The sequence below is a fragment of the Streptomyces sp. NBC_01334 genome, from assembly GCF_035983595.1.
GTDB lineage: Bacteria > Actinomycetota > Actinomycetes > Streptomycetales > Streptomycetaceae > Streptomyces > Streptomyces coriariae.
Genome location: NZ_CP130718.1, coordinates 1772239 through 2685654 on the forward strand (window position 1 = coordinate 1772239; position 913416 = coordinate 2685654).

Genomic DNA, 913416 nt, shown 5'->3' on the forward strand with positions numbered 1-913416 from the left:
AGACCGTCGTCATGGTCACCCATGACCCGGGTGCCGCCGCCCACTCCGACCTGGTGCTCTTCCTCGCGGACGGGCGGATCGTGGACGAAATGGAGCGGCCGACGGCGGACGCGGTGCTGGAACGCATGAAGCGCTTCGACGTGATCCGCGCCCAGTCCGACGGCGAGAGCGGCGGCACCGGCATCCCGGCCACCGACACCCACGGCACCGACGCCAAGGAGAAGTGATCCGGTGCTGAAAGCCACCCTCAGAAGCTTCCTCGCGCACAAGGGGCGGCTGCTGCTGTCCGCGCTCGCCGTCGTCCTGTCGGTGGCGTTCGTCGCGGGCAGCCTGATCTTCTCCGACACGGTCACGCGCACCTTCGACCGGCTCTTCGCGTCCACGTCGGCGGATGTGACGGTCGAGCCGAGCGACGACCTGAACGCGTCCGTGCCGACCGGCGCGGTGCAGACCGTGCCCGCCTCGCTCGCCAAGGAGGTGGCCCGCGTCGACGGGGTCGCGTCGACCCACGCGGACGTGAGCGTGGAGAACATCACGGTCGTGGACGGCGAGAACAAGTCCGTCGGGCCGACCACGGGCGCGCCCACCATCGCCACCGACTGGTACGTCACCGACCGCAGCCCGGTGAAGCTGACCTCCGGCCACGCCCCGCAGGGCGCGGGTGAGGCCATGCTCGACGCCGACACCGCAGACAAGAAGCACGTGACGATCGGCGACACACTCACCGTGATGGCCCAGCCGGGCTCCTTCAAGGTGAAGATCGTCGGCATCGCCACCTTCACCACCACCAACCCGGGCGCGGCCCTGGTCTTCCTCGACCCGGCGACCGCCGCCACGCAGCTCCTGGGGTCGCCGGACAAGGCCACGAGCATCTCCGTCGACGCGGCGCAGGGGGTGAGCGACCCGGTCCTCGAGCGGCGCGTCAGCGCCGCGATCGGTGCCGGGCCGTACGACGTGAAGACCGCGGACGAGCAGGCGAAGTCGTCGGCGGAGGCACTGGGCGGGTTCCTCGACGTGATCAAGTACGTGATGCTCGGCTTCGCGGGGATCGCCGTCCTGGTCGGTGTGTTCCTGATCGTCAACACGTTCTCGATGCTGATCGCCCAGCGCACGCGTGAGCTGGGCCTGCTGCGCGCCCTGGGTGCCGACCGCCGTCAGGTGCGCCGCTCGGTGCTCACCGAGGCGGTGCTGCTCGGTGTCGTGGGATCCACGGTCGGCCTCGCCGCCGGCATCGGTCTGGCGGCCGGGCTGATCAAGCTCATGAGCGCGTTCGGCATGAACCTGAAGACCACGGAGATGGTCGTCGGCTGGGCGACCCCGGTGTCGGCGTACGTGGTCGGCGTCGGCGTCACCTTCGTGGCGGCCTACCTCCCGGCCCGGCGCGCCGCGACCGTGTCGCCGATGGCGGCCCTCGCGGACGCCGACATCGCCGGCGTGGGGCGGCCGCTGAAGGTGCGCGCGGTGGTGGGCGCGGTCGTCGGTGCGCTGGGCGCGGCGGCGCTCGCCGGCTGTGTGACCTCCTCGAAGACGGCGTCCGCGGCATCCCTGCTGGGCCTGGGGGTCGTGCTCACGCTCATCGCCACCGTCATCGCGGGGCCGCTGCTGGTCCGCCCGGTGATCCGCGTGCTCGGCGGCGCCTTCCCCGCACTGTTCGGCTCGGTCGGCCGGATGAGCCAGCGCAACGCCCTGCGCAACCCGCGCCGTACCGGTGCCACGGCGGCGGCGTTGATGGTGGGTCTCGCCCTGGTCGGCGGGATGTCGGTGGCGAGCGCGTCGATGTCCAAGTCCTTCGACGAGCAGATCGACAAGACGCTGGGCGCCGACTTCGTCGTCCAGAACGCCAACTTCACGCCGTTCTCCCAAGAGGTCACGGACGCGGTGCGCGACACCGAGGGCGTCGGCCTCGTCGTTCGGCAGCGGTTCGCGCCGCTCGCCGTACGACTGCCCGACGGCAAGCGCGTCGAGACGACCGCCTCCGGTTACGACGACCGGGTCGACGACGTCGCTCACATCACGTACACCGAGGGCGACACGGCGGCCGCGCTGGCCGACGGCGCCATCGGCATGGACGTCGACTTCGCCAAGGAGCACGGGGTACGGCTGGGCAGCGTGCTGCCGGTGGAGTTCCCCGGGCAGCGGACCACGTCGCTGAAGGTCGGCGCGCTCACCGACCAGGACGGCGGTGACGGGTTCGGCATGCAGGGCGGGCTGTTCCTCGGGATCGCCACCGTCGAGAAGTACGTGCCCGGCGGGCAGGACTCGGCGCTGTACGTGAACGCGGCCTCCGGCACCAGCGGCGACCAGCTGCGGCCCCGCCTGGAGAAGACGCTCGACGCGTATCCGCAGGTACAGGCGCGTGACCAGGCCGACTACAAGAAGCTGGTGCACGACCAGATCGCCGTGCTGCTCTACCTGGTGTACGCGCTGCTCGGGCTCGCGATCGTCATCGCGGTGCTCGGTGTGGTCAACACGCTGGCGCTGTCGGTGGTGGAGCGGACCCGGGAGATCGGGCTGCTGCGTGCCATCGGGCTGGGCCGGCGGCAGTTGCGCCGGATGATCCGGCTGGAGTCGGTCGTGATCGCGGTGTTCGGCGCGGTGCTGGGCCTGGGGCTCGGGCTGGTGTGGGGCGTGTGCATACAGCAGGTGCTGGAGTTGCAGGGCATGAAGGCCTTCGCCGTCCCGTGGGGCACGATCGTCGCGGTCGTGGTGGGCTCCGCGGTCGTCGGTGTCGTGGCGGCCCTGCTGCCCGCGCTGCGCGCCTCGCGGATGAACGTACTGGCCGCGATCGCGCACGAGTGACGCGAAGGCGATCATGGGCGCGCGCACGGAAGGTGTTCGCGCCCGTGATCGCCGGGCTGTGCGCCGAGTGGCGGTCCGGGGACCGGCCGACTGCGGTCCGGGGCCCGGCTCACCACCGTCCGGGTACCGGCCGCGTGCCCGCCGCTTGCCCTCCTGGTACCGGCGCCTGCCGACCGGGCACCCGCTTGCCGTCCGCGGAGGGTCGACAGGCGTCCGCATGCTGGAAATTCGCGTTCCGGCCGGTTTCCCGCATGGTGGGATCGGTCCATGACTGATCTGCGGATACGGGCCGCCGGCCCCGAGGACCTGGACACCGTGCTGGCCTTCTGGAAGACCTCCGCCGAGGGCACGAGCATCAGCGACGACCGGAGCGGGGTGGAGCGGCTGGTCGCGCGTGATCCCGGGGCACTGATCCTCGCCGAGCGGGGCGGTGAGCTGGCCGGGACGGTGATCGCCGGGTTCGACGGATGGCGGTGCCATCTGTACCGGTTGGCGGTGCACCCGGACCAGCGCCGCCAGGGCATCGGCTCGGCGCTGCTGGCCGCCGCGGAGGAGCGGTTCGTGCGGCTGGGCGGGCGCCGCGGGGACGCGATGGTGCTCACCCGCAACGAAACGGCGCATCATGCCTGGCGCGCTGCGGGGTACGCGCCCGAGGAGAAGTGGCGGCGCTGGGTGAAGCCGCTCAGCGACTGACCGGAGCCCTCGAAGGGCTCTTTTGCCGATCCTTTACTATTGGGGGACTGTGCGGACGACCCGCGCGGTCCCCTGATGACTTCATGAAAGGTGTGAGCGTCCGCCCATGGGCGAGCCTCCCAGTACCCCCACGCGACATCGCGCGTCCCTCCCCGCCCTGTCCGATCATGGGACGGAGGTGACCCGATGACCGAAGTCCTGCTCCTCCTGGTGGCGATCCTGCTGTCGCTGGCGTGCGGCGCCTTCGTCGCCGCCGAGTTCTCGCTGACCACGGTCGAGCGCAGCGAACTGGAACGGGCGGTGGAGCGCGGCGAGCGCGGCGCGCCCGGAGCGCTCAAGGCTGTACGGAACCTCACCTTCCAGCTCTCCGGCGCCCAGCTCGGCATCACCGTCACCAACCTGGTGGTCGGCATGCTCTCCGAGCCGTCGATCGCCAAGCTGATCGCCGGGCCGCTGGAGTCGCTCGGCCTGTCGAGCACCACGTCGAGCTCCGTCGCGCTGGTGCTGGGCACGGCCCTGTCGACCGTGTTCCTGATGGTCGTCGGCGAACTCGTGCCCAAGAACTGGGCGATCTCCTCCCCGCTGGCCGTCGCCAAGCGCGTGGGCAACGCGCAGCGCTGGTTCAGCGCCGCCTTCCGGCCCTTCATCACCCATCTCAACAACACCGCCAACCGCATCGTGCGCCGCTTCGGCGTGGAGCCCACCGAGGAACTCGCCGCCGCGCGCGGCCCCCAGGAGCTCGCGGCCCTGGCCCGGCACTCCGCGAAGGAGGGCGCCCTGGAGGCGGACACCGCGGAGCTGTTCGTGCGCACGCTGAACCTGGCCGATCTGACCGCGGAGAACGTGATGACCCCGCGCGTCCAGGTCATCGCCCTCGACGCGGCGGCGACCTGCGAGGACGTGGCGAACGCGACCAGGGCGACGGGCCTGTCCCGGTTCCCGGTGTACCGCGGCAACCTCGACTCGGTGGTGGGCACCGCGCACATCAAGGACGTGCTGGCGATCCCGGCGGAGCGCCGACCGCGCGTACCCGTCTCGGAGATCATGCGCGAGCCGCTCCTCGTGCCCGAGTCGCTGACCGTGGACCGGCTGCTGGACCGGCTGTCCGGCAAGCGGACGATGGCCGTGGTCATCGACGAGTACGGCGGCACGGCGGGCGTGGCGACGCTGGAGGACATCGTCGAGGAGGTCGTCGGCGAGGTCCGCGACGAACACGACCCGCACGAGACGTCCGACCTGGCCGCCGCGGGCAAGGACGACGAGGGCCGCACGCTCTACTCGGCCGACGGCGCCGCCCGCACCGACCAGCTCGCGCGCGTGGGCCTGCACACCCCCGAGGGGCCGTACGAGACGCTCGCCGGTCTGCTCGCCACCGAGCTGGGCCGGATACCGGCGGTCGGCGACACCGTGGAGGTCGCGGGCTGGCGCATGGACGTGGTGGACGCCTCGGGCCGGCGGGCCGCGCGCGTGCTGCTGCACGCGCCGCTCGCTCCGTCCGAGGGTTTTGAACAGGAGGCCGGGAAGTGATCGCCGTCCAGTTGCTGATCGCACTGGCGACCCTCGTCGTCAACGCGTTCTTCGTCGGCGCCGAGTTCGCGCTGATCTCCGTACGCCGCTCCCAGATCGAGCAGTACCTCGAAGGCGGCGCGAAGGGCGCGCAGGGCGACCGGCGCGCCAAGAGCGTGCTGTGGGGCCTCCAGCACGTGTCCGCCCTGATGGCGGCCGCGCAGCTCGGCATCACCCTGTGCACGCTGATCCTCGGTGTGGTCGCCGAACCTGCCATCGCGCACCTGCTGGAGCCGGCGTTCCACGCGGTGGGCGTGCCCGAAGGCGCGGGACACGCGGTGTCCTTCGTGATCGCGCTGGCGGCGGCGACCTATCTGCACATGCTGCTCGGCGAGATGGTGCCGAAGAACATCGCGCTCGCGGAGCCGGTGCGCAGCGCGCTGCTGCTGGGACCGCCGCTGGTCACGCTGGCCCGGGCGCTGCGCCCGGTGATCTTCGCGATCAACGCCTTCGCGAACGGCCTGCTGAAACTCCTGCGGATCGAGACCAAGGACGAGGTCGCCGCGGCCTTCTCGGACGCCCAGCTCGCCCAGATCGTCAAGGACGCCGGGGAGGCGGGTCTCATCGACGACCGCGCTCTGGAGCGGCTGCACGACGCCCTGGAGCTGGGCCGCCGCCCGGTACGTGATGTCGTCCTGCCGCTGGAAGGGGTCGTCTACGCGCGCGTGGGCGTCACTCCGGAGGAGCTGGAGCGGCTGGCGGCGGAGTCCGGGTTCTCCCGGTTCCCCGTGGTGGACGAGGGACGCCGGATCGTCGGTTACCTGCACGTGAAGGACGCGTTGGACGCCTCGCCGCGGGACACGGCGTTCCGGCTGGACGACATGCGGCCCATCGCGCGTGTGCGGGAGGCGACTCCGCTGGACGACGTCCTCACCGCGATGCGGGGCACCCGTACGCATCTGGCTGCCGTGCTCGGCTCCGACGGACGGCTGTCCGGTCTGGTGACCATGGAGGACGTGTTGCGGGAGCTGTTCGGGCAGCGGGCGTGAGGGCGCGGGGGCGGGGCCGGAGGTGACCGACCGCTGGGTATGAGACTCGGGCTACCATCTATGTCGCCATGCAGACGAATCCCACACACACCAGCCTGGTCGCCCTCGGCGACTCCTTCACCGAGGGCATGTCGGACCTGCTGCCCGACGGCTCCTACCGGGGCTGGGCGGACCTCCTCGCCACGCGGATGGCCGCCCGCACCCCCGGCTTCCGGTACGCCAACCTGGCGGTGCGCGGCAAGCTGATCGGACAGATCGTCGAGGAGCAGGTGCCGGTGGCCACCGCCATGGGCGCCGACGTGATCACCCTGGTCGGCGGCCTCAACGACACCCTGCGCCCCAAGTGCGACATGGGCCGCGTGAAGGGCCTGCTGACGGAGGCCGTGGAGCGCCTGACCCCCGCGTGCAAGGAGCTGGTGCTGATGCGCAGCCCGGGCCGGCAGGGGCCGGTCCTGGAGCGGTTCAGACCGCGCATGGAGGAGCTGTTCGTGCATGTCGAGGAGCTGGCGCAGCGGCACGGCGCACTCGTCGTCGACCTGTACGGCGCCCCGTCCCTCGGCGACCCGCGCATGTGGGACATCGACCGGCTGCACCTGACGGCGGAGGGCCACCGCCGGGTCGCGGAGGCGGTCTGGCAGGGGCTCGGGCACGACCCGGAGGACACCGAGTGGCACACGCCGATGCCGGCCACACTGCCTCCGGGCTGGGCCGCCCGCAGGGTCGCCGACGCGCGGTTCGCCCGGCAGTACCTCCTTCCCTGGATAGGCCGCCGGCTGACCGGCCGGTCCTCCGGGGACGGCCTGCCGCCGAAGCGGCCCGACCTGCTGCCGTACGAGGGTCAGGCATAGGCGTCTTCCGTGCGCGTTCGCGTTCCCTGCGCGCGCGGGTGAACCGGCCACGCGGCCGGAGCCGGGGCGACCCGCCGGGCAGGGTGACGCCGGTCTCGTAGGTTCCGCCGAACGGGACCGTGGCGCTGGCCTGCACGAATCGCCAGTAGAATCCGTACACGTGACTTCCGCTCCCGCCAAGCCCCGTATCCCCAACGTGCTCGCCGGACGCTACGCCTCCGCCGAGCTCGCCACGCTCTGGTCGCCCGAGCACAAGGTGAAGCTGGAGCGTCAGCTCTGGCTCGCCGTGCTGCGGGCTCAGAAGGACCTCGGGATCGAGGTGCCGGACGCGGCGATCTCCGACTACGAGCGTGTCCTCGACTCCGTCGACCTGGCCTCCATCGCCGAGCGCGAGAAGGTCACCCGGCACGACGTGAAGGCCCGGATCGAGGAGTTCAACGACCTCGCCGGCCATGAGCAGGTCCACAAGGGCATGACGTCCCGCGACCTGACGGAGAACGTCGAGCAGCTCCAGATCCGGCTCTCGCTGGAGCTCGTCCGCGACCGCACGGTGGCCGTGCTGGCACGTCTCGGCAAGCTGGCCGGCGAGTACGGCGAGCTCGTCATGGCCGGGCGCTCCCACAACGTGGCCGCGCAGGCCACGACTCTCGGCAAGCGCTTCGCGACCGCCGCCGACGAGCTGCTCGTCGCGTACGGCCGCGTCGAGGAGCTGCTCGGTCGTTACCCGCTGCGCGGCATCAAGGGCCCGGTCGGCACCGCCCAGGACATGCTCGACCTGCTCGGGGGCGACGCCGCCAAGCTCAGCGAGCTGGAGGACCGGATCGCCGGTCACCTGGGCTTCTCGCAGGCGTTCACGTCCGTCGGCCAGGTCTACCCGCGGTCGCTGGACTACGAGGTCGTCACCGCGCTGGTGCAGCTCGCGGCGGCGCCCTCCTCGCTGGCGAAGACGATCCGGCTGATGGCCGGGCACGAGCTGGTGACCGAGGGGTTCAAGCCCGGCCAGGTCGGCTCCTCGGCGATGCCCCACAAGATGAACACCCGCTCCTGCGAGCGCGTGAACGGCCTGATGGTCATCCTGCGCGGCTACGCGTCGATGACCGGCGAGCTGGCGGGCGACCAGTGGAACGAGGGCGACGTGTCCTGCTCGGTGGTGCGCCGGGTCGCGCTGCCGGACGCGTTCTTCGCGCTCGACGGCCTGCTGGAGACGTTCCTGACGGTGCTCGACGAGTTCGGCGCCTTCCCGGCGGTCGTCGCCCGGGAGCTGGACCGCTACCTGCCCTTCCTCGCCACCACCAAGGTGCTGATGGGCGCGGTGCGCGCGGGCGTCGGCCGCGAGGTCGCGCACGAGGCGATCAAGGAGAACGCCGTCGCCTCGGCGCTGGCGATGCGCGAGCAGGGTGCGGAGCGCAACGAGCTGCTGGACAAGCTGGCCGCCGACGAGCGGCTCCCGCTCGACCGTGCCCAGCTGGACGCGCTGATGGCCGACAAGCTGTCCTTCACGGGCGCCGCGGCGGCCCAGGTGGCCACGGTCGTCGGCCGGGTCGAGGAGATCGTGAAGCAGCGTCCGGAGGCAGCCGGTTACACCCCTGGAGCGATCCTCTGACGCGCTTCACCCAGGCGGAGCTGGAGGCCGCCCGCGACCGTCTCGTACCGGACGTCGTCGCGGGCGGCCTGCGTGTGCTGTTCTGCGGCATCAACCCGGGCCTGATGACGGCGGCGACCGGTCACCACTTCGCCCGCCCGGGCAACCGCTTCTGGCCGGTGCTGCACCTGTCCGGCTTCACCCCGAGGCTGCTGAAGCCCGCCGAGCAGCAGGAGTTGCTGTCCTACGGTCTCGGCATCACGAACGTGGTGGCCAGGGCGACCGCGCGGGCCGACGAGCTCACGGCGCGGGAGTACCAGGACGGCGGGCGGCTGCTGGCGGAGAAGGTGACCCGGCTGAAGCCCCGCTGGCTGGCGGTGGTCGGCGTGACCGCGTACCGGGCGGCCTTCGACGACCGCAAGGCGGCGGTGGGCCCGCAGGAGCGGGTCATCGGGGACACCCGCGTGTGGGTGCTGCCGAATCCCAGCGGGCTGAACGCGCACTGGACGGCGGCGACGATGGCGGAGGAGTTCGCGCGGCTGCGGGTGGCGGCGGAGGACTTGGACTGACGGCTCCCTGCCGGGCCTCAGGGCGGGTCGGTCTCGGTGACGACCAGAAGGAGCTGGATCTCGTCGCACGGGTCGAGATCGGCGACGCCCAGGGCCACCCAGCGGCCGTGCTCCTGCGCCCGCCAGAGGTACACGTCCCCCACCCGGAGGCTGAGCTCGGCCCAGGGCTCGGGTATCTCCTCGGTCCCGGTCCGCAGCCGGACCGTCTGCAGCCCGACGTGGTGCGGATCTCCCCATCTCAGAGTCAGTTTCCCGGCCAGGTGCTCCTTCTCCTCGTGGAACCGCTCCACCTCCGCGCGACGCACCGCGGCGTCCGCGGCCGCGAGGCCGTGACCGGTCACCAAGGCCGTCGTACCGTGACCGGGCCCGAGGTACCTGTCGATGTCCATGAGTTCCAGTAAACCCGCCACCACTGACAATTGGCGGCCCGTCAGCCGGCCTGCCGCTCAGGCGTCCCTTCGCCGTATCCGCCACGCCCCTGCGCCGACCGCCGTCGCCGTCCACAGGGCCGTCACCGCGAGCCCCGTCCACGGGCCCAGCGGGCCCTCCCACCTGCTGTGGAGCACGAGTTGGCCGGCTCGGTCGGGCAGCAGGTCCGCGACGTTGCCGCTCATGTCGCCGACGACGAAGGACACGATCAGCAGGAACGGGACGAGGATGCTCAACGCGGCTGTCCCGCTCCGCAGCACGGCCGTCAGGCCCGCCGCGAGCAGCGCCATCAGCGTCAGGTAGACGCCGCAGCCCAGGGCGCCGCGCAGACAGTCGGCGGTGCTCGGCCCGTCCGCCCTCTCCCCCAGCACGGCGCCGCCCACCGCCACGGTGACCAGGCCGGTGGTCAGTCCGACGGTCAGCACGGGCAGGGCGATCGCGGTCAGCTTGGCGGCGAACCAGCGGCCCCGGTGCGGCACCGCGGCCAGCGACAGACGCAGTGCGCCGCCGTGGAACTCGCTCGAGACGGCCGTCGTCGCGAAGGCGATCGCCGCGATCTGGCCGAAGCTCACGCCGAACAGGACGGAGAAGAGCGGGTCGAGGTCCTCGCCGCCCGAGCCGGTCGCGGCGTCCGTCGAAGACGCCGCGACCGCGGAGATCGCCGAGAAGGCGAGGGTGGCCGACAGCATCGCGCACAGACCGCCGACCAGCGAGCGCAGGGTTCGGATCTTGATCAACTCGGCGTGGAGTGCGGGTGCGAATCCCATGGTCAGGCTTCCTGCGGCCGGGCCGCGAACTCTGCTTCGGCGGCGGTCAGGTCGAGGTAGGCCTGTTCCAGCGTGCCTTCCTCCGCGGTCAGTTCGAGCAGGGGGACGCCGGCGTCGGACAGAAGACGGCCGATGTCGTCCACGCGCGCGTGGTGCACCGTCCAGTGCCCGTCCTGGTGTTCCTCGGCGTCGTGGCCGTGGCGGGCGAGGGCACTCTTCAGCGCGGTGGGGTCGGTCGTACGGATGCGTACGCGCGGCCGCACGCGCGCGTCGATGAAGTCCCGCAGGGGGGTGTCGGCCAGCAGGCGGCCCCGGCCGAGGACGACGAGGTGGTCGGCGAAGGAGGCGGTCTCGTTCATGAGGTGGCTGGAGACCAGCACCGTACGTCCTTCCGCGGCGAGCCGCCTCAGCAACGCGCGGATCCAGACGATGCCTTCGGGGTCCAGGCCGTTGGACGGCTCGTCGAGGAGCACCACTTCGGGGTCGCCGAGCAGGGCGGCGGCGATGCCGAGGCGTTGGCGCATGCCCAGGGAGTAGGTCCGTACCCGGCGCCGCGCGGCCGGGGCGAGGCCGGTCTCCGTCAGCACCTCCTCGACCCGGCGGACGGCGATGCGGTTGCTCGCCGCCAGGGCACGCAGGTGATCGCGCCCCGTCCGGGAGCCGTGCGCGGCCTGCGCGTCGAGCAGCGCGCCGACGTGGCACAGGGGTTGCCGCAGGGCGGTGTAGGCCCGGCCGCCGACGGTGGCGGTGCCCTCGGTGGGCTTGTCCAGGCCGAGGACGAGGCGCAGGGTGGTGGACTTGCCCGCGCCGTTGGGGCCGAGGAAGCCGGTGACACGGCCGGGCCGCACGCTGAACGTGAGGCGGTCCACGGCCCGTCGGGGGCCGTGCTCCTTGGTGAGGTCTCGTACGTCGATGCTGGTCATGGCCATCACTCTCGCCACCGACGGAGGCGTGGTCCTCCCCCGCCGGTGGGGAACGTCTCCCCCGCTCGGGGGAGGACCGGTGTCGGTGCCGCCTGCCACGATGGTCGGCATGGGCCGCTTCCTGCGCCCGCTGCTGCGGGGGACGACATACACACGACTGCTGCATCTGTGGGTGCCGATGCTGGTCGTGAGCGTCTGGATGTTCATCGACCCGTCGAGGCCGTGGGTGCCCGCGCTGCTGCTCGTGCCGGTCGGGCTGATCCCGGCGGTGCGCACGGGCGAGGGGGTCCAGGCCCGGCTGCTGCTCCTGCCGGGCGACGCGGACGCCGGCTTCTCCGTGGCGCCGTCGGCGACCTGGCGGGACCGGCTGCGTACGGTGCTGTGGCTGGAGGCGCGGACGGCCCTGGGCGCGGCGGCGATGTTCGCGTGCGTCTGGTTGCCCACCCTGGCCTACGACCTGGCCGCGAGCGCGGGCGGGGCGGTTCCGGACGACCTGCCCGGCCTGCACGGGGCGGCTCCGCACCGGTGGCCGGCCCTGCTCGTCCCGCTCCCCCTCCTCGCCCTGTACGGCGCCGTGGTGGGCCTGGGCGAGCTGGTGACCGTCGTCGCGCGCGGGCTGCTGGGTCCGTCCGCCGCCGAGCGGCTCGCCGCCCTGGAGGAACGGACGGAGCAGTTGCTCGAACGCAACCGCATCGCGCGGGAGTTGCACGACTCCATCGGGCACGCGTTGACGGTCGCGGTGGTGCAGGCGGGCGCGGCGCGGGCGGCGGGCGACGCGCAGTTCACCGACCGGGCCCTGGCGGCCATCGAGGAGAGCGGCCGGTCGGCGCTCGCGGACCTGGAGCGGGTGCTCGGCGTGCTGCGGGAGTCGGGACGGCCGGTCGGCGACAGACCGACGCTGGCGGCGGCCGACCGGCTGCTGGAGTCGGCGCGGGCGTCCGGGGCGAAGGTCGACGCCGAGGTGACCGGGCCGTTGGAGACGGTCCCGGGGCCGGTGTCCCGGGAGGGCTATCGCATCCTCCAGGAAGCGCTGACCAATGTGCTGCGGCACGCGGGGCCGGTTCCGGTGCGGGTCCGCGTCGGGGTCGCCGACGATCTGCTGCGACTGGAGGTGCGCAACCCCTCGACGGCCCGCATTCCCGGCCCAGGGCGGGGCAGTGGGCTGCGGGGCATACGGGAGCGGGCCGCCCTGCTCGGCGGGCGGGCGTCGACCGGGCCGGACGAGGAGGACTGGAGGGTGCGGGCGGAGCTGCCCCTGCGCTGATCTACGCTGGCCGGATGCCGGTCACCGTGCTCCTTGTCGACGACGAACCCCTGGTGCGGGTGGGGCTGCGCGCCGTGCTGGAGGCGCAGTCCGACATCGAGGTCGTCGGGGAGGCGGCCGACGGGGCGGCGGTGATCCCGCTGGTGCGGCAACTGCGGCCGGACGTGGTCGCCATGGACGTCCGTATGCCGCTGATGGACGGTATCGAGGCCACGCGCGCGGTGCTGCGGTCGGTCGACGAGCCGCCGAAGATCCTCGTCGTGACGACCTTCGAGAGCGACGAGTACGTCTACGAGGCGCTGCGCGCGGGCGCGAACGGGTTCCTGCTGAAGCGGGCCCGGGCCGCCGAGATCGTGCACGCGGTGCGCCTGGTCGCCGAGGGCGAGTCGCTGCTGTTCCCGGCGTCGGTGCGGCGGCTGGCCGCCGAGTACGGCGACCGCGGCGGCAATCGGGCGGCCCGGGACACCCTGGAGCGGGCCGGGCTGACCGAGCGGGAGGCCGAGGTGCTGCGGCTGATGGCACGCGGGATGTCGAACGCGGAGATCGCCGCCCGGCTCGTCGTCGGGACGGAGACGGTCAAGTCGCATGCCAGTGCGGTACTGGCGAAGCTCGGGGCACGCAATCGGACGCAGGCGGTGATCACGGCGTACGAGTCGGGGTTCGTCGCGCCGGGGTGAGCGCGCGCCGGTAGATATCGGTACGGATTCCTTACTCGCCGGGGTACGTCCCGCCGAGTACGATCCGCCCAACACGCGCACGAGCTGGAAGGACGGACGTTGGGGCAGCTGACCGGCGGGGATCCCTCGCTGCTGCGAAGGATCAATTCCGCGGTGGTGCTGCACGCGCTGCGTGCCGCGGACTGCGCGACGCTCACGGAGATCACCCGCGTGACGGGCCTGTCCCGGCCGACCGTCGAGGGGGTCGTCGAGGATCTCATCGGCGCGGGGCTCGTCGTCGAGAAGGCCGCCGACGAGAGTGTCGCCCGGCGGCAGGGGCGGCCCGCGCGGCGGTTCCGGTTCCGGGCGGAGGCCGGGCACCTGCTGGGGCTGGAGATCGGCTCGCACCGGGTGGCCGCGCTGCTGGCCGACCTGGACGGCCGGATACTCGGCGCGCAGGCCAAGGAGGTCGACGAGGCAGCACCGGCGGACGAACGGCTGGAGCGGCTGCGTTCGGCCGTCGCCGAGCTGCTCCGCCGGGCGGGCGTCCCGCGCAGCTCGCTGCGGGCGGTCGGGGTCGGCACGCCCGGGATCGTGGAGGCGGACGGGACGGTACGGCTCGGCACCGCGCTTCCGGAGTGGACGGGGCTGCGGCTCGGTGAGCGGCTGAGCCGTTCCTTCAAGTGTCCGGTGCTGGTGGAGAACGACGCCAACGCGGCGGCCGTGGCCGAGCACTGGAAAGGGTCGGCCACCGAGTCCGACGACGTCGTCTTCGTGCTGGCCGGGCTGAGTCCGGGTGCCGGCTCGCTGATCGGGGGCCGGCTGCACCGAGGGTACGGCGGGGCGGCCGGGGAGATCGGCGCGCTGCATCTGCTGGGCCGGGAGGTGACGCCGGAGACGCTGCTGTCCATGACGGACGAGCCGCTGCATCCGCTGGACGAGCAGGCGGTCGCGGAGGTGTTCGCGCAGGCCCGCGAGGGCGACAAGCAGGCCCGGGCCGCGGTGGACCGCTTCATCCAGCGGCTCGTCCACGACGTGGCCGCGCTGGTCCTGGCGCTCGATCCGGAGCTGGTCGTGGTGGGCGGCTGGGCGGCCGGTCTGGACGGTGTGCTGGAGCCGCTGCGCAACGAGTTGGCGCGCTACTGTCTGCGCCCGCCGAAGGTGGCTCTGTCGCTGCTCGGTGAGGCGGCCGTGGCGACAGGGGCGCTGCGGCTCGCCCTCGACCATGTCGAGGAGCAGTTGTTCGCGGTCGAGGGGACGGTGACCGCGCGTCGGTGACGGGCCGTCACCGGTGAAAGGCGCAGCGCCCCGGTGGAGTTCCGGAGCGCTGCGGGGTGTCCGTCCGGTGGCCGGGTGCAGGCTGTTCAGGGAGCCTGCCGTGTCCGGCCCGCGGGGGACGGGGTGTTCAGGAGGCCTGGCGCTCGGGGCCGTGGTGTATCTCCACGCCGCCGGACGCGCCGAACGTCAGTCGGCAGGTGTCCGCGCGGTAGGTCGCGACGGAGAGCGCCGCGGTGCGTCCCCCGGCGAAGAAGCGGGTGGTGACGACGAGGACGGGGGCGCCGGGGAGGCGGTCGAGTTCCCGGGCGTCGTCCGCGCGGGCCGAGCCCAGCTCCACGGCGCGGTCCTGGCCTTCCAGTTCCAGGCGCTGGAGCTCGCGCAGGACCGCACGCGCGCGTGCCGCCTCGGAGGGGGCGTCGATCGCGGTGAGGTCGGGCACCGACGTCACGGGGACATAGAGCAGTTCGGCGGCGACGGGCTGGCCGTGCGAGACCCGCGAGCGGCGCACGATGTGCACGGCCTGGTCGCGCGCGGTCTCCAGGGCGGTGGCGACGACCGCGGGCGGAGCCGCGAGCGTGCAGTCGACGGCCTGCCAGGCGTCGTCGCCCGTGCCCGGCCAGACCTGCTGGTCGTTGCCGACGGCGACGCCCATCCGCGGCGGGGCGACGGTGGTGCCGACGCCCCGGCGGCGCTGGAGCCGGCCCTCGAGTTCGAGCTGCTCCAGTGCCTGGCGGAGCGTGGCGCGGGCGACGCCGAAGCGGGCGGCCAGGTCACGCTCGTTGGGCAGGATCTCCCCCACGGTGAATTCCGAGTCGAGTGCCTCGCTGAGCACGGTCTTGAGATGCCAGTACTTCGGTTCCGGTACCGATTCCAGCTGCGTGGTCCCCACCCTGTCCTCCGCAATCGCCGTGGTCCGGCGGCGTTTTCGCGCCCTTGTTTATTAAAGGTTGTTGTACTTCTCTGCGACCATAGGGCGGCCCCCACCCTTGGTCAAGACCAATCCTCGGTCCCCCTGGAGGACGACAGGTGTCCGACAGGAAGGCGTTCACGCCGCGTTCGTACGGGCGCGATTTCGTGACACTCCGGCAAGGTCCGCTCAGCAAAAGCCGCCCCGACGCGGAGGGGCGCGCGGTTCACCCTCAGGGGCTACCCGTCGGTAGCTATTGCTGACAAGCTGTCTACGGCGTCCGCCGGCCGGTCCACGGCCCGTCCAGTCGAGGAGCTCCTCATGTCCGCCACCGTCTCCTTCACGGTCCCCTCCCCCAGTGGCCCGCTGCCCGTCACCGTCTCCTACGCGCGCGTGGGCCGGGGCGAGCCGCTGCTCCTGCTGCACGGCATCGGACACCACCGGCAGGCCTGGGACCCGGTGGTGGACATCCTGGCCGCCGAGCGCGAGGTCATCGCCGTGGACCTGCCCGGCTTCGGCGTGTCCCCTCCCCTGCCGGACGGACTGGCCTACGACCTGCCCACCACGGCCGCCGTGTTCGCCGCCTTCTGCGAGGCGCTGGAGCTCGACCGACCCCACGTCGCGGGCAACTCCCTCGGCGGACTGCTCGCCCTGGAACTCGGCCGGGAGAAGCTCGTACGGTCCGTCACCGCGCTGTCGCCCGCCGGGTTCTGGTCACAGGCCGAGCGGCGCTACGCCTTCGGCGTCCTCCTCACCATGCGGCAGATCTCGCGCCGGATGCCGCTGCCCCTCGTCGAGCGGATGGCGAGCACGGCGGCCGGCCGTACGGCCCTCACCAGCACCATCTACGCCCGCCCGAGCCGGCGTTCACCCGAGGCGGTGGTCGCCGAGACGCTGGCCCTGGCCCGGGCCACCGGGTTCGACCAGACCCTGCGGGCCGGCGCCACCGTCCAATTCACCGACGACCTCCCCGGCGTCCCGGTCACGCTCGGCTGGGGCACCCGCGACTGGCTGCTCGTGCGCCGCCAGGGCGTCCGGGCCAAGCGGATCATCCCCGCCGCGCGTCTGGTGCGACTGCCCGGCTGCGGTCACTGCCCGATGAACGACGACCCGGCGCTCGTCGCGCGCGTGATCCTCGACGGCAGCCGCTGACGTCCTGGGAGCGCGCCGCAACACCCCGGCCCCCAGGGCGACTCCGGCCCCGACAAGGGCGCTCCCCACGCCCTGGGCGGGGCCGTAGGAGCCCGTTCCGACGAGCGGGGCGGTGCAGGCGGCCGCCACCGGGATGAGCCCGGAGAAGAGCGTGGCGCGCTCCGCGCCGATCCGCTGCATCCCCATGTACCAGCACACGAAGCCGACGACGGTGACGACGGCCGCCTGCCACAGCAGGGCGGCGGCCTCCGTGCCGTCCGGCCGCCGCAGCCACGCGCCGCCGTCGAGCAGCAGACCCGTCGCGGCAGCCTCGGCCGCGGCGATCGCGCACACCGTGGCGGACAGCAGCCGCGGCCCCAGAACCCGCAGGACGGGCACCGCCAGCACCGCGAAACCGACCTCCCCGGCCAGCGCGCAGACCGAGTAGGCGATGCCCGCGCCGTCCGTACGCCCCCACCCCTGCACCGTGAACGCGCCGACGGCCACCAGCGACGCCCCGACCAGCACCGGACGGCGGGGCCGCCGCCCCTCCAGCAGCGGGACGACGACCGCCACGACGACGGGCGCGCAGCCCACGAGGACGCCGGGGACGGCGGGTTCCGCCGAGCGCTCGGCGGCCAGCACCGCCACGTTGAAGCCCACCATCCCGACGGCCGCGAGCAGCGCCAGGCGCAGCCACAGCCGGAGCGTGAGCGCACGCAGCCGGACGCCGGCCCCCGCCCCCACCAGGGGCACGAGCAGCAGACAGGCGAGGCCGTAGCGCAGGGCCTGGCCGCCCGCGTACGGATAGCCGCCGAGGACGCTGTTGGCGGTGAACGACCCTCCGACGAGGAGGCAGGCGAGCGCGGCGAGCAGGGACCCGCGCAGGGTAGTCGCGTTCATGAAGGTGACGCTAGGAACGACGGCGGTCCCGGTTAAGGTCCACTTCCATGACGCCATCGGGGACCAATCCCGGCCCGCGCCCCGGGTCGGCGGCCTGGGAGCTGCTGCTGCCGGCCGCCTCGGCCCCGCCGCGCGCGCGTGGCCGTGCGCTCCAGGCCGCCCTGCGGGACGCGGTCCGCTCGGGGCGGCTCGCGCAGGGCACCCGGCTGCCGTCGAGCCGCGATCTCGCCGCCGATCTCGGCGTCTCGCGCGGGCTGGTGACGGAGGCGTACGAGCAGTTGACGGCCGAGGGCTACCTGCGCAGCGGCCGCGGCGCGGGAACGTGGGTGAGCGGTGCCGTCCGGGCGGCCCGGCCACGCGCGCGTGACCTCGCTCCGCGGCCCCCGGGCGTACGGGCCGACTTCGTGCCGGGCACCCCGGACCTGTCGCTGTTCCCGCGCGCCGCCTGGGCCGCCGCGCAGCGGGGTGTGCTCGCCGAGCTGCCCCACCACGAACTCGGCTATCCCGACCCGCGCGGGCTGCCCCGGCTGCGCACCGCGCTCGCCGGGCTCCTCGCCCGCCGCCGGGGAGTGGTCGCCGACCCGGAGCGGCTCGTCATCGTCTCCGGGGTGGCCCAGGCGACGGCACTGCTCGGGCTCGCGCTGCACACGCGCGGGACGGACACCGTCGGCGTCGAGGACCCCGGGAGCCCCCAGCACAGCGCCCTGTACGCGGCGGCGGGCGTCACCGCCGTGCCGCTGGCACTCGACGCCGAGGGACTGGCCGTGGACCCGCTCAGGTCGTCCGGGGTGCGGGCGGTGGTGACGACGCCCGCGCACCAGTTCCCCACCGGGATCGCGTACTCCGCGCGGCGGCGCGCCGAACTGCTCGACTGGGCGAGGTCCGTGGACGGTTTCGTGGTCGAGGACGACTACGACGGCGACTTCCGTTACGACCGCGCTCCCGTGGGCGCGCTCCAGGGCCTGGACCCCGAGCGCGTGGCCTACACCGGGTCGGTCAGCAAGTCGCTCGCACCGGGGCTGCGGCTCGGCTGGCTGCTCGTTCCCGAGGCGCTCGCCGAGGAGGTCGTCGAGCGCAAGCGGACGATGGACCTCGGCCATCCCACGCTCGACCAGGCGCTGTTCGCGCGGTTCGTGGAGCGCGGCGACTACGACCGTCAGCTGCGCCGCTGCCAGCGGGCCTACCGGGAGCGCCGGGACGCCCTGGTGGGCGCGCTCGGGGAGCACTTCCCCGGGGCGCAGGTGTCCGGGATCGCGGCGGGGCTGCATGTCATCGCCGAGTTTCCGGCGCGGTACGGGCCGCGGGAGCGGTTCCTCGAGCGGACGGCCGCGGCGGGCGTCGAGGTGCGTGCGCTGGCGGAGTACGCACACGCGCGTGCCGTGCGGGACGCGCACATCCGTCTCGTCCTCGGCTACGCGCAGTTGTCGCCCGCGCGCATCCGGGACGGCGTACGGCTGATGGCGGAGGCCGTCGCGGGCGGGTGACGGGGGCGGTGACGCGGGCCGTGCGGACCGTGCGTGTCGGATCCCGGGTGCGCGCGGCCAGTTGTTCACTTGTGGTTTCCGTGTGCGCTGCGGCGCACCAGTAGTTGTGGCTGTGCACACCGGCCGGTTCCCGCCCCTGGAGGCCCTTCCATGTCACCCAGTCCGTTTCCCGGGCGCCGCAGCGTCCTGCGCGGCTCGCTCGCCGCTTCCGCGGCCCTGACCCTGCCCGCCGCCGCCGGCGCGGCGCCCGCTTTCGCGCTGTCCGGGCGACCCAAGGCGGGTTGGGGTGTGCAGGCCGGGGACGTGACCTCCGACTCCGGGCTGGTGTGGGTGCGCTCCGACCGTCCGGCGCGGATGGTCGTCGAGACCGCGGCCACCGAGTCGTTCCGCGGGGCGCGCCGCTGGCACGGTCCGCTGCTCGGCGCCGGTACGGACTTCACCGGCACCACCCGGCTGCACGGGCTCCCCGTCGGCGAGCAGATCCACTACCGGGTGCTCCTCGCCGACCCGGACGACCCGTGGCGCACCGGGGAGCCGGTGACCGGCACCTTCCGCACCGTGTCCCCGGGACGTCGGCGCGGCGTGCGCTTCCTGTGGTCCGGAGACCTCGCGGGCCAGGGCTGGGGCATCAACCCCGAGCTGGGGGGATACCGCATCTACGACGCGATGGCGAAGCTCGATCCCGACTTCTTCCTCTGCAGCGGCGACAACGTCTACGCCGACGGCCCGATCACGGCGACCCAGGCGCTGCCCGACGGCACCCTCTGGCGGAACGTCATCACCGAGGAGAAGTCCAAGGTCGCCGAGACCCTCGCCGAGTTCCGCGGCAACTTCCGCTACAACCTGCTCGACGAGAACCTGCGCCGCTTCAACGCTCAGGTGCCGTCCGTCGTCCAGTGGGACGACCACGAGGTCCGCAACAACTGGTACCCCGGCGAGGTGATCGCCGACTCCGACGCCCGGTACACGGAGAAGAGCGTCGACGTGCTCGCGGGGCGCGCCCGGCGTGCGTTCGGCGAGTACTTCCCGATCTCGACCCTGCGTCCTGGCGCGAAGGAGGGCCGGGTCCACCGGGTCGTGCGCCACGGGCCGCTGCTGGACGTGTTCGTGCTGGACATGCGGACGTACCGCAACGCCAACTCGCCGGACGACCAGACCGTGGACCCGCAGGGCATCCTCGGCGCCGAGCAGCTGGAGTGGCTGAAGCGGGAGCTGTCCCGGTCGCGCGCGGTGTGGAAGGTGATCGCCGCCGACATGCCGCTCGGCCTGGTGGTGCCCGACGCCACCGAGGGCAGGGCGAACATCGAGGCCGTCGCGCAGGGCGACCCGGGCGCGCCGCTGGGCCGTGAGCTCCAGATCGCCGAGCTGCTGCGGTACGTCAAGCACCGCCGGATCACCGGCACGGTGTGGCTGACGGCCGACGTCCACCACACGTCGGCGCAGCACTACCAGCCCTCGCGGGCCGCGTTCGGTGACTTCGAACCGTTCTGGGAGTTCGTCTCCGGACCCCTCAACGCGGGCGCCTTCCCGGCCAGCGCACTGGACAACACCTTCGGTCCGGAGCGGGTGTTCGTGAAGGCGCCGACCGCGTCGAACGTGTCGCCCGCCGGCGGCTACCAGTTCTTCGGCGAGGTCGACATCGACGGCGGCAGCGGGGAGCTGACGGTGCGTCTGCGCGAGCAGGACGGGACCGTGCTGTTCACACAGGTGCTCCAGCCGGGGCGGGTCGGCCAGTAGTCCGCGTCCCGTACCCTCGGACACGTGCCGCGCACCGGCGTCATCCCCCGGTGCGCGGCACAGTCGTGACACCCCGTACACGGCGTGATCGTAGAAGAATTAACAAAACGGGCATTGGTAACCTTTACCCATCAGTCACAAACCGTTCGTGATCACGCAACACCGTTCCTCCACAGTGGCTGCATGACTCGAGACATGTCTGATGTGACGCGTGCGAAACGCGGACGCCCTGTGCACCACTGGCGACGGGACGTGGTGGAACTCGCGGCGCTGTTCACAGCGGTGGCGGTGGCCGACGGGGTGGCGAACCTGGTGGGCCACGGACCCGACGGTCCGGCGCTGCTGGCCGTCTCCGCGGCCTTGCTCGTCGCCACGGCCGGTTTCCACACCTGGTGGGCACGACGCCACGGTCACGCGCCGCCCACGGGCGATACCGACGCCCGGCCGCGCTCCGAGGAGCCGCAGGCCGGGCCGTCCGCACTCCCCTCCCAGGTCGCCGAGGAGAGCGCCCTGTGGCGGATGCGGACGACGGTGAAGGACGCTCCGGGGTCACTGGCCGCACTCTGCGCGGCGCTCGCCGGCCACCGGGTGGACATCCTGAGCCTCCAGACGCACCCGCTGGGCGAGGAGACCGTGGACGAGTTCCTGCTGCGCGCCCCGGGCGCCCTGGCGGCGGCCGAGATCACCCGGGCCGTGGCCCTGGCGGGCGGCAGCGGCACCTGGATCGAGCGGGCCGACGCCCATGACCTCGTGGACGCGCCGACCCGGGTCCTCGGCCTGGCCACCCGCACCGCCCTCGACGCGGCTGAACTACCCTTGGCGCTACGTCAGTTGCTGGGCCGCTGCACGATCCGTTCGCTGCCCGCCGCGCCGGGTGGCAGCGGCCGCGGGCAGGAGGGCGTGCCCGTGGAGGGCGTACTGGAGGACACCGTGATGCGCCTGCGGGCGCCGGAAGGCGGAGTGATCACCGTGGAGCGGCCGTATCTGCCGTTCACCCCGACCGAGTTCGCCCGCGCGCGGGCGCTGGTGGAGCTGGACGCCCGGCTCGGCCCGCGGGTGCCGCGCGGCCAGGACGTGCTGACGCTGCCCGAGGGCAACGCCATCACCGTGCGCCGGGCCGACCCCGGTGACCTGGCGGCGGCGAAGGCGATGCACGACCGGTGCTCCTCGCGCACGCTCGGGATGCGCTACCACGGGCCCGTCGGCGACGCCGACCGCTACCTCAGGCACCTGCTCAGCCCCCGCTTCGGCCGCACCCTCGCCGTGCAGACCCCGTCGGGGCGCGTCGTCGGCCTCGGCCACCTGCTGTGGGACGGCGACGAGACCGAGGTCGCCCTGCTGATCGAGGACCAGTGGCAGCGGCGCGGTATCGGCGCCGAGCTGCTCGGCCGGCTGGTGGCGATGGCCGTCGAGGCGGGCTGCGAGAGCGTCTACGCCGTGACGCAGGCCTCGAACACCGGCATGGTCGCCGCCATGCGCGGCCTCGACCTGCCCCTCGACTACCAGATCGAGGAAGGCACCCTGGTCATCACCGCACGCCTGGACGGCGCGGCGACCCGGGCGCGGGCCGGCTCCGGACGGTACGACGAGCGCGTCGCACGCGACTGAGTCACGGGACACCACGCGGCCCGGCGGTGCGACCACACCGCCGGGCCGTCCGCGTACGGTTCGCCGCACACGCATCGACCGTCAGCCGCACGCGCATCGCCGTACCCCGGATCGCCCCACCCGCGTCGCCGCCCACGGGTTCGCCTCCTGGGGTCACACGACGGCGGCTCCGCGCCCTGCCGGGTCCGCGGCCGTGGCGTCCGCCGCGCCGAGCGCCTCTCGCAGGTCGTCCCACAGGTCCTCGACGTCCTCCAGGCCGACCGAGAGCCGCAGCAGCCGGTCGCTCACGCCCGCGCCCCGGCGCTCGTGCGCGTCCACGATGCGATGGCTGATGGACGCCGGGTGCTGGATGAGGGTGTCGACGCTGCCGAGGCTGACGGCCGGGGTGATCAGACGGACCCCCGCGATCACCTCGTGCGGGTCGCCGTGGACCTCGAAGGCGATCATCGCGCCGCCGATCCGCGGATAGTGGACGCGGGCCACCCGCGGGTCGGCGGCCAGCCGCCGGGCGAGGTCGGCGGCGGTCGCGGAAGCGGCCCGCACCCGCACCGGGAGCGTCGACAGGCCCCGCAACAGCAGATAGCCGGCCAGCGGATGCAGGACGCCGCCGGTGGCGAACCGTATCTGCCGAAGCCGCCCGGCGAACTCCTCGTCGCAGGCGACCACGCCCCCCAGCACGTCCCCGTGTCCGCCCAGGTACTTGGTGGCGCTGTGCAGGACGAGCCGCGCGCCCCCCTCGGCGGGGCGCTGGAGCACGGGCGTCGCGAAGGTGTTGTCCGCGAGCAGCGGGACCGAGCCGCAGGCGTGGGCGACGGCCCGCAGGTCGACCTCGGCGAGCGTCGGGTTGGCCGGCGACTCGACCATGACGAGACCGGTGTCCGGGCGCAGCGCGTCGGCGATCCCGGCCGGGTCGGTCCAGGTGACCTCCGAGCCGAGCAGCCCGGCGGTCAGCAGGTGGTCGCTGCAGCCGTAGAGAGGGCGCACGGCGACGACGTGCCGCAGCCCTGTCGAGGCGCGCGCGAGCAGCACCGCGCTGAGCGCCGCCATCCCGCTGGCGAACGCGACCGCGCTCTCGGTGCCTTCGAGGCGGGCGAGGGCCGTCTCGAAACGGGCGACCGTCGGGTTGCCCAGCCGGCCGTAGACGGGCGGTCCCTCCGGCTCCGCACCCGTCGTGGCGAACGCGTCGATGCGGGCGGCCTCGGCGCGGCTGTCGAACGAGGGGTAGGTGGTGGACAGGTCGATCGGCGGGGCGTGCAGGCCCTGGCGGGCCAGGTCGTCCCGCCCGGCGTGCACGGCCTCGGTGGCCAGTGCGCGGGGCGCTCTCGACGCGGGTCGGCGTACGTCGTCGTACGCGTGCGTGCTCGCTGAGGCTGAGTCCATGGACCGCAGGGTGAACATCGAACGGGGTCGTGTAATCGAACACCGTGCTACGTTCGGCCAATGGCTGAATCCGTCGTACTGGACCCGGTCGATCTCCAGCTGCTGCGGCTGCTCCAGAACGACGCCCGGACCACCTACCGTGACCTCGCGGCGCAGGTCGGGGTCGCGCCGTCGACCTGTCTGGACCGGGTGACGCGGCTGCGCCGCTCGGGCGTGATCCTCGGTCATCAGCTGCGGCTCGATCCGGCCAAACTGGGGCGTGGCCTCCAGGCCCTGCTGTCGGTACAGGTCAGGCCGCACCGGCGGGAGTTGGTGGGGCCCTTCGTGGAGCGGATCCGGGGGCTCCCGGAAGCGCTCACCGTCTTCCACCTCACCGGGCCCGACGACTATCTCGTCCATGTCGCCGTCGCGGACATGGCGGACCTGCAGCGACTGGTGCTGGACGAGTTCACCTCGCAGCGGGAGGTGGCCCGGGTCGAGACGCGGCTGATCTTCCAGCAGTGGGAGTGCGGCCCCCTGCTGCCGCCGACGGCTTCGGGACAAACCGCGTGACGTGCGCCACCGCCTCGTACGAGGATGGAGCCCATGTCACAGACCAGCAGCCCGCTTCCCCGCGAGGTCGCCGACGCGTATGTCGACGAGCTCATCGCCCTCGACCCGGTGACCGGTACCTACCTCGGCGTGCAGGAGAGTTCGAGCCGTCTGCCCGACTACTCGCCCGCCGGCCTGGAGGCGCTCGCGCAGCTCGCGCGGGACACCCTGGCCAGGCTCGACGAGGCGGAGCGGAGGCCCGGCGCGGAAAGTGACATCGAGCGCCGGTGCGCGCGCCTGCTGCGCGAGCGCCTGACCGCGGAACTCGGTGTGCTCGAGACCCACGAGGGACTGCGCATCGTCGGCAACATGGCGACCCCTCCGCATCACGTGCGCGAGGTGTTCACCGTGACGCCCACGCAGACCGACGCGGACTGGGCGGCGGTCGCCGAGCGGCTGCGCGGGGTGCCGTCGGCCCTCGCGGGCTACCGGGAGTCCCTGGCGCTGGGTCTGGAACGCAAGCTGTACGCGGCGCCGCGGCCGACCCTCACGTTCGTCGGGCAGCTGACCGAGTGGTCGGACACGGACGGCGAGGGCCGCGGCTGGTTCGAGGACTTCGTTTCCACCGGGCCCGACGCGCTGCGCGCGGAGCTGGACGAGGCCGCCCGTACGGCGACCGCGGCCGTCGTGGAGCTGCGGGACTGGATGCGCGACGTGTACGCGCCGACGATCGAGAACGCGCCGAACACCGTCGGCCGGGAGCGGTACGCCCGCGCGTCCCGCTACTTCAACGGCACCGATCTCGACCTCGACGAGGCGTACGCGTACGGCTGGGCGGAGTACCACCGGCTGCTCGCCGAGATGAAGAAGGAGGCCGAGAAGATCCTGCCGGGCGCCGAGACCCCCTGGGTGGCCCTGGCCCATCTCGACGAGCACGGCACGCACATCGAGGGCGTCGACGAGGTCCGCGACTGGCTCCAGGGCCTGATGGACCAGGCGATCGAGAAGCTCGACGGCACGCACTTCGAACTCGCCGACCGGGTACGGAAGGTGGAGTCGCGGATCGCCCCGCCCGGCGGCGCGGCCGCCCCGTACTACACGCCCCCGACGGAGGACTTCTCGCGGCCGGGCCGCACCTGGCTGCCGACGATGGGGCAGACCCGCTTCCCGGTCTACGACCTCGTCTCGACCTGGTACCACGAGGGCGTCCCCGGTCACCACCTGCAGCTGGCGCAGTGGGCGCACATCGCCGGGAACCTCTCCCGTTACCAGGCCTCGGTCGGCATGGTCAGCGCCAACTGCGAGGGCTGGGCACTGTACGCGGAACGGCTGATGGACGAACTCGGCTTCCTCACCGACGCGGAGCAGCGGCTCGGTTACCTCGACGCGCAGATGATGAGGGCGGTGCGGGTCATCGTCGACATCGGCATGCACCTGGAACTGGAGATCCCGGCGGGCTCCCCCTTCCACCCGGGTGAGCGCTGGACCCCGGAGCTGGCCGAGGAGTTCTTCGGCGGGCACAGCAGCCGCCCGGCGGACTACGTCGAGAGCGAGCTGACCCGCTATCTGACCATCCCCGGCCAGGCGATCGGCTACAAGCTCGGCGAACGGGCCTGGCTGCTGGGCCGGGAGAAGGCCCGCGAGCGCCACGGCGACGCCTTCGACCTCAAGTCCTGGCACATGGCGGCCCTTTCGCAGGGTTCGCTGGGCCTGGACGACCTGGTGGACGAGCTGGCACAGCTCTGAGACGCGGTGCGGGGCCGGCCCGGCGGAATGTCGCCGCGCCGGCCCCGAACGGGCGGTCAGCAGCCGCAGTTCTCCGCGTCGACGGGCGCGGTGAGCGGATCGGCGGCGCGCCGCTCGCCGCCCTCCCAGGTCTCGTACGCGAAGCCCTCCCGCGCCCAGTACTCGAAGCCGCCGAGCATCTCCTTGACCCGGTAGCCGAGTTCGGCGAGCGCGAGGGCGGCGCGGGTGGCGCCGTTGCAGCCGGGACCCCAGCAGTACGTGACGACCGGCACGTCCGGGTCGAGGAGCCCGGCGGCCTGCTCGGCGATGAGCGCGGTGGGCAGGTGGACGGCGCCCGGGATGTGGCCCTGGTCCCAGGACGCGGTGGAACGGGAGTCCAGGACGACGAACCCGGGGTCACCACCGGCGGCGAGGGCCGCCGCCACGTCGGAGACGTCTGCGTGGAAGGCGAGGCTCGCCCGGAAGTGGGCGGCGGCCTCGGCCGGGGCCGCGGGGGCGACGCGCAGGACGGGGTCGACCGTGGTCGCGGCGGCCGTGCCGGTCATGGCGGTGAGCGGGGTCATGGGGGTCATCGCGGGGGCCCTCCCGTGGGGTTCCGGCTGGTCACTGCTTTCGATGACCAGAAATCTACGACCGGTGATCCCCCTGCCTGAAGAGGCATTCCCCGGCCTGGACCTTGCCCTGCCGGGGATTCCCCTGCTATCTCTCGCTCATGACCGCGTATTCCCCGGACGCCACCGACTGGCGCATTCTCGAGGTCCTCCAGCGCGAGGGCCGGGCCAGTTTCGCCGACCTGGCACGTGCCGTGGCGATGTCGGCGAGCGCCGTCACCGAGCGGGTGCGACGGCTGGAGGAGGCGGGCGTGATCCAGGGGTACGCGGCCGTGGTGGACCCCGAGCGGCTGGGGCTGCCGATCCTGGCCTTCGTGCGGCTGCGCTACCCCAACGGCAACTACAAGCCCTTCCACGACCTGGTGGCCGTCACGCCCGAGATCCTCGAGGCACACCATGTGACGGGCGACGACTGCTTCGTGATCAAGGTCACCGCCCGTTCGATGCGGCACCTCGAAGAGGTGTCGGGCAAGATCGGCGCGCTGGGGTCGGTGACGACCAGCGTCGTCTACTCGTCGCCGCTCCCCAGGCGCCCGCTGGGCCGGTAGCCCCGCTGTCGCACCAGTGACCCCGATCTCCCCTTGACGACCTCCAGCTGGGCGTGGATCCGCCGCCGCAGGTCGGCCACATGGCTGACGATGCCGACGCTGCGGTCGCGTTCGCGCAGCGAGTCGAGGACGTCGAGGACCTCGTCGAGGGTCTGGTCGTCGAGACTGCCGAACCCCTCGTCGATGAAGAGGGTGTCGAGGCGGACCCCGCCCGCCTCGTCGGTCACGACGTCGGCGAGTCCGAGGGCGAGGGCGAGCGAGGCGAAGAAGGTCTCGCCGCCCGACAGCGTGGCCGTGTCCCGCTCGCGCCCGGTCCAGGCGTCGACGACGTGCAGCCCGAGTCCGCTGCGGCCGCGCCCGGCCCGGTCGTCGGAGTGCACGAGGGTGTAGCGCCCCGAGGACATGCGCTGGAGACGGACGGTCGCGGCGGCGGCCACCTGCTCCAGGCGGGCGGCCAGGACGTACGCCTCCAGGCGCATCTTGCGCTCGTTGTCGGCGGAGGTGCCGGCGGTGAGACCGGCCAGCCGGGCCACCCGGTCGTACTCCTCGCGCAGCGGCCCGAGCCGACGTACGCCGTCGCTCGCGCGCGCGGAGAGCTGGTCGAGTTCGGCACAGCGGCGGGCGGCTGCGTCCTGGGCGGAGGCGGCCGTGCGCAGCCGCTCGGCCGCGGCGGCCGCCGACTGTTCCGCGGCCGCGAGGTCGGCGGGCCGCTGCTGGGCCGCCGCCACGGTGTCGGGTTCGGCGAGGACGGCCCGTACGGCGGCCTCCTCGGCCTGCCGGGCGTCCAGCCGCCGTTGCAGCTCACGGTGGGCGGTGTCGTCGAGAAGGGCGTCGGCGGCGGCCCGCGGGGTGTCGAAGCCGGCCCGGAACGCGGCTTCGTCGAGACGCCCGTCGGCTGCCTTGAGACGCTCGGCGCTCCCCTCGGCGACACGGGCGGAGTCGGCCGCCTCGGTGAGCCGTGCCGCCAGCCCCTCCAGTTCGGCGGCCCGCGCGGCGACGCTCTCCGCGGCCCCCCGGGCCTGCGTCAACTCCTCCTCCAGGGCGGCCCGTTCACGCTCCAGGCGCTCCCGGTGGCCCACCCGGGACGCGGTCCGCACCGCGGCCTCGCGCTGCGCCGCCGTACGACGCTCATGCTCCTGCTCGGCCTGGCGCAGTTCCTCCCGCGCGGGGTGCAGCGCGGAGGCCTCCCGGCGCGCCTGCGCGTAGCCCTCCTCCCCCTCCTGGGCCTCGGCGGCGAGCCGGTCCGTCGGGGTGTCGCCCGCCTCGGCGGTCGCGGCGGCGAGCGCCTCTCGTACGCGGCCGAGCTCGCGTTCGTCCCGGGCGTGCCGTTCCTCCGCGTGCCGGGAGGCGGTGAGCGCCCGTTCCTCGGTCTCACGGTCGACGTGCCCCGCGACCTTGCGGGCGGGCGCGGGGTGCTCGGTGGCGCCGCAGACGGCGCACGGTGTCCCGTCGGCGAGGGTGGCTGCCAGTTCGGCGGCGATGCCGTTCAGGCGCTGTTCCTTGAGGTCGAGCCAGTGCGCGCGGGCCGTCTGCGCCCGCTCGCCGGAGGCGAGCGCCTCGCGTCGGGCGGACTCCAGGTCGCGGGCCAGCTCGTCGCGCTGCCGGGCGGCCTTCAGGCGCCGCTGCATGGGCTCGCGCCGGCCGTCGAGCTGTTCGGCGCGGGCGGCGGCCTCCTGGGCGGCCTCGATGCGGGCCCGGAGACCAGCACGGACGGCCTCCCAGTCCGCGAGCCAGGCCTCGGTCTCCGTCAGGACGTCCTCGTCGTCGCGCTCCCGCCGGTCCAGGTCGGCCCGCTCGGCCACGAGACCGGCCAGCCGTCGCTCGCCCCGGCGGGCCGACTCCAGCCCGCCCAGTTCCTCGGCGGTGCGGCGGGCCGCGGCGGCGAGCCCGGCCGCGCCGGCGTCCGCGAACCGCCGCGGAAGCAGGTCCCGCGCGCGAGCCGCGCGCGCGGAGGCCCCGGTGTGCTCGGCGTCGGCGGCCTCGCGCAGCTCCAGCGCCGGCGCCACCGACTCGGCCTTGCGTGCCCGCTCCATCCGCGCCTGCGCGTCCCGATGGTCGCCCGCCCGCTCCTCCAGCACGGCGGCCCGCTCACGCGCGTCGGCGAACCGCCGCTGGAGCCGGGCCCGTTCGCGTACGTCCTCCAGGGCGCGCTCGGCGGCCGCCTGCGCGGACTCGGCGGCGAGGCGGCCGCAGTGGGCGGTCGTCAGCAGTTCACGGGAGGTGCTGCGAGCGACGGCGGCCGCGGCCAGCACCGCTTCGGCGAGCCCGGGATCTCCCGGGGCGAGCTCGGGCAGCTCCATGGCGTCCCCGGCGACCTGCTGCATCCGGTGGGCGTCGGCGAGCAGGGCGGAGTCGCCCTCACGCACGCGTGCCTCGGTGGTGCGGCGGCGCTCGACGAGCCGCTTCTCGACCTCGGCGAACCGCCGGGTGTCGAAGAGGCGGCCGAGGAGCCGGCCGCGCGCCTCGGCGTCGGCCCGCAGGAAACGCGCGAAGTCTCCCTGGGGCAGCAGCACGACCTGGCAGAACTGCTCGCGGCTCATGCCGAGCAGCTGGGTGATCTCCTCGCCGATCTCCTGGTGGGAGCGGCTGAGGTCCTTCCAGGCGCCGGCGACCGCGTCGTACTCGCGCAGCCAGCTCTGCGCCTTCTCGACCGTCGTGCCCGTGCCGCGCTTCTTGGGCCGTTCCCAGGGCGGCTGCCGGGTGACCTCGAGGCGGCGTCCCGCGACGGTGAGTTCGAGGGTGACCTCGGTGCGGGTGCCGGGCGCCGCGTGGTCGCTGCGCAGGGTCAGGCCCTGGCCGCTCTGCCGGGCGCCGGGTACGGAGCCGTACAGCGCGTAGCAGACGGCGTCCAGGACGGAGGTCTTGCCGGCGCCCGTCGGCCCGTGCAGCAGGAAGATTCCGGCGGCGGAGAGCTCGTCGAAGTCGACGCTCTGAGGGTCGCCGAAGGGGCCGAAGGCCGTCAGGTCGAGCCGGTGCAGCCTCACCGCGCCACCTCCCGTACCGCGTCGTCCGCGCGCACCGCGTCGAAGGCGTCCCGCAGCACGCCCTGCTCACGTGTGTCGGGGCCGGCCCCGCGCACATGGGCCACGAAGTCCTCGGCGATCTCCTGGTCGCTGCGGTCGGCGAGGCGCCGGGCGTACGACACGTCGGGGTCGTCGGGCGCGCGCTCGGGGGCGAAGACGAGGCTGAGCGTGTGCGGGAAGCGCTGGGTGAGCCGGGCCATGGGGTCGGCCGGGCGGGCGGCGTCGGTGAGCGTCGCCTCGACCCACGCCTCCTCGTGACGCGTGAGGGCGGGGTCGGCGAGCAGCTCCTCCAGGGGGCCGCGGACCCGGGCCAGCGCGCGCGGCACCGGGCAGTCGATCCGCTCGGCGTCGACCTCCCCGTCGGGGCCGAGGTCGACGAGCCACATGGTCTTGCGGTGCTCGCTCTCCGAGAAGGAGTACGGCAGCGGGGAGCCGGAGTAGCGCACGCGCCCGGTGATGGTCTGGCAGCCGTGCAGGTGCCCCAGTGCGGTGTAGTCGACGCCCTCGAAGACCCCGGCGGGCACCGAGGCGACCCCGCCGACGGTGATGTCCCGCTCGCTGTCGCTGGGCTCGCCGCCGGTGACGAAGGCATGGGCGAGGACGACGGAACGCGTCCCGCGCGCGCGTGCGGCGAGGTCGGCGCGGACCCGGTCCATCGCGGCGGCCAGCACGGTCTCGTGGCCGGCCTTCTCCACGCCGAACTCGTCCTTCACCAGGGCGGGTTCGAGATAAGGCAAGCCGTAGAACGCCACGTCCCCGTGGGCGTCGGCGAGCACCACGGGCGTCCCGGCGGCGGCCGGATCGGTGCGCAGATGGATGCCGGCCCGCCCGATCAGCCCGGCTCCGACCCCGAGCCGGCGGGCCGAGTCGTGGTTCCCGGAGATCATCACCGTGGGCACTCCGAGGCCGGCGAGCCGGTGCAGCGCGTCGTCGAACAGTTCGACCGCGGCGAGCGGGGGCACCGCGCGGTCGTACACGTCTCCCGACACGACCACCGCGTCGACCTCGCGCTCACGCACGGTCGCGACGAGGTGACCGATGAACTCGGCCTGGGCGCCGAGCATGTTCACCCGGTGGAACGCCCGGCCGAGATGCCAGTCGGAAGTGTGCAGGAGCCTCATGATCCCCGAGACTAACGGCCGGGTCTGACATCACGGGCGGTTACTCCCGTATCGCACCGTCACGACGACCGACACAAGGGGCCGTTACGGACATTTCACCCAGGCGTTCGCTCAACGCGTCACGCATCGCCGGGTCGTGCGCCGCGCGTCGGGCGCCGCGCACCGGGCGTCGGGTGCCGACGCCTCACGCGTCCCCGTAGGCCTCCCCGCCCAGCTCGAACCCCGCCGATCCCGCCGTCGCGTCCGCGAGCCAGGCGCGGAAGGCGTCCACGTCGGCGTCCGGCAGGCCGATCTCGATGGTGACCTCCTCGCCGTAGCGGACGTCGCGCACCGCGCGGCCCGTCGAGTGCAGGTCGTTCTGGACCTTGCCCGCGCGCTGGTGGTCCACGGTCACCGTGGCCAGCCGGAAGCGGCGGCGGGTGAGGGTGCCGAGGGTGTCGAGGGCCTCGCCGACCGCGCCGCCGTAGGCCCGGATGAGACCGCCCGCGCCGAGCTTGACCCCGCCGTAGTAGCGGGTGACGACGGCGACGACGTACCGCATGTCGCGGCGCAGCAGCATCTGGAGCATCGGGACGCCCGCCGTGCCGCCGGGTTCACCGTCGTCGCTCGCCTTCTGGACCGAGGCGTCTGCGCCGATGACGTACGCCCAGCAGTTGTGGGTGGCGTCGGCGTGCTCCTTGCGGACGGACGCGACGAAGTCCTGCGCCTCCTGCTCGGTGGCCGCGGGGGCGAGGGCGCACAGGAAGCGGGAGCGGTTGACCTCGGTCTCGTGCACGCCCGCGTGGGCGATCGTGCGGTACTCGTCCTGCATCCGGCCAGCCTAAGCGGTGATCGCTGAGTCGCCGTCGCCGGAGGGTCGGGCGACGATGTGCGGGACGACCGAGGGTGGTGACCGTGGAACACGGCCCGACCGATCGCAGGGAGCGCGCAGCATGACCGGCACCCGGGTGAAGGGGAGCGGAGCGGGTCAGGCGTCCTCCCGGTGGCGGACGTGGCTCCTGGAGGGGCTCAGCGAGCAGACCGCCCGTCACCCGGGCCCGCACGCCACCCCGCAGGCGGCGGAGAAGGGCCACCGCTGGTGGCGGGTGATGTGCCTGACCGGTGTCGACTACTTCTCCACACTCGGCTACCAGCCGGGGATCGCCGCCCTCGCGGCCGGTCTGCTGTCCCCGCTCGCGACGCTGGTGCTGATCGCGCTGACGCTGCTCGGCGCGCTGCCGGTGTACCGCCGGGTGGCGCACGAGAGCCCGCACGGCGAGGGCTCGATCGCCATGCTGGAGCGGCTGCTGCCGTGGTGGTCGGGGAAGATCCTCGTGCTGGTGCTGCTGGGGTTCGCGGCCACCGACTTCATGATCACGATCACGCTGTCGTCCGCGGACGCCGCCGCGCACGTCGTGGAGAACCCGTTCGCCCCGCACTGGATGACCGACGGCAACGAGTGGATCACGCTGCTGCTGGTCGGCGCGCTGGGCGCGGTGTTCCTCAAGGGATTCCGGGAGGCCATCGGCATCGCGGTGCCGATGGTGGCGTCCTATCTCGCGCTGAACGTCGTGGTGCTCGGCGTCTCCGCCTGGGAGATCCTCACGCACCCCGCGCGGATCGGCGACTGGACCGACGCCATGACCGCCGAGCACTCCTCGCCGTGGGCCATGGTCGGCGTGGCGGTGCTGGTCTTCCCGAAGCTGGCGCTCGGCATGTCCGGCTTCGAGACCGGCGTGGCGGTGATGCCGCAGGTCAAGGGTGATCCGACGGACACCTGGGAGGAGCCGAGGGGGCGGGTGCGGGACACCCGCAAGCTGCTCACCACGGCCGCGCTGATCATGAGCTGCTTCCTGCTGCTGTCCAGTCTGGCGACGACGATCCTCATCCCGCAGGACGACTTCGAGAGCGGCGGCCCGGCGAACGGACGGGCGCTGGCCTACCTCGCGCACGAGCATCTGGGCGAGGCCTTCGGCACGGTCTACGACGTCTCCACGATCGCGATCCTGTGGTTCGCGGGAGCCTCCGCGCTGGCCGGTCTGCTGAACCTCGTCCCGCGCTATCTGCCCCGCTACGGCATGGCGCCCGAATGGACGCGCGCGGTGCGCCCCCTGGTGCTGGTGTTCATGGCGGCCGCCGTCTGCATCACCCTGTGGTTCAACGCGAACGTCGACGACCAGAGCGGCGCCTACGCGACCGGCGTGCTGGTGCTGATGCTGTCGGCTGCGTTCGCGTCGACCGTGGCCGTGCACCGGCGGAGCCGCCGTCGGGCCGCGCTCGGCTTCGGCGCGATCACGGCCGTCTTCGCCTACACGCTCGTCGCGAACGTCATCGAGCGACCGGACGGCATCAGAATCGCGGCGATCTTCATCTTCGCCATCCTCGTCACGTCGTTCGCCTCCCGGCTGCGTCGCGCCTTCGAACTGCGCGTCGCCGGGATCACCTTCGACGAGGTGGCGGCCCGGTTCGTCGACGGGGCCGCGCGGCACGGCCCCCTCCAGCTCATCGCCCACGAGCCGCGGGAACACAGCACGCGCGCGTACCGCTCCAAGGAGGGGGAGCAACGCGAGCACACCCCGATCCCCGGCGGCGGCCCGGTGCTCTTCCTGGAGGTGTTCGTGCGGGACTCCTCCGACTTCACGGCGGACGTCACCGTGCGCGGAGACGAGAAGCACGGGGTCCGCCGGCTGCGCGTCTCCGGTCCCACGGTGCCCAATGCCATCGCCGCGGTCCTGCTGGCCCTGCGCGACCGCACCGGTCAGGTGCCGCACGCGTACTTCAGCTGGACCGAGGGCAACCCGGTCGGCCAGCTGATCCGGTTCCTCGTCTTCGGCGACGGCGAGGTCGCCCCGGTCACCCGCGAGGTGCTGCGGCGCGCGGAGCCCGATCCGGGGCGGCGGCCGCGCGTGCACGTCGGCTAGCCCTCCCGCGGCTTCCGGCCTCTCGGCACGGTCATCGACGTCAGCAGGGCCGTGCCCGGCGCCAGGGACCGCCAGCCGGGCCCGTACCAGGCCAGGACGGCGATCGCCGACGTCGGGAACTTCAGCCGCACCTCGGCCAGGGCCTCGCCCGGACCGTCCCCGGCCAGGTCGAGGACCAGTTCCTCCAGGCCGGGGTTGTGCCCGACCAGCAGCAGTGTCCCGACCTCGGCGGGCGTCTCGTGGACGACCTCCAGGAGCTCACGGGCGACGGCCCCGTAGAGCCGCGGGTCGAAGCGCACCGGGGGCGGGGTGTCCCACTCGGCGGCGGCCAGTTCCCAGGTCCCGCGGGCGCGGACGGCGGTGGAGCACAGGGCGAGGTCCGGGACGCAGCCGGCTTCGGCGAGCGCCCGGCCCGCGGCCGGCGCGTCCCGAAGGCCGCGCGGGGCGAGCGGCCGCTCGTGGTCGGGGACGCCGTCCGGCCAGGCCGACTTGGCGTGCCGCAGCACCACCAGCCGGCGCGGGGGTGTCCCCCGGCCGGGCCCGTTCACGCCGGGGCTCCGAGGTCGCGGGTGAGTTCGAGGCCGAGGAGACGGTCGGCGTAGGCGTAGCTCTCGAAGCGGGCGCCGTCCGGCAGCTCGGGCCCGGCGGCCTCCACCGACCGCAGTACCCGCAGCACCTCGGGCAGGTCCAGGTCGTCCTCCCAGGCGGTACGCAGCCGCCCGCGCACGGCGTCGGGAACCGGCCGCGAGGGCCGCCGCGCCCACTCGGCGACGGCTCGCCGCCAGCCTGCGAGGGTGTCTCGGGCCTCGCCCAGCGCGTCCGCGTCGAGTCGCAGGGGCTGGTTGCGGGGCCGGGAGAGGAGGGCCAGCCGCAGGACGGCGAAGTCGGGGTCCGTTCCCCCGGGGACCCGGCCCGGTCCCGATCCCCCTGGCACCGCGCCCTCCGTCGGCGCGACGGCGACACACACCCCGTCGGGGACCGGGCCCCCCTCCTCCACCACGTGCAGGATCTGCGCCTCCCCCACTCCGGCGCCCGCGCCGAGGTCGCGGCCGTCCTCGAAGGGGTGCATGCCGAGGGCGGTGGCGCCCGCCCGGAGTTCCGCCTGATCGCGTTCGCCGGACAGCAGCGCCCACACGGGCGTGCCGCCGAGTTCCAGCGCGCGCACGAGCAGATCGGCGACGAGAAGGACCCGGAGCGACCCGGCCCCGTACCCCGAGGCATGCGCCTCCACCCGGGTCAGGCCACGGCGGACGGGGGCGGCGACGACGGGCTCGCCGGTTCGGGCATCGATGAGGCTCAGCACGTGGCGAGCCTAGGCGGGCGGGCGCGACTTCGCAGGCAGGGGCCGGAATCAGGGTGCGGCGCGAGCTGTTGCAGTCGAGGACTGTTCCTTTCCGATCTCAAGGAGGCCGCCGGTGCACGGCGACGAGGCAACGATCCGCAGGATCCTCACCGGACTCGGCGACACCTGGGCCGTCGTGGGCCTGTCGACGAACCGCGGGCGGGCGGCCTACGGGGTCGCCGAGGTGCTCCAGCGCTTCGGGAAGCGGGTCGTGCCCGTCCACCCGAAGGCGGAGACGGTGCACGGGGAGCAGGGGTACGCCTCCCTCGCGGACATCCCCTTCGAGGTGGACGTCGTCGACGTCTTCGTCAACGGCGAGCTCGCGGGTGCCGTCGCGGACGAGGCGGTCGCCAAGGGCGCGAAGGCGGTGTGGTTCCAGCTCGGCGTCGTCGACGAGGCGGCCTACGCCCGGACCCGGGCCGCGGGCCTGGAGATGGTCATGGACCGCTGCCCGGCGATCGAGATTCCCCGGCTGGGCTGACCGGCCGGTGTTCTCCGGGCCGTGTCGGAGGGCCCGCCCATAATGTGCGGGGTGACCACCAACTCCCCTTCCCCCCACCACACTCCGGTCGTCGTCGTGGGCGCGGGCCCCGCAGGTCTCACTGTCGGCAACATCCTGCGGGCCGCGTCCGTCGACTGCGTCGTACTGGAGACGGAGAGCCGTGAGTTCATCGAACGGCGGCCGCGCGCCGGAGTCCTCGAGGAGCGGGTCGTCCGCGGACTGCGGCAACGGGGCCTGGCCCAGAACCTGTTGGCGCGGGCCCAGCAGCACTCCGCGTGCGAGTTCCGCTTCGGCGGCGAGCGCTACCGCTTCTCCTACACGGAGCTGACAGGCCATCACCACTGGGTGTATCCACAGCCGTTGCTGGTGAAGGATCTCGTCCACGAGTACGTCGACGTACGCGGCGGCGACGCCCGCTTCTCGGTGCGCGACGTCGAGCTGCACGACCTCGACACGGGCCGTCCCTCGGTGTCGTACATCTGCCCCGACACCACTGAACGGCAGGTGCTGACCTGCGACTTCGTGGTCGGCGCCGACGGGGCGCGCGGGGTCAGCCGGGCCGCGCTGGTGCCGGAGCACGCCCGGATCGCGCGGCACGACTACGGCACAGGCTGGCTTGCGCTGCTCGCCGAGGCGCCGCCGTCCTCCGACTGCGTCCTGTTCGGTGTCCATCCGAACGGGTTCGCCGGGCACATGGCCCGCAGTCCCGACGTGACCCGGTACTACCTCCAGTGCCCGCCCGGCGACGACCCGGAGAACTGGTCCCACGACCGCGTCTGGTCCGAGCTGCACCAGCGCCTCGAGGGCGCCGGGGCCCCGCCGCTCACCGAGGGGCGGCTGATCGAGAAGCGCGTGCTGGACATGCACGACTACGTGGTCGAACCGATGACGTACGGGCGGCTCTTCCTGGCCGGGGACTCGGCCCACCTCGTCGCACCCATCGCCGCGAAGGGCATGAACCTCGCCCTGCACGACGCGTTCCTGCTGGGCGACGCGCTGGTGGCGTATCTCGACGGGGGCGCCGGGGACGGCCTGGACGACTACTCGCAGGCGTGTCTGCGCCGGGTCTGGGACTACCAGGAGTTCTCGCAGTGGCTGTCCGAGGTCTACCACGGGACCGCGGCCGGCGACCCGTTCCGCGCGGGTACGACGTTCGCCCGGCTGCGCCGCCTGTTCACATCCCCCGCCGCCGCTGCCGCCTTCGCGGAGCAGTACCTGGGAACGGCCGAGCACCACTGAGTCAGTCGTGCGGCGGCTCGTCCCCGAGCCGGTGGTCCGCCACGTTCAGCGCCTCGTCCACCAGGCGGCGCAGATGGCCGCCGGAGAGCGAGTAGACCACCCGGCGGCCCTCCTTGCGGGTGTTCACCAGCCCGGCCAGCCGCAGCCGCGCCAGATGCTGGCTGACCGCCGGCCGGGCCGCTCCGACGCCGTCCGTCAGGGTCGTCACATCGGCCTCGCCGGCGGTCAGCGCGTGCAGCAGGGCGAGCCGGGTGCGGTCGCCGAGCAGGGCGAGAAGCTCCGCCGCGAGGGCGAACTGCTCCTCGCCGGGTGTGCGCGGATGCGCATGGTGTGCAGGTGACAGGTGCATGCGTGCGCTCATAAGCACATAATGGCGGTGTGGACGGGCACGCGTCCACCTCGGCGCAGCGGAAGGGATCGACGTGAGCGAGCGGCACGACCACGAACACGGACACCGGCACGACCGCGGGCACCATCACGACCACGCCCACGAGCACCCGCACCACCACTCCGCCCCCTCCTCCTCTTCCCCCTCCCCCTCCCCCTCTCCGGGGCTGCGCCACCGCGTCGCCCACCTCCTCACCCCGCACTCGCACGAGAGCGCCGACAAACTCGACCCGGCGCTGGAGTCCTCGGCCCGGGGCATGCGCGCGCTGTGGGTCTCGTTGGCCGTACTGGGCGTGACGGCCGTCGCGCAGGCGGTCGTGGTCGCGCTGTCCGGGTCGGTGGCGCTGCTCGGCGACACGGTGCACAACACGGCGGACGCGCTGACGGCCGTACCGCTGGGCATCGCCTTCGTGCTGGGCCGGCGGGCGGCCACCCGCCGTTTCACCTACGGCTACGGGCGGGCGGAGGACCTGGCGGGCATCGCGATCGTGCTGACGATCGCCGCGTCGGCGGCCTTCGCGGGATGGACCGCGGTCGAGCGGCTGATGAACCCGCGCCCCGTCGAGCAGGTCGGCGCGGTCGCCGTGGCCGCGCTGGCCGGCTTCGCGGGCAACGAGTGGGTCGCGCGCTACCGCATCCGGGTCGGCCGTTCGATCGGCTCGGCCGCGCTGGTCGCGGACGGGCTGCACGCCCGCACGGACGGGTTCACCTCGCTGGCGGTGCTGCTGGGCGCGGGCGGCTCGGCGCTGGGGTGGCAACTCGCGGACCCGGTGGTGGGGTTGGCGATCACTGCGGCGATCGCGCTGGTGCTGCGTGACGCGGCACGCGAGGTGTTCCGCCGGGTGATGGACGCCGTCGACCCGGCGCTGGTCGACCGGGCCGAGCATGCGCTGGGGGAGGTCGAAGGCGTGCGCGCGGTCGGCGAGTTGCGGCTGCGCTGGATCGGGCACCGGCTGCGGGCCGAGGTGGCGGTCGTCGTGGACGGCGAGGCGACGGTACGCGAGGCCCACGGGATCGCCGTGGCGGCCGAACACGCCCTGCTGCACGCCGTGCCGCGCCTGACGGCCGCGCTGGTCCACGCGGATCCGGCGCCGGTACCCGGCGAGGACGACCCGCATCTGGCCCTCGCCCATCACACGGCGGCCTGAGCTCAGGCCACTCCGAGCCCCTCCAGCACCACCGCGCCCGGCAGTTCGGCGAACGCCTTGCCCGGCACCAGCAGCTTCCCGCGCCGACGCCCGCTGCCCACCAGGACGTACGGCAGGTCGACGACGGCGGAGTCCACCAACACCGGCCAGTCGGCGGGGAGTCCGAGCGGCGTGATGCCGCCGTACTCCATGCCGGTCTCCCCCACCGCCGTGTCCATCGCCGCGAACGAGGCCTTACGGGCGCCGAGTCGACGGCGCACGACCCCGTTGACGTCGACCCGGGTGGTGGACAGCACGACACACGCGGCGAGGGTCGTCTCGCCGCCCCGCTTGCCGGCGACCACCACGCAGTTGGCGGACTGCTCCAGCAGCTCCCGGCCGTAGTGCTCCACGAAGACGGCGGTGTCCGCCCACTGCGGGTCGGTGTCGACGTGGACGAACTCGGCGGCGGGCACGCTGCCGCTCCAGCGGCGTACGGCGTCGGCGACCGGGCCGACCAGCTCGTCGAGGCAGTCGGGGGCGGGCGTGGCGGTGTCGAAGTGTCCGATGGGTGCGCGCATGACCGCACGCTAACAAGAGCCGCCCGCCGGCGGCCGCGCCGTCTCAGTGCACGGGTGGCACCGAGACGGCCATCACCATCTCCATCGGCACCTCGCCCCGGTTGCCGTAGACATGCGGGACGTTGGCCTCGAACGAGGCGCTCGCGCCGGTCGGGACGCGGTGCTCCTCGCCGTCCACGGTGAGCGTGAGTTCACCCGCGGTGACGTGCACGAGCTCGACCGTGCCGACGGGGTGGGGCTCCGAGAGGCTGCTCTCCCCCGGCATCAGCAGCCAGTCCCACATCTCCAGCGGCCCGGGCGCCTCCGTGCCGGCGAGCAGCCGGTTGTAGCTGCCGGCGTCGGTGTGCCACAGCCGTACCGCCTGATCGGCCGGGACGATCCGGACCTTCGCGCCTCGTTCGTAGTCGAGGAGGGTGGTGACGCTGACGCCGAGCGCGTCACCGATCTTGACGACCGTGCCGATGCTCGGATTGGTGCGGGCCTGCTCGATCTGGATGAGCATCCCGCGGCTGACACCCGCCCGGGCGGCGAGCACGTCCAGCGTGAAGCCGCGCACCGCGCGCCAGTGCTTGACGTTGCGCGCCAGCGACTGGGTCAGGAGTTCGAGGTCCGACACATTCCGTCCACTTCGGGAGTCCAATATTCTGGATGCCAGGATTCACTTCCCTGTACTACCGTGGGGTGCACCTGATCGTGCACCGAACTGTACTGCGAGGGACCCCGTGACAGCACTCTTCGCCCTGGCCACCAGCCTCCTGTGGGGCCTGGCCGACTTCGGTGGCGGACTGCTGACACGCCGGGCCCCGGCGCTCACCGTCGTCGTGGTCTCGCAGTCGATCGCGGCCGTGGTCCTCGGCGCGATCGTGGTCGCCACCGGGGGCTGGAGCGAGGCCGGCCCCCGCCTCTGGTTCGCGGTCGCGGCCGGGCTGGTGGGCCCGGTCGCCCTGTTCTCCTTCTACAAGGCGCTGGCTCTCGGCCCCATGGGAGTCGTCTCTCCCCTGGCCACCCTCAGCGTGGCGGTACCGGTCTCCGTCGGGCTGATCCTCGGCGAGCGGCCGGGACTCGTCCAGGTGGCGGGCATCGCGGTCGCGGTGGTCGGGGTCGTCCTGGCGGGCGGCCCGCAGCTGAGGGGCGCCCCGGTGCAGCGCCGGGCCGTCCTGCTCACCCTGGTCGCGGCGCTCGGCTTCGGCACGGTGTTCGTCCTGATCACCGAGGCGTCCACGACCGTCACCGGCCTGTTCCTGGCCCTGTTCGTGCAGCGCGTGACCAACGTGGCCACCGGCGGTGCGGCGCTGTACCTGGCCGTCCGGCGCGGGGCGCCCGCGCTTCCCGAGGGAGGTCTGGCCCGGTCCTCGCTGCCGGCGTACGGGTTCGTCGGGCTGGCCGACGTCGCAGCGAACGGCACCTACGCCGTCGCCGCCCAGCACGGCCCCGTCACGGTGGCCGCGGTGCTCGCCTCGCTCTACCCCGTGGTGACCGCCCTCGCCGCGCGCGGCTTCCTGCGGGAGCGGCTGCGCGCGGTCCAGGCGGCGGGCGCGGGCCTCGCCCTGGTGGGCACGCTGCTGCTGGCGGCCGGGTGACCTAGGGTTCCAGCCGGGCGAGCGCCGCCGCCGTCTCCTCGTCCAGTTCCGACAGCGCGACCAGTTGGTCCGAGGTGACCCCGTCCGGGATCGGCACCGGTGCCGGGGTGCGCAGCGGCGGCTGCCAGCCCTCGGCGGGCGTCCAGCGCCGTACGACCTTGGCGGGCGCCCCCGCGACGACGCTGTGGTCGGGCACCGAGCCGCGTACCACCGCCCCGGCCGCGACGACGACGTTCCGTCCGATCCGCGCACCCGGCAGGATCACGGCCCCGGTGCCGATCCAGCACCCCGGGCCGATCTCCACGGGCTCCATGCGGGGCCACTGCTTGCCGATGGGCTCGTGCGGATCGTCGTAGGAGTGGTTCGTGGACGTGACGTAGACATACGGGCCGAAGTAGCAGTCGCTGCCGATGGTGACCGTGGTGTCGGCGATGACATGGCTGCCCCGGCCGAGCACCACGCCGTCGCCGAGCCGCAGGATCGGGTCAGGGCCGAGGTCCAGGTCGGGCATCAGACCGGCGGTCAGGGTGACCTGTTCACCGACGATGCAGTGCGCGCCGAGGTGGATCCAGGGCTCCCCGAAGACCGTGCCGAGCGGGAAGGCGAGCCGGGTGGCCGGGCCGATCGAGCCGAAGCGGAAACGTCCGGGGTGCTCTGCCGTGACGGAGCCCGTGCGCTGCACCCACGCCCAGCCCGAGTGGACGGCGCGCTGCACCAGTCGGCGCCGCCATGACGAGAACGTGTTCCAGGGCTTCGGCACCCGCTCACCGTACTCAGCGCGCGGTGCGCCCATACGCCCACGGCCCTGTGATCTTCGCCCCACCGGGTGGCGTACGGTGCGGTGGGACGACCGACACGAGGAGACGGTGATGACGCACAAGGCGCTGATCGTGGGCATCGGCGGCAGGGAACCGAAGATCGACGCCGAGGCGTTCGTGGCGCCGACGGCCTCGGTGATCGGGGACGTGACGCTGGAGGCGGGCGCGAGCGTCTGGTACGGGGCCGTCGTGCGCGGCGACGTGGAGCGGATCACCGTGCGGGCCGACGCCAACATCCAGGACAACGTGACGCTGCACGCCGACCCCGGCTTTCCGGTGACGATCGGCGAGCGGGTGTCCGTCGGCCACAACGCCGTCGTGCACGGGGCGACGATCGGGGACGACTGCCTCATCGGGATGGGAGCGACCGTGCTCAACGGGGCGGTGATCGGGGCGGGTTCGCTGGTCGCCGCGCAGGCGCTCGTGCCCCAGGGGATGGAGATCCCCCCGGGATCGCTGGTCGCGGGGGTACCGGCCAAGGTCAGGCGGGAGTTGAGCGAGGAGGAGCGGCAGGGTGTGACCCTGAACGGCACGCTGTACGCGGACCTCGCGAAGGCCCACGGGAAGGTGCACGAGTAGGGCGGACCGCCTACTCGGCGGCGGCGGGCACGGTCTCCGCTTCAGCCTCTTGCGAGGCGCTCTGCATCTTCTTCGCCTTGCGCTTGAGGATCAGCATCGACGTCAGGCCGATCAGCACCGCCGCCACCAGGCCCAGGTACGAGAACTTCTTCAGCCACGACTCCGCCACGACGCCCACGTAGTAGATGACGGCCGTGGTGCCGCCCGCCCAGGCGATGCCGCCGAGGACGTTGGCGACGAGGAACTTCCAGTACGGCATGTGCAGCACGCCCGCGAGCGGGCCGGCGAAGATACGCAGCAGGGCGACGAACCGGCCGAAGAAGACGGCCCACATGCCCCACTTCTCGAAGGACCGCTCGGCGGTGGCGATATGGCCCTCGCCGAAGTGCCGGGGGAACTTCCCGCCGAGCCAGGCGAGCAGCGGACGTCCGCCCTTGCGGCCGATGGCGTAGCCGATGGAGTCGCCGATCACGGCGCCCGCGGTGGCGCACGCGCCGAGGACGACGGGGTTGATGCCGCCGTGCTGGGAGGACAGCAGCGCGGCCGAGACCAGGACGATCTCGCCCGGCAGCGGGATGCCGAGGCTCTCGAGTCCGATCACCAGCCCGACGAGGGCGTAGACGGCGGCCGCGGGCACCGTGTCGAGCCATTCCTGCACGTGCACCGCGGGTTCCTCCCGTTTGACGTCCTTGGGCAGCCTTGCCTTCCCGGAAGCCTACCGGGTCGGCCGGACCCGGCCCGTCGCGTGGTGTAGCCCGCTACACCACGGATCCGGGGGCGGAGTCCCTCGTGACGACGGCGCCGTCACGTGATCGTGGTGGAGGAAGAACCCACCGTGCCCCCACCGTTCCGGAAAGGACCCCGCCATGGCCGTGAACCGCCGACGCGGACGCCGTACTGCCGTCATCGCCACCGCCGCGGCAGCCTTCGCGCTGACCGCCGGCCTGCTCACCGGCTGCGAGTTCGACGACTCCGTCGACTGCCTCTCGAACGCCGACGACATCACGGACAGCATCACGGCGATCAACAAGGCCGGAGCCGAGGCCATCGAGGATCCGACGAGGACGGAGGACTCCATCGACACCATCGAGAAGAACCTGGACAAGATCAACGACAAGTCGGACGACAGCTCGTCCGACGACAGCAAGGTCGACAAGGCGGTCGACAAGCTCCAGCAGGCCGTCGAGGACTACAACCAGGACATCCTCGACGGCGAGCGGCCCGACTCCGCCGAGATCGACAAGGCGGCCTCGGAGCTGAGGGACGTCTGCACCTCGTAGCCGGCGGCCGTCCGCGCGAGAAGAAGCGCGCGAGGGAAGCGCGCGAAGAAAGAAGGAAGGAGGGGCCACTCCCCTCGTGCGGCCCCTCCTTCCGGTCCCGGTTCAGTGACCGAGAGACCCGGTCACGCCCGCGACGACCTTCCCCAACGCGTCGGACACCGCGGCGGGCGCCGGGAGCGCGTCGAGGAGCGTGGCGGGTGCGGCCGCAGGCGCGGCCGGGCCGGCCGGCGGGTCGCAGCACTGCACCTGGGCGACCCTCGTCTCGAACTCCGGCGTCGGAGCCGTTTCGGCGGGCGCAGGTGCGGCGTCCGGGGCGAGGGGCCGGTCACCGTGCGGCGCCGGGAGGTCCGGGGCGCCGGATGTGCCCGGACCGGGCTGCTCCGCCGTACTGCGCGGCTCCGTGCCGGGCACTCCCGGCGCCGCCGCGGCCGCGTCGAACACCCACCGCTGCCCGCCGGAACCGTCCCGCTCGGTGACGACGACGGCCGCTCCCGGCTTGCCGGCGGCGCGCGCGACGACCAGTCCGTCGTCCCGCCGCAGCAGGAGTTCCCCACGGACGGTCAGGTCGAAGAACGTCTCGCCGGCGTGCACCAGGCAGCTGACCAGGGCGGTCGTCCGGTGGCCCGGGTCCGCGCCCAGGCACAGCGTCGGGTCGGCCGCGCTGCGCAGCAGCCCGTCGTCCTGGTACGACCACTGCTGGGACGCGGCCGACGAGCATCCCGCGAGGACGATTCCCGCACCGGGCCGGGCCAGGCCGCGGGCGGCGTCGAGGCAGAGCTCCGTGTCCGGGCTGCGCAGCCTGCCGTGCGCGACCTGGGCGGAGCGGGACGCGGAGGCGGCCGACGGGGATCCGGAGGGCGAGGGATCGTCGGAGCCGCCGGGCAGACCCCGTCCGCCGGTGGCCGGGGTGCTGTTCCCGCCGACGGGTGCGCCCCAGGTGGCCCCGGGGGCGGGGACACCGTTGTCATCGGACCAGCCCTTGGCCACGAGGACGGTCGCGATCAGCGCGAGCGAGGTCAGGCCCACACCCACCAGCACGGCCTTGGGCCGCCTGCCCGGCAGTTCGAGCAGCCCCGCCGAGGTCGTGCGGTGCCGGCCGCCTGCGACGGGCGGGCGCCGCGCGGCGGGCCCCGCCGGCACCGCGGGCCCGACCGACGCGCCGGCGGAGGCCGTGCGTCCGGGGCGCGAGTCGAGGTAGCGGCGGGCGCCCCAGCCCAGCACGGTCTCGACGAGCAGCATGTCGAGGCCGTCGTCGAAATGGCTGAGCTGTTCGGCGGCGTGCCGGCAGAAGCGGCAGTGCGCGAGATGCTGCCGGACATCGGGCAGCAGCGTTCCGCCGCGGCGCAGCGGAATGTCGAGGAGACGGTTGTAGAAGCGGCATTCGCTCGTCGGCGCGAGTTCCCGGTGGGCGCGTACACAGCCCGCCCTGAATTGTTCCCGTGCCTGTTCCAGGACGGCTGCCGCGGAGAGCTCGTCCACGCCGGACAGACCGGCCGGTACGGATATCGGGTCCGCCTCCACCTCTGTGTGCCACAAGAGGCATTGGGAGGCGGCCGGGAGCAACTGGAAAGACCGCTCGGCGAGTTGCCGCCTTTCGGCGGTCCCCGCCCGTGCGGCGCGCAGTCCGCGGCCGCCCACGGTTTTCCGCAGCTCCGGCAGAACGTCGACCACTCCGTCGGCGCCGGCCCATTTCCGGACCGTCTCCCGTACGGCGACGAGGAGTTGGGGACGCAGGGCGCCGCCGGTGCGGCCGTCCGCGAGCCGGCCCAGTACCTCGTGGAACGCGGCGGCGGCCACGAGCCGCGCCGTGTCCTCGGTGCCTGCCAGGCAGACGGTCGCGTAGTCGTGGGCCGCCCGCCAGTGGCGGGCGAACAGCAGGGCGACCGCACGGGCACGCCCGTCGTCGCCGGCGGGCCGGGCGGCCAGCAGGGCGGCGAGCTGGGGATCGGAATCCCCGGGGGTCCAGCCGGGGCGGGGCGGGTAGGGCGGGCGTGGGGGGTTGGGGGATTGCACGGAACCATTTCCTTCCAAGCCGACGAACGGCACGGAAAAGCACGGTGTCGGAAAGCAGGTGCCTGATTGGTGCGTACCTTTGGCCTGACCAGGCACGTTGACCTGATCCGGCCCGTCCGTAAGGGGAGGCTCACCTTCGCACACGCGCCTCACAGGAAACAAGGAGTTCGAGTGACCCAAGTTCAAAGCGCGGCAATTTCAGATAAGTTACCGGCGGTATCCGCACCCGCATTCGAAATGGCGCCCGGATCCCCGGACTCAACTTGTGTACACGCAAAGCCGGATGGCACACCGAATCTCCAACTTCCGGCCCGGAGCGGCCGGCCGCTCCGGCGCAGGGACGGCCCACAGGAATCTCCGAGGTGACTCTCGGGGTACTCCCATCCCCGTGGGACAGCATGATCCGCATGAGCGCCCCCCACTCCGCACCCAGTGTCCGCAAAGCAGTCGTCCCGGCCGCCGGCCTCGGCACCCGCTTCCTGCCCGCCACCAAGGCGACGCCGAAGGAGATGCTGCCGGTGGTCGACAAGCCGGCCATCCAGTACGTCGTCGAGGAGGCGGCCGCCGCGGGTCTGGACGACGTCCTGATGGTCACGGGCCGACACAAGCGGGCCATCGAGGACCACTTCGACCACGCCTTCGAACTGGAGCAGGCGCTCGCCGCCAAGGGCGACACCGTCCGGCTGGACGCGGTGCGCGATCCGGCCCGGCTCGCCGACATCCACCACATCCGGCAGGGTGACCCGCTCGGGCTCGGTCACGCGGTGCTCTGCGCCCGGAACCACGTCGGCGACCAGCCGTTCGCGGTGCTGCTGGGAGACGACCTCATCGACCCGCGGGAGACCCTGCTCAGCCAGATGCTCGAGGTCCGCGACCGGTACGCCGGCAGCGTGGTCGCCCTGATGGAGGTCCCGCCGGAGCAGGTCCACCTCTACGGCTGCGCGGCCGTGGAGCCGTCCGGCGAGGACGGGGTGGTGCGCGTCACCGGTCTGGTGGAGAAGCCCGCGCGCGAGGACGCGCCCAGCCGGTACGCGGTCATCGGACGGTACGTCCTGGACCCGGCCGTCTTCGACGTCCTGGAGCGCACCGCTCCCGGCCGCGGCGGCGAGATCCAGCTCACCGACGCCCTCCAGGAACTCGCGGCGGGCGGCACGGTGCACGGCGTGATCTTCTCGGGCCGCCGATACGACACGGGCGACAAGGCGGACTATCTGCGCACGGTCGTCCGCCTGGCCTGCGACCGGCCCGACCTGGGGCCGGAGTTCGTCGCCTGGCTGAAGGAGTTCGTGGCGGGCCTGGAGGACGGCGACGCGGCCCGGGAACGGCTGGCGGCCTGACCGGCGCGTGGCGGGTGGAGGGTGGCGGGAAGTGCCCCACCGGGCCCCGATGTCGCCGTGACCGGGGCCGTCACCCTCGCAGGACGCCGCTCGCGCGCTCGGCCGATCAGCTGTTGGGACGCAGGGTCCAGGTCACCGTCATCTCGCCGGTCACCGCCCCGTCGGCGCGGCGGATCTCGATCGCGACCGGGAACTCGGGCCGCTCCCCCGCGTCGAGCTGCGCGACGACCTCGGCGGCCGGGCGGCCCAGCGTGGCGGTGGCGGTGACCGCTCCCATGGCCAGCTTGCGGTAGGCGATCTCGGCGCCGACGGCGAGCGGTACCGCGCGGGAGAGCTGGTCGCCGAAAGCGGCGAGGACGATCGCGCCGCTGGCGGACTCGCCGAGCGTGAACATCGCCCCGGCGTGCGGCCCGCCCACGTGGTTGTGGAACTCGCCCTGGTCGGGCAGGGCGACCACGGCCTTCTCCGGACCGGCCTCGAGGAACTCGAGGTTCAGGGTCCGCGCCATGGGCACCGTGGCGGCGAGCATCTCGCCGATGGACATCTGGTCTGCGCTCATGACCACGATGTTACCTGTGAGTAGCTTCAGCTGGCCAGACCGGTGTGCCGATCGCCGTACGCCCTCGCGGCCCTCCGGTGTCCAGGGCGGTCGCCGAGGGGGTCCCGGAAGCCGCAATCCGGAAGTTCGGGGACAGAGTTCTCGTGTGCCGGCCCTCCGCGTCCCGATTCGGTACGTCCCTGACAAGGGGCGGTGACCGAATCGTGTCCCGGACGGCACTAGGGTTTCTGGCCATGTGGCCAGGACAGCAGCCGCCCGGGGGAGAGCAGAACCCGCAGGCGCAGAACAACCCGTACCAGCAGCCCGGATACCAGCAGCCGAATCCGTATCAGCAGCCCGGCTACCAGCAACAGCCCGACCAGCAGCCCAACCCCTACGCCCAGCAACCGCAGTGGGGCGCCCCGTCGCCCGCGGGCGCGCCCACGCCGCCGCCCGGCGCAAACGGCTCAGGCGGTGGCAACCGGACGAAGCTGATCGCGATCGTCGCGGCCATGGCCGTCGTCGTGGCCGCCGGTGTCACCGGGTTCCTGGTGCTGGGCGACGACGACAAGGTCGACGCGGGCAAGGGCAGTGCGAGCCCCACGGTCTCCACGTCCGGTTCCGCCTCGCCTTCCGGCTCCTCCTCGACCGGCACCGACGACAACCCGCGCAGCAACGAGACCGCGAAGGCGACCGTCGCCGGCTGGAAGGTCGTGGTGAACCCCAAGTGGGGCATCGCCTTCGACGTGCCGGCGGACTGGGAGGTCCAGTCGCCGGGGCTCAGCCAGGGCTTCGAGTGGGAGGACAAGGAGCAGTCCGACGGCTACGACCAGATCCTCCAGGGGGGTACGGCCGAGTTCAAGTCGAAGTGGTGCTCCACGGACTCCGACAAGGACGGCAAGACCGAGGACACCGCGCTGGCCGTGGTCGGCAGCAAAGGCGCCGAAGGCGCGAAGAGCACCGACGAGATCGCCATCAACACGCCCGCCTGGTGGGTCTTCGGCGGCTACACCGAGCCGGACAAGAAGAGCCTGACCTTCGAGAAGAAGGCCACCGCCTTCACGACCGCCTCCGGCATCGTGGGCAGTTACGCCTGGGCCCAGTCGACGAACACGCCCCAGAAGGGCAAGTGCGACAGCGACGGCAAGGCGATCACGTTCGGCTTCAAGAACTCCAACGGCGACTACGTGTCGTGGAACCTGTACGGGGCCAAGGGCGTGAAGGACGAACTCCCGAAGGCCACGATCATGCAGATCCTCAGCACCGTACGGCTGAACGGGACACCGACGCAGAACTAGCCGCCACCGGCCACCGGCGCTCACCGGGTCACCGGTCACACACCGCGGAACCCCCGCGAGGACGGCCGGCCGGTGACCGGTCCGGCGGTTCCCCGCGGGGCGCCCGCGGCGCTGCGGCGGTACCCGCCGCTCAGCCGACGCCGCTCAGCCGATGCCGAACGCGCCCTCGGGAGGTTCCGGGGACGGTACGGCGTCCTCGTCTCGTACCGGGCGGGCGTCGCCTATGAAGCGGCGCAGTCCGGGGCCGTGCTCGACCCGGGCCGGGAAGGCGTCGGCGGCGGTGCGGCGGGCCAGGGTGGTCACGTCGAGCGGACGGTGCGCGGCGACGAGCACCGCGTTGCCGAACCGGCGGCCGCGCAGTACGGCGGGCTCGGCGATGAGGGCGAGTTCCTCGAACACCGCGGCGAAGTTGGCGAGCTGGGACCGCAGGAAGCCGAACGGCGCCGCGTCGGCGAGGTTCGCCAGATAGACGCCGTCGCGGCGCAGGACCCGTCCGGCCTCCTGGGCGTAGGTCAGGGACGTCAGATGGGCGGGGACGCGGGAGCCGCCGAAGACATCGGCGACGAGCGCGTCGGCGGAGCCGTCCGGGGCCGCTTCCAGCCACTCCCGCGCGTCGGCCGCGTGCAGCGCGATGCCGGCTCCGGCCGGGACCGGCAGGTGCGCGGCGATCAGCTCCAGCAGCCCGCGGTCGAACTCGACGACGTCCTGCCGGGAACCCGGCCGGGTCGCGGCCAGATACCGGGGCAGGGTGAGCGCGCCGCCGCCGAGATGCAGGACGTCCAGGGGCCGTCCCGCCTCGGCGACGGTGTCCAGGACGTGCCCGAGGCGGCGCGCGTACTCGAACTCCAGGTACGTCGGCTCGTCCAGGTCGACGTACGACTGCGGCGCCCCGTCGACGGTCAGCAGCCAGGCCCGCTCCCGGTCCACGTCGGGCATCAGCTTGGCGGTGCCGTGGTCGACGGCGCGGGAGACGGGTATGGGCTCGTCGTTCACCGTCCCATTGTGCCTGCGGGCCACGCCCCCGAAGGAGCACGGCCCGCAGGCCCCCGCGCACGTCGGCCACGGACACCGGCCGCCCTCACAGCACGGCTGTCACGGTTCCCGCCCCCACGGTCCGCCCGCCCTCGCGGATGGCGAAGCCGAGACCGGGCTCCAGCGGAACCTCACGTCCCAGTTCGACGGTCATGCCGACCGTGTCCCCGGGCCGCGCGACCGGGATCTCGCCCAGGTCCACGTCCCCGACGACGTCCGCCGTACGGATGTAGAACTGCGGCCGGTAGCCGGTCGAGACGGGCGTGGTGCGGCCCCCCTCCCGCCCGGACAGGACGTACACCTGCGCCGTGAACCGCCGGCTGGGCACCACGCTCCCCGGCGCCACCGCCACATGACCCCGCCGGACGGCGTCCCGGGGCACGCCGCGCAGCAGCAGCGCCACGTTGTCCCCGGCCTGCGCCTCCTCCATCGGCTTCCCGAAGGTCTCGATGCCCGTCACCACGGTCTCGACACCGGCGCCGAGCACCTGCACCTGGTCCCCCAGGCGGAGCGTCCCGCGCTCCACGGCGCCGGTGACGACCGTCCCCCGGCCGGTGATGGTGAGCACGTTCTCCACGGGCAGCAGGAACGGCGCGTCCAGATACCGCTCGGGCATGGGCACATAGGTGTCCACCGCGTCGAGCAGCGCGTCGATCGACGCCGTCCAGCGGGGGTCGCCGGCCAGGGCCCGCAGCCCCGACACCCTGACGACGGGCGCTGAGTCACCGCCGTAGCCGTGCTCGGTGAGCAGGTCGCGGACCTCCAGTTCGACCAGGTCGATCAACTCGGTGTCGTCCCCGTCGACGACGGCGTCGGCCTTGTTGAGCGCGACCACGATGTGGTCGACGCCCACCTGGCGGGCGAGCAGGACGTGTTCGGCGGTCTGCGGCATGATCCCGTCGAGCGCGGAGACGACGAGGATCGCCCCGTCGAGCTGCGCGGCCCCGGTGACCATGTTCTTGACGTAGTCGGCGTGGCCCGGCATGTCCACGTGCGCGTAGTGACGGGTGTCGGTCTCGTACTCGACGTGCGCGATGTTGATGGTGATACCGCGCGCGGCCTCCTCCGGGGCCCGGTCGATACGGTCGAACGGAACGAAGGCGCCGGTGCCGCGGTCGGCGAGGACCTTGGTGATGGCGGCGGTCAGGGTGGTCTTGCCGTGGTCCACGTGTCCCATGGTGCCGATGTTGAGGTGTGGTTTGGTCCGCACGTAAGCGGTCTTGGGCATGGCTGTACCTCGAAGCGTGTCCGTAGGAAGTGGGGACCCCGGCGAACTGACCGACCCTCCCCCTGCGGGGTCCGCCGGACAATCCGGAGAGGGTCAGCTTCGGGCGCCGTCGACAGCGGCCATGAGGAGTGGAACGGCAGCCTTCGGCGTATCCGCGACCGCGGATGCTGCGAGGAGGAAGGCGTACCGGAACATGGTGCCGATCATCGCCGACGGTTCGTTCGGCGTCGAATGGTTTTCGCCGGATGGGGAGGGTTACGGTCCTGATGAACGACATCGGCACGACGGAGTCGTGGGAGCGGTGGTGGGAGCTGCTGCCGGAGGGGGTCCGCGAGCAGGTCGACGGGTACGTCCTCCAGGACGCCCTGATGTCGGCGATCCGCACCGTCTGGGTGGCCGGACGGGCTCGCGGCGTCGGCCTCCACGAGGCACAACTCGTCGTCCACGAGCGCTATCTGCACCACGGTGACCGGATCGCCCGCACCCCCGACGATCCACTGGACCTGGATTCGCTCGGCGCCCGCGCGGCCGGTGCGCCGGGGCGGGTCGTGGCGATCGAGGTCGTCTGGGACGGGGACACGGTCCACGACTGGTTCGTGATCCTGTACGCCGTCACCGCCGACCCCGAGGGCGAGCAGGCGCTGGCCACCGTCTACCGGCGCACGGCGGAACGGCACCTCGACGATACGGATCCCGCGCTGCACCACCCCTGCGCGGCCGTCGCCGACAAGGTGGGCAGGGCCCTGGCCGCGCGCCTGTCGGTGCCCTTCCACTTCGCGAGCCCGGACACCCCGGACGACGAGGCGCCCCGCCTGCGGCCGGCGTGAACCGCTAGGCGGTGTCCCCGATGTTCTTCAGCGCCTCACGCACCGTCAGCGGCGCGAGGCGTTCCCGTTCGCGGGTGACGAAGGCGCGGACGGCCGCCGGGTCGGTCTTGGCGTACTCGCGCAGGGCCCAGCCGATGGCCTTGCGGATGAAGAAGTCCGGGTGGGCGGACCGGCGCAGACAGTGGGCGAAGAGACGGTCGGTGTCGGTGCGTTCCTTGTAGCGGAGCTGGTGGAGCAGGGCGGTACGGGCGACCCACAGGTCCTCGTCGGCGATCCAGAGGTCCATGTCGGCGCCGAGCCGGGGGTCGGCCGCGACGAGCGTGCCGACCACGTGGGCGGCGAGCAGGTCGACCGTGTCCCACCAGGACGTCGTGGTCACCAGCCGGCGTGCCACGGGCAGGAAAGCCGACGACAGGCGTGGCGCGTGCCGGCGCAGGTAGTCGACGGCGAAGTAGTGGTACTCGCGCTGCGGCAGCGCCCAGCAGCGCAGCGCGATCGCCGTGCAGTCGGCCTCGTCGGGGCGGGGCGTGCCCGCCAGGACGGTGCGGGACAGGGCCCGGCGGGCGGGGGTGGGGTGGCCGAGGAAGGGGGCCACGTCCTTCATGTACGCGCGCATGGCCGCCGCCCGGCCCGGGTCGGCCGCGGCGCCGTACACGGTCGTCAGCCGCTCCAGCACGATGTCGGCGAGAACGCTGTCCGGCACGCCGATCGCGACCGCACCTGTGACCGTCATGAGACGAACCATACGGCGATCACACATGTCCGTCGGTTAGTGTCGCGGGATGCTCGATGCCACCACCCGCTCTGGGGGCACCGCCACGGCCACTCCCCGGGCCACCGTCACGGAGCTCGTCGTCCCCACGCTCGCTCCCGTGCCCGTCATCGCGTCCGTCGCTCCGACGGTCGACGCACCCGGCGGCCTCGCCGCGCGCTGCGCGAGAGTGCTGCGCTCGCCCTGGTCCCGTTTCGCGCTGCTGGTCACGCTGCTGGCGGCGGCCGCGTCGAGCGTGCTGCTCTTCGAGCCGCAGAAGCTCCTCGCGGACGGCTGGCCACCCCAGTTGGGCGGTGTCACGGCGGCCGCGGTCTTCGCGGTGGCGTACGGACTGTGCACGGTGGCGTTCGTGCCCCGACCGCTGCTGAACCTGGCCGCGGGCGCCCTCTTCGGTTCGCAGTGGGGCGTCGCCGCGGCGCTGGCGGGCACGGTACTGGGAGCCGGGATCGCCTTCGGGCTCGGCCGGGTGCTCGGGCAGGACGCGCTACGGCCGCTGCTGCGCGGACGGCTGCTCAAGGCGGCGGACGGTCAGCTGAGCCGGCACGGCATGCGCTCGATGCTGGCGGCCCGGCTGTTCCCGGGGGTGCCGTTCTGGGCCGCGAACTACTGCGCCGCCGTCTCCCGCATGGGCTGGCTGTCCTTCCTGGTGGCGACCGCGCTGGGCTCGATCCCGAACACCGCCGCCTACGTCGTCGCCGGGGCCCGTGCCTCCTCCCCGACCTCCCCGGCCTTCCTGATCGCCATGGCCTGCATCACCCTGCCGGCGCTGGTCGGCGCGGTGGTGGCCTGGCGCAAGCGCCACCACCTGCGCCGCCCGTAGGCGCCCGCCGCCCCCGGCTTCGCGGCCCCTGCCCGTCGGCCGGCTACACGGATTCCAGCACCATCGCGTTGGCGAGCCCGCCCGCCTCACACATCGTCTGCAGGGCGTAGCGGGCGCCGCGTTCCCGCATCGCGTGGACGAGCGTCGTCGTCAGCCGGGTGCCGCTCGCGCCGAGCGGGTGTCCGAGCGCGATCGCGCCGCCGTGCACATTGACCTTGTCGAGGTCCGCGCCGGTCTCCTGCCGCCAGGCCAGGACCACGCTGGAGAACGCCTCGTTGACCTCGAAGAGGTCGATGTCGTCGAGCCGTAGCCCGGCCCTGCGCAGCACCTTCTCGGTCGCCGGGATCACGCCGGTCAGCATCAGCAGCGGATCCGAGCCGGTGACCGCGAAGCTGTGCAGCCGGGCGAGCGGGCGCAGGCCGAGGCGGGCGGCGGTCTCGCCGGAGGTGATCAGCACGGCCGAGGCGCCGTCGTTGACCGGGCTCGCGTTGCCCGCGGTGACGTTCCACTCGATCTGCGGGAAGCGCTCGGCGAAGGCCGGGTCGTAGTAGGCGGGTTTGAGGCCGGCGAGGATCTCGGGGGTGCTCCCGGGCCGTACGCACTCGTCGCGCGAGACGCCGTCCAGAGGCGCGACCTCGGCGTCGAAGAGCCCCTGTGCCCAGGCCTCGGCGGCCTTGCGGTGCGAGGAGACGGCGAAGCCGTCCATCTGCTCCCGCGTGATCGACCACTTGGCGGCGATGAGCTCGGAGCTGATGCCCTGCGGGACGAGGCCCTCCGGGTAGCGCGCTGCGACGCCGGGGCCGAAAGGGTCCTTGCCCGGCGGCACGTTGGACCACATCGGCACCCGGCTCATCGACTCGACACCGCAGGCGACGACGAGGTCGTAGGCGCCGGAGATGACGCCCTGGGCCGCGAAGTGCACGGCCTGCTGGGAGGAGCCGCACTGCCGGTCGACGGTGGTCGCGGGGACCGTCTCCGGGAAGCCGGCCGAGAGCAGCGCGTAGCGGGTGGTGTTCATGGCCTGCTCGCCGACCTGGTCGACGGTGCCGCCGATCACGTCGTCGATCAGCGCGGGATCGACGCCGGAGCGGTCGACGAGGGTGCGCAGGGTGTGGGCGAGGAGTTCGACGGGGTGGACGTGGGCGAGGGAGCCGTTCGGCTTGCCCTTGCCGATCGGGGTGCGTACGGCTTCGACGATGACTGCGTCACGCATGTGCGATGCCTCCATGACGAGCACACGAGCAGGGAAACTACCGGTGAGTAGGAAATCTGAACTCACCATAAACCTGAGGGTTGGAAAATCCAACCGACATCGATTTGTTTTTCCAACCCTCCCCTAGACTGGCCGTCATGGCCGCCTCCAAGAACCCGCGCCCCTGCTCGATCGCCGACGCCCTCGCCCTCGTCGGCGAGAAGTACTCCCTGCTCGTCCTGCGGGAGGTGTGCCTGGGCAACGCCCGCTTCGACCAGCTGGTGCGCAACATCGGCGCCCCGCGCGACATCCTGGCCACCCGGCTGCGCCGCCTCGTCGACGCCGGGATCCTGACCAGGCGTGCCTACAGCGAGCGGCCGCAGCGCTTCGAGTACCGGCCCACGCAGGCGGGGCTCGAACTGGAGCCGGTGCTGATGACCCTCATGGCATGGGGCGACCGCCATCTCCGCGAGGACGACGACCGCCCCATGGTGCTCACGCACGTCTGCGGCAACGAGCTGGCCCCCGTGGTCACCTGCGCGGCCTGCGGCGACCAGGTCCGCCACGAGGACGTGAGCGCCCACCCGCAGGCTCCGGGCTGGACGGTGGCGGGCCCGTCGGCCGCCTGAAGCCGCACCGCGCTGACGACGAAGGGGAGCTGAGGGCACCGTGCTCGCGGGCCGTGCCGGTGACGCCGGAAGCGGGAAGCCGGGCCCCGCGGCGGGTCGAGGTCACCGTGGCGCGCGGTGACCCGTCCTGCCCGCTGAGAGCACGGATCACCGATCCGGAGCGCGAACGCACCCGCGGACACCGGTCACGGGAGGGCCCTCAGGCACCCAGCTTCCGGATCTGCGCGGTGACCAGTTCGGCCGGCACCTCCGCCGCGGAGCCGGTGCCGGCGGCGGTGTAGAACAGCACCACCGTGGCGCCGCTGCGCACGACCACGAACGCGTCCGCGCTGTCCCCCCGGGTCTCCAGGCCGAAGGCGACGGCCTCGTCGCCCGCGTCGGGGGCGGTGGCCGCCTTGGCGGTGGTACGCGCGGGCACGCCCCCCTCGTAGGCGGTGCAGTTCTTCAGGGCGGTACGGAGGCCGTCGAGGATGCCCTCCGCGTCGGACTGGTCGTAGGCCATGAGGCCGATGGTGGTGGCGGAACCCGCGGTGGGGCCGGCTCCTCCGAAGGCGAGGAGGCCGACGAACGCCTTGGGGCCCGGGTCGGGCGAGGCGGTGCGCATGTTCTCCAGCGGCTGGCAGTCCGCGGGCCGGGCGGTGGAATCGCCGTCGGGCTTCACGGGGAAGTCGGTGATCTGGTAACCGTCCACGTCCCCGCCGACCAGCGCGGCGGACTTCAGCTGAGCCTCGCCGAGCGGTTCGGCGGGCGCCTGCGACGCGGCAGCCGAGACCGACGCCGATCCGGACCCGGATCCGGATGAAGAACCTTGTGCCGCCGCGGAATCCGTGGCCTTCGCGTCGGAATCGCCGCTGCCACCGCCCCCGCACCCGGCCACCAGCACCGCTGCGCACAGGGCCGCTGCCGTCACTCTGATCCGCACCCGCTCACTCCCCGCTCTCGACATCGTTCGATTGGATCATTCCGGCGGGGAAGCCGCAGGAGGACCACGGAAACTACGCCAGCCGGTCCCCTGTGCGCTGATGACCCGGGGCTATGGCAGCGCGTACACGTCCAGCCACCCGCACATCCCGAACTTGCCCTGGGAAGAGGGCTGTTCGGCCCGGACGGCGGCCTCGGCCAGGTAGGACACATCGCCGTCCGAGAGCCGGTCGAGCTGCTCGCCCGTGGCCTGCGCGGCCGCCCGCGCACCGCGGAGCCAGCGCTCACGCCACTCGGCGAGCCGGGGCTCCACCAGCGCGGCGGCGGACCGGTGGAAGGCGGCCAGGGCGGCCGGACCGTCCGCCGCCTCGCGCAGCGCGCGGTAGCCCTCCAGCGCGAGGTCGCGCCGGGCGCGGGCGATGCGGGCCTGCTCCTCCCGGGGAGCGTCGGCCGGGATCACGGTCGCGGCGGCGTACGTCCCCGGGTCGGTGAGGTACTCCGGCGGCAGGGTGAGCACGGCGTCGCCGGCCTCCGGCAGCCCGCTGTTCTGCATCAGCACGGTGATGCGCAGGTCGCCCTCGTCGACCAGTCGGTGGACGGTGCCCGGCGTGAACCAGGCGACCGTGCCGGGTGCGAGCGGCGTGACCCCGTACCCGGAGGCCGTCAGGGTCTGCACCGCGCCGCGCCCGCCGGTGACGACGTATCCCTCCGAACACGTCAGGTGCATATGCGGAGTTCCGCCGTGCAGACCGTCGGCGGCGGGCCAGTCGTACACGCGCAGGTGCGAGACGGCGACCCCGCCGGGCAGTCCCCCGTACCCGCTCACCACGGGTGTGCCTCCAGGTACTTGGCGATCTCCTCCCGCTCCCAGGCACCGTCGGCCACCACCACGCGGTAGCGGCGGGTGAGCGTGTCGCCGGGGGCGAGCTCGAGCTCGTCGAAGAAGGACCAGGACGGTGCGATGCCCGCGAAGGGCTCGTTGCGGACGAACCAGTGTGCGGGGTGGGCCCCTCGGGCGCCGGAGTGGTCGTTCTCGGGGGCGTGCGCGAAGACGACGGTGGCGTGACCGTCGGCGCCGTCGTGCTCGCCGGAGAGGGCCAGCCAGGGGCTCTGCGAGGCCATCAGCCCGGGGCCCTCACCGTCCGGGCCGATGATCCGACCGTCACGGAAGGCGCGCGGGCCCCGCCAGAACAGGCCCGTGTATCCGGCCAGTTCGCGCCCGGCGGTGGTCGGGCTGCCGAAGCGGAGCGGCTCGTCCCTGCGGTTGGTGACGGCGCTGGTCCAGGTCAGCGCCCAGGAACCGGCGTCCGGGTCGACGTCGTGCACCTCGATCCGGCGCGCCTCGTCCGCCCACAGCTCGCCGCTGTGCGGATGCCAGGTCAGCCGCTCGGCGATGACGACCCGGCCGCCGACCACCGACACCTCGTCGAATCCGACGTGCGCCATCGAACCGACCCGCTCGGGGAGCTCGAGATACCCCTCGCCGTGCACGTACGAGTTGCCGCCCCAGAGGTTGGCACCCGAGAGGTGCGAGGCGGTCAGCGACAGCCCCTTGTGCCAGCGGTGGTCGTTGGGCCGGTAGTCGGTGACGACGTCACCCGCGAGGGTCCGCAGCGGGTGGATGTACGGCCTCGGCGCCTCCCACGCCGCCTCGGGCCGGTAGACGTAGGCGAGCAACTCGACGCCGGTGGCCGGATCGGTCACCGTGACCCGGTCGCCGTGCGCGTGGACGAGCCGCAGGTCGCCGCTCACGCGGGCACCTCCGCGTTCGTCTCCGCGCTCGCGTTCGTCCCCGTACCCGTCTCCGTCTCCGTCTCCGTCGCGACCGTGGCCGGCGCCCAGCCGGGGGCGCCGCCGTGCAGGGCCGTGTAGTACGGGTCACCCGGCCCGATCTCGCCCCGGCGCACCGTCGTGTCGGTGAAGGCCGACTTGTACAGCGCGCTGATCAGCTCCAGGCTGGTGCGCCCGTCCGCGCCGCTGCTGCGCGGCCGGCGGCCTGCGCGCATGCTCGCGACCAGTTCGCGCAGCTGCGCCAGGTGCGAGCTCGGGACGTCGGCGCCGAAGTCCTGCCAGGCCGCCGTCAGGTCGCCGGAGACGTCGGGGGCGGGCGTGATGTGCCAGTTGGCGTTGGAGTGACCGTAGAGGTGGGTGAGTTCGACGGTGGCGCGCTCGCAGTCGATACGGATACGGCTGACCTCGTCGGGACTCAGGACGCTGTTGACGACCGTCGCCATGGCCCCGTTCTCGAAGCGGACCAGGGCGGTGGACACGTCCTCCGTCTCCACGTCGTGCACGAGCCGGCCGGCCATCGCGCGTACCTCGCTCCACGGGCCGAGGAGGTCGAGCAGCAGGTCCATCTGGTGGATGCCGTGGCCCATCGCCGGGCCGCCGCCCTCGGTCCGCCAGCGCCCGCGCCAGGGCACGGCGTAGTAGGCGGTGTCGCGGTACCAGGTGGTCTGGCAGTGCGCGACCAGCGGCCGCCCGAGGGCCTGCTCGGCGAGCAGCTGCCGCACGTGCCGGGCCCCGGATCCGAAACGGTGCTGGAAGACGATCGAGGAGTACGGACCCGCCGCCGCGCCCTCCTCCGCCTGCACGGCGTCGTAGTCGGCGAGGGTCGGCACCGGCGGCTTCTCGCACCACACCCAGGCGCCGGCCCGCAGCGCCGCCACGCTCTGCTCGCGGTGCAGGGTCGGCGGGGTGCAGATGGTCACCAGGTCGGGGCGCTGCTCCGCCAGCATCCGCTCCAGGTCGGTGTACGCGTGCGGAACCCCGCTCTCCGCGCAGAAGGCCTCGACTGCGGTGGCATCGATGTCAACGGCCGCCACGACCTCGGCCTCGCCCTCGGCGGCGAGCTGCTGGAGGGCGGGCAGATGGGAGCCGCGCCCGATCGCGCCGATACCGACGATGGCGGCCCGGACACGGCGGCCGGCGAGCGCGGCAGGCAGCGGAGTGGATGGGGGCATGGGCGGATCAGCACTCCTCCGACGTACGGCCGAACGGCCGGGCGGGCCAGCAACCGAGGGGGAAGCGTGCAGTACCTGCACACAGCAAGCGCTTTCCCATCGGCAGCAACGTATGCGGCGGCCGGGCGGCCGGTCAACCATGGGGACACCTGTCCGGCGTACCGATCCGCACGTGAGCCGCCTGTGGGCGGGTACTGCGGGGCCGGGCGCGTGCGCGTCGCGTGAGGGTTTTCTGTTGCTCGCGGGGAGGGGACGGGTGCCGTCGGTGCGCGAGCCCGCGTGGCGCCTGCGAAACCCCTGTGCCGGGCCTGTCGTCCGGGAACGCTACGCTTCCCCCGGCACACACCTGATCACCTGATCATCGCGCGCGACGGGCCGACCGTCGCCGTCGCCCTCTCCGATCGGCACTTGGACTCCGTAACCTCATGTCTTGGTTTGAATCCCTCATCCTCGGACTCGTCCAGGGGCTGACCGAGTTCCTCCCCGTCTCCTCCAGCGCGCACCTGCGGCTCACCGCGGCGTTCTCCGGCTGGAAGGACCCCGGCGCCGCCTTCACGGCGATCACGCAGATCGGCACGGAAGCCGCGGTGCTGATCTACTTCCGCAAGGACATCGGCCGGATCATCTCGGCGTGGAGCCGATCGCTGTTCAACAAGACGTTGCGCAAGGACCACGACGCCCAGATGGGCTGGCTGGTGATCGTCGGCTCGATCCCGATCGGTGTGCTGGGCGTCACGCTCAAGGACCAGATCGAGGGCCCGTTCCGCGACCTGCGGATCACCGCCACGATGCTCGTCGTCGTCGGCATCGTGATCGGCATCGCCGACCGGCTGGCGGCCCGCGACGAGACGGGCGGGAAGCACCGCGCGCCCAAGCAGCGCAAGAACCTGGAGAACCTGGGCGTCAAGGACGGCCTGATCTTCGGCCTCTGCCAGGCCTGCGCCCTGATCCCCGGCGTCTCGCGTTCCGGCGCCACCATCAGCGGCGGCCTGTTCATGGGCTACAAGCGCGAAGCCGCGGCCCGCTACTCCTTCCTGCTGGCCATCCCGGCCGTACTGGCCTCCGGCGTCTTCGAGTTGAAGGACGCGGTCGAGGGCGGTCACGTGGCGTGGGGGCCGACCATGTTCGCGACGGTGATCGCCTTCGCGTCCGGATACGCGGTCATCGCCTGGTTCATGAAGTTCATCAGCACCAAGTCCTTCATGCCGTTCGTCTACTACCGCGTCGTACTCGGCATCGTGATCATCGCCCTGGTCGCGACGGGCTCGCTGAGCCCCCACGCGGCGGAGTCGGCGGGCTGACCGGTACCGCTCCGCTCCCCCGTGGGGCTGCGCGCCGCCGCACGGATCGGCCTTCTCGCCCGAACCAGCCGGAGAGCCAACAGAGTTGATCGATCAGCCGTGACCAAGCCCATAACCGAGCGCGTAGCCGTCCGGTAGCGCAGTGTCAGTGCTTGCGCCTAGGCTTGGCTCATGTCCCCCAACTCTGTGCCCTCTGGTTCCGTGCGGTCCGCTGCCGAGTTAAATGAGCGGATCAGGGCCCTTTGGCTGCGCGCGGGCGGTTCGCTCTCCGCCCAGGAGCGTGCGGAGTACGAGCTGCTGGTCGTGGAGTGGGCCATCGCGATCCGAGGCGAGGTCGTCAAGGCGGCCTGAGCCCCGGACTCCCCTCCCCTTCCGACCTTCCTCCCCTGCTCTCCCGTATCACCCCGTACCGTCCCGTGTCGGGCCGTGTCGGGCCGTGTCGGGCCCGCGACTGTCCGTTACGCTCGCGTCGCCACACCGGTCACGATCTTCATGGAGGGCAGGACGGCGAGGATCAAGCGTGAGCGCCTCGTCAGAACGCTGACGTTCTGGCTGCGTCCCGCCTTCGCGTTGCGCGTCATCAACCGGTTTCAGAAGATCGTGGGCTTCGACCGGTCGATGGCCCTGGCTTCCAGCGCGTTGACCGCACTGGTCCCGCTCTCCATCCTCATCGGCACCGTGGTGAACAGCTTCGTGCACTACGACGCCGCGGAGCAGATCATCAAGCGCTACCACCTCACCGGCGCGGGCGCGACGGCTGTCAGTTCCCTCTTCTCCCCCGCGGAGGACAGCAGTGCGAGCGTGGGCGTCTTCGGAGCCGTGTTCCTGACGATCTCGATCCTCAGTTTCGCCCGGGCGGCACAGCGCCTCGTGGAACAGACATGGGAACTCAGCCCGCTCAGCGTGCGGAACACCCGTAACGGCCTGTTGTGGGTCCTCGGCCTGGGCGGCTACGCACTGTGCACCGCCTCGCTCACCGCGCTCCTCGGCAAAGGCGAACTGGGACTGGTCGCCGCGGTGTGCGAGGTGCCGGTGACCGCCGCGTTCCTCGTCTGGAGCGGACGGCTCCTGTCGGCGAAGCGGGTCGACTGGCGGGACCTCGTCCCCTTCGGCGTCACCGCCGCCGTCCTGACGGCGGCCTATTCGGTCGGCGCGGCCGTCTATCTGCCGCGTCTGTTCAACTCCTACGCCGCACGCTACGGCGTGGTGGGAGCGGTCTTCGCGATGATCTCCGCGCTCTTCGCCGCCATGCTGGTCATGGTCGGATCGTCGGCGCTGGGGCGCGAGGTGCGAGACGAACTCGACCGGATCCGTCAGGGTCACCGCCCCTCCGACCACGAGGTCCGCCGGCAGTGGGACACCGTGGTCGAGCAGACCCGGTCACGGTGGCGCACGGCGCGGGGACAGATCTCTCGCCGTCAGACCCAACAGACCCGAGAGACCAAGAACCCCGACCGCTGAGCACCCGGCAACGATCTGAACGGGGCCGGACGGGCCGGGACGAGGCCGGGGCAGGGCCTGTACGGGGCCCGGTCCGGGCCCGGACCGACCTGCCGACGTCACCGGCTCTCCCGGGCGCCGGTCACCGCCGATTACCGGTGCGGCTCCCGCCACGGGCAGGATGGTCACCATGACCGAGATCCACACCCCCCGCCTCCTCCTCCGCCGCTGGACCGACGACGACCTCGTGCCGATGTCCGAGATCAACGCGGATCCGCACGTCATGCGCTGGGTCGACGACGGGTCGGTTCTCGACCTCGAGCGGACGGCGGAGGACATCGAGCGGTGGGAGGAGGAGTGGGACGAGGAGGGCTTCGGACTCTTCGCCGTGGAGCTGCTCGGCTCGGGCGAACTGGCCGGCTTCACGGGCCTGTCCGTGCCCGAGTTCCTGCCTGAGGTCCGGCCCGACGTGGCGATCAGCTGGCGGTTCGGATCCCAGTTCTGGGGTCAGGGGTACGCCTCCGAGGCCGCCCACGCGACGCTGGAGTTCGCCCTCCAGGATCGCGGCCTCGACCGCGTCATCAGCATCAACCGGATCGGTGACGATGCCTCCGAGAACATCAGCCGCAAGCTCGGCATGACACCGGAGCGCGAGACGGTGCACCCGGTGCACCGCTTTGCGTTGCACATTCACGCCATCGACCTCACCGAGTTCGATGGGTGACTGAACCTCGTACGGAGACCGAGCTCTCGGTGGTGTTCGGGTCGTTCACAGCGCAGCAGCCCGACCGCACCTGTGTTCACGCGTGCACCGAATTACCGGATCGTTCCCGCACGGAGCTTGGCTGAGCAGCCCCCATGCCCAACACTCGGGCCATGACGCAGCGTGTGGAGCTCGCCGCAGTGATGGACCGGCTGGCCGTGGACGGGTTGGTCACCGACTATGCGGTGGCGGTCGACGACGGTGACTGGACGGCCTATCGGGAACTGTTCACGTCGGACGGGCGGGCGGACTACCGCTCGGCCGGTGGCATCGAGGGGGACGCCGGGAACGTCGCCTCATGGCTCGCGGAGACCATGCGGGTGTTCGCGATGCGGCAGCACCTCATCGTCAACCGCCAGGTGCGCTTCGGGGTTCTGGAGCAGGACACGGGCGACACGGCCCGGGTCCAGGCCGACTACGTCAACCCGATGCGGCTGGCCGCCCCCGGCCCCGACGACTCGGCGGCCGGTGCGCCGGACTTCGTCTGTGGCGGCAGGTACTCCTTCGGTCTGCTGCGGACCGACGACGGGTGGCGGGTGCGTGAGGTCGTCGTCCGGGAGAAATGGCGGCGACTGCCCGGCTGAACCGGAAGCGGCATCAGAGGCACGCGGCACAAAGCGGGAGGCGCCAAGCACGAGGCGGCAAGCGGAGGCGGAGGGCAGAAAGTACAACGGGGGAACGCGAAGCGGAAGCGGTAGGGCCTCGTGAGGGCCGGGCCGAAAAACTTCCCCTGTCGGAGATCGTCCGACGCGCGCACACTGGAGGCGCCCCTGAGCGGGTAGGGAGGTGCCGTATGAAGACGTTCGGACTGTGGCTCACCTCCCCCTGGCGGCGTACGACCGTCGCGGCTCTCGCGGGCGCGCTTCCCGTGCTCGCGTTCCCCGTGCCGGCCCTGTGGTGGTGGGCCTATCTCGCGCTCGTCCCGTGGATCCTGCTCGCCCGCTCCGCGCCGACGGGGCGGCGGGCCGCGTACGACGGGTGGAGCGGCGGGTTCGGTTTCATGCTGGCCATGCACCACTGGCTGCTGCCGAGCCTGCATGTGTTCACCCTGGTCATCGCCGCGCTGCTGGGCGCCCTGTGGGGCCCGTGGGCGTGGCTGGTCCGCCGGTTCCTCACCGCGGACGTGGTCCCCGGCCGCGGGCGGGTGTTCGCCGCGCTGCTGGTCCTGCCCTCGGGCTGGCTGGCGATCGAGCTCGTCCGCTCCTGGCAGGGGCTCGGCGGGCCGTGGGGCATGCTCGGGGCCAGTCAGTGGCAGGTGGAGCCCGCGTTGCGGCTCGCCTCCGTCGGCGGGGTGTGGCTGCTCAGCTTCCTGGTGGTGGCGGTCAACGTGTCGGCCGCCGTCCTGGTGTCCGTTCCGGCGTCCCGGGCCCCGGCCGTCGCCGGTCTCGTGGCCACCGCCGCCACGGCCTCGGCCGCGTGGATGTGGGCGCCGCGCCCCGACGCCGACGGGCAGGCGCGGATCGCCGTCGTGCAGCCGGGGGTGATCGACGGCCCCGACCGGCGCTTCGACCGCGAGGAGCAGTTGACCCGGCGGCTGGTCGGGCAGGACGTGGACCTGATCGTGTGGGGCGAGAGCAGCGTCGGCTACGACCTCGACGACCGGCCCGACCTGGCCCGGCGCCTGGCGGAGCTGTCCCGCGTCACCGGCGCCGACATCCTCGTGAACGTCGACGCCCGCCGCTCCGACCGGCCCGGCATCTACAAGAGCTCGATGCTCATCGGGTCCGAAGGCCCGACCGGCGACCGGTACGACAAGATGCGGCTGGTGCCGTTCGGGGAGTACATACCGGCCCGCTCCCTGCTCGGCTGGGCCACCTCCGTCGGCAAGGCGGCCGGCGAGGACCGGCGGCGCGGCACCGGGCAGGTCGTGATGGACGCCGGGCACGGGCTGCGCATCGGGCCGATGGTGTGCTTCGAGACGGCGTTCCCCGACATGAGCCGGCACCTGGCCGGGGACGGCGCGGACGTGCTGGTCGCACAGTCGTCGACCTCCTCCTTCCAGCACAGCTGGGCGCCCGCGCAGCATGCCTCGCTGGGCGCGCTGCGGGCCGCGGAGACCGGGCGGCCGTTCGTCCACTCCACCCTCACCGGCGTCTCGGCCGTGTACGACGCGAGTGGCCGGCGGGAGGGCTCGTGGCTGGGCACGGACGCGAGCACGACGGCCGTCTACGACGTCCCGCTCGCCGACGGCGTCACCCCGTACGTCCGCTACGGCGACTGGCCGGTCCACGGGGCCCTGCTGGTGCTGCTGGCGCTCGCGCTCACGGAGGGCGCGCGGACGGTCAGGCTGCGGCGGACTGCTCCCGCACCGCTCGTACCACCCGCTCGCACAGCTCATGAGTCGCCAGCGCGTCCCGGGCGCTGAGCACCTTGCCCGCGCGCACGGCGTCCAGGAAGGCGAGGACCGCCTGTTCGATGCCGCGCTGCCGGGCCACCGGCACCCAGTCGCCGCGCCGCCGCACGGTGGGCTGCCCCTTGTGATCGATCACCTCGGCGAGGTTGACGACCTGGCGCTTGGTGTCCTGCCCGGACACCTCGAGGATCTCCTCGTTGGAACCGCTGAGCCGGTTCATCACGCCGAGCGCGGTGAAGCCGGGGCCGGCGAGCTGGAGGACGACGTGGTGCAGCAGGCCGTCCTCGACGCGGGCGCGCACGGTCACGTCGTCGACCGGGCCCGGCGCGAGGAAGCGCAGCGTGTCCACGACGTGGATGAAGTCGTCGAGGATCATCGTGCGCGGCTGCTCGGGCAGACCGACCCGGTTCTTCTGCATGAGGATCAGCTCGCGCGGATGGTCGGCGCATTGCGCGTAGCCGGGCGCGAGTCGTCGGTTGAAGCCCACGGCGAGGGACACGTTCCGCGCTTCCGCGAGCGTGACGAGCCGCTCGGAGTCGGCCAGTTCGTACGCGAGGGGCTTGTCGACGTACGTGGGGACGCCCGCCTCCAGCAGTCGGGAGACGATCTCGGGGTGGGCGGCGGTGGGGGCGTGCACGAAGGCCGCGTCGAGGCCGGCGGCCAGGAGCGCGTCGAGGTCGTGGTGGCGCTGCTCGCGGGGCAGGCGGAGGCCGTCGGCGACCCGGTCGAGGGTGGCCGGTGTGCGGGTCTGGAGGTGGAGCTCGATCCCGGGCAGCGCGCCGAGCACCGGCAGATACGCCTTCTGCGCGATGTCGCCGAGTCCGATGCAGCCGACCTTCACGGGCGCTCCCTCGCTACCTGTCCCACACTGCCCGGCGGCCCACTGCCCGGCCTGCCCTGTACGGCAGCATACGGGGCACCTCCCCGACCGCCGTCCGCCGGTCCGCGAGGTGCGCGGACGCCGACCCGGAGGCGGCGCGCGGGGATCCCCGGGCGCCGCCTCCGGGTCGGCGTCCGCGTCGAGTGAAAACCCCGACGAGCCGTCCGGCCTGCGCTGGATCTACACCCACATGATCGAGGAGTACGCCCGTCACAACGGTCACGCCGACCTGATCCGGGAGCGCATCGACGGTCTCACCGGCGAGGGACGTCAGCGCGGGCGGGCCCGCTCCCTCGTACGGGGTACGAGATCACCCGTGCGGGGCAACCTCCGCTGCTCCGCTGTTGCTCGGGCGGGCGGAACCAGCAGAGTTGCGCGGGTGCATCGAACGACGACGACTACCGCAACGCTCCTGGTCACCGTGGCCGTCTCGGCCCTCGCGGGATGCGTGACCGTCCAGCGCCCGGCCGTCCCCGGTCCCGTCCTGGCACCGTCCCAGCCGTCCGTGCCGCGGCCGGAGGGACGGGCCGAGGTACAGGTCGTCCAGGCGCCCGCCCGGGAGGCGCTGGAGATGGTCGGGCCGTCCCGTGAGCCGGAACCGGATGCACCGACGGCTCCGGCACAGCGGCGGCGGACGGCGGCGCTGCCGGGGGCCGGCGGCGCCGGACAGCCGCCCTCGTCCCGCTCCCGCCCGCACCCCCGGCCGCCTCACCCGGAGGTCCGGCGGCACGCCCTGCCGCGCGTGGCGATCCCGGACATCGAGAAGGAGGTACGCAGGAACACCGACGTGTGCGCGCTCGGCAGGACGTACGGCGGATGGCAGGGCGACAGCCCGGAGGCGGCGATCTGCGAGCAGGCCTACGGGCGGTGAGGGTTCGGGTGCCGTGGCCGTGGGAGACGACCGCCCCGCCGGTCTCACCACTCCCACGACGGCCTCGCCGCTCTCACCACTCCCGCTCCCACTCCCCCCGTCCCTCCCACTCGCCTTCGTCTTCGCCCGGCCCCAGTCTCAGTTCCATCCGGCTGATCGCCGCCCGTACGCCGTCTCCGTAGCTGTCGTCCCTCAGCGCCACGGCCGCCGTACGGGCCCTGCGTACATGGGTGCGGGCGGCCTCGGCGCGGCCGAGTTTGACGTAGTCCGCCGCCAGGTTGAGGTGCAGCGACGGATAGAGCGCCCGCACCTCGACCGAGCCGACGTGCTCCTCCGCCGCCGTCAGCGCCCGCAGGTCCCACGCCAGCTCGTCCGAGGGGTCGTCGTGGGTGTCGGCCAGGTAGTGGGCGAGGGTGCAGCGGTGCAGCGGGGCGCCGCCCTCGCCGAGCTCCGTCCACAGGTCGAGGAGGCGGCGCCGGGCCTCCTCGCGGTCTCCCCCGTGGTGCAGCATCACGACCTGCCCGATCCGCGTCAGCAGGGCGTCCGGCACCGTCTGCCCCTGTCGCTCCGCCACCACGGCCTCCTTGCGTCGTTGCGACGACGCTAGCCGCCGGCATCCGCAATCCCGGTCAGGCGGCACCGTGCCGGTCCGCGGAGGAACCGGCGCGGCGGCACACGGCAGGTGCGGTCTCCCGAGGTCGGGCCTGGTCGGGTGGTGTCAGGTCAGACCTGGTCGGCCAGGTTCGGGATGGTCCAGTCGATCGGCTCGTGGCCCTGCTGTGCCACCGCCTCGTTGATCTGCGTGAACGGGCGGGAACCGAAGAACTTCTTCGCCGAGAGCGGCGAGGGGTGGGCGCCCTTGACCACGATGTGCCGGGTCTCGTCGATGAGCGGCAGCTTCTTCTGCGCGTAGTTGCCCCACAGGACGAAGACGGCCGGGTCGGGCCGGTCGGCCACCGCGCGGATCACGGCGTCCGTGAACTTCTCCCAGCCCTTGCCCTTGTGCGAGTTCGCCTCGCCGGAGCGGACCGTGAGGACCGCGTTGAGCAGCAGGACGCCCTGCTGTGCCCACGGCATCAGGTAGCCGTTGTCCGGGATCGGTGTGTCCAGCTCCGCGTGCAGCTCCTTGTAGATGTTCCGCAGGGACGGCGGGATCTTCACTCCCGGCCGCACCGAGAAGCACAGGCCATGTCCCTGGCCCTCGCCGTGGTACGGGTCCTGGCCGAGGACGAGCACCTTCACCCGCTCGTACGGCGTCGCGTCGAGCGCGGCGAAGACCTCCTCGCGCGGGGGATAGACGGGACCGGCCGCCCGCTCCTCCTCGACGAACTCCGTCAGCTCCTTGAAGTAGGGCTGCTGGAGCTCGTCGCCCAGAACCCCGCGCCAGGACTCGGGCAGCATGGCGATGTCGGTCACGTCAACGTCCTTGTGTCGTGCGGTCACTTGCAGAGCACAGAACCTACAGGCGACCACTGACAACCGGCCCCGCGGACCGGTCTGTCGACCGGCTACCAGCTGGTCTTCCGCGTCAGCTCCCACATCATCATGATCGTCGACGGGTCCAGGGACCGCTCGCCGCCCGAGACGTCCTCGGAGGAGGCCAGGTACTGCTTGCCCTGCCACAGCGGCAGCAGCCGGGCGTCGTCGACGAGGATCTGCTGGGCCTCCTCGAAGTCCTTCACCACGTTGGCGCGGTCGCTCTCCCCTCGGGAGCGGGGCAGCAGCACCTGGGTGATCTCCTTCGCCGGGTAGGGAGTGCCGAGCGCGTTCTGATCGCCGACGAAGGGGGCGATGAAGTTGTCCGCGTCGGGGAAGTCCGGGGCCCAGCCGCGCCCGAACACCGGGTACTCGCCCTTCTGGTAGCCGACCACGTAGGTGTTCCATGGGCGGCTCTTCAGCTTGACCGAGAACAGACCCGAGGCGTCGAGCTGCCTCTTGATCTCCTTGAACTCCAGGGCGGTGTCGGAGCCGTAGCGGTCGGTGGTGTACCAGAGGGTGAGCGGGACGGTCTCGGTGATCCCCGCCTCGGTGAGGATCTTGCGCGCCTTGGCGGTGTCGGGGTCGCCGAAGGAGTCGAAGAAGCCCGTGGTGTGGCCGGTCAGGCCGGTCGGGACCATGGAGTACAGCGGCTCGACCGTGTCCTTGTAGACCTCGTGGGCGATCGCGGCCCGGTCCACGATCTGGGCCACGGCCCGGCGCACGGCGACCTTGTCGGACCACGGGTCCTTGGGGTTGAACACCAGGTAGTTGATGTTGCTGCCGGCGCCCTCGATGAGCTGGAGGCCCTCGTTGGCGGCGGTCTTGGTGTCCAGGTCGACGATGTCGCCGGCGGCGAGACCCTGGTAGGTGATGTCGATGTCATCGCCGCGCAGGGCCTTGACCATCTCGCCGGAGTCCTGGAAGTAGCGGATGGTCACCGCGTCGTTCTTGCGGTCGGCGAAGCCCTTGTAGTTGTCGTTCCGTACCAGTACGGCCTGCTTGCCCTCTTCGTAGGACTGGAGCCGGTACGGCCCGGAACCGACGATGCCGTCGTCCTTGCGCAGGGCCTTCGCGGAGTAGTCCTCGGGGTCGACGAGGGACATGCCGGGGGTGGCGAGAACGAACGGGAAGGTGGCGTCGGGCTTGTTGAGCCGGAAGAGGACCACCTGGTCGCCCTTCGTCTCGACGCTGTCCAGGCTGCCCAGGAGTCCGTTGGGGCCGGTCTCGGCGTTGATCGTCCTGATCCGGTCGATCGAGTGCTTCACGGCCTTCGCGTCCAGCTTGTCGCCGTTGGAGAACTTGAGGCCGTCGCGCAGTTCGCACTTGTACGTGCGGTTCGTGTCGTCCGTGAAATCACAGGACTTGGCGGCGTCCGGCTGGGGGCTCGTCGCTCCGTTGGGGTAGCTCAGCAACGTCTGGTAGATGTTGCGGAACAGCTCCCAGGAGCCGTCCCAGGCGGCGGCGGGATCGAGCGTGCTGGGAGCACTGGTGGTGCCCACGACGATCGGTCCGGCATCGTCGGAGCTCTCCTCTCCCAGGAGGCTGCATCCGGCCACCAGGGATATGGACACGATCGCCGCCATCTGCTGCAAGGATCGGTTCCGGTTGAACACGCGCACGCTCCTCGATCTGCCATGCCAAGGGTTGGCAGACCATACCGCAGCCCCACGCGCCGTGAACCCGCGCCCTTGATGCATTCTTGATCACTTTGGGGTGACGACGTTGTCATCGCCCCGCGCGACGTCCGAACGACGACACGGGCGCCGTTTCCGTCAAGAAACAGCGCCCGTGCCGGGTGTCGTATCCAGGCCGAGCCGGGATCAGCCCACGCCGGCGTTGAGGAAGATTCCGCCGTCGACGACGAGCGTCTGGCCGGTGATCCAGTCCGACTGCTGCGAGGTCAGGAACGCGGCGGTGCCGCCGATGTCGGACGGCACACCGAGCCGGGCGAGCGGGTAGGCGGCGGCCGCCTCCTCCTCGCGGCCCTCGTACAGGGCCTCGGCGAACTTCGTCTTCACCACGGCCGGGGCGATCGCGTTGACCCGCACACGCGGCGCGAACTCGTGCGCCAGCTGCTGGGTCAGGTTGATCATCGCGGCCTTGCTGACGCCGTACGCGCCGATGAAGGGCGAGGCGGAGAGTCCCGCGACGGAGGCGATGTTGACGATCGCGCCGCCGTTGTCCTTCTGCCAGGCGTGCCAGGTCCGCTGCGCGAAGCCGAGCGCGGAGACCACGTTGGTCTCGAAGACCTTGCGGGCCACGTCCAGGTCGAGGTCGGCGATCGGCCCGAACACCGGGTTCGTACCGGCGTTGTTGACCAGGAAGTCGACGCGGCCGAAGGCCTCCATGGTGCGCTCGACGGCGGCGGCCTGGTGCGCCAGGTCGTGCGCCTTGCCGGCGACGCCGATGACCCGGTCGGCGCCGAGCTGCTCGACGGCCTCCTTGAGCGCGTCCTCGTTGCGACCGGTGATGCAGACCCGGTCGCCGCGGGCGACGAGTGCCTCGGCGACGCCGTAGCCGATACCGCGGCTGGCGCCCGTGACGAGGGCGACCTTGCCGGAGAGTGCGGGCAGTTCAGTCATGTTCGTGATCCCCAGTGCTCCCTAGTGGCCTTTAGTCGAGCGGTCCGCCGGCGACGTACAGCACCTGGCCGGAGACGAAGCCGGCGGCCTCGTTCGTGAAGAAGGCGATCGCGTTGGCGATGTCGTCGGGCTCGCCGACGCGCGCGACGGGGATCTGGGTGGCGGCCGCGGCCTTGAACTCCTCGAAGCCCATGCCGACCCGGGCGGCGGTCGCGGCGGTCATGTCGGTGGCGATGAAGCCGGGGGCGACGGCGTTGGCGGTGATGCCGAACTTGCCGAGCTCGATGGCGAGGGTCTTGGTGAAGCCCTGCAGGCCTGCCTTGGCGGCGGAGTAGTTGGCCTGGCCGCGGTTGCCGAGCGCCGAGGAGGACGACAGGTTGACCACCCGGCCGAAGCCGGCGTCGACCATGTGCTTCTGGACGGCCTTGGTCATCAGGAACGAGCCGCGCAGGTGCACGCCCAGGACGGTGTCCCAGTCGGCGACGCTCATCTTGAACAGCAGGTTGTCGCGGAGCACGCCCGCGTTGTTGACGAGGATCGTCGGCGCGCCGAGCTCCTCGACGACGCGTGCGATCGCCGCCTCGACCTGGGCCTCGTCGGAGACGTCGGCGCCGACCGCGACGGCCTTGCCGCCCGCCGCGGTGATCTTCTCGACGGTGTCCTTGCAGGCGGCCTCGTCGAGGTCGACTACCGCGACCGCACGGCCTTCCGCGGCCAGCCGTACGGCGGTGGCGGCGCCGATGCCGCGCGCCGCGCCCGTGACCACGGCGACCCGCTGCTCAGTGGTGGACATTGCTGGTTCTCCTCGCCCTTGAGAAAATCTGGATGCGCCCGAGTGGTGAGCGACCGCTTAGTACCTTCGACAGACGTGACGCTAGAAGCCCTGGCACCCGGTGTCAACGCCACACGGCGCGGGTGTGATCCATTACCTCACCAGCAGTTCCAGCAGCCGATCCGTCTCGGCCGCGGGATCGGTGGTGAGCCCCGTGTGGACGGGGCCCGGCCGGACGATCGTCGAACGGGGGGCGATCAGCCAGCGGAAGCGCCGTCCGGCGTCGTCGTGCGCCGCCTGTCCGGCCGACGCGCCGCCCGCGCACACGCCCTCGACCGCCCGCAGGGCGGCACGCACCCCGGTCACGTCCGCGTCCGGGTCCAGCGCCAGCAGCTTCGCCTCGTCGAGGTGGGTGCGGGCACCGACGTAGTCCTGGCCGCGGCAGTACACCAGCACGCCCGCGTTGATGCACTCGCCGCGCTCGACGCGCGGTACGACGCGCAGCAGGGCGTACTCGAAGACGTCCCGGTCGCCGCCCTGGCCCGGCCGGATGATGTGGCGCTCGTTCACTTGATTCCCTTGATGCGGTCGTGGATGACGGCGGCGCGGGCGAGCAGCGGGGCCGCGTAGGCCCGCCGGAGCGCGTCCGGGGTGTCGAAGCCGGGCTCGTCCGCCAGCCAGACGTCGGGGATCTCGGCGGTGACCTCGGCGAGGAGGTCGGCGGTGACCAGCGGCGCCAGCTCCGCCGCCGCGGCCGCGACGTCCGGCCCGAACGGGGTGAGCGCGTGGTCGGAGGCGTCGTAGGCGCGGGCCGCGGAGGTCTCGGCGGTGGGCCAGTTGTGCTGCCAGATCATGGTGGCGCCGTGGTCGATCACCCACAGGTCGCCGCGGTGCATCAGCAGGTTGGGGTTGCGCCAGGAGCGGTCGACGTTGTTCACGAGCGCGTCGAACCAGACGATCCGGCCGGCCTCCTCGGGGGTCACCGGGAAGGCGAGCGGGTCGAAGCCGAGGGCGCCGGAGAGGAAGTGCATGCCGAGGTTGGTGCCGCCGCTGGACTTCAGCAACTCCTGTACCTGCTGGTCGGGTTCGCCGAGTCCGAGCACGATGTCGAGCTCCACGGTCACCAGCCGGGGCACCCGGAGACCGAGCCTGCGCGCGAGTTCGCCGCAGACGACCTCGGCGACGAGCGTCTTGCGGCCCTGTCCGGCGCCGGTGAACTTCATGACGTACAGACCGAAGTCGTCGGCCTCGACGAGTCCCGGCAAGGAGCCGCCCTCACGCAGGGGGGTGACGAAGCGGGTCGCGGTGACTTCCTTGAGCATCGCCCCAGGCTACTGGGCCTGGAACGATGCGGGGCCGACAGCTCCGCGACAGCTCTGGCTTACGCCGCACTCATCTCGAACGGGTCAATATCTCGACACTGTCCGGACTTGGCGGGGGCGCTGAACGACCGGCGCCCGTGGCTCGTACCTCTCGGCAGATCCACGCACCCCCCTGGAAGGGAACCTCCAGCATGACCAGCGCATCGATCAAGTCCGCGTCGGGGCCTGCCCGCCGTACCGTCGTGGCAGCCGCCGGAGCCGCGGGGCTCTCCGTCGCGCTGACCGCGTGCGGAGGCTCCGACGACGACTCGTCGAGCTCGTCCGCCTCGGCCGGCACGTCGGGTTCCACCGGGTCCACCGAGGCCGCGAGCAGCGGTGGCACGAGCGGCGGGGACAACGCCGGGGCCGGCGCCGCGCTCGCCACGACCGCCGACATACCCGAGGGCGGCGGCAAGGTCTTCGACTCCGAGAAGGTGGTCGTCACCCAGCCGACGGCGGGCACGTACAAGGCGTTCTCCGCCGTCTGCACCCACCAGGGCTGCGCGGTGAAGAGCATCAGCGACGGCGTGATCAACTGCCCCTGTCACAACAGCAACTTCTCGATCACGGACGGCAGCGTGAAGAGCGGTCCCGCGCAGAAGCCGCTGCCCGAGGTGGCGATCACCGTCAGCGGCGACTCGATCACGCTGGCCTGACGGCCGGCCGCCGGAGGCAGGCCAGCACCTCGTCCGTGGTCGCGACCGTAGCGACCAATGCGAGGGTGTGGCGGATCATCGCGGGGGTGTAGTCGGCAGGCACCCCGGCGATGGCGTCCGACGGCACGACGGCCGTGTAGCCGCGGTTGACGGCGTCGAAGACGGTGTTCGGGATCGCCACGTTGGCCGAGACGCCGGTCACGACCAGGGTGCTGCAGCCCAGGTTGCGCAGCAGGGCGTCGACGTCGGTGCCCTGGACCGGCGACAGTCCGTGCAGCCGCCGTACCACGAGATCCTGCTCGGCCACCTCGATCGGGGGCGCCAGGCTGGTCGCGTCGGTGCCGGTGAGCTGTTGGACGGGAAGGCGCTCGGCCGCGCGGAACAGCCGGGCGTTGCGGTTGGCGCCCCGGCCGTCGGGGCGGCGTTCGGCGACGGCGTGCACGACCTGGACACGGCTCGCGTGGGCGGCCGCGACGAGCCGGGCGACGTTGTCGAGGGCCCCCGACTCCCGTGCCGCACGGGCGAGCTGGGGCAGCGCGGCACCGGGCCCGACGACGCCCTGCTGGCACTCCACCGTGATCAGGACGGTGGTCGGCGGGTCGAGGAGGGCGCTGAGCTGTTCGTACGACGGCATGACTCCCCCTGGCGTCGGTGTGGAGCGGGCGACAGTAACCGCCATTGCGCGCAGAAGGAAGAAGACCCATGCTTTCCTGACGGGATTTCAGGAAAGCGGCACGTACCCACAAGAAAAGAATGAGGGGGCCGGATGACCGTCACTCAGCGCCGGGGCCGGAAGATCATGATGTCGCCGGGTGAACTGGACGCGTTCCTCACCCTCCAGCGCACCTGCCGGGTCGCGACCGTGTCCACCGACGGCGCCCCGCACGTCAGCGCCCTGTGGTTTCTCTGGGACGGCACCGCGTTGTGGCTGTACTCGGTCGTGCGCAGCAAGCGCTGGGCGGACCTGAACCGCGATCCGCGGGTCGCGATCGTGATCGACACGGGCGAGGAGTACGACGCGCTGCGGGGCGTGGAGCTGTCCGGCGTGGTGGAGTTCGTGGGCGAGAGCCCGCGCACCGGGGAGCTGTGCGCCGAACTCGACGCCGTGGAGACGCTGTTCGCACGCAAGAACTTCGGCCTGGACGCGATGCCGCACGACGGCCGGCACGCGTGGGTGCGGCTGAAGCCGGCGAAGATCGTGTCGTGGGACTTCCGCAAGCTGGGCGGTGCGTAGGGCTGTTCAGCCCACGGCCTTGCCCGCGGCCTTGAGCGCCGCGACCGCCGCCCGGATCGACGGGCGGCGGTCGGCGTCCGCCCGCCAGAGCACGTACACATGCCGGCGCACCCGCTGCCGAAGGGGGACCGTCACGACGCCCTCGGGCACCGGGTGACGACCGAGCAGCGGCGCGATGCAGACCCCCAGTCCGGCGGCCACCAGACCGAGTTGGGTGTGCGTCTCGGCCGCCCGGTGACCGACGATCGGCTCCACGCCCCGGGAGCGCAGCGTGAACATCAGCCACTCGTGGCAGAACTCGCCCTCGCCCCAGGTGATCCACTCGTCCTCGGCGAACTCCCCCAGGTCCACCTCGTCCCGGTCCGCGAGGGGGTGCCCGGCCGGCATCGCGACATCGGCGGGATCGTCCAGGATGGGCGCCTTGACCAGGCCGTCCGGCACCGGCATCGGCTTGTTGTACCAGTCCAGGACGACGGCGAGGTCGAGGTCGCCGCGGACCACCCCGGCGACCCCCCGCTCCGGCTCCAGCTCGCACGAGCGCAGGCGCAGCCCCGGGTGCGCCTTGCGCAGCTCGGCGAGGGCGACGGGAAACAGCCCGCGGGCCGCGGTCGGGAACGCGGAGAGCCGCAGCTCCCCCACCACCTGCCCGCGCTGGGCCTCCAGATCCGACTGGGCGAGCTCGACCTGCGACAGGATCCGGGACGCGTGGTCGGCGAGCAGCCGCCCGGCGTCCGTGAGCCGCACGCCTCGCCCCTGCTTGGCGAGGAGTCGCTGCCCGACCTCCCGTTCCAGCTTGGCCATCTGCTGCGACACGGCCGAGGTGGTGATGTGCAGTCCCGTGGCGGCGCCGCTGACCGATCCGTGCCGGGCCAGGGCGTCGAGGGTACGCAGGCGCTCCAGGTTCAACATGTAAGCGATGCTACGAGGTATCGCGCGAATATTCTCGATTGTGTGACGAGACCCTGTCCAGCATCGTTACGCTCATGACTGCTGTCACCGCCCCCGCCCGGACCTCCCCGCAAGCCCCCGCCCGCCCGCGCCGCACTCTCGACTGGCGACTGCGCTTCGGCGTGCTCTCGCTGATCTGGGGCTTCAGCTTCCTGCTCATCAAGGTGGGCACCGACGGCTACGCACCCTTCCAGGTCACCCTGGGCAGGCTACTGTTCGGTACGGCGGTCCTGGCGGTCGCGATGGTGGTGAAGCGCGAGCGGCTGCCGCGCGGAGCCCGCACCTGGGCGCACCTGACGGTGGCGGCGTTCCTCCTCAACGCCCTGCCCTTCTCCCTGTTCGCCTACGCCGAGCTGACCATCCCCTCCACCCTGGCCGGGATCTGCAACGCGACCTCGCCGCTGTGGGGCATGGCCCTCTCCCTGGTGGCGCTGTCGGAGGACCGGCCGACCCGGCTGCGCGTCGCGGGCCTGGGCCTCGGTTTCCTGGGTGTCCTCACGGTCCTCGGCGCCTGGCAGGGCTTCCACGGCCTGGACGCCCGGGGCACGGCCCTGGCCCTGCTGGCCTCGCTCAGCTACCCGATCGGCTGGATCTACCTCCGCCGCACCCTGGCGAACACCGGCTCCTCGGCCCTGTCGATGACCGGCGGGCAGCTCCTGCTGGCCACACTCCAACTGGCCGTGGTCACCACGCTGTTCACCTCCTTCCCGAGCCGTTTCCCACTGGTCCCGCTGCTCGCGACGGCCGCCCTGGGCGCGCTCGGCACGGGCCTCGCCCTGCTGATCCAGTACGGCCTGGTCACGGAGGTCGGCCCCACGACGGCCCAGATGGTCACCTACTTCATCCCGGTCATCGCGACGGCGGCGGGCGTCGCGATCCTCGGCGAGCCGCTGAGCTGGTCGACCCCGGTGGGCGCGGCGATCGTCCTGGCGGGAGCGGCACTGACCCAGGCGCGGGGCAGGACCTGATCCCGGGGGCACGACGCCCGGCCCCGGAGCACGGAACGCCGGCCGCCCTGCGGCCCCACCGCGAAGGCGCGAGGATCCACGACGCCCCCGCACCCGCGCCGTACCCGCTTCGACGGCCGGCCTCGGCGGGCGATCATGTCTGGCCGAACCGAGAATGTGTGTGGCCCCCGCTCGTGGGCGACGGTGCGGGATGCGGTCGCGACGGGCTGGAGGTCGGCGGGTATGGAACGCGTAACGATGCGAAGCGGACCACGAGACCGGGCCCGGCACACCGAACGGGCGGGGCGGCCAGGGGCTCAGGGACCGTGCGGCCATGACAGTCGATAAGGGGGCTCCCGCGGTCGTCGCGTCGGGCCCCGCCGACATCGCGAGCCGCGATCCCGACGCTCCCGTGGAGCACACGGACCCCGCCGGGCCCCCGGACCCACCGAGCACACCGAGCCCACCGAGCCCGCCGGACCCACGGCCGTCCGGCTCGCCGGAGGAGGTCGTTGCCGTCCGCGACCTGGTGGCGCGGCTGAGCGCGACCTGGCCCACGGTCGACGAGGCCGCCGTCGAGGCCGTGGTCAGATCGGCGTACGACTCGTTCCGGCAGGCCAGGGTCAGGGCCTACATTCCGATACTCGTCGAGCGCCGGGTCCGCAGGACGCTCGGCGAGGTCGCCGGCGACCGCATCGCTCGGTCCGCAGAACCACCGCCGGGAGAGGAACTGGTCAGTGATGTCGGACGAAAGAGCCGAGCGCATCGCCGATTTCATCGAGCCGCTCCGGATACGACCGGTATCGAAGGTCCGGCCGGGCCGGGACTTCGACCTTCGTGAGAAGGCGAGTCCGGAGAAGAACGGGAACGGGGGCCGGGCAGGCTTCTGGCCCGGCGGTCGAGAGCGGCGGCCCGGGTGAGCCGGGGTACGGTGCCGGGTCGCCGGGCGGGAAGCCCGAGGGGCGGCACACGACGAGGGGACGGCCCGTGACCGACCGGCAAGACCTGCCCTCGGCCCTGTCCTGGTTGCGGGCCGTACCGGGAGTCCGCGCCGCGTCGTCCTACCGACGTGAGTGGCTGGGCAAGGACCTGGTCGCCGGGATCGTCCTGACCACCCTGCTGGTGCCGCAGGGCATGGCGTACGCGGAGCTGGCGGGTCTGCCGGCCATCACCGGCCTGTACACGACGATTCTCTGCCTGCTCGGCTACGCCGTGTGCGGGCCGTCACGCATCCTGGTGCTGGGCCCGGACTCGTCGCTGGGGCCGATGATCGCCGCCACCGTGCTGCCCTTGGTGGTGGCGGACGGGGATCCCGACCGGGCGATCGCGCTCGCCTCGGTGCTCTCGCTCATGGTGGCGGCGATCATGATCCTGGCCTCGGTGGCGAGGCTCGGCTTCATCGCCGACCTGATCTCCAAGCCGACGATGATCGGCTACATGAACGGCCTGGCCCTCACCATCCTGATCGGCCAGTTGCCCAAACTGCTCGGTTTCAAGGTCGAGGCGGACAACCTGGTCGGCGAGTGCGTCGGTCTCGTGCGCAGTCTCGCCGACGGGGCGCTGGTGCCCGCCGCCGCCACGGTCGGCGTCTGCGGGATCCTCCTGATCCTGGTGCTGCAGCGGTGGCTGCCGAAGGTCCCCGCGGTGCTGGTGATGGTGGTCCTGGCGATCGCCACGGCCGCGCTCTTCGACCTGGGCGAGCACGGTGTCGACCTGGTCGGGAGACTGCCCGAGGGGTTCCCGCCGTTCACGATCCCCGACGTCCGGGTCGCCGACCTCGCACCGCTGTTCGGCGGCGCGCTGGGCATCGCCCTGGTGTCCCTGACGGACACGATCTCCAACGCGTCGGCCTTCGCGGCCCGCAGCGGGCAGGAGGTCCGGGGCAACCAGGAGATGGCCGGGGTCGGCGCGGCGAATCTGGCGGCCGGTCTCTTCCAGGGCTTCCCGGTCAGCACGAGCGGCTCCCGTACGGCGGTGGCGGAGCGGGCCGGAGCCAGGAGCCAGCTCACCGGAGTCGTCGGGGCGACGCTCATCGTCCTCATGCTCGTACTGGCACCGGGCATGTTCAGCGATCTTCCCCAGCCGGCCCTGGCCGCCATCGTCATCACGGCCTCGCTGTCCCTGGCCGACCTGCCGGGGACGGTCCGGCTGTGGCGGCAGCGCAGGACGGAGTTCCTGCTGTCGGTCGCCGCCTTCCTGGGCGTGGCCCTGCTCGGTGTCCTGCCGGGGATCGCCCTCGCCGTGGCCCTGTCCGTCCTCAACGTCTTCCGGCGCGCCTGGTGGCCGTACAACACCGTGCTGGGACGGGTGAAGGGCCTGGAGGGGTACCACGACGTCCGCTCCTACCCGCACGCCGAACAGCTGCCGGGCCTGGTGATCCACCGCTTCGACGCCCCTCTCTTCTTCGCCAACGCGAGGACCTTCCGCGACGAGATCAGGCGACTGGCGCGCACAGAGCCGCGGCCACGCTGGATCGTGATCGCGGCCGAGCCGATGACCGATGTGGACACCACCGCCGCGGACGTTCTGGAGGAGCTCGACGTGGCCCTCAACGCCGAGCACGTCCACCTCGTGTTCGCCGAACTCAAGGACCCTGTGCGGCGCAAGATCGAGGAGTACGGGCTCACCCGCACCATCGACCCGCGGCACTTCTTTCCCACCGTGGAGGCCGCCGTCGCCGCGTTCCGGCTGCTCACCGGGGCGGACTGGACGCCACTCAGCCTTCCCGAACAGCCCCCGGGCGGTGCGCCGGAGGCGGAGGGTCAGGGGTGAGCGCGCACCGCCATGCAGTTCTGCCGGCCGAAGACGGGTGGCCGGCCGCCGCGGCTGCCGTGCCTGAGGGCCGCCGCGTGACCTGCCGAGTGCCCGGCGCTCCGCCACACGATCCCGTTGCGGACCCCAGGATCATCTGACGACAGACCCTAGACGTACCCGCGGGTGCCGCCCACCCGTACCGCCGAGGCGACGGCGTCCGCCAGTGGGCCGACCTCCTCCCGGGCGAGCGTCGACACGGTGATCCGGATCCCCGGCGGAGCCTCGATCCGGAACCGCGCCCCGGGCGCCACGGCCCAACCCGCCTGGAGCAACCGGGCGACGGCCCCCGTCTCGTCCGGCACGGGAATCCACACGTTCATCCCACTGCGGCCGCGCGCCTCGACCCCCCGCCCGGCCAGCGCCGTGATCAGCGCGTCCCGCCGGCCCCCGTACGCTTCGGCGACCGCCCGCGCGTCCACCGCGCCGTCGGCCCACAGCCGCAGCACCGCCCGCTGGGTGATCCGGCTGACCCACCCGGGTCCGAGCCGCTGCCGCCCGCGCACCCGGTCGAGGGTGACCTCGTCCCCGGTGAGCACGGCGAACCGCAGGTCGGGGCCGTACGCCTTGGCCACCGAGCGCACGAACGCCCAGTGCCGGGTGACGCCCGCGAGAGGGTGCAGAGGGAGGTCGACGATGCCATGACCGTGGTCGTCCTCGACGAGCACGGTCTGCGGGTGTTCCCGCAGCACGGCACGCAGGGCACGCGCGCGTGCGGCACTCACCGCCGCGCCGGTCGGGTTCTGCGCCCGGTCGGTGACGATCAGGGCGCGCGCCCCGGCCTCCAGAGCGTGACGCACCTGCTCAGGGAGCGGGCCGTCGTCGTCGACGCCGACCGGGACCGGGCGCAGCCCGAGCGCCGGGACGAGGTCGAGCAGGGAGCCCCAGCCGGGATCCTCGACCGCCACGGTGTCGCCCGGCCTCACATGCGCGGCGAGGACGCGTTCGATGGCGTCCAGCGAACCGGAGGCGACGGCCACGGGTCCGGCCGGCACGCCGTCCGCGTCCAGTTCGGCCCGCGCCAGCCGTGCCAGTCCGGGCTCCAGCGAAGCGTGTCCGTACAGGACCGGCTCCCGGTCGCCCTGCGCGGCGGCCCACGCGAACGCCGGCGCCAGCGGTGGCAGCAGCGCGATGTCCGGGTTGCCGGCGGCCGCGTCCCGTACGCCCTCCGGCACCTCGACCCGGAGGAACTCGCGCCCGGTCGTGGCGGGCTTCGACCGCACCCGGCTGCCCCGCCGACCGTCGGTCTCGATCACTCCGCGCTCCCGCAGGGTGCGATACGCGGCCGCGACGGTGTTCGGGTTCACCCCCAGCGCGGTTGCCAACTCCCGCATGGGAGGCAGCAGTTGCCCAGGACTCAGCCCACCCGTACCCACCGCCGTCTCGATGCTCGCGGAAATGTCCGCTGCGCGCCGGCCTTTGATCGGATATTCTCCTAGCACAAAGCCTATTATGCACTAGTACAATGGAGAACGCCATGCAGGGGACCCCGGAGACGACGACAGGGACCGCCGCCTACACCCCGACCGACCGCACGATCCCCACGCGGTCCGCGCAGAAGGCCTCGTACGACAGGGACCTCGTGCACGCGATACTCGACGAGGGCTACGTCTGCCACCTCGGTTTCGTCCGCGACGGCGCGCCGGTCGTGCTGCCGACCCTGTACGGCAGGGTCGGGGAGACGCTCTACGTGCACGGCTCCACGGGTTCGCGCCCGCTGCGGATGACAGGACAGGCGGACCCGGGGCTGCCGGTGTGTCTGACGGTGACGCATGTCGACGGTCTGGTGCTGGCCCGCTCGGCCTTCCACCACTCGATCAACTACCGCTCGGTCGTGGTGCACGGCATCGCGTACGACGTGACGGACCCGCAGGAGAAGCTCACCGCGCTCGACGCCCTCGTCGACCATGTCGTCCCGGGCCGGGCCGCCGACTCGCGCCCCGCCAACAAGAAGGAGCTCGCGGCGACCGCGGTGATCCGCCTCGACCTGAACGAGGTCTCGGCCAAGACCCGCACCGGCGGGGTGAACGAGGAACCGGAGGACCTCACCCTCCCCCACTGGGCCGGCGTGCTCCCGCTGCGCAAGGGCTACGACGCGCCCCTCCCGGAGGCCGACCTCGCCCCCGGCATCGTGCTCCCCGACTACCTCGCGGTGCCGTGATGCTCATCCACCCCTGGGACGCGCCCCACGACGACGGCGAGTGGCGCACCTGGCTGTCCGTTCACGACTTCGGCCAGCTCGCCGTCAACGGCCCGGCGGGAGAGCCGCCGTTCGTCCAGCCGCTGCACTTCGCCTACGACCCCGACGCGGGCGAGGCCGTCACCCACCTGGCCCGCCCCAACCCGCTGTGGCCCGCCCTGGAGGCGGACCCGACCGTGATCCTGAGCGTGGTCGACGACTACGTGTTCGTACCCGGCCCGTGGCAGGCACCGCCGGGCGCCCCCGCCGAGCACGGCACTCCGACGAGCTTCTACGCGGCGGTCCAGCTCCGCTGCACGGCTCACATCGTGGACGACCCGACCGCCAAGGCCGAGCTGCTCGCACGCCAGTTGGGTCACTTCCAGCCCGACGGCGGCTCCGCCCGGCCCGCGGTCGGCGAGGCGCCGTACGGCCGTCTGCTCTCCGGCATCCGGGGTGTCCGGCTCGAGGTGACCGGCGTACGGGCGAAGTTCAAGTACGCGGCCCATCGGCCGAGCGAGACCCAGGACCGCATCGCCGCCGGCCTGGCCGCCCGCGGTGGCCCACGCGACGCGGCGGCCGGCGAGCACCTGTCGCGACGGCGCCGGGCATGACCGCCCGGCGCCGACGTGCGGGAGGGCGCGAGAAGGGGGGCGCCCGGTGTGAATCGGGACCCTAGGCAGCCGTTCCGCGGGCCGACAGCTCCCGCTCGGGATTGCCGCCGGCCACCGGCTCCGAGGCGCCCTTGGCCGGCGCGGACGACTGCGCGATGAAGGCACCCAGGAGAACCACCGCCCCGCCCACGATCTGCGGCGCCGAGAGGTGCTCGCCGAGCAGCACCCACGCCAGGACCGTCGCGATGACCGCCTCCAGGCAGGCCACCACACCCGCGACCTGGGGAGAGAGCCGGCGCACGGAAACCACGCCGGTGACGTACGCGACCACCGTCGCGACGAGCACGATCCAGGCGAGCAGCAGCCAGGCGGGGACCTCGGTGCCGTTCATGCCTGCGGTGTGCGCGAGCGCGGACCAGTCCATGCCCCAGGGGCGGGAGACGGCGGTCAGGACGACGGCGCCCACGAGGAGGCCGTACGCGATGACGCCGAGCGGATCGGGGGCGTCGTCCCCGGAGTCGCTGCCCTGGTCGGACAGGACGAAGTAGCCGACCTGACAGCAGGCGGCCGCGAGGGCGAGCAGCAGTCCGACGACGTCGAAACTCAGCCCCGCCCAGACCTCGACGACGCAGGCCAGCCCGCCCACCGCGAGCACCACGCCGAGCGCGGCGGCGCGCGTCACCGGCCTCCGCTGCACGAACCGCACCCAGCCGAGCACCAGCGCGGGCGCCAGGTACTCGACGAGCAGCGCGACGCCGACCGGGATGCGGGAGATCGCGGCGAAGTAGAACGCCTGCACTCCCGCCACGCCGAGCAGACCGAACCCGGCGAGCAGCGCCGGGCGGGTGCGCAGCAGGGCGCGGTGCCGTACGGCGAGCGGCAGCATCACCAGGGCCGCGCCGGTCACCCGCAACCACACCACGTGCAGCGGATCGAGGCCCGCCTCGATCAGCGGCTTGGCCGCGACCCCGGATCCGCCGAAGGCGATGGCCGACCCGATCGCCAGACCGAGCCCGATGCCCTTCCCGCGGTTGCCCTCACTGCTCACAGACGTATGCACGGGCACATGATGACAGGCGATGACATGAGCGTCATCCCCGTTGACACCTGTCTCATCGACTGGACGGCCCCGGCCGGCGAGGCGAGGGCGGCCCGGGCGGGCTCAGCAGGCGCCTTCGCCGCCTCCCGCGCGGGCCTCGCGCCCCTGCGGACCGTCCTCGATCCGTGCGCGCAGTGCGTGGACGTCGACGGCGGCGCGGGTCAGCACCTCGACGGCCCGCGCCTGTGGGTCCGCGACGATCGCCGCGAGCAGGTCGACGCCCCGGGCCTGCGCTCCGCCACCCTGGGCCCGCGCTCCGTCGCGCCGGGCGGCACGCACGCACGCGTGCTCCAGCGCGGCCGCGGCCAGCGGGGAGAAACCCTCGACGACCGTCACGACGGGCAGGGTCCCGGAGTCCTCGACTCCGCTCTGCCAGCGCAGGCCGTAACCGATGCTGCGCTGGACGAGGTAGCCGAGCAACCGGGCGAGCTGAGGCCCGCCGTCGAAGGCGGCGCGCACCTGTGGGTCCTGCTCCAGGAGCGAGTGCAGCAGGTGGGCGGTGTCGATCTGCCGGTCCCCGTCCCGCACCGCCCTGCGACGGGCGGCGGCGAGCGCCGCCGCGGGCTCGGCGGCGAGCCTGGGGTCGTCGTCCATGCCGTGCGCCACCGGGTTGTGGGGCGACTGCCGGGAAGTACGGGATTGCACAATCCCACCCCATCAGTCCGGCCGGGGCGGGTCATCCCCGGCGGGGAGCATCTTCGCGTCCCACACAGAGCGGACACCGGCCGTCGGAATCTCCTCCCTACGGATGAGATCAGGCGCTTCCCCCGCCGGAGCGCGCGCCGACTTGCCGTACGCCCCCTCCGCATTTCCTGACGGTTCGTCAGTATTGAATGTTCGAGCACCTGGAGCTACGTTCCGCGACACCGCAGCCCCAGTTGCCCGACACGAAGAGGTGGTCGCATGGCCGAAGTCAGCGCGGAGGCACGCATCCAGGCACCGGCCGAGAAGGTGTGGGCCCAGCTCACCGACTGGCCGGCGTACGGGGAGTGGAACGCGACCCACACCAACTTCCCCAAGGGAGGCCCCGAGACCCTCGCAGTGGGCGCGACCTTCCAGGAGAACATGAAGCTCATGGGGTTCCCGGCCGAGGTCGAGTGGACCGTGGCGGAACTGGAGCCCGCCCGGGTGCTGGTCATCCGCGGGAAGGGCCCGATGGCGGTGTCCGTCGCCACGCGCTACACCCTGACCCCCGACGGGGACGCCACGACGGTCCGCATCGACGGCGAGTTCACGGGCGCGGCCGTGTCGCTGATGGCGGGCAGGCTCAAGGACTCGGGCACGGCCGCGCTGAACGAGTCGCTGCGCAAGCTGGGTGGACTGGTCGTCTGACCGGGCGAGTCGTACGGCGGGCGAGCCGCACCGCACAGGAAGGCGCCCCGCGGATGACTCCGCGGGGCGCCTCGGCATCGCCGTAAGGCGATCAGTCCTCGTCGGCGAGGATCAGGTACAGCTTCTTCCGGGCGTCGTTGATGACCGTGAGCGCCTTTTCGCGCTGCTCCTTGCTGCCGGTCTTCCAGACCTGCCCGAAGGCCTCCATCAGACCGAAGCCGGCCTGGCGGATCTCGCTGAGAGCCTCCCAGTCGACCCCGCGCGACGCCTCCTCCCAGGGGGCCTCGGGGCCCTCCTCGGCGGCCGTGCGGCCTTCTTCGGTGAGCGAGAACAGCTTCTTGCCGCCTTCGCTCTCACTGCTGATCAGGCCCTCGTCCTCCAGCAGCTGGAGGGTGGGGTACACCGAGCCCGGGCTGGGCTTCCACGCCCCGCCGCTGCGTTCGGCGATCTCCTGGATCATCTCGTAGCCGTGCATGGGCCGGACCTTGAGCAGGGCCAGGATCGAGGCCCGTACGTCACCGCGCCGCGCCCTCCCCCTGGGTCCGCCACGCCCTCGTCCGCCCCAGGGGCCACCGAAGCCCGGCCCGAAACCGGGACCGCCGGGGCCACCCGGACCGAAGGGCCCGAAAGCCGCCCGCCGTCCGTCGAAGCCGCCGCGGCCACGCCCGGGGCCGTCCTGTCCATGTCCACGCTCGAATCCGTGGGTACGCATCGCAAACCACTCCTTCATTCCATCGTTGATCTGTCGCGATGCGTCAACGATATATCGGAACAGTTCGCTTGGCAAGGGTCCTGGGCATCGCTGGGTGCTGACCCGTGCCAGTGATCGGTGATCGATTGCCAGGGAAGGTTGATCAGAGCTGCTTCGCGTCAGCGAAGGTTGACCACTTGGCCCCGGGGCATTGAGCGTCGTGGTTGTTCGGCCGTGGCGTCGCGCCCGTTCGCGGTCGTCGATGCGGATGCGGTGGGTGGGTGGGTGGCGACTCGGGACGTCTTTTCCGAGGATGAGCCGGTTCGGCTGCGTACGTTCCCGGAAGTCGGGTGCTCGGAGTTGATCCGTCACTTCACGTCGGCCGGGCCGGACGAGGCGTTCCTGCGTGAGTTCCGGACCGGTCGCAACGTGCTCGGCGCGGCCGTGCAGTCATGCACGCCGTCCCGGTTGGGGTGCGTGCCGGACAAGGTGACCGGCGCGCCGTCGGCTGCGGTGGGCCGGCTGTCGCAGCGGCTCGGCGGGCCGACGGGTGAGCTGGGTGGGTACGGCGAGAGGGAGCAGACGCGCACCGATCATCTGCGGGAGGTGGTCGCGTACTGCGCGGCCGGCGGGTACGGGATCGGGGCGAGCGGAAGGACCTCGATGAGTTCCTGTTCGCGCGGGCGATGGAGCACGATTCCCCGAAGCTGTTGCTCCGGCCGGCCTGCGAATACTTGCCGGCAACGCCGCCACCGGCGCACTCCGCATCACCGGCGTCACCGACATCGCCGCCGTCAACCGCACTACGCCCGCGACAGCACCCGACCACTGGCCCTGCTCGGCATCACCTGACGACTTTGCTGGGGCTCCGGGTGTCCATCGCACTGTTCAAGGTAGTGGATGCGGTCTCCCGGGGAGACGGGCGGCGGCTGCGGCGACGGTTGCCAGGTCTTCGCTCGAGAAGCCGGCGCGGCTCAGCACCGCCAGGGACTTGTTCGTTGCCAGCGTGCACAACGCCAGCTCTGCCGCCTCGTGCTCATCGGCCCCCGCCGCGAGCAACGCCTGCTCCAGCATCGCTCGCAAACCGTCGATCATGGCGCGGACCATCGCCTGGCCCTCCGCGTCGAGGGCCGGGAACTGCGCTGCCGACACCGTGAGCAGGCAGCCATCCGGGACTGTCGGGTCGGCGATGCGGTTCAGGGTGACCTGCAGGTAGGCGGCCACAACTGCGCTCGGGCTCGGGTGAGGGCCGGACAGTGCCCGGTCGTACAGCGGGTGGTAGGTCTGCGCGTACCGTTGGAGGCTTTTCCGGAAGAGGGTGCTCTTGTCGCCGAAGGTGCCGTAGAGCGAGCTCCGGCCCAGGCCCGTGCCCTCGGTCAGGCGGTCGATCGAGGCCTCCGAATAGCCCCAGCGCCAGAAGACGTGCATCGCGCGTCGTAGCGCCTCGTTCACGTCGAATTGCTTGCGGCCCGCCATGGTTCGTCAGCCTACACATCTTGCACCGATCGTTTCAAGATGCGTATGGTCTCCGGCATGACAAGTTGCACCGATCGTTCCATGATGAGTACGGCCGACGGCACGACAAGCTTGAGTTCGCTGCGGCTGCCCGACGGGTTCACCGACGTCTTCACCAGCCGGCTCGTGGAGCTGAACGGGCTCCGGCTGCACGCGGTCACCGGCGGGGACGGCCCGCCGCTGCTGCTGGTCGGCGGGTGGCCACAGACCTGGTACGCATGGCGGGAGGTGATGCCCGCGCTCGCCCGCGAGCACACCGTCGTCGCCGTCGACTCGCGCGGGGCCGGGCTCTCCGACAAGCCCGACGACGGTTACGACGCCGGCACGCTGGCCGCCGATCTGGTCGCTCTGATGGCCGCGCTCGGGCACGACCGGTTTGACGTGGTCGGCCACGACATCGGCATGTGGACCGGATACGCCCTCGCTGCCGATCACCCCGAGCGGGTGGGCCGGCTCGCCGTCGTCGACGCCATTGTCCCCGGTCTCACGCCGACCCCGTCGGTCTTCAGCCCGGCCGCGGTCAACCAGCGGCTCTGGCACTTCGGCTTCAACCGGCTCACCGACCTCAACGAGGAGCTGGTCCGGGGGCGGGAGCGGCTCTTCTTCGGCTACCAGTTCGCCCAGAAGGCAGCCACCCCGGACGCGATCCCCACGTACGCCGTCGACGTCTACGTCGATGCGATCGTCGCGGATCCTCGCGGGCTGCGGGCGAGCTTCGCGTACTACCGGGCGCTGGACGAGACGATCGCGCAGAACGAGCAGCGCAAGAAGACCCGGCTGACGCTGCCGGTGCTCGCCATCGGCGGCGCGCGGTACAGCGGCGCGATGGTCGCCGAGACGATGCGGCTGGCGGCCGACGATGTCACCGGGGTGGTCCTCGACGATTGCGGCCATTACGTGGCCGAGGAGCAGCCGGCGCGGTTCACCGAGATCCTGGAGGACTTCCTCGGCGGCAAACCGGTAGCAGGCGTGCCGCACGGCTGACACATTCGTGGCGGAGTTTCGCCATGTCCGTCTTGCGCCCCCGCTCATTCACGTCAATACCGGGACAGCAGGCGGATATTCGCCATGCACACGAGATCGGGCCGCCCTGCCCACTCGAAGTCCCAGCCCACGGCCCGGCAGGCGTGTCCGGTCGCATCGAACGCCTCGCGCGTCGCCACATCCATTCATCCGATCAACGATCACTGGCACAGGTCAGGTGCGCAGGCCCTCCGAGGTGCGGAGACCGTCCGCCGGCCGGGGTGCGGAGGCCGTCTAGGCTGCGGATATGACTTCCCGCAGCCCCTCGCACGGCACCCCGGACGCCTATCTCTCCGAACTGTTCTCGCTGGACGGCCGGGTCGCCCTGGTGACCGGCGGCAGTTCCGGTATCGGCCGGGCCATCGCCGGCGCCCTCGCCCGGGCGGGGGCGGGCGTGGTGATCGTGGCGCGCAAGGAGGCGGAGCTGGCCGCCACCGTCGACGAGCTGACGGCGGACGGCTGCCGGGCGGCCTGGGTGAGCGCCGACCTGAGCACCCGCGACGGGGTGCGCGCCGCCGCGGAGCAGGCGGCGGCGGTGTACGGCGAGCCCGACATCCTCGTCAACTGCGCCGGGATCAACCTGCGGCCGCCTATGGGCGAGCTGGGCGAGGAGGTGTGGGACGCCACGATGGCGGTGAACCTGGAGGCGCCCTATCTGCTGGGCCTGCGGTTCGGGCCCGGGATGGCCGAGCGCGGCTTCGGACGGATCATCCACATCACGTCCCAGCAGGCACACCGCGCGTTCGTCCAGAGCGGCGCCTACGGCGTCTCCAAGGGAGCCCTGGAGTCACTGGCCCGCTCCCAGGCCGAGGCATGGTCGCCGTACGGCGTCACCTGCAACACGCTGGTGCCCGGCTTCGTCCTGACCCCCCTCAACATGCGGCTGCAGTCCGACCCGGAGAAGGTTGCGGCGCTGGCCGCGCGCACGATGGTCGGGCGCAACGGCCTGGCCGAGGACTTCGCCGGAGCCGCCGTGTTCCTGGCCGGCCGCTCCTCCGGCTATGTGACCGGGCAGGCGCTCTTCGTCGACGGCGGCTTCTCCGTGCACTGATGTCCGTGGACGCCCACGGATGCCCATGGCTGCCCACGGACATCTACGGACGGCCGCGGAGCCGAGCCCGGCACCGCAGAGGGAGCCGTACGCACTAAGCCGCCTGCGGGGCGAAGTGGACGATGTCGTCCCCTCCGGGCTGCACCACGCCGTACGTGCTCTCGGGGACCTTGTTCCAGGCGCCGGGCATGTCGCCCAGGGGCTCGGAGACGATGAGACGGGTCTCGTCGGACACCTCGCGCAGGAAGCCCAGGTCGGGGTGGAGCGACCGGAGCGTCTCCACCCGGGTGCTGTAGAACAGCGAGCGCGAGTCTCCCTGGCTGGAGTAGCGGAAGGCCCACAGCCGTTCTCCGTCGGTCACGGCGACCGTCATCTGGACCGGGTACTCCACCCCGTGTGCGTGGCCGGTGCGTTCCACCAGGCCGACCATCCGGGCGACGGCACCCGGCGGATCCTCCTCCAGGCCGAGGGTGAGGGCCAGGAAGAACATCATCTCGGAGTCGGTCGACCCCTCGATGTCGAGGAAGAGCTGCGGGTCGACGGAGAGGGCGAGGTCCCGGCGTATCCGATGGAAGTCCGCGATCGCGCCGTTGTGCATCCACATCCAGCGCCCGTGCCGGAACGGGTGGGAGTTGGTCTGCTGAACCGCCGAGCCGGTCGAGGCCCGGATGTGCGCGAAGAACAGCGGTGAGCGGACGTGACCGGCGATCTCCCGCAGGTTGCGGTTGCTCCACGCCGGGCCGATCTCCCGGACCACCGCGGGGGTCCCGTCGCCCGAGTCGGGCCCGTACCAGCCGACGCCGAAGCCGTCACCATTGGTCGTCTCCACACCCATCTTGGAGTGCAGGCTCTGGTCGATCAGCGAGTGCTCCGGCCGGTAGAGAATCGTTTCGAGCAGGACAGGGGTTCCCGAGTAGGCGAGCCAACGGCACATCGTCTACGCCTTCCTGATGATGCGGACGGGGAGTTCCCGCCCGGTCAGTCCGCGGACCTGTCCGGCTTCACCACGCACAGCGCCCAGATGATGAACCCGGAGAACGCGATCATCACGACGGACCAGACCGGGTAGTACGGCAGGGAGAGGAAGTTGGCGATGACGATCAGCCCGGCGATGGCCACGCCGGCGACCCGCGCCCACGTCGCCGACTGGAACAGTCCCATGCTGACGATCACCGCGACCGCGCCCAGGGCGAGGTGGATCCAGCCCCAGCCGGTGAGGTCGAACGCGAAGACGTAGTTGCGGGTGGAGAGGAAGACGTCGTCCTCGGCGATCCCCATGATGCCCCGGAAGATGTCGAGCACTCCGGCGAGCATGAGCGTGACGGCGGCGAAGACCATCAGGCCTTCGGCCCAGTTCTGTTTGGCCGTGTGCCCCTTGGCCGACGGCGCGTGGGTGGGGTGTGTCGCTGCCATCCCGAAGCCTCGATTCGGTTGCGTTTGGCTCGGTGTCTTGGTCTCGGTGTTGTTCGGGGTGCTCAGTGGTGGGAGCCGCTCAGCACCATTTGCTTGGCCCTGTTGAACTCCTCGTCCGTGATGTCACCGCGGGCACGGATCTCCGAGAGCTTGGCGAGTTCGTCGACGCTGCTGGTGGGCGCCGAGCCCTTGGCGGTCTCGCGGACATAGCTGTCGAAGGCCTGCTGCTGCTCCCGCGCCTGCTTGATCTCCCTGTGTCCCATGTTCTTGCCCCGCGCGATCACGTAGACGAAGACGCCCAGGAAGGGCAGCACGATGCAGAACACCAGCCAGCCGGCCTTGGCCCAGCCGCTGAGTTCGTCGTCCCGGAAGATGTCCACGACGATCCGGAACAGCAGGACGAACCACATGACCCACAGGAAGAACACCAACATGGTCCAGAAGGCGCTCAGCAGCGGATAGTCGTAGGCGAGGTACGTGTCCCCACTCATCTCTTCCTCCGTTCCGGGCCGGGGCCCGTATGCCGTTGTGTGGCGATCTCAGCGTGCGTGCGAGAGGTCCCGGCGTCCTCACCCGGGACGGGTGAGTGCGCAGGCCGTCTCAGACCGTCCCCGCGGAAGTCCCCGGCTGCGCCGCCTTCGCCCGGCGCAGCGCGGCCCGCCAGGCGAAGGCGACCGCCGCCTCGACCAGGCCGAGCAGGACGAGCCACAGGCCGAGCAGCCTGGTCAGCGCACGGGCCGACTCGGTGGGCAGGGCGAGCACCACGATCCCCGCGACGATGGCGAGCACGGCGGCGCCGAGCACGACTCCCCGGTGCGGCAGGTCCTTGGTGGCGAGCGCCGTGTAGAGGGTGAGGAGGCCGGACACCAGCCAGAGGACCCCGACGATCAGTGAGAGCGTCGCGATGGTCTGCAACGGGTTCCGCAGGCACAGCACCCCGGCGACCACGTACAGCACCGCCAGCAGGAGCCCGGTGAGGCGTTCGCCGTGGTCCTCCCTCGCGAAGGCCTCGACGAACCGGAAGCCGCCGGTGACCAGCAGGTACAGGCCGATGAGGACCGCAAGGACGTGCAGGGTCCCGTCCGGCCAGACCAGGATCAGGATGCCCGGCACGAGCGTGGCGACCGCCGAGCCGAGGATCCATGTCCAGGAGCGCCCGAGCACAGCCAGTGCCTCGGCGGCATCGCCGCCCATCGGCCCGGCAACCGGCCCACCGGGCGGCCGCTCATGACCACCGAACGGGTCGTCCGGTCCGGTGTGCGGTGCGTTTCCAGGCGAAACGCTCATGACTCCTCCTCCTGCCCGGCCGGGTGCCTCTGGCGCCCGGCCCGTCACTCCGGCAGTTGACGCATCTCCAGGACCCGCAGCCCCAGGGACTGGCAGCGGGCCAGCAGCCCGTACAGGTGCGCTTCGTCGACGACATACCCGAACAGGACCGTCTGACCGGACATGACCACATGGTCCAGTTCCGGAAAGACCCTGGTCAGTACCTCCGACAGGTGTCCGTCGACGCGGATCTCGTAGCGCATGAGCTGCTCTCCCGGGATGGCCTGGGACTGGCTGACTGCGCACTCACCCTGCGATCGTCCGCCCGCGGTGGGTCGGACGTCCTCACCCCGTGCAGGTGATACCTCGTGCGACCCGGGTTCCGCCCGGCGGCGTCCGTACCGGTCGCCCACCGTCCGTGGCCGCCCTGGTCCGTTCCCGGTCCGTGCCCGGTCCGTTCCCGCCCGTCCTGCGTCCCGGCCCCGCTAGTGCGTCAGGTAGAGCTTGAAGGAGATGATCAGCAACCCGAGCACGAGGTTCACCGCGGCCGTGACCCCCACCATCCGCCAGGAGGCTCCGGCCCGGCGTGCCGCTGCCGCCGACCACCCCACCTGGCCCGCCACGGCGACCGCGAGCGCGAACCAGAGCGATCCCTGCAGGTCGAGTCCGAGCAGCGGGCTGACGGCCACGGCGACGGCCGGCGGGACCGCCGCCTTGACGATGGGCCACTCCTCGCGGCACACGTGCAGCACGGCCCGGCGGTCCAGGCTCCGCTGCACCAGCCGCGCCCCGAACAACTGGGCGTGCACATGCGCGACCCAGAACGCCACTCCGGTGAACAACAGCAGCAGCACGAGCTCCAGCCGGGGGAAAGAGCCCAGGGTGCCCGCGCCGACGATCACCGAGGCGGCGAGCATGGATCCGTAGACGCCGCCGGTGAAGTCGACGGCGTCCTGGCGCTCGGCGGGCGTCCGAGCCTCCGTGACGTGTTCCGCCCTCGGCATCACGACCTCCCTCGACGAGCGGGACGAGTCAGATGAGTCAGATGAGTCGCATGGACCACACGGGTCGCATGCGTCGTACAGGTCGCATGCGTCGTATGGGTCGCATGAATCGGACGAGTCGGACGACGGGGCCGCGGACGGGTGTGCACACCCTCATCGCAGCGGAGAAATCCGGTCGGCGCCTCACCCGCCACGGGCGAGCCGGAGGGGTCTGAGGGCCTTGCCTCGGTCACAACAGGTTCAGCTCGCGGGCGCGGCGCACCGCGTCGTTGCGGCGGTTGACCGCCAGCTTGCGGTAGACGCTCTTCAGGTGGGTCTTGACGGTGTTCACGGAGACGTACAGGTCGGCGGCTATCTCCTCCGTCGACATCGTCAGGGCGAGCCTGCCCAGCACGTCGCGTTCGCGTCCGCTCAGCTCCTCCACGAGCGGCAGCGGCGGGCCGTCGGACGCCGCCGCGCCGGAGGTGGCCCGGTCCGTCGCCGGTACCCGCGGTGTCATGGCGTCCAGGAACGGGCGGATCCACGGGCCGGCCTCGACGAAGGGCCGTCGCAGCCCGTCCCGCCGTGCCTCGCGCAGGGCCTGGGCGACCAGTCGGCGCGAGGTGACCGCGTCCCCCGACTCGTCCGCCGCCTGTGCTCTCACCAGCAGGGCCCGGACGGTCACCGCGGGGCCCGCGCCGCCTTCGGACCGTACGCCGTCGAGCAACTCGATCGCCGCCCCGGGTCGGCCCGCCGCGAGTTGGGCCCGCGCGGCCCCCACGGCGCACGCAGGCTGCTCGTCGGACATCGGCTGCAACACCTCGAATGCGGTCTCCGGCCGGCCTCCCGCCAGATGCGCGGCGGAGACGACGAGCGCCGTCTGGCCCGCCGCCCAGGGGGAGATGACGGCGGCCGGCACCGCTCGTTCCGCCGCTTCGAGAGCGGCTCTGGTGTCGCCGCGGGCCAGATGCAGACGGGCGGTCGCGATGGCCCGGCCCGCTTCCATCACCGGGTCCCGCAGTGCCGGGTCCGACCCGGCCGCCTCGGCGAGAAGCGCCCGCGCCCGGCCCAGGTCGTCACGGTCCACGGCGACGGCGGCCAGCACCAGCCGCCCCATACCGGAACCGGACGGCTGGGGCAGCCCGTACCGCTCCGTCTCGGTCACCGCCGCCCGGGCCTTCCGCTCCGCCCTGCCCAACCAGCCGTTCAGATAGTCGATCAGAGCCAGCCGGCCGAGCGAGTCCTCGCGGGCGAGCGCCGTCGAAGCCCCTGCCGAGCCGCCGGCCACCCGCGACAGAGCGGCTGACGCGTCGTCGAACCGCCCCGCCCACAGGCGAGCCGAGCCCAGATGGGCCAGCAGCAGCGCGGTGAGCTCGGGATGCCTCTCCAGCAGGTGGGCGGGGGCCTGGTCGCACAGCGTCTCGGCAGCCGTCGCGGCCCTCTCCGCCCGGCCCGGCGCGCCGGTCAGCCGGGCGGCCAACGCCTCGAGCAGGGCGCAGCTCAAGCGGGCCGCCACCAGGCCGGGCTCCTCGCCCGCCGGACTCCACTCGGCGGTCAGGGCCTGTTCCGCCGCATCGCCGGGCCCGGCGGTCAGGCCCAGTTCGGCCGTCAGGCCCTGCTCCGCGCGAAGCAGGTGCCTCAGGCCCCGGTCGAGATCGCGCCGGGACAGGTCCCCGGCGGCACGGACCAGGTCCGTCGCGGGGCCCCCGGCCTCCGGTCCCATCCGGGAGAACAGCTCGGCGAGTTCGTCGGAGCGCAGGCCGGTGAAGAGCCAGCCGATGGCGAGGTCGTCGATCAGGGCTCCGGCGGTGAACTCCCAGTCACCCGCTGCGGCGCCCTGGCACAGCGTCTCCGTGAGGGCTCCGGAGCCCCGCAGCCAGTGCGCGGCCCGCCGGTGCAGTTCGGGCTCCAGGCCGGGCGAGCGCACCCGCAGATGGGCCTGGAGGATCTCACCGAAGAGCGGGTGGAGGCGGTACCAGTCCTGGCCGAGGTGCTCGACGAAGGCGTTCTCGCGGTAGAGCCCGGCGAGGATGGGCCCGGCGTCGGTGCGCTCCGTCAGCGCGTTCACCAGCTCGGGGCGGAACCGGTCGAGGACGCTGACCCGCAGCAGGAGGTCCTGCGTCTCGGGCGGCTGCCGTCTGAGCACCTCCGCGAGCAGGAAGTCGGCGACCGTGGTGCGGTCGGCCTCGAACTCCTTCAGATAGAGCTCCGGATCCGGGTCCTCCCGCGCGGCGAGGGCACACAGCCGCAGTCCGGCGGCCCAGCCCCGGGTGCGCTCCACCAGACCGTGGGTCGCGTGCGTCGGAAGCCGCAGTCCGTGCAGGCCGAGGAGCTCGGCCGCCTCCTCGGTGGTGAACGCCAGTTCCGCGCCCCGGATCTCGGTCAGGTCGCCTGCCGCCCGGTAACGGTGCAGCGGCAGCAGCGGCTCGGTACGGGTGACGAGGATCAGGCGCAGGCCGTCCCCGGCGTGGTGCAGAACGAACTCCAGCTGGTCCGCGATCTCCGGGTCTGTCACCCGGTCGAACTCGTCGAGCACCACGATCACGGGCCGGTCCCGACTGCTCAGCTCGGCGGCGAGCCGCGCCAGCAGGTTGGGGGGCACGCGGCTCGCGTCCGCGGGGCAGCCGATCTCGGCGGGCAGCGACGTCCCGGAGGCGCGCAGGGCGTGGAGCAGGTACGCCCAGAGCATGCCCGGGCCCTGCTCCGCCGCGTCCGTGGTGAGCCAGGCGACGGGCCGGTCACGGGCCGCGGCCCAGTCGGCGACCAGCAGCGTCTTGCCCGCGCCCGCAGCGCCGTTGACCATCGTCAACGGGGTGCGCAGCGCCTGATCGAGATGCCTGACCAGCCGCTCGCGCCGCAGGAACGTCACCGGCCGGGCCGGTATGACGAACCGAGTCCGCAGAAACGGATCGCCCTGCGGATCCGCGGACGACGCCGCCGGATCGGTGCCGCTCTCCTCGAGCCCAGCCATGGCGCTCACCGCCCGTGGTCGTCAGGTCATGGGTCGCGCTCCTCGCCCTCAGGATCCCAGGGTTTCGCCCCCGGTGCCCTGCGAGAGCCCCGCACGACACGGGTCGACGTGCCGACGCCGGGGCAGCGGAACCCGCCCGCGGGCGTTGCCGACACGGGCACCACGGGACCGGCCATGGCGTGTCGGCCGGGGGCTGCGCGACCCCGCCACGACGTGCTCCCGGCGGGCATCGGTGGCAAACCGGCCTCAGCGTGCTCGCGGCGAGGCCTGGCGCAGACCGGGGCCCGACGTGCACGGAAGAGATCCGGCGGATCCCCGCCATGAAGCACTCGCGGCCGGGATCGGCGGCAAACCGGCCTCGGCGTGCGTGCGGCGGGGGCAGCGCAACCCGGCCCACGGCGCATTCGCGCGCCGGCCGCCTCTCGCCGACCCGCGCCCGCAAGGACTCGGCGACTTGACGCCGGGCGCGACGGGGCCCGGCGCAGGCCCGGCCCCGGTCCCTTCGCGGAGAAGCCAGGGGGAAAACGGGGCCAGGACTCGCGGATTGGCCTTGGCCGACGGCTGCGCCCACCGCCTACCGTCACCGGCATGCGCATTCGAATCGTCGACGCCTTCACCGACCGCCCCTTCAGCGGCAACCCGGCAGGGGTCCTGCTCCTGGACACCTTCCCGGACGACAACCGGCTCCAGAACGTGGCTCTGGAGGTCAACCACGCCGAGACGGCGTTCGCCCACCCGCTCCCCGAGGGCGGCGACGCGGACTGGGCCCTGCGCTGGTTCACGCCCGTCGCCGAGGTCGACATGTGCGGCCACGCCACGCTCGCCACGGCCCATGTCCTGCACACCACGGGCGCCCACGAGGGCCCGGTGCGCTTCGCCACCCGCAGCGGTGTCCTCGCCGCGACCCCGGCCGAGGACGGCTCGATCACCCTGGACTTCCCGACCGCCCCGCTGACCAGGGTCGAGATCCCGGCCGGGATCGCCGACGCCCTGGGCTCCGAGCCGCTCGCGTGTGTCGACACCGGCCCGCACGTCGGCGACCTGCTCCTCGAGCTGGCCGACGAGAAGACCGTCCACGCCCTGCGGCCCGACCACAAGGCCCTGGCCGCCCACTCGCGCCGCGGCATCATCGCGACCGCCCGCGCCGAGAACGCGGACCTGGGATACGACTTCGTCTCCCGCTGCTTCTTCCCGAACATCGGCATCGACGAGGACCCGGTGACGGGCAGCGCCCACACCGCCCTGGCGCCCTACTGGGCCGAGCGGCTCGGCCGCACCGCCCTGACCGGCCTCCAGGCCTCGCCCCGGGCCGGCCGGGTCCGCACCGAACTGTGCGGCGAGCGCACCCTGCTGAGCGGCCGAGCGGTCACGGTCATCGAGGGCGAGCTGCTCGCCTGAGTGCTGTCCGGCGGGGACACCCGGGGCCGGCTCACGCCGTCGGCAGCCACCCCACCTTCCCCGCCAGCAGCGCGTATCCCACGAAGGCCCCGATGTCGAGCAGGGAGTGCGCCACCACCAGCGGGCCCACCCGGCCCCAGCGCCGGTAGAGGTAGACGAACACCACACCCATCGCCATGTTGCCGAGGAAGCCGCCGATGCCCTGGTAGAGGTGGTAGGAGCCGCGCAGCACGGCGCTGGCCACGAGCGCGGTGCCCGGTGTCCAGCCCAACTGCCCCAGCCGGCGCAGCAGATAGCCGACGACGATGACCTCTTCGAGGATCGCGTTCTGCATCGCGGACAAGATGAGCACGGGGTACTTCCACCACACGTCAGGCAGCGCCTCCGGGACCACCGTGAGGTTGAAGCCGAGGCCGCGTGCCGCCAGATAGAAGGCGATGCCGGTGCTGCCGATCACCGCCGCGACAGCCGCCCCGCGACCGAGGTCCGGCCAGGGCCGGGTGCGGTCGAAGCCCAGGGTCCGCAGCCCCTGCCCCTCGCGCATCAGGAAGTGCGCGACCAGGGCCACCGGGACGAGCGCCTTGGCGATCCAGAACAGCTGCCAGGCGAGATCGAGCCATGGACGGCCGGGCGCGGCCGAGGCGTTGAGGGTCGCCGCCTGGTCCTTCAGACCGCCCGGCTCGGTGACCGATCCGACAAAACTGATCAGGGCCGACACACCGCTCGCACCGAGCGAAACCCCCAGAACGAGCAGAGTCTCATTGCGGAAAATCCGTCGCGAGAGCTGCTCCCGCGGAAAAGAATCAGCCACCTACCCTGCCTCCACCTGCACATGTGCCTCCAGTTGCGTAAACCCGCCGCATCCCCACCCCTGCCTCGCTAGGGTCTCGAAAGAAGTTGCGAAGATCGTGCGTGACAGGCCGTCGGGGGACGGGCGCCGTACGGGGCGTACCTCCCCTTCGCAGGCCGTGCGGCGGAAATCCGCCACGGGGCCGACAGGGAGGGGCACCACCGTCATGGGACGTCACAGCTTGCCCGATCAGTACGGGGCGGGCGGCAGCGACCCCCGTCCGCGGATCCGCCGCCGCACCGTGGCCCTCGCGACCGCCCTCGTGCTCACGGTCGCCGGGGGTGCCGCGGCCGCCGTGCGCAGCGGATTGCTTTCCTTCGGCTCGTCCTGCCGCGACCACCCCGTGCGGCTGACCGTGGCCGCCTCCCCGGACATGGCCCCGGCGCTCACGGTCGCGGCGAAGCGGGCCAAGGACGGCGGCCTCACCTCCGACGGACAGTGCCTCGAGGTCGGCGTCACGGCGCGCGAGTCGTCCAAGGTCGCCGAGACGCTGGCGGCGGGCAAGGACCCGGACGCGCAGGTGTGGGTGGCCGACTCGGACCTGTGGGTGCAGCGGATCACCGCCGACCGCAAGGCGACCCGGGTGACCCCGGTGGGCAACGTGGCCTCCACGCCCGTCGCAGTGGCGATGGTCCCGGCGGCCGCGAAGTCGCTGGGCTGGCCGAAGAAGACGTACTCCTGGCTGGAGCTGGCCGGGGCCACCCTTCGGGACGGCTCACTGCGGCTGGGCGCGGCCGATCCGGCGCGCAGCGCGACCGGGCTGCTCGCGCTGACGCAGATCGGCGCCGCCGCGGCCGGCGTCAAGGACGGGGACACCCAGGCCGCCGCCCTGATGAAGACGCTGTCCCAGCGGGCGTCGGACACCGACGCCCAGGTCCTGGACACGCTGCCACGCGACGCCTCGGGCGCCGAGCAGGGCAATCCCCAGCGCAACCGGGCGGTCGTCGTCACCGAGCAGGCCTCGTTCACGCACAACGCGTCGGCGGACGCGGGCACCGGCCTCGACCTGTTCTATCCGAAGGACGGCTCACCGCGGCTCGACTACCCGTACACGCTGGTCGACAAGACCCGGCTGAGCACCGACGAGAGCCGGGCGGCGATCCGGTTCATGACCTTTCTGCGCCGCCCCGAGCAGCAGAAACTCCTCCAGAAGCACGGCTTCCGGACGTCCGACTACGACGCCCCGCAGACCCTGGTGACCGCGGCCGGCGGCAGCAGCCCGCAGCCGTTCGCCGAGCCGGCCGCCCGGCCCACGTCGGACACGGCCGTCGAGGAGGCGCTGGGGACCTGGACGATCACGGTGCAGAGCGCCCGGCTCACCACGGTCGTCGACGCCTCCTCCTCCATGTCCGAGCCGGTCCCCGGGACGGGCCGCTCCCGTATGGAAGTCACCAGGTCCTCGCTCCTCCAGGCCCTCGCCACCTTCACCCCGGAGGACGAGATCGGTCTGTGGGAGTTCTCCACCAAGCTGGACGGCGACAAGGACTACCGCGTCCTGGTCCCCACCGAACGGCTCGGCGACACCGCCGCCGACGGCGAAACCCAGCGCGACAGGCTGTCGGCCGCTTTCGGCGACCTGTCGCCTGTCCCCGACGGCGCGACCGGCCTGTACGACACGACTCTCGCCGCGTACCGGCAGGCCACCGCCTCCTACGTCAAGGGCAAGTTCAACGCGCTGGTCATCCTGACCGACGGCGTCAACCAGGACCCGGGCAGCATCTCCCGCACCACCCTCCTCACCGAACTCAGGAAACTCGCCAGCCCCGAACGCCCCGTCCCCCTCATCATGATCGCGGTCGGCCCCGACGCGGACCGCGAGGAGGCCGACCAGATAGCCGGGGCGACGGGCGGCTCGGGCCAGTCGGTGACCGACCCCTCCCAGATCCACACGGTGATCCTGAAGGCGATCGTGGCGGCAGGAACCCAGGGCGACGAGGACTGATCTCCAAGAGGCCCCCCAGGTCGGCGCGGAAGCGACATGGGCCAGGACCCCCACAGGTCGGCGCGGAAACCGACCCGAACCGGGATCCCCACCCGCTCCTCCCCCCCCCAGGGGCGCGGGGAACTGCGCGACCAGCCCCCACCGCCCCGCAGCCGCCGAACCACCGAGGTTCTCCGAGCGTCCCCGCGTTCCCCGGCTCCCCGGACTCCCCGAGCCTCCGCACCCCACCCCGCCTCACCCCAAGGACGCAGGTTCCGGCAACCCCACGGGCCACGTATGCACCGGCTCCCCCAGATGCATCAGCTCCGCATACCGCCGCGTGGTCGCCGCCAGCGCCGCGTCCCGTGACAACCCCGCCTCCAGCGCCCGGTGGAACGTCGCCACCTGCCAGGTCGCCCCGTTGGTCCGCCGCCGGCACCGTTCCTCGATGACCCCCAGATAGAAATCGCGGTCGGCCGGCTCCACCCCCCACCCGTCCAGCCCCGCCTCCGCCAGCGGCAGCAGCTCGTCCCGTACGAGACTCACCGCGTCCACCTCGGCCAGGCCGCCCAGCCGCCCGCGCCGCGGCCACTGGAGCCGCGCCTCGATCCCGTACCGGCAGGCCGCGTCGAAGTTGGCCTCGGCCGCCTCGAACGGCAGCCGGGACCACACCGGCCGGGACTCCTCGGCCAGGGCCCGGACCACGCCGTAATAGAAGGCCGCGTTGGCGACCACGTCGGTCACGGTCGGCCCGGCGGGCAGCACCCGGTTCTCCACCCGCAGGTGCGGAACGCCGTCGGCGATGCCGTAGACGGGCCGGTTCCAGCGGTAGACCGTGCCGTTGTGCAGGACGAGCTCGGCGAGCGAGGGCACCTCGCCCGCGTCCAGGGCCTCCAACGGGTCCTCGTCGTCGCAGATCGGCAGCAGCGGCGGGAAGAACCGCAGGTTCTCCTCGAACAGCTCGTACGCCGAACCGATCCACCGCTCCCCGAACCACGTCCGCGGCCGTACGCCCTGCGCCTGCAGCTCCGGCGGCCGGGTGTCGGTGGCCTGCTGGAACAGCGGGGGCCGCGACTCCCGCCACAGCTCGTGACCGAACAGGAAGGGCGAGTTGGCGCCCACGGCGATCTGCGCGGCGGTGACCGCCTGCGCGGCGTTCCACACCGCGGCGAAGCGGCCCGGCGTGACCTGGAGGTGCAGTTGCACGGAGGTGCAGGCCGCCTCGGGCACGATCGACTTCGAGGTGCACGACAGCCGCTCGACGCCGTCGATCTCCAGGGCGAAGTCCTCTCCCCTGGCGGCCACGATCTGGTCGTTGAGGAGGGTGTAGCGGTCGACCTCGGAAAGGTTCGACGAGACCAGGTCGTCCCGGTCGAGCGTGGGCAGAATACCGATCATCACGATACCTGCGTCGACCTCGCCGGCCTTTCGGTGGGCATATGCCAGTGACGTACGGAGTTCTTCCGCGAGCCGGTCGAATACACGGCCCCCCAATCGATGTGGGGCTATGTTCACTTCCAGGTTGAACATGGCGAGTTCTGTTTGGAAATCTCGACTGGCGATCCTCTCCAGCACTTGCCCATTCAGCATTCTCGGCTGGCCGTCTGCACCCGCGAGATTCAGTTCGATCTCGAGCCCCATGAGATTCTTGGGGCGGTCGAAGCGCTTCTGGGCCAGGAGCCGCTCGAGCCCCGTCAGACACCGCCGGAGCTTGTCCCGGTAGTGCTGACGATCGGACAGGTCGAACGCGCCTGCCACGACCTTTTCCCCCATCGAAGCGTCCCTCCTCGCGTGGGCGGACCGGCGATCCCGGCCGCCGGATGATCCGGGTCAGGTGGGATGATGCCCAGCCGGGCCGATCGATAACGTCCCCCACGCGGCCCGGCACCCGCTACGCTGACCGAAAGCCACCGGCGGTGACCGCTGGCACATTCACGGGGCATGCGGCCGAAGGCCCTTTCGCGAAATATGGAACTCGTGAAAAACGCCGACTGAAATACGCCGACCGCGTCACGCACATAAGCCGAGGTCATCGCCGCGCACCCCGCTCTGAATCGGGATGATTCACCCCTATCGCCGACCGAATGAACCCTTGCCGAGTGTCCCGGGATCGACTAGACGAAACACAGTCTGAACACATGTCGTATAAACTCCGCGGACAAGGCAGAGAAGGTTGGCGCCCGCAGTCGAAGGAGCCTGTCGTCGAGGTGACGGCAGGCCGCTCGCGTACCCCCGCACCCCAGACTCCGGCCCTCGCCTCTCCGACCTGTTCGAGAGCTAGCTGACAGCGCCGTCCGCCCACGCCCTCGCGCCACCGTGCCTGTCGAATGAGAGGCGACCCACCATGCCTTTGCATGTCCCCCCGGCTCCCGCGCCCGCCCTTCGCTCCGTCCTCATGGCACTCGGTTCCCCCACCGCGGTCCGCGAGGCTCGTACGCCCTCCCTGCGCACCGCTCAGGGTGATGTCACACCCGAACTCCCGCTGCCCCTGCACGTCCTGGACCGGATCGCCCCCGAAGGCGTGGCCGCGACCCGGCTGGCCGGCTGGCGCTTCCTGATCCGCTGCGGCGACCGCGCCGTGGCCGCGGCCGAGACCCGGCTCACCCCGGACGGCTGGGCGTTCTCGCACTTCTTCGAAGGCCCCTACATCGCCTCCACCGAACGCGCCCTGCGCCAGGCCGAGTCGACCGCCCAGCCGTTCCAGCCGCGGCTGCTGTCGGTGCCCGGGCTCTACATGCTCACCCTCTGGCTGCACGGGGACAGTTCGTCGGACGGCACCACGGGGCATCCCGCCCCGACCGACCTCCTGGTGCCCTTGGCCCCGGCACCGCCGGGGATCGCCGCACACCGGGCACACCGGGTCGCCGAGCTGCTTCCGCTGCTCACCCTCCGTGTCACCCCCGCGACGCCACCGCTGCTCGGTTCACCGGCCTGACCGTTCGGCCGCTCGACCGGCCGACCCCGCGCCCCGTACCCCGTCACCGCGGCCCCGGTGGCGGGGTACGGCGCGGTCCGGTGACCCGAGAACCTCCCGGGCGCCGTCCGGACTAGCCCCATTCGGCCACCAGGAACCACCCGAAGTGACAGTGCGGTTGAGATGAACCGCCCGCGCGGGTGATGCGTCATGAACCTGTGAGAAGCGGTGCCGCGAAATCCCTGCGGAACGACCTCCGTGGGGCAACACTGGGTTCCGACGGACTTATCACAACGGGGGGCGGCCATGAACGACGTTTCACGCCGCGGAACAGACACCACAGCCATCTCAGACCTCACGCCAGAGCGGAAGTTCCCATCCATGTGCCAGCACCAGCCACCGTGCCCGACAGCGACCTCAGCCGACCGGGAATCCGCGCGCCTCACGGCGCACCACCCGGAGCAGGGCTGGAGCCTGCTGTGCAACGGCGTCCTGCTCTTCGAGGACACCGGTGAGCTCCTGCCGGACGGCCGGGTCATCGCCCCTCACCGGGTCGTGACCGCCGCCTGAGCATCAGCCGGACGGCGCGGGACCGCCGTCCGCAGACATGAGGGGCCGGCCCGCGGAGACCACCGCGAACCGGCCCCGACGCGCGTTCACGGCCGCTCACTCTCCGTAGTCGCCCCGTCTCGGCGTGGTGCGTACCCCTTGTATGTCTTCCCACGACTGCGCATGTTCCGGAAGACTTCTGGAAGTTTCGGCGCAACGTCCGGAACCACGCGACGGAGGTGGGGAAGTGACAGCGGACGACACCGTGCCCGTGTCCCGGGGCAGAATCACGATCACGGAGATCGCCCGCCAGGCCGGCGTCTCGGTGCCGACCGTGTCCCGGGTCGTCAACGGCCGCTCGGACGTCTCGCCGGGAACCAGGGCCCGGGTCGAGGACCTGCTCCGGCTGCACGGCTACCGCAAGCGCCCCGCCGCCTCCCGCACCCGGGCCGCGCTGCTCGACCTGGTCTTCAACGACCTCGACAGCCCCTGGGCGGTGGAGATCATCCGGGGGGTCGAGGAGGTCGCCCACGCGGCCGGGGTGGGCACCGTGGTGTCGGCGATCCACGGCCGCTCGGGCGACGCCCGCGAGTGGATGCGCAACCTGCGCGCCCGCGCCTCCGACGGCGTCATCCTGGTCACCTCGGCCCTCGATCCCACCCTGCACGAGCAGTTGCGCATCCTGGGCGTCCCGCTGGTCGTCGTCGATCCGATGGGCTCCCCCGCAGTCGACACCCCGACCATCGGCGCCGCCAACTGGGCGGGCGGCCTGGCGGCCACCGAGCATCTGCTGTCGCTGGGCCACCGGAGGATCGGCCTGATCGCCGGCCCGCCCCGGCTGTTGTGCTCCCGCGCCCGCTACGACGGCTACCGGGCCGCCCTGGAGGCTGCCGGTCTCGCCGTGGACGAGACCCTCGTCGTTCCCGGCGACTTCCGCCCCGAGTCGGGCTTCACCGGCTGCACGGCCCTGCTCGGTCTGCCCGAACCGCCGACCGCCGTGTTCGCGGCCAGCGACCAGATGGCGCTCGGCGCGATCGAGGCCCTGCGCCGGCGCGGACTGCGGGCCCCGGAGGACATGAGCGTGGTCGGTTTCGACGACCTACCGGAAGTCCGCTGGTCCGCCCCGCCGTTGACCACCGTCCGCCAGCCCCTCGCCGACATGGGCAAACTGGCCGCCCGCACCGTCCTGAGCCTGGCCCGCGGCGAGCGCCCCGACTCGCCGCGGGTGGAACTGGGCACGGAGCTGGTGGTCCGCTCGAGTACCGCGCCGCCCCGGGGCGCCCGGGGCCTGTCCGGCCGGACTGTCCCTACCTGAGCGCCTCCCGGATGGCCTGGTAGGCGGGCTTCGGCGCGAGCTGCTCGTCCCAGGGCAGCGCCGCGCCCTCGCCGGGGAAGAACGCCGGGATCCACGAGTACTTGTCGGTGTAGTCCCAGACGGTGATGCCGACGCACCGCCGCACCGCGAGGCACGACTCGGTCATGTCCCGGTACCAGTCGGCCTGTTGGGCGAGCTTCTCGTCGGTCGCGGGCAGCAGCATCCGGACGTCGACCTCGGTGAGCGCGGTGTCCAGGCCGAGCCGGGAGAAGCGGCGGAGGTTGTCCTCCAGGGTCGTCGGATAGCCGTACTGGAGGGCGAGATGCGCCTGGAGGCCGATGCCGTCGAGCGGGACGCGCTGGGCCTTCAACTCCTTGGCGAGGGCGTAGTAGGCGTCGCTCTTCGGGCCGACGGCCTCGATGTTGTAGTCGTTGAGGTAGAGCTTCGCCTTCGGGTCGGCCTGGTGGGCCCACCGCAGGGCGTCGGCGATGTAACCCGGGCCGAGCGTCTTGTAGAAGACCGTCTCGCGGTAGGTGCCGTCCTCGTTGAACGCCTCGTTGACGACGTCCCAGGCGTAGACCTTGCCCCGGTAGTGGCGTACCTCGGTCTGGATGTGGTTCTTCAGGACGGCCCGCAGCTCGTCCGCCGTCCACTCCTTGCCGGTCAGCCAGCCGGGCAGCTGACTGTGCCAGACGAGGGTGTGGGCGCGGACCTTCTGGTGGTGGTCGCGCGCGAGGTCGACGATCTCGTCGCCGGCCGTCCAGTCGAAGACGCCCTGCTGCGGCTCGGTGGCGTACCACTTCATGCCGTTGCCCGGGGTGATCATGTCGAACTCCTCGCCCAGGATCTTCGTATAGGCGCTGTCGGTGAGTTCGGGGTTGTCGGTGGCGCTGCCGAAGTAGCGGCCGTGGCGCTGCGCGAGGTCGGCGAGGGTCGTACGCGGCTTTCCGTGCGCCGGGCCCTCGTGCGCCTGGGCGGCCGGTCCGGTGGCGACACCGGAGGCGACCAGGACGGCTGCGAGGGCGCCGGCGAGTCTGAGCCGGGTGCGGGCGGCGGTGCTGGGCATGGTGCGACTCCTCACGGTAGGGGTGAGCCGTACGGGTCCGCGGGCGCGCGTCATCCCTTGGTGGCGCCGGCGGTGAGGCCGCCGACGAGCTGGCGCTCGGCGACGGAGTAGAACGCCAGGGCGGGCACCATGGCGAGCACGAGATAGGCGAAGACACGCGCGTACTCCGCGGAGTACTGGCCCTGGAACTGCTGGACGCCGATCGGGACGGTCCACCAGGTGGGCTCGTTGAAGACCAGCAGCGGCAGCAGGAAGTTGTTCCAGCTGCCGACGACGGCGAGCACCGAGACCGTGCCGAGGGCGGGCCTGGCCATGGGCAGCAGGATCCGCCAGAAGAACTTGAGGGGCCCGCAGCCGTCGAGGGTGGCCGCCTCCTCCAGCTCGGCGGGGATCTCCCGGAAGAACCCGCGCAGGACGACGATGGTCATCGGCAGCCCGAAGGCGGCCTGCGGCAGGATCACGCCGAGCGGGTTGTCGAGCAGGCCCATCGAGCGCAGCAGCAGGAACAGGGGCAGCGCCGCCACCGCGAAGGGGAACATCAGCCCCATCGTGAACAGGGTGAACAGCATCTCCCGGCCGCGGAAGGCGAACCGGGCGAAGGAGAACGCGGCCAGCGCGGAGACCGCGACGACCACCACGGTCGTACCGGCCGCGATGAGCGTGCTGCTGCCGACGAGCTGCCAGAAGGAACCGGAGCCGAGGATGTCCGTGTAGTTGGAGGTGACCCAGGGATCGGGCAGGCCGATGGGGTTGCGGGAGAGCTGGTCGGTGGACTTGAAGCCGGACAGCACGGCGTAGCCGAGCGGTACGGCCATCACCGCGCCGACGAGCCCGAGGACGAGGTGCAGGGGAAGCGTCCGGCCGCTACGGCGGGTGCTCCGGCCGGTCTCACGGGTTTTCACGCGCCGCCTCCTCGCATGGTCGTGGTGGCGCCCTGAAGGTCCCGGCGGAGCACGAACCGCTGGTAGGCGAGGGCGAAGACGAGACTGATGCCGAACATGGCCACGCTGATCGCGCTGGCGTAGCCGACCTGGTAGCGCTTGAAGCCGTACTGGAACATGGTCACGGCCATCGTCTCGGAGTGGTGGTCGGGGCCGCCCGCGGTCACCACCCACACCAGGTCGAAGAGCTGGATCGAGCCGATGACCGACAGGAAGACGCTGATCCGCAGGGTCGGCGCGAGCAGCGGCAGGGTGACGTTGCGGAAGCGCTGCCAGGGCCCCGCCCCGTCGATCAGGGCGGCCTCCGTCAACTCGGCCGGGATGGACTGGAGTCCGGCCAGGTAGAGCATCATGTGGAAGCCGAAGTACTTCCACGTCATGACCAGGAAGAGGGTGGCCATGACGGTGGAGGGGTCGGCGAACCACTGGCCGCCCACGCCGTCCAGACCGATCGCCCCCAGGACGTGGTCGGCGAGACCGTCGTCCGGGGCGAAGATCATGCTGAACAGCACGCCGGTGATCGCCTCGGAGAGGATGTACGGCGCGAAGAACAGCATCCGGTACACGGCCCGGCCGCGGATCTTCTGGTTGAGCGCGACCGCGAGGGCGAGCGCGAACGGCAGCTGCAGGACGAGCGAGAGCCCGACCAGGAGCAGACAGCGCCACAGGTCGCCCAGGAACACCGGGTCCTGGAAGAGCCTGGTGAAGTTGTCGCCGCCGATGTAGTCGTCGGGCATGCCGAAGCCGCCCCAGCGGAAGAACGAGGCGTACAGCGCGAACAGCATCGGCAGCAGCACGAGCGTGCCGAACAGCACCAGCGCGGGCACCTGGAAGCCGACGGCGGTGAGCCAGTGCCGCGCCCGCCGCCGCGCCCGGCTCCGGCCCGAGCCGGCGGACGGGGGCGGCGGGCCGACGTCCGGGCCGCTGCGCTTGTCCGGAAGGAAGGTGGAGGTCATCGCCTGCTACTGCTCTTCCTTCGCGACCTTGGTGATCGACTCGGTGACCTGCTGAGGCGACTTGGACCCGGCTATGAGGGCGGCGACGCTGTCGTTGACCTCCTGGCCGAGGGCCGGCGCGTAGGCCTGGTCGAGGTAGAGCTGGAAGCCGGTGGCGGCCTTCAGCTGGGCCTGTACGGCCTTGATGTTGGGGTCGGTGATGGCGCTCTCGGCGGCCGGTACGACGGGCAGCACCCCGGTCTTCTTGACCAGCTCGGTGTCCGTGGCGGCGGTGGCGAAGAACTTCAGGAAGTCGACCGCCGCCTGCGGGGCGTCCTTGCGCAGGGCGTGCCCGCCGCCTCCGCCGAACACCTCGGTGATCACGCCCTTGCCGCCGTCGACCGCCGGGAACGGGAAGAAGCCGAGGTTCGCGCCGAGCCCCTTGCCCGCGTCGGCCTCCACCACCGGCGCCCACTGGCCCATGAGTTCCATCGCCGCCTTGCCGTTGCCGACGGCGGCGGCCTGGCCGGTGGGGGTGGAGTAGGCGGCGCCGAGGAAGCCCTTCTGGAACGGCTGGAGATCGACCAGGTCCTGGAGGTGCTGCCCGGCCTGGACGAACCCGTCCCCGGTGAAGTCCTTGTCGTCCCCGGCCGTGCGCAGGGCGTCGACACCGGCGGTGCGCATCGCGAGATACGCCCAGTAGTACATTCCGGGCCACTTCTCCTTGCCCGCCAGCGCGAGCGGGGTGATCCCGGCGGCCTTCAGCTTGCGCACCGCGTCGAGGAAGCCGCTCCAGGTGGTCGGGGGAGCGCTGATCCCGGCCTGCTTGAAGAGCGCCTTGTTGTACCAGAACCCGATCATGCCGATGTCGAACGGGATGCCGTACGCCTTCTCGTCCAGCAGGTAGGGCTCGCGGGCGACCGGGAGCAGGCCGTCGCCCCACTCCTTCGTCCGCTCCGTGAGGTCCTCGACGAGCCCGGCGTCGACCTGCTGCTTCAGGACACCGCCGCCCCAGGTGTGGAAGATGTCGGGCAGCTTCCCGGAGGCGGTCAGCGCCGTCATCTTCGACTTGTAGGCGTCGTTCTCCAACTGCACGATCTTGATCTTCACCTTGGGGTTCTGGGCCTCGAACTGCTTGGCGAGACCGGCCCAGACGTCCTTGGTCGGCTGGGTGGTGGAGATGTTCCACCACTCGATGGTGGTCGTCCCCGACGACCCTCCGTCCGAGTCGCCGCCGCAGGCGCTCAGTGCCGTCATGCTCAGACCGGCCGCGGCGGAGGCCGCCAGAAAGCCGCGGCGGGAGAGTGCCGGGTCGCCCATCATGCGCTCCTTGATAGATCGAAAGTTTCGAACCAGATCCAGAAAGCTTCGCTGCTGCCGCACCCTAGAGACACCCTCCGACGGGTGGCAACCCCTTGAACACAGGGAATCCAGGGGTCTTTTCACGGGAGAAGGCTCAGCGAGGCATCAAGAGGCGCCGAAACATTCGGATCAATCGGCGAACATTACGAAGCGGGCGGGAGCAATGATCCGGCGGCCGGAAACAAACCAGGCAGTGGGTCACGCTGCGTGTCCACCCCGCGACCAGTCTTAACGGAAGCTTGACGCCGTGCCGCCCATGATCCAGGGGCCCGGGCGTCACTCTCCGCTTACGCTGATTCCGCCGTCCGCGTGATGGCCGAAACCACACGCCGATCCGCACCTCAGGAGCGCCCGATGGCCACCACCGAGCACCCTCCTCCCGGTCGCCTGCGCGCCTGGATGCTGGAGGGCCTGTCCGACATGGGCAAGGGGCACGCTCACCAGGCGGCCCCGGACACCGAGGCCGCGCCCGAGCACAAGGGCCAACGCTGGTACCGGGTGATGTGTCTGACCGGCGTCGACTACTTCTCGACCCTCGGCTACCAGCCGGGTATCGCCGCCCTCGCGGCCGGCCTGCTCTCGCCGGTGGCGACGATCGTGCTGGTGATCGTCACCCTGGCGGGCGCCCTGCCGGTCTACCGGCGCGTCGCCGAGGAGAGTCCGCACGGCGAGGGCTCGATCGCGATGCTGGAACGACTGCTGTCCTTCTGGAAGGGCAAGCTGTTCGTCCTGACCCTGCTCGGGTTCGCCGCCACCGACTTCCTGATCACGATCACCCTGTCCGCGGCGGACGCCTCGACGCACCTGGTCGAGAACCCGCACCTGACCAGCACCCTGCACGACCGGCAGATGGTGATCACGCTCGTCCTCGTCGCCCTGCTCGGCGCCGTGTTCCTCAAGGGCTTCCTGGAGGCCATCGGCGTCGCGGTCGCGCTGGTCGTCGTCTATCTCGGTCTGAACGTCGTCGTCGTGGCCGTCGGCCTGTGGCATGTCGTCACCGAGGGCCATGTGGTCACCGACTGGGCCGACGCGCTGACCGCCGAACACGGCAACGTGTTCGTGATGATCGGTGTCTCCCTGCTGGTCTTCCCCAAGCTCGCGCTGGGCCTGTCCGGCTTCGAGACCGGCGTCGCGGTCATGCCGCACGTCCAGGGCGACCCGGACGACACCGCGGAGCACCCCAGGGGCCGCATCCGGGACACCAAGAAGCTGCTGACGACGGCCGCCCTGATCATGAGCGTCTTCCTGATCGCCACCAGCTTCATCACCACGGTGCTGATCCCGGAGAAGGAGTTCGAGTCCGGCGGCCAGGCCAACGGGCGCGCCCTCGCGTACCTCGCCCACGAGTACCTGGGCAACGCCTTCGGCACGGTGTACGACGTGTCGACGATCGCCATCCTGTGGTTCGCCGGCGCCTCCGCGATGGCCGGGCTGCTCAACCTGATGCCCCGCTACCTCCCCCGCTACGGCATGGCCCCGCACTGGGCCCGCGCCGTCCGCCCCATGGTCATCGTCTTCACCCTCGTCGCCTTCCTGGTCACCTGGATCTTCGACGCCGACGTCGACGCCCAGGGCGGCGCCTACGCCACCGGCGTCCTGGTCCTGATGTCCTCGGCGGCGATCGCGGTGACCATCGCCGCCCACCGCGCCCGACAGCGGGGCTGGACCGTCGGCTTCACCGTGATCTCGGCGGTCCTGCTCTATGTGACCGTCGTGAACGTCATCGAGCGCCCCGACGGCGTGAAGATCGGCGCCTGCTTCATCGCGGGCATCATCCTGGTCTCGCTGCTGTCCCGGCTGGCCCGCGCCTTCGAGCTCCGGGTGACCAGCGTGACGCTGGACTCGATGGCGGAACGTTTCATCCGGGACATGGCCAGCCGCAAGATACGGTTCATCGCCAACGAGCCCGATCAGCGCGACAAAGCCGAGTACCGCGACAAGATCGAACAGATCCGGCAGGACAACGACATCCCCGGGGAGGATTTCGTCTTCGTCGAGGTCACCGTCGTCGATCCCTCCGAGTTCGAGTCGGGCCTGACCGTGCGCGGCGAGGTGCTGCACGGCCGCTACCGCGTCCTGACCCTGGAGTCCTCCTCCATCTCCAACGCCCTGGCCGCGCTGATGCTGCACACCCGTGACTCCACCGGCTGCATCCCGCACATCTACTTCGAGTGGACCGAGGGCAACCCCTTCGCCAACTTCCTGCGCTTCTTCCTGTTCGGCCAGGGCGAGGTCGCTCCGGTCACCCGGGAGGTCCTGCGCGAGGCGGAACCGGACCGCGACCGCCGCCCCCGCGTCCACACCGGCTGACCGCCCGCGGCCGTCGTCCCGACGCGACCCGACCCGACCCGACGACGACGCCGCCGCCGCGAAGACGCATACCCGTACATAACCCGCATGAGACGACCCGCGGCCTACCGTTGACGCTCATGAGCCTGAGCATCCGCAACCAACTGCCCGGCACCGTCACCGCCGTCCGTCCCGGCGAGGTGATGGCCACCGTCAAGATCCGTCTGGACGGCGGCCAGGACCTCACGGCGGCCATCACGCTGGAGGCCGTGACCCAACTCGCCCTCGCCGCCGGCACCGCCGTCCGCGCCCTGGTGAAGTCGACGGAGGTCTCCCTGGCCACCGGCCGGGTCGACGGCCTCTCGATCCGCAACCAGCTCCCCGGCACGATCACCGGCCTCGTGACGGGCGGGGTCATGGCCTCGGTCAAGGTCTCCATGGACGGGGGCGAACTCACCGCGGTGATCACCAAGGAAGCAGCCACCGACCTGGGCCTCTTCGTCGGCTCCGACGTCATCGCGCTGATCAAGGCGACCGAGGTGTCCCTGGCGACGGCGTAGCACGCGTGAGGGCCCCGCCCGGAAACGGACGGGGCCCTCACACCACCGGCTCAGTCCTCGTACGCGTCCAGCGGCGGGCACGAGCAGACCAGGTTCCGGTCGCCGAAGGCCTGGTCGATCCGGCGCACCGGCGGCCAGTACTTGTCGGCGGCCGACCCGCCGGCCGGGAAGACGGCCTCCTCACGCGTGTACGCGTGCTCCCACTCCCCGCCCAGCGCGGCCGCGGTGTGCGGGGCACCGTGCAGCGGGTTGTCCTCGGCCGGCCACTCGCCCGCACCGACCTTCTCGATCTCCGCACGGATGGCGATCATCGCCTCGCAGAAACGGTCGATCTCGATCAGGTCCTCGGACTCGGTCGGCTCGATCATCAGCGTGCCGGCCACCGGGAACGACATCGTCGGCGCGTGGAACCCGTAGTCGATGAGCCGCTTGGCAACATCGTCGACGCTCACGCCGGTCGCCTTGGTCAGCGGCCGCAGGTCGATGATGCACTCGTGCGCGACCAGCCCGCCCGGCCCGTTGTAGAGCACCGGGTAGTGCGGCTCCAGCCGCTTGGCGATGTAGTTGGCACTCAGCACGGCCACCTGCGTGGCCCGCTTGAGCCCCTCGCCGCCCATGAGCCGCACGTACGCCCACGAGATCGGAAGTATCCCGGCAGAGCCCCAGGGAGCCGCGGAGATCGGCCCCACCCCGGTGTCCGGCCCGGCGGCGGGCTGAAGCGGGTGGTTCGGCAGATACGGCGCCAGGTGCGACCGTACGGCGACGGGTCCGACGCCCGGACCACCGCCACCGTGGGGGATGCAGAACGTCTTGTGCAGGTTCAGGTGCGAGACGTCACCACCGAAGTGCCCCGGCTTGGCGAGACCGACGAGCGCGTTGAGGTTGGCGCCGTCGACGTACACCTGCCCGCCCGCCTCGTGCACCTGGGCGCAGATGTCGGCGACATGCTCCTCGAACACCCCGTGCGTCGACGGGTAGGTGATCATCAGCACCGACAGCTCGTCCCGGTGCCGCTCGATCTTCGCCCGCAGGTCCTCGACGTCGATCTCGCCGTCCTCGGCGGTCTTCACGACGACGACCTTCATGCCCGCCATCACGGCACTGGCCGCGTTCGTGCCGTGCGCGGAGGACGGGATGAGGCACACGGTCCGCTGCTCATCCCCGTTGCCCCGGTGGTACCCGCGGACGGCGAGCAGCCCGGCCAGCTCGCCCTGCGACCCGGCGTTCGGCTGGAGCGACACCTTGTCGTACCCGGTGACCTCGGCGAGCCGCTCCTCCAGCTCGCGGATGAGCGTCAGGTAGCCCTCCGCCTGCTCGGCCGGCGCGAAGGGGTGCAGCTGCCCGAACTCGGGCCAGGTGACCGGCTCCATCTCGGTGGTCGCGTTGAGCTTCATGGTGCAGGAGCCCAGCGGGATCATGCCCCGGTCCAGCGCGTAGTCCCGGTCCGCGAGCCTGCGCAGGTAACGCAGCATCGCGGTCTCGGAACGGTGCTGGTGGAAGACGGGATGCGTCAGGACCGCGTCGGACCGCAGCAGCCCGGCGGGCAGGGAGTCGGCAATGGCCGCGTCGAGCGCCTCGATGTCGCCGTCCACCCCGAAGGCGGCCCAGACGGCGGACACCTGCGCCCGCGCGGTCGTCTCGTCGCAGGCGATCGACACCTGGTCGGCGTCGACGAGGTGCAGGTTGACCCCGAGCTCCCGCGCGGCGGCGACGACCTCGGCGGCCTTCGCCGGCACCCGCACGGTCAGCGTGTCGAAGTACGACCCGTGCACGACCTCGACGCCGCCGGCCTCGAGACCGGCGGCCAGGATCGAGGCGTAGCGGTGCGTGCGCCGAGCGATCGCCCGCAGCCCGTCGGGACCGTGGTAGACGGCGTACATCCCCGCCATCACCGCCAGCAGCACCTGCGCCGTGCAGATGTTGCTGGTGGCCTTCTCGCGCCGGATGTGCTGCTCACGTGTCTGGAGCGCGAGCCGGTAGGCCTTGTGCCCGTCGGCGTCCACCGACACGCCCACCAGCCGCCCGGGCAGGCTGCGCGCGAACTGCTCGCGGACGGCCATGTAACCGGCGTGCGGCCCGCCGAAGCCCATCGGCACGCCGAACCTCTGCGTCGTACCGACCGCGATGTCCGCCCCCAGCTCGCCCGGCGACTTCAGCAGCGTCAGCGCGAGCAGATCCGCGGCGACGGTGACCAGCGCGCCGAGCCCGTGCGCCTGGTCGACGAGCGCCTCGAGGTCACGTACGGCACCGGAGGCGCCGGGGTACTGGACGAGCACGCCGTTGATCTCCCGCGCGGCGATCTCCGCCGGGATCCCGTCGCTCAGGTCGGCGACGACGACCTCCACGCCCGTCGGCTCGGCGCGGGTCTCGATCACGGCGATCGTCTGCGGCAGCGCGTCCGCGTCGATGAGGAAGAGACCCTTCTTGTTCTTCCCCATGCGCCGGGACAGCGCCATCGCCTCGGCGGCTGCCGTGCCCTCGTCGAGCAGCGACGCGCCGGAGGTCGGCAGCCCGGTGAGGTCGGCGACCACGGTCTGGAAGTTCAGCAGCGCCTCGAGCCGGCCCTGGGAGATCTCCGGCTGGTACGGCGTGTAGGCCGTGTACCAGGCCGGGTTCTCCATGACGTTGCGCAGGATCACCGGCGGCGTGAACGTCCCGTAGTAGCCGAGGCCGATCATCGAGTCGAGGACCTGGTTGCGGTCGGCCAGCGAGCGCAGTTCGGCCAGCACCTCGGCCTCGGTGCGCGCGCCCGGCAGGTCCAGCGCGTCGGCGTTCTTGATCACATCCGGGACCGCTGCGGCGGTGAGCTCGTCGAGCGAGCCGTAGCCGACCTGTGCGAGCATCTTGGCCCGCGCTTCGAGGTCGGGCCCGATGTGGCGCTGTTCGAAGGGAATTCCCTGCTCGAGCTCTGTGAGCGGAATGCGGTGGGCGGTCATTACGGAGGCCTCCTGGTCTGACACGACCTTCGAGGGTCACCACGGTGGGTACCCGGACGACCTCCCCCTCTGTCATCTCAACCTGAGAGCTTCACCGGGTCGCCCGAGGGCACCCGGCTTTCACCGTCGGTGAGAGCGGAAACCGTCGACGCCGTCGGCACCCGCCCTGCTTTCCAGAGTGACCTCGTCCGTGCGGTACGTGAGCCTGAGAGATTCCGGGGAGGATTTGCTCCTTCGGCGCCTCCGGTGATGTCCGGAGGACTCTCCCGCGCGGTGTCAGCAGCCGTTGTCAGACTACCAGCGGGGTCCACGAGACTCGCTCGAGTGGCCGCTCGTCCCAATGTGCTCTTTTGTAGTGCTTACGGATGAGTTGCGACCAAGTGGAGGGCCCGTGCAGACCGACATCGATCCGCGCAACCTGATCGGCCGCAAGGCGTTCGACCGCAACGGCACCAAGATCGGCACGGTCGACGAGGTCTACCTCGACGACGCCACCGGAGTTCCGGAGTGGGCGGCCATACGTACCGGTCTGTTCTCCCGCGACGCCTTCGTCCCCCTGGAGCCCAGCCAACTGGTCGAGGGCACTCTGCGCATCCCCTTCGAACGGGCCCTGATCAAGGACGCTCCCGACTTCGGCGTGGGTCGCCACCTCTCCCCCGAACAGGAACTCCAGCTCTACCACCACTACGGCCTCGACGTGGGCGCCGCTCCCCCGCTCCCCGACCGCGACTTCGGCCGGCTGGCGGGTACGGACGACAGCTGAACCACCTCGGCCCCTCAGCCGCAGGCCTGTATCAGCGCGCCGAGAATCCCGGCAGGGTCGTACAGCGGCCGGGCGCCGTCCGTGACGACTCTTCGGGTGCCGGCGTCGACCGGATCGGTCCGCGCCCAGCGGGCGGATCCGATGCCGACCTTCACCTCCAGACCGGAGGCGGTCACATACCGCCGTTCGGTGACGGACCCCCGTTCCTGGGCCCGGACCATCTCCCCCAGGGCCGGCTCACGCGCCCACCCGTCGTCCTCCGCGTACCGGGCGGGCGCCGTCGACAACACCACCAGGTCCACGTCCGAGTCGGGACGCGCAGCACCACGCGCGAAGGGACCGACGAGCAGCAGCCCCACCACGTCGCTCCGGTTCCCGGCCCAACGGGTGACCCGGTCCACCACCCGGCGCATCTCCGCTGCGCGCTCCGGCGACACCCCGGCCGGGTCCGCGAACTGGCCTCCGTGCAGCTTCATGCAGCCCCCATCCGTCACCGGTGTCACCTCTCGGGACACCGCCACCGCTCCTGCGCACCCCACTCTTCAAACCGCTTCACTCTGTGTAACTGATCCGCCTCACGCGGAGTTCCCGGACTCCACCTCCGACGGCTTCGCCTCCGAATGCGGCGCTCCCGCCGCGGTCCCGTCGTCGTCCTCAGGTCTTCGTCGCACCAGCGGCAACGGATCCGCCGGCTCCAGCCCCGGATCGTCGGTCCTGAAGGTGCGCACCCGTCCCGGCTCCGAATCGGGCGTCTCGAACCGCACGGTAACCCGACCCAGCCCGCTGCCCTGCACCCATCCGTGTCCGAGCTCGGCATGCCGCACATCGTGTCCTGGGCGCCACTGGCGCTCGACCGGCACCGGCACCTCGCCGACGGGCTCGTCCGCGAGCTCCTCCTCCGGCCCGTCCGCCCGGTCCTCGGCGGCCTGCGCGAACAGATCCTCCTGCGTGAAGTCCGCCAGTCCACTGACGCCCACTCCCAGCAGCCGCACCCCGCCCGTCGTGTCCACCGAGTCGAGCAACCGGGCCACCGCCTCCCGAACCACCGCCGGCTCATCGGTGGGCCCACGCAGGGTCTCGGACCGGGTGAGCGTGGAGAAGTCGTAGCGCCGCACCTTCAGCACGATGGTCCGCCCCGACAGACCGGCCCCCCGCAGCCGGCGCACGCACCGGTCCGCGAGCCGCTGCACCTCCAGCTCCACCCGGACCCGGTCGTGGATGTCCACGTCGTACGTGTCCTCGACCGACACCGACTTGGCCTCCCGCTCCGCCACCACGGGCCGGTCGTCGCGGGCCAGCGCCATGGCGTACAGCGCGTGCCCGTGCGCCTTGCCCAGCAGCCGCACCAGCTCGTCCTCACCCGCCTCGGCGATCTCGTCGATCGTGGTGATCCCGGCCCGGCGCAGATGGTCCCCCGTCGCGGGGCCGACCCCCGGCAGGGTCCGCACCGACAGCGGGCCGAGCAGAGCCCGCTCCGTCCCCGGCTCGATGAGCACCAGCCCGTCGGGCTTCGCCTGCTCCGAGGCGATCTTCGCCAGCATCTTGCAGGAGGCCAGGCCCACCGACCCCGTGAGCCCGGTGACGGCCCGTATGTCCGCGCGCAGCCTGATCCCCGCCAGCCGCGCGGACTCACTGTCCCAGGCCGCTCCCCCGGCATCCAGGTCCACGAAGGCCTCGTCCAGACTCAGCGGCTCCACCAGCGGCGACAGCGCCCGCAGCAGCCCCATGACCTGCTCGCTGATCGACCGGTAGAACGCGAAGCGCGGAACCAGGTACGCGGCGTTCGGAGCCCGCCGGCGCGCCTGGGCCATGGGCATCGCCGAGTGCACTCCGAAGACCCGCGCCTCGTAGGAGGCGGTCGCGACCACTCCACGGGGCCCCAGACCACCCACGACCACGGCTTTCCCGCGCAGACTCGGCTTGGATGCCTGCTCCGCCTGGGCGAAGAAGGCATCCATGTCGAGATGCAGGATCGTGGGCGCGTTTCTCACATGTCCGATGCTGCACCACGCCACTGACAATGACGTCGTACAGCCGTCCCTCGCGCCCCGGGGCGGGTGTCAGACCGCCCGGTTGCGCCGACGGGCCAGCTCGTCCGCCGGATTGTGCCCGACGAGCGTCTCCCCGGTGTCGACACGCTCCCCGTGCAACTGCGACAGCGCGCTCTCGACGTCCCGCCACACCACGCCCACAGCGATCCCGAAGATGCCCTGACCGCCCTGGAGCAGCGCGTGGACCTCGTCCGGCGAGGTGCACTCGTAGACGGTGGCGCCGTCACTCATCAGCGTCATGCGCTCCAGGTCACTGAACCCGCGCTCCCGCAGATGCTGCACTGCGGTGCGGATGTTCTGGAGCGACACCCCGGTGTCGAGGAACCGCTTGACGATCTTCAGGACGACGACGTCCCGGAAGCTGTACAGACGCTGCGTGCCGGACCCGTGAGCCGGCCGCACGCTCGGCTCCACCAGCCCGGTGCGGGCCCAGTAGTCCAGTTGCCGATAGGTGATGCCGGCGGCCGCGCAGGCCGTCGGACCGCGATAGCCGATCTGCTCGGACGCCATGGACGTCGCCCCTCCGCTGCTCGGCACGGCCGCCGGTCGCTGCGGAGCGTGGTCGGCCGCGCTGGTCTGCTGGGGATACCCCCTGCTCGAGCGTGCTGGAGAGCCCGGGGAAGGGTACGGACCGCTCCCCCCGACACCGAGTCCGGGGGCACCCCCAGCCGTACCGTCGCCGCTGCTTCTCACGCCGACCTCCGTCCTTGACCTGCCTTGTCGACGGTAGGCAGTCACCAGGGGTGCGTCAACGATCGCCACACTCGGCACGCCGAGTGATAATCACCCTGAGAGTGGTTTCCCGCACCCCGTCGCGGGGAAAGGCTAGCCGAATGCGCTGAGAAGTAGCCGTAGGACGCTCTCACTCGCCGTTGGCATTTGCCGAAAACAGGGCGGGCGTCCCCGTGCAGGACGCCCGCGTTCCGCGCATGTGCCGGCTACTGGTTGCTGGTGCCGAAGTCCTCGGGCGAGATCTGGTCGAGGAACTCGCGGAACTTCTCCACCTCGTCCTCCTGCTCGTCCGGGATGGCGATCCCCGCGTCGTCGAGGACCGTGTCACTGCCGTAGATCGGTGTCCCCGTGCGCAACGCCAGCGCTATGGCGTCCGAGGGACGCGCGCTCACCTCGACCCCGCTGGCGAAGACCAGCTCCGCGTAGAAGACGCCCTCCCGCAGGTCCGTGATGCGCACCTCGGTGAGCTCCTGGCCGACGGCCTCCAGCACGTCCTTGAACAGGTCGTGGGTCAGCGGTCGCGCGGGAGCCATGCCCTGCTGGGCGAAGGCGATCGCCGTCGCCTCGCCCGGTCCGATCCAGATGGGAAGGTAACGGTCGCCTCCCACTTCACGCAGCAGCACGATCGGTTGGTTGGAGGGCATCTCGACCCGGACACCTACGACATCGAGCTCGTTCACACAGCAACCCTAGGCCGTGCCCGGGACGTTTGGGTAGTCGGGCCGGGAACGGGTGACCGATCCGCCCAGGGCGAAACCGCCCGCTCAGGGCAGTCGCACCCCGAGTGCCGTCTGCACCAACGCCGCGTGCAGCCGCACCGTGAGCCCCGCGATTTCCTTCGTACGGGCCTGCGCGTGGGCCCTGGTCTGCGGATTGCGATGGCGCTTGAGCGGCGCCACCACCTGGTCCACGAGCCCGGCCTCACGGTCGGCCGCGGCCTTCATCACCCGCAGGTGCCGGGGCTCGATCCCGAATCTGCCCAGCTCGGCGACGAGCGCTGCCACCGTGGCCGCCTCGGCGTCGTAGACCCCGTCCTCCAACGGCGCGACGAGACCGTACGACTCCCACTCCGCGAGCTCCGGCTCACCGATTCCCGCGGTCGCCAGCAGCTCGGACCGGCCGATCCTGGCGACGGTGGGCCCCTCCGACGCCTCCAGAACGACCTCGCCGTCCCGCTGCCGGCCCACGGTCGGCAGCGGCGCGGCCTCACCGCGCTCCACGGCGTCCAGGTGCTCGCGGATGACCTTGAGCGGCAGATAGTGGTCCCGCTGCATCCTCAGGACGTGGCCGAGGCGCTCGACGTCCTGCACACTGAACTTCCGGTACCCCGACGGGGTCCGTTGCGGCTCGATCAGCCCTTCCGACTCCAAAAAACGGATCTTGGAGATGGTGACTTCGGGAAACTCGTCGCGCAGCGCGTTCAACACGGTGCCGATGCTCATCGGACCACCGTCCGCGGCGGCGGTGCCGTGTCCGGCACCGCCCCTCGGTGTTTGAAGCATGGACCTTCCCTGGGGAGTCCCCCCGGACGGTGCCCGGGGGCCGGTCAGTAGCCCCGCTGGCTCGCGTAGAAGACCAGCCGGTACTTGCCGATCTGCACCTCGTCACCGTTCGACAGAGGGACCTCGTCGATCCGCTCCCGGTTGACGTACGTGCCGTTCAGACTGCCGACGTCCGCCACCTTGAACGTGCCGTCCGGGTTGCGCCGGAACTCCACGTGGCGACGCGAGACCGTCACGTCGTCCAGGAAGATGTCGCTCTGCGGGTGTCGACCGGCCGTCGTCAGGTCGCCGTCCAGAAGGAAACGGCTGCCCGAGTTCGGGCCTCGCCGCACGACCAGCAGGGCGGAGCCCAGCGGCAGCGCGTCGACCGCGGCCTGCGCCTCGGGCGAGAGCGCGGGCAGCTGCGTCTGACCGGTGACCTCGGCGTCGTAGGCCTCGAGACCGGAGATGGAGATGGTGGAGGTCGTCTCCGACGCACGCTCGGGCGTCAGCCCGGGGCGCAGCGGCGCGCCGCAGTTGGAGCAGAAGCGGCTGTTCTCCGCGTTGCGGTTACCGCACCTCGTACACACCAGGGCCGACATAGGGGAAAACCCTCCACCCGTACTTGAGGTTGACGGTTGGCCGAAACCTATGCCGCCGGACTGCGCAGGGTCAACAGACGCCGCGCCCTGGCCGCCGGGAACGTCGCCGCCCTGACCAGCCACCTGGTCCCTGAACAGCGGCCGCTGACCCTCTGCGTCAGGCTGTGCGCGATGGCGAGCGGTCGCGTTGTCGCTACCCTCTCGCGCGCTCTTGCCGAACAACTTCGCAAACAACTTCACGGGCGATTCCCCTTGACCGAAACAGACCCGCCCGTGGGGCAGGACGAACCCTGACTGAATACACCGGTCGACCCGGACACCTTCACAACGTCCGTGTCCACCAGACAGTTTCCACCACGCACCACCCGATCGGTGCGTCGACCCCCCGCAACCTCATGCCCCTGCCGGACGACCCCCATGCACCCCCGGTTCACTGGCTCGACGACCGAGCGTAGTCAGGCTGCTTCGCCGCTCGCAAGGCATCCACGACGATCTTGTCCGACCGCTCGACAGTCACGGTGGCCTGCTCCTTCTCGAGAGTCTGCACCACGCCTCCAGGGATGTTCAGCGCCGGCTCGAGGTCCTGCGGGTTGCCGATGACCTTGAAACGAAAGGGCGTGTTGATCTTGTTCCCGTCGACGCTCACGCTCTTGCCCGAATCCGTCAGAAAGGTGCCGGCGACGACCCGCACTCCGTTCACCTGGATCGCCTCGGCCCCGGCCGCGCGCAGCTCCTGGATCGCGTCGAGCAACATGTCCGCCTCGACCGTCCCCTTCGTGTCCTCGATGGTCATCGTGATGCCCGGCCCCTGCGCAGCGACCGTGCCCGCCAGAATGCCGAGTTGCTTCTCCTTCTCGACCGTCTGCTTCCGGGCCTCCTCGGCCTGGTCGGAGCTGTTCTCCAGCTCCTGCTGCTGCTTCTCGAGACCCTGCTTCTCGTCCTCAAGACGCTGACTGCGGTCATCGAGTTCATCGAGGATGCGTACGAGATCTTCCTGACGCGCACCGCGCAGCGCGTTTCCGCTGTCGCTGTTGGAGGCGACCTGCACGGCCAGGCCGAAGCCCAGGCCGAACAGCAGCAGGGCGACGATGAGTTGGGCCCTGGACACCCGCGGCGGCCAGAGTCCCTGCACCAGCCGCTGGCGACCGGTCAGCGCGGGCTCGGCCGGCTGCTCCGCCACGCCGTCCGCGGGCGGCGTCGCCGGGACCTCGTCGGGCAGCTCCTTGCGGAGCCTGTACTCGGGCGTCTCGTCCTGGTTGCTCATCGACCTCACGCCCGGAAGACGTGCCGACGGATCGCCGCGGCGTTGGAGAAGATCCGGATACCGAGGACGACCACGACCCCGGTGGACAGCTGCGATCCGACGCCCAACTCGTCACCCAGGAAGACGATCAGCGCGGCCACCACCACGTTCGACAGGAAGGACACCACGAACACCTTGTCGTCGAAGATGCCGTCGAGCATGGCCCGAAGCCCGCCGAACACGGCGTCCAGCGCCGCCACCACGGCGATCGGCAGATACGGCACGACGGCCGCCGGAACCTCGGGCTGGACCAACAGGCCGGCCACGACTCCCACGACGAGGCCCAGTACGGCGATCACGATGTGCCCTTCTCAGTTCTCGGCTGCGCTGTACGTACGATCACACTCGGTGCGGCGGGCAGCCGGACGTCGTCCGCCACGGAGATGGCCGTCCGGATGCCGTAGTTCTCCTGCAACGCGTTCAGATACAGCCCGTCGGCGCTGTTCTGGAACCTGGAGCTCAGGTTCTTCCCGTCCCCCACCGCCAGCACCGTGTACGGCGGGACCAGCGGTTTGTTGTCGACCAGTATGGCTTCACCCGCGGCCCTGATCGCCGAGAGCGCCGTCAGCCGCTGTCCGTTGATGGAGACGGCCTCGGCACCCGACGCCCACAGTCCGTTGACCACGCGCTGCATGTCGCGGTCCCGGACCCGCCCGGTGTCGGAGAAGCCGGTGGTCTCACGCGGGTTGCCGTCACCGCCCGTGGTGGCTTCCTTGGCGTCGTCCACGACCAGCTTGACGCCTGGCCCGTGCACCTCGACGGCGCCCGACAGGATGCCCACCAGATCCGCCTGGTCACTGCCGCCGCTCTGCTTGAGCGCCTCCTGCTGTCGGCCGCTCACGTCGTCGCGCAGTTTGTCGACGGTGCTTTCGAGCTCGTCGGCCGCATCGGTCTCACGATCGATACGGTCGATGAGCTCCTCGCGCTCCTTCGCGACGACCGGCGCCGCGACCCGCGCCTGCGCCGCACCGACGGTGACCACGAGGGCCGCGAGCACCAGGCCCACGGCGAGACCCAGCTTCGCCCGAACCGTCCTGGGCAGGCCACCGGCGCCCTCGGCCTGCTTACGGGCGGCGGCCTCGGCATAACCGTCGTCGAGGCTGTGGTCCATGACGTTGGTGAGCAGCGACATGGACGCGTCCGGACGCGACACACGCGCGGGTGTGCTCCGAACGGGGGGCTGCTGCGGCATGCCGCACATCGTCGCACGTCGCGCCCAGTACCTCCGAATGGCCCCACCGGCGTGCCGGACAGGCCCCCTTGGGGACACTTGTCCGGCACGCGCGCGTGCGCGTGGATCAGCGTCCGGCGCTGTCCACGACGGCCGACCACTCGTCGAGCAGGGCCTGCGCCGACGCGTCGTCCGGGCCCTCCGCCCACAGATGGGTGACGGCCTCGGCCGGGTCCGGCAGCACCATCACCCAGCGCCCGTCCGTCTCCACCACCCGGACACCGTCGGTGGTGTCCACGAAGCGGTCTCCGGCCACCTCCACGACCCGCCGCATCACGAGGCCCTTGACCGCCCACGGGGTCGCCAGATCCCGCTTCAGGACGTGCGCCCGCGGAATCCGCGCGTCGATCTGGCTCAGGGTGAGCTGCGTCCGCGCCACCAGCCCGATCAAGCGCACGAAGGCCGCCGTACCGTCGAAGACGCTGCTGAACTCCGGGACGATGAAGCCGCCCTTGCCGTCCCCGCCGAAGATGGCCGTCTCGTCCCGCCCGACCCGGGTGAGGTCGTCCGGCGAGGTCGTCGTCCACTCGACCTGCGTCCCGTGATAGGCCGCCACCTGCTCGGCGATCCTCGTCGTGGTCACCGGCAGGGCGACGCGCCCGCTGCGCCGCTCTGCGGCCACCAGGTCGAGCAGCACGAGCAGCGCCCGGTCGTCCTCGATGATCCGGCCCTTCTCGTCGACGAGGGAGAGCCGCTCACCCACAGGGTCGAACCGCACGCCGAACGCGGCCCGCGACGAAGCCACGATCTCTCCGAGCCGGACAAGCCCGGAACGCCGCTGGTCGCCCGTCTCCGTGGGCCTGGCCTCGTTCAGACCGGGATTGACGGTCAGCGAGTCCACTCCGAGCTTCCCCAGGAGACTCGGCAACACCAACCCGGCGCTGCCGTTCGAGGCGTCCACCACGACCTTGAGCCCGGACTCGGCGATCCCTGTCGTGTCCACGTTCCGCAGCAGCGACCCGGTGTACGAGTCGAAGACGCTGGCCGGGAAATGCAGGTCGCCGATCTCTCCCGGGAACGCGCGCCGGTACTCCTGCCGCGCGAACACCCGGTCCAGCTTGCGCTGACTGCCCTGCGACAGGTCCGCGCCCTGTCCGTCGAAGAACATGATGTCCACGGAGTCCGGCACCCCGGGTGAGGTCCGGATCATGATCCCGCCGGCACTCCCCCGCGCCGTCTGCTGCCGCGCCACGGGCAGCGGGACGTTCTCCAGGTCCCGTACGTCGATGGCGCTGGCCTGAAGCGCGGAGATGACCGCCCGCTTCAGCGCACGGGCACCACGCGAGTGATCCCGGGCCGTGGTGACCGTGGACCCCTTCTTGAGCGTCGTGGCGTAGGCCCCGGCGAGACGCACGGCCAGTTCGGGCGTGATCTCGACGTTCAGGATTCCGGACACGCCACGGGCACCGAACAGGTGCGCCTGCCCACGGGACTCCCAGATCACCGACGTGTTGACGAACGCGCCGGCTTCGATGGTCTTGAAGGGATAGACCCGCACGTTGCCCTGCACGATCGATTCTTCACCGATCAGGCATTCGTCACCGATGACAGCGCCGTCCTCGATCCGGGCCGCCCGCATGATGTCGGTGTTCTTCCCGACGACGCAGCCACGGAGATTGCTGTGCTCACCGACGTACACGTTGTCGTGTACCACGGCCTTGTGCAGGAAGGCACCGCTCTTCACGACGACGTTGGATCCGATGACGGAGTGTTCGCGGATTTCGGCGCCGGCCTCGACCTTCGCGTAGTCCCCGATGTAGAGGGGGCCGCGAAGGACGGCATCGGGATGCACCTCGGCACCTTCGGCCACCCACACGCCGGGCGAGATCTCGAACCCGTCGATCTCGACGTCGACCTTGCCTTCGAGCACGTCGGCCTGGGCCTTCACGTAGCTCTCGTGCGTGCCCACATCTTCCCAGTAGCCCTCGGCGATGAAGCCGTAGACCGGCTTGCCCTCCTTCATCAGCTGCGGGAAGACGTCTCCGGACCAGTCGACGGGCACATCGGCCTCGACGTAGTCGAAGACCTCCGGCTCCATGACGTAGATGCCCGTGTTCACCGTGTCCGAGAAAACCTGGCCCCAGGTCGGCTTCTCGAGGAACCGCTCGACCTTGCCCTCTTCGTCGACGATGGTGATGCCGAATTCCAGCGGATTGGGCACACGCGTCAGACAGACCGTGACCAGTGCGCCCTTTTCCTTGTGGAAGGCGATCAACTCGGTGAGGTCGAAGTCGGTGAGGGCATCGCCGGAGATGACGACGAAGGCGTCGTCCTTCAGCGCCTCCTCTGCGTTCTTGACGCTTCCGGCGGTACCGAGTGGCTTCTCCTCGTTGGCATAGCTGAGCTCCATTCCGAGCTCTTCGCCGTCACCGAAGTAGTTCTTGACCAGCGACGCCAGGAACTGAACAGTTACGACGGTCTCGTTGAGCCCATGCCTTTTGAGCAGCCTCAGAACGTGCTCCATGATCGGCCGGTTGGCCACCGGCAGGAGCGGCTTGGGCATGCTCGAGGTCATAGGGCGAAGGCGTGTGCCTTCGCCTCCGGCCATCACGACGGCCTTCATGTCGGAAGCGTCCTCCTATAGAGACGACTGTCTAGCCGACTTCACCCGTCCAGATTGTCCCGCACTTTTCGTCCGCGGGCCATCGAGCCACTGCGCAGCTGCCAATCGGCGAGGTCAGTCGGCCACGGCGTCCGCACGAACCAGGCGGCGGACCTGTACCACGTAGAGGACTCCTGCCCACCAATAGAGCGTTGTACCCCATCCGGCGAACGCCCATCCGAAAATGGCAGCGAGTGACGCCAGCCAGCCACTTCCGTCACTGAGCAGAAGCAGCGGGAAGGCGTACATCAGGTTGAAGGTGGCCGCCTTCCCCAGGAAGTTCACCTGCGGCGGCGGATAGCCGTGCCGCCTGAGGATGCCGACCATCACCAGCAGAAGCAGCTCGCGAGCCAGAAGTACAGCGGTCAACCAGACAGGCAGAATCTCCCGCCAGGTGAGACCGACCAGAGTCGAGAGAATGTAGAGCCGGTCCGCAGCAGGGTCGAGGAGCCGGCCGAGGCTGCTGATCTGGTTCCAGCGCCGAGCGAGCTTGCCGTCCAGATAGTCGGTGATCCCGCTGAAAGCCAGCACGAGGAGAGCCCAGCCGTCGCTCTGCGGGCCTCCGAACTCGGGCCGGAGGATCAGCCACAGGAACACAGGTACGCCGACCAGACGCGCCATGCTGAGGATGTTCGGGATGGTGAGGACCCGGTCTGTCTGGACGCGGGTCTCCTGGACCTCCACCCGGGGGCCTCCAGTAGGAAATGAGCCAACGATGCCCCCTGACCCTACCCCAACGCAAAAAAGCTCTGGCCCTCGGGCTGTATGCCCAAGAGCCAGAGCTCTAAAAGGAGTTCGGCGGTGTCCTACTCTCCCACAGGGTCCCCCCTGCAGTACCATCGGCGCTGTAAGGCTTAGCTTCCGGGTTCGGAATGTAACCGGGCGTTTCCCTCACGCTATGACCACCGAAACACTATGAAACACATGCAGCCGCACCATGCCGTGACCATGACATGGGGCCGTTCGTGGTTTCAGAACCAACACAGTGGACGCGAGCAACTGAGGACAAGCCCTCGGCCTATTAGTACCAGTCAGCTTCACCCATTACTGGGCTTCCACATCCGGCCTATCAACCCAGTCGTCTACTGGGAGCCTTAACCCCTCAAGGGGGTGGGAATACTCATCTCGAAGCAGGCTTCCCGCTTAGATGCTTTCAGCGGTTATCCCTCCCGAACGTAGCCAACCAGCCATGCCCTTGGCAGAACAACTGGCACACCAGAGGTTCGTCCGTCCCGGTCCTCTCGTACTAGGGACAGCCCTTCTCAATATTCCTGCGCGCGCAGCGGATAGGGACCGAACTGTCTCACGACGTTCTAAACCCAGCTCGCGTACCGCTTTAATGGGCGAACAGCCCAACCCTTGGGACCGACTCCAGCCCCAGGATGCGACGAGCCGACATCGAGGTGCCAAACCATCCCGTCGATATGGACTCTTGGGGAAGATCAGCCTGTTATCCCCGGGGTACCTTTTATCCGTTGAGCGACGGCGCTTCCACAAGCCACCGCCGGATCACTAGTCCCGACTTTCGTCCCTGCTCGACCCGTCGGTCTCACAGTCAAGCTCCCTTGTGCACTTACACTCAACACCTGATTGCCAACCAGGCTGAGGGAACCTTTGGGCGCCTCCGTTACTCTTTAGGAGGCAACCGCCCCAGTTAAACTACCCATCAGACACTGTCCCTGATCCGGATCACGGACCCAGGTTAGACATCCAGCACGACCAGAGTGGTATTTCAACGGCGACTCCACAACCACTGGCGTGGCTGCTTCAAAGTCTCCCACCTATCCTACACAAGCCGAACCGAACACCAATATCAAACTGTAGTAAAGGTCCCGGGGTCTTTCCGTCCTGCTGCGCGAAACGAGCATCTTTACTCGTAGTGCAATTTCACCGGGCCTATGGTTGAGACAGTCGAGAAGTCGTTACGCCATTCGTGCAGGTCGGAACTTACCCGACAAGGAATTTCGCTACCTTAGGATGGTTATAGTTACCACCGCCGTTTACTGGCGCTTAAGTTCTCAGCTTCGCCAAGACGAATCTTGACTAACCGGTCCCCTTAACGTTCCAGCACCGGGCAGGCGTCAGTCCGTATACATCGCCTTACGGCTTCGCACGGACCTGTGTTTTTAGTAAACAGTCGCTTCTCGCTGGTCTCTGCGGCCACCCCCAGCTCGAGCAGCAAGTGCTCTCACCAGACGTGGCCCCCCTTCTCCCGAAGTTACGGGGGCATTTTGCCGAGTTCCTTAACCATAGTTCACCCGAACGCCTCGGTATTCTCTACCTGACCACCTGAGTCGGTTTAGGGTACGGGCCGCCATGAAACTCGCTAGAGGCTTTTCTCGACAGCATAGGATCATCCACTTCGCCACAATCGGCTCGGCATCAGGTCTCAGACTATGTGAACGGCGGATTTGCCTACCGTTCGTCCTACACCCTTACCCCGGGACAACCACCGCCCGGGATGGACTACCTTCCTGCGTCACCCCATCACTCACCTACTGCAAGTCTGGTTCGTCGGCTCCACCACTTTCCTTTCCCCGAAGGGTCCGGAACGGCTTCACGGACTTAGCATCGCCTGGTTCGATGTTTGACGCTTCACAGCGGGTACCGGAATATCAACCGGTTATCCATCGACTACGCCTGTCGGCCTCGCCTTAGGTCCCGACTTACCCTGGGCAGATCAGCTTGACCCAGGAACCCTTAGTCAATCGGCGCACACGTTTCTCACGTGTGTATCGCTACTCATGCCTGCATTCTCACTCGTGAACCGTCCACAACTACCTTCCGGTGCTGCTTCACCCGGCACACGACGCTCCCCTACCCATCCATACAGGCGTTGGCCCTGTTGTATGAATGACACGACTTCGGCGGTACGCTTGAGCCCCGCTACATTGTCGGCGCGGAATCACTAGACCAGTGAGCTATTACGCACTCTTTCAAGGGTGGCTGCTTCTAAGCCAACCTCCTGGTTGTCTGTGCGACTCCACATCCTTTCCCACTTAGCGTACGCTTAGGGGCCTTAGTCGATGCTCTGGGCTGTTTCCCTCTCGACCATGGAGCTTATCCCCCACAGTCTCACTGCCGCGCTCTCACTTACCGGCATTCGGAGTTTGGCTAAGGTCAGTAACCCGGTAGGGCCCATCGCCTATCCAGTGCTCTACCTCCGGCAAGAAACACACGACGCTGCACCTAAATGCATTTCGGGGAGAACCAGCTATCACGGAGTTTGATTGGCCTTTCACCCCTAACCACAGGTCATCCCCCAGGTTTTCAACCCTGGTGGGTTCGGTCCTCCACGAAGTCTTACCTCCGCTTCAACCTGCCCATGGCTAGATCACTCCGCTTCGGGTCTTGAGCGTGCTACTGAAACGCCCTATTCGGACTCGCTTTCGCTACGGCTTCCCCACTCGGGTTAACCTCGCAACACACCGCAAACTCGCAGGCTCATTCTTCAAAAGGCACGCAGTCACGACGCACCGAGTAAACTCGATGCGCGACGCTCCCACGGCTTGTAGGCACACGGTTTCAGGTACTATTTCACTCCGCTCCCGCGGTACTTTTCACCATTCCCTCACGGTACTATCCGCTATCGGTCACCAGGGAATATTTAGGCTTAGCGGGTGGTCCCGCCAGATTCACACGGGATTTCTCGGGCCCCGTGCTACTTGGGTGTCTCTCAAACGAGCCGTTGACGTTTCGACTACGGGGGTCTTACCCTCTACGCCGGACCTTTCGCATGTCCTTCGCCTACATCAACGGTTTCTGACTCGTCTCACAGCCGGCAGACTGTGAAAGAGAGATCCCACAACCCCGTACACGCAACCCCTGCCGGGTCTCACACGTATACGGTTTGGCCTCATCCGGTTTCGCTCGCCACTACTCCCGGAATCACGGTTGTTTTCTCTTCCTGCGGGTACTGAGATGTTTCACTTCCCCGCGTTCCCTCCACACTGCCTATGTGTTCAGCAGCGGGTGACAGCCCATGACGACTGCCGGGTTTCCCCATTCGGAAACCCCCGGATCAAAGCCTGGTTGACGACTCCCCGGGGACTATCGTGGCCTCCCACGTCCTTCATCGGTTCCTGGTGCCAAGGCATCCACCGTGCGCCCTTAAAAACTTGGCCACAGATGCTCGCGTCCACTGTGCAGTTCTCAAACAACGACCAGCCACCCATCACCCCGAACCCTTAACGGATCCGAGTGCACTGGGGCCGGCACTGAAGGCAGCCATACGGCCATACCCTCAGACACCCAACAGCGTGCCCGGCACCCTCGCCACTCATGATCAGCTTTCCACGCTCCGAAGAACAGTACTTGCAGCCCGAGATGACTGAGAATGCCGAATAATCAACGTTCCACCCATGAGCAACCAGCATCGGACGTACGCCGATGTACTGGCCTCTGAACCGGCCCCCGAAGGGACAGGCTTAGAAGTGCTCCTTAGAAAGGAGGTGATCCAGCCGCACCTTCCGGTACGGCTACCTTGTTACGACTTCGTCCCAATCGCCAGTCCCACCTTCGACAGCTCCCTCCCACAAGGGGTTGGGCCACCGGCTTCGGGTGTTACCGACTTTCGTGACGTGACGGGCGGTGTGTACAAGGCCCGGGAACGTATTCACCGCAGCAATGCTGATCTGCGATTACTAGCAACTCCGACTTCATGGGGTCGAGTTGCAGACCCCAATCCGAACTGAGACCGGCTTTTTGAGATTCGCTCCACCTCACGGTTTCGCAGCTCTTTGTACCGGCCATTGTAGCACGTGTGCAGCCCAAGACATAAGGGGCATGATGACTTGACGTCGTCCCCACCTTCCTCCGAGTTGACCCCGGCAGTCTCCTGTGAGTCCCCATCACCCCGAAGGGCATGCTGGCAACACAGAACAAGGGTTGCGCTCGTTGCGGGACTTAACCCAACATCTCACGACACGAGCTGACGACAGCCATGCACCACCTGTACACCGACCACAAGGGGGCGCCTGTCTCCAGACGTTTCCGGTGTATGTCAAGCCTTGGTAAGGTTCTTCGCGTTGCGTCGAATTAAGCCACATGCTCCGCTGCTTGTGCGGGCCCCCGTCAATTCCTTTGAGTTTTAGCCTTGCGGCCGTACTCCCCAGGCGGGGAACTTAATGCGTTAGCTGCGGCACCGACGACGTGGAATGTCGCCAACACCTAGTTCCCACCGTTTACGGCGTGGACTACCAGGGTATCTAATCCTGTTCGCTCCCCACGCTTTCGCTCCTCAGCGTCAGTAATGGCCCAGAGATCCGCCTTCGCCACCGGTGTTCCTCCTGATATCTGCGCATTTCACCGCTACACCAGGAATTCCGATCTCCCCTACCACACTCTAGTCTGCCCGTATCGAATGCAGACCCGGGGTTAAGCCCCGGGCTTTCACATCCGACGCGACAGACCGCCTACGAGCTCTTTACGCCCAATAATTCCGGACAACGCTTGCGCCCTACGTATTACCGCGGCTGCTGGCACGTAGTTAGCCGGCGCTTCTTCTGCAGGTACCGTCACTTTCGCTTCTTCCCTGCTGAAAGAGGTTTACAACCCGAAGGCCGTCATCCCTCACGCGGCGTCGCTGCATCAGGCTTTCGCCCATTGTGCAATATTCCCCACTGCTGCCTCCCGTAGGAGTCTGGGCCGTGTCTCAGTCCCAGTGTGGCCGGTCGCCCTCTCAGGCCGGCTACCCGTCGTCGCCTTGGTGAGCCATTACCTCACCAACAAGCTGATAGGCCGCGGGCTCATCCTTCACCGCCGGAGCTTTTAACCCCCACCCATGCGAGTGGAAGTATTATCCGGTATTAGACCCCGTTTCCAGGGCTTGTCCCAGAGTGAAGGGCAGATTGCCCACGTGTTACTCACCCGTTCGCCACTAATCCCCACCGAAGTGGTTCATCGTTCGACTTGCATGTGTTAAGCACGCCGCCAGCGTTCGTCCTGAGCCAGGATCAAACTCTCCGTGAATGTTTACCGGTAATCCGGTCGACACCACGAGAGCGGAACAGCCAGGCGGAATAAGCCCGGCCGTTCACAGCGTCCTCGCTGTGTTTTGTTTCAAAGGAACCTCATCCTCGGCTATCACTGCCGGGGACGGGGTATCAACATATCTGGCGTTGATTTTTGGCACGCTGTTGAGTTCTCAAGGAACGGACGCTTCCTTTGTACTCACCCGAGAGACTCTCTCAGGCTTTCCTCCGGGCGCTTCCCTTCGGTCTTGCGTTTCCGACTCTATCAGGGTTTTTCCGGCCTCTTGACCACCGTTCCGCAGACATGCGAAAGATGATCCAGAGATAGGATCTGACAAGTTGGGTGCTGCTCGGTAAGCGCGCTTGATCGCGTCACTCACCCTCAAGCAGGAGTACGACTGTACACGGGGCCGCGGAGACGCTGCAAATCGACTACGCTAGTGGTCTAGACCACGGATCGGGTGCTCTCGTGCGGAACCGGTACTTCATATGACATACCCTGCTGCACAGTGCGCCGACCTGGACAAGCAGTGACGGCCCATATACATCTCCACCCCTGGGAGGCTTCCCATGACCACCGTGACGTCCCCTCTAGCAGGACGCGCCATCGGGCTGGCGGCCGTGCCGGACCCGGTCTTCTCCGGGGCCATGGTCGGCCCGGGCACGGCGATCGACCCGGTGCGTGAGCCTTCCGAGGCCGTCGCACCCGTGGACGGAGTCATCGTCTCCCTCCACCCGCACGCCTTCGTCGTGGTCGACTCCGAGGGACATGGGGTACTCACCCATCTCGGGATCGACACCGTGCAGCTCAACGGCGAGGGCTTCGAGCTCCTGGTGAACAAGGGCGACACCGTGACGCGCGGGCAGAGCATCGTGCGGTGGAACCCGGCCGCGGTCGAGGAGGCCGGCAAGTCCCCGGTGTGCCCGGTCGTCGCGCTGGAGGCCACGGCCGACTCGCTCGGCGAACTCCGTGAAGACGGCGATGTCAAAGCCGGCGACGCTCTCTTTTCCTGGCAGTAGTACCGACGCCGTCATACCGACGGCACAGGACAACCACCGCGGCGGCGGGACCCGCCGCACTATCGGAGACGGGTGAGATGGAGACAACGCTGCGAGGCGTCGGCGTGAGTCACGGTGTGGCGATCGGCGAGGTTCGGCACATGGGAACGGCGGTGCTCGAACCGCCTGCCAAGCAGATCCCGGCGGAAGAGGCGGAGCGCGAACAGGGGCGCGCCCGCAAGGCCGTGGAGGCTGTGGCAGCCGATCTGATGGCGCGCGGCAATCTGGCGGGGGGCGAAGCCCAGGCGGTGCTCGAGGCGCAGGCCATGATGGCCCAGGATCCCGAGCTGATGGTCGATGTCGACCGGCGTATCGCAGTCGGCAGCACGGCCGAGCGTGCCGTGTACGACGCGTTCGCCGCCTACCGTGAGTTGCTGGCGGGAGCCGGCGAGTACCTCGCCGGTCGTGTGGCCGACCTCGACGATGTGCGGAATCGTATCGTCGCCCGTCTGCTGGGCGTCCCGATGCCCGGTGTCCCCGACAGTGACGAGCCCTATGTGCTGGTGGCCCGGGACCTGGCGCCGGCCGACACCGCGCTGCTGGACCCGACTCTCGTGCTCGGCTTCGTCACCGAGGAGGGCGGGCCGACGAGTCACAGCGCCATCCTGGCGCGGGCGCTCGGTGTGCCGGCCGTGGTGGCGCTGCCGGGTGCCGGTGAGCTCGCCGAGGGAACGGTGATCGCCGTGGACGGCAGCACCGGCGACGTCTTCGTGAACCCCAGCGACGAGAAGAAGGCCCGGCTCGAGGCCGCTGCCGCCGAGCGCAAGGCTGCGCTGGCGTCCTCGACCGGCCCGGGCGCCACCGCCGACGGCCACAAGGTGCCGCTGCTGGCGAACGTCGGAGGCCCTGCCGACGTGCCGGCTGCCGTGGAGGCCGGTGCGGAGGGTGTGGGGCTCTTCCGTACCGAGTTCCTCTTCCTCGACGACAGCAAGAGCGCGCCGTCCGAGGAGAAGCAGGTCGAGGCCTACCGACAGGTGCTCGAGGCGTTCCCCGAGGGACGAGTCGTCGTGCGGGTGCTGGATGCGGGCGCCGACAAGCCGCTGGACTTCCTCACTCCGGCCGACGAGCCCAATCCGGCTCTGGGCGTGCGCGGGCTTCGGACCCTGCTGGACCACCCCGATGTCCTGCGGACCCAGCTGACGGCGTTGGCGAAGGCCGCCGAGGGGCTGCCTGTCTACCTCGAGGTCATGGCGCCGATGGTGGCGGACCGTGCAGACGCGAAGGCGTTCGCGGACGCCTGTCGTGAGGCGGGGCTGCGGGCGAAGTTCGGCGCGATGGTGGAGATCCCGTCGGCCGCTCTGCGGGCTCGTTCGATCCTGCAGGAGGTGGAGTTCCTTTCGCTGGGTACGAACGACCTCGCGCAGTACACCTTCGCTGCCGACCGGCAGGTGGGTGCGGTGTCCCGGCTGCAGGACCCGTGGCAGCCCGCACTGCTGGACCTGGTGGCTCTTTCCGCCGAGGCGGCACGGGCCGAGGGCAAGAGCTGCGGTGTGTGTGGCGAGGCCGCGGCCGATCCGCTGCTCGCGTGTGTGCTGACGGGTCTGGGAGTCACCTCTCTTTCCATGGGGGCGGCCTCGATTCCCTACGTCCGGACCGCGCTGGCGAAGTACACGCTGGCGCAGTGTGAGCGTGCCGCGGCTGCCGCGCGTGCGGCGGACAGCGCCGAGGAAGCGCGGAGCGCGGCGCAGGCCGTGCTCTCCGGCGAGTAGTCGGTTCCGGCCGGCGATCGGCCGGTGAGCAGGGGCGCTCCGCCTTCGGGTGGAGCGCCCCTGCTGTGTGTGAGCGTCCTGGTCTTCCGCTTGCGGTCAGTGGCTGTGGCCCGGTGTCTTCCCCTCCGGGCCGAGCTCCGGCGGGAAGCAGTAGTCCACGTTGGACTCGGGTGAGATGAGGTCGCCGGACTCCACGTCGGTGCAGTAGGCATCGAAGACCTCGCCGGCGGTCAGGGGTTCGAGGCCTTCGCCCCGCAGCCGCCAGCCGTAGATCCGGTCCGAGGTGTCGTGGGCGGTGGTGCGCATGACCAGGCCGCCAGGACTCTGGGTGGCGAGGCCCAGGGCGAGGACGGTGGTGAACTCGAGCGCTTCGGCCTCGTCGAGTCGGGTGGCGCCCTCGGCCGCCTCGTCCGCGTGCAGGACGGCGACCAGGGTCTCGGGTGTGCCGGTCACGCTGCACACGAGGTGTCGGTTGCCGGGTGGCGCCGTGTCGAGGATGCGGGCGACGAGGTCCGATGCGCGGGTGAAGGCGGCGCGGCCGATGTCCTCGCCGCAGGTGGCGCAGGCGCCGAGGCGGGCGAGCAGGGTGGCCGCGTACTCCCAGGTCGCCTGGCGTACGGCTTCGTCGACGAGGGCGGGCAGGAGATCGGCGAGGGGCTGACCCTCGTAGGGGATGGTGGGGCCCGTGGTCGCGAGTTCGGCCGTGAAGCGGGTGCGGTTGGCGGGGATGTCGGGGTCGAGTCCCCTTCCGGTGCAGTACTCGGCGTATTCCTGGGGGTCGAAGAGGGCCACTGTGGTGTGGGTGCCCTGCATGGCGCGTGTCTTCAGAAGGTCTTCGACCTGTTGGAGGTAGACGACGTGATCGTCGAACGTGAAGGTGCGGTAGCGACGCATGGCACGGAAGTCGTGTTCGTCGGTGAGCAGGCCGATGGTGCCGGCGATCTCACGGCGCAGGACGCGTCGCATGGTCCGGTGGTCGGTGTGTGCCATGTTTCCCCCTGTGTGCACAGTCGATCAATGCTCACTCAAAGTAATCGACGGCACTGACAACGGGCCCTTCCAGATCGGGTCAGGGGTCCGGAGCTACAGAAAACTGCAGGTCGCGGGCATATCAGGAGCGCAGGTGAGGCAGCTGTGCGGCCCGATGGCGATCACGATGGTGACGGTGAGTGTGCCGGGGGCGCCCGGAGTCGGTCGGCCTCGGACTCGTGGTGGTGCAAGGTGAGTCCGAGGCCTTTGGCGGCTCAGGCCCGCTTGCGGGCGAGCTCCTCGTAGAAGTGCAGGAGGTCGAGGTTGTCGATGGAGCCCGGGTTGACCGCCTTTTCCAGCGGAGTGCCCTGGAGGAGGCGTTTGACCGGGACCTCGATCCGTTTGCCGGTGAGGGTGTGCGGGACTCCGGGTACCTCGATGACCTCGTCGGGGACGTGGCGCGGCGAGAGCTGTTCGCGGATGGCCTGCTTGATGCGGCCGAGGAGTGCCTCGTCGAGTGCGGCTCCCGGGGCCAGGTGCACGAAGAGGGGCATCCAGTAGCCGCCGTCGGGCTGCTCGATCCCGATGACCAGGGATTCCTTGATCTCGGGGAGCCGTTCGACGACCTCGTAGATGTCGGCGGAGCCCATCCGTACGCCCTGGCGGTTGAGCGTGGAGTCGGAGCGGCCGTGGATGACGACCGAACCGCGTGAGGTGACGGTGATCCAGTCGCCGTGGCGCCACACGCCTGGGTAGGTGTCGAAGTAGCTGTCGTGGTAGCGACTGCCGTCGGGGTCGTTCCAGAACCGGACCGGCATGGACGGCATGGGGTTGGTGACGACGAGTTCGCCCACCTCGTCGACCACGGGGTGGCCGTCCGGATCCCAGGACTGCAGGTCGGTGCCGAGTCCCGGTGCCTGGAGTTCGCCGGTGTGGACCGGGAGCGTCGGGACGGCCCCGGCGAAACAGGAGCACACGTCCGTGCCGCCGCTGACGGAGGCGATCCACAGGTCGGCCCCGCTCGCTGCGAACTCGTCGTGCAGCCAGCGGAAGCCGTCGGGCGGGAGCGGGGATCCCGTGGTGGCGACGCACTGGATCTTGGAGAGGTCGAAGTCCCGGGCCGGGTGCACGTCCGCCTTGCGGCAGGCCATGACGTACGCGGCGGAGGTGCCGTAGAGGGTGGCGCCGGTGCGTTCGGCGATCCGCCACTGGGCGCCGGTGTCGGGATAGCCGGGACTGCCGTCGTAGAGGACGATCGTCGTGCCGGTCAGGAGGCCGGAGACGAGGAAGTTCCACATCATCCAGCCGGTCGAGGTGTACCAGAAGAAGCGGTCCTCGGGACCCAGGTCGCAGTGCAGGCCGAGCTGCTTGAGGTGCTCGATCAGGATGCCGCCCTGCGACTGGACGATGGCCTTGGGCAGGCCGGTCGTACCGGAGGAGTAGAGCACCCATAGGGGGTGGTCGAAGGGAACCGGTGCAAAGACGGGTGCCTCGTCCGCGGCCGTCAGGGCCGACCATTCCAGGGCTCCCCGGGGCGGCTCCGTGCCCAGCAGGGGGATGTGGACGACAGCGCGCAGGGTGGGCAGTTCGGCGCGGAGTTCGGCGACGACGTCACGGCGGTCGTGCTCCTTGCCGCCGTAGCGGTAGCCGTCGACCGTGAAGAGGACGACGGGTTCGACCTGCTGGAAGCGGTCGAGGACGCTGCGGGCGCCGAAGTCGGGGGCGCAGGAGGTCCAGACACCGCCCACGGCGGCCGTCGCGAGGAAGGCCACGACGGCCTGCGGGATGTTCGGGAGGTAGCCGCTGACCCGGTCGCCGGGGCGGACGCCGAGGGCACGCAGTTCAGCGGCCAGCGAACCGACCTGGCGGCGCAGCTCGGACCAGGTCACCGGGATCGGTTCATGGGTCTCGTCGACGTACAGCAGGGCCGGTTCGGCCGGGCGGGTGGCGGCGGCGCGCAGCGCGTGCTCGGCGTAGTTCAGCGTCGCACCGGGGAACCACTGGGCGCCGGGCATGGAGCGGTCGCCCAGCACGCGCGCGTAGGGCGTGGAGAACCGTACGTCGAACCATTCCGTGACGGCTTTCCAGAACGTCTCCAGCTCGTCCACGGACCAGCGGTGCAGTGCCGGATATCCGCCTTCGGACGGGGCTCCGTGCTGGTCGGCCGCCCAGGCCTGGAACTTCGTGACCTGGGCCTGCGCGATGCGCTGCGGGTCGGGCCGCCAGAGCGGCTCGGGGTTCACGGTCGACATGGGGCGGCTCCCGGGCTGTGCGCGTCGTGTGCGTCGCCCGCGCACGAGCTGGGGTAGTGCGCGTGACGCGGCTGACACGGACGATGCCATGTGATCGACTTCTGCACCAGGGTGGGCTCCCCACAGTCCGTCTCGTGAAGATGTGGCCTCACCACGGGTGAACGGCAGTTGAACGACCCGCGCGCGTGACGCGGTCAGTGACAGGGTGAACAGCATGGACGGTCGTGACCTGGTGCGTTCGATGAAGGCGGTCGGTTCCGCGGGAGCTGCCCAGGGTCTGCGCACGGTGCGGGCCGCCTGGCGCAGGAACCGTGCCGACGCCGCCGGGTTGCCGGTGCGGGGTCCCGAGCGGGCGCGGGTGCCGGGTGCGGTGCAGGAGGTGGAGCCGGGGCCCGGTGGCGGGACGCTCCGGTTCAGTCGCTCAGAGCTGAGGATCCGCGTCGCCGTGAGCGGCGCGGTGTTCTGGGGTTGGGACGGTGCCGAGCCCGAGCCGTCGTACGCGCTGGCCGGCCGCTGTCCGGAGCCGGATCCCCGGGCGGTTCTGGAGCCCGACAAGGACGGCGGGTGGCGCGTGATCGCCGAACGGGTGACGGTCGTGGTCTCGCGGCACGGTGCCATCGACGTGTGCACGCCCGGAGGCGTGGTGCTGCGGCGGGAGCTGCCGCCCCGGTGGTGGGAACCGGAGGAGGGTGGCCCGGCGCGCTGGATGCAGCGTGCGGAGGTGGCGGCGGACGCGCGCTTCTTCGGTCTCGGGGGGCGGACGTCCGGGCCGCGGCTGCGCGACGGGACGTACCGGCTGTGGAACACGGATCCGGGGCGCGCGTACGGGCGTGGGGACGATCCGCTCCCTCTCACGATGCCGGTGCAGCTGGTGGTGGCCGACGCGGGCACTCATCTGGTGTTCCACGACACCTCCTGGGACGGCACGGTCACGCTGCGGGAGGGCAAGGAGGGGGCGGGCTCGGGGCACGACCGGTCCGGGGCGTGCGAGGTGCGGATGGAGGGGGGTCCGTTGCGCTGCTGGGTGGTGGTGGGCACCCCCGCGCGCGTGCTGCTCGCCTGGGTCGCGCTCACCGGGGCGCCCGCGCTGCCGCCCGCGTGGGCGCTGGGTCATCAGCTCGCGGGCCGGGGCCTCGGGAGCGAGGAGGAGGTGCGCCGGACCGTGGCGGGCCTTCAGGAGCACGGTCTGCCGCTCGATGCCGTCCACCTCGGCATCGACCACTACGACGAGCACCGGGTGTTCACCGTCGACCAGGAGCGCTTCCCGAAGCTGGCGGTGCTCTCCGAGGAACTGCGTCGGGACGGGATACGTCTGGTGTCGGCCGTCGGCCCGGCGGTCAAGGCCACGCCGGGCAACGCCGTGTACGACGGCGGGGTGGCCGAGGACGCGTTCGTGCGGGGCGCGTCGGGCCGGCTCGTCAAGGCGATGGCGTCGCCCGGGGAGGCCGTTTTCCCGGACTTCACGCACGCGCGCGTGCGGCAGTGGTGGGGAGGTCTCTACGCGGAGCGCATCGCGCAGGGCTTCGCCGGCTTCTGGCACGACATGAACGAACCGACGGTGTTCGCCGCTTTCGGGGAGTCGACGTTGCCCCGGTCGGCCCGGCACGCCCTGGAGGGACGCGGGGGTGACCATCGCGAAGCCCACAACGTGTACGGCCTGTGCATGGCCTCGGCGGCCTACGAGGGGGTGCGGGACCTGGTTCCGGACCAGCGTCCCTTCGTCTTCTCACGGTCCGGCTGGGCGGGTGTGCAACGCTACGGCGGCACCTGGTCCGGGGGCGCCGCCGCGGACTGGCAGGGGTTGCGGGCGTCACTGTCGCTGGTGCTGGGGCTCGGGCTGTGCGGCGTGCCGTATGCGGGCCCGGACACGGGCGGTTTCGACGGTGGTCCGTCGCCCGAGCTGTATCTGCGTCGGCTCCAGCTGGGCGCGTACCTGCCGCTGTTCCGCACGCACACGAGCGTGCGGGCGGGGCAGCGGGAGCCGTGGGGGTTCGGTCCCGAGGTGTTGGAGCACGCGCGTGTGGCGCTCGTCGAGCGTCGGCGGCTGCTGCCGTACTTCGTGACGCTGGCGCATCTGGCCCGGCGTACCGGAGCCCCCTATGTCCGTCCGGTGTGGTGGGGGGCGCCCGGCAACCGGGCGTTGCGGGACTGCGAGGACGCCTTCCTGCTGGGTGACTGCCTCCTGGTGGCGCCGGTGCTCGGCCCCGGCGGCGACCGGCGAGCGGTGCAGTTGCCGCGGGGACGCTGGTACGACACGGCGACGGGGCGGGCGTACCAGGGGCCGGGGCAGGTGCTCGTGGATGCCCCGCTGTCGCGTGTCCCGGTGCTCGCGCGCGCGGGTGCCGTCATACCGGTGCGCGGAGACGACGGCCGGCTGGAGTTGGAGGTGTGGGCGCCGGTGCGGGGGCGGACGGGTGGCGGTGTCGTCGTGCGGGACGCGGGCGACGGCTGGGAGGAGCCGGAGGTCGAACGGTTCGTCGCCCGCTGGGAGGGGCCGCGGGTCGTCGTCGAGCGGGAGGGTGAGGACGGCGTGCGTGTGCCGTCCCACCCGGTGCGGGTACGCGGGCTCGACGAGCGCTGAGCTCAGATGTAGCGGCCCTCGAAGAACCCCCGCACGGCGAGTGTGTGCAGGGGGAAGGCGAGTTCCTCCTGCCCGCGCAGAAGATGCCAGCCCTCGGTCTCGTCCGTGGGGGCGGTCGCCGGGAGACGGTCTGCGGGACGCTCCGGCAGCAGCCCGAAGAGCAGGAGGTGGCCGTCGGGAGAGCTCATGGCGTCGGCCAGCCGCACGTCACGGGGCGCTGCGTCGATGCCGGTCTCTTCCATGAGTTCGCGTACGACGGCCTGGCGCCAGTCCTCGCGGTCGTCGATGTAGCCGCCGGGCAGTGCGATGCCCCCGCGCGCGGGGGCGATGGTTCGGGTGATGACGACCAGGGCGGTGCCCTTCGTGTCGTACACGGGCTGGAGCGCGACTGCGACCGGCAGCGGGTTGCGGTAGGCCACGGTGGCGCAGACCGGACAGGTGCGGGGCCAGCCGGTGGCGCCCTCCCCGTAGGGCGCTCCGCAACTCGAACAGTGGGAGTCGCGCGCGGAGTTCGAAGTGGAGTGCAGATTTTCGGACACGCGGCGGAGCGTATCCGATCTTGGGGAGGGCGTCGTACGGAGGCGGCTCAATACCTCTGGGCGAGCGACCTGGCGGTCACGGGGAAGTCGAAGTAGGTGTCGGGGTAGGGCTCGGGCTTGAAGGTGTAGTGCCACCACTCCTCGGCGAGGTTCACGAAGCCGAGGCCTTCCAGAGTGCTCTTCAGGAGCGTCCGGTTGGCGCGCTGCTGCCCCTGGATGCGCGGGTCCAGCGTGTGGGCCAGGGTGTCGAAGCAGTCGAAGCCGGTGCCCATGTCGACCGAGTTGTCGGGGAAGCGCTGCTGCTGTGGCGCGTAGCACGGCACGAGGGGTTCACCGGGCACGTAGGGCCTGGTCGGGGCGGCGGGGAGTTTCACGATGGTCAGGTCCATGGTCGAACCGCGGCTGTGCCCGGACTTCGCGGCGATGTAGCCGTCATCGAACAGACGGGACTTGTCGACGTTCGGGTAGAACTCGCCTTTCAGCCTCTCGTCGTTCAGGTTCTCGGCCCAGCGGACGAAGTGGTTCACGGCGCGCTGGGGGCGGTAGCAGTCGTAGACCTTGAGTGTGTAGCCCTGCCTCAGCAGTTTCCTCTGGGCCTTGTGCAGGGCCTCGGCGGCCGGCCGGGTGAGGATGCAGATCGGCTGCCGGTATCCGTCGATGCGTTCCCCGACGAAGTTGTGCGGGGTGAAGTAGCGCATCTCCTGAAGGATCGTCGGGTCCACGGTTCTCAGGGCGACGAAGTCCGCGGGGGCCACGGGGTCGGCGTCGGCCCGCGCGGTGGTGGAGGCGGCGGTCACGGTCAGCAGGGCGACGAGCACGGCGACGACACCGCGTACTGCGCCGGAGAGTCGTGTCATGTCTCCTGCCCTGCCCATTTCCCCACGCCCGTGACACACTTCTGACGTTCCGTCAGACATGCTGTCGGGAGGGGCCATGTCACGCACACGCACACCCGTGGTCACGGGCTGGTTCGTCGGGGACGGGGACGACTTCAGGCTGCTCGGCACGCGCTGCCCGGCATGCCGGTCGGTCTTCTTCCCGCGCGAGGACACGCACTGCCGCAACCCGGGCTGCGGGGGCGGCGATCTGACGGAGGTCCCGCTGTCGCGGCGGGGGCGCGTCTGGTCGTACACGGACAGCCGGTACCGTCCTCCGTCACCCTATGTGACCGATCCGGAACTTCCTTGGGAGCCGTACGCGTTGATCGCTGTGGAGCTGGAGTCCGAGCGGATCGTGGTACTGGGACAGGCTGTTCCCGGGGTCACCGTCGCCGATCTGACGGTGGGCATGGAGATGGAGGTCGTCCCTGGCGTGCTCGACGAGGACGCGGAGACTACCTGGACGACCTGGCGATGGCGGCCGACGGGGGTGGCGTGATGACGGCAGAGGTGGCGGTGCTCGGCGCCGGGATGCATCCGTGGGGCAAGTGGGGGCGCGGCTTCGTCGAGTACGGCGTGAAGGCGGCGCGCGCGGCCCTGGCGGACGCCGGTGTGGACTGGCGGGACGTCGGTTCGATCGTGGGCGCGGACACGGTGCGTGGCGGCTATCCGGGATATGTGGCCGGGGCGACCTTCGCCAAGGCCCTGGGGTGGCAGGGCGCCCGCGTCGCGAGCGTCTATGCGGCCTGCGCGTCGGGGGCTCAGGCGATCAACACGGCCCGGGCCCAGATCCTCGCGGGCCTGGCGGACGTGGTGCTCGTGGTGGGGGCCGACGCCGCCCCCAAGGGCTTCTTCCGGCCTGCGGGCGGGGACCGGCTGGACGACCCCGACTGGCTGCGGTTCCGGCTGCTCGGCGCGACCAACCCGACGTACTTCGGGCTGTACGCGCGCAGGCGCATGGCCGTGCACGGGGACACGCCGGAGGACTTCGCGCAGGTCAAGGTGAAGAACGCCGCCATGGGCGCGCTGAACCCGAACGCGCGCTACCGCAAGCGGGTGACGGCGGAGGAGGTCGCCGCATCCGCGGTGGTCGCCGATCCGCTGCGACTGCTGGACATCTGCGCGACGTCGGACGGCGGGGCCGCGCTGGTGCTGTCCAGCATGGAGTTCGCCCGCCGCCACGGGGCGGCCGAGCCGGTGCGCATCAGGGCGGTGTCCACCGTGACGCCCCGGTACCCCAACACGGTCCTGGATCTGCCGGACATCGCGACCGATTCCGCGGTGGGGGCGGAGCCGGGCGGGGAGGCCTTCCGGGCCTCGATCGCCCGCGCCGCCTACGAAGAGGCCGCTGTCGGGCCCGAGGACCTGTCCCTCGCCGAGGTCTACGACCTGTCCACCGCACTGGAGTTGCAGTGGTACGAGGATCTGGGGCTGTGCGGCGAGGGCGAGGCCGCCAAGTTGCTGCGGGAGGGCGTGACGGCGCCGGGCGGCCGTATACCGGTGAACCCGAGCGGTGGACTCGCCTCCTTCGGCGAGGCGGTGCCCGCGCAGGCGATCGCCCAGGTCTGTGAGGTCACCTGGCAGTTGCGGGGACAGGCCGGCGATCGCCAGATCCCGGACGCGCGCGTGGCCATCACGGCGAACCAGGGGCTGTTCGGACATGGTTCGGCGGTGGTCGCGGTGCGGTGAGGAAGACCGTGCGGTGAGAAGGACACGACGTCTCCGTGTCACCTGCCCCGCCCGACCCCTCTCACCCTCCGTGTTCACCTCGGAATCCTGTGTGAACGTCTCATGAACTGCGCCTGGGCGCACGCCCGCAGCGCAATCATGCTGCCGTGCACTCCTGGACGGACACTCTCCGCTTCGCCTTCCAGCCCGTGGTCAACCTGACCACGGGAGGGGTCGCGGGGCTGGAGATACTCGCCCGCCCGGAGGCCGGCGACATCCTGGCGCAGGCTCGCCGGGATCCCGAACTCGACGGCCGGCTGGCCGTGTTGGCGTTTCGTGCGGCGGCCCGCAAGGAGACCTTGCTGCCCCTTCATGTGAACGTGTTCGCCGGCACTCTGGCCGATCTCGGTGGGCTCACCGCGTTGCACAACGCCGTGCGCGAGGCGGGGCGGTTGCCCTGGGAGGTCACGCTCGATGTCGTCCCGCCCTACACACACGTCCCGCAGCCCGCGCTTCTGGAGGCCCTGGCGGCACTCCGGGACCGGGGGTTCCGCATCAGCGCGGACGGGGTCGGGGACGGGGACGCACCGCTGCGGCTGCTCGTCGACATCGCGCCGGACCTGGTCAAGCTCGACGCCTCGCTCCTGGCACGGCCCGCGGCGGTCAGGGCCATGCGGACACTGTGCGACGAGTTGGGGGCACTGCTGGTCGTCGAGGGCGTGGAGACCGAGCTCCAGTGCGCGGCCGCGATGTCGGCCGGGGCGCAGCTGGCCCAGGGCATGCTCTTCGCGCCGCCGAGCCGGTTGCCGGCCGCCGACGTGTACGTTCCGCCGCTCGGTCCCGCCGTCCTGCCGGCGCTCCGGTCGGGGCCGTCGGTACGGGAGTTCGTCCGGCCGGCCGCGCTGCTGCCCGCGACCGCCTCCGCCGGTCAGGTACGCGCGCTGCTGACCGGATCGCCGGACGTGTCCGGGGTGCTGCTCGTGGACCGCACGGGGGTCCCCGTCCGCTCGGTGCACCGGTCGCGCTTCCTGCTGTCGATGTCCGGGCGCTACGGCCATGCCCTGTACGCGGACCGTCCCGCGGCCAAGCTCGGTGACCCGCCGCGGACGGTGGGCGTCGACGCGACGGCGTGGGAGGTGCTGGACGTGGTCGCGGTCGGCGACCGGGACCGCACCTCCGACGACGTCGCCGTCGTCGACCGCAGCGGGCGCTGCGTGGGTGTCGTCCGACTCGCGGACCTCGTACGGGCGTTGGCCGAGAGCCGGGTCGAGGAGGCGGCCGGCCTGAATCCGCTGACGCGGCTGCCCGGTTCGGACGCGATCACCGGGGAGGTGGACCGGAGGATCGCCGAGGGGCGCGTGTTCGCGCTGAGCTGGCTGGACATCGACCACTTCAAACAGGTCAACGACGGGGCCGGGTTCGCGGCGGGTGACGAGCTCATCCGGTCGGTGGGGCGGGCCCTGCAGCTGACGGCGTCGGGGAACGCGCGCGTGGGCCACATCGGCGGAGACGACTTCCTGGTGCTGGCCGATCCGGAGGGCCTGGAGCCGCTGGTCTCGACCGTGCTGGACGTGCCGTGGTCGGCGGGTGGGAGCCCCGTGACGCTGTCGCTGGCCACGGTTCTGTGCCGGCCGGGCAGCGTGACCGATCACCGCCAGGCGGCGGCGTGTCTGGCGCCCTTGAAGAAGGCTGCGAAGTCGTTGCGAGGGGCGAGCTGGGTGGTCGGGCACGCGGGGCTGGCCGGATACCAGATCCGGCGCGGGTCGCGGCCGATGGCTCCTGCGGGGACGGGGGCGGCCGGGGCGGAGCCGGCGGGCGGGCTGACCTGACGTCGGCGACCGCACGGGCGGCCGAACCGGGGGCGGCCGTCACGAGACAACGACCCGCCGGGGGCTCTGCGACTTCCGTCCGTGCGCCCTCCCGGAGTCCGGATCGGGGTACGGGGCAGGGTGTCGGGGTCTGGGCCGGGGTCGGGGTACGGGGCCGGGGTCCGGGCCGGATCGGTCGGGATCGGCGCAGAGGGACGGCCTCAGGTGGACGGGAGGGGCGCTCCGGGGCGCCGGGCCGATGATCGGCGCCCCGCACGTCGGGGGCGTGGGCCGTCTCCCGCGTCTCCAACCGTTGCCGTCGGCCTCCTTGACGCTCCCTGGGTGCCGGTGAACACTTCCCGGTGTCAGCCGACATCGCCGTACATTCTCGGCGTATCCAGGCACGCGCCACGCGGGCTCCCGATGCAAGGCCCACTCCCCCGGGGGCGATTCGGCTACGACGGCACGCTCGTCACGGACGCCGGGCGGGGCGCGGGTTCTCCCTGCCTCGGCTTCGGCAGCCACGGGAACCGCACCCTGTACGGAGCACCGGGGTCGATCCGCCCCGGGCCGGGCCCAGGAGCCGCCATGAGCAACGCAGACATATTCGTCGGCGAGGTCATCGGTACCGCGATCCTCATCCTGTTCGGCGCGGGAGTGTGCGCCGCCGTCACGCTCAGGCACTCCAAGGCTCGGGCCTCGGGGTGGATCGTGATCGCCTTCGGCTGGGGGTTCGGCGTGCTGGCGGGCGCCTACACCGCCGCGCCGCTGTCGGGCGGGCATCTCAATCCGGCCGTGACCCTCGGCATCGCCGTCGACACGGGCGAGTGGGGCAAGGTGTGGGTGTATCTGCTCGGGCAGATGGCCGGTGCGATGCTCGGCGCCCTCCTCGCGTACCTGGTGTACCTCGCGCAGTTCCAGGCCAACGTACGGAGCGAAGGCGCCTCTGAGGGCCCCCACGAGGGCGCGGCCGAGGAGCCGACGCCGACCCTGGGCATCTTCTCCACCATCCCCGAGATCCGGAATCCGGTCGCCAACCTGATCACCGAGATCATCGCGACGATCGCCCTGGTCCTGCCGGTCCTCGCCTTCGGGCTGACCGAGGGTCTGGGCGAGTCCGGAATCACGGTGCTGATCGTCTCCCTGCTCGTCGTCGGCATCGGACTCTCCCTCGGCGGGCCCACCGGCTATGCCATCAACCCGGCACGTGACCTCGGGCCCCGCATCGCCCACACCTTCCTGCCCATCCCGAACAAGGGCACCTCGGACTGGGGTTACGCCTGGATCCCGGTCGTCGGCCCGCTGGTCGGCGGAGCGCTCGCGGGTCTCCTGTACAACGCGGCCTTCTGAAGCGCCGTCCGATCGCCGCCGCAGTCATCCACGCAGCCTTCTGAACCAGCCCAAGGGGTAGCCATGACGGACAACGCCGAGAAGTACGTCGCCGCAATCGACCAGGGCACCACCTCCAGCCGCTGCATCGTCTTCGACCGGAACGGCGCGATCGTCGCCGTCGACCAGCGCGAGCACCGTCAGATCTTCCCCAAGCCCGGCTGGGTGGAGCACGACGCCACCGAGATCTGGTCCAAGGTGCAGGCCGTGGTCGCCGGGGCGATCGCCAAGGCCGGCTTGCGCGCCGACCAGATCAGCGCCCTCGGGATCACCAACCAGCGCGAGACGACCGTGCTGTGGGACCGCGCCACCGGCAAGCCGGTGCACAACGCGATCGTGTGGCAGGACACCCGCACCGCGGGACTCTGCGGCCGGCTGGGGGGATCCGACGGACAGGACCGTTTCCGCGAGCAGACCGGGCTGCCGTTGGCCAGCTACTTCTCGGGGCCCAAGGCGGCCTGGCTGCTCGACAACGTGCCGGGCCTCAGGGCACGCGCCGAGCGCGGTGAGATCGCCTTCGGCACGATCGACTCCTGGCTGATCTGGAACCTCACCGGCGGCGTCGACGGCGGTCGGCACGTCACCGACGTCACCAACGCCGGGCGCACCATGCTGATGAACCTGGAGACCCTCCAGTGGGACGCCTCCATCCTGTCCGCGATGGACGTGCCCGAGGCCGTGCTGCCGGAGATCCGGTCCTCCGCCGAGGTGTACGGCACGGCCGTGGGCCAACTCGGCGGCGTGCCGGTCGCCTCGGCGCTGGGCGACCAGCAGGCGGCGGTGTTCGGCCAGGCCTGCTACGAGGTGGGCACGGCCAAGAACACGTACGGGACGGGCAGTTTCCTGCTGCTCAACACCGGCAACCGGCCGGTGCCTTCGAAGAACGGGCTGTTGACGACGATGGGCTACAAGATCGGCAGTGAGGCGCCGGTCTACTGCCTGGAGGGCTCGATCGCCATCACGGGTGCGCTCGTGCAGTGGTTCCGGGACCAGCTCGGCATCATCCGTACGGCGGACGAGATCGAGAGCCTGGCGGCGAGCGTCGACGACAACGGCGGCGCCTACATCGTCCCCGCCTTCTCGGGGCTGTTCGCGCCGTACTGGCGCTCCGACGCGCGTGGTGTCGTCACCGGCCTCACCCGCTACGTCACGAAGGGGCATCTCGCGCGTGCGGTGCTCGAGGCGACGAGCTGGCAGACGCGCGAGGTCGTGGACGCCATGTTCCAGGACTCCGGGGTACAGATCACGACCCTGAAGGTGGACGGGGGCATGACCAGGAACAACCTGCTCATGCAGCATCAGGCGGACGTACTGGGCGTGCCCGTGATCCGGCCCCGGGTCTCCGAGACGACCTGTCTGGGCGCGGCCTACGCCGCGGGGCTCGCCGTCGGTGTGTGGAACGACCTCGACGAGCTCAAGGCGCACTGGCAGAAGGACGCCGAGTGGACTCCGGCGATGGACGCGTCGGTACGGGACCGCGAGTACCACAACTGGCGCAAGGCCGTGGAGAAGAGCTTCGGCTGGCTGGAGGACGGCGAAGGCTAGTACGCGCGCGTACGTCCCCGTGAGCCACGGCCCGTACCCCTGTCGGCGGGGGTACGGGCCGTGCCACCGCGCGCGGGGGTCTCAGGTGGTGATCGCCTGGCGGCGTTCGGCCCCGAAGTCCATCGCGTGCTGCACGACGCCGACCAGGACGTCCCTCACCGATATCCGGTCGCGGGCGTCGCACAGCACCACGGGTATGCCGTCGTCGAGGTCCAGAGCGCCGCGGACGTCCTCCTCCGGGTAACGGGCGGCGCCCTCGAAGCAGTTGACGGCGATGAGGAAGGGTATGGAGCGCCGTTCGAAGTAGTCGACCGCGGCGAAGCAGTCCTCGAGCCGGCGGGTGTCGGCGAGCACGACGGCGCCGAGCGCGCCCTCGGAGAGCTCGTCCCACATGAACCAGAACCGCTCCTGACCGGGCGTCCCGAAGAGGTAGAGCACCAGGTCCTCGCGCAGGGTGATGCGCCCGAAGTCCATGGCGACGGTGGTGGTGTGTTTGGCCTCCACGCCGGTCGTGTCGTCGACCGGGCGGCCCGCCTCGGTGAGGTACTCCTCGGTACGCAGCGGCTTGATCTCGCTGACGGCCCCGACGAGGGTGGTCTTGCCCACGCCGAAGCCGCCGGCCACCAGGATCTTGAGCGTGACGGGTTCGACCGGGGGCTTGCCGCGCTCAGAACGCCCGAAGATCATCGATCACTTCTCCTGCTGGATGCTTGACTGGGGGTTCTCCGACAGCGGTCCGTGCGTCGGCAGCCGGACGTCCGGACGGCGCGCGACCCTGTCGGTGAGGGCGCCGTCCCGGTCCACCGGGAACCGCCGAACGGTCACGCCCTCACCTCGCTTCCGCGCCGCTCACAGCGCTCGGAGGCCGTTGATCACGTCGCGCAGAATACTCTCGTCCGGCAGTTCGGCAGGAGGTACCGGCCGGTTCACGTGGACGAACTCCGCGTCCACGAGATCGCCGACGAGGACCCGTACCACCCCGATGGGCAGATTGAGTTCGGCGGCGAGTTCGGCGACCGACTGCGGTGCTTCGCGGCACAGGTCCACGATGTCCACGTGTTCCGGGGACAGCGACGGATCCGTGTCCGCTTCCTCGGCGTGCGGCTCGGCGACGACCAGCGCGATCAGGTCGAGACGGTGCTGGACCGCACTGGAGGTACGGCCGCGCGTCATGGCGTACGGACGGACGACCGGTCCGGCCTCGTCGTCGAACCAGTGACTGCTTCCCTGACCGTCTGTGCTCATGCCGTCCCACTACCCGCCCGAGGGCAGATCGGTGCGTGGGGTGGTGGCCAGATGTACGCCGACCCGCTTGACGAGGAGCGTCATCTCGTACGCCACGAGCCCCACGTCCGAGTCGGCGTCCGAGAGGACGGCGAGGCAGCTGCCGTCGCCCGCGGCCGTGACGAACAGGAAGGCGTCGTCGAGTTCGACGACGGTCTGGCGGACGCTGCCGGCCTCGAAGTGACGGCCGACGCCCTTGGCGAGGCTGTGGAATCCGGAGGCCACGGCGGCCAGATGCTCGCCGTCCTCCCGGGTCAGGTCCTTGGACACCCCCGTCGGCAGACCGTCGCCGGAGAGGACGACGGCCTTGCGGATGCTGGCGACGCGGTCGACGAGTTCGTCGAGGAGCCAGTTCAGCTCGCCGTTGTCGGTGGTGCTGTGGCCGGTCGCCTTCGGTGCGGTCATCGACCGTCCCCCTTTGTCGTTCGTTGTGGTGCCGCGCCGCTGTGGGCGTCGTCGCCCGCGGCGTTCTCTACGCGGCCGCGCTGCCAGCCGCGCTGGAGCGAGGCCATCCGGCTGCGTACCTCGTCGGCGTCCCGGTCCGCGGGGTCGGCTCGGTCCTCGGTGCGCGGGGCCGGACCCTGCCGCAGTTGCGGGGCCAGGTTCGCCTGCCGTACGCGCCGGGGCAGCGCACCCGCGCCGGACCCGCCGCCGTCCGTCCCGCCGGACGCGGTGTCGCCCGTCCGGGCGGACGTGGTGTCCGCGCGGTCGGGCGTGCCGCCGGGGACGCCGGGTCGGGCGCCGGCCTGTCGCGTGCGCTGGGGAAGGGCGGGAGGCTGCGTCGGCTCCTGTGCGCCGCGGCCGGGACGTTCCTGCAGCGCGGGGCGCTCGGTGGTGCCACCGCTGCGGGGAATCTGTGCGGTCATGCCGCGGCGGCGCGAGGGCAGCGGTGCCGGGCCGTCGTCCTCCACCCGGCGGGGGCCGGGCCTGGCCGGGGGCTCCGGGTCCGTCTCGGCACGCCGGGACCGCTGTTCCGGGACCGGGCGACCGTGCGAGCTGACCAGCTTGGGCATGCGGCGACCGGCCGGATCGTCGGCGAGGGCCCCATGGGGTTCGCCGGGGCTGTCGGGCAGCCTGTGGTGCTGGTCGGCGGTGTCCGCCGCCGGCTCGTCCTCGGCGCGGGTGAGGGAGCGCCGCGGGCGGAACAGGCCACCGCCGTCGTCGTCCTCGTCCAGGGTGGCCGGGAAGTCGTCGAGGGCGTCCAGGCCGACGGGGGCCTCCAGTTCGACCGGGCCGTCGAGCATCGAGGCCGGCACTCCGGGACGCTGCGCCGAGGCCGGGGAGAGGGCGGTCCTGCGGGGCTCCGCGGAGTCGGCCTCCTTCGGGGGCCGGGGCCGGTCGAGACGGAAGCCGATGCCGTTGGTGTCGGGGACGTCGTCGGTCAGCAGGGCGTCGGGGATGAAGACGATGGCCGTCGTCCCCCCGTACGGCGACGGCTGCAAGGAGACGCGGACGTTCTGCCGCTGGGCGAGCCGGCTGACCACGAACAGCCCGAGGCGGTCGGTGTCGGACAGCTCGAATTCCGGTGTCTCGGCGAGCCGGAGGTTGGCCTCCAGGAGAGCCTCGGGCGCCATGCCCAGGCCGCGGTCGTGGATCTCGAGGGTGAAGCCGTTGGCGACCCGGTCGCCGAACACCTGGACCGCGGTGTGCGGCGGGGAGAACACCGTGGCGTTCTCCAGGAGTTCGGCCACCAGGTGGGTGAGGTCGGCGACGGCCGGGCCGGTGACGGCGAGGCGCGGCAGCCTGCGGACCTCGATGCGTTCGTAGTCCTCGACCTCGGCGACCGCGGCGCGCACGATGTCCATGAGCTGCACGGGCCTGCGCCACTGCCGGGAAGGGGCGGCGCCCGAGAGGATCACCAGGCCCTCGGCGTGCCGGCGCATGCGGGTGGTGAGGTGGTCGAGGCGGAAGAGGTCGGCGAGTTCCTCGGTGTCCTCGGTGCGGCGCTCCATGGTGTCGAGCAAGGTCAGCTGCTTGTGCAGCAGGACCTGGCTGCGGCGGGCGAGGTTGACGAAGACCTCGGAGACCCCGGACCGCAGTTCGGCCTGTTTGACGGCGGCCTCGACCGCGGCGCGCTGGAGGGTGTTGAGGGCCTGGCCGACCTCGCCCATCTCGTTCTTGTCGTACTCCAGCCGCGGTACCTCGGTCTCCACGTCGACCTGTTCGCCCGCGGACAGGCGGCGCATCACACTGGGCAGCCGCACGCCGGACGCCTCGTGGGCCTCCAGCCGGAGCTGGCGCAAATCGCGTATGAGGCCACGGCCGATACGGACGGACAGGACCAGGGAGACCAGCAGGGCGACCAGCCCGAAGACACCGGCGACGACCGCCTTGACGATGACCTCCATCGCGACCGGGCGGACCCGGTCCTGGTAGCGGTCGTTGGCCTGCTCGTCCAGGGTGCCGAGTTCGAGGAGGACGTTTCCGGCCGCGGTGTCCCAGCTCTTGGCGCTGACGCCCCGGGGCATGCCGCCGGGTGTGGTGCCGACGACGGCCTGTTCGACGGTGCGCAGCGGGGCCGTGGTGGCGTTCTTCCAGAAGGTCTCGTAGCGCTCGCGCTCCGCGGTGGGCAGCTGGGCGAGGCCGACTTCGTAGACCACCTCCCGCTGGGCCTCGAGGTCGGAGACGTCGCGGATCTCCTCGCGGCTGAGCCGGCCCACGACCAGGGCGGAGCCGAGCAGGGCGTCCTCCTGGGAGAGCAGTTCACGGGCTCGGGCGACGCTGACGAGCGCTCGGTACTGCTTGTCCATCTCCACGCTGTCGACGACGTCCAGCTTGGCCAGCAGGGCGTAACAGGGGTCGATCAGCTGGGTGTAGAGGGCGAGGGCCTGCGGTCGGGTGACGGTGCCTTCCTCGACGCTTCGGCGCAGCGAGTCGACGCCGTCGAAGGCGTCGAGCACCGCGGTCAGGCCCTCCCCGTCGTCCTGGTCCAGGACGTCACGCACGTCGGGGTCCTGGGCGTTCCCGCGGATCTCGGCGAGTGCCTTGTCGGTGGCGGTCCGGGTGCGGCGCAGCGCGGACAGCGCGTCGGAGGCACGGGGGTCGGCGAGGTAGACGAGGGCCTGGCGGCGTTCCTGCTGGACGACTCGGACGGTGTCCTCGATCGGATAGCCGACCTTCTCGACGAGGGACGACACCGTGAACAGGCGGCTCGCCTCGCGTCCCGTGAGTACCGTGGCGAAGCCCCAGACGGCGGTCAGGGACACCAGCGGCACGAGAAGCAGCGCCACGATCTTCCGGCGGATCGACTTCCCGCGAAAGCGCATGGCCTCCCCCAGCTCGAACCCCCTCCGGCAGGGGGTACGCATGTGCGTCAACAAACGGCGCGAGCCTACTACCGACGCACAGTGAACTCGAAGAGCTGTCCGGAAGCTGAACTTCCGCCCCGAGGGCGAGACATGGCGTGTTGTCCGGTAATTACGGGAGATTGTCTCCCCGATTCCGCTCCTGCGGACCCGGCCGGATCCGGTCGGCCGTGCACACGAGTTGGCCAGAATTTTTCGCAACTCGGGAATCTTCAGGGCACGTCGTTCGTCCTACTCATTGGGAATTGGGGGCGGAATCGGCCACACGAGCCGTTTGCCGCACCTGGGCGGCGTAAAACAGCGCAAGCCGGGCAGCCACTGGGGAGCCGGGTCTTCGACTCGGAGGCGAGCGGTCTGCTGGCGGTGGGGAGTGACACAGTGATGGGCACGGCGGAGCGGCGTGAGGCGCCCGAGGAGAGCGCGGCGGCGGGCAGTACGGCGTTGCGGGATCCCGAGGAGTCGGATCGCGACATTCCGGCGAACGGGCACGTGACAGCGGAGCGGAGCGAGAGCACGACGGACCGGCGCGGGTCGACGGGCCGTGGCACCCCCGCGGGAGCCGGGGACACGGCGCAGAAGGTCCGGCGCACGGGCGGGGGCGACACCCGCGGTACGTCCACCACGGCACAGGCGCGGGCGGTCTACCGCCCGTTGTGGGTGGAGGAGCCCGCACGGCGGCGTCGGATGCCCGACCCGGTGCGTACGGCGGCGGTGCGCGCGGTGCTGGTCATCGCCGTGACGCTGATACAGGCGATGGTCGCCTTCCTGTGCACCCTGGCGGGATCCTGGCTGGCGTTCCCGATGGTGATCAGCAGTGTGGTCAGCACGGTGCTGGCCACCTGGGGCGCGCTGGACGTCTGGGTGACCCGGCAGGTGTGGAACCAGCGCAACGGCGTGGTGTCGACGCCGAGCAGCACCGCGCGTTCACTGCGACGTGAGCGCCGCCGGCTGCGTCGGCAGGCTCAGGCCACCGAGCGCGCGCAGGAACGGATACGCAGGCAGGGCGGCGCCGGGCAGCTGTCCCACTCCTGAGGCGGTCGGCGCGGCACGACCAGGGGAGCCGGGACAGGTTTCCCCGGTCGGGCCGCGTCCGTTCACAGAGCGAGCGCAGATCTTCGAGGCGTGTGAACGGACTCGGCCGACGATGATCTCGCGGGCTGATCGCCCTGGTGGTGTGCTGGACTCCTACGAGCACCAGGAGTTCGCCCATGACGACAGCCGAGCATCCACCAGGCCCTCAGCAGGACGACGCCGAGCTCGCCGAGTTCGGCTACCGACCCGAGCTCAAGCGGACCTTGGGCAACTTCCACACCTTCGCCGCGGGCATCAGCTACATCTCGATCCTGACCGGCACTTTCCAGCTCTTCTACTTCGGCTACGGCAGCGGCGGCCCCGCCTACTGGTGGTCCTGGCCGATGGTGTTCGTCGGCCAGTTCGCGGTCGCCCTGTGCTTCGCGGAGCTCGCTGCCCGCTATCCGGTCGCGGGGTCCGTCTACAACTGGTCGAAGAAGATCGGCAATCCGCATCTGGGCTGGCCGGCTGGATGATGTTGACCGCCTCGATCGTGTCGATCGCGGCCGTGGCGCTGGCCTACCAGTTGACGCTGCCGCAGATCTCCTCGACCTTCCAGTTCGTGGGGGACGGCACCGGCAAGTACGACGTGGCGACCAACGCGGTCGTCCTGGCCACCGTGTTGATCCTGTTCACCACGTTGGTCAACGCGTTCGGCGTCAAGCTGATGGCGACGATCAACACGGCCGGTGTGTTCATCGAGCTGATCGCCACCGTCGTACTGATCGTCCTGTTCGCCGTCCACGTCACCCGCGGCCCGCAGGTGGTCATGGAGACCAACGGCACGGGAGCGGGTTACGGGACCGGGTATCTGGGCGCGTTCCTGGTGGCCTCGCTGGCCTCGGCGTATGTCATGTACGGCTTCGACACGGCCGCGTCGCTCGGCGAGGAGTCCATCGACCCGTCCCGCAACGCGCCCCGGGCGATCATCCGGGCGATCGTCGCCTCCTTCGTCCTCGGCGGACTGATCCTGCTGCTCGCGCTGATGAGCGTCTCCAGCCTGAAGGGCGAGAAGCTGTCCACGGACGGGCTTCAGTACGTCGTGCTCGACGTGCTCGGTCCGACGGCCGGCAAGGCCATGCTGTGGTGTGTGCTGATCGCCGTCACGGTGTGCGCCCTGGCCGTGCACACGGCGGCGATCCGGCTGGCGTTCGCGATGGCCCGCGACAACAACCTGCCCGGGTCCGCGCGGCTGGCCAAGTGCCACCCGCGCTTCCAGACCCCGGTGCTGCCGACCGTGATCATCGGCGTGCTGGCGCTGGCGATCCTCGTGGTCAACATCCGCCAGCCGCAGATCTTCACGGTCGTCACCAGCATCGGCATCATCATGATCTACCTCGCCTACCTGGGCGTGACCGGCCCGATGCTGGTGGCGCGGCTGCGCGGCCAGTGGCAGCCGGCGAGCGACGGGAAGTTCTCGCTCGGCCGCTGGGGGCTGCTCGTCAACCTCGTCGCGGTGGTGTGGGGCGCGGCGATGACGACCAACCTGATCTGGCCGCGTGCCTCGGTCTACAACGCGGCGGCGCCCTTCCACTGGTACCTCCAGTGGGGCGCCGTCCTGTTCGTCGCCGTGATCGCCGGCGGTGGTTTCGCCTACTACTGGTTCGTGCAGCGGCACCGGACCGGTGTCCTCGAGGACCACCGCCTGACGAAGAGCTGATCAACCGGCGTTCGGCGCGGGCCGTTTGTACATCCGGGTCGCCGTGATCTCGCTGCGCACCTGCACCGCTTCGTCTTCTCCGGCCGGGGCTTGCTGCGGCAGACCCGGCCGGAGGTGTTCCTCGACGCTGATGTACTTCAGGCCCGCCCGCAGGTCGGCGTCGTTGCGCAGCCGGATGACCAGCGGGAACTCCGCCAGCGCCGTCGTGTCGAACAGCCCTGTGGTGTAGAGGAGCTGCACGCCGAGGGCGTCCGAGACGGCGCGCTGGAGCTCCAGCAGATAGGTCGCGTTGGCGCGCCCGATGGGGTTGTCGAGGAACAGCGTGCCGGCGTACCGGTGTTTGTCCCGGCCCCGGTCGTTGCTCCTGAGCGCCGCCATCGTGCAGTACAGGGCGATGGCCGCGGTGAGCAGTTGCCCACCGGAGAACACATCGCCCATCTGACCGACGGGGACCCGCTCGGCCCGCAGTACCGCGTCCGGCTTGAGGATCTCGACGGCGACACCCTTGGGCTGGAGGGCCGCGCCGACCCCACGCAGCAGCAGTGACATGCCGTCGCGCCGCAGGTCGGAGTTCTTCTTCACGGCGGCCCGGGTCGCCTCGTCGATGACTTCGCCGAGCCGCTCGGTGAGGGTGCTCTGGTCGGGTTCCTCGAAGCGGATGCGCAGGAACTCCTGGCCGGACCACTCGCCGAGCCCCTCGGGCAGCCGGGAGAGCCGCTGGGCCGAGCGCAGGGTGGCGAGCGCGGACTCGACGAGCCCGCGCAGCCGGTCCACGATCGAGTCCCTGTTGCGCTCCAGCTGCTCCAACTCGTCGGTCAGGACCCGCAGTCGGGGCGCGAAGGCGTTCGCCCACTTCTGCGCGTGCTCGGGCAGCGCTGAGGCGGGCAGCTCCCGGATCTGCTGGCGGGCCGGGGTGCGGACCTGCTCGTAGCGCGTGGAGTTGGCGTGCCGGACGAGGATGTCACTGGCCTCGCGGACGGCGGACTCGGCGGCGGACAGGTCGGCGGCGCAGCCGCGCAGCGAGCGGCGGGCGTCGGCGGCCGACTGGCGGGCCTCCTCCGGGGTGCCCGGGTAGGGCTCCGCCTCCTCCTGCTCCTCCTCGGAGGTGTGTTCGCGCAGCAGGTCGCGGAGCATCGCGGCGATCTCGTCGAAGCCGCCGGCCGCGTCCTCGGCGGCGCGGTGGCCGGCCAGGAGTTCGGCGTGGGCCTCGCGGGACTGACTCAACGCCTCGGTGCGGGCGGCGAGTTCGGTCGTCGCGGTGCGCAGCAGCGCCTGGGCGTGCTCGGCGTCGCGCGGCTGGAGCTCCTCGGGCAGCTCGGTGTGGGTCTCGCCGTCCTCGGGGGCGTGCCGCTCGGTCTCGCCGCGCAGCCGCCCGAGCTGCTCGCTCGCGGTGGACACACGGGCCTCCAGGAGCTGCACCAGTTCCTCCGCGCGTGCGGCGGCGGCCTGCCGGGACGGCCCGTCGGAGCCGTCGGGCGACTGGAGCAACTGCTCCGCGCGCGTGCGGACCTTGTTGCTGAGCCGGTCCAGCTCGGTGCGGGCCCCGCTCTCGTCGCTCTCCGCGCGAGCCTGCTCGGCCCGCAGGTCCGCGCCGACGCCGACCTTCTCGTACAGCTGGGACGCCGCCCGGTAGGCCTCGCGGAGGGCGGGCAGGGACGCCTGGGACGCGTCCGTCCCGCCTTCCGGTACGTCGTCGGGGGCACCGGCGATCTCGGCGCGTTCGGCGCGCAGCGCACGCGCGGTGCGGCGGGCGTCGTCGGCGGCTCGCTGGGCGCCGCGCCGGTCCTCGTCGGCGGCGCGGGCGCGCTCCAGGCAGGTCTGGGCCCGGCTCTCCGACTCGGCGGCCTCGTCGGCGAGTTCACGCACCTTGACCTGCCAGCCTGCGCGTTCGCGCAGCCGGAAGGCGAGGCCGGCCAGGGCGTCGGCGGCTCGCCGGGCCTTCTGCGCGGCCTCCTGGCGCTCGTCGCGCACCTGGGCCGCCTCGGCGGCGATCTCGTCGGCCTCCGCGCGCGCGGTCCGTGCCTCGGACAGCTCGGCCTCGGACTCCTCGGCGAACGCGCGTGCCTCCCCGGCGGACCGGGCCAGTTCGGTGAGCCGCCCGGCAGGGCAGCCGGTGCGCCAGGAGGCCAGCCGGGCGGCCAGCTCCCGGTCCTTGCCGAGCCGCGCGGCGAGCCGGCGGATGTCGTCGTCCCGCTCGGTCGCCCGCGCGCGCAGCGCCTGCCGTTCCTCGTCGGCGGCGTGCTCGTCGTGCATGGCCGGGTTCGGCGGGACGAGGAAGACGTCTGCGCTCCGCGCGTCGGCCGCCGGGGTCGGCGCCAGCAGGGCGGCGGCCGTACCGACGGCCACGGCCGAACGGGGCAGCAGCGCGGCTTCACCGAGCGCCTCACGCGCGCGTGCGTGCGACGCGGGGTCGGTGATGATCACGCCATCGACCAGTTCGGGCCGCGCGGCGAGCACGCGCGCGTGGTCGGCGGGGTCGACGGCCTGCGCGAGGTAGCGCCAGCCGGGCAGGGCGGGGATGCCGTGCTCGCCGAGGAACTCGACCGTGGCCAGCACGTCCGGGCCGGGCGGCAGCAGTCCCCCGTCACCGAGCGCGCCGAGGATGCGGGAGTCGTCGGCGGCCGCGGTCCGCAGCTCGAAGAGCTGCCGTTCGGCGGAGGAGACGGCGTCGTCGAGGAGCTCGCGCAGCTCGTCGGCGCAGCGGTCCAGGTCCTCGGGAGCCAGCAGGGAGCCGTCGTCCGGCTCGCCGTTCTGCCGTGGCTGCGGGATCCGCGGGCGTGCGCCGCCGCCGGTCAGTCCGAGCAGCTCCGCCAGCCGTTCCTCGCCGGCCAGGGACTCGGCGAGCCGCAGCTCGGCCTCGTGGGAGCGGTGCGCGGCCGTCGCCGCGTCGGCGGCCCGGGCCGCGGTGAGCTCGGCGCGGGATTCCGTGGAGGCGGCCTCGCGCGCGTGCTCGGCGGCTCTGCGTGAGGCGTCACGCGCGGTGTCCCAGGCGGCGACGGCGGTCTTCTCCGCGTCGCTGGCGGCGAGGGCCGCGCGGGCGGGGTCGGCGTCGGGTGCGCTGTCGTCGAGCCAGCCCGCGCGTACGGCCTCGGCGGTCTCCTGCTCGACCTCGGAGAGGCGCTGGCGCAGGTGGCCGACCTCGCTGCGGGCCCGCTGGGCGTCGGTGGCGGCGGACGTCGAGTCCCGGTGCGCGGACTCGCCGACCTCTTGGAGTGCCGCCGAGCGCTCCTCCTCCTCGTTGGCGAGGGCCTCGGCGTTCTCGGCGGCCGCGTGCAGGGCCCGTACGAGGTCGACGGCGGCCCTGGCGCGGGCGGCGAGGGCGGGGGCGGCGTCGCGTTCGGCCTCCTGGATCGCGGCGGAGACGCGCGCGACCCGGTCGGCGGCGGCGCGGTGGCGCAGCACGGCCTCGGCGGCCTGCCAGGCGGAGTGCAGGGTGCGGGCGTCGGCGAGTTCGCGCTTCTGTGCGGCGGCGGACTTCTCGGCGCCGGCGAGCGCCAACGAGGCATGGCGGTAGGCGAGTTCGGCGGCGATCAGCGCGCTGCGCCCCCGCGCGCTCTCGGCGTGCGTGACGGCGTAGGCGGCGGCCGTGACCCGCTGGGCGAGATCACCGGCCCGCGCCTTCTCCCGCAGGCCGCGCGAGGACAGCCGTCGGGCCAGCGCGCGGGTGCGGCGCTCAGCGCCGGCGTGGATGTCACGCGCGCGTGCCCGCGCCTCGGCGGCCTCGACGATCCGCCCGAGCAGGTCCACCGAACCGGCGGTGAAGTCCCGTTCGGCGATCAGCTCGGCGCGGCGGCCGAGCTTGTTGCCGAAGCCGCTGACCAGGTCGGCGAGCCCGTCGGTGTCCCGTGTGTCCGTCACCGCGCGCAGCAGCAGGTCGGTGAAGTCGGAGTCCTTCTTGACCGCGAAGAGGCCGGCGGCCTCGCCCTCGTCGGCGTTCATCTCCCGCTGGTAGCGGAAGAGTTCGGGGTCCAGGCCCAGCTCGCCGAGGTGCTCGATCCACCGGTCGTGGATCTCCTCCCAGTGCACCTCCAGGTGCGGATACGCCTTCCCCGCCTCGGTGATGGCGTCCCGGAACCCCTTCATGGTGCGCCGCCGCCCCTGCGCGCCGGAGGCGCCCTCGACGGGCGGGCGTACGGCGGTGGACTCGGCGACGGGCAGGTTGTCCAGGCTCAGCCCGGGCCCGGGCCGGAACGAGTACCAGGCCTCCGCGAACTTCCGCGGATCGTTGGACACCTGCCGCCCGCGCCACTCGCTCGCCTTGCCGACGACGACACACTCGCCGGTGAGCACGTGCTGCCACTCCAGCGCGACGTGTCCGCAGTCGTCGGCGAGCAGGAACTTCCGGAGCACGCCGGAGCTGGCGCCGCCGAGCGTGTTGCGGTGGCCCGGCAGCATCACCGAGAAGATCAGCTTGAGCAGGACGGACTTGCCGCCGCCGTTCTCCAGGAAGAGCACGCCCGCGGGCGCCGGCCGGCGCGGCGGGCCGACCGGCTCCTCCTCGAAGAACTCCGCCTGGGTGGGGGCGGGGTCGGGCACGATGTCGCCCACGCCCCGCAGGTCAAGCACGGTGTCGGCGTAGCGCGCACCGGCAGGCCCGATGGAGTAGAGGCGGACCCGGGACAGCTCGTACATGGCGGACTCTCGTAAGTCTTCGGCAGATCGGGGGGGAGGCGCTTCAGAAGCTCAGGGGCCCGAAGGCCCATGAGCCCGAAAGCTCGGTAGCTCGGTAGCTCGGTAGCTCGGTAGCTCGGTAGCTTCAGGAGTGGAACGGCAGTCCGGCGTCGGCCACCAGGTCCAGGTCGTCGGACTCCTCGGCGGGCAGCAGCGTCGGAGAGCCGTCGGTGACCGGGACGACGCCCAGCTCCAGCAGCTCGGCCATGGCGGCACCGCCCGCCATGTCACGCACCTGGAGCTGATAGCGGGCGGTCGTCCGGTAGGTACCTCCGCTGTCGTCACCGGTCCGCTGGAGGAAGCCGGAGTCGGTGAGGAACGCGACGGCCTTGCCGACGATGCCGGTCGTCGAACCGGCGAGTCTGCGGGCGTCCTTGGTGGCGCCGGTGGAGCTGCGTCTGGCCCAGATCCGCCAGGCCGCCTCCAGGCCGGGCGCGTCGGTGGCGGGGTCGGTGTTCTCGCCCTGCTCGTCCGCCCGCTCCTCCAGCCGGCGGCAGGCCTGGCGTACGAAGGCGTCCACCCCGTTGACGCTGACCCGGCCGATGTAGCCGTCGTCGGCCAGGTCCTCGGGCCGGGGGAACGCCATCGCGGCGACGGAGAGATGCGCGAGCCCGTGCAGGAACCGGTCGCCACCGTCGGCGGACGTACGACGCGCGTAGTCCCCCATCCGCACGGCGAACACCGAGTCCTCGGCGGCGGTCACCGCCATCCCCGCGCGCGGGGAGACCTCCAGCACGATCAGCCCGAGTCCGGTGGCCACGGCGTCGGCGAGCCGCGCGAACGCCGGGTCCTCCCGGTACCGCCGCAGCAGCTCGGCGTACTCCTGGTCCCGCGCGGGCTGCAGCTTGGGCGTCAGCCCGAAGGCGACGAGCCGCGCCGCGTCGGCGGCGTCGGCGGGGGTGACGGCGGCGTTCGCCGCCGGGGCGGGGGCCTCCGTGTCGCTCCACTCGACCTGCTCGGTCACAGCTTCGGCTCCTTGGTGTTCTCGTGCTCGTCCACTCGGTTCCCGACCCGGCTCATGCCGCCTCCGTGCGGTCCGCCGCCATCCCCGCGGCGTCCAGCAGGGCGGTGCCGACGATGAGATCGGCTCCGCCGAACCCCGGGTCGTCCAGTTCCCTGCCGTCGTCCACGGCGAACAGCAGTTTCTCCTCGCCCTGCCGGTAGGCGGTGCCCACGGCCGGGCTGGCGGCGTGCACGGCCAGCAGTGCCACCAGGTAGGCCAGTTCCTCGCCGCCCTCGGCCCGCGCCTCCTCGAGCAGTCCCGACAGCCGTCGAGGCGCGTCCGCCGGCAGATCGAGCAGCTCCTTGGCCATCGCCAGCTGTTCCTCGCTGAACCGGCTGTCGTCCGGCGTCGCGATGAGGTCCGGCTCGGGCATCTCCGCGCCCAGGTGCTCCCGCTCCACCGGCGGCGTCAGCAGCAGGTCGACGAGGTCGCCCACTCGTACCGAGACCGGCGTGCGCAGTCCGGTCCCGCGGGCGAAGAACGCGTCGGTGACGCGGACCGCCTGCTCCAGCGGCAGCCGCAGCACGGGGGTGACGAGGTGCCCGTAGAGGTCGATCCCCGAGGAGGTCATGGGCGTGGCGAAGGCCTGTCGGTCCTGCTCGGCACGGAACAGCGGGCCGGCCTCCAGCAGCCGGGACTGCAACTGGGTGTGCCGGCGGATGCAGTCCTTCACGATGTCGACGAGCTCGGCGGCCCGCCGCTTGTTCTCCGCGTCCTCGATCTCGTCGCGTGCCTTGCGGATGTTGGTGAGGATCGCGTTCTCGTGGCGGTAGCGGTCGGCGACGTGGTCGAGGGCCTCGGCGATCATGTCGGGGACGGCGTTGAGCCAGTCCACCGCGCGCACGTTGCGCCGGGTCGCCTCCAGGGCGCGGCGCAGCGTCTCCGAGTACTGCACGGTGCGGTAGCGGGCCTGTTCGGCGGCCAGCTGGGCGTCGGCGAGGCGGCCGCGCCGGATGAGCACCTCGAGCTTGACCTCGGCGGCGATCTGCGCGCTGGTGACGTCGGTGTCGAGGGCGCCGACGAGGACGTTGACCGCTTCGTCGGTCGTGCGGAGGTAGACCGCGCCGTCGTAGCCGGGGACCTCTTCGATCAGCTTGAAGTCGTAGTCGCGGCGCACATAGGTGCCGTCCGGCGCGAACGTGCCGTACGCGGCGCGGAAGCCGCGGTCGACGCTGCCGACGTTGATCAGGTTCTCCAGCACCCAGCGGGCCACCCGCTCGTGCTCGGCGACGGGCCGCCGCGGGGCCTGCGCGGCGATGCGCGGCATGAGGCGGGCCACTATCTGGTCGTGGTCGGCGCCGGTGTCGAAGTCCATGTTGAGTGTGACGAGGTCGATGGCGGCGAGGGCGATCTCCGCCATGCCGTAGACCGAGTACTCACCGGCGAGGTTGGCCTTGCGGGCGTCGAGGTCGTGGATCGGCGCGGTGCACGCGAGCGCGCGCAGCCGCCGCGCCAGCCCCTCGTCGGCCGCCGGGCCCGGAGCCGGGCGCGGCGCCGCGCTGAGCTGGGGCGGAACACGGTCCGTCGACGCAGGCGAAGTCACGGTGCACAGACTAGGTCCTCGGTCTGACATCGACCCAAACGACGCGGATCGCCTCCGGCGGTCGGGCGGGCGACCACCGGCCGTGTCTCGTCCGCGGGCCGGTGGGGCCTGTCGCGCTCACGCGGCGGAGCCGCACATCGGTACCGCCCCGCGCCGCTACAGGGCGTGGTCCTCCCCCACCCTTCGTCGGTACACCTCGACCACCCTTGCCGAGGAATCGTCGAGGTAGACCGTGAGCAGTCGCTCGGCCCCCGCCTTGTCGCCCTCCTCCAGGGCCTGGAGGATCTGGCGGTTGCGCTGGAGGTACGGCTCGTGCAGCCGCCGCGGCTCGTCGACGAGGTGGAAGGCGAGGCGCAGCTCGGCGAAGACGCTGCGCATCAGCTCGTCGGTGCGCACGCTTCCGGCCAGGGCCACGAGTTCGCGGTGGAAGTGGAAGTTGGCGGTACCCAGTCCTTTCCAGTCACTCTCGACGGCCGCGACCTGGCCTTCGGTGACACTCGCCCGGAGGCCGTCCAGCGTGTACGGCGGCTCCCCCAGCCCGCGTACGACGGCGCACTCGACGAGCGCGCGCGTGCGGTAGATGTCCTCGACGTCCTCGACGGTCAGGACCCGGACGAACACGCCCCGGTTCAGCTCGTGGACGAGCAGGCGCTCATGGGTGAGCAGCCGGAACGCCTCGCGCAACGTGTTGCGGGAGACGCCGAGCGCCCCGCCGATGCTGTCCTCCGACAGCCGTGTCCCGGGCGGGAAGTAGCCCTCGGCGATGCGGCTTCTGAGGATGTCCGAAACCCGTTCGGCCGTGCTCGTGCGGCCCAGGAGGGCGCGGTCGTCGGCCAGTCCCGCCAGCTGCTCTGCCATGCCCGGAATTCAACCGCAGACACGAGAACGAAACAACATGGGTATTGAAGGATCGTTCAACGATCCTCTACCTTCCTTTCATGGCACCGCCCGTCCCCGCCGCGGCGACCGCCTCCGCACGGCACAGCTCACTCCCCGCACCCTCCGTCCTCCCTCAGCGAGGTGCCCCATGAGCACGCCCCCTCCGTCCCGGACCCCGGCCACCGACACCCGCCCCGCCGCCGCTCCCGCCCCCGGGACCGCACCCGACGACGGCGCTCTGGCCTGGCTGCGGGCCCTCGGCCCGCGCGGCCGCCGCGCCTTCGCCGGCGCGTTCGGCGGCTACGCCCTCGACTCCTACGACTACTTCACGCTGCCGCTGAGCATGGTCGCGCTGGCGGCCCACTTCGGCCTGGACAGCGGCCAGACCGGCCTGTTCACCACCGTCACCCTGGTCGCCTCGGCGATCGGCGGCGCCGCGGCCGGGGTGCTGGCCGACCGGATCGGCCGGGTCAGGGCGCTGATGATCACGGTGATCACGTACGCGGTCTTCACCGTCGCCTGCGGCTTCGCGCCCAGCTACGAGACACTGCTGGTCTTCCGGTCCCTCCAGGGCCTCGGCTTCGGCGGCGAGTGGGCGGTCGGCGCGATCCTGGTCGCCGAGTACGCGAGCGCGAAGCACCGGGGCCGCACCCTCGGCGCGATCCAGAGCTCGTGGGCCGTCGGCTGGGGCCTCGCGGCTGTGGCGTACACGCTGGTCTTCTCGTTCTTCGGCGACGACGTCGCCTGGCGCGTGATGTTCTGGACGGGCGCGCTGCCCGCGCTGCTCGTGGTGTGGATGCGGCGCCGGGTACAGGACGCGCCGGAGGCCACCGCCGCCCGCGAACAGAGCGCGGAGAAGGGCTCGTTCCCGGCGATCTTCAAGGGGCCGCTGTTGCGGACCACGCTCTTCGCGGGCCTGCTCTCCACCGGTGTGCAGGGCGGCTACTACACCCTGGCGACCTGGGTGCCCACGTATCTGAAATCAGAGCGCGGCCTGTCGGTGGTCGGCACCGGCGGCTATCTGACCTTCCTGATCTCGGGGGCCTTCCTCGGGTACCTCACCGGCGGCCACCTCACCGACCGGCTGGGCCGGCGCCGCAACATCTGGCTGTTCGCCCTGCTGTCCGCGGTGTGCATCCTGGCGTACGCGAACATCCCGAGCGGCGCGGACACCGTGCTCCTCGTGCTCGGTTTCCCGCTCGGGTTCTGCATGTCGGCGATCTTCAGCGGCTTCGGCTCCTACCTGAGCGAGCTGTACCCGACGGCCCTGCGCGGCACGGGACAGGGCTTCACCTACAACACCGGCCGCGCAGTGGGCGCCGTCTTCCCCACCACGGTCGGTTTCCTCGCCGACAGCTGGGGCGTGGGCGGCGCGCTGGTGTTCGGCGCGATCGGCTACGCGATCGCCGCCCTGGCGCTGCTCGGGCTGCCGGAGACCCGTGGGAAGGAACTGGAGTGAACCGTCCGAACCTCACGCAGGACAGCCGTCCGCCCCTCGTCGACGACCGTCCCGTCACCCTCCTCGACGAGCACGCGCACGCGTGGAGTCCCGCCACCGCCCGGGCCCGCTTCCGGGCGGGCCTGGCGGGCCCCACGGCCGGGGTCGCCGGCGGCCACACCCAGGTCAACCTGATCTCGGTGCCCGCGGACTGGGCGTACGACATGCTCCTGTTCTGCCAGCGCAACCCGAAGCCCTGTCCCGTCCTCGACGTCACGGACGCCGGCTCCTGGACGACCGTCCTCGCCGAGGGCGCCGACCTGCGCACCGATCTGCCGCGCTACCGGGTCTGGGCGGACGGGGAACTGGTGGACGAGCCGACGGACGTGCGCGCCTACTGGCGTGACGACCTGGTGTCGTTCCTGATCGGGTGCAGCTTCACCTTCGAGTGGGCGCTGTCGGGGGCGGGCGTCCCCATCCGGCACGTCGAGCAGGGGCGCAACGTCCCGATGTACGTGACGAGCCGCCGGTGCCGGCCCGCGGGGCGACTGCACGGCCCCATGGTGGTGTCCATGCGTCCGGTGCCGCCGCAGCACCTCGCGGCGGCCATCCGGGAGAGCAGCCTGCTCCCGGCGGTGCACGGCGGCCCCGTACACTGCGGCGATCCGTCGGGACTGGGCATCGACGACCTCGGCCGGCCCGACTTCGGCGACCCGGTGCAGGCCGCTCCGGACGACATCCCGGTGTTCTGGGCCTGCGGTGTGACCCCGCAGGCCGCGGTGATGGCCTCGCGCCCGCCGTTCGCCCTCACCCACGCCCCGGGACAGATGTTCCTCACCGACGCCCGCGACGAGCAGTACCGCGTGGCTTGAGAACGAGATACGAAGGAACCATGACCGCGACGACCGCGATCGATCTGAACGCCGACCTCGGCGAGGGCTTCGGCCGCTGGGAACTGACCGACGACGAGCGACTCCTGTCCGTCGTCAGCAGCGCCAACGTGGCCTGTGGCTTCCACGCCGGGGACGCGGTCACCATGCGCCGGGTGTGCGACCTGGCGGCCGAGCGGGGCGTGACGATCGGCGCGCAGGTCTCCTACCGGGACCTGGCGGGGTTCGGGCGGCGCTCCATGGACGTGCCGCCCGCCGAACTGGCCGCCGAGGTGGCGTACCAGATCGGCGCCCTGGAGGTGTTCGCCCGGGCGGCGGGCGCGCGCGTGGCGTACGTGAAGCCGCACGGCGCGCTCTACAACCGGGTCGTGCACGACGAGGAGCAGGCCGGCGCGGTGGTCGACGGGGTGCTCCTCGCCGGCGCCGCGCTGTCCGTGCTCGGGCTGCCCGGCTCACGCCTGCTGGAGCGGGCCCGGGGGGCGGGGCTCCCCGCCGTCCCGGAGGCCTTCGCGGACCGCGCGTACACCGAGGAGGGCACGCTCGTGCCCCGTGGACGGGACGGGGCCGTGGTCACCGACCCGGACGCCGTCGTGGAACGGTCGGTGCGCCTGGCCCGCCTCGGGCAGGTCACCTCCCACGCGGGGTCGTCCATCGACGTGCACGCGCGTTCGCTGTGCCTGCACGGCGACACGCCCGGCGCGGTGGAGCTGGCGCGCCGGGTCCGGCGTGGGCTGGAGGAGTCGGGCGTACGGGTGGAGGCCTTCGCATGAGCGTGCGTGTCCTGCCTGTCGGCGACGACGCCCTGCTCGTCGAGCTGGCGTCGGGCGCGGAGGCCGAGGCCCTGCACGCGGAACTGCTGCGTCGCCGCGCGGCGGGCCTGCTCAGTGCCCGCGAGATCGTCCCGGCGGCTCGCACCGTCCTCCTGGACGGTCTGACCGACCCCGGCCGGCTGGCGTCCGAACTGGCCGCGTCCGACGTACCGCCCGCTCCCCCGCGCGAGCAGGCGGCCGTGGAGATCGCTGTCCGGTACGACGGCCCGGACCTGGCCGAGGTCGCCGCCCACTGGGGCGTCCCCGAGGAGGAGGTCGCCCGCATCCACGCGGCCACCGAGTTCCGGGTCGCCTTCTGCGGGTTCGCGCCCGGCTTCGGCTATCTCACCGGCCTGCCTCCGCGCTACGACGTGCCGCGCCGGGCCACCCCGCGCACCGCCGTACCGGCCGGTTCGGTGGCGCTGGCGGGGCCGTACACGGGTGTGTACCCGCGTGCGTCGCCGGGCGGCTGGCAGCTGATCGGCAGCACGGACGCAGTGCTCTGGGACCACGCGCGCGTGCCGGCCGCGCTGCTGTCGCCGGGCACGCGCGTGCGCTTCGTCCCCGTGGGACCGTGGGAACCGGTGGGACGGGGAGAACCGATCGGACCGGTGGACACCTCATGAGCGACCGTGCAGTCTCCGTCGTCCGCGCCGGGGCGCTCACCACGGTGCAGGACCGGGGCCGCCCCGGGCACGCACATCTCGGCGTGCCCCGTTCCGGCGCTCTCGACGCGCCCGCGGCGGCCCTCGTCAACCGGCTGGTGGGCAACCCGCCCGATGCGGCCGTCCTGGAGACGACGCTCAACGGCTGCGCCCTCAGGCCGCGTTCCGACCTGACCGTCGCGGTCGGCGGCGCGCCCTGCCGGGTCACGGTGGACGGCCGGCCGGTCGCCTGGGGCGCGCCCGTACGGGTACGCGCCGGGACCCTCCTGGACATCGGACCGGCCGTCTCCGGAGTACGCACCTACGTGGCCCTGGCCGGCGGCATCATCGTCGAGCCGATCCTCGGCAGCCGGTCCACGGACCTGCTCTCGGGCCTCGGCCCCGCGCCGCTCACGGACGGCACCGTCCTGCCGCTGGGGCGCGAACTCGTCCCGCACGCGCGCGTGGACGTCGCCCCGCAGCCGGCGCCCCCGGCCGAACTCGTCCTCCGGGTGACGCTCGGCCCACGGGACGACTGGTTCACCCCGGACGCGCTCCGCGCCTTCACCTCGAGGACGTTCCTCGTGTCCTCGGCGAGCAACCGCATCGGGCTGCGCACCGAGGGGCCCGCCCTGGAGCGTGCGCGGAGCGGTGAGCTGGCGAGCGAGGGCATGGTCCTGGGCGCCGTACAGGTTCCGCCCGCCGGCCGCCCGGTGGTCTTCCTGGCCGATCACCCGACCACCGGGGGCTACCCGGTGATCGGGGTCGTCCGCGCGGGCGATCTCGCGGCGGCGGCGCAGGCCGTGCCCGGAACGCCGGTCCGCTTCGTGGCCGTACGCCGAAGGTGACGCGGGCGGTGTCGGCCGCTGCGGGCTTCAGGCGGCGTCCGGCTGCCGTTCCGCCACGGAGAGCGCGGCGAGGGCCGCGGACACCGCCGCGGAGGCCCGCAGATCGAGGCGGGCGCTCGTCCCCCGCGCGCCGTGCCGCAGCTCGTCGGCGGCCAGCGTGAGCAGTTGCGGGAGCAGGTCGGTGCAGCGCCGGGCCACCCAGCCGGTGCCCGCGGTCGCCAGCCACCACAGACTCGCCGAGGTCGTCGGCGCCGGGAACTCGGGCTCGGGCGAGGGCGCGGAACCGGTCGCGAGGCCCGCCTCGGCGAGCACCGCGTGGAAGCGCACGGCCAGTTGCCGGTGCCCCCGCTCGCCGGGGTGGAGCCGGTCCGCGCTCCACATGGCCCGGTCCGTCAGCCAGGCGCCCTCCGCGGCGTGCAGGTGGACGGCGCCGTAGCGCTCGGAGAGCGCGTGGACGACGGCGTTGACCGCGCGTTGCCGCCGGGCCAGTGGCCGGGCGAGAGCACCGGGCAGCCCGAGGGTGCCGCCCGGGTCGGGCAGGCACGCGGTGAGCAGGACCGCGCCCTGCTCGGCGAAGGCGCCGTAGACCGTGTCGAGCCGGGCCGCCACGGCATGGATGTCGAAGGTGCAGCGCAGAGTGTCGTTGACGCCGACGACCACGGAGACGACGTCGGGCCGCAGTTCCAGCCCGGCCGGGAGCTGCCGTTCCAGCACGTCCCGCGTCTGCGCGCCGCTGACCGCGAGGTTGACGAACTCGACGGGCTCCCCAGGCGCCACGGACGCGCCGGTCCCTACGGACGCGCCGGTCCCCACGGGCCTCTCGCCCTCCGTGCTCCCCGCAAGCGCCCCGACTCCCGCAAGCCCGTCGGTTCCCGCAAGCCCCTCGCCCTCCGTGGTGCCCGCGAGCGCCTCGACCGCGGCAAATCCCCCCATGCCCGCAGACCCTGCCACCGCCTCGGTCCCCGCAAGCTCCGTCCCCGGGTGCCTCTCGGCCCCCGCCGCCCGCGCGGCACCCTCGATCTCACCGACCAGACCCTGGGCGAGCAGTGCGGCCCAGCCGCGCCACCCCTCGCCCACGGGGTCCCCCACCCCCTCGGTGAGCGAGTCCCCGAGGGCGACGAAGCGGACGCGTCTCATCCGAGACCTCCGGGCACGAAGGGACGCACAGGTGCGGTCACCGGTGCCGGGACCGTCGCCGTCGCGTCGTGTGCCGCGAGGAAGGCGTCGACCGCCGTACCCCAGCCGAAGCACTCCGCACGCGCGCGTGCGGCCTCCCGGCGGGCCGCGAGGGGGCGCTCCAGGAGGCTCTCCACGGCGTCCGCGAACGCCTCCCCCCGGTCGGCCGCCGTGGCTCCCGCGGCGCCGATCACCTCGGGGAGCGCCGAGGAGGCGCTCGCGACGACGGGGGTCCCGCACGCCATGGCCTCCAGGGCGGCGAGCCCGAACGTCTCCGCGGGTCCCGGGGCCAGACACACGTCGGCCGAGGCCTGCAAGGCCCCGAGCGCGCCGCGGTCGGACACATGCCCCAGGAACGTCACGGGCAGCCCGCGCTCGCGGGCCCGCTGCTCCAGTCGCGGCCGCAGCGGTCCGTCGCCCGCGACGACCAGAACCGCCCGCGCGCCGCCCCGCAGCAACGCCTCCAGGGCGTCCAGCGCCGTGCCTGGCCGCTTCTCCACCGACAGACGGGTGCACATCACCAGCAAGGTCTGGTCCTCGCGCGCGTGACGGGCCCGCAGCCCGGCGTCGTACAGGGCGGGGTGCCGTTCGACGAGGTCGACGCCCAGCGGCGCCCGCACGACGTTCCGCGCCCCGATCCGCACGAACTCCCGCTCGGCGAACTCGGTGGTGCACACCACGCGCGCGTACGTGTGCGCCGTACGGAGGTTGAGCGCGTCGGCGGCGCGCCGGGCCGCGCCTTCCGGCACGCCCCAGGTGCGCAGGACGCCGTCGGCGGTCTCGTGGGAGACCATCACGGCGGGCACGCGGGCCCGCCGCGCCCACCTGCCGGTCCAGCGCAGCGTCGTGCGGTCGGAGACCTCCAGGCGGTCGGGGGCGAGTTCCTCCAGCAGGCGGGCGACCCGCCGTTTGTCGGTGAGGACGCGGTAGCCACCGGTGCCGGGCAGCAGTGGCCCCGGCAGGGTGATCACCCGCCCCTGCTCGGTGCGACGGTCGCTCTCCCGCTCGCCGGGCACGATCAGGACGGGGTCGTGGCCGGCCGCGCGATAGCCCCTGCCGAGTTCGCGCAGGGCCGTGCGCAGTCCGCCCGAGGCGGGGGCGACGAAGTTGGCGAGCCGCACGATCCGCAGCGGCCCGGCACTCGGTATGGGGCGGGCGGGGCCGTTCCCGCCGTCGGCGCCGCTCATGCCGTTCGGGCCGCTCATGCCGCCACCACCAGTCGACGCGCGGCGAGCACGTCCTCGTAGTGACCGATGAGCCGGTCGCCGACGGCGGCCCAGGTGCGTCCCTCGACCGTGACCCGCCCGGCTGCGCCGTAGGCGGCCCGCCGCGCGGGGTCGGCCACCAGCCCCGCCACCGCGTCCTGCACGACGGCGGCGTCCCGGGGCGGGACGAGCAGGCCGGTACGCCCTTGGGCGACCAGGTCCAGGGGGCCGCCCGCGGCGGGCGCGACCACCGGCACACCGCTGGCCATGGCCTCCTGCACGGTCTGGCAGAAGGTCTCGAAGGGGCCGGTGTGCACGAACACGTCCAGCGAGGCGAAGATCCGGGCGAGTTCGTCGCCGGTGCGGTTGCCCAGGAAGACCGCGCCCGGCAGGGTCTCCTCCAGGCCGGGCCGGCTCGGTCCGTCGCCCACCACCACGACCCGCACACCCGGCAGCCCGCAGACGCCGGACAGGAGCTCGACGTGCTTCTCGGGGGCGAGCCGTCCGACGTAGCCGACGATCAGCTCGCCGTTCGGGGCGAGCGCGCGGCGCAGTGCCTCGTCGCGGCGGTCGGGGCGGAAGCGCAGGGTGTCCACGCCCCGCGGCCACAGCTTCACCCGGGGCACACCGTGCGTGTCCAGGTCGTGCAGAGCCGCGCTGGAGGGGGCGAGGGTGAGGTCGGCGGCGGCGTGGACGGACCGTATCCGGCGCCAGGCGGCTGCCTCGCCGGCGCCCATGTAGGTGCGGGCGTAGCCGCCCAGGTCGGTCTGGTAGACGGCGACGGCGGGGATACCGAGCCGGGCGGCGGCCGACATGCCCCGTACGCCGAGGATGAAGGGGCTGGCCAGGTGGACCATGTCGGCCCGGTGCTCGGCGATGGCGGCGGCGACGCGGCGGCTGGGGAGAGCGACGCGGACCTGGGGGTAGCCGGGGAGCGGAAGGGAGGGGACTCGGACGACGGGGCAGGGCGCTTCGGCGTCCGGCCCGGTCCCGGCGGCGGTGGCCGGGGCGACGACGACGGGGGCGTGACCGCGATCGACGAGGTGTCGGGCGGTCTGGAAGGCGCAATGGGCCACGCCGTTCACGTCGGGGGGAAAGGATTCGGTCACGATGACGACACGCATACCCGTGTTGTCGCCGCCCCGGACGTGGACGCGTCAAAGTGGATCTTTCCGAACGACAAACGTCCCGTGAGCGTTGCGCTGCGCACCCGGTACGTACTCGCTGCGTACCGCGCAGGTCGGACGGCGTCCATGCCGGTCCGCCCGGCGGGCCATCAGGTGTTCATCTGCCGGGCCGGCCGCCGCCAGGCTCCCCACGGGCGGCGGCCTGTCCCGAGCTTCACATCGCGGACGCGGCGTCCGGTCCGATCCGGCTGCGCACGGCCGTCTGGACCTCCGCCTCCTCGGCCGGATCGGCGGCGAGCCGGCGCAGGCGCTCCACGACCCGGGCGTCACCGGTCTCGGCGTGCCGGGCGGCGATCTCGCGGGTGCCCTCCTCACAGTCCCAGAGACACTCGACGGCGAAGCCGGTGGCGTAGGAGGGGTCGGTGGCGGCCAGTGCGCGGGCGCAGCGCCCGCGCAGATGGGACGAGGCCGTCTCGCGGTAGATATGGCGCAGCACGGGTGCCGCGCAGACGATGCCGAGCCGTCCGGCGCCGTCGACGAGGGTCCACAGGCTCGGTGCGTCGCAGCCCTCGCCCCGTACGGCCTCGCGCAGCGCACCGAGGACGAGGTCGCTGTCCTGGGTGCCGCCCCGGCAGGCGAGCATGCGGCCGGCCGCGGTGCCCAGGGGGTCGGGCCGGTGGGCCCAGCCGCGGGCCCGGTCCACGGCGGCGACGCTGCGCATGCGCTCGAAGGCGTCGACGGCGGCCTCGACGACGGGCGTCGAGCCGGTGGCCACGGCCTGTTCGATGAGGAGGAGGGCGTCGGGGTCGTTGAAGTCGGCGAGGTAGCGCAGGGCGGTGCAGCGGGCTCCCTCGGTGCCGTCCTTGGCCGCCTGCACGATCTCGGCGCGGTCCTCGGGCCCGGCCACGGCGGACAGACAGCGGGCGGCGGGGACATGGAGCGCGGCTCCGCGTTCGACGCCCTGCTGGGCCCACTCGAAGACGGCCTGGACGCTCCAGCCGGGGCGGGGTCCGCTCGGACTCATCTGACGTTGCCAGCGGTCGAAACAGCCGGCCTCCTGAGCGGCACGCACGCGCGTGGAGACGTACTCGCGGGGATCCTCGGCCCACAGCCGCCAGGGCCGTGGTTCGAAGGCGTCCCGTACGGCGGCGGCGAGTTCGGCCTCGCCCTCGGTATCGGTGGCGAACCGTGCGAGCACGGGTGCCGCGAGGGCTCGCAGACCGGCGTCGTCGTCCCGCAGGGCGAGTTCGTCGAGGGCCCAGGCCCAGTTGGCTCCTGAGACCGCGTACCGGCGCAGCAGGGCCAGGGCCTCGCGCCTGCCGTAGGAGGCGAGGTGGCCGAGGACGGCCAGGGCCAGGCCCGTGCGGGACTCCTCGGTGTCGAAGGAGTCCTCGACGTCGAAGAGGTGGGCCTCGATCTCGTCCAGCTCACCGTGCAGATCGAGGTAGAGACGGGCGTAGTAGAGGGAGCGGTTCTCCACCTGCCAGTCGTGGCGGGGGTCCCGCAGCACACAGTGGTTCAGCGCCGCGAGCGCCTCGGCTCGCGGAGCGGTGAGCGCGTGCAACGTGCCGTCGCCGCGCCCCCTCTGGAGCAGGCCGAGCAGCGTACCGCTGGGCGCTATGACCGGATCGAACATGGGAAACAGCCTCACATCAAGCGTCGACGCAACCGGGGACGTGCATTACCTGGCCGCGTGACAACACGTCGGGGCGCCCGCCGTTTCCTGCTTGCTGTAGACCATTTTCCTCTGCCTCTCGTCGGTGGCCCATGCGGACCGCGTCACGGCCCGCGCGGTGCGGCAACACCTGCCCAGCCATCGCGTCCGTGAATCACGACGTCATGATGACCCGGCTGTTCTACCTGCCGCGACCGAAATTTCCGGCGGCCTTGTACCGCCTCCCCCGTGGTCGTCGATTTACCTGGTCAGGAACTCTCGTTGACCTGTTCGGAACCGTCGGCTCAGTGCACGCCGAACAGCTCGAGCAGCTCCGCCCTGCCGAACATGCGAGCGGTGTCGACGGCCGACGGGGTCCCCTGGGAGGGGTCGGCGCCGGCCTCCAGCAGGACCTTGATGACGTCCGTCTCACCCTTGAAGGCCGCCCCGGCGAGCGGGGTCTGGCCTCGGTCGTTGATCCGGTCGGCCTCGGCGCCGCGGGCCAGCAGGGCCCGGACCGCGTCGGCATGGCCGTGGTACGCGGCGAGCATCACCAGGGAGTCGCCGCGGTCGTTGGTGAGGTTGGCCGGAACGCCCGCGTCGACGTACGCCACGAGCTCCTCGGTCCGACCCCCGCGGGCCAGATCGAAGATCTTGGTCGCCAGCTCCACGACCTCGGGGTCGGGGCCTTCGCTCATCGGCCGGTCCGCCTCTCCACTCAACCGTTCAGGTGAATCGCCAGCGTACTGGCTCGTCGGAAACATGGCCGGTCCCGTCGGCGGCAAAGATCACGGGCAGACCCGTTCGACGCAACTCTCCTGCTCAGGCAGCGCACCAGGCCTTCCGCCAGCCGGGGGAAATCAGCCGTATTTCACCCAGTTGCACCTTTTATAGTATGGATACATCCTGTGATCCTGGAAGTACTCATGGTGACTGTCCCCCGCGAACCAGGAGAACCCAAATGATCCTGTCCATGTCAGGCGTAGTCCTGCTCGGCATCATCGTCTTCCTCTTCTTCCGCAAGGACGGGCTCAAGGCGTCGCACGCCGTGGTCTCGGCCCTGTTCGGGTTCTACATGGCCAGTACGGCCATCGCCCCGAGCATCAAGGCAGGCGGCGAGAGCCTGGCGAGCCTCCTCGGCGGCATCAAGTTCTGACGCCGCCCGTCCCGTCCGTACGCACCTCACAGGAGACAGCAGTGGCCCGGCGCCCCCTTCCCAGCATCCTGAGCACAGGCAGCGCGCAGATCGCCCGGAGCCGGGAGCTGGCCCGGACGGCGGCCGACAGCGCCACCGATGTCCTCCATCCGCTGATCACGATCACCCGCGGACTGCGCCGGCTGGCCTCGGCCGGGCGGCGCAGGTGGGCCGAGACCCCCAGGGACAAGCGCGGACCGCTGCTGTTCCTGGTGGCCTCGTTGATCCTGGTCGTGGTGCTGGTGCCGTACGGTCCGCTGCTCGCCGGCATCACCCTGATGGCGGCAGCGGCCTGGCAGGGCAGGGACCGCACCCCACCGGCTCCCGACGGCCCCGACGAGTCGCAGATCCAGCGACTCCAGGTGCTGTACGAGGCCCTGGTCCCACACTTCTCGACGGCTGACGACCCCGCTCCCCTCTACGCCCACGGCGGCGACTGGGAGACCGTCTTCCCGACGCAGGAGTTCGACGACTCGGGCCGCGTGGCCCTCCTCGTGATCCGCTACCCCGCGTTCTTCCCGGACGGAGAGGCCGCCCCACGCGCACGGATCGAGCAACTGCTCGCCGCGAAGTCCGGGCGTGGCCGCGAATACCTCTTCGCCTGGGACGAGGAGGGCAACGAACTCACCCTCAGTGTCCTCAGCCCTCTCCCGACCGACTTCGCGGCCCAACGCTTCGTCACCGCCCCCGGCGAGACGGTCCTGGGCTTCACCGATCCCTCCCGGGTCCAGCGCACGCTCCCTCTCGCCCACGGAGAGGACCGGCGCGACGTACCGCCCGTCGTCTGGCGCACCGGCATCCGCTCCACCGAGCCGCACCTGCTGGCGGTCGGTCAGCCCGGCAGCGGCACCTCCACCCTGCTGCGCTCCATCGCCCTCCAGGCCCTCCAGCACGGCGACGTCCTGGTGATCGAGGGCGGCAGCACCGGCGAGTACGCCTGCCTCGCCGGCCGGGACGGCGTCCTGGGCGTCGAGGTCGGACTGGCAGGGGCGCTGGCCGCCCTGGAGTGGGCGGTGCACGAGACGGAGCGCCGGCTCATCGCCGCCAACCGCGCCCGGCAGGCGGGCGACCCGCCGCCGGACGACACCAGACACCCCCTGTGGATCCTTGTGGACCGCCCCACCGCCTTCACCCACCTGGCCGACACGGACGGCCGCAAGGACCCGCAGTCCCTCCTCCAGGTCCCCCTCCGGCACGGCCGCGCGGTCGGGGTCACGGTGGTGGTGGCCGAGCAGTTCGACGCCCTGGACTCGTTGAACGACGCCGCACGGCAGCACACCCGCGCGCGGGTCGCGCTCGGGCCGGCGTCGAAGCAGCAGCTGGAAGCGGTCCTCGGCGCACCCCCGCACACCACGCCCGTCGACCACACGCCGCCGGGACGCGGATACGCCCGGCTCGGTTCGGGGCCGGTGCACCGGCTCCAGGTGCCGGCGACGCCGGACCCGTACGACGACGCTACGAGCGACGCGCATCGGCAGGCGGTGCTGGACCTGCTGCCGCCGCGCTCCACCCCGGCCGACCCGGAGACGATGCCGCCGGCACCGGTCGAGGTCGCGCTCACCAAACCCGTGGACACGGACGCCGAGGCCACGAAGGTCCCGGGTGCCGACGCCGTGGCGGCCGACGCCGTGGGCGCGGAGCAGGTGCCGAGCGCGGGCGGGTGACCGCCCCCGCCGCGCGCCCTTCTACGCGACGAACGTGCGCGGCCCCTCGGCGCCGATCGTCCCCCCGCTCTCCACGATCCTGGCCGCCGCCGCCAGCCGGGCGGCCGCCTCCTCCGCCACCGCGCCTCCCACGGTGAACGGCAGCCGCACATAGCCCTCGAAGGCGCCGTCGACGCCGAACCGCGGTCCGGACGGCACCCGCAGGCCCACCCGCTCCCCCGCCTCGGCTAGTCGTGACCCGGAAAGGCCCCCGGCCCGCACCCACAGCGTCAGCCCGCCCTCGGGCACGGCGAACTCCCACTCCGGAAGCTCCCGGCGCACCGCCGCGACCAGGTCGTCGCGGTTCACCCGGGCCTGGTGGCGGCGCAGCTCGACGGCCTGCTCCCAGCCGCCGGTGCTGAACAGCCAGTTCACCGCCAGCTGCTCGAGCACCGGTGTGCCCAGGTCGGCGTAGGCGCGCGCCGCGACGAGGCTGCGGATGACGTCCGGGGCCGCGCGCACCCAGCCGATGCGCATCCCGGCCCAGAAGGCCTTGCTCGCCGACCCCACCGTGATCACCGTCGAGCCCGCGGGGTCGAAGCCGCACACGGGCCGGGGCATCTCGACACCGTCGTCGAGCCACAGTTCGCTCATGGTCTCGTCGGCGACCAGCACGGTCCCGGCGGAACGGGCCGCCTCCACCAGTTGGCGCCGCTGGTCCTCGTCGGCGAGCGCGCCGGTGGGGTTGTGGAAGTCGGCGACGACATACGCGATACGCGGCGCGGCCTCGCGCAGGACCTGGCGCCAGCGGTCCATGTCCCACCCGGCGAGCCCCTCGGCCATCGCGACGGGCACCAGACGCGCGCCCGCCTCACGCATCAGCTGGAGGATGTTGGCGTAGGAGGGCGACTCGACGGCGATGCGCTCGCCGCGCCCGCCGAACAGATGACAGATGGCGTCGATGGCGCCCATCGCGCCGGTGGTGACCATGATCTGTTCAGGCATCGTCGGGATCCCGCGCGCGGTGTACCGCTCGGCGATCATCGACCGCAGCGCGGGCAGGCCCGCCGGATAGTCGCCGTGCGTGTGGGCGTACGGGGGCAACTCCTCCAGCGCGCCCCGCACCGCGCGGGTGAGCCAGGGCTCGGGCGCCGGCAGCGCCGCGCAGCCCAGGTCGATGATCGAGCCGAGCGCCTCGGGCGGCAGGGGCTCCAGGCCGCGCGCCGGAACCGGGTTGCCGGCCGGGACGGCCGTCCAGCTGCCCGCGCCGCGCCGCGACTCCAGGAACCCTTCGGCGCGCAGCGCCTCGTAGGCGGCGGCGACGGTCGTCCGGCTCACGGACAGGGAGAGGGCCAGTTCACGTTCCGCGGGCAGGCGCGCGGCGACGGGGACGCGGCCTTCCAGCACCAGCAGCCGGATACCGTCGGCGAGCGCCCGGTAGGCCGGCGGCCGTCGCGACCCGGGGCCGGCCGGGCGGTCCTGCTGGGACTTGAGCAGCCGCGCGAGCTGTGCGGCCCCCACCGCCGAGGTCCACTGCGCCATGATTACCAGTCCACCTTCCCCGAATTGGCCATGGATGCCCTGCGCTTCCAAGCCACAGAGTGTCACGGGTCAGGCCACTACGACCACCAGGGGAACCCCTTGTCCGAGCCGCCACCGCAGGAAGCACCCTCGCGGGATCCGCACGGCCACCTCGCCCGCCGGCTGCTCCAGCTGTACGTCGGCCTCGCCCTCTACGGCGCCAGCTCCGCCCTCCTCGTGCGGGCAGGGCTCGGTCTTGAGCCCTGGAACGTGCTGCACCAGGGTCTCGGCGAGCTCACCGGCCTGACGATCGGTGTCGTGTCGATCTTCGTGGGCGCGGCGGTACTGCTGCTGTGGATCCCGCTGCGCCAGCGCCCGGGCCTCGGCACGGTCTCCAACGTCTTCGTCGTCGGCCTCGCGATGGACGGCACGCTCGCGTACGTCCCCGACGCGCACGGGCTCGCCGTGCAGGTGCCGCTGCTGCTGGCGGGGATCGTCCTCAACGGGGCGGCCACCGGTCTCTACATCGCCGCCAGCTTCGGGCCCGGCCCGCGCGACGGGCTGATGACGGGGCTGCACCGGCGTACCGGGCGTTCGATCCGGCTGATGCGGACGGCCGTGGAGGTGGCGGTCGTGGTGACCGGGTTCGCCCTCGGCGGCACCATCGGCGTCGGCACCCTGCTCTACGCGGTGACGATCGGTCCGCTCGCCCAGCTCTTCCTGCGGATGTTCGCCGTTCCCGCTGCACCGGGCGGCAGCACGGTCGTTGCCACCGGGACACCACAGGGAGCCATACTGCGTCCGTGACCAGCCTCATGACCCACCCGTATCTCGACCATCCGGGGCCCATCCCGTTCGCCCACCGCGGTGGGGCCGCGGACGGCCTGGAGAACACCACCGCGCAGTTCCGGCGCGCGGTCGAGGCGGGTTACCGCTATATCGAGACCGACGTGCACGCCACGCGGGACGGCAAGCTCGTCGCCTTCCACGACGCGACGCTGGACCGGATGACCGACGGCGCCGGCCGCATAGCGGACCTCCTCTGGTCGGACATACGGCACGCGCGCGTGGCGGGCAAGGAGCCGGTCCCCCTCTTCGAGGAGCTCCTGGAGACGTTCCCCGAGGTGCGGTGGAACGTCGATCTCAAGGCGGAGCCCGCACTGCACCCGCTGCTCAACCTGATCGCCCGCACGGGCGCGTGGGACCGGGTCTGTGTCGGCTCGTTCTCGGAGGCGCGGGTGGTGCGGGCCCAGCGGCTGGCCGGGCCGCGCCTGGCGACCTCGTACGGCACCCGGGGCGTGCTCAACCTGCGGCTGCGGTCCTGGGGCGTGCCCGCGGCGCTGCGTCGCTCTGCGGTCGCCGCACAGGTGCCCGAGAGCCAGTCGGGCATCCAGGTCGTGGACCGTCGCTTCGTCCGGGCCGCCCACGCGCGCGGGCTCCAGGTGCACGTGTGGACGATCAACGATCCGGATCGGATGCACCGGCTCCTGGACCTCGGGGTCGATGGCATCATGACCGATCACATCGACACGTTGCGCGAGGTCATGGAGGACCGCGGCGTCTGGGTCTGACCTCGGGCCCGTCGCCCGCGCGCGACTGCGGCAGCGGGAAGCGAGGGCACGGGTGGACATCGACACCGTGCGGACGGCGGCGTCCGACGAGGCCGCCGAACGGCGGCGCGAGCAGCGCGGCTGGTACTTCTACGACTGGGCGTGCTCCGTCTACTCGACGAGCGTGCTCACCGTGTTCCTGGGCCCGTACCTGACATCGGTCGCCAAGCGGGCGGCGGACGCCGACGGGTACGTGCATCCGCTGGGCATCCCGGTGCGGGCGGGTTCCTTCTTCGCGTACTCGGTGTCCCTGTCGGTGATCGTGGCCGTGCTGGTGATGCCCCTGGTGGGTGCGGCCGCCGACCGCAGCGGCCGCAAGAAGCCCCTGCTGGGCGCCGCCGCGTATGTGGGCGCCGCGGCCACGACCGGCATGTTCTTCCTGGGCGGCGACCGCTATCTGCTGGGGGGCGCGCTGCTGATCGTGGCGAACGCGGCCCAGTCCGTGGCGATGATGCTCTACAACTCCTACCTGCCGCAGATCGCCCCGCCCGAGGAACGCGACGCGGTCTCCTCCCGGGGGTGGGCCTTCGGCTATGCGGCGGGCTCGCTGGTCCTGGTCGTCAACCTGGTGCTCTACCTCGCCCACGACTCCTTCGGCGTCTCCGAGTCGATGGCGGTGCGGATCTGCCTGGCCTCGGCCGGCCTGTGGTGGGGCGGCTTCACGCTGATCCCGCTGCTGCGGCTGCGCGACCGGCCGACCGCGGCCCGGGAGGCCGCCGCTCGGACGGATCCGACGGGCCGGACGGCCCGCACGGCTCCTGGACTGCGTCAGCTCGCGGCGACGGTCCGCGACATGCGCCGCCACCCGCTGACCCTCTCCTTCCTCCTCGCGTACCTGATCTACAACGACGGCATCCAGACCGTGATCTCCCAGGCCTCGGTCTACGGTTCCGAGGAGCTCGGGCTCGGCCAGTCCACGCTGATCGGCGCCGTCCTGCTGGTGCAGGTGCTGGCCGTCGCGGGCGCGCTGGGCATGGGGCGGCTGGCCCGGACGTACGGCGCGAAGCGCACGATCCTCGGCTCACTCGCGGCCTGGACGCTCACCCTGGGAACCGGCTACTTCCTGCCGGCCGGGGCGCCGGTCGGTTTCTTCCTGCTGGCGGCCGCGATCGGCCTGGTCCTCGGCGGCAGCCAGGCACTGTCCCGCTCCCTCTTCTCCCATCTGGTCCCGCCCGGCAAGGAGGCCGAGTACTTCTCGGCGTACGAGATGAGCGACCGTGGCATGAGCTGGCTCGGCCCGCTCCTCTTCGGGGTCACCTACCAGCTGACCGGGAGCTACCGGGACGCGATCATCTCGCTGGTGGTCTTCTTCCTCGTGGGCTTCCTGCTGCTCGTTCGGGTGCCGGTACGGCAGGCGATCGGCGACGCGGGGAACCCGGTGCCCGAGAAGATTTAGCACTCAAGGCGAAAGGGCGGTAGTGTACGCGTTTGGCCTGCCAGGCGTACCGTTACTGCGCGTCAAAGATGCCGAAACGCTGGGTGACATCTCCTTTCAGATGTGACAAACCGGGCGCCGGTGGGTACTGCACTGGTTGACAAGACCGCGGCTACGACGGCGACGCATGACCCGGAACGGGACTCCGAACGGGAATCTTTACCGCCGACCGGACGTTGACCGGATGACGACGACAGCGACACCTGTCCTGTGGGCGACAAGCCCGGGAGGCACGATTCATGAGTGAGCGAGCTCTTCGCGGCACGCGCCTCGTGGTGACCAGCTACGAGACGGACCGCGGCATCGACCTGGCCCCGCGCCAGGCCGTGGAGTACGCATGCGAGAAGGGGCACCGGTTTGAGATGCCCTTCTCGGTCGAGGCGGAGATTCCGCCGGAGTGGGAGTGCAAGGTCTGTGGAGCCCCTGCACTCCTCGTGGACGGCGACGGCCCTGAGGAGAAGAAGGCCAAGCCCGCGCGTACGCATTGGGACATGCTGATGGAGCGGCGGACCCGCGAGGAACTCGAAGAGGTCCTCGAGGAGCGGCTCGCCGTTCTGCGGTCCGGGGCGATGAACCTTGCGGTACATCCCCGCGACAGCCGTAAAAGCGCATAGCCCTACGGGGTTGTGACCAGCTTCACAGCGCACGACAACGACCGCGGGCGCCGTACGTGACATACGTACGGCGCCCGCGGTCGTCGTGCTGCCCGCTGCGATATCGCGCTGCCCGCTGCGTGACGAGTGAGGGCGATCGGCTCTCGGGCCCCCAGGGGTGGCCCGATCGATGGGCCGATCAGGCCCTGTGGCTCACACCGGCCGATCAGGCCCCGTGGCTCACTGCTCGTCCCTGATGACCTCGCCCTGCACCACCTTGCCGTCCGGGCGGTGGATGCGGGCCTGCTGGAACGCGTCCCCCAGGGTGCCGGGCATGGCCGCGGACGCCCTCAGCTTGCGCTCCCCGTAGCCGCTGACCGCCTTCTGGACCGGCGGGAGCAGCAGGAGCAGGCCGATCGCGTCGGACGCCAGGCCCGGGATCATCAGGAACAGACCGCCGAGCATCATGAGGCCGTTGCCGCCGGCCCGGTCGGAGGAGGCCGTACCGCGCTGGAGGGCCTCGTTCAGGTTCCGGAAGGCCCGGCGGCCCGCCCGCTTGATGACCACGGCACCCAGGACGAACCCGGCGGCCAGGAGCAGGAGGACCACCAGCCCGCTCGTGGCGCCCGCGACCACGGTCAGCAGCCAGATCTCCAGCACCAGCCACGCGGCCAGCGCCAGCGGCAGGAACGTCCGCAGGCGGGAGCGACGGGGCTGGGCCGGGGGCCGTGCGGGTGTCTGGTACGCGGGGGTCGGAGAGCCAGTCGTCATGCACCCAGTGTGCCCGGAACAGGCTCAGAGCGGCATAAGGGGAGGATCAGCCGTCGCTGTGAGACTCTCAGCCGTCGCCGCGAGACGTGGCGGGCGCCTGCGGGCGCTCCGGACGGTCGGCGCTCCGGCCCGTGATCTTGCCGACCCGCTCCCCCACACCCCAGGCCGTGACCCGCCACAGCGCCTCGACGAGGATGTCCCGGCTCATCTTGGAGTCGCCGTGCTCCCGCTCGACGAAGGTGATGGGGACCTCGATGACGTGGAAGCCGGCCTTGACGGCCCGGCGGGCGAGGTCGACCTGGAAGCAGTACCCCTGGGAGGCGACCGCCTCCAGGCCGAGGCCCTCCAGCGTCTCGCGGCGGAAGGCGCGGTAGCCGCCGGTGATGTCACGCAGCGGGAGGTCGAGGGCGAGGCGGGAGTAGAGGCTGCCGCCGCGGGAGATGACCTCACGGGACTTGGGCCAGTTGACCACCCGGCCGCCCGGCACCCAGCGGGAGCCCAGGACCAGATCGGCGCCCTTGAGCGCGGTGAGCAGGCGGGGCAGTTCCTCGGGCTGGTGGGAGCCGTCGGCGTCCATCTCGATCAGCACGCCGTAGCCGTTCGCCAGGCCCCAGCGGAAGCCCGCGAGATAGGCGGCGCCGAGGCCCTCCTTGCCCTTGCGGTGCAGGACCTGGACCTGGTCGTCACCGACGGCCAGCTCGTCGGCGAGCTTGCCGGTGCCGTCTGGGCTGTTGTCGTCGGCCACGAGGACGTGAGCCTCGGGGACGGCCTCGCGCACCCGGCCGACGATGGTCTTGATGTTCTCCGCCTCGTTGTAGGTCGGGATGATCACCAAGGCCGTGCCGAGCGGACCGAACTGCCTTCCCCGGTCCTGTGCCGCGAGGGTCCCGTCGCCGTCGTTCACTACTGCCCCTTCAAGTCCGTACGCAGAGGACCACCATAGTGGCCGCCGCCTGCGGTGACGTGACAGGACGTACGAACGGTGGTGTCGAACCCGCGAGAGCGGGGTAGGAACGTACCTTTGGGCTTGTATGTACGCACCTGCCCCCGTGGGGGTGGGCGCAAGCGGGGGAAACGGGCCTGCTGCGGATGGGGGCCCGGCGCTCTTCGGGCCGGCCCGGGACCCGCTGGCTGCGGGTCGACCGAAAGCCGTTGTCTACTGAGCGCCCGGGCCCCATCCGGGTCACACCTCCCCGACCGGTCGGAACGTTCCCTCGATGCGGCGCGGGCGCTGAGCCTGGCTGCCAGTGGCGGTGCGCCGGTGCGGCTCACCGTCCCTGACCCAGCGGCGCCGCGGCGAGTGCGCGGGCGTTCCCCGGGCGGGGCGTCCGGTGGTGGACTCCGCCGAACCTACCGGCCCCCCGCCATCGGCTGTCAACAGCGGCTTGACCTGCGGATCTTCCGTCAATGCCCAGGTCAGCGCGGAGAAGACACCGGGCGTATGTCGGCGGGCGGACGGGTGATCTTCCCCGGGCCGACCCGGGAGATCACTCGCTCGGCCGCAGGAACACGGTCCGGCCGCCCACCACCGTACGCAGGCACACCGGGAGTTCGGTGCCGGGGGTCAGATCCGGCAGTCCGGGGGTTCCGGAGCGGGGGTCGGTGGACCAGCGGGCGACCCGGTCGTCGGGGGCCTGGACGACCAGTTCCTCGGTGCGCCAGACCGCGTAGTCGGCGGGTGCGCCCGGGACCAGGACGCCCGCGTCGTCCCGGCCGATCGCGCGCCAGCCGCCGCGCGTGTGGGCCGTGAACGCGGCGCGGGCGGACACCCGGTGCTCGGGGGTGCGGTGGAAGGCGGCGGCGCGGACCGTGCCCCAGGGGTCGAGGGGGGTGACCGGGCTGTCCGAGCCGAAGGCGAGCGGCACACCCGCGCGCAGCAGGGCCGCGAAGGGGTTCAGGGTGCGCGCCCGCTCGACGCCCAGACGCTGGGCGTACATGCCCTCCTCGCCACCCCACAGGGCGTCGAAGGCGGGCTGGACGGAGGCGGTGAGGCCCAGTTCGGCGAAGGCGGCGACCGTCTCGGGCGTGAGCATCTCGGCGTGCTCGACGCGGTGGCGGGCGGCGCGGATCCGGGCGAGGCCGACCTTCTCCGCGGCGGCGCGCACACCCTCGACGACGACGGTCACGGCGGCGTCGCCGATGGCGTGGAAGCCCGCCTGGAGGCCGGCCTCGGTGCAGTCCGTCACGTGCGCGGCGACCTCGGCGGCGCTCAGGTAGCCGGTGCCGGTGTGGTCGGCGTCCGTGTAGGCGGCGTGCAGACAGGCGGTGTGGGAGCCGAGGGCGCCGTCGACGAACAGGTCTCCGGCGGCGCCGAGCGCGCCCAGCTGCCGGGCCTTCTCGACGTCCCGCTCGGCCCAGTAGCCGACGACCCGGGGGCCGGGCTCCGCGGCGGCGAGCCGCAGCAGGTCCGTGAAGTCGTCCTCGGACGAGATCTCGGGTCCCGCGCACTCGTGGACCGAGCCGATACCGAGGGAGGCGGCGTGCGCGAGGGCGGCCCGCTGGGCCTCGGCGCGCTGGGCGGGCGTCACGGCTGCGAACGCGGCGGCGCGGACGGCGTGGTGGGCGTCGCGGGTGAGTGGCGCGCCGTCCGCGAAGCCCGGCTCGGTGCGGGCCCCGGGCGCCAGTTCCAGCAGGGCGGTGGTGACCACGGCGGAGTGGACGTCGATCCGGCTGAGGTAGAGCGGTCGGCCGCCGGTCGCCTCGTCCAGCTCCTCCCGTCGGAGCGGGCGGCCCTCGGGCCAGCGGGAGGCGTCCCAACCGTGCCCGAGCAGCACCTTGTCCTGTGGACGGGCCACCGCGAAGGCCCGTACGAGGGCGAGGGCGGCCGTCAGGGAGGGGGCGGTGGAGAGGTCGAGACCGGTGAGCGCGAGGCCGGTGGACGTGGTGTGCACATGGGCGTCGGTGAAGGCGGGGGTGACCAGGGCGCCGTCCAGGTCGACCACCTCGTCGACGCCGTCGGCGAATGCGTCGGCGGCGCCTTCGGAGCCGACCCAGGCGACCTGGCCGCGTTCGACGACCATCGCGGTCGCGAACGGATCGGCGGGGCTGTGTACCTCTCCTCGGCGGAGCAGGACGGTCTTGGGCTCGGCGGTGCGCTCACTCATGGGGAACAGTCTCGCGCCTCGCCTCGGCCGCTCGGCACGGGGACCCCTCGGATCCGTTCGGATGCCCTCGGATCCGCTCAGATGCGGGGTGGCCGGGCCTCGTACGGGGTGGACAGCACGACCGTCGTGCGCGTCGACACGCCGGCGAGCGCCCGGAGCCGCCCGAGCAGCTCCTCCAGCTCGTGCGGAGTGGCCACGCGCACCTTGAGGATGTAGTTCTCGTCACCGGCCACGCTGTGGCAGGCCTCGATCTCCGGCACGCCGGCCAGCCGCTCGGCGATGTCGTCGGGAGCGCTGGGGTCGAACGGTTTCACCGAGATGAAGGCGGTCAGGGGCAGCCCGATGGCTTCGGAGTCGACGACGGCCGCGTATCCGCGGATGACGCCGCGCTGTTCCAGCCGGCGCACCCGTTGGTGCACCGCCGAGGTGGACAGGCCCGTGGCCTTGCCCAGATCGGTGTAACTCATCCGCCCGTCCTTGACGAGCAGCTGCACGATTTGTCGGTCCAGCTCCTCCATGACGCAAGAACTTACCGTGCGCGCGATCTCCGCGTATACCTATGCAGCCCAGGTCATAGCCGGTTTGTGATGTGGCCGAGAGTCGACGGCGGCAGGGTGCGGGGCCTTCGGGGGCTCGACCGACCCTCGAGGCATCTGCAAGCGGCATGTGACGAATGCCACAGCACTCCCCAACTCTTCGTGATGTCCTCGTGATTACCGCCGAGACGGGGCGGGAAGTGCTTGCTGTGGTCGAGGCCGCAGTGCCTTCACGGCCCAGCCCGAGGGGGAGAATCCCATGCAGAGTCTTAAGCGCCCTGGTCGCACCGCGCCCAAGCGGCTCCAGCCCGTCGTCGAGCCCGAGCCGGAGGGTGTCGAACCCGACGCGGACTGCTCCGACAGCTTCGACGTCGACGACGCCGATCACTTCGACGCGTACGACACCTTCGAGATGTACCGGGTGATCTGCCCGGACTGTGCGCAGCCCATCGCGCTGCTGGCGGACGAGGAGGTCCTGCCGGAGCACGCGCTGTGCGCCTCGCCGTGGAACCCCTTCGGGCTGACGGTCTGTGCCGGGACGGGACGGGGGGCCTCCGAGGCCCGGCCCGCGGACGAGTCCGTGGAGCCCCAGGAGCAGGACACCGCACTCCTGTTGACGCTCCCTCAGGGACTGGACTGGCGTACCCAGCCCTTCTCGCACGTCGGCGGCCCGGGCTCGCGCCCGATGCGCGTTCCGACGATGCGCCGCCTGGCCGCCTGAGCGCCGCTTCCGCGCCCGTCTCACCGGCTCGACTCGCGTAGCTGCCCTGCACCATGGCCGGCAGGTCGTGGTGCAGGATCAGTGCGTCCGGAGCGACCGGGAGGCCGGCGCGGGCGAAGGGCACCTGCCGGTGGGGCGGCGCGCGGCGGCGCTCGGCAAACTCGCTGCTCCGTAAGGAATCTGACGGGTCGCCGGTTTCGCCGGACCGACCGGGCACGCGTCGAGCCGATACCGGGGGCACCCCCCGAACTCACGCTCGACCATGCCTGCCGGTGACCTGTCCGGTGGCTTCGCGTTGCCCTGGTATGACCCCCACCCAGTCAGTTGCGCCCGGGCGTCACCGCCAGCTCTTCGTCCCCGCGCGTCCGGAACCCGTCCGGGCAGAATCGCTTCCGCTGGCCCCGCCGCCCCCGCAGGACCCGCCCATCTACCGTGACCTCCTGCGCACCTGGGCCGACCGGGGCCGCACCCTGCCGGGGCGCCACGACCCGGAGTGGGTACGATTGGCGGCCCCGCAGGTGCGGCCGGGGCAGTTCAGCGGGTTTCCGGACCCAGCAGGTGACGGGCGATGACCATCCGCTGGATCTGGTTCGTGCCCTCGACGATCTGCAGGACCTTGGCCTCGCGCAGGTAGCGCTCGACGGGGAAGTCGGCGGTGTAGCCGTACCCACCGAGGATCTGGACGGCGTCGATGGTGACCTGCATGGCCGCGTCGGTGCAGTGGAGTTTGGCCATCGCCGCCTGCCTGCCGAACGGCCGTCCGGCGTCTCTTTGCCGCGCGGCCGCGAGGTACAGCGCCCGGCCCGCCTCGATCCGGGTCGCCATGTCGGCGAGCAGGAAGCGCAGGCCCTGGAAGTCGGCGATCGGGTGCCCGAACTGTCGTCGCTGCCTCGCCCAGCCGACGGCCTCGTCGAGGGCCGCCTGGGCGAGGCCGACCGCGCAGGCCGCGATACCGAGCCGCCCCGAGTCCAGCGCGGCCAGGGCGATCGCGAAACCCTGGCCCTCGTCGCCGATCCGCCGGGTGTCGGGGATCCGTACCCCGTCCAGGTGCACCTGTGCGGTGGGTGACCCCTTCAGCCCCATCTTGCGCTCGGGGGCCGCGACGCTCAGTCCCGCGGCGTCACCGGGCACCAGGAACGCGGTGATCCCCGACGCGCCCGCGCCGCCGGTCCTGGCCAGGACGGTGTAGAAGTCGGCGACCCCGGCGTGGGTGATCCAGGCCTTGGTGCCGGTGATCACCCAGCCCCCGCCGCTCTCCCGCACGGCCCTGGTCCGCAGCGAGGCCGCGTCCGACCCGGAGGACGGCTCGGAGAGGCAGTACGCGCCGAGCTGCCCGCCGCCGAGCATGGCGGACAGGTGCTCGGCCCGCTGCGCGTCCGTGCCGTGGGCGGCGAGCGCGTAGGAGGCCAGCGTGTGGACGCTGACGCCCAGCCCCACGGTGAGGCGGGCCGCGGCGAGCTCCTCGACGACCTGGAGATACACCTCGTAGGGCTGGTCGCCGCCACCGTGCGCGGAGTCGTACGGCAGACCGAGCAGCCCCGACGCGGACAGCAGGGTGAACAGTTCACGCGGGAAGCGCCCGGCGTCCTCCTCCTCGGCAGCGGCCGGTGCGATCTCGCGCCGGGCGATGTCACGCACCAGCGTCATGAGTTCCCGGGCTTCGGCCGTGGGCAGGGAACGGTCCACCGGGGACGGCGCGCGGTCGGGCATGGCGACTTCCTCCTCCCGGACTGACCAGCGGCTTCGCGCTGTGAGTATGCCCGCGGGACACCGCCGCCGCACGGGCGGACCGCCGGAGGGACGCCAGGACGGGCGGTCGGCCGATTGGTCCGAACCATTGACCGAAGTGGTCTAGTCCTCCTACCGTTTCGCTCCAACGCTTCCCCGCGTTCATGCCAATCGGCGTGCGATCCCCTCCCTGTCCCTGCGAGGAGACACCCGATGCACACCCCGCTCCGCCCCCGCGCCCGGTTCCGGACGCTGCTGTCCGCCGTCTGTTGCGCCGCGCTCGGCGCCGCCCTGCTCGCCGGCGCGGGCACCGCCACCGCCGACGAACCCCGCCCCGCCGAGGCCCGCGCGAACGGCTCCAAAGTCGTGGGCTACTTCACCGACTGGGGCATCTACGACCGCCAGTACTACGTCAGGAACATCGAGACGTCCGGCTCCGCGGACCGGCTCACCCACATCAACTACGCCTTCGGCAACGTCACCGACGGCAAGTGCGCCCTGGGCGACTCCTGGGCGGACACCGACCGGCCGTTCACCGCCGAGGAGTCCGTGGACGGCGTCGCCGACACGGCGGACCAGCCGCTCGGCGGCAACTTCAACCAGCTGCGCAAGCTCAAGAAGCTGCACCCGAAGCTCAAGGTCATCTGGTCGTTCGGCGGTTGGAGCTGGTCGGGCGGGTTCGGCGAGGCGGCCAAGGACCCGGCGGCTTTCGCCAGGTCCTGCCACGACCTGGTCGAGAACTCACGGTGGGCGGACGTCTTCGACGGCATCGACATCGACTGGGAGTACCCGAACGCCTGCGGCCTCACCTGCGACACCAGCGGCCGCGAGGCCTTCCGGGACGTCATGAAGGCGCTGCGCGCCGAGTTCGGCAAGCGCGAGCTGATCACGGCGGCGATCACGGCGGACGCGACCGGCGGCGGCAAGATCGACGCGGCGGACTACGGGGGCGCGGCGCGGTACGTCGACTGGTACAACCCGATGACGTACGACTACTTCGGCGCATGGGCGGCCACCGGCCCCACGGCACCGCACTCGCCGCTGACCTCGTACCCGGGCATCCCGCAGCAGGGCTATGACACCGCCGCCACGATCGCCAAGCTCAAGCGCCTGGGCATCCCGTCACGGAAGCTGCTGCTCGGTATCGGCTTCTACGGGCGCGGCTGGACCGGCGTCACCCAGGCGAAGCCGGGCTGCACGGCCACCGGTCCCGCGGCGGGGACGTACGAGGACGGCAACGAGGACTACAAGGTCCTCAAGGCCAAGTGCCCGGCGACCGGCACCGTCGGCGGCACCGCCTACGCCAAGTGCGGGAACGACTGGTGGAGTTACGACACCCCCGCGACCATCGCGACGAAGATGAAGTACAAGTCCCGGCAGGGGCTGGGCGGCACGTTCTTCTGGGAGCTGAGCGGGGACACGGCCGACGGTGAGCTGATCCACGCGATCAAATAGCCCGGTCGACGGGGCACTTGGGGCGGAGGACCACGAGCCTCCGCCCCCGGTGCGTCCGCCTCGCGCCTCCGCCTCGTGCGTCAGTCCTCGCGGCGGGCCGGCTTCGGCGCGGCGAAGGCCGGGTCGAGCTCCTCGATGGCGCGCAGGCAGCCACCCAGGGTCTTCACCAGCAGATCCCCCATGATCTCGCGGGAGAGTTCGGGGCGGGCGAGCCACTCCAGGGTGGCGCCCTCGACGCTGCACACCCAGGCGAGCAGGCCCATGCGGGGCAGTGCCGGGATGTCGCTGCTGCCGTACGCGCCCTCGGCGATGGTCGCCACGATCGCCGCGCGCACGCCGTCCCGGATGGCGTGCACCTCGGTGTCGAAGCCGACGCCGCCGCTGACGATCGTGCGGTAGGCGGCCGTGTTGTGCTCGGCGTAGCGCAGATAGCTGTCGATGGTGCGGTGCACCCGGTCCACCTGGGGCAGTTCGAGACCGCTCGCCGCGAAGGTGACCAGATCGGCGACGGAGTCCTGGATGATCGCCAGGTAGTAGCCGCGCTTGGACTGGAAGTAGTAGTAGATCAGCCCCTTGGCGACATGCGCCTGCCGGGCGATGTCGTCCATCGAGAGCGCGTCGTAGGACGTGTCGGCGAACAACTTCCGCCCGATGGAGATGAGTTCGGCGCGGCGCGCCAGGGAGCGCTCGGTGCCGCGTGCCCGGGGACGGGTGACTTCGCGCTGTTCACTGATATTCAATGTCGACCCTGGTCTCGGGCGGTCGGCGGGACATCCGCAGTATGTCAGGTCAACCGTGCGTCAGGTCACGCCCGTCACAGCAGTCCGAGTTGGGTGACCAGCATCGCGACGACCGCGACGAGGACCCAGCCCATGAGGTGCTCGAGGACCTTCGGGCCGTCGGTCTCGGGGCCGCCGGTGCGGGTGCGGGTGGCGGTGGCTGTCTGTGCGGTCATGGTGTCTCGCTGAGGTCGACGTACGGGTGGTTCCCCCCACCGGCTCCCCCACCGATCCGTCCACCTTGCCACCCGCCGGGGCTTTTGCGGCGGAGACCTTGCTCACATGGGGACCCCCACCGCCGTGAGGGCCCTGCACTGGCGGGCCGTGGGGCGCGCCGGGAAGTACAGGTAGCAGACTCCTCCGGTGCCGGACGCGACCTTGCCGCTCGCGTTGTACCGCTTGGTCCTGAGCCAGATGTTCTCGAACTCCCGCCGCCGGTACACCCGCCGCACCGCCGCGTCGTCCGCCGAGAACGGGTCGTTGGCGATCACATCGCCCTCGGCCGTGAAGCCGATCACGGTCATCAGGTGCCCCGAGGTGCCGTATCCCGCGCCCGTGAGCTCCTCCTTGAGGAAGGACTGGGACGTTATGGCCGGGATCCCCGCCGCGATCAGCGTCTCCAGGTCGGTGAGCGAGCCCAGCCGGGTGACCACACCCTGGAGATCCTTGAAGGTGGCCGCGTAGGCGGCGTTGAACGGCCAGTTGCCGCAGCCGGCGTACTGGTGGTCGTACGTGTGCCTGGCCGCGTGGCAGACCTGCGGGTCGGCGTAGGACGGGTCGACCCACGCCAGCTGCTCGGCGGTGAGCCGGCCGCCCCAGTACTCGACGATCATCTGCGAGGAGGTGGGGCTGCACCAGGCCTCGCCGCCGCTGTCGTACTCGGGGTACTGGCCCAGGTGGATCTCCTGCGAGTAGCGCGGGACGGCCAGCTCCTGCGCGAGACCGGGCACGGAGGCCGGGACGGTGAACCGGTCCGGGACGTCGGAGCCCATCGCGCCCAGCCGCCACACGGTCGGGGTCAGCTTCGTGCCGGGGCGGCGGTACAGCGTGAGACGGAGACGGCAGGAGGCCAGACGCAGGCCGGTCGAGGCGTCGTCGATCGCGAAGGTGTCGGTCCAGACGGTGCTCCGGCCGTCGGTCTGGTCGTCGACCGAGGTGCGCTTGATGTCCTGGTCGCCGGAGGCCCAGCGGCCCATCACGTACCAGGGGGTGTCCGTGCCGTCGGAGTACGTGCCCTTCAGCTCGACCTGGAGCCAGGTGCCGGCCGGGGTGCTCGCGTTCCAGGAGGCGATCACCTCCGTCGAGGGGACGGCGAGCTTCTGGACCGGGGACGTCCAGGTCGCGTACTCCCAGGTGGCCGTGGTCTTGGTGTGCGGGTCGGTGTAGTCGACGGTGCCGAGCGGGGCGCCGACGGCCACGCCCGGGCGGACGCCCGCCACGGCACGGGTGCCCTTGGCCGTGCCGGCGCGCCAGTCGGCGTACGTGGTCCAGGAGCGGTAGTCGACGGTCCGGGCCGGGGCCGACTCGGCGGTCACGGTGTCCGCCGCGTCGGCGGCGGTGGCGGCCGTGGCGGCCGGGGCCGAGCCCCCTGCCACCGCGGCGGCGACCGCGGCGGCGAGGACCGTTCTGCGGGACGGCTGTTCGGCTCTGCTCATGTGCGGAAGACCCCCAGGGTGTCTGCGCGACTGTGCGCCAACTATGGACGGAGCGGGCCCCGCCTTCCAGCACTTCCGCCCGTGCCACGCCACCAATATTGGTCTGAACCACTGGCGACACGGGCGGCCGACCGTAGACTGCGACCCCGTACGACGTCCCCACGCTCCGCCCTCCGCCCCGGGAACCGCCATCCATCAGCTCGCCTCCCGCCTGCGCCGTCTGCCGCCGTCCTGCGGGCCGGTCCGGCTGATCGGTGTCGACGGACACGCCGGCTCGGGGAAGTCCACCCTGGCCGGAAGACTCGCCGAGGCGCTGGGCGGCGCGCCGGTGCTGCGTCTCGACGACCTCGCCAGCCACGACGAGCTGTTCGCCTGGACCGGGCGGCTGCTGACCCAGGTCATCGAGCCGTTCGGCCGCGGCGAGACCGCGCACTACGCCCCCTACGACTGGCGCGCCCGCCGCTTCGGTCCGCCGCGGCCGCTGCCGGCGGCCCCCGTCGTCCTGGTCGAGGGGGTCGGCGCCGGCCGCCGCGCCCTGCGCCCGTTCCTGGCGAGTCTGTTGTGGATGGACATGCCACCCGAGGAGGCCTGGGCGCGCGGGCGGTCCCGGGACGGGGAGGAGCAACGGGAGTTCTGGGACGGGTGGGTCGCGGCCGAGATCCGTCACTTCGCCGACGATCCTTCGCGCCCCCATGCCGCGCTGCTGGTACGGCAGTTGAGGCAGGGGTACGAGGTGCTGCCGGGGCCGGTGGGAGACCTTGGACCACACCAGGATGTCACCCACCGTGACGGACCACCCGCGATGTGGTGAACGTGTGAAGGGCCCTGCGTTCGAACTTCGCCAACTGCCTCAACTGTGCTTGACCGACGGCCCGTACAGGACTTACGTTCTGAATGTGCGGCTATCACAGCCGCCCTCGGACGCGAAGCCCCCGGTTGTTCCCCCGTGATCGGGGGCTTCGTTCTGTCCTCATCCCGCCCGACGCCCCGTTTCCGGACGCGCCACGGCACGATTCGCTCACCCAGGGTCACCGCGCGGGATGCGCCCCGTCCGCTCCCACCTCGCCGAACGGCCTGTGCGCACCCTACGGCGAGCGGCTCCCACGCAGGTACGATGCCCTCGGTGCGACCTGGGCGACCGCCTCGCGCACCTTGCAACTCCGGTCCGCGGCACAGCGGTTCGACCAAGGCAGCCGAAGGGCGACGCCCGGCGGCACACCGACGGGGCACGGTTTGTGGGGGACGTGATGGACTTCGGCACGCAGGGCCCCGACGCCCCGGCCGACCTCGCCTGGCTGCGAGGCGTGGACGCCTACACGATGGGCGCCTATCCGCAGGCGGAGGAGGAGTTCCGCACCGCGGTGCGGATCGATCCCGGAATGGCCGACGGCTGGCTCGGACTGCACGCGCTGCGCGTCGACACGACGACCGCGCTGCTGCGGATGTTCCGGCACCGCGAGCGCTTCGGCGAGCAGCGGACCCGGCACCGCCGCACCCTCAACTCCTGGTACTGGCTGGGCTGGTGGGTGCAACCGGTGCTGGAGAGTCCGCGCGACCTGCTGCTGGCGCACGCCTCGCACTGGCTGGACGGCCGCCATGTGCCCGAACTGGACCGTGCGCTCGCCGGGCTGCCGCCCGTCGACACCGATCACCAGGTCCGCTTCCTGCACGCCTGCCGCGCCTATCTGGTCAAGGACTGGGAGCAGCTGGTCCGGCACACCGACCCGCTGCTCGACGACGCCCTGCTGGGCATCGAGGCCGGTCTGTTCGGCGGGATGGCCCGGGTCCGCCTGGAGATGTACGGACAGGCCGAGCCGCTGCTGTCGTCGGCCCTGATGCGCTGCCGCAGCGAGCAGCCTCAGCGCAAGGAGCTGCGGTACTGGCTGGCCCGGGCCCATGAGGGAACGGGCCGTTCGGCGGCGGCTCTCCCCCTGTACCGGGCGGTGCACCGCGTCGACGCCGCCTTCATGGACACCTCCGCCCGGCTCGCCGCGATCGCCGAGGGCGACGGATACGACGACCCCTCCGACTTCGCGGCGATCACGCTCACCGGGGTCGGGCAGGACATGGTGGACGGCCCCGACGGCTTCGACCCGCTGTTCGGCACCGAGGGCCGGGATCTGCGGCTCACCGAGCCCTCCGACCTGCCGCCCGTCGGCCCGCTGCCGTCGGTGACCGACCCGGCGGTGCGGGAGAAGAGCGTCGTCGCCTCGTCGCTGCCGGCCGGGCCCACCGATCCCGTGTTACTCGAGGAGGCGCTCGCCGAACTGGAGGGCATGGTCGGCCTGGAGCCGGTGAAACGCCAGGTCAAGGCCCTGTCCGCGCAGCTCAACATGGCGCGGCTGCGGACCGGCCAGGGCCTTCCGGTCCAACCGCCGAAGCGCCACTTCGTCTTCTCCGGTCCTTCCGGCACCGGCAAGACCACGGTGGCCCGCATCCTCGGCCGGGTCTTCTACGCCCTCGGCCTGCTGGGCGGCGACCATCTCGTGGAGGCCCAGCGGGCCGACCTGGTCGGCGAGTACCTCGGCCAGACGGCCGTGAAGGCCAACGAGCTGATCGACTCCGCGCTCGGAGGCGTGCTCTTCGTCGACGAGGCGTACTCGCTCTCGAACTCCGGTTACGGCAAGGGCGACGCGTACGGGGACGAGGCGCTCCAGGTGCTGCTGAAGCGGGCCGAGGACAACCGGGACCACCTGGTGGTGATCCTGGCCGGCTATCCGGAGGGCATGGACCGTCTGCTGGCCGCGAACCCCGGGCTGTCCTCCCGCTTCACGACCCGTGTCGACTTCCCGTCCTACCGGCCCCTCGAACTCACCTCCATCGGCGAGGTGCTGGCCGCGGAGAACGGCGACGCGTGGGACGAGGAGGCCCTGGACGAACTGCGCTCCATCGCCGGGCACGTCGTGGACCAGGGATGGATCGACGAACTCGGCAACGGGCGGTTCCTGCGCACCCTGTACGAGAAGAGCTGCGCCTACCGGGATCTTCGGCTGTCGACCTATCCGGGCGGGCTGACCCGGGACGACCTCGCGACCCTGCGCCTGCCCGATCTGATGCAGGCGTACGGGGAGGTGCTGTCGGGGAGGGGGCCGCAGGATCCGGCGGTGTGACGGATCCGGATCCCGCGGCACCGCTCAGCTCGCCAGCGCTTCCTCCGGGGACGGGGGTCCGCCCTGCTCCAGCGGAGCCGACACCTTGGGGGAACTCCCCCTCGGCTCCGTCAGCCGAATCCCGGAGACCTCCCGGTGCGCGGGGTCGGTGACCTCGCCCACCAGCAGCTCCAGTACGTCCTCCAGGGCGACCAGGCCGAGCACCTTGCCGGACGCGTCGGCCACCTGCGCCAGGTGGGTCGCCGCCCGGCGCATCACCGTCAGCGCGTCGTCCAGCGGCAGTTCGGAGCGGAGCGTCGTCATCGGGCGCCACACCTGCTGCGGCACCGCCCGCTCGGATTCCTCCAGGTCGAGGACGTCCTTCACGTGCAGATAGCCCATGAAGGCGCCGTTCTCCGCGGCCACCGGGAAGCGGGAGTAGCCGGTACGGGCGGTCAGCCCGACGATCTCCCCGGGGGTGACCGACGGGCTGACCGTCACCAGGAACTCGCGCTTCAGCAGCACGTCCGTCACCGGGCGGGAGCCCAGCTCCAGCGCGTCCTCCAGCCGCTCCTGCTCCTCGGGGTCGAGGAGGCCGGCCTGGCCGGAGTCCTCCAGCAGGCGGTTCAGCTGCTCGCTGGTGACGACGGCCTCGACCTCGTCCTTGGGTTCGACGTGGAAGAGCCGCAGGATGCCGCGGGCGCAGGCACCGAGGGCCACCGTGATCGGCCGGCAGACCCGGGCGAAGGCGACCAGGCCGGGGCTGAGCCACAGCGCGGCCTTCTCGGGGGCCGCCATGGCGAGGTTCTTCGGGACCATCTCGCCGATGACGAGATGGAAGAAGACCACGGCCGCGAGGGCCACCACATAGCCCAGCGGGTGGATCATGCCGTGCGGGAGGTGGACCGCCTCGAGGACCGGCTCCAGCAGGTGCGCGACCGTCGGTTCGGCGACCGCGCCCAGGGTGAGGGAGCAGACGGTGATGCCGAACTGGGCCGCCGCCATCATCTGCGGCAGGCGTTCCAGACCGTAGAGGACCTGACGGGCCCGTGCGGTGCCCAGTGGCTCGATCTGGCTGCGGCGGACGGAGACGAGCGCGAACTCGGCGCCGACGAAGAATCCGTTGGCGAGCACGAGCAGCGCGGCGAAGAGAAGCTGGAAGGCGCTCATCGGGAGACCTCCACGACCTGGCCGGTCCGCACCAGGCGGACCCGCTCGGCGCGGTAGTGGCCGACGCGGCGCACGGAGACCCGCCAGCCGGGCAGTTCGGCCCGGTCGCCGACGGCCGGGATCCGGCCGAGCAGGTCGGCGACCAGCCCGGCGACCGTCTCGTACGGCCCCTCGGGGACCGCCAGGCCTATGCGCTGGAGGGTGTCGACACGACAGCTGCCGTCCACGTCCCAGGCGGGCCTGCCCTCCTCCGGCGGGGCCGCGGCGAGTTCGGGCGTGTCCTGGCCGTCGTGCTCGTCACGGACCTCGCCGACGATCTCCTCGACGATGTCCTCGAGCGTGACCACGCCGGCCGTGCCGCCGTACTCGTCGACGACGACGGCGATGGGCTGCTCGCTGCGCAGCCGGGCCAGCAGGGGCTGGACGGGCAGGGTCTCCGGGACCAGCAGCGCGGGGCGGGCGATACGGCCGAGCGGGGTGCGCAGCCGGTCGTGGACGGGGATCGCCAGGGCGTCCTTGAGGTGGACCATGCCGACGATCTCGTCGATCTTCTCGCGGTAGACAGGGAACCGGGACAGCCCGGTGGCGCGGGTCAGGTTGACCACGTCCTCGGCGGTGGCCGAGGACTGCAGTGCGCTCACCTTCACCCGTGGGGTCATGACGTGCTGAGCGGTCAGCTCGGCCAGCGACAGGGTCCGGACGAAGAGGTCGGCCGTGTCCTGTTCGAGCGCCCCGGCCTGGGCCGAGTGACGGGCCAGCGAGACGAGTTCGCCGGGGGTCCGCGCGGAGGCCAGCTCCGCGGTGGGCTCGATGCCCAGGGCGCGCACCAGCCGGTTGGCGACGGTGTTGAGCGCCGCGATCACCGGCCGGAAGAGGCGGGAGAAGGCGGCCTGCGGGCCCGCGACGAAGCGCGCGACCTGGAGGGGCTTGGACACCGCCCAGTTCTTGGGCACGAGCTCGCCGATCACCATCTGCACGGCGGAGGCCAGCAGCATGCCGACGACCACGGCGACGCCGGGGACGGCACCCTCCGGGATGCCGATCGCGGTGAACGGGCCGTGCAGCAGCTCGGCCAGCGCCGGTTCGGCGAGCATGCCGACGACGAGGGAGGTGATGGTGATGCCGAGCTGGGTGCCGGAGAGCTGGAAGGACAGTTCCTTCAGCGACTCGACGACCGTGCGGGCTCGTCTGTCGCCCTCGGCGGCGGCCTTCTCGGCGTCCGGCCGTTCGACCGTGATGAGGCCGAACTCGGCGGCGACGAAGAAGCCGTTGGCGAGGATGAGCAGGAACGCGGCTGCCAGGAGCAGCAACGGGGTGGTCATGATGCCGCCGCCTCCGAAAGAGGTCGGACAGGGGCGGCGCAGGTACTACAGGACGAACCGTCCATCGCCGGAGGGAGTCACTCCTCGGGTAGCAGGAACCCCTGTGCACCCGGCTGGGAGCCACAGGGGCGGAGGCGTCGGGGGAACGCCTCCGTCACCAGATTAATCAAGACACGGGCTTCAGCGGCAGGGTGGACGGCCCCGAGTCAGCCCTGATCTTGCTCTGTGGACTCCTCGGGGTCCCGGACGGACCGGGCTTCCGCGAGGATCCGCAGGGTGCGCGCGTCGGCGATGGCCTGCTGCTTGTCGATGCCCGGCTGGATGCCGAGGGCGGGCAGGCTGGTGCCGTCGCTGAGGTTGAGGAACACCCAGGGGTCGCCCGGACGGAGATTCACCTGGACGATCTCGGCCCAGTCCAGGCGCCGCCTGCTGGCGATGTTCACGACGGTGACGCCGGATTCGTCGGCGACGACCCGCACCCGGGCGAGCTGCGCCAGCACCCAGAAGATGAGGGCGCCGGTGAGGATGAAGCTGAGCCGCTCCCCCGGGCCGAGCTGCTCCAGCAGCATCGCCACGGCGGAGATGACGAGGAGGATCACCAATCCGGCCGTGAGCAGCACCACACGGGTGCGCCCTGGCCGGAAGGTGACGGGGAGGGTCGGCAGGTTGGACATGTTCCCGGCTGAGGTCAGAGTCGGCAGGCGTGGATGGCCGTGGTCAGGATGGCGCGGGCGCCGATGTCGTAGAGGTCGTCCATGATCCGCTGGGCCTCCTTGGCCGGGACCATGGCGCGGACGGCGACCCAGCCCTCGTTGTGCAGCGGGGAGACGGTCGGCGACTCCAGACCCGGGGTCAGCGCGACGGCCTTCTCGAGCTGCTCGACCCGGCAGTCGTAGTCCATCATCACGTACGTCCGGGCGACCAGGACGCCCTGGAGGCGGCGCAGGAACTGCTGCACCTTCGGCTCCTCGACGTCCGCGCCGGTGCGCCGGATCACGATGGCCTCGGACTTCATGATGGGCTCGCCGAAGACCTCGAGGCCCGCGTTGCGCAGTGAGGTGCCGGTCTCGACGACGTCGGCGATGACCTCGGCGACACCCAGTTCGATCGCGGTCTCGACGGCGCCGTCGAGGTGGACGACGGAGGCGTCGACGCCCTGCTCGGCCAGGTGCTTGGCGACGATGCCCTCGTAGGAGGTGGCGACCGTCCGGCCCTGGAGGTCCTCGATGCCCGCGGCCGTGCCCGGCTTGCCGGCGAAGCGGAAGGTGGAACGGGCGAAGCCGAGCGGGAGGATCTCCTCGGCGTTGGCGCCGGAGTCGATCAGCAGGTCGCGTCCGGTGATGCCGATGTCGAGGCGCCCGGAGGAGACGTAGATCGCGATGTCCCGGGGGCGGAGGTAGAAGAACTCGACGTCGTTGACCGGGTCGACGATCCGCAGCTCCTTGGACTCGCGGCGCTGCTGGTAGCCGGCCTCATGCAGCATCTCCCCCGCGGGGCCTGACAGGGAACCCTTGTTGGGGACGGCGATGCGCAGCATGAGGTCGGCTTCCTTCGCGTGGAACGTGACGATCGGGGCGGATGTGTGCGGTGGTGTCTGAAAAATGATGTTTACAGGTGGGCGTACACGTCGTCCAGCGAGATTCCGCGGGCGACCATCATCACCTGGACGTGGTAGAGCAGCTGCGAGATCTCCTCGGCGGCTGCCTCCTTGCCTTCGTACTCGGCCGCCATCCAGACCTCTGCGGCCTCTTCGACGACCTTCTTGCCGATGGCATGGACGCCCTTCCCGACCAGTTCTGCGGTGCGGGAAGTGGCGGGGTCGCCGCTGGCGGCCTTCTGCTGGAGCTCGGTGAAGAGCTCCTCGAACGTCTTCTTGGACATGGTGATCCCACCCTAGCCGTTGTGCCGGCCTGCCTACCGCCAGGGTTCGGATACTGAGCGGAGGGTGGCCGCGGTCGCCACCGCCGCCGTCACCGCCTCGTGCCCCTTGTCCTCGTTGGAGCCCTCGAGGCCGGCCCGGTCCAGGGCCTGCTCCTCGGTGTCACAGGTGAGGACGCCCATGCCGACGGGCACGCCGGTCTCGACGGAGACCTGGGTGAGTCCCTGGGTGACGCCCTGGCACACGTACTCGAAGTGCGGGGTGCCGCCGCGGATGACGACGCCGAGGGCGACGATCGCGTCGTAGCCCCGCCCGGCCAGCACCTTGGCGACGACCGGGAGCTCCCAGCTGCCGGGGACCCTCAGCAGGGTCGGCTCGTCGATGCCGAGGTCGTGCAGGGCGCGCAGCGCGCCGTCGACCAGTCCGTCCATCACCTTCTCGTGCCACTGTGCCGCGATGACGGCGACCCGCAGGTCACCCACATTGCGTACGGACAGTTCCGGTGCGCCCTTGCCGCTCACGTCTCTCCTCTTGCCTTTCGTGCCTTGCCGACTTGCGTTACTGGTTGCCGCAGGGTGACACGGGGGCCGTGTCCAGCCAGGGCAGGTCGTGTCCCATCCGGTCCCGCTTGGTGCGCAGGTAGCGGATGTTGTGCTCGCCCGCCTGCACGGGCATCGGCTCGCGCCGGGTGACCTCGATGCCGTGCCGGACGAGGGCGTCGGTCTTCTCGGGGTTGTTGGTCATCAGGCGCACACTGCGCACGCCGAGGTCCTCGAGGATCTGCGCGCCGGCCGCGTAGTCACGGGCGTCGGCGGGCAGGCCCAGCTCCAGGTTGGCGTCGAGGGTGTCGTGTCCCTGCTCCTGGAGCTCGTAGGCCCGCAGCTTGGAGAGCAGACCGATGCCCCGGCCCTCGTGCCCTCGCAGATAGACCACCACGCCCCGGCCCTCGCTCTGGATGCGCTCCAGGGAGGTGTCGAGCTGGGGGCCGCAGTCGCAGCGCTGGGAGGCGAAGATGTCGCCGGTGAGGCACTCGGAGTGCACCCGGACGAGGACGTCCTCGCCGTCGCCGAGCTCGCCGTGGACCAGGGCGACGTGCTCGACCCCGTCGACGGTGGAGCGGTAGCCGTACGCGGTGAAGGTGCCGTGCACGGTGGGCAGCCGGGTCTGCGCCTCGCGGCGGACGGTGGGCTCGGCGCTGCGGCGGTAGGCGATCAGGTCCTCGATGGAGATGATCGTCAGACCGTGCTTGCGGGCGAACGGGATCAGTTCGGGCAGGCGGAGCATCCGGCCGTCCTCGCCGGCGATCTCGACGATCGCGCCGGCCGGACGCAGCCCCGCGAGACGGGCGAGGTCGACGGCCGCCTCGGTGTGGCCGTCACGGGTCAGCACACCGCCGGGCTTGGCACGCAGCGGGAAGATGTGTCCCGGGCGGACGAAGTCGGTGGCCTCGGTGGCGCCGCTCGCCAGGAGCCGCAGCGTGGTGGCGCGGTCGGCGGCGGAGATGCCGGTGGTCACGCCGTGGGCGGCGGAGGCGTCGACGGAGACCGTGAACGCGGTCTTCATCGACTCGGTGTTGTCCTCGACCATCTGCGGGAGCTTCAGGCGCTCCAGTTCGTCACCCTCCATGGGGGCGCAGATCAGACCGCGGCACTCGCTCATCATGAAGGCGACGATCTCCGGGGTGGCCTTCTCCGCGGCGATGACGAGGTCTCCCTCGTTCTCGCGGTCCTCGTCGTCGACGACCACCACGGGACGGCCGGCGGCGATGTCGGCGATGGCCCGCTCGACGGGGTCCAGCGCGAAGTCCTCGATGCCGTCCGTGCTGTAGAGGATCGGTGCGGTACTCATGCCGGCGCTCCTTCCAGAGCGGGTTGCGAGGCCTTGCGGGAGCGCAGCCACCAGTCGCGCATGCCCCACAGGACGAGCGCGCCGTAGATGACGTAGACGAAGCCGGAGAAGGCGTAGCCGTTGGCGAAGTTCAGGGGGACGCCGACGAGGTCGACGAGGAGCCAGGCGATCCAGAACTCGACCATGCCGCGCGCCTGGGCGTACATGGCGACGATGGTGCCGACGAAGATGTAGGCGTCCGGCCAGGGGTCCCAGGACAGGGACGGGTGGGCCTTGAAGAGCAGGGCCACCGCGACCGTGCCGACGGCGGCGGCGCCGACCATGGCCGCGCGCTCGATCCAGGTCGCGAAGCGGGGGGTGATCTGGCCGTCCTCGGACCGCCCCTTGCTGCGGTTCCACTGCCACCAGCCGTACAGGGCGACGACCATGACGACGACCTGCTTGCCGGCGCTGCCGGTCAGATGGCCGAAGAAGGCGCCGAAGAGGACGAGCCCGGAGAGGAACTGCACCGGCCAGGTCCACAGCGAGCGGCGCCAGCCGAGGGCGAGGGTGATCAGGCCGAGGATGTTGCCGATCATGTCCGACCAGAGGATGTGCTGGTCGAGGAGGGTGAAGGCCTCGGAGTTCAGCGAGTTCACTGCGCCGCTCCCCGGGTGGTGGTCAGCAGGCGCTCGACGTACTTGGCCACGATGTCCACCTCGAGGTTGACCGGGTCGCCGGCCTGCTTGAGGCCGAGCGTGGTCAGGGCGAGGGTGGTGGGGATGAGGCTGACGGTGAAGAAGTCGGGGCCGGCCTCGACGACCGTGAGGCTGATGCCGTCGACGGTGATCGAGCCCTTCTCCACGACGTACCGGGCGAGGTCGGCGGGGAGCGAGATCTTGATGATCTCCCAGTTCTCGGAGGGCTTGCGCTCCAACACCGCGCCGGTGCCGTCGACATGACCCTGCACGATGTGCCCGCCGAGGCGGTCGCCGACGGCGGTGGGGCGTTCGAGGTTGACGCGGGAGCCGACGCCGAGTGCTCCGAGGCTGGAGCGGTTCAGGGTCTCCGCCATGACGTCGGCGGTGAACTCGTCGCCCTCGTGCTCGACGACGGTGAGACAGACCCCGTTCACGGCGATGGAGTCGCCGTGCTTCGCGCCGTCGGTCACGACGGGGCCGCGCAGCCGGAAGCGGGAGGCGTCGCCGAGATTCTCGACGGCGGTGACCTCACCCAGCTCTTCGACGATTCCGGTGAACACTTCCCGGGTCCTCCTGCCTCTTCGGGCACGGACTCCGGGGCCTGTCGAAGACGACAGCAGGTACGGGCAACGACACCGGGGGCGACGCCGGACAGACTCGTCCGCGGACGAGTACGTATACGGCGGCGCGCACGAATGCCCGCCCGCCGCGCACTGCCTCCCATCCGGACTTTAACCGTCGGTCCAGGAATTTCACCTGGTCAACCGGCCGCTGGAAGCGGCCGGGTCGCGGACTGTAACCGCCGGTTCGGACTTTCACCGACCCCGGAGTGCGCTGCTTTGGTTTACAGGGCCAGTGTGCCACGCCGGGTAGGCGTCCATACAGGTGAAGGATGTGGGGTGGCTCACAGGTCGTCAATTCGGGTTGCGCCCGGCTCGATTCGAGGGCGGTCCCGGCTCGAACCGGGATTGGTCCATACCTATTGACGTACTGGTCTAGTCCTTTCTAGGGTCGGCGGAGTACGGCCCGGCGGCGGTGACGACGGCCCTTGCCCGCCGCCGGGTCCCTTCGCCCGGCCGATCGCCGATTTCCGGCGGGCGGGATCCCACCGTGAGCTGCGGGACATGCGAGCCGTGGCGGACCCCGACAAGCTTGACCCGACGGAGGACGTTCCGGCCTGGAGCGCCCGGTGTCCGAAGGGACTGAAACGGTATGACCACGATCCTCGTGACCGGCGGTACGGGAACCCTCGGCCGGCTCGTCACCGAACGGCTGCGCTCGAACGGGCACGAGGTGCGGGTGCTGAGCCGGCACACCCAGCCGTACGCCGTCGACCTGCGCGAGGGCGGGCCGGGCCTGGACGCGGCCGTCGCGGGCGTGGACACGATCGTGCACTGCGCGACCACGCCGCGCGGAGACGATGTGCAGGCGGCCGCGAACCTGATCGCCGCGGCGCGGCAGGCCGGGGTGCCACACCTGCTCTACATCTCGATCGTCGGTATCGACCAGGTGCCGTTCGGCTACTACAAGGCCAAGCTCGCCGTGGAGGAACTGCTGGCGGAGTCGGGGCTCGGCTGGACGGTGCTGCGGGCGACCCAGTTCCACGACCTGCTGGTCCAGCTCTTCCAGGGGCTGGCCAAGGTACCGGTGATGATGCTGCCGGCCGGGGTGAGCGACCAGCCGGTGGAGGTCGCCGAGGTCGCCGACCGGCTCGCGGAGCTGGCCGCGGGCGCGCCGGCCGGCCGGGTCGAGGACATGGGCGGGCCCGAGGTCCGCACCTTCGAGTCGCTGGCCCGCGCGTTCCTGAAGGCGAGCGGCCGACGGTGCGCGGTGCTGAACGTGCCGCTGTGGGGCGCGGCCTACCGGGGCTTTCGCGCGGGCGGTCACCTGACGCCGGAGCGGGCGGTGGGCAAGGGCACCTTCGAGGACTACCTGGCGACGCGCATCCGCCGCTAGGGCGCGCCTGGCAGATCCCCGCCGCGCGCGGCGCCCGGCACGGCACCTCGCCGCGTCGTCGGACCACCCGAGTACGCCCAGTACGGGGGCGACCCTCCGCCTAGCGACGCACCGCACCGGACGCCGCACGCCGCACGCCGATCCGACGCGCATGGTCGGACACGCCCTAGGTCGCGGACACCACCTGGTGCGTCTCGGTCCTGTGAGCCGTTGTGAAGAGCTCCTCCTGGGCGGCGTCACGGGCCGTCAGCAGGGCCCCGCGCAGCACCGCGCCGCCGCCCAGGGCACTGGCGCGCACCTCCGTGGGCAGTGGCGCCATCCGCCGCAGCCGCCGTGCCACCCGGCTCGCGAGCACCTCCCCGCCGGCCTGTCCGACCTCCCCGCCGAGGACCACACAGCCGGGGTCGAGGACGGCGACGACGGAGGCCGCGCCGAGGGCGAGCCGGTCGGCCAGGGCGTCGAGAAAACCGGCGGCGGCCCCGGTGTCCGGCGCGTCCACCGCCGCTCGCACCAGCGCCGCCGCCACCGGCTCGTCGGCGCGCGCGTGCGCCGTCAGCCCGTACTCCCCCGCCAGTGCGGCGATCGCCGCCGAACCGGCCAGCGAGTGGAAGCCGCCCTCGCAGTCCGTCGCCGAGGGCAGGCCGTCGGTGCCCGGTACCGGCAGGAAGCCGATCTCGCCGGTGCCACCGGAGGCACCGCGGCGCAGTGCGCCGTCCAGGACGACGGCCGCGCCGGTGCCGTGGCCCAGCCACAGCAGCACGAAGGTGTCGCGGTCCCGGGCGGCGCCCTCGCGCTGTTCGGCCAGGGCGGCGAGGTTCGTCTCGTTCTCGACGTGCGCGTGAGCGGCCGGGAAGCGTTCCTGCAGCGCGGCCACCAGTCGGCGGTGCCACTCGGGCAGGCCGCTGGAGTCGCGCAGCTCGCCGCTGGCGGGGTCGATCAGCCCGGGCGCCCCGATGCCGAGCGTGTGCAGCCGCCCCCAGGCCCGGAGACCCTCGCGCGGGGGCGCCCCGACGGTCTCGGCCTCCTTCGCCGCCCGCTCGACCAGCGAGACCGCTTGTTCCACGGCCGTCCCGGTGCCCGTGTCGCCGCCGATCGGCACGGACGCCTCGGCCAGCACCCGGCCGACCAGGTCCGAGACGAGCACCGTGACCCCCTCGGTGCGCACGTCCAGCGCGGCCAGATGGGCGCGGTCGGCGACGATGCCGTAGAGCTTGGCGTTCGGCCCGCGGCGCTGCTCGCCCGCCTCCCCGACCACCTCGATCAGACCGGAGGCGGTGAGCCGTTCGACCAGGTCGGCGACCGACGGGCGGGACAGGCCGGTGAGCTGCTTCAACTGCCCTGCCGTCAACGGGCCTTCGTGCTGGAGCAGCCGGAGGGCGAGCCGGTCGTTGATGGCCCGGGCGGTGCTCGGAGATGCGGGCATGGCGGGAATCCTCCCATGGCCGAGGGGACCCGATCGGCTGCCACCGACCGTCGGCCTCTATTTATCAGGCAGGGTTCCTGATAGTTTACGACGGCATCGCGACGGCGCGGCGCGGATCCGGAAGGGACGGGAGAATGAGCGGAGTGGACGAAGTGATCCACGCACCGTCGGAGGTCCGGCGCGCCCGGTACGCCGTGGCGGCCGTGTTCGCCGTGCACGGCGCGGTCACCGGTTCGTTCGCCACCCGCGTGCCGTGGATCCAGGACCACGCCGACGTCTCCACCGGACAGCTCGGGTTCGCGCTCGCCTTCACGGCGTTCGGCGCGGCCTGCGCGATGCCGCTGGCCGGCTCGATCACCCATCGCTTCGGCAGCCGCGCGGCCCTGCGCGGACTGCTCGCGCTGTGGACGCTGTCGCTGACGTTGCCCGCCCTCGCCCCCAACCTGCTGACGCTCTGCCTGGCGATGTTCACGTACGGCGCGAGCGCGGGCATGGCCGACGTCGCGATGAACGCCCTGGGCGTCGAGGTGGAGCGGCTGCTCGACCGGTCGATCATGTCTGGGCTGCACGGCATGTGGAGCGCGGGCGCCCTGATCGGTTCGGCGGGCGGGACGCTCGCCGCGCACCTCGGTGCGGACGCGCGCGTGCACCATGTGCTGGCGGCGGCCGTCCTCACCCTGCTCGGCCTGCTGGCCTGCCGCTGGGTGCTGGATCTGCGGCCCGCCGAGGACGAGGAGCCGCCCCCGCGGTTCACGCTGCCGCCCCGCTCGGCGCTGCTGATCGGCGCGGTCGGCTTCTGCGCGGTGTTCGCGGAGGGCGCCAGCCTGGACTGGTCGGCCGTCTACCTGCGCGACCAGCTCGGCTCGTCGGCCGGGGCGGCGGCGGCCTGTACGACCGGCTTCATGTTCACGATGGCGGTGGCCCGGATCGTGGGCGACGCGGTGGTGAACCGGTTCGGCGCGGTGCGCACCGTCCGGGCGGGCGGTGTCCTCGCCGCGCTGGGCGGGCTGCTGATCGTCGTCGCGGGACACCCGGCGGTGGCGATGGGCGGGTTCGGGCTGATGGGGCTGGGCATCGCGGTCGTCGTACCGCTGTGCTTCGCGGCGGCCGGGCACAGCGGACCGAACCCCAGCCAGGCCATCGCGGGCGTCGCGACGATCACCTACACCTCCGGGCTGATCGCCCCGAGCCTGATCGGCGGCGTGGCCCAGGCGACCAGCCTGGTGGTGTCCTTCGTCGTGGTGACGGTCCTGGCGTGCGGGCTCGTGCTGTTCGCGGGTGTGCTGCGGGGCGGCGAGCGGACCGGTGCGAAGGTCAGTCCGCAGGCCGCAGCAGTGCCCGGCCCCCGGCCCTGAAGGCGTCGCTCCACGGCGTGGGGCGCATCGTGGTCGCGTCGATTCGCACCAGGACGCGGGTGCCGCGCGCGTACGTCGTGGCTCCGTCCGCCGAGCAGAACCGGAAGCCGTAGGTCAGCCCCGTGGTACCGAGCCGGTCCAGCCAGAGGTGGACGGCGTACGTGCCGCTACGGGTGACCGGGGCCTCGTAGCCGATCAGCAGTTCCTTGACCACGTTGCAGGCATCCCCGGCGCTCGCCCAGTCACCCTCGAAGCGGACCCCGTTGTCCTGCCAGAACTCGGTCCAGGCCCGCTCGACGAGCAGCGGGTAGCGGGCGTTGTGCAGCATGCCCAGGGCGTCCAGGTCGTCGAAGTGGACGGTGACGGGCATGAGCCGGCCGTACGACACGGCGGGGGCGCTCGGGGCTTCGGCGGTCACGGCGGGGGCTCCTGTGCAGGTACGAGGTGCGTGTACGGGGAAACTACCCTCATCGTACGGGGTCACTAAGCGGTCGCTCACCCTCCGGTTTCACGTGAGAATGGTCCGGACACCCGCACCCCCAGGAAAGCGAACCCGCACCATGGATCTTGGCGTCCGCTGGAAACTGCACGGCGACGGACGCACCCCGGCGCCCGGCGCGGTGGTCCGTCCCGACGAGCGGCTCTCCTGGCCCCGCACGGTGGGGCTGGGCGCCCAGCACGTGGTGGCGATGTTCGGGGCCTCTTTCGTCGCACCCGTCCTCATGGGTCTCGACCCCAACCTCGCCATCATGATGTCCGGCGTCGCGACCGTGATCTTCCTGCTCGCGACCCGTGGCCGGGTGCCCAGCTACCTCGGCTGCTCGCTGTCCTTCGTCGGCGTGGCCGCGGTCATCCGCGCGCAGGGCGGGACGAGCGCCACGGTCACCGGCGCGGTGTTCGTCGTCGGGGTGGCGCTGTTCCTCGTCGGACTGGCCGTACAGCGGTTCGGGGCGCGGATCATCCACGCCGCGATGCCGCCGATCGTGACGGGCGCGGTCGTGATGCTCATCGGCTTCAACCTCGCCCCGGTCACCGCCACCACCTACTGGCCGCAGGACCAGTGGACCGCCCTGCTGGTCATGGCGTTCACCGGGATGGCGGTGGTCTGCCTGCGCGGTTTCTGGTCCCGCATCGCGATCTTCCTCGGCCTCGTCTTCGGGTACGGCATCTCGTGGGCGTTCGACCGGATCTTCGGCCGGATCCACTCCGCCGACGCGAGCGGCAAGGTCACCGACCACTGGCGGCTCGACCTGTCCGGGGTCGGTCACGCCGACTGGATCGGGCTGCCGTCCTTCCACGGCCCGTCCTTCGAATGGTCGGCGATCCTCGTGGCACTCCCCGTCGTCATCGCACTCGTGGCGGAGAACGCGGGGCACGTCAAGGCGGTCGGCGAGATGACCGGCGACGACCTGGACGACCGGCTCGGTACGGCGATCTCCGCCGACGGCGTCGGCTCGATGCTGTCCACGGCGGTGGGCGGGCCGCCCAACACCACCTACTCCGAGAACATCGGCGTGATGGCCGCGACCCGGGTCTACTCGACGGCCGCCTACTGGGCAGCCGCCGGGTTCGCCCTCCTCTTCGGCCTGTGCCCGAAGTTCGGCGCGATCGTCGCCGCGATCCCCGGCGGCGTCCTCGGCGGCATCACCGTCATCCTCTACGGCATGATCGGCCTGCTCGGCGCGCAGATCTGGATCACCGCAGGGGTCGACCTGCGCAATCCGCTGAACCTGGTGCCGGCCGCGGCGGGCATCATCATCGGCGTCGGCAACGTCACGCTGGAGTTCACCGACACCTTCTCGCTGAGCGGTATCGCGCTCGGCACGGTCGTCGTCATCACGGGTTACCACGCACTGCGCGCGTTCGCGCCCGCCCACCTCAAGTCGCCGGGGCCCCTGCTCGACGAGGGCACCAGCAGCTACGACGAGGCCAGTTCGTAGGCGTACGACGGGCTGAACTCGCCGGCCGCCCCCTTGCAGCCGTCCGACTCCCCCGGCAGCTTCACCCACAGGTAGGCGTCGATCCGGGCCTGGCCGGTCCGGAAGGTGGGGGCCCGGCCGATGCTCCGGCCGTCCGGGTCGCACCACTCGCCGCCGGCGGGCGGGCCGTTGCCGTTGCGGCTGGTGTCGATGACGGCGCCCAGGCCGGGCGGTCCGCCCAGGGCGTCCAGGACCCTGCGGTCGTAGGCCACCTCGTCCGCCGTGCGGTGGAAGTTGGAGACGTTGCTGAAGATCCCGTCGGAGGAGGCGGCCGAGGCGGCGCCGGCCTGTTTCAGCAGTGCGGCCTGCTCGGCCGGGGCGTTCCAGCCCGAGTGCCCGGCGTCGTAGTAGACGCGTGCCTTCGGGTCCGCCGCCTTCAGCACGCGTCCCGCGCGGGCCAGCGCGGCGAGACGGCCGGCCCGCCCGGCCTCGTCGAGGCAGTCGGTCTGGGCTATCGAGTCGGGCTCCAGGACGACAACGACCTCGCCGGAGCCGAGCCCGGCGGCGAAAGCGTCGATCCAGCCCGCGTAGGCGTCGAGGTCGGGCGCCCCGCCCTCGGAGGCGCCGCCGCAGTCGCGGTCCGGGATCGCGTACGCCACGAGGACGGGCACCCGGCCCTGGCCTGCGGCGCCCGCCGTGACCGCGCGGACCCGCGAGGTGACGGTGTCGGGGGCGTACTCGGTGAACCACACGGCCGCCGGCCGGCTCGCGATCCGGGACTCGATGACGGCGGTGCGCGGATCCGCCGGGTTGGCGCGGACCCAGTCGAGGACCTGGGACTCGGGGTGACGGTAGAGGCTCGTGGTCACGGCGGCCGCCCGCGGCTTTCGCGCCGTACGGCCGGGCGAGGGAGTCGGCCGCACGGTCGGGGCGGAGGCCGAGGGGGAACCGGACGGGGACGGCGGGTTCGCGGTCGAGGGGGACAGGAGCGTCGCACTCACCTTCGGACGGGCCCGGTCCGTGCCGCGTGGGTCGTCGTCGTCCCCCTCGCCGAGTGCGGTCAGCAGCCCGGCCGCGGTGCCCAGGGCCACCACCACCGAGGCGGCGACGACCATGACACTCCGCCGTCCGGACCCTCGCTCACGTACGCCTCGCACCGTGCTGTTCCCCTCCCGTGCGACGGGCTCGTTCCCCCGTTCCGGGGAAGCGTCGGGCCCGCCGACACGCGGGCCAGCCTAGGACTGTCACCCTGCCCCCATGCCGCAATTGGAACAGTTCACCGCTCCCGTCGAGACAGGCCTCGACACGGACCGCACGAGTGTCGACGACGTGCTCGCCCGGATGCGCGCCCTCGACGCGGCGCTGCCTCCCGGGGACGGCATCGCGGTCTTCAACCGCGTCTACCTCGCGGTGACCCAGGAGGTCGACCGGCGCATCGACACCGGCCGGTTCCCGGACACACGGGCCGCCACCACGCTGGACGTCCGCTTCGCGCAGCGCTACCTGGACGCGGTGGACCCCGGGCCGGCCGACCGGCGGCCACCGGCCTGCTGGCGGCCGCTGCTCCAGTTCCGCCGGCATCCCGGCGTACGCCCGCTGCAGTTCGCGCTCGCGGGCGTCAACGCGCACATCGGGCACGACCTCGCGCTCGCCGTGGTGGACGCCTGTCGTAGCCTCGGCTGCGAACCGGCCGAGCTGGAGGACGAGTTCGACCGCGTGGGCGAGCTACTCGGCTCGCTGGAGGAACGCATCCGCGAAGAGCTGATGCCGGGCCCCGACCTGTTGCAGATCGCCGACCCCCTCACCCACCTGCTCGGCTCCTGGAGCCTGGACCGTGCCCGGGACGCCACCTGGACCGCGGCCCGGGCCCTGTGGGCGCTGCGTCGGCTCCCCGACGTGGCCGGGGAGTTCACCGAACGCCTCGACACGGCCGTCGGCTTCGCGGGCCGCATGATGCTCACCCCGCTCTCGGGCCTCGCGCTTTGAGACCTCGCGCGGTGGGGCCTCGCGCCGTGCGGTGTCAGTCCTCCGGGAGCTCCACCGGCGCGATCTCGTCGTACACGTCCCCCGGGCCCGGGTTGGTCGCGTCGGTCGTCCCGCCGAAGTGGTGCATGACGCCCCAGACCGCGTTCAGCGCGGTCTGCACCGCCCCCTCGGCCCAGCCCGCGGTCCAGGAGATGTCGTCGCCGGCGAGGAAGACGCCGCGCTTGTCCTCGGGCAGCCGGTCCTGCATGAAGTGGGTGAACAGGCGCCGCTGGTAGCGGTAGTGGCCGGGCAGGTTGGCCTTGAACGCGCCCATGAAGTAGGGCTCGTTCTCCCAGGAGACCGTCACCGGGTTGCCGATGATGTGCTTCCTGATGTCGACGTTCGGATAGATCTCGCCGAGCGACTTCAGCATGACCTCCATCCGCTCGTTCGCCGACAGCGGCAGCCACTTCAGGCTGTCGTCGCACCAGGTGTACGAGAGGCAGATGACGGCGGGCCGGTCCGGGCCGTCGTCGAGGAGGTAGGTGCCGCGCGTCATGCGGTCGGTGAGCGTCATCGACATGACGTCCCGGCCGGTGGGATTCCCCCTGTCGTCGACGGCCTTGTCGAGCCAGAACGGCCGGTCCACCGGCACGAACAGCTTGCTGGACTCCATGTAGTGGGTGCGCTCGATCGCCGTCCAGTGGTCGATCGGGAACAGCGAGTCGTCACAGGCGATCTTCGACAGCAGCATCCAGGACTGCGCGGTGAAGATCGCCGCCCGGTAGGTGCGGATGTCGCCGTTCGCGTCCGTCACGGTGATCTGGTTGCCGGCGGTGCGGTGCAGCCGGGTCACGGCCGGGCGGGGCTCGCCGCCCTCGTGCAGGCTCGCCAGCGAGGTGCCGTACGCCCAGTGGACGATCTTCTCCGGCTCGCGCTCCCAGAGGCGCAGCGGCAGCTGCTGGGAGCCGCCGACGATACCGCGGTGGTGGTCGTCGGCCTCGGTGTAGACGACCCGCAGGATCTCCAGGATGGAGTTCGGGAAGTCCGTGTCCCAGCCGCCGGTGCCGAAGCCGACCTGGCCGAAGATCTCGCGGTGCCGGAAGGACCGGAAGGCCTCGGAGTCGCAGAGGAACCCGTAGAAGGTCTGGTTGTCGAGCTTCTCGACGAGCTTCGCCCAGATCTCGCGGATGCGCGGCACGTCCCGCTCGCGCATGGCCTGGTTCATGTCGGAGAAGTCGGCGCCCTCTTCGAGGCACTTGTTCCAGGCGGCCGCGACATCGCGGTAGACCTGCGGCAGATCCTCGACCGTCTCGGCGTAGTGCGACTCGCCCTTGAGGTCCACGACCGTCGACGGGGTCGTCTCCGCGAGCGGGTTGGGGAACGGCTGGGTCCGCAGTCCCACCAGGTCGATGTAGTGCTGGAGCGCCGTGGAGGACGGCGGGAAGCGCATCGCGCCCATCTCGGCGGTGAGGGAGGGGTCGCAGCCGTCGAAGCCGACGGTGCGCAGCCGGCCGCCGATCCGGTCGGCCTCGTAGACGACCGGCTTGAGGCCCATCTTCATCAGCTCGTACGCGGCCACGATGCCGGACAGTCCGCCGCCGATGACGGCGACCTCGGTGCCGTGCTCGGTCGCGGGGATCTGGCCGAGGCCCGCCGGGTGGGCGAGGAAGTCGTCGTACGCGTAAGGGAAGTCCGGGCCGAACATGGTGATCGGCGGCTGCTGCTCGTCTGCGTGCTCGACGGCGTTGGGCACGGTGGACGTCATGGGGTACGGACTCCTTGCGCGTGGTGACTCGGGGGAGGCTCAGGGGCGGGGCGGGGCGGGTGCGGGGTGGCGCGGGCCGGGGATCAGACCAGGGACCCGTAGAGGCCGGGGCGGCGGTCCTTCAGGTACGGGTTCGCCTCGCGGGACGCGGCCAGGGCGACCGGGTCGGCGTCGGCGAACACCAGCTCCTCGCCGCGCCCGGCGCGGGTGCGGGCGACTCCGTCGGGACCGGCCAGCGTGGAGAGGCCGACGAACTCGAACTCCCCCTCCTGGCCGACCCGGTTGACGTACGCCACGTACATCTGGTTCTCGAAGGCACGCACCGGGATCACCGACTCGGCGACGAACTGGAAGGGGTGCATCTGCGCGGTCGGCACGACGAGGAGGTCGGTGCCGGCGAGGGCGTGGGCGCGGACGTTCTCCGGGAACTCGACGTCGTAGCAGATCATGAGGCCGACGGTGAGGCCGTTCAGTTCGGCCTGGACGACCGGCTGCCCGCCCGGCTGGAAGTGGTCTCGCTCGAAGCAGCCGAAGAGGTGGGTCTTGCGGTAGTTCGCGAGCCGGGTGCCGTCGGCGGAGATCAGCTGCGCGGAGTTGTACACGGCCTCGGGGGCGCGCTCCGGGTAGCCGTACGCGATCGCGAGACCGTGCCGGCCGGCGATCTCGGCGACGGCGTCCGCGGAGTCCCCGTCGGCGGGCTCGGCGAGGCGGGCGATGTCGTCGCCGATCGCGTACCCGGTGAGGAACATCTCCGGCGCGACGAGCAGCCCGGCGCCCGCGGCGGCGGCGCGGTCCGCGGCCTCGTCGAGGACCTTCAGGTTCTCGACGACGGAGCCGGGGCGGCCGGAGCTCTGGAGCAGGGCGGTGCGCATGCGTGATCCTCACCGGGCGAAAGGGTGGTTGCGGGGGCCATCTAGACGGTACGGGCGCCCACCCGGGCCGGACAAGAAGGAGCCGTTGCGCGCCGGTGAGCGGAACGTTGCGTGCGCGGACCGCCGGGCGGCGATTCGTTGCGCCCCCTCACTCGCCCCCCGGCTCGCTCGCCCCTCGCTCGCCCCTCCCCCGGGCCGCCCTCGACATCATCAGCGCGGTCAGCAGGTACGGCACCGCACACAGGGCGAAGACGACGCCGTGCGGGAACGTCGAGCCGAGGGCGCCGTACGCGCCGTACACCGCGATGGTCACCGCCTCCGTGCCGAGGCTCGCGACCGAGGTGAGGGTGGCCCGGCCGGTGCCCTCGATGCGCTGCTGGAGCCGGACGTCGGCCAGCACGGTCGCCAGCTGGAAGCCGCCGAAGGCGAGGGCGACGAGGGTGATGCCGACGGGCGTGCCGCTGATCCCGCCGACGGCGAGGGCGAGCGCGGAGAGGACGAGCAGCGCGGCGAATCCCCCGCGGCCCAGGCGCTCGGCCGGTCCGGCCAGCAGGCTCCCGACGGTGACGCCGGCCCAGATCAGCACCAGCAGGTGGGGGACGTTCGCCTCCGGTACGCCCGTCTCCCTGACCAGCAGGGGCGTGTACTCGTCGAGGGCGCCCCACACCGCCGTCACGGCCGGGACGAGCAGCAGGGCACCGCGTACGGAGCGGTCGCGGCGGGCGTCGGCCAGTCCGGCCCGAAGGGTAGCGGCCCTGCTGTCACCGTCGTCCGTCGGCCGCCGGTGCTCGGCGAAGCGGGTGGCCGTCGCGGCGCAGAGCAGACACGCCAGCACGCTGGCCGCACCGACGGCCGGGTATCCGCCGACCGCGAAGACCGGCCCGGCCAGGCCCATCGCCGCCATCACGGCCACCTGGCCCACCGCGTGCGCGCGGCCCATGAGCCGGGCGTACCGGTCCGCGGCGTCGGCCCGGTCCAGCTCCTCGTAGACCAGCGCCTCCAGCGCGCCGGATCCCAGCGCGCCGCGCGCACCCCACAGGACGAAGCCGGCCGCGAAGGCCCAGTACGACGGGAACAGCACCCACAGGGCGAAGCCGGCCGCGCCCAGCAGCGGGCCGATCCACAGCAGCAGCCGTCGGGAGACGGCGTCCGCCCAGGCGCCCGAGGGCACCTCCAGCAGGACGCCGGTCAGCGACCACAGGACGAACAGGGAGGAGATCTGCCCGACGGACAGGCCGCTGTCCGAGAACAGCAGCGCGTACACCGGATAGAGCAGCACGAACTCGTCGAGGAACGCGTACGCGTACAGCGTGGCGGTCAGTCGACGGACGTCGGGGCCGGTCGTGGATCAATGTCGCCAGGTCATGTCACCGATGGTAGTCAGTTCACGCGCCGCCGCCCACCGGATTTCCGGTGATCGCGAAGGCGGTGACCGCGAAGGTGGTGATCACCGCGGCGTGGTCGGAGGGCCAGTCGTTGTCCTCGACGTGCGGCCACGGCCGGGGGCTGCCGGTGACGTGGGTCCGGGAGTCGAGCACCCTGAGGCCCCGGTGGAGCACGAAGTCGATCCGGTCCTGCGGTTCCGGGCGGCCGCTGCCGTCCTCATGCTCGGCGTGGACCGGGGACCAGGTGTGCCCGGGATCCCGTACCGGATCGGGGTGCGCCTCGCGGTAGGAGTCGGCGAAGCCTGCCTCCTCGGCGGCCCTCGTCACCGGCCACCCGACGTCCGGCCGGTCCAGGTGGGAGGGGCTGTTGAAGTCACCGACGAGGACGACGGGCAGTCCGGGGCCCGGTCCGATCCGGCGCAGGGCGTCCCGCAGCCGCGCGAGCCGCGCCCCCTCGTGGGCTACCAGGGTGTCCGCGGCGAGCCCGTCGAAGGCGGACTCGTAGGGCCCGTACGGCGCGCAGTCCAGGTGGGCCGTCCACACGTCGACCTCGCCGCCGCCGACTGCGATCCGGACGCCCGCCGCGCCGTAGAAGCCCACGTCGGGGTCGCCGAGGGCGGCCGTGACCGGGTGGCGGCTGATGATCCCGAGGTTCTCCCCGGCGCGGTGGTGGTACCAGCCGAGAGCCTCGGCGAGCTCCTCGGCCGCGGTGCCGTACGTCTCCTGGAGGCCGACCACGTCCACGTCGGTCTCGGTGAGGACCTTGAGCTGCTTGGCCCGGTGGTCGCGGACCTTCGTGCCGCCGTACCAGAGGTTCCAGCTCATGACGCGGAGCCGGTGCGGCAGCAGGGAGCGCAGCCGCCCGGGGGTGACGCCCTCCAGGCCGGGCACGACGGTCCGGCCGGGCGCCGTCCCGATCGGCGCGAGCGACGGCACCGCCAGCACCGTGCACCCGGCGGCCTCGGCGGAGGTCACGCCGGTCTCGGTGTCCTCGACGGCCACACAGGCCGCCGGGTCGACGCCGAGAGCGTGGCAGGCGGCGAGGTAGGGGTCGGGGGCGGGCTTGGTGTGCTCGGTGTCGTCGGCGGTGACGGTGACGGCGAAGCGGCTCGCGCCGAGCGCGTCGAGCACCGTGTCGGCGACCGCCCGCGGCGACGCGGTCACCAGCGCCGTCGGTACGCCCTCCCGGGCCAGGGCGTCGAGCAGCGCGAGGGCCCCGGGGCGCGGCACGATGCCGGCGCGGACGCGGTCCGCGAACCCCCGGTGGAGCGCCTCGGCGAGTCCCGGCGCCGGCCGGCCCGTGGTCGCGGCCAGCCAGTGGGCGGTGTGCTCGACGGGACGGCCGAGCACCTCCGGCCGGTCCGCCTCGGTCAAGGGCCGGCCGGCCACCTGTTCCACCGCCTCCCACCACAGCCGCTCGGTGTCGACGAGCGTGCCGTCCATGTCGAACAGGACGGCCTGGAGGGGGAGTTGCGTCACGGTTGCCTCTTTCGGTGGAGGGATCAGGACGTACGTTCGGCGACGAGCACCGGGCGGTCGGGCAGCGACAGGCCCACCGCGGCGCCCGCGGTGAGCTCGGCGGCCTCGTGGGCCGGCAGGTCGGCCTTGACCTCGGTGCCGTCGGCGAGCCGGACGGTGACGCGGACGGCCGCGCCCAGGAAGGAGGTGGCGACCACGCGCGCGTCCCCGGCGTCCTCGGCCCGCACCCCCACCGCCTCCGGCCGTACCAGCACGTCCACCTCGGTCGCGGCCGGGATCCTGCCGTCGACGGGCAGCCGGCGCCCGAGCACCTCGACGGTCTCGCCGTCGAGGTGTCCCGGGATCCGGCTCGTCGTGCCCACGAACTCGGCGACGAAGGCCGTGGCGGGCCGGCCGTACAACTCGGCCGGGGCGGCGCACTGTTCGAGCCGTCCGGCCTGCATCACGGCGACCCGGTCCGCCATGGACAGGGCCTCCTCCTGGTCGTGGGTGACGAACAGGGTGGTGATGCCGAGCTCCTGCTGGAGCCGCCGGATCTCCTCGCGCAGGGTCAGCCGCACCTTGGCGTCGAGCGCGGAGAGCGGCTCGTCCAGGAGCAGGACGCGCGGGCGCAGGGCGAGGGCGCGGGCCAGGGCGACGCGCTGCTGCTGTCCGCCGGAGAGCTGGTGCGGGAACCGTGCGCCCTTGTCGGCGAGACCCACCAGCTCCAGCAACTCGGCGGCCCGGGACCGCCGTTCGGCGGTGCGCACCTTGCGCATGCGCAGCCCGAACGCCACGTTGTCGAGGGCGTCGAGGTGCGGGAAGAGGCTGTACGACTGGAACACCATGCCGGCGTCCCGGCGGTGGGCCGGCACCCGGGTGACGTCCTCGCCGTCGACCAGCACCTCGCCGGCATCGGGGTGTTCGAACCCGGCGAGCATCCGCAGCGCGGTGGTCTTGCCGCAGCCGGAGGGGCCCAGCAGGGCGAGGAGTTCACCCGGCCGGACGGTGAGGTCGAGGCCGTCGAGGGCGACGGACGGCCCGAACTCCCGTCGCAGGCCGCGGAATTCGACGGTCGCAGCCTTCGTCGTCGGCTCCGTCGTCGTCGCTGTCTTGTCGAGCACGGTCATGGTTCATCCCCGGGAAGTAGGACGGGTGCGCCCGCCGAAACCGGCGAGGACGAGGAGCAGCACCCAGGTCACGAGCAGGCTGAGCACGGACACGGCGACGGACAGCTGGGCCTGCGAGCCGCTGACGTTCACGATCCAGACGGCGAAGGGCTGGAAGCCGAGCAGCTGCGCCACGGTGAACTCGCCGAGCACCAGGGCCAAGGTGAGGAAGGAGGCGTTGAGCAGCGCGCCGCGCAGGTTGGGCAGGACGGCCCGGACCAGCGCCTGCGGCCAGCCTGCCCCGCAGCTGCGGGCGGCCTCGACGAGGGTGCCCACATCGACGGAGCGCAGCCCCGCGTCCAGGGCCCGGTACACGAACGGCAGCGCCATCACGACGTACGCCAGGACGAGCACCACGGGGAAGTCGGGGTTCTGGATCGCCACGAAGGTCTGGAACAGCGGCGTGCGCGAGAGATGCTCCGGCCCCCATTTCAGCACCGTCCCGATGCCGGCGACGAACGCGATCGGCGGCACGACCAGCGGCAGCGAGCACACCACCTCGACGACCGGCCGCAGCCGGGGCGCGCCCAGCCGCAGCGCCACCATGGCCGGCACCATCAGCAGCAGGACAACGGCGATGGTGGCGACGGCCAGCTCCAGCGAGAGCAGCAGACTGGATCCGAAGCCGTCGGTGGAGAAGATCCGGGTGTAGGCGTCGAAGGTGACGCCCTGTCCGGGCACGTCGACGGTGAAGACGACCGACGCGGCCAGCGGGACCAGGAAGTACAGTCCGGCGAGGCCGAGGACTCCCCACCGCCACAGGTTCAGGCGAGCCATCGCGCGCTCCGTCGTTGCAGGGGCAGATACACCGCCATGACCAGGCCGGCGACCAGGACCATGTCGAGGCTGAGGGCGAGCGCCACGTTCTCCTGGCCGACGAGCACGTTGCCGGAGATGGCGTCGGCGATCTGGAGGGTGACCAGCGGGACGGAGCTGCCCACCATGGCGGCGGCGGTGGCGTACGCGGCGAAGGCGCTGCCGAAGAGCAGCACCAGGCCGCCGAGCAGCGAGGGCAGCAGGACGGGCAGGGCGACATGCCGCCAGTACTGCGCGGGGGTCGCGCCGTTGTTCTGCGCCGCCTCGCGCCACTGGGAGCGCAGGCCCTCCAGGGCGGGGGTGATGGTGAGCACCATCAGCGGGATCAGGAAGTACAGGTAGACGATCACCAGTCCCCAGAAGCTGTACAGGTCCCAGCCGTGGTCGGTGAGGCCGAAGTGCCGGGTCAGCACACCGGCGTTGCCGAGCGTGGCGACGAAGGCGAACGCCAGCGGGACGCCGCCGAAGTTGGCCAGCACCCCGGACGCGGTGAGCACCGCCTCGCGCAGTGCGCGGAAGCGGGAGGTCACGACGGCCTGGGCCAGCGGCAGTCCGAGCAGCGCCCCCAGCCCCGCCGACACGGCGGACAGCTTCACGCTGCCGAGCAGGGCCGTCAGATACGCGCCCCGCAGGGAGGCCGTCAGGTTGTCGGCCGTGTACGAGGTGGCGCCCGTCGCCGGGTCCTTGGCGGTGAACGCGCCGTCGAGCATGGCCATGGCGGGCAGCCCGAAGGCGAGCGCGGTGAAGGCGAGCAGCGGGACGACGGCGAGCCAGCCGAGGGCACGGCGCCGCCGCTTCACCGGAGCGGCGGGCGCCATGTCGACCCGTACGGCGGTGGAGGTCATCCGGAGACGGCCTTGGCCCAGCCCTGCCCGAGGACCGTCTTGGCCTTGCTCTGCTGGTCCTCGGTCGGGAAGGTGGGCGCCCCGGAGACCTCGGGCAGCTTGGCCGCGGCCGTCTTGTCGAGGGTTCCGGCCTTCTCCATGGCGGTCATCAGGGCCGGCCGGGCGTACCCCTTGAGCCACAGGTTCTGGCCCTCGGCGCTGTAGAGGTACTCCTGCCACAGGCGGGCGGCCGCCGGGTGCGGGGCGTCCTTGTTGATCGCCTGGGAGTAGTACTGGGAGAACTGGCCGTCGCTGGGCACCGACACCTTCCAGTCGACGCCCTTGGACTTGAACTCGTCGGCGTATCCGGCGTTGAGGTAGTCCCAGTCGATGCTGATGGGCGTCTCGCCCTTCTCGACGGTGGCCGGGGTCGACTCGACGGGCGTGTAGTTGCCGTTCTTCTTCAGCTCGGCGAAGAAGTCGAGGCCGGGCTGGATGTCGTCGAACGAGCCGCCGCTCGCGAGGGAGGCCGCGTAGACGCCACCGAAGGCGGAGCCGGACTTGGTGGGGTTGCCGTTGAGGGCGACCTGGCCCTTGTACTGCGGCTTGAGCAGATCCGCGAAGGTGGTCGGACAGGTCTTGACGCGCTTGGCGTCGCAGCCGATGGAGATGTAGCCGCCGTAGTCGTTGTACCAGCGGGCCTGCGCGTCCTTCTGCCCCTCGGGGAGGTCGGCGTACGACGCCACCTTGTACGGCGCGAGCAGCCCCTGCTGGGCGGCGCTCAGCGCGAAGGAGCTGCCGAGGTCGAGGACGTCCGGCGCGCGGCCCTGGCCCTTCCTGGAGGTGACGGCGTTGATCTCGTCCTGGCTGGAGCCGTCGGGGTTCTCGACCGCGACCTTGATGCCGTACTTCTTCTGGAAGCCGTCGATGAGGGCGCCGTAGTTGGCCCAGTCGCGGGGCAGCGCGATGGCGTTCAGCGTGCCCTCCTTCTTCGCCGCCTTCACCAGGGCGTCGAGGCCGCCGAAGTCGGCGGCGGAGGTGGCGGTGGCGGCGTTCTTGCCGTCGGCGGTGGTGGAGGTGCTGGTGTCGGGGGCGGCGCCACAGGCGCTCAGGGCGAGTACGGCGACGGCGGCGAGGGCACCGCCACGAACGGCTGTTCTCGGCAGGGGCACGGTCACGGCTTCTCCAGGGGACGCGCGAGAATGCAGGAGATGAGGGCAACTTGTCTGAACAAGTTGGCCTCAGTACGCACGCCGCTGGTGTCCCCTTCGTAAACACTGGCGAAACCCTGAGCCCCGATTTCACGCACAGTTGCGGTGGAAGCCGAGCAGCTCCGCAGGTCGACTAGGCTGGTCAAACTGTGTACAGCCGTCGACGCAGAGGGGAAGCATGGCCGCGCGACACGAGGAGATCGCCGACGCACTGCGCCGGGCGATCGACCGCGAGGAGTACGCGGTCGGGGCGCGGCTGCCCGCCGAGACCGACCTCGCCGCCCGGTACGGCGTCTCGCGCGGCACCATCCGCCAGGCGGTCGCGGCGCTGACCTCCGAGGGACTGATCGGCTCCCGCCAGGGCGCCCGCCGCGTGGTCCTGGCCAGCCGCCGCAGCCAGAGCTTCGCCGAGTTGCGCAGCTTCGCCCAGTGGGCGCGCGCGATGGGCCGCGAGGCGACCGGCCGGGTCGTCGCCCAGGAGTACCGCCCGGCCGGCACCGAGGACGCGGTACGCCTCCAACTCCGCGACGGAACACCCGTGTTGCACGTCCTGCGGCTGCGCGGCCTGGACGGCGATCCGGTGCTCCTGGAGCGGACCGTGTACGCGGACTGGATCTCCCCGGCCGTCGAGTCGATCGAGCCGGACTGCCCCTCCGTGACCCAGCGCCTCCTCGACGACACCGGCCTGGTCTTCGCCTACGGCGAGCATGTCATCGACGCGGTGGCGGCGGGCGCCCAGGACGCCGAACTGCTCGCCATCCGCCGCACGAGCCCCCTGCTGCGCGTCCGCCGGGTCACCACGACCCGCGAGGGCCGCCCGGTCGAGTGGTCGGACGACCGCTACCGCTCGGACGCGGTCAGCTTCAGCGTGCACAACTCGATCGGAAACAACGCACTGGCCCGGAAGACGGCCGGGTAGGGCCTGCCCGCCCCGGATCGGCCGACGCCACCCAGGGCGGGCACGACGCGACCCGGCACGGCGCGGCTGAGCCCTGCGCGGGGCGGCGGGGCGGACTCGGCGCGGGCGGGCTCGGCGCGGGCCGGGACGGCAGGAGGCAGGCCGGCACGGCGGGGGCGGGCCTCGGCTCGGCGTCGGCCGGGACGGCAGGGGGCAGGCCGGCACGGCTGAGGCCTGCGCGGCTCGGCCTCGGGCCGGCACGGAACGGCTCAGCGGCTCGGACCGGCGCGAGCCACGCCGGATCGGCTCAGGTGGGCCGGATCGGCCAGGGCGGCGCGGGCCGACCCCGATCGGCTCAGGCGGGCCCGGACCGACTCAGGACGGTCCGGTTCCGCTCAGGTCGGTGAGCCCGCGGAGAAGCGGCGCAGGAGCGGCGACAGCACCAGCACGGACTTCGTCCGTTCCACGAACGGCTCCCCCGCGATGCGCTCAAGCACCCGCTCGAAGTGGCGCATGTCGGCGGCGAAGACCTGGGCGACGGCGTCCGCCTCCCCGGTGACGGTGGACGCGGCCACCACCTCCTGGTAGCGCTCCAGGCCCCGCTGGATGGTCTCCGGTGAGGTGTTGCGCCGGCAGTAGATCTCGACGAACCCCTCGGTCTCCCAGCCGAGGGCCGCCGGGTCGACCCGTACGGTGAAGCCGGTGATCGCCCCGGTGGCCCGCAGCCGGTCCACGCGCCGCTTCACGGCAGGCGCGGACAGGCCGACCAGTTGCCCGATGTCCGCGAAGGAGCGGCGGGCGTCCTCGGCGAGGGCGTGCACGATGCGTTCGTCGAGATCGTTCAGCACAGTGGGTTGATCACTTCTCAGATGGTGCGGGCGCTGCGAGGCGGGAGCGGCGGTGGCCGTAAAGGAAGTAGAACACGAGCCCGACCGCCATCCAGACTCCGAAGACCACCCAGGTGACGGCCGAGAGGCTGCCCATCATCCAGACGCAGAAGGCGAGCCCCAGGGCCGGCAGGACCGGCGAGAGCGGCACCCGGAAGGTCCGGGGCATCTCGGGACGGGTCCGGCGCAGCACCACGACCGCGATGTTGACCAGCCCGAACGCGAACAGCGTACCGATGCTGGTGGCGTCCGCCAGCTGGCCCAACGGGATCGCGGCGGCCAGCACACCGCAGAACAGCGACACGATCACCGTGTTCGTGCGGGGCGTGCCGGTCTTCGGGTGGACGCGGGAGAACACCTTGGGCACCAGGCCGTCCCGGGACATCGCGAAGAGGATGCGGGTCTGGCCGTACAGCACGGTCAGGACGACGCTCGCGATGGCGATGACCGCGCAGAAGGCGAGCAGGGTGCCCCAGAAGGACTGGCCGGTCACCTCGCGCATGATCTGCGCGAGCGCGGCCTCGGAGTCGCCGAACCGCTGCCAGGGCTTGGCGCCCACGGCGACGGCCGCGACGAGGACGTACAGCGCCGTCACGATGACGAGCGACAGCATGATCGCGCGGGGCAGGTCGCGCTGCGCGTTCTTCGCCTCCTCACCGGCGGTGGAGGCGGCGTCGAAGCCGATGTACGAGAAGAACAGCGTCGCACCGGCCGCGCTGACGCCCGCCATGCCCAGCGGCATGAAGTGCTCGTAGTTGCCGGAGCGGAAACCCTGGACGCCGATGGCACAGAACATCACCAGCGCGGCGATCTTCACGGCCACCATGACGGTGTTGGCGCGCGCCGACTCGCGGGCGCCGCCGAGCAGGAAGGCCATGGCGAGCAGGACGACGATGAGCGCCGGCAGGTTGAAGATGCCGCCGTCCCCGGGCGGCGCCGACAGCGCGTCCGGGATGGTCACGCCGATCGTCCCGTCGAGCAGCTCGTTGAGGTACTCGCCCCAGCCGACGGCCACGGCGGCGACCGACACGCCGTACTCCAGGACCAGACACCAGCCGCAGATCCAGGCGATCAGTTCGCCCATCGTCGCGTACGCATACGAGTACGAGGAGCCGGCGACCGGGATGGTGCCCGCCAGCTCGGCATAGGACAGGGCCGAGAAGAGCGCGGTGAGTCCGGCGATCACGAAGGAGAGCGTGACGGCGGGACCGGCCTTGGGCACCGCCTCGCCGAGGACGACGAAGATGCCGGTGCCGAGGGTGGCGCCGATGCTGATCATCGTGAGCTGCCACAGCCCGAGGGAGCGCCTGAGGGAGCCTCCCTCGCCCTGGCCACCCTCGGCGACCAGGTGTTCCACGGGCTTGCGCCGCATGAGACGCGCGACGGGCCCCGGGGACGCGGGGGCGGTCCGACTGCGTTGTTGCGGGGGTGCGCCTTGATCGAGCACGCGCTGACTCCTTCGTCGCTGCCTCTCGGCGTGACGGGAACCGGCGGCACACCTGCGCGAGCAGGAACCCACCGAGCGGGGTCCCCGCCACGCTACGTACAGCGCACGACCCTACGAGCAGGGCCGTAGCGCTTGTAATGCTGCAACCTTGCGCACACACGCAAGATCATTGCGTCTATCGCACAGGGATGCCTATTCATTGCAGGCCGACCGAACGCGCCCCATGGGGGGCGCGGGGAACTGCGCGACCAGCCACAGCGAACCCGCACCCGAAAGACGACGATCAGCACCGTTCACACGCGCCGACCAGCGGAGCTACCAGCTGGCGTGCAGCGGCTTGCCCTCCGCGTAACCGGCCGCGCTCTGGATCCCGACGACGGCCTTCTCGGCGAACTCCTCGAGAGAGCCCGCGCCCGCGTACGTGCAGGAGGAGCGGACGCCCGCGATGACCGAGTCGATCAGGTCCTCGACACCCGGGCGGGCCGGGTCGAGGAACATCCGCGAGGTGGAGATGCCCTCCTCGAACAGCGCCTTGCGGGCACGGTCGTACGCCGACTCGTCGGAGGTGCGGTTGGCGACGGCGCGCGCGGACGCCATGCCGAACGACTCCTTGTAGAGCCGGCCGCCCGCGTCCTGCTGGAGGTCGCCCGGGGACTCGTAGGTGCCCGCGAACCACGACCCGATCATCACGTTGGACGCACCGGCGGCCAGCGCCATGGCGACATCGCGCGGGTGCCGGACACCGCCGTCGGCCCACACGTGCTTGCCGTACTTCTTCGCCTCGGCCGCGCACTCCAGGACGGCCGAGAACTGCGGTCGGCCCACACCGGTCATCATGCGGGTGGTACACATGGCGCCCGGTCCGACGCCGACCTTGATGATGTCGGCGCCCGCGTCGATCAGGTCCTTGACGCCCTCGGCGGAGACGATGTTGCCGGCGACGATCGGCACCCGCGGGTCGAGCGAGCGCACGGTCCGGATCGCGCTGATCATCGACTCCTGGTGGCCGTGCGCGGTGTCGATGACGAGCGTGTCCACGCCCGCGTCGAGCAGCTGCTTGGCCTTGCCCGCGACATCACCGTTGATACCGACGGCCGCGGCGACGCACAGCTTGCCCGCCGCGTCGACGGCCGGCGTGTACAGGGTGGCGCGCAGGGCGCCCTTGCGGGTGAGGATGCCGGCGAGCTTGCCCTCCCGGTCGACGGCCGGGGCGTAGCGCCGGTTGGCCGCGTCGAGGGTGTTGAAGGCCTCGCGCGGGTCGATGTCGGCGTCCAGGAGCAGCAGGTCCCGGGACATGACGACCTCGAGCTGGGTGAAGCGGTCGACCCCGCTCAGGTCCGCGTCGGTGACGACACCGACCGGGCGGAACTCCTCGTCGACGACGACACCCGCGTTGTGCGCGCGCTTGGGCAGCAGGGCCAGGGCGTCGGCGACCGTCTGGTGCGGGGCGAGCACGATGGGGGTGTCCAGCACCAGGTGGCGGCTCTTGACCCAGGTGATGACGTCGGTGACGACGTCGATCGGAATGTCCTGCGGGATCACCACCAGCCCGCCGCGACGGGCCATGGTCTCGGCCATCCGGCGACCGGCCACGGCGGTCATGTTGGCGACGACCAGCGGGATCGTGGTGCCCGTGCCGTCCGGGGCGGCCAGGTCGACAGCCTGACGCGACCCGACCGCGCTGCGGCTCGGCACCATGAAGACGTCGTCGTAGGTGAGGTCGTACGCGGGCTGGATGTCGTTGAGGAAACGCACGTGCTGCACATCCCAGTCGATCAGAGGTGACCCCCGGACAGGTCAGCCAGGGGGAGAAGCACGTACTTCATTCTCCCACGACGGCCGCGATGCGATGCCCGGACAGAACGTCCAAGCAGCTCAGGGGGGTCTTAGGAGGATCCTCCGAGGGCCAGCAGCACGGACAGCGCCGGCACCTGGTCGACCGCCTGGGCGAACACGTCCTGCGCGATCACCCACTCCTGCGGCCGCGCCTCGGCGTACGGCCGCCAGTTCCGTACGACGATCTGGAGCCCGCCGTCCCCGGGCGGGGCCTGGAGGTCGGTGAGGCTGTCGGCGAGGGCGTCCCAGTTGCGTCCGAACCAGTCGGGCAGGCCGAGAGCGTCGGCGCAGCGGTCCATCAGGGCGGCCTTGTCGGTCACCCCGTCCAGATCCAGCGTGACCACGAACTGCGTCATCTCAGCACCGCCCGGAACGTGTCGTAGTGATCATCGGTGTAGTAGATCTCGTCGCCCTGCCCGGTGACAACGCGTCGGGCCCCGCGGTCGCGCGAGCCCGGCGTCTCGACGGTGTACTCGTGGTAGTACCCCCGCTGGTGCGCGGGCAGCAGCCCCTCGAAGTTCCCGAAGACGGCGCCGTCCTTGGCGTACGGGAAGGGGCCGCCGCCGTCGATGAGCCTGAGTGTCCGGCGGGCCTCGGCGGGGAGCTCGGACTCCCGGACCGTGGCCAGGTCACCGGCCCAGGACGGCTCGGCGGCCCGGGCGACGGCCGGGGTGGAGTCCTGCGGGCCCGGCCGCCCCGTCGTACAGCCGGTGAGCAGGGCGAGCGGGAGGAGCAGGCACACAAGCACGCGGGGGACGAACCGCAGCAGCATGCGTTCGATGCTGTCACGGCCGTCCCCTCATGGCCTGCTTCCGGGCGGGTCAGATCCCGTCCGGGTCCGCACGGCCCAGGGCGGGCTTCGGGGTCGGCCCCGCCGTCATCAGGTAGTCGGCCGCCGACGTGTCCGTCACCAGGCTGGTGACGAGCCCGGAGCGGAGCACCGCGTCGATCGCGGCCGCCTTGCGCTGCCCGCCCGCGATCGCGACGACCTCGGGCACCCGGCGCAGCTGGTCGGTCTTGACCGTGATGCACCGCTCGCCCAGGTCCCGACCGACCCGGCGGCCCTCGGCGTCGAAGAGGTGCGCGGACATCTCGGCGGCGACCCCGAGCGAGGCGTAGTGTGCCCGCTCCTCGTCGCTGAGCATGTCGTGCACCGTCGAGATGCCCGGCTCCCAGGAGCCGATGGAGACACAGGCGACCGTGACCTTGTCGAAGTACTCGAAGGCGCGGGCGATCCCGGTCTGGTGGCGCAGCGCGGCCGCGGTGGCCGCGTCCGGCAGCAGCATCGGCGCGTAGATGGGGTGCGCGTCGCCGCCGGACACCTGGGCGGCACGGCGGACGGCCTCGACCGAACCGCGCTCCGCGGTCCCGGCGTCGTAGACACCCGTCAGCTGCACGACGGTGCACGGCGGCAGCCGGTCCAGCGCCGCCGCCATGTGAATGGTGGACCGGCCCCAGGCCAGCCCCAGCACGTCCCCCTCGTCGACCAGTTCGCCGAGCAGGTCCGCTGCCACTTCCCCCAGGTTCTCGGGGTCCGTGGTCTCCTCGGCCTCGGCCGGGGACTCGACCACGACGGCGTGCCTGAGGCCGTAGCGGGCGCGGAGCGCGTCCGAGCGCTCCGCGTCCAGCTCGGCCGGCACGCGGATCTCGATCCGTACGAGATCCCGTTCGAGGGCGGTCTCCAGGACCCGGGCCACCTTGAAGCGGCTGACGCCGAACTCCTCCGCGATCTGGATCTTGGACTTTCCCTCAAGGTAGAAGCGGCGGGCCATGGCCGCCGCCTGCACCAGCTCAGCGGGTCCCATCCGCATGGCTGACCGGCCCGCCGACATACCCGACACGGCGTTCTCCTCACTGCTGTTCACACTCTGGATACGCCGTTCATCCTCGCAGATCCGGCGCAGTTGATCAGCTCTGTTGGGAGCCGTTCACATACCTGTCGGTAAGTGGTTGGTTCAGTGTCCACATGCCCAGGAGGCGCCGGCGGTCGCCGCCTCCGCCTGAGCCCGCAGGCCACGGACCGCCTCCGCCGGGTCGTCCGCCCCGTATACGGCCGAGCCTGCCACGAACACGTCCGCGCCCGCCTCGGCGCACCGCTCGATCGTCGAGGCCGAGACCCCGCCGTCGATCTGGAGCCACAGGTCGAGGCCGTGCTTGCTGATCAACTCGCGGGTGCGGCGGATCTTGGGGAGCATGATGTCGAGGAAGGCCTGGCCCCCGAAGCCCGGCTCGACGGTCATGATCAGCAGCATGTCGAGTTCGGGCAGCAGGTCCTCGTACGGCTCGATGGGCGTCGCCGGCCTGAGTGCCATGGAGGCACGGGCGCCCTTCGCCCGGATCTCGCGGGCGAGCCGCACGGGTGCGGCGGCGGCCTCGACGTGGAAGGTGACGGACGAGGCACCCGCCTCGACGTACTGCGGGGCCCAGCGATCGGGGGCCTCGATCATCAGATGGCAGTCCAGCGGGGTGTCCGTCGCACGGGCCAGTGACTCTACGACCGGCACACCGAGCGTGAGGTTCGGGACGAAATGGTTGTCCATGACGTCGACGTGGAGCCAGTCGGCTCCGGCGACCGCCTCCGCGTCGTCCGCAAGGCGGGCGAAGTCGGCGGACAGGATGCTGGGGTTGATCTGCACGGCCATGACCCAAGCCTGCCATGCCCTCCGGGGGTTGCGGGCATCGGTCCCACGGGGGGAGCGTGGTTCGTCGCCCGCGGACCGGCTGTGGCTGATCGCGCGGCTCCCCGCGCCCCTTGCGGGAGGCGGGCGAACACGGCGGCGACGGAACGGCTCGGAGGGTAGTCATGGCCGAGAATCGCGGTGTCGCGCACCTGGTCTGCGGGCGGCGCGCCAAGTGGCTGGTGCTGGCGTTGTGGCTGGTGGTGCTGTTCCTGACGGCACCCTTCGCCCAGAAGCTCACCGACGCCCAGGACAACGACGCGGCCTCCTGGCTGCCGGGATCGGCGGAGTCCACCCAGGTGCTGGAGATCTCGCAGGACTTCAGGCCCGAGCAGATCCCCGCGGTCGTCGTCTACGCCCGCGACGGGGGCCTGACGGCCGAGGACCGGGCGCAGATCACCGAGGACGCGGCGCAGCTCAGGCAGCTCACCGACCACGGCATCCGCGGCGCCGAGACCCGCGGCCCGGTCTACGACCGCCCGGCCGACCCGCGCGCCGCCCAGATCTACGTGCCGATCACCATGGACGAGCAGGGCTGGGAGCGCATCGCCCCGGCCGTCGACTCCATCCGTGACGTCGTCGGCGACGGCGGCGCCGGTCTGGCGGTGCACATCACCGGACCCGGCGGCACCTCCGCGGACTTCTCCGAGGCCTTCGAGGGCATCGACTCGACCCTGCTGCTGGCGGCGATGGGGGTGGTCGTCGTCATGCTCCTGATCACCTACCGCAGCCCCACCCTCCTCGTCGTCCCGGTGCTCGCCGTGGTCGCCGCCCTGTTCACCGCGCAGGCGCTGATCTACTTCCTGGCCGAGTACGCGGGCCTGACCGTGAACGGTCAGAGCGCCGGCATCCTCACGGTGCTCGTGTTCGGCGCGGGCACCGACTACGCCCTGCTGCTGGTGGCCCGATACCGGGAGGAGCTGCGCCGGCACGAGGACCGGCACGAGGCGATGGCCCTGGCGCTGCACCGCGCGGGCCCCGCCGTCCTGGCGTCCGGCGCCACGGTCGTCCTGAGCATGCTGATGCTGCTGGCCGCCGAGATGAACTCCACCCGCGGGCTGGGCCCGGTCGCGGCCATCGGCGTGGCGGTCGCGCTGCTGGCGATGATGACCCTCTTCCCCGCCCTGCTGGTGATCTGCGGTCGCTGGATCTTCTGGCCGGCGATCCCGCACTTCGGCTCCTCGGACCCGACCGAGCGCGGTGTCTGGGCCCGCACGGGCCGTGGCATCGCCCGCCGCCCGCGCATGGTCTGGGCCGTGACGGCGCTGGTCCTGGCGGTCTGCTCGCTCGGCCTGATCCAGCTGCGCGCCGAAGGCATCGGCAACGCGGACGCGTTCACCGGCAAACCGGACTCGATCACGGGCCAGGAGGTGTCGGCGAAGTACTTCCCGGCGGGCAGCGGCGACCCGCTGGTCGTCATCGCCGACCAGGCCCGTGCCGGGCAGGTGAAACGCGCGGTCGCGGGGACGGAGGGCGTGGTACCGACGTCCCTCGGCCTGCCGCCGGGCACGAAACCCGTCCACGACGGCCAGGTGCTGTTCGAGGCGACGATGACCGACCCGGCCGACAGCGAGGCCGCCAAGCAGACCGTGGAACGGGTCCGGGACGCCGTCCACGAGATACCCGACGCCGACGCCAAGGTGGGCGGCGGCACGGCGGCGCTGCTCGACATGGACAAGGCGACCACCCACGACAACCTGGTGATCATCCCGCTGGTCCTGGCCGTGGTCCTGCTCATCCTCGGCGCCCTGCTGCGCGCCGTGATCGCCCCGCTGCTGCTGGTCGGGACGGTGATCCTGTCCTTCGCGGCGGCCCTGGGCCTCAGCGCGCTGGCGTTCCGCCATCTCTTCGACTACGCGGGCGAGTCGACGGACTTCCCGCTGTTCGTCTTCGTGTTCCTGGTGGCCCTGGGCATCGACTACAACATCTTCCTGACCACCCGGATCCGCGAGGAGGCCGCCCGCCAGGGCACCCGGCAGGGCGTGGTGACCGGTCTGGCGGCCACCGGCTCGGTGATCACCTCGGCGGGCCTGGTCCTGGCCGGCACCTTCGCGGCCCTCGCCACGCTGCCCATGGTCGCCTTCGCGGAGATCGGCTTCGCGGTGGCCCTGGGCGTCCTCCTGGACACCTTCATCGTGCGGTCGGTGCTCGTCACCTCACTGTTCCTGGACATCGGACCGAAGATCTGGTGGCCGCACCGGCTGGCCCGGGAAAGCCACCCGACCCTGTCGAAGGACCCCGCGCAGCCGGCCGAGAGCACCGAGACCTGAGCACCCTTTGCATGACCATGCGAGTTCATGCATAATCTTCCTATGTCCAAGGTCCTCACCTCCCTTCCCGCCGGCGAGCGCGTCGGCATCGCCTTCTCCGGCGGGCTCGACACCTCGGTCGCGGTCGCGTGGATGCGCGACAAGGGTGCCGTCCCGTGCACCTACACCGCCGACATCGGCCAGTACGACGAGCCCGACATCGCCTCGGTGCCCGGCCGCGCGAAGACCTACGGCGCCGAGATCGCGCGCCTGGTCGACTGCCGCGCCGCACTGGTCGAGGAGGGCCTGGCCGCACTCACCTGCGGGGCGTTCCACATCCGCTCGGGCGGGCGCGCCTACTTCAACACCACGCCCCTCGGCCGTGCCGTCACCGGCACCCTCCTGGTCCGGGCGATGCTCGAGGACAACGTCCAGATCTGGGGCGACGGCTCGACCTTCAAGGGCAACGACATCGAGCGGTTCTACCGCTACGGCCTGCTGGCCAACCCGCACCTGCGGATCTACAAGCCCTGGCTGGACGCGGACTTCGTGACCGAGCTCGGCGGCCGCAAGGAAATGTCGGAGTGGCTCGTCGCCCACGACCTGCCCTACCGGGACAGCACGGAGAAGGCGTACTCCACCGACGCCAACATCTGGGGCGCCACCCACGAGGCCAAGACCCTGGAGCACCTGGACACCGGCGTCGAGACCGTCGAGCCCATCATGGGCGTGCGGTTCTGGGACCCGTCGGTCGAGATCGCCACCGAGGACGTGACGATCGGCTTCGACCAGGGCCGCCCCGTGACGATCAACGGCAAGGAGTTCGCCTCCCCCGTCGATCTGGTGATGGAGGCCAACGCCATCGGCGGCCGCCACGGCCTCGGCATGTCGGACCAGATCGAGAACCGCATCATCGAGGCCAAGAGCCGCGGCATCTACGAGGCGCCCGGCATGGCCCTGCTGCACGCGGCCTACGAGCGTCTGGTCAACGCGATCCACAACGAGGACACCCTCGCCCAGTACTACAACGAGGGACGGCGCCTCGGCCGGCTCATGTACGAGGGCCGCTGGCTGGACCCGCAGGCCCTGATGGTGCGCGAGTCGCTGCAGCGCTGGGTCGGCGCGGCCGTCACCGGCGAGGTGACGCTGCGACTGCGGCGCGGTGAGGACTACTCGATCCTCAACACCGTCGGCCCGGCCTTCAGCTACCACCCGGACAAGCTGTCCATGGAGCGCACCGAGGACTCCGCGTTCGGCCCGGTGGACCGGATCGGCCAGCTCACCATGCGCAACCTCGACATCGCCGACTCGCGCGCCAAGCTGGAGCAGTACGCCACGCTCGGTCTGATCGGCACCGGCAGCCCCGCGATCGGCGCCGACCAGGCGGCCGCGACCGGTCTCATCGGCACCATGACGGAGCTGCCGGAGGGTGGCGCCGAGGCCATCGCCTCCCGCGGCGAGGTCTCCGACGACGACCAGCTGCTGGACCGCGCCGCGATGGAGTTCGGCACGGACTGACCCCCGCTGGGGCACCCGCCCGCGAAGAAGGCCGGCCCCACGCCGTGGACGTGGGGCCGGCCTTCTCGCGTGTCCGTGCGTGCGGGCCTCAGCCCGTCTTCCTGATCAACGCCAGGTACATGGCGTCGGTCCCGTGCAGATGCGGCCACAGCTGGACGTCGGGCCCGTCACCCAGCTCCGGTACGCCCGGCAGCAGCGGCCGCGCGTCGATCAGCTCGGCCTCCGGATACTGCTTGAGGACGTCGGAGACGACCGACCGGGTCTCGGCGAGGTGCGGCGAGCAGGTGGCGTACCCGACGACGCCCCCGACCCGCACGGACTCGAGCGCGGTCCGCAACAGCCCGCGCTGGAGCGGCCCGAACCCGTCGAGGTCCTCCGGCCTGCGCCGCCAGCGCGCCTCGGGCCGCCGCCGCAGGGCGCCGAGGCCCGTGCACGGCACGTCCATCAGCACCCGGTCGAAGGTGCCGGGCCGCCACGGCGGCCGGGTCCCGTCGGCGGCGATGACCTGGTAGGGCCCGGGGTTGCCGGCCAGTGCCTTGGCGACGAGCCCCGCGCGGTGCGGCTGCTTCTCGGAGGCGAGCAGCGCGGCCCCCCGCTCGGCGGCGAGGGCGGCGAGCAACGCCGCCTTGCCACCGGGGCCGGCGCATCCGTCCAGCCACTTCCTGTCGGGCCCGTCGAGCGGCACGTTCGCCAGCGCGAGCGCCACGAGCTGGCTGCCCTCGTCCTGCACACCCGCTCGCCCGTCCCGTACGGCGTCGATGGCCCCGGGCTCACCGCCCTCGGTGAGCCGCACGGCGTACGGCGACCAGCGCCCGGCGACCGAGGCCTCCTCCCGGAGCAGCTCCTCGGTGGTGGCCCGCCCGGGCCGGGCGACGAGCGTGACCTCGGGCCGCTCGTTGTCCGCCGCCAGCAGCTCCTCGATGCCGGCCCGCCCGCCGCCGAGGGAGTCCCACAGCGCGGAGACCACCCAGCGCGGGTGCGAGTGCACCACGGCGAGGTGGTCCTCGGGATCGTCGTCGTAGGGCGGAGCGACCTTGTCGAGCCACTCGTCGAGATCGTGCGCCGCGACCTTGCGCAGCACGGCGTTGACGAACTTGGCGCGTCCGTCGCCGAGCACGACCCGGGCGAGCTCGACGGAGGCGGACACGGCCGCATGGGTCGGGATACGCGTGCCGAGCAGCTGGTGCACGCCGAGACTCAGCACGTCGAGGACCGGCGGGTCGACCTCGCGCAGCGGCCGGTCGACACACGCGGAGATGACGGCGTCGTACGTGCCCTGCCGGCGCAACGTCCCGTAGACCAGCTCGGTGGCGAGGGCCGCGTCCCGCGCGTCGAACTTGTCGGGTCCCTCCTTCTCGCGCGCCTTGCGCAGCAGCGGCGGCAGCACGAGGTTGGCGTACGCGTCCCGCTCGTCCACGGCCCGCAGCGCCTCGAAGGCGAGGATGCGGACGGGGTCCTTCTGAGGCCGGCGGTAGGGCTTGCCCGGCTTGCGGGAACGGTGGGGCTGGTCGCTCACGAAAAGGTGCTCCGGATTGCAGAAGAAAAGAAGGAAAAGGCGGAAAGGTGCGTCCAGCGTACGTCGGTGGTGCGCCGGACGGACTTGCCGACCGGGGCCCGCGGTCCGGGGGCGGGGCTCACGGACTCGGCGGGGCTCACGGACCGGACAGGGCTTGTGCAGGAGCGTTACGCCCCGACGGCCTCCCCGTCCACGATCCGGGCGCCCCGGGCCCAGTCGGCGGCCCGCATCGGCTTCTTGCCCTGCGCCTGCACCCACAGCAGCTCGACCGCGTACGAGCCGGTGCCGACGTGCACGCTGTTCTTGCCGACGAGAAGCGCGCCCGGGGCGAGATCGGTCCGCTCGGGAACCGGCTGGACCTGGATGAGCTTGAGCCGCTCCCCGCGGAAGACGGTCCAGGCGCCGGGGGCGGGGGTGCAGCCGCGCACGACCCGGTCGACCCGCAGAGCCGGGGTGGCCCAGTCGACCTGAGCGTCCTCGACGGTGATCTTCGGCGCGAGGGTGATCCCCTCACCCGGCTGCGGGACGGCCTTCAGCGTGCCGTCCTCGATCCCGTCCATGGTCGCGGCGAGCAGCCCGCTGCCGGCGAAGGCCAGCCGGGTGAGCAGGTCACCGCTGGTGTCCGTGGGCCGGATCTCCTCCGTGACCGTCCCGTAGACCGGCCCCGAGTCGAGTCCCTCCTCGATCAGGAAGGTGGAGGCGCCGGTGATCTCGTCCCCCGCCATGACGGCATGCTGCACGGGAGCGGCCCCGCGCCAGGCCGGCAGCAGCGAGAAGTGCAGGTTGACCCAGCCGTGGGCCGGGATGTCCAGCGCCACCCTGGGCAGCAGCGCCCCGTAGGCCACGACGGGACAGCAGTCGGGCGCGATCTCCCTCAGCCGCTCCAGGAACTCGGGATCGCGCGGCTTGGCCGGCCTCAGCACTTCGATGCCCGCCTCCTCGGCGCGCTGGGCGACGGGAGAGGCGATCAGCCTGCGCCCCCGTCCGGCCGGCGCGTCGGGCCGCGTGACGACGGCGGCCACCTCGTGCCGCCCGGAGGCGATCAGAGCGTCCAGGGCGGGAACGGCGACCTCGGGGGTACCGGCGAAGACGAGCTTCATGAGTGGGCGGGGCCTCTCGGGCGGGACGGACGACGGGCGACGCACAAGTTTATGACGCCGGCCGGGCAGGCCGCCGACGGGCGGGAGGCCCCACGAGCCGCGCCCTCCGGGGGCGTACGCATACGCCCGTACGCCCCCACACCGTGACCAGCGGCGCGAACCCGCGTTGGTCAAGAAAGAGTTGACCACACCTTCTTCAACGCCGGTTCGAGAGGCTTGTTCATGGCCGACCATGCAACCCACGACGCCCAGGCCCGGGCCAGCCTGCACTTGCTGGTGCGGGACATCGAGCGCGTCCGACGGCAGGTGGACGCACTGCGCACCCTCACCGCCCAGCTGGGCAACGTCTACCGCCCCCGCCGCTCCGGCCCCTCCACGGGCTTCGTCGTCTACGGACGCGCCCCCGCCCCCACGGTCCGCCTCGCCCAGGAGCTGCGGGACAGCGTCGAGACCCTGGTCACCGCGGCGGTGGACTTCGACCGTTCGCTCGGCTTCTCGTGGGACGCGGTGGGCTCCGCCCTCGGGGTCACCAAGCAGGCCGTACACCGCCGCTACGGCGCCCGCCGGGCCGCGGCCCAGGCCGCCACCGCCGAGGCCGAGCGACCCGCCGAGCCCACCGCCGCCCGCACGGTCACCGTCAACACGGGCATCCCGACGGTTCCCACGGTTCCGGCCGCCCGCTCGATGCCGACCCAGCCGACGGCCGGGAGCCCGGCCCTGCGCGACGCCGGCGCCCCGGCCCTGCGTGAGGCCTGCAGCCCTGCCTTGCGCGAGGCCGGCGCTCCGGCACTGCGCGACGTCGGCAGCCCTGCCTTGCGCGAGGCCGGCGCTCCGGCACTGCGCGACGTCGGCGCCCCGGCCCTGCGTGACGAGGCGAGGCCGACCGCCTTCCCCGGCCCGCGCAACGGCTGACGCGCCGCATCCCGCACCGAGCACTTCCCCACCCCGTCCCCTCCCCACCCTGCCCTCTCGGCCCACGCCCGAGAGGGCAGTCGCACATCCGGCCCTCCCCCGCCGCACCGGCGCCGACTCCGCGTCGTCCCTCAGCCGATGTCCGGCGGATCGACCCGCACCCGCACGGCCTCCTCGCCGCCCCGCGCCATCCGAGCCGCCTGCGCGCTCTTCAGCGCGGCAGCCAGCGCGGCGCCCCTCCCGGGCGGCACCCGGAGCAGCGCCCGCTCCCACTCCTCCCCTGGTGGCGGCGCCCCCGGCCGCCGTGGCCGCCCCGCCGGGCCCGTCGGCACCGGAACCGGCCCCAGCAGCTCCGCCTCCGGCGGCAGTGCGACGGCCTCCAGGAAGGCGGTCACGGCCTCCGCCGTCCCCGACACCGCCGCCATCCGCGACACCGGCGGAAAGCCCAGCTCGGCCCGCTCGGAGAGCTCCCGCACCGCGTGCCCCACCGGATCCCATCGCACCAGCGCCTGGACGGGCCGCAGGGTCGGCTCGGCGACGACGACCACGGTTCCCCCCTCCCCCGACGGCCGTACGAGCGCGGCGGCCGCGATCCAGCGGCGCAACGCGTCCTCCCCGGCCCTCAGGTCGGGCCGCCCGAGCATGGCCCAGCCGTCCAGCAGCAGCGCGGCCGCGTACCCGCCCTCGGCGACCGGCTCGGCCCCGGGCGTGGACACGACGAGCGCGGGCGCCCCCGGCACGGTGTCCAGCACCTGCTCCCGGCCCGACGTCCGCACCGGCACGGCGGGAAACGCCCGCCCCAGCTCCTCGGCGGTCCGCCGGGCCCCGACGACCTGGGCCCGCAAGCGGAACGAGCCGCACTCCGGACAGTGCCAGGCACTCTCCTCACGCCCGCACCAGCCGCACCACACCGCACCCCCGTCCCGCGCCTCCAACGGCCCGGAGCAGTGCCGGCACCGGGCGGCGGCCCGGCACTGCGCACACGCCATCCGCGGCACATAGCCCCGCCGGGGCACCTGGACGAGCACCGGCCCGTGCCGCAGCCCCTCCCTGGCCGCCTGCCAGGCGAGGGTGGGCAGCCGGGCGGCCCGGGCGGCCTCGTCCCGCGCGAGGTCCTGGTCGCCCACGGTGCGCACCAGCGGAGCGCTGTGCCGCACCTGCTCCCGTGCGGCGATCAACGGCCGCGCCCACCCGCTCTCGACGAGCTGCGCGCCCTCCACGGTGCAGCTCCAACCCCCCATCAGGAAGCCGCACTTGTCCTGCGCGGCCCGCAGCAGCAGCACCTCGCGCGCATGGGGCTGCGGCGCGTGCTGTTCGCTGTGGCTGTCGTCCCCGTCGTCCCAGAGCGCGACCAGACCGAGGTTCTGGACCGGCGCGAACATCGCGGCACGCGTCCCGACGACCGCCCGCACGGAGCCCCGCCGCACGGCGAGCCACTCCCGATACCGCTTCTCGGGCCCGGCGTCCGCGGTGAGCAGGGCATGCCGTCCCTCCCCCAGCAACGCCGTCAACGCGGCGTCGACCCGTGCGGCGGCCCGCCCGTCGGGCACGACGACCAGGGCCCCGCGCCCCGAGGCGAGCGTCGCGGCGACGGCCCGCGCCAGCTCCTCGCTCCACCGGGGGCCCGGCAGCGCGTTCCACACCGCCCGGGGCGCGCCCCCGGACGCCAGCGACTCGAGGAACGCGCCCCCTCGCTCGTACCGCCCCCAGGACCCGGCCTCCGGCGCCCCCGGCGGCGGCAGCGGCGCCGGGGAGGGGCGCTGCTCGGCGCGCGCGTTACGTGGCGGCACGGCGAGCTGAAGGACGTCGGCCAGGCTTCCCGCGTACCGGTCGGCGACGGCCCTCGCCAGTCCCAGCAGCTCCTCGCTCAGCACCGGCTCGGGCGACACCACCTGGGCGAGCGCCGCGAGCGGCCCGGAGTAGTCCGACGCGGCGAGCCGCTCGACGAGGAACCCGTCGATGAGCCCCCCGCCCTCGCGCCGCCCTTCCCGCACCCGACCGCGCCCTGCCCCGAACCGCACCCGCACCCGCACCCCCGGCTGGGCGTCGGCGTCCAGCTCGGCCGGCACCGCGTAGTCGAAGTACCGGTCCAGATGCAGCACACCCTTGTCGACGAGCACCCGCGCGACCGGCAGCTCCTCGGCCAGCGCGGCCCCCCGCCAGGTCCGGGGCTTGGCCCGCGGCGTCTTGGCCTGCCGCACGCTCTCCCGGATCAGCGCGAGCTGCTCGGGCGGCGCGCCCTCCCCGGCCGCACCGCCGTCCCCCTGCCCGTTCTCGCTGCTCACGCTTGCATTTTTACCAAACGCCACTGACAACGGTCCTTCCGCCGAAGCTCTGTTCCCCGTCCGGCGCGGCAGGCGGTTGGATGGGCACGTGAACGTTCGAGACGTTGCCCGAAAGCTGCCCGCCGTCGATCTCCTGCGGGACCACTGCCGTTCGCTCGCCGTGCTGGAGGCGATCCTGAGCCCCGAAGGGGCAGACCGCCGTCATTCCTTCGACGCCCACCGGTCGGAGTCCGAGGAGACGGCCTCGATGCGCGACGGGTCGGGTGACGAGTACGACATCGTCTTCTCCCCCGCCGGCGCCTGGATCCGCGGCTTCGCCCACGAGTCGCCCATGAGCCCCTACGTACAGGACGGCCCCTGGCCTGGCGTGCTGGACGACGTCCCCGAGGTGTTCCGGTCCTGCGTCGAGGAGCCGGCGTTCACCGACGAGGACGGGATGCCCGTCGCCACCGCCTGTCTGTGGCGCGGGACGGCCGACGAGGCCTGGTCCACGGGCACGATCGACTTCCCCGAACACCCGGCGGACGACCCGGACGGCGCCGCGCACCTGTTCCGGCTGCTCACCGATCGCTCGCCGCAGGCCTTCCGGCGGTGGGCGGAGGACCACTACGAGGTCCCGGTCGATCCGGAGGCCGTCCGGCACGTCCTCGCCTCCCGTCCGCTGACCCCGGCGGTGGTCGCCGCACTGAACCCCGAGCTCGCCCTGGCCGACCTGGCGAACGTCGTCGAGCGGACCGGCTACCCGCGGCGGTGACCCGCGCAAACGCCGAGGCCCGGCCTCCCAGAGGAGGCCGGGCCCACGCGTGGTACCAAGCAGGACCTACAGGCCCGCGGCCTTGCGCAGCGCGTCCACGCGGTCCGTGCGCTCCCACGTGAAGTCGGGCAGCTCACGGCCGAAGTGACCGTACGCGGCGGTCTGGGCGTAGATCGGACGCAGCAGGTCGAGGTCGCGGATGATCGCGGCCGGGCGGAGGTCGAAGACCTCGTCGATGGCCTTCTCGATCTTCTCGGCGTCGACCTTGGCGGTGCCGAAGGTCTCCACGAAGAGACCGACCGGCTCGGCCTTGCCGATCGCGTAGGCGACCTGGACCTCGCAGCGCGCGGCGAGCCCCGCGGCCACCACGTTCTTCGCGACCCAGCGCATCGCGTACGCCGCCGAGCGGTCGACCTTGGACGGGTCCTTGCCCGAGAAGGCGCCGCCACCGTGCCGGGCGAAACCGCCGTAGGTGTCGATGATGATCTTGCGGCCGGTGAGGCCGGCGTCGCCCATCGGGCCGCCGATCTCGAAGCGGCCGGTCGGGTTGACCAGCAGGCGGTAGTTCTCGGTGTCGAGCTTGATGCCCTCGTCCAGGAGCGCCTTGAGCTCCGGCTCCACCACGAACTCGCGGATGTCCGGGGCCAGCAGGGAGTCCAGGTCGATGTCGCTCGCGTGCTGCGAGGAGACGACCACCGTGTCGAGACGCAGGGCCTTGTCGCCGTCGTACTCGATGGTGACCTGGGTCTTGCCGTCGGGGCGCAGGTAGGGGATGGTCCCGTTCTTGCGGACGTCCGACAGGCGCTTAGACAGCCGGTGCGCGAGGAAGATCGGCAGCGGCATGAGGGTCGGCGTCTCGTCCGAGGCGTAGCCGAACATCAGGCCCTGGTCGCCGGCGCCCTGGCGGTCCAGCTCGTCCTCGTCGCCCTCAACGCGGTTCTCGTACGCCGTGTCGACACCCTGGGCGATGTCCGGGGACTGCGCGCCGATGGACACCGAGACACCGCAGGAGGCGCCGTCGAAGCCCTTCTTCGAGGAGTCGTAGCCGATCTCGAGGATCTTGTCGCGCACGAGCTGGGGGATCGGCGCGTAGGCCTTGGTGGTGACCTCGCCGGCCACATGCACCAGACCGGTCGTGATCAGGGTCTCGACGGCGACCCGGGAGGCCGGGTCCTCGCGCAGCAGGGCATCGAGAATGGTGTCGCTGATCTGGTCAGCGATCTTGTCGGGGTGACCCTCGGTCACAGACTCCGAGGTGAACAGGCGACGGGACACAACGCTCCCTGGGGTTGCAGCGGCTGCTGGCTGATCATTGGCGGACGCGACAGGAGCTGCGCCCGGCGTCGTCCGAGAACAGTTTATCGGTCGTGCCCCTCCACCGGGCCACCCGTCTCGCCTCTCGGGAGCGCTGTGACCTGCGGCACGGGCATTCTGCCGAATGCCGAGCACCGTTGGCCAGGGGCGCCACACCCGAATCGACCGAGCGGGAGGACGACGGGGAAGCGCATCAAACAGTCAGGCCAGCCGCCGCGTCACCAGGTCCCACACGGTTTCGGCCAGGGCCTCCTTGGGCCCGTACGGCACGGGAGTTTCGCTGCCGTCGGCGCCCAGCACGACCGCTTCGTTCTCCTCGGAGCCGAAGGTCTTGCGCTCCCCCACCTCGTTCACCACCAGCAGATCGCAGCCCTTGCGCCGGAGCTTCGACCGGCCGTTGGCCAGGACGTCGTCGGTCTCGGCCGCGAAGCCGACAACCACCTGGTTGGAGCGCGCCCGGTCGGCGGAGACCTCCGCGAGGATGTCCGGATTTCGCACAAGAACGATGGGGTCCGGTTCCCGGCCGTCCTGCTTCTTGATCTTTCCGGCCGCGTACGTCTCCGGCCGGAAATCGGCCACGGCGGCCGCCATGACGACCACGTCGGCGTCCGCGGCCGCCTTCAGGACCGCCTCGCGCAGCTGCACGGCCGTGCCGACCTGGACGACGTCGACCCCGGCCGGGTCGGGCAGGCCGGTGTTCGCCGCGATCAGCGTGACGCGGGCGCCACGGGCGGCGGCGGTGCGGGCGAGGGCGTAGCCCTGCTTGCCGGAGGAGCGGTTGCCGAGGAAGCGGACCGGGTCGAGGGGCTCGCGGGTGCCCCCGGCGCTGACCACGACATGCCGGCCGGCGAGGTCGGGTTCGCGCACCCCTCTGGCCAGGACCCGGCGGCAGACCTCGAAGATCTCCGTCGGGTCGGGCAGCCGCCCCTTGCCGGTGTCGACGCCGGTGAGCCGGCCGACGGCCGGCTCGATGACGACGGCGCCCCGGCGGCGCAGTGTCGCCACGTTCTCCTGGGTGGCCGGGTGCTCCCACATCTCGGTGTGCATGGCGGGGGCGAAGACGACCGGACAGCGGGCCGTCAGGAGGGTGTTGGTGAGGAGGTCGTCGGCGAGGCCGTGGGCGGCCTTGGCGAGCATGTCCGCGGTGGCCGGGGCGACGACCACCAGGTCGGCGTGCTGGCCGATACGGACGTGCGGGACCTCGTGGACGTCGTCCCAGACCTCCGTGGAGACGGGGTGGCCGGAGAGGGCGGACCAGGTGGCGGCGCCGACGAAGTGCAGCGCGGAGGCGGTGGGGACCACCCGGACGTCATGGCCCGACTCGGTCAGTCTGCGCAGCAGCTCACAGGCCTTGTAGGCGGCGATGCCCCCACTGACACCCAGAACGACCTTCGGCTTGTCCACCGTCTCTCCCCGGACCTCGGAAAACGTACGCCGCGGCTCCCGGCGTACGAGTCCATCAGACACCACAGGCCCGGCAGCCGTGCTGCCGGGCCTGTGGAGAAACCCACTGTGAGCCGAAAATACTACTGAGCGGGACCCTCGACGGCCTCGGACGTCAGCAGACCGGCGTTGATCTCACGGAGGGCGATCGAGAGCGGCTTCTCGTGGACGTGGGTGTCCACGAGCGGACCGACGTACTCGAGGAGGCCCTCGCCGAGCTGCGAGTAGTACGCGTTGATCTGGCGGGCCCGCTTGGCCGCGTAGATCACGAGGCTGTACTTCGAGTCGGTGGCCTCGAGGAGCTCGTCGATCGGCGGGTTGATGATGCCCTCGGGCGCGGAGATGGAAGAGGACACGCTCTACCTTCCGATGGATGGGAAAAGACCGGTCGTGATCACAGGCTCGTAATCACACAACATCGACCAAGGCTAGCAGCTCACGCGCGACGTCCTCGACGGAGGTGTTGACCAGGGTCACGTCGAACTCCGGCTCGGCCGCCAGTTCGATCTTCGCCGCCGCCAGGCGACGCTCGATCACCTCGGGCGGTTCGGTGCCCCGCCCGGTGAGCCTGCGCACCAGTTCCTCCCAGGAGGGAGGGGCCAGGAACACCAGTTGGGCCTCGGGCATGGACTCGCGGACCTGCCGGGCACCCTGGAGGTCGATCTCCAGGAGGACCGGCTCGCCCGACTCCAGGCGCTCCAGCACCGCGGTGCGCGGAGTGCCGTAGCGGTTGCCCGCGAACTCGGCCCACTCCAGCAGTTCGCCGTTGGCGATCAGCTTGTCCATCTCCTCGTCGGTAACGAAGAAGTAGTGGACTCCGTGCTTCTCGCCGGGCCGCGGCCTACGGGTCGTCGCCGACACCGAGAGCCAGGCCTCGGGGTGTTCCTTGCGCATATGAGCGACGACCGTGCTCTTGCCGACCCCGGAGGGGCCGGAGAGCACGGTCAGCCGCGGACGTGCGTCCGGGGATTCGGGGGTCGTCCCCCGGAGTTTTACTGCCATGCAGCGATTATTCCAGCAATCCCGGAGTGCCCGGGACTCCCTCCCCGCGGCACCCGGGAATCAGGAGCCGGTGCTGCCGAACTCACGCTCCAGGGACGCGATCTGGTTGGAACCGAGGCCGCGCACGCGGCGGCTCTCGGAGATGCCGAGTCGCTCCATGATCTGCTTGGCGCGGACCTTGCCCACGCCCGGGAGCGACTCCAGGAGGGCGGAGACCTTCATCTTGCCGATGACGTCGTTTTCCTGACCCTGCTTGATGACCTCGTGAAGCGAGGCGCCGGAGTGCTTGAGTCGATTCTTGACCTCGGCCCGCTCCCGGCGAGCCGCGGCGGCCTTTTCGAGCGCGGCTGCGCGCTGTTCGGGGGTAAGGGGCGGAAGAGCCACGCCTACGTCACCTCGGATGTCGAACTGTCGGATACGGACCGGTGAGGAACCTAGTCGCCCCACACCTGGTGAGTTACGAGCAACACGCGCTGCCCGTTCACTCTCCGTCGGAGACTAGCGGCCAACTCCGCCAGAGTCAGCGAGAACCAAGGAAAAGTCCTGGTCAGCCTCCGTCAGGCCGGACATTTGAGACATAGTGCCCCGGATTTGAGGATGTATCCAGACTCAAGTCGCCCCCGAGCCGCCCGACCGAGCCCCCGGTCGGGCGGCCGACGCCCGTCAGGCGGCGTCCACGGCCGCCCTGACCTCTCGCGCGAATCGATCCACCGCGTCACGCAGAGCGACGAGATCGGGACCGTGACGCAACACACCCCGACTCACGTTCGGTACGACATTGCGCACCGCGGACCCGAAGACCCGCGGGAGGTCGGCCGGGGTCGCCCCCTGAGCGCCGACGCCGGGCGCGAGGAGCGGACCGTTGATGTCGAGGTCGTACGTCGACAGGTCGCCCAGGGTGGCGCCGACGACCGCCCCGAAGGAGCCCAACGGCTCCTCCCCCGTGTTCTCCGCGGCCAGGTGCGCCAGCATCGTCGCGCCCACGTCCCGTCCGTCGGCCCGCACCGCGTGCTGGACCTCGCCGCCCTCCGGGTTCGAGGTCAGCGCCAGCACGAACAGCCCGGCGCCGCTCTCGCGCGCCGACGCCACCGCCGGGGACAGGGATCCGTAACCGAGGTACGGCGACACGGTGAGGGCGTCGGAGAACAGCGGGGCGTCCTTGTGCAGGAAGGACTCGGCGTACGCGGCCATGGTCGAGCCGATGTCACCGCGCTTGGCGTCCATGACGACCAGGGCACCGGCCGCCCGGGCCTCCTGCACCGTCTTCTCCAGGACGGCGATGCCGCGCGAGCCGAACCGCTCGAAGAAGGCGCTCTGGGGCTTCAACAGGGCGACCCGGTCGGCCGTCGCCTCGACGACCGTGCGGCTGAACCGCTCCAGGCCGGCGACATCGTCGTTCAGGCCCCACTCGGCGAGCAGGGAGGCGTGCGGGTCGATGCCGACGCAGAGCGGGCCACGCTCGTCCATGGCCCGGCGCAGCCGCGCGCCGAAGGGCTCCAGGGTCATGCCGTCTTCCTCACGTCGGCGCCGACCGCGTCGGCGAGAGTGGCGTAGGGGCTCGTCCGCAGGCGAGCGGCGAGGCCCTTGTGGATCGCACGGCCCCAGAAGGGCCCCTCGTAGATGAAGGCGCTGTACCCCTGGACCAGCGTGGCACCGGCCAGGATGCGCTGCCAGGCGTCCTCGGCGTCCTCCACGCCGCCGACGCCCACCAGGGTGACGCGGTCGCCCACGCGCGCGTAGAGGCGGCGCAGCACCTCCAGGGAGCGTGCCTTGAGGGGCGCCCCGGACAGTCCGCCGGTCTCTTTCACCAGCGAGGGGTCGGAGGTCAGCCCGAGGCCCTCGCGCGCGATGGTGGTGTTGGTGGCGATGATCCCGTCCAGACCGAGTTCGACGGCCAGGTCGGCGACCGCGTCGACGTCCTCGTCGGCCAGGTCCGGGGCGATCTTGACCAGCAGCGGGACCCGCCGCGAGGTCACCACCCGGTCGGCGGCCTCGCGGACGGCGCTCAGCAGCGGCCGCAGCGCCTCGGTGGCCTGGAGGTTGCGCAGCCCCGGGGTGTTCGGCGAGGACACGTTGACGACCAGGTAGTCGGCGTACGGCGCGAGCCGCTCGGTCGACTTCACGTAGTCGCCGACGGCCTCCTCCTCCGGTACGACCTTGGTCTTGCCGATGTTGACGCCCACCACGGGCTTGAAGACGGGCGTACGGGAGGCCAGGCGCGCGGCGACGGCCAGCGAGCCCTCGTTGTTGAAGCCCATCCTGTTGATGAGCCCCCGGTCCTTCACGAGCCGGAACAGCCGCTGGGCGGGGTTGCCGGGCTGCGGCTCACCGGTGACCGTGCCGATCTCGACGTGGTCGAAGCCCAGCATCGACATCCCGTCGATCGCGACGGCGTTCTTGTCGAAGCCGGCGGCGAGTCCGAAGGGGCCGTGCATGCGCAGGCCGAAGGCCTCGGTGCGCAGTTCCTCGTACCGGGGGGCCAGGGCGGCCGCGACGAACGTGCGCAGCACCGGGATCCGCACGGCGAGCCGGATCCAGCGGAAGGCAAGGTGGTGGGCGCGCTCGGGGTCCATCCGCTGGAAGACCAGCCGGAAGAATTGCTTGTACATGATCATGTCCTCCAAGGAGCCTCGCGAAGAGGTGTCATGAAGAGGGGGACACCGTTTCCGGTGTCCCCCTGAGGGCTGTAGGGGCTGACCGGCGGACCATGCCGCAGACGCGGGGCTGGCACGCACATCTGCCGCTTTGCTGCGACTTGATCCGCCGGGCAGCCCCCTAGTCGCGGGCCGCGGTCAGGTGTTCCGCGTGTTCCTGGAGTGAGCGCACGCCCACGTCCCCGTGGTTGAGGGCGTCGATGCCCTGGACGGCCGCGGCGAGCGCCTGGACCGTCGTCAGGCACGGCACGGACCGCGCCACGGCCGCCGTGCGGATCTCGTAGCCGTCGAGGCGGCCACCGGTGCCGTACGGGGTGTTGACGATGAGGTCGACCTCGCCGTCGTGGATGAGCTGGACGATGGTCTTCTCGCCGTTCGGGCCGGTGCCCTCGGACTGCTTGCGCACGACCTTCGCGGTGAGGCCGTTGCGCCTGAGTACCTCGGCCGTGCCGGAGGTGGCGAGCAGCTCGAAGCCGTGGGCTACCAGCTCACGGGCCGGGAAGATCATCGAGCGCTTGTCGCGGTTGGCGACCGAGATGAACGCGCGGCCCTTGGTGGGCAGCGGGCCGTAGGCGCCCGCCTGCGACTTGGCGTACGCCGTGCCGAAGACGGAGTCGATGCCCATGACCTCGCCGGTGGAGCGCATCTCCGGGCCGAGGACGGTGTCGACGCCGCGGCCGGAGGTGTCCCGGAAGCGGGTCCACGGCATCACGGCTTCCTTGACGGAGATCGGCGCGTCCAGCGGCAGCTCACCGCCGTCGCCGGTCGCCGGGAGCAGCCCCTCGGCGCGCAGCTCGGCGACGGTCGCGCCCAGCGAGATCCGGGCGGCGGCCTTGGCCAGCGGCACCGCGGTCGCCTTCGAGGTGAAGGGGACCGTGCGGGACGCGCGCGGGTTGGCCTCCAGGACGTAGAGGATGTCGCCCGCCATCGCGAACTGGATGTTGATCAGACCGCGCACGCCGACGCCCTTGGCGATCGCCTCGGTGGAGGCCCGCAGGCGCTTGATGTCGAAGCCGCCCAGGGTGATCGGGGGCAGGGCGCACGCCGAGTCGCCGGAGTGGATGCCGGCCTCCTCGATGTGCTCCATGACGCCGCCGAGGTACAGCTCCTCGCCGTCGTAGAGCGCGTCGACGTCGATCTCGATGGCGTCGTCGAGGAAGCGGTCGACGAGCACCGGCCGGGTGGGGCTGATCTCGGTCGACTCGGCGATGTAGGAGGACAGCCGGGTCTCGTCGTAGACGATCTCCATGCCGCGGCCGCCGAGCACGTACGACGGCCGCACCAGGACCGGGTAGCCGATCTCGTCCGCGATGGCCTTGGCCTCGGAGAAGGTGGTGGCCGTGCCGTGCTTCGGGGCCGGCAGACCGGCCTCGGCGAGCACCCGCCCGAAGGCGCCCCGGTCCTCGGCCGCGTGGATGGCCTCGGGCGACGTGCCGACGATCGGCACGCCGTTGTCCTTCAGCGCCTGCGCCAGGCCCAGCGGGGTCTGGCCGCCGAGCTGGACGATCACACCGGCGATCGGTCCTGCCAGCGACTCCGCGTGGACGATCTCCAGCACGTCTTCCAGCGTCAGCGGCTCGAAGTACAGGCGGTCGGAGGTGTCGTAGTCCGTGGAGACGGTCTCCGGGTTGCAGTTGACCATCACGGTCTCGTAGCCCGCGTCGCTGAGCGCGAAGGAGGCGTGGACGCAGGAGTAGTCGAACTCGATGCCCTGGCCGATGCGGTTCGGGCCGGAGCCCAGGATGATCACCGCGGGCTTCTCGCGGGGCGCGACCTCGCTCTCCTCGTCGTAGGAGGAGTAGAAGTACGGCGTCTTCGCGGCGAACTCGGCGGCGCAGGTGTCGACCGTCTTGTAGACCGGGCGGATGCCCAGGGCGTGCCGGACCTCACGGACGACGTCCTCGCGCAGCCCGCGGATCTCGGCGATCTGCTGGTCCGAGAAGCCGTGCCGCTTGGCCTCGGCGAGCAGCTCGACGTCCAGGCGCTCGGCGGCGGCCAGCTCGTCGGCGGTCTCCTTGATGAGGAAGAGCTGGTCGACGAACCAGGGGTCGATCTTCGTGAACTCGAAGACCTCCTCGGGTGTGGCGCCCGCGCGGATGGCCTGCATGACGGTGTTGATACGGCCGTCGGTGGGCCGTACGGCCTCCCGCAGCAGCTCGTCCTTGTCGCCGGGCTCGCCGACGAACGTGAACTGGCTGCCCTTCTTCTCCAGCGAGCGCAGCGCCTTCTGGAAGGCCTCGGTGAAGTTGCGGCCGATGGCCATGGCCTCGCCGACCGACTTCATGGTCGTGGTCAGCGTGGAGTCGGCGCTCGGGAACTTCTCGAAGGCGAAGCGCGGTGCCTTCACGACCACGTAGTCGAGTGTCGGCTCGAAGGAGGCCGGGGTCTCCTGCGTGATGTCGTTCGGGATCTCGTCGAGGGTGTAGCCGACGGCGAGCTTGGCCGCGATCTTGGCGATCGGGAAGCCGGTGGCCTTGGAGGCGAGGGCCGAGGACCGCGACACGCGCGGGTTCATCTCGATGACGATGATCCGGCCGTCCTCGGGGTTCACCGCGAACTGGATGTTGCAGCCGCCGGTGTCGACGCCGACCTCGCGGATGATCGCGATTCCGATGTCGCGCAGCCGCTGGTACTCGCGGTCGGTCAGCGTCATCGCCGGCGCGACGGTGATCGAGTCACCGGTGTGCACGCCCATGGGGTCGAAGTTCTCGATGGAGCAGACGACCACGACGTTGTCGTTCTTGTCGCGCATCAGCTCCAGCTCGTACTCCTTCCAGCCGAGGATGGACTCCTCCAGGAGCACCTCGGTGGTCGGCGAGAGCGTCAGGCCCTGACCGGCGATGCGGCGCAGCTCCTCCTCGTCGTGGGCGAAGCCGGAGCCGGCGCCGCCCATGGTGAAGGAGGGACGGACGACGACGGGGTACCCGCCGAGCGTCTCGACGCCCGCGATCACGTCGTCCATGGAGTGGCAGATCACGGACCGGGCGGACTCGCCGTGCCCGATCTTCTCGCGGACGGCCTCGACGACACCCTTGAAGAGGTCGCGGTCCTCGCCCTTGTTGATCGCCTCGACGTTGGCGCCGATCAGCTCGACGCCGTACTTCTCCAGCACACCCTGCTCGTGCATGGAGATCGCGGTGTTGAGGGCCGTCTGGCCGCCCAGGGTGGGCAGCAGGACGTCGGGGCGCTCCTTGGCGATGATCTTCTCGACGAACTCCGGGGTGATCGGCTCGACGTAGGTGGCGTCGGCGATCTCCGGGTCGGTCATGATCGTCGCCGGGTTGGAGTTGACCAGGATGACCCGCAGGCCCTCGGCGCGCAGGATGCGGCACGCCTGGGTGCCGGAGTAGTCGAACTCGGCGGCCTGGCCGATGACGATCGGGCCGGAGCCGATGACCAGGACGGACTGGATATCGGTGCGCTTAGGCACGCTGGCCCTCCATCAGGGAAACGAAGCGGTCGAACAGGTAGGCGGCGTCGTGGGGGCCCGCTGCCGCTTCGGGGTGGTACTGGACGGAGAAGGCCGGCTGGTCGAGCAGCTGGAGCCCCTCCACGACGTCGTCGTTGAGGCAGACGTGCGAGACCTCGGCGCGGCCGAACTTCGTCTCGCTGACCCGGTCGAGCGGCGCGTCCACGGCGAACCCGTGGTTGTGCGCGGTGACCTCGACCTTGCCGGTCGTACGGTCCTGGACCGGCTGGTTGATGCCGCGGTGGCCGTACTTCAGCTTGTAGGTGCCGAAGCCGAGGGCGCGGCCGAGGATCTGGTTGCCGAAGCAGATGCCGAAGAGCGGCGTCCTGCGCTGCAGCACCTCGGTCATCAGCGCGACCGGACCTTCGGCGGTGGCCGGGTCGCCCGGGCCGTTGGAGAAGAACACGCCGTCGGGGTCGACGGCGTACACGTCCGCCGCCGAGGCCGTCGCCGGGAGCACGTGCACCTCGATGCCGCGCTCGGCCATGCGGTGCGGGGTCATGCCCTTGATGCCGAGGTCGATGGCGGCGACGGTGAACCGCTTCTCGCCGACCGCCGGGACGACGTAGGCCTCCTTGGTGGTGACCTCCTCGTAGAGGCTCGCGCCCTTCATCTGCGGCTGGGCCTGCACGCGCGCGAGGAGCTCGGGCTCCGTGCCGACCGACTCGCCGGAGAAGATGCCGGCGCGCATCGAGCCGCTCTCGCGGAGGTGGCGGGTGAGCGCGCGGGTGTCGATGCCGGAGATGCCGACGACGTTCTGCGCGACGAGCGCGTCGTCCAGGGAGCGCTTGGCGCGCCAGTTGGAGGGCACGCGCGCGGGGTCGCGCACGACGTAGCCGGAGACCCAGATGCGGTCCGACTCGTCGTCCTCGTCGTTCCAGCCGGTGTTGCCGATCTGCGGGGCGGTCGCGACGACGATCTGCCGGTCGTACGACGGGTCGGTCAGCGTCTCCTGGTAGCCGGTCATGCCGGTGGAGAACACCGCTTCGCCGAAGGTCTCCCCCACGGCCCCGTAGGCACGGCCGCGGAAGATCCGGCCGTCCTCCAGGACGAGTACGGCGGGAACCTTGGTGGTTCCCCTGGTGGAGGTCGTCATCGTGCGCCTTCCGTTTCCGTCGGGTTTTCCGTCTTGTCGATCATGGAGTTGATGGCGTCGACCCACTCGCCGTGCTCGGCCGCGTGGTCCGAGCGGAAGCCTGAGTCGAGCAGCTTGTCGCCGTGTGCCCAGGTCACCACCAGCAGTCCGCCCTCGGTGAGGACCTTGCCGGCGATGCCCTTGTCGAGCCGGGCCTCACGCAGTGCCGCGACCGGGACGAAGAAGTCGGTCGCTCCGGGGCGTACGACGTCCAGTCCCGCGGCCGTCAGCGTGAGCTCGACCCGGCTGCGGGTGCCCAGGCCGTGCGCCACGATGCGGTCGAGCCACTGCCCGGCGGTGGTGGAGCCGTGGTAGCGGCCGCTCATGCCCAGTCTCACCGGACCGAGGTCGTCCGGCGCGCCGGGAAGCTCGGGCAGGTCGCCCTGGAGCGTGCCGCGCCACTTCCAGCCCTCGCGCATCAGCCAGTAGACGAGCGCGACGAAGAGGCCGAGGCCGACCACCCAGCCGATCCGCGCGGCCCAGTCGGTCACTTCGGCCGATTCCTTCTCGGCCGCGAGCAGTAGTGCAGCAGATGTCACGTGAGCTTCCCGTCGACGAGCGTGGCCTTGCCCCGGAGCCACGTGTGCGTGACACGGCCCGGCAGCTCACGCCCCTCGTACGGGGTGTTCCGGCTGCGCGAGGCGAAGCCCGCGGGGTCCACCGACCCACGGTATTCCGTGTCGACGAGGGTGAGGTTGGCGGGCTCACCTGCCGAGACGGGACGCCCGTGGCCCTTGGCCTGCCCGATCAGGGCGGGCTTGAACGACATCCGGCTCGCGACCCCGGCCCAGTCCAGCAGGCCCGTCTCCACCATCGTCTCCTGGACCACCGACAGCGCGGTCTCCAGGCCGACCATGCCCATGGCGGCCGCGGCCCACTCGCAGTCCTTGTCCTCGTGCGGGTGCGGGGCGTGGTCGGTGGCGACGATGTCGATGGTGCCGTCGGCGAGCGCCTCGCGCAGGGCGAGCACGTCCCGCTCGGTGCGCAGCGGCGGGTTCACCTTGTAGACGGGGTTGTAGCTGCGCACCAGCTCGTCGGTGAGCAGCAGGTGGTGCGGGGTGACCTCGGCGGTCACGTCGATGCCGCGGGACTTGGCCCAGCGGACGATCTCGACCGACCCGGCGGTGGAGAGGTGGCAGATGTGGACCCGGGAGCCGACGTGCTCGGCGAGCAGGACGTCCCGGGCGATGATCGACTCCTCGGCCACCGCCGGCCAGCCCCCGAGCCCCAGCTCGGCGGAGACGACGCCCTCGTTCATCTGGGCGCCCTCGGTCAGCCGCGGCTCCTGCGCGTGCTGGGCGACGACCCCGCCGAAGGCCTTCACGTACTCCAGGGCCCGGCGCATGATCACCGCGTCGTCCACGCACTTGCCGTCGTCGGAGAAGACGGTGACGCCGGCCGCCGACTCGTGCATGGCGCCCAGCTCGGCGAGCTTGCGGCCCTCCAGGCCGACCGTGACCGCGCCGATCGGCTGCACGTCGCAGTAGCCGTGCTCCTGGCCGAGCCGGTAGACCTGCTCGACCACACCGGCGGTGTCGGCCACGGGGAAGGTGTTGGCCATGGCGAACACGGCGGTGTAGCCACCGGAGGCGGCGGCGCGGGTGCCGGTCAGCACCGTCTCGGAGTCCTCGCGGCCCGGCTCGCGCAGGTGGGTGTGCAGGTCGACCAGGCCCGGCAGCAGCACCTTGCCTGCGGCCTCGACGACCTCGGCGCCCTCGGCGGAGAGCCCCGCGCCGACGGCCTCGATGACCGCGCCGTCGATCAGGACGTCCTGCGGCTCACCGCCGAGCACCTTCGCACCACGGATCAGGATCTTGCTCATGGTTCTTACTTCTCCTCGGTGGTGCGGGCGTGGCTGACGGCGGGCTCGTTGCCGCCCAGGAGCAGGTAGAGGACGGCCATCCGGATGGACACGCCGTTGGCGACCTGTTCGACGACGGTGCAGCGCTCGGAGTCGGCGACCTCGGCGGTGATCTCCATGCCGCGGACCATCGGGCCGGGGTGCATCACGATGGCGTGCTCGGGCATCCGCGCCATGCGGTCGCCGTCGAGGCCGTAGCGCCGCGAGTACTCGCGCTCGGTCGGGAAGAACGCGGCGTTCATCCGCTCGCGCTGCACCCGCAGCATCATCACCGCGTCGGACTTGGGCAGCGTGCTGTCGAGGTCGTACGACACCTCGCACGGCCAGGTCTCGATGCCGACCGGCACCAGGGTGGGCGGGGCGACCAGGGTCACCTCGGCGCCGAGCGTGTGCAGCAGGTCGACGTTGGAGCGGGCGACCCGGCTGTGCAGCACGTCGCCGACGATCGTGATGCGCTTTCCGGCGAGGTCCTGGCCGATCCCGGCGTCCCGGCCGACCAGCCGGCGGCGCATGGTGAAGGCGTCCAGGAGTGCCTGGGTGGGGTGCTGGTGGGTGCCGTCGCCGGCGTTGACGACGACCGCGTCGATCCAGCCGGAGGTGGCCAGGCGGTAGGGCGCCCCCGAGGCACCGTGCCGGATGACGACGGCGTCGACGCCCATGGCCTCCAGCGTCTGCGCGGTGTCCTTGAGGGACTCGCCCTTCGACACCGACGACCCCTTGGCGGAGAAGTTGATGACGTCCGCGGAGAGGCGCTTCTCGGCGGCCTCGAAGGAGATACGCGTGCGCGTGGAGTCCTCGAAGAACAGGTTGACGATCGTGCGGCCTCGCAGGGTCGGCAGTTTCTTGATGGGCCGGTCGGCGACCCGGGCCATCTCCTCGGCGGTGTCGAGGATCAGGACGGCGTCGTCGCGGGTGAGGTCGGCGGCCGAGATGAGATGACGCTGCATCTGTCAGGCTCCGTAAGGCAGTTCAGACAAGGGGGATCACGGACGTGCAGGGCACGGCTGTGAGACGCACGGCACCGAGGGCCGCACGCGCGCGTGCTACTGCTGGGCGTCCGGCTTCACACCGAGCAGCACGGTGTCGCGACCGTCCTCCTCGGCGAGCTGGACCTTGACCGTCTCCCGCAACGACGTGGGGAGGTTCTTGCCGACGTAGTCGGCGCGGATGGGCAGTTCCCGGTGGCCGCGGTCGACGAGGACCGCGAGCTGGACCGCGCGCGGGCGCCCGAGGTCGTTCAGGGCGTCGAGGGCGGCACGGATGGTGCGGCCGGAGAAGAGCACGTCGTCGACGAGGACGACCAGCTTCCCGTCCAGGCCGTCACCGGGGATCTCGGTGCGGGCCAGCGCACGCGGCGGATGCATGCGCAGGTCGTCGCGGTACATGGTGATGTCGAGGGAGCCGACCGGAATCCTGCGGTCGGTGATCTGCTCGAGCTTGGCGGCGAGCCGCTGGGCGAGGAAGACGCCGCGGGTCGGGATGCCGAGCAGCACCACGTCGTCGGCGCCCTTGGCGCGTTCGACGATCTCGTGGGCGATACGGGTCAGTACCCGCGCGATGTCGGGCCCTTCGAGAACGGGCCGCGCATCGGCTTGCCGGGAGTCCTGCTGAATGTCCTGCTTGTCCATAAGAAACGGACCTCCTTCTCCGCCTCACGGGACGGACCTTAAAGGACGTCGGATTTGCGCCATCCACGGTAGCAGGCCGGGACACCGTCCCGATCACCCCCTTGGAGTAATCGGCCACCGATACCACGGAAGCGTCGGTGTGGACCATTCGGCTTGACTCAGAAGAATCACGCTGCGTAACCTCACAGTGAGTTACCAGCACGCGGCTCGTGCCGCGTCGACCCAGTGCCGGGGAGCTATATGTCCAGCGAATACGCCAAACAGCTCGGGGCCAAGCTCCGGGCGATCCGCACCCAGCAGGGCCTTTCCCTCCACGGTGTCGAGGAGAAGTCCCAGGGCCGGTGGAAGGCGGTCGTGGTCGGTTCGTACGAGCGCGGCGACCGCGCCGTGACCGTGCAGCGCCTTGCCGAGCTGGCGGACTTCTACGGCGTTCCCGTGCAGGAACTGCTGCCGGGCACCACTCCGGGCGGCGCCGCCGAGCCGCCGCCGAAGCTGGTCCTGGACCTGGAGCGACTGGCCCACGTGCCGGTCGAGAAGGCGGGCCCCCTTCAGCGGTACGCGGCCACCATCCAGTCGCAGCGCGGTGACTACAACGGCAAGGTGCTGTCGATCCGCCAGGACGACCTGCGCACGCTCGCCGTCATCTACGACCAGTCCCCCTCGGTCCTGACCGAGCAGCTGATCAGCTGGGGCGTCCTGGACGCGGACGCGCGTCGCGCCGTCTCCCACGAGGAGGGCTGAGGCCCCAGCGGCCCGGCAGAGCTCAGCAGAAACGTGCCGCCGGGGTGGCCGGAACCTGATGGTTCCGGCCACCCCGGCTTTTTGTCGGTACATGCCGGAGGGCCCACAGCGTGCGCTGTGGGCCCTCCGGCGTGTTCGCGCCCCGAGGGGCGCGGGGAACCGCGCGACGAGCCACAGGGGGCTCGCAGGCCTCCTACGGCCCTCGTTCCCCGGCTCTCCCTGCGGAACTGTTCGCTATTCGCGACGCAGAGACGGCTTGAGCTCCTTGAACCGGCCGAGCAGGCCGTTGACGAACGACGGCGACTCGTCCGTCGAGAACTCCTTCGCCAGCTGCACCATCTCGTCGAGGACGACCGCGTCCGGGGTCTCGTCGGCCCAGATCAGCTCGTAGGCGCCGAGACGCAGGATGTTGCGGTCGACGACCGGCATCCGGTCCAGCGTCCAGCCGACCGAGTACTGCGAGATTAGCTCGTCGATGCGACGCGCGTATCCGGCGTAGCCCTCGACCAGCTGCATCGTGTACTCGCTCACCGGCGGCTGCCGGGTGTCGGCCCGGGAGAGCCGGATCCAGTCCGCGAGGACTGTCAGGACGTCGACTCCGCGCTGGTCGCCCTCGAAGAGGATCTGGAAGGCGCGCTTGCGGGCCGTGTTGCGGGCAGCCACGGTTAGCTGTTCACCCGGCCGAGGTAGTCGCTGGTGCGGGTGTCGACCTTGATCTTCTCACCGGTGGTGATGAAGAGCGGGACGTTGATCTGGTGACCGGTCTCCAGGGTGGCGGGCTTGGTGCCACCGGTGGAGCGGTCGCCCTGAAGGCCCGGCTCGGTCTCCTGGACGACGAGCTCGACGGCGGCCGGCAGCTCTACGAAGAGCACCTCGCCCTCGTGCTGCGCCACGGTGGCCGTGAAGCCCTCGATCAGGAAGTTGGCGGCGTCGCCGACGGCCTTGCGGTCGACCATCAGCTGGTCGTAGGTCTCCATGTCCATGAAGACGAAGTACTCGCCGTCCATGTACGAGAACTGCATGTCGCGCTTGTCGACAGTGGCCGTCTCGACCTTGACGCCGGCGTTGAACGTCTTGTCGACGACCTTGCCGGAAAGCACGTTCTTCAGCTTGGTGCGCACGAAGGCCGGGCCCTTGCCGGGCTTGACGTGCTGGAACTCGACGACGGACCAGAGCTGGCCGCCTTCGAGCTTGAGCACCAGGCCGTTCTTGAGGTCGTTCGTGGAAGCCACGGTTGCGGAATCTCCTGGACTGACGTGGACGACCCCGGTGCACGCACCTGCCTAGAGGGCGAGCAGCTCCTTGGTCGTGATGGTGAGTAGCTCGGGTCCGCCGTCCGCCTCGGGGCGCACGACGAGCGTGTCATCGATCCGGACACCGCCCCGGCCCGGGAGGTGGACCCCCGGTTCGACGGTGACCGGCACGCAAGCGTCCAGTTTACCCATGGCCGCGGGAGACAACTGCGGGTCCTCTTCGATTTCGAGTCCGACACCGTGTCCGGTGAGCGCCGGAAGGCCCTCGGAGTGCCCTGCGGAGTCCAGGATCTGGCGGGCCGCGCGGTCCACGTCCCGGAAGGCGGCGCCGGGTGCCAGAGCCTCTCGTCCGGCCCGCTGGGCAGCGAAGACGAGGTCGTACAGCTCGATCTGCCACTCGGCGGGGGACGTGCCGATCACGAAGGTACGGCCGATCTCACAGCGGTAGCCGCGATAGCTCGCCCCCAGGCAGACGGAAAGGAAGTCGCCCTCCTCGACCCGCCGGTCGGTGGGCCGGTGGCCGCGCCGACCGGAGTTCGGGCCGGTGGCGACCGAGGTGGCGAAGGCGGGGCCGTCGGCACCGTGATCGACGAGGCGCCGCTCCAGTTCGAGGGCGAGATGCCGTTCCGTACGGCCCACCAGGATGGACTCCAGCAGCTCGCCAAGGGCCTGGTCGGCGATCTCGGCGCCGATCCGCAGACAGGAGATCTCCTCCTCGTCCTTCACCACCCGCAGCTGTTCGACCGCGGCGCCCAGGTCGGCGAGGCGCAGCCCGGGCGCGACGGAACGCAGTTCGCGGTGGCGGGCCACCGTGAGGTGATGCTCCTCCACCGCGAGGCAGTCGCCTCCCTCTGCCACGAGGAGGTCGGCGGCGGCGACCGCCGCATCGCCGCCGGGGCGGCGGAGGCAGTGGACACGCAGGGCCTCGTCCGGCCGGCCCTCGCTCGGGCGGTCGTCGGGCGGGTCCACGCAGACGAGAAGATCCTCACGTCTGCCCAGCAGCAGCACGGCGCCGCGAGGGGCCGCACCCGCGAGGTATCTCACGTTGGCGGGGCGGGAGATCAGCGCGGTGGCGCTGCCGCTCGCGTTGCAGCGTTCTCTCAGCCGGTTGCGGCGGGACGCGTAGACCTCTGACATGACACGAGCGTAGGAGGATTGGCCGGATTGTGCCGGTTGGGAGGGCGTTCGGGGGAACGGTCCGGGTCGGACCGGAGCGCCCGGGAGCGCTCTACCACTTCGGGGGGCTCGCGATCGCCCTCGCCAGCACCTCGTCCAGGACCCTCGCGGTCGTCGGGACGTCCAGTTGGGAGTTGTCGATGATGGGGAGGCCGGAGCCGTACCAACCGGCCATGCGACCGTGGATACGGGCCACCTCCTCGTCGGTGAGGCGGCGGTTTCCGGCGCGTTCGGCGTTGCGCTCCAGGACGACCTCCAGGCCGGGCAACAGGACGACGGGCAGCAGGCCCGGGCCGACATGCCGTTTCCAGCCACCCAGGCCCACGGCCGGGCGGTCGGGGAAGATCGCGTCGTCCAGGATGCACGAGATGCCGTTGGCCAGGAAGTTGCGCGCGGCGAAGCCGCAGGTGCGGCGGGCCAGACGGTACTGGGCCTCGGAATGGTCGTTCCACCCCGACTGTGGGTCGGCGAAGCCCGAGCGGACCCATTCCCGTACGTCGTCGAGGCTGACGTGGGCCGTGGGCACCCGGCGGTGGTCGGCCCAGAACTTGGCGACGCTCGTCTTCCCTGCACCCGCCGGGCCGATCAGCAGCACCGCCAGCGTCGTGGCCGTCGGGTCGGGGACGATGAGGGCGGGCGGCGCGCTGGGCATGGCGACGGGGCCGCCCGGCGGCAGCGGGACATGCCCGGTGGTATCGGTGCTCTGCGGGACCGGGGCGTGCTGCGGGGCGGGCGGAGGCGGCACGGGCGGGACCGGCGGCTGGGGCGCGGGCGGGACCGGTCCCGAGGGGGCGCCGAGGTACCCCGGCTGCTGCTGGGGGGCGCCGCCCGGCTGGTGGGGCGGCGGCAGCGGAGAACCCACTGCGTGCTGCATCCGGTGCCACTCCGTCTCGTACAGGCAATGGGCGCTGGTTGTGAGGGGTGCGGACCCCCTGTTCGCTACTGAACGGTACCGCCCCCGGCCGTCCTTTGGTGAACGGCCGGGGGCGGTCCGAAGTGCCCGGTGTGGAAAGCGAATCGGGCGGAAGGGAAGCGGGCGGACCTACTCGGCCGTCCCGCGCTCCTACTCGCCCACCTCCCCGTACGCGGCCAGCAGTACGGCCGGGTCGGGGCCCTCGAGGACGTTCGGCTTGGCGAGGCCGTCCAGGACGATGAACCGCAGCAGGTCGCCGCGGGACTTCTTGTCGACCTTCATGTTCTCCAGCAGCTTGGGCCACTGGTCGTAGCGGTAGTGCAGCGGCAGCCCCACCGATGCCAGTACCGTGCGGTGGCGGTCGGCCGTCGCGTCGTCCAGCCGGCCCGCCAGGCGGCCCAGTTCGGCGGCGAAGTGCATGCCCACGGAGACGGCCGCGCCGTGCCGCCACTGGTAGCGCTCGTTCTTCTCGATGGCGTGCGCCAGGGTGTGACCGTAGTTGAGGATCTCCCGCAGGCCCGACTCCTTCAGGTCGGACGACACGACGTCCGCCTTGACCCTGATGGAGCGCTCGATGAGCTCGGCGGTGTGCGGGCCCGCCGGGGTGCGGGCGGCCTCGGGGTCGGACTCGACCAGGTCGAGGATCGCCGGGTCGGCGATGAAGCCGGCCTTGATGATCTCGGCGAGCCCGGAGACGTAGTCGTTGACCGGCAGGGAGTCCAGCGCGGCCAGGTCGCACAGCACACCGGCCGGCGGGTGGAAGGCGCCGACGAGGTTCTTGCCCTCGGCGGTGTTGATGCCGGTCTTGCCGCCGACGGCCGCGTCGACCATGGCCAGCACGGTCGTCGGCACGGCGATCCAGCGCACCCCGCGCAGCCAGGTCGCGGCGACGAACCCGGCCAGGTCGGTGGTGGAGCCACCGCCGACGCCCACGACGACGTCGGTGCGGGTGAACCCGGACTGGCCGAGCGCCTTCCAGCAGTAGGCGGCGACCTCGGCGGTCTTGGCCTCCTCCGCGTTGGGCACCTGGATGGCGACGGCCTCGTAGCCCTGCCCGGCCAGGTCGGCGCGGAGGGCGTCGCCGGTGTCGGCGAGCGCCTCGGGGTGGATCACGGCGACCCGCTTGACCCGGTCTCCGATCAGCCCGCCGAGCTCGCCCAGCAGCTGACGGCCGACCAGGACCTCGTACGGCTCCGAGCCGGCGCTGCCGCCGACCCGGATCCGCGTTACGGACTCGCTGCTCATGCTTCTTTCAACTCCAAAGCGTCCAAGGCCACTTGGCTGACCTCTTCGGGCGTACGGCCGTCCGTGGTCACGACCGCGGTGGCGACACCCTCGTAGAGAGGGCGACGGGCCTCCATCAGCTCGCGCCACTGCTTGCGCGGATTGACGGCGAGCAGCGGGCGCGCCGTGTTCAGGCCGGTGCGCTTGACGGCTTCCTCGACGTCCATGGCCAGATAGACCACGCGCTGCCCGGCCAGCAGCGCGCGGGTGTCCGCGTCCAGGATCGAGCCGCCACCGAGCGCCAGTACGCCGGCGTGCTCGGCGAGCGCGCGCCGTACGGCCCGCTTCTCGATCGCGCGGAAGGTCTCCTCGCCCTCGTCGACGAAGATCTCCGCGATGCTGCGGCCCGCCTCGGCGACGATGTCGTCGTCGGTGTCCCGGTAGCCGACGCCGAGCCGCTCGGCCAGCAGCTGCCCGACGGTGGACTTGCCCACGCCCATCGGGCCGACGAGGACGACCAGTGGCCCGCTCATCGGATGTGCAGGCTGTCGAGGTACGAACGCACGTTGCGGCGGGTCTCGGTGACGCTGTCGCCGCCGAACTTCTCCGCCACCGCGTCCGCGAGCACCAGGGCGACCATCGCCTCGGCGACGATCCCCGCGGCCGGGACCGCGCACACGTCGGAGCGCTGGTGGTGCGCCTGGGTGGCCTCGCCCGTGGCGACGTCCACCGTCTTCAGGGCCCGCGGCACGGTCGCGATCGGCTTCATCGCCGCGCGCACGCGCAGCAGCTCGCCGGTGGTGAGTCCGCCCTCGGTGCCGCCGGAACGGCCGCTCGCGCGCCTGATGCCCTCGGGCGTGGTGACGATCTCGTCGTGCGCCTTCGAGCCCGGCACGCGCGCGAGGTCGAAGCCGTCGCCGACCTCGACGCCCTTGATCGCCTGGATGCCCATCAGGGCCGCGGCGAGGCGGGCGTCGAGCCGGCGGTCCCAGTGCACGTGCGAGCCCAGGCCGACCGGTACGTCGTACGCCAGCACCTCGACGACGCCGCCGAGGGTGTCGCCGTCCTTGTGGGCCTGGTCGATCTCCGCGACCATCGCCTTCGAGGCGTCCGCGTCGAGGCAGCGGACCGGGTCCGCGTCCAGCTTCTCGACGTCCGCGGGGGTCGGCAGGACGCCGTAAGGCGCCTTCGCGGCGGCCAGCTCGACGACGTGCGAAACGATCTCGATGCCGGCCGTCTCCTTCAGGTACGACCGGGCCACCGCGCCCAGCGCGACCCGGGCGGCCGTCTCACGCGCGGAGGCGCGCTCCAGGATCGGCCGGGCCTCGTCGAAGCCGTACTTCTGCATCCCGGCGAGGTCGGCGTGGCCGGGGCGCGGGCGGGTGAGCGGAGCGTTGCGGGCGAGGCCCGCGAGGATCTCCGGGTCGACCGGGTCGGCCGACATGACCTGCTCCCACTTCGGCCACTCCGTGTTGCCCACCATGACGGCGACCGGGGAGCCCATGGTCAGGCCGTGCCGGACACCGCCGAGGAAGGTGACCTCGTCGCGCTCGAACTTCATGCGCGCACCGCGCCCATAGCCGAGCCGTCGCCGCGCGAGGTGGTCGGCGACCATCTCCGTGGTGATCGGCACGCCGGCGGGAAGGCCCTCCAGCGTCGCGACAAGTGCGGGTCCGTGGGACTCCCCCGCGGTCAGCCAACGCAGCCTGCTCAACGATGCTCCTCAGTGCTCGCGCTCTGTTAGCGCTCTGCGCACGCGCGTCCTTCGCGTACGTCGGTGGCGTGACCGGGTGCGCGGCCCTGGCCCGCCACCTCCGATCCTCCCACGTCCCGGCGCTGGAACCGGTCGAGGGTCCAGCCTGCGGACGGTGGAACACCCGGGGGCGGGGTCACGGGTGGTGCGAGTCCCGGCGGGAGGCGAGGGCGTGCTCGCCCGCCTTGCGCATGGCCTCCACCGGCGCCGGGACGCGGCCGGTCATCTGCTCCACCTGGAGGACCGCCTGGTGCACCAGCAGGTCGAGGCCGCTGACGACGGCGCCGCCGAACATGGACCAGCGGGCGGCCAGCTCGGTCGGCCACGGGTCGTAGAGCACGTCGAACAAGGTGGCGGGACGCTCGGGCACCGAGGCGGCGAGGTCGTCCGTGGCCCCGGCCGGGGTGGTCGCGACGACCAGCGGGAAGCGCAGCGCGTCGGCGGCGTCCGCCCAGTCGGCGATCCGGACCTCTACGTCGAGCCGCTCGCCCCACTGCCGCATCTCGGCGGCGCGGGCCGCGCTGCGGACGTAGGCGACGATCTCGCCGGTGCAGACCCTGGTCAGGGCGGCCAGGGCGGAGGACGCGGTGGCGCCGGCGCCGAGGATCGCGGCCGAGTCGACCTGTTCGACACCGCGCTCGCGCAGGGCGGCGACCATGCCGGGGATGTCCGTGTTGTCGCCGAGTCGACGGCCCTCCTCGGTGAACACGAGGGTGTTGACCGCCTCGACGGAGGCGGCCGTCTCGCTGATCTCGTCGAGCAGCGGGATGACCGCGCGCTTCAGCGGCATGGTCAGCGAGAGACCGGCCCATTCGGCGCCGAGGCCGGCGACGAAGGACGGTAGGGCCTCCTCGTCGACGTCGAATCGGTCGTACGTCCAGCCGGTGAGTTCCAGTGCCTCGTACGCGGCGCGGTGCAGCACCGGGGAGAGGGAGTGGACGATCGGGCTGCCGAGTACCGCGGCCCGGCGGGCGTCAGTTGCCCGTGCTGGCATCGAACTTGTCCTTGAGTTTCTGGAAATCTGCGTACGTCTTGGCGAATTCGGTGTTGCTCTCACCGTCGGTCGCCACGAAGTAGATCCAGCCGTCGGTGGTCGGCTTCATCGTGGCCTTCAGCGCGTCCTCACCGGGATTGCCGATCGGTCCCGGCGTCAGGCCCCTGTTGGTGTAGGTGTTGTACGGGTCCTTGTTGCTGTTGATCTCGGACTCGCTGATGTTGATCTTGCTCTCGCCCTTCAGGTAGTTGAAGGTCGAGTCGAACTGGAGCAGCTGGTTGGTCTGGTCGTTCGTCGGCTTGAGCCGGTTGTAGACGACCTCCGCCATCTTGCGGTAGTCGTCGTGCGTCTTGCCCTCGGCCTGGACGAGGCTGGCGACCGTGATGACCTCCAACGGGCTTTCCAGCTTGAGCTTCTTGGCCTGGGCCTCGAGGTCGTACTCGCCGTACACCTCGTTGGCGTGCGCGACCATCGACTTCAGGATCGCCTCGGGCTTCATGCCCTTGGCCGCGCCGTACGTCCCCGGGAAGAGGAAGCCCTCCAGCGGGTCCTTGATGTCCTCGTTGTCGTTCGCCCAGTCGGGCAGACCGAGCGTCTTGTACTTGGTCTCCGCCAGTTTTCTGGTGGTGCCGGAGGCAAGTCCGAGTTTTGTGTCGATGTTCTTGTAGACGGCCACGTTCCGCTGACCCGGGGTGACCATCACATTGGCCTGACTGGCCGGGTCGAGCATCATCTCCACGGCGCTCTTCGCGGACATCTCCTTCTTCAGGATGTACGCGCCCGCCTGGATGCCGCCCGCTTCGGGGTTGCTCGTGACCGCGGAGACGAACGCGTCCACGCTCTTGACGACGCCTGCCTCCTTGAGCAGTCTGCCGATGACGGCGCCGCCGGAGCCCTTGGGCACCTCGATGCTCACGGTCTCCTTCGTGCCGTCGCCCGTGTAGTCCGGAGCCGCGGCGTAACGATTCTTGTAGTAGTCGTAGCCGAAATATCCGACGCCTGCGACGCCACCGCCGAACACCAGCACGACGACCAGACAGGCGCAGCCGCTGCGGCTCTTCTTGCTCTTCGTGCCCTTGCCGCCCCGGCCCCGCCGGTCGCCGCGGCCCTCCGGCTCGTCGTCGTCCTCGTCGTCCTCGGCACCGCCGCCCGCGAAGAAGGCGTGCTCGCCCTGATCGGGGCCGGGATCCCAGTCGGGCTTCTGCTCGGCCTCGGCGTCGGCTTCCGGCTCCGGTTCGGGCTCGGCGCGGCGCCGGGCGGGCGGCTCCGGCGGCGGGTACGCCTCAGGAGTGCCGTAGAAGTCGGGCTGTTCGGCGCCGTAGGCCGCGGCCTGCTGACCGTAGGGGTCGCCGGGATCGGCGGCGAAGGGGACGTGGGCATGGGTGCCCGTGCCGTCCCAGCCGCCCTCCTGGTACCCCTCGTGGTAGGCCTGCTGGTTCTGATGGTCGTACTGCTGGCCCTGAGCGCCGTACTGCTGCTGGTCGTAGCCCTGGTACTGCGGGTCGTACTGCTGCTGGTCGTACTGCTGCTGGCCGTACTGCTGTTGGTCGTACTGCTGCGCCTGTCCCTGGCCCCAGTCGCCGTACTCCTGCTGCTGCGGCTGCTGCGGGTAGTGGTCGTGCTGTGGCTGGCCACCGTAGGCAGGCTGATGGCCCGTGGGGGCCTGCTGCCCTTCCCATCCGCCGTCCCCGTACAACGGGTCCTCCGGATGCCACGGTTCGGAGCCAGGGCCCCGGCCATACTCAGTCATCGATCCCCTAGAGCCGCGAGGCGGCGATCACGCGGCTTTTTCCGGCCCGTCACCGTTCCGTCTCTCTCTGTGCGGCAGCTGTTCGAACACCGCCGCATCGCGCGGAACGTTACCGTATCGCGATCAGATGACCACTTCGACGCCCTCGCCCGGTGCTTTGCCTGACACCCGTTCGGATTCCAGGGCCTGCTGAAGGATGATCACAGCGGCTGCCTGGTCGATCACCGAGCGGCCCTTCTTCGCCTTCACGCCCGAGGCACGCAGTCCCTGACCGGCCGTCACGGTCGTCATCCTCTCGTCCACCAGACGTACGGATACGGGCGCGATTTTGTTCGCCAGCTCCTGTGCGAAGCCGCGGACCTTCACCGCGGCCGGGCCCTCGCCCCCCTTGAGGGAGCGAGGCAGACCCACGATGACCTCGATCGGCTCGTACTCCTCGACCAGTTGTCCGAGTCGGCGGTAAGCCGCGGGGACATCCCGGCCGGGGACCGTCTCCACCGGAGTGGCGAGGATCCCGTCGGGGTCGCACGAGGCGACCCCGATCCGGGCGTCCCCGACGTCGATCGCGAGTCGACGGCCCTTCCTCATCGGCTCGCTCACTTGGCCGTTTCCGCCACGAGCCGCTCGACGGCGTCGACGGCGTCGCCGACGGCGGCCGGGTTCTGGCCGCCGCCCTGGGCGACGTCCGGCTTGCCGCCGCCGCCACCACCGAGGGTCTTGGCGGCCGTGCGGACCAGGTCGCCGGCCTTGAGACCACGCTCGCGGGCGGCCTCGTTGGTGGCGATGACCGTCAGCGGCTTGCCGTTGTTGACCGTGAACAGGGCGACCACGGCGGCCCGGCCGCCCTGGATGCGGCCGCGCACGTCGAGGACGAGCCTGCGCAGGTCGTCGGGGGTCGTGCCGTCCGGGACCTGACCGGTGACGAGAGCGACACCGCGGACGTCCTTGGCGGACTCCACGAGACCGGCGGCGGCCTGCAGCACCTTCTCCGCGCGGAACTTCTCGATCTCCTTCTCGGCGTCCTTCAGCTTGCCGAGCATGGCGGAGACCTTCTCCGGGAGCTCCTCAGGACGGCCCTTGATCAGCTCCTGGAGCTGGGCGACGACCGTGTGCTCACGGGCCAGGAAGTTGTAGGCGTCGACGCCGACGAGGGCCTCGATGCGGCGCACACCCGAGCCGATCGACGACTCGCCGAGCAGCTTCACCAGGCCCAGCTGCGAGGTGTTGTGCACATGGGTGCCACCGCACAGCTCCTTGGAGAAGTCGCCGATGGTCACGACCCGGACCCGCTCGCCGTACTTCTCGCCGAACTCGGCGATGGCGCCCTGCTTCTTGGCCTCGTCGATGCCCATGACATCGGCGCGGACGTCCAGGTCGCGGGCGAGGATCTCGTTGATCTTCTGCTCGACGTCGGTCATCACGGCCGTCGGGACGGCGGACGGGGAACCGAAGTCGAAGCGGAAGCGGCCGGGCTGGTTCTCGGAACCGGCCTGGGCGGCCGTCGGGCCGAGGGCGTCGCGCAGCGCCTGGTGCGTGAGGTGGGTGGCCGAGTGGGCGCGGGCGATGGCCGTGCGGCGGCGCTGGTCGATCGAGGCGTGGGCCTTGGCGCCGAGCGTGACCTCGCCGACCTGGACGACGCCCTTGTGGACGTACACGCCGGGAACCGGCTTCTGGGTGTCGCGGATCTCGATGACGGCGCCGGTGTCCACCTTGATACGGCCGGTGTCGCCGATCTGGCCGCCGCCCTCGGCGTAGAACGGGGTGCGGTCGAGGACGATCTCGACCTCGTCGCCCTCGGTGGCGGCCGGCGAGGAGGCGCCGTCGACGAGGATGCCGACGATCGTCGACTCGCCCTCGGTGTCGGAGTAGCCGATGAAGTCGGTCGCACCGGCCCGGTCGGCGATCTCGCGGTAGGCGCCCACGCCGGCGTGCCCGGTCTTCTTGGCCTGGGCGTCGGCCTTGGCGCGTTCCCGCTGCTCCTTCATCAGGCGGCGGAAGCCGTCCTCGTCCACGGACAGCCCCTGCTCGGCGGCCATCTCGAGGGTGAGGTCGATCGGGAAGCCCCAGGTGTCGTGGAGCAGGAAGGCCTTGTCGCCGGCCAGAACCGCGCCACCGGACTGCTTGGTCTCGGTGACGGCGGTGTCGAGGATGTTGGTGCCGGCCTTGAGCGTCTTGAGGAAGGCGTTCTCCTCGGCGAGGGCGACCTTCTCGATGCGCTCGCGGTCGGTGACGAGCTCCGGGTACTGCTGGCCCATCATCTCGATGACGGTGTCGATGAGGTCCTTGACGACCGGGCCGGTGGCGCCGAGGAGGCGCATGTTGCGGATGGCGCGGCGCATGATGCGGCGCAGGACGTAACCGCGGCCCTCGTTGCCGGGGGTGACGCCGTCGCCGATGAGCATCACGGAGGTGCGCATGTGGTCGGTGACCACGCGCAGCGAGACGTCCGACCCGTGGGCCTCGCCGTACTCGACGCCGGTGAGTTCGGTGGCCTTCTTGATGACGGCCATCGAGGTGTCGATCTCGTACATGTTCTGCACGCCCTGCAGAATCATGGCGAGGCGCTCCAGGCCGAGGCCCGTGTCGATGTTCTTGCTCGGCAGGTCGCCCAGGATCTCGAAGTTGTCCTTGCCGATGCCCTCGCCACGCTCGTACTGCATGAAGACGAGGTTCCAGATCTCCACGTACCGCTCGTCGTTGACGGCGGGGCCGCCCTCGACACCGAACTCGGGGCCGCGGTCGTAGTTGATCTCGGAACAGGGGCCGCAGGGTCCGGGGACGCCCATGGACCAGTAGTTGTCCTTCATGCCGAGGCGCTGGATGCGCTCCTTGGGCACACCGACGACGTCGTGCCAGATGCGCTCGGCCTCGTCGTCGTCCTTGTAGACCGTGATCCAGAGCTTCTCCGGCTCCAGGCCGTAACCACCCTTGTCCTGGGGCGTGGTGAGCAGCTCCCAGGCGTACTTGATGGCGCCTTCCTTGAAGTAGTCGCCGAAGGAGAAGTTGCCGCACATCTGGAAGAAGGTGCCGTGGCGGGTGGTCTTGCCGACCTCTTCGATGTCGGGCGTGCGCACGCACTTCTGCACGCTGGTGGCGCGCGACCACGGCGGCTTGACGTCGCCGAGGAAGTACGGCTTGAAGGGGACCATGCCGGCGGGGACGAGGAGCAGAGTCGGGTCGTCCGCGATGAGCGACGCCGAAGGGACGACGGTGTGCCCGCGCTCCTCGTAGAAGCTCAGCCAGCGGCGGCGGATCTCGGCCGACTCCATCAGTGGTCCTCATTCCGGTTGTGCGAGTACGTCGTGTTCTCGATGTGCTCGGGGTACTTGGGGGTGCTGCGGTTGCTCTCGATGGCGTTGAACCGCCGGGGCGCGGGGAGTTCGGGGTCGTCGTGGATCCCCAGCGCCTCCCCCAGCTCGGCCTCCCGCTGGGCCATGTTGTCGCGGACGTCGAGCGCGAAGCCCACCGCGCGGTCCTTGAGGCGCGCTCCCGTCTCGAGCGCCTTGTTGGCCGCGGTCGCGGCGAGGCTCTCGGGGGTCAGCTGCTTCAGCTTGCGATTGACCTTGGTGGTGGCCCAGACACCGGCGGCGACGCCCGTGGTGAACCAGAAGGTACGGCGGAACATCGCTGGTCTCAGTCCCTCTTTCCACGGGGCTTGCGCTTCTCCCGCCGGGAGACCGTTCGGCCCACGATCACGGTCCGCCGGGACTCCCCGGCGGGCACGTCGTCCTTGCGGCCGCCGAGGGCCCGGCGGACGCCGTAGCCGAAGGCGGCGACCTTCACCAGGGGGCCGCCGAAGGTGGAGGCGACCGTGGTGGACAGCGCCGAGGCGTTCGACGTGACTTCCTGGACATCGGTGGCGATCGCGTCGACCCGGTCGATCTGGGTCTGCGCGGAACGCACCGCCGCGGAGGCGTCGGCCAGCAGCGGCACGGCCTGCTCGGTCACGTCGGCGACGAGTCTGGTGGTCGCCCTGAGCGTCTGGGCCAGCCTCGCCAGCGCGACGGCGAGGAAGGAGACCAGGATCGCCCAGAACACGGCCACCAGGATGCCGGCCACCTCTCCACCGGACACTGCGCACCCGCTCCCTGTCTGACGAACACCTATCTCTGGAGGCGAGCCTATCGCGCCGACGCCGGCGTTCCGTACCGGATTAGGCGTGCGAAAGCCCGCCGTCCCACCTGCTCCGAAGAGCAGGGAGACGACGGGCCTTGGCGCAGAAGTCCTACGACCGCCGCAGACCGATCCCGAAGGGGATCAGCGGGCGTAGTACTCGACGACGAGCTGCTCGTCGCAGATCACCGGGATCTCCTTGCGGTTCGGCTCACGGTCCAGGCGGAAGGCCAGGGCGCGGAGGTTCACCTGGAGGTAGCGCGGGGTCTCGCCGTCGGGGGCGAAGCCACCCTCGCGGGAGATCGAGAACAGCGTCTTCTCACGGCTGCGCTCGCGCACCATGACGACGTCGTCCGGCTTGACGCGGAAGGACGGCTTGTCGACCTTCTGGCCGTTGACCTCGATGTGGCCGTGCACGACCATCTGGCGGGCCTGGTAGATCGTGCGGGCGATGCCCGAACGCAGGACCAGCGCGTCGAGACGGCGCTCGAGCTCGATGATCAGGGCCTCACCGGTCTTGCCCTGGACCTTGGAGGCACGCTCGTAGGCGCGGACGAGCTGGCGCTCGGACACGTCGTACTGCGCGCGCAGACGCTGCTTCTCGAGCAGACGGACCTTGTAGTCCGAGTTCTGCTTGCGGCCACGGCCGTGCTCACCCGGCGGGTAGGGGCGGGCCTCGAAGTACTTGACGGCCTTCGGGGTCAGCGCGATGCCGAGGGCACGCGACTTCTTGACCTTGGGACGGGGCTGGTTCGCCACGATCTCTCTCTTTCCAGAATTTCCGGCTTGTCAGGGTTAAGGGAGGTCGCATCCGCAGCCGGGGAAACCCGTCGGGTCCGCGTGGAACCTGTCGGGCAGCCGCTCCCCTGGTCTGGGCACATACATGCAGCACGCGAGTTGCCCACCGACCGGTCCCGGAACTCCGGGTGGTGATGGGCTGCCCGCGACACCGTTCGACGGTGCGCGACGCTCCTGGAGCGAGGTCCGAGGACCGTGCTCCGGCCGACTGTCCTGTTCTGACTGCACGGGACGCGGCACTTCGGGCGAGTCTACAGGGTGCTCAGGACCCGTTGCGACCGAGGTGCTGCCGGGTCCACTCGACCGCGTCGGCGTAGCGGGCCTCGGCGCCGTGCCGGGTGGGCTCGTAGTACTCACGGTCCTTGATGGCGTCCGGGGCGTACTGCTGGGCGGCGATGCCCTCGGGCAGGTCGTGCGGATACACGTACCCCTGTGCGTGCCCCAGTTTGGCGGCGCCCTTGTAGTGCCCGTCGCGCAGATGCGGCGGCACCGGGCCGGCCAGTCCCTTGCGTACGTCCTCCAGGGCGGCGCCGATCGCGGTCGTCGCGGCGTTGGACTTGGGCGCCAGGGCGAGGGCGATGGTGGTGTGGCTGAGCGTGAGGGCGGCCTCGGGGAAGCCGATCATGGCGACGGCCTGGGCGGCGGCGACCGCGAGGGGCAGCGCACCCGGATCGGCGAGACCGATGTCCTCGCTGGCGGAGATCATCAGACGGCGGGCGATGAAGCGGGGGTCCTCACCGGCCTCGATCATGCGGGCCAGGTAGTGCAGGGCCGCGTCGACGTCCGAACCCCGGATGGACTTGATGAGGGCGCTGGCGACGTCGTAGTGCTGGTCGCCGTCGCGGTCGTACTTCACCGCCGCGCGGTCGACGGTCTGCTCCAGGGTCTGGAGGCTGATCGCGGTCTCGTCCTGGTCCAGGGCGGCTCCGGCGGCGGCCTCCAGGGCGGTGAGCGCGCGGCGGGCGTCGCCGCCGGCGATGCGCAGCAGATGCGCCTCGGTGTCCTCGGGGAGGGTGAGGGCGCCCTTGAGACCGCGATCGTCGGTCAGGGCGCGCCGGACGAGGTCGCGGAGGTCGTCGTCGGTGAGGGGCTCGAGGGTCAGCAGGAGGGAGCGGGAGAGTAGGGGCGAGATCACCGAGAAGTACGGGTTCTCGGTGGTCGCCGCGATCAGCGTCACCCAGCGGTTCTCGACGGCCGGCAGGAGGGAGTCCTGCTGGGCCTTGCTGAAGCGGTGGATCTCGTCCAGGAAGAGGACGGTCTCCTTGCCGTAGCCGCCGATGGCGCGGCGGGCGCCGTCGATGACGGCGCGGACCTCCTTGACGCCCGCCGTGATGGCCGACAGTTCGACGAACCGCTTGTTGGTGGCCTTGGAGACGACGTACGCCAGGGTCGTCTTCCCGGTACCGGGCGGCCCCCAGAGGATCACCGAGGAGGGCCCGGCCGGGCCCGTGGCGCCCTCGCCGACCAGGCGGCGCAGGGGTGAGCCCGGCTTCAGCAGGTGCTGCTGGCCCACCACCTCGTCGAGGGTGCGCGGGCGCATCCGGACCGCCAGGGGGCTCCCGGCGGGGTCCTTCTCCTGGCGGTCTTCCGCTGCGGCGGTGAACAGGTCGGGCTCCACACGTCGGAGCCTACGTCAGAGGTCCGACAGTCATGTCCGGCGCCCGGTGCGCGGCCTGCTCCGACGCCTGTGCCGTGCGGGGCTCAGGCCCAGAGGTCCGCGCCCCAGCGGGTCAGGACCAGCATGGCGATGATGCCGACGTGGGTGACCGGCAGGACCCAGGTGAACTCGCCGAGGAAGCGCTTCAGCCAGCCCGGGGCGGGCAGCAGGCCGTTGCGCACGTTGAACGAGGTGACGTACCAGAACATGGTGATCGTCGCGACCCAGGCCAGCGAGCACCACAGGCACAGGGCGTTGATCTCGTACAGGGACTGGTACTGGAGCCAGGTGCAGAAGGCCACGCCGAAGAGGGTGCCGAAGTTGAAGGTCAGCCAGTACCAGCGCGGGAACGCGACCCGGGTCAGCAGGCTCATGCCGACACAGATCACGATGCCGTAGGCGACGAGACCGAGCATCGGGTTGGGGAAGCCGAAGGCGGCGGCCTGCTTGCTCTCCATGACGCTGCCGCAGCTGATGATCGGGCTGATGCTGCAACTGGGCGTGAAGGTCTCGCCGGCGACCTTGGCCTCGAGGATCTTGAACTTGTCGAGCGTGATGACCCAGGCGGCCAGCAGACCGGCGGCACCGGTGATCAGCAGCAGGATCGCGAACGCACGGCTGCCGCCCACGGTCCGGGGCTCGGTCGCGGTGACGCGCTCGGGCTCGGACTCCGTGGAGACGTCTTTGACTGTCGTCTTGCTCATCACGCCGATCCGTCACTTGAGAGTTGGACCATCTTCGGGCAGGGGCCATTGTGCCGCACCGGACCGGGTGCGCACCGTTCGCTGCGCATAAGGAAGTACGTACGGCCGCCGCGCGGCGTTCGGTTCCGGCCAAGGCCAGGCGCACACCGGCACGCGTGCGTGGCGCTCGGACGACGACGCCCTCCGAAGGACGAACGGGCGGCCGCCGGGTTGACGTTCCGGCGCATGACGAAGGCGCCGGGTCACCCGACCCGGCGCCTTCGTCGGGCTTTCGCGCCCGTCAGCCCAGCTTCGACTCCAGTTCCGCCACGATCTCGTTGACGCCGATCGCCGTCTGCTCGCCGGACTCCATGTCCTTGAGCTGGACGACGCCCTCGGCGAGATCGCGTTCGCCGGCGACGATCGTGTAGCGGGCCCCGCTGCGGTTGGCGCTCTTCATGGCGCCCTTGAGCCCCCTGGAGCCGTAGGAGAAGTCCGCCGCGACACCGAGCTTGCGCAGTTCGGTGACCTTCGCGAAGAGGACCCGGCGGGCCTCCTCGCCGAGCGGGACGGCGAACACGGAGGTCGCGGCGGGCAGCTCCAGCTCCACGCCCTCCGCCTCCAGCGCCAGCACCGTACGGTCGACGCCCAGCGCCCAGCCCACCGACGGCAGCGCGGGGCCGCCGATCATCTCGGAGAGACCGTCGTAGCGGCCGCCACCGCCCACCGCGGACTGGGAGCCCAGCCCGTCGTGGACGAACTCGAAGGTCGTGCGGGTGTAGTAGTCGAGGCCGCGGACCAGCTTCGGGTCGTCCTCGAAGACCACGCCCGCCGCCGTGATCAGCTCACGGACCTCCTCGTGGTACGCCTTGCACGCGTCGCAGAGGTAGTCGCGCAGGAGCGGCGCGCCGCCCAGCTGCTTCTGGACCGCCTCGCGCTTGTCGTCCAGGACCCGCAGCGGGTTGATCTCCGCGCGGCGCAGCGTGTCCTCGTCGAGGTCAAGGCCCCGCAGGAAGGCCTGGAGTGCCTCCCGGTACACCGGGCGGCACTCCTTGTCGCCGAGGCTGTTCAGGAGGATGCGGAAGTCGCGCAGCCCCAGCGACCGGTACGCCTGGTCGGCCAGGATGATCAGCTCGGCGTCCAGCGCCGGGTCCTCCGCGCCGATCGCCTCGGCACCGACCTGGGAGAAGTGCCGGTACCGGCCCGCCTGCGGCTTCTCGTACCGGTAGTACGAGCCCGAGTACCAGAGCTTGACCGGCAGGTTGCCCTGCTTGTGCAGGTTCGCCTCCAGGGCGGCGCGCAGCACGGACGCCGTGCCTTCCGGGCGCAGGGCCAGCTGGTCGCCTCCCTTGGTCTCGAAGGCGTACATCTCCTTGCTGACGATGTCGGTGGACTCACCCACACCGCGCGCGAACAGGTTGACGTCCTCGAAGCCGGGCGTCTCGACGTAGCCGTAGCCGGAGTTGCGCAGCGGGGCGGCGATCGCCTCGCGCACCGCGAGGAACTTCGCGGAACGCGGCGGAATCAGGTCGTACGTGCCCTTGGGGGCCTGAAAGGTACTCACGGAAGGTCTCTCGTCACATTCCTCGTCGGGGAGGGGCGTGCGTACCCGCTCCCTGGCCGCCGGCCGCCACCTGCCGCAGATGCGGGTTGGTGGCGCGCTCCTGGCCGATGGTCGTCTGGGGGCCGTGGCCGGACAGCACCACGGTCGAGTCCTCGAGCGGCAGGCACACGCGGGCCAGCGAGTCGAGCATCTCGGCCATGTCGCCGCCGGGCAGGTCGGTGCGTCCGATGGAGCCGGCGAACAGCAGATCCCCGGAGAAGAAGACCGACGGGACGTCGGCCGCCTCGGGCATCCGGAAGGTCACCGACCCCTTGGTATGGCCCGGCGCATGGGCGACGGAGAACTCCAGACCGGCCAGGTCCAGTCCCACGCCGTCGGTCAGCTCACGGACGTCGTCCGGCTCTCCCACGGTCAGTTCGCCCATCAGCGGCATCCCGATGGACCGGCCGAGCGCCTTCTCGGGGTCGCTCATCATGTAGCGGTCCTCGGGGTGGATCCAGGCCGGTACGTCGTGCGCTCCGCACACCGGGACGACCGAGGCCACGTGGTCGATGTGGCCGTGGGTGAGGACGACGGCGACGGGCTTGAGCCGATGCTTCCTGATCGCTTCCTCGACTCCTGGGGCCGCCTGGTGGCCCGGGTCGATGATCACGCACTCCTCACCGGCGGCGGGGGCGACGAGATAACAGTTCGTCCCCCAGGCCCCGGCGGGGAACCCGGCAATGAGCACGATCGTCCTTCGTTTGTGTCGATACGCGTGGGCTTCTGGGCGGCTGCGCCAGTGGTCAGAGCCTACCGGCGCTGCCGATTCCTCAGCGAACCCATATACGGTACGGGGCACACGCAGGCGGTCGGCTCACAAGACGCACGCGTCCCAGTCGACGTACGAGACGCACGAGGAGAGAACTCGGTGGTCACCCAGGAACAGCGGAAGCGTCAGCTCGCCCGGGAGAAGTTCTTGCGGCAGCAGCAGCGGCGCACCTCCGCGCGACGCAAGGCACGTGCGCGCAACTCGGTGATCGCGTCGGTGCTCGGCGTGATCATCATCGGCAGCGTCGCGCTGTACACGACCGGCGTCATGAAGGACGACGACAAGGCGAACGCGAGCTCGGAGACGACGCCGTCCGCGACGCCCAGCGCCGTCAAGGACCCGTGCGAGAAGGCGGCCGCGGGCTCGGTCAAGACGCAGACCTGGAAGAAGGAGCCGGCGGTCACGATCGACAAGTCGGCGAAGTACACGATGACCCTCGCGACGACGTGCGGGGACATCGGCATAGCGCTCAAGGCGAAGGCCGCGCCGCACACGGTGAACTCGTTCAGCTTCCTCGCCGGCAAGGGCTACTTCGACCACACCAAGTGCCACCGTCTCACCACCAACGGCATCTACGTGCTGCAGTGCGGTGACCCGACGGGCAGCGGCAGCGGCGGTCCCGGCTACACCATTCCGGACGAGAACCTGAAGGACACCAGCCTCAAGAACAACATCTACCCGGCGGGCACGATCGCGATGGCCAACACGGGTCAGGCGCACACCGGCGGCAGCCAGTTCTTCCTCGTCTACCAGGACAGTCAGCTCCCGCCGAGCTACACGCCGTTCGGTACCGTGTCGGCCGACGGCATGAAGGTGCTGACGAAGATCGCCGCCGCCGGCGAGAACACGGGCGCGGGTGACGGAGCCCCGAACGCGACGGTCGTGATCAACAAGGCGACGGTCACGAAATCCTGACGGCGATCTGACGACTAAGGGGCGGTCAACTGCGCAATTTCGGTCGCGCTGGATGCGGACAGGCGGCCCGCCGGTCGCCTATGTTGGCCGTGACGAAACTGTGGACGATGCCCAGGGGCGCTGAAGCCCCTCGGAGGCATCATGTGGAGGAGGCGCTGTGAGCAGCGACCCGTGGGGCCGCGTCGACGAGACGGGGACCGTGTACGTGCGTACGGCCGACGGCGAGCAGGTGGTCGGTTCCTGGCAGGCAGGCTCCCCCGAGGAGGCGCTGGCCTATTTCGAGCGCAAGTACGAGGGCCTGGTTGTCGAGATCGGCCTCCTCGAGAAGCGAGTGAAGACCACCGATCTGTCGACGAAGGACGCCCAGGTCGCGATCGACCACATCCGCGAACAGGTCGACGCGCACCACGCGGTCGGTGATCTCCAGGCACTGCGGGACCGGCTGGACAAGCTGGTGGCGACCGTCGAGTCGCGGCGCGAGGAGCGCAAGCAGCAGCGGGCCAAGCAGTCCGACGAGGCCCGCAAGGCCAAGGAGGACCTGGTCACCGAGGCGGAGCAGCTGGCGCAGTCCGACCAGTGGCGGGCCGCCGGCGAGCGGCTGCGGTCGCTGGTGGACACCTGGAAGGGTCTGCCGCGTCTCGACCGCAAGTCGGACGACGAGCTGTGGCACCGGTTCTCGCACGCGCGCTCGGCGTTCTCCAAGCGTCGCAAGGCGCACTTCGCACAGCTGGACGCGCAGCGCGAGGAGGCCCGCCGGACCAAGGAGCGGCTGGTCTCCGAGGCCGAGGCACTGTCCGGTTCGTCGGACTGGGGTCCGACGGCGGCCCGCTACCGCGAGCTGATGGCGGAGTGGAAGGCGGCGGGCCGGGCCCAGCGCGAGCACGAGGACGACCTCTGGAACCGCTTCCGCGGCGCTCAGGACGTCTTCTTCGCCGCCCGCAGCTCGGTGTTCGCCGAGCGGGACGCGGAGCAGACGGAGAACCTGAAGCTCAAGGAGGAGCTGGCCGAGGAGGCCGAGAAGCTCCTGCCGATCGGTGACCTGAAGGCGGCGCGTGCCGCGTTCCGCTCGATCAACGAGCGCTGGGAGGCCATCGGCCACGTGCCGCGCGACGCCCGGCCGAAGGTCGAGGGTCGGATGCACGCCGTGGAGCGGGCGATGCAGGAGTCCGAGGAGGCCGAGTGGCGCCGGACGAACCCGGAGGCACGCGCGCGTGCCGCGGGTCTGACCGGTCAGCTCCAGGCCGCCGTGGACAAGCTGCGGACGCAGATCGACCAGGCTCGTGCCCAGGGCAACTCCGCGAGGGCCGACAAGCTGGAGCGTGAGCTGGAGGGCCGTCAGGCGCTGCTGGACCAGGCCCTGAAGGGCCTCCAGGAGTTCGGCGGCTGATCCCGGCTCCCGACCCGTCCGGTCGACATTCGACGAAGAGGCCCCCGTACATCGCGTACGGGGGCCTCTCGTGTGCTCGGCTACGGTCTGCGCGCCGAAGTCACCCGGTACACGTCGTAGACGCCCTCCACGCCGCGTACGGCCTTCAGGACGTGCCCCAGGTGCTTGGGGTCGCCCATCTCGAAGGTGAAGCGGGAGGTGGCCACCCGGTCGCGGGAGGTCTGGACCGCCGCGGACAGGATGTTGACGTGCTGGTCGGACAGCACCCGCGTGACGTCCGAGAGGAGGCGGGACCGGTCGAGCGCTTCGACCTGGATGGCGACCAGGAAGACCGAGGACTGGGTGGGCGCCCACTCGACCTCGAGGATGCGCTCCGGCTCGCGGGAGAGTGACTCCACGTTGACGCAGTCGCTGCGGTGAACCGATACACCACTACCGCGCGTGACGAAGCCGATGATCGGGTCGCCGGGTACGGGCGTACAACAGCGGGCCAGCTTGACCCAGACGTCGTCGACGCCCTTGACGACCACACCGGGGTCCTGGTTGCTGCGCCGCTTGCGGCCACGGCTGCGGGACGGGACCGTCTCGTCGATCTCCTCGGTGGCCGCCTCCTCGCCGCCGAGGGCCTGCACCAGCTTCTGCACGACGTTCTGCGCGGCCACATGGCCCTCGCCGATCGCCGCGTACAGCGAGGAGATGTCCGGGTAGCGCATCTCGTGCGCCAGCGTGACCAGCGAGTCGCCGGTGAGGATCCGCTGGATCGGCAGGTTCTGCTTGCGCATCGCGCGCGCGATGGCGTCCTTGCCCTGCTCGATGGCCTCGTCGCGGCGCTCCTTGGAGAACCAGGCCCGGATCTTGTTGCGGGCACGCGGCGACTTCACGAAGTTCAGCCAGTCCCGGGACGGCCCGGCCCCGGCCGCCTTGGAGGTGAAGACCTCCACCAGGTCGCCGTTGTCCAGGGTCGATTCCAGCGGGACGAGGCGTCCGTTGACGCGGGCTCCTATGGTGCGGTGGCCCACCTCGGTGTGCACCGCGTACGAGAAGTCCACGGGCGTGGCGCCGGCCGGCAGCGCTATCACGTCGCCCTTCGGCGTGAAGACGAAGACCTCGTTGCGCGACAGGTCGAAGCGCAGGGACTCCAGGAACTCGCCGGGGTCCTCGGTCTCCTTCTGCCAGTCGAGCAGTTGGCGCAGCCACGCCATGTCGTTGAGGTGGTCGTCCTTGCCGGTGGTCCTCGGCTGGTCCGAGCGCACCTTGGAGGCGCCGGCGACGGCCTCCTGCTTGTACTTCCAGTGCGCGGCGATGCCGTACTCGGCGCGGCGGTGCATGTCGAACGTGCGGATCTGGAGTTCGACCGGCTTGCCGTTGGGGCCGATGACCGTCGTGTGCAGCGACTGGTACATGTTGAACTTGGGCATCGCGATGTAGTCCTTGAACCGGCCGGGGACCGGGTTCCATCGCGCGTGCACCGTGCCGAGGGCCGCGTAGCAGTCGCGGACGGTGTCCACGAGGACGCGGATGCCCACCAGGTCGTAGATCTCCGCGAAGTCACGGCCGCGGACGATCATCTTCTGGTAGACGCTGTAGTAGTGCTTCGGGCGGCCGGTGACGGTCGCCTTGATCCGGGCGGCGCGCAGGTCGGCCTGGACCTCGTCGGTCACTATGGCCAGATACTCGTCACGCTTCGGTGCCCGCTCGGCCACCAGCCGTACGATCTCGTCGTACATCTTGGGGTAGAGGATCGCGAAGGCGAGGTCCTCCAGTTCCCACTTGATGGTGTTCATGCCGAGACGGTGGGCGAGCGGCGCGTAGATCTCGAGGGTCTCGCGCGCCTTCTTCTCCTGCTTCTCGCGCTTGAGGTAACGCATGGTGCGCATGTTGTGCAGCCGGTCGGCGAGCTTGATGACCAGGACGCGCGGGTCCTTGGCCATGGCGACGACCATCTTGCGCACGGTCTCGGCCTGCGCGGCCTCGCCGAACTTGACCTTGTCCAGCTTGGTGACGCCGTCGACGAGCAGGGCCACCTGGTCGCCGAAGTCGCGGCGCAGGTCCTCCAGGCCGTACTCGGTGTCCTCGACGGTGTCGTGCAGCAGGCCCGCCATGAGCGTGGCCGGATCCATGCCCAGCTCGGCGAGGATCGTGGTCACCGCGAGCGGGTGCGTGATGTACGGGTCGCCGCTCTTGCGCTTCTGACCGCGGTGCCAGCGCTCGGCGACCTGGTAGGACTTCTCGATCTGGCGCAGCGTCGCCGTCTCGATCTTGGGGTCGTTGCTGCGCACTATCCGCAGCAGCGGTTCCAGGACCGGGTTGTACGGGTTCTGGCGCTGGACGCCGAGCCGGGCGAGGCGGGCGCGGACGCGGTTGGAGGAGCCGGAACGGGCCGGGGGCTGTGCGGCGGCCGGTCGGCCGGCGGGCACGACCGAGGAGCCGTCGGGCTGGGCCGGCTTGGGCCGGGGCTGCTCGGCCGGCTTGTCGACCGGCGCGGACCGGTCGTGTTCGACCGCCCCCCGGCCGTCGTCCTTCGCCTGCGACGCGGGCGTGGCCGCGGGACCCGAGGCGGACTCGGGCTTGGCGGCGGTCAGGTGCTGGGCCTCGTCTGGCAAGAGGACTCCTCGTGCGCGATCCGGGTCCCCGGTCAGGCTCCGGAGCACCCATCGTAGCGATCCTGAGCTCCAGGATCGCCTTCAGGCCGATGTGAGGGCCGTCTACCGGAGAAACACAAGGGGCGGGCTCCGGATTCCTCCGGGCCCGCCCACTTGGGCTACGACGGTTTCTGGGACCGCGCTCAGATCGTGAGCAGGGCCTCCAGAGGCGCTCCGCCGAGGGCCGCCTCCAGGCGGGGACGGCCGTCGAGGAAGCCCAGCTCCATCAGCACGGCGACGCCCGCGACCTGGGCGCCCGCCCGGTGGATGAGCTGGATCGACGCCTCGGCGGTGCCGCCGGTGGCGAGGACGTCGTCGACGATCAGCACGCGGTCGTCGGCGGCCAGGTCCTCGGCGTGCACCTCGATCTCGGCCGAGCCGTACTCCAGGTCGTAGGCCTGGCCGAGGGTGGCTCCGGGGAGCTTGCCGGCCTTGCGTACGGGGATGAAGCCGAGGCCGGCCCGGACGGCGACCGGGGCACCCAGGATGAAGCCCCGGGCCTCCAGGCCGACGACCTTGGTGGCGCCGGTGCGCTCGGCGATCCCGGCGAACGCGTCGGTGAGCGCGGTGAACGCCACCGGGTCCGCCAGGAGCGGGGTGATGTCCTTGAACATCACCCCCGGCTCCGGGTAGTCGGCCACGTCACGGATGCGGCTGTGCAGCAGCGCCGTGATGTCGGTGAGCTCCGTCATCGGCGCTTCCCCGACGGACGGCCACGGCCCCGGCCCCGGGACGCGGGCTGGTTGCGCGGCCCGACGACCGCGGCTTCGGCGTCCTCCGGCTCGTCGCCGTAGGTGTCGTCGCCGCGGGTCTGCGCGGGCGCCTCCTCTGCCGACGCCTGGGCGCGCTTGGCCAGGACACGCTTCTTCAGCGCCTTGATCTGCGGCTCGCGCTCCTTGAGGTCGGCGACGAGCGGCGTGGCGATGAAGATCGAGGAGTACGCGCCTGCCGCGAGTCCGACGAACAGCGACAGCGAGATGTCGTTGAGCGTGCCCGCGCCGAGGAAGCCGCCGCCGATGAACAGCAGTCCCGCCACCGGCAGCAGCGCGACGACCGTGGTGTTGATGGAACGGACCAGGGTGCCGTTGATCGAGCGGTTGGCGATCTCGCTGTAGGTGAAGCGGGTCTGCTTGGTGAGGTCCTTCGTCTGTTCCTTGAGGGAGTCGAAGACGACGACCGTGTCGTACAGCGAGTAGCCGAGGATCGTCAGCAGACCGATCACCGTGCCGGGCGTCACCTCGAAGCCGACGAGGGCGTAGATGCCGACCGTGATGGTGATGTCGTGGATCAGGGCGACGAGGGCCGCGATGGCCATGCGCCACTCGAAGGCGATCGCCAGATAGATCACGACCAGGACCATGAAGATCGCCAGGCCCTGCCAGGCCTTGCTGGCGATCTGGTCGCCCCAGCTGGGACCGACCAGGTCGGCGGTGATCGTCTCCGGGTCGGCCTTGAAGTCCTTGGCCAGTTCGGTCTTGATCGCGCTGGACTGCTTGATGTCCATGCCGGCGATCTGGATGCGCAGCGTGCCGTTGCCCAGCTTCTGCACGACCGCGTCGTGGCCGGACGCGTCCTTGGCGTACTCCTCGGCCTGGGAGACGGAGACGCTCGTCTTCTCGGTGGTGAAGACGGCGCCGCCCTGGAAGTCGATGCCCATGTTCAGGCCGCGCACCGCCAGGCCGACGATGGCCGTGATGGTGATCAGGATCGAGATGCTGTACCAGAGCTTGCGGTGGCCGATGAAGTCGTAGCTGATCTCGCCACGGTGCAGCCGGGCGCCGAGGTTGCCGAGTTTCGACATCGCTCAGGCCTCCTTCGTCTCGACGGGGCCGGCGGCAGGACCGCCGGGACGGCGGGTACGGCGCAGCGGAGGCTGGGCACCCAGGCTCTTCGGGTCGAGGCCGGACCACTTGTGGCCGCTCGCGAAGAACTTCCGCCGAGCGATGAGCGTCATCAGCGGCTTGGTGAAGAAGAAGACCACGACCACGTCCAGGACGGTGGTCAGGCCCAGTGTGAACGCGAAGCCCTGGACCTTGCCGACCGTGACGATGAAGAGCACCGCGGCGGCGAGGAACGACACGAAGTCGGAGACCAGGATGGTGCGCCGGGCACGCGGCCAGGCCCGCTCGACGGCGGGGCGCAGGGTACGGCCCTCGCGGATCTCGTCCCGGACGCGTTCGAAGTACACGATGAACGAGTCCGCCGTGATGCCGATGGCGACGATGGCGCCACAGACGGCGGGCAGGTTCAGCGCGAAGCCGATGGCCGGGCCGAGCAGCGCCATGAGCACGTAGGTGAGGGCCGCGGAGACCAGCAGCGAGGCGAGCGCGATGAGCGCCAGGCCGCGGTAGTACGCCACCAGGTAGATCACGACCAGCAGGAGGCCGATGGCGCCGGCCAGCAGACCGGCGTGCAGCTGGTCACCGCCGAGCGCCGCCGTCACCGTGGTCACGCTCTGCTCCTGGAAGGAGAGCGGGAGCGCACCGTAGGACAGCATGTTGGCGAGGCCCTGGGCCTCCTCCTGCGTGAAGCTGCCCGAGATCTGGGCCTGGCCGCCGGTGATGGAGGAGCTCACGTACGGGCTGGAGACGACGTTGCCGTCGAGCACGATGCCGAACTCGTTCTGCGGCTGGGTGTTCTGCGCGAGCTGGCCGGTGATCGTGGCGAACTTCTTGGCGCCGGACTTGTTGAAGTCCATGGTGACCTGCCAGCCGGCGGCGGTCTGCGTGTCGTAGACGGCCTGGGCCTTGTCGACCTCGGTGCCGTCGACGGCGGCCGGGCCGAGCAGGTACTTGTACCAGACCTTGTCCATCTCACCGCAGGCCACGGTCGTGTCCTCGGGCTTGACGCCCTCGCCGGCCTTGGCCCGGACCGACTCCTTGGAGCAGTCCAGGGCGGCGTACTTGGCCTGGAGCGCGGCGTCGTCCGCGGTGACGGCGGCGCCGCTGCTCGCGGAGGCCGACGGGCTGGCGGAGGAGCTCGCCTTGGCGTCGGCGGAGGCCGACGGGGTCGAGTCGGCCTTCAGCGCGTCGGTGACGGCGCGGCCCTGCGAGGTGGCGGAGGCCGACGGGGAGGACGAGGAGGTCGCCTTCTCACCGGTGCCGGAGGCGCTCGCCGAGGGGCTCGGAGAGGCACTGGAGGAGCCGCTCGGGGACGCGCTCGGCGAGGCGGCGGCGGAGCCGGTGGCCTCCTGGGCCAGGACCGGACGGAAGTACAGCTTGGCGGTGGTGCCGACCTGCTCCCGGGCCTTCTCCGAGTTGGTGCCCTTGGGGATGTTCACGATGATGTTGCGACTGCCCTGGGTCTGCACCTCCGCCTCGGAGACGCCCAGCCCGTTGACACGGCGGTTCATGATCTCGACCGCGGTGTCCATGTTGGCCTTGTTGATCGCTGATCCCTGGTCCGACTTCGCCTCCAGCGTGATGCTGGTACCGCCGGCAAGGTCGATGCCGAGACGCGGAGTGGTGTGACCGGAGGCGAACATGCCTGCGGTGAGCCCCACGATGGCGATCAGGATCAGGGCCAGCGAGCGCCCTGGCTTGCTCTGGGCACTCGCGCTCCGGCCCTTCTTAGGTGCTGCCACCTTCTCGTACTCCCTCTCGGGCCACCTCGCGCCGGGTCAGCGCGGCGGCGGCCATGACATGGTGTCGGGATCCCCTGGCGAGATGCGCGCGCCCCGGCGCGGACGGGTGGGACCCGTACGCGCCGGGGACGGGGCTACTTCTTCGCGTCGGAGTCGCCGTCGGTCTTCTTCGGCTCTTCGGCGGCCTCGGCCGGCTCGGCGTCGGCGGCCTTCTCCTGCACCTCGTCGGTCGCGTCCTTCTTACCGAGGTCGACGGCCTTGTCGTCGGAGGCGGCGGCAGCGTCGTCGACGGAGTCGTCGGTCTCGGTGAGGGAGGAGGCGTCGTCCGGGACGACGTCGGAGTCGGACTTCAGGTCGTGCTCGATGCCGTGGACGATGCGGTTGTACTCGTCGTCGGTCAGGACGGCACCGATGGAGTTCTTCGCGAAGAGCAGGTCGACGCCCGGACCGGCGTCGAGGAGGACCGTGTCCTCGTTGACCTCCTTCACCGTCGCGTACATGCCCCCGATGGTGCGGACACCACTGCCGGGCTGCATGTCGTTACGCATGGCGGCGGCCTGCTGCTGCTTCTTCTTGGCCGACCGGGTCATCAGGAACATGGCCCCGATGAGCACGATGAACGGGAGGAGGGTCACAGGACTCACGGGACGGACTTCCTTCGGACGACCGCGATGGTGGAGCGGCCTGTTGGATGGGGGTTGTGTGCTGCCGACAACGGCGGCATCGGCGGAGTCTAAGCGAGTCCGCGCGCATGGAACAACGCTCAGCATGGCACCTGGGTTCCTGACCCGGCCAACACCTCCGCCGCAGTCCTGCGCGTCACGCCCCGAACAGGTCCTGTTGTCCACTTCCCTGAGCCGGGCTGAGGCCGAGGTGCGCCCACGCGGCCGGGGTCGCCACCCGTCCTCGCGGGGTACGGGCGAGCAGTCCCTCCCTCACCAGGAAGGGCTCGGCCACCTCCTCCACGGTCTCACGCTCCTCCCCCACCGCCACGGCGAGCGTGGACAGACCGACCGGGCCGCCGCCGAACAGCTTCAGCAGGGCCTCCAGGACCCCGCGGTCGAGCCGGTCCAGGCCGCGACCGTCCACCTCGTAGACCTTCAGCGCGGCCTCCGCGATCGCGCGGGTGATCCGCCCGTCGGCCTTGACCTGCGCGTAGTCGCGTACGCGGCGCAGCAGGCGGTTGGCGATCCGGGGGGTTCCGCGGGAGCGGCCGGCGATCTCGGCGGCGCCGTCGGTGTCGATCTCCACGTCGAGGAGGTCCGCGGAGCGGTGGATGACGCGCTGCAGTTCGGCGGGCTCGTAGAACTCCATGTGCGCCGTGAAACCGAAGCGGTCGCGCAGCGGGGGCGGCAGCAGGCCCGCGCGCGTGGTGGCGCCGACCAGCGTGAAGGGGGGCAGCTCGAGCGGGATCGCGGTGGCGCCGGGGCCCTTGCCGACGATGACGTCGACGCGGAAGTCCTCCATCGCCATGTAGAGCATCTCCTCGGCGGGCCGGGACATGCGGTGGATCTCGTCGAGGAAGAGGACCTCGCCCTCCTGGAGGGAGGAGAGGATCGCCGCGAGGTCGCCCGCGTGCTGGATGGCGGGGCCGCTGGTGATGCGGATCGGGGCGCCCATCTCGGCGGCGATGATCATCGAGAGAGTCGTCTTGCCGAGGCCCGGGGCGCCGGAGAGCAGCACATGGTCGGCGGTGGCGCCCCGCGCGCGTGCGGCGCGCAGGACGAGGTCGAGCTGTTCTCGGACCTTCTCCTGGCCGATGAACTCGCCCAGGTCCTTGGGGCGCAGCGCGGCCTCGACGGCCTGGTCCTCACGGTCGGCGACAGAGCCGACCAACCGCTCCGGGGCGGTCTCTTCGGTCGTGTCGTCCCAGTTCACTGACGTCTCCTAGCGGGCGCGGTTCAGGGTCTGAAGGGCGGCCTTCAGGAGGTGGCCCACCTGGGGCGCGCCGTCCGCGGCCTCGGCCTGCGGGGTCACGGCGGCGACCGCCTCGTCGGCCTCGCGGGTCGCGTAGCCGAGGCCGATCAGGGCGGCGTGCAGCTGGTCGCGCCAGCCGCTGGTGACCGGCGCGCCGACCACGGGGGCGCCGAGCGGCTCGCCCAAGCGGTCCTTCAGTTCCAGCAGCAGCTTCTGGGCACCCTTCTTGCCAATGCCCGGCACCGCGATGAGGGCCTTCTCGTCACCCGTGGCCACCGCGCGGCGCAGGGCGTCCGGCGCGTGCACCGCCAGCATGGCCTGGGCCAGCCGGGGGCCGACCCCGCTCGCCGTCTGGAGCAGCTCGAAGACCTGGCGCTCGTCGTCGTCCACGAACCCGTACAGGGTCAGTGAGTCCTCCCGTACGACGAGGGAGGTGGCGAGCTTGGCCGGCCGGCCGAGCCGGAGCGTGGACAGCGTGTTCGGCGAGCACTGGATGGCCATGCCCACGCCACCCACCTCGACCACGGCGGTGTCGGGAGCGAGGGCGGCGACGGTGCCGCTGACGAAGGCGATCATGCCGTACGGCCTTTCGGTGTCGTCTGTGCTGTGGCCGTGTGCAGGGCGACGGCCCGCTGGAGCCGGTTCTGCGCGGGACCGCGCCAGATGTGACAGATGGCGAGCGCGAGGGCGTCGGCGGCGTCGGCGGGTTTGGGCGGCGCGTCGAGCCGCAGCAGGCGCGTGACCATCGCGCCGATCTGGGCCTTGTCCGCGCGTCCGCTGCCGGTGACGGCTGCCTTGACCTCGCTCGGGGTGTGCAGGGCGACGGGGATGCCGCGGCGGGCGGAACACAGCATCGCGACGGCGCTGGCCTGGGCGGTGCCCATGACCGTGCGGACGTTGTGCTGGCTGAAGACCCGCTCCACGGCGACGAATTCGGGGCGGTACTCGTCGAGCCACCGCTCTATGCCCTGTTCGATGCCGACGAGGCGTTGCCCCAACTCGGCGTCCGCGGGCGTCCGTACGACTCCCACGCCGAGCATGGTGAGCGGCCGGCCCGCGACCCCCTCGACGACACCGACGCCACATCGCGTCAGTCCGGGGTCCACCCCCAATACCCGCACGCGCCTTCCCCTCTTCGCGGCCGGACCGCCGCTGCGGTCCATCGAACGTGGCCGGTGATCTCTGACGTCCGCCAGGCTATCCGCTGCCACCGACAACGACGTCGGGCCGGTAGGACGTGTCCCACCGGCCCGACGGATCCGCTCAGCTCGCGGCGGGGCTACGCGTCGACCTTCTCCATGACCTCGTCGCTGACGTCGAAGTTGGCGAAGACGTTCTGTACGTCGTCGCTGTCCTCGAGCGCGTCGATCAGCTTGAAGATCTTCCGCGCGCCGTCCTCGTCGAGCTCGACCTGCATGGTCGGGACGAAGTTGGCCTCGGCGGAGTCGTAGTCGATGCCGGCCTCCTGGAGCGCGGTGCGCACCGCGACCAGGTCCGTGGCCTCGGAGAGGACCTCGAAGGTCTCGCCGAGGTCGTTGACCTCTTCGGCGCCCGCGTCGAGCACGGCACCGAGGACGTCGTCCTCGGCCAGCTCACCCTTGGGGACGATGACGACGCCCTTGCGGTTGAAGAGGTACGACACCGAGCCCGGGTCGGCCATGGAGCCGCCGTTGCGGGTCATGGCGACGCGGACGTCGGAGGCGGCGCGGTTGCGGTTGTCCGTGAGGCACTCGATGAGCACCGCGACGCCGTTCGGGCCGTAGCCCTCGTACATGATCGTCTCGTAGTCGGCGCCGCCGGCCTCGAGACCGGCGCCGCGCTTCACCGCGGAGTCGATGTTCTTGTTCGGGACCGAGCTCTTCTTGGCCTTCTGGATGGCGTCGAACAGCGTCGGGTTGCCGGACACGTCCGCGCCACCGGTACGGGCCGCGACTTCGATGTTCTTGATCATCTTCGCGAAGAGCTTGCCGCGCTTGGCGTCGATCACGGCCTTCTTGTGCTTCGTCGTAGCCCATTTAGAGTGGCCGGACATCTGCCTGTCTCCTTCGCGTAACCCAACCTGGACGAACTCCCCGGGCCTGCGGAGCCTGAGGGGACCACCAGATCCTACAAGGACGCCGCCACCCGGTTCGCGCGCACCATGTCGACGAACAGGGCGTGCACACGGTGGTCACCGGTCAGTTCCGGGTGGAACGAGGTGGCCAGCGCGTTGCCCTGGCGGACGGCGACGATGTGACCCTTGTGCTCGGCGAGCACCTCGGTCCTGGCGCCGACGGACTCGACCCAGGGGGCGCGGATGAAGACACCCTGCACCGGGTCGCCCTCGATGCCGTTCACGTCGAGGGCGGCCTCGAAGGATTCGTTCTGCCGCCCGAACGCGTTACGGCGCACGATCATGTCGATGCCGCCGACGGTCTCCTGGCCCGAGCGCGGGTCGAGGATCTTGTCGGCGAGCATGATCATGCCCGCGCAGGTTCCGTAGACGGGCATTCCGGCCCGCACGCGCGCGCGGAGGGGCTCCATCACGCCGAAGAGGACGGCCAGCTTGGAGATGGTGGTCGACTCACCGCCGGGGATGACGAGACCGTCGACCTCGGCGAGTTCCTCGGGGCGCCGCACCGGCCTGGCCACGGCGTCGGCCGCGGCCAGGGCGATGAGGTGCTCCCGGACGTCGCCCTGGAGTGCCAGGACACCTATGACGGGGGCTTCGCGGCTCATGGGAGGGCTTACCAGCCGCGGTTGGCGTAGCGCTCGGCCTCGGGCAGGGTGTCGCAGTTGATGCCGACCATGGCCTCGCCCAGGTTGCGGGAGGCGTCCGCGATGATCTTCGGGTCGTCGTAGAAGGTGGTGGCCTTCACGATGGCGGCGGCGCGCTTGGCCGGGTCGCCGGACTTGAAGATGCCGGAGCCGACGAAGACACCCTCGGCGCCGAGCTGGCGCATCAGCGCGGCGTCGGCCGGGGTCGCGACACCACCGGCGGAGAACAGCACGACGGGGAGCTTGCCGAGCTCGGCGACCTCCTTGACCAGCTCGTAGGGGGCGCGCAGGTCCTTGGCGGCGGCGTACAGCTCGTTGTTGTCGAAGCCGCGCAGCCGGGCGATCTCGTTCTTGATCTGACGCAGGTGCCGGACGGCCTCGACGACGTTGCCGGTGCCGGCCTCGCCCTTGGAGCGGATCATGGCCGCGCCCTCGGCGATGCGGCGCAGGGCCTCGCCCAGGTTGGTGGCGCCACAGACGAAGGGGGTGGTGAACGCCCACTTGTCGGAGTGGTTGACCTCGTCGGCCGGAGTGAGGACCTCGGACTCGTCGATGTAGTCGACGCCGAGCGACTGGAGGACCTGGGCCTCGACGAAGTGGCCGATACGGGACTTGGCCATCACCGGGATGGAGACCGCCTCGATGATCTCCTCGATCATGTTGGGGTCCGACATCCGGGCCACGCCGCCGTCCTTGCGGATGTCGGCCGGGACCCGCTCCAGCGCCATGACGGCCACGGCGCCGGCGTCCTCGGCGATCTTCGCCTGCTCGGCGTTGACCACGTCCATGATCACGCCGCCCTTGAGCTGCTCGGCCATACCGCGCTTCACGCGCGCGGTGCCGGTCTCGGGGGTCTGGTTTTCGGAGATCGTGCTGGACACGGGGTGACCTCACTCGTCGGAAAAAAGGGGGCTTCGGCAGCAATGAGGAAACGCGAGTGGACCAGTCCACAGCAAGGGCCAATGGGAAGCCCGTGGATCCTTTTGGTGGATCATGCGGCCCGCACCGGCCCCACGGACCGACCTCGTCGGCCGGTCACCCGCGTCGCGCCGCTCTCCCTGGTCGGAGTTCTCCCGGACCAGCGCCCCGGCCCGTCCGGCGACAGGACCGGCACCCACACCTCGTCCACCTCGGCCGGGCGGGACTCGTCGAGGACCAGCGGGCCGGGGAACACGTCGTCGCGGTTCGCGGAGCCGTAGAGGTGGAACGCGACGGCGCTCCGCAGGCGGTCGAGCAGCTGCGGGGCCGGTCCGGCCCTCGGGAGCCCGACCCCTTCAGCTCCCCGGCGAAGATCCCCTTCAGCCCCGCGTCGAGGTCCCGCCCGAACACGGGCAGCAGACTGCCCTCCTGCACATACGGGACACAGCCGTAGCCGCCCTGCACCACGTGGACCACGCCGGTCGGCGCGGCCACGACGACGAAGACCCGGCCCGTGCCCGACTCCGCCAGGTCGGGGAAGACACGGCGCCCGCCGTCCGCTCAGGCCGCGCGGTCCGCGAGGGCGGGCGGCGGTTCGTCGTCCATCTCGAACGCCATCGGGAACGGGGCGTGGCCGGCCAGCCGGAACCAGCGGACCTTGCGGTGCTGGCGCAGCCTGCGGACCGCGCCCACGGCGTCGTTGTGGAAGCGGCGGGCCATGGGGACCCGGCGGACGGCCTCGGTGAGCTCACGGGCCGCCGCGTCTCCCCCGGGCGCCTCGCGTACGACGTCCAGTTGCCGCGGGTCCGCGAAGACGGCCCGCAGGGCCTGGCTGAGGTCGCTCTCGGCGACCTCCCGCTGCTCCTCCTCGGCCTGCCGCGCCGCGTGCGCGGCCTCGTAGAGGACGATCGAGGCGGCGGGGTCGAGCACCTTGGAGGTGGCCAGCTCCTGGGCCACGGACGCCCGGCGCAGCAGCTGTGCGTCCAGCGCCGCGCGGGCGGCGTCGATGCGGGCGTGCAGCCGGTCCAGCCGTCCCGCCGTCCAGCTCAGGTACAGGCCGATCGCGACGAGGACGACCAGGGTCCAGATCAGGGTTGCGGTCACGGGCGGCAAGGCTACCCGCGACCTTCACACCGGCGGGGCGGGGTCAGTCCCGCGCCAGCCCGAGCCGGGCCCGCAGACCCGGCGATCCCCGGTCGTCGTCGGCCGCCACCGCCGCCGCGCCGGCCGTCACCGTCTCGTACACCGACAGGATGTCCGCGCCGACGGTCGACCAGTCGAAGCGCCGTACGTGCGCGCTTCCCCGCTCGCGCAGCTGTTCTCTGCGCTCCGGGTCTCCCAGGAGCCGTACCGCCGCCTCGGCCAGGGCGTCCGCGTCCTCGTTGGCGAACAGCTCGCCGGCCGCCCCCTGGTCGAGGACCTGGGCGAAGGCGTCCAGGTCGGAGGCGAGCACCGGGGCCCCGGCCGACATGGCCTCGACGAGGATGATGCCGAAGCTCTCACCGCCGGTGTTGGGGGCGACGTACAGGTCGACGCTGCGCAGGAAGCGCGCCTTGTCCTCGTCGCTGATCATGCCGAGGAACTCCACACGCGCGTGCAGCTCCTTGGGCAGGCTCTCCACCGCCTCCTTCTCGTCGCCGCGGCCGGCGACCAGCAGCCGGGCGTCCGGGCGCTCGGCGAAGATCTTCGGCAGGGCGCGCATCAGCACGGGCAGGCCCTTGCGGGGCTCGTCGATGCGCCCGACGAAGCCGATCGTGCCGCCCTGCCACTCGGGGTTGGGCTCGGCCCGGGCGAAGAAGTCGACGTCGACGCCGTTGGGGATGACGACCGCGTCCCCGCCGAGGTGCTCCACCAGCGTGCGCCGGGCGTATTCGCTCACCGCGATCCGCGCGCTGATCTTCTCCAGGGCGGCCTGGAGGATGGAGTACGCGGCGATCATGGCGCGCGAGCGCGGGTTGGACGTGTGGAAGGTGGCCACGATCGGGCCCGAGGCCGCCCAGCAGGTCAGCAGGCCGAGCGACGGCGAGGTCGGCTCGTGGATGTGGACGACGTCGAACGCGCCGTCGTGCAGCCAGCGCCGCACGCGCGCGGCGGACAGGAAACCGAAGTTGAGGCGCGCCACCGAGCCGTTGTACGGCACGGGGACCGCGCGGCCGGCCGAGACGACGTACGGCGGCAGCGGGGTGTCGTCGTCGGCCGGGGCCAGGACGGAGACCTCGTGGCCGAGCCGGATGAAGTACTCGGCGAGGTCGCGGATGTGGAACTGGACGCCACCCGGCACGTCCCAGGAGTACGGGCAGACGATGCCGATTCTCACGCGGGGTCCCCGTCCGACGGGCGGGGTTCCAGATCCGCGAGCCACAACCGCTGCAACATGTGCCAGTCCTCCGGGTGGTCGGCGATGCCGGTGGCGAAGGCGTCTGCCAGCGACTGTGTCATGACAGACGTCTTCTCGGCCCGCGTACCTGACTCGGGTACCTCGACCGGGGGATGCACCCGGCCCTTCATGACGGGCGTGTCGTCGTACCAGAGGGTGACGGGGAGCAGCAGCGCGCCGGTCTGCTGGGCGAGCAGGGCGGGTCCGGCGGGCATCGTGGCGGTGTCCCCGAAGAAGTCCACCTCGACCCCGGAGGCGGACAGATCGCGCTCGGCCACCAGGCAGACCAGCCCGCCGTCGCGCAGGCGCCTGGCCAGGGTGCCGAAGGCGGTGCCGCCGCTGTGCGGCAGCACCTCCATGCCGAGACCCTCCCGGTAGGCGACGAACCGGTCGTACAGCGTCTCCGGCTTGAGACGCTCGGCGACCGTGGTGAAGGGCGTCCGCAGCTCGGTGGTGACCCAGGCGCCGGCCAGGTCCCAGTTGGCCATGTGCGGCAGGGCCAGGATGACGCCCTGGCCGGAGGCGATCCCGTCGGTCAGGTGGTGCACGTCCTTGGCGGTGAAGCCGTTGCTGATGCGCTCGGCGCTCCAGGCCGGCAGCCGGAAGGACTCCATCCAGTACCGCAGATAGGAGCGCATCCCCGCGCGCGAGAGCTCGGACAGGCGCTCGGGGCTCGCGTCGGGCACCACGCGCGCGTAGTTGCTCTCCAGCCGTCGCACTCCCTTGCCGCGCCGCTTCCAGGCGAGGTCGGCGACGGTGCGGCCGAGGCGTACGGCGACGGGCTCGGGGAGCTTCTTGACGGTGCTCCAGCCGAGCCCGTACAGCGCGTCGGCCAGGCGCTCCTGGGCGCTCACTTCGCGGCCTCGCTCCCCTGCGCCTCGTGTCCCTGGGACTCCGGGGTCTCCTGGGCCGCGGCGGCCTCCGCCTCGGCCGACTCGCGCCGGACCGTGACGACCCGCTGGATCAGGGTGACGAGGCTGCCGACGGCGACGATCCACAGCGCGATCGGCAGCAGCACCTGGATGCCGGGCACGCCGAACGTGTGCAGACCCGCCAGGCCGGCCGCGACCAGGGAGATCACCAGGCGCTCGGCGCGCTCCACGAGCCCGTTGACGGCGACCGGCAGGCCGATCGACTCGCCCCGGGCCTTCGTGTACGACACCACCTGGCCGCTGGTCAGGCAGAAGATCGAGACGGCGCACAGGACGTTGTCGTCGCCGTTGCCCGCGTACCAGAGCGCGAAGCCGCCGAAGATGGCGCCGTCGGCGACCCGGTCGAGCGTGGAGTCCAGGAAGGCGCCCCAGCGGCTGGTCCGGCCGAGCTGGCGGGCCATGTTGCCGTCGACCAGGTCGGAGAAGACGAAGAGCGTGATCACGATCGTGCCCCAGAAGAACTCTCCCCTGGGGTAGAAGACCAGCGCGCCCGCGATCACGCCGGCCGTGCCGAGGAGCGTGACCGTGTCGGGGCTCACACCCCGGCGGATGAGAAACGCGGCGAACGGTGTGAGGACACGCGTGAAGAATGCACGCGCGTACTTGTTCAGCATGGCCTTCCCGAGGGTCGGTGTCGCCGCGCGGCCCCTGCTGGCCGCCGGCTGGCCCATCGTAGCCACGCGCGCGTGTGTGCGACGGTCGGGCACCCGGACCACCGTGTCCCGGCCTGACGGCATCCGGGTCACGGCCGCGTCGCGTCCGCCGTATGGACGCGCCGTGACGGGAGTGGAAAGCTCGAAGGACCGCGGGCGTCGCCGGAGCCGCCATCGCACGCGGGGCCGCCGTGCCCGCGCCCCCAGTGACCTCACCGTGTTCGGGAGGCAAGGAAAATGGGCGACAAGGCGAATGCACGTCCCGGAGCCGCCGGCAGGGCTACAGCGGCCGACCACCCCGCGTCCGTACGGAATGTGGTGCTGGTCGGCCACTGCGGATCGGGCAAGACGACATTGGTGGAGGCTCTCGCCCTGACGGCGGGAGCGGTGAACCGGGCGGGCCGCGTGGAGGACGGCGGCACCGTCTCCGACTACGACGAGATCGAGCACCGGCAGCAGCGCTCGGTACAGCTCTCCCTGGTGCCCGTGGAATGGGACGGCATCAAGGTCAACGTCCTCGACACCCCCGGATACGCCGACTTCGTCGGGGAACTCAGGGCCGGTCTGCGCGCCGCGGACGCGGCCCTCTTCGTCGTCTCGGCGTCGGACGGCGTGGACGGCTCGACCCGGATGGTGTGGGAGGAGTGCGCGGCCGTCGGCATGCCCCGCGCGATCGTCGTCACCCACCTGGAGGCCGCCCGCGCGGACTTCGAGGAGATGACGCGGATCTGCGCGGAGGCCTTCGGCGACGACGACCCGGACGCGGTGCTCCCGCTCTACCTGCCGCTGCACGGGCCCGAGGGGCCCGACGGGCACGCGCCCGTGACCGGACTGACCGGGCTGCTGTCCCGGAAGCTGTTCGACTACTCCACCGGCGAACGCAAGGAGTCCGAGCCGGGCGAGGACCAGCTGCCGGACATCGAGACGGCCCGCAACCGGCTGATCGAGGGGATCATCGCCGAGAGCGAGGACGAGACCCTCATGGACCGCTATCTCGGCGGCGAGCAGATCGACGTCAAGACGCTGATCGAGGACCTGGAGCGGGCCGTCGCGCGCGGCACGTTCTTCCCCGTCCTCGCGGCCGCACCCGCCGCCGAGGGCGCCCGGCAGGGCCTCGGCACGGTGGAACTGCTGGAACTGGTCACCAGGGGCTTCCCGACGCCCCTGGAGCGCCCGGCGCCGCGCGTGACGACGATCGACGGCGAGCCGCGCGAGCTGACCGCGTGCGATCCGGACGGACCCCTGGTCGCGGAGGTCGTGAAGACCTCGTCCGACCCGTACGTGGGCCGTGTCTCGCTGGTCCGGGTCTTCTCCGGCACCCTGCACCCCGACGAGACCGTCCATGTCTCGGGGCACGGCCTCGCCGACCGCGGCCACGAGGATCACGACGTCGACGAACGCATCGGCGCCCTGTCCGCGCCGTTCGGCAAACAGCAGCGGAACCTGACGCACTGCATCGCGGGCGACCTCGCGTGTGTGGCGAAACTCGGCCGCGCGGAGACCGGCGACACCCTGTCCGCCAAGGGCGACCCGCTCCTCATGGAGCCCTGGCAGATGCCCGACCCCCTGTTGCCGCTCGCCATCCAGGCACACAGCAAGGCCGACGAGGACAAGTTGTCCCAGGGCCTGGGCCGGCTGGTCGCCGAGGACCCGACGATGCGCCTGGAACAGAACCAGCACACCCACCAGGTGGTCCTGTGGTGCCTGGGCGAGGCGCACTCGGACGTGGCCCTGGAGCGGCTGCGCTCCCGCTACGGGGTCCAGGTCGACGTCGTCCCGCACAAGGTCCCCCTCCGGGAGACGTTCGCGGCGAAGTCCGGCGGCCGCGGACGGCACGTCAAGCAGTCCGGCGGACACGGCCAGTACGCGATCTGCGAGATCGAGGTGGAACCGCTGCCGGGCGGCACGGGCATCGAGTTCGTGGACAAGGTCGTCGGCGGCGCGGTGCCCCGGCAGTTCATCCCGTCCGTCGAGAAGGGCGTACGGGCACAGGCGGCCAAGGGGGTGGAGGCCGGGCATCCGCTGGTCGACATCCGGATCACCCTGCTCGACGGCAAGGCGCACTCGGTGGACTCCTCCGACGCCGCGTTCCAGACGGCCGGCGCGCTGGCGCTGCGGGAGGCGGCGGCCGAGGCGCGGATCCATCTGCTGGAGCCGGTGGCCGAGGTGACCGTCCTGGTCGGCGACGCGTACGTGGGCGCCGTGATGAGCGATCTGTCGGGGCGGCGCGGGCGGGTGCTGGGCACCGAGCAGACCAGCGGCGGGCGCACCCTCGTCAGGGCCGAGGTGCCCGAGATCGAGATCGGCCGGTACGCGGTCGACCTGCGCTCCCTCTCCCACGGCACGGCACGTTTCCAGCGCGCGTACGCCCGGCACGAGCCGATGCCGGCGCAGGTCGCCGAGAAGGTCCGCCAACAGGTGCAGAGCGGCTGATGGTTGAGGCCCGCCGGTCCTCAAGTGGCCGGTGGGGCACCATAGTGGAACGTTTCCCTCCGATTCGGCGGGCGGCTTCGGCCGTCCGCCGACGGATGTCGCCGCCTGCGGATACGCTGATGACCTGATCAACAGGTGTGCGAAGTACGGAAGTCGGGAAAGCCGCAGAAGCGGGAGCGGCGGCGATCGGGGGCGGGAATGACCGTTGACAGCGGTTACGCGGACATCTTCGGACCACAGGTGCCGCAGACGGGCGACGGCGGGCAGACACCGACCTTCGCCCTGGCCTCGGCGGCCTACCGGGACAACCCGGTGGAGGACATCAAGAAGGCCGACAACGAGTGGCACCAGACGGCGGTCAACCCCGGCCGCAGCTGGGCGAAGATCTTCCGGCCCAACCTCGGTGAGGCGTTCTCCCAGGCGGTGATCGACCGCATGCTGGGGGTCGGCCGCAAGCCGCTCATCCAGTCCTTCGGCAGTGAGCCGCAGGCCGTCGTCGAGCACTGCCTCGCGGCCAACCGCATCCGCCGCGAGCGCGACCAGAAGCTGACCGGCGTGATGCTGCTGTGCGGTGTGCTCTTCCTGCCCGGGCTGCTGGTGTGGCTGCTGGTCTTCCAACTGCGGGCGACCATGGGGAAGCTGGACAACAAGCGGGTCTCCGGCGTCGGCACCGGCCTGCTCGTCGCCGTGGGCGCCCTCGCCGTGCTCTTCCTGGTCAAGATGCCGTTCGGCGGCCTCGTCGGCTGGTACGCGCGCGGCTGCGTCGTGGCACCCGTGGCCGGCTGGTTCCTGGCCAAGCGGATCTGCGAGAGCACCGCGACGGACCTGCGCGAGCGCTGGGACAGCCTGCTGGCCGGCAGCAGCGTCGGCGCCAAGGTCCCCGAGGCCGTGCCGACCAGCCCGAACCAGACGGCGGCCGAGCAGCTGCGCCAGTCCCTGGCCCGGCTCAGCGCCGAACAGCAGTCCAACTCGGTCTTCTACGCCGGCCCCAAGGGCATACTCGGTATGGGCACGCGCTGGGGCGCCTGGCACCTCGCCGAGGAGCTGACACCGCTCGACCCCGTGAAGGGCGTCCACGAGTTCCGCAGCTGGACGGTCGTGCGGGCCATCCACGACCAGCTGAAGCTGCTGCCCCGACAGAGTCTGAAGACCGGCGGTTTCCCGCCGCCCGCGGTCCGGCACTGGATCGTCACCCCGGTCGGTGAGAACGCCAAGGCGGTCGCCCGGCCGGAGGGCACCGACGTCGAGGCCTACCAGGTCAAGCCGAGGGCCATAGAGGACATCTGCAACAACCAGCAGTTCGGCGGGGGCGACCGGCACTACCTGGGCGTCCAGTGGCCCCTCTGGGACGGCCAGTTGATCATCACCATGCTGATCACGGTGACCGTGCTGCACGAGACGCTGCGCATCGAGGTCACCGGCCACGCCCTGGGCCCCGTGAACGGCCTGTTCACCACGAAGTCCGAGGCCCCCACCAAGGAGGTCGCCAAGAGCGTCCGGTTCTGGGAGACGCGCACGGTCAAGCTCCCGCTGGTCACCCCCGACGAGGTGGTCCGGCTGGCCGCGCGGGCGACGATCAGCTGGTACCCGCCGCTGCTGAAGTGGCTCGGCGGTTCCATCGGCCTGCCCGAGCCCTTCGGTCTGCGGCACGCCTGGGCCGACCAGCCCTGGCGGCACCGCTTCATGGCCGACGACGCGCTGCGCGCGGCCACGCCGGTGCTGCGCGTGGTGCACACCGCCGCGATCAAGGTGCTCAAGGAGCACGACGTGGACATCGACAAGTTCAGCTCGCGCTCGTCGGCTCTCAGCGGTGCGGTCCAGGACGTGTCGCCGCGCAAGGCCGACAGCTACGACGCGTAGGCCTCCGGCGGTCGGCCGGAATCGTGCGGGTGTCTTGAGGTGCCGTCTCTGGGGGCTGCGCCCCCAGACCCCCGCTTTCGGCCTGGACGGCCTCGTCCTCGAACGCCGGACGGGCTGGAATTCCCGGGCGGGGCCGGAAGTCCCCGACCGGCTGGACAGTCCCCCGTCGGCCCGGAAGCCTCCGCCGAGGACCTACGCCGGTGTCGGCCAGGCCTCTGCCAGCATTTTCCTGGTGTCTGCCAGCAGTTGTGGGAGTACGCGGGTGTGGCCCACCACCGGCATGAAGTTCGTGTCCCCGCCCCAGCGGGGCACGATGTGCTGGTGCAGGTGGGCGGCGATGCCGGCGCCCGCGACGGTCCCCTGGTTCATGCCGATGTTGAAGCCGTGCGCGCCGGACGCGAGGCGCAGGGCCGTCATCGCCTGCTTCGTCAGCTCGGCGAGCTCGGCGGTCTCCGGCACCGTCAGGTCCGTGTAGTCGGCGACATGCCGGTAGGGGACGGTCATCAGGTGGCCGCCGTTGTAGGGGTACAGGTTCAGCACCGCGTACACGTGCTCACCGCGTCGGACGACCAGCCCGTCCTCGTCGGATTTGGCCGGGATCGAGCAGAAGGGACAGCCGTCTTCGGCACCCGGACCGGTCGGCTTGTTCTCACCCTGGATGTAGGCCATCCGGTGGGGCGTCCACAGACGCTGGAACGCGTCCTGCGTGCCCACTCCGATCTGCTGTTCCGGCTCACTCGTCATGCAAGGCAGCATATTGCTTCGCCCGTTCGCGGCGTGTCGCCGGGGCTGCGGGAGAGAGGGCCTCGGCCAAGCTTGGCCGGTGGACGACGACAACCGGACGGCACGCTGGGAGCGGCGGGCGGGCACCCCGCTCGCGGTGGCCTCACTGCTCTTTCTCGTCTCGTACGGCGTACGGATCCTGGGAGAGGGGCTGCCCGGGCCGGTGCTCGACCTGAGTCTGGCGGTTCTGTACGGGTCCTGGGCGCTGTTCATCGTGGACTACGTGGTGCGCTGGCGGCTGAGCGGCGAGGGTCCGGGCTTCGTCCACCGGCACTGGCTGGACTCGCTGGTCGTCGTGCTGCCCCTGCTGCGGCCGGTGCGCATCGTGCGGGTCTACGACGCCATGCAGGACCGCCGCCAGGAGGGACCCCGGCTGGCGCTCCAGGCACGGGTGATGCTGTACGCGGGCATGGCGTCCACACTGCTCGGCCTGTCCGCCGCCCTTGCCGTGTACCACTACGAGCACAACGCCCCGGACGCGTCGATCCGTACGTTCGGCGACGCGCTGTGGTGGGCGGTCTCCACGCTGGCGACCGTGGGCTACGGCGATGTCGTCCCCGTGACTCCGATGGGGCGGCTGGTCGCGGTGGTCCTGATGGGCTGCGGCCTCGCCCTGCTGGGCGCGGTGACCGGGTCGTTCTCCTCGTATCTGATGCAGCGGTTCGCACGGGCCGGGGACGACGTGGGGCCCCCGGAGAGGTGAACTCCCCGGGGGCCCGCGCACGACAGGGTCAGACCTGCGTCCGCTCCTCGACGACCTTCGCGATCTTCGCGATGGCCTCGTCGAACGGGATGCCGTTCTCCTGCGAGCCGTCGCGGTAGCGGAAGGAGACCGAGCCGCCCGACATGTCCTCGTCGCCCGCGATGACCATGAAGGGCACCTTCTGCTTCTGGGCGTTGCGGATCTTCTTCTGCATCCGGTCGGAGGAGGAGTCCACCTCCACCCGCAGGCCCCGCTTCTTCGCGGCCGCGGCGAACTTCTCCAGGTACTCCACGTGTCCGTCGCCGATCGGGATGCCGATCGCCTGGACGGGGGCCAGCCACGCCGGGAAGGCGCCCGCGTAGTGCTCCAGGAGCACCGCGAAGAACCGCTCGATCGAACCGAAGAGGGCACGGTGGATCATCACCGGGCGCTGCTTCGAGCCGTCGGGGCCGGTGTACTCGAGGTCGAAGCGCTCCGGCAGGTTGAAGTCGAGCTGGACGGTCGACATCTGCCAGGTGCGGCCGATGGCGTCCTTCGTCTGGACCGAGATCTTGGGGCCGTAGAAGGCGGCGCCACCCGGGTCGGGCACGAGCGGCAGGCCCTGCTTCTCGGCGACCTGGCGCAGCGTCTCGGTCGCCTCCTCCCAGACCTCGTCGGAGCCGACGAACTTCTCCGGGTCCTTGGTGGACAGCTCCAGGTAGAAGTCGGTCAGGCCGTAGTCGCGCAGCAGACCGAGGACGAAGGTGAGCGTCTTGTCGAGCTCCTCCGCCATCTGCTCGCGGGTGCAGTAGATGTGCGCGTCGTCCTGGGTGAAGCCGCGCGCGCGGGTCAGACCGTGCACCACGCCCGACTTCTCGTACCGGTACACGGTCCCGAACTCGAAGAGGCGCAGCGGCAGCTCACGGTAGGAGCGGCCACGCGCGTCGAAGATCAGGTTGTGCATCGGGCAGTTCATGGGCTTGAGGTAGTAGTCCACGCCCTCGTCGAGCTGCATGGGCGGGTACATGCCGTCGGCGTACCAGTCCAGGTGGCCCGAGGTCTCGAAGAGCTTCCCCTTCGTCGCGTGCGGGGTGTAGACGAACTCGTAGCCCTCCTCCTCGTGGCGGCGGCGCGAGTAGTCCTCCATGACCCGGCGGATGACGCCGCCCTTGGGGTGGAAGACGGCGAGACCGGAACCGATCTGCTCCGGGACGGAGAAGAGGTCCAGCTCGCTGCCCAGCTTGCGGTGGTCGCGCTTCTCGGCCTCGGCGAGGAAGTCGAGGTGGGCCTTCAGCTCCTCCTTGGAGGGCCAGGCGGTGCCGTAGATGCGCTGGAGCATGGGGTTCTTCTCGCTGCCGCGCCAGTAGGCGGCCGCGTTGCGCATCAGCTTGAACGCCGGGATGTTGCGGGTGGTGGGCAGGTGGGGACCGCGACAGAGGTCCTTCCAGCACAGGTCACCGGTCTTGGCGTCCAGGTTGTCGTAGATCGTCAGCTCGCCGGCTCCGACCTCGACGTCCGCGCCGTCGTCGGTGGAGGCCGAGCCCTTGATGCCGATGAGCTCGAGCTTGTAGGGCTCGTCGGCGAGCTCCTCGCGGGCGGCCTCGTCGGTGACCACGCGGCGGGCGAACCTCTGCCCCCGCTTCTGGATCTCCTGCATCTTCTTCTCGATGGCCTTGAGATCCTCGGGCGTGAACGGCTTCTCGACGTCGAAGTCGTAGTAGAAGCCGTCCTTGACCGGCGGGCCGATGCCCAGCTTGGCCTCGGGGAAGAGCTCCTGCACGGCCTGGGCCATGACGTGCGCGGTGGAGTGGCGCAGGATGTTCAGACCGTCGGTGGAGGAGATCTCGACGGCCTCGACCTCCTCGCCGTCGACGAGCACGTACGACAGGTCCCTGAGCTCGCCGGCCACGCGCGCGGCGATGATCGAGCGCTCGCCGGCGAAGAGGTCGGCGGCCGTGGTGCCCGTCGTCACCGTGCGCTCTTCCCGCTCGGAATCGCGTTGGATGATCACACGGACGTCTGACACCGGTATCTCCTGACTGAAGGTGGGTGCGGCGCCATACCCTGGGCGCGCGCAAGAGGCGATCGTACCGACCCGCACCCGCCGACCGCGAAATCAGTCCCCCGGCTGTTCCTCTTCGCAGGCTTCCTCGAAGTAGTCCGCGCCCCCCGCGTTTCCCTGCATCGCCTTCATCAGCCGGTCCCGCTCGGCCTCGTCGACCTGTACGGGTACCACCCCGCAGGCGCCGGTGACCCGGCGGAACCCGCCCCTGCTCTCCAGCCGGCCCTGCACCCGTACCGGCAGCCCGACCAGGTGGGCCTGCCCGGCGATGCGGTAGTCCTCCTCGTCGAGGGTGAGCCGGACGTGCGGGATGTCGGCGCCGGCCAGCACGCGCAGCCGTACGCTGCCGTCGCCGCGCGGCCCCGACCTGCGCATCCGGACGACCGCGCCGGTGATCCGCACGGGCACGGAGGGCTCCGCGCGGAGATAGCGGGCGCCCGCCTCGCGCAGTACGGACAGGTCGCCGGGTGAGAACTCGACCGGTTCGCCGCCCGCGGCGCACGCCTCGGGGACCCCGGTGGTCGGCGCCCACTCGACGGAGATCCGGGCGCCCTCGGTGCCCCGGACGAGGGTGATCAGCGCCTCCGTGAGCTCCCGGCTGGCGCCGGCCTCCACGGCGCCGTCGAAGGCGTCCATGCCCCCGGTGGCCCGCTGGTAGTCGATGGCCTCGCGGACCGCGTACAGGGCCTGGTGGAGGCGGACGGCCAGGGGGCGGGCTCCCGCGACGGGCACGAAGGCCGTCAGAAGGCGTCCACCGGCCGCGGAGCCGACGAGGACGCTCTCCAGCATCGCGAAGGCCGCGCGGCGGTGCCGGGCACCGTGGTAGCCGGCACGCGCGCGCGTGGCGAGCGCACCGGCCAGCAGCATCTGGCGGGCGGCGGCGCGCAGCTGTTCCTCGACGGGCCAGGCCGCGGCCCCGGCGGGCCCGGCCGGGGTGTCCCGCCACCAGCGGATCTCGTCGCTCGGGACGGCGAGACCGACGAGCACCTCACGCGCGGAGGGCATGCCGCTGCGGGCCAGCGCGAGCAGCGCCTCGCCGAGCAGGTCGTCGCTGTCGGGGAAGGCCCGGCTCTCCGGCACGAGCAGGCTGGTCCCGCCGCCGCCCGGTCCTGGCGGGGTCCAGCGGCCGTAGCGGCCCGCGGCGCCGCCGCGCCGCTGCCAGCCGTGGCGGCGCAGCAGGGCGCCGAGGACGGCCGGGTCGACCTCGCCGGGCTCGGGTGCCTGGTTCCAGTGGGCCTCGGGGTGCGGCCGTACGGCCCGCAGTGGCTCGTCGAGGGGGCGGTGGGTCATGGTCTGCCTCCCGTCCCGGCCCGCGTCATGATCTCGCACAGCGCCCGGTCGTCGAAGATGCGTGCGGTCGGTATCCGCACGGTGGTCCGGGTCCGGCCGGTGATCGGGTGGCCGGCGAGATTGACCCAGTAGCAGCAGTGCCGCAGTTCGAGGCAGTCGTGGCCGGCGCGCAGCCACTGGTCCTGGGACCGCGGGACGAGCATCACGACGAGGATCTTGTGCACCGACACCGGGGTGCGGGCGAGTTTGCGCAGGTGGTCGTTGTCGAGCGTGAAGGAGAAGAAGCGGCCGGGCGGGTTGGGCCGGATCTGATAGGTCGCCTTGAGCTGCACCTTGATGGTGACCTCGTCGTCGACGGTGTGCCCGGGTGCGCTGTGGCTGACGTGCCAGTCGATGCCGTTGTCCGGGAACGGCTGGGACAGCGAGCACCCCGCTGCCGCCGCGACCGCGTGCAGATAGCCCACCTGGAGTGTCTCCATGCAGGCGGTGGTGGCGAGCGTGCCGCGATGAAGCCCTTCGCGTTCGGGCAGCAGCCCGCCCCGCTCGGGCTGCGCTATCGCCATGACCAACAGCCTTCCACGCAAAGCCAGTCCCCGTGACGGGCCGCTGAACTGCAAGGACCCGTACTCGTGTTGTGTCCTTCCGGCGTACGTCGCAAACAGCCCGGGTATCACCAAACAGGCAGAAGACGGGGCGTCAGCTGCCGTGGGTGAACGAGGGGTTGTGTGGGTATGACGTACTGGTACGAGGGGCCTCTGGCCGCCTTTGACACGGAGACGACGGGCGTCGACGTGGAGACCGACCGGATCGTGTCGGCCGCCCTCGTCGTCCAGGATGCGCCGGGGGTCCGGCCGAGGGTGAGCCGCTGGCTGGTGAACCCGGGCGTGCCGGTGCCGGCCGGGGCGACGGAAGTGCACGGACTGACGGACGACCACCTCCAGCGCAACGGCCGCTGGCCGTCGCCGGTGATGTTCGAGATAGCCGGGCTGCTCGCCGAACAGGCCGCCGCGGGACGTCCGTTGGTGGTGATGAACGCGCCGTTCGACCTGACGCTGCTCGACCGTGAGCTGCGCAGGCACCGCGCCTCCGCACTGGGCCACTGGGTGGACGCGACGCCGCTGCGGGTGCTGGACCCGCGGGTCCTCGACAAACATCTGGACCGCTACCGCAAGGGTCGGCGCACACTCACCGACCTGTGCGCGCACTACGGCGTCACGCTGGCCGACGCGCACGACGCGGCGGCGGACGCGCTGGCCGCGCTGGAGGTCGTCCGGGCGCTGGGCCGACGGTTCGCGGCCCGGCTGGAACGCCTGTCCCCCGCCGAGCTGCACGCGCTCCAGACGACCTGGCACGCGGCGCAGGCGCGCGGGCTCCAGGCGTGGTTCGCGCGCAGCGGCACCCCGGAGACGGTGGACCCCTCCTGGCCGCTGCGCCCGGAACTGCCGGCGGCGGCGGCCTGAGCCGGGGCGCCGACACAAAAAAGCCGGTCCGCGTGATGCGGACCGGCCTTTCCCGGTGGGCGATACTGGGTTCGAACCAGTGACCTCTTCGGTGTGAACGAAGCGCTCTCCCACTGAGCTAATCGCCCGGGAACGCACCGAACAATACAGGTCTTCGCGGGCTTCCTTCAAACCGCTTCGAGGTACTCGGCCAGGCCGCGCCGTCCGGCCCGCATCATCAGCCGGTGGTTGAGACGGAACACCGGCCGGCCCGGGACGGCGAACCGCCGCAGCAGCGGCTTGTTGACCTGGACCACCTGCTCGTAGAGGGCGAGGGTGCCGGAGCCGTCGGCGGTGACCGTCCAGCGCGCCCAGCCCTCGATGTCGCCCGTCATCGCGATCTCCAGGACCCCGGCCGCCGCGTCGCGCCGCACTTCGCGCGCGGTGAAGGTCAGGTCGTACGGGAGGATCGAGCGGACGCGGATCACGCCGGTCGTGGCGTCGACCTGGTTCACCTCGCGCACCTGGCGCCACCAGCGCGGGTAGTCCTCGGCCCGCTCCAGCGCGTCGTACACGCGGGCGGGCGGCGCGGGCAGGGCCCACAGGCTGCGGAAGCGGTAACGGGTCCAGTCCATGGGCCGAGTGTGCCCGTACGGGGGCCGGGCCGACCGCGATTGAGTACGTTCTGAGTACGTGCGCTCATGCCGTCGGCCGTGACGCGGACCACACTGCGGCACATGACGTATTTTCCGCCCCCGGCCGAGGAGCTGCGCTTCCTCGACAACGAGCTCCGGCAACTGGACGCCCGCCGGGCCCAGTTGCTGGCCCGCCGCGCCTGGCTGATCACGATGCTTCAGCAGGCGGTACAGCCGGCCCCGCCGGTGTGGCCGAGCCGGCCGGCGCAGCCCGGTCCTTCCGCCCGCCCCGAGGCCACCGCCCCGGGTGTGCAGAACGTCCTCCTCCTGCTCGGCGGGATCCTGCTCACCATCGCGGCGATGGTGTTCACGCTGGTCAGCTGGGGGCATCTGGGGATCGCCGGCCGCTCCCTGGTACTGGGCGCGGTCACGCTGGCGGTGCTCGGCGCGCCCGTGGCGCTGCTGCGGCGGGGGCTGCGTTCGACCGCCGAGTCGGTGGCCGGCCTCGGCCTCGCGCTGACCGTGCTGGACGCCTACGCCCTGCACGAGGTCGTGTTCACGGCGGCGGACGGTACGACGTACGCGGCGGCGGCTTCGACGGCGCTGGCGGCGCTGTGGTCGGCGTACGGCACGGCGCTCGCCGCGCTGCCGGGCCCGGCCACGCTGCGCCTGCCGCACCCCGCCGCCCTGGCGGTCGCCCAACTCCCCCTGCTCCTCTGGACGGTCGCGCTCGGCGGCGGCCCGCTCACGGTCACGGCCGCGGTGCTGCTGACGACGGCGTTCGACGCGGTGGTCGCGCTCCGGGTGTCCGAGCGGCCGGTGCGTCTCGTCGCCCTGGTGTGCGCGTTCGGCACGGGAGGCTGGGGTGTCCTGGCGGCCGGTCTGCTCTCCCTGGGAGCGTCCGGTCCGGGCGCCGCCGCCCGTGCGGCGGCGCTCCTCCTCCTGGCGGCGGCGATCGCCCTGGGTGTGGCCCGGTTCGCGCCGCGGCCGGGACTCGCGACGGGGATGGCTACGACCGCCGCCCTGTGTGCGGTGGCCGGCCCGGGCGGTGTGCTCCGGGTGTCGGTGGCCGGTGACTGGGTGGTGCCGGCCTGTCTGGCCTGCGGGATCGCGCTGTTGGCCGCCGCGCGGGGCCCGTCGGCGGTGCGCCGGGGTGTCGTCCTGGCGTCCGGTGTCGTCCAGGCGGGTGCGGTGCTGTGGGCGGTGCCCGCCGTGGGCGTCACGCTGCTGGGACCGGTGGCGTGGCTGCGGCACGTCTGGGCCGGGGCCCCGGCCGACGCCCGTGCCGCGGTGACGGTCGACGCCTTCTGGCCGCCGTACGCCGTCACGGTGCCGCTGGTCCTCCTCGCGGTCGCCGCGGTCCTGGCCACGGCGGTCCGCGCCGAGGAGTGGCGCCCGCAGGCGCTGACCGCCGCGCTGACGCTCACCTGGGCCGCGGTGCTCGTCACACCCACGGCGCTGGAGCTTCCCTACCTCGTCGGCCTGTCGATCCAGGGGCTCACCGTGCCGGCGCTCCTGGCGCCTGCGCTTCGCGGGGCGGCTGCGCGGACGGCCACCGGGCTCGCCCTGCTCACCTCGCTCGGTCTCGCCTTCCTGTCGCTGGCCACCGAGCCGGCGACCCTCGGCGTTCTCGCGTCGCTGACCGTGGTGTTCGCGGTGGCCGCGTGGCGCGGTCGGCAGACGCCGGTGTCCGCGGCCGCCGCCCTGGGCTGGGCCACGGCCCTGGGCTGCGCCGTGGGCGCGTCCGCCGGCTGGCGGCCGGAGGTCGTCGCGCTGCTGGTGCTCGTCGTCCCGGTGGCAGCGGCCCTGCTCGCGGCGCGGCTGGACGACTCCGTGACGACGGTGACGGTCGAGGCGACGGGGGCCGTCGCCGGGTTCGTCGCCATCGGTCTCGCGGTGGCCGACCCGCCCCTGCTGGCCCTGGTGCTGTCCCTGTGCGGGGTGATCGCGGCCGGCACGGCCGTACGTCCGGACCGCCGTGACGTCGGCTACGCGGCCGTCGCCCTCTTCGTGCTGGCCGCGTGGGTCCGGCTGGCGGCCTGGCGGGTGGGGCTCCCGGAGGCGTACACGCTGCCGGTCACGGTCCCGGCGCTGCTCGTCGGAGCCCTGCGCCGGCGCCGCGACCCGGCCGCGTCGTCCTGGACGGCGTACGGTCCCGGTCTCACCGTGACGCTCCTGCCGAGCCTCGCCACGGCCTGGAGCGACGTCGAGTGGACGCGCCCGCTGCTGCTGGGCGCGGCCGGGCTGCTGCTCACCCTGCTGGGCGCCCGGCACCGGCTGCGGGCTCCGCTCGTGCTGGGCGGCTCGGTGCTCGCCCTGGTGACGCTGCACGAGCTCGCCCCGTACCTGGTCCAGGTGACCGACGCGCTCCCCCGCTGGGTGCCTCCCGCCCTCGCCGGGCTGCTGCTGCTCGCACTCGGTGCGACGTACGAGCAGCGGCTGCGCGATGTCCGGCGGGTGCGGGAGGTCCTGGGGCGGATGAACTAGCGGTCCGTCACGGCATCCTGTCGCCGAGCAGCGCCAGGTTCTCGATGGCGGCGAGGCCGTAGAGGGCGGTGTCGTTGGTGGACACCCAGGCGGCCTCGCCACCCGCGACCAGGGTGGCGGGGCCGCTCAGCGGCTCCGTCTTCCACGGCGAGGACTCCATGTAGCCGTCGGAGCTGTAGAACTTCGTCCACGCCCGCTTGGCCAGCGCCTCGTCCCCGGTCTGGACGGCGGCGTACGCGTCGAGACGCGAGTGGCCCTGGAAGAGCAGCAGGGTGCCGAAGTTGCTGCCGTAGCGCGCCGCCTGTTCCGCCTTGGTGGCGTTGAAGTAGCGGCAGTAGTCGAGGTACGCCTCCTTGAACTTCGGGATGTCGACCAGGTGGATGAGTTCGGCGCACAGTTCGTTGAGGCCGAAGACGGCGGACAGGTGCGAGACGCCGACGACCGGGGCCGTGGCCACCGCGAACCTGCCGGTGTCGAGGTCGTACAGGCCGCTGCCCTGCACGAAGCCGTTGGGCTGGGCGCCGATGGTCTCCATGGTGGACAGGACGCGGGCCTTCGCCTTCTCCCACTTCGGGCCCTTGCGTTCCCACTCGGTCAGCCACGCCGACACCAGGCCGCTCCAGTCGGTGCCGAAGCCGATCGACAGGGCGTGCCGGTCGGGGGTGTACGGCTCGGTGCGGATCTTGCGGAGCGGGTCCAGGGCGAGGAACGTCTCGTCGGAGTCGACGTTGGCGTGCATGAGGTCGCCGACGCGTTCGTCCGCGGTGAGGAAGTAGTAGTAGCGCCGGTAGGTGGTGTTGGCGATGCGCTGTTGCTTGGCGCTGTCGGCGTAGTGCTGCACGCCGTGCCGGGTGCCCAGGCCCGCCCACTGGCCGAGGTGGTAGACGTCGACCTCGCCGGTGTGCCGGGTCATCGCCTCGGCGAAGCGGAAGATGTCCGCGCGGCCGGAGCGCAGGTAGGCGAACCAGAGCCAGAGGTCCGGTGACAGCTCGGAGTTGTCCCAGGCGTAGCCGCCGATGTCGTACCGCCACTGGTGCCTGACGGTGTCGTAGGTGTGCATGATGTCGCCGTAGTCCCAGAAGCCGTACCAACGGCGCTGCTCCACCTGGTCCTTGTAGTAGGTGAAGAGGAAGTCGAGGTGGTCCTCGATCTTCGCCTTGGCCGGAGTGGAGCGGTCCGGCTCGGCGTACAGGCCCGGGCCGAACACCTTGGCCTTGATGAGCTGCCTGGGCGGGGCGGCGAGCTGGGGCAGCACCCGTACGGCCTCGACCTGTTCAGCGAGCTTCTCCGGGGCGGGCGTCGACTCATTGGCCCAGAAGAGGAGTTCGGAGGTACGGGCGATACCGTAGGGGGTGCCGAAGCCGGGCTCGTAGTCCTCGTAGGTGATGTTGAGGCCCTCGAGCTGTTCGGGGAAGGTGTCCTGGCCCATGCCGTCGTGGTAGAAGCGCAGGTCCATGGGCTGCGCCTCGGGCGACCAGAGCCAGAGGGTGACCTCGGCCTCGTCGGTGTGCGCGTCGCGGATGTCGAGCTGGGCGGGGTGCTTCTCCCAGAAGTCCCTGAGGCCGAAGGAGAAGCCGCCGCTCGCCCCGCCGACGTAGCCGAAGCCGGAGGCCCGCTTGCCGCCGCCGGCGCCGATCCAGCCGTAGCCCTTCTTGGTGCGCTTGCGCAGCGCGAAGCCGTCCGCCGACAGCTGCGAGAGGGTGTAGTCGCCCCACTCGGGGATGTACTGGAGGCGGGTGGTGACCCGCTGGTCCCAGGTGGCGGGGTCGGGGAGCTTCTGGCCCGCGTACTGGGCCGCTTGCACCGCTGCGCCGGGGTCACGGCGCAGACCCGTGATGCCCTTGACCGCCTCGCGCAGCAGACCGGTGCCCTCGCCGCCGATGCGGATGTGACGGTCGTAGGACTCGTCGCGCATCGGGACGGTGAAGCGGACGCCCAGCCCCCGGATGAAGTCGCCGCTCGCCTTGCCGGGCTCCTGCTTCCCGTCGTAGGTGATGGTGTGCACCATGCGGAAGGAGTCGGCGCCCGCGTAGAAGTACAGGCGGATGGAGAACGGGAGCCAACTGCGGCTGCCCTTGCGGTGCTTGCCGTCGATGCGGACGACCGCGCGGACCGGGCCGCTCTGCTCGACGGTGACGCCGTCGATGGCGCCCTCGAAGCGCTCGGTCTTGACGGTGCCCTGGTCCTCGTCCTCGATCTCGGGCTGCCGGATCAGGACCAGTCGGCCGTTCTTGGCGATCTCGGTGGAGCCACGGGTGACGGACTTGATGAGCGTGGCGCCCGACTTGCCGATCTTCGCGGTGATGACGCCCGTCGACACGACGACGGTGCCACCGCTCTTGTCGACGGTGACCTTCTTGGCGGGCGCGGCCGGGGCTCCGGCGGCGAGGGTGAGCTTGCCGGAGCCCGAACCGACCGCGTGCGCCGTCCACTTCAGGGATCCGTCCGGCCAGTAGGCGAGCGGCCAGGACTGTACGGGGACGTCCTTGCCGTCGGCGTCCGTCAGCGCGAAGGTCTGGTCCTCCTGGTACGTGCCCATGGGCCAGGGCACGCCGAGCGTGGAACCGGGGGCGGCGCCGAGGCCGCCGTCCTCCAGCCAGTCCAGGGTCACGGGATCGGCGTCGGCCGCGGCGGCTCTCGGCTCGGCCTGCGCGTCCTTGGCGCCCAGGGCCCAGCTGAACTGGGCGGCGGCTCCGGCGACGGCGGCCGCCTTGAGGAGGGACCTACGGGGGATGGGAGACATGAGACGCAGCCTTTCCTTTCCGTGCGGGTGCAGGGGTGGTCAGGGGCATGACAGAGAGAGGCACGGCGCCCGGGGCGCCGGCCTGGTGCGAGGGCGCGGCCGTCAGCGGTGCCGGTACCGCTCCTCGACGGCGACGGCCGCCGCCGCGACGGCCCCGAGGACCGGGACCGCCAACGGCGCGACGACCCAGGCGGACAGGACGACGACGGCCAGCCCGCAGACGACCAGGAAGGAACCGGCGGGATCGAGCACGGTCCGCCGCCCGGCCTGCGCGAGCAGCGCCCGCCAGGCGCGGCCCGGAGCCCAGACGGCCGCCGCCCGCAGCAGGGCCACGGCGAGCCCGATCAGCGCGAGGATGCCGACGGCCCCGACGAGCGGCCCGCCGGGAATCCCGGCCCGCGCGGCCAGGACGTCCACCCAGACCGCGGCGGCCACCGCCCACCCGGCGAGCCCGACGACCCACCCGCCGCGCACGGCAGCCCGGAAGTCGGCGACGAACTCCCGTCCGCCACCGACCTCATGGGACGTGCGACGCCGCAGATGCCGGGCGCCGGCGGCGAAGGCCGCGGGGTAGGTGACGACCCCGAGACAGGCCACGGCGATCCACACTCCCGTGAGCAGGCACTCGGCGAACACCGCGAAGCGCTCGCCGAACACGGACTCCTTGCGTGGCTTCACACGCGCTTGCGCCATGGTGTCCTCCTCAGCCCTTCAGTCCGGAGGTCGCCATGCCGTCGATGAGATAGCGCTGGAAGGCCATGAAGAAGGCGATGACCGGCACTAGCGCCACCAACGACATCGCGATCATGCTGCCGTAGTTGGAGATGCCCTCCTGGTCGCGGAACATCATCAGGCCGAGCGAAACGGTGTACTTGGAAGGGGTGTTGAGATAGATCAACGGCCCCATGAAGTCGTTCCACGCGTTGATGAACGTGAAGATGGCGCTGGTGATGATGGCCGGGCGGCTCAGCGGCAGCACGATGGACCAGTAGGTCCTCAGGTGCCCGCAGCCGTCGAGCTTGGCGGCCTCGTCCAGCTCGCGCGGCAGCCCGCGCATGAACTGCACCATCAGGAAGACGAAGAACGCCTCCGTGGCCAGGAACTTGCCCGCGACCAGCGGCACGAGCGTGTCGATGTAGCCGAGGTTGCGGAACAGCACGTACTGCGGGATGAGCAGCACGTGGTACGGCAGCAGCAGGGTGCCGATCATCAGAGTGAACAGCAGGTTCCGCCCGGCGAACCGGATCTTGGCGAAGGCGTACGCCGTCAGCGAGCTGGAGAGCACCACACCGACCACGGCCAGGCCCGCGTACATCAGCGAGTTGGTGAAGAAGCTGGAGATGGAGATGCCGGAGATGCCGTCGGCGAGCCCGGAGAAGTTCGCCCAGATCGGTTCGGTGGGCAGCAGGTCGATGCTGGCGATGATGTCCTTGCTCGGCTTGAACGAGGCGCCGAGCACCCAGACGACCGGGTAGAGCACGACCGCGAGCACGAGGATCGCGCCCACGTGCCAGGCGAGGGATCCGATGCGCCGCCGCTCGTGCGCGGGGCGCACGGCGGGGCTGGTGGCACTGGTCACTTGGCGGCCTCCTCGTAGTGCACCCACTTCTTCTGCGACCAGAACAGGACCGCCGTGACGAGCGCCACCGCGATCACCAGCGTCCAGGCCATCGCGGAGGCGAAGCCCATCTGGGCCTCCTTGAAGCCCTTCTGATACAGGTAACAGGTGTAGACGAGGGTGGCGTCGGCCGGTCCGCACCGGGTGTCGGAGACGACATACGCCGAGCCGAACACCTGGAACGCGTGGATGGACTCCAGCAGCACGTTGAAGAAGAGCACCGGGGAGATCATCGGCAGCGTGATGTTCCAGAACCGCCGCAGGGGGCCGGCCCCGTCCATCTCGGCGGCCTCGTACAGCTCCTGCGGCACCTGCTTGAGCCCCGCCAGGAAGATGACCATAGGCGCGCCGAACTGCCAGATGCTCAGAGCCACCAGGGAGTACAGGACATAGTCCGGGTTGCCGATCCAGCCGCCGACGTCGAGCCCGAAGATCTTCTGCGTACGGTCCACGACGGCGTCGTCGGAGAACAGCGCCCGCCACACGAAGCCCACGGAGACGCTGGCGCCGATCAGCGACGGCATGTAGAACGCGGCCCGGTACAGGGCCTGTCCGCGCCGCTTCTGCGCGAGCAGCAGCGCCACTCCGAGCGCGAGGAGCAGCTTCAGCGGTGTGGCCACGACGACGTACTTCAGCGTGACCTCGACCGACTTCTGCCAGCGCGGGTCCTGGAACATCGTCGTGAAGTTGTCGAGCCCCACCCACCGGGGCGGCGTGAACAGGTTGTAGCTGGTGAACGCGTAGTAGAGCGACGCGATCATCGGCCCCGCCGTGAGCAGCAGGAAACCCGCGATCCACGGCGACATGAAGAGATAGCCGGCGAGGTTCTCGCGGCGCCGCCCGCGCCGCCCGGCGGCAGGAGCGGCGGACCGCTTCTTCGCCGGGCGCGCGGGCGCTTCCTTGACGAGCGTCATGGTGGTACGTCCCCTCAGCCCGCGAACGCGGCCTTGGCCTCGCTGAACAGCGCCTTCGCGGCGTCGGCCGGCTTGGTCTTGCCCTGGGCGACCTCACCGCCGATCCGCAGGAAGGCCGCCTCGATGACGTCCGCGCCGGACGGGTGCGGGGTGATCTTCCCGAGGACGCCGGCCTTGGCGACCTCGTCCTCGTAGGCCGAGACGCCCTTGTTGTTGGGGTCGGTCGGCTTGAAGGCGTCGTACTGCTCGGTGGTGGAGAGGATGCCGCGGTCGTAGCCCATGATCTTGCCGACCTCGGGGTCGTGGACCATGAAGTCGATGAACTGGGCCACCTCCTTCGGGTGCTTCGTCCCGGAGAAAGCGCTCAGCATCAGCGAACCGAGGTACTGGCCGGTGTCCTTGCCGTCCGTGGTGGGGATCGGCGCGAGCCCGTAGTCCGACTCGCCCTCGCCCTGGTAGCGGATGGAGAAGTTGTCCCAGGTGAACTCGGACGCGGCGAGGCCCGCCGAGAGCCCGGACTTCGGCTTGACCTGCTCGATCTTCTTCGGGTCGGCGACCAGCCCGGACTTCACGCGCTTGTAGCCGTCCTCCCACCACTGCGTCACATCGTCCTCGGTGAAGCCGAGATCGCTGTCGGTGAAGAAGGCCTTGCCGTTCTGACGCAGGTACAGGTCGTAGAGGTACATGATGCTGAAGTAGCCGGTGTCACCGGCGATCTTCAGCTTGTCCTGGATCTTCTGCAGCGCGGCGAAGTACTCGTCCCAGGTCCACCCGAACTTCGCCTCGACGCCCGCGCTCTTGAAGGCCTTGAGGTCGATGACGAGCGACATGGTGTTGGCGCCGACCGGAATGCCGATCTGCTTGCCGTCGACCTGACCGTTCGCCAGTACGCCGTTGCGGAAGTTCTCCAGGCTCAGGTTCCCCGCGTCCGCCTGCGACTTGAGATCCATCAGAACACCGCGCTTGTCGTACTTGCGCAGAAAGCCGACCGCATTCTGGAAAACGTCCGGCGGATTCCCGCCGGAGGCCTGGGTCTGGAACTTCTCCCAGAACGCCTCGTAGTCGGTGAATTCGGGCTTGATCTTGATCTTCGGGTACTTCTTCTCGAAGAGCGCGATCGTCTTCTTGATGGCGATGGTCCGCGGCTCGCCACCCCACCAGGCGTAACGGATCGTGACCGTCCCGTCCGCCGACGTACCGTCGCCTCCCCCGCACCCGGTGGTCGCGGCCAGGCCCAGTGTGGCCGCCGTCGCCCCCGCGGCCTTCAGGATCGTTCGCCTCTCAACATTCCTGCTGGTTCCCACAGTCGGGCCCTCCCCGCAGCGTCGTTGCCGCTTGCATGAATCGTTTCAAGAAAGCGCTTGCTGGCACAAGGTACGAGGGGGTTGAGAGAGCGTCAATGATTCGGACAGGAATTTCTTGCACAGGGCTTCCTCGGCGAACCGCGCCCGCACGAGTGACGCAGTCCCACCGACCGGGCGAACTCGCAGGTGAGAGACGCCTGTTCGAATCACCGAACCGCTGACCGGTCGTCGGAAGATCACGCCGAGGGGCTGAAATCCGCCTGCGGGAAAGGGAGTCTCCCGAGGAGCGGGAGCCTGGCGGGACGAGGGAGCGGGGCGTCGACGAGCAGATTGCCCAGCACCCGGCCCATCTCCGTGCGCCGTCCACCTCGACCGGAAAGGGCTCGGCCCGGCCGCTGACGAGCCGTACGCCGAGTTCGTATGCCGTGTTCGCCGGCGGGCGGGTCGGCGCCGGCGAGAGGGGTGGCGCAGGAAGCGGGGGGGCAGGGCGGGGCGGGTGAGGCGAGGGGTGGCGCAGGAAGCGAGGGCGGGGGCCGGGGCTCGTCGCCGGTGGGCGACCGAGGCGGCGGTGCGGCCGGGCTCGACGGGGCGGAGGGGGCGCGGCAGGGCACGCGGGAGCGGAGAGACGGCACTGTCCGGCCCGGGGGACCGGAGAGGGGTAGCCACCGGGCCCAGGGTCGGAGAGGCGGTGCGGCCGGGCCCCGAGGGGCCCGGAGGCGATGCGGCCCGGCTCGAACAGGCGGAGAAGGGGCGACCCGGCTCGAAGGGCCGGAGAGGCGTCGGTGCCGGGCCTGACGGCCGGAGGGAGCCCCGTGGGCACGTGCGGGACGCCGGTTGCCGCCGCGAACGACGTCGGCCCGCCTGCGTTCTCGCAGGCGGGCCGACGTTCCGGGTGGGCGATACTGGGTTCGAACCAGTGACCTCTTCGGTGTGAACGAAGCGCTCTCCCACTGAGCTAATCGCCCGGACGCAGGAAGAACATTACCCCATGTCAGCGGGTGGCTGTGACCAGGGCCGACCCTCCCCCGCGCCTCCGCGGCGGATCACTGGTCCTTGATCTTCCAGGGCATCTCGAAGCCGAACTTCCACAGGTAGACACCCATCAGGACGGAAATGATCACGAGACCGATCGCGGTCAGCGTGATGTTGCGGCGGCGGACCTTCGGGTCGAGCGCGCGCTGGGCCGCCTCGGTGACCTTGCGCTTGGTCCAGCGGAGCACCAGCTGCGCCCAGACGAACTCGGTCGCCCAGATCGCCATGCCGCCGAAGATCACCACCCAGCCGGGACCGGGCAGCGGCAACATGACGATGCCGGCGCCCACCACGGCGAGGCCGATCACGAAGACCCCGACCTGCCAGCTCAGGTGCAGCATGCGGCGCGCCTTGACGAATTCGGGCGCCCTGGAGCCGAGCGCCTGGCCCTGCTGCTCCTCCGCCGCATCGCCCGGCTTCGACCTGTCCACCGCCACGACCGCCTCGCCCGACTCGTCACTCCCCGTGTTCATACAGCCCGACCTTACCCGAGAGAATCCGGTCACCGGAATGGTGGTACCGGGCGAACGCACTGTCGGCCGGAAGAGTTACGTAAAGGCACGCAAAACACTCAGAGGGGTTTACAACGGCACCGTAGGTGGCATGTCGATTTCGCCGACGTGCGAATCCCCGAGCGCACACTGAGCGAAAGGCCCTGGCGCTTATGAACACCACGGTCAGCTGCGAGCTGCACCTGCGCCTCGTTGTGTCGAGCGAGTCCTCCCTGCCTGTCCCCGCAGGCCTGCGGTACGACACGGCCGACCCCTACGCCGTGCACGCCACCTTCCACACCGGTGCCGAGGAGACCGTCGAGTGGGTGTTCGCCCGCGACCTGCTCGCCGAAGGCCTGCACCGGCCCACGGGCACCGGCGACGTCCGTGTCTGGCCGTCGCGCAGTCACGGTCAGGGCGTCGTCTGCATCGCCCTGAGCTCTCCCGAGGGCGAAGCCCTGCTCGAGGCCCCTGCGCGGGCCCTGGAGTCCTTCCTGAAGCGGACGGACGCCGCCGTGCCTCCTGGCACGGAACACCGGCACTTCGATCTCGATCAGGAGCTCTCGCACATCCTGGCGGAGAGCTAGGGCGAGGCTCACACCGAGCTGCCCGGCGCCGTCCACTCGGGGAGACGGCTCGGGCCAGGACAACCGAATAGGGCATGCGCCGACGCCGTGCCACGGGTCTCCCGTGGGGCGGCGTCGGCGTGCGCGCGGCACGTCCGGGCGGGGCTCCCCCGGCCTCCCCGGCCGGACGCCGGGGATCCGGTACCCGAGTGACCGTTGCTCGACGGCCCGGTGCGGCTACCATCGGCCAGCATCGGCGGGCGCTCGCCCGACCCCCAGGCCAGGGAGCGAAATGTGCTGATCACCCACGACACCCGGTGTGCGCTCGATGCCGTGGTGGAACTGGTGAACACCGCACCGGAGGAGGACACGACCCCGGACGCGCTGCCGGATGTCGCCGCCCTCGCGGATTTCGTACGAAAGCACGAGATCAGTGACGTCGGCGTGCTGTCCGAGTTCGACCTGTCCGCGGTGCGCAAGATCCGTGGACGGTTCGCCGGTATCTTCGCGGCCTCGGACCCGCGGACCGCCGCCGGACTGATCAACGAGCTGGTCGCCGCCGCGGGCACCACGCCACGCCTCACGGACCACGACGGCTACGACTGGCATGTGCACTACTTCGCGCCCGGTGCCTCGGTCGCCGACCATCTGGCGGCCGACTGCGGGATGGCCCTGGCGTTCTTCGTGGTGGCCGGGGAGCAGGAGCGGCTTCGGCGCTGTGAGGCCCCGGACTGCCGGCGCGCCTTCGTCGACCTCTCCCGCAACCGCTCCCGCCGGTACTGCGACAGCCGCACCTGCGGCAACCGCCTGCACGTGGCCGCCTACCGGGCGCGCCGCAAGGAGGCGGCGGGCTGAAGGCCGGCCTCACTGCGGGGTCCCTCTCGCGGTTCCTCGACGCCCGTCGACGTCCCTAGCCGTCCCTAGCCGTCCCTAGCCGTCCCTAGCCGTCCCTCGATGCCGACGCGGCCCCGGCGGGTGACGCCGGGGACCGCGGGTACGGCTCAGAGCAGCAGCAGATCATGCAGCGAAGCCATGAGCAGCAGACACCCGATCACCGCTAGAAAGATCATCAGCGGTGGCTGGGAAAGGGCGAAGAGGCACCCGCGCGGCTCGTCCTGCGGCGGCGCGGCGTCGCTCTGTGTCGTGTCCAGCATCTCGCGGGCGATGATGACGCAGGTGACGCCTCTCGCGCGATCACGCGCCCGGAATGAGCGGGATGGCCCGGATTCCGTGACGTCGCTGTCGTGCCGTGATCACTTCCGCGCACGGGCAGGCCGACTGTGTCGTTTCAGACGCCCGGGCCACCCCGTGGCCAGGGATTCATCGCCCCGGCTCATATGCCGTGCTTCTTCAGGATGGCCTCGATGTCGCTGAAGTCGTCGGCGCCGCCGGTCGCGCGGGGTGCGGCCGCGGGACGGGACGCCGGGCGGGAGGCCTGGCCCAGGGAGGGCGCGGAGGCGGCGGGGGCCACCGCCTCGGCCTGCGCGGAGCGGGCCGCCGCTCTGCGCTCCTTGCGGGTGCCGCCGCGACGGCGCTCCACGGTGCGGGTGGTGGCAAAGAGAGCCCAGGCCCCGCCGAGCACGGCGAAGCCCGCCCAGGCCGTCGGGCTGAAGGCGGTATCGGCGGCCCATTCGACGACGCCGGTCATCACGAGGCCCAGCGGCACCAGGGCGTAGGCGGCGATGCGGGCGGCCGCCAGGAAGCGCTTGCGATAGGCGGTGACCGCCGCGATGCCGAGGCCGGCCACGGCGGCGGCGGAACAGACGGTCTCGGCAATCATCCGGTCCTCCAGGCGTGGGCTCACTCGGGCAGAGATTCACATCGACTCGGCACCGCGGCCGGCGGCCCCGCGCCTCGTCCCTTCCATCCTGCACCTGCGCACCGCTCGCGGGCCATGCTCCGGCCGGACATCAGGGACATCTCCGGGTCGGCTCCTCCGCAGGTGCCGGACCGGCGCGTCCCCCCCGGGTCCGGCCGAGAGCGCCGTGCCCGGGCGACCGGAGGTCCGGATTGGGGCGGCCGGGCAGTGACTGGAAGACTGGCGTCATGAACGACTCGTCCCCGACCTCCGCCGCCGCCCCCGGCCCGGCGGCCGCCCGTCCCGCCGTCGTCCTCGACGTCTGGTGCGAGCTCCAGTGCCCGGACTGCCGCGGCGCCCTCGACGACCTGCGCGCCCTGCGCGAGCGGTACGGCGACCGGCTCGAGCTGCGGCTTCGGCACTTCCCGCTGGAGAAGCACAAGCACGCCTTCGCCGCCGCGCAGGCCGCCGAGGAGGCCCTGGAGCAGGGGCAGGGATGGCCGTACGTCGAGGCCGTGCTGGCCCGGGTCGAGGAGCTGGACCGTGGGGGAGAACCCTTCCTGGTCGAGGTCGCCGGTGAACTCGGGCTCGACGCCGAGGAGTTCGACACCGCCCTGATCGACGGACGGCACATCCTGATCGTGGACGCCGACCAGGCCGAGGGCAAGGCGATCGGCATCACCGGCACCCCGACCTACGTCATCGGCGGCGAACGTCTCGACGGCGGCAAGAGCCAGGACGGGCTGCGCGAGCGCATCGAGGAGATCGCCGACCGGCTGCTGGCCGAACAGGCCTGAGCCGGGCTCCGCGCGGGCCGGTTCCGGGCAGGTTCCTCTACCCGGGTCAGAGCAGGTTCTTGTACATCGAGTAACCCACGGGCAGGTAGCCGAGCGACTCGTAGAGCCGCTCGGCCGGGGTGTTGCCGACGAAGACGTTGAGGCCGAGAACGCGCTGGTCCGCCGCGATCGCCTGGGCCTCGGCCAGCAGCATCAGGGAACGTCCGTGGCCCCGGCCGCGGAAGGCCTCGTCGGTCTCGACGTCGTACACGAACGCCTTGCCGCCGACGAACGCCACCCAGAGCGTGCCGACCCGGGTGCCCTCCTGCTCCAGGACGCTGAACAGCATGTTCTCCGTCGCCCGGCCCTGCGGCAGCAGCAGTTCGCGGTCCCGCCGCGACCTGTCCCACGCCTCGTCCTCGGGCACCCCGCGATCAGCCCACTCCTGGGCGTAGGACGCGACGCCGTGCTCGAACCAGGGCAGGTACTCGGCCTCCGTCATGGGCCTGCCCCGGCTGCCCTCGGGCAGCCGGGGAGCGGTGGCACCCAGAACCTTCTCCATGCCGCGGTTGCGGTGGACGTAGCCGAGCGCCACCGCCATCCGCAGCGCGGTCCCCGCGTCGGCGGGCACCCTGAGCTCGATCCGCCGACAGCCCCAGCCCCTGGCCACCTCTTCGGCGGCCAGCGCGGCCACCGTGCCCCGCCCGCGCCCGCGGTCCGGTTCCTCGATGCGCAGGTCGGCGATCCGGGCGACGCGGGGGCCGAAGACGGGGGACGTCGAGAGGTGGACCGCTCCGACGGGACGGCTGTTCACGCACACCTGGTAGTGGCGTGACAGTGCCCCGTCGGCGGCGTGCTGAAGCGGCTCGGTCGGCCGCAGGGTCGTGGTCATCGGGGGCTTTCTACCCACCCCGGCGAGCAACGTCAGCTTGTTTTCCCGGTCCTTGCGGTTCCGGTCCGCGACGTCGCGGGTTCGGTACCCGGCCTTACGGGTCGAGGTCGTCGGCGGCGCGCTCGGCGAAGATCCGCATCGCCTTGGCGGTCACCGGCCCCGGCGCACCCGGCAGTTCGCGGTCGTCGACGCGGTGAACGGCCTGGACGTCCCGCAGCGTGGAGGTGAGGAAGATTTCCTCGGCCCGCTCCAGCACGTCCAGCGGCAGGTCGGTCTCCTTGGCGCCGGTCCACTCGGCGGTCAGCTCGCGCGTGATGCCCGCGAGGCAGCCGGAGGCGAGCGGCGGGGTGTGGATCTCTCCGTCCAGGACGACGAACACGTTGGACCCGGTGCCCTCGCAAAGCTGCCCGACCGTGTTGGCGAACAGCGCCTCGGTGGCACCGTGTTGGTGGGCTCGGGCCAGGGCGACGACGTTCTCGGCGTACGAGGTCGTCTTCAGACCGGTGAGCGCGCCGCGTTCGTTGCGGGTCCAGGGGACCGTGACGACGGCCGTGGAATCGGCGCGCCGGGTGGTCTCCCCCAGGGCGACGACGAGGGTGGGGCCGTGTTCGCCGCGGTCGGAGCCGAGCGGGCCGTGGCCGCCGGTGTAGGTGATGCGCAGCCGGCCGAGCGGCATCGGGTTGGCATCGAGGACGGCGGCGCAGGCGCGGCGGACCTCGTCGTGGTCGGGGTCCGGCAGACCGAGACCGCGCGCGGAGCGGGTCAGCCGGTCGAGATGGCGGGTCAGCGCGAACGTCACGCCGTCCACCGCCTTCACCGTCTCGAAGATGCCGTCGCCCACGGTCAGTCCGTGGTCGAAGACGGAGACGCGGGCGGACTCGGTGTCCTGCAGCCCGCCGTCGAGCCAGATCTTCACGTCAGTCCCTCTCCTTCGGCCTCGTACGTTCCCGACGCTACCGCGAGCAGTCGGGAGGCCTTCAGTTCGGTCTCCTCCCACTCGGCCTCGGGGTCCGAGCCCCAGGTGATGCCCGCGCCGGTGCCGAAGCGCAGCACGGCCCCGCCTCCGGGGACGCGGTCGATCCAGAAGGTGCGGATGCCGACCGCCAGCTCGCCGGTCCCACGGTCGGCGTCGACCCAGCCGATGCCGCCGCAGTACGGGCCGCGCGGTGCCGTCTCCAGCGCGTCGATGATCCGCAGGGCGCTGGACTTGGGCGCGCCGGTGACCGAGCCGGGCGGGAAGGCGGAGTCGAGCAGCTCCGGCCAGCCGGCGCCGTCGCGCAGCTCGCCGCGGACCGTGGACACCAGGTGGACCAGACCCGGATGCTTCTCCACGGCGCACAGGTCGGGGACGGTCACGCTGCCGGTGGCGCAGACCTGACCGAGGTCGTTGCGGACGAGGTCCACGATCATCACGTTCTCGGCGTAGTCCTTCTCCAGGAGGTCCGCCTCGGTGCGTCCGGTGCCCTTGATGGGCCCGGACTCGACGACCCGGCCGGCACGGCGCAGGAAGAGCTCGGGCGACGCGGTGGCCGTCTCTATGCCGTGCGCCGGGAGACGAATCGTTCCTGCGTACGGCGCCGGGTTGCCCCGGGCCAGCAGGGCGGTCAGCGCGTCCACGTCGGCGTCGGACGCGACCGGTGCGGTCAGGACCCGGCAGAGGTTGGCCTGGTACACCTGGCCGGCCGCGATGTGCTCCCGGATGCGACACACACCCGCCGTGTACGCGGCGCGGTCGAGGGATGACGTCCAGTCACCGGCCGAGGGCCCTCGCCACCGCCCGGGCACGGGAGCGGGCACCGGTTCTTCGCGCACGTCGGCGAAGCGCGCACAGACCGGACGGCCCTCGAAGTCGGCGCAGACGGCCCAGAAACCGGCGGATTCGAGGGCGGCCGGATCGCTGGTCACATCGAGGAGGCCGGTGGCGACTCGGGTGCCGAAACGGGCGAGAGGAGGGAGGTCGGGCACGTGGTCGAGTGTATGGCGGGTCGCTCGAGAGGTGATCCTGGCATGTCCCGCATGTCCCGGCCGGGGGCCCTGACCAGGTCGGCGACCAGGCACAGCGCAGCACGCTGCACAAACGCGTTTTTGTGCTGGCCCGGGAATCCGCTAGAGTTCAACACGTCGCCGGGACGCGAGAGCCGACCGAAACGACATGCGGACGTAGCTCAGTTGGTAGAGCGCAACCTTGCCAAGGTTGAGGTCGCCAGTTCGAACCTGGTCGTCCGCTCGCAGGAAGCAGGAAGAGGGGGATCATCCCGAACCCCCGCACTCCTGGTGGAGTGGCCGAGAGGCGAGGCAACGGCCTGCAAAGCCGTCTACACGGGTTCAAATCCCGTCTCCACCTCCAAGGACGATTAGCTCAGCGGGAGAGCGCTTCCCTGACACGGAAGAGGTCACTGGTTCAATCCCAGTATCGTCCACTGGATCTGTTCGAAGATCCGAACCCGCGCGATTAGCTCAGCGGGAGAGCGCTTCCCTGACACGGAAGAGGTCACTGGTTCAATCCCAGTATCGCGCACGCACCGCACACGACTTCCGGGTCGTGGTCCCGAGGACGATTAGCTCAGCGGGAGAGCGCTTCCCTGACACGGAAGAGGTCACTGGTTCAATCCCAGTATCGTCCACACGCATCAAGAAGCCCCCGACCGCCTTCGTGGTCGGGGGCTTCTTGTCGGTTCCGGTTCAGCTGGAGAACAGCATCCGGCCGAAGCCCTTCTGACGGTGGTGCCCGCCGTGGTGGCCGCCGTAGTGAGCGCCGCCTTGCGGAGCACCCCAGGCGGGCGCCGCCGGGGCGGCCTGGGGGTACGCCTGCGGGGCAGCCGGCGGCGGGCCCGGCTGGGACCACTGGGACTCCAGGCGGGTCAGCGCCTCCAGCTCGCCGTAGTCGAGGAAGATCCCGCGGCAGTTGCTGCACTGTTCGATCTGGACGCCGTTGCGGTTGTACGTGTGCATCTGAGCGTGACACTTCGGGCACTGCATGGTTCGGCTCAACTCCTCGCCGGTCGGTGCTGTTTCGCGTACCGCCAGGACAGACACTGTCCGGCTGCGGTCGGTTGCACCCTACTTCGCCCCGGTCGCCGTCAACTGCGGGGGGACGGAACCCATTCGGGCACAGGCGTCGACCAGGCACTGCTCGACCTCGTCCAGCGCCCGCCCCTCCGCGAGCGACTTCGTGACCGAGCGTGCCGCGGTCTGCACGGTGAGTGCGCGCGCCGGGACGTCGAGGGCGTCCCAGGGGTCGCCGTCCTCGGGGACGGCGGGCCCGCCCCGGGCGCGGTAGGCGGCGAGGAAGCGGGTCCACTCCTCGGGCGGGAGGAGACCGCAGGCGTACCAGGCGGCGGGGCGGGCGAGATCCCAGGCCGGAACGCCGACACCGAGATCGTCGACGTCGATGAGGCGCCAGGGCCCGTCGGGTGCCGGATGGCGGACGAGCTGGCCGAGGTGGAGGTCGCCGTGGCAGAGGGTGGTGACGTCGGGCATGGGGGCCTCGGCGCGGGCCCAGGCGGGCAGCGCGTGCCAGGCACCCAGGACGGGGGCGACGGCGGGGTGCGGTCCGGCCGCGCGGAGGCGGGCCACCGCGTGGGCGGCCTTGGCGGGACCGCGCATCTCGGGGAGCGCGGCCGGAGCGGGGGTGCGGTGCAGCAGGGCGAGCAGGGTGCCCGCGGCCTCCCAGGGGGCCAGGTCGGGATCGTCCGGGTCCACCGGGGTGCCGTAGGGCCAGAAGGTCACCAGACGGCCGTGGAGTGCGGCCGGAGCCGGTGTGAGCGGCGGGAGGAGGATGTCGGGGAGCCGGGCGGCGAGGGCGAGGCGCGGGGTCAGTCCGGCCGGGTCGGTGTCGGGGGCGTGCGCCTTCGCGACGGTGTCCGCATGCCGGACGACGGTGGCGTCGGGGCGGTCGGCGAGGGTGGCCGCGCCGCAGGGGCAGGCCGGTGTGGCCTCGTGCGCCTTGGCTCCGGCTCGGCGGGAGAGCTCGGTGAGCAGGGGGTGCGCGGTCACGGGGCTCCCTGGGCGGCGGCGTGCGGGTCTTCCCGCGAGGGTACGCAGCCGGGGTCACCGGAGTCGCGGGGGCATCTCGGTCGCGGGCGGCCGGGAGACGCGTCGCGGGCCGCCGGGAAAAGCAATGCAGGCGCAGCTCCCCAGCTGCGCCTGCATTTTTTGCCGTCCGCCGCACCCCCGTCCCCACGGGGTTTCATGGGTGGATGTCCCCGCCCGGACCGCTCTTCCGGGCCTGGGGTCGCCGCTCAGCGCCCCAGCATCACTCCCACGGACGACGCCTGTGTGGCCACTGTCTCCCAGCCGTCGAAGACGACGAGGAGCAGGACCGCCAGGGGAAGGGCCATCAGCGTCGCCACCAAGGGGTGGCGGCGGCCCGTGCGACGAGGGCGCGTACCGCGTCCCTGTGCGCGGATCATCGTCCGCGGTGCCGTAAGAGCCATGGTCCCTCTCCTGACCTGATCAGTTGTCGTTGGCAGCGGCGGGTGTCTGACCTCGGGGGACGAGTGCTGCACCCGCCGCTTGACCTCAAATCTAGGCGCGGGGCGACCGCGGGGCGTCATGCCCTCGTACCGATTGCCGGGCCTCCCGGAGGATGAGCCATGACCTGCGGAGTACTCCCCTGGGTGGAGAGACGGTCCCAGGTCTCAGGGTCTTCCCGGAGGGGCTCTCCGGTCCGGTCCGGACACCCGCACCGTCTCAGGGCGTGGGGCAGGACCCGGGGCCCGTGACTTCGCTCACTCCGCCGCCCTCTGCCGTACCGCCGGCGCCCCTCCCCGGCCCGTCCGGCAGGCCTTCACCACCCGGGTCCGCCTCCCGGCGCCGCCGGCGGCGCCGGTCCGCGCACCGTGACCTGTCACGGGATCAATCCACCGTCCGAGAGCGGCGGTTGGGGATGCTCCGCCGCCAAGGCGTGCCTGTTCGCAGGGTCTCTGATCACCCTTCACATTCCCCGCCGGGCACTGACAATCCATCGGTACGAGAGGGCGCGGCCTCTGCGCGCGAACGGCCGTGGAAACGTAAGCTGTGCCACGTCACACGGACCGGGCAGCGGGGATGAACATGGCGATGATGCGCCTGAGGCGCGAGGACCCGCGCGTCGTCGGCTCGTTCAGGCTTCACCGACGGCTCGGCGCGGGTGGGATGGGCGTCGTCTACCTGGGTTCCGACAAGAAGGGGCAGCGGGTCGCGCTGAAGGTGATCCGGCCCGATCTGGCGGAGGACCAGGAGTTCCGGTCGCGGTTCGCGCGCGAGGTCTCGGCCGCTCGCCGGATCCGGGGCGGCTGTACGGCGCGGCTGGTCGCGGCGGATCTCGACGCCGAGCGGCCGTGGTTCGCCACCCAGTACGTGCCCGGGCCCTCCCTCCACGACAAGGTCAACGACGAGGGGCCGCTCGGGGCCGCCGAGCTGGCCTCGATCGGAGCCGCGCTGTCGGAGGGGCTCGTCGCCGTCCACGAGGCCGGGGTCGTGCACCGGGACCTGAAGCCCTCCAACATCCTGCTCTCCCCCAAGGGCCCGCGGATCATCGACTTCGGTATCGCCTGGGCGACGGGCGCCTCCACGCTGACGCATGTCGGTACGGCGGTCGGCTCCCCCGGGTTCCTCGCGCCCGAGCAGGTGCGCGGGGCGCTGGTCACCCCGGCCACCGACGTGTTCTCGCTCGGCGCCACGCTCGCCTACGCCTCGACGGCCGATTCGCCCTTCGGGCACGGCAGTTCCGAGGTGATGCTGTACCGCGTGGTGCACGAGGAGCCGCATCTGCACGGGGTGCCGGACGCGCTGGCCCCGCTCGTGCGCGCCTGTCTGGCGAAGGACCCGCAGGAGCGTCCCAGCACCCTCGATCTCTCCCTGCGTCTGAAGGAGATCGCGACCCGGGAGGCCCAGGGGCTGGCGGACGCGCGTCCTCCGGCGCCTCGGTCGGCCGAGGCGGATCGTCCGACGGGGCGGCTCTCCGACACCGGTCACCCGGAGCGCACGCTGCGCCAGCAGGCCGGGCCCGGTACTCCGCCGCCGCGGAACGGGGCGCCGCCGGCGCGCGGTCCGGTTCCTTCGCGGGGCGGAGCGCCGGCTCGCGGGGGCAGTGCCGCACGGGGCGGCGGTGCCTCGTCGTCGCGGTCGGGGGCCCGGCCGGCTCCCTCGCGCAACACCCGCCCCGGCAGCGGCAACCGGCCCGCATCCCGTGGCGGGACCCGGCGCCCGGGGCCGAGGACCACGGGAACCGGGCGGCGGCCCGCCAATCCGCGGCTGCTGCGCCAGCGGCTGTTCGTGTTCGTCGTGGTGACCCTGCTGGTCGCGCTCGGCATCGCCGTCGTCCAGGGCTGCCAGGGTCCGGCGCGCGGGCTCGGCGGCGACGACGGCGTCGTACGGCAGGAACAGCAGCACCTTCGTCCGCAGCCGGGCGACCCTCTCGGGGACTGACCCGGAGCCGAGCCTTCGGGCTGCCGGGAGAGCGGCCGGGACGGCGTCAGGCGGTGATGGGGATGATGCCCAGGGGCTCGGTGGTGGGCTGCGGTGAGCCGCCGGCGGGTTCGACGGTGATTCCCACGGCGACGGCGTCGGCGGGCGAGCCCTTCATCACGCGGGAGTCGTTCGTCGCGCTGCCGGTCAGCAGGCCCGCCGACCAGACATCGCCCGCCTCGGCCGCGTACCAGAGTTCGTAGACCTTGCCCCCGGTCAGGGCGGGAAGATCATGGGCGGCGAAGACCGCGCGTGCCTGGTCGAGGGAGACCACGACGGCGGCGGTGGTCCCGCCGGTCAGGCTCCCGGTGTGGACGGTGGCGTCGGGTGCGGTGAGGACCTCCGTGATCGCGGCGCCCGCGGTGCGGGCCTGCTGCTCGGCCTGGGCCGCCCGGGCACGCACGTCGTCCGCCTCGACGTGCTGCCGGACGGCGATGCCGCCGAGCACGGCGGCCGCGGCAATGCTCGCGGCCAGCGCGAAGCGCAGCACCCGGTGGGCCGGGGCCCGCGAGCGGTGCGGGACGCGGTCCTGACGGGTGTGGGCGACGGCCTGGAGGGTGCGGGCACGTGCCTGCGGAGTCACCGGGACGTTCTGCACCGAGGCGCCGAGGCGGGCGGTGGTCCGAAGGAGATCGGCGGCCTCCCGGTGGCACTGTTCGCAACCGGCGAGATGGTTCTCGAACGCGGACTCCTCGGCGGGCGGCAAAGCGTACAGAACGTACGCGCCGACGGCCAGGTGGCGATCCTCCTCAGGTGTCATGCGTCGGCCTCCAGACAGGCGCGCAGTCGCCGGAGCCCCGCGCGCATTCGGGACTTCACCGTTCCTTCGGGGGTGGAGAGCGCGTCGGCGACCTCGAGGTAGGTCAGGCCCTGGTAGTAGGCGAGCATCAGCGGCACGCGCTCCTGGCGGGCCAGCGCGGTGAGACAGCGGTGGAGCCGCCGCTGCTCGTCGTGGTCCTGGACGATCTCGGCCACTTCGTCGAAAGGCCGCTGCGGCTCGAGGGTGACCGTGCGGTGTTCGCGGGCCGAGCCCGCCTGCGCGGACCGTACCCGGTCCACCGCCCGGCGGTGGGCCACGGTGAGGACCCAGGCCTTCGCCGTTCCCCGCTCGGGGCTGTAACGGTCCGCGGTGCGCCAGACCTCGATCATGACCTCCTGGGTCACCTCCTCGGCCTGCGCGACGTCCCGCAGGATCCGGCAGGCCAGTCCCATGACACTGCCGGACAGCGCGTCGTAGACGCCGGTGAACGCGTCATGGTCGCCACCCGCCACCCGGGCCAGCAGGTCCTCCACTCGGGCGTCCGGATCGAAGCTGTGCGGCAAAGCCATGCTCCCCTCGTGCCTCGTGCTGGGTTCGGACGGCCCGCCCGCGGCGTGTGCGGAGGGAAGAGACCTGCACCGGGAGGCTCCTCACCGCTCCGGGGACGGGTCGCGCGCGGATCGAAGGTCGAGCAGGACGTGTACGGTCTTGCCGCCGAGGGCGGGGACCAGCCTGATCTGTCCGCCCAGCCCGCGGATGACCCCCATGCCGAACCCGCCGCGTTCGTCGCCGTCCGAGCAGCGGTGGAGTTCGGGAAGGTCCTCGCTGTGATCGGTGACGGCGATGTCCAGTCGGCCGTCGCGCATCGTCAGCGTCAGCATGCAGGGACCGCAGGTATGGCGGACGGCGTTGGTCACGAGTTCGGAGACGACGAGGACCGCGTCCGGCACGCGGTCGACCGGATCGGTCGCCTTCAGCCAGCTCTCACTGACCTGACGGGCGAGGTACGGGGCCCGCCGGGAGTGCGGCAGGGCGACGGCACAACGCGCCGTCGTCGGCGGTGCCGTCGGCAGTGACATGGTGGTGGACATGAGGGCTCCCCTGGAACGACTCGTCGGGGACGGCTTTTGTTCGCAGGGGATTCGTAGCCGCGGAGCACGCGGATGCCGCCGCGTTGTACACGAAAGCCTCAGGTTCTCACCCGGCCGGGCGAGCGGGGGTCCGTGCGTTCCGCGGGGAGGTCCGCGGCCTTGACGCTGCAGCGACCTTTATACCGTTCCGACATTTTTCGCCTTTGTCGTCATCCGTCCCGCTTTCGGGTCCGAATCCCCCGCGTCCGGCACAGCGGGACGGGGAACGTCGTTCCTCCCGGATCCACACCACGCCATCGGCGCGACCGGTGGACGGGAGTGGCGTGACCTCGTCTCATGTGCTCTTCGCTCGACGTTCAAGGGAGATGTGTCCGATGACCGCTTTCCTGCGAGCCCGCCGCCTGGTGGCCGGAGCCGCCGCGACGGGCCTACTGGCCGGAGGGGCCGTGCTCGGCATGTCCGGTGCGGCGACCGCGGCTCCCGCTCCCGCTTCCGCCCCGACCGTGGTGACCACCGACCACGACGGTAAGTGCCACTGGGTGAAGGGCCACTGGGAGAAGAAGTGGGTGAAGGGTCACTGGGAGAAGAAGCGGGTCAATCACAAGACCTGGCACCACGGCCACTGGGACAACCACTACACCTACAAGTGGGTCTATGTTCCCGGCCACTGGGACCACCAGTGGGTCAAGGGGCACTGGGAGTGCCACCACCGCTGACCGCGGCCGTGCGCGGGCGAGGGCCGGAGGCATCACGCCGTCCGGCCCTCGTTCCACGGTCGGGCCCGGTCCTCAGGCAAGCCTCGGCCGGGTCGCGTAGAACGCGACGGCGGAGGCGGCCGCCACGTTGAGGGAGTCGATCCCGGCGGACATGGGGATGCGCACCCATTCGTCCGCCGCCCGCAGAGCGTACGTGGAGAGTCCGTGCCCCTCCGAGCCCAGCATGATGGCGCTCTTCTCGAAGCGTGCCGGGTTCAGCTCGTCGAGGGGGGTCGCCTTCTCGTCCGGGGTCATGGCGAGGATGTCGTACCCGGCGTCACGCACGACGTCGAGCCCGGCCGGCCAGGCGTCGAACCGGGCGTAGGGAACCGAGAAGACGGCCCCCATCGACACCTTGATCGCCCGCCGGTAGAGGGGGTCGGCGCAGTCCGGTGAGAGCAGGATCGCCTTGATGCCCAGCGCGGCGGCACTGCGGAAGGCGGCCCCGAGGTTCGCGTGATCGACGAATCCCTCGAAGACGGCGACGCGCTGACCCGCGTCGTCCGGTGGTTCCACGGGGTGGTCGCCGATCGGCCCCGGGACGACGGTCCGGCGGGCGGCCTGGAGGAGTTCGGCGGCGGCCGGCAGCGGCTTGCGCTGCATGGAGGCCAGCGCGCCGCGGTGGACGTGATAGCCGGTGACCCGTTCGGCGAGCTCCGGGCTGACGGCGTAGACCGGTGCCGGGAGCTCGTCGATGACATCGCGCATGACGTCGACCCACTTGGCGGACAGCAGCATGGAGCGCATCTCGTACCCGGCGTCCTTGGCCCGGCGGATGACCTTTTCGCCCTCGGCGATGAACAGGCCCTCGGCGGGCTCGCGCTTGCGGCGCAGCTCGACGTCGGTCAGGCCGGTGTAGTCGCGCAGGCGCGGGTCGTCGGGGTCCTCAATGGTGATGAGATCGGCCACAGGGGTGATACTGCCTTGTCCTGGGTGCGGTGCCAACGGCTCGGAACGGTTGTGTTACCCGCGGTTACTCGGAGCTCCGCGAGCCGACGGCGACGACCGCGCCGACGACGATCACCGCTGGAGGCCTGACCTCCTGCGTACGGACCTCCTCGGCGACCGTCGCGAGCGTCGCGTCCACCCGGCGCTGGGCCGCCGTCGTGCCCTCCTGGACGAGGGCGACCGGGGTGTCGGGCGACTTGCCGTGCGCGACGAGCGTCTCGGCGATCTTTCCGATCTTGTCGACGCCCATGAGGATCACCAGGGTGCCGGTGAGCTTCGCGAGGGAGGGCCAGTCGACCAGGGACCGCTCGTCGTCGGGAGCGACATGCCCGCTGACCACCGTGAACTCATGGGCGACGCCCCGGTGGGTGACCGGGATGCCGGCCGCGCCGGGGACCGAGATCGAGCTGGAGATGCCCGGCACGACGGTGCAGGCGATGCCGGCCTCCGCGAGGGCCTGGAGCTCCTCCATGCCACGGCCGAAGACGTACGGGTCGCCGCCCTTGAGGCGGACGACCGACTTGCCCTGCTTGGCGTGCTCGATCAACGCGTTGTTGATGGCCTCCTGGGCCATGAACCGGCCGTAGGGGATCTTCGCCGCGTCGATCACCTCGACGTGCGGCGGGAGTTCGGCGAGCAGGTCGCGCGGGCCGAGCCGGTCCGCGATGACGACGTCCGCCTCGGCGAGGAGGCGACGCCCGCGGACCGTGATCAGGTCCGGGTCGCCGGGACCGCCGCCGACCAGCGCGACACCGGGGGTCCGGGTGCGATGGTGGGGGGCGACGAGGGTGCCGTCGCGCAGCCCCTCGACGACCGCGTCACGGATGGCGGCGGTGTGGCGCGGGTCGCGGCCGCGGGCGTCGGCGGTGAGCACGGCCACCGTGACCCCCTCGCTGTGGCCGGTCGCCGGGGTCCAGGCGGTCGCGGCGTCGGCGTCGTCGGAGCGGACGCACCAGACGCGGTGCGCCTCGGCTTCGGCGGAGGCCCGTCCGTTCGCCTCGGGGTCGCTCGTGGCGATGAGGGCGTACCAGGCATCGGCGAGGTCGCCGTCGGCGTACGGGCGCTTCGACCAGGTGATCTCGCCCGTGTCCGCCATCGCTTCCACCGAGGGCGTCGCTGCGGGGGACACGAGGTGGATGTCGGCGCCTGCCGCGATCAGCGCGGGGAGCCGGCGCTGGGCGACCTGGCCGCCGCCGAGGACGACGACCCTGCGGCCGGCGAGACGGAGGCCTACGGGGTAGGCGGGGTGTTCGGCCATGAGGGTGCGGCTCCTCGTACGGGCAGAGAGCAGAGGGTGGGCGCTGCGGCTCTGGAGCGGCCCTGACGTGCGCATTTTAGAGGTGACTTCAGCATGCGGCGGGGCCGGGGGCAGCACAAGCGCGTGCCCGCCGGCCCCTGAGCGGGCCCTACTTCTCGGTGACGCCCGCCGAATCGAACGTCGCCACTTCGTGCATCGCCCTGGCGGTGCTCTGCACCAGCGGCAGCGCGAGCAGGGCGCCCGTTCCCTCGCCGAGGCGGAGGTCGAGGTCGACCAGGGGGCGCAGACCCAGCTTGTTCAGGGCGGCCACATGGCCGGGTTCGGCGCTGCGGTGGCCCGCGATGCAGGCAGCGAGGACCTCCGGCGCGATGGCGCGGGCGACCAGGGCGGCGGCGCCGGCGCTGACGCCGTCCAGGATCACGGGCGTACGGAGGGAGGCGCCGCCGAGGAGGAGGCCGACCATCGCCGCGTGTTCGAAGCCGCCGATCGCGGCCAGGACGCCGATGGGGTCCGCCGGATCCGGCTGGTGGACCTCCAGTGCGCGGCGCACGACCTCGGTCTTGCGGGCGAGGGTCTCGTCGTTGATACCGGTGCCGCGGCCGGTGACCTCGGCCGGGTCGGCGCCCGTGAAGACCGAGATGAGGGCCGCGGACGCCGTGGTGTTCGCGATCCCCATCTCGCCCGTGAGCAGCGCCTTGTTGCCGGCCGCGACCAGGTCGCGGGCGGTCTCGATGCCGACCTCGATGGCCTGCTTGGCCTCCTCGCGGGTCATCGCGGGGCCGGTGGTCATGTCGGACGTGCCCGCGCGGATCTTGCGGGGCAGGAGACCGGGGGTCGCGGGCAGTTCGGCGGCGACGCCCACGTCCACCACACAGACCTCGGCGCCCACCTGGGTCGCGAACGCGTTGCAGACCGCTCCCCCGCCGAGGAAGTTGGCGACCATCTGCGCCGTCACCTCCTGCGGCCAGGGGGTGACCCCCTGCGCGTGCACCCCGTGGTCGCCGGCGAAGATCGCGACGGCCGCGGGCTCCGGGATCGGCGGCGGGCACTGCCGGGACAGGCCGGACAGCTGCGCGGAGATGATCTCCAGCATGCCGAGCGAGCCCGGCGGCTTCGTCATGCGCTTCTGCCGCTCCCAGGCCTCGCCGAGCGCCTTGGCGTCCAGCGGGCGGACACTCGCGACGGTCTCGGCGAGCAGGTCGTGCGGGTCCTCGCCGGGCAGCGCGCGACGGCCGTACGTCTCCTCGTGGACGACCCACGAAAGCGGACGGCGCTTGGCCCAGCCGGCCTGCATCAGCTCGGGCTCGTCCGGGAACTCGTCGACGTAGCCGACGCACAGGTACGCGACCACTTCGAGGTGCTCGGGCAGGCCCAGCGCGCGGACCATCTCGCGCTCGTCGAAGAAGCTGACCCAGCCGACACCGAGGCCCTCGGCGCGGGCGGCGAGCCAGAGGTTCTCGACCGCGAGCGCCGAGGAGTACGGCGCCATCTGCGGCTGGGTGTGCCGGCCGAGGGTGTGGCGGCCGCCGCGGGTCGGATCGGCGGTGACGACGATGTTCACCGGGGTGTCGAGGATGGCCTCGATCTTCAGTTCCTTGAACTGCTTCGCCCGGCCCTTCGGCAGCGACTTCGCGTACGCGTCACGCTGCCGGGTCGCCAGTTCGTGCATCGCCTGCCGGGTGTCGGCGGAGCGGATGACGACGAAGTCCCAGGGCTGCGAGTGACCGACGGAGGGCGCGGTGTGGGCGGCTTCCAGGACGCGCAGCAGCACCTCGTGCGGGATCGGGTCGGCGCGGAATCCGTTGCGGATGTCCCGGCGCTCACGCATGACCTTCAGGACTGCCTCGCGCTCGGCGTCGTCGTACGCGGGCGCGGCGGGGCCGGTGGACTCTCGAACTTCTTCCACTGGGGCCGGGCTCTCTTCCTGGTCGGCGGCCCTGGTTTCCAGGTCCTCCGGGCTCTGTGCGACATCGGGGTCGATGCCGGTCTCGGGCTCCGTGTCCGGGGTCGCCGGGGCGGGAGCGGGGTCGGCGCCGCGGGGGGCGGGGACCGTGACGGTGGGCGGGACGGCGTCCGCTTCGGCGGTCTGCCCCTGTTCCGCCACCGGGTGGGCGGCCTGCTCATCCGTGGGGAGCACCAGGGGGTGCGGCGGGGTCGGGGCGAGGTGCGGGGTGCTGGGCACCAGTCCCTCGACCGGCACGAACCGGCCCAGGGACTGGTCCGGCGACGCTGACCCGTCCGGCCGGCCGGGCTGCTCCTGCTGGGCAGCCAGGGGGGCGGGGGGTGACGCGAGGGCGCCCACCGGCTCCTGGACGAGCTGCGCGTGCGCGTGCTCCTGGGCAGGCTGCGGGGTGGCCGTGGCGTCCACGGGCTCGGGGACCGCGACCGCCACGGGCTCGGGGACGACCTGCGCGGGGGGCGCCTCGACGGGCGACTCCACCGGCTGCGGTTCCGGCTGCGGTTCCGGTTGCGGTTCCAGCGTCGGCTCCGGCTCCGGTTCGGGCTTCGCTTCCGCGAGGGCTGCTGCGGGGGCGGGCTCCGACTGACCGACCGGGGCCGCCGCCTCGAGCGCGGGTTCGGCTACGACTACGACTGCGGCTTCGGCTTCGGCTTCGGCTTCGGGGGTGTCCTCGGGCTCGGGCTCGGGCGCCGTCCCGGGAACAGGTGCTTCCGGAATGTGAGACACGGGGGCCGCGATGTGGGCGGCCGGGGTGAAGGTCTCGTGCGGAGTCTCCGCCTCCGGCTGCGGCTCGGGTTCCGGCAGCGGCGCCGGCTGGACGTCCAGGGACGGCTCGACGGGCTGCTCCGGAGCGGGCTCGGCCTGCGGAGCGGTCGGCTCGGCGAAGGCTGCTGCGGCGGCGGCGACCTCGGCGGACGCCACGAAGGCGTCGACGAGCAGGACGGACTCGGGAGCGGCGGCGGGCGCGGGGACCTCCGGCACGGAGGTTGCGTCGGGCGCGGGGGCCTCGGCCACGGGGCCGGGCAACTCCTGGGCGGGTGCCGCCGGTTCGGGCACGTCAGGGATGACGGTCGCCACGGGCTCGGGGGCCTGAGCGACTGCGGGCGCGGGAGTGGGCTCAGCGGGGGTGGGCTCAAGGACCATGACGGCATCCGGCACGGGTGCTTCGGCAGTGACGCCGGGTGCGGGAACGAACTCGGCGACCGGGACCGCCTCCGCCGCGGGCGCCTCGTGGGCCTGGGCCGGTGTGTCACCGAGGCCCGCGGAAGGCTCCACGGGCTCCACGGACTCCACGGACTCCACGGGCAGCTGGGACTCCGGCTGCTGCGGCGCCTCGACCGGGCTCGCCTGCCCGGCGTCGGCGGCCTGACCGACGGTCTCCGCAACGGAGTTCACGTCGGAAGCCTCCGCGTGCTCTGCCGCCTCGGCGGACTCTGCCGTCTCGGCGGGCTCCGTCACCTCGGCCGGGTCCGGCACCTCGGCCACCTGGGCCACTGCCGGTTCGGCCGGCGGGGTGCCTTCGGCGACGACCGGCTGCTCCGCGTACGCGGACTCGATGACCTGGTGGGGTTCCTGGACGGCTTCCGGCGTCTGCGCCGCGTCCACCGGCGCGTCGACGGCCGGAACGGGTGTGCCGTGCGCCGTCCCGTCGTCTCCGGAGAGGGGGACGTCGGCCGCGTCCTGCCCGCTCTCCGCGACCGCGACGGCGGGCGCCTGCTCCGCCTCCGCCATCATCGCGGCTCCGAGCAGCTCGCCGGGGTCGACGACCCCGTAGCCCCCGGCAGCCTGCGCCGACCCGGGCGCCTCGCCGCCGACGGCTTCGGCCTCCTGGGACTCCTGCGGGGCGGTCGCGGCGATCGCCTCGGTCGCCACCCGGGCGACGACGGCCTGGGCCACGCCGACCGGCTCGCGCTGCTCCGCCGCGACGGCTGCCGGAACAACCGTTTCCGCAGCCGTGGCCCCGTGCTCGACCGGCGGCTGCGCGGCGCCCCAGGGAGCCGCGCCCTGCGGCGGCATCTCGCGCAGGTGCGGGGTGTCGAGGTACTCGGGGCCGGAAGCGGACGGACCGGTCTGTCGTACCGGCGCGCCCGCGGGGCCGCGGTCGGCGAGGGAGCGGACCGGGCTCGCGGAGGCGTCGGGGATCGGCGGGCCGAGGTGCAGGGGACGGCGCGGGGCCGCCTGGGGCGTCGACGGGCCGGGGAGGCGGACGCCGCTGAGGTCGACCGAACCGCTGTCGCGGCCGGCCGTCTCGTGCGGGCCCGGCTCGTGCACCGTCTCGACGACCGGCTCCGGCGCGGGCGGTGCCACCTCGTTGCCCCACGCGCTCTGGGCACCCGGCAGCAGCAACAGGTCTTCGTCCTCGGCGGTGGTCTCGGAGAGGTAGGTGTACGCACCGTGCGCGGGGGCGCCCGGCTGTTCCACCATGCCTGCGCTCTCCGGCAGTCCCTCGCCCGGGACCTGGCCGGTGTCGGTCATGCGTACCCCTCGCCCATCGGTTAGTGCTTCTACGACCAGCTCACCCGGAGCGGCGCACCGACCGCCCCGTAGTGAAGAACGAGCGTCCGTGCCCAGCGGCACGAACGACTCGCCGGAAAAAGCGACAAAGCCATTCAGTGGCATTGTCCCGGCCGTAGTCGCGTCGCGACAGCGTGATCCGCGACGCCCCGCTGTGGACTGCGCCACGTTGCGCGTCCTCCGGTTCTGCCGTACCACACCCACCCCAAAAGGGATGCGTTTTCCGGACATTGGCCGACGAAGTGCCGGGCGACCGGAAGCGGTACGACGATCGGCCAGCCTACCGCGCGCGGTACGACAACAGGATCACGGGGAGGGCGCGCCGGGTCACGACCGGCGGTCGGGGAGGTCCTGCCCGGCGCTCGTCCGACACGGGTCCCTCACGCGTCCCTCACTGGTCCCTCACGCGTGCCCCGCCTGTCCGCAGGCCTCAGCGGGGCGACCCGCGCCGGACGATTTCTCCGGTGAGGAGGAACGCGACGCTCCGCTCCCGTTCCGTCCAGGCCCGCGTGTCGAGTTCGACGGACTGGACGAGCGAGCACTCGACGCGGTAGCCGTGCTCGGTCAGGTCGCGGCCCACGAGTTCGGCGGCGTCGCGGGTCCCGGCGTGGGTGACGATGCGCTGCGGGCGGCGGTCGGCGACGGCGGAGACCACGGCCGCTCCCCCGCCGCCGACCCGTACGACGTCGGGTTCGGGCAGGTTCTCCAGGACGTGCGGGGCGGCGCCGTGGACGATCTGGAGCTGGACGCCGTGGCGGCGCGCGGAGCTGTCGGTGCGGGCGCACGCGTCGAGGTCCCGGTCGACGGCGAGGACGGCGGCGCCCGCCCGCGCCGCCTCGGTCGCGAAGGCGCCGCTGCCGCAGCCGATGTCCCAGACGAGATCGCCGACGCGCGGGCCGAGCCGGGCGAGTTGGGCGGCCCGCAGCAGCTCCGCCTCGCCCTCGCCGAGTCCGCCGCCGTACGCCTCGGCGGGCAGGGCCCAGCCGCGCGGGCCGGTGCCCGGGTCGCGGCCGGCGATCCAGCCGCTGTCCCCGGAGACGACCGGCCCGGTGGGACCGCCGATGACGATGACGACGTTGGGGTCGCGCCAGGTGTGGTCGGCGGCCTTGTCGGAGGTGACGACGCTGACCTGTTCGCGGGTGGTGCCGAGTTCCTCGCAGACGACGAACGTGCGGTGCACGCCGTCCATGAGCAGGCCGAGCTCGGCGGGGCCGGCGCCCGGGGAGGTGAGGACGGCGACCTTGGTGTGGGCGCGGCAGACGTTCACGGCGCGGCGCAGGGTGCGCCGGTGGGCGACGACCACGTGGGCGTCGTCCCACGGCATGCCGGCCCGGGCGAAGGCGGCGGCGACGGCGGAGACGGCCGGGACGACCTCGACCTCCAGGCCGAACTCGGGTGCGCGCAGGGTCCGTACGACGCCGAAGAAGCCCGGGTCGCCGTCGGCGAGGACGACCGCGGTGCCGCGGTGGCCCGCGATGCGGCGGGCGGCGAGGGAGACACTGCCGAGCCGGACGCGCTCCGCCGCGGGCGGCACCTCGGGAAGCGTCAGGTGGTGGGGGGCGCCGGCCACCAGCGTGGCGGCACCGAGGGCGGAGCGGGCCGCGGCGGTCAGCGGCGAACCGTCCCATCCGATCACCGTGACGCGGTCGGCCATCGTCGTCAGTCTCCCCCGGGGTTCACGCAGGTAGCGGGCTCCGTGAGGGTACCTGGTCGGTGGGTCACGGCAATGGTGGTGGCACCGGCGCGGGGGTCAGTTCCAGTCGGTGTACGACGTGAAACCGCCGCTCTCCGCGAAGTGCTCCCCGGGGCCCTCCAGGTCCTCCGGGAGGAGGCTCCACACGATGTAGTCGGTGCGCACCTCGTTCCACCTGCCGTCCTCGGCCCGGGCCCTCGCTATGCAGGCGCCGCGCAGCACGCCCTCGCTGATACAGCCGATCTTCTGCGCGACCTGCTGGGAGGCGGTGTTGTCGGCGGCCGTGCGCAGCTCGATGCGCTCGAACTTCTGGTCGCGGACCAGCCATTGGGCGGTGGCCAGCGCCGCCTCGGAGGCATAGCCCTCGCCGCGCGCCCAGGGCGCGATGATGTACGACAGTTCGGTGGAGCGGACGTGCCAGTTGGTCTTGGCGAGCTGGACGACGCCGACCAGGCGCTGGGTGAGGAACTCGGTGACGGCGAGGTCGAGGCCGCGGCCCTCGGTGCGTTCGGTGGGCGCGTACTCGGTGATCCAGCGGCGGGCTGCCGCCTCGTCGTAGGGCTGGGGCACGGCCGTCCAGGCCGCGACCTGCTCGTCGTTCATCATGTCGGCCAGGGCGGGCACGTCGTCCTCGTCGAGGGGACGCAGCACCAACCGCTCCGTGCTGATGGAGATGGTGGGGAAGGTGCTCGTCATGCGCCGCTCCGTAACCTTCGAGACCTCGGGGTGTGACCTGCCGACCCGTCAGGGTCCGCTGAACTGCCCAGCATGCAGCATGTGAGCCCGGAACCCCACCACGGGGTCCACACCGGGTGAAGGAGTGGACCCCGGGCGCGGTGGCCGGTCCCCCGACCGGTCGAGGTGATCAGAACGAGGCGATGACGGAGCCGGCGTACTTGTCCTCGATGAACTTCTTGACCTCGGCGGAGGTGAGGAGCTTGGCGAGCTTCTTCACCCGCGGGTCGTCCTCGTTGCCGTCCTTGACGGCGAGGAAGTTGCCGTACGGGTTGTCCGTGGCGGACTCCAGGACGAGGGCGTCCGACGCGGGCTTCAGGTCGGCCTCGATGGCGTAGTTGCCGTTGACGACGGCGGCGTCCACGTCGTCCAGGGAGCGCGGGGTCTGGGCCGCCTCCAGCTCCTTGAACTTGAGCTTCTTGGGGTTCTCGGTGATGTCCGCGGGGGTCGCGTCGTTGCCCACACCGGCCTTGAGGGTGATGAGCTTGTTCGCGGCGAGCAGCTTCAGGGCGCGGGCCTCGTTGACGCTGTCGTTGGGGACCGCGACCGTCGCGCCGCTCTTCAGGGCGTCGGCGCTCTTGACCTTGTGGGAGTAGAGGCCGAGCGGCTCCAGGTGGACCGTGACGACGGGCACGATGTGGGTGCCGTTCTTCTTGTTGAAGTCGTCGAGGTACGGCTGGTTCTGGAAGTAGTTGGCGTCGACCGAGCCGTCCTCCGTCGCCGTGTTCGGCGTGACGTAGTCGGTGAACTCCTTGACCTCCAGGTCGAGTCCCGCCTTCTTCGCCAGGTTGTCCTTGACGAAGTCGAGGATCTCGGCGTGCGGGGTCGGGCTCGCGGCGACGGTCAGCGGGCCGCTGGTGTCGGAGGCGGCGTCCTTGTCCGAGCCGCAGGCGGTCAGCCCCAGGGTGAGGGCGCCGACGGCGAGGGCTGCGGTGGTGAACTTGGCGGTGTTACGCACGAAAAGTGCCTTTCCTGAGGGTGTAGCGACCCGCGTGGGGTGTGCGGGGGATCTGTGGGGGCGGCCCTGGGCGGGCTCAGGCGACCTTGCCGATGTCCGCGGCGGCCGGCTCCTTGGCCTTCAGGAGCCGGAGCTTCGGCGCGGGGCCCGAGCTGCCGCCGCGGCGGTGCAGGGAGCGGGCCGCGTAGTCACCGGCGAACTGGATGAGCGAGATGACGACGGCGAGGATCGCCACCGTGATCCACATCAGCTCGGTCTCGAAACGCTGGTAGCCGTAGCGGATGGCGATGTCGCCGAGGCCGCCCGCGCCGACCGTGCCGGCCATGGCGGAGTAGCCGATCAGGGCGACGATCGTGGTCGTGGTGCTCGCGATGAGCGAGGGCAGGGACTCCGGCACGAGGACCTTGCGCACGATCGTCCAGGTGTTGCCGCCCATCGCCTGCACGGCCTCGACGAGTCCGCCGTCCACTTCGCGGACGGCCGTCTCGACCAGGCGCGCGAAGAACGGGATGGCGCCGATGGCGAGCGGCACGATCGCGGCCTCGCGGCCGATGGTCGTCCCGGTGATCGTGCGGGTGAAGTTCATCAGCGCGACCATCAGGATGATGAACGGCAGCGAGCGGGCGATGTTCACGACCTGCCCGATCACCTTGTTGGCGGCCAGGTTCTGCAACAGGCCGCCTCGGTCGGTGAGGACCAGCAGGACGCCGAGCGGGAGACCGCCGACGACGGCGATGAGCGTGGACCAACCGACCATGTAGAGGGTGTCCCAACACGCCTGGGACAGCAGGGGCTGCATCTCGGACCAGGTCACTTGGCACCTTCCTTCAGCAGCACGGGCTCCTGGGCCGCGCCGGCCGTGTGGTCGACGATGTCGATCTGGAGGCCCTGTTCGCGCAGGAAGCCGATCGGCACCACGTTGTCCTCGTAGCGGCCGGGCAGTTCGATGCGCATGCGGCCGACCTGGAGCCCGCCGACGGTGTCGATGGCGGCGCCGAGGATCGAGATGTCGATGTTGTAGGTGCGCGACAGCTGGGAGATGACGGGCCGGGTGGCGGCCTCGCCGTGGAAGGTGACGTCGACGACGGTGCGGTCCTCGCCGGTGGCGTCGCCGCCGACCGGGAAGAGCGCGCCGGCCAGCTCGGAGCCGGGGGTCGCGAGCAGCTCGCCGACCGTGCCGGACTCGACGACGCGGCCGTTCTCCATCAGCGCGGCGGAGTCGCAGATCGACTTCACCACGTCCATCTCGTGCGTGATGAGCAGGACGGTCAGGCCCAGCTGCCGGTTCAGGTCGCGCAGCAGCTGGAGGATGGAGCGGGTGGTCTCCGGGTCGAGCGCGCTGGTGGCCTCGTCGGAGAGCAGCACCTTGGGGTCGCCGGCGAGGGCGCGGGCGATGCCGACGCGCTGCTTCTGGCCGCCGGAGAGCTGGGCCGGGAAGGACTTCGCCTTGTCGGCGAGACCGACCAGGTCGAGCAGCTCCAGCGCCTTGCGGGAACGTTCCTGTCCCGAGATGCCGAGGATCTCCAGAGGCAGTTCGACGTTGTCCTGCACGGTCCGCGAGGACAGCAGGTTGAAGTGCTGGAAGACCATGCCGATACGGCTGCGCGCCTGCCGCAGCTCCTTGCCGGCCCGGGGTCCGCGCCCGGCGAGCGCGGTGAGGTCCTGTCCGGCGACGGTGACCGTGCCGGCGGTGGGACGCTCCAGGAGGTTGATGCAGCGGATGAGCGAGGACTTGCCGGCGCCGGACTGGCCGATGACGCCGTACACCTCGCCTTCGCGGACGTGGAGGTCGACGCCGTCGAGGGCGGTGACCTCACGGCCGCGCGAGCGGTAGACCTTCGTGAGGCCCGTGGTGGTGATCACGTGGATTTCCGTCACTGTCGAGTGCGCGGGCGTGGGTGTGCCCGGGCGCACGGGTGCAGGCTGTCAGGGACGCGACACGGCTCTCGCTGTGGCGGGGAACCGGGGAGAAACATGTGCGCGGGGCGCGGCTACGTCATGTACGGCGGACTTGCGGCGCACGGACATGCCACGGCGTCTCGCTTCGGGGCGCGAGCTCGGGGGTGGTGCGGGGGCCCTCTAGAAGGCGCACATTCGACACATACAACGAGCACCGGGCGTCATGGTCGCCTCGGTCGCAAGGGTGCGGCTGCTCGTAGTGGTCATGAGCATCAGTAAAGCAGACGGATGGTCCTGACCGAGACCCCGCCGTCCGCATGCCGGACAGCCGTGGACGGTGTGCGGGTCCGCCCCGGCCCTGTCCGGAGATCCCCGCTCGCCCTTCCGTGACCAGCGCCGACACGGCGGACCGGCCCCTCGTCAGGTGGTCGGCGTCGAGCCCGTGGCCCCGGTGGGCTGTGGCCAACGCCACGGTCCGGACGGCGGGGCAGGTGGTGCCGGGCACGGCCGTCCGGACTCGGCGCCGGGACACGGGGCCGATCGCGGGACGCCTGACACGCCGTAATAAGGTCACAGCATGCTTGATGCCCTGACGCTGGTGACCGGCGTCGCCGCGTTGCTGCTCGCCGCCTGGTGCGGCTGGGCCGCCTACCGCGACCAGCCGACGAAGGACTGGCATCTCATCGGGATGGCCGTGGTCTCCCTGCTGGCCGTGATCCAGCTGGTGGTCGGCATCGTCCAGCTGGCGCGGGGCGAGAAGCCGGAGCAGGGTACGACGATCTTCGTGGCGTATCTGCTGGGGGCGTTCGCGTGCGTCCCGGCGGCGGGGCTCATGTCACTGTCCGAGCGCACCCGCTGGGGTTCGGTGACCGCCGCCGCGGGCGCAGTGGTGCTCGCCGTGCTCGAAGTGCGGCTCTTCGACATCTGGGGAGGCTGAGATGGCGGCGGTGGACGACAAGCCGGAGCGGCTCATCAGCGGGCCCGGGATCCTGCTGGTGTGGTTCTACGGCGTGATGGTGGTCGGGGCGGTGTCGCGGTCGGCGTACCAGATCGCGACCGAGTTCGACCGGGCGCCGCTGGCCTACACACTCTCGGCCGTGGCGGGCGTGGTGTACGGATTCATCACGTACTCGCTGGTGCGGGGCGGCGAGACCGCCCGCAGGGCGGCGCAGGTGTGCTGCGCCGCCGAGCTGGCGGGGGTGCTCATCGTCGGCACCTGGACCCTGGTCGAGCCGTCGGCCTTCCCCGACTCGACCGTCTGGTCGAAGTACGGGATGGGGTACGTGTTCATCCCCGTGCTGCTGCCGCTGTCCGCCCTGTACTGGCTGCGGAAGTCCCGTACCGCTCCGCGGCCTACGCCGTAGCCGCGTACTCGCCGGCCTGCTTCTCCAGGACGATCATCATGACGCCGTCCGTGCCCTGCGAGGTGCCGACCGTCTCGTAGCCGACCCGGCGGTAGAGGCGGAGGTTGCCCTCACTGCGGTGGCCGGTGAAGAGGCGGAACTTCTTGGCGCCTCGCTCCTCGGCCAGCGCCGCCTCGGCCGCGCGGAGCAGCCGCGCGCCGATGCCGTGGCCCTGGAGGCGCGGGTGGACGCAGAGCTTGCCGATGGCGGCGGCGCCGTCCTCGGTGAGGCTGCCTCGCACGGAGCCGACCACCTCGTCGCCCAGGCGGGCCACGAAGACGCAGTCGGCGGCGAGTTCCTGCCGGACCGAGTCGAGGCTCTGGACGAGCGGGGCGATGCGGTAGTTGGCATACAGCGCGGCTTCACTCTGGAAGCACAGGTACTGCAATCTGAAGATCTGCTCGGCATCCTGCTCGGTCGCCACCGAGATGGTCACGCTCATGCCCATGTGCGCACGCCTCCCGCTCACCTGATCGCCTGTGGTCCCTCACTCCTATCCCCGCGGTTCCCGGGCCGCAACCTCCGGCGCCAGCAAACGCCGCAGACATCCCAGACATCTGGAACGTTCCGGTCCGAGACTGCCCTGTGAGATACCCAACTCCCCCGCGATCTCGCGGTAGGTGAGGTCCCGGGGCGAGAGAAGCGCCTGGAGGAGAGGAGAGCAGCGGCCGGGCAGCCGGTGCACGGCCTCGCGCAGGGCGCGGTGCCGGGCGGCGGTGAGGGCGAGCTGCTCGGGGCCGTGGTCGAGGTCGTCGGCGGGGTCGCTGTCGTACGGCTGCTCGCGGCGGGTCGTTCGGCGGGTGCGGCGGACCTCGGCGCGGACGGCCCTGCGCAGCCAGCCGTGGGGGTCGGGCGGCGGGCCGTCGGTGGCGAGGTGCTCCAGCAGGCGGAGCCAGACCGCCTGTTCCAGGTCACCGGGTTCGGTCCCGGTGGCGTGGGCCTCGGCGGAGGCCTCCGCGGCGAGGAGCGGGTGCAGGGTGGTGAGCAGGTCGTGCGTCATATGCCACACGATGCGGCCGCCCGGGCGGCTGGTTGCCCGGGCGGCCGACTGTCACTCCAACGGGGACTCAGCCCTTGACGAAGTCCGCGCGGGCCAGCAGTCCGGTGTCCGGGTTGTCCGTGAAGACACCGTCGATGCCGGTCGCGAAGTAGGTGCGGAACGCGCCGAAGGAGTCACCGTAGGCGTCCGCGTCCGTGCCCTTGCGGAAACTGGTGGGCAGGAAGGGGTTCTCGTTGCGCATGGTGTACGGGTGCAGCACCAGGCCGACCGCGTGGGCGTCCTTCACCAGCGTGGTCGGGGTGGTGAGGTTGCCGGCGGCGTCCTTCGGGATCACCAGGTCGAGGGTCGGTCCGATGCCCTGGGCGTAGCCCGCGATCTCCCGGAGGCCCGCCCGGGTGACCAGGTCGGCGACCGTGCGCGGGTCGCCCGCCTCGACGAAGTCCCAGGGCCGCGAGGTCGCGCCGGACAGCAGCACCACGAGGGGGTTGTCGACCAGCTTGTTCAGGCGCTGGATGCTGCTCGGCTCGAAGGACTGCACGATGACCGGCGAGTTCTTGCGGTCCTTGCCGTACTTGTGCAGCAGCTTGGCGACCCGCTCCTCCAGACCCAGGCCCAGCTTGCGGAAGTAGGTCGGGTGCTTGGTCTCGGGGTAGATCCAGACCTGCCTGCCGCGCTTGCGGGTCTGCTCGTCCTGCCACTTCAGGACTTCCTCGAAGGTGGGGATCTCCCAACGGCCGTCGTAGAGCGTGTTGTGCGGGCGGTTGGCCGGGATGCGCTCGACGGCCCGCAGGGTCTTCAGCTCGGCGAGGGTGAAGTCCTCCGTGAACCAGCCGGTCGTGGAGACGCCGTCCAGGACCTTCGTGGTCCTGCGGCCGGCGAACTCCGGATGGTCGGCGACGTCCGTGGTCCCGCCGATCTCCGGCTCGTGACGGCACACCAGGTGGCCGTCCTTCGTGGGGACGAGGTCCCCCGCCTCGACGATGTCGGCACCCAGGTCGAGGGCGAGCTGGTACGAACCGAAGGTGTGCTCCGGCCGGTAGCCGCTGGCCCCGCGATGACCGATGATCGTCGGCACGGGCAGGCTCTTCAGGCCCTTGCCTGAGCGGGACGAGTCGGCGGCTCTCGCCGTGCCCGACAGGCCGAGGACCGTTCCGGTGGCACCGAGCACGGCGGCGCCGAGCAGCGCCCGCCGTCCGGTTCCGCCCGCGCCCGTCTGCTGGTTCGACTCCTGATTGCCCTGCGTGCCCATGAGGGGCCTCCTGCCGTCGGCTCGTCCGTGCGGCCCGATCGTAGGGGCGTGGACATGACCGTCGGGAGACCTCGGTCCTAACACGCGGGTGACGGGGGATGGCATGTGCCGTACGGCCGTCCGGCCGGTTCCGCGCGGTAGTTCACCGCGTTCCGGGCAGATGACAGGAAGGCGGCGATGCCGCCGTACAGGTAAACGTACGTCAACAGTGCGTAAGACCTGGGTGACCCGATGTGCGTCATCCCCGGCGCCGCGAGTATCGTCCTCACCTGCACAGACTCATACCGTTTTCCCTTGACATCGGAGGGCTCGTTGTCCCGCTTCGTGCTCATCAAGGCAGTACTCGGACCGGTCATGCGCCTGATGTTCCGCCCCCGGGTCGAGGGCGCGGAGCACATCCCTGGCGACGGCCCCGTCATCCTGGCAGGCAATCACCTCACGTTCATCGACTCGATGATCCTGCCGCTCGTGTGCGACCGGCAGGTCTTCTTCATCGGCAAGGACGAGTACGTCACCGGCAAGAGCCTCAAGGGCCGGCTCATGGCCTGGTTCTTCACCGGGGTCGGCATGATCCCGGTGGACCGCGACGGCGGCCGCGGCGGCGTTGCGGCGCTGATGACCGGGCGGCGGGTGCTGGAGGAGGGGAAGGTCTTCGGCATCTACCCCGAGGGCACCCGGTCGCCCGACGGCCGGCTGTACCGGGGGCGGACCGGTATCGCGCGCCTGACGCTGATGACCGGGGCGCCGGTCGTTCCCTTCGCGATGATCGGCACGGACAAGTTGCAGCCGGGCGGGGCGGGGATGCCCCGGCCGGGGCGGGTCACCGTCCGGTTCGGCGAGGCGATGGAGTTCTCCCGGTACGACGGGATGGACCGGGACCGGTACGTTCTGCGGGCCGTGACGGACTCGGTGATGACCGAGGTCATGCGGCTGTCGGGGCAGGAGTACGTGGACATGTACGCCACCAAGGCGAAGGCCGCGTAACGCCTCCGGCGGGGCGGGAGCGGGGGCCGGGGGCCGTTTTCCGGTGCGGGTGCGCTGTGGCTCGTCGCGCAGTTCCCCGCGCCCCTGAGGTTGAGGGACTTGCCGGGGACGCGCTGGATCCGCTCGCCGCGCCCCCGAGGTTGCGGGGCCTGCCCGGGGACGCGTGGGGCGGCGTTCCCCCGTACCCCTGAGGTTGCGGGGCCTGCCCGGGGACGCATGGGATCCGTTCCCCGCGCCCGTGGCTCTGGACCTCTACCCGGCGCTCTCCAGGCGCTGTCCCCTGAGCAGGAACCACGCCGCCACCGCCGTCGCCAGCAGGACCGCCGCCCCCGCTCCGGACGCCACGGTCAGGCCGTCGACGAACGCCTCTCGGGCCGACGACAGCATCTGCTCGGCCGCGGCCGGCGACATGTGCCCCGCCGCCTCCACCGCGCCGCCCAGTGATTCGTGCGCCCCTTCCGGCGTGCCCGCCGGGGCCGTGAAGCCCCTGTACACGCCCGTCACGATCGAGCCGAGTACGGCGATACCGAGGGCCGCGCCGAGTTCGTACGCCGTCTCGGACACCGCGGACGCCGCTCCCGCCTGGTCCTTGGGCACGGAGCCCAGGATGACGTCGGCGGTCACCGTGAACGAGAAACCCGCTCCCACGCCGACCAGCAGCAGGGCCGCGCCCAGCACGGGGTAGCCGGTGGACCGGCCGATCGTCGTCAGGGCCGCCAGCGCGAGGCCGATCGCCGCGAGGCCGCCGGAGACCACGACCCGTACCGAGAGGCGGCGGGCCGCCCGGCCCGCGATCAGGCCGGCCACCACCGCGCCGACGGCGGCGGGCAGTTCGGCCAGACCCGCCTCCAACGGGCGCCTGCCCTGGACGAGCTGAAGGTACTGGGAGAGGAAGAACACCAGGCCGGACAGGCCCAGGATGGTCAGCAGGTCGGCCAGGACAGCGCCGCTGAAGCCTCGGTTGCGGAACAGGCGCATGTCCAGCAGGGGGGCCGGCAGGGTCAGCTGGCGGCGGACGAAGCCGTACAGCGCGGCCGCGCCCAGCAGGCCCGTGCCGAGCGAGATCCCGGTGAAGCCGTGCGTGGCGGCCTCCTTGACGGCGTAGACGATGCCGATCATGCCGACCAGGGACAGCAGCACGCTGGGCAGGTCCCACGGGCCGGGGTTCGGGGTGCGGGACTCGGGAAGCGTCCTGATGCCGACGACGACCAGGACGACCATCACGGGCAGGTTGATGAGGAAGACCGAGCCCCACCAGAAGTGTTCGAGGAGGAAGCCGCCCACGATGGGGCCGACCGCGGTACCCGCGGAGGCGGTCGCGCCCCAGATGCCGACCGCGAGGCTGCGCTCGCGCGGGTCGTGGAAGAGGTTGCGGATCAGGGCGAGGGTGGCGGGCATCAGGGTCGCACCGGCTACGCCGAGCAGGGCCCGGGCCGCGATCATCGTCTCCGGGGTCGTCGCGTAGGCGTTGAGGACCGATATCAGACCGAACGCGGTGGCTCCCATGAGCAGGATCCGCTTGCGGCCGATGCGGTCGCCGAGGCTGCCCATCGAGACGAGCAGACCGGCGATGACGAAGGAGTAGACGTCGCCGATCCAGAGGAGCTGGGTGCCGGAGGGCTCGAGGTCCTCGCTGATGTACGGGGTCGCGAGACCGAGGACGGTCGCGTCGACGGCCACCAGCAGCACGGCGAGCACGAGGACGGAGAGCGCGAGCCAACGGTCCGGACGCTTCACCGCCCCGGTCGTGGTCGCCGGCCGCAGGGTGCTGGTCATGATTCCTCTATCTGTGATGCCGAACTCTGTGGTGCGGGGTTCTGTGGTGCGGGGCTGTGGGGTGCCGGGCTGCGGGTCTCCGGGCCGTGGGTGTCCGGGCTCTGTGCCGAGGGCGGCCTCAGCGCGCCGCCGAGCAGCAGCTCGACGATCATGTGCTGGAAGTCCTTGGGGGCGCCCTTGCCGCTCTGCACCATCCAGGCGCCGGAGGCCAGCAGGCCGAACAGCGCCTCGGTGAGCCAGGCGGGCGTGAGGTCGATGCGGAACTCGCCGCTCAGTTGTCCGCGCCGGAAGAAGTCGGAGATCCGGTCGTCTATCCGGGTCCAGCCGTGGTTCAGTTCCTCGCCCTCGAACAGCTGGTTCTCGGTGTAGAGGAAGGCGAGCAGGCCGGCGGCCGGTTCGATCTCCTGGACGAGCCGGCGTACGGCGTCGGGCGCGGGGCCCTCGTCCAGCCGCGCCGCGTCCAGAGCGGTCTCGCACTCCGCGATGCCGAGGGCCTCCAGGGCCCGCACCAGCGCGTCACGGCCGGCGAAGTGACGGTGCAGTGTGGCCCGGCTGATCCCGGCCGCCTTGGCCACCTCGTCCATCGTCGCCGTGGATTTGCGGGTCAGCAGGGCCGCGGCACCGCGCAGCACTTGATCACGATCGACAGCCATGAGACAAGACTAACCCAGATGAGACAATGATGTCTCATCCTGGGCGTGCGTGAGTCACTCGGGCGGGCTCACCGCTGTTGCCGGACGGTCCGGCGGATGCCTCAGTGCCAGGGCAGGCTGCCGCGCCGCTCCCAGTACGCCCGCGGCTCCTCCGCCAGCCCGGCCAGCCGGTCCACCTGATCGTCGTCGAGGTCCACGACCGCCGCGTGCAGGTTGGAGGCGAGCTGGGTGGCGGTCGCCGCGCCGGAGAGGACGACGCCGGCCCAGGGCTGCCGCAGGATCAGCGCGAGGGCGACCGCGTCGCAGCCGAGCGACGTCTGTGCCGCCACGGCCTTCAGGGCGTCCGGCGCATGCGGCTGGGCGAGGCGCCCGTTGGCCAAGCCCTCCTTCACGATCACCGTGAGCCCGGCGTCGTGGGCCTCGGCGAGGGCGGGGCCGGCCGAGGTCTCCAGCGCGTTGTACGTCGACTGGACGGTACGGAAGAGGGGCTCGCCGTCGACCGTCACGGCGAGGGCGGCGCGGACGGCGTCGGCCTGGGCGGGGCCGCTGGTGGAGAACCCGACGGTGAGGCCCTGCGCGGCGGACTCGGCCAGCTTCGCGTGGAGTTCCTTGTCGGTGAGGGCCGGACTGTCCGGGGTCACCGAGTGGATCTGGTAGAGGTCGAGCCGGTCGCCGAGCAGTTCCGCCGTCTCGGCGCGCTGCCGTTCGTACGTCGGGAGCCCGTGGTCCTTGACCTCGTGCCGCTCGGCGTCCGTGGTCCAGTCGGCGGTGTAGGTGTAGCCCCACTTGCTGCCCACCACGATGTCGTCCACGTCCGGCCTGGCCTTCAGCCAGTCGGCGAGGAACTCCTCGGAACGGCCGTAGGAGCGGGCCGCGTCGAAGTAGCGGACGCCCTGGGCGTAGGCGGCGTCGAGGAGTTCGTGGGTGCGGGCGCGCAGCGATTCGACGCTGCGGTCCGCTCCGAGGTCGGTTTCCCGGCCGAGGTTGATGTAACCGGGGCGGCCGACTGCGGCGAGGCCCAGTCCGAGGTGGCAGGTGGGGGTCGTCGCTGTGGCCAGTCGGGCGAAGGGCATCGCGGGCTCCGTTGGTCGGCTGCGGTACGGCTTCCGACCAACGTAGTCCGTCGTGACCTTCGGTGAATGCGGGGCGCCTCGGAGCCCGGGAGGTAACGGCTCGTCGGCGGGTGCGGGTGGTGCGTGGCTTGTCGCGCAGTTCCCCGCGCCCCTCAGGGTGCCGCCCTCAGCGCTTGCCCTTGGCCGTTGCCCACTCGTGCTGAGCTGCCACGTCGGCCTTCACCTCTGCGAGCTGGATCGCCACCGCGCTGGGCGCCGTACCGCCGCGGCCGTCGCGGGAGGCGAGGGCACCGGGGACGTTGAGGACGGAGCGCACCTCGGGGGTGAGGTGGGCGGAGATCTTCGCGAACTGCTCGTCGGTGAGGCCGTCGAGCTCCTTGCCGTCGGCCTCGGCGACCTTGACGCACTCGCCGGCGACCTCGTGCGCGACCCGGAACGGCACGCCCTGCTTGACCAGCCACTCGGCGATGTCGGTGGCGAGCGAGAACCCGGCCGGGGCCAGCTCCTCCATGCGCTCGCGGTGGACGGTGAGGGTGGCGACCATGCCGGTGAAGGCGGGAAGAAGGACCTCGAGCTGGTCGCAGGAGTCGAAGACCGGCTCCTTGTCCTCCTGGAGGTCACGGTTGTAGGCGAGCGGGAGGGCCTTGAGGGTCGCCATGAGACCGGTCAGGTTGCCGATCAGGCGGCCCGACTTGCCGCGCGCCAGCTCCGCGATGTCGGGGTTCTTCTTCTGCGGCATGATCGACGAGCCCGTGGAGAACGCGTCGTGCAACGTCACGAAGGAGAACTCCTTCGTGTTCCAGATGATGATCTCCTCGGAGATCCGGGAGAGGTTCACGCCGATCATCGCGGTGATGAAGGCGAACTCGGCGACGAAGTCGCGGGACGCCGTGCCGTCGATGGAGTTGCCGACGCTGCCGCGCTCGAAGCCGAGGTCCTCGGCCACCGCCTCCGGGTCCAGGCCGAGGGAGGAACCCGCCAGGGCACCGGAGCCGTACGGCGACACGGCGGTGCGGTCGTCCCACTGACGCAGGCGTTCCGCGTCCCGGGACAGCGACTGCACGTGTGCGAGGACATGGTGGGCGAAGAGCACCGGCTGGGCGTGCTGGAGGTGGGTGCGGCCGGGCATCGCCACGTCCGGGTGGGCCTCCGCCAGGCCGATCAGGGCGTCCTGGAGTTCGGCGATCAGGCCGCCGATGATCCGGGCGTGGTCGCGCAGGTACATCCGGAAGAGCGTGGCGACCTGGTCGTTGCGGGAGCGGCCCGCGCGCAGCTTGCCGCCCAGGTCGGCGCCGAGGCGCTCCAGGAGGCCGCGCTCCAGAGCGGTGTGGACGTCCTCGTCGGCGATGGTGCCCACGAAGGAACCGTCGGCGACGTCCGCCTCGAGCCGGTCGAGGCCCTCGATCATCCGGGTCAGCTCGTCCTCGGTGAGCAGGCCCGCCTTGTGCAGCACGCGCGCGTGGGCACGCGAACCGGCGATGTCGTAGGGCGCGAGGCGCCAGTCGAAGTGGACGGAGGCGGACAGCTTCGCCAGTGCCTCGGCGGGACCGTCGGCGAAACGGCCGCCCCAGAGCCTTACGTCACCGCTGTTGCTGCTCACTTGCGTTGCTCCTCACCACTGCACTCAACGTCATGCATGAGTATGCAGTACTATGCATGATTCGTCAATTCAACCCCGGGGGCCGCCCGGTTCCGGATCCGGAGAAGTTTTTGAAAGGAGTTTGAACAACAGCAACCGCTTACCCGTACTCACGACTGAACGCCGGCGCCGCGTTTGTACACCCACTCCTGACCCAAGTGAGGCATCCGCATGTCCAGGGCTCTTCCGAAGTACAACAAGCGTCGCGTGGTGGTCATCGGCGCGGCCGCCGCTCTGGCACTGTCCGGCGCGGTCGTCGTCAACTCCGCCCTCGCCGGGGAGTCGTCCAAGAGCAGTGGCTCGACCGACGCCAAGACACTCGCCAGCCCCGGCACCATCTCGTGCCCGGACGTGGCCTCCCAGCTTCCCGCGATCCCCGCCTCCGCGCAGGCCGAGGTCGACCGCAACCTGGCGCTGCTCCAGACGCAGATCGACGAGGCCAACAAGCGGCTGGTCGACACCGTGGGCCAGGGCGGGGCGAACTTCGTGCAGAACGCGATCCTCGGCCCGCTGGAGGGCAAGCGGGTCTCCACGATCGACCGCATCGCCATCTCGATCGGCCGCCAGGGCACCAAGCCGCAGGGCCTCGACGCGCTCGCACCGTGCGCCCTCGACGCGGGCGGCGTCGCGGACACCGGTGAGGACGCCGGCGACGACGCCGCCGCGGGCGACGAGGCCGAGGCCACCCCCGGCGCGGAGGAGACCGCCGCCGAAGGAGCGGACGGCGGCGCGGCGGAGACGGGCGACGACACCGGCGACGCGGCCGGCGTGGGCACCATCAGCTGCCCGGACGTCGCCTCGCAGCTCCCCGCGATCCCCGCCTCCGCGCAGGCCGAGGTCGACCGCAACCTGGCGCTGCTCCAGACGCAGATCGACGAGGCCAACACCCGCCTCCAGAACACGGTCGGCCAGGGTGGCGCCAACTTCGTGCAGAACGCGATCCTCGGCCCGCTGGCGGACAAGCGGGTCTCCACGATCGACCGCATCGCCATCTCGATCGGCCGCAAGGGCACCAAGCCGCAGGGCCTCGACGCCCTGGCCGCCTGCACGTTGAACAAGTGACGTGACAGGCACAGCGGCCGCCCCGAGAAGCGCCGGCCGGGGCGGCCGCTGTGGCGCGTTCACACCCCACGTATTTCCTTATTTCCTTAGACACGCGAAAGACTTTCCCGGATAATCATTAGACATGGGAAAGACCTACGAACGCATCGACGGCAGGCTCCGCACGTTCATCGAGGAGCAGCCCCTTTTCTTCACCGCGACCGCCCCCCTGTCCGGCGACGGCACGGTGAACCTCTCCCCCAAGGGCCTCAAGGGCTCGTTCGCCGTTCTGGACGAACTCACCGTGGCCTATCTCGACTTCGCCGGCTCCAACGCGGAGACCATCGCTCACCTGCGCGAGAACGGCCGGATCACGCTGATGTGGTGCGCCTTCCAGGGGCCGCCGAACATCGTGCGGGTGCACGGCCGCGGCGAACCCGTCTTCCGCGACGACCCCCGGTTCCCGGAGCTCCTCGCCCGCTTCCCGGACCTGGACCCGACCCCGCACGGGCTGCGCGCGATCATCGTCGTGCACGCCGAACTCGTGCGGGACACCTGCGGGTACGCGGTGCCCTTCATGACGTACGACGAGGACCGCGAGCTGCACGCCAAGCGGTTCGCGCGGGAGGACGACGAGTCGCTCAGCGCGTACTTCGCGAAGAAGGAGTACATCGCCACGAGCATGGACGGACTGCCCGGACTGCCGTTGCCCCTGAGTCCGATTTGACGTGCATATGCTGTCTGTACAGACAGTCAACACTTGGGCTTCTTGGGGGATTTGACGGAATTCCCCCTTCCGCCACACTCGTCCCCTAGCGTGGCTCACGCCCGCGCGTTCTCGCGCCGGCGCGACCACATGGGGGAAACATGTTCCGACCCGCACGCGAACCACAGAGCAAACGCCATGTCCGCTCCTCGTTCTACGTCATGGGCGAGGGCATCCTCGCCGAGTCCCGGGACGGCGGTCCCGTGGAGCCGCTGGCCGCCTCCACCGTGGCGGACCTGCGCAAGTTCCGCTTCTCCCGGCTGGGCCCCCGCTCCAGGCCGGCCCAGCAGCTCGACCGGAACGCCCGCGCCGAGCTGGCCCGGGCGATGACGGACCCCGAGCGGGACCACCCCGACCAGCCGGGGGTCCCGTCGGGGTTCACCTATCTCGGCCAGTTCGTGGACCACGACCTCACCCTGGACGCCACCGCGGTGCGCCTGGACGACGAGATCACGGTGCGCCAGCTCCTCCAGGGCCGCTCCCCGGCGCTCGACCTCGACTCCCTCTACGGCCTCGGGCCCGCCCACCCCTTCGACCGCCGGTTCTACGAGGACGACGGCATCCGGCTGAAGTCCGGCACGACCCAGGGCGTACCGGACGACCCCTCCGTCGTGGGCCGGCCCCTCACCGGGTTCGACCTGCCCCGGCAGGGCACGGGCTCGCTGAAGTCCGAGCGGCGCCGGGCGCTGATCCCGGACCCGCGCAACGACGAGAACCTGGTCGTCGCCCAGGTCCACGCCGCCTTCATCCGGTTCCACAACCGGGTGGTGGCCGACCTGGTCGGCAAGGGCGTGTCGAGCGCGGTCCTCTTCGAGTCGGCACGCGAGACGGTCGTCAAGCACTACCAGTGGATGCTGCGCCACGACTTCCTGCGCAGGATCGTCGACCCCGAGATCGTCGAGGACGTGTTCAGCCACGGCCGCCGGGTGTTCGAGCCCTCGCCGGGCGAACAGGACCTGCCGACCATGCCGATCGAGTTCTCCGTGGCCGCCTACCGGCTGGGACACAGCATGGTCCGGGGCCGCTACAACTGGAACCGGATCTTCGACCGCGGCCGGGGCACGCTCGAGCTCCTGTTCCGGTTCAGCGGCACCAGTGGCACCCTGTCGCCGCCTCCCGCCGACCCGGCGGACCCGGAGTCGGGAGACTTCGAGCGCCTGCCCACCAACTGGATCGCCGACTTCCGGCGGCTGTTCGCCTTCCAGGAGGCGGTGCCGGAGCGGACCGACCTCCTCGTGCCCGACGCGCAGTTCAACCTCGCCAAGCGGATCGACACCCTGCTGGTCGACCCGCTCGCCGACCTGCCGCTCGGCTCCTTCGGCGGACGCGGTCAGGCCAGGCCCCCGCAGGAGGAGCTGAACCTCGCCTTCCGCAACCTCACCCGGGCCTCGATGCTGCGGCTCGCCACGGGACAGCAGATGGTCGAGCACTTCATCGACCGCAAGGTCGACGTGGAGCCGCTGACCGCGGCCGACTTCACGCAGGGCGGCGGCGCGCAGCTCTCCGGCACGCTCGCGGAAACGGTCGCCGAGCACACCCCGCTGTGGTTCTACATCCTGCGGGAGGCCGAGGTGAGGGGCGACGGCAAGCTGACCGGCGTAGGCGGCCGCATCGTCGCCGAGGTGTTCCACCGGGCCATCGAGGGCAGCCGGCACTCCATCGTGCGCGACCCGTTCTGGCGTCCGTTCCTCAGCCCGGTCGAGGAACGCAACTCTCAGGACGTCTTCGAGATGACCGACCTGCTGCTGTACGCCTTCGATGGACGGGCCGACCAGCTCAACCCGCTGGGTCCGGTGACCTGAGCGGCCGGTGCGGGTGGGCCGGCACCGCACGGTCGGCCCACCCGGCCTGCCGGTGCCGCCACCCGCGCTTAGCGTCTGATCATGCGCCCTCGTGCCGTCGCCACCGCCCTCGTCTGCGCGTCCCTCGGCCTGCTCGGTGCCGCTCCGGGCACCGGGGCCGCCCCGCCGCTGCCCGCGCGGATGGCGGACACCGGCGGCGGCACCCAGCTGATCACCGCCGTGGCCCCGCGGGCCGGTGCCACCTCGGGCACGCTCACCTGGTGGGACCTGCGGAACGGCCGATGGGTGCCGGCCGGTTCCACGCCGGCCCGGTTCGGCGCGAAGGGCCTGGTCGAGGGCGTCTCGCGCCGACAGGGCACGAACACGACACCGACGGGCCTGTACGGCCTCCCCCACGCCTTCGGCATCCGGCCCGCGCCGCCGGGGACGTCGTACGCCTACCGACCGGTGCGCCAGGACTCCTGGTGGTGCCAGGACAACAAGTCCCGCGCCTACAACCGGTGGACCGAACCGCGTCCCGCGGACTGCCGCGCGGCCGAGTCCGAGCACCTGGTCGCCTACCGCACGCAGTACGCGTACGCGCTGGTCATCGGCTTCAACTACGACAGACCGGTGCGGGGCCGCGGGGCGGGAATCTTCCTGCACGTCAACGGGCGCGGAGCGACAGCCGGTTGTGTGTCGGTGCCGACGGGAGCGATGCGGCGGCTGCTGACGTGGGCCCGGCCGGGGAGACGACCGCACATCGCGATCGGCACGACGGCCGGGCGGACGGCGATCACCCGGTACTGAGCGGCCTCGCGACGATCTCCGGTGGTCGCGTCCGGTGACGGTCTCCGTGGATCGCTGAACACTCCGCCGCCGTGGCCCGTATCTGAGGGCCAAGGGTCCGTATCCACGGAGGAACAGTGACCACGACGATCGCCGGCGGCCGTGCCGCCCGCCGCCAGACGATGCGCCGCATCCGCCCGCGCCGCTCCCCGGCCGTCCCGTTGCTGCTCGCCGTATGGGCGGGCGCGGCGGGTGTGCTGTGGCTGTGGTGGGCCAACACGCCGAACATCGCGGACGACAACAGCAAGATCCTCAACGCGGGACGGATCACCGGGCTGCTCGCCGGGTACCTGATGGCGCTCGTGGTGCTTCAGATGGCCCGGGTGCCCGCACTGGAGCGGCGGGTGGGCTCGGACCGGGTCGCTCGCTGGCACGCGATGAGCGGCCGGTACACGCTCTGCCTGGTCTTCGCGCATGTGTTCCTGATCATGTGGGGGTACGCGCTCCAGGCCGGGAAGACGCTGGGGGACATCGTCCAGCAGACGATCGACTCCATCAACCAGCTGCCGGACATGGGCAAGGCGGCGATCGGCACCGGTCTGTTCCTGCTCATCGGGCTGGTGTCGATCGGACCCGTGCGCCGCCGGATGCCGTACGACACCTGGTACCACATCCATCTGCTGACGTACGCGGCCGTGTTCCTGACGTTCTGGCACCAGATCACCACCGGGAACGACTTCGCGATCGAGCCGACCGCGAAGACCGTCTGGTACGCGCTGTACGGCTCGGTCACCGCGCTCGTCGTCTGGTATCGCGTCATCGTCCCGGTCCGGCTGAACCTGCGGCACCGGCTGCGCGTCGAGGCGGTCATCGAGGAGACGCCGGGCATCGTGTCGGTGCTGATCGGCGGGCGCAAGCTGCACCGGATGGGCGCGGAGGCCGGGCAGTTCTTCCGGTGGCGGTTCATGGCGCCGGGGATGCGGGCCAGCTCCCACCCGTACTCGCTGTCGGCGGCCCCCCGCCCGGACCTCCTGCGGATCACCGTCAAGGCGATCGGCGACCACAGTGCGGCGCTGCGTGAGCTGCAGCCGGGCACGAAGGTGTGGGCCGAGGGTCCGTACGGTGCGATGACGGCGTCCCGGCGCAGCCGCGGCAAGGTGCTGCTGGTGGCCGGCGGGGTCGGCATCACGCCGATGCGGGCACTGTTCGAGACGCTGCCGGGCGCGGCCGGTGACATCACCCTTCTCTACCGGGCCAACAGCACTCAGGACCTGGCGCTGTGGGACGAGCTGGCGAAGATCGCCGACGAGCGCGGTGCGCGGCTGATGTACGCCGTCAACAGCCCCGACGGGGAGCGCCCCGACATCTCGGCGGAGTCCCTCCAGCGGAAGATCCCCGACATCGACAGCCACGACGTCTTCATGTGCGGACCCAACGGCTTCGCCCAAGGGGTGTACGAGGCACTGCGCGGCGCCGGGGTTCCCGCCCGCCGCATCCACCACGAGTCGTTCGAGATGTGAGCGACCCGTACGCACGGGAACCTCGCCACCAACGGGAATCAGGAGCTCAGGAAGCGATGAGGAAGAGCCACCCTCTTCGGCGCGTCGTACTCGCCACCGCCGCCACCGTGTCCGGGATCGTGCTGCTGCTGTCGCTGAAGCCGTCGTCCGACCCGGGCGCCGCCCAGGCGGCGGGCGCGGGCGCGGCGGCGCAGGAAGCGGCGCAGGGCGGGTCCGGGGCGGTCGTGTCGGGGACGATGACCGGTGACGCGGCGCAGACGCAGTACGGGGCTGTGCAGGTCCGGATCACCGTCGTCAACAACAAGATCACCAAGGCCGAGGCGGTCCAGGCGCCCAAGGGCGGCACCAGCGACCAGAAGACCGCGCTGGCCGTTCCCAAGCTCAACGCCGACGTGGTCGCCAAGCAGAGCCCGGACATCGACACGGTGTCGGGCGCCACGTACACCAGCGAGGGCTACAAGAAGTCCCTCCAGTCGGCGATCGACAAGGCGAACGCGAGCGCCGGCTCCGGGGCCTCCCAGGGCTCCGGCAGCGCGCAGGCCTCCGGCACCTTCACCGGGGACGCGGCCCAGACACAGTACGGCGCCGTCCAGGTCCGGATCACCGTCGCCGGCGGGAAGATCACCAAGGCGGAGGCCGTCCAGGCCCCCAAGGGCGGCACCAGCGAACAGAAGACCGAGCTCGCCGTCCCGAAGCTCAACGCGGCCGCAGTCGCGGCCGGCAGCGCCGACATCGACACCGTCTCCAGCGCGACCTACACGAGCGAGGGCTACAAGAAGTCCCTCCAGTCGGCGCTCGACAAGGCGAAGGCGAAGGCGGGTTCGTCGTCAGGGTCCGGCGACGCGGGGGCCTCTTCGGGGGCCGCGCAGGCCAAGACCGTCACCGGCAGCGTCGCGCAGACGCAGTACGGCGCCGTCCAGGTCCGGATCACGGTCGCCGGCGGGAAGATCACCAAGGCGGAGGCCGTCCAGGCCCCCAAGGGCGGCACCAGCGAACAGAAGACCGAGCTGGCCATCCCGAAGCTCAACGCGGCCGCAGTCGCGGCCGGCAGCGCCGACATCGACACCGTCTCCAGCGCGACCTTCACCAGCGAGGGCTACAAGAAGTCCTTGCAGTCGGCGCTGGACCAGGCCGGTGGCTGACACCGTGGCCGAGTCGGCGCAGGCCCCCGCCGTGCTGCGTCACGCGGAAGAGGTCATGGGGACCGTCTTCTCCTTCGACGTCCGCGGCGGGGAGCCCGAGGCGGTGCGGGCGGCGCTGGAGAAGGCGATCGCCTCGCTGCACCGGGTGAACGAGGTGTTCAGCACCTACCGCGAGGACAGCCAGGTGTCCCGGCTGGTACGCGGTGAGCTGACCGTCGAGGAATGCGATCCGGAAGTGGCCGAGGTACTGGAGCTGGGCGCCGAGGCGGAGCGGGTGAGCGACGGCTGGTTCAGCATGCGCTACCAGGGCCGGCTCGACCCGACCGGCATCGTGAAGGGCTGGGCCGCCGAGCGGGCGGCCCGGCTGGTCGCGGCGGCGGGTGTGAGCGGGGTCAGTGTCAACGGCGGCGGGGATGTGCAGTTGCTCGGTGTCCCCGGGCCCGAGCGGCCGTGGCGGGTCGGGGTGTCCGACCCGCTGCGCCCGGGTGGTCTCGCCGCGGTGGTCTCGGCGGCGGGAGCGGACGAACTGGCCGTCGCGACCTCCGGCACGGCGGAGCGGGGCGCCCATATCGTGGATCCGCGGACGGGCCGCTCCGCGGTGACCGACCTGGTCGCCGTGACGGTGGTGACACCGCAGTTGACCTGGGCGGACTGCTGGGCGACGGCCGCGTTCGCGATGGGCTCGCGGGAGGCCCTGGGCTGGTTGGAGTCCCTGCCGGACGTGGAGGCACTGCTCATCACGGCGGGCGACGAGGTGCGCTGCACGGGGGGCCTGGCCGGCCGACTCGGCTGAGCCGTGGTCCGTCGACTCGGCCGAGCCATGGCCGGCCTGGGCGGTCGGCGCAACCCCGCGCTGACGGACAGCCGCCGCGCCCCGTAAGGCCGCCGGCGGCACGGGCGCGGGCGACCTGGGCGACACGGGTGGCTGCGGACAGCACCGGTGAGCGCAGGCAGCACGGGTGGGTGCGGGCAGCACCGGTGACCGCCGGACGGCACACGGGTGGCCGCCGGACGGCACACGGGTGGCCGCAGGCGGCGCAAGTGACCGCAGGCAACGCAGATCGGCGCGGCACCGAAGGCGACCGAGCCGCGACGGCGCCGGCACTTCCGCAGGGACCCGGGGCCGTGTCGATGTGCGGCTCCGCCGCGTGGGCGCGACCGGCCCCCGCTCACCCGCACTCGGCGGACAACCCGAAGAACCCCTCAATGGCCCCTCAACGGCCGCTCAACGGCCGTCCCGTGGCCGCTCGGCGGCCGTTCAAGCCGTTCAGTGGCCGTTCTGGGCAAGCCGCAGCAGATGGTCCGCCAGTGCCTGTCCGCCCGTCGGCTCCCTGCTGATCAGCAGCAACGTGTCGTCGCCCGCGATCGTCCCGAGGATGTCCTGCAGCTCGGCCTGGTCGATCGCCGAGGCGAGGAACTGGGCCGCGCCCGGCGGGGTGCGCAGCACCACGAGGTTGGCGGACGCCTCCGCGGAGATCAGCAGCTCCTGCGACAGCCGCCGCATCCGCTCTTCCTTCGCCGACTCCCCCAGCGGTGCCCGGGGGGTCCGGAAACCCCCCTCGCTGGGCACCGCGTAGATCAGGTCGCCGTCGTTGTTGCGGATCTTCACCGCGTTGAGCTCGTCCAGGTCCCGCGACAGCGTCGCCTGGGTGACGCTCAGCCCGTCGTCGGCCAGCAGCTTCGCCAACTGGCTCTGCGAACGCACCGGTTGCCGGTTGAGGATGTCCACGATCCGGCGGTGACGCGCGGTGCGGGTCTGCGGCACGGCGGGCCCGCCCGCGCCCGGCTGCTCATGTTCCTGCGCCTGACTCATCGTCGTCTCATTCTCCGGTTCTCCGGATCGTCACTCTCCGCTCGCCGCGGCTGCGTCGAGGATTCCGGGCAGCGCCCCGAGGAACGCCTCCACCTCGTCGTCGCCGAGGTTCAGCGGCGGCATCAGCCGGACGACGTCGGGGGCGGGCACGTTCACCAGGAATCCGGCCTCCTGAGCCGCCGCCCGCACCTGGGGCGCACGGGGCTCGGTGAGCACGATACCCAGGAGCAGGCCCGCTCCCCGGACATAATCGATCAACGAGTGGCCCGCACCCTCGATTCCGGTCCGCAACTTCTCGCTCTGCCGCTTGACGTTCTGCAGCAACCCCTCGTTCTCGATGGTGTCGAGAACGGCGAGTCCGGCGGCGCAGGCGACGGGGTTGCCGCCGAAGGTGGTGCCGTGGTGGCCGGGCTGCAGCAGCTCGGCGGCCCGCCCGAAGGCGATCGTCGCGCCCAGCGGCAGTCCGCCTCCGAGGCCCTTGGCCAGCGTCACGACGTCCGGCAGGACGCCCTCGTGGGCCTGGTACTCGAACCAGTGACCGGTCCGGCCGACGCCGGTCTGCACCTCGTCGAGGACCAGCAGCGCGCCGGTCGCGGCGGTGATCGCGCGGGCGGCCTTGAGGTAGCCGGCCGGCGGCACCACGACACCCAGTTCGCCCTGGATCGGCTCGAGGACGACGAGCGCCGTCTCCTCGGTGACCGCGGCGGCCAGCGCCTGCGCGTCGCCGAACGGCACATGGGTGACCTCGCCGGGGAGCGGCAGGAACGGGTCCCGCTTGCCGGGCTGGCCGGTGAGCGCGAGCGCGCCCATGGTCCGGCCGTGGAAGGCGCCCTCGGTGGCGACGACGTGGGTCCGCCCGGTCAGCCGGCCGATCTTGAAGGCGGCCTCGTTGGCCTCGGCGCCCGAGTTGCAGAAGAAGACCCGGCCGTCCCGGCCGAAGTGCTGGAGCAGCCGTTCGGCGAGCGTGACGGTCGGCTCGGACATGAAGAAGTTGGAGATGTGGCCGAGGGAGCCGATCTGCCGGCTCACGGCCTCGACGACGGCCGGGTGGGCGTGGCCGAGCGCGTTGACCGCGATGCCGCCGACGAAGTCGAGGTACTCCTTGCCGTCGGCGTCCCAGACCCGGCTGCCCGCACCGCGTTCGAGGGGCAGCAGGGGGGTGCCGTAGTTGTTCATGAGCGCGCTCTGCCACCGCGCGGTCAGTTCCTCGTTGCTCATGACGGCTCCCCCTGTGCGTCCGGCTGCGCGGCCGGCTCTGCGTGCGGCTTCTCGTCGGGCACGACCATCGTGCCGATGCCCTCGTCGGTGAAGATCTCCAGCAGGATCGAGTGCTGGACCCGCCCGTCGATGACGCGGGCGGTGTTCACGCCGTTGCGCACGGCGTGCAGACAGCCCTCCATCTTCGGGACCATCCCGGAGCTCAACTCCGGCAGCAGCTTCTCCAGTTGGGAAGCGGTGAGGCGACTGATCACCTCGTCGCTGTTCGGCCAGTCCTCGTAGAGGCCCTCGACGTCCGTGAGGACCATGAGGGTTTCGGCGCCAAGTGCCGCAGCGAGTGCCGCAGCCGCCGTATCAGCATTGACGTTGTAGACATGTCCGTCGTCCTGGGAGCGGGCGATCGACGAGACGACCGGGATGCGGCCGTCGGCGAGCAGCGCCTCGATGGCGCCCGTGTCGATCGCGGTGATCTCGCCGACCCGCCCGATGTCGACCAACTCGCCGTCGATCTCGGGCAGGTGCTTGGTGGCGGTGATGGTGTGCGCGTCCTCGCCGGTCAACCCTACGGCGAGCGGCCCGTGTTGGTTCAGCAGCCCGACCAGCTCGCGCTGGACCTGTCCGGCGAGCACCATCCGTACGACGTCCATGGCGTCCTCGGTGGTGACCCGCAGACCGGCCTTGAACTCGCTGACGATGCCGTGCTTGTCGAGGGCGGCGCTGATCTGCGGGCCGCCGCCGTGCACGACGACGACATGCAGGCCGGCGTGCCGCAGGAAGACGACGTCCTGGGCGAAGGCGGCCTTCAGGTCCTCGTCGACCATGGCGTTGCCGCCGAACTTGATGACGACCGTCCTGCCGTTGTGCCGGGTCAGCCAGGGCAGCGCCTCGATGAGGATCTGGGCCTTGGGCAGGGCGGTGTGCTTACGAGTAGTGCTCATGACGAGTACGCGCTGTTCTCGTGGACGTAGTCGGCGGTGAGGTCGTTGGTCCAGATGGTGGCCGTCTCGGAGCCGGCGGCGAGGTCGGCGACGATGTGCACCTCGCGGTAGCGCATGTCCACCTTCTCGCGGTCCTCTCCGACGCCGCCGTTCTTGCAGACCCAGACGCCGTTGATGGCGACGTTGAGCCGGTCGGCCTCGAAGACGGCCCCGGTCGTGCCGATCGCGGAGAGCACCCGGCCCCAGTTGGGGTCCTCGCCGTGGATCGCGCACTTGAGGAGGTTGTTGCGGGCGATGGAGCGGCCCACCTCGACGGCGTCGTCCTCGCTGGCCGCGTTGACGACCTCGATCTTGATGTCCTTGCTGGCGCCCTCGGCGTCCCGGATCAGCTGCTGACCGAGGTCGTCGCAGACGGTCCGTACGGCGGCGGCGAAGTCCTCGTACCCCGGGGCGACTTCGGAGGCGCCGGAGGCGAGCAGCAGCACGGTGTCGTTGGTCGACATACAGCCGTCGGAGTCGACGCGGTCGAAGGTGACCTTGGTCGCGGCGCGCAGCGCCCTGTCCAGGGTCTCGCTGTCGAGGTCGGCGTCGGTGGTGAGGACGACCAGCATGGTGGCGAGGCCCGGGGCGAGCATGCCCGCTCCCTTGGCCATGCCGCCGACGGTCCAGCCGTCCTTCGTGACGACGGACGTCTTGTGGACGGTGTCGGTGGTCTTGATGGCGATGGCGGCCTTCTCGCCGCCGTGCTCGGAGAGTTGACCGACGGCGGTCTCGATCCCGGGCAGCAGCTTGTCCATCGGGAGCAGGACGCCGATGAGTCCGGTGGAGGCGACGGCGACCTCACCCGCGCCCAGACCCAGCACCTCGGCGACCTTCTCGGCGGTCGCGTGCGTGTCCTGGAAGCCCTTCGGCCCCGTACAGGCGTTGGCGCCGCCGGAGTTGAGGATCACGGCGGACACCTGGCCGCTCTTGAGGACCTGCTCGGACCAGAGGACCGGCGCGGCCTTCACACGGTTGGAGGTGAAGACTCCGGCGGCCGCGCGGCGGGGCCCGTCGTTGACCACGAGGGCCAGGTCCGGGTTGCCGTTCTGCTTGATCCCGGCGGCGATGCCCGCCGCCGTGAATCCCTTGGCTGCCGTGACGCTCACGGTGCGACTCCGATCGTGGAAAGCCCGGTGGTCTCGTCGAGCCCGAGGGCGATGTTCATGCTCTGGAGGGCGCCGCCCGCGGTGCCCTTGGTCAGGTTGTCGATGGCGCTGATGGCGATGATCCGGCCCACGGCGGGGTCGTACGCGACCTGCACCTGAACGGCGTTGGAACCGTGGACGGACGCCGTGGCGGGCCACTGCCCCTCGGGGAGCAGGTGCACGAACGGCTCGTCGGCGAAGGCCTTCTCGTAGGCGGCGCGGACGGAGTCGGCGGTGACGCCGGGCTTCGCCTTGGCGCTGCACGTGGCGAGGATGCCGCGGGACATCGGCACGAGGGTGGGGGTGAAGGAGACGGAGACCGGCTCCCCCGCCGCCGCGCTCAGGTTCTGGATCATCTCGGGTGTGTGCCGGTGGACGCCGCCGACGCCGTACGGGGAGACGGAGCCCATGACCTCGGAGCCCAGCAGGTGCGTCTTGGGCGACTTGCCGGCGCCCGAGGTGCCGGAGGCGGCGACGATCACGGCCTCCTGCTCGGCCAGGCCCGCCGCGTAGGCCGGGAAGAGGGCGAGCGAGACGGCCGTGGGGTAGCAGCCCGGGACCGCGATGCGCTTGGACCCCGTGAGCGCCGCGCGGCCGCCGGGCAGTTCGGGGAGGCCGTAGGGCCAGGTTCCGGCGTGCGCGGAGCCGTAGAACCGCTCCCAGTCGCCCGCGTCCGTCAGCCGGAAGTCGGCGCCCATGTCGACGACGAGCACCTCCGGGCCGAGCTGCTCGGCGACGGCGGCGGACTGGCCGTGCGGCAGCGCGAGGAAGACGACATCGTGTCCGGCGAGGACCTCGGGGGTGGTCTCCTGGAGGACGCGGTCGGCCAGCGGCAGCAGGTGCGGCTGGAGCGCGCCCAGTCGCTGGCCCGCGTTGGAATTGCCGGTCAGGGCGCCGATCTCGATCTCGGGGTGCGTGAGGAGCAGGCGCAGCAGCTCTCCGCCCGCGTACCCGCTCGCTCCGGCCACCGCCGCACGTACCACCATGACTCCTCCTCCTGGATGGCATGACTATACGTTTCGATGCACGTTTATGCAATCCATGCAGGGGCAGGGCCCGGAGCGATCTTTGCCCAGGCCGCGGGGCTGCGTAACCTCGACCCGGTGATCGCCATGACACCGATAACCAGCCTGGACCTGACCGGCTTCACCGAGCGTGAGCCGGGGGTGTGGACCGACGCGGCGGGGCTCGTCCTGTCGGTCCACTTCTTCCCGCTGATCCCGGACCTGCCCGCCGCGCTGCACGAGCCGCAACGGCTCGGGGCAGGGCTGGCGCAGCTCGTGGCCGGGGCCGGCGGCGGGCTGATCGAGGCGGCGCCCGGCTCCGTGGACGGCGTCCCGGCGGTGCGCCAGCTGGTCAAGATGCCGCTGGGCAGCCGGCCGGGGCAGGCGTTCCTCGGCTCCTGGACCGTACCGAGGGCCGGGTCCAGCACGGTCGTGAAGGTGCAGGCCGCCGAGGGCGCCACGACCGGGATGCGGGAGGCCGTGATCATGGCGCAGGTGGGTCCGGCCGAGTACTTCCGGCCCCACCCCTACGCGGGCGGACAGCCGGACGGACAGCCGGGCGGTCTGCCGTACCACGTCGGCGACCACGAACAGTGGGACGCCCGGTTCCCCGACCATCCCCTCACCCTCGTGCGCGCCGCCCTGCAGCGGATCACACCCACGATCACCTTCGACGACCGCTTCAAGGCCTTGCCGCCGTTCGGCGGGCCGGCCGCCCCGCAGTCGCTGCCCCATCTGCCGCCGCCCAGGCGCGGCTGGTTCCGGCGCCGCAGGGACGCCTGACAGGCATGAGAGACCCGGCGGGTACGGGCCTGCGTCGCCCGCACCCGCCGGGATCCGCTACCGCTGCCTGATCCGCAGGAAGGTGATCGAGTTCGCCGGGAAGGTGTAGGTGAACTCGCCCGCCACCCCGGTGAAGGTGGAGGTCACCGGTGCGACCGCGGTCGCGGCCTCCGTATTGACCGCGTCCGGCGCGGCGGCCAGCGTGGTCACCTTCGCCTTGGACGCGACCTTGGCGCCACCGAGGTCGATCGCCGTACGGGCGTCCGTGGACTGGGCGTTGACGACCTTGACGATCAGATCGCCGGTCTTCTTGTCCAAGGTGGCGACCTGACGGAACGGCTCGGCCGGCTTGTCGTCGGTGAAGCTGCCCCACTCCTGGCCGTCGAGGTAGAGGGTGACCTGGCGACCCCGCACCTTGACGTCGATGTCGTAGGCGCGGCCCGTCTCGACGGACCCTGCCTTGGAGACCAGCGTCGACTTGCCGCCGTCCACGGCCTGCTCGACGGCGGACTGGGTGTTGTTCCAGCCGCCGAGGTTCCACCAGTAGTAGTTGCCGGTGTCCTTGACGCCGAAGGCGACCAGGAAGCCCTCCTTGCCGGACTTCTTGGTGGCCTTCACATGCAGGTCGTAGTCGTGCCAGCCGGCGTCACCGGCCGAGACCATGGTGTTCTCGGCGGCGGTGTCGGTCTGCACGTACTGCCCGTCCTGGAGCGACCAGCTGCCGCCGCCCGTGTGCGTCCACTTCGAGGCGTCGCCGGAGAAGTCGTCGCTCAGCAGCACGTTGCCGTCCGCGTCGGTCACCCGCACGTCGTCGTACGCCGCTCCGGTGGCCCAGGTCGACAGACCGACGGCGCCGGTGATCGGACCCTGGAGGGACGGGGTCCCGGTGGCCGTCGACGGCACCACCCGGTCGCCGACGTTCGTCATGAACAGCTTCTGGACCTCGTAGTTGGCCGAGTTCCAGGAGGCGTGGTTGTTGAACCACACCATGTCCGGGCTCCACTGCACATAGTCCTCGTTCGCGAACAGCGGCGCGTAGGAGGCGAGCTTGACGACGTCCGCGTTGCGTTCGAGGCCGGTCATGAAGGCCGCCTCGGCCAGCCCGTTCTTGAAGGCGTTGCCCCAGGAGGCGTACTCGCCGAGGAAGACCTTGGGGCCGCTGCGGTCGTAGGTGTCGTAGCGGTCGTTGTTCTGCAGGAACCACTGCGGGCTGTTGTAGTAGTGCTCGTCGACCATCGCGACGTCCGCGTCCCGGTTGAGCTGCCAGGCCGTGTCGAAGGTCGAACCCGCGTCGTCGGGACCGGAGTTGGAGATGACGGTGATGTCGGGGTACTTCGCCGCGATCGCGGCGCGGAACTGCTCGAAGCGGGCGAAGAACTCGACGGGCAGATTCTCCTCGTTGCCGACCTCGAGGTGGGTGAGGTGGAAGGGCTCGGGGTGGCCCATCCGGGCCCGCTTCCTGCCCCAGGTGGACGTGACCGGACCGTTGGCGAACTCGATGAGGTCCAGGGTGTCCTGGATGTGGCGCTTCAAAAGCGCGTCGTCGACGACGGCCTGGTTCTGGCCGCAGCCGGTCACCAGGGCCGGCACGACGGGCAGCGGCATCGCGCCGATGTCCTCGGCGAAGCGGAAGTACTCGTAGTAGCCGAGGCCGTAACTCTGGTTGTAGCCCCAGAAGTTGGAGTTGGTGGCGCGCTCCTCGACGGGTCCGACGGTGTCCTTCCACTGGTAGGAGCGGGCACGCTGCCAGCCGGAGGCCTCGCTGTAGTCCTGCATGGAGCCGGTGTTGACCAGACAGCCGCCGGGGAAGCGCACGAAGCCCGGGTCGAGGGCGGCGACCTTCTCGGCGAGGTCCTTGCGCAGGCCGTTGGGCTCGTTCCGGTACGTGTCACGGGGGAACAGGGACACCATGTCGAGAGCGGCCGCGGCCGAGGAGGCCACCGAGAGGCGGCCGTCACTGCTGGTGCGGGTGGCGGTCAAGGCCACCCGGTACTGGGCCCAGCCGCCGCGCACGGCGACCTTGCGGGCGGTGGCCAGCGCGCCGTCGGCGTCCTGGAGGCTCACGGTGAGCGTGCTGCCGCTCCCGGCGCGGGCCCACACCGAGAAGTCGTACTTCTTGCCCTGCTCGACCCGGACACCGGTGTTGTAGCCGGCGTTGGTCACGGAGGAACCGGCGCCCAGGGAGAGGTAGTTGCGGTTGCGGTCGTTGAGCCGGCCGGCGTCGTCCAGGACCTGCGCGGTGCCGTCGACCGTCCAGGAGGTCAGCGGGGTGTACGACCGGTTGTCGACGGTGGAGTACTCGAAGGACCGGTTCTGCACGAGTTCGGCGTACAGGCCGCCGTCGGCCGCCCGGTTGATGTCCTCGAAGAAGACGCCGTACATCGTGTCGTCGATCTTCGCGCCCTTGGCGGTGGGGTCGACGGTGATGGCGTAGTCGGTCACGGCCTCGGCGTGCGCCGGGACAGGTACGAGGGCGGTGACCGTCAGGAGGGCCGTGGCGGTGAGGCCCAGTCTCCAGCGGGTGCGGGTGGTGCTGCGTGACATGAATACTCCGCGGCTCGGTAAGGCCGAGTTGTTCGAAATATCAGACGGTGATCAGCACTTCGAACGGCAAGATAGGGAGGGGGCCCGGACGCGTCAATGGGGCGTGCAGCAGCGAAAGTGTCGGAAGCGAGGAACGCATGGACGAGTTCCGGCCAGTGCCGGACGCCCTGGCCTACCTCCGGGGAAGCTGGCGGGTCACCCGGTCGGTACGGGACCTGGCGAGCGGCGCCGAGGGCCGCTTCGACGGGGTCACGGTGTTCGGCGCACCGGGCAAGGGCGGAGGCGAGGGCGGGCTGCTGCACCGGGAGTCCGGCACGTTCGTCTGGCTCGGGGTCCCGCGGCCCGCCGAACGCACCCTGCACTTTCTGCCGGGGCCGACGCCCGGCACGGCGGACGTACGGTTCGCCGACGGCCGCCCCTTCCACGACCTGGACCTGACGACCGGACGGCACGTCACCGACCATCCCTGCTCCGCCGACCTCTACCGGGGCGAGTTCACCGTCCGGGACGCGGACCACTGGCGGACGGTCTGGCGCGTGGCGGGCCCCGCCAAGGACCTGTTGCTCACCACCGACTACGCGCGGGTGGGCTGAGCCGAGGCCCCTTCGAGGCGGAGGTTCCAGCGACCGGCCCGGCCGGTGACGGTGGTCGTCGACAGCGGACGCACATCGATGTTCCAGTACGTCGCGGGCGGCGCCTTCAGCGCGTACACCAGGGCCGCGCGGATCACGCTCGGCTCGGCCACGGCGACGATACGGCCGCCGTCGCCCACCGGCCGGGTGTCGAGCCAGCCGGCCACGCGGGAGATGAACGCCAGCAGCGACTCGCCGCCGTGCGGGGTGGCGAGCGGGTCGGCGAGCCAGGCGTCCACCGCCTCCGGCTCGCGGGCCATCGCCTCGCCCAGCGTGAAACCGCGCCAGCGGCCCATGTCGCAGTCCCGTAGAGCGAGCTGGACCAGCGGGGCGTAGCCGAGCGCGTCCCCGGTGGCACGGCTGCGCGGGGTCGGTGAGCAGTAGCGCAGCTCGGCGGCCGCGAGCGGCAGCAGAGCGTCGGCCACACGCAGCACCTCAGCCCAGCCGTCCTGGTCCAGCGGCCGGTCGTCCTCGAAGCGTTCCGCGAGCAGCGAGGAGCTGCGAGCGGCGGCGACGAACGTGACCCGAAGTGGCATGCGGTGATGGTGAGCCGCGTAACTGCGCAGGTCAAGAGGCATCGGCCGACGTCCGGAAGAAAACTTACCGACGAGTCAGGACCTGCCGGACAAGTCCCCAGAAAACAGCTCCCGGCTCAAAACCGCCCCGCTCGAACCGGCCCGTTCACGCCACCCGCTCGTACCGTCCCGCTCACGCCGGCCCGGGTCTTCCGCCCGGCACACGCCACCCGCCCACGCCCTGCCGCTCATGCCCTCCCGCTCACGCGGACCCGGGCTTGGCGAAGATCAGTGCCATCCACCGGTCCGGCTTCTCCAGCGCCTCGAAGCCGACCTGCTCGTAGACCCCGTGCGCGTCGTGCGTGGCGAGCAGGATGCGGCGCAGCCCGTGCGCCCGCAGGTGGTCGCGGACGGCGGCGACGAGAGCCGTCCCGAGACCCTTGCCGCGCGCCGCCGGGTCCACGTACACGTCGCACAGCCACGCGAACTCCGCGAGGTCGGTCACGACCCGCGCGTAGGCGACCTGGTCCCCCGACGCGGTGTCGTAGACGCCGAAGTTCAGCGAACCGGCGATCGCCCGCTCCTGCCTGTCCCGCTCGCGTCCGAGCGCCCAGTACGCGTCCGTGGACAGCCAGTGGTGCACACGCGCCACATCGATGCGGGCGGAGTCGGCGGAGATCTCGTAGCCCTCGGCGAGGGGCGGAACGGCGTTCATGGCATTCATGGCCGGATCCTCACAGGAGGGCGTTCATCATGTCGAACACTTTCCGGGGAACACCTCGTCGCACGCCGTCCGCAGCCGCCGCACCCCCTCCGCGATCTCCTCCGTCCCCGCGACGGCCGCGAAGCTCAACCGCACATGGGCGGCCGGGGGTTCGGCACTGAAGTAGGGGCGGCCTGGAGTGAGGGCGACCCCCGCGCGCAGGGCGGCGGCCGTGAACGCACTCTCTCCCCGGGTGCCCTCGGGCAGCCGCAGCCACAGGTGGTAACCGCCGGACGGGATGTGCGGGAGGGCCAGTTCGGGCAGCCGCAGCCGCAGCGCAGCGGTCATCGCGTCCCGCCTGACGCGCAACTCGGTCGCGATGGACCGCAGATGACGCGGCCAGGCGGGCGAACCGACGAGTTCGAGGGCCGCTTCCTGGAGCGGGCGGGGCACGAAGAAGGTGTCGACGACCTGAATGGCGCGCAGACGTTCCAGGACCGGGCCGCGGGCGGCCAGCGCGCTGACCCGGAAGCTCGGCGAGGTCGCCTTGGTCAGCGAGCCGACGTGCACGACGACGCCGTCGGGGTCGTCGGCGGCGAGCGGGCGCGGCAGCTGCCCGGCGTCCTCGTGCGCGAGCCGCCGCACGAAGTCGTCCTCGACGACGAACGCGCCGGCCTCCCGCGCGATGCGCAGCACCTGCGCGCGCCGGTCCGGGGCGAGGACGGCACCGGTCGGGTTCTGGAACAGCGGCTGGCAGACGAACACCCGGGCGCCGGTCGCCCGGAACGCGTCGGCGAGCAGCCCGGGCCTGACTCCGTCCGGGTCGACCGGGACCGGTACGGGGCGCAGTCCCGCCGCCCTGGCGATCGCGAGCATGCCCGGGTAGGTGGGCGACTCGACGAGGACCGGGGCCCCGGGCGGGGCGAGGGCCCGCAGGGCGGTGGTGAGCGATGTCTGGCCACCGGCGCTGACCAGCACCTCGGCAGCGGTGATGGAGCCGCCGATGGTCCGTGCGAACCACTCGCGCAGTTCGGGCAGGCCCTCCATGGGCGGTCGGCCCCATGCGCCCGGCCGCCGCCCGGCCCGGGCCAGGGCCGCGGCCATCGCCCGCTCCGGCTGGAGCGAGGGATGCAGATAGCCGCCGTTGAACTCGATCACGCCGGGCGGCGGCGCGGCGAGCGAGACGGTGACGCCTGAGGCGTCCACCGAGCGCGGGACGAGGTCGGCGGCGCCGTCCGCGCTCAGCGCGACCTCCTGCCAGGAGGTGTCCCCCGCGGGGGTGGCGCCCGCCCGCGCCGGCCGGGCCCGGAAGGCGCCCGCCCCGGGCCGGGTGACCACCAGCCCCTCGGCGGCCAGCTGCGCCAGTGCCCGCGAGACGGTCACCGGGCTCACCCTGAACCGTTCGACCAGGGCCCGGCTCGACGGGAGCTTTCCACCGGGAGAGTAGCGGTCGAACTCCCGCCGCAGCTGATCCGCCAGCTCACCCACGCTGCTACGCTCTTGCATGAAGACACAGAGTAGCGCTACTGACCGGCCCGCGATAGCGGTCAGCACCCGGTCCGACGCCCCGGCCGGCACTCGGGCCGACGCCCCGGCCGACACTCCCGTGGGCGCCCCCCAGGCGAGCGGCCTCGGTACTCTCCTGGCCGCCCTCGGTGTCGTCGCCTTCTCCCTGACGTTCCCCGCGACCGCCTGGGGCCTGGAGGGGTTCGGCCCCTGGTCCCTGGTCGCCGTGCGCAGCGTCCTGGCCGCGCTGATCGCGGGCGGGTGTCTCCTGGCCCTCCGCGTGCCGCTGCCCGCCCGGCGGCACTGGGCGGGACTCGCCGTCGTGGCCGCCGGAGTCGTCGTCGGTTTCCCGCTGCTCACCACGCTCGCGCTGCGGACGTCCACCACCGCGCACGCCGCCGTCGTGGTCGGCCTGCTGCCGCTGACGACCGCGCTGCTGTCCGCCCTGCGCATGGGGACCCGCCCCTCCCGCACCTTCTGGGCCGCCGCGCTGGCGGGTGCCGCCGCGGTGGTGGCGTTCACCGTGCAGCAGAGCGGCGGGGCCCTGACCACCGCCGATCTGTATCTGTTCGGGGCGCTGCTGGTGTGCGCGGCCGGCTACACCGAGGGCGGCCGACTGGCCCGGGTCATGCCGGGCTGGCAGGTCATCGGCTGGGCGCTGGTGTTCTGCCTGCCGCTCACGGTGTTCGGCGCCGCGCTCGCCCTGACCCATGAGCCCGTCCACCTGACCGCGCACAGCGTGGCCGGGCTGCTGTGGGTCGCGGCGGGCTCGCAGTTCCTCGGCCTGGTCGTCTGGTACCGGGGCATGGCGCTCATCGGCATTCCGAAGGCCAGCCAGTTGCAGTTGGCGCAGCCCCTGCTCACACTGGTGTGGTCGGTGCTGCTGCTGGGCGAGCACCTCACGCCCGCCGCTCCGCTGACGGCCGCCGCCGTGCTCGTGTGCATCGCCGTCACGCAGCGGGCGCGCGGTTAGCCACGGCAGACCGTACCGTCGCACCCGGTGAGGAGGCCCCGCAGATGCGCGCAACCAAGGGCGACCAGTTCGTCCAGCACGGCAGGGTGGTCGGCCAGCACGACAAGGTCGGCGAGATCGTCGAAGTCATGGGCCAGGGAGGAAATCCCCCGTACCGCGTCCGCTTCACGGACGGGCATGTGGGCGTGTGCTCGCCCGGCCCCGACACCGAGATCCGTCACAGGACGGCCGAGGAACAGCGGTAGATCAGCGCGGGGGCTCCGCCGGCTGCCCGTAGTGGTCGGCGACCACCCGCGCCATCGCCCCGATCCGATCGGTCCGCACGTCCTTGGCGGCGAAGAAGACATGCCCGCGCACCTGTGGGTGGGCTGCGGCCAGTTCGAGGTGGTCCGACAGCTCGGCCGGGTCCTGCCAGGCCGCGGGCTGCGCCGGGTCGCCCGCCCGGTACAGGGCCTCGCCGAGATAGAGCCGGGTACGGCTGCCCTCGGCCACCTCCGCCCACCAGGGCACGAGCTTGGCGTAGTCGGCGACCGAGAGCCCGATGTTCCAGTAGAGCTGCGGGACGATGTAGTCGATCCAGCCCTCCCGTACCCACTTCCGGGTGTCCGCGTGGATGTCGTCGTACGACTGGAGCGCCCGGGTGTCCGAGCCGCGCGAGTCGGTGGAGGCGTTGCGCCACACCCCGAAGGGGCTGATCCCGAACTGGGTGCCGGGCCGCACCGCCTTGATCCGGTTGGCCGTCTCCAGCACGAGCTTGTCGACGTTGTCGCGCCGCCAGGCCGCCCGGCTGGGGAAGGCTCCGCCGTAGGTGTCGTACGCGGCCCCGTCGTCGAAGGTCTGGCCGGCCACCGGGTACGGATAGAAGTAGTCGTCGAAGTGCACGGCGTCCAGGGGGTACTTCTTCACGGCGTCGAGGATCGCGTCCTGGACGAAGGCGCGGACCTCGGGCAGGCCCGGGTTGTAGTAGAGCTTCCCGCCGAACGAGACCACCCACTGCGGGTGCCGGCGCGCGGGGTGGGAGGCGACGAGCCTCGACAGGTCGTCATGGGTCGCGACCCGGTAGGGGTTGAACCAGGCGTGCAGTTGCAGGCCCCGCGCATGCGCCTCCGTGACGGCCGTGCCCAGCGGGTCCCAGCCCGGTGCCCTGCCCTGGGTGCCGGTGAGCACCTGGGACCACGGTTCGTACGGGGAGGGCCACAGCGCGTCCGCCGTGGGCCGCACCTGGAAGATCACCGTGTTGAGCCGTCGGCTCACCGCCAGGTCGAGCATGGCGATCAGCTCGGCGCGCTGGGCGGCGGCGGTCAGGCCGGGGCGGGACGGCCAGTCCCGGTTGCTGACGGTCGCCAGCCACATCCCCCGCATCTCGGTCGCCGCCCGCCGTTCCCTCGCGGGAGCGGCCGCCGCGCCCGTCGTGGTGAACGCCGACAGCGCTGCCAGCGCGAACGCCCGCCGGGTCAGTCGACCCATCGCACACATCCCCACACTCTGCGGATCCGCTCGGTCACGGATCGTTTCGCGGTCCAGCATGCCTCCACCCCGGCGATCGATCATCGATACTTGCTAGTAACGTGCACGATCGGAGCAGGGCTGCCGAGACCCGGCAGACCTGCCCCGGCCATCTGAGTCAGCGCGGCGAAAGGGACTGATGTGACGGGCACCCCAGCGGGAGATCTCTCACGGGTCGGAGTGGTGGGCTGCGGCCAGATGGGAGCGGGCATCGCAGAGGTCTGCGCCCGCGCCGGTCTCGACGTCAAGGTCGCCGAGACCACCGGCGAAGCCCTGGAGATCGGCCGTACCAGGCTGTTGAACTCCCTGGCCAAGGCCGCCGAGCGCGGCAAGATCTCCGAGGAGGAGCGGGACGCCACCCTCGCGCGCCTCAGCTTCACCACCGATCTCGGCGAGTTCGCCGACCGTGACCTGGTCATCGAGGCCGTGGTCGAGAACGAGCAGGTCAAGACCGAGATCTTCCAGGTCCTCGACCAGGTGGTGACCCGTCCGGACGCGATCCTCGCCTCCAACACCTCCTCCATCCCGCTGGTGAAGCTGGCGGTCGCCACCTCGCGGCCCGACCACGTCGTCGGCATCCACTTCTTCAACCCGGCCCCGGTGCAGCAGCTCGTCGAGCTGATCCCGGCGCTGACCACCTCCGAGGGCACGCTCAGCCGGGCCCAGCTGTTCGCCGAGAAGCTGCTGGGCAAGCACGCGATCCGCGCCCAGGACCGGTCCGGCTTCGTCGTCAACGCGCTGCTGATCCCCTACCTGCTCTCCGCGATCCGGATGTTCGAGACGGGCATCGCCAGCCGCGAGGACATCGACAACGGCATGGAGATGGGCTGCGCCCACCCGATGGGTCCGCTGAAGCTGTCCGACCTGATCGGCCTGGACACCGTCGCCTCGGTGGCGCAGAGCATGTACGACGAGTACAAGGAGCCGCTGTACGCCGCTCCCCCGCTGCTCCAGCGCATGGTGGACGCGGGCCGGCTGGGCCGCAAGACCGGCTCGGGCTTCTACGCCTACTGATCACCCACCGTGTTCCCCACGGGCCCGGCGCTCCTCGGAGTGCCGGGCCCGCGGCATTCACACGCCGTGTGCGCCACGGGTCCGCATATGCCCGGCGCACACTCTCCCCGTCGGCCCACCAGGCGGGTTCACTCATCATGCGCATGCAAGGGATGTGAGACGACTACGGAAAGGAGCGGCCACGTGACCGCCGACCCCGAACATCCCGTGGTTCATGGAGAACTCGCAGAGTTACGTCGCCGGCTCGATGTGGCCTACGCCCGCGTCGAGGGCGGGCTGGCCCTGCTGTCCCACCGCACCGAGCAGACCGCCAAGGAACTGGACGAGCTGAACACCCGCATGACCTCGCTGGAACACGCACGCTGGCCGCTGCCCTCGCTCGCGGCGCTCACAGCCCTGGGGGCACTGGTCGCGACGGTCTGGCAGGCACTGGCCCACTGAACCTCGGCCCGTCCCCGGCCCGAGCACGGCCGGTCCGCGGCGGGTGCACGACCCGTCCCGCGGCTAGCCCTCGGCGAGCCTGAGGTGGTGCAGCAGCATCAGCGCGGCCACCATGTTGGCGGCCGGGACCTCCCCCCGGGCGACCAGGTCGGGAACGACCTTGAGGGGGACCCATTCCCGGCGGTCCGACTCGAAGTCGTCCACCGGGTGTCCCACGTACTCACCGTGTTCCGACCAGTAGATGTGATGAACGGCGTCGGTGAGCCCGTTGGACGGCTCCACGCTCATCAGGTGGCGCAGCGGCCCCGGCCGCCAGCCGGTCTCCTCCTCGAGTTCCCTGGCGGCCGCGCGGACGATGTCCTCGCCGTCCTCGACGACTCCCGCCGCGAGCTCCCAGCCCCAGCTGTCGGTGATGAAGCGGTGGCGCCACAACAGGAGAACCTCGTTGGACCGGTTCACGACCGTCGCGACCGCGACCGGCCTGAGCCGTATGAGGAAGTGGTCGAGGTGCCGGCCGTCGGGCAGCTCCACATCTGCCAGGTTGACGCTGAACCAGCGGTTTTCATACACAGTTTGTTCGTTCTGTTTCGTCCACTGCACGGTTCTGCCACCTTCCGTCGAGTGAGTGGCAATATCGCAGCAGGAACTGTGCAGCGGCGGCGTAGCCGCCGGTGTGGGTGACTGTGTAGGTGTCGTGTCGGTGTCGCTGTCGGTCTCGGTGGTCGGATACCCCACTGCGCCCCGTCTACAGCGGTACGCGCAGTGCCCCGTCGATGAGTTCGGCGGCCTCGGCCGTGCCCGCGCAGTCGCTGCGCGCCAGATGTTCGCGCACCGCCCGGAGTCTGTCGCGCAGGCGCTGGGACTCCATGCCCCGGGCCTGTTCGGCCATCTGCACCGCGGTGACCACCGCCTTGTCGGCGTTGCCCTGGCGCAGTTCGATCGTGCTGAGCATGGCGAGACGGTGCACCCGTCCCCGGTCGTGCGCCGGGGTGTCGACGGCGGCCGCGGCGTGCTCGGCGGCGGCGGCGAGGTCGCCGAGGCTGAGCAGCGCCTCCGCCACCTGGACGTTGACCAGGCCCGGTTGGACATAGCCGGTCTCGTCGGGCTCGTGTCCGCGCCGGATGTGATCGGCGGCGGTTTCGGCACGCCGGATGCACGACAGGGCGCTCGTACCGTCGCCGAGGTGCGCGTACGCCTTGGCCTGCATCGCGTACAGGTCGGAGGCGAGGGCGGGCGTGATGTGCCGGCCCGCCGCCCGCAACGCGGCCTCCGCGAAGGCGACGGCCTGCCGGTACTCCCGCATGAACAGCGACTGGTTGACGAGGAGGGCGATGACGTACGCCCCGAGTCCCCGGTCCCCACTGGCCTTTGCCAGCCGCAGCGCCTGGTGGAAGTAGCGCTGGGCCAGGCCGTGCGCGTCCGAGTCGTACGCGCAGATCCCGGCGACCGCGACCAACCCGCCGGTGGCCCGGTGCAGTTGACGGCCCGTCTCGTCGGTGTAGCTGCCGCGCAGCAGGGGCGCCGTCTCCGCGTTGAGGAAGCCGACGATACGGCTGCGGGTCGCGATGCCGCCCGCCTTGCGGTACATCTGCTCGTAGTGGGCGCGGGCGGCCCGCAGCATCTCGATGTCGGCCGAGGTGACACGATGCCGGCCGCCCCGGGAGACGTCGACGTCCTCCGGCGGGTTCTCCCACTCCCACACCGGCATCACGGCCGGCGTGCCGGTGACCGCGGGCGCCCCCAGGAGGTGCGGGCGTTGCTGCTCGTCGGAGCGCCACAGGGCGGTGGCCCGCTCGACGAAGCCGGAGAGCGAGGTGCCGTGCGGGCCGGCCGGTTCTCCCGGCACGCCGAGGCCGATGTCGTCGAGGGTGACCGGCCGGCGCAGCCGCCCCGCGAGCACCTCGCAGATCAGGTCGGGCACCTGCCCCCGCGGCCGCTGACCCTTCAGCCAGCGGGCCACCGCCGTGTGCTCGTACCGCAGGGCGAGTCCGCGGGCCCGTCCGGCCTGGTTGACGTGGGCGGCGAGGCCCGCGTGCGAGACGCCCGCCTCGTCCAGGATCGCGTCGAGCAGAGTGTTGGGCTGCATGGGTGCCCCCCGGGTGCCTCGGTGTCCGTCAGAGTAGTGGCTCCGTCCTCACACGGGGTGTGAACGGAGTACGCGCATCCGCAGGGTGCGCGCGCTGTCGCGGAGCGTTTCCGGTCGGTTGACTGAAATGCCTCGCAAGAGGTTCGCCGGGCCGTCGGCTCCCCCTCATAAAGCGACGGCCCGGCGGTGCGGTGTGCTCCGCGGGTCGGGCCGGGGACTACAGGTGCGTTGTCGGCAGCGGGTGTGATGTGGCTGGTCGCGCGGTTCCCCGCGCCTCCAGAGGGCTGGACCCGCGGCCGTTCTCCAGCACCAGCAGGGCGATGTCGTCCGTCGGTCTGCCTGCCGTGTGTCGTCGGAGTGCGGCCAGGATCGTGCGCAGGATCTGCTGGGGTGAAACGGGATGGTCGTGCGCCGCCTTGGTGAGAGACTCCGGCAGGGAGAAGAACCTGCCCCGGGCGTCCCTCGCGTCCTCCGCGCCGTCGGTGAAGAGGACGAGCGACTCGCCCCGGAGCAACGGCCCGCAAGGCGTGGCGGACAACTCGGTCGGCAGCGGGAACGGGCCCAGAGGCGGCAGCGGATCCGCCGGCGACAACGGCCGCACGCTCGTGCCGCTGAGCAGATACGGCCAGGGATGCCCGCAGTTCAGAACGTGCAGCTCGCCGTCCTCCCGGATCTCGAGCACCAGCACGGTGACGAACTCCTCCGCCACCGTGGCGTCGGGAGTGTCACGGGCCCGTTCGCGCAAGTGCCGCTCCAGGGCACGCTCCAGGCGGCGCAGGACGCGGTCGAGATCGTGCTCGTCGTGGGCCGCCTCGCGGAAGCTGCCGAGGAGCGCGGCGACGGTACCGAGCGCGGGAAGCCCGTGCCCGCGGACGTCGCCCATCACGACCCGCACTCCGTGCTCGGTGGCGATCACCTCGTACAGGTCACCGCCCACGCTCGCGCCCCGGTCCGCGGAGAGCTGGGCGGCCGCCGCGTTCAGCCCGTCGACGCGCGGCGGCGGCGGACGCAGCACCACGCTCTGCGCGGCCCCGGCGACCCGCCGCGCCTGCTTCAGCTCGCGCACCAGGGCCTGCCGCATGTGGAGTATCAGCCCGGTGCCGACGGCGAAGAAGACGGCACTGGTGACGATCCTGGCCAGCAGCCCGTCCTGTCGGGCCAGCGGACAGGACAGCTTGTAGGTGATCGCCAGGGCGCCCCAGGCCGTGGGCAGCCCCAGCGAGAGGGCCCGGCGTAACGGCCGCCTGATGCCGAACATGTCGTTGGTCCCCCGTCCAGGCCCCGACAACGCAGATCGGACCGGCCCCGAAAGGCCGGTCCGATTCTGTCGAGGTCATGGCCCGAAAGACCAGATCACCAGGAGATCTCACCCGAAGGAGTGAGGTAACCGAAGAGAGGGAAAGCCGGGGGCGCAGGAGCGAAGCCCCCGCACCCCCAGAGGCGCGGGGAACTGCGCGACCAGCCACGACGGCGTCGCGGTCGGGCCGAGAACCGCAGCTCCCCCGACGCCTAACCGCGCAGCACCGCTCCCGTACGCTCGCCCGCCAGGGCAACCGCCGCATCCCTCGCGGCCGACGCCTCGTCGACGGTCAGCGTCCGGTCGTCCGCACGGAAGCGCAACGCGTACGCGAGCGACTTCCGCCCCTCACCGAGCTGCTCCGCGTTCTCGTACACGTCGAACAGCCGGATCCCCTCCAGCAGTTCACCCGCGCCCTCACGCAGCGCGGCCTCGACCTCGGCGTGCGGGACGAACCTGTCGACGACGAGGGCGACGTCCTGCGTGGCCACCGGGAACGTCGAGATGCGCGGCGCCTGGGGCGTGTCGTCGCCGACCTGCTCCAGCACGTCGAGGTCCAGCTCCATCGCGGAGGTGCGCGAGGGCAGCCCCAGGGCCTTCAGCACCCGCGGGTGCAGCTCACCGGCATGGCCCACGACGCGCTCGGCACCGTCGACGACGACCAGCAGCTCGGCGCACCGGCCCGGGTGCCACGGCCCGTACTGGCCGCTGCGGACGACCAGTTCGGCCCCCGCCTCACGGGCGACGGCACGCGCCGCCTCGACGGCGTCGGCCCAGTCAGCCGGGCGGCCCTTGCCCCACCAGCCGGCCTGCTCGCGGGCGCCCGCGAGAACGACGGCGACATGGCGCGGCTGCGCGGGCAGCACGGCGTCCAGGGACGCGATCTCCTCTTCGGTGGGGCGGCGGTCGACGGGCAGGTGCCCGGCGACGCGCTGCTCCTCCTTCGGGAGGAACACCAGCCCGGTCTCGAAGAGCGCCAGGTCGTGCGAGCCCCGGCCGTCGTTGCGGCGCAGGGCGGCCAGCAGGCCCGGCAGCAGCGACGTGCGGAGCGCGGGCTCCTCGTCGTTGAGCGGGTTCGTCAGCCGGACGACACGGCGGGCCGGGTCGTCGGCGTCCAGGCCGAGCTGGTCGAAGACCTGCTCGCCGATGAACGGGTAGTTCGGCGCCTCGACATAGCCGGAGCCGGCCAGGGCGCGGCCCACGCGGCGGTGCAGGCGCTGGCGGTGGGTGAGACCACGGCCGGAGGGCGGCTTGGGCAGCGTGGAGGGCAGGTTCTCGTAGCCCTCCAGCCGGATGACCTCCTCCGCCAGGTCGTTGACCTCGGCGAGGTCGGGCCGCCAGGACGGGACGGTGACGATCAGCTCGTCCTGCCCGTACACGTCGCAGCCGATCTCCTGGAGACGGCGGACGACCGTCTCCCGGCCGTACTCCACGCCCGCGACCTTGTCCGGGTGGTTCGCCGGGACGCTGATCGTGTGCGGGCCGGAGGGGGCGATGATCTCCGTGACGCCGGCGTCGGCCGTACCGCCCGCGAGCAGGACCAGCAGGTCGACCGTGCGCTGCGCGGCGGCAGCCGCGGCCTGCGGGTCGACACCGCGCTCGAAGCGCCTGGACGCCTCGGAGGACAGCTTGTGCCGGCGGGCCGTACGCGCGATCGACACCGCGTTGAAGTGGGCGGCCTCGATGACCACGTCGGTCGTCGAGGCGCCCCCGTTCTCGGCGGCCTCGTGATCGGCGATCTCGGTGTTGGCGCCGCCCATGACACCGGCGAGGCCGATGGGACCGCGGTCGTCGGTGATCACGAGGTCCTCGGCGTGCAGCTCGCGCGTCACCCCGTCGAGGGTGACGATCCGCTCGCCCTCCCCGGCCCGGCGCACGCCGATGGTGCCCTGGACCAGCGAACGGTCGTAGGCGTGCAGCGGCTGGCCGATCTCCATCATCACGTAGTTGGTGATGTCGACGGCGAGCGAGATCGGGCGCATGCCGACCTTCTGGAGCCGACGCGTCAGCCAGATCGGGGAGCGCGCCTCGGGGCTCAGACCGGTGACGGTGCGGGCGGTGAAGCGGTCGCAGCCCATCGGCTCGGAGACCTGCACCGGGTAGCCGAAGGCGTTCGGCGCCGGTACGTCGATCAGCGCCGGGTCGCGCAGCGGCAGACCGTAGGCGATGGCGACCTCGCGGGCGACACCCCGGATGGACAGGCAGTCGCCGCGGTTGGCGGTGACGGCGATGTCCAGGACCTCGTCGACCAGCTCGAGCAGCTCGATGGCGTCCTTGCCGACCTCGGTCTCCGGCGGCAGCACGATGATGCCGTGGCTGCCGTCGTCGCCCATGCCCAGCTCGTCGCCGGAGCAGATCATGCCGTGGGAGGTCTTGCCGTACGTCTTGCGCGCGGCGATCGCGAAGTTGCCGGGCAGGACGGCGCCCGGAAGGACCACGACGACCTTGTCGCCGACGGCGAAGTTGCGGGCGCCGCAGACGATCTCCTGGGGCTCACCGGTGCCGTTGGCGGTGCCGACGTCGACGGTGCAGAAGCGGATCGGCTTCTTGAAGCCCTCGAGCTCCTCGACGGTGAGCACCTGGCCCACGACGAGGGGGCCCTTGAGGTCGGCTCCGAGAGCCTCGACGGTCTCCACCTCGAGGCCCGCCGACACGAGCTTGGCCTGCACGTCACGGCCGGTCTCGGTGGCCGGCAGGTCGACGTACTCCCGCAGCCAGGAAAGCGGGACCCGCATCAGATCTCCATCCCGAACGGCCGGGTGAACCGGACGTCACCCTCGACCATGTCTCGCATGTCTTCGACGTTGTGGCGGAACATCAGCATCCGCTCGATGCCGAACCCGAAGGCGAACCCGCTGTACTTCTCCGGGTCGACGCCGCAGGCGGCCAGCACCTTGGGGTTGACCATGCCGCAGCCGCCGAGCTCGATCCAGCCCTCGCTGGAACAGGTGCGGCAGGGGCGGTCGGGGTTGCCGACGGACTCGCCGCGGCAGACGTAGCACACCATGTCCATCTCGGCGGACGGCTCGGTGAAGGGGAAGAAGTTCGGCCGCAGCCGGGTCTTCATGCCCTCGCCGAACAGCGACTGGACCATGTGGTCCAGGGTGCCCTTGAGGTCGGCCATGGTCAGGCCCTCGTCCACGGCCAGCAGCTCGACCTGGTGGAAGACCGGGGTGTGCGTCGCGTCCAGCTCGTCGGTGCGGTACACGCGGCCGGGGCAGATCACGTACACCGGCAGCTCACGGCTGAGCAGCGAGCGGATCTGGACCGGCGAGGTGTGGGTGCGCAGCACGACACCGGACTCGGTGCCGCCCTGCGGGCCCTGCACGAAGAACGTGTCGGCCTCACCGCGGGCCGGGTGGTCCGGGCCGATGTTGAGCGCGTCGAAGTTGAACCACTCGGCCTCGACCTGCGGGCCCTCGGCGACCTCGTAGCCCATGGCCACGAAGACGTCCTCGATGCGCTCCGACAGCGTGGTGAGCGGGTGGCGGGCGCCGGCCGGCTCGCGGTCGTACGGCAGTGTGACGTCCACCGCCTCCTCGACCAGCACGCGCTGGTCACGCTCGGCCTCGAGCTCCTCCTGGCGGGCGGCGAGGGCCTTGTTCACGGCGCCCCGGGCCTGGCCGACCAGCTTGCCGGCGGCCGCCTTGGCGTGCGGCGGCAGGGCGCCGATCTCGCGGTTGGCCAGGGCCAGCGGGGAGGTGCCGCCGGTGTGCGCGACCTTGGCCTCCTGGAGCGCGTCGAGGGAGTCCGCGGCGGCGAAGGCGGCGAGCGCCCCGTCCCGCATGCGCTCGATCTCTTCCGGTTTCAAGGCCTCGACCTCTACCGGGTCGTACGACTTATTCGGTGCCGACATCTCTTCCCGTGCTTCCGGTTGGCTGGCTGAAGGTCCCCGTCACCGACTCACGCAGAGGTCAGAGGGCCGTCCATGGGACACAAAGGTGCCAAAGGCCGAGTCTAACGGGGTGGAGGTGTACGGATGCGCCCGCGGGCTGCCCGGCCGGTTCTCAGGTGAGATACGCCGGGGTGCTCACGGGCAACGTAAATCGGAACTCGGCGCCGCCGCCGGGAGCGCGGCCGACCGTGATGACGCCGCCGTGGGCTTCGACGATGCCCTTGACGATGTACAGCCCGAGGCCCGTTCCGCCGCGCTTGCTGCCCCGCCAGAAGCGGGTGAAGACGCGGTTCATGGACTCCTCCGGGATGCCTGCGCCCTCGTCGCTCACGGTGACCGACGTGCCGGTGTCCTCTCCCTCACGGGGGGACGCGGCGGGCGTGACATCGATCGTGACGGTTCCCTCGCCGTGGCGCACCGCATTTTCGATGAGGTTGCTGAGCACCTGGTCGACCTTGTCGGGGTCGGCCCACAGGGCGGGCAGCGGCTGCTCGAGACGCAGCAGGAACCGGTCGGCGGGCTGTCCGGCGGCGACATAGGCCTGGATGTGCCGCCCCACGGCCGCGCCCATGTCGACGGGCTGACGGCGCACCTCCAGCCGTCCCGAGTCGATGCGCGAGATGTCGAGCAGCTCGGCGATGAGGCGGGTGACCCGGTCCGCGTCGGCGTCGACGGTCTCCAGCATCAGCCGTTTCTGGTCGTCGGTGAACCTCGACCACTTGGCGAGCAGGGTGGCCGTGAAGCCCTTGACCGAGGTGAGGGGCGAGCGCAGCTCGTGGGCGACGGTGGCGATCAGCTCGGCGTGGCTGCGTTCGGTGCGGCGGCGGGCCTCGGTGTCGCGGATCGAGACGACGACCCGGCGGACCGGTCCGGTGGGTTCGCCGCGGACGTACCGCACCGTGACGAGCACCTCGCGGCCTCCCGGCAGCAGCAGGTTGCGCTCGGGCTGTCCGACCCGGATGGCGAGGCCGCCGTAGGGGTCGGTCAGCTGCCACCAGCGGCGGCCTTCGAGGTCCTCCAACGGCAGCGCCTTCTCGAGCCGCTGTCCGAGGGCGTCCTCGGCGGGGACGGCGGTGATGCGCTGGGCTGCGGCGTTGAAACAGACGACGTGCCCGCGTTCGTCGGCGACCACGAGCCCGTCGGGCAGGTCGTCGGGGTCGATGCCGAGACCGGCGAGGTCACCGGCCGGCCGGGGTGCGGAGGCGTCGGGAACGGCCTGCGCATCCCGTGTACCGCTCATGCCGACGCTCATTCCCCGTACCCCACCTCTCAGACGACTGAGGGGCCCCCGAGCTGGTCACCCTACTAGCTCTCGGTGACGGAGCGGCACCCTCCGGAGGCGCGCTGTGCACGGGCCGATGCATAGAGACATACGGCGGCGGCGGTCGCGAGGTTCAGGCTCTCGGCCTTCCCGTGGATCGGAACCCGCACGACGGCGTCCGCGAGATCCCGGGTCTCCTCCGGGAGCCCCCAGGCCTCGTTCCCGAACACCCACGCCGTGGGCCCGCCCATCGTCCGTTTGTCCAGCTCGTCGTCGAGGTCGTCGTCCCCGGCGCCGTCGGCGGCGAGGATCCGCACCCCGGCGTCCTTCAGCCCGGCCACGGCCTGTTCGACGGGGACCCCGACCGCCACGGGGAGGTGGAAGAGGGAGCCCACGGAGGCGCGGACGGCCTTGGGGTTGTAGAGGTCCACGGAGGCGTCGGTCAGGACGACGGCGTCGGCGCCCGCGGCGTCCGCGCACCGCAGGACGGTGCCGGCGTTGCCGGGGTCGCGCACATGGGCCAGTACGGCGACCAGCTTCGGCCGGGCGGCGAGGATCTTCTCGAAGGGCGTGTCCAGGAACCGGCAGATGCCGACCAGCCCCTGCGGGGTGACGGTGGTGGAGATGTCCTCGATGACCTGTTCGTCGGCGAGGTGCACCCGGGCGCCGACGGCGCGGACCTCGCCGATGATGTCGGCGTACCGCTCCGCGGCCTCGACGGTGGCGAACAGCTCCACGAGGGTCGCGTCGCCGCCGGTCCGGTGAGCGGCCGCCTCCCGCACGGCCTGCGGCCCCTCCGCGAGAAACAGCCGTTCCTTGCCCCGGAAGTTCCGCCTGGCGAGCCGCCGGGCGGCGGAGACCCGGGGGGAGCGGGGGGAGATCGGCTCGGGGGTGGCGGAGAGCATGGGCGGTTCGCTTTCACCAGTCACTCGGGTACGGACACAACAGGACCCGCAGGCTGCTGAAGCCTGCGGGTCCTCAAGTCACGTCGGCTCAACGCCGGCGCGGCGTCACGCGGCCTTGGGCGCGTTCACGTCCGCCGGGAGGGCCTTCTGCGCGACCTCGACCAGCGCGGCGAACGCGGTGGCGTCGTTCACGGCCAGCTCGGCGAGGATCTTGCGGTCGACCTCGATGTTCGCGGCGTTCAGACCCTGGATGAAGCGGTTGTACGTGATGCCGTTGGCGCGGGCAGCCGCGTTGATGCGCTGGATCCACAGCCGACGGAAGTCGCCCTTGCGCTTCTTGCGGTCGTTGTAGTTGTAGACCAGCGAGTGGGTGACCTGCTCCTTGGCCTTGCGGTACAGGCGCGAACGCTGACCGCGGTAGCCGGAGGCCGCCTCGAGGATCGCCCGGCGCTTCTTGTGGGCGTTGACTGCCCGCTTGACGCGTGCCACTTGTTTAACTCCTTGTAGCGGGGCCGTGGTTGGACTCACACGGCCCGGAATCGATTTAGTCCCGGTCTGAGGTCAGGCGCGGGTCACGCGCCCGACGTCACTTGCCGAGAAGCTTCTTGATCTTCGCGGCGTCGCCCGGGGCCATCTCGGCGTTGCCGGTGAGGCGACGCGTCACGCGGGACGACTTGTGCTCGAGCAGGTGGCGCTTGCCGGCGCGCTCACGGAGCACCTTGCCGGAGCCGGTGATCTTGAAGCGCTTGCTGGCACCGCTGTGCGTCTTGTTCTTCGGCATAGCGCCGTTATCTCCTCGTCGGTGGCGTTCCGGTGCCCGGTCGTGAAACCGGGCACGGTGGAACGTCGCTTGTGTCGGTTACGTCCTTGGGACTCGCGTCCCGCGGATCACGCCTCGGCGGAAGCCTCGGCAGGGGCCTCGGCGTCAGCCTCGGCGCTCACGACGTCGGATTCGACGTCACCCTCGGCGTTGACGGCGTCGGCATCCGCGGCGTTCTGCGAACGACCCGGGTTGGCCTTCGCCTCGGCCTTGCGGGCCTCCTGCGCCTGACGGGCCTCGGCCATCGCCTCGGTCTTCTTCTTGTGCGGACCGAGAACCATGATCATGTTTCGGCCGTCCTGCTTCGGGTTCGACTCGATGAACCCGAGGTCCTGGACGTCCTCCGCGAGACGCTGGAGCAGTCGGTAGCCCAGCTCGGGCCGGGACTGCTCACGACCGCGGAACATGATCGTGATCTTGACCTTGTCGCCCTGCTTGAGGAACCGAACGACGTGACCCTTCTTGGTGTCATAGTCGTGCGGGTCGATCTTCGGCCGGAGCTTCATCTCCTTGATGACCGTGTGCGCCTGGTTCTTGCGCGCCTCACGGGCCTTCATGGCCGACTCGTACTTGAACTTCCCGTAGTCCATGAGCTTGCAGACCGGGGGGCGGGCTGTCGCCGCGACCTCGACCAGGTCCAGGTCGTACTCCTGGGCAAGCTCCAGTGCCTTGGCCAGGGGGACGATGCCCACCTGCTCGCCACTGGGACCGACAAGTCGCACCTCTGGAACGCGAATCCGGTCGTTGATGCGGGGCTCGGCGCTGATGGATCCTCCTAGATAGCACCACACGGCAGTCTGGCGAACGGCCGCGTAACGTCTTGGTTGTTAGTCCTGTAACCACGCCGAAGCACAAAAAATGCCCCGAACGATCACATGCGGGGCTCCAAGCACTACCGGAGCACCGCCGCGTGAACGCGGGGCGCGCTACCGGGCGACTCCATCGTCCGTACGGAACGATGGTGGCCGCCTGACCGGGGTGACCCGCCGTCCGTGAGGACAGTCGGGTGGGAGTTCGGAGCCTCCACTTGTGGGCCGGGCCCGCCTGCTGAGGGGCACGCGTGTCCGACCGGTCGTTACACGAGATTAGCAGTCTGCGCCAGGAACGGCCAATCGAGCCTCGGTACGGAGACCGGGCGGGCCTGCGCCTATCGTGTGGGGCATGAGTGACTCCTCCCCCGCCGGCTCCGCCGAGACCCCCGGCGCCCCCGACTTCGACGAGATGACCCGCGACATCGCCGAGGTCCCCGCCGTCGAGGTGATCGTGACGGTCGCCGTCAACCTGATGAGCGCCGCCGCCGTGAAGCTGGGGCTCACCGAGGAGGGCGACAAGTACAAGGACCTCGACGAGGCCCGCAAGCTGATCCACGCCCTCGCCGGCCTGCTGGACGGAAGCGCGACCGAGATCAGCTCCTTCCACGCGGCGCCGCTGCGCGACGGTCTGAAGTCGCTCCAGCTGGCGTTCCGCGAGGCGTCGATCGTCCCGGACGAGCCGGGCCAGGGCCCGGGCGAGAAGTACACGGGCCCGATCTACGGCTGATCCCGCTTCTCCGCTTCTCCGCTGGGCCGGCGCAGCCGCCGGTTCAGCTCTTCACGTACAGGGGCTCGCCCGGAGGCGTCGTCCCGGCCGGCAGCAGTGCCAGGTCGAGGCCGCGCACCAGGCGGGCCCTCAGTGTTTCGTCGGCGGCCAGCCGCCCGGCCACCGCACGGGCCGCCTCGGCGGGGACGGCGGCCGGGTCGAGGACGAGGGCGAGGGTGCCGTCCGCCTGCCCCGGCCCGAGGTGGGCGCTGAGGACCTCCGGTGCGGCGGCGACCGCGGCCCGCACCGCCGCCCGCACCGCCGGATCGGCGAGCGGGTCGGTCGACGTACGGCCCTCGGCGAGCGCCAGCAGCGCCGGCCCGGTCAGTTCGAAGGCCACCGGTCCTGCCAGGTCGAGGACGACCGTGTCCGCCTTCTCGTGGACGGCCGCCTGGAGCGCCTGGTGCAGCGGTACGGCGACCGGGCGGGCCTCCGGGTCCCAGCGGGCGAGGGAGTCCGTCGACGTGAACGCGGGCAGCGCGGTGCGACCGCCCGCCTTCAGCGTGGGCACCGCCATGTCGCTGGTCTTCTCGCGGCGCAGTCCCTTCTCGTCCTCCTCCACCTCACCCAGCACGGCCACCACGGGCACCAGGAGCCGGGCGCCCTTGAGGGCCGCCAGGACCGGGCCCACGGCGGTGCGGTCCTCGGCCCAGGCGGCGAGCGCCGCGCTCAGCCGGGGGTCGGCGGAGCCGTCGTCGTCGGAGAAGCCGGAGTCGGGAATGTTCTTGTTCGCCACGGTCGTCGACCCTATCGGGGGGATGATGCTGCGCTTGTGCGGGGCCCGAAACACGGCCGTGACGCCTTTCACCGGATTCTCAGACATCCCTGACGTGCCTCTAACCTCCGTCTAACGGTGCGCACAGTCGCCGCCCCGAGCATCGACGGTCATGGAGTCCTCCAGAGCACGTCGCAGCCGCCGCGCTCGACCCTCCCGGCGCCGTCCGCTCCTCTGCACCGCGCTCGCCACGGTCGCCGTCCTCGGGGCCACGGCGGGCGGGACCGTCTACGTGAAGGCACAGGCGCACTCGGGTACCGGAGTCGTATCGTCGTCCTCCGCGACGCCGTCGGCGTCCGGTTCGGGGAGCGGAAAGGTGTCGGTGGAGACGGTGGCGGCGCCCGAGGTGGACCACGACGCGCTGCTCGCGTCCGCGATGAAGGCGGTGACCGTGCCGGGCGACGCGGCCGTGTCCGTGGCCGTGCTCGACCTCGACTCCGGTGACGACGCCACGTACGGCGAGAGTGCCTTCGACACGGCGAGCATCGTCAAGGTGGACATCCTGGCGACGCTGCTGCTCCAGGCACAGGACGCGGACCGCCGTCTCACCGCGGCCGAGAAGACGTACGCCACCGCGATGATCGAGAACAGTGACAACGACTCGGCGTCGGCGCTGTGGCGGATCATCGGCAAGGCACAGGGGCTCGACGCCGCCAACGAGCGGTTCGGGCTGACGGACACCGCGGGCGGCGACGACATGCTGTGGGGGCTGACGCAGACCACGGCCGCCGATCAGCTCACCCTGCTCCAGCAGGTCTTCGGGGACGACTCGGAGCTGAGCGAGGCGTCGCGGACGTACCTCCGGGGCCTGATGGGGCAGATAGCCGTCGACCAGCGCTGGGGAGTCTCGGCGGCGGCCGACGGCTCCTCGTGGGCGCTGAAGAACGGCTGGCTGGCGCGCAGCACGACCGGGCTGTGGGACATCAACAGCATCGGCCGGGTGACCGTCGACGGCCACGACTGTCTGGTGGCCGTGCTGTCGAACGGCAACGCGACGCAGACGGCCGGGATCTCGCTGGTCGAGCAGGTGGCGCGGACGGCGGTGTCGGCGCTGCGGGGCGGTGGCGCTTCGACCTCGGCCTCCGCGTCGGCCTCGCCCTCCACCGCCGACTAGCCGGCGGGTCCCGTCACGGCTGGAGTGTCTCGTAGGCCCCGGGCCGGTCGCGCTCGCGGCGGCCGCGCCACAGGAAGACCGCCGCCACCAGCATCACTCCACCGGCGCCGCCCGCGAGCAGGCCCGCCCAGTCGGCCGGGTCGTCGTCCGCCTTCGGCTTGTCCGGGCCGGAACCGAAGTACTGCTCGCCGTAGGCCGCCGATTGCAGACCCTCCGGCTTGAGGTCGGCGGCGGCCGTGATCGCGGCGGCCGGGTCGATGAACCCGAAGCCGCGGGAGTCGTCGCGCCCGCCGGTGGGGGCGTTGCGGGCGGTGTCCTCCAGGAGCTTCTTGATCTGGGCCGGGGTGAGCCCGGGACGGGCGCCCTTGATGAGCGCCACGGCCCCCGAGACGAAGGCGGACGCGGCGCTGGTCCCCCAGCCCTCGTAGTACTTGTGGTCCGGGTCGGCGATGACGACGTCGACTCCGGGCGCGCTGACCGTGGCGTACCAGCGGCGGGTGGAGAAGGAGGCGCGGGTGCCGTAGCGGTCGACGGCGGTCGCGGCGATGACGCCCGGGTAGGCGGCCGGGTAGGAGATGTGGTCGCCCTTCTCGCCGCCGTTGCCGGCCGAGGCGACGACGACCGAGCCCTTCTTCAGCGCGTACTGGACGGCCTCGTCCTCGGCGGGCTCGGGGTGGGCGGAGGCGGAGTCGTCGCCGAGGGAGAGGTTGATGACGTCGGCACCCTGGTCGGCGGCCCAGCGGATGCCCTCGGCCAGGGCGTTGCCCCGGGTGTTGCGGGCCTTGGTGCGCTGCGGGTCGCCGTCCTCCAGGATCACGCGGACGGGCAGGATCTTCGCCTCGGGGGCGACACCCAGCACGCCGTCGGCGTTGCCGCTGCCATGGCCGTGACCGGCGATGATGCCGGCCATCGCGGTGCCGTGGCGGGCCCACGCGCGGTCACCGGGACCGGCTCCGAAGCCGACCATGTCCTTGCCGGTGAGCACGTTGCCGGTGAGGTCGGGGTGGTCGGCCTCGACGCCGGTGTCCAGGACGGCGACGGTGATGCCCGCGCCCTTGGTGGTCTGCCAGGCCTCCTGCGTGTGCAGGGCCTCCAGGGCCCACTGCTTGGCACGGATGCCGTCGGCGTAGGCGGTGGAGGGCGGCACGAGGGCGACGGCGGCGGCGAGGAGACAGCACAGGAGCCCGGCCCTGCGGGTCGTACGGCTCGTACGGGTGCTCATGAGGGCTGCTCCGAGGGCGTGACGGCGGTCTTGCGCAGGCCGCGCTCGATGCGGTCGGCGAGGCCCTGGGCCTCGTTGCCGAGGCCCGCCTGCGCGGGGGCCGTGGTGGCGCCCGCCGCGGTGGCCGCCGGGGCGGACTGCGGGGTGTCGACCACGCGTCCGTCGGCCCAGCCGGAGACGGCGTAGACGACGACGGGCACGTCGGTGAGGACGGAGACCGTCCACGCCGCGCGCTGCTTGTCGCCGAACGCGGCCGCGACGGTGCCCTTCACCGCGTACGGCCGGGGCATCAGATCGGCCCGCTCCGCCAGCTTCTCCTTGGTGAAGCGGGTGTCGAGCGAACGCATGGCGGCCGCGTCGGCCGTGGTGAACAGCAGACCGACGGTGGTCACATGGCTCTGGGTGGCGTCGGTGTAGGTGGCCCGCAGGAGCCGTCGGCAGCCGACCGGGGCGAGGGTCTTGAGCAGCAGCGGGTCGAAGGCGTCGGCGCAGTCGCCGTCCGGGGCGACGGCGATCCGCGTCCAGGTGCGGTCGGCGCCGCCGGGGCCGGCGCCCTGACCGTCGACGGTGGGCGGGAACAGCTGATCGACCGGCACGTTGTGCCACAGACCGCCGGCGGTGGTGTAGGTACTGCGCTCGGCGGCGTCCGCCGAGTCCCCGACCAGCCAACTGCCGGTGACCGCACCGCCGATGAGCCCCATGCCGAGGACGGCACAGACGGCGACCGCGACGACGCGTCCCCGTCGGCCGAAGATCCCGGACATGTCCCTGTACCCCTCGGGGCGCGCGAAGGTCACCACGGGGCGGGTGGCACCGAGGGTGCCGCCGGGGGCCATCGGAGCGCTCCAGGACAGGGACGGATCGGGGCCGCTCGCCGCACCCGGGCCGCCGTCGGTCCGCTGCGCGGCCTCCGGCGTGGGGGACGCGGCGGGAACGGGCGGCACGGCGAACCCGGGCTGCCGCACGGCCGCCCCGGGGCTCCAGGCCGGCCCGTCGTCCGTGACCGCCGGACCCGCCCGGGAGTCACCGCGCAGACCGCCCTGGGCGCCCTCCGCCTCCGTCTCCCGCCGACTCCGCCCGGGCGCGGGCACCCAACTCCGGGGCAACGGCGACCAGGCACTGTCGGACGCTGACGCGGACCCGGCCGCGGACGAGGGGGCACCCGTCGCGCCCGGGGGACGGGAGGACGGCGGCGGGCCGGCGGGCCGGGAAGGCGGCGGCGAGCCCGCGGGACGGGAAGGCCGCGGCGGGACGACGGGGCGGGTGCCCGCGCCGGCGGGGTGAGCGCCCGCACCCGCGGAGAAGAAGTCGCCCGCGGCGGCAGGCCGGGAGCTGCCCGAGCCGCTGGGGTGCGTGCCCGGGCCCGCGGAGAAGAGGTCGCCCGAGTCGGCGGGACGCGAGCCGTTCGAGTCGGCGGGACGCGAGCCGCCCGGACCGGCGGGACCGGCGGGACGGGAGCCGTTCCGGCCTGCGGGGCGTGAGCTGCCCGGGTCGGCGGGACGAGTGCCCGCGGGAGCGGCAGAACCGCCGGGAAGGGAGCCCTCGGGGCCGGCGGGACGCGGAGGTCCGTCGGCGGAGGGGCGGGCGCCGGTGGCACCGGTGGGAGGGGAGCCCTCGGGGCCGGCCGGGCGGGTGGCCTCCCCGTCGGTGGGACGGGGAGCGGCCGTACCGGCGCGAGGGGCGGCGCTTCCCGGGGCCGCGGGACGCGAGTCCTCCGAGGCGCCGGGGCGGGTGGCCGGCCTGGTGGGCCGGGGGGCGCGGCGGAAGTCGTGGGGCGGGGCCGGACGGGGGACATGGGGAGCCGCCGGACGTTCTTCGGCTCGCGGGGGCGTCCCGGCGTCGTCGCGTCGTGGGGCCGGGGCGGGGCGGGCCGGCTGCGGCGGGATGTCCGGGAAACGGGCCGACGCGGGCGGCGGGGGCGGGGTCATGGCGTCCGTGTGCTGGGCCCGCAGGTCGGTGAAGCGGGGGGCGGTGCGGGAAAGGGAGGGATCGGGGCCCGCCGAAGGGAAGCCGTCCCCGGCAGGGCGGAAGCCGTCACCCGAGGAGGGAAAGCCGTCCCCGGCAGAGGGCAAGTCGTCCCCGACCGTGGGCTCGCCTGCCTGGGCGGTCGCCTTCGCTCCGGCCGGGCCGGGATTCGCCCCGTGCGTGGCGTCCCGTTCAGCCTGCTGCCGCGGTCGGCCGGTCGGCGTCCGAGGCGGCGCGGCGGGCTCGTGCGGCTCGGCAGCGGGGGTCGCCCGGCGCCCGGGGTCGCGTTTCAGCGGCTCGGCGGGGGCCTGGCCGGTGCTCTCCCGGTCCGTCGGGGCGGTCGGGGGCTGGGCCGGGCGGGGCGGGGCGGCGGGCCGGGGCGGGACGCCGGGGTGGGGCGGCACGTCCGGGCGCGGGGGGACCGAGGCGCGGCGTGCTTCCGTACTCATGCACCCCCCGTTTCCTCGTCCCCGGGCCGTCGTATCGGTACGCGGGCGGACGGTCTCGTGCCCGCGCGGCCCGGCGCGGACGCGGCAGTCCGCCCTGGGCACGCATACCCGCACGGGGGGACCGGCATCCCGACGCGGTTGCCCGGCCGGAGCCGTCCTCCGTGCGTGCGCGTCACTCTACGGCTTGTCGCCGGGCGAACGGGAACCAGTCCGCGACGCCCGGGGCTTCTGCCCGGAACGTCCCCCTACCCTGCGGTAATCCTGTCTGGCAGGCTTCGTTCATGACTGCGCGCGCCGCCGACCGGGCCCGTTACGACCGGGCCACCGCCCATCTCGACGCACCTCTCGCCCTCGTGGACCTGGACGCCTTCGACGCCAACGCCGAGGACCTGGTCCGCCGGGCCGGCGGCAAGCCGATCCGTGTCGCCAGCAAGTCCGTACGCTGCCGGACGCTGCTGGAACGCGTCCTGGCCAAGGACGGCTTCGCCGGCATCATGTCGTTCACCCTCGCCGAGTCCCTGTGGCTGGCCCGGTCCGGGTTCGACGACATCCTCCTCGCCTACCCGTCGGCCGACCGCACCGCCTTCGCCGAACTGGCCGCCGACCCCAAGCTCGCCGCCGCCGTCACCGTCATGGTCGACGACGTCTCCCAGCTCGACCTCATCGACGGCGCGCGCGGCGAAGGGCGCGAAGTCATCCGGGTCTGCCTGGAGTTGGACACCGCGCTGAAGTTCCTCGGCGGCCGGGTCCGGGTCGGCGCCCTGCGCTCGCCGCTGCACTCCCCCGCCCAGGTCGCCGACGTGGCGAGGGCGGTCGCCCGGCGGCCCGGTTTCAAGGTCGTGGGGATCATGGCCTACGAGGGGCACATCGCCGGGGTCGGCGACGCCGTCGCCGGGCGGCCCTTCCGGTCCCGGGCCATCCGGCTGATGCAGGCCACCGCCCGGCGCGAGCTCGCCGAGCGCCGCGCCGCGGTCGTGCGCGCGGTGCGGGCCGTCGTACCGGATCTGGAGTACGTCAACGGCGGCGGCACCGGCAGTGTGCAGCACACCGCCGCCGAGGACGCGGTCACCGAGATCGCGGCCGGGTCGGGGCTGTACGTGCCGCGTCTGTTCGACAACTACACGTCCTTCAGCGGCCGTCCGGCGGCCCTGTTCGCCCAGCCCGTCGTCCGGCGGCCGGGAGTGGGGGTCGTCACTGTCCTCGGCGGCGGGTATCCCGCGTCCGGTGCCGCGGGGCCCGACCGGCTGCCCGTGCCGTACCTGCCGGAAGGGCTGCGGTACGACCCCCAGGAGGGGCCGGGCGAGGTGCAGACGCCGCTGCTCGGCTCCCCCGCCGACGATCTGCTGATCGGCGACAAGGTGTGGTTCCGGCACGCGAAGGCCGGTGAGCTGTGCGAGCGGTTCGACGTGCTGCACCTCGTCGAGGGGGACGCGGTGACGGCGACCGTGCCGACCTACCGGGGTGAGGGGCAGACCTTCCTGTAGGCGGCCGGCCGTGGGGCGTCCTAGAGCGGGGTCACATAGGCCCCGGAGATCCCGCCGTCCACCAGGAAGTCGGAGGCGTTGACGAAGGAGGAGTCGTCGCTGGCCAGGAAGGCGACGGCGGCGGCGATCTCCTCGGCCTCGGCGAACCGGCCGACGGGGATGTGGACCAGCCGGCGGGCGGCGCGCTCCGGGTCCGTGGCGAACAGTTCCTGGAGCAGCGGGGTGTTGACCGGCCCCGGGCAGAGGGCGTTCACGCGGATGCCCTCCCGGGCGAACTGCACGCCCAGCTCACGGGACATGGCGAGGACACCGCCCTTGGACGCCGTGTACGAGATCTGCGAGGTGGCGGCGCCCATCCGGGCCACGAAGGACGCCGTGTTGATGATGGAGCCCCTGCCCTGGCGCCGCATGTAGGGGATCGCGGCCTTGCAGCACAGGTAGACGGAGGTCAGGTTGACCTCCTGGACGCGCTTCCAGGCCTCGAGGCCGGTCTCCAGGATGGAGTCGTCGTCGGGCGGGGAGATGCCGGCGTTGTTGAAGGCGATGTCGACGCTGCCGTAGGTGTCGTAGGCGGTCTTGAACAGCGCCTCGACCTGCTCGGGGTCGGTGACGTCGACCTTCACGAAGGTCCCGCCGACCTCCTCGGCGGCGGCCTTGCCGCGGGTCTCGTCGACATCGCCGCAGACGACGTGCGCGCCCTCGGAGGCGAGCCGGCGCGCGGTGGCGAGGCCGATGCCGCTGCCGGCTCCGGTGATGACTGCGGTGCGGCCGACCAGACGGCGGCAGATGATCTCGTCAGGCGATGCGGTCACTGTGCGGGGCCCTCCGTGCTGATGAAGACGTTCTTGGTTTCGGTGAAGGCGGTCAGGGCGTCCGGACCCAGTTCACGGCCGACGCCGGACTGCTTGTAGCCGCCGAACGGGGTCCAGTAGCGGACGCTGGAGTGGGAGTTGACGGACAGGTTGCCGGCCCGGACCGCCTGGGAGACGCGCAGCGCCCGGCCGACGTCCCGGGTCCAGATGGAGCCGGAGAGGCCGTAGGGGGTGTCGTCGGCGAGCCGGATCGCGTCCGCCTCGTCGGTGAAGGGGAGCAGGACGGCGACGGGGCCGAAGATCTCCTCACGGGCCGCGGGCGAGTCGGGTGCGGCGCCGGTGAGGACGGTCGGCGGGAACCAGAAGCCGGGGCCGTCGGGCGCGGTGCCGCGCAGCGCCTCGGCGTCTTCGGGGACGAACGACCGTACGCGGTCCACCTGTTGCCGGGAGATCAGCGGGCCCATCCGGGTCTTCTCGTCGGCCGGGTCGCCGACCGTCACGGCCGCCAGTTCCCGCGCCAGGTGGTCGGCCACCTCGTCGTAGACCGATTCCTGGACGAGGACGCGGGTGCGGGCGCAGCAGTCCTGGCCGGAGTTGTCGAGGAAGGAGAACGGGTCGACCGCGGCCTTCAGGTCGGCGTCCGCGAAGACGATGTTGGGGCTCTTGCCGCCGAGCTCCAGGGTCACCGGCTTGACCTGCCGGGCGCAGCGTTCCATGACCTCGCGGCCGGTGCGGGTGGAGCCCGTGAACACGATCTTCGCCACGCCCGGGTGGTCGACGAGCGCGCGGCCGGCGACGGCTCCGTGGCCGGGCAGTACCTGGAAGAGGTGTTCCGGCAGGCCTGCCTCCAGGGCCAGTTCGGCCAGGCGCAGGGCGGTGAGCGGGGTGGTCTCGGCGGGCTTGAGGACGACGGCGTTGCCTGCCGCGAGGGCCGGGAAGGAGCCCCAGGCGGCGATGGGCATCGGGAAGTTCCAGGGGGCGATCACCCCGACCACGCCGAGCGGCTCCTGGAAGGTGATGTTCCAGCCGCCGGGTACGGGGATCTGGCGGCCCAGGAGCCGCTCGACGCCGCCGGCCGCGTACAGGAGCAGGTCGCGGGCGTTGCCGGCCTCCCAGCGGGCGTTCCCGAGGAGGTGGCCTGCCTCGCGGACCTCGAGGAGCGCCAGTTCCTCGACGTGCGCGTCGACGACGTCGGCGAAGCGGCGCAGCAGCCGGGCCCGGTCGGCCGGGGCGGCGGCCGCCCAGGCCTTCTGGGCGGTGCCGGCGCGGGCGACCGCGCGGTCCACGTCGGCCGCGTCCGCGGCCGGGATGGTGGCGACGATCTCCTCGGTGGCCGGGTTGAGAACGATCAGCTCGTGCGGAAGCGACCGCGCATCGGACGAAGAGGGACGGGACAAGGAGGGGCTGGACGCGGAGGGACCGGGCAGGGAGGGACCGGACAAGGAAGGGCCTTTCGCGGGCGGGTGCACGGGCGGGTCCGTCAGAGACGTTCGAAGGAGCGGCGCAGCTCCCAGTCGGTGACCGCCGCGTCGAAGGCCTCCAGCTCGACGCGTGCCATGTTGCGGTAGTGCGCGACGACCTCCTCGCCGAACGCGGCCAGCGCGATCGGGCTGTCCGCCCAGATCTCGGCGGCCTCGCGCAGGGTGGTCGGGACGTGGGCGTACTCGGCGGTGTAGGCGTTGCCGGGACAGGCCTCGGGCAGCTCCAGCTTCTGTTCGATGCCGTACAGGCCCGCCGCGACCAGACCCGCGACCGCGAGATGCGGGTTGACGTCGCCGCCGGGCAGCCGGTTCTCGAAGCGCATCGAGCGGCCGTGGCCGACGACGCGGAGGGAGCAGGTGCGGTTGTCGTATCCCCAGGCGACGGCGGTCGGGGCGAAGGAGCCCGGCTGGAACCGCTTGTAGGAGTTGATGTTCGGGGCGTAGAGGAGGGAGAAGTCGCGCAGGGCGGCGAGCTGTCCGGCGAGGAAGTGCCGCATGACGTCGGACATCCCCCCTTCCCCGTCTCCGGCCATGACGTTGGTGCCGTCGGCGTCGGTGAGCGAGAGGTGGATGTGGCAGGAGTTGCCCTCGCGCTCGTTGAACTTGGCCATGAAGGTCAGCGAGACGCCCTCCTGGGCGGCGATCTCCTTGGCGCCGGTCTTGTAGATCGCGTGCTGGTCGCAGGTGACCAGGGCCTCGTCGTAGCGGAAGGCGATCTCATGCTGGCCGGGGTTGCACTCGCCCTTGGCGGACTCGACGGTGAGTCCGGCGCCGGCCATCTCGTTGCGGATGCGGCGCAGCAGTGGCTCGACCCGGCCGGTGCCGAGCACCGAGTAGTCGACGTTGTACTGGTTGACCGGGGTGAGCCCGCGGTAGTTCGCGTCCCAGGCGGCCTCGTAGCTGTCCTTGAAGACGATGAACTCCAGCTCGGTGCCGACCTGGGCGGTGAAACCGTGCCCGGCGAGGCGCTCCAGCTGGCGGCGCAGGATCTGGCGCGGCGCGGCGACCACGGGCGAGCCGTCGTTCCAGGCCAGGTCGGCGATGAGCAGGGCGGTACCGGCGTTCCACGGCACGCGGCGCAGGGTCGACAGGTCGGGGCGCATGGCGAAGTCGCCGTAGCCGCTCTCCCAGGAGGACATGGCGTACCCGTCGACGGTGTGCATGTCCGTGTCGACGGCGAGGAGGTAGTTGCAGCCCTCGGTGCCGTGCTGGAGGACCTCGTCGAGGAAGAACTGGGCGGCGAACCGCTTGCCCTGGAGACGCCCTTGCATGTCGGGGAAGGCCAGGACGACAGTGTCGATCTCACCGCTCGCGACGTGAGCGTGCAGCTCCTCGACGCCGAGCGGGGGTGTGCGGTCTGCCACGGGAAGGGCCTCCTTCGGCTTTCCCGGCTCCCCCGTCTTCTTCGGGCGGGCCGGGAGCCATAAGGTATTGCGGAGAACCATTGCTTGGGAAGGGGGCGCGGCCAGATGTCGGTGGACGCTGACGGCGGACCGGACGACCGGTTGACGCCGGTACTGCGGCCGGTGCGGGCCGGGAACGGCTTCGAGGAGGCGCTGGAGCAGATTCTCCAGGTGGTACGGCTGGGCCTGGTGCCGGGCGGCGAACGGCTGCCGGCCGAGCGGGACCTGGCGGATCGGCTCGGGATCAGCCGGGTGACGCTGCGCGAGGTGCTGAAGGTCCTCCAGGACCAGGGCCTGGTCGAGTCCCGACGCGGCCGCTACGGCGGAACGTTCGTGCTGCCGCGTACGGACGCCGGCGGCGAGGACGAACTGCGGCGGCGGATCGCGGAGGTCGACATCGAGGACGTGCTGCGCTTCCGCGAGGTGCTCGAGGTGGGCGCGGCGGGCCTGTGCGCGACCCACGGGCTGACGGACGAGCAGGCGCGGCGCCTGCGCGAGGCGCTGGCCCGCACGGCGGACGCGCCGCTGGCCGACTACCGCCGCCTGGACACGATGCTCCACCTCACCCTGGCCGAGCTGTGCGGCTCGCCCTCGCTGACCGCGCGGTACGCGGCGGTCCGGGCCACGGTGAACGACCTGCTCGACTGCATCCCGCTCCTGGTGCGCAACCTGGAGCACTCGCAGCGGCAGCACCTCGCGCTGGTGGAGGCGGTGCTGGACGGGGACGCGGACGGGGCGCGGGAGATGATGCGGGAGCACTGCGCGGGGACGGCCGCCCTGCTCAGGGGCTTCCTGACGTGAAATGGTATGAATACGATCCATTGCGGCGATCATTGCGGGAGCGGGAGGGCACATGACGGACGGTTCACGGCCGCTGATCGGCGTCAGCACGTATCTGGAGTCCGCGGCGCGCTGGGGCGTGTGGGCGCTGGACGCCGCGCTGCTGCCCGTCGGGTACCCGCGGCTGGTACAGCGGGCCGGCGGGCTGGCCGCGATGCTCCCGCCGGACGCTCCCGAGCACGCGGCGGCGACCGTGGCCCGGCTCGACGGCCTGGTGATCGCGGGCGGCCCCGACGTCGAGCCGGTCCGCTACGGCGCCGAGCCGGACCCCCGCACCGGGCCGCCGGCGCGGGAGCGGGACGCCTGGGAGCTGGCCCTGATCGAGGCGGCGCTGGCGGCGGACCTCCCGCTGCTGGGCATCTGCCGGGGCATGCAACTGCTGAACGTCGCGCTCGGCGGCACCCTGACCCAGCACATCGAAGGACACGCCGAGGTGGTCGGCGCCTTCGGCCGGCACCCGGTCAAGCCGGTCCCCGGCACGCGGTACGCGGCGGCCGTCGAGGAGGAGACCTCCGTACCGGCCTACCACCACCAGGCCGTGGACCGTCTCGGCACGGGCCTGATCCCGTCGGCGTACGCCACGGACGGCACCGTGGAGGCCGTCGAACTACCGTCCGCGAACTGGGTACTGGGCGTCCAGTGGCACCCGGAGATGGACGAGGACGTACGGGTCATGCACGCCTTGGTGACGGCGGCGCATACCCCGGGGTGCGCGTTGGTGACGGCGGTGCACCCACCCAGCCCGTCCGGCGTTTGAGGACGAGGCCCCTTCGGGGCCGAAGGGGGGTCCGGGGCCACCGCCTCCGGGGAAGGGAAGGGGCGGCGGGGGCGGGAGAACCTACCCCCGCGTCAACGACAACAGCTCCCGCGCCGGCCCGGCAGGCCGATGCCCCGTGGGCCACACCGCCCGCAGATCGCGCGCCAGCGCAACCCCCTCCACCGGCACCTTCACCAGCCGCCGCAGCCCCAGCTCCTCACCGACCGCCAGTTCACTCAGCACGGCCGGCCCCGCCCCACTGACCGCCGCCGCCTTGACCGCGGTCGTCGAGGAGAGCTCGATCAGCGGCCGGGCCAGACCACCCAGCGCCGTGTCGAGCACCTGCCGGGTCCCCGAGCCCTTCTCGCGCAGGATCAGCGGCGTCGAGGCCAGCTCCGCCGCGGGCAGCGGCCGCCGCCGGCGGGCCCACGGGTGGGCGGGCGCGACCACGACGATCAGACGGTCGTGGGCTATCACGGCCGAGTCCAGGCCGGGCGGCACCGTGAGGCCCTCCACGAAGCCGAGGTCCGCCTCCCCGGAGAGCAGCCGCTCGGCGACGGCCGCCGAGTTGCCCGCGAGCAGCGAAACCGCCGTGTCCGGCCGCCCGGCGCGCAGCGCGAGCAGCCAGCCGGGCAACAGGTACTCGGCGATCGTCATGCTCGCCGCCACCCGCAGCCGCGAGTCACGGCGGACCCGCAGCGCCTGCGCCCCCGCGTCGAACGCCCGCGCCGCCTCGACGACCCGCCCCGCCCAGTCCGTCACCAGCGCACCGGTGTCCGTGAGCCGGGAGCCGCGCGGCGAGCGGTCCACCAGGGCCACGCCCAGCTGGCGTTCCATGGAACGGATCCGGCTGCTCGCGGCCGGCTGCGTGATGCCGAGCTCCCGCGCGGCCGCGCCCAGGCTGCCCAGCCGTGCCACCGCCAGCAGCAGCTCCAGCGCGCCCAGGTCCGGGACACGGTGCGCGATCGAACCCGTTCCGCCGTCCGCGGGCTGTTCCTCGACACTCCCCATAAGCCCAGCTTATGTCCCCATAGAGTCGTACTCCCTGGTCGCGGGAGGGCGGCCGGGCGACCGTGGAGGCATGGTCACCGCCGCCCAGCCCCTGTACGCCCTCCCCCGTGTGCCCGCCGGCGCCGTCCGCCACCTCGGACCGAACTGGTACGCCACGGTCATGGGGACCGCGATCCTCGCCACGGCGGGAGCCGCGCTCCCCGTCCGCCCGCCGGGGCTGCGGCCGCTCCTCGCCGCCTGCTGGGTCCTCGCGCTCGTGCTGCTGCTGGCCCTGCTCGGTGCCCGCGCCCTGCACTGGCGCCATCACCGCGACCAGGCCCGCGCCCATCTGCTGGATCCGGCGACGGCGCCGTTCTACGGCTGTCTGGCGATGGCGCTGCTGGCCGTCGGGGGCGGCGCCCTCACCGTCGGCCGGGACTGGATCGGCATCCGGGCCGCGGTCGCCCTCGACGCCGTGCTGTTCACCGTCGGGACGGCCGTCGCCCTCACCGCCGCCGTCGCCGTCCCGTACCTGATGGCCCTACGCCACCGGGTGCGGGCGTCCCAGGCCACGCCCGTGTGGCTGCTGCCGCTCGTCGCGCCCATGGTGTCCGCCGCGCTCGGGCCGCTGCTGGTGCCGTACCTGCCGGCCGGGCAGCCGCGGCAGACGCTGCTCCTGGCGTGCTTCGCGCTGTTCGGACTGAGTCTGCTCGCCACGCTCGCCATGCTGCCGGTCGTGTTCGCGCGGCTGCTGACCGGCGGGCCGCTGCCCCTCGTCCTCACCCCGACCCTGTTCCTCGTCCTGGGACCGCTCGGGCAGTCCACCACCGCAGTCGGAAAGTTCGCGGAGGCCGCTCCGGGGGTCCTGCCCGGCCCGGACAGCCGCGGTCTCGCCGTGCTCGCCGTGCTGTACGGGGTGCCCGTCATGGGGTTCGCGCTGCTCTGGCTGTGTCTGGCCACCGCGCATGTGGTGCGGGCCCGCCGGCACGGGATGGGCTTCGCGATGACCTGGTGGGCGTTCACCTTCCCGGTCGGCACCTGTGTGACCGGCGCGGCGGCGCTGGCCCGGCACACCGGGCTGTTCGCCTACGACGTGCTCGCCTGCGCGCTGTACGTCGTCCTCGTGGCCGCGTGGGCCGTCGCCGCCACGCACACCGCCCGCGGGCTGCTCAGCGGTGAGCTGCTCGCAGCGCCTCGCCCAGCACCTTCGGCGCCTCGGCGAGCGACGGCCCGTACCACGTCAGGTGCCGTCCGCTGAGCAGCGCGCAGGGCAGACCGGGAAAGGCCTCCGGGCCGTCGTCGGCGGTGAAGCGATAGGGCTCGTCCGGCAGCACGACCAGGTCCGGTGCGGCGGCGAGCAGCTCCTCGACCGGGATCCGCGGATAGCGTTCGGCGTGCCCGGCGTAGAGCTGGTCGACGCCCAGGCGGGCCAGCACGTCCCCGGCGAAGGTGTCGCGGCCCAGCACCATCCACGGGCGCCGCCAGATCGGTACGACGGCCGTCCGGCGGCGGGTGGGCGGCAGCGGCGCCGCCCACGCCTCCTCGGCCTCGTCGAGCCACCTCGGCCGCGAGGGCGCCCCGCACGCCCGGAGCACCCGCGCCAGCTCACCGAAGGCCTGCGGGAGGTCGCGGATCCCGGTCACCAGGACCTCGAGGCCGGCCGCGCGCAGGTCGGCCAGGTCCGGTTCCCGGTTCTCCTCCTCGTTGGCGATCACCAGGTCGGGGGCGAGGGCGGCGATCCGGTCGACCCGGGGGTTCTTGGTTCCGCCGATCCGGACGACGTCGAGGTCCGCCGGGTGAGTGCACCAGTCGGTGGCGCCGATCAGGGCGCCGGGCGCGGAGGAAGCCACCGCCTCCGTGAGCGACGGCACCAGCGAGACGATCCGCACTACCGCTTCCGGCCCCGGTCCCGGTCCCGTACCGCCTCGATGTGCTCCGCCACGGCGACGACGACCACCCGGGTGTCCGGCACTGTCGCCCGCCAGCGGTGACGGACCCCGCCGGTGAGGTACAGGGTGTCGCCGCGGCCGAGGCGGTAGGCGCGGCCCTCCGCCTCGATCTCCACGGCGCCGTCGGCCACGTACATCAACTGGTCGTTGCGGTACTGGAACTCACGGCCCGCGTCGTGGTCGCCGGTGAACTCCGAGGCGTGCATCTGGTGGTGACCGCGCACCAGGGAACGCGAGCGCGGCTCCGGCTCGGGCCCCGGACCCGGCTCGGTCACCTCGGCGCGCACGACGTCCACGCTGCACGCGGGATCGGCGGCGGCGAGGAGCTCGACGGCCGTGGTGCGCAGGGCGTCGGCGACCTTCTCCAGGGAGCTGGTGCTGGGCCGCGCGCGCTCGTTCTCGATCTGGCTGAGGAACGGGACCGACAGGCCGCTGCGCTCGGCCACGACGGCGAGGGTGAGCTCCAGGGACCGGCGTCGGCGCCGCACGGCCGCGCCCACCCGCAGGGGCTGTTCTTTGTGGTCGCCCATCGCTCCGGCTCCCTCCTTAGCTCGTCGCTGTCATGACGTCCTCTACGCCCTCTGAGGAGTTGTCTGCACCCTACGCATGTTCGGCAAACCGTTTCATGCGCCCGTCACATCGAGGACACCTGGCGTAACACCGGACCTCACAGTTCGCGCCAGTCGATCGGACCCCGGACACGCCGGGCACGGACCCGCCCACCGGTTGTCCGGTTCAATGCGCGAACGGCCGCGCATGTTCCCGCTCGTCCCCGGAGTCGCGGAGGCCTCGGCTCGGGCATGGGCGTAGCTCTCCGTACTTGGCCGGATTCTTGCCGTGTCAGGGCAGCGGGCGGACGGGGCCGGACCGGCGCCGTGCCGGGGCGGGAGGGGCCCGGAACGCGTGGGAACGACACGAGGGGCGGGCCCCGACGCGGGCCCGGAGGCCGTACGTCGGTGCCCGCCCCTCGTCGGGCGGTCGCGGTGCTGTCAGGTCACCGGGCCGCCCGGCTTTCCTGCCCCGAATCGGCGACCGGTACCCACTTCTCCACCAGACCTGGATTCTCCTTCAGCCAGGTCCGGACCGCGTCCTGCTCCTTGCCCTTGCCGGCCTTCTGGATCCGCGCCTCCAGACCGGTGAGCTGGGCCTCGGTCATACGGAAGTTCTTCAGCCACTTGCCGACCTCGGGGTTGTCGGCGGCGAAGCCCTTGCGAGCGACGGTGTGCACGCCGTCTCCCTTGCCCCAGGCGCCCCGGGGGTCCTCGAGCTTCTTCAGGTCGTAGTCGCTGTACGCCCAGTGCGGCGACCACAGGGTGACGACGATCGGCTTCTTGGCGGCGTACGCGCGCTTGAGTTCGGCGAGCATCGCGGGGGTGGAGCCGTCGACGACGGTGTAGGCGTCGTCGAGGCCGTACTGCCCCAGGACCTTGTCCTTGAGCAGGCCCATCATCCCGGCGCTGGGCTCGATGCCGGTGATCTTGCCGTCGAACTCGGCGGCGTGGCTCTTCAGGTCCGCCAGGGAGCCGACGTCCTTCACGTACGAGGGGACGGCGAGCTCCAGGGAGGTGGGGCCGTACCAGGAGCCCAGATCGTCGAGCTGCTCGCCGTACTTCTTCCAGTACTCGTCGTGGGTGGTGGGCAGCCAGGCGTCGGTCTGGAAGTCGATCTGCCCGGTGGCGACGCCGGTGTAGAGGGGGCCCGCGGCGTACTGGGTGGTGGTGACGTCGAAGCCGCGTTCCTCCAGGAGTTCCTTCCAGAGGTAGGTGGAGGCGATGCCCTCGTCCCACGGGATGTAGCCGATCTTGACCTCCTTGCCCTTGCCGATGTCCGAGGCGGCGGCCTCGGCGGTGCCGGAGGAGGGGCCGAAGACGTTCATGCCGCCGGCGACCAGGGCGAGCACGACCACGCCGACCACGGCCACGGCCGGGCGCGGACGGTACGTCCACACCGTGCCCCGGGCCTTGGCGGCGGCGCGGCGGCCGAGCGGGGAGATCCGGGTGCCGAGGGCGCCGGTCATCCGGTCCAGGTAGATGGCGAGGACCACGATGCCGAGGCCCGCCTCGAAGCCGAGGCCGATGTCGAGCTGGCCGATGGCCTCGTTGACGGCGCCACCGAGGCCGCCGGTGCCGACCATGCCGGCGATGACGACCATCGACAGGCCCAGCATGATGACCTGGTTGATGCCCGCCATGATCGTCGGCAGGGCGAGCGGCAGCTGCACACGCAGCAGGGTGTCGCGGGGCGTCGTGCCGAACGCCTCGGCGGCCTCGACGAGTTCGGCGTCGACCTGGCGGATGCCGAGCTCGGTCATCCGGACGCCCGGGGCGAGCGCGAAGATCAGGGTGGCGATGACGCCCGCGGGGACGCCCATGCCGAAGAACAGGATGGCCGGGATCAGCAGGACCATCGACGGCATCGTCTGGAGCAGGTCCAGGACGGGGCGCAGGGTGGCGCTGACGGCCTTGGAGCGGGCGGCCCAGATGCCGAGCGGGAGGGAGATCACCAGGGCGATCACCGTGGCCACGAGCACCAGGGAGAGCGTCGACATCGCCTCGTCCCACAGGGCGAGGGAGTCGATGAGGGCGAACCCGGCGAAGGCCAGGACGCCCGCGACGAGGCCGCGCAGCCACCAGGCGAGCACCGCGAGGATGCCTGCGAGGAGGAGCGGTTCGGGGGCGGTGAGGACGGTGTCGAGACCGTCGTACATGCCCTCGACGACCGTCTTGATCGCGTCGAAGAGCCAGGACATGTGGGTGACGAGCCAGTCGACGCCGGAGTCGACCCAGTCGCCGAGGTGCAGCCTAGGCACGGGCCATCACCTTCTTCCCGCCGTCGCGCGGACTGTCGCAGGCCGTCGCCCGGCCCTGTTCGTCGCCGAGGAAGCGGACGAGGCGCTGTTCCGACACGACGCCGACGAGTTTCCGCTTCCCGTCGAGGACGGCGACCGGATGGGCCAGGCGGGCGCTGAGCGCGCACAGCGCGGTGAACGGGGTGTCGGGGGTGGCGGTCTCGCAGCCGCAGTCGGCCTCGTCGCCGCGCACGGCGGTGTCCATGACGGCGGAGGCGGTCAGCACGCGGGAGCGGTCGACGTCCTGGATGAAGGAGGCGACGTAGTCGTTCGCGGGGCGGAGCAGGATGTCCTCCGCCGTGCCCGTCTGCACGATCCGGCCGTCGCGCATGACGGCGATCCGGTCGCCCAGACGCATGGCCTCGTTGAGGTCGTGGGTGATGAAGACGATGGTCTTCTTCAGCGTCTGCTGGAGCGTGAGCAGCTGGTCCTGCATGTCGCGGCGGATCAGCGGGTCCAGCGCGCTGAACGACTCGTCCATCAGGAGCAGGTCGGCGTCGGTGGCGAGGGCGCGGGCCAGGCCGACGCGCTGCTGCATGCCGCCGGACAGCTCGTCCGGCCAGGACTTCTCCCAGCCGGCCAGACCGCAGAGCCGCAGCGCCTCGGCGGCGCGCTCCTCGCGTTCGCGGCGGGGGACGCCCTGGACGGCGAGGCCGTAGGCGGCGTTGTCGAGGACGCTGCGGTGCGGGAAGAGCGCGAAGTGCTGGAAGACCATGCTGATCTTCTTCGCCCGGACCTCGCGCAGTTCGCGGTCGGCGAGGGCGGTGAGGTCCTGGCCGTCGAAGAGGACGCGTCCGGCGGTCGGCTCCAGCAGCCCGTTGAGCATCCGCAGCAGGGTGGACTTGCCCGAGCCGGACAGGCCCATCACGACGAAGATCTCGCCCGGGGCCACCGTGAAGGAGGCGTCGATGACGGCGGCCGTGGTGCCGTCGGCGCGCAGCTCCTCCCGGTCGGCTCCCTCCCGGAGCCGCTCGACTGCCTGCTGCGGTCGTCTGCCGAACACCTTGTGCAGATGTTCGGCCTCAAGCCTGGAGGACACGCGTACCTCTCGTCGGGGACAGGAATCGGAGCAGTCGCCAACAGCAAACAGTTGAAAGCGCAACCGGACACTGCTCCGAGGCCGCCCCTGCCCTGGTCCGATGGGGGCAAACGTACGAGTGGTTCAGTTCACAGCAGGTTTCACAAGAGGTTCACTCCTGCCACGGGAGTGAATACGCCCCGGATACCGGGGCACGTGTGCGGCATGATGCGAGGCGTGACCGGACGACTGATGCTCCTCGACACCGCCTCGCTCTACTTCCGCGCCTACTTCGGCGTCCCGGACTCCGTGAAGGCGCCGGACGGCACTCCGGTGAACGCCGTGCGCGGACTGCTGGACTTCATCGACCGGCTGGTCAAGGACCACCGGCCGGACGAGCTGGTCGCCTGCATGGACGCCGACTGGCGCCCCCAGTGGCGGGTCGACCTGATCCCCTCCTACAAGGCGCACCGCGTCGCCGAAGTGCGCGAGACGGGGCCGGACGAGGAGGAGGTGCCGGACACCCTCTCGCCGCAGGTGCCGATCATCGAGGCGGTCCTGGACGCGCTCGGCATCGCACGGGTGGGCGTCGCCGGCTACGAGGCGGACGACGTGATCGGCACGTTCACCGGGCGGGCGAAGGGCCCGGTCGACATCGTCACCGGCGACCGCGACCTCTACCAGCTGGTGGACGACGCCCGCGGGGTACGCGTGCTGTATCCGCTGAAGGGCGTCGGCACGCTCCAGCTCACGGACGAGGCGTGGCTGCGCGGGAAGTACGGCGTCGACGGGAGCGGCTACGCGGATCTGGCGCTGCTGCGCGGCGACCCGAGCGACGGCCTGCCGGGCGTCCCGGGCATCGGGGAGAAGACCGCGGCCAAGCTGCTGGCCGAGTTCGGCGACCTGGCCGGGATCGTGGCCGCGGTCGACGACCGCAAGGCGAAGCTGACGCCGTCGCAGCGGCTGCGGCTGGACGAGGCCCGGCCGTATCTCGCCGTCGCGCCGAAGGTGGTCAAGGTCGCCGACGACGTGCCGCTGCCGGACGTGGACACCACGTTGCCGCACGCACCGCGGGACGGAGCGACACTGGAGGCACTGGCGCAGCGCTGGGGACTCGGCGGGTCGCTGCAGCGGCTGCTGACGACCCTGGGCACACCGCCCGCGTAACCATTGCTCTCGCGTCGAGGACTGACAACCGGGCAGGCCGGGAGTCATCCTCTGCATGAGATCCGGATGAGAGGTGAGCCGACCTCTCGAACGGGGAGGGCATCACCGGGGGGAGAGATGCTAACTTAGGTATACCTAACCATACCCACATGGGAGGCCGTCATGGCAGAACGTCCGGCACGGAAGCCGCGGAAGCCCCACTCCGCGCAGGTCGTCCGCACCGAACGGCTCACCCCCCATATGCAGCGCGTCGTCCTCGGCGGCGAGGGCCTGGCCGACTTCACCGCGGGCACCTGCACCGACCACTACGTCAAACTGCTCTTCGGTCCCGAGGGCGTGACCTACCCCGAGCCCTTCGACCTGGAACGCATCCGCGCCGAGTTCCCCCGTGAGCAGTGGCCGGTGACCCGCACGTACACCGTGCGCAACTGGGACGCCGAACTCCGCGAGCTGACCCTGGACTTCGTGGTCCACGGCGACGAGGGCCTGGCCGGTCCGTGGGCGGCGCGCGTCCAGCCGGGCGAGACCGTCCGCTTCATGGGCCCCGGTGGCGCCTACGCGCCCGACACCACCGCCGACTGGCATCTGCTGGCCGGCGACGAGAGCGCCCTGCCGGCCATCGCGACCGCCCTGGAGTCGCTGCCCGCCGGCAGCGTCGCCCACGCCTTCATCGAGGTGTCGGGCCCCGAGGAGGAGCAGAAGGTCGACTCCGACGTGGAGGTCGTCTGGCTGCACCGCGGCGACCGGCCGGTCGGCGAGCGGCTCGTCGAGGCCGTACGGACGCTGGAGTTCCCCGAGGGCCGCCTGCACGCGTTCGTGCACGGCGAGGCCGCCTGCGTGAAGGAGCTGCGCAAACTCCTGCGCGTCGAGCTCCAGATCCCGCGCGAGGACCTGTCGATCTCCGGCTACTGGCGGCTCGGCCACAACGAGGACGGCTGGCAGGCCTCGAAGCGGGACTGGAACGCGCGCGTGGAGGCGGAGCAGGAGGGCACCGCACCGGCCGCCTGACCTGACGGAAGCGGCCCGCACTCGGGGCGCGGGCCGCCCTGCGACCCCCTTGGGGACCGCACCTGCCTGCGGCTACACCGACCGCTGGTACGACCGGAACGTCCCGATCGAGAGCCACACGGCCGCCGTCGCGAGCGCGAGAAGCGCCCCGCCGCGCAGGAGCACCGCGCCCCAGTCGGGATCGGCGGACAGGGCCGAACGGCCGGCGACCATCGCCCAGTCCAACGGGTTGAAGCGGGCCACCTGCCGTATCCAGCCGGGCATCCGGTCCGGCGCCATGAACGCGCTGGAGAGGAAGGTCAGCGGCAGCAGCAGGAACGTGTTGACACCGATGATCGACTCCCGCTCCCGCACCAGCATCCCCAGCGCGTTGGACAGCGCCCCGAAGACCGTGCCCAGCAGCACCGAGGCGGCGACCAGGACCACGACGCCCACGACCCCGCCCGGGTACTCCGCACCGCCCGCCAGGCCCAGCAGCACGATGACGGCCGACTGGAGGGCGGTGACGATGCCGTTGTGGACGACATTGCCGTTCATCAGCGCGGCCCGGCTGGCCGGGGTGGTCAGAAAACGGTTGAGGGTGCCGCGCTGGATCTCCTCCAACGTGCCCATGCCCGCCCACAGGTTGGAGGCGAGCGCGCTCATCACGACCACGCCCGGCACCAGGTAGTCGAGGTAGGAGGCCGTACCGAAGCCGCCCAGCGCCACGACGTTCTTGAAGAGGCTGCCGAAGAGGAACAGCCAGATCACCGGCTGGATCAGCATGATCACCGCGTACGCGGGCTGGCGGGCGAACACCATCAGCTGGCGTTGCGTCATGTACCAGGTCTGGACGATCGCGGTGCTCATCGCGCACCCCCGGCGAGGACGAGGGCGTCGGCGGCGGTCCCGCTCTCGGCCTCGGCCTCGGCGTAACGACGGCCCGCGTAGCGCAGGTAGACGTCGTCGAGGGAGGGTCGGGCGACGGTCGCGGTGGCGACGGCCACCCCGGCCCGCTCCAGGGCACCGAGCAGCGCGGGCACCGCCGCCGCCCCGTCCTCGGCGCGGACACTGATCCGCGGCCCGTCGAACACCACCTCGTGGACGCCCGGCAGCCCGCCCAGGGAGCCCTCCAGCAGCACACGGCCGCTCTCGCCCAGCGCGGTGCGCAGCTCCACATGCACGGCGTCGCCCCGGAGTTCGCCCTTGAGGGAGTCGGGAGTGCCGGTGACGACGATCCGGCCGCGGTCGACGATGGCGACGCGCTCGGCGAGCCGGTCGGCCTCCTCCAGGTAGTGCGTGGTGAGCAGGATGGTCAGCCCCTCCTCGCCGGCCAGCCGGCCGATCTCGTCCCACATCGCGGCGCGGGCCTCCGGGTCCAGGCCGGTGGTGGGCTCGTCGAGGAAGAGCACCTCAGGCCGGTGCACCAGCCCGAGGGCGACGTCGAGCCGGCGCCGCATGCCGCCGGAGTAGCCCTTGACCGGGCGCCGGGCGGCCTCGGTGAGCGCGAAACGCTCGAGCAGCTCGTCGACGCGCCGGTCGAGGGCGGCGCCCCGCAGGCCGTAGAGCCTGCCCTGGAGGCGGAGGTTGTCGCGGCCGGTGGCGACCGGGTCGGCGCCGGAGTTCTGGGCGACCACGCCGATCGCGCGGCGCACCCGGTCCGGGTGGCGCAGCACGTCGTGACCGGCGACGGTGGCCGACCCGGAGTCGGGGCGGGCGAGGGTGGTGAGGATCTTGACGGCGGTGGACTTGCCTGCGCCGTTGGGGCCGAGCAGCCCGAAGACGGTACCGGGCTCGACGGTGATCTCGAGGCCGTTCAGGGCGGTGACGCCACCGGGGTAGGTCTTGACGAGTCGACGCGCCTCGACCGCGGGCGCGCGGGTGTTGCTCATGACGGTGCTCCTTCGTGAGCGGACTGGACCACTGATCCGCGTGAAGAGCGCCGGGCTATCCTGGGTGTGCCGCACCTCGATGGCCCGGAGCCGCCTCACGGCGGATTCCGTTCGGGGTTGGGGACCCCGGCGGAGCTGCTGCAACAGCCCTGCCGGGGTCGTTCTCAAGAGGTGAATTCCGTCGGCAGCTCCCCCGTCTCGTGAAAACGCCGCCAGTCCTCGACGCCGGGCAGTGAGCCCTTCCTGATCTCCTCGAGGAATCCGCCGACCCACTCGGCCTGCGCCTCGACCATGTGCAGCTGGTACTCGACCTCGACGAGGAAGAGCCTCGGCAGCGTCTCGTAGAGCTTCTCGAGGGCGCCCCGGCCGCCGGCCACCTGGACCTCCAGCGAGCTCAGCCGGGTCTCCAGCAGGCGCACCACCTCGTCGGGAGGCAGCGCCGCCATCAGCGAGAGCGCCGTCTCGAAGATCGGGTACTCCTTGGCGGGGATGGCGATCAGATCGGACAGCCACTCGGCCATCTCCTCGCGCCCGGCCTCGGTGAGCCCGTAGACCGTGCGCTCGGGGCGGTTGCCCTGGCGTTCCACACCGGTCACCTCGACGAAGCCGTACTTCTCGAGGTTCTGCACGACGGTGTAGAGCGAGCCGTAGTTCGTCTTCGTACTGGTGTCCTTGCCCTGGCTGCGCAGGGTCTGGGCGATCTCGTACGGATGCATCGGCTTCTGCCAGAGCGTGGTCATCACGGCGAGCGCCAACGGATTGCTGAGCTTGCGGCGTTTCCTCGCCACGACGACCACCTCGCTTCACGACGAGCAGTTCACTTCGAGCAGCCCGCTACGACTGCTCGCTTCAAACAGTTCGCTTCCGAATATCCGTAGCCGAACATATCGCGAGTCACCGCCCGCTTACAAGAGACGCGATGTAACGCGATCGAGTGAGGTTGCGAGGACGTGAGGACTTGGGCCCGCCCCGGACACGGCGGCGTGACGCGCACGAAACAGCGCGTCCCTAATTTCTGTCGCCCGACAGGAATTACGTTCCCTCTGGGCCCAAGGCAGGTTCCGCCGTGACGACAACAGCCCCTTCCGACGTACGCCCCGACCCGCCGCACTCCCCCGACGCGGGCGACGGCTCCCTCGCCGAGTTCGGCTACCGCCAGGAGCTGCACCGCAGCCTGGGCCGGTACGCCTCGTTCGCCGCCGGCTTCTCCTTCATCTCCGTGCTGACGACCGTCTTCCAGTTCTTCGCCTTCGGGTACGCCTTCGGCGGCCCGGTCTTCTTCTGGGCCTGGCCGGTCGTCCTGGTCGGTCAGTTGCTGGTCGCCGCGTGCTTCGCGGAGCTGGCGGCGCGCTACCCGATCTCGGGCGCGATCTACCAGTGGTCCTCGCGGCTGTCGACGCCGTCGTTCGGCTGGTTCGCCGGCTGGATCATGGTGATCGGGCAGATCGTCGTGGTCGCCGCGGCCGCGCTGGCGCTCCAGATGGTGCTGCCGGCGATCTGGTCGGGCTTCCAGCTGATCGGCACCGACCCGGCGCCCACCTCGCCCGACGGCGCGGCCAACGCGGCGCTGCTCGGCGTGCTCCTGCTGGCGCTCACCACCTTCGTGAACGTCATCGACAACCGCGTGATGTCCCTGATCAACCGGGTCGGCGTGACCGCCGAGATCATCGGCGCGGTACTCATCGTCGTGCTGCTGCTCACCCACTCCGAGCGCACTCCGAGCATCACCTTCCACACCGAAGGGGCCGCGCAGAACGGCCTGTTCGGGGCGCTGCTCGTCGGCTCGTTCACGGCCGCGTACGTGATGATCGGGTTCGACAGCGCGGGCGAGATGAGCGAGGAGACACACCACCCGCGGCGCACCGCGCCCCGCACGATCCTCACCGCGCTCGGCGCGGCCGGCCTGCTCGGCGGGCTGATCGTGCTGGGCGGGCTGCTCGCCGCCCCCAGCCTCACCGACGGACGGCTCGGGGTCGACGGCCTCAGCTACGTCCTCACCAGCAGCCTGGGCGACGGGGTCGGCAAGGCTCTGCTGGCGGACGTGGTGGTCGCGATCGCGGTGGCGACGCTCGCCATCCAGACGGCGGCCTGCCGGATGCTGTTCTCCATGGCCCGCGACGGGCAGCTCCCGTTCTCCGGCCGCCTCGCGCGCGTGAACCCCCGTACCGGCATGCCGAGCGCCCCGGCGCTGGTGGTCGGCATCCTCGCGGCGGCCCTGCTGCTGCTCAACTTCGCCTCACCGGACGCCTTCCTGGCCATCGGCACGACCTGCATCGTGATGCTGTACCTGGCGTACGCGATGGTCACCGGCCCGCTGCTGGTGCGCCGCCTGCGCGGACAGTTCTCCTCGGCCGGCACCGACGAGACGGGCGCCCGCCTGTTCTCCCTGGGCCGCTGGGGCGTCCCGGTGAACGCCCTCGCGCTCCTCTACGGCCTGCTGATGACGGTCAACCTGGCCTGGCCGCGCGCGGCGGTGTACGACCCGGCGGGCGGCCACTGGTACTTCCAGTGGTTCACCGTGCTGTTCCTCGGCGCGACACTCGCGGCCGGCGTGGCCTTCCGGACCTACCGCAGGCGATCACCGGCACCGGCCACCGCGGTACCGGAGACGGCGGCCGCGTAGCCCCGTCGAGCCCGGCGCGCCTGACGTCCGGCAGACGCGCAGAGCAGACGAACACGCCAGGCCGACGCGCGCGTGGGCAGCCATGCGCGCGTCGGCCCGACCGCCGCACAGACGCGCCGGGCGGGCAGGCGCGCCACAGGAGGAGCCGACCGCCGATCCAACGCGCGCCGCGCGGATGCTGCGTACGGCTCGGACGGGCTGCGCGCCAGGCCGGCCGCCGGACCCGCCCACCATGCCGACAGGCCGAGGCCGAGGAGCCGCGGGGTCCGCGCGCGTAGGCGCGTCTCGCTCAGTCGCCCTGCACGCGTGCGTGGAGATGCATGTCGTGCCAGCCGTCCTGGTGGAGGGCGGCGCTGCGCATGGTGCCCTCCAGGAGGTAACCGGCCTTGCCGGCGACCCGGCAGGAGGCCTCGTTGGCGGTGGCGTGCATCAGCTCCAGGCGGTGGAATCCGATCTCGTCGAGGGCCCAGCGGGTGAGGGCGGTCGTGGCCCGGGGTGCCACTCCCCGGCCACGGGCCGCCCTGGTCGTCCAGTACGCCACCTCGGCCACGCCCTCGGCGAGCAGGATGCCGCGCAGCGCCACCCGCCCGAGCAGTTCGCCGGTGTCCGTGTCGACGACGGCCCATTGGGCGTTCCGCTCCTCCGCCCAGCTCTCGCGCCACTCCTCGATCCAGCCGGCGACCTCCTCCTCGGAATCGGCGGCCCTGATGTGCCACTGGTGCATGGCCGGGTCCTGGAAGGCGGCGTACACGGCGGGGGCGTCCTCGGCCCGCCACGGGCGCAGGAGCAGTCCGTCGCCGCTGCGGAGCACGGGCTGCGGGGCCCCCGAGAGGGTTCCGGCGGGCAGGACGGCGTCGGCGGTGAAGGGCATGAGCCGCATCCTGCCAACGGACCACGGCCCGGCCAACGGGTTTTCCGGCCCGTAGGCTTGACCCCGATGAGACGCCGTACGCCGCCCCCGCCCTCCCCGTTGCCGCAGCGCGACGGGATCGACCCGGTGCGGGTGCGGTTGCCCGGCGAGGGCGCCTGGGCCACCGTGCGGGAGCACCTGGTGGAGCGGCTGGGCGCGCCGCGCGCCGGGGTCGTGGACGAGATGCTGGAGGCCGGGCTCGTCGTCGGCGCCGACGGACGGCCGGTGGCGCCGGACGCGGCCTACGTACCGGGGATGTTCGTCTGGTACCACCGCGAGCTGCCGCCCGAGGTGCCCGTGCCGTTCCCGCTGGAGATCGTGCACCGCGACGAGCACATCGTCGTCGTCGACAAGCCGCACTTCCTGGCCACCACCCCACGCGGCAGCCATGTCACCGAGAGCGCGCTGGCCCGGCTGCGGCGGGAGCTGGACATCCCCGCGCTCGGCGCCGCGCACCGGCTCGACCGGCTCACCGCCGGACTCGTGCTGTTCACCGTGCGCCCCGAGGAGCGCGGCGCCTACCAGTCACTGTTCCGCGACCGCCTGGTGCGCAAGGTGTACGAGGCCGTCGCGCCGTACGACCCGGAGCTCGCCCTGCCCCGGACCGTGCGCAGCCGGATCGTCAAGGAGCGCGGGATCCTGGCCGCCTACGAGGTGGCGGGAGAGCCGAACGCCGTGACCCGCGTCGAGCTCGTCGAGGCCGGTGCGCGGGGACTCGGCCGGTACCGGCTGCTGCCCGCCACCGGGCAGACCCATCAGCTGCGCGTCCACATGAACACGCTCGGCGTGCCCATCCTCGGCGATCCGCTCTACCCCGAGGTGGCCGCCCCCGTGCCGGCCGGTGACTTCCGGCGCCCGCTTCAGCTGCTGGCGCGGGAGCTGGAGTTCACCGATCCGGTCACGGGGACGGAGCACCGGCTGCGCAGCGACCGGGTGCTCGAGGCCTGGACGTCGTACGACGGCTGGGCCGCCGCTCCGTCGGCGGGCGCCGCTCAGTAGCCGCGCCACCAGGACAGGAAGCGCCGCCAGGCGTTGGGCCTGCGGAGCAACCCCGTCGGCTGCGGGGCGGGCGGCGCGGACTGCGGCGCGGACTGCGACACCGCACGCGGCGTGGGCGCCGGTGCGGTCGGCGGTTCGGCGGCGGGCGCGGGGGCGGGCGCCGGCGCGGGACGCGGCTCCGTGCTCACCGGCGGCGTGAGGCGCTGCGGCGGGATCGGGGCGTGGCTCGGCTTGTGCTTGACGTCCTGCTGGTCCTTCGGCTCGAACCGGACCGGCAGCTCCACCAGGTGTCGCGAGGCGATCGACATCGTCCACCGCAACTCGTCCTCGTCACAGTCGAGTTGCACGTCCGGCAGCCGCATCAGCAGGGCGTCGACGCCGACGTCGGCGATGGCGCGGCCGATGTCCTGGCCGGGGCACTCGTGCGGACCGCTGCCGAAGGCGAGGTGGGAGCGGTTGCCCTGCATGTGGGCGGACAGGTCGGGGCGTACCCGGGGGTCCACGTTGCCGGGCGCTGGCGCGAAGAAGAGACCGTCGCCCCGGCGGATGCGCTGACCGCCCAACTCCGTGTCCTGCTTGGCGAAGTAGCCGAAGATGGTGCTGAACGGGGGCTCGTCCCACAGGGACTGCTCGACCGCCTCCGCCACCGTCATCTGGCCGCCGTTGAGCTGGGCGAGGAACCGCGGGTCGGTGAGGACCATGCGCAGCGCGTTGGAGAGCAGGTTGACGGTGGCCTCGTAGGCCGCGAAGAGGACCAGGCGCAGATGCTCCCTGACCTCGTCGTCGGTGAGACCCGCCGGGTGGCTGATGAGGTGGCTGGTGAAGTCGTCCTCGGGCTCGGCCCGGCGGCGGGTGGTGAGCCGGGCGAGCGCCTGCACGACGTACTCGTGGCTGGCGAGTGCGGTCTCGCTGCCCTTGAGCGCGTCACGGGCGGAGTGCACCATCTTGTCGTTGTACTCGTCGGGCATGCCCAGGACGTGGCACATCACGGCCATCGGCAGGTGCTCGGCGAAGTCGCCGACCAGGTCGGCCCGGCCCTCCTCGCAGAAGCGGTTGACCAGGCGCTGGCTGGAGCGGTTGATGTAGCGGCGCACACTGCGGTCGTCGATGGTGGCCATGGCGGCGGTGACCGCGCCGCGCAGCCGCTTGTGCTCGTCGCCCTCGGCGTGGGCGCAGATGGGCTGCCAGGCCATGTGCGGCATGAGCGGGTGGTCGGGCCTGACCTTGCCGTCCAGCATCTGCGACCAGATGCGGCTGTCCTTGGTGAACTGCGACGGGGTGCGCACCATGCGCAGGTTCTCGGCGTGCCCGAGGACCATCCACATCGGCAGGTCGTCGTGGAGCAGGACCGGCGCCACCGGGCCGTGTTCCTCGCGCAGCCGCTCGTACAGTTCGTTCAGGTCCTCCGCGCCCGGGCCGTAGAGGCGGGCCAGTCCGCCGGGTCCCCGGACGTGCGCGGGGCAGCCGGGCGGCGGGTCCAGGGCGAGGTCGTGCGGACCGTTCGGGGTGGGATGTTCGGGAGTCACAGGGGGTCGCTCCGAAACTGTGCTGAATCCGGTGGTGGGGGAAGTGATGCCGTGCGGGTCAGGTGAGGCTGCGGGTCAGGGCCAAGGAGTGCAGAAAACGCATGAGGGTCATCAGGACGTCGCGGCTGGAGGCGCGGCGGCGGACGTCGCACTCCACGATCGGGATCTCGGGCGGCAGGTCGAGGGCCGCGCGCAGGTCGTCGATGGGGTAACGGGGCCCGTCGGGGAAGGTGTTGACGGCGACGACGAAGGGCACACCGCCCTCCTCGAGCCGGCCCATGACCTCGAAGCTGACCTCGATGCGGCGGGTGTCGACCAGGACGACCGCGCCGAGCGCGCCCTCGAACAGTCCGTTCCACAGGAACCAGAAGCGTTCCTGGCCGGGCGTGCCGAAGAGGTAGAGCACGACCTGCTCGGTGATGCGGATCCGGCCGAAGTCCATGGCCACGGTGGTGGCGGTCTTGGTCTCGGAGCCGTAGTTGTCGTCGACCCCGATGCCCGCCTGGGTCATGGTCTCCTCGGTGGTCAGCGGCCTGATCTCGCTGACGGAGCCGACCATGGTGGTCTTGCCGACGCCGAAGCCGCCCACGATGACGATCTTCGCCGCGGCCGTGGTGGTGTGCGGCAGATGGTCCTCGGCCCGTGGGCCGGGGATCGTGTCAGAGCCGTTGAAGTCCATGCATCACCGCTTCGAGAAGGGAACGGTCGGGGAGCTGCTGCCGGACGATGGGGGCGCGTGCCTGTACGAGTTCGGCCGCCAGCATCTCGGTGAGCAGCACCGTCACCACGCTGAACGGCAGGCCGAGGTAGGCCGAGATCTCGGCCACCGACAGCGGGGCGGCGCACATCCGCAGCACCGCCGTCTGCTCCGGAGTGGCCGACGAGGGCGGTTCGGCACGCGCCACGACTAACGTGACGAGGTCGACGGGTGCGCGCTCGCCGTCCGCGCCCGTGATGATGTAGAGCCGCTCGGGGTTCTTGCCCTCCCCCTCCGCCCCCTCCTTCGAGTCGTTCGGGAGCGGCGGGAGCGACGGGGGCGGCGGGAGCGGTTGGGGCAGGGGTTGTCGCCGGCGGCGTTGCGGAGGCGTCATACGCTCTGCCCGTTGCGCCGGGGCGGACTGGTCAGATGGGCGCCGATACGGACCACGAGGTCGCGCATCATGCCACTCATCCGACTGGCCTCGCAGCGCACGTCGGCGAGGACGGCGAGGTAGGCGTTGGCGCCCGCCGACATCATGTAGAAGTAGCCGCCGCTCAGATCGATGACGACCATGTCCATCTCGCCGGTGCTCGAGTGGATCTCCTGGCCGACCGCGGCGGCCAGGCTCTGGAGGCCCGCGCAGGCGGCGGCGACCCGGTCGGCGGCGTCGGGGTCACCGGCGTAGCGGGCGATGCGCAGTCCGTCGGCCGACAGGACCACGATCATCTCGATGCCCGGAACCCCGTCGTAGAGCTCCTTGAGCAGCCAGTCGAAGTTTTGGCGCTGCTGGATCACGTGAGGTCCCCTTCATCGTCGGCCTCGGGCTTGGCCTTGTCTTCGATCAGGTGCAGATATGCGGTGGGATTGCGGGTGAAGTCGGTGGGGTGCACGCCGGGCGGGGCCGCCTTGACCAGGCCCTCCCAGAAGGCCTCGAACGCCAGGCCGGGCTCCCGCTTCTTCTGGGGCTCCGGCTCGGGCTCCGGCCGGCGCTGTGCGAACGGGTCGGGCTTGCCGAGGCGCTCGGCCTCCTGGGCGGCGTACGCCTCGGCGTAGCGCTGGGTGATCGGGATCGTGGTCTTGCTGCGGCGCTGCGGCAGACCCTGATCGGTCCACTCGGTGACCTCGGGCACCTCGTCGTCGGTCAGGGAGACTCCGGCCGGGATACGCGCGTTGGTGGGGCGGCGCTTCTTGGGCGGACGCTTGGGGCCCTCGCCGATCTGGCTCAGGTCGATCTGCGGTACGGCGGTGGCCCCGATGCCGTGCGCGAATCCGGGGGCGGGGTCGGAGGTCTGCATCTCGCTCGGCACGATGAGCACGGCCCGGACGCCGCCGTAGGCCGAGGTGCGCAGCGAGACCTGGAGGTTGAACGACGTGCACAGACGGCCGACGACCGCGAGGCCCAGGCGCGGGGTGCCGCCGACGTCCTGGATGTCGACGCCCGCCTTGGCCTGCTCCAGCATGCGTTCGGCCTTGGCGCGGGCCTCTTCGCTGAGGCTGACGCCGGCGTCCTCGATCTCGATGGCGATGCCGGTCTGCACCTCGACGGCGTTGACGTGCACCTTGCTCTGCGGGGGCGAGTAGCGGGTGGCGTTGTCGAGGAGTTCCGCGAGCGCGTGGATGAGCGGCTCCACGGAGAGGCCGCGGATGTTCACCTTGGCGATGGAGTCCAGCTGGATGCGGCGGTACTCCAGGATCCGGGACATGGCGCCGCGCAGCACGCTGTACAGCGGGACCGGCTGGGGCCAGTTGCGGCCGGGCCGGCCGCCGCCGAGCACGCCGATGGAGTCGGCGAGGCGGCCGATCAGCGAAGTGCCGTGGTCGATGCGCAGCAGGTCGTCGAAGACCTCGGGGTTACGGCCGTGGTCCTCCTCCATCTCCCGCAGTTCCGCGGACTGCTGGTGGACGATGGCCTGCACCCGGCGGGCGATGCTGACGAAGGAGCGCTGGGCCGAGTCGCGCAGGGACTCCTCGTGGTCGACGATGTCGAGGATCTTCCTGATCACGGCGCGCTGCGCGTCGTCGAGTTCACGGAAGTCGGGATCACCCTCGCTGAAGTCGCGCATCACCTCCCTGGGGGAATTTCCGGCCCGCAGCCACTCCACGGCGTTGGGCACGAACTCCTCGGCGAGGCGGCGGTTCTCCTCCGCGTGGCCTGCCACCCGCCGTTCCAGGTACGCGACGCGCTGGTCCCGCTCCGCGCGCAGCTCCCGCAGGCGCCGCCCGCGGCGCACCGACTCGGCTCCCGCCGCGATCACCAGGACGGTGGCGAGGGCTCCGCAGACGCCGACGGCGAGCCGGGCCTGCGTCGCCACCAGGGCGACGGCGGCTCCGGTCGCCGCGGCCATCAGTATCGCCGGCAGCAACAGCACGCGCGCGTAGGGAAGTTCTCGGCGACCGGGTGGGGACTGAACACTCACCATGTGGGCACCCTCTGTAGGGATCTGTCGGCATCTTCGGGAAGTTTGGGAACAAGCGCACGAATACGCCTCAACTCGGTGCGCCGCGGGCGAGCTTAGTCCGACCGGATCATCGCCGTGTCATATTCCGCAACCGCCTGAAACCACTTCCGTACGTGGAGTAACCTCAGCCCATTTGCACGCACGGTATTCGTTCGAACACCTTGCGTAACGCGGGACAGGCGTGCGGAACAGTTCACCGGGACGGATGAGACGAGCACCCGCGAGTGGCTCGGGCGGTGTTCAGTTCCCCGCGATACGCAGCGCCGCGTCGGCGGTGGCGCGGGCGAACTCCGAGACCGAGCGGTCGGGATCCGAGCGGTGCACGAGGATGACACCCTCGATGAGACCGAAGACCAGGTCGGTGCGGAGATCCAGCGCGCTCTTCGCGAGCGCGCCGCCCGCCGTCGTGGCGGCGATCAACTGGCGGTAGGCGTCCTTGAGTTCGGCGCGCACGGCATGGAAGCCGGCGAACCGCTCGGTGCGCACCTCGGGCAGCAGGTAGAGGCCGCCGAGGTTGTGCGAGCCGCCGCACAGCAGCTCGACGTCGGTCCGGCACAGCTCCCACAGCCGGTCCTTGGCCGTCCGGCCGTCGTCCGCGAGCAGCTCACGGGCGCAGGTCAGCGAGGGCGTGACCGTCGACTCCAGCAGCGCGGCGAGCAACTCCTCCTTGCCGGAGACGTAGTGGTACATGGAGGCCTGCCGCATTCCCGCGCGTTCGGCGACGGCCCGGGTGGTGGTGGCGGCATAGCCGCGGGTGGTGAACAACTCCGCGGCGGCCACGAGCAGTTCGGCGCGCGGTGTGAGCCCGCTGTCCGGGCGCTGCGCGGCGCGCGGGCGGCCCACTCGACGTCCGCTGCTCGTCCCCATGCCTTCGATCCTCGCACACGGCCCCGGCCGGCGATCTTCGGACGACCCGGTGAGGAGTCGGTAACCGCCCCGCAACCGGAGGGCAACGGCGGCGACCCGCTCCGGACCTAATTTCTGTCGGGCGACAGAAATACCGCGACAGCGACGGAACCGAGCTGCGGAGGTCCGCAATGGCGGCGACAGCGACCACATACGGAGCACGCGCCCACGCCCGGGCGCAGGAGGGCGCCCGCGCCGAGGCCATGCCGGTCGTCCCGGCCCGGGACTGGCAGGACCCGCCCTGCGAGGCGGGCCATCTGGTGTGGGCCGAGACGGTCGCGGGCGGCAACTACACCCACCGGGTCCTCGCGCGCGGCACCGAGCTGCGCCTGACCGACCTGCACGGCGACGCCTGCGCCCATCTGCTCCTCCACGTGGACGGCCGGCCCTGGGAGCGGCTGAACGTCGCCGACACGGTCAAGGTCCAGTGGAACGCCTACCTCGGCGAGGGCGTGCTGCTCCTCTCCGACCAGGGCCGCGTCCTCGCCTCGGTCGTCGCCGACACCGCCGGCCGGCACGACGCCCTGTGCGGCACCTCCACCCTCGTGCGCAACACCGAGCGCTACGGCGACGGCAGCCCGCAGTCCGCCTCCCCGGCCGGCCGGGAGCTGTTCAAGCTGGCCGCCGCGAAGAACGGCCTGGAGCCCCGCGACCTGCCGCCCTCGCTCTCCTTCTTCCAGGGGGTGCAGGTCCGCGACGACGGCACGCTCGACTTCACCGGCTCGGCGGGCCCGGGCGGCAGCGTCACCCTGCGCGCCGAGCAGGACGTGACGGTCCTGATCGCCAACGTGCCGCACCCGGCCGACCCCCGGCCGGGGTACGTCAGCACCCCGCTGGAGGTCCTCGCCTGGCGGGCGGCTGCCACCCACCCCGGCGACCCGCTGTGGGACGCCACTCCCGAAGGCCGCCGCGCCTTCCTCAACACCGCCGAATTCCTGACCGCGAGGGGGCTCGCATGAGCACGAAGACAGTGGTGGCGGCCCGCGCCTCCTGGTCGTCGGTCGTCCGCGAGGGCGAGACGCTGACCATCACCGACCTGCACGGCAACCAGGCCGTCGACTTCCTCGTGTACGACGCCCACGACACGTCCGTGCGCTACAGCGCGCCCGACACGATCCACGCCCAGGGCGGCATCTTCCTCACCGCGGGCAGCGTGCTGATGTCCAACGAGCACACTCCGCTGATGACGGTGACCGCCGACGGCGTGGGCCGCCACGACACGGTCGGCGGCGCCTGCTCCAAGGAGTCCAACACCCTGCGCTACGGCCACCACACCTACGCCCAGCACGCGTGTGTGGACAACTTCCTCGCCGAGGGCGCCCGGCACGGCCTCGGCAAGCGGGACCTGGTCTCCAACATCAACTGGTACATGAACGTGCCCGTCGAGAAGGACGGCACCCTCGGCATCGTCGACGGTCTCTCCGCGCCGGGCCTCTCGCTCACGCTGCGCGCCGAACGGGACGTCCTCGTACTGGTCTCCAACTGCCCCCAGATCAACAACCCCTGCAACGGCTTCGAGCCGACGGCGGTGCAGATGACCATCGACGAGGCGGGCACCGCATGACCTTCGACACGCTGCTGGTCGCCAACCGGGGCGAGATCGCCGTCCGCGTCATCCGTACGGCCCGCGAACTCGGCCTGCGGACGGTGGCGGTGTACTCCGACGCCGACCGCTCGGCCGCCCACGTCCGGCTCGCCGACCAGGCCGTACGGCTCGGCCCGGCACCCGCGAAGGAGTCGTACCTCGACGCCGACCTGGTCCTGGCCGCGGCCAAGGACACCGGCGCGGGCGCGATCCACCCGGGCTACGGCTTCCTCTCCGAGGACGCGGCCTTCGCACGCCGCTGCGCCGACGCCGGGATCGTGTTCGTGGGCCCGACGCCGGAGCAGCTGGAGCTGTTCGGCGCCAAGCACACCGCGCGGGCGGCGGCCCAGGCGGCGGGAGTTCCGCTCGCCCCCGGAACCGGGCTGCTGGCGGACCTGCCCGATGCGCTGGAGCAGGCCCGGCTCGTCGGCTATCCGGTCATGCTCAAGGCCACCGGCGGCGGCGGCGGGATCGGCATGTCGGCCTGTCGCTCGGCCGCCGAACTGACCGACGCCTGGGAGCGCGTCCAGCGTGTCGCCGCCGCGTCCTTCTCCTCGGCCGGCGTCTTCCTGGAACGGCTCGTGGAGCACGCCCGCCATGTCGAGGTGCAGGTCTTCGGCGACGGCGCGGGAGAGGTCGTCGTACTCGGCGACCGGGACTGCTCCCTCCAGCGCCGCAACCAGAAGGTCGTGGAAGAGGCTCCGGCCCCCGGCCTTCCCCCGCGCGTTCGCGAGCAACTCGCCTCGAACGCACGTGACTTGTGTGCTTCGGTCGGCTATCGGTCCGCCGGCACCGTCGAGTTCGTCTATGACGCGGCCCGCGAGGAGGCCTACTTCCTGGAGGTCAACACCCGCCTCCAGGTGGAACACCCCGTCACCGAGGAGATACACGGCGTCGACCTGGTCGCCTGGATGCTGCGCCTGGCACGGGGTGAGCAGGACGTCGTACGCGACCCGGGCCCGCCCCGCGGCCACGCCGTCGAGGCACGCCTCTACGCGGAGGATCCCAGCCGCGACCACCGGCCCAGCGCCGGCCTGTTGACCCGGGTCGAGTTCCCGCAGGGCGTGCGTGTCGACGGCTGGGTGGAGACGGGCACCGAGGTGACGACGTCGTACGACCCGATGCTCGCGAAGGTGATCGCGTACGGCTCGGACCGTGATCACGCGCTGCGACGCCTGGACGAGGCGCTGGCCCGGACCCGCGTCGACGGCATCGAGACGAACCTCGGGCTGGTCCGGGCGGCGCTGGCGGACTCCCGGTTCGTGACGGCGGCCCACTCGACGGCGACCCTCGCCACCGTCACCGACCCGAACCCCCGCGTCGAGGTCGTCTCCGGCGGCACCCTCACCACCGTGCAGGACTGGCCCGGCCGAACCGGCCACTGGCAGGTCGGGGTCCCGCCGTCCGGCCCGATGGACGACCGCTCGTTCCGCCTCGGCAACCGGGCGCTCGGCAACCCCGAGGGCGCCCCGGGCCTGGAGTGCACCCTCCAGGGCCCGGCCCTGCGCTTCACCCACGCCACCACGGTGTGTGTGACGGGCGCGCCGGCCCCGGTCACCGTGGACGGCACGGCGGTGGCGCGGTGGGAGCCGGTGACCGTACCGGCCGGGGCCCTGCTGGAGATCGGCGCGCCCGGCGAGCACGGACTGCGGACGTACGTCCTGTTCGCGGGCGGCCTGGACGTCCCCACCTTCCTGGGCAGCGCGAGCACGTTCACGCTGGGCCGCTTCGGCGGCCACGGCGGGCGGGCGCTGCGCACGGGTGACGTCCTGCACGGCGGGACGGTGGTCGAAGGCACCGCCGTGCCCGTCCCGGACCGCCCGGAGTTCACCCCGGTCTGGCACCTCGGCGCGGTCGAAGGCCCGCACGCGGCACCGGAGTTCTTCACCGAGGACGACATCCGCGACTTCTACGCCGCCGACTGGAAGGTCCACTTCAACTCGGCCCGCACCGGTGTGCGCCTGGTCGGGCCCAAGCCGCGCTGGGCACGCACCGACGGCGGCGAGGCGGGGCTGCACCCGTCCAACATCCACGACACCCCCTACTCCGTCGGCGCCGTCGACTACACGGGCGACATGCCGGTGCTGCTCGGCCCGGACGGCCCGTCCCTCGGCGGGTTCGTGTGCCCGGCGACGGTGCTCAGCTCCGAGCGCTGGAAGCTGGGCCAGCTGCGCCCGGGCGACACGGTCCGCTTCACGCCGGTGGCCGGGGACGGCGCGCCGCGCCCCGTGATCGTCGACGGAGGCGTGCTGGCCCGGGACGGCGACGTGACCTACCGGCGCAGCGGCGACGACAACCTGCTGGTCGAGTTCGGACCGCTCCAACTGGACCTGGCGCTGCGCATGCGGGTCCACGCGCTGATGGAGGCGGTGGCCGAGGCGGACCTGGCCGGCGTCACCGATCTCACCCCGGGCATCCGTTCCCTGCAGATCCGGACGGACCCCGGCCGCCTCCCCCAGCGTGAACTCCTCGCGGTGGTGCGGAAGATGACGGCCGCCCTCCCGCCGTCGGACGAACTGGTCGTCCCCTCCCGGACCGTGCACCTCCCCCTGTCCTGGGACGACCCCGCGACCCGCGAGGCCATCGCCCGCTACATGGCGGGCGTCCGCGACGACGCCCCCTGGTGCCCCTGGAACATCGAGTTCATCCGCCGGGTCAACGGCCTGGACGCGGTGGCGGACGTCTACGACACGGTGTTCGCCGCGGAGTACCTGGTCCTGGGCCTCGGAGACGTCTACCTGGGCGCCCCGGTCGCCACCCCGCTCGACCCGCGCCACCGTCTGGTGACGACGAAGTACAACCCCGCGCGCACCTGGACGGCCGAGAACTCGGTGGGCATCGGCGGCGCGTACCTCTGCGTCTACGGCATGGAGGGGCCCGGCGGCTACCAGTTCGTGGGCCGGACGACCCAGGTGTGGTCGCCCTGGCAGCAGCGCGGCGCGTTCGAACCGGGCTCGCCCTGGCTGCTGCGTTTCTTCGACCGGATCCGCTGGTATCCCGTCGACGCGGACGAACTCCTCGAACTGCGGGCCGACATCATCTCGGGTCGCTTCGTGCCGCGCGTCGAGGAGGGCACGTTCTCGCTCGCCGAGTACCAGGCCTTCCTCGCCGAGAACGCCGACCCCATAGCGGAGTTCAGGTCCCGCCAGCAGACCGCGTTCGCGGCGGAGCGGGACGCCTGGGAGGCGGCCGGCGAGTTCGCGCGGGCTGCGGCCGCCGAGGCGCCGGCCGCTCCCCCGGCCGAGGTGGCGGTGCCGCCGGGCGGCCGCCTGGTCGAGGCCGAGTTCGCCGCCTCCGTATGGCAGCTGAACGTGTCGCCGGGCGACGAGGTGGCGGCGGGGCAGCCGCTGCTCGCCCTGGAGGCGATGAAGATGGAGTCCAGGGTGCACGCGCCGGTCGACGGCGTGGTGGCACAGGTCCTGGCCCGCCCGGGCGACCAGGTCGAGGCGGGGACGGCACTGCTCGTCCTGGCCCCGCTCGCGAGCTGACCGGCCGATCGGCCCGACACCATGCAAGGAGCACGCATGTCCACGACTGTGTCCCGCGTCCGCGCCGCCTACGCCCGCATCGAGGCCACGGACCGCCCGGAGATCTGGATCGACCTGCGGCCGCGGGCGGACGTCGAGGCGGAGGCCCGCACGCTCGACGAACGGCTGGCGCGCGGTGAGCGTCTCCCGCTCGCCGGCCGGCTGCTCGCCGTCAAGGGAAACATCGACGTGGCGGGACTGCCCACCACCGCGGGCTGCCCGGCCTACGCCTACCGGCCCGCCGACGACGCCCCGGTCGTCGCCCGGCTCCGCGCGGCCGGCGCGCTGGTGCTGGGCACCACCAACCTCGACCAGTTCGCGACCGGCCTGGTCGGAACCCGCTCCCCGCACGGCGCGGTGCGGGGCGCCGTCGACCCGTCGCGGGTGAGCGGCGGCTCCAGCTCCGGTTCGGCCGTCGCGGTGGCCCTCGGCATCGCCGACCTCGCCCTGGGCACGGACACGGCGGGTTCGGGGCGGGTCCCGGCCGCCTTCAACGGCATCGTCGGCCTCAAGCCCACCCGCGGACTGGTCCCCACCGAGGGCGTCGTCCCGGCCTGCGCCTCGATCGACTGTGTGACGGTCTTCGCCCGCACGCTCCCCGAGGCGGAACGGGCCCTGGCCCACATGGCGTCGCCGTCCGGCCGCGCCCTCCCCTCGCTCCCCGCCCGCGACCCCGGGCCCTGGCGGATCGCGGTCCCGCCCCTCGACCAGCTGGGCGAGCTGGACCAGGGCTGGGCGGCGGCCTACGAGGCAGCGGTACGGCGACTCACGGCAGCCGGGGCCGAGATCCGCAGCATCGACCTCACCCCGTTCACCGAGGCCGCCGCGATGCTCTACGAGGGCGCGTTCGTCGCCGAGCGCTACACCGCCGTGGGTGCGTTCGTCGACAAGTTGACCGCGGAGGGCGGCGAGGGTCTGGACCCGACGGTCGCGGGCATCATCACCCGGGCCCGGGACATCCCGGCCCACCGGCTCTACACGGACACCGAGCGTCTGACGGCCCTGCGCACCCGTGCCCTGGCCGAACTGGCCGACTCGGATGCCCTGTTGCTGCCCACCGCCCCCGGCCACCCCACCCTCGCCGAGGTCGCCGCCGACCCGCTGGGCGCCAACGCCCGCCTGGGCCGCTTCACCAACTCCACCAACCTCTTCGACCTGGCGGCGGCGGCCGTCCCGGCCGGCGAGGTGAACGGGCTGCCCTTCGGCGTGATGCTGGTCGGCCCGGCCTTCACGGACGACCGACTGGCCCGGATCGCGGACCTGCTGCGCCCCGAGGTGTACGTGGCGGTGGCGGGCGCCCATCTGACCGGCCAGCCCCTCAACCCCCAGTTGCTTTCCCTGGGCGCGGTGCTGGACCGTACGACCACGACGTCCCCCGTCTACCACCTGCACGCCCTGCGCACGGCCCCGCCCAAGCCGGGTCTCGTGCACGTGGGCGAGGGCGGCGCCGCGATCGAGGTGGAGATCTGGCGCCTCCCGGCGGAGGGTCTCGGCAACCTGCTCGCCGCGCTCCCCCGCCCGATGACCCTGGGCAGCGTCGAACTCACCGACGGCACCCGGGTCCCCGGTTTCCTGTGCGAACCGGGCGCCCTCGGCGACGCGGCGGACATCACGGCGTACGGGGGCTGGCGGGCCTATCTCGACCGGGGCTGAGATGGGCCGGCGAGAAGCGCGGGGCCGCATCGCTGTGCGGCCCCGCCACGCGTGCGGGGCCGGCCCCGCACGACCCACGCCCGCCGGACGGCATCACCCCACCGACGAGTAGGCGACAACCCCCCGCAACAGCTCGTCGACCGCCTTTCGGGCGTTCTTCGCCACTGTCGAGCCCCCGGCCGAGGCGGGCGCCGCCGCCGCGATCTGCCCCAGTACGTCGATGACCTGCTTGCACCAGCGCACGAAGTCACCGGCGGGCATCTCCGCCTCGCGCAGCACCTCGTCGAGGCCCTTGCCGGAGGCCCACATGTAGGCCGACCAGGCGAAGCCGAGATCGGGCTCGCGCTGCCCCACGCCTTCGGTCTGGCTGATCCGGAAGTCCTCCTCGAGGGCGTCCAGCCGGCCCCAGATGCGCACCATCTCGCCGAGCGCGGCCTTCGCCTTGCCCGAGGGCAGCTTCGGCGCCATGGCGTCGTCCCCGGCCCGCGACTCGTAGACCAACGCCGAGACACAGGCGGCCAGTTCGGCGGGGGCCAGCCCCTCCCACACACCCGCGCGCAGGCATTCGCTCGCGAGCAGATCGAGCTCGCCGTAGAGCCGGGCGAGCCGCTTGCCGTGCTCGGTGACCTCGTTGCCCCGCAGGTAGTCGAGCTCGGTCAGGAGTGCCACGATCCGGTCGAAGGTGCGGGCGATCGTGTTGGTGCGTCCTTCGATACGACGCTCCAGCTGCGAGGTGTCCCGCAGCAGCCGGTGGTAGCGCTCGGCCCAGCGGGCGTGGTCCTCACGGTCGGAGCAGCCGTGGCAGGGGTGCGCGCGGATCGCGGTGCGCAGCCGGGCGATCTCCCGGTCGTCCGCGGCCTGCGAGCGCTGCTTGCGGGCCCGCTCCGGCGGGATGTGCCCGGCCTTGGTGCGCAGCGCGGAGGCGAGATCGCGGCGGGACTGCGGCGAGCGCGGGTTGAACGACTTCGGGATCCGCATCCGGTCCAGCGCCTCGACCGGCACCGGGAAGTCCATCGAGGCCAGCCGCTTGACCTGCCGCTCGGAGGTGAGGACCAGCGGACGCGGCCCGTCGTGCTGCTCGAAGCCGCGATGGCCGTTGGCCCGGCCGGCGGGCAGGCCCGGGTCGAGCACCAGCGCCAGTCCGGCGTACTTGCCGGTGGGTACGTGGATGACGTCCCCGGGCTTGAGCTTCTCCAGTGCCACGGCGGCCTCGACGCGGCGCTGGCTCGCGCCCTGCTTGGCCAGTTCGGTCTCGCGGTCCTTGAGGTCGCGGCGCAGCCGCGCGTACTCGTCGAAGTCGCCGAGGTGACAGGTCATGGAGGCCTTGTAGCCCTCGAGCCCCTCCTCGTTGCGCTGCACCTGCCGGGAGATCCCGACGACCGACCGGTCCGCCTGGAACTGCGCGAACGAGGTCTCCAGCAGCTCGCGCGAGCGGTGCCGCCCGAACTGCTCGACCAGGTTGACCGCCATGTTGTACGACGGCTTGAAGCTGGAGCGCAGCGGGTACGTGCGGGTGCCGGCGAGGCCGGCGAGGTGCTCGGGGCTCATCGCGCGCTGCCAGAGCACGACGGCGTGCCCCTCGACGTCGATGCCGCGTCGGCCCGCACGGCCGGTGAGCTGGGTGTACTCGCCGGGGGTGATGTCGGCGTGCTGCTCGCCGTTCCACTTGACGAGCTTCTCGAGCACCACCGAGCGGGCGGGCATGTTGATGCCGAGGGCGAGCGTCTCGGTCGCGAAGACGGCCTTGACCAGGCCGCGCACGAACAGCTCCTCGACGACCTCCTTGAAGGTCGGCAGCATGCCCGCGTGGTGGGCGGCGATGCCGCGCTCCAGGCCCTCCAGCCACTCGTAGTAGCCGAGGACGTGCAGGTCCTCGTGGGGGATGGCGGCGGTGCGCTCCTCGACCAGGGCGCGGACCTCGGCGCGCGCCTCCTCGTCGTTCAGCCGCAGCCCGGCGTACAGGCACTGCTGGACGGCGGCCTCGCAGGCGGCACGGCTGAAGATGAAGGTGATGGCGGGCAGCAGCCCGGCGGCGTCGAGCCGCTCGATGACCTCCGGCCGTCCCGGTGTCCACACCCGCGACCGCTGCCTGCGCTCCCGCTCACGGTCGGCCTCGCGCATGTTGCGGCCACGCCTGCGGTCCTGGTACGAGGGCCGGCTCGCCTCCATGCGGGCCAGCCGCGTGAGGTCGGGGTTGACGGCTCTGCGCTGGCCCTCGCCCTCCTCGAACAGGTCGTACATCCGCCGCCCGGCGAGCACGTGCTGGAACAGCGGCACGGGCCGGTGCTCGGAGACGATCACCTCGGTGTCGCCGCGCACGGTGTCCAGCCAGTCGCCGAACTCCTCGGCGTTGGACACGGTCGCCGACAGCGAGACCAGGGTGACCGACTCGGGGAGGTGGATGATCACCTCTTCCCACACGGCGCCCCGGAAGCGGTCGGAGAGGTAGTGCACCTCGTCCATCACCACGTACCCGAGGCCGAGGAGGGTCTGCGAGCCGGCGTACAGCATGTTCCGCAGCACCTCGGTGGTCATCACGACCACGGGGGCGTCGGAGTTGACGCTGTTGTCGCCGGTGAGCAGGCCCACCTTCTCGCTGCCGTAGCGCCGGCACAGGTCGGAGTACTTCTGGTTCGACAGCGCCTTGATGGGCGTCGTGTAGAAGCACTTCTTGCCCTGCTGGAGGGCGAGGTGGACGGCGAACTCGCCCACGATCGTCTTGCCCGAGCCGGTGGGGGCGGCCACCAGGACGCCCTTGCCCGCCTCGAGTGCCCGGCAGGCCTCGATCTGGAAGGGGTCGAGACCGAAGTCGTACATCTCGCGGAAGGACGCGAGCGAAGTGGCCTGCTCGACAGCGCGCTTGCGTGCTGCCGCGTACCGCTCGGCCGGTGAGAGATCCTCTGTCATCGTGCTTTCGAGCGTACCGGGCCGCACTGACAACAGGACGATCATTATCCGGATCCGGTCTTGCCAAACCTCGGTACGCCCAGCTCACGGGCGCACGGGCGGCCCGATTCAGGGGCCGATGAGCCGCACCGCGCCCGGCACGCACCGCGCGGTGAGCGGCAGCTCCCCGAGCCGCTCCCCGTCCGCGTAGCCGGAGACGCCCGCCGCGGCGATCTCGACCTTCGCCGCCCGGAGCACGGTGACCTTCGGATGGTCGATGTGCGTCCCCCGGTACACCTTCGGGAACACCCGCAGCAGCGTCGTCCGGCGGCAGTCCCCGACGACCGTGACGTCGAACAGTCCGTCGGTGAGGTCGGCGCCGGGGCAGATCCGCATGCCGCCGCCGTAGGAGGATCCGTTGCCGACGGCGACGAGGGTGGCCTCGACCTCCCGGACGGCTCCGTCGTCGAGCGTGATCCGGTACGGGAACGGGCGGAACGCGGCGAGTTCCGCCAGCATCGCGAGGTCGTACCTGGCGCGTCCGAGGGGCCATCGCATGCGGTTGCCCCGGTCGTTGACGCGGGAGTCGAAGCCGGAGGCGAGGACGGTGCCGAACCAGCGGTCGCCGACCCGGCCGAGGTCGATGTCGCGGATCCGGGCGCCCTTGAGGGCGTCGGCGACCAGCCGGGCCGCGGCCGCCGGATCGCGGACGGGCAGGCCGAGGGCGCGGGCGAAGTCGTTGCCGGTACCGGCGGCGACCAGGCCGAGCGGGGTGCGGGTGCCGGCGACGGCCTGGAGCGCGAGGTGGGCCAGCCCGTCGCCGCCGACCGCGATCAGGGCGCCGGTGCCGTCGGCGACCGCGGCACGCGCGCGTACGAGGGCGTCCTCGGCGTCCACGCCGAGGACCGTGCGCACCGAGTAGCCGGCCGCCCGCAACGCGGAAGCGGCCGGCCGCGCTGCGTGAGCGCCCCGGCCGCGGCCCGCCGCGGGATTGACGAAGAGGGTGATCTCGCTGGTCACGGGGATGACCTTAGGAGCTCTCCGGCACTCGTCAGGTCACGTCGTCATAACCGTTCACCCGCTCCGTGGTCGACTGCTCCGGCAGCGCGCGGCTCGCGGTCACCGACTCGACCTCGCCGATGGCCTCGGGACTGAGGTCCAGCTCGGAGGCCTCGTCGTCGGCAGGCCCGAGGGCGTCGCGGCGGCGCCTGCGCCGGTCGTTCAACAGGGAGAAGGCCGTCGCGCCGAAGTACAGGATCCAGATCGGTCCGGCGAGCGCCAGCATCGAGATGGGGTCGGTGCTGGGCGTGGCGACGGCGGCGAACACCGTGATGCCGATGATCATTGCCCGCCACCAGCCGAGCATGCGCTTGCCGGTGACCATGCCGGTGAGGTTGAGGAAGACCAGCAGCAGCGGCAGCTCGAAGGAGAGGCCGAAGACGATGACCATGCGCGTGACGAGCTGGAGCAGGTCGTCCAGCGGCAGGAGGTTGCTGACGCCGCCCGGGGTGAAGTCGATCAGCACCTTGGCGGTGGTCGGCAGCACCGCGTAGGCGAAGTAGCCGCCGCCGAGGAAGAGCGGGGCGCCCAGGCCGACGAAGGCGTAGGCGTACTTGCGCTCGTGGTTGTGCAGACCGGGGGCGATGAAGGCCCACAGCTGGTAGAGCCAGACCGGCGAGGCGAAGACGACACCGGCCATCAGGGAGACCTGGAGGGCCAGCGTGAAGGGCGCCAGGAGTCCATTGATCGTGATGCTCGCGCACTTGTTCGTGGAGTCGCCGGAGTTGAGCTGGCTCGCGATCTCCTCGAAGGTCTTCCCGCAGCCGACCGAGTCGAGGATCGGCTTGGTGAGGAAGTTGATGATGTCGTTGTAGAAGAAGGCGGCTACGACCGTCACGACGACGATGGCCAGCATCGCCTTCGCGAGCCGGTTGCGGAGCTCACGAAGATGATCCGCGAGGGGCATCCGCCCCTCGGGGTCCTTCTCCTGTTTGCGGGCAGGCTTCAGCAACCCACGTTCCCATCTCGTGCGGCGGGCCGGAGGTCACCGGCCCTGCGTCAGCGCTTGGTCGTGTCCGTCGGCTCGCTGACCGGACGGGAGCTGGTCACGTCGCCGGGGGCGGCCTGGATGGTGCGCTGAGCCGGGGGCTGCTCGCCGTCGTTCGGCGGGCCGGCCGGGGTGGCCGTGCTGCTGCCGTCTTCCTTCATCGCCTTCGCCTCGCTCTTGAGAATGCGAGCGGACTTGCCGAGCGAGCGCGCCATGTCGGGAAGCTTCTTGGCGCCGAACAGCAGGATGACGACGACGAGGATGAGAATGATCTCGGGGGCGCCGAGCCTTCCGAACATAAGTCTTTACCTTCTCACCGAGGCTGCGGGGGTGGGTTGCCGTCCGACCGGTCGGACACCTGTCCGAACGATCGTGTTGACAGCGATCGTAACGCTCAGGGGTAAACGTGAGGCAATCCCTGTGCGTACTCCCGGTCCGCGGTCCGGGCCTCGTTCTCCGAGCCGCGACCAGCAGCGTACCTGCCCTCCCCACCGGGGCGGGAGGGCGAAGTGGCCCAAAACGCATCGGCCGCAGGACTCACAGGACGCCCACAGCGCTACCCGAGGGTCGCCACAGCGGCCGTCACAGGGTGTCCACAGCGCGGGCCGCGCTCGCGGCCGCCCGTTCCAGATCCTGGGCCGCCCGGTCGATCCGGCGCGCGGACTCCGCGACCTGCCGCCCCAGAAGCCGTGCCTCCGAGAAGACCCGTACGGCGAACACCGCGAGGACGGCGAGACCTGCGAAACCCATGGCAACCGCGAACATCGGCCAGAACATGGGCCGAGCCTAGACCGTCCTAGGGGGTGTGCAGCCGCAGGGTCCTGACCCCGCCGCCGGTGAGCAGTTCGACGATCCGCTCGCCGGCCGGCTTGCGCACGGCGGCACCGCAGTCGGGGCAGGTGAAGGAGTAGAAGGTGGTCCGGCTGGACGCGCCGATCGCCAGGCGCAGGGCACTCGCCGCCAGCTCGAAGGCACCCCGGCAGTCGGGGCACCCGGCCCGGAAGCGCACCGGACCCGAACTCCGCATGCCGGCGAACGCGGAGGCCACCGAGATGCCCCGCACACCGGACGCCGTCGACTCGCTCAAAGCCCCTGCTCCCGCCCCTCGAACGGACTTTCGTCCCGCTGTCCCGGCTGCTCGCCGTGCACCGCGCGCGGCCCCTCGGCCCCGCCCGGCGCCTCGATCCCGTCGTACGCCGCCAGCGCCTCACGGGCGGCCCGGCGGGCACTGTCGGCCAGCTCCGGCGGCGACACGATCCGGCCGTCCCGGCCGAGCCGCAGCGCCAGCCGCCTGAGCGAGGCGGGTTCGGGCGTGCGCAGAGTGATACGCAGTCCGCCGTCGGGAAGCTCATCGGCGCTGTCGTGCGGGTAGTACTCGGCGACCCAGCGGCCGCCCGGGCCGACCTCGACGACGACCTCCGGGTCCTCGGCGGCCGGCTGCACGAGCCCCTCCGACAGGTCCCGGAGCTCGATCTCGGGCGGTGCGGACGGCTCGTCGAGGATCTTGATCTCGGCGACCCGGTCCAGCCGGAAGGTGCGGCGCGCCTCGGAGCGGCGGCACCAGGCCTCCACGTATGTGTGCCCGACGCTGACCAGCCGGATGGGGTCGATCTCGCGCTCGGTGACCTGGTCGCGCGCGGGCGAGTAGTAACGGATCCACAGCCGGCGCCGCTCGGAGATCGCCCGGTCGACGTCCGCGAAGACCCCGCCCTCGGACTCGAACGTCACCGACAGCCGCGCGCTCGCGCCCGCCGCCTCCCCGGCCGCGGCCTCCACCTTGGCGGTCGCCCGCAGCAGCGCCTGCCGGTCGCCCTCGCGCAGGCCGGGCAGCGTGGACACCGCCCGGGCAGCCACCAGCAGCGCGGTCGCCTCGTCGGCGGCCAGCCGCAGCGGTTCGGCGGCCTCCGCGCCGAGCGCGGCCGGGTTGTGCCACCAGATGCGCTCACCGTCGGTGTCGATGTCGAGGAGATCGCCGCCGCGGAAGCTGGTGCCGCACATCGGCAGCACGTCGAGGTCCGAGACCAGTTCGTCCTCGGTGATCCCGAACGCGCGCGCCACGTCCTCGATCCGCGCGCCGGGGCGCTCCCTGAGATACGTCACCAGGGAGAGCATCCGCCGCGTCTGGTCGATGGCGTTCGTCGGCCTGACCGGTTTGCCTGCCACTGTGTTGCTCGCTCCCCCTCAGCCCTTGGCCACGGCGCGTAGCCGGTCCACGACGTCCGCGCGCAGCTCGGCGGGGTCGAGGACCACCACGTCCGGCCCGAACTCCACCAGCCAGGCGTCCAGCCCGTGCCCGTACGGAATCTCCAACTCGTCCCAGCCGTCGCCGAGTTCCCGCACCGCCGTGGCCTTCGCCCGCAAGGGGTACCCGGCGTCCGTCCGCAGCCGGATCAGCGCGCTGCGGTCGGCGGTCTCGCCCGCCCAGCTCGCGACGGTCTCACGGACGGTGACGACATCGGGGACCGGCACGGTGAAGCTCGCCCCGCGCGAGCGCACCCTGCCGGTGATCCGCGACAGCCGGAAGACCCGCTCGGCACCCCGGTCGCGGTCGAAGCCGGCCAGGTACCAGTGGCCGCGCCAGCACTCCAGCGCCCACGGCTCGACGTGCCGGGGCTCGGGGCGCGCGGCGGTGGCCTTGCGGTAGTCGAACATGACGGGCCGACGGTCACGACAGGCCAGCATCAGCGGCTCGAACGCGGCCTCGTGCACGGGGATCCGGGGCTCCAGGGCGCCGTGTGCCTCGTACGGGTCGACGTCCTCGGGGAGCCCCGCCGCGCGCAGCTTCTGCAGGGCGCCGCTCGCGGCACCGGCCAGCCGTGCCTGCTGCCACACCTTGGCGGCCAGGCCCAGCGCCGCGGCCTCCTCGGCGTCCAGGGTGATGGGCGGCAGTCGGTTGCTGTCGCGGCGGGCGAGGTAGCCGATCTCGCCGTCCAGGCTCTCCACGGTCTCGATGACCAGGCCGAGCTCGCGAAGATCGTCCTTGTCCCGCTCGAACATCCGGTTGAAGGAGTCGTCCGACCCCGCCCCGCCGTTGCCCGACCGGAAGGTCTCGACATACGCCTCGATGGAATCGCGCAGCTCACGCTTGCTGAGCGGCCGGCGCGTCCCGAGCAGACACAGCGCCAGGTTCATCAGCCGCTCGGCCTTGGCAATGGCCATCGACGCCCTTCGCCTCCCCTATGGTGCTTACGATCGACGACCGTACCGCCCCGCGGCGCCCGGACAAAAGCCGAGGGTCCATGCCCGGGCGGGCATGGACCCCAGGTGATCAACACTGGTCGTACGACGGTCAGACCCCGAGCAGGTCCACGACGAAGATCAGCGTCTCGCCGGGCTTGATCGCCGGGGTGGGGCTCTGGTTGCCGTAGGCGAGGTGGGCCGGGATGGTCAGCTGGCGACGGCCGCCGACCTTCATGCCCTGCACGCCCTGGTCCCAGCCCTTGATGACGCGTCCGCCACCGAGCGGGAAGCGGAACGGCGTCCCGCGGTTCCAGCTGGCGTCGAACTCCTCGCCGGTGCTGAAGGCGACACCGACGTAGTGGACGCTGACGTTGTGGCCGGCCTGCGCGACCTCGCCGTCACCCTCCCAGATGTCCTTGATCTCGAGGTCCGCCGGGGGCTCGCCGCCGGGGAAGTCGATCTCGGGCTTGTCAATGCTCACGTCACTGGCTCCTGCATGTCTCACGGAAAGGCAACACGGACAGTCTTACACCTTCGCCCGCCTCACACCTTGGCGATGATGTCCACCGAGAAGACCATCGTGGAGTCCTTCTCGATGCCGCTGCCGCTCGGCGGGCTGTCGCCGTACCCCAGCGACGGCGGAACGACGATGACGACCCGGCTGCCCACCTTCTTGCCTGTCAACCCCTGCGCCCAGCCCTTGACCACCTGCTGGAGCGAGAACGAGGTCAGCGAACTGCGGCTGTACGAGGAGTCGAACTCCTTGCCCGTGTCCCAGACGACGCCCTTGTACTGCACGAGCACGGTGTCGTCCGCCGCGAGCTTCGGACCGTCTCCCTCGATCACGTAGTTCGACACCAGCTTGGTCGGCGGGTCCGACTTGGGGATCTCGATCGAGGGCGCCTTGCCGTCGGTGTTCGTACCCACCTTCGGCACGGCGGCGTCGTCCTGCGGCACGTCCTTGCCCTTGGCCGAGCTCTTTGCGTTGAACGTGTCCTGGATGTCGAAGACGAACACCAGCGTGTCGGTGCCCTTGATGCCCGTGTCCGCGTCGCCGTCCTTGCCGAAGGCCCAGGTCGGCGGCACCGAGAAGAGCACCCGGCTGCCGGTCTTCTTGCCCGTCAGCGCATAGCGCCAGCCGTCGATGGTGCCGCCCTGCGCGAGCTGGGTGAACAGCGGCTTCTTGGTGTCGTAGGTGTTGAGGAGGACCTTCGCGCTGTCCCAGATCTGGCCGAGACAGTTGGCCTGGATGTAGTCGTTCTCCGCGACGGTCTTGCCGCTGCCCGCGATCACCGTCTTCACCGCCAGCTGGTCCGAGGGCTCACCGCTGCCCTTGGCGACCGTCGGCTTCTCGTCGAACTTCACGCCTGCCGTGATGGCCGGCAGCGGGCCGTCGACGATCTTCGGTGGAGGCGTGGCCCCGGCGGAGGACGACGCGCTGTCGCTCGCCTTGCTCGAGTCGGACTTTTCGTCGCCGCACGCGGCGAGAGTGACCAGTCCCGCGGGTACGGCGGCAAGGATGAGTGAGCGTCGGCGCACGATGAAGCCTCGTAATCGGTCGATCTTCTGATGGCGTGCGCGCTACCTTAGCGACGTTTGTGGACATGCGAAGGGCGCCGTACGGGAACGTACGGCGCCCGTGTCGCGTTCCGCACCACGTGCGGAACACGTCACTCACATTCCGGCGATCAGCTTCTCCACCCGGTCGTCCACCGACCGGAACGGGTCCTTGCACAACACGGTGCGCTGTGCCTGGTCGTTGAGCTTCAGGTGCACCCAGTCCACCGTGAAGTCCCTGCGCTGTTCCTGTGCGCGACGGATGAAGTCGCCGCGCAAGCGGGCCCTGGTGGTCTGCGGCGGCACCGACTTGCCCTCGAAGATCTTCAAGTCGTTGCAGATCCGTGCGGCTTGGCCCTTTCGCTCCAACAGGTAGTACAGACCACGACGACGGTGGATGTCGTGATAAGCGAGGTCTATCTGCGCCACCCGCGGATGCGACATGGTCATGTTGTGCTTGGCCCGGTACCGCTCGATGAGCTTGTACTTCATCACCCAGTCGATCTCGGTGCCGATCCGGTCGAGGTCCTCGGCCTCGATCGCGTCCAGCGTGCGGCCCCACAGTTCCAGGACCTGGTCGACGGTCCCGGTGCGCACACCCCGGCGCTCGACGAAGTCCACGGCCTTCTCGTAGTACTCGCGCTGCACCTCCAGCGCGGAGGCCTCCCGGCCGCTGGCCAGCCGCACCTTGCGCCGGCCGGTGATGTCGTGGCTGACCTCGCGGATCGCCCGGATCGGGTTCTCCAGCGTCAGGTCCCGCATCACCGTGCCCGCCTCGATCATGCGCAGCACCAGGTCGGTCGCGCCGACCTTCAGCAGCATGGTCGTCTCGGACATGTTGGAGTCGCCGACGATGACATGCAGACGGCGGTAACGCTCGGCGTCCGCGTGCGGCTCGTCGCGCGTGTTGATGATGGGCCGCGAGCGGGTCGTCGCGGAGGAGACGCCCTCCCAGATGTGCTCGGCCCGCTGACTGACGCAGTAGACCGCCCCACGGGGCGTCTGAAGCACCTTGCCCGCGCCGCACAGCAGCTGGCGGGTCACCAGGAACGGGATCAGGATGTCCGCGAGCCGGGAGAACTCCCCGTGCCGGGCCACCAGGTAGTTCTCGTGGCAACCATAAGAGTTGCCCGCCGAGTCCGTGTTGTTCTTGAAGAGGTAGACGTCGCCCGCGATTCCTTCCTCGTGCAGGCGTCGTTCCGCGTCCACCAGGAGTCCTTCGAGAATGCGCTCGCCGGCCTTGTCGTGGGTGACCAACTCGGTCACGTTGTCACATTCCGGTGTCGCGTATTCCGGATGCGATCCCACGTCGAGATAGAGGCGGGCGCCGTTTCGCAGAAAGACATTGCTGCTTCGGCCCCATGACACGACACGGCGGAAGAGGTACCGCGCCACCTCGTCGGGAGACAGCCGGCGCTGTCCCCTGAACGTACATGTGACGCCGTACTCGTTCTCCAGCCCGAAAATGCGGCGGTCCATGAGTGAACATTACGCCCGATCCCCTGAACTGAAACGGGGTTCGGCAGCACGGTTTGGATCATTTTCCGATGAAGCCGCAACCACCCCACTCGCGGTGGGAGCTGCAAGTACCCGCCCTGTGGCCAGCAAAACCACCAGCGATACGCAGCCCGCGACAGCCGGCACCGTGAACCCCCACAGCGCGCCGCCGGCCTCTACGACCGGACCCGCCAGGCCCGTTCCCACCGACGCGCCGACCGTGAACGTCGTCACCAGCCAGGAGAACGCCTCCGTCACCGTCCCGCGCGGCGCGTGCCGGTCCACGATGACGAACGCGCACGCGATGGCAGGCGCCAGGAACACGCCCGCGAGCGCCGTCAGCGCCACCATGGCCACCGCACCCGGCATCAGCGTCAGCGGCAGGTAACACACCGCCAGAAGCGCCACCAGCCACCGCAGTCGCCGCTCCGGCGGCCCCGCCCACCGCCGCGCCCCGTACACCACACCACCGAGCAGCGCGCCGAGCCCCAGCGCCGCCATCAGCCAGCCGTACACCGCGTCACCACCGTGGTCGTCCGCGTACGGCACGGACGCCACCGTGATGGAACCGAGCGCGACACCGATGAACAGGAACGCGCCGAGGAGCGCCAGCAGACCGGGCGACCGCAGCGCGCCCAGCCAGTGCGCCTCGCGCGGGGCCGACCGCCACGCGCGCGAGGGCGGCGACACGACCACCGACAGCGCGCCCACCACCCCGACCGCGTTCAGCACCAGCAGGGCGCCCTGCGCCGACCACACCGACACGCACAGGGTCACCAGCAGCGGCCCGACGGTGAACATCACCTCCTGCGCCACCGCGTCCATCGCGTACGCCGTGTGCACCTGGTCCTCGCGGCGCAGCACCGCCGGCCAGAGCGCCCGCAGACCTCCCTCCAGGGGCGGCGTGAAGAGTCCTGCGGCCGCCACCGACAGGTACGCGAGCGGCAGCGGGTCCGCGCCGACGAAGGCGAAGACCGCCATGGCGAGGGCCGAGACAAGGGCCGCGGGCAACTGGACCCGCGGCTGCCCGTGTTTGTCGACCAATCTTCCCAGCAGCGGCTGCCCGACGGCGTTGGCGACGCCGTACACGGCCGCCAGCGCGCCCGCGAGGCTGTAGGTGCCGCCCTCCGCGCGCACGAACAGCACGATCGCGATGGCGGCCGTGGCGTTGGGCAGCCGGCCGACGAGTGTGCCGGTCAGCAGCCGGGCGGCGTGCTTCGCCCTGAGGATCTCGAGGTATCCCGCGGCCAATGTCCCGCCTCCGTCGGCTCGCCCGAGGCAGTGGATCACCTCGAAGTTTTACGTATAACGTCTCTTGTCATACGTACCATGTGCGCTGTTCGCCAGTCCAGACGAAGGAGCAGGCCCACGGTGGCACGAGGTAGCACGCGCCCGACGAGCCGTGACGTCGCCCAGGCCGCGGGGGTCTCCCAGGCCGCCGTCTCCCTCGTGCTCGGCGACAAGTGGCGCGGCCGCGTCTCCGAGACCACCGCGGAACGCGTACGGGAGGCGGCCCGCGAGCTCGGCTACCGGCCCAACCTCGCCGCCCGCAACCTGCGCCTCGGCCGCACCCGCACGGTCCTGCTCGTCGTCCCCGCGCTCACGACGGAGTTCTTCGCCGGCGTCTACACCGGGGCGGCGCGCGTCGCGGCCGAGCACGGCTTCGGAGTGGTCCTCTATCCCTCCCCCGAGGGCGTCGGCCCCGCCCGCGACCCCTTCGCCTCCGCCCAGGCCGCCCTCGACGGCGTCCTCGCCTCCTCGATGGCCGCCGACGCGCTGACCGCCATCCGCGGCGACCAGCTGCCCCTGGTGATGCTGGACAGCGACCCCTCCGGAAGCCTGGGCGCCGCCACCGTCAACCTCGACATCGCCGACGGCGTCCGCCAGGTCGCCGACCATCTGCTGGGCCTCGGCCACCGCCACTTCCTGCACCTCGCGGCCGACATCCCGTCCTGGACCTTCGAGGTACGCGCGCGTGAGCTCGCCGCCCGGGTCGGCGCCGCGGCGGGGAGCTCGCTGCGCACCGCCCCCGCCCCGATCTCCATCGACGGCGCCCTGGCCGCCGCGGAGGCGGCGCTGAGCGCTCCGGGGCCCCGCCCCACCGCCGTCGTCTGCGACGACGACAAACTCGCGGCAGGCGTCTACAAGGCCCTACGGCGCCTCGGCCTGCGCGTCCCCGACGACGTGTCCGTCACCGGCCTGGACGACCTCGCCCTGGCGACCGCCCTCGACCCCGAGCTGACGACCGTACGACTGGACGCCGAGCTGTTCGGCGAACGAGGCATGCGGGCCCTCCTTGCCGTCCTGGAGGGCCGCACGCCGGACGGCGGGGACATCCCCGTCGAACTGGTCGTACGGGCCTCCACGGCGCCGCCGAACGCCTCCTGAGACGCCCTGCGCCCCGGCCGAATCATCGACCGGGGCGCACAAGGGATGAATCGCGGGCGGTGTCACTCCTCGTCGGAGCTCTCCGCCTCCGTGGTCGCGCCGTCCGTCTCCAGCAACCGGCCCAGCTGACGGCCCACGATCCGCTTGAACTTGCGCGACTGCGGCCGCGTGCGGTCCAGCACGGCCACCTCCAGGCGCTCGGCGGGAATCTCCCGCTCCGTACCGTTGGTGTCGCGCGACAGGGCCTGCACGGCCAGCTTCAGCGCCTCGGACAGATTCATGCCGTCCCGGTGACGCTGATCCAGATAACTGCTGATCTGCTCGGCGTTGCCCCCGACCGCCACCGAACCGTGCTCGTCCACGATCGAGCCGTCGTGCGGCAGGCGGTAGATCTGGTCGCCGTCCGGCGTGGCGCCGACCTCGGCCACCACCAGCTCCACCTCGTAGGGCTTCTCGCCCGCCGAGGAGAAGATCGTGCCCAGCGTCTGGGCGTACACGTTGGCCAGACCGCGGGCGGTCACGTCGTCGCGGTCATAGGTGTAACCACGCAGGTCGGCGTACCGGACGCCACCGATCCGCAGGTTCTCGTACTCGTTGTACTTGCCGGCGGCCGCGAAGCCGATCCGGTCGTAGATCTCGCTGAACTTGTGCAGCGCGCGGGACGGATTCTCACCGACGAACACGATGCCGTCGGCGTACTGGATCACAACGAGGCTGCGCCCGCGCGCGATGCCCTTGCGGGCGTACTCGGCGCGGTCGGCCATCGCCTGCTGGGGTGAGACATAGAACGGCGTCGACACCGGTTATCCGTCCCTTTCTGTCGAAGTCACTGGATCACCTGGGATGAGAACGGGGCCGCCGCTACAGCAGGGCGGCGCGCGGGCCGTCCGGCTGCTCCAGGCGACGCGCCAGGATCGAGCGGGCGATCTCCGACGACTCCTCGTCGGTGAGCCGGCGGAAGCCGTCCTCGGTGATCACGGTGACGATGGGGTAGATCCGGCGCGCGACATCGGGACCACCGGTCGCCGAGTCGTCGTCCGCCGCGTCGTAGAGGGCCTGGACCACGAGAGTCGTGGCCTCTTCCTCGGTCAGGCTGTTGTGGAAGAGCTTCTTCATCGCCCCGCGCGCGAAGATCGAGCCGGAGCCGGTGGCGGCGTAGTGGTGCTCCTCGGAGCGGCCGCCCGTGACGTCGTAGGAGAAGATCCGGCCGCGGTCCCGGTCCACGTCGAACCCGGCGAAGAGGGGCACGACCGCCAGACCCTGCATGGCCATGCCGAGATTGGAACGGATCATGGTCGACAGGCGGTTCGCCTTGCCCTCGAGCGAGAGCTGCGCTCCCTCGACCTTCTCGAAGTGCTCCAGCTCCAGCTGGAACAGCTTCACCATCTCGACGGCCAGACCGGCGGTACCGGCGATTCCGACGGCCGAGTACTCATCAGCCGGGAAGACCTTCTCGATGTCCCGCTGCGCGATGACATTGCCCATCGTGGCGCGACGGTCACCGGCGAGCACGACACCACCGGGGAACGTCACGGCGACGATCGTCGTGCCGTGCGGCGCCTCGATCACACCCTGCGTCGGGGGCAGCTGCCGCTTGCCGGGCAGCAGCTCCGGCTGGTGATCGGAGAGAAAGTCCATGAAGGACGAGGACCCGGGCGTCAGGAAGGCAGCCGGTAGACGCCCGGTGCTACGAGTGTTGGCTTCCACGCGTTTCCTTCCAGGTAATCGGCTGCTCGGTGCGCGCCTGCGGGGTCAACCCTCGACAGGCCGAGGCCGGAATTGCAGTTGAAGCACGGTACGCCACGGACCCTACCCGTCTGACGGCAGTGATCAACCTGCGTGACAGGCACTGCCGCCGCAGGCCGTCAGAGTCCGACTGCCCGCGGGCGGAGGCTGCGCGCGGCTTGATCGTCATACCGCGCGCAGCCCTTCACACCAACTTCGCTTCCCAACCCACGAGCCCCCGATTCCTTCAAATCGAAGGCTACTCGCCGCCCTTTTGGACGAATGAGCGAACGAAGTCCTCGGCGTTCTCCTCGAGGACATCGTCGATCTCGTCGAGAACCGAGTCCACGTCGTCGCTCAGCTTCTCCTGGCGCTCCTTGAGGTCCTCCGAAGCCTGCGCCTCGGGCGCCTGCTCCTCGACCTCCTCCGTGGAGCGCGTCGCCTTCTGCTGGCCGCCGCCGGTGTCCTTGGTCGCCATAACCCTCACCCCGCTCTTTCGCCCGACATGGTCGACAGGTCGGCATTCCCGCCGATCGGTGATGATCAGACCCTACAAGCCGGGTCCGACATCGGCCCCGCAGTTGCCACAACGTACGGGGGCCACCTCGATGATTCCCTGACGGGAGGGTTTCCACCCCGTCGGGGAGGTTGCGTCCGGGTGGTCGTTCAGCCGCCCGAGAGCACCTTGACCAGGTCTTCTGCCGTGCGACAGCGGTCCAGGAGCGCCTTGACGTGATTTCGCGTTCCGCGAAGAGGTTCGAGGGTTGGGACGCGCTGGAGCGAATCCCGACCCGGCAGATCGAAGATCACCGAGTCCCAGGAGGCGGCGGCGACGTCGTCGGCGTACTGCTCCAGGCAGCGGCCGCGGAAGTACGCGCGGGTGTCCTCCGGGGGCTTCGTGATCGCCCGCTCGACCTCGGTCTCGTCCAGCAGGCGCTTCATGCGGCCACGGGCCGCGAGACGGTTGTAGAGGCCCTTGTCGGCCCGTACGTCGGCGTACTGGAGGTCGACGAGGTGCAGGCGGGCGGCGTCCCAGTCGAGGCTGTCACGGCGCCGGTAGCCCTCCATGAGCTCCCGCTTGGCGACCCAGTCCAGTTCGCCGGCGAGGCTCATCGGGTCGTTCTCCAGGCGGTTCAGGGTGTCCTCCCAGCGCGCGAGGACGTCCTTCGTCTGGTCGTCGGCGTCCGAGCCGTACCGCTCCTCCACGTACTTGCGCGACAGCTCGAAGTACTCCATCTGCAACTGGACCGCGGTGAGCGTGCGGCCGCTGCGCAGAGTGACCAGGCGCTTCAGGGTCGGGTCGTGGGAGACCTGGTGCAGGGTCCGGACCGGCTGGTCGACCGCCAGGTCCACCGCGATGAAGCCGTCCTCGATCATCGACAGGACCAGGGCCGTCGTGCCCAGCTTCAGATAGGTCGAGATCTCGGAGAGGTTGGCGTCGCCGATGATCACATGGAGGCGGCGGTACTTCTCCGCGTCGGCGTGCGGCTCGTCGCGCGTGTTGATGATCGGGCGCTTCAGCGTCGTCTCCAGGCCGACCTCGACCTCGAAGTAGTCGGCGCGCTGACTGAGCTGGAAGCCGTGCTCGTGGCCGTCCTGGCCGATTCCCACGCGGCCTGCGCCGGTGACCACCTGGCGCGAGACGAAGAAGGGCGTCAGGTGGCGCACGATGTCCGAGAAGGCGGTCTCCCGCTTCATCAGGTAGTTCTCGTGCGTGCCGTAGGAGGCGCCCTTGTTGTCGGTGTTGTTCTTGTAGAGGTGGATGGGCTGCGCCCCGGGCAGTGCGGCGGCACGCTCGGCGGCCTCGGCCATGATCCGCTCGCCGGCCTTGTCCCAGAGGACGGCGTCGCGGGGATTGGTGACCTCGGGCGCGCTGTACTCGGGGTGCGCGTGGTCGACGTAGAGGCGTGCGCCATTGGTGAGGATGACGTTGGCGAGGCCGATGTCCTCGTCGGTGAGCTGGCTGGAGTCGGCGACCTCGCGGGCGAGGTCGAAACCACGCGCGTCCCGCAGCGGGTTCTCCTCCTCGAAGTCCCAGCGAGCCCGGCGGGCCCTGTGCATCGCCGCCGCGTAGGCGTTGACGATCTGGGACGAGGTGAGCATGGCATTGGCGTTGGGGTGGCCGGGGACGGAGATGCCGTACTCCGTCTCGATGCCCATTACTCGCCGTACGGTCATGCGGCCCTCCTTGCCCGGCGGCACCCTCGGTCGTGGGCGCCGCTCAGATACCGGTGGTGCTCCGGCGCGTGTGCGGTGCCCGTCCCCGCACTGCGCGACCCGGCGGTACGGAAGAGCCTAGAACGCCTCCGCGCTGGTGGGGAGATCATTTGCGTCATTGCCTTGCTCCAGCCGTGGCCCGGAAAGCAGTCGGCTGCGGGTACCCGTGGTGGGCACCCGCAGCCGCCCTGTTCTTACAGGTACTGTCCGGTGTTCGCCACCGTGTCGATGGAGCGTCCGGTGTCCGCGCCCTGCTTTCCGGTGATGAGGGTACGGATGTAAACGATCCGTTCGCCCTTCTTTCCGGAGATCCGGGCCCAGTCGTCGGGGTTGGTGGTGTTCGGCAGGTCCTCGTTCTCCTTGAACTCGTCCACGCACGCCTGGAGGAGGTGGGAGACCCGAAGGCCCTTCTGGTTGTGGTCGAGGAAGTCCTTGATGGCCATTTTCTTGGCACGGCCGACGATGTTCTCGATCATCGCGCCGGAGTTGAAGTCCTTGAAGTACAGGACTTCCTTGTCGCCGTTGGCGTAGGTGACTTCCAGGAAGCGGTTTTCCTCGGATTCGGCGTACATGTGTTCCACGGCCGTCTGGATCATGCTCTGGACGGTGGTGGTCCTGTCGCCGCCGTGTTCGCCCACGTCCTCGGCGTGCAGCGGAAGGCGTTCGGTGAGGTACTTCTGGAAGATGTCCTTCGCCGCTTCGGCGTCCGGACGCTCGATCTTGATCTTCACGTCGAGACGGCCGGGGCGCAGGATCGCGGGGTCGATCATGTCCTCACGGTTGGAGGCGCCGATCACGACCACGTTCTGCAGGCCCTCGACACCGTCGATCTCCGCGAGGAGCTGCGGAACGATGGTGTTCTCCACGTCCGAGCTGACGCCGGAGCCTCGGGTGCGGAAGAGGGACTCCATCTCGTCGAAGAAGACGATGACGGGGGTGCCCTCGGAGGCCTTCTCCCTCGCACGCTGGAAGACGAGGCGGATCTGCCGCTCGGTCTCACCGACGTACTTGTTGAGGAGCTCGGGACCCTTGATGTTGAGGAAGAAGCTCTTGCCGGTGGCCTGACCGGTGACCTCGGCGACCTTTTTGGCCAGCGAGTTGGCGACGGCCTTGGCGATGAGCGTCTTACCGCATCCGGGAGGTCCGTAGAGCAGGACGCCCTTGGGCGGGCGCAGCTCGTGCTCCTTGAAGAGGTCGGGGTAGAGGTACGGGAGCTCGACGGCGTCACGGATCATCTCGATCTGTCCGCCGAGGCCACCGATCTGCTCGTAGCCGATGTCCGGAACCTCTTCGAGGACGAGTTCCTCGACCTCGCTCTTGGGAACGACCTCGTAGACGTAGCCGGAGCGGGGTTCGAGCAGGAGGGCGTCGCCGGGGCGGATGACGACGTCGAGGAGCGGCTCGGCGAGCCGGACCACTCGTTCCTCGTCGGTGTGCCCCTGCACGAGGGCGCGTACGCCGTCCTCGAGGATCTCCTTGAGGGTGACGATGTCGCCGACGCTCTCGTACTCCATGGCCTCGACCACGTTGAGCGCTTCGTTGAGCATCACTTCCTGGCCGCGCCGCAGCTCTTCGAGCTCGACGCTGGGGCTGACGTTCACCCGGAGTTTGCGGCCCCCGGTGAAGATGTCGGCCGTGCCGTCCTCGTTCGCCGTGAGGAAGACGCCGAAGCCGGCCGGCGGCTGGGCGAGCCGGTCGACTTCCTCCTTGAGAGCCACGATCTGGTCGCGGGCCTCACGGAGTGTGTTCGCGAGTCGCTCGTTCTGGGCGGACACGCCGGCCAGGTTTGTCTGTAGCTCGACGATCCGCTCTTCGAGAATCCTCGTGTGCCGCGGAGAGTCGGCGAGCTTGCGTCGCAGGACGGCGATCTCCTGCTCAAGGTAGGCAATCTGCCCGGACGGGTCGTCGGACCCTCGTCCCGGGCGGATGCCGCGGTTCATGTCGTCGTCGTGGGCTGCCACGGTCCTCACCTCCTCCAAGGGGAGCTGGACGCTTCCAGACCCTACCTGGGTGGGTGTCGATTGAAACCCCTAGATCACAAAGACTGTCGGGGTGTGTCCGATCTTCACCCTTGCGCTCTCCCTCACGCCAGGGGAATACCCACCGAACACGGTCCGGAAGCCGCCGAGGGTAGGGTCGAAGTGTTCAACACCCTTCAGAGCCTGCATGGTTCCCTTGCGGCTCGACAGTAAACGGCAGGAGATATGGGCGTGCAGCAGGAGGCCGGTGTCGGCAGCGAAGAGCTGGAGGTCTGGATCGACCAGGATCTCTGTACCGGCGACGGGATCTGCGCCCAGTACGCACCCGAGGTGTTCGAGCTGGACATCGACGGCCTGGCCTACGTCAAGGGCGCCGACGACGAACTGCTCCAGGCCAAGGGCGCCACGACCCCGGTGCCGTTGCCGCTGTTGACGGACGTGGTGGACTCGGCGCGCGAGTGTCCGGGCGACTGCATTCATGTGCGACGCGTTTCGGACAGCGTCGAGATCTACGGTCCGGACGCGGAGTGACGCGTCGGACGCGCGTGGTGACACCTGTCTGATTTCTCACAGGGCGATGGCCCGGATCAGACGCTGTGGGCGCCCGCGGGCGTCGAGCGGATGAACCTGTCGTCCTTCCACTGCCACTTGGCGCTGTCCTTCACGTCGGGGCAGCAACTGGGTACGTCGGCCGTGGAGTAGCCGAGGAGCGTGGCGAGGACCGCTCCGTCGGTGACGGAGAGGCTCGTGACGGTGTTGCGGGCCTTCGGGTCGACGAGGGTCGCCACCACGCGCGCGTGCGTGCTGTCCGCGCCCTGGGTGAGGACATAGACGCCGTCGGGCGGGGTTCCCATGGGGGCGTCGCAGTGCACCACGGCAACGGTCTCCGGGGCGCCGTCGCCGTCGAGGTCGCCGCTGGCCTTCTTGACCACGAGGGCCTGCACGGGGCCGCATTCGAGGGGGAAGTCGACGCCGGTGGTGGCGGGGGCCGTGGTGGCGACCGGGGCGGGTTCGGCCTCCGGGCCCGCGGCCTGCGCGGCCGTCGCGGGTTTCGGCTGCAGAAGCGAGGAGAGGGCGACGACGCCGGCGAGCGCGGCGGCGGTCGCGACCCAGTGGATCGGCCGGGTGTGGGTGTGTGCCAGTTCCGGGAGGGCGGATTGCTGCACTGGCAGTTTCTCCTGTGGTGGCTGTGCCGGTGGGGGTGGGGGGATTGGCCAGCATCGTGCCACACGTCACACGGTGGGGGAACGGCGGGGTACGGGATATCGGACGTGGACATCGGCCGCGTCGTCCCTCGGCGCCGACCCCTGCCGACGGATGCCGGACAGGGGTCCGGTCGACGCCAACGACAGGGCGCCGTGGCCGAGTTCCCGCTGTTCCGGGAACTCGGCCACGGCGCCCTGTCGTTGAACGCTGTGCCGGGGCGGCGTCAGCGGCCGCTGCCTCCGTCGGCATTGGGGCCGGTGTAGTCCTCGCCGTAGGCACCCTTGGCCGGGCGGCGGCGGCGCATCGGCGGCTCGACGCCGTCGGCGAGGCGACGGGCGGTGAGCAGGAAGCCGGTGTGGCCGATCATCCGGTGGTCCGGGCGGACCGCCAGGCCCTCCACGTGCCAGTTGCGGATCATCGACTCCCAGGAGGTCGGCTCGTTGAAGGAGCCGATCTCTCGGATGGACTCGACGGTGCGGGCGAGCTGGGTGGTGGTGGCCACGTAGCAGCACAGGATGCCGCCGGGCACGAGCGCCTTGGAGACGGCCTCCAGGCACTCCCAGGGGGCGAGCATGTCGAGGATGACGCGGTCGACGTCGGTGTCGGACAGGTTGTCCTGAAGGTCGCCGACGGTGAGCTGCCAGGCGGGGTGCGGGCCGCCGAAGTAGCGCTCCACGTTCTGCTGGGCGATCTCGGCGAAGTCCTCGCGGCGCTCGTAGCTGTGCAGCATGCCCTGGTCACCGATGGCGCGCAGCAGGAAGCTGCTGAGCGAGCCGGAGCCGACGCCGGCTTCGACGACGCGGGCGCCGGGGAAGATGTCGGCGAAGGCGAGGATCTGCCCCGCGTCCTTCGGGTAGACGACAGCTGCCCCGCGGGGCATGGACAGGACGTAGTCGGGGAGCAGGGGGCGCAGCGCGAGGTAGGCGACGTTCCCGGTGGTACGGACGACGCTGCCCTCGGGAGCACCGATCAGTTCGTCGTGCGGGAAGGAACCCTTGTGGGTGTGGAAGTTCTTCCCGGCCTCGAGCGTGAACGTGTAGTGGCGGCCCTTGGGGTCGGTCAGCTGAACCTGGTCCCCGACCTTGAAGGGCCCGCGCCTGCGGGCGGCACCGGTCGGTTCGGACATGTGAACAGCCTACCGGGGTTTGCCGGGGCCGCCGACCACGGGGACGGCCCGGCTAGGACGGCCTGGCCATGGCCTTGACGAAGGCGCGCTCGACGTCTGCGGCGGACAGGACGCCGAAGATCTCGCCGGTCTCCTCGACCACGAGGTACTCGGTGGCGGGGGTCGCGCGCAGGACGTCGAGGAGGTCCTCGCCCGCCAGCTCGGCGGAGACGCGCATGCCGTCGGTGAGGTCCTGCGCGAGGCCGCTGACGGCGACCCAGGGCCGGCGGTGTTCGGGCACCCCGACGATGGCGGCCTCGCGGACGAGGGAGAGGGGTTCGCCGTGGGCGTCGACGACGACGAGCGCGCGGGCTCCCGCGTCGTTGGCGCGGCGCAGGGCCTCGGAGAGGGGGGTGTGGGTCTCGACGGGGACGGCCCGCCGGGTGAGGGTGCGGGCGCGCAGCTCGGGGAGGTGTTCGCGCAGGCGGGCCATGCGCAGGCTGTTGCCGGCGCCGGTCCAGATGATCGCGGCGAGGATGGCCGCGAGGAGGGCGTCCGTGACGGTGTCCATGCCGACGCTGTCCTCGGCGCTGGAGCCGAGGGCGCCGGACTGGGTGAGCAGGGGAAGGCCGATGAGGACGGAGACGGCGAGGGCACGGCCGACCCAGGCGGCGGCGATGGTGCCGTTCATGGGCTTGCCGGTGAGCTTCCAGACGACGGCGCGGAGCATGCGGCCGCCGTCGAGCGGGAGGCCGGGCAGCAGGTTGAAGATCGCCACGATGAGGTTGGAGATCATCAGCCCGGCCAGCAGGACGCCCGGGACGGTACCGGGCTCCACGGGCTGCATGGCGAGGTAGAAGACGCCGGCGAGAACGAGGGAGAGCAGCGGGCCGACGAAGGCGAGCCAGAACTCCCGGCCGGGGGTCTCGGCCTCCTTCTCGATCTCGGAGACGCCGCCGAAGAACTGGAGCTGGATGCGGCGGACCGGGAGCTTGAAGCGCAGGGCCGCGATGGTGTGGGCGAGTTCGTGGATGAGCACGGAGGCGTAGAAGGCGACCGCGAAGAAGAGGGAGACGAGGTAGCGGAGGGCGCCGAGTTCGGGGAGTACGCGGTCGAGCTGGTTGCCGAACACCCAGGTGATGAGGGCGGCGACGAGGAACCAGCTGGGCGCGACGTAGACGGGGACGCCGAAGGGACGGCCCATGAGGAGTCCGCCGCGCGGCTGCTCCGGGGGGCGCTGGGGCGGAGGGCCCTTGGGGAGGGTCGGAACGGGGGCGGGGGCGAGAGGCGCCGGCTGCCCGGCCTCGGTTCCGGTCTCGGTTCCGGCCCCGATCTCGGTTCCGGCCCCGGTCTCGGTTCCGGCCCCGGTCTCGGTTCCGGCCCCGGTCTCGGTTCCGGTCCCGCTCTCGGTTTCGCTCTTGCTGTCCCCGTTCGCACCGGCCGTGTGGTGGTCGTCGCCGGGTGCCGGGGGCCCCTGGGGAGCGTCCCGGCCGTCGGCCGCGGCTTCGGCGGGCGCGACTTCGCTCGGCTCCGGTGCCTCGGGCGTGGTCGGCGCGGGTTGCGCGTCGGGGGTGCCGGGGTCAGGGGTCTGCGCGAGGTCGGTGGCCGGGGACGCAGGTGTCGCGGGGTGCTCGGCCGACTGTTCGTTGTCCGGCCGCGGCCGCCCGGTCCCGCCGCTTTCCACCACGGTGTCCCCTCGTCGAAGCGTCTCCCGCTCGTACAGGGCGGGAGGGTCTCGGACCGATGGTATGCGGCGGTCGTGACGTGTTCCGCCCCGGCACCCCCCGCGTTTCCCCGGTCGTCGCCGGTCTTCGGGGACGAGCCGGGTGCGCGGGCTGGGTGACTGTCAGTGGTGGGCCGTAAGGTCTGGGGTCATGGAGAGCAGCAGCGAGGGCGTCGCCCGGGTGGGCGACGGCGGTGTCGTGGAGGATCCGGCGCACACGGAGGCGAACGCCCCGGAGGCGGTCCTCCCGGGAGCGGTCGTCCGGGAGGCGGTCGTCCAGGAGACGGTCGTGCCGGAGGCGGTGGCGACGGCCGTCTCCGCCATAGCGCCCGCCTCGCTCTCGCCCTCACGGGCCGGTGACTTCATGCAGTGCCCGCTGCTGTACCGGTTCCGGGTGATCGACCGGCTGCCGGAGAAGCCCAGCCCTGCGGCCACGAAGGGCACGCTGGTGCACGCGGTCCTCGAGCGACTGTTCGACGCACCGGCCGCCGAGCGGACCGCGCCACGGGCCAAGTCGCTGATCCCGGGCCAGTGGGACCGGCTGCGGGAGACCCGGCCGGAGGTCCTGGAGCTGTTCGCCGACGATCCGGAGGGCGAGCGGCTGGCCGGCTGGCTGGTGGAGGCGGAGCGGCTGGTCGAGCGCTGGTTCACGCTGGAGGACCCGACGCGGCTGGAGCCCGCCGAGCGGGAGCTGTTCGTCGAGGCGGAGCTGGACTCGGGGCTGCGGCTGCGCGGGATCATCGACCGGGTCGATGTCGCGCCCACCGGCGAGGTGCGGATCGTCGACTACAAGACCGGCAAGGCGCCCCGGCCCGAGTACGCCGAGGGCGCGCTGTTCCAGATGAAGTTCTACGCCCTGGTCGTGTGGCGGCTGAAGAACGTCGTCCCGCGGCGGCTGCAACTCGTGTACCTGGGCAGTGGTGACGTGCTGACGTACGACCCGGTCCTGGCCGATCTGGAGCGGGTGGAGCGCAAGTTGCTCGCCCTGTGGGAAGCCATCCGGCTGGCGACGGAGACGGGCGAGTGGCGGCCCCGGCCGACCAAGCTGTGCGGCTGGTGCGACCACCAGGCGCACTGCCCGGAGTTCGGCGGCACTCCCCCGCCGTATCCGCTTCCCGTGACGCTGCCGGTGAGGGCGGCGGAGTCCGAGGGCGGGGCGCAGGGCAGAATGGGGCCGGGCTAAAGAAGGAGACATACGTGGCCATCCGCGTCCTACTGGTCGATGACCAGCCGCTGCTGCGTACCGGCTTCCGGATGATCCTGGAGGCCGAGCAGGATCTCGCGGTCGTCGGCGAGGCCGGAGACGGCCTCCAGGCTCTCGACCAGGTGCGGGCGTTGCAGCCCGATGTGGTGCTGATGGACATCCGCATGCCGCGGATGGACGGGGTGGAGGCGACCCGGCAGATCACCGGGCCGGGGCGGGACGGGCCGGCGAAGGTGCTGGTGCTGACCACCTTCGACCTCGACGAGTACGTGGTGGAGGCGCTGCGGGCCGGAGCGAGCGGGTTCCTGCTGAAGGACGCGCCCGCCAATGAACTGGTCCAGGCGATCCGGGTGGTGGCCTCGGGTGAGGCCATGCTGGCGCCGAGCATCACGCGTCGGCTGCTCGACAAGTACGCCACGCATCTGCCCTCCGGTGACGAGCCGGTGCCGGACACGCTGCACACGCTCACCGACCGTGAGGTGGAGGTGCTGAAGCTGGTGGCGCGCGGGCTGTCGAACGCCGAGATCGCCGCCGACCTCTTCGTCAGCGAGACCACCGTGAAGACGCACGTGGGTCACGTGCTGAACAAACTGGGGTTGCGCGACCGGGTGCAGGCCGCGGTGTACGCGTACGAGAGCGGTCTGGTGCGCCCCGGCGCGCAGTAGCACCGGAAGAACCGGAAGACCTGGGACAACAGAAGGACCTGGACGAGCAGGAAGGCGCCCCCCGGCCGGGGGGCGCCTTCCTGCGTGTGGCTGTCGGGTCGTCAGCTCTTGCTGAGTTCCCAGAAGCGGAACACCGTGGAGGCGTCCAGGCAGTTCTCCAGGCCGTAGACGTTCTCGCCGACGACCGCGTACTGCTTGGCCTGCCACAGGGGCAGCACGGGCACCTGCTCGGCGACGATGTTCTGGAGCTCGGCGTAGTCCGTGTCGGTCGCGGTGCGGTCGCTCTGCGCGGCGGTGCGCGGGATGAGCGTGCCGGTGATGGCGGTGTTGGCGTAGTTGTTGCTCAGCACGTTGCCCTTGCCGAAGAAGGGCGAGGTGAAGTTGTCGGCGTCCGGGTAGTCGGGCACCCAGCCCTTGACGTAGACGCCGTACTTGCCGGCGGCGACGTCCTTCTCGTACTGGCCGTAGGCGACGGAGCGGACGTCGGCGTCGAACAGACCGCTGGCGTTCAGCTGGGCCGCGATCGCCTTCAGTTCCTGGTCGGTGGCCGGGCCGTAGCGGGTCGGCGTGGACCAGAGGGTGAGCTTCACCTTGTCGGTGATGTCCTCGTCGGCGAGCGCGGCGGCGGCCGCGGCCCGGGAGGGGCGGGCACCGTAGCGGTCGAAGAAGGCGGTGTTGTGGCCCGCGATACCGGCCGGGATGATCGAGTAGAGAGGGTCGGCGGTGCCCTCGTAGACGTCCTTGATCAGGGATTCGCGGTCGATCAGGTGGGCGATGGCCTGGCGGACGCCGAGCTTTCCGGCGACCGGGTCGTCCATGTTGAACACGAGGTGCTGGACCTCGGCGCTGCTGCCCTCGACGACCTCGGCGCCCCCGTCGGCGGTGCTCTGCTGGATGTCGGAGACGTCGGCGGCGGTGAGGCCCCGGTAGGCGATGTCGATCTCGTTGCCGAGCAGGGCCTGCTTCAGGGCCTTCTGGTCGCCGCCGAAGAACTTCAGGGTGACGCCGGTGTTGTCGGCCTCGCCGGCGCTGCCCCGGTAGTTGTCGTTGACCGAGAAGACGGCCTCGTCGTCGCCGAAGGAGTCCAGCTTGTAGGGACCGGAGCCGACGGCGGCGCCGTCCTCGCGCAGGCTGTCGGCCTCGTACTCCTCGTGGTCGACGATGGAGCCGGCGCCCGAGGCGATCTTGCTGGGGAAGGTGGCGTCGGGGACCTTGAGCCGGAAGACGACCGTCTTGGCGTCGGGTGTCTCGACCTTGTCGAGCATGGGGAACATGATGGCCGGGCCGGCGGCGTCGTCGATCTTCAGCATGCGGTCGAAGGAGAACTTGACGTCCTCTGAGGTGAGCGCGTCACCGTTGCTGAACTTCAGGCCGTCCTTCAGCGTGCACGTGTAGACCTGGGTCCGCGTGTCCGTGAAGGAGCATTCCCGGGCCGCGTCCGGTTCGGGTTCGGTGCCGCCCTTGGGGAAGCTGAGCAGTGACTGGAAGACGTTGTTGAACAACAGCCAGGAGCCCGGGTCGTAGCCGGAGGCGGGGTCGGTGGCCAGAACGTCGTCGGACATTCCCAGGACCACGGAGGAGGCGTCGCCCCCGGAGCCCCCGCTCTGGGTGCCACAGCCGGTCAACAGGCCGGAGGCCAGTCCCGCCACGATCGGCAGGACTGGCCACTGGTTACGCATGTTCACAAAAAGCCTTGTCGTCGTTTCTCTGCACACCGGGGCCGCCGTCCCGGGCCCCGGAGGGGGTGCGTCAGTTGCTCACGCCGTGGCCGAGCTCCCACAGCTGAAGGGTCGCGGAGGAGTTCAGCACGTAGGCCGTGCCGGTGACGTCGTTGTTCGCGGCCACGTACTGCTTGCCCTGCCACAGCGGCAGGACCGGGACGTCCCTGGCGACGATGTCCTGGATCTCGGTCAGGTTCTTGGCGGCGCTGAGGCGGTCGGCCTCGCGGCGGGAGGCCGGGATCAGGTTGTCGATGATGTCCGCGTTGGAGTACGGGGACTTGAGGAAGTTGTCCTTGTCGAGGAACGGGGCGACGAAGTTGTCGGCGTCGGGGAAGTCGGGGAACCAGCCCATGCCGTAGACCGCGTACTCGCCCTTGCGCTCGGCCGGGACGAACGCGTCCCAGGCGGTGCCCTTGATGCTGACGTCGAACAGGCCGCTGTCGTTGAGCTGCTTCTGCAGCACCTCGAACTCCTGCTTGGTGGCCGGGCCGTAGTGGTCGGTCGTGTAGTTCAGCGTCAGCTTCACCGGGGTGGTGATGTCCGAGTCTTCCAACAGGGCCTTGGCCTTGGCGACGCTCGGGTCGCCGTAGGTGTTGAAGAACGAGTTGGAGTGGGCGGTGAGCGTGGCCGGGACCAGCGAGTAAAGGGGCTCGGCCTGGGAGCCGTACACCTCGGAGACGAGCGCGCTGCGGTTGATGACCTGGGCCATCGCCTGGCGCACGGCCTTGGACTTGACCGCCGGGTCGGTGGTGTCGAAGGCCAGGTAGCGGATCTCGAGGCCGTTCAGTTCGACGAGGCTGATGTCCCCGGTCGCGGAGGCCTCGGAGAGCTTCTGGATCTGCTCCGGCGACATGGTGCGGGTCATCAGGTCGATGTCGCCCTTTTCGAGAGCGGTGCCCATGTCGTCGGCGTCCTCGTACGAGACCATGTCGACCTGGTCGTTGTTCACACTCAGCGTCCCCTTGTAGTTGGGGTTCTTGGTGAACACGGCCTTCTTCATCTCGTCGCCGTCGGTCTCGGCCTTGAGGGTGTAGGGGCCGGACCCGTCGATCGAGAAGCCGTCGCGCAGCTTGTCCTTCTCGTAGTCGTCGGGGTTGACGATGCCGGCGACCGGAGTCGACAACTTGAAGGGGAAAGTGGCGTCGGCGGTCTTGAGGTGGAAGATGACTTCGTTGTCACCCTGCGTCTCGATGGTGTCGATCGTGGACAGCAGGGCGAACACGCCGGAGTCGGCCTTGATGGTGCGGGCGCGCTCGATGGAGAACTTGACGTCTTCGGCGGTGACCGCGTCGCCGTTCGCGAACTTGAGGCCGCTGCGCAGCTTGCAGGCGTAGCGCTCGTTGCCGGTGTCGGTGAAGCCGCAGCTCTGGGCCGCCTCCGGGACGGGTTCACCCTCGCCCTTGGGCTGGATCATCAGGGTCTGCACGGTCTGGCGCAGGATGTTCCAGGTGCCGACGTCGTAGGAGTACGCCGGGTCGAGCGGCGCCGGGGCGTCCTTGGTGACGGTGAACCGGTCGGTGGTGCCCATGACGATGGCGTCCCCACTGCCGCTACCGCCGTCGGACCCGCCGCAGGCGGCGAGTACGGGCGCGAGCAGACTGACCACGGCCGGCAGCACCAAAGTCTTGCGGTTCATGCTCGAGTTTCTCCAGAGCTGTCGAGTCCGTGTACCCGGCATGCAGGGGTGTCGCGGCGGATCACGGGGTTAGGGCGAGGTTCTCGCGATGAGATTAGTCCGCACCAGCACGAGGGTTCGCGGCCACCGGAGTTGAAACTCCATCACGCTGTGAAACCGGTCGCGGACGCACTGAACAATGATCAGTGGAAGGATTCGTACAGCCACCCATCAATCGGGACACAAGGACGCGCCCGAGCCCTCCCCGCCGGGGCGTCATGCACACGGAGAGTCAACTGTCGACCCCCGGACGGGTGGGGAACGTCACATGCGATACAGGGTTCGGGCAGAGCGGAATTCAGCCGCCGCCCGGGCCCTGCCGAAGATCGGAATTCCACCGCGCGTACACCCGCCGAATTCCTTGTTATCGGCGGTGCACGCTGGGTGAACGCCTATCGCATTTCCGTCATCGGCCGATCACCAATGATCGCTGTGCCGATCATCGGAGCGGCATCAGGTCCCGCAGAAATGCCAGGTCGACCTGTTCCAGCGAGGGGACGACGGTGCGCCCGCGGGACGGCGCGATCGGTGCCACGGAGGGCACCGCGACCACGTGACAGCCCGCCGCCTCGGCCGAGGCGACCCCGGTCGCGGTGTCCTCGATGACGGCGCATCTGGTGGGGTCCACGCCGAGTCCGGCGGCCGCGAACAGATAGGGGTCGGGGTACGGCTTGGTCCGCGGTACCTCGTCGCCGGCCACGCTCAGGCGGAAGTTGTCGGCGCCGAGCGAGGTGAGGACGCGGTCGATGATGCGCCGGTGGGAGGCGGAGACGAGGGCCGTGGGCACCTCGTGCTCGGCCAGCTCGGCAAGGAGCCGGGCGGCGCCCGGCATCAGGGGCAGGGCGCGGGTGATGCGGTCCTCGAACCCCTCGTTGAGCAGGACGGTGAGCGCGGCGAGGTCGATGTCGGCCCCGGTCGCCTCGATCAGGAACCCGGCGCTGCGGCTCATCGGGCCGCCGACCACGACATGGCGCCACGAGTCGTCGAGGGTGTGGCCCAGGCCGGCGAAGATCTCGACCTCGACGTCCCACCAGAAGCCCTCGGTGTCCACCAGGGTGCCGTCCATGTCGAGCAGCACGGCCTCCAGGGCGGAGCCCTCGGCCGTACGGGTTACTGGCGCGGGAACCGTACTGGTCATCCACATACCTCCTTGAGGGACGAGCAGGCCGGTTCCCCCAGTGGGGAACCGGCCTTCGGTGGACCGACCAGTGTACGACTTATCCGATCAGTGTGCTCAGTGGCACGCTTGCGTCACCGTGCGTTGAAGTACTTCGCCTCGGGGTGGTGGATCACGATGGCGTCCGTGGACTGTTCGGGGTGGAGCTGGAACTCCTCCGACAGGTGGACGCCGATCCGCTCGGGCCGGAGCAGCTCGGCGATCTTGGCGCGGTCCTCCAGGTCGGGGCAGGCGCCGTAGCCGAGGGAGAAGCGGGCGCCGCGGTACTTCAGGGCGAACATGTCCTCGACGTCGGCCGGGTCCTCGCCGGCGAAGCCGAGTTCGGAACGCACGCGCGCGTGCCAGTACTCGGCGAGGGCTTCGGCCAGCTGCACGGACAGGCCGTGCAGTTCGAGGTAGTCGCGGTAGGAGTTCGACTCGAACAGCCTCGCGGTCTCCTCGCCGATGCGGGAGCCGACGGTGACGACCTGGAAGCCGACGACGTCGGTCTCCCCCGACTCCTCCGGGCGGAAGAAGTCGGCCAGGCACAGACGGCGGCCGCGGCGCTGGCGGGGGAAGGTGAAGCGGGTGCGTTCGTTGCCCTGTTCGTCCAGGACGATCAGGTCGTCGTCCTTGGACACACAGGGGAAGTAGCCGTAGACGACGGCCGCCTCGAGGAGGTTGTCGGTCTGGAGCTTGTCCAGCAGGCCGCGCAGCCGGGGCCGGCCCTCGGTCTCGACGAGCTCCTCGTAACTCGGTCCGTCGCCGGTGCGGGCCTGCTTCAGGCCCCACTGACCCTTGAAGAGGGCGCCTTCGTCGAGCCAGGAGGCGTACTCCTTGAGCTGGATGCCCTTGATGACGCGGGTGCCCTCGAACGGCGGCTTCGGGACGGGGTTGTCGGTGGAGACGTCGGAACGGACGTGGCCCTCCTCCGGGCGTTCCTCGGTCTCGACGGCGGCGGCGCTCGGGCGGACCCGGCGCTGCTTCAGCTCCGGCAACTGCACTCCGGGCACACCCCGCTTGACGCCGATGAGGGCGTCCATCAGACGCAGGCCCTCGAAGGCGTCGCGGGCGTAGCGGACCTCGCCCTGGTAGATCTCGTGCAGGTCCTGTTCGACGTAGGCCCTGGTCAGGGCGGCGCCGCCGAGGATGACCGGGTAGTCGGCGGCCATCTTGCGCTGGTTCAGCTCCTGCAGGTTCTCCTTCATGATCACCGTGGATTTGACCAGCAGGCCCGACATGCCGATGACGTCGGCCCGGTGCTCCTCGGCGGCCTCCAGGATCGCGGAGACCGGCTGCTTGATGCCGAGGTTGACGACGTTGTAGCCGTTGTTGGACAAGATGATGTCGACGAGGTTCTTGCCGATGTCGTGGACGTCGCCGCGCACCGTGGCCAGCACGATGGTGCCCTTGCCCTCCGCGTCCGACTTCTCCATGTGCGGCTCGAGGTAGGCCACCGCGGTCTTCATGACCTCGGCGGACTGCAGCACGAACGGCAGCTGCATCTGGCCGGAACCGAACAGCTCACCGACCACCTTCATGCCGTCCAGGAGCGTGTCGTTGACGATGTCGAGGGCGGGGCGGGTCCGCAGGGCCTCGGCGAGGTCGGCGTCCAGGCCGTTCTTCTCGCCGTCGATGATCCGCCGCTTGAGACGCTCGTCCAGCGGCAGCGCCGCCAGCTCCTCCGCCTTGCCCGCCTTCAGCGACTTGGTGGTGGCACCCTCGAACAGCGCCATCAGCTTCTGCAGCGGGTCATAGCCCTCGGCCCGGCGGTCGTAGATCAGATCGAGGGCGGTGGTGACCTCTTCCTCGCTGAACCGGGCGATGGGCAGGATCTTCGACGCGTGCACGATCGCCGAGTCCAGGCCCGCCTTCACACACTCGTCGAGGAAGACCGAGTTGAGCAGGATCCGCGCGGCCGGGTTCAGACCGAAGGAGATGTTCGACAGGCCCAGGGTGGTCTGCACGTCGGGGCGGCGCCGCTTGAGCTCACGGATCGCCCCGATGGTGGCGATGCCGTCGCCCCGGGACTCCTCCTGACCGGTGCAGATCGTGAACGTCAGGGTGTCGATGAGGATGTCCGACTCCTGGATGCCCCAGTTCACCGTCAGGTCCTCGATGAGCCGCTCGGCGATGGCGACCTTCGTCTCGACCGTGCGGGCCTGGCCCTCCTCGTCGATGGTCAGCGCGATCAGCGCGGCACCGTGCTCCCGCGCCAGCTCCGTCACCTTGGCGAAACGCGACTCGGGGCCGTCACCGTCCTCGTAGTTGACGGAGTTGATGACCGCGCGGCCGCCGAGCCGCTCCAGACCCGCCCGGATGACCGGGACCTCCGTGGAGTCCAGGACGACCGGCAGCGTGGACGCCGTCGCGAACCGGCCCGCCAGCTCGTCCATGTCCGCGACACCGTCGCGGCCCACATAGTCCACGCACAGGTCGAGCATGTGCGCGCCCTCGCGGATCTGGTCCCGGGCCATCTCCACGCAGTCGTCCCAGCGGCCCTCCAGCATCGCCTCACGGAACTTCTTCGAACCGTTGGCGTTCGTCCGCTCACCGATCGCCATGTAGGCGGTGTCCTGCCGGAACGGCACCGTCTGGTACAGCGAGGCGGCGCCGGGCTCGGGCTGCGGCTGCCGCTCGGCGGGCGAGGCCCCCCGCACGCGCTCCACGAGCTGCCGCAGATGCTCGGGCGTCGTACCGCAGCAGCCGCCCACCAGGTTCAGCCCGTAGTCGCGCACGAAGGTGTCCTGGGCGTCGGCCAGGCCCTCGGCGTCGAGCGGGAAGTGCGCGCCGTCCTTGGTGAGGATCGGCAGACCGGCGTTGGGCATGCACAGCAGCGGGGTGCGGGAGTGGCGGGCCAGATAGCGCAGGTGCTCGCTCATCTCGGCGGGGCCCGTCGAGCAGTTCAGGCCGATCATGTCGATGCCGAGGGGCTCGAGGGCGGTCAGGGCCGCGCCGATCTCCGAGCCGAGGAGCATGGTGCCGGTCGTCTCGAACGCCATCGAGACCAGCAGGGGCACCTCGACGCCGGTCGCCTCCATGGCGCGCCGGGCGCCGAGAACGGAGGACTTGGTCTGCAGCAGGTCCTGCGTGGTCTCCACGATCAGGGCGTCCGCGCCGCCGGCCAGCAGACCCTCCGCGTTGGCCTGGAAGCCGTCGCGCAGGGTGCCGTAGGCGATGTGGCCGAGGGTGGGCAGCTTGGTGCCCGGGCCGATCGAGCCCAGCACCCAGCGCGTGCGTCCGTCGCGTCCGGCGAAGGCGTCGGCGGTCTCACGGGCGATACGGGCGCCCGCCTCGGACAGCTCGAACACCCGCTCGGAGATGTCGTACTCGGCCATGGCCGAGTGGTTTGCGCCGAACGTGTTGGTCTCGACGCAGTCCACGCCCGCGTCGAAGTACTCCTCGTGCACGGAGCGCACGATGTCCGGCCGGGTGACGTTGAGGATCTCGTTGCAGCCCTCGAGCTGCTCGAAGTCCTCGAGGGTGGGCTCCTGGGCCTGGAGCATGGTGCCCATGGCTCCGTCGGCCACCACCACGCGGGTGGCCAGCGCCTCTCGGAGCTCGGACACACGGGTCCGGCTGTCGGCGGAAGGGGTCGGCGGCACAGAGGCCATGAAAGGGCTCCCTCAGATGCGACGGCTGTCGGCTTTGCGTCACCTCAGGATGCGGGCAGAAAGCCTTCCCGAGACGAGCGCACGCCGTCAGGGTAGCCGGGACGGAGGCCTTATGGTCAGGGGCGTCCACGGGACGGACGCGCGTGGCGGCCTTTCACAGGGCGGCCACGAGCCGGGCACGACCGGAGCACGAGCGTGCGACGGCCGCGTCACTCCGTGGAGGCGAATGGCGTAACACGTATCGACCGAACATTAGCGAGAGGTCGGCATCGACCGGTAGTGTTCGACATTGCCGAACGGCGGCAGTTGATGCCGTGCGTGGACGGTCCAGGGGACGGAGGCAGGACGGCGATGGCACGGAACATCCAGTCGGTCGAACGTGCGGCCGCGATGCTGCGGCTGCTCGCCGGTGGCGAGCGGCGACTGGGCCTGTCGGACATCGCCTCGTCCACCGGCCTGGCCAAGGCCACCGCCCACGGCATCCTGCGCACCCTCCAGCAGGAGGGCTTCGTCGAGCAGGACGACGCCTCCGGGCGGTATCAGCTGGGCGCGGAGCTGCTGCGCCTGGGCACCACCTACCTGGACGTGCACGAGCTACGCGCGCGTGCCCTCGTATGGACGGACGACCTGGCCCGGTCCAGCGGCGAGAGCGTCCACCTGGGGGTGCTGCACCAGCAGGGTGTGCTGATCGTGCACCACGTCTTCCGGCCCGACGACAGCCGGCAGGTGCTGGAGATCGGGGCGATGCAGCCGCTGCACTCCACGGCCCTGGGCAAGGTGCTGGCGGCCTACGACCCGGTCGCGCACAGCGAGGTCCTGGAGGCCGAGCGCAAGCCGTTCACGGACCGCACGGTGTGCGAACCGGAGGCCTTCGAGCGGGTCCTCGACCTGACCCGCGCGCGGGGCTACGCGGCCGACGTCGAGGAGACCTGGGAGGGCGTCGCCTCCATCGCCGCGCCCATCCACGACCGGCGGCGCATGCCCGTGGGCGCGGTCGGCATCACCGGCGCGGTGGAGCGGCTGGGCCGGGACGGCGAGGTGCGCCCCGAGCTGATCGCCGCGGTACGGGACTGCGCCCGCGCGGTCTCGCGCGACCTGGGCGCCGGTCGTTTCTGAGCGGCCCACCGCTCGCACCTCCCCCTTTCTGAGAAGTACGTATGAGCAGGCCGGGACGTCCCTCGACGTTTCCGGCCTTCGTCATACGCGGAGATAGATGTTCGAAACGGTCAAAAAGTGCGAGTGCGTGCGCACTGGCGCGAAGATCGATAACTCGCAGCGATCAATAACGATCGCACTTTCGATAACAACACTCTTGACGCACACGTAACACCGCGGCAAGACTCCCGTCCATCGGTCGACATTGTCGAACACCTAACGGCAATACGCGCTAGAGTGTGACAACGCCAAAGGCCGGCATCGCTCTCACCCCCGAGGGCGCTCGAACCCCCGGCGGGACCCGGGGTTCGGCTTCCCTGGACGAAGGACAAAGGAGTCGCGGGTGTCCAGCTCCGACATCTTCATCGGCGAGACCATCGGTACCGCCATACTCATCCTGCTCGGCGGTGGCGTCTGCGCCGCCGTCACGCTGAAGGCCTCCAAGGCCCGTAACGCCGGCTGGCTCGCCATCACCTTCGGGTGGGGTTTCGCCGTTCTGACGGCTGTCTACACCTCGGCGCCCCTCTCGGGCGCCCATCTCAACCCTGCGGTCACCCTCGCGCTCGCCATCAAGGACGACGACTGGAGCAACGTTCCGGTCTACTGGGCCGGGCAGCTGCTCGGTGCCGCGATCGGCGCCACCCTGGTCTGGATCGCCTACTACGGCCAGTTCCACGCGCACCTCACCGACAAGGAGATCGTCGGCGAGCCGGAGGCGGAGACCGCGAAGGCCAAGTCGGTCGAGGCGCGGGAACAGGGCGCCGGCCCGGTCCTGGGCGTCTTCTCCACCGGCCCGGAGGTCCGGGTCGTCTGGCAGAACCTCGCCACGGAGATCATCGGCACCATCGTGCTCGTCCTCGCCGTGCTCACGCAGGGCCTGAACGACAAGGGCAACGGCCTCGGCAACCTGGGCGCACTGATCACCGCGCTGGTGGTCGTCTCGATCGGTCTGTCCCTCGGTGGCCCGACCGGTTACGCGATCAACCCGGCCCGTGACCTCGGTCCGCGCATCGTGCACGCCCTCCTGCCCCTGCCCAACAAGGGCGGCTCCGACTGGAGCTACGCCTGGATCCCGGTGGTCGGTCCGCTGATCGGCGGCGCGATCGCTGCGGGTATCTACAACGTCGCTTTTGCTTAAGAGCACCAGCCACACCGCGTAGTCAGCAGCGCCGTACAGACAGCCCCCTCACCACGGAAACCCAGGAGCACACCGTGACCGACGCGCACACCGCCGGCCCCTTCATCGCCGCCATCGACCAGGGCACCACCTCCTCGCGCTGCATCGTCTTCGACCGGGACGGCCGTATCGTCTCCGTCGACCAGAAGGAGCACGAGCAGATCTTCCCGAAGCCGGGCTGGGTGGAGCACAACGCCACCGAGATCTGGACCAACGTCGAGGAGGTCGTCGCCTCCGCCATCGCGAAGGCCGGCATCACCCGCGACGACATCAAGGCCATCGGCATCACCAACCAGCGTGAGACCACGCTGCTGTGGGACAAGAACACCGGTGAGCCCGTCCACAACGCCATCGTCTGGCAGGACACCCGCACCGACGCGCTCTGCAAGGAGCTGGGCCGCAACGTCGGCCAGGACCGCTTCCGGCGCGAGACCGGCCTGCCGCTGGCCTCGTACTTCGCCGGCCCCAAGGCCCGCTGGCTGCTCGACAACGTCGAGGGTCTGCGGGAGCGCGCCGAGGCCGGGGACATCCTCTTCGGCACCATGGACAGCTGGGTCATCTGGAACCTGACGGGCGGTGTGAACGGCGGCCGGCACGTCACCGACGTCACCAACGCCTCCCGCACCATGCTGATGAACCTGCACACCATGGAGTGGGACGAGAAGATCGCCGAGTCCATCGGCGTCCCGCTCGCGATGCTCCCGGAGATCCGCTCCTCCGCCGAGGTGTACGGCGAGATCACCGGCGGCAAGCTGGGCGACCTGCTCGGCGGGATCCCCGTCGCCTCCGCGCTCGGCGACCAGCAGGCGGCCCTGTTCGGCCAGACCTGTTTCGCGGAGGGCGAGGCCAAGTCCACCTACGGCACCGGCACCTTCCTGCTGATGAACACCGGTGAGAAGCCGGTCAACTCCTACAACGGCCTGCTGACCACGGTCGGTTACCGCATCGGCGACCAGAAGGCGGTCTACGCCCTCGAAGGATCGATCGCCGTCACCGGTTCGCTGGTGCAGTGGATGCGCGACCAGATGGGCCTGATCTCCACCGCCGCCGAGATCGAGACCCTCGCGCTCTCGGTCGAGGACAACGGCGGCGCCTACTTCGTGCCGGCCTTCTCCGGTCTGTTCGCCCCGTACTGGCGCTCCGACGCCCGCGGTGTGATCGCCGGCCTCACCCGGTACGTCACCAAGGCGCACCTCGCGCGCGCCGTCCTGGAGGCCACGGCCTGGCAGACCCGTGAGATCACCGACGCCATGACGAAGGACTCCGGCGTCGAGCTCGCGGCGATCAAGGTCGACGGCGGCATGACCTCCAACAACCTGCTGATGCAGACGCTCTCGGACTTCGTGGACGCCCCCGTGGTGCGCCCGATGGTCGCCGAGACCACCTGCCTCGGCGCCGCCTACGCCGCCGGCCTGGCCGTCGGCTTCTGGACCAGCACCGACGATCTGCGCGCCAACTGGCGCCGGGCCGCCGAGTGGACCCCCCGCATGGACGCGGAGACCCGCGACCGTGAGTACAAGAGCTGGCTCAAGGCCGTCGAGCGGACCATGGGCTGGCTCGAGGACGAGGAGTAAGAACCCCACATGACCAGTCAGACCACCCTGAAGTCCGTGCCTGCCCTGGGGACGCACCCGGCGTCCGGCTCGAACCCGAGCCGCGCCGAGACCCGGGAACAGCTCTCCAAGGCGTCGTTCGACCTTCTCGTCATCGGCGGCGGCATCCTGGGCATCTCCACCGCCTGGCACGCCGCGCAGTCCGGGCTCAGGGTGGCTCTGGTCGACGCCGGCGACTTCGCCGGCGCCACCTCCTCCGCCTCCTCCAAGCTCCTCCACGGCGGTCTGCGCTACCTGCAGACCGGCGCGGTGAAGCTGGTGGCGGAGAACCACTTCGAGCGCCGTGCGGTCTCCCGCCAGGTGGCCCCCCACCTGGCGAACCCGCTCACGTTCTACCTCCCCGTGTACAAGGGCGGGCCGCACGGCGCGGCGAAGCTCGGGGCGGGCGTCTTCGCCTACTCCGCGCTGTCGGCGTTCGGCGACGGCGTCGGTCACCTCCTGTCCCCGGCCAAGGCCGCGCAGGACGTGCCCGAGCTGCGCACCGACAACCTCAAGGCCGTGGCCGTGTACGGCGACGACCAGATGAACGACGCGCGCATGGCGCTGATGACGGTCCGCGCGGCCGTCGAGGCGGGCGCCGTCGTCCTGAACCACGCCGAGGTCTCCGGGCTGCGCTTCACCAAGGGCCGGGTCACCGGCGCCGAGCTGCGCGACCGGCTCTCCGGTGACGAGTTCGGCGTGAGTGCCCGGCTGGTGCTCAACGCGACCGGTCCGTGGGTCGACCACCTGCGCAGGATGGAGGACCCGAACGCGGCTCCGTCCATCCGCCTGTCCAAGGGCGCCCACCTGGTCCTGAAGCGCACCGCCCCCTGGAAGGCCGCGCTCGCGACCCCCATCGACAAGTACCGCATCACCTTCGCCCTCCCCTGGGAGGACATGCTGCTGCTCGGCACCACCGACGAGGAGTTCGAGGGCGACCCGGCGGACGTCGCGGTCACCGAGAAGGACACCGCCCAGATACTCGACGAGGCCGCGTTCTCCATCCGCGACCAGCAGCTCGACCGTGACCTCATCACGTACTCGTTCGCGGGTCTGCGGGTGCTGCCGGGCGGTCCCGGCAGCACGGCGAAGGCCAAGCGCGAGACCGTCGTGACCGAGGGCAGGGGCGGCATGCTGTCCGTCGCCGGCGGCAAGTGGACGACCTTCCGGCACATCGGCCGTACGGTCATGCAGAAGCTGGAGGCGCTGCCCGGCCACCCGCTGGGCGACGACTTCGAGCCGATCTCCTCGCTGCCGAAGAAGCTGCCGCTGCCCGGCGTCGCCAACCCGCGCGCGGTCGCCCACCGGCTGCTGGTCGACAACCCGGCGCCCGGCCCGCGCATGGCGGCCGACACCGCCAGGCACCTGGCCACCCACTACGGCTCGCTGGCCTTCGACATCGCGCGGCTGGCCAACGAGAACCCCGAGCTGGGCGCGCGCGTCCACCCGGACGCCCCCGAGATCTGGGCGCAGGTCGTCTACGCCCGCGACAACGAGTGGGCTCAGACGGCGGACGACGTGCTGCGCCGCCGTACGACGCTGACGATCCGCGGTCTCGCCACGGACGACGTCCGCGGCAAGGTGCAGGACCTGCTCGACAAGAAGTAGGGCCCGGTCACCCGGGAAACCCTCCGGAAGACCCTCCGCCGGCCTGCTCCCCTGACCGGGGCCGGTGTCAGGGACGGCCCCTCCGTACCGGGGCCGGAACAGGAAGGGGCGGCTCCACCCCTATGGAGCCGCCCCTTCCGCATGCCTGTCCGCCCTCGTGGCGGTCCGGTTGTCGGTGCCGGGTGTTTTCCTGGGGACATGAACATCGATCAGGCGGATCCCGCCGAGTCGGCGGCCCTGCGGGCGGCCTTCGCCGTGGACGACGGCGGGGAGTCGGCGCTCGGCTGGGACGCGGTGCGCGCCTTCGAGGCGGAGCACGGGGTGGTGCTGCCGGAGCCGTACCGCACGTTCGTGGCGGAGGTGTCCGACGGGTCGTTCCAGGGGCCGCCGGAGTACGGACTCGTGGGGCTGGCCGAGCTGCCCTCGGACTGGGGCGACGACGGGGCCGAGCGAGACCTGGCCAAGCCGTTCCCCCTCACGGCGGCGTGGCTGTGGGAGGAGGACGACGGGCCGTACGAGGACCCCGAGGCGGTCATCGACCAGGTGCTCAACCACGGTTCCGTCGTGCTGGGGACGGACGGGTGCGCCATGAACTGGCATCTCGTCGTCACCGGCCTCCATCGGGGGCAGATCTGGCAGGTGACCGACGTGGGTGCCATGCCGTTCGGCGCGGAGTTCGGCCATACGACGTCCGCGCCCGGCTTCGCGGGCTGGGTCGCGCACTGGGCGGCCGGCAGGGAGTGGTTCGACGCCGAGTGAGCGGCCACCCCCCGAGGCCGGTCAGCCGAGCGACTCCACGACCGCCCGTACCGCCGCGACGTCCGTCAGCTCCTCGCGGCGGACGATCAGTTCGCGCCCCAGCAACAGCGCGCGCCGGGAGGCGGGCACCGGGTCGGGCAGGGTCGTCAGGTCGGTCAGGTGGGCGAAGCCGATGATGCGGCGGACGATCTCCGTGCCCGCGTAGCCGACGGCGTCGGTCCAGAGACGGCGCAGGAAGCGGTCGAGAAAGGCGTCGTCGAAGAAGGCGTCCACGCGGGTCGGCCACAGACGGCGGAACTCGGCCTCGAACGCCTCCCAGGAGAGCCGGAGCTGGTCGGCGTGGTCGGACAGCGCGCCCAGCGCCCGCGCCCGTTCCTCGGAGACCAGCACATTGGCCCAGTAGAGGCCCAGGTCGTAGCCGATGGGGCCGACGAAGGAGAACTCGGGGTCGAAGACCCGTACCACGGGCGCGCCTTCGCGCCTGCCGACCATCACGCTGCCGGTGTGCAGGTCGCCGTGCAGGAGTGCCTGGGCGCTGGTCATGAAGGTGTGGCGGAGGTCGGCGACCTCGGTGCGCAGCCGGGTGTCGGCGCGGAAGGCCGCGGCCAGGTCGTCGAGGCCGGGATGCCAGTGGTTGTGTTCGTGCTCGACGTACGGCTCGGACAGCACGACGTCTTCGGTGATCTTGCACAGCTCCGGGCTGACGGAGGCCGCGATCAGCGCCTTGCGTTCGGCGGACGGCATGCCGAAGTCGCTGGTGGCGAAGGAGAACTGGGCCACGAACTCGCCGATCCTCGCCGAGGTGTGCGGGCCGTAGGCCACGCCCTCGTTGAGCAGCGTGCGCAGTACCTCGAGGTCGGACATGTCCTCCATGACGAGGGCGTAGTTCTCGGGGTCGTAGCCGTGCACCACCGGGATCTTGTCGGGGGCGACCTCGGCGACCTGCTCGTAGGCGCGGGCCTCGGCGTCGGCGCGGTCGGGGTTCATCGGCCAGGAGGGACCGGCGACGCGGACCCAGGGCAGGGCCTGCTTGACGGCGAGGCTGCGGGTGCCGTCGGCGGAGGAGGCAAGGAACACCCGGTTCATGTTGCCGTCCGACACCTCCCGGACCCGGATGTCCGCGAGGTCCTCCCAGTGGCCCCGCTCGCCGAGGTAGGCGGGGATGTCGTCGGTCTCCAGGATGCGGTAGCCCATGGTCGTGAACTCCCTTATGCGGTGCGGCGCTTGGACAGGGTGAAGCTGAAGACCAGGGCGAGGATCAGCACCACGCCCTCGACGACGTCCTGCGTGTAGTACGGCAGGCCCTTGATGGTCAGGCCGGTGGTGATGATGCCGATGAGCACCGCGCCGAGGGCCGTGCCCCAGACGTTCGGCCGGCCGCGGCCCAGGACGGAGGTGCCGACGAGTGCCACCGCCACCGCCTCCAGCAGCTGGGAGGTGCCGGCCGACACGTCGCCCTGGCCGATCCTGGACGCCAGGATGAGCCCGCCCACCGAGGCGAGGACGCCGGAGATGACGTAGGCCAGTGCGCGGTAGGCGCCGACCCTGATGCCGGCCAGCCGGGAGGCCTCGGGGTTGGCGCCGATGGCGTAGAGGACGCGGCCCCAGCGGGTGCGGGCGAGGAAGACCCAGGCGGCGACCGTCAGACCGCCGAAGATCAGCACGGAGATCGGGATGCCGAGAACCGTGCCGCGGTCGATCTTCAGGAAGCCGTCGGTGAACCTGCCGGGCGCGGTCGATCCGTCGGACATCGTCATGCCCGGAGTGATCGACTGGCCGTCGACGAGGATCAGCTTGCTGCCCTGGATGACGAACATCGTGCCGAGCGTGGCGAGCATGTCGGGGATCTTCAGCACGACGATCAGCAGGGCGTTGAGCAGGCCGGCGAGCGCCCCCGCCACCAGCACCGCGAGGATCGCGACCGTGCCGACCTGGTTGAAGACGACCATGGTCTGGGCGGCGACGGAGACGCCCAGTCCGGCGACGGCCCCGACGGACATGTCCATTCCGCCGACGGCCATGGTGAGGGTGACACCGAGACCGAGAATGGCGGCGACGGAGACGTACCGCAGGGTGTCGAGCAGGGTGGCCGACTCGCGGAAGGAGCCCTCGCTCAGCGCGAAGTACAGGAACAGCGCGACCGTCACGAAGATGAAGCCGTACTTGATCACGGCGTTCTGGACGCGCACCGCCGTGGTGGTCGCCGGCCGGATCGCCGCCTTGGTGGGGACCTCGGTGCTCTGGGTGGTGGTCATGGGGTGATTCCTGGGCCTTCGTGGGGGCGGGCCGGCATCAGACGGACGCCGAGATGGTCTGGATCACGCGGTCGCGTTCCGCGTCTTCGCCGTACGCGTCGAGGTGGACCTCACCGGCCGCGAGGACGACGACCCGGTCGGCCACCTCCAGGACCTCGTCGACGTCGGCGGACAGGACGAGGACGGCGGCGCCCTCGGCGGCGAGGGCACGGGCCCGGCGGCCGATGTCGCGCCGCGCCCCGATGTCCACGCCTCGGAACGGTTCGTCCAGGATGAGGACGCGCGGCGTGTGGGCCAGCCAGCGGCCGACGACGACCTTCTGCTGGTTGCCGCCGGACAGTTCCTCGACCGTGCTGTGCTCGTCGCGGGTGACGACGCCGAGGGCGTCGATCGTCTCGCGGCCGAGGGCGTCCTCCTGCGACCGGTTCATGAGACCGGCCCGGGAGAAGGACTTCAGGAACGGCAGCGAGATGTTCCGCGCGACCGACCAGCCGGGCACCAGGGCGTCGGCGTGCCGGTCCTCGGGGACGAGGTGGACGCCGGCGCGGATGGCGTCGGAGGGGCGGCGGGGCGCGTAGGCCGTGCCGTCCAGTGCGACGGTGCCGGTGGCGAAGGGCTCCGCGCCGAACAGGCCGCGCGCCAGCTCGGTCTTGCCCGCGCCCAGCAGGCCCACGACGCCGGTGACCTCCCCGGCGCGCAGGTCGAGGTCGAGAGGGGTGCGGCCCTCGAAGAGGCGGACGCCGCGCAGCGAGAGGGCGACCTCCCCTTCGGCTCCTTCCCTGACGGGGCGGGCGGTCGTCACCTCCTGGGCCTGGGCCAACATCGCGCGCAGGGCCGCGTCCCAGTCGAAGGGTCTGGCCTGGTCCTCGGTGAGCAGACCGTCGCGCAGGACGACCAGCCGGTCGGCGAGCACGTCGATCTCGCCGAGCCGGTGGGAGACGTAGAGCACGGCGATGCCGTCCTCGCGCATCCGCTCGACGAGCGCGAACAGCCGCTGCGCCTCGGCGGCGGAGAGCGCGGAGGTCGGCTCGTCGAGGATGAGCAGCCGGGGGCGGGTCGCCAGCGCTCGGGCCAGGATCAGCAACTGCCGGTCGGAGATGCCGAGTTCGCCGACGTCCTGCTTGAGCACCTGCTCGCTCCAGTCCAGGCCGAGGCCGGCCTGGATCTCGCGGGCCCGGGCGAGCGTGCCGCGGCCGCTCAGGAACGGGTTGCCGCGTTTTTGCGCGAGCTCCTCGAAGACCAGGTTCTCGGCGACCGTGAGGCCGGGCACGATGCCCTCGCCGATCCGCTGGTGCACGGTCTGGATGCCCAGCTGGCGGGCGGCCAGCGGCGAGGCGAGAGCGACCGGGGTGCCGTCGACGCGCACCTCTCCCCCGTGGTCCGTGTGGACGCCCGAGAGGATCTTGATCAGCGTGGACTTGCCGGCGCCGTTCGCGCCGAGCAGCGCGACCACGCTGCCCGGTGCGATGTCCAGCGTCACGGAGGCGAGCACCGTCTTGCCGCCGAAGGCCATGCTGACGTCGGTGAGACCGACCGCCGGGACGGCCCGCGAAGGGCCGGACTCAGTGGGCGACATTCGAGATCCAGTCCGCGGTGGAGACCTGCGACAGGTTCAGCGCGGGCAGCGCCTCCCGCAGCTGGTCCATGTTCGCGATCTTCTTCTCGCGCAGGAAGTCCTGCGTGATGGCGACGGCCGGGAACTCGACGGAGGTCTTGTTCAGCTGACCGGCCAGCTCCAGCGCCGTGGTGCGGACGACGGCCGCGCCGACGGCGGACGGGTCGGTGCCCGCGGTGGCGACCCAGGGGCTGTCGGCGGCGGTCATCTGCTGGATGTCGGCGTTGGAGACGTCGGCGCCGAAGACCTTCACCTTGTCCTGGAGCTTCTTGTTCTGCACGGCGAGCACGGTGCCCTTGGCCAGCTCGTCGTAGGGCGCGAAGACGCCGACCACGTCGGAGTGCTGGGTGAGCGCGGCGGAGACGAGGGGAACGTTGTCGGTGGCCGTGGAGTCGGTGACCTTGCCGACCTTGAACTGCTGCTTCCAGGCCTGCGAGGTCACCGTCGACTTCCAGACGCTGTCGCGCTTGTCGAGGGCCGCGTAGCCGGCCACGTTGACGTAGCCGACCTTGGCGTTCTTGCCGACCTCCTTGGCCATCACGTCGAGGACCGCCTGGGCCATGCTCGCGTCGTCCTGCTTGGTGGAGACGACCCCCTCGGTGGCGGTCTCGACGTCGTATACGACGACCTTGATGCCCTTCTTCACGGCCTTGTCGATCTCCGGCTGGATGGTCGCCGGGAAGCCGTGGTCGATGATGATCGCCTTCGCCCCGGAGTTGATCGCCGAGGACAGGTCGGTGGCCTGCTTGGCGTTGTCGGCCTGGGCGTCGTACACGGTCAGGTCGATACCGAGCGCCTTGGCCTGGGCCTTCGCGCCGTTGCCCCACTGCTCGAAGTAGTCGCCGGCGCCGCTCTGCCGGACCAGGGCCACCTTGACCGCTCCCGCGCTGAAGGGGGCGGGCTTCTTGCCGGTGGCGGCGGAGGCCGAGGCGGCGGCGTTGCCGGTGTCCTTCGAGGCGTCCGTGGACTGCGCGCAGCCGGAGAGGACCAGGGCGGAGACGGAGGCCAGCGAGAGCGCGGCGAGAGGCAGACGGACACGGGACATGAGGGGCTCCAGGTGCAAGGTGACGCAGAGGGGTGGGGCGGAGGGGAGGCGAAGCAGGGGTGCGTGAGCCCGGAGCGAAGGACGGGAACGAGCCACCGCGCGTGGCGGGGAGCGCCCCGGGAACGGGGGCGCGTCGGAGCTCCGGGAGGGGTCAGCGACAGCTGGCCGTGGTCGACCGGAGCAAGTCCACGTACAGCCGCCGCACGAGCAGCAGCGTCTTCATATGCAGATCATGAGAACGATTTCAGCCACCCGTCAAAGGAATGGACACCACATCTCAATATTCGAGACAACGATTACGTCACAGGCAGGGGACGCGCCGCCGGGAGTTACCATCACGGAACCGGCATCCCACCCGGCACAGTGAGGCCCCGATGACCAGATACCGCGCGAACGCGCTGCGCATGCCCCGCATGCGGCGCTGTCCCGGCGCGCCTTGTCGCGGCTGAGTGACCGTCCCCGCCGCCCGCCTCTCCCTTTCACCTCCCCGTCCGATCCGTCTCGGTATCCGGACACCCCTCCCAGAAGCCTGGAGTTGCTTCCATGACGCTGCTGACGACCTGGTCCGAGTCCGGCCCGGAGACCCTGGTCCGCCGCACCTCCGACCCCGTCGAGATCGCCGCGGCCCTCGAGCCGCTGGGCGTGCGCTACGAACAGTGGCCGGTCCGCGCGGACGTGCCGTTCGACGCCGACAGCGAGACGGTGTTCGCGGCGTACGGCCCGGAGATCGAGAAGCTGAACGCGCAGGAGGGCTTCACCACCGTCGACGTCCTCGGTCTGCACCCGAGCGACGACCCGGAGTTCCCGGCGAAGGCGAAGGCGGCCCGCGAGAAGTTCCTCCAGGAACACACCCACGACGACGATGACGAGGTCCGCTTCTTCGTCTCCGGCTCCGGCATCTTCTACCTGCACGTGAACGGCGAGGTGCACGCGGTCTTCTGCGAGAAGGGCGATCTGCTGGGCGTGCCGCGCGGCACCACCCACTGGTTCGACATGGGCACCAACCCCTCGTTCACGGCGATCCGCTTCTTCCACGAGGAGGACGGCTGGATCGGCAGCTTCACCGGCTCCACCATCGCCGGCCGTTTCCCGGACTACGACACGATCGCGGCCGGCTACGAGGCCGACCGGGCCGCCGCGTGAGCGTGCCGGGCCCGACGTACGACGTGGACGCCGTGGTGCTCGACATCGAGGGCACCACGAGCGCCACGGGCTTCGTGGTGGACGTGCTGTACCCGTACTCCCGCGCCCGCTTCGCCGAGCTGCTCACCGAGCGGGCCGAGGAGCCCGCGGTGGCACGGGCGATCGCGCAGGTACGTGAACTGACGGGCGAGCCGGACGCCGACGCGGCCGCGATCGAGAAGACGCTGAACGCCTGGCTCGACGAGGACCGCAAGGCGACCCCGCTGAAGAGCCTGCAGGGCGTCGTCTGGTCCGAGGGCTTCGCGCGCGGCGACCTCGTCTCGCACTTCTACGACGACGTCGTACCGCGGCTGCGCGCCTGGCACGCGGCGGGGCTGCGGCTGTACGTCTACTCGTCGGGTGCGGTGTCCGCCCAGCGGGCGTGGTTCGCCAACAGCCCGGCGGGCGACCTCACCTCGCTCCTGTCCGGGCTGTACGACACCGAGAACGCCGGCCCCAAGCAGGAGCCGGAGTCGTACCGCCGTATCGCCGGGGCGACCGGAGTGGCGGCCGACCGGACGCTGTTCCTCTCCGACCGGCCCGGCGAGCTGGACGCGGCCCGCGAGGCCGGCTGGCACACCGTCGGCGTCCGGCGGCCGGGGGAACCGTATTTCGAGCAGGGCGTCGGCGACCACGCGCAGGCGGGGACGTTCGACGAGATCACCGTGAGCAACTCCAGGAGCACTTCATGACCGCCGACCTCACCGCACTCGACCTGGAGGAGGCCGGGGCGGTCCTCGCCGCCGAGTCCGCCCGCTTCGCCTCCTTCGGCTGGATGCGCGGCACCTCCGGCAACCTGTCGGTGGTGCTCACCCGCGACCCGCTGCGGCTCGCGGTCACCGCGAGCGGTCACGACAAGGGTGAACTGACCCCCGCGGACGTGGTGCTGGTGGACGGGAACGGCGCCGCCGTGCACGAGGGCAAGCCGTCCGCCGAGGCCGAACTGCACGCGCGCGTGGCCGAGCTGACCGGTGCGGGCGCGGTCGTGCACGTGCACACGGTGGCCTCCGTGGCGCTCGGCCACCGGCACCCGGGCGGGATCGTCTTCAAGGACATCGAGATGCTCAAGGGCGTCGGCCAGCCCGCGCACGACGTCGAGGTGACGCTGCCGGTCATCGCCAACAGCCAGGACATGAAGGTCCTCGGCGACCGGCTGGAGGCGGCCCGCGAACCGCGGATGCCCGCGGTGGTCGTGGCGGGGCACGGCCTGTACGTGTGGGGCGACACCCCGCGCCAGGCCCGTCACCACACCGAAGTCGTCGAATGGCTCCTGGAGCTGGAGCTGACGCGGCGCTGACCCCGAGGGACCCGCCAGGAACGCTCGCGAGACACACCGAAGGCCACGGTCCCTCGACCGTGGCCTTCGGTGTGTCCGGCGCAGCCGGTGTGCTCAGCGCAGCCGGTCCCCGGGCAACTCCCCCGAGGACACCTCCAGTACGCCCCGCTCGGTCACCAGGCCCGTCACCAGCCGGCCCGGCGTGACGTCGAACGCCGGGTTGTGGCCACGCGACTCGGCGGGCGCCGTCCGTACCCCGGCCCACTCCAGCACCTCGTCCTCGCCGCGGAGTTCGATGTGGATGGCGGCGCCGTCCGGCGTCGAGAGATCGACCGTGGTGGTGGGCGCCGCCACCAGGAACGGGATGCCCGCGTCGGCGCAGGCGAGGGCGACCCCCACGGTGCCGACCTTGTTGGCGGTGTCGCCGTTGGCCGCGATGCGGTCGGCGCCCACGATCGCCGCGTCGACCTCGCCGCGCAGGATGGTGCCGGCGGCGGCCCCGTCGGCCTGGACGAAGTGCGGGATGCCCTCCTGGACCAGCTCCCAGGCGGTCAGGCGCGACCCCTGGAGCAGCGGGCGGGTCTCGTCGGCGTAGACGACCTCGAGGCGGCCGCGCGCGTGCAGTTCGCGGATGACACCGAGGGCGGTGCCCCAGCCGGCGGTGGCCAGCGCGCCGGTGTTGCAGTGCGTCAGGATCCGTAGCGGGCGGTCCGCGCCGACCCGCTCCAGCAGCCAGTCCGCGCCGAACGCGCCCATCGCGCGGTTGGCCTCGACGTCCTCGCGCTGCACCGCGGCCGCCTCCGCCAGGACCGCGTCGAGCCCCTCGTCGAAGCGGGTCATGACCCGGTCCACGCACACCATGAGGTTCACGGCGGTCGGGCGGGCCTCGCGGACGCGGGCGACGGCCTTGCGTATCTCGTCGGCCGTCCAGCCCTCGCGCTCACCCTCCATGAGCGCGATCGCGACGCCGTAGGCGCCCGCCGCGCCGATCGCGGGGGCGCCGCGCACGACCAGCCGCTGGATCGCGTCGACCAGGGTGTCCACATCGTGGACGTCGACGGTCGCTGTGCGGTGCGGGAGAGCGGTCTGGTCGATCAGCGCGAGGCCGGTTCCGGTCCACTCGACGGCGCGCAGTTCCTGGGACATAACGGGACGCTCCTGATGTTCCAATGGTGTTCGACACCGTACATGACCTCGAAGAACCGTCGAGGGACGGTGAGCGAACCACAGTTCGAGACACCCCGTCGGGTGTCCGGAAACGAGTGTTAGAGTCCAGCACCTGCATCCGCAGGGCGATACCAGCATCCCGCAGAACGAGACGAAGGGGGAACGCATGCCGCTGCTCACCAGGCGCCGCTTCCTCGACTTCGGCCGCTGCGCCGGCGACGGCTGTCGCGGCTGAGTCCGTCCCCTCGGCCCTCCCTCGCGGTCTCTGCCGCACCGAGCACCGTCGCTCACCTCACCCCGCCGTACGCGCGCACCTCAGCATCGTGATGCGCCTCTCGGCATACCCGGAAGGTTCCCCGATGCCCCGCAGACACCGCCGTTCCGTGCAGCTCGCCGCCCTCGCGACCGGCACCGTGCTCCTCGCCACCGCCTGCAACGCCGCCGCGAAGAAGGACGACTCCGCCACGGGCGCGAGCGGCGGCAGCGGCAAGTCCTTCACCCTCGTCACCCCCGACGCCGTCGGCCAGAACGAGTTCCTCAAGCTCGCGGTGACCGGCGTCAAGAGCGCGGCCGAGCAGCACGAAGGGACCCAGAAGGTCTACGAGTCCACCGACACCGCCTCCCAGCAGCAGAACGTGCAGGCCGCGGTGGACGCCGAGCCGGACGTCATCGTCCTCGTCGGCTTCGAGTTCGCCGACCTCGTCGCCCAGCAGGCCGAGAAGAACCCGGGCCAGCAGTTCCTGATCATCGACGCGTGCACCACCAAGACCTTCAAGAACGTCAGCTGCGCGGTCTTCCGTGAGCACGAGGGCGTCTACCTCGCGGGCGCCGAGGCGGGGCTGCTGAGCAAGTCCGGCAAGGTCGGCGCGGTGGACGTGCTAGACACCCCCCAGTTCCGCCGCTACAGCGACCCGTTCGCGGCCGGCGCCAAGAAGGTCGCCGCCAAGACGGAGGCGTCGACCCGCTTCGTCGGCGGCCAGTCCCCCTTCGACGACTCGGCCCGCGCCAAGGAGCAGGCGAACACCCTGCTGGCCAAGGGCTACGACCAGATCATGGCGGCCGCGGCGGCCGGCAACTACGGCGTCTTCGAGGCCGCGAAGGCCAAGGGCGCGTTCGCGTACGGCGTCGACGTCAACCAGTGCGCCTCGGCGCCCGGCACGGTCGTCGACAACGTGATCAAGCGCACGGACATCGCCGTCGAGAAGGGCATCGAGTCGGTCCTCGGCGGCACGACCGGTACGACCGTCTCGTACGGCCTCAAGGAGGGCGGCATCAGCCTGACCGGCCTGGAGGACGGCGTGGACACGTCGAAGTGCGTGATCGCCGACCACAAGGACGTCCTGACGAAGGTCGAGGCGCTGCGCGACCAGATCGTCTCCGGAGAGCTGAAGGTCGATGACCCGGCCGCCAGCTGAACCCGGGAGCGGCGCGGGCGTGACCGGCGTCGCCGTCGAGCTCCGGGGAATCACCAAGCGGTTCCCCGGCACGCTCGCCAACGACGCCGTCGACCTGACGGTCCGGCACGGTGAGATCCACGCCCTGATGGGCGAGAACGGCGCGGGCAAGTCCACGCTGATGTCGGTCCTGTACGGCATGGAGCGCGCCGACGCCGGGTCGATCCGGATCGACGGGCGGGAGGTGCGCTTCACCAGCCCCTCCGACGCCATGGCCGCGGGGCTCGGCATGGTCCACCAGAGCTTCAAGCTGTTCGGCTCGCTGACGGTCGCCGAGAACGTCGTCTACGCGGCCGAACCGCGCCGCTTCGGCCTGGTGGACCGGGCCGCGGCCCGCCGCCGGGTGCGCGCGCTCGCCGAGGAGCACGGGCTGGCCGTCGACCCCGACGCCCGGGTCGGCGACCTGCCGGTCGGGCTGCGGCAGCGTGTGGAGATCCTCAAGCTGCTGCACCGCGGCGCCCGTACGCTCATCCTCGACGAGCCGACGGCCGTGCTCACCCCGGCCGAGGCGGACACCCTGTTCGGCGTGCTCAAGTCGCTGACCGCGCAGGGCCGTACGGTCGTCCTCGTCACCCACAAGCTGCGCGAGGTGCTGGAGGGCAGCGACCGGGTGACCGTCCTGCGGGACGGCCGGGTCGCCGCCCGGCTGGTCACCTCCGACACGACGGCCGACGAGATCGCCGCCGCGATGACCGGCCGCGCGGTGGAACTGGACCGCGTCCACGCACCGGGAACGCCCGGTGAAGCGGTGCTGCGGGTCACCGGGTTCAGCACGGATTCCGTCCACGATGTGGACCTCACCGTCCGCGCCGGTGAGATCGTCGGTATCGCGGGCGTCGCCGGGAACGGCCAGAGCGAGCTGGTCGAGGCACTGGCCGGGCTGCGGCCCGTCGCCGCCGGACAGGTCACGCTCCAGGGCGCCGACATCACCCACGCCTCGGCCACCGAGCGACGTGCGAAGGGGCTCGCCTACGTCCCGGAGGACCGGCACGCGGTCGGTACGGCCCCCGCCGCCTCGGTCGCGGACAACCTGGCGATGGGACACCACCGCACCACCCTCTCCGCCCGCGGCCTGCTGCCGCCGGCGGCCGTCCGCGCGCACGCCCGGCGGCTCGTCGAGCGCTTCGGCATCAAGGCGGCGACCACCGAGGTCCCGGCCTCCGCGCTGTCCGGCGGCAATCTCCAGAAGCTGCTCATCGGCCGCGAACTCGCCCATGACGCACCGTTGTTGCTGGTCGAACAGCCGACCCGGGGCGTCGACATCGGCGCCATCCAGAACATCCACGACCAGCTGATCGCCTACCGCGACGCCGGTCACGCCGTCCTCCTCGTCTCGGCCGAGCTCAGCGAGATCCGTGGCCTCGCGGACCGTGTGCTCGTCATGTACGAGGGCCGGGTCGCGGCCTCGTACACCAAGGAAGAGGCGGACGAGCGGACGCTGGGCCTCGCGATGGCGGGCGCCCCCGTGGAGGCCACCGACATGAACCCACTGACATGACACGCATATCCGGAGCCCTGCGCTCCCCCCTCACCTTCTCCGTCCTCGCGGGCCTCGTCATCGGCGCGCTGTTCCTGCTCGGCACCGGCGCGGACCCGGTCACGGCGTACCGAGCCGTCGTGACCGGCGCGCTCGGCGCCGACGGCATCGGCTCGACGCTGACCACCGGCACCAGCGTGCTCGGTCTGGCGCTCGCGCTGGCGATCCCGCTGCGGGCCGGGCTGATCAACCTCGGCGGCGACGGACAGATGGTGCTCGGCGGGATCACGGCCGCCGTCACCGGTCTCCACTCGCCGCTCCCCGCGCCCCTCACCGTGGTCCTGGCGCTGCTCGCCGGGATGGCGGCGGGTGCCGGGTACGCCGTCCTGGCCGCCCTGTGCGAGAACCACCTCGGGGTCCCGCTGCTGGTCAGCAGCCTGCTGCTCAGCTATCCGGCGGTGTCGCTCGCCTCCTACCTGGCGCGCTACCCGCTCAAGGAGCCGGGCTCCAGCCTGCCCCAGACGCGTGCGCTGCCGGACGGGGTGGCACTGCCCGCGTTCGGCGACTCCACGGTCACCCTCGGGCTCGTCCTCGTCGCGATCGCCGCCGCCGCGTACTGGTTCACCGACAAGCGCACCGCCGTCGGCTACGAGATCCGCATGACGGGCCTCAACCCCCGCTTCTCCGCGTACGCGGGCGTCGAACGCCGAGGCCTGACGCTGAAGTTGATGGCGCTCTCCGGCGGCCTCGCCGGACTCGTTGGCGCCATCGGGGTGCTGAGCTTCCCCTACCGCTTCGTGGACGGCTCGCTCACCGCCCCCGGCTACACCTGGACCGGCCTCACGGCGGCCCTGCTCGCCGCCGCGGCTCCGCTGGGCACGGTGGTCGCCGCGTTCTTCTTCGCCGTCCTCCAGGTCGGCGGACTGGCGATGGAGCGCACCACAGAGGTGCCGCGCGAACTGACACAGGTGCTCCAGGCGATCGTGATCGTGTTCCTCGCGGCCCGGCTGCGCTTCCCCAGCCGCTGGTTCGGCCGTCGCACCCGGGAAAGCGAGGCGGTGTGATGTTCCTCGACTCCGATCTCCTGATGTCGGCGCTGCGCGCGCTCACCCCGATCCTGCTGGCTGCCCTCGGCGGCGCCCTGTGCGAGCGTGCCGGGGTCTTCAACATCGGCCTCGAGGGCATGATGCTGATGGGCTGCTTCACCTCCGTGGCGACCAGCTGGTTCACCGGCAGCCCCTGGCTCGGCGTCCTGGCGGCGGCCCTCGCGGCGGCCGCCTACTCGCTGATCCTGGCCGTGGGGGCGGTCACCCTGCGCGGGGACGCGGTGGTCCTCGGCATCGCCATGAACCTCCTGGCCGTCGGCCTGACCAGCTTCCTGCTGCGCACAGTCTTCGGCGTGCAGGGCACCTTCGACGATCCCTCGCTCGCCGGGCTGCCGCTGATCGGTGGCTTCACCCCGCTCGCGTACCTGTCGTGGGCGGCGGTCGCGGTCGCCGCCCTGCTGCTGTCGCGCCATGTGTGGGGGCTCCGGCTGCGCGGGGTCGGCGAGGCGCCCGACGCGGCGGCCACCCTCGGGGTGAGCCCCGCGAAGTACCAGTACGGCGCGATCCTGCTGTCGGGAGTGCTGTGCGGTCTGGCGGGCGCCCAGCTCGCCCTCGGCAACGTCACGTTGTTCACGGAGAACATGACGGCGGGCCGTGGTTGGATCGCTGTCGTGGCCGTCATGCTGGGCCGCGCCGCGCCCCTGGGCGTCCTGCTCGCCGCGCTGCTGTTCGGGCTCGCCGAAGCGGCCGGGTTCCGCCTCCAGGGTCTCGGCCTGCCGCAGCAGGCGACCGACGCCGCGCCCTACATCGTCACGCTCGGCGCCCTGTTCCTCACGACGGCCCGCCGCCGTCGCCGCCCCCGTACCACCGGAGCCGTCCAATGACGCAGGATTTGCTGCCCGTCACCCGTATTCCGCGCACCGGTCTCCCGGCGCACGCCGTGGTCGTCGGCGACCCGGCCCGCGCCGCGGCCGTCGCCGCTCTCCTCGACGGCGCCGAGGAGGTCTCGTACCACCGCGAGTACCGGGTGTTCAGCGGAAGCTGGAAGGGCGTGCCGGTCGTCGTCGCCTCGCACGGCGTGGGCGCGCCCGGCGCGATCCTGCTCTTCCAGGAGCTGGCGGACGCGGGTGTGCGCACCTTCCTGCGGTTCGGTACGGCGGGCGCGATGAAGCCGGGCATCGGGGACGGCGACCTGGTCATCGCGGAGGCGGCCGTGCGCGACGACGGCGTCACCCATCAGCTGCTGCCCCCGGAGTACCCGGCGGTGTCCGCGCCCGAGGCGGTCCTCGCCCTCCAGCGCGCGGCCCGCGAGGCCGGCGCCCCGCACCACCGGGGCGTCGTGTGGACCCGGGCTGCCTTCCAGCCGGGCCTGCTCCCGCTCTTCTCGTACGCCGGCGCCGGGCTCGCAGCAATCGAGATGGAACTGTCCGCGCTGCTGGTCACGGCCTCGCTGCGCGGCCTGGTCGCGGGCGGTGTGCTGGTGATCGACGGGGCGAACGCCGACGAGCTGGTCGACGAGCAGGCGACCGGCGGCTACGACCCGCACCGGGAGGTCGTCGCGGCCGGCGTCGAACGGGGCGCGGTGGTGTCCCTGGAGGCGCTGCGGCTGCTCGCGGAAGCGGAAGCGGAGGGTGAGCAGGCGTGAGCATCGACCTGCTGGTGCACGGGGGCGACGTCCTGACGATGGACGGCGCCGGAACCGTCGTCCGGGACGGGGCGGTCGCGGTCCATGAGGGCGGCATCCTCGCCGTGGGACCGGCCCAGGAGCTGCGCGAGCGCCACACCGCGGCCGAGGAGATCGACGCCGCCGGGTGCCTCGTCCTCCCCGGCCTGATCAACACGCACACCCACCTCGCGATGACCCTGCTGCGCGGCCGCGCCGACGACGTCACCCTCCAGGGGTTCCTGGAGCGGGTGCTGAAGTGGGAGGCGGAGCTGCTGGCGCCGGAGAACGTGGCGGCGGCGGTGCGGCTGGCGGTCGCGGAGAGCCTGCGGGCCGGGGTGACCTCGGCGCTGGACATGTACTGGTTCCACGAGGCGGCCGAGCGGGCGGCCCGCGAGACGGGCTGGCGACTGCACACCGGGCCCACCTTCATGGACGTGCCCGGGCCGCCGGACGGCATGGCGTACGAGGGGCGGCTCGGGTGGGCGCGACGCGACCTCGAGGCGCGCGGACCCGCCCGGCCCGGACACCGGCCGGTCGTCTTCGCGCACTCGGCGTACACCCTCTCCCCCGGGCAGCTCACCGAAGTCTTCGCGCTGGCCAGGGAGTTCGGGGCGCTGGTGCACATCCACGCGGCCGAGAACGCCACCGAGGTCGCCACCGTCGAGGTGCAGCACGGGAAGCGGCCGGTGGAGCTGCTGGACTCCCTCGGGCTGCTCGGCCCCGACGTGCTGCTCGCGCACGCCGTCGACCTCACCGGGCCCGAGATCGCGGCGCTGGCCCGGACGGGCACGGCCGTCGCCCACTGTCCGGTGTCGAACCTGAAGCTGGGCTGCGGCATCGCGCCCGTGCCGCGACTGCTGAGCGCGGGCGTGACGGTGGGGCTGGGCACGGACGGCGCCGTCAGCTCCAACTCGCTGGACGTGCTGGGGGCCGTGCGGCAGGCGGCGCTGGTGCACAAGGCGTCCGGCGATCCGACGGCGGTCGGCGCCGAGCAGGCCGTACGGATGGCGACGATCGAGGGCGCGCGGGCGCTCGGCCTCGGCGAGCAGCTCGGTTCGCTGGAGGCGGGCAAGCGGGCCGACCTGATCGTCCTCGACCTGGACGCACCGCATCTGCGGCCGCGCCACGACCCGTGGTCGACGCTGGCGTACGCGGCGCACCCGTCGGACGTGCGGGACACCGTCGTCGACGGGCGGGTGCTGATGCGCGATCGCGGGCTGACCACGGTCGACGAGCGGGCGGTGATCGCAGACCTGGAGGCACTGCTCTGATCTGCCCCCATAATGTGGCTGAGACATCCGATGTCTGGATCTGATGTCTGGATCCGCTGCCCGGATGTGATGTCCGGGCGATGAACGACAGGGAGGCCGGCATGGCAGTCACCGACGAGGCGATCGAGAAGATCAAGGGCATGATCGTCTCGGGTGCGCTGCGCCCCGGGGACCGGCTGCCCAAGGAGAGCGAGCTGGCCGCCGATCTGGGTCTGTCCCGCAACTCCCTGCGCGAGGCGGTGCGCGCCTTGTCGCTGATCCGGATCCTGGACGTGCGACAGGGCGACGGCACCTACGTCACCAGTCTCGATCCGCAACTGCTCCTCGAGGCGCTGAGTTTCGTCGTCGACTTCCACCGCGACGACACGGTCCTGGAGTTCCTGGCCGTGCGCCGCATCCTGGAGCCGGCCGCCACCGCGATGGCCGCCCTGCGGATCAGTGAGCAGCAACTGGACGCGCTCGACGCCCAGTTGGACAAGCTCGGGGCCGAGCCCTCGGTGGAGGAACTGGTCGCCGGCGACCTGGAGTTCCACCGGGGCATCGTGCAGAGCGCCGGCAACTCGGTGCTGTGCTCGCTGCTCGACGGGCTGTCCGGGCCCACCACCCGGGCCCGCATCTGGCGCGGCCTCACGCAGGAGGACGCGGTCGCCGGCACGCTGCGCGAACACCGGGCGATCCTGGCCGCGCTGCGCGACCGGGACGCGGAGGCGGCGCGGTCGTGGGCGACGGTGCACATCGCGAGCGTGGAGCAGTGGCTGCGCTCGACGCTGTGAGTCCGCGGCATGCGCCCACCCTGCGCGCCCACCCTGTGCGCCGCCTGTGCGTCGACGCCGTGAGACGGGTCCGACAGGGGGTGTTCGGGGGTGGCGAACGGGGCAGTGATCCGTTCACTCCCCCGTGCAAGGGGGCTGCGAGCGCCCCCGCGGAACGCCGTAAGGTTGGGTGGTCAAGCGAGGGCACGTCGGAAGGAGGCGCTGGGTGATCGAGCTCGAGGGGGTTCCCGAGCTGATCGACCCGGTCATGGTGGCCGCGTTCGAGGGCTGGAACGATGCCGGCGACGCCGCCTCCACCGCGGTCGGGCACCTGGAGCGGGAGTGGAAGGGCGAGGTGTTCGCGGCGCTGGACGCCGAGGACTACTACGACTTCCAGGTGAACCGCCCCACGGTGTGGATGGACGCCGGCGTGCGCAAGATCACGTGGCCGACGACAAGGTTGTCGGTCGTCCGCGTCGGCGGCGACAAGCCGCGCGACCTGGTGCTCGTCCGCGGCATCGAACCGTCCATGCGCTGGCGCTCGTTCTGCAACGAGCTGCTGGGCTTCGCGCACGAGTTGGGTGTGGAGCTGGTGGTCATCCTGGGCGCCCTGCTCGGTGACACCCCGCACACGCGTCCGGTGCCGATCAGCGGGACCACGTCCGACGCGGACCTGGCGCAGCGGATGGACCTGGAGGAGACCAAGTACGAGGGCCCCACGGGCATCGTCGGCGTCCTCCAGGAGGCGTGCACGCACGCGGGGGTGCCGGCGGTGAGCCTCTGGGCGGCCGTGCCGCACTACGTCTCACAGCCGCCGAACCCCAAGGCGACGCTGGCCCTCCTCAACCGCCTGGAGGACCTGATCGACGTGCGCATCCCCCTGGGCGAGCTGCCCGAGGACGCGCGTGCCTGGCAGGTGGGCGTGGACCAGCTGGCCGCCGAGGACACCGAGGTCGCCGAGTACGTGCAGACGCTGGAGGAGGCGCGGGACACCGCGGAGCTGCCGGAGGCGTCGGGCGAGGCGATCGCCCGCGAGTTCGAGCGCTACCTGCGGCGCCGGGACGGCGGCGGTCCGCCGGACCCCGGGGAGCGGACCCGGCCCCCGAAGCCGCCGAAGCCGAGCGGCGACGCCTCCGACGACAGCGATTCCTCGGAGGACTAGGACACCGGGCAGGGCAGAGGACCGAGAGGGGCGGTGCGCATCGGCGCACCGCCCCTCGTCGTACCCGGTGTACGGGCGCCTTCGGCTACAGCGCCACGCCCAGCAGTGCGTCCACGGCACGCGAGACGACACCGGGGGCGCCGATGTCCGTACCGCCCTGCTCCTGCTGGAGCGCCGCCCAGCGGTCGACGGCGGCGAGCGCGGCCGGGGCGTCGAGGTCGTTGCCGAGCGCCACGCGGATCTCCTCGACGAGCGCCTCGGCGGGCGGCCCGTCGGGCCGGGAGACGGCGGCACGCCAGCGTCCGAGCCGGGCCTGGGCGTCGACGAGGACCTGGTCGGTCCACTCCCAGTCCGCGCGGTAGTGGTGGGCGAGGAGGGTGAGGCGGATGGCGGCGGGGTCGACGCCGTCCTGGCGCAGCTTCGAGACGAAGACGAGGTTGCCCCGGGACTTGGACATCTTCTCGCCGTCCAGGGCGACCATGCCGGCGTGCACGTACGCCTGCGCCATGGGGAACTCGCCGGTCAGCGCCTGGGCGTGGGAGGCGCCCATCTCGTGGTGCGGGAAGGCGAGGTCGGAGCCGCCGCCCTGCACGTCGAAGCCCATCCCGAGGTGGTCCAGGGCGATGGCCACGCACTCGATGTGCCATCCCGGCCGGCCTCGGCCGAGCGAGCCGCCGTCCCAGCTGGGCTCGCCCTCACGGGCCGCCATCCACAGCATCGGGTCGAGCGGGTTCTTCTTGCCGGGGCGGTCGGGGTCGCCCCCGCGCTCGGCGGAGAGCAGCCGCATGGCGGCCGCGTCCAGGCCCGAGACCCGGCCGAAGTTCGGGTCGGACTCGACGGAGAAGTAGACGTCGCCTTCGAGCTCGTAGGCGGCGCCGGCGTCCCGCAGCCGCTCGACGAGCGGGACGATGCCGGGTATGGCCTCGACGGCGCCTATGTAGTGGCGCGGCGGCAGCATCCGCAGGGCCGTCATGTCCTCGCGGAAGAGCGCCGTCTCCTTCTCGGCGAGGGCGACCCAGTCGACGCCGTCGCGTTCGGCCCGCTCCAGGAGCGGGTCGTCGACGTCGGTGACGTTCTGGACGTAGTGAACCTGCCGCTTGGTGTCGAGCCACACGCGCTGAACGAGGTCGAACGCGTTGTAGGTCGCCGCGTGACCGATGTGGGTCGCGTCGTACGGCGTGATGCCGCAGACGTAGATACGGGCGACGGGACCGGGGTCGAGGGAGACCAAGCCGCCGGTCGCGGTGTCGTGGATCCTCAGGTCGCGGCCCTGACCAGGCAGGGCGGGGACCTCGGAAGCGGGCCAGGCATGCATGTCATGAGCCTAACCGGACGGAAGTTGCGTATACGAACCGGAGCAGGCCAGATGGCCGGGAAGGCCCTCTTGTGCGATTCCGTCCGGCATGCGTGTCGGCGTGGCGGGGGCGGTCAGACCGGGGGCCAGGGGATGGCCGGCCAGTCACCGCTCGGCTCCGGGTGCTTCCCGGCCTCCAGCAGCGCGTCGGCACGCGCGCGCGTGGCGTCGACCTCGGCCGGGGTGAGGAGCGCGGCCAGGGTGACCGCCAGCCGCCCGCCGGGCTCCAGGGCGCCCCTGAGGCCCTTGAGCACGTCGACGGCCTCGCCGGTCAGGGGCTCCCCCGCCCAGCCCCACAGGAGCGTACGCAGCTTGTTCTCGGCGTTGAAGGTGACCCCGTGGTCGATGCCGTACAGCCGGCCGTCGGCGGTGGGCAGCAGGTGGCCGCCCTTGCGGTCGGCGTTGTTGATCACCGCGTCGAGGACGGCGAGCCGGCGCAGCCGTTCGTCGTCGGCGTGCACGAGCAGCGCGGTGCGGCCCTCGCCGACCTCGGCGAAGCCGATCGCCCTCCAGCCCGGCTCGGGCTCCTCCCCGTCCACCAGGGCGAGCAGGTCGGCTTCCGGGGCCGTCTCGATCCACAGCTGGCACATGCCCTCGCCGTACGGCCCCTCGCGCAGCACGGTGGGCGGCACGAGGCCCCAGCCGGTCGCCTCGGAGACCTCGTAGGCGGCGACCTCGCGCTGGGCGAGGGTGCCGTCGGGGAAGTCCCACAGCGGCCGCTCCCCGGCGACGGGCTTGTAGACACAGGCGGCCTCGCGGCCCTCGTGCGCGACGGTGCAGTACAGGGCCGCGTTGGAGGCGTCGCGGATGCGCCCGCGGACGGTGAGCTCGCCGCGCGCGAGGAGTTCGGCGGCGGCCGGGTCGGTGGTCGTCACGCCCCCCGGCGGTATCCGTTCTGGCGCGGACATACGTGTCCTTCCGGATCGAGCGGCAGGCTGCACAGCGGGCACGGCGGCCGGCCCGCGTTGACGACGTCGAGGGCGCGCTTGGCGAAGGCCCTCGCCTGCGCGCCGGTGAGCCGGACCCGCAGCATCGGGGGCCCGTTCTCCTCGTCCTGGAGAAGCTTCTCCTCGGCCTCGGCGAGGTCCTCCTCGGAGTCCGCGTCGAGTTCCACGAGGGCCTGCGCCTCGACGATCATGCGCTGTTCCTCACCGTCCCAGGCGAGGGCCATGGTGCCGACCCGGAACTCCTCCTCGATCGGTGTGTCGAGAGGGGCCGTGTCGGTGTTCTCGGCGGGCGACATCGCGGGCACGGGGGCGCTGCCGCCGGTCCGGCGTACGACCTCGTCCAGCAGTTCGTCCATACGCTCGGCGAGCGCGGCGACCTGGGTCTTCTCCAGGGCCACGCTGGTCACTCGGGAGCCGGCGGTGGCCTGGAGGAAGAAGGTACGGCGCCCGGGCAGTCCGACCGTACCGGCCACGAAGCGGTCCGGGGGGTCGTAGAGGAACACCTGACGGGACACGTCCTGTCTCCATGGGAATCGTGGGTCATCGTGGGCCGGGGAACGAGTGGGGGAACGTCCCTGCGGGTACGCGCGCGTTTGCGGACCGCTTCACCCTACTGCGGCCGACGATCACGGTGCGCCCGCACCACCCCCGACCGTCGCGTCCCCGGCCGGCGGCTCCTCGCGCGGGGCGAGCGACGCGAAGTCGCCGGTGTCGCCGAGGCGCACGAGAAAGGGGCGCAGCCGGGTGTAACGGATCGCGGTGACGGAACACGGTTCCACGGAGATTCGCTGGAAGAGGTCGAGATGAAGCCCGAGGGCGTCCGCCACGAGCGACTTGATGATGTCGCCGTGCGAGCACATCAGATACACGGCGTCGGCGCCGTGGTCGCGCTCCACGCGCGCGTTCCACTCCCGCACCGCCTCGGCGGCGCGGGTCTGCATGGCCCGCATGGACTCGCCGCCGGGGAACGCGGCCGCGGAGGGGTGCGCCTGCACGACCTCCATCAGGGGCTCGTCCATCAGTTCGGCGAGCTTGCGCCCGGACCAGTCGCCGTAATGGCACTCCCCGATCCGCTCGTCGGTGTGGGCGCGCAGCCCGGGACGGGCGTCGAGGAGCGGCCGGATCGTCTCCTGGCAGCGCTGGAGGGGGCTTGCGACGGCCTCGGCGATCGGCAGCGCCTCGAGCCGCCCGGGCAGGGCGGCCGCCTGCGCGGCTCCGCGCTCGTCGAGGGCGACGCCGGGCGTCCAGCCGGCGAGCAGTCCGGAGGTGTTGGCGGTGGACCGGCCGTGCCGGACGAGGATCAACGTGGGCATGCGGCCCAGGGTAGGCGCACGCGGGCGTGCGCCGGTGAGGGTCCGAAGGGAGAATGCGCGGAGTGATCGTCGACTGCGCTGTCTATCGCGACGGGCACCGTACGGAGGGCCCGGAGGACTTCTCGGACGCCCTGGCCGATGCACGGGCCGCGGGCGGATTCGTGTGGATCGGGCTGCACGAGCCCACGGAGAAGGAGTTCGACCACGTCACGCAGGAGTTCGGCCTGCACCCGCTCGCCGTCGAGGACGCCCTGAAGGCCCACCAGCGGCCCAAGCTGGAGATCTACGACGACTCGCTCTTCCTGGTGTTCAAGCCGGTCGTCTACGAGCCCGAGAGCGACGCGGTCTCCTCCGGTGAGGTGATGGTCTTCCTAGGTGACGGCTTCGTGGTGACCGTCCGGCACGGCGAGGGCGCTCCGCTGGCCGCCGTACGCCACCGGCTCGAGCACGAGCCGCAACTGCTCGCCAAGGGCCCCACGGCGGTGGTGTACGCGATCGCCGACGCCACGGTGGACCACTACCTGGACGTGGCGACGGAACTCCAGACGGACCTGGAGGAGCTGGAGGCGGAGGTGTTCTCGCCGGACGGCGGCGGCTCACGGCACACCGCGTCGCGGATCTACCGGTTCAAGCGCCAGATCCTGGAGTTCCGCCGGGCGACCGGCCCGCTGGGGCCGCCGCTGACCCGGCTGGCGGGCACCAGCGTGTCCGGCCCGGGAGTGCCCTTCGTGGACGACCGGGCGCGGCCCTTCTTCCGCGATGTCAGCGACCATCTCACGCGGGTGAACGAGTCCGTGGAGGGGCTGGACCGGCTGGTCACGGACATCCTCTCGGCGCACCTGGCGCAGATGAGCGTCCGGCAGAACGACGACATGCGGAAGATCTCGGCGTGGGCGGCGATGGCCGCGGTCCCCACGATGATCGCGGGCATCTACGGCATGAACTTCGAACACATGCCGGAGCTGCGGTGGGTTTGGTCGTATCCGGCGGTGATCGCGCTGATGGCCGGGCTCGAGGTGCTGCTGTACCGGCTGTTCAAGCATCGGGGATGGCTCTAGGGGCGGCTCCGGAGCCGGCCCGCGCGGTCGGGGGTCAGGCGTACTCGGGAGCCGGGACGGCCGGACCGCCGAGCGCGTCGCGGCGGTCGGGCATCTCCAGGGAGACCATCCGCCGCCAGCCCGCGAACCGCTCCCACGCGTACACCGCGTGGATGCCGGCCGCGAGGAGCGCCGACCTGGCCCTCGGCCAGCCGAGGATGTCTCCCATGTGGGCCGTGACGGCCAGGCTCACGTCGCGGTAGATCCGGATCTCGGCGAGCGCGCACCGGCGGAGCGTCTGCTGGATGGCGCGGCCGTGCCCCGCGCGGGCGAGGCGCAGCAGTTCCTCGTGGCAGTAGGCGAGGTGGTTGTCCTCGTCGTTCGAGATCATCTTCACCGCGCGGCCGAGGTCGGGGTGGTCGGCGAAGTGCTTGCGCAGCAGCTCCATCTGCTCGGCGGCCCGCTGTTCGGTGACCCGGCTGTGGGCGAGGTAGGTGACGATGTCGTGCACGGTCAGCGGATGGTCGGCCCGGAGCCGGTCGTGCGCGAGGCCGATGCCGGCGCGCTCCAGAAGCATCGTGTAGTCGGTGTCCCGCGGGACGGGCACGGGGGCGAGCCCGCGCTTGCGCATCAGGGCGTTGAAGATCCGCCCGTGCTTGTCCTCGTCGGCGCCGTGCCGGGCGATCTTGGGAGCGAGGTGGTGTTCGCTCTGCGGGACGAGCGCGGCGATCCGGGCGTTCTCCCAGCCGCCCTGCGACTCCCCACCGGCGGCAATGGAACAGAAGAGCGCGAAGGACTCGTCGTTGTCGATGATCTCCTGGAACAGACTCTTGGCCGAAAGCATCGTGGGGCACCTCTCCGCGTTGCGCAGGATTCCGCAGCATTCCGCAAGGAACGAGTCAAATGCGGCACGCGAGGCGGTGCAACAGCTGTGTCCGACAACTCCGCCGAAAGAGGTACCCCGGGAGTCGGCCCGGGAGCGTAACCACGCGCCGTGTGGCGCGTTGTTCCGCGTGACGGCCGTGGCGGGGAAGACCCCCGAGCCCCCACCACGGCCGCTGAAATTCCCGGAATCCCCCGTCCCGGCTAGCCCAGACCGGCGAGCTCGATGGCCTGAGCGCCGGCCCGCAGCGAGGCGAGGCGCTCGTCCAGGGTGAAGCCCGCGGGGGCGAGGGTGAGCGTCGTGACGCCGGCCGCCGCGTAGGCCTTCATCCGGTCGGCGATCCGCTCCACCGAACCCAGCAGCGTGGTCCGGTCGATCAGCTCGTGCGGCACGGCGGCCGCGGCGCCCTGCTTGTCACCGGACAGGTACTTGTCCTGGATCTCGTCGGCCGCGGCCTCGTAGCCCATGCGGCGCGCGAGCTGGTTGTAGAAGTTCTGCTTGCGGCTGCCCATACCGCCGACGTACAGCGCGGTGTAGGGACGGAAGGTGTCGGCGAGCCGCTCGACGTCCTTGTCCTCGCCGAGGGCCAGCGGCAGCGTCGGGCAGACGTCGAAGCCCTCCAGCGTCTTGCCTGCCTTCTCACGCCCGGCCCGCAGGTGCTTGATCGCGGTGTCCTCGAGGTGCTCGGCGGACGGGAAGATGAGCAGGGCGCCGTCGGCGATCTCGCCGGTCTGCTCCAGGTTCTTCGGGCCGATCGCGGCGATGTACAGCGGGATGTGCTCGCGCTCCGGGTGCACGGTCAGCTTGATCGGCTTGCCCGGGCCGCCCGGCAGCGGCAGCGTCCAGTGCTCACCGTCGTACGACAGCCGCTCCCGCGTCATCGCCTTGCGGACGATCTCCACGTACTCACGGGTGCGGGACAGCGGCTTGTCGAACTTGACGCCGTACCAGCCCTCGGAGACCTGCGGTCCCGAGACACCGAGACCGAGGCGGAAACGGCCGCCGGAGAGCGAGTCGAGGGTGGCGGCGGTCATCGCGGTCATCGCCGGCTGGCGGGCCGGGATCTGGAAGATCGCCGAGCCGACGTCGATGCGCTCGGTCTGCGCGGCCACCCAGGTGAGCACGGTGGCCGCGTCGGAGCCGTAGGCCTCGGCGGCCCAGCAGACGGCGTATCCGAGGCGGTCGGCCTCCTGGGCGACGGCGAGGTTGTCGCCGTCCATTCCGGCACCCCAGTAGCCGAGGTTGATCCCGAGCTGCATGGCCGATCCCCTTACTGATCAGTAACGACGCTGTTGCGGAGACCTTAGCGCGGGGGCCGGGGGCCCGGGAGGGCGGTGTGGCGAGGGTCGCGCCGATCGGAGCCGGGGTCCCGGCCTGCGGAACTCGGCTCCCCCTCCCGGAAATTCGGTTATCCACAGGCAACCCACTGCCCAGTTCTGGCCAGTAATCTCGGCGTCCATGGAGCAGAGGCATCTCGGCCGCACCGGCCTGCGCGTGTCCCGCATCGGGCTCGGCACCCTGACCTGGGGCCGCGACACCGACGAGCACGACGCCGCGGACGTCATGAAGACGTTCTGGGAGGCGGGCGGGACCCTCGTCGACACGGCCGACGTGTACGGCGACGGGGACGCCGAATATCTGCTCGGACGGCTGATGGAGGGCCTGATGCCGCGCCGGGACCTGATCATCTCGACCAAGGCGGGCAGCGTCCCCGACCCGGACCGCCGCTACGACGGCTCCCGGGGGCACCTCCTCGCCGCCCTGGACGCCTCGCTGGCCCGGCTGGGCACGGACCACGTCGACCTGTGGCAGGTGCACGCCTTCGACCCCGACACCCCGTTGGAGGAGACCCTCCAGGCCCTCGACATCGCTGTCACCAGCGGCCGCGCCAGGTACGCCGGGGTCTCCAACTTCTGCGGCTGGCAGCTCGCCAAGGCTGCCACCTGGCAGCTCTCCGCGCCGGGCACCCGGACCCGCCTCGCGGCGACACAGATGGAGTACTCGCTGCTGCAACGCGGCGTCGAGCGCGAGGTGCTGCCGGCCGCCCTGGATCTGGGCATCGGTCTGCTGCCGTCCTCTCCGCTGGGCCGCGGTGTCCTCACCGGCAAGTACCGGGGCGACGCCCTGCCGCCCGACTCGCGCGGCGCCTCGGACCACTTCGGGCTCTTCGTGGAGCCGTATCTCGACGACACCGCGAGCCGCATCGTGGACGCCGTCGCGACCGCCGCGGACGGGCTGGCGGTGACCCCGCTCCAGGTCGCCCTCGCCTGGGTCCGCGACCGTCCCGGCGTGGCCGCCCCGATCGTCGGCGCGCGCAACGCGCAGCAGCTCACGGCCGCATTGTCAGTGGAGGCCCTTAGTCTTCCTGACGAGATCTGCCGGGCTCTCGACGACGTGTCGGCGCCCGTGCACCGCTATCCCGATCACGACTGGAGCACGCTGTGAGCACGGAGTCGGTTCCCCCGGAGAGCACCGAGAACGCCGGAGCGGCGACGCCGGACGCCGCCGGGGAGCCCGGGACCCCGGACGACACCGCGACGGCGCAGCCCGAACCGGCGCCGGCCGACAGCGCTTCGACGAGCGACGACGACATCCCTCCCGCGCGCGACACGGAGGGCGGGAGCGAAAGCGAAGGCGAGGAGACACTCGCCGCAGACGCGAACACGGAAGCAGCGACAGCGACAGACGCAGAAGCGGGGACGGAAGCGGGCAAGGCCGAGGACGCCGCCGAAGCGGCCGCGCAGCTCTCCGAGGCGCAGGCCGAGCTCGCCGCGCAGAAGCTCGAGCGGGAGCGGATCGAGCGGCGCCGCGCCGAGAAGGCGGAGCCCATCGCCAGCGGGACCAAGCTGAGCGGGAAGGCCGCCGACCTGCTGGCGGCGGTGCGTGCGGTGGAGGGCGGGGCGAAGCCCCCGGCCACCGTGTTCGCCGAGCCGGCGCCCGCCCCGCGCCGCGCCGCCCCGGAGCCGGTACACCGGCCCCAGCCGGTGCCCCCCGTACCGGCGGCAGCCGCCTCACCGGCGCCGGCGGCGGAGGCCGTCGAGGGCGTGCGGCGCGTGCTGGCCGACGGCGGCGCACCCGAGACACTCGCGTCGCAGACCGCCGCCGCGCTCGGTGAGGGCGCCGACGATCTGCTGCGCGAGGACCCGTGGCAGCTGCTGCGCGTCCCCGGTGTGCGTCCCGAGCAGGCCGACGGGTTCGCGCGGGCGCTGCTCGGCCCGGCGTGCGCCCCCGACGACGAACGGCGCGGCCGCGCGGTGACGGTCTGGCTGCTGGAACAGGCCGCCCTGGCCGGGCACACCGCTCTGGAGTTGCCGACGCTCACCGCCGCACTCGGCCGGCAGGCCGTGCCGGACGCCGAGGCGGCCGTGCAGAGCGCGCTGGCCGAGGGCGAGGCCCTCGTCTTCCAGGACGCCCTGGACTCCGTGGACGCCGCCCGGTCCGGTCGGCCCGAGGAGCCCGCCGAGAACGGCGCGAGCGGCGGGGACGAGAGCGGGGAAGACGGCGAGGAGTCCCGGCCGGTCCGGGTCCTGGTGGGCCTGGAGCGGTACGCGCTGGCCGAGGAGAGCCTCGCCGACGCGCTGGCCCGGGTGGTCAACTCCCTGGCCAAGGAGGCCTCCGCGCAGTGGGAGTCGGTGACGGCCGGCGCGTCCGGCAGCACGGCCGAACTGCTGCGCGCCGTCGCCGGACACGGCCTGGTGCTGCACACCGGCGGCGAGGCCTCCCGGGCCGAACCGGCGGCGCTGCTCACCGCGGCCCGGATGCTGGGCCTGCGCGCGGTCGCGGCCTGCCACACACCGGACGGACGGCAGCGGTTCACGACGCTGCTCGGCGAGCGGGCAGAGGACGGCGCCGTCGTGACCGTCCCGGGACTGCTCGCCGGCACCGAGGGTCCCGGACGGGACGCCGACGGGGCCTTCGCCCTCGACCTGCTGGTCCTGCTCGACGCGCCGCAACTGGACGTGGAGAGCGCCGCGATGCTGGTGGAGTCGCTGCCGGACGGGGCGCGGCTGGTGCTCAGCGGTGATCCGGCGGTGCTGTGGTCGGCCGGCCCGGGCCGGGTCTTCGCCGACCTGCTCGCGGCGCGCGCGTGCCCACAGGTCGCCTCGCGCACACCCGACCCGGGGCCGATCGGCGAACTCGTCTCCGGCGTCGGCATCGGCGAGCTGAACCAGGTCGACGCGCCCGGCAAGGAGATCGTGATCGTGCCGGTGCGGGAGGCGGGCGAGGCCGTGCACCGGACCGTGCAGCTCGTCGCCGACTCGGTGCCGCGGGCCTTCGGGATCACCCCCGAGGAGACGGTGGCGATCACCCCGGGGCACGGCGGCGCGGCCGGCACGCGCGCGCTGAACGCCGCCCTCAAGGAACGGCTCAATCCCGGCCCCGGCCGGTTCGGCGGCTTCGACCCCGGCGACCGGATCGCCTACTCCCCCGCGCCCGGCCGTACGGTGCCCGGCCGGGTGGTGACGGCCGACGCGGAGGGGCTGCACCTGTCCTGCGCCGACGGCCCGGTGGTCGTGCCGAGGGAACGGGTGGAGCAGGCCGTACGGCACGGGTGGGCGCTGACCGCGCACCAGGCCGTGGGCAGCCGGTGGCCCGCGGCGGTCGTGGTCCTGCCCGGGGACGCCGGGCAGGCGCTGTCACGCCCCTGGGTGTACACGGCGTTCGGCCGGGGGGAGCGCCATCTGTCCGTGGTGCACGGCGTGGACCAGGCCCTGCCGAAGGCCGTCGCCGAGGTCCCGGCGAAGCCCCGCACGACCCGGCTTCCGGTGCTGTTGCGCACCCAGGTCCCGGCGGCCGAGTAGCGCGAACGGCGGTGGTCCCGAGGGTCTCCCCCTCGGGACCACCGCCGTCATGCAGACCCGAAGGCTTCCGCCGCCCGCTTTCCGCACGCCGCTGCCGACTGCCGGTCAGCGGCGGTCGGCGTCCAGCGGCTCCAGTTCCTCGTCCTCGATGTCGTCCACGAGTTCCTCGTCGTCGCCGTCGTCACCGTCGTCGAGTTCGTCGAACACCGAGCTCACGTCGAAGCGGCAGACCACCCGCCCGGGGTCGGCCTGCTCGAAGGGTGTCTCCAGCCACTCGCCCGGCTCGGCCGGTTCGTCGGCCGCCAGCACCCACAGCGTGGAGTCGCCCTCCTCCAGGCCGAACTCCTTGTGCCGGGAGGCGATCTCGTCCGCCTCGAACTCGCCGAACAGTATGCCCAGCGCCCCGTGCACCGTGTCCGAGACCGCGCCGCCCACTCCCTCGTCGTCCGCCGCCTCGATCCGCCGGGCCTGCGCCAGCAGCCGCTGTGGCTCCGCGACGGCGTAGTCGCGGCGGATCAGCACACTCAGCGCGTTCGGCTCCTCGGGACCCGCGTACGGCGGCAGGGAGTCCTCCGCGCCGGGGATCTCGAAGGGCGTGACCTCGTCATATCGGTCGTAGAGCAGTTCGTCGTAGACCTCGGCGGCCGCGGCCAGCTCGTTGAACGCCTCGTAGACAGCCGGGTCGTCCTCCCCCGTCCTGCGTTCGACCGCGGCCAGGTGGCGGTCGAGCGCGGTCTTGACCGCCTCGGCGGCGGCGCGTACCTCGGCAGCGGTGGGCTGCGCAGCATCAGACATAGTGCAGACGCTATCCGTACCGGACCCCAGACCGCACAATAGATGCGATGCCGGAATACGAATTTGTCGACGTCTACGTACCGCGCGGGGTCTCCCGCAAGGACGCGACCCGACTGCTGACGGACCATGCCGAGTACGGACACTGGGAGTTGGACCGCCTGAGCCTGCTGCGTGACGGCAGCCGCAGGGTGCGGTTGCGCCGGCGGATCATCCGCCAGGTGCGGGCCACGTGGTGAGGTGATCCCACGAATACGGAGCGGGCCCCGCCGAGGCGGGGCCCGCTCCGTCGTGGGCATCCCGGAGGCTCACGCGGAGGGGCGCGCCTTGCGGTAGAGCACCGCGCCCGCGAGCAGCGCGCCCACGCCGGCCGGCAGGGCGAGGCCCATCGGCAGCTCGCTGCCGGTGTGCGCGAGCTGTGCGGCGGGCCGGTGGACGGCGGAGGCGCCGGCCGGGGTCACGTGATCAGACGTGGACGGCACGCCGCCGGGTCGGGACGGGTTGGACTGTCCGTGCTCGCCCGGCTTGCCGGGGCCGTGCTCTCCGGGCTTGCCCGGCCTCTCGTGGCTGCGGGAGGGGGGCGTGTGGGGGCCGGTACCGCTGTCGTTGGCGCAGTCGTTGCCGAAGGACGGGTTGAGGATCCCGACGACGTCGATGCTGTTGCCGCACACGTTGACCGGCACGTCGATCGGCGCCTGGACCTGGTTGCCGGAGCCGACCCCGGGCGATCCGCCGGTGTGCCCGCTCGCGTGCGCGCCCCCGGAGCCCCCTTGCGTGCCGGAGCCGCCGTGGCCGCCGCCGTGGTTCCCGCCGTGGCCGCCACCGTGGTTCCCGCCGTGGCTTCCGCCCCGGCCGCCACCGCCGCCCTGGTGGTCGCCGTAGCCACCGCCCCGCTGGTCGCCGTAGCCGCCCGACCGCGCACCGCCGCCCTTGTTGGCGCAGGAGTTGCCGAAGGTCGGGTTGAGCGCCCCGACGACGTCGACGGTGTTGCCGCAGACGTTCACCGGAACGTTGACCGGCGCCTGCACGGAGTTGCCCGACAGCACGCCGGGCGAGTCCGTGGCGCCGCCGTTCGCACCGGAGTCGGCGTGGGCGTAGCCGCCCGCGGCGGCGATCACCCCCGTCGCCGCCGCCACGGTCATGAGGCTTTTGCGGGTGACCTGTCGCATTACTGAATCCCTGCTTTCGATCTTGCCATTCGTCCCGAATACGCTCGCATCATGGCAGCTGTTCGATTCATTTCGGGCTCTTCGACTTCTTCGGCTTTTCCTTCGGAAAAAGACCGGTCGGCCCCGGAGCGCATGGCGCGCGCTCCGGGGCCGACGGTGTGGACGGACGACCCCTCAGCGGGGCGACGTCACTTGTTGATGCAGGTGTTGCCGAAGGCGGGGTTCAGCAGCCCGATCACCGAGATCGTGTTGCCGCAGACGTTCACCGGGACGTGCACGGGCACCTGGATCACGTTGCCCGAGGCGACACCCGGGGAGTGCACGGCAGCACCCTGGGCACCGGCATCGGCAACAGCCAGACCCGCGCCCGCGAGAACCAGCCCACCAGTGGCAGCCGCAGCAGCGACGACCTTCTTGATCATTATTCCTCCTTGTTGGCAATGCGATCCCAAGCAGCGGATCGCCATCACCAGTAACGAGGGGGAATTAATGAGGCTACGCGCTTATCGGCGCATTCACTCTTCCCAGTCCCGCCCGCACAGGCGGCCGATTATCCTCACCCGTTCTCCGCCCGTTCTCCGCCCGGTGGATTCTCGTTTCACCGGGACATTTCAGGACGCGTCGATGAACCGGTCGAGCACGCGCACCCCGAACTGGAGCCCGTCCACCGGGACCCGCTCGTCCACGCCGTGGAACATCCCGGCGAAGTCGAGCTCCGGCGGCAGCTTCAGCGGGGCGAAGCCGAAGCCGCGGATACCGAGGTCGTCGAAGGACTTGGCGTCGGTGCCGCCGGACAGCATGTAGGGGATGGCCTTGGCGGTCGGGTCCTCGGCGAGCAGCGCGGACTGCATCGCCTCGACCAGCGGCCCGTCGAAGGAGGTCTCCAGCGCCTTGTCGGAGTGCACGTCCTCGCGGCGCACCTTCGGGCCGAGGATCCGGTCGAGGTCGCCGAGGAACTCGTCCTCGTGCCCCGGCAGGAACCGCCCGTCGACGTGCGCGGTGGCCTCGCCCGGGATGACGTTGACCTTGTAGCCGGCGCCCAGCTGGGTCGGGTTGGCGGTGTTGCTCAGCGTCGCGCCGATCAGCTTGGCGATCCCGCCCAGCCTGGCGAGGGTCGACTGCATGTCCTCGGGGTCCAGCTGGGTGCCGAGCGCGTCGCCGAGCTCGTCGAGGAAGGCACGGGTCGTCTTGGTGACCCGTACCGGGAAGGTGTGCCGACCGAGCCGCGCGACCGCCTCGGAGAGTTCGGTGATGGCGTTGTCCCGGTGGATCATCGAGCCGTGTCCGGCGGTGCCGGCCACGGTCAGCTTCATCCAGTGCATGCCCTTCTCGGCCGTCTGGATGAGGTAGAGCCGCCGCTCCTCGCTCACGGTGAACGAGAACCCGCCCACCTCGCTGATCGCCTCTGTGACGCCCTCGAACAGGTCGGGGTGGTTGTCGACGAGGTGGCGGGCGCCGTAGGTGCCGCCCGCCTCCTCGTCGGCGAGGAAGGCGAGCACGATGTCGCGGGGCGGCCTGCGCCCGGAGCGCAGCCGGTCGCGGACGACCGCCAGCGTCATCGCGTCCATGTCCTTCATGTCGACCGCGCCACGGCCCCACACGCACCCGTCGGCGACCTCGCCGGAGAAGGGGTGGTGGGTCCAGTCGACCGCGTTGGCCGGTACGACGTCGAGGTGGCCGTGGATGAGCAGCGCGGGCCTCGAGGAGTCCTCGCCCTCGATGCGGGCCACCGTGGAGGCGCGGCCCGGGTGCGACTCGAAGATCTTCGGCTCGAGTCCCACTTCGGCGAGCTTCTCGGCGACCCATTCGGCCGCCTTGCGTTCACCCGGGCCCGAGTGGTCGCCGTAGTTGCTGGTGTCGATCCGGATCAGCTCGCGGCAGAGGTCCACGACCTCGTCCTCGCCGGTGACGCTCCTGGCCGTGCCGTCGGTCGCGCTCACGCTGGTTCCTCCCGCTGTCACTGCTGGTGGGTCCCCTTCATCCTCCCTCTCCCCCGCTCCCCGCCCAAGGCCGGTCCCGGCCCGACACACGCCGTTCACGCGGGACGCGGCATCCGGCGGGGCGACCGGCTGTGATCGGGCACCCCGGAAAGCCTGGTAATGTTTACGACGTCGCCGCGGGGGAAACCCCGCACGACAGACACCTTGTCCGGGTGGCGGAATGGCAGACGCGCTAGCTTGAGGTGCTAGTGCCCTTTATCGGGCGTGGGGGTTCAAGTCCCCCCTCGGACACAGAGGCAGAATCAGCCGGGACGTTCACGAGATCGTCTTCGGAAGGTTCACGAATTGCCGGTGAGTCACATGACTCACCGGCAATTCTGCGTTCCTGGCGCCTTCGGACTCCCCGCTCGCTGCGGCACCGGCCCGACCGTGCCGGCCCGGGCCCGTCCTGGGCCGCGCCCGCCGGGCCGGTCACTGATACTGAGAAAATGGGCAAACTCGGGCAATATGTCCCAGCGAGCCGACGGGCCGACCGCGCGGCACCGAAGGGCGGGCCGCCGGAGGCCGGCCCGAAGGCCCGTCACCATTCGGCCGGTCGACGTCTGCTGTCGTGGCGGAAACCGCGCAGCGTCGCCGGTCAGGTCTTCCTGTTGCAACTGGTGGTCGTCCTCCTGCTCATCGCCACGGCCGTGGCGGTGCTCGTGCTCCAGGACCGCAACCGCGCGATCCAGGAAGCAGGCGACCGGTCGCTGGTGGCGGCCGAGTCGTTCGCGAACGCCCCGGGCACCGCGGAGGCGATGAAGAGCGACGACCCGACGGCGGCACTCCAGCCACACGCCGAGGCGGTGCGCAAGAGGACCGACGTCGACTACGTCGTGGCGCTGAGCCCCTACGGCTTCCGGTGGACCCACCCGGACCCGGACCAGATCGGGAAGCACGTCTCCACCTCCTACGGCCAGGCGCTCGAAGGCGAGCCCCACCAGACCACGTTCGACAGCAGTCTGGGGAAGGCGGTCGACTCGACGGTGGCCGTCTTCGACGAGAAGGGGACCGCGGTCGGCCTCGTCACCGTGGGAGTCACGGTGGACAAGGTGACCAGTGTGGTGCAGCACCAACTGCCGGTGATCTTCGCCGCCGGCGGCGTCGCACTGCTGCTGGCCGCGGGTGGGTCGGCACTGGTCAGCGGGCGTCTGCGGCGCCAGACCCGGGGCCTCGGGCCGGTGGAGATGACCCGCATGTACGAGCACCACGACGCGGTGCTGCACGCGGTCCGCGAAGGCGTGCTCATTCTGGACGGTGACGCCAGGCTGCTGCTGGTCAACGACGAGGCGCGCCGGCTGCTCGCACTGCCGCCGGAGGCCGAGGGCAGGCCGGTCACCGGACTCGGGCTGAGCCCGGCCCTGGCCGGACTGCTGGCATCGGGCCGGGCGGCCACGGACAAGGTCTTCCTGGCCGGGGACATCCTGCTCGCGGTCAGCGTGCGGCAGGTGGGCTCGCAGGGGGGCAGCGTGGCCACCCTGCGGGACACCACGGAGCTGCGCGCCCTCGCGGGCCGGGCGGACGTGGCGGGCGGGCGCCTGCAACTGCTCTACGAGGCCAGCACGCGGATCGGTACCACCCTCGACATGAAGCGCACCGCCGAGGAACTGACCGAGGTGGCGGTCCCGCGCTTCGCGGACTTCGCCACCGTCGAGTTGCTGGAGCCCGTGCTGCAAGGGGGTGAACCGACGGGGGCAAGCAGGGAAATGCGCCGTATCGCAACCGAGGGCATCCGGGACGACGTGCCCCTTTACCCCGTCGGGCGGCGTATGCACTACACACCCGGCAACCCCGTGGCCATCGGTATGACCACCGGCCGGCCGATCCTGGTGGCGGACCTCTCCAGGGCCGACGGATGGCGGGTCCAGAACCCGGAGCGGGCCCGGAAGGTCATCGAATTCGGTATCCACTCCATGATCTCGGTGCCGCTCCAGGCCCGAGGCCAATTGCTGGGCGTCGTGGAGTTCTGGCGATCGGAGCAGGACCCCTTCGAGCCGGACGACCTGTCCCCCGCCGAGGAACTCGCCGCCCGGGCGGCCGTGTGCATCGACAACGCGCGGCGGTACACCCGCGAGCACACCACGGCCGTCACCCTCCAGCGCAGCCTGCTGCCCGGGGCACTCCCCGAGCTGTCCGCCCTGGAGGTCGGGCACCGGTACCTGCCCGCCCAGGCGGGGGTGGGCGGCGACTGGTACGACGTCATCCCGCTGCCGGGGGCCCGGGTGGCCCTGGTGGTCGGCGACGTCGTCGGACACGGTCTGCACGCCGCCGCGACGATGGGTCGCCTGAGGACCGCGGTGCACAACTTCGCCGCCCTGGACCTGCCTCCGGACGAGCTTCTCGCGCACCTCGACGACCTGATCACCCGGATCGACCAGGACGCGGCGGCCGAGGGCAACACCGAGGCCGTCACCGGTGCCACCTGCCTGTACGCGGTCTACGATCCGGTCTCCGGGCGGTGTGTTCTCGCCCGGGCCGGCCATCCCGGTCCGGCGCTGGTCTCGCCCGACGGCTCCGTGACCTTCCCCGACATCCCCGTCGCCCCGCCGCTCGGCGTGGGAGGAGGTCTGCCGGTCGAGACGGCCGTGCTCCGGCTGGCAGCCGACAGCCGGCTGGTCCTCTACACCGACGGCCTGGTCGAGGCCCGCGGCCGTGACATCGACACCGGGCTCGGCATGCTGAGGCAGGCGCTCGCCCATACGGACGGCGCCACCCCGGACGACACCTGCCGGGCGGTGCTCGACGCGATGCTGCGCACCAGGTCGAGTGACGATGTCGCCCTGCTCGTCGCACGCACCCGGCTGCTCGACCCGGAACAGGTCCAGGAGTGGGAGGTGCCCGACGACCCCGCTGCCGTCCCCCGGATCCGCGCCGAGGCCACCCGCAGGCTGGAATCCTGGGGGCTCGGCGAGGCCGCGTTCACGACCGAGCTGATCCTCAGCGAACTCGTGACGAACGCCATCCGGTACGGAGCCAGCCCCATCAGCCTGCGGCTGCTGCGCGACCGCGACAGTCTGATCTGCGAGGTCGCCGACGGCACCAGCACCTCCCCGCACCTGCGCCGCGCGGCCTTCACCGACGAGGGGGGTCGTGGTCTGTTCCTCGTCGCGCAGATGTCCCGCCGCTGGGGGACCCGGTACACCGACCGAGGCAAGATCATCTGGGCTGAGCAGGCACTCGACGCCGGAGCCGCCGGGGACCTGAGCGGTCTCCTGATGGCGGACCTGTGAAGCGGGACGGCAACCGGGCCGCCGCTCCGCTCGGAGTGGGCGCCCGCAGTGTTCAGGAGCCGTCGCCGACCGTGAAGTACGGGATCTTGGCCGGGTCCTGGCCGAAAGCGGCCCCGAGATACACGGCCGACAGCTTGGTGAGCGTTCCGTCGTCGATCAGCTGCCTGATGATCCGGTCCAGCTCGTCCTTGTCGGGTGACCCCTTCGGGTAGAGGGCGCCGTAACCCTGGTCGGTCCTGTACTGGCCCACGAGACGCACCTTGCCCTCCCGCTTCTGGGGATACGCCAGCAGAATCGTCGTGTCGTGGACGACCGCGTCGATTCGCCCCTCCTCCAGCGCCGTGACCATCTCCGGGTCGTTGGGGAAGGCGGTGACGGGCTTGGTCGGCTCGAGGCGCTTCTTGACGAACTCCTCGCCCGTGGTGCCCTCGGCCACTCCGATGCGGACGTCACGGATGTCGGCTTCGCCGATCTTCTCGTCGTCCCTGATCAGCACTCCCAGGGTCGAGGAGAGGTACGGCGGGGAGAACTCGGCCACCTTGCTCCGTTCCGGGGTGATCGTGATCTGCGCCAGGGCCAGGTCGAAGTCCTCGGTCCGGCCGGACACGACCTCCGGAAAGGGGGCGTTCTCGACCTTCACCCGGTCAAGTCCGGATCGATAGGCGATGTTGGCGGCCATGCAGTACTCGTAGCCGCTCTTGATGGAGTCCGGCGTGTCGCCGTTCCACCAGCCGGGCGCGGGCAGGGTCGTTTTGACCGTGAGGGCGCCCGCCGTCTCGGGTGACAGGTGAAACTCCCCGTAATGTCCCGAGATCGGGCAGTCGCCGTAGCGGACATTCGGCGACTGCGACCCTCCCTGATCACAAGCCGATGTCGCGACGAGGAGCGCCACGCCGACAGCCAGGGAGCCGATCGCTGCCGCGGCGCGCATCATTGCACCTCCGGTAGGGGCATACTCCTCGGTTCACCATAAATCACCACAGACCATACGACTGCCGGAGCCACATGGGAGGACTCCGGGGCGCGGGTCGGGTCACCCGCCTTCCTGCGGTGCCGGAGCGGCCGGCCGGAAGCGCGAGCCATGCCCCCCGCCGTGCCGCGTCCCGGTCGTGCCGCGCCCGGCGTGATCAGCCGGCAGCTGCCGGAAGGGGCCACGGAGCAGGTCGCCCACGGACGTGACTCCTCGGCGCTCCGCGACGAGGTCGCCGCCGACACCGGGCGCGCGCACCCCTCGAGCACGGCGCCGACCGCGCTCGATGTGCTCGGCGTCGCTGCGGCGCGCAGGGCACGGTGTGCGTCGTCGGATCCGGCGCCGGTCCCGGTCCCGGGGGATCGCCCGTCGAGGTGCCGGACGCTTTCGGGTTTCGGGAGTTCCGGCCGATCGGCCGGGCCGCCCTCTCCGTGTTCGCCCCCGTTCCCGCCCTCGGCGCGCGCACCTCGAACCGGGACATCAGGGCGGCAGAGGCGCCCTTCCCGCCGATGTGGGGCAAGTCTCGCCGCAGTGCGAAGCTTCGAGGTCAGGGCGGTGCCGTTGATCTTCCTCGGTGCCCCGTACGGCCTCCCCGAGTGGCCGGGCCACCGCGGCGAGCCTAGCGTCGTACTAAAATTTCCGGCTTGTTACGGAGCTGGACCGGACAACCCCAGGCAGACCTGCGGGCCCGCCGGCTCCCCGGAGGCTTCCGGGATCGAGACGCGAGGACCGATGGCAGCCATCGACGAGAGCAGTGCTCTCGGCCTGCTCGACGAAGAAATCCGCGCACAACTCGGCGACACCGCCCGCTTCTCCGGCGGCCCCGCCGCCTCTCCCCGCACCCTCGTCGACATCTTCGACGCGTCCGCGCGGTCGTTCCCGGACGAGCTCGCCCTGGACGACGGCAGCACCACCCTCACCTACCGCGCCCTCGCCGTCGAGGTGGAGAACCTCCGGCGCCGGCTCTCCGCCGCCGGGGTCGGGCTCGGCGACCGGGTGGGCATCCGTGTCCCCTCCGGCACCAACGACCTCTACGTGGCGATCCTCGCCGTCCTCGCCGCCGGCGCGGCCTACGTCCCGGTGGACGCCGAGGACCCCGACGAGCGGGCCGAGCTGGTCTTCGGGGAGGCGGACGTCCGGGCCGTCGTCGGCGCCGGGCACGAGATAACCGTCCACGGCACGCCGACGTCGGCCGCCGCCCGGCCCGGCACCGAGCACGACGCCTGGATCATCTTCACCTCCGGCTCCACCGGCAAGCCCAAGGGCGTCGCCGTCAGTCACCGCAGCGCCGCCGCCTTCGTGGACGCCGAGGCCGCGCTGTTCCTCACCGAAGAGCCGATCGGACCCGTCGACCGGGTCATGGCCGGGCTCTCCGTGGCCTTCGACGCCTCCTGCGAGGAGATGTGGCTGGCCTGGCGCTACGGGGCCTGCCTGGTGCCCGTGCCCCGCTCCCAGGTCCGCAGCGGCGCCGATCTGGGGCCCTGGCTGGTCGAGCAGGAGATCACGGTCGTCTCCACGGTGCCGACGCTGGCCGCGCTGTGGGAGCCCGAGACCCTCAACGACGTACGGCTGCTGATCTTCGGCGGTGAGGCCTGCCCGCCCGAGCTGGTGCAGCGGCTCGTGACGGAGGGCCGGGAGGTCTGGAACACGTACGGGCCGACCGAGGCCACCGTCGTCGCCTGTGCCTCGCTGATGTCCGGCGAGGAGCCGATCAGGATCGGGCTGCCGCTCAGGGGCTGGGAACTGGCCGTCGTGGACGAGGCCGGCGAACCGGTGCCGCTGGGCGGCAGCGGGCAGCTGGTGATCGGCGGGGTCGGGCTCGCACGGTATCTCGACGCCGAGAAGGACGCGGAGAAGTACGCACCCCTGAAGTCGCTGGGCTGGGAGCGGGCGTACCGCAGCGGTGACCTGGTGCGCGCCGACGCCGAAGGACTCGTCTTCCTCGGGCGGGCCGACGAGCAGATCAAGCTCGGCGGGCGGCGGATCGAGCTGGGCGAGGTGGACGCGGCACTCCAGGCGCTGCCGGGTGTCGCGGGGGCCGCCGCCGCCGTGCGGACCGCACGCAGCGGCAACCAGCTCCTGGTCGGGTACGTCGTGACGCAGGACGGCTGGGACCAGGCGGCGGCCGTGCAGCGGCTGCGCGCCGAGCTGCCGGCCGCCCTCGTGCCGCTGCTCGCGCCGGTGGCCGACCTGCCCACCCGCACCTCGGGCAAGGTCGACCGCAACGCCCTGCCCTGGCCCCTCGAGGGCATGGAGACGGGCGGCCCGGCCGAGCAGCTCTACGGCACCGAGGCCTGGCTGGCGGAGCAGTGGACCGAGGTCCTCGGCATCCCCGTGGGCAGTGCCCGCGACGACTTCTTCGCGATCGGCGGCAGCAGTCTCGCCGCCGCCCAGCTGACGACACGGCTGCGCACCCGCTACCCCAGCGCGGCCGTCCTCGACATCTACCAGCAGCCCACCCTGCGCAAGCTGGCCCGGCATCTGGAGAGGTCGGCGCAGGACGACGGGTCGACCCGCGTCGTCGCCCCGGTGCCCGCGCGCGCCAAGGTGATCCAGACGCTGCTGCTCGTACCGCTGTTCACCCTGCTGGGGCTGCGCTGGACGGTGCCGCTGGCCGCGCTCGGCAACCTGCTGCCCGCGTACGGCTGGCTGCCGACCGCCCCGTGGTGGCTGGTCGGATCCGCCGCGCTGCTGCTGTTCAGCCCGCCCGGACGGCTCGCGATCGCCGCGGCCGGGGCGCGGCTGCTGCTGCGCGGTGTGCAGCCGGGACGGCACGCGCGTGGTGGCGGCGTCCATCTGCGGCTGTGGACGGCCGAGCGGCTGGCCGAGTTCAGCGGGGCGACCTCGCTGACCGGGTCCTGGCTGGAGCGCTACGCGCGGGCCCTGGGGGCCAAGGTCGGGCCGGACGTGGACTTGCACTCGCTTCCGCCGGTGACCGGCATGCTGAAGCTGGGCCGGGGCGCGGCCGTGGAGTCCGAGGTGGATCTGTCCGGCTGGTGGCTGGACGGCGACCGGCTGGAGCTCGGCACGGTCAAGGTGGGTGCGCACGCCGTCGTCGGCACGCGCAGCATGCTCTTCCCCGGCGCCCGGGTCGGCAAGCGGGCCGAGGTGGCGCCGGGCTCGGCGGTCACCGGTCAGGTTCCCACCGGTCAGCGGTGGGCGGGTGCGCCCGCGACCAAGCTCGGCAAGGCCAAGCGCAACTGGCCCAAGGAGCGGCCGGCGCGCGGCACGTCCTGGCGGGTGCTGTACGGCCTGTCCGGTTTCGCGCTGACCTCGCTGCCGGTGCTGGCCGCCGGGGCGGCCCTGCTGGTGGCGAGCCGCTTCGTGGCCCCCGGCGGTGGGCTCGGCGAGGCCCTGCGGGGCGCCGCGCTCGCCCTGGTCCCGGCCACGCTCGCCTTCGGTCTGGCGTACGCCGTGGTGCTGCTGATCGCCGTACGGCTGCTGAGCATCGGTCTGCGCGAGGGCACGCATCCCACGCACAGCAGGATCGGCTGGCAGGCCTGGACCGTCACGCAGCTCATGGACCATTCGCGCGAGACCCTCTTCCCGCTCTACGCGGGGCTGGTCACGCCGGTGTGGCTGCGGTTGCTCGGGATGCGGATCGGCAAGGGCGCCGAGGTCTCGACCGTCCTCGCCCTGCCCAGCCTGACCACGGTCGGCGAGGGCGCGTTCCTCGCCGACGACACACTGACCGCGCCGTACGAGCTCGGCGGCGGCTGGATGCGGATCGGGCGGGCGGAGATCGGGCGGCGGGCGTTCCTCGGCAACTCGGGGATGACCGCGCCGGGGCGGAGCGTGCCGGACGGCGGCCTGGTGGGGGTGCTGTCGGCGACGCCGAAGAAGGCAAAGAAGGGCAGCTCCTACCTGGGCCTTCCGCCGGTGAAGCTGCCGCGGAACACGACCGGGGGCGACCAGAGCCGGACGTACGAGCCGCCCGCGCGGCTGCTGTGGGCGCGTGCCCTGGTGGAGCTGTGCCGGATCGTGCCGGTGTTCTGCTCGGCGGGGCTGGCCGTGCTGACAGTGGCGGTGCTGTGCGCGCTGGGCGTCTGGGCGCCGCTGCTGTCCGGGCTCGTCCTGCTCGGGGCGGGCGGCGCGGCGGCCGTCGTCTCGATCGTCGCCAAGTGGCTGCTCGTCGGACGGCATCGCAGCGGGGAGCATCCGCTGTGGTCCGGCTTCGTGTGGCGCAACGAGCTGGCGGACACGTTCGTGGAGGTCGTGGCGGTGCCGTGGCTGGCGGGCGCCGTGCCGGGCACGCCGGTGATGACGGCGTGGCTGCGCGGGCTCGGCGCACGGATCGGCAAGGGCGTGTGGGTGGAGAGCTACTGGCTGCCCGAGTCGGACCTGGTGACGCTCGAGGACGGGGCGACGGTCAACCGTGGGTGCGTCCTGCAGACTCACCTCTTCCACGACCGGATCTTGCGGACGGATACTGTGGTCCTCCGTGAGGGTGCCACGCTGGGCCCTGGCGGGATCGTGCTGCCCGGCAGCACGATCGGGGCCCGGACGACCCTGGGTCCCGCGTCGCTCGTCATGGCCGCGGAGTCCGTCCCGGACGACACCCGCTGGCTCGGCAATCCGATCGAGGCATGGCGTCCCTGAGAAGGGGCTACTCGGAGTCGGTGGGCGGTGAACCGGCGGCGGGTGGTTCGAGCACAGGTCAGGGAGCGGACGGGGACGTGGCAGTTCAGCAGGCGGTCGGGCCGGATCCGTATTTCCCGGCGAACGGTGATTCCCGTTACCGGGTGCACCGCTACGAGCTCGCGCTGGACTACCGGCCCGCCCCGAACCGGCTGTCGGGCGCGGCGCGGATCAACGCCATCGTGGGACGCTCGGCGCTGCCGGAGTTCCAGCTGAACCTGGCCGACTTCAAGATCGGCCGGGTCCGGGTGGACGGCCGGCCCACGCACTACACCCACCGCGGCGGCCGGCTGCGCGTGCGGCCGGCCAAGCCGCTGCGCGCCGGGGCCGCCTTCACCGTCGAGGTGCACTGGTCGGGCAACCCCAAGCCGGTGAGCAGCCCCTGGGGCGGCATCGGCTGGGAGGAGCTGAGCGACGGGGCGCTGGTGGCGAGCCAGCCCGTCGGGGCGCCCTCCTGGTACCCGTGCAACGACCGGCCCGCGGACAAGGCGTCGTACCTGATATCCGTCACGACACCGTCGGCGTACTCGGTGGTGGCGGGCGGCCGGCTGCTGACGCGGACCACGAAGGCCTCGACGACCACGTGGGTGTACGAGCAGGCGGCGCCGACGTCGAGCTATCTGGTCGGCCTGTCGATCGGGAAGTACCAGACCGTCCTGCTGGGCGACCCGGGGCTCGGGGGCATCCCCCAGCACGGGCACCTCCCGGCGGAGCTGCTGGCGGAGTTCTCGCGGGACTTCGCGCGCCAGCCCGGGATGATGCACCTCTTCCAACAGCTCTTCGGGCCCTACCCGTTCGACGAGTACGCGGTCGTGGTGACCGAGGAAGCGCTCGATGTGCCCGTCGAGGCCCAGGGGTTGTCGCTGTTCGGCGCCAACCACGTGGACGGCGCGCGGGGTTCGGAGCGGCTGGTGGCGCACGAGCTGGCGCACCAGTGGTTCGGCAACAGTGTGTCCATCGCCGACTGGCGGCACATCTGGCTGAACGAGGGGTTCGCTAAGTACGCGGAGTGGCTGTGGTCGGAGCGGTCGGGCGGGCGCAGCGCTCAGCAGCTCGCCGCGGTCGCGCACCGGTCGCTGGCCTCGCTGCCGCAGGACCTGCGCCTCGCCGATCCCGGCCGCAAGTCGATGTTCGACGACCGGCTCTACGAGCGCGGCGGGCTCACCGTGCACGCGCTGCGCTGCGCGCTCGGCGACGACGCGTTCTTCCGGATGCTGCGCGCCTGGCTCGGGCTGCACCGGGGCGGTTCGGTGACGACGTCGACGCTCACCGCGCACGTGGCACGGTTCGCACCGGAGCCCCTGGACGACCTGTTCGACGCGTGGGTGTACGGCACGGTGCTGCCGCCGCTGCCGGTCCCGTCGGTGGGCCGGGGCGCGGAGTCGGCGTAAGCGCTCCGCTGTGCCTGCGGTGATGAACCGACCGGTGGTGAGCCGGCACGGTGCTCGGCCTGTGGGCGGTCCTGCGGGCGGGTGGGGGCTGATCGCGCCGTTCCCCGCGCGCCCTACGGGGCACGACGCCACCGACGGGCGTGATCGGTGGGGCGGGCACAATGGGGTCATGGCCCGACGTACCGCCCGCCCGCGACAGCGTGCCTCCGCCGCCGTCCGCACCTCCCCCGCCGTCTCCGCCGGCTGCCCGTGCGGACTGCCCGCCGTCTACGAAGCCTGCTGCGGTCGCTACCACTCGGGCGCCGAGGCCGCGCCCGGCGCCGAGGCGCTGATGCGGTCGCGGTACAGCGCCTTTGTGCGGGGCGACGTGGGGTATCTGCTGCGGACGTGGCATCCGCGGACGCGGCCGGAGCGGCTCGAGCTCGATCCGGGGATGCGGTGGACGGGCCTGGAGATCCTCGGGACGGCGGACGGGAGCGCCTTCCACACGACCGGGACCGTGGAGTTCCGGGCCTCCTTCCGGGGCGGCGCGCTGCACGAGCGCAGCCGCTTCGAGCGGCTGGCCGGGGCGTGGGTGTACGTGGACGGGGAGTTCCCGGAGAGCTCCGAATGACCCGCTAGGGCGCCAGGATGTCCAGTTCCTGGAGGGCGCCGACCGTGATCTCCCGGGTCAGTTGTTCGGCGCGGGCCGCGTCGCCCTCGCGGACCGCCTCCGCCACCTGGACGTGGAGGGTGACGGCGGTCGGGTCGGGGTCCTCGAACATGACCTCGTGATGGGTGCGGCCCGCGAGGACCTCCGCGACGACGTCGCCGAGGCGGGCGAACATCTCGTTGCCCGAGGCGGCGAGGATCACCCGGTGGAAGGCGACGTCGTGGACGAGGTATCCCTCCAGCCGGTGGCCGCGTGAGTTGGCCACCATGCCGAGCGCGCACTCCGTGAGTTCGGCGCACTGCTCCGCCGTGGCGTGTTTCGCCGCCAGGCCCGCCGCGACCGGCTCGATCGCCGAGCGTAGGACGGTGAGCGAGCGCAGCTGGTGCGGGCGGTCGGCGCCTGCCAGCCGCCAGCGGATGACCTGCGGGTCGTAGACGTTCCACGCGACCCGGGGACGGACCGTCACGCCGACGCGGCGGCGGGACTCGACCAGGTGCATGGACTCCAGGACGCGGACCGCCTCGCGCATCACCGAGCGGGAGACGTCGAAGCGCTGGGCCAGTTCGTCGGTGCGCAGAACACTGCCCGGCGGATACTCACCCGCGGTGATGGCGGGGCCCAGGGCGTCCAGTACTTGGCCGTGCAGACCCCGGCCCGGAGTGGTCATGCACTCAGAGTACGGGGTAGATCACGGAGCCAAAAAGTCAGACTTATTTGTCACACACCCTTGAATTCGTCGTACCTAATCGGTTTCAGTGTCGTCGGCGTCCGTTGGCGTCAGACGTCGAAGCAGACAGCGAGGCAGAGATGCGTACCCCCCATGTCGTCGTGGTGATGGGCGTCGCCGGCACGGGCAAGACCACCATCGGTCCCCTGCTCGCCGCCCGGTCGGGCGTTCCGTACGCCGAGGGCGACGACTTCCACCCGCAGGCCAACATCGACAAGATGTCGGCCGGCACCCCGCTCGACGACGACGACCGGTGGCCGTGGCTCGACGCCATCGGTGGCTGGGCGGAATCACGCGCCGGGCTAGGCGGGGTCGTCAGCTGCTCCGCACTGAAGCGGTCGTACCGCGACCGGCTGCGGGCGACGGCCCCCGGGGTCGTCTTCGTGCATCTCGCGGGTGACCGCGCGCTGATCGAGGACCGGATGGCGCACCGTCAGGGCCACTTCATGCCGACCGCGCTGCTCGACTCCCAGTTCGCCACGCTCCAGCCCCTCCAGGCGGACGAGGCGGGCGTCGTCGTCGACGTCTCCGGCAGCCCGGAGGCCATCACCGGGCGGGCCGTGACCGCGCTCGACGCGCTTCCTCAGCCTGCCTGACCACCCGGCACCACCCCGTACTTCCCTCCCCCGTCCCCGTCACCTGCAAGGGAATCACCCGTGACCAGACTCAGTGTCGAGATGCTGGCAGCGGACACCGTCGAGCCGATCACCTCGGCCGGCCACGCGCAGCTGGGCATCGCCGTTCTGGCGGGCATCGCCGTGATCGTCCTGCTCATCACCCGGTTCAAGCTCCACGCCTTCCTGGCGCTGACCATCGGCTCGCTCGCGCTGGGCGCGTTCGCCGGGGCGCCGCTGGACAAGGCCATCGCCTCGTTCACCACCGGACTCGGCGCCACCGTCGCCGGGGTGGGCGTGCTGATCGCGCTGGGCGCGATCCTCGGCAAGATGCTCGCGGACTCCGGCGGCGCCGACCAGATCGTGGACACGATCCTCGCGAAGGCGGGCGGCCGCTCGATGCCGTGGGCGATGGTGCTGATCGCCTCCGTGATCGGTCTGCCGCTGTTCTTCGAGGTAGGCGTGGTGCTGCTGATCCCCGTCGTGCTGATGGTCGCCAAGCGGGGCAACTACTCGCTCATGCGGATCGGCATCCCGGCGCTGGCCGGTCTGTCGGTGATGCACGGTCTCGTCCCGCCGCACCCCGGTCCGCTGGTCGCGATCGACGCGGTCGGCGCCAACCTGGGCGTCACCCTGGCGCTCGGCGTGCTCGTCGCCGTCCCGACGGTCGTCGTCGCGGGTCCGCTGTTCTCGCGGGTCGCCGCCCGCTGGGTCGACGTCCCCGCTCCCGACCGCATGATTGCGCAGCGGCCCTCCGAGGACCTGGAGAAGCGGCCCGGCTTCGGCGCCACGCTCGCGACGATCCTGCTGCCCGTCGTCCTCATGCTGTCCAAGGCGCTGGTCGACATCGTGGTGGACGACCCCGAGCACACCGTGCAGCGCGTCTTCGACGTCGTCGGATCCCCGCTGATCGCGCTGCTCACCGCCGTACTCGTCGGCATCATCACCCTGCTCCGGCCCGCCGGGTTCGCCAAGGACCGGATCTCGGGGCTGGTCGAGAAGGGCCTCGCGCCCATCGCGGGCATCCTGCTGATCGTCGGCGCGGGCGGCGGCTTCAAGCAGACGCTGATCGACTGCGGCGTGGGCCAGATGGTCCTGGACATCTCCAAGGACTGGTCGATCCCGGCGCTGCTGCTGGCCTGGCTGATCGCGGTGACCATACGGCTGGCGACCGGTTCGGCGACCGTGGCGACGATCTCGGCGGCCGGCCTGGTCGCGCCGCTCGCGGCCGACATGTCGACCACGCACACGGCCCTGCTGGTCCTGGCCATCGGCGCCGGCTCGCTGTTCTTCAGCCATGTCAACGACGCGGGGTTCTGGCTGGTGAAGGAGTACTTCGGGCTCACCGTCGGCCAGAACATCAAGACCTGGTCGGTCATGGAGACCATCATCTCCGTGGTCGCCGGTGGCCTGGTCCTGCTCCTCTCGCTGGTCATATAGCGGTACGGCGGGAGCGGGAAGGAGAAGGAGTACGAGCATGAGTCATCCCCTGTTCGACATCAGCGGCCGGACCGCCCTGGTCACCGGCTCCAGCCGGGGCATCGGGCTGGCCCTGGCCCGGGGCCTCGCGGAGGCCGGCTGCACAGTGGTCCTGAACGGGCGGGACGCGGACCGTCTCGAGCGGGCGGCCGCCGGACTGCCGGGCGAGGTGCACACGAGCGTGTTCGACGTCACCGACGGCTCCTCGGTGGACGCCGGGATCGCCGGGATCGAGGACCGGGTCGGTCCGCTCGACATCCTGGTCAACAACGCGGGTGTACAACTGCGCGCCCCGCTCCTGGAGTTCGCCGAATCCGACTGGCACCGGCTGCTGGACACCAACCTCACCAGCGCGTTCCTGGTGGGCCGGGCGGCCGCCCGCGGGATGACGGAACGCGGCCACGGAAAGATCATCAACATCTGCTCGCTCCAGAGCGAGGTGGTCCGCCCGGGCATCGCGCCCTACGCGGCCACCAAGGGCGCGCTGAAGATGCTCACCAAGGGCATGTGCGCGGACTGGGGGCCGTACGGCGTCCAGGTCAACGGGCTCGGTCCGGGCTACATCGAGACCGAGCTGACCGGGCCCCTGGTCCGGGACGAGGAGTTCAGCGCGTGGGTGCGGCGCCGTACCCCGGCCGGGCGGTGGGGTACGACCCAGGACCTGGTGGGCGGGGTGCTGTTCCTCGCCTCTCCCGCGGCGGACTTCGTCAGCGGACAGGTGCTGTACGTCGACGGCGGTATGACGAGTGTGCTCTGAAGGGGCGTGACGAGGGATGCTCGGTTGTGTGATCCACGGTCGGGGCGACCTGCGCGTCGAGGAGCTGGCGTCGCCGGTGCCCGGACCGGGCGAGGTCCTCGTCGCCGTCCGTTACGGCGGGGTCTGCGGCTCCGACCTGCACTACTGGCGGCACGGCGGGGTCGGTGACTTCCGCCTGAAGGAGCCGATGGTGCTGGGACACGAGGTGGTGGGGACGGTCGTCGCGTACGGCTCCCCCTCCCCCTCGGGTCCCCCTGCCGGTACGCCGGTCGCCGTGCACCCCGCCACTCCGTGCGGGGTGTGCCCGGAGTGCGCGGACGGGCGGCGCCATGTCTGCCGGGACACCCGCTACCTCGGCAGCGCGGCCCGGACGCCGCACGTGCAGGGCGGGTTCGCGGGCGAGATCGTCGTCCCCGTCGAGCAGGTGCGGTCGCTCCCGGAAGGGCTTCCGCCGCGTCGGGCCGCGCTCGCCGAGCCGCTGTCGGTGGCGTTGCACGCGGTGCGGCGGGCCGGGGCGGTGTCCGGGCGGCACGTCCTGGTCACCGGTGCCGGACCGATCGGCGCTCTGGTGGTCGCGGCGGCGAAGGCGGCCGGCGCGGCCCGGGTGACCGTGACCGACCTGCTGCCCACCGCGCTCGGCCATGCCCGCGCCATGGGCGCCGACACCGTCGTACGCGCCGACGATCCGGCGGATCCCGGGTGGCCGTCGGAGGTGGACGTGGCCGTCGAGGCGTCCGGGGTGGCCGCCGGTCTCGACAGCTGCCTGCGGCTGGTACGGCGTGGCGGGGTCGTCGTGCAGCTGGGCATGCTGCCGCCGGGTCAGAGCCCGTTCGCCGGGAACCTGGTGGTCAGCCGGGAGATCGAGCTGCGCGGGGCGTTCCGCTTCGACACGGAGTTCGACGCGGCGCTGCGACTGCTCGCGGCCGAGCCCGCGTTCGACGCGTTGATCAGCGCGGTGGTCCCGGTGCGGGACGCGGAGTCGGCGTTCGCGCTCGCCGCGGACCGGGACCGCTCCTGCAAGGTGCTGCTGGACTTCGGGGGTCGCGGGGCCGGGTGAGGAGAGCGGGGTGAGGGGCCGGTCAGGGGCGGGTTCGGCTAGGGGCGCCACAGGCGGTGTTCCCGGCGGGCCCATTCGCGGCTCACCGAGCCCGTGCGCATCCCGCGGCGCGCCTCCGGATCGCCCAGGGCCATGCCGATGTGGCCGGCCAGGACGACGCCGATCGTCAGGGCGAGCCAGTCGTGGACGAAGGTCGCGCTGGTGCGCCACATGATCGGGGTGAGGTGGGTGATCCACATGAGCAGGCCGGTGCCGACCATCACGAGGGTCGCCCCGGCGATCCAGGCCGCGTAGATCTTCTGTCCGGCGTTGAACTTGGCCGCCGGACGCGACTCCCGGCGCTTGTCCCGGCGCAGGGCGGCACCCAGCCAGCGACGGTCGTGCGGGCCGAAGCGGTTGAGGTGGCGCAGGTCGGCGCGGAACGCGCGGGAGGCGAGGCCCGCCAGGACCGGGACGGGCAGGGCCAGGCCGGCCCATTCGTGGACCCGGACCACCAGCTCGCGCCGGCCCACGAGCTGGGCGAACTCGGGGATGTACAGGAAGGCCGCCGTCACCACGCACACGCCCATCAACAGGGCCGTGGTGCGGTGCACCCACCGTTCGGCGCGGGTGAAGCGGGGGATCTTCGTGGTCGCCGGCGGCGCCTCAGCTCGTAGGCTCATCGTCCCGTCCGTTCGAGCGGCCGACCCAGGCGTCGACGTCGTAACCACGCTCCTCCCAGTAGCCGGGCTTCACCTTCTCGGTGACGGTGATGCCGGAGAGCCACTTGGCGGACTTGTAGAAGTACATGGGCGCCACGTAGAGGCGGACGGGGCCGCCGTGGTCGTGGCCGAGGTCCTTGTCCTGCATGCGCAGCGCGACCAGGACGTCGGCGCGACGGGCCTGGGCGAGGGTGAGGCTCTCGGTGTAGGCGCCGTCGAAGCAGGTGAAGCGGATCGCGCCGGCCTCGGCGCGGACTCCGGCCGCGTCGAGCAGGGCGGACAGCCGGACGCCCTCGAAGGGCGTGCCCGGCACCCGCCAGCCGGTGACGCACTGGACGTCCTTGACCATCCGGGTCTGGGGCAGGGCCCTGAGGTCGGCCAGCGTGTAGGTGGCGGGCCGGTCGACCAGGCCGTCCACGGTGAGGCGGTAGTTCGTGACGTTCCTGTGCGGGACCGAGGACGTCACCGAGTAGTAGCGGAAGCCGCCGCCGTTGGGGAGCAGACCGGTGAGGCCGGTGGGGTCCTTGTCGGCGGCGCTGCCGAGGAAGGCCTCCATACCGCGCTGGAGCGGGGGCGCCGCGACGACTCCCAGGGCGCCGAGGGCGAGCGTGCCGAGGAAGACCCGCCGGCCGACGGGTGTGCCGCGTTCCGCGGGCGCTGCGTCCGGGCCGGCTGCCTCGGAGGGTTCGGCCGGCTCGGATGGTTCGGGGTTCACCCTTCCATTCGAGCACTCGGGGGCCCGCCGGGGCCAGGGATCCCGGGCGGCCGTCAGACTTCGGTCATCATTCTTACCCGGCTCTCAGCCCGAGCGCGGCGGCACGGGCCGTGTGGAAGGCCTGGTGGGGGTCGCGGTCCGGGTAGGACCAGGGCTCGGCGGTGGCGTGCCGGCCGATGCGGTGGAAGAGGGCGGCCGCCTCGGCGCCCCGGCCCTCCAGGACCTTGGCGTGGGCGAGGAAGTTCAGGTCGATCAGGTGGCGGGGGTGGTCGTCGTGCTCCCACTCCAACCACCAGTCGAAGGCGGCCTTCGTCACGCCCCGGGCCCGGCCGTCCCGCCAGTGCCCGGAGGCGGCGGGGTCGGCGGGCGCGAAGCCGTGGGCGGCCAGGACGCGATAGCGCTCGGCGTGCGCGACGACCGGGAGGATCGCCAGCGGGGAGTCGGCGGGCGCCTGTTCGGCGGCCCAGGCGGCGAAGTCGTGGACCTCGTGCAGCGGGTCCGGGCCGCCGTCCGCCCGGCGCTCGGCGAGCCGGGCGACCATGAGGTGGTGCGCGTGATGGTGGTCGCGATGCCGGGACCGGACCTCCTCGAAGATCCGCACGGCCGCCGCACCGCCGTCCCGTTCCAGCTGGAGCAGGCCGAGCCAGGGGGTGGGGTCGGCGGGCGCGAGCGCGGCGGCGGACCGGCAGGCGGCTCGGGCGACCGCCGCGTCCTCCTTGCCGCGCAGGGTCCGGCGGACCTGGGCCAGGGCGAGCAGCACGGCGGCGTCGGCACTGCCGGGTTCGGCGAGCAGCCACTCGTGGGCCCAGGCGGCCGTGCAGGGATCGAGGGCGAGGACCGCCGTCCGGTGCGCGCGGCGGTCCCAGTCGGAGCCGGTACGGGCCAGCAGGGAGCGGACGGGTTGCCGGCGGCCCTGGGTCAGCGCGGCGCGGGCGAGGCCGAGCTCGGTGTCGTCCAGGACCGGGTCGGGGGTCCGGCGGACGCGCTCGTGATCACGGCCGGGAGGGGGCGGGGGTAAGGGCACCGCGGGACTTCCTCATCCTCCTCGGCGGCGGATCTGACATCGGCCCGCGATCGGCCGATCACGCACAGCCAATCCCTAGGGAACACTCACCGTCAAGGGTCGGGGAGGGACGACAGCTGCCGACCGTTCCCCGGTGGCGGGAATCCGGTGGCGGAGCGCCGCTGGTGGGACCCCCTGCCGCCGGGCGTCCCGGCGGCCGGTGTGGCGTACGCCATGGCGCGGTCCGGCCGGAGCCCACACCATGGCCGTAGGGCCGCCCCGCATCCCCGGCCCTGATTCCCGGGTGCCGCGGCCGGGTCGACCGCCCGGTTCCGGGTACTCGATGCGCCGCGGGCGCCGGGACGCTACTGTCGGCCACGACGCATCCCGTCCGTGGTCCGACCGGATGATCGAGGTAGGCAGCGTGTCGGTTCTGGTTCTGGTTCTCGCCGTGAGCGCCGCCTGCTGCCTGGGCTTCGGGTTCGTCCTCCAGCAGAACGCGGCCCAGCGGGCGCCGCTCGGCGACTTCCTCTCCCCGCGGCTGCTGTTCGACCTGATGAAGGTGCCGCGCTGGCTGGGCGGCATCGGTCTCATGGTGGCGGGCATGGCACTGGGCGCGATCGCGCTCGGCCAGGGCGAGATCTCCCTGGTGGAGCCGCTGCTCGCGACCAATCTGCTGTTCGCCCTCGCGCTCTCCCGGCACCAGACGAAACAGCCGCTCGGCCGCCAGGGCTGGGCCGGCCTGATCCTGCTCGCCGGCGGGGTGACCACCTTCATCGTGGCGGGCGAGCCGCGCGGCGGCACCGCCGTCACGGATCCGCTGCGGCACTGGCTGATCATCGGGGTGATGGTCGGGCTGGCGCTGCTGCTCACCACCTACGCCAAACGCTCCCGGCTCAGCTCCGGCCCGGTGCTGCTGGCCCTCGCGGCCGGCCTGCTGTACGGCGTCCAGGACGCGCTGACCAGGGTCAGCGGGCAGCGCTTCGCCGCGGGCGGCCTCGGCGAACTGCTGACCGGCTGGCAGCCGTACGCGGTGCTCGCGCTCGGCGTGACCGGCCTCGTGCTGGTCCAGAGCGCGTTCGAGACGGCTCCCCTGCGGATGTCGCTGCCCGCGCTGACCGCGGCGCAGCCCCTCGCGGGGATCATCTGTGGGGTCGGCTTCCTCGGCGACCAGTTGCGCACCGACACCGGTGCGCTGGCCTGGGAGGCGGCGGGGCTCGCGGCGATCGTGGCGGGCATCGTGCTCCTCGGGCTGCACCCGGCGATGCCGCGCGGCACGGCACCGCGGGAACGGGTCCCGGACCTCCAGCCCCAGTAGCCGCCGGCACCGGTGGCGGGCCTGCTTGGATGGGCCCATGAGCGCTGCTGACGAGATCCTCGACATCGTCGACGAGAACGACCTGGTGGTCGGACAGTTCCCTCGCGGGCAGGCGTACGCCGAGGGCCTGCGGCACCGCTGCGTCTTCGTCCGGGCCAGGGACGCCGAGGGCCGGATCTTCGTCCACCGCCGCACCCCGACCAAGCTGGTCTTCCCCTCGCTGTACGACATGTTCGTCGGCGGGGTGGTGGGCGCGGGCGAGTCGTACGACGACGCCGCGCTGCGTGAGGCCGAGGAGGAGCTGGGCGTGAGCGGCCTGCCCCGCCCGGAGTTCCTCTTCAAGTTCCTGTACGACGCCGGCGCCGCCGGGAGCTGGTGGTCGGCCGTCTACGAGGTCCGCTGCGAGCTGCCGGTGCACCCCCAGGCGGAGGAGGTGGCCTGGCACGAGTTCCTCCCCGAGGAGGAGGTCGAACGGCGGCTGTCCGTCTGGGAGTGGGTGCCGGACGGGCTGGCGGCGTACGAGCGGCTGAAGGCGCACCGGGCGACCGGCTGAGCAGGGCGGGAACCGCTGCGGGGGGCATCGGGAGCGGGGCGGACGACGGTCGGCGGGTAGGGTCCTGCGGGTGATCGAGTTCGTACGGAACGTCCGGTTGTGGTTCGCTCCCGAGCAGGTCCGGGAGGAGGGCCGCACACCCGACTACCGGTTCTCGCTGGCGAACGAGCGCACGTTCCTCGCCTGGCTGCGCACCGCGCTCGCGCTGATCGGCGGGGGCTTCGCGGTGGACCAGTTCCTGCCGGATCTGCGCTGGGGCTGGCGGGTCGGGCTGGCGCTCGCGCTGCTGGGCGCGGGCGTGTTGTGCTCCCTGCGCGCGGTCAACCACTGGATGCGCTGCGAGCGGGCGATGCGCCGGGGCGAGGACCTGCCGGCGTCCCGCTTTCCGGCGCTGCTGGGCGTGCTGGTCGCGGTGGTGGCCCTGGCGATGGCCGTCGTGGTGCTGGTGGGGTGGGAGGGGTGAGCGAGGCGGACCGGCCGGTGCGTGACCCCGGCCTTCAGCCCGAGCGGACCCGGCTCGCCTGGCGGCGTACGACGCTGGCGAGCACGGTGGCCGCCGTGCTCGCCGTGAAGGCGGCGCTGCACGGCGGGGTGTCGGTGTCCGGGATCGTCGCCTGCGCGCTGTGCTGCGGCCTGTGGCTGGCCTTCCTGCTGCTCGCGCACCGCCGCATCCACGCCCTCTCCGCCGCCGCGGTCCCGGCGGCCCTCAGCCCGCGGCACGCCACGGCGGCGGTGCTGTGCGCGGTGGCGACGGCGGTGTGCGCCGCGGCGCTGGTGGTGGTCTAGGACCTCGTCCGGCGCCCCGCCGGCCTCACTGCTCCGCGTGCTCGGCGGCCTCGTCCGCCCAGTCCACCGTCACCACGATCTTGCCCCGGGTGCGGCCCTCTTCGTTGAGCCGGTAGGCGTCCGCGGCGCGCTCCAGCGGGAAGGTGTCGGAGACGTGCACGGACACCACACCCTGTTCGGCCAGTTCCGACAACCGGGTGAGGTCGTCGGCGTCGGGCCGGACCCAGAAGTACCGGCCGCCGTACCCGACGACGTCCCCGTCGGCGATCGACGCCAGGCGTCCCTCCGGGGCCAGCAGGTTGGCGGAGACCCTCAGCGTGTCGCCGCCGACCGTGTCGAAGGCCGCGTCCACGCCCTCGGGGGCCAGCCCGCGCACCCGCTCGGACAGCCCCTCGCCGTAGGTCACGGGCTCGCCGCCCAGCGAGCGGACGAAGTCGTGGTTGGCCTCGCTCGCCGTGCCGATCACCCGGGCGCCCAGATGGCGGGCGAGCTGTACGGCGATGGAGCCGACGCCGCCCGCGGCCGCATGGACGAGAACGGTCTCGCCCCGCTTCACCTGGAGTGCCTGGGTCAGCACCTGGTAGGCGGTGAGCCCGGTCAGCGGCAGGCCCGCGGCCTCCTCCCAGGTGAGGTTGCGCGGCTTGCGGGCGAGGGTGCGCACCGGGGCGCCGACGTACTCGGCGAAGGTGCCGCGGGAGAGGAAGTCCTCGCGGACGTAGCCGATCACCTCGTCGCCGACCGCGTACTCGGCGACGGACACCCCGAGCTGCACGACGACCCCCGAGACGTCCCACCCGGGGATCACCGGGAAGACGGCGTCGAGCATCGGGTCCAGGTAGCCCTCGCGGGCCTTCCAATCGACAGGGTTCACGGCTGCCGCCCGGACCTTCACCAGCACCGAGTCGGGGCCGATCTTGGGCTCGCGGACGTCCCCGTACACGAGCGTCTCGGGGCCGCCGTAGCGTGAGTAGCTGATGGCCTTCATGGGTCCGACCCTCCGGGGTACCCGGACGCCACGCAAGCCGAATGACCCGATATGCGGAGTTCGCGTGGCAGCCTGTCCGACGTCATCACCCCGCAGCTTCGAAGGTGAGCAGCATGACCACCCTCCATGTCGAGCACTCCGCCCACACCCACACGCACGGCCCGGACTGCGGGCACACCGAGGTGCGGCACGGCGACCACGTCGACTACGTCCACGACGGGCATCTGCACCGTGAGCACGGCGGCCACTGGGACGAGTGCGAGCCGGGCGGGCACGTGACCCACGACGGGCACGAGCACCGGCACGGCGAGGACTGCGGGCACGCGCGCGTACGGCACGGCGACCATGTGGACTACCTGCACGACGGGCACCGGCACGCCGAGCACGAGGGCCACTGGGACGACCACTGACGCGTCCGAAGGACGACGGCCGGGCGGCCGGGAACCGCCCCGACGACGGCTCCCCGGGTACGGCCCGGGGAGCCGTCGTCCTATCGTGGCCCCGATCACGTTGGGCGTGACCACTGGACGGCATACCGACCGGTCGGCATCATAGTGTGCATGCTGATTACCCGTCCCGTCCGCAGGAGCCGCGCATGAGCCCCGACCACCCGCCCGGACTCGATCTCGACCGGCTGCGCGCCCTGCTGGAGCGCGAACGTCCCGGTCTGGTCGACGGCCCCCTCACCGGCCGGCTGATCGAGGGCGGACGGTCGAACCTCACCTACGCGGTCTCCGACGGCACCGCGAAGTGGGTCGTACGGCGCCCTCCGCTGGGGCACGTCCTGGCCACCGCGCACGACATGCGGCGCGAGCACCGGGTGATCAGCGCCCTGCACGCGACGAGCGTGCCGGTGCCGCGCCCGGTGCTGCTGTGCGAGGACCCCGACAACGGCGCGGCGCCCGGAGCGCCCTTCTACGTCATGGAGTTCGTCGAGGGCACCCCCTACCGCACCGCCGACGAGCTCGCCCCGCTCGGCGAGCGGCGCACCCGGGACGCGGTCCTCTCGCTGGCGGACACCCTGGTGGAGCTGCACGCGGTGGACCCCGCCGCGGTGGGCCTGGCCGACTTCGGCCGCCCCGAGGGCTTCCTCGACCGGCAGCTGCGCCGCTGGGGCAAGCAGCTGGACGCCTCCCGCAGCCGCGAGCTGCCCGGGATCGACGAGCTGCACGCGGCGCTCGGCCGTGGGCTGCCGCACTCCCCCGCCCCCGCGGTCGTGCACGGCGACTACCGGCTCGACAACGTCCTGATCGGGACCGACGACAAGATCCGGGCGATCCTCGACTGGGAGATGTCGACGCTCGGCGACCCGCTGACCGACCTGGGCCTGCTGGTGATGTACAGCGTGCCGCTGGAACTCCCGAACTCGCCCATCTCCACGACCGCCTCGGCACCCGGGCACCCGTCGCCCGCCGAGCTGATCGAGCGCTACGCGACCCGCTCGGGGCGTGACGTCTCGGCGGTCTCCTGGTACACGGCGTTCGCCTGGTTCAAGCTCGCCGTGATCCTGGAGGGCATCCACTACCGGTACACGCTGGGCCAGACGGTCGGGCGCGGCTTCGACCGCATCGGGGAGCTCGTCCCCGTCTTCATCGAGCACGGACTGACCACTCTCCAGGAAGGCTGACCGGCATGGATTTCGCGTTCGACGCACGCACCGAGGAGCTCCGCGCCAAGCTGCTCGCCTTCATGGACGAGTACGTGTACCCGGCCGAGCCCGTCGCCGATGAGCAGCGCGCGCTGCTCGCCTCGCCGTGGGACACCCCGGCCGTGGTCGAGGAGCTGAAGGAGCAGGCTCGCAGCCAGGGCCTGTGGAACCTGTTCCTCCCCGACGCCGAGCACGGCGCCGGTCTGACGAACCTCCAGTACGCGCCGCTGGCCGAGATCACCGGCCGTTCCCCGCAGCTGGCGCCGACGGCCCTGAACTGTGCCGCCCCCGACACCGGGAACATGGAGGTGCTCGCCCAGTTCGGTGACGAGCGGCAGCAGAAGCAGTGGCTGGAGCCGCTGCTGGCCGGGGAGATCCGCTCGGCGTTCGCGATGACCGAGCCGGACGTGGCCTCCTCCGACGCGACCAACATCACCACGCTCATCCAGCGGGACGGCGACGAGTACGTCGTCACCGGGCGCAAGTGGTACATCTCCGGGGCGATGAACCCGGACTGCAAGATCTTCATCGTGATGGGCAAGACCGACCCGGACGGCGCCGACATCCGCCGTCAGCAGTCCATGGTGCTGGTGCCGCGCGACACACCCGGCGTCACCGTCAAGCGCGCCATGAAGGTGTTCGGCTACGAGGACCACTCCCACGGCGGCCACGCCGAGGTGGTCTTCGACCGGGCGCGGGTTCCGGTGACGAACCTGATCGGCGAGGAGGGCGGCGGCTTCGCCATCGCCCAGGCCCGGCTCGGTCCCGGCCGCATCCACCACTGCATGCGGCTGATCGGCATGGCGGAGCGGGCGATCGAGCTGATGTGCCGCCGGGCGGTCTCCCGCGACGCCTTCGGCAAGGCGCTGGCCCAGCAGGGCGTGGTGCAGAACTGGATCGCGGACGCGCGGGTCGCCGTCGAGCAACTGCGGCTGCTGGTCCTGAAGACGGCGTGGATGATGGACACCGTCGGCAACCGGGGCGCCCACACGGAGATCCAGGCCATCAAGATCGCGACGCCCCGCGCGGTCGTCGACATCCTCGACCGTGCGATCCAGCTGCACGGCGCGGGCGGTGTGAGCCAGGACTTCCCGCTGGCCGAGCTGTACGCGAGCGCCCGCACCCTGATGCTCGCCGACGGCCCGGACGAGGTCCACCAGCGGTCGCTGGCGCGACGGGAGTTGAAGAAGTACCTGTAGCGGTGCCGTCCGCGAGAAGAACCAGGAAGGCCCCGGCGTCGTCGTCGCCGGGGCCTTCCTCGCCTCGTCACGGGCCCGCTTACACCGTATGGCGATCGTCAGGGGCGCAGCGCCCGCAGCAGCAGATCCGCCAGGTGATCGGCGACCTCCTGCGGCCCCATGGAACCGTCCGGGCGGTACCAGGTCGACAGGTGGTGGACGGAGCCGAAGTGGTAGTCCACGACCAGGTCTGCCGGGGTCGCCGTGGAGAAGACGCCGGCCTCCTGGCCCTCTTCGACGAGGGCGCGGAAGCGTTCGTGGTAGCGCCGGCGCTCGGCCCGCACCTGCTTGTTCTTCTCGGGGCTCAGGTGGTGCATCGAACGGAAGAAGATCGACGCGTCGTCGAGGTTCTCGATCGTCGTGACGACGACGTCCGCCGCCGCGCCCCGCAGCCGCTTCTCGATCGGCTCGTCGGCGTTCGCGAAGGCGTCCAGCCGCTCCTGCTGCACGCGCAGCACGCGCGCGTACACCTCGTGCAGGAGGTCGTCCTTGGAGCCGAAGTAGTGGTACAGCGCACCCTTGGTGACGCCTGCCGCCTCGACGATCTCCTGCACCGAGGTCCGGTCGTAGCCCTGCTCGGCGAAGAGCCGGGTGGCGGCGGCAAGGAGCCGTTGCGGAACAGGAGCCTCTGCACCGTCCGTCGTCCTGGGCACTGCCGCCACCTGCCTTCCTCTATGCCGCATCGGCGAGCCGTACCGGCTGTCGTGCTGCTGATCTGACGCTGATTGTCACTGACTGTCCTGTGGACGGGAGCGCAGCTCCCGTCGGAGGATCTTGCCACTCGCCGTCTTGGGCAGGTCGGGCAGGATCTCCACGTGGCGCGGATACTTGTACGCCGCCAACCGGTCCTTGCAGTAGGCCGCGAGCGTATCGGCATCCGCGTCGGCGCCGGGACGCAGGCTGATGTACGCCTTGACGGTCTCCCCGCGATAGCCGTCCGGCACCCCGACGACGGCCGCCTCGCGCACCGCCGGGTGCGTGTACAGCACGTCCTCGACCTCGCGCGGCCACACCTTGAAGCCGGACGCGTTGATCATGTCCTTCTTGCGGTCGACGACGTACAGCCAGCCCTGTTCGTCCATGAAGCCGATGTCGCCGGTGCGCAGCTCGCCGTCGGGGAAGGTCTCGGCGGTGGCCTCGGGGCGGCGCCAGTACCCGGGGACCACCTGCGGGCCCCGCACGACGATCTCGCCCTGCTCGCCGAAGGGCACCTCCGCGCCCTGCTCGTCGACGATGCGGACGACCGTGTCGGGTCCGGGCACGCCGACGGCGAGGGTCCCGGAGGCCGGGTCGACCGGCGCCTCGAGCTGGGGCGGTACGGAGGCGCAGGGCGCGGTGCACTCGGTGAGTCCGTAGCCGTTGCGGATGTACGGACCGAAGCCCGCCCGGAACTTCTCCACCAGGGCGGGCGGCACCGGCGCGCCGCCGGAGGAGATGTTCACGAAGGACGCGAAGTGGTCGCGGGTGACGTCGGGGTGGGCCGCCAGCGCCATGAAGGCGGTGGACGGGCCCACCGTGTAGTGCGGCTTGTGCTCGGCGAACGCCTCCAGCACCACGCCCGCCTCGAAGCGGTACGTCAGGACGAGGGTCCCCGCGCTGTTCAGACAGGCGCCGAGCTGACAGACCATGCCGGTGATGTGGAACAGCGGCGCGAGGGCGTAGTAGACGGGCGCCTCGGGCAGGCGCAGCCCGGTGCGCTGCCGCTCGGCGTTGACCATGATGTTGCGGTGGGTGTTGGTGGCGCCCTTGGGGGCGCCGCTCGTACCCGAGGTGTAACTGATCAGGGCGATGTCGGCGGGTGCGGCCTCACGCCCCTCGGGAGCCTTGTGGCCGGCGCGGGCGACGGCGGTGAGATCGTCGGCGTCCGGTGCCTGCGGGAGCCGCTCGAAGGTCAGCACGCGCGCCTCGCCCCGGGTCTGGAAGTCCAGCTCGCAGCCGGTGAGCACGATCCGCACCGGCGAGTCGGCGACCGTCTCCCGCAGATACGACTCCCAGGCCCGGTCGGAGCAGATCAGCGCGGCCACCTCGCCGTCCCGCAGGACGTGGGCGACCTCGCCCGACTTGTACATCGGATTGACGGGGACGACCGTCGCGCCCGCCTTCCAGGCGCCGAGCAGGGCGAGGACGAAGAGCGGGGAGTTCTGCAACAGCACGGCGACCCGGTCACCGGGCTCCAGGCCACGGGCGGCGAGGTGACCGGCCACGGAGTCGCTGAGCTCGTCCACCTCGCGATAGCTGAGCCGCCCGTCGAAGTAGGCGAGGCAGGTGCGGTCGGGGGCCTCGGCGACGGACCTGCGGAAGGCGTGCACGAGGGAGTCGGCGGGGTCGATCGGGGCACGCTGGGCCTCGTCGAGGAGGGCCACCCAGGGCTTGGCCGCGTAATGGGAGGCGGGCACGGTCATTCGGCGGTCTCCCACTTCTGCTGGAGGTGGTTCATGTTGGACAGCCAGCGATCGGGGTCCCCGGCCCGCACCTGGTAGTACCCGGCGACCTCGGGGTGCGGCAAAATCAGGAAACGGTCCTCCGCGATGCCCTTGAACAGGGCGTCCGCCACGTCCTGCGGCTCGATCGCGGTCGGCTTGAGCACCAGGTCGCCCGCGCTGCCGGTGGCGTCCAGCATGTCGGTGCGGACGCCCTGGGGACAGATCGCGTGGACCTTGATCCCGCGGTGGCGGTAGGTCAGCGACAGCCACTCGGCGAAGGCGTACGCGCCGTGCTTGGTCACGCTGTACGGGGCGGCGCCGATCATCGTGAGCAGCCCGGCGGCGGACACGGTCGACACGAACCGGCCCCGGCCGCGCTCCAGCCAGTCCGGGAGCAGCGCGTGGGCCGCGCGGACATGGGCCATGACGTTGACGTCCCAGGCGAGCGCCCAGACGGCCTCCTCGGCCGACTCCGAGCCGCCCGAGGCGACTCCGGCGTTGGCGCAGTACACGTCGACGGTGCCGCCGAGCGCCTCCCGGGCCCGGCCGACGATCTCGGAGGCGTCGCCGGGGACCGCGATGCCGCCGATCTCGTCGGCGACCGCGTGCGCCCGGTCCGCGTCCAGGTCGTTGACCACGACCCGGGCTCCCTCGGCGGCGAAGCGGCGGGCCAGCGCGGCCCCGATACCGCCTCCCGCTCCGGTCACGACCACTCCGGCATCCTGCACGGCTTCCACCATCGGTCTCCTTCGACGCGACTGCGGCACGAATCGGCTCTACCGCCAGACTAACCAGTCGGTATGTTGTGACGGAAGGGGTGCCCCGGATCGGCTCGGACCCGTCCCGGCGGACGGGGCCGGATTGCCTCTTGTACGGATGAGCCGTGACGTATGGCCAATTGACCCCGTTCGCAGGACGATACGCGCACTTGGCGCACCGCTCGGGGGACGAGGGGACCTGTCATGGCGGATCCGGCGATGAGCGTGACTCCCTACTGGGAGCTGACCTTCGACGCCGACGGGGACGCCGACGGCGGACGGCGGGACCGGCTGCTGACCGGGGTGAAGCGGAGCGGTGTCCGTGACCTGATCGTCTTCGCGCACGGCTGGAACAGCGACCGCTCCGGCGCGACCCGGCTCTACAGCCGCTTCTTCGCCCCGATCCCCGCGCTGGCCCCGGCGGCGCGCATCGGCTACGTGGGCGTGGTGTGGCCGTCGATGCGGTTCTCGGACGAGCCGATCCCCGACCTCCCGCGCTCAGCGGCGGCCGAGGAGACCCGGCGCCCGGCCCTGGACGGGGACACCCGGCACGCGCTCCTCGAGACGTTCCCCGGCCGGGCCACGGTGGTCGACCGGATCGCACGGCTGCTGGAGCAGCGGCCGCCCGAGGAGGCCGAGCTGGAGGAGTTCGGCCGGCTGGTGCGGCTGCTGGTGGACGTGGTGCCGCCGGGACCGCAGGCTCTGTTCGGGGCGGACACGCTGGCGGAGGGTGTGCCGCAGGACGAGCCGGAGATGTTCGCCTGCCCGACGACGGTGGCCTGCGAGCAGTTCGCGCGGGCCCTGTCCGGCCTCGACTCCGCACCAGGGGCCGGGGAGTTCGCGCTGCCCGACCCGTGGGACGGCGCGCACGAGCTGCTGCGGCAGGCGACGTACTACGCGATGAAGCGGCGCGCCGGGACGGTCGGCGAGCGTGGACTCGGGCCGCTCGTCGGGCGGTTGGCGACGGTGGCGCCGGCCCTTCGGGTGCACCTGGTGGGGCACAGCTTCGGCGGGCGGCTGGTGTCGTTCGCGCTGCGGGGGCTGCCCCACGGGGTGCGCACGGTGAAGTCCGTGACCCTGCTCCAAGGGGCCTTCTCGCACTACGCGTTCGCCCCGCGAGGGGTGCTCCAGGGCCAGCAGAACCGGATCGACGGCCCCCTGGTGTGCTGTTACTCACGGTTCGACCAGGCGCTGAGCACGATGTACCCGCTGGCCTCGCGGATGGCGGGCGACGATCAGGGGCTCGTCGGGGAGGTGCTGGGCGCCAAGTGGGGCGCCCTGGGGCACGACGGGGTGCAGGCCGTGCCGGGCACGCACGCGCGTGTGCTGGCCGACGCGCTGTCCCGGCCACTGCCGACGTCGGGCTGCGTGAACGTCGACGCGGCGGCGGTGGTCCGGCGCGGCGGGGCGCCGGCCGGGGCGCACAGTGACATCGTGCACCCCGAGCTGGCGCGGCTGGTGCTGGCGGCGGGCCGGATCCGCTAGGACGCGACCCGCCGTCGCAGGGACCGACGGTGTGACCTGACTGCCGGTATGACGTGACTACCGGGGTGACCTGACTACCGGTGTGACGTGAACTCCACCACCTGCTGGAAGGTGGGCCGGTTCTGCCAGCTGATGTTGCCGTGCTTGATGCCGCCCAGGGTGCGCTGGACGATCGAGTCGGCGCACCACTGGTTGCCCGCCGCGCACAGGGTGTCGCCGGGGTAGACCTGGGCCGCGGTCTTGCCGGCCGCCGTCTTCAGGGTGCTGATGAGGATGTCCCGGCAACTGCTGACGGTGCCGCTGCCGCAGTACTTCTGGGGCAGCGCGCCCTGCACCGGCTCGCCGAGCACGGCCCGGATGTCCTTGTCGACATAGCTCCACCAGCCGTACTGGAAGGAGCTTCCGGCGTGCGCCCCGGTCGGGCCGTGGGCGGCCGACGGAGCCTCGTCGATCGGCAGGTTCGCGGTGAACGCCGTGTACAGGCCGGTGCCGAGGCCGGGTTCGAACTCGGCCTTCACCAGCAGCGGCCACCAGGCGTCCAGGATGCGGATCGCGTCGGCGTCGGCGTACGTCTTGGATCCGGCCGTCGTCTCCGTCCGTCTGCCGCCCGCCGTCAGCCAGGTCTGGAGCTTGGTCACCGCGGCCGCGGCCGTGGAGTCGGTGACCGTGGAGCTGTTGATCACCTTCAGCAGGTCGGGCAGGACGTCCTCGGCGCGCAGGTCGGCGAGGGCCGCGTCCGCCATCGCCTTCGTCAGGGACGCGCGCGTGACGCCACCGGCCGCGACCAGCTTCTTCACCCGGTCCTCCAGCAGGTTGCCGCGGTGCACGGAACCGTCGCCCCAGGACGCCGTCGAGTAGTCCTTGGCCTGCTTGTTGTTCCAGGAGATGTAGTAGTCCTGGTCGATGGAGTTGGGGTGCGCCGAGGCCGGCGTGTACTCGGCCGTGTTGGTGGCCGGGACCCAGCTCTTCCACTCGTACGCGGCCTGCGCCCACACCGGGAACTCGGCGTCGACGCCGCTCGCCCGCACCGGGTTGTCGCCGCTGTTGTAGTACGCGGTGTGCGTGGAGTCGGCGTAGAACCAGTTGAAGGTGTAGTTGATGTGCTGGACCGCGCTCTGGAACGTCTGCGGGCTCTTGACGTAGTCCGGGTCGTTCAGCATCTGGAAGCCGATGATCGAGTCGGCCTCGTGCATGTAGGAGGAGCGCAGGGTCGTGTAGGCGACCTTCTTGCCGCCCGCGGTCGCCCGGTACTCCACGGGACCGTACTTGGTGCGGTACACGCGCATCGTGTACGAACCGGCGGCCGTCCCGTCGGCGGTGGTGGGCTTCCAGGCGTTCTTCTGCTCCACCACGTCCATGGCCGTGCAGGTGCCGTGGTACAGGTAGTGGTAGTCGTCCTGGCAGAGTTCGACCGCGTAGGTGTCGATGATGTCCTGGCCGGAGGTCGTGGCGCTCCACGCGTAGTCCTGGCCGCGGCCGAGTTCGACGTACATGCTCAGACCCGCGAAGGAGGCGCCGCGGGCGCTGATGCCCGGGCCCTGGATCTCCTGGAGCATGAGCAGCTGCGGGGCGAAGTAGCCGGTCTGCGGGCCGAAGACGGCGATCGGGTGGCCGCTCGCGGTGGCCTGGCCGCTGACGACGAGGGCGTTGGACATGCCTCGCCTGGCCGAGCCGAGGGCGGTCGCGGTCGCCGTGGCGGAGGTGGCGGTCGCCGTGGCGTCGCCCCCGGTGCCCGTGGCGTCGTAGATCAGCGGCTCCGAGGTCACCGAGCCGGTGTCGGGCAGTGCCTCGCCCTGCGGGCTCGCGGGCTTGGTGGCGTAGGGGAAGCTCTGGCCGTTGTGGACGGTGAGCACGGCCTCGGGGTCGTTGCGCTCGCGGAACGCCTCCCAGACCTGGGTGCCCTGCTCCACCCCGTACTTCTCCTGCGCGGCGAGCAGCGACACCGCGTTGTTGACCTCGCCGCCGCCGCCCGAGCCGAAGAGCGCGCCGATGACCGAGGCCAGCGCCACCAGATCGGTGATCTTGAAGTGGTCGATGGTGCCCGCGTTGGTGATTGAGTCCTTGTGGCCGGTCAAGACGTATTCACCGGGGAAGTAGCGGCCGCTGTCGGAGGCGTCGATATAGGCGTTGACGCCGGCCAGGTAGGCGTTGGCGTCGGCGAGTGCCTGCTGGCCGCGGGTGCCGTTGCCGGCCACCGCGTTGTCGATCTGGGCCTGGAGGTCTGCCTCGGTGTACGGAGCGTTGCGCCAGAACTGCTGTTCAAGACCCTGGTTGGAGGGGTCGCCGCCCGCGAAGGCGGTGAGCTGGCCACGTCCGACGTGCCGGAAGACGTCCATGAGCCACAGCCGGTCCTGGGCCGCCGCATACCCGGCGCCGAACTCGGTGCCGTATCTGGTGGTACCGGTGATGTGCGGCACGCCCGTCTTCTTGTCGCGGACGATCGTCACGTCGCTGCGGCCCGCGGGACTCAGGGTGGAGGCGACTTGATCGGAAGCGACACCGAACGACGCGTCGTTGAAGAACGTGTTGATCGTGGCGTTGGTGAGCGTGGGGTAGCCCTTGGCCAGGTTGGCGTAGGGGCCGAGCTGGTCCTCGGCGTGGTCGGGCTGGGTGCCGAAGGCCTGGTTGAGGAGGATCTGCGCCAGGGTGGCGTTGCCGTTCTCGCCGGGCGGCAGGATGTCGGAACACTGGCCGCCGCAGTAGTCGTTCGCCGCCGTGACCTCGGCGGCTGCCGCCACTTGGGAAAGCGGCGACAAAAGACCGGCGATCAGCGCGCATACGGAGGCTGTCTTCAGGAACCCGGGGAATCTGCCGGGAGTTCTCAGTATGTCGAGAGTGAAGCGGGGGGTTCGCCGTGGCATCGGCTGCTCCTAGCGACGGGGGGGTCGGCGGAAGGTTACCGCCGGTATCCCCGGGATTGAAGATGAACATGCGTCAAGTTTTCGGCAGGTGGAGGTCCTCGGAAATCGGATGGAGCCGAATCGCATGTCGATACGTCTATTCGACGACGTCCGTACGACGACGCCGAAGTGACCGAAGTGCAGATGCAGATGTGACGGAGGTGCAAGGCGATGGCCGGTTTCCGGAGTCTGGCGAGACAGGTGCGAGACCCCCGGTGCGATCTGGCACTGCGGCGGTACTCACTGCGCAAGTGCCTTGAACGGTTCGCCCCCTACGGACACCGCGCGACCTGGGACCACCTGTGCTCCCGGGCCGGGTTCGGTCCGGAGGACCGCTCCCCCGATCCGGCGCGGCTCGTGGCCGCGTTGGACGAGCTGGAGGAGGCGCGGGCGGTGTGGCTGGCCTACGAGGTCGAGTTCGCCGAGCGCCGCAAGAAGGAGAAGCACGACGGGCTGCGCAGGCCCGGCAGTGTGGACGACTGGCACCGGCTGACCTGGGGCGGTTTCGGCGTCGCCTGGTGCGACGACCCGCGGCTCCACCCCCGTGAGCCGCTGGCCGACGTGCTGCGCAAGCTGATCGCCGCGCTCGAGCGCGCACCCGGTTCCGGCTGCCCGGTGTGCGGCGGCGAGCGGCTGCCATGGAAGTACGACCTGGATCACGAACCGTCGGCCGGTCCGGTCTGCGCGGACTGCGGAATTCTCGTACCGCGCCCCGTGCTCACGCCCGAGGCCCTGGCGTACGCCAGGAGCGGACGACTGCTGGTGTCGGCCTGACACCGGCCCGAGCTCTGCCCAAGGTCGGTCCCCGGCCGGCCTGAGAGCACGGCGGGGGTGCGCCGGGGATGCCGCACCCCCGGTTTTTGCCGGTGCGGCCGGCCGACGCCGCTGTCAGTGGCGGGTGTCACCATCGGGGCATGGTGCAGGTCTGTCTCAACGGAGCGCGCGGCGCCGCGGACGGTGCGATCGTGCCGCTGACACCCGAGGCGATGGCGGACGCCGCGGCCGGGGCCGTCGCGGCGGGGGCCACGGATGTCCATGTCCATCCCAAGACGCCGTGCGGCCGGGACACGATGTCGCCGCGGGTGGTCGCGGCGACCCTCGACGCGATCCGGGCGCGGGTGGCGGTGCCGGTCGGCGTGACGACCGGTGCCTGGGCGCACCCGGACCCGGCGGACCGGCTCACCCGGGTACGCGACTGGACGGTGCTGCCCGACCACGCCTCCGTCAACTGGCACGAGCCGGGCGCGGAGGAGCTGGCCACCGCCCTCCTGGGGAGAGGCGTGGGCGTGGAGGCCGGCATCTGGTCCGGTACGGACGGTGCGGCGCGGTTCGCCCGCTCACCCCTCGGCCCGAAGGTGCTGCGGGTGCTCGCGGAGGTGACGGACACCGCCCCGGACACGGCCGAGTCGACCGCGCACGCTCTTCTGACCGAGCTCGGCACCGCGTTCGGCCGTCCGATTCTGCTGCACGGGGAGGACGGCGGCGCGTGGCCGGTACTACGGCTGGCGGCGCGGCTGGGCCTGCCGTCCCGAGTGGGCCTGGAAGACACCCTGACCCTTCCGAACGGCGAACGGGCCCTGTCCAACGCCCAGTTGGTGGCGCAGGCGCTGGCCGGGCACGGGTGAGTCCGCCGATCGGAGGAGGGACGCTACCAGTCGATAATCGGGTCGCTCCATTCCTTTCCGGCGGGGAGAGTTGGGGGGATGAAACCCAACCGAGCCATGCCCCGCAGGACTTGAAGGAGCCCTCATGTCGACGCTGCGCGTCACCGCCGAAGTGCTGACCGTCCACGAACACCCCAACGCCGACGCCCTCGAACTGGCGCAGGTCGGCCTGTACCGGGCCGTCGTCGCCAAGGGCGCGTACCGCACCGGCGAGGCCGCCCTGTACATCCCCGAGCAGTCGGTGCTCCCCACCGGGCTCGTCGAGGAACTGGGGCTGACGGGACGGCTGGCGGGCAGCAGGTCGGACCGGGTGAAGGCGGTGCGACTGCGGGGCGAGCTGTCTCAGGGGATCGTGTGCCGGCCCGAGGCGCTGGCGGACGTCGACCTGGCGCTGGCCGCCGCGGAGGGCACGGACTTCGCGGAGCGGCTGGGCATCGTCAAGTGGGTGCCGCCCATCCCGCCGACCATGAGCGGCGACGTCGAGGCGGCGCCGGATCTGCTGCCCTGGGTCGACATCGAGAACATCCAGCGCTACCCCGGCATCTTCGAACCCGGCGAGCCGGTGGTCCTGACCGAGAAACTGCACGGCTCGGCGTGCCTGCTGACGTATGTCGCCGACGAGGAGCGGGTCCATGTCTCCTCGAAGGGCTTCGGCTCGAAGTCCCTCGCCCTGACGGAGGATCCGAGGAACCTGTACTGGCGGGCCGTACGCGGCCATGGCGTCCCCGAGGCGGCGGCCCGTCTCGCCGAGCGGCTGGGCGCGCGCCGGATCGGCGTCTTCGCCGAGGTCTACGGAGCGGGCGTGCAGGACCTGACGTACGGCGCGGACGGCCGACGCGACACCCTCGGATACGCGGTGTTCGACGTGTCCGCCGAGATCGACGGCGTGGTGCGCTGGCTGGACGCGGCGGAGCTGCTGGACGGCGAACTGCCCCTCGTGCCCCGCCTGTTCGAGGGCCCGTACGACAGCGAGCGGGTCCTGGAGATCGCGACCGGCCGCGAGACGGTGTCCGGACGTGGGCTGCACCTGCGCGAGGGCGTGGTGATCCGGCCGGCCGTCGAGCGGTACAGCCCGGTGACGGGGGGACGGGCGATCGCCAAGGCGGTGAGCGGTGCGTATCTGACCCGCAAGGGCGGAACCGAGTACGAGTGAGGAACCGGGTGGGGCCGGGAGGAGGCGCGGCGGCGCGCGGGCAGGCGGGGGTGAGGGGGCTCCTGACGCACCGGATGCACGGGGGACGCCGGGGTGGACCGCGCGGCTCTGCTCAGCAGCAGCCGGCCGCCTTCTCCTCCTCCAGCCGCTCCCCCGGCCCCTGCTCGACCGCCCTCTTCTCGACCGCCCTCTTCTCCACCAGCAGGCGTGAGCCGGAGCCCCGTTCACCGAAGGCGTCGTCCGGGTTGGACAGGACGCAGGTGGCGAGGGACAGGCAGCCGCAGCCGATGCAGTCGGTGAGGTGGTCGCGGAGCCGGTTGAGCTGCTTGATGCGTTCGTCCAGCTCCGCGCGCCACGCCGCCGAGAGACGGGCCCAGTCCTCACGGGTCGGGGTGCGTTCCTCGGGGAGTTCGGCGAGGGCCTCGCGGATCGTGGCCAGCGGGATGCCGACGCGTTGCGCCGCGCGGACGAAGGCGACGCGACGCAGCGTGTCACGGTGGTAGCGGCGCTGGTTGCCCGCCGTACGACGGCTGCTGATCAGCCCCTTCGTCTCGTAGAAGTGCAGGGCGGAGACGGCGGCGCCGCTGCGCGCGGCGAGCTGGCCGACCGTGAGCTCGTGGATCTTCTCGGGAATCTGGGGCACCCCCGGAAGCCTACCCATCGCCTCGCCCACCGGTCCGTTGACATCGGCCCGGCACCCGAGCATGCTAAGCAGTCGCTTAGACCTATGGCACGGTGACATGGGCAGCTAGTGACGCGAGAGGGCCGCAGACATGGCAGAGCCGAAGATCTTCACGTCCGCCGACGACCTGAAGGCGGCGGTGGGCGAGCAGTTGGGGTACACCGACTGGCTGGAGGTCGACCAGAAGCGGATCGACCTCTTCGCGGAGGCCACCGGAGACCACCAGTGGATCCATGTCGACCCCGAGAAGGCCGCCGCGGGCCCCTTCGGCACCACCATCGCGCACGGCTATCTCACACTCTCCCTGCTGCCGCTCTTCGGCCCGCAGCTGATCAGGGTCGAGAACGTGAAGATGGGCGTCAACTACGGGACGAACAAGGTCCGCTTCCCCGCCCCGGTACCCGTCGGCTCGCGCGTGCGCGCCACCGCGACGATCACCGGCGTCGAGGACGTCACCGGCGGCGTCCAGGTGGCCGTCGCCTTCACCGTGGAGCGCGAGGGCGGGGACAAGCCCGTGTGCGTGGCGGAGTCGGTGTCCCGCTACTACCTCTAGGCGCCGCCCCGCCGGGCGCTACTTCGCCGCGCCCACCATCCGCAGCACGAGGTCGGCGTACAGCGCGCCGACCTCGTCGGGTGTACGGGGGCCGTCCACGTTGAACCAGCGGGCCACGTCGATACAGAGGGACAGCACGGCGAGGGTCGTACCGTGCACGTCCAGCACGGCGAACTCGCCGCTCGCCACGCCGTCCTCGATGATCCCGCGCACCTCGGCGTCGACCTGCCGGCGCAGGTCGAGGATCTCGGCGCGGGCGTCGGGACCGAGCGCGTCCAGTTCGTACTGGACGACCCGTGCCGTGGTGCGCCGCCCGGCGTGCCAGCGGACGAAGGAGCTCACGGCGTCCGCGAGGCGCCCGGTGGCGTCGCCCTCGCCGGCGGCCGCCGTGCGCAGAATGCCCAGCGCGCGGTCGTGGCCGATCCGGCTGATGCGGTGGAGCAGCTCTTCCTTGGTCTTGTAGTGGATGTACAGGGCGGCCGGGCTCATACCCGCGCGGCCCGCGATGTCGCGGGTCGTCGTCGCGTGGTAGCCGCGCTCGGCGAAGGCCTCCACGGCCGCGACCAGCAGTCGCCGGGCCGCGTCAGGGGTGACCTCTTCCCACGGCTCGATCTCGCCGCCGGCCGTCTCCTCCGCCGTACTCATCGCTCGTTCGCCCCTCTCGGTACAGGAGCTACACCATACCGCCGAAGGTGAGCGGCCGCTTAGCGTGCCTGCTCAGATCTTCTCGAAGGGGTCGTGGTCGGCGAGGAGCTTCTCCAGGCGGGCCTGGTCCACCCGGCTCACGATCTGCCCGGCCTCCTGGCGGTCACGGATCACCTTCGCCAGGGTGAAGGCGGAGGTCACCAGATACAGGACCGCGATCGCCAGGAAGCCGCGCACCCAGGCGTCGGTGTGGAGGTTGTAGATGCCGATGGCGGTGGCCGCGATGGCGATGCCGAAGGAAGCGACGGCCTGTCCGTAGAACGCCGCCGTGCTCTGCTGCTTGACCGGTGTGTCACTCATGGGGACAAGCTTCGGCGGAGGGGGCCCGCGCCACATCCGCGCACCTACTCAGACACGTACTCAGGTGCTCCGGCTCAGAACGCCGAAACCCCCGTCAGCGCCCGCCCGATGAGCAGCTTCTGGATCTGGCTGGTGCCCTCGTAGAGGGTCATCACGCGGGCGTCGCGCAGGAGCTTGCCCGCCGGATACTCGTCGATGTAGCCGTAGCCGCCGAAGACCTGGAGGGCGTTGTTGGCGGCGCGGACGGCGGCCTCCGAGGCGAAGAGCTTGGCCTTCGAGGACTCGGTGGCGAAGGGCAGGCCCCGGTCGATCAGGTCGGCGACCCGCCAGGTCAGCAGCCGGGCCGCGTCCACGTCGACCGCGATGTCGCTGATCAGTTCCTGGACCAGCTGGTGGTGGGCGATGGGCCTGCCGAACTGCTCGCGCTCGCCCGCGTACCGCACCGCCGCGTCCAGGGCGGCCTGCGCGATGCCGACACAGCCGGCCGCGACCGACATACGGCCCTTGGCCAGCGCCGACATCGCGACGGAGAAACCCTTGCCCTCGGGCGCCAGCATCGCGGAGGCGGGGACCCGGACGTCGTCCAGGACGAGTTCGGCGGTCGCCTGGCCGCGCAGGCCGAGCTTGCCGTGGATCGCACGGCGGCTCAGGCCCGGGGTGTCGGTGGGGACGAGGAACGCGGAGACGCCCTTGTGGCCCGGCGCGTCCGTCGAGCGGGCGAAGAGCAGGACCACGTCGGCCCAGGTGCCGTTCGTGATGAACATCTTGGTGCCGTTGACGACGTAGGAGTCGCCGTCGCGGACCGCGCGGGTGGCGAGGTTGCCGGCGTCCGAGCCGGTGCCGGGCTCGGTGAGGCCGAAGCAGCCGACGTACTCGCCGGACGTCAGCCCCGGCAGCCAGCGCCGCTTCTGCTCCTCGCTCCCCCAGGCCGCGACGGTCTTCGCGACCAGCCCGAGGGAGACGGACACGATCCCGCGCACGGACGAGTCCCCGCGGCCCAGCTCCTCCGTGACCAGGCAGTACGCGAGGTGGTCGCCGCCCGAGCCGCCGTACTCCTCGTCGATCGTCAGGCCGAGGAAGCCGACCTCGCCGAGCTTCTTGACCAGGGACCGGTCGATGTCCTCGGCGCGGTCCCAGGCGACGACGTGCGGGGCGACCTCGCGGTCCACGAAGTCCTTGGCGAGCCGCCGGACGGCCTCCTGCTCCTCGCTGAGCGCCAGATTCACCACGAGATCACCTCACAGAGGAAGGCCTTCAGGACCGCTTCACGATTGCCGCTTAAATTAGCACTGCTAGTTTTCGTTCCGCAGCCCTACTATGTGCGCCATGGCCCGACCGCGCAAGCCCCTTCTCAGCACCGACCGGATCGTCGAGACCGCACGGACGCTCGTGGACGCGGAGGGCCTGCCGGCCGTCTCCACGCGGAGGCTCGCCGCCGAGCTGGGGGTGAGCGGGCCCTCGCTGTACAACCACTTCCGCACGAAGGACGAGATCCTGGAGGCCGTCGCCGACTCGGTGAGCGCGCAGGTCGACCTGTCGATGTTCGAGGACGGCCGGGAGTGGCGGACCGCGCTGCGCGACTGGGCCGTCTCCTACCGCGCCGCCCTGCGCGACCACCCGAACATCGTCCCGGTGCTCGCCCGGGGCCCCGGCCGCCGGCCGGCCGGGCTGCGGCTCGCCGACGCGGTGTACGGCGCGATGGTCCGCGCCGGATGGCCGCCCGCGCAGGCCACCTCCATCGGCGCGCTGATGCGGTACTTCGTCATGGGCTCCGCGCTCGGCTCGTTCGCCGGCGGCTTCGTCGACGACGTCAGCGCCTACGACCCCGCGGACTACCCGCACCTCGGACAGGCCCACCTCCTCGCCGAGCAGCAGGAGAAGATCGACGACCGGGCGTTCGACACCGGGCTGACGGCACTGCTGGACGGGCTCTCCCAGCAGTTCCGACAGCTGCCCTAGCACGGTTCGGCGGTCGCCGAAGTGTCCGTCGCGCATGCTGGGAGACGTGAGCATCACGGACACCGGGAACGACAGGGACGTACGGGCGCCGGGGCTGGCCGCCCTGGCCGGGCTCGTCGCCGACGAGACGCGGGCCGTCTGTCTGCTGGCGCTGCTCGACGGGCGGGCGTGGACCGCCGGTGAGCTGGCCCGGCACGCGGGCGTGGCCCCGTCGACGCTGAGCGAGCACCTGGGCAAGCTGGTCGCGGGCGGGCTGCTGGCCGAGGAACGGCAGGGACGGCACCGGTACGTACGGCTCGCCGACACCCGGGTCGCCCAGCTCGTGGAGGACCTGGCCGCCCAGGTCGCCCCGCGCCCCGCCCACCGGCCGCGCACCCTGCGCGCCGCGAGCGCCGGATCGGCGATGGCCCGGGGCCGGACCTGCTACGACCACCTCGCCGGCCGGCTCGGCATCGCCGTAACTGACGCGCTCACCGCCCACGGCCTGCTGAGCGCGGTGAGCGAGCCGGGGGGACGGAGCGACGGGAAGGAAGCGGGACCGGCGGCGGGCGGACCGGCCGCACCGGCGTCACCGAAGGGACCACCGGCGTCGTCGGCGTCCAGGGAGAGGGCCACCGGGTTCCTGCTGACCGAGGCCGGGCTGCGGTGGTTCGAGGGCAGTGGCATCGCGCTCGACCGCGCGACCCGCCGGCCGCTCGCCCGCGCCTGCCTGGACTGGACCGAGCGCCGCCCGCATCTGGCGGGTGCGGCGGGCGCGGCCCTGTGCCGACACGCCCTCGACGCGGGATGGTGCGTGCGGATCGGCTCCGAGCGAGCCGTGAAGGTGACGGCGGTGGGCGAACGGGCGCTGGCCGAGCTGCTGGGCATCGAGGCGGGCGCGCTGCGGTGACCTTCACTCGGTGCCCCGCACGAGGTGACCCTCACTCGCCGGCCGCACTCGCTTGCCCGCGGGGCGCGGCGGGAGCCCGGCCGCGACTCGGAGGGACCGACGCCGTCCCGTCCGTCTCTCGCCCCCCGTCTCACGGCCCGCCGGCCTCACGGCCCCACGCCTCGCAGCCCCGCAACCCCACAGCTCGCCGTCTCTCGCCCCGTCTCACGGCCCCACGGCCCCCGCGGCCCCAAGCCTCGCAGCCGCCCCCTGCCTCTCGATCTCTCGTCCGAAATCCGCGAGCTTTCGGCCCGCGTTTCTTCCTAGCCTGAGGAGCATGATGAACAGCCCCCGGCGTACCGAACGTCGTACCGAGTTGCTCGCCGCCGGTGCGGCCGCCGTGACCGTCGTGCTGTGGGCCTCGGCCTTCGTGTCGATCCGCAGTGCGGGCGACGCGTACTCGCCGGGGGCGCTGGCGCTCGGGCGGCTGGCCTCCGGGGCACTGGTGCTGGGGGTCATCTGCGCCGTGCGGCGCGCGGGATGGCCGCCGAGGGCCGCCTGGCGCGGGATCGCCGTGTCGGGCGTGCTGTGGTTCGGCTTCTACATGGTGGTGCTCAACTGGGGTGAGCAGCAGGTGGACGCGGGGACGGCGGCTCTGGTGGTGAACATCGGGCCGATCCTCATCGCCCTGCTCGGCGCACGGCTGCTCGGGGACGTGATGCCGCCGCGGCTGCTGGCGGGGATGGCCGTGTCGTTCGCGGGCGCGGTCGCGGTGGGGCTGTCGATGTCGGGCGAGGGCGGATCGTCGGTGCTCGGGGTGGTGCTGTGTCTGCTCGCCGCCTTCGGTTACGCGGGCGGGGTCGTCGCGCAGAAGCCCGCCCTGGGCCGGGCGACCGCGCTCCAGGTGACGACGTTCGGATGTGTCATCGGGACGGTGGTCTGTCTGCCGTTCGCGGGGCAGCTGGTCCATGAGGCGGCCGACGCGCCGGTCTCCGCGACGCTCAACATGGTCTACCTGGGCGTCTTCCCGACCGCGCTCGCCTTCACCACGTGGGCGTACGCGCTGGCCCGGACGACGGCGAGCCGCATGGGCGCGACCACGTACGCCGTGCCCGCACTGGTCGTCCTGATGTCGTGGCTGGCGCTGGGCGAGGTGCCGGGGCTGCTCACCCTGGCCGGTGGGCTGCTGTGCCTGGCGGGTGTGGCCGTGTCGCGGTCGAGGCCGCGTGTGCCGCGCACCCCGTCGGCGCGGGAGCCGGGGGCGACGCCGGGGGCAGATGCGGCGCAGAGGGCCGAAGCGGGGCAGGACGTTCCGGCGCCGGGGCCCGACCGGGAGGTCGGCCCCCGGACGGGCTGAGAGCGCCCGGGTCGAGCTGAGAGCGCCGGAGCGAGGCCACCGTCAGAACATCACCAGCGCCCGCCCTCCCTTGCCCGCCAGCATGTCGTCGAAGGCCCCCGGGATGTCCTCCAGAGCGATGCGCTCCGTCACCAGGGCGCTCAGGTCGAGACGGCCCGCCCGGACGTGGTCGGCGAGGACCGGGAGGTCCTTCGCCGGGTCGCAGTTGCCGTAGACGCAGCCGGCGAGGGTGCGGCCCCAGTGGAAGATCTCCAGGGCGTTGAAGGTCACCTGCTGGTCCTTGCCGCCGATGCCGACGACCGTGGTACGGCCGCCGCGCCGGGTCGACTCCCAGGCCGTCCGGATGGTGACCGCGCGGCCCACGCACTCGACGGCCACGTCGACCCCCTGCTTGCCGGTGAGGGCGCGGATCTCGCGGGCGGTCTGCTCGGAGGCGACCACGTACTCCGTGGCGCCCGCCCCCCGGGCCAGGTCCTCCTTCTCCGGGGAGACGTCGACGGCGACGATCGTCGAGGCGCCGGCGATCCGGGCCGCCTGGAGGGTGGCGAGGCCGACCCCGCCGACGCCGAAGACGGCGACCGTCTCGCCGGGGCGGACCCGCGCGGAGTGGTGGATCGCGCCGTAGCCGGTGAGGACGGCGCAGCCGAGGAGGGCCGCGTCGGTGAGCGGGATGCCGTCCGGCAGGGGCAGCACGCAGGAGGCCGGGACGACGGTCTCCTCGGCGAAGGCGGCGACGTTCAGCCCGGGGTGGAGGTCCGTGCCGTCCGTCGTGCGGGCGTACACCTTCGCGGCCCCGTTGAGGGCGTTCACGCACAGCCACACCTCGCCGAGCGTGCACGGGTGGCAACTTCCGCAGGAAGGAGCCCAGTTGAGGATGACACCGGCGCCGGGCGCCAGGTGTTCGACCCCTTCGCCGACGGCGACGACCGTGCCCGCGCCCTCGTGGCCCAGGACCGCGGGGAGCGGCAGCCGCATGGTGCCGTCGGACAGGGACAGGTCGGAGTGACAGACCCCGGCGGCGGCGAGCCGGACGCGGACCCGGCCGGGGCCGGGGTCCGGAAGGACGATCTCCCTGATCTCCAAGGGAGCGCCGATGGCGGGGAGTACGGCGGCGCGGACAGCCATGTTCGGTTGACTCCCTTAGAACTGGAGGGACTTGGTCTGGAGGTACTCGGCGAGACCGTGGGCGCCGAGCTCGCGGCCCACACCCGACTGCTTGTAGCCGCCGAACGGCGCGAGCGGGTTGAAGCGGCCGCCGTTGATGTCGACCTGGCCGGTCTCCATCCGGCGGGCGAAGGCCACCGCCTCCGCCTCGTCACCGGCCCAGACGGCACCCGCGAGCCCGTATACCGTGCCGTTGGCGATCCGCAGGGCGTCCTCCTCGTCCTCGTAGCGCAGGACGGACAGGACGGGGCCGAAGATCTCCTCCTGGGCGATGGCCATGCCGGGGGTGACGTCGGCGAAGACCGTGGGGCGGACGAAGTAGCCCTGCTCGCGCGGGGACTCTGGGCCGCCCGCGACCAGCCGCGCACCCTCGGCGACGCCCTTCTCGATGTACCCCCGCACCCGGTCCCGCTGTGCGGCGTTGACGACGGGGCCGATGCGGTCGGCGTACTTGGCGGCCGCCGCCGCGGCGAGCTCGACCGCCTCGTCGTACCGGTCGCGGTGGACGAGCATCCGGGTCCAGGCGCTGCACGTCTGGCCGGAGTTGGACATCACGTTGGCGACACCGACGTTGACCGCCCGGGCGAGGTCGGCGCTCGGCAGGATGACGTTGGCGGACTTGCCGCCGAGTTCCAGGGCCACCTTCTTCACGGCCGCGCCCGCCGTCGCCGCGATCCGCCTGCCCACGGCCGTGGAGCCGGTGAAGGACACCAGGTCGACGCCGGGATGCTCGACCAGGGCCTGGCCGGCGACCGGGCCGAGGCCGGTGACGAGGTTGAGGACGCCGGCCGGGACGCCCGCCTCGTGGACCGCCTCCGCGAAGAGCTGGGCGGTCAGCGGGGTGTCCTCGGCGGGCTTCAGGACCACCGTGCAGCCCGCGGCGAGGGCCGGGGCGACCTTGGCGACGATCTGGTGCAGCGGGTAGTTCCAGGGGGTGATGGCGCCGACCACGCCGATCGGCTCCTGGAACACGGTCGAGTTGCCGACCTTCTCCTCGAAGGGGTGGGTCGCGGCCAGCTCGGCGTAGGAGCCCGCGACCGCGATCGGCACCGCCGCGTGGACGGCCTGGGAGAAGGCCAGGGGCGAGCCGAGTTCGGCGGTGACCGTCTCGGCGATCTCGTCCTTGCGGGCCGCCAGGACGTCCCGGAGCGCGGCCAGCCGGGCCGCGCGCTCGGCGGGCGGGGTCGCGGCCCAGCCCGGCAGGGCGGCGCGGGCCGCCCGTACGGCGGCGTCGACGTCCACGGCGTCACCCGCCGGGACCCGGGCGATCACCTGCTCTCCCACCGGGTCGACGACCTCGATCACATCCCGGCCCGCGGCCGGGCGCCATGCGCCGTCGAGATAGATGCCGTCATGTGCCTTCATCGCGTTCCCTTCGGGCGGGCGTCGTCGTCCGCGCCCTAAACTAGCGCTGTTAGTTTTCTGGCACCAGGGGACGACGGGTGAAGGACTCGGAACACGCGGGGCGCCGGACCGCGGACACCGCGGGACGCCCTCTCACTCGTCGAGGTCCGGCAGCCGGGCCGGAGCCGGGCTGATGCGCTCGCCGTGCTGGTCGAAGACGAAGAGATGGGCGATGTCGACGAGGAGCGGGACCTGCATCCCGTGGCGGAGGTCGAAGTCGGGAGTGGTGCGCACGACGAGGTCGCCGAGGGGGCGGGCCTCCGGGGACGCGAGCGCCTCCTGCGCCGACGGCTCGTCCAGTACGTCGACCGCACCGGTCCGCAGGCCGCCCGCGCCCTTCCGCAGCCGGTCCAGGACCCCGCCCTCGCGGCGCCGCCGCCGGGGCGGCCGCCGGCCGGGACGGGGCGCCTCCAGCTCCGGCACGACCGCGAGCCGGGAGCCGGTGTTGAAGTGGACGAGCACCTCGTGCCCCTGGAACTCCACGTGCTCCACCAGACCGGTGATGTGCGTCTCGCCGGGCCGGGCGTCGGCGGGCGTGGCGATACGGACGGCCTCCGAGCGCAGTCCGACGATCACCTCCCGCCCCTGCTGCACGCGCAGCAGCTTGTGGTCCAGGGAGTGGGGCTCGGGCAGCCGCAGCGCCTGCTTGCCGAGGTTGATCGTCATGGCTCCGTCGAGCGGGGCGCGGACCAGACCGCGCAGGAGGTTGATGCGCGGGGTGCCGATGAACGCGGCGACGAAGATGTTGCGCGGCAGGGCGTAGACGGACCGCGGGGTGCCCACCTGCTGGAGCACTCCGCCGCGCAGTACGGCGACCCGGTCACCGAGCGACATGGCCTCGGACTGGTCGTGCGTGACGTAGACCGTGGTGACGCCCAGATGCCGGGTCAGCTTGGATATCTCGGCCCGCAGATGGTTGCGGAGCTTGGCGTCGAGGTTGGACAGCGGCTCGTCCATCAGGAAGGCGGAGGGGTGCCGGGCGATGGCCCGGCCCATGGCGACGCGCTGGCGTTCACCGCCGGAGAGCTGGCCGGGGAAGCGGTCGAGCAGGTCCTCGATGCCGAGCATCCGGGCGGTGGCGTCCACACGGGGGCCCGGGTCGGCGCCGGGGGCCTCGATGCGCAGCGGGAAGCCGATGTTGTCGCGGCCGGTCATGTTCGGGTAGAGCGCGAAGTTCTGGAAGACCATCGCGATGTCCCGCTCCGAGGGCGCCAGGTCGTTGGCGTACTCGCCGTCGAGCCGTAACTCGCCCTCGGTGATGTGCTCCAGGCCGGCGATCATGCGGAGCACGGTGGACTTTCCGCAGCCGGAGGGGCCGAGCAGGACCAGGAACTCGCCGGGCGCGATGTCCAGGGACAGCCGGTCCACGACCCGGACGCCTCGGGTGTGGACCTTGCTGACGTCGTGCAACGAGATGGCGCGTGTCATGAGAAGTGTCCCCGGGGACTCGTGTGCCGGGCCGGCCCGGCCGGTGCTCCGCTGTCCGACCTGCCCCGTGCGGGTCGAACGGGGCTTGTGAGTCACGGAAGTTAACGGACTGTACGCACCCGGGGGAAGAGACAGGCCCGGATCGGACGCCCCCGTCCGACTGGTGAGAAACCGGACTGTCCGGTTCAGCCTGCGTCGGCCCCGCGGCCCGGACACCGGCGCGGCCACGGCCGCGGGTCAGCGGGTCGCCGTCAGATGGGCGAAGACGACGACGTTGCTGGTGTATCCGGTCGCGTGCCGGAAGAGGCCCCCGCAGGTGAGGATGCGCAGCTCGGGGCGGCGGGTCGGGCCGTACACCTCCTTGTCGGGGAAGGTGGCCTTGTCGAAGACGCGCACCCGGTCCACGGTGTAGACGGCCGTGCGGCCGTCGGCGCGCCGGGCCTCGATCCGGGCGCCCCGGGCCACGCGCGCGAGGCCCGCGAAAACCGCCGGGCCGGTCTTGGTGTCACGGTGGCCCACGGCGATGGCGGTCCCCCGCTCCCCCGGCGTGGGGCCACCCGCATACCAGCCGACCAGCTTCGGCCGGTCGAGCGGGGGTGTCCCGAGGTGCCGGTCCGGGCCGAGCCGGAGCGGGACGATCGGCGCGTCGATGCCCAGGGAGGGCACGCGCAGGGTGGTCGCCGGGGACCGGGGCAGCGGGCGGGGTGGGGGTCCCGGGCTCTTCGACGCCTTCCCCCCCGCCGTCCGGCCCTCTTCGGCGTCGCCCCCGAGGGCCGGGGCGGCCTGCGCCCCACCGGACGCCACCTCCCCGGCCCGGGCCGCCGCGGCCGGGCCGTCGTGCCCCCCGCACCGGACTCCGACCGTCACCAGGACGACCGCGAACACGGCCGTCCTGGTGAGGCGGTAGGCGCGGGTCCGGTGCCAGGGCCTGCGTACGCGCCTACGCGGCACCATGGGTGCGCCGGCGGATCAGGCGGAAGTAGGCGACTCCACCGACGGCCACCAGTCCGACGGCCGCGGCTCCGGCCAGCGGGGTGAAGGCCTGCGCGGTGTCGGCGAGACCGCCGCCGCCCGCGTGCACGCCGCCCTCCGGGCCGCCCTTCTCACCGCTCCAGGCGGAGCCGCCCTGCGTTCCGCCTTCCCTCCCGCCGGCGCCCTGCGAAGTACCGTTCTGCGCGGCGCCGTTCTGCGCGGCGCCGTTCTGCGCGGCGCCGTTCTGCGCGGCGCTGTTCTGCGTGGCGCTGTTCTGGCCGCCACCGTTCTGGCCGCCACCGGCCTGGCCGTCAGGACCGCCGGCTTCGCGGCCGTCGTCCGTGATCGGGCGGTTCGGGCTGCCGTTCCCCTCGCGCTGGCCCTCAGGGCAGTTGATCTTGAAGACCTTCACCCTGGGCGAGGGGACCGGCACGTCTCCGGGGATGGTCCACTCGAGCGTGTACGACCCCTCGGCCAGCCCCAGGGTGTCGGTGTGCCCGGAGCCCTGGGTCAGGGTGATGGTGCCGGTGACGGTGGCGGTGTCGGGGGCCGGGGGCCGCGCCTTGATGGTGTACCCGACGGACGACAGCTCGCCGAAGTTGGCGGCGTCGAGGTAGAAACGGCAGGCCACCGGGTCGTCCTTCGAGACGCCCGGAGGGACCTGCTCACGGTGGATCCTGATGTCACCGGCCTCCCCCACGGCCACGGCGGACGGTGCCGAGAGGCAGGTGAACCCCGCCGCGGCGAGCACCGTGAGAGCCGTGACGCCGAGGCGGGAGCCGAGGGCGGACGGGAGCGTCGAGCTGGACATGCGCATTCCTCCGAGTCAGGACGATTTTCATACAAATCGCTCTTGCACCTGACTCTCTTTCACATCGGCGTCCACGACTGTGGGAGCGCCGCCCGACGCGCCGTCAGACATCGCTCGACCGGCGCAACCCCGAGCCGGACCGGCGCCGCCGGGGCACGGCCGCCTCCCCCTGCGCGTCCCCGCGCGACCGCACCGCCACCCCCGACGACACCAGCAACAGCACCCCCAGCATCACGAACGGCGCAGCCACCCCCGCGACCCCGGCCACCAGTCCCGCGGCGGCGGGCGCGGCGACCTGGCCCAGCCGGTTGCCGGTGAGGCGCAGCGCGAGCGCGGTGGAACGGGCGCCGTCGGGCGCCGCCTGGACGACGGTCGTCATGGACAGCGGCTGCCCGACGCCGAGGCAGAAGCCGAGCAACGCGAGGATCACGCCCAGCCCCCAGACCGGCACCGGCAGCGCGATCCCGGCGCACAGCAGGGCCGCCAGCAGACAGGTCACGGTGAGCAGCAGGGTCCGGCCGAGCAGCCGCAACAGGGGGGTGAGGACGAGCCGGCAGGCGATGGAGGCCGCCGCGCGGACGCTGAGCAGGACGCCGATGACGGACGGCGCGATGCCCCGGTGCTCGCCGACCACCGGCAGATAGGCGGTGAGGATGTCGGTCGCGGACAGCACGGACAGGCTGACGAGGATGCCGGCGGGGACGCCCCGGGCATGCAGGATGCGGCCGACGGGGACGCGTTCGCCCTGCTCCGTACGGGACTTGGGTGTGGTGTCGCGGTGTTCGACGCGCCACAGCGAGGTGAACGCGACCGCGCAGCCGGCGCCCGCGACCAGCAGGGCGAGTGCGCTGCTGTCCGCCATGTCGCCACCGCCGATCAGCGCTCCGGCCGCGATCGGGCCGACCAGCTGGCCGATGGAGGCGCCGATGGTGAAGTGGCCGAAGTTGCGGTCCTGTTCGTGCGGCGCGGACTGGCGGGCGACGAGCGACTGCGAGCCGATGACGAAGCAGAGGTGGCCGAGGCCCATCACCCCGCTCCACAGCGCCATCGTCCAGAGGGAGCCGGCGACCCCGCTCAGCACACAGCCGCCGGATATGAGGACCACTCCGACGGGCAGCAGCGGCGCGCAGCGGCCGTGGTCGGTGCGGCGGCCCAGCGGTACGGCGGCGAAGAGCGGCAGCAGCGCGTACACACCCGCGATGACGCCGATCGCCCGCTCGTCCGCGCCCAGCGCGAGGGCCCGGTAGGAGACGGCGGGCCGCGCCATCGACACCGCCCCCTGCGCGAAGCCGAAGGCGATGACGAGACGGAGCAGCCAGCCGCGGTTCCCGCCGGGCCTCACAAGTTCCTCCATGGTCGGCTCAGATGACCGGCTCAGATGATCCCGAACAGGATGCCCGCACCGAGGATCGCCAGGCAGGTCAGGGCGGCCCACTTGACCACGAACCTCGTGTGGTCGCCGAACTCGACCTTCGCCATGCCGACGAGGACGTAGACCGCCGGGACGAGCGGGCTCGACATGTGCAGGGGCTGGCCGACGAGCGAGGCGCGGGCCATCTCCAGCGGCGAGACGCCGTGCGCCGCACCGGCCTCGGCGAGGACCGGCAGGACGCCGAAGTAGAAGCCGTCGTTCGACATGAAGTAGGTGAGCGGGAGGCTCAGGACGCCGGTGACGAGGGCCATGTGCGGACCCATGCCCGCGGGGATGACGTCCACCATCCACGTGGCCATGTGGTCGACCATGCCGGTGCCCTGGAGGACGCCGGTGAAGACGGCGGCGGCGAAGACCATGCCGGAGACGTTCAGGACGTTGTCGGCGTGGGCGGCGAGGCGGGCCTTCTGGTCCGGGATGTGCGGGAAGTTGACGCTGAGGGCGAGCGCGGCGCCGAGCAGGAACAGCACCGGGATCGGCAGCCACTCCATGATCATGGAGGTGAGCAGCGTGACCGTGAGCAGCGCGTTGAACCAGTACAGCTTGGGGCGCAGGGTGGCCCGGTGCGGGTCGAGGCCCTGGAAGTCGTCGTCCTCGTCGTCCTCGTCGTCCTGCGCGGCAGCGGCGGCCGCGTCGGAGCCGGAGCCGGAACCGCCCTTGCGGACGGGGTTCTTGCCGTCGCCGGAGCCGCCGGCGCCCACCAGGACCGTCTCGGTCTCCTTCTCCTCGACCAGCACCTCGTCCAGCGTCAGCGTGCCGAGCCGGGCGCGCTCACGGCGGCCGAGGACGTAGGAGAGGGCGATGACGAAGAGCAGACCCACGGCCAGGGCCGGGATCATCGGCACGAAGATGTCGCTGGCGTCGAGCTTCAGCGCGGTGGCGGCACGGGCGGTCGGGCCGCCCCAGGGCAGCGTGTTCATCACGCCGTTGGCCATCGCCGCGACACCGGTCATCACGACCAGGCTCATCTTCAGGCGCTTGTACAGCGGGTACATCGCCGAGACGGTGATCATGAACGTGGTGGAGCCGTCGCCGTCCAGGGAGACGATCGCGGCGAGCAGCGCCGTACCGACGACGATGCGGAGCGGGTCGGCCTTGCAGAACTTCAGGATGCCCCGAACGATCGGGTCGAAGAGGCCGACGTCGATCATCACACCGAAGTAGACGATCGCGAACATGAGCATCGCCGCCGTGGGGGCGAGGCTGGTGACGCCGTCGATGACGTAGTCACCGAGCTTGGCGCCCTTCCCGACGAAGACGCAGAACAGTGCCGGGATCAACACGAGCGCCGCGATCGGCGACATCTTCTTCAGCATGATCAGGACCAGGAAGGTCGCGATCATGGCGAAGCCGAGGATGGTCAACATGAGTGGATACCTAACGTTCGCCCTTGAACATCCCACCTGGGGGTCGGCGGTGGGTTGACGTTAGGTCCGTTCAAACGGTGTTAACAAGACGTTGACGTGCGAGCAATAAGCGCAAAACTCCAGGTCACAGCTTTGCTCAGCTCAGCGGGCCGTGATGGGGGCAAGTTCGACCGGTACTCCGTTGAGAACGGCGTTGCCCGACAGCGGGTCCAGCAGGCTGCCGTCGAGGAGCTGGTTGACGTTGACGCCGGGGTCCGTGGAGGCATGACTGAGGCGGGTGCCGGGGCGGTCGTGGCCCCAGCCGTGCGGCAGGCTGACCACGCCCCGGCGCACGCCGTCGGTGACCTCGGCCGGTGCGGTCACCTCTCCCCCGGCGCCCTTCACCCGTACCGGGGCGCCGTCCCGCACGCCGAGCCGTTCGGCGTCCTCGGGGTGGATGTGCAGGGTGCAGCGGTTGGTGCCGCCGGTGAGCGCGGGGACGTTGTGCATCCAGCTGTTGTTGGACCGCAGATGGCGCCGGCCGACCAGGACGAGCTCGTCCGGCCGTCGCTTCAGTCCCTCCCGCAGCCGCGGGAGATCGTCGACGATCGGCTGCGGCAGCAGTTCGATCCGCCCGCTGCGCGTCTTCAGCGGCTGGGGCAGACGGGGGCGCAGCGGCCCGAGGTCGATGCCGTGCGGGTGGGCGAGCAGCCGGGCGAGGCCGAGTCCGTCCGGGCGGGCGCCGAAGCCGTCGCCGTAGGGGCCGAGACGCAGCATCATGTCGAGCCGTCGCTCGGGGCCGGTCTCGCCGGTGAGCTCGGCCGCGAGCTCGTGCGGGTCGCGGCCGTGCACGGGCGAGTGCGGCTCCTTCACCGCCTTGCCGAGGGTCTGGCCGATGACCAGGTCGTCCACGGCGGACGGATCGGCGCCGTGCATGCCGGTGGCGGCCAGGGTCAGCCGGGCGAGGATCTCGGTCTCGGCCATCCGGCCGGGCTCGAGCGGGACGGCCGGGCGGCTGTAGCGGACCTGGTTGCGCACGGCGAGGGTGTTGAAGGCGAAGTCGTGGTGCGGGCTCTGCGAGGGCGGCGGCGGGGGCAGCACCACGTCGGCGTGGCGGGAGGTCTCGTTCAGGTAGGGGTCCACGCTGACCATGAAGTCGAGGGAGGCGAGCGCCTTGTCGAGCCGGTCCCCGTCCGGGGCGGACAGGACAGGGTTGGCGGCCACGGCGACGAGCGCGCGGATCGGCTCGCCCTCCGCCGTCGCGGTGTCGATCTCCTCGGCGAGCGCCGACAGCGGCAGCTCGCCCTTGGCCTCCGGGTGCCGGCTCACCCGGGAGTGCCAGCGCGCGAGCCGGAAGCCGTGGCCGGGACCGGCCGGCCGGGGCGTGCGATCGGTGGCGGCCTGCGGGAAGAGGGCGCCGCCGGGCCGGTCCAGGTTGCCGGTGAGGATGTTGAGGATGTCGACGAGCCAGCTGGCGAGGGTGCCGTAGGGGACCGTGCAGCTGCCGATGCGGCCGTAGACGGCGGCGGTGGGGGCGGCGGCGAGTTCGCGGGCCAGGGTGCGGATGAGCGAGGCGTCCACGTCACAGGCGGCGCTCACCGCTTCGGGGGTGAAGTCCCGTACGGCTTCCGCGAGTTCCTCGAGGCCCTCGAGGTGCGGGGCCGACTCGCCGGGATCCACCAGGAGTTCCTCGAAGAGCACCTGGGCCATGGCGGCGAGGAGCAGCGCGTCCGTGCCCGGCCGGATCGGGATGTGGCGGTCGGCGAGCTTCGCGGTGCGGGTGCGGCGCGGGTCGATGACGGTGAGGGTGCCGCCGCGGGCCTTGAGCGCCTTGAGCTTGCCGGGGAAGTCGGCGGCGGTGCACAGACTCCCGTTGGACTCCAGCGGGTTGGCGCCGATGAGCAGGAGATGGTCGGTGTGGTCCAGGTCCGGCACGGGGATCGCGTTGGCGTCGCCGTACAGCAGGCCGCTGGAGACGTGCTTGGGCATCTGGTCGACCGTGGAGGCGGTGAAGAGGCTGCGGGTGCCGAGGCCGGCGATCAGGACGGTCGGGTAGAGCGCGCCGGCCATGGTGTGCACGTTGGGATTGCCGAGGACGACTCCGACGGAGTTCGCCCCGTACCGCTCGACGACCGGCCGGATCCCGGCGGCCACGGCGTCGAAGGCCTCCTCCCAGGTGGCCTCGCGCAGCTCGCCGTCCCGGCGCACCAGGGGCGTCCGCAGCCGGTCGGGGTCACCGTCGACGGCGCCGAAGGAGGCGCCCTTGGGGCAGATGAAACCCTTGCTGAAGACGTCCTCCCGGTCGCCGCGGGCGCCGGTGACCTCCGTCCCCTCGATGGTGAGCGTCAGCCCGCAGGTGGCCTCGCACAACGGGCAGATTCGCAGGGCGGTGCGGGACACGGGTCCTCCTGGGGGCGGCATTGCCATCTCCCGGTGAGCATACCGAGCGGTATGGCCGATGGGGAGGGGGCGACCGCGACCGTCAGTCCAGGGTCCGCGCCAGATACGCCCGCAGCAGCTCCCGCGCCTCGTCGATCACCTTCGGGTCACCCTCCGGATCCACCCGGAAGGCCAGCTGGACGAGGGTGTCCGCGGTCTCCACGGCGATCAGGAAGGTGCGGCGCAGATCGTCGTCGGGCTCGCGGACGAGATAGTCGGAGAGCAGGTCGGTGAGGCGGTCGGCGACCCGGTGGTTGGGTTCCGCGTGCCGGGCGCCGACCGGGATCTGGTTGCCGAAGTCGACGAGGGAGAACCCCGGCGCGGTCTGCTTCATGGCCAGGTACTCGTCGAGCACGGCGTCCATGGCGGCCCGCCAGTCGCCCCGGCGCGCGCCCTTCAGCCGCTCGGTGACGCGCTCGGAGTAGCGCTCGAGGTTGCGCTGCGCCAGCGCGTCGGCCATCTGCCGCTTGTTGCCGAAGAAGCGGTAGACGGAGCCGATGGGGACGCCGGCGCGCTCGGCGACGGCCCGGGTGCTCAGGCCGTCGTAGCCGACCTCGTCCAGCAGGTCGGCGCAGGCGTCGAGGATTCTGGTCAGCCGTTCGGCGCTGCGCCGCTGCACGGGCGCACGACGGAGCGATGTCGCTTGGGGCACGGAGCTCATGATGCCTTTCCGTCGCGGCGGGGTGAACCTCACCCCTCGGTACGGAGAAAGATGCCTGATGCACTCAACGGGGGCTCGCCGGGGGACGGCGCTCAGGGCGAGGGCTCCGACGCCGTGATGTACGCCGTGCTCTCCACCGGCTTGCCGTCCACCGCCCACACCGTGCCGTCGTCCGCGCACAGCCGGGCGGTGACCTGGTGGGTGCCGTGCGGCAGGTAGCCGGCCGGGATGCGGTAGGACGGGGTGCGCAGGTCGGCGACCGGCTGGTCGTCCACGTAGAGCCGGGCGGCGCCGCGGCCGTGGGCCACCCCCGCCTTCGCAGCGGTGGACGTGAACCGGAAGTTCTCCACCTTCAGGCGGACGTCCCAGCTGCCGTCGGCCTCGGGCTCCACCTCGACACCGACCTCGGGTGCCCCCTTCTTCCCCACCTCGCGGTAGTGCCGCCCTTCGTCGTCCGTGTCCTTCAGGACCTTGCCCACCGGCGAGGGGGAGACCGACGCCGCGGTCGACGCGTCCCCCCGCTCATGGGCGTCACTGGTGCCGCAGCCCGCGGATCCGGTCAGCAGCAGGACACAGACCGCGGGCACGGCGAGGCTTCCGCGCGTCCACGACATGCGGGGGAGCGTAGAACAACGGACCGACACGCGGATCCCCCTGGAGTCTGGTTCCGGCCGTCTTGATCGTCCTTCAGGAGGAGGACCGGCGCACCTCTTGCGCCGGGGAAATCGCAATCCTACGGTGATGCATAGGAATCAGCAGGCGCACCCGCGGGGCGCCGGAGGGAGCGATCATGAGCAGCGGGGACGCACGCAAGACGGCCGAGGGCCTGACCTATCTCTCCGGGTTCGGCAACGAGCACGCCTCCGAGGCCGTGCCGGGGGCCCTGCCCGACGGCCGGAACTCGCCGCAGCGGGCGCCCCTCGGCCTGTACGCGGAACAGCTCAGCGGTACGGCGTTCACCGAGCCGCGCGCCCACAACCGCCGCTCGTGGCTCTACCGGATCCGCCCGTCGGCCGCGCACCCGGCGTTCACCCGCGCCGACGACGGCGCGCTGCGCACCGGCCCCTTCACGCAGACCGTCCCCGATCCGAACCGGCTGCGCTGGGACCCGCTGCCCGAGCCGCCGGCCGGCACGGACCTCCTCGCCGGCCTGTGGACCCTCGGCGGCAACGGCGACGTCACCCAGCGCACCGGCATGGCCGTGCACCTGTACCACGCGAACGCCTCCATGGAACGCGTGTTCGGCGACGCCGACGGCGAGCTGCTGATCGTCCCCGAGCAGGGCGGACTGCTGCTGCGCACGGAGTTCGGGCAGCTGCACGCCGAGCCCGGCGAGGTGGCGCTGATCCCGCGTGGGGTCCGCTTCCGCGTCGACCTGCTGGACGCCTCCGCCCGCGGCTACGTCTGCGAGAACTACGGCGCCCCCTTCCGCCTCCCCGACCTCGGCCCGATCGGCGCCAACGGCCTCGCCAACCCCCGTGACTTCCGCGCGCCCGTCGCCGCCTACGAGGACGTCGAGGGCCCGGTGGAGGTCGTCAACAAGTACTGCGGCCACCTCTGGAGCGCGACGTACGACCACTCCCCGCTCGACGTGGTCGCCTGGCACGGCAACCACGTGCCGTACGTCTACGACCTGCGCCGCTTCAACGTCATCGGGACCATCTCCTACGACCACCCGGACCCGTCGATCTTCACGGTGCTGACCGCCCCGTCCGACACCCCCGGTCTGGCCGGCGTCGACTTCGTGGTCTTCGCCCCGCGCTGGCTGGTCGGCGAGGACACCTTCCGGCCGCCGTACTTCCACCGGAACGTGATGAGCGAGTACATGGGCCTGATCGAGGGCGCGTACGACGCCAAGACGGCCGGAAAGGGCGGCTTCGTGCCGGGCGGCGGTTCGCTGCACAACATGATGTCGGCGCACGGCCCGGACCGGGAGACCTTCGACCGGGCGAGCGCCGCCGAGCTGGGGCCGCAGAAGATCGACGACGGGTTGGCGTTCATGTTCGAGACCCGCTGGCCGATCGCCCTCACCCCGCACGCGTCCCGGGCGGACCACCTCCAGCAGCGCTACGACGACGTCTGGCAGGGCCTCGAACGCCACTTCCGTCCGTCCGACGGAACATTGCACTGAACGTTGCCGACCGGTACGGATAGCCCGTGACCTCCTTCGCCCCGGACTCGATCGTCCTCACCCGAAAGCTGCCGCTCTGGTACCAGGTGTCGCAGTCGCTGCGCGCCTCGATACTCGGCCGCTCGCCGCAGGACCCGCTCCGACTGCCCACCGAGGAGCAGTTGGCGGGTCACTACGGGGTGAGCGTGCTGACCATGCGACAGGCGCTGAAGGAGCTGGAGGACGAGGGGCTGATCAGCCGGCACCGCCGGCGGGGCACGTTCATCGAGCCGAGCGCCCGGCGGGGCGCTCCGGTCCGGCTCCTCGGCTCGGTCGACGCGATCGTGGCCCAGCAGTCCGCCATGACGACGGAACTCCTCGACCACGGCCGTACGTCCGTCCCCGCCGAAGTCGCCGAGCACTTCCCGGACCTGACCGAGGTGGCGACCTACCACCGGCTGAGGAGCGACGAGAACACGGGTGAGCCGACCAACCACGCCCGCAACTACGTCCGTCCCGAGATCGCCGCCCGGATCGACCCCGAGGACCTGGTCCGCCGCCCCATGACGAAGGTGCTGCGGGACCTCACGGGCGTGGACATCAGCCGGATCACGGACACGGTCGAGGCCCGGCTGGCGGACCCGGAGACCGCCAAGCTGCTCCGGGTCCCGCTGCTCAGCCCGATCCTGCACTACACGGGCGTCATCTACGACACCGGCGGACGGGTGCTCGACGTGGCCGTCATCCACTACCGGGGCGACCGTTTCTCCTTCACGGTCACCCTCGACGCGACGTGACCCGCCACGGGCGACCCGTCGTACGATGCCCAGCGTGACGCCCGACGACGCTCCGCCGCTGGCGGACCTCATGCCGTGGTCCGTCGCACCGCCGCGGCTCGGCCGGGGGTGGCCGACGGACCCCGACCCGGCTTCCCTGAAAGCCCGCTGGGACGCCCTGGTGAAGACCGAGGGCCCGGGCCGCGAGGCCCTGTTCGAGCCGACCCGCTCACGCACCCTGCACACGGCGGTCGGGCAGCTGCCCGGGCACCCCGGCGGCACCGAGAGACTCGCCCGCGCCTCGGGCCCCTGCCCCGAGCCGGTACGGGTACTGACCGGGCCCTTCGACGAGCACTGGCTCATCCCCGACCACCGGCTGATCGACGCGGCCCGCCCGGAGCTGTGGCGGGTGGCGGACGAGCACCAGGTGTTCGTGGTGGAGACACCGTCCCCGCCGGGCCCGCCGCTGCTCGCGACCGCCCTGATCCCGCTGGCGCGCACCGGCCGGATCCGCCCGCTGTACCGGCGCCCCGGCGGCTTGGAACCCAACCTGGCGCCGGGCCTGCTGGAGCACCTCGGCCACTCCCCCGATCCGGTGGACTTCCTGGCCTGGACCCTGACCGCCGTCCGCCCCGATCTCACCGTCCCGCTCACCCGGGACCCCGGGCTCTGGGCCCGGGGTGTGGAACTGGGCCGCCGCGCCCTGTGGCTGCTCCGCCGCGACGGCGACCGCCCGCGGCTCCCCGGCGGCCGCCGCCCCTACGTCCGCGCCCCGCTGCCCAGCCGGCCCCTGACGCTGCACTACGACCGCGACGAGGAGACCCTGCACCTCGACGGCGGCCGTGTCTCCCCGGTCCCGCCCGCGGCCTGGGATTTCACGGCGGGCGGGGTCCGCGTCCTGGAGCAGTGGTTCGCGGCCCGGACGGCGGAGCCCGGGCCGGGCACCCTGGCCGCGATCCGTCCGACGACCTGGCCGCAGGCCTGGACCTCCGAACTCCTCGAACTGATCACGGTGTTGGCGCTGTTCGCGGAAGCGCGCGACCGGCAGGAGGAGTTGACGGTGCCGGACACGATCACCGCGAAGGAGCTGCGCGCGGCGGGCGTCCTGCCGGTCCCGGACCAGCTCCGGCACCCGGCGACGGTCCTCGACCACCACGAGGAGGGCCCGGAGGGCCAGTTCGCGCTGATCTAGCATCCACCTCATGGACCAGAGCCCCCCGCCGCTGCCGCCGCCCCTGGAGGGCCTCACCGTCGTCGCCGTCGAGCAGGCGGTCGCGGCTCCGTTCGCCACCCGCCAGCTCGCCGACCTCGGCGCCCGGGTGATCAAGGTCGAGCGGATCGACGGCGGTGACTTCGCCCGTGGCTACGACACGGCCGCCGGCGGCCTCGCCTCGCACTTCGTGTGGTGCAACCGCGGCAAGGAGTCCATCGCGCTGGACCTCAAGGACCCACGCGGCCTGGACGTCGTACGGCGGCTGATCGCCGACGCGGACGTGTTCGTGCAGAACCTCGCCCAGGGGGCGGCGGCCCGGCTGGGTCTGGACGCGGCCACCCTGTGCGCGGCGCATCCGCGGCTGGTCGCCGTCGACATCTCCGGGTACGGGCCGAGCGGGCCGTACGCGGACAAGCGGGCGTACGACATGCTCGTGCAGTGCGAGGCGGGGCTGGTGTCGGTGACCGGGACGCCCGAGCAGCCGGTGAAGGCGGGGATCCCGGCGGCGGACATCGCCGCGGCCATGTACGCCTTCTCGGGCGTGCTGGCGGCGCTGGTGCGGCGGGGCACGACCGGGCGGGGCGGGGCGGTGGAGGTGTCGATGCTGGAGGCGCTCGCGGAGTGGATGGGGCATCCGCTGCACCACACGATGCACGGCGGCGCCGCCCCGGCCCGCACCGGCCTCGCGCACGCGGTGATCGCGCCCTACGACGCCTACCCCACCGCCGACGGCGGACGGGTGCTGCTGTCCGTGCAGAACGACCGGGAGTGGCGACGGCTGGCCGAACAGGTCCTCGGCCTACCCGACGCGGGGGCGGATCCGGCGTACGCGACGAACGCGGCAAGGGTGGCGAACCGGGAACGCACGGACGCGCTGGTGGCCGAAGCGCTGGGCGCCCTGGGCGCCGACGAGGCGCTCGCACGGCTGGAGGGCGCGGGCATCGCGTGCGCACGCCTGAGGGACCTGCACGAGCTGGCGGAGCATCCGCAGCTGGCGGCCCGTGAGCGGTGGCGGGAGGTGGGGACGCCGGTCGGACCGCTGCGGGCACTGCTGCCCCCGATCACGCTGCCGGGCGGGGCGGAGGCACGGATGGGAGACGTGCCCGCGCTCGGGGAACACACCGAAGCGCTGCTGCGTGCCGTGGGGATGACGGACGAGGAGATCGCAGCGCTGCGCCGGGACGGTGTGGCCGCCTGAGCGCGGGACTCAGTACGTGAGAACGCGCCGGCCGGTCAGTGCTTGTTGCCTCCGAACAGCGAACGCCGCAGTCGGCGCAGCGGCGCGAAGAGCGAGACGCGGCTCACCCGTGCCCGCGCCGTCTTGGGGCCGTGGCCACGCGCGGGTTCACGCGCGGTCAGCTCCCGCATGAGCGAGGTCGCCTCGAGCGTCTCGCGCTGCGGTATGGCGGGGCCCGCCAGCACTGAGAGATGGCGGTCGAGGCGCGAACTGGTCGCACTGCTCCCGCAGGTGATCGCAGGGACCCGCGCCCTGCTGTGCATCGTTATCTGTTCCATGTCACTCCCCACCCGTACGAGTCCACCCGGCCCGGGCAGGGTAACCCTATCGCCCCGTCGAGGCACACGTGTATCGAGCTCACAGGATTCACCTTCCCCGTAAGGGGGTTGACGACGCCTCTCCGATCACTCTCCGAATCCAACCGATTTCAGGGTGAGTTGGACAACTGGCTGTGTAGTGGGCTGTGGTGATCCCCCGTCGGGCTCGACGGTCACAGCGAGTGACGTCGCGACCTTGTCGAGACCGGTGGCTACCAGGGGCGTGTCGCCGTCGAAGAGCCCGAGGGAGCGCGGTTGCGCGTCGGGGCGCATGAGCCACAGCTGATGCACCTGTCCGGTGGGCAGCTCGCCGTATCCGCTCAGGGTGACGATCGCCTCGCCCTCCCCGGCGGAGGCGATCACTCCGATACTGCGGCCCTGCGCGTCCTTCCCGGTGCTCGCCCGCGCGTCGGGAGCTGCGAGAACGTGGGCGATCTCACGCGCCCGGTCGCGCTCGGCGTTCAGTTCGTCCTGGGCACGGCCCGCCTGCACGGCGAAGAGCGAGGCGACGACGAGGGCCGCCGCGGCGGTGGCCGTGGCGAACGGCACGAACAACGGACGGCGCGCGCGGGGCGCACGGGAGCGTCCCGGCGGCGACTGCGTGCCCCAGACGTGCGGGGGCAGTTGGGGGGCGTACTCCCTGCCCTGCGCGCGGGAGGACTCCTGCGGCGTTCTCTGCACGGCCGCCAGCACCCGGCTCCGCAGGTGGGCCGGCGGCTGCGCGGCCTGGGACCAGGCGAGCCGGACGGCGTCCTCTGCCAGCGCCCGCACCTCGGCGGAGCAGCGGTCGCAGCCCGTCAGATGCTTCTCGAAACGGCGGCGTTCGTCGGGTTCGAGTGCGTCGAGCGCGTAGGGGGCGGCCAGCGAGTGCAGGTCCTCGCGGCGGAACAGGCCGAGCACACTCATGCGGCACCTCCCAGGCAGTCGCGCAGCCGCGTGAGTCCGTCACGCATCCGGGTCTTCACCGTGCCCAGCGGCAGCGACAGCCGGTCGGCCACTTCACGGTACGTGTAGCCGTCGTAGTAGGCGAGGGTGACGGACTGACGCTGGAGCGCCGTCAGCCGGTCGAGGCAGCGGCGGACCAACTGGCGTTCCAGACCGGCCTCGACCTCCTCGGCCACCTGGTCGAAGGCGGGGTCGTGATAGCGCGACGCCTCGCGCTGCTCACGGTCCACGGCCGCACGGGCGCTGCGCACCCGGTCGACGGCGCGGCGGTGCGCGAGGGTGAGGATCCAGGAGAGGGCGCTGCCCCGGTTCGGGTCGAACCGGCCGGCCGAGCGCCAGGCCTCCAGGAGCACCTCCTGGGCGACCTCCTCCGACTGCGCGGGATCCCTGACGACCCGGCGTACGAGCCCGAACACCGGCCCCGACACCAGTCCGTAGAGCTGTTCGAATGCGCGCTGGTCGCCCCCAGCCACGAGCACCAGTAGCTCGTCCGCCTCCATGCGGTCCCCCTCCCTGCGGCCGCCACACCCGGGCCGCCCCGTCACACCAGGCATTCGCAACGAACACACCTCCGGATGGGGGGTACGTATCGAAGCGCCGAAAACGCGGGTGAGCAGGAAAGAAAAAGTTTTTGGGATTCGACCAATCCGAACCCACCCCCCGCTCCGTATCACTGTCCGTCAGGCAACTTGGCACAGAGGACGGACGGCATGACAGCTTTCTCCAGGAGCGGCAACGGACGCAGGAGCGTCGCGACCCTCGTCTGCGGTGCGTTGGCCGCCGGGGGGCTCGCAGCCGCCGGCGTGGCCACGCTGGTGCCGGGGGCGGCCTACGCCTCCAGCCACCGCGAGGCCCCCCTCATCTCGGGCACCCCGCAGTACGACAACACCGACGTGTACGCCTTCGTCAGCCCGGACCACCCGGACACGACGACGATCGTCGCGAACTGGATCCCCTTCGAGGAGCCGGCCGGCGGTCCCAACTTCTTCCCGTTCGCCGAGGACGCCCAGTACGACCTGCACATCGACAACAACGGTGACGCGAAGGAGGATCTGACCTTCCGCTACACCTTCAAGACGCACGTGAAGAACAAGAAGACGTTCCTCTACAACACGGGTGTCGTCGAGAGCCTGGACGACGCCGACCTGAACATCACGCAGACGTACGACCTCGAACTGATCAAGTCGAAGAAGGGGAAGGTCGAGCACGAGACGAAGATCGCGGACGACGTGCCGGTGGCGCCGTCGAACGTGGGCAAGGCCTCGATGCCGCACTACTCGAAGCTGCGCGACCAGGCGATCTACAAGCTCTCCAGCGGCGCCAAGACCTTCGCGGGCCAGGCCGACGACCCGTTCTTCCTCGACCTGCGCGTCTTCGACCTGCTGTACGGCGGTGACCTCTCCGAGGTCGGCAACGACACGCTCAAGGGCTACAACGTCAACTCGATCGCGCTTCAGGTCCCGAACGACATGATCGCCGAGTCGGCGCACCAGCCGATCGTCGGCATCTGGTCGACGACCCAGCGCGAGAACGCCCAGGGCCGCTACTCGCAGGTCTCGCGGCTCGGTATGCCGCTGGTCAACGAGGTCGTCAACCCGATCAAGGACAAGGACAAGTTCAACGCGTCCGAGCCGAAGGACGACGGCCAGTTCCTGAAGAACGTCACCAACCCCGAGCTGCCGAAGCTCATAGAGGCGATCTACAAGATCAAGGCGCCGGCCGAGCCGCGCAACGACCTCGTCGACGTGTTCCTGAAGGGCGTCAAGGGCCTCAACCAGCCGCCGTACGTGACGCCGTCGGAGGAACTGCGCCTCAACACCTCGATCAAGCCGACCGCCAGCCCCAAGCGGCTCGGTGTCCTCGACGGTGACAACGCGGGCTTCCCGAACGGCCGTCGCCTCACCGACGACGTGATCGACGCCTCGCTCCAGGTCGTCGAGGGTGAGCTGGTCGGTTCCAAGAACGACCTGGGCGACGCGGTCGACAAGAACGACAAGTCCTTCGAGAAGTACTTCCCCTACGTGGCCCTGCCCACCGAGGGCTCGCGCGGCGCGACCGCCAAGAGCGGCGCCGACGTCCGCAGCCAGCTCGGTGACGCCCTCACGGGCTCCGACAGCAACACCACGCTGATCGCGTCCTCCGCGGGCGCCGGCGCGGCGGGCATCCTCCTCATCGGCGGCGGGCTGATGTGGTGGCGAGGGCGGCGGCGGGCCTACTAGGCCCTCCTCCTGAGCGGGGCCCACTGGGCCCTCCTCTGAGCGGGCCGGGGAGAATCCTGCGCTCCCCGGCCCGCCTCACCGACTGGCGCGGCCCGCGTACTCATCCCCCACGGCGCGGGCCGCGCCACCCCTGTGCGAGCAGGCTGAACAACCCAGGCGACCTAGGAGAGGGCATGTCCCCGCGGACGAACGACGGCGAACCGGAGCCCACCCGACCGGCCTCCGCCCGACCGGTACCGGCCTCCGGCACACCGGTCTCCGGCGCACCGGCCTCCGGCGGACCGCTCGCGAACCCCGGCCGACCGGCGCCGAATCCCGGTCCGGGCCCGGCCTCCGAGGAAGCCTCGGCCACGAAGACCGCGGCAGAGGCGAAGCCCGGGGACACGGCGGAAGCCGACGTCCAGGCCGGCGCCCACGGCGACACCGACACCGACACCGTCGCCCATGCCGAAGCCGGGGTGGAGGCGGAGGCCGGGACGGGGGCCGGCACCGAGGCGGAAGCCGGGGCCGCTACCGATACCGGTGACGGTGGCGAGCTCGCCGTCGGTGGCGATGAGCGTGTCGCCGCGGTGCGGCGGGCGGGGGCCGCCGGGCGTCGGTGGCGGGCCGCTCAACTCAGCGCCTGTGCCGCCATGCTGGCCGTGGCGCTCACCGCCGGGGCGGTCGCGCTCGGGGCGGTGCGGGACGGACAGAACGTTCCCGTGTCGACCGCGGCGGCGGTCTCTCCCGGGTTGCTCGCCAGTGGCGATCTCGACTCGAGCATCACCGCGCTGCAGGCTCATCTCCGTTCGCAGCCCAGGGACTTCGGCGGCTGGGCCACCCTCGGGCTCGCCTACGTCGAGCAGGCCCGCACCAAGGGCGACCCCTCCCGCTACCCGCAGGCCGAGCAGGCCCTGAAGCGCTCCCTCTCGCTGCGCTCCGACAACGACCAGGCGCTCGCCGGCCGGGCCGCCCTCGCCGCCGCCCGGCACGACTTCGCGAACGCCCTGGACCTGGCCGACCAGGCACTGAAGCAGAACCCCTACAGCGAGCGCGCCCTGTGCTCCCGTATCGACGCCCTCGTCGAACTCGGCCGCTACGACGACGCCGAGGAGGCCGCCAAGACGGCCGACGAACGGCGTCCGGGCGTACCGGTGTTCACCCGCTACGCGTACGTGCACGAACTGCGCGGCGACGTCACCACCGCCCGCCGGGTCCTGGAGCGGGCGCTCGCCGCGTCGACCTCACCCGGCGACATCGCCTACGTGGCCGCCCAGCTCGGTCAACTCGCCTGGAACCAGGGCGACTACGCCACCGCTCTCACCCACTACGCCCGTGCGCTCGCCGCCGACGAGAACTACCTCCCCGCGCTGGAGGGCCGTGCCCGCGCCCAGGCGGCGAGCGGCCGGCAGGCCGAGGCCGTCAAGGGGCTGGAGCTCATCGTCGCCCGCTATCCGCTCCCCGGACCGCTGGTGGAGCTCGGCGAGCTGTACGAGGCCCGGGGCGGCGAGGGCGACACGGCGAAGGCCGAGAACCAGTACCTCCTCGTCGACGCGTGGACGGCCATCGCCCGCGCCAACGGCGTCAACGCCGACCTCGACACCGCGCTCGCCGCGGCCGACCACGGCGACCGGGCGACGGCCCTGCGTGCGGCCCGCGACGACTGGTCGCGCCGGCACACCGTGCACACGGCGGACGCGCTCGCCTGGGCCCTGCACGTCAACGGCAAGGACGCCGAGGCACTCCCCTACGCCCGGCAGGCCACGGCCACCGGCTACCGCAACGCGTCCTTCCTCTACCACCGCGGGGTGATCGAGAAGGCCACAGGACACCCCGCCGACGCCCGTACCCACCTCGCCGCCGCCCTGAAACTGAACCCCGGCTTCTCCCCGCTGGGCGCCCGCGAGGCCCGTACGGCACTCAAGACGCTGGAGGCGAGCAAGTGATTTCCCGTCGTCTGCTGGCTTCCTGCGCGGCCGTGTTCACGGCCGGCTGCGCGCTCGCGCTGGTCCCTTCCGCCAACGCGAGCGCGCACCCCCTCGGCAACTTCACCGTCAACCGCTACGACGGTCTCGTCGCCGCCCCCGGACAGCTTCGCGTCGACCACGTCGAGGACCTCGCCGAGATCCCGGCGACCCAGGCGAAGCCGGACATCGAACGGCTCGGGATGACCGAGTGGGCCCGGCAGCGCTGCGCGAGCGCCGCGGCCGGCAGCAGGCTGACCGTGGACGGCCGCGCCGTCACCCTCACGGCGGGCGCCGGCAAGGCGGTCGTACGGCCCGGCCAGGCGGGGCTCGACACCCTGCGCGTGGAGTGCAGGCTGACGGCTGCGCTGCCCGCCGTGTCCGGCGAGGACACCCTCTCCCTCACCTTCCACAGCGAGGGCGCCTCCTCCGGGCCCGGCTGGCGCGAGATCACCGCGCGCGGCGACCGCATGACGCTCGCCGACTCCGACGTGCCGAAGAAGTCGGTCTCGTCGGAACTCACCAGCTATCCCAAGGAGTTGCTCTCCTCGCCCGCCGACACCTCGACCGCTTCGGTGCGGGTGCGACCGGGTGGCGCGGCCCTCGTCGAGGAGGACCGGGACGCACCGGCCGCGTCCGTGCTGCCGCGGGGCGCCGACCGCTGGACGCGCGCCCTGGACAACCTGGTCGCCCGGCAGGACCTCACCGTCGGCTTCGCCGCTTTGGCCCTGGTGATCGCCGTCGGCCTCGGCGCGATGCACGCGGTCGCCCCGGGGCACGGCAAGACCATCATGGCCGCGACGGCCGCCGCGCGGGGCGGCAGGGCCCGGATGAAGGACGTCCTTCCCCTGGCCGCCTCCGTCACCGTCACACACACCCTGGGCGTCGTCGCCCTCGGCCTCCTCGTCACCGCCGGTTCGGCCGCGGCGCCTTCGGTGATCGCCTGGCTGGGCCTGGCCAGCGGCGCGCTGGTGCTCTTCGCGGGCGCGACCCTCGCCCGACGGGCCTGGCGCGGCCGGGGCCCCGACAGCCCCCACGGACACACCCACCCACACCCTCATCCACACCCCCACGGCGGCGACCCGCACGGCGACGCCCCGCACACCCACGAGCCCGCGAAAGCCCCGGCACGTCAACTCGCCCTCGTCGGCGCCCCCACCCCGCACACCCATGCCCATCACGACCCCGGGCACGGCCACGACAGCGACGGCGACCGCCGCCACGAGCACGACCACGACCACGACCACGACCACGACCACGACCACAGTCACGAGCACGGTCGCCCCCACACGCACACCCACGGCGGCCACACCCACACCCACGCCGTCGCCCCCACGCTCCGCGGCACGCTCCTCCTCGGCTTCGCCGGCGGCATGGTCCCCAGTCCGTCCGCCGTGGTCGTGCTGGTCGGCGCGGCGGCGCTCGGGCACGCCTGGTTCGGGCTGCTGCTCGTCGTCGCGTACGGCGTCGGGCTCGCGCTGACCCTGACCGCCGCCGGGTTCGCCGTCGTCAGGCTGGGCGCGGGCGCGACCCGTCTGCTGGACCGGCAGCCGCGCTGGACGACTCACCCGGTCGTGACGCTGGCCCGCCGCAACCTGCCCCTGTGGTCCGCGTTCCTGGTCGTCGCCCTCGGCGCCGGACTGGTGCTCAAGGGGGCCGCATCCGTACTCGGCTGAGCTACGTTTGTGGGGTTGCGGAGGTTTTCGCCCGGATACGAAGAGCGAAATGGGGGCGCGGTGTCCGAAGAACCGGGCAGTGAACGTCTGATCGCGGGCCGCTACCGCCTGCTGACCCCGCTGGGCGAGGGCGGCATGGGCACGGTGTGGCGGGCCCGTGACGAGGTGCTGCACCGCGAGGTCGCCGTCAAGGAGGTGCGTGCACCGCACGGACTGGCGGCCTCGGACGTCGAGCGGATGTACGCACGGCTGGAGCGCGAGGCCTGGGCCGCGGCCCGGGTCGCGAACCGGAACGTCGTCACGGTGTACGACGTGGCCACCCAGGACGGGCGGCCGTGGATCGTCATGGAGATCGTGCGCGGGATCTCCCTCGCCGAGCTGCTGGACGCCGAGGGGCCGCTCGAACCGGCCCGGGCCGCGCACATCGGCGCCGAGGTGCTGTCCGCGCTGCGGGCCGCGCACGAGGCCGGAGTGCTGCACCGGGACGTGAAGCCGGCGAACGTGCTGATGTCGAACGACGGCCGGGTCGTGCTCACCGACTTCGGTATCGCGACCGTCGAGGGCACCTCCGCGCTGACGATGACCGGCGAGGTCATCGGCTCACCCGAGTTCCTCGCGCCGGAGCGGGCGCTGGGGCGCACCCCGGGGCCCGAGTCGGACCTGTGGTCGCTGGGCGTGCTGCTGTACGCGGCGGTGGAGGGCAACTCGCCCTTCCGCCACGACACTCCGCTGAGCACCCTGCGCGCGATCGTCGACGAGGAGCTGCCGCCGCCGCGCCGGGCCGGGCCGCTCGCGCCCGTGATCGAGGGCCTGCTGCGCAAGGATCCGGCCGAGCGGCTGCCGGCCGACCGGGCCGAGCAGGACCTGCGGCTCGTCGCGGCGGGCGGTGCCCCTCGCGGCGGCGACACGGTCCGTTCCACGCCACCGGCGCCGTTCGCGCCGTATCCGCCGACGGTCTCGACCCCGGCCGAGCCGTTCCGTCAGGAGCCGCCGTCCCCGACCCCGCCCCGGTCCTGGTCGGCCGCCCCGGCGACGACGACCGGCTCGGCGGAGCCGCCCCGGAGCCGACGCGCCGGTGTGGTCCTCGTGACCGGTGTGGTGGTGCTGGCGCTGGCCGTCGCCGGGCTGACGTACGGGCTGCTGAACCGCGACGACGGCGGCGGCGGCGACGCCGACGGTGGCGGGGTCACCAACAGCGCCACGGATGTGGTGAGTTCGCCTCCGACGCAGCCGGAGAAGAGCGAGGAGGCCAGCGAGTCGCCGAGCCCGAGCCCGAGCGAGAGCGAGAGTTCCGAGGCTCCGGCACAGACCGTCTCGGTCACCGTCGCCGGCGCGCACACGGACTACTCGGGCAGCTGTCCGCCACCGGACGGGGACGCGCCCGCCTTCACCGCGACGATCACGGTGGGGCGACTGCCCGCGACGGTGTCCTACCGCTGGGTGTCTGAGGACGGTGAGCTCTCCGGGCAGACCTGGAAGACGCTCGACTTCGCGTCCGGCGGCGGGAAGTCCAAGCAGGACCAGGTGATCGTGTCGACGTACGCCGAGAGCGGGACGTACCAGAACTCGATCGCCGTCGAGGTCCGCGATCCGGTGAAGACGACGTCCAACTCGGTGCCGTTCTCGGTCACCTGCGAGACGGAGACCCCGACGGACGGGGCCTCCCCCTCACCTTCTGCCTCGGAGTGACGGAGCTGACGGATCAGGCGGCGCTGTTCAGGACCGGCAGGTAGCCACCCGACTGGCCGGACGCGGTCGGGTGGTACGACTCACCGATGTTCAGCCAGTTGAGGCTGTGCAGCCAGGAGCTGCCGGAGCAGATCTCGTGGCCGTTGAACGGGGTGCGGACGTCGCCGAAGACGAAGCCGTGGGCGGTGGCGCGTCTGGCGGTCGCGGCGTCCAGGTAGTCGGCCGCGTTGTTGATGGCGGAGCGCTTGGTCTCGGACAGGCCCAGGCAGACCGTGCCGAGCTTGTAGAAGCGGGGGTAGCCGATGACGACCACGCGCGCGTTGGGCGCCTTGGCGCGGATCGAGGAGTAGACGGTGTCGAGTCTGCCGGGGAGCGTCGAGTCGACGTAGGCCCTGGCCGTGTTGATGCGGGACAGACAGGTGCTGTCGGAGCCGGTGACGCAGGTCGTCATGACGTCGGCGAAGCCCGCGTCGTTGCCGCCGACCGTGATGGAGACCAGGCCGGTCGAGGAGTTCAGGCCGCCGAGCTGACTCGCCAGTACTTCATCCGTTCGCGCGCCCGAACAAGCCGCGAAGGTGAACGACGAGGGGGCGTGGGCGGCGTTCCAGAGGTACGGATACGCCTTGGTGCTGCGCTTGCAGTTGCCGCTGGAGCCGATGTAGCTGCCCGCGCCGACACCGGAGGAGTAGGAGTCCCCCAGCGCCACATAGCCACCTGTGGCCGCGAGTTGGGCGCCCTGCGCCGAGGCCGCCCCGGTGAGGGCGGTGCCGAGGGCGAGGAGGAGTGAGCTCACGAATACGACAAGTCGGGAACGTCTCATGGAACCTCCCTTAGCAGGATCTCTGCCACAACGTTCGTAGCAACTACGCGTGTTGACGGGAAGTGTCCATGCCAAGACTTTCTGGCCCCTATCGGGATCGTTCACACCCCTTCGTGGGGCTGATGTTGCGTGGGCATGTCAAGGTTGTTGACAGCCCCTCAACTCCCTTGTTCTACGCACGTAGACGGCCGAGGCTTTACCTCAGCCGCGAACGGAACGCGACGTTCGAGGCCGTGTGCGCGACCGCGCGCACTCCCCCACAGCCGTGCGCCCGACCCAGGCGCGGGCTGCCTAGAGGAGGACTCCCTCGTAATGGCACAACTGCGTAGCAACAAGGCCCGCATAACCGCCGCCGCCACCGTGGCGGCCGCCGCCCTCGTCGGCGGGCTCACCGCGCTCCCCGCCCAGGCCGCACCGGCCGAGGGCAAGGTCCTCGCGGCCGGCTCCCCCACCGCCGTCAAGGACAGCTACATCGTCACCCTGAAGTCGCAGGCGGGCTTCAAGGCGTCCTCGGCCACCGGCAAGAACCTCGTCAAGGGCTACGGCGGCACCGTCGGGAAGACGTTCGGCTCCGCGCTGAACGGCTACACCGCCACCCTCTCCGCCACCGAGGCGAGGAGACTCGCCGCGGACCCGGCGGTCGCCACCGTCGAGCAGAACCAGACCGTCCGGGTGAGCGACACGACGCAGTCGAGCGCCCCCTGGGGCCTGGACCGCGTCGACCAGACCTCGCTCCCGCTGTCCGGCACGTACACCTACCCGGACACCGCCGGCAGCGGCGTCACCGCGTACGTCATCGACACCGGCGTCCGCATCACCCACTCCCAGATCAGCGGCCGGGCCTCCTACGGCTACGACGCCGTCGACGGCGACACCACCGCCTCCGACGGCAACGGTCACGGCACCCACGTGGCCACGACGATCGCGGGCTCCACCTACGGCGTCGCCAAGAAGGCGAAGATCGTGGCGGTGCGGGTGCTCGACAACGCCGGTTCCGGCACCACCGCGGGCGTCATCGCAGGCATCGACTGGGTCACGAACAACCACTCGGGCCCCTCGGTCGCCAACCTCTCGCTCGGCGGCGGCGCGTCCACCACGCTGGACACCGCGGTGCGCAACTCCATCGCCAGCGGTGTCACCTACGCGGTGGCGGCGGGCAACAGCAGCGCCAACGCCTCCTCGTACTCCCCGGCCCGCGTCACCCAGGCCATCACCGTCGGCGCCACCACCAGCACCGACGCCAGGGCCAGCTACTCCAACTACGGCTCGGTGCTGGACATCTTCGCCCCCGGCTCCTCCATCACCGCGGGCTGGTACACCAGCGACACCGCCACGAACACCATCTCCGGTACGTCGATGGCGACCCCGCACGTCGCGGGCGCGGCCGCCGTCTACCTGGCGGGCCACACCTCGGCCACCCCGGCCCAGGTGGCCACGGCCCTGGTGAACGGCGCGACCTCGAACGTGGTCACCAGCCCGGGCACCGGCTCACCGAACAAGCTCCTCAAGATCGTCCCGTGACCCCCGCGGAACGCGCCGCACTGATCTGAACCACCGTTCCCCGGAGGCCTCCGCGGCCCCCGGGGAACACTTTTGTTCGCTCCCGTGACCGTTCCTGTGCCGGTTCCTTTCGAAGGGACGCATCATTCTGTAACGGTCAAACGAACAAAAAGGTAAGTGAGCCGCCAAGGGCTTGCCATCCGGGCGTAATCATCAATACCGTCATACATCTCACTCGCATCGGACCGTCGGCAACGGCTCCAGGGGAGGGCTCAGGGACCGCGGCGGTATCGGGGCGGGAGCGCGGTAGGGGGGTGCCGTGCTCGGTGACCGCACTGGTGACCGGGCCGTGCCGCGCGCGGTCGGCTGCCGTCCTTCGACGGTGGCCGGTCAGTTCTGCCAGCTCACCCGTGTCTGCGCGGAGATCACTCCGCCATGGGTGAGAAACCCCCCTTTCGAACCGGACGTGGATTCCGGGCCGCCCAGGGGAGGGCGGCCCACCGGACGAGAGGGACCAGACTCATGAGTTCCGTTCTGCAACCGGCGACACCGGGCCAGGATCTCGAAAGCCCGTCGACCGTCGGCAAGTACCGGCCCATCTCCTCTCACCTGGCCATCGCGCCACCGGTGAGCGTGGTCATCCCCGCGATGAACGAGGCCGAGAACCTTCCGTACGTGTTCAAGACCCTGCCGGACTGGATCCACGAGGTGGTCCTGGTCGACGGCAACTCCACCGACGACACCGTGCAGGTCGCGCGTGGTCTGTGGCCAGGCGTCAAGGTCGTCGGACAACAGGGCCGCGGCAAGGGCGACGCCCTGATCACCGGCTTCGAGGCGTGCAGCGGCGACATCATCGTGATGGTCGACGCGGACGGCTCGGCCGACGGCAACGAGATCGTGTCGTACGTCTCCGCCCTCGTCTCCGGCGCGGACTTCGCCAAGGGCTCCCGCTTCGCCAACGGCGGCGGCACCGACGACATGACCTTCATCCGCCGGCTCGGCAACGGGGTCCTGTGCGCCATCGTCAACCGCAAGTTCGGCGCCCGCTACACCGACCTGTGCTACGGCTACAACGCGTTCTGGCGGCACTGCCTGGACAAGATCGAGCTGGACTGCACCGGCTTCGAGGTCGAGACCCTGATGAACATCCGGGTCGTCAAGGCCGGGCTGAAGGTGCAGGAGATCCCCAGCCACGAGTACCTGCGCATCCACGGCGTCAGCAATCTGCGGGCCGTCCGCGACGGGCTGCGCGTGCTGCGGGTGATCCTCAAGGAGCGGTCCAACCGGCGGGCGCTGCGCCGGCTGGTCCGCCGCTCGCCGATGCTCGACTCGGGCCGGGGAGAGGCGTCTTGAGCACGATCGACGTCTCGGTCGTCATCTGTGTGTACACCGAGGACCGCTGGGAGGACATCCTCGCAGCGGTCGCCTCGGTGCGGGCGCAGACCCACCCGGCCCTGGAGACCCTGGTCGTCGTCGACCACAACCCGACGCTCCTGGACCGGCTGAGGAGCGAGTACAAGGAGACCGGCGGGGTGCGGGTGCTGCCCAACGCGGGCCCGCGCGGTCTGTCGGCCGGCCGCAACACCGGCATCGCCGTCTCCCGGGGCGAGGTCGTCGCCTTCCTCGACGACGACGCCGTCGCCGAGCGGGACTGGCTGCGCCGGTTCGCCGACCCGTACTCCGATCCCCGGGTGCTGGCCGTGGGCGGCCGGGCGGTGCCCGTCTGGTCCTCCGGCCGGCGGCCCGACTGGTTCCCCGAGGAGTTCGACTGGGTGGTGGGCTGCTCCTACCGGGGCCTGCCGCCCGGCCGGGTCAGGGTGCGCAACATCCTCGGCGGGAACGCCTCCTTCCGGCGTACCGCGTTCGACTTCGTGGGCGGTTTCGCCACCGGCATCGGACGCGACGGCAGCAAACGCCCGATGGGCGGCGAGGAGACGGATCTGTGCATCCGGCTCAGCCGCGCGAGACCCGACGCGATCCTGCTGATGGACGACCGCGCGGTGATCCACCACAAGGTGCCCGAGGCGCGCGAGCACTTCGGGTACTTCCGCACGCGCACGTACGCCGAGGGCCTGTCCAAGGCGCTCGTCGCGCGCAGCGTCGGCGTCGACAAGGGGCTGGAGTCCGAACGCCGGTACGCCACCCGGGTGTTGCCGGCCGGTGTGGTCCGCGGACTGCGCGATCAGCTGCTGGCCCGGCCCGGCGGGGCCCGGCGGGCGGCCGCGATCGTCGCCGGGGTGCTGACGGCGGCCGGCGGGTACCTGGTCGGCACCGTGCGGGCGCGGCGGGCCGGAACGACGTTCGCCGTGGTGCCGATCCGGGTGGACCAGGTGGAGCGGGCCGCATGACGGGGGCGGGCGTACCGATCCTCATGTACCACGCGGTGGCCGCCGACCCGAACGCCGCCACCCGCACCCTCTCGGTCACGCCCGAGGCGTTCGCCGAACAGATGGCGGTGCTCGCCGAGCGGGGGCTGACCCCGCTCACCACCGCCGATCTGGCGGCCCGTTGGCGGTCCGGGCGGCCGCTGCCGGGCCGCCCGGTCCTGATCACCTTCGACGACGGCTACGAGGGCGTGCACCGGCACGCCCTCCCGGCTCTGGCCGAGCACGGCTTCCCGGCCACCCTGTTCGTCACCACCGGCTGGGTCCGGGGCGCCCACGACACCGGGGGCGGCCTGGACACCATGCTGGACTGGCGGCAGGTGCGCGCACTGGCGGACAGCGGCGTCGAGATCGGCGGCCACAGCCACACCCATCCGCAGCTCGACCAGCTCGACGACGCCCGGCTGCGCGCCGAGCTGACCCGCTGCCGGGACATCGTCGCCGACGAACTGGGCACCCTGCCCGTGTCGTTCGCCTACCCGTACGGCTACTCCAGCCGCCGGGTGCGCACGGCGGTACGCGGACACGGGTTCGCCCAGGCGCTCGCCGTGGGCAACTCCCTCGCCCACCGCGCCCAGGGGCCGTACGCCCTGCGGCGGGTGACGGTACGGCGCACCACGGACACCGAGGAGTTCGAACGGCTCGTCGACGGCCTGGCGATCGGCCGGACGTTCGCGAGGGACCGGGCGCTCACCAAGGGGTACGCCGTGGTGCGGCGGACCCGCCGGCTCCGGCAACTGGTCTGAGCGGTGGCCCCGGCCGAGCCCGTCGGGGCCACGCGCACCCAGCGGGACCGGTTCCCGGCATCCGGCACGCCCGACACACCGGGCGCACCTCGCGCACTGCGGAAACCGGGTGCGGGCGACGCTCTTGTGCCGGATCATGGCGGCATGTCCGTACCCCCGCACGACGCACTGCCGATCCGGCTCAACGTCGACGACTCCGACTCCCCGTCCGATGTCGTCGACGCGCTGTTCCTCGGCCGCTTCGCGACGGGCGAGCAGCCGTACTCGCACGCGGTGAACATCGACCGCGTGCGCTCCGGCGCGACCCTGCTGCCGCCGCACGCCCGCGTGCTGCGGGTCGCCCGGGACGAGGACCGCAGCGCCACCCTGGCCGAGGGCGACGGCTGGACCCTGCTGGTCTCCCGCTGGAATCGCGGGGCCGACGTCACGGTCACCGCGACCACCGCCGAACTGGCCGCGCAGGTGCTCGACCAGGCAACCGACGGTGCGGCGGACGAACCCGAGCCACAGCCGGAGAACGTGACCATGGGCTTCTGGTACGTCTCCCCGCGGCGCGGCCCGCACCGCACCACCCGGCAGATCTCCGCGGGCACCTGGGACGAGGTGCGCCCCAACTACACGGCGCCCGTCGCCGAGGCGATGGACCACCTGATGGGGACGACCCCGCAGGACATCGCCGGCCGGCTGCTCCTGCTGCACGGCCCGCCCGGCACCGGCAAGACCTCGGCGCTGCGCACGCTGGCCCGCTCCTGGCGGGAGTGGTGCCAGGTGGACTGCGTCCTGGACCCCGAGCGGCTCTTCTCCGACGTCGGCTATCTGATGGACATCGCGATCGGCGAGGAGGACAGCACCGGCAAGGGCCGCTGGCGGCTGCTCCTCCTGGAGGACTGCGACGAACTGATCCGCGGCGAGGCCAAGCACACCGCGGGCCAGGCCCTGTCCCGGCTGCTGAACCTCACCGACGGCCTGCTCGGCCAGGGCCGCAACGTCCTGGTCGGGGTCACGACCAACGAGGACCTGGAGCGCCTGCACCCCGCCGTCGTCCGCCCCGGCCGCTGTCTGGCCCGTATCGAGGTCGGTGGGCTGACCCGCCGGGAGGCGGTGGACTGGCTCGGTACGGAGGAGGGGGTCGGACGCGAGGGCGCGACGCTGGCCGAGCTGTACGCCCTGCGCCGGGGCACCTCCCCGACCTCGCTGCCGGAACCCCGGGGGCGGTCGGACGCGGGACTGTACCTGTAGGTGTTCTGATGGAGGTATGACGCTGTACGTCGGCACGTCCGGCTGGCAGTACAAGGACTGGAAGGGCGTCCTGTATCCGGCCGGCGTGCCCGTGCGGCGGTGGCTGGAGGAGTACACCGGGCACTTCGCCACCGTCGAGATCAACAACGCCTTCTACCGGCTGCCGTCGCGGGAGACGTTCGCGTCCTGGGCCGAGCGCGTCCCGCCGGACTTCGTGGTCGCGGTGAAGGCGAGCCGCTATCTGACCCACATCAAGCGGCTGAAGGACCCCGAGGAGCCGGTACGGCGCCTGATGACGCACGCGGCCGGCCTCGGCGACCGTCTCGGACCGGTGCTGCTCCAGCTGCCGCCGACCCTGCGGGCCGACACCGGGCTCCTGGACGCCTGTCTGTCCTGCTTCCCGTCGGGTACGCGCGTCGCGGTGGAGCCGCGGCACGAGTCGTGGTGGACGCCCGGCGTGCGGGACGTCCTGCGGGCCCGGGGCGCGGCCCTGTGCTGGGCGGACGTCGGCTCCCGCCCCGTCACCCCGCTGTGGCGCACCGCCGACTGGGGGTACGTCCGCTTCCACCAGGGCCGTGCCCACCCCTGGCCGCACTACGGCCGCCGGGCCCTGGAGACCTGGCTGGACCGCATCGCGACGACCTGGTCGGTCGGGGGCGGGCACGACGTCCACGCCTACTTCAACAACGATCCCGGCGGCGCGGCGGTGGAGAACGCGGCGCTGTTCGGGCGGACGGCGCGGCGGGCGGGGCTGAGCGTGACCCGTACGCCGGGCACGCTCGCCGCACACCGCTGATCACCGATCACTGCCGCACACCGCTGAGCACCGTCCGTCCCTGAGCAATCCGCCGCAGATCACCGTTCGTAGGCCGCCCGCAGGGCGTCCCGCACGGCGGCCGAGGCCTGCTCCTCGGTGAGCCCCAGCCGCAGCACCCGCTCGGCGTAGGCCTGCGCGGCACCCGCGGCCTCCCGCTCCGCCGCCGGTCCGGACGCGGCGACGAACGTGCCGTTGCGTCCCCTGGTCTCGATCACCCCGTCCCCCTCCAGCGCCCGGTACGCCTTGGCGACGGTGTTCGCGGCGAGACCGAGCGACTCGGCCAGCCCCCGCACCGTCGGCAGCCGGTACCCGACCGGCAGCGCTCCCGACCGCGCCTGGTCGGCGATCTGCGCCCGCACCTGTTCGTAGGGCGCGGCGCTCTCATCGATGTGGATCTTCAAGGTCACGGGCCGATTGTCCCGCACCCGCCGGGGAACGGGAGTGCGGACGGAGCCGAAAATGGGAGGCAGACAGGCGCGGCCCGACCGTAGCGTGCGCTCACATGACCGTCATCGTGCGCGACCTGCGCCCCGAGACGCCCGCCGACGTCGAGGGCTTCATCCGGGTCCGGCACCGCGCCCTGCCCTATGTGTTCTTCAGCCCGGCCTCCGTGCTGCACGGCCTCTCGCTGTCCCGGCCCGACGCCCACGCCCGCAAGCTGGTCGCCGTGGAGGACGGCGAGATCATCGGCACGGCCCAGCTGGGCCTCGCCCAGGACAGCCCGGAGCCCGGCCAGGGGTCCCTCAACGTGTACGTGGACCCCGCGCGCACCGGGCGCGGCGCGGGCACCCTGCTGGTCCGCACCGCCGAGGAGCATCTGGCGGCCCACGGGGCGAGGAGACTGTTCGCCTGGGTCCTGGACGAGCCGGCCCACCGCGCCTTCGCCGAGCGACACGGTTACCGGTCGAGCCGCTCCGCGCACTTCCTCCGCCTGGACCTGGCCCGCACCGCGCTGCCAGCGCTCCAGGACCCCCCGCCCGGCGTCGAGCTGCGCACGGCCGCCGACTTCGCCGACGACCCGCATCCGCTGTTCGCCCTGGACGCGGAGGCGGGTTCGGACGAACCCGGCGACATCGCGACCGAGTTCACGGACTACGCGGCCTGGGTCGACGAGTACTGGAACCACCCTCACCTGGACCGGGAGCTGACCTCGGTCGCCGTGGCCGACGGCCGCCCCGTCGCCTTCAGCGTGGCGCACACCCACGACGGCCTGTACACCACGGGCATGACCGGCACCGCCCGCGACCACCGCGGCCGGGGCCTGGCCAAGCTCGTCAAGAACGACTCGCTGCACCGGGCCCGAGCCGTGGGGTACCCGGAGGCGTACACGGGCAACGACGCGGACAACGGGCCGATGCTCGCGATCAACAAGTGGTTCGGGTACGAGATCTGCGCGACGGAGGTGCGGCATGTCCGGGAACTCGGCTGAGTCGGCAGGGTCGGTGGACGTCGTCCTCGTCAAGGGCGGCCGGACGAAGATCCGATACGCGGCCGAGCTGCTGTCCGACGACGGCACCCGGATCACCGTGCGCGCCCCCTGGGCCGGGGACGCCGTACGCGACTTCGGCTTCGTCCGCTTCGAGGCGGGTGACGTCTTCACCGAGTACTACTGGCGGGACCGCTGGTACGCGGTGAAGGAGGTCCGCGACGCGACGGGCGCGCTGAAGGGCTGGTACTGCGACATCACCCGCCCGGCCACGCTGTCCGGCGGCGAACTGGTCGTCGAGGACCTCGACCTGGACCTGTGGCGCTCCGCCGACGGGACGGACGTACGGCGACTGGACGAGGACGAGTTCGAGGAGAGCGGGCTGGCGGAGCGGGACCCGGCGGCCGCGGCCGCCGCGGTGACGGCCCTCGACGAGCTGGAGGTGCTGGCCACCGCCGAGGGCGGCCTGGAGTCGCTGCTGGAGTGAGGGGCCGTCGGCCCGCCGCCGTGCGGCGCCGCGTTTCGCAGCACCGCCCTTCACGGCATCGCCGCACGGCACCGCCTCACAGCGCCGCCCCTCACACCGTCGCCACCACCGCGTACCGCTCGTCCGTCACGGCCCCGCCCCACAGCCCCGCGTCCTCCGACAGCCGTTCGACGCGGGCGTGCTCGGTCAGCGGGGCCAGCAGCGCGGTGAGCCGGTCCGCCGGTATGCCGACCGGGGTGACGGTCCCCCATACGCCCTCGACCAGCACGAGCCGCCCGCCGGGTCGCACCAGGCCGCGCCAGTGCCGCAGGACCCGGGCGGGGTCGGGCAGGGTCCACAGCACATGCCGTACCAGCAGGGTGTCGAAGCGCTGCTCGGCGACCGGTGGCGCCGCCGCGTCACCCTGGAGGAACACCGCGTCACGCCCGGCGAGTTTGGCGCGGGCCAGGTCGATCATGGCCGGGGACAGGTCGACCCCCGTCACCCGGTGTCCCTGCTCGGCCGCGAGGAGCGACAGACTGCCGGTGCCGCAGCCGAGATCGAGGAGGTCACAGCCGCGCTCCGGCAGCCAGGCGTGCAGCCGCCGGGCCCAGGCGGCGCGCACCCCGGGGTCACGCAGGCCGTGGTCCGGCTCCTCGTCGAAGGCGGCCGCCGCAGCGTCCCAGTCGACACCCGGCGCGGTCGGTTCGTCACTCTTTTTCCTCATGTGCCCAAGAGTGACACCCACCACTGACAATCGAATCGTGACAGCCGCCACTGACAGAAGGGGGGCCGATGAGGAACTCTCCCCCAAAGGGTCTACCTCCGTGCGAACGCGGAACCCGGTAGCTCCTGAAGGAGGCAGTCATGCGCCGTACGACCGTGCAGAAGCCCCTGAAGAAGACGGACTCCCGCCGGATCCGTGACGAGGTCGAGGAACGGCCCGCCGGCCGCCCCGAGGTGCGCAAGGACATCGCACGCACCTGGTGGCCGGACGGCTGAGCGACGCCGCCTTCAGTCCAGCCGTTTGCGGTAGTGGACGCGGTCGTACGGCCCGTCCACGCGCCGCTCCACGAGCACGTAGCCGTACTTCGGGTAGATCTTCTGGTTCTCCCACATCATCGCGTTGGTGTAGAGCCTGACCTCGGGCAGCCCCAGCGCACGCGCGTGTGCGTCCACGAAGTGCAGCAGCCGCCGCCCGACGCCCCTGCCGTGGGCGTCGGGACGGACGGCGATGCTGTCGAGGAACAGGTGGTCGGTGAACGCCTCGACCACCACGAGGCCGATCACCCCGCCACCGAGCGGGTCGCCGGCCACGAACACCTTCCCCGCGGCCACGTCGGCCGCGTGGTCCGCCTCCATGGGCTGCGGCACCCGCCCGATGCGCTCGATGTAGGGCGTGTACGCCGCGTCCGTCACGGCCTTCACAGCCGGCACGTCGGCCGCCGTTGCGGGCCGGATCTCCTCGCTCGTCATGCCTGAACGCTACCTACCTGATCCCAGTCTCAGCGCTTCCTTAAGGCGACCCTAAAGATCGCCACGAACCGCCCCGAGCAGGCGAATCCGCGGTTTCTTGGTTCCGGCACACATCAGGCCACCACCTGTTCCGGTTCCGAGGAGTTCCCCCATGCCCGCACGCCGCAAGGCCGCCGCCGTCACCTCCGTCGCCTCCGTCGGACTGATCCCGGCGGCCCTGACCCTGCTGTCCGCCGCGCCCGCGGCCGCGCACGGGTCGATGGGCGATCCGGTCAGCCGGGTCGCCCAGTGCTACGCGGAAGGTCCGGAGAGCCCTAAGTCGGACGCGTGCCGGGCCGCGGTCGCGGCGGGCGGGACACAGGCGCTGTACGACTGGAACGGCATCCGCATCGGCGACGCGAACGGCCGTCACCAGGAGCTGATCCCGGACGGCAGGCTGTGCAGCGCGAACAACGAGGAGTTCAAGGGCCTGGACCTGGCCCGCGCCGACTGGCCGGCGACGAGCGTCGGCAGCGGCTCGTACACCTTCAAGTACCGCGTGACCGCCCCGCACAAGGGCACCTTCAAGGTCTATCTCACCAAGGCCGGTTACGACCCCGCCGGGCCGCTGGCCTGGTCCGACCTCGACCTGGAGCACCCGGTGGCGACGGCCACCGACCCGGTCGCGTCGGGCGGCTTCTACACCTTCACCGGGACTCTCCCCGAGCGTTCGGGCAGGCAGCTGCTGTATGCGGTCTGGCAGCGCTCGGACAGCCCGGAGGCGTTCTACTCCTGCTCGGACGTGACGTTCGCGGGCACGAACACGAGCACGGGCACAGGAGCGGGGACCGGTACCGGTACCGCGCCGTCCGCCTCCGCGCCCTCCGAGGAGCAGATCGAGGACGGTGCCGACAAGTCGACGATCGAGCACCACGGTCACGGGGACGACGACGCCACCACGACGACGGACCCGACGACCGACCCGACGACCGGGCCGTCCGCCACGACCGAGCCCTCCGCCGCGGCCGAGTCGCCCGTCACGGCCAACGAGCCGAGCGCGGCAGGTGCCGGTCCGGGTTCGGGCGAGAGCCTCGCGGAGACCGGCGGTGACGGCAGCGCCCCGTATCTCGCGGTGGGCGGCGCGGCCGTCCTGGCGCTGGGCGCTGCGCTGCTGTTCGGGTCGGTGCGCAGGCGCGCGGTGAGCGGCGGACGGCACGGCCGCTGAGCCGCCGTCCCTCCTCGGTACTCCGGGGCCTGACCGGCGGCTCAGGTCGGACAGGCCCCGGCGGAACACCTGCGTGTCAGCTGAAGACGGACGCGCAGGTGGTGGCGGTGGCGTGGGCCGGGTCGAGCGCGTTGGCCACCTCATGGAAGGCGATCCGGTCGAACAGACCGATCGCCAGGTGCTCGGAGAGGTCCACCGGGCACAGGTCCTGGAGCAGGACGTTGTGCACGCCGGACCCGCTGAGGTACTGGGTGCGCCACGGCGTGACCACTTCGTCGTACTTGGTGGCGATGACGGTGTAGCGGACACCGGCGACGGTGTCGCCGCCCGCGTTGAGTTTGGTGAGGAAGGCCGATCCGGCGACCTGGTCGGCGAGGCCGGGGGTGGCGGCCGAGAGGAGGTCCTCGGCGCCCGGGAAGTAGGGCAGCAGGTTGGCGAGTCCGCTCAGTGTGGTGCCGTGGTTGTCGGGGGCGATGCCGACGAGCGCGTTGACCTTGGCGGCTCCGCCGAGGAACTTCAGGTAGTAGCGCGGCATCATGCCGCCCTGTGAGTGGCCGACGAGATCGGCCTCGGCGGCGCCGGTCGCGGCGAGCACCTTGTCGACGAAGGTGGAGAGCTGCGCGGCCGACTTGTCGATGGGGCCGAGGCCGTTGAAGAACGGCACGCCCGGCAGTTGGCCGTAGTCGACGGAGAAGACGCAGTAGCCGCGGACCGTGAGGTAGGGGGCGAGGGCCAGCCAGTTGTCGACCGAGTTGCCGAAGGTGCCGTGCACGAGGACGACGGGGCGGGGGTGGGCGGCGGAGGGCTTGCAGCGGTAGTCGTTCCAGCCACTCGACGAGGCGGTGGCGGCGGAGTCGGCGTGGGCGGCGGTGGCGGGGACGGTGGCGGCCGCGGCGGCCAGCAGCAGTGCGGCGAGTGGTCTGAGCGCGCGTTTCCAGGGCAGCATCGGGTGATCTCCTTGCGGCTCAAGGGAGGATGCGATGGCCTTACGCCCTGTGACCCGGATCACGAGGATGCTGTTCACTCGTCAAGTTACGGGCGAGTAGCTGAACTGTGAAGTTACGCGTCAGTAAAAACTTCCAGTGATAGCCACTGTCGACCCGGGATCACTGATATGCCGTCACCAAGCGGGCCGAATGGGGCCATGAGGGGCGATGCGTGACAACTGGTCGAGCAGCAGGCGCACTTCACCCTCGCCGAGCACGGCGACCCACGCCCGCACCGCCTCGGCGGCCGCCTCCTCCGCCGCCCTGGTGCACTCCCAGCCGCGCTCGGTGAGCACGATCAGCCGGGCCCGCGCGTCCTCGGGGTGCGGCCGGCGCTCGACATACCCCTTCCGCACGAGCTCCTCGACGAGCTGACTCGCCGCCTGCTTGGTGACTCCGAGATGCGCGCCCAGCTCGGTGATCGTGGCGCCGTCCGGGGCGAGCCGGGTGAAGGCGAAGCCGTAGGCGGGCCGCGCCTCGAATCCCCGGGCGAGGACGCCGTCGTTGATGCGCTGGGTGAGCTCGCCCGCGGCGGCGAGCAGGACGGCGGTCAGGGCAAGGGCTTCGGAGTTCTGCACGTCTGCATTGAAACATTCTTGACAGATTGGTCAAGCAGCTTGACCATAGAGCCAAGTAGTCAAGCAGCTTGACCATCTTCGGGTCTGCGTCCGCAGCGACGACGCCCATCGGAAGCCGAAACCGACAGGAGAACACCCATGCCCGTCATCCGTTCGTCCGACGCCGTCACCCACGAGATCCACGGCGCCCGCTTCGTCTCGTACGCCACTCCCCGCACCGGCAGCAAGGAGCTGTGCGCCTGGAGGGGCGAGATCCCCGCCGGGACGAAGGCGCCCGCGCACACCGTCAGCCGGGAGGAGATCTTCCACCTGCTCGTCGGCGAGCTGATCCTCACGCTCGACGGCCGCGCCGAGCGGATCAGGGCGGGCGACACGGTGATCGTCAATCCGGGGGCGACCCTGGCCGTCGAGAACCCGACCGATCACACCGCGCTCTCCTGGGTCACCACGTCCATCGGCCTGGAGGCGGAGCTGACCGACGGGACCCGGATCGCTCCCCTGTGGGCCAACTGACCCCTTTCCGGCCGCCGTCGCCTCACGCCGCCAGCGTCCCGGGCTTCACCGCTTCCGGCCCGAACTTCGCCCGCACCCGGTCGGCCACCTCCTCGATCCGGCGGACCTTCTCGTCCACGGGGTCGAAGGTGAGCTGGTGGGAGGCCTGGTCTGCGGGGCCGAGGGCCTCGGCGCGCAGGGCGATCGCGCGGACCCGGGCGCGCTGGAGACCGAGCGCCTCGTACAGGCCGTACGCCGTTCTCGTCAGGGCCGCCGAGTGCGCTGTCGGCTCCCCCAGAGTGCGGCTGCGGGTGGTCGCCGAGCGGTCGGCGTAGCGCACGGTGAGGGTCAGGGTGCGGCAGACCTTCTCCACGGCGCGCAGCCGGGCGCCCAGTTCCCCGGCGGCCGAGAGAAGCGCGCGGCGATGCCGGTCGGGGTCCAGCTCGTCCCGGGTGAAGGGGCGTTCGGTGGCCAGGGAGCGCGACACGGCGTTCGGTACGACCCGGCCGCGGTCGACGCCGTTCGCTTTGTCGTGCAGTTCCCGGCCCGTCTTCGCGCCGACCAGACGCTGGAGCGTGGACAGGGGGGCGACGGCGACCCGGCCGAGGGTGTCGAGGCCGTACTCGCACAGGGTGCGGGCGGTCGCCGTACCGACACCGGGCAGCGCCACGACGGGCTTCTCGGCGAGGAACTCCCGTACCCCGCCCTCGGGGACCGCGCACGTCACGCCGGGCCGGGCGCCCCGCAGCGCCATGCGGGCCGCCATCGGGCCGGGGCCCGCGCCGATCACGCAGTCGACCCCGTGCAGCGCGAGCGCGCGCACTCTGATCACCGACGCCAGCTCGACCGCGCTGCGCCCGAAGTACCGTTCTGCGCCGCGCAGATCGGCCAGCGCGCCGTCCGGCGGCAACGCCTCGACGACCGGCGTGAAGTCCTCCAGCAGCCCGAGCAGCGCCGGCAGGGCGGCCTCGTCCGTCGAAGGCAGCTGGAAACGTACGCAGAGGATGGTCATCCCGCACTCCCCGGACTCTGGTGCCACAACTTCCTTCCCACCGCGGGCCCTTCGCCCGCGGGGCGCAGATCGGCCCAGGGGTGCATCTCGTACCCCGTGGGCATGCGGATGCGACGCTGTTCCCTCGCGTCCTGGGCGGCCGAGCCCGCCGGTGCGGGCAGCCCCTCCGAACCGGCGAGCCGGCCGCGCGCCGGGCCGTCGCCGTCGCCACCCGCGTCCGGGGCGCCGCCGGGGTCGGCCAGCCGGGCCGCGACCCCTTCCAGCCCCTCGTCCCGGCGCACCTCCAGCAGTTCGGCGAGATTCCAGGCGGCGGCGCCCACCACGCTGAGACTGCGCGGGCCGCGCCGCTGCACCACCCCGCGCACCAGCAGCAGCCAGGAGTGGAAGACGGTGTGCGCGCAGGCGTCGTGGGAGTCGTCGAAGAAGGCCAGGTCGACCAGGCCGGTGCCGTCGTCCAGGGTGGTGAAGATGACCCGCTTGCCGGACCGGATCGGCGGGGTCTGGGTGGCCGCCTTGGCACCCGCCACGAGAACCGTCTCGCCGTGCCGGGTGTCGCGCAGCCGGCGCGCCGACAGCACGCCCAGTTCGTCGAGGAAGCTCCGGTGGTCGTCCATCAGATGGCGCGAGGCGTCCATGGACAGCACACCCAGTTCGGCGCTGAGCTTCTCGGCGGAGGACAGGTCGGGCAGCCCGGCCGGGGTGGTCTTCCGCCCGCCGGCCAGCGGGAGTTGACCGCCGCCCGCACCCCGGGCCCCCCGGTGCAGTTCGGTCAGGTGCAGTTGCAGATCGCGCCGGTTGGCGCCGAACGCGTCCAGCGCGCCGACCTGTGCGAGCCGCGCGGCGAGCGGACGGCTCGGCCGCGCCCGTTCCCAGAAGTCCAGCAGCGAGGCGTACGGCTGCCCGTCCGCGATCCGTGCCGCCTCGGCCTCGGTGACGCCGTACACGTCGGAGAGGGCGAGCCGCAGCCCCCATACGCCGGAACCGGATGGATCAGAGCCCGCACCGGAGGAATCAGACCCTGAATCAGACACCAGTTCGATACGGTGAGCGACCGCCGACCTGTTCACGTCCAACGGCAGCACCGGCACCCCCCGCCGCCGCGCGTCCGCCAGCAGCAGCCGCTTCGGGTACATCCCGGGGTCATGGGTGAGCAGCCCGGCATAGAAGGCGGCGGGGTGGTGCGCCTTCAGCCACGCCGACTGGTACGTCGGCACGGCGAAGGCGACCGCGTGCGCCTTGCAGAAGCCGTACGAGCCGAACGCCTCGATGATCTCCCAGGTCCGCTGAATCGTTTCTGCGTCATATCCGCCGGCCGCCGCGTGCTGGGCGAACCACACCTTGATCCGCCCCTGCGACTCCGGGTCCGACAGCCCGCGCCTGACCCGGTCCGCCTCACCGCGCCCGCAGCCGGTCATGACGGCGACGATGTCGATGATCTGCTCGTGGAAGACGACGACCCCGTAGGTGTCCCGCAGCGGCTCCGCCAGATCCGGGTGCGGATACCGGACCGGCGCCCGCCCGTGCCGCGCCTCGATGAACGGCCGCACCATGTCGGCGGCGACCGGCCCGGGCCGGAAGAGGGAGATGTCAACGACGAGATCGTGGAAGGTGGCCGGCTGCAACCGCCCCACCAGGTCCCGCTGGCCCGGCGACTCGATCTGGAAGCACCCCAGCGTCTCGGCGGACCGGATGAGCCGGTACGTCGCCGGGTCGCCGCCCTTCAGCGTGTCCAGGTCGATCCGCTCCCCCGTCGCCCGCTCCACCTCGCCCACCGCGTGCGCCATCGCCGACTGCATCCGCACACCCAGCACGTCCAGCTTGAGCAGCCCGAGGTCCTCGACGTCGTCCTTGTCGAACTGGGCCATGGGGAACCCCTCGCCGCTGGTCGGCATGACCGGCGTACGGGAGAGCAGGGAGGCGTCGGAGAGGAGCACCCCGCACGGATGCATGGCGACTCCGCGCGGGAGGGCGTCGAGAGACTCGACCAGCTCCCAGAGCCGCCCGTACCGCTCCTTCTCCCCCGCCAGCGACCTGAGTTCGGGCAGTTCCTCCAGCGCCGCCCGGGCGTCGCGCGCCCGGATGTGCGGGAAGGACTTGGCGATGCGGTCGATGTCGGCCGGGTCCATGGACAGGGCCGCGCCGACGTCCCGGATGGCGTGGCGGACCCGGTACGTCTCCGGCATCGCGACCGTCGCGACCCGCTCGGTGCCGAACCGGCCGATGATCGCCCGGTAGACCTCCAGCCGGCGCGCGGACTCCACGTCGATGTCGATGTCGGGCAGCACGACCCGCTCCTTGGACAGGAAGCGCTCCATCAGCAGCCCGTGCTCGACCGGGTCGGCGTTCGCGATGCCGAGCAGATGGTTCACCAGCGATCCCGCGCCGGAGCCGCGGGCCGCGACCCGGATGCCCATCCCCCGCACGTCGTCCACGACCTGGGCGACCGTCAGGAAGTACGAGGCGAAGCCGTGGTGGGCGATGATGTCCAGCTCCCGGTGCATCCGCTCCCAGTAGGCGCGCTTGCCCGAGTGGCCGCGCAGCACCATCCCGGCCGCCGCCCGGGAGGCCAGTGTCCGCTGGGCGGTCCGGCGGCCCGCGCCGACGAGGTGCGGCTCGGGGAAGTGAACGGCGCCCATGCCGAGGTCGTCCTCGGGGTCGACCAGGCACTCGGCGGCCGTCGCCCGCGTCTGTTCCAGCAGACGGTGCGCGGTGTCGCGCCGGTAGCCCGCGGCCTCGACGATCCGCTCGGCCGTGCGCAGCATCGCGCCCGCGTCCTTGAGCCAGGCCTCACCGGAGTCCAGCCCTTTCGCCGGGTCGACCGGGACCAGCCGCCGGGCGGCGTCCAGCACGTCCGCGACCGGGCCCTGGCCGGGGTCGGCGTACCGGACGGCATTGCTGAGGACGGGCCGGATCCGCTGTTCGGCGGCGAAGCCGACGGTGCGGGCGGCCAGCCGCAGGGAGCCGGGTCCGGTGCCGGTGCGCCCGTGCCAGACGGCCTCCAGCCGCAGGGCGTCGCCGTACACCTCCCGCCAGGGGGTGAGGAGCTTCGCCGCGCGGTCCGGCCGGCCCGCGGCGAGCGCGCGGCCGACGTCGGAGGCGGGGCCGAGCAGGACGGTCAGGCCCGCGCCGTGGTTCTCGGCCCAGGGCAGTACCGGGGCGCCCTCGCTCTCGTGCGCGGCCGTGACGATCCGGCACAGGTCGCCCCAGCCCCGGGCGCCGTCGCGGGCGAGGAAGGTGACACGGGGTGTCGACTCGTCGATGAAGGCGCCGCCGCGCACGGGGGTGCGGCGCCTGTCCCGTCGTACGGACGCGTCGCCCTGCGGCCGCTCGGGGGGCGCCACCGCCAGGTCCACTCCGAACAGCGGGCGCACACCCGCCTTCGCGCAGGCCTTGGCGAAGCGGACCGAGCCGGCGAGGGTGTCGCGGTCGGTGAGGGCGAGGGCGTCCATTCCCCGCTCCGAGGCGCGCTCGGCCAGCCGTTCCGGGTGCGAGGCGCCGTAGCGCAGGGAGAACCCGGAGACGGTGTGCAGATGCGTGAACCCCGACATCCGCACCTCCCGTGAATCGAACATCAGTTCCCAACTGACCCACCCCCACCATAGACCAATTTCCGAACGTCTGTACGACAGCCGTTCGGGCGCCTCCCACCTGCGGAAACACCCCGCGCCCCGGACCGCGGGAACATGACACCGACCACCGGCGCCGACCCACCCCGCGGCTCCGCCAGTGACCCCTCCCCGGCTCCTCCCTCGACGAGGCGAAGGACGCCGTGACCCCCCGGGCCACGCTGCTGACGATCGGGGGGGGCGGGGACCTGGGCGGCGCGCTCGATCGCCTACTTCAAGGGCAACGACATGACCGCGTCGCTGCTGGTGCCGTCGGCGTGGACGGTCACGGGGATCGTCGTCACCCTGCCGGCGGCGGCCCTGCGGACGCGTCGCGCGCAGAGCACGCCGTGAGCCGGCCCGCGGCGAGCGGCGCCCGCCCGTGACGCGCCGCGCCGGACACGTGCGAAGTCCCGCCCCTCGCGCGCGGGGCGGGACTTCAGCTGCTCGAATGCCCGAAGGGCTGTTACGGGACCGTCAGCCGATCTGCGTCCCCGTCGCCGACAGCGCCTCCGTCACCGGCTGGAAGAACGTCTCCCCGCCGGAGGTGCAGTCGCCGCTGCCGCCCGAGGTCAGGCCGACGGCGCTGCCGCCCGAGAAGAGGGAGCCGCCGCTGTCGCCGGGCTCGGCGCAGACGTCGGTCTGGATGAGGCCGTTGACGATGTCACCGTTGCCGTAGTTCACCGTGGCGTCCAGGCCGGTCACCGTGCCGGAGCGCACCTGGGTGGTCGAGCCGCTGCGGGTGACCTTCATGCCGACGGTGGCCTCGGCGGCGCCGGTGATCTGCTGGGCCGAGCCGTTGTAGAGGTCGACCTCGCTCGGGTGGTCGACCTCGGCGGTGTACTTGACCAGGCCGTAGTCGTTGTCCGGGAAGCTGGACACCTCGTTGGCGCCGATCTCGGTGCCGGAGGAGTCCGACCAGGTGGAGATGGCGTCGGTGCAGTGCCCGGCGGTCAGGAAGTACGGCTCGCCGCCCTTGACCACGTTGAAGCCGAGGGAGCAGCGCCCGGTGCCGCCGGTGATGGCGTCACCGCCGGCGATGAAGGGCTTGAACTCCCCCTTGGTCCGCTGCAGTTCGGCCACCTGCCCGAGCCCGTCGACGACCTTGGCGAGCTTGGCCCACTCGGCGTCGGAGACCGTGCGGTCGGCGGTGACGACGACCTTGTTGGTGGTCGGGTCGGTCACCCAGGCGGTGCCCGGGACGGACGCGTCCGCCTTGAGCGTCGTACGGGCGCCGGTCAGTTCGGCGAGGGAGTTCTCGACGATTCTGGCCTTGGCGCCGGCCGCCTCGACGGTCTTCGCGGCGGCCGCGTCGAGGACGTTCACCACGAGGCTCTTGCTCTTCGCGTCGTAGTACGTGCCCGCCGCGTCGGCGCCGAGGTCCTGGCCGAGCGTCGAGGCGAGCTTTCCGGCCGCGAGGGCCGAGAGGGGGGCGGGCTGCGAGGTCTTCGCAGGCTCGCTGGCGTTCGCAGTCTGGAAGGTGACTCCGGCTGCGACGAGCGCGGCGATACCCGCGCCCGTCATGACCATCCGCCGCCCGGGTATGCGTCGGTGCTTCAACTCGCGTCCTCCTGTGGGGGGTCGGCCCGGGCGGCTATGGGGGCAGCTCCGGGCCGGAAGGCTGGTTGACGGGCGCCCACTCTTCCGAACCGCACAGGGAGCACACAAGGTCGACTTCAGGACGCGCACAGGGTGAACACCGCGCGCCCTCCACGCCTTCACCACCCCGGAACATCCCCTGGCCACCACAGGAGAATTCGCACTGCAAACGCTACGCGTGAGTAACCACTTACGCGGCGGTGAGGTCTAGTCCTGGCCGGAACCCGACTCCGGCTCGGGCGGCGAAGGTGTGGAAGTCGTCGGGGGTGTGGAGGACGTCGGAGGAAGCGGTTGCTGCTGCTGGGCCCGCTCCAGGAACCTCAGCAGTTCCACCGGGAACGGCAGGACGAGGGTGGAGTTCTTCTCCGCGGCGACCGCCACCACCGTCTGGAGCAGCCGCAGCTGGAGCGCGGCCGGCTGCTCGGACATCTCCTTCGCCGCCTCGGCGAGCTTCTTCGACGCCTGGAGCTCGGCGTCGGCGTTGATGATCCGGGCCCGCCGCTCACGGTCGGCCTCGGCCTGCCGGGCCATGGACCGCTTCATCGTCTCGGGCAGGGAGACGTCCTTGATCTCCACCCGGTCGATGGTGACACCCCACTCCACGGCCGGGCTGTCGATCATCAACTCCAGCCCCTGGTTGAGCTTTTCGCGGTCGGACAGCAGATCGTCCAGATCGCTCTTGCCGATGATGGACCGCAGGGAGGTCTGCGCCATCTGCGAGACGGCGAACCGGTAGTCCTCCACCCGCATGACCGCCTCGGCCGGCGAGGTCACCTTGAAGTAGACGACGGCGTCCACGCGCACGGTGACGTTGTCCCGGGTGATGCCCTCCTGCCCGGGCACCGGCATCGTGACGATCTGCATGTTGACCTTCCGGAGCCGGTCGATGCCCGGAAGGATGAGGGTGAGTCCGGGGCCGCGCACCTCGGGCCGGAGTTTCCCGAGCCGGAGGACCACGCCCCGCTCGTACTGCTTGACGACCCGCGCCGCCGCCGCCACGTACACCGCTCCGGCGGACACCAGCGCGACGCCCGCCACCATCAGCTCCTCGACCATTGCCGGCCCCCAAGGGTCCACAGCACTGCCGCGCATCACTGCCTGTACCCCGACGGTAACCCCGCCCTCCGGCAAGGGCGAGCCCCCGCACGCCGGTTGCGTACGGGGGCTCGCCTGCGATCGGCCACAGGCCAGGTGAAGCGGTCCCGCGCGAGGACTCCTGTGTCGGGACTCCCTCGTCAGGGCGCCCTCGTCAGGGCTCCCGCGTCAGGACTCCCGCGTGAGGACTAGAAGACGCTGACGCCGTAGCGGCTCAGGGCCTCGGTCACGGGCTGGAAGAAGGTCGTACCGCCCGAGGTGCAGTTGCCGCTGCCACCGGAGGTCAGACCGAGCGCGACACCGCCGGAGGTGTAGAGGGCTCCGCCGGAGTCACCGCCCTCGGCGCAGACGTTGGTCTGGATCATCTGGTAGACCACGTCGCCGCTGCCGTAGTTGACCGTGGCGTTGAGGGCGGTCACCCGGCCGGTGTGGATACCGGTCGTGGAGCCGTCCCGGATCACCGACTGGCCCACGGTGGCGTTGCCGGCGCTGGTGATGTCGGTGTTGCCCGCGGTGCCCGCCTTGGCGACCGAGGTGTTCGTGTAGCGGACCAGCGCGTAGTCGTTGGTCGGGAAGCTGTAGCCGGAGTTCGTGCCCAGCACGGTGGTCTGACCGGAGTTGGAGTACCAGGTCGAGGCGACCTCGCCGCAGTGCCCTGCGGTCAGGAAGTAGTAGGTGCTCCCGCTGACGACGTTGAAGCCGAGCGAGCAGCGGTAGCCGCCGCCGTAGATGGCGTCGCCGCCGCCGATCAGCTTGTTGAACTTGCCCGGGGTGTGCTTGATCGTGAGCGCGCCGGCGTTGTCGCCCGCCTGCTCCTTGATCTGCGCGATCTCGGCGTCCGAGACCGTGCTGTCGACGGTGACCAGGAGGCGGTTGGTCTTGCTGTCGACCGCCCAGGCGGTGCCCGGGATGTCCGCCTGGAGCACCGAGTCGCCGGCGCTCTTCAGTTCGGCGGTACTGAAGGTGGGGGTGTCGGCCGCGCTCGCGTGGGGGATGGCGATGGCGGCGGCGGCCACGAGTCCGGTGGTCACGGCGGTCAGCCGGGTCCGTCTCGAGATGCCGCTCGTGGGGGTGGTGGGGGTGGTGCGCTTGATCCTCACGTTTCGTTCCCTCCCAGGGGAAGTCGGGGGCCCGTGGTGTGGGGTCGGGGCCCGTGAGGCGCAGCCAGGGACCGACGTTCGTCCGGATTCCGGACACGCCGTGACCCTGACAAGCGCTGAGGGGGAGTATTCGGCCGAACGGCCGGTCGGCGCAAGGGCGCCTTTCGGCCGTCAGACCTTCAACGAACTGCGTGAGTTGAGCCCTCTTGCAGCCTCTTGCCCCAGCTCAGACCAGGTTGCGCTCCCCTGCCTCGACCGCCACGTCATATGTGTTCCCCGGCGGGGGGGAAGCGGCGGAGGAAAGCATCCGCAAAGGCGCACGGAGGCAGTACGGCCCGGTTGAAGTCGACCGTCGTGCGTCCGTCCGCGTCGGAGTACGGGAACCGGAACCGACAGCTGGTCACCCCGCTGGTGGCGTCGGCGAACACGGCCCACGGCGAACCGTCGCCCTGCACGCTCACCTGGAGGGTGCGCCGCTGCCCGGCCAGGACGAACGCCAGTTCCCCGCCGAGCCCGGGACCGCGCTCACGCCCGTCGGCGTTCGGCACCCGGACGGTACGGTCCTCGTCGTACGGGGTGAAACGTGCGGGCACCGCCCAGCGCGCGTCGTAGGGGGTCGCGTCGACGCCCGGGAAGCGGTGCCGGGTCGCGGAGTCCGGGTCGAAGTCGCGTACCCCCAGACCCCCTCACGGACCAGCACGACCAGCCGCCGGTCGCCGAGCGCGACCCGGGCCGCGTCCGTCGGTCCGGTGTCGGCGCCGAGCGGTACCTCCCGGCTGAACGGCTTCCCGTCCACGGTCAGCCCGTCGGAGCCGGTCGCGGTGAGCACCACGGCGTCCTCATCGGCCACCCAGGTCCCGGGGGTGTCCGGAAGTCGACCGTCCGGAAGGTCCTCGAGCTGGGGGTCCCCAGGCGGTTTCAGGCACTGGGGGAGGTGCCGGTGAGCGCGAGCGCGCCGTAGGGCGCCGAGACCGTCTCCGGGCGGCGCTCGTGCCACTGCCGCCAGGCATCCGCCGCATCCGCCGCGGTGTCTGCCGCGTTCGCCGTCACGGGGGTCGGCCTTGTCGTCATGTGATCTGTCCTGTCGTCACATAATTCGCCCGTTCGCCCGTCTCCACGGGGTCGGGCAGTCCGAGGTGGGAGCGCAGGGTGTGTCCCTCGTATTCCGTACGGAAGGCGCCGCGCTCCTGCAGCAGCGGCACCACCCGGTCGACGAACTCGTCGAGCCCGCCGGGCGTGAGTTGCGGTACGAGGACGAAGCCGTCGGCGGCGTCCTCGCGCACGAACTCCGCCAGTTCGGCGGCGACCGCCTCGGGCGTGCCGATGAAGGACTGCCGGGCGCTCGTCTCGATCACGGTCTGCCGGATGGACAGCCCCTTCTCCCTCGACAGCGCGCGCAGCTTCCCGGCCGTCGTGACGGCCTCGCCGTGCCGGGCGCGGCCCCGCGTGAGCCGCGGGTCGGCCACCGGGTCGAACTCGGGCAGCGGCCCGTCGGGGTCGTAGGCCGACAGGTCGACGCCCCAGAGCCGCTCCAGGGTGAGGAGGGCGCGCTGCGGGGAGACCAGCCGGCGTCTGATCGTGGCGGCCCGCTCCTGTGCCTCGGCGGCGGTGTCCCCGAGGACGACGGTGACGCCGGGCATGATCTTCAGATCGTCGGCGGTACGGCCGTACTTGGCCAGCCGTCCCTTGACGTCGGCGTAGAAGGCGCGCCCGGCCTCCAGCGTGCCGGGCCGCGCGAGGACGACGTCGGCGGTGGCGGCCGCGAACTCCCGGCCCTCCCCCGAGCCCCCCGTCCGGATCACCACCGGGTGGCCCTGCGGTGAGCGCGGCACGGTGAACTCCCCTGCGATGTCGAAGTGCCGGCCCCGGTGCGCGAACGGCCGGGGCGCCTCGTCCGGTGTCCAGGAGTCCCACAGCCTTCTCGCGGTGGCGACGAACTCGGCGGCACGCGGATACCGGTCGGCACGCTCCAGGTAGCCCCCTCGGCGGAAGTCCTCGCCGGTGCGGGCGTCCGAGGAGGTCACCACGTGCCAGGCCGCCCGCCCGCCGCTGAGATGGTCCAGGGTGGCCAGTCTGCGGGCGAGTTCGAACGGCTCGTGGAACGTGGCGTCGGCCGTGGCGGCCAGCCCCAGGCGCTCGGTCACCGCGGCGAGCGCGTTGAGGACGGTGAGCGGCTCGGGGCGGCCGGCCACGTCCAGGTCATGGATACGGCCCTGGTGTTCGCGCGGCCCCGGCCCCTCGGCGAGGAGGAAGAAGTCGAACAGCCCGCGTTCGGCGGTCCGGGCGAGGTGCTCGAAGGAGGAGAACTCGATCGGTGACTTCGTGTCGGGGCCGGTCCAGACGGTGGTGGTGTCGGCGCCGGGGAAGTACGCGGCCAGGTGGCAGTGCCTGCCGAGCGGCCTCGGGCCCCGGGGTCGGTGTCCGCTCATGCCGCTCCCCCCGCGTACTGGTTGGCGGGCCGGGCCAGCCCCAGGTGCTCGCGGAGCGTGCTGCCCGGGTAGAAGGTGCGGAACAGACCTCGGTGCTGGAGCAGCGCGACCGTGCCGTTGACCAGCCGTTCCAGATCGCGGCGCGGTTCGACGGGGGTGAGGTGGAAGCCGTCGGCGGTGCCGTCCTTGTACCAGGAGGCGATCAGGTCGGCGAGGTCGACGGGGCCGCCCCGGTAGAGCGGGCCCTGCGCGGTCTGCCGGGGGCCGCCTCCGCCGTGGCCGGGTTCGGCGGCGTGCTCGCCGTCCCCGAGGTCGATCAGCAGACTCACCAGGACGAGCAGGGAGTTCGGGTCGCGCCCCGCTGCGGCCGCGTCGGCCCGCAGTCGGTCGCGGACGGTGCGGGCCTGCGCGGGGCTCGCCGCGCGTACGAGGGCCACGTCGGCGTGCCGGACGGCGGTGGGCCGGGCGTGTTCCTCGGTGGCGTCGACCACACGCACCGGGTGTCCCTGCGGAGGTCTGGGCGCCAGGGCGGGGCCCCGCACCGAGAAGTCCGCGCCGGTGAAGTCGACGTGGTGCAGCTTGTCGCGGTCGAGGAAACGGCCGGTCGGCACATCGCGTACCGCGGCGCCGTCCTCCCAGCTGTCCCACAGCTTCGCGGCCACGTCGGCCACTTCGCCGGCCTCCCGCCACAGCGCGTCCAGCGGCGCGGTGTGCCTGCGGCCGAAGAGCCGGGCCTCCCCCTCCGTGGTGGAGACGTCGATCCGCCAGCCGGCCCGGCCCCGGCTGACCCGGTCGAGCGTGGCGACCGTGGCCTGGATGTGGAAGGGCTCGGTGTGGGTGGTGGTGAGGGTGGGCACCAGTCCGACGCGGTGCGTGGCGGGCGCCACCCGGGACAGCACGGCCGACGCGTCGGGCCCGGGCCGGGCGAAGGTGTCGTCCAGCGTCACGAAGTCGAGTCCGCCCCGCTCGGCGAGCCGCGCCAGTTCGACGTAGGGGCCGGCGTCGTACACCCCCGGCTGGTCGACGGCGGCCGCCAGGTGCAGCGGGCCCCGGCCGTGCGATGAGGTCATGGGGGAGAACCCTTTCTTCCGTGACGCTTCGAAGTGGAGCGGTTCACCCGACGGCATCGGCGCCCAGGTCCCTCAGGAACACCAGGGCGGACCGGGCGGTGGCGTCGTTCTGCCGGAACGCGGGGCCGCCGGTGCGCGGCCGGGTGAACGCTCCCGGCGTACGGCCGTCGGTGGGCGGCCCGAGCGCGAAGCGCCGTGGATGCGGCCGGCCGGCCCGGTCCAGGACCCGCCCGTCGGCGCGGTCCACCCGCAGCAGCCCGTCCGGGGTCTCGCCCGCGCCGTCGGCGTGCAGCTCCCGCAGCAGCGGGTCGAGGGCGCGCCGGAGCGTCGGCTCCGGCAGCCGGGCCTCCACCAGCGCCCGCGCCTCGACCGAGAAACCAGGCACCGTGGCGCTCGACGCCCGGAACACCCCGTCCCGCGCGTGTACGGCCATGTCGGCGCCGACGAACTGCAGCACTCCCGCCCGGGACAGCGCGAGCAGCTGTCTCAGCCGGGGGCCCGGCGGCCCGGAGGCGAGGTAGCTGAAGAACCCGTGCCACCAGGAGCCGATGTCGCCGAGCCGGACCAGCTGTCCGTAGACGGACAGCAGTCCCAGGAACACGGCCAGGTCGGTGCTGTGCGCGGCGTCGTGACGGCGGCTCAGGTCGTCCTCCACATAGCCGCGCAGCCCTTCCTGGAACTCCGCGAAGGACCCGTACGTCACCCCGTCCAACGGCCGGTCGAGGGCGGCCAGGTCGAGCCGGTCCCGCGGGTCGGGCACGGCGGATGCCACCAGGGCCTCCCGCTCGGCGCCCTCGGACGCCGCCTCGTACTTCTCCTCGAAGTCGGTCCAGGCGATCGCGGTCCGCTCGGCGTGGACCGTGAACAGCCGGTGGTAGTGGGCGAAGCCCAGCTCCTTCTCCACCAGTGGCCAGACATCCCGCCGGAAGTCGAAGCCCTCGGGCCGCGCGAGCAGCCCGTCGATCTCGGCGGGCCCCAGGAACCGGGGCAGCGGCGGCCGTTCGCCGGTCCAGTCGTAGCCGATCTTCGAGTGGTACGGCACACCGCGCCGCGAGCCGACGTACAGGACCGGTTCCCGCCCCGAGGGCACATAGGTGTCCCCCTCGTACCGCCCGCCGCGCCCCTCGGTGAGCAGCACCATCAGGTCGACGAAGGCGAGCCCGAAACCACGCACCAGTACGGGTTCGCCGGCCGGCAGCGCGGACAGGTCGCTGTCGGCCGTGAAGTCCGGCGGCAGATGGACGAGCGCGTGCTCCGCCGCATAGGCCGCCAACTCACGCTGTTCCTGGTCGAGTTCGGCGTCGAGATGGCCGAGAGCGAGGACCACGAGATCAGCGGTCAGGGGGTGATCCCGGCCTTCCAGCCACACCTGCTGGCGTCCCGAACGGGGGCCGCTCACCCGCAGGGCGCGCCCCGGATGGTGGTGGACGGTGATCTCGGGCGGCAGGGCGGCGACCGCCTGCTCGTGCACCCACCGCAGGTAGGAGCCCTGGAGCTGCCGGTCGGCGAAGGTGCGCCCGTCGATGCCCGCCCACTCGTGCAGCGTCGGGCCGGGCCGCACCGGCCCGGCCATCTCCACCGACTCGTCGGTGAACATGGTGACGTCCTCGGCGTGCGAGTTCATCCACAACAGCGGCGACTGGGCGGCCCGCCAGATGCGTCCGGCGCCCGGCGGATGCGGGTCGACGAGATGGATGTCGAGCCCCGAACCGGCGTACAGCTCGGGGGCGTTGGCGGCGATCCGCTCGATGAGACCGGTCCCCCGCGGCCCGGCCCCGACGATCACGAGGGTGGCGGGCGCTTCGGGGTCGAGGGTTTCGGAAGACATGCGAAGGCTCCGTGACAGCTGGGATCGAACACGGGTAGGTGCCTTCACACACCGAATGGGGCGCGCCGCGCGGCGCAGATACGGCCGAGCCCCTCAGCAGGGCCGTGCAGCGAGAGTACGTGGGCGTTTCCCCTCACTGTCAAGGCCGTCCACACTGTGAGCGGTACGTCTCAAGTCGGTTGACGCGTAACCGGGGACCTGTTCCACTTGGCCCATGCATCCGCAGCAGTGTCTGGTCACCCGCTCCCACATCGACTTCGGTCGCGTGTGGTCCTGTTCCTGTTGAGCTGACCCACTGCGGCCCCCGTTCGCGGGGCGCCCTCTTCGCGTTCTCCCCTCACCCAGCTCCGCCTTCACCTCCGCGCTCTCCCCTCGATATGCGCCTTTTCCATCACTTTCGCCATACTTCACACCTGCCCTACGGCGATCAGCGCGCCCCGACCGCCCTCCGCCCCGGAGCGGCGCGAAACCCGACCACCCGATCCATCAACGCCCCCAGCACGTCCCGTACGGAGCCGCGCTCGCGCGCGTCGCACTCCAGCACGGGCACCTCGGCGCTCAGCCCCAACGCCGCCCGCACCTCGTCCAGTTCGAAGTGCTCGGCGCCGTCGAAGCGATTCACCGCGAGGACGAACGGCGCGCCCTGGGCCTCGAAGTAGTCGACGGCCGGGAAGCACTCCTCGATCCGCCGGGTGTCCGCGAGGACCACCGTGCCGAGCGCTCCCTCCACCAGGTCGTCCCACAGGAAGGCGAACCGGTCCTGCCCGGGTGTGCCGAACAGGTACAGCGCGATGGCCGGGTCGAGCGTGATCCGTCCGAAGTCGAGCGCGACGGTGGTGGTGGTCTTGGACTCCACGCCCTCGAGCGAGTCGACCCCGACCGACACCTGGGTGATCGGCGCCTCGGTGTCGAGCGGGTCGATCTCGGAGACGGCCCCGATGAAGGTCGTCTTACCGACCCCGAGCCCGCCGCTCACCACGATCTTCACGGCGAGCGGAACGGTTTTGTCAGAGCGCCCGGGCATGATCATCGATCCTTTCGAGCATCCGGAGCCGTGGCTCCGCGGGTTGCCGGCACGCGAACGGCCGACCGCCGGTCCCGATGGACGGCCCTACGAAGTCCGCGTCCTCGACCGGAGATACGTTCCAGGGATGCCCGTCGCTCACCGCGTGGCGCCCCACACAGGGCGCCACAGGCCGAAACGGTGACGCCGCGTCAGCAGTCGCAGGAGCAGCACTCACAGCACTCGCAGCACTGACACCCGTCGCAGCAATCGCAGCCGTCACAGCCGTCGCGGCACCAGCCCTCGCGCTTCTTCCGCGACCAGGGCCCCTCGAACTCGTCGGCGCAGCAGGCCCTGCAGGTGCAGCACAGCCCGAGCGCGACCGCGCACCCGGCCCAGAAGCCCCGCTTCCCGGGTCGCGGCGGCTCACCGCCGAAGGGGTTGCCGCCGAAGGGGTTGCCGGGCGCGTGGGGGTCCACCGGCCCTCGGGGGGCGTACGGGCCGGTCGGCGGGCCGAAGGCACCCTCCGGCGCGTGCGCGTGCCCGCACGACTGCGTCCCGAACGCCCGGTCGACCGACCGCTCCAGCTCGTGTGCCAGCAGCAGGTGAGCGAGCCTGCCGTCCACGAACTCCATGTCGCGCAGCGCGAGCCGGATGCCGTGCAGGGCGTCGTCGGCGAGCCGGCGGGCCTCGGTGAGCGGGGTACCGGTGGCCGTCAGCGGGTTCCAGGCACCGGCCGCCGCGTCGGACTCCCGGTCCTCGACCGCGTCCAGCAGATGCGCCAGCCGGCCGAAGAGACGGCCGGCCTCGGCGAGCGGAGCGGCATTGCCCGGCCGGCCGGCCAGGACCGCGGTGTGCGCGAAGGCGGCGGCGGTGGCGGTCTCGGTCGGCTCGGTGACGGCGCACAGCGGGGTGCCGGGCCCGGCGAGCGTCTCGATGCCCACCTGCCGTTCCACCGCGTCGACGAGGACGGCGGTGTCGAACCCGACGGCGGCCCCGCCGCGTTCCCCGGCCCGGCCCCAGCTCGCCGCGACCCTGCGCGCGGCGACGGCGACGGGCCGCCGTGCCAGCAGCCCGTCCCCGTCGGCGACGTGGTCGCGCACCTTGGCCGAGGCGAGCACCAGCGAGACGGCGGCCGCGAGCCGGGCGCCTTCGCCCTGCGCGACGGACGCGGTGCGCATCCCGCGCAACGGGCACGGTCCCGCCGTCCGCCGCCATCCGTCGGCCGGCACCCGGTCGGCCTGAGCCTCCGTCAGAACCGATATGAGCAGGCCGTCGTAGTTGGTCACGACCCGCGCGAACTGCCCGTGGTCGCCGCGCAGCGCGAGACACAGCCCGCACAGGTGCGCCATCCACTGGGTCTTCAGACCCTCTCCGAGCCGGTGACTGCACGGCCTGACGATTCCGAACACGACAACCCCCGTCGTCCTTGGGACATTGAGCTGCGGCATGCTATCGACCGATTGTCACGCCGGATCGGGGGCACCCGGTTCACCCGGACGCACCGTGCGTCACTCGTTCGCCACGAAGAATCATATTTCACTCACAGTCAGCAGCCGTATGCGGTACGACCCTTGGGAGACGCGGGCTCTCGACGTATGCGCTGTGCACCAGTACCGTCACAAACCCCCCGCGCGGCGTCTATCCACTTGGCGCGACATCCGCATCATGGACGACCATGGGGAATGCGGAAAGCAGAAAGACCGCTGTGAGAGGAGGCGTCCATGGGATCGGTGCGCAAGGCGAGTGCCTGGCTTGGCCTCGTCGACGACAACGATGACGAGCGTTACTACGACGACGACTATTCCGAGGGGACCGACTCCGGCGACGCCTGGGTCACCGACCCCCGCGTGAAGGTGGCGACGGACACGGCCGAGGAGAAGGGCCGCCGGATCGGCACCGTCACCCCGGACAGCTTCCGGGACGCGCGGGCGATCGGTGAACTGTTCCGCGAGGGCGTGCCGGTCATCATGAACCTCACCGCCATGGAGGCCGGGGACGCCAAGCGCGTCGTCGACTTCGCGGCCGGGCTGATCTTCGGCCTGCGGGGTTCGATCGAGCGGGTGTCCACCCGGGTGTTCCTGCTGACCCCCGCCAACACGGAGATCGTGAACGGGGACCCGTCCGCGCACCGGACGGACGGTTTCTTCAACCAGAGCTGAGGCAGGGCCGCTCACCGGCCCTGCCTCGGCCCCTGGGCCGGGTCAGCGGAAGGCGTCGAGTCCGGTGAGCGCCTTGCCCAGCACGAGCTGGTGCATCTCGACGGTGCCCTCGTAGGTGAGCACCGACTCGAGGTTGGTCGCGTGCCGCATGACCGGGTATTCGAGCGAGATCCCGTTGGCGCCGAGGACGGTACGGGCGGTCCGGCAGATCTCGATCGCCTCCCGTACGTTGTTGAGCTTGCCGAAGCTGACCTGCTCGGGACGCAGGCGGCCGGCGTCCATGCGCCGCCCCAGATGATGGGCGAGCAGAATCCCCTTGTGCAGCTCGACCGCCATGTCGGCGAGCTTGGCCTGGGTGAGCTGGAACCCCCCGATGGGCCGCCCGAACTGCTCGCGGGTCTTCGCGTACTCGACGGCGGTCTCGAAGCAGGAGCGCGCCGCTCCCATCGCGCCCCACACGATGCCGTACCGCGCGTGGGACAGACAGCTGAGCGGTCCGCGCAGCCCGGTGACCTCCGGCAGGACGGCGTCCGCGGGCAACCGCACGTCGTCGAGCACGAGCTCACTGGTCACGCTGGCCCGCAGGGACCACTTGTGCTTGATCTCGGGCGCGGAGAACCCCGGAGTGCCGGCGGGCACCACGAAGCCGCGGATCCCGTCGTCGCTCTGCGCCCAGACGACGGCCACCCCGGCGACGGACCCGTTGGTGATCCACATCTTGCGGCCGTTGAGCACCCAGTCGGAGCCGTCCCGCTTGGCGTACGTCCGCATGCCGGCCGGGTCGGAGCCGTGATCGGGTTCGGTGAGCCCGAAGCACCCGATGATCTCGCCCGCGGCCATCCCCGGCAGCCAGGCCTGCTTCTGCTCCTCGCTGCCGAAGCGGTGCAGGGCGTACATGGCGAGGGAACCCTGCACGGAGACGAGGGACCGGATGCCGGAGTCGGCGGCCTCGAGTTCGAGACAGGCGAGGCCGTACTGCACGGCGCTGGCACCGGCGCACCCGTATCCGCTGAGCGACATCCCGAGCGCCCCGATGGCGCCGAGCTCGCGCGCCAGCTCCCGGATCTCCGGCAGCTCCCCGCGCTCGTACCACTCGGCGACCTGCGGCAGCACCCGGTCCGCGGCCCAGTTCCGCACGGTGTCACGGATCGCGAGATCCTCCGGCTCCAGCAGATCGTCGATCCCGAGCGGGTCGGCGGGGTCGAAGGGGGGCAAGGGAGAGGACGCGGACATGAATGAGCCTCCGAAAACTAGCACCGCTAGTTACACCAACGTCGCAGACGTTACACGGCAGGCCACAAGCCGCCAACGGCGAGCCGCCCCCACGGGCAACGGGCCACCCTTCAAGGAACAGTAAACGGGGTGGTGCGTGGGTGGGAGGTTCACGCGGAGACGCGGGACTCCACGACCTCCCGGGGCGAAGGAAGCTCCACCCCCGCCGGAGGCGCCTCGCACTGCATGACCCGCGGCAACCGCAACGCCATCAGCGCCCCCAGCAGCAACAACCCCGCACTCACCAAGAGCGTGACATGCAACCCGTGCACGAAGCTGTCCCGCGCGACCCGCCGCAGCGCGACCCCGACCGGCCCGCCCAACTGCCCGGCGACCTCGTACGCCTCGCCCAGCGAATGCCCCGCCGCGTCCGACGCCGACGCCGGCACCCCCGGCACGGACTTCAGTCCGGGCGCGTACGCGGCGTTCATCACGCTTCCCAGCAGCGCGATCCCGATCCCCGCCCCCAGCTGGTACGACGTCTCCCCGATCGCCGCCGCCCCGCCCGCCTGCTCGGGCGGCGCCTCGCTCAGCATCGACTCGTACGCCGCGAACAAGGTCGTCTCCAGGCCGAAGCCCAGCAGCAGGAACCCGAACAGCAGCAGCCCCGTGTTGTCCGACCCGCCCATCGCGGTCAGCGTCAGCACCGCCAGCGCCGTGAGGACGAACCCCCCGCACACCATCCGGCGCGGCCCGAACTGCCGGAGCAGCCGCGCCCCGGCCAGCCCGGCCGCCATCGCGGCGAAGGTCAGGGGCAGCAGTCGCAGGCCCGTCTCGAGCGGAGACAGCCCCAGCACCAGCTGCAAGTACTGTGCCGCGATCAGCTCGAGACCCACCAGCGCCAGCATCGCCAGCACGATGCACCCGACCGACGTACTGAACGCCGGCCGCCCGAACATCCCCAGATCCACCAGCGGATGCAGGCGACGCCGCTGACGGCGGACGAACAGCGCGATCAGCCCCGCGCCCACCAGCAGCGGCGCAACGGTGAACAGTCCGAGCTCCCCGCCACCCAGCCGCTTCACGCCCAGCACGAGACCGAAGAGACCGGCCGCCGCCATCAGCGCGCCGACCACGTCCCAGGGGCCGTCCGCCGCGCCCCGTGACTCGGGCAGCAGCAGCCGCCCCACCGGCAGGCTGACCAGCATCAGCGGGATGTTGACGAGGAAGACCGAGCCCCACCAGAAGTGCTCGAGCAGAAAGCCGCCCAGGAGCGGGCCGACCGCCGCGCCCACCGCGGCCACGGCGCTCCAGATGCCGATCGCGAGCGCCCGCTCACGCCGGTCCGGGAACACCTGGCGCAGGATCGACAGCGTCGCGGGCATGATCATCGCGCCGCCGACACCCAGCAGCGCCCGCGCCAGGATCAGGGTCTGCGCGGTCCCGGCGAACGCCGCCAGCGCGGAGGCGACGCCGAACAGGGCGTAGCCGAGCAGCAGGATGCGTCTACGGCCCACCTTGTCGCCGAGCGTGCCGAACAGGATCAGCAGCGAGGCACAGACCAGTGGATAGGTGTCGACGATCCAGAGCAGCTCGATGGCGCCGGGCCGCAGGTCCTCGGTGACCGCCGGCACCGCCACGTGCAGCACGGTCGCGTCGACGGCGACCAGCAGCAGGCTGACGCACAGCACCACCAGGACGACCCAGCGGTTGGCACCGGCCCCGGCCGCCCGACGGCGCAGCCCAGCGGCGGCCGTGGTCGTCCCGGACATGTACGTACCTCCCAGGTGATCCCCCGGTTCGGCGGGCTCACGGGGTGGGGACTCCCCGCGGCTCGGCCGGAGAGGAGCGGTGTCTCCGGCCCGCGCAAACGAACACGAGTGGAACGCAGCGTACGCGAGTTCGCGCCAGGGCCACGTGGCGGACCTCTCACCGCCCACGGGCAACCCATGTGGCGTACGCCACTCCCGCGCCATGTCCGGGTCACCCCCCGTACCCCTCCCTGCCCCGCCTCCGCGCACCTCCTCCCGGGGGTCCCGGCCGCCCCGGCGGACCCGGTCGCCGGGGCGGCCGTCGATAATCGAGCCCGTGACCGATCTTGAGACGCGCGTGACGCCCCCCGGCTCCGCGACCCCGCGCCGGGCGGCCCCCGCCCTCCTGGGGTACGCGGCCGTGCGTGCCCTCGGTCTGCTCGCGCTGGTCGTGTGGAGCGCCGCCCGCGACAAGAGCGCGTACACGCTGCTGACCGCCCGCTGGGACGCCCTCTGGTACACCAGGGTCGCCGAACTGGGATACGGCTACGAGGTCCGTCTGCCGAACGGCGACGTCCACTCCAACCTCGCCTTCTTCCCGCTGCTGCCCTGGCTGGAAAGGCTTCTGCACGCGGTGACCCCGCTGTCGTACGCTGACGCCGGTTTCGTCGTGTCCCTGCTCGCGTCGCTCGCCGCGGCCTGGGGCGTGTTCGCGGTCGCCGACCACGTGTACGGACGCCGGGCCGGGGTGTGCGCGGTGCTGGTGTGGGCCGTTCTGCCCGTCGGGATCGTGCAGTCGATGGCGTACAGCGAGTCGCTGTTCACCGCGCTGGCCGCCTGGTCGCTGTACGCGGTGCTCACCGGCCGGTGGGTGACCGCGGGAGTGCTCGCGTCGCTGGCCGGTCTGACCCGCCCGGTGGGGCTCGCGGTGGTCGCGGCGGTGTGGGCGGCGGGCGTGGCGTCCTTCGTCCGTGACCGGGAGGCCCCGGCCGGGTGCGCCGCTCCCCGGCGCGGGGCCGGGGCGGCCGCCGCCCGCGTCGCGCCACGCGCCCTCGGCATGCTCCTCGCGCCCCTCGGCGCCGCCGGATACGTCCTGTGGGTCGGCCACCACACCGGCAAGGGCCCGCTCGGCTACCTCGACGTCCAGGCGGGCTGGCGCAACGGCTTCGACGGCGGCTACGCCTTCGCCCGCTTCGTCGCCGACAAGTTCACGTCGTTCCCGTCCGCCCTCGCCGGCCTCGGGCTGATCGTCGGCGTCGCCCTGCTGCTGTGGCTGTACGTCGTCTGCGTGCGGCAGCGCCAGCCCCTTCCGCTGCTGGTGTACGCGGGTGTGGTCCTCGCGCTCGCCCTGTGCGCGTCGAGCTACTTCGGCTCCAAGCCGCGCCTGCTGCTGCCCGCCTTCCCGCTGCTGCTGCCGCTCGCCCTGGCCCTGGCCCGGCTGCGGACGTCCAGGTCGGCGCTGGTGGTGGGGTGCCTCGCGGCGGCCTCGGCCGTGTACGGCGCGTGGTGGCTGAACGGCAGCGGTCCGCCGTAAGGGAATCCGGCTTTTCGGTGAACCCTTTCATACGTTCCCTAAAACTATCTCCTGGAATGATCAAAGGAATTGAAGGGAACGCTGTTCGACCATTAGCGAATCCACAGGAATAATTGCCCTTCTGAGAGCAATGCCACATCACATCGTCATCACAAACCAGCGGAATCGGCCGGGTCTCGAGCTCACTCGCTGTAACGTCGTTTAGGTGCGTACCGAACAAAACCTCACCCGTCTGGACCGGGTGTTCGCCAGGCTCGACCGTGAGCCGGAACGACCGGCCCACATCGATGTGCCGAAGATGAGCAGGCACCGGGTCGCGCTGTTCCTGGCGACCCTGGCCTTCTACCTGGCGATCGTGTGGCTCGTGGTGATCACCTCGTGGCTGGTCCGCCTCGACTGGCTGGTCATGTTCTTCCGGCCGTACCAGCAGTGGTCCGGCATCCACTGGTTCGTCGACTACTACGTGGTCCTCGGCCAGCGCGGCCCGACCGCCGTGATGGTCGCCGCCTGGCTCGGTTGGAGATCGTGGCGGCAGCACACCCTGCGCCCGCTGCTCACCCTCGGCGCCTCGCTGCTGCTGCTGAACCTCACCGTCGGGGCCGCCAAGCTCGGCATGGGCCGGCTCGGACCGCACTACGCGACCACCATCGGCTCGAACGAAATGGGCCTGGGCGGCGATATATTTCCCAGCGGCCACACCGCCAACGCGGTCGTGACCTGGGGAATCCTGGCGTATCTGGCCTCCACCCCGAGGGCCCGCCGCTGGCTGTCCGCGCTGTCCGCGGTGACCTCGCTCGGCGTCGGCCTCGCCACGGTCTACCTCGGCACGCACTGGCTCAGTGACGTGGTGCTCGGCTGGGCCGCGGGTCTGCTGATCCTGCTGGCGCTGCCCTGGTGCGAGCCGCTGATCGCGCGCGCCGAGGTCGCGATCTTCGACCTGCGCGACCGCTGGCGCGACCGCCGCGCCGGTACGGCCCCGGCTCCGGCACCCGCTCCGGCACCGGCCGCACCCGTCGCCGTGCCCGTCCCGTTCGCCTCGGGCGCGCCGGCCCAGGAGGAGGCCTCCGCGGCCCGCGAGCCGGCGCAACCGGCCCGTCCGCCGCGCACGCCGGTCCATCTGGCGCCGGGCCCGCACACGACCCGCTCGGAGCGCACCCCGGTCACCCCGGTCGGCAGCCGTCGGCCACCGCACGCCGACCGCCTCCCGCGCGGTGCCGCGACCTCCGCGGCCCGACCGCTGACAGGCGGCTGACCTCCCCGAACAGCGGGACCCCGGTACGCACAACCCGGTTCCGCGCCCGAAGGCCCCGGTTCCCGAAGACGGGAACCGGGGCCTTCGCCGTGCTCGCCCGGCCTCTTCGGGCGCCTCAGCCCTTCCAGGCCCGCGCCACGAGCCCGTCGCGCACCTCGAAGTTCAGCCGCCCGAAGCGGTACTCCATGGTGACGATCGTCCCGGGGGCCAGCTCACGCACCGTCGACCACCCCCGTTCGCGCGCGAGCCGCTCGGCCCGTGCGGCCTCGAGGCCGACGTATCCGTCCGGATTGTCCTGGGGCTCCGCTGGCGGAGTGGGATTCGGTGCCATACCGCCACGCTAGGCGGCGAGCCCCGCCCCGGGAACCCCGGACCGGCGATACGGATCACTCCGGTCACACTTCTGTCACAGGATCACGACATGCGTTTCGGTCGAACTCCCTCACACGGACGAGCGGTTTCGTGCGCCTTCCGCGCGAATTCGAACGCAATTCCCGCGTGTCGCCCGGCCGCCCCGAATAACCCGTCGGAAAGTTCGCGGGGTACCGTCCCCGGACCCCGCCGTATTACGATTCCGTGCGGGATCGCGGGAGCTGACTGCTCATAGGAAAAACACGGCTCCCCCACACATCCTCCGTACGCACCCGGGACGTCGGCGGGCCCGGGACAGGGCGAACGAAGGGGCGAGCGATGGGGACGCAGACCGTGGCGGCGGCACGAACCGGGGACATCGGTCACCGAGGCCGCGGCCGGGTGGTCGTCGACTGGCTGACCACCACCGACCACAAGAAGATCGGCCACCTCTATCTGATCACGTCCTTCGCCTTCTTCCTCGTCGGCGGGATCATGGCGCTGCTGATGCGGGCCGAACTGGCCCGGCCCGGGCTGCAGATCGTGGACAGCAACCAGTTCAACCAGCTGTTCACGATGCACGGCACGATCATGCTGCTGCTGTTCGCGACTCCGTCCTTCGCGGGCTTCGCCAACGAGCTGATGCCGCTCCAGATCGGCGCCCCGGACGTGGCCTTCCCCCGGCTGAACATGCTCTCGTACTGGCTGTTCCTGTTCGGCGGGCTGACCGTGCTGGGCTCGCTGCTGACACCGGACGGCCCCGCGGCGTTCGGCTGGTTCGCCTACGCGCCGCTGAACAGCCGGCAGTACTCGCCGGGGATCGGCCCCGACCTGTGGATCATGGGTCTGGCGCTGGCCGGCTTCGGCACGATCCTCGGCGCGGTCAACTTCATCACCACGATCATCGGGATGCGCGCGCCCGGCATGACGATGTTCCGGATGCCGATCTTCACCTGGAACACGCTCTTCACGTCGATCCTGATCCTGATGGCGTTCCCGGTGCTGGCGGCCGCGCTGCTGGTGCTGGAGGCGGACCGGCGGTTCGGTTCTCAGGTGTTCGAGGCGGCCAACGGCGGGGCGCTGCTGTGGCAGCACCTGTTCTGGTTCTTCGGACACCCCGAGGTCTACATCATCGCGCTGCCGTTCTTCGGGATCATCACGGAGATCATCCCGGTCTTCAGCCGCAAGCCGATCTTCGGCTACCTCACCCTGGTCGGCGCGACGATGGCGATCACCGGGCTGTCCATCGTGGTGTGGGCGCACCACATGTTCGTCACGGGCGCGGTGCTGCTGCCGTTCTTCTCCCTCATGAGCTTCCTGATCGCCGTCCCCACGGGCGTGAAGTTCTTCAACTGGACCGGGACCATGATCAAGGGCTCGATCTCCTTCGAGACCCCGATGCTGTGGGCGACGGGCTTCCTGGTGACCTTCCTGTTCGGAGGCCTGACCGGAGTGATCCTGGCGTCTCCGCCGATGGACTTCCACGTCTCCGACTCGTACTTCGTGGTCGCCCACTTCCACTACGTCGTCTTCGGCACGGTGGTCTTCGCGATCTTCGGCGGCTTCTTCTTCTGGTGGCCGAAGTTCACCGGGAAGCTGCTCGACGAGCGGCTCGGGAAGATCCAGTTCTGGACGCTGTTCGTCGGCTTCCACACCACGTTCCTGGTGCAGCACTGGCTGGGCGCCGAGGGCATGCCGCGCCGGTACGCCGACTATCTCGCCGCCGACGGGTTCACCGCGCTCAACACCGTCTCGACGATCGGCTCGTTCCTGCTCGGCCTCTCCACCCTGCCGTTCCTCTACAACGTCTGGAAGACCGCCAAGTACGGCACGAAGGTCGAGGTCGACGACCCCTGGGGCTTCGGCCGTTCCCTGGAGTGGGCGACGTCCTGCCCGCCGCCCCGGCACAACTTCACGACGCTGCCGAGGGTCCGCTCGGAGTCCCCGGCGTTCGACCTGCACCATCCGCAGTACGCGGCCGAGATCCCGCAGCCCGAGCCAAAGCGCCATCAAGCCGGTCACGGGCCGTCCTGATCGCCTCGATCAGCTCCACGGGCTCCAGCACCTCGAACTCGAAGCCCGCCATCATCACGTGGATCACCATCACGTCGAGGCTCGCGGCCCCGGTGCGCAGCACACAGGCCCGGTCGCCGTCGGGCTCCAGCGTCCCGGCCGAGGGCGAGATCCGTTCGGCGGCCTCGGCCAGCGGCACGAACAGCCGGACGGTGGCCCGGGTGGCGTACGCGCGCGTGGAGACGCCTTGCGAGACGTACGCGGCGAGGTCATCGGCGGGCGGCTCGCGCGGTGCGAAGCGCGGCCCGTGCGGCGGCCTCGGCGTGAGGCGGTCCACCCGGAACGTACGCCAGTCGGCGCGGTCGAGGTCCCAGGCGACCAGGTACCAGCGGCGCTCGGTGCACACCAGGCGGTGCGGTTCGACGGTGCGGCGGGTCGCCGTGCCGTCGTGTCCCCGGTAGTCGAAGCGCAGGCGTTCGGCGTCCCGGCAGAGATGGGCGAGCTCGGTGAGGACGGCCGGGTCCACGGCGGAGGAGCGCGGGCCGCGCAGCATCGGCACGGTGAAGGCGTTCAGGGCGCCCACCCGGCGCCGCAGCCGGTGCGGCAGCACCTGCTCCAGCTTCGCCAGGGCCCGTACGGAGGTCTCGCCGATGCCCTCGATGCCCTGCCCGGCGGCCGTCCGCAGCCCCACCGCGACGGCGACGGCCTCGTCGTCGTCCAGCAGCAGCGGCGGCAACTCGGCGCCGGCGCCCAACTGGTAGCCGCCTCCGGTGCCGGGGCTGGCGTTGACCGGGTAGCCCAGCTCGCGCAGCCGGTCCACGTCCCGGCGCACCGTGCGCGAGGTGACTCCCAGCCGGTCGGCGAGTTGGGCGCCGGACCACTCGCGGTGGGCCTGGAGCAGGGAGAGCAGGCGCAGCAGTCGGGCGGAGGTCTCCAGCATGCGCCCAGTGTGTCCCACGAGGTGGGTGGGCCCCACCCGGCCGTCCCGCCGGATGGGGTCACCGTGTCCCGGGAGGGGGTACGGCTCAGAGCATGAGGCGCTGTCCGGGCACGATCAGGTCGGGGTCGCCGCCGACGACGGCCTTGTTGGCGGCGTAGACCCGCTGCCAGGTCAGCCCGTGGCGGGTCGCGATGGTGCTGAGGGTGTCGCCCTCGCGGACGGTGTAGTCACCACGGCCCGTACCGCGCGAGGTCTGGGCCGTCGAGCGCTCCGGCGCGTTCGAGGAACCCGACTGCGAGGAGTTCGAGGTGCCGGACCTGGAGCTGCCGGACTTCGACGAACCGGACTTCGAGGAGCCCGACTTCGAGGAGCCCGACTTGGCGGAGCTCGACTCGGCCGAGGACGATCCGGCCCCCGGTGCGCTGCCGGACGCTCCGGCGCGCGCCGAGCAGGTCGGCCACGCGCCCCACCCCTGGGCGTTCTGCACCTTGGTGGCGACGGAGATCTGCTGTGCCTTGCTGGCCTTGTCGGCGGTCGACGCATAGGCGGTGCCGCCGTACGCGCGCCAGGTACCGGCGGAGAACTGGAGCCCGCCGTAGTAACCGTTGCCGGTGTTGATCGACCAGTTGCCGCCGCTCTCGCACTGGGCGATGCGGTCCCACACCCCGCTGTCGGCCGCCGTGGCGTTGCCGGTCGCGGAGAGCAGTCCGAGGGGGGCGAGCAGGATCGCCCCGGCGAGGACCGCCGTCTTGCGCGACGAGGTGCGGGTGTGGATATCGGCACATTCGGACATGTAGATCCCTCTCTACGAACCCGGGCTCCCCCTGGCCGGGGCGTGTCGGCCGCGCAGGGACGCGGTCGTCACGCCCGGCCCGTCCGCCGGCGGTGGTGCTGCGCGATGTCTGGCTCTGCGCGGCCGGCGGACGTACCCGAGCGGTGCTCGTTGCACACGGCGGAGCAATCTAGGCAGCTGACGGTTCGTTATCAACCAACTCACTGTCATCCCAGGCCAGTTGATGGTTACCGTAGGTAGCGTCGAATTCCGGCCACCTACTTCGTTCCCTCATTTCCGGATTTGTCGACCAGACCCCCACGCAGACTGTGAGTCAGCTCACCGGATCAACTTCCGTGACCTCTCCGTTACTTGGCATGGAGTGGCGAATTCCGCACGCATCGTGACCGCGCGCGCAGGTTGGTTCGATTCCGTTCGCCGTCCAGCGTGACCCTGGCCACAGATCGCCCGTTGTCTTCTTCATGAGCCGGGGACCCACCCGGACCACGAGCCGGGGGCCACCCGCCTCGCCCACGCACCGCATCCGAGGGAGTCACCCGTGCCGCGCATGCTCGACGTCAGCGACGAGGTACGCGCCGAGATCGGCAACGAAGAAGCCGACCGGCTGCTCGCCGGAGACAACGCCCCGGGCAGTTACGACTGCACGTCCTGCCGCACCCCGGGCGACTCCGATAACGAGCGCACCAGCACCGTCCTGTTCATCGGGGACGAGACCGCCGTTCTCGCCTTCGCCCACTCCACCTGCCTGCCCTCGCAGGTCGTCCAGGTCACCGAGGAGCAGCTCCAGGGCGCGGTCCGCTCCATCAACGGCGACACCGTCGACCTGGACCCCGACAAGGTCGCACCCGAGCAGGCGGTGCTCGGCGTCACCAGCGGACTCGTCCTGATCGCCGGGGAGTTGCACCCGGCCCTGGTCGTCGAGCCGACCGCGCCCATCGTGCGGCCCGGCACCACCGGCGCAGGCGACGACTTCCTGCCGCTCCTCATCGAGCAGGGCTTCATGCCGCTGTCCGAGCTGACCGAGGTGCCGCCGGTGCAGCACGGCTGGTCCGTGCTGCTCGCCATGGGCCAGCTGCACGCGGTGCTCCAGCCCTCGGTGAACGGCGGACAGCCGGTCGCCTGGTGGCAGGCGCACCAGCCGTTGCAGGTGACGGAGGGCTGGCGGGCCGCCGCCAACAAGCACCAGCAGGTGCTGATGTTCGCGGCTCCGGTGGGCTCCATCGGACGTCAGCCCCGGGAGGACCTGCTGCGGGACGCGCTGGACAAGGCCGCGGCCAACGGGCAGTTGGTCGGGGCGGCACTTCCGCTCGCCGGCACCTGAGTTCGCCCACCGGGCGGGGACCGCGGCCGTACGGCGACCGAAAGGGCGTCCACGGACGCGGCCCCGCGCCCCCGTGAGGCCGCCTGCCGAGCCGCATCCCTTCCCGTGCCGCGTCGTTTGGACATACGTGCACACCTACGACGTTCCCCGCCGCCCGTCCTTCCAGTCGATCCCGTCCGCGCGACCGGCCCAGGACGCGTCCGGCGGCCCATCGGCCACGCCGATCTATGACGCGCTCTACGCCGAGTACGTCAAGACGTTCCGTTCGCTGCCCGGCGACCGCAGCGGCGAGGACGAACTGGGGTTCACCGCCTTCGGGAACATCCCGCACCACACGGGTTCCTACCCGGCGCCCCGCCCGGGGTCGTTCAGCAGCTCCTACAGCGCCTACAGCGCGGGGGCGCAGAGCGCGCGGGTGGGGCAGCAGTCGCAGTGGCAGCGGGTCGGGCAGCTCGGCCAGCAGGCCGCGCCGACCGCGATGCACCACGTCCCGGCGGCGCTCCCGCCGGCCCCCCGCAGGACCTTCTGATCACTGATCACGACCGGAGGGCGGCACCCGTCACGGGTGCCGCCCTCCGGTCGTGGTGCCGTTACTTCTTCTTGGTGCCGCGCTTCTCGCGCACCCGCACCGAGATGTGGATCGGGGTGCCCTCGAAGCCGAACTCCTCGCGCAGACGGCGTTCGATGAAGCGCCGGTAGCCCGCCTCGATGAAGCCGGAGGCGAAGAGGACGAAGCGCGGGGGCTTGGTCCCGGCCTGGGTGCCGAAGAGGATGCGCGGCTGCTTGCCGCCGCGGACCGGGTGCGGGTGGGCGGCGACCAGCTCGCCGAGGAAGGCGTTGAGACGGCCCGTCGGGACGCGGGTCTCCCAGCCGGCCAGGGCGGCCTCGATCGCCGGGACCAGCTTCTCCATGTGCCGGCCGGTGCGCGCCGAGACGTTCACCCGGGGCGCCCAGGCGACCTGGGCGAACTCGGTCTCGATCTCCCGCTCCAGGTAGTAGCGGCGCTCCTCGTCGAGGGTGTCCCACTTGTTGTAGGCGATCACGAGGGCGCGGCCCGCGTCGACCGCCATGGTGACGATGCGCTGGTCCTGGACCGAGATGGACTCGGAGGCGTCGACCAGGATGACCGCCACCTCGGCCTTCTCGACGGCGGCCGCGGTGCGCAGCGAGGCGTAGTAGTCGGCGCCCTGCTGGAGGTGGACGCGCTTGCGGATGCCCGCCGTGTCGACGAACTTCCAGGTCACACCGCCGAGTTCGATCAGCTCGTCGACCGGGTCGCGGGTGGTGCCCGCGATCTCGTTGACGACGACGCGGTCCTCGTTGGCCACCTTGTTCAGCAGCGAGGACTTGCCGACGTTCGGGCGGCCGATGAGCGCGATGCGGCGCGGGCCGCCGACCGCGGTGCCGAAGGTCTGCGCGGGGGCCTCAGGCAGCGCCTCCAGGACGGCGTCCAGCATGTCGCCGGTGCCGCGGCCGTGCAGAGCGGAGATCGGGTGCGGCTCGCCGAGGCCCAGGGACCACAGGGCGGCCGCGTCGGCCTCGCCGCTCATGCCGTCGACCTTGTTGGCGGCCAGCACGACGGGCTTGCCGGCCTTGCGCAGCAGCCGTACGACCGCCTCGTCGGTGTCGGTGGCGCCGACCTTGGCGTCGACGACGAAGACGACGGCGTCGGCGGCCTCGATCGCGTACTCGGCCTGCGCGGCCACGGAGGCGTCGATGCCGAGGACGTCCTGCTCCCAGCCACCGGTGTCGACGAGCTTGAAGCGGCGGCCCGCCCACTCGGCCTCGTAGGTGACGCGGTCGCGGGTGACGCCCGGCTTGTCCTCGACGACGGCCTCGCGGCGGCCGATGATCCGGTTCACCAGGGTCGACTTGCCGACGTTCGGGCGGCCGATGACGGCGAGCACCGGCAGCGGCCCGTGGCCTGCGGCCTCGATCGCCCCCTCGACGTCCTCGATGTCGAAGCCCTCGACGGCGGCGAGCTCCATGAACTCCGCGTACTCGGCGTCGCCGAGCGCCCCGTGATCGTGCTCGAAGGCTTCCGAGCCGTCGGGCTGGATGTGGTCGTTCATGAAGTCCGTACCTCGTCGTTCATTCGTGGTGATCGGTGGAACAGCCGTTTTGTTCGGGTTGATCCACTACTCGGTATTCAGTGTCGCTCAGCGCCCGGTCAGGCGCCTGGCGTTTTCCAGGTGTGCGGCCAACTGCTTCTGGATGCGCTCGGTGGCCGCGTCCAGTGCCTTGCGGGTACGCAGCCCGCTGCCGTCGCCCGCGTCGAACGGTTCGCCGAAGACGACGTCGACGCGGGAGCGCAGCGGGGGCAGTGCCTTTATCAACCGTCCGCGCCGTTCGGAACTTCCCAGCACGGCGACGGGCACGATCGGGGCCCCGCCGCGCACCGCGAAGTACGCGAGCCCGGCACGCAGGGCGGCGAAGTCTCCCTCGCCACGGGTGCCCTCCGGGAAGATCCCGAGGACCCCGCCGTTCTCCAGCACGCCCAGCGCACGGGTGATCGCCGTCCGGTCGGTGGTGTCGCGGTCGACCTTGAGCTGGCCGATCGCGGTCAGGAACGGGTCGAGGGGGCCGATGAACGCTTCCTTCTTGATCAGGAAGTGCGTCGGCCGCGGCGCCACGCCCATCACCATCGGACCGTCGACGTTGTGGGAGTGGTTGATCGCGAAGATCAGCGGGCCGCTCGCAGGCACCTTCCAGGCGCCCAGCACCCTCGGCTTGAACAGCCCGTACATCAGGCCGACGCCGATGCGCCGCCCGACCTCGGCGCCCTTCTCCGAGGGCACGGACCCGGTGGTCACCTCGCGGCCCGCTTCTCCTCGACGAGGGTGACGACGCACTCGATGACCTGGGCCAGCGTCAGCTCGGTGGTGTCCACCTCGACGGCGTCGTCCGCCTTGGCGAGCGGGGAGGTCTTGCGGGAGGAGTCGGCGGCGTCCCGCTTGATCAGCGCCTCCCGGGTGCTGTGGACGTCCGCGCCCTTCAGCTCGCCGCTGCGCCGGGCGGCCCGGGCCTCCGGGGAGGCGGTGAGGAAGATCTTCAGGTCGGCGTCGGGCAGCACGGTCGTGCCGATGTCCCGGCCCTCTACGACGATCCCCTGCTCGGTGGAGGCCGCCAGCGAGCGCTGGAGCTCGGTGATCCGGTCCCGCACCTCGGGTACGGCGCTCACCGCGCTGACCTTGGCGGTGACCTCCTGGGTGCGGATCGGGCCGGCCACGTCGATGCCGTCGACCGTGATCGTCGGGGCGGCCGGGTCGGTGCCGGAGAGGATCTCCGGCTTGCCGGCGACGGCGGCGATCGCGGTGGGGTCCTCGATGTCGATCCCGTTGGTCACCATCCACCACGTGATCGCCCGGTACTGGGCGCCGGTGTCCAGGTAGCTCAGCCCCAGCTGGGCGGCCACGGCCTTGGACGTGCTCGACTTGCCCGTGCCCGAGGGGCCGTCGATGGCGACAATCACGGGCTGGGCGGCGCCGTTTTCCACGGAGGGACACCTTCCTGGTGCGAGGCGGTGGGTGTGCGGGACGCGACCGCGCCCCGCACAAGGTTACCGGCCGCGCGTCACTCGTCCGGCCGGTACCTCGTCCGCGCCGGGCGTCCGGGCCGCGGGACGCCCTACTGCCTGATCGCCCAGCCCCTCTCGCGCAACGCCGAGGACAGCACCACCGCGGACTTCGGCTCGACCATCAGCTGCACCAGACCCGCCTGCTGCCCGGTCGCGTGCTCGATGCGTACGTCCTCGATGTTGACGCCCGCCTGTCCGGCGTCGGCGAAGATGCGGGCCAGCTGACCGGGCTGGTCGTCGATGAGCACCGCCACCACCTCGTACGCCCGCGGAGCGGCCCCGTGCTTGCCGGGAACGCGGACCTGGCCCGCGTTGCCCCGGCGCAGCACGTCCTGGACGCCGTCGGCGCCCTCGCGGCGCTTGGAGTCGTCGGAGGACTGGAGGGCGCGCAGGGACCTGACCGTCTCCTCCAGGTCGGCGGCGACGTCGGTCAGCAGGTCGGCGACCGGCCCCGGGTTCGCGGACAGGATGTCGATCCACATGCCGGGGTCGGAGGCGGCGATCCGGGTGACGTCCCGGATGCCCTGCCCGCACAGCCGTACGGCGGCCTCCTCGGCGTGCTCCAGACGCGCCGCGACCATGCTGGAGACCAGGTGCGGCATGTGCGAGACCAGCGCCACCGCGCGGTCGTGGGCGTCCGCGTCCATGACCACCGGGACGGCACGGCAGTGCGAGACCAGCTCCAGGGCCAGGTTCAGCACCTCGGTGTCGGTGTCCCGGGTCGGCGTCAGCACCCAGGGGCGGCCCTCGAAGAGGTCACCGGTCGCGGCCAGCGGGCCCGACTTCTCCCGGCCGGACATGGGGTGGCTGCCGATGTACGCCGACAGGTCGAGACCGAGCGCCTGCAGCTCACGGCGCGGCCCGCCCTTCACGCTGGCCACGTCGAGATAGCCGCGTGCCACCCCGCGGCGCATCGCGTCGGCGAGCACACCGGCCACGTGCGCGGGCGGCGCGGCGACGATCGCGAGGTCGACCGGGCCCTCGGGCTCCGCGTCGGTGCCGGCGCCGAGCGCCGCCGCCGTACGGGCCTGCCCGGGGTCGTGGTCGGCGAGGTGGACGACGACGCCCCGCTGGGCCAGGGCCAGCGCGGCGGACGTGCCGATCAGCCCGGTTCCGATGACGAGCGCGGTCCTCACTGGGCGATGTCCCTGCGCAGGGCGGCCGCGGCCCCGAGGTAGACGTGGTTGATGTCGGCACGCGCCTTGTCTGACTCCACGTGCGCCAGGATGCGCACGACCCGCGGCATGGCGCCCGCGATGTCGAGTTCCTGGGCGCAGATCAGCGGCACGTCGACGATGCCGAGCTTGCGGGCCGCGGCCGCCGGGAAGTCGCTGTGCAGGTCGGGGGTGGCCGTGAACCAGATGCTGATCAGGTCGTCGGCGCCGAGCGAGTTCCGCTCCAGGACGGCGGTGAGCAGGGCTCCGACCTGCTCGTCCATGTGGCCGGCCTCGTCCCGCTCGAGTTGGACGGCTCCCCGGACCGCTCGTACCGCCACGGCGCTGCTCCTTGCTGACGTACCGACTGCCGACTACGGCTCCTGACGCAGCCAGCCTAGTCAGCCCGCGCCGGTCCGGTGCGCGCCGCCCGCGTGCCGAGACGGGAACGCCTCCGTACGCCCTTTACGGCGGGTGCGGCCTGCGCTCTCATGGCACTCTGACGGCAGGACACCCGCATCGGGGAAGGCCCGACATGAAGCGTCCAGGACCCCTGCTCACCCTTCTCGCGGGACTGGTGCTCGGCCTGTTCCTGCTGACGCTCAACGCGACGACAGGGACGAAGACCGCCTCGTCCTCGTACGAGGAGAAGTCACCGAGTCCGACCCCTGCCCGGAGCGCCGCCTCGACCGCGCCCACCCCGGCCCCCTCCCCCTCACGCGTCCCGGCCACCGACGCCGACTACGCCGGCCGCACGGATGACGACGCGGCGGCGATCGCCGTCACCGTCCGCGACGGCAAGGCGATCGCGTACTACTGCGACGGCCGCACCCAGGAGTCCTGGCTCAAGGGCGACGTCGAGGACGACGGCACGCTGCGGCTCACCGGCGAGCACGGCGCGAAACTGGACGGCACGCTCCAGGACGGCAAGGGCGTCGCAGGCACGGTCACCGTGGGCGGCGGACGGCACGCCTTCTCGGCGGACCGGGCGACGAAGCCGTCCGGGCTGTGGCGGGCGACGGCCACCGTGCGCTCCGCGAAGATCGACGGCGGCTGGATCGTGCTGAAGGACGGCACCCAGGTCGGCATCCTCACCCGCGACGGCAAGCCCTCCCCCGCGCCGGCCATCGACCCGGAGACCGGAGCGGTGACGGTCGACGGACAGCAGCTCACGGCCCGCCCCGCCACGCCCTGACCCCTTCGAGCAGGGAGCCACCATGACCGTCGACCCGAACGCCGCCACCCAGGGTTTCCCCGGCCCCGGTCCCGCGCCGCGCGGCCCGCACCCCGCCCGCTATCTGGTCCCGGCGCTGGTCGCGGCCGCCGTGGCGCTCGCCCTGGGCGTGTACGGCAAGGTCCACGACCCGGCCGGGACGGCCTTCAACCTGGCCGGCTTCAGCAGCACGGGCGCGGTCAAGTCCTGGCTGGCGACGGCCGCGATGTTCTTCGCGCTGGTCCAGCTCGTCTCGGCCGCGATGCTGTACGGCAGGCTGCCGGGACCTGCCTGGTCCGGCACGCTGCACCGCTGGTCGGGTCGCGCGGCCTTTCTGATCGCGGTCCCGGTTGCGGTGCACTGCCTGTACGCGCTTGGCTATCAGACATACGAAACGCGCGTTATGTGGCACTCCCTCCTGGGTTGCTTCTTCTTCGGCGCATTCAGTGCCAAGATGCTGCTGCTCCGTTCGGAGCGACTCCCGGGATGGCTGCTGCCGGTCGTCGGCGGACTCGTCTTCGCCGTACTCACGATCATCTGGCTGACCTCGGCCCTCTGGTTCTTCCGCACGTTCGGAGTGACGACATGACCCTCCCCGCGACACGGCGCACGGTTCTCCTGGCGACGGGCGGCGCGGCCGCCGCGCTCGCCACGGGCTGCGGAGAGTACGGCGACGAGAACGACTCCTCGTCCGAGCAGTCCCCGAAGGCCTCCGCCGGCCAGGAGCTGGCGAAGACCACCGACATCCCCGTCGGCGGCGGCAAGATCTTCGCGGAGGAGAAGGTCGTCGTCACCCAGCCGACGAAGGACGACTTCAAGGCGTTCTCCGCGGTCTGCACCCATCAGGGCTGCACCGTCGGCAGCGTCGCCGACGGCATCATCCACTGCCCCTGCCACAAGAGCGAGTTCCGCATCGCCGACGGCTCGGTGGCCGGCGGCCCGGCGACGAAGCCACTGCCCCCGGAACAGATCACCGTCGAGGGCAGCTCGATCAAGCTGACCTGAGCCCCTGCCGGGTCACTGGTCCCAGAGCGCGCCGAGCGTCACCAGCTCCCCCTGGTACTCGATCCGGTCCGCCCACGCCGTCGGCCAGGCGTCGGCCCCGGCGTGCGCGCCCGCGAAGGCGCCCGCCAGACAGGCGATGGAGTCGGAGTCCCCGGAGGAGCAGGCGGCCCGGCGCAGCGCGGTCACCGGCTCGTCGGGGAAGAGCAGGAAGCACAGCAGACCCGTCGCCATGGCCTCCTCGGCGATCCAGCCCGCCCCTGTGGCCAGGCACGGGTCGGCCTCGGGCGCGGGGTCGCGCAGCGCCTCCTGGAGGCGTTCCAGCACGCCGAGGCACTCGTCCCAGCCGCGCGCGATGAAGTGCTCCGGGGTGGGGTCCTGGCTGCGGGTCCACAGGTCGCCGAGCCAGCGGTGGTGGTAGCGGGAGCGGTTGTCGACGGCGTAGGCCCGCAGGAGCCCGACGAGGGCCGCCGGTTCGGCGCCCTGGGTGAGCAGCCGTACGGCGTGGGCGGTGAGGTCGGAGGCCGCGAGCGCGGTGGGGTGCCCGTGGGTGAGGGCGGACTGGAGCTGCGCGGCACCGGCACGCTGCTCCTCGCTGAGCCCGGGGACGAGCCCGACGGGTGCCACGCGCATGTTGGCGCCACAGCCCTTGGAACCGATCTGACTGGCGTCCTGCCAGCCGCGGTTCTCGTCCTTGAGCAGACTGCACGCCGTCAGGCAGGTCCGCCCGGGGGCCCGGTTGTTGTCCGGCGACTGATACCAGTCCACGAACTCCGCGCGCAGCGGGTGCGCGAGCGAAGTCGGCACGAGCAGCCCCCGGTCCATGGCGGTCCGCAGGGCTCGGCCCACGGCCAGGGTCATCTGGGTGTCGTCGGAGACGAAGGCGCGCTTCGGCAGTTCCATCTCCCGCCAGGGCCCGCACTTGGCGAGGATCGACGGAACGTCGTTGAACTCGGTCGGAAACCCGAGCGCGTCCCCCAGCGCGAGTCCCAGCAGGGACCCGGTGGCCCGCTTCCTGACGGTGGTCGAGGTGGTCATGCGGATCGTCCTTCCCGGGGCGGTCGCAGCAGGGGCGGGTGGAGCGCGGTGGCGGTGCCCGCCCGGTAGAGGGCGGCGGGCTTGCCGCGGCCGCCGGTGAGGCGCGCACCGCCGGGCACGGGCTCGACGAAGCCCGGGGTGGCGAGCACCTTGCGGCGGAAGTTGGGCCGGTCCAGGCCGGTCCCCCACACCGTCTCGTAGACCTGCTGGAGCTCGCCGAGGGTGAACTCGGGCGGGCAGAAGGCCGTGGCGAGGCAGGTGTACTCGAGTTTGGCGCCGACCCGGTCGTGGGCGTCGGCCAGGATCCGGTCGTGGTCGAAGGCGAGCGGCTTCGCGTCGTCGTACGACAGCCAGCGCGCCTGGGCCGCGTCGCCGCCGCCCGTCGGCTCGGGGGCGTCGGGCAGCAGCGCGGCGAAGGCGACGGACACGACCCGCATCCGGGGGTCGCGGTCGGGCTCGCTGTAGGTGCGCAACTGCTCGAGGTACAGCCCGGAGACGTCCTTCAGGCCGGTCTCCTCGGCGAGTTCCCGTCGTGCGGCGGTCTCCGCGGACTCGTCCGGCAGCACGAAGCCCCCCGGCAGCGCCCACCGGCCGGCGTACGGCTCCCGGCCGCGTTCGACGAGCAGTACGTGCAGGGTGCCCGCGCGGAGCGTGAGGACGGCGAGGTCGACGGTGACGGCGAAGGGTTCGTGGGCGTACTTGTCGTAACCCCGCACGACGAACACCCCCTCTTAATAGTCACCACGACTATAAAAAGGGGGTGCGGTCACACACAAGCCCTGGGAGCTTCAGGAGTCCTTAAAGCTCGACTTCCTTCATCAGCATGCCGACCTCGGTGTTGGACAGCCGTCGCAGCCAGCCCGACTTCTGGTCGCCCAGGGTGATCGGGCCGAAGGCGACACGGACCAGCTTGTCGACCGGGAAACCGGCCTCCGCCAGCATCCGGCGCACGATGTGCTTGCGGCCCTCGTGCAGGGTCACCTCGACCAGGTAGTTCTTGCCGGTCTGCTCGACGACCCGGAAGTGGTCCGCCTTCGCGTACCCGTCCTCCAGCTGGATGCCGTCCTTCAGACGCTTGCCCAGGTCACGCGGGATGGGACCCACGATGTGCGCGAGGTAGACCTTCTTCACGCCGTACTTGGGGTGGGTCAGCCGGTGCGCCAGCTCGCCGTGGTTGGTGAGCAGGATGACGCCCTCGGTCTCGGTGTCGAGCCGCCCGACGTGGAACAGCCGCGTCTCGCGGTTGGTCACGTAGTCACCGAGGCACTGACGGCCCTCGGTGTCCTCCATCGTGGAGACGACACCGGCCGGCTTGTTCAGCGAGAAGAACTGGTACGACTGGGTGGCGACCGTCAGGCCGTCGACCTTGACCTCGTCGTTCTCCGGGTCGACCCGCTTGCCCTGCTCCAGGACGATCTCGCCGTTGACCTCGACCCGCGCCTGCTCGATCAGCTCCTCGCAGGCGCGCCGGGAGCCGTAGCCCGCGCGCGCGAGGACCTTCTGCAGCCGCTCGCCCTCCTGCTCGGCGCCCGGGAAGGTCTTGGGCAGCTTCACTTCCTTCTTGCCGGCGTACCGGTCCCGGTTGCGCTCCTCGGCGCGCGTCTCGTACTCGCGGGAGCGCGCCGGCTCCGTGCGTCCGCCGCGCTGCTGGCCCTGCCTGGGGCCGCCCTTGGCGCCGCCCCGGGCCGCACCGCCGCGCCCGGCCTTCGGGCCCTCGTGGGTGGCGCCGGGGCCCACGTCGTAGCGACGCTCCTCGGGACGGGGCTTGCTCGGACGCTTCGGCCTGTCGTCGCGGCCGCCCGCGCCCGTCGGCCTGTCGTCGCGGCCGCCCCTCGACCGGTCGTCACGGCCTCCGGAACCGCCCCTCGACCGCTCGTCACGGCCTCCCGAGCCGCCCCTCGGCTGGGAACCGCCCCCGCCGGTCCCCCGGGGCTTGCCGCGCCCGTTGTTCCTGCCACTGCCGCTGCCACTGCTTCGCATCAAAGTTCCGTCGTCGTCGTGTCGTCTGCATCTGCATCCGGTGCGTCCGGATCGAACGACGGGACCCCTTCCAGCATCTCGGCCTCGATCGCCTCCGCCTCGGGGAGAAAGGGCGCGAGCTCCGGGAGCTCGTCCAGACCGCGCAGGCCCATCCGCTCCAGAAAGTAGTTCGTCGTCACGTACAGGATCGCACCTGTTTCGGGTTCCGCGCCCGCCTCCTCGACCAGACCGCGCTGGAGCAGGGTGCGCATCACGCCGTCGCAGTTCACTCCGCGCACCGCGGAGACCCTGCTGCGGCTGACCGGCTGGCGGTACGCGACGACCGCCAGGGTCTCCAGCGCCGCCTGTGTGAGCCGGGCCTGCTGTCCGTCCAGCACGAAGCCCTCGACGGCCGCGGCGTACTCGGGCCGGCTGTAGAACCGCCAGCCGCCCGCGATGAGCCTGAGCTCGAAGCCACGCCCCTGCACGGTGTACTCGTCGGCCAGCTCGCGCAGCGCGTCCGCGATCCGGCGCCGGGGCCGCTGGAGGATCTTCGCGAGGTGTTCCTCGGTCGCGGGCTCGTCGACGACCATCAGGACGGCTTCCAGGGCCGGCTTGAGGTCGAGTGCGGCGACGGTCTCCTCGGTCACGTCTTCGTCTCCTTCTCGGGCTCCTCGGGCGGCCGGTCGAACTCGTCCGTGACCAGCGGCTGCGCGTCCCCGTCCCCGCCGGTCCAGCGCACCAACAGCTCACCGAGGGCGGTCTCCTGGTCGAGCGCGACCGCCTTCTCCCGGTACAGCTCGAGCAGCGCGAGGAAGCGGGCCACCACGGTGAGGGTGTCCTCGGTGTCCGCCACCAGCGTGCGGAAGCTGGCCTCGCCGAGTTCCCTGAGCCGTGCGACGACGACCCCGGCCTGTTCCTGCACGCTCACCAGCGGCGCGTGGATGTGGTCGACGTAGACCTGCGGTTTCGCCCGGGGCTGCATCGCCTTGACCGCGAGCCTCGCGAACCCCTCCGGGCCGATGCTGATGACGACCTCGGGCAGCAACTCCGCGTGGTGCGGTTCGAGACCGACGGTACGGGGGTAGCGCCGGGCCTCGCTCTCCAGCCGGTGCGTGAAGATGTCGGCGACCCGCTTGTAGGCCCGGTACTGGAGCAGCCGGGCGAACAGCAGGTCCCGGGCCTCCAGCAGAGCCAGGTCGGCCTCGTCCTCGACCTCCGCGGCGGGCAGCAGCCGGGCCGCCTTGAGATCGAGCAGCGTGGCGGCCACGACCAGGAACTCGGTCGTCTGGTCCAGGTCCCAGTCGGGACCCATCGCCCGGATGTGCGCCATGAACTCGTCGGTCACCTTCGACAGCGCGACCTCGGTGACGTCCAGCTTGTGCTTGGAGATCAGCTGGAGCAGCAGATCGAAGGGCCCCTCGAAGTTGGCGAGGCGGACCTTGAAAACGCCGTCGGGAACTTCCTCGGGAGTTTCCTGGGGCCCGGGAACAGATTCCGCACCCACGGACTCCGGTACACCGGATTCCGGCACCGCCTCGGATACGACGGATTCCGGGTCCGCGGGCTCCGGACCCACGGATTCCGGGCCTGCGGATTCCGGTACGGCAGGTTCCGGTGCAAGGGGATCGGGTTCGACGGCATCCGGCACGACGGGATCCGACTCGACCGGGTCCGGTACGCCGGGATCCGGTTCCGGTCCTGCCGACCCGGGCTCCGGCCCGGCAGGGGCCGGTGCCGTCCCGGGCCCCCGCCCCAGCGCACGCCGACGGCCGGCTGCCGCGCCGGGGCCGGTGCCGGGGACGGGAACGTCGTTCGAGGTCATGGCCTCCGCAGGCTACCGCTACCGCCCGCGAAGTCGTCGGACGAGGATGCTGGCGTCCCCGCGGCTCTCCAGGTCGGCGAGGACCACGGCCACCGCCTCGCGGACGATGCGGCCCCGGTCCACGGCCAGCCCGTGCTCGCCGCGGAGCACCAGCCGGGCGTGCTCCAGATCCATGAGCTCCTCGGCGGAGACGTAGACGGTGATCTTCTCGTCGTGCCGCTCGCGGCCGCTGGGCCTGCGGGACGCCTGCCGTCCGCGTTTGCGCGACTGGCCGTCGGCGGCGGAGGCAGAACCTTCCTGCGGTCCCTGGCGCCGCTCGGGGCGCTCCCCGGGGGCGCCCCGGGTACGGGACTCCCCGGCGTCGCCCTGGCCCGCGTCGGTCGCCACGTGCTCGGCGCCCTCGCCGTCACCGCCCTGGGCGGGCACGGCCTGCGGCGCGTCCTCCGCACCGCCGGCCGCGACCCCGTCGCTCTCGCCGGCCGGCGCCGGCACCCGGGCCTCGCCGTTGGCGGGGCGCCGGGGCGCGGACGGCTGAAGCGCCATTCCCCCTGTCGTACGGAAGAGTTCGTCGGCCCCCGGCAGACTCACTCGGCGTGACACCGGGCGAGCACCTCCCTGGCGAGCTGGCGGTAGGCGGCGGCGCCGACGGAGTTGGAGGCGTACGTGGTGATCGGCTCACCGGCGACCGTGGTCTCCGGGAAGCGGACCGTGCGCCCGATGACCGTGTGGTAGACGTGGTCGTCGAAGGCCTCGACCACCCGCGCGAGCACCTCACGGCTGTGCACGGTGCGCGAGTCGTACATCGTGGCGAGGATCCCGTCGAGTTCCAGTTCCGGGTTGAGCCGTTCCTGGACCTTCTCGATGGTCTCGGTCAGCAGCGCCACACCCCGGAGGGCGAAGAACTCGCACTCCAGCGGCACGATCACCTTGTGAGCGGCCGTCAGGGCGTTGACGGTGAGCAGGCCGAGCGAGGGCTGACAGTCGATGACGATGTAGTCGTAGTCGTCCATCAGCGGCTTGAGCGCACGCTGGAGCGTGGACTCGCGCGCGACCTCGGAGACCAACTGGACCTCGGCGGCCGACAGGTCGATGTTGCTGGGCAGCAGGTCCATGTTCGGGACCGCTGTCTTCAGGAGCACCTCGTCCGCCGCCATGCCCCGCTCCATGAGCAGGTTGTAGACGGTGAGGTCGAGCTCCATCGGATTGACACCGAGACCGACCGACAGCGCGCCCTGCGGGTCGAAGTCCACGAGCAGCACGCGCCGACCGTACTCCGCGAGTGCGGCACCCAGGTTGATGGTCGACGTCGTCTTGCCCACGCCGCCCTTCTGGTTGCACATCGCGATGATCGTCGCGGGGCCGTGCTGGGTCAGCGGGCCCGGGATCGGGAAGTACGGCAGCGGGCGTCCGGTCGGACCGACGCGCTCACGGCGCTGTCGGGCCGCGTCGGGCGCGAGCGTGGCCGCGTACTCCGGGTCCGGCTCGTACTCGGCATCGGGATCGTAGAAATGCCCTTCGGGCAGTTCGTCGTAGTCGGCGAAGTGGTTGCGGGGCGCGCCACTTCCGTCGCCGGCCATGGCGTTCACGTGATGGCCATCCATGCTCTGGTGTGCTGACAGAGCCACATGGGTGCTGCGCTGGCTCTGGTGGGCTGCGAAGGTTCGGACAGCGACGGAGCCGACAGCCTCGAGCCCCGCGGAGACCTGGGCCCGCGTCGGCATTCCTGGTTGACCACCCCCGGGAGCAAATGTCGACTCATTCACAAGTCGTCTTACCTCCTTGGTGACCAGGAAACTTCTAGACAAGGTCAGCGTGGCACCATGCCGACAGTCGGCGACTCTATGGCGTGTCGGGTGTTCGCAGCAACACAATCCGCCGGACCCGGCCCGATGTGTCGGCAATGAAACATCCCGCTGTCAAGGGCGTACGGCCGTCGCACGGCAGGTTTCGCCGGTGTACGAATCGGTCGAAGCGTTACGTTCGAGGCGAGTTGGCCGAGAGCCGCAAAGTGACCATACACACATCCGGCCGGACCTTGTCGGGCAAGGTCCGGCCGGGTGTGCGGGGTTGACGACCTGTGTTGACGTATCGCCTTTTCCCCCGGGGTTACTTGGCCGATCGGCTCGGCACGACGGCTCAGCCGAGCAGCTGGTCGAGCTCCATGTGCTCCAGGCCGTGCGCCTCCGCGACCTCACGGTAAACAACCTTGCCGTCATGGGTGTTGAGGCCCCTGGCCAGCGCGGCATCGCGGCGCAGCGCCTCCACCCAGCCCTTGTCGGCGAGTTCGACGATGTACGGCAGCGTGGCGTTGGTGAGCGCGTAGGTGGAGGTGTTGGGGACCGCGCCGGGCATGTTGGCGACGCAGTAGAAGACCGACTCGTGGACCGGGAAGGTCGGCTCGGCGTGCGTGGTCGGACGGGAGTCCTCGAAGCAGCCGCCCTGGTCGATCGCGATGTCGACAAGGACACTTCCCGGCTTCATCCGGGACACGAGCTCGTTGGTGACCAGCTTGGGGGCCTTGGCGCCCGGGATGAGGACGGCGCCGATGACGAGGTCGGCCTCGAGGCAGGCCTTCTCCAGTTCGAAGGCGTTGGAGACGACCGTCTGGATCTTCGTACCGAAGATCTTGTCGGCCTCCTTGAGCTTGTTGATGTCGCGGTCGAGCAGCGTCACGTGGAAGCCCATGCCGATGGCGATCTGCGCCGCGTTCCAGCCGGAGACTCCGCCGCCGATGACGACCGCCTTGGCGGCCAGCACGCCCGGCACACCGCCGGGCAGCACACCGCGGCCGCCGTTGGCGCGCATCAGGTGGTAGGCGCCGACCTGAGGGGCCAGCCGGCCCGCGACCTCGGACATCGGGGCGAGCAGCGGCAGCGCGCGGTTCGGCAGCTCGACGGTCTCGTAGGCGATCGCCGTGGTGCCGGACTCGACGAGGGCGTCCGTGCACTCCTTGGACGCGGCCAGGTGCAGGTAGGTGAAGAGCGTCTGGTCCTTGCGGAGGCGGTGGTACTCCTCGGCGATGGGCTCCTTGACCTTCAGCAGCAGGTCGGCGGTGGCCCACACCTCGTCGGCGGTCTCGAGGATGCGTGCACCGGCGGCCACGTACTCCTCGTCCGTGATGGACGAGCCGACACCGGCGTTGCGTTCGACGACGACCTGGTGGCCGTGGCGCACCAGTTCGTGCACACCGGCGGGGGTGATGGCCACCCGGAACTCGTTGTTCTTGACCTCGCGGGGGATGCCGACCTTCACGTCGATCACGGTCCTTGGCTCAGTAGATGTGGGGGCACAGCAAAGACATACCCGGAGATACAGGGCACACCGGGATGCACCGCAGGAGAACGAGCGGCAGAGCCAGTCTAATGAAGGTGTTCCCGCTGTCTAGCCTTTCATTGCATCAATCTTCAGCGGGTGTACTACGGATTTCGCAGGTGTTAGCGCGGTGTTCCGGTAGATCAGGCCGTTCTGGCCCCGCCACCGGCCCCGACTCTGGCCCTGGCTCCGGCCGCGACTCGGGCCGCGACTCCGACTCCGGCCGCGGTTCCGCTGCCGGTTCCGACGACCGAGGCTCCGGGTCCGGCTCGGGATCGCGGTTCGGGAGCTCCTCTCCCAGGATGCGCTCGGCCGCGCCCCGGTGCAGTCCGGCCGCCACCGGGTCGCCGAGGCGCTCCAGGGTGTCGGCCAGCCTCAGCTGCACCGCGGCCTGGAGACGCGTGTCCTCGGCGCGCCCGGCCCACTCCACCGCCTCCTGGCAGGTGCGCAGCGACTCCTCGGGACGCCCCGCGTACTCCTGGACCCGGGCCAGCTCGCTCAACGCCCGCGCGTACGCGCCGACGTCGCCGTTCTTGCGGTGCCCGGCGGCCGCCGCCCGCCAGGCCCGCTGTGCCTCGCCGTAGCGGCCCGCGTAGGTGTGCGCGGTGGCGATACGGCCGTAGAGCCGGGCGGCGTCCGCGCGCTCGTCGCGGGCCAGCCGCTGGGCGAGGGCCCGTCCGAACCAGTCGGCGGCCCGGTCGTAGTCCCCGAGCTCGAGATGCGCGCCGCCTACGGATTCCATCGCGCGACCGATCGCATACGGGTCGTTCGCCTCGCGTCCGGCGTCCAGAGCGGCCCGGTAACGCACCAGGGCCTCCGCCGTGCGGCCGGTCCTGGCGTCGACGTCGGCGAGGTTCAGCAGGGCGGCGGCCTTCTCGCGGGGCAGGTTCCGCCGCTCGGCCACGTCCAGGACGAGTTGGTGGACGCCGTACAGGTCGGGCGCCGCCGCCTGGGTGCCGAAGTGCGCGACCATCGCCCTGACCAGCTGGGACATCAGACGGCGGGCCAGGGTGTCCAGCTCGCCGTCGGCGACCGCCAGGCGGGCCGAGGCGAGCAGGGCGGGCCGGCGGACGCGCAGCCAGTCGGCGGCCGCGCGCGGGGTCGGGAAGCGCAGGGCGCTGGGCATGCCCTGGAGCTTCTCGCGGGCCTGGGGGTTGTCGGTCTCGGTGATGGCCCGGCAGGACTGGAGCAGCCGCACCGTCCGCTCCAGCATGCGGGCGCGGGCCAGCTGGAGCTCGGCCGGGCGGTCGTGGCTGTCGGCGGCGGCGCGCAGCAGGGGGTACAGGCAGGCGGGCACCTCGTACTGGGGCAGCGGGGAGTCGAGGGTCCGCAGCAGTCCCAGGGCGGCGAGGTCGTCCAGGGTGGTGCGGGCGGCGCCCACCGAGCAGCCGGCGAGCGCGGAGGCGGTGTGCGGGTCCGCCAGACCGGCCGGGGCCAGGCAGAGCAGTCGCAGTATCCGGGCGGCGGGGGCGGGCAGCGTGGCGTGCACGAGCCGGAAGACCCGGCTGAGCGGGGAGCCCTCGTCGCCCTCCGCGTGGAGCTGCTTGGCGAGGTCGGCGACGGCCGCCTTCGGGCGGGCGGCGAGCCAGCCGCCCGCCAGGTTCAGCGCGGCCGGCTGGCCCTGGCAGGCCTCCACGAGGCCCTCGGCGGAGCGCGGGTCGACGGTGATGCGGACCGAGCCGGTGTGCCGGCTCAGCAGTTCGAGTGCGGACTTGGTGTCCAGGCCGCCCAGGGTGCAGGGGCGGACGTCCGCGATGCCGGTGAGCGGCCCGGCGGAGACGGCGACGAGGAGACACTGCGGGGTGTCCGGGAGCAGCGCGTCGACCTGTTCGGCGCCGGCCGCGTCGTCGAGCAGGAGCAGGACGCGGCGCTCCGCGAGGGACTGGCGGAGGAGGGCCGCGAGATCGTCCTCGTCGGCGCCCGGCGGGGTCGGCACGTCCAGCGCGGAGAGCAGTTCGCGGGCGGCCCGCTCGACCGGCACGGGCGTGCCGTCGGGCTCGGCGAGGCGGGCGCGCAGGACGCCGTCCCGGTAGTTGTCGGCGACCTGCCGGACGAGTTCCTCGGCGAGCGCCGTACGCCCGGAGCCGGGCCGCCCGGCGATCAGGAGCACCCGCGCGCGTGGCGCCTTCTTCCCGGAGATGGTGTCCAGCCCCGCACGCTCGATGTCGGCGCGCAGCTCTTTCAACTCCCGGACTCTGCCCAGGAAATGGCCCTCTGTCGCAGCGTGCCCCGACAGCTGCACGCCGCCTGTGTCCACTGCCTGATCCGTCACGGGCCACACTCCCGTCCCACCGCACGCGCAAGCCCGCCGGGACTCCGGATCGGGCGATTCCCGAGCCTAGTTCACGCTCTGCGACGTTCCGGGTGGAGTACGGCGGGCACCGCCGGGACGTCCCTCGATCGGATCAACCGATCGTCACATCGGACGGGGGCGGGACGCCCGCAGAAAAAACCGCCTCACGCGGGGCAGCCCCGCGCGGGGTGGCCACATGTGAGGTCGCTACATGTGAGGTCGCCACATGTGGGTCGGCCACATGCGGGATGCCTCGGGACGGCGGCGGAGGGCGTCACGCCTCGAACGGGCGCGCCGGCCAGGGCGCCTCGGCCGGGCGCAGCGCGTCGAGCCCGTCGCCGGTACGCGCGGCGACCAGGGAGAGGACGCCGACGACGAGGCAGTTGCTGTGCACGTCGCCCGCGAGCACACCGCGGACCAGCTCGTCGACCGGCACCCGCGCGTGCTCCATGTCGGCCTCCTCGTCCTCCACCGCGAAGCGCTCCCCGTCGGCCTCGGACAGGTCGCGGGCCAGGAAGATGCGCACCGACTCGTCACAGCCGCCCGCGGTGGGGTAGACGTCGGTCAGCACCCGCCAGTCCTCGGCCTTGACGTGCGCCTCCTCGTACAGCTCGCGCTGGGCGGCGTGCAGGGGGTTCTCACCGGGCACGTCGAGCAGACCGGCCGGGATCTCCCACAGCTTCTGCCCGACGGGGTGACGGTACTGCTTGATGAGCAGGACACGGCCCTCCCCGTCGAGGGCGAGGACGGCCACGGAACCCGGGTGGACCTGGAAGTCCCGGCGGACCACCGAACCGTCGGGCATGACCACCTCGTCCGTGCGGACGGAGGTCTTGTTGCCGACGAAGGGGGTCTCGCTCGACCGGATCTCCCACGCCTCGGGGGTGTCCTTGATCGTCATGCAGTGCGTCCTTCCACGTGCCACGTGCGCAAACGAAAACCGGGGTGCCCACCCTTGAAGGTTTGCACCCCGGCCACCGTACAACTGGTGTGTTACTTCGAAGCCTTCCCCGCCTCGACGGTCCGCTGGACCGCGGCCTTCACCAGGCCGGCGAACAGCGGGTGCGGACGCGTGGGCCGCGAGCGCAGCTCGGGGTGGGCCTGGGTGGCGACCAGGTACGGGTGGACGTCACGCGGGTACTCGACGTACTCGACGAGCTTGCCGTCCGGCGAGGTGCCGGAGAACAGGATGCCCGCCTTCTTCTCGAGCTCCGCGCGGTAGGCGTTGTTCACCTCGTAGCGGTGCCGGTGGCGCTCCTCGACGTACTCCTTGCCGTCGTAGACCTCACGGACGATGGAGCCCTCGGCCAGCTTGGCCGGGTACATGCCCAGGCGCATCGTTCCGCCCATGTCGCCCTCGCCGGCCACGATGTCGAGCTGCTCGGCCATGGTGGAGATGACCGGGTGGCCGGTGGCCGGGTCGAACTCGGTGGAGTTGGCGTCACCGATGTCGGCCAGGTTGCGCGCGGCCTCGATCACGATGCACTGCAGGCCGAGGCACAGGCCGAGCAGCGGGATCCGGTTCTCCCGGGCGTAGCGGATCGCGCCGACCTTGCCGAGCACACCGCGGTCGCCGAAGCCGCCCGGGATGCAGATGCCGTCGACGTCCTCGAGCTGCGCCTTGGCGCCCGCCGGGGTCTTGCAGTCGTCCGACGTGACCCACTTGATCTTCACGCGGGCCTTGTTGGCGAAGCCGCCGGCGCGCAGCGCCTCGGTGACCGAGAGGTAGGCGTCGGGCAGGTCGATGTACTTGCCGACCAGGGCGAGAGTGATCTCGTGGTCGGGGTTGTGGACGCGGTCGAGCAGGTCGTCCCAGGTCGTCCAGTCCACATCGCGGAACGGCAGGTCCAGCTTGCGGACGACGTAGGCGTCCAGACCCTCGCCGTGCACGGTCTTCGGGATGTCGTAGATCGAGCGCGCGTCGGGGCAGGCCACCACCGCGTCCTCGTCGACGTCGCACATCAGCGAGATCTTGCGCTTGATGGCGGCCGGCACCTCGCGGTCGGACCGCAGGACGATCGCGTCCGGCTGGATACCGATGTTCCGGAGCGCGGCGACCGAGTGCTGGGTCGGCTTGGTCTTCAGCTCACCCGAGGGACCGATGTACGGCAGGAGCGAGATGTGCACCACGAAGACGTTGTCCCGGCCCACCTCGTGACGGACCTGGCGGACCGTCTCCAGGAACGGCAGCGACTCGATGTCGCCGACCGTGCCGCCGACCTCGGTGATCACGACGTCGACCTCGTCCGTGGCCATCCGGCGGATCCGGTGCTTGATCTCGTTGGTGATGTGCGGGATGACCTGCACCGTGTCGCCCAGGTACTCGCCACGCCGCTCCTTGGCGATCACCGTCGAGTAGACCTGGCCTGTAGTGACATTGGCGGAGCCGTCCAAGTCACGATCGAGGAAGCGCTCGTAGTGTCCGATGTCCAGATCGGTCTCGGCGCCGTCGTTGGTGACGAAGACCTCACCGTGCTGGAAGGGGTTCATCGTGCCCGGGTCGACGTTCAGGTACGGGTCGAGCTTCTGCATCACGACGCGCAGACCCCGCGCCTTCAGCAGCATGCCGAGGCTGGAGGCCGTCAGACCCTTGCCGAGCGAGGAGGCGACACCCCCGGTGACGAAGATGTGCTTGGTCGTCGTGGATTTGGGCGTCATGGCCAAGAGGGGGCTCCCGTGGTCGCGATTCGGAGGTGCGGTTCGGGGGCTTCGAGACCACCGGTCCACGGGCTACCAGGGTATCAGCGCCTCAGGGAGATGGCTTCCGGCCACGCTCCGCGCACAGCTCGACACGGGCCGCCCCCGAGCACCGGTTTCTCACCCGTTGCTCACCCGTTCGGCCCACCCGCGTTGTCCGGAGCGGCACGCAGATCATCTACGTGCGTCGTATCCTGCTCGGACACTCGCTGCCGAGCCCGGTCGGCAAGACGGCACACCCCAGTCCGTATCCCCACCGGAACAACGAGAGCTCGTCAGTTCGTTGAGCAAGAATCGGCGTTTTGCCTATATGGCTGAGCGGCTGCTTTGCTTCAGCGCTCAACGACGCATTACAAACGACCCCTTGACCGCACTAGCGACAGCCCCCGTTCCGTCTGGGGGTTACGTGGCCGTTCGACTGGAGTTGCACGTGGCCGGGCGCATCGAAGACTACGCACTCATCGGAGACATGCAGACCGCCGCACTGGTCTGCCGGGACGGCACAGTCGACTGGCTGTGCCTGCCCCGCTTCGACTCGCACGCGATCTTCGCCGGTCTGCTCGGCACCGAGGAACACGGGTTCTGGCGCCTCGGCCCCGCGCACGCCTCCGACGCGCAGCCACCGCGCGCGGCCCGGCGCACCTACCGGGGCGACTCGCTCATCCTGGAGTCCGAGTGGGACACCCCGCGCGGCACGGTCCGGGTGACCGATTTCATGCCCCCTCGCGACGGAGCGCCCCAGCTGATCCGGATCGTCGAGGGCGTCTCGGGCCGCGTCCCGATGCGCTCCGCGCTGCGGATGCGGTTCTCCTACGGCCGGGTCGTGCCGTGGGTGCACAAGCACGAGGGCCGCACCGTGGCCGTCGCGGGCCCGGACTCCGTGTGGTTCGACACCGAGTGCGAGACCTACGGAAAGTCGCTGACCACGTACGCGGACTTCACGGTCGCGCCGGGTGACCGGATCGCGTTCACGATCTCGTGGGAGCCCTCGCACAAGGAGCCGCCCGCGCTGCCCGAGCCCGAGCAGTCGCTCCAGGCGACCGAGGACTTCTGGCGTGAGTGGGTCGAGCACTGTACGTACCACGGCCCCTACCGCGAGGCGGTGATCCGCTCGCTGATCACGCTCAAGGCGCTGACGTACGGCCCGACCGGCGGCATCGTCGCCGCGCCCACCACCTCCCTGCCCGAGGACATCGGCGGCGTCCGCAACTGGGACTACCGCTACACCTGGCTGCGCGACGCGGCCATCACGCTGTCCTCGCTGCTGCGCACCGGCTACCGCGAGGAGGCCCGCGCCTGGCGCGAGTGGCTGCTGCGGGCCGTCGCCGGCGACCCCGAGAACCTCCAGATCATGTACGGCATCGCGGGCGAGCGCGAGCTGGGCGAGGCCGAGCTGGACTGGCTGCCCGGCTACGAGAACTCCGGCCCGGTCCGGGTCGGCAACGGCGCCGCGCACCAGCTCCAGCTGGACGTCTACGGCGAGGTCACCGAGGCCCTGCACCTGGGCCACATGACCGGCCTGGCCCGCAACGACTACGCCTCCCTGCTCCAGCTCAAGCTGATCCGCTACCTGGAGCAGCACTGGGACGAACCGGACGAGGGCATCTGGGAGGTGCGCGGTCCGCGCCGCCACTTCGTGCACTCCAAGGTCATGGCCTGGGTCGCCGTCGACCGCACGATCAAGCTGATCGAGTCCGGCGACGCGGACGGCCCGCTGGAGAAGTGGCGCGAGCTGCGCGACGACATCCACCGGGACGTGTGCGAGAAGGGCTACGACAAGGAACGCAACACCTTCACGCAGTCCTACGGCTCCAAGGAGCTGGACGCGTCCCTGCTGCTCATCCCGCAGATGGGCTTCCTGCCCCCGGACGACAAGCGCGTGATCGGCACCATCGAGGCGATCCAGCGCGAGCTGTCCACCCCGGACGGCTTCATCCTGCGCTACCCCACCTCGGGCGGCGACGAGGGCGTCGACGGCCTGCCCGGTGACGAGGGCGCGTTCCTGGCCTGCTCGTTCTGGATGGCGGACGACCTCGCGATGATCGGCCGGGTGGACGAGGCCCGCAAGCTGTTCGAGAAGCTGCTCTCGCTGCGCAACGACCTCGGTCTGCTCGCCGAGGAGTGGGACCCGCGCCTGCAGCGCCAGGTCGGCAACTTCCCGCAGGCCTTCAGCCACGTCCCGCTCATCGACACGGCCCTGCGCCTGACGGCGTCGGGGGCGTACGGCGGCTGAACAGGACCGGCGCCTCCCCGCGGTCGGCGACGACCACGGGGAGGCGCCGATTCCCGTACGTCACCTGAAGTCCGCGCTCCGGCCGACCGTCCCCGCCCTGCTGCGTCCTCCGCCCGAGACGTCGGTCCGAGACGTCGGTACGGGCTGTCGGTCCGAGACGTCAGCCCCGCGCGAGGTCCGCGAGCGCCGTCAGCGTCCGCTCCCCGCCCGGATCGGCCGCCGTCGCCGGGACGAGCGCGATCTCGTCGAGTCCCGCCTCCGCGTAGGCGTCGATCCGGGCGCGCACGGTGTCGAGGCCGCCGACCAGACCGACGGTGGCCGCGGCTGCCGCCGGCAGGGCGCGGACGAGGGTGGCGCGGTCGGCGCCGCCCGCGGCGAGCTCGACGGCCGCCGTGAAACCGGCCTCGGCGAACACCTCGCGATACCCCGGCACCGTCAGGTATCCGGCGATGCTGCCCAGCACCTCGGCGAGCGACTCGGGCGCCGGGTCGACGGCCGCGGGCAGCCAGGCGGCGAGCGTGGGCCGCGCCCGTCCCGCCCGCCCGGCCGCCGCGTCCAGCCTGGCGCGCAGTTCACGGACCTGCTCCGGAGAGACGACGTCGAGCAGCATCCGGTCGGCGTGCGCGGCGGCCGCGCTGATCGCGCGGTCCCCGAAGGCGGCCACGGTGAGCGGACCGCCTGGCGGCGGCAGCCGGCGCCGGAAGGTGCTGCCGGGCACGACCGGCTCACCGGGCACGCCGTGCCACAGGGCGCGTACGGCCGCCGCGGTCTCGGTCAGGACGGCGGCGGGGCGTACCCGGGGCCGCCCGTGCACGCCCTCCACGACGCGTCTGCTCGAGGTGCCCAGCGCCACGCCGACCGCCCGTCCACCGGTGACGGCGGAGACCGACGCGGCACCCCGGGCGAGGGTGTACGGGTCGCGCACCGACACCGGGACCGGCCCCGCCGTCAGCGCGGCCCGCTCGGTGACCCGGCCGAGTGCCGCGGCGAGCACGAAGGCGTCCCAGGTCGGCCCTTCGCCCGCCCACACCTCCCGGTAGCCGAGCCGGTCGGCGGCCGCCGCGACCCGCAGCGGTTCGCCGACGGGGCTGTCGTCCTCACGCGCCACGGCCACCACACTGAAATCCATGGTCCGCCGCTACCCGGCGACGGCAGCCCCATGCCGGACGGAGCTGTCACCGGGACGTCCGCGCAGGTAGCGTCCGCTGCATGGACAGCGGCACGGACCACCGATTCGACAGCCAGAGCGCCGGCATCACCGTGCGACGCGCGCTGGAGCTGCCCGGCCTGCGCAGCGGGCTCCCCGAGATCCTCGCGGGCGCCGACCGGCTGGGCCGCACGGTGCGCTGGGTGCACGCGGGCGAGGTCCCGAACATCGCCTCGCTGCTCAAGGGCGGCGAGCTGCTGCTGACCACGGGCTACGGCCTCGGCACCCGTCCGGCCGAGCAGCGGGCGTTCGTCCGCACGCTGGCCGAGCGGGGCATCGCGGCCCTGGTGATCGAGCTGGGCCCGCGCTTCACCCGGCTGCCATCGGCCCTGGTCGAGACGGCGCGCACGACCGGGCTCCCCCTGGTGCAGCTGCACCGCGAGGTGCCGTTCGTGACCGTCACGGAGGAGATCCACACCGAGATCGTCAACGGGCACTACGCCCTGCTCCAGCAGGCCGAGGAAGTGCACCGGCGCTGCACCGAGGCGCTGCTCGGCGGGGGCGGGATACCGCAGGTCCTCGGCATCCTGGCGGACTTCAGCGGCAACCCCGTCTTCCTGGAGACGACCGAGGGCCAGCTTCTGTACGCCGCCGGAGCCGGCCCCGAGGGCGCGGACCCGCTCCAGGTGTGGGAGGGCCTGCGCGGCCCGCACAAGGACGCGCCGCCGCCCGCCGGGTCGGTACTGGTGGACGTGCCCGGGGGCGGGCCGGGGGCGGGTTCGGTACGCGCCCGGCTCGTGCTGCTGCCCGTGCGCGCCCCTCTCGCACCAGTGCACCGGATCGCCGCCGAACGCGCGGCCGGGATCCTGGCCGTGGTGCTGATGCAGGCCCGCCAGGAGGAGGAGCTGGCGGCACGCGGCCGGGGCGACTTCCTCACCGACCTCGCCGAGGGCCGGATCGCCGCGGAGGACGCTCCGGCGCAGGCACGCGTCCTCGGCTTCAAGCCGGGCGCCAGTCCGCTGCTCCCGGTCGTCATGCGGCTGGGCGACGGCCTCTCCCCCGGTGGTGGCTGGGCGGTGCTGGCGCGGGCGGTCGCCGAGGAGCTGGCGTCGGTGGGTGTGCCCGTACTGCTCGGTGTGCGGCCGGTGGAGGGCCGGGTGCCGTTGCTGCTGGGACTGCGGTCGGAGTCGGAGCGCTCGGCGGTGGCGGACCGGGTCGCGGCGGCGCTGCGGGCCGGTGTGGAACGGGCCGGGATGCAGCGGCCGGGGGCCCAGCCGCCGGTGGTGGTGGTCGGGGTGGCGGGCGGCTGGGCGGCCGCCTCGGCGGGCCTCAGACACGCGGCGGAGACGGCGACCGCCGCGCAGGGCCTGTCGGACCGCCCCTGGTACGACGCCCGCCGCCTGGACATCGACCTCCTGCTGTGGCGGCTGCGCGACCATCCCGACCTCGCGGCCTTCGTGGACCGCGCGATCGGCCCGGTCCGCGACCACGACCACCGCTCCAAGCCGCCCCTGCTGCCCACCCTGGAGACCTACCTCGCGCACGCGGGCCGCAAGGCGGAGACGGCCCGCGAGCTGCATCTGAACCGCCAGACGCTGTACAACCGTCTCGCCCGCATCGGCGAGTTGCTCGGCACCGACCTCGACGACCCGCAGACGGTCCTGGCGTTGAGCCTGGCGCTGCGGGCGCGGCGGCACGTGGCGTAGGGCTCAGATCATCGGCTGGGGCTGCGTCAGCTCGTCGTAGACGCTGAGGACCTGGGCGACGGTCTCGTCCTCGGTGGGCCAGCCGGCCGCCTGCCGGGTACCCAGATCCCGGAGGTGTTCGGCCCGTTCGGGGTCGTCGAGGAGGCGTACGGCGGCCGCGGCGAAGGCACCCGGGTCGTGCGGCGGGACCAGTTCGGCCGCGTCGCCGACGAGTTCGCGGATCCCGCCGGTCAGGGCGGCGACGAGCGGCACGCGCGCGTGCAGGGCCTCCTGGGCCAGGACCGACCGGGACTCCTCGCCGCCGGGCAGCAGCGCGAGGTCGGCGGCGGCGAGCAGTTCGCTCACGTCGTCGCGACGCCCCAGCAGCCGGACGGGCAGCTCCTCGTCCTCGATGCGGCGCTGGAGCTCCGCCCGCTGCGGCCCCTCCCCCGCCAGCACGACCAGCGGCACGGGGTCGAGGCCGCGCCACACCCGCGCGGCGTCCAGCAGCAGGTCGTGACCGCGGTGAGCGTCCAGCGACCCGACGGCCGTGAACAACGGGCGGCCTATGGCGCCGAGTTCGGCCCGCAGCTTCGACGACGGCCGCTCGGACTCCTCGTTCCCCTCGGTCCGGCGGGGCCGGGGCAGCGCCACGGCGGCGAGCCGTGCGTCGCGTGCGCCGGTCCTGCGGGCCCGGTCGACGAGGTCGGAGGTGGTGCCGAGGACCACGGTCGCCGTCCTCGCGACCCGCCGTTCCAGCAGCCGCAGCAGATGGGCGCGGGCCCCCTCGGCGTGCGCGCGGTTGTGCCAGGTGACGATGAGCGGGGTCCGCCGGCCGCTGAGTGCGAGGACGGCCCGGAACGAGGCGTGCAGTCCGTGCGCGTGGACGAGGTCGGCGTCCGTGCAGGCCGCCCGGAGCACCGCCACGGATCCCGGATCGCTGCTGCGCGGCACGTGCACGTGTTCGGCTCCGGCCCCCGTGAAGTCGTAGGTGTCATCCGCCTCGCCGGGGGCGCACACCGTCACTCGCACGCCCCGCGCGACGAGCCCCGCCGCCAGGGAACGCACGTGCGCGCTGCTGCCGGCGTTGCCGCCGCCCAGCACCTGCACGGTGCGCAGCGACGACTGGCCGTGCGGTGAGTGGCTGCTCACGTGGCCGGGGCTCCTGGTTCGGCGTCGGACGGTCACGAAGAAACGTACAGAGGGACCGGGCGGAGGGGTGGACCGCTGGCGTTCCTCCACGTACTACGCCCAAGGATGCCAGCACGTACGGGTGTTCCGTGCCGCCGAGCACCCTGACACCCGGTCACAGGGTCCCCCTCATCACCCACACGGGTGACAGAAGTCGGGGTTCCGTTCGATTACCCGAGCGCCGGCCTCGCCGGCTCGCTCACCTGCTCCCCACGGATCCCGGCAGCGGCCCCGGCAAGCACGGCGGTCGCCGCGGGCCGTCCGTCCGCGAGCACGGCGGTCAAAGTGACGGCCAGGGCGGCGGCGGGCCGCAGTGCGGCCCGGCCGGCCGCCCGGCGCCCGCCCGCGTCCGCGTCCACGCCGGTGCCGTCCGCCCCGCGTGGTTCTCGCGCTCCCGGCGTGCGCCGCCCTGCCGCCGCCGTCCCCCGGGTGGGCCCGCCGTCAGCGCGAACGCCGAGCCCCGTCCCCTCGGGGTGGACGTGCCTTCACCCTCAGGAACGATCGGCGGCCGCCCGGCACCTGGACCGGACAGGGCCGCGCCGGCCGTCGCTAGCCGTCCGCGCGGGCCGTGGCCAGCAGCTCCTCGGCGTGTGCCCGGGCCGTCTCGGAGTCCTCCTGGCCGGCGAGCATCCGGGACAGCTCCCGGATGCGGTCCTCGCCCTCCAGGACCTTCACGCCGGACCGGGTCACCGACCCGTCGTTGGTCTTCTCGACCAGCAGCTGCCGGTCGGCGAAGGCGGCGACCTGCGGAAGGTGGGTGACCACGACGACCTGGGCGGTCTTGGCGAGCCGGGCCAGGCGCCGCCCGATCTCGACCGCCGCCTTGCCGCCCACACCCGCGTCGACCTCGTCGAAGAGATACGTCGGCACGGGATCCGTCCCCGCGAACACGACCTCCACGGCCAGCATCACCCGCGAGAGCTCACCGCCGGACGCGCCCTTGGCGATGGGCCGCGGCGGCGCGCCCGGGTGCGGGGCGAGCAGCAGCTCGACCTCGTCCGCGCCGGCCGGCCCGTAGGCGACCGGACGTCCACCGACCTCGACGCCCTCGGGGTCCTCGGTCTGCCGGATGTCGAACGACACGCGCGCGTGCGGCATGGCGAGAGAGGCCAGCTCGGCGGTGACGGCGGCGGCGAACCGCTCGGCGGCGTCCGCGCGCGCGTCCGTCAGCGCCTGCGCCAGCCCGCCGAGTTCACCGCGCAGCGCGTCCCGTTCGGCGGTCAGCTCGTCGATGCGCCCGTCGTCGCCGTCCAGCTCGGTGAGCCGGGCGGCGCTCTGCTCGGCCCAGACGAGCACGGAGTCGACGTCCTGCCCGTACTTGCGGGTGAGCGCGGTGAGCGCGGCCCGCCGCTCCTCGACGGCCGACAGTCGCAGCGGATCGGCGTCGAGGTCGTCGGCGTACCCCGCGAGCTCGCCCGCCACATCGCCCAGCAGGATCCCGATCTCCCCGATCCGGTCGGCGAGCGCGGCCAGCGCCGGATCGTGCGACCTGACGGCCTCCAGGGCCCGCTGCGCGCCCGCGACGAGCGTGGTGGCCTCGATGCCCTCGGGGTCCTCCGGATTACCTGCGAGGGCGGCGTGGGCGGCCGTGGCGGCGGACGACAGCGCTTCCGCGTGCCCGAGCCGCTCGGCCTCCTCCGCCAGCTCCACGTCCTCCCCGGCGCGCGGTTCGACGCCGGCGATCTCGTCGAGCCCGAAGCGCAGCATGTCGGCCTCCTGGGCCCGCTCACGCGCGCGCGTGACGATCTCCTCCAGCTCGACGGCGACGGCCCGCAGCCGCCGGTAGGCCTCGGTGTACTTGGCGAGCGGCACGGTCACCGCGTCGCCCGCGTACCGGTCGAGCGCCTGTCGTTGCCGGGACTGCTTCAGCAGCCCCTGCTGGTCCGTCTGCCCGTGGACCGCGACCAGCTCGTCGGCGAGCTCGGCGAGCACGCCCATGGGCACGCTCCGCCCGCCCACGTGCGCCCGCGACCGCCCCTCGGCGGAAACGGTACGGCTGATGAGCAACGCCCCGTCGTCGAGCTCGGCCCCGGCCTCCTCGGCCCGTACCACCACCGAGGCGTTCGGGGGCACGGTGATCCGCCCCTCCACGACCGCCTTCTCGGCGCCGATCCGCACGAGCGCGGGATCAGCGCGCCCGCCCAGCAGCAGCCCGAGGCTGGTGACCACCATGGTCTTGCCCGCGCCCGTCTCACCCGTGACAGCGGTGAAGCCTGGCGACAGCTCGACGACCGCGTCGTCGATGACTCCGAGCGACCGTATCCGCATCTCCTCCAACACGGACAAGACCTTACGAGGTCGGGGGGAGGAAGTGCGACGCCCCCCGGCCCCGGAAGGGGAACCCGCAGGTGAAGAATGTGTATCGACGGCGCCGTGTCACCCGGGTGAGTGCAGTTGCACCCGGGGCGCCGAGGAGTACGGACCGCTAGTGACGCGCCCCTCGCCAGCCGGAGACGGGCAGCGCGAACTTCGCCACCAGCCGGTCCGTGAACGACGCGTGATGCAGCCGGGCCAGCCGGACCGGCACGGCCCCCCGCCGCACCTCCACCCGGGCACCGGCAGGCAGCTCGACGGTCCGCCGCCCGTCGCACCACAGAACGCCCGGCGGAATGTGCGGCAGCACCTCCACCGCGAGCACGGAGTCGGGCGAGGTCACCAACGGCTTCGCGAACAGCGCGTGCGCACTGATCGGCACCATCAGCAGCGCCTCGACCTCGGGCCACACCACGGGCCCGCCCGCCGAGAACGCGTAGGCGGTCGATCCCGTCGGCGTGGACAGCACGATCCCGTCGCACCCGAACCCGGTGACCGGCCGCCCGTCGATCTCCAGCACGACCTCGAGCAGCTTCTCCGCGCCGGCCTTCTGCACGGCCGCCTCGTTCAGCGCCCAGTCGGTGTGCACGATGTCCCCGTTGCGATGCACGACGACATCGACGGTCATCCGCTCCTCGACCTCGTACGCCTTCGTCACCACCCGGTCGACGACCTTGTCGAGGTCGTCGCGCTCGGCCTCGGCGAGGAAGCCGACGCTCCCGAGGTTGACGCCCAGCATCGGCACCCCGGACGCCCGCGCGAACTCCGCGCCGCGCAGCAGCGTGCCGTCGCCGCCGAGGACGATGAGCAGCTCGCACCCCTCCAGGCACTGCGGGGTGGCCTCGGAGACCAGCTCCACCTCCTCGGGCAGCGGCAGGTCGGCGGCCTCGTACTCCAGGACGCGCACCCCGATGCCCTCACGCAGCAGTCCCTTGACGACCAGCTCGGCACTGCGGATGGCCGCGGGCCGCCCGGTGTGGGCGAGCAGGAAAACAGTACGAGCTCGGTTCTGAGTCAACGCGGCCCCTCCGCAACTGCACGGTCAACGTCGGCCGGGTCGAGGGCAGGCGCCCCGGCCCTGAGCCACAGAAAGTACTCGACATTGCCCGAAGGTCCGGGCAGCGGGCTGGCGGTGACACCCTTCACGCCGAGCCCCAGGTCCCACGCCTTCCCGGCCACACCCCGCACCGCTTCCGCCCGCAGCTGCGGACTCCGTACGACACCCCCGCTGCCGAGCCGTTCCTTCCCCACCTCGAACTGCGGCTTGACCATCATCACCAGGTCCGCGTCCGGCGCGGTGCACCGTGCCAGGGCGGGCAGCACCAGCCCCAGCGGGATGAAGGACAAGTCCCCCACGACAAGATCCACAGGCTTCCCATCGATCGCTTCAAGCGTCAACTCGCGTACGTTCGTACGGTCCTTGACGGTGACGCGTTCATCGCTCCGAAGAGACCACGCGAGTTGTCCGTATCCGACGTCCACGGCGACCACGTGCGCGGCCCCCGCCCGCAGCAGCACATCGGTGAACCCGCCGGTCGACGCGCCGGCGTCCAGCGCCCGCCGCCCCTCCACCAGGAGCCCCTGCGCCACGAACGCGGCCAGCGCGCCGGCGAGCTTGTGGCCGCCCCGGGACACGTAGTCGGGGTCGTCTCCGTCGACGGCGACGACGATCGCGGCCGCCGTCTCGACCTGGGTCGCGGACTTGGTCGCGACCGTCTTGCCGACGCTGACCCGCCCGGCGGCGATCAGCTGGCCGGCATGCTCACGCGAGCGCGCGAGCTTGCGGCGGACCAGCTCCGCGTCCAGACGGCGTCGTGCGACTCCTGCCACGTTCGGTTCAGCTCCTGTGTTGGTGTGACGCCGGGGGCACCGGAGGTCCCGGGCGGGCGTCGAGCGCGGTGAGCGCGTCGCGCAGCCCCCGGTGTACATCCTCGTACACCTCGACGTGTCCGTCGGTGGCGAGGTGGTCGGCGTCCGCCAGCCGGTCCAGCAGCGCGTCCGCCTCCGCGTTGCCGGTGGGGGTCCGCGGGACGCCCAGCGGGGCGGGAGCAGCGGGATCGTGCTCCGGCTCCCTCTCCTGTTCCTCGGGCACGGTCTCCGGGGCGGTCTCCGTCCCCGGCCCCGTCCCCGGCTCCGGCGCTGTGTCGCTCATGCGAAGACGCTACCTCGAAGGGCTGGGGTACCGTCGATCACGATGGCCACGATCGAGGAGTGCCACGCCGCACTCGAGAAGCTCTCGGACAACATGCGCAGCGCCGAAGGGGACGTCCGGACGGCCGCCGCCCTTGACCGCTCGGTGAGCTGCCGGATCACCGACCTGGACGTCACGTTCGTCGGCCGGATGACGGACGGCCGGATCGTCGTGCAGGACACCCTTCAGGGGCCTCCCCTGGAGAAGGCCCAGATCAGGCTGACCATGACGGGCGACGACCTGGTCGCGCTGGTCGCCGGCGAGCTGAACTTCGCCAAGGCCTGGGGCTCGGGCCGGGTGAAACTCGAGGCGGGGCTGCGCGATCTGTTCCAGCTCAGGAAACTTCTGTAGCGAGCGCCTGTACCGGCTGCCCGGCCCGTGCCCGTGCCTTGCGCGCCGCCGGCACCACCAGCGGGGTCCCCGTCTCCGGGTCGTCGATGACCTGGCAGCGCAGCCCGAAGACCTCCTCCACCAGCCCGGCGGTGACGATGTCGTTCGGCGCGCCCTGCGCGATCACCTCGCCGCCCTTCAGCGCGATCAGGTGGGTCGCGTACCGGGCCGCGTGGTTGAGGTCGTGCAGCACCGCGACGAGCGTGCGCCCCTGCTCCTCGTGCAGCTCCGCGCACAGGTCCAGTACGTCGATCTGGTGCTGGATGTCGAGGTAGGTCGTCGGCTCGTCGAGCAGCAGCAGCGGTGTCTGCTGGGCGAGGGCCATCGCGATCCACACCCGCTGGCGCTGACCGCCGGACAGCTCGTCGACATAGCGGTCGGCGAGCTCGGCCACCCCGGTCTGCGCCATGGACTCCTGCACGATCCGTTCGTCCTCGACCGACCACTGGCGCAGGATGCCCTGGTGCGGGTAGCGGCCGCGGCCCACGAGGTCGGCGACGGTGATCCCGTCGGGCGCGATCGACGACTGCGGCAGCAGCCCCAGCGTCCGCGCGACCTTCTTCGCGGGCATCGACTGGATGACCTGCCCGTCGAGCAGCACTCGGCCCTGACTCGGCTTCAGCATCCGCGACAGCGCCCGCAGCAGCGTCGACTTGCCGCAGGCGTTCGGGCCGACGATCACCGTGAAGGAGTTGTCCGGTATCTCCACCGACAGCTGTTCGGCGATGACCCGCTGGTCATAGGCGAGGGTTACGTTCTCGGCGGACAGGCGGTTCACGATGCTCCTTGGGTTGTTCCGGTCGGCCGGGCGGCCGTTGTCGTCGACCGCGCCGCTCATATCCGGCCCGCCCTGCGCTCGGTGACGAGGAGCCACAGCAGGTACACCCCGCCCAGCACACCGGTGACCACGCCCACGGGCAGCTGTCCGTCGCCGAAGAGCCGCTGCGAGGCCCAGTCGGCGGTGACCAGCAGGGCGGCGCCCATGCACAGGGACGGCACGAGGTTGGGCCCGGGCGAGCGGGTGAGGCGCCGGGCGAGCTGCGGCGCGGTGAGCGCCACGAAGCTGACGGGCCCCGCGGCGGCGGTGGCGGCCGCGGTGAGCAGCACGGCGGCGACCATCAGCACCAGCCGGACGCGCTCCACCCGCACCCCCAGCGCGTGGGAGACGTCGTCGCCCATCTCCATCATCCGCAGCCCGCGCGCGTTGGCGAGCACGAGCGGCACGAGCACACAGGCCAGCACGAGCAGCGGCCAGACCTGCTTCCAGTCACGGCCGTCGAGGGTGCCGGTCATCCACACGACCGCGCGGGCCGCGTCGACGAAGTCGGCCTTGGTCATCAGATAGCCGTTGACCGCCGTCGCGATCGCCGAGATGCCGATGCCGACGAGCACCAGCCGGTACCCGTGGACGCCTTGCTTCCATGCCAGCAGGTAGATGAGGGCCCCGGTCACCAGGCCGCCCACCAGCGCGCCGACGGTCACCTGGGCGGCGCTCCCGGAGAACAGCACGATCATCACGAGCGCGCCGGCCGTCGCGCCCTGCCCGAGCCCCAGCACGTCGGGGCTGCCCAGCGGGTTGCGCGACACGGCCTGGAAGAGCGCACCGCCGAGCCCCAGCGAAGCCCCGACGAGCAGACCCACGAGGACCCGCGGCAGCCGCAGCTCGTTGACGATGAACTCCTGGCCGGCGTTGCCGTCGCCGAGCAGCGTCTTCACGACGTCTCCGGCCGGGATCGGGAAGTCGCCGGTGCCGATCAGCACCACGCTCGCGGCGAGCGCGGCCACCACCAGCGCCGCGACGACGATCAGCGCCCGCGGCTCCAGCCGGACGGAGAACCCGCCCGGGGTGCGCAGCGCCCGGGGGCGACCGTGCGGGATCTTCTTGGCGGTCTTCACAGCTGGGCCGTCCTCCGCCGTCGTACGAGAAAGATGAAGACCGGTCCGCCGATGATCGCGGTGATGATGCCGACCTGGACCTCCGAGGGCCGGGCGACGACCCGGCCGATGACATCGGAGCCCAGCAGCAGCACCGGCGACAGGACGGCCGCGTACGGCATGATCCAGCGCAGGTCGGGGCCGGTGAACGAACGGACGATGTGCGGGACCATCAGCCCGACGAACACGATCGGCCCGCAGGCGGCGGTCGCGGCACCGCACAGCACGGTCGCGGCCAGCATCGACAGCGCCCGCGTGCGGTTGAGGTCGGCGCCGAGCGCCTTGGCGGTGTCGTCGCCCATCGCCACGGCGTTCAGCGGCCGGGCGAGGACGAACGCGAGGAGGGTGCCGACGACCAGGAAGGGCAGCACCTGCCGGATGGTCTCGTCGGTCGCCGTGGACAGCGAACCGACCGTCCAGAACCGCATCCTGGCGAGCGCCGCGTCATCCATGATCATCACGGCCTGGAGATAGCCGTAGAGCGCGGCACTGATCGCCGTGCCGGCGAGCGCGAGCCGCACCGGCGTGGCTCCTCGGCTCCCGCCGAGGAACCAGACCAGCGCACCGACGGCGGCCGCCCCGAAGAAGGCGAACCACACATAGCCGGTCAGGCTCGTGACGCCGAAGTAGGTGATGGCGGTGACGACGGCCGCCGAGGCGCCCGCATTGATACCGAGCAGCCCGGGGTCGGCCAGCGGATTGCGCGTCAGCGCCTGGAGCACGGCACCGGACAGTCCGAGCGCGGCCCCGACCAGCAGCCCCAGCACGGTGCGCGACAACCGCTCGTCAACCACGACGTCCGCGTAGGTCCCCGAGTCCTCGAACAGCCCGTGCAGCACCTGCGCCACGGACAGCTCCTTGGCCCCGACGGCGATGCTCGCCACCGCCACGAGCAGCAGGACCGCCATGGCGGCGAGCAGCCCGACGGAACGTATCGCCCGGCGTTTTGGAGGCGCGGGGGCGGTCTCCGCGCGCTGTTCGGGAACACTGTCGACCAACACGCAGTTAGGTTAGCCTACCCTGCCAACGCGCCTCGATCCCTGGTCACGACCCGTGCCAGGGTTCACAGCATCACCGCTTCGCGGTCCCACCGCCCGCTCCCCTTGCGGCCCCGCGGCTCACAACCCCAGCCGCGCCAGCGCTTTCCCTCCGTCCAGCTCGCACGTCCCCTCACCGGCCGTCGTCCAGGCCGCCGCGCACAACGCCCGCAGCCCGTCCAGGGCTTCGCCGTCCCCGGCCAGCTCCAGGCTCTCGGCACCCGCGCTCGCCGTCCAGCCACCGCAGCGGAAGCCGCCACCGTCCACGGCGACCTCGGGCTGACCGGTGAGCATTCCCCGCAGGTCGGCGTCGACATACGTCGGCCGGTGCTGCGGCGGCGCGGCGAGCAGCTGCGCCCCGTCGGTGACGCCGGTGAGGACGAGCAGCGAATCGACCTCGCCGTTGAACGCGCCCTCGATGTCCGTGTCCAGCCGGTCCCCGACGACCAACGGCCGCTCGGCGCCGGTCCGCAGGATCGTCTCCCGGTGCATGGGAGGCAGCGGCTTGCCCGCGACCTGCGGCTCGGCACCGGTGGCGATCCGCACGACCTGTACCGCCGCGCCGTTGCCCGGCGCGATGCCACGCCCGCTGGGGATCGTCAGGTCGGTGTTGGACGCGAACCACGGCACCCCGCGCGCGACGGCGTACGAAGCCTCCGCGAACCGCCCCCACGGCAGATCGGGCCCGCCGAACCCCTGCACCACGGCCGCCGGATCGTCGTCGGCCGACTCCACCGGCTCGAGCCCGCGCTCGCGCAGCGCGACCCGCAGCCCCTCCCCGCCGATCACCAGCACCCGCGCGCCCGCCGGCACCTGCTCACTGATCAGCCGCGCGACCGCCTGCGCCGAGGTGATGACGTCGTCGGCGCCCGTCGGTATCCCCAGCTCCGTCAGATGCCCGGCCACCGCGTCCGGCGTCCGCAGCGCGTTGTTGGTGACGTACGCGAGGTGCATCCCGCCCGCCCGCGCGGTGGCCAGCGACTCGACGGCGTACGCGATCGCGTTGCCCCCCGCGTACACCACCCCGTCCAGGTCGAGCAGCGCCGTGTCGTACGCCTCGCTCAGGGCCTGCCCACTGCCCTCGGGCCTCGTCCTGACGCTCCGGCTCATTCCACATCGCTCCTCGTTCGCTCCGCTTTCCCCCGATCATCCCGCATGCCACCGACAGACGTACGATGCCGGGATGAACTCAGCAGGTCACTCGGAAGCAACGGCGCCCCGAGGCCTGGAACTCACCCCGTTCCGAGGCCTGCGCTACGACCCCGACCGGGTCGGCAGTCTCGCCGCCGTCACCTCCCCGCCGTACGACGTCGTGGTCCGCCCCGACGGCCTGCACCATCTCCAGGACGCGGACCCGTACAACATCGTCCGCCTGATCCTGCCCCAGGCCACCAGTCCCGCCGCCCGCAACGAACAGGCCGCCGACACCCTGCGCGGCTGGCGGGCCGAGGGCGTCCTGACCGCGGACCCCGAGCCCGCCCTGTACGTCTACGAACAGCGGCACGCGGACGGCATGCTCCAGCGCGGCCTGATCGGCACCCTGCGGGTCTCGGAGCCCTCGGAGGGAATCGTCCTCCCGCACGAGGACGTCATGCCGCACATCGTCGCGGACCGCGCGGCCCTGATGCGCGCCACGCACGCCAACCTCGAACCCCTCCTCCTCACCTACCGCGGCAACGGCACCGCGGCCGAGATCGTGGACCGCGCGGCTGAGCGGCCCCCGCTCCTCTCCACCACCACCGAGGACGGCTACAGCCACCGCCTCTGGGCGATCACCGACCCCGCCGAGACGGCCCGCGTCCTCGCGGACCTGGCCCACCACCAGGCCCTCATCGCCGACGGACACCACCGCTGGGCGACCTACCTGCGTCTACGCGCGGAGCACCCCTCCCCCAGCCCCTGGGACCACGGTCTGGTCCTCCTGGTCGACACCGCCCGCTTCCCGTTGCGCGTCCGCGCCATCCACCGCCTGCTGCACGGCTTTCCGGTCGCCGACGCCCTGGCCGCACTCGACGGCCGCTTCCGCGTCCAACGCCTGGACGTCCCCCTCGCGGAGGCCCTGGACGCCCTCGCGGACGCGGTCTGCGCCGGCAACGGGTTCCTGCTGGCGGGCGACGGCGCCTTCCACCTCGTCGACCGACCGGACCCGGCACTCCTCGACCGCACGATCCCCGCCGACTTCCCCGAGGCCTGGCGCACCCTGGACGCCACGGTCCTGCACGCCACGCTCCTCGACCACGTCTGGCACATCCCCGAGGACGACCCCGCCCGTATCGCCTACATCCACGACACCGCCGCGACGGTACGCAAGGCGGAACGCGACGGCGGTACGGCGGTCCTCCTGCACCCTGTCCGCGAGGAGGTCGTCCGCGATCTCGCCCGGCAGGGCGTCACGATGCCCCGCAAGTCGACGTCGTTCGGCCCGAAACCCGCATCGGGCCTGGTACTGCGCGCACTCGACCTCTGAACGCACGAAGGGGCGGGACCCGGTATCCACCGGGTCCCGCCCCTCGCTGCCGCTACCGGCCTGCGTCAGTCCTCGTCGCGGTCGACCACAACGTGCTCGGCCTCGTCACGACCGACCTGACCCTCGACCGAGTCCTCGACGTCTTCCGCTTCCGCCGCCTGCTCGACGACGGTCTCGTCGGACTCGATCTCGTGCTCAGCCTCGTGCTCGGTCTCATCCTCGTCCTCGCCCAGGGCGTCGACGAAGTCCACCCCGTCCATCTCGGCGAGCCGGTCGGAGGCGTCCGTGCTGCCGTCCCGGTCGGCCTCGAGGGCCTTCGCGAACCACTCCCGTGCCTCGCCCTCACGCTCGGCGGCGAGCAGCGCGTCGGCGTACGCGTACCTCAGCCGCGCGGTCCACGGCTGGACGGACCCGGCAGCGAGCTCGGGGCTCTGCAACGTCACGATGGCCGCGTCCAGCTGCCCCATGTCACGCCGGGCGCCCGCCGCGACGAGTCGCATCTCCACCTGGCCGGCCTTGTCGAGCTTGTTCACCTCGGGAGCACCGGCCATGTCGAGCGCCTTCTCCGGCCGCCCGAGCCCACGCTCACAGTCGGCCATGACGGGCCACAGCTCGACACCGCCGCTCATCCGCCGCGCGGCCCGGAACTCGGCGAGCGCCTCGCTGTACCTCTGGGTGGCGTACGCGGCGAACCCGCCCGCCTCCCGCACGGCGGCGACACGCGAAGCGAGCCGCAGGGCCACCTTGGAGTACCCGTAGGCGCCCTCGGGGTCCTCGTCGATCAGCCGGGCGACCATCACCAGGTTCTTGGCGACATCCTCGGCGAGCGTCTTGGGCAGGCTCTGGAGCTCCTGCCGTACGTCCTTGTCGATCTCGTCGCCGGTGACGTCCTCAGGGATCGGCAGCCGCTTGATCGGCTCACGGTCCCGGTCCCGCTCGTCGCGGAAACGAGGCCCGCCACCACGCCGGTCGTCCCGACGGTCGTCACGCCCGTCACGGCCCCGGAACCCACCACCGGACCCACCGGGCCGTCCACCACGGTCGTCCCGATGCGGCCCACGGTCACCCCGGTCGTAGCCACCGCCACGGTTGTCGTCCCGACGGAAGGCCGGGCGATCACCCCGGTCGTCACGCCGGTCATCCCGTCGGTCATCGCGACGGAAGGGGGGACGCTCACCACGGTCGTCCCGGCGCGGACCACGGTCACCGCGATCGTCACGCTGGAAGGCCGGACGCGAGGAACCCCGGTCGTCACGGCGGTCGTCCCGACGGCCGAAGCCACCACGGTCACGGTCACCGGACCCGCCGCGGTTGTCATCCCGCCGGAAACCACCACGGTCGTCACTCCGACGATCGTCACGCCGGTCATCGCGACGGAAGGGGGGACGCTCACCACGGTCATCACGACGCGGACCACGGTCACCGCGGTCATCACGCTGGAAGGCCGGACGCGAGGAACCCCGGTCGTCACGCCGGTCATCGCGTCGGTCGTCCCGACGGAAGGGGGGACGCTCACCACGGTCATCACGGCGCGGCGCACGGTCATCGCGCTGGAACGCCGGACGCGAAGAACCCCGGTCATCACGGCGGTCGTCACGGCGGTCGTCACGCCGGTCATCGCGACGGAAGGGGGGACGCTCACCACGGTCATCACGACGCGGAGCACGGTCACCGCGATCGTCACGCTGGAAGGCCGGACGCGAGGAACCCCGGTCGTCACGCCGGTCATCGCGTCGGTCGTCCCGACGGAAGGGGGGACGCTCACCACGGTCATCACGACGCGGACCACGGTCATCGCGCTGGAACGCCGGACGCGAGGAACCCCGGTCATCACGGCGGTCGTCACGGCGGTCGTCACGCCGGTCATCGCGACGGAAGGGGGGACGCTCACCACGGTCATCACGGCGCGGACCACGGTCACCGCGATCGTCACGCTGGAAGGCCGGACGCGAGGAACCCCGGTCGTCACGCCGGTCATCGCGTCGGTCGTCCCGACGGAAGGGGGGACGCTCACCACGGTCATCACGGCGCGGACCACGGTCGTCGCGGCGATCGTCGCGCCGGCCCGCACCACCACGGTCGTTGTCACGACGGAAGCCGCCACGGTCGCCACGGTCCCCGCGGTCGCCGCCACGGTTGTCACGGTCCCCACTACTGTCCCGTCGCCGCTGGTCGCGCTCCGGTCGATCGTCGGGAGAGTTGGTGGACATCGGTGACTCCTGTCTTCGGTACCGCAAACATTCTCGCGCACCCGGGTACCCGGCGCGCTACAGAAAAACAAAAAGGACCCCTGGTCCCAGCTGAACGCTGGGACCAGGGGTCCTTCCAAAGATTGTTCGGCGGTGTCCTACTCTCCCACAGGGTCCCCCCTGCAGTACCATCGGCGCTGTAAGGCTTAGCTTCCGGGTTCGGAATGTAACCGGGCGTTTCCCTCACGCTATGACCACCGAAACCCTAATGGTTTCGAGCGAACAAGCACACTTTTTACTTGTTTTCAGCTCTAGCCGGCAACAGTCGTTGCCTCAGAACTAACACAGTGGACGCGAGCAACTGAGGACAAGCCCTCGGCCTATTAGTACCAGTCAGCTTCACCCATTACTGGGCTTCCACATCCGGCCTATCAACCCAGTCGTCTACTGGGAGCCTTAACCCCTCAAGGGGGTGGGAATACTCATCTCGAAGCAGGCTTCCCGCTTAGATGCTTTCAGCGGTTATCCCTCCCGAACGTAGCCAACCAGCCATGCCCTTGGCAGAACAACTGGCACACCAGAGGTTCGTCCGTCCCGGTCCTCTCGTACTAGGGACAGCCCTTCTCAATATTCCTGCGCGCGCAGCGGATAGGGACCGAACTGTCTCACGACGTTCTAAACCCAGCTCGCGTACCGCTTTAATGGGCGAACAGCCCAACCCTTGGGACCGACTCCAGCCCCAGGATGCGACGAGCCGACATCGAGGTGCCAAACCATCCCGTCGATATGGACTCTTGGGGAAGATCAGCCTGTTATCCCCGGGGTACCTTTTATCCGTTGAGCGACGGCGCTTCCACAAGCCACCGCCGGATCACTAGTCCCGACTTTCGTCCCTGCTCGACCCGTCGGTCTCACAGTCAAGCTCCCTTGTGCACTTACACTCAACACCTGATTGCCAACCAGGCTGAGGGAACCTTTGGGCGCCTCCGTTACTCTTTAGGAGGCAACCGCCCCAGTTAAACTACCCATCAGACACTGTCCCTGATCCGGATCACGGACCCAGGTTAGACATCCAGCACGACCAGAGTGGTATTTCAACGGCGACTCCACAACCACTGGCGTGGCTGCTTCAAAGTCTCCCACCTATCCTACACAAGCCGAACCGAACACCAATATCAAACTGTAGTAAAGGTCCCGGGGTCTTTCCGTCCTGCTGCGCGAAACGAGCATCTTTACTCGTAGTGCAATTTCACCGGGCCTATGGTTGAGACAGTCGAGAAGTCGTTACGCCATTCGTGCAGGTCGGAACTTACCCGACAAGGAATTTCGCTACCTTAGGATGGTTATAGTTACCACCGCCGTTTACTGGCGCTTAAGTTCTCAGCTTCGCCAAGACGAATCTTGACTAACCGGTCCCCTTAACGTTCCAGCACCGGGCAGGCGTCAGTCCGTATACATCGCCTTACGGCTTCGCACGGACCTGTGTTTTTAGTAAACAGTCGCTTCTCGCTGGTCTCTGCGGCCACCCCCAGCTCGAGCAGCAAGTGCTCTCACCAGACGTGGCCCCCCTTCTCCCGAAGTTACGGGGGCATTTTGCCGAGTTCCTTAACCATAGTTCACCCGAACGCCTCGGTATTCTCTACCTGACCACCTGAGTCGGTTTAGGGTACGGGCCGCCATGAAACTCGCTAGAGGCTTTTCTCGACAGCATAGGATCATCCACTTCGCCACAATCGGCTCGGCATCAGGTCTCAGACTATGTGAACGGCGGATTTGCCTACCGTTCGTCCTACACCCTTACCCCGGGACAACCACCGCCCGGGATGGACTACCTTCCTGCGTCACCCCATCACTCACCTACTGCAAGTCTGGTTCGTCGGCTCCACCACTTTCCTTTCCCCGAAGGGTCCGGAACGGCTTCACGGACTTAGCATCGCCTGGTTCGATGTTTGACGCTTCACAGCGGGTACCGGAATATCAACCGGTTATCCATCGACTACGCCTGTCGGCCTCGCCTTAGGTCCCGACTTACCCTGGGCAGATCAGCTTGACCCAGGAACCCTTAGTCAATCGGCGCACACGTTTCTCACGTGTGTATCGCTACTCATGCCTGCATTCTCACTCGTGAACCGTCCACAACTACCTTCCGGTGCTGCTTCACCCGGCACACGACGCTCCCCTACCCATCCATACAGGCGTTGGCCCTGTTGTATGAATGACACGACTTCGGCGGTACGCTTGAGCCCCGCTACATTGTCGGCGCGGAATCACTAGACCAGTGAGCTATTACGCACTCTTTCAAGGGTGGCTGCTTCTAAGCCAACCTCCTGGTTGTCTGTGCGACTCCACATCCTTTCCCACTTAGCGTACGCTTAGGGGCCTTAGTCGATGCTCTGGGCTGTTTCCCTCTCGACCATGGAGCTTATCCCCCACAGTCTCACTGCCGCGCTCTCACTTACCGGCATTCGGAGTTTGGCTAAGGTCAGTAACCCGGTAGGGCCCATCGCCTATCCAGTGCTCTACCTCCGGCAAGAAACACACGACGCTGCACCTAAATGCATTTCGGGGAGAACCAGCTATCACGGAGTTTGATTGGCCTTTCACCCCTAACCACAGGTCATCCCCCAGGTTTTCAACCCTGGTGGGTTCGGTCCTCCACGAAGTCTTACCTCCGCTTCAACCTGCCCATGGCTAGATCACTCCGCTTCGGGTCTTGAGCGTGCTACTGAAACGCCCTATTCGGACTCGCTTTCGCTACGGCTTCCCCACTCGGGTTAACCTCGCAACACACCGCAAACTCGCAGGCTCATTCTTCAAAAGGCACGCAGTCACGACGCACCGAGTAAACTCGATGCGCGACGCTCCCACGGCTTGTAGGCACACGGTTTCAGGTACTATTTCACTCCGCTCCCGCGGTACTTTTCACCATTCCCTCACGGTACTATCCGCTATCGGTCACCAGGGAATATTTAGGCTTAGCGGGTGGTCCCGCCAGATTCACACGGGATTTCTCGGGCCCCGTGCTACTTGGGTGTCTCTCAAACGAGCCGTTGACGTTTCGACTACGGGGGTCTTACCCTCTACGCCGGACCTTTCGCATGTCCTTCGCCTACATCAACGGTTTCTGACTCGTCTCACAGCCGGCAGACTGTGAAAGAGAGATCCCACAACCCCGTACACGCAACCCCTGCCGGGTCTCACACGTATACGGTTTGGCCTCATCCGGTTTCGCTCGCCACTACTCCCGGAATCACGGTTGTTTTCTCTTCCTGCGGGTACTGAGATGTTTCACTTCCCCGCGTTCCCTCCACACTGCCTATGTGTTCAGCAGCGGGTGACAGCCCATGACGACTGCCGGGTTTCCCCATTCGGAAACCCCCGGATCAAAGCCTGGTTGACGACTCCCCGGGGACTATCGTGGCCTCCCACGTCCTTCATCGGTTCCTGGTGCCAAGGCATCCACCGTGCGCCCTTAAAAACTTGGCCACAGATGCTCGCGTCCACTGTGCAGTTCTCAAACAACGACCAGCCACCCATCACCCCGAACCCTTAACGGATCCGAGTGCACTGGGGCCGGCATCAGAAGGACGAGCAACGCTCGCACCCTCAGATACCCAACAGCGTGCCCGGCCGACTCCCGTCCGAAGATCATGCTTTCCACGCTCTTACGAGCAGTACTTGCAGCCTCCGACCCGGAAACCCGGCCGAATAATCAACGTTCCACCCATGAGCAACCAGCATCGGACGTACGCCGATGTACTGGCCTCTGACCGAGCAAGCCCGGTAAGAAGTGCTCCTTAGAAAGGAGGTGATCCAGCCGCACCTTCCGGTACGGCTACCTTGTTACGACTTCGTCCCAATCGCCAGTCCCACCTTCGACAGCTCCCTCCCACAAGGGGTTGGGCCACCGGCTTCGGGTGTTACCGACTTTCGTGACGTGACGGGCGGTGTGTACAAGGCCCGGGAACGTATTCACCGCAGCAATGCTGATCTGCGATTACTAGCAACTCCGACTTCATGGGGTCGAGTTGCAGACCCCAATCCGAACTGAGACCGGCTTTTTGAGATTCGCTCCACCTCACGGTTTCGCAGCTCTTTGTACCGGCCATTGTAGCACGTGTGCAGCCCAAGACATAAGGGGCATGATGACTTGACGTCGTCCCCACCTTCCTCCGAGTTGACCCCGGCAGTCTCCTGTGAGTCCCCATCACCCCGAAGGGCATGCTGGCAACACAGAACAAGGGTTGCGCTCGTTGCGGGACTTAACCCAACATCTCACGACACGAGCTGACGACAGCCATGCACCACCTGTACACCGACCACAAGGGGGCGCCTGTCTCCAGACGTTTCCGGTGTATGTCAAGCCTTGGTAAGGTTCTTCGCGTTGCGTCGAATTAAGCCACATGCTCCGCTGCTTGTGCGGGCCCCCGTCAATTCCTTTGAGTTTTAGCCTTGCGGCCGTACTCCCCAGGCGGGGAACTTAATGCGTTAGCTGCGGCACCGACGACGTGGAATGTCGCCAACACCTAGTTCCCACCGTTTACGGCGTGGACTACCAGGGTATCTAATCCTGTTCGCTCCCCACGCTTTCGCTCCTCAGCGTCAGTAATGGCCCAGAGATCCGCCTTCGCCACCGGTGTTCCTCCTGATATCTGCGCATTTCACCGCTACACCAGGAATTCCGATCTCCCCTACCACACTCTAGTCTGCCCGTATCGAATGCAGACCCGGGGTTAAGCCCCGGGCTTTCACATCCGACGCGACAGACCGCCTACGAGCTCTTTACGCCCAATAATTCCGGACAACGCTTGCGCCCTACGTATTACCGCGGCTGCTGGCACGTAGTTAGCCGGCGCTTCTTCTGCAGGTACCGTCACTTTCGCTTCTTCCCTGCTGAAAGAGGTTTACAACCCGAAGGCCGTCATCCCTCACGCGGCGTCGCTGCATCAGGCTTTCGCCCATTGTGCAATATTCCCCACTGCTGCCTCCCGTAGGAGTCTGGGCCGTGTCTCAGTCCCAGTGTGGCCGGTCGCCCTCTCAGGCCGGCTACCCGTCGTCGCCTTGGTGAGCCATTACCTCACCAACAAGCTGATAGGCCGCGGGCTCATCCTTCACCGCCGGAGCTTTTAACCCCCACCCATGCGAGTGGAAGTATTATCCGGTATTAGACCCCGTTTCCAGGGCTTGTCCCAGAGTGAAGGGCAGATTGCCCACGTGTTACTCACCCGTTCGCCACTAATCCCCACCGAAGTGGTTCATCGTTCGACTTGCATGTGTTAAGCACGCCGCCAGCGTTCGTCCTGAGCCAGGATCAAACTCTCCGTGAATGTTTACCGGTAATCCGGTCGACACCACGAGAGCGGAACAGCCAGGCGGAATAAGCCCGGCCGTTCACAGCGTCCTCGCTGTGTTTTGTTTCAAAGGAACCTCATCCTCGGCTATCACTGCCGGGGACGGGGTATCAACATATCTGGCGTTGATTTTTGGCACGCTGTTGAGTTCTCAAGGAACGGACGCTTCCTTTGTACTCACCCGAGAGACTCTCTCAGGCTTTCCTCCGGGCGCTTCCCTTCGGTCTTGCGTTTCCGACTCTATCAGATCCTTTTCTTGATCCGATTCCCTGTCGGGGGGATTGTCTTGGGCTTTGGGCTTTCGCCTGTCGGCCTTTCGACATTCACTACGTTAGCCGATTCCCTCCGCAACTCATAATCGAGTTCCGCCGGGTTGGAATTCGGGCATGCGGACATGCCGAATTCGCTCCCGCTGAGGGGCGTCGTAGGTAGTGGGTTGGCCGCTTCCGACTGCCGGCGAATGCCGTACCCGGTTCAAGCGGCTCGGGCTACGTTACGCTCCGGCCAACAGCGAGTCAACTTCGTCGGCGCCTGGGGACATGGGCCCGGTAGGGGCTCACCGTCGGGTCGTCGGCGACCCAGTACCGCCAGGGGTGGACCGCTCCATCGCCGGAGACTCCTGTGCGCGGACCGCTGCGTACCTGGTCGGAGGTGACCGGGGTGCCGGTCAGGATCCTCAGGGGGGTGTCCCCCGTGGCGCAGGCGTCCGTGCCGTCGAGGGCTCGGTCCACATCCAGGGCGGTGGCCAGGCGGGCGGGGCCTTTGGCCAGTTCCTTGTCATTTCGGGCCGAGAGTCGACGTTTGCGGGCCGACTCGGCGCCCTCGACGATCTCGCCGGCGCGGAGCAGGACGGCGCTGGCCATGCCGTCCGGACCACAGACGAGGTTCATGCAGTGCCACATGCCGTAGGTGAAGTAGACGTACACATGTCCGGGCGGACCGAACATCACGCCGTTGCGGGCCGTGGGACCGCGATAGGCGTGGGAGCCCGGGTCGTTCGGGCCGTCGTAGGCCTCGACCTCCGTGAGGCGCAGGATGATCGGACCGTCGGGGGTCGTACGGACGAGGTGTCGGCCGAGCAGATCCTGGGCCACCTCCAGGACAGGGCGGTCGAAGAAGGTCCTGGGGAGGGGCGTACGGTCGGGGGTCGCGATCATGCTCTCCGAGCGTAGTGCAGACGCGTGGGTGCGTCGGGGTGGTCAGCGGGCATCCGCCTTGCCAGGGTGTGGGGCACGGAACCGGCCGCGCCGGGATCGCGTATGTAGGGGTCGAGGGATCCCGTAAGAAGAAGGTCGTAGAGGGAGAGACATGGCGTTCAAGAAGCTGCTCGCGAGTCTGGGGGCCGGCGGGGCTTCGGTCGAGACGGTGCTGACCGAGGTCAACGTCGTTCCGGGCGGTGTCGTGCAGGGTGAGGTGCGGATCCAGGGCGGGTCCGTCAACCAGCAGATCGAGGGGCTCTCGGTCGGGCTTCAGGCCAAGGTCGAGGTCGAGAACGGCGACCAGGAGTACAAGCAGGACATCGAGTTCACGAAGCTGCGGCTCGGGGGGGCCTTCGAGCTCCAGGCCGGTGCCGTGCACGCGGTCCCGTTCGGGCTCGAGATCCCGTGGGAGACGCCGGTCACGACGATCGACGGTCAGACGCTGCGTGGCATGAACATCGGTGTGACCACCGAGCTGGAGATCGCCCGCGCCGTGGACTCCGGTGACCTGGACCCGATCAACGTGCACCCCCTGCCGGCGCAGAAGGCGATCCTGGACGCCTTCATCCAGCTGGGCTTCCGCTTCAAGAACGCGGACCTGGAGCGTGGACACATCCGCGGTACGCGGCAGAAGCTGCCGTTCTACCAGGAGATCGAGTTCTACCCGCCGTCGCAGTACCGGGGGCTGAACCAGGTCGAGCTGAGCTTCGTGGCCGACGAGCACACGATGGACGTCGTGCTGGAGATGGACAAGAAGCCGGGGCTGTTCAGCGAGGGCAGTGACACCTTCCGCTCGTTCCAGGTGGGTCTGCACGACTACCAGGGAACCGACTGGACGGCGTACCTCAACCAGTGGCTGTCCGAGGTAGGCAGCAAGCGCAACTGGTTCTGACACACAGAGAGGGCCCGGAGTGCCGTACGGCGTTCCGGGCCCTCTGTGCGTCCTCGCGGGGTGTGGAAGTCGTAGGCTCCCAAGGGAGTTCTTGCCGATCGATCAGGAGGTGTCGAAGTGACCCAGCCGAAGAGGCGGCCGCTGCCCCACGATTTCCATCCGCCGGTTCCGTCGTTCACGGTCACGAGCGAGGATGTCGAGGAGGGGGCGACCCTCAAGGACGCCCAGGTCCAGGCGGCGGGGAACACCTCGCCCCAGCTGCGGTGGGAGGGTTTCCCGTCCGGGGCCAAGAGTTTCGCCGTGACCTGCTACGACCCCGATGCTCCGACGGGCAGCGGATTCTGGCACTGGGTCCTGTTCGACATCCCCGCCTCGGTGACCGAGCTGCCGGCCGGTGCGGGCAGCGGCAAGTTCGAGGGGCTGCCCGAGGGTGCCGTGCACGCGCGCAGCGACTACGGCAGCAAGGAGTTCGGCGGGGCCGCGCCGCCGCCGGGGGACGGACCGCACCGGTACGTCTTCACGGTGTACGCGGTGGACCAGGAGAAGCTCGGTCCGGATGCCGATGCCTCGCCCGCCGTCGTGGGCTTCAATCTGCGGTTCCACGCGATCGCCCGCGCTCAGCTGATCGGTGAGTACGAGGTTCCCGCGGAGGGATGAGTCAGCTCATCGTTCATTGAACGTTTGCCCGCCTCTGGTCTTGGAAGTGATCAGAGGCGGGCATTTTTGTTGCCGGGGGTCGCGGGGGTCACCTCCCGTGGAGCAGCAGATATTGCGTTGTCCATCTCGGCGTGCCCGGCCAGAGTTGATCCCAGCCCGCCAGGGGGTGGGCCGGTGCACACAGGAGGTGGGCTGGTATGCGGGACACGCTGGTGCTGAACGCGAGCTTCGAGCCGCTGTCGACGGTGACGTTGAACCGAGCCGTCGTTCTGGTGCTTCAGGACAAGGCCGTCGTCGAGCAGGCCCACCCCGAACTGCGGATGCGCGGAGCCGAGGTCGACATCCCGGCGCCTCGTGTGATCAGGCTGTGCCGGTACGTACGGGTGCCCTTCCGAAGACAAGCTCCGTGGTCGAGGCGGGGTGTGCTGATACGGGACCGGCACCGGTGCGCGTACTGCGGTCGAAGGGCGACGACCGTGGACCACGTGGTGCCGCGGGCGCAGGGGGGTCAGGACGTGTGGCTGAACACCGTCGCCTCGTGCGCGGAGGACAATCACCGCAAAGCGGACCGGACTCCGGAGCAGGCGGAGATGCCGTTGCTGCGGCAGCCGTTCGAGCCGACGCCGGCGGACGCGATGCTGCTGGCCCTCGGGCAGGACGACCTGGCCGCGCTGCCGGAGTGGCTGACCATGGACGCGGCGTGACCCGTGTCCGGATGTGACCGGGGCCCACCTTCGCTCGGAAGGTGGGCCCCGGTCGTGTGTCCGTGGTCAGTCGATCGACGGCTTCTCGCGACGTTCCGAACCGCCGCCGTTGCCGGAGTTGTTGCCGCCCGAATTGCCGCCGAAGTTGCCGAAGTTGCCCATCGCGCCGGACAACCCCTTGAGGGCGTCGCCGATTTCGCTGGGGACGATCCAGAGCTTGTTGGCGTCGCCTTCGGCGATCTTCGGAAGCATCTGGAGGTACTGGTAGGAGAGGAGCTTCTGGTCCGGGTCGCCGGCGTGGATGGCCTCGAAGACCGTACGCACGGCCTGGGCCTCGCCCTCGGCGCGCAGCGCGGCCGCCTTGGCCTCACCCTCGGCGCGCAGGATCTGGGACTGCTTCTCACCCTCGGCGGTGAGGATGGCGGCCTGGCGCGTGCCTTCGGCGGTGAGGATCGCGGCGCGCTTGTCACGGTCGGCGCGCATCTGCTTCTCCATCGAGTCCTGGATGGAGGTCGGGGGCTCGATGGCCTTCAGTTCCACGCGGTTGACGCGGATGCCCCACTTGCCGGTCGCCTCGTCGAGGACTCCGCGCAGCGCCGCGTTGATCTCCTCGCGGGAGGTCAGGGTCCGTTCGAGGTCCATGCCACCGATGATGTTGCGGAGCGTGGTGACGGTGAGCTGCTCGATCGCCTGGATGTAGCTGGCGACCTCGTAGGTCGCGGCCCGGGCATCGGTCACCTGGTAGTAGATGACGGTGTCGATGTTCACGACCAGGTTGTCCTGGGTGATCACCGGCTGCGGCGGGAACGGCACGACCTGTTCGCGCAGGTCGATGCGGTTGCGGATGGTGTCTATGAACGGGACGACGATGTTGAGGCCCGCGTTGAGTGTCCGCGTGTAGCGGCCGAACCGCTCCACGATCGCGGCACTCGCCTGCGGGATGACCTGGATCGTCTTGATCAGGGCGATGAAGACCAACACCACCAGAATGACCAGGACGATGATGACCGGTTCCATCGCGGCTCCCCGTACCTTTCTCCGCCTCGGCGCTTTCGGAAGATCTTATGCCTGTTGAAGATCTTGCTGGACGAGTGTGACAGACCGTCGTGCGGCTCGTGAGGTGTTCTGTTCACTTACGTCGTGCGGGAGTTGAGCAGGGTCAGATGACGATCGCCGTGGCCCCCTCGATGTCCACGACATCGACTTCCTGCCCCACGTCGTAGGCGCGGTCGGTGTCGAGGGCGCGGGCCGACCAGATCTCTCCGGCGAGTTTGATGCGGCCGCCCGAGCCGTCGACGCGCTCCAGCACGACGGCCTGTTTGCCCTTCAACGCGTCGATGCCGGTGGCGAGTCGGGGACTCTGTTTGGCATGCCGGGTCGCGATCGGGCGTACGACGGCGATCAGCGCGACGGAGACGACGATGAAGACGAGCACCTGGGCGACGGCTCCGAAGCCGAGGCCTGCCACGACGGCGGCGGCCACCGCGCCGACCGCGAACATGCCGAACTCGGGCATCGCGGTCACCACGAGCGGGATTCCGAGCGCTGCCGCGCCGACGAGCCACCACACCCACGCGTCGATGTCGTTCACACCGTCATGGTAGGGCCGCACGTCCTGCCGGGGACAGGGCGCACAGGGAGCGGTCAGGACATCGGCAGGCCCTGTGCCGTCCAGCGGTCGCCGACCTGTTCCACGACGAGCGGGAGACCGAAGCAGAGGGAGAGATTGCGGGAGGTGAGCTCCAGCTCGACCGGGCCCGCGGCGAGGACCTTGCCCTGGCGGATCATGAGGACGTGGGTGAAGCCGGGGGCGATCTCCTCGACGTGGTGGGTCACCATGATCATCGAGGGGGCGATCGGGTCGCGCGCGAGGCGGCCGAGACGGCGTACGAGGTCCTCGCGGCCGCCGAGGTCCAGGCCGGCGGCGGGCTCGTCGAGGAGCAGGAGCTCGGGGTCGGTCATCAGAGCGCGGGCGATGAGGGTGCGCTTGCGCTCGCCCTCGGAGAGCGTGCCGAACTTGCGGTCCAGGTAGTCGCTCATGCCGAGGCGGTCGAGGAAGGCGCGGGCGCGCTGCTCGTCGACGTCCTCGTACTCCTCCTGCCAGCCGGCCGTCATGCCGTACGCGGCGGTCAGCACCGTCTGGAGGACGGTCTGGCGCTTGGGGAGCTTGTCGGCGAGCGCGATGCCGGCCATGCCGACCCGGGGGCGCAGCTCGAAGACGTCGGTGCCGGGGCTGCCGAGGGTCTCGCCGAGGATGGAGACGGTGCCGGCGCTGGGGAAGAGGTACGTGGAGGCGATGTTCAGGAGGGTCGTCTTGCCGGCCCCGTTGGGGCCGAGGATGACCCAGCGCTCGCCCTCCTTGACCGACCAGGAGACCTGGTCCACCAGAGCCCGGCCCTCACGGACCACGGATACGTCCTGAAGCTCCAGAACATCGCTCATGAGCGCGTTGTCTCCCCTTGCTGTGTGGCCGGTCGGTTGTCGCGGGCGCCTGTGGCTCGGACCGCCGCGCATGGGTGGGCGCGGCCTCTCCGGGAAAATCTACGCCACCGGCCGGGCGGCCCGATCCATCGGTCCGGTCCTTAGGGTGGGGGCATGCTCTCGGAACCGCGCTCTGGTCGCCTCGCCGCTTGGGGAAATGCCCTGTTGGCCGGAATTGTCTCGCCGGACGACGCCGTACTCGCCATCGTCGGCGAGGACGCCGTGCACCGGGTGGAGGGGCTGCCCGGTGAGTCGGCGCCCGTCGGCCTCACGCTCGCGCTGGGGCGGCTGCGGGCGCTCGGGGTGAACGGGCTGCGGGTGGCGCTGCCCGCGCCGGGACATCCGCTGGGGCTGAGCGGGCCGCCGGAGTTCAACACGCGGGCGCTGGAGGCGGAGGAGGCCGTGGTCTGTCACGGCGCCGGGTACGGGCTGGTGCCGGAGGTGTACGAGGCCGGGCCCGACGGTGATGTACATGTCGAGGTCGTGTGGCACTGCCTGCCGGTGCGGGAGACCCCACCGGCCGATGTGCCGTCGCTTGGCGAGGCGGAGCGGGAGCTGGCCGAGGCGCTGCGGGACGCCACGGCGGTGCTGGCGCGACTGGACCTGGCGGGATCGGGGCCGGTGGCGGAGGCGGCGATCGACGCGTACCGGGCTCGGGCCGAGCGGGGGCGGGAGGTCCTGGCGCCGGGGTACCCGCCGCGGGCGGTGCGGGTGCTGGAGCTGGCACAGCGGGTGGGGCTGCTGGTGTCCCTCGCCTATGAGAACGGGCCCGGGGGTGCGGTCAGCTCGGCGGAGATGGCGGTGCGTGCGGAGGCGTTGCGGCCGGTCGAGCGGACGGGGCGGCGGGCGCAGGTCGCCGCGTACAACTCCGTTGTGGAGGAGCGGGAGCGGGGGGTTCGGTGAGCGTGGGTGCTTCGGTGCCCCCGGGGGTGTGAGCCTCTGGGGGCTGTGCCCCCAGGCCCCCCCCTTCGGCCCCCAAGGGGCCTTGTCCTCGAGCGCCGGACGGGCTGGATTGCCCGGCGGCGGTGAAATGGTCACGGCATGCAGAGGGGCCCACGTGTCGTCCGTGACGCGTGGGCCCCTCTGTGGTGCGGCTACGAACTCAGTCGTTGATGCAGGTGTTGCCGAACGCCGGGTTCAGCACGCCGACCACGTTGATCGTGTTGCCACAGAGGTTGACCGGGATGTGGACCGGTACCTGGACGACGTTGCCCGAGACGACGCCCGGCGACTTCACGGCCGCGCCTTCCGCACCCGCGTCGGCGACGGCGGCACCGGCCGAGGCGCCCGCGGCGATACCCGCGACGGTGAGGGCCACAGCAGCCTTCTTGGCGATGTTCATGAGAAGCGTTCCTCCTGCGTTTGCGTGTCCGACCCGGCCGCGGGTCGGACACTGCTCAACGCGGAAGTGATCGGGAACGATGCGGGGCCCACCGGGAAGACACCTCGTTCGGATCATTGGAGCGACAAACAGACCGGCCTCCCTCGGTGGGGGCCGAGGGAGGCCGGAGGTCACCGCGGGTGCGGGCGGGACCTCAGTGGTTGAGACCCAGGTTGCCGAAGGCCGGGTTCAGCACGCCGATGACGTTCACGCTGTTGCCGACCACGTTGACCGGGACGTGCACCGGGGCCTGGACGAGATTGCCCGAGACGACGCCCGGCGAGCCCTTGGCCTCGCCGAGAGCGGTGGCGCCGTCGGCGGCGGAGGCCATGCCGGCACCCGCGGCCATCAGCCCGCCGGCCACCATCGTCACAGCCGCTGCCTTCTTCAGGTTCTTCACTTCTGACCCCTCCTAGCGATTGCCGCGGCAATCGCCGCGGCACGCACTGGAGAACGGCGGCGGGCCACGAAGGATGCGCCATCCGGGGGACATTCCCACGACGGTATGAATCTCGGATCGGAAGTTAACCCTCCGCGTTGCCTCACCGGAGCGCCCCGCGACGCCCCGGGTAGTGCGCCGGAGCGTGTCTCAGCGGGTCACGCCGTGGCGTACGGCCCACAGCGCGGCCTGGGTGCGGTCCGCGAGGTCGAGCTTCATCAGGATGTTCGAGACGTGTGTCTTGACGGTCTTCTCGGAGAGGACCAGGGCCCGGGCGATCTCGCGGTTGGAGCGGCCGTCCGCGATCAGACCGAGCACCTCGCGCTCGCGTTCCGTGAGCGCGCCGCCTCTGCCCTGGCCAGAGGTGCCCTCGTCCTGGGAGAGGAGTGCGCCGGCGACCTCGGGCTGGAGCAGGATGTGGCCGGCGTGGACCGAGCGGATGGCGCCGGCGAGGGCGTCGGGGTCCACGTCCTTGTAGACGTACCCGGCGGCACCCGCGCGCAGGGCCGGGACCACCGTGCGCTGTTCGGTGAAGCTGGTGACGATCAGCACGCGCGCGGGGTTGGCCAGGTCGCGGAGTCTGCGGAGGGCCTCGACGCCGTCCATGCCGGGCATCTTGACGTCCATCAGGACGACGTCGGGCTTCAACTCCTCGGCGAGGGCGACTCCTTCGGCGCCGTCGGCGGCCTCGCCGACGACCTCGATGTCGTCCTGCACCTCCAGGAAGGTGCGCAGGCCCCGGCGGACGACCTGGTGGTCGTCGACGAGCAGCACCTTGATTGCGTCAGCCACCGGGAGCCTCCATCTCGATCGTGGTGCCCTTGCCGGGCGCCGATTCCACCGTGAGCCTGCCACCGACCCCGCTCGCCCGGTCCCGCATCGACACCAGCCCGAGGTGGCGGCCGGCCCGGCGGACCGTCGTCGGGTCGAAGCCGCCGCCGTCGTCCGTGACGCGCAGGACCGTGCCCGGGCCGCGCTTGCCGAGGGTCACCTCGACGCGCTGTGCCCCGGAGTGGCGCAGCGCGTTGTGCAGAGCCTCCTGGGCGACCCGCAGCAGGGCCTCCTCCTGCGCGGCGGGCAGCGCGCGGACGCCCTGACTGGTGAAGGTCACGCGCGCTGCGTGGGCACGGTCGAGAACCTGGATGTGGGTGCGCAGGGTGGCGACGAGGCCGTCCTCGTCGAGGGCTGCGGGGCGCAACTCCACCACGGCGGCGCGCAGTTCGTCGGCGGCCTCCGCGGCGAGCGCCGCGACCTGTTGCAGTTCGCCCTTCGCGCGCGCGGGGTCGCGGTCGACGAGGGCGGTGGCGGCCTGGGCCGTCAGGCGCAGGGAGAACAGCTTCTGACTGACCGCGTCGTGCAGTTCGTGCGCGAGCCGGGAGCGTTCCTCGGCGATCGTCAGTTCACGGCTGCGCTCGTACAGGCGGGCGTTGGTGAGGGCTATCGCGGCGTGCTGGGCGAGGATCGAGAGCAGTTCCTCGTCGTCCTCGGTGAAGCCGCAGCCACCCCGGGGTTTGGCGCAGTTCTTGTTGGCCAGGAACAGGGCGCCGAGGACCTCGTCCCCGTCCCGGACGGGCAGGCCCAGGAAGTCGGACATCTCGGGGTGGGCGGACGGCCAGCCCTCGAAGCGCGGGTCCTCGCGGACGTCGGCGAGGCGCTGGGGCCGGGCCTCCTGGAGCATCGCCGCCAGGATGCCGTGCTGGCGGGGCAGCGGACCGATGGCCTTCCACTGCTCCTCGCCGACGCCGTCGACGACGAACTGGGCGAAGCCGCCGTGGTCGTCGGGGACGCCGAGGGCGGCGTACTGCGCGTCCAGCAGTTCGCGGGCGGAGGCGACGATCGTCTTGAGGACGTCGCGGACCTCGAGGTGCCTGCTCATGGCCAGCAGCGCGGAACTCACCGCGGCGAGGCCGGACCGGGGGCCTTGACTCATGCCCTCACGGTACCGGCGGGGTGTGACAGCGCGGATCGGACCTGTGACGGCCACGGGCTGGGGCGCAAGACCTAGGTCCGAGGTCCCCGGTACCGCGGCCTAGGGCGAGGGGACCGGGTGCCCGGGCGTACGACGAAGGGCCCCTGCGGCTTGCGTCCCGCGTCCGAGGCGGGGGCGGGGGGCCGGTTCCTACGTTGGGATCACCGCCGGACGGAGGCGGATCGGACGAGGGGACGGTTGTCATGCCGGTTGCGATCATCACGGGTGCGTCGAAGGGGCTGGGGCGGGCGCTGGCCGAGGCGCTGGCCGCGCGTGGCTGGGATCTGGTGCTCGACGCCAGAACCGCGGAGGTGCTGAAGGAGACGGCGGCGGCCGTGGCGGCGCACGGGGCCCGGGTCGAGGCCCGTGCGGGGGACGTCACCGATGCGGCGCACCGGGCCGAGCTGGTGGCGGCCGCCTGGCGGCTCGGGGGCTGCGACCTGCTGGTGAACAACGCGAGCGCGCTGGGCGCCGAGCCGCTGGTGCGGCTGGCCGAGCTGCCGCTGGACGGGCTGCGGCGGGCGCTGGAGGTGAACGTGGTGGCGGCGCTGGGGCTGATCCAGGAGGCGCTGCCGCTGCTGCACGGGGCGCGGGCGGGCGCGGTGATCACCGTCAGCTCGGACGCGGCGGCCGAGGCGTACGAGACGTGGGGCGGCTACGGGGCGTCCAAGGCGGCCCTGGACCATCTAGCGGCGGTGCTCGGTGCGGAGGAGCCGGGGCTGCGGGTGTGGGCGGTGGACCCCGGGGACATGGCCACGGACCTGTACGCGGCGGCCGTGCCGGACGACGACGATCCGCGGCCGGATCCGGCCGGTGTGGCGCCGGCCTTCCTGCGGCTGCTGGACGAGCGCCCGGCGAGCGGGCGGTACGGGGCTCCGGCCCTGCTGGAGGGACGGCGATGACGCTGGCGCTGGGGGTGCCGCCGCACGAGCGCAGCCGGGGGTGGGGGAAGGTGCCGGAGGAGCTGTCGGCTCGGGTGCCGGCCGAGCAGCGCGGGCCGGGACGGGACCGGGACGACGTACGGCTGCTGGTGTCGCGAGGGACGGAGGTGGCGCATCACGCGTTCCGGGAGCTGCCCCGTCTGCTGCGGGCCGGGGACCTGCTCGTGGTGAACACCTCGCCGACGCTGGCGGCGGCCGTGGACGGGCGGGTCGGGCACGCGCGTGTGGTGGTGCACTTCTCCACCCGCGGTGACGACGGACGGTGGGCCGTGGAGCTGCGGGAGCCGGACGGGAAGGGCACCACCCGCGCGCGTGCCGGTGGGCCCGCGGGGACCGAGGTGCGGCTGGCCGGGGGTGTGCGGCTGACGGCGGAGGAGCCGCTGAGCCCGGGAAGCGGACGGCTGTGGTGGGCGCGGGTGTCCCCCGTCGGCGCTGTCCCCGGGCTGCTGCGGGAGCACGGGCGGCCCATCCGCTACTCCTATACGGAGCGGGACCAGCCGCTGTCCGTCTACCAGACGGTGTTCGCGTTGCCGTCGGTCGACGGGTCGGGCAGCGCGGAGATGCCGAGTGCGGCGCGGCCCTTCACCGCGGGGCTGGTGGCGGAGCTGGTGAGCCGGGGGGTGCAGTTCGCGCCGATCACCCTGCACACCGGTGTCGCCTCGGCGGAGGTGCACGAGCCGCCGTACCCGGAGCGGTTCGTGGTGCCCGAGGCGTCGGCGCGGCTGATCAACGCCGCGCGGGCCGGGAACGGGCGGGTGATCGCCGTCGGGACGACCGCTGTGCGGGCCGTGGAGTCGGCGGCCGGGGCGGACGGGGTCGTACGCGCGCGTGCGGGATGGACGGATCTCGTGGTCACTCCCGCGCGCGGGGTGCGAGTGGTGGACGGGCTGCTGACCGGGCTGCACGAGCCGGAGGCCTCGCATCTGCTGATGCTGGAGGCGGTGGCGGGGCGGGACGCGATCAGCCGTGGCTACGAGGAGGCGCTGGTCGGGCGCTACCTGTGGCACGAGTTCGGGGACGTGCACCTCGTCCTTCCGGAGGAGAGTGCTGACGCAGAGCATTGCTCGGGCAACCATCAGTGAGAACAGGGTGGGGCCCGTGTGAGCCCGCACATAGGGCGCGGATCACGTACTACGGGCAATAGGAGATAAAGGGGACGGGGTGAACGGGGCAGATGGTTCCATCTGTCCCGATTTGCCCATCCCCGATCCACTATCGGGGATCGTACGTCACACCTTTGCCTGTCCTTTTTGCGGCCGCTAACAATGGCTCTCGTCGCTCAGCGCCGTGGGTTCTCCCCCGGCGGCGCCCGTGCCGAAAGCACCCGCTGTCCGCCGTCGGACGAAGAGAGCGACCTCCGCGCTATTCGAAGAGGTCCATCCGCATGCCCAAGAACACTCGCAAGATCGCGATCGCCGGTGCCGCCACGCTCGGTGCCGCTGCCCTCGCCTTCTCCGTGGTGCCGGCCGACGCGCAGACGACCACTACGGACGCCGTCTCCTCGGCCCGGGTCGTCTACAACGCTGCGCCGGCGCAGGCCGTCAAGGCCAGCGTGACCGACCAGCTGGCCACGACGAGCGTGAAGGTCGACGCCATCGAGGCCAAGAAGAAGGCCGCCGCGGCCGCCGCCGCCAAGAAGAAGGCAGCCGCCGAGGCCGCCGCGAAGGCAGCGGCAGCGAAGAAGAAGGCGGCCGCAGCGGCCGCCGCCAAGAAGGCCGCCGCCGCGCGCAAGGCCAAGGAGGCCGCGAGCCGGTCCGCCGAGCGTGTCGCGGTCAAGAAGGTCGCCACCAAGAGCTACGCCAACAACCTCGACGGCTGGATCAAGCACTCCCTGGACATCATGAAGTCCAAGGGCATCCCGGGCTCCTACAGCGGTCTGCACCGCAACATCATCCGGGAGTCCTCGGGCAACCCGAAGGCGATCAACAACTGGGACATCAACGCCATCAACGGCATCCCGTCCAAGGGCCTGCTCCAGGTGATCCCGCCGACCTTCGCCGCGTACCACGTCGCCGGGACGTCCTGGAACATCTACGACCCGGTCGCCAACATCACCGCCGCCGCGAACTACGCGGCCGACAAGTACGGCACGATCGACAACGTCGACAGCGCGTACTGAGCCACCTCCGCACGCCGATGGGCGGCACCCCGTACCGGGGGTGCCGCCCATCGGCGTACTGCGGCAGCGACTACTTGCGCATGACCTCGGGCTCGTGGCGGCGCAGGAAGCGGGCCACGAAGAAGCCGCAGATCACGCCGAGGACGATCAGCGCGGCCATGTCCAGGCCCCAGGCGCCGACGGTGTGTTCCCACAGCGGGTCCGTCTCGCCGCCGTCCTTGGGCGGGCTGATCTTGTTGAAGTCCAGCGTGGCACCCGCGGCGGCGACCGCCCAGCGCGAGGGCATCAGGTACGAGAACTCGTTGACGCCGACCGCGCCGTTCAGGGTGAAGAGACAGCCGGTGAACACGACCTGGATGATCGCGAACATGACCAGCAGCGGCATCGTCTTCTCGGCCGTCTTCACCAGCGACGAGATGACCAGGCCGAACATCATCGAGGTGAAGCCCAGCGCCATGATCGGGATGGACAGCTCGATCATGGTGGCGCTGCCGAGGACCAGGCCCTCGGTCGGGATCTCCCGGCTCGCGAAGCCGATCACGCCGACCAGCAGGCCCTGGAGCACGGTGACCACGCCGAGCACGAACACCTTCGACATCAGGTACGCGGACCGGGACAGACCGGTGGCGCGTTCCCGCTCGTAGATGACGCGTTCCTTGATGAGCTCGCGGACCGAGTTGGCCGCGCCCGCGAAGCAGGCGCCGACCGCGAGGATCAGCAGGACGGTGGTGGCCGTGCCGTTGGGGATGATCCGGCCGGTCTTCGGGTTGACCGGGTTGGGCAGCAGACTGTTCCCGGAGTCGATCAGCAGGCTCACCGCGCCGAGGACGGCCGGCAGGATCACCGTCAGGGCCAGGAAGCCCTTGTCGGAGGCGATCACCGAGACATAGCGGCGCACCAGTGTGACGAACTGGGACATCCAGCCCTGCGGCTTCGGCGGCTTCATCGCCTGCATCGGCGGCATCTGTACGGACTGCGGCGCGATGGCGTCGATGTCCGCGGCGTACATCTGGTAGTGCTGCGAGCCCTTCCAGCGGCCCGCCCAGTCGTAGTCGCGGTAGTTCTCGAAGGCGGAGAAGACGTCGGCCCAGGTGTCGTAGCCGAAGAAGTTCAGCGCCTCCTCGGGCGGGCCGAAGTAGGCGACGGCACCGCCCGGTGCCATCACGAGCAGCTTGTCGCAGATCGCGAGTTCGGCCACCGAGTGGGTGACCACCAGGACCGTGCGGCCGTCGTCGGCGAGGCCGCGCAGCAGCTGCATGACATCGCGGTCCATGCCCGGGTCGAGGCCGGAGGTCGGCTCGTCCAGGAAGATCAGCGACGGCTTGGTGAGCAGTTCCAGGGCCACCGAGACCCGCTTGCGCTGGCCACCGGAGAGGGAGGTGATCTTCTTCTCTTTGTGGATGTCCAGCTTCAGCTCGCGCAGCACCTCGTCGATCCGGGCGTCGCGCTCGGCGGCCGTGGTGTCGGCCGGGAAACGGAGCTTGGCCGCGTACTTGAGGGCCCTCTTGACGGTCAGTTCCTTGTGCAGGATGTCGTCCTGCGGGACCAGACCGATGCGCTGGCGCAGCTCGGCGAACTGCTTGTACAGGTTCCGGTTGTCGTAGAGGACGTCGCCCTGGTTGGCCGGGCGGTAGCCCGTCAGCGCCTTGAGCAGGGTCGACTTGCCGGAACCGGACGGTCCGATGACCGCGATCAGGGACTTCTCCGGGACGCCGAAGGAGACGTCCTTGAGGATCTGCTTGCCGCCGTCGACCGTGACGGTCAGATGGCGGGCCGAGAAGGAGACCTCGCCGGTGTCGACGAACTCCTCGAGCCGGTCGCCGACGATCCGGAACGTCGAGTGGCCGACGCCCACGATGTCGGTGGGCCCCAGCTGGACCGAGCCGCCCTTGGGGATCGGCTGGCCGTTGACGTAGGTGCCGTTGTGCGAGCCGAGGTCGCGGATCTCCATGCGGCCGTCGGGCGTCGAGTGGAACTCGGCGTGGTTCCGCGACACCTGGAGGTCGGAGACGACCAGCTCGTTCTCCAGGGCACGGCCGATGCGCATCACGCGGCCGAGGGAGAACTGGTGGAACGTGGTCGGGCTGCGGTCTCCGTAGACCGGCGGCGCCCCCGCGCCTCCACCGGGCACCTTCTGCACGTACGGCTCGCTCGGCCCCTGCTGCTGCGGGACGTGCGGCGCGCCCTGCTGCGGCGGCTGCCATCCGGCCTGCGGTGCCTGCTGCGGCGGGGCCTGCTGGGCCCAGCCCGGGTTCGCGGCCTGCGCGGCGTACGGCTGCTGGGGCTGCGCGGCGGGCGCCTGCGCGCCCGAGAGGTTCACGCGCGGCCCGTCGGTCGCGTTGCCCAGGTGCAGCGCCGAGCCGGGGCCGATCTCCAGCTGATGGATCCGCTGCCCCTGCGCGAACGTGCCGTTGGTGCTCCCGTGGTCCTCGACGACCCAACTGCGCCCGTTGAAGCTGACCGTGGCGTGACGCCAGGAGACCCTGGCGTCGTCGAGGACGATGTCGCCCTGCGGATCACGTCCGAGGGTGTATGGCCTGGACGGATCCAGCGTCCAGGTGCGTCCGTTCAATTCCAGTACGAGTTCCGGCACTCCAGCCCCACTGAGTTGTCCCCCGAGTTAGCCCCATCAACGGGGAGTCTAGGGATGTCGAACATCGGGGGGAACTATTTCAGTAGCGGCCCCCTGACCGAAAGTCGGGCCTTGTGAAGAGCGTGCGCGAGCGTATCGGCCGTTCCCGTTGACGGGGTTGAAACCGGGCCGGAGAGTGGTAAAGGCACGCGAGGGGGACGGAAGCGGCGATCTTCGCCGCTGCGCGCCGCGGATCGGGGGGTCTGCATGAGTGCCGGCAGGGGTGTCGAAGGCAGTGGGAGCGCGGCGCGCGGCAGGGGCGTGCCGTGGATCGACGTGCTGCTGGCCGCCGTCGCGGCGGTGAGCTGGGCGTTGATCGGGATGGCCGGGACGGCGGCGCTGGGGCTGCACCTCCTGGAGGCGGACTCCGCGGGCTCGTTGGGCCCGATGACGGCCGCGGTGGTGGCCCTGGCCGCCGGGGGCTCGGTGACTCCGTCGGGCGATGTGTCCGCTTTCGGGCTCACGGGCGCGGAGGCGAACACGGCCATCGAGATCACGCCATTGGGGGTGAGCCTGGTGGGCGCGCTGCTGCTGTCGTGGTTCTTCCTGCGGTCCCTGCGGGCGGCGGGAGCGGTGATCGCCCCGGCCGAACTCCTCGCCCGCGTCGGGACGGTGGTCGCGCTGTACGTGGCGATGCTCGGCGGACTGGCCTGGGCGGGGCACGACGTCATCACGCTCGACGGGGGCGCGCTGGGGCTGGACGACCTGCCCGGGGGCGGGGGCGGTGGCGGGGGCGGCCTGGAGATCCCCGGTCTCGGCGACATCGGCGGACTGCTGCCCGACCGGCTCGGCGACCTCGTCGACGCCAAGGCCGCGGTCGGCTTCACCGTCGACACGGCGCCCACACTGCTCGGCGGCCTCGGCTGGTCCCTCGGCATCCTGCTGATCGCGCTGCTGGCCTCGCGCCGGACGCCGCTGCCGGGCGGCTGGGAGGCGGTGCACCGGGTGGTGCGGCCGGCGGTGTCCGCCGTCGTGACCGTGCTGCTGGTGGCCGTGGCGGCCGGGTTCGCCGCGGCGGCGTACGCGGCGATCGGCGACGACCATCCCCGGCGGATCACGGGAGCGGCGCTGCTCGGCGCGCCGAACGGGGTCTGGCTGGGCATCCCGATCGGCCTGTTCGTCCCCTGGGACGGACGGGCGACGGGCGCGCTGACGAGCGTCCTCCCGGACCCGCTGGACGATCTGCTGGGCGCCGGCACCGAGCAGTCGGTGACGCTGGGCCGCCTCGCGGAGCTGGACGGACGGGTGTGGCTCCTGGGCGTGGCGGCGGCGCTGGTGATGCTGCTGGCGGGGGTGCTGACGGCGGTGCGGACCCCTGTGGGGCCGACGGGGTCTCCGCAGGGCGCGAGGGCCGGGTCGGGGGCAGGGTCCGAGGGCCGGGGCGGGCGCGGGGCCGGCGCGGTCGGGTTCGCCGGGCGTTGTGCCGTGCGCTTGGGGGCGGCGACCGCCGTGGCGTTGCCGTTGATCGCCTGGTTGACGAACGTGTCCGTGGACGCCTCGCTGTCCGTGCTGGGGTTCGACGCCTTCGGGGCCGGGATCGAGCTGCACGGGCACCTCGGGGCGGCGTTGCTGCTGGGTGCCGGGTGGGGCGCGGGGGCGGGGGCCGCCGGTGCGCTGCTGGCGTGGGCCAGTGGCGCCGCGGGGCGGCGGGCGGCGCCACTGGCACGCAGTGACCCGTGGGGCACCGCGGGCCCCGGCGAGACACGTGGGCCGTCGGGGTACCCGGACGACCGGGCCGGGCCGTACGCGCCGGGTGCGCCCTCGTACCGGCCGCCGAATCCGGCGACCAATCCCTATCTGCGGGTTCCGGAGGAGCTGCGGGAGTCGCGGGACGCGGGGCCGCAGCGGGTTCGGCCCGAGCGGGCCGGCGGGGACAGGAGCGGGCAGTCGAGGCCCTACGAGAGCTCCCGGCGGACCGAGCCCCCCTCGGGCGACGGGCGGCCGCCTGCCGGACCGCCGGGGGCGGACGACGTCTACGGCGCTCCGACCGTGGTCCGGCCGATCGGGCCGTCTCCCCGCGCACCGCGTCGGCCTCCCGGCCCGCGGCCGGGTGAGCGGCCGCCGCCCGGGGCGGAGGAGGGTCCGCCGCCGCCTCCGCCCCCTCCTCCCGCTCCTCCGAGGGGCCCCAGGCCGCCTGGCGGACCGCGGTGAGGGGCCGGGGTCGGAACACCCGCAAAACGCCCGCAGCCGACTGTTGTGGAGCGCGCCACCTCACTGACATCCACTGTTCCGCGTCCGTCAGGCGGACCTCGGCGGCGCGCGGCACTGGGTGCCGGATACGGTGGGTACACCATGAGCGCTTTGCAGACTTCGTCCTCTGACGTCCCCACGCTCCTTGTCAAGATCTTCGGCAAGGACAGGCCGGGCATCACGGCCGGCCTTTTCGACACCCTCGCCGCCTTCTCCGTCGACGTGGTCGACATCGAGCAGGTCGTCACCCGAGGCCGGATGGTGCTGTGCGCGCTCGTGACCGAGCCGCCGACCGGCTTCGAGGGGGAACTGCGGTCCACGGTCCACAGCTGGGCCGAGTCGATGAAGATGCAGGCCGAGATCATCTCCGGCATCGGTGACAACCGTCCGCGCGGCCTCGGCCGGTCGCTGGTCACCGTGCTCGGGCATCCGCTCACCGCGGAGGCCACGGCGGCGGTGGCCGCGAAGATCACGAAGGCCGGCGGGAACATCGACCGTATCTTCCGGCTCGCCAAGTACCCCGTCACCGCCGTCGAGTTCGCCGTCTCCGGTGTGGAGACCGCGCCCCTGCGCACCGCCCTGGTCACAGGTGCGGCGGCGCTGGGGGTGGACGTCGCGGTGGTGGACGCGGGCCTGTACCGGCGGGCCCAGCGGCTCGTCGTGATGGACGTCGACTCCACCCTGATCCAGGACGAGGTGATCGAGCTCTTCGCCGCGCACGCCGGCTGCGAGGACGAGGTCGCCGAGGTGACGGCGGCGGCGATGCGTGGTGAGCTCGACTTCGAGCAGTCACTGCACGCGCGTGTGGCCCTGCTGGCGGGACTGGACGCGTCGGTCGTGGACAAGGTGCGCGCCGAGGTCCGGCTGACGCCGGGTGCGCGCACGCTGATCCGGACGCTGAAGCGGCTCGGATACCAGGTGGGGGTCGTCTCCGGCGGCTTCACCCAGGTCACCGACGATCTTCAGGAGCGGCTCGGGCTGGACTTCGCGCAGGCCAACACGCTGGAGATCGTCGACGGCAGGCTGACGGGCCGGGTCACCGGCGAGATCGTGGACCGTGCGGGCAAGGCGCGACTGCTGCGCCGGTTCGCCGCCGAGGCGGGCGTACCGCTCTCGCAGACCGTGGCGATCGGCGACGGCGCCAACGACCTCGACATGCTCAACGCGGCCGGCCTCGGGGTCGCCTTCAACGCCAAGCCGGTGGTGCGCGAGGCGGCGCACACGGCGGTGAACGTGCCGTTCCTGGACACCGTCCTGTATCTGCTCGGCATCACCCGTGAAGAGGTCGAGGCCGCGGAGACGCACGACGAGCAGTAGCCCCGCGCGGGCGTGGCGAAGACGCAGGGGTGCCGGCGCGCGGACGCGCGGGTGTCCCGACGGACGGGGAGGGCCCGGCACCATCGCGGTGCCGGGCCCTCGCGCGTGGCGGGTGGGTCACTCGGAGGGCGCCCAGTAGTCGAGCAGCGTGGCCACGCCGGGCTCCAGGGACTTCCAGGGGCCGTCGAAGGAGACGACGGCGAAGGCCGCGGCCGGGAACCCGCGGCGGCGCATCCGCTCGCCGGCGTCGCCGTCGCTCCGGCCGGAGAGGATGTCGGCGAGACCCTGGATGCCCGGGTTGTGGCCGATCAGGACGACGTCACGCACGTCGTCGGGTGTTTCGTTGAGCAGGGCGATCAGCTCACCGGGCGAGGCCTCGTAGATCCGCTCCTCGTAGACGGTTTTCGGCCGCTGCGGGAACTCATGGACGGCGAGCTTCCACGTCTCGCGGGTGCGGGTCGCGGTGGAGCAGACGGCCAGGTCGATGGGGATACCGCTGTCGACGAGCTTGCGTCCGGCGACGGCGGCGTCCTTACGGCCCCGCTCAGCGAGCGGACGCTCATGGTCGGTCACCTGCGGCCAGTCGGCTTTCGCATGGCGGAAGAGGACGATCCTGCGGGGTTCTGCGACGCTCATGAGTCCCAGCTTCGCATGAAACAGGCCATGGGGCGCAGGGAGTTGACATGCGGCTTCACCAGCGGTCCTGAGCTCCGCCCTAGCGGGTGACCAGCTGCTGCACGCGCTCGACGAGGTGGGTGATCGCCGGGTCGCCGGTGGCCGCGTGGGCGTCGGCGGGGTTCAGTATCAGCACCAGCAGGGTGATGAAGGCGAGCGTCGGGAGGGCGAGGGCCCACCAGGGCAGCCAGGTGTCGACGCCGCCCGAGGTGGCCGGGTGGGGCCGGGTGTGCGTAGGGGCCGACATGGGTGCCTCCGCTGTCTTCGAGTGGTCCGTGGACCTCGGCAGGTGATCCGCGTCCTGCGGCCACACCTCGAAGTTACGGACTCGGCGGCCCTCAACCCATCCGGTGATCCACCCACTTGACCCTGACCCTCACCCCCTAGGGGACAGGGGGGTTAACCCCACCCCGGTCGCTCGGACGGGATCGCGGGAGGGCCGATTCGGCCGGTCGTCACGTCCGGGCCGTCACGTCCGGGCCGTCAGGGCGAGGCGATGGTCGCGATGACGGCGATGACGACGAAGATGGCGAAGAACGAGCCGAAGACGATCAGCATCTTCTTCTGACCGTTCTGGGGGTTCGGGTCGAGCACTGGCATACGGCAAGTCTCGCACCCCGCGTCCCCCACGGTTCCCCCGGGGTCAGCGGGCGGCCTCCTCCTCCACCGTGCGGTCCCGGCCTGCCAGGACGCCCACGACCGTCTGCGGGACCATCAGGGCCGCCATGAGCGCGAGGGGCAGGCCCCAGCCGCCGCTGTGCTGGTAGAGCACCCCCACCAGGAGCGGGCCTGGGATGGAGATCAGATAGCCGGTGCTCTGCGCGAACGCCGACAGCTGAGCCACCCCCGCGCCGGTCCTGGCCCTCATCCCGACCATCGTGAGAGCCAGCGGGAAGGCGCAGTTGGCGATGCCGAGCAGCAGGGCCCAGACCCAGGCGCCGCCGGCCGGCGCGAGGTACAGGCCGGCGTATCCGACGAGCCCGCAGCCGCCGAGCGCGAGCACGATCGGCCCCTGGTGCGGCAGCCGGGTGGCGACGCGCGGGATGACGAAGGCCAGCGGCACGCCCATCGCCATCGTCACGGCGAGCAGCAGCCCGGCCGTGCCCGCGGGCACCCCGGCGTCCCGGAAGATCTGCGGCATCCAGCCCATGGTGATGTACGCGGCGGTGGCCTGGAGGCCGAAGAAGACGGCGAGCGCCCAGGCGGTGCGGCTGCGGGTGATGCGCAGCGGGGCGGCCGGCGGCTGCGGCACGCGCGCGTGGCCCTGAGGAGCGGGCCTCGGTCCCCGCTCCTGCCGCTCCCCCTCCGTACCCGCTCCGCCCGGTGCCGTCCCGCGGTCCCGTGCGAGCGGCAGCCAGGGCAGGACGGCCGCCGCCGCCAGGCCCGCCCAGAGCGCGAGGCCGGTCTGCCAACTGCCGCCCAGCGCCTCGGTCATGGGCACCGTGATCGCGGCGGCGGCGGAGGTGCCGAGGGCGAGGGCCATCGAGTACAGGCCGGTCATGGTGCCGACCCGGTCGGGGAAGTGACGCTTGACGATGACCGGCATCAGGACGTTGCTGACGGCGATGCCCATGAGGGCGAGGGCACTGGCGACGAGGAACCCCGCCGTGCCGCCCACGTAGGGGCGCAGCAGCAGCCCCGCCGTGATGGCGACCATGCCGGCGCACACCACCGCGCCCGCCCCGAAGCGGCGGGCCAGCCGGGGTGCCATGACGCCGAAGACGGCGAAGCAGAGCGGGGGCACGGAGGTGAGGAGCCCGGCCACGCTGCCGCTCATGCCGAGACCGTCGCGCACCTCTTCGAGGAGGGCGCCGAGGCTCGTGATGGCGGGCCGGAGGTTGAGGGCGGCCAGCACGATGCCGACGACGAGCAGCCGTGTGCCCCGGTCCCGCGCGCGAGGGGCCGTTCGCGGCGGCCCACCGGCGGCCGAGGCGCGGGTGGGCGGGGGTGTCGTCGTCCGGGTCTGCTCGCCAGCCATGCCGACCATCATAGAATCATAGGATGATTGGTTGTCCATGCCCGGGTTCCCCTCGGCCGCCCCACCCGTGCGAAGGTGTGCCATGCCCCTGAGCCATCCCCGCCGCTCGGCGCTGTCCGAACAGGTCATCGCCGCGCTGCGCACCCAGATCACCTCGGGCGAGTGGCCGGTCGGCGCGCGCATCCCCACGGAGCCCGAACTGGTCGAACAGCTGGGCGTCGCCCGCAACACGGTCCGCGAGGCCGTCCGGGCGCTCGCGCACAACGGGCTGCTGGACATCCGGCAGGGCTCGGGCACCTACGTCGTGGCGACCAGCGAACTGGCGGGCGTGATGCACCGCCGCTTCGCCGACGCCGACCCCGGGCACATCGCCGAACTGCGCGCCACGCTGGAGTCGAGCGCGGCGAAGCTGGCGGCCGGACGGCGCACGGAGAAGGACCTCAAGCAGCTGGACGCGCTCCTCCTGCGACGCGAGGAGGCCTGGAACTCGGGCGACACGGAGGCGTTCGTGACGGCGGACTCGACCTTCCACCTGGCGGTGGTGGCGGCCTCCCACAACGACGTCATGAGCGCGATGTACGCGGACCTCGGCGAGGTGCTGCGGGACTGGCTGCGCGAGGACGTCGGCGCGGAGCTGACGCCGGAGACGTACATGGACCACACGCGGCTGGTGGACGCGATCCGCGCGGGCGACGCGGAGGCCGCCGCCGTCGAGGCGGCGAGCTATCCCCTGCTCTGTCGGCCCGGCCGGTTCACATCTTCTGGTGGCTGACCCAGGCCGAGCGGACCTCCTTCCAGCAGCGGCCGGTGAGCCTTACGGTCTGTGCGGGGCCCGCGTCGGCGGGGGTGCCGTCGGTGTCGAGATCCCACCAGCGGTCGCACTCGATGTGCAGACGGACGCGGTCGGTGTCGGCGTAGGGGTTGTGGCAGTAGGCGACGACTCGGGAGCCGAGGACCTCGGTGCGGCACTCCGCACCGAACGGCTCCTCGGGTGCGGCGGTGGCCTGCCGGGCCGGCACGCGCGCGTGGGGCAGCGCGTCGTACGGCAGCGACAGGACGAGACAGACGGCGACGGTCACTGGGGCCAGGCTGCGAGACAGGCGCACAAGGGGACCTCCTCGGCCGTGCTGGGGAGGAAAGCGCGGTAAGGAACCCGCACTTCAGAGTGCCTTGCCGGGGCACTCCCCCGCCTGGCCGGATGAGCCGAACGGGTGACGCCCCGCTCCCCACGCGCGGGCGGGGGAACGGGGCGTCGACGGCGTGTCGGTGATCAGGCTCCGATGGCGTGCAGGCCACCGTCGACGTGCACGATCTCGCCCGTGGTCTTCGGGAACCAGTCGCTCAGCAGGGCGACCACACCGCGGCCGGCCGGGCCGGGGTCGTTGAGGTCCCACTCCAGCGGGGAGCGGTCGTCCCACACGGAGGCCAGCTCGGAGAAGCCCGGGATGGACTTGGCGGCCATGGAACCGATGGGGCCGGCGGAGACCAGGTTGCAGCGGATGTTCTGCTTGCCCAGGTCACGCGCCATGTAGCGGCTGGTGGCCTCCAGGGCCGCCTTGGCGGGGCCCATCCAGTCGTACTGCGGCCAGGCGAACGAGGCGTCGAAGGTGAGGCCGACGACCGAGCCGCCGTTCTGCATCAGCGGCAGACAGGCCATGGTGAGCGACTTCAGGGAGAACGCCGAGACGTGCATGGCCGTGGCGACCGACTCGAACGGCGTGTTGAGGAAGTTGCCGCCCATGGCGTCCTGCGGCGCGAAGCCGATGGAGTGCACGACGCCGTCGAGACCGCCGAGCTCCTCGCCGACGATGTCGGCCAGCCGGCCGAGGTGCTCGTCGTTCGTCACGTCGAGCTCGATGACCTTGGTGGGCTTCGGCAGCTTCTTGGCGATGCGCTCGGTCAGCGTGGGCCGCGGGAACGCGGTCAGGATGATCTCGGCACCCTGCTCCTGGGCCAGCTTGGCGGTGTGGAAGGCGATGGAGGACTCCAGCAGCACGCCGGTGATCAGGACGCGCTTGCCCTCGAGAATTCCGCTCATGGTGATCAGTGACCCATTCCCAGTCCGCCGTCAACGGGAATGACGGCTCCAGTGATGTACGAGGCGTCGTCCGAGGCGAGGAACCGCACCGTCGCGGCGATCTCCTCCGGCTGCGCGTACCGGCCGAGCGGGACCTGCGAGACGATGCCCGCGCGCTGCTCGTCGGTGAGCACCTTGGTCATGTCGGTGTCGACGAAGCCGGGCGCGACGACGTTGAAGGTGATGTTGCGCGATCCCAGCTCACGGGCGAGGGAACGCGCGAAGCCGACCAGGGCGGCCTTGGAGGCGGCGTAGTTCGCCTGCCCGGCGGAGCCGAGCAGACCCACGACCGAGGAGATCAGGACGACACGGCCCTTCTTGGCGCGCAGCATGGCGCGGTTCGCGCGCTTGACCACGCGGAAGGTACCCGTGAGATTGGTGTCGATGACCGAGGTGAAGTCCTCCTCGGACATGCGCATCAGGAGCTGGTCCTTGGTGACGCCGGCGTTGGCGATCAGAACCTCCACGGGGCCGTGTTCGGCCTCGATCTCCTTGTAGGCCTGCTCCACCTGCTCGGAGTCGGTGATGTCGCACTTGACCGCGAAGAAGCCGGCCGGTGGCTCGCCCGAGCGGTACGTGATCGCGACCTTGTCGCCGGCATCGGCGAACGCGCGGGCGATGGCGAGGCCGATGCCCCGGTTTCCTCCGGTGACGAGAACCGAGCGGCTCAACGGATCACCCTTTCGATTGGGGTCTGACGCACCCGCCCGAACACGGAACGGCAGGTGGCTTCCCTCGAAACCTATCGGTCTGCCTCGTCCGACGGACATTCGGGCACCGACAGTGGCTCACCGGACTGGCTGTGGGGTCTCTACAGAAAGTTTGCGGAAGCGGGGCGGAAACGTGTGGTCCGGGGCTGCCGGGCGCGACATGATCGAGGCCTTCACACGTGACGACACCAGGGAGAGACGTAGGTGCCCCACAGCATCGATGAAAGTTTCACGGCCCTACCCCTACGCGCCCTCGCCGACGCCGCTCTCGCACGCGCGCGTGCGCTGGGGGCGGAGCACGCGGACTTCCGGTTCGAGCGGGTGCGCAGCGCGTCCTGGCGGTTGCGGGACGCCAAGCCCTCCGGGTCCTCCGACACGACCGACCTCGGGTACGCGGTGCGGGTGGTGCACGGCGGTACGTGGGGGTTCGCGTCCGGCGTGGATCTCACGATGGACGCCGCGGCCCGGGTCGCCTCGCAGGCCGTGGCGATGGCCAAGCTGTCCGCGCAGGTGATCAAGGCGGCCGGTTCGGACGAGCGGGTGGAACTCGCCGACGAGCCGGTGCACGCCGACAGGACCTGGATCTCGTCCTACGAGATCGACCCGTTCACCGTTCCGGACGAGGAGAAGGCGGCGCTGCTCGCGGACTGGAGCGCGCGGCTGCTGGCGGCGAACGGGATCAACCACGTGGACGCCTCGCTGCTCACCGTCCACGAGAACAAGTTCTACGCCGACACGGCCGGGACGGTGACCACCCAGCAGCGGGTGCGGCTGCACCCGGCGCTGACCGCGGTGTCGGTCGACGAGTCGAGCGGCGAGTTCGACTCGATGCGCACGATCGCGCCGCCCGCCGGACGCGGCTGGGAGTACCTCACGGGCACCGGGTGGGACTGGGACGACGAGCTCGACCGGATCCCGGAGCTGCTCGCCGAGAAGATGCGGGCGCCGAGCGTCGAGCCGGGACTGTACGACCTGGTCGTCGACCCGTCGAACCTGTGGCTGACCATCCACGAGTCCATCGGGCACGCCACCGAGCTGGACCGGGCCCTCGGCTACGAGGCCGCCTACGCCGGCACCTCCTTCGCCACCTTCGACCAGCTCGGCAAGCTGCGCTACGGCTCGGACCTGATGAACGTCACGGGTGACCGCACCGCCGAGCACGGCCTGGCGACCGTCGGCTACGACGACGAGGGCGTCGAGGGCCAGTCCTGGGACCTCGTGAAGGACGGCACGCTCGTCGGCTACCAGCTGGACCGGCGGATCGCGAAGCTGACCGGGTTCGAGCGGTCCAACGGCTGCGCCTTCGCCGACTCCCCCGGCCATGTCCCGGTGCAGCGCATGGCCAACGTGTCGTTGCGGCCGGATCCGGCCGGGATGTCGACCGAGGGACTCATCGGCAGCGTCGACCGGGGCATCTACGTCGTCGGCGACCGGTCCTGGTCCATCGACATGCAGCGCTACAACTTCCAGTTCACCGGGCAGCGGTTCTTCCGGATCGAGAACGGGCGGATCACCGGCCAGCTGCGGGACGTGGCCTACCAGGCGACGACCACCGACTTCTGGGGGTCGATGGCGGCGGTCGGCGGCCCGCAGACGTACGTCCTCGGCGGCGCCTTCAACTGCGGCAAGGCCCAGCCGGGCCAGGTCGCGGCGGTGTCGCACGGCTGCCCGTCGGCCCTCTTCAAGGGCGTCAACATTCTGAACACCACGCAGGAGGCGGGTCGATGAGCGCGGGCACCAACAAGGCGCAGCAGCCGCACGAGATCGTCGAGCGCGCCCTCGAGCTGTCACGGGCCGACGGCTGTGTCGTGATCGCCGACGAACAGTCGACGGCGAACCTGCGCTGGGCCGGCAACGCGCTCACGACCAACGGCGTCACGCGCGGGCGCACGCTCACCGTGATCGCCACGGTCGACGGCAAAGAGGGCACCGCCTCCGGTGTCGTCTCGCGGGCCGCCGTCACCAAGGACGAGCTGGAGCCCCTGGTCCGCGCCGCCGAGGCCGCCGCGCGGGGCGCGGCCCCCGCCGAGGACGCGCAGCCGCTGGTCGCCGACGTGGCTCGGTCCCCCGAGTTCACCGAGGCGCCCGCGGAGACCTCGTCGGCTGTGTTCGCCGACTTCGCGCCCGCCCTGGGTGAGGCGTTCGCACGCGCGCGGGCGGGCGGTCGCGAGCTGTACGGGTTCGCCAACCACGAGCTCGTCTCGACGTACCTGGGGACGTCGACCGGGCTGCGGCTGCGGCACGACCAGCCGAACGGGACGCTGGAACTCAACGCCAAGTCCCCGGACCGGACCCGCTCGGCGTGGGCCGGGCGCTCGACCCGGGACTTCAAGGACGTGGACCCGGCGGCGCTCGACGCCGAGCTGGCCGTGCGGCTGGGCTGGGCGGAGCGGCGGATCGAGCTGCCCGCCGGGCGGTACGAGACGCTGCTGCCGCCGACCGCGGTGGCCGACCTGATGATCTACCAGCTGTGGTCGGCGTCCGGCCGGGACGCGACCGAGGGCCGGACGGTGTTCTCGCAGCCCGGCGGCGGCACCCGGCTCGGGGAGAAGCTGTCCGACCTGCCGCTGACCCTGCGCAGCGACCCGAACGAGCCGGGCCTGGAGTCGCCGCCGTTCGTCATCGCGCACTCCTCCGGCGGCGACCAGTCGGTCTTCGACAACGGCCTGCCCGTGCGGCCCACCGAATGGATCTCCGCGGGCGAGCTGAAGCGCCTGACGACCACCCGGCACAGCGCGGCCCTGACCGGCCTGCCGGTGGCGCCCGGGGCCGACAACCTGATCCTGGACGGCGGCGAGGACCGCTCCCTGGAGGAGATGGTCGCGGCCACCGGACGCGGGCTGCTGCTGACCTGCCTGTGGTACATCCGCGAGGTCGACCCGGCGACGCTGCTCCTCACCGGCCTGACCCGGGACGGCGTCTACCTGGTGGAGAACGGCGAGGTCGTCGGCGAGGTGAACAACTTCCGGTTCAACGAGTCGCCGGTCGGCCTGCTGGGGCGGGCGACGGAGGCGGGGCGCACGGAAAAGACGCTGCCCCGGGAGTGGAGCGACTGGTTCACTAGGGCTGCGATGCCCCCGCTGAGGGTGCCGGACTTCAATATGAGCTCTGTCAGTCAGGGCGTATAACCTCGTAGCCGGTGGTCGCTCGACCGCCCGAACACAGTCTGAAGATCATCAAGGAGATATGAGAACCGTGACGGACATCGTCGACGAACTGCAGTGGCGCGGGCTGATCGCCCTCTCCACTGACGAGGACGCATTGCGCAAGGCGTTCGCGGACGGTCCCGTCACGTTCTATTGCGGCTTCGACCCGACCGCGCCCAGCCTGCACCTCGGCAACCTCGTGCAGATCCTGACGATGCGCAGGATCCAGCAGGCGGGCAACCGTCCGCTGGGTCTGGTCGGGGGCGCCACCGGGCTGATCGGCGACCCGAAGCCCACCGCGGAGCGGACGCTGAACTCGCCCGAGGTCGTCGCCCAGTGGGTCGAGCGGCTGCGCGCGCAGATCGCGCCGCTGCTCGACTTCGACGGCCCGCACGCGGCGGTCATGGTCAACAACCTGGACTGGACTCAGGGCCTGTCGGCCATCGAGTTCCTGCGGGACGTCGGCAAGCACTTCCGCGTCAACAAGATGATCGCCAAGGAGGCCGTCTCCCGACGACTCAACTCCGAGGCGGGCATCGGCTACACCGAGTTCAGCTACCAGATCCTCCAGGGGATGGACTTCCTGGAGCTGTACCGGCGGCACGGCTGCACGCTCCAGACCGGCGGCAGCGACCAGTGGGGCAACCTCACCTCGGGCACCGACCTGATCCACCGGGTGGAGTCCGACGCCGTGGTGCACGCGCTGGCCACCCCGCTGATCACCAAGGCGGACGGCACCAAGTTCGGCAAGACGGAGTCCGGCACGATCTGGCTCGACCCCGAGATGACCACGCCGTACGCCTTCTACCAGTTCTGGCTGAACGCGGACGACCGGGACGTGTCCAAGTTCCTGCGCATCTTCAGCTTCAGGTCCCATGACGAGATCGAGGAGCTGGAGCGGCAGACCGAGGAGCGTCCGCAGGCCCGGGCCGCTCAGCGCGCGCTGGCCGAGGAGCTGACGACGCTGGTGCACGGCGCCGACCAGACGGCCGCCGTGGTCGCCGCGTCCAAGGCCCTCTTCGGCCAGGGCGAGCTCGGCGAGCTCGACGACCGGACGCTGGCCGCGGCCCTCTCCGAGGTGCCGCACATCCAGGTCGCCGAGCTCGGACCGGTCGTGGACCTGTTCGCCGAGGTCGGCCTGGTGGCCAGCAAGTCCGCCGCGCGGCGGACCGTGAAGGAGGGCGGGGCCTACGTGAACAACGTCAAGGTCACCGCGGAGGACGCCGTCCCGGCCAAGGACGAGCTCATCCACGGGCGGTGGCTGGTGCTGCGGCGCGGGAAGAAGAACCTGGCCGCCGTCGAGGTCACCGACGTCTGAGTGCCGCGCTTCCGCTCTGCGGGTTGCGCGTAGGGGGTGCGCCGCAGGGGCGCGGGTTTCTGCCGGCCGTGGCTTTCGTCGTGGCTTGTCTCGCAGGTCCCCGTGCCCCTCCCGGGCTCCCGGCTCAGGCGCGGGTCTTCCTCTTGCCCAGCGTCGCCATGTAGAGCATGTCGCCCAGGGCCACGATGATGATCGCGGCGATCAGCTGGAACAGGTGGCGGCTCCAGTCGATGCCGGACGTCGACTCGACCCCTGCCGCGCGGGCGATCGAGTTGCCCACGATCGCGCCCAGCATGCCGAAGATGGTGGTCAGCCAGAGCGGGCTGTGCTGCTTGCCCGGGATGATCGCCTTCGCGATCAGGCCCAGCACGAATCCCACGATGATCGCCCACAACCAGCCCATGGCTGCCTCCTTGTACGGCTCTACGTGAGCATTGCACCCAAGTCTCGGTCCGCTCGCCGTACGGCGCATGTCGGGTGCGGCCATACGCGGCACGGCGCAGAACGATCGCCCGGGCGCCGGGTGACCCGGTCTCGAAGGCGGCGCAGTCGCGGCGTAACGTGGACGGTGTCCGGGCCCGGCTCCCCGATCGGGTGCGGGCCGGAGAGGGGCCGGGGCAAGGCCGATGCGGGCGGACGGTGGAATGTGATGCGGAAGCAGGGTGGCGGCGGCAACGTCCAGGTGTTCCGGATCACCGGTGCGCGCCAGGGACTCCAGGACGACGTGCGGGGCCGGCAACGGCGGTACATCATCTCGATGTCGATCCGCACGCTGTCGGTGATCCTCGCGGCGACCTTGTGGAACGTGGAACGCCATGTGGCGATCGTGGCATTGGTCCTGGGGGTGGTGCTCCCCTATATCTCGGTGGTGATCGCCAACGCGGGGCGGGAGAACGTGCCTTCCCTCCCCTCCACTTTCCTGACCGTGCCGGTGCGCACCATGATCGCTCCGCCACGGGCCGAGGGGGAATCCGTGGGCTCGGTGCCGGAAGAGGAGGGCTTCGCGGAATCCCTCCGCAAGGAACCGGAGCCCGATCCGGCTGAGCGTCAGCCGTGAACAGGCCATGCGCGGACTGTGCTCCAAGCTCAGGAAAAGCTCAGATCAATCATGTTGTTCCAGTGCCGTGCGGACCGTGAGCCATGACATACTTCGTACGCGCTCCGCATCCCCCGTCGGAGCGACGGACCGACGCCGGGCAGCTCCCCCCGTGGCTGCTCGGCGTCGCCTTTGTGTGCGTGTGGTGAGACAAATCTGTGAGTGACGAGACCCCCGTCTGTTCTGCCAAGGGCTGCCGTGTCGACGCGGTGTGGGTACTGGCATGGAACAACCCGAAGCTGCACACGCCGGAGCGGCGCAAGACGTGGCTCGCGTGCGAGGAGCACCGGGAGCATCTGTCGCAGTTCCTCGGCGTCCGGGGCTTCCTCAAGGACGTCGTCCCGCTGGCCGAGTGGGAGTCCCCGGAAGCCTCCTAGCCGCCGATCGCCGACATCGGCCTGTCCGGCTGGAGGAACGTCGGGTCGTCCAGGCCCGAGCCCGCCTTTTTGCCCCACATCGCCAGTCGCCAGATACGGGCTATCTCCTCGTCGGGCGCGCCGGAGCGCAGGGCCGCTCGCAGGTCCGTCTCCTCGCGGGCGAAGAGGCAGGTGCGGACCTGGCCGTCGGCCGTGAGGCGGGTGCGGTCGCAGGCGGCGCAGAACGGGCGGGTGACGGAGGCGATGACGCCCACCCGGTGCGGGCCACCGTCCACCAGCCAGCGTTCGGCCGGGGCGGAGCCGCGCTCCCCCTCGCCCTCGGCGGTGAGGTCGAAGCGGGTGCGCAGGGAGGCCAGGATGTCGCCGGCCGTGACCATGCCCTCGCGCTTCCAACCGTGCTGGGCGTCCAGCGGCATCTGCTCGATGAAACGCAGCTCGTAGTCGTGCTCGACGGCCCAGGCGAGGAGGTCGGGGGCCTCGTCCTCGTTCAGGTCGGGCATCAGGACCGAGTTGACCTTCACCGGGGTCAGGCCTGCCTCACGGGCGGCTTCGAGGCCTTCGAGGACGTCCTTGTGACGGTCCCTGCGGGTGAGGGTCTTGAAGACGTCGGGCCGCAGGGTGTCGAGGGAGACGTTGACCCGGTCCAGGCCCGCCGCCTTGAGGGCGGTGGCGGTGCGGCGCAGGCCGATGCCGTTCGTCGTGAGGGACATCTGGGGGCGGGGAGCCAGGGCCGCGACCCGCTCGACGATGCCGACCAGACCCGGGCGCAGCAGGGGCTCGCCTCCGGTGAAGCGGACCTCCTCGATGCCGAGCGTGGAGACCGCTATGCCGATCAGACGGACGATCTCGTCGTCGTCGAGCAGATCGGGCTTGGCCAGCCACTGCAGGCCCTCCTCGGGCATGCAGTACGTACAGCGCAGGTTGCACCGGTCCGTCAGCGAGACCCTCAGGTCGGTGGCCACTCGGCCGTAGGTGTCGATGAGCACGTGGGCCCCCTCCCTCGTAGCGATCGCGTGTTCTTTTCCGTCACTTGCGAGCCTACGTGACACCGGTGACAACGACAGTGCCCGATCCCACGAGATCCCAGGGAGCGGAACGCGGGCGCGTCGTAGGGATCTACGACGCGGCCGCGGGAGGGGATGGTCAGCGGGTTGCTCAGTGGGCTCCGGTACCGGTCAGGGAGCGGACCTCCAGTTCGGCGAACTTGCCCTTGTCGGGCTCCTCCTTCGACAGCAGGGTGCCGACGACGCCCAGCAGGAAGCCGACCGGGATCGAGATGATGCCCGGGTTCTCCAGCGGGAACCAGTGGAAGTCGACGTCGGGGAACATCGAGGTGGGCTTGCCCGAGACGACCGGCGAGAACAGCACCAGGCCGACCGCGGTGACCAGGCCGCCGTAGATCGACCACAGGGCTCCGGAGGTGGTGAACCGCTTCCAGAAGAGGCTGTAGAGGATCGTCGGGAGGTTGGCGGAGGCGGCGACCGCGAAGGCGAGGGCGACCAGGCCGGCGACGTTCAGGTCGCGGGCGAGGGCGCCCAGCAGGATGGAGACGGCGCCGATGCCGACGGTGGCGTAGCGGGCCGCGTTGATCTCCTGCTTCTCGCTGGCGGTGCCCTTCTTGATGACGTTGGCGTAGATGTCGTGGGCGAAGGACGACGAGGACGCGAGCGTGAGGCCCGCGACGACCGCGAGGATCGTGGCGAAGGCGACCGCCGAGATGGTGGCCAGCAGGATCGCGCCCCAGTTGGAGTCGACGCCGCCGAGATGGAGGGCGAGCAGGGGCGCCGCCGTGTTGCCCGCCTTGTTGGAGGCGATGATCTCGTCCGGCTTGATGAGCGCGGCGGCGCCGAAGCCGAGGGCGAGGGTCATCAGGTAGAAGGCGCCGATGAGGCCGATGGCCCAGAGGACCGACTTACGGGCGGCCTTGGCGGTGGGCACGGTGTAGAAGCGGATCAGGATGTGCGGCAGGCCCGCGGTGCCCAGGACCAGGGCGATGCCGAGCGAGATGAAGTCCAGTTTGGTGGTGCCGGTGGCGCCGTACTTCAGGCCGGGCTCCAGGAAGGCCGCGCCCTTGCCGCTGTTGTCGGCGGCCGAGCCCAGCAGGTCGGAGAGGTTGAAGTCGAACTTCAGCAGGACCAGGAAGGTGAGCAGGAGGGCGCCGGCGATGAGCAGGACCGCCTTGACCATCTGGACCCAGGTGGTGCCCTTCATGCCGCCGATCGTCACGTAGACGATCATCAGTACGCCGACCAGCGCGACGATGCCGACCTTGCCGCTGTCGCTGGTGATGCCCAGCAGCAGGGAGACCAGGACGCCGGCGCCCGCCATCTGGGCCAGCAGGTAGAAGATCGACACCACGATGGTGGAGGTGCCGGCCGCCGTGCGGACCGGCCGCTGGCGCATGCGGTACGCCAGGACGTCGCCCATCGTGTAGCGGCCGGAGTTGCGCAGCGGTTCGGCGACCAGGAGCAGGGCGACCAGCCAGGCGACCAGGAAGCCGATGGAGTACAGGAAGCCGTCGTAGCCGAAGAGGGCGATGGCGCCCGCGATGCCGAGGAAGGACGCGGCGGACATGTAGTCGCCGGAGACGGCGAGGCCGTTCTGGAAGCCGGTGAACTGGCGGCCGCCGGCGTAGAAGTCGGCGGCGTCCTTGGTCTGGCGCCCGGCCCAGACGGTGATGACGAGGGTCGCGGCGACGAACACCGAGAACAGGATGATGATCAGCGTGCGGTGCTCGCTGGCCTCGCCTGCGGCGAGCAGGGTGTGCTGTGCGGGGCTCATGCTCCGCCCTCCATCCGGGACTTGATGGCCTCGGCCTTGGGGTCGAACCGCGCGGCGGCGGTCCGCGCGTACCACCAGGCGATGAGGAAGGTGGTGAGGAACTGGGCGAGGCCGAGCGTCATGGCCACGTTGAAGTTGCCGAAGAGCTTGGTGCCCATGAAGTCGCCCGCGTAGTTGGACAGCAGGACGTACAGCAGGTACCAGGCGATGAAGGCGACCGTCAGCGGGAAGGCGAAACTGCGGTAGGAGCTGCGCAGTTCACCGAACTCCGCGCTCTCCTGCACCGCGACGAACTCCTCGGTGGACGGGAGTTGGGCTGGGGATTTCGAGGGGGGCGGTGTCTCGGTGGCCACGAAGTCTCCTCGTTGCGAATGCGGGTCGGACGGCGAAAGGAGGCGAGTGTCCTCTCGCTCCCTGCCCAAGGTCACGGCGCCGCACAAGGACGGGTTCAACGCGTCGGGCGGGTTTGTCGAAGTGGCCTTCGGCAGGTCATGACCAACGAGCGTGGGCCGCGTCAGGTCATGGGTCGGCAAACTCGCCGCCTGGAAGTCATTGCTGGCCGGTGAGTCAGGGAGATAGCTTCGGGCAAGCACCACCCGTCATGTACCTGCCCAGGCAGCACCTGCGCTTGGGTCAGGTCCCGTTTCCGGATGATGTGGAGACCCCATGGCTCATCTGCCTTCCAGACGCCGCCTCGCGCTCGCGGTGCCCGTCGTGCTGTCGCTGACCGCCTCCCTCGGCTTCCTGCCGACAGCGGCCTCCGCGGTGCCCGTCACGACTTCCGCCACCCGGACGGCCGATGCCGGAACCCTGGCATACGTCGTCAACACGAAGGTGGACCACCGCACGATCGGGTCGGTGAAGAAGGCGATCGCCGCGGCCGGCGGCACCGTCGTCGCGGCGTACGAGAAGATCGGCGTCCTCGTCGTCCATTCGGCGAACCCCGACTTCGGACCTCAGATACGCGCGGTGCGCGGCGTGCAGTCGGCGGGTGCGACCCGTACCGCGCCGCTGAGCGCCGCGGGCACCACCGACGAGGGGGCCGCGCAGGTCCTCTCCAAGGCGGAGGCCGCGAAGATCGAGAAGGCGTCCGACGCGGCGGGCCAGAGCGAGCCGCTCGAGGCCGACCAGTGGGACCTGCGCGCGATCGGCGCCGACAAGGCCGCCGGGATCAACCCGGGCAGCAAGAAGGTGACGGTCGCCGTGATCGACACCGGCGTCGACGACACCCACCCGGACCTCGCGCCGAACTTCTCCCCGTCCCAGTCGGCGAACTGCGTCGGCGGCGTCGCGGACACCAGCGAGGGCGCCTGGCGCCCCTACACCGCGGACGACTACCACGGCACCCATGTCGCGGGCGAGATCGCCGCGGCCCGCAACGGCATCGGCGTGGCGGGCGTCGCGCCCGGCGTGAAGGTCGCCGGCATCAAGGTGAGCGACCCCAAGGACGGCCTCTTCTACCCGGAGAACGTCGTCTGCGCCTTCGTGTTCGCCGCCGACCACGGCGTCGAGGTCACGAACAACAGCTACTACGTCGACCCGTGGCTGTACAACTGCATGGACGACCCCGACCAGAAGGCGATCGTCGACGCGGTCAACAGGGCCCAGCTGTACGCCCAGAAGAAGGGCACGATCAACGTCGCCTCGGCGGGCAACTCCAACCATGACCTGGACTCCGACTCCCTGGTCGACGCCTCCAGCCCGGACGACTCCACGCCGGTCGAGCGGACCGTCGACCCCCACGAGTGCTTCGACGTCCCGACCCAGCTGCCGGGTGTCGTCACGGTGAGCGCGACGGGCGTCAAGGGCACCAAGTCGTACTACTCCACCTACGGTCTGGGCGCGATCGACGTCGCGGCACCGGGCGGCGACAAGTACCAGATCCCGGACACCCCGTCCGCCAACGGCCGCATCCTGTCGACGCTGCCGAACAACACGTACGGCTTCCTCCAGGGCACCTCGATGGCGTCCCCGCACGTCGCCGGTGTGGCCGCGCTGCTGAAGTCGACCCACCCGCACGCGAGCCCGGCCCAGCTGCAGGCGCTGCTCAAGCTCCAGGCCGACAGCACGGCGTGCCCGACCGAGCCGTACGACGGCGACGGCAACGGGGTCGTGGACGCGACCTGCGTGGGCGGCAAGCGCCTCAACGGCTTCTTCGGCTTCGGCGTCGTGAACGCGCTGCGCGCCGTGAAGTAGTCGCCCGACAGGCGGTCGGAGGGCCGGGCGGACATCCGCCCGGCCCTTCGTGCGTGTGCGTGGGCGTGCAGGCGGGTCGGCGTCAGTGCATGTCGTGGCGTCTCCCGCGTGCACCTGCACATATGTTGATTGAATCAATAATGCATAGTGCAGTCATGACTGGAATCAGGTTTGCCTGGTCGGAGCTGGGCGGCGATCCCGCCCTCCTCGCGCGCGTGTCGACCGTCGTCCGGGAGGACGCCCTACAGGCGCGGCTTCCCGTGCGGGAGCTGGCGCGCGCCTGTGTGGCCGCGTGCGCGCTGGCCGGCGCCGAACTGGGGGCGCGGCGGGCCGGCCTCCCGGAGGTGCCCGGGGTGCGGGTGGACGACGCGGCGGTGGCCACCGCGTTCGCCAGCGAGCGGCAACTGCTGGTCGACGGACGGGCGCCGGTCGCCTTCGCCCCGCTGTCACGGTTCTGGCGGACGGCCGACGGATGGGTGCGCACCCACGCCAACTACCCGCACCACCGCACGCGGTTGCTCAGGGCGCTGGCGCTGCCGGAGGGCGCCGACGCGGCCGCCGTCGAGGCGTCGCTCGCGGAGCGCTCCGCCCTGGAGGTGGAGGACGCGGTGTACGCGGCCGGGGGCCTGGCCGTCGCGTGTCGCCCGCCCGAGGAGTGGGCGGCCGAGGAGCAGGCGGCCATGATCGCCGCTCGCCCCCTGGTGGAGCGGGGCCGGTCGGACGAGGCACCCGTGCGTACGTTCGCACCGCTGGAGGGCGGCCCGCTGCTGCCCGCCGCCGGACTGCGCGTCCTGGACCTGACCCGGGTCCTGGCCGGGCCGGTCGCCACCCGCATCCTCGCCCTGCTGGGCGCGGACGTCCTGCGGGTCGACGCACCCCATCTGCCCGAGCTGCCCGACCAGCACGCCGACACGGGCTTCGGCAAGCGCTCGGCGCTGCTGGACCTGACGACGGACCGGCGCGCCTTCGAGGAACTGCTCGCGACGGCGGACGTCGTGGTCACCGGCTACCGGCCGGGCGCCCTGGACCGGTTCGGACTCTCCCCGGAGGCACTGGCCGAGCGTCGGCCCGGGCTGGTCGTGGCGCAGGTGTCGGCGTGGGGCGCGTACGGGCCGTGGGGCGGGCGGCGCGGCTTCGACAGCCTGGTCCAGGCGGCCACCGGCATCGCGACCGTCGAGGGCGCCGCCGGGCGGCCGGGCGCACTGCCCGCACAGGCCCTCGACCACGGCACCGGCTATCTGCTGGCGGCGGCCGTGCTGCGGGCCCTGACCGAGCAGTCGTACGACGGCGGCAGCCGGTTCGTACGGCCGGCGCTGACCCGGACCGCGGCGTGGCTCACCGAGGGAGCCCGGGCGAGCGGGAGCGAGGCCGTCCACGGCGGGGGCGTCGAAGCCGGTGACGTCCGAAGCGAGGGCGTCCGGATGGACGAAGGGGAGGGCAAAGGGATGACCAAGGCGCAGGAACGGCAGGTGAGCGGGGGCGGGAGCGTCGGCCCCGGCCGACTGCTCGCGGAGACCGACAGCCCTCTCGGGCGGCTGCGCCACGCCCTTCCACCGGTGTCGTTCGACGGCGGGCCGGGCGACTGGGCGCGGCCGCCGGGGCCTTGGGGGGCCGATCCGGCGCGCTGGCTCTGAGCCCCCGGACGATCGGCCCCCGTGCCGACACCGGACCCACCTGACCGGTTGAGAATGAGTTGCCCTGATTTGCCGGGGATGGTGAAGATCCTGGCATGGCCCTCATACGACCGACCGAAGCAACCGAATCCGTACGCCGTTCCGGCCCGGGCCGGGCGGTGGCGCTGCTCGTCCTGGTGGGGTTCGCTGCCCTGATCCCGCTGCTCGGGCCCTCCGTCGCCGCGCACGGCACCGGGGAGGCAGCGCCCGCGGACTCCGGCGTGGTCGCGCTGCTGCGGGTGCTGCTGTTCGCGGCGCTGTGCGTGCAGGTGGGCGAGCTGTTCGCGGCCGGTCTCACCCGGTGGGTGCCCGGCGCCCCGCCCGGCCGGCCGATCAGCTGGGCGCCGTACGCGGCGGTCGTGGGATTCTCGGCCGCGGCGGCCGCCGGTGAGCTGGCGCCGCACGGCCATGGCTCGCGGGGCGGCGTTCTCGCACTGCTGGAGGCGGTCGCGTTCGCCGTGGCGGGGCTGTGCGCGCTCACGCGCCGACCGAACCGTCAGGTGTGGCCGCTCACGGCGGTGATCCTGGCGGAGGCGCTGCGCGCGCACCCACCGACCGAGTCCTCGCCGCTGATCGGCTCCGGGCTGACGGTGGTGCATCTGACGTGCTCGGCGCTGTGGGCGGGCGGACTGCTGAACGTGCTCCGCATGCTGCGCGGGTGGGGCGACACCGAGGCGGGCGCCGCGCTGCTCGGGCTCTACGCGCGCGTGGCGGCCGTCCTGTTCGCCGGGGTCACCACGACCGGGCTGTTCAGTTCACTGCGCCGGATGCCGTCGGAGGCGGTGCTCGACCAGCTGGCGACGACGGCGTACGGGCGCGTGCTGCTCGCCAAGGTGCTTGTCGTGGGCGCGGTCGCCCTGCTCGCCCTGTGGGCGCGGACCCGGCTGCGCCGGGCCCCCGACCCGCTGGCCGCCTGTTCCCCCGCGCGCGTGGAGATCGTCGCGCTCGGGGTGGTGGTCACGGTGTCGGGGCTGTTGACGGCATTGCCGCTGCCCATCAAGGGTTGAGGAGCGCGGCCCGATGGTCAATGGTTGAAGCGTGTGGGTTGCGGGTCAGGGCCGCCGGTCCACGGTTGAAGCGCATGGGCCGGGGATCAAGGGTTGAGGATCAGGGGTCGCGGGTCAACTGTCGTACGACGGAGACTTGTTGCGCCCAGGACCAGCAGGACCTGTGCGGCGATGTAGGTGAGCATGATCCACAGGTCGGGACGCGGAGCCTGCGGCCAGTCGGCGACGCCGGTGGCGATGAGGGTGTCGGAGAGCAGGAACAGCGCCCCACCGGCACCGGCGACCGGACCGAGCCGGGTGGTGGCGAAGTAGGCCATGGCCGTGAGCAGGGTGCTGTAGACGGCGACGGGGAGGCGCAGGTCCGCGGGGAGGTCGGGCCACAGGAGGGCGACGGTGGCGATCAGGGCGGTGGCGTAGCAGGGGACGAGGAGGGCGCCGCGCGCGTGGGGCCGGCCGATGCGGGCGAACAGCGCCAGGTAGCAGAGGTGACCTGCGGCGAAGGACGCCATGCCGGCGAGGAAGGCGGGGTCGGCGTCGAACAGCAGCAGGGTGTCGCCGCCCCAGCCGCACAGAAGGGCGGCGACCAGGAGCCGGGGAGCGCCCCGCGTGGCCGCCCAGGCGGCCAGGAGAGGCATCAGAAGGGGCTTGGCCACCGTGTGCCCGGCGTCGGAGCCGACCGCGAGGCTGAGCAGGTCGACGGCCGCGGCGAGGGCGAAGAGGCCGAGGAGGACGCGGGAGCGGGTCACGCGGCCGTGGTCTCCTCGGCCGTGGCGGCCGTCGCCGTGGCGGCCGTCGCCGTGGCGGCGGCCGTGGTGGCGGCGACTGTCGAGGGTGCCGGTGCGGACGCGGGTTGCCAGCCGGGCCCGCGGAACACGCGTCCCGTCCGCTCACGCCAACTGCCCGCCGCCTTCACGTCCTTGGCGATCGCGACGTACTCGTGCGTGGCCACCTTGATCGGGTTGAACGTGTTGATGTTCTTGGTCAACCCGTAGACGGGCCGGTCGACCTCGGGCACGAACGACCCGAAGAGCCGGTCCCAGACGATGAGGATGCCGCCGAAGTTGCGGTCCAGGTAGCCGCCTTGGGAGGCGTGGTGGACGCGGTGATGGGAGGGCGTGTTGAACACGAACTCGAACCACCGGGGCATCCTGTCGATCCGCTCGGTGTGGATCCAGAACTGGTAGACGAGGTTGGCCGAGGAGCAGAACGCGAGCGCGGCCGGGTGGACGCCGAGGGCGATGAGCGGGACGTAGAACGGCCAGACGGTCAGCGTGGTCCAGGGCTGGCGCAGGGCGGTGGTGAGGTTGAACTTCTCGCTGGAGTGGTGGACGACGTGACAGGCCCACAGCACGCGGATGACGTGGTGGCCGCGGTGGGACCAGTAGTAGAAGAAGTCCTGCGCGAGCAGCACCAACGGGAGCGTCCACCACAGGACCGGGACACGGAGCGGGGTCAGCTCGTAGATCGCCGTGTAGATCGCGACGATCGGGATCTTCCAGACGAAGTCGAACACGAGACTCCCGAGCCCCATGCCGACGCTCGTCGCGGCGTCCTTCGTCTCGTACCCGGCCGCATCCTCGTCGGGATGGAGCCGGACGCTGATCACCTCGACCACGGTGAGCAGCACGAAGGCGGGTATCGACCACAGCACGACATCGGGCAGGTTCGGCATGGGGGCACCGTAGAACGGCTGATGGGCTGCGGCTAGACGTTGTTACCCACAAGTATTACCGACGGTACGCGCTTGCTTGTTGGCGATCTCCGCCAATAGGCGTGCTCGTCTCCGGCGGCCCGGACTCTCCGGCCGCGCTCGTCCACGCGTCGGGGGTCGCCCGTGGGCGGCCGGTGGTCGCCTTCACCACCGGCCCGACCGACGACGTCGGCGGGAGCAGCGCGCGACGGGCTGATCCACCCTCAGAAACCCGCCCACCGGGCCCAGGGCCGTGCCTCCGCGTCTCCGCGTCTCGGTGTCTCCGTGTCTCCGTGTCTCCGTGTCTCCGGCCCGACCCTCACACCCCCGCTGCCCCCAGCAGCGATCCGACGAGGTAGGTCACCCCCATCGCCAGTGCCCCGCCGCCCACGTTGCGCAGTACCGCGCGGCCCGGCGCCGCTGCTCCCAGGCGGGCGCTGCTCCAGCCGGTGCCGGCCAGGGCCGCCAGGACCGATGCCACGGTCACCGGGAGGCGCAGGTCCGCCGAGGGCAGGACGATGGCGAGCAGCGGGAGCAGGGCGCCGAACGTGAAGGCGAGGAAGCTGGCCCAGGCCGCGTGCCAGGGGTTGGTGAGGTCGTCGGGGTCGATGCCGAGCTCCACGCGCGCGTGGGCCTTCAGGGCGTCCCGTTCCGTGAGCTGAACGGCGGCCTCCCGAGCCACGTCCCGGGACAGTCCGCGTTCCTCCAGCAGCCCGGTCAGCTCCTCCAGTTCGGCCTCCGGCTGCTCGCGCAGCTCCCGCCGTTCCAGCGCGAGGGCGGCCTTCTCGGAGTCCCGTTGGGTCGACACGGAGACGTACTCCCCCGCCGCCATGGACATCGACCCGGCGAGCAGACCGGCGAGGCCGGCCGTCAGCAGGGCCGAGCGGTCGTCCGTCGCGCCGGCCACGCCGACGACGAGGCCCGCGGTGGAGACGATGCCGTCGTTGGCGCCGAGGACCGCGGCCCTCAGCCAGTTCAGCCGGGATCCGAGCGAGCCTCCGTGGGCCTCGGCGTGGGTGGGTTCCGTCACAGCACGGAGGATGGCACCCCGGGAGGCGCGTGCCCCGTACCGACGCTCGTCGTCGCGGAGGCGGGCGCGGGAGCGGGCGCGACGGGCCGGGTGGGCGGGAGCGTGAACCGTCGTCCGGCAGGTCGGAGTCGGCCGGGCATCGGCCGACGGCCGCGGGCACGCGCGTGTGCGCCCCGCGAACTCCCGTACGGTCCGAAGGGCTTCACGCGGCCCCTCTTCGGGGCGGGTGCCGCAAGCTGTCAGTGGGGGCCCGTATCCTCAATGACCATGCTCGAAGACCACACGACGACAGCGTCCTCCCCCACGGAGTGGCCGACCGCGTATCCCCAGGGATACGCGGTCGTTGACGTGGAGACCACCGGCCTGGCCCGGGACGACCGGATCATCTCCGCCGCCGTCTACCGGCTGGACGCGCGCGGTGAGGTGGAGGACCACTGGTACACGCTGGTCAACCCGGAGCGCGACCCGGGCCCGGTGTGGATCCACGGTCTGACGAGCGATGTGCTCGAGGGTGCGCCCCTCTTCCAGGAGGTGGCCGCCGAGTTCGCCGCCAGGCTCGACGGGCGGGTGCTCGTCGCGCACAACGCGGTCTTCGACTGGCAGATGATCGCGCGGGAGTACGCGCGCGCGGAGCGCGAGGCGCCGGTGCGGCAGCGGCTGTGCACCATCGCGCTCTCCAAGGAACTCGGCCTTCCGCTGCCCAACCACAAGCTGGAGTCCCTGGCGGCCCACTTCGGCGTGGTGCAGCAGCGGGCCCACCACGCGCTGGACGACGCGCGCGTGCTCGCGGAGGCGTTCCGGCCGAGTCTGCGGGCCGCGGCGGCCGGCGGGGTCCGGCTGCCGCTGCTCGAGTGCCGGCCGCTGACCGAGTGGTCCGACCGGCCCGCGCCCCTGATCGGCCGGCAGGCGAGTGGTTCGGGCGGCGGCTACGGCAGCTACCGGCCCGGCAGTTGGCGGCCGTCCCGCAAAAGGCCCGCATGCCCCCATCCCAACCCTGGTCGGTACGAAGAAGGCAAAAGACTCAAGCAGGGCATGCGGGTCGCCTTCTCGGGCGACACGTCGGTCGAGCGTGACCTGCTGGAGGACCGCGCCGCCGAGGCGGGACTGCACGTCGCCACGAGCCTGTCCCGGCTGACCAGCCTGCTGGTCACCAACGACCCCGACTCGGGCACTTCGAAGGTGGTGAAGGCGCGGCAGTTCGGGACGCCCGTCGTCGACGAGGCCGCCTTCGGGCAACTCCTGCGGGATGTGGAGCCCGCCGACGGGTGACCCGTCAGCAGAGGTGACCCGTACGCAGGGGGGACCCGTACGTACGGGTGATTGCCACGCGACTCGCCCGCCGTCCGCTCGCCCGCGCGCGGGTGACGGCTCACCCTGTGGCGCATGGCGAGATGCGAAGTTTGCGGCAATGACTACGGAATGACCTTCGAAGTGCACGCGCAGGGCGCGATCCATGTCTTCGACTGCTTCTCCTGTGCGATCCACCGCATGGCCCCCATCTGCGAGCACTGCCGGGTGCAGATCATCGGCCAGGGCGTCGAGGTGGAGGGCCACTGGTACTGCGGCGCGCACTGCGCCCGCGCGGAGGGCAGGGCGGGCATCGTCGACAAGGTGTGAGCCGGCCCGGCAGCTTCCGGGGACCGACGTCCGACGACACTGCCTTCCGGCACCCGGCCGAATGCGCCCCACGACCGAGTTGTACGGTCGTGGGGTGTACCGCTTCCTGTTGTCCCGGCAGTGGGTGATCCTCACGCTGGTCTCCCTCCTCCTCATCCCCACGATGATCAGGCTGGGCTTCTGGCAGATGCATCGCTACGACGAGCGCACCGCCCGCAACCAGCTGGTCTCCGACGCGCTGACCGCCGAGGCGGTGCCCGTGGAGAAGCTGACCACCCCGGGACACGCCGTCACCCGCGACGAGCGGTACCGAAGCGTCACCGCCACCGGCTCCTTCGACACCGAGCGCGAAGTCGTCGTCAGACGCCGGGTCAACGCCGACGAGACGGTCGGCTTCCACGTCCTCACCCCCTTCGTCCTGACGGACGGCAAGGTGCTGCTGGTCGACCGGGGCTGGATCCCCGCAGATGCCCCGACTCAGACCTCGTTCCCCGAGGTTCCCGCGCCGCCCGCGGGCCGGATCACCGTCACCGGGCGGCTGATGCCCGACGAGACGACCGCCGCGAGCGGCATCAAGGACCTCAAGGGACTGCCGGACCGGCAGGTCATGCTGATCAACAGCGAGCAGGAGGCCCGGCGGCTCGGCGCGCAGGTGCTCGGCGGCTACATCGCGCAGACCGCGCCCGAGCCGAAGGGCGACAGTCCGGAGCTGGTCGGCCGGCCCGGCAGCGAGGACGCGGCCCTGAACTACGCGTACGCCATCCAGTGGTGGCTGTTCTCCGTGGGCGTCCCCGTCGGCTGGGTGATCCTGGTCCGCCGCGAGACCCGCGACCGGGCCCAGGCCGCCGTACGAGAGGCGGAGCAGGCCGAGCCGGCCACGGTCTGACGGACACACCACGCGAACCCGGGCGCGGGCCCGCGCCCGGGCGCGGACTCGGGCATCTCCTGCGGGTCCGTCAAGACCCACACCTCACGCCGCCTCGCCGCGCTCACCCAGGCGATGGAAGCCCGGCGATGAACGACACCGGCCCGGACCGCGTCCGGCAGGAACCGCCGCTGCCGTCGGCGCAGGACCGCACCCGGCGTGAGCTGTGCGAGGCCCTGGAGGCACTGGCCGACGGGGTGCGGCCCGCCCCGGACGCCTATCGCACGGCGCGCGGCGAGTGGCTGCGGCGCGAACGCCGGCGGCGGCTCGTGCTCGCGGTGCTGATCGCCGTCGTCTTCGCCCTGGCCACGCTGATCGGTCTGTGGGTGCTGAACCAGGCGCCGTCGGACCCGGGCGTCGTCTTCTCGGGCGCCGGCACCCTGACGGCCTCGCCGTCACTCCCCCGGCCCCAACCCTGATTGCCCCCCGGGCCCGCCGGGAACCCGGAACTGCGTGCACCCCCGCATCGAGGACTACGCGCTCATCGGCGACGAACAGACCGCCGCCCTGGTCGGCATGGACGGCTCCGTCGACTGGCTCTGTCTGCCCCGCTTCGACTCCGGAGCCTGCTTCGCGCGTCTCCTCGGCGAGGAGGAGAACGGCCACTGGCGCATCGCACCCCAGGGCGCGCAGGGTCCCTGCACGCGGCGCGCCTACCGGCCCGACACCCTCGTCCTGGACACCGAGTGGGAGACCGACGAGGGCGCGATCCGGGTCACCGACCTGATGCCCCAACGCGACAAGGCCCCCGATGTCGTACGCATCGTGGAGGGGCTGCGCGGCCGGGTCACCGTCCGCAGTGCGCTGCGGCTGCGCTTCGACTACGGCTGGATCGTCCCGTGGATGCGCCGGGCCGACGGCCACCGGGTGGCGATCGGCGGTCCGGACGCGGTCTGGTTCCGCAGCGAGCCGGAGGTGCGCACCTGGGGCGAGGACTTCACCACGTACTCGGAGTTCACCGTCGCCGAGGGCGAGTCGGTCGCCTTCGTGCTGACCTGGCACCCGTCGCACGAGTCGCGCCCGCCGCTCGTCGACCCGTGGGAGGCGCTGCGGGTCAGCGTCGACGACTGGCAGGCGTGGGCCGCCCGCTGCCTCTACGACGGGCCTCACCGGGACGCCGTCGTCCGCTCCCTGATCACCCTCAAGGCCCTGACCTACGTTCCCACCGGCGGCATCGTCGCCGCGCTCACCACCTCCCTGCCCGAGGAGATGGGCGGGGTGCGCAACTGGGACTACCGCTACTGCTGGCTGCGCGACTCCACCCTCGCCCTCGGCGCCCTTCTGGCGGCCGGCTACCAGGACGAGGCCGAGGCCTGGCGCAACTGGCTGCTGCGCGCCGTCGCGGGAGATCCGGCGGACCTCCAGATCATGTACGGGCTGGCCGGCGAGCGGCGGCTGCCCGAGTGCGAGCTGCCCTGGCTGGCCGGCTACGGGGACTCCAGGCCGGTACGCATCGGCAACGGCGCCGTGGACCAGCTGCAACTGGACGTCTACGGCGAGGTCATGGACTCGCTGTCGCTGGCCCGGACCTCGGGCATGCCGCCCCGGCCGCACATATGGTCGTTGCAGTGCGCGCTGATGAAGTGGCTCTGCGAGAACTGGCGGCAGCCGGACGAGGGCCTGTGGGAGGTGCGCGGTGGCCGGCGCCAGTTCGTGCACTCCAAGGTGATGGTGTGGGTGGCCGCCGACCGGGCCGTCCGCGCGCTGGAGGAGCACCCTGACCTGAGCGGTGACCTGGCGGGCTGGCGGGCGCTGCGCGACGAGGTGCACCGCGAGGTGTGCGAGCGGGGCTACGACCCGGAGCGGGGCACGTTCACCCAGTACTACGGCTCGCGCGACCTGGACGCCTCCCTGCTGCTCATCCCGCGCGTCGGCTTCCTGCCGCCGGACGACCCCCGGGTGGTCGGCACCGTCGACGCGGTCCGTGCGGCGCTGGGACACGGCGGTCTGCTGCGCCGCTACAGCACGGACGGCTCGACCGTCGACGGCCTGCCGGGCGGCGAGGGCACCTTCCTGGCCTGCTCGTTCTGGCTCGCGGACGCGCTGCACATGACGGGCCGCACACAGGAGGCGCGCGAGCTGTTCGAACGGCTGGTGGGACTGGCCAACGACGTGGGGCTGCTGGCGGAGGAGTACGACCCGACGACCGGCCGGCACCTCGGCAACTTCCCGCAGGCCTTCAGCCACATCGGCCTGGTGAACACCGCCCTCGCCCTGTTCGGCGCCGAGAAGGCAGGATAGGGGCCATGGATCTTGGACTGAAGGACCGGGTGTACGTGGTCACCGGGGCGACGCGCGGCCTGGGCAACGCCGCCGCGCGCGAGCTCGTCGCGGACGGCGCGAAGGTCGTGCTCACCGGGCGGGACGAGAAGCGCGTCGCCGACGCCGCGGCCGAGCTGGGGCCGAACGCCGTCGGACTCGCCGTGGACAACGCCGACCCCGGGGCGGCGGCGCGGCTGATCGCTGCGGCGCGCGATGCCTTCGGCGGCTTCGACGGAGTGCTGGTGAGCGTGGGCGGTCCGCCGCCCGGGTTCGTCGCGGACAACACGGACGAGCAGTGGCAGGCCGCGTTCGAGTCGGTGTTCCTCGGGGCGGTCCGGCTGGCGCGGACGGCCGCCGCCGAGCTGGAGGCGGGCGGGGTCATCGGGTTCGTCCTGTCGGGTTCGGTGCACGAGCCGATTCCCGGGCTGACCATCTCCAACGGCCTGCGGCCGGGACTGGCCGGCTTCGCGAAGTCGCTCTCCGACGAGTTGGGGCCCCGGGGGATCCGGGTCGTGGGACTGCTGCCGGCCCGTATCGACACCGACCGGGTGCGGGAGCTGGACGGGCTGTCGGCCGACCCCGAGGCCACCCGGGCCGCGAACGAGTCCCGGATTCCGCTGCGGCGGTACGGGACTCCGGCGGAGTTCGGCCGAACGGCCGCGTTCCTGCTGTCGCCGGCGGCCTCCTATCTGACGGGCCTCATGGTGCCGGTCGACGGCGGGATGCGGCACGGGTTCTGACCGGTCCCGCGCCGGGTGCGGGGGCGGTGACGGTCACGCGGCAGAGCCGCGGACCGTCACCGCCCCCGCACCCCCGGGCAGCTCAACCGACCCTTTCGGCCTTGTGTCTGACACCCTTCATCCGCACCTCCGCAGGCAGTGCCGCGAGCGCCGCCGAGTCCCGCGCGTGGGTCAGGGCCTGCGCCGTCAGGTGGTCCAGCGCCGTCGCCGGGTCCACGTGCGGCTCCAGCACCAGGCGGACCCGCGCCTCGGGCGCCTCCCTCCTGCCCTTCAGCGCCACATGCGCGTGGGCGACGCCGTCCAGCCGCTGCGCCTCGCCTGCGAGTACGCCCTCCAGGGCGCGGCCCCGCAGCAGCGCTCCCGCACCGTCGCCCGTGTCGACGAGGAGCTCGCCCAGCCGACGGCGGCGCAGGACCGCCGTCAGCCACCACAGGGTCAGCAGGACGAGGAGCGCGAGGACCGCGATCACCGTCGGCCACCACCACGCGTCGGCGCGCCAGCGGGTGCGTTCGGCGGTGGTGAGCAGGACGTCGTGCGGGCCGTCGTGGAGCCACCAGGAGGGCGCCGAGGCGCCCAGTCCCACGGCCAGCACCACGCCGCCGACGGCGAGCAGCACCACTCCGGCGACTGCGATGAGCACGCGGTTGACGGTACCGAGCATCGTCCTCACCCCTTCTTCCCGGGTCGCCGCACATGGACCGACAGGGTGAGCGGCCGGACCAGGCCCAGGCCACGGATCGCGTCGGTGAGGACGGCGTCCAGGTCGGCGTGCACGTCGTCCAGGTCGCGGAAGTGGGCGAGCGCGCGGACGTCGGCCTTCCGGCGGCCCGCGCGCACCCGTACCGACTGCACGCCGGCGACCTCCATGGCCCGGTCGCGCAGCACCAGGGCGGCCGCGTCCCGGTCGAGTCCCGCCCGTACGTCCGGGTGGGTGCGGCGCATCGGCAGGACCTCCCGGAGACCCGGGGTCACCGCCAGGACAATCAGCCACAGGCCGAGGGCCGCCGCGACCCCGGCGCCGAGCAGCACCCAGATGTCGTCGAGGGGGCGCTCGGCGAGCTGCCGGGCGAGTCCGGTCCGCCAGGCCATGGCGGACCGGTCGGCGCGTACGGCCACCACGTCGTAGAGGAAGGCGGCCGCGACGACCAGCAGCAGCGCCGAGACGACACCGGCCGGGACGCGCCGCGCCGACCAGAAGCGGTGGTCGGCGGGGCCCGCCGCGCCGGGGCCGTCCTCTTGCGTGGGTTTCTCCAGAACAGGCAGTGTGCTGCCCTGCAAGCCTCCGGGCTCGCTCATCGCGCCCTCCCGTGCGCCACACCGGGGGCCGCTGTCAGGTGCAGCCGTTCCACCTGGACGGCGACCTCCGGAACCTCCATTCCCACCAACGCGCCTACCCGCTCGGTGACATGTCGACGCACACGGTGACAGCGTCCGCCGATATCGGTCGGGTAGTCGAGTTCGAGATGGACCCGGACATGCGCGGTGTCGTGGTGGACGACGACGGTGGCGTGCGGTCCCGCGGCGTCGGACGGCAGGGGTCCGACCGCCTCGCGGGCGGCCTGGGCGGCGATCTTCGCCACGACCCGGTCGGCGATGCGGGTCGCGCCGCGCGCGCCCGGGGGAACGACGGACCGGCTCCCGCCGACGGCGGCGCCCCCCTCGTCCACGGAGCTCACCGGCGCCGGTCGTCGCGGGTACGGAAGAAGTCGCCGAGTTCCAGGTCCCCTTCCAGGACCCGGCCGACGACGAACCCGACAGCGCCCAGTGCCGCCACCAGGAGGAAGGCCCCGAACCCGCCGAAGTATCCGGCGAAGCCCAGCGCCATGCCGGCGATCATGCCGACCACGGCCATGCTCAAGGTGTTCTCCCCTCGGCGGTCCGGTCACCCGGCCGTCGTCTGTGTGTCACTGGATCCGGGGCTCCGGCTCCTCGTCCTCTTCGTCGGGCAGCTTGACGTCGCTCACCGCGATGTTGACCTCGACGACCTCCAGTCCGGTCATCCGCTCCACGGCCGCGATCACGTTCTCCCGCACGGCCTGCGCCACGTCGGCGATGGCCACGCCGTAGTCGACGACGATCTCCAGGTCGAGTGCGGTCTGCACCTCGCCGACCTCGGCCTTCACCCCTCGGCTCACCGACTTCGAGCCGCCGGGCACCCGGTCCCGTACGGCGCCGAAGGTGCGGCTGAGTCCGCTGCCCATCGCGTGAACGCCCAGGACGTCCCGTGCCGCGAGGCCCGCGATCTTCTCGACGACGCCGTCGGCGATGGTGGTCCGCCCTCGGGTCGCCGGATCACCACCGCCGCGCTTGGTCGTCCTGCGGGCCCCCAGCGGCTCGGTGCCGCCGTCGGAAACCTGCGTCCGGTGCTGCTCCGCTGCTGCCTCGGTCATCGCCGTACGTCCTTACGTCCGGTTCGTTCCTCGTCTCTTCCACCACGGTAAGCGCGGTTGCCCGACCGCGCGCCAGGGATGCGGCAGGCTGGAGCAATGACGGCGGACGGATGGACGAGCGCGGTACGGCATCAGCTGAGCCTCGGCAGGCTGCTCCCGCTGGGCGGGCCGCGGGACGGCGCGTGGATCACGGAGGCGGCGGCCGAGGCGGTGCTGCGGCGGGCGGTGCGGGGTGTGGAGGGCGTGCGCATGGGCGCGCTGCGGATCGCGTTGGCCGACCCGGCAGGGGTGTACGAGCCCGCCGTGCCGCCTCCGCCGAGCGCCCTGCCGCCCGGGCCCCTGCGGGTGACGGCGGACATCGCCGCGTCCTCGTCCGAGCCGCTGCCGACGACGGCGTCCCGCCTGCGCACGGCGCTGGCGGCGGCCGCGACGGATCGGCTCGGCCTGGTGGTGTCGGAGGTGGACCTGCGGGTGACGGCTCTGCTGGACGAGGACCCGGAACCGGAGGCGGCAAGGCCCGGTCCGGAGCCACAGCACGTCGGAGCCGCACAGCACGGCGACGAGGCACGCGCGACCGTCGCCGCTCTGTCCGTGCCCGGGGTGACCCGGTTGACCGACGCCGTCGGCAGGGCGGTGCTCATCGAGGATCGACAGCACTCGACCGCCCTGCCGAACCGTCACGCACGCGTGGAGATCGCGGTGAGTGCGCACCACCGGGCCCTGGAGGTGGCCAGGGGGGTGCGTGCGGTGGTGTCGGAAGCGCTACGGGATCACCCGACGGTGGCCGTTCTGGTCACGGCGGTGGAGTGACCGGGCCCCGCGAGGGACCGCTCATTCGCCCACGCCGGCCAGGTCCCGCAGACGGCGGCCCTGGGCGGCGCGCTCGGCGGCGCGCTGCTCGTCGTAGGTGCGGTCGCCTGCGCCGCGCAGCAGCGCCTTGGTCTCGATGACGGCCTCCCGGGGAGCGGCCAGGATCGCCGCGGCCAGCTCACGCGTCGCGGTGTCGAGGTCCTGCGCGGGCACGGCGATGTTGGCGAGCCCGGAGCTCACCGCCTCCTCGGCGTGCACGAACCGGCCGGTCAGGCAGATCTCGGCCGCACGGCCGTAGCCGACCAGGGAGACGAGGGGATGCGTGCCGGTCAGGTCCGGCACGAGGCCGAGGCCGGTCTCCCGCATGGCGAACTGCACGTCGTCGGCGACGACGCGCAGGTCACAGGCGAGAGCCAGCTGGAAGCCCGCACCGATGGCGTGGCCCTGGACGGCGGCGATGGACACGAGGTCGTTGCGTCGCCACCAGGTGAAGCCCTCCTGGAACGCGGCGATGGCGGCGTCGAGTTCGGCGTCACCACTGCGCGCGAGATCGATGAAGGACGGTTCGCCCTCGATCCCCTCGGGCGTGAACATCTGCCGGTCGAGCCCCGCGGAGAAGGACTTGCCCTCGCCGCGCAGCACGACCACGCGGACGGAGCCCGGCACCAACCGCCCGGCTTCGGCGAGCGCCCGCCACATGGCGGGGCTCTGCGCATTGCGCTTGGCCGGGTTGGCCAGCGTCACCGTGGCGAGCGCGTCGTCGACGGTGAGCCGTACGCCGTCCTTGTCGAGCAGGGGAACGAGTTCCTGGTCGGGCGTGGCCATGAGGAGCCTCCGATGAGTGCGATCAGCTAGCGGTCAGCCAAGTGACTGCACAGTAACCACCCGGCCGGTCGGACAACCGACCGGGTGGCCACCATCGAAAGCGGTGGGCCGCCCCGGGTCAGGACGAGGCAGCCTTCTTGCCTCGGGTCGCCCCGCCACGCCCACGCAGCGTGACGCCCGACTCGCTGAGCATCCGGTGAACAAAGCCATACGAGCGACCGGTTTCCTCGGCCAGCGCCCGGATGCTCGCACCGGAGTCGTACTTCTTCTTCAGGTCTGCCGCGAGCTTGTCGCGCGCGGCGCCGGTCACCCGGCTGCCCTTCTTCAGAGTCTCGGCCACCCGTGCCTCCTCATGGGAAGTGCGCTCTGGTCATCCTCATGATCACCCCTCCGGCGCGCGATGGCCACCCATTCGGCAAGGTCCGTGCGACAGGGTTTTGACGACAGGAGCGCGTCCCCACAAGTGGAATCTGTGATTCCACCCGGTGGCGTTCGTGGGGCCGAACGGGTTGTCGTGCGAAATGGCAGGTCAGAGACGTGCGACGGCCGACCCCTTGTCGACAAAGGGATCGGCCGCGAAATCGATGTAGGACACACCTCGATACGAGGAGATCTCACACAGATGATGGATCACCGGTGGGCCGAATGATCCAGACGAATGATCCAACATCGTGGATCACGCCGTGGAGTCCTCGTCCGGTCAGGCCAGCGCGACCAGATCCGCGTAGTCGGCGCCCCACAGGTCCTCGACGCCGTCGGGCAGCAGGATGATCCGCTCGGGCTGGAGCGCCTCCACGGCGCCCTCGTCGTGGGTGACGAGGACGACCGCGCCCTTGTAGGTACGCAGCGCGCCGAGGATCTCCTCGCGGCTGGCCGGGTCGAGGTTGTTGGTGGGCTCGTCGAGCAGCAGCACGTTGGCCGAGGAGACCACGAGGGTGGCGAGGGCCAACCGGGTCTTCTCGCCGCCGGAGAGCACGCCGGCGGGCTTGTCCACGTCGTCGCCGGAGAACAGGAACGAGCCGAGCGTCTTGCGGACCTCGACCAGATCCAGGTCGGGGGCGGCGGAGCGCATGTTCTCCAGGACCGTCCGCTCCGGGTCGAGCGTCTCGTGCTCCTGGGCGTAGTAGCCGAGCTTGAGGCCGTGGCCCGCGACGACCTCGCCCGTGTCGGGCTGCTCCGCCCCGCCGAGCAGACGCAGCAGGGTCGTCTTGCCGGCGCCGTTCAGGCCGAGGATGACGACCCGGGAGCCCTTGTCGATCGCCAGGTCGACGTCGGTGAAGATCTCCAGCGAGCCGTAGGACTTCGACAGGCCCTCGGCCATCAGGGGCGTCTTGCCGCAGGGCGCGGGCTCGGGGAAGCGGAGCTTGGCGACCTTGTCGGACTGACGGACCGCCTCCAGGCCGGAGAGCAGCTTGTCGGCCCGCCGGGCCATGTTCTGCGCGGCGACCGTCTTGGTGGCCTTGGCGCGCATCTTGTCGGCCTGCGAATGCAGCGCGGCGGCCTTCTTCTCGGCGTTCTGGCGCTCCCGCTTGCGGCGCTTCTCGTCGGACTCGCGCTGCTGCTGGTAGAGCCGCCAGCCCATGTTGTAGACGTCGATCTGGGAGCGGTTGGCGTCCAGATAGAAGACCTTGTTGACGACCGTCTCGACCAGGTCGACGTCGTGGCTGATGACGATGAAGCCGCCGCGGTAGGTCTTGAGGTAGTCGCGCAGCCAGACGATCGAGTCGGCGTCGAGGTGGTTCGTCGGCTCGTCGAGGAGCAGGGTGTCCGCGTCCGAGAACAGGATGCGGGCCAGCTCGACCCGGCGCCGCTGACCGCCGGAGAGGGTGTGCAGGGGCTGGCCGAGCACCCGGTCGGGCAGGTTGAGCGCGGCGGCGATGGTGGCGGCCTCGGCCTCGGCGGAGTATCCGCCCTTGGTGAGGAACTCCGTCTCCTGGCGCTCGTACTGGCGCATCGCCTTGTCGCGGGTGGCGCCCGAGCCGTTCGCGATCCGCTGTTCGTTCTCGCGCATCTTGCGGATCAGGATGTCCAGTCCGCGCGCGGAGAGGATGCGGTCGCGGGCCAGCACGTCGAGGTCGCCGGTGCGGGGGTCCTGCGGGAGGTAGCCGACCTCGCCGGAGCGGGTGACCTGGCCGGCGGCCGGGATGCCCTCACCGGCCAGGACCTTGGTCAGGGTGGTCTTGCCGGCGCCGTTGCGCCCGACCAGACCGATGCGGTCACCCTTGGCCACACGGAAGGAGGCGTTCTCGATGAGGATGCGGGCACCGGCGCGCAGCTCGATGCCGGAGGCGGAGATCACGGACAGACTCCAGAGCGGGGGTCGTTGGCAGGATGGACGGCCGAGGACGTTCCCGCCGTCTAATGCGCGAGGAGAATGGCCATGAGGGCCAGTCTAACGGGACCGTGCAAGCACTTTTTCTGGGTTCAGGTGTTCGATCTTTCCGCGCGCCCGCCGGATCTTCCTCCCGGAGGCGTTGTCAGTGGTGGGTGCCAGACTGGGCAGCGGATGACGAATCCGGCATTGATCACAAGGGAGTGATCGGCATGGCAGGCACGAACAGCGGGCGCCCGAGCATCTATCCGACGGTGCTGTACACCGACGCGAAAGCGGCGATCCGGCAGCTCACGGAGGCGCTGGGGTTCGCGGAGCTGTCCGTCTACGAGGGCGAGGACGGCTCGGTCGTGCACGCCGAGCTGGTGCAGGGCAACGGCGCGGTGATGCTCGGCTCGAAGGGCCGCGGCGGCGTCTTCGACACGGCGATGAAGGACGCGGGTCCGACCGGGGTGTACGTCGTGGTGGACGACGTCGACGCACACCACCGGCGGGCCGTGGAGCACGGCACGGAGATCCTGATGCCCCCGACGGACCAGGACTACGGCTCACGGGACTACATGGCCCGCGATCTCGAGGGCAACCTCTGGAGCTTCGGCACCTACGCGCCCGAGATACAGGGCTGAGAACCCCGCCGGACCCCGCCGGACCCCGCGCGGAGCTCCGGCGGAGCCCGCGCCGAACCCGTTCAGCTGCCCCCGGTGTGCACCTGGAAGGCGGCCCGGCGGACGGCCTTGGCCAGCGCCGGGTCGGGGTGCGCGGCGGCGAGCGCCACCAGCACCTGCACGGTGCGCGGATGTCCGACGGCGCGCACCTCGGTCAGCAGGGCGGGGACGGTCGGCTGGAGCGCGGACTCCAGGTGACGTACGAGCATCGGCGCCTCCCCGTGGTCGGCGACGGCCGCGGCGGTGTCGACCCACAGCCAGGTGGCCTCCTGCCGGGTGAGCACCTCGTGGGCGTCCTCCGGGTCGACGCCGTCGTGCTCGGCGAGCCAGAGCAGCGCGTACGGCCGCAGGGCGGGCTCGTCGACGACCGCGCGGACATCGGGCTCGGCGGGGGCGCCGACGACGCGCAGCGCCTCGAAGGCGAGACCGCGCAGCAGGGCGTCGTCACCGCGGGCGGCGAACAGCAGCTCGGCGACGGCACTGCCGACGGTCCGGGCGGCGAGCCAGGCGCGGTACTCGGAGCGGGCCGCGTTGGGGCGCAGCTGGGCGCAGCCGCGGAGCATGGCCTCGGCGGACTGCTCGATGTTGCCTGCGGGGCTCTGCGCGGCGACGCAGATCTGCTCGAGCTTGACCCAGACCGCCCAGCTGCCCAGCGGCGTGAGCGTGGCCTGGCCGGCGCCGTAGGTGAGGGCGCCCACGGCGGCGAGGGCGTGCAGGGCCCAGTCGAGGAGGGGGACGAGTTCGGCGTCCTGGGCGGGCTCCGCCGGGTCGGCGTCGACGGAGAGGACCGGGGCGATGGGGGTCGCGGGTTCCGAGCCGGCGCCGTAGGGCACCTCGCAGCGCTCGGTGCGCAGTTCGGTGACCCGCTGGCGCAGCAGGTCAAGGAGCTGCTCCACGGGGACGGGCCCGGCGGAGAGCTGAAGGAAGGAGAGCACCTGGGGCATGGCCGAGACGACCTCGGCGACGGCGGCCGGCTCCTGGTCCCCGGGTTCCGGGGAGGCGAGCGACCAGGCGTCGAACAGGGCGACCCAGCCGCGCAGGACGGCGCTGTCGTCGCGGTTCCAGGCGCGCAGCCGCCAGCCGGGGCGGGCGCTGTCGCCGTGCACCTCGACGAGGCCGGCGAGCCGGGCGGTGTCCCAGTCGGCGCGGATCCGGTCCGTGGTCAGGCCCAGATCACTGGCGGCCCGTTCGGCGGTCGCGTCGGAGAGGGTGGCCTTTCCGTCGGTCGTGGCGGCGTCTCGGCCGGGGCCGAGGGCGTTGTCGGCCCAGCGGGCGACACGGGCCGCGGCGGCCAGTCCGGAGCGCGCCATTCTGGCCAGCTCCGCGGGGGCCGGGGTGCCCTCCGGCGGGCGGGGTGCGGGGCGGCGCGGGCGCCGCTCGTTCACAGCTGAGGGGGCGGCGGCCAGGGGTCGCGGGCGGACGAGTCGAAGCCTGGAGTCGCGCGGGATACGGGACGTCACGGGTGCAGTCTTCCGGTTGACGGTCCGAAAACCCAAACGGAATGTCACGGGGGGCTACGGGGCTGGCCAAGGCACGGGGTTCCGTGACGGGCGGAGAGGCGCCTTCAGGCCAGTGGTACGGGCTTAAACGGAACCGGCGGCACCGGTCCGGCGCCCCTGTCGGGGCGGGCTTGTGCGCGTCACGTCGGCGGGTCACATGAGCGGGGTCAGGAAGCGGCGCAGGGCCTCCTCGTAGGCCGCGGGGTCGGGGTTCCACATGGCGCCGTGCGGGGCGTGCGGGACGGTGTGCAGGGTGACCAGTTCGGGGCGGAGGTCGGCGAGACGGCGGGAGGCGGCCCAGGGAGCGACGGTGTCGTCGGGGCCGTGCAGGACGAGGGTCGGGACCCTCAGCCGGGCCGGATCGGCGGCCGCGTCATCGTGGCCGCCGGGCCCGGCGTGCAGACCGGTGCGGCCTTCGGCGGCGCGGACGGCGAGCGGCAGCAGCGCACCCGGGGTGTGCCGGGCGGCGGCGAGTGCGCGCACCGTCGTCCGCCAGTCCAGGACCGGGGAGTCCAGCACCAGCCCGGAGACGAGATCGCGCAGCCCCGAGTCGGCGGCGGCCCGCAGGGCCATGGTCGCGCCGGTGGACCAGCCGAACAGGACGACGCGTTCGGCGCCGTACCGCACGGCGTACCGCATCGCCGCGTCCAGGTCGCGCCACTCCGTCGCGCCGAGGTGGTTCAGGCCGTCCGGGGAGCGAGGTGCGCCGAGGTCGCCGCGATGGGCCAGGGCGAGGACGGGGAAGCGGCGGCGGTGCAGGAAGCCCATGACGTTCAGGGCGTGTTCCCGGGTGGTGCCCAGGCCGTGCACGGCGATCACCCAGGTGCGGCGCGGGCCGGGCACGAACCAGGCGGGCAGGTTGCCCAGTTCGCCGGGGATGTCGATGTCGGCGTGGTCGAGACCGAGGGCACTGCCGGGGTTGCCGACATACAGGTTGGGGGTGAGCCAGACCGCGTCGCCGGCGCTCAGGGTGCCGTGGGTGACCCGCTCCAGGCGGCGTACGACGGTGTCGGCGGAGTGCGGGGCGGCGGGCAGAACGGGGCCCACGACCGCGTGGGAGCCGTTGCCGGAGAGCCCGTAGGTGCCGGGGCGCAGTGCGGCCAGGTCACGGGTCAGGGTGATCTGGCCGGCGGCCGTGCCGTGCACGGTGAGCCGGGGTTCGGTGGGCAGGGGCCGGCCGGGCGGCGCCTTCAGCGCGGCGTCGCTGGCCAGGCGGCCGGCGGCGACACCGACGGCGGCGGCGGCCAGGGCTGCGGTGACGGCGGCGGCCGTCGCTTTGACAGTGCGCACCCGTCCAGTGTCCTGGCCCGCCTTCCTCCCGGCCAGTGGTGGAGCCGGTCGGGGGACGGCCGGTCACTCCGGCTGCCCGTACCCGCGCAGTCGCTCGCCCGCCTCCGCGACCTGGTCCTCCGTCAGGAGCGTGGGGTTCAGGCCGGGCACGGACGAGGCCGTCAGCCACAGGCGGCACATCCACTCCAGCTGGGCCGTACGGTCGTAGGCCTGGTCGAGGGTGGCGCCGTGGGTGAGGGTGCCGTGGTTCTGAAGGAGGCAGCCGCTCCGGTCGGCGAGGGCGCGGAGCATGTTCTCGGCCAACTCCTCGGTGCCGTAGGGCGCGTAGGGGGCGACCCGGACGGATCCGCCGAGCGCGCCCGCCATGTAGTGGACGCGGGGAAGCTCGGTGACGAGGGTCGAGACGGCGGTCGCGTGCACGGCGTGGGTGTGGACGACCGCCCCGGCGTCCGTGGTGCGGTAGACGGCGAGGTGCATGGGAAGCTCGCTCGTCGGGCGCAGGGTGCCGAGCACCTGCCGGCCGGCCAGGTCGACGCCCGTGACGTCGTCGGGGGTGAGCCGCTCGTAGGGTACGCCCGACGGGGTGACCAGCACGGTGTCGCCGACGCGTACGGAGACGTTGCCGGAGGTGCCGACGACCAGCCCGTCGGTCACGGTGCGGCGGGCCGCCGTCACGAGCGCCTCCCAGGCCCGCGCCTCCTCGAGGACCGCATGCCTCCCCCGCCGCTCCGCCACGTTCTGTACGCCGTCCCGGTGACCCCGGGCGTCCCCCTGCTCGCGTCGCTGCTCAGCCATGCCGCGATCCTGCCAGGAGGCACCGGGGGCCGCCGCCGGGCTGTCCCGCGCCGCGTACCGCTTCGCCCTGCCGGACACGGGCTCGGGCAAGGAGCAGGCCGCGTGTTTCGTACACAATGGCGGCGGCCGGAGCACCGACGGCCGGACCCCGTCGCCCGTGCTCGATGTCGGGCGCCACCCCTGCGACGGGGGCGCCGACGGCACGGCCCGACCGAGGCCCGGACGGTCTCGCGGATCACGCCCTGTGGGTCGCCCGTCACAGGGCGTCCGACGCCGGGGCACGGCCGGCCGGACGCCCGGCAGGGGCCTTCTGACAGTACGCCGACAGCCGCAGCCGCCGGGTGACCGGAATCTCTTTCACGACCCCGGGAGCCGGTGGCGCAGGCCCGCCAAAGACGGGTGACCGTACGGCGCTTGACCCCGGCCCCGGCGCCGCGACGGAAGACCTCCGCACCCCCCTTGCACAGACACCCGGATGCCCTGTTGAGTTCATCTTCCGTTCACCCAGATTGCTTACGGTCAACGCGCCAATGACTTCGAACGATTGCCTGGGTAAATGGAAAACTTCTCGCTGATCCTCGCGATTGTGGTCGTCACCGCACTCGCGTTCGATTTCACGAACGGTTTCCACGACACCGCCAACGCGATGGCCACCACCATCTCGACCGGTGCACTCAAGCCCAAGGTTGCGGTGGCCATGTCCGCCGCGCTCAACCTTGTGGGAGCTTTCCTCTCGGTGGAGGTCGCCAACACGATCTCCAAGGGTCTCGTCGACGAGACCGGCATCCGTCCCGAGGTCATCTTCGCCGCCCTGGTCGGCGCGATCCTCTGGAACCTCCTGACCTGGCTGGTGGGCCTGCCCTCCAGTTCCTCGCACGCCCTGATGGGCGGTCTGATCGGCGCCACCATCGCCTCGGCCGGTATGGGCGCGGTGCACGGTGACGCCCTGGTCACCAAGGTGCTGATCCCGGCGATCGCGGCACCGATCGTCGCGGGCGTCGCGGCGATGCTCGCGACCCGCCTCTCCTACACCCTCGGCAAGAAGGCCGACGGCAAGGCGGCGGCCAAGGGCTACCGCGCGGGCCAGATCGCCTCGGCCGGCCTGGTCTCCCTCGCCCACGGCACCAACGACGCGCAGAAGACGATGGGCATCATCACCCTGGCCCTGGTGGCCGGCGGTGCCGTGGCCCCCGACTCCGACCCGCCCACCTGGGTCATCCTCTCCGCCGGCCTGGCCATCGCGCTCGGCACCTACCTCGGCGGCTGGCGCATCATCCGCACCATGGGCAAGGGCCTGACCGACCTCCAGCCGCAGCAGGGCTTCGCCGCCCAGACCAGCGCGGCCACGGTCATCCTGGCCTCCTCGCACCTCGGCTTCTCCCTCTCCACCACCCACTCGGTCTCCGGTGCGGTGATGGGCGCCGGGCTGGGCCGCAAGGGCGGTGTGGTCCGCTGGTCGACGGCGACCCGGATGTTCGTCGCGTGGGGCCTGACGCTCCCGGCCGCGGCCCTGGTGGGCGCGCTCGCCGAGTCCGTCACCGGCCTGGGCGACTGGGGCACGGCCCTCGTCGCGGTCTTCCTGATCGCCTCCAGCGCGGCCATCTGGAAGGTCTCCCGGCGCGAGGTCGTCGACGCCTCGAACGTCAACGAGCCCGACGAGCCGGCGGGCGTCGTCACGACGGCCATCGCCGCCGTCACCCCGCCGCCCGCGGGCACCCTGGCCGAGGACCTCACGGACCTGACGGCCACGATCCCCGGCCCGGCGGCCGAGCCCGCGACCCCCGCCGCTCCCCCGGCCGCGGCCGTCTGAGCCCGCGCACCCGGCACGAAGGAAGAGAAGCAGCATGAAGATCGACTGGGCAGCCCTGGGCTCTGTCTTCGGCGTCAGCCTCGTGGTCACCGTGGGCCTCGTCGCCCTGTTCACCCTCGGCGTCATGGGCCTGTCGCGGCAGGAACGCGCGTCGGCGCAGGGCGGCTCGGCCACCCTCGCGGTGACCGGCGCGTACGCGTGCTTCGCGGCCTGCGCGGCGGCGGTGGCGTACGGGATCTCACTGATCGTCGCCTGACGCCTTCCGAGAAGCTCACCACCTGCCCTGCCGGACCGTCCAACCGACGTCCGGGCAGGGCAGGTCCGCGGAAACGTCGAGTGTCTCCCGCAGGGACCGCCACACCCCCGGATCCAGCGGCGGGAGCGACCGGCACGCGTCGGCAGCGGTGAGTTGGCCGAGGTCATAGGCGGCCGGGCCCAAGGGGGTCTCGCCGTGCAGAACGTCTGCGTCGAACACCCATGTCACGACGTCTGAGGCGTGGAGCGGAACCGGATCGTCATCGCCGTAGTCCCTCACGAGCTCCTGGCCGCCATCCGCGTCGGCCACCACCAGGAGGCCCCGGTCGCCGTAGGCGTGCACCATGCGACTGTCGTCGCTGACGAGAGCGGGTCGGCCCGCACCGATCCGCCATACGTGGACCCCCTCCCGGGTGGCCAACGCCACGGCGCGCCCATCGGGGCGGAACACCGCCAGCCGGCTCGCCCCCACGTCGTCCGGGACGGGGCTCAGGGTCTCCTCGTCGACCAACTCGAGACGGCCGTCGGGCCGCAGCTCCCAGCATTCCGCGGCTCCGTCAGCCCTCAGGACCAGAAACTGCCCGGGATGGCCCGGGCGGCCCACCGCCGTCATGCAGGCATGATCATCCGCGAGTTCCGGCCCGCACTGCACCCCGCCCAGGCGCCGGATCCGGCCCGTCGCCCCTTCGAGTCGGGCCAGGCCCTCGCCGTCGAGGATCAGGAAATCTCCGGTCCCGAAGCGCCGTACGGAGCTGATGGTCGAGCCGCTTTCCGGATCCGGCGTCCCCTCCGCCGGCGGCGAGGACTTCGCGTTCCTCGCGTTCAGTCCGTCCACGGTGCGCAGATCCCAGTCGTTGCTGCCCCACGCCACGAAGGACCGGCTGTCCTGGCTGATCACGATGCCCGCGTCCAGAGTCGGCACGTTCTCCGTGCGGTGCCGAAGACGTCCCGCGTGGAGCACCGTCTCGTAAGCCTCCAAGGCCACCTCGGCGCCCTCCCGCGAGTGGTTCGTCAGGGCCACGAGCGTCTCTTGCCCGTCCACCCGGTCCATGTCGATCACGGAAGCACGGCCGCCCGGACCCAGGGGGTACGACGTGCTCGTCAGGCGGAAGGTCAGGAGGTCGCGGCCGAGCAACCCGTGAGCGAGAAGACCGTTGACCGTCGAAGTCACGACCATGCCCTGCGCTCCCCCGCTCACGCCCACGGGAAAAGCGGTGGAATAGCGGCGCCCGGACAAGGGATCGAGGACCAGCAACCTCAGGGCGTCGTGGTCCGGCGTCGACTGCTCGTAGTCATCGCTGTCCAGCGCCAGGTAGCGGCCGGAGACGTCCGTGTCGTAGAGCTCGGACCATGATCCGACTGGCTTCGACCCGGGGAGCGAGGGGAGCTGCCAACGCCACTTACCGTCGCTCCGCCCCGTCGCCAGAGCGCGGCCACCGGCGCCCAGCACTACGGCGTCCAGGTTCCCGCTCTCCTGCCCGGCCCGTCGCGTCGTCAGTTCCGCCCACCGGAGGGACCCCACCGACGTCGTCCCGCCGTCCCGGTCGGTCACTTGCCGGGAGACCGACATGGTCAGGCGGTCGGATCGTGCCGAGCTCAGACTCACGTCCTCGATGCACTCGTCCGGTTCCAGCAGACCGTCGGGCAGCGCCGTGCCCGGCCCCTGCATGGCCCGCGCGTCGACCTGGACCGCGCGCAGCGACGAGGCGACGGCCGAGTCCTCGCACAGCGTGAACTCGTCGGGGTCGTCGGAGTCGTCGGCGAGATCCAGACCGTGCAACAGCCACGTCCCGTCGTTCGAGAAATCGAGCACACGAGTGGTGCCGGCACCGGTTGCCCGCCATCGCCAGGACAACGGCTCCGTTCGTGACCTCCCGGGCGCGATCCGCCACACCCGGACCTCTCCTCGGCCGGTCGCGGCGGCGACCTGCGCGCCATCGTCGCTGACGGCCACCACGTCCACCGACGACGGCACGTGAGGCAGCAACCATGCCTGCGGGGTGCCGAGGTCCAGGCCGGTCACCACATGGATCTGCCTGCCCTCCCGTCCGACCGTCATGACGGCCATCACCGTGCCGTCCACGGAGGCGGCGACCTTCTGCGGCTCACCGTCCGGAAGGATCCGGCGCACACCCACCAGCGAGCTGAGCGGCTGCATATACCGCATCAAGGCCGTCCGGGTCCGGGGGAGATCGCTCGTGCGCCGGGCCTCGACGGCCAGCAGAGCGGCACCGACCGGGTCTTCGAGGGCACGGTCGGCGGCGTGGGCGACCAGCGTCCGCGCGGTCTCGTCGGCCCTGTCCTGGCGCTCGTTGAGAAAGTAGCCCCAGATGAGGTAGCCGAGGGAGGCGACCAGCAGGGTCAGGCAGGTCACCAGGGCGACACCGGTGCGGCCTCGCCGCACCGACCGTCTGCGGTGCAGTCGGCTGGCCTGCACGAACTCCGCCTCCTCGGCGGACAGTTCGGCGGGCCGCAGCGCCGACGCCGCTCTGGCCGCGGCCAGTTCCTTGTCGCGCAGCAGAAAGTCGACGTGCCGTTCCCCCTCCTCCCACTCCCGCAGCCGTCCTCGCAGCCGCTCGTGCCAGGTCAGGAACTCTCGCGACTCCTCCAGCCATGACCGCAGCGTCGGCCACCGGCACACCAGCGCCTCGTGGGCCAGCGCCACCGTCTCCCTCCCCGAGCTGTCCCGGGCGATGACGAGGAGCCGGGTCCCGGCCAACGTCTGCGCAGCAGAGCGCAGTTCGGCCGGGAGCTGGTCGAAGGCGCGGGCGACGCGGGCGTACTCCAGACCCTTGGTGGGGCGGACTAGGCGTTCGAAGAGGCGGCGGGCGGTCTCCTCGTCCGGTCCGCCCGGGGCCTTGCCGGCCCGGGAGAGCTGGTCGTCGGCGTAGCGAGAAAGCGCCCCGGCGACACCGCCCATCGCCCGGTACGCAGCATGCGTGAGGCGGCCTCGCTCCTGCCGGTCCCATAGTTGCGAGAGGGCGAACTCCACGAGCGGCAGCGCCCCGGATCCGGTGCCCGCGTCTGCGGTGATCCGTTCGGCCAGGCCGGTCTCGAACTCCACCCCGGGCACGGCGTCCACGGGGCGGCGCACCACCTCGTCCAGTTGTGCCGGGGTCATCGGCGCGATCATTTGGAGGGCGCCACTGAGGTCCTCCGCGTGACCGTGGACGACGAGTTCCTCCAGGGAGGCCGAACGCAGGGTGGCCAGGACACTCAGGCGGCGGCCGGACGGATGGACCGCTCGGGTCATGGGAAGAAGGACGTCCATCAGGGCGCCAGCGTCCGCGGGACGCGCGCCCACCGTCTCCTCGAACTGGTCGAGAAGGATGAGGTGACCCTCGGGGCCGGAGTCGTCCAGGATGCGCGCGCCCAGCAGTACGGCCGTCTCGGTGCGGCGGATCCGGTCCGTGCCGGCGCACAGGTCCCGGGCCAGCGCCCGCACCGGCGGGAACTGGCCGCTCAGTGTCTCCATCAGCGTCCGTACCGGGTCGGCGTCCGGTTGGCCGGCGAAGTCCGTGACGGTGTGTCCGGACGCCCGCAGCAACGGCAGGGCGCCGGCTCGGACCAGCGAGGACTTGCCGACTCCCGACGCCCCGGCCACCGGCACGAAGGCGTGGGCGCGCACGGCCTCGGCGAGGCGTTCGCTGTCCGCCCGGCGCGCGAAGAAGACCGCGGCGTCCTGCTCCCGGAACGGGCGCAGGCCCCGGAAGGGGGACGGGCGCAGCGACGGGTCCAGGCCCAGGAGCAGCGCGGCGGGGATGAGGTAGGCCGTGGTGGCGCCGGTGCCGGTCTCCGCGGCGACGGTCATGCCGACCACCCCGCCCTGTTCGGTGTCCCATACCGGTCCCCCACTGAATCCGCGGCCGACAGGGGGACCGCCGCCCGTCGGACGGGCCTCCATCGACGTCCAGCCCTTGCCCACGGGGGCGCGGAGGCGGCCGTCCACCCAGACGCCGTGGTCGTCGGTGTGTGAGGGGAAGCCCAGGACACCGAAGGCGTGGTCCCAGACGGCGGCGTCCCCGGCGAAGCGCACCGGAGCGGTGCCGGCGACCGTTTCCTCCAAAGTGAGCAGCGCGATGTCACCGCTGCCGTCATGGGTGACGGGTCGCCAGTGCGCGACCGTCGCGGACAGGCGCGGGGAAGGCGGAGCAAGCAGCGGGAAGTCGACGCTCACCGGTGCGACGGGAGGCGCGGGCTCGGTGTCCCGCGTCCCCAGCGCGCTCGCCACAACATGCGCGCAAGTGCACAGGGTCCGCTCCGCGACGAGGAAGCCGCTGCCGGTGACCCGGCCGTCCGCGCTCCAGAAGCGAGCGATGGCGCGGACGAGCTCACCGTCAGGCCCGGCTGTCACCGGCACGCCGCCCGGAGTCGCCCGACCCGTCCCGCCGCGCCCAGTGCATGTTCACGGTGAAGTGGGCCTCGGTCGAGCCACGCGCGACCACGACCCCCGCCTCGGCACTGAGCGTGATGCCGAACTCGACGGTGACGGCGTCCGGTGGGCTGGGCAGTGCCCGGGTGCCCTCCAGGACCGCGCCCAGTGCGGGGCGCACCCGGGTGAGCGCCTGCTGGAGGGTCTCCGCCGCTCCGGCGACCGTGCCGCCGCGCGACACGCGCTGGACCCCGGCCGGGCCGTCCCCGACCACCTCCATCAAGACGATCTGACCGTCGTCGAGCACCATTTCCCCCACGTACGCCATCAGGCGCCCCTCCCGCGGCCGTTGCCCCCCACAGGGGGCGTAGGGGGACATTGCAGGCGTTGATGTTCCGCGTCCGCAAGCCGTCCCGGCGAGGACCATCCGTGCGAGGGGCCTTCTGGCGAGCGGGTCCCGGCGGGCCGGTCGGCATGATAACGGTGTGGGGTTCTGCACACTCGAGCCTCGCAGGTCAAAGGCAAGTTGACGGCTCTTGCGGGCCGTGGTGGACTGCCCGAGCCATGTACGGCAGCAGAAGAGGAAGCCGGTGTGAATCCGGCGCGGTCCCGCCACTGTGACCGGGGTAGAAACCCCCGGGAGCCAGGAACTCTCGCCGCCGGTCTCGTCGAACCAGGGCGTGGACACCCTGAGTGAGGACATATCGCCATGCTCGCTCGGCCGTTGAGGTACGCCACCAGGTCGCTGCCCGACCCCACGGCCGGCTGAGCCGATGCGTGCCGATCGCCTCTACGCGTACGGCGCCGCCACCGGCCTTCTGGGCGACCTGCTGCTCGGCGATCCCCGCCGAGGGCATCCCGTCGCCGCGTTCGGGCGGGCCGCCGGTGCCGTCGAGCGGCTGCTGTGGCGGGACCACCGGGGAAGCGGTGCCCTGCACGCCGTCGTGTGCGCCGGCGGGGCCGTGGCCCTGGGAGCAGTCGCCGAGCGGGCCGTACGCCGCTCCCCCGCCGCCACCGTCGCTCTCGTCTCCGCCGCCACCTGGGCCGTGGTGGGGGGCAGTTCGCTGGTCCGGGAGGCCCGGGCCGTCGGCCGGTCGCTCGAGGCGGGGGACGTCGAGGCCGCCCGGGAGCGGCTGCCGCACCTGTGCGGGCGGGATCCGCAGGCGCTCGACGCCGACGGGATCGCCCGGGCGGTCGTGGAGTCCGTCGCCGAGAACACCTCCGACGCCGTCGTCGGGGCGCTGGTGTGGGGGGCCGTGGGCGGGGTGCCGGGCCTGGTCGGGTTCCGGGCCGTCAACACCCTGGACGCCATGGTCGGTCACCGGTCGCCTAGGTATCTGCGCTACGGCTGGGCCGCCGCCCGTCTCGATGACGTCGCCGGATGGCCGGGAGCCCGGCTGACCGCCGTGCTCGCCGCCGTCGCGGGGGACGATCCGCGGGGCGCCGTGCGGGCCTGGCGGGCCGACGCCCGCCGTCATCCGAGCCCCAACGCCGGTCCCGTGGAAGCGTCGTTCGCGGGCGCCCTCGGGGTGCGGCTGGGCGGGACCCTGTCGTACGCCGGGCGGGTCGAGCACCGGCCCGTGCTGAACGGCGCCGCCGGGCGGCCCGTCGTCGCCCGGGACATCGAACGTGCCGCGCGGCTCTCCCGCCGCGTCGGTCTGCTCGCGCTCGGCGTCACCGTCGCCGCGCGCGTCGTCGCCACGGGCATCGTCGCGGGCAACCGGCGCAACCACATCGACCAGCTGAAGGGGCGTACGACATGAGCGGGGGTCTCCTCGTCGCCGGCACCACCTCCGACGCCGGCAAGAGCGTCGTCACGGCCGGGATCTGCCGGTGGCTGGTGCGGCAGGGGGTGAAGGTCGCACCCTTCAAGGCGCAGAACATGTCCCTCAACTCGTTCGTGACGACGGAGGGCGCCGAGATCGGGCGGGCCCAGGCCATGCAGGCCCAGGCCTGCCGGGTGGAGCCGACCGCGCTGATGAACCCCGTGCTGCTCAAGCCGGGCGGTGAGCAGAGCAGTCAGGTCGTGCTGCTCGGCAAGCCGGTGGGCGAGATGAGTGCCCGGGGATACCACGGGGGGCGTCAGCAGAAACTCCTCGGAACCGTTCTCGACTGCCTCGCCGAGTTGCGGGGCACGTATGACGCGGTGATCTGTGAGGGTGCGGGCAGTCCGGCCGAGATCAATCTGCGGCGGACCGACATCGTGAACATGGGGATCGCGCGGGGCGCGCGGCTGCCCGTGCTCGTCGTCGGCGACATCGACCGCGGGGGCGTCTTCGCCTCCTTCTTCGGCACCGTCGCCCTGCTCTCGCCCGAGGACCAGGAGCTGGTCGCCGGGTTCCTGGTCAACAAGTTCCGGGGGGACGTCTCCCTGCTGGAGCCGGGCCTGGACATGCTGCACGGGCTCACCGGGCGGCGGACGTACGGCGTGCTGCCGTTCCGGCACGGGCTCGGGATCGACGAGGAGGACGGGCTGAGGGTCTCGCTGCGCGGGACCGTGCGGGAGTCGAACACCGCCCCGCCCGTCGGCGAGGACGTGCTGCGGGTCGCCGTCTGCGCCGTCCCGCTCATGTCCAACTTCACGGACGTGGACGCGCTCGCCGCCGAACCCGGCGTCGTCGTGCGGTTCGTGGACCGGCCCGAGGAACTGGCCGACGCCGACCTGGTGGTGATCCCGGGGACCCGGGGAACCGTGCGCGCCCTGGAGTGGCTCCGTGAGCGGGGGTTGGCCGAGGCTGTTCTGCGCAGGGTCGCCGAGCAGCGGCCCGTCCTCGGCATCTGCGGTGGCTTCCAGCTCCTCGGCGAGCACATCGAGGACGAGGTCGAGAGCCGGCTCGGACAGGTGGAGGGCCTCGGAGTCCTCCCGGTCCGGGTGCGGTTCGCCCGCGAGAAGACCCTCACCCGGCCGGTGGGGGAAGCCCTCGGCGAGCGGGTCGAGGGGTACGAGATCCATCACGGGGTCGCCGACGTCCAGGGGGGCGAGGCGTTCATCTCCGACGGTCGGGGCCACAGTCTGGACGGCTGCCGGGTCGGACAGACCTGGGGCACGCACTGGCACGGCTCGCTGGAGTCGGACGGATTCCGGCGGGCCTTCCTGCGCGAGGTGGCGGCCGCCGCGGGCCGTCGTTTCGTGCCCGCCGCAGACACCTCGTTCGCCGGGCTGCGCGAGGAACAGCTCGACCGGCTCGGCGACCTGATCGAACAGCACGCGGACACCGACGCGCTCTGGCGGCTCATCGAGTCGGGCGCGCCGCAAGGACTGCCTTTCATTCCACCGGGAGCGCCCGCATGAGCACAGTGTTGTTGTTGTCGACCGCCGACACGGATCTGCTGGCGGCCCGGGCCGCTTCCGGCGCCTCGTACCGGATCGGAAACCCGACCCGGGTCGATGTCGCCGGGGAACTCCCCGCGCTCCTCGACGGCGCCGACATCGCCGTCGTCCGGCTGCTCGGCGGCAAGCGGGCCTGGGAGGACGGGCTCGCCGCGCTCAAGGCGTCCGGCGTGCCGACCGTGCTGCTGGGCGGCGAGACCGTGCCCGACGCGGAGCTGATGGCCGAGTCGTCGGTGCCCGCCGGTGTGGTGGCGGAGGCGCTGCGGTATCTCGTCGAGGGCGGGCCGGCCAACCTGACCGAGCTGGCCCGGTTCCTCTCCGACACCGTGCTGCTGACCGGTGAGGGTTTCGTCGAGCCGCAGAAGATGCCCGAGTACGGCGTCCATGGCGAGCGTGCCTTCGTCGAGGGCCGGCCGACCATCGGGGTGCTCTTCTACCGGGCGCACGAACTGAGCGGCAACACCGCCTTCGTGGACACGCTGTGCGACGCCGTCGAGGCACGCGGCGCCAACGCCCTGCCCGTGTACTGCGGTTCGCTGCGCGGGGCGGACCCGGGGCTGTACGAGATCCTCGGGCGGACCGACACCCTCGTCGCCACGGTTCTCGCCGCCGGCGGCGCGCACGCCTCGCAGGCCTCGGCGGGCGGGGACGAGGAGGCCTGGGACATCGGCGCGCTCGCCGAGCTCGACGTCCCCGTGCTGCAAGGACTGTGCCTCACCTCGTCGAAGAGCGCCTGGGACGAGTCCGACGCCGCTCTCTCCCCCATGGACGCGGCGATGCAGGTCGCCATCCCGGAGTTCGACGGGCGGATCATCACGGTCCCCTTCTCCTTCAAGGAGCAGGGCCCGGACGACGTGCCGGTGTACATCGCCGACCCCGAGCGGGCCGGACGTGTCGCCGGGATCGCCGTACGGCACGCCCGGTTGCGGTACAAGCCGAACAGCGAGAAGAAGCTCGCGCTCGTCTTCACCGCCTATCCGACCAAGCACTCGCGGGTCGGCAACGCGGTCGGCCTCGACACCCCCGCCTCGGCCATCCGGGTCCTGGACGCTCTGCGGGACGCCGGGTACGGGGTCCAGGGGCATCCGGACAACGGCGACGAGCTGATCCACCGGCTCATCAACGCCGGTGGCCACGACGTCGAATGGCTCACCGAGGAGCAGCTGGCCGCCGCGCCCGCCCGGGTCCCGCTGGCCGACTACCGGGCCTGGTTCGACAAGCTCGACCCGCACCTGCGGGACGGCATGCTGGAGGCGTGGGGCGAGCCGCCGGGTTCGCTGTACGTCGACGGGGACGACATCGTGCTGGCCTCCCTGCAGTTCGGGAACGTCGTCGTGATGATCCAGCCGCCGCGCGGCTTCGGCGAGAACCCGATCGCGATCTACCACGACCCCGACATGCCGCCGTCGCACCACTACATGGCGGCCTACCGGTGGCTGGAGAACAGCTTCGGCGCCGACGCCGTCGTGCACATGGGCAAGCACGGCACGATGGAGTGGCTGCCGGGCAAGGGCCTCGGGCTGAGCGGGGGCTGTGCGCCGGACGCCGTCCTCGGTGATCTGCCGCTCGTCTACCCGTTCATCGTCAACGACCCCGGCGAGGGCACCCAGGCCAAGCGGCGCGGGCACGCCACCGTCGTCGACCATCTCGTGCCGCCGATGGCACGCGCCGACACGTACGGCGACCTGGCCAAGCTGGAGCAGCTCCTCGACGAGTACGCGCTCGTCTCCGACCTGGACCCGACGAAGGCGCCGGCCGTGCGCGCGCAGATCTGGACGCTGGTGAAGGCGGCCGAGCTGCACCACGACCTGCACGTCGACGACCAGCCGGACGACGACGCGTTCGACGAGTTCGTCATGCACATCGACGGTTATCTGTGCGAGATCAAGGACGTGCAGATCAGGGACGGGCTGCACATCCTCGGCGGCGGGCCGGTCGGCGAGGCGCGGGTGAACCTCGTGCTGGCCGTGCTGCGCGCCTCGCAGGTGTGGGGCGGTCAGGCGAACGCGCTGCCGGGACTGCGGGCCGCGCTGGCCGCCCATTTCGGGCTGGTCGAGAAGGAGTTGCTCGCCGAGCCGGGTGCGCCGGTGAAGGTCCCGGTCGAGCTGACGGATCTCGTCGAGGGCCCCGCCCGTACCGGCGCCGACGCCATCGACCTGCTGGAGCAGCTGTGCCGGCGGATCGCGGAGGGCGCGGAGGAGCGCGGGTGGGCGGTCGCCGGAAGCCGGGCGCTGGTCCGAGAGGTCCTGGGCACCGAACTCCCGGACGCCGTCGCGGTGCTGGAGTTCGCGTGCACGGAGGTCGTACCGCGGCTGGAGCGGACCACCGACGAGGTCGGGCACATCCTCAAGGCGCTGGACGGCGGTTACGTCCCGGCCGGCCCGTCGGGCTCTCCGACGCGGGGGCTGGTCAACGTCCTGCCGACCGGCCGGAACTTCTACTCGGTCGACCCCAAGGCCATTCCCTCCAGGCTGAGTTGGGAGGTCGGGCAGTCTCTCGCGGACTCCCTCGTGCAGCGGTACCTCCAGGACACGGGCGACTACCCGAAGTCCGTCGGCCTGACGGTCTGGGGCACCTCCGCGATGCGCACACAGGGCGACGACATCGCCGAGATCCTGGCGCTGCTCGGCTGCCGTCCGGTGTGGGACGACGCCTCGCGCCGGGTGACGGGCTTCGAGGTCGTGCCCCTGGCCGAGCTGGGCCGGCCGCGCATCGACGTGACGGTCCGCATCTCCGGGTTCTTCCGGGACGCGTTCCCGCACGTGGTGGGGCTGATCGACGACGCCGTGCGGGCGGTGGCCGAGCTGGCCGAGCCCGCCGAGTCCAACTTCGTGCGCGCCCACGTGGACGAGGACGCCGCCGCGCACGGCGACCGGCGCCGTGCGACGGCCCGTATCTTCGGCTCCAAGCCGGGGGCCTACGGGGCGGGGCTGCTGCCGCTGATCGACGCCCGCAACTGGCGCTCGGACGCGGACCTCGCCGAGGTGTACGCCGTCTGGGGCGGGTACGCCTACGGGCGCGGGCTCGACGGGCGGGCGGCGCGCGGGGACATGGAGACGGCGTTCAAGCGGATCGCCGTCGCGGCCAAGAACGTGGACACGCGCGAGCACGACCTCGTCGACGCCGACGACTACTTCCAGTACCACGGCGGCATGGTCGCCATGGTGCGGCACCTGACGGGTGCCAACCCCGAGGCGTACGTGGGCGATTCCGCGACACCGGACCAGGTGAAGACGCGAACGCTCGGCGAGGAGACGCACCGCGTGTTCCGGGCCCGGGTGGTCAACCCGCGCTGGATGGCGGCCATGCGCCGGCACGGCTACAAGGGCGCCTTCGAGATGGCGGCGACGGTCGACTACCTCTTCGGGTACGACGCCACCGCCGGAGTCGTCGACGACTGGATGTACGAGAAACTCAGCGCCGAGTACGTCTTCGACGCGGAGAACCGGGACTTCATGAAGAAGTCCAACCCGTGGGCCCTGCGGGGCATCACCGAGCGGCTCCTGGAAGCCGCCGACCGCGGGCTGTGGGCCGAGCCGGACGCCGACACGATCGAGCGGCTGCGCGCCACCTATCTGGAGCTGGAAGGCGACTTGGAGGGCGACGAGAAGTGAGTACTCCTTTCCCGTTCACGGCCGTCGTCGGCCAGGACGACCTGCGGCTCGCGCTGCTGCTGAACGCCGTCTCGCCGGCGGTGGGCGGGGTGCTGGTCCGTGGTGAGAAAGGCACCGCCAAGTCCACGGCCGTCCGCGCCCTCGCGGCGCTCATGCCCGCCCTGGACGTGGTCGTCGGCTGCCGGTTCTCCTGCGACCCCGACTCCCCCGACCCCGCCTGCCCGGACGGGCCGCACGAACCGGGGGCCTTCGAGACCCGGCCGGCCCGGATGGTCGAACTGCCCGTCGGCGCCTCCGAGGACCGGCTGGTCGGCGCCCTCGACATCGAGCGGGCGCTCGCCGAGGGTGTCAAGGCCTTCGAGCCGGGACTCCTCGCGGACGCGCACCGCGGGATCCTGTACGTCGACGAGGTCAACCTCCTGCACGACCACCTGGTCGACCTGCTGCTCGACGCGGCCGCGATGGGTGCCTCGTACGTGGAGCGCGAGGGTGTCTCCGTGCGCCACGCCGCGCGGTTCCTGCTCGTCGGGACGATGAACCCCGAGGAGGGCGAACTGCGGCCGCAGTTGCTCGACCGGTTCGGGCTGACGGTGGAGGTGGCCGCCTCGCGCGAACCCGACCAGCGGGTGGAGGTCGTCCGGCGCAGGCTCGCCCACGACGACGATCCGGCCGGTTTCGCCGAGCGGTGGGCGGACGAGGAAAGCGCCGTACGCGGGCGGATCGTGGCGGCGCGCAAGCTGTTGCCCTCGGTGCGGCTGGGCGACGGGGCGCTGCGGCAGATCGCGGCGACCTGCGCCGCCTTCGAGGTGGACGGCATGCGGGCCGACATCGTGATGGCGCGGACGGCCACGGCGCTGGCCGCCTGGGCCGGGCGCACGGACGTGCTCGCGGAGGACGTACGGCAGGCAGCGCTGCTGGCGCTGCCGCACCGCCGGCGCCGGAACCCCTTCGACGCCCCGGGGCTCGACGAGGACAAACTCGACGACACGCTGGAGGAGTTCGCCGGCCCGGACGACGAGGATCCCGACCCCGACCCCGACGGGCCCGGCGGCGGGGACGGCGGGGAGCCGCCGCAGTCCGACGGTGACGGTCCGCAGGGCGACGACACCGCCGCCCGTCCCGAGACGGACGAGAGCCCGGCGGGCACGGAGAGCGGCGAGGGCGGGGAGCCGCAGCCCGCCGGTTCCGGTGCCGGGGAGCAGTCCCCCGTACGGGCCGCCGAGCCGTTCCGTACGAAGGTGCTGAGCGTGCCCGGGCTCGGTGAGGGTGCCGCCGGACGGCGCTCACGGGCGCGGACCGAGCACGGGCGCACGACGGGCGCGCGGCGGCCCCGGGGCACGCTGACCAAGCTGCACCTGGCCGCCACGGTGATGGCCGCCGCCCCGCACCAGCGGCAGCGGGGGCGGACCGGGCGCGGGCTCGTGGTACGCCGGGACGATCTGCGGCAGGCGACCCGGGAGGGGCGTGAGGGGAACCTCGTGCTGTTCGTCGTGGACGCGTCCGGATCGATGGCGGCCCGGCAGCGGATGAGCGCGGTGAAGGGCGCCGTGCTGTCGCTGCTGCTCGACGCCTATCAGCGGCGCGACAAGGTGGGGCTCGTCAGCTTCCGGGGGACGGCCGCGGACCTCGCGCTGCCGCCCACCTCGTCGGTGGACGCCGCCGCCGCACGGCTGGAGTCACTGCCCACCGGCGGGCGGACGCCGCTCGCCGCCGGGCTGCTCAAGGCGCACGACGTGCTGCGGGTCGAGCGCCTGCGGGATCCGGCACGGCGGGCGCTGGTCGTCGTGGTGACGGACGGACGGGCCACCGGTGGCCCGGAGCCGGTCGCCCTCGCCGGGCGGGCGGCACGGTTGTTCGCCGCCGAGGGGATCGCGTCGGTGGTCGTCGACTGCGAGTCGGGGCCCGTGCGGCTGGGGCTCGCGGGGCAGCTCGCGGGCGAGCTGGGGGGTACGGCCGTGACGCTGGACGAGCTGCGGGCCGACTCCATCGCCGGGCTGGTCAGGGACGTGCAGGGGACTTCGAGGAGGGTCGCGTAATGCCTCAGGGACAGCCGAGTGTGGTGCCGGACGACGGGCTGACCACACGTCAGCGACGCAACCGGCCGCTGGTCGTCGTGCACACGGGCGTCGGCAAGGGCAAGTCCACCGCCGCCTTCGGGCTCGCGCTGCGGGCCTGGAACCAGGGGTGGCCCATCGGGGTGTTCCAGTTCGTCAAGTCGGCGAAGTGGAAGGTCGGCGAGGAGAACGCGCTGCGCGTGCTGGGCGCCTCCGGCGAGGGCGGGAGCGTCGACTGGCACAAGATGGGCGAGGGGTGGTCCTGGGTCCAGCGGGACTCCCAGATGGACAACGAGGAGAAGGCCCGGGAGGGCTGGGAGCAGGTCAAGCGGGATCTCGCCGCCGAGACGTACAAGCTGTACGTGCTCGACGAGTTCGCGTACCCGATGCACTGGGGCTGGGTCGACACGGACGAGGTCGTCGACGTGCTGCGCCACCGGCCGGGCACCCAGCACGTCGTGATCACCGGGCGGAACGCGCCCGAGAAGCTCGTCGACGTCGCCGACCTCGTCACCGACATGTCCAAGGTCAAGCATCCGATGGACGCGGGCCAGAAGGGGCAGCGGGGTATCGAGTGGTGACGCCGTGCTGACCTCCCCGTCCTCCGTCCCCCGGCTGGTCGTCGCGGCGCCCTCCTCGGGCTCCGGCAAGACCACCGTCGCCACCGGGTTGATGGCCGCGCTCACCGCGCGGGGGCTCGCCGTGTCCCCGCACAAGGTCGGGCCGGACTACATCGACCCCGGGTACCACTCGCTGGCGACCGGGCGGGTGGGGCGCAACCTCGACGCGTATCTGTGCGGGCCGGAGCTGATCGGGCCGCTGTTCGCCCACGGTGCGCGCGGGTGTGACATCGCCGTGGTCGAAGGGGTCATGGGGATGTTCGACGGGGCCGCCGGGGAGGGTGAGCTGGCGTCCACCGCGCAGGTGGCGAAGCTGCTGCGGGCGCCGGTCGTGCTCGTGGTCGACGCCTCGTCGCAGTCGCGGTCCGTGGCCGCCCTCGTGCACGGGTTCGCCTCCTGGGATCCCGAGGTGCGGATCGGGGGCGTGATCTTGAACAAGGTCGCGTCCGACCGGCACGAGGAGTTGTTGCGGGAGGCGCTCGAGTCGGCCGGGGTGCCGGTGCTGGGTGTGCTGCGGCGGGTGGCTCAGGTGGATACGCCGTCCCGGCATCTGGGGTTGGTGCCGGTCGCCGAGCGGCGGGCTGCCGCGGTGAAGGCCGTCGCGGCCATGGCCGCGCAGGTTGCGCAGGGGTGCGATGTCGAGGCGTTGGTCGCGCTGGCGCGTGGTGCGGGCGTCTTGTCGGGTGCGGCCTGGGATGCGGCCGAGGCGCTGGCTTCCTCGCCCCCGCCGCCCCTTCCCTCCCCCACTCTCGGCTTCGCTCGAGCGGGGGGACCCCCGTCATCCCTGGGGGCTGCCGCCCCCGGACCCCCGCTTTCGGCCCTGAACGGGCCTCGTCCTCAATCTCCCCCAGAGGGGGGACCCCCAGACGGGCTGAGTGAGAACGGCCCGGGCGACAAGGTGCGGGTCGCTGTTGCCGGGGGGGCTGCCTTCACCTTCTCCTACGCCGAACATGCCGAGTTGCTCAGTGCCGCCGGGGCCGAGGTCGTCGTCTTCGATCCGCTGCGGGACGAGGGGCTGCCGGAAGGGACCCGTGGGCTGGTCATCGGGGGCGGGTTTCCCGAGGTGTACGCCACCGAGCTGTCGGGCAACGAAGCGCTGCGCAAGGAGGTCGCGGCGCTCGTGGAGTCCGGAGCGCCGGTCGCCGCCGAGTGTGCCGGGCTGCTGTACCTGTGCCGGGAGCTGGACGGGCTGCCGATGTGCGGAGTGCTCGACGCCGGCGCGCGGATGAGCGAGCGGCTCACGCTCGGGTACCGGGACGCCGTGGCCGTGAGCGACAGTGTGCTGGCCGTGGCCGGGACGCGGATGCGCGGACACGAGTTCCATCGGACCGTCGTCGAGCCCGGCTCGGGGGCGGCTCCCGCCTGGGGGGTGCTGGCCCCGCGGCGGGTCGAAGGTTTTGTGGAGCGCGGTGTGCACGCGAGTTATCTGCACACGCACTGGGCGTCCGAGCCCGGTGTGGCCCGTCGGTTCGTGGAGAGGTGCCGGACGTCATGAGCAGCAAGCTGGTCGGAGTCGGGGTGGGTCCCGGGGATCCGGAGCTGGTGACCGTCAAGGGCGTCAACGCGCTGCGGGCCGCCGAGGTCGTCGTCGTGCCCGTGATGGACAGCGGGGAGCGCGGGCGGGCCGAGGCCACCGTGCTGCACTACGTGCCGGCGGAGAAGATCGTCCGGGTCGTCTTCGCGCTCAACGAGCGGACCGACCGGGCGCGGCGGGAGGCCGCCTGGGACGCCGCCGGGGAGCGGGTCGCCGAGTTGCTGCGGCAGCACGGCGGCGTCGCCTTCGCGACCATCGGCGATCCCAACGTGTACTCCACCTTCACCTATCTCGCGCAGACCATCGTGGAGTCGGTGCCGGGCGTGGTGATCGAGACCGTCCCGGGAATCACCGCCATGCAGGATCTCGCGGCGCGGTCGGGTGCCGTGCTGACCGAGGGCACCGAGCCGTTGACGCTGGTGCCGGTGACCGCGGGTTCGGCCGTGCTGAAGGACGCGCTCGCCGGGCCGGGGACCGTCGTGGCCTACAAGTTCGGACGGCAGGCCGCCGAGGTCGCCGAGGCACTGCGGGAGACCGGGCGGATCGGGGACGCCGTGTGGGGTTCGGCGCTCGGTCTCGCGGAGGAGTCCATCCGGCCCGCCGGGGAGCTGGACGGCGAGCCGCTGCCGTATCTCTCCACGCTCATCGCGCCCGCGCGGCGCGAGGGCGGCCGGGGCGGCAAGCTGTGAGTCCGTCCGCCGCCGGGTCACGAGGCCAGGCCCACCACCAGCCAGATGAAGGCCGCGCCCGCGATCGTGCACAGCACGGTCGAGCGGGCGGGGTGTTCGTGGTGCGCCTCGGGGAGGATCTCGGCGGCCGCCAGATAGAGGAGCGCGCCGCCGAAGAAGCCCAGATAGGCGCCGAGCAGCTGCTCGGGGATGGTGACGAAGGACGTCGAGGCCGCGCCGACGACCGGTGCGGCCGCGTCCGCGAACAGCATGGCCAGGGCCTTGCGGCGGTCGTTCCCGTACAGGCTCGTGATCGTGTAGGTGTTGAAGCCGTCCGCGAAGTCGTGGGCGATGACCGCCAGCGCGACGGCGATGCCCATGCCACCGCCCACCTGGAAGGCCGCGCCGATCGCCACGCCGTCCATGGCGCTGTGGCCGACCATCGCCGCGGCCGCCGTCAGGCCGACCTCGGGGGCCCGGCCGTCGTGCTCCTCGGCGCCGTGCGCGGCCTGCCGTACCGCCAGCAGACGTTCCACCAGATGGGCCAGCAGGAAGCCCGCCACGAAGAGCAGCAGCGCGGCCGGGACGCCGAAGACCTCCGTGCCGGCCGCCTCCAGTGCCTCCGGCAGCAGATCCAGGCCGACGACGCCCAGCATCAGGCCGCCGGCCAGGCCCAGCACCAGGTGGCGGCGGTCGGTCACGCGCTGTGCCGTCCAGCCGCCGGCCAGCGTCATGAGGAACGCGCCGAGCGCGACGAAGACCGCCATAGGCCCTTGCTATCCGATCAACCCCCGATCGCGCACATCCGCGCCGACCGCCGACCCCGCAAAACAGCCGTAATGCACGCACAAAGCCCGCTATGAGAGGACCCGAACCCATGGCCGATGCCCCCACCGGCAAGGTGACCTTCGTCGGTGCCGGCCCCGGCGCCGCCGATCTGCTGACGTTCCGCGCCGCGCGTGCCATCGCCGACGCCGACGTCGTGATCTGGGCCGCGAGCCTGGTCCAGGCGGAGGTTCTCGAGCACGCGCGCGAGGGCGCGGAGATCCTCGACTCGGCGACCATGTCCCTGGAGGACGTCGTCGCCGTGTACGAGCGGGCCCGCCGGGAGGGGCTGATGGTCGCCCGCATCCACTCCGGCGACCCCGCCCTCTGGGGCGGTACACAGGAGCAGCTCGACCGGTGCGAGGAGATCGGCGTCGAGACCGAGATCGTGCCCGGGGTGTCCTCCTTCTCGGCCGTCGCCGCGCTCGCCCGGCGCGAGCTGACGATCCCCGAGGTCGCGCAGTCGGTCGTCCTCACCCGGCTCGGCGGCGGCAAGACGCCGATGCCGCCCGGCGAGGAGGTGCGGGAGTTCGCGAAGCACGGCACGACCATGGCGATCTTCCTGTCGGCCGCGCGCAGCGGTCAGCTGGTGCGGGAGCTGCTGGAGGGCGGCTACCCGACCGCCACCCCGGTGGTCATCGCCTACCAGGCGACCTGGCCGGAGGAGCTGGTCGTGAAGTGCACGATCGAGACGCTGGAGGAGACCGTCAAGGAGCACAAGCTCTGGAAGCACACCCTCTTCCTGGTCGGCCCGGCCCTCGACGCGCACGGCACCCGCTCGCACCTGTACCACCCCGGTCACTTCCACGGCTATCGCAAGGCCGACCCGGAGGCCCGCCGGGCGCTGCGGACACGGGGTGCCAGTACGTGAACCGACCGATCACCGGCCGACCGATCGCCGTCGTCGGTACGGGCACGGGGACGACGCCCGGCGAGGAGGTCCTCGCCGGCGCCGAGCTCGTCGTGGGCGGGCGGCGCCATCTGGACGCCGCGGGGCTGCCCGCGTCCGTCGAGCGGATCGTGCTCGGTCCGCTCGCGCCGGCCCTCGACGCCATGGAGGAGTACGTCGGGAAGGACCGGCGCGTGGTCGTGCTGGCCTCCGGCGACCCCGGCTTCTTCGGGATCGTGCGGGCGCTGGCCGAACGGTTCGGGGCGCACCGGCTGGACGTCCGGCCGGGCGTCTCCTCCGTGGCCACCGCCTTCGCGCGGCTCGGACTGACCTGGGACGACGCCGTCGTCGTGAGCGCGCACGGGCGGGATCCGCGGACGGCCGTCAACGTCTGCCGGGCGCACCCGAAGGTCGCCGTCCTGACCGGGCCGGGCGCCGGGCCCGCCGAGCTGGGCGCCGCGCTCGCGCGCAGCGCGCCAGGGCGGGTGCTCGTCGTGGCCTCCGCGCTGGGCGACCCGGCGGCCGAGCGCGTGGAGCGCGTCTCCCCCGGCGAGGCCGCCGGACGCGACTGGGGTACGGCGGTGAGTGTCGTCCTGTGCCTGGACGAGGCGCGGACGCTCGGTCCGGTACGGACGCTGGCCGGGCCCGGGTTCCGGCCCGCCGGGTGGGCGCTGGACGAGGGCGACTTCGCCCACCGCGACTCGATGATCACCAAGTTCGAGGTGCGGGCGCTGGCCCTGGCCCGGCTCGGACCGCGCTCCGGCGACCTGGTCTGGGACGTGGGCTCCGGGTCGGGGTCCGTGGCCGTGGAGTGCGCGCGGCTCGGCGCCGCCGTCAGCGCCGTCGAGAAGGCGGCGGACGGGGTCGCGCGGATCCGCGCCAACGCCGAGGCGCACGGCGTCGACGTGCACGTGGTGCACGGCGGCGCGCCCGACGCGCTGGCCGGACTCGACGATCCCGACGCCGTGTTCGTCGGCGGTGGCGGGCGCGATCTGCCCGCCATCGTCGGAATGTGCGCGCGGCGGGCCCGGCGGACCGTGGTCGTCGCGATGGCCGCGCTGGACCGGGTCCCGGCGGTGCGCGCCGCGCTCGGCGACGCCGGGTTCGACTGCGACGGTGTGCTGCTGCACTCCTCACGGCTCGCGCCGCTGCCGGGTGACGTGACCCGGCTGGCCGCGACCAATCCCGTTTTCCTGCTGTGGGGTGTCAGAGACGCCGTCGGCGCGCACCCTGTTCATCGAGAAGGAGTAGCCCTGTGATCGGCCTCATTTCCGCCACCGCGGCGGGGGCGGCGGCGCGCGACCGGCTGGCCGCGGCCTGGCCGGACCGCACGCGCGTGTACGACGGCCCGGTCGGGGACGCCGTCCGGCGGGCGTTCGCCGAGTGCGAGCAGCTCGTGTGCTTCCTGGCGACCGGGGCGGTCGTCCGCCTGGTCGCGCCCCTGCTGTCCGACAAGACGTCCGACCCGGGTGTGGTGTGCGTCGACGAGGCCGGGCGGTTCGCCGTCCCGGTGGTCGGCGGGCACGCCGGCGGCGCCAACGAACTCGCGCTGGCCGTAGGCGAGTTGCTGGGTGCGCAGCCGGTGGTGACCACGGCCACGGACGCCGTCGGCATCCCCGGTCTCGACACTCTGGGCCTTCCGGTGGAGGGCGATGTGGCCGGCGTGACGCGGGCCCTGCTGGACGGCGAGCCCGTCGCGCTGGCCGCCGAGGTGGCGTGGCCGCTGCCGCCGGTGCCGTTCGCGGAGCGGGGGTCGTACACCGTGCGGCTGACGGACCGTGCGGTCGAGCCCGGGTCCGGGGAGGTGCTGCTGCGTCCGCCGTCCCTCGTCGTCGGTGTCGGCGCGTCCAGGGGCGCCCCGGTCGACGAGGTGCTCGACCTGGTCGAGGGTGTGCTGCGGGAGGCGGGGCTGTCCGTCCGGAGTCTCGCCGAGCTCGCCACCGTCGACGCCAAGGCGGACGAGCCGGGCATCGTCGAGACCGCCCGGCGGCTCGGCGTACCCGTGGTGACGTACTCCGCCGAGGAGCTGGCGGGCGTCGAGGTGCCGAACCCGTCCGACGCGCCGCTCACCGCCGTCGGCACGCCGTCCGTGGCGGAGGCGGCGGCCCTGATCGGCGGGGGCGAACTCCTCGTCCCCAAAAGGAAGTCGGAGCGCGCGGACGGGCGGCCCGCGATGGCCACCTGTGCCGTCGTACGGCGCCCCGGGCGCGGGCGGCTCGCGGTCGTCGGGCTCGGGCCGGGCGCCCGGGACCTGCTCACGCCGCGGGCGAAGGCGGAGCTGCGGCGCGCCTCGGTGCTCGTCGGCCTCGACCAGTACGTCGACCAGATCCGCGACCTGCTGCGGCCCGGCACCCGGATCCTGGAGTCGGGGCTCGGCGCCGAGGAGGAGCGGGCCCGGACTGCCGTCGAGGAGGCCCGGCGCGGGCAGAGCGTGGCGCTGATCGGCAGCGGGGACGCGGGCGTGTACGCGATGGCCTCCCCCGCGCTCGCCGAGGCGTCCGACGACATCGACGTGGTCGGGGTGCCGGGGGTGACCGCCGCGCTCGCGGCCGGTGCGATCCTCGGCGCGCCGCTGGGCCACGACCATGTGTCGATCAGCCTGTCCGATCTGCACACGCCGTGGGAGGTCATCGAGCGGCGGGTGCGGGCGGCGGCCGAGGCGGACATCGTCGTCACCTTCTACAACCCCCGTTCCCGGGGCCGCGACTGGCAGCTCCCCAAGGCGCTCTCGATCCTCGCCGAGCACCGGGAGCCGACGACACCGGTGGGTGTCGTGCGCAACGCCTCGCGCCCGGACGGCACCGCGCGGCTGACGACGCTGACGGAACTCGACCCGGCCTGGGTCGACATGATGACGGTCGTGACCGTGGGCAACACGGCGACCCGGAACATCGCGGGGCGCATGGTGACGCCGCGCGGCTACCGCTGGCAGGAGAACTCCCCGGAAGGCTCGCGGGGCGACTCCCGGGAGGGCGTCCTGTGAACCGTGTGGTCCATCCGATCGAGCAGGAGTCCTTCCGGCGGCTGCGTGCCCGCCTGGACACCTCGCACTTCGCGCCGCTGAGCCGGGCGGTGGTGGAGCGGGTCATCCACTCCGCCGCCGATCTGGAGTACGCACACGATCTCGTGCTGGACGAGGGCGAGTTGGCGAATGCGCACGCCGCGCTGCACGCCGGGGCGCCGGTCGTCGTCGACGTGGAGATGGTGGCCGCGGGGATCACCCGGCGGGAGACCGTCTGCCGTCTCAAGGACGCCACGTCCCGCCCCGGGCTGACCCGGTCCGCCCACGCGATCCGGCTGGCGTACGAGGAGGTCGGGCCCGGCGCCCTCTGGGTGATCGGCTGCGCGCCGACCGCCCTGGAGGAACTGCTGACGCTGGACGCCTCCCCCGCGCTGGTCATCGGCCTGCCCGTCGGCTTCGTCGGGGCGGCCGAGTCGAAGGCAGCGCTCCGCGGGAGCGGACTGCCCGCCGTGAGCAACGTGTCCGAGAAGGGCGGGTCGGCGGTCGCCGCCGCCGCGCTCAACGCCCTGCTGTACACCCCCCTTTCGCCCTCCGAGGAGAAACAGTGATCACCCCGCCGCCCGCCCTGCTCATCGCCGGCCATGGCACCCGGGACGAGGCCGGAGCCGAGGCGTTCCGTGACTTCGTACGGGAGTTGGGCCGCCGCCACCCCGAACTGCCCGTCGCGGGAGGTTTCATCGAGCTGTCCCCGCCGCCGCTGGGCGAGGCGGTGACGGAGCTGGTGGAACGTGGCGTACGGCGGTTCGCCGCCGTACCGCTGATGCTGGTGTCCGCCGGGCACGCCAAGGGCGACATCCCCGCGGCGCTGTCCCGCGAGAAGGAGCGGCACCCGGGGATCTCCTACACGTACGGGCGTCCGCTGGGCCCGCACCCGGCGCTGCTGCAGGTGCTGGAGCGGCGGCTGGACGAGGCGCTGGGCACCGGGGGGCGCACCCCCGAGGACCTGGCCGACGTGACCGTGCTGCTGGTCGGGCGGGGTTCGACGGACCCGGACGCCAACGCCGAGGTGTACAAGGCGGCGCGGCTGCTGTGGGAGGGACGCGGGTACGCGGGTGTGGAGACCGCGTTCGTGTCGCTGGCCGCGCCGGACGTGCCGAGCGGGCTCGACCGGTGCGTGCGGCTGGGGGCGAAGCGGATCGTCGTGCTCCCCTACTTCCTGTTCACCGGGATCCTCCCCGAGCGGGTCCGGCACCAGACCGAGGGCTGGGCGGCCGCGCATCCGGAGGTCGAGGTGCGGTCGGCGGACGTCATCGGCCCCGAGCCGGAGCTGCTCGACCTGGTGATGGAGCGGTACGAGGAGGCCGTCAAGGGCGACCTGCGGATGAACTGCGACTCGTGCGTGTACCGGATCGCGCTGCCGGGCTTCGAGGACAAGGTGGGGACGCCGCAGCAGCCGCACTTCCATCCGGACGACGAGGGCCACCACCACGACGGTCACCACCATCACGGCCACGCGCACTCCCATGCGCACTGAGGGACCCGCCGAGGGTCACTCCGGCGGCCACGACCTGCGCCACCACGGGGACGCCGAGGTGCGCGACGACGGCTCGGCGCTCGTCGACCTCGCGGTCAACGTCCGCGCGGACACCCCTCCGCGCTGGCTGCGGGAACGGGTCGCCGCGTCCCTGGGCGGCTTGGCGGCCTACCCCGACGGGCGGGCCGCGCGGGCGGCGGTCGCGGCGCGGCACGGGCTGCCCGTCGAGCGGGTGCTGCTGACGGCGGGCGCGGCGGAGGCGTTCGTGCTGCTGGCACGGGCCCTGAAGGTGCGGCGGCCCGTCGTCGTGCACCCGCAGTTCACGGAGCCGGAGGCGGCGCTGCGGGACGCGGGGCACAGCGTGGACCGGGTGGTGCTGCGCGCCGAGGACGGCTTCCGGCTGGATCCGGCGGCCGTCCCGGAGACGGCGGACCTGGTGGTCATCGGCAATCCGACGAACCCCACTTCGGTGCTGCACCCGGCGGAGACGATCCGCCGGCTGGCCCGGCCCGGACGGACGCTGGTCGTCGACGAGGCGTTCATGGACGCGGTGCCGGGCGAGCGGGAGGCCCTCGCCGGACACACCGACGTGCCCGGCCTGGTGGTGCTGCGCAGCCTGACCAAGACCTGGGGGCTGGCCGGGCTGCGGATCGGCTACGTGCTCGCCGCGCCGGAGACCGTCGCCGACCTGGAGCGGGCCCAGCCGCTGTGGCCGGTGTCCACGCCGGCGCTGGTGGCGGCCGAGGCGTGCATGGGGGCGCAGGCACTGGCGGAGGCCGCCCACGCCGCCCACCGCGTCGCCGCGGACCGGGCGCATCTCGTGGCCGGTCTCGAGGAGTTCGCCGTCGAGGGGGTGCGGGTGGTGGGGCCCGCGGAGGGGCCGTTCGTCCTGGTGCGGCTGCCCGGGGCCGACGCCGTCCGCCGGCGGCTGCGCACCCTGGGGTTCGCGGTCCGGCGCGGGGACACCTTCCCGGGGCTGGACGAGGAGTGGCTGCGGCTGGCGGTCCGGAACCGGGCGACGGTGAACCGTTTCCTCCAGGCGCTGGACCAGGCGTTGGCCCTGACCCGGGGATGAGGCCGGGGGTACGGACCCGGGCGGGACGTCCCGGATCCGTACCCCCGTGCTTCGTGCTCCGTCCGGTCAGCCGCGGCGGCGGGCCAGTGCCACCGCTCCCCCGCCCGCCGCCAGCAGCGCCACCGCGCCGCCCGCGATGTACGGGGTCGTCGAGCTGCCGCCGGTCTGTGCCAGGTCGGCCTGGGCGGGCGCGCCCTGTGCCTTGACGTCACCGGCCGGGGCGGCGCTCGGCTCGGCGGCCTGCTCCTGTCCCCGGTCCTGCGCCTCGCCCTGTTCCTGTTCCTCGCCCTGGCCCTGTTCCTCGCTCTGTTCCTGCTCCCGCCCTGCGGGGGCCTCGCAGGTGGCCTTCGCGAGGGTCAGGGTGCCTGTCACCTCGGCGACGTTGAGGCTCAACGGGTTGACGGACACGGTGAGTTCGAGGGCGGTGGCGGCGGCCGTGCGGGAGGTGGTCTCGCGCTTCGAGAGGTCCAGGCGGACCTCGCCCACGCCCGGTACCTTCACGTCCGTCGTGCCGCCGGTGCTGACCGACACCTTCTTGCCCAGGACCGTCACCGAGCCGAGCAGGTTGGAGACCGCGACCGGCGTCCTGCCCGCCTCGCAGGTCGCCCTGGAGGTGACCGTGCCGACCTCGATGAGGGAGAGCAGGGGGAGGCCGGGGACGTGCAGCTTGGCGTGGGCGAGGCGGGTGGAGGCCTCGGCCCTGGTGCCGTCGACGGTCGCCTTCGCCTCGGCGACGTCCGCGCGCAGGACGCTGAAGGGCCTCCCGCCGTCGACGCCGTTCAACTCGGCCGACAGCGCGGTCTTTTCGGCGCTGTGCGGAGCCTGGACCTCGTTGAGGGAGACGGCGAGCGGGATGTCGACGGTCTTGTTGAGCAGGGCCACGTCGAGGCCGGTGCGCAGCACGGACGCGCTCGCCCGGCCCTGGCCGGACGTCGCGTGGGCGGTGCCCGCGCCGGCCAGGACCGCGGGACCTGCGGCCAGGGCCGTGACCGCGACGACGGTGGCGGCGCGCCGGGCGCATGCGGGCAGCGGGAAGTTGTTGCCGTTCAAGGGTGGGACCCCCAGAAGAGAAATGCTTCGGGACCCCGCAAGAATTACGTACGAGGGGTGAACGGTCAGCACGGTGACGCGAGTTCACTCCAACGTGAGTTTTCCGTGCATGTCTTCGAATCCATCGGCACGCACGTTCTCCACAACCGCCCGCGGCACGGCGCTCTCAGCTCACCACCGCGCCGTTCAGTACCACCCGGCGCGGCGCCGCGAGCACCCGTACGTCGGCGCGCGGGTCCGTCTCGTAGACCACCAGGTCCGCCGGAGCGCCCTCGACCAGACCGGGGCGCCCGAGCCACTCGCGCGCGCCCCAGGTCGTCGCCGAGAGCGCCGCCAGCGGCGGGATGCCCGCCGTCACCAGTTCCGCGACCTCCGCGGCCACCAGACCGTGCGGCAGCGTGCCGCCGGCGTCCGTGCCGACGAAGACCGGGATGCCGGCGTCGTAGGCGGAGCGGACCGTGTCGTAACGGCGTTCGTGGAGCCGGCGCATATGGGCCGACCAGCGCGGGAACTTGGACTCGCCGCCGGCGGCGAGGTCCGGGAAGGTGGCGATGTTGACGAGGGTCGGCACGATCGCCACGCCTCGGGACGCGAACAGCGGGATCAGTTCGTCGGTCAGACCCGTCGCGTGCTCGACGCAGTCGATGCCCGACTCGACGAGGTCGCGGAGCGAGTTCTCGGCGAAGCAGTGTGCCGTGACCCGCGCGCCCAGGCGGTGGGCCTCCGCGATGGCCGCCTCGGCCGCCTCCCGCGGCCAGCTGGGGGCCAGGTCGCCCACCTCGCGGTCGATCCAGTCGCCGACCAGCTTGACCCAGCCGTCGCCGCGCCGGGCCTCCCGCGCGACGTACGCGACCAGGTCCTCGGGCTCGATCTCGTGCGCGTAGCCGCGGATGTAGCGGCGGGTACGGGCGATGTGCCGGCCCGCCCGGATGATCTTCGGGAGGTCCTCGCGGTCGTCGACCCAGCGGGTGTCCGAGGGCGAGCCGGCGTCGCGGATCAGCAGGGCGCCCGCCTCGCGGTCGGTCAGGGCCTGCTTCTCGGCGACGTCCGTGTCGACGGGGCCGTGCGCGCCCAGACCCACATGGCAGTGGGCGTCGACCAGGCCGGGCAGCGCCCAGCCCTCGACCGTCCGCACGTCGCGGGCGCCGACGGGACGGTCGTAGGAGATCCGGCCGTCGACGACCCACAGCCCGTCGCGGACTTCGTCGGATCCGGTCAGGATCCGGCCCTTCACGTGCAGCACCGCGCGATCGCTCATGCAGTGCACCCTAACTACTGCTCCGGCTCGCCCTTCCGGTCACCCGCCTGGCCGCCCGCCTGGCCGGAGGCGCCCTCCCCCGCGTCGGCCAACTCGGCCATCGCCGGGTCGAGGAGGCGGGAGAGGAAGTGACGGGTGCGCTCGTGGCTGGGGTTCCCGATGACCTCGGCCGGGGTGCCGTCCTCCACGATCACCCCGCCGTCCATGAAGACGACCCGGTCGGCCACCTCGCGGGCGAAGGTCATCTCGTGGGTGACGACCATCATCGTCATGCCCTCGTCGGCCAGCATCCGCATGACCGCGAGGACGTCGCCGACCAGCTCCGGGTCGAGCGCCGACGTCGGCTCGTCGAACAGCATCACCTCGGGCCCCATGGCCAGCGCGCGGGCGATCGCGACGCGCTGCTGCTGACCGCCGGAGAGGGAGGCGGGGTAGGCGTCCGCCTTCTCCGACAGACCCACCCGCTCCAGGTTCTCGGCGGCCACCTTCGCCGCCACCGCCTTGCCGCGCCGGAGCACCCGGCGCTGCGGCAGCGTGAGGTTCTCGGTCACCGACAGGTGCGGGAAGAGGTTGAACTGCTGGAAGACCATCCCGATACGGCGGCGGACGGCGTCGATGTCGACGTCGGGGTCGGTGAGTTCGGTGCCGCCCACGAAGACCTGGCCCTTGGTGGGCTCCTCCAGCAGGTTCACACAGCGCAGCAGTGTCGACTTGCCGGAGCCGGACGGGCCGATCACACAGACGACCTCGCCCTGGCCGATCTCCAGGTCGATGCCGCGCAGCACCTCGTTGGTGCCGAACGACTTGTGCAGGTCGCGGACTTCGATCTCCGGTCGGCTCATTTCACGGCCTCCTGGGCCTTGGCCTCCATGCGCCGCACGACGAAGCCGAGCGGGATGGTCACCAGCAGGTAGCACAGGCCGGCGACCAGGATCGGCGTGGAGTTGGCGGTCGTGCTGGCCAGGTCACGGCCGTACTTGGACAGTTCGCGCTCCTCCAGCGTCACCCCGAGGAGCAGCACCAGGGAGGAGTCCTTGAAGAGCATGATCAGCTCGTTGGTGAGCGGCGGGAGGATGATCCGGAACGCCTGCGGGATGATGACCGAGACCATCGCGCGGGCGGGCGAGAAGCCCAGCGACCGGGCCGCCTCCAACTGCCCCTTGGGCACGGCCTGGATGCCCGCACGGAACGTCTCCGCCATGTACGCGGCCCCGATCAGGCCGAGCCCGAGGGCCGCCTTGCCGTAGGTGCCGCCGACGATCTCCGTGCCGGGGAAGGCCAGCGGCACGGCCACGCCGATGAAGACGAAGATCAGCAGGGCGGGCAGACCGCGGAAGATCTCGATGTAGACACCGGCCAGCCAGCGGTACGGGCCCACGGAGGACAGCCGCATCAGGGCGATGACCAGACCGAGCACCAGGCCGAGGACGAAGCCGGACGCCGTGTACAGCACGGTGTTCTTCAACGCCAGCGTGATGACGTCCGGGAACATCTCCTTCGCGATGTCCCACTGGGCGAACTGGTTCTTCAGCCGGCCCCAGTCCGCCGTGACCGCGAAGACGATCACGGCGGCGACGAAGACGACGTACTGCGCGCCGCGCGAGAGGCTGCGCTTCTGCCGCCGGGTCAGGCCCTTCTTCTTCGGTTGGAGTCGTACGTCGCTGTCGGCCATGGGGTCAGGAGGCCGAGGCGGCGGCCGACGGGGACGCGGCCGACTCGTCGTACGGACCGATCCACTTCTCGTACAGCTTCTTGTAGGTGCCGTCGGCCTTCGCGTCCGCCAGCGCCTTGTTGATCGCGGCGACGAGCTTGGTGTTGCCCTTCTTCACCGTGAAGCCGTACTGCTCGCCGGTGTTGAGGTTGTCGACGACCTTGAAGGCGTCGGCGTTGGCCTTGTCCTTCAGCCAGCCCTGGACGACCGGGAAGTCGATGATGACGGCCTTGACCTGGCCGGTGCGCAGACCGTTGAGGACGGCGTCGGAGGACTCGAAGGAGACCGGGTCGAAGCCCTGCTTCTTGGCGTAGTCCTCGCCGGTGGTCTGCGCCTGGGCGCCGAGCTTGACGTCCTTGGACTTCACGTCGGCGAGCGAGGTGACGCCCGCGCCCTTGTCGACCAGGACGGCCTGGGTGGCCTCGAAGTACGGGTCGGAGAAGTCGACGTTCTTCTTGCGCTCGTCGGTGATGGTCATGCCGGCCGCGGCCAGGTCGCACTCGCCGGAGTTGAGGAACGCGCCGGTCTTGAAGTTCTCGAACGGCGTGTCGAGGATCTCCTGCTTCACGCCCAGGTTCTTGGCGGCCAGGTCGATCAGGGACACGTCGAAGCCCTGCACCTTGCCGTCGATCTCCGACTGGAAGGGCGGGTAGGGCAGGTGGGTGCAGGTCGTGAGCTGGCCCGCCTTGACGAGCTCGACCCCGCCGGCGGCGGTCTTGGAGCCGCTGCCGCCGTCGTCGGTGGAGGTGCAGGCGGCGACGAGCATCAGCCCGGCCGTCACGGTGGTGGCGGCCAGGACGCGGGTCCGGCGGCCGGGGAGGGTGTTCACGGCGGGCCTTCCTGTAAGGGAACTGTGGGTTCCGATTATAAGGAGATGTTTGAGGCTCTCAAATCAAACCGATGGTCACCGGGCCGTGCGGCCTGCGAAGTCACCGGTGGGGAGGGCGGGGAGGGTGGGACACGTGCCGGTTAGTCTCGTCACCTCTACCCCGTGAGTGAAGAGAGCACCGCCGTGACACACCCGTTCCTGGACCTCGCCCCGCTGAGTGCCGCACACTTCGCCTCGATCGAGGACCGGGTGGCGCGGCTGCTGGACACCCGACAGGACGTCGTGATCATGCAGGGCGAGGCGCTGCTTCCGCTGGAGGGCGCGATCCGCGGTACGGCCGGTCCGGGCACGACCGCGCTCAACGTGATCACCGGCCCGTACGGGCAGACCTTCGGGGACTGGCTGCGGGACTGCGGCGCCACGGTGATCGACCTGGCGGTGCCCTTCCACACGGCGGTGACGGCCGCGCAGATCCGGGAGGCGTTCGCCGAGCACCCGGGGATCGACTTCGTGTCGCTGGTGCACGCGGAGGCGGCGACCGGCAACACCAACCCGGTCGCGGAGATCGGCGAGGTGGTGCGGGAGCACGGCGCGCTCTTCTACCTGGACGCGGTCGCCTCGATCGGCGCGGAGCCGGTGCTGCCGGACGCGTGGGGCGTGGACCTGTGCGTGATCGGCGCGCAGAAGGCGATGGGCGGCCCGGCGGGCGTGTCGGCGGTGTCGGTGAGCGAGCGGGCGTGGGCGCGGATGGCCGCGAACCCGAGGGCGCCCCGCCGGTCGTACCTGTCCCTGCTGGACTGGAAGGAGCGCTGGGTCGACGGCGGTCGCAAGGCGCTGCTGCACGCGCCGGCGCAGCTGGAGATGCTGGCGCTGGAGGCGTGTGTCGAGCGGATCGAGGCGGAGCGGTTGGAGACGGTGATGGCCCGGCACGCGTCCGCCGCCGCCGCGACGCGCGCCGGTGCGCCGGCGCTGGGCGGCGGGCTGGAGCCTTACGTGCGCGACGCGGCGGAGGCGGCGCCCGTCGCCACGACGCTGCGGACGCCGTCGGGGGTGGTGGCGTCGGAGCTGGTGGCGCGGGCGCTGGCGAGCGACCCCGAGCTGCCGCTGGCCGCGGGTGGGGGCGCGCTGGCCGGGGAGATGATCCGGGTCAACCACTACGGGGGCGACGCGACCGTCGGCGTGGTGCAGGGATGCCTGGCGGCGCTGGGTGCCGCGCTGGCGGAGAAGGGCCTGGACGTCGATCCGGAAGGGGCCCGGCGGGCCGTGGAAGGCGCCTGGCGGTAGGCGGCCGTGGAGGGCGCCCGGCGGCAGGCGGCCCCGGTTCCGCCATCGGTACCCCACCGGTTCACCGTCGGACGGACCGACGAAGCCCCGCCGTCGGTGCCGCCTGTCATCCTGCCCCGCATGACGGCCGACACTCCCCTCACCCTTCCCGACGGCCGCCCCGTGCTGTTCCACATGATCAAGGAGCACGCCCGCCTCAACGGCCACGCGGGCATTCTTCGGGAGAGTATCGGCGGGGTTACCGGAGCCTGAATTCAAGGTAATTCGCGAATTCCCGCCGGTTCCTTTTCCGTCCCGCTTCTCAGCGATAGCTTTCCTGAGTTCTTCTGCCCCGATTCCCCGTACCTAAACGCGGGGAATTTCGGGCAGGTTTCGAGTGCGTGACGCATTGCACAAGCGGAGCGATATGCCCTTTTCGCGGGGTGCAAAAGCGGACGAAACGCCAACTTGTCCCGGTGGCATCACGGAATCACCACGGCCTCTCCATGCGTTATTGAATTTCCCTGGGTAAGTTCAATCCGCATGACTGCCGCACAAGCAGACCTACGTATCGACAGCCCGTCGGTGGAAGACGGCGCAGCGCTCTGGCGTCTCGCGAAGGAATCCGGAACGCTCGACCTGAACTCGTCCTACAGCTATCTCCTGTGGTGTCGCGACTTCGCCGCCACCTCGGCGGTGGCCCGCGCGGAGGGCGGCGAGCCGGTCGGGTTCGTCACCGGGTACGTCCGGCCGGAGGACCCGCAGACCCTGCTGGTCTGGCAGGTGGCCGTCGACGCCGCGCACCGTGGTCGCGGCCTCGCCGCCGCCCTGCTGGACGGGCTGACCGCGCGGGTCGCCGCCGAACGCCCGCTCACCGCCGTGGAGACCACGATCACGCCGGGCAACACCGCCTCCGAGCGGCTGTTCACCTCGTTCGCCGACCGGCACGGGGCGACCGTCACCCGTGAGGTGCTGTTCGGCACCGGTCTGTTCCCCGACGGCCCGCACGACCCCGAGGTCCTGTACCGGATCGGCCCCCTCGCCTTCTGACCCGCCCGCCCCGCCTCCGCCCGCCTCTCCTTCCGACCCCCACTCCGAGGAGCGTTTCGTCGTGACCATCACCCAGCCCGACCTCAGCGTGTTCGAGACCCTCGAGTCCGAGGTGCGCAGCTACTGCCGCAGCTGGCCCGCGGTCTTCGACCGCGCGCAGGGCAGCCGTATGTACGACGAGGACGGTCACCGCTACCTGGACTTCTTCGCCGGTGCCGGATCCCTCAACTACGGTCACAACAACCCCGTGCTGAAACGGGCGTTGGTCGACTATCTGATGCGGGACGGCGTCACGCACGGGCTCGACATGTCGACCGTGGCCAAGCGGACCTTCCTGCAGACCTTCCAGGATCTGGTGCTGCGGCCGCGTGACCTGCCCTACAAGGTCATGTTCCCGGGCCCGACCGGCACCAACGCCGTGGAGTCGGCCCTGAAGCTGGCGCGGAAGGTGAAGGGACGCGAGGCCATCGTGTCGTTCACCAACGCCTTCCACGGGATGTCCCTCGGGTCGCTCGCCGTGACCGGCAACGCCTTCAAGCGGGCCGGTGCCGGGGTACCGCTGGTGCACGGCACACCGATGCCGTTCGACAACTACTTCGAGGGCCAGGTCCCCGACTTCCTGTGGTTCGAGCGGCTGCTCGAGGACCAGGGGTCCGGGCTCAACAAGCCCGCCGCCGTGATCGTCGAGACCGTGCAGGGCGAGGGCGGCATCAACGTCGCGCGTCCGGAGTGGCTGCGGGCGCTCAAGGACCTGTGCGAGCGCCAGGACATGCTGCTGATCGTCGACGACATCCAGATGGGATGCGGGCGCACCGGGGCCTTCTTCTCCTTCGAGGAGGCCGGGATCGTCCCGGACATCGTGACCGTCTCCAAGTCGATCAGCGGCTACGGACTGCCCATGTCGCTCTGCCTGTTCAAGCCCGAGCTGGACGTGTGGGAGCCGGGTGAGCACAACGGCACCTTCCGCGGCAACAACCCGGCCTTCGTCACCGCCACCGCCGCCCTCGAGACGTACTGGGCCGACGGGTCCGCGATGGAGAAGCAGACCCGGACGCGGGGCGAACAGATCGAGCAGGGGCTCATCTCGATCACCGAGGAGAACCTCGCCGACATCAAGGAGTACCGGGGCCGCGGTCTGGTGTGGGGCCTGGAGTTCCACGAGAAGGCGCGGGCCGGGCGGGTCGCGAAGCGGGCCTTCGAGCTCGGGCTGCTGATCGAGACGTCCGGTCCGGAGAGCGAGGTCGTCAAACTGCTGCCGGCCCTGACCATCACCCCCGAGGAACTGGACGAGGGCCTCAGCGTCATCGCCCGCGCCGTACGGGAGACCGTCTGACGCCCTCGGACCCCGTATCCCCTACCTAGGAGGCATCGCACCACCGTGATCGTCCGTTCGTTCAAGGACATCGAAGGCACCGACCGGCATGTGCGGGCGGCGTCCGGCACCTGGGAGAGCAAGCGCATCGTGCTCGCCCAGGAACGGGTCGGGTTCTCGCTGCACGAAACGATTCTGTACGCGGGTACCGAGACGTCGATGTGGTACGCGAACCACATCGAGGCCGTCGTCTGCGTCGAGGGCGCGGCCGAACTGACCGACCACGAGACCGGGCGGACGCACACCATCACGCCCGGCACCATGTACCTCCTCGACGGGCACGAGCGGCACACGCTCCGCGTCAAGGAGGACTTCCGCTGCATCTGCGTGTTCAACCCGCCCGTCACGGGGCGGGAGGACCACGACGAGAACGGCGTGTACCCCCTGTTGACCGAGCCCGAGGAGGTGTAAGCATCGTGACCACCCTCACCGATCTCTACCCCACCCGTGGCACCACCGAGGTGTCCGTACCCCGCCAGGACCCCGTCGTCTGGGGCTCCCCCGACACGCCGGGCCCGATCCCGGCGGCCGGCCTCCAGGAGTACGAGCGCGACGGCTTCCTCGCCGTCGACCAGTTGATCAGCGACGACGAGGTCAGCGTCTGCCGACGGGAGCTGGAGCGGCTGGTCGCCGACCCGGAGATCCGGGCCGACGGGCGGTCGATCGTCGAGCCGAAGTCCAAGGAGATCCGCTCCGTCTTCGAGGTGCACAAGCTCAGTCCCGTGTTCGCCGCGCTCGTCCGCGACGAGCGGGTCGTGGGGCGGGCCCGGCAGATCCTGGGCTCGGACGTGTACGTGCACCAGTCGCGGATCAACGTCAAGCCGGGCTTCGGGGCCGGGGGCTTCTACTGGCACTCCGACTTCGAGACCTGGCACGCCGAGGACGGTCTGCCGAACATGCGGACGGTGTCCGTGTCGATCGCGCTGACCGAGAACCTCGACACCAACGGCGGGCTCATGATCATGCCGGGCTCGCACCGGACGTTCCTCGGCTGCGCCGGGGCGACGCCCGAGGACAACTACAAGAAGTCGCTCCAGATGCAGGACGCGGGCACCCCCTCGGACGAGGCGCTGACCGCGATGGCCGGCGACTACGGCATCAAGTTGTTCACGGGCAAGGCCGGTTCGGCGACCTGGTTCGACTGCAACTGCATGCACGGGTCCGGTGACAACATCACGCCGTTCCCGCGCAGCAACGTGTTCATCGTGTTCAACAGCGTGGAGAACACGGCCGTGGAGCCGTTCGCGGCGCCGGTCCACCGGCCGGAGTACATCGGCGCGCGGGACTTCACCCCCGTGCGGTGAGCCGTCGTCCCCCGCCGGCCGCGTCGGCAGGCCCGGACGCCCCCACCCGATCCGGGTGGGGGCGTCCGGGCCTGCCGGGCGTCGGAGGCCTCAGGCTGACAGGGCGTTCAGCAGGCGGTCGACGTCGGCCGACGTGTTGAACAGGTGGAAGGAGGCGCGCAGATGGCCGGAGCGGTCGGAGACCTGGATGCCGGCGGCGGCCAGGTCGGGCTGGCGGAAGCCGAGTCCCGGCACCGAGACGATCGCGGAGCCGGGCGCGGCGACGGGCCGATGACCGAGCCCGGCGAGTCCGGCGCGGAAGCGGTCGGCGAGGGAGAGGTCGTGGGCGCCGATCGCCGCCACGCCGAGTTCCTCCACCAGTTCGAGGGAACGGCGCAGTCCGGCGTAGGTGAACAGGGCGTGCGTCAGGTCGAACCGCCTTGCCGAGTGGGCGAGTTCGGCCACCGGGCCGTAACAGCTGTCCCAGGGCTCCTCGCCGGCCACCCATCCCGCGAGGACCGGTGACAACCCGCCGAAGTCCTCCGGGACCACCAGGAAGGCCGCACCGTGCGGGCCGAGCAGCCACTTGAAGGAGACGGCGGCGGAGAAGTCGTGGGCGTCGGCGTCCGCCGGAAGCCAGCCGGCCGACTGTGAGAAGTCGACGTAGGTGCGTGCGCCGTGCCTCCTGGCCGCCTCGCGCAGGGCGGGGAGGTCGGCGATCCGGCCGTCGGCGGACTGGGCGGCGCTCACCGCGACCAGGGCCGTGCCGGGGCGGACGGACTCCGCGATCCGCTCCAGCGGGACGGCCCGGACCTTGAGGTCCCCGCGGACGTGGAACGGGTTGAGCACGGAGGTGAAGTCGTCCTCGGCGGTGAGCACTTCCGCGCCCGCGGGGAGCGAGGCGGCGATGACGCCGGTGTGCGCGGCGACCGAGGCGCCCAGCGCCACCCGGGTGACCGGGACGCCGGCCAGCCGGGCGTACGCGGCCCGGCAGGCCTCCACGTCCTCGTGCAGCGGGGTGAGCGGCCTGCCCTCGGCGCGCAGCACCGCCGCCTCGTGCAGGGCGGCGACCGTACGGGCGGGCAGCAGGCCGTTGCTCGCCGTGTTCAGGTACGTGGTCTTCGGGGTGAACTCGGCGCGGACGAGGCTCTCGAAGGTCTCCATGCGTCCACTGTGGGACCCCCGGAACCCCTCGTCCATTGCCGATTTTTACGTGATTCCGCTAAGGAGAACTTATAGATCGGCTCTCACCTGCGGGTTTCACTGCTGCGGGACCGCGCACCCGTCCGGGCCGCAGGCCTCCGCGCCGCCGTCGTCGATCAGCTTCAGCGGGGAACGGTCGCCCCAGGCCTGGGTGAGGGCCTGGGTGAAGACCTCGGCGGGCTGGGCCCCGGAGACGCCGTAGGCGCGGTCGAGGACGAAGAAGGGCACACCGTTCGCACCGAGCTGAGCGGCCTCGCGCTCGTCGGCGCGGACCTCGTCGGCGTAGCGGGCGGGGTCGGCGAGGACCTCGCGGGCGGCCTCGGCGTCGAGACCGGCCTCGGCGGCCAGTTCCACGAGCCGCTCGTCGCCCTCGGAGAAGACGGACCGCTCCTCGGCGAAGTTCGCCCGGTAGAGGATCTGGATCAGCTCGTCCTGCCGACCGTGCTCCTTGGCGAAGTGCAGCAGCCGGTGCATGTCGAAGGTGTTGCCGTGGTCGCGGTCCCGGGTGCGGTAGTCGAGGCCCTCGGCGGCGGCCTGGGCGCCCAGGTTCTCCTCGCCGGACTGCGCCTGCGCCTCGCTCATCCCGTACTTCTTGGTGAGCATGGCCAGTACGGGCTGGACGTCGCCCTTGGCGCGGCCCGGGTCCAGCTCGAAGGAACGGTGCACCACCTCGACCTGGTCACGGTGCGGGAAGGCCTCGAGCGCCTTCTCGAAGCGGGCCTTGCCCACGTAGCACCAGGGGCAGGCGATGTCGCTCCAGATCTCGACGCGCATGTCTCGGCTCTCTCCAGGTCGTGCGGCTGGGTACGGAGCTCCCCCGCGGGAGATCCGCACGGAGGTTCCCTCCGGCGAGTGCATGAACGTTCAAGCAGGACGTTTCATTCCCCGGTCATCCCCCGGTCACCGCGTACCTCAGCCAGAGGTGGTGCTCGCCCTCGCCGGGCGGGTTCTCCGGGTCCGGGCTCCAGCCCTGCCGGGCGTAGAACGCCTGGGCCCGCCCGTTGTCGACGTGCACGTCGAGCACGGCCGTGCGCCGCCCGTCCGCCCGCCACTGCTCGACGCAGGCCGTGTGCAGGTCCGTACCGATCCCCGAACGCCAGTGGTCGGGGTCGACGTGGAACTGGAACAGTTTGACCGTGTGCACCGGCGCGCCCTCCGGCCTGCGGAAGGACGCGAGGCCGACGAGCCGTCCCTGCTCGACGACGCACAGCACATGACCGTCGGGCCGCTCGATGGCCGTGCGCCAGGCGGCGAGCCAGTCGGTGCCGTCCTGCGGGACCCCCTCGGGGTAGTACGTGGCCCGGGCGCGCGCGTGCAGCTCGGCGACCCTCTCCGCCTCGGCGGGGACGGCGGTGCGGATCACCCGGTTTCCCATGACACGCTCTTCGATCATGCAGGAGAGGACGAGAGGGCCCTCTCGTCGGTTCCGGCCGGCTAGCTTCCGTCCCGCAGGTCGTCCGGCCACTCGGTCCTGAACTCGAGATGGTCGTACGTCACGACGCACCCCTCGCCCATCGGCGACTGCGTCATGAAGCCGACCAGGGCCGCGCCGGTCTCCTTCTCCTCACCCAGCGTGAACAGGCGGACGAAGGTCCACCGTCTGCCGTCCCGGGATGCGTGGAAGGCGAAGGCGCGGCCGGTCCTGCTCACCCGGAGCCAGACCGAACTGCCCTCCACGGTGAAGGAGTTGGCGTCGTCGGAGTGTCCCCGGGTGACCACCGTGCAGACGGTGGCCACGTCCGGGGAGTACTCCAGACACAGCTTGGCCCAGGCCCGCTCGCCGACGTGGACGTACAACACCCCCGCGTCGAAGGCCCAGTTGAATCCGACGGTGACGCGTGCGATGAGCTGGAAGTCGCCCTCCGGCGCCCCCAGCAGCCGGGGCGCGTCGGCGGCGGTCTCCACCCCGTCCCCGGTGGGCGGCACGAACCGGTCCTGCCGGGCCCCGGCCCACCCGGTGAGCACCCCGTCCTCGTGGGACCAGTGCCCGTCGGGCCCGTAAGTACGGAGGGGAAAGGGCAGTTCGGGAAGCGTGACGTCCATGAGCTCATCATCTCAAGCGGCCGAGAGCCCCGGCGAGCCGAGTCCCCAGGTGAGCCGAGCCCCCAGGGGCGCGGGGAACCGCGCGACAAGCCGAGGGAGGCCTGTACCCGGCAAACCACCGCACCCCTGGACGCTCACACGGAGCGTCAGCGCTCCAGACGCCCGTTGAACCGGCGGGGCAGCCCCAGCTCGTTCTCGTCCCGCAGCTCCACGGGCAGCAGCGCCGCGGGAGCGTTCTGGTAGGCGACCGGCCGCAGCCACCGCTCGATGGCGGTCCCGCCGACAGAGGTGGACGTGGAGGTGGTGGCCGGGTACGGCCCGCCGTGATGCTGGGCCGGCGCGACGGCGACACCCGTGGGCCAGCCGTTCACCAGCACGCGCCCGGCCAGCGGGGTCAGCTCGGCGAGGATCTCGCCGCCCCGGCCCTCGCCCGCGGCCTCTCCCTCGGACAGCTGGACGGTCGCCGTGAGGTTTCCGGGCAGCCGCGACAGCACCGCCCCGACCTCGCCCTCGTCGTCGTAGCGGACCACGACGGTGACCGGCCCGAAGCACTCCTCGAGCAGCAGGTCGTGCGCGCCCTCGGCGGTCAGCCGGGAGGCCGGCACGGTAAGGAAGCCCGCGCTGACGGTGTGCTCCCCGCCCGCACCGGGCGTGACCGGCGACTCCACGTCGGGCAGCTCGGCCCGCTCGGCCACCCCGGCGATGAAGTTGTCGCGCATCCGGTGGTCGAGCAGCACGCCCGCGTCGGTGTCGCTCACCGCGTCCGTGAGCGACTTGACCAGTCCGTCGCCGGCCGCGCCGGACGGCACCAGGACCAGGCCCGGCTTCACACAGAACTGGCCGACACCCAGCGTCATGGACCCGGCGAGGCCGGTGCCGATCGCCTCGGCCCGCTCGGCCGCGGCAGCCTCGGTCACCACGACCGGGTTCAGCGACCCCAGCTCGCCGTGGAACGGGATCGGCACCGGACGGGCCGCCGCCGCGTCGAACAGCGCGCGTCCGCCCCGGATCGACCCGGTGAAACCGGCCGCGGCGACCAGCGGGTGCCTGATCAGCTCGACGCCGGCCTCGAAGCCGTGGACCAGGCCCAGCACACCCGCCGGGATGCCGTGCTCGGCGGCGGCCGTGCGCACCACCTTGGCGACCAGCTCGGACAGGCCCGGGTGGTCGGGGTGGGACTTGACGACGACCGGGTTGCCCGCCGCGAACGCGCTGGCGGTGTCACCGCCCGCGACGGAGAAGGCGAAGGGGAAGTTGGACGCCGAGTACACGGCCACCACGCCGAGCGGCACCTTGTAGCGGCGCAGGTCGGGGATGGGCGGGGTGGCGGTGTCGTCGGGGTGGCTGATGACGACGTCGAGGAACGCGCCCTCGTCGACGATGTCGGCGAACGCGCGCAGCTGGTAGCAGGTGCGGGCGAGCTCTCCGGTCAGCCGGACCGGGCCGAGCGCGGTCTCCGCGTCGGCCACCTCCACGAGCGTGTCCTTGGCCGCCTGGAGCCGGTCGGCGGCGGAACGCAGGAAAGCGGCGCGGACGGTACGGTCGGCGAGGAAGCCGCGCGCCTCATGGGCGGCGCGGACGACGGCGTCGACCTCCTGGGCCGTGGCCTCCACCGCAACCTGTTCACGCTGCTTCCCGGTTCGGGGGTCGACACTCCAGACTGGTGCTGCTGCCACCGCGGGTCCCTCCACGCTTGGTTCTGACCACGTTTGGTACTGGCTCATTCATCAGGGTCGTTCGATATACTGAACGCTGTCTCTGATGATGAATATGCTGTCGGAGCGTATTTCCCGTCGAACGAAGGGGTCAAGGGCGATGTCGGCTGGCGAGACGGGGGGCGGGGCGCAGGTCAAGTCCGCGGTGCGGACGGTTGAGCTGCTGGAATACTTCGCCGGCCGCCCAGGAATGCACTCTCTGGCGTCGGTCCAGGAGGCCGTCGGCTATCCCAAGTCCAGTCTCTACATGCTGCTGCGCACGCTGGTGGAGCTGGGCTGGGTGGAGACGGACGCGACGGGCACGCGGTACGGCATCGGGGTACGGGCGCTGCTCGTCGGCACGTCCTACATCGACGGCGACGAGGTGGTCGCGGCCGCCCGCCCCACCCTGGACCGGCTCTCGGACGACACCACCGAGACCATCCACCTGGCCCGGCTCGACGGCACGAACGTCGTGTACCTCGCCACCCGCCAGTCCCAGCACTACCTGCGGCCCTTCACCCGGGTCGGGCGCCGTCTCCCGGCCCACTCCACCTCGCTGGGCAAGGCGCTGCTGAGCACCTACACCGACGAGCAGGTCCGCAAGCTGCTGCCGGAGACGCTGCCCGCGCTGACCGAGCACACGATCACGGACCGCGAGAAGCTCATCGAGGAGCTGCACCAGATCCGCGAGCAGGGCTTCTCGGTGGACCGCGAGGAGAACACGCTGGGCCTGCGCTGCTTCGGCGTGGCGATCCCGTACCGCACGCCGGCCCGGGACGCGATCAGCTGCTCGGTGCCGGTGGCGCGGCTCACCCCCGCGCACGAGCAGCTGGTGAAGGACGCGCTGTTCGACGCACGCGACCGGCTCACGCTGGCCACCCGTAGGCTCTGAGACATGCTGATCTCCCTGCGCCAGGTCCACGACAGCGATCTGCCGGTGTTCTTCCGGCAGATGAACGACCCGGAGTCCCTGCGGATGGCCGCGTTCACCGCGAAGGATCCGGCCGACCGGGACGCGTTCGACGCCCACTGGACGAGGATCCGCGCCTCGTCCGCCGTGCCGCGGACGATCCTGGCCGACGGGGACGTCGTCGGCAGCGCGGCGGTGTACGGGGAGCCGGGCGAGCGCGAGGTGACGTACTGGGTGGACCGCGCCTACTGGGGCCGGGGCATCGCCACGGAGGCGTTGCGGGCACTGGTGTCCGAGGTCCGGGAACGGCCGCTGTTCGCACGGGCGGCGGCCGACAACGCGGGCTCCCTGCGCGTCCTGGAGAAGTGCGGCTTCCGGTCCACCGCCCGGGCCACCGGCTACGCGAACGCGCGGGGCGGGGAGACCGAGGAGATCGTGCTGCGGCTGGAGGCCTGAGCCCGGCCGCAGTGGACGGGCCCCGGTGAACCGGCCTCAGATGAACGGTCGATGAGAAAACGGGCGAACGGGAACGATCGCCTCCCGCCCGCTCGTCTTTCTGTTCGCAATGAACAAGACGATCAGGCGCGCCTCGGTCTTCGCGCTGCTGCTGGTGTTCGCCCTGCTGCTCCGGGCGACCTGGGTGCAGTTCTACGAGGGCCGGGCACTCGCGGACGACAAGGACAACCGGCGCAACGCGATCGCGACGTACGCGGAGCCGCTCGGGAACATCATCGTGGCCGGAAAGGCGATCACCGGCTCGGCCGTCACCACGGGCGGCGACCTCAGATACAAGCGCACGTACACGGACGGCGAGCTGTACGCGGCGGTGACGGGCTACGCCTCGCAGAGCTACGCCCCCACGCAGCTCGAGGGCATCTACGCGAACCTGCTCAACGGCACGGACACCCGCCTGAAGACCGCGCTGGACACGGTCACCGACAAGCGGGCCGACCCGGGCAACGTGATCACCACGATCGACCCGGACGTGCAGAAGGCGGCGTACGACGCGCTCGGCGACAAGAAGGGCGCGGCCGTCGCGGTCGACCCGACGACCGGCCAGATCCTCGCGGTGGTGTCGACCCCCTCGTACGACCCGTCGACGCTGACCGACGCCAACACCGCCGGGACGGCGTGGAAGAAGCTCAACGCGGACTCCGACAAGCCGCTGACCAACCGGGCGCTGCGGCAGCCGCTGGCACCGGGCTCGACGTTCAAGCTGGTCGTGGCGGCGGCCGCGCTGGAGGACGGGCTGTACTCGTCGGTGGACGAGAAGACCGACAGCGAGGACCCGTACACCCTGCCGGGCACGCGCACGGTCCTGAAGAACGAGAACACGTCCGCGCCCTGCGAGAACGCCACGATCCGGGTCGCGTTGCAGTACTCCTGCAACAACGTGTTCGCGCACATGGCCGTCCAGCTCGGACAGGACAAGCTGAGGGCGACGGCCGAGAAGTTCGGCTTCAACGACGACAGCCAGGACGTGCCGGTGCGGGCGTACCCGAGCGTGTACCCGTCCGGCATGGACGAGTCGTCCACCGCACTGACCGGCATCGGGCAGTTCGACGTGACCGCGACGCCGTTGCAGATGGCCATGGTGTCGGCAGCCATCGCCAACGGCGGCAAGCTCGTCTCGCCGCACATGGTCTCGCAGATCACCGACGGCGGCGGCGACGTCCTCGAGGACTACGACGACGAGGCGTCGACCACGCAGATCGTCAGCTCCTCCACCGCCGAGCAGCTTCGGTCGGCGATGCAGACGGTCGTCGAGAAGGGCACCGGCACGAACGCGCTCATCGACGGCGTCACCGTCGGCGGCAAGACGGGCACGGCCCAGAACGGCGAGAACAACAGCAAGGCGCCGTACGCCTGGTTCACGTCGTACGGGAAGTCCGACTCCTCCGGCAAGCAGGTCGCCGTGGCGGTCGTGGTCGAGCAGTCCGACGCCGCGCGGTCCGAGGTCAGCGGGAACGGGCTGGCCGCGCCGGTCGCGAAGGCGATGATGGAAGCGGCGCTGCAGCGCTGAGCAACGACCTCCCCGGCCGGGACGCGCTCCCGGCCGGGGATCCGGGGTCGCCCCCGGGAACTACACGCCCAGCACCTGCTCTATGGGGTCGATCGCGAAGTACACGACGAACAGAGCCGAGGCTCCCCACAGCAGCCAGTGGACCTCCTTCGCCTTGCCGAGCACCGTCTTGATGACGACGTACGCGAGGAAGCCCGCGCCGATGCCGTTGGTGATCGAGTAGGTGAACGGCATCACGGCGATCGTGAGGAACGCCGGGATCGCGATCTCGTACTTGTCCCAGTCGATGTTCTTGACCTGGGTCATCATCAGGAAGCCGACGGCGACCAGCGCGGGGGCGGCCGCCTGGAGCGGGACGATGGTGAGGAGCGGCGTCAGGAACAGGGCGAACGCGAACAGTGAGCCGGTGACCAGGTTGGAGAAGCCGGTGCGTGACCCCTCGCCGACGCCGGCGGCCGACTCGATGTAGGAGGTCGCGGAGGACGACGAGGCCGCGCCGCCCGCGACCGCCGCCGCGCCGTCGATGAGCAGCACGCGTCCGAGACCCGGCACGTCGCCCTTCTCGTCCAGCAGTCCGGCCTCCGCGCTGATGCCGACGACGGTGCCCATGGTGTCGAAGAAGTCGGACAGGATCAGGGTGAAGATCAGCAGGACGACGGTGATGACGCTGGTCTCGCCGAAGGCGCCGAACAGGCTGAAGTGACCGATCAGCCCGAAGTCGGGGGTGTCGACGATCTTGTCGGGCCACGAGGGCGTGGTCAGGCCCCAGGACTTGATGTCCGCGGTCGAGTTGATGACGATCGCGAGGACCGTCATCGTCACGATGCTGATCAGGATCGCGCCCTTGACCTTGCGCGCCAGCAGACCGATCGTCAGCAGCACACCGAGGCAGAAGACCAGCACCGGCCAGCCGGAGAGGGTGCCGGTGCCGCCGAGCTGCACGGGGACGGTCGTGTTCGCGACGTCGGGGATGCGGCTGACGAAGCCGGCGTCGACGAAGCCGATGAAGGCGATGAACAGGCCGATGCCGACACTGATCGCCTGCTTCAGCGGTTGCGGGATGGCGTGCATGACGGCCTCGCGCAGACCGGTCACCACCAGCACGCAGATCAGCAGGCCTTCGAGCACGATCAGGCCCATCGCGTCGTCCCAGCTCATCAGCGGGGCGATCTGGAAGGCGACGACCGCGTTCAGGCCGAGGCCCGCGGCGAGGGCGAGGGGCAGGTTGCCGCCGACGCCCATGATGATCGTCATCACCGCGGCCACCAGGGCGGTGGCGGTGGTGAGTTGGACGGCGTCGAGCTGGTGCCCGAACTTGTCCTTGGCGCTGCCCAGGATGATGGGATTCAGGACAAGGATGTAGGCCATGGTGAAGAACGTGGCGAAGCCGCCGCGTATCTCACGGCCGAAGGTGGATCCCCGCTCGGAGATCCTGAAGTACCGGTCGACGCTGTTCGCCGCGGGTGGTGCGGTACCTGGACGGTCGGCCGTCACTTGCGTCTCGGACATGGCTGGTGCTCCTCATTGCCTGAATGATCTGTGTGCGGATGCTGGCTGGATTGTTCCTGCGTTGAACCGTCTTCAGGTTTTCGTCGTGTTACGGAATCGGACTCCGGAGTCGTTCGGCCTGCCACCTGATGTTCGAACCCCTGTACAAGAGCCAGTAGTCGATCACTGCTACGCTTCCCGATCTCGCCCCGGCCACCTCCTCGGGGCATCCCCATGTCATTCACATGACACGCACAGGCACACCAGTCGTTCCGAGAAGAGGTCAACCCGTGGGCACAGTCGTCGACGACGCCGCCTCCGTGGAATTCCATGCCTTCTTCGACCGCCACTACGCCGAACTGTCCCGTCTCGCCCACCTGCTGACCGGCGAGGCGGACGCCGCCGACGATCTCGCGGCGGACGCACTGCTCGCGCTGTGGAACCGCTGGGACCGGGTACGCGCGGCCGACCATCCGGTGGCGTACGCCCGCGGTGTCGTCGCCAACCTCGCCCGCACCCGCATCCGCAGCGCCGTCCGGGAGCGCCGCAGGATCGCGCTGTTCTGGTCGCAGCGCGAGGAGAAGACGGAGAACCCCGACATCGCGGGCGTGGTGGACGTCCAGTCGGCGCTGCGTAGACTTCCGTTCCGCAAACGGGCCTGTGTGGTGCTGCGGCACGCCTTCGACCTGTCGGAGAAGGACACGGCGCTCGCCCTGGGGGTCTCGGTCGGTACGGTGAAGAGCCAGACCTCGAAGGGAATGGCCGAGCTCCAGAAACTGCTCGGCGCCAAGGGGGCTCCGCTCAAGATGCCTGCCATGGTGCGCACCGGTGAGGCCTCGGCCTCAGGAAGGGACCGATGACGATGCAGCGGGACGTGCACGACGATCTGCGCGCCCGGCTGCACGAGGCGGCCGAGGCACACGAACCCGACCGGGCGCACATCCTGGCCCGTGTCGAGCGGGGCATGGCGGGACAGGGACAGGGACCTGAACGGTCCGATCACCGGGCGAGCCGCCCGGTCCTGTGGGGCTGGGCCCGGATCGTGGGCGCCACGGCGGCGGTCGCGGGCATGCTCGCGGTCGGCGGCTACGCGGTGGCGTCCGCCGTGAAGGACGACACCCCGGCGCAGCAGACGGTCTCCGTCTCCCCGCCGCCGGTGGAGTCCCCGGACGCGACGAGCCGCCCGCCGGCCTCGCCGAAGACCACGCCGAGCTCCGGCGGCGGCGCGAAGGACCCGGCGAAGCCGAGCACCTCCCCGCCGCGGAGCTCCGCGGCGACGCCCTCCGCGCCCGCGGCGGCCACGCTGCTGCCGGCGACGACCGACGACGAGGACGGCCCGCTGTGGTCGGACGGTTCGGTCGACCCGCACAGCAACGACTTCTGGGCGCAGAGCAACATCACGATCAAGACGTCCGAGGCGCTCACCGAGCTGACCGTGCAGTTGAAGGTCGCGCAGACCGGCGGGGTCTCGTCGGCGGGCGCCTGGCGCTCACTGCCCGAGGACGACTTCACGTTCTCGGTGGATGAGCGGGACGGCTTCCTGGTCTACACCTGGGTGCTCAAGGAGGGCCGTACGGTCGCCAAGGGCGAGTGGGTGTTCGCCGGGCAGTACGACCACGACCGCGGCGGCCGCGACGCCAAGGACGACACCTACGCGGTCACCGGCCGGTCGGAGCAGCAACAGGGCGCCGTGGGCGGTGACTTCGCCTCCGCCGAGGACGACGAAGGCGACTCCTGACCACCAGGACAGCGCCTACTTCATGGTCGTGCCGATGGTGGTCGAGCCCGTGGTCAGGAAGGTCGTCGCGGGCAGCGAGCCGTCCGCCTTCCGGGCGCCGTACGCCGTCGTCGCGTCCGTCGAGGTGAACGCCGGCGTGGACACCCCGCTGTCCCAGCTGTTCGCCGCGGAGACGGCCGACGAACCCCGCTTGTCCGACCCGCCCTTGTTGCCCACCGCGAGATTGCGGGCGAGCCTGGCCTTGCCGGTGGCGAAGTAGAACCCCGCCTCGGTGTTGGCGTAGGCGGTGTTGCGGTTCAGCACGATCGCGCCGGTGTTGGAGTTCTCGGTGAACCCGTTCAGCGTGTTGTCCCAGGCCGCGTTGTTGTTGACGGCGTGCGCGACGGCCACGCCCCCGCCGCCCAGCTTGAACCCGTTGCCGTTGCCCTCGAACGCGGCGTCGCTCCACCGGTTCCTGCCGTTGCCGAAGGCCCACGAGTGCTCGATGGTGACCGCCGTGGAGAACTGCCACAGGTCGAGGCCGTCGTCCGAGTTGTTGTACAGCCGGGCGCCGGTGATCCTGTTGCCCGTCCCGGAGCCGAACTTGACGGCGATGCCGTCCGCGTTCTGGCCGTGCCCGGCGGCGTCGTAGTTGCCGAAACTGTCGAGGTTCTGCACGAGGTTGTTCACCGTGTTGTCGCCGCGCAGGGTGAAGCCGGAGTCGCCGTTGTTGCCGGTGACCAGGTTCTTGAAGACGCCGCCGGTCGACGAGGTGACGACGAAGCCCTGGGCCGGGGAGGACTGGAAGGTGAGGTTCTGCACGGTCCAGTAGCTGCCGTAGATCCCGGCGAGCCAGGAGCCGGCGGGCAGCTTGGAACCGTCGATCTTCACCTTCTCGGTGCCGTACGCCTGGAGCGTGATCCGGGCCGAACTCGTCCCGCTGGCAGTCGACTTGAGGGTGGCCGTCGGGTAGTACGTGCCGCCGCGGACCTGGATGACGGTGCCGGCGACCGCGTTGCGCACGGCCGTCTCCAGCTGGGCGGTGGTGGAGACGGTGACCGTCGACGAGGCGGCTTCGGCACCGCCGTCGGACAGGCCGAGGTAGACGCCGCCCGCCCCTGCGGAGACCGCCACCGCGGCGGCGATCGAGAGGGTGCGGGTCCTGCGGTGGCGTCCGGTGCTCATGCGCACGGGGCGTTCCTTTCGGTGAGCGAGTGAGAGCGGAAACGGGCCGGAGGGGCCGCCCCGGCCCGTTTCCGCTCCTCAGTCGTCACCGTGGCCGCAGCAGGTTGCCGCGCCACCGAAAGAGATCGAAAAAGTTGCGTCAGCTCACGTAGTACGTCGGGTTCGGCAGCTTGTACGTCCGGTCGGCGTAGCCGCCCTCGAGGTCGGAGTACTGGTCGCCGAAGTTCGCGATGATCTCGTAGCCGAGGTCGCGCTCGATGTGCTTGCGGGTGCCGGACTTGTACTGGACGGTCGTGCAGGTCCAGGCGCCCGGGGTGGCGCAGCCGCTCAGGTACGCCGGCGGGGTGGCCGCGTTCTTGAGGAACATGTGGTCGGCGTCGAGGTTGATGTCGGCGCCGACCTTCTTCAGGTTCTCCACGGCGGCGGTGCGCTGCGCCTCGGCGAGGCCCGAGTTGTAGAAGACCTCGACGCCCTTCTTCTCGGCGTACTGCACGAGTTCGGGGCTGCCGAACACCGCCGGGCGGTCGGCCTTGTTCACGTACGCCGCCCAAGTGGCGGAGTTGTACGTGTAGTTGTACCGCTTCTCGTAGTCGAGGCTGAGCAGCAGCGTGTCGTCGATGTCGAAGACGACCGCGGGCTTCTCGCCCTTCCTGACCGCCTTGCGGGCGGCCTGGTCGATGTACTTCTTCGCGGCCTTGTCGATGCTCGCGAGGTCCTTGGCGTACGGGCTGGCCGGCGACGCCTGATAGACGCCGTTCGCGTCCGGCGCGGTGCCGTAGTAGGTGTCGAGGTCCTTCACCAGGAGCCCGATGTTGTAGGGCTCGTGGGTGGAGTTGGCCGTGGACTGGCCGGCCGTGGCCGCGCCGGCGCCGTACAGGGCGGCGCCGGCGACGGCGCAGGCAGCGGCGACGGCCGCGATGCGCAGTGGCTTATGCATGACACGTTTTCTACGCGCGTCACACGGCCGAGCGCGAGACCCGTTGCCCGACCGTTACCCGTTCACGGGCAAAAATCGGGTCAAGCGATCGAGGCGGACGATCGGGTCAGGCGCCCGGAAGACCGGTGGATGGGCGGCCGGTCAGTCCATGGTCGCTCCGATGGTCGTCGAACCCGTCGTCAGGAACGAGGTCGTGGGCAGGGTGCCGCTCGAGCTGCGCGCGTTGTACGTGGAGCTCGCGTCGGTGGACCTGAAGGCCGGCGTGGAGATGCCGGAGTCCCAGTTGTTGCCGGCCGAGGTGACCGACGAGCTCTTGCTGACCGCGCCACCGCCGTTGCCGACCGCCAGGTTCTTGCCGAGCTTGGCGGCGCCGGTGGCGAAGTAGTAGCCCCACTTGCTGTTGGCGTAGGCGGTGGTGCGGTTGATGACGATCGCACCCTTGTTGGAGTTCTCGGTGAAACCGTTTCCGGCGTTGCCCCAGGCGGCCGAGTTGTTGACGACGTGCGCGACCACCTCTCCGTCCCCGCCCAGCTTGTAGCCGTTGCCGTCGCCCGCGAAGGCCGAGTCGGACCAGCGGTTGACGCCGTTGCCGAAGGACCAGGTGTGCTCGATGGTGACGGGCGAGGAGAAGGACCAGAAGTCGATGCCGTCGTCCGAGTTGTTGTAGAGGCGGGCGCCGGTGATGAGGTTTCCGGTGCCGGAACCGTACTTCACGGCGACACCGTCGGCGTTCTCCCCGTGGTTGGCGGCGTCGTAGTGACCGTAGGAGTCGATGTTCCTGACGGTGTTGTTGACCGTGCCGTCTCCGGTCAGGGTGAAGCCGGAGTCGCCGCCGTTGATGGTCTTGATGTTGTTCCAGTTGGTGCCGGTGCAGGACTGGCAGACGACGGCGCTGTCCGGGGAGTTCTGGAAGGTGATGTTGGAGACGTTCCAGTAGTCGGCGGTCAGCTTGAAGATCCAGTCCCCGTCCGGCAGCGACGAGCCGTCGATCTTCACGGTCTCCGAGCCGTACGCCGTGAGGGTGACGGGCGACGAGGAGGTGCCGTTGGCCGTGGACTGGAGGGTGGCCGTCGGGTAGTAGGTGCCGGCGCGGACCTGGATGACCGTGCCGGCGGTGGCGTTCCTGATGGCGTTGGACAGGTCGGTGGAGTTGCTGACCACCACGGTCGCGGCCTGCGCCTGGGTGGGGAGGACGGCGAGTCCGGCGCCCAGGGTCAGGGCGGCGACGGCCGTGAGAGCGGTACGACGAGACATGGAGTGCGGGTCCTTTCCGTCGTTCAGGGGGATGGGGCGAGGGAGCGGTTCACAGGACGGTGTCGAGCCAGCTGAAGACCTCGTCCTGCATGCGGTCGACGAAGACATGGCCGAGGTCGGGCCAGCTCTTCAGGTGCAACCGCTCCTCGGCGTGACGGGAGCGCCAGACGGCGCGCAGCCGGTCGTGCGCCGCGCGGACGCCGTCGGCGGGGAACAGCGGGTCGAGCCCGCCGTCGAAGAACAGCATCGGCCTGGGTGCGGCGATGCTCGCCACGTCGGGGAAGTCGAGGAACCGGGGAAGCCCGGGGTGGAGCATGTAGTACGAGGACTGCCCGCGCAGGGTGTTGTTGCCGGGCACCATCATTTCCTTCAGGCCGGTCATCCAGCAGACGGCCGCCGCGGCGGCGAGGTCGTCGCTCAGCGCGGCCGCCTGCCAGGCGCGGAAGGCGCCCATGGAGAACCCGACGGCCGCGACCCGGCCCCGGTCGACCCGGTCGAGGCCGGCCAGGAACCCGGCGGCCCGGGCGTCCTCGCGGGCCATGAGGCCGGCGAGCGAGGAGCCGAGGTTGTAGAAGTTGGAGGCGAGGGCCTGCTGCTGGTCGTAGGCGAGGGGCCCGCGGTCGCCCCAGCCGAGGGCGTCCGCGCACAGTACGACATACCCCCGCCGGGCCAGCTCGTCGCCGACGAACCGTCCGCTGAAGTACCGCTCCGACCAGCCCTGCGCGGAGGCGAGCCGGGTGTCGTCGTACCAGGGCCGGACGAGCTTCTCCTTCCCGATGTCGAACTTCGCCCCGTGGTCGTGCAGGAGCAGTACGGCCGGGAAGGGGCCGGGGCCGTCCGGGGTGAGGAGCGCGGCGCGGACGCGTTCGTGGCGGGTGAGGGAGAGTGTCACCGACTCGCTCGTGTAGCCGTCCTGTCGGCGCCGGTCGGTGAACTCGGGGGCGTACGGGGTCCGGTCCTGTGATCCGACGACCAGCAGTTCCTCGACCTTGGCGCGGGCGGCCCGGCGCCAGGCGCGGAAGTCGCGGATCGGGGAATTGCCCCAGGCCAGGGGGAAGGTCAGCTCGGCTCTGAGCGCCGGGTGGAAGTCCGGCAGCGGCCCTTCCACGACGGCCGTCCGCCCGTCCGCGGCGGCCGCCGGTCCCTCCACGGCGGCCGCCCGCGCGTCGGCGGGGGCGACGGCCCCGGTCAGGAGCGCGGCTCCGGTGCCGGCCACGAACGCCCGCCGCCCCACCGCCGGGTCACGGGCGGCCATACGGCCTCCAGTCCCCGAGATACGTCCGCCGGGTGTGCGTGGCGGCCTCCTCGGTGGTCAGCTGCGGCCGGTTCTCCGGCACCGGGACGGCCGCGCCGGGGCCGGAGTTGGCGTGTTCGCGGAAGCGCATGGTCTGCCAGGGGTAGGCGTCGCGCATGTTGGTGTACGGGGCGACCGCGTCGATACCGGGGCCGATCCAGGTGTCCCGTACGACCAGCGAGGGCCAGGCGGTCGTCTCGTACGAGGGCACCCAGGGGCGGGCGATCTTGTACGCCGCGTTCTCGGCGCCCGAGGTGATCCGGCCGCGCAGGGCGAGGAAGCCGTAGGGGTTGGCCCGGGCGGTGGCGGGGGCGAAGACCATGCCCTTGGGGGTGAAGCTCACGTCCCGCTGGAGGGTGTGGAAGTGGCAGGCGTCGAAGACGGCCCGGCCCCGCCCGAAGACGAAGTCGACGTCCCCTTCGATGTAGCAGCGGTGGAAGTACTGCCGGTCGAAGGCGTCCAGCGCGGTGGTGTCGGCGAACAGGGTGTCCTGGTGGGCCAGCAGCCGCACGTGGTCGAAGTGCGTGCGGTCGCCGGTGACGTAGGCGGCCACCGCCTGGGTGCCGGTGATCTCCGGGTGGTCGGCGCGCAGCCAGTCGTTGGCGAGGGTGAGGTCGCGGACGGTGAGGCCGGGCGCGGCGGAGGTGAAGGTGGCGGAGCCCGCGGTGCCGTAGGTTCCGGACCCGTCGGGCTTGGCGGTCCCGTTGGCGTTGTCGTAGACGAGCACGGCGGCGCGCGGGTCGCGGGAGGCGCCGCGGATCGTCAACTCACCCTTGTCCGCAGGCACGTTCACGACTTCCCGGTATGTACCCGGGTGCACGACGATCGTCGCGCCGGGGCCGTCGACGGCGTCCACGGCGGCCTGCAGGGAGTCGCCGGGGCGGACGTGCAGGATGCGGCGGGACCGGGCGTGGGCCGGGGTCGCGGTGAACAGGGCGGCGCCCGTGATGCCCGCGAGGAGGGTGCGTCGGCGCAGCATCTCAGCACTCCTCCTTCCAGGGCTCCCAGTCGCCCAGGTAGGCCCCGCGGGTCGCCGATCGCGCCTGCTCCGCGGTGAGTTGGGGGCGGTTCTCGGGGACGGTGATCCGCGCTCCCGGCCCGGTGTTGCGGTACTCGGCGAACCGCTGGCTCTGCCACGGGAAGGAGGCCGACATGTTGGTGTAGGGCGCGACGGCGTCGATCCCGGCGTCCAGACGGGTGTCGCGGACGGTGAGGCTCGGGCGGGCGGTGGTGTCGGAGCTGGGGACCCAGGGGCGGGCCAGCTTGTAGAAGGCGTCGGGCGCCTCACTGCTGATCCGGCCCCGGACGACCAGGTAGCCGAGCGGGTTGGCGCCCGCCGTCGAGGGGGCGAAGACGAAGCCGTAGGGGGCCGCGGCCAGGTCGGTGCGGTTCAGGGTGCGGAAGTGGCAGTGCTCGTAGACGGCCGTCGCCCGGCCGAAGACGAAGTCGACGTCTCCCTCGACGTAGCAGTGCGCGTAGTACTGCCGGGCGAAGGCGGTGAGGGCGAGGGAGTCGGCGTACAGGGTGTCCTGGTGGCCGAGGAAGCGGCAGTGGTGGAAGGCGGAGCGGTCGCCCTGGACCTTGATGGCGACGGCCTGGGTGCCGGTGATGTCGGGGTGGTCGGCGCGCAGCCAGTCGTTGGCGAAGGTGATCCAGCGGGCGGTGAAGCCGTCGGCCTGCACGGTGGTGGTGGCCGACCCGGTGGTGCCGTAGGTGCCGCCGCCGGGCTTGGCGGTGCCGGCCGCGTTGTCGTGGACGATGACGACGTCACGGGGGTCCTCGGAGGCGCCGATCCAGGTGGCCTCGGGGCGGGTGACGTCGAGGGCGACTGTCTCCCGGTAGGTGCCGGGGGCGAGGACCAGGGTCCAGCCGCTGCCGGTGGTGGCGGCGACGGCGTCCCGGACGCCGGTGAAGTCGCCCCGGCCCAGCGGGTCGACGTACAGGGTCCGCGGGGTGAGCCGATCGGCCGGCGAGCCGTGGCGGCCGAACGGGCCGCGGCGCGCGGTGGCGGCCCGAGCGGGTGCGGCGGGGAGGCCGAGGGCGGCGACCGTACCGGCGGTCGCCGTCAGGAATCCTCTTCTGGAGAGCGGGAGTCGGGGGTCGTGGGGGTGTCGGGGCGAGGACATGCGGGTGCTCCTTGGCAGTGCGGCTCTGCTGAGGGAGCCGGGGCGGCGACGGGCGCCGCCCGCCCCGGCCGTCGTGGGGAGGGGTCAGCCCAGGCGCCCGGCGCCCGCGCCGCAGTCGACGATCCGGGGGACCGCCTTCGCCGGGTCGACCTTGGTGCGCAGGGTCGGCGTCCAGCCCGCGCCGGACTCCAGGACCTCGGCCGGGATCTCCGCGTTGTGCACGGCGATCAGATCCGTGAGCCTGCCGTTGACGTAGTTGTCGTCGGCGGTGAGCGGCGCCACGTTCCACCGCTTCAGCACCTTGGCCGCGCTGACGCCCGCGGGCAGCGTGAACGCGTTGTGCTGGGCGACGAGTTGCGACTCCTTGCCGATGCCGAAGCTGTAGGCGAAGGCGTCGTCGGCGACGAAGTGGTTGTTGTAGGAGTCGACCTGCCCGAAGCGGACCCGGGGAGCGCGTTCGACCAGGTTGGAGAACTGGTTGTGGTGGAAGGTCACCTTCAGGTGCCCCCGGTCGCCGACGGCCGTCGACTCGCTGTCGCTGTTGCCGATGAGGATCGTCTTGTCGTGGTCGGTGAAGACGTTCCAGGAGGCGGTGACGTAGTCGGCGCCCCGGACGATGTCCAGTTCGCCGTCGTGCTGCTGGTACAGCATGCCGAAGTAGGTCGGCGCGGCGCTGTCCGGGTGCGATCCGTCGGTGAACGTGTTGTGGTCCAGCCACACGTGCGTCGAGCCGTAGACGACGGCCGTGTCGTACTCGGAGTTCCAGTTGCCGTTCGCGCCGTCGGTCGGGTCCCACTGCGGGAAGCAGTCGATGGGCGACTCGAAGGCCAGGTTCCGGATGATCACGTTGTCGACGGCCTTGATCTGAAGGCTGACGCCCTTGAAGCCGGCGTTCTTCCCGATGCCGACGATGGTGGTGTTGGCGGGGATGTTCGCCTTGATGGCCGTGTCCTGGGCGGCGGCGGAGGCGCGCCGCAGCCCCTCCGGACTGTCGGCGGGCTCGGCGCTCAGGTCGGTGTCGAGACCCCAGGTCTCGGGCGCGTACCTGGCGAGGTAGGCGTCGAAGTCGTAGCCGGGCGCGGCGAAGGCGTCACAGCCCTCGGCGACGGCGTCGATGACGCCCTTCACCTTGATGATCTTCGGCGCGCTGCCGCCGGCGGCGAGGGCGGCCTTGAACCCAGCCCAGGTGGTGACGGTGTACACATGGGCGGCGTCGGCGGCCGACCCGCCCGTGGTTCCCGTCCCGTGGGCGGCCCAGCCGTCGTTCGCGCCCAGGACCTGCCGGCCGAGGTCGCGGGACGAGGAGCGGGAGTGGGCGTCGGCCTGGGCGGACGCCGTGCCGGTGACGGACAGCACCAGCGCGGTGCAGCCCACCAGGGCAGCCATGACACGTCCATGACATATCTGTGTACGCACTGTACGGTTCTCCTCTTGTGGCGAAAGGCGTGCGGGTCCTGCGCGAGCGGTAGCGGGTCCTACGCGAGCGGTGCGGGCCAGGTGATCCAGGACGTGGGAATCTCGTCGTGCAGCCGGACCACGTCACGCGGCCCGAGCACCCGCGTCCGCAGCAACTCCCGTACGACGAGCCGCGCGACGGCGATCGCGCCCGGTGGATTGAAGTGCGTGTTGTCCTGCTCGGTCTCGGTCCAGTTGAAGTACGTCTTCGTCTCCTCGACGCCGAGTCGCTGCCACAGCGCGAGCGACAGCGCCTGGACGTCGAGGAGGGCCACCCGCTCCTCCTCCGCGAGCGCGCGCATGGCGGCCGGGTACTCGCCGTGCGTCGGCACGGCGTTCCCCTCGGCGTCGAACCTGCGGCGCTCGACGGGCGTGGCGAAAACCGGCCGGGCGCCCTTCGCACGGGCGCCGTCCACGTACATCCGCAGGTAGTCCTGGTAGGTGGTCCAGGGCTCGGTGTAGCGGGTCGGATCGGTGGTCTTCTCGTCGTTGTGCGCGAACTGGACGAGGAGCAGGTCCCCCGGCCGGATCGCGGCGAGGACGGCGTCGAGCCGGCCCTCGTCGATGAAGCTCTTCGAACTGCGGCCGTTCACTGCGTGGTTGGCGACGGGCCGGTCCTTGTGCAGGAAGAAGGGGAGCGCCATTCCCCACCCGGTCTCGGGAGCGGCGTCGGAGTACTTCTGGGCGGCGGTGGAATCACCGGCGATGAAGAGCGTGCGGGGCCGGCGGGCCCCGGCCCGGGCGGGCCCGGCCGCCGCCGCGCCGAGCGGTACGGCGGCGAGCGCCGCCGAAGTGACCTGTCTGCGGCTGAGGGACACGAAGTGCGCCTTTCGACAGAGGTTCAGGGGATTCACCAAGGGCGCGGGGAACTGCGCGACCGGCCCCGACCGGCCGGCAGCCCCCCCGCGACCGAAACCGCGAACTACGCGTGGTTCTTCTTCCAGTCGGCCTGTGCGGCGTTCAGCTGCTCGGCCAGCGTGTCCAGGAAGTCCTTCGGGCTCAGCTTCCCGAGCAGCACCTTCTGGAAGTTCGGCTCGTTGTCCGCCTTGGAGATGGTGTTCCAGTCGGGCAGGTAGTACGGCAGCTGCACGATCTTGGTGGTGGTGCCCGCCAGCGCCTCGGCGGCCAGCTTCGTCGGCTCCGACTCCTGCACCCAGCTGTCCTGCGCGGCCTCGTTGTTCGCCGGCACCTGGCCCGCCGTCTCGTTCCACTTGCTGTTGGACGCGTGCGACGCGGCGAACTCGATGAACTTCCAGGCGGCGGTCTTGTTCTTGCTCGCCTTGAACAGCCCGAGCCCGTCGACCGGGTTGGACACCTGCACCCGCGTGCCGTCGTCCTGCGTGGGCGCCGGGATGCCCTTGAACTTGCCGGCCAGCGCCTTCTCGTGGTCCCCGTAGGAGCCCAGGTTGTGGCTCAGCATGCCGATGGTCCCGGAGTCCCACTGGGCGACCATCTTGGTGAAGTCGTTGTTGACGTCGGCGGACGGGGTGTTCTTCTTGAACAGGCCGACGTACTTCTCCAGCGCCGCCACGTTCTTCGGGTCGTTGACCGTGGTCTTCTCGCCGTTCCAGAACTCGGTGATGCCGCTCTGCCCGTAGGTGGCGTCCAGCGCCTGGGCGATGGACCCCGCGCCACCGCGGATGGTGTAACCGAACGCGTTCTTGTCCTTGTTCGTGAGCTTGTCGGCGGCCGCGTAGAACTTCGTCCAGGTCGTCGGCGCGTCCAGGCCGGCCTGCTGGAACAGGTCGGTCCGGTACCAGAGGGTGCCGTTGTTCGCGGAGGTCGGCACCGAGTACGTCTTGCCGTCGATCCCGGCCGCCTTGACGCCGTCCAGGAACTTCTCGTTGAGCTTGCCGTTCAGCGTGCTCTTGGAGATCCGGCTGTCCAGCGGTTCGAGGGCGCCCTGCGCGGCGACCTCGGCGAGCATCGCGGTGCCCACGCCGCCGACGTCGGGCAGACCGCCACCCTGGATGGCGGTGTCGTACTTGGACTGGACGCTGTCGGCCGGCACGCCGACGTAGTTGACCTTGATGTCGGGGTTCGCCTTCTCGAAGTCGGCGATGATCTCCTTCCAGACGTCGGTACGCACACCGCCGTTGTTGTCCCAGAAGGTGATCTCCCCCTTGCCGGAGCCCTCGCCTCCCTTGTCCCCCGCGCCGCCGCTGCCGTCGTCGCCGCAGGCGGTGGCGGTCAGCGCGAGCACGGAGCCCAGGGCGACGGCCAGGGCGGCGCGCCTGCTTCTGCGGATGCTGCTCTTCATGTGGTCGGCTCTCTTCTTCTGGATCCCAACGGAGATATGAAGTTGTGGGGGGTCAGTGGGTGGTGCCGGTGCGCGGGTGCGGCGGGGCGCCGATCCGCTTCTGCGGCCCGGAGAACCGGGTGACCAGCGCGGGAACGGCGGCCGCGGGATCCAGCCGGTAGGCGTAGAACTCCCGCGGGTCGAAGGCCGTGCCCCACGCGTCGGTCCGCCCGCTCGTGTTCCTCAGGATCGACCCGCGCTGCACCAGCTCGGCGGTGGCGTCGGCCTGGTAGGGGTGCTGGATCCCGTCGAAGTAACTGTTCTCGATGACCATCTTCGTGTGGCCGCGCGACCAGTTCCCGTACGTCCACACCGGGTCCCCGTCGGCCACCTGGGCCGAGAGGTAGTTGTTGTAGAGGTGGGCGTACGCGCAGTTGTCCGCTGACGGGTTGCGCTGCTTCGTCCCCGAGAACCAGTTGTGGTCGATGGTGATCTGGGTCAGGACGTTCGTCGTCCAGCCGACGCCGAACGCCTTGTTGTGGGTGTCGAACCGGTTGGCGGAGACGGTGATGTACTGGCTGTCCTTGCGGATGTCGAGCAGCCCGTCGCCCATGTGCGTGAAGCGGTTGTGGTCGATCCACACGTGGTCGACGGTGTCCATCTGGATCGCGTCGAAGTCGGTCGTCTTGCCGTCCCAGTCGCCCTCGACGTACGAGTCCCGGATCGTCAGGTTGCGGATGATCACGTTGTGCGTACCGGGGTTCAGGTGCAGCTCCCCGTGCACTATCTCGCCGGTGTCGCCGGCGCCGATGATCGTCTTGTTCGAGGTCACGACGATGTCGGAACCGAAGGGCTCGACCGCCACCGCGCCCTTGACCCGGATGACGTACGGCTCCTCGGCCGCCGCGTACCGAGCGAGCGAGGCCTGGTCGGTGACGGTGACGACCTCGCCGCCGGCGCCTCCGGTGGTGCCGCCGGCGAGCGAGGCGAAGCCGTGGGCCCGGTCGGTCCAGGGCGACGCCGAGAAGGCCGGGGCGACGACGGCCGGCGTCGGCCCGCCGGCGGCCTTCGCCTGCCCCGCGGCCCCGAGGCCGAGCGCGGCCAGCAGGCCGGCGACGGCCGCCAGGACCACACCCGGTCTCGGCAAGCGCTTGCTAGGGAAGTGCGTCATTGCGGCTCCCAACAGGCGTACGGAAGTGATGGGTCAGAGCGGTCGGAGCGGGCTGATCCGGAACTCGCCGAACGAGGCCGCTCCCGCGTGCCCGGTTCCGGGCGGCGCGAGGGCGAAGAGGCCCAGCAGGGCACCGACCCAGCGCCAGGGCGTGGCGGCGAACACGGGACCCGAGCAGCGCAGGCCGTCACCGATGTCGTACGCGAAACGGCAACGTGCTCCGGTGCCGATCTCGATCCGCAGGCGCGCCCGTCCCCGGGGGGCGAGCCGCGGGTGGGCCGCGTCCCGTTCCCGCTCGGCGACCGGTTCGGCGAACCGGTGCACGAGGTGGACGGCCCCGTCGGTGCCCCGCTGGAGCCCGATCCAGCCGAAGGCGTCCCCGAGGACCGCGAGCCCGGCACGGGCACCCGGCTCCTCGCTGTGCAGCTCCAGCTCCACCTCCACGGCGGACGGAAGCCCGGGCAGCCGTTGCGTGAGGATGCTCGGCAGGGTCCGCAGATCGTGCGCGTCGGCGGTCCGCACGCAGGTCAGGCGCAGTCCGTCGGCGGAGTGCTGGGTGGCGAGGCCGTCCTGCGGATTGGCCGTCCACGACCACTGGCGGCCGAAGCGTCCGCCGGGGAAGTCGTCGTCGGTGGCGGGTGCGGCCGGCGGTCCCGCGGGCAGGTCGGGCCGTCGGTGCTCGAGCACGGGCGCGCCCTCGTCGCCGATCACCGGCCAACCGTCCGCAGCCCATCGCATCGGCTGGAGGTGGACGACGCGGCCGTACGCGCCGCGCTGCTGGAAGTGCAGGAACCAGTCCTCGCCGGACCGGGTGCGCACCCAGCCGCCCTGGTGAGGGCCGTTGACCTCGGTGTCCTGCTGCTCCAGGACGATCCGCTCCTCGTACGGACCGAAGAAGTCCCGGGACCGGAAGGCGCCCTGCCAGCCGGTCTCCACTCCCCCGGCGGGCGCGAAGATCCAGAACCAGCCGTCGTGCCGGTAGAGCTTCGGCCCTTCGAGGGTGAACCAGCCGGGGATCCGGTCCCCGTCGACGATCACCTTGCCCTCGTCGAGGACGGCCGTCCCCTCCGGGTGCATCCGGTGGCCGGTGAGCCGGTTCTTGACGCCCGCACGGGACTTGGCCCAGGCGTGGACCAGATAGGCCTCGCCCGTCTCCTCGTCCCAGAGGGGACAGGGGTCGATCAGCCCCTTGCCCTCCTTCACCAGGTGCGGGCGGGACCAAGGCCCCCTGATCTGCGGGGCGTTGATCTGGAAGATGCCCTGGTCGGGGTCGCCCCAGAAGATCCAGAAGCGGTCGTCGTGGTGCCTCAGGGACGGCGCCCACACTCCGCAGTCGTGCCGCGGAGACCTGAACTCGGCCGCCGGTTCGAGGCGTTCGAGGGCATGGCCGATCAGTGTCCAGTGGACCAGATCGCGCGAGTGCAGCAGAGGCAGGCCTGGGGCGCGGCCGAAGCTGGAGGCGGTGAGGTAGAAGTCGTCGCCGACCCGCACGACGTCCGGGTCGGACCAGTCGGCGTTCAGTACGGGGTTGGTGTACGTCTCGTGCGTCACTGGCTGACCGCCTTCCGTACCAGTGCCGCCGCCTCGTGCCGGTCCAGACGGCCGTCGGCGACGACGGTGACGATCCGGCGTACGGCCGTCTCGCCCGGCGGAACCGGCAGCCTCTCCGCGGAGGCCAGCGAGGAGCCGACGCCCGGGTACTCGGCGGTGCGGACGAACCAGGGGTCGCGGCGGGTGGCACCGGTGGCCCCGGCGAAGACCAGGGTCCAGTGGGCGCCGGCCAGGGCGAGCCAGTCGGCGCTGGCGCCGTGGACGGAAGCCTCGCCCTCCGTGCCCGCGGTGAAGACCTCGGGGGCAGCGTCCTCCTTCCGGGCCCGCCAGAAGAAGCCGCCGTAGGCCGCTCCGGGGCGCCCGTTCGTCGCCGGGCTGCCGATGGACAGCGGTCCTGAGGTGACGTTGGTCAGGGAGAAGGTGAAGTCCAGCGCCCAGGCGGTGTCGGTGAGTTCGGTGGCCGCGACGGTACGGCGCTCGCGCAGCAGCTCGGTTCCCGAGGCGACCCAGCGCAGCTCCTCCACGAAACCGTCCGGGTCGCGGAGCTGGAAGGAGCTGTGCCGCTGGGCACCGTGGTTGTCGAGCTCGGTCGGGCCCCGGTCGCGGACGTAGGTGCGTCCGCCCCAGAAGTTGTGCCCCTCGACGTCGGGTACGGCTACACCGACGCCGAGGTGGTGTGTGTGGTCGGCCGGGCTCAGTTCGGTGACCGCCGTGCCGGCGAGGGTGGTGACGGGGTGCAGATAGGGCCGCGGGGAGAGCCGGGCGGGCAGCTCGGGCCGGGTCACGTAGCGGGCGACCGGGCGGCCGGCGACACGCAGGACGACCGGTGCGTCGGGTGCGGTTGCGGTCATCAGGGGCTCACCTCTTTCGGATGCGCGGTCGTGAACGCCCAGGGGGCGCCCAGTTCGGAGTAGAGGGCGAGGGTGTCGGCGGCGGCCGCGACGAGGCCGTCGATTCCGGGGACGACCCGCCGCTCCTCGTCGGGCAGCCGGCGCCAGGCGTCGTCGGGCACCTGGACCGGGTCGGGGGCGACCCGGATCGCCTCGACGACCCGCATGAACGACTCGGTCACGGCGGGCGGGACCAGCAGCTCCGTCCCGTCGGTGAGGTGCTCGACGAGGTTCTCCAGCAGGTCGGTGCGGCCGTACTCGAACTCCTCGGGGCCGTGGCCGGCCCGCTGGAGCAGGACGCGGTCCTGCTTGTACCAGTACGTGATCCGGCCGCGGCTGCCGTGCACGATGACGTACGGGTCGTCGGGGTCCTCGGCGCACAGCGTGGCCGCGACGACGATCTCGCGGCCGTCGGCCGTGTGGACGCGGACGCAGGAGGTGTCGTCGGACTCGATGGCGTTGGCGTGCGCCAGCTCGGTCTCGATGCCGGTGACGTCGGTGGCGCGGGTGGCGCCGGCCAGCGCGAGGGCGGTGGCGACGGCGTGCGCGAGCGGGTTGGTGAGCGCCCCGTCGATCACGTCGACGCCGTTCAGCCGTCGCCTGCCCGCCCAGGGCGCCCGCCGGAAGTACGCCTCGGGCCGGGCCCAGGCCCCGGCGCCGCCGACCCCTGCGACCTCGCCGACCGCCCCGTCCTCGATCAGCCGGCGGATCGCGGGCACGGCGTGCGAGCCCAGCGACTGGAAGCCGATCTGGCAGACCACGCCCGCCTCGGCGACCCCGTCCGCCATCCGCCGGAACTCGGCGTAGGAGGGCGCGGGCGGCTTCTCCAGAAGCAGGTGCACCCCCTTGCGCGCCGCGATCAGGGCCAGGTCGGTGTGGGTGGGGATCGGGGTGCAGATGACGGCGATCCGGGCGCCGGTCGTGTCCAGCAGCGCGCCGAAGTCGGCAGACTGCTCGGGCGTGCCGAGGCCCTCGGGGATCTCCGCCGGGGTCAGCGGGGTCAGCTCGCAGACGCCGGCCAGGCGGACGATGCCCTTGTCCTGGAGCCGGCGGATGTTGTCCAGGTGCCAGTGGCCGTGGCCTCGCGCGCCCGCGAGGACGATCGGGACCGGGCTGCTCATCGGTTCGGCGGTGCTCATGGGATCCTCCCTGCGCCCGCGCCGCGTGCCACCTCGCGGTCGGCCAGCGCGGCGCTGTCGATCTTTCCGTGCAGGGTAGGCGTCCAGCCGACGTCCGCCGTGAGGTCGCGCTCGCTGCCGCTGTTGTAGGCGTTGTAGATCGCGAGGAGGTCCACGGGCCAACCGTTGAAGAGGGTGCCGCTCTGGTGCAGGGCGGTGCCGTTCCAGCTCTTGACCAGGTCGGCGACCTCCACGTGGCCGGGGGTGTGGAAGGCGTTGTTCTCGGCGTACACGGCCGACTCGGTCGACACGCCGAGCGAGTAGCGGTACTCGGCGCCCTCGGGGACGACGTACCGGTTGTCGTAGACGTGCACCTGCCCGAAGCGGACGCGCGGCGCGCGCTGCACGACGGACTCGAACTGGTTGTGGTGCAGCGTGACCCGGAGCTTCCCACGGTCGCCGGTGGCCGTGTCGCCGCTGCCGATGAGCATCGCCTTGTCGTGTCCCGCGAACCGGCTCCAGGAGACGGTGACCAGGTCGGAGCCGTTGGTGATGTCCAGCAGTCCGTCGTGGCGCAGGTAGTTGCGGGCGAAGTAGGTGGGCTCGGCGGAGTCGGGGTGGCCCTTGTCGGAGGCGGTGACGTGGTCGACCCAGACGTGTGTCGCGCCGGTGAGCCAGATGTTGTCGTACGCCGTCTTCCAGTCGCCGAGGCCGCCGGTGTTGGGCTGCCAGACGGGGAAGCAGTCGTAGGCGTCGCGCAGGTCGAGGTTGCGGAGGATGACGTTGTCCGCGTTCTTCACCTGGAGGCTGGCGCCCTTGAGGACGGCTCCGTCGCCGAGGCCCACGATGGTGGTGTGGGAGCCGACGGGGAGCACGATCCGCTCGGCCTGCGCTGCCGCCGACGCCTGGCGGGCCTCCTCCTGCGCGCCGCTCGGCTTGGCGGCGCCCCAGGTGCGCGGGTCGTAGGCGGCCAGGTACCGCCGCGGGGAGTAGCCGTCGGTGGCGTAGTCGGCGCAGTCCAGGTGGTCGCCGTCGTCGTCGGTGTTGGCGTCGATCGTCCCGGCGATCTTGATGATCTTCGGAGTGTCGCTGCCGCCGTCGAGGGCGCGGACGAGTCCGGCGCGGTCGGTGACGGTGGTGACGTGGGCGTCGTCGGCGGCCGCGCCTCCGGTGGTGCCGGTGCCGTAGGCCGCCCAGCCGTCGTCGGCGGCGAGGACGTCCCGGGAGATGTCCCGGGCCTCCGCCTGCGCGGGCACGCAGAGCAGTCCCAACGCGGCTGTCACCACGGTGATCTGACGGATCCTCATCCCTTCACCGCCCCCGCGCTGAAGCCGGTGATCAGCCACTTCTGGATGAAGGCGAAGACGAGCACCACGGGGACGGCGGCGATGATGCCGCCCGCGGCCAGCGCGCCCAGGTCGACGCTGTCCGCGCTCATCAGGGTGTTGAGGCCGACGGGGATCGTCTGCTTGGTCTGGTCGGACAGGAACATCAGGGCGAACAGGAAGTGGTTCCAGGCGTGCACGAAGGCGAAGGAACCGACGGCGATCAGCCCGGGCCGCAGCAGGGGGAGGACGACGATCCGGAAGGCGGTGAGCCGGTTGCACCCGTCGACCCAGGCGGCCTCCTCCAGCGAGTACGGCACGTTCCGGATGAAGCCGCTGATCAGGATCATCGACAGGGGCAGCTGGAAGACCGTCTCGGCGATGATGACACTGCCGAGCGAGTTGATCATCTGGAGCTCGGCGAAGATCTGGAAGAGCGGCACGAGGAGCAGCGCGCCCGGCACGAACTGGGTGCACAGCAGGGCGAGCATGAACCCGCGCTTGATCCTGAAGTCGAAGCGGGCGAGGGCGTAGCCGCCCGCCAGGGCGACGCCGGTGGTGAGCAGCAGGGTCGCCACGCCGGTGAGCACGCTGTTCTGGAAGTAGACGGCGAAGTCCCGCTCGTTCCAGACCTTCTCGAAGTGGTCGAAGGTCATCGGCCAGGGCACGAGCGAGGTCGAGCCGGCCGGGCGCAGCGCGAAGAGAAGGATCCAGTAGAAGGGGACGAGGGTGAAGACCAGGTAGATCGACAGGGGGAGGTAGATCTGCCAGCGGGGGGCCTCGTCCCAGGCACGCTTGTGCCGGGACGGGCGCCGGTCGGGCGCGTCGGTCACGCGCACGGGGGCGGGTGTGACCTCGGTGGCCTCCTTGGTGATCACTTGTCGCCTCCTCCGAACTTGCTCAGCCGCAGATAGACCATCGAGCAGAAGAGCAGGATCACGAACGCGACCGTGGTGAGGGCGGACGCGTAGCCGAAGTTGTGTGCGTCGACGCTGGTGTTGGCGATGTAGAGCGGGAGGGTGGTGGTCTCCCCCGCCGGGCCGCCGCCGGTGAGCGTGTAGAGCAGGTCGACGTTGTTGAACTCCCACACCGCGCGCAGCAGCGTGGACAGGACGATGGCGTCCTTCAGGTGGGGCAGGGTGATGTGCCAGAACTGCTTGATCCGGCTCGCGCCGTCGACCTCGGCGGCCTCGTACAGGTCCTTGGAGACGGACTGGAGGTCGGCGAGGATGAGGATCGCGAAGAAGGGGACACCGCGCCACAGGTCGGCGATGATCGCCGCCGGGAAGACGGTGGAGGTGTCCGACAGCCAGCTGGTGCCGTACTCGCCGATGCCCATGTCCGCGAGGTAACGGGTGATGCCGGTCTGGGAGTTGTAGAGCAGCACCCAGATCGCGGAGGTCAGCACGCCGGAGACGGCCCACGGGGAGAAGACCAGCGCCCGGCCGAGCGAGCGCCCCACGAAGGTCTGGTTGACGATCAGCGCGAGCGCCAGACCGAACAGCAGCTGGAGTCCGACCTCGACGAAGACCCACTTGGCGCTGAAGGTCAGCGTGTCCCAGAACTGCGGGTCGTCGGTGAAGGCGTGGACGAAGTTGTCGAAGCCCGCGAAGCCGTTGCGCCACGGTTTGGTGGGGTTGTAGTTCTGCAGGCTGTAGTAGAAGACGCTGATGACCGGGTAGGCGATGAAGCCCAGCATCAGCAGGGCCGCCGGCGCGATCAGCAGGTACGGCAGTCTGCGGGGCGTGGCGGAGGCACGGCGCCGCCGGGGTGGCGCGGGCGGCTTCGCCACGGCTGCGGCTTGGGCCATGACTGTTCTCCGTTCTAGGTACGTCTCTCGGTGCGTCGTGCGTTCGTGTGCATCGTGCTTTCGTGCGGGTGAAGCGCTTTCTCCCTGCACAGGGGTGGGCCCGGTCGTGCTGTTGCGGTCAGCCCGCGTACGGGTCCGCGACCTTGCCCGGACGGGCCAGGAACTCGAAGTCGCAGCCGGTGTCGGCCTGGGTGATCTGCTCGTTGTAGAGCGCGCCGTAGCCGCGCTCGTACCGGACGGGCGGCGGCGTCCACTCCGCCCGCCGCCGCTCCAGCTCCTCGTCGTCCACGTCGAGCCGGAGGGAGCGGGCCTCGACGTCGAGGGTGATCGAGTCCCCGGTGCGGACCAGGGCGAGCGGCCCGCCGACGTACGACTCGGGCGCCACGTGCAGGACGCACGCGCCGTAACTCGTCCCGCTCATCCGGGCGTCGGAGATCCGCACCATGTCCCGCACACCCTGCTTGAGCAGATGGTCGGGGATGGGCAGCATGCCGTACTCGGGCATGCCCGGGCCGCCCTTCGGACCGGAACCCCGCAGCACCAGGACAGTGTCGGCGGTGATCCCCAGCTCCGGGTCGTTGATGGTGCGCTGCATGGTCCGGTAGTCGTCGAAGACGACCGCGGGGCCGGTGTGCCGGAGCAGGTGGGGCTCGGCGGAGATGTGCTTGATGACGGCGCCGTCCGGGCACAGGTTGCCGCGCAGGACGGCGACCCCGCCCTCGCTCGCGACCGGGTTGTTCCGGGGACGGATGACGTCCTCGTCGTGCACCTGGGCGCCGGCGAGCTGCTCACGCATCGTGTCGTGGGAGACGGTCGGGCGTTCCAGGTGGAGCAGGTCCGGGATCCGGGAGAGGAAGCCGGGGAGCCCGCCCGCGAAGTGAAAGTCCTCCATGAGGTACTTCTGGCCGCCGGGCCGCACGTTGGCGAGCACGGGGACCGTCCGGGCGATCCGGTCGAAGTCGTCGAGGGTGAGCTTGACGCCCGCGCGGCCCGCCATGGCGATGAGGTGGATCACGGCGTTCGTCGAACCGCCGAGGCCGAGGACGGTCGTCACCGCGTCCTCGAACGCGTCCGCGGTGAGGATCTCGCTCAGCCTGCGGTCCCGGTGGACCAGTTCGACGATGCGCAGGCCGGCGGCGGCCGCCATCCGGTCGTGCCCGGAGTCCACGGCCGGGATGCTCGACGCGCCCGGGACCGTCACGCCCAGCGCCTCCGCGGCGGCCGTCAGCGTGGACGCCGTACCCATCGTCATGCAGTGGCCCGGCGAGCGCGCGAGGCCGCTCTCCAGCTCGGCCAGCTCGCAGTCGCCGATGAGGCCGGCCCGCTTGTCGTCCCAGTACTTCCACATGTCGGTGCCCGAGCCGAGCACCTCGTTGCGCCAGTGTCCCGGCAGCATGGGCCCGGCCGGGACGAAGACCGTGGGCAGGTCGACGCTGGCCGCGCCCATGAGCAGCGCGGGTGTCGTCTTGTCGCAGCCGCCCATCAGCACGGCCCCGTCCACGGGATAGGAACGCAGCAGCTCCTCGGTCTCCATCGCGAGCAGGTTGCGGTAGAGCATCGGGGTCGGCTTCTGGAAGGTCTCGCTGAGCGTGGAGACCGGGAACTCCAGCGGGAAACCGCCCGCCTGCCACACGCCCCGCTTCACGGCCTGCGCGCGGTCGCGCAGGTGGACGTGGCAGGGGTTGATGTCCGACCAGGTGTTGAGGATCGCGACGACCGGCTTGCCGAGGTGCTCCTCGGGGAGATAGCCGAGCTGGCGGGTGCGGGCGCGGTGGCTGAAGGAGCGCAGGCCCTCGGCGCCGTACCACTGGTGGCTTCTGAGGTCCTCCGGGCGTTTGCGCGCTTGGTCGTCGAAGCGCTTCATATGGACCATCCGGCTGCTATGGCGGCGACCTCGGCACGCTCGTCCTCGGGCAGCGGCCGGCTCGGCGGGCGGACATCGCGGCGGCACAGGCCAAGGGAGGAAAGGGCTTCCTTGACGACGGTGACGTTGTTGGCGGAACCGTTGGCGGCGCGGAGCTCCTCGAAGCGCCTGATCTGTTCCCACACCTTCATCGCGGCCGGGTAATCCCCTGATCGAAGCGCTTCGATCATGTTCAGCGAAACGGCCGGGGCGACGTTCACGAGCCCTGAGGTGAAGCCGGTGGCGCCCGCGGAGAAGTAGGAGGGGGCGTACGGCTCGGCGAGGCCGGCCACCCAGACGAAGCGTTCCAGGCCCGCGTCCCGCGCGAACGCGGCGAAGCGCGAGGCGTCCGGGACGGCGTACTTGACGCCGATGACGTTCGGACAGGCGTCGGCGAGCTCGGCGAGACGGTCGCCGCGCAGCTGCGCGTTGCGGATGTACGGGACGACGCCCAGCTCGGGCACCGCCGCCGCGATCTCCCGGTGGTAGTCGACCCAGCCGCTCTGCGACACGTACGGGTGGACTGGCTGATGGACCATCACCATCTGCGCGCCCAGCTCACGGGCGTGCCGGGCGGAGGCGACGGCGGTCGGTACGTCGTGTCCGACGCCGACCAGGATCGCCGCCCGTCCGCCGGCCACCTCGACGGTCACCTCCGTGACCAGGCGGCGCTCTTCGGGCGTCAGGGCGTAGAACTCGCCGGTGTTGCCGTTCGGGGTGAGGGTGGTGATCCCGCCGTCGAGCAGCCGGCGCAGCAGGGCCCGGTGGGCTTCGCCGTCGACGGAGCCGTCCTCGGCGAACGGGGTCACCGGGATGGCCACCACGTCGGCCAGGGCCGCACGCTGGGTCTCGAACGCCACGCTGCTCATTCCTGACCTTTCTCTGCCCGGGGCCCCTCGTGGGTCTCCTGGGCGGTCTCGGGGAACGCCCGGTGCACGAACGACGCGATGTGGGCGTGCAGGGCGCGGGCCGCTCCGTCGGAGTCGCCGTCCAGGGCGAGCCGCAGGATCTCGCGGTGCTCGCCCGCCTCCCGTTCCCAGGAGGGCGAGGCGGCCCAGGCGACGGCCGAGACCAGGGCGGCCTGGTCGCGCACCTCGTCGAGCATCCGGCCGAGCAGCGGGTTGCCGCACGGCAGGTACAGGGCGCGGTGGAACTCACGGTTGGCCAGCGACCGTTCGGCGGTGTCGGTGGCCTCGTCGGCCCTGGTCAGCGCCTGGCGTGCGGCGTCGAGGGAAGCGCCTCGCCGTACGGCCCGCCGGAGCGCCTCGGGTTCGAGGAGCAGGCGTACGTCGTAGACCTCGCGCGCCATGTCCGCGTCCACCATGCGTACCGTGACGCCCTTGTACTGGCTCATGACGACCAGTCCGGTGCCGGCCAGGGTCTTGAGCGCCTCGCGCACCGGGGTCTTGGAGACCCCGAACTGCGCGGCGAGCTCGGTCTCGACCAGGGCCTGGCCGGGCGTCAGCCGGCCTGTGAGGATGCGGCGTTTGATCTCCTCCAGCACGTACTGCGTGCGGGACGGGATCGGCGTGGGCACAGAGGTCATGCGCGCCTCTCGGATGTCGCGTGTCTGATCTCGGGTCTCGCGTATCGCGTCTCATATATGACGTACGAAGTACGACGGGTTGAAGGTAGGAGCGGCCCTGTGTTTCGTCAATGCTTCTGACAAAGGAAGTTGAGGTTGCCGAGGCGAGGCTGCCGGGGCGGGAGTGCCCGAACGGGATCAGAAGGGCAGGGTCTCGCCCTCGCGAGCGGTCCGGGCGGGACCCCCGAACGCGACGGCGGCCCGGGCGGTCGCGGCCTCCCGGGTCAGCGTGGGCCCGACATGGGTGATGTACAGCTCGCGCACCCCGGCCCTGCGGGCAGCCTCGCCGGCCTCCTCCGGCGTGAGATGCACCTGCTGCTCCCGTTCGCCTTCGCGATGGCTGTCGATGTCCGCCTCGCACAGGAACAGATCGGCGCCGGAGGCGAGTTCGGTGAGGGCCTCGCACGGCCCGGTGTCGCCCGAGTACGCGAGGATGCTCCCCTGGCACTCGGCCCGCAGCCCGTACGCCTCGGTGTCGTGCACCACCGCCCGCGAGCTGAGGCGCAGGTTCCAGTGCCGCACGGTGTGCCCGTCGAACAGGGCCCTGAAGTCGAAGACCTCGCTCAGGAACCGCACGTCCGGCCGGCCGAAGAAGCCCGCGAGGCGCCGGGCGCAGTCGAGCGGCGCGTAGACCGGGATCGGGGCCGGCGGGGTCATCCCGCCGTAGGCGAGGGCGTAGGCGGCGGCCAGGAGGTCGGCGCTGTGGTCGGCGTGCAGGTGCGAGATCCAGATCGCCGTGAGCCGGTCGGGATCCGTGTGCCGCTGCAACTCCGCGAACGTCCCCGGTCCCGCGTCCACCCACACCTCCGCCCCCGCGCCGCGCAGCAGATAGCCGGAGCAGGGGCGGCCCGGCCCCGGGTGCGGAGAGGCGGTACCGAGGACGGTGAGGCTCAGGGGCATGGTGGGGAGCGTACGTTTCGGGCCCGGGGGACGCGCTGTGATTCCGTTTGTCCACGGCGACCGCGGGGTGCCGTCCGCACCCGGTTCGCCGGTCCGACTAGCGCGTCCACCCGGGGTCACGGCCGCTCAGTCCGACCGCCCGGTCGAGCAGCGGGGCGTTGTCCGGGACGGGGACCACGGGGCCGAACACACCGCTCCCGGGCTCGCCCTGGGCCGCGGCGGCGGCCAGGAACCCGTGCGCCGCCGACAGCGCGGCCGGGTCGGGCGTGTACTCCTGGCCGGTGGCCCGGGCCAGGTCCCAGCCGTGGATCACCAGTTCGTCGGCGACGACGGCGCCCGCGACCTCGCCGGGCAGGTCCACGCCGCCCGCGCGGGTCATGCCGGTCCAGGCGGCCGGGTCGCGCCAGGCGTCGGCGAGCTCGTCGAGGGCCTTGGCGAGTTCCTCGCGCCAGCCGGGGCCGATGTCCGGCGCGGCGGCGTCCGGAGGGGTGTCGGTCGTGGGGCCCAGATCCTTGCGGGCGGCGTCCCGGAAGGCGACGGCGAGGCCGGTGAGGTGGCCGAGCATGTTGCGGACGGCGCAGCCCGGGCAGGGCGTCCCGTCCCCGAGCTGCCCGTCGCGGACGCCCTCCGCGAGGCGCGCCACGATCAGGGTCTGCGGGCCGAGGTCGAGTGTGCTTGTCGTGTCGGTCATACGGGGTGGACCGGTCGCGTCCCCGAAACTCATCGCACCCCGGCCGGCACGGGCGGTCCGTGGTCCCGGCGCCGGGCCGGTTGCCTCAGGCGCCCCGGGGGCATGACCGACGGGCCCCGGCGGATTCCCGCACGCGGGCGGTCCCGCATGGGGCAGTTGCCCGATGCCCGGAGGACCGCCTCAGAACCACGATGACCAGGTATGACGAAGAACTGGTCCGTGGCACGTGTCCTGCGGGACCGTGACGCGGCGCTCTACCTGGCCGCGTCGTCGGTCTCCGGTTTCGGCACCTCGGCGCTCTGGCTGGCGTCCGGTGTGTGGGTCAAGGACCTCACCGGCTCGAACGGGCTCGCGGCGCTGTGCGTGCTCGCCCTGTGGGCGCCCACCCTGCTCGGCCCGCTGCTGGGCACCCTCGCCGACCGGGCCCGCCGGAAGCCCCTGCTGATCGCGCTCGATCTGCTTCCGGCGGCCCTCCTGCCCACCCTCCTCGCCGTCGACTCCCCCGACGGCGTGTGGCTCCTGTTCACGGTGCTGTTCGTGTACGGGGCGGCCTCGGTCGTGCACGACGCGGCCGAGTCCGCGCTCGTCGCCGCCGCCGTCGCCCCCGGCCTGCTCGGCGACTTCAACGGGCTGCGCTTCACGACCACCGAGGGCATGAAGTTGGTGGCTCCCCTGGCGGGCGCCGGCGTGTACGCGGTCTACGGCGGCGCCGCCGTGGCGCTCCTGGACGCGGCCTCCTTCGTGTGCGCGGCGGGGCTGTACGCGTGCGTGCGGGTCGGTGAGGAGCGGCCCCGCCCGGCCACCGCCCACTGGCGTGCGCAGACCGCCGAGGGCGCCCGCTTCCTGTGGGGCCGGCCCGAGCTGCGCCCGCTGGTCCTGGCGGGCGGTGCGTCGATGCTGCTCTCGGGTCTCGGCGGCCCGCTGGTCTACGCCGTCGTCGAGGGCCTCGGCCGCTCCCCCGCGTACACGGGCACGCTCTACGCCGTCCAGGGCGCCGGTTCGGTCGTGGTGGGGCTGCTCTCGGGGCCCGCCCTGCGGCGGCTGGGGGAACGCCGGTTCGCCGGATGCGGGATCGCCCTCACCGCCGTCGCAGTAGCCGGGCAGGCCGTTGCCTCGGACCCCGTGGCCCTGGTGTGCGGCGCGGCGATCGGGGCGGGGCTGCCCTGTGTGCTGATCGCCGCGCTGACCGCGGTGCAGCGGGAGACGCCGGACGCGCTGCTCGGCCGGGTCACCGCGACGGCCGGCACCCTGATGTACGCGCCGACCGCCGTCGGCCTCGCGGTGGGCGCGGGCCTGGTCGAACTCGTGCCGTACCAGCCGCTGCTGGTGCTGCTTGCCCTGGCCCGGCTGGCGGTCCTGCCGCTGCTGCGCGGCGCTCAGCGGGCGGCCAGCGCCTCGCGTACGGACGCGAGGTCCCCGTCCGACGCCAATCCCGCGTGATACAGCCGGAGTTCGGTAGCCCCGAGTGCGCGCGCCCGCACCAGGTCGGCGGTGAGCGTCCCCGGGCTGCCGCCCATGCCGGAGACGACGCCGAGGTTGGCGGCGACGACCGCGCCCCCGCGGCCCTGCGCGGCGAAGGGGGCCAGCAGGCCGGGCCCGCCCGCGCAGGGCACGACGACGCCGTCCGCGACGGACAGGATGTGCTCGGGGTCGACGCCCGGGTTGGCGCCGACGTGGTATGTCACGGGGTCGGCGTGCAGCAGGACCTGGAAGCCGTCGGGCGCGGCGTCCCGTACTGCCCGCACGGCGGTCTCCTGGAGCGTGCGGGCGGTCTCGTCGCGCCACGCGCGCGTGGCCGCCGCCGTCTCCTCCCCGAGCAGCTTCTCGATCTCCGCCCAGCCTCCCCCGCCGTCCGGTGCCCCCTGCCACAGCGGCTCCAGCGCCTCCCGTACGGCGGCGGCGAGCGCGTCGGCGTCCAGTCCCTGCTCGCCGTAACCGGCCCGGCAGGCGGGGCAGAAGCAGAGCGCCATCAGGTACTGGCCGGCGTCCCCGAGGCCGACGCCGCCGGTCTTGTCGTGGGCGTGCAGGTGCTGGAGCCCGTACCAGCCGAGCGACTCCAGCTCGGTGCCGCCCGCGCCGGGGCGTACGGCGGCCTCGGCGGCGAGGTCGACGAGGTACGCGCGTGTGGCGGGCTGGGCGATGCAGGGGGCCCACGGGTAGCGGTCACCGTACGCGTTGACGACCGAGGTGTCCGGATGCTCGGCGCCCATCCGTGAGTTGTGCGCGAGGACCACCCAGGTGTGCACGTCGAGACCGGCCCGCGCGAGCGCTTCGGCGGCCTCGCCGTAGGCGTCGCCGGGGGCCCAGTCACCGGCCGGGTAGGGGCGCAGGGCGCGGCCCTTCCAGCGGTCGCCGGCCGGATCCGTCGGGTACAGCACGGCCGCGTGCTCGGCGGTGACGATGCGGTGGCGCGGGTGACGGGGGGTGAGGGCGCGGGTGGAGTGGTAGGCGGCGGCGAGGGTCACCTGTTCCACGCCGAGCGCGGCGATCCGGGCCGCCGCCTCGGGGTCGCCGGTGATGTCCCAGGGGTAGACGAATGTCGACGCCTTCACTTACGAGTCCTCCTCCAGCAGCGCGTAGCCGCGCTCGATCACCTGGGCGAGCTGCTTGACATGATCCTCGCTCGGTTCGTGCAGCGGCGGGCGCACTTCGCCCACGTCGAGGCCGCGCAGCCGGACTCCGGCCTTGACGAGCGACACGGCGTAGCCGCGGCCCTGGGCCCGCAGTTCGACGAACGGCCGGTAGAAGCCGTCGAGGAGGCGGTGGACGGTGTTGTCGTCGCCGGTGGTGAGGGCCCGGTGGAAGGCGAGGGCGATCTCGGGGGCGAAGCAGAACACGGCCGAGGAGTAGAGGGTGACGCCGAGGGCCCGGTAGGCGAGCTGGGTCTGTTCGGCGGTCGGCAGACCGTTGAAGTAGAGGAAGTCGCCGGGGACCTCGGTGCGGACGGCGCTGACGGTCCGCTGCATCAGGTCGAGGTCGCCGAGGCCGTCCTTGAGGCCGATGATCCCCTCGGTGCGGGCGAGTTCGACGACGGTCCCGGGGGTGAGGACGGCGTTGTCGCGCTGGTAGACGACGACCGGCAGGGCGGTCGCGGCCGCCACCTCCCGGTAGTGGCGCAGCAGTCCCTCCTGGGCGGCGACGACGAGGTAGGGCGGCATGGCGAGCAGGCCGTCCGCACCGGCCGACTCGGCCAGCCTCGCGTAGCGCACGGCGAGCGCGGTCCCGTAGCCGGCGCCCGCGACGACCGGCACCCGCCCGGCGGTCTCGGTCACGGCCGCCCGCACGCAGGCCTCGAACTCCTCCGGGGCGAGCGCGTGGAACTCCCCGGTCCCGCAGGCCGCGAAGACGGCGGCGGCACCCGCCTCGACGCCGCGCCGGACGTGCGCGCGGTAGGTGTCGAGGTCGAGGGCGCCGTCGGGGCCGTAGGCGGTGACGGGGAAGAACAGGGGTCCGCTGGGGACGCGGAGGCGATCGGCGAGCGGGGCTGACGTCACGGGCTCTCCCGGGTCCATAACGGGTCCATATTCTTGAGCAGCGTCCATATTCCTGAACGACCTCACGCTAGGGTGCCCGATCGAGCCGGGTCAAGCGCGGCAACCCCCGAGACACCAGCAGTTTTGCCACTCCTGTAGGACACTTGACGGGCGCCGCCACCGCTCTTTAGCGTGTCCATGCATGTGAACCGTGGCCACACATGCGTCCGCTCCCTCATGTGATCCAAGGAGACCCGAGGATGCCCGCTCCGCGCACCGTCCTGCTCACCGGCGCCGCCGGCGGCCTCGGCACCCTGATGCGGGACCTGCTGCCCGCCTACGGCTACGCGCTGCGCCTGCTCGACCTGCGTCCGATCGAGGGCGAGCCGGAGGCGATCGTCGCGGACCTGGCCGACAAGGACGCGGTCCGGGAGGCCGTGCGGGGTGTCGACGCGATCGTCCACCTCGCCGGAATCTCGCTGGAAGCCCCCTTCGAGAAGATCCTCGGCGCGAACATCGCGGGCACGTACAACCTGTACGAGGCGGCCCGCGAGGAGGGCGTACAGCGCATCGTCTTCGCCTCCTCCAACCACGCGGTCGGCTTCACCCCCCGCCCCCTGGACGGCGCGTCGCCGGACGAGGGCGAGCTGATCCCGATCGACACCCCGCGCCGCCCGGACACCTTCTACGGCCTGTCCAAGTCCTTCGGCGAGGACCTCGCCCAGCTCTACTGGGACAAGCACGGCCTGGAGAGCGTGTCGGTACGCATCGGCTCCTGCTTCGCCGAGCCCACCAGCGTGCGCATGCTGTCGCTGTGGATGAGCCCGGCCGACGGCGCCCGCCTCTTCCACGCGGCCCTGACCGCCGAGAACGTCGGCCACACCGTCGTCTACGGCTCCTCCGCCAACACCCGGCTGTGGTGGGACCTCGGCACCGCGCGGGCGCTCGGCTACGAGCCGCAGGACGACTCCGAGCCGTACGCCGAGAAACTGATCGCCGAGCAGGGCGAGCTGGACCCGGAGAACATCGCCCACTCCTACCTGGGCGGCCACTTCGTCAGCGACCCGCCGATCTGGCCGTACTGACCGGGAAACGGACCTCACGGCGGCGGGCGGGCACCGAACGGGCCCGCCCGCCGCCGTATCCGGGCACGCGCCGTGCCCGATCCCACCCGGCGCCCGGCTGCCCCGCAGGTCCGAGCCGGGCAGGCCGCGCCGCAAACGGGCGCACCCGGGCAGTATCGGGCCCGCAACAGGCCTGGCCAGTGCCGCGCACCCGCTGTAGAACTTCCCCCATGGGTCCCACCGGGCCCGAACGGGCAGGTCGGGCGGGAGAGCGAGGCGAGGACTTGACCCCGAGAACGGCGGAGGAGCGCCAGCGCGAGATCGTGCGCGCCGCGCGCGCCACCGGCGCGGTCGACGTCGCCGCGCTCGCCACCGAACTGGGCGTGGCCAGGGAGACGGTAAGGCGGGACCTGCGCGCCCTGGAGGACCACGGCCTGGTGCGCCGTACGCACGGCGGCGCCTATCCCGTGGAGAGCGCCGGCTTCGAGACGACTCTGGCCTTCCGCGCCACCAGCCACGTGCCCGAGAAGCGCCGGATCGCCGCCGCGGCGGCCGGGCTGCTCGGGGACGCCGAGACGGTCTTCGTCGACGAGGGCTTCACCCCGCAGCTCATCGCCGAGGAGCTGCCCAGGGACCGGCCGCTGACCGTGGTCACCGCGTCCCTGCCGGTCGCGGGCGCGCTCGCCGAGACCGAGAACACGTGCGTGCTGCTGCTCGGCGGCCGGGTCCGCTCCGGCACCCTGGCGACCGTCGACCACTGGACGACGAAGATGCTGGCCGGCTTCGTCGTCGACCTCGCCTACATCGGCGCCAACGGCATCTCCCGCGAACACGGTCTGACCACCCCGGACCCGGCCGTCGGCGAGGTCAAGACGCAGGCCGTCCGGGCGGCCCGGCGCGTGGTCTTCACCGGTGTGCACTCCAAGTTCGGGGCGGTCAGCTTCTGCCGGTTCGCCGAGGTGGGCGCACTGGAGGCGATCGTGACGAGCACGCTGCTGCCGGCGGCCGAGGCCCACCGGTACTCACTGCTGGGGCCTCAGGTCATCCGGGTCTGAACCCTCGAACCACCCACCCCCCGAGGGCACCGCCATACCTCAGGTTGCCTGATACATCCCAATATGCCCAGGAGCGATCGATGCGCACCCAGAGCCGACGAAGGCCGCGAGCCACGCTCACCGCGGTCGCCGCAGGGACGCCGCCCGCCCCGTTGCCCTCCGGCTGCCGGGCCGGAGCCGACGGGGTCCGGCGGCGACTCCGGCCGGCTCTGCACCTGGGCCCGGGGCATCCGGAAGGCCTCCCGCAACGCCGACGAGGCCTGGAGCATCGGCGACCGGATGCCGCTGGAGGAGTGTCCGAGGGCGCTGGAGCAGTTCGCGGCGGGGGTCGGCCACAAGATCGTGGTGGTGCCGTAGGCCGGTATGCCTGCCCTGTCCCCTGCCCGGACCCGTTCGGGTCCGGGTAAGGGAACGGCAAAGTGGTCTCGCTCGTTCACCCGGCATGACAGCTATGACCCCCGGCTCGAACATCCCTCTCTCCACCGCACGCGTGACGGTGGACGTCGCCGCTCCGGTGCGGCTCGACGTTTCGGGCCTGCTGCTCACCGCCGACGGCAAGGTGCGCTCCGACGACGACTTCATCTTCTACAACCAGCCGAGCGGCCCCGGCGTGACCTACCGCTCCGGCGGCGGTACGGCCCCCGACGCGATCACCGTCGACACGTCCGCGGTCCCGCCGGGCATCGAGAAGATCGTCGTCACCGCCAGCCCGGACGCCGCGGGGCAGACGTTCCAGGGCGTCGAACCGACGGCGACGATCCGCAGCGCGGACGACAACAGCGTGCTGGCCACCTTCACGCCCCCGCAGCTCGGCTCGGAGACAGCGCTGGTCGTCGTGGAGGTCTATCTCCGCAACGGCGTCTGGAAGGCCCGCGCGGTCGGCCAGGGGTACTCCGACGGCCTGGCCGGCATCGCCACCGACTTCGGGGTGACGGTGGAGGAACCCGCGCCGGCCGCCGCACCTCGGCAGATGGCCCCGCCGCCGCCCGTGCCGCAGTCCCCGGTGACCCCGGCGGCCCCGCCGATGCCCCCGGCACCGCCCGCCGCGGCCCCCGCCGCCACCGGGAAGATCAACCTGGACAAGGGCCGGGTCAGCCTCCAGAAGAACCAGACCGTCTCCCTCGTCAAGGGCGGCCGTCCGCTGCTCTCGCAGGTCAAGATGGGTCTGGGCTGGGAGCCCGCGTTCCGCGGCAAGGACATCGACCTGGACGCCTCGGTCATCGCCTACGGCCCCCAGCGCAACCACATCGACAGCTGCTACTTCGGCAAGCTCTCCATCGTGAACGGCGCGATCAAGCACTCCGGCGACAACCTCACCGGCGAGGGCGGCGGGGACGACGAGGTGATCGTCGTCGACCTCGGCCGTCTGCCGCAGGAGGTGACCGGACTGGTCTTCACGGTGAACTCCTTCTCGGGCCAGAAGTTCACGGAGGTCGCCAAGGCCTACTGCCGCCTGCTGGACGCCTCGACCGGCGAGGAGCTCGTCCGCTTCGACCTCACCGGCGCCGAAGCGCAGACGGGCGTGCTGATGGCGAAGCTGATCAAGCAGTTCTCCGGCGAGTGGGAGATGACGGCCATGGGCGACTTCGTGAAGGCCCGCACCGTGCGGAACATGGTGAAGCCGGGCGCCCAGGCCCTGTAGCCGCACCCGGGCCGGTCCGGGCCCGCAGTCGCTCAGCCACGGGCGCCCGCCACCACGGGGGCGCCCGCTGTCGTCATCGCGCGGGCCGCAGCCCCTCCGTCAGCAGCGACACATAACGGCGGATGGCGCTGCGGTCGCCCTTCGCCAGCTCCGACGCCGTCGCCACCCCGTGCGCGAGGCGCAGGACGTCGATCGGCTCGATGTCCGGCCGCAGGGTGCCCTCCCGCTGCGCCGCCTCCACCAGCCGGGCCGCCGCCTCCTTCATGTTCGTACCGCAGGCGGTGACCGCGGCCGCGCTGCCGTCCGTGACGGCGGAGCCCAGCAGGGCCTTCATTCCCCGGACCTGGATCGTGCCGACGCACAGCTCGTTGAGCCACTCCACCAGCGCCTCGCCCGGCGGGAGTTCGCCGCCGAGTTCGTCGGCCCGCACGGCGAGCGCCTCGATCCGGTCGACGTAGGCCGCCTCCAGCAGCGCCTGGCGCGTGGGAAAGTGCCGGTACAGCGTGCCGGATCCGACGCCCGCCCGCTTGGCGATGTCGTCGAGGGAGGCGCCCTCCCCATGCTCGGCGAAAGCCTCCGCCGCCACCTTGAGCAAGCGCTCGTAGTTGCGGCGAGCGTCCGCACGCATGGGCCTGACCTGCGTCATCCAGTTACTCCTTGCAAAACGGGGACTCTCTCCGTATTTTGGCAGCCACTAAACGGAGACAGTCCCCGCTTACTGCGCTCGTCTCTGCGGGTCCACGACCAGGGTCTCTTCGTGCTGCCCGCATGTTCCACCACTTCCCGCGGGGACACCAGACAGGGAGCACCCCATGTCCACGCCGTCCCCTTCCGCCTCCACCGCCGATACCTCCACCGCAGACGCCTCGGCCGCCGATACCTCCACCGCCGACGTCTCGACCGGTTCCGCCTCGGCCGCCTCTTCCCTTCCCGCCGCCGCACCCGGACCGGCGGCCCGGCCCGGCGCCGTCCTGCTCGTGATCGTCACCGCCTATCTCATGGTCGGAGTCGACTCCACGGTCGTCAATGTCGCCCTCCCCGACATCCGGCGTGACCTCGGCTTCTCCCCCACCGGACTGTCCTGGGTACTGAACGCGTACACCCTCGCCTTCGGCGGACTGCTGCTGCTCGGCGGACGCGTCGGCGACCTCCTCGGCCGCCGGCGCACGCTCACCCTCGGCGTCCTGCTGTTCGCCGGCTCCTCGCTGCTCGGCGGCCTGGCCGGCGACGGTGGCTGGCTGCTCGCCGCCCGCGCCCTCCAGGGAGCGGGCGCCGCCCTCACCGCGCCCAGCACCCTCGCCCTGATCACCACCAACTTCCCCGAGGGCCCCCGCCGTCACCACGCCCTCGGCGTCTACTCCTCCATGGCCGGGATCGGCGCCTCCATCGGCCTGGTCCTCGGCGGCATGCTCACCGCCTGGGCGTCCTGGCGCTGGGCCCTGCTGATCAACGTGCCCATCGGGATCGCGGTCGCCCTCGCCCTGCCCCGCTCCGTCACCGAGACCCCGCGCCACGCGGGCCGGTTCGACGCGGCGGGCGCCCTGACCGGCACCGCCGGGACGACCTCGCTGGTGTACGCGTTCATCCGGGTCTCGCAGGAGGGGTGGAGCGACACCCTGGCGCTGCTCGGCTTCACCGGCGCGGCCGCCCTGCTCGTCGGTTTCGCGCTGATCGAGACCCGCGCCGAACAACCGATCATGCCGCTAAGGCTCTTCGCCGACCGCGACCGGGCGGGCGCCTACCTCGGCGTCCTGATGCTGCCCGCGGGCATGTTCGGCGCCTTCTACTTCCTCACCCTCATCAGTCAGGAGGTGCTGCGCTACAGCCCGTTGCGCGCCGGTCTCGCGTTCCTGCCGATGACGGCGGTGATGTTCACGACCGTCCGGTTCGTGCCGCGGCTGCTGGCCCGCCTCGGCGCCAAGCCACTGATCCTGACCGGTACGACACTGCTCGCAGGTTCCGGCTGCTGGCTGTGGCGGCTCGGTCCCGACGACGGCTATGTGACGGGTCTGCTCGGCCCGCTGCTGCTGTTGGGCGTCGGCGTCGGCCTGGCCCTGATGCCACTGAACGCCACCATCCTCGCGAAGGTCGGGCCCGAGGAGGCCGGCGCCGCCTCCGGCCTCCTCCAGAGCCTGCAGTGGCTCGGCGGCACACTCGGTCTGTCCGTGCTGGTCACGGTGTACGGCACGGCCACCCGGCACGCGGTGGGCAGCCCGGCCGAGATCCTCACCCACGGCGCGACCCGGGCGTTCGGGGCGGCCGCCCTGATCGCGCTGGCGGCCCTGCTGACGGCGGCCCTCGCGATCAGGGGCAGGCGAAGGATCCCGGCCGCGGGCGGCTGATGCGGACCGAGAACGGCCACCGGCGACAACGCCGTGGCCGGCCCGGCGCCGTCGTGCGCCGAGAAGACACCGCGCCCGGGTTCACCTGGGGTGGTGCAGCCAGCGCTGGAGTGCGGCGTTGACGCTGCCGGACAGGGCGCTGAGCTGGTCGATGGCGTCGCGGTCCTCGGGGTACGGCGGGATTCCGGCCGCGGTCAGGGCGGCGTGCAGGTCGATGCGTCGCCGGTCGCGCGGGCCGATGGCGAGGTCGAGGCGCTCGGCGGGATTCGGCGGCAGCAGGTGTTCCATGTCCTGGTCCGGGTCGGCCGGGTCCGGCCAGACGTCGGCCGGGTCCGGCCAACGGGCTTCGGCCGGGTCCGGCCAACGGACGTCGGCCGCATCGACGGCATAGGGGTCGACGAAGGCGCGGGCGTCGCTGTGTTCGGGGGCGGTGGTCGTCACGTTGCTCTCCTCACCGGCTTCCTACGGTTCTGCCGGACAGGAAGCGTGCGGGGCCCGCGCCGGTTGCGGTCACGACCGGACATCACGCTGACGGCGTCATCGGCGGCTCATCCTCTGGTCCGACCAGCGCCACCCGAGACAGACCCGGCACTCGGCCGGTGGCCGGTCCGGAGAAGAGAGCGGTGAGGGCGCCGGCCTCGACGGCCGGCGCCCTCACCGCCTTCCCCACCGGTCAGAGCCAGCCGTTCTCCGCGGCCCTCAGACCCGCTTCGAAACGGCTGCGCGCACCGAGGCGTTCCATGAGGCCGGCCATCATCCGCCGCACGGAACGCGCGGAAAGCCCCAGTTGGCGACCGGCCCGCTCGTCGGTGAGGCCCTGTGACAGCAGGAGCAACAGCTCGCGCTCCTGCGGGGACAGGCCGTCGTCGTCGGTGACGGGAGTCGTGTCACCGACGGGGCGGGACGTGGACCAGATCTGTTCGAACAGAGCGAGGATCACCGTGACCGTGCCGGGATCGGTGACCTCGAGGGCGCCGAGCGCGGAGTTGTCCGGGTCGACCGGCACCAGGGCGACGCGCCGGTCGTAGATGAGCATCCGGATGGGCAGCGAGGGCGCGGTGCGCACTTCGGCACCGATCTCGGTCAGCCAGCGGGCATAGACCAGCGTGGGCGGGTCCTTGCGGAGGCTCTCCAGGCCGACGGTGCGCATCGCCACTCCGCGACCGCGCACCTGCGAGTCCAGCCTCTTCGCGGCCTCGATGAGCGCCGGGTCCTGCGGCCCGCCGGGCATGAGGGTCGCGACTTCCTCGGTGGCGCGCAGGGACAGTTGCTCGATCCGGTCCTGGATCGCGTCCATCCCCATCAGCTTGGTGACCTCGGGCCGGCCTTGCCCGGAGCGCTGGTCGGTGTATTCCTGGACCAGTTGCGCGACGGCCACCTGGCTCTCGGCGAACTGATAACTTTGGCGCAGCATTTCGGCTTGGCGCTGCTGAATGAGTAATTCCATTCCGACTTGAGGGCTGACCGGCCTCAGTTCACCCGGCACCTCCCAAGAAGGGCGCAGCAGAGTCAGCTCGGCAAGGTTGTCGAGGGCCTGTCGGATCTCGTCCGCAGTCGCGGAGAGTTCACCGGCCATTCCTTCGACATCCAGGTCGCGCCGAGTCAACAGCAAACGATATGTTCGTTCAGCTATGGGATCGAGTCCCAAGAAGTCAAGCACTGTTCCCCCGTCAGCTTCCGCGAGCCCGCGAGAGGTTACGAAAACCTCTGCGAGCATGCCAAGGATGCTTTGCGCGCCACTCAGAGCGCGCGACCACCGATCGTACAGGCGCTCGACGTCGCCCTGCACGGCTTTACGGTGGCCCTGCACAAACGGGGAGCAAAGAGTTCGATCTCCGCGGTACGCCCTTGCCGGGCGACGTGCGGACGGCCCGGAGAGCGGTACCGGGTCCGCCCCCGGCCGCTCCCCGGACTCACCGTGTCCTACTGGTGTCCGGCGCCCTCCAGGCTCTTGGAACGCACCAGTTCGGTGGCCTGCGCCACGAATGCCTCGAGAGGCATCGAGCGCTCCTCGCCCGAGCGGTACCGCACCGACACGGTCCGGTTCTCGGCCTCCTTGCGGCCCAGGACGACGATCAGTGGCACCTTGCGTGTGACCGCGGCCCGCACCTTCGCCGACAACCGGGCGTCACCGCGGTCGACCTCGGCGCGCAGGTCGGCACCGAGGAGAACGTCGCAGACCTCGTCCGCGTACTCCCGCAACTCCGACGCGAGGGGGATGACACGGACCTGCTCCGGGGCGAGCCAGACCGGGAATGCCCCGCCGAAGTGCTCCACCAGGTAGGCCACGAACCGCTCGTGCGAACCCAGCGGCGCACGATGAATGACGACAACCGGTTTCTCCCCACCGTCCGAGTCGTGGTAGGTCAGGCCGAAGCGCTGCGGAGTGTACAGATCGACCTGGTTCGTCGAGGCGGCGAACTCCTTGCCGGTGACCGCGCGGATCATGAAATCGACCTTGGGCCCGTAATGGGCGGCCCCGCCGATCTCCTCGACGTAGGGAATGTTCGACTCGTCCATGGCGTCACGGGTGATCTGTTCCGCGAGGCGCCACATCTCCTCGTCGTCGTGGTACTTGGCCGTGTTCCGGGGATCTCGCAGGGCGAGCACCATGTAGAAGTCCGAGATACCGAGTGCCCGGTAGTACGCGTCATGCATGCGCATCACTTCCAGGAACTGGTCTTTCGCCTGCTCGGCCGAGCAATAGATGTGCGCGTCGTTCTGGGTGAACCCGCGGGTGCGCATGAGGCCGTGGAGCTGGCCACTCCGTTCGAATCGGTGGACGGTGCCGTACTCCGCAATCTTGTAAGGAAGGTCCCGGTAACTGTGCGGCCTCGACTTGTACACCATGTGGTGGTGCGGGCAGTTCATCGGTCGGAGGTAGTACTGCTCACCTTCGATGTCGATCGGCGCGTAGAGATCCTCGCGGTAATAGGGAAGATGCCCCGAGAGGTAGTAGAGCTCGTCCTTGGTGATGCTCGGTGTGACCACTCGCCGGTACTTCAGGCGTCGCTCCGTCTGCCGCGCCCAGCCTTCGAGTTCGTCCCGGATGATCGTGCCGTTCGGCAGCCACAGCGGGAGTCCCTTCCCGATCTCCTTGCTGAAGGTGAAGAGATCGAGGTCCTCGCCGATCCTGCGGTGATCGCGTCTGCCGGCCTCCTCCAGCTGCCGCAGGTGCTCCTTCAGCTCCTCGCGGGTCGGCCAGGCCGTCCCGTAGACACGCTGCAGCTGTGGGTTGGCCTCGTTCCCCCGCCAGTAGGCGGCCGCCGAGCGGGTCAACCTGAATGCCTGGATCAGCCTGGTCGAGGGGAGGTGCGGGCCTCGGCAGAGGTCGGACCAGCGCACCTCGTCCGAGCGCGCGTCGAGGTTGTCGTAGACGGTCAGTTCCCCCGACGCGGAGTCATCGGCCGAGGGGGCGCCGTCGTCACCCTTCAGATCCACCAGTTCGAGCTTGTACGGCTCGTCGCGGAGCTCTTCCCTCGCCGCCTCGATCGACGGGAACACCCGGCGCCGGAAACGCTGACCGCCCTTGATGATCTCCCGCATCCGCACCTCGATCCGCTCGAGATCATCCGGCTGGAAGGGCTTGGCGACATCGAAGTCGTAGTAGAAGCCGTTCTCGACGGGCGGCCCGATACCCAGCTTCGCCTCGGCATGGAGGCTCTGTACGGCCTGGGCGAGAACATGCGCGGTCGAGTGCCGCAGGATGTTCAGGCCCTCGGGGCTGGACAGGGGAACGGGAAAGACCTTCACCTCCTCCTCCGGCTTCCAGGAGAGGTCCCGGAGCAGGCCGTCGGCATCACGGACCGCGACGATCGCGTTCGGCCCGGTCATGGGCAGCCGGGCCGTGGCGACGACGTCGGCACACGAGCTGCCGGCCGGGACGGTGACCGCGTCCGGCACACGGTCGACGCGGGTTGTGCTCATTGATGGCTCCTCGGTTCATGGTGAATGGGGGGATCGCGGGGCCGATCCGGCCCGGGGCGGGCTCAGTGTGGGTCCGCGGCGCGGGCGGTGACCACCAGGCCCGTCACGAACCGGCCAAGGGCCCCCGTCGGACGGCCCTCCGGGCCACGTGAGGCCCGTATCGCCGACGTCAGGTGAGGACCGCTTCCGTACTGGAACGGACGGTGCCGGCGACGGCCGCCCAGTGATCGTTGAGGAAGAAGTGCCCACCGCTCAGGACGTGGAGCCGAAACGGACCCGTGGTGTGCTCGGCCCACACCCGGGCGTCCGCGACGGGAGTCAGCGGGTCGTCGTCGCCCGTGAAGGCCACGACCGGGCAGCGCAGCGCAGGGCCGCCACCGAACCGGTAGGTCTCACTGGCCTGATAGTCACCCCGGATCAACGGCAGCAGCAGGGACCGCAGTTCGGGATGATCCAGCAACTCGCTGTCCGTACCCCCGAGCGACATCACCTGCTCCGCCAGGGCGTCCTCCGACAGCTGGTGAGCGGTGGTCCGGCGGATGCGCGAGGGTGCCGGCCGGCCGCTCACGATCAGCGCGACCGGGGCGGTGTCGCCCAGCCGAGCGGCCACCTCGTAGGCGACGACGGCGCCGAGGCTGTGGCCGAGCAGGGCTCGCGGCCGGTCTCCCGCCCCCTGCCCCAGCACCTCCGCCACCTGGTCGGCGAGCCGGTGGACATCCGTGACCACCGGCTCCGCGTACCTGTCCTGGCGACCCGGATACTGCACCCCGAGCACCTCGGCGTGGCCGGCCAGCTCGGCCGCGAGCGGACGGTAGAAGCCCGCCGATCCCCCTGCGTGCGGGAAGCAGACCAGCTGCAGATCCGGCATCGCGGTGCCCGCCGGGGCGTCGAGACGCCGGAGCCACAAGGCTGTCTGGGTCATGCTCTGTCTCCTTCGGAAGGTTCGACGGACGTGCGGTGGCGCCCGTCAGACGGCGGCCGGCATCCGCTGTGCCAGTCGGAGGGCGATGCCCGAGTGGTGGAGGTCGTCCTCTTCCCTGGGGACGTCGAGGATCAGCGCGGTGATGCCCAGTTCGAGATACTCGCCCAGCAGCCGGGCCACCTCCTCGTAACTGCCGACTAGGTAAGGGCAGAAGGTCTTGTACGCGCGGAACGGATAGAGCCAGTAGCCGTCCCTGGGGCTGTGCGAGTGCTGCGCGTCCCGGGAGAGGTTCCGGTGCCAGCGCGACTCGACCTGCCCGGCCGCCACATCGTGCAGCCGCTCACCCAACTCGTCCGACGGGAACCGCTCGTGCGCGATCCGCCAGGCCTCGGCGCCGCTCTCCCGGGCGATGATGCCCAGCCGGATGCCGTTGCCCCGCAGGCCGTCGGGGTCCGCCGCGTGGTCCGCCGCCGCGCGCGGGTACGAGAGCCGGACGGCGCCCAGGGTCTGCTGCGCCTCGGCACAGGCGTCGGAGGATCCCGATACGTAGACCCTCGGGGTGAGTTCGGCCGGCAGCGGGATGGTGAGCGAGGCGGCGTTGAGGCCGTAGTGCCGACCCAGGTGGGTGACCGGCCGGGTACCGGTGAGCAGCTTGTTGACGATCTTCCCGTACTCGGCCAGCCGCTCGTAGCGCTCGTCGTGGTCGAGGACGTCACCCAACTCGCGCATGTGCCCGGCGAATCCCCCGGTCACCAGATTCAGATCGACCTGGCGGCCGTGCAGATAGCCGATGGAGCTGATCGCCCTGGCGACGTCGAAGGGGTGGCGGAACAGCGGCTGCACCGCCACCAGCGGCACCAGCGTCTCGGTGTGTTCGATCATCAGCTGGGCCGCGGCCCAGGGGTCGACGAGCGTGTTGTCCGTGTAGACGAGCAGGCCGCGGTGGCCGGCCGCCTCGGTCCATCGCGCCACGTCGACGGCGCGCCGGCGGAACTCGTGCCCGGTGAGGCTGTGCGAGGAGGGTGCGGTCGTGTAGACGGTCAGCATGGCTCAGGCGGCCTCTCCGGTCGCGAGCGCCGTGCGAAGACCGAGCGGACGCAGGTCCTGCCAGATCTCCTCGATGTGCGCGAGGCACTCGGCCCTGGTTCCCTCGAAGCCGGCGGCCTGCCAGCCCAGCGGGAGGGGCCGCCCGGGAAACCAGACCGAGTACTGCAGCTCCGCGTTGCTCACCACGGTGAAACGGTCGATGCTCTCGACAGTCATGTTCTGACTCCTTGATCGGTTCGTGTGGGTCGACGGGGCCGCTCAGCGGGCGGCACGGTGGGACAGCTCGTCCGCGATGAGCTCGGCCAGTCGGCCGACCTCGTCGCGGGTGAGGAAGGTGGCGGGCAGGCCGGGCAGCTCGTGCAGGCCGATCGGTCCGGTGATCACCCGTGACCAGCCCATGTCCGCGGGCTGGAAGTTCTCCTCCGGCAGGACGAAGACCTGGGCGGCGCCGTCGTACGCGACCTGCTGGTGCGAACTGATCGCCTTGGCGTTGGCCTGGTAGACCCCGAGCAGCCTGCGCGCGTCCTCGATGCTGCTGACGTCGTCGCGCAGCGCGCCCGCGCTCCGGCCGCGGCTGAACACCAATTCGATCTTCTCGTCGAGGCTGTCGATGGCGGCCAGTTCCTCGTACGTCGTGTCGGTTCCCTGACCGAGCATGTGGTGCACCAGGGCGGTCGGGTCCTCCAGGAGCCTGCGCGGGGCCGGGTCGAAGGGGTTGGCCACCACCAGCCCGAGGTAGCCGACCTCGTCGCCCGCCGCGCGCAGCCGCCGGGCCACCTCCACGGCCACCGTCGCGCCCATGCACCAGCCGGCGACGTGGTAAGGACCCTCCGGCTGGACGGACTTGAGCCGGGCGACGTAGTGGTCGGCGAGGCCGCTCATCGAGTCCAGCGGTTCCTCCCCCGGCTCCATGCCGGACGCCCGCACGCCGTACACGGTGACCTCGCCGTCGAGGAGCCGGGCGAGCGGTCCGTAGCCGAAGATGTGGCCGCCGAGCGGCGGGAAGAGGAACAACGGGGTGCGGCCCGCGGAGTTGAGCGGCACGACCTGCATGTCGGTGCCGTCGGTGCCGTCGGCGTCCCGGCGGTCGATCAGGGCGGCGAGCCTGCGGATGGTGGCCGCCTGGAGCAGGGCGGCGACCGGGAGCTCGACTCCGAGCTCGTCCCGGACCTTGAGCACCACCCGCAGGGCGCGCAGCGAGTGGCCGCCGAGGTCGAAGAAGTTGGCGTTCACGCCGATGGCGGTGATGCCGAGCACCTCGCTCCAGATGGCGGCCAGTGCCCGCTCGGTGTCGGTGCCCGGCGCGGCCGCGTCACCCTCGGCAGCGGACATCGCCTCGCCGATGCCGGGCAGGGCCTTGCGGTCGACCTTGCCGTTCGGGGTGAGCGGCAGCGCGTCGAGCAGCACCCAGGCCTGGGGCACCATGTAGCCGGGCAGTGCCTCGGCGCACCAGGTGCGCAGCGCGCTGCCGTCCACGCCGGGAGCGGCCACGACGTAGCCGGCGAGAACCCGTTCGCCGTCCGCGCCGAGCGGCGCCGCGACCACGGCCGCGGAGACCTCCGGGTGCCGGCCGAGCCTGGCCTCCACCTCCTCCAGCTCGATGCGGTAGCCGCGCACCTTCACCTGGAGGTCGACCCGCTCCAGGTACTCGAAGGTGCCGTTCTCGCCGATGCGTACGAGGTCACCGGTGCGGTAGAGCCGTGCGCCGGGCCGGCCGGGACCGGCGAAGGGATCCGGCACGAAGCGGTCCGCGGTCAGGTCGGGCCGATCATGGTAGGCGCGGACCACACCTTCGCCGCCGATGTACAGCTCGCCGGGCACGCCGGGGAAGACCGGGTCCATCTGGGCGTCCAGCACCCACATGGTGGTGTTGCGGATCGGACGGCCGATGGGCACCGTGCCCTCCCCGGCCGTCACCCGCTGGACGGCGGACCACACGGTGGTCTCGGTCGGTCCGTACATGTTCCAGACCGCCGCACCGTCCCGTGACAGCCTCTCGGCGAGGTCCCGCGGGAACGCCTCACCACCGCAGAGCACTCCGGCCATGTCCTTCGGGCGCCAGCCGGTGTCGAGCAGCATCCGCCACATGGCGGGTGGTCCCTGGGCGATCAGCCCGGGCTCCGACTCGATCAGTTCGCGCAGCGCGGTGCCGTCCGCGACCTGGCTGCGGGCGGCCAGGAGCACGGTGCCGCCGAGAATCAGCGGGACGAACATCTCGTTGACGTGGATGTCGAAACTGATCGAGGTCGTGGCGAGGTAGGGGTGCGAGTCGTCCAGGTCCAGGCGCTCCACGAGTGCGTCCAGGAAGTTGACGACGGAGCCGTGCGGTACCTCGACGCCCTTGGGCAGGCCGGTGGAGCCGGAGGTGTAGATCGTGTAGGCGAGTTCGTCGCCGGAGACCACGACCGCCTCGGCGCTGCGCGGGTGCGCGGCGGCCGTCTCGACCGCGAGGGCGGCCGGGGCGAGTTCGGCGGCGACACCGGCGGAGGCGGCGTCGTGCAGGAGGAAGTCCGCACCGCTGTGGCGGGCGATGTAGCGCAGCCGGTCGAGCGGGTAATCGGGGTCGAGCGAGACGTAGTTGGCACCGATCCGCCAGATGGCGAGCAGGGCGGGTACGAGGAGGGTGCCGCGGTTCATGCACACGCCGACCGGGTCGCCCCGGCGGACTCCGGCGTCGGCGAGGCTGCCCGCTATCCGGCCGGCCGCCTCCAGCAGCTCGTCGTACGCCAGCTCGCCGTCGACGGCGCGCACGGCGGTCCGACCGGACCGGGCGGCCCGCTCGATGCGCTGGTAGACACCGTGCGGCTCGGTGTCGCGCCACGGGCCAGAGCCGTGCACGGCAAGGGCGGCGACGTCCTCGTCCGCGAGCGCGGGCGCGGCCAGCACGCAGGCATCGGGATCGGCGGCGATCCTTTCCAGCACCGAGAGGTAGGCGCGGCTGAGGCGGGCGGTGTCCGCACGGTCGAAGCGCCGTGCGTCGTAGCGCAGTTGGAGCCGCAGCGAGGTGCCTTCCGGGTTCATCACGAATCCGGAGGTCAGCGGGAAGTTGGTGTGCTCGTAGTAGTCGCCGATGTCGAGGGTCAGGTCGTCCTGTGCGGTGAGCCCTTCGTAGCTTCGGAACCGCCGGAAGTCGAAGACGATGTCGAAGGGGCTCCAGCCGGTCTCCTCGACCATCGCCGCGAGCGGATAGCGGCGGTTGGGGAGGATCGCGGTCTCCTGGGCGAACACCGCGGTGGCGAAGTCGGCCCAACTGGCCCGCGGGAGCGTGGTACGCAGCGGGTAGGTGCTCAGGAAGAGGCCCTTGACCTGCTCGGCGTCCCGCGTCTCCGGCCGGCCGTTGCCGACCACCCCGGTGATGACGTCGGAGCGCCCGAGGAGCCCTGAGACCACGCGCAGGTGCGCGGTGAGCAGCACGGTACGGACGGGGACGCGCAGCCGCGTCGCGAGTTCGCCGAGCCGGTCGAGCACGGGCCGCGGGATGTCGTACCACTCGACCTCCACGGTCGAGTCCAGTTCGTCACTGGTGCGCCGGGGCGGTACGGGCAGCACGGCGGGTTCGGCGCCGGCCAGCTGGTCGCGCCAGAAGTCGCGCTGCCGTGCGTCGTCGAGAGCGTCGAGCTCGAGTGCGATGTAGTCGCGGTAGCGGGTCCGCGGGGCGGTGAAGTCGGGTGTACGGCCCGTACGGATCGCCGTGTAGCCGGCGAAGAGCTCCGCCACGGCGGAGTGCAGGCTCCAGCCGTCCATCATCGCGTGGTGGAAGGACCACCAGAAGTGGAACTCCTCGTCCCCCAGGCGGTGGACGACCATGCGGAAGAGCGGCGCCGCCGCGAAGTCGAAGGGACGGCCGGTCTCCTCACGCCGCCAGTCGTCGAGGACCCGCTCGGCGGCATCCCGCTGCAGGCCACGCAGGTCGACGGTCTCGAAGGGGACGTCGACGGCGGAGTGCACGAGCTGCAACGGTTCGCTGAACTTGGCGAGTTCGAAGGAGGTGCGCAGGACGTCGTGGGCCCCGATCAGCCCGGCGACGGCGGCGCGGAAGCTCTCCTCGTGCCAGGGACCGCGCACCCGCAGCGAGTAGATGTCGTGGTAGTAGGAGGCGTCGCCCTCCAGCTCGGCGTGATAGATCATGCCGGCCTGCAGCCGGGACAGCGGATAGGCGTCGGTGACGGAGCTGGTGGCTGTTCCGCGGTGAGGTGTTGCGGTGGTCATGCGACTGTTCTCCGGTCTCTAGAGTCCGAGCCGAGCGAGGTCGGCGGTGTTGAGAAGGGTGAATTCGCCCAGGGGTGCCGCCTGCTCCCGCCGCGGATCGACCGCGGTCATGACGGCGGCGAGTTCGCGCAGGCTGCGGGCGGTGAACACGTCGTCCAGGCCCAGGGACCAGCCCTGGTCGGCAGCGGAACCCACCACGCGTACGGCGCTGAGCGAGTCCCCTCCGATGGCGAAGAAGTGGTCCAGGGCGCCGACCGGCCGGTCCGGCTTGAGCACCTCGGCCCAGATGGCCGCGAGTGTCCGTTCCTCGTCGGTGTCCGGCGCCTCGTACGCCGCCGTGTCGCCGCGCCACGGCTGTGGGTCGGGCAGGGCCCGCCGGTCGACCTTGCCGGTGGCGCCGAGCGGGAACGCGTCCATGACCACGATCAGCGAGGGGCACATGTAGTCGGGCAGGATGCCGCGCAGTCGCTCGGCGAGCACGGTGCCGTCCGCCGCCGCGCCGGGGCGGACGGTGGCGTAGCCGATCAGCTCCTTGCCACCGCCCGGATGTTCGTGGACCACGACGACGGCGTCGGTGACCTCGGGCTGGGCGGCCAACCGCTCCTCGATCTCGCCGAGTTCGATGCGCACGCCGCGGATCTTCACCTGGAAGTCGGTCCGTCCGAGGTACTCCAGGTCGCCGTCGGGAAGCCGCCGCACCAGGTCGCCGGTGCGGTAGAGGCGCGAGCCCGGGTGCTCCGGTCCGGCGAACGGGTCCGGGACGAACCGGTCGGCCGTCAGATCGGGCCGGCCGACATAGCCGGTGGCCAGTCCGATGCCGCCGATGTACAGCTCGCCGACTCCGCCGCGCGGGATCGCCCGCATGGTGTCGCGGTCGAGCACGTGCAGCCGGATGTTGTCGATCGGACGGCCGATGGGGACGGCGGCGCCCGCCTCCGCCGGAGCGCAGCTGTGCCACGACACGTCCACGGCGGCCTCGGTGGGGCCGTAGAGGTTCTCCAGTCGGGGTGGTGTATACCCGGCGTTGGCCGTGACCTCGTAGAAACGGTCACGCAGGCTGCCTTCGAGCGCCTCCCCGCTGCACACCACCAGACGTACGGTCTCGGCGATGGTCTCCGCGCCCGGCTGCTCCAGCAGTGCGGCCAGCATGGGCGGCACGAAGTGCAGGGTGGTGACCCGTTCACGGCGGATCTCCTCGATCAGGTATCCCGGGTCGCGGTGGCCGCCGGGACGGGCCATCACGATCCGGGCGCCGGCCAGCAGCGGCCAGAAGAACTCCCACACCGAGACGTCGAACGTGTAGGGGGTCTTCTGCAGGACGGTGTCGCAGGCGTCGAGCCGGTAGGTGTTCTGCATCCAGCGCAGCCGGTTGGCGATCGCCCGGTGCGGGACCAGAACGCCCTTGGGGGTCCCGGTGGAACCCGAGGTGAAGAGGCAGTACGCGGGCAGCTCGCCGTGCAGGGGCAGTTCCAGCGGCGGCTCGGGCTCGGCCTCCAGGCCGACGACGAGGGTGTGCTCCCGGCCGAGCCCGTCGGTCACCCCTCCGGGGCCGGTCAGCAGCGTCCGGACCCCGGCGGTGTCCATCATCAGCCGCAACCGCTCGGCAGGAGCCGCGGTGTCGAGCGGCAGGTACGCGGCGCCCGCCGCCATCGCGGCCAGGAGGGCGACGACCAGTTCCGCCGAGCGCTCCATGTGCACGGCGACCACGTCGCCGACACGGACCCCGCTCGCGCGCAGCCGATGGGCGTGCGCGTCGGCCAGCCCGAGCAGCTCGGCGTAGCTCAGGGTGCGCCCCGCGTAGCTGACGGCCGGTGCGTCCGGGGTGAGGGCGGCGGACCGGCGGATCCCGGTGAGCAGATCCTGGGCCTCGTCCGGGCCGGCCGGGGCTGTGGGCCCTGCCGCCGCGTCGAGTTCCGCGGCGCGTTCGGACGGGGGCAGTGCGTCGTACCGGGCGGCCGGGTCGGTGGTGTTCTCCAGCAGGTGGCAGATGTGGGCCAGGAGTCGGCGGGCGGTGGCCCGCTCGAACAGATCGGCGTTGTACTCCAGGGTCAGCGCGCAGTGCTCGCCGTCGAGACGGGTGATCAGGCTCAGCTCGGCCTTCGCGGTCGTCCGCGCGTCCGGCACCTCCTCGACCCGGACACCGGGCAGTTCGAGTGAGGCCGGTGCCGCCTGCTGCATCACCAGGGCCGCCTGGAACACGGGCGGGTGGCTCGCTGTGCGCGGCACGTCCAGTTCGGACAGCAGCCGTTCGAACGGTACGTCCGCGGCGGAGAGTCCGCGCCCGATCTCGGCCGCCGTCACCGCGACGAGGTCGTCGAGCAGTCCGCTCGCGGGCAGTCGCAACCGCAGCGGGACGGTGTTGATGAAGCAGCCGATCAGGTCCTGTTGGCCGGACTCGGGGCGGTTGGCCACCGCCGTTCCGAGCACCAGCTCGCGGTCGCCTCCGCGGGCCGCGACCGCCGCCGCGTACGCCGCGGCGACCAGGGTGAACGGGGTGACTGCGCGGCGGCCCGCCTCACGACGCAGACGCTGCGCCAGTCCCGCCGGGAGGGCGAGCACCTCGCGGTCGCCGCGATAGGTCTGGCGGTGACCGCGCGGGCGGTCGGTGGGCAGGCCGTAGCGCTCCGGGGCTCCGCGCAGGTGCTCGGCCGCCCTCGCCAGGCCCCCGTCCGCCTCCAGGGCCGCGGTGCGGGCTCGCTGCCACCGCGCGAACCCGGCGTAGTCCGACTCGGGCAGAGGCGGTTCGACCGCTCCCGGCTGCCCGCCGAAAGCGGCGTAGAGCGCCGACAGTTCGTCCTGGAGCACGGTGAGCGACCAGCCGTCGGCGGCTATGTGATGGACCATCAGCACCAGGGCGCAGTCGTCGGGCCCGAGTTCGGCGAGGGTGGCGCGCAGGACCCGGCCGGCCCGCAGGTCGAGCGGCCTGGTGAGCTCCTCCTTGACGAAGGCAGGGAGTTCGCCGGCTCCGGAGAGCTCGACCGTCCGGTAGTCGAAGACGTCCTCGGCCGGCTTGGGGAGGGCCCGCAACCGGTCGGCCGTGACCTCGAAGCCGGTGCGCAGCGGGGCGTGCCGCTCGACCAGGCGAAGGAGCGACCTGCGCAGCGACTCCCGGTCGAGGCCGCCGCGAAGGCGGAAGCACCACGGGATGGTGTAGACGCCCGGCTCGCTGCCGGTCATCTCCTCCAGGAAGAACATCCGCTCCTGGGTGAGGCCGGCCGGATAGGGGGCGTCCTGCACCGTGGTGCCGACCGGCGGCAGCGTCTCGGGGTTGCGCTTCGTGACACGGGCCGCGATCACCGCGGGCGTCGCCCGGTCCAGGACGAAGGCGGCGGGTACCCGGACACCGAAGTGCTTCCCGAGCCGTGCGGCCATGCGCATGGCGAGCAGCGAATGGCCGCCGAGTGCCAGGAACTCGTCGTGCACGCTGATCCGCCGCACCCCGAGGACCTGCTCGAAGATGTCCACCACGGCCGCCTCCTCAGCGGTGCGCGGCGCGACGATCTCGGAGTGCGCCCGGCCCGCGGAGGGCTGCGGCAGGGACCTCTTGTCCACCTTGCCGTTGGGCAGCAGCGGCAGCCGGTCCAGCGCCACCAGCCGGGCGGGGACGAAGGCCGCAGGCAGCAGGGAGGCGACGTGTCGCAGCACCGCGGCCTCGTCCAACGGTGTGCCGGCGCGCGTCACCGCATAGCCGATCAGTCCATGGCCGTCGTCGCGCTTGAGCACGGCGGCCTGCTCGATGTCGGGGTGGGCCCGCAGGACGGCCGTGACCTCCGCGGGCTGCACACGCACCCCGTGGACCTTCAGCTCGTCGTCGGCGCGGCCGAGGATGTCCAGCAGCCCGTCGGCCCGGAGGCGGCCGAGGTCGCCCGTCCGGTAGAGGAGGTCGGCCTCGTCGGCACGGAACGGATTGGGCGTGAAGCGGTCCGCCGCGTCCCGGCCGGACGCCCCGAGATAGCCGAGCGAGCGGTGCGGCGTGCGGATGGTGATCTCGCCGGTCTCGCCGATCCCCGCGGGCCTGCCGGTGGGGCCGAGGACGACCACCTGGGTTTCCGGCAGCGGCCGGCCGATCGGCTGCACCCCGTCCGACGGCTCGGCGGGGATCTCGTACCAGCATTTCGCGAGCGTGGTCTCGGTCGGCCCGTAGAGGTTGACGACGCGGGCCTGTCCGCCCAGGTGTTCGCGCCAGCGGCGGACAGCCTGACCGCTGAGCGGCTCTCCGGCGAAGAGCACGGCGCGCAGGGCGCGGGGCCGGGGGGCTCCGTCCGGGTCCTCGACGTGCTCGGCGACGAGCAGGTCGGCGAGGCTCGGAGTGATGTGCAGCGTGGTCACACCGCCGCGCTCCAGCCAGCGCAGGGTGGCGGCGGGGTCCTCCAGGTCGCCGGGTTCGGGTACGACCAGCGTGGCACCGGAGACCAGAGGCAGGAACAGGTCGCGCAGGACCACGTCGAAGCCTGTGTTCGTACGCCAGCCGACCCGGTCGCCGGGGCCGGTGCCGAGCAGGTCGCGCTCCCAGGCGAGGAAGTGGGCGAGTCCGCCGTGCCGGCCGAGCACGCCCTTGGGAGTGCCGGTGGAACCGGAGGTGAAGAAGACGTACGCCGGATCGTCGGTGCCGGGCATCGGGACGTCGCAGGGGCCGCCCCCGGCGGCGAGCAGCTCGTCCGGGCCGATGGCGGCGCCATCGGTCTCGCCGATCACGAACGCGGGGCGGGCGGTCTCGAGGATCGCGTCCTGACGTGCCCGCGGCAGGCCCGGCTGGACGAACAGCAGGACTCCGCCGGCGCGCAGGACGGCCAGGGCCGCGAGGACGGTCCGGGTGCTGTGGCCGCCCTCCAGCCCGACCACCTGGCCGGGACGCAGCCCCAGGCCGAGGAGCCGGGCCGCGCCCGCCTCGGCGACGACGGTCAGCTCGGCGTAGCTCAGGTCGCCTTCCGGCGCCCGGATCGCGGTGGCCTCCGGGTGGCGGGCGGCCGCCTCCCACACCTGTTCGACGACCGACGTGCGAGGGGTGGCGGTCAGCGGTTCGGTGAGGGTGCGGGTGGCGCGGTCGGCTCCGTCCAGGGTGAGTTCGGCCAGCGGCAGGTCCGGGGTGGTGACGGCTTGCCGCAGCAGTCCGGTCATCGAGGCGGCGAACGAGGCCGCGTCCGCCGGGGTGAGCGCTGCCGTGCGATGGAGGAACTCCAGGCGCAGCCCGCCGTCCTGCGGCCAGCCGTAGACGCACAGGTCCGTACGAGCCCGTACCGGAGTCTCCTCCCAGCTCAGCCGGCTCGCCGTGCAGCCGGGCAGGCTCAACTCGGCACGTTCCTGGGCAAAGATGTTCAGCATCACATTGGTGTGCGCCTCGCCGCCGTGCTCCGCCCAGCGTGCGCGCAGCACTTCGGCGGGCACGTCGTGGTCCCCGTAGGCGTCCAGGGCCAGGTCACGGACCTGGCCGAGCAGCTCGGCGAAGTTCTGCCGGGGATCGGCCGAAGCCGTGACGTACAGGCTGTTGAGGCAGGGACCGATCAGCCGGCGGCTCCAGGCCTCCGCCCGGTTCGCGTTCGGCAGCAGCACGCTGCAGCTCTGCTGGTCGCTCCATCGGGCCGCCGTGGCGACCAGCGCGGCCAGCAGCACCATCACCTCGGAGGCGCCGTGGCCATGAGCGAACCGCTTCAGCCGGGAGAGTTCCGCGGCGTCGAGCCGCTCATAGTGGCGGGCCGCCTCCGCGGGGTCCCGGCCGGCCCGGCCGCCGTCGGCCGAGCCGGCCAGAGCCACACTCCGCGGTACGGGCAGCCGGGCGGCGAGCTCGGACACCCGGGCGGACTGGTCGGCGCGGGCGAAGCGTTCCCGCTGCTCCCGGGCGAAGCGCCGATACGTCTCCGGGACCGGCGGCAGCGCCTCGCCCTCCGTCACATGGCGATAGCACGCGTCGAGTTCGGCGAAGAGGGATTCCTCCGAGCCTCCGTCGAACACCAGGTGGTTGACGACGAGCAGCAACAGGGTGTCGCCCTCCCCCGCCGGGGCCCAGACATGCGCACGGATCAACGGGGAGTCACCGGGGAACGCACGCAGCGACTCCTCCGACACCTTGAGCAGCGCCTGCTGCTCCTCGAGGCCGTGCGTGACGTGCCACGGGATGTCATCCGGCCGGAAGTCCTCGGACATCAGCAGGATTCCGGCGTCCTCGTCCCAGACGCAGCGAGACAGCAGCACCGGGTTGCGCTCGGCGACCAGGCGCAGGGCAGCGCCCAGTGCGTCGAGGTCGGGGCGGCCGGTGATCCGCCAGGCCATGGGGATGTTGTTGGCCGTCGGCCCCGCGCCGAACTGCTCCAGCAGCCACAGCCCTTCCTGGGCGTACGAGGCGGCGACCACCTTCGTGGTGACGCTTGTTGCGGGCATGAGTGTGTACTCCGATACGAGGTGAGTCAGCGTTCGACGCTGGTGAGGTTGACCAGTACTGGACCGCTCAGGACGTGGGCGGTGGGAGCACCGGGCCGCCGGGTACTCGCCGGTGTCGGCCGCGAGGGAGGTGCGTGTGCCGGGCGGCGATCAGCCGTCCTGCGCCGACCTGGCCGCGAGCACGGGGGTCTGGCCGACGGGCTCGGCCGCGGCCTGGGCAGCGGAGCCGGCCGGTGTGTCGGACTCGGCCGGTGTGTCGGACTCGGATCCGGCCGGGGTCTCGGGCTCTCGCTTGTTGACGACCGCGTTGCGCACCAGACCGAGCGTGAGCAGGCCGGGTGCGCCCGCGGCCACGGCCATGGCCAGCACGACGACGGTGTAGTGGTCGCCGGCCAGCAGCGGGCCCGCCACGATCGCCCCGAGCGGGTACGCGCTGTGCATCAGCGTGCGCATCAGCGTCATGGTCCGGCCGCGGAGTACCTCCGGAGTGCGCTGGTACCGGACGCTCTGCGAGGAGACCGTCATGAGCATCGCGGGCAGCCCGCAGACGACCTGGCCGACGAGGATGAGCACCGGGTTCGCTCCGAGGAGCAGCAGCAGGCCGCTGCCGGAGATCACCTGGAGCAGACCGATCCGGAGCATCGGACGGACGGCGGGCTTGATCGCTCCGGCGATCAGCGAGCCGATCATCTCGGCACCGGCGAGGCCGCCGACGAGCACGCCGAGCATGGTGGCACCGCCCGGGAGACGCTCATGGGCCAGCCACGGCTGAGCGACGATCAGCATGCCCATCGCCACGTTGAAGATGGTGAAGGTGATGGTGATCACCAGCATCACCCGGTCCCGGACCACGAACGCGACGACCGGACGCCAGGAGCTGCGCTCGGTGGAGGCCGCGCTCCGGTCGCCGGCGGTCTCCGCACCGGCTCCGGGACGGTCCAGGCGGGCCTTCAGGCTGAGCACGAGCCCGGCGAACACCAAGTAGCTCACGCAGTCCAGGGCGAGCACCCAGTACCCGCCGATGAGCGGGATCAGCAGACCGCCGAGCGCGGGGCCGAGCATGCCGGCCGCGCCGTAGGCGACCGCCTCGAGGGCGATCGCGGTGGGGAGCTGCTTCTTGGGCACCAGATCGGGCAGGACAGCGGGGATGATGCCGATCGGGATGATCTTGAACAGACCGAAGACCGCCGCGACGACATAGAGGTGCCACGGGTCGAGGACATCCGTGACGTACAGCAGCGGGACGGCGAGCATGGCCGCACCGCGCACCAGGGAGTCGAACACCAGCAGTTTGCGCCGGGAGAAACGGTCCACGACCTTGCCGGCCAGGAGGCCGCCGAGCAGCACGGGGGCGGAGTAACAGACGCCGAGTACGCCCAGGGTCCCGGCGCCGCCGGTCGACACGGCGATCCACGCGAGGGCCGTCCAGGTGGCGCCGTCACCGAGCAGGCTGATGACCGCGCCGATCCAGAGCTTGCGGTAGTCGGGAATGCGGAGGACGGAAGCATAGACGCGCATGCCGTTCACACCGTTGCCTTTCCGTCTTCGGCGCGGGCCACGGCGACCGAGATCGGACGCTGGAACAGATCGGCGAGGCCGATCGACAGACCGTACTCGCGGGCGATCCTCGTCTTGAGCTCGATCGCCATCATGGAGTGGCCGCCGAGTTCGAGGAAATTGTCGGCACCGGTGATGTGCGGGTCTCCCAGCTCCTCACCGATCCAGTCGAGGATCCGCTGCCTCACTTCGTCCCGGTTCGGTGTCGGCACTCTTTCACTCACTTCTCGAACTCCATTTCCTTGGCCACGCTTTGGCTGTCCGTCTTTCCGTTCACCGTCAGCGGCAGTTGCTCGAACCACCGGAAACGGGTCGGGAGCATGTACTGCGGAACACGCTTGCGAAGTTCCGCCCGGAGGGCGCGAAGCTCGACCTGCTGTCCCGAGCGGGTGGTGTATCCGCAAGCGAGGATCGGGTTCTCGGCGCAGCCGACGACCACGGCGGACGCTTCGGTGATGTCCGGTACGGCGGCGACGGCCGCCTCCACCTCGCCGAGCTCGATCCGGTGACCCCGGATCTTCACCTGCCGGTCGGCACGACCGAGGTAGACGAGCCGCCCGTCGCGCGTCTCCACGAGATCCCCGGTCCGGTAGAAGAGCGTGCCGTCGACGAGGCCGAGCGGGTCGGGCCCGAATCGCTCGGCCGTGGTCTCCGGCCGGTCCAGGTATCCGGTCGCCACCTGGGGACCGGACACCACGAGTTGGCCTCGCTCACCGCTCTCCCCCGCTTCGTCCACGATGCGTGCGGTGAAGCCCGGCAGCGGCCGGCCGATGACCGAGTCGTCGAGGAGCAGGTCCTGCCCGGTGAGCCGGTGGTACGTGGTGTGGACGGTGGCCTCGGTGAGCCCGTACATGTTGATCAGTTGCGGCCGGTCGAGGCCGAACCGGTCCGCCCAGGTACGCAGGGCGGGCATGGAGAGCCGCTCACCGCCGAACACCACGTACCGCAACGGGACGCCGCCGCCGGCGGGCACCTTCTCCATGAGGACGCGGGCCATCACCGAGAACGCGGTGGGAGTCTGGTTGAGCACGGTCACGCCGCGGTCCAGCAGCAGTTCGGCACAGGCCTCGGGCGAGAGTTTGGTCCACCGGTCGACGATCACCAGGCAGCCGCCGTGCAGGAGCGGCCCCCACAGTTCCCAGACGGAGAAGTCGAAGGCGATGGAGTGGTAGAGCAGCCACACGTCTTCGGCACCGAAGTCGAACAGTCCGGCGGCGGCCGCGAAGAGAGCCAGGACGTTGCGGTGCGTTATCGGCACGCCCTTGGGCCTGCCCGTGGTACCCGAGGTGTAGATGACGTAGCAGTACGCGCCTGGATCCGGTCGAGCCCCCGACCACTCCTCCGCGTCGGTGTCCCAGGCCGCCTGCCGGACCTCGTCGCTCGTGATCGAACACACGCCGGCCGACCCGTCGACCGCGTCGCCGACCACGGCCCGCGGACCGCTGTCGTCGAGAATGAGCCGGTTGCGCACCGGCGGGTTCTGCACATCGAGCGGCACGTACGCGGCACCGCAGCGGAGAATCGCCAGTACCGTGACGACCATTTCCACGGAGGGCTCCATACAGAACGCCACGAGGTCGCCGGGCCGTACTCCGGCACGTTCTTTCAGCAGGGCCGCCACCCGCCGGGATGCGGCGGCGAGTTCGGCATAGGAGGCCCGGTCGCCGCCGAACTCGACCGCCGTTCCGTCGGGCCGGCCGGCGGCCATCTCGTCGAATGCCTCGACCAGGGTGAAATCTGCGAAATTCATGACACGTAAGTCCGCCTTGGGAATCGGTGGGCCGGTGGCCGGCGCAGCGGGCAGCAGCAATGCGACAGCAGTGAGGAAAGGTGAGGAAAGCGGAGGTTTCTTCCGCATGACCGGGGGCCGAGCGGCCCCCGGGAAGTCAGTTCAGGCCGTCGTCACACGGCCGACGCCACAGCAACGCGTCCATCGCACTCACGATCAGATCGGCACTGGCGCGGTCCAGTCGCCACCGCCGAAGGCTGGGATCGGAGGCAAGAGCCCGGCAGAGGATCACGCGAGCTTCGAGCTCCGCGGATTCCAGGGTCGGAGCCGTCATGTAGAGGACGAGCGCGGCGCCGAGCGGGTCCGGCCGCATCCAGTGGTGCTGAAGGCCTGAATCGCCGCACTCGGTCGCTTCACGAAGTCGGCCGGCGATCCGGTCCAGGTCCGAAGGCCGGGCCTTCGGCTGAGAACTCACCAGTCGTGCTGTGATCACATACAACGGAGTCCGTCCATCATCGAGCCGAGCGCCTGGCAGGTCTGCCGCGGGGTGCCTACCCCCAGATGTTGTCGCCGCCCGTGGACTCGGTGACCTGCGCGTCGTCCGCCTGTACGGTGACCGCCGGCGTCGCCGCCGCGGAGGCGGCGACGCCCATCGAGGCGGCCATGACGACGAGAACGACGACGGCGGAACGGGCGATGAGATTCACGTTGATCGACTCCCTGGTCGGGCGGCTTCCCCGGCGCGGCCGCCGGGCTCTGGAATGAGTCTGCTGATGCCGGCGGCCGGGGAAAAGACATTCGGGGTAGCCCAAACGGGCCGCGTCCTAATGCGGAGCCGAGACAGTCCGTGACCCGGATCCGTGGGGCGACCGTGTCCTGCGTGGTGAGGCGGGCGTCGGCCTCGGTACGGGGCGGGGTACGGGGCGTCGAACGGGTTCGGGACGACACGGGACACGGCCCGGGACAGGGCTTGCCGCTGTTCCGGGGCGTGAACCGGCCCGACCCGCCCCCGGAACAGCGCCGGGTCCTCAGAACAGCGCGCTGTAGGCGTTCAGTGCCGGCTGCCCGCCCAGGTGCGCGTACAGCACGGTGGAGTCGCGGCCGATCTCGCCGCGTGCGACCAGGTCGACGAGCCCGGCCATCGACTTCCCCTCGTAGACGGGGTCGGTGACCATGCCCTCGGTGCGCGCGGCGAGCCGCATCGCCTCCAGGGTCGTCTCGTCCGGGACGCCGTAGACGCCGGCGTGGTACCGCTCGTCCAGTTCGATGTCCTCGACGGTCAACTCGCGCTTGAGCCCGATGAGTTGCCCGGTGCGGTGCGCGATGCGGGCGATCTGCCCGCGGGTCTCGGTCGGCTTGGCCGAGGCGTCGATCCCGATGACGCGCCGGGACCGCGCGCCCGCCTCCTCCAGCGCGGCGAACCCGGCGACCATGCCGGCCTGGGTCGACCCGGTCACCGAACAGACGATCACGGTGTCGAAGAAGACGCCCGACTCCCGCTCCTGCTCGGCGACTTCGTACGCCCACCCGGCGAAGCCCAGGCCGCCGAGCGGATGGTCGGAGGCCCCGGCGGGGATGGCGTAGGGCTTCCCGCCCGACTCCTCGACCTCCCTGAGCGCCAGCTCCCAGCTCTCCTTGAAGCCGATCCCGAACCCGGCCCGGACCAGGCGCACATCGGCCCCGGCCAGCCGGCTGACGAGGATGTTGCCGACCTTGTCGTACACGGAGTCCGGCCACTCCACCCAGCTCTCCTGCACCAGCACGCACCTCAGTCCGGCGCGGGCGGCGACGGCCGCGACCTGACGGGTGTGGTTGGACTGCACCCCGCCGATCGACACGAGTGTGTCGCAGCCCTGTGCGAGGGCGTCGGCGACCAGGTACTCCAGTTTGCGGGTCTTGTTCCCGCCGTAGGCGATCCCGGAGTTGCAGTCCTCCCGCTTCGCCCAGAGGGCGGCTCCGCCGAGGTGGGCGGTGAGCCGTTCCATCGGGTGCACCGGGGAGGGCCCGAAGAGGAGGGGGTAACGCGCGTACGAGGAGAGGGACATGGGGCCTCCTGGAGCAGTGGGTCGAGTGGGTCGCCTGGAGCAGGGGGCCGGTCGGTCACTCGGCTGCTCGTCTACTCGGTTGCTCGGCCGCCGGGTTGCTCGGCCGCCAGGTCGTCGGAGTCGGCGAGGTCCGCGAGGGTGCGCCAGATCTCCGCCGTGACACGGACCGCCTCGTCCACGTCACCGCCGGCGCAGGCCTCGATCAGCCGGCCGTGCAATCCGGCCGAACGGCAGGTGCCGCCCTCGCCGAAGCGCCGCCGCTCCAGCCGCCGGACGAGGGGGGTGTAGCGGGCGATGGTGGCGGCGGCCGCGCGGTTGCCGGCGGCGCGGACGAGGACGTCGTGCAGCGCGTCGTCGGCGCGCAGGGCGGCGTCCACGTCCCCGGCCCGTACGGCGGCGGCGAACCGCTCGTTGGCCGCGCGCATCCCCTCGACGTCCGCCGCGAACAGCCGGGGCACCGCCACCCGGGTGGCCAGCTCGTGCATCGCGCCGACCACGGCCGCCGCGTCCCGTACGTCGGCGGCGACCACCGGGGTCACCCGCGTGTAGCTCTGCGGCTTGCTCTCCAGCAGCCCCTCGTCGACCAGCCGGGCGAACGCCTCCCGCACCGGCGCCCGTGACAGCCCGAGCCGCTCGGCGAGATCGGCGTCGCGCACGACCGCGCCGGGGGCGATGTCCCCGGCCACGATGGCGTCCCGGATCGCCGCGTAGGCGCGGTCCCTGAGCAGAGTGCGTGGCACAGCCTCCATGAACTGAAATGTTAGATATCAGTCCGCGACGCACGCAAGGCCTCGACGTGGCCGGGAAAGTAGACGACCGGTCGTACGCCGGCCGTACACTCGGCCTCATGGGACGGACCAGCGATGCCCGCGCGAAGATCCTCAGCGCCGCCCGGTCACTGATCGAGCTGCGCGGTTACTCCGCGCTGGGTGTGGCCGAGATCTGCAAGACGGCCGGGGTGCCCAAGGGCAGCTTCTACTACTTCTTCGAGTCCAAGGAAGCTCTCGCCCTGACCGTCGTCGACGAGCAGTGGGCCGGGCAGCGGCGCGCGTGGGAGCGGGTGCTGCACGGTGAGGCGGCACCGCTGTCCCGGCTGCGCCTGCTGTTCGAGGAGACCGAGGCCGCGCAGCGTGCGGGACAGCGGAGCTGCGGCACCGTGGCGGGGTGCCTGTTCGGGAACCTCACCCTGGAGCTGAGCAATCGGACCGAGGCCGTCCGCGACCGCCTCCAGGGGATCTTCGAGGCGCAGGTCGAGATGGTCGAGTCGGTCGTCGCCGAGGCCCTCGCGCGCGGCGAGGTCTCCGTGACCGACACCCGGGCGGCCGCTCGGGCCGTGGTCGCGCAGCTCGAGGGGCAGGTCATGTTCGCCAAGCTCTACAACGACACGGACCGGCTCGGCCCCCTGTGGGCGAACTGCCTGGCGCTGCTGGGCGCCCCCGCGCCGCGGGTCGACGCGGTCGGCGCCTGACGGAACTCCGGTCCCGCTGCGGTCCGTGGTGGCGGGCTCCCCGGAGGCGGACCGCCGCGGCGCGGCCGTGGGGTGCGGGGCGACCCGCGCCCGACGAAGGCCGGGCACGGCCGCGTCAGGCAACGCTCCGGTCCCTGACCGGCACCGCCGCGTCAGGCAGCACCTCGGCCCCTCACCGGCTCCGTGACCTGCGACTCCGTGACCTGCGACTCCGGGGAGCCGTCACGGCGTGCCGTCGGCGCGGGCCGGGCCCGGGTCGTTGGGGTGGGGCTGGAGCGCGGTGACGGTGAGGGTCATCCACGGGCGCAGCGGCAGCGTCCCGAGCACCTTCTCGTGGAGTTCCGCCTCGTCGGCGGCGCGCCAGACACCGATGCTGCGCAGTTCGCCGACCGGCCGCCACAGCCGGGCCAGATGACCGGAGGCGGCCAGTTCGCGGGCCCGGACGGCTTCGGCGGCGCGCCGTTCGTCGACCTCGTCCTGCCCGGTGCCCTCGGGCACGGTCGTGGTGATCTCGACCAGGAACTCTCGCATGGTCCCGCTCCGCTCCGTGAGGATCGATCGTGGCGGATCGCGGCGGCCGGACGCCGTCGCGCTCGCCCACCTCCATCGTCCGCCCGCCGCCGCGCGGTCGACCACGTCCGCCTTCCTCGCTGCTGAGAGGAACAGCCTCCTACCGGCCCGCCCCGGACGTAGCATGGCGGGCGTGGAGCTGCGCCAGCTGCGGTATTTCGTCGCGGTCGCCGAGGAACTGAACTTCGGACGGGCCGCCGCGCGGCTCCTGATCGCCGGTCCCTCCCTGTCCCAGCAGATCAAGGCGCTCGAGCGCGACCTCGGCGTACGGCTCTTCGACCGCGACCGCCGGTCGGTCTCGCTCACCCCGGCCGGCGCCGACCTGCTCCCGCACACGCGCGCCCTGCTGGAGCGGGCCGACGACCTCCGCGGCCGGGCCCGCCGGCTGTCCGGCTCGCAGCCGGTACGTCTCGGGTACGTCAACTGGCTCCCGGCGGACCTGACCCGGCGCACCGCGGCGGTGGCGCAGGTCCATGTCGACGCGTGGGTCGCGCCCTCCCACACCCAGGCGGCCCGGGTGGCCGACGGCAGCCTCGACCTCGCCGTGTGCTGGGTACGGAACGAGGACCTGAAGCGGCACGGACTGCGGGCCCGGCTCCTCGGCGCCGACCGGCTGTACGCCGTCGCCAGGAGCACCGACGCCGGCGAACCGCCCGCCGCAGCCGCCGTTTCCGTCGGGGACACCGACGTCCTGATCGACGATGACGTCACCTCCTGGGCGTCCTGGAACGTGTACGCCGAAGAGCTGACGCGGGCCACCGGGGCCCGAGCCGTGCGCATCTCCGACGGTGCCGTGACCGGTCCCGCCTTCTTCGACCACGTCCGCCGCTGCCGCCGTCCCGTCCTCAACTCGCCCAAGGGGCAGACGACCCCGCTGCCGTCCGACCTGGTCCGCCGCGAGGTCGTCGCGCCGAAGGTGTACTGGACCTGGTCCCTGGTGCGGCGCGAGACCGAGGAGCGCGCGGGGGTCCTGGGCGTCGTCGACGCGCTCTGCGCCGGCGTCGGCGCCGACGACCTCGGGATCCACGCCCCGGACGCCTGGCTGCCCGCCGACGACCCGTACGCGCTCCCGCACTGACCTGGACTGACCTGCGCTGACCTGCGCTGACCTGCGCTGGGAGCTTGTTCCTCCCGGGCCGGAGGAAACAAGTCCCGAGCAGGAGCCCTCCGGTCCTTTGACGCCGACCGACGACCGTTCTACGTTTCACATAGTCGACCGGTCGGCTAGTAACCGGTCATCGCGTCCCCCTCGGAGAAGATCACCATGAGCGTTCATCAGCAGAAGGTCGCCGTCGTCACCGGCGCGTCGCAGGGCATCGGCGCCGGGCTGGTAGACGCCTACCGCAAGCTCGGCTACGGCGTCGTCGCCACCTCACGCACCATCGCCCCCGCCGATGATCTCGACCTCGTCACCGTCCAGGGCGACATCGCCGACCCCGCCACCGCCGAACGCGTCGTCGCGGCGGCCGTGGAACGGTTCGGCCGGATCGACACGCTGGTCAACAACGCGGGCGTGTTCGTCGCGAAGCCCTTCACCGACTACACCCCGGACGACTACGCCACCGTGACCGGTGTGAACCTGGCCGGGTTCTTCCACCTCACCCAGCTCGCCGTCGAGCGGATGCTGGCCCAGGGCGGCGGGCACATCGTCAACATCACCACCAGCCTGGTCGACAACGCCGACGCCAAGGTGCCCTCCGTGCTGGCCTCGCTGACCAAGGGCGGTCTGCAGTCCGCCACCAAGTCCCTCGCCATCGAGTACGCCACCCGGGGCATCCGGGCCAACGCCGTCTCGCCGGGCACCATCAAGACGCCGATGCACGCCGAGGAGACCCACGACTTCCTCGCCGCCCTGCACCCCGTCGGCCGGATGGGCGAGCAGAGCGACATCGTCGACGCGGTCGTCTACTTGGAGAACGCCCCGTTCGTCACCGGCGAGATCCTCCACGTCGACGGCGGCATGAGTGCCGGCCACTGACCGGCGGACAGGAGCACAGCGATGAGCAGCGGTACGACGGACGACGAAACGATCCTGCGCGGCGTCCTGGACCAGTGGAAGGCCGCGGTCGACGCGCACGAACCCGACCGGGTCGCCGCCCTCTTCACCGAGGACGCGGTCTTCCAGGGGCTGCACCCCTACAGCACGGGGAGGCCGGGAGTCGCGGACTACTACGACTCCCAGCCCCTCGGCATGACGGCCGACTACCGGTTTCTCGAGACCAGGCGCCTCGCCGACGATCTCGTCCTCGGCTACCTGGACGTGGAGTTCTCGTTCACCGACCGGCCCACGATCGCCGTGTACCTCGGTGTTCTGCTGAGGCGCGAGGACGAGGACTGGCACATCGGCCACTACCAGGTCTCACGGCTCGGCTAGCCCTCGCCGGCGCTCAGGCCGCCCACGGCCACCGGGTGTCGTCGGCGGCCTCGAGCAGCGGCACCATCCGGAAGGCCGCGTCCGACAGCCCGCCGAAGGTGTGCCGGTTCCCCTTGCCGGACGGGCCGTGGCCCGCGCGGTGGCCGGCCAGGTTCCAGGTGTAGACCGGCACGTTCGCCGGGACCTGGTCGGTCGGGTCGCCGTGGCGGCTCGCCGCGTACTGCTCGTCGGTGACGATCAGCACCCGGTCGTGGCCGCGGTAGTGCCGGCGCACGGCCTCGGTGGTGTCCGTACCACCCAGGTCTCCGAAACGCTCCAGAATCTTCAGCATCGACTCCTCCTCACGGAACTTGATCGTGTTGCTGCTGGTGCCGAACTCGACGAGATCGGCGTCGGCCGCCCGCAGCGCGAGCGCCGTGCCGAAGATCGCCGCCGCGTCGGCCCGGTTGAGCTCGGAGCGGTCCGACAGCCGTGCGTAGAACATCGAACCGGACCGGTCGACGAGCACCAGCGTCCGGCCGGGCAGCGCGGGCACGTTGGCCAGCGAGTGGCCGAGCGCCCGCTCCAGCGGGTACGCCCAGCGCAGCGACGGCGCGTGCTGGTACGCGGCCAGGTACCGGAAGGGGAACTGCCGCGAGCGCGCGACCTCCGCCGGGTCGCTGATCTTCGCCGCCACCCGCGCGGCGACCTCGTCGGAGACTCCCGCCTCGTCGAAGTTGCGCAGGTTCCGCGTCAGAGCCATCGCCCCCATCGTCGGAATGACCGCCTCCCAGGCCGCCTTGTCCATCGGCCCCTGGAGCCAGCCCGCCAGCGCCTCCCAGGTCATGCCCGCCTCGGCAAGGCGCCGCGCGCCACCCGCCCCGGTCACGACCCTGCGCCGCTTGGCGGGCCGCAGCGCCATCAGGTCGCGGTGCGCCGCGAGCAAGGGCAGCGCCTCGGGCACCACGGCCGTGTCCGGGTTGTGCCGGCGGTCGAGGGCGTACCGGAACAGCTCGCCCTGCCACGGCTTGGCCGGGTCCGGCGCGGCGTGCACCAGGTTGAGGATGTCGCCGAAGCGGTAGCCCTTCGAGGCCGTGTCGTACTTCAGCAGCGACTTGCCGTTGTAGAGCCGCCGCACGGCGTCGGCGATCCCGCGCTTGACGGGCTTGGGGATGTTGCGGCCGTACGTCGCCGTCCAGTACGCGAGCAGCTCGCCGGGCTCGTCCGGCCGCTGGAGCACGCAGTCCACGACCTGCCGGTTCGAGGGACCGTCGGTGGCGCCCGCCGTCAGACGCGCGTGCACGTACTCGGCGGCGCCCACGATCGCGGCGGTGCGGATGTTGCCCTCGCCGCGCAGCCAGCCGAGCAGGCCGGCCGTCCAGGACGGGTCGCTGACGGCGAGTTCGCGCACCAGCTCGGCGAAGCGGTCGTCGCGGGCGGCGCCGGTCTCGTAGAAGGTCTGCTGGGAGACGAAGTTGGCGATCGCCAGCAGGAACAGCTCGGAGCGGGCGTCCCGCTCACGGCCGCGGCCGCCCTGGTGGGTACGGAGCACCCGGCCCGTGGTGGTCACGGGCGATACGGGCTGCGGATTACGGGCACGGAAATTGAAGCGCGCCATGGTGAATTCCCCCGAATTCATTGTTCATTCAGTCGTCCATCGGGAGAGGCGCAGCAAAAGGAAGGTGCCCGAGATCAGGGGTCGGCGACGGACTTAGCCAGATGCTCTACCGACTGAGCTACACCGACCTGAAGCCGATGACGGGACTCGAACCCGCGACCGTCCGATCCAATGAAGTAACCGTTGCCTGCGCACCGGGCACCCACCACATGCTGCGCCTCCCGAGATAAAGTCGGCGGCGGCCAGGATTTCTGTTGCAAAGAAGTAGCCGCAGCCCGCGCACCGGGAGGTGCTGTGAAATTGTGGTGTCCAGAGATCGAAGCCGGCGGAACCGACAAGGTGCTCTAACCCCTGAGCTACACCGGCGCGTTGTACCGGTGACGGGACTCGAACCCGCGGCCGCCCCATTATCAGTGGAAGTAGGTCCTGCCTTCGCACCTGGACGTGCACCACTTTAGGAGTGCGGCCGCGGATCGAGCGAATGAATTAACTACCGTTCGCTGTTCACCGCTTCTGCCGCTTCCACGGCCCCGTGATCGCGAGCATGATGCCCGGGGTCTGGATGTTGGCGAACAGGGTGTGGCCGTCGGGCGAGAAGGTGACGCCGGTGAACTCGCTGTATTCCGGCTCGTCCGCGGTGCCGATGTTCAGCTCGTTGCGGGCGATGGGGTAGGTGCGGCCGCTGTCGGTGGCGCCGAACAGGTGCTGGACGCCCTCGCCGTCCTCGGCGATGACGAGACCGCCGTACGGGGAGACGGTGATGTTGTCGGGGCCGTCGAGGGCGCCGTCGACGGACGGGTCGGGGTTCACGCCGAGCAGCACCTTCAGGGTCAGGGTGCGGCGCTTGGGGTCGTAGAACCAGACGGCGCCGTCGTGCTGGACGGGGCTCTCGTCACGGGCGTAGGAGGAGACGATGTAGGTGCCGCCGTCGCCCCACCACATGCCCTCCAGCTTGCGGGCGCGGGTGACCTGGCCGTCGGTGAACTGCTTGCGGACGGACACCGACCTGGCGTCGCGGTCGGGGACGTCGATCCAGTCGACGCCGTAGACCGTGCCGATCTTCGTGGCCCGGGAGAGGTCGTCGACGAACTTGCCGCCCGAGTCGAAGCACTTGAAGGCCTGGAGGACGCCGGCGTCGTCGGCGAGGGTGCGCAGCTTGCCGCGGCCGTGGCGGAAGCCCGCCGGCGGGGTCCAGCGGAAGAGCAGGCCGTTCGGTCCCGAGGCGTCCTCGGTGAGGTAGGCGTGGCCGCGCTTGGGGTCGATGACGACCGCCTCGTGGGCGTACCGGCCGAACGCCTTGATCGGCTTGGGGTCGCGGTTGGCGCGGCGGTCCTCGGGGTCGACCTCGAAGATGTAGCCGTGGTCCTTGGTCATGCCGTTCTGGCCGGCCTTGTCCTCGGTCTCCTCGCCGGTGAGCCAGGTGTCCCAAGGGGTGGTGCCGCCCGCGCAGTTGGTGGAGGTGCCGGCGATGCCGACCCACTCGGCGACATGGCCGCCGGGGCGCACCTCGACGACGGTGCAGCCGCCGGCCGCCGCCGGGTCGTAGACCAGGCCCTCGGTGAGCGGGACCGGGTACGGCCAGCTCGCGCGCGGGCCCTTCAGCTCGTGGTTGTTGACGAGCAGGGTCGCGCCGCGCGGGCCGCAGAAGGTGGCGGTGCCGTCGTGGTTGGACGGGGTGATCTCGCCGGACTCCAGCTTGGTCCTGCCGCTGTAGGTGATGACGCGGTACTTGAACCCGGCGGGCAGTGCGAGGATGCCGTCGGGGTCGGGCAGCAGCGGTCCGTAGCCGACCCCGTGGTGCCCGGCCGCCGACGCCTGTTTCGCGTCCGCGGTGTCCGCCGCGGACTCGGTCTCCGTGGACGCGAGGGCGTTCGGCGCGGTGGCGAGGGCGCCTACGCTGCCCGCCAGCGCGACCCCGGCACCGGTGATCGCGGATTGTCTGGCGAAGTCCCTGCGGGTGAGCGACATGATGTCTCCTGAGACGCGGTGAGAGTGCCGTGGAGGGTGGCGGACCTCGGTTCGGCGTCACCGTCCCGCCCATGCCTGAACGGGAGTTGAACGGGGGGCGACTTCAGGGGACCCCGTTCCGTGAATCCGTACGGATCAGGCCACGGGAGCCCCAAGGCGTCCGCGCCGCGGGAGACTCATCCGCCCTGCTGCGACCTCGCCTTGAACGCGGCCTTGCGTGCTTCCTTCGCGATGCGCTTGTCCGGATGCAGACGCCCCATCGCCTCCAGGACGTCCGGGGTCGCCGGGTGGTCGACCCGCCAGGCCGCCGAGAAGAATCCGCTGTGCTGCTGGGCCAGCCCCTCGACGAGGGCCTGCAGCTCCTCGGAGTTGCCCTCGGCGGCGAGCTGCGCCGCCACCGTGTCGATGGTGAGCCAGAAGACCAGGTCCTCGGAGGGCGCCGGTACGTCCGTCGCGCCGAGCTCGCTGAGCCAGACGCGGGCGAGGCCGCCGAGTTCGGCGTCGTCGAGGACCTCGCGGACGGCGGGCTCGGCCTGGCCGCCCACGAGGGAGAGGGCCTGCTGGCAGCGCAGCCGGCGCAGCGGGGCGCCGGGGTCCGAGCCGCGGGCGGCGGCCAGCAACTCCCGTGCGGCGTCGAGGGGTTCACGGCGGACCAGCCACTGCTCGGTCTCGGCGAGGGCGGCGCCCGAGCCGTAGCCGGAGCTGCCGTCGAGCAGGACGTCGGCGCCCTTGTCGGCGAGGTCGCCGACGGCCGGGGCGTCGAAACCGGCCTCCAGCAGCCGGGCCCGCAGCCCGTACACACCGAGGGGGGTGAGCCGGACCATCCCGTAGCGGGAGACGTCGGCCTCGTCGAAGGAGGCGGAGGGCTCCTCCTCCGGGTCCGCCATCAGGTCCTCGTCGACGGGCCGGTAGGCGACGATCCCGATCGGCTCCAGGAGCCGGAATTGGTCGTCCAGCCGCATCATCGCGTCGGAGACCTGTTCCAGGACGTCGTTGGTGGGCTCGTCCATGTCACCGGGGATGATCATCGACGCGGCGAGGGCGGGCAGCGGGACCGGGGCGTCGCCGGGGCCGTCCTCGCTGGCGGTGAGCAGGTAGAGGTTGCCGAGGACACCGTCGAGGAACTCCGCCTCGGCCTCGGGGTTCCAGTCGAGCCGGGAGAAGTCGACCTCGCCGCCCTCGTCCATGACCTCCATCAGCTCGTCCAGGTCGGGGACGGACGCGTCGGCGAGCACGGTCTCCAGGGCGCCGAGCCAGACGGCGAGGATGTCGTGCGGGGAACCGCCGGTCAGCAGGGCCAGGTCCTCGCCGGCCGTGACGGTGCCGGCCTCCTCGTCGACGACCTCCACGAGCCCGGCGTCCACGGCGACCCGCCAGGCCTCGCTCGCGTAGGCGGCGGCGTCCTCCCCGGTCAGCCCCAGCACCTCGGCGGCGGGCGCCAGCTGGTCCTCGACGAGTCCGCCCCCGGCGTCGACCCGGGTGTCGGGGCCGGCCCAGCGGGCGAGCAGGGCGGCCCGGGAGAGCAACGGCGTGGACAGCGCGTCGCGCGCCAGCTCCGCTTCGGGGTGCAGCCGCACCGGCGGGAGGGGGGAGCTGTCTGACATCGGCTGGTTCTCCTAGGGCGCGTGGTGCCTCCGGCCCGCTGGGGGCACTGGGCCACTCAGCCTAGACGGGTATGGACCCATGCCGCCCGGTTCATCTCCCCGCCGGGCTGCGTACATGGCCGAAACCTTGACAAGTGGCGTGACCAGGCAGGAGATTGACGCGCGTAGAAATCCGATGGACATCTGTTCACTGTATTTTCTACGCGCGTCGCGTCCGCCCCGCGGACCGCGGCCCCCCGTTCCACGCTCCACCCTCGTTCCACGCTCCACCCTCGTCCCGGCGCTCATGTACGTCCCCGGAGGGATTTCCGTTGCCGAGCAAGAAGTCCGCGCGTCTCGCCGCGCTCACCGTCGCCGCCGTCTGTTCCGCGGCCTCCACCGTCGCCCTGTCCGCGCCCGCGCACGCGGAGACGGTGGCCGTCCACGACATCCAGGGCACGACCCGGATGTCGCCGTACGCCGGCCAGGCGGTCACGGGTGTGGCCGGAATCGTCACCGGTGTGCGCACCTACGGATCGTCCAGAGGCTTCTGGATCCAGGATCCGAACCCGGACGCCGATCCGGCCACCAGTGAGGGCGTCTTCGTCTTCACCAGCTCCACCCCGAAGGTCGCCGTCGGTGACTCGGTCACGGTCACGGGCACGGTCTCGGAGTTCGTCCCGGGCGGCGCCTCGACCGGCAACCAGACCGTCACGGAGATCACCAAGCCGACGGTGACGGTCGTCTCCAGCGGCAACGCGGTCCCGGCCGCGACGGTCGTGGACGCGAAGTCGGTCCCGGCCGCCTACACCCCGGCCGGCGACGCCGCCGCGAGCAACTCGGTCAACGGCCTCACCCTGCGGCCCGGCAGGTACGCCCTGGACTACTACGAGTCCCTCGAGGGCATGAACGTCCAGGTCGCCGACGCCCGCGTGGTCACCGCCACCGACCCGTACACCGAGCTGTGGGTCACGGTGAAGCCGCGCGAGAACACCAGCCGCCGCGGGGGCGCGCTGTACGGCTCCTACACCTCGCAGAACACCGGCCGGCTCCAGATCCAGTCGCTCGGCGCGACGGCGGACTTCCCCGTCGCGAACGTCGGCGACTCCCTCACCGGCGTCACCGCGGGCCCGCTCGACTACAACCAGTTCGGCGGCTACACCCTCGTCGCGAACCGGCTCGGCACGCTGAAGAGCGGCGGCCTGGAGCGGGAGACGACGCAGAAGCAGAAGAAGGGCGAGCTGGCGGTCGCGACGTACAACGTCGAGAACCTCGACCCGTCGGACGCCACGTTCGAGGAGCACGCCTCCGCGATCGTGAACAACCTGAAGTCGCCCGACATCGTGTCCCTGGAGGAGATCCAGGACAACAACGGCGCGACCAACGACGGTACCGTCGCCGCCGATGTGACGGTCGGCAAGCTGATCGACGCGATCGTGGCCGCGGGCGGCCCGAAGTACGACTGGCGCTCGATCGACCCGACGAACAACACCGACGGCGGCGAGCCGGGCGGGAACATCCGCCAGGTGTTCCTGTTCAACCCGGAGCGGGTCTCCTTCACCGACCGCGCGGGCGGCGACGCGAGCACGGCCGTCGGTGTCACCAAGGTGCGCGGCAAGGCGCAGCTGACCGCCTCCCCCGGCCGCATCGACCCGGCCGACGCGGCCTGGGCGAGCAGCCGCAAGCCGCTGGTCGGCGAGTTCGTCTTCCGTGGCCGCACGGTCTTCGTCATCGCCAACCACTTCAACTCCAAGGGCGGCGACCAGGGCCTGACCGCGCAGTACCAGCCGGTGGTGCGCAGCTCGGAGACCCAGCGCCACCAGCAGGCGACGCTGGTCAACGCGTTCGTCAAGGACATCCTCGACACGCAGAAGAACGCGGACGTCATCGCGCTGGGCGACATCAACGACTTCGAGTTCTCCGGCACCGCGCAGCTCCTCGAGGGCGACGGCGAGCTGTGGTCGGCGATCAAGTCGCTGCCGAAGAACGAGCGTTACACCTACGACTACCAGGGCAACCAGCAGGTCCTGGACCAGATCCTGGTCAGCCCGTCGATCCGGCGCGGCTGCGACTTCGAGTACGACAGCGTGCACATCAACTCGGAGTTCCACGACCAGATCAGCGACCACGACCCGCAGGTGCTGCGCTTCCAGCCGTAACCCCTGTGGCCGCCGTCACCGGGGCCGGCTGAACACTTGGTCCAGCCAGCCCCGCCAGGCGGTCTCGTTCGCCTCGGCGTCGGCGTCCGGCGCGAAGTCGTGGACGCTGACGCCGACCGGGTAGCCCCAGTGGTTGCGACCGAAGAAGCGGACGAGGGAGCTGTCGCCGCGCAGCCCGATGAAGTACGGGTTGCCGAAGTCGACCACGGCCTCGAGGAGCCGCCCCTCGGGGCCGTCGACCCGGACGCGCGCGCCTTCGGCCGTGTCGTCCGCGAGGCCCAGCGCCCGTGCCACGGCGGTGAGGGCGTCGGGTGCCTTGGACGCGTCCGGCCCGTCGAAGGTGACGAAGGCGACCGGGCGGCCGTCGAAGTGCGTCAGGTACTGGCGCAGTGTGTGCAGGTAGAAGTCGGTGTGCCGGCCCGCCGCGTCGTACTGGTTGTCCCAGTCGTCGACGAAGATGCCGCTGTGCACGTAGCGCACCCACGCGCGCCGGCCCTCGTCGCGCGGTTCGACGGTGTAGTCGAGCTGGTTGAGGGTCTGCTCGGAGATGCCGTCGACGTTCTCGACCCGGTTGGTGTAGCGGTGGGGCGGGTCCCAGACGGTGACCGTGGACCCGAAGGGGCCCTTGCCGCCCTCGCGCGGCTCCGGCTCCTCCATCGGCCACAGCCAGCCGCCGGTCCCCGCGGTGAAGGCGTCCCACACCTGCTGTGGCGTGGCGTCGACCTCGAACTCGCGGGCGATCTCGAATTCCTTGGACATGGTTGGCTCCTGATCACTCACTGTCTGGTTCCGGGGACTCGGGTTGGAGCTGGGTCTGAGGCTGGGGCCGGGTCCGCGTCGCGGGCTCGGGCTGGGCCTGGGCCTGGGGCTTGACCGTGGGATGGACGGCCACGACGATCCGGTGGTCGCGGCCGCTCTCGGCGTCGGGGGCGTCGTACTTGCGGATGAGCGCGCCGACGCCCGCCGTCAGCTCCTGGACGAACGCGGCCCGGTCCGCGGCCGAGGCGAAGCGCACCTCGCCGTCCAGCGCGTAGGTCGCCAGGCCCTTGCGGGCCTTCGCGGCACCGGTGAGCAGCGAGCCGACATCGCGCACCAGCCGGGCGCCGAGCGCGAGCAGCCAGCGCGCGGACAGCTGGTCCCGGAAGCGGTCCGGGTCCGGCTGCACCGGCGCGAGCGCGAGCGGCGAGATCACGTACGACGCCGCGGTGGCCCGCATCAGCCGCTCGGTGACGTTGCCCTTGCGGCGCTCTCCGGCCAGCTCGACCAGGCCGTGCCGCTCCAGCGCCTTGAGGTGGTAGTTCACCTTCTGTCTCGGCAGCCCGACCTTGCCGGCCAGCATCGCCGCCGACGCGGGTCCGGCCGCCAGCTCGGCGAGCAGCCTGGCCCGTACGGGGTCCAGGGAGACGGCGGCGGCTTCGGGGTCCTCGATCACGGTCACGTCCAGCATGCGTCCACCGTCCCACCGAACACTTTTTTTGTCCAGGCGAATCAAGTGTTCGGTGAGGGGATGGCAGCCTCGGTCAGCCGCCCCCCGTGGGGCCGACGCCGTTGCCCAGCCGGTCCGCGAGGCAGGCGAGGTACAGGGCCATGGCGGACCGGTGGTCGCGCAGGGGACGGCCGGTGATCTGCTCGATCTTGTTCATCCGGTAGACGACCGTGTTGCGGGGGATGTGCAGGGCCGAGGACGCCCTGGGCGGCGGGAGCGGCGAGCGCCCGGCTCGGGCGCGGGCGGCACGGTCACCTCGAACGCCACCGCGACCCGCGGCAGTCGCAGGTCGAAGCCCAGTTCGGCCGCCCGGAACTCGAGGAAGTCGCCTTCGAGAACGCGGAGGCCATCGGTTTCCGGTCCTCGGCCGGCCGGGTCACCGCGCTGCGCACGACGCGGGGCGAGATTCCGTGCGGGGGCGTCGTCATCGCCGCCGGAACACGTTCCCCGGCGCTGCTGCGCCGGCTGGGCCGGCTGGGCCGGCTGGGCCGATCACTGCCGCTCCAGGCGGGCAAGGGCTACAGCTTCTCGGTGGACCGAGCGGCCCGAGGTACTGGCGTCCTTCCGCTTCGACCGGCTCCGACGCTGAACGTGCCGGTCACGAGCGCGGTCCGACGCTCGTGACCGGCACACCCACTGCTCCGGCGCCTATCGCTTCGCCACCTGCTGCTTCACCACCTACTGCTCCGACGCCTATTGCTTCGCCCTGCGCCGACCGATCACCCCGGCCGCCACCAGTGCCACCGCCGCCGCGCCCACGATCACCACCGGCCGCGGATGTCGGCGGGCGAACCGGACGGGTACGCGGACCGGAGCGGGCGCCGAGCCCTCCGCGGTACGACCCGCGCGGGCCGCGTCGCCCCCGAGGTCGTGACGGGCGTGGAGCGCGTGGTCCTGAGCGGTGCGGCCGACGCGGGCGGCGGCGTCCCGCACGGCGTGCCGCGCACGGCCGCCTCGCCCCTGGGCCGCATGGCCCGCCCCGGTCTGAGCCGCGTGCCCCGCGCGGCCCGCCCGTTCCTGAACGGCGTGTCCCGCACGTCCGGCCCGTTCCTGCACGTGGTAGCTCGCCTGGGACGCCGTGCTGCGCAGTTGTACGGTCATCGCGCCGGCGCGGTCCATGAGGTCGGCGGCGCGGGCCCGGGTGCGGCCGCGGACGTCCGCCCTGGCCGCCAACTCCTCGACCGTGGCCCCGAGCCGGTGCCGGGTCCGCTCGATCTGCCGACGCAGGTCGGCCGCTGTCCTGTCCGTCATCGGTGTGCCCTTTCCCTGATCTCCTCGACATCGGCCCGGACGCTGCCGAGGGTCTCCTCGGGGGTGGGCGGCGCGGCCCGCCGCAGTTGGTCACGGCCGACCGCGGCCAGCACGCCGGCGATCACGAAGAGCACCGCCGTCACGATGAGGGCGGCCGCCCAGACGGGCAGCGTCAGTGCGAGGGCGGCGACGCCCGTGCCCGCGAGCGCCAGCAGCCCGGCGTACGCGAACGCGCCCGCGGCGCCGAGCAGACCTCCGCCGCGCCCGGCACGCCGTCCCTTCTCGGTGAACTCGTGCTTGGCGAGGGCCAGTTCCTGCCGTACGAGCCGGGAGAGCTGTTCGGTGGCCTGGCCGACGAGCTCGCCGACGGTGTGCCCGTCGCCGTGGTGTCCGTTGCTCCGCTGCCCGTTGCTGTGGTGTCCGTTGCGGACGGGCCGGATGTCCGTGGTCCCGGTCACGGCGTTCCGCCTCCTCTCGGTTCCGGAACATCCGGGTACCCCGGCCCGACCCCGGCTACCCTCCACGACGACCCTCGACGGCGGAACCTCCGTACAGGAACACTTACCTGTATGCCGTAGAAGAATTAAGTAGAGCTTCACCTTGGCGGGCCCGAGACTACCCGTATGACGACAGCTCGCCGCACGCCCCCGAGTCCGACTCCCACCCCGTCCCTCACCCCGTCGCCGGCCCCGCACTCCGCCCCGGCCTTCGGCCGTGCGCTCTGCGCGATGGTCACGCCGTTCACCGGCACCGGCGCACTGGATCTCGACGGTGCGCGGCGGCTCGCCGACCGGCTGGTGTCCGCCGGCTGCGACGGACTGGTGCTCTCCGGTACGACGGGCGAGTCGCCGACCACGTCGGACGCCGAGAAGGCGGAACTGGTGGCCGCGGTACGGGAGGCCGTGGGCGACCGGGCGTCGATCGTGGCCGGGGTGGGCACCTCCGACACCCGCCACACCGTCGAACTCGCCCGGGCCGCCGAGAAGGCGGGAGCGGACGGGGTGCTCGTCGTCAGCCCGTACTACAGCAGGCCTCCGCAGGACGCCCTGGAGGCGCACTTCCGGGAGGTCGCGGATGCCTCCGGGCTGCCGGTGATGCTGTACGACATCCCCGGCCGCACGGGCACCCGGATCGAGCCGGACACCATGCTCCGGCTCGCCGAACACCCCCGGATCGTCGCGGTCAAGGACTGTTCCTACGACTTCCTCGGCGCCCAGAAGGTGCTCTCCCGCACCGAGTTGGCGTACTACGCGGGCTGCGAGGAGCACCACCTCGCGCTGTACGCGGTGGGCGGGGCCGGCTACGTCAGCACGGTCGCGAACGTGGTGCCGGAACGGCTCCGTTCCGTCCTGGACGCGTTCGACGCGGGCGACACCTCCCGGGCCGCGAGACTCCAGCAACAGGCCATGGAACTGATCGAGTCGATGATGGCCTCGGGCCTGCCCGGAACCGTCACCGCCAAGGGACTCCTGGGCGACCTGGGCCTGCCGGCCGGCCCGGTCCGGGCACCGCTGCGGCCCGCCGACCGCGAGACGGTCGACGGACTGCGCGCCATCTACGAACGGCTCATGGCCCACCCGGCATCCTGAGCGCCGGGCGAGGGCCAGTCAGCGGTCCGCAAAGATCGGCGTCCAGCGTCCGAGGGTGTCGTCCTTGGTCGCCCGGAAGTCGCTGAGCGGGACGACCTTGTCGCTGTCGAGGGTGACCAGCACCAGCCGCTGGTGGTACTCGTCGCCGTCCGGGCCGATGTCCCAGGCGACGAGGGTGGAGTCGCCGGCCCAGGCGAGCAGTTGCTGACCGTGCGTCTCGACGAGGTTCTTCCCGGTGCGGGGGTCGACGATCCAGGAGGACGTCTTGTACTTCTTGCCCGCGAAGTCACCGGCGAGCTTCTTGCCGTCGGGCGAGAGACCCGCGTCGACGAACCACGACAGGTACTTCTCGCCCGCGGGCGGGTCGACCTTCCTGCCCTGCCGGTCGTAGAACCGGTAGCCGGGCTCCGAGGGCATCCCGGACCAGATGCGGCTGCCGTCGTGACTGAAGGCGAAGTCCTGGCGGCTGTTGAGGAAGGCGGTGGGGTCGTTCATGTCCGTGCCGGCCTTCACCTCGCTCCAGGAGCCGTTCCCGGAGGCCACGTCGAAGACGTAGAACCCGGTGCGGTGCGACTGCTCCATGTTCGCGTCCCAGCCCCCGGTGCCGCCCTCGGCCTTCACCCTCAGGTCCGGGTTCGCGTCGTACGCCGTCGCGACCAGCTCACGGCCGTCCGGCGAGAACGCGAGCCCGGCGACGGACCGCTCGACCGGGATCCACCGCTTGACCTCGCCGCTGGCCAGGTCGAGCAGGCCGATCCGGCGGACGGGCAGGTTCTGCTCCAGGACGGCGGCGGTCCTCAGCCCCGGCGCGACGGCGACCCACGACCACTTGGTGGTCTTCACGTACTTCTGCGTCGTCGGGTTCAGCAGCCAGTAGGTGCGCGTCGACACCGCCCGGTCGGCGCTCTGCGGGACGACGGTCGACGCGTGGTAGGCGGCCAGCGCCGTCCGCCCGGCGGCGATCAGGTCACTCGGCGGCGACTGGTCCGGGTGCGCGGTGATCCGGGTGGGCTCCGTGACGTCGGCGGGGCGCACATCGGTCGTGCCGCCGGAGTCCAGCCTCGGCACCACCACGGCCACGGCCACCACGGCGACGGTCGCGGCGGCCACGGAGACCAACCGCCGGGCGCGGCGGCGCCGGCGCAGGGCGAGCACCCGGTCGGCGAGTCCGGCCCCGGCCGGCGGCTGCTCGTCGGCCTGCTCGCGCAGGGAGTCGCGTACGAGTTCGTCGACGTTCACGGACGCACCTCCACAGGCGAGAAGTCACTGGACGACGCCTGTTCGGCGTCCGCGGGGCCGAGGGCGGCCAGCTCCGGCGCGAGGGCGCGCAGCCGGGCGAGAGAGCGATGAGTGGTGGACCGTACGGTGCCCACGGAGCAGCCGAGGAGTCCGGCCACCTCGGCCTCCGGCAGATCCTCGAAATATCGCAGCACGAGCACGGTGCGCTGGCGCGCGGTCAGCCGGGACAGGGCCGCGCGCATCACGACCCGCAGCTCGGCGGCCGAGGAGGCGTCGAGGCCGGCTCCGCTGTCCGGCGGTTCGGCGACACTGACCTCGCGCCGGGGCCACTTCAGACGCCAGCGGCTGATCTGCTGCCGGTAGAGAACCTGACGTACGTACGCCTCGGGTTCCTCGATACGGTGCCAGCGGCCGGCCGCCTTCGCCAGGGCGTTCTGGAGCAGATCCTCACCGGCGTGCCGGTCGCCGCCACTGAGCAGGACGGCCGTCCTCAGCAGCGCCGACGATCTGCTGTCCACGAAATGTCGGAAGCTCTCCAGCGCCTCGGCATCCATCGTCACCTTCTCTTCCCCCGGAGCCGGACCCGATGCCCGCCCCTGTACCTCTGGGGACGCGGACGCCCCGCCCCCGCTATGCCGGCACCCCCCACGAAATTCCGCCGGCCCCCCGGACATGCTCACGTACGGTGAGTGCATGAGTCGGCCGCTGCTGTACCTCGACGTCGACGGTCCCCTCAACCCGTACGCCGCCAAGCCTTCGAAGCGACCTGCGGGCTATACGACCATCAGGGCGTCCGTCGGCCGTGAGCGACCGCTGCGGGTCTGGCTGCACCCCGGGCACGGCGCCGCGCTGCTCCGCCTTCCCTACGACCTGTGCTGGGCGACGACCTGGATGGCCCAGGCCAACCGCTGGATCGCGCCGGTGGTGGGACTGCCCGAGCTTCCGTACGTCGACTTCGGCGAGGCGCTCTTCGCCCACCGGGCCGACGGGGTCCACTGGAAGACGGAGGCGATCGTCGCCCACGCGGCGGGCCGCACCTTCGCCTGGGTGGACGACGAACAGTCCCCCGCCGACACGGCCTACGTCGCCGCTCACCACCCGGCACCGGCACTCCTGCACCACGTGAACCCCCGACTCGGCCTGCGCGAGGAGGACTTCACCACCCTGGCGGAGTTCGCGGCAGCACTGCCCGCATGAGGAAGCGGTGACGCCCGGCCGGCGCCGGCAGGTCACCTGCTCGGCCGTCGACGAAGCCCGACCGTCGGTTGGGTCCCGGACACGATTGCCGGCCGCCCCGGACAGGCCGGGGATGCAACCATTCCCTTCAGAGCTGGAACCCCCGGAAGCCGACCGCGCGTTGGCGACGACAGCCGCAGCCACTGACAACGAACCTGCCGGCGACCGACCGCATCGCGCGCTACGGGACGAGAGAGCCTTCACCCTCCACAACCACGTCGCCCTGGCCTCGTAATGCACCGGCACGCCTCACCGACCTCCGATAACCTGCGGATCTTCCCAGAAAGGCGGTCCCCCGTGAGCTTCGATGCCGAACGATGGGCGCGCATCGCTGCCATGCGGGAAACCGCCCGGCCCGTCTGGGAGGCAACCGGCGACACGGACACCCTCCAGCAGTTCCTCAAGGACAACGGGTGTCACGGAGTGGAAGCCGTGTTCGTGACCATGGGCCTGCTCAACTGCGATCTCGCCGTAGCCCAACGAGCCTTCTTCAACGCCCCCTGCCGCGACGCCGAACGCCGCTTCCACAACCACGCCATGGACCTGCTCGAAGAGGCAGCCGCAGCCGCCGACGACGACGCCTGACGGCACCAGCGGGCAAGTCGCTCTGGACGGACGTTGCGCCTGCGCCCCGTTCAGGCGCCTCCCACCAGGAGATCGGGCAATGCCGCGCGATGGCAGCCGTTGTCTCGTCGCGGTTCACACATGGTCGGTGGTCGCTCCGCGCCGGTTGCCGCTTGCGACGCTGTTCAGACGAGCGCCGGTGCGGGAGCGGGCAGGTACGGGGCGATGTTGCGCCAGGCGCGCTCCATGTACTCCTCCTTCTCGCCGACCGGGGCGACATAGTGCAGCGCGCCGTCGGCGGCCTCCTTGCCCTCCAGACGGGCGATGATCCAGGCGGCGAGGTAGTGCGAGGCCAGGCAGCCGCCGGCGGTGGCGATGTTGCCCTTGGCGTAGAAGGGCTGGTCGAGTACCTCGACGCCGGCGGCGACGACCCAGGGCTTGGTGATCAGGTCGGTGCAGGCGGGGATGTCGTCGAGCAGGCCGAGCCTGGCCAGGACGAGCGCGCCGGAGCACTGTGCCGCGATGAGCTGGCGCGAGGGGTCCAGGCGGCGCAGGACGTTCATGATCGCCGGGTCTTCGACGACCTCACGGGTGGCGATGCCACTGCCGACGATGACGGCGTCGGCGGTGCACGCCTCCTCCAGGCCGGACATCTGCTCGATGACCACTCCGTTCATCGACGTCACCTTGGGGCCGGGGGTGGCGATGGTGACGCGCCAGTCGTCGGTCTTGATGCGGTTGAGCACACCGAGCGCGATCAGGGAGTCGAGCTCGTTGTAGCCCTCGAAGGTGAGGATGGCGATGTGCACGTCGGCAGTCCTTCCGCCTGGGTGGGTGGGTCTTGACGCTAAGGACCCACGAACAGGACAGTCAAAGAATTGTCATGCATACAATCCGGTACGTGGCAGCCTCGCGGTACAAGACACTGGTCGACGCCTTCGCGTCCGACATCCGGACCGGGCGGCTCGCCGCGGGCGTGCGGCTACCGACACACCGCGGGCTCGCCGCCCGTGAGGGCATCGCCGTGGTGACCGCGACCCGGGTGTACGCCGAGCTGGAAATGATGGGTCTGGTGAGCCGGGAACAGGGCCGCGGCACGTTCGTGCGCGCTATCGCGGTTCCCGCCGGTCACGGCATCGACCAGCAGTCCGTCGCCACCGACGCGGTCGACCTCAGCTTCAACTGTCCGTCACTGCCCGGACAGGCCGATCTCCTCCGACAGGCACTGCGAGAAGTGGCCACCTCCGGCGATCTCGACTCGCTGCTGCACTACCAACCACATCGAGGGCGTCCCCAGGACAGGGCCTCGATCGCCCGACACCTCAGGCGTCGAGGAATCACCGCTGACGCGGATCGGATCCTCATCGCCAACGGCGCGCAGCACGGCCTGGCCATCACCGTCATGGCCGCGCTCAACGCAGGCGACGTCGTCGCGGTCGACGCACTCACCTACCCGGGGTTCAAAGTGCTCGCGCACGCCTTCCACCTCGACCTGGCACCCGTACCCGCAACCGACAACGGGCCGAATCTCGATGCCCTCGAAAAGCTGTGCGCGACCCGCCCCGTACGGGCGATCTACACCATGCCCACCCTGCACAACCCTCTGGGCTGGGTCATGCCGGCGGCCGACCGAACCCGCCTGATCGAGATCGCCCGACAGCACGGTCCGCTCATCATCGAGGACGCCTCCTACGCCTACCTGGTCGAGGACCCTCCACCGCCGCTGGCGGCAACCGCGCCGGACATCACCGTCCACGTCTCGGGGCTGTCCAAGAGCATCGCCACGGGCCTCCGGGTCGGCTTCGTCGTTGCCCCGCCCTCCGCGGTGCCGTCGCTCGAACGCTCGATCCGGGCGACCACCTGGAACACCCCGGCCCTCACCACCACGATCGCCTGCCGCTGGCTCGACGACGGCACGGTGGACCGCCTGGAAGCGCAGAAGCGAGACGACGCCAAGGCCCGGCAAGCAATCGCCGGACAGGAGCTGGCAGGCCTACCACTCATCGGCCACCCCTCGTCCTACTTCACCTGGCTGCCGCTGCCCGACGACGCACGCGCCGATCGCCTGACCGCCACCCTCGCACGTCAGCACATCTCGGTATCGACGGCCGAGCCGTTCACCACCTCGACGCACACACCGCAGGCGCTCCGCCTCGCCCTGGGCTCAACCGATCTGGACCGTCTCCGGTCGGCGCTGCGTACAGTGCGACGAGTCGCTGTCGAGGACGCCTGCGCTTGAACGCCCCTCGATCGCCGAATGGATCGAACTCCTTGACGCGGTGCTCACACACGAGCGCCCTCCCGGGCCGTCCTCGGGCCGTGGAAGGGCGCTCAACGATGACCAACGCCGACAACCACCGACAGCTCGGCGGCAGGTCAGGACGTTGATCTGGGCCGGCAGCCGCAGGTCACGGCCACCACCGGCACGGATCAGTTGTGGCTGTGCAGGATTTCGTTCAGGCCGCCCCATACCGCGTTGTTCGGGCGGGCCTCGACCGCGCCGGTGACCGAGTTGCGGCGGAAGAGGATGTTCGAGGCGCCGGAGAGCTCGCGGGCCTTGACGATCTGACCGTCGGGCATGGTGACCCGGGTGCCCGCGGTGACGTACAGGCCGGCCTCGACCACGCACTCGTCGCCGAGGGCGATGCCGACGCCCGCCTCGGCGCCGATGAGGCAGCGCTCGCCGATGGAGATGATCACGTTGCCGCCGCCGGACAGCGTGCCCATCGTGGAGGCGCCGCCGCCGATGTCCGAGCCGTCGCCGACGATGACGCCCGCGGAGATGCGGCCCTCGACCATCGAGGTGCCGAGGGTGCCCGCGTTGAAGTTGACGAAGCCCTCGTGCATGACCGTGGTGCCCTCGGCGAGGTGGGCGCCGAGGCGGACCCGGTCGGCGTCGGCGATCCGCACGCCCTTCGGCGCCACGTAGTCCGTCATGCGCGGGAACTTGTCGATGGACGTGACCTGGAGGTGCAGGCCCTCCGCGCGGGCGTTCAGGCGGACCTTCTCGACGTCGTCGACGGCGACCGGGCCGAGCGAGGTCCAGGCGACGTTCGCGAGGTGGCCGAACATGCCGTCCAGGCTCTGCCCGTGCGGCTTCACGAGCCGGTGGGAGAGCAGGTGCAGGCGCAGGTAGACATCGTGCGCGTCGAGCGGCTTGTCGTCGAGCGAGGCGATGACCGTGCGGACCGCGACCACCTCGACGCCCCGGCGGGCATCCGGACCGACCGCCTTCGCCGCACCCTCACCGAGCAGCTCCACAGCCTTCTCGGCGGACAGGCGCTCGGTGCCGGACGGGCCGGGCTCGGCGACGAGCGCGGGCGCGGGGAACCAGGTGTCGAGAACAGTGCCGTCGGCGGCGATCGTGGCGAGGCCGGCGGCCGCGGCGCCGTTGGTGCGGGGAACAGTCGTGTCGGTCATGAGGGCAACCTAACCGGCGGGGGGCCGCAGAGGCCAACCCGCACAGCGGTGTCTCAGGACGCGGGCCGCGCGCCCCCGCCTGCCTGGTGAGTTTCTCTTGGGAACCAACTGTGTCAGCATGGCCGTCAGCGACGGGAGGAGGCCCATGGCCCGCAGGACGAGCCTGGAGGATTCGGGCTGTGCCATCGCGCAGGCACTGGACGTCGTCGGGGACTGGTGGACCCTGCTGATCGTCCGCGACACCGCGCGCGGAGTGCACCGCTTCGACGAGCTCCAGCGCGAACTCGGCCTGTCCCGGAAGGTGTTGACCGAGCGGCTGCGGCTTCTCGTCGAGGCCGAGGTGCTCGCGCGGGTGCCGTACCAGGAGCGCCCGGTGCGCCACGAGTACCGCCTCACCCCGCGCGGCCGGGCCCTGTTGCCCGTTCTGGTCGCCCTCCAGGACTGGGGCGACACCTGGGTCCTGGGTGACGGCAGCACCACGGCCACGGCCGAGCGGGCGTCCGCGGAGGCCCGGCGCGTGCACGCGCTGACGGGCACCCGGCTGCCCGGGCTCCGGCTGGTCGACGACCAGGGCTCACCGCGCGATCCGGTCGCCGACGACGCGCTCCACACCGTTCTCTACTGCTTCCCCGGCGCCTACGCCCGCCCCGACGCCTACCCGCCGGGCTGGGCGGAGATCCCTGGCACCCCGGGCTGCACCCTGGAGTCCCGCACCTACCGCGACCGGCTCGCCGGGTTCCGCGCGGCGGGCGCGGCGGTGCGCGGGGTGTCCACCCAACGCCCGGACGAACAGCGTGCGTTCGCGCAGGAGGAGCGGCTGGGCTTTCCGCTGCTGTCCGACGCCGAGTCGACGTTGATCACCGCGCTGCGGCTGCCGACGTTCCGTGCGGCGGGGGCGAGCCGGCTGAAGCGGCTGACCCTGGTCGTGGACCGGGAGCGGGTCGTCCGGCATGTGCAGTATCCGGTGACGGACGTGGCGGGGAGCGTCGAGGAGGCGCTCAGCGTCGTCCGGCGCCTGGGCGGGGACGCCCGCCCGGAGCGGCACCGGGGGGAGCCGGGACAGCGGAGGGACCGGCAGCGGCAGGGATGAGCCGGGTCAGCGCTTCCCGCGCGTACTCCTCGTCGTAGGGCGCGTCCGTCAGCAGCACCTGGAGACAGATCCCGTCCATCAGCGCGACCAACGCGCGTGCGGTGAGGGGGTCGACGTGCCCGGCGAGGAGGGTGGCGAGGTCCTCGGCCCACTCGGCGGCGACGGGGCGCAGCGCGGGCCGTCGCAGGGCGGCCAGGTACAGCTCGTACTCCAGCTCGACGCCGGTACGCTCGCCGGCCAGCCATTCGCCGAGCAGTCCGGCCAGTTCGGCGGGCAGGTCGAGCCGGGTGTCCGTCAGCCCGCCGTGCGCCGCGACCGCCTTGGCGAAGCCCTCGTTGGCCTGCCGCAGGGCGGCGATCATCAGTTCGTCGAGGGTGGCGAAGTGGTAGGTGGTGGAACCGAGGGGCACGTCCGCCTCGGCGGCGACCGAGCGGTGACTCAGTCCGGCCAGCCCCTTCGCCCCGACGACCCGGATCGCCGCATCGATGATCCGCTGCCGTCGCTCGGGGTCGTGGCGTCGGGGCATCAGTGCGCACCTCCCAGGTTCAGTACGACCACTCCCCCGACGATCAGCAGGATGCCGACTGCCTTGACGGGCGTCAGGGACTCCCCGAACAGGGCCAGCCCTATGACGGCGATGGCCGCGGTGCCGACCCCGGCCCAGATCGCGTACGCCGTGCCGATGCCGACGGTCTTGAGGGTCCGGGCGAGTAGCAGGAAGGAGAGGACGTAGCCGGACGCCGTCAGCAGCGAGGGCCAGAGCCTGCTGAAGCCGTCGCTGTACTTCATGGCCGTCGTCGCGGCCACCTCGGCGGCGATGGCGCCGGCGAGCGTCAGGTATCCCATGTGTACGAGCGTACACAACGATGCGTACGGGTGTACACAACGATGTCCGCACCGCTCGTTCCATCCCAAGTCGGCGCGAAGCCGGAAGTGTTGTCGATGTGGAGTCGAAAGCGTTATGGAAAGCGCTCACTCAAACGGCTGAACCTGAGCCACAGGTTCCACTACTGTTTCACCGTTCACACACCGGGTCATCGCAGCCGCGGCCGCCGTCAGGGAACGCCGCTGGAGGAACAGCGCATGCCAGACAACAAGTCCCGGCCCTCTCAGGAACAGCCCTGGGAGAACGGCTGGGCCCCGGACATCTCCCGGGCACCCGGAACACGGCGCCTCTGGCTGGCCGGCGGTCTCGCCGTGGCCACCATCGTGGCGTGCGTGACCGCAATCGCCTTGAACGACAAGCCCGTTGACGACAAGTCGGAGGCCCGTCAGGGGCAGACGCTGTCGGACGAGGAGACGGAGGGCGGCCTGATCTCCTTCGCCACCCCCTCCGCGAGCGGGTCGCCGACACCGACGGGGAAGAAGAGCACGACCGCGTCCGCGTCGCCGAAGACCTCCTCCTCCCCCGAGGCGCAGGGCAGTTCGACGCCACACGCCCCGGCCGCGCCGTCCGCGTCGTCGACGACGAAGCCGTCCGCCCCCGGACCGGCCGCCACCCGGCGCTCGGTCCGCTCGGTCAACTACCCCGACCGCTACTGGCATGTGAGCGGCGGCCTGGTGAAACTTGATCAGGTCGGCGGCTCGGAGTCCCGTGCGGACTCCACCTTCACCGTGGTGAAGGGCCTGGCCGACAGCTCCTGCGCCACCTTCGTCACGGCGGACGGCACCTATCTGCGACACCGCGACTTCGTGCTGCGCGCCGAGCGCAACGACGGCTCGGCCCTCTTCAAGCAGGACGCCACCTTCTGTGCCGTCCCTTCCTCCTACGCCTCCGGCGCGGTCATGCTGGAGTCGGTGAACTACCCCGGCCGATTCCTGCGCCACAAGAACTTCGCACTGCGCCTGGACGCGTACGGCTACGGCTCCAACCACCGCGAGGACTTCTCGTTCAACCTGGTGGACGGCCTGGCCTGAGCACACGCGAAAGCGGCGGCACCCGGTGGGTGCCGCCGCTTTCGCGTGCGGGGAAAGATCTCAGGCGGGGTCTCAGGCGGATCCCGGCCGGAATCCCGGACGGGATCTCAGACGTTGAACCCGAGCGCGCGAAGCTGCTCGCGGCCGTCGTCCGTGATCTTGTCCGGGCCCCACGGCGGCATCCAGACCCAGTTGATGCGCAGCTCGTTGACCAGGCCGTCCGTGGCGGACTTCGCCTGGTCCTCGATCACGTCCGTCAGCGGGCAGGCCGCCGAGGTCAGGGTCATGTCGATCGTCGCGATGTTCGCGTCGTCGATGTGGATGCCGTAGATCAGCCCGAGGTTGACGACGTCGATGCCCAGTTCGGGGTCGACGACGTCGTACAGCGCCTCGCGGACTTCCTCTTCGGAGGCCGGCTTCATCTCAAGGGTCTCGCTCATGCCGTCTTCCTTTCGGCGTCGGCTCCGCCCAGGGCTTGGGCCGTCGCGTCCTTCCACGCCATCCAGCTCAGGAGGGCGCACTTGACCCGGGCCGGGTACTTGGAGACACCGGCGAACGCGACCGCGTCCTCCAGCACCTCCTCCATCGCGTCGTCGGGCTCGATCCTGCCCTTGGACTGCATCAGCTCCAGGAAGGTCTCCTGGATCTTCTGCGCCTCCGCCAGATCCTTGCCGACCAGCAGGTCGTTCAGGACGGACGCGCTCGCCTGGCTGATGGAGCAGCCCTGGCCCTCGTAGCTGACGTCCTCGATCTTCGTGCCGTCGTACTTCACACGGAGGGTGATCTCGTCGCCGCAGGTGGGGTTCACATGGTGCACCTCGGCGTCGCCGTCGCGCAGACCACGCCCGTGCGGGTGCTTGTAGTGATCCAGGATGACTTCCTGGTACATCGAGTCCAGCTTCACGGTCTCAGCTCACGCCCCTCAGCCGAAGAAGTTCCGTACATGCTCCAGACCGTCGACCAGAGCGTCGATCTCGGCCGGCGTGGAGTACAGATAGAACGACGCTCGCGTGGTCGCGGGAATTCCGTAGCGCAGGCAGACGGGCCGGGCGCAGTGGTGACCCACCCGGACCGCGATGCCCTGCTCGTCCAGCACCTGGCCCACGTCGTGCGGGTGGATGTCGCCGAGCGTGAAGGAGATCGCCGCGCCCCGGTCCTCGGCCGTCGCCGGGCCGATGATCCGCAGGTCGGGCACCTCGGTCAGGCGACGCACCGCGTACTCGGTGATCGCGTGCTCATGGGCGAGGATCTTGTCCATGCCGATCGCGGACAGGTAGTCGATGGCCGCGCCCAGACCGACCGCCTGCGCGATCGGCGGGGTGCCCGCCTCGAACTTGTGGGGCGCCGGGGCGTACGTCGACGAGTGCATCGACACCGTCTCGATCATCTCGCCGCCCCCGAGGAACGGGGGGAGGTCCTCGAGCAGCTCCTGGCGGCCCCAGAGGACGCCGATGCCGGTCGGGCCGCACATCTTGTGGCCGGTGAAGGCCACGAAGTCGGCCTGGAGGGCCTGCACGTCCATCGGCATGTGCGGCGCGGCCTGCGAGGCGTCGATCAGGACCAGGGCCCCGACCTCCTGCGCACGGCGCACTATCGCCTCGACCGGGTTCACGGTGCCGAGGATGTTCGACACCAGCACGAAGGAGACGATCTTCGTCTTCTCGGTGATGATCTCGTCGATGTTGGAGAGGTCGAGCCGGCCGTCGTCGGTCAGGCCGAACCACTTCAGCTTCGCGCCGGTGCGCTGCGACAGCAGCTGCCACGGGACGATGTTGGAGTGGTGCTCCATCTCGGTGATGACGATCTCGGTCTCGTGGTCCACGCGGTAGGGCTCGTCGGCCCAGCCCAGCATGTTCGCCACGAGGTTGAGCGACTCGGAGGCGTTCTTGGTGAAGATCACCTCGTCGCGGCTCGGCGCGTTGATGAACGCGGCGACCTTGTCGCGCGCGCCCTCGTACAGCGCCGTGGCCTCCTCGGCGAGCACATGCACACCGCGGTGGACGTTGGCGTTGTAGCGCTCGTAGTACTCGTTCAGGGCGTCCAGCACCTGGCGCGGCTTCTGCGAGGTCGCCGCGTTGTCCAGGTACACGAGCTTCCTGCCGTCGTGGACCTGCCGGTCCAGGATGGGGAAGTCCTTGCGGATCGCCTCGGTGTCGAGGAGGCCCGGCAACTGCGTCACGCGGATACGCCACCCTTCGTGTATGCCTCGTAGCCCTCGTTCTCCAGCTTGTCGGCGAGCTCGGCGCCGCCGGACTCGACGATGCGGCCGGCCGAGAAGACGTGGACGAAGTCGGGCTTGATGTAGCGCAGGATGCGCGTGTAGTGCGTGATCAGCAGGGTGCCGACCTCGCCGGTCTCGCGGACTCGGTTGACGCCCTCGGAGACGATGCGAAGGGCGTCGACGTCCAGACCGGAGTCCGTCTCGTCGAGGATCGCGACCTTCGGCCGGAGCAGCTCCAGCTGGAGGATCTCGTGGCGCTTCTTCTCGCCGCCGGAGAAGCCCTCGTTGACGTTGCGCTCGGCGAAGGAGGTGTCCATGTGGAGACGCTCCATGGCCTCCTTGACCTCCTTCACCCAGGTGCGCAGCTTGGGGGCCTCGCCGCGGATGGCGGTGGCGGAGGTGCGCAGGAAGTTCGACACGGAGACGCCGGGGACCTCGACCGGGTACTGCATGGCGAGGAACAGGCCCGCGCGGGCGCGCTCGTCGACGGACATCTCGAGGACGTCCTCGCCGTCGAGCAGCACGGTGCCGCCGGTGATCGTGTACTTCGGGTGGCCCGCGAGCGAGTAGGCGAGGGTCGACTTGCCGGAGCCGTTCGGGCCCATGATGGCGTGCGTCTCGCCCTGCTTCACGGTGAGGTCGACGCCCTTGAGGATCTCCTTCGTGGCGTTGTCGGCCTCGACGGTGACGTGCAGGTCTCGGATTTCAAGCGTTGCCATGGGTGCCTCAGGACTCCTGGGTGAGGGAGACGAGCACGTCGTCCCCTTCGATCTTTACGGGGTATACGGGGACGGGGCGCGTCGCGGGAAGGCCGGACGGCTTGCCGGTGCGGAGGTCGAAGCTGGAGCCGTGCAGCCAGCACTCGATCTGACAGTCCTCCACCTCGCCCTCGGAGAGCGAGACGTTCGCGTGGGAGCAGATGTCGTGGATGGCGAACACCTCCCCCTCGGTACGGACGACCGAGACCGGCGTGCCGTCGAGTTCCACCCGCGTCGGGGTGTCCTCTTCCAGCTCGCTCAGCCCGCAGGCGCGTACGTAGGCCATCAGACGGTGGCCTCCAGCTCGGTCTCGATCCTGGCGAGCAGGCGCTCCTCGATGTCGTCGACACCGATCTGCTGGACCAGCTCGGCGAAGAAGCCGCGGACCACCAGGCGACGGGCCTCGTCGGCCGGGATGCCGCGGGCCATCAGGTAGAAGAGCTGCTCGTCGTCGAAGCGGCCGGTGGCGGAGGCGTGTCCGGCACCGACGATCTCGCCGGTCTCGATCTCCAGGTTCGGCACCGAGTCGACCCGCGCGCCGTCCGTGAGGACCAGGTTGCGGTTCATCTCGTAGGTGTCCGTGCCCTCGGCCTTGGCCTCGATGAGCACGTCGCCGATCCACACGGCGTGCGCGCCCTCGCCCTGGAGGGCGCCCTTGTAGACGACGTTGGACTTGCAGTGCGGGACGTTGTGGTCGACCAGGAGGCGGTGCTCCTGGTGCTGACCGGCGTCCGTGAAGTACAGACCGAACAGCTCGGCCTCGGCGCCGGGGCCGGCGTACGCCACGCGCGGGTGGAGGCGGACCAGGTCGCCGCCGAAGGTCACCACGACCGACTTGAAGGTCGCGTCGCGGCCGACGAGGGCGTTGTGCTGGGCCACGTGCACGGCCTTGTCGTCCCAGTCCTGGACGGAGACGACGGTCAGCTTCGCGCCGTCCCCGAGGACGTAGTCGACGTTGGCGGCGAGCACGGCGTCACCGGTGTGGTCGATGACGACGACGGCCTCGGCGAAGGCACCCAGCTCGATGACCTGGTGGCCGTAGGAGACCCCGCCCTCACCGTGCACCGCGATGCGGATCGGCTCGGTGAGCACCGTCTCCTTGGGGACGGTGACCACTCCGGCCTTCTCGAACGCGGAGTACGCCTGGGCGGCGACCCGGTCCACCGGGGTGCCCGCCTTCCCGAGGCGCGGGTCGTCGCGGTCCACGAGTTCGACGGTGACGCCCTCGGGCGCCTCGACGGCGACCTTGACGCCCTCGCCGGTCGCGACGGCGGTGCCGTCGTGCAGCCCGCGCAGCCGCTCCAGCGGCGTGAACCGCCACTCCTCCTCGCGACCGTGCGGGACCGGGAAGTCCTTCACGTCGAAGGAGGCGGGCGCGCTCATGCGCGTGGCGACGGTCGACTCGGCGGCCACCGCGATCTGGCCCGCGGTGGTGGAGCCCACGGGGATGTTCTGAGCCTCAGCCATGGCTGTCGGTCTGCTCTCTTCCTGCGTCAGAAAATTGCTGCTGCTGTCAGGGGCGGGTCTCAGCCGACCGCGCCTTCCATCTGCAGCTCGATCAGCCGGTTGAGCTCGAGGGCGTACTCCATGGGCAGCTCCTTCGCGATGGGCTCGACGAAGCCGCGCACGATCATCGCCATCGCCTCGAACTCGGTCATGCCCCGGCTCATCAGGTAGAAGAGCTGGTCGTCGCTGACCTTGGAGACGGTGGCCTCGTGGCCCATGGACACGTCGTCCTCGCGGACGTCCACGTAGGGGTACGTGTCGGAGCGGGAGATGGTGTCGACGAGCAGCGCGTCGCACAGCACGTTGGACTTGGAGCCGTGGGCGCCCTCGCCGATCTCGACGAGACCGCGGTAGGACGTCCGGCCGCCACCGCGCGCGACGGACTTCGACACGATGTTGGACGAGGTGTTCGGCGCCATGTGGACCATCTTGGAGCCGGCGTCCTGGTGCTGGCCCTCGCCCGCGAAGGCGATGGAGAGGGTCTCGCCCTTGGCGTGCTCGCCCATCAGGTAGACGGCCGGGTACTTCATCGTCACCTTGGAGCCGATGTTGCCGTCGATCCACTCCATGGTCGCGCCCTCGTACGCCACGGCGCGCTTGGTGACCAGGTTGTAGACGTTGTTCGACCAGTTCTGGATGGTCGTGTAACGGCAGCGGGCGTTCTTCTTGACGATGATCTCGACCACGGCGCTGTGCAGCGAGTCCGACTTGTAGATCGGGGCCGTACAACCCTCGACGTAGTGCACGTAGGCGCCCTCGTCGACGATGATCAGGGTCCGCTCGAACTGGCCCATGTTCTCCGTGTTGATACGGAAGTAGGCCTGGAGCGGGATCTCCACGTGCACGCCCTTCGGCACGTAGATGAAGGATCCGCCGGACCACACCGCGGTGTTCAGCGACGCGAACTTGTTGTCGCCGACCGGGATGACGGTGCCGAAGTACTCCTTGAAGAGCTCCGGGTGCTCCTTCAGAGCGGTGTCGGTGTCGAGGAAGATGACGCCCTGCTCCTCCAGGTCCTCACGGATCTGGTGGTAGACGACCTCGGACTCGTACTGGGCCGCGACACCGGCGACGAGGCGCTGCTTCTCCGCCTCGGGGATGCCGAGCTTGTCGTACGTGTTCTTGATGTCCTCGGGCAGGTCCTCCCAGGACTCCGCCTGCTTCTCCGTGGAGCGCACGAAGTACTTGATGTTGTCGAAGTCGATGCCCGAGAGGTCCGAGCCCCAGTTCGGCATGGGCTTCTTGCCGAAGAGCCGCAGGCCCTTGAGGCGCAGCTTCGTCATCCACTCCGGCTCGGACTTCTTGGCCGAGATGTCTCGGACGACGTCCTCGTTGATGCCGCGCTTCGCAGAGGCGCCGGCCGTGTCGGAGTCGGCCCAGCCGTATTCGTACTTACCCAGGCCCTCGAGTTCGGGGTGGGCAGTCTCCGTGGGGAGAGTCATGCGGGGTTCCTCCCGGCCGTGCTTGCAGATGCGTTGGGGGTGGCTGTGGAAACTTTGGGGATGAACGTCGTGCAGACGCCGTCGCCGTGGGCGATGGTCGCCAGTCGTTGGACGTGTGTCCCGAGCAGCTGGGAGAAGATCTCGGTCTCCGCCTCGCAGAGCTGCGGGAACTTCTCGGCGACATGGGCGACGGGGCAGTGGTGCTGGCACAGCTGCTCGCCGACCGGTGCGCTGCGCGCCGTAGCAGCGTACCCGTCCGCGCTCAGGGCCTTGGCCAGGGCTTCGGTCCGCTCTTCCGGAGCGGCCGCCTCGATCGCCGTGCGGTACCCGGCGGCCTGCTGGGCGATCCGCGCGCGGGCGAAGGCGACGACGGCCTCGTCCCCGCCGAAGCGCTCCTGGATCCAGCTCAGGGCGTCCGCGGCGAGCTTGTCGTACGACTGGTCGAAGGCGTCCCGGCCGCAGTCGGTGAGGGCGAAGGCCTTGGCGGGGCGCCCGCGCGTCCGTGCTCCGTACACCCGCTGCTCGCGGGCTGCCACGACGTCGTCGGCGACCAGCGCGTCGAGGTGGCGGCGTACGGCGGCCTGGGTGAGGCCCAGCCGGCCGGCCAGCTCGGCGACGGTCGACGGCCCGTGGTCCAGGATGGACCGCGCGACCCGGTTGCGCGTCGAGCGCTCACCGGTCGCGATCTCCTCCTGGGGGGTCCCCGTGGGGGTCTCCCGAGCCTCGCCGACGTTTTTCACAACGCCATTGTTGCGTAATTCCTCAGACACAGGCAAGCCGTGTCCGGATCGACGGACGGTGCCCTGCGTCACTTAGGTAAACCTAATCTGACCTGCGGAAACGATCTTTGATCGATCAGGCGAAGACGGTGTTGCGATAAAACCACTGGTCTCCGGAGCGCCCTTCCAGGACACTGCCGGAACATGCCCACACCCCCTCCCACCGGCCCACTTGTCACCCGCGACACCCTCGCCGCGGAGCTTCGCGTCCTGGGTGTCGAACCAGGAGAAATCCTGCTCGTGCACTCCTCCCTCAGTTCGCTCGGCTGGGTCTGCGGAGGCGCCGTCGCGGTCGTCCGGGGACTGCTCGACGCCATCGGCCCGGACGGCACTCTCGTGGTCCCCACCCAGTCCGGCGACCTCTCCGACCCGGCCCTGTGGAGCAATCCGCCGGTCCCCGCGCAGTGGTGGGAGCGGATCCGGGCGACCATGCCCGCCTACGACCCCCTCATCACTCCCGCACTGGGCGTGGGCGTGATCCCGGAGACGGTCCGCACCTGGCCCGGCGCCCTGCGCAGCGCCCACCCGCAGACCTCGTTCGCGGCACTCGGGGCGCGGGCCGCGGAGCTGGTCGAGGGACACGCCCCCGACTGCCGGCTCGGTGAGCACAGCCCGCTGGCCCGGCTGGAGAAGGCGGGGGCACGGGTCCTGCTGCTCGGCGCCGGCTACGCCACCTGCACCAGCTTCCACCTGGCCGAGTACCGGATCCCGGCCCCGCTCGTCGCGGTGGGCCGTCCGGGGCCCGACGGGACGTGGGAGGTCGTGACCGAGGTGTCGATCGACTCCGATCGCTTCGACGAACTGGGCCATGACTTCGAACGCGACCGTGATGTCGTACGGGGCACCGTCGGGGCGGCCGACGTCCGGCTGTTTCCGGTCGCGGACGCGGTGGCCTACGCGCAGCGGTGGCTGCCGCTGCACCGCTCCCGCGAGGAGGAACTCTGAACCGGCCCGCCCTCGGCCGGCCCCCGCCGCCGTCGCGTCCGGCCTGTTCCCGCACCCGCCGGTCCGAGCCCCCACCCGCGAACCTAGACTCTTGAGCCATGCGAAGTGAGCCTGTCGTCCGGGTCGAGGCCCTGGTGAAGCGGTACGGGACGAAGACCGCGGTGAACGGCCTCGACCTGACGGCCCGGGCGGGCGTCACCGCCGTCCTCGGACCCAACGGCGCCGGCAAGACGACCACCGTCGAGACCTGCGAGGGGTACCGCAGGCCGGACGCCGGCACGGTACGCGTCCTCGGCCTCGATCCGCAGAGACAGGCCTCCGACCTGCGCCCCCGGATAGGCGTGATGCTCCAGTCCGGAGGCGTGTACTCCGGCGCCCGGGCCGACGAGATGCTCCGGCACGTGGCCGGGCTGCACGCCCACCCCCTGGACGTCGACGCCCTCGTCGAGCGCCTCGGCCTCGGCTCCTGCGGCCGGACGACGTACCGCCGGCTCTCCGGCGGCCAGCAGCAGCGGCTCGCGCTGGCCATGGCCGTCGTCGGCCGCCCGGAGCTGGTGTTCCTGGACGAGCCGACGGCCGGCCTCGACCCGCAGGCCCGCCGCGCCACCTGGGAACTCGTACGGGACCTGCGGTCGGACGGCGTCTCCGTCATCCTGACCACCCACTACATGGACGAGGCCGAGCAGCTCGCCGACGACGTCGCGATCATCGACGCCGGCCGGGTCATCGCCCAGGGCTCCCCCGAGGAGCTGTGCCGCGGCGGCGCCGAGAACACCCTGCGCTTCACCGGCCGCCCCGGCCTCGACGTGACCTCCCTGCTCAAGGCCCTGCCCGCCGACAGCTCGGCCGCCGAGCTGACTCCCGGCTCCTACCGGGTCATGGGCAAGGTCGACCCGCAGCTGCTGGCGACGGTCACCTCGTGGTGCGCGCAGCACGGGGTGATGCCGGACCGGATCTCGGTCGAACGGCACACCCTGGAGGACGTCTTCCTCGAACTGACCGGCAAGGAGCTGCGCTGATGACCGCCACGGGTACCTACACCCCCCGGCCCGGCGCGGCTCCGCTGCCCCGCATGATCGCGGCCCAGGCGGTGCTGGAGACGAAGATGCTCCTGCGCAACGGTGAGCAGCTGCTGCTCACCGTCGTGATCCCCACCCTGCTGCTGGTGCTGTTCAGCAGCGTGGACATCGTCGACACCGGCGCGGGCGAGGCGGTGGACTTCCTCACGCCCGGCATCCTCGCGCTAGCCGTGGTGTCGACGGCCTTCACCGGCCAGGCCATCGCGACCGGCTTCGAACGCCGTTACGGGGTGCTGAAGCGGCTCGCCGCCTCGCCCCTCCCCCGCTGGGGCCTGATGGCCGCGAAGACACTGTCGGTGCTGGTCACGGAGATCCTCCAGGTGATCCTCCTGACGGCGATCGCCTTCGCCCTCGGCTGGGACCCGCACGGCAACCCGGCGGCCGTCCTGCTGCTCCTGATCCTGGGCACGGCCGCCTTCTCGGGCCTCGGCCTGCTGATGGCGGGCACCCTGAAGGCGGAGGCGACGCTGGCCGCGGCCAACCTGGTCTTCCTGCTGCTGCTGGTGGGCGGCGGGGTGATCGTCCCGCTCGACAAGTTCCCGCCCGGCGCCCAGGACGTGCTCGGTCTGCTGCCCGTCTCGGCCCTCTCGGACGGGCTGCGGGACGTCCTCCAGCACGGCGCGGGCATGCCCTGGGGCGACCTGGGGATCCTGGCGGTGTGGGCGGTCGTGGGACTCGCGGCGGCCGGCCGGTTCTTCCGCTGGGAGTAGCCGGACGCGCGGCCCCGGGGGACCCTCGTGAACGCGTGCACAAGCGGGCCCCTACGATGGGACGCGTGCCAAACGTGACCCGTGCCGACGCCGTAGCCGCCGTGCGCAACCCGCTCGCCTTCATCGCCGAACGCTGGACCCCCACCCGCCGGACCGTTCAGCGGGCGGCGCTGTACCCGCTCGTGATGTCGGTGGTCATCGTGGTCACCGGCGGTGCCGTCCGGCTCACGGGCTCCGGCCTGGGCTGCCCGACCTGGCCCAAGTGCACCGACGACTCGCTCACCGCGACCGGCGCCATGGGCTTCCACGGCGCCATCGAGTTCGGCAACCGCATGCTGACGTACGTGCTGTGCGCGGCCGTCGGCTGGGCGATCATCGCCGCGCGCTCCGAGAAGCCGTACCGGCGGAGCCTGACCCGGCTGGGCTGGGCGCAGTTCTGGCTGGTGATGAGCAACGCCGTGCTCGGCGGGATCGTGGTGCTCGTCGGCCTCAACCCCTACACGGTCGCGGCGCACTTCCTGGCCGCCACGGCGCTGCTCGCGGTCGCCGCGGTGATGTGGCAGCGCGCCCGGGAGGGCGACGGGGAGCCCCGGCCGCTGGTCGGCAAGCCCGTGCAGCAGCTGGTGTGGTTCCTGGTCGTCGCCTCGACGCTGCTGATCGGCGTCGGCACGGTGGTGACCGGCGCGGGCCCGCACGCCGGTGACTCCAGCGAGGTCGAGCGGATGCCGCTGGACTGGGAGACGGTCGCCAAGCTGCACGCCGTGCTCGCCTGGATCGTGGTGACGCTGACCTTCGCCCTGTGGTTCATCCTCAAGGCGGTGGACGCCCCGAAGAACCCGCTGGACCGCACCCGGGACCTGTTCCTGGTGCTGCTCGGGCAGGGTCTCATCGGCTACGTCCAGTACTTCACGGACCTTCCCGAGGCCCTGGTCGGGCTGCACATGCTCGGCTCCTGCCTGGTGTGGATCGCGGTGCTGCGCGTGCTGCTGGCGCTGCGCGAGCGCCCCGAGGCCACGATCGACCTGCCGGGCCCGGCGGCCGAGGCGACGGTCGGCACCCGCGCGTGAGTCGCCCGAGGCTCACGCGTACGAGGTGACCAGAGCGTCGATCGCCGGCCCCAGGTAGTCCCGGGTCAGCTCGGCGCGGCGGGCGGGCCACCCCTCTTCGGCCGGTCCGTCCCCCTCGTCGTAGCGGCGGCGCGCGATGTCCGCCACGACCTCCGAGGGCGCCCCCAGCGCGGACAGTTCGTCGAGCGCCCGGCGCTTGGAGATCAGCCGGCCGTCCCGCACGGTCACCGTCGCCCGGGCGAAGGTCAGCAGCCCCAGATCGACCCAGACGGTCTGCCGCCACAGGTGGGCCTTGTCGACGGCGGGCCGCCAGAAATCCCGCTGGTCGCGGACGACGAAGTCGCCGAGTGCGCGGTCCGGCACGGCCGGCAGGAGCGCGCCGGGCGGCTTCCCGTACAGCACCCGGCCGAAGTCGTGCAGTTCGCGCCGGGTCACCGGGGTGACCGTCCGCCGGAACAGTCGGCCGTGCGCCCAGGTGAGGTGCCGCCGCTCCGGATCGGCCGCCCCGTCGGGGGTGAGATAGGTGCAGTGCAGCAGCGGGGCGAGCGGCTCGTTCCGCAGGCGGGCGTGCAGCCGGCCCAGCTGCCACACCGCGCGCGGTGTGACGGGCCCCGCCAGCACCGCGATGAGGTCCAGGTCGCTGCGGCCCTCCTGGTAGTCGCCGCCGGCGAGCGAACCGTGGGCCCACACGGCGACGGGGTCCAGGGCCTGGAGGCAGGCGAGAAAACGGTCCAGCAGTGCTTCCGTGCGGTTGGCCATGCGCCCAGTCTGTCCACCTCAGCCGAGCCCGTACACCCGGCGCGCGTTGCCCGCCGCGATCAGTCCCGCCACCCGTTGCGCGTCCGCCGACGACCACGCGCCCTCCACGACCCAGCTGCCGAGCACCCGCGCCAGTGCCTCGCGGAACAGCCGCGCCCCGACCACGTGCAGCTCGGGCAGCCCCCCGGCCCCGCTGGAGAAGAGGATCTTGCCGAAGGGGGCCAGCTCCAGGATCTCCGCGAGGATCGTCGCGGCTCGCGCGCCGGTCCGTACGAGCGCGGCGCCGGAGTCGGCGTACACGTGCGGGAAGACGCCCGCGAGGTGGGCGGCGTGCCGGTGGTAGGGGTAGCCGTGCAGCAGGACGAGGTCGGTGCCGAGTCCGGCCGTGGCCCGTACGAAGTCCGTCAGCAGGACCGGATCCGTGCGGTCGACGCGCGCCCCCGGCTCACCGAGCCCCGCGTGCAGCTGGAGGGGCAGCCCCGAGGCGACGGCGATCCACAGCAGATGGCGCAAGAGCACCGGGTCGCTCAGTTCGCCGCCGACCCTGCGGCCCGCCAGCCAGCGGCCCGCCGCGCCCCGCACCTCTCCCGGCCCGGGCGGCTCGGGCGCGAGGGCGAGGCCGTGCCGGACCCCCGCGACGGAGGTGAAGGCCACGGCGCTCGCGGCGGCCCCGTGGACCGACTCGGCGAGGTTGGCGAGGAAGGACTCGACGGTGCCGGAGGTGTCGGCGACCTGTTCGGCGAGGGGCTCCAGGCGCACGATCTCCCGCGCCTCGGCGGCGCCGGCCGAGGCGAGCTCGCCCGGTCCGGTGAGGTCTCCGGGCAGGCCCGTGTCGACCAGGTACGTCGTGATGCCGCTGCCGCGCAGCAGCCGGCGGCCCGCTTCCAGTACGCCGAGTTCACGACGCCGGGCGAGATAACGGGCGGGTGCCGCGTGCGGTTCCAGACCGAGGAGCGGGGGGCACCAGCGGCGTACCGCGAACCCCGTCTGGGTGTCGAACAGTGTCGTGCCCGGGGCCGGCGGGCCCTCGGTGCGGGCCAACTGGGCCTCGAAGGTACCGAGACCCAGCTCCGTTCTCAGGACGCCGTGGCAGTACTGGTCCACCAAGGACGGCGTTTCGATCATCCGGACTCCCCGGGGGACGGACCACGTGATTCCTACGGGTCCTAACGGGTGACCGGGGTGTCAGGTTGTTGCTGCTCAGCCGTTCTTCGGTCCGCCGATCTGGATCCCGGCCATCCGCGTCCACTCGTACGGCCCCGTCTTCACCTTCGCCGCGAACTCGCCGTCGAAGGTCTCGTGGACGGTGATGCCGGACTTCCCGACGGCCAGCTCGGCGACGGCGACCGACGGGGCCACCAAGTCGCCCCAGCCGCCGTCGTCGCCGACCAGGACGATACGGGCGCCGCGCTCGCCGATGTACGCGATCTGGCCCTCTGCCCCGCCGTGCTGCTTGGCGAAGGCGCTGATCTGCTTGGCGAGCCGGACCGCCTTGCGCTCGGCCTTCGCGGCCTGCTTGGCGTCGGCGGTGTCGTCAACCTGCTTGGTGTCTGCCATGGCCAGGATGCTACCGACGGGTAGATCGAACGGCGACGGCCGGGGTGCGTGGTGTTGACCACGCACCCCGGCCGTTCGGCGATCCGGCGACGACGACTCGGAGGTGTCAGCGCAGGAAGGGGTCCACCGCGACCGCCACGAACAGCAGCGACACATAGGTGATGGACCAGTGGAACAGCCGCATCTCCTTCAGCTTCCCGCCCGTCGCCTCCGCCTTGGCGCGGCTCTGGAGCGCGTGCGCCTCCCACAGCCACCAGCCGCCGGCCACCAGCGCGACCGAGGTGTAGAACCACCCGGTGTAGCCCAGCGGGGTCAGCAGCAGCGAGACGGCGACCATCACCCAGCTGTACAGGACGATCTGCTTGGCGACGGTCTTGTTGGAGGCGACGACCGGCAGCATCGGCACGCCCACGCGCGCGTAGTCGTCCCTGACCTTCATGGACAGCGGCCAGTAGTGCGGCGGCGTCCAGAAGAACATGACGAGGAAGAGCACGACCGGCGCCCAGGACACCGAGTTCGTCACGGCCGACCAGCCGATCAGCACCGGCATGCAGCCGGCGATGCCGCCCCACACGATGTTCTGCGAGGTACGGCGCTTGAGGATCATCGTGTAGACGACGACGTAGAAGAGGAGCGCGCCGAGGGCGAGCCAGGCCGACAGCCAGTTGACGGTCAGACCGAACAGGAGTGTGGAGACCACCGCGAGGGTGATGCCGAAGGCGAGGCATTCACGCGGGCTGACCATTCCGGTGACCAGCGGGCGCTGCGAGGTGCGGTCCATCAGCGCGTCGATGTCGCGGTCGATGTACATGTTCAGCGCGTTGGCGCCGCCTGCGGACAGGTAACCGCCGAGGCAGGTCAGGACCACCAGACCGAGGTCCGGAACGCCCTGCTGCGCCAGGAACATCACCGGGACGGTGGTGATCAACAGCAGCTCGATGATCCGCGGCTTGGTCAGCGCCACGAAGGCCTTCACCCGGGCCCCGAACGGCCGCCGGTTCGGGCTCTGACTCGCCCCGACAATCCCCACTGGACGGGATTCAACGGCCGTCACGCACACCCCTGACAGAGACTCCCAGCAAGCCTCCCCGTGTGAATGCGGGGTAAAGGCTCGCGCGTACCACGCCACTGTAGACGTTGCCCAGACCCCGACATTCGCGGGGGTGGGGTCGTGTTGGACAGCACCTGCGGAAGAGCCGGAGGGCACTCTGTTGAGCACTCGTACGAGCGGCTCCGTATTCACTTGCCGAACAGGGAACACACCGGTCGGGAGGCGGATCACCAAGTCTCCCGGCAGTCTGGAATGACTCGAAAAAATGCACGTTCTCACGGGGGTAGGCTCGACAACGGCCGGTGGGCGCCGCGTGCACCGGCATTCGACATGCGTGACATGTGGAGAGGAGCCCTGACCCAGGGTGAGCACCAAGCCGACCACCACAGACCTCGAGTGGACCGAGTTGGACCAGCGGGCGGTGGACACCGCCCGCGTCCTGGCCGCCGACGCCGTACAGAAGGTCGGCAACGGCCATCCCGGTACGGCGATGAGCCTGGCGCCTGCCGCGTACACCCTCTTCCAGAAGGTGATGCGGCACGACCCGGCGGACGCCGACTGGGTCGGCCGCGACCGCTTCGTGCTGTCCGCGGGCCACTCGTCCCTGACGCTCTACACCCAGCTGTACCTGGCCGGCTTCGGCCTGGAGCTGGACGACCTGAAGGCGTTCCGTACCTGGGGTTCGAAGACGCCGGGTCACCCGGAGTACGGCCACACCACGGGCGTCGAGACGACGACCGGCCCGCTGGGCCAGGGCGTCGCGAACGCCGTGGGCATGGCGATGGCCGCCCGCTACGAGCGCGGTCTGTTCGACCCGGAGACCCCGGCCGGCGAGTCGCCGTTCGACCACTTCGTCTACGCGATCGCCGGTGACGGCTGCCTCCAGGAGGGCATCTCCGCCGAGGCGTCCTCCATGGCCGGGCACCAGAAGCTCGGCAACCTGATCCTGCTGTGGGACGACAACCACATCTCGATCGAGGGCGACACCGAGACGGCCGTCTCCGAGGACACCGCTCTGCGCTACGAGGCGTACGGCTGGCACGTGCAGCGCGTCGCCCCCAAGCCGGACGGCGACCTGGACCCGCACGCGCTCTACGACGCGATCGAGGCCGCGAAGCAGGTGACGGACAAGCCGTCCTTCATCGCGATGCGCTCGATCATCGCCTGGCCCGCGCCGAACGCGCAGAACACCGAGGCCGCCCACGGCTCGGCGCTCGGCGACGACGAGGTCGCGGCCACCAAGCGCGTCCTCGGCTTCGACCCGGAGAAGTCCTTCGAGGTCGCGGACGAGGTCATCGCCCACACCCGGGGCGCCCTGGAGCGCGGCCAGGCGGCCCGCGCCGTGTGGGAGAAGTCCTTCCAGCAGTGGCGGGACAACAACCCCGACCGCGCCGCCGAGTTCGAGCGCGTCGCCGCGGGCGAACTGCCCACCGGCTGGGAGGAGAAGCTCCCGGTCTTCGAGCCCGGCAAGGGGGTCGCCACCCGTGCCGCGTCCGGCAAGGTGCTCCAGGCGCTCGGCGCGGTCATCCCCGAGCTGTGGGGCGGCTCCGCCGACCTCGCGGGTTCCAACAACACGACGATCGACAAGACGTCGTCGTTCCTCCCGGCGGACAACCCGCTGCCGGAGGCGGACCCGTACGGCCGCACCGTCCACTTCGGTATCCGCGAGCACTCCATGGCCGCGGAGATGAACGGCATCGCGCTGCACGGCAACACCCGCATCTACGGCGGCACGTTCCTCGTGTTCTCCGACTACATGCGCAACGCCGTGCGGCTGTCCGCCCTGATGCACGTGCCGGTGACGTACGTGTGGACGCACGACTCCATCGGCCTCGGCGAGGACGGCCCCACCCACCAGCCGGTCGAGCACCTGGCCTCGCTGCGCGCCATCCCGGGCCTGAACATCGTCCGCCCGGCCGACGCCAACGAGACGGCGATCGCCTGGCGCGAGATCCTCAAGCGCTGGACGAAGGTCTTCGGCAAGGGCGCCCCGCACGGTCTGGTCCTCACCCGCCAGGGCGTGCCGACCTACGAGCCCGACGAGAACGCGGCCAAGGGCGGGTACGTCCTGTTCGAGGCCTCCACCGGGACGCCGGAGGTGCTCCTCATCGCGACCGGCTCCGAGGTGCACGTCGCCGTCGAGGCGCGCGAGCGGCTGGAAGCCGACGGTGTGCCCACGCGCGTGGTCTCCATGCCGTCCGTGGAGTGGTTCGAGGAGCAGGACCAGGGGTACCGGGACAGCGTCCTGCCCCCGTCCGTCAAGGCCCGCGTCTCGGTCGAGGCGGGTATCGGTCTCACCTGGCACAAGTACGTCGGGGACGCCGGCCGCATCGTTTCCCTGGAGCACTTCGGTGCTTCCGCCGATGGCAAGGTCCTCTTCCAGGAGTACGGCTTCACTGCCGAGAACGTGGCCGCCAAGGCCCGGGAATCCCTCGCCGCCGCCCAGCGCTGACGCTCACATACGACACGTAGGAGATGTAATTCCATGACAGACGCACTCAAGCGCCTCTCCGAAGAAGGCGTCGCGATCTGGCTGGACGACCTGTCGCGCAAGCGGATCACGTCCGGCAACCTGGCCGAACTGATCGACCAGCAGCACGTCGTGGGCGTCACCACCAACCCGTCGATCTTCCAGAAGGCGATCAGCAGCGGCGACGGTTACGAGCAGCAGCTCTCCGACCTCGCCGCCCGCAAGGTCACCGTCGAAGAGGCCATCCGCATGATCACGACGGCGGACGTCCGCGACGCCGCCGACATCCTGCGCCCGGTCTTCGACGCCACCGGCGGCCAGGACGGCCGGGTCTCGATCGAGGTCGACCCGCGCCTGGCGCACCACACCAAGCCGACGGTCGCCGAGGCCAAGCAGCTCGCCTGGCTGGTCGACCGCCCCAACACGCTCATCAAGATCCCGGCGACCATGGGCGGTCTGCCGGCGATCACCGAGGTCATCGGCCTCGGCATCAGCGTCAACGTCACGCTGATCTTCTCGCTGGAGCGCTACCGCCAGGTCATGGACGCCTACCTGGCCGGCCTGGAGCAGGCCAAGGAGCGCGGCCTGGACCTGTCGAAGATCCACTCCGTGGCGTCCTTCTTCGTGTCCCGCGTGGACACCGAGATCGACAAGCGGCTCGACGCCCTCGGCACCGACGAGGCCAAGGCCGCCCGCGGCAAGGCTGGCCTCGCCAACGCCCGGCTCGCCTACCAGGCGTACGAGGAGGTCTTCGCCGGCGAGCGCTGGGCCGCGCTGGAGAAGGCGGGCGCCAACAAGCAGCGTCCGCTGTGGGCATCCACCGGTGTGAAGGACCCCGCCTACAAGGACACCCTGTACGTGGACGACCTGGTGGCGCCGAACACGGTGAACACCATGCCGGAGGCGACCCTGTTCGCCGCCGAGGACCACGGCGCGATCACCGGCAACACCGTCGCCGGCACCTACGAGCAGGCCCGTGCCGAGATCGACGCCGTCGAGAAGCTCGGCATCTCCTACGACGAGGTGGTCCAGCTCCTCGAGGACGAGGGCGTGGACAAGTTCGAGGCGTCCTGGAACGACCTGCTCAAGTCGACCGAGGCGGAGCTCCAGCGCCTCGCCCCCTCGGAGGGCTGAACTCTGTCGAGCAGCAACCCGCTGCGTGACCCCGCCGACCGACGGCTCCCGCGTATCGCGGGGCCGTCGGGCCTGGTCATCTTCGGCGTCACGGGCGATTTGTCCCGGAAGAAGCTCATGCCCGCCGTGTACGACCTCGCCAACCGGGGTCTGCTGCCGCCGGGCTTCTCGCTGGTCGGCTTCGCCCGCCGCGAGTGGGAGCACGAGGACTTCGCGCAGGAGGTCCACGACGCCGTCAAGGAGCACGCCCGTACACCCTTCCGTGAGGAGGTCTGGCAGCAGCTCGTCCAGGGCATGCGCTTCGTGCAGGGCACCTTCGACGACGACGACGCCTTCGAGCGGCTGCGCGGCACGATCGAGGAACTCGACAAGGCGCAGGGCACGGGCGGCAACTTCGCCTTCTACCTCTCCGTGCCGCCGCGGTCCTTCCCGGTGGTCATCCAGCAGCTGAAGAAGCACGGGCTGGCCGACCAGACGAGCGGCTCCTGGCGACGCGCGGTCATCGAGAAGCCCTTCGGCCACGACCTCGCCTCGGCCGAGGAGCTCAACAAGGTCGTCCACGAGGTCTTCGGCTCGGACCAGGTCTTCCGCATCGACCACTACCTGGGCAAGGAGACCGTCCAGAACATCATGGCGCTGCGCTTCGCCAACACGATGTTCGAGCCGATCTGGAACCGGTCCTTCGTGGACCACGTGCAGATCACGATGGCCGAGGACATCGGCATCGGCGGCCGGGCCGGTTACTACGACGGCATCGGCGCGGCCCGTGACGTCATCCAGAACCACCTGCTCCAGCTGATGGCCCTCACGGCCATGGAGGAGCCGGCCTCCTTCGACGCGGACGCGCTGGCCGCCGAGAAGACCAAGGTCCTCGGCGCCGTCCGGCTGCCGAAGGACCTGGGCCTCGCCACCGTGCGCGCCCAGTACGCGGCCGGGTGGCAGGGCGGCGAGAAGGCCGTCGGCTACCTCGAAGAGGACGGCATCGACCCCAAGTCGAAGACCGACACCTACGCGGCCGTCAAGCTGGAGGTCGACAACCGCCGCTGGGCGGGCGTCCCCTTCTATCTGCGCACCGGCAAGCGCCTCGGCCGCCGGGTCACCGAGATCGCGGTCGTCTTCCAGCGGGCCCCGCACTCCCCCTTCGACTCCACGGCCACCGAGGAGCTCGGCGCGAACGCGATCGTCATCCGCGTCCAGCCCGACGAGGGCATCACGGTCCGCTTCGGCTCCAAGGTGCCCGGCACCTCGATGGAGATCCGGGACGTGTCGATGGACTTCGCCTACGGCGAGTCCTTCACGGAGTCCTCCCCCGAGGCGTACGAGCGCCTCATCCTCGACGTGCTGCTGGGCGACTCGAACCTCTTCCCCCGCACGGAAGAGGTGGAGCTGTCCTGGAAGATCCTCGACCCGATCGAGCGGTTCTGGGACAAGAACGGCAAGCCCGCGCAGTACCCGTCGGGCACGTGGGGGCCCGTCGAGGCCGACGAGATGCTCGAGCGAGACGGACGGAGCTGGCGCCGGCCATGAAGACAGACCTCACGGACACCACTGCCAGCAAGATCAACAAGGCGTTGGTGCAGGGCAGGCGCGCGATAGGCACGCCCGCCGTCGGCATGGTGCTCACCCTCGTCGTCGTCACGGACGAGGAGAACGCCTACGACGCCCTGAAGGCCGCCAACGACGCTTCGCACGAGCACCCCTCGCGCACGCTCGTGGTCATCAAGCGCGTCTCGCGGTCCCCCCGCGGCCGCACCCAGTCCCGCCTCGACGCCGAGGTACGGCTGGGCGCGGACGCGGGCAGCGGCGAGACGGTGATCCTCCGGCTGTACGGCGAGGTCTCCGACCACGCCCAGTCCGTCGTCCTGCCGCTGCTGCTGCCGGACGCTCCGGTGGTGGTCTGGTGGTCGGTGGACGCCCCGCGCGACCCGGCGGGCGACCCGCTGGGCGCCCTGGGCCAGCGCCGGGTCACCGACAGCTACGCGGCCGAGAAGCCCATCAACGAGCTGCGGGCCCGTGCCGAGAGCTACGAGCCGGGCGACACCGACCTGGCGTGGGCCCGGATCACCCCGTGGCGCTCGATGCTGGCCGCCGCCCTCGACCAGGTCAGCTGTGAGATCGTCTCCGCCGAAGTGGCGGGCGAGGAGGCCAACCCGAGCGTCGAGCTGCTCGCCATGTGGCTCGCCGACCGGCTCCGTGTGCACGTCCGCCGCGCGATCTCGGCCGGTCCGGGTCTGACCCAGGTCCGGATGGAGACGACCGGCGGTCCGATCACGCTGCACCGGTCGGACGGCGCGATGGCCACGCTGGCGCTGCCGGGCCAGCCCGACCGCGCGGTGGCGCTCAAGCGCCGCGAGACGTCCGAGTTGCTCGCGGAGGAGCTGCGCAGGCTCGACCCCGACGACACGTACGCGTCCGCCCTGCGGTTCGGCGTGGACCGGCTGGGCGGGATCCAGTCGGCCGCGGAACGGGAGGCGGAGCGGGCCGAGGCCGCCGGCCAGCCCGCACCGTCCCTCCCGGTCCGCGCGGTGCCCGACTCGGCGGTCGCGGGCCGTGACTCCGCGTCGGCTCCGCCGCCCGCCGCCCCGGCGGGCCACGGCGACGCCGAGCGGCCGACTCCGGCGCAGATGCCCCCGGTCAGGAAAGCGGATCCGCAGTGAGCACTCCCCAGCTGGTCGTGCACCACGACAAGGAACTGATGGCGCAGGCCGCGGCGGCCCGTCTCATCACGAAGATCGTGGACGCCCAGGCCTCCCGGGGCCAGGCGTCCGTGGTCCTCACGGGCGGTCGCAACGGCAACGGCCTGCTGGCCGCACTGGCCTCCGCGCCCGCCCGCGACGCCGTCGACTGGTCCCGGCTGGACCTGTGGTGGGGCGACGAGCGGTTCGTGCCCGAGGGCGACCCGGAGCGCAATGTCACGCAGGCCCGTGAGGCCCTGCTGGACTCCGTCCCGGTGGACCCGAAGCGCGTGCACGCCATGCCCGCGTCCGACGGTCCGTACGGCGCCGACGTGGAGGCGGCCGCGGCCGCCTACGCGGAGGAGCTGGCCCGCGCGGCCGGCCCCGAGAACCATGGCGGCGTGCCCGCCTTCGACGTCCTGATGCTGGGCGTCGGCCCGGACACCCATGTGGCCTCGCTCTTCCCGGAGCTGCCGGCCGTGCGGGAGACCGAGCGCACGGTGGTGGGTGTGCGCGGCGCGCCCAAGCCCCCGCCGACCCGGGTCACCCTCACCCTCCCGGCGATCCGGGCGGCCCGTGAGGTGTGGCTGCTCGCGGCCGGCGAGGACAAGGCGCAGGCCGCGGCGATCGCCCTGTCCGGCGCGGGCGAGATCCAGGCCCCCGCGGCGGGCGCCCGGGGCCGCTCCCGCACCCTGTGGCTGCTGGACACGGCGGCGGCGTCCCGGCTCCCGAGGTCGCTGTACCCTCCGGCCTCCGCCTGACGCGGTCACCGCTCCACAGAACCCGTACGGTCAACCGCCGTACGGGTTCTGCCCGTTGTGGGCCCGGTGGGACCCGTACGGGTTGCCCTGGGGATACGGCTGCCCCGGGCCCGGTGCGTACGGGTGCCCGTACGGGTGTCCGTACTGCTGTCCCTGCGGATGGCCGTACGGGTTCCCCTGCGGCGGGACCCGGGGCGGCGCCCCGGCGGGTGTCGGCGGCAGGGTGGCCGGGTGGGCCGCCAGCCGGATGCCGTACCGCCGCTTGAGGCGGCGCATCTCCAGCAGCGCGAGCCCGGTGACCGTCACCGGTGCGCCAAGGATGAAGACGATGCCCATGGTGAGGCTGAGGCCGTGCAGGTCACCGGTGATCAGATCGGGGACGGCCATCAGCCAGGTCGTCACCGTGGCGAGCAGCGGCGGCAGACAGCGGTGCACGGCGGCGGAACCGAAGAAGTTCCCGGACAGCCGGACGGCGCCGGCCATCACGAAGAAGGCCATCCAGAGGCCCACGAGGGTGAGCAGCATCCTCGGCACCAGCCCGAACATCTCGCTCGACCGGAAGATACCCACGGTCGTCATGACACAGCCGATGAAGAGCAGCAGCAGCTTGAGCGAGTCGAGGAGCGGCCTCTTCAGCTGCCGGACGGTGCCGGTGCGCCGCCAGACGAAGAGCATCACGCCGACCGTCACCGGGGTGAGGAAGAACAGCACGGCGGAGGCGATCGCCGTGTTCTCCAGCATCTCCTCGAAGGCGAAGCCGCCCTCGACGAAGGTGTAGACGCCGACGGCCGCCACCGCTCCCGCGATCACCCTGCCGCGTTTCAGCCGCTCCACCGTCGGATCGAGCGCCTGGGGTATCCACGTCGGATGGAACACCGCCCACGCGGCCTTGTGGGGCTTCAGGAACGAGCAGACGGACAGCGAGCCGTCGGTCCAACTCCTGCGTGCACCGGTCACGTTGCTCTCCCCCGAGAGATCGCCACTCATGATCGCCGGGGAGTCTACGGGAAGCGGACGACCGCCCGCCGCCCGCTTCCCGTTTCGCCCGTCCGGTGACCGCTACCGACCGCGCAGCTCCCGGTACTTGGCGACCAGGGCCTTGGTGGACGCGTCCAGGCCGGGGACCTCGGCACCCTCGGTGAGGGCGGGTTCGACGCGCTTGGCGAGCACCTTGCCGAGCTCCACGCCCCACTGGTCGAAGGAGTCGATGTCCCACACCGCGCCCTGCACGAACACCTTGTGCTCGTAGAGCGCGACGAGCTGGCCGAGGACCGAGGGGGTCAGCTCACGGGCGAGGATCGTGGTCGTGGGGTGGTCGCCCTTGAACGTCTTGTGGGACACCAGCTCCTCCGGCACGCCCTCGGCGCGCACCTCCTCGGGCGTCTTGCCGAAGGCCAGCGCCTGCGTCTGGGCGAAGAAGTTGGCCATCAGCAGGTCGTGCTGTGCCTTGAGTTCGTCGCTCAGCTCGGCGGCCGGCTCGGCGAAGCCGATGAAGTCGGCGGGGATGAGCTTGGTGCCCTGGTGGATGAGCTGGTAGTAGGCGTGCTGCCCGTTGGTGCCCGGCGTGCCCCAGACGACGGGGCCGGTCTGCCAGTCGACCTGCCGGCCGTCCCGGCCTGTGGACTTGCCGTTGGACTCCATGTCCAGCTGCTGGAGGTAGGCGGCGAACTTGGACAGATAGTGGCTGTAGGGCAGCACGGCATGCGACTGCGCGTCGTGGAAGTTGCCGTACCAGATGCCCAACAGACCCAGCAGCAGCGGCACGTTGGACTCTGCGGGGGCGGTCCTGAAGTGCTCGTCGACGAGGTGGAAGCCGTCGAGCATCTCGCGGAAGCGGTCGGGGCCGATGGCGATCATCAGCGACAGGCCGATCGCCGAGTCGAAGGAGTAGCGACCGCCGACCCAGTCCCAGAACTCGAACATGTTGGCCGTGTCGATGCCGAAGTCGGCGACCTTCTCGGCGTTCGTGGACAGCGCGACGAAGTGCTTCGCGACGGCCTGGTCGTCGCCGTCCAGCCCCTTCAGCAGCCAGCTGCGGGCCGAGGTGGCGTTGGTGATCGTCTCGATGGTGGTGAAGGTCTTCGACGCGATGATGAACAGCGTCTGAGCCGGGTCCAGGTCGCGGGTGGCCTCGTGCAGGTCGGCGCCGTCCACGTTGGACACGAAACGGACCGTGAGATCGCGGTCGGTACAGCCGCGCAGCATCTCGTAGGCCATCGCCGGGCCCAGGTCGGAGCCGCCGATGCCGATGTTCACCACGTTGCGGATGCGCCGGCCGGTGTGGCCGGTCCAGGCGCCGGAGCGGACGCGGTCGGCGAAGCCGGCCATCTTGTCGAGGACGGCGTGCACCGCCGGGACGACGTTCTGCCCGTCGACCTCGATCACCGCGTCGCGCGGGGCGCGCAGGGCGGTGTGCAGGACGGCACGGTCCTCGGTGGTGTTGATCTTCTCGCCGCGGAACATGGCGTCGCGCAGCCCGAACACATCGGTGGCAGCGGCCAGTTCACGCAGGTGCCGCAGTGTCTCGTCGGTGACGAGGTGCTTGGAGTAGTCGATGTGCAGGTCACCGACCCGTAGCGTGTATCCCGCGCCGCGCTCGGGGTCGGCGGCGAACAGCTCCCGCAGCCGTACCTCGCCGAGTTCCTCGCGGTGTTTGGCCAGAGCGGTCCACTCGGGCGTCTGGTTGAGCCTCGTACGGCCGTCTGCGTTCATGTCGGACTTCAGCCCTCTTTCCTCATCTGTCCGTGCTGCGCACGCCTTGCCCCGCCGGTTCCAACCTAGTTGATCAGCGCGTCGGGTGAGCGGACGTGCCGCGGTCGTACGGGACAACAACAGGTACGTCCAGCCGGCCCACGGGTATCAACGCGGCGGCGGCGAGTACGCACTACGAGGGGGCTGCCCCGCCGTGGTGGCGCGGCATGAACGAGCCGGCCGGCAGTGGCCGGCCGGCGGGGTGACCGGTCGTCAGGCAGGCGCAGGCCCCGCCGAGGGCCTCGAGGTCCACCAGGGCGCGCCGCACGGGCGCGTGAAGGGCACGACCGAGGGACGGCCCGCGGGCGGACAGCCGCCCGCGCGCGAAACACGTCCGGCCAGGCACCCTCGGGCACCCGGCCGGTCTCGGTTCGTCAGATCTCGCCCCGCAGTTTGGCGAGCGCCTCGGCGAGGATCGCCTCGCCGTCCGCGTCGCTGCGTCGCTCCCGCACATAGGCGAGGTGCGTCTTGTAGGGCTCGGTTCGCGGCGGGTCCGGGGGGTTGTCCCGGTCCTGCCCGGCGGGAAAGCCGCAGCGCGGGCAGTCCCAGGTGTCGGGAACCTGCGCGTCGCTGGCGAAGCTGGGCACCGTTTCGTGTCCGTTGGAGCACCAGAAGGAGATGCGCAGACGCGGCGCGGACTCGCCCCGCTCGGCCTCGCCCATCGGCCCCGCCCCGACCCGGCTTCCTCGGATCGCGTTGCCACTTGCCACGGTCGTAACTCCCTGCGTGATGGTGCCGCAAAGCGAGTCGGCGTTTCGCTTCGCTGCGAGCGCCTCAGTCTACGTAAGGCCCAACGCGCGTCCAGTGATTGGAGTTACAGCTTCCACACCTAGACGCAAGCCCCATGATAGGCCGCGCTCAGCTGCGCGTACCGAACATGGGGCCTTACGTACCGGAATGTGCGTGACTGTGCGAAGCTGATCAGCTGTTCGTCTTCATGACGATGCCGAGAACGATGATGCAGGCGAACCACAGCAGACCGATCACGACGGTGATGCGGTCGAGGTTGCGCTCGGCGACCGAGGAGCCGCCGACGGAGGACTGCATGCCGCCACCGAACATGTCGGAGAGGCCGCCGCCCTTCCCCTTGTGCATCAGCACCAGCAGCATCAGCAGCAGGCTGAAGACGATCAGGGCGATCGAGAACCCCAAAACCACGGCTGGACCAACTTCCTCGGATTCGGATAACGACTCGGACGAACGACGGGGGCATAGCGAAAACCGCTATGCCCCCGCAAGGGTACGACGGATCGCCGCTACCGCATACACACAGCTCGGATCACTGGTCGCGGAAGCGCACGATCTTGACGAACTCGTCGGCGTCCAGCGAGGCACCGCCGACCAGCGCGCCGTCGATGTCGGCCTGCGCCATGATCTCGGCGACGTTGCCGGACTTCACGGAGCCGCCGTACTGGATGCGGACCTTGTCGGCCAGCTCCTGGGTGTAGAGCTCGGCGATCTTGCCGCGGATGGCGGCGCAGACCTCCTGCGCGTCCTCGGCGCCGCAGACCTTGCCGGTACCGATGGCCCAGACGGGCTCGTAGGCGATCACGATGGTCTCGGCCTGCTCTGCCGGGAGGTCCTTCAGACCGCCCTCGACCTGGGTGAGGGTGTGGGAGACGTGGTTGCCCGCCTCGCGGACGTCCAGCTCCTCACCGACGCACAGGATCGGGGTCAGGCCGTGCTTGTAGGCGGCCTTGACCTTGGCGTTCACGAGCTCGTCGGTCTCGTTGTGGTACTGGCGGCGCTCGGAGTGGCCGATCGCCACGAACGTGCACTTCAGCTTGGCGAGCATCGGGCCGGAGATCTCACCGGTGTAGGCACCGGAGTCCTGCGCCGAGATGTCCTGGGCGCCGTACTTGATCTTCAGCTTGTCGCCGTCGACCAGCGTCTGCACGGAGCGCAGGTCGGTGAAGGGCGGCAGGACGGCGACCTCGACGGCCTCGTGGTCCTTGTCGGCCAGGGCGAAGGCGAGCTTCTGGACGTGGGCGATGGCCTCGAGGTGGTTGAGGTTCATCTTCCAGTTGCCCGCCATCAGCGGCGTGCGAGTGGTCATGCGGGGTCAGCCCTCCAGTGCGGCGAGGCCGGGGAGCGTCTTGCCCTCGAGGTATTCGAGGGAGGCGCCACCGCCGGTCGAGATGTGGCCGAATGCGTTCTCGTCGAAGCCCAGGAGGCGGACGGCCGCGGCGGAGTCGCCGCCGCCGACGACCGTGAAGGCCGGGGAATCGATGAGGGCCTGGGCGACCGCCTTGGTGCCCTCGGCGTAGTCGGGGTGCTCGAAGACGCCCATGGGGCCGTTCCAGAAGACGGTGCCGGCGTCGGCGAGCTTCGAGGCGTACAGGACACCGGTCTCGGGACCGATGTCGAGGCCCATCAGGTCGGCGGGGATGGCGTCCGCGGCGACGGTGACGGGGTCGGACGGGGCCTTGGTCCTCAGGTCCGGGAACCGGGCCGCGGCCACGACGTCGACGGGCACGACCAGCTCGACGCCGTTCTTCTCGGCGCGCTCGACGTACTCGTTGACGACGGGCAGCTGATCGTCCTGGACGAGGGAGGCACCGATCTCGTACCCCTTCGCCTTGAGGAAGGTGAAGGCCATGCCGCCGCCGATGAGGATGCGGTCGGCCTTGCCGAGCAGCTGGTCAATGACGGCGAGCTTGTCGGAGACCTTGGAGCCGCCGAGGGCGACGACGTAGGGCCGCTTGACGTCCTCGGTGAGCTGCTTCAGAACGCCGACCTCGGTGGCGATCAGGAAGCCGGCCGCGTGCGGCAGCCGCGCCGGGAGGTCGTAGACGGAGGCATGCTTGCGGTGCACCGCCCCGAAACCGTCGCCGACATAGAGGTCGGCGAGTTCGGCGAGCAGGTCGGCGAAGGCGCCGCGCTCGGCGTCGTCCTTGCTGGTCTCGCCCGCGTTGAAGCGCAGGTTCTCGATGACGGCGACCTGGCCGTCGGCGAGGTCCGCCACCGTGGACCGCGCGGACTCGCCGACCGTGTCGGTCGCGAAGGCCACGACGGAGCCGAGGAGTTCGCCCAGCCGGGCGGCGGCGGGGGCGAGGGAGAAGGCCGGGTCCGGCGCGCCCTTGGGGCGGCCCAGGTGCGAGGCGACGACCACCTTGGCGCCCGCGTCCGCGAGGGCCTTGACGGTGGGCAGCACGGCGCGGATGCGGCCGTCGTCGGTGATGGTGCCGCCGTCGAGCGGCACGTTGAGGTCGGCGCGGACGAAGACCCGCTTGCCTGCGACGCCTTCGGCAAGAAGTTCGTCGATCGTCTTCATTACGGGGGCTCCTGAGGAGGGCTCGTGGTACTCGTGATCACTCGTGGTCGCCGGGGACCGTGAGGAAGGCTGATCCGTACGTGCGTCAGGGCTCGGGCGGCGCGTCCCTGCGCCGCCCGAGCCCTGCACTCACATCGAGGTGCCTGATCCGACGATCAGAGCTGGTTGCCGACGAAGACCGTCAGGTCGACGAGGCGGTTGGAGTAGCCCCACTCGTTGTCGTACCAGCCGAGGATCTTCACCGAGTTGCCCTCCTGGACCATGGTCAGGGAGGAGTCGAAGGTGCAGGAGGCCGGGTCGCTGACGATGTCCGAGGAGACGATCGGGTCCTCGGTGTAGGCCAGGTAGCCCTTGAGGTCGCCGTCCTCGGAGGCCTTCTTGAACGCGGCGTTGACCTCGTCCTTGGTGACCTCGCGCTGGAGCGTCACGACCAGGTCGGTGGCCGAGCCGGTCGGGACCGGGACGCGCATGGCGATGCCGTCCAGCTTGCCCTTGAGCTGCGGGAGGACCAGGGCGGTGGCCTTGGCGGCACCCGTCGTGGTCGGGATGATGTTCTCGGCGGCGGCGCGGGCGCGACGCAGGTCCGAGTGCGGGAAGTCCAGGATGCGCTGGTCGTTGGTGTACGCGTGGACCGTCGTCATCAGACCCTTGACGATGCCGAAGTTCTCGTCGAGGACCTTGGCCATCGGCGCCACACAGTTGGTGGTGCAGGAGGCGTTGGAGATGACGTGGTGCTTGGCCGCGTCGTACTTGTCCTGGTTGACGCCCATCACGATGGTGATGTCCTCGTCCTTGGCCGGAGCCGAGATGAGGACCTTCTTGGCGCCGCCGGCGATGTGCTTCTCGGCGTCGGCCTTCTTGGTGAAGATGCCGGTCGACTCGATCACGATGTCGACGCCCAGGTCGCCCCACGGGATGTCCGCCGGGTTGCGCTCGGACAGCACCTTGATGGTGTGGCCGTCGACGGTGATCGTGTCGGCGGTGTGCGACACCTCGGCCTTGAGGCGGCCCAGGATGGTGTCGTACTTGAGCAGATGTGCGGTGGTCGCGGTGTCACCCAGGTCGTTGACAGCCACGATCTCGATGTCAGCACCCTGCTCCAGCAGCGCGCGGAAGTAGTTACGACCGATGCGGCCAAAGCCGTTGATGCCTACGCGGATCGTCACGAACCGATCTCCTCGTTGGTACGCCGGCTATGCGGTGCCGGCGAGCTGTATTTGGGATGTCCCCGACCACCCACGACCCTACCTCTCCGAGGCCGCCGGAGTGACATCGACTTCGCCCATACACGGCAGGGCGGTCCGTACCCGCCAGTAGGGGTACGGACCGCCCGGACCGGAAGACCCGATCGCTCGATGTGATTACGAACTGTCACACGGAGTTGACAGCCGTTCGTCAGCTCTCAAGTGAGGCGAGCGCCTTCCCGATGAGCGCGACACGGTCGGCCGCCGCGGTGACGTGCTCCAGGCCGAAGCCCAGCAGCACGGTGTCGTCGGTGGTGACCGCTCCGTACGTCTGGAACAGGGCGCCGGTGCGCGTCCAGTCCTTCAGGACGGCCGGGCTGCCCGCGGGCGGACCCGTGACCTGCCAGGCGCCGAGCGAGGTCTCGAAGCCCTCGGTCCCGGTGGCCGTGCCGCCGACGACCAGCGAGGTGTCGTCCGCGAGGACGCCGTGGCCGCCGCTGCCGGGGTCGGTGACATAGGCGATCGATACCTCGACCTGCTTGCCCGCGTAGGCGCTCAGGTCGAAATTCACCTGCTGCCAGCCGCTGGAGGCGCCGGTGAGGGCGTTCCAGGAGCCGGTGCTGCCGGTCGCGGTGCAGTCGCCCGCGCCGAGGGTGAGGTAGTGCCGCAGCCACGGGTGCTCGCCGATGTAGAAGCCGCCGCCGCACTCCGCGGGGACGGCGGTGCTGGTGGCGCCGCCCGCCTCGGGGAGCGTCGTCCAGTCGGCGGCGCCGACCGTGTGGATCTCGACGATCGCGTTGTCGTAGCCGGGCTCGGTGTCCCACAGCAGCTGGGTGCGCAGGGCCGGCTTGCTCGCCGCGCCGACACCGGTGAGGTCGATGGTGCGGGTGAGGCGCTTGTAACCGTCGTCGGTGTGCACGGCGGCCGCCATGTACGAGCCCGTGAACGGCCCGTACGGGTTGACCGTCCCGGCGAACCGGCCGGCTCCCGCGCTGGCGAACTGCGGGTACGCGCCGGCCGGCAGCTCGTCCGAGGTGACGCCGTAGGTGCCCGCCCTGTCGAGCGGGTTGCCCGTCGCCGGGCCGAGGGCCCCGCCGGCACCGGCGAGCTTGCCGGAGCCGGTGAAGCCGGTGGCGCCGGGGGTCGACGTACGGGAGTAGGCGCCCAGGTAGTACTGGCTGAAGTCGTTCGACGGCGTGCCGTCACCGAGGTCGACGTTGCCGCCGGCCAGCTCGCCCGCCTCGATCAGCTTGCCGCCCTCGTTGAGGAAGGCACGCAGTTCGAGCTGGGTCGGGTTGCCGGGGACGCTCGCGCCCGTGTAATGGACGACCGTGTCGAAGTGGCTCAGCACGCCGAGCGCGTCGGGCGCGCCCTGGGTGGCGACGTCCCAGACGATCGCCTTGCGGCCGTTGGCCTTCAGCGCGTCGACGTAGGTCTGCGCCTGTGTGGCGGCCGTGCCTTCCTCGGCCACGACGAGGGTGTCGGCCTTGGCCCGCGCGGCGATCGTGTAGGTGAAGTGCGCGCTGGAGACCTTCTTGCCGTTCTTGGTCCCGCCCGTGAACCACACCTCGACCTTGTCGCCGGGTTTGCCGTCCTGCACCTTGGCCCGGTACTCGTCGTAGTAGAGGTTGTCGTCACCGCCGAAGGTCTCGCCGCCCTTCCAGGCCTTGAGCGCCTGGTCCCGTGTACGGCCGCCGTTGACGCGGTACTTGAGCTCCTTGTCGCGGATCGCCTTGCGTACGACGACGGAGATCTCCTGGTCGGCGCCGCGCGAGTACGAGGTGGCGAACGGCGCCGGGGTGAAGTCGGCGGCGGACAGACCGACCGAGGACTTCGGCTGGTCGGGGTGCGCCGCGGACTCCGCGACGGAGAGCGCGAACGGGACGTTCTTGGCGAACTCGTCCTGGATCAGCTTCTCGTCGTCCGGGAAGTTGAAGACCGACTGGCAGTCGGCGGCGTTCCACTGGTCGTTCGGGTCGATGCCGGACGCGGTCTGGCAGGTCGACATCTCGGGGGTGAACATCGCCGTGCCGTTGACGTTCGCCGCGTGTCCGTCGGCCTCGCCGTTGGTCGTGTACAGCTCCGAGGAGACCTGCGGGTGGTAGCCCGGGACCGCGGAGTTGTCGGGGGTGCCGGCGAGCGCCTTGTAGACGACGTCGTCCGGGGTGTCGGTCGCGACCTGCCAGCCGACGCCGTAGAGCAGCAGTTCGGCGGCGGAGTGGTAGTTGATGCCGTACGTGAACCCGATCCGCTTCTCGAAGGCGTCGAGCGCCTTGGTCTCGGATTCGGAGCCGGGGCTCGCGCCGCGGTAGGTCTGGCTGGTGGGGTTCGGGGACGAACCCTCGTCGTCATAGCCCCACTTGTAGGGGAAGTTGCGGTTGAGGTCCACGCCGTCACCGGTGGAGATCGCGCCGTCGCCGTTGACGTCCCGCAGGTTCTTGCGCCAGAGGCGGTTGTCGGTGTTCTCGAAGGTGTAGTCGTAGCCGTCGGGGTTGGCCGACAGGACGAACCACAGCTCGCTGGAGTCGACGATCTTCTTGACGCGCCGGTCGGTCTTGTAGCTGTCCAGGTAGTAGTGCATCAGCCGCCGGGTCATCTCCGGCGTGATCCACTCCCGCGCGTGCTGGTTGGACATGTAGAGGACCGAGGGCTTGGAGCCGTCCTCGGACTTCTTCGCGTTCTTGGTCAGTTTGAGCGCGAGGATGTCCTGGCCTTTGACCGTCCTGCCGATGGAGACGACCTTGGTGAGGCCCGGGTTCTCCCGGGCGGTGCGCAGGATCTCCTCCTGGAGCCCGCCGCTGCCGCTGTACGGCCGGAACACACCGTCGGCGGCGGCCTCCACTCGGTTCTCCGCCTTGGCCGAAAGTGTGTGCTCGGTGAGGGCGACGCCCTGCTTCTCGAGCTTCTTCGCCTGCTTGTCGGTGAGGTAGACCTCGACCGTCGCGGTGCCCTTCTCGGGCGCCTGCTCGCTGAGTTCGTGACCGTCCTGGCCGGCCGCCAGCAGCAGGGGTACCTGCTGCTTGGTGACCTCGGCGCGGAAGACCTTGACCTCGTCCGCGTCGGGTTTCGGTGTGGTGCCGGGCTGTGCCTGGGCGATGGGTGCGAGTGCCGCTCCGCCGAGCAGCAGCGCGCCGACAGCGAGGATCGATCTCGCTCTTCGTCTCATGAACCCCCCTAGCCTGAGTTCGCCCCAGCAGCGAACTCTGCCAGGCTCATGACAGTTGATGATCCAGTCAAGAGCGCCTCAAAGCCACGCAAACGCCGGTGGTGTCACCCGAACGGGCGACACCACCGGCGTTCTGAAGAGCCGTCAGGGGAGCCGGGGGTCAGCCGACCAGATTGTCGGCCAGGTCGTCGCTGAGGTTGGCGTCCGTGCCCGCGATGCCGAGGTCGGAGGCCCGCTTGTCGGCCATCGCCAGCAGCCGGCGGATCCGTCCGGCGACCGCGTCCTTCGTCAGCGGCGGGTCGGCGAGCGCGCCCAGCTCCTCCAGGGAGGCCTGCTTGTGGTCCATACGGAGCCGGCCGGCCGCCGCGAGGTGTTCGGGCACCTCGTCACCGAGGATCTCCAGGGCGCGCTGGACCCGGGCCCCGGCGGCGACCGCCGCACGCGCCGAGCGGCGCAGATTGGCGTCGTCGAAGTTCGCGAGACGGTTCGCCGTGGCCCGCACCTCGCGGCGCATCCGGCGCTCCTCCCAGGCCAGCACCGACTCGTGCGCGCCCAGCCGGGTGAGCAGCGCACCGATCGCGTCGCCGTCCCGGACCACGACCCGGTCGACTCCGCGCACCTCACGGGCCTTCGCGGCGATGGACAGCCGGCGGGCGGCGCCGACCAGCGCGAGCGCGGCCTCCGGGCCCGGGCAGGTCACCTCCAGGGAGGACGAGCGGCCGGGCTCGGTGAGCGAGCCGTGCGCCAGGAAGGCCCCGCGCCAGGCCGCCTCCGCGTCACAGGTCGCGCCGGACACCACCTGCGGGGGCAGCCCCCGGATCGGGCGGCCACGGCCGTCGACGAGCCCCGTCTGCCGGGCCAGCTGGTCACCGCCCGCGACCACCCGCACCACATAGCGCGAGCCGCGGCGCAGACCGCCCGGAGCCATCACGATCAGCTCCGAACTGTGGCCGAAGATCTCCAGGATGTCCCGCTTGAGCCGGCGCGCCGCCATCGCGGTGTCCAGCTCCGCCTCGATCACGATCCGCCCGCTCACCAGGTGGAGGCCGCCGGCGAACCGCAGAACGGCGGAGACCTCCGCCTTTCTACAGCAGGTCCGGGTGACGGGGAGCCGGGAGATCTCGTCCTTCACCGCTGCCGTCATCGCCATGGGCCGATCCTTCCATGCATCCGAAAAATACGGTCGTACGCGGCAGCCAACAGCTCCGGGTCATGCCTCGGGGTTCCGTCGGGCCGGGCCACCGGCGCCAGCTCGACCGCGGCCCCGAACCTTTTGGCGGCGTCGGTCAGCGAGTCGCGGTCGAGCACGGCGGCCACGTCGGCCAGCACCACGTCCAGGGCGAGTTTAGGGGCGTGTCGTCCCAAAACCTCCAAATGACGCTGCGGGGAGAAGCCGTCGGTTTCTCCGGGCTGCGGGGCGAGGTTCAGGGAGAGCACCCGGCGCGCCTTCGTCTCCATGAGGGCGTCCAGCAGATCGGGCACCAGCAGGTGCGGCATGACCGAGGAGAACCAGGAACCGGGCCCGAGCACCACCCAGTCGGCGTCCAGGACGGCTTCGACCGCCTCCGGGACGGCCGGCGGGTCGTGCGGCACCAGGTGCACGGACTGCACCTCGCCGGGCGTCAACGCCACGGTCGCCTGTCCCCGGACCGTGTCGACGTCGTCCGGCCGCTCCGGATCGTGACCCTTGACGAGCGCCTGGAGCTCCAGAGGTACGGCGGACATGGGCAGCACGCGCCCCTGTGCGCCCAGCAGCTTGCCGACCAGGTCCAGAGCCTGGACATGGTCGCCGAGCTGCTCCCACAGGGCGACGATCAGCAGATTGCCCACCGCGTGGCCGTTGATCTCGCCCTGCGACTGGAAACGGTGCTGGATGACCCGGGCCCAGGTCTGGCCCCAGTCGTCGTCACCGCACAGCGCGGCCAGCGCCTTGCGCAGGTCACCGGGCGGCAGCACGCCCAGCTCCTCACGCAGCCGTCCGCTGGAACCACCGTCGTCGGCCACCGTGACGACACCGGTGAGGTCGCCCGTGATCCGGCGCAGCGCGGTCAGCGAGGCGGACAGTCCCATGCCGCCGCCGAGGGCGACGACCTTGGGCTGGGTGCCGCGGCGGCGCGGTTTGCCGCCGCGTGCCTCGACCGGCCGGACCACACGCCCGTCGGAAGCGCTCCTGCGCAGTCGGCCGAGCCGTGGAGAACGTCCTGTCATTCCCGTCCCATGTCCCGGTGCACGACCACCGTCTCCACGCCCTCGGCCGCGAGACGCGCGGCGAGCTTCTCCGACATGGCCACCGAGCGGTGCTTGCCGCCCGTACAGCCGACCGCGATGGTCACATAGCGCTTGCCCTCCCGGCGGTAGCCCGCGGCGACCAGCTGGAGGAGCTCGGCGTACCGGTCGAGGAACTCCTTGGCGCCGGGCTGGTTGAGGACGTACGCCGACACCTCCTCGTTGAGGCCGGTGTAGGGGCGCAGCTCCGGGACCCAGTGCGGGTTGGGCAGGAAGCGCATGTCCACGACCAGGTCGGCGTCGACCGGCAGGCCGTACTTGAAGCCGAAGGACATCACGGTGGCCCGCAGCTCGGGCTCCTCGTCGCCGGCGAACTGGGCGTCCATCTTGGCGCGCAGTTCGTGCACGTTGAGGCTGGAGGTGTCGATCACCAGGTCGGCGTCGCCGCGCAGCTCACGCAGCAGCTCGCGCTCGGCGTCGATGCCGTCGACGATGCGGCCGTCGCCCTGGAGGGGGTGCGGACGGCGCACGGACTCGAAGCGGCGCACCAGGGCGTCGTCGGAGGACTCCAGGAAGACGATCCGCCGGGTGACGCCCTTCGACTCGAGGTCGGCGAGGGACTCGCGGAGGTTGTCGAAGAAGCGCCGGCCCCGGACGTCGACGACGACCGCGATCCGCGCCACGTTGCCCTGGGAGCGGGCGCCCAGCTCCACCATGGTGGGGATCAGGGCGGGCGGGAGGTTGTCGACGACGAACCAGCCGAGGTCCTCCAGACACTTGGCTGCCGTCGAGCGACCCGCCCCGGACATGCCGGAGATGATCACCAGCTCGGGGATGGCCGCGTCGGGGATCCCGGGCGGCGTGACGTCCGTACTCACCTGTGCTCCGTCTTCCTGGCGTACTTCTTGCTGAGGGCTGTCGGGGACCGCGGGGTGCGTGGTGGAATCCTCGCCTGGTTCCCTGGGTCCCTGCTGAGGCGCGGCTGTGGGCACAGTAGTGGGCGCCTGTTCCTGCTCCGCTGTGGGGTGTGCGTCGTGCTCGTGCTCGGTCATGTCTCCTGCCCCCGTCGTTCTTCCGGAGCGCCCGTCGTCACGGGGTCTCCGGGGGAACCCGCCGTCGTATCGGGTTCCTCATCATCAATGATCTCTCCGGTCGCCGTGTTCACGGCGGGGGCGGGCGATGCCGCCCGGGCGAGGGCCACGGCGATGGTCTCGGCCGTCTTGCGGCCTATCCCCGGAACCTCGCAGATCTGTTCGATCGTCGCGGCCCGGAGCCTCTTCACCGAGCCGAAGTGTTTGATCAGTGCCTGCTTGCGCGTCTCGCCGAGGCCGGGCACCTCGTCCAGGGGGCCGGCGCGGAAGCGCTTGGCCCGCTTGGTGCGCTGGTAGGTGATGGCGAAGCGGTGGGCCTCGTCGCGCACGCGCTGGAGCAGATAGAGACCCTCGCTGCTGCGGGGCAGGACGACCGGGTCGTCGTCGTCCGGCACCCAGACCTCTTCCAGGCGCTTGGCGAGACCGCAGACGGCGATGTCGTCGATGCCGAGCTCGTCCAGCGCCCGCTTGGCCGCCGCGACCTGCGGTTGTCCGCCGTCGACGACGACGAGCTGAGGCGGGTAGGCGAAGCGCTTGGGGCGGCCGTCATCGTCCTTGAGGCTGCTGGTGAGGGGCGCTTCGGTGGCGTCGGTCAGGGGCGCGTCGGTGAGGGGCGTCCCGGTGGCGTCGGCGAGCGGGTTCTCGCCGTCGGTCCACTCCCCCGTCCGCTCCTTCTCGGCGATGTAGCGCCTGAAGCGGCGGGTGATCACCTCGTGCATGGAGCGGACGTCGTCCTGCCCCTCGAAGCCCTTGATCTGGAAGCGGCGGTACTCGCTCTTGCGCTGCAGGCCGTCCTCGAAGACGACCATGGAGGCCACCACGTCGTCGCCCTGGAGGTGCGAGATGTCGTAGCACTCGATCCGGAGCGGCGCGCTGTCCAGGTCGAGGGCCTCGGCGATCTCCTCCAGGGCGCGCGAGCGCGTGGTCAGGTCGGAGGCGCGCCTGGTCTTGTGCAGGACGAGCGCCTGCTGCGCGTTGCGCTCGACGGTCTCCATCAGGGCCTTCTTGTCGCCCCGCTGCGGGATGCGCAGCGAGACGTTGGACCCGCGCCGCTCGGTGAGCCACTCCTGGACGGGTTCGACGGGCTCGGGCAGCGCCGGGACCAGGACCTCCTTGGGCACGGAGTCGCCCCGCTCCTCGCCGTACAGCTGCTGGAGGGCGTGCTCGACGAGGGCGCCGGTCGTGACGTCCTCGACCTTGTCGGTCACCCAGCCGCGCTGGCCGCGGACGCGTCCGCCGCGCACGTGGAAGATCTGGACGGCCGCCTCCAGCTCGTCCTCGGCGACCGCGATCAGGTCGGCGTCCGTCGCGTCCGCGAGCACGACCGCGTTCTTCTCCATGGCCTTCTTCAGGGCCTCTATGTCGTCGCGCAGGCGGGCGGCCCGCTCGTACTCCATCTCCTCGGCCGCCTCCGTCATCTGCTTCTCCAGCCGGCGGAGGTAGGTGCCGGTGCGGCCGGTCATGAAGTCGCAGAACTCCTCGGCGAGTTCGCCGTGCTCCTCGGCGGAGACCCGGCCGACGCACGGCGCGGAGCACTTGCCGATGTAGCCGAGCAGACAGGGCCGGCCGGTGCGGGCGGCGTTCTTGAAGACGCCGGCGGAGCAGGTGCGCACGGGGAAGACCCGCAGGAGCAGGTCGACGGTGTCCCGGATCGCCCACGCGTGCGCGTACGGCCCGAAATACCTGACGCCCTTCTTCTTGTGGCCGCGCATCACCTGGACGCGCGGGAACTCCTCGTTCATCGTCACCGCGAGGTAGGGATAGCTCTTGTCGTCGCGGTACTTGACGTTGAACCGGGGGTCGTACTCCTTGATCCAGGAGTACTCCAGCTGGAGCGCCTCGACCTCCGTGGACACCACCGTCCACTCCACCGACGCGGCCGTGGTGACCATCGTGCGGGTGCGCGGGTGAAGACCGGACAGGTCCTGGAAGTAGTTCGCCAGGCGCTGACGCAGGCTCTTCGCCTTTCCGACGTAGATCACCCGGCGGTGCTCGTCGCGGAATCGGTACACCCCGGGGGAGTCCGGGATCTGTCCCGGCTTGGGGCGGTAACTGGAGGGGTCGGCCATGTCTCACACCCTACTGGCGCGGGGTGACACTCCGGCGGGCTGTGGACGACGGCCTGGTGTCCGACGGGCCTGTGGACAAGCGGGGCGTCGAGGGCGGGACCCGGAGGCATCGACTCGGCCACACGCATGTGCCACTCGGGCATCAGGTGTTGTCGGGACTTGGTCAACACGCTTCAATGCGGGGGGACTCGGGCCCTGAGGGCCTCCCTACGGATGTGAAGGAGCTCCGGCGACGCCGGAAAGGCCCCGACCACCCGCACGAACGGTCCGACCAGCCGTCGTGAGCATTCACAGAGAGGCCCCTGCATGCCGCACGCCACACAGCACGCGGACGCCGCCGTCGACGCCGCCTCCGCGGAACTGGACACGGCCCTGCGAGGCGGTCCTTTCCATGTGGCGTTGCGTGCCGCGATCGCCGCCCGTGGCCTGCCCCTGCAACGCGTCCAGCACCATCTGTCGCGGTACGGGGTGAAGGTGGGCGTGACCAGTCTGAGCTACTGGCAGCAGGGCGCCCGGCGGCCGCAGCGCCCCGAGTCGCTGCGCGCCGTGCGTGCGCTGGAGGAGATCCTGCACCTGCCGGACGAGTCCCTGATCCGGCTGCTCGCGGAGCCCGACGGCGGGGACGGCGGCGCGGTGACCGGGCAGTCCGCGGGCCGCTCCTACCGCTCGCTGCTGGAGGCCTCCGGGATTCTCGAACAGCTGCTCGGCGAACTGGAGTGCCCCGTCGACGGGGGGCTGCACATCCTGGGCCACCATGAGCGGGTCCGCATCGGCTCGCGCCGTGAGCTGCTGGGACGCGAGTCGCAGCACATCGTGCGCGCGCACCGCGACGGCGTCGACCGCTTCGTGGCCGTCCATCACGGCGACCCCGGCTGCTCTCCGGAACGGATGACGGTGCACGCCCTGGAGAACTGCCGGGCCGGCCGGGTGCGCAGCCACCACGACACCGGCGTGCTCGTGGCGGAACTCCACTTCGACACCCGGCTGAGGGCCGGCGACACCTTCCTCTTCCGCTACGCCGTCGAGGACGGCACCGCCGACGTGTCCCGTGAGTACGTCCGCGGTTTCGGTGCGGCGGGCGGCCAGTACGCCCTCCAGATCCGCTTCGCCGAGAACGCCGTGCCCGTGCGCTGCCACCGGTTCACCCAGCACTCGGCGGCGGCCCCGCGCGGCGGCCGCCAGGAGCTGCCGCTCAGCGGCCGGCACCGTTCGGTGCACCTCGTCGAGCCTCGGGTGCGGTCCGGCATGGTCGGCATCGGCTGGGACTGGGAGTGAACGGCGCAGACTTTTACTCGCGGCTCCGGAATGGGGTAGCTTCCCGGCCTGCGGCTCACCTGCTCCTGCGTCCGTCGCGCCGGGTGCGGCTGCCCCGCGGGTACGGTCCGAGCGGCCGCAGAAAGCCAGAGAGAGGAACCGCCCCGTGATCGTCGTCGCCGGTGAGGCCCTGATCGACCTGGTACCGCAGGGCACGGGCGCCCTCGCGGGTCTCCAGCCGGCGCTCGGCGGCGGCCCCTACAACACGGCCGTCGCCCTCGGCCGCCTGGGCTCCCCCACGGCCTTCTGTTCCCGCACCTCGCTGGACGCCTTCGGCGAGGCGCTGCTCGCCGGGCTGCGGGACTCGGCCGTGGACGTGTCCGCCGTGCAGCGCGGCACCGAGCCGACCACGCTCGCGGTCGCCACCCTCGACGGGAACGGTTCGGCCGCCTACTCCTTCTACGTCGACGGCACCGCCGACCGCCTGTTCACGGCCCCGGCCGCCCTGCCCGCGGGCACGCGCGCGGTGTCCTTCGGGACCTGCTCCCTGATCCTCGAACCGGGTGCGAGCGCGTACGAGGAGCTGATGCGGACCGCAGCGGCGCAAGGACTGTTCACGGCGCTCGACCCGAACATCCGGGCCGGGCTGATCCCCGACGCCGACGCCTACCGGGCCCGCTTCAAGAGCTGGCTGCCCTCGGTGTCCCTGCTCAAGCTCTCCGAGGAGGACGCGGCGTGGCTGGGCGGCACCCCGCGCGAGTGGCTGTCCGCCGGTCCCTCGGCCGTCGTGATCACCCAGGGCGGCGACGGGCTGGCCGCCTTCACCCAGGGCGGGGCCGTGTACTCGGTGCCGGGCGAGCGGGTGGACGTGGTGGACACCATCGGCGCCGGGGACACCGTGAACGCGGCTCTGCTGCACGGGCTTTCGGTGCGGGACGCCCTGTCCCCGGCGGGCCTCGCGGGCCTGGGCGCCGACGGCTGGGAGCGGTTGCTGCGGTTCGCCGCCCGCGCGGCGGCGATCACCTGCTCCCGGGCCGGCGCGGAGCCGCCGTACGCCTCCGAACTGGGCGCCTTCCCGGACCCGTCCTAGGTGCAGCCGGTGCAGCCGGTGCAGCCGGTGCAGCCGGTGCAGCCGGTGCAGCCGGTGCAGCCGGTGCAGCCGGTGCAGCCGGTGCAGCCGGTGCAGCCGGTGCAGCCGGTGCAGCCGGTGCAGCCGGTGCAGCCGGTGCAGCCGGTGGAACGACGGACGGCGCCTCGCGGGAGTTCCCGCGGGGCGCCGTCGCTTTCACCGGCTCGCCGGGCCTCTCGGCCCGGGTCTTGAGCGGGCCGCGCGGCCCGTGTCGGTCAGGCCTTGCGAGCCCGCGTGGTCTTCTTCGCGGGGGTCGCCTTCGTGGTCGCCCCGGCGGCCTTCTTGGCCGCCGTGTTGTTCGCGGCGGTCGTCCGGCCCGTGGCCGTCTTGGCGGTCGTCGTCTTGGCGGTCGCGGTCTTGCGCGCGGTCGTCTTCGCCGCGACCGTCTTCTTCGCCGCCGCCTTGCGCGGGGCCTTCACCGGAGCCGCGTCGCTGATCCGGTCGGCGCCGAGCACCTCCCGCAGGAACTTGCCGGTGTGGCTGGTCGACACTCCGGCGATCTCCTCCGGCGTGCCCTCGGCGATGACGAGGCCACCGCCGGCGCCGCCCTCGGGACCCATGTCGACGACCCAGTCCGCGGTCTTGATCACGTCGAGGTTGTGCTCGATGACGATGACCGTGTTGCCCTTGTCGACCAGGCCCGCGAGCACCTTCAGAAGCTTGCTGATGTCCTCGAAGTGCAGGCCCGTCGTCGGCTCGTCCAGGACGTAGACCGTGCGGCCGGTGGAGCGGCGCTGGAGCTCGCTGGCGAGCTTCACACGCTGTGCCTCACCGCCGGACAGGGTGGTCGCGGACTGACCGAGCCGGACGTAGCCGAGGCCGACGTCCTTCAGGGTGTTGAGGTGGCGGGCGATCGCGGGGACGGCCTCGAAGAACTCCGTCGCCTCCTCGATCGGCATGTTCAGGACGTCGGCGATGGACTTGCCCTTGTAGTGGACCTCCAGGGTCTCCCGGTTGTAGCGGGCGCCGTGGCAGACCTCGCACGGGACGTAGACGTCCGGGAGGAAGTTCATCTCGATCTTGATGGTGCCGTCGCCCGCGCAGTTCTCGCAGCGGCCGCCCTTGACGTTGAAGGAGAAGCGGCCCGGCAGATAGCCGCGGACCTTCGCCTCGGTGGTCTCCGCGAACAGCTTGCGGACGTGGTCGAAGACACCGGTGTACGTGGCCGGGTTGGACCGGGGGGTGCGGCCGATGGGCGACTGGTCGACGTGCACGACCTTGTCGACGAGGTCGTCGCCGTCCACGCGCGTGTGCCGCCCCGGCACGCTCCTCGCGCCGTTCAGCTCGCGGGCCAGGTGCGTGTAGAGGATGTCGTTGACCAGCGTCGACTTGCCGGATCCGGAGACACCCGTGACCGCGGTGAACACGCCCAGCGGGAAGGACACGTCGATGTCCTGGAGGTTGTTCTCGCGGGCGCCGTGGACGGTGAGCCTGCGGGACGGGTCCTGCGGGCGCCGGATGTCGGGCACCGGGATCGCCTTCTTGCCGGACAGGTACTGCCCGGTCTGCGACTCGGTGTTGGCGAGCAGTTCCTTCAGGCCGCCGCTGTGCACGACCTTGCCCCCGTGCTCGCCGGCGCCGGGACCGATGTCGACGATCCAGTCGGCGACCTTGATGGTGTCCTCGTCGTGCTCGACGACGATCAGCGTGTTGCCCATGTCCCGCAGCCGGACCAGGGTCTCGATCAGCCGGTGGTTGTCACGCTGGTGCAGGCCGATGGACGGCTCGTCGAGGACGTACAGGACGCCGACGAGGCCGGAGCCGATCTGGGTGGCCAGGCGGATGCGCTGGGCCTCGCCGCCGGAGAGCGTGCCGGCCGCGCGGTTGAGCGAGAGGTAGTCGAGACCGACGTCGACGAGGAACCGCAGCCGCTCGTTGACCTCCTTCAGGACCCGCTCGGCGATCTTCTTGTCGCGGGCGTCGAGCTTCAGCTCGCCCAGGAAGTCCGCGCAGTCGCTGATGGACATCCCGGAGACCTCGGCGATGGACTTCCCCATGACCGTGACCGCGAGGACGAGCGGCTTGAGGCGCGTGCCCTCACAGGTGGGACAGGGCACCTCGCGCATATAGCCCTCGAAGCGCTCCCGGCTGGCGTCGCTCTCGGCCTCGCCGTGCCGGCGCTTCACGAACGGGAGGGCGCCCTCGAAGGGGGTCGTGTAGACGCGCTCGCGCCCGTACCTGTTGCGGTAGCGGACCTCGATCTGCGTCTTGTGGCCGTGCAGCAGGGCCTTCCTGGCGCGCAGCGGCAGCCCCGCGAAGGGGATGTCCGTACGGAAGCCGAGCGCGTCCGCGAGGGCGCCGATCAGCCGGCCGAAGTAGTCCTTGGTGTGGCCGTGCGACCAGGGGTGGATGGCGCCCTCGTCGAGGGACTTGTCCTCGTCCGGGACGATCAGCTCGGGGTCGACCTCCATGCGCGTGCCGATGCCGGAGCACTCGGGGCAGGCGCCGAAGGGCGAGTTGAAGGAGAAGGAGCGGGGCTCCAGCTCCTCGAAGGACAGGTCGTCGTACGGGCAGTACAGGTGCTCCGAGTACATGCGCTCGCGCTCGGGGTCGTCCTCGGGGAGGTCGACGAAGTCGAGCACGACCATGCCGCCGGCGAGGCCGAGCGCGGTCTCCACCGAGTCGGTGAGCCGGCGCTTGGCGGACTCCTTCACCGTGAGGCGGTCGATGACCACCTCGATGGTGTGCTTCTCCTGCTTCTTCAGCGTGGGCGGGCTGGACAACTGGATCGTCTCGCCGTCGACCCGCGCGCGGGAGTAGCCCTTGGTCTGGAGGTCGGCGAAGAGGTCGACGAACTCTCCCTTGCGCTCGCGCACCAGCGGCGACAGCACCTGGAAGCGGCTTCCCTCGGGCAGCTCCAGGACCCGGTCGACGATGGCCTGCGGCGACTGCCGCGTGATCGGGCGGGAGCACTCGGGGCAGTGCGGCTTGCCGATGCGCGCGAAGAGCAGGCGCAGGTAGTCGTAGACCTCGGTGATGGTGCCGACCGTGGAGCGCGGGTTGCGCGAGGTCGACTTCTGGTCGATGGAGACGGCCGGGGAGAGGCCCTCGATGAAGTCGACGTCCGGCTTGTCCATCTGGCCGAGGAACTGCCGGGCGTACGAGGAGAGGGACTCGACGTAGCGCCGCTGGCCCTCGGCGAAGATGGTGTCGAAGGCCAGCGAGGACTTGCCCGACCCCGACAGGCCCGTGAAGACGATGAGCGAGTCGCGTGGCAGGTCGAGCGAGACATTCTTGAGGTTGTGCTCGCGCGCGCCACGGACGATGAGACGGTCGGCCACGCCGGTCCGCACCTTTCTTGAGAGAAGTGACAGGGGCGGGGCCCCCGTCTTTCTCAGACTAGGGCGAGCCACTGACAACGCCGGTCGGGATTCACCGGTTCACAACAATCCCCGGCCTTCCAGCATGCCCGACGCCGCCACCGACCATATAGCACGCGCATTCGATTTGCGGGCTCGGTCGACCACCTTCACCCGAAGGGGTGGCGAGGCTAGGGTCAGCAGCATGATTGATCACGCTCATGACCTGGAGTCTGTACGTGAAGCGACCGAGCGGCTCCTCACCGCAGTCGCCGAACTGGACAACGCGTCGGCGGCCGAGCCGTCACGCCTGCCCGGCTGGAGCCGCGGACATGTCCTGGCTCACATCGCCCGCAACGCGGACGCCCTCGCGAACGTCCTCGAGGGCCGCCCCATGTACGCCGACGCATTCGTCCGCGACGCCGACATCGAGCGGGACGCCCCGCGCCCCCTGGACGTCCAGCTCACGGACGTACGGGAGAGCGCGGCCCGCTTCCAGGCGACGGGAGCCGTGCCCGCGGACTGGTCACGCACGGTGGAGCTGCGCAACGGGGTCGTCGACGCGGCGGCCCGCGTGCCGTTCCGGCGGTGGGTGGAGGTGGAGCTGCACACCGTGGACCTCGGCATCGGCTACGAGCTGGAGGACCTGCCTGAGGAGTTCACCGCGCGGGAGATCGAGTTCCTCGCGGAGCGGTTCACCGGGCGGGCCGACGTGCCGCCGACGCGCCTGACGGACGGCACGCGCGCGTGGCACACGGGCCGTGCGGCCGAGCGGCCCGAGGTGACCGTCACCGGCACCCCCGCGGACCTCCTGGGCTGGCTCGCCGGGCGTCGCGACGGTTCCGGTCTGACGGCGGACGGCGGGCCGCTGCCGGCCCTTCCGCCGCTATAGGCTGCCGCCATGACGTACAGCGGAGAGGTGACGGTCGGCGGACCGGCGGACGTGCACGAGCTCAAGGACCTGATGATCACCAAGATCGCGGTCGGCCCGATGAACAACAACGCCTATCTGCTGCGCTGCCGGGCCACGGACGAGCAGTTGCTGATCGACGCGGCCAACGACGCGCACGCCCTGCTCGGCACGATCGGCGACGACGGCATCGCGTCCGTCGTCACCACGCACCAGCACGGAGACCACTGGCAGGCGCTCGCCGAGGTCGTGGCGGCCACGCACGCGCGTACCTACGCCGGCCGGGAGGACGCCGCGGGCATCCCCGTGGCGACCGACGTCCCGGTCGACGACGGCGACGTGATCCGGGTGGGCAACGTCGAGCTCACCGCGCGCCATCTGGTGGGGCACACGCCCGGCTCGATCGCCCTGGTCTACGACGACCCGCACGGCCACCCCCACGTGTTCACCGGCGACTGCCTCTTCCCCGGCGGCGTGGGCAACACCCGTAAGGACCCGGAGGCGTTCGCCAGTCTGATCCGCGACGTCGAGACGAAGATCTTCGACGCGCTGCCGGACGAGACCTGGGTCTATCCGGGGCACGGCAACGACACCACGCTGGGCGCGGAGCGGCCGCACCTTCCGGAGTGGCACGCGCGCGGGTGGTGAGTTCGCACGGCACGGGGCGCGCGGTGCCGAACGCGCGCCCCGTGTGAATCGCGCGCACGCGCCGGTCCTCCACGCGCGCTCCCCGCACTCGTGGTTGCGCGGTCGACTGGTGTCAGTTCCGCGCGGGATGACGGCTCCGGCGCGGATCGGGCCGCCGGTCTACGATCCCCGCCCTCGGCCGGCGGCCCAGGCGGGTCCGCCGAGCCTGTTCACGAGAACGCAACACCCGTTCCCAGTATGCGGACAAGTCATGGTGTGACCTCGACAAACCGGGGTTTTCGCTGCCACTCTCCCGCCATGCACCTCGCCCCTCGTGTACTGCGCCGCGCCGTCGCCGGCGCCACCGTGGCCCTCCTCGCGACCGCTGTCGGCTGTGCCCCGCAGCCGGAGGAGGACAAGGCCGCGTCGACGCCCTCCGGTTCGAGCGCGGACACCTGCGCCAAGGGCGAACTGGCCACCGAGACCTCCGGCAAACTGACGATCGCGACCGACGAGCCCGCGTACGAGCCGTGGTTCAAGGACGACAAGCCGGCCAACGGCGAGGGCTTCGAGTCGGCGGTGGCGTACGCCGTCGCGGAGCAGCTCGGCTACGACAAGAGCGCCGTGGTCTGGCAGAGCGTGCCGTTCAACAAGGCCTACGCGCCGGGCGAGAAGACCTTCGACTTCGACATCAACCAGGTGTCGATCAGCGACGAGCGCAAGAAGGCCGTGGACTTCTCGTCCGGCTACTACGACGTGCGCCAGGCCGTCATCGCCCTGAAGGGCACGAAGGCCGCCGGGGCGACGAGCGTCGCGGACCTCAAGGGCCTCAAGCTGGGCGCCCAGGTCGGCACGACCAGCCTCGACTACATCGACGACGTGGTGAAGCCGACCCGGGACGCGGCCGTCTACGCCAAGAACGACCAGGCCAAGTCCGCGCTGAAGAACGGCCAGGTCGACGCCATCGTCACCGATCTGCCGACCGCCTTCTACATCACGGCCGCCGAGGTCACGGACGCCGAGATCGTCGGCCAGTTCGAGAACCAGGGCGGCTCACCGGAGCAGTTCGGGCTGGTGCTCGACAAGGGCAGCGCGCTCACCTCCTGCGTGAGCGGTGCCGTCGACGCGCTCCGTGAGAACGGCACCCTGGCGAAGATCGAGCAGCAGTGGCTCTCCGACGCCGTCGACGCGCCGGTGCTCAAGTGACGGTCACCAAGGACGAGTCCGGCCGGGAAGGCCCGGACGACGCGGACGACGTAGACGACGCGGACGGCGAGGACGGCATGTCCGGAGGCGACAAGGGCGCCCCCGACGACGGCTACGTCCCTTCCCAGCGGCGGCTGGAGCGCGAGCGCCACCGGCGCACGCGTGCCCGCCGCGCCACCGCGATCGCCGCGCTGTCGACGCTGGTCACAGGTGCCGTCCTCTACCTGGTCGTCGTCGGCGCGCCCGGCTGGCCGCGCGCCCGGGAGACCTTCTTCGACGGGCAGTACGCGCGCGAGGCGTTCCCCAAGGTCCTCGAAGGGCTCTGGCTGAACGTCAGACTGCTGGTGGTCTGCGGCGCCGCCGTGCTCGTCCTCGGCATGCTCATCGCCGTGGCCCGCACCCTGCGGGGGCCGGTGTTCTTCCCGCTGCGGGCGCTGGCGGCGGCGTACACGGACTTCTTCCGCGGTCTGCCGCTGATCATCAACCTGATGATCGTGGTGCTGGGCGTCCCGGCACTGCGGCTCCAGGGCGTGACCGTCGACCCCGTGCTGCTGGGCGGCACGGCGCTGACACTGACGTACTCGGCGTACGTCGCCGAGGTGTTCCGCGCGGGCATCGAGTCCGTGCACCCCTCACAGCGCGCCGCGGCCCGCTCGCTGGGCCTGAACAACCGGCAGGCGCTGCGTCACGTCGTGCTCCCCCAGGCCGTACGCCGCCAGGTGCCGCCGCTGCTGAACGACCTGGTGTCGCTCCAGAAGGACACCGGTCTCGTCTCGATCGGCGGCGCGATCGACGCCGTCCGCGCGGCCGACATCATCGTGGGCCGCAGCCTGAACTACACGCCGTACATCGTCGCGGGACTGGTCTTCGTGGCCCTGACCATCCCGATGACCCGCTTCACGGACTGGGTGACGGCCCGGATGGACCGTCAGCGGGCCCAGGGAGGAACGACATGAGCGACGCTCCGGCACCGCAGACTCCGGCACCGCCGGCTCCGGTGCTGCGGATGGAGTCCGTCCGCAAGACCTTCGGCGGGTCCGTCGTCCTGCGGGACGTCGACCTGGAGGTCGCCCCGCACACGGTGACCGCGCTGATCGGCGCCTCCGGCTCCGGCAAGTCCACCCTGCTGCGCTGCGCCAACCTGCTGGAGGACATCGACGACGGCGCGATCTGGCTGGACGGCGAGGAGATCACCGACCCGCGCGTCGACCAGGACGCGGTGCGGCGCCGGATCGGCGTGGTCTTCCAGGCGTACAACCTGTTCCCGCACATGACGGTGCTGGAGAACATCACGCTCGCCCCGCGCCGTGTGCACGGCGTCGCCCGCGCGCAGGCCGAGAAACACGCCAGGGAGCTGCTGGAGCGGCTCGGGCTCGCCGGTAAGGCCGGTGAGTATCCCGACCGGCTCAGCGGTGGTCAGCAGCAGCGGGTCGCGATCGTGCGCGCGCTGGCCGTGCGTCCCCGGCTGCTGCTCCTCGACGAGATCACGGCGGCCCTCGACCCCGAGCTGGTGGGCGAGGTCCTGAACGTCGTCCGCGATCTGAAGGCCGACGGCATGACCATGGTCCTCGCCACCCATGAGATGGGCTTCGCGCGCGAGGTCGCCGACCAGGTCTGCTTCCTGGACGGAGGCGTCGTGCTGGAACGGGGCACCGCCGAGCAGCTCTTCGGCGATCCGCAGCAGGAGCGCACACAGCGCTTCCTGCGGCGGATCGTGGAGGCGGGCCGCCTCTGAGGAGCGCGGTAAGGGGCTACGCCCTGGAGGGCGATGCTTACGCGTCCGCCTTGCCCGCCCCCGCCAGCGCGGCCACGCGCTCCACGCCGAACACGTATCCCTGCACCCCGCAGCCCGCGATGACGCCGTCGGCGCGCAGCGAGACATAACTGTGGTGCCGGAAGGACTCGCGCTGGTGGATGTTGGAGATGTGGACCTCCAGCACCGGCAGGCCGTCACAGGTGTTGAGGGCGTCCAGGATCGCGACCGACGTGTGCGAGTAGGCACCCGGGTTGATCACGATGCCGCAGTGGTCCAGCCGCGCCTCGTGGATCCAGTCGACCAGCTGCCCCTCGTGGTTGGACTGCCGGAAGTCCACGGTGCCACCGTGCGCGGCCGCCGCCTTGACGCACAGCGCCTCGACGTCGGCGAGCGTGTCGGAACCGTAGATCTCCGGCTGCCGCTGGCCCAGGAGGTTCAGGTTGGGGCCGTTCAGGATCATGATCGGGGCGTTGGCCAGGCTGCGGGGCACGGTTCCTCCGGTCCGTTCGTGGGCGGCCCGTCCAAGGCCGCCGCTCACACCGGTTTATCACGGTGAAACCGCAGGGCAGCAGGCCGTACCCTCCCCGCATGACCGCACCCTCGTATCCTCCGAAGCCGTCGCCCGGCGACCGCATAGCCGTCATCTCACCCTCCGCGGGGCTGCCCGGGCTCTTCCCGCGCCCCTACGAGCTGGGCGTGGAGCGGCTGCGCGACGAGTTCGGTCTGGAGCCCGTCGAGTACCCGACGACGCGCAGGATGGGGGCGACGCCGCAGGAGCGCGCCGACGACATCCACGCCGCGTTCGCCGACCCGGGCGTGCGGGCGATCGTCTCGTCGATCGGCGGCGAGGACCAGATCACCGTACTGCCGCTGCTGGACCGGGAGTTGCTGCGCGCGAACCCGAAGCCGTTCTTCGGGACGAGCGACAACACCAACCTGCTGGCGTTCCTGTACAACGCCGGTGTCGTCGGCTACCACGGCGGGAGCGTGATGTGCGAGTTCGGGCGCCCCGGAGCCATGCACCCGAAGACCGCCGACTCGTTGCGCGCCGCGCTGTTCACCTCGGGCCCCTACGAGCTGCGGCCCGCCGCTCGCTGGAACGACGTCGACCGCGACTGGGCCGACCCGGCGACCTTCGAGGCGGAGCCCGACAGCCGGCCCGGCGCCGGCTGGAGCTGGGTCAACGCCGACCGAGTGGTGGAGGGCCGCAGTTGGGGCGGCAACCTGGAGATCCTCTCCTGGCTGCTGATGGCCGACCGCGAGATCGCCCGCGACCCCGCGGTGTACGACGGCGGGGTGCTGATCCTGGAGACGTCGGAGGAACTGCCGAGCGCCACGGAGGTCTTCCGGATCCTGCGCAACATGGGCGAGCGCGGTCTGCTGCGGCGCTTCCCCGCGCTGCTGATGGCCCGCGCCAAGAGCTGGTCCTTCGAGCGCCCCAACAGCCCGGAGGAGGCCGCCCGTTACGCGGCGGAGCAGCGCGCGGCGGTGGAACGCGTGCTGCGGGCGTACGCGCCCGACACCCTGGCCGTCTTCGACGTGGACTTCGGCCACACGGACCCGCAACTCGTCGTCCCCTACGGCGGCACGATCCGCGTCGACGGTCCCGCGCGGAGCATCACCGTGACCTACTGAGCTCCCCTCGCGGCGGTCCGCGCCCCCGCACGCCCCCGTAACCCACGATCACTGTGGGTAGTTGACGCGGCATGCACGACGTACACACCGTGAAGGCGCCCTCCATGCCGCGGCTCGCGGCCGCCTCGCTCGCCGGGACGGCCATCGAGTTCTACGACTTCTTCGTCTACGGAACCGCCGCCGCCCTGATCCTGGGGCCGCTGTTCTTCCCGACGTTCTCGCCGCTGGCGGGAACACTGGCCGCGTTCGCGACGTTCGGCGTGGGGTTCGTGGCGCGGCCGCTGGGCTCGGTGCTGTTCGGGCACATCGGGGACCGGCGCGGGCGGCGGCCGGTCCTGGTCGTCTCCCTCCTGCTGACCGGCGCCTCCACGGTCGCGGTCGGCTGCGTGCCGACGTACGACACGATCGGGGTGGCAGCTCCCCTGTCGCTGCTCGTCCTGCGTTTCCTCCAGGGGCTGGGGCTCGGCGGGGAGTGGGGCGGCGCGGTGCTGCTGACCGCGGAACACGCGCCCGCCGAGCGGCGCGGGCTGTGGTCGAGCTTCCCGCAGGTGGGGCCCGCGGTGGGCTTCGTGCTCGCCAACGGGGTGGTGCTGATCCTGTCGGTGACGCTGACGGAGGCGCAGTTCGCGCAGTGGGGGTGGCGGGTGCCCTTCTGGGCGGCCGGGGTGCTGGCCGTGCTCGGGCTGTGGCTGCGGTCGTCGCTGCCCGAGAGCCCCCGGTTCCTGGAGATCGACGACCACGCGCGTGTGCCGCTCGTGGAGGTCGTGCGCGATCACTGGCGGCTCGTCCTGCTGACCGCCGGGGCGCTCGCCGCCGGCTACGCGATCTTCTACGCCGTGACGACCTGGTCCCTGGCGTACGCGACGGAACGGCTCGGGGTGAGCCGCACGGTCATGCTGGTCTGCATCATGGCCGCCGTGGTGGTGAAGGGTTCGCTGACTCCCGTGATGGCGATGCTCGGTGACCGCTTGGGCCGCCGGCCGTTGTGCCTCATGGGCTGCGCGGCGGCCGCGCTGTGGATGTTCCCGCTGGTCGCGCTGCTCTCGACCGGCGAGCCACTGCCGATGTTCCTCGGCTTCCTGGGGGCGCTGCTCGCCTTCGTCACGATGTTCGCGGTGATCTCGGCGTATCTGCCGGAGCTCTACGCGCCGCGCGTGCGCTGCACCGGTGCGGCGCTCGGCTACAACCTGGGCGGCGTCCTCGGGGGCGCGCTCACGCCGATCGTGGCGACCGCCCTCGCCGAGCGCTCGGGGCGGGTCCCGTGGGGTGTGGGCGCCTATCTGACGGGGATCGCGCTGCTCAGTCTGGGCTGCTTCGCGCTGCTGCCGGAGACCCGGCCGGTGCGGGTGGCCGCCGTGCGGCCGGCTACGGATTGATCGCCAGCTCCAGGTAGGCCGCGAACAGCACGAGGTGGACGCCGCCCTGCAACGGTGTGGCCCGTCCCGGGACCACCGTCAGCGAGCTGACCACGACGGTCAGCGCGAGCAGGACCATATGGGTGGGGCCGAGCCCGAGGACGAGCGGCCCGGAGAGCCAGAGCGAGGCCAGGGCCACCGCGGGGATGGTGAGACCGATGCTGGCCATCGCGGAGCCGAGCGCGAGGTTGAGGCTGGTCTGCACCCGGTCGCGGCGGGCGGAGCGCAGCGCGGCGATCGTCTCGGGGAGCAGGACGAGCAGCGCGATGATCACACCGACCACCGCTTGAGGCAGTCCGGCGGCCTCCACTCCAGACTCGATCGTGGGCGAGACGCCCTTGGCGAGGCCCACCACACCGATCAGGGCCAGGCCGAGCAGCCCGAGGCTGATCCGGGCGGTCCGGGCCGTGGGGGCTCCGGCGTGGTCGTCGGCGGCGATCACGTCTCCCTGCCGGGTGACCGGCAGGAAGTAGTCGCGGTGCCGGATGGTCTGCGTCGCCACGAACAGGCCGTACAGGACCAGTGAGGACAGGGCGGCGAAGGTGAGCTGGACGGCGGAGAACTCCGGGCCCGGTTTGCTGGTGGTGAAGGTCGGCAGAACCAGGCTGAGCGTGGCCAGGGTGGCGACGGTCGCGAGTGCCGCGCCGGTGCCCTCCGGGTTGAAGATCGCCGTGCCGTGGCGCAGCGAGGCGACCAGGAGGGAGAGGCCGACGATGCCGTTGCAGGTGATCATCACGGCCGCGAAGACCGTGTCCCTGGCCAGGGTCGAGCTCTTGTCCCCGCCGTCCGCCATCAGGGTGACGATCAGGGCGACCTCGATGATCGTCACGGCCACCGCGAGGACGAGGGATCCGAAGGGTTCACCGACCCGGTGGGCGACGACCTCCGCGTGGTGCACGGCGGCCAGGACCGATCCGGCGAGGACCAGCGTCACCACGACGACGACCGCGCCGGGCAGGTCGCGTCCCCAGGTCAGGGCCAGTAGGACGACCGCCAGCGCCGGCACGAGCGCTGTCCACCGGGTCGTGACCGACCTGAGCCGAGCGATCATGCAGTGATCGTCGCAGAGCCGTACGGGCTCCGCATTCCGGCCCGTCCCGCCCGCGTGCCCGACCGTCCGGCCTGTCCGGGCAGGACGGTCGGGCACGCGGCTGCCGTCACCTGAACTCGGTCGTGTCCTGGACGTCGCAGTCGGTGAAGGACGGGGGACGGGTGCAGAGGGCGGCCATCCGCTCCGCGAACTTGCTCGTCTCCGGGTCGTCGCTGTTGCGCATGGCCTCCTCGTGGGAGTCGAACTCGATCACCACGAGGTAGCGGTTCGGTTGGTCGCGGTCCTTGAGGACCAGGCGGCGCGTCGGGCCGTCGGCTCGGCCCGTGATGCGCTGCTCCCCCTCCTCGGCCAGCGCCCGCATCTCGTCGATGCGGTCGGTCTCGAACTCGAGGATCTGGACGAACCTCTGCGATGTGCCCACGGTGCCTCCACCCGGAACCGGCGTCCCCGGGTGGAAACGCCCCGCTCCAACGAAGCACCGGGAGCGGTGCTCGGCAATTCGCCGCGCACCGCTCCCGGGGGTGGTTGTTCCTACGTCCTCCGTGGTCAGGCCTCGATGCTGTCCTTCGGAGCGCCTTCGCTCTCCGTACGCGCCGCCTCGGCCGCCGCCTGCTTCTTCGAAGCCAGCAGACTGGTGATCGTGGTGACGATCAGAACGGAGCAGATGACACCGAGCGAGACCGGGATGCTGATCTCGGGGACGTGGACCCCGGACTCGTGCAGGGCGTGCAGCACCAGCTTCACGCCGATGAATCCGAGGATGACCGACAGACCGTAGCTGAGGTGGACCAGCTTCCTCAGCAGGCCGCCGATGAGGAAGTAGAGCTGCCTGAGGCCCATCAACGCGAACGCGTTGGCGGTGAAGACGATGTACGGGTCCTGCGTCAGGCCGAAGATCGCGGGGATCGAGTCGAGGGCGAAGAGCACGTCGGTGGTACCGATCGCGAGCATCACGACCAGCATCGGGGTCATGACCCGCTTGCCGTTCTGCTCGATCCACAGCTTCGTCCCGTGGTAGCGGTCGGCGACACCGAACCGCTTCTCCACGGCCTTGAGCAGCTTGTTCTCCTCGAACTCCTCCTCGTCCTCGTCGGCCCGGGCCTCCTGGATGAGCTTCCAGGCGGTCCAGATCAGGAAGGCGCCGAAGAGGTAGAACACCCACGCGAAGCTGGCGAGGATCGCGGCGCCCGCGGCGATGAAGATCGCTCGCAGGACCAGGGCTATGAGGACACCGACGAGCAGGACCCGCTGCTGGTACTGCGACGGGACCGCGAACTTCGCCATGATCAGGACGAAGACGAAGAGGTTGTCGACACTGAGCGACTTCTCGGTGATGAAGCCCGCGAAGAACTCGCCGGCCGGCTCACCGCCGCTGAAGACGAGCAGCCCGACTCCGAAGAGCCCGGCCAGGGCGATCCAGACGACGGTCCAGATCCCCGCTTCCTTGATCGACACGTCGTGCGGCTTGCGGCCGATGAAGAAGTCGACCGCGATGAGGGCGGCAAGGCCCACGATGGTGAGGACCCAGAGGGCCAGGGAAACATTCATTGCGCCTCCGACAGTACGTAACGGCAGGTGATCAGCGTCGTCGCGCTGCCGGAGGTCTCTTCCACCCGAGACGGGCCGACGCCCCGGGATCAGGCCTGATCCGTATTGACGGGTACGCCGCAGCAGGGAGTACTCCCCTCCGTGAGGAAAACAGTACCCCAACCACCAAGAAAAGGTAAAGTGATTGGTAAAAGAAGCGCCAAGTTCCCTGGTCAGAGGACTTTACTAGTACTTGGCGCGAGCTGCCGCGACCTGCGCGAGGACCTGCTGGAGCACCTGGCTGCCGGGCGGCACAAGGCTCGGCTCATACGTCCAGGCATGCCCGACCCAGGGGTCGGCGAGGTGATCCTCGGCCACCGGCGTCAGCCGCAGCAGCGCACGCCACAGCGGATCCAGCAACGGACCGTAACTGTCGGCGTCCTCCCGGTCGGCGACCATCATCAGGTGGACACCGACGCCGGGCCCCTCGTCCGCGAGGTAGCGCAGCTGGGTCACGGCACGGTCGTCGAAGCCGTGCGGGAAGTCGTTGACGACCAGCAGCTGCTGGGCCGTGTCGAAGCCGGGCGGCAGCGAGTCGGCCATGCCGCCACGCACCGCCATCTGCACCAGGTCGACCCGCTCGGTGAGCCGGCCCAGGACCGCCGCGACTCCGGCCGCGCCGACCGCGGGCGGGGCCGCGAGCACGCCGCTCTGCACCAGCGGCGCGAGTTCCCGGGCGCCCGAACCGGCCGGATCGACGACATGCACGGTGAACTCGTCCGCCGGATGCACCGCCAGCAGCCGGGCCGTGTGCGCCACGGCAGACTCCATGGCGAGGCGGCGCAGTTCGTGGGAGTCGGCGAACGATCCGTCGGACAGGCCCGACCGCCCGCTGTCGATCCACAGGCCGCGCTCGAGCGGGAGCCTGACCAGCATCGGGATGCGCAGTGGGTCGCTCTCGGGAAGGTGCAGGTCGCCCAGGCGCACGGCCATGGGCATCTCCATGGGGACGCGGTAGGCGTGCCAGACGGGGTTGTCCCAGCGCGCGTACGCCGCGGGCAGCGCCGGTTCGACCACATCGGCCTCGGCGCCGAGCTGGACGAGATCCCGGTCCAGTGCCTCCCGGGCCTGGTCGACCAGCTGAAGGTGCTTGGCCTGGGCCGCCTCGCGGGCGGCGTCGCCCTGGCCGCCCATCCTGCTGCGCGGGTCGGACAGGACCTGGTCCAGCTCCTTCTCCATCCGCGTGTCGGCGAAGTCGACGGCGCTGCGGTACGCGGCCGTGCTGCGGGCCAGGTCCTCGAACATGCCCCAGACCTGGTTGTAGAGCCGCTCCTCCATGGACCAGCCGGTCGCGTCACCCGCGACGGGCCGGGCGGGCTCTCCGGGCCGGGCCGGGGGCGCGGTGGGCGGAGGCGGAGGCGGAGCGGCGTTCTGCCGACGCGGATGGCTGTAGTCGATCGGGCCACCGGCGGTGGGTGCCGTCGGCGTCGGCTGGGTGGCGTCGGGATCCGCCGGCGTGGCGCCCGCCGGGTAGCCCGTGGCCGAGGGGCCCTGCGGGTTCTGGGTCGACCCGTACGGGCCGGCGCCGCCCTGGGTGCCCTGCGTGCCGTACGGCGAGCCGCTCTGGTCCGGGCCGAGGGCGGACGCGGCCGCCTGCCGGGAGCGGTCGCCCTCGGCGGTACGCGGCGGCGCCTGTACCGAGCGGGCCAGGCCCTGGACCACGGCGTCGTTGATGCCGGCCGCGAGTCGGTGCGCCTGCGTCAGACCCTGGTCGGTGAGGAGTTCGGCGAGGCCGCCCGCGTAGCCCTGGCCGACGGCGCGCACCTTCCAGGCGCCCTGCCGCCGGTACAGCTCCAGCGCGACGACCGCCGACTCCGCGTCCAGGCCGGTGATGGTGTAGGTCGCGACCTCGGTGCCGTCGAGGCCGGTGACCGCGACGAAGGGGGCCGCGACCGAGCCGAAGCTGACCGGCCCGCCGACGCCCGTGGGCAGCGCGAGCAGCACACTGACCCGGTGCACGGCCGCCGACACGGCGTCCAGGTCCACCGCGAGACGGTGGTCGGCGGCCGCCTGCCGGGAGACCTCCAGGCCGGGCAGTGTGGGTACGCCGGGATGGGCCACCCACTCGACGCCGGGGACCTTGCCGCTCTCGTCACCGAGTGTGGCAACCGCCATGACCGGCCTGCCGGCCGAGACCCGGATCTCGAGGCGGACCTGGGAGAGCGGGTGGTTCTGCCCCCGCACCAGCTCGGCCGTCATCGCCTGTCGTCCCCCTGCGTCGCGTGTGGTGTTGTCTCGGTGCCGCTCTCCGCCCTACAGCGCGGGCAGGATCGCGGGCATCAGGTCCTGGAAGGTGCGGCCGTTGGCCGGAGCGCCGAGGGCCGTCATGTTCCAGCCCCCGCCCACCCGGTGCACCTTCGCCATGATCTGGGCGGTGTAGGCGCCGCCGCCGGCCAGCGTGTAGCGCGCGAGCTCCTGGCCGTTGGTCTCGTCGACCAAGCGGCAGAAGGCGTTCTGCACTTCCTGGAACGTCTGGCCGGTGAAGGAGTTCACCGTGAAGATGATCTGGTCGATGTGGACCGGCACGCGCGCGAGGTCAACGAGGATCGCCTCGTCGTCGCCGCCCTGACCGACACCGCCGACGAGGTTGTCACCGGTGTGACGGACCGAGCCGTCGTCACTCACCAGGTGGCGGAAGAAGACGACGTCGACCGGCTGCTTGTCGGCGAACAGGACCGCGGAGGCGTCGAGGTCGATCTCCCGCGTCCGGGAGCCGAACAGGCCGCGCCGCGGGGCCGCCTGCCAGCCGAGACCCATGCGCACCGCGGTCAGGCTGCCCCCGTCGTTCTTCTGAAGACTGATGGCCTGACCCTTGGTCATGTTGACGGTCACGCGCTGATTCCCCTCTCGAGCTGTCCCCTGTTGCCGCGAGCCCGCGGTTGACGGAAACCCTACGCAAAGGCACTGACAGTGCCGTACCCAGGCCCGCACTTTGTGTCGGTCTTGCAACACAGGGCGTGCGGGGCGGGGGCACAGCAACCGCAGGGGTCCGTCAGGCCAGACCCGCCTCCCTCATCTGGCGAAGTTCCTTCTTCATTTCGGAGACCTCGTCACGGATCCGGGCGGCGACCTCGAACTGGAGGTCGGCGGCGGCGGCCCGCATGCGCTGCGTCATCTCCTCGATCTGCTCGGCGAGTTCGGCCGCGGGGCGGTCCGTCGGCACCGTCTCCTCGGACCTGCCCTTGGCCGACCTGGACTTGGCGCCCTTGGCCGCCTTGTCTCCGAGGGAGGGCACCGGGGCCTTGGTTCCCCGCCCGTCCTTCTTCGCGCGGTAGCCCGAGCCGAGCAGCTGCTCCGTGTCGACCTCCTCGCGGGAGATCTGGGCGACGATGTCGTTGATCTTCTTGCGGAGCGGCTGCGGGTCGATGCCGTTCGCCGTGTTGTAGGCGACCTGCTTCTCCCGGCGGCGGTTGGTCTCCTCGATGGCCCGTTCCATGCCCGGGGTGATCTTGTCGGCGTACATGTGGACCTGGCCGGAGACGTTGCGCGCCGCGCGGCCGATGGTCTGGATCAGCGAGGTGCCGGAGCGCAGGAAGCCCTCCTTGTCGGCGTCGAGGATCGCCACCAGGGACACCTCGGGCAGGTCGAGACCCTCCCGCAGGAGGTTGATGCCGACCAGGACGTCGAACTCGCCGGCGCGCAGCTCACGCAGCAGCTCGATCCGGCGCAGCGTGTCGACGTCACTGTGCAGGTAGCGCACGTGGATGCCGAGCTCCAGGAAGTAGTCCGTGAGGTCCTCGGCCATCTTCTTGGTGAGCGTGGTGACCAGGACGCGCTCGTCCTTCTCCACGCGCGTGCGGATCTCGTGCACCAGGTCGTCGATCTGGCCCTCGGTCGGCTTGACGACGACCTCCGGGTCGATCAGGCCGGTGGGGCGGATGATCTGCTCGACGGTGCCGTCCCCGCGGGAGAGCTCGTACTTGCCGGGGGTCGCCGACAGGTAGACGGTCTGCCCGATGCGCTCCTGGAACTCCTCCCACTTCAGCGGGCGGTTGTCCAGGGCGGAGGGCAGCCGGAAGCCGTGGTCGACGAGGGTGCGCTTGCGGGAGGCGTCCCCCTCGTACATGGCGCCGATCTGCGGGACGGTGACATGGGACTCGTCGATGACGAGCAGGAAGTCGTCCGGGAAGTAGTCGAGCAGGGTGTTCGGCGGGGAGCCCGGCGAGCGGCCGTCGAAGTGCATCGAGTAGTTCTCGACGCCGGAGCAGGAGCCGATCTGGCGGAGCATCTCCAGGTCGTACGTGGTGCGCATGCGCAGCCGCTGGGCCTCCAGGAGCTTGCCCTGCTTCTCCAGCTCGGCCAGGCGCTCGCCCAGCTCCTTCTCGATGTCGTTGGCGGCCCGCTCCAGGCGTTCGGGGCCCGCCACGTAGTGCGTGGCCGGGAAGATGTACAGCTGCTGGTCGTCGCTGATGATCTCGCCGGTGAGCGGGTGCAGGGTGGACAGGGCCTCGATCTCGTCGCCGAACATCTCGATGCGGACGGCGAGCTCCTCGTAGACCGGGAAGATCTCGATGGTGTCGCCGCGCACCCGGAAGGTGCCGCGGCTGAACGCCAGGTCGTTGCGCGTGTACTGGATGTCGACGAAGCGGCGCAACAGCTGGTCCCGGTCGAGCTCGTCGCCGACGCGGAGCGGGACCATGCGGTCCACGTACTCCTGCGGGGTGCCGAGGCCGTAGATGCAGGAGACCGAGGCGACCACGACGACGTCACGGCGGGTGAGCAGCGAGTTGGTCGCGGAGTGGCGCAGGCGCTCGACCTCCTCGTTGATCGAGGAGTCCTTCTCGATGTAGGTGTCCGACTGCGGGACGTACGCCTCGGGCTGGTAGTAGTCGTAGTACGAGACGAAGTACTCGACCGCGTTGTTCGGCAGCAGTTCGCGGAACTCGTTCGCCAGCTGGGCGGCCAGGGTCTTGTTCGGCGCCATCACCAGGGTGGGGCGCTGGAGCTTCTCGATCATCCACGCGGTGGTCGCGGACTTTCCGGTGCCGGTCGCGCCGAGCAGGACGACGTCCTTCTCACCTGCCTCGACGCGCTTGGCCAGCTCGGCGATGGCCGCCGGCTGGTCGCCGCTGGGCTGGTAGGGACTGACGACCTCGAAAGGCGCCACCGTGCGTTCGATGTGGGAAACGGGCCGCATGTCCTCCACCGTACGACCCCCCACTGACAACGGGGTCCGATCAGCGGTTCCGCGAGGGCCGGCCCCGGGGTTCCGCGGGTACGGGCCTCAGCGGTTCTGCGGGGTCCTGGACTCGCGGTGCGGCACCTTCCGGCGGCTGCGGAGCTGGGAGCGGCGCGACTGGTGCGGGGCCTGCGGGTGCGCCGGGACGCCGGGTTTGTGCTCGGCGGGGGTCCAGTCGGGCTTGCCCATGACCATCAGCGGGTCGAACATCACGACGACACCCGCGAGGCAGAGGAAGGCGAGGGGACCGATCAGCATCGGTGCGAGGAGGGCGGCGGGAGAGTCACCCGCGGTCGGGGCACCCGTGTGCAGATGGACGCTCAGGGCGGCCATCCCGGTGTAGTGCATGCCGGTCACGGCCAGTCCCATGACCAGGCTGGCGCCCACGCTCCACAGGAAGCCCCTGACCTGTCCCGCGGCCCACAGGGCGGCGGTGGCGGCCGCCATGGCGATGGCGACGGAGGTGGCGACGGTGAGCGTGTTGTACTCGAAGGTCCCGTTGAAGCGCATTCCGGCCATGCCCAGGTAGTGCATCGACGCGATGCCCAGGCCGGTGATGGTGCCCCCGGTGAACAGCGCCGTTCCGGTCGCGCCCCGGTATCCGACTATGAAGATCCCCACGCCCACCATGACGATGGCGACGCCCAGGCTCGCGTAGGTCATCGGTTTGTCGTAGTGGATCGGGGCGCCGTCGACCGTGAAGCCGATCATCGCGATGAAGTGCATGGTCCAGATGCCGGAACCGATCGCCGCCGATCCGAGGGCCAGCCATCCCGGGCGCCAGGACTGGGCGACGAGCAGGGCTCTGGTGGTGCAGCGCAGACCGAGAGCACCGCCGAGGCAGGCCATGAGGTAGGCCACCAGCGGTGTGACGAGTCCGTAGCTGAAACCGTCGACCGTGCCGTGCATGCGCGGTAGCCCTTCGCCCTGTTGCTCGATGTTCTGAAACTCGCCCCTCCCCAGGACCGCTGAGCGCGGTCAAGGCTGAGAGAGAGTATGACCCCCACCGGAATGGTCGAACGATTTTCCGGCAAAGAAACACGCCCTTGTCGCACATGTGCGGCACCGGTGAGCGGCCTCCGGGGTCCCCTTTCGTTCTGTGGTCATCATGTACTCCCCCGGCACTCCCCCGGCGTCGACCCTCTGCTGTCACTGTTGAGCTGTATGTGATGGCCCGACGCGAGGAGTACGCATGCACGCGCGCGTAGTTGCCGCCACGACCACCGCGGTCCTGGGCACCGTCGCCCTCCTGCTCCCCGTTCACGACGCCCGGGCGGGCAGCGCCTTCCGGCCGTCGGTGATCGCCCACCGGGGAGCCTCCGCCCATGCCCCCGAGAACACCCTGGACGCCGTCGACGAGGCGGCCTCGCTGGGCATCCTGTGGGTGGAGAACGACGTCCAGCGCACCAAGGACGGAGAGCTCGTGGTGATCCACGACGACAGTCTCCGCCGCACGACCGACGCCGAGGAGGTCTTTCCCGGCCGGGCCCCGTGGAAGGTGGGGGACTTCACGGCGGCCGAGATAGCCCTGCTCGACGCGGGAAGCTGGTTCGGCGCGGCGTACACGGGCGCGCGGGTGCCGACGCTGAAGGAGTACGTCGAGCGGGTCGAGCACCACCACCAGAAGCTGCTCCTGGAGGTCAAGAACCCCGAGCTGTATCCGGGGATCGAGCAGCAGACCCTCAAGGTGCTGAGCAACGAGGGCTGGCTGGACCGGCGGCACCTCACGAACCGGCTGATCGTGCAGAGCTTCAGCGCCGACAGCCTGCGGACCCTCCACGACCTGAAGCCGGGGGTGCGGACCGGACTGCTCGGGATGCCGGCCGTCTCGGACCTGCCCCGGTACGCGGGCTTCGCCGACCTGATCAACCCGTCGTACACCGCCCTCTCCCCCGCGTACGTCTCCGCCGTGCACGCGCTCACCGGGCCGCACGGCAAGCCGATGAAGGTCTTCGCCTGGACCGTCGACGACCCCGCGACCGCCGAGGCCGTCGCCGCGTACGACGTCGACGGCGTGATCACCAACAAGCCCGACGTGGTGCGGCGGGCCCTGTACGGGTACTGACGCCGGCGGCCCCGGGGCGCAGTACGGAGCAAGCCGTGCCGACGCCCCGGGCGTTGTCAGTGCCAGGCCGTACGGTGGGCGCATGGACAGCCATGGGCAGGACGAGCAGCGGGCCGTGTGGACCGTCGTCGGTACCGACATCGGTCCGCTGTTGCTGGCCGCGACCGGTGAGGGCCTGCTCAACGTCGTGTTCCACGCCACCGACGCGGTACGCGACCAGGCGCTCGGCCGGCTCGCGGCCCGACTGGGCACGGAGCCCGTCGAAGCGCCCGACTCCCCGCTGCTGGCCGAGGCGATACGCCAGGTGAAGGCCTACTTCGCCGGTGAGCGGCGGGCCTTCGAGCTGCCGTTGGACTGGTCGCTGATCTCGGGCTTCAACCGGCAGGTGCTCCGCGAACTCGAGTCCGGCGTCCCGTACGGGGCGGTCGTGGGCTACGGCGATCTCGCCAGGCGGGTGGGACAGCCACTGGCGGCCCAGGCCGTGGGAGTGGCGATGGGCGCCAATCCGCTGCCGGTCGTCGTGCCCTGCCACCGGGTGGTGGCGAGCGACGGCGGCATCGGCGGGTTCGGGGGCGGTCTGGAGACCAAGCGGAAGCTGCTCGCGCTGGAAGGGGTACTACCCGAGCCGCTGTTCTGAGGGGACACTGCGCCGGTGACCACATCCCCCGGTCGTCGTCACGACCGCGCGACGCTCCGGCGCGGGCCGTGACCGCCGTAGAGCGCGCCGCGACCGCGCCCGTCGTCGCCGCCCTCGTGCCCGCGCTGCGGCGCCGCACGACCGGGGTGCTGGTCGCGAGCCAGATCCTCGGCGGGCTCGGCGTCGCCACCGGCATCGCACTGTCCGCCGTACTGGCCCGGCAGGTCAGCGGCACCGAGGCACTGTCCGGGCTCGCGCCCACCGCCACCGTCGCCGGTACGGCCGTGCTGTCCATGCCGATGGCCGCGCTGATGACCGCGCGCGGGCGCCGGCCGGGGCTGGTACTGGCCTATCTGGTGGGCGCCCTGGGCGCCTGTGTCGTCGTGGTGGGGGCGCGGGCCGGGAACTACCCGCTGCTGCTGTGCGGCATGGCCGCCTTCGGCGCGGCGTCCTCCGCGAACCTCCAGGCGCGGTTCGCCGCCGCCGACCTGGCCGAGCCGCAACGGCGTGCCCGGGCCATCTCGAACGTGGTGTGGGCGACCACCATCGGCGCGGTCCTGGGCCCGAACATCGCCGCGCCCGCCGGCCGGAGCGTCGCCGGCCTCGGCATACCCGCGGCGGCGGGCCCCTTCCTGTGGGCCGCCGGGATCTTCGTCATGGCCGCGGTCCTGGTGGCCGTCCTGCTGCGCCCCGACCCGCTGCTGACGGCCCGCGCGCTCGCGCCGCGGGAGGAGCGGTCCCCGCAGGCCCGTTCCCTGCGTGCCGGTCTGGCGGCCGTCGCCGCCTCGCCCCGCGCGCGGCTCGCCCTCGTGACGGTGGCCGTGTCGCACACGGCGATGGTCTCGGTCATGTCGATGACCCCGCTCGACCTCACCCGCCACGGCGCGAGCATCGATCTGATCGGGCTGGTCATCAGCGGGCACATCGCGGGCATGTACGCGTTCGCGCCGCTGATGGGACGCCTGGCGGACCGGGTGGGACGGCTCTCCGTGGCGGGACTCGCAGCCGGGCTGCTGGCCGTCGCGATGTTCCTGGCGGGGACGGCGGGCGACAGCCACGGGCAGACCGCCGCCGGGCTCTTCGTACTCGGGCTGGGCTGGTCGGCCGGCCTCGTGTCCGGTTCCGCGCTGCTGACGGACTCGGTGCCGCAGTCCGCGCGAGCCGCCGCCCAGGGGATCTCCGATCTCACCATGAACACCTCGGCGGGGTTCGGCGGAGCGATCGCCGGGCTGATCGTCGCGCAGGCGAGCTACGCGTGGCTCAACGCCGCCGCGGCGAGTCTGCTCGTCCCGCTGGCCGCCCTGGTGCTGTTCACCCGGACCGGGAACGGGAACAAGAACGGGGACGGGGACGGGGACAGGTCCAGGACGACAGCGGGGGACAGCCCGCCGGGCGTACGACAGTCGTAGGTGCGGCGGTCGTAGGTGCGGCGGTCGTGGCCACATCAGTGGCGGCCTGGCCAGTGGTGGCCGGGTCAGTCGTAGTGCCGTGCCTCGATGACGTTGCCGTCCGGGTCGCGGAAGTAGAAGCTGCGCGTGGCCTCGCCGCGGGCGCCGAAGGAACCCTGCGAGACGTCCGACACGGGGACGGCGCGCTCCTCCAGGCGGGCCAGCAGCGTGTCGAAGTCGCCCCTCGGCAGGGCGAGGCAGACGTGGTTCACGGGGTGCCCCGCGCTCTCGGCGGCGCCGGGGAGCATCTTCATCCGCTCGGCCATCGACGACGGCATGAGGTCCAGGAGAGCCTCCTCGTTGACCCGTACGGAGGGAAACGGTTCCTCTCCGGCGGCGAACTCGGCGAGCCGTACGGGCTCCAGGCCGACGGCCTTCTCGTAGAAGTCGGCGGCGGCGATCGGGTCGCGTACCCACAGGACGACATGGTCGAGACGTGTCGTGTTGTCCGTCATACGTCCCAGGCTGGTGTCCTGCTCCACAGGCCGCAAGGGTTTGACCGGGCGCGCCGCCCGCCAGAGATGAGGGGAGACCGACGGACAGGAGGCGGGCGCGTGGTGCTGGTGGTGTCGGAAGAGGTGCGGGACGCGGTCGACGCGCGTCGACCCGTGGTGGCCCTGGAGTCCACGATCATCTCGCACGGGCTGCCCCGCCCGCGCAACCTCCAGGTGGCGTTGGAGCTGGAGGCGGTCGTACGCGCGGAGGGAGCCGTACCGGCGACGATCGCCGTGCTGGACGGGCGGCCCCATGTGGGCCTGGACAAGGAGCAGTTGGAGCGGGTCGCCAACGAGGACGGCTTCCGCAAACTGGGCCATCGCGACCTGCCGCTCGCCGTGGCCTCGGGGGCGAGCGGGGCGACCACCGTCTCGGCCACGGCGCTGCTGGCCGCGCTCGCGGGGGTGCGGGTGTTCGCGACGGGCGGGCTCGGCGGGGTGCACCGGGAGTGGACGGTCACCCAGGACGAGTCGGCCGACCTGGGGCTGCTGGCGAGCACCCGGATCACGGTGGTGTGCGCGGGGGTGAAGTCGATCCTGGACGTGCCGGCGACCCTCCAGCGGCTGGAGACGCTGGGCGTCGCCGTCGCCGGGTACGACACCGAGAGTTTCCCGGGGTTCTACCTGTCCGATTCGGGACATCCCGTGGACTGGACGGTGCGGACCCCTGGGCAGGTGGCCGAGGTGATGCGGGCCCAGGACGCGCTCGGCGTTCCGGAGTCCGCGCTGATCGTCGCCAACCCGGTTCCCGAGGAGGAGCAGCTCGATCCCGAGCTGCACGCGCGTGTGCTCGCCGACGCGCTGCACGCGTGCGAGGAGGCCGGCGTCACCGGCCAGGGCGTCACGCCGTTCCTGCTCGACTATCTGGTCCGGCACACCGACGGCGCGTCCCTGAGCGCCAATCTGGCGGCGGTGCGCGGCAACGTGCGGCTGGCGGCGCGGATCGCGACGGCGTGGACCGAGGCATGACCGCCCGACCGGACGGGGCTGACGGGGCTGACGGGGCTGACGGGGCTGACGGCAGCCCAGAGGACCCCGGCGAACCGATCCGGGACGCGGGTTCGGGGGCGAGACCGGGGCGAAGGCCGAGCTCCGAGCCGGGATCGGGGAGGGGTACGGGGCCGGGATCGAGCTCAGGGCCGGGCGGGAGGGCGCCCGGGGCCCTCACGGTCGGCGACTCGGGAGGCGGGGCGCTGCTGGTCGTCGGGGACGTCGTGACGGACGTCGTCGCCCGCCATCGGGGCCCGCTGGCCTCCGGTACGGACACGGCCTCCGTGATCCGGACCCTGCCGGGCGGGGCGGGCGCCAACGTGGCGTGCTGGGCGGCGCATTGGGGGTGCGCGGACGTACGGCTCCTCGGCCGGGTGGGCGCGGAGTCGGCGGCCTGGCACGAACGGGAGCTGACCGCCTGCGGGGTACGACCGCGGCTCGTCGTCGACCCGCAGGCGACCACCGGGACGGTGATCTGCCTGGTCGACACCGGTGCCGCGGCCGAGCGGACGTTCCTCACCGACAGCGGCGCGTCCCTGCGGCTCGGCCCGGGCGACTGGTCGGACGCTCTCCTGGACGGGGTCGGCCGACTGCATCTGTCGGGCTACCTGCTGTTCTCGGAGTCAGGGCGCGCGCTGGTGGGCACGGCGTCGGCGGCGGCACGCGCGCGTGGGGTGGCGGTGAGTCTCGATCCGGCGTCGGCGGGCTTCCTGGTGGACCTGGGCGTCAACCGCTTCCTGTCCCTCGTCGAGGGAGTGGACGTGCTGCTGCCCAGCCGTGCCGAGGCCTGTCTGCTGACCGGGCTGCTCGACGGGGCGGGCGCCGCCGCCGCGCTGAGCCGTCTGGTCCCGCTGGTGGTGTCCAAGGAGGGGGCCGACGGTGCGCTGGTGGCCCGTGACGGCAGGGTGCGCGTCCGCGTCCCCGCCGCTCCGGCGACTCCCCTGGACACCACGGGCGCCGGCGATGCCTTCACCGGAGCCTTCCTCGCCGCACTGCTCGCGGGCGCCGATGCGGGAGCCGCGGCGGCCGAGGGGTGCCGGGCGGGGGCTCGGGCGGTGGAACGGGTGGGCGGCAGACCGCCGGCGCGGGGCGACGGCGCGGCGGCGACGACATACCGCGCCGATGCAGGCTGAGGGCACCACGCCGGGCGGGCTTCCACCGCCGACGTGCTCCCCCTCCTGCCGCTGCCGCCTACCACCGACGCCTTCTGCCGCTGCCGCCGCCTACCCGCTCACGCCACTAGTCCTTGCGTCCCCATGCCGAGATCATCGGCGCCGTGGCCAGGTCCATGCTTCCGGAGGCGACGTTCGCCAGGTGCCGGTCGATGTCCTCGTCGGTCGCGAGGCCCGCTCCGACGAGTTCGCCACGGATCTGACGGACCGTCGCGGACTCCAGGACCGCGCAGGCGGGTGAGGTGACGGGGAAGTAGGCGTCCGCCTCGACCCGGCGCAGCCCGGCCTCGCGGAGCAGCCGCGGGAGCTTACGGCCGTAGGAGAGGTCGGCGCCCCGGTCGGCCAGGAGCTTGCGGAAGCCGTGCCGCAAGCGGTTCGCCAGCTGCTGTTCAGGGCCGTGTTCGTCGGGGCAGAGCAGGGGCTGGAGGGCGGGGTCGGCGTCCTCGATCAGGAGCCGTCCGCCCGGTCGCAGTGCCTTGACCATCGATCGCAACGCCCGCTCCCGGTCCGGCACATGGACCAGCACGAGCCGGGCGTGCACCAGGTCGAAGCCCTCCATCGGCGGTTCCTCGGTGCCGAGGTCGTGGACGCGTACCTCGACCGGTGGGCGGGCGACCGACGTCAGCCGGGAGGTGTCGATGTCGGTCGCGAGGACCTTGCCCGTCGGACCTACCTTCTTCGCCAGCCAGGACACCACGGAGGTGCCGCCGGCGCCGGCCTCCCAGCAGCGCCAGCCGGGGCCGACCCCGAATGCCTCGAAGTGGCGGAGCGTCGTGGCGTCGAAGAGGGCGGCGAAGGCGTCGAAGCGTTCCCCCGCCTCGGGCTGCCGGTTGTCCAGGAGGTACCCGTCGGATCGCGTCATGCGCCGATCATCCCAGTTGTCCCGCTCGCCGGAGGTCGTCGACGCGGCCGGGACGGGGGACAGGACAGCCCGGCCGGATGCGGTCGGCGACGCCGGGAACCCTTACCGGGAACGGGCGGGCACCGGTCGCGCGAACGGGCCGGGGCATCCGTCGTCCACAGGCGGGAACAAAGCGGAACCGGCCCTGTCCACAGGCTTACCCTCGGCATACGCGGGCCTGGCAGACTGGCGCGCCAGGACGCGGGAACGCGGCCCGCTGAGATACACGCAAGGAGACCCAGATGACCATGGCGGGGAATCTGCGGAAGGTCACCGGCCTCGGAAGGGTCGGCGGCCTGCGCAGGGTGGCGCGGCTGGCCCGGCGACGGCCGCGGGTCGACCTGAGTCACCCCGCGCGGTCCCCGCTGGGTTCCTCGGTGGTGAACTGCGTGACGTACCGGGACGGTGTCCGCACCCCGCGCGGCGGCGATCTGGTCGAGACGGTGGAACGGGTGCGCAAGCACGGTCACGGTTTCGTGTGGCTCGGCCTGCACGAGCCGACGAACGACGAGTTCGCGGGCATCGCCGAGCTCTTCGACCTGCATCCGCTGGCCGTCGAGGACGCCGTCGAGGCTCATCAGCGGCCGAAGGTCGAGCGGTACGGGGAGACCTTGTTCGCGGTGTTCAAGACGGTCTGCTACGTCGAGCACGAGGAGCTCACGGAGACCAGCGAGGTGGTCAACACCGGCGAGATCATGGTGTTCGTCGGCCGGGACTTCGTGATCACGGTGCGCCACGGCCGGCACGGGTCACTGGGCCCGCTGCGCGAGGAGCTGGAGTCCGACACGGCTCAGCTGGCCAAGGGGCCGTCGGCGGTGCTGCACGCGGTCGCGGACCATGTGGTGGACGACTACCTCAATGTCATCGACTCCGTGCAGGAGGACATCGACAAGGTCGAGACGGATGTCTTCGCGGCGAACGGCGCCCGGGCGGATCCGGGTCGCATCTACCAGCTCAAGCGTGAACTCCTCGAGCTGAAGCGGGCGGTGGTGCCGCTCGGTCGTCCGCTCCTGGACCTCGCGGACCGGCCGGTCCGGGTGATCGATCCGGAGATACAGGCCTACTTCCGGGACGTCTCCGACCACCTGCTGCGCGCGACGGAGCAGATCGCCGCCTTCGACGAGCTGCTCAACTCGATCCTTCAGGCGCACCTGGCGCAGGTCACGGTCGCGCAGAACGAGGACATGCGCAAGATCACGGCCTGGGCCGCGGTGATCGCCGTGCCGACGATGGTCTGCGGGGTGTACGGCATGAACTTCGACCACATGCCGGAGCTGCACTGGAGGTTCGGCTACCCCCTGGTCATCGGCGTGATATCCGTTGCCTGCTGGGTGCTGTACCGCGGCTTCCGGCGCAACGGCTGGCTCTGAACGACCGTTCCGGCCCCGGCAACCGCTGCCACGACAGCCACCCCGGCCAGACCTGTCAGACCTGTCAGGGCTTTCCGTGCCGGACGGGTCAGGACCTGGCGTAGACGGTCTCGGCCCAGGTGGCGATCTGCTCCTCGGGCAGGTGCCGGGCGAGGTCGGCCTCGCTGATCATGCCCACCAGGCGCTTGTTCTCGATGACGGGCAGCCGGCGGATCCGGTGTTCCTGCATCTCGTGGAGCACCTCGCCGACGTCGGCGCCCGCGTCGATCCAGCGCGGTGTGCCCTGGGCCATCTCGCCGGCGGTGACCTTGGCGGGGTCGTGCCCCATGGCCACACAGCCGACGACGATGTCCCGGTCGGTGAGGATTCCGCAGAGCCGCTCGTTCTCGTCGCTGATGGGCAGCGCGCCGACGTTCAGTTCGCGCATCAGCTGAGCCGCGCGGTCGAGGGTCTCGTGGGCGGGGATCCACTGGGCGCCCCGGTGCATGATGTCTCCGGCGGTGGTCATGAGGTACCTCCCGGTGCCGGACGGCCGGCGCGGCGCGGGGAGGGGCACCGCTAGTCCCGGCGCCCTATATTCTTGCCGCGTGACCTGACGCCCGCACCCGGAGCGCGGCACGCCGAGCCCGGCCCGCCCCACGGAACTCCGAGCCGCCCACCCACCACCGCCCGCCCCACGGCACTCCGCTCCACTGCACCCCACGGCGCTGCTCCACCGCACCCCGGGGCGCTCCACGGCGTCCCGCGGAAGTACGCGGTGCCGTCGCGCGGTTCGCGCCGTCCGGCCCGGCGCGGGATCAGCCGCCCCAGGCCGGATGGCGGGGGTCGTCCGCGCGGACCAGCACGTCGGCCGCGGCGGCCGGATCGGTCTCCTGGACGTATCGCTCGAAGGCGGGCAGCGTCCAGTGGTCGGCCTCGGGGGTGCGCCGGCGCAGGGCCGGCGGGGAGAGGAGGACGTGCACGGTCAGGTCGAAGGGGAACCAGTGCCGCAGCAGAAAGGGGCCGTGCAGCAGCAGGAAGCCGCCGGGCGGGAGCGGGACATAGGGGCTGCGCGTGGCGCGGTCGCTGACGGGGTCCCGGAGATCGGGCAGGATCCGTCCGTCGCCGCCGGGTTCGAGGGGATCGAACACCTCGCGCCACAGGGCGCCGGTGTCGAACCAGCCGTCGTAGTAGGCGTCCACGTCGTGATGGCCGTACTCCAGGCGGAGGGAGGCGGGGCGCAGGAAGCCGTGCGTGTCGACGACCCGGGAGGGGCGGCCGCGGGTGCGCAGGGCCTCGGCGACCCGCTCGGCGAGGTCTCCGGGACGGGCCGCCGGTGCGCCGTCGAAGGCGATGCGTGGCCAACGGATGCCGTCGTCGGGCTTCAGGTCGAGCAGCCGCTCGGCGAGGAGGTCGCCGAGCCGTTCCCAGGTGATCGCTTCGAGTCGCACACGGCCCATGATGCGTCAGGCGCCGGTCCGGCCGCCTCGCCCGGTGCGACCCGAGCCCGTGGGCCGACGTACCGCCCCGCCCACGGGCCGGCGACCAGGTGCTGACGCGTCCACCAGGGGGCATGAAGGCCCTATGGCAGTCGCAGGTCTCACCGCTTCCGCGCCCCGCACCGGGTTTCTCGTCGTCCAGCCGGTCCGGCGGAAGCACTGCGCCGGGTGCCGTCGCGGGCCGCTGCCGATGCTGGTCCTGGAGGGCGCCGCGCCGCGCTGCCTCGAGTGCACCGATCTCGGGCACCTGGTGTTCCTGCCGCGCGGGGACACGGCGCTGACCCGCAGGTCTCGGGAGGAGAGCGGGCTGTGGGCGGTGGTGGTCCGTTTCAACCGGCGCAAGGGGCGTTACGAACGCCAGGGCGTCCTGGTCGAGGAGGCGGCGCTCACCCGGGCCGAGGAACGGTGCCTGGCGGACGCCGAGGCACGGCAGCGGCGCCGGACCCGGGACGCACGGCGCCGGGCGGCACAGGACGAGCGCTTCGCGCAGACGTTCGCGGCGGAGATCCTGCGGCTGCTTCCCGGCTGCCCGGAGAACCGGGCGCGCGCGATCGCCGCGCACGCCTCCCTGCGGGGCAGTGGCCGGGTGGGACGCAGCGCCGCCGGGCGGGCGTTGTCCGAGGGGGCCGTGATCTCCGCGGCCGTGGCGTCCGTACGGCATCTGGACACGCCGTACGACCGGCTGCTGATGAGCGGCGTGCCCCGGCACGAGGCGCGTCGGCGGATCGCGGCGGACGTGGAGGCCCGGATGCGGATGTGGCGGGAGGGAGGCGGCGGGACGGACGAGACGGTTCGGTAGCGCGGACGGCAGCCTGGTGGACGTCCGCGCATGTCCTCGCGTGCTTCGGCCATGGTCACGGATCATGAACGGGATTTCACTTGAGGTGAGGGACGGACCCGGGCAAGATCTCCGCACTACGGGTGGGAGTTGACGTTGTCATGATCGATGGACCCTATGAGGTGCTCGCGATGGTGGGCACGGTGACCGCGGGGCTGATGGCCGGGGTCTTCTGTGCCTTCTCGGTCCTGGTGATGCGGGGTCTCGCCGCGCTGCCGCCCGCGCAGGGCGTCGCGGCGATGAACGCGATCAACTCCTCCGCGATGACACCGGCGTTCATGGTCCTGTTCCTCGGTGCGGCGGCGGTGTGCACGGTGATCGCCGTGGTGACCTTCGTGCTGTGGCCGGACGACGGGACGGTCCACCTGCTGCTGGGCAGCGCGCTGTACCTGTGCGGCGCGTTCGGGGTGACCGTGGCGGCCAACGTGCCGCGCAACGAGGCCCTCGCGAAGCTGGAACCAGGCACGCCGGAGGCCGTCACGTACTGGCCGGTCTACCTGCGTCAGTGGACACGGTGGAACCACGTGCGCGCGGTCGCGTCCGCGGCCTCGGCGGTCGTGTACGTCCTGGCTCTGGCCTGACCGGACACGGGCATTCGGCAGGGCACCGGACGCCCGCGCCGGAAAGCGCTGTCCGCCACTCTGCGTGGGTGGCCGACGCGACGTATCGTGGCCGAAAGAGTGCCGCCCGATGACGCTCGGCCTGTCGTACGCGTACGCGAGGAAGACGCCCATGGCCGATCCCAAGGGATTCATGACCACGCCCCGCGAGGACTGGCCCCGGCGGCCGGTCGAGGAGCGGGTGCGGGACTGGGACGAGGTGTACGTCCCCGGTGCGCTGCTGCCCATCGTCAGCAAGCAGGCCGACCGCTGTATGGACTGCGGCGTCCCGTTCTGCCACGAGGCCTGTCCGCTCGGCAACCTGATCCCCGAGTGGAACGACCTGGTGTCCCGGGAGGACTGGCGGGCGGCGAGCGACCGGCTGCACGCGACGAACAACTTCCCCGAGTTCACCGGCCGGTTGTGCCCGGCGCCGTGCGAGGCCGGGTGCGTCCTCGCCATCAACCAGCCGGCCGTCACCATCAAGAACGTCGAGGCCGCCATCGCCGACCGGGCCTGGGCGGACGGTCTCACGCCGCCGCGCCCCCCGGACCGGCTGTCCGGCAAGACGGTCGCGGTGATCGGTTCCGGGCCCACCGGACTGGCCGCGGCACAGCAGTTGACCCGGGCCGGGCACACGGTCGCCGTCTACGAGAAGGACGACCGGATCGGTGGACTGATGCGGTACGGGATCCCCTCCTTCAAGATGGAGAAGCACCACCTGGAGCGGCGGATCGAGCAGATGCGGGCCGAGGGCACGAAGTTCCGCACCTCGACCACCATCGGGCGGGACGTCATGGCCGCGGATCTACGGGTCCGTTACGACGCCGTGGTGATCGCCACCGGGGCGACCGAGTGGCGCGAACTGCACGTTCCGGGGCGGGAGTTGACCGGCATACAGCAGGCGATGGAGTATCTGCCGCTGGCCAACCGGGTGGGCGAGGGGGATCTGGAGTCGTCCCCGATGTCCGCCGCCGGAAAGCACGTCGTCATCGTCGGCGGCGGCGACACGGGCGCCGACTGTCTGGGCACGGCGGTGCGCGAGGGCGCCGCGTCCGTGACCCAGCTGGACATCTACGCGCAGCCCGGTCCTGAGCGCGACGAGGACACCGACCCCTGGCCGACGTATCCGAAGATCTACCGGCTCTCGGCGGCGCACGAGGAGGCGCGCGATCTGGAGTCCGCGCCGGCGGCGGACGCGGACGCGCGGCTGTTCGCGGCGTCCACGCTCCGCTTCACCGGTGACGAGACCGGGCACGTGCGGTCGCTGCACCTCGTCGAGGTCGACGCGCGGCGCAGGCCGGTGGAGGGCACCGCGCGGGCGCTCCCCGCCGACCTCGTGCTGCTGGCCCTCGGCTTCTCCGGGCCCGACCGGGAGGACGGGCTCGTCGAGCAGCTGGGGCTGACGCTCGAGACGCGCGGCACGATCGCGCGGGACGGCGACTTCGCGACGAACGTCCCCGGCGTGTTCGCCGCGGGGGACGCGGCCCGCGGGCAGTCGCTGATCGTGTGGGCCATCGCGGAGGGGCGGGCGGTGGCGTCGGCCGTCGACCGCCATCTGACGGGGAGTTCACGACTGCCGGCGCCGATCGGCCCGTACGACCGTCCGATGAGCAGCTAGACCGGGACGCCCGGGGCAGGGCACCCGCGTACGTGACGTCCGGGACAGCGCAGGGCCGGATCGTTTCAGCGGCGTCCGGTTCAGCGGCCCTCGTTTCCACGGCCCCCGTTTCAGCGGCGCTCGTCCGTCCCGGCCACCTTGCCCGTCGCCAGGGCCACCCGGTTCCAGGTGTTGATCGTGCAGATCAGGGCCACCACCTGGGCCAGCTCCCGCTCGTCGAAGCGGGCGGCGGCCTCGGCGTAGACATCGTCCGGGACGCCGCCGTCGGCCACCAGCGTGACGGCCTCCGTGAGGGCCAGGGCCGCCTGCTCCTTCTCCGTGAAGAAGTGGCGGGCCTCGCGCCAGACGGCGACCATGTGCAGCCGCTCCTCGCTCTCGCCGGCCTTGCGGGCGTCGCTCGTGTGCATGTGGAGGCAGTAGGCGCAGTGGTTGAGGTGCGAGGCGCGGATCTGGATCAGTTCGACCAGCGCCGGGTCGAGGCCCTCGCGGGCGGCGGCGTCGAAGCCGATGAGGGCGCGGAACGCCTTGCCCGCGGTCTTCCCGAAGTCGAGGCGGGACCGTCCGGCCACCGCCGCCGCCATGTCGGTACCCGCGTCGTTCGTCGTCATGCGATTCGTCATGTCCCTCAACCTACGGGCCGGAAAGACCCCCTGTAGGGTGCATTTCCATGGTGGATTCGTGGGTCAATTCCGCGGAGCGGATCGGCGCCGACCTGCATGTGGAGCTGTCCGGTCCGGGCGGTCGGCGGGCCGCCCTGATCCGGGCGCTGCGCGAGGCCGTGCGTGGTGGCCGTCTGCCTCCGGGCACCCGGCTGCCGCCGTACCGTTCGCTCGCCGCCGACCTCGGCGTCGCCCGCAACACGGTGGCCGACGCGTACGCGGAGCTCGTCGCGGAGGGCTGGCTGACCGCCCGGCAGGGATCGGGGACGCGGGTCGCCGACCGGACCGAACCTCTGCGTCCCGCGGAGCGCACGCCGGTCAAGGCACCGCCACGCGCGCGTGGCCCCCGGCACGACCTGCGGCAGGGCACCCCGGACGCGTCGTCGTTCCCGCGCGCGGCCTGGCTGGCCTCCTACCGGCGGGCTCTCCAGCAGGCGCCCAACGAGGTGTTCGGTCCCGGTGACCCGGCCGGCCGCCGGGAGCTGCGGGAGGCCCTCACCGAGTACCTGGCACGCGCGCGTGGCGTGCGCACCGAGCCCGAGCGCATCGTGATCTGCTCGGGCTTCGCCCATGCGCTGCGGCTCCTGTTCGGCCCCGGCAGCGGGCTCCCGCGCGGTCCGCTGGCCGTGGAGGCGTACGGCCTGGACTTCCACCGGGGGCTGCTGACGGCGGCGGGCGTGCGGACCACTCCGCTGCCCCTGGACGCGGACGGGGCGCGCGTGGAGCGGCTGGATCGCGAGCGGGCGGTGCTGCTCACCCCCGCGCACCAGTTCCCGACCGGTGGTCCCCTGCACGCGAGTCGCCGGACGGCCGTGATCGACTGGGCACGCGCGCGTGGCGGGGTCCTGCTCGAGGACGACTACGACGGGGAGTTCCGCTACGACCGCAGGCCCGTCGGCGCCGTTCAGGGGCTCGATCCCGAGCGGGTGATCTACCTCGGCTCGGTCAGCAAGAGCCTGTCGCCCGCGCTGCGGCTGGGCTGGATGGTGCTGCCCGAGCGGTATGTCGACGGCGTCCTCGCGGCCAAGGGCGAGCGGGAGGCCTGGGCGAGCGCCCTGGATCAGCTGAGTCTGGCCGACCTCATCGCGTCCGGGGCGTACGACCGCCACGTACGGCGCATGCGGCAGCGATACCGCGCTCGCCGGGACCGGCTGGTCGAGGCGCTCTCCGTGCAGGCCCCGCACGTCGAGGTCACCGGGGTCGCGGCCGGTCTCCACGCGGTGCTGCGGCTGCCGCCCGGCACCGAGCGGTCCGCGCTCAAGGCGGCCGCCTGGCAGGGCGTCGCCCTGGACGGCCTGGCCGCCTTCCGGCATCCGGCGACCGACATGGCGCCGGAGGACGGGCTCGTCGTCGGCTACGCGACGCCGCCGGAGCACGCCTACGCGGCGGCCCTGGACGCGCTGTGCCGGATCCTGCCGCCGCCGAACGGGCGGCGCGGCCCCGCCCCCGAATGAGACGCGCCGCGAGACGTCCCACGGACGTCCCACGGCGCGCATGCCCCCGGATGCGGCGGCGTCCTCAGAGCTTGCGGCCCACCGCCCCGTACCCCGGGATCACGCCGTCGTCCTGTCCCGGCACCAATTCGCCGAGCTCGGGGTGCCACTCGGGCACCACCGCGACGCCGGGTTCGACCAGGTCGAGTCCGTCGAAGAAGCGGGTGAACTCCTCGCGGGAGCGCAGGGCGAGGGTGACGCCCGCCGCCTTCAGTTTCGCCGTGGCCGCCGCCGACTCCTCCGGGGAGAAGTCGGCGGTGGCGTGGGTCATCATCAGGTAGCTGCCGGAGGGCAGTGCGGCGAGCAGCCGGTCCACCAGCTCGTGCGCGCCGTCCTCGTCGGAGACGAAGTGCAGCAGCGCGACCAGTGACAGCGCCACCGGCCGGCTGAGGTCCAGGATCTTCCCGGCCCCCGCGATGATGGCGTCCGGGTCACGGACGTCCGCCTGGAGGTACTCGGTGACGCCCTCCGAGGTGCTGCGCAGCAGGGCGGCCGCGTGGGCCAGGACGATCGGGTCGTTGTCGCAGTAGACCACCCGGGCGTCCGGCGCGATCTGCTGGGCGACCTGGTGCAGGTTGGGCTCGGTCGGGATGCCCGTGCCGACGTCCAGGAACTGCCGTACGCCGTTCGTGGCCAGCCAGCGGGTGGAGCGGTGCATGAAGGCCCGGTTGACTCGTGCCATCACCGGCACGCGCGGGTCGAGGGCGAGCATCTGCCGGCCCATCGCCTCGTCGACGGGGTAGTTGTCCTTCCCGCCGAGGTACCAGTCGTACATCCGTGCGGGATGGGGCTTGCTGGTGTCGATCTCGACGGCTCCGGTGGGGTCCTGCCCGGTCATGAGGCACTCCGTAAGCATGTGACGCGGATGGTGTTCAAGTCAGTACCAAATTAGGGGAGTTGAGTGAAGGCAAGGGCAGGTGGGCGAAAACGGGTGGGGGGTGAGCTGAGCAAAAAGTGCCAGACAGGTCCGTTCAGGACAGCAGGAAGTCGGCCTCCCCCGCCTTGGCTCCCTCGATGAAGGCCGTCATCTCGTCGGAGGTGTAGATCAGCGCCGGTCCGTCGGGGTCGGTGGACTGCCGGACGGCGATCCGGCCGTCGGCGAGCTTCATCGCTTCCAGGCAGTTGCCTCCGTTGCCGCCGCTCCACGGCTTGTGCCAGCCCTCGCTGCCCAGCTCCCGGGCGGGCATGCCGTTGTAGATCCGCTGAGCGCGGACCCTCGGCCTGGACTGGGTCCTGATGTGATTCATTCACAACTCCTTGCGGAGATCCCGGAGGATCTCCTTCGTGCGATGTGCTGTAGCGGCCTGCGCCGCCATGCGGTCCATGACCTCGAGGTGGGTCGCCACCTCGGTGCGGGCGTCGAGATAGACGGCGCCGGTCAGGTACTCGCTGTAGACCATGTCCGGAAGCTCCGGCATGGCGAATCGGAACAGCACGAAGGGCCCGTACGTTCCCGGATGCGGCCCGTTCTCGAACGGGGCGACCTGCAACGTCACATTGGGCAGCTTCGCGGCCTCGAGCAGGGTGTCGATCTGCGCGCGCATCACCTCCGGGCCGCCGACCGGGCGACGCAGCACCGTCTCGTCCATCACGACCCACAGCCGGGGGGCGTCCTGACGGGTGAGCAGATCCTGGCGTTGCATGCGCAGGTCGACGAGGCGCTCGATGTCCTCCGGGCGGGTCTGGCCGATGGCCCCGGACTTCAGCACACCGCGCGCGTAGTCCTTGGTCTGGAGCAGGCCGGGCACGAAGTGCGGCTCGTACTGGCGGATCAGGGCGGCGGCGCCCTCGAGGCTGACGTGCATGGAGAACCAGCCGGGCAGGACGTCGTGGAACCGCTGCCACCAGCCCGGCTTGTTCGCGTCCTCGGCGAGCTGGACGAAGCCCTCGGCCTCCTCCTCGGTGACCCCGTAGGCCTTCAGCAGCAGCTGGAGGTACGGGATCTTGAGGCTGACCTCGGCCATCTCCATACGACGGACCGTGGCGGGCGCGACGCGCAGGATGCGGGCGGCTTCCTCGCGTTTGAGCCCGGCGCGTTCCCGCAGGTCCAGCAGGCGCCGACCGAGGACGACCTGTCCGACCGTCGGCGCGGACCGCGGTTCGCTCACGCTCCACCTCCACGAAGAGCCGGCCGGTCACGCGGGGGGCCGCACGAGCCCCGACCCGGCCGGTCACGAAAAGAATCCCGACAGCCTTACGGCGCCGCTCGAAGATCGATTCGAAGGTCTGTACGAATACGTACGGATCTTCGCCGATCCCAATTGGCGCCGTTCAACGTGCTGTTGCGAGCAGTGTGCCACGGCCCCCCACCGCGTCACACAGCACTCTGCATTTTTCAGAGTGACACTTGCCAAGTGTTCACGGCGGGGAGATAGTGGCAAGCGTGATTCCGTCCGCGCCCTTAGGAACAGACGCCGCCGCAGGCCGCCCCCAGGGTCTCGGTGCCAGCGCGGGAGCAGGCCCAGACCAGGCCGCTGCCGAGCGCCGGTTCCGATTCGAACTGGCCGCCCATCCGGGTTCTCCCGCCCAGGCCAGACGCCTGACGAGGGCCCGGCTGACCGGCTGGTCGGTGTGCGAGGACACCTGCGACACCGCCGCCCTGGTCATATCCGAGCTGGTCACCAACGCGATCGTGCACACCGCGAGCGACGTCGTCGTCTGCGAGCTGCATGACGGCGGCGACCTCGTCCGCATAGCCGTGCGTGACGAGGGTTGCGCGCCGGGCGATCCCCATCCCTCTCCGCAGCGCCCCGAGGAGGAGCACGGGAGGGGGCTGCTCCTCGTCGAAGCCCTCTGTCACGCCTGGGGTGCCCAGGAACACGGGCCCGGCCTGCTGGTCTGGGCCGACCTGACCCGCAAGGCCGACGCTCCCCGCGATCCCGCCGAGCCCTGCAACAGCCTGGACACGGCCGCGCCGCACCACGCCGACCTGGGCGAGCTCCTCGACACCCTGGACGAGTTCCACGAATGTCCCGCGGAGCCGCACACCGGTCCGACCGTGCCCCGCAACGACCTCGGCTGGGGCTCCCGCCCGAAGCCGGGACCGGCCGACGGTCCGGCCGACGAGGACGAGCAGGCCGAGCAGTGGTACCGCGCCATGGCCGGCCGGGCCGCCCGGCGACCCCACCCCGTGCCGCCCGCCGCACCCGCCGCGACCTCCGCCAAGCCCGCACCCGCACCCGCGCCTGCATCCGCACCCGACGGTCCGGCCCCTCGCGTCGCCCCGCAGCGGCACCGCGCTCCCGGCGGCCATGGCGGCTACGAGGCCGGCCGCGACGCACGGCCGACAGGCCACTCCGCCGGAGCCCTCCCGTTCGAACACGGCCGCGAGCGGGGAAGGGCATGAGCGCGGTCTCCGGCCGGGCTCCGCTGCTGACCCTCGACACGCTCGTCCGCCTCAAGCGCGGGCCCGGCGGTGCGCACACCCCCGAGCCGCCGCGCCGGCTGGCCGTGCCCGACGGCATGACGGCCCCGCTGGGCTGCGACGCCGTCTCCGTCCCCGCCCGCCTCGGCCCGCTGCTCATGCCGCGCCTGCCGCGCGTGGGCTGCGTCTACGCCGACGAGGCGCGCTGGTGGTGGCTGGTGCCCTCCGACTCCGACTACGCCCTGGAGTGGCCCGCCCCCGCGCACTACGCCACGGGCGCCCTCCTGCCGGACTCCCCGCACGTCCCCGGCCTCATCCACATGCCGGACGGCACGCTTCCCTACACCCCGCCGATCCCCCTCTACCTGGCCCTGTGCCGCCTCACGGGCACGACGCCCACCTGGTCGCGGGCGATCAGCGCGTAGCCCGCCGCCCCTGAGCGAGCCGATCCCGGGGCCGTCCCGGCGCACGCCCGCGCGTCCCGGCTCCCCCGCCCCGCGCCCTGCCCTCACCCGTCCCGTCCCGCGATAGTGGCCGTTCGTCGACTATCGCGACCGGGGGAGGCCGACGGTGGGAGAGGCACGAGAGGCGGGCACGGCACAGGAGACGGGCGCGGCTCGGGAGGCGGGAAAGGCACGCAAACCGCAGGGTTCCGACGAGCGTGACGTGTCCGAGTCGGAGCGGCTCCTCTTCGGCGGTCCGCTCCGCTACGACATGGGCTGGAACCAGCACCGGGACGCCTTTCTGGAGCTGAACTTCCGCGCCATGGTCACCCGGCTGCCGTCCCTCCTGCGCACCAGCCTCCGGCTGGCCCGGCAGGCCGACCCGCAAGCCGCCCGGATCGTGCTGTCCGCCGAGATCGCCCGGGGCGTGGCGCAGGCGATCGGTCTGCTCGCGATGAACACCGTGCTGGGCCGGCTCATCACCGGCGGCCCGATCGAGGACCGGCTGCGCGGCGCCGCCCCCGCCCTGGCCGCCATGGCCGTCGTCCTGCTGATCGGCGCGCTGCTGCGGGCCGCGTCCACGTATGCCACCGGGCGGCTCGAGCCCAAGGTGGAGCGGGTGGCGACCGAGCTGTATCTGGAGCGGGCGGCCGCCGTCGAGCTCGCCGCGATCGAGGACCACGCCTTCCACAAGCTGCTGGACACCGCGCAGTACGGGGCCCGGTCCAGCCGGTACATGATCAGTCACGGCACGCGCGTGGTGAACGCGATGATCTCGCTGGCCGCGTCGGCGGGCGTCCTCACCGTGCTGCACCCGCTCCTGCTGCCGCTGCTGGTGACGATGACGCTGCCGAGCGCCTGGAGCGCCCTGACCAACGCCCGGCGCCGCTACGAGTCGTTCCACACCTGGGTGCAGCACGCGCGCGCGGGTCACCTGATCGCCGGTCTCCTCACCGAGCCCGCGGCCGCGCCGGAGATACGCGTCCACGGCGTCGGCCCCTTCCTCCTGCGGCACTTCCGCGCGATGTCGGAGACGGCGGAGGCGGAGCAGGCCCGGCTGGCCCGGCTCGCGGCCCGCACCGGACTGTTCGCGGCGACCTGGACGGGCCTGGCGACGCTGGCCACCTACGCCACGCTGGGCGGGCTGCTGCTCACCGGGACGATGGCGCTGGCGGTGGCGGGCACGGCCGTGATCGCGATCCGCAGCGGCTCCGCGAGCCTGAACACCCTCGTCCTGGAGGTCAACCAGCTGCACGAGGAGGCCCTGTTCGTGGGCGACCTCCAGCGCCTCTACGTGGAGGCGGCCGAACGGGCGATCCCGGTGGGCGGCGCGGCCCTGCCGGACGAGCCGCGCGAGATCCGCTTCGAGAACGTCACGTTCGGCTATCCGGGCGAGTCGGCGCGTCCGGCCCTCGACGACATCAGCCTCGCGCTCCCCCTCGGCCGGATCATCGCGCTCGTCGGTGAGAACGGCTCCGGCAAGACGACCCTGGTGAAGCTGCTGGCGGGGCTCTACAAGCCGGACCGGGGGCGGATCCTGTGGGACGACGTGGACGCGGCGGACGCGGACCGGCACCAGCTGGCCGAGCGCGTCGCGATGGTGGCGCAGGACTTCAAGCGGTGGCCGTTCACGGCCCGGGTCAACGTCGCGATCGGCCGTTCCGCCGCCCCGCTCACGGAGGAACGGCTGGCGACGTCGGTCGCGGAGGCGGGCGCCCAGGAGGTGGTCGAGGATCTGCCGCGGGGACTGGACACCCTGCTGGCCCGGCACTTCAGCGGCGGCCACGAGCTGTCCGGCGGCCAGTGGCAGCGCCTCGGCATCGCCCGGGCGGCGTACCGGCGCGGGCGCATCCTGATCGTGGACGAGCCGACGGCGGCCCTGGACGCCCGGGCCGAGCTGGAGGTCTTCGAGAAGATCCGCGCGCTGGCCGACAGCGGCCAGACGGTCGTGCTGATCACCCACCGGCTGGCGTCGGTCCGGCACGCGGACCTGGTGCACGTCCTGGACCAGGGCCGGCTGGTGGAGTCCGGGACCCCGGACGAGCTGCTGGCGGGCGGTGGCGTCTACGCCGAGCTGTACACGCTGCAGGCCGAGCAGTTCACGGCGCAGGTGCCCGCCCCGTCACAGGCGGGCTGACAGCTCACCGCGCGGTGTCACCGCCCCGGACGACCACCAGGAAGGTGTCGGTGGCGAGGTCCATGACGACCTCGGCGGCCAGTCCCTCCATGCGTCGTGCCTGCGCGAATTCCTCCGCCGGCCACGAGCCCCGCGGCCCACCCGCGGGAAAGCGCTCGAGCACGGTCCGCCCGTTCACCATCTCGCACCTCCGTTCAGCGTCGTACTTGTAGGAGTTAACGCTCTGGGGATGGAGTAGGCCTCGACTGGTTGCGGGACTGAGACGTAGTTGACACGCCTTCAACGCCGAGTGTGAGAATCCGGTCACCTTACGAACATCTCGGACACGCTCCGTGTCAGAACTCGTACTCGTCGTGGTAGCGGACCCGCGCACCGCTCGGCGGCCCCAGCGCCGTCAGGTCCAGGAAGCTCATCGCCGGGCCGAGCCGGTCGAGCTCGCGGTCGAAGACCGAGTACGTGTGGAAGACCCGCTCGCCCTCCCGGAGGAAGCAGCTGACCCCGGGCCGCTCGGCGAAGCCGCCGGGCTGCCCCACCGTCGCCTCGAAGTCGGCGTTGAAGTCGTCGTCGTACGAGGAGTACCAGGGCACCGTCCAGCCCATGCGCGCCTTGAACGGCAGGATCCTCGTGAACGGCGCCCTGGACACCACGGCGAACGAGGTGCCGCAGGCGTTCAGGTGCGCGAGCTGACCGACCTGGTCGAGGAAGGCCGCGCAGCAGCGGCAGCCGGCCCGCCACTCGGGGGCGAACATGAAGTGGTGGACGACGAGTTGCCGGCGGCCGCCGAAGAGGTCGAGGAGCCGGGCCTTGCCGCCACCGCCCTCGAAGACGTACTCCTTGCCGACCTCGACCATGGGCAGCGCACGCCGCTCGGCGCCCAGCGCGTCCCGCGCGCGGGTCATCGCCTCCTCCTTGGCCAGCAGTTCTTCGCGCGCGGCGCGCCACTCCTCGCGCGAGACGATCTCCGGGAGCTCCGGATGCGCCATGGCTGCCCCTCCTGTGCGACGGTCCGTCGGAGGGGTGACCCGCGCGCGGCACGCAACTCATCGCCGGCGCGGAACGTATTTCAGGTGTCGTACTCCTGAACGCGTCTGCCGTGGCTGCGGTCGAGGAGGGCATCCGCCGCCCGAGCTCCCGTACGACCTCCGGTACGTCGATCGTCAGCAGCTCGCGGTCGCGCATCAGGTCGCGTCCGTCGACGATCGTGGTGCGCACGTCGGAGGAGCGGGCGCTGTGCCCGAGGGTGGCGGCGAGGTCGTGGACGGGCTGGGTGTGCGGCCCGGTGAGGTCGACGAGGATGATGTCGGCGCGCCGGCCGGGGGCGATGCGGCCGATCCGGTCGTCGAGTCCGACGGCCCGCGCGCTCTGGAGGGTGGCGTGGTGGAGGGCCTGGCAGGGCGACCATCGGCGCGTGCGTACGGCAGTTGACGAGCCCGGACAGCGCGACCTGACCGCGCGCGTCGATGCGCTCGCGGGCGGACAGCCCGGCCGCCTCGGCGCTGCTCGTCACCTCGTCCACGGCCCCGCCCCGGACGACGATCGCGGCGTCCTCCCGGAACATGACGCGTTCCTCCGCGTCGTGCGTGGGACGGTGCAGCCGGTGATGACGAGATCGGCGGTACGGGCAGGCTCCGGGGGCTCCGGAGGCCGGGGCTCCGGGGAGGGCGGCGGAGAAGGCGTCATCGCGTCAACGTACGACGGGGTCGTGCCCGCGAGTGAGCCGTGGCGCGCATCTTGTCCCGAACCTGTCGCCGGCCCCGGCGGGCGGGCACCCTGGCGCCACGACACTTCCTGGAGGGAGCCCGCATGCTCCTCGGCACCTGGAACCTCGAGAACCTGTACCGGCCCGGAGGGCCGTTCGGCCCGAAGGACAAGGCCGCCTACGAGGCGAAGCTCGCCGCGCTCGCCGCCGTCGTCACCGCGCTCGACCCGGACGTGCTCGGCGTCCAGGAGGTCGGCGAGCCCGAGGCGCTGGCGGACCTGCTGGAGACGGTGGGCGGCACCTGGTACGCGGCGCTGTCCGCGCACCCCGACGGCCGGGGCATCCGGGTCGGCGTGATCAGCCGTACGCCCCTGGAGGTACTGGCCGACACGCGCGCGTACCCGGCGAGACTGCGACCCGTGCAGGCGGACGACTCGGGGGCCACCTCGGACGGGTCCGGCCGTGGCTTCCTCGCGGTGTAGACGGTCACGCCGGCCGGGCCGCTGCGGGTGGCGGTGGCCCATCTGAAGTCGAAGCTGCTGTCGTACCCGGGTGATCGTTTCTTCCCGCGCGACGAGGGCGAACGGGCCCGCTACGGCGCCTACGCCCTCTACCGGCGGGCCGCCGAGGCGACGGCGCTGCGCGCCCTGGCCGACGATCTCCTGGCCGGCGACGGCCGCGAGCGGGATGTGGCGGTGCTGGGCGACCTGAACGACGAGGTCCAGGCGGCGACCACGCAGATCCTGCTCGGCCCGCCCGGCTCGGAGCTCGGCACACGCGGGTTCGAGACGCCCGACCAGGGCGACGCGGCCCGCCTGTGGAACGTGGCCCCGCTCATCCCCGCCGAGCGCCGCTACTCGCGGATCAACTCCGGTCGCCGCGAGCTGATCGACCACGTACTGACGAGCCACCGCCTGGTCCACCGGCTGACGTCGGCGGGCACGGGCACGGATGCGGGAACGGGGTCGCGGGAGGAGCTGCGGCTCCCGTCGGTGGGGCTCGATCCGGCGGCACGCAGGAACGAACCGGGGTCGGACCACGCGCCGGTGTGGGTGCGGATCGACTGACGCGCGGGGCAGCGCTACCCGGCTACAGGCACCGGCAGATCCGGCACGGGCGCCCGCAGCCCCACCCGGTCCCGCCCCGCCGCGAGTTCGTCGAGGAGTTCGGCGAGCCGCTCCCGGTGCCGTGCGGTGAGCCGTCCGGTGTCGTCGAGGTGGACGGCGCAGGCGGTGGTCGTGTCGACGAGCCGTTCGAGGACGGCGGCGACCTCGTCCGTGCCCTCCGTGTGCCGGGCGAGGGCGGGCAGTTCGTGGGCGGCGAGGGCGATGGCGGTGCGGGCCTCGGCGAGCGCGCGGTAGGCCTCACGGCGCAGGGCCCAGCGGGCGGCGCGGTCGTCGGAGCCGTCGAGCACATGGGTGAGATAGGCGTCCGCGGCGCGCACGGCGGCGGCGAGCCGGGCACGGACCTGGCCGCCACGCCTCCCCGGCATCGGCAGATGCCCGACGATCAGGACGATCCCGCAGGCCAGCAGGGTTTCGACGATCCGGCCGGCGGATGCCTGGGGCTCTCCGCCGACCATCACCAGCG

General features: G+C 71.5%; 813 protein-coding genes, 8 tRNA genes, 6 rRNA genes, 16 pseudogenes and 3 riboswitches (2 of these 846 cut by a window edge). Of the genes and pseudogenes, 324 read left to right on the plus strand and 519 right to left on the minus strand.

From position 1 onward, the window contains the following. From OG736_RS08010 to mug, 8 genes are all read left to right on the plus strand, one after another. Positions 1–227: the final stretch of an ABC transporter ATP-binding protein gene (locus OG736_RS08010; protein ID WP_327181826.1), read on the plus strand. 625 nt of this gene lie to the left of the window's left edge; only the last 227 of its 852 coding nucleotides appear in the window; the start codon falls outside the window, past its left edge; the stop codon is at positions 225–227. A 4-nt stretch (positions 228–231) separates the two neighbouring features. Beyond that, a complete protein-coding gene (locus OG736_RS08015; protein ID WP_327181827.1) occupies positions 232–2799 on the plus strand; it encodes an ABC transporter permease in 2568 nt (855 codons plus the stop codon). A 267-nt stretch (positions 2800–3066) separates the two neighbouring features. After that, on the plus strand, positions 3067–3492 hold the full coding sequence (locus OG736_RS08020; protein ID WP_327181828.1) for a GNAT family N-acetyltransferase: 426 nt from the start codon (positions 3067–3069) through the stop codon (positions 3490–3492). Between the two features lie 186 nt (positions 3493–3678). After that, entirely contained in the window at positions 3679–5019 is a 1341-nt protein-coding gene (locus tag OG736_RS08025) for a hemolysin family protein (protein WP_020131656.1), read from the plus strand. After that, complete coding sequence (locus OG736_RS08030; RefSeq protein WP_327181829.1) at positions 5016–6047, plus strand: hemolysin family protein; 1032 nt, start codon at positions 5016–5018, stop codon at positions 6045–6047. Before OG736_RS08025 ends, OG736_RS08030 begins: the two co-directional genes overlap by 4 nt. A 68-nt stretch (positions 6048–6115) precedes the next feature. Next, the gene (locus tag OG736_RS08035; RefSeq protein ID WP_327181830.1) at positions 6116–6895 is read left to right on the plus strand and encodes an SGNH/GDSL hydrolase family protein; all 780 of its coding nucleotides are present in this window, start codon (positions 6116–6118) and stop codon (positions 6893–6895) included. Positions 6896–7055: 160 nt separating this feature from the next. Then, positions 7056–8498, plus strand: coding sequence for an adenylosuccinate lyase (purB, locus tag OG736_RS08040; RefSeq protein WP_327181831.1), 1443 nt, complete (start codon positions 7056–7058; stop codon positions 8496–8498). Continuing rightward, on the plus strand, positions 8495–9046 hold the full coding sequence (gene mug, locus OG736_RS08045) for a G/U mismatch-specific DNA glycosylase (protein WP_327187550.1): 552 nt from the start codon (positions 8495–8497) through the stop codon (positions 9044–9046). Before purB ends, mug begins: the two co-directional genes overlap by 4 nt. A gap of 17 nt (positions 9047–9063) precedes the next feature. Here the strand turns inward: mug and OG736_RS08050 are convergent, their stop codons facing one another. Genes OG736_RS08050 through OG736_RS08060 form a run of 3 tightly spaced genes read right to left on the minus strand, consistent with a single transcriptional unit; the run spans position 9064 to position 11165 of the window. Then, positions 9064–9435: a hypothetical protein gene (locus tag OG736_RS08050; RefSeq protein WP_327181832.1), complete on the minus strand. Its 372-nt coding sequence runs from the start codon at positions 9433–9435 to the stop codon at positions 9064–9066. 57 nt (positions 9436–9492) lie between these two features. After that, a complete protein-coding gene (locus OG736_RS08055; protein ID WP_327181833.1) occupies positions 9493–10242 on the minus strand; it encodes an ABC transporter permease subunit in 750 nt (249 codons plus the stop codon). A gap of 2 nt (positions 10243–10244) precedes the next feature. Continuing rightward, the gene (locus tag OG736_RS08060; RefSeq protein ID WP_327181834.1) at positions 10245–11165 is read right to left on the minus strand and encodes an ATP-binding cassette domain-containing protein; all 921 of its coding nucleotides are present in this window, start codon (positions 11163–11165) and stop codon (positions 10245–10247) included. 109 nt (positions 11166–11274) lie between these two features. Here OG736_RS08060 and OG736_RS08065 point away from each other — a divergent pair, with 109 nt between their 5' ends. The 3 genes from OG736_RS08065 (at position 11275) to OG736_RS08075 (ending at position 14363) form a co-directional block, all read left to right on the plus strand. After that, positions 11275–12429: a sensor histidine kinase gene (locus tag OG736_RS08065; RefSeq protein ID WP_327187551.1), complete on the plus strand. Its 1155-nt coding sequence runs from the start codon at positions 11275–11277 to the stop codon at positions 12427–12429. Between the two features lie 14 nt (positions 12430–12443). Then, positions 12444–13106, plus strand: a complete 663-nt coding sequence (locus OG736_RS08070; protein ID WP_327181835.1) for a response regulator transcription factor — start codon at positions 12444–12446, stop codon at positions 13104–13106. 99 nt (positions 13107–13205) lie between these two features. After that, positions 13206–14363, plus strand: a complete 1158-nt coding sequence (locus tag OG736_RS08075) for an ROK family transcriptional regulator (protein WP_327181836.1) — start codon at positions 13206–13208, stop codon at positions 14361–14363. 127 nt (positions 14364–14490) lie between these two features. Here OG736_RS08075 and OG736_RS08080 read toward each other — a convergent pair whose 3' ends face one another. Further along, complete coding sequence (locus tag OG736_RS08080; RefSeq protein ID WP_327181837.1) at positions 14491–15252, minus strand: GntR family transcriptional regulator; 762 nt, start codon at positions 15250–15252, stop codon at positions 14491–14493. A gap of 339 nt (positions 15253–15591) precedes the next feature. On the opposite strand from OG736_RS08080, the gene OG736_RS08085 reads away from it, so the two are divergent. Next, positions 15592–16422 (plus strand): alpha/beta fold hydrolase, encoded by an 831-nt coding sequence (locus tag OG736_RS08085; RefSeq protein WP_327181838.1) that lies wholly within the window; start codon positions 15592–15594, stop codon positions 16420–16422. A 45-nt stretch (positions 16423–16467) separates the two neighbouring features. Here the strand turns inward: OG736_RS08085 and OG736_RS08090 are convergent. Continuing rightward, positions 16468–17361 (minus strand): annotated as a pseudogene (locus OG736_RS08090) (EamA family transporter); the annotation flags it as partial. Here OG736_RS08090 and pdxR (OG736_RS08095) point away from each other — a divergent pair. From pdxR (OG736_RS08095) to OG736_RS08105, 3 genes are all read left to right on the plus strand, one after another. Beyond that, positions 17352–18788 carry a MocR-like pyridoxine biosynthesis transcription factor PdxR gene (gene pdxR / locus OG736_RS08095; protein ID WP_327181839.1) on the plus strand — a complete coding sequence of 479 codons (1437 nt, stop codon included), beginning with the start codon at positions 17352–17354 and terminating at the stop codon, positions 18786–18788. The pseudogene OG736_RS08090 and the gene pdxR (OG736_RS08095) overlap by 10 nt on opposite strands. Positions 18789–18938: 150 nt before the next feature. After that, complete coding sequence (locus OG736_RS08100; protein WP_327181840.1) at positions 18939–20525, plus strand: alkaline phosphatase D family protein; 1587 nt, start codon at positions 18939–18941, stop codon at positions 20523–20525. Positions 20526–20756: 231 nt separating this feature from the next. Beyond that, positions 20757–22133: a GNAT family N-acetyltransferase gene (locus OG736_RS08105; protein ID WP_327187552.1), complete on the plus strand. Its 1377-nt coding sequence runs from the start codon at positions 20757–20759 to the stop codon at positions 22131–22133. 153 nt (positions 22134–22286) lie between these two features. On the opposite strand, the gene OG736_RS08110 is transcribed toward OG736_RS08105, so the two are convergent. Continuing rightward, the gene (locus tag OG736_RS08110) at positions 22287–23513 is read right to left on the minus strand and encodes a trans-sulfuration enzyme family protein (RefSeq protein WP_327181841.1); all 1227 of its coding nucleotides are present in this window, start codon (positions 23511–23513) and stop codon (positions 22287–22289) included. Positions 23514–23573: 60 nt separating this feature from the next. Here OG736_RS08110 and OG736_RS08115 point away from each other — a divergent pair, with 60 nt between their 5' ends. Continuing rightward, the gene (locus OG736_RS08115; RefSeq protein WP_327181842.1) at positions 23574–24065 is read left to right on the plus strand and encodes an Lrp/AsnC family transcriptional regulator; all 492 of its coding nucleotides are present in this window, start codon (positions 23574–23576) and stop codon (positions 24063–24065) included. Between the two features lie 33 nt (positions 24066–24098). Next, positions 24099–25790, plus strand: coding sequence for a DUF885 domain-containing protein (locus OG736_RS08120; RefSeq protein ID WP_327181843.1), 1692 nt, complete (start codon positions 24099–24101; stop codon positions 25788–25790). Between the two features lie 56 nt (positions 25791–25846). Here OG736_RS08120 and OG736_RS08125 read toward each other — a convergent pair whose 3' ends face one another. Continuing rightward, on the minus strand, positions 25847–26362 hold the full coding sequence (locus OG736_RS08125) for a rhodanese-like domain-containing protein (RefSeq protein WP_327181844.1): 516 nt from the start codon (positions 26360–26362) through the stop codon (positions 25847–25849). Between the two features lie 140 nt (positions 26363–26502). Between OG736_RS08125 and OG736_RS08130 the strand changes: the two genes are divergently transcribed. After that, on the plus strand, positions 26503–26949 hold the full coding sequence (locus tag OG736_RS08130; RefSeq protein WP_054240409.1) for an Lrp/AsnC family transcriptional regulator: 447 nt from the start codon (positions 26503–26505) through the stop codon (positions 26947–26949). Here OG736_RS08130 and OG736_RS08135 read toward each other — a convergent pair. The 3 genes from OG736_RS08135 to OG736_RS08145 all read right to left on the minus strand — a co-directional run bounded on the left by OG736_RS08135 (position 26910) and on the right by OG736_RS08145 (position 31904). Next, positions 26910–29933: an AAA family ATPase gene (locus OG736_RS08135; RefSeq protein WP_327181845.1), complete on the minus strand. Its 3024-nt coding sequence runs from the start codon at positions 29931–29933 to the stop codon at positions 26910–26912. The genes OG736_RS08130 and OG736_RS08135 overlap by 40 nt on opposite strands. Beyond that, on the minus strand, positions 29930–31093 hold the full coding sequence (locus tag OG736_RS08140; protein ID WP_327181846.1) for an exonuclease SbcCD subunit D: 1164 nt from the start codon (positions 31091–31093) through the stop codon (positions 29930–29932). Before OG736_RS08140 ends, OG736_RS08135 begins: the two co-directional genes overlap by 4 nt. Positions 31094–31277: 184 nt before the next feature. Beyond that, positions 31278–31904: a YigZ family protein gene (locus OG736_RS08145; protein ID WP_327181847.1), complete on the minus strand. Its 627-nt coding sequence runs from the start codon at positions 31902–31904 to the stop codon at positions 31278–31280. A 121-nt stretch (positions 31905–32025) separates the two neighbouring features. On the opposite strand from OG736_RS08145, the gene OG736_RS08150 reads away from it, so the two are divergent. Continuing rightward, entirely contained in the window at positions 32026–33993 is a 1968-nt protein-coding gene (locus tag OG736_RS08150; RefSeq protein ID WP_327181848.1) for an APC family permease, read from the plus strand. Here the strand turns inward: OG736_RS08150 and OG736_RS08155 are convergent. Next, positions 33990–34541: a SixA phosphatase family protein gene (locus OG736_RS08155; protein WP_327181849.1), complete on the minus strand. Its 552-nt coding sequence runs from the start codon at positions 34539–34541 to the stop codon at positions 33990–33992. The two genes, OG736_RS08150 and OG736_RS08155, sit on opposite strands and share 4 nt — an antisense overlap. Next, positions 34538–35296 carry a hypothetical protein gene (locus tag OG736_RS08160; protein ID WP_327181850.1) on the minus strand — a complete coding sequence of 253 codons (759 nt, stop codon included), beginning with the start codon at positions 35294–35296 and terminating at the stop codon, positions 34538–34540. Before OG736_RS08160 ends, OG736_RS08155 begins: the two co-directional genes overlap by 4 nt. A 112-nt stretch (positions 35297–35408) precedes the next feature. Between OG736_RS08160 and OG736_RS08165 the strand changes: the two genes are divergently transcribed. Together OG736_RS08165 and OG736_RS08170 are read left to right on the plus strand one after the other, a co-directional pair. After that, on the plus strand, positions 35409–35816 hold the full coding sequence (locus OG736_RS08165) for a CoA-binding protein (protein WP_327181851.1): 408 nt from the start codon (positions 35409–35411) through the stop codon (positions 35814–35816). Positions 35817–35858: 42 nt separating this feature from the next. Continuing rightward, complete coding sequence (locus OG736_RS08170) at positions 35859–37076, plus strand: 4-hydroxybenzoate 3-monooxygenase (protein ID WP_327187553.1); 1218 nt, start codon at positions 35859–35861, stop codon at positions 37074–37076. Position 37077: 1 nt separating this feature from the next. On the opposite strand, the gene OG736_RS08175 is transcribed toward OG736_RS08170, so the two are convergent. Further along, positions 37078–37437: an ArsR/SmtB family transcription factor gene (locus tag OG736_RS08175; RefSeq protein WP_327181852.1), complete on the minus strand. Its 360-nt coding sequence runs from the start codon at positions 37435–37437 to the stop codon at positions 37078–37080. A 61-nt stretch (positions 37438–37498) separates the two neighbouring features. Here OG736_RS08175 and OG736_RS08180 point away from each other — a divergent pair, with 61 nt between their 5' ends. Further along, entirely contained in the window at positions 37499–38611 is a 1113-nt protein-coding gene (locus OG736_RS08180) for a cation diffusion facilitator family transporter (RefSeq protein ID WP_327181853.1), read from the plus strand. A 2-nt stretch (positions 38612–38613) separates the two neighbouring features. On the opposite strand, the gene OG736_RS08185 is transcribed toward OG736_RS08180, so the two are convergent. Further along, positions 38614–39171: a YbaK/EbsC family protein gene (locus OG736_RS08185; RefSeq protein WP_327181854.1), complete on the minus strand. Its 558-nt coding sequence runs from the start codon at positions 39169–39171 to the stop codon at positions 38614–38616. A gap of 43 nt (positions 39172–39214) precedes the next feature. Further along, positions 39215–39787 (minus strand): helix-turn-helix domain-containing protein, encoded by a 573-nt coding sequence (locus OG736_RS08190; RefSeq protein ID WP_327181855.1) that lies wholly within the window; start codon positions 39785–39787, stop codon positions 39215–39217. Positions 39788–39893: 106 nt separating this feature from the next. Between OG736_RS08190 and OG736_RS08195 the strand changes: the two genes are divergently transcribed. Next, a complete protein-coding gene (locus OG736_RS08195) occupies positions 39894–40751 on the plus strand; it encodes an EamA family transporter (RefSeq protein ID WP_327181856.1) in 858 nt (285 codons plus the stop codon). A 1-nt stretch (position 40752) separates the two neighbouring features. Here the strand turns inward: OG736_RS08195 and OG736_RS08200 are convergent, their stop codons facing one another. After that, complete coding sequence (locus tag OG736_RS08200; protein WP_327181857.1) at positions 40753–41544, minus strand: acyltransferase; 792 nt, start codon at positions 41542–41544, stop codon at positions 40753–40755. Positions 41545–41620: 76 nt separating this feature from the next. Here OG736_RS08200 and OG736_RS08205 point away from each other — a divergent pair, with 76 nt between their 5' ends. Then, positions 41621–42148 carry a gamma carbonic anhydrase family protein gene (locus tag OG736_RS08205; protein ID WP_327181858.1) on the plus strand — a complete coding sequence of 176 codons (528 nt, stop codon included), beginning with the start codon at positions 41621–41623 and terminating at the stop codon, positions 42146–42148. Positions 42149–42158: 10 nt separating this feature from the next. On the opposite strand, the gene OG736_RS08210 is transcribed toward OG736_RS08205, so the two are convergent. Next, positions 42159–42812, minus strand: coding sequence for a DedA family protein (locus tag OG736_RS08210; RefSeq protein ID WP_327181859.1), 654 nt, complete (start codon positions 42810–42812; stop codon positions 42159–42161). Between the two features lie 202 nt (positions 42813–43014). Between OG736_RS08210 and OG736_RS08215 the strand changes: the two genes are divergently transcribed. Further along, positions 43015–43428, plus strand: coding sequence for a hypothetical protein (locus tag OG736_RS08215; protein WP_327181860.1), 414 nt, complete (start codon positions 43015–43017; stop codon positions 43426–43428). Between the two features lie 102 nt (positions 43429–43530). Here OG736_RS08215 and OG736_RS08220 read toward each other — a convergent pair whose 3' ends face one another. Then, positions 43531–45441: an RICIN domain-containing protein gene (locus tag OG736_RS08220; protein WP_327181861.1), complete on the minus strand. Its 1911-nt coding sequence runs from the start codon at positions 45439–45441 to the stop codon at positions 43531–43533. Between the two features lie 398 nt (positions 45442–45839). On the opposite strand from OG736_RS08220, the gene galU reads away from it, so the two are divergent. Beyond that, positions 45840–46778, plus strand: coding sequence for a UTP--glucose-1-phosphate uridylyltransferase GalU (galU, locus tag OG736_RS08225; RefSeq protein WP_327181862.1), 939 nt, complete (start codon positions 45840–45842; stop codon positions 46776–46778). A gap of 106 nt (positions 46779–46884) precedes the next feature. Here the strand turns inward: galU and OG736_RS08230 are convergent, their stop codons facing one another. Further along, entirely contained in the window at positions 46885–47322 is a 438-nt protein-coding gene (locus OG736_RS08230; protein ID WP_327187554.1) for a DUF4442 domain-containing protein, read from the minus strand. Between the two features lie 248 nt (positions 47323–47570). On the opposite strand from OG736_RS08230, the gene OG736_RS08235 reads away from it, so the two are divergent. Continuing rightward, positions 47571–48614: a DUF8017 domain-containing protein gene (locus tag OG736_RS08235; RefSeq protein WP_327181863.1), complete on the plus strand. Its 1044-nt coding sequence runs from the start codon at positions 47571–47573 to the stop codon at positions 48612–48614. A 144-nt stretch (positions 48615–48758) separates the two neighbouring features. On the opposite strand, the gene OG736_RS08240 is transcribed toward OG736_RS08235, so the two are convergent. Together OG736_RS08240 and tuf are read right to left on the minus strand one after the other, a co-directional pair. After that, positions 48759–49550, minus strand: coding sequence for a spermidine synthase (locus OG736_RS08240; RefSeq protein ID WP_327187555.1), 792 nt, complete (start codon positions 49548–49550; stop codon positions 48759–48761). Positions 49551–49692: 142 nt separating this feature from the next. After that, the gene (gene tuf / locus OG736_RS08245; protein WP_327181864.1) at positions 49693–50874 is read right to left on the minus strand and encodes an elongation factor Tu; all 1182 of its coding nucleotides are present in this window, start codon (positions 50872–50874) and stop codon (positions 49693–49695) included. Positions 50875–51140: 266 nt separating this feature from the next. On the opposite strand from tuf, the gene OG736_RS08250 reads away from it, so the two are divergent. After that, complete coding sequence (locus OG736_RS08250; RefSeq protein WP_327181865.1) at positions 51141–51701, plus strand: hypothetical protein; 561 nt, start codon at positions 51141–51143, stop codon at positions 51699–51701. Positions 51702–51705: 4 nt separating this feature from the next. Here OG736_RS08250 and OG736_RS08255 read toward each other — a convergent pair whose 3' ends face one another. Further along, on the minus strand, positions 51706–52434 hold the full coding sequence (locus tag OG736_RS08255) for a DNA alkylation repair protein (RefSeq protein ID WP_327181866.1): 729 nt from the start codon (positions 52432–52434) through the stop codon (positions 51706–51708). A 49-nt stretch (positions 52435–52483) separates the two neighbouring features. Here OG736_RS08255 and OG736_RS08260 point away from each other — a divergent pair, with 49 nt between their 5' ends. Then, positions 52484–53293, plus strand: coding sequence for a TVP38/TMEM64 family protein (locus OG736_RS08260; RefSeq protein ID WP_327181867.1), 810 nt, complete (start codon positions 52484–52486; stop codon positions 53291–53293). 43 nt (positions 53294–53336) lie between these two features. Here the strand turns inward: OG736_RS08260 and OG736_RS08265 are convergent, their stop codons facing one another. After that, positions 53337–54506, minus strand: a complete 1170-nt coding sequence (locus tag OG736_RS08265; protein WP_327181868.1) for a thiolase family protein — start codon at positions 54504–54506, stop codon at positions 53337–53339. 137 nt (positions 54507–54643) lie between these two features. On the opposite strand from OG736_RS08265, the gene OG736_RS08270 reads away from it, so the two are divergent. Then, entirely contained in the window at positions 54644–55114 is a 471-nt protein-coding gene (locus OG736_RS08270; protein ID WP_327181869.1) for a winged helix-turn-helix transcriptional regulator, read from the plus strand. A 199-nt stretch (positions 55115–55313) separates the two neighbouring features. Here OG736_RS08270 and OG736_RS08275 read toward each other — a convergent pair whose 3' ends face one another. The 4 genes from OG736_RS08275 to OG736_RS08290 form a co-directional block, all read right to left on the minus strand. Continuing rightward, complete coding sequence (locus tag OG736_RS08275) at positions 55314–56036, minus strand: hypothetical protein (protein ID WP_327181870.1); 723 nt, start codon at positions 56034–56036, stop codon at positions 55314–55316. Between the two features lie 111 nt (positions 56037–56147). Continuing rightward, a complete protein-coding gene (locus OG736_RS08280) occupies positions 56148–56864 on the minus strand; it encodes a cupin domain-containing protein (RefSeq protein WP_327181871.1) in 717 nt (238 codons plus the stop codon). After that, entirely contained in the window at positions 56858–57787 is a 930-nt protein-coding gene (locus OG736_RS08285) for a DUF6807 domain-containing protein (RefSeq protein ID WP_327181872.1), read from the minus strand. Before OG736_RS08285 ends, OG736_RS08280 begins: the two co-directional genes overlap by 7 nt. Continuing rightward, positions 57784–58998 (minus strand): Gfo/Idh/MocA family protein, encoded by a 1215-nt coding sequence (locus OG736_RS08290; RefSeq protein WP_327181873.1) that lies wholly within the window; start codon positions 58996–58998, stop codon positions 57784–57786. Before OG736_RS08290 ends, OG736_RS08285 begins: the two co-directional genes overlap by 4 nt. 425 nt (positions 58999–59423) lie before the next feature. Between OG736_RS08290 and OG736_RS08295 the strand changes: the two genes are divergently transcribed. The 6 genes from OG736_RS08295 (at position 59424) to lnt (ending at position 64867) form a co-directional block, all read left to right on the plus strand. Beyond that, positions 59424–60299 carry an undecaprenyl-diphosphate phosphatase gene (locus tag OG736_RS08295; protein WP_171395963.1) on the plus strand — a complete coding sequence of 292 codons (876 nt, stop codon included), beginning with the start codon at positions 59424–59426 and terminating at the stop codon, positions 60297–60299. A 171-nt stretch (positions 60300–60470) separates the two neighbouring features. Beyond that, positions 60471–60650, plus strand: coding sequence for a hypothetical protein (locus OG736_RS08300; protein ID WP_142269239.1), 180 nt, complete (start codon positions 60471–60473; stop codon positions 60648–60650). A 141-nt stretch (positions 60651–60791) separates the two neighbouring features. Beyond that, complete coding sequence (locus OG736_RS08305; RefSeq protein ID WP_327181874.1) at positions 60792–61760, plus strand: YhjD/YihY/BrkB family envelope integrity protein; 969 nt, start codon at positions 60792–60794, stop codon at positions 61758–61760. Between the two features lie 169 nt (positions 61761–61929). After that, entirely contained in the window at positions 61930–62463 is a 534-nt protein-coding gene (locus tag OG736_RS08310) for a GNAT family N-acetyltransferase (protein ID WP_327181875.1), read from the plus strand. Positions 62464–62615: 152 nt separating this feature from the next. Further along, positions 62616–63086, plus strand: a complete 471-nt coding sequence (locus OG736_RS08315) for a nuclear transport factor 2 family protein (protein WP_327181876.1) — start codon at positions 62616–62618, stop codon at positions 63084–63086. Between the two features lie 209 nt (positions 63087–63295). Beyond that, positions 63296–64867: an apolipoprotein N-acyltransferase gene (lnt, locus tag OG736_RS08320; RefSeq protein WP_327181877.1), complete on the plus strand. Its 1572-nt coding sequence runs from the start codon at positions 63296–63298 to the stop codon at positions 64865–64867. Here the strand turns inward: lnt and OG736_RS08325 are convergent. Then, the gene (locus OG736_RS08325; RefSeq protein WP_327181878.1) at positions 64785–65696 is read right to left on the minus strand and encodes a Gfo/Idh/MocA family protein; all 912 of its coding nucleotides are present in this window, start codon (positions 65694–65696) and stop codon (positions 64785–64787) included. The genes lnt and OG736_RS08325 overlap by 83 nt on opposite strands. A 199-nt stretch (positions 65697–65895) precedes the next feature. Here OG736_RS08325 and OG736_RS08330 point away from each other — a divergent pair. Both OG736_RS08330 and OG736_RS47255 read left to right on the plus strand, forming a co-directional pair. Continuing rightward, positions 65896–66000 (plus strand): annotated as a pseudogene (locus OG736_RS08330) (mycothiol transferase); the annotation flags it as partial. A gap of 156 nt (positions 66001–66156) precedes the next feature. Further along, positions 66157–66606 carry a hypothetical protein gene (locus OG736_RS47255; protein WP_442817162.1) on the plus strand — a complete coding sequence of 150 codons (450 nt, stop codon included), beginning with the start codon at positions 66157–66159 and terminating at the stop codon, positions 66604–66606. 73 nt (positions 66607–66679) lie between these two features. Here the strand turns inward: OG736_RS47255 and OG736_RS08335 are convergent, their stop codons facing one another. The 7 genes from OG736_RS08335 to OG736_RS08365 form a co-directional block, all read right to left on the minus strand. Continuing rightward, on the minus strand, positions 66680–67180 hold the full coding sequence (locus OG736_RS08335) for a hypothetical protein (protein WP_327181879.1): 501 nt from the start codon (positions 67178–67180) through the stop codon (positions 66680–66682). Positions 67181–67329: 149 nt separating this feature from the next. After that, a complete protein-coding gene (ung, locus tag OG736_RS08340) occupies positions 67330–68022 on the minus strand; it encodes a uracil-DNA glycosylase (protein ID WP_171395979.1) in 693 nt (230 codons plus the stop codon). Positions 68023–68114: 92 nt separating this feature from the next. Continuing rightward, positions 68115–69698, minus strand: coding sequence for an ABC transporter substrate-binding protein (locus OG736_RS08345; protein ID WP_327181880.1), 1584 nt, complete (start codon positions 69696–69698; stop codon positions 68115–68117). Between the two features lie 207 nt (positions 69699–69905). Continuing rightward, the gene (locus OG736_RS08350; RefSeq protein WP_327181881.1) at positions 69906–70667 is read right to left on the minus strand and encodes an SDR family oxidoreductase; all 762 of its coding nucleotides are present in this window, start codon (positions 70665–70667) and stop codon (positions 69906–69908) included. A 31-nt stretch (positions 70668–70698) separates the two neighbouring features. Beyond that, positions 70699–71460: a 3-oxoacyl-ACP reductase FabG gene (gene fabG / locus OG736_RS08355; RefSeq protein ID WP_327181882.1), complete on the minus strand. Its 762-nt coding sequence runs from the start codon at positions 71458–71460 to the stop codon at positions 70699–70701. Between the two features lie 132 nt (positions 71461–71592). Then, entirely contained in the window at positions 71593–72009 is a 417-nt protein-coding gene (locus OG736_RS08360; RefSeq protein WP_327181883.1) for a DUF3037 domain-containing protein, read from the minus strand. Continuing rightward, on the minus strand, positions 72006–72761 hold the full coding sequence (locus OG736_RS08365; RefSeq protein WP_327181884.1) for a HipA family kinase: 756 nt from the start codon (positions 72759–72761) through the stop codon (positions 72006–72008). Before OG736_RS08365 ends, OG736_RS08360 begins: the two co-directional genes overlap by 4 nt. Positions 72762–72952: 191 nt before the next feature. Here OG736_RS08365 and OG736_RS08370 point away from each other — a divergent pair, with 191 nt between their 5' ends. After that, positions 72953–73456 (plus strand): Rieske (2Fe-2S) protein, encoded by a 504-nt coding sequence (locus tag OG736_RS08370; protein WP_327181885.1) that lies wholly within the window; start codon positions 72953–72955, stop codon positions 73454–73456. Here OG736_RS08370 and OG736_RS08375 read toward each other — a convergent pair. Continuing rightward, the gene (locus OG736_RS08375; RefSeq protein ID WP_327181886.1) at positions 73443–74090 is read right to left on the minus strand and encodes a cysteine hydrolase family protein; all 648 of its coding nucleotides are present in this window, start codon (positions 74088–74090) and stop codon (positions 73443–73445) included. The genes OG736_RS08370 and OG736_RS08375 overlap by 14 nt on opposite strands. A 132-nt stretch (positions 74091–74222) precedes the next feature. On the opposite strand from OG736_RS08375, the gene OG736_RS08380 reads away from it, so the two are divergent. Next, positions 74223–74690 carry a pyridoxamine 5'-phosphate oxidase family protein gene (locus tag OG736_RS08380; RefSeq protein ID WP_020132828.1) on the plus strand — a complete coding sequence of 156 codons (468 nt, stop codon included), beginning with the start codon at positions 74223–74225 and terminating at the stop codon, positions 74688–74690. A gap of 6 nt (positions 74691–74696) precedes the next feature. On the opposite strand, the gene OG736_RS08385 is transcribed toward OG736_RS08380, so the two are convergent. After that, positions 74697–75599, minus strand: a complete 903-nt coding sequence (locus OG736_RS08385; RefSeq protein WP_171395988.1) for a LysR family transcriptional regulator — start codon at positions 75597–75599, stop codon at positions 74697–74699. A 74-nt stretch (positions 75600–75673) separates the two neighbouring features. On the opposite strand from OG736_RS08385, the gene OG736_RS08390 reads away from it, so the two are divergent. The 3 genes from OG736_RS08390 (at position 75674) to OG736_RS08395 (ending at position 79357) form a co-directional block, all read left to right on the plus strand. Next, a complete protein-coding gene (locus OG736_RS08390) occupies positions 75674–76606 on the plus strand; it encodes a DMT family transporter (RefSeq protein ID WP_327181887.1) in 933 nt (310 codons plus the stop codon). Positions 76607–76919: 313 nt separating this feature from the next. After that, positions 76920–77426: a three-helix bundle dimerization domain-containing protein gene (locus tag OG736_RS47260; protein WP_442817012.1), complete on the plus strand. Its 507-nt coding sequence runs from the start codon at positions 76920–76922 to the stop codon at positions 77424–77426. 146 nt (positions 77427–77572) lie between these two features. Then, positions 77573–79357: a SulP family inorganic anion transporter gene (locus OG736_RS08395; protein WP_327181888.1), complete on the plus strand. Its 1785-nt coding sequence runs from the start codon at positions 77573–77575 to the stop codon at positions 79355–79357. A gap of 149 nt (positions 79358–79506) precedes the next feature. Here OG736_RS08395 and OG736_RS08400 read toward each other — a convergent pair whose 3' ends face one another. Then, positions 79507–80838 carry an aminotransferase class I/II-fold pyridoxal phosphate-dependent enzyme gene (locus tag OG736_RS08400; protein WP_327181889.1) on the minus strand — a complete coding sequence of 444 codons (1332 nt, stop codon included), beginning with the start codon at positions 80836–80838 and terminating at the stop codon, positions 79507–79509. Positions 80839–80873: 35 nt separating this feature from the next. Here OG736_RS08400 and OG736_RS08405 point away from each other — a divergent pair, with 35 nt between their 5' ends. Beyond that, positions 80874–81557: a pyridoxamine 5'-phosphate oxidase family protein gene (locus OG736_RS08405; protein ID WP_327181890.1), complete on the plus strand. Its 684-nt coding sequence runs from the start codon at positions 80874–80876 to the stop codon at positions 81555–81557. Beyond that, positions 81557–82189 carry an FMN-binding negative transcriptional regulator gene (locus OG736_RS08410; protein ID WP_327181891.1) on the plus strand — a complete coding sequence of 211 codons (633 nt, stop codon included), beginning with the start codon at positions 81557–81559 and terminating at the stop codon, positions 82187–82189. The genes OG736_RS08405 and OG736_RS08410 overlap by 1 nt, the downstream gene beginning before the upstream one ends. Positions 82190–82250: 61 nt before the next feature. On the opposite strand, the gene OG736_RS08415 is transcribed toward OG736_RS08410, so the two are convergent. Together OG736_RS08415 and OG736_RS08420 are read right to left on the minus strand one after the other, a co-directional pair. Next, a complete protein-coding gene (locus OG736_RS08415; RefSeq protein ID WP_327181892.1) occupies positions 82251–83255 on the minus strand; it encodes an EamA family transporter in 1005 nt (334 codons plus the stop codon). A gap of 96 nt (positions 83256–83351) precedes the next feature. Next, a complete protein-coding gene (locus tag OG736_RS08420) occupies positions 83352–83933 on the minus strand; it encodes a Clp protease N-terminal domain-containing protein (protein WP_442817013.1) in 582 nt (193 codons plus the stop codon). 258 nt (positions 83934–84191) lie between these two features. Here OG736_RS08420 and OG736_RS08425 point away from each other — a divergent pair, with 258 nt between their 5' ends. Further along, the gene (locus OG736_RS08425) at positions 84192–84620 is read left to right on the plus strand and encodes a type II toxin-antitoxin system Rv0910 family toxin (protein ID WP_327181893.1); all 429 of its coding nucleotides are present in this window, start codon (positions 84192–84194) and stop codon (positions 84618–84620) included. A 91-nt stretch (positions 84621–84711) separates the two neighbouring features. Here the strand turns inward: OG736_RS08425 and OG736_RS08430 are convergent, their stop codons facing one another. Further along, entirely contained in the window at positions 84712–85332 is a 621-nt protein-coding gene (locus tag OG736_RS08430; protein WP_327181894.1) for a PadR family transcriptional regulator, read from the minus strand. A gap of 213 nt (positions 85333–85545) precedes the next feature. Here OG736_RS08430 and OG736_RS08435 point away from each other — a divergent pair, with 213 nt between their 5' ends. Further along, the gene (locus OG736_RS08435; protein ID WP_327181895.1) at positions 85546–86163 is read left to right on the plus strand and encodes a DUF4158 domain-containing protein; all 618 of its coding nucleotides are present in this window, start codon (positions 85546–85548) and stop codon (positions 86161–86163) included. A 36-nt stretch (positions 86164–86199) separates the two neighbouring features. Here OG736_RS08435 and OG736_RS08440 read toward each other — a convergent pair whose 3' ends face one another. After that, positions 86200–86787, minus strand: a complete 588-nt coding sequence (locus OG736_RS08440) for a TetR/AcrR family transcriptional regulator (RefSeq protein ID WP_327181896.1) — start codon at positions 86785–86787, stop codon at positions 86200–86202. A gap of 84 nt (positions 86788–86871) precedes the next feature. Here OG736_RS08440 and OG736_RS08445 point away from each other — a divergent pair, with 84 nt between their 5' ends. Further along, positions 86872–87810, plus strand: a complete 939-nt coding sequence (locus tag OG736_RS08445) for an alpha/beta fold hydrolase (protein WP_327181897.1) — start codon at positions 86872–86874, stop codon at positions 87808–87810. Between the two features lie 286 nt (positions 87811–88096). Further along, on the plus strand, positions 88097–88900 hold the full coding sequence (locus tag OG736_RS08450) for an SDR family NAD(P)-dependent oxidoreductase (protein WP_327181898.1): 804 nt from the start codon (positions 88097–88099) through the stop codon (positions 88898–88900). Positions 88901–88994: 94 nt separating this feature from the next. Here OG736_RS08450 and OG736_RS08455 read toward each other — a convergent pair whose 3' ends face one another. From OG736_RS08455 to OG736_RS08485, 7 genes are all read right to left on the minus strand, one after another. Continuing rightward, positions 88995–89834, minus strand: a complete 840-nt coding sequence (locus OG736_RS08455; RefSeq protein ID WP_327181899.1) for a class II glutamine amidotransferase — start codon at positions 89832–89834, stop codon at positions 88995–88997. A gap of 44 nt (positions 89835–89878) precedes the next feature. Further along, complete coding sequence (locus OG736_RS08460) at positions 89879–90313, minus strand: DUF7144 family membrane protein (protein ID WP_327181900.1); 435 nt, start codon at positions 90311–90313, stop codon at positions 89879–89881. 62 nt (positions 90314–90375) lie between these two features. Further along, positions 90376–90804 carry an SHOCT domain-containing protein gene (locus OG736_RS08465; protein WP_327181901.1) on the minus strand — a complete coding sequence of 143 codons (429 nt, stop codon included), beginning with the start codon at positions 90802–90804 and terminating at the stop codon, positions 90376–90378. A 109-nt stretch (positions 90805–90913) separates the two neighbouring features. Continuing rightward, positions 90914–91600, minus strand: coding sequence for an HdeD family acid-resistance protein (locus OG736_RS08470; RefSeq protein ID WP_327181902.1), 687 nt, complete (start codon positions 91598–91600; stop codon positions 90914–90916). A gap of 44 nt (positions 91601–91644) precedes the next feature. Beyond that, positions 91645–91842, minus strand: a complete 198-nt coding sequence (locus OG736_RS08475) for a DUF8691 family protein (RefSeq protein WP_020132810.1) — start codon at positions 91840–91842, stop codon at positions 91645–91647. Positions 91843–92064: 222 nt separating this feature from the next. Further along, positions 92065–92583: a hypothetical protein gene (locus OG736_RS08480; RefSeq protein ID WP_327181903.1), complete on the minus strand. Its 519-nt coding sequence runs from the start codon at positions 92581–92583 to the stop codon at positions 92065–92067. Between the two features lie 229 nt (positions 92584–92812). After that, complete coding sequence (locus OG736_RS08485) at positions 92813–95533, minus strand: winged helix-turn-helix domain-containing protein (RefSeq protein WP_327181904.1); 2721 nt, start codon at positions 95531–95533, stop codon at positions 92813–92815. Positions 95534–96121: 588 nt separating this feature from the next. Between OG736_RS08485 and OG736_RS08490 the strand changes: the two genes are divergently transcribed. Then, positions 96122–96931: a PhzF family phenazine biosynthesis protein gene (locus tag OG736_RS08490; RefSeq protein WP_327181905.1), complete on the plus strand. Its 810-nt coding sequence runs from the start codon at positions 96122–96124 to the stop codon at positions 96929–96931. Between the two features lie 31 nt (positions 96932–96962). On the opposite strand, the gene OG736_RS08495 is transcribed toward OG736_RS08490, so the two are convergent. Then, a complete protein-coding gene (locus OG736_RS08495; RefSeq protein WP_327181906.1) occupies positions 96963–97742 on the minus strand; it encodes a CPBP family intramembrane glutamic endopeptidase in 780 nt (259 codons plus the stop codon). 205 nt (positions 97743–97947) lie between these two features. On the opposite strand from OG736_RS08495, the gene OG736_RS08500 reads away from it, so the two are divergent. Further along, on the plus strand, positions 97948–99723 hold the full coding sequence (locus tag OG736_RS08500; RefSeq protein ID WP_327181907.1) for a substrate-binding and VWA domain-containing protein: 1776 nt from the start codon (positions 97948–97950) through the stop codon (positions 99721–99723). 234 nt (positions 99724–99957) lie between these two features. Here OG736_RS08500 and OG736_RS08505 read toward each other — a convergent pair whose 3' ends face one another. After that, positions 99958–101475, minus strand: coding sequence for a glutamate-cysteine ligase family protein (locus tag OG736_RS08505; protein WP_327181908.1), 1518 nt, complete (start codon positions 101473–101475; stop codon positions 99958–99960). Positions 101476–102046: 571 nt separating this feature from the next. Here OG736_RS08505 and OG736_RS08510 point away from each other — a divergent pair. From OG736_RS08510 to OG736_RS08520, 3 genes are all read left to right on the plus strand, one after another. Further along, the gene (locus tag OG736_RS08510) at positions 102047–102637 is read left to right on the plus strand and encodes a hypothetical protein (RefSeq protein ID WP_028807326.1); all 591 of its coding nucleotides are present in this window, start codon (positions 102047–102049) and stop codon (positions 102635–102637) included. A gap of 360 nt (positions 102638–102997) precedes the next feature. Beyond that, positions 102998–103186, plus strand: coding sequence for a DUF5999 family protein (locus tag OG736_RS08515; protein WP_020132802.1), 189 nt, complete (start codon positions 102998–103000; stop codon positions 103184–103186). A 226-nt stretch (positions 103187–103412) separates the two neighbouring features. Continuing rightward, the gene (locus OG736_RS08520; protein WP_327181909.1) at positions 103413–104480 is read left to right on the plus strand and encodes a LacI family DNA-binding transcriptional regulator; all 1068 of its coding nucleotides are present in this window, start codon (positions 103413–103415) and stop codon (positions 104478–104480) included. Here the strand turns inward: OG736_RS08520 and OG736_RS08525 are convergent. The 4 genes from OG736_RS08525 to OG736_RS08540 form a co-directional block, all read right to left on the minus strand. Further along, positions 104473–105546 carry an endo-1,4-beta-xylanase gene (locus OG736_RS08525; protein ID WP_327181910.1) on the minus strand — a complete coding sequence of 358 codons (1074 nt, stop codon included), beginning with the start codon at positions 105544–105546 and terminating at the stop codon, positions 104473–104475. The genes OG736_RS08520 and OG736_RS08525 overlap by 8 nt on opposite strands. 50 nt (positions 105547–105596) lie before the next feature. After that, positions 105597–106361 (minus strand): carbohydrate ABC transporter permease, encoded by a 765-nt coding sequence (locus tag OG736_RS08530; RefSeq protein WP_314219657.1) that lies wholly within the window; start codon positions 106359–106361, stop codon positions 105597–105599. Positions 106362–106444: 83 nt separating this feature from the next. Further along, positions 106445–107443, minus strand: a complete 999-nt coding sequence (locus OG736_RS08535) for a carbohydrate ABC transporter permease (protein WP_314219624.1) — start codon at positions 107441–107443, stop codon at positions 106445–106447. A gap of 6 nt (positions 107444–107449) precedes the next feature. Next, positions 107450–108742: an extracellular solute-binding protein gene (locus tag OG736_RS08540; RefSeq protein WP_327181911.1), complete on the minus strand. Its 1293-nt coding sequence runs from the start codon at positions 108740–108742 to the stop codon at positions 107450–107452. Between the two features lie 396 nt (positions 108743–109138). On the opposite strand from OG736_RS08540, the gene OG736_RS08545 reads away from it, so the two are divergent. Both OG736_RS08545 and OG736_RS08550 read left to right on the plus strand, forming a co-directional pair. Further along, complete coding sequence (locus tag OG736_RS08545) at positions 109139–111094, plus strand: APC family permease (protein WP_327181912.1); 1956 nt, start codon at positions 109139–109141, stop codon at positions 111092–111094. Between the two features lie 119 nt (positions 111095–111213). Beyond that, complete coding sequence (locus OG736_RS08550) at positions 111214–111633, plus strand: TOBE domain-containing protein (protein WP_327181913.1); 420 nt, start codon at positions 111214–111216, stop codon at positions 111631–111633. A gap of 50 nt (positions 111634–111683) precedes the next feature. Here the strand turns inward: OG736_RS08550 and gcvP are convergent, their stop codons facing one another. Next, a complete protein-coding gene (gene gcvP, locus OG736_RS08555; RefSeq protein ID WP_327181914.1) occupies positions 111684–114569 on the minus strand; it encodes an aminomethyl-transferring glycine dehydrogenase in 2886 nt (961 codons plus the stop codon). A gap of 183 nt (positions 114570–114752) precedes the next feature. Beyond that, a riboswitch (glycine riboswitch) is annotated at positions 114753–114848 on the minus strand. 112 nt (positions 114849–114960) lie between these two features. Between gcvP and OG736_RS08560 the strand changes: the two genes are divergently transcribed. Further along, the gene (locus OG736_RS08560; protein WP_020133144.1) at positions 114961–115332 is read left to right on the plus strand and encodes a PRC-barrel domain-containing protein; all 372 of its coding nucleotides are present in this window, start codon (positions 114961–114963) and stop codon (positions 115330–115332) included. Between the two features lie 14 nt (positions 115333–115346). On the opposite strand, the gene OG736_RS08565 is transcribed toward OG736_RS08560, so the two are convergent. The 14 genes from OG736_RS08565 to OG736_RS08630 form a co-directional block, all read right to left on the minus strand. Then, entirely contained in the window at positions 115347–115808 is a 462-nt protein-coding gene (locus OG736_RS08565) for a nucleotidyltransferase domain-containing protein (RefSeq protein WP_327181915.1), read from the minus strand. A 99-nt stretch (positions 115809–115907) separates the two neighbouring features. Next, a complete protein-coding gene (locus OG736_RS08570) occupies positions 115908–117323 on the minus strand; it encodes a DNA polymerase IV (RefSeq protein WP_327181916.1) in 1416 nt (471 codons plus the stop codon). 69 nt (positions 117324–117392) lie between these two features. Further along, positions 117393–118076, minus strand: coding sequence for a MerR family transcriptional regulator (locus tag OG736_RS08575; protein ID WP_327181917.1), 684 nt, complete (start codon positions 118074–118076; stop codon positions 117393–117395). A gap of 245 nt (positions 118077–118321) precedes the next feature. Beyond that, positions 118322–118795 (minus strand): bifunctional nuclease family protein, encoded by a 474-nt coding sequence (locus OG736_RS08580; protein WP_004934251.1) that lies wholly within the window; start codon positions 118793–118795, stop codon positions 118322–118324. 84 nt (positions 118796–118879) lie between these two features. After that, on the minus strand, positions 118880–119617 hold the full coding sequence (gene ftsR, locus OG736_RS08585) for a transcriptional regulator FtsR (protein ID WP_327181918.1): 738 nt from the start codon (positions 119615–119617) through the stop codon (positions 118880–118882). Positions 119618–119661: 44 nt separating this feature from the next. After that, positions 119662–120546 (minus strand): zinc-ribbon and FHA domain-containing protein, encoded by an 885-nt coding sequence (locus OG736_RS08590; RefSeq protein WP_327187557.1) that lies wholly within the window; start codon positions 120544–120546, stop codon positions 119662–119664. 82 nt (positions 120547–120628) lie between these two features. Further along, positions 120629–121462: a DUF881 domain-containing protein gene (locus OG736_RS08595; RefSeq protein WP_327181919.1), complete on the minus strand. Its 834-nt coding sequence runs from the start codon at positions 121460–121462 to the stop codon at positions 120629–120631. A gap of 5 nt (positions 121463–121467) precedes the next feature. Next, positions 121468–121800 carry a small basic family protein gene (locus OG736_RS08600; RefSeq protein WP_020133151.1) on the minus strand — a complete coding sequence of 111 codons (333 nt, stop codon included), beginning with the start codon at positions 121798–121800 and terminating at the stop codon, positions 121468–121470. Then, a complete protein-coding gene (locus OG736_RS08605; protein ID WP_327187558.1) occupies positions 121797–122633 on the minus strand; it encodes a DUF881 domain-containing protein in 837 nt (278 codons plus the stop codon). The genes OG736_RS08600 and OG736_RS08605 overlap by 4 nt, the downstream gene beginning before the upstream one ends. A gap of 166 nt (positions 122634–122799) precedes the next feature. Continuing rightward, complete coding sequence (locus OG736_RS08610) at positions 122800–125295, minus strand: mannose-1-phosphate guanyltransferase (RefSeq protein ID WP_054240337.1); 2496 nt, start codon at positions 125293–125295, stop codon at positions 122800–122802. A 114-nt stretch (positions 125296–125409) separates the two neighbouring features. Beyond that, positions 125410–126018, minus strand: coding sequence for a cardiolipin synthase ClsA (locus OG736_RS08615; protein ID WP_020133154.1), 609 nt, complete (start codon positions 126016–126018; stop codon positions 125410–125412). Between the two features lie 109 nt (positions 126019–126127). Beyond that, a 5S ribosomal RNA gene (gene rrf / locus OG736_RS08620) occupies positions 126128–126244 on the minus strand. A gap of 91 nt (positions 126245–126335) precedes the next feature. Then, positions 126336–129458, minus strand: a 23S ribosomal RNA gene (locus OG736_RS08625). 320 nt (positions 129459–129778) lie between these two features. Next, positions 129779–131304 (minus strand): 16S ribosomal RNA (locus tag OG736_RS08630). The 16S, 23S and 5S rRNA genes sit together here, the layout of an rRNA operon. Positions 131305–131876: 572 nt before the next feature. On the opposite strand from OG736_RS08630, the gene OG736_RS08635 reads away from it, so the two are divergent. Then, on the plus strand, positions 131877–132326 hold the full coding sequence (locus tag OG736_RS08635; protein WP_314222122.1) for a PTS sugar transporter subunit IIA: 450 nt from the start codon (positions 131877–131879) through the stop codon (positions 132324–132326). Between the two features lie 77 nt (positions 132327–132403). Beyond that, the gene (ptsP, locus tag OG736_RS08640; RefSeq protein ID WP_327181920.1) at positions 132404–134074 is read left to right on the plus strand and encodes a phosphoenolpyruvate--protein phosphotransferase; all 1671 of its coding nucleotides are present in this window, start codon (positions 132404–132406) and stop codon (positions 134072–134074) included. A 96-nt stretch (positions 134075–134170) separates the two neighbouring features. Here ptsP and OG736_RS08645 read toward each other — a convergent pair whose 3' ends face one another. Both OG736_RS08645 and OG736_RS08650 read right to left on the minus strand, forming a co-directional pair. Beyond that, the gene (locus OG736_RS08645) at positions 134171–135064 is read right to left on the minus strand and encodes a DUF8829 domain-containing protein (protein ID WP_327181921.1); all 894 of its coding nucleotides are present in this window, start codon (positions 135062–135064) and stop codon (positions 134171–134173) included. A 254-nt stretch (positions 135065–135318) separates the two neighbouring features. Beyond that, positions 135319–137295 (minus strand): acetoacetate--CoA ligase, encoded by a 1977-nt coding sequence (locus tag OG736_RS08650; RefSeq protein WP_327181922.1) that lies wholly within the window; start codon positions 137293–137295, stop codon positions 135319–135321. Positions 137296–137509: 214 nt separating this feature from the next. Here OG736_RS08650 and OG736_RS08655 point away from each other — a divergent pair, with 214 nt between their 5' ends. Next, positions 137510–139876 carry a glycoside hydrolase family 31 protein gene (locus OG736_RS08655; protein WP_327181923.1) on the plus strand — a complete coding sequence of 789 codons (2367 nt, stop codon included), beginning with the start codon at positions 137510–137512 and terminating at the stop codon, positions 139874–139876. Between the two features lie 2 nt (positions 139877–139878). Here OG736_RS08655 and OG736_RS08660 read toward each other — a convergent pair whose 3' ends face one another. Together OG736_RS08660 and OG736_RS08665 are read right to left on the minus strand one after the other, a co-directional pair. Further along, positions 139879–140415 (minus strand): NUDIX domain-containing protein, encoded by a 537-nt coding sequence (locus tag OG736_RS08660; protein WP_327181924.1) that lies wholly within the window; start codon positions 140413–140415, stop codon positions 139879–139881. Positions 140416–140462: 47 nt separating this feature from the next. Then, positions 140463–141272, minus strand: coding sequence for a M15 family metallopeptidase (locus tag OG736_RS08665; protein WP_327181925.1), 810 nt, complete (start codon positions 141270–141272; stop codon positions 140463–140465). A 97-nt stretch (positions 141273–141369) separates the two neighbouring features. Here OG736_RS08665 and OG736_RS08670 point away from each other — a divergent pair, with 97 nt between their 5' ends. The 5 genes from OG736_RS08670 to glpK (OG736_RS08690) all read left to right on the plus strand — a co-directional run bounded on the left by OG736_RS08670 (position 141370) and on the right by glpK (OG736_RS08690) (position 147703). Further along, a complete protein-coding gene (locus tag OG736_RS08670; RefSeq protein ID WP_327187559.1) occupies positions 141370–141792 on the plus strand; it encodes a Zn-ribbon domain-containing OB-fold protein in 423 nt (140 codons plus the stop codon). Then, a complete protein-coding gene (locus OG736_RS08675) occupies positions 141792–142982 on the plus strand; it encodes a lipid-transfer protein (protein WP_327181926.1) in 1191 nt (396 codons plus the stop codon). Before OG736_RS08670 ends, OG736_RS08675 begins: the two co-directional genes overlap by 1 nt. 146 nt (positions 142983–143128) lie before the next feature. Beyond that, complete coding sequence (locus tag OG736_RS08680) at positions 143129–144790, plus strand: EAL domain-containing protein (RefSeq protein WP_327181927.1); 1662 nt, start codon at positions 143129–143131, stop codon at positions 144788–144790. A gap of 567 nt (positions 144791–145357) precedes the next feature. Further along, positions 145358–146119, plus strand: coding sequence for an MIP/aquaporin family protein (locus OG736_RS08685; RefSeq protein ID WP_327181928.1), 762 nt, complete (start codon positions 145358–145360; stop codon positions 146117–146119). A gap of 63 nt (positions 146120–146182) precedes the next feature. Next, entirely contained in the window at positions 146183–147703 is a 1521-nt protein-coding gene (glpK, locus tag OG736_RS08690; protein WP_327181929.1) for a glycerol kinase GlpK, read from the plus strand. 81 nt (positions 147704–147784) lie between these two features. Here the strand turns inward: glpK (OG736_RS08690) and OG736_RS08695 are convergent, their stop codons facing one another. The 5 genes from OG736_RS08695 to OG736_RS08715 are packed head-to-tail and all read right to left on the minus strand — an operon-like array spanning position 147785 to position 152253. Beyond that, on the minus strand, positions 147785–148390 hold the full coding sequence (locus OG736_RS08695) for a GTP-binding protein (protein ID WP_327181930.1): 606 nt from the start codon (positions 148388–148390) through the stop codon (positions 147785–147787). A gap of 3 nt (positions 148391–148393) precedes the next feature. Continuing rightward, positions 148394–148528 (minus strand): hypothetical protein, encoded by a 135-nt coding sequence (locus tag OG736_RS08700; protein ID WP_327181931.1) that lies wholly within the window; start codon positions 148526–148528, stop codon positions 148394–148396. A gap of 24 nt (positions 148529–148552) precedes the next feature. Beyond that, positions 148553–148948 carry a DUF742 domain-containing protein gene (locus OG736_RS08705; RefSeq protein ID WP_054239587.1) on the minus strand — a complete coding sequence of 132 codons (396 nt, stop codon included), beginning with the start codon at positions 148946–148948 and terminating at the stop codon, positions 148553–148555. 9 nt (positions 148949–148957) lie between these two features. Next, positions 148958–149392: a roadblock/LC7 domain-containing protein gene (locus OG736_RS08710; protein ID WP_327181932.1), complete on the minus strand. Its 435-nt coding sequence runs from the start codon at positions 149390–149392 to the stop codon at positions 148958–148960. Further along, on the minus strand, positions 149389–152253 hold the full coding sequence (locus OG736_RS08715; protein ID WP_327187560.1) for a sensor histidine kinase: 2865 nt from the start codon (positions 152251–152253) through the stop codon (positions 149389–149391). The genes OG736_RS08710 and OG736_RS08715 overlap by 4 nt, the downstream gene beginning before the upstream one ends. 420 nt (positions 152254–152673) lie before the next feature. On the opposite strand from OG736_RS08715, the gene OG736_RS08720 reads away from it, so the two are divergent. Beyond that, positions 152674–153324 (plus strand): hypothetical protein, encoded by a 651-nt coding sequence (locus OG736_RS08720; protein WP_327181933.1) that lies wholly within the window; start codon positions 152674–152676, stop codon positions 153322–153324. Positions 153325–153500: 176 nt separating this feature from the next. Next, positions 153501–155023 (plus strand): annotated as a pseudogene (locus OG736_RS08725) (APC family permease). On the opposite strand, the gene OG736_RS08730 reads toward OG736_RS08725, so the two are convergent. The 4 genes from OG736_RS08730 to OG736_RS08745 form a co-directional block, all read right to left on the minus strand. After that, positions 155024–159655, minus strand: a complete 4632-nt coding sequence (locus OG736_RS08730) for a hypothetical protein (RefSeq protein ID WP_327181934.1) — start codon at positions 159653–159655, stop codon at positions 155024–155026. It lies immediately after the preceding pseudogene. 124 nt (positions 159656–159779) lie between these two features. After that, positions 159780–160658, minus strand: coding sequence for a hypothetical protein (locus OG736_RS08735; RefSeq protein WP_327181935.1), 879 nt, complete (start codon positions 160656–160658; stop codon positions 159780–159782). A gap of 52 nt (positions 160659–160710) precedes the next feature. Next, entirely contained in the window at positions 160711–162240 is a 1530-nt protein-coding gene (locus OG736_RS08740) for a hypothetical protein (protein ID WP_327181936.1), read from the minus strand. A 156-nt stretch (positions 162241–162396) separates the two neighbouring features. Beyond that, complete coding sequence (locus OG736_RS08745; protein WP_327181937.1) at positions 162397–163098, minus strand: GntR family transcriptional regulator; 702 nt, start codon at positions 163096–163098, stop codon at positions 162397–162399. Between the two features lie 169 nt (positions 163099–163267). Here OG736_RS08745 and OG736_RS08750 point away from each other — a divergent pair, with 169 nt between their 5' ends. The 5 genes from OG736_RS08750 to OG736_RS08770 are packed head-to-tail and all read left to right on the plus strand — an operon-like array spanning position 163268 to position 167748. After that, positions 163268–164578 (plus strand): MFS transporter, encoded by a 1311-nt coding sequence (locus OG736_RS08750; RefSeq protein WP_327181938.1) that lies wholly within the window; start codon positions 163268–163270, stop codon positions 164576–164578. Then, positions 164575–165429, plus strand: a complete 855-nt coding sequence (locus tag OG736_RS08755; protein WP_327181939.1) for a putative hydro-lyase — start codon at positions 164575–164577, stop codon at positions 165427–165429. Before OG736_RS08750 ends, OG736_RS08755 begins: the two co-directional genes overlap by 4 nt. A gap of 20 nt (positions 165430–165449) precedes the next feature. Then, positions 165450–166217: a LamB/YcsF family protein gene (locus tag OG736_RS08760; protein WP_327181940.1), complete on the plus strand. Its 768-nt coding sequence runs from the start codon at positions 165450–165452 to the stop codon at positions 166215–166217. Between the two features lie 2 nt (positions 166218–166219). Continuing rightward, positions 166220–166882, plus strand: coding sequence for a 5-oxoprolinase subunit B family protein (locus OG736_RS08765; protein ID WP_327187561.1), 663 nt, complete (start codon positions 166220–166222; stop codon positions 166880–166882). Further along, positions 166879–167748: a 5-oxoprolinase subunit C family protein gene (locus OG736_RS08770; RefSeq protein WP_327181941.1), complete on the plus strand. Its 870-nt coding sequence runs from the start codon at positions 166879–166881 to the stop codon at positions 167746–167748. The genes OG736_RS08765 and OG736_RS08770 overlap by 4 nt, the downstream gene beginning before the upstream one ends. A 27-nt stretch (positions 167749–167775) precedes the next feature. Here OG736_RS08770 and OG736_RS08775 read toward each other — a convergent pair whose 3' ends face one another. From OG736_RS08775 to OG736_RS08795, 5 genes are all read right to left on the minus strand, one after another. After that, entirely contained in the window at positions 167776–168885 is a 1110-nt protein-coding gene (locus OG736_RS08775) for an SGNH/GDSL hydrolase family protein (RefSeq protein WP_327181942.1), read from the minus strand. Continuing rightward, positions 168882–170111 carry a glycosyltransferase gene (locus tag OG736_RS08780; protein WP_327187562.1) on the minus strand — a complete coding sequence of 410 codons (1230 nt, stop codon included), beginning with the start codon at positions 170109–170111 and terminating at the stop codon, positions 168882–168884. The genes OG736_RS08775 and OG736_RS08780 overlap by 4 nt, the downstream gene beginning before the upstream one ends. A gap of 14 nt (positions 170112–170125) precedes the next feature. Beyond that, positions 170126–171253, minus strand: coding sequence for a glycosyltransferase family 4 protein (locus OG736_RS08785; protein ID WP_327181943.1), 1128 nt, complete (start codon positions 171251–171253; stop codon positions 170126–170128). A 217-nt stretch (positions 171254–171470) separates the two neighbouring features. Continuing rightward, positions 171471–172892 (minus strand): HEAT repeat domain-containing protein, encoded by a 1422-nt coding sequence (locus OG736_RS08790; RefSeq protein ID WP_267020947.1) that lies wholly within the window; start codon positions 172890–172892, stop codon positions 171471–171473. Between the two features lie 323 nt (positions 172893–173215). After that, positions 173216–173608, minus strand: a complete 393-nt coding sequence (locus OG736_RS08795; protein WP_057606837.1) for an ankyrin repeat domain-containing protein — start codon at positions 173606–173608, stop codon at positions 173216–173218. 263 nt (positions 173609–173871) lie between these two features. On the opposite strand from OG736_RS08795, the gene OG736_RS08800 reads away from it, so the two are divergent. Then, on the plus strand, positions 173872–174066 hold the full coding sequence (locus OG736_RS08800) for a hypothetical protein (protein ID WP_020128927.1): 195 nt from the start codon (positions 173872–173874) through the stop codon (positions 174064–174066). Between the two features lie 41 nt (positions 174067–174107). After that, complete coding sequence (locus OG736_RS08805; RefSeq protein ID WP_327181944.1) at positions 174108–175769, plus strand: hypothetical protein; 1662 nt, start codon at positions 174108–174110, stop codon at positions 175767–175769. Positions 175770–175790: 21 nt separating this feature from the next. Here the strand turns inward: OG736_RS08805 and OG736_RS08810 are convergent, their stop codons facing one another. After that, the gene (locus tag OG736_RS08810; RefSeq protein ID WP_327181945.1) at positions 175791–177290 is read right to left on the minus strand and encodes an SCO1417 family PLP biosynthesis transcription factor; all 1500 of its coding nucleotides are present in this window, start codon (positions 177288–177290) and stop codon (positions 175791–175793) included. Between the two features lie 99 nt (positions 177291–177389). Between OG736_RS08810 and yczE the strand changes: the two genes are divergently transcribed. The 4 genes from yczE (at position 177390) to OG736_RS08830 (ending at position 180928) form a co-directional block, all read left to right on the plus strand. Continuing rightward, positions 177390–178076: a membrane protein YczE gene (yczE, locus tag OG736_RS08815; RefSeq protein ID WP_327181946.1), complete on the plus strand. Its 687-nt coding sequence runs from the start codon at positions 177390–177392 to the stop codon at positions 178074–178076. An 8-nt stretch (positions 178077–178084) separates the two neighbouring features. Further along, a complete protein-coding gene (locus OG736_RS08820) occupies positions 178085–178840 on the plus strand; it encodes a glycerophosphodiester phosphodiesterase family protein (RefSeq protein ID WP_442817163.1) in 756 nt (251 codons plus the stop codon). A gap of 52 nt (positions 178841–178892) precedes the next feature. Continuing rightward, positions 178893–180275, plus strand: coding sequence for an MFS transporter (locus tag OG736_RS08825; protein ID WP_327181948.1), 1383 nt, complete (start codon positions 178893–178895; stop codon positions 180273–180275). Between the two features lie 278 nt (positions 180276–180553). Further along, on the plus strand, positions 180554–180928 hold the full coding sequence (locus tag OG736_RS08830) for an RNA polymerase-binding protein RbpA (protein WP_020128921.1): 375 nt from the start codon (positions 180554–180556) through the stop codon (positions 180926–180928). A 219-nt stretch (positions 180929–181147) separates the two neighbouring features. Here OG736_RS08830 and fxsA read toward each other — a convergent pair whose 3' ends face one another. The 4 genes from fxsA to OG736_RS08850 form a co-directional block, all read right to left on the minus strand. Next, positions 181148–181678, minus strand: coding sequence for an FxsA family membrane protein (gene fxsA / locus OG736_RS08835; protein WP_327181950.1), 531 nt, complete (start codon positions 181676–181678; stop codon positions 181148–181150). A 67-nt stretch (positions 181679–181745) separates the two neighbouring features. Beyond that, positions 181746–182582, minus strand: coding sequence for a polyprenol monophosphomannose synthase (locus OG736_RS08840; RefSeq protein ID WP_327181951.1), 837 nt, complete (start codon positions 182580–182582; stop codon positions 181746–181748). Positions 182583–183165: 583 nt separating this feature from the next. Beyond that, on the minus strand, positions 183166–184782 hold the full coding sequence (locus OG736_RS08845) for an amidohydrolase (protein WP_327181952.1): 1617 nt from the start codon (positions 184780–184782) through the stop codon (positions 183166–183168). Positions 184783–184859: 77 nt separating this feature from the next. After that, entirely contained in the window at positions 184860–185300 is a 441-nt protein-coding gene (locus OG736_RS08850; protein ID WP_020128917.1) for an Lrp/AsnC family transcriptional regulator, read from the minus strand. Between the two features lie 277 nt (positions 185301–185577). Here OG736_RS08850 and OG736_RS08855 point away from each other — a divergent pair, with 277 nt between their 5' ends. Beyond that, the gene (locus OG736_RS08855; RefSeq protein WP_327181953.1) at positions 185578–186039 is read left to right on the plus strand and encodes a uroporphyrinogen-III synthase; all 462 of its coding nucleotides are present in this window, start codon (positions 185578–185580) and stop codon (positions 186037–186039) included. Positions 186040–186573: 534 nt separating this feature from the next. Here OG736_RS08855 and OG736_RS08860 read toward each other — a convergent pair. After that, on the minus strand, positions 186574–187749 hold the full coding sequence (locus tag OG736_RS08860; protein WP_327181954.1) for an acyl-CoA dehydrogenase family protein: 1176 nt from the start codon (positions 187747–187749) through the stop codon (positions 186574–186576). 231 nt (positions 187750–187980) lie between these two features. Here OG736_RS08860 and OG736_RS08865 point away from each other — a divergent pair, with 231 nt between their 5' ends. Continuing rightward, positions 187981–189222, plus strand: coding sequence for a glycoside hydrolase family 18 protein (locus OG736_RS08865; protein ID WP_327181955.1), 1242 nt, complete (start codon positions 187981–187983; stop codon positions 189220–189222). Between the two features lie 80 nt (positions 189223–189302). Here OG736_RS08865 and OG736_RS08870 read toward each other — a convergent pair whose 3' ends face one another. The 3 genes from OG736_RS08870 to OG736_RS08880 form a co-directional block, all read right to left on the minus strand. Next, positions 189303–189962 carry a TetR/AcrR family transcriptional regulator gene (locus OG736_RS08870; protein ID WP_327181956.1) on the minus strand — a complete coding sequence of 220 codons (660 nt, stop codon included), beginning with the start codon at positions 189960–189962 and terminating at the stop codon, positions 189303–189305. A gap of 74 nt (positions 189963–190036) precedes the next feature. Then, the gene (locus OG736_RS08875) at positions 190037–190177 is read right to left on the minus strand and encodes an SCO1431 family membrane protein (protein ID WP_327181957.1); all 141 of its coding nucleotides are present in this window, start codon (positions 190175–190177) and stop codon (positions 190037–190039) included. Between the two features lie 102 nt (positions 190178–190279). Then, a complete protein-coding gene (locus OG736_RS08880; protein ID WP_327181958.1) occupies positions 190280–191656 on the minus strand; it encodes a C39 family peptidase in 1377 nt (458 codons plus the stop codon). A gap of 190 nt (positions 191657–191846) precedes the next feature. Between OG736_RS08880 and OG736_RS08885 the strand changes: the two genes are divergently transcribed. Both OG736_RS08885 and OG736_RS08890 read left to right on the plus strand, forming a co-directional pair. Next, positions 191847–192467 (plus strand): uridine kinase family protein, encoded by a 621-nt coding sequence (locus OG736_RS08885; protein ID WP_327187563.1) that lies wholly within the window; start codon positions 191847–191849, stop codon positions 192465–192467. Positions 192468–192903: 436 nt separating this feature from the next. Beyond that, on the plus strand, positions 192904–194766 hold the full coding sequence (locus OG736_RS08890; protein ID WP_327181959.1) for an AAA family ATPase: 1863 nt from the start codon (positions 192904–192906) through the stop codon (positions 194764–194766). A gap of 24 nt (positions 194767–194790) precedes the next feature. Here OG736_RS08890 and OG736_RS08895 read toward each other — a convergent pair whose 3' ends face one another. The 9 genes from OG736_RS08895 to OG736_RS08935 form a co-directional block, all read right to left on the minus strand. Beyond that, positions 194791–195915, minus strand: coding sequence for a hemolysin family protein (locus OG736_RS08895; protein WP_327181960.1), 1125 nt, complete (start codon positions 195913–195915; stop codon positions 194791–194793). Next, the gene (locus OG736_RS08900; RefSeq protein WP_327181961.1) at positions 195912–197237 is read right to left on the minus strand and encodes a hemolysin family protein; all 1326 of its coding nucleotides are present in this window, start codon (positions 197235–197237) and stop codon (positions 195912–195914) included. Before OG736_RS08900 ends, OG736_RS08895 begins: the two co-directional genes overlap by 4 nt. 206 nt (positions 197238–197443) lie before the next feature. After that, positions 197444–197911: a PH domain-containing protein gene (locus tag OG736_RS08905; RefSeq protein ID WP_327181962.1), complete on the minus strand. Its 468-nt coding sequence runs from the start codon at positions 197909–197911 to the stop codon at positions 197444–197446. Positions 197912–197925: 14 nt separating this feature from the next. Next, the gene (hisG, locus tag OG736_RS08910; protein WP_020128905.1) at positions 197926–198774 is read right to left on the minus strand and encodes an ATP phosphoribosyltransferase; all 849 of its coding nucleotides are present in this window, start codon (positions 198772–198774) and stop codon (positions 197926–197928) included. A gap of 71 nt (positions 198775–198845) precedes the next feature. Then, positions 198846–199118, minus strand: coding sequence for a phosphoribosyl-ATP diphosphatase (locus tag OG736_RS08915; RefSeq protein ID WP_054239553.1), 273 nt, complete (start codon positions 199116–199118; stop codon positions 198846–198848). A gap of 33 nt (positions 199119–199151) precedes the next feature. After that, complete coding sequence (ribH, locus tag OG736_RS08920; protein WP_020128903.1) at positions 199152–199637, minus strand: 6,7-dimethyl-8-ribityllumazine synthase; 486 nt, start codon at positions 199635–199637, stop codon at positions 199152–199154. Positions 199638–199674: 37 nt separating this feature from the next. Next, entirely contained in the window at positions 199675–200964 is a 1290-nt protein-coding gene (locus OG736_RS08925; RefSeq protein WP_327181963.1) for a bifunctional 3,4-dihydroxy-2-butanone-4-phosphate synthase/GTP cyclohydrolase II, read from the minus strand. Further along, positions 200961–201602, minus strand: a complete 642-nt coding sequence (gene pnuC, locus OG736_RS08930; protein ID WP_020128901.1) for a nicotinamide riboside transporter PnuC — start codon at positions 201600–201602, stop codon at positions 200961–200963. The genes OG736_RS08925 and pnuC overlap by 4 nt, the downstream gene beginning before the upstream one ends. Then, entirely contained in the window at positions 201599–202204 is a 606-nt protein-coding gene (locus tag OG736_RS08935; protein WP_142269331.1) for a riboflavin synthase, read from the minus strand. Before OG736_RS08935 ends, pnuC begins: the two co-directional genes overlap by 4 nt. Before the next feature lie 146 nt (positions 202205–202350). Next, positions 202351–202481: riboswitch (FMN riboswitch) on the minus strand. 375 nt (positions 202482–202856) lie between these two features. Here OG736_RS08935 and OG736_RS08940 point away from each other — a divergent pair. Beyond that, the gene (locus tag OG736_RS08940; RefSeq protein ID WP_327181964.1) at positions 202857–203600 is read left to right on the plus strand and encodes an SDR family oxidoreductase; all 744 of its coding nucleotides are present in this window, start codon (positions 202857–202859) and stop codon (positions 203598–203600) included. Between the two features lie 166 nt (positions 203601–203766). Here the strand turns inward: OG736_RS08940 and OG736_RS08945 are convergent, their stop codons facing one another. Next, positions 203767–205023: an ROK family transcriptional regulator gene (locus OG736_RS08945; RefSeq protein ID WP_327181965.1), complete on the minus strand. Its 1257-nt coding sequence runs from the start codon at positions 205021–205023 to the stop codon at positions 203767–203769. Positions 205024–205157: 134 nt separating this feature from the next. Here OG736_RS08945 and OG736_RS08950 point away from each other — a divergent pair, with 134 nt between their 5' ends. Further along, a complete protein-coding gene (locus OG736_RS08950) occupies positions 205158–206378 on the plus strand; it encodes an MFS transporter (RefSeq protein ID WP_327181966.1) in 1221 nt (406 codons plus the stop codon). Here the strand turns inward: OG736_RS08950 and OG736_RS08955 are convergent. Further along, positions 206338–206796: an acyl-CoA thioesterase gene (locus tag OG736_RS08955; protein ID WP_327181967.1), complete on the minus strand. Its 459-nt coding sequence runs from the start codon at positions 206794–206796 to the stop codon at positions 206338–206340. The two genes, OG736_RS08950 and OG736_RS08955, sit on opposite strands and share 41 nt — an antisense overlap. 142 nt (positions 206797–206938) lie before the next feature. Here OG736_RS08955 and OG736_RS08960 point away from each other — a divergent pair, with 142 nt between their 5' ends. Next, on the plus strand, positions 206939–208318 hold the full coding sequence (locus tag OG736_RS08960; protein WP_327181968.1) for a uracil-xanthine permease family protein: 1380 nt from the start codon (positions 206939–206941) through the stop codon (positions 208316–208318). Here OG736_RS08960 and OG736_RS08965 read toward each other — a convergent pair. Beyond that, positions 208297–209412, minus strand: coding sequence for a glycoside hydrolase family 6 protein (locus OG736_RS08965; RefSeq protein WP_327181969.1), 1116 nt, complete (start codon positions 209410–209412; stop codon positions 208297–208299). The two genes, OG736_RS08960 and OG736_RS08965, sit on opposite strands and share 22 nt — an antisense overlap. A gap of 142 nt (positions 209413–209554) precedes the next feature. On the opposite strand from OG736_RS08965, the gene OG736_RS08970 reads away from it, so the two are divergent. After that, complete coding sequence (locus OG736_RS08970; RefSeq protein WP_327181970.1) at positions 209555–210283, plus strand: DUF5995 family protein; 729 nt, start codon at positions 209555–209557, stop codon at positions 210281–210283. A 34-nt stretch (positions 210284–210317) separates the two neighbouring features. Here OG736_RS08970 and OG736_RS08975 read toward each other — a convergent pair whose 3' ends face one another. The 8 genes from OG736_RS08975 to OG736_RS09010 all read right to left on the minus strand — a co-directional run bounded on the left by OG736_RS08975 (position 210318) and on the right by OG736_RS09010 (position 219732). Next, positions 210318–212030, minus strand: coding sequence for a flavin monoamine oxidase family protein (locus OG736_RS08975; protein ID WP_327181971.1), 1713 nt, complete (start codon positions 212028–212030; stop codon positions 210318–210320). 83 nt (positions 212031–212113) lie between these two features. Then, a complete protein-coding gene (locus OG736_RS08980) occupies positions 212114–212902 on the minus strand; it encodes a carbon-nitrogen hydrolase family protein (protein ID WP_327181972.1) in 789 nt (262 codons plus the stop codon). A 148-nt stretch (positions 212903–213050) separates the two neighbouring features. Continuing rightward, positions 213051–214223, minus strand: coding sequence for an MFS transporter (locus OG736_RS08985; protein ID WP_442817164.1), 1173 nt, complete (start codon positions 214221–214223; stop codon positions 213051–213053). Between the two features lie 64 nt (positions 214224–214287). Beyond that, positions 214288–215766 carry an HAD-IA family hydrolase gene (locus OG736_RS08990; protein ID WP_327181974.1) on the minus strand — a complete coding sequence of 493 codons (1479 nt, stop codon included), beginning with the start codon at positions 215764–215766 and terminating at the stop codon, positions 214288–214290. A 23-nt stretch (positions 215767–215789) separates the two neighbouring features. Next, the gene (locus OG736_RS08995) at positions 215790–216875 is read right to left on the minus strand and encodes an ABC transporter ATP-binding protein (RefSeq protein WP_327181975.1); all 1086 of its coding nucleotides are present in this window, start codon (positions 216873–216875) and stop codon (positions 215790–215792) included. Positions 216876–216878: 3 nt separating this feature from the next. After that, on the minus strand, positions 216879–217691 hold the full coding sequence (locus OG736_RS09000) for an ABC transporter permease (protein ID WP_327181976.1): 813 nt from the start codon (positions 217689–217691) through the stop codon (positions 216879–216881). Next, the gene (locus OG736_RS09005; RefSeq protein WP_327181977.1) at positions 217679–218575 is read right to left on the minus strand and encodes an ABC transporter permease; all 897 of its coding nucleotides are present in this window, start codon (positions 218573–218575) and stop codon (positions 217679–217681) included. The genes OG736_RS09000 and OG736_RS09005 overlap by 13 nt, the downstream gene beginning before the upstream one ends. Continuing rightward, a complete protein-coding gene (locus OG736_RS09010) occupies positions 218572–219732 on the minus strand; it encodes an ABC transporter substrate-binding protein (protein ID WP_327181978.1) in 1161 nt (386 codons plus the stop codon). Before OG736_RS09010 ends, OG736_RS09005 begins: the two co-directional genes overlap by 4 nt. Before the next feature lie 211 nt (positions 219733–219943). Between OG736_RS09010 and OG736_RS09015 the strand changes: the two genes are divergently transcribed. Then, positions 219944–220684 (plus strand): GntR family transcriptional regulator, encoded by a 741-nt coding sequence (locus OG736_RS09015; protein WP_327181979.1) that lies wholly within the window; start codon positions 219944–219946, stop codon positions 220682–220684. A gap of 374 nt (positions 220685–221058) precedes the next feature. Here OG736_RS09015 and OG736_RS09020 read toward each other — a convergent pair whose 3' ends face one another. The 7 genes from OG736_RS09020 to rpe all read right to left on the minus strand — a co-directional run bounded on the left by OG736_RS09020 (position 221059) and on the right by rpe (position 227475). Then, on the minus strand, positions 221059–221511 hold the full coding sequence (locus tag OG736_RS09020) for an Lrp/AsnC family transcriptional regulator (RefSeq protein WP_020128883.1): 453 nt from the start codon (positions 221509–221511) through the stop codon (positions 221059–221061). A 10-nt stretch (positions 221512–221521) separates the two neighbouring features. Further along, entirely contained in the window at positions 221522–222997 is a 1476-nt protein-coding gene (locus tag OG736_RS09025) for an amino acid permease (RefSeq protein ID WP_327181980.1), read from the minus strand. Positions 222998–223312: 315 nt separating this feature from the next. Continuing rightward, positions 223313–224752 carry a GuaB1 family IMP dehydrogenase-related protein gene (locus OG736_RS09030; protein WP_028806693.1) on the minus strand — a complete coding sequence of 480 codons (1440 nt, stop codon included), beginning with the start codon at positions 224750–224752 and terminating at the stop codon, positions 223313–223315. Between the two features lie 131 nt (positions 224753–224883). Continuing rightward, a complete protein-coding gene (locus OG736_RS09035; protein ID WP_327181981.1) occupies positions 224884–225189 on the minus strand; it encodes a barstar family protein in 306 nt (101 codons plus the stop codon). After that, a complete protein-coding gene (locus OG736_RS09040; protein WP_327181982.1) occupies positions 225186–225605 on the minus strand; it encodes a guanyl-specific ribonuclease in 420 nt (139 codons plus the stop codon). The genes OG736_RS09035 and OG736_RS09040 overlap by 4 nt, the downstream gene beginning before the upstream one ends. Before the next feature lie 49 nt (positions 225606–225654). Next, positions 225655–226698 carry a sugar-binding transcriptional regulator gene (locus OG736_RS09045; protein ID WP_327181983.1) on the minus strand — a complete coding sequence of 348 codons (1044 nt, stop codon included), beginning with the start codon at positions 226696–226698 and terminating at the stop codon, positions 225655–225657. A 90-nt stretch (positions 226699–226788) separates the two neighbouring features. Then, positions 226789–227475: a ribulose-phosphate 3-epimerase gene (gene rpe, locus OG736_RS09050; RefSeq protein WP_327181984.1), complete on the minus strand. Its 687-nt coding sequence runs from the start codon at positions 227473–227475 to the stop codon at positions 226789–226791. Positions 227476–227636: 161 nt separating this feature from the next. Between rpe and OG736_RS09055 the strand changes: the two genes are divergently transcribed. Beyond that, the gene (locus OG736_RS09055) at positions 227637–229781 is read left to right on the plus strand and encodes an MMPL family transporter (protein ID WP_327181985.1); all 2145 of its coding nucleotides are present in this window, start codon (positions 227637–227639) and stop codon (positions 229779–229781) included. A gap of 42 nt (positions 229782–229823) precedes the next feature. Further along, complete coding sequence (gene argG / locus OG736_RS09060; RefSeq protein ID WP_327181986.1) at positions 229824–231278, plus strand: argininosuccinate synthase; 1455 nt, start codon at positions 229824–229826, stop codon at positions 231276–231278. An 88-nt stretch (positions 231279–231366) separates the two neighbouring features. Here the strand turns inward: argG and OG736_RS09065 are convergent, their stop codons facing one another. Both OG736_RS09065 and fmt read right to left on the minus strand, forming a co-directional pair. After that, the gene (locus OG736_RS09065) at positions 231367–232794 is read right to left on the minus strand and encodes an RsmB/NOP family class I SAM-dependent RNA methyltransferase (RefSeq protein WP_327181987.1); all 1428 of its coding nucleotides are present in this window, start codon (positions 232792–232794) and stop codon (positions 231367–231369) included. Positions 232795–232961: 167 nt separating this feature from the next. Beyond that, on the minus strand, positions 232962–233894 hold the full coding sequence (gene fmt / locus OG736_RS09070; RefSeq protein ID WP_327181988.1) for a methionyl-tRNA formyltransferase: 933 nt from the start codon (positions 233892–233894) through the stop codon (positions 232962–232964). Positions 233895–234116: 222 nt separating this feature from the next. On the opposite strand from fmt, the pseudogene OG736_RS09075 reads away from it, so the two are divergent. Next, a pseudogene (locus OG736_RS09075) lies at positions 234117–234608 on the plus strand (hypothetical protein); the annotation flags it as partial. A 329-nt stretch (positions 234609–234937) separates the two neighbouring features. Here OG736_RS09075 and OG736_RS09080 read toward each other — a convergent pair. Then, positions 234938–237091: a primosomal protein N' gene (locus tag OG736_RS09080; RefSeq protein WP_327181989.1), complete on the minus strand. Its 2154-nt coding sequence runs from the start codon at positions 237089–237091 to the stop codon at positions 234938–234940. Between the two features lie 88 nt (positions 237092–237179). Here OG736_RS09080 and OG736_RS09085 point away from each other — a divergent pair, with 88 nt between their 5' ends. Then, entirely contained in the window at positions 237180–237845 is a 666-nt protein-coding gene (locus OG736_RS09085; RefSeq protein WP_327181990.1) for a hypothetical protein, read from the plus strand. Positions 237846–237911: 66 nt separating this feature from the next. Here OG736_RS09085 and metK read toward each other — a convergent pair whose 3' ends face one another. The 13 genes from metK to pyrR all read right to left on the minus strand — a co-directional run bounded on the left by metK (position 237912) and on the right by pyrR (position 252351). Beyond that, a complete protein-coding gene (gene metK, locus OG736_RS09090) occupies positions 237912–239120 on the minus strand; it encodes a methionine adenosyltransferase (RefSeq protein WP_020128869.1) in 1209 nt (402 codons plus the stop codon). A gap of 240 nt (positions 239121–239360) precedes the next feature. Continuing rightward, positions 239361–240563, minus strand: a complete 1203-nt coding sequence (coaBC, locus tag OG736_RS09095) for a bifunctional phosphopantothenoylcysteine decarboxylase/phosphopantothenate--cysteine ligase CoaBC (protein ID WP_327181991.1) — start codon at positions 240561–240563, stop codon at positions 239361–239363. Positions 240564–240685: 122 nt separating this feature from the next. Further along, entirely contained in the window at positions 240686–240958 is a 273-nt protein-coding gene (gene rpoZ, locus OG736_RS09100) for a DNA-directed RNA polymerase subunit omega (protein ID WP_003988945.1), read from the minus strand. 52 nt (positions 240959–241010) lie between these two features. Further along, entirely contained in the window at positions 241011–241604 is a 594-nt protein-coding gene (gene gmk / locus OG736_RS09105) for a guanylate kinase (RefSeq protein WP_327181992.1), read from the minus strand. A 60-nt stretch (positions 241605–241664) separates the two neighbouring features. After that, a complete protein-coding gene (locus OG736_RS09110; protein ID WP_003977346.1) occupies positions 241665–241988 on the minus strand; it encodes an integration host factor in 324 nt (107 codons plus the stop codon). A gap of 279 nt (positions 241989–242267) precedes the next feature. Then, positions 242268–243110 (minus strand): orotidine-5'-phosphate decarboxylase, encoded by an 843-nt coding sequence (gene pyrF, locus OG736_RS09115; protein WP_327181993.1) that lies wholly within the window; start codon positions 243108–243110, stop codon positions 242268–242270. Beyond that, positions 243107–244213 carry a quinone-dependent dihydroorotate dehydrogenase gene (locus OG736_RS09120; RefSeq protein WP_028806689.1) on the minus strand — a complete coding sequence of 369 codons (1107 nt, stop codon included), beginning with the start codon at positions 244211–244213 and terminating at the stop codon, positions 243107–243109. Before OG736_RS09120 ends, pyrF begins: the two co-directional genes overlap by 4 nt. A 166-nt stretch (positions 244214–244379) precedes the next feature. Continuing rightward, a complete protein-coding gene (carB, locus tag OG736_RS09125) occupies positions 244380–247688 on the minus strand; it encodes a carbamoyl-phosphate synthase large subunit (RefSeq protein ID WP_327181994.1) in 3309 nt (1102 codons plus the stop codon). Next, a complete protein-coding gene (gene carA / locus OG736_RS09130) occupies positions 247681–248823 on the minus strand; it encodes a glutamine-hydrolyzing carbamoyl-phosphate synthase small subunit (RefSeq protein ID WP_327181995.1) in 1143 nt (380 codons plus the stop codon). The genes carB and carA overlap by 8 nt, the downstream gene beginning before the upstream one ends. After that, complete coding sequence (locus OG736_RS09135) at positions 248820–249401, minus strand: PH-like domain-containing protein (RefSeq protein ID WP_327181996.1); 582 nt, start codon at positions 249399–249401, stop codon at positions 248820–248822. Before OG736_RS09135 ends, carA begins: the two co-directional genes overlap by 4 nt. Beyond that, entirely contained in the window at positions 249398–250684 is a 1287-nt protein-coding gene (locus OG736_RS09140) for a dihydroorotase (RefSeq protein WP_020128861.1), read from the minus strand. Before OG736_RS09140 ends, OG736_RS09135 begins: the two co-directional genes overlap by 4 nt. Positions 250685–250689: 5 nt before the next feature. Beyond that, the gene (locus tag OG736_RS09145; protein ID WP_020128860.1) at positions 250690–251670 is read right to left on the minus strand and encodes an aspartate carbamoyltransferase catalytic subunit; all 981 of its coding nucleotides are present in this window, start codon (positions 251668–251670) and stop codon (positions 250690–250692) included. 96 nt (positions 251671–251766) lie between these two features. Further along, positions 251767–252351 carry a bifunctional pyr operon transcriptional regulator/uracil phosphoribosyltransferase PyrR gene (gene pyrR / locus OG736_RS09150; RefSeq protein WP_327181997.1) on the minus strand — a complete coding sequence of 195 codons (585 nt, stop codon included), beginning with the start codon at positions 252349–252351 and terminating at the stop codon, positions 251767–251769. Positions 252352–252591: 240 nt separating this feature from the next. Between pyrR and bldD the strand changes: the two genes are divergently transcribed. Beyond that, the gene (gene bldD / locus OG736_RS09155; protein WP_020128858.1) at positions 252592–253092 is read left to right on the plus strand and encodes a transcriptional regulator BldD; all 501 of its coding nucleotides are present in this window, start codon (positions 252592–252594) and stop codon (positions 253090–253092) included. 234 nt (positions 253093–253326) lie between these two features. On the opposite strand, the gene nusB is transcribed toward bldD, so the two are convergent. The 18 genes from nusB to OG736_RS09245 all read right to left on the minus strand — a co-directional run bounded on the left by nusB (position 253327) and on the right by OG736_RS09245 (position 271700). Then, positions 253327–253755: a transcription antitermination factor NusB gene (gene nusB / locus OG736_RS09160; RefSeq protein WP_020128857.1), complete on the minus strand. Its 429-nt coding sequence runs from the start codon at positions 253753–253755 to the stop codon at positions 253327–253329. 2 nt (positions 253756–253757) lie between these two features. Then, positions 253758–254324: an elongation factor P gene (gene efp / locus OG736_RS09165; RefSeq protein WP_020128856.1), complete on the minus strand. Its 567-nt coding sequence runs from the start codon at positions 254322–254324 to the stop codon at positions 253758–253760. A 51-nt stretch (positions 254325–254375) separates the two neighbouring features. Further along, the gene (locus OG736_RS09170; protein ID WP_327181998.1) at positions 254376–255482 is read right to left on the minus strand and encodes an aminopeptidase P family protein; all 1107 of its coding nucleotides are present in this window, start codon (positions 255480–255482) and stop codon (positions 254376–254378) included. Between the two features lie 91 nt (positions 255483–255573). After that, a complete protein-coding gene (locus OG736_RS09175) occupies positions 255574–256395 on the minus strand; it encodes a Pro-rich N-terminal domain-containing protein (RefSeq protein WP_327181999.1) in 822 nt (273 codons plus the stop codon). Positions 256396–256584: 189 nt separating this feature from the next. Then, the gene (gene aroB / locus OG736_RS09180; protein ID WP_327182000.1) at positions 256585–257679 is read right to left on the minus strand and encodes a 3-dehydroquinate synthase; all 1095 of its coding nucleotides are present in this window, start codon (positions 257677–257679) and stop codon (positions 256585–256587) included. Continuing rightward, complete coding sequence (locus OG736_RS09185; RefSeq protein WP_327182001.1) at positions 257676–258191, minus strand: shikimate kinase; 516 nt, start codon at positions 258189–258191, stop codon at positions 257676–257678. Before OG736_RS09185 ends, aroB begins: the two co-directional genes overlap by 4 nt. Beyond that, positions 258188–259372 carry a chorismate synthase gene (gene aroC / locus OG736_RS09190; protein WP_267020896.1) on the minus strand — a complete coding sequence of 395 codons (1185 nt, stop codon included), beginning with the start codon at positions 259370–259372 and terminating at the stop codon, positions 258188–258190. Before aroC ends, OG736_RS09185 begins: the two co-directional genes overlap by 4 nt. Before the next feature lie 175 nt (positions 259373–259547). Further along, a complete protein-coding gene (locus OG736_RS09195) occupies positions 259548–260405 on the minus strand; it encodes a shikimate dehydrogenase (RefSeq protein WP_327182002.1) in 858 nt (285 codons plus the stop codon). After that, entirely contained in the window at positions 260386–262155 is a 1770-nt protein-coding gene (gene mltG, locus OG736_RS09200) for an endolytic transglycosylase MltG (protein WP_327182003.1), read from the minus strand. Before mltG ends, OG736_RS09195 begins: the two co-directional genes overlap by 20 nt. Before the next feature lie 123 nt (positions 262156–262278). Further along, positions 262279–262743 (minus strand): Holliday junction resolvase RuvX, encoded by a 465-nt coding sequence (ruvX, locus tag OG736_RS09205; RefSeq protein WP_327187564.1) that lies wholly within the window; start codon positions 262741–262743, stop codon positions 262279–262281. 8 nt (positions 262744–262751) lie between these two features. Further along, on the minus strand, positions 262752–265424 hold the full coding sequence (gene alaS, locus OG736_RS09210) for an alanine--tRNA ligase (RefSeq protein ID WP_327182004.1): 2673 nt from the start codon (positions 265422–265424) through the stop codon (positions 262752–262754). Then, a complete protein-coding gene (locus OG736_RS09215) occupies positions 265424–265780 on the minus strand; it encodes a hypothetical protein (RefSeq protein ID WP_327182005.1) in 357 nt (118 codons plus the stop codon). The genes alaS and OG736_RS09215 overlap by 1 nt, the downstream gene beginning before the upstream one ends. Before the next feature lie 8 nt (positions 265781–265788). Further along, complete coding sequence (locus OG736_RS09220; protein ID WP_327182006.1) at positions 265789–266229, minus strand: DUF948 domain-containing protein; 441 nt, start codon at positions 266227–266229, stop codon at positions 265789–265791. A 183-nt stretch (positions 266230–266412) separates the two neighbouring features. Next, positions 266413–267027: a 30S ribosomal protein S4 gene (gene rpsD, locus OG736_RS09225; RefSeq protein ID WP_020128844.1), complete on the minus strand. Its 615-nt coding sequence runs from the start codon at positions 267025–267027 to the stop codon at positions 266413–266415. Positions 267028–267328: 301 nt separating this feature from the next. Continuing rightward, complete coding sequence (locus tag OG736_RS09230) at positions 267329–268684, minus strand: replication-associated recombination protein A (RefSeq protein ID WP_327182007.1); 1356 nt, start codon at positions 268682–268684, stop codon at positions 267329–267331. Between the two features lie 83 nt (positions 268685–268767). Beyond that, on the minus strand, positions 268768–269427 hold the full coding sequence (locus tag OG736_RS09235; protein ID WP_327182008.1) for a vitamin K epoxide reductase family protein: 660 nt from the start codon (positions 269425–269427) through the stop codon (positions 268768–268770). Positions 269428–269707: 280 nt separating this feature from the next. After that, positions 269708–270970, minus strand: a complete 1263-nt coding sequence (gene hisS, locus OG736_RS09240; protein WP_327182009.1) for a histidine--tRNA ligase — start codon at positions 270968–270970, stop codon at positions 269708–269710. A 13-nt stretch (positions 270971–270983) separates the two neighbouring features. Further along, positions 270984–271700, minus strand: a complete 717-nt coding sequence (locus OG736_RS09245) for an MBL fold metallo-hydrolase (protein ID WP_020128840.1) — start codon at positions 271698–271700, stop codon at positions 270984–270986. Positions 271701–271880: 180 nt separating this feature from the next. On the opposite strand from OG736_RS09245, the gene OG736_RS09250 reads away from it, so the two are divergent. Together OG736_RS09250 and OG736_RS09255 are read left to right on the plus strand one after the other, a co-directional pair. After that, complete coding sequence (locus OG736_RS09250; RefSeq protein WP_327182010.1) at positions 271881–272696, plus strand: peptidylprolyl isomerase; 816 nt, start codon at positions 271881–271883, stop codon at positions 272694–272696. A 157-nt stretch (positions 272697–272853) separates the two neighbouring features. Continuing rightward, positions 272854–274083 carry a DUF349 domain-containing protein gene (locus OG736_RS09255; protein WP_020128838.1) on the plus strand — a complete coding sequence of 410 codons (1230 nt, stop codon included), beginning with the start codon at positions 272854–272856 and terminating at the stop codon, positions 274081–274083. A gap of 80 nt (positions 274084–274163) precedes the next feature. On the opposite strand, the gene OG736_RS09260 is transcribed toward OG736_RS09255, so the two are convergent. The 15 genes from OG736_RS09260 to pgsA form a co-directional block, all read right to left on the minus strand. Then, positions 274164–276686, minus strand: coding sequence for a RelA/SpoT family protein (locus OG736_RS09260; RefSeq protein ID WP_327182011.1), 2523 nt, complete (start codon positions 276684–276686; stop codon positions 274164–274166). 182 nt (positions 276687–276868) lie between these two features. Beyond that, the gene (locus OG736_RS09265) at positions 276869–277417 is read right to left on the minus strand and encodes an adenine phosphoribosyltransferase (protein WP_327182012.1); all 549 of its coding nucleotides are present in this window, start codon (positions 277415–277417) and stop codon (positions 276869–276871) included. Next, positions 277414–278526, minus strand: coding sequence for a protein translocase subunit SecF (gene secF, locus OG736_RS09270; protein WP_327182013.1), 1113 nt, complete (start codon positions 278524–278526; stop codon positions 277414–277416). Before secF ends, OG736_RS09265 begins: the two co-directional genes overlap by 4 nt. A gap of 3 nt (positions 278527–278529) precedes the next feature. Further along, positions 278530–280308 (minus strand): protein translocase subunit SecD, encoded by a 1779-nt coding sequence (gene secD / locus OG736_RS09275; protein WP_327182014.1) that lies wholly within the window; start codon positions 280306–280308, stop codon positions 278530–278532. A 134-nt stretch (positions 280309–280442) separates the two neighbouring features. Next, complete coding sequence (yajC, locus tag OG736_RS09280; RefSeq protein ID WP_142269374.1) at positions 280443–280952, minus strand: preprotein translocase subunit YajC; 510 nt, start codon at positions 280950–280952, stop codon at positions 280443–280445. 175 nt (positions 280953–281127) lie between these two features. Beyond that, a complete protein-coding gene (gene ruvB / locus OG736_RS09285) occupies positions 281128–282186 on the minus strand; it encodes a Holliday junction branch migration DNA helicase RuvB (RefSeq protein WP_327182015.1) in 1059 nt (352 codons plus the stop codon). A 9-nt stretch (positions 282187–282195) separates the two neighbouring features. After that, a complete protein-coding gene (gene ruvA, locus OG736_RS09290) occupies positions 282196–282801 on the minus strand; it encodes a Holliday junction branch migration protein RuvA (RefSeq protein WP_020128831.1) in 606 nt (201 codons plus the stop codon). After that, positions 282798–283346, minus strand: a complete 549-nt coding sequence (ruvC, locus tag OG736_RS09295; RefSeq protein ID WP_327182016.1) for a crossover junction endodeoxyribonuclease RuvC — start codon at positions 283344–283346, stop codon at positions 282798–282800. The genes ruvA and ruvC overlap by 4 nt, the downstream gene beginning before the upstream one ends. Positions 283347–283504: 158 nt before the next feature. Continuing rightward, positions 283505–284257, minus strand: a complete 753-nt coding sequence (locus OG736_RS09300) for a YebC/PmpR family DNA-binding transcriptional regulator (RefSeq protein ID WP_028806682.1) — start codon at positions 284255–284257, stop codon at positions 283505–283507. 74 nt (positions 284258–284331) lie between these two features. After that, positions 284332–284943, minus strand: coding sequence for a pyridoxal 5'-phosphate synthase glutaminase subunit PdxT (pdxT, locus tag OG736_RS09305; protein WP_327182017.1), 612 nt, complete (start codon positions 284941–284943; stop codon positions 284332–284334). An 8-nt stretch (positions 284944–284951) separates the two neighbouring features. After that, entirely contained in the window at positions 284952–285863 is a 912-nt protein-coding gene (pdxS, locus tag OG736_RS09310) for a pyridoxal 5'-phosphate synthase lyase subunit PdxS (protein ID WP_171396135.1), read from the minus strand. A 598-nt stretch (positions 285864–286461) separates the two neighbouring features. Beyond that, on the minus strand, positions 286462–287004 hold the full coding sequence (locus OG736_RS09320) for a LemA family protein (RefSeq protein WP_327182018.1): 543 nt from the start codon (positions 287002–287004) through the stop codon (positions 286462–286464). 43 nt (positions 287005–287047) lie between these two features. Next, positions 287048–288217: a glycosyltransferase family 4 protein gene (locus OG736_RS09325; RefSeq protein WP_327182019.1), complete on the minus strand. Its 1170-nt coding sequence runs from the start codon at positions 288215–288217 to the stop codon at positions 287048–287050. After that, the gene (locus tag OG736_RS09330) at positions 288214–289131 is read right to left on the minus strand and encodes a phosphatidylinositol mannoside acyltransferase (RefSeq protein ID WP_327182020.1); all 918 of its coding nucleotides are present in this window, start codon (positions 289129–289131) and stop codon (positions 288214–288216) included. The genes OG736_RS09325 and OG736_RS09330 overlap by 4 nt, the downstream gene beginning before the upstream one ends. Then, positions 289128–289880 carry a phosphatidylinositol phosphate synthase gene (gene pgsA, locus OG736_RS09335; RefSeq protein WP_327187566.1) on the minus strand — a complete coding sequence of 251 codons (753 nt, stop codon included), beginning with the start codon at positions 289878–289880 and terminating at the stop codon, positions 289128–289130. The genes OG736_RS09330 and pgsA overlap by 4 nt, the downstream gene beginning before the upstream one ends. Positions 289881–290099: 219 nt before the next feature. Between pgsA and OG736_RS09340 the strand changes: the two genes are divergently transcribed. Then, a complete protein-coding gene (locus OG736_RS09340; RefSeq protein ID WP_327182021.1) occupies positions 290100–292295 on the plus strand; it encodes an elongation factor G-like protein EF-G2 in 2196 nt (731 codons plus the stop codon). Between the two features lie 198 nt (positions 292296–292493). Next, entirely contained in the window at positions 292494–294155 is a 1662-nt protein-coding gene (locus OG736_RS09345) for an AbeC-like domain-containing protein (RefSeq protein WP_327182022.1), read from the plus strand. Positions 294156–294347: 192 nt separating this feature from the next. Here OG736_RS09345 and OG736_RS09350 read toward each other — a convergent pair whose 3' ends face one another. Beyond that, the gene (locus OG736_RS09350) at positions 294348–294911 is read right to left on the minus strand and encodes an HIT family protein (RefSeq protein ID WP_327182023.1); all 564 of its coding nucleotides are present in this window, start codon (positions 294909–294911) and stop codon (positions 294348–294350) included. A gap of 67 nt (positions 294912–294978) precedes the next feature. Here OG736_RS09350 and OG736_RS09355 point away from each other — a divergent pair, with 67 nt between their 5' ends. Continuing rightward, on the plus strand, positions 294979–295641 hold the full coding sequence (locus tag OG736_RS09355; protein WP_327182024.1) for a potassium channel family protein: 663 nt from the start codon (positions 294979–294981) through the stop codon (positions 295639–295641). A 28-nt stretch (positions 295642–295669) separates the two neighbouring features. Here OG736_RS09355 and thrS (OG736_RS09360) read toward each other — a convergent pair whose 3' ends face one another. The 3 genes from thrS (OG736_RS09360) to OG736_RS09370 form a co-directional block, all read right to left on the minus strand. Next, positions 295670–297646: a threonine--tRNA ligase gene (thrS, locus tag OG736_RS09360; RefSeq protein WP_327182025.1), complete on the minus strand. Its 1977-nt coding sequence runs from the start codon at positions 297644–297646 to the stop codon at positions 295670–295672. Positions 297647–297736: 90 nt separating this feature from the next. Continuing rightward, complete coding sequence (locus OG736_RS09365) at positions 297737–298972, minus strand: hypothetical protein (RefSeq protein ID WP_327182026.1); 1236 nt, start codon at positions 298970–298972, stop codon at positions 297737–297739. Beyond that, entirely contained in the window at positions 298969–299535 is a 567-nt protein-coding gene (locus tag OG736_RS09370; protein ID WP_327182027.1) for a DUF4365 domain-containing protein, read from the minus strand. Before OG736_RS09370 ends, OG736_RS09365 begins: the two co-directional genes overlap by 4 nt. 168 nt (positions 299536–299703) lie before the next feature. Between OG736_RS09370 and OG736_RS09375 the strand changes: the two genes are divergently transcribed. Beyond that, positions 299704–300432, plus strand: a complete 729-nt coding sequence (locus OG736_RS09375) for a 3'-5' exonuclease (protein ID WP_327182028.1) — start codon at positions 299704–299706, stop codon at positions 300430–300432. 56 nt (positions 300433–300488) lie between these two features. Here OG736_RS09375 and OG736_RS09380 read toward each other — a convergent pair. After that, a tRNA-Val gene (locus OG736_RS09380) sits at positions 300489–300560 on the minus strand. A 39-nt stretch (positions 300561–300599) separates the two neighbouring features. Then, positions 300600–301046 (minus strand): SRPBCC family protein, encoded by a 447-nt coding sequence (locus OG736_RS09385; RefSeq protein WP_327182029.1) that lies wholly within the window; start codon positions 301044–301046, stop codon positions 300600–300602. Positions 301047–301112: 66 nt separating this feature from the next. On the opposite strand from OG736_RS09385, the gene OG736_RS09390 reads away from it, so the two are divergent. Then, positions 301113–303533, plus strand: coding sequence for an SCO7613 C-terminal domain-containing membrane protein (locus OG736_RS09390; protein WP_327182030.1), 2421 nt, complete (start codon positions 301113–301115; stop codon positions 303531–303533). A 7-nt stretch (positions 303534–303540) separates the two neighbouring features. Here OG736_RS09390 and OG736_RS09395 read toward each other — a convergent pair whose 3' ends face one another. The 7 genes from OG736_RS09395 to OG736_RS09425 all read right to left on the minus strand — a co-directional run bounded on the left by OG736_RS09395 (position 303541) and on the right by OG736_RS09425 (position 311617). Beyond that, positions 303541–306276 (minus strand): exo-rhamnogalacturonan lyase family protein, encoded by a 2736-nt coding sequence (locus tag OG736_RS09395; protein ID WP_327182031.1) that lies wholly within the window; start codon positions 306274–306276, stop codon positions 303541–303543. Between the two features lie 102 nt (positions 306277–306378). Beyond that, positions 306379–306969, minus strand: coding sequence for a hypothetical protein (locus OG736_RS09400; RefSeq protein ID WP_327182032.1), 591 nt, complete (start codon positions 306967–306969; stop codon positions 306379–306381). Between the two features lie 10 nt (positions 306970–306979). Next, a complete protein-coding gene (locus OG736_RS09405; protein ID WP_327182033.1) occupies positions 306980–307855 on the minus strand; it encodes a carbohydrate ABC transporter permease in 876 nt (291 codons plus the stop codon). Next, positions 307852–308808: a carbohydrate ABC transporter permease gene (locus OG736_RS09410; RefSeq protein WP_327182034.1), complete on the minus strand. Its 957-nt coding sequence runs from the start codon at positions 308806–308808 to the stop codon at positions 307852–307854. The genes OG736_RS09405 and OG736_RS09410 overlap by 4 nt, the downstream gene beginning before the upstream one ends. Positions 308809–308822: 14 nt before the next feature. Next, on the minus strand, positions 308823–310112 hold the full coding sequence (locus OG736_RS09415; protein ID WP_327182035.1) for an ABC transporter substrate-binding protein: 1290 nt from the start codon (positions 310110–310112) through the stop codon (positions 308823–308825). An 893-nt stretch (positions 310113–311005) separates the two neighbouring features. Next, positions 311006–311077 (minus strand) — tRNA-Val (locus OG736_RS09420). Positions 311078–311155: 78 nt separating this feature from the next. After that, a complete protein-coding gene (locus tag OG736_RS09425) occupies positions 311156–311617 on the minus strand; it encodes a TIGR02611 family protein (protein WP_327182036.1) in 462 nt (153 codons plus the stop codon). A 191-nt stretch (positions 311618–311808) separates the two neighbouring features. On the opposite strand from OG736_RS09425, the gene OG736_RS09430 reads away from it, so the two are divergent. Together OG736_RS09430 and OG736_RS09435 are read left to right on the plus strand one after the other, a co-directional pair. Further along, positions 311809–312222: an SsgA family sporulation/cell division regulator gene (locus tag OG736_RS09430; RefSeq protein ID WP_004002642.1), complete on the plus strand. Its 414-nt coding sequence runs from the start codon at positions 311809–311811 to the stop codon at positions 312220–312222. Between the two features lie 273 nt (positions 312223–312495). Beyond that, positions 312496–313056 carry a CGNR zinc finger domain-containing protein gene (locus tag OG736_RS09435; protein WP_327182037.1) on the plus strand — a complete coding sequence of 187 codons (561 nt, stop codon included), beginning with the start codon at positions 312496–312498 and terminating at the stop codon, positions 313054–313056. Positions 313057–313202: 146 nt separating this feature from the next. Here OG736_RS09435 and OG736_RS09440 read toward each other — a convergent pair whose 3' ends face one another. Both OG736_RS09440 and OG736_RS09445 read right to left on the minus strand, forming a co-directional pair. Next, positions 313203–313355 carry a hypothetical protein gene (locus OG736_RS09440; RefSeq protein ID WP_020128804.1) on the minus strand — a complete coding sequence of 51 codons (153 nt, stop codon included), beginning with the start codon at positions 313353–313355 and terminating at the stop codon, positions 313203–313205. A gap of 179 nt (positions 313356–313534) precedes the next feature. Next, positions 313535–313981 carry a hypothetical protein gene (locus OG736_RS09445; protein WP_327182038.1) on the minus strand — a complete coding sequence of 149 codons (447 nt, stop codon included), beginning with the start codon at positions 313979–313981 and terminating at the stop codon, positions 313535–313537. A 266-nt stretch (positions 313982–314247) separates the two neighbouring features. On the opposite strand from OG736_RS09445, the gene OG736_RS09450 reads away from it, so the two are divergent. Next, entirely contained in the window at positions 314248–314796 is a 549-nt protein-coding gene (locus OG736_RS09450; protein WP_327182039.1) for a DsbA family protein, read from the plus strand. A gap of 46 nt (positions 314797–314842) precedes the next feature. Here OG736_RS09450 and OG736_RS09455 read toward each other — a convergent pair whose 3' ends face one another. The 3 genes from OG736_RS09455 to OG736_RS09465 form a co-directional block, all read right to left on the minus strand. Continuing rightward, a complete protein-coding gene (locus OG736_RS09455) occupies positions 314843–315667 on the minus strand; it encodes a GNAT family N-acetyltransferase (protein ID WP_327182040.1) in 825 nt (274 codons plus the stop codon). 94 nt (positions 315668–315761) lie between these two features. Then, positions 315762–316583: an aminotransferase class IV gene (locus OG736_RS09460; protein WP_327182041.1), complete on the minus strand. Its 822-nt coding sequence runs from the start codon at positions 316581–316583 to the stop codon at positions 315762–315764. Then, positions 316580–317632 carry a chorismate-binding protein gene (locus tag OG736_RS09465; protein ID WP_327182042.1) on the minus strand — a complete coding sequence of 351 codons (1053 nt, stop codon included), beginning with the start codon at positions 317630–317632 and terminating at the stop codon, positions 316580–316582. The genes OG736_RS09460 and OG736_RS09465 overlap by 4 nt, the downstream gene beginning before the upstream one ends. A gap of 189 nt (positions 317633–317821) precedes the next feature. Between OG736_RS09465 and OG736_RS09470 the strand changes: the two genes are divergently transcribed. The 5 genes from OG736_RS09470 to OG736_RS09490 all read left to right on the plus strand — a co-directional run bounded on the left by OG736_RS09470 (position 317822) and on the right by OG736_RS09490 (position 318291). Further along, positions 317822–317894: transfer RNA gene (locus OG736_RS09470), tRNA-Gly, on the plus strand. A gap of 46 nt (positions 317895–317940) precedes the next feature. After that, positions 317941–318014 (plus strand) — tRNA-Cys (locus OG736_RS09475). A gap of 1 nt (position 318015) precedes the next feature. Then, positions 318016–318087 (plus strand) — tRNA-Val (locus OG736_RS09480). A gap of 26 nt (positions 318088–318113) precedes the next feature. Then, positions 318114–318185, plus strand: a tRNA-Val gene (locus OG736_RS09485). Positions 318186–318219: 34 nt separating this feature from the next. Next, positions 318220–318291: transfer RNA gene (locus tag OG736_RS09490), tRNA-Val, on the plus strand. A gap of 58 nt (positions 318292–318349) precedes the next feature. On the opposite strand, the gene OG736_RS09495 is transcribed toward OG736_RS09490, so the two are convergent. The 3 genes from OG736_RS09495 to OG736_RS09505 form a co-directional block, all read right to left on the minus strand. Further along, positions 318350–318646 (minus strand): TFIIB-type zinc ribbon-containing protein, encoded by a 297-nt coding sequence (locus OG736_RS09495; protein ID WP_267020861.1) that lies wholly within the window; start codon positions 318644–318646, stop codon positions 318350–318352. A gap of 81 nt (positions 318647–318727) precedes the next feature. Further along, positions 318728–319663 (minus strand): phosphotransferase family protein, encoded by a 936-nt coding sequence (locus tag OG736_RS09500; RefSeq protein ID WP_327182043.1) that lies wholly within the window; start codon positions 319661–319663, stop codon positions 318728–318730. 245 nt (positions 319664–319908) lie between these two features. Continuing rightward, positions 319909–320103, minus strand: coding sequence for a hypothetical protein (locus OG736_RS09505; protein WP_054239472.1), 195 nt, complete (start codon positions 320101–320103; stop codon positions 319909–319911). A 613-nt stretch (positions 320104–320716) separates the two neighbouring features. Between OG736_RS09505 and OG736_RS09510 the strand changes: the two genes are divergently transcribed. After that, entirely contained in the window at positions 320717–322078 is a 1362-nt protein-coding gene (locus OG736_RS09510; RefSeq protein ID WP_327187567.1) for a serine/threonine-protein kinase, read from the plus strand. Positions 322079–322124: 46 nt separating this feature from the next. Here the strand turns inward: OG736_RS09510 and OG736_RS09515 are convergent, their stop codons facing one another. The 3 genes from OG736_RS09515 to OG736_RS09525 form a co-directional block, all read right to left on the minus strand. Next, a complete protein-coding gene (locus OG736_RS09515) occupies positions 322125–322877 on the minus strand; it encodes an anti-sigma factor (protein ID WP_327182044.1) in 753 nt (250 codons plus the stop codon). Next, positions 322874–323446 (minus strand): ECF RNA polymerase sigma factor SigK, encoded by a 573-nt coding sequence (gene sigK, locus OG736_RS09520; protein WP_327182045.1) that lies wholly within the window; start codon positions 323444–323446, stop codon positions 322874–322876. Before sigK ends, OG736_RS09515 begins: the two co-directional genes overlap by 4 nt. 81 nt (positions 323447–323527) lie before the next feature. Continuing rightward, positions 323528–323968 (minus strand): ATP-binding protein, encoded by a 441-nt coding sequence (locus OG736_RS09525; protein ID WP_327182046.1) that lies wholly within the window; start codon positions 323966–323968, stop codon positions 323528–323530. 374 nt (positions 323969–324342) lie between these two features. Between OG736_RS09525 and OG736_RS09530 the strand changes: the two genes are divergently transcribed. Further along, entirely contained in the window at positions 324343–324684 is a 342-nt protein-coding gene (locus OG736_RS09530) for a hypothetical protein (RefSeq protein ID WP_142269403.1), read from the plus strand. A 72-nt stretch (positions 324685–324756) separates the two neighbouring features. Here OG736_RS09530 and OG736_RS09535 read toward each other — a convergent pair whose 3' ends face one another. The 8 genes from OG736_RS09535 to OG736_RS09570 form a co-directional block, all read right to left on the minus strand. Further along, positions 324757–325632: a TrmH family RNA methyltransferase gene (locus OG736_RS09535; protein WP_327182047.1), complete on the minus strand. Its 876-nt coding sequence runs from the start codon at positions 325630–325632 to the stop codon at positions 324757–324759. Between the two features lie 64 nt (positions 325633–325696). After that, a complete protein-coding gene (gene cobA, locus OG736_RS09540; RefSeq protein ID WP_327182048.1) occupies positions 325697–326929 on the minus strand; it encodes a uroporphyrinogen-III C-methyltransferase in 1233 nt (410 codons plus the stop codon). Between the two features lie 148 nt (positions 326930–327077). Continuing rightward, positions 327078–331364, minus strand: a complete 4287-nt coding sequence (gene cobT, locus OG736_RS09545; protein WP_327182049.1) for a nicotinate-nucleotide--dimethylbenzimidazole phosphoribosyltransferase — start codon at positions 331362–331364, stop codon at positions 327078–327080. A 469-nt stretch (positions 331365–331833) separates the two neighbouring features. Further along, entirely contained in the window at positions 331834–333057 is a 1224-nt protein-coding gene (gene cbiE, locus OG736_RS09550) for a precorrin-6y C5,15-methyltransferase (decarboxylating) subunit CbiE (RefSeq protein ID WP_327182050.1), read from the minus strand. Positions 333058–333153: 96 nt separating this feature from the next. After that, complete coding sequence (locus tag OG736_RS09555; protein ID WP_327182051.1) at positions 333154–333792, minus strand: GNAT family N-acetyltransferase; 639 nt, start codon at positions 333790–333792, stop codon at positions 333154–333156. Between the two features lie 169 nt (positions 333793–333961). Beyond that, positions 333962–334789, minus strand: coding sequence for a MetQ/NlpA family ABC transporter substrate-binding protein (locus tag OG736_RS09560; protein WP_327182052.1), 828 nt, complete (start codon positions 334787–334789; stop codon positions 333962–333964). Positions 334790–334865: 76 nt separating this feature from the next. Next, positions 334866–335603 (minus strand): methionine ABC transporter permease, encoded by a 738-nt coding sequence (locus OG736_RS09565; protein WP_327182053.1) that lies wholly within the window; start codon positions 335601–335603, stop codon positions 334866–334868. After that, a complete protein-coding gene (locus tag OG736_RS09570; protein WP_327182054.1) occupies positions 335600–336652 on the minus strand; it encodes a methionine ABC transporter ATP-binding protein in 1053 nt (350 codons plus the stop codon). The genes OG736_RS09565 and OG736_RS09570 overlap by 4 nt, the downstream gene beginning before the upstream one ends. Positions 336653–337265: 613 nt before the next feature. Here OG736_RS09570 and OG736_RS09575 point away from each other — a divergent pair. Beyond that, positions 337266–337625 (plus strand): hypothetical protein, encoded by a 360-nt coding sequence (locus OG736_RS09575; protein ID WP_327182055.1) that lies wholly within the window; start codon positions 337266–337268, stop codon positions 337623–337625. Between the two features lies 1 nt (position 337626). Then, positions 337627–338052, plus strand: coding sequence for a hypothetical protein (locus OG736_RS09580; RefSeq protein ID WP_327182056.1), 426 nt, complete (start codon positions 337627–337629; stop codon positions 338050–338052). Here OG736_RS09580 and OG736_RS09585 read toward each other — a convergent pair. The 3 genes from OG736_RS09585 to OG736_RS09595 form a co-directional block, all read right to left on the minus strand. Further along, complete coding sequence (locus OG736_RS09585; protein ID WP_171396175.1) at positions 338042–338539, minus strand: GNAT family N-acetyltransferase; 498 nt, start codon at positions 338537–338539, stop codon at positions 338042–338044. The genes OG736_RS09580 and OG736_RS09585 overlap by 11 nt on opposite strands. A gap of 45 nt (positions 338540–338584) precedes the next feature. Then, entirely contained in the window at positions 338585–339091 is a 507-nt protein-coding gene (locus OG736_RS09590) for an RNA polymerase sigma factor (protein WP_327182057.1), read from the minus strand. A 67-nt stretch (positions 339092–339158) separates the two neighbouring features. Further along, on the minus strand, positions 339159–340340 hold the full coding sequence (locus OG736_RS09595; RefSeq protein WP_327182058.1) for a glycerophosphodiester phosphodiesterase: 1182 nt from the start codon (positions 340338–340340) through the stop codon (positions 339159–339161). Between the two features lie 312 nt (positions 340341–340652). Between OG736_RS09595 and OG736_RS09600 the strand changes: the two genes are divergently transcribed. Further along, positions 340653–341324 (plus strand): lysophospholipid acyltransferase family protein, encoded by a 672-nt coding sequence (locus OG736_RS09600; RefSeq protein WP_054239454.1) that lies wholly within the window; start codon positions 340653–340655, stop codon positions 341322–341324. 252 nt (positions 341325–341576) lie between these two features. Here the strand turns inward: OG736_RS09600 and OG736_RS09605 are convergent, their stop codons facing one another. The 4 genes and pseudogenes from OG736_RS09605 to argH all read right to left on the minus strand — a co-directional run bounded on the left by OG736_RS09605 (position 341577) and on the right by argH (position 346426). Then, complete coding sequence (locus OG736_RS09605; protein ID WP_327182059.1) at positions 341577–343100, minus strand: MFS transporter; 1524 nt, start codon at positions 343098–343100, stop codon at positions 341577–341579. Positions 343101–343216: 116 nt separating this feature from the next. Then, positions 343217–343753: pseudogene (locus OG736_RS09610) on the minus strand (TetR/AcrR family transcriptional regulator); the annotation flags it as partial. A gap of 101 nt (positions 343754–343854) precedes the next feature. After that, positions 343855–344826, minus strand: coding sequence for an aldo/keto reductase (locus OG736_RS09615; protein ID WP_327182060.1), 972 nt, complete (start codon positions 344824–344826; stop codon positions 343855–343857). A 166-nt stretch (positions 344827–344992) separates the two neighbouring features. Beyond that, positions 344993–346426: an argininosuccinate lyase gene (gene argH / locus OG736_RS09620; RefSeq protein WP_327182061.1), complete on the minus strand. Its 1434-nt coding sequence runs from the start codon at positions 346424–346426 to the stop codon at positions 344993–344995. 210 nt (positions 346427–346636) lie between these two features. Here argH and OG736_RS09625 point away from each other — a divergent pair, with 210 nt between their 5' ends. From OG736_RS09625 to OG736_RS09655, 7 genes are all read left to right on the plus strand, one after another. Further along, positions 346637–347527 carry a hypothetical protein gene (locus tag OG736_RS09625; protein WP_327182062.1) on the plus strand — a complete coding sequence of 297 codons (891 nt, stop codon included), beginning with the start codon at positions 346637–346639 and terminating at the stop codon, positions 347525–347527. 124 nt (positions 347528–347651) lie between these two features. After that, on the plus strand, positions 347652–348233 hold the full coding sequence (locus OG736_RS09630) for a pyridoxamine 5'-phosphate oxidase family protein (protein ID WP_327182063.1): 582 nt from the start codon (positions 347652–347654) through the stop codon (positions 348231–348233). A 140-nt stretch (positions 348234–348373) separates the two neighbouring features. Then, a complete protein-coding gene (locus tag OG736_RS09635) occupies positions 348374–350074 on the plus strand; it encodes a peroxidase family protein (RefSeq protein ID WP_327182064.1) in 1701 nt (566 codons plus the stop codon). 81 nt (positions 350075–350155) lie between these two features. Beyond that, on the plus strand, positions 350156–350863 hold the full coding sequence (locus OG736_RS09640) for a L,D-transpeptidase family protein (RefSeq protein WP_327182065.1): 708 nt from the start codon (positions 350156–350158) through the stop codon (positions 350861–350863). Between the two features lie 116 nt (positions 350864–350979). Continuing rightward, the gene (locus tag OG736_RS09645) at positions 350980–352362 is read left to right on the plus strand and encodes a ferredoxin reductase family protein (RefSeq protein ID WP_327182066.1); all 1383 of its coding nucleotides are present in this window, start codon (positions 350980–350982) and stop codon (positions 352360–352362) included. Positions 352363–352418: 56 nt separating this feature from the next. Then, positions 352419–353504 (plus strand): FMN-binding protein, encoded by a 1086-nt coding sequence (locus OG736_RS09650; RefSeq protein WP_327182067.1) that lies wholly within the window; start codon positions 352419–352421, stop codon positions 353502–353504. Further along, the gene (locus OG736_RS09655; RefSeq protein WP_442817014.1) at positions 353497–354297 is read left to right on the plus strand and encodes an FAD:protein FMN transferase; all 801 of its coding nucleotides are present in this window, start codon (positions 353497–353499) and stop codon (positions 354295–354297) included. Before OG736_RS09650 ends, OG736_RS09655 begins: the two co-directional genes overlap by 8 nt. Before the next feature lie 474 nt (positions 354298–354771). Here the strand turns inward: OG736_RS09655 and OG736_RS09660 are convergent, their stop codons facing one another. From OG736_RS09660 to argC, 5 genes are read right to left on the minus strand one after another with little or no spacing between them, the layout of a single operon-like run. After that, positions 354772–355317 (minus strand): arginine repressor, encoded by a 546-nt coding sequence (locus OG736_RS09660; RefSeq protein WP_020132361.1) that lies wholly within the window; start codon positions 355315–355317, stop codon positions 354772–354774. Positions 355318–355347: 30 nt separating this feature from the next. Then, positions 355348–356535: an acetylornithine transaminase gene (locus tag OG736_RS09665; protein WP_327182068.1), complete on the minus strand. Its 1188-nt coding sequence runs from the start codon at positions 356533–356535 to the stop codon at positions 355348–355350. Then, on the minus strand, positions 356532–357473 hold the full coding sequence (gene argB / locus OG736_RS09670; RefSeq protein ID WP_327182069.1) for an acetylglutamate kinase: 942 nt from the start codon (positions 357471–357473) through the stop codon (positions 356532–356534). The genes OG736_RS09665 and argB overlap by 4 nt, the downstream gene beginning before the upstream one ends. Then, positions 357470–358621 carry a bifunctional glutamate N-acetyltransferase/amino-acid acetyltransferase ArgJ gene (gene argJ / locus OG736_RS09675; protein ID WP_327182070.1) on the minus strand — a complete coding sequence of 384 codons (1152 nt, stop codon included), beginning with the start codon at positions 358619–358621 and terminating at the stop codon, positions 357470–357472. The genes argB and argJ overlap by 4 nt, the downstream gene beginning before the upstream one ends. Then, positions 358618–359646 (minus strand): N-acetyl-gamma-glutamyl-phosphate reductase, encoded by a 1029-nt coding sequence (gene argC / locus OG736_RS09680; RefSeq protein ID WP_327182072.1) that lies wholly within the window; start codon positions 359644–359646, stop codon positions 358618–358620. Before argC ends, argJ begins: the two co-directional genes overlap by 4 nt. A gap of 126 nt (positions 359647–359772) precedes the next feature. Between argC and OG736_RS09685 the strand changes: the two genes are divergently transcribed. Next, positions 359773–360447, plus strand: a complete 675-nt coding sequence (locus OG736_RS09685) for a hypothetical protein (RefSeq protein ID WP_327182073.1) — start codon at positions 359773–359775, stop codon at positions 360445–360447. Between the two features lie 57 nt (positions 360448–360504). Here the strand turns inward: OG736_RS09685 and OG736_RS09690 are convergent, their stop codons facing one another. Further along, entirely contained in the window at positions 360505–362991 is a 2487-nt protein-coding gene (locus tag OG736_RS09690) for an alpha-L-arabinofuranosidase family protein (RefSeq protein ID WP_327182074.1), read from the minus strand. A gap of 137 nt (positions 362992–363128) precedes the next feature. Between OG736_RS09690 and OG736_RS09695 the strand changes: the two genes are divergently transcribed. Continuing rightward, entirely contained in the window at positions 363129–363584 is a 456-nt protein-coding gene (locus OG736_RS09695; RefSeq protein ID WP_327182075.1) for a DUF6314 family protein, read from the plus strand. Here the strand turns inward: OG736_RS09695 and OG736_RS09700 are convergent. From OG736_RS09700 to OG736_RS09710, 3 genes are all read right to left on the minus strand, one after another. After that, positions 363566–364159: a histidine phosphatase family protein gene (locus tag OG736_RS09700; RefSeq protein ID WP_171396195.1), complete on the minus strand. Its 594-nt coding sequence runs from the start codon at positions 364157–364159 to the stop codon at positions 363566–363568. The genes OG736_RS09695 and OG736_RS09700 overlap by 19 nt on opposite strands. Positions 364160–364400: 241 nt before the next feature. After that, on the minus strand, positions 364401–364853 hold the full coding sequence (locus tag OG736_RS09705; protein WP_327187569.1) for a GNAT family N-acetyltransferase: 453 nt from the start codon (positions 364851–364853) through the stop codon (positions 364401–364403). A 36-nt stretch (positions 364854–364889) separates the two neighbouring features. Next, positions 364890–366347: an aminotransferase-like domain-containing protein gene (locus tag OG736_RS09710; RefSeq protein ID WP_327182076.1), complete on the minus strand. Its 1458-nt coding sequence runs from the start codon at positions 366345–366347 to the stop codon at positions 364890–364892. Between OG736_RS09710 and OG736_RS09715 the strand changes: the two genes are divergently transcribed. Further along, positions 366346–367320: a DMT family transporter gene (locus tag OG736_RS09715; RefSeq protein WP_327182077.1), complete on the plus strand. Its 975-nt coding sequence runs from the start codon at positions 366346–366348 to the stop codon at positions 367318–367320. The genes OG736_RS09710 and OG736_RS09715 overlap by 2 nt on opposite strands. Before the next feature lie 44 nt (positions 367321–367364). Continuing rightward, the gene (locus OG736_RS09720; protein ID WP_020132326.1) at positions 367365–367565 is read left to right on the plus strand and encodes a DUF1918 domain-containing protein; all 201 of its coding nucleotides are present in this window, start codon (positions 367365–367367) and stop codon (positions 367563–367565) included. A gap of 1 nt (position 367566) precedes the next feature. Here OG736_RS09720 and OG736_RS09725 read toward each other — a convergent pair whose 3' ends face one another. Then, positions 367567–368787: a glycoside hydrolase family 10-like protein gene (locus OG736_RS09725; protein ID WP_327182079.1), complete on the minus strand. Its 1221-nt coding sequence runs from the start codon at positions 368785–368787 to the stop codon at positions 367567–367569. A 180-nt stretch (positions 368788–368967) separates the two neighbouring features. Here OG736_RS09725 and OG736_RS09730 point away from each other — a divergent pair, with 180 nt between their 5' ends. Together OG736_RS09730 and OG736_RS09735 are read left to right on the plus strand one after the other, a co-directional pair. Next, positions 368968–369840 carry a 3-hydroxybutyryl-CoA dehydrogenase gene (locus OG736_RS09730; RefSeq protein ID WP_267020825.1) on the plus strand — a complete coding sequence of 291 codons (873 nt, stop codon included), beginning with the start codon at positions 368968–368970 and terminating at the stop codon, positions 369838–369840. A 183-nt stretch (positions 369841–370023) separates the two neighbouring features. Next, on the plus strand, positions 370024–370281 hold the full coding sequence (locus tag OG736_RS09735) for a hypothetical protein (protein ID WP_327182081.1): 258 nt from the start codon (positions 370024–370026) through the stop codon (positions 370279–370281). A 63-nt stretch (positions 370282–370344) separates the two neighbouring features. Here the strand turns inward: OG736_RS09735 and OG736_RS09740 are convergent, their stop codons facing one another. The 10 genes from OG736_RS09740 to infC all read right to left on the minus strand — a co-directional run bounded on the left by OG736_RS09740 (position 370345) and on the right by infC (position 381336). Next, a complete protein-coding gene (locus OG736_RS09740) occupies positions 370345–370881 on the minus strand; it encodes an NUDIX hydrolase (RefSeq protein ID WP_327182082.1) in 537 nt (178 codons plus the stop codon). A 145-nt stretch (positions 370882–371026) separates the two neighbouring features. Beyond that, positions 371027–372367 (minus strand): NsdA family TPR-like regulatory protein, encoded by a 1341-nt coding sequence (locus tag OG736_RS09745; RefSeq protein ID WP_327182083.1) that lies wholly within the window; start codon positions 372365–372367, stop codon positions 371027–371029. 217 nt (positions 372368–372584) lie between these two features. Further along, positions 372585–373625 (minus strand): PP2C family protein-serine/threonine phosphatase, encoded by a 1041-nt coding sequence (locus tag OG736_RS09750; protein WP_327182084.1) that lies wholly within the window; start codon positions 373623–373625, stop codon positions 372585–372587. 251 nt (positions 373626–373876) lie between these two features. After that, the gene (gene pheT / locus OG736_RS09755; protein WP_327182085.1) at positions 373877–376399 is read right to left on the minus strand and encodes a phenylalanine--tRNA ligase subunit beta; all 2523 of its coding nucleotides are present in this window, start codon (positions 376397–376399) and stop codon (positions 373877–373879) included. Beyond that, on the minus strand, positions 376399–377520 hold the full coding sequence (pheS, locus tag OG736_RS09760; protein WP_327182086.1) for a phenylalanine--tRNA ligase subunit alpha: 1122 nt from the start codon (positions 377518–377520) through the stop codon (positions 376399–376401). The genes pheT and pheS overlap by 1 nt, the downstream gene beginning before the upstream one ends. 151 nt (positions 377521–377671) lie before the next feature. Then, the gene (locus tag OG736_RS09765; RefSeq protein WP_327182087.1) at positions 377672–378811 is read right to left on the minus strand and encodes a sensor histidine kinase; all 1140 of its coding nucleotides are present in this window, start codon (positions 378809–378811) and stop codon (positions 377672–377674) included. A gap of 53 nt (positions 378812–378864) precedes the next feature. Further along, positions 378865–379725, minus strand: coding sequence for a TrmH family RNA methyltransferase (locus tag OG736_RS09770; protein WP_327187570.1), 861 nt, complete (start codon positions 379723–379725; stop codon positions 378865–378867). Positions 379726–379830: 105 nt separating this feature from the next. Next, positions 379831–380214, minus strand: a complete 384-nt coding sequence (gene rplT, locus OG736_RS09775) for a 50S ribosomal protein L20 (RefSeq protein WP_020132316.1) — start codon at positions 380212–380214, stop codon at positions 379831–379833. Between the two features lie 97 nt (positions 380215–380311). Beyond that, the gene (gene rpmI, locus OG736_RS09780) at positions 380312–380506 is read right to left on the minus strand and encodes a 50S ribosomal protein L35 (RefSeq protein ID WP_006607578.1); all 195 of its coding nucleotides are present in this window, start codon (positions 380504–380506) and stop codon (positions 380312–380314) included. A 107-nt stretch (positions 380507–380613) separates the two neighbouring features. Beyond that, a complete protein-coding gene (gene infC / locus OG736_RS09785; protein WP_082412612.1) occupies positions 380614–381336 on the minus strand; it encodes a translation initiation factor IF-3 in 723 nt (240 codons plus the stop codon). 370 nt (positions 381337–381706) lie between these two features. On the opposite strand from infC, the gene OG736_RS09790 reads away from it, so the two are divergent. Then, on the plus strand, positions 381707–382084 hold the full coding sequence (locus tag OG736_RS09790; protein ID WP_057606998.1) for a DUF1844 domain-containing protein: 378 nt from the start codon (positions 381707–381709) through the stop codon (positions 382082–382084). A 43-nt stretch (positions 382085–382127) separates the two neighbouring features. On the opposite strand, the gene OG736_RS09795 is transcribed toward OG736_RS09790, so the two are convergent. Further along, the gene (locus tag OG736_RS09795) at positions 382128–382859 is read right to left on the minus strand and encodes an SseB family protein (protein WP_327182088.1); all 732 of its coding nucleotides are present in this window, start codon (positions 382857–382859) and stop codon (positions 382128–382130) included. Positions 382860–383010: 151 nt separating this feature from the next. Between OG736_RS09795 and OG736_RS09800 the strand changes: the two genes are divergently transcribed. Then, the gene (locus OG736_RS09800) at positions 383011–384012 is read left to right on the plus strand and encodes a serine hydrolase (protein WP_327182089.1); all 1002 of its coding nucleotides are present in this window, start codon (positions 383011–383013) and stop codon (positions 384010–384012) included. A gap of 13 nt (positions 384013–384025) precedes the next feature. On the opposite strand, the gene mycP is transcribed toward OG736_RS09800, so the two are convergent. Both mycP and OG736_RS09810 read right to left on the minus strand, forming a co-directional pair. Further along, positions 384026–385234: a type VII secretion-associated serine protease mycosin gene (mycP, locus tag OG736_RS09805; protein ID WP_327182090.1), complete on the minus strand. Its 1209-nt coding sequence runs from the start codon at positions 385232–385234 to the stop codon at positions 384026–384028. Beyond that, entirely contained in the window at positions 385231–386031 is an 801-nt protein-coding gene (locus OG736_RS09810; RefSeq protein ID WP_442817165.1) for a hypothetical protein, read from the minus strand. Before OG736_RS09810 ends, mycP begins: the two co-directional genes overlap by 4 nt. A 1898-nt stretch (positions 386032–387929) precedes the next feature. Between OG736_RS09810 and OG736_RS09815 the strand changes: the two genes are divergently transcribed. Beyond that, the gene (locus OG736_RS09815; RefSeq protein ID WP_054239426.1) at positions 387930–389132 is read left to right on the plus strand and encodes an amino acid deaminase/aldolase; all 1203 of its coding nucleotides are present in this window, start codon (positions 387930–387932) and stop codon (positions 389130–389132) included. Between the two features lie 20 nt (positions 389133–389152). Here the strand turns inward: OG736_RS09815 and OG736_RS09820 are convergent, their stop codons facing one another. The 3 genes from OG736_RS09820 to OG736_RS09830 all read right to left on the minus strand — a co-directional run bounded on the left by OG736_RS09820 (position 389153) and on the right by OG736_RS09830 (position 392789). Next, positions 389153–389944, minus strand: a complete 792-nt coding sequence (locus tag OG736_RS09820) for a 3-oxoacyl-ACP reductase (RefSeq protein ID WP_327182091.1) — start codon at positions 389942–389944, stop codon at positions 389153–389155. Continuing rightward, positions 389941–391341 carry an aldehyde dehydrogenase family protein gene (locus OG736_RS09825; protein WP_327182092.1) on the minus strand — a complete coding sequence of 467 codons (1401 nt, stop codon included), beginning with the start codon at positions 391339–391341 and terminating at the stop codon, positions 389941–389943. Before OG736_RS09825 ends, OG736_RS09820 begins: the two co-directional genes overlap by 4 nt. An 83-nt stretch (positions 391342–391424) precedes the next feature. Further along, entirely contained in the window at positions 391425–392789 is a 1365-nt protein-coding gene (locus OG736_RS09830) for a glutamine synthetase family protein (protein WP_327182093.1), read from the minus strand. A gap of 105 nt (positions 392790–392894) precedes the next feature. Here OG736_RS09830 and OG736_RS09835 point away from each other — a divergent pair, with 105 nt between their 5' ends. Further along, the gene (locus OG736_RS09835) at positions 392895–393629 is read left to right on the plus strand and encodes a FadR/GntR family transcriptional regulator (RefSeq protein WP_327182094.1); all 735 of its coding nucleotides are present in this window, start codon (positions 392895–392897) and stop codon (positions 393627–393629) included. Between the two features lie 52 nt (positions 393630–393681). Then, positions 393682–394425, plus strand: coding sequence for a gamma-glutamyl-gamma-aminobutyrate hydrolase family protein (locus tag OG736_RS09840; protein WP_327182095.1), 744 nt, complete (start codon positions 393682–393684; stop codon positions 394423–394425). A gap of 81 nt (positions 394426–394506) precedes the next feature. On the opposite strand, the gene OG736_RS09845 is transcribed toward OG736_RS09840, so the two are convergent. Then, a complete protein-coding gene (locus OG736_RS09845; RefSeq protein ID WP_327182096.1) occupies positions 394507–395436 on the minus strand; it encodes a LysR family transcriptional regulator in 930 nt (309 codons plus the stop codon). A 70-nt stretch (positions 395437–395506) separates the two neighbouring features. Between OG736_RS09845 and OG736_RS09850 the strand changes: the two genes are divergently transcribed. Further along, positions 395507–396673 carry a TDT family transporter gene (locus tag OG736_RS09850; RefSeq protein ID WP_327182097.1) on the plus strand — a complete coding sequence of 389 codons (1167 nt, stop codon included), beginning with the start codon at positions 395507–395509 and terminating at the stop codon, positions 396671–396673. Here OG736_RS09850 and OG736_RS09855 read toward each other — a convergent pair. The 4 genes from OG736_RS09855 to OG736_RS09870 form a co-directional block, all read right to left on the minus strand. After that, positions 396585–397304 carry a helical backbone metal receptor gene (locus tag OG736_RS09855; protein ID WP_327182098.1) on the minus strand — a complete coding sequence of 240 codons (720 nt, stop codon included), beginning with the start codon at positions 397302–397304 and terminating at the stop codon, positions 396585–396587. The two genes, OG736_RS09850 and OG736_RS09855, sit on opposite strands and share 89 nt — an antisense overlap. Then, on the minus strand, positions 397304–397894 hold the full coding sequence (locus tag OG736_RS09860; RefSeq protein WP_020128360.1) for a helix-turn-helix domain-containing protein: 591 nt from the start codon (positions 397892–397894) through the stop codon (positions 397304–397306). The genes OG736_RS09855 and OG736_RS09860 overlap by 1 nt, the downstream gene beginning before the upstream one ends. Positions 397895–398358: 464 nt before the next feature. Then, positions 398359–400173, minus strand: coding sequence for an ABC transporter permease/substrate binding protein (locus OG736_RS09865; protein WP_327182099.1), 1815 nt, complete (start codon positions 400171–400173; stop codon positions 398359–398361). Then, positions 400166–401251, minus strand: a complete 1086-nt coding sequence (locus tag OG736_RS09870; RefSeq protein ID WP_327182100.1) for a quaternary amine ABC transporter ATP-binding protein — start codon at positions 401249–401251, stop codon at positions 400166–400168. Before OG736_RS09870 ends, OG736_RS09865 begins: the two co-directional genes overlap by 8 nt. Positions 401252–401458: 207 nt before the next feature. Here OG736_RS09870 and OG736_RS09875 point away from each other — a divergent pair, with 207 nt between their 5' ends. Beyond that, entirely contained in the window at positions 401459–402397 is a 939-nt protein-coding gene (locus OG736_RS09875) for a 5'-3' exonuclease (protein ID WP_327187572.1), read from the plus strand. 162 nt (positions 402398–402559) lie between these two features. Then, on the plus strand, positions 402560–403405 hold the full coding sequence (locus tag OG736_RS09880; protein WP_327182101.1) for a siderophore-interacting protein: 846 nt from the start codon (positions 402560–402562) through the stop codon (positions 403403–403405). A 72-nt stretch (positions 403406–403477) separates the two neighbouring features. Here the strand turns inward: OG736_RS09880 and OG736_RS09885 are convergent, their stop codons facing one another. The 3 genes from OG736_RS09885 to OG736_RS09895 form a co-directional block, all read right to left on the minus strand. Continuing rightward, positions 403478–404254 carry an ABC transporter permease gene (locus tag OG736_RS09885; RefSeq protein WP_327182102.1) on the minus strand — a complete coding sequence of 259 codons (777 nt, stop codon included), beginning with the start codon at positions 404252–404254 and terminating at the stop codon, positions 403478–403480. Further along, positions 404251–405276 (minus strand): ATP-binding cassette domain-containing protein, encoded by a 1026-nt coding sequence (locus tag OG736_RS09890; protein ID WP_327182103.1) that lies wholly within the window; start codon positions 405274–405276, stop codon positions 404251–404253. Before OG736_RS09890 ends, OG736_RS09885 begins: the two co-directional genes overlap by 4 nt. 164 nt (positions 405277–405440) lie before the next feature. After that, positions 405441–406064 carry a PadR family transcriptional regulator gene (locus OG736_RS09895; protein WP_327182104.1) on the minus strand — a complete coding sequence of 208 codons (624 nt, stop codon included), beginning with the start codon at positions 406062–406064 and terminating at the stop codon, positions 405441–405443. Positions 406065–406342: 278 nt separating this feature from the next. Here OG736_RS09895 and OG736_RS09900 point away from each other — a divergent pair, with 278 nt between their 5' ends. Beyond that, a complete protein-coding gene (locus tag OG736_RS09900) occupies positions 406343–407899 on the plus strand; it encodes an amino acid permease (protein ID WP_327182105.1) in 1557 nt (518 codons plus the stop codon). A gap of 289 nt (positions 407900–408188) precedes the next feature. Here the strand turns inward: OG736_RS09900 and OG736_RS09905 are convergent, their stop codons facing one another. Next, positions 408189–408770 carry a GNAT family N-acetyltransferase gene (locus tag OG736_RS09905; protein ID WP_327182106.1) on the minus strand — a complete coding sequence of 194 codons (582 nt, stop codon included), beginning with the start codon at positions 408768–408770 and terminating at the stop codon, positions 408189–408191. A gap of 66 nt (positions 408771–408836) precedes the next feature. Between OG736_RS09905 and OG736_RS09910 the strand changes: the two genes are divergently transcribed. Then, positions 408837–409808 (plus strand): RluA family pseudouridine synthase, encoded by a 972-nt coding sequence (locus OG736_RS09910; protein WP_327182107.1) that lies wholly within the window; start codon positions 408837–408839, stop codon positions 409806–409808. Here the strand turns inward: OG736_RS09910 and OG736_RS09915 are convergent. From OG736_RS09915 to OG736_RS09940, 6 genes are all read right to left on the minus strand, one after another. Then, positions 409802–411334, minus strand: a complete 1533-nt coding sequence (locus tag OG736_RS09915) for a cytochrome P450 (protein WP_327182108.1) — start codon at positions 411332–411334, stop codon at positions 409802–409804. The genes OG736_RS09910 and OG736_RS09915 overlap by 7 nt on opposite strands. Positions 411335–411392: 58 nt before the next feature. Then, positions 411393–412013 (minus strand): GTP-binding protein, encoded by a 621-nt coding sequence (locus OG736_RS09920; RefSeq protein ID WP_054239411.1) that lies wholly within the window; start codon positions 412011–412013, stop codon positions 411393–411395. Beyond that, a complete protein-coding gene (locus tag OG736_RS09925) occupies positions 411994–412425 on the minus strand; it encodes a DUF742 domain-containing protein (RefSeq protein WP_327182109.1) in 432 nt (143 codons plus the stop codon). Before OG736_RS09925 ends, OG736_RS09920 begins: the two co-directional genes overlap by 20 nt. Next, on the minus strand, positions 412422–412829 hold the full coding sequence (locus OG736_RS09930; protein ID WP_062646899.1) for a roadblock/LC7 domain-containing protein: 408 nt from the start codon (positions 412827–412829) through the stop codon (positions 412422–412424). Before OG736_RS09930 ends, OG736_RS09925 begins: the two co-directional genes overlap by 4 nt. Next, positions 412826–414454: a sensor histidine kinase gene (locus OG736_RS09935; RefSeq protein WP_327182110.1), complete on the minus strand. Its 1629-nt coding sequence runs from the start codon at positions 414452–414454 to the stop codon at positions 412826–412828. The genes OG736_RS09930 and OG736_RS09935 overlap by 4 nt, the downstream gene beginning before the upstream one ends. Positions 414455–414733: 279 nt before the next feature. Further along, positions 414734–415360 (minus strand): TetR/AcrR family transcriptional regulator, encoded by a 627-nt coding sequence (locus OG736_RS09940; protein WP_327182111.1) that lies wholly within the window; start codon positions 415358–415360, stop codon positions 414734–414736. Between the two features lie 170 nt (positions 415361–415530). Between OG736_RS09940 and OG736_RS09945 the strand changes: the two genes are divergently transcribed. From OG736_RS09945 to atzF, 4 genes are read left to right on the plus strand one after another with little or no spacing between them, the layout of a single operon-like run. Continuing rightward, a complete protein-coding gene (locus tag OG736_RS09945) occupies positions 415531–416358 on the plus strand; it encodes an urea amidolyase associated protein UAAP1 (protein WP_327182112.1) in 828 nt (275 codons plus the stop codon). Continuing rightward, positions 416355–416963 (plus strand): urea amidolyase associated protein UAAP2, encoded by a 609-nt coding sequence (locus OG736_RS09950; protein ID WP_327182113.1) that lies wholly within the window; start codon positions 416355–416357, stop codon positions 416961–416963. Before OG736_RS09945 ends, OG736_RS09950 begins: the two co-directional genes overlap by 4 nt. Then, positions 416960–420472, plus strand: a complete 3513-nt coding sequence (locus tag OG736_RS09955; RefSeq protein WP_327182114.1) for a 5-oxoprolinase/urea amidolyase family protein — start codon at positions 416960–416962, stop codon at positions 420470–420472. Before OG736_RS09950 ends, OG736_RS09955 begins: the two co-directional genes overlap by 4 nt. Positions 420473–420508: 36 nt before the next feature. Next, positions 420509–422164 (plus strand): allophanate hydrolase, encoded by a 1656-nt coding sequence (gene atzF, locus OG736_RS09960; RefSeq protein ID WP_327182115.1) that lies wholly within the window; start codon positions 420509–420511, stop codon positions 422162–422164. A 93-nt stretch (positions 422165–422257) separates the two neighbouring features. Here the strand turns inward: atzF and OG736_RS09965 are convergent, their stop codons facing one another. From OG736_RS09965 to OG736_RS10020, 12 genes are all read right to left on the minus strand, one after another. Next, entirely contained in the window at positions 422258–425116 is a 2859-nt protein-coding gene (locus OG736_RS09965) for a DEAD/DEAH box helicase (RefSeq protein WP_327182116.1), read from the minus strand. A 63-nt stretch (positions 425117–425179) separates the two neighbouring features. Further along, positions 425180–426070, minus strand: coding sequence for a diacylglycerol kinase (locus tag OG736_RS09970; RefSeq protein ID WP_327182117.1), 891 nt, complete (start codon positions 426068–426070; stop codon positions 425180–425182). Between the two features lie 31 nt (positions 426071–426101). Next, positions 426102–427061 (minus strand): twin-arginine translocase subunit TatC, encoded by a 960-nt coding sequence (gene tatC, locus OG736_RS09975; protein WP_327182118.1) that lies wholly within the window; start codon positions 427059–427061, stop codon positions 426102–426104. Between the two features lie 47 nt (positions 427062–427108). Beyond that, positions 427109–427396, minus strand: a complete 288-nt coding sequence (gene tatA, locus OG736_RS09980) for a Sec-independent protein translocase subunit TatA (protein ID WP_057607030.1) — start codon at positions 427394–427396, stop codon at positions 427109–427111. Positions 427397–427679: 283 nt separating this feature from the next. Beyond that, positions 427680–427874, minus strand: a complete 195-nt coding sequence (locus OG736_RS09985) for a hypothetical protein (RefSeq protein ID WP_020128335.1) — start codon at positions 427872–427874, stop codon at positions 427680–427682. Positions 427875–427893: 19 nt separating this feature from the next. After that, the gene (locus OG736_RS09990; RefSeq protein WP_327182119.1) at positions 427894–428184 is read right to left on the minus strand and encodes a hypothetical protein; all 291 of its coding nucleotides are present in this window, start codon (positions 428182–428184) and stop codon (positions 427894–427896) included. After that, positions 428181–429260 (minus strand): helix-turn-helix transcriptional regulator, encoded by a 1080-nt coding sequence (locus OG736_RS09995; protein WP_327182120.1) that lies wholly within the window; start codon positions 429258–429260, stop codon positions 428181–428183. The genes OG736_RS09990 and OG736_RS09995 overlap by 4 nt, the downstream gene beginning before the upstream one ends. Before the next feature lie 18 nt (positions 429261–429278). Continuing rightward, positions 429279–430256: a helix-turn-helix transcriptional regulator gene (locus OG736_RS10000; RefSeq protein WP_327182121.1), complete on the minus strand. Its 978-nt coding sequence runs from the start codon at positions 430254–430256 to the stop codon at positions 429279–429281. 130 nt (positions 430257–430386) lie between these two features. Then, on the minus strand, positions 430387–430758 hold the full coding sequence (locus OG736_RS10005) for an FKBP-type peptidyl-prolyl cis-trans isomerase (protein ID WP_020128331.1): 372 nt from the start codon (positions 430756–430758) through the stop codon (positions 430387–430389). Positions 430759–430820: 62 nt separating this feature from the next. Continuing rightward, entirely contained in the window at positions 430821–431816 is a 996-nt protein-coding gene (locus OG736_RS10010) for an FKBP-type peptidyl-prolyl cis-trans isomerase (RefSeq protein WP_327182122.1), read from the minus strand. A 135-nt stretch (positions 431817–431951) separates the two neighbouring features. Then, positions 431952–433313: a Pup--protein ligase gene (pafA, locus tag OG736_RS10015; protein WP_057607036.1), complete on the minus strand. Its 1362-nt coding sequence runs from the start codon at positions 433311–433313 to the stop codon at positions 431952–431954. 9 nt (positions 433314–433322) lie between these two features. Continuing rightward, entirely contained in the window at positions 433323–434582 is a 1260-nt protein-coding gene (locus OG736_RS10020; protein WP_327182123.1) for an MFS transporter, read from the minus strand. A 120-nt stretch (positions 434583–434702) separates the two neighbouring features. On the opposite strand from OG736_RS10020, the gene OG736_RS10025 reads away from it, so the two are divergent. After that, entirely contained in the window at positions 434703–435719 is a 1017-nt protein-coding gene (locus OG736_RS10025) for a LacI family DNA-binding transcriptional regulator (protein WP_327182124.1), read from the plus strand. Between the two features lie 62 nt (positions 435720–435781). On the opposite strand, the gene prcA is transcribed toward OG736_RS10025, so the two are convergent. The 6 genes and pseudogenes from prcA to arc form a co-directional block, all read right to left on the minus strand. Then, entirely contained in the window at positions 435782–436519 is a 738-nt protein-coding gene (gene prcA, locus OG736_RS10030) for a proteasome subunit alpha (RefSeq protein WP_020128326.1), read from the minus strand. A 61-nt stretch (positions 436520–436580) separates the two neighbouring features. Beyond that, on the minus strand, positions 436581–437426 hold the full coding sequence (gene prcB, locus OG736_RS10035) for a proteasome subunit beta (RefSeq protein ID WP_327182125.1): 846 nt from the start codon (positions 437424–437426) through the stop codon (positions 436581–436583). Further along, a pseudogene (locus OG736_RS10040) lies at positions 437378–437566 on the minus strand (endonuclease domain-containing protein); the annotation flags it as partial. The gene prcB and the pseudogene OG736_RS10040, both read right to left, overlap by 49 nt. A 137-nt stretch (positions 437567–437703) precedes the next feature. After that, the gene (locus OG736_RS10045; protein ID WP_020128324.1) at positions 437704–437922 is read right to left on the minus strand and encodes a ubiquitin-like protein Pup; all 219 of its coding nucleotides are present in this window, start codon (positions 437920–437922) and stop codon (positions 437704–437706) included. Positions 437923–438110: 188 nt separating this feature from the next. Continuing rightward, entirely contained in the window at positions 438111–439622 is a 1512-nt protein-coding gene (dop, locus tag OG736_RS10050) for a depupylase/deamidase Dop (protein ID WP_171396251.1), read from the minus strand. Between the two features lie 233 nt (positions 439623–439855). Continuing rightward, complete coding sequence (gene arc, locus OG736_RS10055) at positions 439856–441622, minus strand: proteasome ATPase (RefSeq protein ID WP_020665692.1); 1767 nt, start codon at positions 441620–441622, stop codon at positions 439856–439858. A 243-nt stretch (positions 441623–441865) separates the two neighbouring features. Here arc and OG736_RS10060 point away from each other — a divergent pair, with 243 nt between their 5' ends. Continuing rightward, positions 441866–442171 carry a ferredoxin gene (locus OG736_RS10060; RefSeq protein ID WP_057607041.1) on the plus strand — a complete coding sequence of 102 codons (306 nt, stop codon included), beginning with the start codon at positions 441866–441868 and terminating at the stop codon, positions 442169–442171. 56 nt (positions 442172–442227) lie between these two features. Here OG736_RS10060 and OG736_RS10065 read toward each other — a convergent pair whose 3' ends face one another. From OG736_RS10065 to OG736_RS10075, 3 genes are all read right to left on the minus strand, one after another. Next, the gene (locus OG736_RS10065; RefSeq protein ID WP_327182126.1) at positions 442228–442806 is read right to left on the minus strand and encodes a hypothetical protein; all 579 of its coding nucleotides are present in this window, start codon (positions 442804–442806) and stop codon (positions 442228–442230) included. 263 nt (positions 442807–443069) lie between these two features. After that, positions 443070–443972 (minus strand): tRNA (adenine-N1)-methyltransferase, encoded by a 903-nt coding sequence (locus OG736_RS10070; protein ID WP_046261810.1) that lies wholly within the window; start codon positions 443970–443972, stop codon positions 443070–443072. 52 nt (positions 443973–444024) lie between these two features. Continuing rightward, on the minus strand, positions 444025–445638 hold the full coding sequence (locus OG736_RS10075; protein WP_327182127.1) for a site-2 protease family protein: 1614 nt from the start codon (positions 445636–445638) through the stop codon (positions 444025–444027). Positions 445639–445825: 187 nt separating this feature from the next. Here OG736_RS10075 and OG736_RS10080 point away from each other — a divergent pair, with 187 nt between their 5' ends. Together OG736_RS10080 and OG736_RS10085 are read left to right on the plus strand one after the other, a co-directional pair. Continuing rightward, a complete protein-coding gene (locus OG736_RS10080; RefSeq protein WP_327182128.1) occupies positions 445826–446857 on the plus strand; it encodes a RecB family exonuclease in 1032 nt (343 codons plus the stop codon). 14 nt (positions 446858–446871) lie between these two features. Next, positions 446872–447543 carry a response regulator gene (locus tag OG736_RS10085; RefSeq protein WP_020128315.1) on the plus strand — a complete coding sequence of 224 codons (672 nt, stop codon included), beginning with the start codon at positions 446872–446874 and terminating at the stop codon, positions 447541–447543. Between the two features lie 101 nt (positions 447544–447644). Here the strand turns inward: OG736_RS10085 and OG736_RS10090 are convergent, their stop codons facing one another. The 4 genes from OG736_RS10090 to metH form a co-directional block, all read right to left on the minus strand. Continuing rightward, entirely contained in the window at positions 447645–449228 is a 1584-nt protein-coding gene (locus OG736_RS10090) for an ABC transporter substrate-binding protein (protein WP_327182129.1), read from the minus strand. 64 nt (positions 449229–449292) lie between these two features. Further along, complete coding sequence (locus tag OG736_RS10095; RefSeq protein ID WP_020128313.1) at positions 449293–450900, minus strand: ABC transporter substrate-binding protein; 1608 nt, start codon at positions 450898–450900, stop codon at positions 449293–449295. A 478-nt stretch (positions 450901–451378) separates the two neighbouring features. Further along, entirely contained in the window at positions 451379–452077 is a 699-nt protein-coding gene (locus OG736_RS10100) for an HAD family hydrolase (protein ID WP_327182130.1), read from the minus strand. 113 nt (positions 452078–452190) lie between these two features. Further along, positions 452191–455709, minus strand: a complete 3519-nt coding sequence (gene metH / locus OG736_RS10105; RefSeq protein ID WP_327182131.1) for a methionine synthase — start codon at positions 455707–455709, stop codon at positions 452191–452193. A 351-nt stretch (positions 455710–456060) separates the two neighbouring features. Between metH and OG736_RS10110 the strand changes: the two genes are divergently transcribed. From OG736_RS10110 to OG736_RS10130, 5 genes are all read left to right on the plus strand, one after another. After that, positions 456061–456825 carry an IclR family transcriptional regulator gene (locus OG736_RS10110; RefSeq protein WP_314224154.1) on the plus strand — a complete coding sequence of 255 codons (765 nt, stop codon included), beginning with the start codon at positions 456061–456063 and terminating at the stop codon, positions 456823–456825. A 382-nt stretch (positions 456826–457207) separates the two neighbouring features. Continuing rightward, the gene (locus OG736_RS10115; protein WP_327182132.1) at positions 457208–458002 is read left to right on the plus strand and encodes an MIP/aquaporin family protein; all 795 of its coding nucleotides are present in this window, start codon (positions 457208–457210) and stop codon (positions 458000–458002) included. A 74-nt stretch (positions 458003–458076) separates the two neighbouring features. Continuing rightward, positions 458077–459615, plus strand: coding sequence for a glycerol kinase GlpK (gene glpK / locus OG736_RS10120; RefSeq protein WP_020128308.1), 1539 nt, complete (start codon positions 458077–458079; stop codon positions 459613–459615). Positions 459616–459624: 9 nt separating this feature from the next. After that, entirely contained in the window at positions 459625–461241 is a 1617-nt protein-coding gene (locus tag OG736_RS10125) for a glycerol-3-phosphate dehydrogenase/oxidase (RefSeq protein ID WP_327182133.1), read from the plus strand. Between the two features lie 198 nt (positions 461242–461439). Beyond that, entirely contained in the window at positions 461440–462000 is a 561-nt protein-coding gene (locus OG736_RS10130) for an SMI1/KNR4 family protein (RefSeq protein WP_267020763.1), read from the plus strand. A gap of 21 nt (positions 462001–462021) precedes the next feature. On the opposite strand, the gene mtnK is transcribed toward OG736_RS10130, so the two are convergent. From mtnK to OG736_RS10150, 4 genes are read right to left on the minus strand one after another with little or no spacing between them, the layout of a single operon-like run. After that, a complete protein-coding gene (gene mtnK, locus OG736_RS10135; protein ID WP_327182134.1) occupies positions 462022–463194 on the minus strand; it encodes an S-methyl-5-thioribose kinase in 1173 nt (390 codons plus the stop codon). 14 nt (positions 463195–463208) lie between these two features. Further along, positions 463209–464255, minus strand: coding sequence for an ABC transporter permease (locus tag OG736_RS10140; protein WP_327182135.1), 1047 nt, complete (start codon positions 464253–464255; stop codon positions 463209–463211). A gap of 37 nt (positions 464256–464292) precedes the next feature. Next, on the minus strand, positions 464293–465831 hold the full coding sequence (locus OG736_RS10145; RefSeq protein WP_327182136.1) for a sugar ABC transporter ATP-binding protein: 1539 nt from the start codon (positions 465829–465831) through the stop codon (positions 464293–464295). Then, entirely contained in the window at positions 465818–466915 is a 1098-nt protein-coding gene (locus tag OG736_RS10150) for a substrate-binding domain-containing protein (RefSeq protein WP_327182137.1), read from the minus strand. Before OG736_RS10150 ends, OG736_RS10145 begins: the two co-directional genes overlap by 14 nt. Before the next feature lie 543 nt (positions 466916–467458). Between OG736_RS10150 and OG736_RS10155 the strand changes: the two genes are divergently transcribed. From OG736_RS10155 to mtnB, 3 genes are read left to right on the plus strand one after another with little or no spacing between them, the layout of a single operon-like run. Beyond that, positions 467459–468058, plus strand: coding sequence for a 1,2-dihydroxy-3-keto-5-methylthiopentene dioxygenase (locus OG736_RS10155; RefSeq protein WP_054239378.1), 600 nt, complete (start codon positions 467459–467461; stop codon positions 468056–468058). Continuing rightward, positions 468055–468789: an acireductone synthase gene (gene mtnC / locus OG736_RS10160; RefSeq protein WP_327182138.1), complete on the plus strand. Its 735-nt coding sequence runs from the start codon at positions 468055–468057 to the stop codon at positions 468787–468789. Before OG736_RS10155 ends, mtnC begins: the two co-directional genes overlap by 4 nt. Then, positions 468786–469394 (plus strand): methylthioribulose 1-phosphate dehydratase, encoded by a 609-nt coding sequence (mtnB, locus tag OG736_RS10165; protein ID WP_327182139.1) that lies wholly within the window; start codon positions 468786–468788, stop codon positions 469392–469394. The genes mtnC and mtnB overlap by 4 nt, the downstream gene beginning before the upstream one ends. A 93-nt stretch (positions 469395–469487) precedes the next feature. On the opposite strand, the gene mtnA is transcribed toward mtnB, so the two are convergent. Then, positions 469488–470519: an S-methyl-5-thioribose-1-phosphate isomerase gene (mtnA, locus tag OG736_RS10170; protein WP_327182140.1), complete on the minus strand. Its 1032-nt coding sequence runs from the start codon at positions 470517–470519 to the stop codon at positions 469488–469490. Between the two features lie 380 nt (positions 470520–470899). On the opposite strand from mtnA, the gene OG736_RS10175 reads away from it, so the two are divergent. The 8 genes from OG736_RS10175 (at position 470900) to OG736_RS10210 (ending at position 479368) form a co-directional block, all read left to right on the plus strand. Continuing rightward, positions 470900–471955, plus strand: coding sequence for a BMP family ABC transporter substrate-binding protein (locus OG736_RS10175; protein WP_327182141.1), 1056 nt, complete (start codon positions 470900–470902; stop codon positions 471953–471955). Next, positions 471936–473492, plus strand: coding sequence for an ABC transporter ATP-binding protein (locus OG736_RS10180; RefSeq protein ID WP_327182142.1), 1557 nt, complete (start codon positions 471936–471938; stop codon positions 473490–473492). Before OG736_RS10175 ends, OG736_RS10180 begins: the two co-directional genes overlap by 20 nt. Further along, positions 473489–474535 carry an ABC transporter permease gene (locus tag OG736_RS10185; protein ID WP_327182143.1) on the plus strand — a complete coding sequence of 349 codons (1047 nt, stop codon included), beginning with the start codon at positions 473489–473491 and terminating at the stop codon, positions 474533–474535. The genes OG736_RS10180 and OG736_RS10185 overlap by 4 nt, the downstream gene beginning before the upstream one ends. Then, the gene (locus OG736_RS10190) at positions 474535–475401 is read left to right on the plus strand and encodes an ABC transporter permease (protein ID WP_327182144.1); all 867 of its coding nucleotides are present in this window, start codon (positions 474535–474537) and stop codon (positions 475399–475401) included. Before OG736_RS10185 ends, OG736_RS10190 begins: the two co-directional genes overlap by 1 nt. Then, positions 475398–476162, plus strand: coding sequence for a nucleoside phosphorylase (locus OG736_RS10195; RefSeq protein ID WP_327182145.1), 765 nt, complete (start codon positions 475398–475400; stop codon positions 476160–476162). The genes OG736_RS10190 and OG736_RS10195 overlap by 4 nt, the downstream gene beginning before the upstream one ends. Beyond that, positions 476159–477454: an amidohydrolase gene (locus OG736_RS10200; protein ID WP_327182146.1), complete on the plus strand. Its 1296-nt coding sequence runs from the start codon at positions 476159–476161 to the stop codon at positions 477452–477454. Before OG736_RS10195 ends, OG736_RS10200 begins: the two co-directional genes overlap by 4 nt. Positions 477455–477555: 101 nt before the next feature. After that, a complete protein-coding gene (locus OG736_RS10205) occupies positions 477556–478227 on the plus strand; it encodes a FadR/GntR family transcriptional regulator (protein WP_020128291.1) in 672 nt (223 codons plus the stop codon). A 205-nt stretch (positions 478228–478432) separates the two neighbouring features. Beyond that, positions 478433–479368 (plus strand): PAC2 family protein, encoded by a 936-nt coding sequence (locus OG736_RS10210; RefSeq protein WP_142269503.1) that lies wholly within the window; start codon positions 478433–478435, stop codon positions 479366–479368. Between the two features lie 85 nt (positions 479369–479453). Here OG736_RS10210 and mshC read toward each other — a convergent pair whose 3' ends face one another. From mshC to OG736_RS10230, 4 genes are all read right to left on the minus strand, one after another. Beyond that, positions 479454–480683 (minus strand): cysteine--1-D-myo-inosityl 2-amino-2-deoxy-alpha-D-glucopyranoside ligase, encoded by a 1230-nt coding sequence (mshC, locus tag OG736_RS10215; protein WP_327182147.1) that lies wholly within the window; start codon positions 480681–480683, stop codon positions 479454–479456. 113 nt (positions 480684–480796) lie between these two features. Continuing rightward, entirely contained in the window at positions 480797–481630 is an 834-nt protein-coding gene (locus tag OG736_RS10220) for an SCO1664 family protein (protein WP_327182148.1), read from the minus strand. Continuing rightward, the gene (locus OG736_RS10225; RefSeq protein ID WP_327182149.1) at positions 481594–482184 is read right to left on the minus strand and encodes a DUF3090 domain-containing protein; all 591 of its coding nucleotides are present in this window, start codon (positions 482182–482184) and stop codon (positions 481594–481596) included. The genes OG736_RS10220 and OG736_RS10225 overlap by 37 nt, the downstream gene beginning before the upstream one ends. A gap of 111 nt (positions 482185–482295) precedes the next feature. Beyond that, on the minus strand, positions 482296–482982 hold the full coding sequence (locus OG736_RS10230) for a histidine phosphatase family protein (protein WP_327182150.1): 687 nt from the start codon (positions 482980–482982) through the stop codon (positions 482296–482298). Between the two features lie 62 nt (positions 482983–483044). Here OG736_RS10230 and corA point away from each other — a divergent pair, with 62 nt between their 5' ends. Beyond that, positions 483045–484040 carry a magnesium/cobalt transporter CorA gene (gene corA / locus OG736_RS10235; RefSeq protein WP_327182151.1) on the plus strand — a complete coding sequence of 332 codons (996 nt, stop codon included), beginning with the start codon at positions 483045–483047 and terminating at the stop codon, positions 484038–484040. Between the two features lie 34 nt (positions 484041–484074). On the opposite strand, the gene OG736_RS10240 is transcribed toward corA, so the two are convergent. Both OG736_RS10240 and OG736_RS10245 read right to left on the minus strand, forming a co-directional pair. Beyond that, entirely contained in the window at positions 484075–484863 is a 789-nt protein-coding gene (locus OG736_RS10240; RefSeq protein WP_327182152.1) for a ferritin-like domain-containing protein, read from the minus strand. A 242-nt stretch (positions 484864–485105) separates the two neighbouring features. After that, positions 485106–486161 (minus strand): LLM class F420-dependent oxidoreductase, encoded by a 1056-nt coding sequence (locus OG736_RS10245; RefSeq protein WP_327182153.1) that lies wholly within the window; start codon positions 486159–486161, stop codon positions 485106–485108. Positions 486162–486360: 199 nt separating this feature from the next. Between OG736_RS10245 and OG736_RS10250 the strand changes: the two genes are divergently transcribed. Continuing rightward, positions 486361–487347, plus strand: a complete 987-nt coding sequence (locus OG736_RS10250; RefSeq protein WP_327182154.1) for an aldo/keto reductase — start codon at positions 486361–486363, stop codon at positions 487345–487347. Beyond that, positions 487344–489704 (plus strand): helix-hairpin-helix domain-containing protein, encoded by a 2361-nt coding sequence (locus OG736_RS10255; RefSeq protein WP_327182155.1) that lies wholly within the window; start codon positions 487344–487346, stop codon positions 489702–489704. Before OG736_RS10250 ends, OG736_RS10255 begins: the two co-directional genes overlap by 4 nt. Before the next feature lie 105 nt (positions 489705–489809). Here OG736_RS10255 and OG736_RS10260 read toward each other — a convergent pair whose 3' ends face one another. Next, positions 489810–490499 (minus strand): hypothetical protein, encoded by a 690-nt coding sequence (locus tag OG736_RS10260; RefSeq protein ID WP_327182156.1) that lies wholly within the window; start codon positions 490497–490499, stop codon positions 489810–489812. Positions 490500–490546: 47 nt separating this feature from the next. Between OG736_RS10260 and OG736_RS10265 the strand changes: the two genes are divergently transcribed. Beyond that, positions 490547–490735: a DUF5703 family protein gene (locus OG736_RS10265; RefSeq protein WP_005485166.1), complete on the plus strand. Its 189-nt coding sequence runs from the start codon at positions 490547–490549 to the stop codon at positions 490733–490735. A 69-nt stretch (positions 490736–490804) separates the two neighbouring features. Here OG736_RS10265 and OG736_RS10270 read toward each other — a convergent pair whose 3' ends face one another. From OG736_RS10270 to OG736_RS10280, 3 genes are all read right to left on the minus strand, one after another. After that, complete coding sequence (locus tag OG736_RS10270) at positions 490805–491665, minus strand: chaplin (RefSeq protein ID WP_327182157.1); 861 nt, start codon at positions 491663–491665, stop codon at positions 490805–490807. 188 nt (positions 491666–491853) lie between these two features. Continuing rightward, positions 491854–492087 (minus strand): chaplin ChpH, encoded by a 234-nt coding sequence (gene chpH / locus OG736_RS10275; protein WP_028806602.1) that lies wholly within the window; start codon positions 492085–492087, stop codon positions 491854–491856. 189 nt (positions 492088–492276) lie between these two features. Next, positions 492277–493605: a M20/M25/M40 family metallo-hydrolase gene (locus OG736_RS10280; protein WP_267020744.1), complete on the minus strand. Its 1329-nt coding sequence runs from the start codon at positions 493603–493605 to the stop codon at positions 492277–492279. Between the two features lie 206 nt (positions 493606–493811). Here OG736_RS10280 and OG736_RS10285 point away from each other — a divergent pair. Continuing rightward, positions 493812–493896 (plus strand) — tRNA-Leu (locus OG736_RS10285). Between the two features lie 197 nt (positions 493897–494093). Continuing rightward, the gene (locus tag OG736_RS10290) at positions 494094–496874 is read left to right on the plus strand and encodes a SpoIIE family protein phosphatase (RefSeq protein ID WP_327182158.1); all 2781 of its coding nucleotides are present in this window, start codon (positions 494094–494096) and stop codon (positions 496872–496874) included. 52 nt (positions 496875–496926) lie between these two features. Here the strand turns inward: OG736_RS10290 and OG736_RS10295 are convergent, their stop codons facing one another. Beyond that, entirely contained in the window at positions 496927–497805 is an 879-nt protein-coding gene (locus OG736_RS10295; RefSeq protein WP_327182159.1) for an ABC transporter substrate-binding protein, read from the minus strand. Positions 497806–498576: 771 nt separating this feature from the next. Here OG736_RS10295 and OG736_RS10300 point away from each other — a divergent pair. From OG736_RS10300 to OG736_RS10310, 3 genes are all read left to right on the plus strand, one after another. Continuing rightward, on the plus strand, positions 498577–502443 hold the full coding sequence (locus tag OG736_RS10300; RefSeq protein ID WP_327182160.1) for a Pls/PosA family non-ribosomal peptide synthetase: 3867 nt from the start codon (positions 498577–498579) through the stop codon (positions 502441–502443). Positions 502444–502520: 77 nt separating this feature from the next. Beyond that, positions 502521–503873, plus strand: coding sequence for a M1 family metallopeptidase (locus OG736_RS10305; protein ID WP_327182161.1), 1353 nt, complete (start codon positions 502521–502523; stop codon positions 503871–503873). Between the two features lie 169 nt (positions 503874–504042). Beyond that, positions 504043–504486, plus strand: coding sequence for a YchJ family protein (locus OG736_RS10310; protein WP_327182162.1), 444 nt, complete (start codon positions 504043–504045; stop codon positions 504484–504486). Positions 504487–504490: 4 nt separating this feature from the next. On the opposite strand, the gene OG736_RS10315 is transcribed toward OG736_RS10310, so the two are convergent. Beyond that, entirely contained in the window at positions 504491–505192 is a 702-nt protein-coding gene (locus OG736_RS10315) for a FadR/GntR family transcriptional regulator (RefSeq protein ID WP_327182163.1), read from the minus strand. Between the two features lie 140 nt (positions 505193–505332). On the opposite strand from OG736_RS10315, the gene OG736_RS10320 reads away from it, so the two are divergent. Genes OG736_RS10320 through OG736_RS10335 form a run of 4 tightly spaced genes read left to right on the plus strand, consistent with a single transcriptional unit; the run spans position 505333 to position 509159 of the window. After that, positions 505333–505848, plus strand: a complete 516-nt coding sequence (locus OG736_RS10320) for a gluconokinase (RefSeq protein WP_327182164.1) — start codon at positions 505333–505335, stop codon at positions 505846–505848. A 60-nt stretch (positions 505849–505908) separates the two neighbouring features. Continuing rightward, positions 505909–507306 (plus strand): GntT/GntP/DsdX family permease, encoded by a 1398-nt coding sequence (locus OG736_RS10325; protein WP_327182165.1) that lies wholly within the window; start codon positions 505909–505911, stop codon positions 507304–507306. Positions 507307–507343: 37 nt separating this feature from the next. Then, a complete protein-coding gene (locus OG736_RS10330; RefSeq protein WP_327182166.1) occupies positions 507344–508102 on the plus strand; it encodes an SDR family oxidoreductase in 759 nt (252 codons plus the stop codon). 16 nt (positions 508103–508118) lie between these two features. After that, positions 508119–509159, plus strand: a complete 1041-nt coding sequence (locus OG736_RS10335) for an L-idonate 5-dehydrogenase (protein ID WP_327182167.1) — start codon at positions 508119–508121, stop codon at positions 509157–509159. Between the two features lie 38 nt (positions 509160–509197). Here the strand turns inward: OG736_RS10335 and OG736_RS10340 are convergent, their stop codons facing one another. From OG736_RS10340 to OG736_RS10350, 3 genes are all read right to left on the minus strand, one after another. Further along, positions 509198–509821: a cytochrome b/b6 domain-containing protein gene (locus OG736_RS10340; RefSeq protein ID WP_327182168.1), complete on the minus strand. Its 624-nt coding sequence runs from the start codon at positions 509819–509821 to the stop codon at positions 509198–509200. Next, positions 509805–510575: a molybdopterin-dependent oxidoreductase gene (locus tag OG736_RS10345; protein WP_020128265.1), complete on the minus strand. Its 771-nt coding sequence runs from the start codon at positions 510573–510575 to the stop codon at positions 509805–509807. Before OG736_RS10345 ends, OG736_RS10340 begins: the two co-directional genes overlap by 17 nt. Positions 510576–510648: 73 nt before the next feature. Continuing rightward, a complete protein-coding gene (locus OG736_RS10350) occupies positions 510649–511599 on the minus strand; it encodes a hypothetical protein (RefSeq protein WP_327182169.1) in 951 nt (316 codons plus the stop codon). Between the two features lie 403 nt (positions 511600–512002). Between OG736_RS10350 and OG736_RS10355 the strand changes: the two genes are divergently transcribed. The 4 genes from OG736_RS10355 to OG736_RS10370 all read left to right on the plus strand — a co-directional run bounded on the left by OG736_RS10355 (position 512003) and on the right by OG736_RS10370 (position 514235). Beyond that, entirely contained in the window at positions 512003–512896 is an 894-nt protein-coding gene (locus OG736_RS10355) for a DMT family transporter (RefSeq protein WP_327182170.1), read from the plus strand. Positions 512897–512933: 37 nt separating this feature from the next. Further along, complete coding sequence (locus OG736_RS10360; RefSeq protein ID WP_327182171.1) at positions 512934–513449, plus strand: NUDIX hydrolase; 516 nt, start codon at positions 512934–512936, stop codon at positions 513447–513449. Positions 513450–513519: 70 nt separating this feature from the next. Continuing rightward, positions 513520–513912, plus strand: coding sequence for a YidH family protein (locus OG736_RS10365; RefSeq protein WP_327182172.1), 393 nt, complete (start codon positions 513520–513522; stop codon positions 513910–513912). Next, positions 513909–514235, plus strand: coding sequence for a DUF202 domain-containing protein (locus OG736_RS10370; RefSeq protein ID WP_327182173.1), 327 nt, complete (start codon positions 513909–513911; stop codon positions 514233–514235). The genes OG736_RS10365 and OG736_RS10370 overlap by 4 nt, the downstream gene beginning before the upstream one ends. Positions 514236–514260: 25 nt before the next feature. Here OG736_RS10370 and OG736_RS10375 read toward each other — a convergent pair whose 3' ends face one another. Next, a complete protein-coding gene (locus tag OG736_RS10375; RefSeq protein ID WP_327182175.1) occupies positions 514261–515220 on the minus strand; it encodes an NADP-dependent oxidoreductase in 960 nt (319 codons plus the stop codon). A gap of 113 nt (positions 515221–515333) precedes the next feature. On the opposite strand from OG736_RS10375, the gene OG736_RS10380 reads away from it, so the two are divergent. The 3 genes from OG736_RS10380 to OG736_RS10390 all read left to right on the plus strand — a co-directional run bounded on the left by OG736_RS10380 (position 515334) and on the right by OG736_RS10390 (position 518067). Further along, positions 515334–515630 (plus strand): hypothetical protein, encoded by a 297-nt coding sequence (locus OG736_RS10380; RefSeq protein WP_327182176.1) that lies wholly within the window; start codon positions 515334–515336, stop codon positions 515628–515630. 185 nt (positions 515631–515815) lie between these two features. After that, positions 515816–516847 (plus strand): phosphotransferase family protein, encoded by a 1032-nt coding sequence (locus OG736_RS10385; protein WP_327182177.1) that lies wholly within the window; start codon positions 515816–515818, stop codon positions 516845–516847. A 5-nt stretch (positions 516848–516852) separates the two neighbouring features. Beyond that, positions 516853–518067 carry an acyl-CoA dehydrogenase family protein gene (locus OG736_RS10390; protein ID WP_327182178.1) on the plus strand — a complete coding sequence of 405 codons (1215 nt, stop codon included), beginning with the start codon at positions 516853–516855 and terminating at the stop codon, positions 518065–518067. A 98-nt stretch (positions 518068–518165) separates the two neighbouring features. Here OG736_RS10390 and OG736_RS10395 read toward each other — a convergent pair whose 3' ends face one another. The 3 genes from OG736_RS10395 to OG736_RS10405 all read right to left on the minus strand — a co-directional run bounded on the left by OG736_RS10395 (position 518166) and on the right by OG736_RS10405 (position 521269). Beyond that, the gene (locus tag OG736_RS10395) at positions 518166–518759 is read right to left on the minus strand and encodes a TetR/AcrR family transcriptional regulator (RefSeq protein WP_020128252.1); all 594 of its coding nucleotides are present in this window, start codon (positions 518757–518759) and stop codon (positions 518166–518168) included. Between the two features lie 75 nt (positions 518760–518834). Next, positions 518835–520502 carry a class I adenylate-forming enzyme family protein gene (locus tag OG736_RS10400; RefSeq protein WP_327187573.1) on the minus strand — a complete coding sequence of 556 codons (1668 nt, stop codon included), beginning with the start codon at positions 520500–520502 and terminating at the stop codon, positions 518835–518837. Between the two features lie 2 nt (positions 520503–520504). Beyond that, positions 520505–521269: an SDR family oxidoreductase gene (locus OG736_RS10405; RefSeq protein WP_327182179.1), complete on the minus strand. Its 765-nt coding sequence runs from the start codon at positions 521267–521269 to the stop codon at positions 520505–520507. Positions 521270–521491: 222 nt separating this feature from the next. On the opposite strand from OG736_RS10405, the gene OG736_RS10410 reads away from it, so the two are divergent. Further along, positions 521492–522772 (plus strand): serine-threonine protein kinase, encoded by a 1281-nt coding sequence (locus OG736_RS10410; RefSeq protein ID WP_327182180.1) that lies wholly within the window; start codon positions 521492–521494, stop codon positions 522770–522772. 74 nt (positions 522773–522846) lie between these two features. On the opposite strand, the gene OG736_RS10415 is transcribed toward OG736_RS10410, so the two are convergent. Then, complete coding sequence (locus OG736_RS10415) at positions 522847–525633, minus strand: penicillin acylase family protein (RefSeq protein ID WP_327182181.1); 2787 nt, start codon at positions 525631–525633, stop codon at positions 522847–522849. A gap of 210 nt (positions 525634–525843) precedes the next feature. Between OG736_RS10415 and OG736_RS10420 the strand changes: the two genes are divergently transcribed. The 3 genes from OG736_RS10420 (at position 525844) to OG736_RS10430 (ending at position 528489) form a co-directional block, all read left to right on the plus strand. Continuing rightward, the gene (locus OG736_RS10420; RefSeq protein WP_327182182.1) at positions 525844–526446 is read left to right on the plus strand and encodes a hypothetical protein; all 603 of its coding nucleotides are present in this window, start codon (positions 525844–525846) and stop codon (positions 526444–526446) included. A 140-nt stretch (positions 526447–526586) separates the two neighbouring features. After that, positions 526587–527297, plus strand: coding sequence for a 3-keto-5-aminohexanoate cleavage protein (locus OG736_RS10425; RefSeq protein WP_327182183.1), 711 nt, complete (start codon positions 526587–526589; stop codon positions 527295–527297). 124 nt (positions 527298–527421) lie between these two features. Continuing rightward, entirely contained in the window at positions 527422–528489 is a 1068-nt protein-coding gene (locus OG736_RS10430; protein ID WP_327182184.1) for an RNA ligase (ATP), read from the plus strand. Between the two features lie 112 nt (positions 528490–528601). Here OG736_RS10430 and soxR read toward each other — a convergent pair whose 3' ends face one another. Next, complete coding sequence (soxR, locus tag OG736_RS10435; RefSeq protein WP_327182185.1) at positions 528602–529132, minus strand: redox-sensitive transcriptional activator SoxR; 531 nt, start codon at positions 529130–529132, stop codon at positions 528602–528604. Positions 529133–529262: 130 nt separating this feature from the next. On the opposite strand from soxR, the gene OG736_RS10440 reads away from it, so the two are divergent. Beyond that, on the plus strand, positions 529263–529724 hold the full coding sequence (locus OG736_RS10440) for a MaoC family dehydratase (protein WP_267020719.1): 462 nt from the start codon (positions 529263–529265) through the stop codon (positions 529722–529724). A gap of 18 nt (positions 529725–529742) precedes the next feature. Here the strand turns inward: OG736_RS10440 and OG736_RS10445 are convergent, their stop codons facing one another. The 3 genes from OG736_RS10445 to OG736_RS10455 form a co-directional block, all read right to left on the minus strand. Continuing rightward, positions 529743–530369 carry a TetR/AcrR family transcriptional regulator gene (locus OG736_RS10445; protein WP_020128242.1) on the minus strand — a complete coding sequence of 209 codons (627 nt, stop codon included), beginning with the start codon at positions 530367–530369 and terminating at the stop codon, positions 529743–529745. 72 nt (positions 530370–530441) lie between these two features. Beyond that, positions 530442–530729 (minus strand): YiaA/YiaB family inner membrane protein, encoded by a 288-nt coding sequence (locus OG736_RS10450; protein ID WP_020128241.1) that lies wholly within the window; start codon positions 530727–530729, stop codon positions 530442–530444. 74 nt (positions 530730–530803) lie between these two features. After that, positions 530804–531955, minus strand: a complete 1152-nt coding sequence (locus OG736_RS10455) for an acyl-CoA dehydrogenase family protein (RefSeq protein WP_327187574.1) — start codon at positions 531953–531955, stop codon at positions 530804–530806. Between the two features lie 91 nt (positions 531956–532046). Here OG736_RS10455 and OG736_RS10460 point away from each other — a divergent pair, with 91 nt between their 5' ends. The 3 genes from OG736_RS10460 to OG736_RS10470 all read left to right on the plus strand — a co-directional run bounded on the left by OG736_RS10460 (position 532047) and on the right by OG736_RS10470 (position 534913). After that, positions 532047–532688, plus strand: a complete 642-nt coding sequence (locus tag OG736_RS10460; RefSeq protein ID WP_327182186.1) for a TetR/AcrR family transcriptional regulator — start codon at positions 532047–532049, stop codon at positions 532686–532688. A 34-nt stretch (positions 532689–532722) separates the two neighbouring features. Then, positions 532723–533577 carry an ArsR/SmtB family transcription factor gene (locus tag OG736_RS10465; RefSeq protein WP_327182187.1) on the plus strand — a complete coding sequence of 285 codons (855 nt, stop codon included), beginning with the start codon at positions 532723–532725 and terminating at the stop codon, positions 533575–533577. Between the two features lie 316 nt (positions 533578–533893). Continuing rightward, a complete protein-coding gene (locus OG736_RS10470; RefSeq protein ID WP_442817015.1) occupies positions 533894–534913 on the plus strand; it encodes a DMT family transporter in 1020 nt (339 codons plus the stop codon). Positions 534914–534955: 42 nt separating this feature from the next. Here OG736_RS10470 and OG736_RS10475 read toward each other — a convergent pair whose 3' ends face one another. The 4 genes from OG736_RS10475 to OG736_RS10490 all read right to left on the minus strand — a co-directional run bounded on the left by OG736_RS10475 (position 534956) and on the right by OG736_RS10490 (position 539863). Further along, positions 534956–536038 carry a Zn-dependent alcohol dehydrogenase gene (locus tag OG736_RS10475; protein ID WP_327182188.1) on the minus strand — a complete coding sequence of 361 codons (1083 nt, stop codon included), beginning with the start codon at positions 536036–536038 and terminating at the stop codon, positions 534956–534958. Positions 536039–536053: 15 nt separating this feature from the next. Next, positions 536054–537442: an aldehyde dehydrogenase family protein gene (locus tag OG736_RS10480; RefSeq protein WP_327182189.1), complete on the minus strand. Its 1389-nt coding sequence runs from the start codon at positions 537440–537442 to the stop codon at positions 536054–536056. Between the two features lie 132 nt (positions 537443–537574). Beyond that, positions 537575–538909: an ABC transporter ATP-binding protein gene (locus tag OG736_RS10485; RefSeq protein ID WP_327182190.1), complete on the minus strand. Its 1335-nt coding sequence runs from the start codon at positions 538907–538909 to the stop codon at positions 537575–537577. Positions 538910–539146: 237 nt separating this feature from the next. Beyond that, positions 539147–539863 carry a class F sortase gene (locus OG736_RS10490; protein WP_327182191.1) on the minus strand — a complete coding sequence of 239 codons (717 nt, stop codon included), beginning with the start codon at positions 539861–539863 and terminating at the stop codon, positions 539147–539149. Here OG736_RS10490 and OG736_RS47265 point away from each other — a divergent pair. Beyond that, positions 539862–540116 (plus strand): annotated as a pseudogene (locus tag OG736_RS47265) (hypothetical protein); the annotation flags it as partial. The gene OG736_RS10490 and the pseudogene OG736_RS47265 overlap by 2 nt on opposite strands. 679 nt (positions 540117–540795) lie before the next feature. On the opposite strand, the gene OG736_RS10500 reads toward OG736_RS47265, so the two are convergent. From OG736_RS10500 to OG736_RS10520, 5 genes are all read right to left on the minus strand, one after another. Next, positions 540796–542034, minus strand: a complete 1239-nt coding sequence (locus OG736_RS10500) for an MFS transporter (RefSeq protein WP_327187576.1) — start codon at positions 542032–542034, stop codon at positions 540796–540798. 32 nt (positions 542035–542066) lie between these two features. Beyond that, positions 542067–543491 (minus strand): CitMHS family transporter, encoded by a 1425-nt coding sequence (locus OG736_RS10505; protein ID WP_327182192.1) that lies wholly within the window; start codon positions 543489–543491, stop codon positions 542067–542069. A 141-nt stretch (positions 543492–543632) separates the two neighbouring features. After that, positions 543633–545870 carry a molybdopterin oxidoreductase family protein gene (locus OG736_RS10510; protein ID WP_327182193.1) on the minus strand — a complete coding sequence of 746 codons (2238 nt, stop codon included), beginning with the start codon at positions 545868–545870 and terminating at the stop codon, positions 543633–543635. Positions 545871–545952: 82 nt separating this feature from the next. Continuing rightward, the gene (locus OG736_RS10515) at positions 545953–546570 is read right to left on the minus strand and encodes a TetR/AcrR family transcriptional regulator (RefSeq protein ID WP_327182194.1); all 618 of its coding nucleotides are present in this window, start codon (positions 546568–546570) and stop codon (positions 545953–545955) included. A 92-nt stretch (positions 546571–546662) separates the two neighbouring features. Beyond that, positions 546663–547184, minus strand: coding sequence for a hypothetical protein (locus OG736_RS10520; RefSeq protein ID WP_327182195.1), 522 nt, complete (start codon positions 547182–547184; stop codon positions 546663–546665). Between the two features lie 176 nt (positions 547185–547360). On the opposite strand from OG736_RS10520, the gene hmgA reads away from it, so the two are divergent. The 4 genes from hmgA to OG736_RS10540 are packed head-to-tail and all read left to right on the plus strand — an operon-like array spanning position 547361 to position 551867. Continuing rightward, a complete protein-coding gene (gene hmgA / locus OG736_RS10525) occupies positions 547361–548701 on the plus strand; it encodes a homogentisate 1,2-dioxygenase (RefSeq protein ID WP_327182196.1) in 1341 nt (446 codons plus the stop codon). 26 nt (positions 548702–548727) lie between these two features. Continuing rightward, a complete protein-coding gene (locus OG736_RS10530) occupies positions 548728–549477 on the plus strand; it encodes a GntR family transcriptional regulator (RefSeq protein WP_327182197.1) in 750 nt (249 codons plus the stop codon). A gap of 25 nt (positions 549478–549502) precedes the next feature. Continuing rightward, a complete protein-coding gene (locus OG736_RS10535; protein WP_327182198.1) occupies positions 549503–550648 on the plus strand; it encodes a type ISP restriction/modification enzyme in 1146 nt (381 codons plus the stop codon). 10 nt (positions 550649–550658) lie between these two features. Then, the gene (locus OG736_RS10540; RefSeq protein ID WP_327182199.1) at positions 550659–551867 is read left to right on the plus strand and encodes a CaiB/BaiF CoA transferase family protein; all 1209 of its coding nucleotides are present in this window, start codon (positions 550659–550661) and stop codon (positions 551865–551867) included. Positions 551868–551902: 35 nt separating this feature from the next. Here OG736_RS10540 and OG736_RS10545 read toward each other — a convergent pair whose 3' ends face one another. The 3 genes from OG736_RS10545 to OG736_RS10555 form a co-directional block, all read right to left on the minus strand. After that, positions 551903–552184, minus strand: coding sequence for a hypothetical protein (locus OG736_RS10545; protein WP_078615612.1), 282 nt, complete (start codon positions 552182–552184; stop codon positions 551903–551905). A 126-nt stretch (positions 552185–552310) separates the two neighbouring features. Beyond that, positions 552311–553129 (minus strand): anti-sigma factor, encoded by an 819-nt coding sequence (locus OG736_RS10550; protein ID WP_327182200.1) that lies wholly within the window; start codon positions 553127–553129, stop codon positions 552311–552313. Continuing rightward, entirely contained in the window at positions 553126–553668 is a 543-nt protein-coding gene (locus tag OG736_RS10555; RefSeq protein ID WP_054239311.1) for a sigma-70 family RNA polymerase sigma factor, read from the minus strand. The genes OG736_RS10550 and OG736_RS10555 overlap by 4 nt, the downstream gene beginning before the upstream one ends. Positions 553669–553878: 210 nt before the next feature. On the opposite strand from OG736_RS10555, the gene OG736_RS10560 reads away from it, so the two are divergent. From OG736_RS10560 to OG736_RS10575, 4 genes are all read left to right on the plus strand, one after another. Then, positions 553879–555387 carry a DUF4331 domain-containing protein gene (locus OG736_RS10560; protein WP_327182201.1) on the plus strand — a complete coding sequence of 503 codons (1509 nt, stop codon included), beginning with the start codon at positions 553879–553881 and terminating at the stop codon, positions 555385–555387. 173 nt (positions 555388–555560) lie between these two features. After that, on the plus strand, positions 555561–557312 hold the full coding sequence (locus OG736_RS10565) for a tetratricopeptide repeat protein (RefSeq protein ID WP_327182202.1): 1752 nt from the start codon (positions 555561–555563) through the stop codon (positions 557310–557312). Further along, positions 557309–559006: a nickel transporter gene (locus OG736_RS10570; RefSeq protein WP_327182203.1), complete on the plus strand. Its 1698-nt coding sequence runs from the start codon at positions 557309–557311 to the stop codon at positions 559004–559006. Before OG736_RS10565 ends, OG736_RS10570 begins: the two co-directional genes overlap by 4 nt. Before the next feature lie 60 nt (positions 559007–559066). Then, entirely contained in the window at positions 559067–560695 is a 1629-nt protein-coding gene (locus tag OG736_RS10575; RefSeq protein ID WP_327182204.1) for a serine/threonine-protein kinase, read from the plus strand. A 13-nt stretch (positions 560696–560708) separates the two neighbouring features. Here the strand turns inward: OG736_RS10575 and OG736_RS10580 are convergent, their stop codons facing one another. After that, positions 560709–561515, minus strand: coding sequence for an SGNH/GDSL hydrolase family protein (locus OG736_RS10580; RefSeq protein WP_327182205.1), 807 nt, complete (start codon positions 561513–561515; stop codon positions 560709–560711). Positions 561516–561827: 312 nt separating this feature from the next. Between OG736_RS10580 and OG736_RS10585 the strand changes: the two genes are divergently transcribed. The 6 genes from OG736_RS10585 to OG736_RS10610 all read left to right on the plus strand — a co-directional run bounded on the left by OG736_RS10585 (position 561828) and on the right by OG736_RS10610 (position 568180). Beyond that, positions 561828–563036 carry a S8 family peptidase gene (locus tag OG736_RS10585; RefSeq protein ID WP_020128214.1) on the plus strand — a complete coding sequence of 403 codons (1209 nt, stop codon included), beginning with the start codon at positions 561828–561830 and terminating at the stop codon, positions 563034–563036. A 501-nt stretch (positions 563037–563537) separates the two neighbouring features. Beyond that, positions 563538–564368 (plus strand): glycosyltransferase family 2 protein, encoded by an 831-nt coding sequence (locus tag OG736_RS10590; RefSeq protein ID WP_327182206.1) that lies wholly within the window; start codon positions 563538–563540, stop codon positions 564366–564368. After that, positions 564365–565363 carry a glycosyltransferase family 2 protein gene (locus OG736_RS10595; protein ID WP_327182207.1) on the plus strand — a complete coding sequence of 333 codons (999 nt, stop codon included), beginning with the start codon at positions 564365–564367 and terminating at the stop codon, positions 565361–565363. The genes OG736_RS10590 and OG736_RS10595 overlap by 4 nt, the downstream gene beginning before the upstream one ends. After that, a complete protein-coding gene (locus OG736_RS10600) occupies positions 565360–566145 on the plus strand; it encodes a polysaccharide deacetylase family protein (RefSeq protein ID WP_327182208.1) in 786 nt (261 codons plus the stop codon). The genes OG736_RS10595 and OG736_RS10600 overlap by 4 nt, the downstream gene beginning before the upstream one ends. Positions 566146–566289: 144 nt before the next feature. Further along, positions 566290–567384 (plus strand): DUF5925 domain-containing protein, encoded by a 1095-nt coding sequence (locus tag OG736_RS10605; protein ID WP_327182209.1) that lies wholly within the window; start codon positions 566290–566292, stop codon positions 567382–567384. 16 nt (positions 567385–567400) lie between these two features. Next, positions 567401–568180 carry a DUF72 domain-containing protein gene (locus tag OG736_RS10610; protein WP_327182210.1) on the plus strand — a complete coding sequence of 260 codons (780 nt, stop codon included), beginning with the start codon at positions 567401–567403 and terminating at the stop codon, positions 568178–568180. A 59-nt stretch (positions 568181–568239) separates the two neighbouring features. Here the strand turns inward: OG736_RS10610 and OG736_RS10615 are convergent, their stop codons facing one another. Next, a complete protein-coding gene (locus tag OG736_RS10615; RefSeq protein WP_327182211.1) occupies positions 568240–568608 on the minus strand; it encodes a GntR family transcriptional regulator in 369 nt (122 codons plus the stop codon). Positions 568609–568703: 95 nt separating this feature from the next. On the opposite strand from OG736_RS10615, the gene OG736_RS10620 reads away from it, so the two are divergent. Together OG736_RS10620 and OG736_RS10625 are read left to right on the plus strand one after the other, a co-directional pair. Continuing rightward, on the plus strand, positions 568704–569630 hold the full coding sequence (locus OG736_RS10620; RefSeq protein WP_327182212.1) for a GNAT family N-acetyltransferase: 927 nt from the start codon (positions 568704–568706) through the stop codon (positions 569628–569630). Continuing rightward, positions 569611–570114 (plus strand): ribonuclease FAU-1 family protein, encoded by a 504-nt coding sequence (locus tag OG736_RS10625; protein WP_327182213.1) that lies wholly within the window; start codon positions 569611–569613, stop codon positions 570112–570114. The genes OG736_RS10620 and OG736_RS10625 overlap by 20 nt, the downstream gene beginning before the upstream one ends. Positions 570115–570205: 91 nt before the next feature. Here the strand turns inward: OG736_RS10625 and OG736_RS10630 are convergent, their stop codons facing one another. After that, the gene (locus OG736_RS10630; RefSeq protein WP_327182214.1) at positions 570206–570820 is read right to left on the minus strand and encodes a class I SAM-dependent methyltransferase; all 615 of its coding nucleotides are present in this window, start codon (positions 570818–570820) and stop codon (positions 570206–570208) included. Positions 570821–570960: 140 nt separating this feature from the next. Here OG736_RS10630 and OG736_RS10635 point away from each other — a divergent pair, with 140 nt between their 5' ends. Beyond that, the gene (locus OG736_RS10635; RefSeq protein ID WP_107085289.1) at positions 570961–571095 is read left to right on the plus strand and encodes a hypothetical protein; all 135 of its coding nucleotides are present in this window, start codon (positions 570961–570963) and stop codon (positions 571093–571095) included. Positions 571096–571107: 12 nt separating this feature from the next. Here OG736_RS10635 and OG736_RS10640 read toward each other — a convergent pair whose 3' ends face one another. After that, complete coding sequence (locus tag OG736_RS10640; protein ID WP_327182215.1) at positions 571108–571569, minus strand: GNAT family N-acetyltransferase; 462 nt, start codon at positions 571567–571569, stop codon at positions 571108–571110. Positions 571570–571720: 151 nt separating this feature from the next. Between OG736_RS10640 and OG736_RS10645 the strand changes: the two genes are divergently transcribed. Continuing rightward, positions 571721–572773: a lytic polysaccharide monooxygenase auxiliary activity family 9 protein gene (locus OG736_RS10645; RefSeq protein ID WP_327182216.1), complete on the plus strand. Its 1053-nt coding sequence runs from the start codon at positions 571721–571723 to the stop codon at positions 572771–572773. A gap of 76 nt (positions 572774–572849) precedes the next feature. On the opposite strand, the gene OG736_RS10650 is transcribed toward OG736_RS10645, so the two are convergent. Together OG736_RS10650 and OG736_RS10655 are read right to left on the minus strand one after the other, a co-directional pair. Continuing rightward, positions 572850–573719: an esterase/lipase family protein gene (locus tag OG736_RS10650; RefSeq protein ID WP_327182217.1), complete on the minus strand. Its 870-nt coding sequence runs from the start codon at positions 573717–573719 to the stop codon at positions 572850–572852. A 174-nt stretch (positions 573720–573893) separates the two neighbouring features. Then, positions 573894–574337, minus strand: coding sequence for a MarR family winged helix-turn-helix transcriptional regulator (locus tag OG736_RS10655; protein ID WP_327182218.1), 444 nt, complete (start codon positions 574335–574337; stop codon positions 573894–573896). A 138-nt stretch (positions 574338–574475) separates the two neighbouring features. Between OG736_RS10655 and OG736_RS10660 the strand changes: the two genes are divergently transcribed. Then, positions 574476–574850, plus strand: coding sequence for a cupin domain-containing protein (locus tag OG736_RS10660; protein ID WP_327182219.1), 375 nt, complete (start codon positions 574476–574478; stop codon positions 574848–574850). A gap of 22 nt (positions 574851–574872) precedes the next feature. On the opposite strand, the gene OG736_RS10665 is transcribed toward OG736_RS10660, so the two are convergent. Both OG736_RS10665 and OG736_RS10670 read right to left on the minus strand, forming a co-directional pair. Beyond that, a complete protein-coding gene (locus OG736_RS10665; RefSeq protein WP_327182220.1) occupies positions 574873–575841 on the minus strand; it encodes a DNA polymerase Y family protein in 969 nt (322 codons plus the stop codon). Beyond that, positions 575838–579389 carry a DNA polymerase III subunit alpha gene (locus OG736_RS10670; RefSeq protein WP_327182221.1) on the minus strand — a complete coding sequence of 1184 codons (3552 nt, stop codon included), beginning with the start codon at positions 579387–579389 and terminating at the stop codon, positions 575838–575840. The genes OG736_RS10665 and OG736_RS10670 overlap by 4 nt, the downstream gene beginning before the upstream one ends. Positions 579390–579644: 255 nt before the next feature. On the opposite strand from OG736_RS10670, the pseudogene OG736_RS10675 reads away from it, so the two are divergent. Beyond that, a pseudogene (locus OG736_RS10675) lies at positions 579645–579800 on the plus strand (DUF3533 domain-containing protein); the annotation flags it as partial. A gap of 123 nt (positions 579801–579923) precedes the next feature. Here the strand turns inward: OG736_RS10675 and OG736_RS10680 are convergent. The 9 genes and pseudogenes from OG736_RS10680 to OG736_RS10720 form a co-directional block, all read right to left on the minus strand. Beyond that, on the minus strand, positions 579924–581006 hold the full coding sequence (locus tag OG736_RS10680; RefSeq protein ID WP_327182222.1) for a S1 family peptidase: 1083 nt from the start codon (positions 581004–581006) through the stop codon (positions 579924–579926). Positions 581007–581252: 246 nt separating this feature from the next. Beyond that, positions 581253–582101: a slipin family protein gene (locus OG736_RS10685; RefSeq protein WP_327182223.1), complete on the minus strand. Its 849-nt coding sequence runs from the start codon at positions 582099–582101 to the stop codon at positions 581253–581255. A gap of 227 nt (positions 582102–582328) precedes the next feature. Beyond that, a complete protein-coding gene (locus tag OG736_RS10690) occupies positions 582329–583240 on the minus strand; it encodes a S1 family peptidase (RefSeq protein ID WP_327182224.1) in 912 nt (303 codons plus the stop codon). Between the two features lie 226 nt (positions 583241–583466). Continuing rightward, positions 583467–584311: pseudogene (locus OG736_RS10695) on the minus strand (DUF1684 domain-containing protein). Beyond that, on the minus strand, positions 584308–585669 hold the full coding sequence (locus OG736_RS10700; protein WP_327182225.1) for an NtaA/DmoA family FMN-dependent monooxygenase: 1362 nt from the start codon (positions 585667–585669) through the stop codon (positions 584308–584310). The pseudogene OG736_RS10695 and the gene OG736_RS10700 overlap by 4 nt, the downstream one beginning before the upstream one ends. After that, positions 585666–586739, minus strand: a complete 1074-nt coding sequence (locus OG736_RS10705; protein WP_327182226.1) for an LLM class flavin-dependent oxidoreductase — start codon at positions 586737–586739, stop codon at positions 585666–585668. The genes OG736_RS10700 and OG736_RS10705 overlap by 4 nt, the downstream gene beginning before the upstream one ends. A 43-nt stretch (positions 586740–586782) precedes the next feature. Continuing rightward, entirely contained in the window at positions 586783–588567 is a 1785-nt protein-coding gene (locus tag OG736_RS10710) for an FAD/NAD(P)-binding protein (protein ID WP_327182227.1), read from the minus strand. Between the two features lie 427 nt (positions 588568–588994). Next, positions 588995–589597 carry a GTP-binding protein gene (locus tag OG736_RS10715; protein WP_442817016.1) on the minus strand — a complete coding sequence of 201 codons (603 nt, stop codon included), beginning with the start codon at positions 589595–589597 and terminating at the stop codon, positions 588995–588997. 185 nt (positions 589598–589782) lie between these two features. Continuing rightward, entirely contained in the window at positions 589783–590982 is a 1200-nt protein-coding gene (locus tag OG736_RS10720) for a DUF5685 family protein (RefSeq protein ID WP_327182229.1), read from the minus strand. Between the two features lie 312 nt (positions 590983–591294). Here OG736_RS10720 and OG736_RS10725 point away from each other — a divergent pair, with 312 nt between their 5' ends. Further along, positions 591295–591732 carry a cell division protein SepF gene (locus tag OG736_RS10725; RefSeq protein WP_020128186.1) on the plus strand — a complete coding sequence of 146 codons (438 nt, stop codon included), beginning with the start codon at positions 591295–591297 and terminating at the stop codon, positions 591730–591732. Between the two features lie 42 nt (positions 591733–591774). Here the strand turns inward: OG736_RS10725 and OG736_RS10730 are convergent, their stop codons facing one another. Together OG736_RS10730 and OG736_RS10735 are read right to left on the minus strand one after the other, a co-directional pair. After that, positions 591775–592965: an acyl-CoA dehydrogenase family protein gene (locus OG736_RS10730; protein WP_327182230.1), complete on the minus strand. Its 1191-nt coding sequence runs from the start codon at positions 592963–592965 to the stop codon at positions 591775–591777. A 149-nt stretch (positions 592966–593114) separates the two neighbouring features. After that, positions 593115–594716: an MFS transporter gene (locus tag OG736_RS10735; RefSeq protein ID WP_327182231.1), complete on the minus strand. Its 1602-nt coding sequence runs from the start codon at positions 594714–594716 to the stop codon at positions 593115–593117. 316 nt (positions 594717–595032) lie between these two features. On the opposite strand from OG736_RS10735, the gene OG736_RS10740 reads away from it, so the two are divergent. Continuing rightward, positions 595033–596229, plus strand: coding sequence for a mannosyltransferase family protein (locus OG736_RS10740; RefSeq protein WP_327182232.1), 1197 nt, complete (start codon positions 595033–595035; stop codon positions 596227–596229). Positions 596230–596434: 205 nt separating this feature from the next. Continuing rightward, a complete protein-coding gene (locus OG736_RS10745) occupies positions 596435–597481 on the plus strand; it encodes a phosphatase PAP2 family protein (RefSeq protein WP_327182233.1) in 1047 nt (348 codons plus the stop codon). 115 nt (positions 597482–597596) lie between these two features. Here the strand turns inward: OG736_RS10745 and OG736_RS10750 are convergent, their stop codons facing one another. Next, positions 597597–597812, minus strand: a complete 216-nt coding sequence (locus OG736_RS10750; protein WP_057602043.1) for an I78 family peptidase inhibitor — start codon at positions 597810–597812, stop codon at positions 597597–597599. A gap of 359 nt (positions 597813–598171) precedes the next feature. On the opposite strand from OG736_RS10750, the pseudogene ctaD reads away from it, so the two are divergent. After that, positions 598172–599746, plus strand: a pseudogene (ctaD, locus tag OG736_RS10755) (aa3-type cytochrome oxidase subunit I); the annotation flags it as partial. Here the strand turns inward: ctaD and OG736_RS10760 are convergent. After that, a complete protein-coding gene (locus OG736_RS10760) occupies positions 599745–600785 on the minus strand; it encodes a helix-turn-helix transcriptional regulator (RefSeq protein WP_327182234.1) in 1041 nt (346 codons plus the stop codon). The pseudogene ctaD and the gene OG736_RS10760 overlap by 2 nt on opposite strands. Positions 600786–600870: 85 nt before the next feature. Continuing rightward, positions 600871–601578 (minus strand): LysM peptidoglycan-binding domain-containing protein, encoded by a 708-nt coding sequence (locus tag OG736_RS10765; protein ID WP_327182235.1) that lies wholly within the window; start codon positions 601576–601578, stop codon positions 600871–600873. A gap of 538 nt (positions 601579–602116) precedes the next feature. On the opposite strand from OG736_RS10765, the gene OG736_RS10770 reads away from it, so the two are divergent. Together OG736_RS10770 and OG736_RS10775 are read left to right on the plus strand one after the other, a co-directional pair. Then, positions 602117–602899, plus strand: a complete 783-nt coding sequence (locus OG736_RS10770) for a DUF8842 C-terminal domain-containing protein (RefSeq protein ID WP_327182236.1) — start codon at positions 602117–602119, stop codon at positions 602897–602899. A gap of 127 nt (positions 602900–603026) precedes the next feature. Then, on the plus strand, positions 603027–603428 hold the full coding sequence (locus tag OG736_RS10775) for a hypothetical protein (RefSeq protein ID WP_327182237.1): 402 nt from the start codon (positions 603027–603029) through the stop codon (positions 603426–603428). A gap of 61 nt (positions 603429–603489) precedes the next feature. Here the strand turns inward: OG736_RS10775 and der are convergent, their stop codons facing one another. The 5 genes from der to aroH all read right to left on the minus strand — a co-directional run bounded on the left by der (position 603490) and on the right by aroH (position 607971). Further along, positions 603490–604971, minus strand: a complete 1482-nt coding sequence (der, locus tag OG736_RS10780) for a ribosome biogenesis GTPase Der (RefSeq protein ID WP_327182238.1) — start codon at positions 604969–604971, stop codon at positions 603490–603492. Positions 604972–605058: 87 nt separating this feature from the next. Then, complete coding sequence (locus OG736_RS10785) at positions 605059–605712, minus strand: lysophospholipid acyltransferase family protein (protein ID WP_267020665.1); 654 nt, start codon at positions 605710–605712, stop codon at positions 605059–605061. Continuing rightward, the gene (gene cmk, locus OG736_RS10790) at positions 605709–606395 is read right to left on the minus strand and encodes a (d)CMP kinase (RefSeq protein ID WP_327182239.1); all 687 of its coding nucleotides are present in this window, start codon (positions 606393–606395) and stop codon (positions 605709–605711) included. The genes OG736_RS10785 and cmk overlap by 4 nt, the downstream gene beginning before the upstream one ends. 131 nt (positions 606396–606526) lie before the next feature. Beyond that, positions 606527–607612: a prephenate dehydrogenase gene (locus OG736_RS10795; protein WP_020128172.1), complete on the minus strand. Its 1086-nt coding sequence runs from the start codon at positions 607610–607612 to the stop codon at positions 606527–606529. After that, complete coding sequence (gene aroH, locus OG736_RS10800; RefSeq protein WP_020128171.1) at positions 607609–607971, minus strand: chorismate mutase; 363 nt, start codon at positions 607969–607971, stop codon at positions 607609–607611. The genes OG736_RS10795 and aroH overlap by 4 nt, the downstream gene beginning before the upstream one ends. A 194-nt stretch (positions 607972–608165) precedes the next feature. Between aroH and OG736_RS10805 the strand changes: the two genes are divergently transcribed. From OG736_RS10805 to OG736_RS10815, 3 genes are read left to right on the plus strand one after another with little or no spacing between them, the layout of a single operon-like run. Beyond that, positions 608166–608825, plus strand: a complete 660-nt coding sequence (locus OG736_RS10805) for a hypothetical protein (protein WP_327182240.1) — start codon at positions 608166–608168, stop codon at positions 608823–608825. Positions 608826–608847: 22 nt separating this feature from the next. Further along, the gene (locus tag OG736_RS10810) at positions 608848–609432 is read left to right on the plus strand and encodes a DUF6529 family protein (protein ID WP_327182241.1); all 585 of its coding nucleotides are present in this window, start codon (positions 608848–608850) and stop codon (positions 609430–609432) included. Then, the gene (locus tag OG736_RS10815) at positions 609429–609848 is read left to right on the plus strand and encodes a Rieske (2Fe-2S) protein (protein WP_327182242.1); all 420 of its coding nucleotides are present in this window, start codon (positions 609429–609431) and stop codon (positions 609846–609848) included. Before OG736_RS10810 ends, OG736_RS10815 begins: the two co-directional genes overlap by 4 nt. 12 nt (positions 609849–609860) lie before the next feature. Here OG736_RS10815 and OG736_RS10820 read toward each other — a convergent pair whose 3' ends face one another. The 11 genes from OG736_RS10820 to OG736_RS10870 all read right to left on the minus strand — a co-directional run bounded on the left by OG736_RS10820 (position 609861) and on the right by OG736_RS10870 (position 622930). Next, positions 609861–610883 (minus strand): ADP-ribosylglycohydrolase family protein, encoded by a 1023-nt coding sequence (locus tag OG736_RS10820; RefSeq protein ID WP_327182243.1) that lies wholly within the window; start codon positions 610881–610883, stop codon positions 609861–609863. After that, positions 610880–611608, minus strand: coding sequence for an NUDIX hydrolase (locus OG736_RS10825; protein WP_327182244.1), 729 nt, complete (start codon positions 611606–611608; stop codon positions 610880–610882). Before OG736_RS10825 ends, OG736_RS10820 begins: the two co-directional genes overlap by 4 nt. 73 nt (positions 611609–611681) lie before the next feature. Next, the gene (locus tag OG736_RS10830; protein ID WP_442817017.1) at positions 611682–612866 is read right to left on the minus strand and encodes a pseudouridine synthase; all 1185 of its coding nucleotides are present in this window, start codon (positions 612864–612866) and stop codon (positions 611682–611684) included. After that, on the minus strand, positions 612863–613435 hold the full coding sequence (scpB, locus tag OG736_RS10835) for an SMC-Scp complex subunit ScpB (protein ID WP_230196340.1): 573 nt from the start codon (positions 613433–613435) through the stop codon (positions 612863–612865). Before scpB ends, OG736_RS10830 begins: the two co-directional genes overlap by 4 nt. 53 nt (positions 613436–613488) lie before the next feature. Further along, a complete protein-coding gene (locus OG736_RS10840; protein ID WP_327182246.1) occupies positions 613489–614667 on the minus strand; it encodes a segregation and condensation protein A in 1179 nt (392 codons plus the stop codon). A gap of 18 nt (positions 614668–614685) precedes the next feature. After that, positions 614686–615267, minus strand: coding sequence for a hypothetical protein (locus OG736_RS10845; RefSeq protein ID WP_327182247.1), 582 nt, complete (start codon positions 615265–615267; stop codon positions 614686–614688). Further along, positions 615252–616388 (minus strand): ParA family protein, encoded by a 1137-nt coding sequence (locus OG736_RS10850; protein ID WP_028806581.1) that lies wholly within the window; start codon positions 616386–616388, stop codon positions 615252–615254. Before OG736_RS10850 ends, OG736_RS10845 begins: the two co-directional genes overlap by 16 nt. Positions 616389–616803: 415 nt before the next feature. Then, positions 616804–617928, minus strand: coding sequence for an alanine dehydrogenase (ald, locus tag OG736_RS10855; RefSeq protein ID WP_020128160.1), 1125 nt, complete (start codon positions 617926–617928; stop codon positions 616804–616806). Positions 617929–618064: 136 nt separating this feature from the next. Further along, the gene (locus OG736_RS10860) at positions 618065–620251 is read right to left on the minus strand and encodes a tetratricopeptide repeat protein (protein ID WP_327182248.1); all 2187 of its coding nucleotides are present in this window, start codon (positions 620249–620251) and stop codon (positions 618065–618067) included. Between the two features lie 295 nt (positions 620252–620546). Next, the gene (locus tag OG736_RS10865) at positions 620547–621173 is read right to left on the minus strand and encodes an NUDIX domain-containing protein (protein ID WP_142269604.1); all 627 of its coding nucleotides are present in this window, start codon (positions 621171–621173) and stop codon (positions 620547–620549) included. Positions 621174–621265: 92 nt separating this feature from the next. Continuing rightward, complete coding sequence (locus OG736_RS10870) at positions 621266–622930, minus strand: CTP synthase (RefSeq protein WP_142269605.1); 1665 nt, start codon at positions 622928–622930, stop codon at positions 621266–621268. A 469-nt stretch (positions 622931–623399) separates the two neighbouring features. Between OG736_RS10870 and OG736_RS10875 the strand changes: the two genes are divergently transcribed. Further along, entirely contained in the window at positions 623400–625202 is a 1803-nt protein-coding gene (locus tag OG736_RS10875) for a glycoside hydrolase family 15 protein (protein WP_327187577.1), read from the plus strand. A 160-nt stretch (positions 625203–625362) separates the two neighbouring features. Here the strand turns inward: OG736_RS10875 and OG736_RS10880 are convergent, their stop codons facing one another. Then, positions 625363–626331 (minus strand): LLM class F420-dependent oxidoreductase, encoded by a 969-nt coding sequence (locus tag OG736_RS10880; protein ID WP_327182249.1) that lies wholly within the window; start codon positions 626329–626331, stop codon positions 625363–625365. An 80-nt stretch (positions 626332–626411) separates the two neighbouring features. Here OG736_RS10880 and OG736_RS10885 point away from each other — a divergent pair, with 80 nt between their 5' ends. After that, positions 626412–628055 carry a PucR family transcriptional regulator gene (locus tag OG736_RS10885; RefSeq protein WP_327182250.1) on the plus strand — a complete coding sequence of 548 codons (1644 nt, stop codon included), beginning with the start codon at positions 626412–626414 and terminating at the stop codon, positions 628053–628055. A 3-nt stretch (positions 628056–628058) separates the two neighbouring features. On the opposite strand, the gene OG736_RS10890 is transcribed toward OG736_RS10885, so the two are convergent. The 6 genes from OG736_RS10890 to OG736_RS10915 form a co-directional block, all read right to left on the minus strand. After that, positions 628059–629186 carry a glycosyltransferase family 4 protein gene (locus OG736_RS10890; RefSeq protein WP_327182251.1) on the minus strand — a complete coding sequence of 376 codons (1128 nt, stop codon included), beginning with the start codon at positions 629184–629186 and terminating at the stop codon, positions 628059–628061. 209 nt (positions 629187–629395) lie between these two features. After that, entirely contained in the window at positions 629396–629584 is a 189-nt protein-coding gene (locus OG736_RS10895; RefSeq protein WP_327182252.1) for a hypothetical protein, read from the minus strand. 190 nt (positions 629585–629774) lie between these two features. Continuing rightward, positions 629775–631493: a DNA repair protein RecN gene (gene recN, locus OG736_RS10900; protein WP_327187578.1), complete on the minus strand. Its 1719-nt coding sequence runs from the start codon at positions 631491–631493 to the stop codon at positions 629775–629777. Positions 631494–631650: 157 nt separating this feature from the next. Further along, positions 631651–632556 (minus strand): NAD kinase, encoded by a 906-nt coding sequence (locus OG736_RS10905; protein WP_020128151.1) that lies wholly within the window; start codon positions 632554–632556, stop codon positions 631651–631653. After that, a complete protein-coding gene (locus OG736_RS10910) occupies positions 632553–633368 on the minus strand; it encodes a TlyA family RNA methyltransferase (RefSeq protein ID WP_327182253.1) in 816 nt (271 codons plus the stop codon). Before OG736_RS10910 ends, OG736_RS10905 begins: the two co-directional genes overlap by 4 nt. A 7-nt stretch (positions 633369–633375) precedes the next feature. Then, complete coding sequence (locus tag OG736_RS10915) at positions 633376–633690, minus strand: hypothetical protein (protein WP_327182254.1); 315 nt, start codon at positions 633688–633690, stop codon at positions 633376–633378. Positions 633691–633732: 42 nt separating this feature from the next. Between OG736_RS10915 and OG736_RS10920 the strand changes: the two genes are divergently transcribed. Beyond that, positions 633733–634080 (plus strand): SCP2 sterol-binding domain-containing protein, encoded by a 348-nt coding sequence (locus OG736_RS10920; protein WP_327182255.1) that lies wholly within the window; start codon positions 633733–633735, stop codon positions 634078–634080. Here OG736_RS10920 and OG736_RS10925 read toward each other — a convergent pair. The 4 genes from OG736_RS10925 to OG736_RS10940 form a co-directional block, all read right to left on the minus strand. Continuing rightward, positions 634064–634957 carry an ABC transporter ATP-binding protein gene (locus OG736_RS10925; RefSeq protein WP_327182256.1) on the minus strand — a complete coding sequence of 298 codons (894 nt, stop codon included), beginning with the start codon at positions 634955–634957 and terminating at the stop codon, positions 634064–634066. The genes OG736_RS10920 and OG736_RS10925 overlap by 17 nt on opposite strands. Continuing rightward, positions 634954–636015 carry a FecCD family ABC transporter permease gene (locus tag OG736_RS10930; RefSeq protein WP_327182257.1) on the minus strand — a complete coding sequence of 354 codons (1062 nt, stop codon included), beginning with the start codon at positions 636013–636015 and terminating at the stop codon, positions 634954–634956. Before OG736_RS10930 ends, OG736_RS10925 begins: the two co-directional genes overlap by 4 nt. After that, complete coding sequence (locus OG736_RS10935) at positions 636012–637055, minus strand: FecCD family ABC transporter permease (protein WP_327182258.1); 1044 nt, start codon at positions 637053–637055, stop codon at positions 636012–636014. Before OG736_RS10935 ends, OG736_RS10930 begins: the two co-directional genes overlap by 4 nt. 117 nt (positions 637056–637172) lie before the next feature. Further along, entirely contained in the window at positions 637173–638201 is a 1029-nt protein-coding gene (locus OG736_RS10940; protein ID WP_327182259.1) for an HAD hydrolase-like protein, read from the minus strand. 73 nt (positions 638202–638274) lie between these two features. On the opposite strand from OG736_RS10940, the gene OG736_RS10945 reads away from it, so the two are divergent. Continuing rightward, positions 638275–639558: a DUF1015 domain-containing protein gene (locus OG736_RS10945; protein ID WP_327182260.1), complete on the plus strand. Its 1284-nt coding sequence runs from the start codon at positions 638275–638277 to the stop codon at positions 639556–639558. Positions 639559–639623: 65 nt separating this feature from the next. Here the strand turns inward: OG736_RS10945 and OG736_RS10950 are convergent, their stop codons facing one another. Next, positions 639624–640463, minus strand: coding sequence for a hypothetical protein (locus tag OG736_RS10950; RefSeq protein ID WP_327187579.1), 840 nt, complete (start codon positions 640461–640463; stop codon positions 639624–639626). Positions 640464–640607: 144 nt separating this feature from the next. Between OG736_RS10950 and OG736_RS10955 the strand changes: the two genes are divergently transcribed. Then, positions 640608–641774, plus strand: coding sequence for a hypothetical protein (locus OG736_RS10955; protein WP_327187883.1), 1167 nt, complete (start codon positions 640608–640610; stop codon positions 641772–641774). 118 nt (positions 641775–641892) lie between these two features. Here the strand turns inward: OG736_RS10955 and rrf (OG736_RS10960) are convergent. From rrf (OG736_RS10960) to OG736_RS10975, 4 genes are all read right to left on the minus strand, one after another. Then, positions 641893–642009, minus strand: a 5S ribosomal RNA gene (rrf, locus tag OG736_RS10960). A gap of 101 nt (positions 642010–642110) precedes the next feature. After that, positions 642111–645233 (minus strand): 23S ribosomal RNA (locus OG736_RS10965). Between the two features lie 315 nt (positions 645234–645548). Then, positions 645549–647074: ribosomal RNA gene (locus tag OG736_RS10970) — 16S ribosomal RNA — on the minus strand. A gap of 539 nt (positions 647075–647613) precedes the next feature. Further along, positions 647614–648255: a DNA-3-methyladenine glycosylase gene (locus tag OG736_RS10975; protein ID WP_327182261.1), complete on the minus strand. Its 642-nt coding sequence runs from the start codon at positions 648253–648255 to the stop codon at positions 647614–647616. Positions 648256–648406: 151 nt separating this feature from the next. Here OG736_RS10975 and OG736_RS10980 point away from each other — a divergent pair, with 151 nt between their 5' ends. The 3 genes from OG736_RS10980 (at position 648407) to OG736_RS10990 (ending at position 650550) form a co-directional block, all read left to right on the plus strand. After that, positions 648407–649189, plus strand: coding sequence for a sporulation protein (locus tag OG736_RS10980; protein ID WP_314222522.1), 783 nt, complete (start codon positions 648407–648409; stop codon positions 649187–649189). Positions 649190–649306: 117 nt separating this feature from the next. Beyond that, entirely contained in the window at positions 649307–649846 is a 540-nt protein-coding gene (locus OG736_RS10985) for a YbhB/YbcL family Raf kinase inhibitor-like protein (protein ID WP_327182262.1), read from the plus strand. A 197-nt stretch (positions 649847–650043) separates the two neighbouring features. After that, the gene (locus tag OG736_RS10990) at positions 650044–650550 is read left to right on the plus strand and encodes an HNH endonuclease (protein ID WP_054239279.1); all 507 of its coding nucleotides are present in this window, start codon (positions 650044–650046) and stop codon (positions 650548–650550) included. A gap of 66 nt (positions 650551–650616) precedes the next feature. Here OG736_RS10990 and OG736_RS10995 read toward each other — a convergent pair whose 3' ends face one another. The 3 genes and pseudogenes from OG736_RS10995 to OG736_RS11005 all read right to left on the minus strand — a co-directional run. Next, positions 650617–651567, minus strand: coding sequence for an SPFH domain-containing protein (locus OG736_RS10995; protein WP_020130381.1), 951 nt, complete (start codon positions 651565–651567; stop codon positions 650617–650619). Positions 651568–651709: 142 nt separating this feature from the next. Next, positions 651710–652141, minus strand: coding sequence for an NfeD family protein (locus OG736_RS11000; RefSeq protein WP_327182263.1), 432 nt, complete (start codon positions 652139–652141; stop codon positions 651710–651712). A gap of 320 nt (positions 652142–652461) precedes the next feature. Further along, positions 652462–653064 (minus strand): annotated as a pseudogene (locus OG736_RS11005) (ABC transporter ATP-binding protein); the annotation flags it as partial. A gap of 81 nt (positions 653065–653145) precedes the next feature. Here OG736_RS11005 and OG736_RS11010 point away from each other — a divergent pair. Beyond that, a complete protein-coding gene (locus OG736_RS11010; RefSeq protein ID WP_327182265.1) occupies positions 653146–653934 on the plus strand; it encodes an Rv1486c family protein in 789 nt (262 codons plus the stop codon). A 199-nt stretch (positions 653935–654133) separates the two neighbouring features. On the opposite strand, the gene OG736_RS11015 is transcribed toward OG736_RS11010, so the two are convergent. From OG736_RS11015 to OG736_RS11030, 4 genes are all read right to left on the minus strand, one after another. Next, the gene (locus tag OG736_RS11015; protein WP_327182266.1) at positions 654134–654373 is read right to left on the minus strand and encodes a chaplin; all 240 of its coding nucleotides are present in this window, start codon (positions 654371–654373) and stop codon (positions 654134–654136) included. 193 nt (positions 654374–654566) lie between these two features. Further along, positions 654567–654812, minus strand: a complete 246-nt coding sequence (chpE, locus tag OG736_RS11020; protein WP_020130386.1) for a chaplin ChpE — start codon at positions 654810–654812, stop codon at positions 654567–654569. A 189-nt stretch (positions 654813–655001) separates the two neighbouring features. Then, the gene (locus OG736_RS11025; protein WP_020130387.1) at positions 655002–655643 is read right to left on the minus strand and encodes a response regulator; all 642 of its coding nucleotides are present in this window, start codon (positions 655641–655643) and stop codon (positions 655002–655004) included. Next, entirely contained in the window at positions 655636–656781 is a 1146-nt protein-coding gene (locus OG736_RS11030; protein WP_327182267.1) for a GAF domain-containing sensor histidine kinase, read from the minus strand. Before OG736_RS11030 ends, OG736_RS11025 begins: the two co-directional genes overlap by 8 nt. Before the next feature lie 242 nt (positions 656782–657023). Here OG736_RS11030 and OG736_RS11035 point away from each other — a divergent pair, with 242 nt between their 5' ends. The 3 genes from OG736_RS11035 to OG736_RS11045 all read left to right on the plus strand — a co-directional run bounded on the left by OG736_RS11035 (position 657024) and on the right by OG736_RS11045 (position 659880). Continuing rightward, positions 657024–657722, plus strand: coding sequence for an SDR family NAD(P)-dependent oxidoreductase (locus tag OG736_RS11035; RefSeq protein WP_327182268.1), 699 nt, complete (start codon positions 657024–657026; stop codon positions 657720–657722). After that, entirely contained in the window at positions 657719–658843 is a 1125-nt protein-coding gene (locus OG736_RS11040; RefSeq protein ID WP_327182269.1) for an S-adenosylmethionine:tRNA ribosyltransferase-isomerase, read from the plus strand. The genes OG736_RS11035 and OG736_RS11040 overlap by 4 nt, the downstream gene beginning before the upstream one ends. 302 nt (positions 658844–659145) lie before the next feature. Continuing rightward, the gene (locus OG736_RS11045; protein WP_327182270.1) at positions 659146–659880 is read left to right on the plus strand and encodes a transglycosylase SLT domain-containing protein; all 735 of its coding nucleotides are present in this window, start codon (positions 659146–659148) and stop codon (positions 659878–659880) included. Positions 659881–659950: 70 nt separating this feature from the next. On the opposite strand, the gene OG736_RS11050 is transcribed toward OG736_RS11045, so the two are convergent. Beyond that, a complete protein-coding gene (locus OG736_RS11050) occupies positions 659951–662473 on the minus strand; it encodes an ABC transporter ATP-binding protein/permease (protein ID WP_327182271.1) in 2523 nt (840 codons plus the stop codon). A 246-nt stretch (positions 662474–662719) separates the two neighbouring features. Between OG736_RS11050 and OG736_RS11055 the strand changes: the two genes are divergently transcribed. Beyond that, positions 662720–664663 (plus strand): streptophobe family protein, encoded by a 1944-nt coding sequence (locus tag OG736_RS11055; protein WP_327182272.1) that lies wholly within the window; start codon positions 662720–662722, stop codon positions 664661–664663. 141 nt (positions 664664–664804) lie between these two features. Then, the gene (gene serB, locus OG736_RS11060) at positions 664805–666019 is read left to right on the plus strand and encodes a phosphoserine phosphatase SerB (protein ID WP_028806944.1); all 1215 of its coding nucleotides are present in this window, start codon (positions 664805–664807) and stop codon (positions 666017–666019) included. 117 nt (positions 666020–666136) lie between these two features. Here the strand turns inward: serB and OG736_RS11065 are convergent, their stop codons facing one another. The 4 genes from OG736_RS11065 to OG736_RS11080 form a co-directional block, all read right to left on the minus strand. Further along, a complete protein-coding gene (locus OG736_RS11065; RefSeq protein ID WP_327182274.1) occupies positions 666137–666655 on the minus strand; it encodes a SixA phosphatase family protein in 519 nt (172 codons plus the stop codon). Between the two features lie 79 nt (positions 666656–666734). Further along, positions 666735–666941 carry a hypothetical protein gene (locus OG736_RS11070; protein ID WP_020130396.1) on the minus strand — a complete coding sequence of 69 codons (207 nt, stop codon included), beginning with the start codon at positions 666939–666941 and terminating at the stop codon, positions 666735–666737. 236 nt (positions 666942–667177) lie between these two features. Next, entirely contained in the window at positions 667178–667294 is a 117-nt protein-coding gene (locus OG736_RS11075; protein ID WP_107095507.1) for an SGM_5486 family transporter-associated protein, read from the minus strand. 43 nt (positions 667295–667337) lie between these two features. Beyond that, on the minus strand, positions 667338–668672 hold the full coding sequence (locus OG736_RS11080) for a CynX/NimT family MFS transporter (RefSeq protein WP_442817018.1): 1335 nt from the start codon (positions 668670–668672) through the stop codon (positions 667338–667340). An 82-nt stretch (positions 668673–668754) separates the two neighbouring features. Here OG736_RS11080 and OG736_RS11085 point away from each other — a divergent pair, with 82 nt between their 5' ends. Beyond that, positions 668755–669444: a FadR/GntR family transcriptional regulator gene (locus OG736_RS11085; protein ID WP_327182276.1), complete on the plus strand. Its 690-nt coding sequence runs from the start codon at positions 668755–668757 to the stop codon at positions 669442–669444. On the opposite strand, the gene OG736_RS11090 is transcribed toward OG736_RS11085, so the two are convergent. The 3 genes from OG736_RS11090 to fabG (OG736_RS11100) form a co-directional block, all read right to left on the minus strand. Further along, positions 669425–669778, minus strand: a complete 354-nt coding sequence (locus tag OG736_RS11090) for a hypothetical protein (protein ID WP_327182277.1) — start codon at positions 669776–669778, stop codon at positions 669425–669427. The genes OG736_RS11085 and OG736_RS11090 overlap by 20 nt on opposite strands. 164 nt (positions 669779–669942) lie before the next feature. After that, a complete protein-coding gene (fabI, locus tag OG736_RS11095; protein WP_020130401.1) occupies positions 669943–670710 on the minus strand; it encodes an enoyl-ACP reductase FabI in 768 nt (255 codons plus the stop codon). 5 nt (positions 670711–670715) lie between these two features. Further along, complete coding sequence (gene fabG / locus OG736_RS11100) at positions 670716–671420, minus strand: 3-oxoacyl-[acyl-carrier-protein] reductase (protein ID WP_020130402.1); 705 nt, start codon at positions 671418–671420, stop codon at positions 670716–670718. A gap of 243 nt (positions 671421–671663) precedes the next feature. On the opposite strand from fabG (OG736_RS11100), the gene OG736_RS11105 reads away from it, so the two are divergent. The 3 genes from OG736_RS11105 (at position 671664) to tyrS (ending at position 675923) form a co-directional block, all read left to right on the plus strand. Then, complete coding sequence (locus tag OG736_RS11105) at positions 671664–673187, plus strand: TldD/PmbA family protein (protein WP_020130403.1); 1524 nt, start codon at positions 671664–671666, stop codon at positions 673185–673187. Continuing rightward, positions 673184–674587, plus strand: a complete 1404-nt coding sequence (locus tag OG736_RS11110) for a metallopeptidase TldD-related protein (RefSeq protein ID WP_327182278.1) — start codon at positions 673184–673186, stop codon at positions 674585–674587. The genes OG736_RS11105 and OG736_RS11110 overlap by 4 nt, the downstream gene beginning before the upstream one ends. A 67-nt stretch (positions 674588–674654) precedes the next feature. After that, positions 674655–675923: a tyrosine--tRNA ligase gene (gene tyrS / locus OG736_RS11115; protein ID WP_327187580.1), complete on the plus strand. Its 1269-nt coding sequence runs from the start codon at positions 674655–674657 to the stop codon at positions 675921–675923. Between the two features lie 124 nt (positions 675924–676047). Here the strand turns inward: tyrS and OG736_RS11120 are convergent, their stop codons facing one another. Continuing rightward, entirely contained in the window at positions 676048–676326 is a 279-nt protein-coding gene (locus OG736_RS11120; protein WP_327182279.1) for a GlsB/YeaQ/YmgE family stress response membrane protein, read from the minus strand. 279 nt (positions 676327–676605) lie between these two features. Between OG736_RS11120 and OG736_RS11125 the strand changes: the two genes are divergently transcribed. Both OG736_RS11125 and OG736_RS11130 read left to right on the plus strand, forming a co-directional pair. Next, positions 676606–676980 (plus strand): DUF3099 domain-containing protein, encoded by a 375-nt coding sequence (locus OG736_RS11125; protein WP_442817019.1) that lies wholly within the window; start codon positions 676606–676608, stop codon positions 676978–676980. A 197-nt stretch (positions 676981–677177) separates the two neighbouring features. Beyond that, positions 677178–677396 (plus strand): hypothetical protein, encoded by a 219-nt coding sequence (locus tag OG736_RS11130; RefSeq protein ID WP_327182281.1) that lies wholly within the window; start codon positions 677178–677180, stop codon positions 677394–677396. Here the strand turns inward: OG736_RS11130 and moaA are convergent. The 3 genes from moaA to OG736_RS11145 all read right to left on the minus strand — a co-directional run bounded on the left by moaA (position 677393) and on the right by OG736_RS11145 (position 680530). Further along, positions 677393–678382, minus strand: coding sequence for a GTP 3',8-cyclase MoaA (gene moaA / locus OG736_RS11135; protein ID WP_327182282.1), 990 nt, complete (start codon positions 678380–678382; stop codon positions 677393–677395). The two genes, OG736_RS11130 and moaA, sit on opposite strands and share 4 nt — an antisense overlap. Positions 678383–678551: 169 nt before the next feature. Beyond that, entirely contained in the window at positions 678552–680177 is a 1626-nt protein-coding gene (locus OG736_RS11140) for a monocarboxylic acid transporter (protein ID WP_327182283.1), read from the minus strand. Continuing rightward, entirely contained in the window at positions 680174–680530 is a 357-nt protein-coding gene (locus tag OG736_RS11145) for a DUF485 domain-containing protein (RefSeq protein WP_327182284.1), read from the minus strand. Before OG736_RS11145 ends, OG736_RS11140 begins: the two co-directional genes overlap by 4 nt. A gap of 313 nt (positions 680531–680843) precedes the next feature. Between OG736_RS11145 and OG736_RS11150 the strand changes: the two genes are divergently transcribed. From OG736_RS11150 to OG736_RS11160, 3 genes are all read left to right on the plus strand, one after another. After that, complete coding sequence (locus OG736_RS11150; RefSeq protein WP_327182285.1) at positions 680844–682373, plus strand: S8 family peptidase; 1530 nt, start codon at positions 680844–680846, stop codon at positions 682371–682373. Between the two features lie 155 nt (positions 682374–682528). Then, on the plus strand, positions 682529–684007 hold the full coding sequence (locus tag OG736_RS11155; protein ID WP_327182286.1) for a CoA transferase: 1479 nt from the start codon (positions 682529–682531) through the stop codon (positions 684005–684007). A gap of 95 nt (positions 684008–684102) precedes the next feature. Then, positions 684103–685053, plus strand: coding sequence for a CopD family protein (locus OG736_RS11160; protein WP_327182287.1), 951 nt, complete (start codon positions 684103–684105; stop codon positions 685051–685053). Positions 685054–685139: 86 nt separating this feature from the next. Here the strand turns inward: OG736_RS11160 and OG736_RS11165 are convergent, their stop codons facing one another. From OG736_RS11165 to OG736_RS11175, 3 genes are all read right to left on the minus strand, one after another. Beyond that, positions 685140–685799: a lysoplasmalogenase gene (locus OG736_RS11165; RefSeq protein ID WP_327182288.1), complete on the minus strand. Its 660-nt coding sequence runs from the start codon at positions 685797–685799 to the stop codon at positions 685140–685142. Then, positions 685796–686725, minus strand: a complete 930-nt coding sequence (locus OG736_RS11170; protein ID WP_327182289.1) for a sterol desaturase family protein — start codon at positions 686723–686725, stop codon at positions 685796–685798. The genes OG736_RS11165 and OG736_RS11170 overlap by 4 nt, the downstream gene beginning before the upstream one ends. Before the next feature lie 337 nt (positions 686726–687062). Beyond that, positions 687063–687773, minus strand: coding sequence for a VIT1/CCC1 transporter family protein (locus OG736_RS11175; RefSeq protein WP_327182290.1), 711 nt, complete (start codon positions 687771–687773; stop codon positions 687063–687065). A gap of 267 nt (positions 687774–688040) precedes the next feature. On the opposite strand from OG736_RS11175, the gene OG736_RS11180 reads away from it, so the two are divergent. The 7 genes and pseudogenes from OG736_RS11180 to OG736_RS11210 all read left to right on the plus strand — a co-directional run bounded on the left by OG736_RS11180 (position 688041) and on the right by OG736_RS11210 (position 693317). Continuing rightward, positions 688041–689042 (plus strand): DEDDh family exonuclease, encoded by a 1002-nt coding sequence (locus tag OG736_RS11180; RefSeq protein WP_327182291.1) that lies wholly within the window; start codon positions 688041–688043, stop codon positions 689040–689042. 114 nt (positions 689043–689156) lie between these two features. Then, complete coding sequence (locus tag OG736_RS11185; protein ID WP_078615750.1) at positions 689157–689390, plus strand: metallothionein; 234 nt, start codon at positions 689157–689159, stop codon at positions 689388–689390. 94 nt (positions 689391–689484) lie between these two features. Then, positions 689485–690276: an SURF1 family cytochrome oxidase biogenesis protein gene (locus OG736_RS11190; protein WP_327182292.1), complete on the plus strand. Its 792-nt coding sequence runs from the start codon at positions 689485–689487 to the stop codon at positions 690274–690276. A gap of 42 nt (positions 690277–690318) precedes the next feature. Beyond that, a pseudogene (locus OG736_RS11195) lies at positions 690319–690408 on the plus strand (SigE family RNA polymerase sigma factor); the annotation flags it as partial. After that, positions 690405–690734: a hypothetical protein gene (locus OG736_RS11200; RefSeq protein WP_327182293.1), complete on the plus strand. Its 330-nt coding sequence runs from the start codon at positions 690405–690407 to the stop codon at positions 690732–690734. The pseudogene OG736_RS11195 and the gene OG736_RS11200, both read left to right, overlap by 4 nt. 34 nt (positions 690735–690768) lie before the next feature. Continuing rightward, the gene (locus OG736_RS11205) at positions 690769–692556 is read left to right on the plus strand and encodes a glycoside hydrolase family 15 protein (protein WP_327182294.1); all 1788 of its coding nucleotides are present in this window, start codon (positions 690769–690771) and stop codon (positions 692554–692556) included. Positions 692557–692561: 5 nt separating this feature from the next. Continuing rightward, positions 692562–693317 carry an SDR family oxidoreductase gene (locus OG736_RS11210; protein WP_327182295.1) on the plus strand — a complete coding sequence of 252 codons (756 nt, stop codon included), beginning with the start codon at positions 692562–692564 and terminating at the stop codon, positions 693315–693317. 82 nt (positions 693318–693399) lie between these two features. Here OG736_RS11210 and amaP read toward each other — a convergent pair whose 3' ends face one another. Genes amaP through OG736_RS11235 form a run of 5 tightly spaced genes read right to left on the minus strand, consistent with a single transcriptional unit; the run spans position 693400 to position 695707 of the window. Beyond that, positions 693400–693978, minus strand: coding sequence for an alkaline shock response membrane anchor protein AmaP (gene amaP, locus OG736_RS11215; protein ID WP_442817020.1), 579 nt, complete (start codon positions 693976–693978; stop codon positions 693400–693402). A gap of 5 nt (positions 693979–693983) precedes the next feature. After that, entirely contained in the window at positions 693984–694613 is a 630-nt protein-coding gene (locus tag OG736_RS11220) for a DUF6286 domain-containing protein (protein WP_327182297.1), read from the minus strand. Beyond that, positions 694610–694993, minus strand: coding sequence for an Asp23/Gls24 family envelope stress response protein (locus OG736_RS11225; protein ID WP_442817021.1), 384 nt, complete (start codon positions 694991–694993; stop codon positions 694610–694612). Before OG736_RS11225 ends, OG736_RS11220 begins: the two co-directional genes overlap by 4 nt. Next, positions 694990–695175 (minus strand): hypothetical protein, encoded by a 186-nt coding sequence (locus OG736_RS11230; RefSeq protein WP_142269660.1) that lies wholly within the window; start codon positions 695173–695175, stop codon positions 694990–694992. Before OG736_RS11230 ends, OG736_RS11225 begins: the two co-directional genes overlap by 4 nt. Before the next feature lie 46 nt (positions 695176–695221). Then, positions 695222–695707, minus strand: a complete 486-nt coding sequence (locus OG736_RS11235) for an Asp23/Gls24 family envelope stress response protein (protein ID WP_327182299.1) — start codon at positions 695705–695707, stop codon at positions 695222–695224. Positions 695708–695803: 96 nt separating this feature from the next. Between OG736_RS11235 and OG736_RS11240 the strand changes: the two genes are divergently transcribed. Beyond that, on the plus strand, positions 695804–696517 hold the full coding sequence (locus OG736_RS11240) for a nucleopolyhedrovirus P10 family protein (RefSeq protein WP_327182300.1): 714 nt from the start codon (positions 695804–695806) through the stop codon (positions 696515–696517). Between the two features lie 21 nt (positions 696518–696538). On the opposite strand, the gene OG736_RS11245 is transcribed toward OG736_RS11240, so the two are convergent. From OG736_RS11245 to OG736_RS11255, 3 genes are all read right to left on the minus strand, one after another. After that, positions 696539–697342, minus strand: coding sequence for an enoyl-CoA hydratase/isomerase family protein (locus OG736_RS11245; protein ID WP_327182301.1), 804 nt, complete (start codon positions 697340–697342; stop codon positions 696539–696541). Between the two features lie 118 nt (positions 697343–697460). Further along, positions 697461–697682 (minus strand): helix-turn-helix domain-containing protein, encoded by a 222-nt coding sequence (locus OG736_RS11250; protein ID WP_004002281.1) that lies wholly within the window; start codon positions 697680–697682, stop codon positions 697461–697463. Between the two features lie 360 nt (positions 697683–698042). Beyond that, on the minus strand, positions 698043–699641 hold the full coding sequence (locus OG736_RS11255) for an ABC-F family ATP-binding cassette domain-containing protein (protein ID WP_171396457.1): 1599 nt from the start codon (positions 699639–699641) through the stop codon (positions 698043–698045). A gap of 245 nt (positions 699642–699886) precedes the next feature. Here OG736_RS11255 and OG736_RS11260 point away from each other — a divergent pair, with 245 nt between their 5' ends. Next, the gene (locus OG736_RS11260; RefSeq protein ID WP_314222480.1) at positions 699887–700300 is read left to right on the plus strand and encodes a VOC family protein; all 414 of its coding nucleotides are present in this window, start codon (positions 699887–699889) and stop codon (positions 700298–700300) included. A 62-nt stretch (positions 700301–700362) separates the two neighbouring features. On the opposite strand, the gene OG736_RS11265 is transcribed toward OG736_RS11260, so the two are convergent. From OG736_RS11265 to OG736_RS11275, 3 genes are all read right to left on the minus strand, one after another. Further along, the gene (locus tag OG736_RS11265) at positions 700363–701799 is read right to left on the minus strand and encodes a hypothetical protein (protein WP_327182302.1); all 1437 of its coding nucleotides are present in this window, start codon (positions 701797–701799) and stop codon (positions 700363–700365) included. 192 nt (positions 701800–701991) lie between these two features. Beyond that, positions 701992–703128 (minus strand): alpha/beta hydrolase, encoded by a 1137-nt coding sequence (locus tag OG736_RS11270; protein WP_327182303.1) that lies wholly within the window; start codon positions 703126–703128, stop codon positions 701992–701994. A 63-nt stretch (positions 703129–703191) separates the two neighbouring features. Further along, positions 703192–703923 carry a class II aldolase/adducin family protein gene (locus OG736_RS11275; RefSeq protein ID WP_327182304.1) on the minus strand — a complete coding sequence of 244 codons (732 nt, stop codon included), beginning with the start codon at positions 703921–703923 and terminating at the stop codon, positions 703192–703194. A 556-nt stretch (positions 703924–704479) separates the two neighbouring features. Between OG736_RS11275 and OG736_RS11280 the strand changes: the two genes are divergently transcribed. Together OG736_RS11280 and OG736_RS11285 are read left to right on the plus strand one after the other, a co-directional pair. Continuing rightward, on the plus strand, positions 704480–705733 hold the full coding sequence (locus tag OG736_RS11280) for an inorganic phosphate transporter (RefSeq protein ID WP_327182305.1): 1254 nt from the start codon (positions 704480–704482) through the stop codon (positions 705731–705733). 34 nt (positions 705734–705767) lie between these two features. Beyond that, positions 705768–705989: a hypothetical protein gene (locus OG736_RS11285; protein WP_020130440.1), complete on the plus strand. Its 222-nt coding sequence runs from the start codon at positions 705768–705770 to the stop codon at positions 705987–705989. 15 nt (positions 705990–706004) lie between these two features. Here OG736_RS11285 and OG736_RS11290 read toward each other — a convergent pair whose 3' ends face one another. After that, complete coding sequence (locus OG736_RS11290) at positions 706005–710342, minus strand: nSTAND1 domain-containing NTPase (protein ID WP_327182306.1); 4338 nt, start codon at positions 710340–710342, stop codon at positions 706005–706007. After that, a complete protein-coding gene (locus OG736_RS11295) occupies positions 710326–710688 on the minus strand; it encodes a CU044_2847 family protein (protein ID WP_327182307.1) in 363 nt (120 codons plus the stop codon). The genes OG736_RS11290 and OG736_RS11295 overlap by 17 nt, the downstream gene beginning before the upstream one ends. A 204-nt stretch (positions 710689–710892) precedes the next feature. Continuing rightward, a riboswitch (cobalamin riboswitch) is annotated at positions 710893–711032 on the plus strand. 101 nt (positions 711033–711133) lie between these two features. Here OG736_RS11295 and OG736_RS11300 point away from each other — a divergent pair. The 7 genes from OG736_RS11300 to cobI are packed head-to-tail and all read left to right on the plus strand — an operon-like array spanning position 711134 to position 722202. Next, positions 711134–712123 carry a cobalamin biosynthesis protein gene (locus tag OG736_RS11300; protein WP_327182308.1) on the plus strand — a complete coding sequence of 330 codons (990 nt, stop codon included), beginning with the start codon at positions 711134–711136 and terminating at the stop codon, positions 712121–712123. Next, positions 712120–713652, plus strand: a complete 1533-nt coding sequence (locus tag OG736_RS11305; protein ID WP_327182309.1) for a cobyric acid synthase — start codon at positions 712120–712122, stop codon at positions 713650–713652. Before OG736_RS11300 ends, OG736_RS11305 begins: the two co-directional genes overlap by 4 nt. Further along, positions 713649–717305, plus strand: a complete 3657-nt coding sequence (gene cobN / locus OG736_RS11310) for a cobaltochelatase subunit CobN (RefSeq protein WP_327182310.1) — start codon at positions 713649–713651, stop codon at positions 717303–717305. Before OG736_RS11305 ends, cobN begins: the two co-directional genes overlap by 4 nt. Next, positions 717302–719341 (plus strand): putative cobaltochelatase, encoded by a 2040-nt coding sequence (locus OG736_RS11315; protein WP_327182311.1) that lies wholly within the window; start codon positions 717302–717304, stop codon positions 719339–719341. The genes cobN and OG736_RS11315 overlap by 4 nt, the downstream gene beginning before the upstream one ends. Continuing rightward, positions 719341–719940, plus strand: coding sequence for a cob(I)yrinic acid a,c-diamide adenosyltransferase (gene cobO / locus OG736_RS11320; RefSeq protein WP_057599288.1), 600 nt, complete (start codon positions 719341–719343; stop codon positions 719938–719940). The genes OG736_RS11315 and cobO overlap by 1 nt, the downstream gene beginning before the upstream one ends. A gap of 4 nt (positions 719941–719944) precedes the next feature. After that, on the plus strand, positions 719945–721474 hold the full coding sequence (locus OG736_RS11325) for a cobyrinic acid a,c-diamide synthase CobB (protein WP_327182312.1): 1530 nt from the start codon (positions 719945–719947) through the stop codon (positions 721472–721474). Next, positions 721471–722202 (plus strand): precorrin-2 C(20)-methyltransferase, encoded by a 732-nt coding sequence (cobI, locus tag OG736_RS11330; RefSeq protein ID WP_327182313.1) that lies wholly within the window; start codon positions 721471–721473, stop codon positions 722200–722202. Before OG736_RS11325 ends, cobI begins: the two co-directional genes overlap by 4 nt. Before the next feature lie 17 nt (positions 722203–722219). Here cobI and OG736_RS11335 read toward each other — a convergent pair whose 3' ends face one another. Further along, entirely contained in the window at positions 722220–722948 is a 729-nt protein-coding gene (locus OG736_RS11335) for a ZIP family metal transporter (protein ID WP_020130448.1), read from the minus strand. A gap of 110 nt (positions 722949–723058) precedes the next feature. On the opposite strand from OG736_RS11335, the gene cobM reads away from it, so the two are divergent. Genes cobM through cobC form a run of 6 tightly spaced genes read left to right on the plus strand, consistent with a single transcriptional unit; the run spans position 723059 to position 729466 of the window. Then, positions 723059–723877 carry a precorrin-4 C(11)-methyltransferase gene (cobM, locus tag OG736_RS11340; RefSeq protein WP_327182314.1) on the plus strand — a complete coding sequence of 273 codons (819 nt, stop codon included), beginning with the start codon at positions 723059–723061 and terminating at the stop codon, positions 723875–723877. Continuing rightward, positions 723874–725154, plus strand: a complete 1281-nt coding sequence (gene cbiE, locus OG736_RS11345; RefSeq protein ID WP_327182315.1) for a precorrin-6y C5,15-methyltransferase (decarboxylating) subunit CbiE — start codon at positions 723874–723876, stop codon at positions 725152–725154. The genes cobM and cbiE (OG736_RS11345) overlap by 4 nt, the downstream gene beginning before the upstream one ends. Further along, positions 725151–726878 carry a precorrin-3B C(17)-methyltransferase gene (gene cobJ / locus OG736_RS11350; protein WP_327182316.1) on the plus strand — a complete coding sequence of 576 codons (1728 nt, stop codon included), beginning with the start codon at positions 725151–725153 and terminating at the stop codon, positions 726876–726878. Before cbiE (OG736_RS11345) ends, cobJ begins: the two co-directional genes overlap by 4 nt. Beyond that, on the plus strand, positions 726875–727465 hold the full coding sequence (locus OG736_RS11355) for a precorrin-8X methylmutase (protein ID WP_327182317.1): 591 nt from the start codon (positions 726875–726877) through the stop codon (positions 727463–727465). Before cobJ ends, OG736_RS11355 begins: the two co-directional genes overlap by 4 nt. After that, entirely contained in the window at positions 727462–728391 is a 930-nt protein-coding gene (locus tag OG736_RS11360; protein WP_327182318.1) for a sirohydrochlorin chelatase, read from the plus strand. The genes OG736_RS11355 and OG736_RS11360 overlap by 4 nt, the downstream gene beginning before the upstream one ends. After that, positions 728381–729466, plus strand: coding sequence for an Rv2231c family histidinol phosphate aminotransferase CobC (gene cobC / locus OG736_RS11365; RefSeq protein WP_327182319.1), 1086 nt, complete (start codon positions 728381–728383; stop codon positions 729464–729466). Before OG736_RS11360 ends, cobC begins: the two co-directional genes overlap by 11 nt. Positions 729467–729532: 66 nt before the next feature. Here cobC and OG736_RS11370 read toward each other — a convergent pair whose 3' ends face one another. The 5 genes from OG736_RS11370 to OG736_RS11390 all read right to left on the minus strand — a co-directional run bounded on the left by OG736_RS11370 (position 729533) and on the right by OG736_RS11390 (position 734314). Beyond that, positions 729533–730516, minus strand: a complete 984-nt coding sequence (locus OG736_RS11370; RefSeq protein WP_327182320.1) for an SCO1860 family LAETG-anchored protein — start codon at positions 730514–730516, stop codon at positions 729533–729535. A 166-nt stretch (positions 730517–730682) separates the two neighbouring features. Then, positions 730683–731774 (minus strand): amidohydrolase family protein, encoded by a 1092-nt coding sequence (locus OG736_RS11375; RefSeq protein ID WP_327182321.1) that lies wholly within the window; start codon positions 731772–731774, stop codon positions 730683–730685. A 14-nt stretch (positions 731775–731788) separates the two neighbouring features. Next, positions 731789–732616, minus strand: a complete 828-nt coding sequence (locus tag OG736_RS11380) for an amino acid ABC transporter ATP-binding protein (protein ID WP_327182322.1) — start codon at positions 732614–732616, stop codon at positions 731789–731791. Next, positions 732613–733446, minus strand: a complete 834-nt coding sequence (locus tag OG736_RS11385; RefSeq protein ID WP_327182323.1) for an amino acid ABC transporter permease — start codon at positions 733444–733446, stop codon at positions 732613–732615. The genes OG736_RS11380 and OG736_RS11385 overlap by 4 nt, the downstream gene beginning before the upstream one ends. Before the next feature lie 4 nt (positions 733447–733450). Continuing rightward, the gene (locus OG736_RS11390; protein ID WP_327182324.1) at positions 733451–734314 is read right to left on the minus strand and encodes a transporter substrate-binding domain-containing protein; all 864 of its coding nucleotides are present in this window, start codon (positions 734312–734314) and stop codon (positions 733451–733453) included. Positions 734315–734497: 183 nt separating this feature from the next. Here OG736_RS11390 and OG736_RS11395 point away from each other — a divergent pair, with 183 nt between their 5' ends. From OG736_RS11395 to thpD, 6 genes are all read left to right on the plus strand, one after another. Beyond that, positions 734498–735598, plus strand: coding sequence for a pyridoxal-phosphate-dependent aminotransferase family protein (locus OG736_RS11395; protein ID WP_327187581.1), 1101 nt, complete (start codon positions 734498–734500; stop codon positions 735596–735598). Positions 735599–735718: 120 nt separating this feature from the next. Further along, a complete protein-coding gene (locus OG736_RS11400; protein WP_442817022.1) occupies positions 735719–735850 on the plus strand; it encodes a mycothiol transferase in 132 nt (43 codons plus the stop codon). Positions 735851–736120: 270 nt separating this feature from the next. Then, positions 736121–736627 (plus strand): diaminobutyrate acetyltransferase, encoded by a 507-nt coding sequence (gene ectA / locus OG736_RS11405; RefSeq protein WP_327182325.1) that lies wholly within the window; start codon positions 736121–736123, stop codon positions 736625–736627. 61 nt (positions 736628–736688) lie between these two features. Beyond that, positions 736689–737960: a diaminobutyrate--2-oxoglutarate transaminase gene (ectB, locus tag OG736_RS11410; protein ID WP_327182326.1), complete on the plus strand. Its 1272-nt coding sequence runs from the start codon at positions 736689–736691 to the stop codon at positions 737958–737960. A 45-nt stretch (positions 737961–738005) separates the two neighbouring features. Beyond that, on the plus strand, positions 738006–738410 hold the full coding sequence (locus OG736_RS11415; protein ID WP_020130464.1) for an ectoine synthase: 405 nt from the start codon (positions 738006–738008) through the stop codon (positions 738408–738410). A 5-nt stretch (positions 738411–738415) separates the two neighbouring features. Then, on the plus strand, positions 738416–739303 hold the full coding sequence (thpD, locus tag OG736_RS11420; RefSeq protein ID WP_327182327.1) for an ectoine hydroxylase: 888 nt from the start codon (positions 738416–738418) through the stop codon (positions 739301–739303). A gap of 90 nt (positions 739304–739393) precedes the next feature. On the opposite strand, the gene OG736_RS11425 is transcribed toward thpD, so the two are convergent. From OG736_RS11425 to OG736_RS11445, 5 genes are all read right to left on the minus strand, one after another. Further along, the gene (locus OG736_RS11425) at positions 739394–740446 is read right to left on the minus strand and encodes an aminotransferase class V-fold PLP-dependent enzyme (RefSeq protein ID WP_327182328.1); all 1053 of its coding nucleotides are present in this window, start codon (positions 740444–740446) and stop codon (positions 739394–739396) included. Positions 740447–740542: 96 nt separating this feature from the next. Then, entirely contained in the window at positions 740543–741259 is a 717-nt protein-coding gene (locus tag OG736_RS11430; RefSeq protein ID WP_327182329.1) for a DsbA family oxidoreductase, read from the minus strand. A 115-nt stretch (positions 741260–741374) separates the two neighbouring features. After that, a complete protein-coding gene (locus tag OG736_RS11435; protein WP_327182330.1) occupies positions 741375–741878 on the minus strand; it encodes a GNAT family N-acetyltransferase in 504 nt (167 codons plus the stop codon). A 41-nt stretch (positions 741879–741919) separates the two neighbouring features. Then, positions 741920–742528 carry a DUF1349 domain-containing protein gene (locus tag OG736_RS11440; protein ID WP_327182331.1) on the minus strand — a complete coding sequence of 203 codons (609 nt, stop codon included), beginning with the start codon at positions 742526–742528 and terminating at the stop codon, positions 741920–741922. A 146-nt stretch (positions 742529–742674) separates the two neighbouring features. After that, positions 742675–744204 carry an aldehyde dehydrogenase (NADP(+)) gene (locus OG736_RS11445; protein WP_327182332.1) on the minus strand — a complete coding sequence of 510 codons (1530 nt, stop codon included), beginning with the start codon at positions 744202–744204 and terminating at the stop codon, positions 742675–742677. A 139-nt stretch (positions 744205–744343) separates the two neighbouring features. Here OG736_RS11445 and OG736_RS11450 point away from each other — a divergent pair, with 139 nt between their 5' ends. From OG736_RS11450 to OG736_RS11460, 3 genes are all read left to right on the plus strand, one after another. Continuing rightward, positions 744344–745117: an IclR family transcriptional regulator gene (locus tag OG736_RS11450; protein ID WP_020130471.1), complete on the plus strand. Its 774-nt coding sequence runs from the start codon at positions 744344–744346 to the stop codon at positions 745115–745117. A gap of 3 nt (positions 745118–745120) precedes the next feature. Continuing rightward, the gene (locus OG736_RS11455) at positions 745121–745591 is read left to right on the plus strand and encodes a GNAT family N-acetyltransferase (protein ID WP_327182333.1); all 471 of its coding nucleotides are present in this window, start codon (positions 745121–745123) and stop codon (positions 745589–745591) included. A gap of 109 nt (positions 745592–745700) precedes the next feature. Further along, positions 745701–747158: a peptidoglycan D,D-transpeptidase FtsI family protein gene (locus tag OG736_RS11460; RefSeq protein WP_327182334.1), complete on the plus strand. Its 1458-nt coding sequence runs from the start codon at positions 745701–745703 to the stop codon at positions 747156–747158. 60 nt (positions 747159–747218) lie between these two features. Here the strand turns inward: OG736_RS11460 and OG736_RS11465 are convergent, their stop codons facing one another. After that, positions 747219–748667: an NCS2 family permease gene (locus OG736_RS11465; RefSeq protein WP_327182335.1), complete on the minus strand. Its 1449-nt coding sequence runs from the start codon at positions 748665–748667 to the stop codon at positions 747219–747221. A gap of 269 nt (positions 748668–748936) precedes the next feature. On the opposite strand from OG736_RS11465, the gene OG736_RS11470 reads away from it, so the two are divergent. After that, complete coding sequence (locus OG736_RS11470) at positions 748937–749506, plus strand: SigE family RNA polymerase sigma factor (RefSeq protein ID WP_054239212.1); 570 nt, start codon at positions 748937–748939, stop codon at positions 749504–749506. Further along, positions 749503–750384, plus strand: a complete 882-nt coding sequence (locus OG736_RS11475) for a hypothetical protein (RefSeq protein WP_327182336.1) — start codon at positions 749503–749505, stop codon at positions 750382–750384. Before OG736_RS11470 ends, OG736_RS11475 begins: the two co-directional genes overlap by 4 nt. Positions 750385–750399: 15 nt before the next feature. On the opposite strand, the gene OG736_RS11480 is transcribed toward OG736_RS11475, so the two are convergent. The 21 genes and pseudogenes from OG736_RS11480 to OG736_RS11580 all read right to left on the minus strand — a co-directional run bounded on the left by OG736_RS11480 (position 750400) and on the right by OG736_RS11580 (position 773797). After that, the gene (locus OG736_RS11480; protein WP_327182337.1) at positions 750400–751554 is read right to left on the minus strand and encodes a right-handed parallel beta-helix repeat-containing protein; all 1155 of its coding nucleotides are present in this window, start codon (positions 751552–751554) and stop codon (positions 750400–750402) included. Positions 751555–751687: 133 nt separating this feature from the next. Then, positions 751688–752485, minus strand: coding sequence for an HAD family acid phosphatase (locus tag OG736_RS11485; RefSeq protein ID WP_327182338.1), 798 nt, complete (start codon positions 752483–752485; stop codon positions 751688–751690). 141 nt (positions 752486–752626) lie between these two features. Continuing rightward, a complete protein-coding gene (locus OG736_RS11490; protein WP_327182339.1) occupies positions 752627–753739 on the minus strand; it encodes a right-handed parallel beta-helix repeat-containing protein in 1113 nt (370 codons plus the stop codon). 49 nt (positions 753740–753788) lie between these two features. Continuing rightward, on the minus strand, positions 753789–754994 hold the full coding sequence (locus OG736_RS11495; RefSeq protein WP_327182340.1) for a dienelactone hydrolase family protein: 1206 nt from the start codon (positions 754992–754994) through the stop codon (positions 753789–753791). Beyond that, entirely contained in the window at positions 754981–756009 is a 1029-nt protein-coding gene (locus tag OG736_RS11500) for a pectinesterase family protein (protein WP_327187582.1), read from the minus strand. Before OG736_RS11500 ends, OG736_RS11495 begins: the two co-directional genes overlap by 14 nt. A 4-nt stretch (positions 756010–756013) precedes the next feature. Continuing rightward, positions 756014–757159 (minus strand): pectinesterase family protein, encoded by a 1146-nt coding sequence (locus tag OG736_RS11505; protein WP_327182341.1) that lies wholly within the window; start codon positions 757157–757159, stop codon positions 756014–756016. Positions 757160–757243: 84 nt separating this feature from the next. Then, on the minus strand, positions 757244–758545 hold the full coding sequence (locus tag OG736_RS11510; RefSeq protein WP_327182342.1) for a pectate lyase family protein: 1302 nt from the start codon (positions 758543–758545) through the stop codon (positions 757244–757246). Between the two features lie 89 nt (positions 758546–758634). After that, entirely contained in the window at positions 758635–759432 is a 798-nt protein-coding gene (locus OG736_RS11515) for a rhamnogalacturonan acetylesterase (protein WP_327182343.1), read from the minus strand. Between the two features lie 104 nt (positions 759433–759536). Continuing rightward, a complete protein-coding gene (locus OG736_RS11520) occupies positions 759537–760874 on the minus strand; it encodes an ABC transporter substrate-binding protein (RefSeq protein ID WP_327182344.1) in 1338 nt (445 codons plus the stop codon). 88 nt (positions 760875–760962) lie between these two features. Further along, positions 760963–762024, minus strand: a pseudogene (locus tag OG736_RS11525) (pectate lyase family protein); the annotation flags it as partial. 33 nt (positions 762025–762057) lie between these two features. Continuing rightward, the gene (locus OG736_RS11530; protein WP_327182345.1) at positions 762058–763575 is read right to left on the minus strand and encodes a glycoside hydrolase family 43 protein; all 1518 of its coding nucleotides are present in this window, start codon (positions 763573–763575) and stop codon (positions 762058–762060) included. After that, positions 763572–764426, minus strand: a complete 855-nt coding sequence (locus OG736_RS11535) for a DUF6807 domain-containing protein (RefSeq protein WP_327182346.1) — start codon at positions 764424–764426, stop codon at positions 763572–763574. Before OG736_RS11535 ends, OG736_RS11530 begins: the two co-directional genes overlap by 4 nt. After that, positions 764426–765604 (minus strand): Gfo/Idh/MocA family protein, encoded by a 1179-nt coding sequence (locus tag OG736_RS11540; protein WP_327182347.1) that lies wholly within the window; start codon positions 765602–765604, stop codon positions 764426–764428. The genes OG736_RS11535 and OG736_RS11540 overlap by 1 nt, the downstream gene beginning before the upstream one ends. Continuing rightward, complete coding sequence (locus OG736_RS11545; protein ID WP_327182348.1) at positions 765601–766890, minus strand: pectate lyase family protein; 1290 nt, start codon at positions 766888–766890, stop codon at positions 765601–765603. The genes OG736_RS11540 and OG736_RS11545 overlap by 4 nt, the downstream gene beginning before the upstream one ends. Further along, positions 766887–767786, minus strand: coding sequence for a carbohydrate ABC transporter permease (locus OG736_RS11550; RefSeq protein WP_327182349.1), 900 nt, complete (start codon positions 767784–767786; stop codon positions 766887–766889). The genes OG736_RS11545 and OG736_RS11550 overlap by 4 nt, the downstream gene beginning before the upstream one ends. After that, complete coding sequence (locus OG736_RS11555; RefSeq protein ID WP_020130492.1) at positions 767783–768718, minus strand: carbohydrate ABC transporter permease; 936 nt, start codon at positions 768716–768718, stop codon at positions 767783–767785. Before OG736_RS11555 ends, OG736_RS11550 begins: the two co-directional genes overlap by 4 nt. A 118-nt stretch (positions 768719–768836) precedes the next feature. Beyond that, entirely contained in the window at positions 768837–770582 is a 1746-nt protein-coding gene (gene araD / locus OG736_RS11560) for an L-arabinonate dehydratase (RefSeq protein WP_327182350.1), read from the minus strand. After that, entirely contained in the window at positions 770579–771490 is a 912-nt protein-coding gene (locus OG736_RS11565) for a dihydrodipicolinate synthase family protein (RefSeq protein ID WP_327182351.1), read from the minus strand. Before OG736_RS11565 ends, araD begins: the two co-directional genes overlap by 4 nt. After that, entirely contained in the window at positions 771487–772167 is a 681-nt protein-coding gene (locus tag OG736_RS11570; RefSeq protein WP_327182352.1) for a GntR family transcriptional regulator, read from the minus strand. Before OG736_RS11570 ends, OG736_RS11565 begins: the two co-directional genes overlap by 4 nt. A gap of 177 nt (positions 772168–772344) precedes the next feature. After that, on the minus strand, positions 772345–773106 hold the full coding sequence (locus OG736_RS11575) for an MBL fold metallo-hydrolase (protein ID WP_327182353.1): 762 nt from the start codon (positions 773104–773106) through the stop codon (positions 772345–772347). 97 nt (positions 773107–773203) lie between these two features. Beyond that, entirely contained in the window at positions 773204–773797 is a 594-nt protein-coding gene (locus OG736_RS11580; RefSeq protein ID WP_327182354.1) for a TIGR03086 family metal-binding protein, read from the minus strand. A gap of 201 nt (positions 773798–773998) precedes the next feature. Between OG736_RS11580 and OG736_RS11585 the strand changes: the two genes are divergently transcribed. After that, positions 773999–775237: an MFS transporter gene (locus OG736_RS11585; protein WP_327182355.1), complete on the plus strand. Its 1239-nt coding sequence runs from the start codon at positions 773999–774001 to the stop codon at positions 775235–775237. Here the strand turns inward: OG736_RS11585 and OG736_RS11590 are convergent. Both OG736_RS11590 and OG736_RS11595 read right to left on the minus strand, forming a co-directional pair. Then, positions 775174–776349 carry a hypothetical protein gene (locus OG736_RS11590; protein ID WP_327182356.1) on the minus strand — a complete coding sequence of 392 codons (1176 nt, stop codon included), beginning with the start codon at positions 776347–776349 and terminating at the stop codon, positions 775174–775176. The two genes, OG736_RS11585 and OG736_RS11590, sit on opposite strands and share 64 nt — an antisense overlap. Next, on the minus strand, positions 776350–777291 hold the full coding sequence (locus OG736_RS11595) for a 5-dehydro-4-deoxyglucarate dehydratase (protein ID WP_327182357.1): 942 nt from the start codon (positions 777289–777291) through the stop codon (positions 776350–776352). A 239-nt stretch (positions 777292–777530) separates the two neighbouring features. Here OG736_RS11595 and OG736_RS11600 point away from each other — a divergent pair, with 239 nt between their 5' ends. The 4 genes from OG736_RS11600 (at position 777531) to OG736_RS11615 (ending at position 781031) form a co-directional block, all read left to right on the plus strand. Next, positions 777531–778355: an NAD-dependent epimerase/dehydratase family protein gene (locus OG736_RS11600; RefSeq protein ID WP_327182358.1), complete on the plus strand. Its 825-nt coding sequence runs from the start codon at positions 777531–777533 to the stop codon at positions 778353–778355. Between the two features lie 209 nt (positions 778356–778564). Continuing rightward, a complete protein-coding gene (locus OG736_RS11605; RefSeq protein ID WP_442817023.1) occupies positions 778565–779389 on the plus strand; it encodes a DeoR/GlpR family DNA-binding transcription regulator in 825 nt (274 codons plus the stop codon). Positions 779390–779452: 63 nt separating this feature from the next. Further along, on the plus strand, positions 779453–779746 hold the full coding sequence (locus tag OG736_RS11610; RefSeq protein ID WP_327187884.1) for a hypothetical protein: 294 nt from the start codon (positions 779453–779455) through the stop codon (positions 779744–779746). A gap of 94 nt (positions 779747–779840) precedes the next feature. Next, positions 779841–781031, plus strand: a complete 1191-nt coding sequence (locus OG736_RS11615) for a TerD family protein (protein ID WP_327187583.1) — start codon at positions 779841–779843, stop codon at positions 781029–781031. Between the two features lie 73 nt (positions 781032–781104). Here the strand turns inward: OG736_RS11615 and OG736_RS11620 are convergent, their stop codons facing one another. After that, a complete protein-coding gene (locus OG736_RS11620) occupies positions 781105–781677 on the minus strand; it encodes a TetR/AcrR family transcriptional regulator (protein WP_054239184.1) in 573 nt (190 codons plus the stop codon). 166 nt (positions 781678–781843) lie between these two features. On the opposite strand from OG736_RS11620, the gene OG736_RS11625 reads away from it, so the two are divergent. Beyond that, positions 781844–783373, plus strand: coding sequence for an MFS transporter (locus OG736_RS11625; RefSeq protein ID WP_327182360.1), 1530 nt, complete (start codon positions 781844–781846; stop codon positions 783371–783373). A gap of 81 nt (positions 783374–783454) precedes the next feature. Here the strand turns inward: OG736_RS11625 and OG736_RS11630 are convergent, their stop codons facing one another. The 15 genes from OG736_RS11630 to OG736_RS11700 all read right to left on the minus strand — a co-directional run bounded on the left by OG736_RS11630 (position 783455) and on the right by OG736_RS11700 (position 805933). Beyond that, positions 783455–783814, minus strand: coding sequence for a hypothetical protein (locus OG736_RS11630; RefSeq protein ID WP_327182361.1), 360 nt, complete (start codon positions 783812–783814; stop codon positions 783455–783457). Positions 783815–784046: 232 nt separating this feature from the next. Next, positions 784047–785162, minus strand: a complete 1116-nt coding sequence (locus tag OG736_RS11635; RefSeq protein ID WP_327182362.1) for a helix-turn-helix transcriptional regulator — start codon at positions 785160–785162, stop codon at positions 784047–784049. A 134-nt stretch (positions 785163–785296) separates the two neighbouring features. Further along, positions 785297–787300: a threonine--tRNA ligase gene (gene thrS / locus OG736_RS11640; RefSeq protein ID WP_327182363.1), complete on the minus strand. Its 2004-nt coding sequence runs from the start codon at positions 787298–787300 to the stop codon at positions 785297–785299. A 169-nt stretch (positions 787301–787469) separates the two neighbouring features. Beyond that, positions 787470–788222, minus strand: a complete 753-nt coding sequence (locus OG736_RS11645; RefSeq protein WP_327182364.1) for a thioesterase II family protein — start codon at positions 788220–788222, stop codon at positions 787470–787472. Positions 788223–788267: 45 nt separating this feature from the next. Next, positions 788268–789269, minus strand: a complete 1002-nt coding sequence (locus OG736_RS11650) for an LLM class flavin-dependent oxidoreductase (protein ID WP_327182365.1) — start codon at positions 789267–789269, stop codon at positions 788268–788270. Between the two features lie 3 nt (positions 789270–789272). After that, positions 789273–789485 (minus strand): MbtH family protein, encoded by a 213-nt coding sequence (locus OG736_RS11655; RefSeq protein WP_327182366.1) that lies wholly within the window; start codon positions 789483–789485, stop codon positions 789273–789275. A gap of 42 nt (positions 789486–789527) precedes the next feature. Continuing rightward, positions 789528–793478: a non-ribosomal peptide synthetase gene (locus tag OG736_RS11660; protein WP_327182367.1), complete on the minus strand. Its 3951-nt coding sequence runs from the start codon at positions 793476–793478 to the stop codon at positions 789528–789530. 18 nt (positions 793479–793496) lie between these two features. After that, positions 793497–799853 carry a non-ribosomal peptide synthetase gene (locus OG736_RS11665; protein ID WP_327182368.1) on the minus strand — a complete coding sequence of 2119 codons (6357 nt, stop codon included), beginning with the start codon at positions 799851–799853 and terminating at the stop codon, positions 793497–793499. Between the two features lie 150 nt (positions 799854–800003). Beyond that, the gene (locus OG736_RS11670) at positions 800004–801371 is read right to left on the minus strand and encodes an MFS transporter (RefSeq protein ID WP_327182369.1); all 1368 of its coding nucleotides are present in this window, start codon (positions 801369–801371) and stop codon (positions 800004–800006) included. Between the two features lie 5 nt (positions 801372–801376). Continuing rightward, the gene (locus OG736_RS11675; protein WP_327182370.1) at positions 801377–801634 is read right to left on the minus strand and encodes a phosphopantetheine-binding protein; all 258 of its coding nucleotides are present in this window, start codon (positions 801632–801634) and stop codon (positions 801377–801379) included. Next, on the minus strand, positions 801631–803160 hold the full coding sequence (locus tag OG736_RS11680) for an amino acid adenylation domain-containing protein (RefSeq protein WP_327182371.1): 1530 nt from the start codon (positions 803158–803160) through the stop codon (positions 801631–801633). Before OG736_RS11680 ends, OG736_RS11675 begins: the two co-directional genes overlap by 4 nt. Positions 803161–803296: 136 nt before the next feature. Then, complete coding sequence (locus tag OG736_RS11685) at positions 803297–803614, minus strand: hypothetical protein (protein WP_327182372.1); 318 nt, start codon at positions 803612–803614, stop codon at positions 803297–803299. A gap of 76 nt (positions 803615–803690) precedes the next feature. After that, a complete protein-coding gene (locus OG736_RS11690; RefSeq protein WP_327182373.1) occupies positions 803691–803846 on the minus strand; it encodes a hypothetical protein in 156 nt (51 codons plus the stop codon). A 321-nt stretch (positions 803847–804167) separates the two neighbouring features. Next, the gene (locus OG736_RS11695) at positions 804168–805184 is read right to left on the minus strand and encodes a 1-aminocyclopropane-1-carboxylate deaminase (protein ID WP_327182374.1); all 1017 of its coding nucleotides are present in this window, start codon (positions 805182–805184) and stop codon (positions 804168–804170) included. Between the two features lie 71 nt (positions 805185–805255). Next, a complete protein-coding gene (locus tag OG736_RS11700; RefSeq protein WP_327182375.1) occupies positions 805256–805933 on the minus strand; it encodes a GntR family transcriptional regulator in 678 nt (225 codons plus the stop codon). A 98-nt stretch (positions 805934–806031) separates the two neighbouring features. Here OG736_RS11700 and OG736_RS11705 point away from each other — a divergent pair, with 98 nt between their 5' ends. Continuing rightward, positions 806032–806652: a TetR/AcrR family transcriptional regulator gene (locus tag OG736_RS11705; protein ID WP_327182376.1), complete on the plus strand. Its 621-nt coding sequence runs from the start codon at positions 806032–806034 to the stop codon at positions 806650–806652. Positions 806653–806874: 222 nt separating this feature from the next. Here the strand turns inward: OG736_RS11705 and OG736_RS11710 are convergent, their stop codons facing one another. Further along, positions 806875–807183, minus strand: coding sequence for a muconolactone Delta-isomerase family protein (locus OG736_RS11710; RefSeq protein ID WP_327182377.1), 309 nt, complete (start codon positions 807181–807183; stop codon positions 806875–806877). Between the two features lie 163 nt (positions 807184–807346). Between OG736_RS11710 and OG736_RS11715 the strand changes: the two genes are divergently transcribed. From OG736_RS11715 to OG736_RS11725, 3 genes are all read left to right on the plus strand, one after another. Next, entirely contained in the window at positions 807347–808300 is a 954-nt protein-coding gene (locus tag OG736_RS11715; RefSeq protein ID WP_327182378.1) for a LysR family transcriptional regulator, read from the plus strand. Positions 808301–808486: 186 nt separating this feature from the next. Beyond that, complete coding sequence (locus OG736_RS11720) at positions 808487–809200, plus strand: SDR family NAD(P)-dependent oxidoreductase (protein ID WP_327182379.1); 714 nt, start codon at positions 808487–808489, stop codon at positions 809198–809200. A 21-nt stretch (positions 809201–809221) separates the two neighbouring features. Next, positions 809222–809596: a YybH family protein gene (locus OG736_RS11725; protein ID WP_327182380.1), complete on the plus strand. Its 375-nt coding sequence runs from the start codon at positions 809222–809224 to the stop codon at positions 809594–809596. Between the two features lie 13 nt (positions 809597–809609). Here OG736_RS11725 and OG736_RS11730 read toward each other — a convergent pair whose 3' ends face one another. The 3 genes from OG736_RS11730 to OG736_RS11740 all read right to left on the minus strand — a co-directional run bounded on the left by OG736_RS11730 (position 809610) and on the right by OG736_RS11740 (position 814765). Further along, positions 809610–811193, minus strand: coding sequence for a TROVE domain-containing protein (locus OG736_RS11730; protein ID WP_327182381.1), 1584 nt, complete (start codon positions 811191–811193; stop codon positions 809610–809612). Between the two features lie 504 nt (positions 811194–811697). After that, positions 811698–813161, minus strand: a complete 1464-nt coding sequence (locus OG736_RS11735; RefSeq protein WP_327182382.1) for an alkaline phosphatase PhoX — start codon at positions 813159–813161, stop codon at positions 811698–811700. 176 nt (positions 813162–813337) lie between these two features. After that, positions 813338–814765, minus strand: a complete 1428-nt coding sequence (locus OG736_RS11740) for a hypothetical protein (protein WP_327182383.1) — start codon at positions 814763–814765, stop codon at positions 813338–813340. 311 nt (positions 814766–815076) lie between these two features. Between OG736_RS11740 and OG736_RS11745 the strand changes: the two genes are divergently transcribed. Continuing rightward, positions 815077–816903, plus strand: a complete 1827-nt coding sequence (locus tag OG736_RS11745; protein WP_327182384.1) for a DUF8508 domain-containing protein — start codon at positions 815077–815079, stop codon at positions 816901–816903. Between the two features lie 15 nt (positions 816904–816918). Here OG736_RS11745 and OG736_RS11750 read toward each other — a convergent pair whose 3' ends face one another. The 5 genes from OG736_RS11750 to OG736_RS11770 all read right to left on the minus strand — a co-directional run bounded on the left by OG736_RS11750 (position 816919) and on the right by OG736_RS11770 (position 820098). Further along, positions 816919–817662 carry an SRPBCC family protein gene (locus OG736_RS11750; RefSeq protein ID WP_327182385.1) on the minus strand — a complete coding sequence of 248 codons (744 nt, stop codon included), beginning with the start codon at positions 817660–817662 and terminating at the stop codon, positions 816919–816921. 13 nt (positions 817663–817675) lie between these two features. Beyond that, positions 817676–818350 (minus strand): ArsR/SmtB family transcription factor, encoded by a 675-nt coding sequence (locus OG736_RS11755; RefSeq protein ID WP_327182386.1) that lies wholly within the window; start codon positions 818348–818350, stop codon positions 817676–817678. A 73-nt stretch (positions 818351–818423) separates the two neighbouring features. Continuing rightward, positions 818424–818546, minus strand: a complete 123-nt coding sequence (locus OG736_RS11760; RefSeq protein WP_442817024.1) for a hypothetical protein — start codon at positions 818544–818546, stop codon at positions 818424–818426. A gap of 536 nt (positions 818547–819082) precedes the next feature. Beyond that, the gene (locus tag OG736_RS11765) at positions 819083–819640 is read right to left on the minus strand and encodes a DUF3618 domain-containing protein (RefSeq protein WP_327182387.1); all 558 of its coding nucleotides are present in this window, start codon (positions 819638–819640) and stop codon (positions 819083–819085) included. Further along, positions 819637–820098, minus strand: coding sequence for a phage holin family protein (locus tag OG736_RS11770; protein ID WP_327182388.1), 462 nt, complete (start codon positions 820096–820098; stop codon positions 819637–819639). Before OG736_RS11770 ends, OG736_RS11765 begins: the two co-directional genes overlap by 4 nt. A gap of 165 nt (positions 820099–820263) precedes the next feature. On the opposite strand from OG736_RS11770, the gene dapA reads away from it, so the two are divergent. Next, a complete protein-coding gene (dapA, locus tag OG736_RS11775; protein WP_327182389.1) occupies positions 820264–821229 on the plus strand; it encodes a 4-hydroxy-tetrahydrodipicolinate synthase in 966 nt (321 codons plus the stop codon). 18 nt (positions 821230–821247) lie between these two features. Here the strand turns inward: dapA and OG736_RS11780 are convergent, their stop codons facing one another. Both OG736_RS11780 and OG736_RS11785 read right to left on the minus strand, forming a co-directional pair. Then, complete coding sequence (locus OG736_RS11780) at positions 821248–822468, minus strand: WD40 repeat domain-containing protein (protein WP_327182390.1); 1221 nt, start codon at positions 822466–822468, stop codon at positions 821248–821250. Next, positions 822465–823022 carry a SigE family RNA polymerase sigma factor gene (locus OG736_RS11785; protein WP_327187584.1) on the minus strand — a complete coding sequence of 186 codons (558 nt, stop codon included), beginning with the start codon at positions 823020–823022 and terminating at the stop codon, positions 822465–822467. The genes OG736_RS11780 and OG736_RS11785 overlap by 4 nt, the downstream gene beginning before the upstream one ends. A gap of 139 nt (positions 823023–823161) precedes the next feature. On the opposite strand from OG736_RS11785, the gene OG736_RS11790 reads away from it, so the two are divergent. Together OG736_RS11790 and OG736_RS11795 are read left to right on the plus strand one after the other, a co-directional pair. Beyond that, the gene (locus tag OG736_RS11790) at positions 823162–823665 is read left to right on the plus strand and encodes an HAD domain-containing protein (RefSeq protein ID WP_327182391.1); all 504 of its coding nucleotides are present in this window, start codon (positions 823162–823164) and stop codon (positions 823663–823665) included. Between the two features lie 336 nt (positions 823666–824001). Then, positions 824002–824289, plus strand: a complete 288-nt coding sequence (locus OG736_RS11795) for a hypothetical protein (RefSeq protein ID WP_327182392.1) — start codon at positions 824002–824004, stop codon at positions 824287–824289. Between the two features lie 164 nt (positions 824290–824453). Here OG736_RS11795 and OG736_RS11800 read toward each other — a convergent pair whose 3' ends face one another. After that, complete coding sequence (locus OG736_RS11800) at positions 824454–825077, minus strand: DJ-1/PfpI family protein (RefSeq protein WP_327182393.1); 624 nt, start codon at positions 825075–825077, stop codon at positions 824454–824456. Between the two features lie 92 nt (positions 825078–825169). Between OG736_RS11800 and OG736_RS11805 the strand changes: the two genes are divergently transcribed. Continuing rightward, the gene (locus OG736_RS11805; protein ID WP_327182394.1) at positions 825170–826507 is read left to right on the plus strand and encodes an aminotransferase-like domain-containing protein; all 1338 of its coding nucleotides are present in this window, start codon (positions 825170–825172) and stop codon (positions 826505–826507) included. A gap of 191 nt (positions 826508–826698) precedes the next feature. Here the strand turns inward: OG736_RS11805 and dapD are convergent, their stop codons facing one another. Next, a complete protein-coding gene (gene dapD, locus OG736_RS11810) occupies positions 826699–827688 on the minus strand; it encodes a 2,3,4,5-tetrahydropyridine-2,6-dicarboxylate N-succinyltransferase (RefSeq protein WP_327182395.1) in 990 nt (329 codons plus the stop codon). A gap of 145 nt (positions 827689–827833) precedes the next feature. Between dapD and OG736_RS11815 the strand changes: the two genes are divergently transcribed. Next, entirely contained in the window at positions 827834–828778 is a 945-nt protein-coding gene (locus tag OG736_RS11815; RefSeq protein ID WP_327182396.1) for a winged helix-turn-helix transcriptional regulator, read from the plus strand. Here OG736_RS11815 and OG736_RS11820 read toward each other — a convergent pair. Both OG736_RS11820 and OG736_RS11825 read right to left on the minus strand, forming a co-directional pair. Continuing rightward, positions 828687–829304: a TetR/AcrR family transcriptional regulator gene (locus tag OG736_RS11820; RefSeq protein WP_327182397.1), complete on the minus strand. Its 618-nt coding sequence runs from the start codon at positions 829302–829304 to the stop codon at positions 828687–828689. The genes OG736_RS11815 and OG736_RS11820 overlap by 92 nt on opposite strands. Further along, a complete protein-coding gene (locus tag OG736_RS11825) occupies positions 829304–829624 on the minus strand; it encodes a DMT family transporter (protein ID WP_327182398.1) in 321 nt (106 codons plus the stop codon). The genes OG736_RS11820 and OG736_RS11825 overlap by 1 nt, the downstream gene beginning before the upstream one ends. A gap of 237 nt (positions 829625–829861) precedes the next feature. On the opposite strand from OG736_RS11825, the gene OG736_RS11830 reads away from it, so the two are divergent. Then, positions 829862–830695 (plus strand): AbfB domain-containing protein, encoded by an 834-nt coding sequence (locus OG736_RS11830; protein WP_327182399.1) that lies wholly within the window; start codon positions 829862–829864, stop codon positions 830693–830695. 107 nt (positions 830696–830802) lie between these two features. Here OG736_RS11830 and OG736_RS11835 read toward each other — a convergent pair whose 3' ends face one another. From OG736_RS11835 to OG736_RS11870, 8 genes are read right to left on the minus strand one after another with little or no spacing between them, the layout of a single operon-like run. Next, complete coding sequence (locus OG736_RS11835) at positions 830803–831135, minus strand: metal-sulfur cluster assembly factor (protein WP_020130530.1); 333 nt, start codon at positions 831133–831135, stop codon at positions 830803–830805. Then, on the minus strand, positions 831132–831599 hold the full coding sequence (sufU, locus tag OG736_RS11840) for a Fe-S cluster assembly sulfur transfer protein SufU (RefSeq protein ID WP_054239147.1): 468 nt from the start codon (positions 831597–831599) through the stop codon (positions 831132–831134). The genes OG736_RS11835 and sufU overlap by 4 nt, the downstream gene beginning before the upstream one ends. A gap of 18 nt (positions 831600–831617) precedes the next feature. Further along, the gene (locus tag OG736_RS11845; RefSeq protein WP_020130532.1) at positions 831618–832874 is read right to left on the minus strand and encodes a cysteine desulfurase; all 1257 of its coding nucleotides are present in this window, start codon (positions 832872–832874) and stop codon (positions 831618–831620) included. Further along, complete coding sequence (gene sufC, locus OG736_RS11850; protein WP_020130533.1) at positions 832871–833635, minus strand: Fe-S cluster assembly ATPase SufC; 765 nt, start codon at positions 833633–833635, stop codon at positions 832871–832873. The genes OG736_RS11845 and sufC overlap by 4 nt, the downstream gene beginning before the upstream one ends. Before the next feature lie 7 nt (positions 833636–833642). Next, positions 833643–833960: a non-heme iron oxygenase ferredoxin subunit gene (locus OG736_RS11855; protein ID WP_020130534.1), complete on the minus strand. Its 318-nt coding sequence runs from the start codon at positions 833958–833960 to the stop codon at positions 833643–833645. Further along, complete coding sequence (sufD, locus tag OG736_RS11860) at positions 833960–835141, minus strand: Fe-S cluster assembly protein SufD (RefSeq protein WP_054239146.1); 1182 nt, start codon at positions 835139–835141, stop codon at positions 833960–833962. Before sufD ends, OG736_RS11855 begins: the two co-directional genes overlap by 1 nt. A gap of 59 nt (positions 835142–835200) precedes the next feature. Then, positions 835201–836622 carry a Fe-S cluster assembly protein SufB gene (gene sufB, locus OG736_RS11865; protein WP_020130536.1) on the minus strand — a complete coding sequence of 474 codons (1422 nt, stop codon included), beginning with the start codon at positions 836620–836622 and terminating at the stop codon, positions 835201–835203. Then, a complete protein-coding gene (locus OG736_RS11870; RefSeq protein WP_327182400.1) occupies positions 836619–837362 on the minus strand; it encodes a helix-turn-helix transcriptional regulator in 744 nt (247 codons plus the stop codon). Before OG736_RS11870 ends, sufB begins: the two co-directional genes overlap by 4 nt. 183 nt (positions 837363–837545) lie before the next feature. On the opposite strand from OG736_RS11870, the gene OG736_RS11875 reads away from it, so the two are divergent. The 4 genes from OG736_RS11875 to OG736_RS11890 all read left to right on the plus strand — a co-directional run bounded on the left by OG736_RS11875 (position 837546) and on the right by OG736_RS11890 (position 841202). Continuing rightward, on the plus strand, positions 837546–838346 hold the full coding sequence (locus OG736_RS11875; RefSeq protein ID WP_327182401.1) for an AAC(3) family N-acetyltransferase: 801 nt from the start codon (positions 837546–837548) through the stop codon (positions 838344–838346). A 98-nt stretch (positions 838347–838444) separates the two neighbouring features. Then, complete coding sequence (locus OG736_RS11880; RefSeq protein ID WP_327182402.1) at positions 838445–839365, plus strand: ABC transporter ATP-binding protein; 921 nt, start codon at positions 838445–838447, stop codon at positions 839363–839365. After that, positions 839365–840135, plus strand: a complete 771-nt coding sequence (locus OG736_RS11885) for an ABC transporter permease (protein ID WP_327182403.1) — start codon at positions 839365–839367, stop codon at positions 840133–840135. Before OG736_RS11880 ends, OG736_RS11885 begins: the two co-directional genes overlap by 1 nt. Before the next feature lie 56 nt (positions 840136–840191). Further along, on the plus strand, positions 840192–841202 hold the full coding sequence (locus OG736_RS11890; RefSeq protein ID WP_327182404.1) for a COX15/CtaA family protein: 1011 nt from the start codon (positions 840192–840194) through the stop codon (positions 841200–841202). Positions 841203–841214: 12 nt separating this feature from the next. On the opposite strand, the gene OG736_RS11895 is transcribed toward OG736_RS11890, so the two are convergent. From OG736_RS11895 to OG736_RS11910, 4 genes are all read right to left on the minus strand, one after another. Beyond that, entirely contained in the window at positions 841215–841961 is a 747-nt protein-coding gene (locus OG736_RS11895) for a nucleotidyltransferase domain-containing protein (protein ID WP_327182405.1), read from the minus strand. A gap of 18 nt (positions 841962–841979) precedes the next feature. Continuing rightward, on the minus strand, positions 841980–843086 hold the full coding sequence (locus OG736_RS11900; protein WP_327182406.1) for an amidohydrolase family protein: 1107 nt from the start codon (positions 843084–843086) through the stop codon (positions 841980–841982). A 75-nt stretch (positions 843087–843161) separates the two neighbouring features. Next, the gene (locus OG736_RS11905; RefSeq protein WP_327182407.1) at positions 843162–843518 is read right to left on the minus strand and encodes a hypothetical protein; all 357 of its coding nucleotides are present in this window, start codon (positions 843516–843518) and stop codon (positions 843162–843164) included. 106 nt (positions 843519–843624) lie between these two features. Beyond that, positions 843625–844578, minus strand: a complete 954-nt coding sequence (locus tag OG736_RS11910) for a heme o synthase (protein ID WP_327182408.1) — start codon at positions 844576–844578, stop codon at positions 843625–843627. Between the two features lie 355 nt (positions 844579–844933). On the opposite strand from OG736_RS11910, the gene tkt reads away from it, so the two are divergent. The 5 genes from tkt to pgl are packed head-to-tail and all read left to right on the plus strand — an operon-like array spanning position 844934 to position 851609. Further along, positions 844934–847021 carry a transketolase gene (tkt, locus tag OG736_RS11915; RefSeq protein ID WP_327182409.1) on the plus strand — a complete coding sequence of 696 codons (2088 nt, stop codon included), beginning with the start codon at positions 844934–844936 and terminating at the stop codon, positions 847019–847021. Positions 847022–847054: 33 nt separating this feature from the next. After that, entirely contained in the window at positions 847055–848173 is a 1119-nt protein-coding gene (gene tal / locus OG736_RS11920; RefSeq protein WP_327182410.1) for a transaldolase, read from the plus strand. A gap of 3 nt (positions 848174–848176) precedes the next feature. Next, complete coding sequence (zwf, locus tag OG736_RS11925) at positions 848177–849700, plus strand: glucose-6-phosphate dehydrogenase (protein WP_327187585.1); 1524 nt, start codon at positions 848177–848179, stop codon at positions 849698–849700. Continuing rightward, entirely contained in the window at positions 849697–850830 is a 1134-nt protein-coding gene (gene opcA / locus OG736_RS11930) for a glucose-6-phosphate dehydrogenase assembly protein OpcA (protein WP_327182411.1), read from the plus strand. The genes zwf and opcA overlap by 4 nt, the downstream gene beginning before the upstream one ends. Then, complete coding sequence (pgl, locus tag OG736_RS11935) at positions 850827–851609, plus strand: 6-phosphogluconolactonase (RefSeq protein ID WP_327182412.1); 783 nt, start codon at positions 850827–850829, stop codon at positions 851607–851609. Before opcA ends, pgl begins: the two co-directional genes overlap by 4 nt. Before the next feature lie 30 nt (positions 851610–851639). Here pgl and OG736_RS11940 read toward each other — a convergent pair whose 3' ends face one another. From OG736_RS11940 to uvrC, 12 genes are all read right to left on the minus strand, one after another. Continuing rightward, the gene (locus tag OG736_RS11940) at positions 851640–852566 is read right to left on the minus strand and encodes a hypothetical protein (protein ID WP_327182413.1); all 927 of its coding nucleotides are present in this window, start codon (positions 852564–852566) and stop codon (positions 851640–851642) included. 102 nt (positions 852567–852668) lie between these two features. After that, the gene (gene pgi, locus OG736_RS11945; RefSeq protein ID WP_327182414.1) at positions 852669–854321 is read right to left on the minus strand and encodes a glucose-6-phosphate isomerase; all 1653 of its coding nucleotides are present in this window, start codon (positions 854319–854321) and stop codon (positions 852669–852671) included. 413 nt (positions 854322–854734) lie between these two features. Next, complete coding sequence (locus OG736_RS11950; RefSeq protein ID WP_078077905.1) at positions 854735–855070, minus strand: RNA polymerase-binding protein RbpA; 336 nt, start codon at positions 855068–855070, stop codon at positions 854735–854737. A gap of 211 nt (positions 855071–855281) precedes the next feature. Continuing rightward, entirely contained in the window at positions 855282–855512 is a 231-nt protein-coding gene (secG, locus tag OG736_RS11955) for a preprotein translocase subunit SecG (protein ID WP_020131907.1), read from the minus strand. Positions 855513–855639: 127 nt separating this feature from the next. Beyond that, the gene (gene tpiA / locus OG736_RS11960) at positions 855640–856416 is read right to left on the minus strand and encodes a triose-phosphate isomerase (RefSeq protein ID WP_327182415.1); all 777 of its coding nucleotides are present in this window, start codon (positions 856414–856416) and stop codon (positions 855640–855642) included. A gap of 6 nt (positions 856417–856422) precedes the next feature. Next, positions 856423–857634 carry a phosphoglycerate kinase gene (locus OG736_RS11965; RefSeq protein ID WP_327182416.1) on the minus strand — a complete coding sequence of 404 codons (1212 nt, stop codon included), beginning with the start codon at positions 857632–857634 and terminating at the stop codon, positions 856423–856425. Between the two features lie 155 nt (positions 857635–857789). Continuing rightward, on the minus strand, positions 857790–858800 hold the full coding sequence (gene gap, locus OG736_RS11970) for a type I glyceraldehyde-3-phosphate dehydrogenase (protein WP_327182417.1): 1011 nt from the start codon (positions 858798–858800) through the stop codon (positions 857790–857792). Between the two features lie 229 nt (positions 858801–859029). Continuing rightward, positions 859030–861984, minus strand: coding sequence for a M14 family metallopeptidase (locus OG736_RS11975; RefSeq protein WP_327182418.1), 2955 nt, complete (start codon positions 861982–861984; stop codon positions 859030–859032). 160 nt (positions 861985–862144) lie between these two features. Beyond that, positions 862145–863134: a DNA-binding protein WhiA gene (gene whiA / locus OG736_RS11980; RefSeq protein ID WP_327182419.1), complete on the minus strand. Its 990-nt coding sequence runs from the start codon at positions 863132–863134 to the stop codon at positions 862145–862147. Beyond that, positions 863125–864192: a gluconeogenesis factor YvcK family protein gene (locus OG736_RS11985; RefSeq protein ID WP_028807185.1), complete on the minus strand. Its 1068-nt coding sequence runs from the start codon at positions 864190–864192 to the stop codon at positions 863125–863127. The genes whiA and OG736_RS11985 overlap by 10 nt, the downstream gene beginning before the upstream one ends. Then, positions 864189–865262 carry an RNase adapter RapZ gene (gene rapZ / locus OG736_RS11990; protein ID WP_327182420.1) on the minus strand — a complete coding sequence of 358 codons (1074 nt, stop codon included), beginning with the start codon at positions 865260–865262 and terminating at the stop codon, positions 864189–864191. The genes OG736_RS11985 and rapZ overlap by 4 nt, the downstream gene beginning before the upstream one ends. After that, positions 865259–867370 carry an excinuclease ABC subunit UvrC gene (gene uvrC, locus OG736_RS11995; protein ID WP_327182421.1) on the minus strand — a complete coding sequence of 704 codons (2112 nt, stop codon included), beginning with the start codon at positions 867368–867370 and terminating at the stop codon, positions 865259–865261. The genes rapZ and uvrC overlap by 4 nt, the downstream gene beginning before the upstream one ends. 306 nt (positions 867371–867676) lie before the next feature. On the opposite strand from uvrC, the gene OG736_RS12000 reads away from it, so the two are divergent. Continuing rightward, on the plus strand, positions 867677–868645 hold the full coding sequence (locus OG736_RS12000) for a hypothetical protein (protein ID WP_327182422.1): 969 nt from the start codon (positions 867677–867679) through the stop codon (positions 868643–868645). 145 nt (positions 868646–868790) lie between these two features. Continuing rightward, positions 868791–869714: a carbohydrate kinase family protein gene (locus OG736_RS12005; RefSeq protein WP_327182424.1), complete on the plus strand. Its 924-nt coding sequence runs from the start codon at positions 868791–868793 to the stop codon at positions 869712–869714. A 254-nt stretch (positions 869715–869968) separates the two neighbouring features. On the opposite strand, the gene uvrA is transcribed toward OG736_RS12005, so the two are convergent. Then, positions 869969–873034: an excinuclease ABC subunit UvrA gene (gene uvrA, locus OG736_RS12010; protein WP_327182425.1), complete on the minus strand. Its 3066-nt coding sequence runs from the start codon at positions 873032–873034 to the stop codon at positions 869969–869971. A 223-nt stretch (positions 873035–873257) separates the two neighbouring features. On the opposite strand from uvrA, the gene OG736_RS12015 reads away from it, so the two are divergent. The 5 genes from OG736_RS12015 (at position 873258) to OG736_RS12035 (ending at position 877530) form a co-directional block, all read left to right on the plus strand. Continuing rightward, a complete protein-coding gene (locus tag OG736_RS12015) occupies positions 873258–873944 on the plus strand; it encodes a maleylpyruvate isomerase family mycothiol-dependent enzyme (RefSeq protein WP_327182426.1) in 687 nt (228 codons plus the stop codon). A 9-nt stretch (positions 873945–873953) separates the two neighbouring features. After that, positions 873954–874610, plus strand: coding sequence for an MBL fold metallo-hydrolase (locus OG736_RS12020; protein WP_327182427.1), 657 nt, complete (start codon positions 873954–873956; stop codon positions 874608–874610). A gap of 297 nt (positions 874611–874907) precedes the next feature. Then, on the plus strand, positions 874908–875795 hold the full coding sequence (locus tag OG736_RS12025) for an ABC transporter substrate-binding protein (protein WP_327182428.1): 888 nt from the start codon (positions 874908–874910) through the stop codon (positions 875793–875795). Next, positions 875792–876751 carry an amino acid ABC transporter permease gene (locus OG736_RS12030; RefSeq protein WP_327182429.1) on the plus strand — a complete coding sequence of 320 codons (960 nt, stop codon included), beginning with the start codon at positions 875792–875794 and terminating at the stop codon, positions 876749–876751. The genes OG736_RS12025 and OG736_RS12030 overlap by 4 nt, the downstream gene beginning before the upstream one ends. Next, positions 876748–877530: an amino acid ABC transporter ATP-binding protein gene (locus tag OG736_RS12035; RefSeq protein ID WP_442817025.1), complete on the plus strand. Its 783-nt coding sequence runs from the start codon at positions 876748–876750 to the stop codon at positions 877528–877530. Before OG736_RS12030 ends, OG736_RS12035 begins: the two co-directional genes overlap by 4 nt. 37 nt (positions 877531–877567) lie before the next feature. Here the strand turns inward: OG736_RS12035 and aroQ are convergent, their stop codons facing one another. Next, a complete protein-coding gene (gene aroQ / locus OG736_RS12040; RefSeq protein WP_314222371.1) occupies positions 877568–878041 on the minus strand; it encodes a type II 3-dehydroquinate dehydratase in 474 nt (157 codons plus the stop codon). Between the two features lie 98 nt (positions 878042–878139). Here aroQ and OG736_RS12045 point away from each other — a divergent pair, with 98 nt between their 5' ends. Further along, positions 878140–879186 (plus strand): S66 family peptidase, encoded by a 1047-nt coding sequence (locus OG736_RS12045; protein WP_327182430.1) that lies wholly within the window; start codon positions 878140–878142, stop codon positions 879184–879186. A gap of 71 nt (positions 879187–879257) precedes the next feature. Then, positions 879258–880562: an MFS transporter gene (locus OG736_RS12050; RefSeq protein WP_327182431.1), complete on the plus strand. Its 1305-nt coding sequence runs from the start codon at positions 879258–879260 to the stop codon at positions 880560–880562. Here the strand turns inward: OG736_RS12050 and OG736_RS12055 are convergent. The 7 genes from OG736_RS12055 to OG736_RS12085 all read right to left on the minus strand — a co-directional run bounded on the left by OG736_RS12055 (position 880552) and on the right by OG736_RS12085 (position 889327). Further along, entirely contained in the window at positions 880552–881652 is a 1101-nt protein-coding gene (locus OG736_RS12055; protein ID WP_020131887.1) for a calcium:cation antiporter, read from the minus strand. The two genes, OG736_RS12050 and OG736_RS12055, sit on opposite strands and share 11 nt — an antisense overlap. Before the next feature lie 106 nt (positions 881653–881758). Next, positions 881759–882073, minus strand: a complete 315-nt coding sequence (locus OG736_RS12060) for a hypothetical protein (protein WP_327182432.1) — start codon at positions 882071–882073, stop codon at positions 881759–881761. Positions 882074–882198: 125 nt separating this feature from the next. Then, complete coding sequence (locus OG736_RS12065) at positions 882199–883200, minus strand: TerC family protein (RefSeq protein ID WP_327182433.1); 1002 nt, start codon at positions 883198–883200, stop codon at positions 882199–882201. A 225-nt stretch (positions 883201–883425) separates the two neighbouring features. Continuing rightward, positions 883426–885438, minus strand: coding sequence for a TerD family protein (locus tag OG736_RS12070; protein ID WP_327182434.1), 2013 nt, complete (start codon positions 885436–885438; stop codon positions 883426–883428). Between the two features lie 54 nt (positions 885439–885492). After that, positions 885493–886071, minus strand: a complete 579-nt coding sequence (locus OG736_RS12075) for a TerD family protein (RefSeq protein ID WP_057599421.1) — start codon at positions 886069–886071, stop codon at positions 885493–885495. 160 nt (positions 886072–886231) lie between these two features. Beyond that, positions 886232–888376, minus strand: a complete 2145-nt coding sequence (gene uvrB, locus OG736_RS12080) for an excinuclease ABC subunit UvrB (RefSeq protein ID WP_327182435.1) — start codon at positions 888374–888376, stop codon at positions 886232–886234. 87 nt (positions 888377–888463) lie between these two features. Beyond that, positions 888464–889327, minus strand: a complete 864-nt coding sequence (locus tag OG736_RS12085) for an MHYT domain-containing protein (RefSeq protein ID WP_327182436.1) — start codon at positions 889325–889327, stop codon at positions 888464–888466. A gap of 283 nt (positions 889328–889610) precedes the next feature. Between OG736_RS12085 and OG736_RS12090 the strand changes: the two genes are divergently transcribed. From OG736_RS12090 to OG736_RS12100, 3 genes are all read left to right on the plus strand, one after another. Next, positions 889611–890483 (plus strand): glycerophosphodiester phosphodiesterase, encoded by an 873-nt coding sequence (locus tag OG736_RS12090; RefSeq protein ID WP_327182437.1) that lies wholly within the window; start codon positions 889611–889613, stop codon positions 890481–890483. An 82-nt stretch (positions 890484–890565) separates the two neighbouring features. Continuing rightward, a complete protein-coding gene (locus OG736_RS12095) occupies positions 890566–891120 on the plus strand; it encodes a methylated-DNA--[protein]-cysteine S-methyltransferase (protein ID WP_327182438.1) in 555 nt (184 codons plus the stop codon). Between the two features lie 68 nt (positions 891121–891188). Further along, positions 891189–892529, plus strand: a complete 1341-nt coding sequence (locus OG736_RS12100; protein WP_327182439.1) for an MFS transporter — start codon at positions 891189–891191, stop codon at positions 892527–892529. Between the two features lie 65 nt (positions 892530–892594). Here the strand turns inward: OG736_RS12100 and OG736_RS12105 are convergent, their stop codons facing one another. Beyond that, positions 892595–893023 carry a VOC family protein gene (locus OG736_RS12105; RefSeq protein WP_054242977.1) on the minus strand — a complete coding sequence of 143 codons (429 nt, stop codon included), beginning with the start codon at positions 893021–893023 and terminating at the stop codon, positions 892595–892597. A 99-nt stretch (positions 893024–893122) separates the two neighbouring features. Here OG736_RS12105 and OG736_RS12110 point away from each other — a divergent pair, with 99 nt between their 5' ends. Together OG736_RS12110 and OG736_RS12115 are read left to right on the plus strand one after the other, a co-directional pair. Then, positions 893123–894031, plus strand: a complete 909-nt coding sequence (locus OG736_RS12110) for a pseudouridine-5'-phosphate glycosidase (RefSeq protein WP_327182440.1) — start codon at positions 893123–893125, stop codon at positions 894029–894031. A 224-nt stretch (positions 894032–894255) separates the two neighbouring features. Continuing rightward, positions 894256–895185 (plus strand): carbohydrate kinase family protein, encoded by a 930-nt coding sequence (locus OG736_RS12115; RefSeq protein ID WP_327187587.1) that lies wholly within the window; start codon positions 894256–894258, stop codon positions 895183–895185. Positions 895186–895291: 106 nt separating this feature from the next. Here OG736_RS12115 and OG736_RS12120 read toward each other — a convergent pair whose 3' ends face one another. After that, a complete protein-coding gene (locus OG736_RS12120; protein ID WP_327182441.1) occupies positions 895292–896086 on the minus strand; it encodes a methyltransferase in 795 nt (264 codons plus the stop codon). A 281-nt stretch (positions 896087–896367) separates the two neighbouring features. Between OG736_RS12120 and OG736_RS12125 the strand changes: the two genes are divergently transcribed. After that, positions 896368–897495 (plus strand): magnesium and cobalt transport protein CorA, encoded by a 1128-nt coding sequence (locus OG736_RS12125; protein WP_327182442.1) that lies wholly within the window; start codon positions 896368–896370, stop codon positions 897493–897495. Between the two features lie 88 nt (positions 897496–897583). Here the strand turns inward: OG736_RS12125 and OG736_RS12130 are convergent, their stop codons facing one another. Next, the gene (locus tag OG736_RS12130) at positions 897584–898003 is read right to left on the minus strand and encodes a CBS domain-containing protein (protein WP_020131872.1); all 420 of its coding nucleotides are present in this window, start codon (positions 898001–898003) and stop codon (positions 897584–897586) included. A gap of 289 nt (positions 898004–898292) precedes the next feature. Beyond that, positions 898293–898934, minus strand: a complete 642-nt coding sequence (locus OG736_RS12135; protein ID WP_327182443.1) for a nucleoside/nucleotide kinase family protein — start codon at positions 898932–898934, stop codon at positions 898293–898295. 124 nt (positions 898935–899058) lie between these two features. On the opposite strand from OG736_RS12135, the gene OG736_RS12140 reads away from it, so the two are divergent. The 3 genes from OG736_RS12140 to OG736_RS12150 all read left to right on the plus strand — a co-directional run bounded on the left by OG736_RS12140 (position 899059) and on the right by OG736_RS12150 (position 902031). Further along, the gene (locus OG736_RS12140) at positions 899059–899772 is read left to right on the plus strand and encodes a DUF2293 domain-containing protein (RefSeq protein ID WP_327182444.1); all 714 of its coding nucleotides are present in this window, start codon (positions 899059–899061) and stop codon (positions 899770–899772) included. A gap of 140 nt (positions 899773–899912) precedes the next feature. After that, positions 899913–900392 (plus strand): anthrone oxygenase family protein, encoded by a 480-nt coding sequence (locus OG736_RS12145; RefSeq protein WP_327182445.1) that lies wholly within the window; start codon positions 899913–899915, stop codon positions 900390–900392. A gap of 151 nt (positions 900393–900543) precedes the next feature. Continuing rightward, entirely contained in the window at positions 900544–902031 is a 1488-nt protein-coding gene (locus OG736_RS12150) for a glutamate synthase subunit beta (RefSeq protein ID WP_327187588.1), read from the plus strand. Between the two features lie 110 nt (positions 902032–902141). Here OG736_RS12150 and OG736_RS12155 read toward each other — a convergent pair whose 3' ends face one another. Continuing rightward, positions 902142–902639, minus strand: coding sequence for a carboxymuconolactone decarboxylase family protein (locus OG736_RS12155; protein ID WP_442817166.1), 498 nt, complete (start codon positions 902637–902639; stop codon positions 902142–902144). Between the two features lie 59 nt (positions 902640–902698). On the opposite strand from OG736_RS12155, the gene pdxR (OG736_RS12160) reads away from it, so the two are divergent. After that, complete coding sequence (gene pdxR, locus OG736_RS12160; RefSeq protein WP_327182446.1) at positions 902699–904144, plus strand: MocR-like pyridoxine biosynthesis transcription factor PdxR; 1446 nt, start codon at positions 902699–902701, stop codon at positions 904142–904144. Between the two features lie 64 nt (positions 904145–904208). On the opposite strand, the gene OG736_RS12165 is transcribed toward pdxR (OG736_RS12160), so the two are convergent. From OG736_RS12165 to OG736_RS12175, 3 genes are all read right to left on the minus strand, one after another. Further along, positions 904209–905021 carry an SAM-dependent methyltransferase gene (locus OG736_RS12165; protein WP_327182447.1) on the minus strand — a complete coding sequence of 271 codons (813 nt, stop codon included), beginning with the start codon at positions 905019–905021 and terminating at the stop codon, positions 904209–904211. 133 nt (positions 905022–905154) lie between these two features. Continuing rightward, positions 905155–905430, minus strand: a complete 276-nt coding sequence (locus tag OG736_RS12170) for a DUF397 domain-containing protein (protein ID WP_020131864.1) — start codon at positions 905428–905430, stop codon at positions 905155–905157. After that, positions 905431–906291 (minus strand): Sco1979 family transcriptional regulator, encoded by an 861-nt coding sequence (locus tag OG736_RS12175; RefSeq protein ID WP_020131863.1) that lies wholly within the window; start codon positions 906289–906291, stop codon positions 905431–905433. Positions 906292–906530: 239 nt separating this feature from the next. Here OG736_RS12175 and OG736_RS12180 point away from each other — a divergent pair. From OG736_RS12180 to OG736_RS12190, 3 genes and pseudogenes are all read left to right on the plus strand, one after another. Then, a pseudogene (locus tag OG736_RS12180) lies at positions 906531–907253 on the plus strand (ATP-binding protein); the annotation flags it as partial. Positions 907254–907525: 272 nt separating this feature from the next. Further along, on the plus strand, positions 907526–907972 hold the full coding sequence (locus OG736_RS12185) for a hypothetical protein (protein WP_054242966.1): 447 nt from the start codon (positions 907526–907528) through the stop codon (positions 907970–907972). Positions 907973–908261: 289 nt separating this feature from the next. Further along, positions 908262–910127 (plus strand): ABC transporter ATP-binding protein, encoded by a 1866-nt coding sequence (locus OG736_RS12190; protein ID WP_327187591.1) that lies wholly within the window; start codon positions 908262–908264, stop codon positions 910125–910127. Between the two features lie 4 nt (positions 910128–910131). On the opposite strand, the gene OG736_RS12195 is transcribed toward OG736_RS12190, so the two are convergent. The 3 genes and pseudogenes from OG736_RS12195 to OG736_RS12205 all read right to left on the minus strand — a co-directional run. Continuing rightward, complete coding sequence (locus tag OG736_RS12195) at positions 910132–910308, minus strand: DUF8839 family protein (RefSeq protein ID WP_199875608.1); 177 nt, start codon at positions 910306–910308, stop codon at positions 910132–910134. Positions 910309–910462: 154 nt separating this feature from the next. Then, positions 910463–911110 carry a DUF899 domain-containing protein gene (locus OG736_RS12200; RefSeq protein ID WP_327182448.1) on the minus strand — a complete coding sequence of 216 codons (648 nt, stop codon included), beginning with the start codon at positions 911108–911110 and terminating at the stop codon, positions 910463–910465. An 80-nt stretch (positions 911111–911190) separates the two neighbouring features. After that, positions 911191–911531: pseudogene (locus OG736_RS12205) on the minus strand (amidohydrolase family protein); the annotation flags it as partial. A 399-nt stretch (positions 911532–911930) separates the two neighbouring features. Here OG736_RS12205 and OG736_RS12210 point away from each other — a divergent pair. Next, positions 911931–912893 (plus strand): annotated as a pseudogene (locus tag OG736_RS12210) (endonuclease/exonuclease/phosphatase family protein). 14 nt (positions 912894–912907) lie between these two features. Here the strand turns inward: OG736_RS12210 and OG736_RS12215 are convergent. Beyond that, a protein-coding gene (locus OG736_RS12215) for an FUSC family protein (RefSeq protein ID WP_327182449.1) crosses the window boundary here: on the minus strand, positions 912908–913416 show its end. It continues 1387 nt past the right edge of the window; the window shows 509 of its 1896 coding nt (coding positions 1388–1896); the start codon falls outside the window, past its right edge; its stop codon occupies positions 912908–912910.

Excerpts from the sequence above, each read along its gene's own strand:
- secF (WP_327182013.1), bottom strand. The coding sequence starts at position 278,526 with ATGTCGAAACTCGGCAACCTCGGCGCCCGGCTGCACCGTGGCGAGATC.
- OG736_RS10240 (WP_327182152.1), bottom strand. The coding sequence starts at position 484,863 with ATGCTTTCGGCCAAGAGTCTGTTCCAGGAGATCATCGACAACGACGAG.
- OG736_RS08370 (WP_327181885.1), top strand. The coding sequence starts at position 72,953 with ATGACCAGCGCATCGATCAAGTCCGCGTCGGGGCCTGCCCGCCGTACC.
- OG736_RS09695 (WP_327182075.1), top strand. The coding sequence starts at position 363,129 with ATGGACGAGTTCCGGCCAGTGCCGGACGCCCTGGCCTACCTCCGGGGA.
- OG736_RS10185 (WP_327182143.1), top strand. The coding sequence starts at position 473,489 with ATGACACGCATATCCGGAGCCCTGCGCTCCCCCCTCACCTTCTCCGTC.
- tatA (WP_057607030.1), bottom strand. The coding sequence starts at position 427,396 with ATGTTCGGAAGGCTCGGCGCCCCCGAGATCATTCTCATCCTCGTCGTC.
- OG736_RS08230 (WP_327187554.1), bottom strand. The coding sequence starts at position 47,322 with ATGTCCATCGGCGAGATGCTCGCCGCCACGGTGCCCATGGCGCGGACC.
- OG736_RS10865 (WP_142269604.1), bottom strand. The coding sequence starts at position 621,173 with ATGACGATCAAGGACACCCCCGAGGCGTGGGAGATCCGGTCGAGCGAG.
- OG736_RS08065 (WP_327187551.1), top strand. The coding sequence starts at position 11,275 with ATGGGCCGCTTCCTGCGCCCGCTGCTGCGGGGGACGACATACACACGA.
- OG736_RS10995 (WP_020130381.1), bottom strand. The coding sequence starts at position 651,567 with ATGGAACCGGTCATCATCGTCCTGGTCATTCTGGTGGTGTTGGTCTTC.
- bldD (WP_020128858.1), top strand. The coding sequence starts at position 252,592 with ATGTCCAGCGAATACGCCAAACAGCTCGGGGCCAAGCTCCGGGCGATC.
- OG736_RS10635 (WP_107085289.1), top strand. The coding sequence starts at position 570,961 with ATGCGCCGTACGACCGTGCAGAAGCCCCTGAAGAAGACGGACTCCCGC.
- OG736_RS11455 (WP_327182333.1), top strand. The coding sequence starts at position 745,121 with ATGCTGATCTCCCTGCGCCAGGTCCACGACAGCGATCTGCCGGTGTTC.
- OG736_RS08845 (WP_327181952.1), bottom strand. The coding sequence starts at position 184,782 with ATGAGTGAGCGCACCGCCGAGCCCAAGACCGTCCTGCTCCGCCGAGGA.
- OG736_RS11440 (WP_327182331.1), bottom strand. The coding sequence starts at position 742,528 with ATGGACGTCACGCTTCCCGAACTGCCCTTTCCCCTCCGTACTTACGGG.
- OG736_RS09700 (WP_171396195.1), bottom strand. The coding sequence starts at position 364,159 with ATGCCACTTCGGGTCACGTTCGTCGCCGCCGCTCGCAGCTCCTCGCTG.
- OG736_RS11890 (WP_327182404.1), top strand. The coding sequence starts at position 840,192 with ATGGGACGCGTGCCAAACGTGACCCGTGCCGACGCCGTAGCCGCCGTG.
- OG736_RS10600 (WP_327182208.1), top strand. The coding sequence starts at position 565,360 with ATGACGGGGGCGGGCGTACCGATCCTCATGTACCACGCGGTGGCCGCC.
- cobO (WP_057599288.1), top strand. The coding sequence starts at position 719,341 with ATGCCTCAGGGACAGCCGAGTGTGGTGCCGGACGACGGGCTGACCACA.
- OG736_RS09580 (WP_327182056.1), top strand. The coding sequence starts at position 337,627 with ATGGCGGCGGTGGACGACAAGCCGGAGCGGCTCATCAGCGGGCCCGGG.
- OG736_RS08150 (WP_327181848.1), top strand. The coding sequence starts at position 32,026 with ATGACCGGCACCCGGGTGAAGGGGAGCGGAGCGGGTCAGGCGTCCTCC.
- OG736_RS08270 (WP_327181869.1), top strand. The coding sequence starts at position 54,644 with ATGGCCGCCTCCAAGAACCCGCGCCCCTGCTCGATCGCCGACGCCCTC.
- OG736_RS10715 (WP_442817016.1), bottom strand. The coding sequence starts at position 589,597 with ATGATCATGCCCGGGCGCTCTGACAAAACCGTTCCGCTCGCCGTGAAG.
- OG736_RS09770 (WP_327187570.1), bottom strand. The coding sequence starts at position 379,725 with ATGCTCTCCGCCACCCCCGAGCCGATCTCCCCCCGCTCCCCCCGGGTC.
- OG736_RS08785 (WP_327181943.1), bottom strand. The coding sequence starts at position 171,253 with ATGCGTGTCGTCATCGTGACCGAATCCTTTCCCCCCGACGTGAACGGC.
- OG736_RS12155 (WP_442817166.1), bottom strand. The coding sequence starts at position 902,639 with ATGACGACGAACGACGCGGGTACCGACATGGCGGCGGCGGTGGCCGGA.
- OG736_RS08635 (WP_314222122.1), top strand. The coding sequence starts at position 131,877 with ATGACCACCGTGACGTCCCCTCTAGCAGGACGCGCCATCGGGCTGGCG.
- mycP (WP_327182090.1), bottom strand. The coding sequence starts at position 385,234 with ATGAGCACCCGTACGAGCCGTACGACCCGCAGGGCCGGGCTCCTGTGC.
- OG736_RS08060 (WP_327181834.1), bottom strand. The coding sequence starts at position 11,165 with ATGACCAGCATCGACGTACGAGACCTCACCAAGGAGCACGGCCCCCGA.
- OG736_RS12090 (WP_327182437.1), top strand. The coding sequence starts at position 889,611 with ATGCACGCGCGCGTAGTTGCCGCCACGACCACCGCGGTCCTGGGCACC.
- argG (WP_327181986.1), top strand. The coding sequence starts at position 229,824 with ATGTCCAAGGTCCTCACCTCCCTTCCCGCCGGCGAGCGCGTCGGCATC.
- OG736_RS08950 (WP_327181966.1), top strand. The coding sequence starts at position 205,158 with ATGAGCGGAGTGGACGAAGTGATCCACGCACCGTCGGAGGTCCGGCGC.
- OG736_RS11475 (WP_327182336.1), top strand. The coding sequence starts at position 749,503 with ATGACGATGCAGCGGGACGTGCACGACGATCTGCGCGCCCGGCTGCAC.
- OG736_RS10190 (WP_327182144.1), top strand. The coding sequence starts at position 474,535 with ATGTTCCTCGACTCCGATCTCCTGATGTCGGCGCTGCGCGCGCTCACC.
- OG736_RS09390 (WP_327182030.1), top strand. The coding sequence starts at position 301,113 with ATGCCGTCGGCCGTGACGCGGACCACACTGCGGCACATGACGTATTTT.
- metH (WP_327182131.1), bottom strand. The coding sequence starts at position 455,709 with ATGGCCTCTGTGCCGCCGACCCCTTCCGCCGACAGCCGGACCCGTGTG.
- OG736_RS10330 (WP_327182166.1), top strand. The coding sequence starts at position 507,344 with ATGAGTCATCCCCTGTTCGACATCAGCGGCCGGACCGCCCTGGTCACC.
- OG736_RS10925 (WP_327182256.1), bottom strand. The coding sequence starts at position 634,957 with ATGAGCGGCGCGGTCGACGACAACGGCCGCCCGGCCGACCGGAACAAC.
- OG736_RS08655 (WP_327181923.1), top strand. The coding sequence starts at position 137,510 with ATGGACGGTCGTGACCTGGTGCGTTCGATGAAGGCGGTCGGTTCCGCG.
- OG736_RS10580 (WP_327182205.1), bottom strand. The coding sequence starts at position 561,515 with ATGAGACGTTCCCGACTTGTCGTATTCGTGAGCTCACTCCTCCTCGCC.
- mshC (WP_327182147.1), bottom strand. The coding sequence starts at position 480,683 with ATGCATGCCTGGCCCGCTTCCGAGGTCCCCGCCCTGCCTGGTCAGGGC.
- OG736_RS10385 (WP_327182177.1), top strand. The coding sequence starts at position 515,816 with ATGAGCCCCGACCACCCGCCCGGACTCGATCTCGACCGGCTGCGCGCC.
- OG736_RS11280 (WP_327182305.1), top strand. The coding sequence starts at position 704,480 with ATGGAAAACTTCTCGCTGATCCTCGCGATTGTGGTCGTCACCGCACTC.
- OG736_RS10975 (WP_327182261.1), bottom strand. The coding sequence starts at position 648,255 with ATGATCGCGACCCCCGACCGTACGCCCCTCCCCAGGACCTTCTTCGAC.
- OG736_RS11715 (WP_327182378.1), top strand. The coding sequence starts at position 807,347 with ATGGCGGGCGTGGAGCTGCGCCAGCTGCGGTATTTCGTCGCGGTCGCC.
- OG736_RS09660 (WP_020132361.1), bottom strand. The coding sequence starts at position 355,317 with ATGAGTCAGGCGCAGGAACATGAGCAGCCGGGCGCGGGCGGGCCCGCC.
- rpmI (WP_006607578.1), bottom strand. The coding sequence starts at position 380,506 with ATGCCGAAGAACAAGACGCACAGCGGTGCCAGCAAGCGCTTCAAGATC.
- OG736_RS09595 (WP_327182058.1), bottom strand. The coding sequence starts at position 340,340 with ATGGGCACGCAGGGCAATCAGGAGTCGAACCAGCAGACGGGCGCGGGC.
- OG736_RS10095 (WP_020128313.1), bottom strand. The coding sequence starts at position 450,900 with ATGAACCGCAAGACTTTGGTGCTGCCGGCCGTGGTCAGTCTGCTCGCG.
- OG736_RS11010 (WP_327182265.1), top strand. The coding sequence starts at position 653,146 with ATGCTCTCGGAACCGCGCTCTGGTCGCCTCGCCGCTTGGGGAAATGCC.
- OG736_RS10605 (WP_327182209.1), top strand. The coding sequence starts at position 566,290 with ATGTCCGTACCCCCGCACGACGCACTGCCGATCCGGCTCAACGTCGAC.
- OG736_RS08860 (WP_327181954.1), bottom strand. The coding sequence starts at position 187,749 with ATGCCCGACCGCGCGCCGTCCCCGGTGGACCGTTCCCTGCCCACGGCC.
- OG736_RS10840 (WP_327182246.1), bottom strand. The coding sequence starts at position 614,667 with ATGACCTCGAACGACGTTCCCGTCCCCGGCACCGGCCCCGGCGCGGCA.
- OG736_RS12125 (WP_327182442.1), top strand. The coding sequence starts at position 896,368 with ATGACCATGGCGGGGAATCTGCGGAAGGTCACCGGCCTCGGAAGGGTC.
- OG736_RS08730 (WP_327181934.1), bottom strand. The coding sequence starts at position 159,655 with ATGTACGAGCTGTCCCGGGTCCGCCTCTACTCCATCGGGCCTGCCGGT.
- OG736_RS10220 (WP_327182148.1), bottom strand. The coding sequence starts at position 481,630 with ATGTCCGCGCCAGAACGGATACCGCCGGGGGGCGTGACGACCACCGAC.
- OG736_RS11240 (WP_327182300.1), top strand. The coding sequence starts at position 695,804 with ATGACGGCGGACGGATGGACGAGCGCGGTACGGCATCAGCTGAGCCTC.
- OG736_RS09440 (WP_020128804.1), bottom strand. The coding sequence starts at position 313,355 with ATGCTGGACACGACACAGAGCGACGCCGCGCCGCCGCAGGACGAGCCG.
- OG736_RS11815 (WP_327182396.1), top strand. The coding sequence starts at position 827,834 with ATGGCCCGCAGGACGAGCCTGGAGGATTCGGGCTGTGCCATCGCGCAG.
- OG736_RS11975 (WP_327182418.1), bottom strand. The coding sequence starts at position 861,984 with ATGAGACGAAGAGCGAGATCGATCCTCGCTGTCGGCGCGCTGCTGCTC.
- OG736_RS08535 (WP_314219624.1), bottom strand. The coding sequence starts at position 107,443 with ATGACCTCCACCTTCCTTCCGGACAAGCGCAGCGGCCCGGACGTCGGC.
- opcA (WP_327182411.1), top strand. The coding sequence starts at position 849,697 with ATGAAGACAGACCTCACGGACACCACTGCCAGCAAGATCAACAAGGCG.
- OG736_RS09745 (WP_327182083.1), bottom strand. The coding sequence starts at position 372,367 with ATGCAGCCCAACACTCTGCTCGACGCGATCCTGGACGAGGCGGGCGTC.
- OG736_RS11170 (WP_327182289.1), bottom strand. The coding sequence starts at position 686,725 with ATGCCGAACCTGCCCGATGTCGTGCTGTGGTCGATACCCGCCTTCGTG.
- OG736_RS11790 (WP_327182391.1), top strand. The coding sequence starts at position 823,162 with ATGAGTCGGCCGCTGCTGTACCTCGACGTCGACGGTCCCCTCAACCCG.
- pyrR (WP_327181997.1), bottom strand. The coding sequence starts at position 252,351 with ATGGACAAGCAGGACATTCAGCAGGACTCCCGGCAAGCCGATGCGCGG.
- OG736_RS10685 (WP_327182223.1), bottom strand. The coding sequence starts at position 582,101 with ATGGTCGAGGAGCTGATGGTGGCGGGCGTCGCGCTGGTGTCCGCCGGA.
- OG736_RS10480 (WP_327182189.1), bottom strand. The coding sequence starts at position 537,442 with ATGAAGGCACATGACGGCATCTATCTCGACGGCGCATGGCGCCCGGCC.
- OG736_RS10175 (WP_327182141.1), top strand. The coding sequence starts at position 470,900 with ATGCCCCGCAGACACCGCCGTTCCGTGCAGCTCGCCGCCCTCGCGACC.
- OG736_RS11510 (WP_327182342.1), bottom strand. The coding sequence starts at position 758,545 with ATGGCTGCCCTGGTGGGCTGCACCGCGCTGGTGCTGTCCGTCACCGGC.
- OG736_RS11140 (WP_327182283.1), bottom strand. The coding sequence starts at position 680,177 with ATGAGCCCCGCACAGCACACCCTGCTCGCCGCAGGCGAGGCCAGCGAG.
- OG736_RS08430 (WP_327181894.1), bottom strand. The coding sequence starts at position 85,332 with ATGCGTACCCACGGATTCGAGCGTGGACATGGACAGGACGGCCCCGGG.
- OG736_RS10100 (WP_327182130.1), bottom strand. The coding sequence starts at position 452,077 with ATGACCAGTACGGTTCCCGCGCCAGTAACCCGTACGGCCGAGGGCTCC.
- OG736_RS11610 (WP_327187884.1), top strand. The coding sequence starts at position 779,453 with ATGCCCAGGAGCGATCGATGCGCACCCAGAGCCGACGAAGGCCGCGAG.
- OG736_RS10945 (WP_327182260.1), top strand. The coding sequence starts at position 638,275 with ATGAACTCAGCAGGTCACTCGGAAGCAACGGCGCCCCGAGGCCTGGAA.
- OG736_RS08960 (WP_327181968.1), top strand. The coding sequence starts at position 206,939 with ATGGATCTTGGCGTCCGCTGGAAACTGCACGGCGACGGACGCACCCCG.
- OG736_RS08540 (WP_327181911.1), bottom strand. The coding sequence starts at position 108,742 with ATGGGCGACCCGGCACTCTCCCGCCGCGGCTTTCTGGCGGCCTCCGCC.
- OG736_RS10300 (WP_327182160.1), top strand. The coding sequence starts at position 498,577 with ATGGCAGCCATCGACGAGAGCAGTGCTCTCGGCCTGCTCGACGAAGAA.
- OG736_RS08820 (WP_442817163.1), top strand. The coding sequence starts at position 178,085 with ATGACCCACCCGTATCTCGACCATCCGGGGCCCATCCCGTTCGCCCAC.
- OG736_RS08770 (WP_327181941.1), top strand. The coding sequence starts at position 166,879 with ATGAGCGACCGTGCAGTCTCCGTCGTCCGCGCCGGGGCGCTCACCACG.
- OG736_RS10460 (WP_327182186.1), top strand. The coding sequence starts at position 532,047 with ATGTGCGCCATGGCCCGACCGCGCAAGCCCCTTCTCAGCACCGACCGG.
- OG736_RS11660 (WP_327182367.1), bottom strand. The coding sequence starts at position 793,478 with ATGACCACCGCAACACCTCACCGCGGAACAGCCACCAGCTCCGTCACC.
- OG736_RS08525 (WP_327181910.1), bottom strand. The coding sequence starts at position 105,546 with ATGCCCAGCACCGCCGCCCGCACCCGGCTCAGACTCGCCGGCGCCCTC.
- OG736_RS10475 (WP_327182188.1), bottom strand. The coding sequence starts at position 536,038 with ATGGCTGTCCGCGCCGCCGTACTCCCCGCCATCGGCGCTCCCTTGGAG.
- OG736_RS10110 (WP_314224154.1), top strand. The coding sequence starts at position 456,061 with ATGGCACGGAACATCCAGTCGGTCGAACGTGCGGCCGCGATGCTGCGG.
- OG736_RS09055 (WP_327181985.1), top strand. The coding sequence starts at position 227,637 with ATGGCCGAGAATCGCGGTGTCGCGCACCTGGTCTGCGGGCGGCGCGCC.
- OG736_RS11015 (WP_327182266.1), bottom strand. The coding sequence starts at position 654,373 with ATGAACATCGCCAAGAAGGCTGCTGTGGCCCTCACCGTCGCGGGTATC.
- OG736_RS10420 (WP_327182182.1), top strand. The coding sequence starts at position 525,844 with ATGGCCGGTTTCCGGAGTCTGGCGAGACAGGTGCGAGACCCCCGGTGC.
- OG736_RS08500 (WP_327181907.1), top strand. The coding sequence starts at position 97,948 with ATGGGACGTCACAGCTTGCCCGATCAGTACGGGGCGGGCGGCAGCGAC.
- OG736_RS08470 (WP_327181902.1), bottom strand. The coding sequence starts at position 91,600 with ATGAGCGTTTCGCCTGGAAACGCACCGCACACCGGACCGGACGACCCG.
- OG736_RS08685 (WP_327181928.1), top strand. The coding sequence starts at position 145,358 with ATGAGCAACGCAGACATATTCGTCGGCGAGGTCATCGGTACCGCGATC.
- OG736_RS11235 (WP_327182299.1), bottom strand. The coding sequence starts at position 695,707 with ATGACCGAGGCAGCAGCGGAGCAGCACCGGACGCAGGTTTCCGACGGC.
- OG736_RS11540 (WP_327182347.1), bottom strand. The coding sequence starts at position 765,604 with ATGAGCACCGCCGAACCGATGAGCAGCCCGGTCCCGATCGTCCTCGCG.
- OG736_RS10230 (WP_327182150.1), bottom strand. The coding sequence starts at position 482,982 with ATGCCCACGTTGATCCTCGTCCGGCACGGCCGGTCCACCGCCAACACC.
- OG736_RS08595 (WP_327181919.1), bottom strand. The coding sequence starts at position 121,462 with ATGAGCAACCAGGACGAGACGCCCGAGTACAGGCTCCGCAAGGAGCTG.
- OG736_RS08050 (WP_327181832.1), bottom strand. The coding sequence starts at position 9,435 with ATGGACATCGACAGGTACCTCGGGCCCGGTCACGGTACGACGGCCTTG.
- OG736_RS08445 (WP_327181897.1), top strand. The coding sequence starts at position 86,872 with ATGAGTACGGCCGACGGCACGACAAGCTTGAGTTCGCTGCGGCTGCCC.
- OG736_RS12185 (WP_054242966.1), top strand. The coding sequence starts at position 907,526 with ATGAGCGCGGTCTCCGGCCGGGCTCCGCTGCTGACCCTCGACACGCTC.
- cobN (WP_327182310.1), top strand. The coding sequence starts at position 713,649 with ATGAGCACAGTGTTGTTGTTGTCGACCGCCGACACGGATCTGCTGGCG.
- OG736_RS09340 (WP_327182021.1), top strand. The coding sequence starts at position 290,100 with ATGGGCGACAAGGCGAATGCACGTCCCGGAGCCGCCGGCAGGGCTACA.
- dop (WP_171396251.1), bottom strand. The coding sequence starts at position 439,622 with ATGACCGTACGGCGAGTAATGGGCATCGAGACGGAGTACGGCATCTCC.
- pgsA (WP_327187566.1), bottom strand. The coding sequence starts at position 289,880 with ATGGGCCAGCCGGCGGCCAGCAGGGGCCGCGCGGCGACACCGACCCTC.
- OG736_RS10555 (WP_054239311.1), bottom strand. The coding sequence starts at position 553,668 with ATGGAGGCGGACGAGCTACTGGTGCTCGTGGCTGGGGGCGACCAGCGC.
- der (WP_327182238.1), bottom strand. The coding sequence starts at position 604,971 with ATGAACGACCACATCCAGCCCGACGGCTCGGAAGCCTTCGAGCACGAT.
- OG736_RS09750 (WP_327182084.1), bottom strand. The coding sequence starts at position 373,625 with ATGTTCGGCATCAGGCGGCCGTTACGCCGGGCCCTCTCGCTGGGGCTG.
- OG736_RS08380 (WP_020132828.1), top strand. The coding sequence starts at position 74,223 with ATGACCGTCACTCAGCGCCGGGGCCGGAAGATCATGATGTCGCCGGGT.
- OG736_RS08515 (WP_020132802.1), top strand. The coding sequence starts at position 102,998 with ATGTGCCAGCACCAGCCACCGTGCCCGACAGCGACCTCAGCCGACCGG.
- OG736_RS08715 (WP_327187560.1), bottom strand. The coding sequence starts at position 152,253 with ATGCGCTTTCGCGGGAAGTCGATCCGCCGGAAGATCGTGGCGCTGCTT.
- OG736_RS09590 (WP_327182057.1), bottom strand. The coding sequence starts at position 339,091 with ATGACGCACGACCTGCTCACCACCCTGCACCCGCTCCTCGCCGCGGAG.
- OG736_RS09505 (WP_054239472.1), bottom strand. The coding sequence starts at position 320,103 with ATGGCTCTTACGGCACCGCGGACGATGATCCGCGCACAGGGACGCGGT.
- pdxR (WP_327182446.1), top strand. The coding sequence starts at position 902,699 with ATGGTGGATTCGTGGGTCAATTCCGCGGAGCGGATCGGCGCCGACCTG.
- OG736_RS11180 (WP_327182291.1), top strand. The coding sequence starts at position 688,041 with ATGCTCGAAGACCACACGACGACAGCGTCCTCCCCCACGGAGTGGCCG.
- OG736_RS10805 (WP_327182240.1), top strand. The coding sequence starts at position 608,166 with ATGAAGCGTCCAGGACCCCTGCTCACCCTTCTCGCGGGACTGGTGCTC.
- OG736_RS08310 (WP_327181875.1), top strand. The coding sequence starts at position 61,930 with ATGACCGAGATCCACACCCCCCGCCTCCTCCTCCGCCGCTGGACCGAC.
- OG736_RS11185 (WP_078615750.1), top strand. The coding sequence starts at position 689,157 with ATGGCGAGATGCGAAGTTTGCGGCAATGACTACGGAATGACCTTCGAA.
- OG736_RS11570 (WP_327182352.1), bottom strand. The coding sequence starts at position 772,167 with ATGACCTCTGTGCCCACGCCGATCCCGTCCCGCACGCAGTACGTGCTG.
- OG736_RS10990 (WP_054239279.1), top strand. The coding sequence starts at position 650,044 with ATGCGGGACACGCTGGTGCTGAACGCGAGCTTCGAGCCGCTGTCGACG.
- OG736_RS10535 (WP_327182198.1), top strand. The coding sequence starts at position 549,503 with ATGCCCAGCGTGACGCCCGACGACGCTCCGCCGCTGGCGGACCTCATG.
- OG736_RS10310 (WP_327182162.1), top strand. The coding sequence starts at position 504,043 with ATGGCCCGACGTACCGCCCGCCCGCGACAGCGTGCCTCCGCCGCCGTC.
- OG736_RS11725 (WP_327182380.1), top strand. The coding sequence starts at position 809,222 with ATGAGCAGCGGTACGACGGACGACGAAACGATCCTGCGCGGCGTCCTG.
- OG736_RS09035 (WP_327181981.1), bottom strand. The coding sequence starts at position 225,189 with ATGACGCAGTTCGTGGTCACGCTGGATCTGGACGGGGTGACCGACAAG.
- OG736_RS08965 (WP_327181969.1), bottom strand. The coding sequence starts at position 209,412 with ATGGTCGTCGCCGCCTCGGTGGTGGTGGCCCTGGGCACCGCGGCCGGG.
- OG736_RS11275 (WP_327182304.1), bottom strand. The coding sequence starts at position 703,923 with ATGGCTGAGCAGCGACGCGAGCAGGGGGACGCCCGGGGTCACCGGGAC.
- OG736_RS08485 (WP_327181904.1), bottom strand. The coding sequence starts at position 95,533 with ATGGCTGGGCTCGAGGAGAGCGGCACCGATCCGGCGGCGTCGTCCGCG.
- OG736_RS08425 (WP_327181893.1), top strand. The coding sequence starts at position 84,192 with ATGGCCGAAGTCAGCGCGGAGGCACGCATCCAGGCACCGGCCGAGAAG.
- OG736_RS12190 (WP_327187591.1), top strand. The coding sequence starts at position 908,262 with ATGGGCTGGAACCAGCACCGGGACGCCTTTCTGGAGCTGAACTTCCGC.
- OG736_RS09040 (WP_327181982.1), bottom strand. The coding sequence starts at position 225,605 with ATGCTGCTGCGGTTCGTCCCCCGCGTGCTTGTGTGCCTGCTCCTCCCG.
- OG736_RS08750 (WP_327181938.1), top strand. The coding sequence starts at position 163,268 with ATGAGCACGCCCCCTCCGTCCCGGACCCCGGCCACCGACACCCGCCCC.
- amaP (WP_442817020.1), bottom strand. The coding sequence starts at position 693,978 with ATGCTCGGTACCGTCAACCGCGTGCTCATCGCAGTCGCCGGAGTGGTG.
- OG736_RS12045 (WP_327182430.1), top strand. The coding sequence starts at position 878,140 with ATGACCGCACCCTCGTATCCTCCGAAGCCGTCGCCCGGCGACCGCATA.
- OG736_RS10060 (WP_057607041.1), top strand. The coding sequence starts at position 441,866 with ATGGGCGTGCAGCAGGAGGCCGGTGTCGGCAGCGAAGAGCTGGAGGTC.
- OG736_RS11855 (WP_020130534.1), bottom strand. The coding sequence starts at position 833,960 with ATGGCCTACGTACGCGCCTGCGGGCTGAGCGAGCTGGAAGAGGACACC.
- OG736_RS08795 (WP_057606837.1), bottom strand. The coding sequence starts at position 173,608 with ATGAGCGAAGGCCCCGACCCCGAGGTCGTGGAGCTGGCGACCAAGATC.
- OG736_RS09120 (WP_028806689.1), bottom strand. The coding sequence starts at position 244,213 with ATGTACAAGCAATTCTTCCGGCTGGTCTTCCAGCGGATGGACCCCGAG.
- OG736_RS09905 (WP_327182106.1), bottom strand. The coding sequence starts at position 408,770 with ATGCCCTTCACCGCCGACGCCGTCCTGCCCGCCGGAACCCTCTCGGGG.
- OG736_RS11785 (WP_327187584.1), bottom strand. The coding sequence starts at position 823,022 with ATGGATGCCGAGGCGCTGGAGAGCTTCCGACATTTCGTGGACAGCAGA.
- OG736_RS10560 (WP_327182201.1), top strand. The coding sequence starts at position 553,879 with ATGACAGCTTTCTCCAGGAGCGGCAACGGACGCAGGAGCGTCGCGACC.
- OG736_RS11035 (WP_327182268.1), top strand. The coding sequence starts at position 657,024 with ATGCCGGTTGCGATCATCACGGGTGCGTCGAAGGGGCTGGGGCGGGCG.
- OG736_RS09345 (WP_327182022.1), top strand. The coding sequence starts at position 292,494 with ATGACCGTTGACAGCGGTTACGCGGACATCTTCGGACCACAGGTGCCG.
- pdxR (WP_327181839.1), top strand. The coding sequence starts at position 17,352 with ATGACGCCATCGGGGACCAATCCCGGCCCGCGCCCCGGGTCGGCGGCC.
- OG736_RS08315 (WP_327181876.1), top strand. The coding sequence starts at position 62,616 with ATGACGCAGCGTGTGGAGCTCGCCGCAGTGATGGACCGGCTGGCCGTG.
- OG736_RS08185 (WP_327181854.1), bottom strand. The coding sequence starts at position 39,171 with ATGCGCGCACCCATCGGACACTTCGACACCGCCACGCCCGCCCCCGAC.
- OG736_RS10810 (WP_327182241.1), top strand. The coding sequence starts at position 608,848 with ATGACCGTCGACCCGAACGCCGCCACCCAGGGTTTCCCCGGCCCCGGT.
- OG736_RS09925 (WP_327182109.1), bottom strand. The coding sequence starts at position 412,425 with ATGACGCCTCCGCAACGCCGCCGGCGACAACCCCTGCCCCAACCGCTC.
- sufB (WP_020130536.1), bottom strand. The coding sequence starts at position 836,622 with ATGACTCTCCCCACGGAGACTGCCCACCCCGAACTCGAGGGCCTGGGT.
- OG736_RS09710 (WP_327182076.1), bottom strand. The coding sequence starts at position 366,347 with ATGCAAGAGCGTAGCAGCGTGGGTGAGCTGGCGGATCAGCTGCGGCGG.
- OG736_RS11835 (WP_020130530.1), bottom strand. The coding sequence starts at position 831,135 with ATGAGCGAGACCCTTGAGATGAAGCCGGCCTCCGAAGAGGAAGTCCGC.
- OG736_RS09215 (WP_327182005.1), bottom strand. The coding sequence starts at position 265,780 with ATGTTCCGCCGTACCTTCTGGTTCACCACGGGCGTCGCCGCCGGTGTC.
- OG736_RS11875 (WP_327182401.1), top strand. The coding sequence starts at position 837,546 with ATGCCCACACCCCCTCCCACCGGCCCACTTGTCACCCGCGACACCCTC.
- OG736_RS10490 (WP_327182191.1), bottom strand. The coding sequence starts at position 539,863 with ATGGTGCCGCGTAGGCGCGTACGCAGGCCCTGGCACCGGACCCGCGCC.
- OG736_RS08405 (WP_327181890.1), top strand. The coding sequence starts at position 80,874 with ATGCAGGGGACCCCGGAGACGACGACAGGGACCGCCGCCTACACCCCG.
- OG736_RS11750 (WP_327182385.1), bottom strand. The coding sequence starts at position 817,662 with ATGTCCAAGGAATTCGAGATCGCCCGCGAGTTCGAGGTCGACGCCACG.
- mtnA (WP_327182140.1), bottom strand. The coding sequence starts at position 470,519 with ATGTCCCAGGAACTGCGCGCCGTCGAGTGGACCGGAACCGGCCTCGCG.
- OG736_RS08550 (WP_327181913.1), top strand. The coding sequence starts at position 111,214 with ATGAGCCTGAGCATCCGCAACCAACTGCCCGGCACCGTCACCGCCGTC.
- atzF (WP_327182115.1), top strand. The coding sequence starts at position 420,509 with ATGTCCACGACTGTGTCCCGCGTCCGCGCCGCCTACGCCCGCATCGAG.
- ruvA (WP_020128831.1), bottom strand. The coding sequence starts at position 282,801 with ATGATCGCCTTCGTCAGCGGCACCGTCGCCGCCCTCGCTCCCGACACC.
- OG736_RS10505 (WP_327182192.1), bottom strand. The coding sequence starts at position 543,491 with ATGTTGACCATCCTCGGCTTCGCCATGATCGCGACCTTCCTGGTCCTG.
- OG736_RS09650 (WP_327182067.1), top strand. The coding sequence starts at position 352,419 with ATGAGGAAGAGCCACCCTCTTCGGCGCGTCGTACTCGCCACCGCCGCC.
- OG736_RS11655 (WP_327182366.1), bottom strand. The coding sequence starts at position 789,485 with ATGACTGTCGAGAGCATCGACCGTTTCACCGTGGTGAGCAACGCGGAG.
- OG736_RS10760 (WP_327182234.1), bottom strand. The coding sequence starts at position 600,785 with ATGCTGGAGACCTCCGCCCGACTGCTGCGCCTGCTCTCCCTGCTCCAG.
- OG736_RS08440 (WP_327181896.1), bottom strand. The coding sequence starts at position 86,787 with ATGGCGGGCCGCAAGCAATTCGACGTGAACGAGGCGCTACGACGCGCG.
- OG736_RS10425 (WP_327182183.1), top strand. The coding sequence starts at position 526,587 with ATGGTGCAGGTCTGTCTCAACGGAGCGCGCGGCGCCGCGGACGGTGCG.
- OG736_RS11985 (WP_028807185.1), bottom strand. The coding sequence starts at position 864,192 with ATGACAGGACGTTCTCCACGGCTCGGCCGACTGCGCAGGAGCGCTTCC.
- OG736_RS10515 (WP_327182194.1), bottom strand. The coding sequence starts at position 546,570 with ATGAGCTCCGTGCCCCAAGCGACATCGCTCCGTCGTGCGCCCGTGCAG.
- OG736_RS10705 (WP_327182226.1), bottom strand. The coding sequence starts at position 586,739 with ATGACCTCATCGCACGGCCGGGGCCCGCTGCACCTGGCGGCCGCCGTC.
- OG736_RS08980 (WP_327181972.1), bottom strand. The coding sequence starts at position 212,902 with ATGCGCACCGCCCTGCTCCAGAGCTCCGGCCGCCCCGGCTCCGTCGTC.
- OG736_RS11065 (WP_327182274.1), bottom strand. The coding sequence starts at position 666,655 with ATGAGCGTCGCAGAACCCCGCAGGATCGTCCTCTTCCGCCATGCGAAA.
- OG736_RS10150 (WP_327182137.1), bottom strand. The coding sequence starts at position 466,915 with ATGTCCCGTGTCCGTCTGCCTCTCGCCGCGCTCTCGCTGGCCTCCGTC.
- OG736_RS10750 (WP_057602043.1), bottom strand. The coding sequence starts at position 597,812 with ATGGCACCGAATCCCACTCCGCCAGCGGAGCCCCAGGACAATCCGGAC.
- pheT (WP_327182085.1), bottom strand. The coding sequence starts at position 376,399 with ATGCGGGTCCCGCTTTCCTGGCTGCGGGAGTACGTCGACCTGCCGGCC.
- OG736_RS10645 (WP_327182216.1), top strand. The coding sequence starts at position 571,721 with ATGCCCGCACGCCGCAAGGCCGCCGCCGTCACCTCCGTCGCCTCCGTC.
- pdxT (WP_327182017.1), bottom strand. The coding sequence starts at position 284,943 with ATGAGCCGCGAAGCCCCCGTCATAGGTGTCCTGGCACTCCAGGGCGAC.
- OG736_RS11880 (WP_327182402.1), top strand. The coding sequence starts at position 838,445 with ATGCGAAGTGAGCCTGTCGTCCGGGTCGAGGCCCTGGTGAAGCGGTAC.
- OG736_RS10290 (WP_327182158.1), top strand. The coding sequence starts at position 494,094 with ATGGGCAAACTCGGGCAATATGTCCCAGCGAGCCGACGGGCCGACCGC.
- OG736_RS10650 (WP_327182217.1), bottom strand. The coding sequence starts at position 573,719 with ATGCTGCCCTGGAAACGCGCGCTCAGACCACTCGCCGCACTGCTGCTG.
- OG736_RS08260 (WP_327181867.1), top strand. The coding sequence starts at position 52,484 with ATGCTCGATGCCACCACCCGCTCTGGGGGCACCGCCACGGCCACTCCC.
- cbiE (WP_327182050.1), bottom strand. The coding sequence starts at position 333,057 with ATGGCCGACCGCGTCACGGTGATCGGATGGGACGGTTCGCCGCTGACC.
- OG736_RS12150 (WP_327187588.1), top strand. The coding sequence starts at position 900,544 with ATGGCCGATCCCAAGGGATTCATGACCACGCCCCGCGAGGACTGGCCC.
- OG736_RS08055 (WP_327181833.1), bottom strand. The coding sequence starts at position 10,242 with ATGGGATTCGCACCCGCACTCCACGCCGAGTTGATCAAGATCCGAACC.
- OG736_RS10915 (WP_327182254.1), bottom strand. The coding sequence starts at position 633,690 with ATGAGCGACACAGCGCCGGAGCCGGGGACGGGGCCGGGGACGGAGACC.
- OG736_RS11730 (WP_327182381.1), bottom strand. The coding sequence starts at position 811,193 with ATGGCGCGCTTCAATTTCCGTGCCCGTAATCCGCAGCCCGTATCGCCC.
- OG736_RS09370 (WP_327182027.1), bottom strand. The coding sequence starts at position 299,535 with ATGGCGATAGCGCAGCCCGAGCGGGGCGGGCTGCTGCCCGAACGCGAA.
- OG736_RS11575 (WP_327182353.1), bottom strand. The coding sequence starts at position 773,106 with ATGCCCCTGAGCCTCACCGTCCTCGGTACCGCCTCTCCGCACCCGGGG.
- OG736_RS11740 (WP_327182383.1), bottom strand. The coding sequence starts at position 814,765 with ATGTCAGACAGCTCCCCCCTCCCGCCGGTGCGGCTGCACCCCGAAGCG.
- OG736_RS08970 (WP_327181970.1), top strand. The coding sequence starts at position 209,555 with ATGCCGCAATTGGAACAGTTCACCGCTCCCGTCGAGACAGGCCTCGAC.
- OG736_RS08240 (WP_327187555.1), bottom strand. The coding sequence starts at position 49,550 with ATGCCCGACGTGGACCGGGAGCGGGCCTGGCTGCTGACCGTCGACGGG.
- OG736_RS08890 (WP_327181959.1), top strand. The coding sequence starts at position 192,904 with ATGGACTTCGGCACGCAGGGCCCCGACGCCCCGGCCGACCTCGCCTGG.
- argB (WP_327182069.1), bottom strand. The coding sequence starts at position 357,473 with ATGAGCACTACTCGTAAGCACACCGCCCTGCCCAAGGCCCAGATCCTC.
- OG736_RS09525 (WP_327182046.1), bottom strand. The coding sequence starts at position 323,968 with ATGTCCACCACCATGTCACTGCCGACGGCACCGCCGACGACGGCGCGT.
- OG736_RS08810 (WP_327181945.1), bottom strand. The coding sequence starts at position 177,290 with ATGGCGCAGTGGACCTCGGCGGTGGGGGCCGCACAGCTCGCGCGGCTG.
- OG736_RS08855 (WP_327181953.1), top strand. The coding sequence starts at position 185,578 with ATGCAGAGTCTTAAGCGCCCTGGTCGCACCGCGCCCAAGCGGCTCCAG.
- OG736_RS11070 (WP_020130396.1), bottom strand. The coding sequence starts at position 666,941 with ATGTCGGCCCCTACGCACACCCGGCCCCACCCGGCCACCTCGGGCGGC.
- gmk (WP_327181992.1), bottom strand. The coding sequence starts at position 241,604 with ATGGCAGTAAAACTCCGGGGGACGACCCCCGAATCCCCGGACGCACGT.
- serB (WP_028806944.1), top strand. The coding sequence starts at position 664,805 with ATGAGCGCTTTGCAGACTTCGTCCTCTGACGTCCCCACGCTCCTTGTC.
- OG736_RS11385 (WP_327182323.1), bottom strand. The coding sequence starts at position 733,446 with ATGGCCGACAGCGACGTACGACTCCAACCGAAGAAGAAGGGCCTGACC.
- ruvX (WP_327187564.1), bottom strand. The coding sequence starts at position 262,743 with ATGAGGAAGGGCCGTCGACTCGCGATCGACGTCGGGGACGCCCGGATC.
- OG736_RS11465 (WP_327182335.1), bottom strand. The coding sequence starts at position 748,667 with ATGTCCGAGACGCAAGTGACGGCCGACCGTCCAGGTACCGCACCACCC.
- OG736_RS08035 (WP_327181830.1), top strand. The coding sequence starts at position 6,116 with ATGCAGACGAATCCCACACACACCAGCCTGGTCGCCCTCGGCGACTCC.
- scpB (WP_230196340.1), bottom strand. The coding sequence starts at position 613,435 with ATGGTCGTCGACGAGCCCGCGACCGAGGAACACCTCGCGAAGATCCTC.
- OG736_RS09935 (WP_327182110.1), bottom strand. The coding sequence starts at position 414,454 with ATGGTGAGTGTTCAGTCCCCACCCGGTCGCCGAGAACTTCCCTACGCG.
- OG736_RS10250 (WP_327182154.1), top strand. The coding sequence starts at position 486,361 with ATGGAGCAGAGGCATCTCGGCCGCACCGGCCTGCGCGTGTCCCGCATC.
- OG736_RS08545 (WP_327181912.1), top strand. The coding sequence starts at position 109,139 with ATGGCCACCACCGAGCACCCTCCTCCCGGTCGCCTGCGCGCCTGGATG.
- OG736_RS09145 (WP_020128860.1), bottom strand. The coding sequence starts at position 251,670 with ATGCAGCGTCATCTCATCTCGGCCGCCGACCTCACCCGCGACGACGCC.
- OG736_RS11400 (WP_442817022.1), top strand. The coding sequence starts at position 735,719 with ATGACGGCCGACACTCCCCTCACCCTTCCCGACGGCCGCCCCGTGCTG.
- OG736_RS10265 (WP_005485166.1), top strand. The coding sequence starts at position 490,547 with ATGCCGGAATACGAATTTGTCGACGTCTACGTACCGCGCGGGGTCTCC.
- carA (WP_327181995.1), bottom strand. The coding sequence starts at position 248,823 with ATGACGACCTCCACCAGGGGAACCACCAAGGTTCCCGCCGTACTCGTC.
- OG736_RS11755 (WP_327182386.1), bottom strand. The coding sequence starts at position 818,350 with ATGCTGGACGTGACCGTGATCGAGGACCCCGAAGCCGCCGCCGTCTCC.
- OG736_RS10630 (WP_327182214.1), bottom strand. The coding sequence starts at position 570,820 with ATGAGGAAAAAGAGTGACGAACCGACCGCGCCGGGTGTCGACTGGGAC.
- OG736_RS11720 (WP_327182379.1), top strand. The coding sequence starts at position 808,487 with ATGAGCGTTCATCAGCAGAAGGTCGCCGTCGTCACCGGCGCGTCGCAG.
- OG736_RS08130 (WP_054240409.1), top strand. The coding sequence starts at position 26,503 with ATGACCGCGTATTCCCCGGACGCCACCGACTGGCGCATTCTCGAGGTC.
- OG736_RS08295 (WP_171395963.1), top strand. The coding sequence starts at position 59,424 with ATGTCTTGGTTTGAATCCCTCATCCTCGGACTCGTCCAGGGGCTGACC.
- OG736_RS10870 (WP_142269605.1), bottom strand. The coding sequence starts at position 622,930 with ATGACGCCCAAATCCACGACGACCAAGCACATCTTCGTCACCGGGGGT.
- pafA (WP_057607036.1), bottom strand. The coding sequence starts at position 433,313 with ATGGACCGCCGCATTTTCGGGCTGGAGAACGAGTACGGCGTCACATGT.
- tal (WP_327182410.1), top strand. The coding sequence starts at position 847,055 with ATGACAGACGCACTCAAGCGCCTCTCCGAAGAAGGCGTCGCGATCTGG.
- OG736_RS11885 (WP_327182403.1), top strand. The coding sequence starts at position 839,365 with ATGACCGCCACGGGTACCTACACCCCCCGGCCCGGCGCGGCTCCGCTG.
- OG736_RS09875 (WP_327187572.1), top strand. The coding sequence starts at position 401,459 with ATGCGAGGCGTGACCGGACGACTGATGCTCCTCGACACCGCCTCGCTC.
- OG736_RS10295 (WP_327182159.1), bottom strand. The coding sequence starts at position 497,805 with ATGCGCGCCGCGGCAGCGATCGGCTCCCTGGCTGTCGGCGTGGCGCTC.
- gcvP (WP_327181914.1), bottom strand. The coding sequence starts at position 114,569 with ATGACCGCCCACCGCATTCCGCTCACAGAGCTCGAGCAGGGAATTCCC.
- OG736_RS08215 (WP_327181860.1), top strand. The coding sequence starts at position 43,015 with ATGGCCGTGAACCGCCGACGCGGACGCCGTACTGCCGTCATCGCCACC.
- OG736_RS09940 (WP_327182111.1), bottom strand. The coding sequence starts at position 415,360 with ATGGGGACGAGCAGCGGACGTCGAGTGGGCCGCCCGCGCGCCGCGCAG.
- OG736_RS10520 (WP_327182195.1), bottom strand. The coding sequence starts at position 547,184 with ATGTCGTGGACGCGCGGAAGCCTCGCCGTGCCCGCGGTCTGTGTCCTG.
- sufC (WP_020130533.1), bottom strand. The coding sequence starts at position 833,635 with ATGGCAACGCTTGAAATCCGAGACCTGCACGTCACCGTCGAGGCCGAC.
- recN (WP_327187578.1), bottom strand. The coding sequence starts at position 631,493 with ATGCGGATACGGTCGCTCGGAGTCATCGACGACGCGGTCGTCGAGCTG.
- OG736_RS08850 (WP_020128917.1), bottom strand. The coding sequence starts at position 185,300 with ATGGAGGAGCTGGACCGACAAATCGTGCAGCTGCTCGTCAAGGACGGG.
- OG736_RS12140 (WP_327182444.1), top strand. The coding sequence starts at position 899,059 with ATGGCAGTCGCAGGTCTCACCGCTTCCGCGCCCCGCACCGGGTTTCTC.
- OG736_RS08475 (WP_020132810.1), bottom strand. The coding sequence starts at position 91,842 with ATGCGCTACGAGATCCGCGTCGACGGACACCTGTCGGAGGTACTGACC.
- OG736_RS08290 (WP_327181873.1), bottom strand. The coding sequence starts at position 58,998 with ATGCCCCCATCCACTCCGCTGCCTGCCGCGCTCGCCGGCCGCCGTGTC.
- OG736_RS11705 (WP_327182376.1), top strand. The coding sequence starts at position 806,032 with ATGGGACGGACCAGCGATGCCCGCGCGAAGATCCTCAGCGCCGCCCGG.
- OG736_RS10585 (WP_020128214.1), top strand. The coding sequence starts at position 561,828 with ATGGCACAACTGCGTAGCAACAAGGCCCGCATAACCGCCGCCGCCACC.
- OG736_RS12120 (WP_327182441.1), bottom strand. The coding sequence starts at position 896,086 with ATGACGCGATCCGACGGGTACCTCCTGGACAACCGGCAGCCCGAGGCG.
- OG736_RS09000 (WP_327181976.1), bottom strand. The coding sequence starts at position 217,691 with ATGGCTCGCCTGAACCTGTGGCGGTGGGGAGTCCTCGGCCTCGCCGGA.
- fmt (WP_327181988.1), bottom strand. The coding sequence starts at position 233,894 with ATGAAGCTCGTCTTCGCCGGTACCCCCGAGGTCGCCGTTCCCGCCCTG.
- OG736_RS09265 (WP_327182012.1), bottom strand. The coding sequence starts at position 277,417 with ATGACGGAGCTCACCGACATCACGGCGCTGCTGCACAGCCGCATCCGT.
- OG736_RS09720 (WP_020132326.1), top strand. The coding sequence starts at position 367,365 with ATGCGCGCAACCAAGGGCGACCAGTTCGTCCAGCACGGCAGGGTGGTC.
- OG736_RS12170 (WP_020131864.1), bottom strand. The coding sequence starts at position 905,430 with ATGAATCACATCAGGACCCAGTCCAGGCCGAGGGTCCGCGCTCAGCGG.
- OG736_RS08530 (WP_314219657.1), bottom strand. The coding sequence starts at position 106,361 with ATGGCCGTACCGCTCGGCTACGCCGTGCTGTCCGGCTTCAAGTCCACC.
- OG736_RS09175 (WP_327181999.1), bottom strand. The coding sequence starts at position 256,395 with ATGCAGCACGCAGTGGGTTCTCCGCTGCCGCCGCCCCACCAGCCGGGC.
- OG736_RS10080 (WP_327182128.1), top strand. The coding sequence starts at position 445,826 with ATGGAGAGCAGCAGCGAGGGCGTCGCCCGGGTGGGCGACGGCGGTGTC.
- OG736_RS10540 (WP_327182199.1), top strand. The coding sequence starts at position 550,659 with ATGGACCAGAGCCCCCCGCCGCTGCCGCCGCCCCTGGAGGGCCTCACC.
- OG736_RS10545 (WP_078615612.1), bottom strand. The coding sequence starts at position 552,184 with ATGGAACAGATAACGATGCACAGCAGGGCGCGGGTCCCTGCGATCACC.
- OG736_RS09375 (WP_327182028.1), top strand. The coding sequence starts at position 299,704 with ATGACGTACTGGTACGAGGGGCCTCTGGCCGCCTTTGACACGGAGACG.
- cobT (WP_327182049.1), bottom strand. The coding sequence starts at position 331,364 with ATGACCGACACCGGCCAGGTCCCGGGCGAGGGACTGCCGGAGAGCGCA.
- OG736_RS08385 (WP_171395988.1), bottom strand. The coding sequence starts at position 75,599 with ATGTTGAACCTGGAGCGCCTGCGTACCCTCGACGCCCTGGCCCGGCAC.
- fxsA (WP_327181950.1), bottom strand. The coding sequence starts at position 181,678 with ATGACGACTGGCTCTCCGACCCCCGCGTACCAGACACCCGCACGGCCC.
- OG736_RS08830 (WP_020128921.1), top strand. The coding sequence starts at position 180,554 with ATGAGTGAGCGAGCTCTTCGCGGCACGCGCCTCGTGGTGACCAGCTAC.
- OG736_RS09510 (WP_327187567.1), top strand. The coding sequence starts at position 320,717 with ATGAACATGGCGATGATGCGCCTGAGGCGCGAGGACCCGCGCGTCGTC.
- OG736_RS12070 (WP_327182434.1), bottom strand. The coding sequence starts at position 885,438 with ATGACGGCCGAGCTGGTGCGGGGGCAGAACCACCCGCTCTCCCAGGTC.
- OG736_RS10660 (WP_327182219.1), top strand. The coding sequence starts at position 574,476 with ATGCCCGTCATCCGTTCGTCCGACGCCGTCACCCACGAGATCCACGGC.
- OG736_RS08020 (WP_327181828.1), top strand. The coding sequence starts at position 3,067 with ATGACTGATCTGCGGATACGGGCCGCCGGCCCCGAGGACCTGGACACC.
- OG736_RS09585 (WP_171396175.1), bottom strand. The coding sequence starts at position 338,539 with ATGGGCATGAGCGTGACCATCTCGGTGGCGACCGAGCAGGATGCCGAG.
- OG736_RS08875 (WP_327181957.1), bottom strand. The coding sequence starts at position 190,177 with ATGACCGCACAGACAGCCACCGCCACCCGCACCCGCACCGGCGGCCCC.
- OG736_RS11625 (WP_327182360.1), top strand. The coding sequence starts at position 781,844 with ATGTCCACGCCGTCCCCTTCCGCCTCCACCGCCGATACCTCCACCGCA.
- OG736_RS11545 (WP_327182348.1), bottom strand. The coding sequence starts at position 766,890 with ATGAGGATCCGTCAGATCACCGTGGTGACAGCCGCGTTGGGACTGCTC.
- OG736_RS12130 (WP_020131872.1), bottom strand. The coding sequence starts at position 898,003 with ATGACCACCGCCGGAGACATCATGCACCGGGGCGCCCAGTGGATCCCC.
- OG736_RS08070 (WP_327181835.1), top strand. The coding sequence starts at position 12,444 with ATGCCGGTCACCGTGCTCCTTGTCGACGACGAACCCCTGGTGCGGGTG.
- OG736_RS09005 (WP_327181977.1), bottom strand. The coding sequence starts at position 218,575 with ATGACCTCCACCGCCGTACGGGTCGACATGGCGCCCGCCGCTCCGGTG.
- OG736_RS08675 (WP_327181926.1), top strand. The coding sequence starts at position 141,792 with ATGACGGCAGAGGTGGCGGTGCTCGGCGCCGGGATGCATCCGTGGGGC.
- OG736_RS08100 (WP_327181840.1), top strand. The coding sequence starts at position 18,939 with ATGTCACCCAGTCCGTTTCCCGGGCGCCGCAGCGTCCTGCGCGGCTCG.
- OG736_RS10735 (WP_327182231.1), bottom strand. The coding sequence starts at position 594,716 with ATGTCCGGGACGACCACGGCCGCCGCTGGGCTGCGCCGTCGGGCGGCC.
- OG736_RS12035 (WP_442817025.1), top strand. The coding sequence starts at position 876,748 with ATGAGCGACGCTCCGGCACCGCAGACTCCGGCACCGCCGGCTCCGGTG.
- OG736_RS11160 (WP_327182287.1), top strand. The coding sequence starts at position 684,103 with ATGGCCCTCATACGACCGACCGAAGCAACCGAATCCGTACGCCGTTCC.
- OG736_RS09890 (WP_327182103.1), bottom strand. The coding sequence starts at position 405,276 with ATGAGCAACACCCGCGCGCCCGCGGTCGAGGCGCGTCGACTCGTCAAG.
- OG736_RS10820 (WP_327182243.1), bottom strand. The coding sequence starts at position 610,883 with ATGACCACCTCGACCACCGTCAGGAAGCGGGCCACCGGGTCCCTGCTG.
- OG736_RS09965 (WP_327182116.1), bottom strand. The coding sequence starts at position 425,116 with ATGATCGTCCTGTTGTCAGTGCGGCCCGGTACGCTCGAAAGCACGATG.
- OG736_RS08945 (WP_327181965.1), bottom strand. The coding sequence starts at position 205,023 with ATGCCCGCATCTCCGAGCACCGCCCGGGCCATCAACGACCGGCTCGCC.
- tuf (WP_327181864.1), bottom strand. The coding sequence starts at position 50,874 with ATGCCCAAGACCGCTTACGTGCGGACCAAACCACACCTCAACATCGGC.
- OG736_RS10130 (WP_267020763.1), top strand. The coding sequence starts at position 461,440 with ATGAACATCGATCAGGCGGATCCCGCCGAGTCGGCGGCCCTGCGGGCG.
- OG736_RS10730 (WP_327182230.1), bottom strand. The coding sequence starts at position 592,965 with ATGTCCGCGTCCTCTCCCTTGCCCCCCTTCGACCCCGCCGACCCGCTC.
- ectA (WP_327182325.1), top strand. The coding sequence starts at position 736,121 with ATGACTGCCGCACAAGCAGACCTACGTATCGACAGCCCGTCGGTGGAA.
- OG736_RS10320 (WP_327182164.1), top strand. The coding sequence starts at position 505,333 with ATGCGTACCCCCCATGTCGTCGTGGTGATGGGCGTCGCCGGCACGGGC.
- OG736_RS08365 (WP_327181884.1), bottom strand. The coding sequence starts at position 72,761 with ATGCTCAAGGAAGTCACCGCGACCCGCTTCGTCACCCCCCTGCGTGAG.
- OG736_RS10670 (WP_327182221.1), bottom strand. The coding sequence starts at position 579,389 with ATGTCGGGGTTCACGCATCTGCACACCGTCTCCGGGTTCTCCCTGCGC.
- OG736_RS10340 (WP_327182168.1), bottom strand. The coding sequence starts at position 509,821 with ATGAGCCTACGAGCTGAGGCGCCGCCGGCGACCACGAAGATCCCCCGC.
- OG736_RS12055 (WP_020131887.1), bottom strand. The coding sequence starts at position 881,652 with ATGATCGCTCGGCTCAGGTCGGTCACGACCCGGTGGACAGCGCTCGTG.
- OG736_RS11605 (WP_442817023.1), top strand. The coding sequence starts at position 778,565 with ATGGGTCCCACCGGGCCCGAACGGGCAGGTCGGGCGGGAGAGCGAGGC.
- OG736_RS10710 (WP_327182227.1), bottom strand. The coding sequence starts at position 588,567 with ATGTCTTCCGAAACCCTCGACCCCGAAGCGCCCGCCACCCTCGTGATC.
- OG736_RS09630 (WP_327182063.1), top strand. The coding sequence starts at position 347,652 with ATGGGAAAGACCTACGAACGCATCGACGGCAGGCTCCGCACGTTCATC.
- OG736_RS10920 (WP_327182255.1), top strand. The coding sequence starts at position 633,733 with ATGGCCACGATCGAGGAGTGCCACGCCGCACTCGAGAAGCTCTCGGAC.
- OG736_RS09880 (WP_327182101.1), top strand. The coding sequence starts at position 402,560 with ATGGCAGAACGTCCGGCACGGAAGCCGCGGAAGCCCCACTCCGCGCAG.
- OG736_RS11245 (WP_327182301.1), bottom strand. The coding sequence starts at position 697,342 with ATGGCCACGCCCGACCAGGAACTCGTTCCCCTGCTCGACAAGGACGGC.
- OG736_RS09850 (WP_327182097.1), top strand. The coding sequence starts at position 395,507 with ATGGTCACCGCCGCCCAGCCCCTGTACGCCCTCCCCCGTGTGCCCGCC.
- OG736_RS09445 (WP_327182038.1), bottom strand. The coding sequence starts at position 313,981 with ATGATTGCCGAGACCGTCTGTTCCGCCGCCGCCGTGGCCGGCCTCGGC.
- OG736_RS10360 (WP_327182171.1), top strand. The coding sequence starts at position 512,934 with ATGAGCGCTGCTGACGAGATCCTCGACATCGTCGACGAGAACGACCTG.
- OG736_RS11040 (WP_327182269.1), top strand. The coding sequence starts at position 657,719 with ATGACGCTGGCGCTGGGGGTGCCGCCGCACGAGCGCAGCCGGGGGTGG.
- OG736_RS09955 (WP_327182114.1), top strand. The coding sequence starts at position 416,960 with ATGACCTTCGACACGCTGCTGGTCGCCAACCGGGGCGAGATCGCCGTC.
- OG736_RS11210 (WP_327182295.1), top strand. The coding sequence starts at position 692,562 with ATGGATCTTGGACTGAAGGACCGGGTGTACGTGGTCACCGGGGCGACG.
- OG736_RS10450 (WP_020128241.1), bottom strand. The coding sequence starts at position 530,729 with ATGAGTGACACACCGGTCAAGCAGCAGAGCACGGCGGCGTTCTACGGA.
- OG736_RS08995 (WP_327181975.1), bottom strand. The coding sequence starts at position 216,875 with ATGACCGTGCTCGACAAGACAGCGACGACGACGGAGCCGACGACGAAG.
- OG736_RS08650 (WP_327181922.1), bottom strand. The coding sequence starts at position 137,295 with ATGTCGACCGTGAACCCCGAGCCGCTCTGGCGGCCCGACCCGCAGCGC.
- OG736_RS09840 (WP_327182095.1), top strand. The coding sequence starts at position 393,682 with ATGACGGACGGTTCACGGCCGCTGATCGGCGTCAGCACGTATCTGGAG.
- lnt (WP_327181877.1), top strand. The coding sequence starts at position 63,296 with ATGAAGACGTTCGGACTGTGGCTCACCTCCCCCTGGCGGCGTACGACC.
- OG736_RS10765 (WP_327182235.1), bottom strand. The coding sequence starts at position 601,578 with ATGTCCGAATGTGCCGATATCCACACCCGCACCTCGTCGCGCAAGACG.
- OG736_RS11710 (WP_327182377.1), bottom strand. The coding sequence starts at position 807,183 with ATGCGAGAGTTCCTGGTCGAGATCACCACGACCGTGCCCGAGGGCACC.
- OG736_RS08505 (WP_327181908.1), bottom strand. The coding sequence starts at position 101,475 with ATGGGGGAAAAGGTCGTGGCAGGCGCGTTCGACCTGTCCGATCGTCAG.
- OG736_RS08720 (WP_327181933.1), top strand. The coding sequence starts at position 152,674 with ATGGGCACGGCGGAGCGGCGTGAGGCGCCCGAGGAGAGCGCGGCGGCG.
- OG736_RS11700 (WP_327182375.1), bottom strand. The coding sequence starts at position 805,933 with ATGGAGGCTGTGCCACGCACTCTGCTCAGGGACCGCGCCTACGCGGCG.
- argC (WP_327182072.1), bottom strand. The coding sequence starts at position 359,646 with ATGGTGGTACGTGCGGCGGTGGCCGGAGCGAGCGGGTACGCGGGCGGA.
- OG736_RS11055 (WP_327182272.1), top strand. The coding sequence starts at position 662,720 with ATGAGTGCCGGCAGGGGTGTCGAAGGCAGTGGGAGCGCGGCGCGCGGC.
- OG736_RS10815 (WP_327182242.1), top strand. The coding sequence starts at position 609,429 with ATGACCCTCCCCGCGACACGGCGCACGGTTCTCCTGGCGACGGGCGGC.
- OG736_RS08175 (WP_327181852.1), bottom strand. The coding sequence starts at position 37,437 with ATGAGCGCACGCATGCACCTGTCACCTGCACACCATGCGCATCCGCGC.
- pheS (WP_327182086.1), bottom strand. The coding sequence starts at position 377,520 with ATGTCGGCACCGAATAAGTCGTACGACCCGGTAGAGGTCGAGGCCTTG.
- OG736_RS10955 (WP_327187883.1), top strand. The coding sequence starts at position 640,608 with ATGCGGCCCACGGTCACCCCGGTCGTAGCCACCGCCACGGTTGTCGTC.
- mtnK (WP_327182134.1), bottom strand. The coding sequence starts at position 463,194 with ATGGGCTACCGCATCCTGGAGACCGACGACATCCCCGCCTACCTCGGC.
- OG736_RS11580 (WP_327182354.1), bottom strand. The coding sequence starts at position 773,797 with ATGACCGACACGACAAGCACACTCGACCTCGGCCCGCAGACCCTGATC.
- OG736_RS09790 (WP_057606998.1), top strand. The coding sequence starts at position 381,707 with ATGAGTGACTCCTCCCCCGCCGGCTCCGCCGAGACCCCCGGCGCCCCC.
- OG736_RS11535 (WP_327182346.1), bottom strand. The coding sequence starts at position 764,426 with ATGACCGCAACCGCACCCGACGCACCGGTCGTCCTGCGTGTCGCCGGC.
- mltG (WP_327182003.1), bottom strand. The coding sequence starts at position 262,155 with ATGACTGAGTATGGCCGGGGCCCTGGCTCCGAACCGTGGCATCCGGAG.
- OG736_RS12095 (WP_327182438.1), top strand. The coding sequence starts at position 890,566 with ATGGACAGCCATGGGCAGGACGAGCAGCGGGCCGTGTGGACCGTCGTC.
- OG736_RS12015 (WP_327182426.1), top strand. The coding sequence starts at position 873,258 with ATGATTGATCACGCTCATGACCTGGAGTCTGTACGTGAAGCGACCGAG.
- sigK (WP_327182045.1), bottom strand. The coding sequence starts at position 323,446 with ATGGCTTTGCCGCACAGCTTCGATCCGGACGCCCGAGTGGAGGACCTG.
- OG736_RS10145 (WP_327182136.1), bottom strand. The coding sequence starts at position 465,831 with ATGTCGCCCACTGAGTCCGGCCCTTCGCGGGCCGTCCCGGCGGTCGGT.
- OG736_RS11430 (WP_327182329.1), bottom strand. The coding sequence starts at position 741,259 with ATGCGCGTCGAGATCTGGAGCGACATCGCCTGCCCCTGGTGCTACGTG.
- OG736_RS11695 (WP_327182374.1), bottom strand. The coding sequence starts at position 805,184 with ATGTCCCTCTCCTCGTACGCGCGTTACCCCCTCCTCTTCGGGCCCTCC.
- OG736_RS12020 (WP_327182427.1), top strand. The coding sequence starts at position 873,954 with ATGACGTACAGCGGAGAGGTGACGGTCGGCGGACCGGCGGACGTGCAC.
- OG736_RS11565 (WP_327182351.1), bottom strand. The coding sequence starts at position 771,490 with ATGAGCAGCGTGGCGTTCGAGACCCAGCGTGCGGCCCTGGCCGACGTG.
- OG736_RS08170 (WP_327187553.1), top strand. The coding sequence starts at position 35,859 with ATGTGCGGGGTGACCACCAACTCCCCTTCCCCCCACCACACTCCGGTC.
- OG736_RS11735 (WP_327182382.1), bottom strand. The coding sequence starts at position 813,161 with ATGTCGCTCACCCGCAGGGACTTCGCCAGACAATCCGCGATCACCGGT.
- OG736_RS09235 (WP_327182008.1), bottom strand. The coding sequence starts at position 269,427 with ATGAGCAAGACGACAGTCAAAGACGTCTCCACGGAGTCCGAGCCCGAG.
- OG736_RS09800 (WP_327182089.1), top strand. The coding sequence starts at position 383,011 with ATGGAGTCCTCCAGAGCACGTCGCAGCCGCCGCGCTCGACCCTCCCGG.
- OG736_RS08610 (WP_054240337.1), bottom strand. The coding sequence starts at position 125,295 with ATGAAGGCCGTCGTGATGGCCGGAGGCGAAGGCACACGCCTTCGCCCT.
- glpK (WP_327181929.1), top strand. The coding sequence starts at position 146,183 with ATGACGGACAACGCCGAGAAGTACGTCGCCGCAATCGACCAGGGCACC.
- OG736_RS08900 (WP_327181961.1), bottom strand. The coding sequence starts at position 197,237 with ATGACCACCCCGTTGCTGCTCCTGGCAGCCGCGTTCCTGCTCATCCTC.
- OG736_RS10390 (WP_327182178.1), top strand. The coding sequence starts at position 516,853 with ATGGATTTCGCGTTCGACGCACGCACCGAGGAGCTCCGCGCCAAGCTG.
- OG736_RS12165 (WP_327182447.1), bottom strand. The coding sequence starts at position 905,021 with ATGACCGGGCAGGACCCCACCGGAGCCGTCGAGATCGACACCAGCAAG.
- OG736_RS10000 (WP_327182121.1), bottom strand. The coding sequence starts at position 430,256 with ATGGCCATTGCCAAGGCCGAGCGGCTGATGAACCTGGCGCTGTGTCTG.
- OG736_RS10270 (WP_327182157.1), bottom strand. The coding sequence starts at position 491,665 with ATGCGACAGGTCACCCGCAAAAGCCTCATGACCGTGGCGGCGGCGACG.
- OG736_RS12135 (WP_327182443.1), bottom strand. The coding sequence starts at position 898,934 with ATGGGCCGTGTGCGACTCGAAGCGATCACCTGGGAACGGCTCGGCGAC.
- OG736_RS09725 (WP_327182079.1), bottom strand. The coding sequence starts at position 368,787 with ATGGGTCGACTGACCCGGCGGGCGTTCGCGCTGGCAGCGCTGTCGGCG.
- OG736_RS08250 (WP_327181865.1), top strand. The coding sequence starts at position 51,141 with ATGAACGACATCGGCACGACGGAGTCGTGGGAGCGGTGGTGGGAGCTG.
- OG736_RS09350 (WP_327182023.1), bottom strand. The coding sequence starts at position 294,911 with ATGCTGCCTTGCATGACGAGTGAGCCGGAACAGCAGATCGGAGTGGGC.
- OG736_RS08460 (WP_327181900.1), bottom strand. The coding sequence starts at position 90,313 with ATGGCAGCGACACACCCCACCCACGCGCCGTCGGCCAAGGGGCACACG.
- OG736_RS10405 (WP_327182179.1), bottom strand. The coding sequence starts at position 521,269 with ATGGTGGAAGCCGTGCAGGATGCCGGAGTGGTCGTGACCGGAGCGGGA.
- OG736_RS09300 (WP_028806682.1), bottom strand. The coding sequence starts at position 284,257 with ATGTCCGGCCACTCTAAATGGGCTACGACGAAGCACAAGAAGGCCGTG.
- OG736_RS09395 (WP_327182031.1), bottom strand. The coding sequence starts at position 306,276 with ATGTCTCCCATCCCCCGTAGGTCCCTCCTCAAGGCGGCCGCCGTCGCC.
- OG736_RS11220 (WP_327182297.1), bottom strand. The coding sequence starts at position 694,613 with ATGAGCGAGCCCGGAGGCTTGCAGGGCAGCACACTGCCTGTTCTGGAG.
- OG736_RS10260 (WP_327182156.1), bottom strand. The coding sequence starts at position 490,499 with ATGTCTGATGCTGCGCAGCCCACCGCTGCCGAGGTACGCGCCGCCGCC.
- OG736_RS11495 (WP_327182340.1), bottom strand. The coding sequence starts at position 754,994 with ATGGCCGCCCGTGACCCGGCGGTGGGGCGGCGGGCGTTCGTGGCCGGC.
- OG736_RS10195 (WP_327182145.1), top strand. The coding sequence starts at position 475,398 with ATGACGCAGGATTTGCTGCCCGTCACCCGTATTCCGCGCACCGGTCTC.
- OG736_RS10380 (WP_327182176.1), top strand. The coding sequence starts at position 515,334 with ATGACCACCCTCCATGTCGAGCACTCCGCCCACACCCACACGCACGGC.
- OG736_RS10205 (WP_020128291.1), top strand. The coding sequence starts at position 477,556 with ATGGCAGTCACCGACGAGGCGATCGAGAAGATCAAGGGCATGATCGTC.
- OG736_RS11075 (WP_107095507.1), bottom strand. The coding sequence starts at position 667,294 with ATGCCAGTGCTCGACCCGAACCCCCAGAACGGTCAGAAGAAGATGCTG.
- uvrC (WP_327182421.1), bottom strand. The coding sequence starts at position 867,370 with ATGGCCGACCCCTCCAGTTACCGCCCCAAGCCGGGACAGATCCCGGAC.
- OG736_RS11600 (WP_327182358.1), top strand. The coding sequence starts at position 777,531 with ATGCCCGCTCCGCGCACCGTCCTGCTCACCGGCGCCGCCGGCGGCCTC.
- OG736_RS11030 (WP_327182267.1), bottom strand. The coding sequence starts at position 656,781 with ATGAGTCAAGGCCCCCGGTCCGGCCTCGCCGCGGTGAGTTCCGCGCTG.
- OG736_RS11505 (WP_327182341.1), bottom strand. The coding sequence starts at position 757,159 with ATGTCCTCGCCCCGACACCCCCACGACCCCCGACTCCCGCTCTCCAGA.
- pyrF (WP_327181993.1), bottom strand. The coding sequence starts at position 243,110 with ATGACCCTGGAGCCCTTCGGCGCGCGGCTGCGCCGGGCCATGGACGAG.
- OG736_RS09640 (WP_327182065.1), top strand. The coding sequence starts at position 350,156 with ATGCGCCCTCGTGCCGTCGCCACCGCCCTCGTCTGCGCGTCCCTCGGC.
- OG736_RS09140 (WP_020128861.1), bottom strand. The coding sequence starts at position 250,684 with ATGAGCAAGATCCTGATCCGTGGTGCGAAGGTGCTCGGCGGTGAGCCG.
- OG736_RS10335 (WP_327182167.1), top strand. The coding sequence starts at position 508,119 with ATGCTCGGTTGTGTGATCCACGGTCGGGGCGACCTGCGCGTCGAGGAG.
- OG736_RS08865 (WP_327181955.1), top strand. The coding sequence starts at position 187,981 with ATGCACACCCCGCTCCGCCCCCGCGCCCGGTTCCGGACGCTGCTGTCC.
- araD (WP_327182350.1), bottom strand. The coding sequence starts at position 770,582 with ATGAAGCGCTTCGACGACCAAGCGCGCAAACGCCCGGAGGACCTCAGA.
- OG736_RS08140 (WP_327181846.1), bottom strand. The coding sequence starts at position 31,093 with ATGAGGCTCCTGCACACTTCCGACTGGCATCTCGGCCGGGCGTTCCAC.
- cobI (WP_327182313.1), top strand. The coding sequence starts at position 721,471 with ATGAGCAGCAAGCTGGTCGGAGTCGGGGTGGGTCCCGGGGATCCGGAG.
- thrS (WP_327182363.1), bottom strand. The coding sequence starts at position 787,300 with ATGAGCACAACCCGCGTCGACCGTGTGCCGGACGCGGTCACCGTCCCG.
- OG736_RS09530 (WP_142269403.1), top strand. The coding sequence starts at position 324,343 with ATGACCGCTTTCCTGCGAGCCCGCCGCCTGGTGGCCGGAGCCGCCGCG.
- OG736_RS12195 (WP_199875608.1), bottom strand. The coding sequence starts at position 910,308 with ATGGTGAACGGGCGGACCGTGCTCGAGCGCTTTCCCGCGGGTGGGCCG.
- OG736_RS09515 (WP_327182044.1), bottom strand. The coding sequence starts at position 322,877 with ATGACACCTGAGGAGGATCGCCACCTGGCCGTCGGCGCGTACGTTCTG.
- OG736_RS11585 (WP_327182355.1), top strand. The coding sequence starts at position 773,999 with ATGACGAAGAACTGGTCCGTGGCACGTGTCCTGCGGGACCGTGACGCG.
- OG736_RS09185 (WP_327182001.1), bottom strand. The coding sequence starts at position 258,191 with ATGAGCGGGCCACTGGTCGTCCTCGTCGGCCCGATGGGCGTGGGCAAG.
- OG736_RS11765 (WP_327182387.1), bottom strand. The coding sequence starts at position 819,640 with ATGACGGACAGGACAGCGGCCGACCTGCGTCGGCAGATCGAGCGGACC.
- OG736_RS10315 (WP_327182163.1), bottom strand. The coding sequence starts at position 505,192 with ATGACCACTCCGGGCCGGGGTCTGCACGGCCAAGTACTGGACGCCCTG.
- dapA (WP_327182389.1), top strand. The coding sequence starts at position 820,264 with ATGACGACAGCTCGCCGCACGCCCCCGAGTCCGACTCCCACCCCGTCC.
- OG736_RS08895 (WP_327181960.1), bottom strand. The coding sequence starts at position 195,915 with ATGAGCGCCTTCCAGCTTCTCTTCGCCGCGCTGCTCGTGCTCGCCAAC.
- OG736_RS10880 (WP_327182249.1), bottom strand. The coding sequence starts at position 626,331 with ATGGATTTCAGTGTGGTGGCCGTGGCGCGTGAGGACGACAGCCCCGTC.
- OG736_RS11335 (WP_020130448.1), bottom strand. The coding sequence starts at position 722,948 with ATGGCGGTCTTCGTCGCGCTCGGCGCGTTCCTCATGACGCTGGCCGGC.
- OG736_RS11760 (WP_442817024.1), bottom strand. The coding sequence starts at position 818,546 with ATGAACAAGATCGAGCAGATCACCGGCCGTCCCCTGCGCGACCACCGG.
- OG736_RS08390 (WP_327181887.1), top strand. The coding sequence starts at position 75,674 with ATGACTGCTGTCACCGCCCCCGCCCGGACCTCCCCGCAAGCCCCCGCC.
- OG736_RS09195 (WP_327182002.1), bottom strand. The coding sequence starts at position 260,405 with ATGCCAGCACGGGCAACTGACGCCCGCCGGGCCGCGGTACTCGGCAGC.
- OG736_RS11200 (WP_327182293.1), top strand. The coding sequence starts at position 690,405 with ATGAACGACACCGGCCCGGACCGCGTCCGGCAGGAACCGCCGCTGCCG.
- OG736_RS11620 (WP_054239184.1), bottom strand. The coding sequence starts at position 781,677 with ATGACGCAGGTCAGGCCCATGCGTGCGGACGCTCGCCGCAACTACGAG.
- OG736_RS10430 (WP_327182184.1), top strand. The coding sequence starts at position 527,422 with ATGTCGACGCTGCGCGTCACCGCCGAAGTGCTGACCGTCCACGAACAC.
- OG736_RS10565 (WP_327182202.1), top strand. The coding sequence starts at position 555,561 with ATGTCCCCGCGGACGAACGACGGCGAACCGGAGCCCACCCGACCGGCC.
- OG736_RS11820 (WP_327182397.1), bottom strand. The coding sequence starts at position 829,304 with ATGCCCCGACGCCACGACCCCGAGCGACGGCAGCGGATCATCGATGCG.
- fabG (WP_327181882.1), bottom strand. The coding sequence starts at position 71,460 with ATGTCCACCACTGAGCAGCGGGTCGCCGTGGTCACGGGCGCGGCGCGC.
- rapZ (WP_327182420.1), bottom strand. The coding sequence starts at position 865,262 with ATGACCGAGCACGAGCACGACGCACACCCCACAGCGGAGCAGGAACAG.
- OG736_RS11460 (WP_327182334.1), top strand. The coding sequence starts at position 745,701 with ATGAACAAGACGATCAGGCGCGCCTCGGTCTTCGCGCTGCTGCTGGTG.
- OG736_RS10375 (WP_327182175.1), bottom strand. The coding sequence starts at position 515,220 with ATGAAGGCCATCAGCTACTCACGCTACGGCGGCCCCGAGACGCTCGTG.
- pgi (WP_327182414.1), bottom strand. The coding sequence starts at position 854,321 with ATGAACGCAGACGGCCGTACGAGGCTCAACCAGACGCCCGAGTGGACC.
- OG736_RS09665 (WP_327182068.1), bottom strand. The coding sequence starts at position 356,535 with ATGAGCAACGAGGAACTGACCGCGCGGTGGCAGAGCGCGCTCATGAAC.
- OG736_RS08300 (WP_142269239.1), top strand. The coding sequence starts at position 60,471 with ATGTCCCCCAACTCTGTGCCCTCTGGTTCCGTGCGGTCCGCTGCCGAG.
- OG736_RS11965 (WP_327182416.1), bottom strand. The coding sequence starts at position 857,634 with ATGAAGACGATCGACGAACTTCTTGCCGAAGGCGTCGCAGGCAAGCGG.
- OG736_RS12000 (WP_327182422.1), top strand. The coding sequence starts at position 867,677 with ATGCCGCACGCCACACAGCACGCGGACGCCGCCGTCGACGCCGCCTCC.
- OG736_RS11450 (WP_020130471.1), top strand. The coding sequence starts at position 744,344 with ATGTCGGCTGGCGAGACGGGGGGCGGGGCGCAGGTCAAGTCCGCGGTG.
- OG736_RS09425 (WP_327182036.1), bottom strand. The coding sequence starts at position 311,617 with ATGAACACGGGGAGTGACGAGTCGGGCGAGGCGGTCGTGGCGGTGGAC.
- OG736_RS10590 (WP_327182206.1), top strand. The coding sequence starts at position 563,538 with ATGAGTTCCGTTCTGCAACCGGCGACACCGGGCCAGGATCTCGAAAGC.
- ptsP (WP_327181920.1), top strand. The coding sequence starts at position 132,404 with ATGGAGACAACGCTGCGAGGCGTCGGCGTGAGTCACGGTGTGGCGATC.
- OG736_RS08645 (WP_327181921.1), bottom strand. The coding sequence starts at position 135,064 with ATGGCACACACCGACCACCGGACCATGCGACGCGTCCTGCGCCGTGAG.
- OG736_RS08775 (WP_327181942.1), bottom strand. The coding sequence starts at position 168,885 with ATGAGACGCGTCCGCTTCGTCGCCCTCGGGGACTCGCTCACCGAGGGG.
- OG736_RS09575 (WP_327182055.1), top strand. The coding sequence starts at position 337,266 with ATGCTTGATGCCCTGACGCTGGTGACCGGCGTCGCCGCGTTGCTGCTC.
- OG736_RS10700 (WP_327182225.1), bottom strand. The coding sequence starts at position 585,669 with ATGAGCGGACACCGACCCCGGGGCCCGAGGCCGCTCGGCAGGCACTGC.
- mtnB (WP_327182139.1), top strand. The coding sequence starts at position 468,786 with ATGACCGCCGACCTCACCGCACTCGACCTGGAGGAGGCCGGGGCGGTC.
- OG736_RS09985 (WP_020128335.1), bottom strand. The coding sequence starts at position 427,874 with ATGTTCTGGCCGATGTTCGCGGTTGCCATGGGTTTCGCAGGTCTCGCC.
- OG736_RS10415 (WP_327182181.1), bottom strand. The coding sequence starts at position 525,633 with ATGCCACGGCGAACCCCCCGCTTCACTCTCGACATACTGAGAACTCCC.
- OG736_RS12025 (WP_327182428.1), top strand. The coding sequence starts at position 874,908 with ATGCACCTCGCCCCTCGTGTACTGCGCCGCGCCGTCGCCGGCGCCACC.
- hisG (WP_020128905.1), bottom strand. The coding sequence starts at position 198,774 with ATGCTGCGCATCGCCGTCCCCAACAAGGGTTCCCTGTCAGGCCCCGCG.
- OG736_RS08235 (WP_327181863.1), top strand. The coding sequence starts at position 47,571 with ATGTGGCCAGGACAGCAGCCGCCCGGGGGAGAGCAGAACCCGCAGGCG.
- OG736_RS11110 (WP_327182278.1), top strand. The coding sequence starts at position 673,184 with ATGAGCGCGGGCACCAACAAGGCGCAGCAGCCGCACGAGATCGTCGAG.
- OG736_RS10465 (WP_327182187.1), top strand. The coding sequence starts at position 532,723 with ATGCTGGGAGACGTGAGCATCACGGACACCGGGAACGACAGGGACGTA.
- OG736_RS09815 (WP_054239426.1), top strand. The coding sequence starts at position 387,930 with ATGACTGCGCGCGCCGCCGACCGGGCCCGTTACGACCGGGCCACCGCC.
- aroB (WP_327182000.1), bottom strand. The coding sequence starts at position 257,679 with ATGAGCAGCGAGTCCGTAACGCGGATCCGGGTCGGCGGCAGCGCCGGC.
- OG736_RS11485 (WP_327182338.1), bottom strand. The coding sequence starts at position 752,485 with ATGCATAAGCCACTGCGCATCGCGGCCGTCGCCGCTGCCTGCGCCGTC.
- OG736_RS08450 (WP_327181898.1), top strand. The coding sequence starts at position 88,097 with ATGACTTCCCGCAGCCCCTCGCACGGCACCCCGGACGCCTATCTCTCC.
- OG736_RS12105 (WP_054242977.1), bottom strand. The coding sequence starts at position 893,023 with ATGACGGACAACACGACACGTCTCGACCATGTCGTCCTGTGGGTACGC.
- OG736_RS09365 (WP_327182026.1), bottom strand. The coding sequence starts at position 298,972 with ATGACCCACCGCCCCCTCGACGAGCCACTGCGGGCCGTACGGCCGCAC.
- OG736_RS08120 (WP_327181843.1), top strand. The coding sequence starts at position 24,099 with ATGTCACAGACCAGCAGCCCGCTTCCCCGCGAGGTCGCCGACGCGTAT.
- OG736_RS12200 (WP_327182448.1), bottom strand. The coding sequence starts at position 911,110 with ATGGCGCATCCGGAGCTCCCGGAGATCGTCTCGCGCGAGGAGTGGCGC.
- OG736_RS08350 (WP_327181881.1), bottom strand. The coding sequence starts at position 70,667 with ATGACTGAACTGCCCGCACTCTCCGGCAAGGTCGCCCTCGTCACGGGC.
- OG736_RS11435 (WP_327182330.1), bottom strand. The coding sequence starts at position 741,878 with ATGATCGAAGAGCGTGTCATGGGAAACCGGGTGATCCGCACCGCCGTC.
- OG736_RS08975 (WP_327181971.1), bottom strand. The coding sequence starts at position 212,030 with ATGACGTCCACCGTGCCCAACGCCGTCGAGCACGCAGACGAGCAGCAG.
- OG736_RS11825 (WP_327182398.1), bottom strand. The coding sequence starts at position 829,624 with ATGGGATACCTGACGCTCGCCGGCGCCATCGCCGCCGAGGTGGCCGCG.
- OG736_RS10640 (WP_327182215.1), bottom strand. The coding sequence starts at position 571,569 with ATGACGAGCGAGGAGATCCGGCCCGCAACGGCGGCCGACGTGCCGGCT.
- OG736_RS08025 (WP_020131656.1), top strand. The coding sequence starts at position 3,679 with ATGACCGAAGTCCTGCTCCTCCTGGTGGCGATCCTGCTGTCGCTGGCG.
- OG736_RS10045 (WP_020128324.1), bottom strand. The coding sequence starts at position 437,922 with ATGGCGACCAAGGACACCGGCGGCGGCCAGCAGAAGGCGACGCGCTCC.
- OG736_RS10620 (WP_327182212.1), top strand. The coding sequence starts at position 568,704 with ATGACCGTCATCGTGCGCGACCTGCGCCCCGAGACGCCCGCCGACGTC.
- OG736_RS09835 (WP_327182094.1), top strand. The coding sequence starts at position 392,895 with ATGTCGGTGGACGCTGACGGCGGACCGGACGACCGGTTGACGCCGGTA.
- OG736_RS11300 (WP_327182308.1), top strand. The coding sequence starts at position 711,134 with ATGCGTGCCGATCGCCTCTACGCGTACGGCGCCGCCACCGGCCTTCTG.
- OG736_RS11645 (WP_327182364.1), bottom strand. The coding sequence starts at position 788,222 with ATGACCCAGACAGCCTTGTGGCTCCGGCGTCTCGACGCCCCGGCGGGC.
- OG736_RS08905 (WP_327181962.1), bottom strand. The coding sequence starts at position 197,911 with ATGTCCAACCTGCCGACCCTCCCCGTCACCTTCCGGCCAGGGCGCACC.
- OG736_RS09705 (WP_327187569.1), bottom strand. The coding sequence starts at position 364,853 with ATGAACGCCGTTCCGCCCCTCGCCGAGGGCTACGAGATCTCCGCCGAC.
- OG736_RS08790 (WP_267020947.1), bottom strand. The coding sequence starts at position 172,892 with ATGTTCGATCCGGTCATAGCGCCCAGCGGTACGCTGCTCGGCCTGCTC.
- OG736_RS10155 (WP_054239378.1), top strand. The coding sequence starts at position 467,459 with ATGACGCTGCTGACGACCTGGTCCGAGTCCGGCCCGGAGACCCTGGTC.
- OG736_RS10410 (WP_327182180.1), top strand. The coding sequence starts at position 521,492 with ATGGCGGATCCGGCGATGAGCGTGACTCCCTACTGGGAGCTGACCTTC.
- OG736_RS12050 (WP_327182431.1), top strand. The coding sequence starts at position 879,258 with ATGCACGACGTACACACCGTGAAGGCGCCCTCCATGCCGCGGCTCGCG.
- OG736_RS09715 (WP_327182077.1), top strand. The coding sequence starts at position 366,346 with ATGAAGACACAGAGTAGCGCTACTGACCGGCCCGCGATAGCGGTCAGC.
- fabI (WP_020130401.1), bottom strand. The coding sequence starts at position 670,710 with ATGAGCGGAATTCTCGAGGGCAAGCGCGTCCTGATCACCGGCGTGCTG.
- OG736_RS10850 (WP_028806581.1), bottom strand. The coding sequence starts at position 616,388 with ATGCCGACGCGGGCCCAGGTCTCCGCGGGGCTCGAGGCTGTCGGCTCC.
- alaS (WP_327182004.1), bottom strand. The coding sequence starts at position 265,424 with ATGGAGTCGGCCGAGATCCGCCGCCGCTGGCTGAGCTTCTACGAGGAG.
- OG736_RS09615 (WP_327182060.1), bottom strand. The coding sequence starts at position 344,826 with ATGCCCTTCGCCCGACTGGCCACAGCGACGACCCCCACCTGCCACCTC.
- dapD (WP_327182395.1), bottom strand. The coding sequence starts at position 827,688 with ATGACCGACACGACTGTTCCCCGCACCAACGGCGCCGCGGCCGCCGGC.
- OG736_RS08085 (WP_327181838.1), top strand. The coding sequence starts at position 15,592 with ATGTCCGCCACCGTCTCCTTCACGGTCCCCTCCCCCAGTGGCCCGCTG.
- OG736_RS10440 (WP_267020719.1), top strand. The coding sequence starts at position 529,263 with ATGGCAGAGCCGAAGATCTTCACGTCCGCCGACGACCTGAAGGCGGCG.
- OG736_RS09950 (WP_327182113.1), top strand. The coding sequence starts at position 416,355 with ATGAGCACGAAGACAGTGGTGGCGGCCCGCGCCTCCTGGTCGTCGGTC.
- OG736_RS10180 (WP_327182142.1), top strand. The coding sequence starts at position 471,936 with ATGACCCGGCCGCCAGCTGAACCCGGGAGCGGCGCGGGCGTGACCGGC.
- OG736_RS09400 (WP_327182032.1), bottom strand. The coding sequence starts at position 306,969 with ATGGCGCAAGCGCGTGTGAAGCCACGCAAGGAGTCCGTGTTCGGCGAG.
- OG736_RS08925 (WP_327181963.1), bottom strand. The coding sequence starts at position 200,964 with ATGAGTACCGCACCGATCCTCTACAGCACGGACGGCATCGAGGACTTC.
- OG736_RS08760 (WP_327181940.1), top strand. The coding sequence starts at position 165,450 with ATGACCGCGACGACCGCGATCGATCTGAACGCCGACCTCGGCGAGGGC.
- OG736_RS08565 (WP_327181915.1), bottom strand. The coding sequence starts at position 115,808 with ATGAAGCTGCACGGAGGCCAGTTCGCGGACCCGGCCGGGGTGTCGCCG.
- OG736_RS11295 (WP_327182307.1), bottom strand. The coding sequence starts at position 710,688 with ATGGCGTACGTGGGGGAAATGGTGCTCGACGACGGTCAGATCGTCTTG.
- OG736_RS09885 (WP_327182102.1), bottom strand. The coding sequence starts at position 404,254 with ATGAGCACCGCGATCGTCCAGACCTGGTACATGACGCAACGCCAGCTG.
- OG736_RS10445 (WP_020128242.1), bottom strand. The coding sequence starts at position 530,369 with ATGAGTACGGCGGAGGAGACGGCCGGCGGCGAGATCGAGCCGTGGGAA.
- cobM (WP_327182314.1), top strand. The coding sequence starts at position 723,059 with ATGGCCGATGCCCCCACCGGCAAGGTGACCTTCGTCGGTGCCGGCCCC.
- OG736_RS11900 (WP_327182406.1), bottom strand. The coding sequence starts at position 843,086 with ATGATCGAAACGCCGTCCTTGGTGGACCAGTACTGCCACGGCGTCCTG.
- OG736_RS10125 (WP_327182133.1), top strand. The coding sequence starts at position 459,625 with ATGACCAGTCAGACCACCCTGAAGTCCGTGCCTGCCCTGGGGACGCAC.
- OG736_RS10470 (WP_442817015.1), top strand. The coding sequence starts at position 533,894 with ATGATGAACAGCCCCCGGCGTACCGAACGTCGTACCGAGTTGCTCGCC.
- OG736_RS08800 (WP_020128927.1), top strand. The coding sequence starts at position 173,872 with ATGATCCTGTCCATGTCAGGCGTAGTCCTGCTCGGCATCATCGTCTTC.
- OG736_RS08480 (WP_327181903.1), bottom strand. The coding sequence starts at position 92,583 with ATGCCGAGGGCGGAACACGTCACGGAGGCTCGGACGCCCGCCGAGCGC.
- OG736_RS09690 (WP_327182074.1), bottom strand. The coding sequence starts at position 362,991 with ATGTCACGCAGCACCACCCGCACCCGCTGGAGACTGGGCCTCACCGCC.
- OG736_RS11425 (WP_327182328.1), bottom strand. The coding sequence starts at position 740,446 with ATGGAGACCTTCGAGAGCCTCGTCCGCGCCGAGTTCACCCCGAAGACC.
- OG736_RS08465 (WP_327181901.1), bottom strand. The coding sequence starts at position 90,804 with ATGAGTGGGGACACGTACCTCGCCTACGACTATCCGCTGCTGAGCGCC.
- OG736_RS09455 (WP_327182040.1), bottom strand. The coding sequence starts at position 315,667 with ATGACCACGACCCTGCGGCCGACCGAGCCGCTTCAGCACGCCGCCGAC.
- OG736_RS09920 (WP_054239411.1), bottom strand. The coding sequence starts at position 412,013 with ATGGACTTCAACGGCTCTGACACGATCCCCGGCCCACGGGCCGAGGAC.
- OG736_RS08305 (WP_327181874.1), top strand. The coding sequence starts at position 60,792 with ATGGAGGGCAGGACGGCGAGGATCAAGCGTGAGCGCCTCGTCAGAACG.
- OG736_RS11085 (WP_327182276.1), top strand. The coding sequence starts at position 668,755 with ATGCCCCTGAGCCATCCCCGCCGCTCGGCGCTGTCCGAACAGGTCATC.
- OG736_RS08145 (WP_327181847.1), bottom strand. The coding sequence starts at position 31,904 with ATGCAGGACGAGTACCGCACGATCGCCCACGCGGGCGTGCACGAGACC.
- OG736_RS08265 (WP_327181868.1), bottom strand. The coding sequence starts at position 54,506 with ATGCGTGACGCAGTCATCGTCGAAGCCGTACGCACCCCGATCGGCAAG.
- OG736_RS47260 (WP_442817012.1), top strand. The coding sequence starts at position 76,920 with ATGACAGTCGATAAGGGGGCTCCCGCGGTCGTCGCGTCGGGCCCCGCC.
- OG736_RS10245 (WP_327182153.1), bottom strand. The coding sequence starts at position 486,161 with ATGCAGCTCGGGATCAACCTCGGCTACTGGGGTGCCGGAATGGACGGC.
- OG736_RS10625 (WP_327182213.1), top strand. The coding sequence starts at position 569,611 with ATGTCCGGGAACTCGGCTGAGTCGGCAGGGTCGGTGGACGTCGTCCTC.
- OG736_RS08605 (WP_327187558.1), bottom strand. The coding sequence starts at position 122,633 with ATGTCGCTGCTCACCAACGTCATGGACCACAGCCTCGACGACGGTTAT.
- OG736_RS08110 (WP_327181841.1), bottom strand. The coding sequence starts at position 23,513 with ATGGACTCAGCCTCAGCGAGCACGCACGCGTACGACGACGTACGCCGA.
- OG736_RS10140 (WP_327182135.1), bottom strand. The coding sequence starts at position 464,255 with ATGACCACCACCCAGAGCACCGAGGTCCCCACCAAGGCGGCGATCCGG.
- OG736_RS09015 (WP_327181979.1), top strand. The coding sequence starts at position 219,944 with ATGGCCGCGCGACACGAGGAGATCGCCGACGCACTGCGCCGGGCGATC.
- OG736_RS09605 (WP_327182059.1), bottom strand. The coding sequence starts at position 343,100 with ATGACCAGCACCCTGCGGCCGGCGACCACGACCGGGGCGGTGAAGCGT.
- OG736_RS08940 (WP_327181964.1), top strand. The coding sequence starts at position 202,857 with ATGACCACGATCCTCGTGACCGGCGGTACGGGAACCCTCGGCCGGCTC.
- OG736_RS11520 (WP_327182344.1), bottom strand. The coding sequence starts at position 760,874 with ATGAAGAGCAGCATCCGCAGAAGCAGGCGCGCCGCCCTGGCCGTCGCC.
- OG736_RS11080 (WP_442817018.1), bottom strand. The coding sequence starts at position 668,672 with ATGGCTGGCGAGCAGACCCGGACGACGACACCCCCGCCCACCCGCGCC.
- OG736_RS09555 (WP_327182051.1), bottom strand. The coding sequence starts at position 333,792 with ATGACGAGCACCTTCCCCACCATCTCCATCAGCACGGAGCGGTTGGTG.
- OG736_RS10665 (WP_327182220.1), bottom strand. The coding sequence starts at position 575,841 with ATGACCATCCTCTGCGTACGTTTCCAGCTGCCTTCGACGGACGAGGCC.
- whiA (WP_327182419.1), bottom strand. The coding sequence starts at position 863,134 with ATGGCGATGACGGCAGCGGTGAAGGACGAGATCTCCCGGCTCCCCGTC.
- OG736_RS11895 (WP_327182405.1), bottom strand. The coding sequence starts at position 841,961 with ATGGCCAACCGCACGGAAGCACTGCTGGACCGTTTTCTCGCCTGCCTC.
- OG736_RS11905 (WP_327182407.1), bottom strand. The coding sequence starts at position 843,518 with ATGGCAGACACCAAGCAGGTTGACGACACCGCCGACGCCAAGCAGGCC.
- OG736_RS08200 (WP_327181857.1), bottom strand. The coding sequence starts at position 41,544 with ATGGGCGCACCGCGCGCTGAGTACGGTGAGCGGGTGCCGAAGCCCTGG.
- OG736_RS09635 (WP_327182064.1), top strand. The coding sequence starts at position 348,374 with ATGTTCCGACCCGCACGCGAACCACAGAGCAAACGCCATGTCCGCTCC.
- OG736_RS09385 (WP_327182029.1), bottom strand. The coding sequence starts at position 301,046 with ATGGACTGGACCCGTTACCGCTTCCGCAGCCTGTGGGCCCTGCCCGCG.
- OG736_RS08455 (WP_327181899.1), bottom strand. The coding sequence starts at position 89,834 with ATGTGCCGTTGGCTCGCCTACTCGGGAACCCCTGTCCTGCTCGAAACG.
- OG736_RS11045 (WP_327182270.1), top strand. The coding sequence starts at position 659,146 with ATGCCCAAGAACACTCGCAAGATCGCGATCGCCGGTGCCGCCACGCTC.
- OG736_RS11150 (WP_327182285.1), top strand. The coding sequence starts at position 680,844 with ATGGCTCATCTGCCTTCCAGACGCCGCCTCGCGCTCGCGGTGCCCGTC.
- OG736_RS11120 (WP_327182279.1), bottom strand. The coding sequence starts at position 676,326 with ATGGGCTGGTTGTGGGCGATCATCGTGGGATTCGTGCTGGGCCTGATC.
- OG736_RS08745 (WP_327181937.1), bottom strand. The coding sequence starts at position 163,098 with ATGGCAGAGCAGCTGGCGGGACTGGCCGACGACCGCGCCCTCCTGGGC.
- OG736_RS11680 (WP_327182371.1), bottom strand. The coding sequence starts at position 803,160 with ATGAATTTCGCAGATTTCACCCTGGTCGAGGCATTCGACGAGATGGCC.
- OG736_RS10725 (WP_020128186.1), top strand. The coding sequence starts at position 591,295 with ATGGGATCGGTGCGCAAGGCGAGTGCCTGGCTTGGCCTCGTCGACGAC.
- OG736_RS12145 (WP_327182445.1), top strand. The coding sequence starts at position 899,913 with ATGATCGATGGACCCTATGAGGTGCTCGCGATGGTGGGCACGGTGACC.
- OG736_RS08915 (WP_054239553.1), bottom strand. The coding sequence starts at position 199,118 with ATGTCCAAGAAGACGTTCGAGGAGCTCTTCACCGAGCTCCAGCAGAAG.
- cobA (WP_327182048.1), bottom strand. The coding sequence starts at position 326,929 with ATGGCCGAACACCCCGCCTACCCCGTAGGCCTCCGTCTCGCCGGCCGC.
- sufD (WP_054239146.1), bottom strand. The coding sequence starts at position 835,141 with ATGGCTGAGGCTCAGAACATCCCCGTGGGCTCCACCACCGCGGGCCAG.
- OG736_RS11650 (WP_327182365.1), bottom strand. The coding sequence starts at position 789,269 with ATGCTGACCGTCTACACGACCGCACCCTCCTCGCACAGCCTCACCGGG.
- OG736_RS12065 (WP_327182433.1), bottom strand. The coding sequence starts at position 883,200 with ATGAATGTTTCCCTGGCCCTCTGGGTCCTCACCATCGTGGGCCTTGCC.
- OG736_RS09910 (WP_327182107.1), top strand. The coding sequence starts at position 408,837 with ATGAGACGCCGTACGCCGCCCCCGCCCTCCCCGTTGCCGCAGCGCGAC.
- OG736_RS11615 (WP_327187583.1), top strand. The coding sequence starts at position 779,841 with ATGACCCCCGGCTCGAACATCCCTCTCTCCACCGCACGCGTGACGGTG.
- OG736_RS08705 (WP_054239587.1), bottom strand. The coding sequence starts at position 148,948 with ATGAGCACAGACGGTCAGGGAAGCAGTCACTGGTTCGACGACGAGGCC.
- OG736_RS11260 (WP_314222480.1), top strand. The coding sequence starts at position 699,887 with ATGGCAGGCACGAACAGCGGGCGCCCGAGCATCTATCCGACGGTGCTG.
- OG736_RS09685 (WP_327182073.1), top strand. The coding sequence starts at position 359,773 with ATGACACCGATAACCAGCCTGGACCTGACCGGCTTCACCGAGCGTGAG.
- OG736_RS08410 (WP_327181891.1), top strand. The coding sequence starts at position 81,557 with ATGCTCATCCACCCCTGGGACGCGCCCCACGACGACGGCGAGTGGCGC.
- rpe (WP_327181984.1), bottom strand. The coding sequence starts at position 227,475 with ATGGCCGTGCAGATCAACCCCAGCATCCTGTCCGCCGACTTCGCCCGC.
- OG736_RS11305 (WP_327182309.1), top strand. The coding sequence starts at position 712,120 with ATGAGCGGGGGTCTCCTCGTCGCCGGCACCACCTCCGACGCCGGCAAG.
- OG736_RS11665 (WP_327182368.1), bottom strand. The coding sequence starts at position 799,853 with ATGCCCGCAACAAGCGTCACCACGAAGGTGGTCGCCGCCTCGTACGCC.
- OG736_RS08490 (WP_327181905.1), top strand. The coding sequence starts at position 96,122 with ATGCGCATTCGAATCGTCGACGCCTTCACCGACCGCCCCTTCAGCGGC.
- OG736_RS10940 (WP_327182259.1), bottom strand. The coding sequence starts at position 638,201 with ATGAGCCGGAGCGTCAGGACGAGGCCCGAGGGCAGTGGGCAGGCCCTG.
- OG736_RS11375 (WP_327182321.1), bottom strand. The coding sequence starts at position 731,774 with ATGAGCGATCGCGCGGTGCTGCACGTGAAGGGCCGGATCCTGACCGGA.
- OG736_RS08255 (WP_327181866.1), bottom strand. The coding sequence starts at position 52,434 with ATGACGGTCACAGGTGCGGTCGCGATCGGCGTGCCGGACAGCGTTCTC.
- OG736_RS10550 (WP_327182200.1), bottom strand. The coding sequence starts at position 553,129 with ATGAGTGTGCTCGGCCTGTTCCGCCGCGAGGACCTGCACTCGCTGGCC.
- OG736_RS09170 (WP_327181998.1), bottom strand. The coding sequence starts at position 255,482 with ATGTCAGAGGTCTACGCGTCCCGCCGCAACCGGCTGAGAGAACGCTGC.
- OG736_RS09845 (WP_327182096.1), bottom strand. The coding sequence starts at position 395,436 with ATGGGGAGTGTCGAGGAACAGCCCGCGGACGGCGGAACGGGTTCGATC.
- OG736_RS11555 (WP_020130492.1), bottom strand. The coding sequence starts at position 768,718 with ATGGCCCAAGCCGCAGCCGTGGCGAAGCCGCCCGCGCCACCCCGGCGG.
- chpH (WP_028806602.1), bottom strand. The coding sequence starts at position 492,087 with ATGATCAAGAAGGTCGTCGCTGCTGCGGCTGCCACTGGTGGGCTGGTT.
- OG736_RS09625 (WP_327182062.1), top strand. The coding sequence starts at position 346,637 with ATGTCCAGGGCTCTTCCGAAGTACAACAAGCGTCGCGTGGTGGTCATC.
- OG736_RS09860 (WP_020128360.1), bottom strand. The coding sequence starts at position 397,894 with ATGGGCGACCACAAAGAACAGCCCCTGCGGGTGGGCGCGGCCGTGCGG.
- uvrB (WP_327182435.1), bottom strand. The coding sequence starts at position 888,376 with ATGCGGCCCGTTTCCCACATCGAACGCACGGTGGCGCCTTTCGAGGTC.
- OG736_RS10980 (WP_314222522.1), top strand. The coding sequence starts at position 648,407 with ATGGCGTTCAAGAAGCTGCTCGCGAGTCTGGGGGCCGGCGGGGCTTCG.
- OG736_RS11380 (WP_327182322.1), bottom strand. The coding sequence starts at position 732,616 with ATGAGCCGACCGGAGATCGAAGTCCGCGACCTGCACAAGTCGTTCGGC.
- OG736_RS08880 (WP_327181958.1), bottom strand. The coding sequence starts at position 191,656 with ATGAGCAGAGCCGAACAGCCGTCCCGCAGAACGGTCCTCGCCGCCGCG.
- OG736_RS08695 (WP_327181930.1), bottom strand. The coding sequence starts at position 148,390 with ATGATCTTCGGGCGTTCTGAGCGCGGCAAGCCCCCGGTCGAACCCGTC.
- OG736_RS11155 (WP_327182286.1), top strand. The coding sequence starts at position 682,529 with ATGACTGGAATCAGGTTTGCCTGGTCGGAGCTGGGCGGCGATCCCGCC.
- OG736_RS08510 (WP_028807326.1), top strand. The coding sequence starts at position 102,047 with ATGCCTTTGCATGTCCCCCCGGCTCCCGCGCCCGCCCTTCGCTCCGTC.
- OG736_RS11490 (WP_327182339.1), bottom strand. The coding sequence starts at position 753,739 with ATGTCTCGTCGTACCGCTCTCACGGCCGTCGCCGCCCTGACCCTGGGC.
- hmgA (WP_327182196.1), top strand. The coding sequence starts at position 547,361 with ATGAGCAGCGGGGACGCACGCAAGACGGCCGAGGGCCTGACCTATCTC.
- OG736_RS10070 (WP_046261810.1), bottom strand. The coding sequence starts at position 443,972 with ATGTCCGAACCGACCGGTGCCGCCCGCAGGCGCGGGCCCTTCAAGGTC.
- OG736_RS08780 (WP_327187562.1), bottom strand. The coding sequence starts at position 170,111 with ATGAGCGGCGCCGACGGCGGGAACGGCCCCGCCCGCCCCATACCGAGT.
- galU (WP_327181862.1), top strand. The coding sequence starts at position 45,840 with ATGATCCGCATGAGCGCCCCCCACTCCGCACCCAGTGTCCGCAAAGCA.
- ftsR (WP_327181918.1), bottom strand. The coding sequence starts at position 119,617 with ATGCTTCAAACACCGAGGGGCGGTGCCGGACACGGCACCGCCGCCGCG.
- OG736_RS08205 (WP_327181858.1), top strand. The coding sequence starts at position 41,621 with ATGACGCACAAGGCGCTGATCGTGGGCATCGGCGGCAGGGAACCGAAG.
- OG736_RS09495 (WP_267020861.1), bottom strand. The coding sequence starts at position 318,646 with ATGCAGTGCCCGAAGTGTCACGCTCAGATGCACACGTACAACCGCAAC.
- OG736_RS08115 (WP_327181842.1), top strand. The coding sequence starts at position 23,574 with ATGGCTGAATCCGTCGTACTGGACCCGGTCGATCTCCAGCTGCTGCGG.
- OG736_RS09450 (WP_327182039.1), top strand. The coding sequence starts at position 314,248 with ATGAACGACTCGTCCCCGACCTCCGCCGCCGCCCCCGGCCCGGCGGCC.
- cobC (WP_327182319.1), top strand. The coding sequence starts at position 728,381 with ATGCGCACTGAGGGACCCGCCGAGGGTCACTCCGGCGGCCACGACCTG.
- OG736_RS09430 (WP_004002642.1), top strand. The coding sequence starts at position 311,809 with ATGAACACCACGGTCAGCTGCGAGCTGCACCTGCGCCTCGTTGTGTCG.
- OG736_RS10610 (WP_327182210.1), top strand. The coding sequence starts at position 567,401 with ATGACGCTGTACGTCGGCACGTCCGGCTGGCAGTACAAGGACTGGAAG.
- OG736_RS08375 (WP_327181886.1), bottom strand. The coding sequence starts at position 74,090 with ATGCCGTCGTACGAACAGCTCAGCGCCCTCCTCGACCCGCCGACCACC.
- OG736_RS10485 (WP_327182190.1), bottom strand. The coding sequence starts at position 538,909 with ATGACACGCGCCATCTCGTTGCACGACGTCAGCAAGGTCCACACCCGA.
- OG736_RS10885 (WP_327182250.1), top strand. The coding sequence starts at position 626,412 with ATGGACAGCGGCACGGACCACCGATTCGACAGCCAGAGCGCCGGCATC.
- tpiA (WP_327182415.1), bottom strand. The coding sequence starts at position 856,416 with ATGACCACTCGCACGCCGCTGATGGCGGGCAACTGGAAGATGAACCTC.
- OG736_RS08710 (WP_327181932.1), bottom strand. The coding sequence starts at position 149,392 with ATGACCGCACCGAAGGCGACCGGCCACAGCACCACCGACAACGGCGAG.
- OG736_RS11670 (WP_327182369.1), bottom strand. The coding sequence starts at position 801,371 with ATGCGCGTCTATGCTTCCGTCCTCCGCATTCCCGACTACCGCAAGCTC.
- OG736_RS12085 (WP_327182436.1), bottom strand. The coding sequence starts at position 889,327 with ATGCACGGCACGGTCGACGGTTTCAGCTACGGACTCGTCACACCGCTG.
- OG736_RS11285 (WP_020130440.1), top strand. The coding sequence starts at position 705,768 with ATGAAGATCGACTGGGCAGCCCTGGGCTCTGTCTTCGGCGTCAGCCTC.
- OG736_RS09765 (WP_327182087.1), bottom strand. The coding sequence starts at position 378,811 with ATGAGCGTCGGCATGAGCGGTACACGGGATGCGCAGGCCGTTCCCGAC.
- OG736_RS08665 (WP_327181925.1), bottom strand. The coding sequence starts at position 141,272 with ATGACACGACTCTCCGGCGCAGTACGCGGTGTCGTCGCCGTGCTCGTC.
- OG736_RS08125 (WP_327181844.1), bottom strand. The coding sequence starts at position 26,362 with ATGACCCCCATGACCCCGCTCACCGCCATGACCGGCACGGCCGCCGCG.
- OG736_RS11830 (WP_327182399.1), top strand. The coding sequence starts at position 829,862 with ATGCCAGACAACAAGTCCCGGCCCTCTCAGGAACAGCCCTGGGAGAAC.
- OG736_RS09945 (WP_327182112.1), top strand. The coding sequence starts at position 415,531 with ATGGCGGCGACAGCGACCACATACGGAGCACGCGCCCACGCCCGGGCG.
- OG736_RS09410 (WP_327182034.1), bottom strand. The coding sequence starts at position 308,808 with ATGACGCTCGTCAAGGAAGCGCCCGCGCGCCCGGCGAAGAAGCGGTCC.